Below are 922746 nucleotides of genomic sequence, written 5' to 3' on the forward strand. Positions count from 1 at the left end.
TGGATTATATCGTAAGCAAAATTCCGCGCTGGCCATTCGATAAATTCATACATGCCAACCGCAAGCTGGGAACGCAAATGAAAGCGACCGGCGAAGTGATGGCGATCGGACGGACGTTTGAGGAATCCATGCATAAAGCGATCCGTTCCCTCGAGATCGGCGTACACCGCTTCTACTTGAAAGGTACGGAGGAACTGAGCGAAGATGTACTTAAAGAACGTCTCATTAAAGCCGATGACGAGCGCATCTTCCTGATCGCCGAAGCTTTCCGCCGCGGTTATGATCTGCAAACCATCCAGGATCTGACCAAAGTGGACTGGTGGTTCCTGGATAAGCTGCAAGGTTTGATCGCTTTCGAAGCTCAAATCCAGCAAAAAGAACTGACTCCCGAAACGTTGTATGAAGCCAAACGGTTAGGCTTTACCGACCGGGCAATTGCTGAACTGCGCGCGTTGGTGCTGGCAGACAGCTATACAAAGGAAGCGGAAGTACGGGAATACCGCCTGCAGCAGGAACTGCGTCCGGTCTACAAAATGGTAGATACCTGCGCAGCCGAGTTCGAAGCTTCAACGCCTTATTATTACTCGACTTATGAAACGGAAAACGAAGTAACGCAAACAAGCAAGGAAAAAGTGGTTGTGCTCGGCTCCGGTCCAATCCGGATCGGGCAGGGGATCGAGTTCGACTATTCGACGGTGCATGCGGTCTGGGCGATCCAGAACGCCGGATACGAAGCGGTTATCATCAACAATAACCCGGAAACGGTGTCGACGGATTTCAGCACTTCGGATCGCCTGTACTTTGAACCGCTCTTCTTCGAAGATGTCATGAACGTCATCGAACAGGAGAAACCGATCGGCGTCATCGTGCAATTCGGCGGACAAACTGCCATTAACCTGGCGGGACCGCTGAGCGCGGCGGGCGTTCCGATTCTCGGAACTTCCCTGGAAAGCATCGATGAAGCGGAAGACCGCAAAAAATTCGAAGCCCTGCTCTCTCGCCTCGATATCGCCCAGCCGAAAGGCAGCACGGTGACATCGGTGGATGAAGCGGTGGGAACCGCCCAGGCGCTTGGATACCCGGTTCTCGTCAGACCTTCTTACGTGCTCGGCGGACGGGCCATGGAAATCGTCTACTCCGATGCCGAACTGCTCAGTTACATGGAAGAGGCGGTCAAAATCAATCCGGAACATCCGGTTCTCATCGACCGTTACATGCTCGGTAAGGAAGTTGAAGTCGACGCCATCTGCGACGGCGAAACGGTGGTTATTCCGGGCATCATGGAGCATATCGAACGCGCCGGCGTACACTCCGGCGACTCGATTGCGGTTTACCCGCCGCAGCATCTGGAGCAGCATCTGAAAGATAAAATCGTCAGCATCACGACCCGCATCGCCAAAGAATTGAAAACTGTCGGTCTTGTCAACATCCAGTTCGTTATTTACAAAGACGAAGTGTATGTCATCGAAGTTAACCCGCGTTCTTCCCGGACAGTGCCGTTCCTGAGCAAGGTAACCAGCATTCCAATGGCAAATCTTGCGACGCAAGCGATTCTCGGCAACAATCTGAAGGATCTCGGCTACGAAGAAGGCATGTGGCCAGAGAGCGAATACGTATCGGTTAAGGTACCGGTATTCTCCTTTGCGAAGCTGCGGAGGGTAGAACCTACGCTCGGACCTGAAATGAAATCGACGGGCGAAGTGATGGGACGCGATTTGCAATACGCCAAAGCTTTGTACAAAGGTTTGATTGGCGCGGGGATGAAAATTCCTTCAACCGGCGCGATCATCGTGACGGTGGCCGATAAGGACAAAGAAGAAGCGGTTGAGCTGATGAAAGGCTTTAAACGGCTCGGCTACAAAATCTACGCGACAGGCGGAACGGCCGAGGCGCTTAGCGAAGCCGGAATTCTGGTGACAACGGTGCAAAAGCTGAGCGACGGTACGCCGAATATTCTCGACCTGATCCGCAATGGCGAAGCCCAGTTCGTCTTCAATACGCTAACCAAAGGCAAAACGCCGGCGCGTGACGGGTTCCGCATCCGCCGTGAAGCGGTTGAGAACGGGGTTGTATGCATGACCTCGCTGGATACGGTCAGAGCGCTGCTGAACATGCTGGACACTATCAACTTCTCATCCCAAGCGATGCCGGCATTTGCTGAGCGCTAGGGGGAACGAAACTTATGAATGAACGATATACGGAAATGGCGGGCCGCTTGATTGTGGCCCTGGATTACCCGGATGCGGATCAAGCTTCGGCGCTGCTTCAGCAGCTTGAAGGCATCCCCTGTTACATGAAGGTGGGCATGCAGCTGTATTATGCTGCAGGCCCGGCTTTTGTGCGGGATTTGAAAACCCGGGGTTACAAGGTGTTCCTGGATTTGAAAATGCATGATATCCCAAACACGGTCAAGGGTGGAGCGGAAAGCATCACCCGTCTTGGTGTGGACATGTTTAACGTTCATGCGGCAGGCGGCAAGGATATGATGGAGGCGGCTCTGCAAGGAGTGGACAAGGCCCTTCAATCAGATCCGTCCCTAAGCAAGCCGCTTGTGATTGCAGTGACCCAATTGACGAGCACGGGACAGGAAATGCTTAATCGGGAGATTGGCATTCCCGGCACCGTCAAAGATGCAGTGATCCGTTATGCGAAGCTGACACAGGCTGCCGGATTGGACGGCGTGGTAGCATCCGCACAGGAATCCGGCGATATCGCAGCCGCGTGCGGAAGCGAGTTTGTGACCGTGACCCCGGGCATCCGTCCTGCGGGCAGCGATCAGGGCGACCAGAAGCGTGTTTTAACGCCGGGAAACGCCATCCGGAATGGCAGCAGCTATATTGTTGTAGGACGGCCGATTACGATGGCCGAGAAGCCGAGAGAGGCTGCGGAACAAATCATTAAGGAGATGATGGGAGCATGACGAATCTTGCAGGGATTCCACATCAAATCGCGGCATATTTGCTGCAAATCGAGGCGGTGGCGCTTCGTCCGAAACAACCTTTTACCTGGACTTCCGGTATCAAATCGCCAATTTATTGCGATAACCGGCTTACAATGTCGTACCCTGAAGTCCGCGAATACATCGCCGAATCTTTTGCCGCTATCATCCGTGAGCAGTATCCGGATACCGAGGTAATCGCCGGAACGGCGACGGCAGGGATTCCCCATGCCGCATGGGTGGCGCAAAAAATGAACCTGCCCATGGCCTATATCCGTGATAAAGCGAAAGGCCACGGCAAAGAAAATCAAATCGAAGGGATCATCAAGCCGGGACAAAAAGCCATTATTATCGAGGACTTGATTTCCACGGGAGGCAGCTCCATCAAAGCCGCCCTGGCGGTAAATGAAGCCGGAGCCAAAGCCCAGGCTGTGTTGTCCATTTTCAACTATCAGCTGAACAAGGCCGTACAAGCCTTTGCAGACGCAGGAATTCCGTTCCAGAGCTTGTCCAATTATGAGGCGCTGATGGATGTTGCTTTGGAGCAAGGCAAAATTCAGCCCGAGGACATTCAGGCACTGAAAGCTTGGAGAGAAGATCCTTCTTCCTTCGGCGTATAAACTGGAATACAAAAAGCAGCCCCTGGTTAACCCTACTATAATGAATAGTGGATACTATGTTTAATATTACATAGACTATCCACTATTTTTTTTGATAGATAAGGCTTATGTTTTATGAGCGGGCAAAGAAATGAAAGCTCAAGAAGCTGGAATGAAGTGATTGCTTAATTTATGGAATTTTGAAATAATTGTTATTAAGTGAAAGGGTGCAGTTTTAATAAACAGAGTATATAAAATAATCTAATGTTAAAAGAGGGTAGGAAAATGAATGAACCAAGAATTTCCGATAATTGAGACTGAAAGATTAATTTTAAGAGAAGTAGCAACAGGGGATGCTCATGATATGTTTAAATATTTATCTGATGTAGATGTTGTGAAACATATTGGGCTAGCGCCTTTCCAGACAATTAAAGATGCTTGGGATGAAATTAATTGGTATAACTCTATTATCGAAGAAGGCACTGGCATTAGATGGGGAATTACATTAAAAGATGTTGGGAAAATTATAGGAAGTTGTGGCTTTCTTAATATGGTTACGAAACATCATCGAGCTGAAGTGGGATTTGAATTAAGCAAAGATTACTGGGGGAAAGGAATAGCTAGCGAAGCATTAGAAGCAGTTATTAAATTTGGGTTCAATCACTATCAGTTGGAAAGAATTGAAGCTTTAATAGAACCTGCAAATCTCCCGTCGCAAAAATTGGTAGAGAGGCAAGGTTTTACAAGAGAGGGTCTATTAAGACATTATGAATATACATGTGGTAAATTTGATGATTTATATTTGTACTCAATCTTAAAAGGAGACCTTAACCTTATTTAAGGAATGTATTCAACAAATACCAGTTAATATGAGTTATATGATTATTCTAGAAAAAGGCGTTGTAATGAAATAAAAAGGAGAAAACATTTTTTATATGTCTTCTCCTTTTTTTTATGAATTTTATAGTTAGGTCTTGATAACTTTAAGACTGCTTTTTTGTACGATGTTCTTCTTATTAGTGAATTGCGCTTTTCTCGAAATTTCCGCCCAGCACGTCCGATACACTTTCGATTGCGATAAAAGCTTTCGGGTCAATTTCCTGGACGACGGCTTTCAATTTGGCAAGTTCAAGCCGGGTCACCACGCAATAGATCATTTGCGTATCTTCCCGCGAATACCCGCCGCGCGCATAAATGAAAGTGGTCGTGCGTCCGAGGCGCGCCTGAATCGTTTCGGAGATCTCTTCATATTCGCTGGAGATAATCGTAACCGATTTGGATTCGTTCAAACCTTCAACCACGATATCCATGATCTTCGAAGCCATGTAATATGTAAAGATGGAGTACATCGCGGAATCCCATCCAAATACAAACCCGGCGATGATAAAAATAAACACGTTCATGATCATAATGAGTTGGCCGACCGGAATACGCGTTTTTTTGGAAAGAAGAATAGCAACGATTTCGGTTCCGTCAAGCGAGCCGCCAAAACGGATTACGAGGCCGACGCCAAGACCAAGGATCAGGCCGCCGAACAGGACGGCAAGTATTTTTTCATTGGTAAAAGGACTGACATCATGCAGAAGCTGCGTCGTCACGGACATGACCACAATGCCGTACAAGGTGGAGATGGCGAAGGTTTTGCCGATCTGTTTGTAACCGAGAAATAAAAACGGGAGATTGATTATAAAAAGGAAAATCCCGAGCGGAATGGATGTAATTTCGGATAATACGATCGAGATACCAGTAATGCCGCCGTCGATGATGCTGTTGGGCACCAGGAAAACTTCGAGCGCGACAGCCATCAAGATGGCGCCGGCCGTAATAAAAATAAATTTTTTCAACAAATCGACGGGAGAAAGTTTCCTATGCGTTTTTGCCATTCAAATTCCTCGCTTCCAGAAAAAGTTTGATGTTAAACAACTTAGTTAATATTATAAAATAATTTAAAGATAATCTCAAAACAGATATCCAAAAATGCATGAGGATTGGTTCTTCAGGCAACAATAGGCAAGCAACACCATTTATCATGCCGTAAAGGAGCGAGCATCATGCAGTGGGTTTATTTCGGAAAACTGTACAAGACTAGATTTCAGGCAGGCTGCTTGGCGAAAAGGCTGGAACAGAACGGTTGGATTTACGGATATGACGATCCGCGGCTGGTAGAAATCTTTCGTTCGCGCAGGGGGAGATATGGGGTACGCTTTATTCCCTAAGCTAACAACACCGTTGAATTTTTTAATGGTATTAGCGATCTGCCGTGCGCGATGAATCCTATAAAAAATGAAGAAAGCGCAGTACAACAACATATATTGAACTTCCTTAAAAAAACACTTGACGTATTACCTACTTATGCTGTATATTAATTCTTGTCGCTAATTTAATAATACTAATGACGCGGGGTGGAGCAGTCCGGTAGCTCGTCGGGCTCATAACCCGAAGGCCGCAGGTTCAAATCCTGCCCCCGCAACCAATCCTTCAGCCATTATTTGAACGAATACATATTTTGATTGGGGCCCTTAGCTCAGTTGGTTAGAGCGGTCGGCTCATAACCGACTGGTCGGGGGTTCGAGTCCCTCAGGGCCCACCATAAAAATATGACCTTGCCGGGGTGGCGGAATTGGCAGACGCACAGGACTTAAAATCCTGCGGTAGGTGACTACCGTACCGGTTCGAGCCCGGTCCTCGGCATCCAGCAAGAAATCGCGATTACATCAACGTTAAATGTCCGCTAAATAGCGGGAGGTCCTGCGTAGTTGAAGCACAACTAAGCGTAGGTACACAGGACCCAGCAAAAAACGCCTCATCTCCGTTTATACGGAGAGAGGCGTTTTTTGCTGTGACAAGAGTTCGCAGTATAAATATTAACATGCAGGCTGCACTCAGCGGTTCTTATCCCCCATTACGGCAGAGGAAGCCAGTCAATGACGCGTTTGATTTCCTTGTCCCAGAAACTCCATTCGTGGCCGCCAGGGCCTTCAGAATATGTATATCCAGGCAGGTCGGGTTGCTCTGCGACATAGTCTCTGAATTTCACGTTCTGCTCATATAAAAAATCCTCCGTGCCGCAGCTTTGATACAGCTTCAAATGCGATAATTTCGCTCGGTTGGCCTCATTTGCCAGCCAGAACAGATCCAGTGGCGTTCCTTCGATCGTTTGCCCCGCGAAAATGGCATCAAAATCTTTCATGTTCGCCCCGAACTGCGCCTGATATCCTGCCAGATCCATCACTCCGGAAAAGGATGCCGCCGCCGCGAATTGTTCAGGATAATTAAAGGCCCATTTAAAAGCCCCATATCCGCCCATGGAGAGTCCTGCCACGTAATTTTTCCGGGGATCGGTTGATAATGGAAAGAAGTGCCTCATTTTTACAGGCAGTTCTTTGGTCAGGAATGTCCAATAAGCGTTTCCGTAAGTCATATCCGCATAAAAACTGCGTCCAACCTGAGGCATCACGACGGCAACTCCCCGCTCGTTTGCATAACGTTCGATAGAGGTTTGGCGCGTCCAGCAGCTGTCGTCATCCGACAGGCCATGAAGCAGCCACAGGGTCGGATAGGTGATATCGGCCAGCGAATCCGGATGGCTCGGATCTACATATTTTTGCTCCGGCAGAATGACGTGAACGCTGGTGGTCAGCTCTAACGTATTCGAGAAGAAACGGGTTGAATGCAAAGACAATGATTCCATCTCCTTTTTGGCAAGTAAGGTTTGTTTGCTCATAGTTTGCCATAAGGCGTATATCAGTGTAAATGCTTTTATTATGACGGTACGGTCTTTTTTCTGGTCTCCTGTTTGCAATATACCGTTCTAGGGTATTCTAAATTAATGCAAACCCAAACAATCAGGAGTGATTGAATATGCGAAAACAACTGGTTTTTATCAGCACCGCAGCTGTGATCTTGTTGTCCTTGAGCGGCTGCTGGAATGATGCGAAAAGCGATAAAGGAGCTGCACCGGAATCTGCATCAGCGATGAGCCATTCCGATATGCATCATTCGGACTCGGGCGAAGTTCCCCCAGGTCTGCAAAAAGCTGTAAATCCCGCCTTTAAGCCCGGAACCAAAGCGATTCTGAAAGCGGATCATATGCCCGGAATGAAGGGGGCCACGGCAACGATTGTAGGCGCCTACAGCACGACAACCTATGAGGTAACCTATACTCCTGCGACCGGCGGCGAGCCCGTCAAACATCATAAATGGGTCATTCAGGAGGAAATAAAAGACGCGGGCCGGGAGCCTTTGAAAAAAGGGACGCACGCAATCCTTGAAGCGGAGCATATGCCAGGCATGAAAGGGGCGAAAGCCATCATAGAATCCGCCGAAAATACAAACGTGTATATGGTGGATTACACGCCGACCACAGGAGGCGTCCCCGTTAAAAACCATAAATGGGTCACCGAAAGCGAGCTTTCGGCTAGCTGAGCGGGACAACCTTATTTGGCTAATGAAAGTCCGTCTGCAATTGATGCGGCGGACTTTCTATTTTATTGATCATTTTCGCCTTGCCATGTTAAACTCAAAATTGTGTTCTTTTATTGCTTCACTGCCGGCCCGGATGCAGGACCAGTATGGAAGGTTAATAGAATAGAGAAGACATGGGGAGGAGAACGGGAATGTTTGAAAATGATTGGGATGAGCAGCTGCAGGAAGAAGTGGCGAAGCCGTATTTCAATGATTTGCGGTACGCGCTTGCCAGGGAATATAAATTACATACGGTGTATCCGTCCAAAGAAAACTTGTTTCAGGCGCTGAAGCTCACTTCTTACGAACATACGAAGGTTGTCATTTTGGGACAAGATCCCTATCATGGACCGGGGCAGGCGCATGGCCTGAGCTTTTCCGTGCAGCCGGGCGTACGGATCCCGCCTTCATTGATTAATATTTATAAAGAACTGAACAGCGATTTGGGATTGCCTGTACCGAATAACGGCTACCTGGTCCACTGGGCCAAGCAGGGCGTACTTCTGCTCAACACGGTGCTTACCGTGCGCGAAGGGCAGGCCAATTCCCACAAAAATCTCGGCTGGGAGCAATTTACCGATGCCGTGATCGAAAAGTTAAATGAGCGGGACAAGCCGATTGTTTTTATTTTATGGGGGAGCCATGCGCAAAAGAAAGGGGCTTTCATCGACCCTAAAAAGCATCTCGTGCTCAAGTCGGTGCATCCGAGTCCATTATCGGTACACCGCGGATTTTTTGGCAGCCGCCCTTTTTCCAAAACGAATGATTTTCTGAAATCGCAGCACATGGAGCCTATCGATTGGGCGATTCCCAATATATGACCTTTCTGCTCTAATAATGAACAGCATTTTCATTCCATAACAGCAGCTTAACGCTGCATGACATTTTGGTATATCTAAAAAGACGGGCTTAAGCCCGCCTTTTTCATTCCTTCATCCCTTCAATTTTTTCTGAAAGGAATAGCTTGTAACACCGTACAATAATGATCTTGGCAACCATATATAACGGAATGGCCAAAATGACGCCTAGAATTCCGGAAAATTTGGCACCGATCAGCAGCAGAACAATCGTCGTCAGCGGATGGATATCCAGCCGTTTGCCGTATATGACCGGCGTAAGCAGATTGTCCTGGATTTGCTGCGCAACCACGATGACAACAACCGACCAGAGGGCCTTGGAAGGCGAATCGATAAAGCCGACGATGACAACCGGTACCGAAGCGATTAGCGCACCAACGTACGGGATGAGGTTCAGCACGATGGAAATAAGCGCCAACAGCAGCGAATAAGGCAAACCGATGATTAAAAAGCCGATATACATCAGCACACCCAGCATGACATTCAGGAGCACCCGGCCCACAATAAAGTTGCTGAGAGCCGAATCGATTTCATCCAGTACCTCTTGGCCTTCCTGGCGATATTTCGGCGGCAGCAGGCGAAGCAGGATCGGCGGCAGTTTGCTGCTTTCCTTCAGCATGTAGTACAGCACGATCGGTACGGTTGCAAGAACGACGACGACATTGGATACCACCGAAATAAAGTTGGTAATCGAAGCGGTTACGGTGGTGATCAGTGTATTCAGGTACTTGACGATCCGGGTACCCAAATCGGACTCGTCCGGAACCAGTTTGGAGAAATATCGGTTACTTTGGAGTTGTTCCAGCTGCTTTTGCAGACCCTCCACAAAATGAGGAGCATTATTGACAAAATTGATGACTTGGTCGCTTAAAGTCGGCCAGACAAGGATGGAAAACAGAACGAGCAATCCTGCAAAAACGAGATAGATCAGCAGAATCGAAATCGGCTTGGGCCAACGGTGCTTTTCCAAAAAATTGACGATTGGACGCAATAAATAATACATAAAGCCGGCCAGCATCAACGGTACAATCATAATATTAAACAGCAAAACGAACGGATGAAAAATAAAGCTTACTTTAGAGCCCAGATAGATGATCAGCAGCGCGCAGATGATTCCCAGGCATGTACGAAAATATTTGCTTTGCAGCAAGCGCGAGTCCTCCTAACTTTCTATGTACCTACGTTTATTTTCCCCTGCTTATTCTCCATTAACCAATATACACGCCCAACCTTTATTTTGTAAGCCCCAACTTATATTAAACTTGAGATTCTGGAGAAAATGGGCGAATGCGTTCAATCACGCACTTTTAAAAAAATATACGATAGAGATGAGAAAAGAAAGAAGAAAGGGAATACGAATGAGTGAGGAAAAAAAATACCCCGGCAGGGTGTGATCCGTGAAGGGGAGATCGTTTTGAAACAGATATTTTTTATTACAGCCGGCTCCTTGTTAGAGACATGGGGGAGCTATAGTGGGGAAAAATTTTAATAAATGATGCGGCGATGTATTTGAACAGGGGCTTTGTATTTCCGGCTCAAAAGACGGGCTTCTTCAGTCACCTGTGCAAGCATGGCATGTAGACGTTGGCTGAGGGGACGGATGGTTTCCTTTACTTCTCCGTGCACGATGACATCAAAAACAACCATGTTTTCAACTCCTTGTATGTGTTTTATGATTGAACTGAACTGTATTTATCATAAGATAGAGTTGTTAACAGGAAATGAAGAGAAACATAAATGGGTGTAAATTTTCCCGTTAACATGGCTTTGACAAATGGGGAATATAATGGTTTGCGAGAAGGTACATAAGGAGGCTGAAGGGATTGGGAAACGTCATTAATTTTGCGCACCGGGGCTCGTCCAAAATTTGTCCCGAGAACACGATGGCTGCTTTTAAAAAAGGGCTGGAGCAAGGGGCGACGGGCATCGAAACGGATGTGCAGCTCTCGAAAGACGGTCGGATGGTGCTGATTCACGATGAAACGCTCGACAGAACGACTAGCGGAACCGGCTGGGTAAAGGATCACACTTTAGAGGAATTGAAGCATCTGGATGCAGGAAGCAAATTCGATCCGGTTTTTCAAGGGGAACAGATCCCGCTGCTTGACGAACTGTTGGAGTTGACCAAAGAGAGCGGTACGATCATCAATATCGAGTTGAAAAATGGAACCGTTATGTATGAAGGGCTTGAAGAAAAGGTGATCGAACTTGTCAGAGCTTATCATATGAGCGAAAGGGTCATCATCTCCAGTTTTAACCATTATTCCCTATCTTACTGCAAAAAGCTTGCGCCGGAGATTCGCACAGGCATCCTTTACATGGAAGGCCTCTATGAGCCTTGGGAATACGCCAAAACGTTGCAGGCGGATGCGCTGCATGCCTATCATCGCGCGGTGCTTCCGGAGTTTGTCGCAAAGGCCAAATCTTCAGGCAAAGCATATCATCCATTTACCGTAAATGACTGCGAAGAGATGGAAAGATTGCTGCAGGCGGGCGTAGACGGAATCATTACCGATTATCCGGACCGGCTCGCCGCGCTGCTGGCGGCAAAAGTATAAGGGGAAATAAAACGACCGGGGCCTTGAAGCCCCGGTTTGTTTTGCATTTAGAAGGCAGATTTAGCGTGAAACGCCCCGGCCCTCACCTTTTTTGCCTGATATCTCAGGAAGGAAAGAGAATTCTGCTGTAGCGATTGTCCTCTTTCAGAGTACGCAGGTAGATGTTGTTACGAATGTTGCGCATCTCTCTTTTTGCGTTCATTCGCTTCTTTTGAAAACTCATCCAGTATCTCTTCGATCATGGTGGTGGAGGAAGGATTTTCAGTTTCCGGATCAGGAATCGGACTCAAACCAGGGAATCTTTCCTCTTCATGTCTTTGATGCTTGTCCATCGTTACGCCTTCCTTTTCGCATTGTTTTCATATAGGTTGGTCCAAGGATTGGTTTCCTATGCGGCAGCGGATTCCTATGCATATGATAAACGGGGAGGGGTAAAGCATGACGACTGTTTTTGAACAAAAAAAAACGCTGCATAAGCAGCGGTCTAATTGACATTATTTGATTGTAATCAGGCGCGAAACATGGCTCACTTCATCCATAGGAATCCAGAAATGGCCAAGGGAAGTGCGCATTTTTAATTTTTCCGGATCATTGGATGGCTCCGGAATGCCGGTGAGGGTACTGCCGTCCATGCTTTTGACAAATACATAATGCCCGCGTTTGATAGCAAGTTCAATTTCTTTATCCATGTGACTATTCTCCTGTGTTAAAAGACTATGGAATCATTTGATAATCTTATCATACGGGAAAAGTTGCCTGTTTTAAAGTCGTTTTTAATATTTCTTGAGAAAATAGGCCTAAAATATGGCGAATAATTCATGATACGCGTGATCTGATCATACTATTTAACAAATTAAGCTTGTGTTATACTGGAAACAAAGGGAATATTTTGGGAGTGTTAAGCGGGTGTTAAACTACGATAAGGGGTTGAGAGATAGATTAGCTGCATCTATTATGAATCATTTAATTATAAAAGAAAAGAAGCCTTTCTATAAAAGGCTTCCCGGAGATGATCTGCAGTGGGCTCGAACCACTGACCCCCACCCTGTCAAGATGGTGCTCTCCCAGCTGAGCTAGCAGATCGTATGAATGATGCAAAAGATACTTTTTATATTATCAGCGGAAAGTAAAAGTGTCAATATTTTTTTGCGTCAGCAGCGAATACATAACAAAGATCCGGGAAAAATAGTGGGGATGTCCAGATTCCAGCGATTGGAATTTGGAAAAGGGGTATAGATAAATAGGTCAGTAAACCGACTTAAAGGAGTGGCATAACATGCCGAAAAAATGGCTTGGAGTTTTGGGCTGCTGCCTCATCGCTTTGCTGGCAGGTTGCTCAGAGAGTCAGTCCAACGCAAATAACGGTTCAACCTCCCCGGTCATGAACGATGTCTACAACAAGTCAGTTTCGGGTGACGTATATTCCAAAGGACAAATTTCACCCCCATAAAAGTTATAAACAAAAGAGAGCCAGCGGAATGCTGACTCTCTTATTCTTCGTCCCACTTGCGGGAGTATCCCTTCTTCGTTACATAAACGAAAGAGTAGATTAATCCGGCAGCCAGAACGGCACAAATCGCGATCGTTGCACCCATGCTCATCTTGTGTTCGGTTGACCCCTCTCCGAAATGATAACTTAACTATACATCAAAATCTTTTTTATGTATAATAATTCAATCGTGTTTTACGGGCACTCACCATCAGATCCGAGGTTTGAACGAGAAAGCGAGGTACTTTATCATGGCTGCTGAAATCATTAATGTAACGACACCGGAGCAACTGCAGCATGCGCTGACAATCCGGAAAGAGGTTTTTGTTAAGGAGCAAAATGTTCCTGAAGATCTTGAAATCGACGAGTTTGACATCATTAGCGATAATGTGCACCATGTGTTGGTGCAGGATGAGGACGGGGAATACGTCGCCACCGGGCGGCTCATTTATTATAACAACGATACTGCGAAAATGCAGCGAATTGCCGTACTGAAGGATTATCGCCAAAGCGGGTACGGACGGATTTTGCTGCTGGCTTTGGAGAACCGCGCCCGTGAACTGGGGCTTACCCATTCGATTTTGGATGCGCAATGCCAAGCGGAGCATTTTTATGCAAAGCAGGAATATGAAACGATATCCAAAGAGCCTTTTGATGATGCCGGCATTCCCCATGTCCGGATGAAAAAGAAGCTGTAGAAGGAATAACGCCAGTTTTGTCAGGGAATGCTAACTTTTAGTCCCGGGTGACGGGCATCTCACCTGACAAAGGAGCGATATGACGATGGGAATGGCAGGACGCGAACAATTTATCGCAGTGCAAAAAAACGGGGACGGGGATTTAACCGCATTTAAAACTTCAACGGGCCGCGTGCTTAACTACGAACAGGCTCTGCAGGAAGTTAATGCCGGAGCGATTGCCGGCGTCAACATCTTCAAAGGCAGGGACGGTGGCATGTATATCCGCGGGGATGCGGACGGAGATCCTTCCAATAATTTGGATAATCTGCCCCGTTTTGAATAAAAAATACCGGAGGTAAGCATGTTTCATGCCTGCCGCCGGTATTTTTTTTGTAAATCCTCTTACAGCTTATAAATGCGTCCTTGCTCCATAAAGGTCATGCCTTCCGTCTGATCGAGATATTCATCTTTATTGTCCCCGTAATGCATCAAGTAGATCATGCCCCGAATCTCCTCCGGCAGGCGTTTCAGTTCATCCAGCGTGGTGTGGACTTCCCCATGCCCTTCGAGCTGGCATTCATGCAAGATCATTTTGCAGCCGCGTTTCTCGGTGAGATGTTTAAGCAGCTCGGGGTTATATACCATATCCGAACTGTAGAAAATACGGTCGTTGATATACAGCGAGTAGCTTGATTTGCCCGGGATATGTTTGGTTGGGATCAGCTCCACTTTGATGTTTTCCGAAATGGAATACGGCTGATCGGCAGCAAGGGGGCATACTTCGAACAGATCCTCTAACCTGGTGATCTCCCTTGCTTGGTATAAGCCCCCTTTTAAGGAATGCTCCCATAGAAGCGAAGCGAGGGACTCGGCGATGTAAAGCTTGATTTTGCGCTTGTAAGTATATTTCATTTTAAAGGCCAGTTCCTCCAGACCGCCGACATGGTCCGCATGGATATGGGTGATAAGCACAGCGTCCACGTCGGAAAAGGATTTGCCCAGCCGGTGAAGCGCAAGCGGGGCTGTGACCCCGCAGTCGATCAGAAGCGTATAATCGCCGTCCCGGAGCAGAGCATTATTGTTAAAATAGGTTTTGGCAAAAGCGCTGCCGGTTCCGATCATTTGCAGTTCCAAAGTCAACAGACGCACCTCCCGATGTTGATGTCATCATCATTATATACCATGGTTCCACTTTGTCATTAATCCCCATACAATGCAGCATAGGCTTTTAAGGAAATGGGGATGGATTGATATGGTCAAGTCAAAAGGCAAAAAACCGGCGCAAGCCAAAAAAGACAAGGTCTTTAAAGGCATGAGATTGGTCACTTCAGAAGTATGCGAAGCGTGCAAGACCCCCTGCGAGCGGGGGATGGCCTACGCTGCCCGCATGAGGGAGCCGGGAGCCGTTGGCAAGGGCGTTCCTTGCATTTTGACCAAAGTAAAATAAACGAGTCTTGCGGATGTTCTCCGCCAAAAACCTGCACGCGAGGCGCGCAGGTTTTTTTAGATGATAGAATTTAAATTTTCTTGCTACGCTGAACAATTCTTTCATCGCTAGAAAAACTACCGCTAAACGCGGTCTGTCTTCCTAGAGAGTACGTCGATAGACGTTTTTCTTAAGATTATAGAATTTATAAATTTTCTTGCTACGCTGAACAATTCTATAATCGCAAGAAAAACTACCGCTAAACGCGGTCTGTCTTCCTAGAGAGTACGTCGATAGACGTTTTTCTTATGAGTTTTTTGGGTTCCCCGCAAAGTATTTGGAATAAGCATCGAAGCGTATACTCCACTTTGTGGGGTTATTTTAGGCTGCTCAAAAAACGTCAACCGACTTGCGAGTTTGACCGCAACTTGCGTACTAACTTTTCGTATATATATACAACAGCATGAAGGAAATGGAGGGAAATTGAGGGTGAGAAATTGGAAAAAGATTTTGGTATGCGTCTTTGTTTTCTCCTTGATGGGCGGATCCGTTATGTTTGCAGACTCGGTGTCCCAGACAATCAAAGTTTGGATCAACGGCCAGGAAGTTCAGGATGGCGGTTATGTTATTGATGGCAAGACCTACGTTCCGATCAGGGAGTTTAACGGTCTGGTAAAATGGGACGGTGACACCAATAAGGTGAAATTTATTAAGCCCAATGTACATATTTTTCTGTTTAAAGGTGATACCGTATTTGGGAACGTCAATAAAGGCAAGCTGAAATTCAATGTATTTTGCCAGGTGGATAGCCTGACAGAGCATATTTCCTCGGTTAAAGTTGCCATTACGGATCCATCGGGGAATGTAAAGGATATCCAGTCCCAGGATCTTGGCAGTGATCAAAAGGATAATTTCTGGTTCCGCACATATGATTTTACGTATGATTTTAAAACAGCGGGAAAATATAAGGTTGGATTCTATATGAAGGCTTCCAAAAATACCGATTATGAACTGGTATCCGAAAAAGTGATTACCGCGCTCAATTAAATAAAGCCGTAATTTCCCAAGGATAAATTGACCAGAGCTTTCCAACATGATACGATACGAAGGTATGACTAAATAACCCAAAGTGAGGTTTTTGTAATGAGCGATCACACACACGAGCATGGCGATGCTTGCGGCTGCGGTCATGATCATGAGCACGACCATGAGCATGAAGAATTTGTTCTGACTTTGACTGACGAGCAAGGAAATGACGTCGAGATGGTTCTTGTCGAAACATTTGATGTTGGCGAGAATTTGTATGCATTGCTGCTCGAACGTGAAAATCCTGAAGCTGACGGCATCATTCTTCGTATCGAAGAGGAAAATGACGAAATGATGCTTTACAATATTGAAGATGAAGAAGAATGGAAGGCTGTTGAAGCGGCTTATAACGAGCTTGTTGCCCAGCTTGAAGACTAATTCTTCACTGCAATCGGGCGCGGGTCAAGAAAATGGCTGCTGGAGAATTTAATTGTGCCTATATTTTCTTGATCGCGGCCAGAATAGCAGTAAAACCCGGCATCGCATTTGCGGTGCCGGGTTTTTTGCTGAAAGTGCGTGTTCATGAGCAACCTCTAAAAGCAGTTTAGAAGATCGGATCGGTCTCCACGATCACCTTGACGTTTTGGATATTGCGGTCCTCAGGCCCTTTAACAGGAAGCCCCACATCCACATGTTCGATAATGTAATCGATATTGTCTTGGGATATGACTTCGCCAGGCAGCAGGATCGGAATGCCCGGAGGATAAACATAAATAAACTCGGCAATGATCCGTCCCGCAGATTCTTTAAACGGAATGACTTCGGTGTCCCCGTAAAATGCGTCCCTAGGAATGAGGGAAAGCTGAGGAATCTCCGGAATTTTTACGATCAGCTCGTTGGCGGTGTTTACGTTATAATACGTTTTAGCCAGATCCCGCAAAGCTTCCACCAGAATCGATAGCGTTTCCTCGTTGTCGCCCGGGGTAACAAGGCAGAGGATGTTGTACATGTCGCTAAGTTCGACTTCAATGTTATAATGCTCGCGCAGCCAGTTTTCCGTCTCATAACCGGTTATGCCCAGATGGCGGACATGGATGGTCAGCTTGGTCGGGTCATAATCGAAGGTAGCTTCGCCTCCAAGGATCTCTTCCCCAAAGCAGTATAAACCTTCAATTGCATTAATGCTGCGGCGGGCCTTTTGGGCAAGATCAATCGTTTTTTGCGCCATTTCATGGCCGTTGATCGCCAGATTGCGTCTGGAAGAATCGAGCGATGCAAGCAAGACGTACGAAGTCGAGGTTGTTGTCAGCATACTGATGATCGTTTGCACGCGCTGCGGATTAACAAACCCGTTTTTGGTGTTCAGGTTGAGCACCGAGCTTTGCGTCATGGAGCCTCCCAGCTTGTGAACGCTGGTTGCAGCCATATCCGCTCCGGCTTCCATGGCCGACATCGGCAGATCTTCATGGAAGTGGATAAGGACTCCGTGGGCTTCGTCCACGAGCACCGGCACATGGCGGCTGTGGGCGAGATCGACGATCTCTTTCAAATTGGCGCATGCGCCGAAATAAGTCGGATTAATAACGAGCACCGCTTTGGCGTCCGGATGACGGTCCAGAGCGCGCTGTACGGAGCGGGTGGTTATTCCGTGATCGATCCCCAGATTTTCATCGCGTGCCGGCGATACGAATACCGGTTTGGCGCCTGAGAATATAATTGCGGACATGATCGATTTATGGATATTGCGCGGCACGATGATTTTGTCGCCGGGCGAGCACATCGACATGATCATGGTCATTATGGCGCCGCTTGTTCCTTGTACGCTAAAATAGGTATAGTCCGCGCCGAATGCATCGGCAGCGAGCTTCTGCGCTTCTTCAATGACGCCTGTAGGCTGATGGAGATCATCCAGCGGCGCGATATTAATCAAATCTATGGATAGGGCATTATCGCCTATGAACTCTCTGAACTCGCTATCGGTTCCCATCCCCTTTTTATGTCCGGGAATATGGAATTGCACAGGATTGGTGGCCGCATGTTCCTTCAGAGCAGTAAACAGCGGCGTACGGCGGTGGTCCATCGTATGCTGTCACAACCTTTCATCTGTTAAAATTACAAGGATGAGTATAGCAAAATGGGGGGGGATTGCAAGCATACATTTCGTCAGCCATTGAAAATCCGGAAGGAATATGGGGTACATTATAAATATGCGGGATTTTCACGAAAAATGGCAATAACAGCAGAGGATGTGAAAAAGATGCAGCAGGTAACAGGAGCAGCTGCCGGAAAACGGCTCAGATCCCCGTTTTTTGTGGGACTGCTCATTATTTTGTTTCTGGTTGAGTTTATGAAGGGGTCGCTCCTTGTGGTCGTATTGCCCATTTATATGAAAAATTTTCTAGGTCTTTCGGCGCATACAATCGGAATTGCCTTTTCGCTCCAATACATAGGTGACAATCTCTTCCGCAGCCCTTTCGGCTGGATCGGAGAAAGGCTTGGTTATCGAAAAACGATGGCCAGCGCTTTGCTTATGACGGTTATTGCCGTCAGCATCATCGCGTTTTCGTCTGGAGCTTTTTGGCTGTCGCTGGCTTGTTTTATCCTTGGACTGGGGACATCGCCGCTGTGGCCGACCGCGATGACGGGAGCCACGGAAATTTCGGGGCCGATGGGCAGCAACGGCCAGGCGATGGGAACGCTTGAGATGGCCTCGCTGGCTGGCACCGGAGCGGGACCGATCGTGATGAATTTTCTCATGGAACGCACGGGTCGAAATTATCATACGGCATTTTTGATTTTGATCGGCGTAGGCATCATTCTGGTGCTGGTTGCGCTGATGCTGCCTTCCAAAGTCAGAATTCCTCTCCAAACGGCGGCGGTCTCCGTGACGGGAGCAGGTAAGGGCTTTTTTGCGATAATGGGGCATAAGCTGGGGCAGCTGCGGGTAAATGTGAAAAAAACGCTGTATGAGGTCAGAACGACGCTGAAGGTGAGCTGGATGGTATACCCTGCACTGTTTCTCCAATCCTTTGTTATTGGGCTTCTCAGTCCGGTTATCACCCTATATGTGCAAAATGAGCTTCATATTTCGCCGAACATGTACAACCTGCTGCTCATCGCAGGCGGAGGCATTACGGTGCTGGCCCTGATCCCATGCGGGAAGCTGATCGACCGATTTGGCACCAGACCGTTTTTGAATACTGGATTTCTGCTGGCGGCATTTTCGCTTAGCATATTCTCGATGGTGCATTCCCTGGTTTTGGTGTTTGTCTTCGTGTGTATCGTCGGCATCAGCTACGCCATGATCCTGCCGGGATGGAACACTTTTGTGGCTCATCTGGTTCCAAAGGGAGAGCGCGGCACGGTGTGGGGATTTTTCTTGACCCTGCAGGGCTCGGGGATGGTCGTTGGTCCGATTGTATCCGGTCAGCTGTGGGATCGGGTCGGACATTCATCGCCTTTTTTGGCAAGCGCGATCGTCATGGCCTTGTTGTTCGTCATCCATTTTATTTTGTCACGGGGAATGAAAACCGGTGCCAGGGCTTAAACCGAGTAGGCTTTTCTCAATAGAAAAAAAGCTGTACCCAGTTTCGAAGGATACAGCTTTCCGGAGGAAACATACTTCGTAAAATCTGCTTAGGCCCGGCTAAATTCAAAATTCGATGCCAGCCTCTTAGAATGCCATTTTATACAGCGGAAGCAGCTTTTCAAAAGTGGACTGGATGACCGAGATAAGCTCCGGCCCGTTTGCCAGCACCGACTCGCCTCTTGGAATGCGCAGCCCGCACAGCACCTCGGATTTTTTGACCTTTTCCAGTTTCTCGGCCATCTGCGAGAAGTCTTTGGAACTCATATCGGCATGCGGAGTAAAGCCCGGGTCCATATGGTCCATGGACCAGTAAAATTCCTTCGGCACGGTTTTGATCACCTTGCTGCGGTTTTTTTCGAGATGTTTGGCAAAGGTGACTTTGTTCGGGCTTTCGTAAATCACCGCAAAAATGATGAACAGATGCGATTCGAACATCCCGACCTGAAAATGGGGCAATGCTTTGTAGCCTCTTTTGCTCGCTGCCCAGGCAACCCATGTATCATTCGGCGGATTGATGGTGCGGCGGGCATGTTTGGCGACATGAGGAAACATTTCTTCCCCGCACAAGGCCGAGAGAAAAGGGGCGATTTCGTCCCCGAGCATCGTAAGCTTCGGCCGTACGTTCGCAATCAAAGCCTCCATGCGGGGTTCGAGCCCCGGAACTTTGAATACGTCAAAATCTTGTGTATGAAAACCTTCAAACGGCATGGTTATGGCCTCCTTTAATATCAATAGAAGTTGCTATGTATTCCAATAGAGTATAGCATGTCCGCGCTGCGCGTTTGGCAGAGGCGGGAAGCGGGTAAAAATAGTCAATAAACCAAGTTACCGTTACATAAGATAAAGTATAAAATAGAACAAAGACTTTAATCAATTTTAGAGCGGGATTCAAGAAAATCCTCTCACCCGCGTATTTTGCCGGCAGGCGGTCCAAAACTGAAGGAGGGAGTGCCGTGAATAAGAGCTATGAGGTGGAGTACTGCAATTTGGAGCTTCGGTTTAACCGGCGGCATATTCAGGACCTGATAAAGGATTTGATACAGGAGGGTTACTCCCTGTACTGGAGCGAAAACGAATCATTATTCGTCGTTTCCGTCAGAACGGGGCGCAAACTCGTCAAGCTGCGTTTTAACCGGACGAAAAACGGGTATAAGATGGTCGGAGATTACATTATTCGGGACGCCAAACTGGCGGAGTGGATGGAGAAGCTGATTGAAGATACGCGCGGCCATGCGGTAGTGAAGCGGTTTAAGGACCGTCAAATTCTGGTCGAAAACATTTTATTCGGAGAGGTCATCCGTTTGGTCGAAATATCCGGGTACCAGCAAAGAGTATTGTATCAAAAAGGACCGTACATGACGGAAGCGGAAATTTCGAAGCTCTATTACTCGAAGGAAGGCGAAATGAGGCTTCTGCTGCTGCGGGCTGAGGTGGACGACGAGCTCGAACGGCTCCAGGAGGCGCTGGAGGAAGGCGATGAGAAGCGGGCGGAACTTTGCAGGCAGAAGCTCGAAGATCTGTCCAAACAGCTGCTAATGCTTGAATGGTAACGTCCTGTTTGTATCACAATAATAAGGCGGATAATGCCAAATCTTTACGAAAGTGATGGAAGCACCTCTGCAAAAAAGCGGGGTGTTTTGTCACGACATCTTAAATGTGCGAGGGGTTCACTTTCGCGCGTAAACACGCTAAAATAGGTTTATTCTAAATTTTTTCAAAAAAATAAAGATGTAAAGGATGGAGGACCATATGTCAAAGCAACAAATCGGCGTCATCGGCCTTGCTGTCATGGGCAAAAACTTGGCTTTGAATATTGAAAGCAGAGGTTTTACTGTTTCCGTATTCAACCGTTCCCCGGAGAAAACAACAGCCCTTCTCGAAGAAGCGAAAGGCAAGAATCTGACAGGTACATTCTCCATTGAAGAATTTGTCGAGTCTCTTGAAAAGCCGCGCAGAATTTTGATCATGGTACAAGCCGGTAAAGCAACGGATGCGACCATTGAGCAATTGATTCCGCATCTCGATCAAGGGGATATCATCATCGACGGAGGCAATGCTTACTTCCCTGATACGCAGCGTCGCAGCAAAATGCTGGAGGAGAAAGGCTTCCGCTTTATCGGTGCAGGGGTTTCCGGCGGCGAAGAAGGAGCGCTCAAAGGGCCTTCGATCATGCCGGGCGGGCCAAAGAGCGCTTATGAGCTGGTAGAGCCGATCCTGACCTCCATTTCCGCCAAAGTGAATGGTGAACCTTGCTGTACATATATCGGGCCTGACGGTGCGGGACACTACGTAAAAATGGTCCATAACGGTATCGAATACGGCGATATGCAGTTGATCTGCGAAGCCTACCAGCTGCTGAAAGATGTGCTGAATCTTAGCGCGGAAGAACTGCATGAAATTTTCAGCGAATGGAATAAAGGTGAGCTTGACAGCTACCTGATCGAAATTACAGCCGATATCTTCGCGCAAAAAGACGAAGAAACAGGCAAACCGATGGTTGATGTCATTCTCGACGCAGCCGGACAAAAAGGAACAGGAAAATGGACAAGCCAAAGCTCCCTGGATCTTGGCGTACCGCTCTCCATGATTACAGAATCGGTATTCTCCCGCTTCCTGTCGGCGATGAAGGAAGAACGCGTCCATGCAAGCAAAATTCTGAACGGTCCTAAAACGGAAGCTTTCCAAGGGGATAAGGCTGAATTTATCGAAAATGTCCGCAAGGCATTGTTCGCGAGCAAAATCGTTTCTTATGCACAAGGTTTTGCCCAATTGCGCGTCGCTTCCGAAGAATACAACTGGGATCTGAAATACGGCGAACTCGCCAAAATCTGGCGCGGCGGCTGCATTATCCGTTCCCGTTTCCTGCAAAACATTACCGATGCCTACGAAAAGGATCCAGGCCTGAAAAACCTGCTGCTTGATCCTTTCTTCAAAGATATTATCGAAAATTACCAAGGCGCATGGCGTGCTACGGTTGCCGCAGCCGTCAGCCGCGGCATTCCGGTTCCGGGCTTCTCCAGCGCGCTTGCATATTTCGACAGCTATCGCACGGAAAGACTCCCTGCTAATCTGCTGCAGGCGCAGCGCGACTATTTTGGCGCCCATACGTTCAAACGCGTAGACAAAGAAGGCGTCTTCCACCACAACTGGATTGAGGAATAGAAGACGTGGTTTGAATTAAGGCCGGTCAGGAGTTTCTGGGGTTATAAGTCCGTGCATGGCCTCAAGTAGGCAGGTGCGGATTCGTTCATCCTGCGTATGGCCTGCGGCGGTTCGGTCCAGAAGAAGGAGCGCCGCTTCGCCGAAATATTGAAAATTCCGTAATATCCGTGGCTTAGAGAGTTCCAGCAGGGCTGGTTCTCCCTGAGCCACTTTTTGTTGCACGTAATGCAGCACCCATAACATATCCTCACGGCAAAGAATATGCCGGGGATCGGCGATCTGTTTGATCCTTGCGGCGGTTTCAGGCAAATGGGGACGGGATTCTGGCATGACGGACACGTTCCACTCCTTACGATTTCCTGATTTTTGATGGTATGGACATGATGATTTTGCTGCATGTAAGTTAAAGACATCGCTCGGGATTTATGATTGTAGACATATATATATGATAGACTTGCAGGAAAAAGACTAAAAGGTTTGGCTTGGGACATGGGCCTGGAATAGAGGTCGCTTAAGCCTCCCGGAATACCGAAGCGCAATGGACAAAGCTAGATTAGAAGAGCCCGCCTTTAAGATTGTCGAAAGTTTTTGCCCTGTGTTATGATATGAAAAAGCTTGAGAAATGTCGGGTAGTAAAAGAGGGGTGCAGCTTTGAATCAAACGGAACAAAATATCATCTTGATCGGCATGATGGGGACGGGAAAAACCACGATCGGGCAAATTTTAGCGAAGGAACTCGGGTTTGCCCTTGTCGATTTGGACGCGGCGATCGTGGCTGAGCAAGGCATGACGATCCCGGAAATGTTCGAGCTTCGCGGGGAAGCTTACTTCCGGCAGGCTGAAACGGCCGTGCTTCGCAAGGTATTGGCATCCGATGGAGGACAGGTCGTTGCCACGGGCGGCGGAGCCGTGCTTGAGCCGCTGAATTGCGAGATCATGCTTAGCGGCGGGATTGTTTTTGCTCTTACTGCGGATGCGGAGACAATTATTGACCGGGTTCGCGGGGACAGCAATCGCCCCCTGCTTGCCGGAAATGCGGAGGAACGGATCCGCATCATTATGGATGAGCGCAAAGATGCTTATCGGTTTGCCCATTACACGGTGGATACGAGCCGGATGGGTCCGGAAAAGATAGCATCGCAAATTTTAATGCATTACCGCGTCTAAGCCGTTTTGTGTTAAAATATCGAAAAGCGAAAAGAGAGTGACTTGCAAAAAAAGAGCACGGCGGAACAAATAACGGCAAGCCCGTCAGGCCTGCCGCTGCTGTTTAATCTTCTTCATTCCAGCGGAGCATGCCGCCGGTCATATTGGTGCATTCAATGCCGTATTGAAGCAGGAATTGGCAGGCTCTCATGCTGCGGCCGCCGCTGCGGCAGATCATGATGACTTCGCCTTCCTTCGGAATTTCATGGAGCCGATCCGGAATTTGTCCAAGGGGAATATGCACGGCTCCGCTGATCATGCCTTGCGCGACCTCGTCGTCTTCGCGGACATCGATCATCTGGAGCGTTTCGCCTGCAAGAAGACGACGTTTTACCTCTGACGGATCTATTTCAGGTATGAGTGACATGGTAGTTACCTCTTTTCGATTATTGAAATTTAAAATTTTACGTATATGATAACGAAGCTTTAAATGGGCTGTCAAATCGATTGCATCCCGGTTAGAGCGGTAAATTATTCGAAAAGGAGACATGGGGCAAATGGATTTGATCGTAAAACCGACTCCGCGGCTTTCGGGGGAAATTGGAGCGCTGTCTTCCAAAAACTATACTACGCGCTACCTGCTGGCGGCAGCGCTTGCGGAGGGCACCAGCACGGTATATTTTCCGGCCCACAGCGAAGACAGCGATGCAATGCGCCGCTGCATTCAGGATTTGGGGGCGGTACTGGAAGAGGATGATGAGAAGGCGGTTATTACCGGTTTCGGGCGCCATCCGCGGAATGTGAAAGAACTCAACGTGGGCAATGCCGGCGCCGTTCTTCGTTTTTTGATGGGAGTAGCTTCGTTTTGTCCTGACGTGACATTCGTAAACACTTACCCCGATTCGCTGGGCAAGCGGCCCCATGATGATCTCATTACGGCTTTAGAACAGATGGGGGTTTCCGTGGAGCATAACGACGGGCGGCTGCCGATCCGCATCCGGGGCGGACAGCCGAAAGGCGGGCTGATTCAAGTTTCGGGCTCCGTCAGTTCGCAATATTTGAGCGCGCTCTTGTTCGTAAGCCCGCTGCTTGCGGAAGACAGCGAGATCGAAGTGCTCGGCGATTTGAAGTCCAAGGTAGTCGTCGGCCAGACGCTGGAGGTGCTGGAACAAGCGGGGATCGTCATCCATGCCAGCGAAGATCTGATGCGGTTCCAGGTGCCGGGCAATCAATCTTATCAGGCCAAAACATATACAGTTCAAGGCGATTATCCGGGATCGGCTGCCGTTCTTGCCGCAGCGGCGGTGACGGAATCCGATGTGCTTGTAAAGCGCCTGCCTGTGAAAAGCAAGCAGGGAGAACGCGCCGTCGTTGATGTTCTGCGCATGATGGAGGTCCCGCTGACGCATGACAATGACGAAGTGCATATTCTTGGAAACGGCAAACTGAAGGCCGTCGAATTCGACGGTGACGCAGCTACGGATGCGGTGCTTGCTATGGTGGCCGCCGCCGTATTTGCGGAAGGGACATCGCGTTTTTACAATGTGGAAAATTTGCGCTATAAGGAATGCGACCGCATTACGGATTATTTGAACGAGCTGCGTAAGGCGGGAGCGAACGTGGAGGAGCGAAGAGCCGAAATTATCGTTCACGGCCGGCCTGAGGGCGTGGAAGGCGGCGTGGAGATCAATGCCCACTACGACCACCGCGTGATCATGGCGCTCACGATCGTGGGTCTGCGGGCCAAGCAGCCGCTGATCATCAAGGACGCCCATCATGTAGCTAAATCGTATCCGCAGTTTTTTGAGCATATGCAGGCGCTTGGCGCCCAGGTGGAATGGGTAAAATAATAGAGTGGCTTTAAAGATGGCATACGTATAAAGGAAAGGCGTGGTAAAGCATGGCATTTGAAAATCCAACGCGTGATGAAATCAGGGGGATTCTCGAAAACGCAGGCAACATTGCGGTCGTCGGCTTGTCGGACAAAACCGACCGTACTTCCTATATGGTCGCCCAGGCGATGCAAAACCGCGGGTACCGCATCATTCCGGTGAATCCGACGGTGGCGGGCCAAACCATATTGGGGGAGACCTGTTATGCATCGCTTAAGGATATTCCCGAGCCGGTAGATATCGTCAATGTGTTTCGGCGGAGCGAATACTGTGCGGATATCGCGCGGGAGGCCGCCGAGATTAAGGCAAATGTGCTTTGGCTCCAGCTAGGTATTGTCAGTGATGAAGCGGCGGCAATCGCCGAGGAAAACGGAATGATAGCGATCATGGACCGCTGCATCAAGGTGGAGGAGGCCGTGACGCAGCCTGACCGCTCCAAAAAAGGATAACGCGAGCTTATGCCAAAGCATCCCCGGTTGATTCTTCCGGGGATGCTTTATTTGTTTTATTCCGGGGTCCCCGCAAAGTAATCGGAGTATGCTTCGAAGGTCACGCGTCACTTTGTGGGGTTGAATTTTCGGGGTCCCCCAAAGTAATCGGAATAAACTTCGAAGGCACGCGTCACTTTGTGGGGTTATTAGGATGCATTTTCTTTTGACAAAATCTGAATGAAAGCTTACCATTTTAAATATGTGCAGATTTTGCAGGAAACGGTTGATCGTGAATTTATGCAAAACTCTGATAGGCTATAGAAAGGAGAGTGCCTTTCTTGAATTGGCTCGGATCACTGCAGCAGCTCGGAAGAGCGGTAATACTGCCTACGATGGTGCTTCCATCTGCCGCCATACTGCTGAGCGTCGGCAGTCTTCCCTGGGCCGCATGGGGCCTTCCTCACGTTGCTGAGGTATGTACATGGGCCGGACAGGGCATCTTCTATTTCCTCCCGTATTTGTTTGCGGTCGGCGTAGCCTGGGGGCTTTCCAATCAAGCCGGGCCGGCGGGGCTTGCCGCGCTGGCAGGGATGTTTATTTACGGTCAGATTACCAGGCATATGGGGTACGGCGGCATTCAACCCACAACTCTGATCGGCATTCTCTTTGGCGTTTTATCCGGCGTTGTCTCGAACCGTTACAAGCATATCAAATTGCCTGAAGCGCTGCAGTTTTTTGGCGGGTCAAGGTTTGTTCTGCTTTTTATGGGGCTTTTTTCAACGGCGTTTTCATGGCTGCTGTTATTTATAACTCCCTACTTGCAGAAAGGCTTGGATGAGCTGACGCTGATGATGAGTCATCTGGGCGGTTTCGGTCTATTCTTATACGGCATTTTATACCGGATTTTGACTGCCTTCGGTCTGCACCACCTGCTCAATAACGTCTTTTGGTTTCAGGTGGGCTCTTATCAGGCGCCTTCCGGGAACATTGTGCAGGGGGATATGCCCCGGTTCTTTGCCGGCGATCCGACAGCCGGGAATTATATGGCGGGTTTGTTCCCGATCATGATGTTCGCGCTGCCGGCAATAGCACTGGCCATCATCCAGGAAGCGCGCGAGGATTTGAAGCCGAAGATTAAAAAGACTTTTTTGACGGCGGCGCTCGTATGCTTTTTAACAGGGGTGTCCGAGCAGATCGAATTTGCCTTTTTGTTTGTGGCGCCGTATTTGTTCATTTTGCATGCGGTTCTGTCGGGCGCGGCCATGTGGCTTACGTATGAGATGGATATTCATCACGGTTTCTCGTATTCCGCGGGAGCCATCGATTTTTTCCTTAACCTGCATTTGTCCCATCATGCCTGGCTGCTGATACCGATCGGCGTCGGCTATGGTTTTATTTACTATTTTCTGTTTAGATGGGCCATACGCCGGTTTCAAATTCCGACGCCGGGGCGTGAGGAAGGGTCCACGCTGGAAGATTGGGCGGGAAGTATTCCTTATCAGGCTCCACTCATTTTGGAAGCTCTGGGCGGCAAGGAAAATATCGTCCAGGTGGAATCCTGCATCACCCGGCTGAGGCTTACTGTAAAAAACGACCGGCTTGTGGATGGCAATGCGCTCAAGCTGCTCGGATCGGCCGGACTCATCAAACTTGGCGGAGGGAATGTTCAAGTTGTGTTTGGTACTTATTCCGAACTGATCCGGGAAGAAGTGAACAAGCTAATGCAGCGCGATCTGCCGCAGGTGCTTTTCAGCGCGCCGGTACAGGGCAGAATGCTGCCGATCGAGGAAGTGCCGGATCAGATCTTTGCCGCCAAGCTCGTCGGCGACGGCGTAGCCTTCATGCCTGAGAAGGGGGAGCTTGTCTCTCCGGTATACGGCACAGTAGTGCATATCTATCCGACGATGCATGCCATCGGCATATCCACGCCGGATGGACTTGAAGTACTCCTTCATATCGGTATTGACACCTCCCAGCTAAAGGGAGGGCATTTTTCAGCGGTTGTGCAGGAAGGGGACTCGGTCGAACCGGGCCAACTGCTTGTCAAATTTGACCTGGCTTACATTCGCGCTCACGCGACATCGATAGCGACGCCGATGGTAATCACGAATCCGGACCGCGTCAAATCATGGAGTTTCGCACCGTTTAAAGCGGTCAAAAAAGGTCAGGCGTCAGTTATGTCCGTTGTATTACACGACAGAAATGTTGGGGGTTTGGAATCATGATACAAGGCATCGGAGCATCTGCCGGCATCGCAATTGGAAAAGCATTCGTTCTGCCAAACTGGGAGTGGGATTTGCCTGAAACCGGTATAGACGCAGTCGATCTGGCCAATGAGTTTGAGCGGCTGTATGAAGGGATTCGCACCTCCAAAAACGAGATCGAATATATCAAAAATGAATTCAGGGATATCGTTGGCGAAGAAGAATCCAGCATATTTGATGCCCATCTGGCCATTCTCGACGATCCGGTATTTATGAACGAAATTCAGGGAGTCATCGAACGCCAATATAAAGCCGCAGAAGTGGCGGTTAAAGAAGCGATCGACCATTTCGTCACGATGTTCGACCTCTTGGATGACGAATATATGAAGGAGCGGGCGATGGACATCAAAGATGTCGGCAACCGCCTGCTCAAACATTTGCTTGGCGCTCCGGAAGTTACGCTGCCGTCGGATGCGCAGCCTTATGTGCTGGTCGTCAAGGAACTGTCGCCTTCGCAGCTTGCTCACTTGAATCCGTCCCATGTGCTGGGCGTCGTGACAATGCTTGGAGGCAAAACTTCGCATTCTTCCATCATGGCCCGGGCTATCGGCATACCGCTTGTCGCTGGCATCGAAGGCAAGCTTGAAATCCCGATCCAAACAGGGGATATGCTTGTAATGGATGGCGAGACGGGACAATTGTTCGTGAACCCGGATCAGCAAACCGTCGCGAAATTCGAGTGCGCCCGAACGGAGCAGCAGATGAAGAAAGAACGGCTGGAACTGCTTGCTGCCGTGGAAGCCGTGACCAAAGACGGAGCCGAAATGCGTTTGTCCGCCAACATCAGCTCGGTGAAAGAGCTGGATATGGCCGTGAAATACGGTGCGCTCGGGGTAGGTCTTTTCCGGACGGAGTTTCTGTATATGGACCGGAGCAGTTTTCCGAGCGAACAGGAGCAGTTCGAGGTTTACTGCCAGGTCGTGCAGAAGATGGATGGCCGTCAGGTCGTGATCCGTACCCTGGATATCGGCGGGGACAAGCAGCTGGACTATTTCCCGCTGCCGCAGGAAGATAATCCTTTTCTCGGATACCGTGCGATCCGCATCAGCCTGGAACGTCAAGAGCTGTTTCAAACGCAGCTTACGGCTATTTTGCGGGCCAGCGCATACGGCAAAGCCAAAATCATGTATCCGATGATTTCTTCATTGGAAGAAGTGAGACAAGCCAATCAGATCCTCCGGCGGGCGATGGCTGATCTGGATGCCCGCGGCATCGCTTATGATGCGAATATTCCGGTAGGAGTCATGATCGAAATTCCCGCGGCCGTCACGATTGCGGATTTACTGGCCCGGGAGTGCGATTTCTTCAGTATCGGCACCAATGATCTGGTGCAGTACGTTCTTGCCGTAGACCGGATGAATGAACAGATCGCCCATATGTATCATCCGTATCATCCGGCTATTCTCCGCATGCTGCGCACAACCGTGGAAGCGGCTCGCAATGCAGGGATACCGGTAAGCGTATGCGGCGAGATGGCGGGGGACGAACGTTCCGTTCCGCTGTGGCTTGGGCTTGGGGTGCATGATTTAAGCATGTCGATCCAGTCGCTGCTGCGGGTAAAACACCGGATCTTGAATACAACGGCGGCGGATGCGCGTTCTGTAGCGGAGGAATGCTACAAGTTTGCCACCAACGCTGAAGTTGAAAAGCTGCTCACCGATTTTAATGAGTCCAGTCGGGCTGAGAACCAAAACAAGCCTGTGGAAAAAGGAAAAGACAGTCACGTTTCCTGATGCGAGAAACGAGCGAAAAGCCCATGGCATTTATGCAAATGTCATGGGCTTTTCGGCATCCTCATCCCGGTAAGAAGGAGATGGGCTTTTTGGTAAATAAAACAGCAGGCCAAAACGGGCAGGAATCAAAGGAACGGGAGGCGAATACCAACAACAGCTGAAAATTTACTCTCATCTGAGTATACAGATAAAAAGGCTGAAGGTGGGGTATATGTAATGAGATGTAACTGCGAGCAAAATTTGAGACTTGAACTGCGCACGGTCATGTATACGCGGAACGTGATGATTCGCCATGTGCCTGTGCTTGTTTGCGATCACTGTTTAACCTATGAGCTCATACCATCCATGAAATCCGATTTGAAGAAGTATGTCGATGCGTTCAGCAAGCAGCCGGGAAAAATAAGCTTATCTCTAACCGATTACCATGAACTGGCCGATTTAATATATGAGGTGCTGGCCGAGGGTGAATATTCCGAAGGGATTTTGATGAGTAAACTGGAATATGAGATTGGGGAGCGGATCAATCTTCTGCTGGATTTGTACAAAATGGCGGAAAAAATGCAGGATGAAGACTGGGTCAGGGATATACGCGAGCGTCTTTCACAGCTGTCCGTCAGTTTGCCGGAAATGAGTGTAATGCATGCAGACGCATAAAATGGGACTGCTGACTATATGAAATCGATGGTTTCAAAACGGCTTGCTGATAAGGATAAACGCATGTTTGGAGTGTCTATAGATGAATTTTGAAAAAATCGTCAAGAAAAGTTTTCAGAATTTTTCATAGTTAGTTGGATTTTTCACGAACTTTTTGATACGATAGAGTTAGGGGTTTTAAGTCGGATGAAGGAGATGTATATCATATGGCGACGATGACCAAACTGACTACTAACGATCAGCTGCAAGCTGCGTTTGAAGCTTCGAAAGATAAGTCTCTGCTTCTTTTCAAACATAGTACTCGCTGCCCAATCAGTACCGGGGCCTATCAGCAGATGATGTCATACTTGCAAAACGAGCCGAATGAATCTGTTGAATACGGTTTAATTCATGTCGTAGAGGATCGTCCGGTTTCTTTAAAAGCGGCGGAATTGCTTGGTGTTCAGCATGAATCGCCTCAGGTAATTCTAGTCAAGAATCAGGCGCCAATCTGGCATACATCTCATTCCCATATTACTGTGGATGCTTTGAAACAGCACTTGAGCGACTTATAAAGCGTTATCATTGCAGAATACGACAAATTATCGTATCATAATTTTAACGCAATCAGCGGAAGCCGCCCACTTCAACGAAGTAAGTGAGTAATGAATGTCATACGGTATTAGATGTGTCGTATAACGACAATAATTAGCCAAGGAACTTGGCCTTGCATAGCTAAAATTGAGCCGTGTGGCTTGATAGATGCGAGGCAGGTGGACAAGTTGTCTGATATTTCTAGAACCGTAGGAACTACGGGGATCGCTTGGTACATAAGAGTAACTGTTGTAACCTAGTGCATGGTGCTATCTTACAATGATGCTCTGTTCCCAAGAAGCTCGCACTTCTATCATTAAAGCGAGAGCAGTTCACTGGGTTAACGATTGAAAAATTTATTGGCAATGGAGAGAAGGAATTTGACGGTAACCATTTACGATGTGGCGCGTGAAGCAGGCGTATCGATGGCAACGGTATCGCGGGTTGTAAACAACAACCCCAACGTAAAGCCTCAGACCCGGAAGAAAGTATATGAAGCAATTGAACGTTTGGGATATCGCCCAAATGCGGTGGCAAGAGGTCTTGCCAGCAAGAAGACAACAACCGTCGGGGTAGTCATTCCCGATATTTCGAATTCGATTTTTGCGGAAATTGCCCGGGGAATAGAAGATATCGCCAACATGTACCACTATAATATTATTTTGTGTAACGCGGACAAGAAGAAGGAAAAAGAAATTCGTGTTATTAACACACTGCTTGAGAAACAAGTGGACGGGTTGCTCTTTATGGGCGGCACGGTGACGGAGGAACATATTCAGGCATTCCAGACATCTGCAGTTCCGATCGTGCTGTGTGCAACGCGGGATGAGAACGGCACGTATCCATCCGTTGATATCGACCATGAAGCTGCGGCGTTTGATGCTGTAAATACCTTGATTCGCCACGGCCATCGCGAGATTGCGATGATTAGCGGAACGCTTCAGGATCCTGCCAACGGTTATTCCCGTTTTCAGGGTTACAAAAAGGCGCTGGAAAATGCCGGCATTGAATACCAAGAGGATCTTGTCCGGATCGGAAACTATCGCTATGAGTCCGGAGTGGAAGCAATGAAATACTTCCTTGGACTGAAGAAGAAACCGACTGCCGTTTTTGCGGCTACGGATGAAATGGCCATCGGGGCGATCCACAGCATTCAGGATGAAGGCTTGAAAGTACCTGACGACTTCTCCGTAATCAGTGTCGACAATACGCGCATGGCTTCTATGGTGCGTCCACTTCTGACGACGGTTGCCCAGCCGATGTACGACCTTGGCGCTGTAGCGATGCGTCTTTTGACCAAGCTGATGAAGAAAGAAAATGTGGACAACCCGCGGGTTATTTTGCCGCATGAAACGATTTTGCGTTTGTCCGTAAGCCATGTAAATGAATAAAAAATAGAATCTTTTGAATAGAGATTTGAAAAAGGTTAAGATACGCTGGAAAAAAGCTCCTTACGGGAGCTTTTTTCGGTTTATGTTTATAGAATTTATAGGTTCGATCATACATGGGACAAGGGGATGAAAATGATGGCTGAAACGATTGGAATCATTGGGGCAATGGACGAGGAAGTGGAGCTGCTCTTGGCTGGAATGCAAGGAGCGGAAACCGTAGAAAAAGCGGGAATCCGTTATTATAAAGGCACATACAGCCAGCAAAATGTTGTGGTTTGCAAGTCGGGTGTAGGGAAAGTAAATGCGGCGGTTACGACCCAAATCCTTGTTGACTCTTTTGGCGTATCCAAAGTGATCTTTACAGGTGTGGCGGGGGCCGTAGACCCTCAACTGAACATCGGAGACATCGTTATTTCTTCCGAATGCCTGCAGCACGACATGGATGTCACCGCACTTGGTTTCGATCGCGGGGTTATTCCTTACCAAGAGGTTTCCGCGTTTCCGGCGGACAAGGGTCTGATCGCACTCGCGGAACAAGCTTGCGCCGAGCTTGGCGAAGTGAACTGCCGCGTGGGACGGGTATTGTCCGGCGACCAGTTTATCGCCAGCAGGGAACAGGTTGCCTGGTTTTATGAACATTTGCAGGGAGCTTGCGTTGAGATGGAAGGGGCCGCAGTCGCTCAGGCATGTTATATGAACAGTGTGCCATATGCCGTCATCCGTTCGATGTCGGATAAAGCCGACGGTTCGGCGCATGCGAATTTTGCCGAATTTACCGTGGCTTCCTCGCGCCGTTCGCATGCCATTCTCGATTATATGCTTGGCCATATGTAACGGAGTGGTGAGAGCGGGGGGAGAAGGGAAGATACCCTGCTTTTCGGTCTCGTTTCATTTGAGCATCAGCAATTCAGTCCGAAGGCAGCGAACTTAAACTGAGAAGCAGCGCGGAAGATGAATTTTAATACGCAGGAAGATCCCTCGCAAGACAAGGGGGCTGACCCAGTTCAACAACTTCTGGGCAGCCCCTTTTAAATATATCTGTAATTACTAATACATAAAACGCTGCTGGAATCGGATCCGGTCGAACTGCTCTTCGGAGGTGAGCGGGACTTTGCTGCCGATCCGGACCATTAAGCAATTCGCCGGATGCGAACAAATCTCCGGATCGTCGGTCGCGTACCAGACCATATCCACGACCTTCATTAGCCGCTCCATCATTTTGCGGTAATCCCACACATTAAGCCCGCTGCTTTTTAAATCCCAGTGCCAGTAGTATTCCGTCGTGAACACGATATATTGTTCCATTTGGCCATCCTCGAAGGCGGTTTTAATCATTTTCTGGCCTAGCCCCAGCGAGCGATAGTCATTGGCTACCTCGATGGCTCCAAGCTCGATCAGATCCTCCATATTCCCCTGAGACCAGCGTTCTTGTTCATCCGGATAGTGGAAGGTTACGTAACCGACAATGACATTTTCCTCACGGGTGATAATGATTCTGCCTTCTTCCAGGCCGGCTATCTCCACCAGCGCTTGATGCTGGTCGGCCGGGCGGCGGAAAGCATCGAGATCGGGATGCATGGTCAGCTCGGAAAGTCTTCCGGGAGGCACGGGGCCTTCTACGACCAGGCAGCGCTCATCAAGAGGTATGGTTTGAACATGGTACAGTTTAAGGTGTTCCATCTGGACGCTCCTTTCAGCTTCTACCCTACTTATAGCAAAAAAACAAATAAATGAAAAGCGATGGCGGGAAGATTCATCCTATGCTATAATGATTTTTGACATAAAATAGTCACAACTTTTGATCTTTTTACATCTGTTAGACCTGCTGTATTATGTGTTTTACGCTTATCGCAATCACCCGAGAAACTTTTGGTTTGGAAGACTGATTACGTGTGTATGTTGTCATGTGGCATGAAATCATACAAGATTGTAAGCGCTGCCCTATCATTTGGGGGAGAAACAGAGGGAGGATGAAAGTATGGATCAAAATCAAGTTGAAATTTTACCAAGCGTTGCAAATACGTCCAACCTGGGCGATTATGAAGAAGCCCGCTCAAAGTTTCAATGGGAGGAAGTAGAGAAACATTTCAGCTGGTATGAGACCGGGAAGGTTAACATGGCATATGAAGCCATTGACCGCCACGTTGCGGAAGGCCGCGGTGACAAAAAAGCATTGCTGTACAGCGATGTTTCGCGAGATGAAAGCTATACTTTCGCTGATTTGAAAGAGCAATCCGATAAATTCGGCAATGTTCTCCGCAAACATGGAATCGGCAAAGGAGACCGGGTATTTATTTTCATGCCGCGGAGTCCCGAACTTTATGTCTCCCTCATGGGCATTCTGAAAGTAGGAGCCGTTGTCGGCCCGCTGTTTGAAGCGTTTATGGAGACGGCTGTCAAGGACCGTTTGGAAGACAGCGGAGCTGTCGCTCTCGTCACGACGCCCCAACTGCTCGGACGGGTGAAGCGGGATGAACTGCCTGATCTGAAGCATATTTTTGTCGTCGGCGATAAGGTGGAAGAAGACGGCCAAATTCGGGATTTCTTTAAGGAAATGAACGAAGCTTCATCGGAGCTGCAAATCGAATGGTTGGATCGCAATGATGGATTAATTATACATTATACCTCCGGATCAACCGGGAAGCCGAAAGGCGTGTTCCATGTTCAAAACGCGATGATTCAGCATTATTATACGGGTAAAATCGTGCTGGATTTGCGTGAAGACGATATTTACTGGTGTACAGCCGATCCGGGCTGGGTAACGGGAACTTCCTACGGGATTTTTGCACCGTGGCTGAACGGAGTGACGAACGTGATCCGCGGCGGACGTTTCAGTCCACAAGACTGGTACGGAACGATCGATAAAAATAAAGTTACGGTTTGGTACAGCGCTCCGACGGCTTTCCGTATGTTGATGGGAGCGGGCTCCGACATCATTTCCCAGTTTGAGCTGAGCAGTCTGCGCCATGTACTCTCCGTCGGCGAACCCCTGAACCCCGAAGTCGTCCGTTGGGGGCAAAAAGTGTACGGCCAGCGGATTCACGATACCTGGTGGATGACGGAAACAGGCGGCCACTTGATCTGTAACTATCCATCGATGGATGTCAGACCAGGTTCGATGGGTCGTCCAATCCCGGGTGTACAGGCGGCGATTCTTGATGATAAAGGCAATGAGGTTCCGCCGTATACGATGGGGAATCTCGCGATTAAAGCCCCATGGCCGTCAATGATGAATCAGATCTGGAATAATCCAGCCAAATATCAGGAATATTTCCGGATTCCAGGCTGGTACATCTCCGGTGACTCTGCATATATGGATGAAGACGGCTACTTCTGGTTCCAAGGCCGCGTCGATGACGTTATTAATTCTTCCGGCGAGCGGATCGGGCCGTTTGAGGTGGAGAGCAAGTTGGTTGAGCACCCGGCGGTGGCAGAAGCCGGCGTTATCGGCAAACCGGATGCGACCCGCGGTGAAATTATTAAAGCCTTTATCGCACTCAGGGAAGGTTATCAGGAATCCGAGGAATTAAAAAATGAAATTTATAAATTTGTAAAAGAAGGCTTGTCCGCGCATGCGGCTCCACGTGAAATCGAATTCCGCGACAAGCTGCCGAAGACGAGATCCGGCAAAATTATGCGCCGGGTACTCAAAGCATGGGAACTGAATCTGCCGACAGGCGATCTTTCCACAATTGAGGATTAATAAAAGATCATATTGATAAAACAAGGAAGCACCGGATAATTGGATCCGGTGCTTCCTTGTTTTAGTTACCTACGAGGCCCGTCAACGCGCGAGTGCTGCATGGCTGCGGTTCGCTAGGGGGTACAGGCGGTGCAAAGAAACGGAACACTTTCGTTAAAAAAGCCTTATCCTGAAGGTTTAAGTCAGGATAAGGCTTTTATGAAACTGCTTTATTTCAATGATGCGGATGATGCCCGCGACTCACCGCTGGAATTGACGGCCGTAACCCGGAAATATCCTTGTAGCGGGGCGCCGGCATTGTATTGGAAGCTGGGTTCCCGGCTGGAACCGATTTTATTATACGGTCCGCCGGACTTTTCGCTGTAATAGATATTGTATTCGGAAACCAGTTCCTCAGGAGCGGCAGGATTCCATTGGAGCAGAGCTCCATGATCCACAGGCGTGATCTGCAACCCCGAAGGAGGTGCCGGAACTGTAACCTGACCCGTTGCGGAATCAGGAACATCCGGAATCTCCGTCGTACCCGGATTACCGGTATTCTCCGGAACAGTCGTATCCGGAGTCGAGGTATCCGGTTTTTCTTCCGGCGGAGCATCAGGGTTGACGCCACCCATGCTGTTTACGGTAGCGCTAGGCGCCGATTCCTTGCCGGCGACATCGACAGCCGTAACGTAGAAGGCTGTGCTTGCATCTGCCGTACTGGTAAAGCTGGTTGCATTGCCCGCCAGAACCACGCTTCCTGTTTTTTGGAAAGAGCCGCCGTTTTGGGAACGGTATAATCGGTATCCGACAACATCCGCCTGCGGGGCAGGATTAAATGTGATGATTGCCTTGCTTCCGTTCAGAGACATTCTGACATTTGCCGGAGCGGAAGGTGCGGCGCCATCATCAACTCGCGGATCGATCTGGGTTGGCATATCTTCGCCTGCATCTCTAGGGATGTAGTAAGACAATGGGGGATGGCTTCCACGCATTTTGGCAAAGGCAGCCTCCAGCTCTTTAATGAGATCCGGAATCGGTTTTTCCCGTTTGATGACGATTTTTTCCTTCAGCATATCATCCGGCGTTCCATCCCTTGGGATATAATTTGCTCCTCTATATGTGATGTATTTAACCTTGGCGATACCGTCATCGCTTTCTTTAGGCACATATTTGATATTGAATAAATCCGTTACAACTCTATCCGTTAACGACGTTGGAAGCTTGCCGCTGTATGCGGACACGGTTTTGTTAATGATGCCGTCCGGCTTCTCGAACTTCGGTGTCGTGAACAGATCGGGTTCCTTGCCTATAACTTCATTCATGATCAGCGTCCAAATCGACTGGGCGCGTTTTCTGGCGGGTTTGGTCGTCAAAGTGTTGACAGGCTCTTTGTATCCGACCCATACGCCTAAAGTCACATCAGGCGAATATCCCATAAACCAGACGTCCGCGTAGTTTTGCGTCGAACCGGTTTTGCCCACAATCGGGATTTTTTTAAAATACTTATAGTTTTTACGTACCTCGCTGCCTGTACCTTCCGTAATAACGGTACGAAGCATATCGGTCATGAGATAGGCGGTTTGCTTGGAAAATGCCTGCACAGGTTGGGCTTCATGCTTATATATGATTTTCCCGTTGGAATCCACGATTTTTTCAATCATATAAGCATCGTTAAACGTCCCCTGATTCGCAATGGCGCTGTAGGCGTTAGTCAGCTCCTCAACGGTTACGCCGTATTTCAAACCACCCAGAACGCCTGTCTGGGCCGAGTAGTCCTCTTTCTGGATGGTCGTGATCCCCAGCTTTTTGGAAAATGCCCACGCGCTGTCGATGCCAACCACGTTATTGTACAGTTTCAAAGCAACGGTATTGACGGATTTGTTCAAAGCTGTCCGTGCCGTCATCAGCCCGCTGTAGCCCGAAGTCGAGTTTTTAGGAATATGAAAGCCTTTTCGGCCGTCCTTCAAGATGATTGGAGCATCGTCCAGAATGCTTGCAGGCTGAATGGCTCCAGATTCGATGGCAGGCAGGTAGGCCGCAATCGGCTTCATAGTCGAGCCCGGCTGGCGGACCATTTGCGTTGCGTAGTTCATTTGCTCCTTGTGGAAGTCACGTCCTTCCAGCATCCCCAGAATGGCACCTGTTTTATTATCGATCATGATGGCAGCCGTTTGCTCAGGCCCTTTTGTTTTACTGTCAGGCGAGAAATTATTTTTATTTTCGCCGATTTTATGCATAGAACTGTATACACGCTTATCGATGGTGGTGTATACCCGGTATCCGCCGGTTTTAAGCTGCTGATTCGCCGCTTCCAGAAGTTCGCCGTTGTCATCGACCTGAGACGGGTCCTTGCCGGCTTCCTTCAGATTGAGCCGCATCAGGATCTCCGAAGCTTGTCGTTCCGTTTCCATCATCAGGTAAGGAAAGGTTGTGTATGCCTTTTCCGTACGCGGGGCCATCGCCTTGCGGATGTCGAAAGCCATCGCTTCCTTGTATTGAGCTCCGGTGATCTTGTTTTCTTCCATCATGCGCCGGAGCACGAGATGCTGTCGGTCCAGCGCTCGTTTGAATGCGTCCGGGTTAAAATCGCCTTTGGAATTATATGCGGAATATCTTGTCGGAAGCTGAGGCAAACCTGCCAAATAGGCAGCCTCGGCGATATTAAGCTGGTTCAAATCATTTACGTTGAAAATGCCTTTTGCGGCAGCTTTGATTCCGTACAAATTATATCCGCTGGAACCTTTGCCGAAAGGAACTTTGTTTAGGTAAGCGGTCAAAATTTCTTCTTTCGTCATGAAACGTTCGAGACGCAGGGAAAGCAGTATTTCCTTGATCTTGCGGTCATCGGTTTTGTCCAGACTCAAAAAGACACGCCTCGCCAGCTGCTGCGTCAGTGTACTACCGCCCGTTTGTACGGACTCGTGCAGCAGTTTTTGTTTGACGGCGCGCAGGGTGCCTTTAAGATCCACGCCTTTATGTTCGAAAAAGTCGTTGTCTTCTATGGAAACAACTGCATCGATGACTATAGCCGGAATCTGTTTGTATTCCACGGGACGTCTGTCTTCATCCGTGCGGATTTGGCCGATCGGTGTAGTCTGATCGCGAAAATAAGCAAAGCTGGTGATGGCGTTTTCACTCATCTTTTGGGCAATCATTGCTCTTGAGCGGACAGGTTCGTCCTTTACCTTGTAAGCAACGTAGCCGATGGCGGTGCCGCCGACAAACAGGGCTCCCATCATGCCAACGACGAACAGCCACAGGATGACGAGACCCGTCGTCCGGGCAAAGGACCGTTTACGTTTGGGGGCAGGCTGCTTATCGGTTTTTTTATTTTCATTATCAACCATTCGCGTGCGTTCCTCCTTTTAACGGAACTATTATAGCATAATTTGCGGATTTTGGATGCATGCAGAGAAAAGAGGGTTTTTTTAGATAAAGATGATGTCTTGAATGGACGATAGCGTGAAATGGTTGTTTGGTGTCATGCGGAAAAGGAAAAAGCCTGGAACCAAAGGCCCCAGGCTTTTGTAAAGCAAAGATTAACGGTTGTAGAATTCGACGATTTGTTTTTCGTCGATGTCTTGGGACAGCTCAGCACGTTCAGGCAAACGGATGTATTTGCCTTCCATAGCTGCATCATTGTATTCCAGGTAACCTGGAAGATGGCTGCGGTTTTCCAAAGCTTCTTTGATGGAAGAGAGGCTGCGGCTTCTTTCGCGAAGACTAACAACGTCACCAGTGTTCACCATGTAAGAAGCGATGTTTACTTTTTGTCCGTTTACAGTGATGTGGCCATGAGATACCAGCTGACGTGCGCCTGCACGGGAGTTGGCAAAGCCAAGACGGTAAACGAGGTTGTCCAGACGGCTTTCCAGCAGGAACATCAGGTTCTCACCGGCAATCCCTTGCATTTTTTGCGCTCTGCCGAAGAGCGTGCGGAATTGTTTTTCGCCTACACCGTACATATGACGCAGTTTTTGCTTTTCAGCGAGCTGCATGCCGTAGTTGCTTACTTTTCTCCGTTGGTTAGGACCATGTTGTCCCGGAGGGAAAGGGCGTTTCAATTCTTTGCCGGTACCGCTCAGGGAGATGCCCAGACGGCGGCTCAGTTTAAATTTAGGACCAGTGTAACGTGCCATGTTATAGTAGACTCCTTTATACTCAAATAATGTGAAGTAGGGCTCTATTTGCGCCGGGTTAGTTGATTGTGCTAGCCTTATACGGCAATGACACCTGATCGAAAAGATTCAGCCGCTGTTCGAATCAGTAACAAACCACGTGAGGGTGACACAACGTTACGCCCAAATTTAGACTGTAATACAGTCACATTCATCCATAGATTTTAAACGAAATCATAAGGTGAAGTCAAGTCCTGAGAAATATCGAGAAACGTCTAATTTTGTCGATAGGGCTTTGGTCCCAAAAAACTAGGACGAATATCTGAAATATTGATGCAAAATCAGTTTGAAGAGAGTAGAATAAGATTAATATAATACCAATAAAAATCTTATTTTTTGAGTGTGCAAATTAAACTCGCTTACATGAGTCTTAAGTGCTGGTTGCGGGCCATATTGATTTTGGGGTTAACCGGATTGATGTGGTGTCGTGCAAGACACCTTTTTAACGCGGTGTAAAGGAGCGCCTGCTAATGCCAGAACATCAACAGGATTTTTCCAGATATCAAAGTCTATTCCAGACAAATATTGAAGTGGCGTCTCCTATCGATTCTTCTGATTTATGGTTGGGGGAGATGGACATTACCGAATATGATTTGCCGTATGTCCGCGAGATTCTTCAGCAATCCTTTGAGGATTGGCGAACGGAAACGGGCTCACTCCCTCTTTCGCAGCATTCGAACTGGGCGATTATAGATCATGAGGGGGCTTGTGCTGCCGGCGAGCCATCGGTACATGCGTTGATTGAAGGTCCTCATGCAGGGCTGCTGTCGCATTGTTTGCAGACTCGCAAGTTGGTCAGCGCCGTGATCGATCATCCGATTGATCCGGTACACGAAGGGAGAACATTATGTCTTATACCGATTTTGTCGCGAAGTGAAGAGCTGGTTATCACAGTGATGGCTTGCATTCTTCCGCGCGATATTTCTGGCCCTCCCGGGCCGAATGCGGCCGTCGCTTCGGCGCTGCATTATCGCAGCTGCTTTTTCAGGCGTTATGAACATATTTTTATTTCGGATGTCATGAAGGTGCAAAAAAACGCCGAGCATGAAGCGAGCAGAAGATCGATCCTTTTCCAGATTATGCAGCGGATGCATGATCAGATCGACGTGGACACCGTGCTGACTGAAGTGCTGAACAGCATCGCCGTCCTGTACCCGTCCATCCAGCTCAGTCTCTTGATGTCGCAGGACCACCAATACAGCAATCCGAAAGTCAGGCCATTGGTATTCCACCCGTTTGGGGAAGATATTTGTGTACGGGCCTTTATGGACGGCAGGCTGATGATTCAGGATAGCAAGGAAAAGGATTACGTGGAAATCGGCATCCCGTTCGGGGGAAAACAAGGCATATACGGCGTATTTCATTTGAAAATGACGCAGGAGCTCAAGGAAGATCTTGACCTGCAGCTGATTACGATGATGATCGACACGGCCGGCAATGCTTTTGAAAACGCCAAGCTGTACGAGCAGTCCAATCTTCTGATTCATGAGCTGCGCCTCATCAACGAATTGACGCAGCGGCTGAACCAGAGTTTGCAGCTTGCGGATATCTATAAATTTGCCAATGAAGAACTGCTTAACATATTCAATGCGGATTATTGCTGTATTCTCCAGTTCAATGAGAAACGCAATGCGCTTGAAGTCATGTCCTGCAACGTCCCTTCGCTGTCGAAGGATACTTTCAGCAAGGATTATGGTTTCGGGGGACTTGTATTTGAAAAGAAAGAGCCTGTCATCCTGTCTGATTATCAATTGAATACGAAAGTCTCCTCCAAATTGATGGAGGTCACGGAGTCCCAGTCGCTGATCGCAACGCCGCTGACCGTGAACGGAAAAGTAATGGGAGCGATCCTGCTTACGCATCGCAGCCCGCATTTCTTTTCCTATGACAATTACAGGCTGCTGCAAACGCTGTCCAGCCACATCGGCCTGTCGGTCAGCAATGCCTTGCTGCATGCGGAACTCCGGCGCATGGCGAATCGGGATATGCTTACGGATATGTTCGCCCGCCATTACCTGGATGAAGCCATCCAGCATCACCAGGCGAATGATTTTTGCGGTTCCTTGATCGTCGTAGACATTGACCAGTTCAAACAAGTAAACGATACGTACGGACATCAAAAAGGCGATAAAATCTTGAAACAGGTCAGCAAAATCGTGAAATCCTCCATCAGGCCTGAGGATATTCCTGCACGCTGGGGTGGAGAGGAACTTGCCGTATATCTGCCGCAGCTTGGGGTGCACCAGGCGATGAAGGTAGCCGAGACGATCCGAACCCGCGTAGCCGAGGAAACCGATCCCGGTGTAACCGTCTCTAGCGGTATTGCCGAATGGTGCATCGTCGATGATCAGGTGAGCGTGGACAGCCTTTTTTACAGGGCTGACATGGCTTTATACCGGGCCAAAAACAGTGGCCGCAACCAGATACAAATCCAGACTCAAACCGAAGATACGCATGAGTAAAAGGGCGACCTGCATGTCTGCATGTAAATGCAGGCATCTTTTTTTTTCTAAATGCGGCCCTCCCTTCATAGCTGCGCATCGACAGACGTTTTTCTAATGCGGCAGCTGTATAAACGACATAAAGGCAGGCAAGCCTAAGGCAAAATGCCCATGAGCGCGAAAGAGAGGTAATGATGATGCAAAAGCTGAAACCAGGACGTCTTGCAGCGGCAGTTCTGCTTTCTACGAGCATTTGTTTGTGGCTTGGCGGCTGCGGGCTTTGGAATCCTAACAGCGAACCGGAGGCACTGTTCAAACAGACGCTGGGAGGACTAGCCGGAAAAGATTCTTTTCGTTTTACCGGCAAAGCAGCCATCAGAACCGAATCCAATAAAGAATTTCGGGAGAGCGTGGCCTATGAGGGCATTTTGACCGAGCATGACAAACTGACAATCCGAAGCATGCTGCCCGCGCAGCCGGCGAACGCCAAAAAACCCAAGCAGGTGACGGTCAGCAATTTTCATGCGGCCGAGTCCGGATTTCGCCGCCAGGACGGAGAGTGGGTGCATTTATTCAGCGAAGGAAACGGCATGCTGTCTACATCCTTGGCACGGTTTAATCCACTGGCGCAGCTGGATGCGATCGGCCGGCTTCCCAAACAAATCAAAGAAGCCTCGGGAGCGGCGCGGGGAACCAGGGTGCTGCGCATCGAATTAAACCCTACAGCGGCCAGAGGGTGGCTGGCGGAGCAGCTGGAGGAAGAGATGGGGGGGATCCGTCAGCAGGCGAATCAAGCAGCGCAAATCGGTTCATCTCGGGATAAGCGGGAACTGGCGGATGCATGGAAAAAAGGCGATGCGCAAATGAAGCAAATGCTGGATCAATCCGAGGTGGGAATGGTTTATTATTTGACGATCGACAAAAGATCCGGTTTCCCGCTCAAGCTTTCTTCGGAAACGAATATCCGCTATCTCAACCTGCACAATCAGGAGGAAGAGGAGTCCTTAATCAATGACGTCTCTTTCATCCCTTGATTATTTCCGCTTTTTCGGATGACCAAGGCAGCATAGAAGTGCTACAATAGAAGGCGGATAAAAATTAACCTTAGTTCAAAAAGTTTTTGTGCAGGGTGTGGGAGGTATTAAATATATGCGAGATCCAAGAATTCAGAAACTTGCTGAAAATCTGGTCGGATATTCGGTCAACGTTCAGCCGGGCGAAAACGTCCTGGTCGAAATGATTGGTCCTGAGCGGGATTTGCTGAAGGCCGTTATTGAAGAGGTACATAAGCGCGGGGGGAACCCGTTTGTCGAATTGACGGACAGAACCGTTCAGCGGACCATGCTCATGAACGCCACCGAGGAAATGGTTAAGACCTGGGGCGAGCTTGATCTGGAGCGCATGAAGAAAATGGATTGCTACATCGGCATCCGCTCAGGCGAAAACGTAAACGATCTCTCGGACGTTCCGGACGAGAAAATGCGTTTGTACAACACGCTTTACAACCATCCTGTTCACAGCGGACAGCGCGTAAACCACACGAAATGGGTTGTGCTCCGTTATCCGAATGCCAGCATGGCGCAGTTGTCCAATAAAAGCACGGAAGCTTTCGAAGATTTCTACTTCGATGTGTGCAACCTGGATTATGCCAAAATGGACAAAGCCCAGGATCCGCTTGCCGAGCTGATGAGAAAAACGGATAAAGTCCGCATTGTTGGACCGGGTACCGATCTCACCTTCTCGATCAAAGGCATTGGCGCCACCAAATGCGCCGGCGAGAAAAACATTCCGGACGGCGAAGTGTACAGCGCTCCAGTGCGCAATTCCGTTAACGGAACGATCAGCTACAACACAAGCACAGTATATCAAGGAATTACCTTTGAAAACATTAAATTTACTTTCAAAGACGGGAAAATCGTTGAAGCGACAAGCAATGAAACGGAACGTTTGAACCAAATTCTCGATTCCGATGAAGGCGCGCGTTATATCGGCGAATTTGCTATCGGTTTCAATCCGTATATCCTGCATCCGATGAAAGATATTCTGTTTGATGAAAAAATCGCCGGCAGCATTCATTTCACGCCTGGACAAGCCTATGAAGATTGCGACAACGGCAACCGTTCCTCGATCCATTGGGATATCGTTTTGATCCAGCGTCCGGACTACGGCGGCGGGGAAATTTATTTTGACGATGTGCTGATCCGCAAAGACGGCATTTTCGTAATCGATGAACTGAAAGGTCTGAATCCGGACCAATTGGTTTAATCCGCAAAAAATTGAATTTAGAAATCCCTTGCGCGAGTAAGCGGATTCAATGTATCATGAAAGTGGTAAAATGAATATTATACCTGATACCAAAGCTACGGAGGGATCCCAATGTCCAGTAACAACGCAGCTGTTGTGGAGATCGCCCAAACTGCGGGCAAATTTACATCGTCTATCGTTCTTCAGGCTGACAACAAGTACATCGACGTAAAAAGTATTCTGGGTTTGTTCACGACCCTTGTTAGCAATAAAGGTTATGAGCTTCACGTTCATGGACCGGATGCGGATGAGGCTAAAGCGGCTATGAAAGAAGTGTTTGCGAAGCACGGTCTGAAAGTCGAAGTTGTTGAAGATTAATTGCAGTGAAAAGCGTCTTGCCTGAATCCGGCAGGGCGCTTTTTTAAGCAGTATAGAATTTATAAGTTTTTTTGGGGGGTCCCCGCAAAGTATTTGGAATAAGCATCGAAGCATAGGCTCCACTTTGTGGGGTTATTTTAGAGTATGAGATTATTTTTTTGGGGTCACATGTGCTCCACTTTGTGGGGTTATTTAACGGAGGTTCTTGTATTGGGCTCTGATTTCGTCTAATATTAGAGAAGAGAACAAGGGTGTTACTTTTTGGACATAGGGGGGAAGATGCATGGCTTCTTCTGAGCTGCAGGAACAGTTGAACATGAAAGCAATCAGTCTTCTACAAGAAGATGCAGATAAAATACAGAAGCTTATAGAAGTACAAATGGAGAATCTGGCAACCCGCTATTGCCCTCTTTATGAGGAAGTGCTGGACACCCAGATGTACGGTTTTTCAAGAGAAGTTGACTTTGCGGTCAGAGCAGGATTGCTCCCCGAGGCTGCAGGCAAACAGCTTGTCAGCCAGCTTGAACGTAATCTGGCGCTCCTTTACGAAGCCTTGAACAAAAAAGAAGCGGAATAAAATTCCGCCTGCAAAAAGTTTACAAGATAAAAGCATGAACTCTTTTATTGAGTCCATGCTTTTTTTGCGATTATAATTTGGGGGATCCCCGCAAAGTATTTGGAATAAGCAACGAAGCATAGGCTTCACTCTGTGGGGTTATTTTGGCGCAGGAATAAAGTTATACCATGAAAAAGGAGACGCCGAGGATTAAATAGACGACCAGCAGAAGCAATCCTTCATACCAGTTGGTCTTGCCGTCCAGGATAATGGATTTGGCGATGAATACCGAAACCCCGATCGCCAGCAGTTCAATGGCGGTGAATACGAGATCCATCGTGTTGCCGAAGAAAAAACTCGCAAACACAAGCACAGGCGCAACGAACAAGGCGATTTGAAGACTGCTGCCCACGGCGATTTCCACGGCGGCCCCGATTTTGTTTTTCATCGCGAGCAGCACTGCGGCGCTATGTTCGGCGGCATTGCCGATGATAGCGACGAGGAAGGCCCCGACAAACAGCTCGCTCAGGCCGAAACGGCTGGTGAACGTCTCCAGCGTTCCGACAAGCCATTCGCTTACGAAGGCAACCATGACGGTTGCGATGATCAGATAAATTATGGATTTGCCTTTGGACCATTCCGGAGCGTGTTCATGCGGAAGCTCCTCTTCCGACTTCTCCGTCACGTCGGAGAGGTAGTTTTTATGCGTGATCATCGAGAAGACCAGCCAGGCGATGTAAGCCACGATCAGGATTCCGGCAACGATCAGGCTAAGCAGCTTGGTATCGTCCGTAGTGATGGAATGTGTGTTCAGGAATACGGCAGGAACAAATAAGGCGATAACGGCAACGATCATAAGCGAGCCGTTCATGCCGGCAAGCGAGACGTTGAAACTTTGCACCTTGAACTTCAGGCCGCCCGCAAAAATGCTCAAACCAAGCACCAGCAGCAGATTTCCGATAATGGAACCCGTCAAGCTGGCTTTGACCATATCGAATAAACCTTCTTTGACAAGGAAAATCGCGATGATCAGTTCGGCCGCATTGCCGAAGGTAGCGTTCAGGAAGCCGCCGAGCCGTTGACCTGCATAATGAGCCACGTTTTCCGTCGCTTTGCCCAAAAAACCTGCGACAAAGATGACGGAAATTGCCGACAGGATGAACTGAAACGTTGGATCCCAGCCCGCATAATGCCCGACCGCGCTGAGTACAAAAGAAGCAATCAGCAGAAAAGGGCTCAACCATTTTTTCAATTTTTCGACACCTCAGTGATATGTAAGATTCTTTCCCGTAATATTCAGAAAGTTTAAATCCTTTCAGAACTAAAGCGTAATTTCCGGGGTCCCCGTAAAGTAATGGGAATAAGCTCCGAAGGCCACACGTCACGGGTTATTTTAATATACCCAAAACATGATGCATTGTAAACAAATCTTAAAGGTAAAGATTTGCTTTTGATCCCTGTAGGAATTACAATAATTGATAATGAGATGAAGGAGGATGGGGTATGACTGAACAGCTACAACTGGAAACGGGGACCATCCGGATATCGGATGATGTCGTATCGAAAATTGCCGGCTTGGCGGCACTTGAAACACCAGGAATTGCGGCGATGTCAGGCGGGCTCTCCGAAGGATGGGCCAAACGCCTGAGCGGGAAAAACGTGCAAAAAGGTGTCACGGTAGAAGTGGGACAACTTGAGGCAGCCATTGATTTACGAATCATCGTTTTATATGAAACACCGATTCATGAAGTTTGCCGTATGCTGCAGCAAAATGTACGGGAAGCGGTGGAAAGCATGACTGGCCTTAGGGTCGTTGAGGTCAACGTCAAAGTTGAGGGCGTTGCTTTCAAGGATGATGAGATCGAAGACGGTGCAGTCCGCGCGAAATAATAAAGATTTTGCAAAAAAAGTAAAGAAAAGAGACTACACGGAACTCCTCCGGTAGTCTCTTTTAATATTTACGGATTTAACGACTTCCTGCTTCGCGGGCTGGTCGATCGATCTCGAGATGCTAAGCATAATCCCCATGGCGAACATCATGATAAGCAGGGAAGATCCGCCGTAACTTATAAATGGAAGGGTTACTCCCGTGAGCGGAATCGTCTGCGATACGCCGCCGATATTGACGAAAGCCTGTATGGCGAACAGCCCCATGATGCCAACACCAACCAAAGTTCCGAACGGATCCGGACACCTGAGCGAGATCAGGATGCCGCGCCATATAAAATAAATATATACGATCAAAAACAAGCTTGTGCCAATGAATCCGAATTCCTCGGCCATCACGGGGAATATAAAGTCATTGTACGGGTTTTTAATATAGTTCAGCTTTTGAATGCTTTTCCCGAAACCCGTGCCGGTCAATTGGCCGTTACCGATCGCGGTCAGGGACTGAATCAGGTTATAGCCTGTATCATCCGGATCCTCGAAAGGATCGATCCAAGCCGTGATCCGCCCGATTTTATAATCGGTGGATTGAGCCTTAGGTTCATCGCTATGCGTAACCGACTTGATAAGGTAGTTGGCGCCAAGGACGAGACTTGCCCCTAGAACCAGCAGGACGGCCGATCCGAGCATATGCTTGAGGCTGGCGCCTCCCGCATAAATAATGACCGCGCTGGTGGCAACGAGAATCATGGTGGAGCCCAGATCCGGCTGCATCATGATGAGCCCGGCTACGAAGCCGACGATCACCATGACCGGAATATAACCTGTCCGCAAATCCCTGAAGCGCTCCCCTTTTTTACTGATTAATGCGGAGAGGTACAGGATGATGGTGATCTTGGCAAGCTCCGTGGGCTGAATCCCGAGTCCGGCGATCTGCAGCCAGCTCCGGGCGCCGTTGATTCCGCTGGTAAAGCGTACGAGCACAAGCAGGATGACGGTTATGAAAAACATTGGAACAAAAAGCTTCTTATACTTACTGTAGTGAATGTTCATGGCGACAAACATAACAATTGTGCCAAACATGGCCCACAAAAACTGTTTTTTCGTAAAATATAGCGGATCATGATTGAATTTACTGCTGGAAATGGTGAGACTTGAACTGGCGCTGAACACCATGACCAGCCCAAAACCGACCAACAGAAAAGTAAGGATAAGCAGTTGAAAATCCGGCGTCCCTCTCTTCCTCAGTTGGGGTTTCTCTTGTTTCATAAGGGACCTTCTTTAAGCTTCCAGAGCAGCTTTGAATTGCTGGATTTTTTGATTGGCGGCGTTAAGGATCTTGGTAGGGATCGGAGTTTCGTATTCCAGGCCGTGCGGGAAGGTTGCTTTGCCCAAGTAAACGGCTTCGATTTCGAGCACGGTGTCCGGCTTCTCAAGCTTTCCTTGAACGGCGCGAGTATTCATGCGCAGGTAGTAATCGGAGTTGGTGTCCTTGTCTTCGATTTTATAATCGTATGTAGCGCGCGTGTATTCCCATTGCCAGCGAATAAAACCCGTTTTTTCAGCAATTTCGTCCATCAATGCCAGTTCGCTTTTCAGACCGACAAGTCCTGTATTTTCGAAAATCATCCTATAAAATCCTCCTTATTTAAACACCTGTAAAGTTCTTTACTCATGATATTATGTTTCAGGCGCTTGTGCAAGCCTTCGCACTGGCAGGGCATAACCCATTTCAGGCGTTTTCTGCTACAATGGAAAATAGCATTGCAACCAGGTTATGGAAGCAATGCGGCTCTACTACTTAGGCGAAGGGACGTATGCACATGAGAGAAGAGGCACTGCTGACTGCGCTGCATCCGCAAATGGTTCAGTGGAGACGTTATCTGCACCGCCATCCGGAGCTATCATATCAGGAAGAGAATACATCGCGGTTTGTAGCCGACAAGCTGCGCGGGCTTGGGCTGGAAGTATCCGTACGGGTAGGAGGCGGCCATGGCGTTTTGGGTATTTTAAAAGGCGGCAAGCCCGGTAAAACCGTAGCGCTTCGCGCCGATATGGATGCGCTGCCGATCCAAGACGAGAAGTCTTGCGAGTACTCCTCCGAAGTTCCGGGGGTGATGCATGCATGCGGGCATGACGGGCATACCGCAACGCTGCTGGGGGTGGCATCGTATTTTTGTAAACGCCAACATGAGGTGGAGGGGGAAATCCGTTTCATCTTTCAGCCTGCGGAAGAAGTGTGTCCGGGCGGAGCCCGGGGCATGATCGAAGCGGGGGTCCTGGAAGGAGCCGATGTCATATACGGAGTCCATTTATGGACGCCTTTTGCGGCAGGGGGGGCGGCAAGCGCACCCGGTCCGCTTATGGCGGCGGCGGATGAGTTTTTTATTGATATTCAGGGCAAAGGCGGCCATGGCGGTATGCCGCATGCGACCGTTGACGCCGTGGTGGCGGGAGCGGCGCTTGTTATGCAGCTGCAAAGCATTGTCAGCAGGACGGTGGACCCGTTGAAACCTGCTGTCGTCACGATCGGCACTATCCAGGGTGGGAGCGCGCAAAATGTAATCGCCGAATCCTGCCGTATCACCGGTACGGTTCGGACTTTCGATGAGGAAACGAGGGAACTTATACGCGGACGGATCGAGGAAATTTCCCATGCGACGGCGCAAGCCTATGGTGCGGCGGCAAAAATTCAATATATGATGGGTTACCCGCCGCTGGTGAATGATGACGGGGAGACCGAGCGTTTTTTCCGCGAGGCGCCGGGCATTTTTGGGGCGGATCAGGTCATCCGCTGCGATAAAATCATGCCTGCAGAGGACTTCTCTTATTATTTGCAGAAGATTCCGGGCTGCTTTATGTTTGTGGGAGCAGGCAATGAAAGCCTTCAGGCGGTTTATCCTCATCATCACCCGCGCTTTGATTTTGATGAATCGGCGATGCTGGGCGCGGCCAAGCTGCTGGTAGCGATGACGCAATCGTACCAAGGCTGGGAATAGTAGACGCGCGAGTAAATATAGGCGGCTGCAAGAATGATATGGCGATCATTGGGAAATTATAATGATATCATGCGAAAATAAAAGTTCATTTCCTTTCAATAGGGAATGGACTTTTTCAACATATATGAAAGTATAAACTTCCGGGGTCCCCGCAAAGTAATCGGAATAGGCTTCGAAGGTCACGCGTCACTTTGTGGGGTTATTTTAATTAGGAAAGGGAGCCGATTATGAACGATCTAAAAGCCTGCATCGTCCAGCGAGACCGTACGGTGCTGCTCGAATGCGGACATCCCGGATTCGAGGCGGCGCGGGAGAAACTGTCGCGATTTGCGGAGCTTGTCAAAAGTCCTTCCGCCTTCCATACCTACCGAATTACCCCTCTTTCTCTTTGGAATGCGGCCGCTCTGGGCTATAAGGCGGATGAAATAACGGAGGATTTGGCTTCCATTTCAAGATGGGGGGTTCCTGCCGGACTGTTACAGGAGATCAGGGAACTCGTCATGAGATACGGCAAGCTGAAGCTGCAAAAGGACGAAAACGAAGCGGGAGTGCTGCGTTTGACGGCAGCGGAGAGCCCGCTTCTGGACGAGATTTTCGCCGTGCCCGCATTGTCTTCGCAGATGGTCCGCTTAGGGATAGGGGAGGCCGTAATTAAGGCGGAGAGCAGGGGGAGTCTCAAGCAGGAATTGATGCGGCATGGATTTCCGGTGCTTGATCTGGCGGGCTATCATGATGGACAGGCTCTTAAGCTTGCATGGAGGACTGGGGACGGAAGCAGGGAGTTTAAGCTCCGCAGCTACCAGGATGAAGCGGCTCATGCTTTTGCGGGAATTGCCGGCGGCGGAAGCGGCGTTCTTGTTCTTCCCTGCGGAGCAGGCAAAACCGTCATCGGGATAGCCGCGCTTGAGAGGCAGCAATGCGAGTGCCTGATTCTGACGTTGAATACCACTTCGGTAGAGCAGTGGGTGCAGGAGCTGACGGACAAAACGACGCTGGACCCAACCCAAATCGGCCAGTATACGGGCCGCAAAAAAGAAGTTAAGCCGGTAACGGTCGCGACATATCAAATTTTGACGCACCGGCGCTCCAAAGAGGATGAATTCGAACATATGAAGCTGTTTAACGAGCGGAACTGGGGGCTAATTATCTACGATGAGGTGCATTTGCTGCCGGCGCCTGTGTTTCGGGCAACGGCCGATATCCAGGCGACCCGGAGGCTCGGATTGACGGCTACTCTAGTCCGTGAGGACGGATGCGAGGAGGACGTATTTTCGCTGATCGGCCCCAAACGCTACGAGATGCCATGGAAGGAACTCGAAAAGACGGGCTGGATCGCCCGCGTGGAGTGCTTTGAATTCCGTGTACCGATGGATGCTGCGCTGCGCGAAAAATATCTTTATGCGTTAGCTAAAGAAAAATTCCGACTTGCCGCTGAAAATCCGGCCAAGACGGCAATTGTGCTGCAGCTGCTCAAGAAACATCCGGATGCGGGAATTCTCATCATCGGACAATATCTCGACCAACTGAGCGGTATCGCGGCTGCGATCGGCGCCCCGCTTATCAGCGGCAAAACGGCGCAGCCGCAGCGGGCGGCATTGTACGCATCCTTCAAAAAAGGCGAAATTCGCGTGCTGGTCGTCTCCAAAGTGGCGAATTTCGCCGTGGATCTTCCCGACGCATCGGTGGCGATTGAAATATCGGGAAGTTTCGGATCGAGGCAGGAAGAAGCACAGCGGCTCGGTAGACTTTTACGTCCGAAAACGGGGGATAACCAGGCTTATTTTTACACGCTTGTCACCGAAAATAGCAAGGAGGAGGAATTCGCCGTGCGCCGCCAGATGTTTTTGATTGAGCAGGGATACGAATATTCCGTCCATTCCGTCAAGGAGGTGAGATCCGCAACATGAGCCATAATGAAGATGCGTATCTTGAACAGCTGCAACCGCTTGCCGAGGGTGATGCAGAACTCTTGAAGACGCTGGTTTCCCGTTTTGCCGGACAGCCTTTCAGCGAGCAGATATGGGAAGGGATAAGCAGCATCAGCCGCAGCGGCGCGGAGTTAAAGCTGTCGTTTATCCGTTTGCGAAAATACGGGTGGGTGCATGCCGTCAAAAAATCCTGGGGGGAAAGACTCTATTACATACCGGTGGAAAAGCTGATTCGGCTGCTCCCCATTTTTTTCTCCTGCAATCATGAACATCCTTCTGAGTCCGGCGGGCTGCACAGCAGATGTGATTCGGGGTCAGGGCTTGCGCTGGATTTGCTTCATGTACTGGCATTTGCGGCGGAACAGGGACTTCCTCTGACTGCAAAAGGCACGGTTCACAAAAAAAATCTGCAAAAGCTGCAGGAGCGTATTTCTTTAAAAGAAGAACATTTGCAGAGGCTTGCTTTGCAGTATGCTCATGATGAAGCATATACGCCGCCGCTGGCGGTTATTTTCGATCTGATGTTGTGCATGGGACTGCTGTCCAAAACCGCCGATGCTTTTGTTGTGGAGGACAAGCGCCTTGGAGAATGGCTCAGCCTGAATGAGGCGGACATGAACCGGTTGCTCCTTCGCACCGTAGTTGAGCGGTACGGCCAGACCGATGCGGGCATGCAGCTGTTCCGTTACATGATCTGCATGCTTCCACAGCATGAGGGAGCGTGGATAAACATTGCTTCGGTTCTGGAATGGATGAAGGGCGAGGGGCTGTTTGTCGCGGACGATGCTGTGGAAAAAGCAGCCGCATGGCTTTATGCCCTGGCCGGTTTTGGCTGGGGGGAAGTGGCTGTCACAGAAGAAGGGGAGTACGTGTTCAGATGGAGCATACGGCCGGAACTGCTGTCGGCTATAGGGGTTGAAGAAAGCGAAAACGGAGACGAACGTTTTTTCGTTCAGCCGGATTTTGACATCATCTGTCCGCCGGGCGTACCGTATTTAGCGCGGTGGAAGCTGTTGGTCTGCACTGATCTGGTTCAATGCGACCGCGTTTCCGTGTACAAACTGACAAGAGAGAGTGTAGCCAGAGCTGTTGAAAAGGGGATGGACATCCCGGATATATTGGATTTTCTGGCGGCGAAAGGGGCCGAAGGCATTCCGGAGCATGTGGCTGCTGCGATCGGGCAATGGGGCAAGCAGATCGGCCGAACCCAATTTGCCGAAGCTGTGCTGCTGTCCTGCATGAGCGAATCGGAAGGGGACGCCATCGCTGGAAACCCCCGCATCGCAGGCAGCGCTGAACGGATTGGTCCGAGGCATTTCATCGTTGAGCCTTCGCATATGACAGGGCTGCGCAAAATTTTGGAGGGCATGGGTCTTGCCCCGCTCAAAGCGGTGGCCGGCAGCGGGCGTACGGATTATGCCTACCCGCTGCTCCATGTGGATGCGGCGGTAAATGGGGAGATGCTAAGCGAGAGTTATTATGAAAGACAAGGGATGGTGTACGGCGGCAGGAACGTCCACTTTTTTGAACCTGACGAGGTTATTCCCGATCCGGCATCATTGTTTCCGGGGGTTGAGCAGGTACCGGCCAGATGGCTTCAGGATTGGCGGAGTTATCATAGTTCCACCGCGCGCACCATTGTGGAACAAGCCCAAAGCTGGCAGACCAAAATCCTCCTCAGCCATGGCGGGAAACGGGCGGAGTTTGCGCCGACAGCAGTTTATCCAAGCCCTTGGCGGGCGGAAGGGATTTTGCATGACCTGGAGAGCGGGCGATTTGAACGGCATGAGTTGACTGCCGAGGATATTGGGGAATTGAAGCTGATTCTTCCTTCTTTTGATTGAGACGACCTGATCCGGAGGGACTGAAAATCCTCTTCTTAAGAAAGACGGGTTATGATATGATAGAAGAGTCCACTTTTAGAAATTGACGCAATTTAGTGGAACTTTTTATAGAATTGAGATGAATTTCATGAGCGTATCAGAAGCGCAGACAATGGACATGGCTGCCGTACTGATGAACGCCTATGAATTAGGCGATATGATCAATCAGTCCGTCGAGGTGTCTGATTATTTATATTGGAAGCAGCGCGTTGACGCCAATCCTGACATTCAGGAGCTGGTCCGCCTGCTCGAAAAGAAAAAGGAACTCTTCGAGGAGACCCAGCGGTTTGGGCATTTCCATCCGAATTACCACAGCGCCAAGGACGAGGTGAAGGCTGTGGAGAAGCAGCTCGAACAGTTTGAAGAGGTTGTGCGCTTCAAGCAAGCGGAGAGGGAACTCGATGACATGCTGCATCAAATGTCCGAAATGATTGCTTTTTCCGTTTCGGACACCATCAAGGTGCCAAGCAATGATCCGAATCCGAAACGCGGCTGCGGCAGCGGAGGCAAATGCGGCTGCGGCGGCTAAGCGAAAAAGAGACCGTGGAATAAAGTGAGGTGGGAAAACATGTTTGCAGAACGGACGGGTTACATTATATGGGTAACGGATGTAAAAGCGGCCAGAAATCTCGAGAAATACGGGACTGTTCATTATATTTCAAGGCGCATGCATTATGTGGTGATGTACGTGAACGCGGATCGCGCCGAAGAGGTTGCCAAAAATATTCGCAGGCTTTCCTATGTGCGTAAAATTGAGCGATCCTACCGCAATGAGATCAAAACGGAGTATACAAAGGATATTCCCGATAAAACAAGATTTTATGGGCTATAGATGATGTTCAGTAAGTCCGCTTTTGATAAGCAAACCTCTGTCGAAGCCACTTCGAGGATGAGCGACCACGATGCATAGGTAGGTTTTCTGGTTTTCTTGCGATAGTTTACGTACCGTTCTTCTGTCGCGCTTTTTGCGGCTTCCCATCAAACGAACCTAATGATTTAACAGCAGCAGCCCTTGTCGGGCTGTTTTTTTTGTTGTCTGTCTTCTTCGGGAGTACGTCGAGAGACTATTTTCAAAAGACAAGTTTCAGCTGCAGGCGGCAGTGAAAGATGACAGATTTTTAACTTGAAAAACCGGAAATATTTGTAAAAAATGCGCATATAGTCTATTAATCAAACCTTTTTGGTAGATCGGCCATCTGGAATTCTATCTGCTTAAGTCTTTTTTACTTGTACAACATGTGGCAATGATGTAACATGATAGGTAAATATACTTAGATAATAAGTCCTATACGGTGGAGAGTGATGTTCCATGCGCGACAAAGGAATGGAAAGATGGAGCACCTATGAACCATTCTATGTTGTTTTGGGCGATAAAAAGGTTGCCGACATTGTCATTACCAATCATGCGAAGACAAGATATAATGATCGAATTGAAAGAGGAAATAAACGGAGCGACGGCATTGCGGCATGGATGTGGGAGTGCCTCAAACAACGCCGGATGATTCCGTACTACCGCAATGAACAGGATGTTTATCTGATTGACGAGGATTTGGTTGTTGTCGCCGAATTTACGGAAATCGAAGGGGAGCATGATATCTGCGGCAACCCTTTGCATAAAATGATTGTGGTCACTTTTTTGGGACGCATGTCAGAGACCATTGAGTTGAGAGATTTGAAATCGTATTATTCCTGGCTCCGCCATTCCCGGAGAATGACTTTGATCAAAAATACGCGCAAACGCAGATAGTATTTGGGGCTGACTTCTATGAAAGAACGACGATGGGACGTTTTCTTTAAGATATCAGAAAGTATAAACAACAGGGAGAAGCATCCTGATATCGCAAGAATAAACTACTGCTAAAAGCGGTCTGTCTTCTTAGATATTACATCGATAGATGTTTTTCTTAAGATATAAGACTTCCATGCCGCTTCGCGGCACCACTGATGGATGAAAATTTTGTCCATACTGCTACTATGGCTGGCGAAGGTAGGTCGTACTTTCTTGGTGTCTCGAACCCGTATATAAGACGGACCACAACGACCCGGTGCATCGCAGATTGTTGCTCCTTCGGGAAGCACGCAGGGCAGAATAACCCTTTTTGGTAGTTGCACCAGCCTTAAAATCACCCAGTCGTAAGGAGAAGTACGTATGGAAGTGTTAATCGAACGTTGCTGCGGTCTGGATGTTCACAAGAAGAGCATCACCGCCTGCATTATCACCCCTCAAGGAAAGGAGATTCGAACATTTGCTACAATGACCCGAAACCTGATTGAATTGGTAGACTGGGTCAAACAACACCGTTGCACCCATGTCGCGATGGAAAGCACCGGAGACTACTGGAAACCGATATATAACCTGTTGGAATTGGAAGAACTCAAGCCCATGGTCGTGAATGCGCAACATATTAAATCTGTCCCTGGACGTAAAACGGATGTCAAGGATGCTGAATGGATTGCCAAGCTGCTGCGGCATGGTTTAGTGCAAGGAAGCTATATTCCGGACCGAGATCAAAGGGAACTGCGAGAGGTGATTCGTTACCGGCGAAGCATTATTGAAGAACGAACGCGTGAAGCGAATCGGCTTCAAAAGGTGCTCGAAGGCGGCAACATCAAGCTATCCTCAGTCGCTTCCAACGTACTCGGGGTTTCCGGACGAAACATGTTGGAAGCCATAATTAACGGTGAAACCGATGTTTCTGTCTTGGCCGATTTCGCCCAAAAGAAACTAAAGCTGAAGAAAGAACAGTTGAAACTGGCGCTGGAAGGGCGACTTGGCCCTCATCAACTGCTCATGATCGAGAAGCAGCTCGCCCATATCGATTATCTGAACGAATTGATCACCGAATTGGATACAGAGATCGATAAACGTATGGCCCCTTTTGCTGAGGACCTGAAGTTATTGGATTCGATCCCCGGTGTCGGTAAACGAACTGCCGAACAAATCTTGGCAGAGATCGGTACGGACATGTCGCGGTTTCCAACCCCTGGCCATTTATGTTCCTGGGCAGGGATGACTCCAGGTCACGATGAAAGCGCGGGGAAGAAAAGGTCAGCCAAAACACGAAAAGGAAACAAAAAACTGCGAAGTGCCCTAACTGAGGCGGCGCGGGCGGTGACACGTAAAAAAAATTCGTACCTGGCAGCCCAGTATCATCGTATTGCTGCACGACGCGGAAAAAATAGAGCCGCAGTCGCCGTAGGACATACCATTCTAACGATCGTACATATCTTGTTAACGCGAAAACAAGAATATGTGGAGCTTGGCTTTGATTACTTTGATAAGCGAAAGCGTGACATCTTGATTAACAACTCGATTAAGAGACTAGAGTCCCTTGGACTTACAGTCAGCATTCAAGAACAAACGGCTTAAGCGGTTCAAACCCATTTTTTAAAAAAGCAAGTTACTGGGGTTAGTTTCGTATTGCCAAAAACGGCTTTTCTAACGATACTACGAGCTGATAATTTTCAGGGCAGAAAGTATAAACTTCGGAGATCTCGCATCCTTATATCGCAAGAAAAATTACCGCTAAACGCGGTCTGTCTTCTATGAGAGTACGTCGATAGACGTTTTTCTTACATAATCCAAGCGCTTGCATCAATATTGGGAAAACGAAACAAACGATAAAACGGCATGGGTCCGGTCGAAGGACTCCATGCTTTTTTTTGCCATATCAGTATAAACCGGGGTCCCCGCAAAGTAATCGGAATAAGCTTCGACGGTCATGCGTCACTTTGTGGGGTTGAATTTCCGGGCCCCCCGCAAAGTAATCGGAATAAGCTTCAAAGGCTGCACGTCACTCCGTACTTTTACTCCGCAAAAGCGCCCCTCTTCGTGAGTCGTCGGACTTCTTTCCGATACTCTTTGTGGGGTTATTTTGTATGTTTTGCAACGGATCATATACAATAAATGGACAAGAAGCATAGGAGGGAAACAAGTATGGATCAAACAGCAGGAAAATGCGATCTGCATACGCATACGCAAGCTTCCGACGGCATGCAGAGCCCGACGGATAATGTGCAGCTTGCATATGCCAAGGGGCTGGCGGCTGTCGCTATTACCGATCATGATACGGTTGCGGGTGTAGCCGAGGCGATGGCGGAAGGGGAGCGCTGCGGCGTAAACGTCGTACCCGGCGTGGAGATCAGCACGCGCGCCGGAGGCAAAGACATCCATGTGCTCGGGTATTACGTAAACTGTTCGGATCGGGCTTTTTTGAAGCGGCTCGCCGATTTAAGGAATACCCGCGAGCAGCGCAACGTAAAAATGATCGCCAAACTTCAGGAACTCGGCGTGAACATTACATTGGAAGAAGTTATTTCCGGGCTGGGAAGAGAGCTGCGTCCTGATGAAAGCGTGGGCCGTCCGCACATGGCCGATGTCTTGGTAAAGAAAGGATATGCCCGGGATATGAGGGACGCGTTTGACCGCTATCTTGGGGAGAATGCCCCGGCATTTGTATCCGTTCCGCGGATTTCGCCGCAGGATGCCTGCTTGTGGATCCGTGAAGCGGGAGGTGTGCCTGTGCTGGCGCATCCGGGCATCTATGGAGATGATGATCTGGTCAGAAAGATTTTGGAGGAAGCTCAGCCTGCCGGAATTGAGGTTTTTCATTCCGATCACGGCAAGGAGGAGGAAAAGCGTTATCAGGCGGTGGCCGATGAATACAGGCTGATCGTGACGGGGGGCTCCGATTTTCACGGAGCAAGGCAGGGCGTCGTATTCCACGGTGATATCGGCAGCCGGTCGGTTCCCGTCTCGGTATTGGATCAACTGAAGAAAGCTTCGGCAAACCGGTGAAAGGGTTATAGATTAAAAAAAAAGCTGCCCGCTTCTGTCTTGGCATAGACAAAAGGGGCGGCTTTTTAACATATCAGCCAGAAAGTATAAACTTCCGGGGTCCCCGCAAAGTAATCGGAATAAGCTTCGAAGGTCACGCGTCACTTTGTGGGGTTATTTTGGCGTCCGGTGGACTACAGCTCGTTCCAGATGCGTTTGATCCGGTCGTAGTCCGGCGTAATAACCAGCGTTTTTTGATGATCGTATATGACGAATCCGGGTTTGGCTCCGTTAGGTTTATGGACGTGACGGATCAGCGTGTAGTCGACAGGTACGCTGCTCGATTCTTTGGCCTGGCTGTAAAAGGCTGCAAGCAGCGCGGCCTCTTCCAACGTCTGCTCGCTGTATTCGGGACTGCGGATGACGACATGCGAGCCGGGAATATCTTTGGTGTGCAGCCATGTATCATTCGGGCCGGCCAGACGGTTGGTCAAATATTCGTTTTGCAGATTGTTTTTGCCAACGTAGATGTCGATGCCTTCCGTTGACTTGAACACATGCAGCGTAGGGCGGTCATTTTTTTTCTTTTTCTTTGTCTTTTTGCTGCGGTCGCGGAGATATCCCTGCTGGATCAATTCTTCGCGGATTTCGCCGATGTCGCTCATGGAAGCATGGGACAGCTGCTGCAGCAGCTCATCCATATAACGGATTTCCTCTTTCGTTTTCGCAAGCTGTTCTTGGATTACGACGAGGCTGTTTTTGTATTTGTTGTATTTTTTGAAATACCGCTGTGCATTGTCTGACGGTGTGAGCAGCGGATCAAGCGGAATGGATACTTCCTTCTGCTCCTCGTCATAAAAATTGGCGAGCACTGCTTGTTTATCACCTTTGTTCACCTGATGAAGCGAAGCGAAAAGAAGCTCTCCATAGATCCTGTATTTGTCGGCGTCATCGGCTTCGGCTAAATCTTGGTGGAGGTGATCAAGCTTTTTGATGTTTTTGGAGCGTTCGTTGTGCAGAAAACGGAGGAGATCGCTGACCTTTTGCTTTACCGCGTCGCGTTCCGCTTTTTCCCCGTAATAATCCTCCATGCAGGCGCTGATGGAATTGAATTGTTTGATTTCGTCCTTAAGCATCGTGAGGCCGATGGCGGAGAAAACCATTTTGCCTTTGGCATTCGCTCCTGTCACGGGTGCGTAATGGTTATTCCGAACAGACGTCATAACCGACTCGAAAGCATCCCATAACGCGGCGCATCTTTCATAAACTTCGCTTTCGCCAAGCTGCGGATCGGCGATGACTGGCGTGCCGGCGCGAAAGACGATCTCCTGGGCGATAAGCGGGCTAATTCCGCTAAAGGTATCCACGATCCAGGATACGGGATCCAGAATGCCTGAACATTTGACGCAAAATTCCCTCCGGTCTGCTTCAAGCGGATTAAGCTTGTTCTGCTGCGGCGGTTCGGTATAGGCGAATCCGGGCATGACAATCCGGTAGCTGCTGATGCTTGGCGTGACATGGTGAATTCCGTCGAGAATGTTTCCGCTTGAGGGATCGGTCAAAATAATGTTGCTGTGGCGTCCCATCAGCTCGACGATAATCTTTTTGGTAGACACATCCCCGAGCTCGTCGCGCTGCCGAACCGCCAGATGGATGATACGCTCCATCCCCACTTGGCTGATCTCCTCGATGATTCCGCCTTCGCAATGCTTGCGCATCAGCATGCAAAACATCGGCGCTTCCTGCGGATTCAGAAAACTCCGCTCCGTAAAGTGTACGCGCGGATAAGTCGGGTTGACCGAGAGCAGCAGCTTGGCGTTGCCTTCGCGCGTGCGCAGGTGAAGCAGAAGATCATGGTCGTTTGGCTGGTATATTTTACTGATCCGTGCTCCCCGGCAGGCTTCAAGCTCATGCACAATCGCCCTTGTTACGATTCCGTCCAATGCCATAGTTTATATCTCCTATCTTTTCTTTTGCTTTTCAGATTTGTCCGTTGCTTATCAGGTTTGCTTCTTCCGTGATCTATTCCCATCCATGAAAACCGATCTTCTCTATGATGCCATAGTTTGCGCAAAAACTTAAGAGGTTCCCCCTGTGATATTTCAGGTCCTGTCCGAATACATTTACGTTAGGGCAGGTGGAAAAGCTGTCGTTACCTTTTTGGCAGCAGCACAAAGAGCGGGAGGGAAAGGGAAGCATGGAACAAAAAGCATGGCATCAGATGGATGCCGATGATCTGCAGCAGGTTCTGAACGTAAAGCCCGAGCATGGCCTGACGGAAGATCAGGCGGACGAGCGGAGAAAGCAGCATGGGAATAACGAACTGTCCGAAGGCAAAAAGATTTCTTTATTTGCGCTGTTTCTGAACCAGTTCAAGGATTTTATGGTTCTGGTGCTGTTGGGGGCGACGCTTGTATCCGGTCTGCTGGGTGAATATCTGGATTCCGTTACTATTATTGCGATCATTTTGCTGAACGGAGTGCTGGGGTTTGTGCAGGAATTCCGGGCCGAGCGTTCCCTGCGCGCGCTGAAACAGCTGTCCGCCCCGTTTGCCAAGGTGCTAAGGGAGGGCAAGGTCGTCTCGGTACCAGCGAAAATGCTTGTTCCGGGAGACGTCGTTCTGCTTGAAAGCGGAGACAGGGTACCTGCGGATTTGCGCTGGCTGGAGACAAGCAGCTGCTACATTGAGGAATCGGCACTAACGGGAGAATCGGTTCCCGTCGGCAAGCACAGTCAGACCATTTCTGAGTCGGAGGTCCCTTTGGGGGATCAGAAAAACCTGGGTTTTATGGGAACGATGATGACCCGTGGGACTGCCAAAGGGGTTGTCATCCGAACCGGGATGGAAACCGAAATGGGGAAAATCGCCGACCTGATCCAGAATACCGATGCCCAGCAAACGCCGCTGCAGCATCGGCTTGAACAGCTGGGCAAGCTGCTGATTATTTTAGCCCTCGGATTAACTGTCATGGTGGTCGTAGCAGGTATCTTACATGGACAACCGGCGGTAGGCATGTTCCTTGCCGGCGTCAGCCTCGCCGTCGCCGCCATTCCGGAAGGGCTGCCGGCCATTGTTACCGTCGCGCTTGCGCTGGGCGTCCAGCGGATGATCAAACGGAAAGCGATTGTACGCAAGCTCCCTTCGGTTGAAACGCTTGGCTGTGCTTCGGTGATCTGTTCCGACAAAACAGGCACCCTGACCCAAAATAAAATGACGGTCACCCGGCTGTGGATCAGCGGACGCGAGATGGAAGTAACGGGGGACGGTTATGCCCCAACCGGACAAATACTGGAAAAAGGGAAGGCCGTTGATATCCGGAATGATCAGGCTTTGCGCCGGTTGCTGCAGATCGGTTCTTTATGCAACAATGCCGAAATTCACGAAATCCAGCCAACAGAAGCCAAAGGCAAACGCAAAGGCAAAGAAGAAGCGGAGGGCACGGCGTGGGAACTGAAGGGAGATCCGACCGAAGGGGCGTTGGTGACGCTAGCCTCCAAGATGGGAGTAACTCGGGAGTCCTTGACGGGATTGTATAAACGCGATCAGGAATTCCCGTTCGATTCCGAGCGTAAACTGATGTCGGTTATGGTCAGCCATCAGGGCGGCAAGCTGCTGTGCACGAAGGGCGCCCCGGATGTTTTGCTTAATCAGTGCACCTATATTTTATGGGAAGGCAACGTGGTGCCGTTCACGGCCACGTTAAAGCAAAAGGTGCTTGCAGCCAATGAGCAGATGGCTTCGGCCGCGCTGCGCGTACTGGGAACGGCTTACCGGGACGTCCGCGCCCATGATGCTGTAAACAGCGAAAAAGAAGCGGAAAGCCAGCTCATATTCGTTGGACTGGCAGGCATGATCGATCCGCCGCGGCGCGAGGTGCGCGATGCGATCAGCACATGCCGCCGCGCCGGCATCAAAACCGTCATGATTACCGGCGACCATGGCACGACGGCGGAAGCGATCGCCCAGCAGCTCGGCATTATGCCACGCGGCGGCCTGGCTATGACCGGCCAGGAGCTGAACCGGATCGATGATGACGAACTGGATGCCAAAGTGGACAATACTTATGTCTATTCCCGGGTGTCGCCGGAACATAAGCTGCGGATCGTTAAATCACTCCAGCGCAAAGGACATGTTGTGGCGATGACGGGCGACGGCGTAAACGACGCGCCGGCGATCAAAGCAGCCGATATCGGAATCGCCATGGGCATTACCGGGACGGACGTCACCAAAGAAGCGTCATCGCTGGTGCTCAGTGACGACAACTTCTCTACCATTGTGGCAGCTATTGAGGAGGGGCGCAGCATCTATGAAAATATCCGCAAGTTTATCCGTTATCTCCTGGCATCGAACGTAGGCGAAATTTTAACGATGTTTTTTGCGATGATGCTGGCGCTGCCCATGCCGCTGCTCCCGATTCAGATTTTATGGGTGAATCTGGTTACCGACGGTTTGCCGGCGATGGCTCTCGGCGTAGACCAGCCGGAAAAAGACTTGATGGAGCATAAACCGAGAGGGGCGCGGGAGAACATCTTTGCCCGGCGGTTGGGCTGGAAAATCATCAGCCGCGGCTTTTTGATCGGATTTTGCACGCTTGGCGCCTTCTGGCTGACGCTCAAGACCGATCCGGGCAATGCAGGCCAAATTGCCAAGGCGCAATCCGTCGCATTTGCTACCCTGGTGCTCGCGCAGCTGATCCATGTCTTTGACTGCAGAAGCTCGCGCTCCATTTTTCACCGCAATCCGCTGCAAAACAAATATTTGGTGCTGGCGGTATTATCTTCGGTCGTGCTGATGCTGGGCGTCATGTACATCGAAGCGCTGCAGCCCGTTTTCAAAACCGTACCGCTCGGCCTCCGCGAGTGGGCGATCACCATTGTTGCGGCAGGCATTCCTACCTTCCTGATGGGCGTAGGCAGCGTATGGGGCGGCAGACGCCAAAAGCGCAAAGGCGGCGGTGGGCGCTTCGTAGCGAAAAGTACAAATATTTCTGCATAAAGTTAATACATTTTCAGCCCTCCTTGAGCTATGCTAGTGAGCATTAAACAAGCAGAGCTAAGGAGTGGCAAAAGCCAATGGAATTTACGAAAATGCATGGCCTCGGCAATGATTTTATTGTGATATATGGAGAGCAGACTCTTCCCGATCATGCGGAAGAGCTTGCCCTCAGATGGTGCGACCGCTATTTCGGCATCGGAGCCGACGGGCTCGTCTACATCCTTCCGTCCGAGCGCGCGGATTACCGGATGAGAATTATCAATTCGGATGGCAGCGAAGCCGAGCAGTGCGGAAACGCCATTCGCTGCGTCGCCAAATACGTGTATGATCGCGGTTATGTCCAAGGGGAAGAGGTTACGATCGAAACCTTGGGTGCGGGAGTGCAAAAAGTTGCGATTCAAAGCCAGGAAGGAAGAGCCGTTACGGTAACGGTCGATATGGGGCAGCCCGTGCTCGATGGCTTGCGGGTTCCGACGACGATTGATTCCGAACAGGTGGTGGACATTCCGATCGAAACGGACGAGGCTTCTTTCCGGTTTACCGCGGTTTCCATGGGCAATCCGCATTGTGTCATTTACGTGGATGATGCGGTCAATTTCGATTTGAACACCTGGGGGCCGAAACTCGAAGCGCATCCCCTGTTTCCGAAAAAAGTGAATGTGGAATTCGCGACGGTGCTGGACCGGCGGACGGTGGATATGCGCGTTTGGGAACGCGGAGCGGGACCGACGCTGGCCTGCGGCACAGGAGCCTGCGCCACGCTGGTATCTTCGGTGCTGAACGGCAAGACGGACCGCGAGGCGGAAATCCGTTTGAAGGGCGGCAGCTTGTTTATTCGGTGGGACGAACAAGACAACCGGGTTTACATGACCGGTCCTGCTGCATTTGTATACACGGGGAATGTGACGGTGTAATTCTGAAGAATGGATGCGAAATCGAAACTTGCCGCCTACCCTCCGGGGTGGCGGCAGGTTTTTTGCTGCTTAGAGAGGCGAACTGCGCAGAGGGGGACCGTTGCAATTGAGACCTGATTATAGCGCTTAGCACCAAGAACGCTTTGCATCCAGGACAGGCCTTTTTTAAATTTATTCTAATTCCGTCCAAACTAGTAGGAATATATATGGTTTTGTGTTACATTAGTATGAAACTACGGTCAGGCTGGGGGAATATTGATGAAACCGGATTTGCGCAAGGCATTGGACACTCAAGTGCTCGTCGGGGATGGAGCGATGGGCACTTTCTTATATCAAATGGGTTTTCCTGTGGGAATTTCGTATGAGGAATTGAATTTAACCAACCCGGATGTTATCAAGGATGTTCATCGGCGTTATGTGGAAGCGGGAGCACGGGTGCTGGAAACTAATACGTTTTCCGCGAATTTTGATAAGCTGTCCAAATACGGGCTTGAGACCAAGGTCGGCGAGATCAATCGGGCTGGCGTGCGAATCGCCCGCGATGCCGCAGGAGCAAATGGCTACGTGGTCGGCGCCGTAGGCTCGATCCGCGGCGGCAAACGGACGAATGTATCGACAGGTGAGCTGAAAAAATACTTTGAGCAGCAGATTCAAGCCATCTTAACCGAGGGAGTCGACGGCATTCTGCTCGAAACTTTTTATGACGTGGAGGAGCTTGTGTTGGCGTTGTCCATCGCACGCCGCTTAACGGACGCGCCTGTCATCTGCCAATTCGCTGTCGAAGACGTGGCGAGAACATTGGATGGATATACGATGCCGGAGGCATTCAGGATCATGCAGCAGGAGGGAGCCGATTGTATAGGCTTTAACTGCCGTACAGGGCCAAACGGCATCATGAGCGCAATGAAGACGCTTGGCGGCCATCTTCCCGCCCCGATGTCGGTTTACCCTAACGCGGGCGTCGCCGATTACGTGGACGGAGAATACCAGTATGGGGCAGGGCCGGAGTATTTTGGCCAGATGGCCGTTAAATTCGCCGATCTGGGTTCCCGCTTGATCGGCGGCTGCTGCGGCACGACGCCGGCGCATATCGCGGCTATTGCCGGCGCGCTTGAGGGATACGTTCCGGAGTCGATTGCATACGAACCGATTCCGGAGCAGGCGGCTCCGGTTGTGCTCCATGAGCATCTGAAGCCGGAGGAGAAACGGGAGCCTACGCTGGTCGATTTGGTGAAGCAGCGCCATACGGTAATTGTAGAGCTTGATCCTCCCCGGGATCTGGATATCTCGAAATTCATGGATGGGGCGAATAGATTGAAGCAAGCCGGGGCGGACGCCCTTACCCTGGCTGATAATTCGCTTGCTGTTACACGGATGAGCAATATGGCTCTTGGGCATTTGGTTCAGGTGGAAACGGGATTGAGACCGCTTGTGCATATCGCCTGCCGCGACCGTAATTTGATCGGTACCCAGTCGCATATGATGGGCTTTGACGCCCTAGGCATCGACCATGTGCTCGCCGTAACGGGCGATCCCGCACGGTTCGGTGATTTGCCTGGCTCAAGTTCCGTATATGATCTGACATCTTTTGAAATTATACGTATGATCAAACAGTTGAATGAAGGGATCGCGTTCTCGGGCAAACCTCTGAAGCAAAAAGCCAAATTTGTCGTTGGCGCTGCCTTTAACCCGCATGGCAAACATCTGGACAAGGCGGTAAAACGCCTGGAAAGGAAAATCGAGGCCGGCGCGGACTATATCATGACGCAGCCCGTATACGATCCGGAGCTGATCCGCGCCGTCAAGGAAGCGACAAGCCATTTGGATATTCCGATTTTTATGGGCATCATGCCGCTGGCCAGCGGCAGAAATGCGGAGTATCTGCATAACGAAGTTCCGGGTATTCAGCTTTCGGATGATGTCAGAAGCCGAATGGCCGGACTTGAAGGCGAGGAAGGCAGAGCGATGGGGGTTAGAATTGCGAAAGAACTTCTTGATGTGGCAATGGACAATTTTAATGGAATTTACCTGATGACGCCGTTTACGCTGTATGAAATGAGCGCCCAGCTTATCGAACATGTATGGAAGAAATCCGGTCGCCAATTGTCCCCCTTGTTTCGTTGATCGTAATCAATTACAATAGTGTAATGGATGTGGTGCCGATGTCTTTTAGCATGACCGGATACGGTCGATCATCCCTCCGACATGGAGGGTATAAAGTGGATTTTGAAGTCAAGTCCGTCAATCACCGCTATTGCGAAGTCGTGCTTCGCCTGCCGCGTGAATGGACACGCTTCGAAGACGCTCTGCGAAGAACGGTGCAGCAATATGTAAAACGCGGACGGGTTGACGTATACGTCAACAGGGAAGAAGATGGCGAGCATGCGCCGCATGCCATGCTGAATGAACATGCCGTTCGGACGTATTTGCAGACGGCGCGAGATCTTTCGCAGCAATATGGCCTTGACGGCGAACTGACGGTGAAGGATTTATTGTCTTTTCCCGACGTATGGATCGCTCCCGAGCAGCATGTCTTGCCGGGTGATTCCAATCTCGAAGAATGGGGGCCGATTCTGGAAAAGGGCCTTCAGCAAGCGGTGGAAGAGCTTGCGGCCATGCGGAGCGCGGAAGGCAAACATATGGCGGCAGATGTAGAGCAGCGTTTAAACAAGCTGCAGAGCCTGCATGCCGAAATGCTGCAGCTGGCGCCGACAGTCGTTGAGGACTACCGTAATAAGCTCAAACAAAGGCTGTCTGATCTTAACGATGGTTCATTTGCCTTTGATGAACATAAATTTGGTATGGAAATTGCTATTTTCGCAGACCGTTCCAACATAGATGAAGAGCTGACACGGCTGCAGAGCCATTTTGAGCAGTGCAAGGGATTGCTTCGTGCGGATGAACCGGTCGGAAGGAAACTGGATTTTCTGATTCAGGAGATGAACAGGGAAGTCAATACGATTGGATCGAAAGCCAATCATCTGACTCTGGTAAACCGTGTTGTCGAAATGAAGGCGGAGCTGGAAAAAATTCGCGAACAATTGGCCAATATAGAATAAAGGACAATTTCGACATAAAGCAGAGACAAGGGTCAAATGTATAGGGGGAAGAACCTGATTATGGCAATCAAACTCATTAATATCGGCTTTGGGAATATCGTATCGGCTAACCGAATCATTTCCATTGTGAGCCCTGAATCAGCACCGATTAAACGTATCATTCAGGAAGCAAGAGACCGTCATATGTTGATCGATGCGACATATGGGCGGCGGACGCGCGCCGTGATCATCACGGACAGTGACCATGTCATTTTGTCCGCGGTGCAGCCGGAAACCGTAGCACATCGTCTGTCCAGCAAAGATGACGATAATGACGAATAACAAGTTGGGGAGTAATATGGCAAAAGGATTATTGTTTGTATTGTCCGGACCTTCGGGAGTCGGGAAAGGAACTGTATGCACGGCGCTTAGAGGCAAACTTCCGAAGCTTGTGTATTCCGTGTCTGCAACAACCCGGAGTCCGCGGGCTGGCGAAGTAGACGGAGTAAACTATTTTTTTAAAACCCGCGAGCAGTTTCTGGATATGATGCAGAACGACGAGCTTTTGGAGCATGCGGAATACGTGGGCAATTATTACGGTACGCCGCGTGATTTCGTGGAAAAAACGCTTCAAAGCGGCAATGATATTATTTTGGAGATCGAAGTGCAAGGGGCGCTGCAGGTCAAGGAGAAATTCCCTGAGGGAGTTTTTATTTTCCTGCTTCCGCCGTCGCTCGATGAACTGAAGGACCGGATCGTAGGACGCGGTACCGAAAGTAAGGCGACCATTGATCACCGGATGTCCGTTGCGGTTGATGAAATCGGTCTGATGAAACATTATGACTACGCCGTTGTAAATGACGAGATTGATTGTGCGTGCAAACGAATAGAATCTATTATTGTGGCCGAACATTGTAAGGTGAGACAGTAACGGTAAAATTCGCGGCTCAAAAATGACTTTCGTTGTGACTAGAAGCTTTTTGACAGCACGCGAAAACATCTGTATAAGCGCGGCCTGTTTTCTAAGGGCTCATGGGCGAAAAACGTTTTTACTTTGGAATAAGATGAGGTGGCAGTAACATGTTGTATCCTTCGATTGATGAGATGATGAATAAGGTTGATAGCAAATATTCGCTGGTGGTCGCTGCTTCAAAACGCGCCAGACTACTGCGTGAGGGCGAAAAAACCGAACTCAAGCATCCGAAATCCCATAAATATGTCGGCGTGGCTCTTGAGGAAATTTACGGAGATTTGATTCGCGTCGTTCCTGAACTGGATGCGGTTGAGAATGACATCAAGAAGCTTTAATCGCAAGAAAAGCATCCGTTAAACGCGGTTTGTCTTCTTAAAGAATTCGTCGATAGACGTTTTTTATTAGCCGCAGGGGGAAGGTATGCATATGATGCGCCTGCTTCCTGTTTTGCGTCAATAAGTGCTGTGTACAATACAACCGCAAGGTTGTATTTTTTTCTCTGCTTGGATTTGAATGATGCAAAACCGAGAATGAAAGAGGGGGGTTCGCATGTTAAACGGCAAAACGATCGTGCTTGGCGTTACCGGGGGAATTGCGGCATACAAGGCGGCCAGTCTGTGCAGCAAGCTTACGCAAAAAGGGGCGGACGTACACGTAATCATGACGGCTTCGGCCAAAGAGTTCATTACGGAGCTGACGCTGCAAAGCCTTTCCAAAAACGCGGTATTCAGCGACACTTTTGATGAAAGGGACCCATCCGTTGTATCCCACATTCGGCTCGCGGATGCGGCCGATCTTGTGTTGATTGCTCCGGCAACCGCCAACATGATCGGCAAAATGGCTCACGGCCTGGCCGATGATATGCTGTCAACCACGCTTTTGGCGACGACGGCGCCGATTATGGTTGCTCCGGCCATGAATGTGCATATGTATGAGCATCCCGCGGTCCGGGAGAATATGGGGATACTGGAACGAAGAGGCGTTATGATGATTGAGCCGGGCGAAGGACTGCTGGCCTGCGGTTACGTCGGCAAAGGGCGGATGGAAGAGCCGGAAAGCATCGTTGCCGTCATCGAAAATTATTTTGCCGAGAAAGAGCAGGTAAAGTCTGGTCTTTTAAAAGGCAGGAAGGTTGTCGTCACTTCCGGGGGGACCATCGAGCGGATCGATCCGGTGCGCTATATCACGAATGATTCATCGGGAAAAATGGGCTTTGCGATTGCCAAGGCGGCACGCGAGATGGGGGCGGAAGTCTACCTGATCCATGGCCATACCGACGCGGCCCCTCCAGCAGGAATCGCGAGCGAGGCGGTTCAATCGGCAGATGATATGTACCAGGCGGTACTCAAACATTGGCAGGACTGCGACTTGGTCGTCAAAGCAGCGGCGGTGGCCGACTACCGTCCGGCCAAAACCGCGAGCAGCAAAATGAAGAAGAAGGGCGACACAATGACGCTCGAACTTGTCAAAACGGTAGATATTTTGGAACAGCTCGGCAAAACCAAAGCCCATCAGTTTCTGATCGGTTTTGCAGCGGAGACCCATGATGTAGAGGCGTACGCCAAGGACAAGTTGGTCCGAAAAAATTGCGACCTCATTGTCGCCAATGATGTGACGGCGGAGGGAGCCGGTTTCGGAACTGATACCAATATCGTGCAGGTTTTTGATGCCAAAGGTCTTGTGGAGCAAATGCCCGTGATGTCCAAAGAAGAAATCGCGCGGAGGCTGCTTTCGATTGCGGCCGAGCGGATGAACGGAGCGGGCGGGAGATGACGCGGCCGCAAGTGGCCAAGGTTATCGTCGATGTGCCGGTCAAGGATACCGACCGTCCTTTTGATTATTCCATCCCCGAATCCATGCGGGCATGGATCGAGGTGGGAAGCCGGGTCGGCGTTCCTTTTGGACACAGGACGGTACAGGGCTTCGTGGTGGCGCTGCAAGAAGAACCATCTGCCGCCGGCATTCGCCTGAAACCCATTCAGGAAGTACTCGATGTCGTTCCGCCGTTATCGGCCGAACTGGTGAAGCTGGCGGAATGGATGAGTCGAAAATATGCCTGCCGCTTTATTACGGCGCTTCAGGCCATGGTCCCGACTGCGCTGAAGGGAAAGGCCGAAAGGTACATATCGCTTGGAGACCCGGCCGAAGCGGAAGAAGAGGACGAATATTCGGGAACGCTGGTTCGAATCGAAACGAAGCAGACCGAAGAGGCCAGAACCATTATGGCTTATGTCGCGCAAAAAGGAGAGGTTCCCGCGCTGCAGCTGAGCCGCGTATTCCAAGACAGTGCTGAAACCATCAAGGCCATGCTGCGCAAAGGAGTGCTTCAGGAGAACCAGTCGATTAAAGACAAGCTGCAGAAAAAAATGCTCAAGGCGGTTGATTTGGCGGTGGATGCGAACGAAGCGGAAGCGGCGCTCGAAACGTTTCCGGCTAAGGCCCAGCGGCAGCGTGAAGTGCTGAAGTTTATTTTGGAAATGAAAGAGTTGCTTCCGCTGCCGCTGAAAGAGATTCTGGCTTCCTTGCAGGTATCCGCAGCCACCGTTAAAGGGCTCGAGGACAAGGGGCTGATTGCCATTGTCGACCAGGAGGTATTTCGTGATCCTTATAGGGGCCGGCGCTTTAAGCCTTCGGCTCCGCTTGCGCTAAACGACGAGCAGCAGCATGCTTTTGAGCGGATCCGGGGGGCGCTCGATGCTTTTGCGCATGACGTCTTTTTGCTGCATGGCGTCACGGGCAGCGGCAAAACCGAAGTTTATCTGCAAACCATTCAGCGTTGCATCGAGCAAGGGCGGCAGGCGATTGTCCTTGTGCCCGAAATCTCGTTAACGCCGCAAATGGTCGAACGCTTTAAAGGGCGGTTTGGCGATCAGGTCGCTGTTATGCACAGCCGTCTATCCGGCGGCGAGCGTTACGACGAATGGCGGAAAATCCGCGAAGGCAAAGTGAAAGTGGCGATCGGGGCCCGCTCTGCCGTGTTTGCGCCGTTTGAGCATATCGGGCTGATCATCATGGATGAAGAACATGAAACCTCCTATAAACAGGAGGAAAGCCCGAAATATCATGCGAGGGATGTAGCGATTAGAAGGGCGCGGGAGCAGGGTGCGGCCGTTATTCTAGGTTCGGCGACGCCGTCGCTGGAGAGTTATTATGCCGCCCGTTCCCAGGCGGATGATGATTTCGCGCCCATGCTGCTCGAGATGAAACTCCGCGCGCTTGGAAACAAGCTTCCGTCCGTCCAGATCGTCGATATGCGCGAGGAGCTGAAGGAAGGCAACCGCTCCATGTTCAGCCGTCCGCTGCATCGGGCGATCGAGGTCCGACTTGAACGCGGGGAACAAATGGTGCTTCTGCTCAACCGGCGCGGATATTCGACTTTTGTGATGTGCCGCAGCTGCGGGTATGTGGCAGGTTGTCCAGAGTGCGACATCTCCCTTACCTATCATCAAAAATCGAATAATCTTCGCTGCCACTACTGCGGTTATGCCGCGCCGGCGCCTTCCGTGTGCCCGGATTGCGGCAGTGAGCATATCCGATATTTCGGGACGGGGACGCAGCGGGTTGAGGAGGAACTGGCCAAGCTGTTCCCGGGGATCCGGGTCATCCGCATGGACGTGGACACGACGACGGAAAAAGGTTCGCATGAGAAGCTGCTGAAGCAGTTTCGCGACAAAAAAGCGGATGTCCTGCTTGGTACCCAGATGGTGGCGAAGGGACTGGACTTCCCGGATGTGACGCTTGTTGGCGTCATCACGGCCGATTCGGCCCTGAACTTGCCGGATTTCCGCGCAGGGGAAAAGACTTTTCAGCTGCTGACGCAGGTTGCCGGGCGGGCGGGAAGGCATCAGCTTCCCGGAGAAGTATTGATTCAATCCTACACCCCGGAGCATTATTCCATTGTCCATGCCAGCGGGCATGACTATCTTTCTTTTGTCCGGGACGAACTAAAACATCGGCGGAATTTGCATTACCCGCCATATTGCCGGCTGATTCTAGTCACGATGACCCATGAGCAGCTTCCGCTGCTGGTGCGTATGGCCGAGAATATGGTGACTGCGCTTAAGGGAAAAGCAGGGCAGCGGGGATGGCTGGGCAGCCTTGACCGGCTGACATCCGACGCTTTTGACGTGCTTGGACCAGTTGCGTCGCCGATACCGCGGATAAAAAATAGATACAGATTTCAATGTATGGTAAAATGGCGTGGGAATATCGATGCCGTAGGATTGGTGCGGGAAGCAGCGGAACAGCTGGAGGAGACGGCGCAGCACCAAAAACTCCAGATCGCTATCGACGTGGATCCGCAGATGCTTATGTGATTCCCGCCAAATAGCCAAAGAAAAAGCAGTAACCAAATCGAAATACATGAGGATTAATTGAATCCACATAAAGGAAGGTGTCATCATGGCAATACGCATTATCGTAAAAGAACCTGATCCAGTGCTTCATAAAACAGCAAAAGAAGTAAAAGAAATCACTCCCAACGTAAAAAAACTGCTGAGCGATATGGCCGATACGATGTACGATGCCGAAGGCGTCGGTCTGGCCGCTCCACAGGTCGGAATCCTGAAACGGCTGATCGTTGTCGATGTGGGCGACGAACACGGTCTGATCAAATTGGTAAACCCTGAAATTGTTTCAAAAGAAGGCGAGCAGCTCGGGCCTGAAGGATGCCTGAGCATTCCGGGATTAAACGGAGACGTGCGCCGCGCCGAGAAGGTTACCGTCAAAGGGCTGGACGAAAACGGCAGCGAGGTAACCATTACGGGAACCGGGCTTTTATCCCGCTGCTTTCAGCATGAAATCGACCATTTGAACGGAGTCCTGTTTACCGATATTGCCGAAAAAGTATATGATTACGTACCTGAACGTTCCGGAAAGGAGTAATGCTTCATGAATATCGTATTCATGGGGACGCCGGATTTTGCCGTCCCTAGTCTGCGGATGCTGCTGGACGAGGGTTATCATGTCGTTGCGGTAGTCACCCAACCGGACCGGCCTCAGGGACGCAAAAGAGTGCTGAAGCCAACGCCGGTGAAAGAGGTGGCCGCGGAATACGGGATTCCCGTGCTTCAGCCGCAGCGTTTGCGCAGTCCCGAAGCCGTAGCAGAGCTTGCGGCGTATAAACCGGATCTGATTGTGACGGCGGCATACGGTCAAATACTTCCGAAAGCTGTACTTGATATGCCTGCTAATGGCTGCGTGAATGTCCATGGTTCGCTGCTTCCAAAATACAGAGGCGGCGCACCGATTCAACGCTGCATTATTGGGGGCGAGAGCGAAACGGGCGTGACGCTGATGTATATGGCGGAAGGCCTTGATACCGGTGACATGATTTCCCGCGTGAAAGTCGCGATTGCCGATGAGGACACTTCAGGCACCTTGTTCGACAAGCTGAGCATTGCCGGTGCGGCACTGCTGAAAGAGCAGATGCCGCGTCTGATCGCCGGACGTGTGCAGGCCGAAGTGCAGGACGAGCAGCAGGCAACCTATGCCCCGAACTTGAAACGTGAAGACGAGAAGATCGACTGGAGCAGGGCAGCGCGCGATATTTACAATCAAATCCGCGGACTTGTCCCATTTTCGGGCGCTTTTTGTTTTTGGAACGGAGAGGTGTTTAAAGTTTGGGCTTCCCGCAAATCGGATGCAGCTTCCAAAGAAGCGGCTCCCGGCACGGTGCTTCAGCTTACCGAACAAGGGATAGAAGTCAAAACGGGCGATGCTTCACTCTGGCTGACCCGGATTCAGCCAAGCGGCAAAAAGCAGATGGAAGCGGGCGAATTCGTTCGCGGCAACACGATGGCTCCGGGGACGGTGTTAGAGTGAGCAGGGACAAAGGCCGGGGCAAGGGGCTAGTATCGGCACGGGAACTAGCCTTGGACGTATTGACCCGTGTTGATGAAAACAAGGCTTACAGCAACCTGCAGCTGAATTCGGCGCTTCAGCGCGCTTCCCTGTCGAGCCAGGATGCGGGTCTGGCGACGGAGCTGGTGTATGGAACGGTTTCGCGCCTGAACACGCTGGACTATTTTTTGGAGCGCTTTGTAACCAAGGGAATTCATAAGCTGCAGCCATGGGTCAGAAATTTGCTGCGGCTCAGTTTGTATCAAATCATGTATCTGGAACGGATTCCCCCGCATGCCGTGGTCAATGAGGCGGTAAATTTGGCCAAACGCCGGGGACATCAAGGAATATCCGGGATGGTCAACGGCGTGCTCCGCAATGTGCTGCGCAGCCGCGAGAAGCTGGTTCTGCCCGGCAATCTTTCGCCGGTCGAGCGGATTGCGCTTGAGCATTCCCATCCGCAGTGGCTTGTTGAGCGCTGGATCTTGCAGTACGGCGAAAGCGCGGCCGAAGCGATTTGCCGGGCGAACAACGAGCCGCCTGCCGTCAGTGTCCGGGTCAATACGACGATGATCAGCAGAGACGAGATGCTGGCGCAAATGAAGGAAGCCGGACTGAACGCAGTTGCTTCGGCGCTTTCTCCGGAAGGAATTCTGGTGTTAAGCGGCGGCAATATGGCCTTGTCGGATTGGTACCGGGATGGGCAAATATCGGTACAGGACGAGAGCTCCATGCTGGTGGGGCGTGCAGTCGGACCTGCTTCGGGCATGAGGGTGCTGGATTGCTGCGCCGCACCAGGGGGCAAGACGGCCCATATGGCGGAGCTGATGGAAGACCGGGGCGAAATCATCGCCAATGATCTGCATGAGCATAAGCGGAAGCTGATCAGCGCGCAGGCGGAAAGATTGGGGCTGGATAGCATCCACACCATCACGGGGGATGCGCTGGATCTGGTTCAAAAATATGCCCCGGGGTCGTTTGACCGGATTTTGCTTGATGCTCCCTGCTCGGGTCTTGGCGTTATCCGGCGCAAGCCTGATTTGAAATGGACCAAAACCCCAGGGGATATCGGCGAAATCGCCGGCCTCCAGCGCAAGCTGCTGGATTCCGTCTCTTCGCTGCTCCGCGTCGGAGGCATTTTGGTGTACAGCACATGCACGATCGATCCCGAAGAAAACGAAGGGACGGTACGGCATTTTTTAGAGACGCATCCGGGGTTTGGCCTTCCGGAAAAGTCAAGCGCGGAGTGGGATAAACTGGATTCCGCCGCTGGAGGGGTTGGCGTTCAGATTCTGCCGCAGGATTACAACAGCGACGGTTTTTATATCTCCAGACTTCAGAGATTCTCTTAAAGAGCGCAAATACGTCTTGATTGAAGCAGCTTATGATCCCGCTGGGCTTTTAGCTTTGGCGGGTTTTCTCTTTTACCGCTACTTTTATTTGTGTTAAAATAGGAAGAATGAGAAACAATATGCATATGAATGATAAAGACAGGTGTGGTGAAATGAAGCCTTTTATATATGATTTGAATCTGGATGACCTCCAGGCATGGGCGAAAGAAAACGGGGAACCGGCTTTTAGGGCCAGCCAGATTTTTGACTGGCTTTATGTCAAGAGAGTCGATAACTTTCAAGAGATGACCAACTTGTCCAAAGAGCTGCGGCAAAAACTTGAGGACGGGTTCGAGTTCGTTACTCTGAAAGAAATAACCAAACTCGAGTCCAAGGACGGCACGGTGAAATTCCTGTTTGGCCTCCACGACGATCATGCGATCGAGACGGTTATCATGAAGCATAATTACGGGAACAGCATATGCGTAACCACCCAGGTGGGCTGCCGCATCGGATGCACGTTTTGCGCATCGACGCTCGGCGGGCTTAAACGCAACCTGACGGCCGGCGAAATCGTCGCCCAAGTCGTACAGGCCCAAAAAATACTGGATCAAAAGGGCGAGCGCGTCAGCAGCATCGTTATCATGGGATCCGGGGAGCCTTTCGAGAACTATGAGGCGACGATGAAATTCCTCCGGATCATGATTCATGAGAAGGGGCTGAATATCGGCCAGCGGCATATTACGGTATCAACAAGCGGCATCGTTCCGAATATTTATAAATTCACGAACGAGGATACCCAGATCAATCTGGCCATTTCTATCCATGCTCCGAATGATACGCTCCGTTCCAAACTGATGCCCGTTAACCGTCGGTATCCGTTTGAGGACGTGATGGAGGCGCTCCGTTTCTATCTGGCCAAGACCGGCCGGCGGATCACCTTTGAATACGCCTTGATCGGCGGGGTGAACGACCAGCCGGAACATGCGCTTGAGCTGGCGAATGTGCTGAAGGATATGCTCTGCCATGTCAATCTGATCCCGGTAAACCATGTGCCGGAACGCAAGTATGTTCGCACATCTCGAAACGATATTTTCAAGTTTCAGAAGGTACTCGCAGAAAACGGCGTGAATGTAACCATCCGCCGGGAGCAAGGCCATGATATCGCGGCTGCATGCGGCCAGCTGCGTGCCAAGCATATGGAGTTGAGGTGATTGAAGCTTGATTAAAACAGTTCACGCCAGTAATATTGGCCGCGTTCGCTCGGTCAATGAGGATTCGGTCTGGATCGGCCAGCAGCCTGAGGGATATACCATTGGCATCGTTGCCGACGGCATGGGCGGGCATCAGGCCGGAGACACCGCTAGCAGGCTAGCCGTGGATACGATTGCGGAAGATCTGTCCGCGCTGGAAGCAGGCATGTCCGTCGAAGGCATGGGCGCTGCTGTTAGCGATGCGATTCTGCATGCCAACGATGTCATTTATAGCGAAGCATCCAAAAATGAAAAATACCACAACATGGGGACAACGGTAGAAGTGCTGCTGCTGCAGAAGGCGTCCGGGGTCATCGGACATATAGGAGATAGCAGAGCATATAAAATTGTGAATGGCGAGGCCATTCAGCTTACGGAAGACCATACGCTTGTCAATGAACTCTATAAAAGCGGCCAGATTAGCCTTGAGGAAATGAAGTCCCATCCGCGGCGCAACGTGATTATGCGCGCTTTGGGCACCGACCCCGAGGTTTCTGTCGATCTGTATCCTGTCACGTTATCTGAGGGGGAAGTTCTCCTTTTGTGCAGTGATGGACTCAGCAGTCTGGTAAGCGGCGAGCTGATCGCCCGAATTTCCGGAATGCAGGATGTCCCGCTGGATGAACGGGCGGACCGCCTTCTCGAGCTGGCGCTTCTTGCCGGAGGCGATGATAACATTACCGTCGCCCTGTTTGAACTTCAAGATGAAGTCTCCGGGCAAAGTATAAAGGAGTGGGATTCATGATCGGACACGAATTGGGCGGCCGTTACGAAATTATTGAGCGCATCGGCGGCGGCGGGATGGCCCTCGTCTACAAAGCTCATGATCTGCTTTTGGGCCGCAATGTCGCCGTCAAGGTGCTGCGCCAGCAGTTTGTGCACGATGAGGAATTTATTCGCCGCTTTCGCCGCGAGGCGCAGTCGGCCGCATCGCTCTCGCATCCCAACGTCGTCAGCATCTATGATGTAGGCCAGGAGGGCGAGATCCATTATATTGTAATGGAGTACGTTGAAGGCCATAACCTGAACGAAATTATTAAAGAGCGGGCCCCTCTGCAAGTAGATGAGGCTATTCGGATTGCGTCCCAGATTTGCGATGCGCTGGATCACGCCCACCACAACCAGATTATCCACCGGGACATTAAACCGCATAATATATTGATCGGCCGCAACGGCAGAGTCAAAGTAACGGATTTCGGGATCGCCCGTGCCGTCACTTCGACGACGATCACGCAGACCGGCTCCGTAGTCGGATCGGTGCATTATTTTTCCCCGGAACACGCCAAAGGTGTGGTAACAGGGGAAAAATCGGATTTATATTCTTTAGGAATCGTACTCTATCAAATGCTGACGGCGCGTCTTCCGTTTCTGGGAGAAAGCCCGATCAGCGTGGCTTTGAAGCATTTGCAAGAGGAATTCGAGGAGCCGCGCGAAGTCAATCCTCTCATTCCTCAGAGCGTAGAGAATATTATTCTCAAATCGATGCGCAAAAATCCGCAGGAGCGTTACCAGAGCGCAAAGGAAATGCTGCATGATCTGGATACCTGCCTCTTGCCGGAGCGGAGAAACGAGAAAAAAATAGATTTCACGGATCTTGACGACGAGGACCGCACCCGCGTCATTCCGGCCATCAAACCCCAGCATATCGGCCCGAGCCCGGTCAGATCAAGACCCCTTCCGGCGGATGACAGAGAGGAGCGCGAAGAACCTGCGCCTTCATCCGGAAAGCAGAAGAACGGCTGGGGAAGGCCGGCGCTTTGGATCAGCTTGACGCTGGTGGTATTGATCGCCTTGGCCGGCGTTGTCTTTTATGTCAACCATACGCTGACCGTTCCGGACGTAAAGGTTCCGAACGTGCTTAACAAGCAGGTAGATGAAGCGCGCAAAGAGCTTGAGGCTCTGGGATTTGAAGTGCCGGAACCGGAAAAAGTGTATAATCCTGATGTAACTGCCGGTGTGGTTTTTAAGCAGAGCAGGGAGGCGGGAACCGAGGTCAAGGAAGGTACGTCGATCCAGCTTACGGTCGGCGACGTCAAGCCTGAGGTGGAAATCAAAGATGTCAAAACCTTAAGTTTTGAAGCTGCCGTAAAGACTTTGGTTGCCCAGGGCTTTAAAGAAGATAACATCAAAAGAAATGATCAATTCAGCGATGCAACTGTCAATACCGTCATTCAGCAGGACCCGGGAGCAAATGCCAAGGTCGATACTGATTCGCAGGTGATCACGCTGACGGTTTCTAAAGGACAGAATGAGGTCAAAATGCCGAATTTGATCGGGGAAACGCAGGAAAAGGCGATTAAAAAACTGGCCAAAGCCGGGTTTAAGTCAAGTCCGAAAATCCAGGAGCAGGAGAGTTATACGGTCGAGAAAGGGCGCGTTATCTCTCAATGGCCTTTTGATCCAGATACTCCGGCTTCCCCTGAGGCAGAGATTCAGATTACGGTAAGTTCGGGCTATCCGTCCGATGCTTTGAAATACACCTTAAATGTGCCTGTCGCTCCTGTCGAGCCAGGGAAAAAAACCAAGGTCCGGATTGAATATTCCGACGCCACGACCAGCGGCGAGAAAAAGGCTTTAGGGACAAAAACAATCCAGTCGACGCAAGTGTTCCCGGTCAATCTGGTCGTTGCCCCGAATAAGGAAGCTTACGTAAAGGTTTATCGCGACGGCCAGCTTTTCGATACCTACCCCGTCAGCTATGAAGATGTGCGGAACGGAAGCGTGCCTGAGATCGTTCTTCCCGACAACAGCGGAAGCGATCAGGGATCGCCAGGCGACAACGTGGATGGAAATCTGGACCGCAACACCAACGATCATTATGAGAACCCGCCGGAAAATCCGTCTGGGAATCAGCAGGAGAATCCAAATGAGAACCAGGATGGTCATCCCTGACCGGGGGAACGAAAAAAATCATGGTAAGCGGGACAAAAACAAAAATGCTGCAGTTTATAAATATCACCATTGAGGTCCGTGTTGATTGCGCGGACCTACGGAGAAAGTGAGGCCTTTCATGTATGCCTGAAGGAGTGATCGTGAAGGCGTTAAGCGGATATTATTATGTCAAACCACTCGAAATTGAAACGGGGGGTGCTGGGGGCGAAGAGACCATCCAGTGTCGGGCGCGCGGTATTTTTAAGAAAAAAGGCGTGACTCCGCTGGTTGGAGACCATATTCGTTTTTCGCATACGGAAAACGGTGAGGGCGTGGTGGATGAAATTCTGCCGCGCCGGTCCGAGCTGATCCGGCCTCCGGTTGCTAACGTGGATTTGGCTGTACTTGTATTTTCGGTCCGTGAACCGGATCTGAATCTGCAGCTGCTCGACAAATTTTTGGTTCATATTGAGCATTCAGGCCTGGATACGGTGATCTGCCTGACGAAGCAGGACCTTTTGCCTGCAGAATCTGGCGGCGGGAATCCGGTTGCTCTGGTCAAGGAGCTGTATGAAAATATCGGATACCAGGTTATCGTATCGAGCTCACGCTTAGGGCTGGGAACGGAACTGCTGAAGGAACGGCTGAAAGGCCAAATCAGCGTTTTCTCCGGACAATCCGGGGTTGGCAAATCATCGCTGCTTAACAGTCTGGTACCCGGACTGAATCTTGAAACGAGCGCAATCAGCATGAAGCTGGGGCGCGGCAAGCATACGACCCGCCATGTAGAGCTGATCGAGCTTGTCCATGGCGGATTTGTAGCAGATACGCCGGGTTTTAGCCAGCTTGATTTTCTGGAGCTTGGCGTTGAGGAGCTTTCCACCTGTTTCAGGGAATTTCATTCTTACGCGGAAGAGTGCAAATTCCGGGGATGCAGTCATACGCATGAACCGGGATGCAAGGTTAGAGAAGCCGTCGAAGAGGGAAAAATCGCAGCGAGCCGCTACGAGCATTATGTGCAGTTTTTGACCGAAATGAAAGATAAAAAGCGGAGGTATTAACGGAAATGATCAAAATAGCGCCATCGATATTGTCAGCAGATTTTGCTCAGTTGGGATCCGAGGTTTCGGCTGTGGAAGCGGGGGGAGCGGACTGGATTCACGTGGATGTGATGGACGGGCATTTCGTTCCCAACATTACGCTCGGACCTGCCATTGTCAGCGCCATTAAGCCGCATACAAACCTGCCGTTGGACGTACATTTGATGATTGAACAGCCGGAAGCGTATATCGCTGATTTTGCCAAGGCCGGCGCTGACGTGATTACCGTTCATGCCGAAGCCTGCACGCATCTGCACCGGGTTATTCACATGATTAAGGAGCATGGAATTAAGGCTGGGGTGGCGATCAATCCGGCAACTCCGGCTTCGGCCGTGCAGGAAGTTTTGGCGGATGTCGATTTGGTTCTTGTTATGACCGTCAATCCCGGTTTTGGAGGACAAGCTTTCATTCCGCGGACAGTGCATAAAATCCGCCAGGTGCGCGGGTGGTTGAACGAAGCTTCGCTGTTTGACGTTCATATCGAAGTAGATGGCGGAGTTACGACCGAAACGGCGCCGCTCGTAGCGGAGGCTGGGGCGGATGTACTCGTTGCAGGCAGCGCCGTTTATGGACAAAAGGATCGCGAAGCGGCGATCCGGGCGATCCGCAGCAGCGCGCAAAACGTATAAAATGGGCGATTTTCACTTGTCTGCCTGAGTCATAGGTCATGCATTTTGCGCATACATTGGTTACATGAGCAAGGTTCTCATGTAACCTTTTTTTTGTCCGTTGCCATAGTGAACGCACTCAGGCATACCATACGCGATAACATGAGAATGATGGGGAGGGTGGAATATGAAATTTTACACGTTTAAGCTGCCAAAGTTTTTGGGAGGATTCGTAAAAGCTTTATTAAACACATTTCATAAAAGCTGAAGACTTCTTATGGTATGCCGCTTATGCCAAACAAAACTCTGACGGGAGGCGGCATGAAACGCATCGAACAAGAACCAAGGCATTAAAAAAGCACCTGCTGTCAGACAAGGTGCTTTTTGCTTATATACGATTTTAAAGAATAAGAAAGTGTAACGTCCGGAGGTATGAAACCTCCAAAGCGGTCTGTCTCGGTACAACAGGAGCCTAATAGCCCGTGAAGAAAAAACAACCGCAAAATCGCGGTCTGCTTTCTCTGAAAGTACGTCGATCGAACGTTTTCTCTAAAATGCCCAGATGAACCGCCCCGAAGAGCTTACCCCGGATATCGCAAGAAAACTTCCGCTAAACGCGTCTTTCTATGGTAAGTAAACAAAGAACTTACACACGGGTTACTTTGCCGGATTTGAGCGCACGAGTGCTCACATAAACGCGTTTTGGTTTGCCATCAACAAGAATACGAACCTTTTGCACGTTTACACCCCAAGAACGACGGTTGCGGTTGTTAGCGTGGGATACGTGGTTACCGCTTCCTGGCTTCTTGCCAGTCACATAACATTTGCGAGACATAGATTACACCTCCTTGTTCCAAACACCTGCATAAAACAATACTTGTATATAATATCACAGCAAAAAATGCTTCGTCAACCGCCATTCAAAAACATTTATTTCTCAAGCTTCTTATAGTACAATGGTGAATAGCCCATACTGGTTTATTATGGGGTCTTTATTACGAATAAAGCGAAATTATCGATTGGAATAGTTGGCTAGGGCAAAGACGTGATTACTGCGTATGTATAAGGACGCCAGTGGCTATGGGATTAAGCTAGGAAGGGGATTTATCATTGAGTAAGCGTTCTTTGAATGGGACAGATTTTACCGCGATGGTATTGGCCGGAGCGGAACAACTGCAGCAGCATGCAGAGCATGTCAATTCTTTAAATGTTTTTCCGGTGCCTGATGGGGATACGGGGACCAATATGAATCTAACGATGAGTGCAGGCGTGACGGAATTGAAAAGAAATCATTCCGACTCGATCGGACACAGCGCAGGAGTGCTTTCCAAAGGATTGCTGATGGGCGCGCGCGGCAACTCGGGGGTTATCACATCCCAGTTGTTCCGCGGTTTCAGCCGCTACGCAGCTCCTTACACAGAGCTGAATGCAATTCAGTTTGCAGCCGCCCTGCAAACCGGGGTGGATGCTGCATATAAAGCCGTCGTAAAGCCGGTGGAAGGCACGATTTTGACCGTGGCGAAAGAGGCTGCCAAACATGCGGTTTTCTACGCGCGTCGGACCAATGACATTACGGAATTGATGGAGCAGGTTCTTCTCAAGGCGCAAGAGACGCTTTCCAAAACTCCGGAAATGCTGCCTGTGTTGAAGCAGGTCGGTGTAGTGGACTCCGGGGGACAGGGACTGGTTTACATTTATGAAGGTTTCCTCCGGTATCTTAAGGGTATGCAGGGACAGGTGGAGTACACGTCTGCGCCGGCGGCAAGACAAGCCGTGCCGGGCGAACATCAGGAAACGGCATCGGCCGTCTTAAACTCCGCTGCATCCGTGCTTGCAGAGCGGCATGAACTGGCTCAATCCAAAATCGAAACGGAAGACATTGAATTTTTGTATGACATGGAGTTTTTCATTAATCGTCAGCTTGGCGGCTCCGGAGAAAAATTCGATGAGGATCAATTCCGGAAAGCGCTCTCAGTTAACGGGGATTCCATTATCATTATTGCGGATGAAGAATTGATCAAAGTCCATGTTCATTCGAAGGAGCCGGGCGAAGTGCTGAATTTGGCCTTGCGCTTCGGAGAAATTACGCAAATTCATATTTTAAATATGCGTGAACAGCATAGGGATCTGCTGACAACGGGGCTCGACATCGCTCCGATGCCTGAGCTGTTTGCCGATATGCCGGTTGATTCGGTCGAGCATTCGCGCGAGCAAGTTCCGGCTACGCCGCCTGCGGATGAACTGGCGCCTTACGGATTTATCGCGGTTGCTTCCGGGCAAGGCATCGCCGATATTTTTAAGAGCCTTGGCGTGGATGTGGTCCTTTCCGGCGGTCAGACGATGAATCCAAGCACGGAAGACTTCGTGAACGCCATCGGTTCGATTTCGGCGCAGCACATTTATATTTTGCCGAATAACTCGAACATTGTGCTTGCGGCCCAACAGGCCGGGGAACTTCTTGAGGACGAGCGAAGCGTGACGGTGATTCCGAGCAAGAGCATCCCGCAAGGGATTGCAGCCGCATTTGCTTTTTCTGAAGAAGAGTCCCAGGATACCAATACGAACAATATGATGGATGCTATCGCCCGGATCAAATCCGGCCAGGTGACTCATGCGGTCCGCGATACGCAAATCGATAACATCGATATCAAAGAAGGTCAATATATCGGCATTGAGAATTCGAAGATCGTAACAGCCTCCGAGGGTCTTTTGGCCTCTTGCCAGGATCTCCTTGCTAAGATGCTTGTAAGCGGCGATGAAATTGTAACCATTCTCGCAGGCGAAGAAACGCAGCCGGAGATGACGGCGGAGCTGGCGAATTGGCTCAGCGAACATTATCCGGACGCCGAGGTGGAAGTACATCAGGGCGGACAGCCGGTGTATTACTATATTTTCTCTGTGGAGTCCTAGTTTAGTCACGAACACGAATAAGAAACGAAATTAAAGGAGGCCGCTCGCATGAATCATGCGGTAATTGTGACGGACAGCACCGCTGACATACCGGAAGAGCTGGTCGGCAAATATGACATCCATGTGGTTCCCCTTCGTTTGATGTTTGGTGAAGAGACGTTTCGGGACGGCGTGGACATTTCCGCTGAGGTGTTCTACAAACGGCTTGTCCAGTCGGAAAAGCTGCCTACTACGTCGCAGGCTTCTCCTGCCGAATATATCGATGTCTATCAAAATTTGATGAACATACACCCGAACTGCCCGATTCTTTCTTTTCATATTTCATCCGGGCTTAGCGGGACATACCAATCGGCCCTGCTGGCCAAATCGATGCTGGAGGATCCTCCGCTGATCCATGTGGTTGATTCCCGCTCGGCATCCTATGGTTTTGGCGTTTTGGTCGTTCATGCGGCCCGGCTTGCCGCCGAGGGCAAAAGCGCTGAAGAAATTTTGGCGTCGGTGGAGCAGCTGCGGCAGCAGCGTAAACTGTATTTTCTCGTCGATACATTGGAATATCTGAAAAAGGGTGGACGGATCGGCAAAGCTGCTGCATTTATAGGCAATCTGCTGAATATTAAACCGCTCCTGTCCATCGATGAAGAAGGCATTATTTATGCGGTAGAAAAGGTAAGAGGTCGCAAGAAGGCAATAACCCGCATGATTGAAAGATTTAGGGAAGATCTGGGCGGGATTCAAAACATTAATGTGGCCGTAGGCCATACGGCCGACCCGGCTTCGGCCGATCCGGTGCTGGAAGAGCTGTCCAGGCATTATAACCTGGGCGAGGTTGTGCTTACCAATATCGGTCCGGTAGTAGGAAGCCATGTCGGTCCCGGGACATTGGCCGTATTTATCTGGCCTAGTTAAAATGAGGGATGGAAATGAGTCTTAGTTTGGATCAAATTTCAATCCGTCAGGTGCGCGGCGTGAGTGCTCTCAAAGAGGGGGAGCTTCACGCCTTTGGCATCTTTACGGTCAAAGATTTATTGGAATATTACCCGTTCCGGTACGAGGATTACCGCCTGCGCTCGCTTAGCGAGGTGAAGGATGGCGAAAAGATTACTATTCAAGCCAAAATCATGGGCGTTCCGGTGCTGCAGCGTTATGGCCGAAAATCGCGTCTGACCTGCAAAATGATGGCGGAGCAGTGGATGTTTACGGCGACCTGGTTCAATCGCCATTTCCTGCGCGACCAGCTGGTGGGCGGAAGAGAAATTGTATTGGTAGGCAAATGGGATCAGCGGAGGATGCAGCTGACTGTATCCGAATCGGAGTTCCCGGATCAGGGAGGTTGGCGGAGCGGGACGCTGCAGCCCGTTTACTCTGTCGGCGGCAAAATTACGCAAACGTGGATGCGCAAAACGATGGGACAGGCTCTGACCCAATACGGAGAGATGATTCCCGAAATTCTTCCGCACAACATTATGCAAAAATACCGTTTCATGCCGCGCAAACAGGCCGTTGCGACGATCCATCAGCCGCAGGATTCGCGGGAAGGCCAGCGGGGACGGGAACGGATGGTTTATGAGGAATTGTTTTTGTTTCAGTTGAAAATGCAAGCTTTCCGGGCACTTAATCGCCGCGGTATGGACGGGATTGTCCATACCGTGGATAACAAGACAATGCGGGAATTCGTGCGCAGCCTGCCATTTGAATTAACGGATGCGCAAAAAAACGTGGAACTGGAAATTTTGCAGGATATGCGATCGCCTTATTGCATGAACCGTCTGCTTCAAGGCGATGTCGGATCAGGCAAAACGGCGGTCGCGGCGATTGCATTATATGCGGCTGTCCGTTCCGGTTTTCAGGGGGCGCTGATGGTTCCTACCGAAATTTTGGCTGAACAGCATATGCGTTCACTGCAGCAGATGTTTGAACCATTTGGCATCACGGTAGCGCTGCTGACAGGCAGCGTCAGCGGACGCAAGCGCAAGGATTTGCTTGCTTCCCTGCAGATCGGCATGACGGACATCGTGGTCGGAACACATGCTTTGATTCAGGAAGATGTGTTTTTCCGCCAATTGGGTCTTGTTGTGACGGATGAACAGCATCGGTTTGGCGTTAACCAGCGCAGCATTTTGCGGAGAAAAGGGTATAACCCGGATGTGCTCACGATGACGGCTACGCCTATTCCGCGAACGCTTGCGATTACCGCTTTTGGCGATTTGGATGTGTCAACATTATCCGAACGGCCCAAAGGGCGAATTCCGATCACCACCTATTGGGTTAAGCATGACAAAATGGACCGCGTCCTTGGATTTATTGCGCGGGAAATAGATCAGGGCCGGCAGGCCTATCTGATTTGTCCGCTCATTGAGGAGTCCGAGAAGCTGGATGTGCAAAATGCGATTGATCTGCATATCCAGATGCAGCAAGCTTTTCCGAAATACCGGGTCGGTTTGCTTCATGGCCGGATGACTCCAGCCGAAAAAGAAGGAGTGATGCGCTCCTTCAAAGAAAATGAAGTCCAGCTCCTGGTATCCACTACAGTCGTGGAAGTAGGCGTGGATGTACCTAACGCGACACTGATGGTGATCATGGATGCCGACCGGTTCGGCCTGTCCCAGCTGCATCAGCTGCGCGGCCGTGTGGGACGGGGGCAGCATGCTTCCTACTGCGTGCTTGTCGCCGATCCCAAATCCGAAGTCGGGCAGGAGCGTATGACCGTCATGACGGAGACGGATGACGGCTTTGAAGTATCGCGCCGGGATTTGGATCTGAGAGGCCCGGGAGATTTCTTCGGAACCAAGCAGAGCGGGCTGCCAGAGTTCCGGCTCGCGGACATGGTGAGCGATTTTGCAGTGCTTGAACAGGCGCGGGATGATGCGTCGCAACTTGTGGGCGATAGCGAGTTTTGGACCTCGCAGGAATATGCTGTGCTGAGGGATTATCTTCGGCAGGAACAGATTTTTCAGGGAGATTTGGTAGATTAGGCAATTGGGACAATCCCCCCGTCATATAATGAGTTGAACTGAATTTGACGGGAGGTGCCTTGTTTTGGGCTACCAGCAGTATGGAATTAGTCCTGCGTTAGTGGCAAGAGTCAAGCAAAAGATGAAAAATCAGGCTACCAAAGATCGGGTCAAGAAGATGTTGGAAGGTGTCAGCAAGTTCGATCTTCAAGACCCGGCAAAGGTGCAGCGCCTTGTCAAATCGGCGGCGGGAGTCATGCGCGAATCCCTATCGCAGGCCGAGGAGCAGCAAATCGTGCGATTTGTGCTCGCTCAGAAGATTGATCCGAACAATACCTTTCATTTGATCAAACTTTGGGGCATGTTCCGTTAAGGAGACGGATTGTAGAAAAGACCTATATGGAGAATACCGCCCTCGGTGTTTTCCATATAGGTCTTTTTTGTAATTATAGAATTGAATTTTTTTGGGGGGACCCCGCAAAGTATTTGTAATAAGCATGAAGCATAGGCTCCACTTTGTGGGGTTATTTTGTTGCGCCTGCATAGTTCACCGGTTCCCGGTCCAAAATAAACCCGTAGAAGAACAATTCTGTTTAAAGGGCTGCTTTGCTGCTCATGCAGCAATAATTGACAATCGGCATTAAGTATTAGATGACATTCATTAAATTTATACTGGAGGTTTAACATGAAAAAATGGATGACGTTAGGATTAACGCTGCTGCTCGTCTTTGCGCTCAGCGCCTGCGGCAGCAAAACCAATAAGAACACAACCAATACCGGAGCTGGCGGAACGGCAGCCGGCGGAACTCAAAACATCACAGTAACGGCGACCAATTTCAAGTTTGAGCCTGCCGAAATTAAAGTCAAAAAAGGCAATAAAGTTAAAATTACGCTTGTCAATAAAGAAGGTGCCCATGGCCTTGAAATCCCCGACTTCAAAATCAATCTGCAAAAAAACGGATCAGCCGATTTTACGGCAGATAAGGCGGGCACACATGAGTTTCATTGCTCCGTGATGTGCGGCGCAGGGCATGACAACATGGTAGGTAAAATTATTGTGGAGTAAGCCGAACCGAAGAATTATTAGAAGTAAAAACCGTCTGAACCTTTGGGAAGGCAGCAGACGGTTTTTTTTGACATTAAAGAATTTATGGAGTCCCCGCAAAGTATTTGGAATAAGCACCGAAGCATAGGCTCCGCTTTGTGGGGTTATTTGTGCGCCTTAGGGCTCAAACCGGGGAGTGCTTGGCTCGATGCAGAGCGGAGAGTCGTTTTTAACCGAATTCACCGCAGTGCTTACAGGATATGCCTCCATTTCTTCCGCCGGGTAAGGAAGAAGGAGCTGCTGAAGTTCCCGGGGATCGGCAGTTCCCCGTTCGACCCAGCGCAGCTCGTCTTCCGGACGAAGAATAGCCGGCATTCGGTCATGAATAGGTTCCATTAGGGCATTGGGCGGGGTTGTGATGATGGTGCAGGTTGCGAGCTTACTACCGTCTTCCTGGAGCCAAATGTCGTACAAGCCGGCCATGCTGAATATTCCGCCGTCTTTAAGTCTGATTCGGTATGGGCGTTTGCCGTTTTCTGTCCTGCGCCATTCATAAAACCCATCTGCCGGAATCAGGCATCTTTTGCGCTCAAAAGGGCGTCTATAGGCCGGTTTGTCGAGCAGTGTTTCACTGCGCGCATTGATCATGCGGCTGCCTATGCTTATATCTTTGGCCCAAGAAGGCACCAGGCCCCATCTCAGCTCGCCGAGCCGCAGGCGGCTTCCGTCATGGATGATGGACAAAACCATTTGCGTCGGCGCTATATTATATTGCGGTTGATGATAAGGAATCGAATATCCGGGATCCAGCTCATACCGCAGCATCAGCTCTTCCAGAGAGACAATCAGAGTAAAACGTCCGCACATGCGGCATCAGCCTCCTTTAAACAGGGGCCGGCTGTTCCAATATCATCAAACGATGATCAAATTGAGGCGAGCCGGCCGCTTCTTAAGATATAAGAAAGTATAAGTTTCGGAGCCTTCGCTTCCTTATATCGCAAGAAAAACATCCGCCAAATGCGGTCTGTCTTCTATGAAAGTACGTCGATAGACGTTTTTCTTATTCAGTGTAACGTTATATGCCGCTCTCCGCCACTATGTCGATGATTTGATCCAGCCGGATCCATTCAGTTTCTCCGTCGTCAGCCTTTCTTAAGCGGATCTGCCGCCGGGACATATCAATCCGCAGCACATGGCCTGTAAGCCGAACATTTTCCTTTTCGTCAAAAAGAGTGATTGCGACCAGCACCTTGCCCTGCAGTGCGGATGCCAGTATCCGGGACATCTCCTCTGCGGCCTGCGGGTCAATTAGCGGAGGGGTACGGCGCACAAGCTGCCGCTGATGCCGGATATAGGCTTCCCGGTGCTCCGGCAGCATCATCCGGGATGATTCAAACAAACCGTTGCCTTCGAGTTTTTTGCTCATTTGTAATGGCCCCCAATCCGCAGCGCCCGTTCCTGCGCTTGCCCGGCATCTGCAAGCGAGGCGGCCCGGAGAATGGCGGTTTCGCCGAATCTGAGCTTGATGCTGTCGGTGGCCCGCTCCAGTTCCCGCTTGCGGTCGCGGTTTCCGAACAGAGTAAGCTGAATCAGGGAATCGGGATGGAGATCGGATACGGCCACGCCGACTTTGCGGACGGGCAAGCCGTTCCAGTGACGGTGGAACAGCAAACAGGCTGCGTCAAAGATTTCATCGGTGATGCTGGTGGGATCCGCAAGTTTCATTTGTCTGGAAAAGCCGGTCGGATGGTCGAAATCCGCTCCCTGGCAGCCGACGCTGACAACCGAGCCCATGAGCCCCTTTTCCCGGCAGCGCCGACCGACCTGCTCGCATAGCTCAAGCAGCACGACCCGAAGCTCTTCCCAGCTTGTATAGTCGCGCGGGAGCGTCATCTGATGGCCTATGCCTTTCTGCTGCTGCAGCTGGCTGTGGGGAGTGACCGGGGAAGAGTCGATGCCGCGGGCAATGCGCCACAGCACCTCGCCATTTACGCCCCAACGCTTCGTTAGCCGCGGCAGAGGCGTTTGCGCCAGATCGCCGATCGTATGAATGCCCATTTTATACAGATGGCGGGTCATCCGGGAGCCGACCATAAACATTTCATGCACCGGTTTAGGCCATAACGTCCTGGGCAATTCCTCCCGCTTCATAACAAAGATGCCGCCGGGGATTTTTTTGGCAAATATGTCGCAGGCCATCTTGCTCAGAACTTTGCAATCGCTGATGCCGACCCGTACGTAAATCCCCGTTTCATGCTGCACCTGTTTCTGAATCCGGCGGGCGATTTCGTCTGGACTGCCGAATAAACGGATGCTGCCGGTGACGTCCAGATGCTGTTCATCAATGCTGTACGGCTCCACGAGATCGGTAAAGGATTGAAAAATCTCGGTGATATGCAAAGATACGCGGATATATTCCGCCATCCGCGGGCGGATGACAACCAGATGCGGGCATTTCCGCAGCGCGTCGCCGAGACGTTCGGCCGTCGTCACGCCGTATTTCTTGGCAAGCGGACAGGCGGCCAAAATAATTCCCGACCGGCGGGCCGGATCACCGGATACGACCAAAGGCTTGTCTTGGTATTCGGGGTGGGCGGCTTTTTCCACACTGGCATAAAAAGACTGGCAGTCGGCCAGCATGATGACGCGTTTTTTGGGCTCAGCCATAGGACTCTCTCCTTACTCTTTTTTAAGATGACAGGAACACGTGTTCTTATTTTATTTAGCCTAGCGGATTATTATTCAATTTTCAACCGGAATTATTTGCAAAAAAGGACCTCTTTCCCGCCGGATGTCAAATGCCGTCCCCATTGTTCCTAGTTAAAAAGAAACGGAAAACGCCGTAAAAGAGCCGGGAAAAATAATAGGATAGTCATACCAGTTATATCCACTATTATCCATTTTAATATCGAGTTGGTACTGCAAGTCCCGGACGGGACTCTCTCCTTATTTTTTGTAAAATAAGATTTTCGAAAAACACTGTATTGATGCGGTTTTCCGCTGCTGCTTTATCGGACCATAGTATCAATTTTGTAATCTTTATGGATAAAGATGTTAAAACGACCACAACTTTAGCAATTTTTCGACGTATACATAACCAATTGCCGCGTCAGTCAAGGGAAAACCAGAGCTGCCTCCTTTTGTCTGTGCATGTCCATACACGAACCATAGATGATGCCCGTTTGATGTACAGCCGGGGCCAAGAGGTAGGTCGCCAGATTCTGAAAATTCCTTCCAGTAGCCTAGTTTACAGATGGATAAACTTAGTTGAGAATTGATTTATGAACAAAACTTGAGGGCCGGGCTAAAGAGAGGGCCGCGTCAAAATTGAGGTGAGCATTTTCAGGCGATGATTAAACGCAGAACATTATTCCTCTGGATATCCGCAGCCGTCGTTCTCATTGCCGGAGGGATTGTTGCCGGGTTTATGGCAAGCGCTCCGCCGAGGGCGGTGTTTAAGGATGAAGATGGAACCAAGTTCACATTTAAGACCGAAGGCGACCATTTTATGCGATATGACAGAGATGGAAACTGGAAGGAAATGTTTGTGAAGGGCGTCAATTTAGGGGCTACGGTACCGGGACATTTTCCGGGCGAACTCCCGGCTACCGAGGAGGATTACCTGCGTTGGTTTAAAGAAATCAACGAGATGGGAGCAAACGTCATCCGGGTGTATACGGTGCATCAGCCTGTGTTTTATTCGGCGCTCGCAAAATACAACCAGGATAAAGGCCATGATCCCCTCTATTTCATGCAGGGCATCTGGTCACCGGAGGAAGAGCTGATCGCAAGTCAGGACGCTTATTCGGGCCAGATCGAGGAACAGTTCAAGGCAGAAATCCGGAAAGCGGTAGCCGCTGTGTATGGCGATATTTCCGTTCCGGAAAAGCAGGGAGCCTCCAGCGGGGAATACAAGACGAATGCGGGCCAATATTTGATGGCCTGGCATATCGGGACCGAATGGGACCCGGGAATGGTCAAAAACACGAACAAGACGCATAGTGATGTACCTGCGTACAAAGGCGAGTATTTCTCCGGCACGCAGGATGCTTCTCCTTTTGAAAACTGGCTCGCGGAACTGCTTGACTATGCCGCAGGTCAGGAGAAGCAGTATGGATGGGAACATCCGGTAACTTTCACCAACTGGGTTACGACCGATGTGCTCAGCCATCCCGGGGAACCGCTGTTTGAAGAGGATATGGTAAGCGTGGATGCCAGACATGTCCGGCCAACCGGTTGGAAAGGCGGTTATTTCGCCGCATACCATGTGTATCCGTATTATCCGGATTTCTTCCGGACGGATGGTTCGCTGCAGACGATCAAGGACAAGCAGGGGAACTTCAACACTTACAAAGCTTATCTGCGCCAGTTGAAGGCTAAATTCAAAGACATGCCGATTATGGTTACCGAATATGGGGTGCCGTCTTCTGTCGGGGTTTCCCATTTTGGCGCTGGCGGCAGGGATCAAGGCGGGCATAACGAGCAGGAGCAGGGAGAAATTGATGCTTCGCTGACCCGGGATATTTATGACGAAGGTTATGCCGGAGCGATTTTGTTTATGTGGCAGGATGAATGGTTTAAAAAGACCTGGAACACCATGCCTTTTGAAATACCGGCAGATCGCCGCGCTTACTGGATTAATGTGCTGACGAACGAAAAGATGTTTGGCGTTCTCGGCATGCTTCCGGGCAAAGAGAATCAGGTTATCATCGACGGCAAGCTTAGCGAATGGGACGGGCTGCCGCAGGATGAGGTGCAGCATTGGCAGGGGCAGGTCCCGGGCATACGGGATATGAGAATCACCCATGATGAAGGGTATCTGTACCTTGGCATCGAACTGGAGAAGGACTTCGATCCCAAGACTACCAAGCTTTATATCGGTGCCGATACCATTCCAGGCGGTAACCAGCCTTCCAAGAATCAGCTTCCGGGCAGGAAACTTGAAGGCGGGGCGCTTGAAGCGCTGATTGAAATCGGTAAAGACGAAGAGTCACAGGTAAAAATTGCGTCCGACTATGATTTTCATGCCAGATTGTATGGCAAGGAAGGCTACTGGATGCTGCCGGAGACAAAGCCGGAACAAGATCCGCCGTTTCATCCGTGGAAGCTTGCCATCAGTCTGCAGATGAGCCCGCCGGATACGCGTTTTGCCCATCCGTTCATCGACAAGACGATCGGAATGCTGAAAAGGGGGACAACGGACCGCAGCAAGGCCCAGTTTGATTCTCTAACTTCTTGGCAGTACAGCGGTAATATAATAGAGATGCGAATTCCTTGGATGCTCCTTGGCTTTTCTGATCCAAGCTCGCTGCAAGTCATTGATTATAGTCCGCTTAAGCAAGGGAAGGCTTTCAGCACCGTTACGACTGACGGAATCCGGCTGATTCCATGGCTGGTGCAGAAGGGCGAAACCAAGGCAAGCTGGCCGGGCCAAGCATCGGATACGCTGGATATCCGGAATATTAAGCCGTACACGTGGAAACCGTGGGATACGGTCCATTACAGCGAACAGCTGAAGCAAAGTTATTATGCAATGCAAAAAGTGTACAGTGAGCTGAAATGAGCAAAAAAGGAAACTTCATCCGGTGGAAATTTTAACATGTAGGGATGTAGTGATGGCGGCAAAATCAAAAAGCCGAATCCAATAGCCGAATTGCAACGGATCTTGCAAATCCTGAAAGGAGGAGACAGCAAACATGTTCTCGCATTTATACGCCGCATATGTATTTATTTATGTTTGTCTTGCGCTCATCAGCTTGGGCATTATTCTTCTCTTTCTGATGAAAATCTCGCATAACAAAGAACTGCGGCGCAGGGAATTTTATGAGCTCAAACATCAAGATTATTTTAAGTACCTTCAGGCCCATCTCGGAGAAGAAGGGCGGCTTCAGCTTCCTCCGGGCAAGCTTAAGCCGCTGGAGCGGAGGGTGATTCAGGACAAATTCATGGAGTGGATCGAACTGTTCAGAGGGGAGTACCGCAACCGGTTGATTCAGCTTTGCAGGGATGCGGGATTTGTGGAAGAGGATCTGAAGGCTTTAAACAGCCTTGTGTACGGACGCAGGCTTAGGGCTGCGTACCGGCTGGGAGGCATGCGTGCCGGGGAAGCGGTGCCGGCTCTTCTGCAAATGCTGCGGAAAGGCAAATACAGCTCGCTTTCCATCGTGGTGGCGCGTTCCATCGCCAAAAGCGCGCAAACATCCGGAGATGTGCACGAAATGCTGCGCTGCTTGCTTGCGCATGGCAAACCGATCCATCATCTGGCCGCGGATATTATGCTGGAAACGGGACTGGATGCCGGCAGTATCCTGACGGAGCTGCTTGATGATCCGGATCCGGCGCTGGTCAAGGTCGGACTTGTGGCCATGTGGGGACAAGCCGTACCCGAAGTTATGCCGGTGCTCGGGCGGCTGGTCGGCTCCGAGGAAAAGGATGTCCGCGCCGAAGCGGTCAAGCTGTATCTCAGCTCCAATCCTGCGCTTAAGGATGAAACCATCGTTAAACTGATGAATGACCATGATTGGGAAGTCCGTGCGGAGGCAGCCAAGGCTTTGGGTCCGCTGCATGCTGCCGGAAGTATCCCGCTGCTCGTCAAGGCGCTGCAGGACCCCAGTTGGAAGGTGCGGCATAACAGTGCCGGAAGCTTGGCGGCTCTTGGCGAAGCCGGGTTTGAAGCACTGTGCCAGGCTGCGGTTAGCGGAACCGGCATACAGCGCGAGGCTGCGATTCAGCGCATCGAGCAGGTCATGGAGATGGAGCAGAAGCACAGCGCAATCGAGCAAATGGTGGCCTACAACAAGAAGCGGCTCATTCACAACCGTTATTTCGGGGTGAAGCAGCCGGTTAAACGGATGACGGGCGTAGCCGCGGTGGGAGGAGATTACTCTGCTTAGAGAGATACTGCTGTATTACGGGATGGTAGCGATCTATTACGTCATGATCGTCAATGTTTTATATTTTACGATTATGGGGCTTTCTTACCGAAGCATATCAACGATAGCCCGCAGAACCAAGTATTCCAGCTACAATACGCTTTCCGGCTCCGAGCTGGTGCCGCCGGTATCATTGCTGGTGCCGGCCTATAACGAAGAGCTGACGATCATCGAAAATGTATATTGTCTCATGACGCTGAATTACCCGACCTATGAGGTGATCGTCATCAACGACGGATCCAGCGATCAGACGCTTTCCGTCCTCATCTCGGAATTCAAGCTTGAAAAGATGGCGAATCCGGATATCCGGGGGACCATTGAGACGCAAAACGTAAGAGGCATTTACCACAATTCCGATTATCCGCATCTATTTATTATAGATAAGGAAAACGGGGGTAAGGCGGATTCGCTGAATGCCGGCATCAATTTATCGCATTATCCGCTTATTTCTTCGATCGATGCGGATTCGCTGTTGGAGAAGGACGCCCTGATCCGTATGGCCCGCATGTATATGGAGAATCCGGAGGAAACGGTGGCCATCGGCGGCGATGTCCGCATCGCGAACGGTTGTCTGATCGAAAACGGGGCCGTCCAAAAGGTATCGCTGCCGCGGAAAATATGGCCGATGTTTCAATCCATCGAATATCTGAAAGCTTTTCTCGGCGGGCGGATCGGCTGGAGCCGCATGAACGGCCTGATCATCGTCTCCGGAGCTTTCGGGCTGTTCCGCAAGGACTATGTGATTGCCGTAGGCGGCTACCGCGGAGGTTATCCGGGAGAGGACATGAACATTATCATCAAGCTTCACCGATACATGCTCAGCCATAAGCTGCCTTATAAAGTGGCTTTTTGTCCCGAGGCGGTTTGCTGGACGCAGGCCCCGGATTCGTACAAGATCATTTCGAACCAGCGGAAGCGCTGGGGGCGCGGGAACCTGAAAAACATGATTGAAAACCGCGGCATGTTGTTTAATCCGAAATACAAGGTCATGGGCATGATTACGATGCCGTACAATGTTTTGTTCGAAACCTTGAATCCTTATTTCAGAATCACGGGCCTGTTGGCTCTGATAGGATATACGCTTTTGGATATGACGCATTGGCGCATATTGCTGACTTTCTTTCTTCTTAATTTCCTGAGCGGCTATTTGCTGAGCGTGGGCGCCATTGTTCTGGAAGAGATTGCGTTTCGCAGATATAAGAAACTTTCGGATCTGTGGAAAATGCTTCTTTTCTCGGCGCTGAAATTTGTCGGCTACCATCAGCTTGGCGTATTATGGCGGGTTCAGGGCCATATTCAGTACCTTCGGAAAAACAATTCCTGGGGAACGATGACAAGGCAAAGCTGGAAGGAAGAAAGCAAAGCGGCCTAACCGCGTGATTCGGCACTACCGGGTACAAATGTTTAATTTATAGCATCGCAACTTCTTGGAAAGGTGGGAATTGATCATGCCAGAGTCTGCAACATTGCAGCGTGAAAAGGGAACTGATATCTATTACAGCCTCGGAGAGCATCTCAAGGAAAAATCCCGTGAGCTTTGCGGAGTCCTGTTCCTGCATTGCGGGGATTGCGGGAGCCCTTCGCAGCTGAAGGATCGGATACGCGATTTTCTGCAGCATGAACCGGGACTGAAACCGGAGGTGCAGCAAGACAGCTCCACACAGGCGATAGCCGTCCTGCTGCCGGGGCTCACGCTTGACGCGACTCACTACCAGGCGCTGCTGCTGAAGCAGCATTTGCAGGACACGATGGAGAATGTGGAGCCGCGGATCACACTGACTGTTTTTCCGGGACAGGTTGAACCGACACCGGGGGTACTGAGGCAGATGGCCGAATCCACCCGGCTTGATATATCGTCGGACATTCATATTTTCACCAGGGGGGAATCCATCCAGACTCCGGGACGCATTCTGATCGTCGATCATGATGATACGGTCCGCGAGTTTCTCAATATCCGCCTTCAAATGCAAGGTTTTGAAACCTTGGAGGCCATGGACGGTACATCGGCTCTGGAGCTGATTGAAAAATGGGAGCCGGATCTCGTGCTGACGGAGCTTAATCTGTACGGCATCGACGGTTTGCCTTTCATTCATCAGATCCGACAGCTGCCTATCGAGAGCACGCCGAAAATTGTTGTGCTGACCGAGCGGCGGGTGGAGAAGACGATCAGTCAATGTTTTCAATACGGGGTGGACGACTACGTAACCAAGCCGTTTTCTCCGGTCGAGCTGGATGCCCGTATACACCGGTGTTTTCACTGAATCATCCGCTAAAAAACGCAAACAAAAACTACATCTACGGAGGTTGAATGCTTGTGAATCAGGATTATGAGCAACTGTTGAACGCAATTGAGAACAAAAAGGCTGTGCTTGGTGTTGTAGGACTGGGTTATGTCGGGCTGCCGCTTGCCGTTGAAATGGTCAAAAAAGGGTTCACGGTCATCGGTATTGATGTCGATCAATCCAAAATCGATCAGATTTACCATGGGGAATCCTATATTACCGACATCTCTTCGGAGGAACTGAAGGCCTGCGTCGCAAGCGGCCGCTTCAAACCGACAACCGATTACAGCATGATCACGGTGATCGATGCGCTCAGCATCTGCGTGCCGACTCCCCTTAGCGAAAATCAGGATCCGGATACGTCCTACATTACAAGCGTGGTCGATCAAATCAAGCTGTATATGAAACCGGGATTGCTCATTACACTGGAAAGCACAACGTATCCGGGTACGACGGAAGAGCTGATTCAGGCCCCGATTGAAGCGCTTGGTTACCGCGCGGGCGAGAACTTCTTCCTATGCTTCTCGCCGGAACGCGTCGATCCGTCCAATGCCCGCTTTAACACATTCAACACGCCGAAAGTGATCGGTGGAACAACAGCTGCCTGCCTGGAGCTCGGCACCGCCCTCTATTCGAAATATGTGGAACGGGTTGTGCCTGTGTCCACGCCAAAGGTTGCGGAAATGTCCAAGCTGCTCGAAAATACGTTCCGCAGCGTCAACATTGCGTTCATTAACGAAATGGCGATGATGTGCGACCGCATGGGCATCGACATTTGGGAAGTAATCGACGCCGCCGCAACCAAACCGTTTGGCTTCATGCCGTTTTACCCGGGACCGGGCATCGGCGGACACTGCATCCCGCTCGATCCGATGTACCTGTCCTGGAAGGCCAAAGGCTTCCGCTTCTACAGCAAGTTTATTGAGCTGGCGCAATCCACGAATGACAATATGCCATATTACGTGATCAGCAAAACATCGACGATTTTGAACGAATACGCCAAATCGATCAAAAAATCGTCCATCCTGATACTGGGTATGGCCTATAAGCCGGACATCAGCGATTTGCGCGAGTCTCCGGGGCTTGAGGTGTACGAGCTGTTCAAGGAAAGCGGAGCGAATGTGGATTATTATGATCCGTATGCCGAAAGCTTCCGTGACAAACATGGAGAGATCGTAAGCAGCGTGGCTTATGATCAGGCAAAATTCCAAAACTATGACTGCATGGTGCTGATCACGAACCACAGCAGCCTGGATTACGGCAAAATCGCGTCCATGGGCGTACCGATTCTCGATACGCGAAATGCATTCAGCAGCTTCAACGAGCCGCATATTTACAAAATCGGCCATTCCGTGCAGCATCTCGAAGAGCTGAACATGGCTTTGATCGGTTAAAAGCAAATAGAAGAGGGAAGGATGGGAGAGCTATTGGCCAAGGCAAAGGTGAAGCCACACTGGGTCCTGCTTGTCTGTTGCCTGATGCTCCTGCCTTTCCTGTTCAAATCATCGTCCATGGAAGAACAAAAAGCAACCTGGCTATGGGATGCTTCCCTGATTGAAAAACCGGAAGAAATTTTGGATTTCTGCAAGGAACAGGGCGTCAGCGTCATTTTTCTGCAGGTTCAAAAAAGCGTGGGAGCGGAGCAGTACAGGCATTTTATTTCTGCGGCCCATGACGATAATATCGTCGTGCATGCGCTGGACGGCAGACCGGAATGGGCATACCGGAAGCAGCATGGGGAAGCGGATCAATTTATCGATTGGGTTCTCGATTATAACAGCAAAGCCCCTGCGGAAGCGCGTTTCGCCGGAATTCAGCTCGACGTGGAGCCGTATCGTTTGAAACGGTGGGAACGCGATCAGGCCGGAGTCGTGAGCGAATGGAGCCGGAATATGGAAGCATGGGCGGACAAAGGACGTGCCGGCGGGCTATATATGAGCGCAGCCGTGCCTTTCTGGTTGGGCAAAATTGAAGCGGCAGACGGAAACGGCGATTTGAGCCGATGGATGCTGGATCGATTCGATGCCCTGGCGGTCATGTCCTACCGCGACAACGGGCAGCAAATGGTAGATCTGTCCCGCGGAATGCTCAGTATGGCTGATCAGCTTGGAAAATCGGTTTGGATCGGCATGGAGTTGGGATATACGGAAGAAGGAGCGCATGTGAGTTTTCACGGTAAACCGCTGCCGGTTATGGAGGCAGAAATGAGGAATGTGTTCCGGCTCAGCGAGTCCTATTCTTCCTTCGCGGGACTGGCCATCCATCATTACGAAGTATGGAATAAAAAAATCGCCGCGGCACAGCCGAAGGGATAAACAAAGAAGCAGCGTAGGCAATCGACATCAGGACAATCAGGACCAAAAAGGCGTATTCTATGAACTAGCATAGGATGCGCCTTTTCGCATGATCAGCTGTCATCCGCATTCAGACGGATTCCGAGGTAAGCCGACAGCTCCGAAGCCGTCTCCGCCTTTACGTAAGACCACAACATAAAAAACCGCCGCTGGTATCCCCGGCATAAGTAAAGGGCCTCGAATCCTCGGGGACCGCGATTTTCCTCATAGACCCGGATGCCGCGGGTGCGCATGGCTTTGCGGAGATCCGCCAGACGGCGCATGACCTTGCCCTGCACTCCGGACAAACCGCGGATATACACATTAGGCAGCTTGAGGGCAAGCGTATTCAGCGTGCGGATGTCCCGTTCCAGCACATCAAGCAGAATGACATGGAGGATATAGCTTTTGACAAGCAGGGCGTCTTCCTCGGCCGGAGCAGGGGGGAGGGAGGATGCGTTCATGAGAAGCACTTCCTTGAATCAAATATAGGAACTTATGTTCTATTTATATTCATATTACTTGCAAAGTATACATTCCGGCAAGGACCAAATCTTTGAAATGAATCCTTGTTTTTTCTGGTATAATAATACACGTTGGCCATCCGAGCCAAAAGCAAACCATAAGATTTGGGGAGGATTACCATATGATCTTGCACAAGGGAGAAATATTATTTCACCAGGGGGATAGCGGGGAATATTTATACCATATCAAAAGCGGGCTTTTTAAAGTGACGCGTCTCCATGAAAACGGCAATATTGTGCTTTTCAATATTCTGTATCCCGGGGAAACGGTGCCGCATCATTCGCTGATCACTCCCAAAGAAACGCATGGCACGGCGATTGCGCTGATGCGAAGCGAAGTGGAACGGATTCCGGCGGAGGAATGGTACCGCGAGGTGCGGGAGAACCCGGAAAAAGCGCTGGAGATCGCGCTGCTGCTGCAGGAAAAAGTCCGTTTCATGCAAAAAAGGCTGGACCATCTGACGGTGGGAACGCCCGCGGAACGGCTGGAACTGCTGTCGGAGTGGCTGGGGGATTATTCCCATGGCGTGCATTTTACCGATCTCTTGACGCAAGAGGAAATCGGTCAATTGATCGGAGTCCGGCGGGAAACGATCAACCGGCTGTTAAGGGGGCGGTAACATGCTGCATCATGTAGAGATAAATGTATCGGATATCAAGCGGAGCCGGGAGTTTTGGGAATGGTTCCTGACCGGACTCGGCTACGAACTGTTTCAGGAATGGGAGCATGGCATCAGCTTCAAGCAGAAGAAAACTTATCTCGTATTCGTGCAAACGGAAGCGCGATTTATGGACAGTACATATCACCGGAAGGCTACCGGCCTTAACCATTTGGCTTTTCACGCAGCGTCGCGGGATCAAGTTGATGAAATGCTTCGGATGCTGAAGCAAAAAGGGATTCCTGTCCTGTATGAGGACAAGTACCCCTATGCGGGTGGACCGGGGCATTATGCGGTCTTTTTTGAAGATCCGGACCGGATCAAGGTGGAACTGGCCTGTGAAGGCTAATGTCCCCAATAAGACATTAAATCTGAATAGCTGATTAACGGTGGCGGGCTCCTGAAAGGGGCCTTTTTTAACAGTATAGAATTTATAAGTTTTTTTGGGGGTCCCCGCAAAGTATTTGGAATAAGCATCGAAGCATAGGCTCCACTTTGTGGGGTTATTTTAACATATCGGGGTCCCCGCAAAGTAATCGGAATAAGCTTCAAAGGCTACACGTCACTCCGTACTTTTGCTCCGCAAAAGCGCCCCTCTTTGAGAGTCGTCGGAATTCTTTCCGATACTCTTTGTGGGGTTATTTTATTTCGGCGGTTGTCCATTAGTATCGTCCAAGTAACTTTCTTACGAAATAGTGCCTACTTACGAAAAAACTAATGAGTATATAAAATAGGGCTGTAGTTAACGATCAAATGAATAGACAGGAGAGATCATCATATGGAACTTCAATTGGCACTTGATCTTGTGGATATCCCGGAGGCAAAAGAAATCGTAAACGAGGTTGCGGAATATATAGATATCGTTGAAATCGGAACGCCGGTTGTCATTAACGAAGGACTGAGAGCGGTCAAAGAACTGAAAGAAGCTTTCCCTTCCCTGCGTGTGCTGGCCGATCTGAAAATTATGGATGCGGGAGGATATGAGGTAATGAAGGCTTCCGAGGCAGGAGCAAGCATCATTACCGTTTTGGGCGTATCGGACGATTCAACGATTCGGGGCGCGGTAGAAGAAGCCAAGAAACAAAATACCAAAGTCATGGTAGACATGATCAACGTCAAAAACATCGAGGAAAGAGCCCGTGAAATCGACCAAATGGGCGTGGATTATATCTGTGTGCATTCAGGGTATGATCATCAAGCGGCAGGCATCAGTTCTTTTGACGACCTGCTTACCATCAAACGTGTGGTTAAACAGGCTAAAACTGCTATTGCCGGGGGCATTAAGCTGAATACGCTGCCTCAGGTTATCGCTGCAGGTCCCGATCTCGTTATTGTTGGCGGCGGAATCACAAGCCAAGCGGACAAGCGTGCCGCGGCGTCTGAAATGAAGCAATTGGTCAGCAAGGCGTAAAAAGCGATGAAGACGGTCAAATATGCTGCCGAAATCGTGAAGGAACTGCAGCGCTCCGTCACACTCATTTCGGAAGAAGAAACTGAGAAATTGGCTGATCGGATTCAGACGGCGGGGAAAATATTTCTCGCTGGCGCCGGAAGATCGGGTTTCATGGGACGGGCGTTCGCCATGCGTCTTATGCACATGGGGTTCAACGCTTATGTCGTTGGTGAAACGGTGACGCCGGGTATCGGCCCGGATGATCTGCTTATTATAGGTTCCGGCTCGGGGGAAACTCAAAGCCTGGCCACCATGGCCCGGAAAGCAAAACAGCTCGGCGCGTCGGTTGTCACGGTAACGATTCATCCTGATTCCACGCTTGGCAGCCTGTCTGATTTTTCGGTGAAACTCCCCGGAACGCCGAAGGAACAGAAGAATGCGGACGGCGTAACCATTCAGCCGATGGCATCGCTGTTCGAACAGACGCTCATCGTATTATATGATGCCGTTATCCTTGGATTAATGGATCAGAAGGATCAGAGCTCAAGACAAATGTTCGGCAGACATGCCAACCTGGAGTAGACTACAAATTTTAAAAGACAGACTGGATACCCCTACTGCTTGCAGTGGGGGTTATTACATTAGATTTGGCTGCCGCAAATGTAGTATTCTAAAAAGGGAGGTGGCATAATGGCAACGGAAATTAAAGACCGGATCAATCTTAAGGAAATTAATTGTGAAAAAGAACTGACGCTTGCCGTCATCGGCGGTAAGTGGAAGTTGATTATATTGTGGCATTTGGGCATGGACGGAACGAAACGGTTTGGTGAACTCAAAAAATTGATCCCGCATATTACGCAAAAAATGCTTACCAACCAGCTCCGCGAACTGGAAGATGATCAACTGATCTCGAGAAAAGTATACCCGGAAGTTCCGCCTAGAGTCGAATATACGTTGACAGAATACGGTCAGTCCCTGATGCCGGTGCTCCGGATGATGTATGATTGGGGCAAAAACTACGGTGAGAAGGTGATATGGAAGGATGCCGGTCGCCCATCGTTGATATGAACAAACAGGACCCAAATAAGCCCAACCCGATGCAAGGATTCTTCCGAACATAAAAACAGAATAAAAAAGAATGCCGGACCTATATTTGTGGTTGCCACAGGTCCGGTATTTTTTAGCAGTATAGAATTTATAAGTTTTTTTGGGGGTCCCCGCAAAGTATTTGGAATAAGCATCGAAGCATAGGCTCCACTTTGTGGGGTTATTTTATGTTTTCGCCTGGTTCTGCCGGGCATCTCACCAAAGGCCGGCTGGGCACATATAATGGGTTATCTGTATGAAAAGAAAGGAGATAACTCTGATGAGTTACCCCCCGTATTGGGCGTATGCCGCCTCCTATCCTTATTTGCAATCCCATCCGTATTTCTTCTACCCGTACCCCTGCCTCCATTCCGCAATCCGTGAATATCCGCCGGTAGAAACCGGCACGCTGAGGCAATCGATACAGGATTATTACAAACTTATGGAAGAAGGGTATCAGATTTTAAATAAGCTGTCCGAGCAGTCTTTTGCATATCGCATCATGGCTGCCGCCCAGGCGGGCAACAAACAGGAAGTCGACCGGCTGATGAAAACGATCAGCACCACCGCTTCGATCCAATCCGAATTTTCGCCAAGCGGCATCGGCATAACGGTTGATCCGATTTCGCACAATCACTCTTGCTGCAAACTGGTCATGTTTCTGAGATGGGGGAGTTAGCTCGCGAGACCCCCGTCTTACAGAGTGTCTGCAGGACCAAAAAATTCATAGTGGATCCGCTCAGCCGGCACGCCCCAATCATTCAAAGCCTGATGGACGGCGCGCATGAAAGGAAGCGGACCGCAGAAATAGAAGTCGGATTCCAGAGAAGCAGTTTCCCGAAGCCAAGACAAATCGATAAACCCGGTTTTATCGCAGACGTCACCCGCTGCAGGTTTTTCGTAACAGACATATGATTTCAACTGCGGGTGCGATGCGTCCAACTGTTTGATATGCTCTTTCATCGCATGAACTTCCCCGTTCACCGCCGCATGGATAAAGGTAACCTTCCGTTCAGGCTGCTCCTTCAGCACGGTTTCCAGCATGCTGACCATCGGGGTCAGGCCGACGCCGCCACTGATCAGCACAAGCGGCATAGTCTTTTCCATATCCAGGGTAAAGGAACCGGCCGGCGCGCTGATTTCCAAAATATCCCCTTCATTGATGCGATCATGTAAATAAGTTGATACTACGCCTTCAGATTTCCCTTCCACAGATCCTTCCCGTTTAACGGAAATGCGGTAGCAGTCCCCGCCCGGAGCGGCAGACAAGCTGTAATGGCGGATATGTGTATAGTTTTGATCATCCGGTTTAACCCGCACGGTGATGTATTGCCCAGGCAAGTACTCCGAAATTGCGCCGCCATCCTGCGGTTTCAAATAGAAGGAAGTAATAACGGCGCTTTCCTTGATTTTGCGGTCGACTACAAACGAACGGAATCCGCGCCAGCCGCCCGGAGCCGCTTCGGCTTCCCGGTACATTTCGGCTTCGACGCCGATAAAGGCATCGGCGATTACGCTGTAAGCTTGTGCCCAGGCATCCAGAATTGCAGGCGTGGCCGCATCGCCAAGCACTTTTTGGATGGCGGCAAGCAGATTTTCGCCGACGATCGGATAATGCTCCGGCAGAATATTGAGGGCGCGATGCTTGTGGCCGATTTGCTTGACGACAGGCAAAATGTCCTCAAGGTGATCAATGTGCGCGGCCGCCGCGTATACGGCATTCGCCAAGGCTGTAGGCTGTTTGCCTTCCCGCTGATTCGCGTGGTTGAATATGTTCAGCAGTTCGGGATGGTTGTCGAACATCATTTGATAAAAGGTGGTTGTAATTTCTTTTCCGTGTACTTCCAGGACAGGAACGGTAGATTTGATAAGGTCAATGGTTTCTTGCGTCAGCATAATAAATTCCCCTTTCCCTTGCTTTGTTCGTGCTTCCGCTTTTAAGTATAGAAAAGGGGTTATGGGGGAATTGTGATTGCCGTCACTGTAAAAATTGACAAAATGTGAACAAACAAAGCTTGGCAATGACGAGTTTCACAACAAGTGGATGGAAATATGCCAATTTGAGGAAAAATATTCGTTTTTCAAAGCAAACGGTTTAGCGAATGCCCGGAGTTGTGCTATAATATAATAAGAAAAGAAACAAAACAAAAAAAGAAAGGATCAGGATACCATGTGTCCCCGAAGGAACAATCCCCAAAGGACGATTTGGAAACGTTATGATCTCTCTTACACTTAGCTCCCTTTCGTAGAGTACAGTCACCTGACGCTTAAAAGGACGTACAAACTCTGCGAAAGAAGGAAGCTCAAGATGCGAAGGACCAAGTCCTGCAGGTTTCTGCCTTATTGCAGTGGTTTGTCACATCCCTGACCAACCTACTACGATTAGAGGGAACCTGTATGAGGAAGAAAGACCATTTTATTTCTAAGCTCGAACCTATTTTTATGATGTTGTTTGGAACTTTTTTGCTGGCATTTGCGTATTATCACATCAATTTTCAGAATCATTTATCAGAAGGCGGTTTTGTTGGCTTGTCTCTGCTTGGCAAATATGTGCTTGGCATCAATCCGGCGCTGAGCATGCTGTTGCTTGACATTCCGGTCATTCTTGTCGCCATGCTGTTGAAAGGCCGTAAATTTGTGATGAATACGCTGATTGCGACATTTTCGTTTTCAATCTTTTACGAATTGCTTGAACGCTATTCGACGCTGGTGATCGACCTGCATAACAATCTGCTTTTTGCGGCAGTGTTGTCCGGTTTGGTCACTGGGTTCGCTACGGGACTGGTTCTCCGATTTGGGGGAGCTACCGGCGGAGATGATATTTTAACCCTGCTCATTAGCCGCTGGAGCGGACTGAAGGTAGGCACCGTATTTATTTTGATGGATGCCTTCGTGCTGCTGCTGTCCTTGTTTTATCTGCCGCTGAAGGAAACGCTGTTTACGATTTTGGCGGTTGGCATTGCCGGGCGGACCATAACATTCACACTCACATTCACATTCCGTAAGGGAAAAGCGAACGTCACCGCAGTACCCGAATCGGCTTCATCCCAAACAGTGGCCTCCAAACCCGTGCATGCGATGCGGAGCGCTCACTAACAGATAACCTCCTGATTCTCTGGAATCGGGAGGTTTTTTTGTGAGGCGAGGCGGGGCCAGGATGAATCAAATGGGTAGATATTTACATCGATTGGTTTATAATGGGTAAATACCCATAAAAGTACGTGTTCAAAAACCCACCATTGAATCGCGTCGCTCATTCTTGAATTGACCTTCGATTGGTTGGTTTTCTTAAGATATCAGAAAGTACACTTCAAAGGAATCTGCATCCTGATATCGCAAGAAAAACTACCGCTAAAGGTGGTCTGTCTGCTGTGAAGGTACGTCAATAGACGTTTTTCTTAAGATATCAGAAAGTACACTTCAAAGGAATCCGCATCCTGATATCGCAAGAAAAACTACCGCTAAAGGTGGTCTGTCTGCTGCGAAGGTACGTCACTAGACGTTTTTCTTAAGATATCAGAAAGTACACTTCAAAGGAATCTGCATCCTGATATCGCAAGAAAAACTACCGCTAAAGGTGGTCTGTCTGCTGTGAAGGTACGTCACTAGACGTTTTTCTTAAGATATCAGAAAGTACACTTCAAAGGAATCCGCATCCTGATATCGCAAGAAAAACTACAGCTAAAGGTGGTCTGTCTGCTGTGAAGGTACGTCACTAGACGTTTTTCTTAAGATATCAGAAAGTACACTTCAAAGGAATCCGCATCCTGATATCGCAAGAAAAACTACAGCTAAAGGTGGTCTGTCTGCTGTGAAGGTACGTCAATAGACGTTTTTCTTATCAAAAGCGGACTTTTTGAACAACCTCTAAAAAGGAGATTTACGGCATGGTTCAACTCATTGCCATATTGATGTTTACGGTAGTCATTCATACGGTGGACAGCCTTTCATACGCTTTGCGTTTGGGCGGGCTGCGGAGCAGGCGGATTACGCTTGCTTTATCGCTTTCTGGTCTGCTTGTGCTAGTGTCGCGCACCTCGAATCTCGCCCAGGGACCGATGGTTGGGAATATGGTGGATCAAGCGCTGAGATTCCCGGATTTTGTTCTCGAGCCAAGGCTTCACGGCATCATTGCGGCGGCTACGGGCGGAACGCTGCTGGCTATGCTGCTGTTTCCGAGCGCCGTTAGATTATGCTCCCGCATGGTCGTCCATTTGGAAGCGGCCGGATCCATTCCGAAAATGGCCAGAAACCTGCTCTCTCTCGCCAAATGGCGCAATGGACTCACTTATTTTAAACGTCCGACCTTCGGGATGCTGCGCTCTTTGCTGCACGGTCCGCTGCCTAAAAGATTGCTGCTGCTGAATATGGTTGTAACGGCGATTTACACCGTCGGCGTGCTGTCTTCATTGTATGCCGCTTACCTGTGGCCTGCCTTCCGGCTGACGGCTTCGACCTCATCGGGATTGATCAACGGGGCAGCGACCATCTTATTGACGCTGCTGATCGATCCGCGGATTGCTTTGCTGTCCGACAAAACATTGCGGGGCGAGACAGGGCTTGGAAGCATGAATCGTGTTTTCGGGCTGATGATGGTATCGCGCATGCTGGGGACAATGCTGGCCCAACTGCTGCTTGTTCCCTGCGCGTATTGGATCGGTTGGATTATTGGATGATACCGCAGAATGAGGTTGATTTTTTGATATCGTTAGGAGATTGGGAAACAGCGGCCGGGGTTTTCCTCCATTGAGGCGATGCCACCAGGCCATGCAGGGATTCTAACGAAACTGGGGACCGTTATTTTGGCAAAACGGGTCCCCGAAATTTTCCAACGAAACTGGGTATCGCTATTCGGCAAAAAAGCTGGTGATAGGGCGGTTTTTTGCTCAAATAACGATATGGGGTTTCGTTAGATTCAAAAAGCCGCGTATTTGCGGTTAATAACGATGCTCAGTTTCGTTAGCGCTGACGGCCAAAGGGAAAACGTCAATCGGCGTGCTTTCTAAGAAGCGAGGGGCGCGATAGCGGAATTTTTCTTGCGATAACTTGCAATAATTTGCGATAACAACTTGCCGATAACTTGAAATAAATTCCTGTAATTTGAAATAACTCGCATTAACTCGCGATAACTCGCATTAATTTGCAATGGATTGCATAGCTTGCAATAACTCGCATTAACTTGCAATAACTTGCAATTATAGAGTTTAAGCTCCGCTTATAAATTCCTCAATCAAAAAAAACGGCTGCTTTCCGCAGCCGCCCAGTTTAAACGGACGCATATGCAATAGCCAAAGCGCATCCGGTCTCCTTTAATCGAACAAAACTTTATATTCGCCGTAACCTTCCTTGTCGAGATCCTCTTTCGAAATAAACCGCAGCGCGGCAGAATTGATGCAGTAACGGAGGCCGTTTGGTCCCGGCCCGTCGTCAAACACATGGCCCAGATGCGAGTCGGAGCTTTTGCTGCGGACTTCGGTGCGGACCATCATATGGCTCAGGTCCAGCTTTTCCTTGATGTTGTAATCTCGGATCGGACGCGTGAAGCTTGGCCAACCGCAGCCGGAGTCGTATTTGTCGCGGGAGCTGAATAGAGGTTCGCCGGAAACGATATCCACATATATGCCTTCCCCGTGATGATCCCAGAATTCATTCTGGAATGGAGGTTCGGTGGCATTGTTTTGCGTAACCTCGTATTGAATCGGAGTCAAACGCCGTTTAAGCTCGGCTTTTTCTTTTTCCGGAGCCCAGGCTTGCTCCAAAAAATCTTCCCGGCCCGATCCTTTGCGGTATCGTTTGTAATGTCCGGGATTCTTCTTATGATAATTTTGATGATATTCCTCGGCCGGATAAAACGGCTTGGCAGGCAAAATCGGCGTAACGATCGGTTTCTCGAAACGGCCGCTTTGCGCAAGCTCGGTTTTGGAGGCTTCGGCTAGAAGGCGCTGTTCTTCCGTATGATAAAAAATGGCTGTTTTGTACGAATGCCCGCGGTCATGAAACTGCCCGCCCTCATCTGTAGGGTCGATCTGCTGCCAGTACAGCTCCAGCAATTTATCGTACGGGAAAATCTCGGGATTGTACGTAATTTGTACGGCCTCGACATGGCCTGTCGTGTCCGAGCAAACTTCCTCATAAGTAGGGTTTTCGGTGTGGCCGCCCGTGTAACCTGACTCGACCTTGATGATGCCTGGCAAATCTTCAAACGGGGCTACCATGCACCAAAAGCATCCGCCTGCAAAGGTCGCTTTTTCCTGATGAACCGCTTGTAAATCGCTCATGATATCACTCCGTTTCCGTTATTGAAAAACTACCGCTAAATGCGGTCTGTCTTCTTAGAAAGTACGTCGATAGACGTTTTTCTTAAGATGATAGAATTTATAAGTTTTCTTGCTACGCTGAACAATTCTTTCATCGCAAGAAAAACTACCGCTAAATGCGGTCTGTCCTCTTAGAAAGTACGTCGATAGACGTTTTTCTTATTATAATCGATACGCAGGGCAGAACCAAGAAAATGCAGTTTAAACAGACAACTTTTTCCGTTTGTAAAGGAAAAACATCGTTCCGAGCAGCAGCACGTAACCGGCGATAACGGCAATGGCCGCAAACGGATGCTTCATGCCTTCACCGCCCAGAAAAGCATACAGAAAGATGCCGGGAAGTTTGCCGATGCCGGAAGCGGCCGTATAGAGCCAGAATGGAATCGAAGCGACACCCGCAAATACGTTGACCGCCATCTGCGGAATCACGGGGATCAAACGGCCGGCCGCCACGCTGACAAAAGGGTGGGTTTCGGTCCATGCCGTAAAGGACTCCAAGGTTTTAAACCGGCCCAGATATTTGCGCCCGTGTTCTCTGAGAACCGTCTTGGCCAGAGCATAGATGATTGTCGCTGCGATCATGGTACCGAGCCAACTGACGGCTGCGGCCCAAAAAGTACCGAAGGAGAAGCCGAGCGCGGCAATCACCAGCTTGTAAGGGATGATCGGAAACATGGCGATCAAGGTTGCGAGGACGACAAGAATAGGGAAGGAGCCATGCTGATGCAGGTAGTCCATGATCGGATCCCGGTATATAAAAACGGTAATAAGCACTGCTGAATATAAGGCGGCAAGAAGCCATTTTTTCATGCGGTTCCCTCGCTTGCGGATAATCTGTAGGAATGGATTCATCATACCAGAATCATACCAAATGAAGGAGGGAAAAATAAAATGATGGAATTATGCGAGACGGTCTGCTATAATGATGCCAATAAGTGAATAGTTCCCAAAGGGGAGTAGCTCATGCAATAAAGTCGTCATTACGGGATAGAATCCCCGGCTTTATTGGCAACATTACGTTGTTTTGCGAGACCTTTGCCTGATTTTCATTAGGTAAAGGTCTTTTTTGATGGATAAAAAGCGCCATTGCCTGATGAAGGTAAGGGCGCTTTTAAGTTTTTTGGGTTCCCCGCAAAGTATTTGGAATAATCATCGGAGCATAGGCTCCGCTTTGTGGGGATATTTCAAGCGGCGGACTAATCATAGCAATCATTTCAATCCGGGAGAACATTTCCCAAGAACTAGGAGAGGTGGAAGGAAAATGGAATTGTTAACCATGCAATTTTGGACAGCCCTGATGTCGATTGTCATCATTGATCTGGTATTGGCCGGAGACAATGCCATCGTCATCGGTCTTGCCGCGCGCAACGTCAGAAAAGAGGATCAGAAGAAGGTCATTTTATGGGGGACAATCGGTGCGGTAATCATCCGGGTGATTGCAACCTTGCTTGTCGTAAAGCTGCTGCTGATTCCGGGACTTCGTCTTGTCGGCGGGCTTGTGTTGATTTGGATTGCCTACAAACTGCTGATTGATGAGAAAAAACATGATATTTCAGCTGGAAATCAAATGTGGGCGGCCATCCGCACCATCATTATTGCGGACGCCATGATGGGGCTCGACAACGTGCTGGCCGTAGCTGGCGCGGCTCATGGAGATTTTCTTCTCGTTGTCGTCGGCCTGGCGATATCGATACCGATCATGGTTTGGGGAAGCACGATTTTCATGAAGCTGACGGAACGCTTCCCTGTCATCATTACCTTTGGGTCGGCGATTTTGGCTTGGACCGCTTCGAAAATGCTGGTAGGAGAACCGATGATTCATGGGCTTTTTGCAAATCCGGTCATCAAATATGGTTTTGAGCTTGTTGTGATCGCGCTGGTAGTCGTGTTTGGTCTGCGTTCCAAAAAGAAAAAAGAGCAGGCGGCCAAAAGCCGGGTGGTAGGGACGAACTAACGAGTACCCGGGAAGCGAAAGAAAGATATACTCTTATTTTGTTTCCTTAGCAAAGAAGGTATAATGTGTATCGATCCTATGGCGGAAATAAACAACGGATTTGAATCAACTGTTGTCCTGGGAGACGGAAGCGGTTTTTGTTCACAGCAGGGGCAGCTGGCACAGGATGGGGCGGGACGTTTGGCAGCTGGGATACGATTCCGGAACGTCGGGGGTTTGCCGGAGCGGTGAATCATTTTTCGGAGTGTATCTCCCATCCTGAGCGCTCCTCTATCCGCGCCGATCTGGGATTATAGGCAGCCATGAACTGGCAGCAAGAATCGCGGACAATAATGAAAGGGAAATGTGATATGGAAGAACACCGCAAAACAATCGAAGAAAACATCATCGAAAGCTACCGCCAGGACGAGGATATGATGATTCTCGTATTTGCCCAATGGTGCGTCAATGAGGGACTGGACCCGGAAGAGCTGTACCAACAAGCTTATCCGCAGCAGCAGAGCAACGAAAGGCTGCAGCGGGTGCTGGAGCTGACGGTGCCTAAAGAAGAAGCGGGGCCTATACCGGATGATACGGTGCTTGGCGTATTGTCCTTGTTCGGCAATGAAGACCTGGCTTTTGTCGTGTCGGAGGCTATTTCAAACAGAGCTCCAAAAAAATAACGGACGGGCCATGATAATGCACCGATGAGCTGGACGGTAGTCTCCGTGCCCGCCCACTACGCCTCAATATGCGTTTTATAATTGTGGACCGACTTTATACAAAACTTATTACGCGCCAGGAGTTGCGCGTGCTGATCATGCGGAAACGTGCATTTCTGCATTTTTTTCACTTCGTTTCAACTTTGGCAATCAATTCTTGCGAAAATGCAACTATTTTCATGATTTACTTCCTGTTTAGGTGTAGCAAGCCAAAAGCCTGCAAATTATTTCAGGCTGCTGAAAAACCCCCTGTTTTTTGCAGGGGGTTAAGATTTGCCTACATTGCCTCAACAATGGGGTCATAAGAATCGTTTAAATCGATTTTTGTTTTAAAAGCCACCACATAAAAATGGAAGTTTCCAAAAGTCTTCCGGACTTTCCCACGGCCTGGCAGATGCAGCTATGCGCATCTTAAGCTTTAATGGAATACCGTTGAAGGGACATATTTGTTTTTGAATCAGATTTTGCAAAATTCGATTCCAGACGCTCCCGGGAAGAATACATAGACGAACTAACACGAAAATAGCCCTAACGGACACCACGGCCGCTAACGGACACCACGGCGGCTAACGGACACCACGGCCGCTAAGTGGCTAAAAACAGCCGTTTTTAAATCCTAACGGACACCACAGCGCTTAATTGCCTCAAAACACCGCCAAAAGAGAAATTTTCACCAAATAGCAGCATCTGTGTCCGTTAGAAATCAAAATGGTCGAAATTGCTCTCAATAGCGGCCGCGGTGTCCGTTAGAGTTTTGCAGTCGTGTTCTACATATTGCTTGAATAAACCTTTCATAATAAATAAATTAGGGTATTTGATCAGTGACATGATGAAATTGATTCTTGAAAGTCGCTTATTGGATTTTTGCAAAATCTCGAATATAAACGATTGGTGGCTCGCTTTGGAAATTGTTGCGAAAATACATCTATTTTCGGCACTTAAGTTTGTTATGGATGAAAAGCCTGCAAATTTGCAGGCTTTTTCTTAAACAGGCTCTTTCACCATGAAAACTGCATATTTGCAACCTTCACAAGCACATGAATTTGATCTCTTTACCGAACTGCTTATATCTGCTCTCGATTCGCGATCCGGAACTCCTTGGGGGATTTGCCGAACCGGGAACGAAAGACGCGGTGAAAATACGTATAGTTGGCAAACCCGGAGGTTTCGGCGATCGTTTCAAGGGACATCGGGCTGAATATGATTCGCTCCCGCGCCATATCGAGGCGGACATCCAGCGTATATTGCATGATGCTTGTGCCGAAGGCTTCCTTGAACAGATGTACCGCGCGGGAAACGCTGATTCCGACATGGGCGGCCACATCTTCCAGTTTAAAAGAAAAGGAGGCGTTCTCCTCGATATAATGCTTGATGCGGTAGGCCAGATAGGTTTTCGGCGTCGTCGAAGGATGCTCGCGCAGCAGGCGGTCCGTTTCCAGGCATAATATGCGCATGTAATATTCTGATATTTCGGGAAATGGATTGGCGATTTTGCGCTGCTCCAAGACGATTTGCCGGAAAAGACCGAGAATCGTCTCATTTAATGGCACCTTGATCTTTGTCGGGCGTTTTTGCCTGGACCACCACTCGTCAGCCCAGCTTCCGCCAAAAAAGATATGATAATCCCCGCTTTCGACCGCAAGCTCGTTTTGAGCGTTCAGCTCCTCGTCGATTTTCAGCTCATAGGGTTCATCCGGCGAAAAAATAAGCAAGTCTCCGGCTTCGATCTGCACCAGCTCGCCATTGACGCGAGCGCGGCATTTTCCGTCGGTTTGCAGCCGCATCAAATAATTTTTGACCCCGTACATTTCGGTCATAAAAAAAGGTTTGCGGTGAAATGAGAAACCTGCTGTATATACATGTACTGTGTCTAGCGCGGTCATACGATAACTCCTTTTGATGATTAGCGAATTTCATGGGAAATCCAATGCTTTTAAAAAATAATGACCAGATTGTTCATGTTTTAATCATATTATTCATTTTAATATAAATGAATTCGGAATACCATGGGTACTAGATTGTTGATTCAAGCCCGATGCTTTGCGAGGGTGGTGCCTACATAGGGGCTTGGCTAGGCAAAGTCACGGGGCAGGCTGTATCCGGAAGCGGCGAAACTTTAGATCGGCTTATTCAGAGGGCTGGAAGGCGCGTGGAGCGGGTGAAGAAGTTTGCGGTTGCAAACGCATACAATTCGAACGCTGCTAAAGTCCGCGTATGGCCGGAAAATCTTCATCAATCCCAAAAATCAGGAGTGAGGCAAACATGTTGAAGCTGGGTTTGCAGTTGTACACGGTTCGTGAGCAAATGGAGAAGGATTTTGAAGGTACGCTGAAGAAAGTAGCAGAGCTTGGATATCAAGGCGTAGAATTCCATACCTTTTTTGGGCGTCCCGCAGCCGAGGTCAAAGCGCTGCTGGATCAATACGGTCTGGTTGCGCTTGGCACGCACACGGGGTACGACCGCATGCTGAACGCCTTGGACGAAGAGATTGCCTACAACAAAGAAATCGGAAACACTAATCTGATCGTGCCTTATTTGATGGCCGAAGAACGCCGCTGGAGCGAGGTATTCGCTAACCTCAAGCAAATCGGTGAGCACTGTGCCAAGCAGCAGGTAACGCTTCTGTACCACAACCATGATTTCGAGTTCACCGAAAAAATCGGGGATAAAACGGTGTTCGACTCCATGTATGAGGAGATTCCATCAGACCTGCTCAAAGTGGAGCTGGACAGCTGCTGGGTACACTATGCGGGATATGATCCCGTTCAGTTCATCCAGTCCTATGCGGGACGCCTTCCGATCGTGCATTGGAAAGATGTGCGCAGACAAGAGGACGGTTCCCCGTTGACGGTAGAACTTGGTCAAGGCGAAGTGGATTTGAAGGCCGTGGCCGAAGCTGCCGACAAAGCAGGCGCGGAATGGATTGTGGTAGAGCAGGATTACTGCCAAAATCCACCTCTGGAAAGCATTGCAATAAGCATGGAATGGATCAAAAATTATGTTCAAAATGGAGGACCTGTTCATGTCTAATTCAACTCAAACATTAAAAATTGCAATTATCGGCTGCGGCGGCATCGCGAACGGCAAACATATGCCGAGTCTGGCCAAACAACCGCAAGTCCAAATGGTGGCTTTCTGCGATATCGTGAAGGAACGCGCCGAAAAGGCGGCTGCGGAATTCGGGGTTGCAGGCGCTAAAATATATACGGATTACCACGAGCTGCTGAAAGATGAAACCATCGACGTCGTTCATGTATGTACGCCAAATGACTCCCACTCGGAAATTACCGTGGCATCGCTTGAATCCGATAAGCATGTCATGTGCGAAAAGCCAATGGCCAAAACGGCGGCCCAGGCCAAAGAAATGGTAGAAGCTGCACGCCGTACCGGCAAAAAGCTGACCATCGGCTACCAAAACCGTTACCGCAATGACAGCCTTTACTTGAAAGAACTTTGCGAAGCCGGAGAACTCGGCGACATTTACTTGGGCAAAGCTTTGGCGATCCGCCGTCGTGCGGTTCCGACCTGGGGCGTATTTTTGGATGAAGAAAAACAAGGCGGAGGCCCGCTGATCGATATCGGCACGCATGCTCTTGACTTGACGCTCTGGCTGATGGACAACTACAAGCCGAAAAGCGTGCTTGGTTCCACATTCCATAAGCTTGGACACCGCAAAAACGCGGCTAATGCATTCGGACCATGGGATCCGGAAGAATTCAAGGTGGAGGATTCCGCTTTCGGTTTCATCACCATGGAAGACGGGGCAACCATTATTCTGGAATCGAGCTGGGCGCTGAACGTTGTGGAAACCGGCGAAGCCAAAACGATCCTTGCGGGTACTGAAGGCGGCGCGGATATGAAAGACGGTCTCCGCATTAACGGAGAGAAGCTGAGCCGTTTGTACGATACCCAAATCGATCTGAACGCCGGCGGCGTGGCTTTCTACTCCGGATCGGCGGAAAGTGAAGCGGACCGGGAGCAAAGATTGTGGATCGAAGCGATTCTCGAAGACAAAGAACCTTTGGTGAAACCTGAGCAGGCGTTTGTCGTGACGCAAATTCTTGAAGCGATTTATGAATCTGCCAAAACAGGCAAAGCCGTATATTTTGAATAATTAGCATCAAGAAAAGGGAGGAATTTTCGGTGAAACTCGGCGTATTTATGGTATTGTTTGGCGGCCGCAAGCTGGAAGAGGCACTCGATTATGTTGCTTCCAAAGGTTTGAAGGCTGTTGAGATCGGAACCGGAGGCAATCCGGGCAAAGCTCACTGCAACCCTGCGGAGCTGCTTGAAAGCGAAGTAAAGCTGAAGGAATTCAAGCATGCGGTGGAATCCCGCGGTCTGATGATCAGCGCGCTGAGCTGCCACGGTAATCCGCTTCACCCGCAAAAACATTTGGCCAAGGCGGATCATGAGGATTTTGTAAATACCGTGAAGCTGGCCGAGAAGCTGGGCGTTGAAGTGGTGAATACTTTTTCGGGCTGCCCGGGCGATCATGAGGATGCGAAGTACCCAAACTGGCCGGTGGCGCCTTGGCCTAATGATTATCAGGAAATTTTGGCTTGGCAGTGGGAAAACAAAGTGATTCCGTATTGGACGGAGCAGGCTAAGTTTGCCGCCGACCATCATGTAAAAATCGGTCTGGAGCTGCACGGCGGCTTCTCGGTGCATACACCGGCAACGCTGCTTCGTTTGCGCGAGGCGGCTGGCGAAACGATCGGGGCGAATCTCGATCCAAGCCATATGTGGTGGCAGGGAATCGATCCGGTGCAAGCGATCCATATTTTGGGCCGCGCCGGCGCGATCCATCATTTTCATGCGAAAGATACGGTCGTTGACCCGATCAACGTCAACCGCTACGGCGTAACGGATATGCAGCCGTACACCAACATGTTGGACCGTGCTTGGCAGTTCCGCAGCGTCGGTTACGGCCATGACATCAAAACATGGGCGGACATTATCAGCGCCCTGCGTTTGGTAGGTTATGACTATGTGGTCAGCATCGAGCATGAAGACGGTTTGATGTCTATTGAAGAAGGCTTCTCAAAAGCCGTATCCAACTTACAGCAAGTACTCATCGAAGAGTCGCTTGGCGACATGTGGTGGGTCTAGGGGGAACTTATTTTGATTAACGTAACCATCTGGAATGAATTTGTCCATGAGAATATACATGATGAAGTAAAGGCCGTGTATCCCGAAGGCATTCATATGGCGCTGGCCAATGGTCTTCAAGAAAGCGGATTTGCCATCACGACCGCCACGCTGGATCAGCCTGAACATGGCTTGTCGGAGGGTGTTTTGAACCAGACGGATGTTTTGATCTGGTGGGGGCATATGGCGCACGACCGTGTCAGCGACGAAATTACGGCCCGGGTTGTCCGGCGCGTTCAGGAAGGAATGGGACTTATCGTCCTGCATTCCGGGCATTTTTCCAAGCCGTTTAAAGCCTTGATGGGGACGTCCTGCGATTTGAAATGGCGTGAAGCGGGAGAGCAGGAAATTTTGTGGAACGTTAATCCTTCACACCCGATTGCCGAAGGAATTGACGCATCAGTCATTCTCGAGCATGAGGAAATGTATGGTGAATACTTCGACATCCCAACGCCGGATGAACTGGTGTTCATCAGCAACTTTGCGGGCGGCGAGGTATTCCGGAGCGGATGCACATTCCGCCGCGGACGCGGGAAAATCTTCTACTTCCGTCCCGGACATGAGACGTATCCGACTTACTACAAACCTGAAATCATCAAGATTATCGCAAATGGCGTCAAATGGGCTCAACCAGCCGCCGGCAGCGCGCTTCAGTTTGGCAATGTGCAACCGGTCAGAGCTTTGAATGAGGTGCCTGTCGTATAAGAAAAAGGAAACAAGCGGGAAAGCGGTGGCGTCGATGCTGCCGCTTTTTGCCGTGCATGAAGGGCGATGACAGTCTCCATAAACAAGCGATTCTTTGCCGGAATCGGGTGCATGCGAGTTTTCTTTTGGCTGAAAGTATGTTAAAATGAAACAAACTAACTTAATGTAAGCTTTCATGAGACGTAATGTTGCATGGATCCTGTAAAGAGGTGAAAAACATGAAAGATCAGGATTTAAGCATGTGTCCGCGGTTTGAAACGGCTTTTTCCGTTTTGGGTAAACGCTGGAACGGATTGATTATTTACTCTTTGATGAACGGACCGAAACGGTTCAAGGATATATCCCATATCATACCTTCGATGAGCGATAAAATGCTGTCCGAACGTATGAAGGATTTGGAGAACGAGGGTATTTTGGAACGCCATGTGTATCCTGAAACACCGGTCCGGATCGAATACGAATTGACGGAGAAGGGCAAAGCGCTGCAGCCCGTCATGGACCAGGTTCAGAACTGGGCGGAGCATTGGGTTGAACTTGAGTAGTCACGAACAAACAACCTAAATTTCGAAAATCAGGGTTACTGTAACGATAAACCTTCCTTTCATGTCGAGGGGAGGTTTTTTGTTGCAGGAAAAAACAGCATCCGTTTGCCGGTTGTTTGAAAATGGACGTTTTTGCCAATTTAGGCTGAGACTTGCACCTTACCGCAGGTTGTGTAGTATAATTGGTAATAAACTGCCTTTTCGGCGCTTAAGGAGGCGGATCGCGATGAGAAAAAGAGTACTTTCCCAAGAGATAAGGTATGGCAAAGAGGATGTCATTGAACTTGAAAGCGCTTCTATTAAGGTGCGCAAGATTTACGATAAAGCCTTAACGATGCTGAAGCAGCATGTACCGGAATCTTTGTGGAAGTTTAGGGCTCATCCGAAGTCGCCTCAGGAGAAGCTTCCCTCAGGGGGAGAACATAGCAGTCCGGTTTTTCAAAAATGGATTCAAAGTCCCTCCGGTTGGAAATGCATCGGTTGTGAGCGTCCTTATGTGGAATGCCTGGACCCGGCAGAGGAGAAAGCCTCATCCGATAAGCGCGAGTATATTTATCATAACGGCAAGATTCAGAGCATGCATCTGCAGGTGTTTATCTGGTCGCAGTTCGAGGAAATCTCGTTATTCCATCCATTTCTTGGGGACGCTCCTTTCTATGATGAAGAAGAGATGGAAGTCATCTCCACTTATTTTGTGCCCACCTATGTCACTCCGATTCCTTTCCAGCAACTCGGGAAACCTTATAAAAAACACAACATGCGTTTTCCCGTCTACCAGGAGTTCATTTCCGCTCCGCCGCTTTTGCTTCATCTTGATGGCGAGGTGCTCGAAGGAACATGGATGACCGGCGTTTATGTCGACCGCGGCCATTTTTTGGGTTTGGGACCCTACATTAAAAATACAGATGGCAGCAGAACATTTATGCAGGCGCAAATTTATTGAGTTTTCAGCTAAAGCTGCACCGGCTGTCGAAAATCACCGTTCTCCTATGTTAAAATAGAGTTCTCGGATAGAGGGCTCTATTTTGCTGCGGTAAAAAGGGCAGTCGCCGCGTTTACATGAAATGTCCCGGATCAACCTGTGCGGGAGAAAAACGTGTGAAAGGCAGCTTTTTACATAAGAATAAACTGAAGGTGGTGTCCGGATGAAAAAAAGCTCTAAAATAGCAATCGCTTTCATGATCGTAACGGCGTTTTTGCTGTCGGGCTGCAGCAGCGACAAATCCAAGGACGCGACCGCGGTCGTCTCCAGCGATGTATCTTCAGGGATCGTCATTTCGGAAAAGGATGATTTTTTTACGCCGGAGACGATCCGGAATCTTGAAAAATATTTGGAGCAAGGCGTAACGATTCGGGATGGGCTCAAAAAAAGTGGAATCGTCACCTTTGCCAAAGACGGCAGCATCCATTCCATCAGCCAGGTATCGCTTTCGCCTGCTTTCATATGGGGACTGGAACTCAATGACAAAAAGCTTGGAAAGGACAAGCTGGATACCATTCTCAAGGAAAATGACGAAATCGGGATATCGATCGAACCGGCGGATCCCAAGGACATGGCCAAAGATATCCGTTATTCCGTGCTTAAGCTGAATGGGGGAAACCTTCAACCTGGCATTTCGCATACGTATATTCTCCCGTATTCCGAAAATGAAAGCGTCCGCGAGATGCTTTTGCATACCGACATCGTCAAGCTGTCCAAGGACAAGCGGATGATTGAAACGGTGAATGGTTATGTGCGCAAACCGGAGGAAAAATGGGCAGTCAAGGTAAATGGCAAAGAGCTTGGGGAGAACGGTTTTGATATGAAGCTGACCCCCCGCGACGAGGTGGAAATCAAACTTGAGCGGGCATAGCTGAACAGGAGCGTATAACTATGAAGATGTTGATGAATGAAAAAATCAGGGCGGCGGAAGTGGAACTAACCGGGCTTAACGGAGAGGCTCTGGGCATTATGCCGACTGCCGAGGCGCTTGCCATGGCTAAAAAACTGAAGGTTGATTTGGTTTGCACCTCTTTGATGAGCAGCCCGCCGCCATGCAAATTGATTGGTGCGGGAGATGCCAAAAAGGAAAAGCAGCAGGCCAAAGCCGCAGAACGGCCAATGAAAGTAAAAGAAATCCGCCTGACGCCGCATATCGAAGAACATGATTATGAAACGAAGCAGCGCCAGGCAGAAAAAATATTGAAAGCAGGTGACGCGGTTCTTTTCGTCATCCGGATCAAAGGGAAGGAAGGCCTTGCTGCCAAAGAGCTGCTGGAGAGGCTTGTTAAGGACTTAGCTCATGCGGGACGCCGAGCTGCGGGGATCCAGCTGAGCGGCAAGCAGGCCCAGGTTCAGCTTAATCCCTGACAATTAAGTCACCTGAGCCGGGTGGCATCAGGGCCGTCATTATATCGACGTTTTGATACAAGGCCGCACGATGCCGGGAAGCTGCATTTGTGGCAAAATTCCGGCGTAGGCGGGACAGAGGTTTAAATTCAATGCCTATTTCAAATCCTTCCAGCCGTCGAAATCATGGATTGCAATCCCGGCATAGGATGGATGGACCTTTGCCAGATCGTGAAGCTGGACCAGCTGCTTGTTCATCACATCAAGGCTAACGCCATGGAATGAAATGTAGCGGCCTTCTTTGCTCGGTCTCGTTTCGACGGCGGTGAAGGCTGTTTTACCAAGCGAGGCGGCATCTTTCAGCTCCTGTTCGGCAATTTGATGGATGGCCGCCGCCGTGTCGCGGTAAGACATGATCGTCACGGAATCGAACTGACCGATGACAAACCGGCTTAGCGATTGTTTGCCGTCAGCCGTTTTATAATTGCCGAGCCAAAATGCGATATCGGCCGCGAGCGGCAGGTTCAGCTTATCGGCTTCGGACCGCAAATAAAGAATATTGCTTTGCCACTGGCGGATGACATCGGCTTGGTCGGTTTTCCAATTTGCCAATACATGCGGCTCGATATCGACATGAATTCCGTGGAATTTTTCGGTTGCAGCTGCTTTTTGCTGATAATCCTTCACCCAGCCGATAAAATCCGTGATTTTATGCCGCTTCGATTCGAGCGCCCACTCCGGGGCGCCGTCCAGCGCGTCGACCTTCATGCCAAACGCGGCAGCTTGTTTGATAAAGCTTTGATAGCAGGATGCCGGAATGTCGGTATTCACCTGCAAATAAACAAGATCAACCTGGTTTTTGCGGAGAAACGACAATACTTCCTGCGGATTGCTTCGAATATGTTCCGTATCCCACACCCAGGTGGCTTTTTGATACGCACTTTGGGCGCTTGCCGTTTGGGAAGGGACCAATCCGCTGCCCGCACCGAATGCCATCTGGCTGCAGAACACCATAATCAGTATGAAATGTTTGAATAATGCTGTTGTCATATACACACACTCCTTAATAAATTCGAACGGGCGCATGATTCATTATGCCCTGTGACTGGGCAGGCAACGGACTTCAGTCCTTTGGCGCCGGATAGTATAATGGACGCAATGCAGCCTGCGATTGGCGGGAGGATTGCGTTATTTTTTAGTACAATATTAGTGCGATGGACGATTTTTGCATTTTGAATCGGGAATAACTGCGCAATCGAAATGAGACCTTGGAAATAGGTACATCATGTTCATCGGTTCTTAGATCTGTAACGTTTATAGGTATTTAGACCTTATTTTTCTGTTTTTAGCATGTTTTCATGAGTTTGCAGCAATTAGAAGGTGCTTGGACCTATATTGAAGAAAGGGGTTTTTCATATGGGGCGAGAACGGAATTTTTAGCATTAAAAAAAGCCTCCTCTGGACCTATAACGGCCATGGAAGCTTTTTTATGAAGAGAGGGTTATGGGGGAGATGCAGCAGATCAGATCCGGCAGATTTCATTCGGGCATAACTCACAATGGCAAATATCCTGCAGCATTTCGAGATCTTTGATCACGATCATGCCGTTTTCGTATTCGACGGCGTCTTTTTTGCGCAGATCGCTCAGCATGCGGTTGACGCTTTCGCGGGTTGCTCCGATCATGTTGGAGAGGTCGGTATGGGTGATTTTTTTGTGGATCAAAATGGTATCTCCGTGTTTCTCTCCATAGGTATTGCTAAGGCGGATCAACGTCGAGCACAGCGCGCCAGGTTTGCCGTACATCATGAGATCGCGGAATTTCGTTTGCGTCAGGCGGTGGTGGATACCCATCCATTTCATGAAATCGATCGCAAAATCGCAATGCTGGCAGATCAATACCTCCAGATCCTTCTGATCGATAACGCCGATTTCGCTCTCCTCGATCACTTCGGCCGTAAAGCTGTGCTTGGTGCTGAAGAATGGATCGGCTTGCCCAACCATATCCCCTGCTTGATACATATATAAAATCAGTTCTTTACCTTCATCCGTCGATTTGGTTAGTTTGATGCGGCCGCGTTTGACATAAAATAGTTTGTCGGAATAATCGCCTTCCCAAAACAGATGCGAACCTTCAGGAATGATACGATCCTTCATGACGACCATCAGCCGCTCCAGGTTTTGCTCCGAAAAGCAGCTTGTATTCCCACGGGCCTCGATAACATTCAGTTGGTTGCTCATACTCGTTATCCCCTTTGTATCTTTAATTTTCAATAAATTTTAAATTAATTATAACCTGAAAAAAACGTTTTTTGGGGGATTAAAAGCCTTTAAAAGTGTCGAAATTCCGAATTTGTGATAATTTTCACTTTCAGAAGATATAATATATTTATCTTTTTACATATGGAGATGAATTGGAAATGTAAGCGTTTTGAAAACAAGAAATGAAAGTATTCAAACTTTGTGAAAATTTTCACTTTAAATATTTTCAAGCTTGTGTTATGATCAAGTCGAGAGATAGATAAAATCCAAAAAATCCCCTGAGAGGATGATAGAAATGGCTGTTAAAAATGAGACTGCTGAAAAAAAACAACAATCAGCCGAAGCTTATATTCAGACCTTGATCGACAAGGCGAATAAGGCGCAAGAGAAGTTTATGAGCATGACGCAGGAGCAAATCGATGACATCGTTCAGGCTATGGCCCTGGCGGGACTCGACAAGCATATGATGCTCGCGAAACTTGCTGTGGAAGAAACGGGAAGAGGCGTTTACGAGGACAAAATTACGAAAAACATGTTCTCAACCGAATACATTTACCACAGCATCAAGTATGAAAAAACAGTTGGCGTTATCGAAGATAATCCATATGAAAGCTACCAGAAAATTGCAGAACCTGTCGGCATCATCATGGGGATCACCCCGGTGACCAACCCGACATCAACTACGATGTTTAAAGCACTTATTTCGATTAAAACACGTAACCCGATTATTTTCGGCTTCCATCCTTCGGCACAGCAGTGCAGCAGAGAGGCTGCCAAAACCTTGCTGGAAGCGGCTGTCAAGCACGGCGCTCCTGCAGACTGCATCCAATGGATCGAAGAGCCTAACATGGAAAAAACGAACGCATTGATGAACCATCCGGATGTTGCACTCATTTTGGCGACTGGTGGTTCGGGCATGGTCCGCGCCGCATACAGCTGCGGCAAACCGGCTCTCGGCGTTGGCCCGGGCAACGTTCCTTGCTTTATCGAAAAATCGGCGGATATCGACCAGGCCGTAACCGATTTGATTCTGTCCAAGTCGTTTGACAACGGCATGATCTGCGCTTCGGAACAAGCCGTGATCATCGAGGAACCGATTTTCGATCAAGTCAGAAAGAAAATGATTGCGAATGGCTGCTATTTCGTCAACAAAGACGAAGCTGCAAAGCTGACCGCAGGAGCCATCAACGTCGAAAAATGCGCGGTAAATCCGGCTATCGTCGGTCAATCGGCAGTGAAAATCGCTGAAATGTGCGGCTTCAGCGTTCCAGCGGGGACCAAAATCCTCGTTGCCGAAATCGAGGGCGTTGGTACGAAATATCCATTGTCGGCTGAAAAACTGAGTCCGGTGCTGGCCTGCTACAAAGTGAAAAACGCGGCTGAAGGCATTGAACGGGCGGCTGAAGTTGTCGCTTTCGGCGGCATGGGCCACTCGTCGGTTATTCATTCGCATAATGATGAAGTTATCGCGAAGTTCTCGGATCGTCTGCAAACCGGACGTATTATCGTCAACTCGCCATCGACCCACGGTGCCATTGGCGACATCTATAATACAAACCTGCCATCGCTGACGCTCGGCTGCGGCTCGTACGGCCGCAACTCGACATCTTCGAACGTAACCGCAGTGAATCTCATCAATGTTAAAAGGGTGGCGCGCCGTACCGTGAATATGCAATGGTTCAAAGTACCTGACAAAATTTATTTTGAAAAAGGGGCTACTCAATATTTGGCCAAAATGCCGGATATTAGCCGTGTAGCTATCATTACGGACGAGATGATGGTGAAACTGGGTTATGTGGAACGGCTTGAGCATTATTTGCGTCAGCGCCAAACTCCGGTTGTCATTGAAATCTTCTCGGAAGTGGAACCCGATCCATCGACTGTGACCGTAGAAAGAGGCACCGAGATGATGAAACGGTTCCAACCGGACTGCATTATCGCATTGGGCGGCGGATCGCCAATGGATGCCGCAAAAGCGATGTGGTTGTTCTATGAATATCCGGATACGGATTTTGACAACCTGAAACAAAAATTCATGGATATCCGCAAACGGATCTACAAATATCCACGGCTGGGACAAAAGGCGAAATTCGTTGCGATCCCTACCACTTCGGGTACAGGTTCGGAAGTAACATCGTTTGCGGTTATTACGGACAAAACAAAAGGCAATACGAAATATCCGCTTGCGGATTATGAACTGACGCCGGACGTGGCGATCGTGGATCCGGAATTCGTATACACTCTGCCGAAAACAGCGGTAGCCGATACAGGTATGGACGTGCTTACACATGCCATCGAAGCATACGTATCGGTCATGGCAAGCGACTACACGGACGGACTTGCGATCAAAGCGATTCAGCTGGTATTCCAGTATCTCGAGAAATCGGCGCTCACAGGCGACAAGGTCGCACGCGAAAAAATGCATAATGCATCGACGCTTGCCGGTATGGCGTTCGCCAATGCGTTCCTGGGCATCAACCACAGTTTGGCGCATAAATGGGGCGGTGAATACCATACAGCACACGGCCGGACCAACGCGATCCTGATGCCGCACGTCATCCGCTATAATGCGAAGAAACCGACCAAGTTCGCTTCGTTCCCTAAATATTCGCATTTTGTTGCGGATGAGCGGTATGCGGAAATCGCCCGCATTCTGGGACTGCCTGCACGTACGACGGAAGAAGGCGTAAACAGCCTGATCAATGCGATCCGCAAGCTGAACAAAGCGCTCGGGATCGAGGAATCGTTCCAGCAGCTGGGCTTTGACGCGAAGGAATTCGAAGCACGCGTCGATTATCTGGCGGACCGCGCTTTCGAAGACCAATGTACGACGGCTAACCCTAAACTGCCTTTGGTCACAGAGCTTGCCGATGTTTATCGCAATGCATTCTACGGCCGCTTCGAGGAATAATTTAGATAAAAAATAAATAAAAAAATAATGGCTCTGTGACAAATATCACCCCAAAAGTGATGTTTGTCACAGCCGTTTTCAGAAAAATCCAGTAAACTGAAAATGTATTAAGAACACCGCATTCAAGAAGCAAATCTTGCATAAAAGCACAATAGAGAAGCTTAAAATCATGTCTTTTATGTGAAAAAACTCACAATACTTAAGTCCTAATGGCAGATTGGTTGCGGGTTCAGGAGAAATGGGGTTTCCTTCAACTCATAGTCTCTAGTTCATAAAAATAATGGAGGGATTTAGATGTCGGCGGTAGAAAAAGACGTACAAAACATGCAATCAGGCTGGAGAGGTTTCAAACAAGGAAAATGGACCAGAGAAGTTAACGTAAATGATTTCATCGAAAACAACATCAATCCATACCTTGGCAATGAGGATTTCCTTGTCGGTCCTACGAACAATACAACCGAGCTGTGGAAAATCGTATCCGAGCTCACCAAGAAAGAGCGGGAAGCCGGCGGAGTGCTGGATGTTGACGTCAATACACCTTCAACCATTACTTCCCATAAACCAGGTTATTTGGACAAAGAAAAAGAGCAAATCGTCGGCGTTCAAACCGATGCTCCATTCAAGCGTTCCATCCAGCCGTTCGGCGGCATCCGGATGATGATTGATGCTTGTAAAGCTTACGGATTCGAGCTTCCCGAAGAATTGATCAAAACATTTACTGATATCCGCAAAACGCATAACCAAGGCGTATTTGATGCATATACTTCTGACATGCGCGCAGCGCGCAAAGCAGGCATTATTACCGGTCTGCCGGATGCTTACGGCCGCGGCCGGATCATTGGCGATTACCGCCGTGTAGCTTTGTATGGCGTGGACTTCCTCATTCAGCAGAAAAAACAAGAACTTCTCGATTTGGAAGTGGATGTAATCGACGAAGATGTCATCCGTTTGCGTGAGGAATTGTCCGAGCAAATCCGCGCTCTCGGCGAACTGAAACAAATGGCCGAAATGCACGGCTGTGACATCTCCAAACCGGCGCAAAACGCTAAAGAAGCTTTCCAATGGCTGTATTTCGGCTATTTGGCAGCTATTAAAGAACAAAATGGCGCAGCTATGTCGCTTGGCCGCGTATCCTCGTTCCTTGATATTTATGTTGAACGCGATTTGGCCGAAGGAAAACTGACGGAAGAACAAGCGCAAGAGCTTGTCGACCATTTTGTCATGAAACTCAGAATCGTAAAATTCCTGCGTACGCCGGACTATAACGAACTTTTCAGCGGTGACCCAACTTGGGTAACGGAATCGATTGGCGGGATGTCGAATAACGGCCAAACCCGTGTAACGAAAAACAGCTTCCGTTTCCTGCATACGCTGTACAACCTGGGGCCAGCTCCAGAACCAAACTTGACCGTGCTCTGGTCGGAAAAACTTCCGGATGCCTTCAAAAAATTCTGTGCGAAGGTTTCCATCGAAACCAGCTCGATCCAGTATGAAAACGATGATCTGATGCGTCCGATTTACGGCGATGACTACGGTATCGCATGCTGCGTATCCGCAATGCGGATCGGTAAGCAAATGCAGTTCTTCGGAGCCCGCGCCAACCTGGCAAAATGCTTGCTGTATGCGATCAATGGCGGCATCGACGAAAAATCCGGCGCTCAAGTCGGTCCTGAATATCCTGCCATCAAATCGGAAGTTCTTGAATACGGCGAAGTGATCAAACGTTTCAAACCGATGATGGAATGGCTTGCTAAATTGTATATGAATTCACTCAATGTCATTCACTACATGCATGATAAATATTCTTACGAAAGAATCGAAATGGCACTGCATGACCGTGACATTCTCCGTACGATGGCTTGCGGTATCGCCGGTTTATCCGTGGCAACCGACTCGCTGAGCGCGATCAAATACGCCAAAGTTAAACCGATCCGCAACGAGCAAGGTATTGCCGTTGATTTCGAAATTGAAGGCGAATATCCTTGCTACGGCAATAACGACGATCGTGTAGACAGCATTGCCATCGAACTGGTGGAAACATTCATGGGCATGATCCGTAAGCACAAAGCATACCGGAACGCTCTGCCAACCCAATCGATCTTGACGATCACGTCCAATGTCGTTTATGGTAAGAAAACAGGCACTACACCTGACGGACGCAAAGCGGGAGAACCGTTCGCGCCAGGCGCCAACCCAATGCATGGCCGCGACAAGAAGGGTGCGCTTGCATCCCTCAGCTCGGTAGCAAAACTGCCTTACGAGCATAGCCTTGACGGTATTTCGAACACCTTCTCCATCGTGCCTAAAGCACTGGGCAAGGATTCGGACACTCGCAAGTCGAACCTGGTTGCCATGATGGATGGATACTTCGGCAGCAAAGCGCATCACCTGAACGTAAACGTCTTTGACCGTGAGCAACTGATGGATGCGATGGAACATCCGGAGAACTATCCGCAGCTGACCATCCGTGTATCGGGCTACGCCGTCAACTTTGTCAAACTGACTCGCGAACAGCAGCTTGACGTTATTAACCGTACCTTCCACGGTTCGATGTAATAGAACAAAAACTATATAAGTTGAACAAAAGAAATAGATAAGGGCAGGCAAGCGATCGGAAGAACATTTCACCCGGCTGCCCTCATCCTTAATATCATTGGTTCAACTTATATAACAATGAAGCGGATGCGGAAAGGGTGACATCATATGATCAAAGGTCATATCCATTCTTTGGAAACCTTTGGGACTGTAGACGGACCAGGCATCCGCTTCGTCCTTTTTATGCAAGGCTGCTTGCTAAAGTGTCAGTATTGCCATAACCCGGATACTTGGGCATTGGATGAGGGTAAAGAGATGACGGTCGAGGAAGTGCTGGCCGAAATAGAACCTTATTTGACTTATTACCGCTCTTCGGGTGGGGGGCTGACGGTTTCCGGCGGAGAGCCAACGCTGCAATCGCATTTTGTGGCAGAACTCTTCAAGGAAGTGAAAAAACGTTGGAACCTGCATACGACGCTGGACAGCAACGGCTTTAACGAGGCGGAGCGGATTCACCAGCTGCTTGAGGTTACAGATCTCGTGCTGCTGGACATCAAGCATATCGATGATGAAAAACACATCAAGCTGACGGGCAAATCGAATGAACGGACGCTTCGTACGGCGCAGTGGCTATCGGAGCATGGGCGCAAAATGTGGATCAGACATGTCTACGTGCCGGGCATTCACGATCAGGAAGAGGACTTGATCAATCTTGGGCGGTTTATCGGAACGCTTAAAGGCGTCGAGAAATTCGAGATTCTTCCTTACCATCAAATGGGGATTTATAAATGGGAGGCGCTTGGCAAAGAGTACCCATTGCAAGGCGTTCCAAGCCCTACCGAAGAAGAAGTGCAGCGTGCATACCGCTTGATTGAAGAGGGCCGGAAGCAAACTGCGGCTGAGTAATTAAAATCAGAGCTCTTTTCCGCTTTCGGGAAAAGGGCTCTTTTGTTGAAATAAAAGAAGTTGATAAGCTGCACTTTGAATCAATTTCATAATGAATCATTTTACGGGCATTTGAACAGCGGCATTAATGTAATGGATTCTTGAATTCGCTTTTTGGTTTTAGCAAAATCCTGCATGACAAAAATGACTGGCTTACTGGTTGTTCCATCTGAAAAGTTGCAAAAGTGCATTTATTTTAGCGTTCCAGGCAATGATGGCTAGAAAGCTTGCAAAAGTGCATCTTTTCCCCAGATTTTAGGAGTAAGCAGACGATCCATGGTCAAATGGATGTACTTTCGCAACAATTTTGCCTTCCACGCTATAAAATGCCTGAAAAGGATGCACTTTCGCAACATTTTCCTGATCACATGATCAACTGTCTGCAAAAGCTTGCGTCCTGAATCCATTTCATAATGGATTGATATCGAGTACTTGAACCTGGATATCGAATCATCCAATACTTGTCGATCTATATCCAATCCATTTCATAAATATCTAACATGATTCAAACAACATTTGCATTGTGAAATGGATTACTTTTATAAGGCGTATATTCATCCGCGAAACGTCAAGCTCCGCCCTGTTTTCAAATTATTTGCAAGCGTTTTCCTTTATGATTAGAGAATTTTATCCCCTAAATAGCAGATTATCGCACTAACCTTGATGTATACTGATTCTTATAATGAGAATTGAAGAGGACTAAAGGGGGATCAGCCATGAACACAAAGAGAAGCCTGATTCTTTTGCTGTCGCTTTGTTTTATTTCTTCACTGGTATTATCAGCCTGCGAGACCTATAGCGCATCCATGAATGAAAACGCATCCAGCAGCAAGCAGGCAAAGAGGGAGAAAAAAACGGAACCCTTTGATTTAACGCTCCGTCACACCCAGGTCGGCAAAGATAAAGAGAAACGTTTTGCGATGTTAAACGACGTGGTCAAAAAGGTGGAGGCAGAGGTCAATGGATTAACGTTCAGGCTGGATGGCGTAGATTCCGACGTGAATCGCAAGGAAAAGCTGCGCGGAGAGATGGCTGCAGGCAATCCTCCCGACATTTTCGACCTGTTCGGCAGTCCTGATTTCAAAATTTACGCTAAGGAAGGCAAACTGCTTGACCTGACGCCTATCATTGAAGAGCTGGGCATCAAAGATAAATTCACATCGCTGGAACCATTTACATACGAAGGAAAAGTGTACGGGCTGCCGATCGGCGGCACAGGCGAAGGTTTTTTTTATAACAAGGAATACTTCGAGAAAAAGGGCTGGAAGCCGCCGACCACATTCGCGGAGCTGGAAAGAATGCTGGCTGAAATCAAGGCCGACGGCAAAATACCGATTGCGGCGGCTTCCAAAGCGGGCTGGGTGCCGCTGATGCTCACCAACCACCTATGGTCGCGTTACGCAGGACCGGAAATTACGGCCAAGTTCGCCACCGGCGAAGCCAAATGGACAGACCCGAACGTCGTCAAGGCTTTCGCCAAGCATAGGGAATGGAAAGAGAAGGGTTACTTCACGGAAGGCGAGCTCGGATACGAATATCCCGAATATACGACCCAGTTTACGAGCGGCCAAGCCATTCTAATGTATGATGGTACCTGGAAATCCTCTGTATTTAAAAAGGGGGAATCAGGCGCCAAGCTGTTTGGAAAGGTCGGTTTTTTTAATATGCCTCCGGTGGTTGGTGGCGTTGGGGATCAAACGGCCTTGATGCTTAACGTAAATAACGGATACGGCTTCTCGGCTGCCGTAGCCAAAGATCCCCGCAAGCTCGAAGCGGTGAAATCCTTCATCAAGAATATGTTTAATGAGGATATGCAAATCCGCGGATTCGTGGAAGACGGCGTGCTGCCTTCCATGAAGTTAGATGCTTCGGTGCTGGCTTCAAGCATCAACGACAATTTGATGAAGGAGATCGTTGACGTTCTGGACAAAGCGCAAACGAAGTTTACGGCATTTGATGCCCTGGTGCAAGCGGATGTGACGTCGGAAATAAGCAATGTTCAAATCCAAAAGCTGATCAGCGGCCAAACCACCCCCGAGAAGATGGCTGAGGCTTTGCAGAAGGTCCAGGACGAAGCCAATTTGGCGGCCAGGTAACACAGGGAGACAAGGCAGCGGCAGGGAGCTTGAAGCGGGGCTGGGAAGCCGCCCTAGAGGCCTATGACGGGAAGGAAAGGGCGGAATGGCAGTGAAATGCCGTTTGGTTTTGCCAAAGCAACCCTGCAGGTCAAAGGAAAAGGATTGGAAGAGAGCCCATGAATTTGCGCAACAAGTTGTTTACGGCATTTGTCATATTGATCATTGTTCCCCTATGTATATTGGGCGTCGTTACCTTTATCGTTTCCTCGCATTCGATCGAAGAAAAATACAGCCGTCAGACGGAATATTCGCTCAAATCGATCAGCTACAGCATCGGCACGGTGCTGGGGCAGATGGACAACGTGACGGATAACGGAATTGCGACGTCGGTCTTTCATATGGCATTGTCCGCCAAAGACCCGACCAAACAAGATTTGAACGAGGAGCAGCTCAGCCTTAATAACAGCCAGCGGAATTTCCGCAGCTTGCTGTATAACCATCCGGCGATCAGCTATGCGTTTCTTTATAATTTGAACGGCGCGGTCGTTTCCGTTTTTACGAAAGAGAATTTTACGACCATGCCCTTTGAGGATTTCAAAAAGCAACCTCTGTATCAGGAGGTGGTGGATCTTAACGGAGTACCGAAGTGGATTGCGCCCCATGAGTATCCTGAGCTTACGGGAACGGAACCGGTTTTCACGCAGATTCGTTTGATAAAAGAGCTGAGCTATTTTAAAAATATCGGCATTTTGGTGGTGCAGATCAAAAATTGGGACATTGAATCAATCTTCCGCAACCTGTCGCCAACCCAAAGCATGCAATCCACCGATTTTTTTCTGGTCAATGACGACGGACTGATCGTGTACGATCCGAACCATGACTTGGAAGGAAAACAAATCAGCTCGGTAATGAAAAAAACGGTAAACTTCGGCTCCGGTTATCAAAGCTTCAAAACGGATTTCAACGATGAAAAAAGCATTGTTTCCATATATCATATGAAGGACTATTCCTGGAATTTGGTGGCGGTCACCTCATGGGCGTCGCTGTCTAAGGAAACGCTGGTATTTGCCCAGTGGTTTATCGGCATTACTCTGCTGTGCCTGGTGGCCGCGATCACGTTCAATATGGTGTTCATGAGACGGATTACGGGTTCGATCGGGCTGATCGTCCGCTTTATGAGAAAGGTGGAAGGCGGGGATTTTAATGTTCGCGTGGATGACCGCGGGAAGGATGAACTTCATATTTTGGCCAAAGGTTTCAATGAACTCGTCGATCAAATCAACAGTTTGTTCAAGCAGATCAAGACCGAGCAGAAGCAGAAAACGCAAGCCGAACTTCGCGTGCTGCAGGCGCAGATCAAGCCGCATTTTTTGTTTAACACGCTTGAATCCATCAATGTGCTGGCCATCCAGAATGAAGGCGAGAAGGTTAGCGAAATGGTACACCGGCTCGGAAATATTTTGCGGATCAGCATTCAGGATAAGGAAGAAATTCCGCTGGACCAGGAAATCGAGCATTTGCAGAGCTATTTGGAAATCCAGAAGTTTCGGTTTGATGATCTGTTCGATTATGAGCTGGATATACCGCCCGAGCTGAGAAGGCGCAGCGTGCTGAAGCTTACTTTGCAGCCGCTTGTGGAGAATTGCATTCAGCACGGGTTTGAAGGCATTCATTATAAAGGGCATATTCATGTTAGCTGTTGGACGGACCGGGGACGTTTTATCCTGCAGGTCCAAGATAACGGAATTGGCATGAGCCCCGACCAGCTTTTAAAATTCGAGTATATGAAAATCGACAAGGAAGAGGAATCCGATCATGAGCTTCCGGGGTTGCATGTCAATGAAGAACGGAGAGGACTTGGCTTAAGGAGTGTGGCCGACCGAATCCGGATTCACTACGGTGAATATTATGGCTTATATATCTGCTCCTCGCAGTTGACCGGAACGATTATTCAATGTGTTATCCCTGATGCAGAATGGAGGGAAAGAGATGATTCTTAAAGTTTTGCTCGTAGACGACGAAGCGCCGATTCTGGGCAATCTGAAAAGCATTATTCCCTGGAAAGACATGAACATGCAGGTACTGGCGGCCCGGAGCGGGAAAGAAGCGTTGGAACTGTTCGATATCCATAATCCGGACATTATTTTATGCGATATCCGGATGCCGGTGATGGACGGCCTGACCCTGGTTGGCGAGCTCCGGCGGCTGGGTTCCAAGGCGGAGATCATTTTGCTGACGGGGTACCAGGAATTCGAATATGCGAGAGCCGGAATCCGATACAAGGTCCGTGACTATATTTGCAAGCCTATCCACTATAAAGAGCTCGAGAACACCATCCGCTCGATCGGCGAACAAATTGTCAATAAACGGCTGAAGGATCCTTTCCAGCAAACCGTGACGCGCATTCAGGAGAACGAAGGGGATCAAGCGGTGCGGAAAAACCCGCAGCAGCTGATGGCGGAGGCCGCCCGCTATATTGCCGACAGGCTTGATACGGATCTGGGCATCGAGGAACTGGCGGGACATTTGGGCATCAGCTGCAGTTACTTCAGCCTGCTCTTCAAGAATCACCTGGGCATGACCTTTGTGGAATATGTCACTTCCAAGCGCATTGAAGCCGCCAAATACCTGCTTCTGCATAGCGACAAAAGCATCACGCAGATTGGCTCTGGCATCGGGTATCATGAACGCCGCTACTTTACGAAGGTGTTTCAGAGATATACCGGCATGACGCCCTCGGAGTTCCGCGAGCAGGCCAAAAATGCCACCGTAAGTTAGTTTTACTGCAATAGGATTTAGCAATGATTATATTTTATATAAGGAGTGTTGAAGAAATTGGATATCTCTAAACTTTCGTTGGAACAAAAAATCGGTCAAATGTTTATTTGCGGCTTTCATAGCCTTGTGCCTGACGATCAAATCCGCAAGCTGATTGAGGATTATCATCTGGGAGGCGTCATTTATTTCCGCCGCAATATCGACAAGCCGCAGCAGGTGGCAAGCCTTTCGGCTTCGCTGCAGAAGCTGGCTGCGGATCATGGGAATTTGCCGCTTTGGATCGCCATCGACCAGGAAGGCGGCATGGTGGCGCGCATCGACCATAAGCAAATAAGCCGCATTCCCGGCAACATGGCGCTTGGCGCAACGGATCACCCGGATTACAGCTATGAGGTTTCCAAAATAAGTGCAGAGGAACTGTTGCAGTTGGGCATTAACATGAATTTTGCCCCATGCCTGGACGTCAACAATAACCCCCATAATCCGGTGATCGGCGTCCGTTCGTTCGGGGAAAATCCGGATAAGGTATCCGAACATGGCGCGGCCGTGATCAAGGCTTTTCAGGAAAAGGGTTTGTCCGCAGCGGCCAAACATTTTCCGGGACACGGCGATACCAATGTGGACAGCCATATGGGGCTGGCTACGGTGGAGCATGATGTCGAGCGTTTGCAGCAGGTGGAATTGAAGCCGTTTATCAAAGCTATACAGCAGGGCGTGGATGTGATTATGACCGCACACGTGATTTTCCCGGCGATTGAACCTGAACCGATTCCGGCGACGCTGTCCAGATCGGTCCTGACCGGGTTGCTGCGGGAAGATCTGGCCTACGACGGCATCATTGTGACCGATTGTCTGGAAATGCATGCAATCGCCAAGTTTTTCGGCGTTGGAGAAGGTGCCGTAAAAGCGGTGGAAGCCGGAGCGGATGTGGTGCTTGTCAGCCATACGCTAAGCGATCAAATCGAAGCCATCGAAGCTGTTAAAAATGCCGTGCGATCCGGAAGAATTAGCGAAAAGACGATTGATGCCGCCGTGGAGCGCATTTTGAAGCTGAAGCAAAAACGCCTGACCGGCTTGCAGGCTACCGAAGTATCCCAGGTATTCCTTGAAAGACATGAGAAACCTGAGGTCGACCGTCTCCTGAAAGAGATATCCCGGAAAAGCATAACCCTCGTCAAAGACCAGGGGCAGCTGCCTTTGAATACGGCGGAACCCGTGCTTGTCATTTGGCCGGAAGTACGCTCCGAAACTCAGGTGGATGAGCCATGGACGGAAGTGGTGACGCTTGGCGAGGCGCTTTCAAAGTATGCCGCAAATGTGAAGGAAATCCGGATCAGCGCCGAACCGGGGCAGGAAGAAATCGAGGAAACCCTAAATACAGCGGCGTCTTTCTCCCAGGTTGTGTTGGCTACCTATACGGCAGGCAGCACACTACCGGAGGGGCAGATGAGCCTTGCGGAAAAACTGCTCCGGCAAAATCACGGCAAATTAGTGGTTGCCTCCACCCGGAATCCGTACGACTTGAACGATATTCCGGAGATCCCGGCGTATCTGTGCTGCTATGAAAACACGCCTTACTTCATGGAAGCACTAGCCTCGATCCTAGCCGGCCAAAGCGAAGCTGAAGGCAAACTTCCGGTAAGCCTGGATGAGCCCGGCGTCGCGGCTGCAAATTAAAGTTAAACCATTAGATTTTAGCCACTACAAAGAATTGGTTTGGTTACACCGGTTGCAAGGGCGGAAAATCCCCTTAAATCAGGGGATTTTCCGTTTTTTGCGGATATAAGAATACATAACTTTAAGAAACGCGCATCCTTATATCGCAAGAAAAACTGCCGCTAAATGCGGCCTGTCTTCAATGGAAGTATGACGATAGACCTTTTTCTTTTTTTGTCTCTAAAACTTTAGAAACTTTTTGATGAATTCTGCGTCTAATACTATGTCTATTTTAAGTGCGTGTTCAAAAAGGTCGGTTTTCTTAACAAACGCCTATTTTTTTGAACAACCTCTTGTAAGGGTAAGATAGAACTATGGGAGCATAAAGGAGTCTGTACATGAATTTCAAAAAACTAACAGCGATTGCTGTGTTGGCTGCATTTCAGACTGCAATCGTCGTTCCTTCCGCAGGTGCGGAAAGCGCGGTAACGGTTCAGACTGAGACGGTTCAGGGCATCACCATGAACGCAGCGAACAGCCCGGACAGTACATCAAAGAACGCAGCGAACAGCTCAGACGGAACAGCAAACGTGCAGCAGAACAACACAGCAGGAGTTGGTGACAGTTCCAATAGCGGTGACAACAAAGACAAACAAAAGGCAGCCGCCGGGAACACTCCAACCACAACAGGAGAAACAAAAGGCGGGGATAACGGAACATCAAGTACGGACAACTCCGGCAAAACCGAAGGTACCCCGGCAAATACGTCCAAAGAGGGCGAAAATCAGGGAACCGCAAACGAAAACGCAAACACGGGGGATAAGGATAAGGCCGAAGGAGAGAACGGTCAAACCGTAACCACGCCAGAAAAATCGGGAACAACGACCGATGCAACAGATGCTACCGGAACCGAGGTGCAAGCGGGGCCGGATGAACTGATTCTGATGATGAACAGCAATAAAATGTATCAGGATGGCAAGCTTTATCTTGCAGCCCAGCCCATGACCGTGAAAAACGGCGTTTCCTATGTGGCTATCCGGGCTATGGTAGAACGCGTAGGATTGAAGCTTACATATGACAACAAGACTCAAGAAACGATTATCATTAAGGACGGCAACGAACTCCGCTTTAAAACGAACAGCAATGTTTACCGCGTGAACGGCGTTGCCACCAAGATGAAAGGACCGGCTTACCAGCAAAAAGATGTGTTTATGGTGCCGCTCACTTCCATTACCCAAGCGCTGAATATTCCCTATAAGGTGGATCAAGCCGGCAAAAGAGTGATTATGACGCTTTCGACCAAACCGGTGGCTACCTTTACGGTTCAACCTGCCGAAATATATGTGGGCGAAACGCAAGTAACCTACAACACTTCGCAATCCAAAGCCTCTAACGGTTTGGACATTACGGACGAGCGTTGGGAAGGCAAAGAAGAAGTGTTCCAAGAGGTTGGTCCTCATACCATAACGCACTATGTACAGGATTCCAACGGCAAATGGAGCGATCCATATTCGGTAACGATTAATGTGCTGAAACAGAATGAACCGCCTGTAGCCAAATTTACGACCGACAAAGACTCGTACAAAATGGGTGAGGAGATTAAGATCACCGACCTGAGCACCGATGACGAGGATGCGATCGTAAACCGGGAATGGTTGAACGACCGCAAGGCGTTTTTCAAGCCGGGTCCAGTCACCATCCGGTTGATTGTAACCGATAAACACGGTTTGACCGATGAATTCCAAAAGACCATCAACATTACGAATGAAACGCTGTATACCGAAGACGAGTTTAATAAACTGTTTACGGAAATTGGCGGTAAATTTACTTTCGATGGCGGCAGCATATCGCAATGGAATAATCTGTCTTATTCGATTTCATCGGAACCTGCCACGCTGATCCGAAGCAACAGTCCGGAAGTGGTGCGTTCGGAAGGGGTTCTGTACCGCGAAACGGCTTCGGGCAAGACCCGCTTTATGGTTCACCACGTGAATGCAACCGGAAGAAACATGAAGATATATGTCATTGCCACGAATAAAAGCATGGATCAGCCATCCCAAATTACGATGGATAGCTTTGGCTTGGCTGGACCGGACCCGCATCCGGAACTGACAGGAAAAGTATCTGTTGAACGTTATTTCCAATCGATGCAAAATCACTCCGTCAATCAGGTTACCCGTTTAGAGCCTGGAGAGAGCAAAGTCATTATGACGGATGTCAGCAAAAACAAACTGAAGAAGGACGACACGATTTCGGTATTTGCCGATGCAGTCAGCGATAATCCGATCGAATATACGTTCATTATGATCGACGATACCAAGGATCCGCTGCAAACACTGCCGTATTTGACGAATCTCGATCGCGACGTTCATAACCGGGGCACATATCCCGACTCCGTCCGTTTGATTCGTTACGACGAGTCGGTTGGCTCTGCTCCGGCACGTCTGATTCTTGGCGACGATAACCAGGATCCAAACCTGAAAGGCACGGACGGAATTCTGGGAACCGAGGCATCCAATGCAGGCAATTTCGGCGTACTGTATAAAATTACATTAAGCCATGTAGCTCCGCGTACATTGATTACATTGAATCCGCGCGGCGGCTTGTATAAAGGTGTCCTTACCGTTAATGGACAAATCGTACAGGCGTCAAACAATTCGACGATCTATGCGCCGGACCAAGCTGGCGTATTATATCGTACCGGCTATACGGAGGAAAGCGTAGAGATCATCTTCACTCCTGCACCGGGAAGCTTTTTGCCGGTCAATCTGCTGCTCACGCCATTGCCGCAAATGAAGTAGTAGGTTATTGAAATTTTAAATTCTCTCAACTGTTAAAAAGAAGAGGCTGCCCCAACGTCTTGAAAGACAATGACGTTGGGGCAGCCTCGTTTTATTCCAATGCGTAAATGAACTGTCTGGTTAATACGACTTCCGTAATGAGGAGACTATACAATTAATCCATCCTTCATCGAAATGATGCGATCCGCGTAAGGGAGCATCTCTTCATCATGCGTGACCATCAGGGTTGTAAGATGCAGTGTTTTGGTCAGATCGCGAATGAGCGTCATCACGTCTCTGGAACGCTTCGAGTCAAGACTCGCCGTCGGTTCATCCGCAAACAGGATTTTAGGTTTGTGGATGATGGCGCGGGCGATAGCAACACGCTGTTTTTCCCCACCGGATAAAGAAGAAGGATAAGCATGTCTCCGATGATCCATTTCGACTAACTTGAGAACTTTTGCTGCTTCTTCCTTTTGCTCGCGTTTGTTCATTTTGGACTCTGCCACATCAAGCATTAGCATAAGCTGGTCTTCAACGGTGAGGAAAGGTACCAGGTGAGCAGATTGAAAAACAAAGCCAAACTTGCTTGCGCGAATCTTGCGAATCTCTTCCTGGGTCATCGCGGTCATATTGATCCCGTCAAAATGCACATTCCCACCGGAAGCGCGTTGAAGGCCGGCAGCGATGGTTAGCAGCGTGCTTTTTCCTGAACCGGATGCACCTACGAGAGCTGTGAGTTCTCCTTCCTGCAGGGAGAGGTTGATTCCATTTAGTACTTGTTCAGTAACTTCGCCATTGCTAAATGTTTTGGTGACGTCTTTTATTGTGAAAGTTGTCATGTTACATATCTCCTTGTTGAATAGCTTGTAGAGGTTCCACTTTTTTAATCTGCAGGCCGGAAAGCGTAGAACCGATAAATCCGATGATTAAGAAAATGACGGATAAGAGAATGGTCGCATTCGCCGTCAGACTGAACGGCATGCCTTTCGGTGCGATCAAATTGAAACCTTGGCTTAACGCTATGGAAAAGAGCAGCGCGATCAAAGTGATGAAGAACATCTGAGACCACATCATCCGGAACAGCGTGCCCGTTTTCACACCGATTGCTTTCAGGATGCCGTATAATCCGATTTTCTGAACATTCATCATGTAGAAGAAAATGGCGAACAACATGCCGCTAATGGCAATCAAAAACCAAATGATCATATTGAGGGACATGTTTTCCGCCTTATAGCTTGAGATGGTGTTAAGAAACTCATTTTTTGAAAAGGCTTCAAGTCCCGTAATCGACGGCGCTTTATCTTGTCCTGGAATGAACATCAGCTGCATTCCCTTCGTGCGGTAAATCTCTTTATAGTTATCCATGTTGATAAAGGCGACAGGGGCATGGCTGTATTTCTTTTGATCCACGAATTTAACGACTTTGAACTCACCCTTGAACTGATTATTCGTTAATACATCTCCGACTTTAATGCCATCCTTCTCCAAGGAACGGTCTAACACAATTTCCCCCGGACTGACTTTTTCGAATAGCGGGGAATCCGTCGAAGTCACGAACGCTACGGTATGCTGCTTGTCCCCTGCATCGTTCACAAAGCCCATCTGAATGGAAAATGCCGCGGCATCCTTGTATTCCTTAGTCACTTGATCCTGTAAGCTTGGATCTATTTTGGAGAGATTATACGTTTGTTTCGCTTCGGTATTCATATAAAAATGTCCCTTGGGCAAATCTTTGATTAGGGCCGCATTATCTTGGGACAAACCGTTTGCCAACCCCGAGATGATAAAAGTTAAAAAACTAACCAGAAAAATGATCGACCCTAATATAATAAATCTCGCTCTGCTTTTCTTCATTTCTTTCCATGCCATATTCATGATGATTCCTCCATTTCTTTGGTACAGCATCAGTATATGCCCAATCTATGAACGGAGTATGAACGAAACATTACATTTAAGGCGAATCGGGTACGGCGGATGGCGATTCCTGTCCGCGGCGAAATGAATCTTTTGAGGACATCCGCTGCTTCGATTGACTGCAATATCGTTTTGAGGCATTATTAAAAGTATCAGAATGCTGCAAAATTCGATTTTTCAGGGAAAAGCAAGGGTTACCGAAATAGTGATTTGTGCTTTATATAAACGGGAGGATGAGCGTTATGCTTTCGACAGAACAGATTATTGACGCCATGTCGGAACAGGGATTGCGCATAACCGACCAGCGGAAGACGCTCGCCAGATTATTTGGTGAACATTCGGGTTATTTGTCGGCCAAGGATGTTTATGATTTTATGTGCAAAAAATATAGCGGTCTCAGCTTTGATACGGTATACAGGAATCTAAGGGTAATGCAGGAGCTTGGAGTGCTGGAGCAGGTGGTATTCGAGGACGGCATGAAATTTAAAGCGAGCTGCAGCGAGGAGCATCACCATCATCACATGATTTGTCTGCAGTGCCAAAAAACCTATCCGATCCACTTCTGCCCGGTGAATTTTACGGATGCTCCGGAGCAATTTCAGGTTGTGACGCATAAATTCGAGGTGTTCGGATATTGTAAGGACTGCCAGCGTTCCACTTCGGATGTAGACCCGCACAAGGCGGCGACCAAAGCTGACGGGAGACGATAATATGGGACTTTCCCGTAAAATGGTTCAAGGTCCGATTCTTTTTTACCGTAAATATATTTCGCCGCTGAAGCCGCCAACCTGCAGGTTCTATCCGACATGTTCCGCGTATGCCATGGAAGCGGTTGAAGTGCATGGAGCGCTAAAAGGTTCCTGGCTCGCTGCCAAGCGAATAGCCAAATGCCAGCCGTTTCACCCGGGAGGGCTCGACCCTGTTCCGCCCCGCAAGGAGAAACGCGATAAACGCCCGCAAGAAGGCAGCAGTCATCTGACTTGACTTTAAGGCGAAAGGTTCAGTATATTAAGGGATATATGATATGTCCAATGAACGGATGAGTAGGAGAACTTAAGCTTAGTACAGAGAGCCGGAAATGCTGAGAACCGGTCTAAGACGTTCACTGAAGATGGTCCCGGAGGAACTGCTTTTGAGCGATAAACCGATATGAAAGATGCAGTTCGGTTGACGTAAAGGAGCGGCGTGTTCCAGCGTTAATGGACGGTAACCGGCGCAAGCCGAAGGAACCGATGGAGCCTGTCTTCCGGGAGGAAGCGGGGAATTTGGGTGGTAACACGTGAGAGAACTCTCGTCCCATATGGGGCAGGGTTTTTTTGTCTTTTTAAGAGGTTGTTCAAAAAGTCCGCTTTTGATCACGAAGTGAATCAGGAAGCGGATTCGACATCGAATCTTGAATTCAGCCGGGCCTTCCGGTGCTCACGTACCCAGAACGTACGCTCCGCTCCTCAGTCCCTATCTTCATCCAATCTTCTCGGTGCTGAAAACCGACCTTTTTGAACACTTATTTTAAGTTTCTGTGTTCCAGCAAAAAAATGGAAGTATTTTAGGAGGATGAACTGAAGAATGTCCGAGAAAAAGACGTTTTACCTGACAACACCGATTTATTATCCAAGCGACAAACTGCATATCGGCCATGCCTACACTACTGTTGCCGGCGATGCGATGGTCCGCTACAAGAAACTCCGCGGATATGACGTGCGTTATTTGACCGGAACGGACGAGCATGGACAAAAAATCGAACGCAAAGCGGCCGAAGCAGGCAAAACGCCGCAGCAGTTCGTCGACGATATCGTGGCAGGCATTAAGGAATTGTGGAAGAAACTCGATATCTCCAATGATGATTTTATCCGCACGACCCAGCCGCGCCATACGAAAGTCGTTCAGGAAGTGTTTGAACGCTTGCTTGTGCAAGGGGATATCTACAAAGGCGAATATGAAGGCTGGTATTGTACGCCGGACGAATCCTTTTTCCTGGAAAGACAACTCGTTGACGGCAAATGTCCGGACTGCGGCCGCCCTGTTGAGCGCGTTAAAGAAGAAAGCTATTTCTTCCGCATGAGCAAATATGTGGACCGCCTGCTTCAATACTATGAAGAACATCCGGATTTCATCCAGCCGGTGTCCCGCAAAAATGAGATGGTCAACAATTTCATTAAACCTGGCCTTGAAGACTTAGCCGTATCCCGCACGACCTATGAATGGGGCGTTAAGGTCAAAAGCGATCCGAAGCATGTCGTGTATGTGTGGATTGATGCGCTCCTTAACTATATCACGGCACTCGGATACGGCTCCGAAGATGCTACGCTGTTTGATAAATACTGGCCTGCGGATGTCCATTTGATGAGTAAGGAAATTGTCCGTTTCCATACGATCTATTGGCCGATTATTCTGATGGCGCTGGACCTGCCGCTGCCGAAAAAAGTTTTTGCGCATGGATGGCTGCTGATGAAAGACGGCAAAATGTCCAAATCGAAAGGCAATGTCGTTGACCCGGTTACGTTGATTGACCGCTATGGGCTCGACACGCTGCGTTATTACTTGCTCCGCGAAGTCCCATTTGGAGCCGACGGCACCTTTACGCCTGAAAGCTTTGTGGAACGCGTCAACTCCGATCTGGCCAATGATCTCGGCAACCTGTTGAACCGTACGGTCGCGATGGTTGATAAATACTTTGAGGGGCTCGTGCCTGCTTACCAGCCGGGAGTAACCGCATTTGATGCCGATTTGGAAGCAGCTGCGCAGACCGTTTACAACAAAGTGGAAGAAGCCATGGAAAACATGGAATTTTCGGTAGCGCTGACGGCGATCAGCCAGTTTATCAGCCGCAGCAATAAATATATCGACGAAACCCAGCCATGGGCACTCGCCAAAGACGAGGAGAAACGCGGTGAGCTTGCTTCCGTCATGGCGCATCTGGTGGAAAGCCTGCGCATTGCCTCCATCTTGCTGCAGCCGTTCCTGACTCAGGCTCCGCGTAAAATTTGGGAGCAGCTAGGCATCGAAGAAGGTCAGCTCACGGCTTGGGACAGCGGAAAAACGTTTGGCCTAATTCCGGCAGGAACCAAACTGGTGAAAGGAAATCCGATCTTCCCTCGACTGGATGTAGAACAAGAGGTTACTTATATTAAGGAAGCCATGACCGGAGGGGCTCCGGCGGCGGCTGAAGAAGCGGCGAAACCAGCGGAAACGGCTGAAGAAGCGCCGGAACTGAAAGAGGAAATCGGCATTGAAGACTTCGCCAAGGTTGAGCTTCGCGTGGCTCAGGTCATTGCGGCAGAGCCTGTGAAAAAAGCAGACAAACTGTTGAAGCTTCAGCTCGACCTCGGTTTCGAGCAGCGTCAGGTTGTTTCCGGCATTGCGAAATTTTACACGCCGGAGGAGCTCGTGGGGCGCAAAGTGATTTGCGTAACCAACCTGAAGCCGGTGAAACTGCGCGGCGAACTATCTCAAGGGATGATTCTCGCCGCTTCCAAGGGTGATCAATTGACCTTGGCGACTGTGCCTGACAGCATGCCAAACGGAGCGGTTGTGAAGTAAACCCGGGTTAGCTTGGTCTGAAAGAGGCCAAATATTGGAATAATAAAGATGGAGTACCTTTGTAACGTATAAGGTATTCCGTCTTTTTTTGATCGCGCCTGATTGAAGCGAAAATCAAGTAGTTGACAAATTTTCAATGCCCATTCTATAATTTATTAGTAAAAATTACGATTAAGGAAGGTTTCAAACAGTGAAAAAGAATTCATGGTTCCGGACCATACCGCTATGGGTCCTCGTCCTGCTGATGGGGATAGCCGCCGCAGGTTGCGGTCCGGAAAATCAGGCGAAAATCGTTGAAGGAAAGGTCAATGTCGTGACGACGTTTTATCCGATATATGAATTTGCCAAAGCAATCGGCGGAGATGATGCCAACGTCATCAACCTGCTGCCTGCCGGCGTCGAACCTCATGACTGGACGCCTAAAAGCCAGGATATCGTAAACACGTCCAAAGCGCAGCTGTTTTTCTATAACGGCGCGGGATTGGAAGGTTGGGTTCCTCAATTTCTGAAAGGATTGAACCGCGACAGCAAGATAAAGGCGGTTGAAGTCAGTCAGGGAATCAAGCTGATTGAAGCGGATGAGGAAAAGGATCAGCATCATGAGGGTGAAGGGCCGCAAACGAGACATCATATTGATCCGCATACATGGGTTAGCCCTAAATCGGCTATGATCATGGCCGAAAATATGAAGGAAAGCTACATCGAGGCCGATCCTGCCCATAAAGAAGCATATACGAGCCGATATATGGATCTGAAAAAAAAGCTGGAAGAGCTGGATGGAGAGTTCAGTTCCAAGCTGGCGGCAATGCCGCGCAAGGAGATCGTCGTGTCGCATGAAGCTTTTGGTTATATGGCCCGGGATTACGGGCTCACCCAACATGCAATCATGGGGTTGTCTCCGGATGCCGAACCGCGGGCTCAGGACTTGCTGAACCTTTCCAAATTGGTGAAGGAAGAGGGCATTCATTATATCTTTTTCGAGGAATTGGTATCGGATCGCTTGGCCAAAACATTGGCATCGGAAACGGGTGCGGAAGTGTTGGTGTTGAACCCTGTTGAGGGGCTTACGGAGGAGCAGCTGAAGCAGGGAGATGATTATTTTTCGCTGATGCGCAAAAATTTGCAGAACCTGATATTGGCGCTGCAATAGTCAATGGCAAAGTATTAGAACTCTAATTTCCATATTGAGCTTGAGATAGGCAATTTTTAAGAAAGGGTGGGTGTCACATGTTTACGCCAAGCAGCGATGAATGTCATCAACCTGTGGTAGAGCTTGAACATATTTCTTTTTCCTACCGTGATCAACAGGTCATTTCAGATTTAAGTTTTGCCGTCAAGGAAAGGGATTTTGTCGGCATTATCGGTTCAAATGGTGCGGGTAAATCCACTTTGCTGCGGATGATTGTGGGATTGCTGCCTATGGCACAAGGAGAAATCAAGTTATTCGGCGAACCGATCCGGAAATTCAAGGACTGGGAACGGATTGGTTACGTCCCGCAAAAAAAAGCGTTTAATCCGCTTTTTCCGGCAACGGTAAGAGAGGTCGTATTATCAGGATTGTACAATAAGAAAAATCTGTTCCGCAGAGTCAGCAAAAGCCAGCAGCAGCAATGCGATGATGCGCTTGAGGTGATGGGCATCCAGTCGATCGCCGGCAAAAGGATCGGGGAGCTTTCGGGCGGGCAGCAGCAGCGGGCTTTTTTGGCCAGAGCGATGATCAATCATCCGGATCTGCTTATTTTGGATGAGCCTACCGTCGGGATTGACGCCAAAACCCAGGCCGATTTCTTCGAATTGATCACTCATATGCATCAGCATCATCACATGACGTTTCTGATGGTATCCCATGATATGTACATGATGGAAAATTACCTGGGTAAAGAGCCGAAGCAGTCGAGCGGCAGCATCCAATTCTACGTCCGCCATTCCCATGAAATACAAAATTGCGAAGTTCGCGATCTGCAGCATTCGCTGTCCTGATCCGGATATTTTTGCAAGAAGGAGTCGTTTTATTTGGCTATCGATATTATGCTAAGTGATTTTTTTCAGCGGGCTTTGACCGGCGGTATTCTGATCGGGATCACTGCTCCGCTTATCGGTATTTTTTTGGTGCTCCGCAGATTGTCCATGATCGGGGACACGTTAGCGCATGTAACCATAGCTGGCGTAGCCCTGGGGTTCTTGATCGAGGTGTATCCGCTGGGTACCGGGCTTGTTTTCGCCGTACTTGCATCCTTTGCGATCGAAAAACTGCGGAAAGCCTATAAAAGTTACGCAGAGTTGTCCATCGCGATCATTATGTCCGGCGGAGTCGCGCTTGCCTCTTTGTTTTTTACACTCGGTATGGGTTACAATACAGATGTGATGAGTTATTTGTTCGGAAGCATTTATACGTTGGATACGCAGGATTTGTATGTGGTTGGAGCCGTTACGCTGGTTGTCGTCGTCGTGATTCTTTTGTTTTTCAAAGAGTTTTTTCTGCTCAGCTTTGAGGAAGATGCCGCGAGCGTCAATGGACTGCCTGTGCGACTGCTCAACATGCTGATAACCGTATTAACGGCGCTTGTCATCAGCACGGCGATCAAAATTGTGGGGGCGCTGCTGGTTTCGGCTCTGCTGACCATTCCGGTTGCCATCAGTCTGCTGATTGCGAGAAGCTTCAAATCCTCCGTCATATTATCCGTCGTCATTTCCGAAATTGCCGTCATTATCGGACTCGTCATCGCCGGCATTTGGAATTTGGCGCCAGGGGCAACGATCGTTCTTCTATTGATTGCACTGCTTATTTTGACCATGGCCGGCAAAAAAGGTTTTTCGATATAGAACATTGTAGGAGGAACGGCATTGTCAAACTTGAATATTGGGATCGCGTTTTTGGCGGGGCTGGCTTCCTTCATTTCTCCGTGCTGCCTGCCGCTGTATCCGTCGTATTTATCCTATATTACAGGCATGTCGGTACAGCAGCTCAAAACGGAGCAGAACAAACGGGAAGTCCGGTTCCGGACCATGACGCATACGCTCGCATTTATTTTAGGTTTTTCCGTCGTTTTTTACACGCTTGGCGTCAGCGCGGGTTTTTTGGGCAACTTTTTCTATAATAACCGCGATCTGATCCGCCAGCTATCCGCTATTTTGATTATTGTCATGGGACTGTTTCTGCTTGGCATATTCCAGCCTAAATTTCTGATGCGCGATTATAAGATGGACCTGAAATTCAAGCCTGCCGGATACATAGGATCTTTTATTTTCGGAATCGGTTTTTCTGCAGGATGGTCTCCTTGCGTCGGACCCATTCTCACCGCGATCATCGGACTTGCGGCAACGCAGCCCGGTTCGTGGTTTTCGCTGATTACGGCCTATACGCTGGGATTTGCCGTACCGTTTTTCGTTTTGGCTTTTTTTATCGGATCGACAAAGTGGATCGTAAAGTATTCGGGCCTCATGATGAAGATCGGCGGCGCATTGATGCTGCTGATGGGCGTTCTGTTGTTTACGAACCAAATGACCAAAATTACGATCTGGCTGCAGATGATTACCCCGGATTGGCTGAAATTCTAAGTGAAGTAATCGATTGCAGCCGATGGAAAATGCTCAAAAATACGCTCTGTGCTAAATTCGCGCAGGGCGTAATTTCTTCGATATTGGCGTAGACACGCACATACGGCATGGCCCCGAGCGTAGTTTAAAGATAACCATAATGGAAATGACCCATGCAGCTGGCAGAGACCGGAATGGCGTAATGAAGCATTTGAGGCAAGCGTGGAAATAAGGCGGTTTCTCGGCAGGACTTGCCAAGTCCTTACGGAAACATGTATCATTACAAGAGCAGGATTTTTTTTATGATTGATTGCTTAAAAAGAGAAAAGAGGGAAGCAGATGCCAACGCCGAGCATGGAAGATTATTTGGAGCGCATCTACAAGCTGATTGATGAAAAGGGGTATGCTCGCGTCTCGGATATTGCCGAAGGCCTTGAGGTTCATCCTTCATCCGTCACCAAAATGATTCAAAAGCTGGATAAGGATGAATACTTGATTTATGAGAAATACCGCGGACTTGTCTTGACCAGCAAAGGCAAAAAAGTGGGTAAACGTTTAGTGGACCGCCATCAACTTTTGGAAGAGTTTTTGACGATGATCGGTGTATCCGATGAGCATATCTATACGGACGTGGAAGGAATCGAGCATCATTTGAGCTGGGATTCCATCACGCATATCGAAACGCTTGTGGAATATTTCCGCCGGGATGAACAGCGTCTTCAGGAATTGCGGAGCATTCACAATGAACTAGTGGGAGATTCGTAAATCAGGCATTTGTCCCTTCCCAAAGAGACGGATGCCTCTTTGTTTTTAATGAGAACTGATCGAAATAGTGCGGCAAGGACACCGGCCATTCCGGTGTTTCTCTTGCTCGTAAATCTATCAAGTCTGGAGGATTACTAGAATGAGGTATTGGAAGTTTCAAAAGTGGATGATTCTGGCGCTTGTCTTGATTTTATTGCTGCCTGTGACCGGCCGCTCTGTTCAAGCGCAATCAACAAAACGCTCCATCAGCATCACGTTGGATGGAAATTCAATCAACAGTGACGTATCCCCGTATATCATACCGGGAGTTGATGTTACGATGGTGCCTCTTGCCGTGATTAGCCAGGGATTAGGGGCATTTGTGAACTGGAACCATACGGAAAAAACCGTCGTGATTCAGCAGAACGGTTCGACGATGTCCCTCACCAAAGGGAAGAAGACCGCTTTGGTTAACGGAAACAATGTCGATTTGGATGCATCCGTCGAAATCAAAAACGGCAGAACGATGGTGCCTCTGCGTTTTGTAGGTGAGAACCTGGGCCTTCAGGTAAACTGGAATCAAGCGGAGCAAAGCATCGTGATGTATTCCGGCCAATACATACCTAACCGTCCCGACCCGGTAGAGCCGAACCAACCTAATCAACCGAATCAGCCGCAACAACCTAATCCCGGCCAAGGAAATGGACAGCAGACACAAGGTCTGCATGGCGCCTGGATTTCTACCGTAGCGAATCTGGATTGGCCCACAACGAAATCCGTGGGGAAAGAGGAACAGCAGAAACAGGAATTTACCGCGATGCTGGACAAGCTGCAAACCATCGGCATTAATGCCGTTTACGTGCAAGTACGTCCTGCAGGCGATGCGTTCTACCCTTCGCAGCTCGTGCCTTGGTCCAAATATTTGACCGGTACGCAAGGCAAAGATCCGGGTTATGACCCGCTGCAGTTCATGATTGATGAAGCCCATAAGCGGGGAATGCAATTCCATGCCTGGTTTAACCCGTTCCGGGCCAGCATGGATACCGCTACAAGCAAATTGGCTGCTAATCATGTCGCCATCGAACATCCGGATTGGATCGTACCGGCGAATAATCAGCTGATCATCAATCCGGGAATTCCGGAAGCACGCCAGCATATTATCGATGTCGTGATGGAAGTCGTGAACAAATATAATATTGACGGCGTTCATTTGGATGATTATTTCTATCCGACCAGCGGTACTTTTAATGACGACGCCACTTATAAAACCTACAACTCGTCAGGCCTTTCCAAAGATAATTGGCGCCGCGACAACATTAACCGGTTTGTGCAGCAGCTCGGCCAGTCGATACATGCAGCGAAGCCGTCCGCACAATTTGGCATCAGCCCATTTGGCGTATGGCGCAATAAAGCAAACGATTCAACGGGATCGGATACAAAAGCCGGCATTACGGCATATGATTCCTATTTCGCGGATGTCAGAACATGGATTCAAAATCATTGGATCGATTATGTAGCGCCGCAAATTTATTGGAGCATGTCCTTTAAAAATGCGCAATACGATAAGCTTGTCGATTGGTGGGTAAACGAAGTCAAAGGTACGGGTGTCAATCTGTATATCGGCCAGGCTGCCTACAAGCTTGGAACGTCGGAAGCGGGCTGGCAGAGCTCGCAAGAAATCATCAATCAATTACAGTACAACACCCAATATCCGGAAGTAAAAGGCAACATTTTCTTCAGAGCTGGCAATCTGATAAATAACCCGCTCGGACTTGTTCAGGCGCTTGCCGCATATTATCAACAATAAATAACCTTATAACTGTCGGTTTTCAGCACCGAGAAGATTGGATGAAGTTAGGGACTGAGGAGCGGAGCGTACTTTTGGTACGTGAGCACCGTAAGGCCCGGCTGAATTCAAGTTTCGATGCCGTGTCCGCTTCCTGATTCACTTCGTGATCAAAAGCGATCTGTCATGAATCGACCCCCGTTCTCATAGATTATGTTGAATACATGAGGACGGGGGTTTTCCTATGCTCATTAATGCGGTTTTCGAGGGCGGTGGCGTTAAAGGCATCTCGCTTGCGGGGGCGGTTAAGGCGGCGGAAGATTCGGGAGTCGTTTTTAACCGTGTAGCGGGCACCTCTTCGGGTTCGATTGTGGCTGCGCTGCTTGCGGCCGGATTCACGGCAGATGAAATGAGCGAAATCGTCAAGGCGACTCCTTATGCTTCTTTTTTGTACAGAGCTCCCATTTTCAATATAAAAATTATCGGACCCGCGATACGGCTGTGGATCAAAAAAGGGCTCTATTCCGGAGAAGCGCTGGAATATTGGATCTATAACATTTTAAAATCAAAGGGAATACGGACTTTCTCGGATATTCCTCCAGGCAAGCTGATGATTATCGCTTCGGATATTACGAATGGAAAAATCCTAGTACTTCCTGATGATTTGATCAAGCTGGGAATGAATCCGGCAACTTTCGAGGTGTCCAAGGCCGTCCGCATGAGTACGAGCATACCGTACTTCTTCGATCCGGTGATTTTAAGGATGTGCGGACAGGCGGCCCGCGGGAAATCTTTTAAAGATCAATTTGTATATGTTGTCGATGGCGGACTTCTCAGCAATTTCCCGCTATGGCTGTTTGACGTCCCGCCAGGCCAACCGCAGCTGCAAACCATCGGATTCCAAATGGTCGGGCGAACCACCGGCAGACCACATATCATCAGAGGGCCGATCAGCATGCTGACGGCGATGTTCGAGACGATGCTTTCCGCCCATGATGAAAGATACATCGAGCAGGTAAACCGGTTCAGGACGATCAAAATCCCGACGCTAGGCGTAGGGACGACCCAATTCCAAATATCACCGGATAAAATCACAGAGTTGTATGAATCCGGCGTAAATGCAGGTAAGAAATTTTTTAGGAATTGGAAGCCGTCGTGATATCGGCGTCATGAAGCCGGGAATGAGTGGTTTTATTCGTGCGGCTAAACCCGTTTTCATCGGCGCTCACTGCCTGTCACGGAATTGAGTTGGCGTCATGCCGGTCGCTTTTTTGAACACGGTGAAGAAATGGCTTTTTGTTTGAAAACCGGCTCGCATTCCAACATCTGTGACGGGCCAGTTCGTTGACAACAGCAGTTCCTTGACCTTGGCGATGCGCTCTTGCAAAATGTAGTCTGAAAGCGTCTGGTCGAAGGTCTCTTTAAACAACTGTCGGACATGCCTTGTCGATAATGAGACATGTTCGGCTATATCTTCGATTGTAAGCATCGGATCGGGGAGGTTTTGCTTGACGTATTCCACGATTTCGGACACGATTTCTTCACGCCGACTGGAGCTTTTGCGGTTGCCGTTTTCGTTGATAATGTCAAGCAGTTCTTTTTCAAGCCATGTTCTTACCTCGCCCAGCGTATCAAACGCCTCTAGCATTTTTTCGATATCTTCCACGGATTGGATGGAAGGAAGCTTGTTGAATGTTTTGAACAAGGTGTAAAGCAATAACAGCAGCTGGAATTTGCTTTGTATGTAATGCATGGCATGCATGTGCACGAATATAAGATCCAGAATCCCCGTTATTTTCTCCGTTCTTCCCATTCTGATTTGCTTGATAAGCTCATCCAGTAAATCATCGTTCAGCGTCTGGGCGCGGTGCATATAATCCTCATAATCGCGCTCAATGAACACCTTATCCTCGCCGGAAATGAATTTTAGCATCGTCAGTTCGTGAATATGCTGATAAACGATGCGCAAATCGTCGCTAAACATCCGTGAACCGCTCACAGCTACCGTTACTTGGATATTCGTCCACTGCCTAATCTGTTTCCCGGCTTCCTCCATGGCTCCGATTAATTCATCCATCTGAACGTTATCTCCAGATATGAACAGGACAAGATGGTCGCTCCCCAAATCGACTGATTCCGCATACCAGTTTCGGCGGACCACTTCCTCAGCAATATTGCCGATGGCATATTTCAATAACTTTCTGGAAGCAAAATTATACTTTTTATTAAACGCGCTATATTCATTAATGCGGATGACACTTATATAGAGAGCTTCATGCCCAAACAGCCCGGAATTCTCATGCAGGTACTGTGTAACGGGCGATGACAGCTTTCCTTGAAGGATCCACTGCCGCAAATACTCCGCTTTGATTACATTTTGGTGCTCGCGCATGGATGAATCAAGTTGAATCATCCGATCCTCCAGCATTTCAATTCCGTGTCGGATGACTTTGAACTCGGCCATGGCAATGTCTTTATACTTGTTCTTGGAATGGAGCCCCAATTTTGTCTCCAATTGATTCGCCAGCTGCGTGAAAGGTTTATAGGTACGCCGCGAATTCCAGAACAAAATGACAATCAGCAGGGCGTCAAGACCAGCGACGACGATGACAAATTTTGTCCGGAACGAGTTGAAATCGGCACGCATGCCCTCCAGTTTGGCCATTTGATAGATGATCCAGCCTTGAGGTTCGATCATTGCGTATTGCACGGCCCAGGACTCCCCCTCATAGGTGCGTGTAAAACTGCCTGCTTCGCCCACTGAATTGACGGTTAATCCGGCATACAGGTCTTCCGAATCCTGAGGGCCGAGCATGACCTGTCCGCTTTTGTCAAGAATGAACGACCGGATTTCCTGGCTGGAATCCCCTTTGAGCAAATATTGCTGCATCAAATTGTCATTCAAGATAAGGGCGAGATAGCCAAATGATTGCTGTCCGGAGGGCACTGTCGGAATAATGAGCGCGAGCTGCTGGGTACCGTTCACTTTATGTACGAAAAAACGCAAGTAGGAGCTTCGGGATTGTCTGACCCGATCCAACATATCCTGATCGCGAAATTGGGGAAAGGAAGCGATGCCGTATTTTAAATCAATGGCGTGTTTTGTCCTCATGTTGATCAAATACACATTATCGAGGAAGGGTTCGGTCGTCATATATTTGGTTGCCGCCTCAATGGCCTCGACTTGGGCTTCCTGCGATTCCGATCCTGCCCTCATCCAGGACTGGATGCTTTTGTCGGCGTACATGTTTAGCCCATACGAAATGAGTTTATTAAAAATGAATTTTGCATTGTCTCGGGAATGAGCTATCTCCGTTTTGTTCACTTTGTCGATTTGCCTCATCGCATAGATGGAGAATTGATGCGACATCAAGTACACAAACGGTATAGGGACCAAGATAAACAAGATACATAAACTCAGGAAAATCCGGATGTATGTTTGCTTAGGGATAAACCACCGGCTCACTTGCATCCCCCTCGTCCTTTATTCAAATTTGTAAGATTCATTATAGCAGCCAAGATCCCGGATTGAAGCGCTTAACCCAAAATATGCAATACGAGTATAACACATAAAAACGGGATCCGGTTGTAGTCCGAAGTTTTGCACTTTTCATGCGAAATTGCCCGTAAATTGGGCAAAGTCCGGCCTAAAGGGAGCATTTATTTCCGGTTTGCATACCCGATTTCCATAATAAGAACCTGCCCTGCAGGCTGTTTTGGATCAGCCATTTCCTAGATCAGAACTATACAGGGCAGAGAGGAATGCCATAAACTTGGTCGTATTATAACGAATTACAATGGTGGCAAGAGAGGAGGCCCGTGTAAAGGTGGCTGTATTCAGAGAAATTTTAAAGAACAAATATTTGTATCTCCTGGCGCTTCCCGGATTGCTGTTTTTGCTTGTATTTGCCTATCTTCCGATGACCGGTTATTTAATCGCTTTCAAAAAATACCGATTATCAGACGGTTTATGGGGCAGCGAATGGGTCAGGTTCGACAACTTCAAATTTTTCTTCATGGGCAGCGATTGGTACAAGGTGACGTTTAATACGATCTTTCTCAACGGATTATTTATTGTTTGCGGCCTTGGAATTGCTCTGCTGCTGGCGATCTTTCTAAATGAAGTACGGAATCTGGTCTTCAAAAAAATGGCGCAAACCTTTATTTTCATGCCGTATTTTATTTCATGGCTGGTTGTCAGCATGATGGTATTCGCTTTTCTGAATACGACTGACGGTATTCTTAACCGCACTTTGGCTGCTTACGGCATACAGGGGGGGAATTGGTACCTAATGCCGGGGATTTGGCCCGCTGTACTCACGATCATCTATATATGGAAGTTTGCCGGATACTACTCGATCATCTTTTTGGCTGCCATAACCGGGATTTCGGGCGAGTATTACGAAAGTGCGCGGATCGATGGAGCCAGCAGGTACCAGCAAATCATTCATATTACGATTCCATTGATCCGCAATGTGCTGGTCGTTCTTGCCTTGCTGGGGGTCGGCCGCATTTTCTACGGCGATTTCGGGATGATTTACGGGATTATCGGCGATAATGCGCCGTTGTATCCGACGACCGATGTTATCGACACCTACTCATTCCGGGCGCTTCGCCAATTAGGTGATTTCAGCAAATCATCCGCCGTAATTTTGTATCAGGCCGTTATGGGGCTTGTGACGATCGTGCTTTTTAATGCGATAGCGAAAAAAATCGATAAGGATTCTAGTTTGTTCTAACAGAAAGCGGGGATGGACATGGAAAATTCACTCGTTCAAATCAGGACGATGGAAGCAAAAAGGGGAAAGATGGGCAGCTCCTTATCCGAAAAAATATTTATGATCTTTATCTATATATTCACAGGCGCGTTTGCATTGGCTTGCTTTCTTCCATTCTGGCTGGTGCTGATTAATTCCTTTGCCGCAGAGTCGAACATCAAGCTGCATGGCTATCAGCTGTTCCCGAAAGAGTTTTCTCTGGCTTCCTATCAATATTTGCTGGAAGGCAAGCAGGTCTTAAGCAGCTATATTGTATCTACTAGCGTAACCGTTGCGGGAACCATTCTCGCCGTCGCGGTTACTTCCATGTACGCCTATACGCTGGCTCATCCGAAAGTGAGATACCGCAATATCCTGTCGTTTCTCACTTATTTTACGATGATTTTCGGCACCGGGCTGGTCGGGTTTTATATCCTCGTCGCCAACTGGCTTGGTCTCAAGGATACGTTATGGGCGCTGATTCTTCCATACGTTTTGAATCCGTTTTTCGCTTTTATTATGGTTTCTTTTTTTCGAACGTTGCCTTACGAGATTAATGAGGCGGCGACGGTGGATGGAGCCAATGATCTCACGATTTTCTTTAAAATCATTATTCCAATCTCGAAGCCGGTTATCGCGACAGTCAGTTTATTCTACGCCTTGCAATACTGGAACGATTTCTTTCTGGCGCTCTTGTTCATCGACGATTACAAGCTGCATCCGCTGCAAATGATGATCCGTCAGCTTATTTCCAACATCAATATCGGTGCGTATGTCAGCGGCAGCCAAACAACGTATACGCAGCCATTGCCAACTTATGGCGTACAATTAGCGACCGTATGTTTGACGATCGGTCCGATTATTTTGCTGTATCCATTCACTCAGAAATTTTTTGTGAAGGGGATTACAATCGGCGCCTTGAAAGGTTAGCTACAAATTTTTGCTTATCTATACAAGTTGAACCAATAATTGAACGGATGAAGGCAGCCGGGTGAAATGTTTGTCTATTCAAAGCAGCACGCAAAAACAAAGCATATGCTTTCGAAGCAAGTTTTTGCTTAACTTAGTCGCCTATTCAAAGCAGCACGCAAAAACTTTTAGGAGGTCAAAAATGAAAACCAAAAAGATTATGGCAATGATGTTGGCATTTTTTCTGGTAATGACAGGAATCATCGGGTGCAGCAAATCAGGCGATTCTTCCCCAGGCAATGTAAGCGCGGGCTCAGGCGGGAAGCTCGATCCGGTTACACTGAAGATTGTACTGCCTGGCGACCGCCCGGCCGATATGGATGTCGTCATCAAGGAAGCTGAGCGAAGAATGGCCGATACGCTTAATGTCAAGCTCGATATTGTCTTCGTGCCCTGGTCCGATTTGGCCCAGAAAACGCAGATGATGCTCGCTTCCGGCGAAAGTGTCGATCTGATCTTCGATGCGCCGTGGCTGCATATGGAGCAGATGATCAGCTCGGGGTACTATGAACCGTTGGAAGATTTGCTGGACAAATACGGGCAGGATGCGCTCAAAGTCCGATCGCAGCAAATGTTTGACGCAAATAAATTCCAGGGCAAAATTTATGCGCTGCCTTTGGGCAATACCCATCTGGCGGGAAGAACGTATCTGGTCCGCAAAGATCTTCGTGAAAAATACGGTCTGCCGCCGATCAAAACGTATGACGATCTGATACAGTTCGCATACAAGGTGAAAGAAAACGAAAAGGATGTCATCCCGCTGCTCGCTTACGGCCAACCGGGACAAAAGGACGTGTCGTGGGGCGCTTTCAGAGCTTTCATGGAATATGATCCGCAAATTCTGAGATCGGATGCGCTCGGGCAAAGCCTTGTCTTGTACTACAAAAATAACGACGGCAAAGTATATAACCTTTTTGACGAGATGGAGCCGCGGGTATGGTCCTGGATTGAAGAGGCGAGAAAGCTCTATACGGATGGGCTTATTCATCCGGACATTCTTGCACTGAAGGATGTCAATTCGGTGATCGAATCCGGCAAAATTGCCGTGGCAGTCTACAATGAATTCGGTGTTCCTACTCAGTTTGAAACAGCGGTAGCACGCAATGTACCAGGCGCGGAATTGGAAGCGGTCACTTTTATCAAGTCGGAAAAAGGAAAAAACATTACGAATTTCAAACAAGCAAACTTTCAGGCGATCCCGAAAGTCAGCAAAAATAAAGAGCGTGCCATGATGTTTTTGAATTGGGCCGCCCAGAAGGAAAATTACGATCTGCTCGCTTACGGGATCGAAGGTACGCATTACAAGGCAAAAGGCGACGATCAATACGAGCAAATCGGTTCCGGTTATTCGTACTTCCCGTATGCATGGATCTGGAATCCGACGACAGACCGGTTAAACGCCGGATTTGATGCGGATTCGATTGCGCATTATCAATTCAATAAAAATGCGGATAATTTGACGTCAAGCATATTAACCGGTTTCTCCTTCGACCCGGGGCCTGTTATGAACGAAATATCACTCTATAATGCGGTTGAAGATAAATACTACAATGCTTTGTTCGATGGCGTCTTTGATCCGGCCGAGCAGTGGAACAAGCTGAAAGCAGAAGGCGAAGGCTACGTCAAAAAGATTCAGGTCGAGCTGCAGAAGCAAATCGACGCCTTTTTGGCTCAAAAATAGCAACCGTAGCCGAGAAGGCAATAGAAAGGAGGTAAGAGAGAGTATACAACGGTTAATAACTTAAGCTCCGAATGCAGGTCATGCTTGGATTGGCAGTCATTTTTCAAAGCGATAACGAATGGGAAATGGAGTTGATTTGAAGATGGCGGGAAAAAGCAGGAAAGTGATCTGTTTGTTGCTAGCCCTCACGTTTGCCTTTTGCAATCTGCCTGTGCTGCAGGCTGCAGAAAGCGAGCAGACGTCGAAGGTTAATTTACTGGCAGCGGATATGGATTCAACGTTTAGTGATGGGATAAGCCCGTTCAAGCTGGAAGTCAGCACATCCGGAGGAACTCAGCGCATTGTTCAGATTGACGGCAACAACGCGCTCGAACTCCGCGACGCCTCCCTGGGTTCGAACGCAGCGAGCTATTTCTATTATCAGCTGGACAGCGGCAGGCTTAAGGATCGCATTAATGAAATCTACAACATGCCGCAAGGAAGCCCGCCGGTTGAGCTCGTCTTGGAGTATAAGTTGAAGCGCAGCGCTGCGAGCGACAAGCCCGTAGCCAAGGATATTTATGCCCAGATCCATTTCGGCAATTCTGATAACAACCTGATTCCCCGCTTTCCTGTGGGGACGTCGAGCATTTCTAGCACCGCAGCCTATACAAGCAGTGACCAGACGAAGTTAAAGACAGTTAATGACGCGGATCTTCCCGAATACCGGTTTAAGATCGTACCGAATGGCGGGCAGCGCATGATTTCGAGTGTGAAACTGGCCTTCTCCGTTCGTGTCGATACAGGCGGTACGGATGAAGCCTACGTGATTGATGATTTGGCTGTTTACGAACTGAATTCAGCCCAGCCGCAGGATGATGAACCGCCTACGACGCCGGCGGATTTGAAGGCCGTAGGAATTTTGGACACGAGTGTCAAATTGTCCTGGACTGCTTCGACAGACAATGTCGGAGTAACCGGATATACGATTTATCAGGATGGGGCCCCTGTGCTTAAAGTAAGCGGGACAACAACCAGCGCAGCTATCGTTGGATTAACGCCGAATACAAACTACCGTTTTACCGTTAAGGCCAGGGATGGAGCGGGGAATATTTCAACTGCCAGCAACGAGGTTTCGGTGACGACGAATCCTTCGGCCAGCGGGCTGCCCGAGCCATTCGGCAACGGAGATATCGGCAATATCAGACTTCCGGGCAGCGCGAGCTATGATAAAGATACCGGTACGTTCAAAGTCAAAGGCTCCGGGGCCGATATCTGGGGCAAGGAGGATGCGTTCCATTACGTATACCGGCCATGGACAGGAGATGGCGAGATTGTGGCACGCGTCTCCAAGATGGAAAATACGGTGGTTTGGACCAAGCCCGGCATCATGATTCGCGGAAGCACATCGGCACAGGCTCCCTATGTGATGATGGCAGTGACGCCAGCAAACGGGGTCATATACCAAAATCGGCTGCAGCCTGGCGGGGAATCTACGCAATCATGGGGTTCTTCTTCTGCCGTACCGCATTGGTTGAAGCTGGTACGGAAAAGCAACTTAATCACTGCCTACGAATCGAGTGACGGGACGCATTGGGCGCTGATTAAAAAAGATATAGTTAACCTGCCGGATACCGTTTACGTCGGCTTGGCGTTAACCAGTCACGACATCAACAAGCTAAGTACGGCGGAATTTGACAATGTGAGCGTCGGCCCCATCTCGCCTAACACCAATAATTCGCCTTTCCCGGGCACACCCGAGACAAGGCGCCAATGGGTGTGGGATAAAACGAAGTTGATGTCGGAGATTGACGGTCAGTTGAATATTTCCCAAATTGTCGCACAAATTCTAGACGGGCAGAATGAAGCCGTAAACCTGCAGAAGCTTGACAAGATGTTTCAGACTTATGATTGGGAGCAGTACAAGACAGTGGCAAAAATGTATGCTTATTTGATGGTAGGCGACCGCTTCAGCAGCGTTATGACGGAACATGCCAGGGATTATTTCTCCAAATACGCATACGGCAAGCTGTCGCAGACCGAAAACTTGAGAATGAGCAATTATACGGCCGGCTATTTGGTAGGCCAATACCTTCCCGATCTTCGCGATTTGAATGGCGCATCCGGAACGGCACTGAAAAATGCGAACCGAAGCAACATCGAGGAGATGTTGGATGCGGGAGTTCATGGAGGTTGGGCGGAGTATGAAAGCCCGGAATACACGATTATGACATACCTATGCCTGAATGCGCTATACCAATATTCGGATGAGCCGGATTTCAAGCAGAAGGCCAAAATGGCCATGGACGTGATGTGGTACGAGTGGGCGAATGATTGGATCAATGGCACATTTATATCCACCTCCAGCAGAGCGAAGGGAGACGGAGTGACCGTAAACGACCAGACATGGAGAGGAGCGGATCATACGGCATTATCCTGGATTTATTTCGGTGGGCACCGCGCTCAAGAGGGATTCGGCGACTCGGATAGCTTGGCCCCGGCAGCTTACCGTCCTTATCTGGAGTATTTGGGGATGCTGGCCTACAGCGGAATGAATTATTCGCCGCCAGAGATGGCCATCCGCATCGGTCAGGACGTCAACAAAAGCTATTCATCCCGTAAAACCAATCTGCAAAATTCGGGCGGCAACCATTTGAAAACTTACCGTTCGGCTTATGTGCAGCCGACATGGGGACTCTCGACCGAGGTGACATATAATCGGGTCGACAACTGGATCGAAGATATTCCGGTCGTTCTGCGTTGGCTCTCTAATTCGCCGGCTTCCGTATTCAGATTGTCGGTCGATCAGGCAGACAGTCCGATCGGCAATTATGATCAGCCCGAAAATCATCGTATCATGCAGGACGATAAGGCGGCCGTGGGCGTATTTAAATCACTTAGCGCGCCGGGAACAAACGTTAACTTTATCAATGCGATGTTCCCGGACACAGGGGCGATTCAGAAGCGGGATGAGCAGTCCGGCTGGGTATTCAGCGATACGGGAAAGATGTATTTCGCCTTCAAGATGATTAAGCCTTACGCGTGGTATTATCAAACTCCGACCGATCCGGCAAACAAGATCAAACAGATGCAGCCCCACCCTACAAAGCAGCTGCATTATAACTATAATATTCTTCGCAGCCAGGCAGACAAAAACGGCTGGGTGCTGCAGACTTCAGATGCTTCCGATTATCCGGATTTCGCCAGCTTCAAAAATGCGGTTTTGGCGAAAACGACATTGGATGCCTCGCATATTAACGATGCCAATCCGCGCCTCATCTACAAGAACTTAGACGGGCATGCCATGGACATTACCTTTGATTTAGCCTCAGGTTCTTATAACAACACCCATAAAATCAATGGCAATGCCATCGATTATTCCGCTTACAAGCTTTTTGATACGCCATGGCTTCAGCAGGAGCAAAATGCCGATTTGTTCACCGTTTCCTATGGCGGCGAAACATTCACTTATAATTTTGCCAATTGGACGATAACCAAAGGCAGAGAAGCCCTAACAGTTCCTAACGGCGGCTTTGACACGGGATCGGAGGGTTCCGAAGGCCCCGCCGGCTGGATGTTCAAAAGCTTGGATGGCTCGCCGGCCGGTACCTGGGACGATGGTACGTTCAGAAGTCCGGGCCATTCTGTGAAAATTTCGAATACTGCCGATGCCAATGAGGGCAGATGGACTCTAACGGACAACAACAGAATCGAGGTTAAACCGGGCAGCGCCTATACTTTCAAAGCTTGGGCAAAAACCAGCGAGGCCAGCGCGACAGACGGCGCCTATGCTGCCATCGCTTTTTATAAGAGCGATGGCAGCCCGGCTGAAGGCAGCCCGGTCTTCTCTAACTATCTGAAGGGGACAAACGACTGGACCCGCATCGAGGTTACGGCTGTGCCGCCCGCCGATGCCGTCTGGATGGGGTTCGGTCTGGGGCTTAAAGGCTCCGGGACGGCCTGGTTCGACGATGCCGAACTGATCACAAAAACGTATACCGCTGTAAACGGTATATCACTGGACCCGTCCACACTATCCTTAGGCGTCGGCAAAACGTCTACTTTGAAAGCGGTGATTGAACCGTCAAATGCGACAAACCGGGCGGTGATGTGGAAATCAAACAATCCGTCCGTGGCCGCTGTCGATGGCAGTGGTAAAGTGACGGGGGCAGCGCCGGGTACGGCTGTTATTACAGCAACTACGGCAGAAGGATCTTTTAATGCGGAGTGTACGGTAACCGTAGTCACGGCACCGACGGAACCGTTATTTGCGGACAATTTTTCCGGAGGGCTCGATCACTGGGATTTGTTCGGCAGTACAGACTGGAAAATCCAGGGCAGCGGAGAGGAAGCCGCGCTTACCGGCTCAACGACGGCCGGATTTCCGCAGCGTGCGGTGGTGAAGACATCTTCGCTTTCTTACGATTCCCGGGATTACAACCTTAAGTTCAACGCGCAGGGCGACCGGTTTCGGACCATGTTCCGGTATACGTCAGGCACCGGTTATTATTTTTTGGAATTTAAAAATACAAAGGAAGTCGAGCTGTGGAAGTATCCCAACGCGTCTACCCCTGAACTGGTCGGGACAACGGTTAACATTGATGATGTGATCCCCGGCTTTGCATTGACGGATTGGCATCCCTACAGAGTAGAAGTAAGCGGAGAAAAGTTCAGGCTTTTCATTAACGATACGCTTGTTGCGGAATTTCAGGATTCCTCGCTTGCGGCCGGCGGAATCGGCTTTTCTGTCAAAAGCGTAGGTCCGGCTGCCAATGTGAATCTGAAGCAGGTCTTGGTTGAGCCGATGATGGTTTCCCCGGAACCGGTAAAGACTCCCGCTGCTCCCTTTGACCCGACTGAGCCGAATTTCCAGTAGCTAGCGCCTGACAGGTCCGGCACGACGACAGTCTGCGGGTATCTGCAGGGTACCCGCAGATGATAGGGGTTTGCTTGCATGTATTTAAGCAGTCCAAAGCGACTTTTCCCATGGATTATAGTCCTCCGCTCCGGTTTTCCGTTCTCCCGATTTCAAGTAAGCTTACAAATGTAAGCACTTTCAATCTATAGGAGAGTGAGTTGAGAGAGGATGCTTGAAGGAGGTAGACATGGGACTCGCGACTGCAGTACCCGCCAAAAAAGCGGAGAAGCCCCTCAAGAGAGGGCTTAATCAGATCTGGAGATTCAAACTGCTGTATCTTTTGTTGCTGCCTGCTTTTGTATGGGTGCTCCTTTTCGATTACCTGCCCCTCTACGGGATCAGCATCGCATTCATGGACTACAATGTCATTCAGGGATGGTCCGGAAGCGAGTGGGCAGGTCTAAAATATTTTCGGATGCTGTTCGAATCCGAGATGTTCCGCAATGCGTTCAGGAACACTTTGCTTATCAGCCTGTACAAAATGATCAGCGGCTTCGTGTGTCCGATTTTGCTGGCGCTTGCGCTAAATGAAATCCGGACCGCCTGGTTCAAAAAGACGCTGCAAACCGCGGTTTACTTGCCGAGATTCGTTTCCTGGGTCGTGTACGGCGGAATTATTACGCTGCTGCTTTCGCCTGAAACCGGCATTATCAACAAACTGATCGAGTTGTTCGGAGGCAAACCGGCGTATTTGCTTGTTGAACCTGCTTATTTCCGGACGATCCTGGTTGTCACCGATGCGATGAAGGAAATGGGATGGGCGGCTATTATCTATATAGCTGCCATTGCCGGACTCAACCCCGAGGTTTATGAGGCGGCCATTATGGATGGGGCAACACGGTTTCGGCGAATCCTTCATGTGACTTTGCCTGGCATTGCGGGAACGATTGTCGTCATCTTTATCCTTCGGGTCGGAACCGTCATGAGCGCCGGGCTGGATCAGGTCATTAATTTATACAATCCGATGGTGTTTGAAGTCGGGGATATTCTCGATACGTACATTTATCGGGTCGGCATCGAACAGTTCAGCCTCAGTTTGGCGGCGGCGGCCGATGTTGTCAAAGGCCTGATCGGACTCGCGATGGTGCTCATTGTAAACCACATTGCCAAGCGCATCAACGATTCCGGGATTTTCTAAAGAAGGGGAAGCTGGTTTATGAAGCTAACGAGAGGCGAAAGCGTCTTCGTCACGACCAACTATATTCTGCTTACCGTTATAACTCTAATCATCATTGTTCCATTCTGGTATGTCATTTCCGTATCCGTTACGCCTTATCATATTTTTAGCGAAAAGAACGGGCTGGTGCTTTTTCCGACATCCTTCAGCTTTCAATACTACGAGTACCTGCTCAAGGAAGGCTCGATGATCTATAACGCTTACGGAATTACGATCCGCAATACGGTGTTCGGGGTCCTGCTGGCCCTGATCCTTACGGCAACGGCAGCCTACGCTTTGGCGGAAAAAAAGCTGCCCGGCCGGCGGCTCATCATGTTGTTTTTCGTTTTTACGATGCTGTTCAAGGGCGGGATGATTCCAACCTATATCACGATCAAATCGCTGGGCCTGCTGAATACGGACTACGTGCTGATTTTGGTTATGGCTTATACGGCTTTTAATATGATCATCATGAAATCGTTTTTTGAAGGGATTCCCGAGAACCTGAAAGAATCCGCCGCCATTGACGGAGCTTCGGAACTCAGGATTTTATGGCGGATCGTTCTGCCGCTTTCCATGCCGGTTATCGCGTCGATTGGACTGCTCTATCTGGTCACATACTGGAACGATTTTTTCAATGCGCTGTTGTATGTTACGGATTGGCATAAAGCGCCGGTGCAGCTCGTGCTGCGGACCATCATTGCCAGTTCCAGTCTGCCGCCGGAATTGCTGGAAGCTGCCGGGACGACGCCACCGCCTACGATCGGTATCCAGATGGCGGCAATCGTGATCGTAGCCCTGCCGATGATGATCATTTATCCGTTCGTCCAGAAATATTTTGAGCAAGGCATGCTGATCGGATCGGTGAAAGGGTAACAAGCCGTCTCATTGACAACGGTTTATCCTGATTGGGTAAATATAGTTTTCATAAGGGGGAACATTTTCCATGTTAAAGCAAAGAAAAGGCTGGTCATACGGAGCGATTTCCGCCGTGCTCATCGGAGCGCTCGCGGTAACAGGCTGCGGCAAAAGCAACGAGGCGGGAGGAAATTCCGGTACACCGCCGGAAGGAAATTCGGCGTCCAAACCTTCGGCTCAGGCGGAAGCGGGTCCATATGAACTCAAATGGTTGAAAGCCCAGGATATTTCCCTGCCGTACGATGCTTCGAAGGATGTCGTCAAGCAAGCCATCGAGAAGAAGCTTAATATTAAAATCGTTCCGGAGCTCGTGGATGTGCAGCAGTATAAGACCAAACTCAATCTGAAAATGTCCAGCAGCGACATTCCGGACGTGGCGAGAATCGATTTTGCCGACGACTTCCAAAAATATGCCCAGCAAGGCGCATTCGTTGATCTTACCGGCCTTATTAATGAAAAGGATACGCCGAATATTATGAAAGAAGTACCGCCGGAAATATTCGAACAGGCAAAAGTAAACGGCAAAATATACGGGATCCCTTATCAAGGCGGACCAGGCGCCGGGTACCGTTGGAATCTGGTTATGCGGAAGGATTACATGGAATCCGTCGGCGCCGACGTGCCGAAAACGCTCGAAGAATATTATAACCTCTTGAAGAAGATCAAAGCGGAAAAGCCGGAGGTCATTCCGCTTGGAGGATATACGGCCCAGATTGGCGAAACCAAATATGCCAACAATTCATTTGACAACGTTTTTGGCGCGTTTGGCGTTACGCCGGGCTTTTTCACGGAGAAAGACGGCAAATTCAGCAATTATGACATCGATCCGAAAATGAGGGAAGCGCTGCTCTTCCTGCAAAAAATGTATGCCGAAGGGCTGATCGATAAGGAGTTCGCGACAATTAAAGAAGAGCAGCTGCGCGCGAAGCTGTACAGCGGCAAGCTGTTCTCTTGGATGGGCTGGTGGTCGACGGCCAACGACTACGATACGCAGATCGAGACGAGCGAGCTGATGAAAAGCGGCAAGCTGGCATCGGACGGAAAATTGCCAAACCAGGCCGAAGAGCCGTTCAAATATTTGAAGCTGACTGGTTCGCTCCTGGGTGCGGACGGGACGGCTGTAGCTCCATCCGGCGCTCCGTTTTCGCAAATGAATGCAATAAGCGCCAAAACGAAAGATCCGAAGAAGGTGCTTTCCATTATTGAGGAGTCCCTATCTCCCGAAAATCAAATGCTGACGGTTTGGGGGATTGAAGGCGAAGATTACAAGCTCGAGAACGGCAAGCTTAAAGTAGATACGAATTTGGTCGATCCAAAGACGCAGCAGGATAAGAACGGAAATTTCCGCGGCACGCAAAGCTACTTGTTCGCTCCCGGCTTGAACGGCTGGCCGCATTATCTGGAGTCGCTTCCGCTTCGGTATTCCGAAGCGCTGGATGTAGCAATCAGCAATCCTCACCAGATTACCGATGCTTCCAATTATTTGGAATCGCCAACGAAAATCGCCAAAATGGTAGAACTGAACACGATGCGCGATTCGGTCTTCACGCAAATCATCATGGGAGGCGATATCAAAAAGTTTGATGATTTCGTAGAAAAGTGGAATTCGCAAGGCGGTTCGCAAATTTTGAAGGAGCTGGAAGAGTCTTTCAAGAAAAAATCGGGCAAATAACTTCGAATCCCCCCGTAAATGCCGGCATATCCGCATTAACGGGGGGATATCTTGCCATTTTCCGGAGGCGTTCATAAATGAATACGTGGATCAGGAGTATAAGCACGTTATTGATTGTGGCCTTGATAGTCAATTTCTTTCCGTTCCCGGCTAAAGCAGAGGCGGAAGCTCCGCAGCTGCTGTTCGAGGACAGCTTCTCTGTCGGCCTGGGGCAATGGGATTTGTTTGGCAGTACGGCATGGCAAACGCAAGGAAATGAATCGGAATCCTGGTTGGCAGGCGAAACAACGGCAACCTCCCCCCAGCGGACAGTGGTGAAAGCTTCCGTACTTTCTTACAGTTCCAACGACTATCGCCTGTCATTTCGGGCGCAGGGTAACAGATTTCGTTCCCTGTTCCGGTATACATCGGGATCAAGTTACTATTTTTTGGAGTTTAAAAATACGAAATCGGTTGAATTATGGAAGTATCCCGGCTCGTCATCCAATGTACAGGTAGGCAGCACTGTTGATATCGGCGGCGTATTACCGGGTTTCAATCTGGCGGAATGGCACCAATATGATATTGAGATTCGGGGCGACGAGTTCAAATTGTTTGTCGATGGCAAATCGGTAACCGCTTTCAAGGATTCTTCCCTGTCTAGCGGCGGGATCGGGTTCTCGATCAAAAGCATCGGAACTGCCGTCAACGTGAAAGTCAGCCAGGTGAAGGTGGAGGCGCTGTCCGCTCCGGAGCGGCCGTTAACGATCAGCCATTCGCCTGTAACCACAGTGCCATACAATACGAATGTAGCTGTTTCCTTTTCGCTTATGGATTCAGGCTCCCCAGTTACGGCCAAGGTTTATTATGCCTATGGAGAAGAGACGGCCGAAAATTCGGTTGAAGCAGCGAAGCGGGAAGGCGGGGCATACGCGGCTGTCATTCCAGGAACGAACCGGACGGATCAAATCCGCTACTACATTGCTGCTAATGATGAACTAGGCCATTCCGGTCGTTATCCTGAGAGTGGATACATCACGGTCGACGTTGGGAAAATGGCTCCATATCGGAACGATTTTGAAGGTGATCGTGCGGGCTCGGCTCCGGCCGGCTGGACCACAGGAGGAAACGCGAAGGTGATTGAGCTCCCTGACGGCAGCAAAGCGTTTAATCTAAACGGATCAAGCAGCGCAAAATTGAACCTGCCCATGTACCAAAACGCGGATAATTTTGTCGTCAAGTTCAGGGCCAAATACGAGCGGACGGGTTCGGCCGTACAGAACACATGGCGCCTCCGCTATCGCGCTGTGGACGATATGAACAATAATGCGATGGAATGGGCGACGCATAATTCGAAATATTTTTTAATGCGCAAGACGGAGCTCGGAGGCAACTATTATATTGCTAACTATGTGAAATCGCTGCTTGACGATTGGCATGAGTATGAACTACGGGTGAGCGGCATAACCCATAAGCTGTTCATTGACGGGATAGAGGTAGCCGGCGGGGACGATTCCGATCCGTTGGCTCTGCAGAAAGGTTATTTTCAATGGAACGTCGTCGGCGGGATCAATCTGATGATTGACAATTTCTCCATCGAACCGATTGCGGCTCCTTATGTACTTGATCTTCAGCCTGCAGGCAACTATGCAGGCATTTATGAACAAGGGGAAGCACCGGGTCTTGCACTTTCGCTCAACGCCGGGGCATCGGCGCATGAGTTTGCGCTGAATTATACACTGCGTCGGGCGGATGGAGGCAAGGCCGTTGTTGCATCCGGGGAGAAAACCTATCATTTGGATAAATACGCTGAAACATCCGACTCATTTGCTTTTGAGCCTGCAGTGAATGAAATCGGCACTTATGAGGTAACAGCCGAATTTACGGTTGACGGGGTAAAATTGCCGGATAAATCGAAAAAAATGCGCATGGCCGTCATAAATAAAGCGGCAAAGATTCGTGATCCCGATCTGGACAATGAAAGCAAATTCGGATTGAATACACACTACGCGTTGAATTGGAAGGACGATATCATCGACGGTGCCCGGAAAATGGGAGCGCGCCACCATCGTTCCGGTATCTCCTGGGATGAGGCGGACCGGAATGTAAAGGATGCATCAGGGAAAACGGTATATGATTACAGCGCCATAGATGCCAGACTGGATAAATTATTTACCTTCGGATTCAACCAGATTACGGTACTCGGCATTGACAGAAATGGATATTATCAGGAGGGAACCGCAAATACGCCTGCAGCCTTAAAAGCGATGGGCGACTTTGTTTATGATGCCGTCAGCCGCTATAAGGGGAAAATCAGGCAGTGGGAGATGCCGAACGAGCCCGAGATTTTCTCCAAGCCCTATGTACCTGCCGAATTCGTGCAGCTGCAAAAGACCGCCTATCTCAACATGAAGAAGGCTGACTCGAACGCGATGCTTCTCGCAGGTGATCATACTTCCAGCGTAAGCAGCGTGCTGCCGAAAGAGCTCGAGCTTGGTTCCTTCGATTATGCCGATGCATATTCCTTTCATCCGTATGTGTATAATGCCATGCCAGACGACAATTTGCAGAATTTGCTGGACAGCGTTAAAGAGCTTGTCAACAAATATGGGGGATGGAAGGACTACTATTTGACGGAAGGCGGTTGGCCGACGGCCAAAGCGGGCTATCCTTCGGTTACGGAGGAGACGCAGCGCGACTATATCGTCCGCGCTTTCCTGAATTATATGATTACGGACCAGGTGAAGGCCTTCGAATATTACAATTATAAAAATGACGGTACGGATGACCGTTATTACGATATATTCTGGGGGATCACGGACAATGACGGAAGACCGAAGCTGGCCTATGCCGCAGTCAATCAGCTGATGACCAGCCTGGATAAAGCGAGGTATGCGGGGACATGGGATACGGGAGACCCAGGCGTTGCCGTTCACGTGTTCGTAAATGGAGGGAAGCCGGTGATCGCGGCCTGGAAAAAGACGGATCATAACAATCCTGACGTCAAACCGCCGACTAGCGAGATCACACTGCCTTTTGCCGCTTCTGGACTTCAAATCAAGGATATTAACGGCGCTGAAATTCCGATAACAGAAGATGGCGGAAGTACCCGGATTGTCGTATCCGGCTCGCCTATTTATGTTACGGGAGTTCCTGCAGACTTTGTATTTCAGTCAGCGACTCAGCTGCTGCAGGAGAAGGAGCGTGGGGCAGTTGCCAGACTGATGGCTCTGAAGACGCAAGAAAATGCTGCGCTCATTGATGGCGATAAGGCGGAGCTTGAGCAAATAACGGCTCAACTGATCAAAGCCGCAGGCGAGAATGCTGCTGCAGGGTTAGAACAAGGAATCAAAAATATTTATGTTTTGATGCAGCAAATCGCCGGCCAGATCGCCGACGGCTCCGTAAGTAGAGCACCGGGCTATGTCGCACTGGAGGCTTTGTACAATATGGCCGAGAACGCGTCGGTTGCCCTGTCGTATGCTCTTGAACGTTCCGAGCCTGCCTCCGTCGGCCCGAACAACCATCCCGATTATGCCGCTGCCGCATTTAACGACATTAAAGGCGGATACAGCGTCATGCCTGTTTCCGAGTCGGCGGTGCTGCGCATGAAACGTTATGGCAGACTGGCGGATGCCGCGTACGCACAGGGAAGCTATGCGGACAGCTATGCCTATAATCTGCTTGCAAGGGAATTCGCAGGTGCGGTAAAAGCGATGGCCGCTTCCGAGCCGCCGAAATTTAATGGAGTGATGGCGAGCATCGTACCCGTGCAGGCGAATGGCGAGGCCGGCAACGCCACTACGTTCACCCTTTCGCTTGTTAACGAAACGGATCTTCCCCAGGATGTGACTGTACGCCTGCGCCTGCCGGACGGGTGGGCTTCATCTCAAAACGAGCCGGCTGAAGTTTTGTTGACTGTCCCGGCAAAGGGGATGCTGGATCGGTCCTACCATGTTCTTGTACCGGAGGATACTGTCAAGGGACGATATGACATCGCCGCCGACATCATATACAATGGGGCGGTTTTTGATACGAAGATCGTTCAGTTGACGGTGGAAGAGGGAGTCGAAGCCAAAATTGTTCCCGTTAAGAAAACGATCAAGGATCTGGACGTGATCACCTTGGAATTGACGGGAACGTCTTCAGCCGAAAAGTCGGGTAGAGTGATCATGAAAGATCCTGACGGTAACGTGCTGCAGCCCGTGAATACCGATTCCTTCAGCGGGTTGAAGAAAGGAGATACCGTCCGGCTCGATTTCCGTTGGACGTACCATACATTCGCCCCATTCAATGAATATCCCGTCGACGTGCAAGTGGAGGAAACGGCCGCGGGAAGAGTGATTTTCCATGATCCTGCCATGACGCTTGATTTCAATCTGGTTCAGCGCGCGGGAAATTTGACGATCGACGGCAGCCTTAAGGGTTGGGAAGATGCTTACCCGTTTCATCTGCGCCGAAATGATCAGAATGCGAGCGGATACCATGACCCCGGCAAACTAGAGGCGACGGCTTATGCCAAATGGGCGGAAGATGGCCTTTATTTTGCCGTTTCGGTACATGACAATGTACACAAGCAATCGGAGAACGCGGCGAACTTGTGGAAGAACGACTCCATTCAGATCAGTCTCGATCCATTAAACAACCGGGAATCCCCGTATGGGCAGGACGATGTGGAGTGGGGCTACGCTTTGGCGGATGACGGCAGGCTGCTCGTCAATATTTTTAATTCGATGCCGCCCAATCCGAGCGGAGAGATGAGCGGGCGAGTACCATTTATGGCGCTCCGGGATGAAGCGAACGGCAGAACTCTGTATGAGCTTCAAATTCCAGCCGAGTACGTTAAGGATCTGAAACCGTCCATGGGCGGAATCATCGGATTGAACGTTGCCGTCAACGATGCCAACTATCAGAACGGGCGGGATAATTTTATCCAATGGACTAAAGGGACGGCGGATTCGAAAAATACATCATTGTATGATTCCTTTTTGTTTATCGATTAATATTTAATACGAACCTCTCGGCCGGCATTGCCGGCCGGAGGGATTCGCGGGGCCAGAAGTTAGGAGGAGACCATGTTCGTAACTAACCGGAACCGGACTCGGAAAGATAAAGCGAGCTTACTGACGAGGCTCAGCATTCCGATCTTTGCGCTCATCGTCACATTCATCGCACTTTTTTCAACGGCTGCCAGCTACATCCTCATCCATGTACAAAACGATCACAACCGCAAGATGGCGGAGCAATCGATGAAATTTGTCTACAGGAACGTATGGTACCAGTTCGATACGATGAATAATGTGGCGGCGTTTATTTTGACGAACCAATCGATCGAAAATTTACTGGAAAACGCTCATCGGGAAACGTTCGATGCGGTCGACGATTTTTTCGCCTTGCAGACCAATCTTCAAAACCTGTCCTTGCTGTCCCTCGTAAACGATATCGGTTCGCAAAACGCTCCGCAGCAGTCCTACAACGTGTCCCTGGCACTGGACCCCGGAAGCGGGCTTTATCCCCTGGCTACGGATCATTTCTATCCGGTGACAGGCATTTTCAAATCGGAAGATTTGCGGGATGAGTCGTGGTTCCGCAGTTTGGGCCAAGGAGGAAGGAAGACTGTATGGTGGGGACAAAAGACGGGCAGGTCAGGCGCCCAAATGATCTATTCGGCGAGAAAGAAAACAAGCATCAAGGATGGCCGCAATATAGGAACTGTTATCGTCGGGGCTGATATCGGAAGCATTAAAGGCGTGTTCGAAAACGCTCCGCTCGAAAAGGGATTCCATCTGCTGCTGGACGAAAGCGACCGGGTCATTTATAGCGAGCGCTACGGATTTCTGGAGTTGATGGGAGATCATCCTTACATCCAGGGAATCACGGGTACAAAGGGTTCATTTGCGACGAAAGTAGACGGGAAAATGGACCGGGTCATGTTCGAAACGCTGGAAAACGGCTGGAAGCTGTTAACGGTCGTCCCGGAAAGCCACTTCAACCAATACACCTTTGCGATCTCGGCGATCGGAGCCGTTACCGCGGCCGCGGCCGTCATCGTTGCGGGGGTTTGGCTGCGCAGAATCGTCGTTCGGGTAACGGTACCGATCACGAGACTCGTCAATGCGATTCAGCGCCCTGAAGTAGTGGAGTTCAAAGAGCCGCTTCCACGCCAAAAATCGGGAATCTATGAAGTGGATGAACTGAATGAGAAGTTTGCTTCCATGCTCGTCACGATCCACGGTCTGATCGAAAAATCGTTCGCCGAAGAGATGGAGCGCCGCCAGTTGCAGCTGGAGCTGCTGCATGCCCAGATCAATCCTCATTTTCTGTACAACACGCTGGACTTGATCAACTGTCGGGCCATTATGGCCGGAGACATGGAAGCAAGCCGGATTGTCCGCTCCCTTGCCAACGTTTTTCGTTTCGGCCTGAATCAGGGCCAGACATGGATTTCTCTGGGTGATGAAATGAAGCAGGTCGAAGCCTATCTCCAAATTCAGCAAATCATGATGGATCATTTGCGGGTGGAAATAAAGGTGCCGGAAGAGCTACTTTCTTCAACGGTTATCCACCTATGCCTGCAGCCTTTAGCGGAAAACTCCATCATTCACGGGTTTGCCGATCAGCCGGCCGCCTGCCGTATTGCAATTACGGCGCAAACGGATGAAACAAATCTTGTATTGTGCGTCGAAGACAACGGCAGAGGCTGCGATGCGGAGCGGATGAACCAGGCTCTGCAGGAACATGAGGAGCAGCCTGTAGGCTTCCCGGGCGGACAGCTGCATGAAAACGGAGCCGGTTACGGCACAATGAACGTCCACCGCAGAATTCAACTCCATTGCGGCAAAGCGTATGGATTGCGTTATAAGAAGACGGATATTGGGACTTGCGTCGAAGTCGTGTTCCCCTTGCGGTTTGCTTCGCCCGGGTCTTGAAAGGAGAGATACTGCATGTTTAAGCTGCTTATAGCCGAGGATGTAAGGACTGTTCGGGAAGCGCTGGTTCACTCCGTTCCCTGGGAGAAAATCGGCATTTCGCTGCTCGGGACCGCAGCAAACGGCGAAGAAGCTCTGGCCTTGCTGGACCGCGAAGTGCCGGACCTGCTGTTGACGGATATCGGCATGCCGAGAATGAACGGGTTGGAATTGATCGAGGCCGTTAAATTACGGAATCCGGATATCAGTTGCATCATCTTATCCGGATTAAACGAGTTTGAGCATGCGAGGCAGGCAATCAAGCTGCAAGTGCTGGATTACATCCTGAAACCGATCGATCCGGATGACATTGAACGGGTGATGTCGAAAGCGGTAGCCGAAATGAGAAAGCAGCGGGCAGAACGTCATGAAGTGGCTGTTGCGGAGCAAACGATTAAGGCCGCGCTGCCGAATTTGTCGCAGACGCTGTCTCCGGAGAATTGGTCCGGCGGCTTAAAGAAAAAGAAGCTGGTCGAGCAGGCGATTCAGTATATAAAGGAATCGTATTGCCGCAAAAATTTGACGCTGTCGGATGTGGCGGAAGTGGTTGGCTTAAGCGACAAATATTTGAACCTGCTAGTCAAGGAAGCCACCGGCACGACAACAAACCATTTGATCATTCGATTCCGTATGGAGGAAGCTGCACGCCTGCTGAAGGATCCCGCCAATAAAATCTACGAGATCTGCGACAAGATCGGATACGCGGACCAGGATCATTTCCGGGAGACCTTCAAAAAGCTGTATGGCTTGACGCCGACCGAATACCGCAACAGGTCGCTATAACAGACTCGAGGCGTATACAAGCGTATATAAAAAGGCATCCGCCTTTCTCGTACCAGAGAAGCGAATGCCTTTTTTGAAGATTATAGTTTTTGGGACCCCACAAAGTTGGAATAAGCATTGAAGCATAGGCTCCACTCAGTACTTTTGCTCCGCAAAAGCGCCCCTCTTAGAAGGGCGTCGGACTTCTTTCCGATACTCTTTGTGGGGTTATTTTGCGCTTGAGGTTCAATGATATTTTGGCTGCTGGTCATCATTTTTGCCTTTGGAGCCTTCGATAACCCGGAAAGGATACTGCTTCCGCTGTTTTCCTGCCGATCGGCTGCGTTTGGCCGCATTCACTTTTTCCATCGTACGCGCAGAAGGTTTAACCTTTGGCCGTTTGGCATACCGGCGAGGCGGAAATTTGTAAAGCAGGAACACGATTCCAAATACTGCAAACGGTATGAGCAGCTGGGCCAAACCTGCAAAATCTCCAAAGATAATATTGGAGATTAGGCCTATAGCGGCCAGCACTATCGCAATCCAAAAGATCAGGGCATGCCTTTTCATGATATCCTCATCCTTTCAGGGGATCCAAGACTCCGGTTCGGACAGGCTGGTTGGGGGCAGGCGAATTTTCCATCTGCGCATCAAGCTCAAGCATTCGTTTGAAGGAAGCAATGGATACTTCCACTTGGTCATCCTTTGGCTCTTTGGTAGTCAAAAGCTGCAGCCACAAGCCCGGATAACCGAGAAAACGGAGTACGGGAACTTCTCTGAGGGCATTGGTCATTTTCAGAAATTCAAACGATACGGCAATGACAACGGGAAGCAAAATAATCCGCTGCAGGATCCGCTGCGTCATATTATCCCACGGTACAAGGGAATAAATAAGCACGCCCAGTACAATCGAAAGCATCATGAAACTGCTGCCGCAGCGGTAATGAAGGCGGCTATGTTTCTGCACGTTTGCCACGGTCAGCTCTTCTCCGGCTTCATAGGTGGTAATAACCTTGTGTTCTGCGCCGTGATACTGGAACAGGCGCTTAATAACCGGTGTTTGGGATATGCCCCAAAGGTAAGCGAGCAGAAGCAGCAGCTTAATGCCCCCTTCGATTAAGTTGTGCAAAATGTAGTTTTCAAAAAGTTTTCCGAACAAAATGCTTTCCAAAAAGACGGGCAGAAGCGTCAAAACCAGCTTGCCGAAGATAAAGGACAGAACACCTACCGCGGCGACGCCGATTATCATGCTCAGGCTCCACTTGGATTCTTCCTTTTTCTTGAGCGCGGCCCGTTCTTCGGGTTCGAGCTCATCATCCGCGTAAGCGTCTGCGGAGTAGTTCAAATGCTTTGTACCTTTGGCGCTGGAATCTATGATACTTACGATACCCCGCAGAAAAGGAACTTTGCGCAGCTTGCGCGTCCAATCCTTGTCCTGCTTCGGCACTTCCAAAAATGTGATTTCCTGATTTTTGCGACGTACGGCTGTCACATTGACATATTTGCCGCCAAACATAACGCCTTCAATGACGGCTTGGCCTCCGTAGCTGACAGGTTTCGAGTGTTGCGACAACCATTTCACCTTCCCTGATTTCAATAATTAGAGGTTGTTCAAAAAGTCCGCTTTTGATCACGAAGTAAAACAGGAAGAAGCTCGGCATCGAATCTTGAATTCACCCGGGTCTTCCGGTGCTCACGTACCTTTTACGTACGCTCCGCTCCTCAGCCCCTAGCTTCATTCAACCTTCTCGGTGCTGAAAACCGCCCTTTTTGAACACGCAATATTACTACCATTGTATCTAATTTCCGGTTTGATTTCTAGTTGGTTTAGGTTAGGGGGGACTCGCGCATACTAAGGAAAACTAAAGGAGGCATAGAAAATTGGGAACTCATGCCGCCGCATATAGTCAAAAGACGCAAGAGGGAAACACCAATCCGCTGATATTTGCCGTGGAGATCGGCTTTTTCGCTGGGTTTATCTGGGGAGGTGTTCATTGGCTATTTTACGTGCTTCATTTTACGAAAGTTACTCCGGGGTTTCTGGGCGAGCCTTTTTTAAGGCATTCGTTCCTGGAAAGCGGCTTAGGACAGCTGGCGGGCTGGTTGCTTTTTATCGCTCTTTCGGTGATCGCATCCATAATATACGTGTTTTTATTCCGTAAAATCAAAGGTCCTTGGCCGGGGATCATCTACGGAATTGTATGGTGGTGCGTAATTTTCGCTCTGGCAGGGCCTTCGCTGGGCATGGTCGAACCATTGAACCGAATCGGCTGGAATACGATCGTCAGCGAGTTTTGCCTGTTTTTGCTTTGGGGGTTGTTTATTGGTTACACGATCGCTTTTGAATTCACAGACGAACGCAAGCGCGAACCGGAGAAGGCCAAGGTCTAGGACATGCAAAAAAACTTCTCAAGTAGACATTCCCTATGTTAAAATAGCAGTTGGTTATTTGACAGTAAGGGTGGGGAATCCATTTTGAGAACCATTTGGGTGATCAACGGACCGAACCTGAATTTGCTCGGGCTGCGGGAGCCCGGTGTTTACGGCTCTCAAAGCCTGCAAGCGATTGAGGAAGGCTTGCTTCGAAAGGCCGAAGCTTTGGGGGTATCCGTTACATTTTATCAATCCAATCATGAAGGCGACATTATCGACCGGATCCATGGCGCGCTTGGCCATGCCGACGGTATCGTTCTGAATCCGGGCGCGCTGACCCATTACAGCTATGCTGTACGCGATGCCATCAGTTCGGTGCGGATCCCGACGGTTGAGGTGCATTTATCCAACATCCATGCGCGGGAAGAATTCCGCCATACATCGGTGATTGCTCCGGTGGCCGTTGGACAAATCGCCGGATTCGGTGCTGTCAGCTATGAGCTGGGATTGATTGCCCTGCTTCGCCACTTGGAAAGTCAGGGACAATAGTCGCTGCCTCCTTCAGGGTGAAGCTGTGAAGAGAGAGGAGACGAATAGCTAATGAGCAACCATCGTGTACTTAAACTGCGTGAAGCGATGCAGCAAAAAAATGTGGAGGCGCTGTTCGTAACAAGCGCCATCAACCGCCGTTATTTGACGGGATTTTCAGGTTCTTCTGGTTATGTGCTGATTACGATGAATGACGCGTATCTGCTGACCGACTTCCGTTATATGACCCAGGCGACGCAGCAGGTGAAAGATTTCCAGGTTGTCGAACATGTGCAGGGGGTTTCGGCTACAGTAAAAGAATTGCTGGCTTCCGCCAAAATCGGCAAGCTTGCGTTTGAACAAGATGATGTATCATTCGCCGCTTACAGTACATATGCGGAACAGCTTAAGCCGATTGGGCTTGTGCCGGTTTCGGGACTGGTGGAACAGCTGCGGATGTTCAAGGACGCGGAAGAGCTGAAAATCATGCAGCGAGCCGCCGATCTTGCCGACGAAACTTTTAAGCATCTCCTTGGTTTTGTGAAAACGGGCATGACCGAACGCGAAGTTGATTTGGAGATGGAGCTTTTCATGCGTCGTCATGGCGCGACTTCTTCCTCGTTCGATACGATTGTCGCCTCCGGAGAACGCTCCGCAATGCCGCACGGTGTGGCCAGTGAACGCGTGATTGCTGGCAATGAGCTCATTACGTTTGATTTTGGGGCGCTGCTCGATGGCTACTGCTCGGATTTGACCCGCACCATTGCCGTTGGCAAGCCGGATCCGAAGCTGAAGGAAATCTATGACATTGTTCTGGAGGCCCAGCTTCATGCCCTTGAGCATATTAAACCCGGAATGACCGGCCGCGAAGCCGATGCACTGGCCCGCGACATCATTGCGAAATATGGTTATGGCGATCAGTTCGGCCACAGCACGGGGCATGGTCTCGGCATGGAAGTGCATGAAAATCCGCGCCTTTCCAAGGTGAGCGATGATATCCTGAAGCCTGGAATGGTTGTAACCGTTGAACCTGGTATATACCTTTCAGGCCTCGGCGGCGTCCGCATCGAAGACGATATTGTGATCACTGAGACGGGAATTACGATTTTGACGCATTCGTCGAAGGAATTTACCGTATTGCCGGTGTGATTGACGCAATATATATTTTATTTTAGGAGGCATTTTTGTGATTTCAGTTAACGACTTTAAAACAGGCCTTACGGTAGAAGTGGATGGCGATATTTTTACCGTTCTTGATTTCCAGCACGTAAAACCTGGCAAAGGTGCGGCATTCGTTCGCTCCAAGCTGAAAAACCTGCGCAATGGCAACACCGTGGAGCGTACGTTCCGTGCCGGTGAAACAATCGGCCGCGCAATCATCGAAAACCGCGGAGTTTCGTATCTCTACGCCAGCGGACAAGATCATACATTTATGGATAACGAAACTTATGACCAGTTCACGCTTGATAGCAAGCAACTGGAGTGGGAACTCAACTTCCTGAAAGAAAACATGAATGTAAACATTGTCAGCTACCAAGGAGAAATTCTCGGTATCAATCTGCCGACGAGCGTTGAGCTGAAGGTTGTTGAAACAGAACCTGGCATCAAAGGCAACACCGCGACCGGGGCCACCAAAAATGCCAAGGTGGAAACCGGTCTTAACGTTCAGGTTCCGTTGTTCATCAACGAAGGCGACGTGCTGCTGATCGATACCCGCGAAGGCAAATACATTTCGCGCGCGTAGTGTTTTTCACGCTATAGCGGGCTACCTTTGACTTTTAAAAAGCTGCCTCAAATGGTCCATGGATCGTTTGAGGCAGCTTTTTTGCGTTTGTGGGAATTTCCTTCTCCACGCTAAAAACTGCTTCCCAAAAAAATTCTGCCTGCTTTATACTGTGTTTATGTATTCCGGGAAACCACCCGCCCTGCCGGCCCAAAAAAAGTCTACCTATCCGGTGGACTTTCGTATTATACTAATTTAAAGCGTGAAATAGACATTTGCATAAATGAGTGGGGAGTGAATCGAAGTTGTCACTGTACGTCATGAAATTCGGGGGCAGTTCCGTAGGAGATACCGAGCGGATGAAACGCGTTGCCAAACGCATCGTTGAGAAACAAGATGAAGGACATCAATGCGTTGTGGTTGTGTCCGCCATGGGAGACACCACGGACGACCTGATCGATCAGGCTAAACTTCTCAATCCGGCGCCTCCGGCACGGGAAATGGATATGCTGATGACGACCGGAGAACAGATTTCAATATCTCTGTTGTCGATGGCCATTCACCAGCTCGGCCGCAGCGCCGTTTCGATGACAGGCTGGCAGGCGGGTTTTCGCACGGAACCCGTACACGGCAAGGCTCGGATCACCAATATTGTTCCGGAACGCGTGCAAGCTGCTCTTGATGAGGGGCAGATCGTCATTGTAGCCGGATTCCAAGGCATGACTGAGGACGGGGAAATAACGACTTTTGGCCGCGGAGGTTCGGATACGACGGCGGTTGCGCTTGCGGCAGCCATTCAGGCGGATGTATGCGAGATTTATACCGACGTGGACGGCATCTATTCGACGGATCCGCGCATCGTCAAGTGCGCGCGCAAACTTAAGGAGATTTCCTATGACGAAATGCTGGAGCTCGCCAATTTGGGAGCTGCTGTCCTGCACCCGCGGGCAGTGGAATACGCCAAGCATCACAAGGTGCATCTGGTGGTCAGATCCAGCTTTAACTATAACGAAGGCACAGCGGTTAAGGAGGAAGCTAGCGTGGAACAGGGAGTAGTGGTAAGCGGTATCGCTTATGATAAAAATGTGGCGAGAATCAGCATTCTCGGCGTGGAAGACATACCGGGTGTTCTGGCCCAGGTATTCGGAGCGCTTGCAGAGGCTTCGATAAATGTGGATATTATTGTGCAAAGCGGCGTACAGGACGGCAAAGCCGACTTCTCCTTCACGACATCCTTGTCTGAAAGCAAACAAGCGCTGGACGTGATCCATGGCCTTAAATCCAGACTCCCGTATCGCGAAGTAACATCCGAAACCGACTTGGTAAAAGTTTCTATTGTTGGTGCCGGCATGATCAGCCATCCGGGCGTGGCGGCGCATATGTTTGACGTGATTTCCAAGCAGGGTGTCAGCATCAAGATGGTAAGTACCTCGGAGATCAAAACTTCCTGCGTGATCGAAAACAGCAAATTGGAGCAGGTCGTTCAAGCGCTGCATACCGCTTATAACCTGGATACCGATGCGCAAGTTTTCGTTGGCGGACCACAGGTAAGACGCTAAAGTCAGACCGCATTTAGCGGATGTTTTTCATAATCTAAAAAAAGCCTGGAGCATAAAGCTTCAGGCTTTTTTGGCGTTTGGCTGCGAGTACCTGTGTGGACTAAAGGATACCGATTAATAGAGAGGCGTTAGAATCAAATCCTTTTTGGTGATCGGTACGACCGGAACTGTGTCGATCCCCGTACAATATTCCACGTCATGGGCAAAGCCTAGCTTGACGAGCTGTTTGGCAGAAGCACCTTCCATGACGGTCTCATACAGGTTATGACGACACTGCCGGTAGGCAAGCTTCATTGCCGCCCCCAGATCGTTTAGGCGCACTGGCTTACCCAGATGAGATTCCAAGGCATCGATAATCATACCTGCACATAAACCGTCTTCCAGCGAAAATTCATTTTTACAGCCTGCACAAAGCAAAATAACATCTCGTTCAAAGTTTGCCAGGGCGGACGCACAGGCCGTACCGTTCATAAATGATGCGGCAAGCAGCCGGGATGCGCGCTGCGATTTCAGGAGGCCGCGGGTTCCGTTTGAGGTCGTGAGCACAACGAGCTTGCCTGCAACTTCCTCCGACATATAGTCATGGGGAGAATTGCCTGCCTGAAACCCGGGAATCTTCTTGTAATAGCGTTCTCCGCCGACAAAAGTATGTTTACTTCGTTTACTTTGGGCCTCGGGGACGGTTTCAACGGGAAGCAGGCCGCAAGCACCCTTGGCTAACGCCGTAATCATCGTGCTTGTGGCGCGCAGCACATCGATCACAACCGCGCTTTTCTGTATAAAATCCTCCGATCTGATATCGTCCACATTGGCAATCACATCCACCCGCATGGAAAAAATCCTCCTTAAGCCCTTATATGTTCGGATCTCTATCAGCCTCTTCCGGCCGCAGAGATTTGTAACTTTAAAGCTAATATATGCAGCAGATTTGGAAATGTTCCGCAAGGCTTTCTTTTAAAAGATATCTAAAAAGAGAGAGTGCAGCATAGCTATATAAAAACGTCTACTGACGTACTTTCAAAGAAGAAGGACCGCTTTTAGCTGAAGTTTTTCTTGCGATATCAGGATGCGTTTCCCGGCAGTTTACGTTTTCTGATATCTAAAAAAATGGTTCGTAAGGAGGTTTCCCTCATTGGACAAGTTCGTAATCAGTATGGCAACGCTGCGCATGATTTCCGGCACCATCGAAATCGCGGCGGCACTGTTTATGTTAAGGCTGGCACAAGTCGATAAGGCGCTTGCGGTAAATTCGCTGCTTGCTATTGTAGGGCCCACGGTCCTGATCCTGACGACTTCGATCGGGCTGGTGGGACTCGCCGACAAACTTTCATGGGGAAAGATTGCTTGGATCTTCGCAGGGGTATCCTGTCTCTTAATCGGAATTTTAAAAAAATGATAGATTCGGGCGTCATAAATTTGGAGTACAAGCATAAACATGGAGGTATAAAACATCTACTAGACTATAAAACGCAAAGATTACGCGATTAAGAGAAGACAGCTTGGGGGTGGTCTTATTACGAATCCAAACTGGCTCGAATTGTTTCCCGACCGGATCAAGTCCATCCTGCTGGAGCTTCCGCGGGATCATCTCGCAAGGCTCGAGGAAGTCCGCCTGCGTGAAGGCAGACCGCTCGAGGTGAACGAGTCGGGGGGACATCGTTTCGTAACCGGTCAAGGGATGCTTACATTAGATGAGGACAAGGCGTACAGGCCCAGCCGGGATGACGGGCGCAGATTTTTGGATCTGATCAGCAATCATTCCTTGTATACGCTCGAAGAAGAGCTCCGCAAAGGGTTCATTACGGTTCCAGGCGGACACCGTATCGGTCTTGCGGGCAGAACCGTTCTGTCGGGTGGCAAAGTGGAGCATATCCGCGATATCAGCGGCTTTAACATCCGGATCGCACGGGAGGTACGGGGCGCGGGGGATGAAATTCTGCCGTATCTCCGTGACGATAAAGAACGAAGAATCAAGCATGCGCTGATCATCTCCCCGCCGCAGCATGGCAAGACGACGCTCCTGAGGGATTTGGCCAGACAGATCAGCAGCGGAAAGATAGGGGAAGTGCCGCCAAGCGGATTGGGAATGAAAGTTGGCATCATTGACGAACGGTCGGAAATTGCCGGAAGCTTGCGCGGCGTCCCGACATTTGATGTTGGACCGCGGACGGACGTGATGGATGCGTGCCCGAAAGCCGAAGGCATGATGATGATGATCCGTTCAATGTCCCCGGATGTTCTTATCGTTGATGAGATAGGACGGGAAGAAGATGCGGAGGCGGTCACTGAGGCGCTGAATGCCGGCATCACCGTCATAGCTTCGGCCCATGGCAGCAGTCTTGAAGAGCTTCAGAACCGCCCGGCCTTGAAGAGGCTGGCGGATAACCGGATGTTTGAGCTGTATGTTCTCCTGCACCGGAGCCGGGGAAAGACGGCGTTTCGCCTCATGGATCGGCAAATGCGGGTACTGCAGCTTTCGGCAAAGGGGGAGGCTTGGCATGCTTAAACTCTTTGGAGCGGTGCTCATTTTGCTGTCCGGAACGCTGGCGGGTTTTCATCAGGCGGCCCGGTTTGCGGCAAGACCGAAGCAGATCAGGGAATTGATTCTAGCGCTGCAGCGGCTTGAAACGGAAATATCCTACGGATTTACTCCTCTCCCCGATGCATTCAGAAGGATGGCTGAACAACTTGGAGAACCGCTGCGGAGCATCTTTGGAAGCGCCTCGCAACATATGACATCGGGAAGAGGGATGACGGCCCAGGAAAGCATCCAGCGGTCCCTGCGCGAGAACTGGAAGCGGACCGCAATGAAGGCGCCGGAACGTGATATTTTGCATCAACTCAGCTTTACGCTGGGAACAAGCGACAGGCAGGATCAGATCAAGCATATTGCCCTGGCCGCCCAGCAGCTGAAACATGAAGAAGCGGCAGCAAGAGACGAGCAGGCCAAATATGAAAAGATCAGCAGAAGTCTCGGGTTATTGATTGGAGCATTGATCGTCATTTTGATCTTTTAGCGAGGTGCCAAGGAATGAACTTTGAAGTGAACGCAATTTTCCAGATTGCGGGAATCGGCATCATCATTGCGATGATTCATACGGTACTCAAGCAAATGGGGAAAGAGGATATGGCTCATTGGGTGACGGTCATCGGCTTTGTCGTGGTGCTGTTCATGGTCGTCCGGCTGCTTGATAACCTGCTGCAGGAGATCAAAACCATTTTTCTGTTCCACTAGGGGTTGCATATGGAAATTATACAGGTGGTGGGTCTTGGAATCATAGCTACAATTCTGATTCTGGTCGTCAAAGAGCAAAAACCGATGTTTGCTTTTCTGCTGGCTGCGGCAACAGGCGTCATGATCTTCATGTTCCTTATGGGGAAAATCGGCACAGTCATCTCGGAACTTGAGCGGATGGCCAGATCCTCCGGCGTCGAAATGATCTACCTTAAAACCATACTCAAAATTATCGGTATTGCCTACATCGCCGAATTTGGCGCACAGGTGGTAAGGGATGCTGGACAGGAGAACATCGCTTCAAAAATCGAGTTGGCTGGCAAAATGCTGATCATGGTGCTTGCTGTACCAATCATCGGCATCATTATCGAAACTGTACTGAAATTGCTGCCCTCATAAAAGAAAGTGGGAATACCCATGCTTGAAATTAAGCGGCGGGATCATCGGCACTTCATCATTTTTCTGGTTTTGTTTTTGCTGGTAGGGACAACTCGGGTGTTCGCGACTTCGCCGGCCGATGAATGGATCAAACAGCAGGCGGAAATGTTGCCGAAAGATCAGGTGGAATCTTACTGGGAAAACTTGATGAAGGATTACGGAGGTTTTTTCCCGGATCAGAAAGTTCCTTCCTTTATGGATATATTGCTTCCCGGTGGTGAAAGCTTCAACGTCAAAAGCGTGTTATCAGCCTTGGGTTCCTTTATGTGGCATGAAGTGGTGTATAACGGAAAGCTGCTGGTGACCATCGTGATGCTGAGCATCATGAGCATGATTTTGGAGACGCTGCAATCGGCTTTTGAACGAAAAACCGTCAGCAAAGTTGCATATTCGCTGTGTTACATGGTCATTATCGTTTTAGCCATCAACAGTTTTAATGTGGCGATCGGATACGCCAAGGAAGCGATCGACCGCATGATCGATTTTATGATGGCCATGCTGCCGCTGCTGTTCGCGCTCCTTGCATCCATGGGCAACGTGGTCACGGTCTCGGTAACGCATCCGCTCATTATTTTCATGATCAATACCGTCGGGACGCTGATTTATACATTGATTTTTCCCCTTCTTTTCTTTTCGGCGGTACTGCATCTCGTCAGCTCGCTATCCGATAAATACAAGCTCACGCAGCTGGCGAATCTGCTCCGCAACATCAGCGTAGGGTTTCTCGGCGTGCTGCTAACGATTTTTTTGGGAGTCATTTCGGTCCAAGGGATTACCAGCTCGGTTACCGACGGAGTCACGATCAGGGCGGCTAAATATGTATCGGGCAGTTTCATCCCGGTTGTGGGGAAAATGTTCGCGGATGCCAGCGATACAGTCATTTCTGCTTCACTGCTTATCAAAAATTCCATCGGTCTGGTTGGAGTTATCATTATCCTTTTCCTATGTGCATTTCCGGCTGTCAAAATATTGGTTCTTGCTCTCATTTACAATGTCTCGGCCGCCATTATGCAGCCGCTGGGCGATTCGCCGATCACAACCTGCCTGGAAACGATAGGGAAAAGCATGCTGTACGTCTTCGCCGCATTGGCAGCGGTCGGACTGATGTTTTTTCTGGCGATCACGATCATGCTTACGGCGGGGAATGTGACTGTCATGATGAGGTGAGGAAGGAGGCGGAAGATGAGCTGGCTTAGCGGTTGGCTGAAAGAAATCATCATGGTGGTGCTGCTGGCTACCTTCGTGGATCTGATCCTCCCAAGCAGGTCCATGGAGCGTTACGTCAAGCTGGTATTGAGCCTTCTGATATTGCTCACTCTTCTTAGCCCCTTGATCAAATTGCTGACGGAAGCGACAGACCTCAAACTTGCAGGCGCTTTTAACCGGATTAATCAACAGTCCGGAGCCGCCGGACCAAGCCTTAGGCAAATTATGAACCAAGCGGACCAGATGAAAAGCCGCCAGCAGCAGCAGTCGCTGGAATGGGCCGCAAAAGAAGTTGCCGCGCAGATGAAAGAGCAGGTTCAAAAAGAAAGCGGCAAGCGCGCCGCTTCCGTCAAGGTAGTCCTGGGCATGCAGGAGGGGCGTGAAGCCGGGGGATCGGGCGGCCAACCGTATATCAAAGCGGTTACCGTGGTTTTGCAGCCTGAAGAAAAGCCCTCTTCAAAGCAGGATCAACCAGAGGGTTCGGAACCTTCCGGAGATATCGGCATCGAGCCTGTGAAGCCCGTGCAGGTTGAGGTCGATATGAATGAGGACAATCATTCGGACTCCGGGAATGCTCCTGCGAAAACAGCGGGAACGGCCATAGACGACGACAGCGGAGAACAGGCAAAAGCCATTAAAAGGATGCTGGAAAACAACTGGGGGATCGAACAGGAATCCATCGTGGTCCAAACCGGGCCGTCGGAGAACCGCAAGCTTTAATAAAAGAGGTGATAAGCGTGGGGAAGTGGTTCAAAAAGCTGGAGCAATGGATCGGCGGTGGCGGGCAGGGGAGCGGCAACAGGATCAACACCTTCCGCTGGCTGATCATCGTCGGTCTGATCGGGGTGGCGATCATACTCTTCAATTCATTCGTCAATGTCAAAAAAATTGATAATGAAAATATCGGCAGAGAGCCGCCGGCGGCATCGACAACGAAGGAAACCTTCCAGAATAACGCCGCGGAGCCGAATGCATTCATCAGTATAGAGGAAGCCGCCGAGGACAAGATGAAAGGGATTTTGGAAAAAATAGTCGGCGTGGGTACGGTGGACATCATGGTTACCGTAGACTCTACAGAAGAAATCGTATACCAGAAAAATGTAAAGGATTCGCAGCAGCAGTCGGACGAAAATGATGCAAACGGAGGCAAACGGCATACAACGCAGTACACACGGGACGGCGAAATTGTGACCTATGAGCAGTCAGGAGCGCAAACCCCCATCATCACCAAAAGAGTGAAGCCGCAAATCCGCGGCGTGCTGATTGTAGCCAAAGGCGCGGAAAACGAGGTCGTCAAGGAGTTGATCGTCGATGCGGTAGAGAAGGGGCTTAATGTTCCGGGATACCGGATCTCGGTGGTGCCGCGTAAACAGGGGTAAGCAAACTTCCAAATGCGTGTTCAAAAAGGGCGGTTTTCAGCACCGAGAAGATTGGATGAAGTTAGGGACTGATCAAAAGTGGACTTTTTGAACAACTTCTTTAAATAATCAGTTCAAAAATGAGGAGGATTTAAGTAATGAACAGTAAAAGACAAACGATTTGGTTAGTATCCATGCTGAGCTTGATGGTCGTGTTATCCGCTTACTACCTGTTTACGGATGACTCGGGTCCAACGAAAACGCCAGCGCCGGTTGCGGAGCAGGTGAACAGTAAGGATAAAACGCCTGCCAAGGGGACAACTGCCGAAACCAAGGAAAACGGAGTCGGCGTTACCGAAGTGATTACAGACGGCAAAGTCAATGACAATGCCGGGGCGGTCAAAACGGATGAAAGCGGCAAAGACGCCGCCAAGAACACACCGAAAGATACGGCCAAAAATACGGCGGGCGACAGCACGGGCAAATCGACAGAGAAAACGGATGGCAAGGATCAAAAGGATCAAGCCGCAGCGGATAAAGCGGCGGCCGGCAAAACGGCTTCCACCGGCAAGAAGGACGATAAATCCACAGCTCAGACAGGGAAAAGCGATGATGATGTGCTGAAGGAAGTAGCTGCGCAAAAGAGCAGCGGAGCCAGCAAAATTGAAGACTATCTTTTCAAACGCTCACAGGACAATGTGAAAAAACATAATGATCTGATGGCTGCGATGAATGACATGAGCAAAGATCCGGCCGAAACGGCCAAGGCAAGCGAAGAAATTACCGCTTTGGAAAATAAAGAAAGCAAAATTGAGGGAATCGAAGAAGAGCTGCAGCAGAAATATTCCTTCGCCAACGCTGTCGTGAAAGAAGAAAACGATAAGTACCAAGTGCTCGTTCTCAGCGATAAACCTGATGTCAAACAGGCAGTAAGCATTGTTCAACTGGTTATGAAAGAGCTGAACGTCACTCAAGACAAAGTAAGCGTTCAGTATATGGCGCCTTAAAAATACGCGAGAACACTTGAAAAATGTCGAAAGAGCCCCGGATATCCTTGGGCTCTTTCCATTTCTTTCGTTTGTGTTATAATACATATCGTTATGTGTATGTATGTCCGGAAGCCGACGCTTCCCTTGAAGGAGTGAATTGTATATGTTGAAGTTAAGCGAAATCAAGGAATTAATACAATTGGTCGATCAGACCTCTGTGCATGAACTGGATATTGAATTGGAAGGCACGCATTTGACCATCCGCAAGGCCAAACCTGCTGAAATCGTTACAGCGCAGGCTGCACCTCAGTATATCCAGGTTCCTCAGCAGGCCGCTCCTCAATTTCAGACAGCGCCAGCAGCGGCCGAATCCGTTCAACCAGCAGCGGGCGCCGAACAAGCTGCCGATCCTTCCCTACATAAAATCGTATCTCCTATGGTCGGCACTTTCTACAGAGCCCCATCCCCTGAAGCGGGTCCTTTTGTTAACGTCGGAGATAAAGTGAACGAAAAATCAACCGTCTGCATTATCGAAGCGATGAAGCTGATGAATGAGCTTGAAGCCGAAGTTAAAGGCGAAATCGTTGAAGTCCTTGTGGAAAACGGACAATTGGTTGAATTCGGACAGCCTCTGTTTCTGGTGAAAACGGAATAAACACCGCATGATGAAAGGGAGGTTACTTGCATGAAATTTCATAAAATCCTGATTGCCAACCGCGGCGAAATCGCCGTCCGCATCATCCGGGCCTGCCGGGAACTCGGCATTTCCACGGTTGCCGTCTACTCTGAAGCGGACAAGGAAGCACTTCATGTCCGTTTGGCGGACGAAGCTTACTGCATCGGTCCAAAGCTGTCCAAAGATAGTTATTTGAACTTTACCAATATTATGAGCGTAGCCACTTTGACCGAATGCGATGCGGTTCATCCGGGATATGGTTTCCTGGCCGAAAATGCCGACTTCGCTGAAATCTGCGAATCCTGCAACATTGCTTTTATCGGACCGTCTGCGGATGCCATTAACAAGATGGGGGATAAATCCGTAGCGAAACAAACGATGAAAGCGGCCGGGGTACCGGTAATTCCGGGTTCCGATGGTTTGGTGCAGGACTTGGACGAAGCGGTGATGATCGGCCGGGACATCGGTTATCCCTTGATTATCAAGGCTACCGCAGGCGGTGGAGGCAAAGGCATCCGGATCGCCGAGGACGAGCAGGCATTGATCAAGCAAATTACCGCTGCCCAGCAGGAAGCGCAGAAAGCTTTCGGCAACGCTGGCGTTTACCTTGAAAAGTTCCTGACTGGCATGAAGCATGTGGAGATTCAAATCATGGCCGACAAACACGGCAATGCGGTGCATTTGGGCGAACGCGATTGTTCGGTTCAGCGCCGCAGACAAAAGCTTGTCGAAGAATCCCCATGTCCGGTATTGACGCAGGAAGTCCGCGAGCGCATGGGAGAAGCTGCGGTGCGTGCAGCCAAAGCGGTTGACTATAGCGGTGCGGGCACGCTCGAGTTTCTGCTTGGACCCGACGGACAATTTTATTTCATGGAAATGAATACGCGCATTCAAGTAGAGCATCCGGTAACGGAAATGGTTACTGGCGTGGATTTGATCAAAGAAATGATTTCGGTTGCGGAAGGCAATCCGCTATCATTCTCCCAGGGCGACATCGTGATCAACGGCAGTTCGATCGAATGCCGAATCAATGCGGAAGATCCGGATCGCAACTTCATGCCTGCACCTGGTAAAATCGAGTTTTACCTGCCTCCGGGCGGACCGGGGGTACGGGTGGATAGCGCCGCTTATCAGGGCTATTCGATCCCTCCGTTTTACGATTCCATGATTGCCAAATTGATCGTGTGGGCGCCGACCCGTGAAGAGGCAATCGCCAAAATGAAGCGGGCGTTGTCCGAGTTCGCCGTTGAAGGCATTCATACGACGATTCCGTTCCATTTGAAACTGATGGAGCATCCTGTTTTTAATAGAGGCGATTTTGATATCAAATTCCTGGAGGAAAACGACATCTGATCTTCATGAGGATGTTTGTCATGATTCTCCTTTAATGTTATATTATGAGGATAAGAACACATCTATCGGCGTGCTTTTCTGAAGAAACAGAGGCCATGATTGGCGGATGTTCCTGAGAAATATGAACTTCCGGCGAAGCGTGAGACGCTTAAATTGGGTGCTCTGTGAAGGGAAGCACTCCGACTGGGTGTAGCGGTTATCTATTCCATCTGAAAGGTGTGTAAGCCTTAATGAGCACAGTACCGAATGAATTTGAACGTACGGATATCGGTGAAATACAGATTGCACCTGAAGTGATTGAGGTTATCGCGGGTCTTGCGACGGTTGAAGTCAAAGGTGTTGCCGGAATGAGCGCGGGGTTTGGCGGCGGCATTGCCGAACTGCTGGGACGCAAAAATTTGTCCAAAGGCGTAAAGGTTCAAGTCGGCCAACGCGAAGCTTCCGTGGAGGTTTCCGTCATTATTGAATATGGCCATCGTCTGCCGGAAGTGGCTTCGGAGATCCAGCGCAATATTAAGCGGTCCATCGAAATGATGACAGGCCTTAACGTTATTGAAGTGAATGTGCATATCCACGATGTGCATTTCAAAAGCGCCGAAAAAACGGAAGAAACCGATCCCGGACAGCGCGTGAAATAAAGAAGGACTGCGGGAATGGACTAAAGCATAACAGGCTTTGGTTCATTCTATCATGTCATGTAACCCCCGACATATGTCGAGGGTTTACTCTAATTTAAGGAGGCTGTGCTGTTCATGGCCAAAATACTGGATAGACTTTTGCTGTTTATTTACAGCTTAAGCATCGCAATCATAAGTGCATATGCCATCCTCCGTTGGAGTGGTTTGGTTCCCGGGTTGCAAGAGTACTTAAACTCAACCCAGCTCCAAGTGGTAAGCATTACGGTTTCGGCTGTGCTGCTTTTGCTTAGTGTCCGGTTTTTCTATATTTCCATCCGGCGCGAGCGCGTCCATATTCCATCAATCGATCAGCGCACGGAATATGGCGATATTCAAATTTCGGTGGAAACCATCGAGAACTTGAGCCTTAAGGCTGCAGCAAGAGTTCGTGGAGCCAGAGATTTGAAAGCACGGATCCGCGTGACGGAGGCAGGACTTGAAATCATGATACGTGCCGTCGTGGAAGGCGATCTTTCGATTCCGACCATGACAACGGACATTCAGAAGCAGGTTCATGATTATCTTCAAGAAACAACAGGGATACCGGTATCGAGCGTGGCTGTATATATTGCCAACGTTGCCCAGTCGACGGCGATTAAGAGCAGAGTGGAATAGAGGTGATCATCCCAATGATTTGGAAGGAAATATGGGAGAGTCACAGAGGACGGATTATCGGCATTGCCGGTGGAATCTTTTTTGGTTTTATTTATTTGTTTGCTGGTTTTTGGGATATGTTGTTCTTTGCATTGGTTGTGTTCATAGGATATACTGCCGGCAAAAGGAAGGACTTGCGTCTAGGGTCTTTTTTTCGCTGGAGTGAAATAGGACAGTGGCTCTCCGAGCGCTGGCGCCCCTTTAAATGAACCCCGTGATATCTTTCTCCGGAAAAAAGAGCTGCAGCTTCAACATGCCCATTTTCTGGTGAAATATATTGCGGATTTTTTTTGAGATTATAGGATTGTGCAACAATCTTTGTTCAGCAACCCATACTAATGAAAGTGCATTTATGACTGGTTCAGGAGGAACATAATGAAAAGACGCTTAGCAAGGGAAATCGTCGTGCAAAGTTTATATCAAATGGAAATGAATGAGGTGGACAGCGCAGAAGCGGTGGAGATGCTGCTGAATGAAGCGGCGGAAGAAAATGACACCGAACGCGTCATCACCAATGAAATCAAGCTGAAGGAATATGTGCTTGATCTTGTTAACGGCATTTGGAGCCATAAACAAGTGATTGACGGTCTGCTGGAAAACTACCTGAAAGGTTGGCAAATCAGCCGACTGTCGAGAGTGGACCGCCAAGTTCTGCGATTGGCTGCATATGAGCTGCTGTATTCGGATGATGTGCCCGCTAAAGTTGCGGTTAATGAAGCGATCGAACTTTCCAAGCATTTCGGTACCGAAGAATCGGGCAAATTCGTTAACGGAGTTCTGGGGAACATGATCCGCGAGCTGGACAAGTTAAAACAAGGGGAAAAAGATCCTTCCTGAATTACGGCTTTACTGTGGCTGAAGGCAGGAACCGGATGTAAATCATAGGATCCATTCAAAGAAGGGGGAGAGAGTGTAATGACAGCAACTATTATCAGCGGTAAACAGGTTTCTGAGGAAATCCGCGGCAGTATTGCCGTAGAAGTAAAGGCATTGGCAGCCAAAGGCGTCGTTCCAGGTCTTGCCGTTGTCCTTGTGGGCGAAGATCCGGCTTCCCAGGTATATGTTCGCAATAAGGAAAAAGCATGTCATGATTTGGGCTTTTACTCCGAGGTTCATCGTCTGCCTGCGGAAACATCGCAAGCCGATTTGCTTGCGCTCGTGGAGAAGCTGAACAGTCAAAATAATATCGACGGCATTTTGGTGCAGCTGCCGTTGCCCGGACATGTTGATGAAAAAGCGGTCATTAATGCGATTGCCGTGGATAAGGACGTGGATGGATTCCATCCGGTCAACGTGGGGAATCTGGTGATTGGCGACGACAGCCTGCTTCCATGCACCCCGGCCGGCGTGATCGAACTCATCAAACGCGCGGGCATTTCGTTGTCAGGCAAACATGCCGTAGTGATCGGCCGCAGCAATATCGTAGGCAAGCCGGTCTCGCTGCTGCTGCAGCGGGAAAACGCAACGGTAACGATGTGCCATTCGCGTACAGCGAATATGGCAGAAATCACACGCCAGGCGGATGTGCTCGTAGTGGCGATCGGCCGCGCCAATTTCATTGATGCAAGTTACGTGAAACCGGGCGCGGTTGTGATCGATGTCGGCATGAACCGGCTTGATAATGGCAAGCTGGCCGGCGACGTGGATTTTGAAAGCGTGAAGGAAGTATCGGGTCCGATTACTCCGGTGCCTGGAGGCGTGGGTCCGATGACTATAACGATGCTGATGCAAAATACGCTGCTTGCGGCAAAACGCCATCACGGCCTCGCGTGAGGGGTTCTGACATGGAATCACAGCGTGTTTTATCAATCAAAGACCTGAACAGATATATCCGGATGAAGCTAGATTCGGATAACTTATTGTCCGATGTGTGGATTCGCGGCGAAATATCGAATTTTACCCATCACTCCAGCGGCCATATGTATTTTACCCTCAAAGACGAAGGCAGCCGCATTCGGGCCATTATGTTTGCTTCGCATAACCAGCGGCTGCCCTTTGTGCCGAAGGAAGGCTCCAAAGTGATTGCAAGAGGCAACGTGACGGTTTACGAACGTGACGGCCAGTACCAGTTTTATGCAACGCATATGCAGCCTGACGGCATCGGCAGTTTGTATCTGGCATTTGAGCAGCTGAAGAAAAAACTGGAAGAGGAGGGTCTCTTTGCTGTAGAGCGCAAGCGGCCCATACCTAAATTTCCGGAAACGATCGGCGTCATTACTTCTCCTACCGGGGCGGCCGTCCGGGATATTATGATCACGCTTGGACGGCGTTATCCGCAGGCGAGAGTCATTTTGTATCCCGTGCTTGTCCAGGGCAAAGGGGCGGCACCTTCAATTGTCCGTGCAATCCGGGACATGAATGAGATGGAAGAAGCCGATGTGCTGATCGTTGGCCGCGGCGGAGGTTCTCTCGAGGAATTATGGGCATTTAACGAGGAGCAGGTGGCCAGAGCGATCCGCGCATCCTTTATTCCGGTTATATCGGCGGTAGGCCATGAAACAGACTTTACCATTGCCGATTTTGCGGCTGATCTTAGGGCCGCTACACCGACCGCTGCAGCCGAGCTTGCGGTTCCGCATTCGGCGGAGCTTCGCGCCGGAATCGAGCAGCGCCAGCGTCTCTTGAAGCAGCTGCTGCTTGAGCGGGTGAAACGAAGCCGCCAGCAGCTTGCTTCACTGCAGCGCTCTCCTGTGCTTGTACATCCGCGCAGGTACTTGCTGCAGCATGCCGAGCGGCTGGATATGCTGAAGCAGCGCCTGCAAGGGAGTATGCGGGCCAAGCTGAGTCAGAGCCGGGAGAAGCAAAGCCGGCTCCACCACGGGCTGATGCGGCATCATCCGCAGGAACAGCTCGCTTATGCCAAGAAACGGTGCGAGTTAAACAGCAAGCAGCTGACAGCTTTAATGCAGGCGCTGCTGAAAAACAAACAGTCGCAGCTGCGCTCGTCGATCAGACAGCTTGACGCCTTGAGTCCACTGAAGGTCATGGCGCGCGGCTACAGCCTCGTTTATGACGAGCAGGAGCAGCGACTCATCAAATCGGTCAATGATGCACAGCTTGGGGATCTGGTCCGAATCAAAGTCAGCGACGGTCAGCTCTCATGCCAAGTATGGGGAATGAAGGAGGATGGACAAGGGTGACGGATAAGGACAATGAATTGAAATTTGAAGATGCGATGATCCAGCTTGAGGACATCGTTGGGGAGCTGGAGCATGGCGATGTTCCGCTGGAAAAGGCCATTGAATTGTTCCAGCAAGGAATGAAGCTGTCGCAGCTATGCAGCCAAAAGCTCGAAGAGGTGGAACGGAAAATTGAAACGATCGTGATCGATGCCGACGGGCTGCGTAAAAAGCCGTTCGGCGCCTCAATTGATGCAAACGGTGGTGACGTACTTGAGTGAACCGGTCTCCTTCAGAGAATATCAACAGCACATCATTGATCGGGTTGCCCAAAGACTGAAGGAGAGTGTGCCTGCGCATTGGCAGGTGCCGTCCACGCTGCGCGAAGCCATGCTGTACTCCTTGATGGCCGGAGGGAAACGTATGCGTCCCCTGCTGGTCATGGCTGCTTGCGAGGCTTTGGAAGGGAATGCGGAGGCGGCGCTTGACGCCGCATGTGCAGTTGAGATGGTGCATACCTACTCATTGATCCATGATGATTTGCCTGCTATGGACAATGATGATTACCGGCGCGGAAAGCTGACGAATCACAAAGTGTTTGGGGAAGCGGCGGCCATTCTGGCCGGCGACGCGCTTCTTACGCACGCCTTTTATTTGGTGGCGCAGCTTAATCGTACTCACGGCGTTCCAGCCGATAGAGTGGTTAATATTACGATGGATTTATCAGAATTGTCCGGCCCTAGAGGCATGGTAGGAGGACAAGCAGCTGATATGGAGGGCGAGCAGGGGCTGACGGAGCTTGCGCAGCTCGAATATATTCACCTTCACAAAACGGCCGATCTGATCGCATTTTCCCTGCTGGCGGGCGGACGAATCGCCGGGGCGAACGAATTACAGCTTGATGCGCTGCGCGTTTTCGGACAAAAGCTCGGGCTTGCATTCCAAATCCAGGACGATATTTTGGATTTGGTAGGCGATGAAACCAAACTGGGCAAAAAAACACAAAGCGACATCAAACAGGAGAAAGTAACATATCCGTATTTTATCGGGCTTGAAGCTTCAAAACGGGAAGTGCGGCGGCTGACCGATGAAGCCAAGGCCGCAGTGGCCGAAGCCGGGTTTTCGAACCCTACGCGGCTGCTCGAAATCGCCGATTTTCTGATGAATAGGGATCATTAAACGGCAAACAGTTTATGTTTGCGTAACGTTTTGTGATATAATGACGAAAAGAATCGCTGTTTCCATATGGAAAGCGTAACCAAATGAAATGAAAAGAGGCTTTTACATGGAAGCCGGACATAATGAAAATATTGATACCATCGAGGAAAGCGGGGAGAACGACGTGCTGCTTCCACAAATTAATCAGCCTGAACAAATCAAATCTTTATCGGTTGAAAAACTCACTTCTCTGGCGGCCGAAATCCGTCAATTTCTGATTGAAAAGCTGTCCGTAACCGGAGGGCATCTCGCATCGAATTTGGGAGTGGTGGAACTCACGCTGGCCCTGCATTACTGTTATGACAGTCCACGCGACAAATTTATTTTTGATGTCGGGCATCAGGCTTATGTTCACAAAATATTGACCGGCCGGATGGATCAATTCGATACCCTCCGCAAGTACAAAGGTCTGTGCGGTTTTGTGAAAAGAAGTGAAAGCGAGCACGACGTTTGGGAGGCCGGACATAGCAGCACATCGCTGTCCGCGGCGATGGGGATGGCGCTGGCCCGGGACTTAAAAGGCGAAAATAATAAAGTCATCGCCGTTATTGGCGACGGCGCCTTGACCGGGGGGATGGCTTTCGAAGCCTTGAACCATATCGGCCATGAGCAAAAAGATTTGATGGTCGTTTTAAACGACAATGAAATGTCGATCGCTCCGAATGTCGGCGCGATGCATAATTATCTGAGCAAAATCCGCTCCGACCGCCATTATCTTCGGGCCAAGGAAGAACTTGAGATTATGCTGAAGAAAATTCCGGCAATCGGCGGCATGTTGGCCAAAACGGGCTCCCGCCTGAAGGAGAGCCTGAAATATATGATGGTGCCCGGCGTGTTGTTCGAAGAGCTGGGACTTACGTATCTCGGTCCGGTTGACGGGCATGACCTGCAGAAGCTGATCGAGACATTTAAACAGGCAGATAACGTGCGCGGCCCGGTGTTTGTCCATGTCCTGACAACGAAGGGCAAGGGCTATAAACCGGCTGAAGCCGATTCTCATAAATGGCATGGCATTTCGCCGTACAAAATCGAGTCCGGTAAAGAGCTTAAATCCGTTGGGAATCCGATGTACACCGATGTCTTCAGCAAAACGCTGATCGAGCTTGGGGAAAAGGATCCGAGGATCGTCGCCGTTACGCCGGCTATGCCGAAAGGCTCGGGGCTCATTGAGTTCAGCGAAAAATTCCCAAGCAGAATGATTGATGTCGGGATCGCTGAACAGCATGCGGCCACCATGTGCGCAGCGCTGGCGATGGAAGGCATGAAGCCGGTATTTGCGGTTTATTCGACCTTCATGCAAAGAGCGTATGACCAGATTGTTCATGACATTTGTCGCCACAACGCAAACGTGATGTTTGCAATCGACCGTGCCGGTTTCGTCGGGGCGGACGGCGAAACGCATCAAGGCGTCTTTGACGTGGCCTTTTTGCGGCATGTCCCGAATTTGGTTTTGATGATGCCGAAGGATGAAAACGAGCTGCGCCATATGATGAAAACGGCGCTTGAATATGATGACGGGCCGATCGCCTACCGTTATCCGCGGATTAACGGACTCGGCGTGCCGCTGGATGAGAAGCTGGTTTCCATCCCGATCGGAAAATGGGAGACGGTGCGCGAGGGCGAAGGTTATGCGGTATTGGCTGCCGGCCCTATGGTTCAGGTTGCTTTGGACGCGGCGGAGCAATTAAAACGTGAAGGAATCAACCTCCGCGTCGTTAACGCCCGCTTCTTGAAACCTCTGGATGAAGATATGCTGCTGGAGCTTGCGAATTCCCATACCAATATGATCGTGCTGGAGGAAGCCTGCGAAGCGGGAAGCCTTGGCAGTGCGGTGCTTGAGTTTTACGCAAGCAAACATATTTTTGATGCGAGAGTGTCCCTGATGGGCGTGCCGGACCGTTTTATCTTACATGGCAGCGTCAAAGATCAGCGCGAGGATACCGGACTTACCTCAGAGGCCGTATGCGTCGAAATCAAAAAACTGATGTCCCTGCATTCGTTCGGAATGGGCAGAGCGGGATATACTTCTTAAGCCGGAAACGAAAACCAGGAGATAAACATGAATTCGCCAAAAGAACGGATTGACATCCTGCTGGTCGAGCAGGGATTTTTCGAGAGTCGCGAAAAGGCCAAAGCCGCCATCATGGCCGGTTTGGTGCTTGCGAATGAAGAGAGAATGGAGAAGGCGGGGATGAAGATCCCGCGGGATGCAGCCATTCGCGTCAAAGGCGCCGTCCATCCTTATGTCAGCCGCGGGGGACTTAAGCTTGAAAAAGCGATACGAACCTTCGGTTTAGATATGAAGGACAGAACGATGCTCGATATCGGTTCCTCCACCGGAGGATTTACGGATTGCGCGCTTCAGCACGGAGCCGGCTATGTATATGCGATTGATGTGGGTTCCAATCAGCTGGATTGGTCGCTGCGGAATGACGAACGCGTCAATGTGATGGAAAAAACCAATTTTCGTTATATGACGCCTGCGGATTTGACCGGACCTGAGCCGGATTTTGCAAGCATTGACGTTTCCTTCATTTCTCTCCGCATCATTTTGCCGCCGCTGCAAGAGCTTTTGAAGCGCCCGGCGGACGTGGCCGCATTAATTAAACCGCAATTTGAAGCCGGCCGTGAGAAGGTTGGAAAATCCGGGGTTGTTCGGGAACCGTCCGTTCACCGGGAAGTGCTGATGAATATTCTTGCCTTCGCCCATGACTTAGGGTTCGAACTAAAGGGTTTGACTTTTTCGCCGATTACGGGTGGTGAAGGCAACATCGAATTTTTGGCCCATTGGCATTTAAGCGGGGAAGAGTGCGAAAAAGGGAAAGAATCCGCGGAAGAGTTTAATGAAAAACTCCATGCTACCGTTGATCCAATAGTGGCTGAAGCCTCGAATACATTTACGGGAAACTCATCCAAGTGATGGGTTTCTTTGCTTTCGTAGATCATCTGCCTTGAAGTACTTGTCTAAAAGTGTTTAAAAAGCAAATTGATGAGAACGTTTGTTTGGTATATAATAGAAATAAAAAGTTGATGTTATGCATTTCTTTTTGCTTTAATAAATTTATTGGACATGGCTTGCTTTCTAAGCGTGAAAAAAGGAATTTCATCCGATACCCGCGAATTAAGACGATGAGGTGATCGGGATGGAAGAACGGGTGGACTGGCTCGTCATGCTTCTGATTGGCTTATTGATTTTGATTTGGATCGCATACGGTATCAGGTCATGGTTATTTAAACCGCTGCCTGCCCGTGTGCCGGATATGCCCATAAATGATGTTATTCCCGATCATCCGGCAGTGGATTTGCTGGAAAAGGCAGGGTATGAAGTATTTGGCGGCAAGATTAAAATTCCGCTGCTGTTTGAAGTGAATGGGGAAGATTTTCATAGCCGATTGTTTATTGATTTTCTTGCCAGAAACGATGAAGACAGAACTTATCTCGTCAAAGTGGCAAGAAACCGCCTGCCGATGGACTGGACGGGCAGCTCCATCCGCGATCGCCTGCTGCCGTATTTTTTACTTTATCCCGGATGCGCAGGAGTTCTTTACGTGGACGTGGAGAATGCTGAGGTTGCTTGCATACATTTTGATTGGGATGAAGAAGATTGGAATGGATATGATGAATAAATATAAGTTTCTAGCAGGAGGTACTTTATGAAAGGTCAACGACATATCAAAATCCGGGAGATTATTACGCATCAGGATATCGAAACGCAGGATGAACTGGTGGAGGCGCTGCGCGCCGAAGGGTTTCAGGTCACGCAAGCAACGGTATCGCGCGATATTAAAGAACTGCTTTTGATTAAGGTGCCGATGGATGATGGACGGTACAAATACTCGCTCCCAACAGACCAGCGCTATAATCCGATTCAGAAGTTGAAGCGAGCGCTTGTGGACAATTTTGTCCATATCGACTACACCAATAATCTGGTAGTAATGAAATGCTTGCCTGGTACGGCGAACGCGATCGCGGTGCTGCTGGACAACATGGAATGGAATCAGATCATGGGGACGATTTGCGGCGACGATACGATTCTGATGATCTGCCGCACGAATGAGGACAGCGAAAGTCTGGTCAACATGATCATGGGATATATTGGCGGCAGTGCGCATTAAACGGGGGTGCTTTTTAAATGCTGATGACATTAAGTATTCGGAATCTGGCCGTGATCGAAGCGGTGGATGTGTCATTTCATGCAGGGTTTCATGTGCTATCAGGGGAAACCGGAGCGGGTAAGTCGATCGTTATCGATGCTTTGAGCCTGATTGCAGGTGGAAGAGGTTCGGCCGATTTGGTCCGGTACGGATGCGATAAAGCAGAAATCGAGGCGATGTTTGAACTGCAGCAGACTCATCCTGCATGGAGCGCACTGGAACAATTCGGTGTAAAAGCCGATCCTGAAGAGCATTTAATTATCCGGCGGGAAGTGAATAATCAAGGGAAAAGCACTTCCCGCATTAATGGGCATCTCGTTAATCTTACCATGCTCCGGGAAATCGGAGAACAGCTCATTAATATACACGGCCAGCATGAGCATCAGAACCTGTTGCGTGCTGACCGTCATTTGCATCTCCTCGATACATATGGAGAAGCCATTATCGGCCCGATAAAAAGGCAATATCAGGAGAAATACGCAGAGTTTTCGAAAGTCGAAAAGGAATACAGGGAGCTAATCAGCAACAGCCAGAAAACATATCAAATGCTTGATTTGTATCGTTTTCAGCTGGAGGAAATTTCAACGGCTTCTTTAAAGTCGGGCGAAGATGAATGGCTAATGGAAGAACGGGTGAAGCTATCCCATAGCGAGAAAATGATGGACTCTGTTTCCGAAGCCTATAACCTGATATACGGTCAGCAGGGGCTTGAAACGGTTAGCACGGCTATCTCGCGGTTGGAGGATGTCGCGGCATACGATGAAAAGGAACTGAAGCCTATCTTGGAACAGCTGCAATCGGCTTATTACCAGCTTGAAGACGCTGCCTTCCAGCTTCGGAACTACCGTGACGATATTGAGTTTAATCCCGAACGCCTGAATGAAGTGGAAGAAAGACTTGATCTAATTACATCCCTGCGCCGAAAATATGGCGAAACCGTCGATGAAATTTTGACTTATTACAATAGCATTTTGCAGGAAACCGATGCGCTGGAGAATAAGGATGAACGTCTGGAAGAACTGAAAATCCGCCGTGACGAAATGCTTGAGGATTTGATTGCTGCAGCGAAGGAACTAAGCGAAGCGCGGCAATTATGTGCTTCCGATCTGGCCGGTCAAGTGGAGAAAGAACTGAAGGATCTGCATATGGAAAGGACCTCTTTGGAGGTCAGATTGGAGCGATTTGAGGATCCGAAAGGCGCCGATATTGATGGACGCAAAATCAAGCTGACCCGCCAAGGCATCGATACGGCCGAATTCATGATTTCACCCAATCCAGGGGAACCTTTGCGCCCGCTTAGCAAAATTGCGTCAGGGGGCGAACTTTCCAGAATGATGCTTGCCATGAAAAGCATATTTGCAAGGCATGATCGTATTCCGGTATTGATTTTTGACGAGGTTGATACTGGTGTCAGCGGAAGAGCGGCTCAATCGATCGCCGAAAAGCTGGATAAGCTTGCGGAGAACTGTCAGGTGTTCTCCATTACGCATCTGCCTCAGGTTGCCTGTATGGCGGATCATCAATACCTGATTGAGAAAAACATTGAAGATGAACGAACCATGACTCGTGTGGAGGAGCTTACCGATCACGGGCGCGTAGAAGAGCTGGCGCGTATGCTTGGCGGCGTTGAAATTACAGAAAGAACGCTCCATCATGCCCAAGAAATGTTGAAGCTGGCGGAGCAGCGGAAGGCTGTCAAGACCGCACCAGCGTAATGATTGACAGTAATAAAAGCCTGGGGGCAGGGCAATCTTAAAGGTACGCAATTGGCGACCACCTTTTTCGTCAAGCGAAAGAAGCCAAAGGAGCGTGACAGCCATTGAACTGCAGCCTCAGGATTAAAATGCTCGGTCTTTTCATTGTCTTCTTTCTTTGTTTTTTTGGCATGACAGCACCTGTACAGAGCTTTACGTCCATACCAAACGAGATCAGGATGTTTGCCGGCGATTCGAACTCCGTTCAATTGGCCATGCCGGTAGCTGCACAAGCAACAATCGATCGTCCGGATGTCTTGCAGATGAACGGCTCAGCCGCTTCAACGCTGAAGGTTTCCCCGCAGCAGCCGCTGCAGCTTCAACCCCAGCATAGCGGCAAAGCCAAATTGACCTTTAAGTTGTTTGGTAAAATTCCGTTTAAAACGGTACAAATTCATGTCATTCCTGATCTGAGAGTAATTCCTGGCGGCCAAACCATCGGGGTCAAGGTGAAATCCGCAGGCATCCTTGTGGTCGGGCATCATTTGGTTCATGTCGACCCCACAACGAAAGTTTCTCCCGGGGAAAATGCCGGTATTCAACTTGGTGATTTAATGACCCATATGAATGGTCAACCATTAAAGGACATATCGAAAGTAGCCCAGATCGTGGAGGATGCCGGAAGCAAGAAACAACCGCTTGAGATTACTTTTAAACGCGGAGACAAGTTCATGAAAACCAATCTGACACCCGCTTTTGATCAAAGCGAGCAAAAATGGAGACTTGGACTTTATATTCGCGACTCCGCAGCCGGTGTGGGCACATTGACCTTTTACGCCCCGGAGCAAGGGGTTTACGGAGCCTTGGGACATGTTATCACGGACATGAATACTCAGACGCCGATTACGGTTGGCAGCGGCGAGATTCTTCAATCAAGCGTTACTTCGATTTCGAAATCTCAAGACGGAGAACCAGGTGAGAAGAGAGCTCACTTTCTGAAAGATAGCAAAGTATTGGGAAGTATTGAACGCAACACTCATTTTGGTATTTTTGGGAAGATGGCTAAGAATCCTGAATACAGCCTTTATAAAGAAGGCATCCCTGTAGCTTTTGCAGAAGAAGTTCAAGAAGGTCCGGCTGAAATTTTAACCGTTGTGGATGGACAGCAGGTAGAGAAATTCAAGGTGAATATCGTTCACGTTTCTAAACAGGATTCACCGGCTACCAAAGGCTTAGTCATACGGATTACCGATCCAAGGCTTATTGAAAAAACGGGAGGAATTGTGCAGGGCATGAGCGGAAGTCCGATTGTACAAAACGGCAAGCTTATCGGTGCTGTTACCCATGTTTTTGTGAATGATCCGAAATCGGGATACGGCTGTTTCATTGAATGGATGCTTCAGGATTCAGGCGTTATTCCTCAGCGTGATGCATTAAATCTTAAGGCGAGTTAAGCCTTAAGATTTTTTTGTCGTTTTTGGCAGAAAATACGTGGAATTTGAATAAAAATATTTATTATAAATCAACTTCAAAAAAAAATAAACAAAAATAATTTTCGACAGAAGGAATTTGAATTGGGATGTCGAAAAGTATTTCAGACGAAAAAAATTGGATATTGATTCTAAGGAGGAAGCAGCCAGTGCAAAAAATCGAGGTTTTATTGGCGGATGACAACCGTGAATTCACAAATTTGCTTGCCGAGTATATTACGGAGCAAGAAGATATGATGGTTACGGGAATCGCCTATAATGGCGAGGAAGTACTTAATATGATCAGTGAATCGCGAAAAATTCCGGATGTACTCATTTTGGATATTATTATGCCTCATTTGGACGGTTTGGGCGTTCTGGAGCGACTGCGCGAAATGAATTTGTCACCACAACCCAAAATCATTATGCTGACTGCTTTCGGCCAAGAGAACATCACTCAACGGGCTGTACAGCTTGGAGCTTCTTATTACATTCTTAAACCGTTTGACATGGAGGTTCTTGCAAGCCGCATTCGTCAGCTTGTAGGCGGACAGAGTGTAACTTCAGGGAATGTCAGCATGTCGTCGACCGTGAAATCCAATGTCGTTCCGATGGCAAAAGGCAAAAATTTGGACGCCAACATCACTTCGATCATACATGAAATCGGCGTTCCAGCGCATATTAAGGGATATCAATATTTGCGCGAAGCCATCACGATGGTGTACAACAATATCGAAATTTTGGGCGCCATCACTAAAACGCTGTATCCCGCCATCGCTGAAAAATTCAAAACTACGCCTTCCCGCGTGGAACGCGCCATTCGCCACGCCATTGAAGTGGCCTGGACGCGTGGCAACATCGATTCCATCAGCCATCTGTTCGGTTACACCATCAACATTAGCAAGTCGAAACCGACCAATAGCGAATTCATCGCGATGGTTGCAGATAAGCTGCGGATTGAGCATAAGGTGAGTTGAAAAGCTGGTGAATTGCGGAAATAGACCGAAAATAATGGAGAAGTCATCGATTTCTCGACGAATCGTCAGGGAATTTCGAATAACTGTTCCGTTTTATCTGTTACATTTCCATATTCGCCTAAAATTACGGATTAACCTACTGATACTAGTTCATGTTTTTATCATAAAGAGTGCTGTTCGTCTTAAAGACGGGCAGCACTCTTTGTTTGGATTAAAAAAATCGTGACGAAGTTGGTCTGTACATAATTGACTGACATTTAATAAGGAAGGGAATTTGTTTTTATAAGGTCCAGAATGCTTGGCTATACAAGTTGGAACTTTTTTTGTACTGGATGAAGCATGCATAACAAATATTTGCCCAGCGCATAGTAAAGACGAACTCTACTCAGTAAAGGAGGTCTTTCTGCATGAATGTTCAAAGAGCACAAGAAATAGCGTCCTCTCCCGTTATGGCGAATGTGTTGTGTGATGGGACTCCGGTCTATATTCAGCATGTGAACGAACAGAGTGAGACGGCACGCATTTATGCGCTGAACAATCCGGAAGAGGAGCGGGAAGTACCTTTATATTCGTTATCAGAGCAAGGTTAGGCAGATGAAATTAAAAGGAGGAGTTATTGAGGATGGAGAAAAATGAACAGAAAGCCGTCGAGGCGGATCGTTTGAATTTTCATGACCAAACCGATGATGTAGTCCGGCATGTGCCTGCCACGACGGATGCCAGCGAAGCCGTTGCAGCCATCACCTCACATATCAATAAATACGATGTACCGGATGAGTTGGAAGAAAAATAGCAAATGGCCGAGGCGCGCACAGGATATCCTGCTGCGCGCTTTTTATATATGACGAATAAAAGATCTTGATCTTGGAGTACACCTTTGCAAAATAAACCATATGTCCGTGGAGCCGCATTGGGAGCCATTGTCGATAAATATTGAAAGCAGAAAACCTCTTTTCACAAAGAAAAGAGGTTTTTTCGCAAAAGCGTAAAAGCCTGAGGTATAATTAAAAAACAACCATTAGGGAGGAAGTGGAAAATGAGCCGTGTATATGTAATTTCGGATCATCATTTTGGCCATCAGAAAATTATTGATTTTGAGTCCAGACCCTTCGGCACAGCGGAAGAGATGGATGAGTTTATGATTGAACGCTGGAATTCCGTAGTAACGAAACAGGACAAGGTGTTTCATCTTGGCGATTTTTCTTTTTACAATAAAGATAAAACCAAAACGATCGTGGAACGATTAAACGGACATAAGTTTCTGATTATGGGCAATCACGACCGCGGGCGGAGCAAAGCCTGGTGGCTGGATGCCGGTTTTGATGAAGTAAGCGAATATCCGCTCGTGTACCAGTCTTTTTTCATCTTGTCGCATGAACCGCTTTATATGAACAAACACATGCCTTACGTTAACATCCATGGCCATATCCACAGCCAAAAATACGAAGGGCTTCATTATTTCAACGCCAGCGTGGAACATTGGGATTACAAACCGATTTCTTTTGAAGAAATCAAAAGCAGTCTGGTGCCAAACGAAGAACAATAACATGATTGAAGTCAGGATAAAAGACCCGCTGGAAAAGGTTACAATCTTTTGGCTGGATAAGTATATGAAAACCATTTAGTATAAAAGTAACAAATATACAAGCATACACTGAAGCTATGCTTTTCTTAGAGAGGAGCTTCACGTTGATATATAAGAAATGGATCATCGCTGCTTCAACCGCGGCGGTTGTAATTTTATCCGGGACTTCAATCATGGCCTTGGCCAAAGACAATCCAATCAAAATCATGCTTAACGGCACGGAACTGGTTACTTCCAAAGGCGTGCAAAAAGTAGATGGGGCGATCATGCTGCCTATCAAAGAGTTTGGCGAACTTTTTGGCAAAGACGTCTCTTTTGACGAGAAGAACAACACCGTAAGCATCAATAATCAAGCAGGCGTAATGGTGGCCGAATCTGAGGACAAAACCGTCCGCATTTCAGGTGATAAAACCGAATCCGGAACCTTTGAACATTTAAAACTGGAGACCCCCGTTTTCACGCGCAGCATACCTGGATATAGTGTGACGAATCCGAGCTATGCTCCGCAAATCATTAGCGAGGATTTAAACGGTAACGGCAAAAAAGAAACCGTCATCATTTTAACTACTGGATATGGTACCGGTGTTTACCAGTCGAATGTTCTTGTGTATAATGCGGAAGGGGAAGAGCTGCATGTAGAAGATGGCAATACGGCGTTTTTGAAGCAGTTTAGCGGGAGCTTTACAAGTGAAGGTCTTGAGCTAATGGTACAGGGCACCCGTTACGAGATTCCTTCCGGGCTTGTTTTGTCGGAGGCGGGCCAATTAAACAGCGCACCGGGGATTGGGAGCATCCTGCAATATGCAGTGGAGGACGGCGTTTTAACGGCCACGACAGCGGTCCAGATCTCTCCGGCAGAATATGTGGGGGACTTAAAATTAAAATATTCTTTTAAAAACGGCCTGTTTCAGGCCGGAAATGCAAGCTTTGAGATATATCCGGAATATCGTTCTTAAGGTGCGATCAAAAAAATGATAGACCATTCGATTTACCGAAAGTAGCGTAATTACGGGCATTTTTCGTGCAAATCCGATTCACTATTTTTTTGGTCGCGCTAAAGCGCAGGAAAGGAAGTTTATGCGAACATCCAAGAGTACATACGCAATCATTTTTTCATTATTGGCCGGTATTTTTTTATTTGTTTTTTCGGGCTGTTCTTTGGAATTATCTGATGCAGGTTCGGCAGATCAAGCCGACGGCAAGCAGCAGGGCAAGCAGCTTAAGGTTTATTTTCTGGATGTCGGACAAGGCGCTTCGCAGCTGCTGGTTACTCCTTCAGGCAAAACGATGCTGATCGATGCGGGGAATAACGACAAGGAGCAGAAGATGCTGGATTACATGAAAAAGTACCGTATCGACAAGCTTGATGTCGTCATCGGCACGCATCCGGACGCGGATCATATCGGAGGACTTGATAAAGTCATTGACCATATTCCTGTCGGTGCGATCTACATGCCGAAGGTCCAATCCAATACGAAAACCTTTGAATCTCTGCTCATATCGATCAAAAACAAGGGACTGAAAGTTAAAACGGCAAAATCCGGCTTGTCCTGGGACCTCGATGATCAGGTTCATGTGGATATGCTTGCGCCAACAGGCACTTATGAGGATACGAATAATATGAGCGCCGTTGTGAAGGTTACTTACGGGCAAAACTCGTTCCTTCTGACAGGCGATGCGGAAGCGGAAAGCGAAAAGGACATGATCGCATCAGGTGCGAACCTGCAAGCGGATGTCCTGCTTGTGGGTCACCATGGGTCCAATTCATCCACAACCGCGAAATTTTTGAAACAAGTTCACCCTAAATATGCCGTGATCCAGGTGGGCGAAGGCAACTCTTACGGACATCCGAAACCCAAGGTATTGGATCGCCTGCAGCAGCAGGGGGTCGAAGTCTACCGAAATGACAAGCAGGGGACGGTTGAAGTAACCTCGGACGGCAGATCCATTCATATTGCCACAGAAAGGTAGTGGAACATGTGAAAGTATCTACTGGAATTATCGAAGGTTTTGAAGGAGATTACTGCAAAATCGAATTGAACGGAAATGTTCAAGCGGTGCCAAAAACGCAAGTTGATCCCAAAGCGAAACGCGGGGATGTCGTCGAATGGAGCGGGGGGAAGTGGATCCCGAACCCTGCTCTGACCCGGGAACGAAGCGCGGAAATCAAAAAATTGATGGATGATGTTTGGGAGGATTGACGCTGGCGGGTGATGGACCTGACTAGAGTAAGTGAAGTGAGAAAAAGGTTGCGAAAGTACATCTTTTTATACGTCACAATTATCTCGCGCCAGGAATTCCTGCAAAAGTGCATCTATTGATGTGATTGAGCTCGTGTTTGATAGATATCGGTTAAAAAGCTTGCACTTTCACATCAATTTACTTAAAATAATTTATTTTTCGCTGAAAAGCCTGCACTTTTGCAACAATTCTATAAGTGCAGGCTTTTCAGCGTATGTAACACGTAAATAACGGATCTGTACACCATTTTGCCGCCGCGCGCAGATCCCTGCGCTCAAGTGTTTGGTGCTGCATGACGGGGGTCCGTTTTTATTCTTCCACGATCAGCTTGCCTTTCATATCGCCATGACCCGCACCGCACATAATGGAGCAGTCAAAGTCAAAGGTTCCGGCTTTATCCGCCGTGAATACTTTTGAACCGTCTCTTGTCAGGTTGATTTTGTATCCGGAGATTTCCAGACCATGAGCGCCATTCGTATTTTTGAGCACGAGTTTTATTTTTTCGCCTTTTTTCACTTTGATCTCGGAAGGCGTGAATTCAAAGCTTTTGGCACTAACGGTAATTTCTCTGGCATCTTTGTCTGACGGCGAATCGGATGCGTTATTGGAGCTGGAGTCATTGCCGCAGGCTGCAAGCATGGCTGCAGAAAGTACCGCGACTGCGAACAAGGAAAATGCTTTTTTCATTTTTTTCTCCCCTTATTGAATATGGTGGAATTAAGGCTAAATTTGCGGACTTGTTTACAAAAAACGAGTTTACGCCTCTCCCTAAAATGTGTCAATATATATTTTTATATAATAATGAGTATAAAATAATAGCATCTTTTGACTAATTCGTCTATATATGCAAAAAAGCTCTTCCTGTTTGAAGAGCTTTTTCCATTTCATTGTACCTTATGTGGGGGAACAAAACAGTTCCGGCATCGGGGCTCGTAATCATCGGAATCACCGATCAGGATAATCGAACCGAGCGGGGCTGGCTTGCCGTTGACGATCCGTTGGGTAAAGACAGCTTCCGGACTGCCGCAAACAGCGCAAAAAGCGGTAAGCTGCTGAATGTCATCGGCCATCGCAAGCAATCCTCCGATAAATCCGAATTCTTTGCCCCTGTAATCCATATTTAATCCGTCCACGATAACATGTTTGCCCTGATAAGCCAGTTCTTCGACCAAAGCCAGAATCGGTTTGTTAAAAAACTGCACTTCATCAAATGCGACGACGTCGGCATCGGCGGTTTCCTTAATGATTCGGGCTACGACTTCATCGGTCAAACGTTTTGGAATCGAGATGGCCGGCAGGCGATAGCCGATGCGGCTGACAATTTCATCCTTCGCATAGCGCTGATCCTCAGCCGGTTTATAGGCTACCAGCTTTTTCCGTCCGTATTGGACCAGCTTTTGGCATCTGCGTATCAGTTCACCTGATTTTTCGCTAAACATGGGTCCCGTGATTACGGTTATCCGTCCTTTATTCACTTTTATGCTCCTTTCCCATTTGAAACCAGGTCCTATTACAGGATGAAGAATCACGAAAAATGGCGACTTTTATAGAGTACCATAATCTTCTGAGAGTGGCTATATACTTCTCTCGAAACTGGCGTAAACCGGGCGGAAAGTGGTAAGGTTAGAGATAGATAGTCTATGCATTGACGGAGGAATGTTTACATGTTTGAAAAAATGGAAAGATATCAGAATCGAATTAAGGAACTGGAGGAGGAGCTGAAGCAGGTTCCGGAAGTTCGGGAGCTTTTGGATGAACTGCTGCAGGACTTGCATGAAACGACTCGGCAAAATCATGCCCTGCGCAGAACCATTTTAAAAAGTTCAAGCAGCAAGGAATCAAGAATGTCCACCAAACTAAGGGATGCGCTATACGAATAAAATCTGTTTTATTGAGATTATGCTTTCAGCGGGAATCTGCTGCCCCTTAGCAAGTATGCCCGAGATACATTTTTCTTTTTATTTTTTTATAAAATACACCAAATTCATCCGGCTGTTATATGCTGTAACAGGAGTACATCAGACGATGGCGGGGTGATCTAGTGAGCCAATCCAGAAAAAAACCGCAGAGCAAATACAAAGCTCCCCCGAAGAAGAAGCCGCTTCAGACCTCGGTAGCGGCTACGGAATTAAGTCCGCAGCAGATTGCCGTCATTGCCGGGCTTCTCTCGGGTTTTTTTGTGGTGGAATCCGTACTGTATAACCGCTTTAACGAGCTGAAAGTAATACTGACCAGCACTTCGCTGACGGAACTGCCGGTATTGGGGAACAAAGAGAGGGAAGAAAAGGAGGATATACCTCTAGATGTTATTGCGAGCGAAACGGATTCGCAATCCGCGGCAGCGCCCGTTGTTTTCCGGAAAATTTAAAAGGCCCCGCCACGGTCGAAAAATGCGGCGGGGTCTTGCGCTTTTATGGGGTAGGCTGGGCAGGCGGCTTCGGTTTTCGTTTTTCTTTGAACCTTGGCCCGACGTAATTCCGTTTACGGTCGCGGAACAAAATCCATCCCCCGAGAAAGCTCATGCCGACGAGAAACATCAGCAGGCCGAGTCCAAAATGCCCCCATTCAAACACGGGTGTTACATCCGTATTTCCGTGATCCGAATAGAACCAGAATATGGCGTCTTTCATAAATAAAAAACCTGTCATCGCCATCAATCCGGGGATCACCAGAATCAGGATGGCAATGAAACGGGAAATGATTAATTTCATATTTAAAATTCCCTTCCTGTCGTACTTATTTACATAATCCTATCATAACGTTTTCATGGGCTCCAGTCTATTCCCGCGGCAATCCATTTGGCGGCGGTTTGTAATGAAGAAAAAAGCGAGTACAATAAAAAGATAAGTAAAACATCCATCGACGTAGTCTTTCAGAAGACAGACAACGTTTAAAGATTGTTACCCTTGCGCTACAAGGATGTTTGAATTGTTTTAGTATCAATAAGCAGTTTGTATGGCATATGCGGTTTGCTCAAAAATTAAGGATAGATGATGGGGGATGGACATGAATATTTCTTGCGACGTGGCTGTACTCGGCGGTGGAACCGGCGGATATGTGGCGGCAATACGGGCGGCTCAGCTCGGCAAACAGGTGGTAATTATTGAAGCGGACAAGCTGGGTGGCACCTGCCTCCACCGCGGCTGCATTCCAAGCAAATCGCTGCTGCGGAGCGCCGAAGTATACGCGGATATCCAAGGCAGCGAAAGCTACGGCATTGAAACCAGCGGGGCGAAGCTGGTCTTTTCCAAGGTTCAGAACCGGAAAAATGCGATCGTCGATCAGCTTCACCAAGGCGTTCAATACTTGATGCGCAAAAATAAAATCCAAGTGCTCAAAGGGAAAGGCCGCGTTATCGGGCCCTCCATTTTTTCGCCGAAAAGCGGCGCTGTGGCTGTTGAACTTGCCGATGGGGAAATGGAAACGGTTGTGCCGACGAACCTGATCATCGCTACGGGATCGCGTCCGCGCACGCTGCCTGGACTCGAACCGGACGGCCGATACATTTTGACCAGCGACGATGCACTTGTGATGGACGAGCTTCCGGAATCCATCCTTATCGTCGGGGGTGGGGTGATTGGTGTCGAGTGGGCTTCCATGCTGAATGATTTCGGTGTGCGGGTGACTGTCGTCGAAGCCGCGGATCAGCTTTTGCCTGCCGAAGATCAGGATGTGGCCCGTGAATTGCAAAAACTGCTGGCAAAGCGCGGGGTTACTATTCATACAGGCGGTATGGTTCAGACGGATACATACCAGGTCCAAGACGGTCAAGTCAGCATCGAGATGCGAAAAGGAGAGAAAAACGAGATCCTGTCGGCCTCATGCATGCTAGTTTCTGTCGGACGCCAGGCCAATGTGGAGAATATCGGTCTGGAGAATACGGATGTGCGCGTGGAAAAGGGAGTTATCGCGGTGAACAAGTTTTTGCAGACCGGCGAAGCGCATATTTACGCCATCGGGGACGTCATTGGCGGCCTGCAGCTGGCGCATGCAGCCAGTCATGAAGGCATTGCAGCCGTGAATCATCTTGCGGGAGAGTCCATTCACAAGGTTCCTGAGCATATGATTCCGCGCTGCGTATATACACGTCCCGAGGTTGCGAGCGTAGGTTGGACGGAAAAAGAGGCGCGCCGGAACGGGCATGAGGTCAAGGTGGGAAAATTCCCGTTCCAGGCGATCGGCAAAGCTTTGGTGTATGGCAGCAAAGAAGGTTTTGTGAAAGTTGTGGCAGATGCCAAGACGAATGACATTCTCGGAGTCCAAATGATCGGGGCGCATGTAACCGATCTGATCAGTGAGGCCGCTTTGGCGCAGGTGCTGGACGCGACACCTTGGGAGGTCGGGCAGATGGTGCATCCGCATCCGACGCTGGCTGAAGTCATCGGAGAAGCCATGCTGGCTGTGGATGGAATGTCCATCGGTATGTAACCTGATCCTAAAGCTGCACCTTATTCCTGACAGAATTCAAAAATCGTTCTTTTCTTTTTGGTGCGTAAAGGATTATAATAAACTTAATCCAAGTCTTAGTACCAGGTTTTAATATCAGGTTAAGATTTGGTTTAAGGCTTATGAATAAGGAGGTACCTCATATGAATGAACAAGGTACTGTTGGAACAGGGCATGAGCATGAGCAGCTTGGACTCAGCAACGGACAAGTGATTGACATGTACAAATATATGCTGCTCGCACGCAAATTCGATGAACGTAATTTGCTGCTGCAGCGAGCGGGCAAAATCAATTTCCACGTGTCTGGCATCGGCCAGGAGACCGCGCAGGTAGCGGCGGCGTTTGCTTTGGACCGGGAAAAAGATTATTTCCTGCCGTATTACCGCGACTACGGTTTTGTTATGGCCGTGGGCATGACCGCCCGCGAACTGATGCTGTCGTCTTTTGCGAAAGCGGAAGATCCGAACAGCGGCGGACGTCAGATGCCGGGCCATTTCAGCAGCAAGAGACTGCGCATTTTGACGGGTTCCAGCCCGGTAACGACACAGGTTCCCCATGCGGTCGGCGTAGCGCTGGCGGCTAAAATGAGAAAGCAGGATATCGTTTCGTACGTCACTTTTGGCGAAGGCTCCAGCAACCAAGGGGATTTTCATGAAGGCCTCAATTTTGCGGGAGTACACAAACTGCCTGTCATCATCATGTGCGAGAACAATCAATACGCGATTTCAGTTCCCGCTCACAAACAAATCGGCGGCAAGGTAAGCGACCGTGCGCTTGGTTACGGATTTCCGGGATTCCGCGTCGACGGAAACGACGCGCTTGCGGTATATAAAGCCGTGAAGGAAGCGCGTGAGCGCGCGATCCGCGGCGAAGGGCCGACGCTGATCGAAGCAATGATGTACCGGTTGTCTCCGCATTCCACTTCCGATAACGACATGGTTTACCGGACGAAGGAAGAAGTCGAAGAAAACTGGAAAAAAGACGGGATAGCCCGCTTTAAAGCCTACTTAATCAACTGCGGTATATGGGATGAAGCGAAGGATGCCGATTTGCAGGAGCAAGTTGCGCTTGAAATCAAGGATGCGACCGATTTTGCGGATAACGCGCCTTATCCGAAGCCTGAGGAAACGCTGCTGCATGTCTATGCGGACGATCGTGAAGAGGGGGAAAAGGCATGGCAGTAATGGAATATATCGATGCGATTCGCCTCGCCATGAAAGAAGAGATGGAGAAGGACGAATCCGTATTTGTTCTCGGTGAGGATGTAGGCGTAAAAGGCGGCGTTTTTACGACCACCAAAGGCTTGATAGAGCAGTTCGGCGAAGACAGGGTGCTCGATACGCCGCTTGCCGAATCCGCCATTGCGGGCGTAGCGATCGGTGCGGCGATGATCGGCATGAAGCCGATTGCGGAGATGCAGTATTCCGACTTTATGCTGCCTGCCACGAACCAAATTATTAACGAAGCGGCCAAAATCCGCTATCGCTCCAACAATGATTGGAGTTGCCCGCTCGTGATCCGGGCGCCGATCGGCGGTGGGATTTTCGGGGGATTGTACCATTCCCAATGTCCGGAATCCATCTTTTTCGGGACGCCGGGTCTCAAAATCGTCGCTCCGTTTACGGCCTATGACGCAAAAGGACTGCTGAAGGCAGCGATTCAGGATCCCGATCCGGTTCTGTTTTTTGAAAACAAAAAATGCTACAAAATGATCAAAGGCGACGTGCCTCTTGATGATTATACCGTGCCGATCGGCAAAGCCAATCTGCTTCGTGAGGGGGCGGACATTACTGTCATCGGCTACAGCATGCCGCTTCATTTCTGCATGCAGGCTGCGGAGGAGCTTGAGAAGGAAGAAGGCATTACCGCCCATATCCTTGATTTGCGCACGCTGCAGCCGCTCGACCGCGACAGCATCATCGAGGCCGTACGCAAGACCGGCAAGGTGCTGATCGTACACGAGGATAATAAAACCGGGGGCGTCGGGGCCGAAGTGGCGGCGATCATCTCCGAGGAATGTTTGTTTGATCTCGATGCGCCAATCATGCGCTGCTGCAGTCCGGATGTGCCGGCGATGCCGATCAGCCCGCCGCTGGAAAAGTTTTATATGCTGAGCAAGGATAAAGTGAAAGAAGCCATGCGTCAGTTGGCAATCTACTAGGGAAGCTTAGGGGTGAAAAAATGTCAGAAAATCAAAAGTTAACCGATGTGGTGATGCCGCAGCTGGCCGAATCGCTGGTTTCGGCTACAATTGCCAAATGGCTGAAGCAGCCCGGAGACAAGGTCGAGCAGTATGAGCCGATTTGTGAGGTAATAACCGATAAAGTGAATGCCGAAATTCCTTCGACCATGGACGGGATAATGGCTGAGCACTTAGCGGCTGAAGGCCAGACGATCGGTGTCGGGGAAATTATTTGCCGCATGACGGTAGCGGGTCAGGCGCAAGCGGAGGCAGCAGGAGTCAAAGAAACGCAAGCGGCTGCGCCAAGCGCCTCTTCCGTAAACGCCGGGGACAGTTCGATGAGAAACCGTTACTCGCCTGCGGTTCAAACGCTGGCTGCCCAGCATGGCGTTGATCTGAGCACTATTCAGGGTACGGGAATGGGCGGACGGATTACCCGCAAGGATGTTCTAGCCTATGTGGAAAAGGGCGGTGCGGACAATCAAGCGCAAACCGAAGCAGGACAAGCCGCCAAAGAAGCGGAATCTCCATTCAAAGGTTTGGCGCATGCCAATCCGGCGGTTACGAAGGAGCAATATATTCCGCTGTCTCCGTCGCCGGAAAGAAACTCGGGCCTTCATATGTCGGAGCTGCCTAAAATTCCGTCCATTGAAGTGGAAAGCACCGGCGGAGAGCGCGAAACTCTGATCGATGTAACGCCGCTGCGCAACGCGATTGCAACCAATATGCGTCAGAGCGTATCCGAAATTCCGCATGCTTGGACGATGGTCGAAGTGGATGTTACCAATCTTGTGCTGCTGCGCAATAAACTTAAGGATGAATTCAAACGGAGAGAAGGGTATAATTTAACGTATCTGGCATTCTTCCTGAAGGCTGTCGTGAATGCGATCAAAGATTACCCGATTATGAACTCCGTGTGGGCAGTGAATAAAATTATCGTCAAACGCGATATCAACATTTCGCTGGCCGTCGGTACGGAAGATTCAGTGATGACTCCGGTCATTCAAAGGGCGGATCAGAAAAATATTGCGGGATTGGCCCGCGAGATCGAAGAACTCGCCACCAAAACTCGCCAGGGCAAGTTGAAGCTGGAGGATATGCAAGGGGGAACCTTCACGGTGAACAACACTGGATCTTTTGGTTCCATTTTGTCTTACCCGATCATCAACTATCCGCAGGCCGCCATCTTGACGTTCGAATCCATCGTCAAACGTCCGGTCGTGATCAACGACATGATCGCGGTCCGCTCGATGGCCAATATTTGTTTGTCCCTGGATCACCGGATTTTGGACGGAGTGATCTGCGGCCGATTCCTGCAGCGGGTTAAGGAAAATATCGAAGCCTATACGCTTGATACCAAAGTGTATTAATGTCAGTAGATTCATCATCTGGAAAGGACGAATTTTTCATGAACAAAACACTTCATGTTTCCTACACGCCGATGATGGGTTATGATGCAGCTTGGGATTTGCAAAAATCAATCGTAAAAAGCATTGACCTTGGAGAGCAGCAGGATACCCTGCTGCTTTTGCAGCATCCGCCAACCTATACTATCGGTTCGCAAAGACATCCGGAGCATCTGCTTCTAAGCAAGGAGGAACTTGAGGAGAAGGGGATCGGCTTATTCGAAATCGACCGAGGCGGGGATATTACATATCATGGTCCCGGCCAGCTTGTCGGGTATCCGCTGCTTCTACTTGAGGGGGCAGGTCTGGATTTGCATGCCTACTTGCGTAATCTGGAACAGGTTATCATTAATTTTTTGTGGCATTATGGCATCGAAGCGGGACGCAAACCGGAGTATACGGGCGTTTGGGTCGGCGATTTGAAGATATGCGCCATCGGCGTCAAATTCAATAAATGCCGCAGCCGCCGCGCTTTTGTCACCAGTCATGGCTTTGCTTTCAACATAAAGGACGGGATTGAAGAGCAGGGCTTTAAGGGGATTATTCCTTGCGGAATTCAGGAATACGGCGTAACTTCGCTCGAGAAATGCACGGGAAGAAACTTTTCGGTGGAGCAGGTAGCCGAGGAGATTATGCCGTTTTTCGCAAAAGTATTTTCGTATGAAATTGCGGCAGATTCTGCAATTGATGCGGCCCGCTGAGTCAGCGGGCGATCACGGATTCCACGACTCCGAAAATAATGGAGCCGAACATGGCGATAAGCATCAAGTAAACAAATACGCGGAACCATTTCTTGTTTTGCATAACTACTCCTTTACCGGCTCAAAACATGATAAGTATTTAACAAGAGGCGTGGTAGCGGAGGGGACGGAATCGATCTGAAGAAGCGGTAGCGGTCGCCTTTGTCTCCGGATTTCTACCAATTTGGAAAGTTATAATCAGAGAAATTTGGAGACAACAGCGATCGGAAGAACGATCCGTAACCGCAGCGGTCAAACCGCCTAATATCAAGAACTATTTTCAGTTTTGAGCCATTTACTGAATTAAAATAGGTTGTGCAATATGAATTTAGAGTCCATACAGCTTGTTTCAACTATAATTATTGTAACTTAACCATGAGAGAGAGGAAAGTCCAATGATCATACAGGAACGTTTAGTGGAAGAATTTATGGAACTTGTCCAAGTCGACAGCGAAACAGGTCATGAAGAAGAGATTTCGGCGGTTCTTCAACAGAAGTTTGCCGACCTCGGACTGGATGTGGTTGAGGATGATTCGAAGCCAAGAACAGGGCACGGTTCGGGAAATCTGATCGTAACGCTGAAGGGAACACCGGGCGTCAAAGCTCCCAAGCTGTTTTTTACATGCCATATGGATACGGTAACTCCTGGCAAGGGAATCAAGCCTTCTCTTGGCGAAGACGGATGGATTACAAGCGACGGAACAACCATTCTTGGTTCCGACGACAAAGCCGGCATCGCCGTGCTCATGGAAGCGATCAAGGTAATCCGTGAACAGCAAATTCCGCATGGACAAATCCAGTTTGTGATCACCGTAGGCGAGGAATCCGGTTTGCTCGGAGCACGCGCAATGGATCCGAAATACCTCGATGCCGAGATAGGATATGCGATTGACTCGAATGGAGAAATTGGCGCAATTGCCGTTGCGGCTCCGACTCAAGCTAAAATGAAGATGAAAATCTTTGGAAAATCCGCTCATGCCGGCGTTAATCCGGAAGATGGAATCAGCGCGATTCAGGTTGCATCCAAGGCCATTTCGCGAATGAAGCTGGGGCGGCTGGATCATGAAACGACCGCGAATATCGGTAAATTTGCCGGTGGCGGTCCTACGAACGTGGTCTGCGATTACGTGGAGATTGATGCGGAAGCGCGCAGCATCGTGCAAGATAAAGTTGAACGTCAAATGGAACATATGCGCGAAGCACTCGAAAGCGCCGTGCAGGAATGCGGAGCAAAATGCGAATTTATCGGCGAAATCGTGTACCCTGCATTTCATTTCGATGAAAACGATGAAGTTGTGAAGCTTGCGCAGCGGGCCATCGGGAATATCGGTTTGACCAGCCGGACCTTCCATTCGGGCGGCGGCAGCGATGCGAATATCTTCAATGGCATGGGCGTGCCGACTGTGAATCTGGCGCTTGGTTATGAGAACATCCATACGACCAAGGAGCGCATTCGTGCAGTAGATATGGCCAAAGCGGCCGAGATGGTCATCAGCATTATCCGTGAAACGACCAAATAATTTGGGATTTACAGCAAAAAGGCTGTTCCCGCCGGCAAAGTCATTGCCGGCCGGAGCAGCCTTTTTGCATGAAACGGGCGGGTATATTGGCTTTAATGCAGCAGAACCCCAGGATTAGCAGCATGGTTCCGTTTTTGAGCCGGAGTCCACTTCGTATGCCAATTCGTTATATTCATAATTTGCAAGGCACGGGAGATATTATCCAAATAACGTTCGATTTTAATGAACATTTCGCTGCCGACTATAGTGCTTTCCAGTCTAGCCATCAAGGATTTCCGGGTTTGCTGCAAATAGCAGGAAGCGGCTCCGAACCTTGCTGTTGAATGATTGGGATCCGTGCCGTAAATGGCTTCAAAAATGGCGGCGGCTTTTTCATAATTTCCTGTGTCATATTCAATTTCCGCGGCAATAAAGCAAATATCAAGCGAAATCTGGCTGCGGTCACATAGCGGAAGCTGCTCCATTTGTGCGATTAAGGACGCGGCCAGTTCACGATAACCCTGCTTGTACAGCGTATAGATCAGCTCGTTGTATTCATGGGCGGTCGGACTCGGCAGCATCTCCCACGCTTCATTGATTTTGCCGAGGGCAATTGCGGTTTTGGCGGTTTCCAAAGCTTCATATCTGGATAAATTGGACAAACCGATACCTCCGTTCATGCCATGCAGACACCATTTGCAAACGTTTATGGCTTCCGCGGCCCGAACCGTATGCTGGGCTGTGACCAGAAGCACGTCATTAGGGTGCATGGCTTTTCGTAATAATAATGAAAGTGCTTTCTTAAACCGGTTTATGTAAATGAGGCATAGTATATAGCGGTACTGCTTGATGTCATTCAAGTCCGCGTGAAGGCTGTGGGATTCGTAAAGTTCCAGCGCCGATGAATAAGCGCCAAGGTGCCACAACGTCTCTGCAATGGGGAAGATGTCATCTTCCATCAGTTCCGATGCGATTGCGGTCAGTTGGCGGCGGATTTCCGAGTCGCTTGTCCCTGACTGATGGAGCATGGTTCCGATTTCAATCAGAGCTTCCGTGGCGTATCGCTTCCTAGCCAGGCACTCTCGAAACGCTGTAATCGCAAGCTCCATCCTGCCGAGCTGCCGGAGCAGTCTGCCGTATTCCAGCAGGCACTCGTACCTGTCAAAAGCTTGCTTTCCGAAGTCGGAAAGATTTTTTTCAGTTGAAAGTGCTTTTTCAAAACAATGAAGCGCTTCTTGGGCCAAGCCGCGGGAACGATACCAAACGCCTAATTTATAATGCTGTGCAGGAGATTCGGGTTGGGACTTTAGCAAGAAATCGAATTGTTCTTTCTTCATATAGACCCCCCCGCTATATATAACAACTTATGCCGTCTTAAGTTATACAGACACGAGAAAAATTTGAAAAAAAACAGGGCATAAGCGATTATTTTTCATATTTTCCGAGTTATCTTCAAATATAGTGCAACAGAACCATTTTTATCTCATTGTTCTGATGTTCGATCTTTCCAAAAATTCGGTCAAAGGAGCATGGGGCCCATATTCCTTCATCCACTGCTTCAGCATGATGCGGATTTGCCAAGCCTGTCCAACCATATGAAAGGAATGTTCGGTACGATAGCTCTTCATCATCGCTTCCCTCTTTCCTTGTTGAAGTTTGTTATAATAACACCATATGAGTCAGCTTGCACAAACATGCTTGTTTTTAAAATAAGGAGAGATGAAACTTTGAAAAAATATATGCATTCCAATGATAGACTGGATGAAGTAACGGTCTCCACAGAGCCCATATATGAAGGGAAAATCATTTCTCTGCAGGTGGACACGGTTCGGCTGCCGGATGGCAGCACAGCTAAGCGGGAGATTATAAAGCATCCCGGTGCTGTAGCCGTGCTTGCGGTTCATGACAGCAAAATGATTATGGTCGACCAGTTCCGGCAGGCTATGGGTCGCTGCGAACTGGAGATTCCGGCAGGCAAGCTCGAAAAAGGTGAAGATCCGCTTGAAGCTGCCAAAAGGGAACTGCAGGAGGAAACCGGTTATGTTTGCGATAACATCAAGCTTTTGCATTCTTTTTATACTTCGCCGGGGTTTGCCGACGAGATTATACATCTCTATATCGCAGAGGAGCTTCGCAAGGGTGAAGCAGCTCCCGATGATGATGAATTTCTTGAGCTTTATGAATTGACATTGGCGGAAGCGGAAGAAGCCGTCGCGTTGGGAAAAATCAGTGACGCTAAAACAATGCTGGCTGTATATGCATGGAAGCTGAAGCAGGCGACGGGAGTTTTCGGTTTATGATGATTGAGACTTTGAATTCATCTCATGACAAGGGCCAACCGCTCAAGGAATATTATGCCGACCTGCATATTCACATCGGACAGACAACATCCGGCCAAGCCGTAAAGATCAGCGGCAGCAAGGATTTGACCTTCGCTAATATCGCCAAGGAAGCGGCCGGACGAAAAGGCATGGATCTGATCGGAATCATCGACTGCCATTCGCCTGAGGTGCAAAAGGATATCATGGATTGCCTGCATTCGGGCGAAATGACCGAACTGCAGGGCGGTGGGATTTCATACAGAGGGACAACCATCCTTCTTGGCAGCGAAATCGAAATTTTTGAGGAAGGCCGCGGCGCGGCACATTTGCTTGCATATTTCCCCAATTTGCCGGTAATGCAGCATTTCACCGCATGGATGGCCAAGCATATGAAAAATGTAAACCTCAGTTCGCAGCGCATTTATGTTCCCGCCCGCAAGCTCCAGGAAGAGATTTACGCGCGGGGCGGCGTTATGATACCGGCACATGTGTTTACACCTCATAAAGGAATCTACGGGAATGTCGCGCCGCGGATGTCCGAAGTGCTCGATCCCGCGATGATCAGCGGCGTGGAACTTGGACTCAGCGCCGATTCGGAGATGGCGGGACTTCTCTCCGAACTCGACGGCTTTACGTTCGTCACGAATTCGGACGCGCATTCCCTCGGAAAGATCGGCAGGGAATATAACCGGATCCGGATGGCCGAGCCTAACTTTGATGAATGGGTTCTGGCGCTGAATAAAGCCAAGGGCCGCGGCGTAACGGCAAATTTCGGCCTGAATCCGAGACTGGGAAAGTATCACCGCACTTATTGCCTGGGATGCGGACACATCCAAAGCGGAGAGGAAGCCGTTACTGGAGCATGCCCGCATTGCGGCAGCGTGAAAAAAGTCCAGGGGGTTCTGGACCGGATACTGGATATCGCCGACCGGGAGGAATCCTGGAATCCTGCGGACCGTCCCCCATACCACTATCAGATTCCGCTAGAATTCATTCCGGGACTCGGAAAAGCGACGATGCAAAAGCTGCTGGAGCATTTTGGCACAGAAATGTCGATTTTGCATCGGGCTTCTGAATCCGAGTTGGCTGAAGTCGTAGGCAGCGGCTTGGCGGAGAGGATCGTGAAAGCGAGAAACGGCCTTCTAGCGTTGACATCCGGCGGAGGCGGGACTTACGGCAAGGTAGCGGATTCATCTACCGACAAGACATAGTTTGCAGCTTGTCTTCATAGAGTAGAGGTATGTGATAGGAAGGGGGAATCCTGTATGCGAACTTTCCGCCATACCTTGAAGCAGCAAACGGTGCTGTATATTTTTGTGGCTGTCCTGTTTCTTGTGGGTGTCATTTTCGGTGCGCTTATGGTCAATGCGTTGTCGCTTGAACAGCAGCAGGACCTGGGGCGGTATTTGCAAAATTTTTTTGTTACAGTGGATCAAAGCCATACAGGCATGGGTGCCGCGCAGTCTTATTGGAGCATTGCGGGCCTGCATTTGAAATGGGTGGGCCTCATCTGGTTTCTGGGATTGTCGATCATCGGACTGCCGGGAATACTTATCCTTGATTTTCTTAAAGGCGTGCTGATCGGTTTTACGGTCGGTTATCTCATCGCTGAATTTTCATGGAAAGGCCTGCTGTTTGCTTTGGTCACTGTGGCTCCCCCCAATCTGCTTATCATACCGGTTTTAATCGTATCGAGCGTATCCGCCATTGCTTTTTCACTGCACGTGATTAAAAACAAGGTGATGCTGCATAAGCGCGTCAACGTCGTCCGGCCTTTCATGTCTTATGTCGGTTTAACCCTAGTAATGTGCTTTATCATGCTTGGCATTTCATCGTTTGAGACTTGGGTAACGCCTTCCATGATGCAATGGGTGACACCATCCCTGCTGAAAACGGCTGCAGCCTTGATGTGAGGAAAATCGTTTGACTTTGCAGCGCAACTCCCCCTATAATGAAAGATGTGATATATAGCAAAAGTGTAGTGATTTTTCCTGTGGGGAGGGAGAAAATGGAAGCTCGGATCGATAAGATCAAACAACAATTACAATCCCAGGGCTATAAACTGACACCCCAGCGGGAAGCTACCGTCAGAGTTTTGCTCGAGAATGAAGAAGATCACCTTAGCGCGGAAGATGTTTTCATGCTCGTTAAAGAAAAGGCTCCTGAAATCGGTCTGGCTACCGTTTACCGTACCCTTGAGCTGCTCAGTGAACTGCATGTCGTTGAAAAAATCAATTTCGGCGACGGCGTTGCCCGATATGATTTGCGAACGGATACAGCAAAGCATCACCATCATCATCTTATATGTGTAAAATGCGGCAGTATGGACGAAATTCGCGAGGACTGGCTGGGTCCGCTGGAAGAGCGGCTCGAACGCGAATTCAATTTTACCGTTTCCGATCATCGGCTTGATTTCCATGGGGTTTGCCACCGCTGCAAGGAAAAAGAAGAAAATGAACGCAGCGATAACGGCAATAAACCGGAGGCCTGAACGAATCGGAAATTTGATCGGCTAAAGATCAGAAGCTCTCGCCGGCATGACCTGCCGGAGGGGGCTTTTTTGAGATTTGAGATTATAGAATTTAGGGTCCCCTTAAAGGATTTGGAATAAGCACCGAAGTATTGGCTCCGCTCAGTACTTTTGCTCCGCAAAAGCGCCCTTCTTTGAAGGGCGTCAGACTTCTTTCCGATACTCTTTATGGGGTTATTTGGGTGGCTGAAATCGCTGTTGGTCATACCGCTGGACAAGGTATCATAAGCTGAATCAGGAAGGCCTCTATTGCCTTCTGATGCTGTTACTTTTGTTCGGGGGTGAGATCCGCATGATTATATCGGTGCGCAAATGTCTGTCATACTTGAAATTTTTGCTTGTGTTTGCGGTTTTAACTTATACGTTATACCAGCTGTTCGGCCTGATCGGTGCCTGGATAACGCCGGTAGACCATTACCGGATTCCCGAAGGTCATGCTGTAAAGGCTTTCCAGCCATCGGACCGGCCGAAAACAGGCGAAATGATGGGGGATAGATTGCGTTTCTTTTATTGGTACGGGGAATAGGGAGCGTTAAGCAGGAAACCGGAGCTTTTTTGTCGAAACATTGAGTGGAGCGGCTAATCTATTCTTGAGGGAGCTTTTCAACTAATGATGCAGTATGTCCAATCCTTTATTCGTTATATTGGCGAAGAAAAAGGTTTGTCTCGCAGCACGCTTGAATCGTACGAGCGCGATCTGCTGCAATTTTTGGAGTTTGTGGAGCGGCAGGGGATTCAGTCGGCAAAAGAGATTAAGAAAATCCATATTTCCATGTATATGAACGAGATGAAAAGCCAAAACTTCGCTTCGTCTACGTTGACGCGCAAGCTGGTATCGCTGCGTTCTTTTTTTCATTACATGGTTAAGGAGTCTTTGCTGGAGCACGATCCGACGCTTTATATGGAGACGCCGAAGCTTGAGAAGAAAGTGCCTCATGTGTTGACCGTCGAGCAGGTTGAAAGCCTGCTGGCGGCGCCTGATATCACTACTCCGCCGGGACTGAGGGACAAGGCCATGCTCGAAGTTTTATATGCCACAGGCATGAAGGTATCGGAGCTGACGGCGCTTAATCTGAATGATGTGAATCCGGACCTCAAATTTGTCCGGTGTACAAGCAGTTCCGGGAAAGAACGGGTACTGCCGATTACCAGCATGGCGGCGGAAGCCGTGGGGACATATATCAGGCAAATGCGGCCGAAGCTGGCCAAAGAGCCTGAAGAACGGGGGCTATTCCTGAATAATCTAGGGACGAGGCTGACCCGGCAAGGATTTTGGAAAATATTAAAGAAATACGCCGCGGAATCCGGTATTAGCGAGGGCATTACCCCGCATACGCTCCGCCATTCCTTTGCGGCCCATCTCTTGGAAGACGGCGCCGATATCCGGTCCGTACAGGAAATGCTGGGACATAGCGATTTGTCTATCGCTCCGCTGTACGGGGCGTTAACCAAAAAAGCGATGAAAGATGTGTACGAAAACCATCATCCGCGGGAACGCGCGTATTCAACCCATTTGAAGGAGAGATCTATGCATGACAACAATTAACCAAGCAGTCATTCAAGAAGCTGCGGCTTATATTCAGGGAAAAACGCAGCTGAAACCGGAGGTGGGACTTATTCTGGGTTCCGGTCTCGGCATTCTCGCGGATTTGATTCAGGACGGCATCTCGATTCCGTATCACGATATTCCTCATTTTCCGGTGTCGACGGTGGAAGGGCATGACGGCGAGTTGCTGCTGGGCAATATCGAAGGCCGTGCCGTGGTCATGATGAAGGGACGTTTCCATATGTATGAGGGGTACGGTCCCGAAGTAACGGCATTCCCCGTCCGCGTCATGAAGGAATTGGGCGTAACGAGCCTGCTCGTCACCAATGCTGCCGGAGGCCTGAACACATCCTATGAGCCTGGAGATTTGATGCTGATCTCCGATCATTTGAATCTCACCGGCAAAAATCCATTGATCGGCCCGAATGATTCCGCGCTTGGCGTGCGTTTCCCGGATATGTCTGAAGCGTACAGCCGTCGCCTGCGCAAGTTGTTTAAGGATCTGGCGGCAGAAAAAGGCATCAGCGTGCAGGAAGGCGTTTATGCGGGAATGCTTGGTCCAACCTATGAAACGCCGGCTGAAATTAAAATGCTGCGTACGTTGGGTGCCGACGCTGTAGGCATGTCTACCGTTTCGGAAACGATTGTGGCCCGTCATGCCGGACTTGAAGTGCTGGGGATTTCCTGCATCAGCAACATGGCTGCGGGGATTCTCGATCAGCCGCTGTCGCATGATGAAGTGATGGAAACGACGGAACGCGTACGTGAAAAATTTCTGAGTCTGGTACTCGCGGTTATTCCGAACATGTAGCTTAATAGAAGTACAATCCAATATTATGATTTATCCGTAAAAATCCGCAGGTTTGATGCCTGCGGATTTTTTTAGATTATAGAAAGCTATAAGGTTTCTATAATCGCAAGAAAAACATCCGCCCAAAGCGGTCTATCTTCTTAGAGATTGCGTCGATAGATGTTTTTCTTTTAGATTCAAATTTTCTTTCGATTCTTCGCTAGAAATGGAATATTTTCTTTTGAACCTGACGACACTGGAATACAGCAGCAATATTAGAATTTTGCGCAAGCGGCACAGGCCGTTTGATCTTTGAATTCGCAAAATTCTTTTATCTGAAAATGACCAGAGGTCAGGAGGGGACTTTTTTGAGAAAAACGCTATTGGCAGTGATGCTGTCGCTATGCCTTTCGGCTGCGGCTTTACCGCAGACGGGATCCGCCGAGGAAAAGGCTAAAGGGCCGGTTCAAGCGGATCTGGCGGCTAACGCAAAGTCCGCCATCCTCATGGATGCGGATACGGGAACTATTATCTATGAGAAAAACAGCCATGATAAACTGCCGCCAGCCAGCATTACCAAAATTATGACGATGCTGCTTACCATGGAAGCCATCGATTCCGGGAAATTAAAACTGACTGATATGGTACGCACAAGCGAATATGCAGCTTCCATGGGAGGCTCGCAAATTTTCCTGGAGCCGGGCGAAGAAATGACGGTTGACGACATGCTGAAAGGAATCGCAATGGCATCGGGAAATGACGCCTCGGTGGCGATTGCGGAAAAAATTGCCGGAACCGAAGAAGAGTTTGTGCAGATGATGAATGATAAAGCGAAAGCGCTGGGCCTGAAGGATACCCATTTCGTCAACTGCAACGGTTTGCCTGCCGATAATCACTATTCTTCAGCCCATGATATTGCGGTCATCAGCCGCGAGCTTTTGAAGCATAAGGATGTTACAAAATATACCGGATCGTATCAGGATTATTTGCGGAAAGATTCGAAAAAGCCGTTTTGGCTGGTTAATACAAATAAGCTTGTCCGCTTTTATACCGGTGCTGACGGTTTGAAAACGGGATATACTTCCGAAGCGAAATTCTGTTTGTCGGCGACGGCCTCCAAAGGCGATTTGAGAGTAGTGGCGGTCGTGCTCGGCGAACCGAATACCAAGACGCGTAATGAGGAAGTATCCAAGATGTTCGATTACATGTTTTCCCAGTACAGCATGCATACCATTTTCAAACCGGGTGACGTCATCGGAACGGTGAAAATCAACAAAGGCGATGTCAAAGAGCTGACGCTTGCCGCCGGGCAGAAATATAGCGTACTTCTGAAGAAAAACGCTAAAGCTGAAGGCATCCGCCATGAACTGCAGGTGCCGAAAGAAGTGAAGGCGCCGATTCAGGCAGGGCAAGTGCTGGGCAAGCTGGTGGTATACCAGGGCGACAAAGTTCTCAAGGAATTTGAGCTCAAATCGCCGGAGCAAGTAGGTAAGGCGGGATGGTGGAAGCTGTTCAAGCGGACGCTCTCCAAGTTATTCCTTGTAGATTGATAGCGTTTTTCTTCTAGTTTTGTCGGGGGGCAGGAATCTCTTTTCGTTTCGTAGAAATCCTTGTTCAAGCGACAGGAAGGAGAGTGAGCAGGCGTGAATCTGCATGTGGAAATGGAGCATCACCGCAAAACACTGATTGTCCGTTTATCAGGCGAGCTGGATCATCATACCGCCGACCATGTCCGTTTACAGTTGGATGAATCCATCCAAAGAGGACAAATAGAGCATTTGGTGCTCAGTTTTAAACATTTGCAGTTTATGGACAGTTCCGGTTTGGGTGTTATTTTGGGGCGGTACAAGCTGATCAAAAGCAAAGGCGGTAAAATGGCTCTATGCGACGTGAATGAGGCGGTTTACCGTCTGCTGGACATGTCCGGGTTGTTTAAGATCATGCCAATTTACGATAACGAGGGTCAGGCGCTCTCAGGATTGGAGGTCGTGTCATGACGGAGAATAAAAAACCGCAGCGCAATTTCATGACGCTCCAATTCTCGGCCAAATCGGAAAATGAATCTTTTGCCAGAGTTACGGTCGCGGCGTTTATTTCCCAGCTGGATCCGACCATGGATGAATTAAGCGACCTGAAAACCGTTATTTCGGAAGCGGTGACGAACAGCATTATTCACGGTTACGACGGAAATCCGGATGGTATGGTTACCATTACCGCCGAAATCATTGCCGATACAGTCACGATCACCGTCGAAGACAAGGGAGCCGGAATCGAGGATCTGGATCTGGCCAGGCAGCCGCTTTACACGTCAAAACCTGAGCTGGAGAGATCTGGGATGGGATTTACCATCATGGAGAACTTCATGGACGAATTCGAGGTTTCGAGTGAACCCGACTCCGGCACATCGATCAGGATGAAGAAAAGGATTGAATCCAAGAAAGCTTTGTATAATTAGGGGTTGGGCATATGGATGCTGATCTGAAAAAACCTTCGCAGACCTATTTGGAAGATGCGGAAGTCAAACGCCTGATCGCACTCAGCCAGGCCGGAGACAATACCGCCCGCGATACGCTGGTAAACTGCAACATCCGTCTCGTCTGGTCCGTTGTACAAAGATTCATGAACCGCGGTTATGAGCCGGAGGATTTGTTTCAAATCGGCTGTATCGGTCTGTTGAAGTCCGTTGATAAATTTGATTTGAGCTACGATGTTAAATTTTCAACCTATGCTGTACCCATGATTATCGGAGAAATCCAGCGCTTCCTCCGGGATGACGGCACGCTTAAGGTGAGCCGGTCGCTGAAGGAAATGGCCAACAAGGTCCGGAAGAAAAAAGATGAGTTGTCGAAGCATCTGGACCGCCTGCCGACCGTTAAAGAGGTGGCTGAGGAGCTTGGGGTGACGCCGGAAGAAGTGGTATTCGCCCAGGAAGCGAACAAGCCGCCGACCTCCATCCATGAAACGGTATTCGAGAACGATGGCGATCCGATCACGCTCATGGATCAGATTGCCGATGATTCGCAGGAACGGTGGTTTGACAAACTTGCTTTAAATGAGGCGATTGACGGCCTTTCCGAACGCGAAAAGCTGATCGTTTACCTGAGGTATTATCGTGACCAGACCCAGTCGGAGGTCGCGGCTAGGCTTGGGATTTCCCAGGTACAGGTATCAAGGCTGGAAAAGAAAATATTGCAGCTTATTCGCGATCAGATTGCGCAGTGAAGAAGCGGCTCGAGAATATTGGCTCCTTTGATGAGGGCCGGTCAAGGTTCATGCCTTGGCCGGTCTTTTTTTCATTCGTTGATCTTTGCTGGGGATACATGCGCAGGGTCCCTGTTCATGGGCAAATTGCAGATTCTGACTAGAAAGAAGCGGTTTTCCCAATACTAAGGTCAATGAAGCAGCAAAGGAGTGAGTGGGATGTCTTTGAATTCTGCCCCTACGGTGTACTTGCAACTGCGCAGCCGCGTCCCTATTACCGAGGGGAGAACGGTTACGCTCGGGCATGTCGCCCGAATCTTGTGCGACCCCAAGTGGGAGGCGCCGCTTCGCAATCTGGAGCTGGCCCGGCCGCAAACATGGGACGGCAACCTGTTGCTTATTGACCTTATGCACATCATTCCTCTGGTACAAAAGCTTATACCGGGCGTCATAATCGAGCCGATCGGGCAAACCCATGTTTTGGTGGAAGTCGTCAAAGCTTCCAAAAAGCCGTCGCTGCTGCTGTTTTTGCTTGTATGGGTGCTGCTGTTTTTCGGTTCGGCCCTTACCATCATGAACTTTCATGCGGACGTCAACATGCAGGAGGTGCAGATCCGGACGGTTGAAATGCTGACAGGTCGGCGGGATGAGCATCCTTATTTGTTTCAGGCGGCGTATTCATTCGGGATCGGTTTTGGCATGGTGATTTTTTTTAATCATCTGTTCAAGAAAAAATGGAATGAGGAACCGACGCCGCTTGAAGTCGAGATGTACCTTTACCAGGAAAATATCGATCAATTTGTAGTCGCCGAGGAATATAAGCGGATGAGGATGTCCCAAAATCAAGGTGATAAGCCTTGAGTTTAGTGCTTGGTTGGTTCGTGCAAATTTTGCTGGGCATTGCGGGCGGCATTGCGATAGGCGGCGGGGTTATTGCGCTTTTTATCGTGCTTGACATGATTCCGCGGCTGGCTCAGCTTACGAGATCCTATCATCAGGTTCATTGGTACGAGGGGGCGATGGTTGCCGGGTCGCTGCTGGGAACGGTTTTCGATTTCTGGAACTGGACGCTTTCCTTAGGATCCTGGGCCGGTTTGGTCGTTGGTTTGTTTAACGGAATTTTTGTCGGTTTGCTGGCAGCCGCACTAACTGAAGTGCTTAACGTGCTTCCGATTTTAGCCAAACGGCTGAATATGATACATTATTTATTTGGTCTCATGATGGCCATGGTGACCGGAAAGATTGCCGGTTCGCTTTTTGATTGGTTTATTTACAGAAAGTAAGATGCGAAAGGTACGGTGGACAACAACGCAAGAGAAAGGTGCGGGTGGAACATGAACGAACAGGAAAATGAACAAAGAGGAGCCAAAGATCCATCTGAAATGGGCCTGCCAATGCGTCATAACGCTCATGATGATTCTGGTGCAAAGAAAGAGAAAACCAAGAATCCAAATGAGGATTTTGACAGCGGACAAGAAGAATCAGGCATGTCAACCGGAGAAGAGCAGCCCGCTCAGGATAAATCGCTCGAGAAGAAGCAGGAAGCTGAATCATCCGATTCAGTAGAAGAATCCGTCATTTATTGGCAGCAAACCGACGACGTCTCGGACAGCATTGAACGGACGAAGGCAACACTGCAGGAAGTTGTGGGACTTGGAAGCTCCTTTGATATTGTTTTCCGGGAGATGATTCTGGTCGGTCATAAAACGGGGTTGTTTTTCGTCAACGGGTTTGCCAAAGATAATATCATGCTAGAGATTCTAAAGCGGTTAACGTATCTGTCGGCCGACCAGCTTTCTACGGATGCGCTCAGATCCTTTTTCCAATGTTATATTCCCCACATTCAAGTTGAAGTCGATAAGAAGCTGAGCTCGACGATTAACAAGGTGCTGATGGGCATGTCCGCATTATTCATCGATGGCGAGCAAGCGGCGATTGTGATGGATACGCGTACCTTCCCTGTGAGAAGCCCGGAGGAGCCAAGCATCGAAAGGGTGGTCAGGGGAGCGAGGGACGGATTTACCGAAACGCTGCTGAGCAACATTGCGCTTGTCCGCAGACGGGTGCGCGACCCTGGTTTGAAAGCCGATCTCGTTCAGGTGGGCCGCCGCACGCGGACCGATGTATGTATTGCATATATTGACGATATCGTGGATAAAGTGCAGGTGGACTCGATCAGGGAGAAAATCAAGGGACTCGATATCGAAGGGCTGCCGCTGGCGGATAAACAATTGGAAGAAGCGATTATCAATAAAGGCTGGCATCCCTATCCGCTGGTCCGATACTCGGAACGGCCCGATGTGGTAGCTGCCCATTTGCTGGAGGGCAGGGTGGCGGTTTTCGTTGATACCTCGCCGAGTGTTATGCTTATGCCGACGACTTTTTTTGATTTATGCCAGCATGCCGAAGAAAACCGGCAGACGGCTTTTATGGGCACCTATTTAAGATGGGTCCGCTTTATCGGGATATTCGCCTCGATGTTTTTGCTTCCGCTTTGGATGCTGATGGTCATAGATCCCGGGCTGAGGCCGCCATTTTTGGATTTTATCGGTCCGCATGAACAAGGCAAGATTCCCTTGATCGCCCAGTTTCTGCTGATCGAATTCGGTGTCGACCTGCTGCGGCTTGCCGCCGTACATACCCCGACTCCGCTGGCTTCGGCCATGGGCCTCATCGCTGCGATTTTGGTTGGCGATATAGCCGTCAAATCGGGATTGTTTATCAATGAAGTCGTCCTCTACATGGCTGTTGCCGCGATCGGCATGTTCGCAACGCCGAGTTATGAGCTTGGCCTGGCGAACAGGCTGATTCGATTGGTGCTTCTGGCTGCGGTAGCTATTTTCAAGGTACAGGGATTTGTCGTAGGCACAACGCTCCTAATTTTGCTGCTCACGCTGCATCGTTCGTATAATTCATCGTATTTGTGGCCATTTATACCTTTTAACACAAAGGCAATGGCCGGCTTTCTCTTTCGCTTTCCGGTGCTTGAAACGAAGAAAAGGCCTTCTTTTAACAAAACGAGAGATAATACAAGGATGGCGCCAAATCCGGATAATAACGAACAATAGTAAAAATAATACAAATGTTTTGCATAAAAATCCATTCATTCTCTTTCGTTCTCTGCTATACTGATGTAAAAGTTCTGATGGATGAATTACATTTTTCAACACAGAAAGCGAAGGGATGCTAAATAATGTTCTTACATGGTACAAGTCAAATCAATGCAGCCGGACATCTGGAGATTGGCGGATGCGATGTCACAGAGCTCAAGGCCAAGTACGGAACGCCGCTTTACATCGTGGATGAAGAGCTTGTGCGTCAGCGCTGCCGGGAGTACGTATCCGCTTTCCGCGCATCCGGACTGAAATTTCAGGTAGCATATGCGAGCAAGGCGTTTTGCGTTATGGCGATGTGCCGGATCGCGGACCAGGAGGGCATGTCGCTGGATGTCGTATCCGAGGGTGAGCTTTACACCGCGCTGCAGGCCGGTTTTCCGGCTGAACGCATCCATTTTCACGGCAATAACAAAACGCTGGATGAAATCGAAATGGCTATTGACGCCAAAATCGGCTGCTTTGTTGTCGACAACTTGATTGAACTTCAGCTTCTGGGTAGCGTGGCTGCCGAAAAAAATGTGCGAGTGCAAATTCTGCTTCGGGTAACTCCAGGGGTTGAAGCCCATACGCATGAATATATTTCCACCGGTCAAATTGACTCGAAATTCGGTTTTGACATCGGAAACGGTTCTGCGTTCGAGGCCGTGCAGCTTGCAATGGAACAGTCCCATCTGGAACTGCTTGGCGTGCATTCGCATATCGGCTCCCAGATTTTTGAGGTTGACGGTTTTGAGCTGGCCGTTCAAAAAGTTGCCGACTTCGCGCGGCGGATCGATCAGGAGCTTGGATTCCAGTTCAAAGTGGTTAATCTGGGCGGAGGGTTCGGCATCCGTTACGTGGAAGGCGACACGCCGCTAGAAGTAGCGCAGTATGTTAAAGCCATTACCGATGCGGTTAAAACGCATTTCTCCGGCTGGTCCTCCGAAACACCTGAAATTTGGGTGGAGCCGGGACGCAGCATCGTCGGAGATGCAGGTACGACATTGTACACCGTAGGAACAAGCAAAGACATTCCCGGCGTTCGCAAGTATGTGGCCGTTGACGGTGGCATGACGGATAATCCGCGTCCCGCTCTTTATGAATCCAAGTATGAAGCGATGCTTGCCAACCGTGCCAATGAACCTGTCGAAGAGACGGTGTCCATTGCAGGCAAATGTTGCGAAAGCGGAGACATGCTGATCTGGGATTTGGAGCTGCCGAAGGTAGAGCGCGGCGATTTGCTGGCTGTCTCCTGCACGGGAGCATACAATTACTCCATGGCCAGCAATTATAACCGGATCCGCCGTCCGGCGGTAGTATTTGCCCATCAGGGAAATAGCGACCTTGTAGTGCGCCGCGAAACGCTGCAGGATATCATCGGCAACGATATGATACCTGAGCGGATCAGCAAAGAGCCTGTTCTGAAATAAGGACGGCCGAGTGTAAAAGCAAGAATTGGGTAAAAGAACAAAACACAAAAAGGATCATTTCTGTATTGGGGAATGCGGAAATGATCTTTTTTGTGTTGAATTCGCAGGTGAAGCCGAAGCAGCAATTCATCAGCAATGATTGTGAAATATTGCATATAAAGGGCAAAGTGAGATACAATCAGAAAGCGATGGCAAACGCGAGTTTAGTTTATAATGCTTTTTGCCTATTGTAGCGAAAATAATCAAAGGAAGTGAATATCAAATGAAAAAAGGTACAATTGAACTTGAAAACGGTGGAATCGTTGAAATAGAATTCCTGCCTGAAGAAGCTCCCAACACGGTAGCCAACTTCGAAAAGCTGGCGAATTCCGGTTTTTACAACGGATTGTCTTTCCACCGCGTCATTCCTGGATTCGTTGCCCAAGGCGGTTGCCCGGTCGGAAACGGTACAGGCGGTCCAGGATACACAATTGATTGCGAAACGGCCACAAACACGACCAAACATACCAAAGGCGTTCTGTCGATGGCTCATGCGGGACGAAACACAGGCGGCAGCCAGTTCTTTATCGTATACGAGCCGCAGCCGCATCTCGACGGTGTTCACACCGTATTCGGCAAAGTAGTAAATGGTATGGAGCATATTGACGCGGTCAAACAAGGCGACAAAATGAAAGAAGTTAAAGTTTGGGACGCTGAGTAATACAGAGTGAATAAATCCCCCCTCTGAAGGACAAACCCTGTTCAGAGGGGGGATTATTATCGGAATACCTTCCGACCTTTGCATAAAAATGCATGCTAGATTTGAAAGCGATTTTCCCCGTCGAGTCCCAAGTTTTGAACTGATTGCTGCATGATTTCACAATATTCTTTTCTTGGTGGAACTGAACGAATTCAAATGTATTGAACCCGCCTTTTACCTTGATGCTGCATGGGAAAACGGCTTTTTGCGCTGCGTGCAGATGATGCGGTTCGTTAGATTTTGAGTTGCAATTTTGGAAATGAGGTGTTAACATTCCTTTTAAGAAAGCAGCTTGATTTATTTCAGCTCAGCTTTCCGTATAATTTCATACGCATTATTGGTTGATCCTTCGGGGCAGGGTGAAATTCCCTACCGGCGGTGATGATGCTTATTTATTGCTTGCGCATAGACGCGCAAAACCTTAAGCATCTTAGTCCGTGACCCGGCCGCGTGGCCTATGGCCCGCGTACGGTGGATCCGGTGCAATTCCGGGACCGACAGTATAGTCTGGATGGGAGAAGGAGAGAAAGCGCATGGTACATACCGTTCATGCGATGCACCCAATAAAGCAGGTTGAATGTGTCTTTTTTCACGATGATTCATATAGTTATTTGACTAAAGCGATTTGCCGAGTTAGTCCTTTTTGAAGCGGCGGCTTTGGTTATTAGCTTTAGTTGGATGTGTACGGGTGGATTCTATCCGCAAGTTGTCACAGGACATTTTGCTTCTTTGACTTACCTAGAATTCCCGTTAGTCGAATGAATTCGTGAATAACATTAGGACAATAACGACCTTTTCCGGTCCATGATTTGTCATGGCGGAAGCTTTATTTGCGTGTCTTCAACTTACTCTCATGACTGCCCCCGGATGTGATCCGGAGGGCTTTTTTGTTGCATTTTCAAGGGGAAGGAGGGATGAAAGAAGTGCAGATGGCGGTGAATGATGAGTTTTACATGTCCTTGGCTTTAGATATGGCTGAGCGGGCGCAGGGGCAAACCGGCATCAACCCGGTTGTGGGCTGCGTTATCGTCAAAGACGGCGCAATTGCCGGTCTGGGGACGCATCTGGAGCGGGGGAGCGGCCATGCGGAAGTTCATGCCGTTCAGATGGCCGGCGATAAGGCGGAAGGCAGCACGGTTTACGTGACGCTCGAGCCCTGCAGCCATTACGGCAAAACGCCGCCTTGCTGCGAGCTGTTGGTCGAGGCAAAGGTGAAAAGAGTGGTGGTCGCTTGCGAGGATCCGAACCCGCTTGTCGCCGGTTCCGGGATCGATCGGCTTCGCCGCAGCGGCATTGAAGTCAAAGTCGGCGTTCTACGGGAGCGGGCCCTACGTCTGAACGAAAAATTCGCCAAATATATTACGACAGGCATGCCGTACGTAACGATTAAGACGGCGAGTACGCTGGACGGCAAAATCGCGGCGGATACCGGCGACAGCAAGTGGATTTCGAACGCGGAGGCAAGGCTGCAGGCACATGGCCTTCGCCATCGCCATCAGGCCATCATGGTTGGCATCGGGACGGTTCAAGCGGATGATCCGAGCTTGACGACAAGGCATGATGGGGTGGATGGTATACAGCCGGTCCGGATTATCGTAGATTCGCGGCTCGGTCTGTCGCCTGAGGCCAAGATCTTCAGCGCAGGAGAAACTCCGGTCATCGTGTTAACGACGGAGCGGCATGATGCCGAGAAGGCAAAGCTGCTCATGGAATGCGGAGTAAAGATTCTAGTTTGCGGAAGCGGCCCTGCTGTCGATCTCAAAACCGCATTGACAGAGCTTGGCCGCATGGAGATTGGCTCTATTCTTGTAGAAGGCGGCGGAACGCTAAACGGAGCTTTGCTTAAAGAGCGGCTTGTGGACAGGATTATCCTCTATCTTGCCCCGAAGATCATCGGCGGCAAAGCGGCGCCGGACAATTTCATGTTTGAAGGCATCCACCAAATGGCGGATGCTATCACACTGGATGCTTTGGAAATCGAGCAGGTCGGAGATAACGTATGTATTTCGGGAATCCCGGTGTGGCCGGATAACGAAAAACAATAGGAGGAGGAAACGGCATGTTTACCGGATTGGTTGAAGAAATCGGCAGTTTGGATGGAGTCGCTAGACAAGGCGAGGCCATGGTGCTGAACATCAAGGCATCTGCCATTATGGACGATGTTCGGATCGGCGACAGCATTGCGGTAAACGGATTATGTCTGACGGTGACGAAGGTGCACGGCAGCGGTTTTTCCGCCGATGTCACGCCTCAGTCATACCGCCATTCCAATCTGGGGCTGCTAAAGCCGGGCAGCCGCGTCAACCTGGAGCGGGCCATGCAGGCGGGCGGACGATTCGGCGGTCATATGGTGCAGGGGCATGTGGATATGACGGGAACGGTCCGAAGGGTCACCAATGAACAAAATGCGGTATGGATCGATATCGTTCCGGATAAGCCCGATTTATCGGTATATATCATCCCGCAAGGTTCGATTACGGTGGATGGCGTCAGCCTGACCATCGCGGAGACTGATGGGGACAGTTTCCGGGTGTCAGTCATTCCCCATACGTTTGAAGCAACAAGCTTATCCGGTATGAAGCCGGGCCGCGTGGTAAACATCGAATGCGATATTATCGGCAAATACGTGCATGCTTTGCTGGGATCACGTGCTGCAGGCAGCGCCGGACGACAGGGAATAACGCTTGATACCTTGGCAGCCAACGGATTTGTGTAAGCTCCATCTAATTTGAACTAAAGAAAAGGATGAGGAAAAGGCAAAGAACATTTCACTTGGCTGCCTTATCCGGTCAACTTTATATAACACTAATAAACGGATAGATTGGATGGAAAACGAAAAGGGGGTACGAAACATCATGGATCATTTCCAATTTGACTCGATTGAAGCAGCGCTGGAGGATCTCCGCACAGGCAAGGTCATTATCGTGGTAGACGATGAGGACCGGGAGAATGAAGGGGATTTCGTGGCACTCGCTGAAAAAGCGACGCCGGAAGTCATTAACTTTATGGTGACGGAAGGCAGAGGACTCGTATGCATGCCTATCACTCGGGAGCGGGCGCAGACGTTGGAACTCGCCCCAATGGCGGCCCGGAACACGGATCATCATGGAACGGCATTTACGGTTTCCGTTGATTATTTGCATACGGATACGGGCATTTCGGCTTACGAGCGGTCGCTGACGGCGAAGATGCTGATCGATCCGGAAGCTAAGGCCGCTGATTTCCGCCGTCCCGGACATATGTTTCCCCTGATCGCGAAGGACGGGGGAGTGCTGCGCCGGGCCGGCCATACGGAAGCTGCGGTGGACTTGGCCAGATTAAGCGGCTCGGTTCCGGCAGGCGTCATCTGCGAAGTCATGAATGAAGACGGCACCATGGCGCGACTTCCGGATTTGCAGCTGATTGCGCGAAAACATGGCCTCAAACTGATATCGATCCAGGAACTGATCAAATACCGGAATCAACGGGAGAAGCTGGTCCGCCGCGAAGCGGACATTCGCCTGCCGACGGATTTTGGAGTATTCCGGGCCGTTGCTTATACCAACGAAGTCGATGACAAAGAGCATCTGGCCCTGGTAAAAGGGACGATTTCCGGCGAAACGCCGGTACTTGTGAGGGTTCATTCGGAATGCCTGACCGGAGACGTGTTTCATTCCCTGCGCTGCGACTGCGGCCCGCAATTGGCTGCGGCGCTGCGGCAGATCGAAGCGGAAGGCGCGGGCGTGCTGTTGTACATGCGGCAGGAAGGCCGGGGAATCGGACTTATCAACAAGCTGAAGGCGTATGAGCTGCAGGAGCAGGGATTGGATACCGTAGACGCGAATTTGAAGCTGGGTTTCCCGGCGGATCTGCGAGATTACGGAATCGGAGCGCAAATTCTCAAAGATTTGGGCATTCGCCAAATCCGGCTATTGACCAATAATCCGCGGAAGATCAAAGGGCTTGAGGGGCACGGCCTGGAGGTTGTCGAACGGGTGCCGATCCAGATGGAGGCCGGAGCGGATAACAGCCGTTACCTTCATACGAAGCAAACCAAACTTGGACATATGCTTAATATTTAGTGAATTGCTTAACAAAACTGCCCATCGCTATTTGAGCAAAATAGCCCATTCCAAGATTCCAACGAAACTAGAGAACGCTATTTGATCAAATAATGAGGATTTATGCACGATTTCGCCAGAATAACGTTATGGTGTTTCTTTACATTTGAAATGGCTGCGTTTTTGCCGCAATAATGTTTCCTGGTTTCAGTAGCGAAAGACGGCGCAGCGGTATACTCGCATAATATCAATTATTTAAGTATTGAGCTGAAAAAATCATACACGAAAGGTTGATAAAACATGGCACATATATATGAAGGAAATCTGGTTTCGAGCGGACTGAAATACGGAATTGTAGTAGGCAGATTTAATGAATTTATTACCAGCAAACTGCTAAGCGGCGCATTGGATGGATTGAAGCGGCATGGCGCGGGCGAAGACGAAATCGACATCGCCTGGGTGCCCGGAGCCTTCGAAATTCCGCTGGTCGCCAGCAAAATGGCGCAAAGCGGCAAATACGACGCGGTAATTACGCTTGGAACGGTCATTCGCGGAGCCACCTCCCATTATGATGTGGTTTGCAACGAAGTGGCAAAAGGCGTTGCCGCTACCAGTCTGAACACAGGCATTCCGGTTATCTTTGGCGTGTTAACGACAGACAGTATCGAGCAGGCCGTGGAGCGCGCGGGTACCAAAGCGGGCAACAAAGGATATGAAGCCGCCGTATCAGCGATCGAAATGGCGAATCTGGCGAAGCAGCTTAAGTAATCAGCATTTTAGAGGAATCGGCAGGAAGGCGCCCCGATCAAAGGGGTGTCTTTTTTTGTTAAGATTATAGAATTTATAAATTTTAAGCGGAGCTTAAGAAATCCTATAATCGCAAGAAAAACATCCGCTAAATGCGGTCTGTCTTCCTAGAAAGTACGTCGATAGACGTTTTTCTTATAAGATGTGATCAAGGCGATCTATCTTCTATGAAAATAACATCGATCGACGTTGATCTGAAATTTAATTTGATTTTATATATTTGAAATGCCTGCGAGGGGGCAACGGCGATGTATTCTATAAAATATTTGCGGAAATCCATTCAAAGAACCTGGCGAAACATGGCGAATTGGTGCTTATTTGGCAGAGTGCCTTTACACGGGGCCCTAAATTTTTTTAATATAGTATAGTAGAAAAAATAATATGAGCTTATTTTATGGACGGAGGATAAACCGTGAACACAGTATTATACAAGCTGGAGACTTTTGAGGGTCCGCTCGATTTACTGCTTCACCTAATAGACAAAGCGGAAATCAATATCCAGGATATCCCCGTCAGTGAGATCACCGACCAATACATGGAGTACTTGCATAACATGCAGGAGCTGGAACTGGACATCACAAGCGAGTTTCTCGTAATGGCCGCCACGCTGCTATCCATCAAAAGCAAGCTTTTGCTGCCAAAGCCGCCGGTTTTCGTTATGGATGAAATGGATTTTTACGAGGAAGAGGATATTGACCCGCGGGCCGAACTGGTGCAAAAGCTGATTGAATACCGAAAATATAAAGGCATTGCGAAGCATCTGCAGGAACAGGAAATGGAGCGGAGCTTGATCTATGCCAAGGAGCCTGAGGATTTAACCCCATGGATGCCGGCGGTGACGGAGAACCCGGTTCGCGGGCTTCACGTGCAGGATCTGATGGCCGCATTCCAAAAGGCTCTGCGCAAGGCGGTCAATCGAACCGCGTATACTCGAATTCAGCGTGACGAAATATCCGTCAAAGACCGGATCCGGCAGGTTGTCGATGTGCTGGCCCAGTCCGGGCCGGGCGGGAAAGTGCTGTTTTCGAGGCTTCTGCATGAAGAGATGATCCGGCATGAGATCGTCGTCACCTTCCTGGCCATTCTGGAGCTGATGAAGATGAAGCAGATTATGTGCTACCAGGAAAAACTGTTCGACGATATTGTGATGGAATGGAAAGGGGGGGATCAGGTTCATGGACTTTCCGAAATTGAAGTCGATTATTGAGGGTATGCTGTTCCTGGCCGGAGACGAAGGATTGACCGTCAAACAGATCGCGGAAATCGTAGACCACCGTCCGGAGCTTGTTGCCGATGCGCTAAAGGAGATGCAGGAAGACTTCGAGCGCCAGCAGCGCGGCATTCAGGTGGTGCAAATCGCGGGCAGCTACCAGCTGACAACGCTGGGAGACCATGCGGATTATTATCAGAAGATGGCTTATTCGCCGTCCCGTTCTTCTTTGTCCCAAGCCGCGCTAGAGACATTGGCTATTGTCGCTTACCGCCAGCCGATTACGCGCGTGGAAATTGAGGAGATCCGCGGCGTCAAATCGGAGCGTGCCATTCAGACGCTGGTTAACAAGGATTTGATTGAAGAGACGGGACGTGCCGAGGCCATTGGCCGGCCGATTCTTTACGGAACGACGAAGTCGTTTCTCGATTATTTTGGTTTGCCCAACCTTCAGGCGCTTCCGGAACCGGAATTGTTTGAAATTACGGAAAATTTGGAAGAGGAAACGCAGCTTTTATTTGAAAAACTGGACGGCAGACAGCTGACGTTCGACGATGTGGATTGAATAACTACCCAAATACTCAAAGACCGGGAATCTATGAAAACATGGATTTCCGGTTTTTTAAGATTGGCCATTCCTCATGCCTGTTTTCTGTGAAGGATACGAACGCCAGACTTCGACGGATGGCTTACTGTTGAGCTAAAGGGCAGCATTAGTTATAAAAATAATGAAATAAATAAGAGGTCAATATGACAATCGGAAAGTATGGAATTGACAGAGAGCGTTTTCTGGAAAATTTAATGAATTTGATGGTATCAATAGACGGTGGGACTGTCGAATTACGCGATTATATTAACATCAATAAGTGGCTTAGTTCTGATTACACTTTATCGGACCCTGGAAGAGGAAGCGATAAAAAGGTAATTACATGGACTGAAACGGTCGAACCTTTCTATGTAATGAAGTATCCGGTAACACAGCAGTTGTATCATTTTGTCATGCATGAAGAAGAAGTAGACCCTAATGCGAATAACCTGCCAATTACGGAAGTTTCATGGTTAGATTCGCTAGTCTTTTGTAACAAATTGTCCAGAATACTTGACAGGTCTGAATGCTACACAATCACAGATGCAAGTGAGAACACTACATATAACAAAAAAGCGAATGGCTTTCGATTACTATCAGACGCTGAATGGCAGTATGCGTGCAAGGCGGGAACCAACGGATATCGTTACGAAAGAATTGATAAGATTGCATGGTATCGAGAAAACTCCGATGGAACAGCTCATAAGGTCGGAAAACTACTTCCTAATCCATGGGGACTTTATGATATGATTGGAAACGTTTGGGAATGGTGTTGGGATCTGTATGATGCCGAACGATATGGGAACTATAGAGTCTTCCGGGGAGGCAGCTGGGCTGAAGTTGAAAATAATTGCGGTTCGACGATTAGAAGAAAAAGCATGCCTGATTTCAAAATAGATGACCTTGGCTTTAGAATAGCACTTACAAATCAATGATGCTAAGGGGTTATTTTAAGATTATAGAATTTATAAATTTTCTTGCTACGCTGAACAATTCTATAATCGCAAGAAAAACTATCTCTAAGCGCGGTCTGTCTTCTATGAAAATACGTCGATAGACGTTTTTCTTATAATTTGCATGGAGCCGATAAAGCCCTCGCTCCCGTTGTATTGAAAAATGGGAATCCGAATCTTTTCCAGCGATGTATGCCATACTATGTCCGAAGAAAACGTTGCTAAGGATCCGAGGGGGCTTTATTGTGTGGATTGCGCTGGTAGTGATCGCCGTTATTTTCATATTGATTTTCGCTGCGGCGATATCGGATATCACCTTCACTGTGCGATTCAGCAAAATCAGCCGAAACGACCGGGCGGAGATTGATATCCATATGTTATACGGACTTGTCCGTTATCATTATGAGATGCCTAAGCTGATGTTCGAAAACATGAAAAAAGGCTTCCTGCTGAAGCTGGAAAAAAGCGGAAATGCGAACGGTTATTCCGGGAACGCAGAGCATACGCGCATCAACAAGAAAAAAGTGAAGCACTGGGCGCATGATTTCCGGATCCTCCTCAAATCAACGGTTGCCTTAAAAAAATGGCTGCAGCGCATGTTTGCTCATGTCAGAGTTCAGCAGCTTGATTGGTCGACGAATTTATCGGCAGGGGAAGCGGAATGGACCGCGGTTGCGACAGGGGTGTTATGGAGCCTGAAAACGACGCTGGTCGGCTGGTTATCCTTTCAAGTCCGAATGAAAAGCAGTCCCCGGCTGAATGTCACGCCGCAATTTAAAGACGAAATGCTGTTTTCAACCGATTTTTATTGCGTTTCCCGGCTTTCCTTGGGATATGCCATGTATGCTTTGTTTATTTTGTTATCAAGAGTTATGAAAGTTGAGGGCGGGTTGAAAAGATGGATCCGTTTATATCGCCAGTTCAAGGAAAAGGGACAAAAAGTTCCAAGCGTTTAATGCCGTCATGGGCGAATCCTTTCTACATACTCCCATATGGATGTGGACAAACTAACTTTGGAATGACCTTATTTAAAGTTTCATGAAGGAGGAAGCAAACAAATGTCCGATCATCCGATTCAAGGCCTTATGCAAACCGCTATGGAAAATATCAAGGGCATGGTCGACGTCAACACGATTGTGGGCGATCCCGTACAAACGCCGGATGGCAGCGTTATCCTTCCGATCAGTAAGGTGGGATTCGGATTTGCGGCGGGGGGCAGTGATTTTAACAGCGAATATGCGGTGAATACCGCAGACAAAGCCGGCGGCGAGCATGGACATGCTCATGCGGACATGAAGTCCTCGATGCCTTTTGGCGGCGGAAGCGGCGGCGGGGTATCCATCCGTCCGATTGCATTTCTGGTCGTCGGCAAACAAGGCGTGAACGTCGTGCCGCTCGATAGTCAAACCCACCTGTTCGAGAAGCTGATTGATTCCGCACCAATGATGGTGGATAAAATTCAGGCGATGTTCCAATCCGGAACCGCATCGACGACAGGATTTAACGCCGGACAACGCGAAATCGAAGTCGAAGATCATTCGAACCCGACATTTTATTAACAGATGATTTTTCCCCTTCCGAGCCGAAGGGGATTTTTCTTGATAAGATCTTTGTGGGGTTATTTTGCATGAAACGCGGCTATTGGGTATATCGGACATAAGACAAGCATATACTTGTACAAGATTTTCAAGAATCCGGAGGAAAAAATAATGTGGATAAAATCAATCAGCAGTTGGATTGTCGCAGTCGCTCTGCTTCTGACGAACTTGGCTCCGGTTTCAGCGGAAAGAAGCCAGGTTCTTCCCGAACTGAGTACGCATGCCCAGGCTGCCGCCCTGATGGATGTCACCTCCGGGCGCCTGCTGTATTCAAGCCATGGTGACGATGAATTGCGCATAGCCAGCTTGACCAAAATTATGACGGCGATTGTAGCAATAGAGCATGGGGATTTTCGAAAGCCGGTTAAGGTCAGCAAAAATGCGTTCGGCAAAGAAGGTTCCTCGATATATCTCAAGCTGGGCGAAGAAATGACCCTTGAAAATATGCTGTACGGCTTAATGCTGCGGTCCGGAAATGATGCTGCGACTGCGATTGCCGAACATGTCGGCGGATCCGAAGAAGGTTTTGTGTATTTAATGAATGAAAAAGCAAGGCAAATCGGATTGAAGCATTCCCATTTTGCCAATCCCCATGGACTGGATGCTGATGGGCATTATTCCTCCGCCAATGACCTGGCGAAGCTGACGGCTTATGCGCTTCATAATCCGATGTTCCGTGATATCGTGAAGACGGAAACCAAGAAAGCCCCTAATCCGAATGAATCCTGGGATTATCAATGGTATAACAAAAACAAAATGCTTAGATTGTATGACGGGGCGGATGGGGTCAAAACAGGGTATACGAAGAAGGCTTTCCGGTGTTTGGTCAGCTCGGCGACGCGGAATGGTCAGCAGCTCGTCGCGGTTACGCTGAATGATGGGGATGACTGGAATGATCATGGCAAAATGCTCGATTACGGTTTTGAGTTTTTTCCTTTGTCACGACTGATGGAGAAGGGCGAGTCCGTAAAAGGCCATGATCTGGTTGTCGGCAGTACCTTTCAGTACCCATTTGCGAAGGGGGAAGCGGAAGCGGTAGAAAACAAGCTGGTCATGACCCCGGCAGTCAGGCAAGGAAGTCCGGATCTCAGCTTTGGGCTGCGCGGGGAAATCCGGATTTTTCTTAAGGGGGAGCAGATCGGTACAGTTCCGGTTTATCAAAAAGGCAGCTATTTGCCTGAACCAAGCGTCAGGAATCCGGCCACAGGGACAATGGCTCAGGCGGATACCTCAACTTTTGCCGGATCGCTGGCGTATATCTTGAAAAAATTGTTTTTACAGCATGATTAATTAACGAAATATGACTTGAGATAAACCAGGGAGAATCGGGAGAGGAGTATGGGAAATGATTAATGTCATCTGGCTGGCGCTGATCATCATCGGCTTTGGGTTTGCAGCCGCTCAAGGGAATATCGAAGCCGTGACCTCGGCTGCGTTCGACGGCGCCAAAACCGGTGTTACTGTCTGCTTTGGCCTGATCAGCGTGCTCGTGTTCTGGCTCGGAATGATGAAGCTTGCCGAGGATTCAGGACTTCTCAAGAAAATTGCGAAGCTGCTGAGCCCGGTCGTAAGATTCCTGTTTCCTGACGTGCCCCGCAACCATCCCGCTATGGGATATATTTTGTCCAACATGAGCGCCAATTTGCTCGGCCTTGGCAATGCCGCTACACCGATGGGGATCAAGGCGATGCAGGAACTGCAGACCTTGAATCAAGATAAAACGGGCGCAAGTCCAGCCATGTGTACTTTGCTTGCACTGAATACGGCCAGCATTACATTGATTCCGACCACGCTGATTGCAATACGGATGAATTACAAGTCGGCAAATCCGACGGAAATTGTCGGAACGACGCTTGTTGCGACGATCATTGCCACATTTGCGGCGGTGGCGGCGGACCGGTATTACCGGCGGAAATTTCTGAAAAGAAACCCGAGGCCGCCCATTCCGGCAGATCCTATGCAGGGAGCCAAACCGGATATGAAAGGATGATGCTTCAGATGACTGCAATCATCAACACGATTTCAGCGTGGGCGATCCCGGTCCTAATTGCGTTCATTCCTCTTTTTGCTTTTGTTAAAAAAGTACCTGTGTACGAATCTTTTGTCGTCGGCGCCAAGGACGGTTTTGAGACCGCCATCCAGATTATTCCCAATCTTGTTGGCATGATGGTGGCAATCAGTGTCTTTCGCGCCTCCGGGGCTCTAGACTTCTTCGTCGGATGGACGGGCCCGTTTTTGCGCGAGCTCGGCGTTCCGAGCGAAATTTTACCGCTTGGGCTGCTTCGGCCGCTCACCGGGACGGGTTCGCTTGCTTTTGCAACGGACTTGATTTCAGTTCACGGACCTGACTCGATGATTGGGCGCATGGCTTCGACAATTCAGGGCAGCACGGACACAACGCTGTATGTATTGACCGTTTATATGGGTGCGGTGGGTATCCGCAACGGCAGATATTCGCTTAAGGTCGGCCTGTTTTCCGATGTGGTCGGGTTTATCGCTTCTATCATTGTCTGCCTGCTATTCTTTGGCTAACCCCCTGCTTTGTAAGCTGTAACGTAATGATGGACACCTCATATACTGTAACACGTAATTGCATTGTTGACGGATTGAGGTGAAATCCATGACCTTCGAAGGCTTTATCATCCATCATTCCTCCTGTGAGTCCATCAATGGAGTCGGATATGATTTCTGGATCGGGGCGGACGGCTCCGTAACCTCGGCTCCGCTTTTGACGGACCCATCCCATATCCATATCTGCCTGGAAGGCAATTTCAACCGCAGCTACGTGCTGCTTGGCGCTGCCGAAAAACAGCAGCTTTTTGTCGCCAGCAAGCTTATTTTGGAGCTGTCCAGGCAATATGACATTTCCCCACTATTTATCTTCCCTCACACCCCCGCTTGTCCGGGGAAAGATTTTCCTTGGAATGAACTTGTGATTTACCCTGCTCACGGGTATCATTAGTTTGAGGTGACCTAATATACAATGGAAAGATTACAGAAAATTTTGGCGCAGGCAGGCATCGCTTCCCGCCGCAAATGTGAGGAACTGATCCTGGCCGGCAAAGTGGAAGTTAACGGGGAGACCGTGACTACGCTCGGAACCAAAGCGGACCCCGAACAAGATATCATCAAGGTGGAAGGCAAATCGATTCGAAACGAAAAGAAGATTTACATCATGATGAATAAACCGAAAGGCGTTATCACAAGCGCATCCGATCCTGCCGGACGCAAAATCGTAACGGATTACGTAAAAGGAATCAAGGAACGGATTTATCCGGTAGGACGTCTGGATTACGATACGGAAGGGCTGCTGCTGCTAACGAATGACGGCGAATTTGCCAATATGCTTACCCATCCGAGACATCATGTGCCCAAAACGTATCTCGCCACCGTCGAGGGGATTCCGCACGGCAGCGAGTTGGACAAACTCCGTGCGGGGATTCGGCTCGAGGACGGCATGACTTCTCCTGCGGAAGTCGAATATAAGGATATAGATCTTGAGAAAAAAGAAGCGGTCATTAGCATTACGATTCACGAAGGCAGAAACCGCCAAGTGCGCCGCATGTTTGAAGCGATTTCCCACAAAGTCATCCGTCTGAAACGGATCTCTTTCGGCGATCTGCAGCTGCAGAATTTAAAAAGAGGCTTATACCGTAATCTGACCAAAGCAGAGGTAGACAGTCTCAAAAAAATGGCTGAAAAAGGAAACAAAGAAAAAAAATAACGCGGAAGGACACACAATATTCATAACCGTCCGTCACAAATATGTCATGTTTTCGGTATAATTTCTCATAGGATGTTCAAATCCGGGGATGAAAACATGAGATTTGTCATAGAAAAGGGGCATTTGGCATGGGTAAATCAAGAAAAAAAGTTCAGATTATCATCCTGCTTTTGATCGTTTTTCTGGGCGGATATGCCATTGTTTCTCAAGTGTGGGGTTCGGGCGGCAAGCCGACGGAAGGCAGCAAAGCCCCCGCGTTTGACCTGCTTGGTCTGGACGGGAAGGCTCATCAGCTGGATGAATATAAGGGGAAAGCCATTGTTCTGAATTTCTGGGGAACCTGGTGCGGCCCGTGTGTAAAGGAAATGCCCGCTTTACAGGCTCAGTGGGAGAAGTGGAAGGATAAAGGCGTGGTTGTGATCGGGATCAACGCCGGCGAGGACAAGCTGGCGGTTGAAAATTTCGTCAATAACATGCAAGTCGATTTCCCGGTTCTGCTTGATCCGAACAAGGAGTCGATCGTTGCGTATGGCATTTCGCCTTTGCCGACTACGTTTTTTGTGTCCAAAAATGGCAAAATCAACAAAATCCATCTCGGTCAGCTGGATTTGGCCACCCTCGACAAACAAATTGAAGAGCTGGTGAAATCGTAATGCTACAGGAAGTCATCGCTTTTAAAAACACGAAATGCGAATGCGGACACCAAAACCCGGTTGGTACCGTGCTTTGCGAAGCCTGCGGCAGGCCGCTTCATGAAGGAGACCGAGAATCGAATGAAGTTCTGGAGATGCGTTATGATGGAATGGCGCGCCGTTCGCAGCGTGCAAATCCGAATTTCATAGACCGTATCTGGAACTTTTTTTCCTCTGTCAAAGTAGCGGTATACTTAATCATTTTAACGCTGCTCGGCTCCATGCTTGGGACGATTTTTCCCCAGGAGAACACGTTCTTAAATATCGATCCCTCAACCTATTACAAAGAGACGTACGGAACCTGGGGATTCGTTTATTACAAACTTGGACTCACGCATACTTACGAGTCGTGGTGGTTTATCCTGCTGCTAGTCATGATCGGGGCGTCACTTGTGATCTGCAGCTTGGACCGCGTACTTCCGCTATACAAAGCGCTCAGCAAACAGCGGATACTTAAACATATGCAGTTTCTTACGCGCCAGCGCGTCGTTTATCAAGGGCCGGTTGCAGGGGAAGCAGAGGAATGGCTTCAGCAGGTTTCGGGTCCGATGAAAAAGAGGGGGTACCGCGTCCATACGGACGGAAACGCTCTCTTGGCTGAAAAATACCGCTTTAGCCGTTGGGGACCATATGTCATCCACATCGGGCTGATCATTTTCCTGCTTGCCGTTTTGGCCCGTGGTTTGCCCGGAATGAAGATGGATCAGCACATGTCTTTTCCTGAAGGGGAAATCAAACCTATACCTAATACCCCGTATTATTTTGAAAACGAGAAGTTTACTGTGGAGTTTTATACGCAGGATGAAATGCCCGATGAGTTTCGCAATAAAGGCAAGATGCTGGCCAAGCTGTTCAATACTCAAGCCACGCTTTATACCTGTACCGCTAACTGTAATGATCCGACCAAAGAGCCAAAGCTGGAAGCTGTGGCCAAACACAATATTCAGGTGAACGATCCCCTTGAGTATAAGGATCTGAAGGTATACCAGTTCGATTATGATCTTACGCCGGTGCTGCGCTCGGTAACCCCTTCGTTGTTCGATGTGAAAACGGGCAAGGAGCTCGGCAGTTTCAAACTTGACATCAAAAATCCGCAGCGTCATTATGCGGTGGGCGATTACAATCTTGAGCTGAAAGAGAAATACAATGATTTTGGCCTTGATGAGAATGGAAGGCCCGTGACCAAAACTCCGAATCCAAACGCTCCGGCATATCTGTTTCTGATCAAAGGGCCGAATCTGCCGGCTGAAGGCATGCAGTATATCTATTTTCCAAAAGAAATTGACAAGCAGCGTTTTGGGCAGGATGCCATCAACGACAAAATGAACATAGGCAGCGTACCGTTGACGCTTCATGTCAAAGGGATGGAAAATGTGGATTTCTCCATGGCCACCACGTATTTGAATATCCGGGTGGATAAAGTCATGCCTTTTGTCTGGATTGGCGCCGCCATCGTCATGTTGGGTCTGGTGCTCGGATTTTATTGGCAGCATCGCCGTATCTGGTTGCGAATCGATGACGGTATCCTGACATTGGGAGCGCATACCAACAAAAACTGGTTCGGCATCCGCCGGGAAATTTCGGCTATTTTGAAAAAAATGAATCTGGATGTGGATGAAAAGTCCCTGGATAACGGAGGAAAACAAGCATGAGTGATTTACTTTCTTTTAGCAGTAATATGTTTGTCGTCGCTTTCTTCCTTTATTGCGCTGCATTCATATTATTTGCCGTAGCTCTCATGGGCCGCAGGTGGAGCAACCGCGATCCCGTGGCGCATTCGAAGAAATGGGGCAAGATCGCTTTTATCGGATCTTCCCTCGGCCTTATTTTCCAACTTGTATTTTTTGTGACGCGCTGGATTGGCGGAGGGCATATTCCTGTCAGCAACATGTATGAATTTATGTCTTTTCTGTCCATGATGGTGATGGTAGCGTTTACGGTTGTTTTTCTGATATACAAAAAAACGCTGCTCGGGTTGTTTGCGGTACCGATCACGATAATTATAATGGCTTATGCCGCCGTATTCCCGCAGGAAGTCCAACCGCTGATTCCGTCGCTGCAATCCTACTGGCTTAAAATCCATGTCACACTTGCTGCGGCAGGCGAATCATTTTTTGCGATCAGTTTCGCGGCAGGTTTTATGTACTTGATCCGCACCGTGGACTTCAAAGGGAAAGACAAAAAAGCGAAGAGAAAGCAGCGCTGGGTGGAGGTTATTTTCTTTTCCATTATTGTTGTCATCTCTTTCATTGCAACCGTATTTATTTTCCGGGCTGCCGGTTATGAGTCGGTATTTACGCAAACGAAGGTAGCCGGGCAAGAAGGGGCGCAAAACACGGTAACGGCCAAAGTATCTTACAAGTTGCCGCCGATCGTTGCGCCGTACCAGAGCAAGATTGAAAGTTTTGAGCCGTTCCTCGGAATGAAGAAGCCGCTCTTTGAGGCCCCGTCCTGGATGAATGGCGTTAATGCCGGACGCAAATTCAACACGATTATTTGGTCTTTGCTTACTGGCGCCATATTGTATGGGATATTGCGATTGATCGTACGAAAGCCTCTTGGGACTGCCGCTTCTCCGCTGATGGAAGGCATCGATCCGGATGATCTGGACGAAATCAGTTATCGGGCTATCGCGATCGGCTTTCCGATCTTTACGCTAGGAGCCTTGATTTTTGCAATGATCTGGGCCGAAGTCGCCTGGGGCACATTCTGGAGCTGGGATCCCAAAGAGGTTTGGGCGCTGATCTGCTGGCTGTTCTACAGCGCATATTTGCATCTTAGACTCTCGCGCGGTTGGCAGGGCGGCAAGTCTGCTTGGCTATCGGTTATCGGATTCCTGGTGGTTATGTTCACCTTGGTTGGAGTCAACCTCGTCATTGCAGGACTTCATTCCTATGCGGGTGTTGATTGATTGCATAAATCGACAAAAAGAATCTAATTCCGAGAATCCGTTTCCTCATTTCATATTGAATGTTGAAGCGGATTTTCGCTATAATGAACCTTTGAGAGTATATTGTAGTTCTTCGGATGAACATAAAGGGGTTGTTGTCTATGTCAGAACATGGTAATCGGATACTGGTTGTGGATGATGAGGAACGGATTCGCCGTTTATTGAAAATGTATTTAGAAAAAGAAGGCTATGAGGTGGAGGAAGCGGAAGACGGGGAAATCGCGCTCCGCAAGGCATCCAATCAGGACTATGGCCTAATTTTGCTTGACTTGATGCTTCCGGGGATGGACGGAATTGAAGTCTGTACCCGATTGAGACAATTAAAATCGACGCCGATCCTGATGCTGACAGCTAAGGGTGAAGAAATCAATCGCGTTCAAGGTTTCGAAGTTGGCGCAGATGATTATGTCGTGAAACCGTTTAGCCCTAGAGAAGTTATTTATCGCGTAAAAGCTATCTTGAGACGATCCTCGGCTACGGCGTATTTGTCGAAGGACAGCAATTCCAGCAATAACATCGTCTTCCCTCACCTTGTCATCGAGCATGACGCGCATCGGGTAACCGCCAGCGGGCATGAAGTAAGCCTGACGCCAAAGGAATACGAGCTGCTGCATTATCTCGCAGTTTCGCCCGACAAGGTCTTTTCGCGGGAAGAGTTATTGAAGGATGTTTGGAACTATGAGTTTTTTGGCGACTTGCGTACCGTCGATACGCATGTCAAGAGACTAAGAGAAAAGCTGAACAAAGTGTCCCCGGAGTCCGCTGCAATGATTACGACCGTCTGGGGCGTCGGCTACAAGCTAGAGGTGCCAAAGTAACGTGAACTTCTGGACATCGCTAGTCGGCAAGCTGTGGGCGACGATCATTTGTTTGGTTGCATGTATTCTCATTACGATGGCATTGTTTTTGCTGCCGTATATCGATACTAATTTCTCGAACAATTCCGGAGATATTAAACGCCTATTCACCTATACGGCGATCATCGGTTTTTCGATGACCACCTTTTTTGCGCTGTTTCTGCTTACCAAAATCACGCAGCCGATGCAAAAGCTAATCAGCGCCACCGAGGCGATCAGTAAAGGCGAATACAGCACCCGCCTGTCGATCGTTACGAGCGACGAGATCGGCAAGCTTGCGAATACGTTCAATCATATGGCGGCGGAGCTTGAAGAGAACATCCGCAACTTGAACCAGGAGAAGGAGCATTTGGCAAGCGTCCTGCGGAGCATGAGCGATGCGGTGATTACGTTCAATAACTCCGGTCATATCATTTTGACCAATCCACCGGCCCAAAAGCTGATTCCGAAATGGAAAGATATCGACTGGGACATGGAGCAAAGCAACGATATGGAAAGCAAACCGGAAGAAAAGGTGCCTAAACCGCTATTGGATCTGTTTGAACGCATGCTTCAGGAAAGCGCGGACGTTAGCGCCAATGTGCATGTGAAGCAAGGGGTTTGGTCGGTGCGCATGGCTCCTTTGTATGCGGATGACGATAATATCCGGGGGGCCGTGGCGGTGCTTCGGGATGTGACGGAACAGGTGAAGCTGGAGAAAATGAGGCAGGATTTCGTGGCGAACGTATCGCATGAAATTCGGACTCCTCTTTCAATGATGCAGGGCTACAGCGAAGCGCTGCTGGATGGAATGGCTGCATCACCAGAGGAAGGCCAGGAGCTTATACAAGTCATTCATGACGAATCGCTGCGCATGGGCAGACTTGTCAAGGATTTGCTGGATTTGGCGCGAATGGAAGCAGGACATACGGATCTTCATCTCCGTAGATTGGACATGAGTGAAGTGCTTGAACGCGTATTCCGTAAATTTTCCGTTCGGGCGAAAGAAAGCGGTCTTGATCTTCTTTATGACAAGCGTACCGAGGATCTAGTGCTTGAGGCGGCAGATGAAGATAAACTGGAGCAGGTGCTGACCAACCTGCTGGACAATGCGTTCAGGCATACGCCAAGCGGCAAACAAATCCGCATTGCTGCTGAGCGGCTGGGGACCGGTCATGCATCAGAACTGCAAATCAAGATCGAGGATGAGGGAGCGGGCATTCCTCAAGAAGATCTGCCATATGTCTTCGAACGCTTCTATAAGGCTGACAAAGCGAGAGTCAGGGGAGGTTCAAACGGTACCGGCCTTGGTCTGGCGATCGTTAAAAACATCGTGGAATCTCATTCCGGGTCGATCCGGGTAACCAGCCAAATAGGCGAAGGAACCGTTTTTTCGATTCGTTTACCTGTCGAAAATCATGAATCTTGAGAGGAACTTAAGAAACACCGCAAACTGCGGTGTTTTTTGTTGAAGTTGAAAGATTAATATTGTTCAACGTGGAACAAGATGGTAAAACGCAAAAAAAGCGCAAGCCCAAAGTATATGGGGCTTGCGCTATATCCGTTAATTTACAGTGTGATTTCAATGGCGCGGTTCAGTTCCGGCAGGGTAGTCAACTGATTCAGTACATCCTTTTGAACGGCTTTGTCCACTGTCAGAATCATGATGGCTGCACCGCCGATGATTTTGCGTCCGACTTGCATGGATGCAATGTTGACGTCGTTTTCGCCAAGAAGCGTTCCGACGCGGCCGATCAGACCCGGTTTGTCATTATGGGAGATGAGGATTTGATGGCCTTCCGGCGCTACGTCCACCGGGAATTTATCAATTTGGACAATCCGTTCGCCGTAACCGTTCAATAACGTACCGGCAACCAAGTTTTCAACATCGTTTTGCGATTTCAGCGTCACGGTAAGCAGATTGGTAAAACCTTTGGATTTGGACGCTTTGGTAACGACCACGTTGATGTCGCGCAATTTGGCAAGATGCATGCAGTTGACGATATTGACTTCGCTGCCAAGATGATGTGCAAGCACGCCTTGGACGATATAGCGCGTCAGCGGCAGCGTGTCGATATCGGACAGATCGCCCGCATACTCTACGTGAATTTCATGCACGGCCTGATTTGCAGCCTGAGCGGCAAAGCTGCCGAGCTTTTCGCCGATCGAAAAATAAGGCTGCAGGCGGTTCATTACGCTTGCGGCTACCGGCGGTATATTGACGGCATTTTTGAACGGCTCGTTACGCAAAATATGAAGCACTTCCTCGGATACATCAATGGCCACGTTCTCCTGGGCTTCAACGGTCGATGCGCCAAGATGAGGCGTCACGATGATTTTAGGATGATTGAGGAACGGATGATCTTTTTGCGGCGGTTCGCTTTCAAATACGTCAAACGCGGCGCCGGCTACAATTCCTTCGTTAATCGCCTCGACAAGGGCAGCTTCATCGATGATTCCGCCGCGAGCGCAGTTGACGATCCGCATTCCTTTTTTCATCACTTCGAATTGCGGGCGGGCAATCATATGACGCGTTTCAGGCGTCAACGGCGTATGCACCGTCATGAAGTCGGCATTGCGAACGATATCATCCACGGATGCCAGTTTAACTTCCATTTTTTCAGCGCGTTCCTGGGTCAGGAATGGATCGAACGCCAGAATGCTCATGCCAAAAGCCTTGGCGCGTTTGGCGACTTCGCTGCCGATGCGGCCCATGCCAAGCACACCCAATGTCTTGTTGCGCAGTTCAACGCCGAGGAATGATTTGCGGTCCCACTCTCCGCCGATGGTTTTCGCGTAAGCTTGCGGAATATGGCGCGCCAGGGCCATCATCATTGCGAAGGCATGCTCGCAGGTAGTGACGGTGTTGCCGTCAGGGGCGTTAATGACGATGATCCCGCGTTTGGTGGCTGCTTCAAGATCGATGTTGTCCACACCAACGCCGGCACGGCCGACGACTTTCAGTTTGGCGCCGGCAGCCATGATTTTTTCGGTTACGCGGGTTTGGCTGCGGACGAGTAATGCGTCGTATTCCCCGATAATGGCCGCAAGCTCATCCTCGCCTAGTCCAGTTTTTTTCTCTACCTGAACATCGGCAGCATCCATCAGCTGCTTAATTCCCAGATCACTGATCGGATCCGATACTAACACTTTAAACATGGTTTCTTCCTCCTCAATCTGATAGAACTTATAAGTTAGAAGGCTGTAATCCGTTTGAAAGAATCAATTATTTCGGAGTACTAACCTTTTAAAACCATACTTTTTACCCTTAGCGGATAAGCTTTCGAGAAATATCGCATTCCCTGGGCAACGCGGTACTGTGTCAAAGGCCTAAGATATAATGGGGCAAGAAATCGGGCCATATTCCTGGGTGGTTCACAAGGTTTAGCACGGAATTCAGCAAGTGTATAACAAAAAAACTCTCAATCCGCACACTACTTGCGTAGTAAGGGACGAGAGTTGTTCGTGGTACCACCCTAATTTACCGCCGATTTGGAGCCGGCAGCCTCAGAGGCCCGATAAGGACCTGATTTGATAACGGAAATGACCCGGCTGTACCTACTTCAATGTTCGATACAGCTTCTCTGGAACGCTAAGGCGGCTTGTTTGTCACCGGTTTGCACCACCCACCGGCTCTCTGCAGACTTCCAAGGACCTTCTTTCCTTCATCGGCTTTAACTCGTTAATTTTTTCATAATGTATCACGTGCTTGAGGTCGCTGTCAATAGGAAACCTTCACTTCTTGAATCCATCGTACCAAATCTGCTATGATTTTTAGTATAGTTGTTGACGTTTTTCGCCAAATCATTTTACAAATTTTGACGCAATCAGGTTTCATCGAAGAAAGGGATTTGCGGCAGCAATTCCTTTTGGCCGTATTGCTCTTTCAGCTGGCAGAAAATTTGCGGGCGGATTGCATCCGTCTTCTGCAGATGTTTGACGGTCGCTTGAAGCGAATCAAGCTTGTACTGCTTTGCTTTTCCAGAAGCCAGCCAATAATCAACTACTGCGGTTATATCCTGCGGATCCGCCGCACTGAAGTATGAACTGTTCAGCAGAACGGCCGATACGGCTTCGTTTTTGACCATGAGCGGCAATTTTTTCCATTCATCTAATTTAAGGATGGAAGGCAAGGAATATTGGCCAGGGATGGAAGGACTCACCTTCGTTCCCCATTTTAGCATGGATGCATAATATTGTTTTTGAGCCATGAGACCATATTTGACGGCATTTTGATAAAATGGATCCTGCGTGAACCGGACGGCGGTCATTTTGGCATCAGTACTGTTCTCGGCGGCCTGACTCGCAGCTGTCCCGAATAAATGAAGGCTTTTTAGCGTATTGTTTTGCGACTGCTGAAGCAGCGGCGATGAATCGAATACCGAAGCTTGAAGTACTTCGTTGTATGAATCATTAGCCAGCTTGGCGAGCTGCTTGAAATCTTTTGCAGACAGGATTTGGTTATCCGTCCCGCTCAGCCATTCTTGCTTGAATTCCCGATAAGGCAAAAATACGGTATGATAGAAGGTAACGACATCCTGCTGCTGGTACGAATCAGTAAAGTCAGGGGAAAGGGAAGACAATTTGAGCTGATTGTATTTTTCCTCTGTCCGATTGGCGCCGATATGAACCCCGGATAGAAACGCGGCGGCGGATATGAGCAGCGCCAGGATGAACAAAAGGCTGAAGTAGAGTTCGAAACGGGAGGGACTGTTTTTCATTTTCTCTTGCACTCCTTTAAATGGTGATGATCTTTGTACCGTTAATAACTACAGACAGGCAGGCTTAACATGAAAAAATTTAAATTCCGTGTGCCCAAATTGAAACAGGCCACGCCGGATCAGCTGACAGACCGTCTGCTCTTGATCAATCTTTACCTGACACAAGGTCTTACCTTCATTATCGGATTGATATGGATATTATTTCAGAAAAGAAACCCTCTTGAACTATTCATTGCGCATAAAGGTGACTATTTTGTGGCATGGGGGCTTGGACTGGCCGGCGTGATGTTTTTAATTGATTTCGTGGTCTCGCGTTTAACGCCTGAGGAAGTCATGGACGACGGCGGAATCAACAACATGCTGTTTCAAAATCGCCCCGTCTGGCATATCGTACTCATCGCCGCTGTTGTTGCGGTCTGTGAGGAACTTTTGTTCCGCGGCGCCATTCAGCACGCTTTCGGTGCCTATTGGACCAGCATTTTGTTCGCGGTTATTCACGTCCGGTATTTAAAGCATTGGATTCCAACGGGTTGGGTGTTTCTCAGCAGTTATGGGCTTGGATATATTTATATCCACTCCGGGACGCTGCTTGCCCCGATCGTATGCCATTTTGCGATAGATTGTATATCCGGGTTAGTGATTCGATTTCGGAGGGAATCATGAGTACAGAATTAAGCAGAGTAGAAACCTACAGTAAAAAACGAAAAAAAAACTATGAAAAAAAGCCCCCCTTGTCCGCTCCAGAAGGACAACCGGCTCGCACAAGCAAACCGAAACGGGAGCGCATCAAACCATCGGCTTCATTAAGCAGGGTGAGAGCGAAGGGGAGAAGAAACGACAGCATACAGACTGCTGAGGATGAACAGCCGCAAAAGAAAGTTTCGTCTGCTTCGGGAATGTCACGATCCCGTACCGAAAGGCATAAAGCAGAAAAGGAAACGGGCGTGAGGAGAGAAGAGGACCCTCAATCTACTCCATCCCGAGCCGAAAAATATGGGGCCCGCAAAAATATTCTGAGCAAGTATTTTACGAACTCATTATTTTTCCTGTTTCTTGTTCTGACGGCATTTCTCGTATATTGGGGGATCAAAGGCGCCCCTCCGCTGGGGGAACTATGGTGACCCCGGCGCTCCTGTGGAGCGCGGGCATCCTTGCGGCGTGCTTCATCTTGCTTTTGGCAAGGATGTCATATGAAGCAAGGATTCATGCCATCACGGATTCGGAGGTTTTTCTCGAGCGTTTGCCGGAAGCTTTTGAGGGAAGCCGTATTTTTTTTATTTCGGATATTCATAAGCGGAAGCTTTCCAGAGCATTTATGGAGTCCCTGCAAGGGAAGGCGGATTGGGTCATACTTGGCGGCGATATAATGGAGCAGAACGTGCCGCTGGAGCGCGTCCGGGAAAACCTCGCTATGCTGGCGGCTATAGGACCGGCATATGCTGTCTATGGCAATCATGATTTGAAAGCCGATCCTGAAGGGTTGGCCAGAGTGCTTAAAGAAGCAGGCTGTACTTTGTTAAGGAATGAAAATGTGGTCCTGAAACGGGGCGGCGGGCAGATTCTGCTCACTGGCATCGACCAACCGCTGCACAAGCGGGACGGATACGCGCCGCCTCCAAGGGTACCTGACGGTTTTGCCGATTTATGCCGTGTCGCGGTTGTACATGATCCCGCCTGGATCCGGTTCTTACCGGAAAAACCCGCGGATTTGATTCTCGCCGGCCATACCCATGGCGGCCAGATCCGCTTCCCCGTATTCGGGGCGATCCGGTTAAACTCGTTTTACCGTAAATATGATTGCGGCTGGTTCAAATGGTATCAACCTCAGTCAGCCGTAAAGACGCCGCAGTTGCTTATCAGCCGCGGTTTCGGCAACAGACGCGTCACGCTGCGTTTATGCTGCCCGGCTGAAATGCACATGATCCGGCTGAGAAAAGCTCCGGCAAAACCTTCATAAGAAATATAAAAAGGCACCTTCCGAATTGCAGCGGATCGTGCCCTTTTATTTTGGCGCTGCTGCGCCGTTATCTCATTTCAAGTTCAATGCTGCGCGGATCCACAAAGGTGTAGCCTTTGCTTTCAAGCTGGGTCAGCAGCTGGTCCAGCGCTTCGGTCGTCCATGGCAGTTCATGCATCAAAATATTGCTTCCCGGATGAAGTTGATCGAGAACGTTCTTGATCAACTTCTGCGGATTATCAGTTCCTTTGGATTTCATCGTCCAATCAAGCGAGCCGTTTGACCAGGTCATATATAGAAGACCGTTTTCCTTGGCGATTTTTTTTCCGATATCTCCACCTTCGCCAAAAGGGGGACGGAAAAATACCGGTGCTTCACCTACCGTATCCTTTACGATTTTCTGTACATCCTCGATTTGCTGCCTTACTTTCGCTTCGGATTCCTTCCGCAATGAAATATGATCCCAACTGTGATTGCCGATGATCTGACCGCGGTCATGAATGAGCTTAAGCAAGCTCGGATTTTCTTTAACCCGGTATCCGTTTACGAAAAATATAGCTTTGGCATGATGCTTGTCCAGCGTATCGATCAGGCTGTTGATCCATTCCGCTTTTTTAGGGCCGTCATCGAAGCTCAGAAGTACGACCTTTTTTTCGCCGTTTTCGTCGTTCGGGACAATGTTGTACGCTTTATTCAAGTGGTATGTCAAAGGAACGGCAGCCTGGTCGTTCTGACCGCTCGCGCTGTCCTGATCGCTGCCTTCTTTTTTCGCGTCCTCAGCATTCTTTGGATTGGCGGCGGACTTCCCTGCATCAGATTTCTCGGCCTCCGTTTTTTGGGCCGCATCTGAAGAGCCCGAGGCGTCTGATGTCGCCGCCGTATTTGTTCCGCCGTTATTCCGGCCAGGGTTCGGTACAGCTTCGTTTTTGCCGCCGCATGCGCTTAGCAACATAGCCGTCATCAAAAGAAGCGCAGCTGTCTTTTTAACCATTTTTTCATCTCGCTTTCCTGTTTTTATGCCGCATGAGGATGTCCTGATCCGCGAACACTAGACTTGATTTTAACACATAAGGAGGTTGTAATTGTGAATACTTCGTCATTTATAAGCGGTGTATTGATTGGTGCGGCGGCAACGGCGCTCATGTCCAGAAACAAAGGCGCGATCTCTTCCGCGATCACTCACAACGCAAGCAAAATGATGGATATCGGCTCCATCGGTTCCATCGCAACCGGGGGGACCAACTATTCGGCAGCTCCCCAAAACAATGCGCATTCGAAAGCTGACAGCATGAAGCAGATCCACGATTTTATCAACAGCAATCCTGACGTGAAAAAAGAAGTGAACATGATTCTGAACGAAACAAACAGCTCCATACCTGGGTTATAAACCTGAATCAAACCATTAGAATCATTTTTGGAGCGGACACGCTCGGGAATGATTCTTTTTTTAATACTACGATAGATGTTTTCGTATTTTACAGCGTGCATTTCTGGCTATATAATGATAACATACTTACATAGAACTATTTTCAGCACACATTATGGGAGACATCATAATTTGTTATATCATTGCTTACAGAGGAGGATCCTGTCATGAAAATAGAACGATTAAGCTCAGATAAGATACGGATTTTCCTCACGTTTGACGATCTGAGTGAGCGAGGAATCCAGAAAGAAGATATGTGGCAGGAGCTTCCCAAGGTACACGAGCTGTTCACAGAGATGATGGATCAAGCCTATAATGAACTCGGCTTTGATGCGACCGGGCCGCTCGCAGTAGAGGTTTTCGCTCTTCCTGCTCAGGGCATGGTCGTCATCGTGACCCGTGGGAAATATGATCATCAGCATTACAGTCATTTAGGGGAAGATGAGCTCCCTGAAGAAGTATATGAAATGGAAGTCACATTGGAGCAGAGCGACTCCATCGTTTATGCCTTCGACGATTTTGAAGTGCTGATTGAAGCTGCGCATATTCTTGGCGGTCACATTACTGAAGCCGGCCGTCTTTATCATTATAAAGATAAATGGGTGCTGTATTTGGATCCCGAACAGATCGATTCCGGCAAGCAGCCTTCGCTTATAGCCGTACTCGCGGAATATGGGGAAGCCGCCTCTTACACGGAAGCCGTTCTTGAGGAATACGGCAAAGTTGTCATGAATGATAACGCGATTGCAACCATTTGCGAACATTTCAAAAGACAGAACTAATAGTGCGTGTTCAAAAAGCAGGAGCTGATGAAATTCTATATCGCAAGAAAAACTTCCGCTAAACGCGGTCTGTCTTCTTTGTCAGTACGCCGATAGACGTTTTTCTTATCAAAAGCGGACTTTTTGAACAATCTCTAATGTTGAATGTCGTCATCCCGTGATAGATCGCTTCATGGGATGACTTGCTTTTATGTATGAAGAAATGATATGCGGCATGAAACGTAGATGAGGGGGAAAGAAACGGTGCTTTGGTTTTCGGTTATTGCTTCGGCGTTAGCGCCGGGTCTTGCCCTTTTGACCTATTTTTACCTTAAGGACAGGTACGAGCAGGAGCCGCTGAAAATGGTGGCTAAGGTGTTCTTGCTCGGATTTTTGATCGTAGTGCCGGTTATGATTATTCAGCGGGGATTTACGGATGGCTTCGGCGGGAATCTATATGTGAATTCGTTTATCATCTCGTCGCTTGTGGAGGAATTCCTGAAGTGGTTTGTATTGTACAATATCATGTTTCACCACAGCGAATTCGACGAGCCTTATGACGGGATTGTATATGCCGTTGCCATTTCGCTTGGCTTTGCGACCGTTGAGAACGTGATGTATGCGTGGTACAGCCACGCTTCGATCGGTACGATGTTTCTGAGGGCTTTGCTGCCTGTTTCGGGACATGCTATGTTTGGCGTGATGATGGGGTACTATCTTGGGCGTGCCCGTTTTTCCAAAGGAGCTGCCTCGAAACGTTATCTTGCTTATTCTTTGGTTATCCCATGGTTTTGGCATGGCGTATATGATTTGATTCTTTCAAGTATGACGCAATATTGGCTTTGGTTTATTATTCCGCTGATGGCCTTTTTATGGTATGGAGGAATGGGAAAAGTCACGAGGGCGAACAACCGCTCGCCATTTCGTTTTCTAAAGCGGGAGGAAGAGATTAATACTTGACGAAAATGGGCACACTTGATCCTACGGGTTTCCAATGACGGAAAAAACTTAGGAGGAGGTGCCTTTTTTGCGCGTTAAAGTTTCGATTGTATGCAAGCAGTGCGGCGAACGGTTTGTTTTAAGGGGAAAAAAAGACCGGGGCCGGGTGGAAACGGGTTTTAAACAATGTCTATGCAACAATAAAAACATGTTCGAGATCGAAGAGCTTCCATTCTAAAGGGTACGACTTTATAAGCAGAGCTGCCATTTGATGCATAAGACTCCTTTCTTCTTGTCAAACTAACAACAGCAACCAGTAGATTAACCAATATCGGCCGCATATAAGGCTGTGGTTGATCTATACAGCTGACGAAAGGAGATTTAGAGCAATTATGTACAAGCGACTAAGCGCTGTTTTGTTTCCCATCGTGACCCTTCTTTTGATCGGTGCATTGGTCTGGGGATATCAGGAAAACCAAGAGAAAAACTCTGTTCTGATTAAAGCTGAAAACCAGTACCAAAGGGCTTTCCATAATTTGTCCTACCACATGGACAGGCTGCACAGCGAACTTGGCAATACTCTTGCGGTCAGTTCGACGTCCAATGCGATGCATCGCAAGGGACTGATCAATGTTTGGAGGCTGACTAGCGAAGCGCAAAACGAAATCAACCAATTGCCGCTATCCATGCTCCCTTTTAACAAAACGGAGGATTTCCTGTCACGGATTTCGAATTTCTCCTATCAAACGTCCATGCGCAATTTGGACAAGGAACCTTTAAGCAAAGAAGAAATGAAAAACTTGAAAACACTTTATAAAAACTCCGCCGACATTACGAAAGACCTGCAGGCGGTGCAAAGCAAGGTGATTGCGAACCGGCTGCGCTGGATGGACGTCGAAAGCGCTATGGCATCCGAAGAAAAAGCGATGGACAACACGATTATCGACGGCTTCAAAACCGTGGACAAGCGGGTTGGCGAATATCCGGAGCTTAACTGGGGGCCGGCGGTATCCAGCATTTACGATAAACGGTCGGTGAAGAAGCTCTCCGGCACTCCGGTCTCCAAAGAGGAGATCAAACACAAGGCCATCAAGTTTGCGGATGCTGGACAGCATGCCACGGTTCATGTAACTGAAAACGGGAAGGGTACGGACTGGGAATCCTATACCGCTACGGTGAAGTCGAAGCATCACCCTGCTGTAGTATCGATGGATTTCACGAAAAAAGGCGGCCTCTTGATCGGTTATCATGACAACCGGGAGATCGGTAAAAAATCGGTAACAATTGAACAGGCGAGAGCTAAAGCCGACCAGTTTCTGATTAAGAAAGGATTTAAAGACATGACGCCTGTTACAGCCGATCAATACGGAAACATGGGAAATCTGACGTATGTGAGCAAGCAGGACGGCGTGCTGATCTATCCGGAAAAACTCACCGTCCGCGTCGGTTTGGATAACGGCGAAGTCACGGGCTTCCAAGCCAGCGACTTTGCATATGAACATAAAGGCAAACGTCAACTGCCCAAACCGAAAATGGAGATGGCCGCGGTCCGGAAAAAATTGAATCCTGAATTCAAGGAAACCTACAGCCGCAAAGCGCTGATCAAAGACGACACAGGTAAGGAAGTCCTGTGCTATGAGTTCGGAGGAAATATTAACGGTTCCAGATACCGGCTCTACATGGATGCGTCCGACGGCTCCGAGAAGATCGTCCAGGAATTGAAAACCTCAGATCACCAGACTGCGGTTGAATAATATAGCGATTATAAAAGCGGCTGTCCCGAAAAGTCAATGGATTCGGGGCAGCCTTTCTTTGTAGATCCAAAAGCCGGCAGGGTTCGAAAATATAACCATCGAATCATTAAAAAGATCATACCTGAGTCAAAAGTCATGGTATAATCAGGATATGTGGTTATTATATGAAGCTGGCGGTGAGCTTTTTGTATCCTAAAATAGGTGACTTATTGTTTATTCACATCGATTCGGGAGATGAGAAGGAGAGCAAGATCGGGTATAAATCCAGAATTGCGGACATAGACGAGGAATCGATTCTCATTGAGGTTCCGATCCGGGAAGACAACGGACAGCTCAAAAAAATGTTTGCCGGGGATGAATTATCGCTGTATTTTATGACAGAAGGCGGGGTTAAAAACTACTTTAACTCTTTTGTCACCGGATTTAAGGAAGACGTGATCCGGATGGTGCGGATTCGCCGGCCGGAACCGGATTCGATCAGCAAAATCCAAAGACGCAGCTTTCTGCGCGTCAACGCGGAGCTTGAAGTTGCCGTCAAAACGGACAAGATGTTTCATTTCCTGACCCGAACCGAGGACGTGGGAGGCGGAGGCATCTCATTGAGCTGTGACGAAAACCACAACGTCGCAGAAGGAGACAAGCTGTCCTGCTGGGTGGTCGTGCCATATAAAAATGGAAGCATCGAGCATGTTCCGTTTGAAGGGGAAATCGTCCGCATCAAAATACTTGAAAAAGGCCGGAAGATTGCTATGGTTCGAATCACCTCGGTTACGGATATGGAGCGACAAAAATTGATCCGTTTCTGCTTTGAACGCCAACTTGATTTTAGAAGATGAAAATATGCAGCGGAAATGAAACGGATTTGCATAAAAAGACCCTTTTTCGGACACCGTAATAGGAAAAATCCGGGAGTGTCGTCTGATGAACGAAAAAGAGCAGATAAGACAATATTTACAATTGTTTGACCGCTTATGCGAGCAGGCGGGGAAGATAACCAAAGGGGCGCTGATTTTTCTGTTCGCGTTATTGATTTTCTTTCAGGCTGCGCTGCATATTGACTGGCTCAGGCCATTTGTTTCGCCTGTGGACAGATTGGACGGGGTTCCCGTTATAGAGCGAAATGTCAAGGATTTACATAAGTAAATTCGAGGGTCTTTTTTGCATCAATGTATGTTATGTGGTATAATTTTCAGGAACGCAGGCATTGCCTGCTTTTTTCTTGAAGTGAACGGGAGGCGGCAGCTTAATTGAGGTTGTTTCCTGTGTCTTGGAGAGAAAAACTGCATCCGGCGGAGGTTATTGCCGCCATGAAATCTCGTATGCATATGGTTGAGGAGGAATGCCCCGTTGAGTAGGCAGGGGACGGAGAACAACTTGAAGATCAATATCGCAATTGATGGTCCTGCCGGGGCGGGAAAAAGCACGATTGCCCGTTTGGTAGCCAAAGAGTTGTCCTACATATATGTGGATACCGGTTCCATGTACCGGGCAGTCACCTGGTATATGTTGAAATATGGGATTAAGCCGGAATCATCGGACGAAGTGCTGCGTCATGCCCGCAATATGGTGCTTGAATTGATGCCGGGCGCCGATGGACAAAAGGTTCTGGTTAACGGCCAGGATGTTTCGCCGCTCATCCGATCACGCGAAGTGAACGGCATGGTGTCGCAATATGCGCAAAACGAGGGGCTGCGCGAACATTTGGTAGCGCTGCAGCGCGAGATGGCAGCCCGTAAAGGCGTGGTCATGGATGGACGGGATATCGGCACGACGGTGCTCCCGGATGCCGAACTTAAAATATTCATGACGGCGACTGTCAAGGAACGTGCTCTCCGCCGTTTTAAAGAGATGGGCGATGCGCAAGGACTAACCTTGGAACAGCTTGAGAAGGATATTTCCGAACGCGACCGCTTGGACGAAGGTCGTGAAATTTCACCGCTGCGTTGCGCAGAGGATGCGATCGTATTGGATACGACGAATATGGACATCCCTCAAGTTGTGGAAACGATCGTTTCTTTTTGCAGAACTCATACGAACTCATAAGGATGGGGAGAAGGAAGCATGTTTTATCGTTTTTGCCGCGCCTTGCTGCGCGCGTTATTTGCCGTCATGTATCGCTTGGAAGCGATCGGGCTGGACAACGTGCCGAAAGAGGGCGGAGTTTTGCTCTGCTCCAATCACATCAGCGTGCGTGATCCGATTACGGTTGGCATCAAGATCAGCCGCCAAGTCAAGTTTATGGCCAAAGCGGAGCTGTTTAAAGTGCCGGTCTTAGGCATGATTGTTACCAATTTGGGCGCATTTCCGGTCAAACGCGGAGGCGTCAGCAAGGAATCAGTCAAAACGTCCCTAAAGATTTTAAGAGGTGGGGAAGTCATGGGGATTTTCCCTGAAGGGACGCGCCATTCCGATAGTGGAGCGGCCAAGAAAGGCGCCGCGACTTTTGCTCTGCGCAGCGGAGCGGCGGTGGTACCGGCTGCGATTATTGGCAACTACAAGCTTTTCCGTAAAATGAAAGTGATCTATGGCAAACCGATTGATATATCCGAATTTGCAGATATGGACTCCGGAGAGGCTATTGAAGCTGTAACCGAGAAAATCATGTCGCGGATCCGCGAGATGCAGCAAACCGGCCAACCAACGCTGAATTAACCGCTTTAGTGCATGAAGACAGGCGCTTATTGGAAAGATATTAAATGTTTTGGATGTGTTTTGAACTCTGCGACAGCAGGTTTGAATAAATGGTTTTTTTGAATTGAGGAGGGTATTGACATGTCGGAAGAAACTAAAAATCTGGAAGCCGAAGTAAATCAAGAGGAAATGGACCAATTCGTTTCCTTGAAAAAAGGGGACACCGTTAAAGGTTCTATCGTCAAATTGGAAGATAACCAAGCTTATGTAAGCATTGGATATAAATACGACGGTGTGATCCCGATCCGCGAACTGTCTTCCGTTCATCTGGACAACGCAGCGGATGCGGTTCAGATTGGCCAGGAAGTAGAATGCAAAGTGGTCAGCATCGACGACGAAAAGGAAAAACTTGTTCTTTCCAAACGCGCAATCGATAGCGAAAACGCATGGGAAGAGCTTGAAAAACATTTCGAAGCCCAAGACGTGTTCGAAGTAACCGTAGCGGACGTCGTTAAAGGCGGTCTGGTTGCTAACGTGGGTGTGCGCGGATTTATTCCTGCTTCCATGGTAGAGCGTCATTTTGTGGAGGATTTCAGCGACTACAAAGGCCGCACGCTTCGCGTAAAAGTGAAGGAAATGGACCGCGAAAACAACAAGGTCATTCTTTCCCAAAAAGACGTGCTGGATGAGGAATTTGAAGCAAACAAACAAAAGGTAATGTCCGAGCTGCAAGAAGGTCAAGAACTTGAAGGTACGGTGCAACGCCTGACCCAATTCGGAGCATTTGTTGACGTAGGCGGAGTTGACGGACTCGTTCACGTATCCGAAATGGCTTGGAATCATGTTGAAAAACCTGCTGACGTTGTTTCTGAAGGGGACAAAGTTCGGGTTAAAATCCTGAAAGTTGATCCTGAAAAAGGAAAAATCAGTCTGAGCATGAAAGCGGCCCAACCTGGTCCTTGGGATACTGCGGCCGAAAAATTCAACACTGGCGATGTGGTAACAGGCGAAGTTAAACGTCTTGTGACTTTCGGTGCTTTTGTCGAACTGGCGCCAGGGGTTGAAGGACTTGTGCATATTTCCCAAATTTCTCATAAACATATCGGAACTCCGCATGAAGTTCTGAAAGAAGGACAAGAGGTTCAAGTGAAAATCCTGGACATCAACCCTGCGGAAAAACGCGTAAGCCTCAGCATCAAGGAAACGGAAGAAGCTCCGGCTGCTGCGCCTAAACCTGAAAGACCTGCTAAAGGCGGCAACCATAAGGATGAGCTTAAGGACAATCCGAACGTATCTCTGAGCAACCAAGGACTCAGCATTACGCTTGGGGAACGTTTTGGAGACAAACTCAGCCAATTCAAATGATTTGATGCCTTCTCGGAAATGAACAGCGGCGAACCCTTTCATCGGGTTCGTCGTTTTTTATATTCGACTCCCTTTAATCCGGGTGATGAGGAAACTTCGCAAGAGCACAGGGAGAAGAGGATAGGCGTATGCATGGAAATGCAGTTCTTTCGGAAATATAGGATTAATGTGAGGATCGTCATATGAAACGTTAGCCAAAATAAACGTTTTTTGCTATGATGATAAGCGTAAGCATTGACAGGAGGAGTGAATATGGCAAGACCCGTAGTAGCTATCGTTGGCAGGCCCAACGTTGGCAAATCAACTATTTTTAACCGTTTGATTGGCGATCGATTGGCTATCGTGGAAGATAAACCGGGGATTACCCGAGATCGGATTTATGGAGTATCCGAATGGAACGGCAAGGCGTTCAGCGTCATCGATACCGGGGGTATCGAAATAGACGGGGACGATGTAATCATCAAATCCATTCGCATGCAGGCAGAACTTGCGATCGAGGAAGCGGATGTTATCGTCTTTATGTGCGACGCCAAAAGCGGAGTGACACAGTCCGATGAGGAAGTGGCGCAAATTCTATTCCGCTCGGGCAAACCGATCGTCCTGGCCGTAAACAAAGTGGATAACCTTAGCAGGCATGATGAGATTTATGAATTTTACAGCCTGGGATTCGGCGATCCGATTGCGATTTCCGGAAGCCATGGAACAGGAATCGGCGATTTGCTGGACGCCATCGTGGATATTCTGCCGGAACTTAACGATGATGAATATGATGAAGATGTGATCCGCGTCGCTTTGATCGGCCGTCCAAATGTCGGCAAATCTTCGCTTGTAAACGCCATCCTCGGCGAAGAGCGCGTCATTGTCAGCGATATCGCAGGTACGACGAGAGATGCGATCGATACGCCTTTTGAACGGGACGGGCAGCGTTATGTGCTGATCGATACGGCGGGCATGCGCAAACGCGGCAAAGTGTATGAAACAACGGAGAAATACAGTGTTATGCGTGCGATGCGCGCGATTGAGCGTGCGGACGTCGTCCTCATTGTCATTAACGGCGAGGAAGGCATCATTGATCAGGACAAACATATCGCCGGTTATGCTTATGAAGCTGGCAAGGCTTCTATTTTTGTGGTGAATAAATGGGATATCGTTGATAAAGACGATAAAACTATGCATCAGTTCGAGAAAAAAATCCGCGATCATTTTCTTTTTATGACCTATGCACCGATCGTGTTTTTGTCTGCCAAGACAAAGTCTCGTTTGCATAAGTTGCTCCCGGTCGTGCAGCATGTAGCCGAGCAGCACACGCTTCGCGTTCAAACGCATCTCCTCAACGATGTCGTCTCCGATGCGGTAGCGATCAACCCTCCTCCAACGGACAAAGGAAGGCGTTTGCGCATTAACTATGTAACCCAGGTGGCCGTGAAGCCGCCAACCATGGTTGTATTCGTCAATGATCCTGAATTAATGCACTTCTCCTATGAACGGTATCTGGAGAATAAAATACGGGGCGCATTTGATTTCGAGGGCACCCCGATCAGGATCTTTACGCGGCGTAAATCGGATGAAAGTTAGGGGAGAATAGATTGATTCTACAGATCATAGCTATCGTTTTCAGTTATTTGCTCGGCTCCGTAAGCTTCAGCGTCGTGCTGGCCAAGCTCCTTAAAGGGATAGATATCCGCCAGCATGGCAGCGGCAATGCCGGTGCAACCAATACACTTCGGATTTTGGGTAAGGGGCCGGCAATCGCCGTGCTCATGCTTGATGTTCTGAAAGGCATAGCCGCCGTATGGCTTGGCAAGTGGCTTGGTGGCGACAACGAATGGATCCCCGCCTTTTGCGGGATCGCTGCGATCATCGGCCATAACTGGCCTGTCTACTTTCATTTCCGCGGAGGCAAGGGGATTGCCAGTACGATCGGCGTCATGGCTACCCTCTGTTTTTTTCCGGCTTTATGCGCCGGAATCATCGCGATTCTGTTGATTGTAATTACGCGTTATGTATCACTTGGTTCACTGGTTTTTGTGGCCCTTACCCCTATTTCTTTGGTGATTTTTGGTTTGATTTACGGATTTGATTGGCCCATTTTTTGGTCCAGCTTGGTCATTTGTTTGTTTGCCTTCTGGAGACATCGCAGCAATATCGTGAAAATTGTTCAAGGTCGGGAAAACAAAATTGGCTCCGGGGGAACCAAAGGGGGAAAGAGAATTGTCAAGTAAAGTGGCAGTACTTGTAGCCGGCAGCTGGGGGACCGCTTTGGCAAGCGTGCTCGCTGCCAATCATCCCAATGTGATGATCTGGAGCCGCTCTGCTGAACAGGTACAAGAAATAAACGAGAAGCATATGAACAGCCGTTATTTGCCGGATGCGGAATTGCCCGCGAATTTGAAAGCGACAACCGATATGGAAGAAGCGGTGTCGGGGGCATGCGCGGTGCTGATCGTAGCTCCTTCCAAGGCGATGCGCGAGGTTTCGCGGTCTCTCAAACCCTATTGGCAAGAGGATATGTTATGTATACATGCGACGAAGGGTTTCGAAACCGAAACCTTGAAACGGATGTCGACCGTTATTGCTGAGGAACTTGGATGCCCTGAAGGCGATATTGTCGTCCTCTCAGGGCCCAGCCATGCGGAAGAAGTGATCCGGCTCTGTCCTACGACGGTGGTTGTCGCTTCCCTCAATCAGCAGGCTGCATCCGCCGCCCAGGATTTATTCATGAATGCGGATTTCCGCGTTTATACGAACCGGGATATGCTCGGGGTTGAACTTGCTGGAGCGCTGAAGAATATCATCGCGCTCGGAGCGGGTATGTCGGATGGGCTCGGGTACGGTGACAACGCCAAGGCAGCGCTATTAACACGCGGCTTGGCAGAAATCACCCGCATTGGCGTCGAAATGGGGGCCAATCCGCTGACGTTTGCCGGTTTGGCGGGGGTCGGCGATTTGGTCGTAACAGCAACCAGCCGTCACAGCCGCAACTGGAGAGCGGGCTGCATGCTTGGAGAAGGAAAAAAGCTGGACGACGTTCTGAACTCAATGGGAATGGTCGTCGAGGGGATCCGCACGACCAAGGCGGCTCATACGATTTCGGAGAAGTATGGCGTGCAAATGCCGATTGCAGAACAACTGTACCAAGTGCTTTTTGAAAACAAAGACCCGCGGATTGCGGTAGAAGCGTTGATGGGGCGCGATCCTAAGACGGAAATGGAGTCCATGAAACTCGCAACTTGGGAACAATGGCATAGCTGATGCTTTTCACCTTTCAAGGCCTTTCCTCATATATATAATTCGAGGACTGCCGGAGGAGGGGAGAAGATGAGCAAAAATTTGTCCAAGGACGTGCTGAACGTGATCAACAAGAAATCCGGAAAGCACATCTCGGAAAATGCCGTTAAGAAGCTTGCAAGTACCGTAAAACCTTCTACAATGCAAAATGAGGCCCAGCTCCGCCAACTGATCAAACAAGTGTCCGCAATGGCCAACGTTCCGGTCAGCGAAGAAACCATTCGGGATATTGTGAGCGCGGTCAAGAAAAGCGGTATGAATCCGCAAAATATGGAATCACTAATGAAATTAATGATGAAGAAATAACGCTGTTTAGTCTGAATGTAAAGGGCAATAAGTCGACGAAGCCTTGGGGTTTCGTGGATTTATGCTCTTTTTTTCAGAGTGCGGACAAGCTTTCTTTGTTAAGGCTTTGCAAAATCGTCAGTCAAGAAAGCGGACAAATTTCATGCTATAATACGAGTATCTATAAAGAAAGAATGGAGAATTAGAATATGGATCCGATGACTAAGATGTGGGTTTCCCTGATCGCTATCCTGGTAATGGGGTTATCCGTATTTTTGATTACATTTGCCCGTACCAAAACAACCGGCATTCTTCGCGGAGCGTTATCATTCGTAGCATTTATCATTATGGTGGTCGGATTTGTTGGCGGAATGGCGGCGTTATTGTGATAAATCGATTTCGCCAGCTTTTTGACCGGAAAAAGCCCGTGGAGGAAACGAAGGCAGCGGACCAAAAGGAAGCGGTTGACCATGCAGGAACTCGGGTGGCTACCATGCAGCTTACGGGAAGAACGATTGAGAAAACGGTCGTACCCGAGCCGGGAAAAACCATTCTGCAGCATGCCAAGGACCATGAAGTGGACTGGCAGCATATGTGCAAGCGCGGTACATGTGCCCGCTGCCGATGCCAAGTCATTGAAGGATACGGATTTTTGGAGGAACCTACGGAGGCGGAATATCGCCGTCTGGATCCCGAGGAATTTGACGAAGGATTTCGTCTCGGGTGCCAGGCGGTCGTGAAGGCGCCGGGAAAAATCGTCGCACGCAACAAAACATATTTTTAGAGTGCGTGTTCAAAAAGGCCGGTTTTCAGCACCGAAGCTTATGCTTCCGATGTGCGTTTTTTCAAAACGCTTCAGTTGGATGAAGCTAGGGACTGAGGAGCGGAGCGTACGTAGTGGGTACGTGAGCACCGGAAGGCCCGGCTGAATTCAAGATTCGACGCCGAATCCGCTTCTTGATTCACTTCGTGCTAGATATAGAATTTATAAGTTATCAGCTGAGCTGATGAAATTCTATATCGCAAGAAAACCTACCTATTCACCGCGGTCGCTCAACCTTGAGTTGCCTCGATTAGGTTTTCTTATCAAGAGCGGACTTTTTGAACAACCTCTAGAGGATTTTCGGAAATAGGAGAGTGGGACATGCAGATTTCATCCGAACTGAATCATGCGCTGCAGCAGGTATCCGGGGCATTGGGCAAAGCCGGGACATGCTGGCTGGTCGGCGGTAGCTGCGGACTTCTGCTCCAGAATGTGCATTTGGATGCGATGCCGAGAGACATCGATGTTTATACTGATGAGATTCATGTGAAGGAGCTTCACAAGCTGCTGATTGAATATTCCGTTGATGAACCAGCGCTTAGCGAAACGTCAAACTACCGTTCCATTCTTAGCCATTACAAGCTTGACGGCTATTTGACGGAGCTGGTCGGAAGCTTCAGAGTTCGCACGCATGGAAGCTGCTATGATGTACTGGTAGATGAGATGCTGCTGCTGGAAGCCGTAACGGCTGACCTTGAGGGGACTTCAATACCGTTGATGCCGCTTGGGCATGAGCTTGTTTTTAACGTGCTTCGGGGAAGAGCCGACCGTTACGAAGCCATTGCTGCAGCGATGAAAGCGAATCTCCCCGCGCATTTGCCCTTGCTTAAGCGAATCTGCAATGCAAGCAGCCTATCGGAGCAGCATATCAGGCAATTGGAAGCATTGCTAAACTGCAGCGGACTCGCAAACGCAGATTCTGATCCTGCGCCGCTTGAAAAGCGGAAGGAGCCGCACGGGAATGAAACATGAAATTACGTTTAATCCATCCGGTAAAAAGGTTGTGGTCAGCCGTGGCACATCCGTGCTGGCGGCTGCGCGGCGGGCGGGTGTACATATCCCTACGCGATGCGGTGGGAAAATGGGTTGTCTGATGTGTAAGATTGAAGTGGACCAAACGGCAGAGAAGCGGTTATCGCCTCCTGAAGAGCCGGAGCAGCGCAAGCTCGGTTCACTTGTCCGTCAAGGAATCCGGCTGGCTTGCCAAGCGAAGATTGAAGGAACGGTCACCGTATCCATACCCGAGGACAAGCTGAAGGCTGCGATCCGCAAAAAACTGGAAGCCGCCCGGGAGGGTGAATCGGATGAATTATGGTAGGTCAATAACTTACTTGGATATAAAGGATGATCATTAATGACTCAGACTCGATTTATGAAACGTTATGGAGGATTCCGGAAGGCCGCAGCAGCCGTCATGGTCGCTTTGCTTGCGATAAGCTTGACCGGATGTTTGTATCCGAATGAGAAGAAAAATGAGAACAGAGTGTCGTATCGCGAAAGTGTAAAGCGGATTCAATCCGCCATTAATGATTACCAGAAAGAAAAGAGCCTCCTGCCTATTTTAAATGCGGATCAGGAAACGCCCAAATATGAAAAATTCCGCGTTGATCTGGATCTTCTGCAAAAGCAGGGGTTTATAGATGAAATTCCGTCCACGGCCTTTGAAAAAGGCGGCAGCGCCTATTTTCTAATTCAGAATGAAGAAACGGATCCGACGGTTAAAGTCATGGATTTGATTACGGTGCAGAAAGTCAATGACGTGCAGCGGGCTGTCAATCAGTATAAAAATGCGCATGACGGCAAGCTTCCGGCGGGAGAGGAAGTATATCCGGGAATTCATGCGGTTGATCCCCAACTGGCAAATACCAAAAGCATCATTTTGAAGAGCGTGTATTCGGGACAGGATACGAGTTTTATTATGGATGATGCGGGCGTGGTTTACGCCGACTATGCATTTGATATTATGCAGCTCATCGAAAAGGAAGGATTAAAGCCGAACCAAAAGGAAGATTTGCGCGAAGAACTGGTAAAAGCCTCGGACTATGTTCCGGTCAAATCCTTGCCGTATCAATGGAACGGCAATGCTCCAGTGGCTGTTAAATCCTTGCCGTGACGGGACGAAGAACTTATATTCTATCGCATAAACCATTTTTCATAGCTTTTTCGCTATGGGAAATGGTTTTTTGCGGTTCATACGGCCTCGGATGGATTCAAAACAGTTGTTTTCTTTTCAAAAGGATATACATAGTTGCACAGCTTTGCGCATATACCTGAGATGGATGACGAGTCCGTGCAAAGTTTGGAATATATGGAATGGGCGAAAGGTAAGGGGACACGGGCAAAACCTGCTAGCAGCCCTTTCATATAGGTTATGAGATTTTGCAAAATACCCGTCATATTGCTTTTGACAGGTACATAATAATGATACTAGTCCAAATGCCTAAAGCGAGTATCGCCGCTTTGCCGTTTCCAATCCGATTCTGACCCCGGCGGCGGACTACTGACGACATTGTAAGGCTCTTATTCCGTTGCAATGGCTCGAGGCTCCAGATGGAACACGAAGCGGATGCTCTTAAGCATTTTTCCTTCGGAGTAAATGAGGAGGGGATCTCTTTTGGAAAAAGTGGACATTTTTAAAGACATTGCCGAACGCACCGGCGGGGATATTTACCTGGGTGTCGTCGGCGCAGTCCGTACGGGCAAATCAACATTCATCAAGCGGTTCATGGAAACGATCGTGCTTCCGAATATCGCAAGCGAAGCCGACCGGGCCAGGGCGGTAGATGAATTGCCGCAGAGTGCGGCAGGAAAAACGATTATGACTACCGAGCCGAAATTTGTGCCTAATAACGCGGTGCAAATCAAGGTAGCCGAAGGTCTGGAGGTTAATGTCCGCCTCGTCGATTGCGTAGGTTATGCGGTAGATGGCGCGAAGGGATATGAGGATGAAAACGGCCCCCGTATGATCTCTACCCCTTGGTTTGAGGAACCGATACCATTCCAGGAAGCGGCCGAGATCGGAACGCGCAAGGTGATTCAGGAGCATTCTACCCTTGGCGTAGTGGTAACAACGGATGGGACTATAGCCGAAATCCCGCGAAGTTCCTACGTGGAAGCCGAGGAACGCGTCATAGTCGAGTTGAAGGAAGTAGGCAAACCATTTGTGCTCATTATTAACTCGACGCGCCCGCGCAGCGAGGAAACGCTTCAACTGCGGAGCGAACTTGCAGAAAAGTATGACATTCCGGTGATGTCCTTGAGCGCTGCAACGATGTCTGAAGATGACGTTACGGGCGTGCTCCGTGAAGTCCTTTACGAATTCCCGGTGCATGAAGTCAATGTTAATCTTCCGAGCTGGGTCATGGTGCTGAATGAGAAGCATTGGCTGCGCAGCAACTATGAAAATTCTGTCCGCGACACGGTGAAAGATATCCGCCGCTTGCGCGATGTGGATCGTGTCGTTTCGCAGTTCATGGATTACGAATTCATTCACCGCGCTGCTCTCAGCGGCATGAATATGGGGCAGGGGGTCGCGGAAATCGACCTGTTCGCTCCGGATGAACTGTATGACCAGATCCTGATGGAAGTGGTTGGGGTAGAGATACGCGGCAAAGATCATCTGCTCCAGCTGATGCAGGAATTCTCCCATGCCAAACGTGAATACGACCGGTTTGCCGAAGCGCTCGAAATGGTCAAGACTACAGGCTATGGCATTGCCGCGCCATCTCTTGCGGAAATGTCCTTGGATGAGCCTGAACTTATCCGTCAAGGAACGAGATTCGGCGTAAGGCTGAAAGCGACGGCGCCATCCATTCACATGATCCGCGTAGACGTCGAATCCGAGTTCTCCCCGATCATCGGAACGGAAAAGCAGAGCGAGGAGCTTATGCGTTACCTCATTCAGGACTTCGAAAACGATCCGATCAAGATTTGGGATTCGGATATCTTTGGCCGGTCCCTGCATTCCATCGTTCGTGAAGGCATTCAAGGCAAAATCGCCATGATGCCGGACAATGCAAGATACAAACTCCAGGAGACGCTGGGCAGAATCATCAACGAAGGTTCGGGCGGATTGATAGCGATCATCTTATAATAAGTCAGCTTCGAAAACCGCAAGCGGGAGGTACCCCGCTTTGCGGTTTTTTTGGCAGTATAGAATTTATAAGTTTTTTTGGGGGTCCCCGCAAAGTATTTGGAATAAGCATCGAAGCATAGGCTCCACTTTGTGGGGTTATTTTACGTTGCTTTCAGTCATTTTTATGGGCTGAATATTGCATTATTAGTTCATGAACATAGCGGAAGAAGCGAAGGGGACGGATTCGATCTGATTAATATTTATACAAAATACTGAAAACCTATTTACATAGTCGGAATTAGGCATTATATTAATTTATAACATTTTCATATTGAACAGATTTGAAGGGGGAAGGAACCATGCGGTTCAGTAGAAAGAGAAAAGCTGTATTGTTTTCGTTATTGATGGTTTTGGCGATTTTGGCAAGTGCCTGCGGGCAAAAAAACGATTCCGGTGTCGGCGGGGAAGCGGGAGCGGCTGGCTCCGGATCGGACAAGCCTTTGGCCGGCAAGCGCGTCGCGCTCATTATGGAATTTAATACAGGCACCTTTTCACAGCAATACGTGCAGGGCATAACGGAGGAAGTCGAGAAATTCGGCGGCAAACTGACGAAATTTGTAGCCAATAATGATAAGGCGAAAATGGCCTCTCTGCTCGATTCTGCGATAACGCAGCATTTCGACCTGATTTTGACCGACCATGGCGACGCGCTGCTGCAGCCGGGTGTTCAAAAAGCGGTCGCTCAAAAGATACCTGTCGTCGTATTTGACGCCGACGTGCATGTGGCCGGAGCCACGACGTTGTCCCAGGACGATCAGAAAATGGCCGAACTGACGCTGGAGCAACTGAAAAAGGACCTTGGCGGCAAAGGCAATATCGTAAAAGTCTGGGTGGCGGGTTTTGCGCCGATGGAGCGCCGCCAAATTTCATACGGCAAATTCATGAAGGAAAATCCGGATATCAAAGAAATCGCGGCATTCGGTACGGCACAAAATGCGGCGCTCGATACGCAAACGCAAATGGAAGCCATTTTGAAGCAATATCCCAAAGGCGAAATTTCGGCGGTATGGGCTGCCTGGGATGAATTCGCCAAAGGTGCCGCCCGTGCGATCCAGCAAGCCGGACGTGACGAAATCAAAGTATACGGCATCGATATGAGCGACGAGGATTTGCAAATGATTCAGGATCCGAAGAACCCATGGGTTGCCTCCGCTGCGGTCGATCCAAAGGACATCGGGCGCGTCCAGGTGAGATACGGGTACCAAAAGCTGCATGGCGACAAAACGGAAGACGAAGTGGTGCTGCAGCCGGTATACGTCTCCCGGGACGCTTTGCCTAAAGAGCAAATTTCAACGACGGAGCTGTCCAAATACGTAAAAGGCTGGGGCGAAAGCAAACAGGGCCTGGCGGACTGGATGGAGGAATACGGCAAGTAACAGCTGGCGAAAGTCAGGCGGAAATGCCGGAGGGCCGTGCTTAGCACGGTCTTTTCGATTATTGAACAGGAGGCCGCTATATGACAGCTTCATACCGATTGGAAATGAAAAAGATCAGCAAATCTTTTGGCGGCGTACCCGCACTTTCAACAGTGGATTTCACGGCGGAAGGCGGTCAGATCCATGCTCTCCTCGGCGCGAACGGGGCAGGGAAAAGCACGCTGATGAAAATCCTATCCGGAGCATACCGGGCGGACAGCGGTTTGATTTCCGCCGAAGGAAAAGCGCTTCGGATCGAATCGCCACAGGATGCGAAGAGCAGCGGAATCCACTGCGTATACCAGGAGGTCGACGCTGCTTTGGTGCCACAGCTGACCGTAGCGGAAAATGTGATGCTGGATGCGTTGGCGTCCAGGGAGTCCGCGATGTGGATCCGCACAAGTTCAAGAGCCAGACAGGCGCAAAGCATTTTGTCCCGGCTTGGAGCGGACATCGATGTAAACCGCAAAGTTGCGGAGCTGAGTCTTGCCGAGAAACAGATCGTGCTGCTCGCCCGGATTATTGCCCAGGACGCCAAGGTGATTATTTTCGACGAGCCGACGGCTCCGCTCAGCGAAAGCGAATGCCGGGCTTTTTTCCGGATCATGCATGAATTAAAAGACAGCGGCGTGGCCTGCATTTTCATAACCCACCGCCTGCCTGAGGTGCTGGAGCATACGGATTGGGTGACGATCATGAGAGACGGGCAGAAAGTGCATTCCGGACCTACTGCCGAAATCGGCGGCGAAGCTATCGTGGGCCATATGCTCGGCAAAACGTTCGAGGAGGAATTTCCGAAACGTGAAACCAAGATAGGTGGACCTCTGCTCAAAGCCGAAGGAATTCGGAAAGGTCATAAAGTCCGGGGAGCGGATCTGGAGGTTCGCAGCGGAGAGGTGCTTGCGGTAGTCGGCCTTGTTGGCGCGGGCAAAACGGAGCTCGCCCGGATTTTGGGCGGGGCTGACAAGTCCGAAGCGGGGATAATTGAACTACATGGCAAAAAGCTGTCGCTAGGACAGCCTGCGGATGCGATCAGGGAAGGTATCGTGCTGGTGCCTGAGGAGCGGCGTCAACAAGGTATTTTTATTCATCATTCCGTCGATTTGAATCTTACGCTGCCGGTTTTGAATCAAGTGAGCCGTTTCGGGTTTATTTCCCGCCAAAAAGAAAAGCGGCTCAGCAGGAAAATCATGCAGTCACTAGGGGTAAAAGCAGCTTCCGGCGATCAGCTTGCCATTTATTTAAGCGGGGGAAACCAGCAAAAACTGGCCATCGGCAAATGGCTGGAGAGCGGGGCCGAGGTTTTTATATTCGACGAGCCGACCAAAGGCGTGGATATCGGGGCTAAAAGCGATATTTTCCGTATCATCGGAGACCTCGCGGCAGCGGGGAAAGGCATCGTATATTTTACTTGCGAATTGGCGGAAGGACTGGGGATTGGCGACCGGATCGCGGTTATGAGCTTGGGAACGGTCAGCAAGGTGTTTAAGCGCGGCGAAACGACGCAGGCCCAGCTTCTTTATTACGCCAGTGGGGGATTGGAGACGGATGATGAAGGATAAACTTTTGCATTATGCGTTCCGTTATGGGGCGGTCGTGGTTATTATTGGCGTCATCGCGTTTTTTTCGTTTCGGCTTCCTTATTTCTTCACCTACGACAATTTCAGCGACATTCTGGGATCCATCACGATCGTGACATTTGTGGCCATCGGAGTGACGCTTTCGCTTGTCGTGGACGGTTTTGACCTTTCGGTCGGATCAACCGTGTCGCTGACGACCGTAGGCGCCGCGTCGCTGATGATCTGGTATCAGCAGCCCGTCTATGTCGTCATTATCGTCTCTTTGCTTGCAGGCGCGCTGATCGGCCTTCTGAACGCTTTGCTTATCGTCAAGCTGCGCATTCCGGATTTGCTTGCGACGCTTGCGGTGATGTACATTGTCGGAGGACTCCACAAAACCTATGCGCAGGGCTATAATATCTACAACCATATGGAATTTCCAGACGGGACCAAAGCTCCGGGCGAGATGAGCGCGGCCTTTTTACAGCTCGGACAGGGCAAGTGGCTTGGCATTCCGATTTCGGCCATTTTGCTGCTGATCGCGGTGGCGGCCGTTCATATTTTCCTGACACGAACCAAATACGGACGGCAAATGTACGTTACGGGCGGGAATGAAGAAGCTGCGCGTCTTTCGGGGATTAAGGTGAAAAAGGTGCGTACGCTCGCTTACGTCGCTTCCGGGGTTTTTGCGGCGATCGGCGGTATTCTGTATGCTTCGCGCGTCGGTTCGGGACAAATCGATGCAGGCTCCCCGCTGCTGATGGAATCCGTCGCTGCAGTGTTTGTCGGGTTTTCCGTCTTTGGAGCAGGCAAACCCAATGTCATCGGCACCTTTATCGGATCCGTGCTGATCGGCGTGCTAGTGAACGGATTGACGATGATGAACATGCAGTATTTCACGCATGACATTATCAAGGGAACGGTGCTGGTGCTGGCGTTGGCCGTCACTTTTTATGTTTTGAATCGTTCCAAAGCGTAAAACTCTTGAAATTCTAGTTGTGCTGTATTACTATAGGTTTGTCCGCGCCTGCGGCTGTGTTGGCTTTATGGCGATTCTATCTGTAAAATAAAGCTGATGAACGTATAATTTTCCGCAAAACGGAAAGAGTGAGTAACAAGCGACTCATCCATTGGGGAGGTGAAATGATAATGAATAAATCCGAATTGATTTCCCAAGTAGCCGAAACAGCGGAATTGTCCAAAAAGGATGCAACGAAAGCTGTTGATGCTGTGTTCGAATCCATTGCGCAAGCTCTGCAAAACGGAGACAAAGTCCAACTCGTTGGCTTTGGCAACTTCGAGGTTCGCGAACGTTCCGCACGTAAAGGACGCAACCCGCAAACAGGTGAAGAAATCGAAATCCCTTCGAGCAAAATCCCTGCTTTCAAACCAGGCAAAGCGCTCAAAGACGGAATTAAATAAGATTTCTACATATTCCATACGTAAAGTGAGAAAAGGACCGTGATGAACCTGCAATCTGTTACTTGGCATTCGTTTTGTCAGTAAAGTACCGCAGGTACCTGCAAGTCTTTTCGGTAATTCCGATCAGACCTGCAGTCGCTCACGGCCTTTTCTTTTCTTTGGGGATTAGTTCCGGCAATGTTGGCTGCCCTGTTATTCCTCGGGATCATCTGAGTAAGCAACGAGGACGACGGGAAAACCTGCCGCCTGACTCAGCTGTTGCTCATATTCGCGGAGTTTGGATAGCGCTTCATCATCCAGCTCAGCCGGTTCGTAGTTCATTTGCAGGAACCTCCTTATTCGAAATACCGTTTTAGTATACCCGAGATTGTTAAATAAATTACCAGCTGTACATGCCAATAAACACTTCAAGAAATTGTAAATTCAAAAAAGCTGACAGTATCCCTATGCAGCTCTAAGCTGTGTTTGAATTTGAGCGAGAGCTACTCCGGATAGAGCTTGTTTATAGACATACTCAATCCAATGTTGCTTTTTTTCTCGTCGATATTGGTGCAATCCATCCAAAAGATTGCCCTGACCGCTGTAAATGCAGCACATCGAAACAAAAGATAGCAGCGCCCAGTAGCGATCGATCGCTTTCGTAGATCGAACCTGATATCGATCCAAGCCGAGGTGGACCTTCGCCGCTCGAAAATACGTTTCAATCGACCATCGCTTGCTGTAATAGCTCAGAATTTGCTTGTTGGTTAGAGAAACATCTGTACTTAGAAAAGCTTTTACTTGCTTTGGGTTCAGTTCTTCTCCTTCTTTCCAGCAGAAAAGAACGACTCCATTATCCAGCAAATTGAGCTTTCCTTCGTATCGATAAACGCGATAAGAGTCTACTCCGATGGTCACGAGATCGGTATCAGACTTCGAAATAAACGAAGCAAATTCTTTAATGGATTGGCGAATCCCTTGGGGGTAAATGATGCGATTGGTCTTCAGACCACTAATGACATGGAATCCTTGCTCGCTACTCACCTGAAGAACAGAGGCTGAAGGATACCACGAGTCCATTAATACGTACGTAGGGTGATGAGACCTGGGCACTTGCCGAATCATGTCACAAACCAGATCAATCTTGCTCTTGCTTTTGGATTCATAACGTTCTGTTGCAAAAGGATATACGACATCACCCGCCCGAAGCATGGCTTCCACTACAGCATGACCATAGACCTTCTTGCCCTTGAGATGAGAGTGGTGAAAGGCTGATCCCTGGATCGAGTCAACCGCCTGTGACGAAGGTTTGGTTTTTTCACACACCGTATCATCTACGAGGACAAAGATCGGACTGTTATTGTGTTTGGCGCTGAATTTGACTTGCTGATAGGCGATATTACGTACGATGTCCTTCAGGAACTGTTCATCCCACTTCCCATGGGATAAAAAATGGCTTAAGCTTCTGCGATCCCGATGGTGCAAGCTTTCACGATGTATGTCTGTTAAGGTACCTGTAAATCCAGATGACAACATGCCATCTACAAAGTGAGTGATGTGACTCATTACAGATTTGGAAAAATACAACGGGAGTTTCCATTGCCGAAAGATATTGTACCAATTGCGATGCTGTGTTAACGTATACGTATGAGACATTTCTTGTTCTCCTCTGCGTAGAGTGGTTGGTCGCACTTCTATTTTACACAGAGAGAATCAAGGATGTCTCTTTTTACATTTCATTACAGTGAATTTTGGCATGTACAGTTACCAGATTAAAATTACGGCTCTTAGGTTGAGGGAGAGGAGGTCGCAACATGGAAAATACCGACTGCAATGATTACATCGTGATTAAGGCGAAGGAGAACGGAGTGCAGGTTATCGGTTTGACCCGGGGGCATGATACGAAGTTCCACCATACCGAAAAACTTGATAAAGGCGAGGTTCTGATCGCCCAATTTACCGACCATACGTCTGCGATGAAAATCCGCGGCAAAGCCGAGGTTCAAACCAAACACGGCGTTATCGAAAGTGAAAGCTAGAATGCAGGCATAGCCTGCTTTTTTTTCAGAATATAGAATTTGGGGTCCCCGCAAAGTATTTGGAATAAGCATCGAAGTACGGGCTTCACTTTGTGGGGTTATTTTCGTCAGCACCTTCAAGTGCATGTTCAAAAGCGGACTTTTTGAACAACCTCTTTGAGGTATGGACTCTTGGAATGAAGCTTAAACTATAGGATACCAACAAGAGAGGGAGGATCTTCATCATGAACCGCATTATCCTGCCTGCCGCAGCTTTTTTGCTCGCACTGGGACTCGCGCCCGCGTCATGGCAACCAAACGGCGGTTTGATGTCACACAGTCCGTCACACACTTCGGTATCCCGTCCCAAGCAGGTCATGCCTGTTGTTTTGCATGCAGCGGGGAAGGAGCTAAACGATGAAAATATCGTTGATGAACTGCATTCGCTTCCGCTGACTTTGACCATTCGCAGAGTCGAATGGAATCAACCATCGATGTCCATCGATTTTATCGTGCCTAATCCGAACACGCAAAGATCGGAAATGTATAAAAATATCGCCGAGCTTCTCTCCTTCAGCTTTGCCGGCACTTCCAACGTGAATCAAGTCAAACTTCGACTTATAGCGGAAGATCCCTGGCTTGGCACACGGCATTTGCTGCTTGCCGCCGATGCAGGACGGGAAGAATGGGACATGGGTCTTTACTTTGAACTGCGGCATGTTGGGGAAGATTCGCTTCCCGATGTCATAAAAAGCCGTCTGCACGTGATCGAAACTAATTTATGGAAAACTAGGTTTGACGCTTCCGAAAACGGGTAAGAAAAACTTAAAGTATCACCCGTGCGTGGCGAAATAACATGTGATATAATAGAAAAGATTGTGAACAAAAGTTCTTGTTCGTGGGATTTGTGGAATTTAAAGTGATTACAGAAAGAAAAAGGCTCGGAGGCTGAGGATGAAACCGTACCGCATACCGCAACTAATCAAGAAATATGTCGAATACGACATGATCCAAAAACATACGGAGCTGCCGCCATTTCCCGACGCCCGTGTTCAGCTGTTATATATTTTTCTGAATCAGGGGACGAACCGTATGAACGTTAACAGCGAGCTGTTTTCGCTGGTCACTTCCCTGGTGCAGATGGGTATTGATACGCATGAAACGATCGATACGCAAAAGGACAAGCCGGGGGAAGGATTTATGCGTTCCCGTCAGTTGAAGGTTCTCGCCGGAGATTATTTCAGCAGCCGGTTTTATCAGCTCCTGGCCCAAAAAGGGCAAATTGAGGCTGTGACGCGTCTCAGTCAGGCCATTTGCGATGTGAATGTGTTAAAAATGAATTTGTACGGCAAAATGAAGAGCCTGTTATTGTCAGCTGAAGAATACTTGCGGCAAACGGTGCAGCTGAATATGCAGCTGTTTCTTTCTTTTACGCCCCTGTTTGAGGAATCGCTTCGCGATTTGTGGAATGCGCTTCTTCGCGGGGTCAGCGAATGTGAAACCTTAGGAAGAGAGATGCAGCGAAGCGGCGGCGATTGGTATCTACACAGCTATTCCTATTGGCATATCCTTGAAGTTGCAAGTGAGGAAGACCAGCAGATGCTTAAAGAAAGCAAAATTGACATTAAAGACTGGAAGAAACTGATGTTGAAATACAAAGCTGGAGAGCATATGGCTGAGAAATTGCGTCAAGCCCTGGAAAGCGTGCAGTCAATCTTGAAAAACATCAAAGGCGACAGCCGTCTGCGCGAGATTGCCATCATTTTGGAGCCTTTTCAGCGTCAGCTTCATACTTCCGGGTCGGCTGTAGGAGAAGGGTAGGGTTGTTTTCATGAATAGTAACACTTCTGAGCCGGGGGCACATACGGAAGGGCAATATGAACACGTTCATTCCGTATTTGAAAGCATAGCTCCCAAGTATGACATCATGAATGATATATTAAGCTTCCGCAGGCATAAAGCCTGGCGTAAATTTACGATGAAAAAGATGGCGATAAAGCCCGGGGATACGGCGGTGGATATATGCTGCGGAACCTGCGACTGGACGCTGAGCATAGCGGAAGCAAGCAGATCCGGCTCCATCGTTGGGCTGGATTTTAGCTCGAATATGCTTAAAGTGGGCGAACAAAAAATTCGCGCCAAACAATTGCAGGATCAGATCACCCTAGTTCAGGGCGATGCTATGGAACTGCCTTTTGAGGACAACCGTTTTGATTATGCGACCATCGGATTTGGTCTGCGAAACGTGCCGGATTTGGTCAAGGTGCTGGAAGAGATGAAACGTGTGGTCAAACCCGGCGGCATGGTGGTCTGTCTTGAATTGTCCAAACCGACCTGGCAGCCGTTTAAAGGCATTTATTATTTTTATTTTCAACAAATTTTGCCCAAACTGGGCAAGCTTTTTGCTAAACGTTACGAGCAATACAAGTGGCTGCCGGATTCGCTGGCACTTTTTCCAGGTAGGGAAGAGCTCGCGTCGATTTTCCGGAGCATCGGTTTACAGCATGTCGAGGCCTATCCCCTCACTGGCGGCATCGCGGCACTACACATCGGGATTAAGGAGAATCGTCATGTTTAGGAAAATAAAAATTTTTATGGAAATGATTAAAATTGAACATACATTATTTGCCCTTCCGTTTGCTTTTATGGGAGCCATTCTGGGATCGGTTGTAGTGAACGGACATTTGCCGTCATGGGCGCAAATCGGATGGATCCTGATGGCGATGTTCGGGGCAAGGAGCGCGGCATTCGGTCTTAACCGGATGATTGATCAGGCGATAGATAAAAAAAATCCGCGTACGGCTGGCCGTGCAATCCCTGCGGGTCTTTTGAAAAACGTGGAAGTTATCATATTTACGATCATCTCTTTTGTTTTATTGTTCTGGGCTGCTTATGAACTTTCGCCTCTGGCGGTGAAGCTGCTTCCCATCGCCGTATTTATGCTGGTCTTTTATTCTTATACGAAACGTTTTACCTGGCTATGCCATGTGGTGCTAGGTTTGACGCTTGGACTTGCTCCGCTTGGCGGTTGGGTTGCCGTGACCAACAACATCGATTGGACTGCCATGATTCTTTTTATAACGATTGCTTTATGGACTGCAGGTTTTGATGTTATCTATGCGATTCAGGATATGGAGTTTGATCGGAAAGAGGGGCTGTATTCCATACCCGCCCGCTTCGGCCTTCATAAATCCCTCCTCATTGCGCGTTACTTTCATGTTCTAACGGCTGCCGGCTTTATTGCTTTGTTTTTTATCACTGACCTCAGCTGGTGGTATTTTGTCGGAATGGTGATCTCTTATATCATTTTATTTTACGAGCATTATATTTTGTCTCCAAACGATATGAGCAAGCTGCAAACTGCATTCTTCACGATGAACAGCGTGCTTAGTATTGCCGTTTTTGTGTTTACATTAATTGACCTGGTGGTGCAATTTCATTGATGAATACGGAAAGCGCAAAACGCGGCTGGGTTGTCGGCATTACCGGAGCCAGCGGTTCCATTTACGGGGTTCGTCTGATCGAGGTCCTTTTGCAGCAGGGTTATCCGGTTCATGTTGTCGTCTCTAACGCCGGTTGGCGGGTTCTCGGCGAAGAACTTGGCTGGTCCGCAGGCAAACGGGAACAGGTTCTGCAGGAGAAATTCGGCGAACATCCCGGACAGCTGCATTATCACCCATTCGCGGATATCGGAGCGACCATTGCCAGCGGTTCCTATCAAGTGGAGGGCATGGTGATTGCGCCGTGTTCAATGGGAACGCTGTCTGCCGTTGCAAGCGGAGCTTCCGATAATCTGATGACGCGTGCGGCGGATGTAATGCTGAAGGAGGGCCGGACGCTTGTGCTGGTGCCCCGCGAGACGCCTCTGCATGCGATTCATCTGGAGAATATGCTGAAGCTTGCCAGGCTCGGGGTCAAGATGATCCCTGCCATGCCGGCTTTTTATTTTCAGCCCCAAACGATCGCCGATCTGGTTGATTTTCAGGTGGGAAAAATATTGGACAGTTTACGCATCGAACATCGGTTGTTTACGCGCTGGAACGGCGGGCAATCCGCCACAAAAAATTCCGAGTAGCTGTAAGCAGGCAAGTGTCATCCAGGATGCAACTATGCTATGATGGACTAAACTGGAAATAAATTTAAAAACGAAACTCGAATTCTGCTGCTGCAAAAAGGAATGCGGATTGAGAATATGCTGACACGGGTGAAGGAATGAAAAGACTAGACATATTTGGCTTGCTAAAAAAAGATATGAACTACATTGAAGACGAGCTTTTTCGGAGCATAGAGGGAGAACATAAGCTGCTTAACGAGACATCGATGCATCTGCTCAAGGCCGGAGGTAAACGCTTGCGCCCCGTATTTGTGCTGATGGGCGGCAAATTCGGCAGCTATGATCTTGAAAAGCTGAAAAATGTGGCGGTACCGCTGGAACTGATCCACATGGCATCTTTGGTTCACGATGACGTGATTGATGACGCGGATACCCGCCGCGGAAATTTGACGGTCAAGTCTAAATGGGACAACCGTATTGCCATGTATACCGGCGATTACATCTACGCCCGGGCCTTGATGATCGCAGCGCAGCTGGAGAACCCCCAGATTCATCAAATTCTGTCCAAAGCCATGGTCGAAATGTCGATTGGCGAAATGGAACAAATCCGTGATTTCTTTAATACCGAGCAAAACGTGCGCCGGTACCTGCTGCGGATCCGCCGCAAAACGGCCCTGCTCATCGCGATCAGCTGCCAGCTTGGTGCGGTTGCCGCGGATGCGGACGCCAAAACCTCTAATTTGCTGTACCGCTTCGGCTATAATGTCGGCATGGCCTTTCAGATTCAGGATGATCTTTTGGATCTGTGCGGGACGGAGAAGCAAATCGGCAAACCGCCGGGCAGCGATATGAGACAAGGGAATATTACGCTGCCTGTTATTTTTGCGCTGCAGGATGAAGAGATTCGCGAACCTCTGCTGCGGGAAATCAGCTGCATCCGCGAACGCAACGGGGAATGCGATGTAACCGGCGCAATCAAGATGATTAAAGCCAGCCGCGGCATTTCGCAGGCCGAAGAGCTTGCGGACCGTTACATAAAAAAAGGGCTCGATGCGCTGGAGCGCCTGCCGGATAACCGGACAAAGAAAAACTTAAGGGATATCGCGCATTTTGTCACCAAGCGGTCTTATTGACCGTTTCCTAGAAGGCCAATGCTTCATGGTAGGTTGATCTTTTTTTGTCCGCTTCTTCCCGAAACCATGCCAGCCTGGAATTCCTGAAAGTTGATTGCCATCTTAATCTTGGAAGTTTTGCGAAATATCCCGGTGGAAATTTCAACCCTAGATATATTTTGGTTGAGACGGGAAACCGTCCGGTTTTCGCAGAATTTATACTTTGCGACTTGAGACAAAATAGGAGAGTGAGTTTAATGGAACGAACTTTTTTAATGGTCAAGCCTGATGGAGTACAACGCGGTTTAATCGGCAGAATCATTGCAAGACTGGAAGACAAAGGGTTTAAAATGGTGGCAGGCAAACTGATTCAGGTATCGGAAGAGCAGGCTAAACGCCACTATGCTGAACATGAAGGAAAAGATTTTTTTGATAGTCTGGTAGGCTTTATTACATCCGGCCCCGTTTTCGCCATGGTTTGGGAAGGCGATGATATTATTGCCCTTTCCCGTATGCTGATGGGGAAAACCAATGTGAAAGAGGCGCTGCCCGGCACGATTCGCGGCGACTTTGCTTTACATACACCGCATAATCTGATTCACGGTTCCGATTCACCGGAGAGCAGCGCGCGCGAAATCGCGAATTTCTTTGAAGCGCATGAGCTGGTGGATTACGATAAAAGTCTTTCGCCATGGATGTAAGACCGTTTTCACAAAACGGAGGTACGACAGCCGGAACGTGCCAGCCGGATCAGGACTATTTAAACTTCATACAAAATATTAAGCAAAGCACTGGCATTGACCTGGCGGAGTATAAAGAAGCCCAAATGAAGCGTCGTTTGACAACCCTTAGGGTTAAAAACGGGTATTCCACCTTCGCTTCCTTTTATGAGGCGATATCGAAGGACAAAGTTTTGTTTTATGAGTTTCTGGACCGGATGACGATCAATGTATCCGAGTTTTGGCGCAATCCCAACAGGTGGGAGGTTCTGCGCGACGTCATTTTGCCCGAGTTGACGGGCGTGAATGGACGCGGTTTGAAGGTTTGGAGCGCTGCCTGTTCCACAGGGGAGGAGCCATATACGTTGGCGATGATTCTGGATGGCAAAGGACTGCTTTCGAGTGCAAGCCTCGCAGCGACGGACATTGACGATGGGGCGCTGGCCAAAGCCAAGCAAGGACTTTATGTGGAGCGTTCGCTTAAGGATGTTCCTAAGGATGTGGCTGCCCGTTATTTCTCGCAGGATGGCGTGTTTTATAAATTCAGTGAAGAGCTGAAAAAACATGTGCAATTCCGCAAGCAAAACCTGCTCCTTGACCGGTTTGAGGAGGGACATGATCTGATTGTCTGCCGGAATGTCATGATTTATTTCACCGAAGAGGCCAAAAACAAGCTGTATCATAAATTCGCGGCAGCGCTTCGGCCCGGGGGATATTTATTTGTCGGCAGCACGGAGCAAATTTTCAGTCCCGGACAATACGGGCTGGAACCGACGGAGACGTTTTTTTACCGAAAAAAATCTTAACATCCTATATAAGTGCGAGTTTCTTCCTGATTCACTTCGAGAATCATAACCGGACTTTTTAAACAACCTCTACTTGCAGGTATAAATGAAGCTGATTGAAACGATACTATGACTAACACGGTCATCTGAAAGTGGGGATCAGCTCATTATGGATAAAAGGAAGGTTATTAACGCTTATCGCCGCGGCTTTATTACGATCCAGGAATGCGGGCAAATCCTAGGCATCGAGGATATCAGGTTAAACCGCATGGTACAGGATTCCGTGGAAAACCTAACCGAAGACATAAAGCCTTCCGGCAGGTTTACCGTCAACAGCAGCAAGGCGGAATAAGGCGCCGTCCCTTGAATCTAAGGGACTGGCGTCTTTATTGTTATTTTGAGGGTCCCCGCAAAGTATTTGGAATAGGCATCGAAGAATGGGCTCCACTTTGTGGGGTTATTTGATGGGGTCCCCGCAAAGTATTTGGAATAAGCATCGAAGCATGGACTTCACTTTGTGGGGGTATTTTGCATGAGATGGTTTCCTTGTCAAAGGTGTGGAAGCTGTACTATAATGGGTCAAAGATATATTCGGATTTTAGCGAATTACCGTTTAACAGTTTAAAGGGGGAAAGCAACATGAGTATTCGTTACTTGACAGCGGGGGAAACGCACGGTCCCCAGCTTACTGCTATTATTGAAGGATTACCCAGCAATCTAGCCATTGATTTCGAGGCTTTGAATTTCCAGCTTCAGCGGCGCCAAAAAGGCCATGGACGCGGACGCCGGATGCAAATTGAGAAGGATACGGCGAAAATCGTCGGCGGCGTACGCCATGGTTACACAACCGGCGCGCCTGTCGCCATCGTTGTAGAGAATAAGGATTGGGCCAGTTGGGATCAGATCATGAACGTCGAACCGATTGAAGGCAATGACGAGGCTAAGCGCCGCGTACATCGTCCGCGCCCGGGACATGCGGATCTGAACGGCGGGTTGAAGTATAACTTAAAGGATCTGCGGAACGTATTGGAGCGTTCCAGCGCAAGGGAAACGGCCGTGCGTGTTGCGGTGGGATCCATCGCCCGCCAGTTTCTCGAATCGTTTGGCGTGAAGATCGCCGGACAAGTGATCCGGATCGGCGAAATTGAGGCGCCTGCCAATCAGCTGTCGGCGGATGAGTTGATTGAGCGGACGGAGGCTTCTTCCGTACGTGTGGTTGACCCCGAGACGGAAGCCAAAATGGAAGCTTATATCGACCAGATCAAAAAAGATGGCGACTCCGTCGGCGGTGTCGTGGAATGTATCGTAGAAGGCCTTCCGGTTGGACTCGGAAGTTATGTGCAATATGACCGCAAGCTCGACGGTCGGATCGCGCAGGCGGTGATGTCGATCAATGCGTTTAAAGGCGTTGAGATCGGGATCGGATTTGAAGCAGGCGTTCTCCGCGGATCCCAGGTGCATGACGAGATCATGTACGAGGATGGACGGGGATTTTATCGCGCCAGCAACCGTCTCGGCGGCTTTGAGGGCGGCATGACGAACGGAATGCCGGTTGTGGTGCGCGGGGTGATGAAACCGATCCCGACACTTTACAAACCATTAAAAAGCGTGGATATCGATTCGAAGGAACCTTTTACCGCACAGGTTGAACGTTCGGATGCTTGCGCCGTGCCTGCGGCAAGCGTGGTGATGGAGCATGTTGTGGCTTGGGAGATCGCCAAAGCTTTCCTTGAAAAATTCGGCGGCGATTCCATGGAAGAAATTCGGGCCAACTATGAAAACTACATGGCCCAATTGGAGAAATACTGATGATGAGAACCGTTCATGTGGAACTGGGGGAACGTTCGTATCCCATTTATATCGATTCGGGTTTGCTGCCAAAAGCTGCCGCGTATCTGATCAAGCATGGCATGTCGATGAAAAGCCCACATCTGATCGTCACCGACGATAAAGTTGCTCCCTATCATCTGGAAACTTTAAGGACATCGCTGGAGCAAGCGGGCTTCAAAACCGTTGTGTCCATCGTGAAGTCGGGCGAAGGCTCCAAGTCGCTGCAAGTGTTTGAAGAGGTCATGACCTCCGCGATCCAAGGCGGTCTTGACCGCAGCTCCTCAGTCATCGCCCTTGGCGGCGGCGTGGTGGGCGATCTCGCGGGCTTTGTCGCCGCTACATACATGCGAGGTATCGCATTCATCCAAATGCCGACAACGATTCTGGCTCATGACAGCAGCGTCGGGGGAAAAGTAGCGGTTAATCATCCGCTCGCCAAAAACATGATCGGCGCTTTCCATCAGCCTGAGTTGGTGCTGTACGATCTGGACACGCTGAAGACTTTGCCGCCGCGCGAGGTTTCTGCCGGTTTGGCTGAAATGGTCAAACACGGCTTGATAAAAGATCAGGCTTTTGCTTACTGGTGCAAAGAACATGCGGCTGAGCTGCTTGCGCTTGATCAGGATGCGCTGGGTTATGGACTTCAGCGCGGCGTTTCCATCAAAGCGGAAGTTGTGTCCCAGGACGAACGGGAGGGCGGCTTGCGCGCAATCCTTAATTTAGGGCACACGATCGGCCATGCCATTGAGGCCGTTGCGGGATACGGTGAATTTCTGCATGGCGAGGCCATTTCCATCGGAATGGCCGGGTCGGCGCTTCTGGCGGAAGCGCTCAGCCGGGGCGAAGGCTTGCATGCCGAAACGACGGCGATGTTAAAGGCTTTGAATTTACCGGTTGTCCTGCCGGACCATCTGAAAGAGGATGATCTGATGGCGGCCATGAAACACGACAAGAAATTCAAGGAAGGCACGATGATTTTCGTCGTGCCGGATTCCATCGGCTCCGTCAGCATTGTTAAGGATATTCCCGAGCAGTTGGTAAGAGATATCCTGAAGCAGCTTAGAAAAGGAGGGGAAGCACATGTTTAACAGGGGGATACGGGGAGCGACGACCGTTGAACACAACGATGAACAGGAAATTTTGAATGCGTCTGTTGAATTAATGCGAGAAATCGCTATTCGCAATGATTTGAATCCCGAAAATATCGGCTCGATATGGATTACGATGACCCAAGATCTCGATGCCGCATTTCCGGCCAAAGCGATCCGGCAGCTGGAAGGATGGGATCTGGTACCATTGATGTGCGCTGTGGAAGTTCCCGTCAAAGGGAGTTTGCCGCGCTGCATCCGGCTTATGGTACAGGTCAACACCGAAAAGAGCCAGAGCGAAATCAAACATGTTTATTTGAACGATGCGAAAAAACTGCGCCCGGACCTTGCGGCACCCAAAGTTTGATTTTTTTGCTTCCACCGCTTGCCAGGCCAATTGTTTATGCTGTATAGTGTTAGCTATATAGATCGAACCGGGATAGAGATCTTGGTTGATCTTTTGAGACGAGTAGAGTTGAGATGAGCTGAGTTGAGTATAGAAGAGCCGAGTCCAAGTGTGTAACGCGCTAATATTGGCACGTCCTGCAGCGAGATGCTTTTTTGTCGCATGTATTTTCTTCCCCGATGCTTATGCAGAGGTGGAGGAAACATGAATAGACGAAGGGCGTCATGAAGGTTGCGGACGACTCTTTCCATATACTTAATGAACGTCAAACCTCTACTTCGGTAGAGGTTTTTTTGTTTTATCAGTTTGGTTTTCGGTGTCCCCGCAAAGTATTTGGACTAAGCATCGAAGCATGGACTCCACTTTGTGGGGTTATTTGAAGATATAAGAAAGTATAAACTTCGGAGATCTCGCATTCTTATATCGCAAGAAAAATTACCGCTAAACGCGGTCTGTCTTCTATGAGAGTACGTCGATAGACGTTTTTCTTACGGGGGCCCCGCAAAGTAATCTGAATAACTCTTTGCGGGTTATTTTAACATCTACCTCGAACTCAAAAAAAGGAGGGAAACAAGAATGATGAAACCGGGTGTGGAACAGGTCATTAAACTGTCTCGCGAGTATAATCTAATCCCTGTTGCCAAGCGGCTGCTGGCGGATATGGAAACCCCCATCAGAATTTTTCAACGCTACGCGGAGCGCGATTGCGCATTTTTGCTTGAAAGTGTGGAGGGCGGCAGCCGCTGGGCACGATACTCTTTTATCGGAACCGATCCATTTATGATGATTTACGGCAAAAAAGGGAAAATCGTGCTGGAGAGAAGCGGCCGCAAGGAAGTCATGACAAGTAAACCGGTTGAAAAGCTGAAGGCGCTGCTCCGCAAGTACCGCAGCCCGAAGCTGGATGAGCTTCCTCCTTTTACGGGTGGCGCGATCGGATTTTTCGGATATGATTTGCTGCAGTATTACGAGAAACTGCCTGCGCATGCGGTGGATGATCTGGACATGGATGACATCAGGTTTATGTTTTGCGATACGGTGATCGTATTTGATCATATAAAACAGCAGATTTTGCTGGTCGGAAACGTTCATGTGCAAGAGGGAGACACGGATGAGGACATCCGGCGCAGCTATGCAAGAGTCGATGCGAGGCTGGCGGAGATTGCGCAGCGTCTAGAGTGCCAGGGACCCAGCGAAAATGTCAATGGGCGCGTAATTCCGCAGGACGTGGATTTGGGCGATATTAAGTCCAACATGACGAAGGAACAATATATGGCTAATGTGGAGCAAGCTCAGGAATATATTCGGGCCGGCGATATTTTTCAGGTCGTGTTGTCCCAGCGGTTTCACATCGAAACGGCAGTTTCCCCGCTGCATGTGTACCGGGTGTTGAGAACATTAAATCCCTCCCCTTATATGTATTATCTCAAAATGCATGAGGAAATCATCGTGGGTACCTCGCCGGAGGCGCTGGTCAAAGTGGATGGGGATCGGGTTGAAACACGGCCGATTGCGGGTACGCGTCCGCGCGGAGTTGATGAAAACGAAGACGAACGGCTTGCGGAGGAACTGCTCGTCGATGAAAAGGAACGTGCGGAGCATCTGATGCTTGTCGACTTAGGGCGGAACGATCTGGGGCGCGTCTCCAAATTCGGAACCGTCAAATGCGATATGTTTATGGAAATCGAGCGGTACTCCCATGTCATGCATATGGTTTCGAATGTCTCCGGACAGCTGCGGGACGACAAGGATTTCTTTGATGCTTTCCTTTCCTGTCTGCCAGCCGGGACGGTGTCGGGAGCGCCGAAACTGAGAGCGATGGAGATTATTGCGGAGCTGGAGCGGGAAGCACGGGGGGCATATGCGGGGGCCATCGGATATCTTGGTTTTAATGCCAATATGGACTCATGCATTACGATCCGGACCATTATTTTCCGTAAAGGGAGAGCTTATGTTCAGGCTGGGGCAGGAATCGTATGGGATTCGGTACCTGAGAAGGAATACGAGGAAACCGTCAATAAAGCGAAGGCGCTGCTCAAAGCCATCCGGACCGCGGAAGCGATGTTTCCCCCGGCTCATGCAGTAGAGAAGGAGCAGCTCAACCAGGATTATTTCTATGAATATACGCCATAAAAGGGTGAAGGAGGAGATTATATTATGAACAGCAGCGATATGATTCCTGTATATTTGAACCGGTTGATCCAAGGTGTGGATTTGACGCGTGAGGAAGCGCGCGCGTTAATGGCATCCATTATGGACGGGGGCGTGACCCAGTCGCAAATCGGTGCGCTCTTGATGGCGCTTCGGATCAAAGGGGAGACCGTAGAGGAAATTACGGGATTTGCGGAAGCGATGCGTAATGTGGCCAGCTCGGTGCAGACCGATAACGAAAGGCTGCTCGACACCTGCGGCACGGGCGGGTCGGGTATTCAAAAGTTCAATATATCAACGGCATCGGCCATCATCTCTTCTTCCGCTTCCGTGCGTGTGGCTAAACATGGAAACCGTTCTGCATCCGGGCGTGCAGGAAGCGCGGATGTGCTGGAGGCGCTTGGAGTCAACATTCATTTAAGCAGCGAGCAGGCCAGACGTTGTCTGGATGAAATCGGCATCTGCTTTTTGTTCGCCCAGCTCTATCATCCGTCGATGAAGCATGCGGCGGGCCCGCGGAAGGAGCTGGGCATCCGGACGGTGTTTAATATGCTCGGACCATTGACGAATCCAGCCGGGGCGGATCGCCAGTTGCTGGGTATTTACGACCGGAACCGCACGCAAACAATCGCTGAAGTGCTCCGGGAATTGGGCTCTAAGCGGGCGCTGGTGGTGACCAGTCATGACGGGCTGGACGAAATCAGCATCTCCGCGCCAACGCAGGTATCGGAGCTGCGCGATGGAGAGGTCCGCACCTACGAAATTCATCCACATGATCTTGGCCTTGATCTCCATCCGCTCGAATCCGTTCTGGGCGGGGATGCGCTGCAAAATGCCAAAATCGTGGAATCCGTTCTGCAGGGGGAGCGAAACCCGTATAGGGATGTCGTCCTCGCCAATGCAGGCGCGTGCATTTATGTATCCGGACTTGCCGACAGCATTGCAGAAGGAGTCGTCACCGCCGCCAAAAATATCGATAACGGCAGCGCATATGCCAAGCTGCAGCAGCTGATTCAAATGACAGGAGAGCTGAGTTATGTATCTTGATCGAATCGTTGAAACCAAACGTGAAGAAACAGCCAAGTTGGCTGCAACCTTATCCATCCCCCAGGCGCTGGAAACCATCGCGGGGATGCCTGCGACGAAAGGGTTTGCCAAAACGCTGACGGCCGGCAGGAAGCGTGATATGGGGCTGATCGCCGAAGTGAAAAAGGCATCGCCTTCCAAAGGGCTCATCCGTCCGGATTTCGATCCGGTCGCCATCGCTCTTGCGTATGAGGAAGCGGGGGCGGATTGTCTATCCGTCTTGACGGACGCCCCCTATTTTCAGGGAAGCAGCGAATATTTGCAGGCAGTACGGCAGGCGGTGAACCTGCCTTTGCTTCGCAAAGATTTCGTCATTGACGAACGGCAGATTTATGAAGCGCGCATACTTGGCGCGGATGCCGTTCTGTTGATCGCGGCGATTCTTACGCCGCAGCAAATCAGCACCTTTATGAGAACGGCTGCTTCGATCGGCCTCGATTCCTTAATCGAGGTGCACAGCTTGGAAGAGATGAAAACGGTGCTTGAACTGGAACTTTCGGAAGGCGTTTTGATCGGAATCAACAATCGCAATTTGCATACATTCGAAACATCCCTTGCCGCAAGCGAGTCGCTTGGCAAGCTGGTTCCGGAAGGGGTGCCGTTTATAAGCGAAAGCGGCATTTCAAGCGTGCAGGACATGGACTTTTTAAGAAACACGGGCGCATCCGGAGTGCTCATCGGGGAATGTTTTATGAGACAAAAAGACATCCAAGCCGCCGTCAACGCTTTAATGGGACCGGTGGGATCGGCAGCCAAGGAGGGCGGCGTATCTATTCATGAATAAGACGAAAGTAAAAATTTGTGGAATTCAGGGCGTTGAAGTGCTAAAATCTATAAATAAATTGCCTATCGATTATATCGGATTTGTTTTTGCCAAAAGCCGGAGGCAAGTTTCCCCCCAAGCAGCAGCTTCCATGATCGGCATGTTACAGCAATGGGAAAGGGATAGTTTCCCGCGCAGCGCAGGGGTGTTTGTCAATCCGGATATGAATCAGCTTGAAGACGTCATGTCCCATGCCAGACTGGATGTGATCCAGCTTCACGGCCAGGAAAGCCCGGAATTTTGCCGGGATGTCAAGGAGCGCTTTGATGTTGAGGTTTTCAAGGTTATTTCGGTCGGGTCTAAGTGTGGAACTGACGGAACATCCGCAGCGTTGGAAGAATACGCAGGTATCATCGATGCCCTGCTGCTCGATACCTTCGAACCGCATTATGGCGGCGGATCAGGGGCCACGTTCGCGTGGGACAAGATTCCATCATACCAAGAATGGACCAGGAATCAAGGCATACCGCTGTTTGTTGCCGGTGGCCTCGATTCTTCCAATGTTGGCGGTCTCATCCGCGATTATAATCCCGATGGAGTGGATATATCTAGCGGCGTAGAAACGAACGGGACCAAGGATCTCAATAAAATTGCAGCTTTTGTGGAAAGGGTGAAGTTGGCATGACTCAATTGCCGGATCAAAATGGACGTTTTGGCGAATTCGGAGGCCGGTTCGTTCCGGAGACTTTGATGAACGCACTGATACAGTTGGAGGAATCCTATAAGTTTTATGCGGAAGATCCTTCTTTTCAGGAGGAGCTTTCTTATCTTCTCAAGCAATATTCGGGCAGGGAAACGCCGCTTTATTATGCGGAGCGGCTCAGCAATCATTTGGGCAAGGCCAAAATCTATCTTAAACGCGAGGATTTGAACCATACCGGAGCCCATAAAATAAACAATGCGCTGGCCCAAGGCGTTCTGGCCAAAAGAATGGGCAAGCAAAAGGTGATTGCGGAAACGGGAGCGGGCCAGCATGGCGTCGCTACTGCGACCGTGGCGGCCTTGCTCGGCATGGAATGCAAGGTGTTTATGGGGGAAGAGGATACCAAACGCCAGGCATTAAACGTATTCCGCATGCAGCTTTTGGGCGCGGAGGTTGTGCCGGTTACTTCGGGATCGCGGACGCTTAAGGATGCCGGCAACGAAGCGCTTCGCTACTGGGTCAGCAATGTGGACGATACTTTTTATATTTTGGGTTCGGCGGTCGGGCCGCATCCGTATCCGATGATGGTGCGGAACTTCCAGCGGATTATCGGGGATGAAACCCGGCGCCAGATTCTGGAGACGGAAGGGCGTCTCCCGAACCATGTGGTTGCGGCAATCGGGGGCGGAAGCAATGCGATCGGCATGTTTTATCCGTTTATCGAGGATGAAGGAGTTGCGCTTGTTGGCGTCGAAGCTGCGGGCAAAGGCGTGGATACCGAGTTTCATGCCGCGACGATGAGCAAAGGAACCAAAGGAGTGTTCCAAGGCTCCATGAGTTATCTGCTTCAGGATGAGTACGGCCAGGTCCAGGAGGCTTTTTCGATTTCGGCAGGGCTCGATTATCCGGGGGTTGGGCCGGAACATTCGTATTTGAAAGAAATCGAGCGGGCGCAGTATGTTCCGATAACCGACCGAGAGGCGCTTGATGCGCTGCAGCTGCTGTGCCGCACGGAAGGCATTATTCCAGCGCTCGAATCTTCGCATGCGGTCGCTCAGGTCATCAAAATGGCGCCGAATCTAGGCAGCGACGACATTGTCGTGATTTGTTTGTCGGGACGCGGCGACAAAGACGTGGAGTCCATCATGGCGTATACGGGAGGGAAACAGGCATGAATTTGATCGATCAGACATTTGCCGGGTTAAAAGCGAACGGGCAAACCGCGCTTATTCCATTTTTGACGATCGGCGATCCTGACGTGGATACCTCGGTCGAGATCATTGCCACACTGGAAGCGGCCGGAGCCGATATCGTCGAGCTTGGCGTTCCGTATTCCGATCCCCTCGCCGACGGGCCGGTGATTCAGCGCGCATCCCAGCGCGCCCTCAAGCATCAGGTTAATATCTCCACCTGCATGCATGCGGCGCTTAAGGCGCGGACTGCCGGGGTCAAGCTTCCTTTTATCTTGTTTACGTATTACAATCCGGTGCTGCAGTTCGGAATGGACCGTTTTTTTGCAGAGGTGAAAAAGCATGACATCAGCGGACTGATCATTCCGGACCTGCCGGTGGAAGAATCCGAGGAATTAACCAAACTTGCGGAAGCGGCGGGGGTTCATGTGATTCCGCTGGTCGCGCCGACCTCGAAGGAAAGAATCAAGAGCATTGCGGCAGGGGCCAAAGGTTTTGTATACTGCGTATCCTCGCTTGGAGTGACGGGCGAACGCTCCAGCTTCTTCGAAGGGGTGGAGGATTTTATCGCCCAGGTCAAAGCATATACGGATGTGCCGGCAGCTGTAGGTTTTGGCATTTCTAGCGCCGAGCAGGCCGCCAAGTTCGCGCGGATTTGCGACGGCGTCGTCGTCGGCAGCGCGATCGTCCGCAAGATTGAAGAAGCCATTCCTTTGCTGCAAAATCCGGATACCCGTCAGGAAGGGCTCTTGCAAATACGTGAATTTGTGTCACAATTAAAAACATAAAATTTTGCTGAAAGTGAGTGGTGATGATGAGACCGAAATCGCAAATCGTGAATCTTCCGGTGTATCAACCGGGAAAACCGATTGAAGACGTGAAAAGGGAACTGGGCCTTGACGAGGTCATCAAGCTGGCATCCAACGAAAATCCGTACGGACCTTCTCCCAAAGTGAGAGAGGCTATTCTCAAGGAGATGGAAAATCTCAGCATTTATCCGGATGGAGGAGCCGTTGAACTGACAGCCGACCTGGCGGATTTTCTCGGTGTAAACACGGATCAGATCATTTTTGGCTGCGGTTCCGATGAAATCATCGCCCTGATTGCCCGCGCTTTTTTTGTTCCGGGTGACGAAACCATTATGGCTGACCAAACCTTCTCCGTGTATAAAAGCAATTCGGACATCGAAGGCGCGGTGAGTATTGAAGTACCGCTCGCAGATGGAAAACATGATCTGGATGCCATGCTGGCAAAAGTTAGTGACCGCACCAAGATCATTTGGATCTGCAACCCGAATAATCCGACCGGCACCATCTTGTCCGAGCAGGAGATGACTGCATTCTTAGACAAGGTGCCGGCGGATGTCATGGTCATTCTCGACGAGGCTTATTGCGAGTTCGTAACGGATCCTTCGTATCCGAACGGGTTGCAATTTCTTGAGAAATACCCCAATGTTGTCGTTTTGCGGACATTCTCCAAGATTTACGGCCTGGCATCCCTTCGTATCGGGTATGGGGTTGCACGCCCTGAGATCATCAAGCTGATCAATAAAGTCCGTGAACCGTTCAATACAACGCGTGCGGCACAAGCCGCGGCCAAAGCGGCGCTCAAGGATCAGGAGCACGTCTCGAATTGCCGCAAGGCCAACGCGGCGGGAATCGTTCAGATTCAGGAGGCATTCGATCGTCTCGGTCTGAAATATTTCCCGGCTCACGGCAATTTTATAATGGTGGATGTCGGCAAGCCGGGGGCAGAGGTTTTCGACTCGCTGCTCCGCAAAGGAATTATCGTCAGAGCCGGCCACAGCAAATATCCGACGTTTATTCGGGTATCGGTTGGTACAGAGGAACAAAATAAAGCATTTATCCATGCTCTTGAGCAAGTCTTAAATGAAGAGAAGGCACATGCTTGAGCAAGATGCGAACAATCAAGTGAGGTAACATGAGTACAAAAATAGCGATTTTCGGAGTGGGGCTGATCGGAGGTTCCCTGGCACTTTGTTTTAAAGGCAAGCCGGGGATTACCGTTGTGGGCCATGCCCACCGCCCTGCATCCGCGGAGAAATACATCAACCATGGCGTCGTTGACCATGCCACGATTTCGATCAAGGAAGCGGCCATGGATGCCGATTTTATTTTTTTATGCGTGCCCGTTGGCAATTTGGACGAGTATCTGACGAAGCTTAGTCAAATCCCTTTGAAAAAGGGATGCGTCATCACGGATGTCGGCAGTACCAAAGCAAGCATCACCGCGGCGGCGGAAAAGCTGGAATTCAAAGATGTCTATTTTATCGGAGGCCATCCGATGGCGGGTTCGGAGCGTTCGGGCGTCGAAGCGGCAACGCCGCTTTTGTTCGAAAATGCTTATTATGTTCTGACGCCTCCACCCGGGCTGCCTGATAAGGTTTATGAGTCGTTGGTGCTCCTGCTGGCCTACACGCGCGCGAAGATTGTTAAAGTGGACCCGATCGAGCATGACCGGATCGTGGGCGCCATCAGCCATCTCCCGCATATCATTGCGGTTGCGCTGGTCAACCAGGTGTGCGATTACAATGAAACCAACCCGCTGTACCGGCGGCTGGCGGCAGGCGGCTTCCGCGACATTACGCGGATTGCTTCCAGCGATCCGATCATCTGGCGGGATATCCTTCTGAACAACCGCGGGGTTATGCTGCAAATGTTATCGGACTGGAATAAGGGGATATCCGAGTTTATTGCGATGCTCGAAACGGAAGACGGGGAAGGAATTACCGGAGCTTTTGCGAAAGCCAATGATTTCCGTAGCGAGCTTCCGGAGCATCGCAAGGGCATGATTTCTTCGACGTTCGACCTCTACATTGACGTACCTGACCATCCTGGTATTATCGGCAAAATCACGACCAGACTTGGCGAGAACGATATCAACCTGAGCAATATCCAAATCATTGAGAGCAGGGAAGATGTGCCGGGCATCATGAAGCTGTCTTTCCGCCAGGAAGAGGATATGGAGCGGGCCAAAAAGGTATTGCAAAACATGGACTACAGCATTTCGCTGTAGTCCATGGAAATTTTTTAAGATTATAGACTTGCTTAAGCGGAGCCTTAAGTAATTTTATAATCGCAAGAAAAACATCAGCTAAAAGCAGCCTGTCTTCTTAGAAGTACATCGAAAGACGTTTTTCTTTTAATCAAGTTCAAATATAGGGTTGACAGAATGAAAACGTATACATATAATAAAAGTACAGTATGGTTTCTCTCCACTCCTATCCAAATAAATGGCACTATGTGCAGCCACCCATTGAGGGTGGTTTTTTTTTGAGATCATAGAAATATAAGTTTTTTGGGATCTTTACAAAGTATTGGGATAAGCATCGAAGCATAGGCTCCGCTTTGCTGGGTTATTTTGCGAAAATGATGATGGTGGTGGCGGATAATGGTTATCAAAGGAGGATATATTTATGGAGTTTCGTGACAGGAATGTCCGGCTGAGTGATATTGCTTCATTTATTGCAAAGCTTAACCAACAAAAATCGCATCACATTGGTTATATCGGGGACCAAGAAGAAGAAATAAAAGATTGGATCATGAGTGAATTCCCGAGCGAGGATAAGATGGGCCGTTCGTTTACGCTTGCCTACGAAAATGGTCAATTAGCCGGCGTATTAGGATTTAATGCGGACCTCCATAAAGGAAATGCTGAAATTTGGGGACCGTTTGTTTTGGAAAGCCATGAGGACTTCTGGACTGTTTCGAAACAGCTATGGGATATCGGCGTTCAAAAGCTCGGAGGCGAAATATCGGAATTTCGCGGTTTTTACAACAGGGAGAACACGAGGGGGAGGATGTTTATCGAAAGGCTCGGCGCGAACAAGATCAATTAGCAAATAATCATGAATAAGAAGAAACCAAATGCCGCTCATACAAAAACTCTAGATGGGGTTCAAGAAATTACTCCTGAATATTATTCAGAGTTTATTCAGCTTCACGATAAGTCTTTTCCGAATACATATTATACCGGCAAGGAAATTCTGGACTTGTTGAATGAAAATAATAAGTTATTTGTATGCATTAAACAAGAATGTCTTGCGGGTTATTGTTATATAAGCGGGAATCCGGCGTTTCAGGAAGGAAACATCGAATTTATTGCAGTGCCCGATGAGTTTCGGAAGCAAGGGATCGGCAAGGATTTGCTGTGCAAAGGGTTGGACTTTTTATTTTTTGATCTGGACGTAGAGGAAATAACGATGTGTGTTGATTTTAGCAATCAGGGTGCCATCCGACTATACGAAAGCGTGGGCTTTAACAAGGAAGATGTGCTGGACTATTATAAAGTAAAAATTTAACGCTCCTTCAGGGGCGTTTTTTTGTTAATTTAATCCATGCCAAAAAAATATGAAATTTCAGCAACCTTTTTGCGGGCTAAACCGTCTAATAGAGTACTAAGGGCTTTTTATTCGACAAAAAGCTTGCTGTAGCGGCATGGAATGGCAGCGTACGCGAGCTAAAACTGACTATCTTTCTTTAATATGTTACAATATGATAGATATTTTTGTAGAATCTTTGGGGAAATTGCCATTACATAAGGTTTGTGAACATGCAAACCGCCCACATAAAATATTTTGACCGCAACTTTTTACTGCCCGTTCGGTACTAATATACGACTGAATCGAACGGGTATGTTTTTTTGTACGGGCGAGGAGGTTACATAAAAATGACGGATTCCCAGATGATTAGGGAAATCAAGGAGGGCAATGTTGAGCTCTTCTCTGAATTAATGCGCCGTTATCAGCGGAAAATTTTGGCTTTTGTTTATCATATGCTCAGAAGCTCCCACTTGGAGCTCATGGCTGAAGACTTATGTTCCGAAACATTCTACAAGGCTTTTCGAAGCCTGCATTCTTTCCGGGAAGTGGACGCTTCCTTCTCAACTTGGTTGTATACCATTGCTCGCAATACGGTGCTCAGCGAGTTGAGAAAGCAAAAAGGAGCGCATATTCCGTTGGAAGAAAGTGGGGTCAACCCGGCGGCGCCAGCCGAGATTGCTCCGGAACAAGCGATTCTGCGCAATGAAAAAGTGGAGCTTGTCCGCGAGGCCATTAATAATCTACCGGAGAAACAACGGTCTGCCTTAATCCTTCGGGAATACGACCAACTGGACTATCAGGAAATAGCCGATATATTGGGACAAAGCGTCAGTTCGGTAAAATCCTTGCTGTTCAGAGCCCGATCCAGTGTTAAAGTACAACTGGAACCGTATTTTTATGAGTATAACTTTGAACAATACGAAGGGATGAAAAGCAGATGACTTGCGATGAGGCTCAAGAAATATTCGGGCTGATATCGGACTTGAAAGAAACGGATTCAAGATGGAGCGAACTCGAAGAGCACATTGCTGAGTGCAGCGACTGTGCGGCTGAATTCGATTTATGGATGGATAGCCGCAGCTATGTTTTGGATTTGCAAGTGGAAGCTTTTGAAGAGAAAGCGGAAGAAATTAACCGCAACGTCATGGACCGCATATACCGCGAATCCCCCTGGCTTATTCCGGATCAAAGCAAACCGTTTGAAGTGCCTGCTTCAACAAGAAGGCATTTCTCGTTATGGATTGCGGGTTCCGTGATGATTTTCTTGAGCAGCGTTCTCTATTTTGTAGTTATGGGTAAGTCTTCTCCCAAAGAAACGGCCGAAGCCGCGACGGGGATTTTGCCGACAGGGATTGCCGGGAGCGCGGATATGAGCCATTTTAGCTATGATATCCCTGTGACGAACAGCGGTATCATTGAACCTTTTGTGGTTGGAATGGGGCCTTCCCATCCGCAATATTGGATGATTCTTTCGGTGCTTGGAGTAGCGATGGCGCTGATTTCCCTGCGGAGATTAAGCCATATGCGCAAATAATCAGACATTTGACTTGAATCAAAAGGTGGAACTGACATATGATGATTGGTTTGATCCGGCATGGTCAAACAGATTGGAATGTTCTTGGCAGGATCCAGGGACAAAGCGACATTCCGCTTAACGAAGAAGGCAGGAGACAAGCGGAGCTTCTTGCCGCGAGGCTAATGAATGAACCTTATACTTGGGATTTCCTGATCAGCAGCACTCTTTCCCGTGCGGAAGAGACAGGAAAGATCATTGCGTCCAAGCTGAATATCCCCGTGATCGAACCTGATTCAAGGTTAAACGAAAGGTCTTTTGGGCAGGCAGAAGGACTAACCCTTGCGGAGCGGGAGAATAAATGGGGCAGGGATTGGCATTCGCATGAGCTGGGGCAGGAGAAGGATGAAGAGATTCAATCCCGCGGTTTGGCGTTTATGGAGGCTATGTGGAACAGTTACCCGGATAAAAATATGCTGGTCATTACGCATGGAGGTTTCCTTGCCCAACTGTACCGCTGCCTCTATAAGGACCGTTATACGGAGCGTATCGGCAACTTGTCTTTGACCATTCTCGAGAAAACGGACTTGGAGTGGGTTCCGCTTCTTTACAATTGCACACGGCATCTCATGGAAAACAAAGAATAATCTGAACTTCGTTCGGGTTATTTTTTTTGTGTCCGCCGAATAAAAATTGTAATAATTCCCATAATGGTATTAAAACGGCGAGGCGATCAGAGATGAATTTAGCGGATATGCTGACATATGCCGATATCGGCCAGTTGACTACCATTGCGGAGCATTATGAATGCGAATGCAAACGGAATTCAAAGCATGAACTGATCCAGAGCATTTTGGTTATGCTAAACCGCAGGGAATTTATCGAACAACAGGTCAGCCGCAGTTCGGCCAATGATTTACGGTTTCTGAACATCCTTTTGTTTGATGGCCGCAGTTCTTACAGCCTGGAAGAGCTAAAAGCGCTGATTGGACAAACCGCTTTTGACGGTAAGTTGGAGGACAAGCAGAAGACGGAAAGTCCCCGTGAAGCCATTTCGCGCTACAAACGGAGCGGGTGGTTGTTCAACGGTATGACTAACAGCACTAAATATCTGTTTCAAATGCCTAATGATTTGAAAGATCGATTTAGGCATGAGTTCGGGATTATGCTGCGCAAGCAGGTATGCAGAACAAGCGAGCCGAGCATGTACCGCGAGGAACAGAATTTATGTGCGGACGACCTGGCGCTTTTTCTGCGGTATGTGCGGGATCAACATATCGATCTGAATCAGGAATACATCATGTACCGCCGGAATCAGCAGCAGGTGATGGAATCGCTGCATGTGAGCGAGCCGCTTGTCACCAAAGGCGGATGGCGTTTCGGATACGGACGAACGTTCAGCTCCTATCCAAACCGGTTTGCCTTGCTGTATGACTTCGCCTACTATCACGAATACATTGCGGAAGATGGAATGAAGCTGAGCTTGACTCCGAAAGGAACGGCGGTTTTGGATGGCGGTATGAAGGAGAGCATGGTACAAATATTTCGTTTCTGGCTAAGGCTCTATAAGCAAGCCATACCCAACCTTGTCTCTTTGGTATATTGGACAAGCGAATGCGCCAAGGAATGGATTACGGTATCGTCCCTGCACCAAGCGATCGGTTGGCTGATCAAGCCATATTATTACGATACTGCTGAATCAATTCTAAATGAACGGATCCTGAAGATGATGCTGCATTTGGGGCTTCTTCGGATCGGTGAAAACGAGGAAGGCGGCGCGGTGGTGCAAATGACGGCTTGGGGACTGAAGCTAGCCGGAAAAAGCCCGGTTCTGGGTGGAGGCAAGCTGCAAACAGCGATTGACAAGAGTTGGTAAGTGTTGTTAAAATCACTCCCAAAGTTAGGAGTGATGAGAATTGTTATTGCGATATGGTCAAAATATGCCTAAGCTTCATCCTTCGGTCTATGTGGCCGAAGGTGCAAAAATTATCGGTGACGTTCAAATCGGAATGGATTCCACCGTTTGGTTCAATGCCGTTCTCAGAGGCGACATGGCGCCGATCGTGATCGGCGACCGCTGCAATATCCAGGATGGGACGGTCGGACATGTGAATACGGATCAGCCGCTGATCCTGGCGGATGACGTATCCGTTGGCCATTCCGCCATCATTCACGGATGTACGATAGGTAAAGGTACATTAATCGGCATGGGGGCCATTGTACTCAACGGAGCCGAGATTGGAGAATATGCTTTAATTGGAGCAGGTTCGATCGTAACCGAAAATAAAAAAATCCCACCCTATACGCTTTCCTTGGGAACTCCCGCTAAAGTGGTTCGCGAATTGACGGAGGCGGATTTGCAAAGAATGTACCGCACGACGCAAAATTACGTGGACAAGGGAAAGGAGTATAGGATGTTTTAAACCAATGCTTGGAGGTGCATCCTATGGATAAAATGAAAGCTACGTATGAAGTCATGTTGGGGCTCGCTGCTGAAATGATATGGGACGAGGCGCTTCGCAAACACCGGAGCGAGGAGCTGTATCGGGAGATCGATAGGGCGCTAGCCTCCGGCGACGAGTCGGCTTTCCGCAATCTAACGGATGAACTGAAATTGTTAAATTAAAATTCGAAAGAAAATGCAGCAGGCTTTGAGGGCGGTGAAGACATTTCATCTTCATGGGTTAAAGCTCCTGCATTTTCTTTTTTTGTTTAAGATCAAGTATAACCTCGGGGAAGAACATCGTGATATCGCAAGAAAAACTACCGCTAAAAAACAAGAAAAACTACCACTAAAAGCGGCCCTCGCTTCTTAGAACGTACGTGGTTAGACGTTTTTCATATGCTCAGGAATAATATACAATATAATGGAGAAAAATGAATGGGAAGGATGAACAACATGAAATTCAGTGAAGTGGACGGGGCGTCTTGGCAGGAACTGCAGCCGTATTTTGACACCTGTCTTATTCCTTATACCGGTTTGACCGGAGGAGAAAATCCGATGGAGGCTACGGCAGCGCTTGAACGGCTGCGGGATTTCTTGGATTTGGCTGAGATTCCGTTTAAGGGAAGAATCATTACATATCCGGCATTCCAATATGGATTGCAAGAAGATCTATCACTTTTAAATGAAATTTGCAAGCAGATCAAAAGTACGGGATTTAGGCATGTGATCGTGATGTCCGCCGACTGCGGGCTTCCGGAGAGCGATCTGCCCGAAGTCGATCTGATCCTTGCCCTGCCTGAGTTCAAAGGCTTGGAGGGTAAAGAATTGGGAGCGATGATACAAGCAAAAATACAAACTTTATGGAAAAGTGAACAATCGGTGAAATTGTGACAAAAATCCAACAATTTAGCTGGTTAATTCTTCAACTATTCCATAAATAGACCTGGATATTCTTGACGGTCTTATAAGGCTAATATATTATTATTATGTCCTAGTTAGTCGTGTGATAATAATCATTGAAAGCACTTAAAGAATTGGTTGACAAAGGGGGTTGAAAGACAATATGAACAACCAAAATGACCATCATGAACCATCTGAGAAACCACCCGGGCGCAAAGAAATGTCCCGTCGACAATTTCTGGCTTATACTTTAGGTGGTGCAACCGCATTTATGGCTGTGGGCCCTGTATTGCCAATGGTGCGGTTCGCAGTTGATCCGATTCTGCATAAAAAGGGTGAAGGCGAATTCATCAAGGTCGTGGAAACGAGCAAAATTACGAACGAACCTCAGGAATTCTCTTTTGAACTTCAGCAGCAGGATGGATGGTATGCGAGCAAGGCCACATTAACGGCCTGGATTCGTAAGGATGAAAAGGGAAAAATTTATGCGCTTTCACCGATCTGTAAGCATCTTGGATGTACGGTCGGCTGGAACAACGATAAAAATTTCCCGGACGAGTACCACTGCCCATGTCACGGCGCGCGTTACGACAAACTCGGCAAGAACTTGGCTGTAGCCCCTAAACCGCTCGATACGTATAAAATAAAGGAACAAGACGGTTGGGTGTATTTGGGACAGGTTGAGCCAAATACTGAAGTGAAATAGGAGGCGTAAATTCGGATGTTTAAGAATGTCTACAACTGGATTGATGAACGTCTTGATGTCACGCCGATTTGGAGAGACGTTGCCGATCATGAAGTGCCTGAGCATGTAAACCCGGCTCATCATTTCTCCGCATTCGTATACTGTTTTGGCGGATTGACGTTTTTTATCACGATCATTCAAATCCTGTCAGGGATGTTCCTGACCATGTATTACGTGCCTGACATCATAAACGCTTACAACAGTGTTGAATACCTGCAAACGCAAGTGGCTTTCGGCCAAATCGTCCGCGGTATGCACCATTGGGGCGCGAGCCTTGTAATCGTAATGATGTTCCTGCACACCATGCGCGTGTTCTTCACAGGTTCCTACAAAGCTCCTCGTGAAATGAACTGGGTGGTTGGTATGCTTATTTTCTTTGTAATGTTGGGGCTTGGACTTACAGGCTACCTGCTTCCATGGGATAACAAAGCTTACTTTGCTACCAAGGTTACCCTGGAAATCGCGAATTCCGTTCCATGGCTCGGACCAATTATCAAGGAATTGCTTCAGGGCGGAACCATCGTAGGCGCCGAAACGCTAACACGCTTCTTCGCGCTGCATGTATTCTTCCTTCCGGCCGTATTGCTCGTACTGTTGGTGGGACACTTTATTATGATCCGCAGACAGGGCATTTCCGGTCCACTATAAGAAGAAGGGAGGAATATCGATGGCACACGGGAAAAATACGAAAGAAAAAGTTGTGTATGTTGGAGATTCCCGCGTTAAAAAAGGCGCCGGATTTATTACTCCTCCAGATTACACCGCGTATCCTGGCAAATCGGAAGCGTTCATCCCGAACTTTCTTTTAAAAGAATGGATGGTTGGCGTTGTTGTGCTTGTGGGCTTTTTGGTGCTTACCATTGCTGAGCCGGCACCGCTGTGGTTTCCTGCGAATCCAAGCGCATCCATTATTCCGATGCCGGACTGGTACTTCTTGTTCTTGTATCAGTATTTGAAACTGCCATACGCATCCGGTGACTATATCGTACTTGGTACGATTGGCGTAACAGGCGTAGCATTCGGTTCACTGCTGCTCGCTCCTTTCCTTGATACAGGAAAAGAGCGCCGTTTCTACCGCAGACCGATCGCCTCGTCGCTGATGTTTCTTTCTTTGATTGCAATCGTGTACTTGACGAACAGTGCATGGCATCATTATAAAGTGGAAATGGCTGACTCAGGCCAAGTTCCTGAGAATATCCAGCGCGAAGAAAAAGCTGCCGAGAACAGAGCCAAAGGTCTTCCGACCACGAGCGGCAATCAGCAGAAAGAAATCGCAATTGTCGATAAAGACAACCCGGCGATGGAATCCTTCAAGAAAGCGGGCTGTATCGCATGCCATGCTGCAGATATGAAGGGTGCCAGCGGACCATCGCTTCGCGGAGTCGGCGACAAGCATGATAAAGACGCGATCTTGAAAATTATCAAAGAGGGCTTTAACGGTAAGATGCCTGAAATGTACACCCAAGCAAAAGGTGCGGGCCTGACCGATAAAGATATTGATAATCTGGCCGATTGGCTGTCCAAACAAAAGGCTGAAGCCAAGTAAGCCTAAATATACTTATACAGGGATTTGTACATAAATCCTTTCATCTAAACCTGATCGTGAAAGCGGTCAGGTTTTTTTGAAATAATGGCAATGGTCTGAAATCGCGGGGCCTGGCAGGACTTTCGCGAATTCATCAAAGATGCAGCATACGTAAGGAGGGATGCTGGTGTCCATTTCGTTTTTTTGGAGCCGTGCATTTTTAACAAACCGGTTTGTTTTATGGTTGCTTTTTTGGTGCAATCTGGTAGGGACAATTTACGGTTATATGTGGTATGGGGCGCAAATGAAATATACTCTGACCCATCATCCGATTTGGCAGGTTATTTTCGTCCCGGACAGTCCGACGGCCAGTCTGTTTTTTACGATTGGAGTTTTTTTTCTTTTATATCCTCCAAAGTCGCCGTTTGTAAAGGGATTCAGTTTTTTGATGGAATCACTGGCTGTCGTAACCTCTGTAAAATACGGAATTTGGGCGGTTAGCATCATTTTTGCCGGGGCTGTTTACGGGGATCATCTCGTATGGCAGGATTGGATGTTGGTAGGCTCCCATCTGATTATGGTCGTGGAGGCGCTGCTTTTCGTACGTTTTTTCCGCTTCGGTGCGATGATGCTTATTCCTGCGGCGGTATGGACTTTTTTGAATGATATCGTGGATTATACATACGGCGTTTTCCCGTGGCTTCCGCCCCAATTAAATGACCATCTGTTGGGGGTTCAATATTTCACGCTTAGCTTGACCCTGTTCAGCGTGTTGATCTCCTGGGCAGCCGTCCGTTTTGCCAAACGCAAATTCATATAGCTTGTTCTACGCCCATCCCTTCTGCCATACATTTACGGTAGGAGGGATGTCCTATGCTGCGGAAAGTATCGTTACATTTCAATCTGACGATCAGGATATGGATATTGATTTTCACTGTATTTATCACCGCGCAAACGGGGGAGGTTCATGCTCTTGATGGACTGGCGACTACTGCATCCGGTTCATCGGCAGAAGCCGTTAAGCAGGCGCAGAATTTAAGCCAAACCGTAGAACGGATGTATCAGCATGTCCTCGAAGGAAATATCAATCTTGTGAATCGGGATCTTGCGGAAGTGAATTCCATTTTCGAAAACTCCTCGCTGCAGAAGCTGACTTCGGTGGAAGGCATACATGCGCTGTCGGAAAGCATCATTGAAATGAAGGCGGCCGTAGCCCGGGTAAAAATCGATAAGGAGCAGTGGTTCACGGCTTCGGCCAAACTGAGAATGGCTGCAGACGCTTTAAACAATCCCAAGCAGCCGATGTGGCTTCAATATTATAAGCTGATCCGCGAGGAACTTAGCAAGATGAAATCAGGGGTGGACAAAGGCGGTTTTTTGGCTGTAAAAGAGGCCTATGAGCGTCTTCAGAATCATTATGAGGTCATCCGTCCGGCCGTCGTGATTCAGCGCAAGCAAGCTGACGTAACAATGGCGGATTCCTGGCTTTCCTACGCCGGAGGACTGGTTAATGCCGTTCAACCGAACCCTGCTGATTTACACAGCATGATTGATCAGGGAGAGGAAATGTTCAATGGATTGTTCGGCAAGAAAAAAGATTATCCGGCGCTGGCTCCTCTGGAGCAAACTGACAACTCCTGGCCTTGGCTTGTAGGGGGCGGCGCTTTTATCTTTGTTATTTTGGTTTATACTGCATACCGTAAATATAAGGGGGAACAAAACAGCATGAAACCTATGACCCCCAAATGGTGAAGCCAAGCTCCCTGAACGAGAAGTTCAGCGGAGCTTTTTTTGGCAGTATAGAATTTATAAGTTTTTTTGGGGGTCCCCGCAAAGTATTTGGAATAAGCATCGAAGCATAGGCTCCACTTTGTGGGGTTATTTTGGTGATTCTAAAATGAATCGTTTTAAGCGGAGCTTAAGCTCGGTTGCCTCTATCCGTTCATAATCATTGGTTCGATTTTTATAGAATTAGTTTTCCTTGAAACCTTCACCGAGCACATCATGAACATCATTGATAATGACAAAGGCTCGGGGGTCTATCGATTTGACAATTTCATTTAATCTTCGGATTTCATGTCTGGCAACAACGCAGTAGACCATATGCTTGGCCTGCTTGGAATAGGCTCCGATAGCGGGAATGAGTGTAACGCCCCGATCCATCTCGGCTGTGATTTTATCGGCGATATCCGGCGCATGATCGCTTATAATAGTAAAGGCTTTGGCGGCATAAGCCCCTTCCTGGATGAAATCGATCACTTTGGAAGCGATGAACACGGCGACAAAGGTATATAATATTCTCTCTTTCGGAATAAAGAAAAGGGAGGCGCCGATGATGATGATATCGATGGCCAGGATGATCTGGCCCATGCTCCATCCAAATTTACGGTTGCAGATTCTGGCGATAATATCGGAACCGCCTGTCGTACCGCCGAAACGGAATACGATGCCAAGTCCAGCTCCCAGCGTCACGCCGGCATAAAGGGAAGCAAGGATATAGTCGTGTTCGGTCCGAAAAGGCTCAATCCAGCCCGCATTTATCATTTTTTCGAAAAACCATAGGAAAAAGGTTAATGAAGCAACGCCAACCCCCGTATAGATCATCTGTTTGCCGCCAAGGATTTTCCAGCCCAGAAAAAAGAGCGGGATATTGAGCAGCAGGGTCGAGAGAGCCGGAGGCATGTTAAATGCGTAGTTAAGGAGAACCGTTACGCCGGTGACTCCACCCTCCATCAATTGGTTGGGAATGATAAAATACAATAATCCGAAAGCGTAAACGGCAGTTCCGAATATGATCGGAAATACCGTTTTCATAGATGAGAACCATTTGGATACTTTCATAAGACCCCTCGCATAACTTAAGTTAGGAAGAATATGGAATGTTCTTCTCTCCAATCATAGTATACCTTTTTCCATGCGGATTTAAAAAATATTTGTTTTCATTTCTGCTTTGCGATAACATATGGAGTAAACTGATAACCTGTTTTATAGGGTACAGAATAGATGTGTAGAGAAGGGGGATGGTTCATCCAGATGGAGAAATCTTTGGCTGAAATGCAGAAGGAAGTTGACAGATATATTTCACAGTTCAAAGAAGGATATTTCAGTCCTTTATCCATGTTGGCGCGAATGACGGAAGAGGTCGGCGAGCTGGCGCGCGAGGTGAACCATAACTTCGGCGAAAAGCCGAAAAAATCGACGGAAGAGGAGAATTCCATCGAGCTTGAGCTCGGAGATATTCTGTTCATTACGATATGTTTCGCCAATTCTTTGGGTATTGACTTGACCGAAGCGCATGACAAGGTTATGCACAAGTTCAATACGCGTGACGCCGATCGCTGGACGAAAAAGGACACCGAATAAGCCTGCCATACATATGCTGTACAATAGCCCGCAACAATAGGGGGGAGTACGGCAGAATGAAATCTGAACAATTTGTCAGAAATGCTTATTACTGCATTTTGCAAAACGATTTCAAAGGGGCGTTGCAATGGTTCGAAGCGGCAGCTGCCGAGGATCCGGATTCCGCGGAGATCCATTACCGGTGCTCCGTGACATATGCAAGAAGCGGCAGGCTTGATAAGGCGTTCGAGCATGCGAAGCTGGCCTGTGAACTGGATCCCGGGAAATCTGAGTATTTGTTAAATCTTCAGCATTTGCAATCGATGAGGCTGGTGCAGGAAGCAAAGAAAGTGATTGACTCGGGCGTGGCGCCTGCCAGCGAATTATATCAGATGATATCCGTATTAAAGGAAGCTGTTCGGCTCGACCCTCTGTGCGAGGAAGCTTATATTTGGCTTGCGGTGGCATACAGCCAGTTAAATGAACATGCGCAGGCAATTGCTTCATTAAAAGAGGTGATCGCCCTACAGCCCCAGGATCAGGGATTGATTGATATGCTCGATCAGCTCAAGAACCGGCTCAGCGTATATTTACATGATTCCTGAAGGTAACAGGGGATTTGACGAAAAACAGAAAGCACTTAGAAAGCGGGGGGAAGCTGATGTCAAATCAGATAAAAGTTGCAGTAGCAGGGGCAGCCGGAAGAATGGGAAAAGAAGTCGTTAAGCTGGTTCTGGAGGATGCGGATTTACAGCTGGTAGCAGCTGTGAACCGCTCCCAGGAAGGCTTGGACGCAGGTACGCTTGTCGGACTGCCGGCTTGCGGCATTAAGCTGACAAACGATCTGGAGCTAGCATTAATTGAAACGAAGCCGGACGTGCTGGTTGATTTCACGACGCCGCAATTTGCGTATCCGAATACGGCTTTGGCGGTTGCCCATGGCGTTCGCCCGGTTGTCGGGACAACTGGCTTCACTCCCGAACAAATCGAAGAGTTGGACAAGCAGTGCCAAAGCAAGGGAATCGGCGGATTAATCGCGCCTAACTTCTCGATCGGCGCGATCCTGATGATGAAGTTTGCCGCCCAGGCAGCGAAATATTTCCCTCATCTGGAGATCATCGAATATCATGGCGACCAGAAGCTGGATGCTCCTTCGGGAACGGCCATCAAGACAGCCGAGTTAATCGCGCAAAACCGCGAAGAGATCCGCCAAGGCAATCCAAAAGAAGAAGAAACGATCGATGGCGCACGCGGCGGATATTATAACGGCTTCCGTATTCACAGCGTCCGTCTTCCGGGTGTATTTGCCCAGCAGGAAGTTATTTTCGGCGGGTTCGGTCAAACTTTGAAGATTCGTCATGATTCTTATGAACGTGCGGGTTATATGCCTGGCGTAAAATTGGCGATTGAAAAGGTAATGGGCTACACGGGCATGGTTTACGGCTTTGATCACTTTATCGAATAGCTGCGCAAAAGGAGTGGAACATAATGAAAATCGCATTTATCGCACATGACCGCAAAAAAGATGAAATGGTCAATTTTGTTACGGCTTATGAAAACGTATTTCATGGCCATGAGTTGTATTCTACCGGAACCACAGGCAAACGGATTATGGAAAACACGGACCTGAAAATTCATCGTTTTATGTCGGGCCCGCTTGGCGGCGATCAGCAGATCGGGGCGCTCGTGGCGAAAAATGAGATGGATTTGATCATTTTTCTGCGCGACCCGTTGATGGCGCAGCCGCATGAACCGGATATTAACGCGCTGCTTCGGCTTTGCGATGTCCAGGGCATTCCGCTCGGCACCAATATCGCGACTGCGGAGATTTTGGTGAAGGCGCTGGATCGCGGCGATTTTGCGTGGCGTGAGCTGGTACATAAGTACAAGCCTGGTGTCGATGAATGAGCGAAACGCTTGATATTTTAGTTTTTGGCGCTCATGCGGACGATGCCGAAATCGGCATGGGCGGCACGATCATCAAACATGTGGAAGCAGGATATCGCGTAGGCATCTGCGACCTGACCTTTGCCGAAATGTCTTCGAATGGAACACCCGAGCGGCGGCGGCAGGAAGCCGATCGCGCAGCCAAAGTTTTGGGACTGGCCATGCGGAGCAATTTGGGGCTGCCCGACCGTGGTCTTTTTGTTACCCCTGAGCATGTTGAGGCCATTACGGCGGAAATTCGCCGGCACTCGCCGCGAATCGTGTTTGCACCCTATTGGGAGGACCGCCATCCGGATCATGTCGCCTGCAGCAAGCTGGTTGAAGAAGCCGTATTTAACGCCAAACTTCGGCGTTATTTGCCGGATCAGCCCGCTGTGCTTGTTAACCAACTATACTTTTACTTCATTAATGACATGGGACGGACCGATTTGATGGTGGACATTACGGCTCAGCAGGAGAAAAAGGAGCAGGCTTTATTATGCTATCGCTCCCAATTCGAAAGCGCGACGAGTGAGCCTGATTCCGTTTCGACTCCGCTAAATCAAGGATATATCGAACGTGTACGGTCCCGGGACAAGCTTACCGGGCAGCGCAGGTTAATTCCCTATGCGGAAGGTTTCGCAACGCGGTCGCCTTTTCTGGTGGACAAATTTATGAAGGATTCCCATTAAAACAGTCAGGGCTGATCTTCAGATATGAATTGGAGGTCAGTTCTGGCTATTTGACTCTTTAGGGCAACAATAAAAATATGATCATCACCTAGTTTGGGTAGGGAGGTAGATGGAATTGAGCCAACCATTAAAAATCGGTATCACATGTTATCCTTCCCTCGGCGGTTCAGGCGTTGTGGCTACCGAACTTGGCAAGCTGCTGGCCGAAAAAGGCCATCAGGTCCATTTTATTACGCACAGCATACCGTTTCGTTTGGGAGGAACTTTTGATAAAAATATTTTTTATCATGAGGTGGAGGTCAGTGATTATTACGTATTTCGTTATCCGCCTTATGATATGTCTTTGGCTACCAAAATGGCGCAAGTTGCCAAAATCCAGGAGCTTGACATTCTGCATGTCCATTACGCGGTCCCGCATGCTGTCTGCGCGTTTCTTGCCAAGCAGATGGTCGGCGACCAGTTAAAGGTTGTCACGACGCTGCATGGTACGGATATTACCGTGTTGGCGCAAGACGAATCGCTTAAAGACCTAATCAGGCTTGCGATTAACGAAAGCGATGCCGTGACGGCGGTTTCGCAGGATTTGATTAACGAGACACGTGATGTGCTGGATATTACAAGAGATATCGATTTAACCTATAATTTTGTGGATAAACGGATTTATTATCCGCGGGATACAACTTCGCTCCGTAATGATTTTGCCGAGCCGAATGAGAAAATTGTGATGCATATCTCGAACTTCCGTCCTGTAAAACGGGTAGGTGACGTAGTTGATATTTTCGCGAAAGTCAATGAAAAGATCCCGTCCAAGCTGCTCTTCGTCGGGGAAGGACCGGATCTGCCGAAGGTGCAGTGCAGAATCCGGGAGCTTGGTCTGCAAGATAAAGTGTTTTTCCTCGGCAAACAGGATGAAATCGCGCAGGTCATCTCGCTTGCGGACGTGCTGCTGCTTCCTTCGGAGAAGGAAAGCTTCGGTTTGGTTGCGTTGGAGGCGATGGCCTGCGGAGTGCCGACCGTCGGTTCGACTGCAGGGGGAATTCCTGAGCTTGTCGTTCATGGGGAAACCGGATTCCTGGCTCCCGTCGGTGATACGAAACGCATGGCGGATTATACCATCCAGCTGCTCTCGAACGAAGCGCTCGCCGCGACCTTTAGAGAAGCCTGTCTGAAAAGGGCCTGCCGCGATTTTTGCGATGGTCTGATCACGAATAAATACGAGCAAATATACAATCGTGTGCTGGGGCGTGAAATTTCGGAGTTGAGCCCGGTACGCTGTTAACCGGAGTGTGAGGAACGTTAGGCAGGGGGTTATTTGATTTTGGTTAGCTGGAAACAGGCTGATAAGGAGATGGCCCGGTATGGGCGGGAAGTGCTTGCCAAACTTCTTGAGCATGGACACGAAGCCTATTGGGTAGGCGGCTGCGTCAGGGATGAGCTTATGGGCAGACCGGTGCATGACATGGATATAACAACATCCGCACGTCCGGAGGAAGTGGAGTCCTTGTTTGAGAAGACGGTGCCTACGGGAATTGAGCATGGAACGGTTACGGTTTTATGTCATTCTTATGCTTATGAAGTAACGACCTACCGTGTCGAAGGGGCCTATGAGAAGCACCGCAGGCCGCTTGAGGTGGAATTTGTAAGCGAGTTGAAAGAGGACTTGCGGCGGCGTGATTTCACGATCAATGCCATGGCACGGGCAATCGACGGCTCGATCATGGACCCTTATGATGGTCAGAAGGATCTGGGCAAAGGTCTCATACGCTGCGTAGGGGATGCCAGAACCCGTTTTCAAGAGGATGCGCTGCGCATGGTTCGCTGCATCCGGTTTGCTTCGGTATTCGGATTCAGCATCGCTTACCGCACCTGGAGAGCGCTGCTGGCGGAACGGGAGAGTATCCGGTTCGTGGCGATGGAACGATTTCGGGTTGAGCTGGAGAAGCTGATGGAAGGAAACAAACCGTCAAGAGGACTCGGATTGCTGTATCGAAGCAAGCTGCCGGCTCATGCCAAGGTCCCTTTTGAATATGAACCAGACCGAAGGATGATTGCCCATATTGACGACATACCGCCGTCAGAAGCGGTGATCCGCTGGGCGCTGCTGCTTTATGCCTGCGGATTAAACGCGGAGGAGTCGCATGACATGCTTGGGAATTGGACTTTCCCTAATAGGGTCCGGGACCAAATTACGAGCATTTTGGACGTAGGCGAAGCCGTGGCAGAAATGAACGCAGGTATGCCTTACGAACAGCAGTGGATTAAGCTCGTGCTTCGCAGCGGACGTGATGCAGCCCTGAATTGGCTGCGTTTGTCCGAATTCCTGAAGAACGGCGGCACGGAGCCTTATCCGAGCGAGGTGCTTGAAAATGGGCGGGCATGGACGGAAGAAATGGAGATTTATCATTTATCCGAGCTGGCGATTGCGGGTAAAGATGTGCTTGAACTGTCCGGACGGCGGGGAGGGCCGTGGGTTGGCGGGATTTTGAACGAGATGTTGATCAAGGTTGCCGCCCGAGCTTTGCCCAATGACAAGAAAGTATTGATCGATGAACTGAAACGGGTGATATCCACTAATGAGTAAAAAGGAAACGCTTCTGGATTTGCTGCTGTCGGATCCGCAGGAGTTCGTATCCGGCGAGGAAATCAGCCGTAGACTGTCCGTGAGCCGGACTGCGGTATGGAAACAGATCAATAAGCTGAGGGAGGCGGGGTATGAATTTGAAGCCGTACCCCATAAAGGTTACCGGATCGTGAGCAAACCAGAGCGCATTGACGCCTTACTGCTGGTTAAAACATTAAAAACAAAAACCATCGGCCAAAACCTGAAGGTTCTTGACTCTACCGTCTCAACCCAGGAAGAAGCTCGAGAGCTGGCCGAGGCCGGAGCGCCTGAGGGAACCCTCGTTATTGCCGAAGAACAGACGGGCGGCAAAGGAAGAATGGGCCGGAAATGGTTTTCACCAAAAGGCAAGGGCATCTCGATGAGCGTGGTGCTGAGACCTAAGCAGCCGATGCATTATATGCCTCAGCTGACGCTGCTAACAGGAGTCGCTGTCTGCCGTGCGGTAAGGAGAGTAACGGGAGTTATGGCCGGAATGAAGTGGCCCAATGATCTGCTGGTGGACGGGCGCAAAATCAGCGGGATTCTGCTGGAGTCAGCCACCGAAGACGAATATGTCCGGTACTGTATTGCCGGGATCGGCATCAGCGCAAACCAAGATCATGAGGATTACCCGGAAGAACTGAAGCCGATTGCAACCTCCCTGAAGATCGAAAAGGGAGAAAAAATCGACCGTATTCAGCTTATTGCGGCAATATGGGAAGAATTCGAAGCTTTGTACGCCCTGTACCAGCAGGAAGGTTTTGCTCCCATCGCTTCTCTCTGGGAGGCATTGTCCGTTACGCTGGGCAAGACGGTAAATGTCACGATCGCCAGCGGTCCCGTTACCGGAAAAGCGGAAAAGCTGGATCCGAGCGGAGCATTGCTGGTGGTTACGGAAGATGGACGGCGTGTGCCCGTTTTTTCGGGGGATGTAGAGCTTGGGCGGTGAGAGGCATCGCTTCAAGAGGGTTCCTTTGAGGCGTTGTATATTCATGCCGCATACTAAACAGGCACTGTATGCCGCATACTAAACAGGCACCGAATGGCGCTGCATAAAAGGCACATAGCAAACGTAATTAATTGAACAGCGCTATTTGAACTCCGGTTAAGTTTTTTCCTATGATTAGTGAAGCTAAATGGGGAAATAAATAACCGAATTCTATCTCTGTACTCAATCTAAATGGAACGAAGTATCTTCCATGAAGCTGGAAATGACTGTTTCACCGCCAAATATGATTCTAACGGACACAGCGGACGCTATATGGGCTAATTTCGACCATTTTGATTTCTAACGGACACAGACGCCGCTATTTAATCAAAAAGTTCCTTTGTGGCGGTGTTTTGGAGCAATTAAGCGCCGTGGTGTCCGTTAAAATTTAAAAATGACTGTTATTAGCCTCTTAGCGGCTGTGGTGTCCGTTAGAAATCCGCATGACCTCACGGTCACCCGCCGACGATGAAAATGTGATAGTTTTTGTCTCAAAAACGGAAAAGCACATTTTCATATGAAAATGTAAAGACCTGATTTTACTTGAATAGCGACTGTGAGTTTCGTTAGTGGCAGTCATGTTAAAGGCGGTCTTGCACTACTCATTACGTCGATGATTATTATTGATTAGATATCAGAGAGCCAAGACATCGGAGAGAAAGCACTCGGATATCGCATCAAAATTTACCGTTAAAGGCGGTCTTGTATCATTGATTTACGTCGATGATTGTTTTTGATATACTGACATCTAGAGGCGGTATCGGCATGGTGACCGAACTGCACTCTATCTGTGTCATGTAGTGTAGCATTCATAACAGCAAAATGCAGCATACGTTGGATTCTGCTCTGAGCCGAAGGGACCGAGACAGAAGGGACGATCGCAAGTGACTCTTTTTTGCCCTTTCGGAACTTTTTAGTGAAATGCTAAAAGGTTTTTTTGTTTTTCTTCGAGTGCATGTTCAAAAAGGTCGGTTTTCAGCACCGAAGTTTATGCTTCCGATGTGCGTTTTTTCAAAACGCTTCAGTTGGATGAAGTTAGGGACTGAGGAGTGGAGCTACACGTTTTGTAGAAAACGACTTCGTAAGCATCTGCTTGTAGTGGGTACGTGAGCACCTGAAATGTTTCCGGAGGAAACATACTTCGTAAGCATTCGCGTAATGCCCGGCTGAATCCAAGATTCGATGCCGAATCTGCTTCCTGATTCACTTCGTGTTAGATATAGAATTTATAAGTTATCAACGGAGTTGATGAATTCTATATCGCAAGAAAACCTACCTCTTCATCGCGGTCGTTCCCCTTGAAGTGGCCTCGATTAAAGGTTTTCTTATCAAAAGTGGACTTTTTGAACAACCTCTACAAAATATTCCGAATGGAAGGGGCTGCAAAAATGACAGTAAAACATCCGCTGAATATCGTTAAAATGAAAAAAATGAAACAGGAAGGCATCGCGCTCAGTATGGTTACCGCCTATGATTACCCTACGGCGCGCCTTGCGGAAGAAGCGGGCGTGGATATGATCCTCGTTGGCGACTCGCTGGGGAATGTCGTGCTCGGTTACGATTCGACGCTCCCGGTTACGATTGAGGATATGGTGTATCATACGCGTTCCGTCGTGCGCGGGGCGGCTAATACGTTTGTAGTCGCGGACATGCCGTTCATGACATATCACGGAAGCATTGACGAAACGCTGCGCAGCGTGCGCAAGCTTATGCAGGAAGGCCATGCCCATGCCGTCAAAATGGAAGGCGGCAAGGAAATTTGCGCAGCGGTTGAAGCCATCGTTGCCGCCGGGGTTCCGGTACTTGGGCATATTGGTCTGACGCCGCAGTCGGTTAATCAAATTGGCGGCTACCGCATACAAGGCAAGGACGAGAAGGATGCCCGGCGTTTACTTGAAGATGCGAAAGCGCTGGAGCAAGCAGGCGCTTTTGGCATCGTGCTTGAGCTCGTAACCGAGCAGGTCGCGGAATATATTAGCTCCCAGCTGTCCATTCCTACGATCGGGATTGGAGCCGGACGCGGGGTAGACGGTCAAGTGCTGGTATTCCATGATGTCTTCCAATATGCTTCCCCGTATCGCAGCAAAAAATTTGTGAAAACATTCGGCGATGCAGGAGCTTTAATTCGCGAAGGTCTGGCACAATACGTCAAAGAAGTGAAAGAACGTTCCTTTCCGGACGAGAGCCATGTCTTCACTGCTGAGGATCATGTCGTAGAAAATTTATACGGCCCGGGCCGGGAAAAGGTGGATGAAGCATGAAAGCCGTCAGAACGATTGCGGAACTTAGAGAACAAATCGGCGAAATGAAAGCTGCGTCAGCCAAAGCGACAATCGGTTTGGTCCCAACGATGGGGTATCTTCATCAAGGGCATGCCAGCCTGATTCGTGCGGCTAAAGTAAAAACGGATATCGTGGTCGTCAGCATCTTCGTTAATCCGATCCAATTTGGGCCGGGAGAGGATTTTGAAACCTATCCGCGGGATGAGGCGAGAGATTTGGCTGCCGCGGAAGCGGCGGGAGCCGATCTGGTATTTCTGCCGTCGGTCGACACGATGTATCCGAAACCAACCAAAACCAAAATTGCGGTATCGGAGGTAACTTCCGGTCTTTGCGGCGCCTCGCGTCCCGGACATTTTGACGGGGTAACGACCGTTGTCGGGAAGTTATTCCATATCGTACAGCCGGATTATGCCTTTTTCGGCATGAAAGACGCGCAGCAAGTTGCCGTGATCGAGCAGATGGTCTACGACCTCAACTTTAATGTCACCATCGTTCCTTGCCCGATTATACGCGAAGAGGATGGTCTTGCACTCAGCTCCCGGAATGTGTATCTTAGTCCGGAGGAGCGTACGCAGGCGCTCGTGCTTTCACGTTCGCTGCGCGAAACGAAGGAGGCGGTAAAAACCGGCCAAATTCGTACCGCAGGCGAAGCCAAGGAGCTTTTGACCCAAATCATCGGCGAGTCTCCGCTTGCCGTGATCGATTACGTTGAAATTGCGAATTTTCCGGAGCTTTCGCCCCTTGCCGCTGAAACGGCTATTCTCGAGCAGGAAGAATCCGTTCTGATGGCACTTGCGGTTAAATTCGGAAAAACCCGTTTGATCGATAACTGTTTGATCCAACCGAAGGGGGAATAACGCCCATGTTCAGAACGATGATGAAATCCAAAATACACCGTGCCACGGTCACCGAAGCCAACCTTAATTATGTCGGCAGCATTACGATTGACGAGGACCTGATGGAGGCGGCGGATCTGCTGGAAAATGAAAAAGTGCAGATTGTAGACAATAACAACGGTGCGCGTCTTGAAACCTACGTGATTCCGGGCCCCCGCGGCAGCGGCGTGATCTGTCTCAACGGCGCTGCGGCACGCTTGGTACAGCCTGGAGATATCGTTATCATCATGTCTTATGCCATGATGTCTGATGAAGAAATTAAAAACCATAAGCCTCGGGTCGTATTTGTCAATGAGTCGAACCAGCAGGTGACCACCATGGACAAGGAAGTGCACGCCACCATTATTTGACGGCAAGGCGAACGGGCGAAGACAAGGAATGGCAGGCCTTACGGGGAATGAAAACTGCTCCGTCAACAAAAAATGAATGCAGGTGACCGCACTGATTTCATTTTTGTTAAGGGTGGGATGCAGCCATGTTCCAGCATGTTTTCGCGGAAATGAACCACGTGTTAGATGAAATCATGAAATATTACCCAACGGCGCAAGAGGCCCAAAAGCACCAGATGATGCAAAAATGGAATATGCTCAAAACCATGAGCGACGCCATCATCGATGAATGGTTGACATTTGAGGAAAAAATGGGGGAGTTCCGTCAACACGTTGAGGTTCCGTCCACTTCTTCGATCGTAAATGAATCTTCGCCTGAATTGGAATTAAACGCTTTTGTCCGCGGGCAGGGGTATTTCCGGCTGCTGATGTTTGGTCAGGCTGCGCAGCAATTTTCGCAGGTGATTCGCGAATATCCGGATTCCCTCTTGGCCCGGATGTACCTTGCTATGGCACATCTGCATTTGGAGGAAACCAAAGAGGCCCAAAGGCATTTTCAGTGGATACTGCCGCTGGCCAAAAGCCAGAAGTTGAAGGCCATGATCTACAATGCATTAGGATGCATTGCCGTGAAGCATGGGAATGCAGGAAAAGCGCAGGAGTTTTTCGCTTTGGCGTTACAATGCGATCCTACGCTGCCCGATCCTTTGATTAATTTGAAGGTATGCCAGCAAAATTGCGGTCAGCTGCAGTATGGAAGCCAATTGATTTCCCTGATGTGAAGAAACGCGAAAAGGACGATGTATCATGCGCGAATAAGCGTTTGTGCATCGCCCTTTTTCAATCTGTCAAAAAGCATAAAATTCGGGGACCCCGAAAGTTACCGGTATATGCTGCAAAGGCCCGCACGTCACTCAGTACTTTTGCTTTGCAAAAGCGCCCCTCTGTGAGAGGGCGTCGAACTTCTTTCCGGTACCCTCCGCAGGGTTTTTCTTGGCTCCGAATTTTCAAATGTTAAATCTTCTGTTATGCTGGTAAGGAGACTGGAATGAAAGGATTAATCGTAAATCATGAAATTTGCCGTACTGGATTTTGAAACGACAGGCAACCAGTCCGCAGATGAAATTATTCAAGTTGGACTTGCCATTATAGAAGAAGATTTGACCATTTCCCGTGTTTACGGCTCTTATGTCAAGCCTAGCGTGGAGATTCCACCCTTTATTACCCAGCTGACAGGCATCTCGGAGGAAAATGTGGCCGCTGCTCCTTCGTTGGAAGAGATGCTGATGGAGCTCGTGCCTATGCTGGATGATGTGGTTTTGGTTGGACATAACGTTGCATTCGACTTTAATTTTTTGCAAAATGCGCTCGATAGCTGTGGATATCTTCCGTTTTCCGGACGAATTCTCGACACGCTGGATTTTCTCAAAATATGCTTCCCATCCTTGACTTCCTATCAGCTTGGTCAGGTGACGTCCCATTTCGGTTTGCAGCATGACCGTCCGCACCAGGCGGACAGCGATGCCTTGGCAACGGCTTATGTGCTCTTAAAATGTCTGGACGAGCTTGATCATTTGCCTCTTATTGCCCTCCAGCGCCTCCGTGAGCTGTTTGCGGAGGAGGATAGCGATCTTGGTTGGTTTTTTGACGGCTTATGCCAGGAAAAGGAGCAGCAGCCTATTCAGGATCTGAACAGTCATACTTTCTATCGTCAGCTGGCGTTAAAAGTCGATGACTGGACCGAGATGAAACCTCCCCGGGATGAATCCGCCGATAATCCTCTTGAAGGCATGGATTTTAAGGAATATTTGAGCGAGATCCGTAAGCGCCTCAAAAGCATATTGCCTCAATACGAGGAACGCGAGCCGCAATCGATTATGTTCGACGAAGTGATGAATGCGCTGGAACAGGACAAACATCTTTTGATCGAAGCGGGTACGGGGACAGGGAAATCTTTGGGTTACCTCATCCCTTCTATATATCAGAGCGTCAAGCAGCAGCAAAAAGTGATGGTCAGCACGCATACCATCAATCTTCAGGAGCAGCTAAGGGAGCGGGATGTTCCGCTTTTGACGCAGGTTATTCCATTTCCATTCAAAGCTGCGGTATTTAAGGGTAGACAACATTATTTGTGTTTGAGAAAATTTGAACATAAAATAAACAGAAGAGACTTTTTTAATCCCAAGGAAGATACGATCACGGCCGCCCAGATGATCGTTTGGCTCGCGCAAACCGAACATGGGGATGATGAGGAACTGAACCTTGGCGGACGCGGCGGCGACTTCTGGGAAACGGTAAGCAGCGATTCGGACTCCTGTCTGGGCCGCAGCTGCCCATGGTTCCGCAAATGTTATTATCATCGCGCCAAACATGAAGCCGGAATTGCGGATGTCGTCATTACCAACCACTCCAAGCTGTTTACCGATGTAAAAGCTGGCCATCAATTGCTTCCGTCGTATGAGCGTTTGGTGATTGACGAAGCCCATCATTTGGAGGATGTTGCCGGTAAACATTTGGGACTTCATATGAAATACTTCAGTGTTGTCCATACGCTTACCCGGCTTTACAAGGATGGAAAGAACGGGCAGCTTTCTGCGCTGAGACAGCAGCTGCAGTCCTCCGGCCAAGAACGGGCCAGCGACTGGATTGCGGCAATCGATCGCATTAGCGAAGATTTGGTGGACGTGAAGGAAGATTGGGATAAGCTGAATGAACTTTTATTCGCTTTGCTTCCGGAGCGTAATGACGTTTCGCCAGGGGATGTAGGACAATACGTACTTCGCCTTCAACCTGCAAACAAACCGAAGGAATGGGATACGCTCAAAGCGCTCGAAAATCAGATTCATGTGAAAATCAGCGAAGCGGTGCGGCGCGGGGAGAAAATGCTGGCGGAATACAAAGAGGATGAAAGTGATTACAGCGCGGACAGCCTGATTACGGATTTAAGCGGCCTGTTCAAGGATTTGGCAGCGGCGCGCGACGACCTTCGCATCTTCATGAACTTGAATGACGAGACTGTCGTGTACTGGATGGAGGCAAGCAGCCATTTCCGGAGCAAATCGCTCCAGATGTATGCTGTACCGGTCGATGTCAGCAAACAGCTCAAGGAATTGTTTTTCGACAAGAAAAAAAGCATAGTTCTGACGTCTGCCACATTGTCTGTGGATAAATCTTTTCAGTACATGATTGATAACTTGGGGCTTCAAGAGGATCAGGAAAACGGAAGACTGGCTACCGTGATGCTTCCATCGCCATTCAATTACCGCGATCAGGCGCTCCTTGTGATCCCGCGCGATTTCCCAAGCGTTAAGGGGAGCGTAGGCGATGCGGTATTTGTAGATACTTTGGTGCAATCCCTTGCCGACGCCGCGCTGGCGACTCATGGACGAATGTTGGTGTTGTTTACTTCTTACAGGATGTTGCGTCAGGTGCACGAGCCTTTAAAAAATGCTTTGGCGAACAGTGACATTGCAGTGCTGGGCCAAGGCGTTGACAGCGGCAGCCGCACCAAGCTTATCCGCAGATTTCAAGACAGCAGCGCTTCGGTGCTGCTCGGAACGAGCAGTTTTTGGGAAGGGGTGGATATTCCCGGCGATGCTCTGACATGTCTGGCGATTGTAAGACTGCCGTTTCAGCCGCCAAACCATCCGCTCGTCGAAGCGAAAAGCGAGCTTCTGCAGCGTCAGAAAAAAAATCCGTTCATGAAGCTTTCCGTGCCGCAGGCAGTAATCCGCTTTAAACAAGGCTTTGGCCGACTCGTTCGCACGGCGAATGACCGCGGCATCGTCATTGTATACGATACGCGCGTTATCGAATCCTACTACGGGAAGTATTTTCTTTATTCCTTGCCTGGACCCAAAATGGAGCATATGAATACGGAAAAAATGGTTCCTCGTATATCCGAATGGCTTAAAAGTTCCGGAGTCCCCGCAAAGTAATCGAATAAGCTTCGAAGCCACACGTCACTCAGTACTTTTGCTCCGCAAAAGCGCCCCTCTTTGAGAGGCGTCGGACTTCTTTCCGATACTCTTTGTGAGGTTGTTTTAAGATAGTAGAAGTAAAACTCCGGGGGAAACGCATCCTAATATCGCAAGAAAAACATCCGCTAAAAGCGGTCTGTCTTCTTAGAAAGTACGACGATAGACGTTTTTCTAAGCATTGATAGATTAATTAAGCTGCTAAAAATAGGGGGAACAAGCATGAAATCGGAGAAAATATCCGAAGCAGTTGTTCGCAGATTGCCTGTATATTTAAGATATTTGAGCGACTTGCATAAACGGGAGGTCGCTACGGTTTCCTCCCAGGAACTTGGTCAGAGACTCGACCTCAATCCGGCGCAGATCCGTAAGGATCTGGCTTATTTCGGCGATTTTGGCCGGAAAGGCATCGGATATGATGTTTCGTATCTGATCGAAAAAATCCGCCACATCCTGAACCTGGATCAGCAGATCAACGCGGTGTTGGTCGGGGCAGGTAATTTGGGTCAAGCGCTTTCAAACTATAACTTTTACCTGAAGGAAAACATTAAAATTATTGCCGTATTTGATGAAAATCCGAAGAAGATCGGCAAACAAATCAATACGCTGACCGTTCAGCCGATGGAGGAGCTCCGCGAAACGATCAAAGCCCGCAATATCCGTATCGGGATCATTACGGTACCGGATGTCGAAGCGCAAAATGTGGCCGATATCCTGATCGAAGCCGGCATCGAAGCGATCCTGAACTTCGCGCCGGTCATCTTGAAAGCACCTGCGAACATTCGGATTCATCCGGCGGATTTCACTACGGATCTGCTCAGTTTGGCTTATTATTTGGATAACGGAAAGGACGATTCTGCTGATGACGGCGACAAATAGATGGATGATTAAAAACGGCAGCTTTGCGGTTGCGGATGGAGATAAGCCGGTTATTCAAGGCTGCATGGTCATTGAAGACGACCTTATCGTTTATGTGGGCGAGGAGACGCCTGAACTGGATGGCGATATACCCGTTATGGACGGGACCCATCTGTTTTTTATGCCGGGTATGATCAATACGCATGGGCATGCCGCAATGTCGCTGCTTCGCGGATATGGTGACGATCTGGCTTTGCAAATCTGGCTGCAGGAGAAAATGTGGCCGATGGAAGCCAAATTCACCTCATCGGACGTATATTGGGGCACCTCGCTGTCGGTGCTTGAAATGCTGAAAGGCGGCACGACAACCTTCCTGGATATGTACGACCATATGGATCAAGTAGCGAAGGTAACGGAAGAATCGGGAATCCGTGCATCCTTGATGCGCGGCGTTATCGGGCTCTGCCCGGAAGAGGTTCAGCGCCATAAGCTGAATGAAGCCATCCGATTTGCCCGCGACTGGCACGGTAAAGCAGGCGGACGGATTACGACGATGATTTCACCGCATGCGCCATATACTTGTCCTCCGGACTTTATTGAAAAATTCGTTCAGGCCGCTCATGACATGGATTTGCCGATGCATACCCATATGTCTGAAACCAAAGCCGAAGTCGAGCAAAATGTAACTGAATACGGTCTGCGTCCAGTTGCCCATCTGGAGAAACTCGGAGTGTTTTCCCGGCCATCGCTTGTTGCTCATGCCGTTCATTTGACGGATGAAGAAATCGAAATTTTGGCAAAAAACAAGGTAGCCGTATCCCATAACCCGGGCAGCAACCTGAAACTGGCAAGCGGCGTGGCACGCGTAACGGACATGCTGAAGGCTGGCGTGACTGTGTCGCTTGGAACAGACGGGGCGGCGAGCAATAATAACCTCGATATGTTCGAGGAAATGCGTCTCGCGGCATTGATCCATAAAGGAGTCTCCGGCGACCCGACGGCGATCCCGGCAGGGGAAGCATTGAAAATGGGAACGGTTTATGGGGCACAGTCGCTTTTCTTGAACAATGTGGGTACTTTGGCTCCAGGTATGAAAGCTGATTTTATCGCGCTGAATACCGATCAGGCGCATTTTCTGCCGCATACCGACTTGATCTCTCATGCCGTTTATTCGGCCTGCGGCAAGGACGTTGAGCATGTGTGGGTTGATGGCAAACAAGTTGTCAAGCATGGCGCCTGCCTGACACTGGATGAAGAGCGGATCCGCCGGGAAGCGCAGGCCGCTTTTGAGAGCCTATTATCTCGTTAAGAAAGGCTTAGAGGTAGCTTATGCTTAGAATTAGAACAAGAAGAAATGTTTGGAAAAATAAAAAGAAATGGATTTTCCTTGCTATCGCAGTTTTTCTGCTGATCCTATTCGGACTTTACCGCTATTATATCTATGTAACGCAGGACATACGCGCAGAAGAAACCACAGCCATTTTGAAAGCAAAGCAGGAGAGCGGGCTTGTCAAGGTAACCGAGTCATACAAGTCCGTCTGGGATAGCGTTTGCTGGGTGATCGAAGGTTTGGATAAAGAGAATCGCCCTGTTATGGTTTGGGTTCGGATGGAAGGTGGAGGCAAGGTTAAAGCAGGCGAAGGAGCGGTTCATCAGGAATTGCTTGCCGATGGCATGTCGGAAACGCAGATCAAGCAGAAGATTCAACAAGAAATGCCTGATGCGGACAAGATGAAGCTGACGCCGGGAATGTATAACGGGGAATATGTTTGGCAGCTGTTTTACCGCAGCAAAGATCATTATTACTATCAATTTTATCGTTTCCGCGACGGCAAAAGCATCGGAGGGCCATTTACGCTTCCAAACAGGTAATCCGTTTTTCAACATCTCAGAAAGTATAAACTTCCGGGGTCCCCGCAAAGTAATCGGAATAAGCTTCAAAGGCTACACGTCACTTTGTGGGATTATTTTAGATCAATGGATGTCTTCTCTTTTGCTAAAAACGTCCTAAAAAATGGAAGAACCTCATTGGAAAATGGGGTTCTTTGGCGTACACAGAATATAGTTTAATAATTTCATAACATTACCTTCGATATCGTATATACGATATGATATACTTCTTTATGTATTCAGTAGATATCATGGTTTTTGCGGCCAAAAGCTGCATTCACGTCATTTCATGCAGATCATCAGGAGTTTCCAGTGATTTGTGCAGAGGGATTTGATCTTATATCTGCATGGGAGAAAACCGTTCACAAGCCTTGGCAACCATGTGCGGCAGCTGCTCTTTAAAAAGCTCTTTTTGCCGGAGTTGCCGTAAGAATAGATATAGAGACTCGAAGTTTTTAGAGTTGTTATAATATAGATTTTTCCATTTGAGAGGAGGACATACAGTTGAAACTGCGTCCAATACCAATTGTCATAACGGTTGTTGTATCGGCTGCGCTTCTGTTTGGCGGCTGGTTCTTTTATCGTCAGACCACCATGCAGGGGCCGCTTCAAAAGATCATCCAAAATTATAAAGGCGTAAACAGCGCTCAATTTGATATAAAACGCAATGAAATTGATTTGAAACTCGACTTAAAACCGGATACGAATGTATCCGGGCTTGTTAACCGGATTACGACCGAAGGAAAATCCGTGATCGGCAGTCGCACATTAAAATTCGATTTCGTCGACCATTCCTCGGACAAGCTAAACCGCTATTGGGATTCCGCCATGTTCACAGTAGCTGAAGCCATGGACAATAAAAAATATACGGAAATAACGTCCAAGCTGCAGGAACTGGCCAAAGATACAGGCATCAAAATCCAAACGGAGATGGATACGAAAAACGTGTATATCAGCCTTAGCGAAGGCGACAACAGCAAGTTTATCGTATTGCCCCGGGACCCCGGCAAGATTGGGGTGTGGGAATAATGCCGAGATTGCTTAAAGAAATTTTGATTGGTTTTATTCCGGTACTCTTTATTTTTCTCGGATTTATTGGCATAAATGTCGTTCCGCTTGTTCTCATTGGGCTATTGGTCGGAGGGCTGCTGTTTTTGACCAATCTTCGCGGCGGCCTGGCGGTCGGCGCAGGTGCGGAGCGTAAACGGAAGAAAAAAGGGCTGAAAAAGCTGACTTTTGAACAGATCGGCGGGCAGGACAATGCGAAGCAAGAGCTGAGGGAGGCGCTGGATTTCCTGATCAAACATGAGGAGATCCGCCAGCTCGGCATTCGCCCGATTAAAGGGATCCTGCTGACCGGTCCTCCGGGTACAGGTAAAACGCTGATGGCAAAAGCCGCGGCGCATTATACGGATTCCGTGTTTGTTGCTTCGTCGGGCAGCGAGTTTGTTGAAATGTACGTCGGCGTCGGCGCGGGACGCGTGCGCGAGTTATTTCGCGATGCACGCAACCGGGCGGCGAAGGAAAACAAACAAAGCGCGATTATTTTCATCGATGAAATCGATGTGATCGGCGGCAAGCGCGAAGGCGGGCAGCAGCGGGAGTATGACCAAACTTTGAATCAGCTGCTAACCGAGATGGACGGGATTTATTCTTCCGACAGCCCGCGGATTTTACTGATTGCGGCGACCAACCGGAAGGAAATGCTGGATAGCGCGCTGCTGCGTCCGGGACGTTTTGACCGTCATATTCAAGTGGATTTGCCTGACAAAAAAGGGCGCAAGCATATTCTTGAGCTGCATGCCCAAAATAAGCCGCTTCATGCCGAAGCGAACCTAGAGAAAATCGCCGAGGAATCTTTCGGTTTCTCTGGGGCCCAACTGGAAAGCGTGATGAATGAGGCAGCCATTTATGCCATGCGCGAAGGTTTACAAGAAATAGAACAAAGACATTTGTCCATGTCTATAGACAAGGTAATGATGGGTGAGCGGACCGACCGCGAGTCTACGCTTGAAGAGAAAAAACGCGTGGCCATTCACGAACTGGGTCATGCGATCATGGCGGAACTTGTCCGTCCCGGCAGTGTAAGCCAGGTTGCGCTCAGCCCCCGCGGCAAAGCGCTTGGATATGTGCGCCATAACCCGCAACAGGAGCAATATTTATACACGAAAACATTCCTGGAAGAGCAAATTATGATCGCGCTCGGCGGAGCAGCCGCGGAGGAAATATTCTACGGCGGACGGAGCACCGGTTCAAGCAACGACTTTGAACAGGCGCTGAACATTGTGCAGACCATGATGAAATCCGGACTTACCTCCCTCGGTATTATGGATATGGACATGGTAACAAAAGAAGAGCTGATGAAAGAAAATCATGCGATTCTGGAAACCCTGATGAAACGAACGCGAACCATGCTTGAGGAGCGCCGGGTCATTTTTGAGCAATCCTTGGATATTCTACTGAAGGAAGAAACGTTGTCCGGAGAGCAATTTCGTTGTCTATTTCGTGAACATTCCCTTTTGCCAGCATAAATTGTGATGCTGGTTCTTTTTTTTTACTTTTTTGCTGTGCTAAGTTATTATTATAGATTGGGTCACTATGTACTCACTTGCAGGACAGGCGATAAATGAGTACAGCACAGAATACAGATGGTGGCTATAGGAAGGTGGCAGAGACATGTACTTTAAAAAGATTGGCGTAATTGGCGGCGGAACGATGGGCCAAGGAATCGCTGAGATGTTGGCGACACGTGGGCTTGATGTTCTTCTGGTTGAGAAAACGCCGGAAAAACTTGATTACTCTTATTCCATGATCGAGCTTAGTCTGGATAAGCAGCTTGAAAAATGGGCGATTACCCAGGCGGAAAAAAAATTGATTTTGGGCAGAATCCAAAAAGTGGTGCATCTTGCGGAGCTTGGCGCCTGCGATATGGTCATTGAAACCATTTCCGAGGATCTTGAAGCGAAGAAGCAAGTATTCTCGCAGTTGGACCAGGTATGCCCTAACCATATTATTCTTGCCAGCAATACATCTTCACTCAGCTTGACCGAACTGGCCAGCTCGACAATGTATCCAGAACGCGTGATCGGCATGCACTTTATCCATCCGGTAAGCAAAGTCGATCTGGTTGAAATCATCCGCGGCCTCAAAACATCCGAGACCACTTTTACGGAAACGAAACGTTTCGTTGAGGAAGTGGTGGATAAAAAAGGCGTCATGGTATATGAATCGCCCGGATTTGTATCGAGCCGGATGATTTGCTTAATGATTAACGAAGCGCTGCATATCCTTCAAGAGGGAGTGGCATCTGCGGAAGATATCGATGATGCCATGCGTATTGGATACCAGTTCCAGCATGGTCCGCTTGAGATGGCCGACCGCTTCGGACTGGATTCCGTACTTGCGGCTTTGGAGCGGATGTTCCGTGAATTTGGCGAATTGAAATACCGTCCGTCGACCGTGCTTAAGAAAATGGTACGAGCAGGGCATTTGGGCGTCAAAACGGGAGAAGGCTTCTTTAAGTATGACAAGGATGGTGACCGGATATGAAAATTCTAGTTATTAATGCTGGCAGTTCCTCATTGAAATACCAGCTTTACGATATGACAGACGAATCCGTATTGGCCAAAGGTTTGGTGGAGCGGATCGGAATGGATTCCTCTATTTTGACCCATAAACCGACCGGACGCTCGGAAGTAACCGAAGTAAGCGAGATCCTGGAACATACAACCGCGATCCGTAAAGTATTGGCACTGCTTACGGACCCGGACCATGGCGTGATTGGGTCTGTTGACGAAATCGAAGCCGTTGGCCACCGCGTCGTTCATGGCGGCGAATTCTTCAGCGAGTCCGCGCTTGTGGACGGCGACGTGAAAAGCAAAATCCGTCAATTGTTCGACCTTGCTCCTCTTCACAACCCGGCATCGATGATGGGCATCAAGGCATCCGAAGCCAATATGCCAAACGTACCGCAGGTTGTCGTATTCGATACCGCATTCCACCAAACGATGCCGGAACATGCGTATTTGTATGCCATTCCGCGGGTACTCTACAAAAAGCACAAAGTAAGACGTTACGGTGCGCACGGCACTTCGCATGATTTCGTCAGCAAGACAGCGGCGGAATTCCTGGACCGTCCGCTCGAAGACCTGAAAATCATCGTCTGCCATATCGGCAACGGCGCCAGCATCACGGCCGTAAAAGGCGGAGAATCGGTCGATACATCCATGGGCATGACTCCGCTCGAGGGCCTCATGATGGGAACGCGCAGCGGCGATTTGGACCCTGCCATCGTACCTTATGTCATGAACAAGGAAGAGCTGACCGTAAGCGAAGTAAACTCCATGTTGAACAAGCACAGCGGCCTGCTCGCGATTTCGGGCATCAGCAGCGATATGCGCGAAATTACGGAAGGCATGCAAAACGGCGATGCCAACTCGAAACTGGCGTTTGATATGTATGAATACCGTCTCCGCAAATACATCGGTTCCTATGCAGCGGCGATGAATGGCGTAGATGTGATTGCATTCACAGCAGGCGTAGGCGAGAATTCGGTTGTTTTACGGCAAAAAGTATGCGAAAATTTGACTTATCTGGGCGTTGAACTGGACGAGAAGCTTAATGAAGTTCGTTCAGGCGAACCGCGCCGTATTTCTTCGGCTAATTCCAAGGTTCAGGTACTGGTGATTCCGACGAATGAAGAGCTTGTCATCGCGCGGGATACGCACCGTATCGTTCAGGGGTCGAAGTCGTAGACTCTGAATTCAAAGCAAGTATTGCAAAGGGAGAGATTTAGGCATGGCCACCAAAAGTGTGATTCGTGACGTGAATCAACATGTAGGAGAAACCGTAACGATCGGCAGCTGGATCCATAACAAGCGTTCCAGCGGAAAGATTCAGTTTTTGCAGCTGCGTGACGGAACCGGATATATTCAAGGCGTTGTTGTAAAAAACGAGGTTTCTGAACAATTGTGGGAAGACGCGAAAAGTTTGACTCAAGAAAGCTCGGTGTACGTTACGGGCGTCATTCGCGAAGAGCCGCGCAGCCAATCCGGTTACGAGATGACGGTAACGGGTATCGAGATCATCCATTTGACCGAAAATTACCCGATTACACCGAAAGAGCATGGAGTCGACTTCCTGATGGATCATCGTCACTTGTGGCTTCGTGCGCCGAAGCAGCGCGCCATTCTGGTGATCCGCGGCGAAATCATCCGTGCCGTTCAGGAGTTTTTCGATCAAAACGGGTTCACACTGGTCGATCCGCCGATTTTGACGCCAACTTCCGCTGAAGGAACAACGAACTTGTTCCACACCAAATATTTTGATGAGGATGCTTATTTGACGCAAAGCGGCCAGCTTTATATGGAAGCGGCAGCGATGGCGCTCGGAAAAGTATATTCCTTCGGGCCGACGTTCCGCGCCGAAAAATCCAAAACGCGCCGCCACCTCATCGAATTTTGGATGATCGAGCCGGAAATGGCATTTACCGATCATGAGGAAAGCCTTCAGATTCAAGAGCAGTTCGTTACCTATGTGGTTCAATCCGTCGTTAAGAAATGCAGAGCGGAACTGGAAACGCTCGGACGCGATATTTCCAAGCTGGAAAATATCAAAGCTCCATTCCCGCGCATTACTTATGACGATGCCATCAAGTTCCTGCAAGAAGAAGGTTTCGACATTCCATGGGGAGAAGACTTCGGCGCTCCGCATGAAACGGCCATTGCCGAAAAATACGATAAACCTGTATTTATCACGCATTATCCGGCCGCAATCAAAGCATTCTACATGAAACCTCATCCGGACCGTCCGGAAGTTGTGCTGTGTGCGGATATGATCGCTCCGGAAGGTTATGGGGAAATCATCGGAGGCTCGCAACGTATCGATGATCCGGCCCTGCTTGAGGAACGCTTCAAGGAACATAACTTGTCGATGGACACGTATCAGTGGTATATGGATCTGCGTACTTACGGCACCGTTCCGCATTCCGGCTTTGGACTAGGCCTGGAACGTACGGTAGCCTGGATTTGCGGATTGGACCATGTCCGCGAAACGATTCCGTTCCCTCGTACTTTGTATCGTCTCTACCCATAATATAAGGAGAGGTGAAGCTCATGGACAGCGCAGGATGGAAGACATGGGCCGAGGGAGCTTCATCCGGTTTGGGAGCCGGCATGGCGGTTATTCCGTATGTGCTGCTTCGACATTACCGCAAGCTGAAGCTTAGCGATCAGGAGACGCTTTTATTGATCCATCTCATTTCCTTCAAGCAGGTGGAGCAAAAGGATTTTCCGACGCTGGAAGAGTTGCAGGAGGTTACGGGAGCGTCAGCCCAGTCGATAGCGCAAAGCTTGCAGAAACTGCTGAAAGCAGGCTTGATCAGCATCGACGAAGAGCTTGACGAACTGCGGAACATTCAGTATGAACGTTATAACCTGTCGGGTCTTTACGATAAACTGGGACGGTTGTTAGCGGCCCAGGAGAAGAACAGACCTTCCAGCCAATCACGGGACAAGCAGCAGCAAATGGATGGGCAGGAGGAAGGACATAATCTGTTCGTCGTGTTCGAGAAGGAATTCGGCCGGCCGCTGTCTCCGATGGAATGCGAGACGATTTCCGGCTGGATCGATCAGGACCGGTATCCGGAGGAACTGATCCGGATGGCGCTAAAGGAAGCCGTATTTGCCGGAAAGGTCCATTTCAGGTATATCGACCGGATACTGCTTGAATGGAGCCGGAACCGCGTCAAAACGGCCAACGATGCCAAAGCTTATACGCAACGATTCCGCTCAGGCGGACGAGCATAAATTACACCAAAGCGTGTCTTTCCGGGGAGGTAGCCGGAGGACACGCTTTTTGTGGTAAAATACGAAGTGGGTTTAAACCACAGATAGTTCAAAAATGAGTTCTGGAACACCATAGGGAGATTCCGCCGCCCGGCGGAATTAGGCAGATGTTACGCTAAATGCGGTCTGGCTCCATAGAAATACATCGAAAGACGTTATTCTTTTAGCGATGAGGGAGGATCATATGAAAAAGATATTGATTTTAGGCGGAACGCGCTTTTTCGGCAAAAGGCTTGCTGAACTGCTTCTAGAGGAAGGACATCAAGTGACGATTGCGACCCGCGGCAATACTGCGGATGGTTTTGGCGATCGGGTGGGGCGGATTCAGCTTGACCGCGAAAACAAGGAATCGCTTGCTAAGGCTGTGGAAGGAGGCCGGGAATGGGATACGGTGTTTGATAACATCTGTTATTCTCCGCAAGCTGCTCAGGATGCCTGTGACGTATTTCAAGGAAAAGTAAAAAGGTACATATTGACCTCAACCCTCTCCGTGTATGATCCGTCTTCCCGTTTACATCAAGAAAAAGACGTCAATCCATACATTTATCCCGTTTCGATGGGAGGGCGGAGTGACTTTTCTTATGGGGAAGCCAAACGGCTGGCCGAAGCCGTATTATTCCAAAATGCCGATTTTCCGGTTGCGGCAGTACGCTTCCCGATTGTGCTTGGGGAAGACGATTATACGGGAAGGCTTGAATTCCATATTGATCATGTGAAGCAGGGGCGTCCGATCGGCATTCCGAATCTTCAGGCGAAAATGTGTTTCATATCTTCAAGCGAAGCTGCATCCTTCCTCAGCTGGATGAAGAACCAGCGGGTGGAAGGTCCGATTAATGCCCGTTCCAAAGGCGAAGTGAAATTATCCGAGCTGATGGGGTGGATCGAGAAGGAAACCGGCAAAAAAGCCATTATATCCAAACAGGTCAGCGATAAAGACAAATCTCCGTTTGGAGTTCCCGATTCTTGGCTCATGGATACAAACAAAGCGGAACGCCTCGGCTACCAATTCCAGCCGCTTCAGGCTTGGCTGCCGGCGCTGATACGCCAACTTGCCGCGAAATAAGAATCATGAACTTCAGATGATGTAAGGTGCAGCCCATCCCTCTGGGGATCGGCTGTTTTTTTGAAACTATAGAATGATAAGTTTTTTGGGGTCCCCGCAAAGTATTTGGAATAAGCATCAAAGCAATGGCTCCACTTGGTGGGGTTATTTTGCGTGACCATATGCTTACAACAGCCTCTGTCGCATGAATGGATCACAACATAACCTGCAGGACATAGCGGTCACTAAAGAGGGAAATTTCGAATGATGATTCTAACGGACTAAGTGTCGCTACAGTGGAAGGTTTCGAACGATGATTCTAACGGACTAAGTGTCGCTACAGTGGAAGGTTTCGAATGATGATTCTAACGGACTAAGTGTCGCTACAGCGGAAAGGTTTCGAATGATGGATTCTAACGGACTAAGTGTCGCTACAGTGGAAGGTTTCGAATGATAGATTCTAAAGGGCTAAGTGTCACTACAGTGGAAGGCTTCGAATGATGGATTTTAACGGACTAAGTGTCGCTACAGTGGAAGGTTTCGAATGATGGATTCTAATGGACTTAGTGTCGCTACAGTGGAAAGGTTTCGAATGATGGATTCTAACGGACTAAGTGTCGCTACAGTGGAAAGATTTCGAATGATGTTCTAACGGACACAGCAGCCGCTATAAGGGGGAATTTCAGCCATTGTGATTTCTAACGGACACAGATGCAGTTATTTAGTGTAAAATGATCTTTTTGACGACGAATTGCAGCTAATAAGAGCTGTGGTGTCCTTTAGAATTTGAAAACGGCTGTTTTGGAACAATTAGTGTCCGTGGTGTCCGTTAGGATTTAAAAGCAACCATGGAGTCCGTTAGGTGAACATAATAGAGTTGAACTCCTCGTTTGTTCATTGCCAACGGTTCACCCAGCAGAGTTTAGCATCTATACTCGTAAAAACTTACCGGCTAAACGCGGCCCTTGCTTCTTTGAGAGCACGCCGTTAGACTTTTTTGGCCGAATAAAATTTTTTTGAAAAAGATGCAGGGTTCGCAAAATAGCTGTCGTCTATTGATACGGGGAAGGGGGAGAGAAAAATTGACGAAGAACGTTTGATCGATCAAATCAGGCGGGGCGATCAGGCTGCATTTCGGATGCTTGTGGAGCATTTCGGGCAGCATGTGTTTCAAACCGCATATTCTGTGCTCAGAAATGTCAAAGAAGCGGAAGACGCGGCACAGGAAGTTTTTTTGCAGGTCTATAAATCTCTCCCGGATTACCGATCCCAAGGTTTCAAGACATGGATTACCCGCATCGCGGTTAATAAAGCGATTGATATCAAACGCAAGCTCGGCAGGCGGCGGGAAGACCAGATGGCTGACGGCGAAATCATTGAGCAGATGCCTTCAGCAGAAGAGGATGTGCTCGGACAGCTGGTGCGCAAAGAGAAAAAAATGCTGCTCGAAAGGAAACTGGCACTTTTGCCCGTCCAGCACAAAGATATTTTGATTCAATTTTATATAAATGAAAAAAGCTACGAACAGATTGCCAAGGAACAGAATATTGCGGTGAAAACGGTGGAGTCAAGGCTGTACCGGGCGCGGGGCTGGATTCGTAACCACTGGAAGGAGGAAGAATGGAATGAGTGACAACAGGCAGGCATGGCCGGAAGCAGGGGAATGGGCCGCTTATGTTCGCGGAGAGCTGCTCCCTGAGCGCGCAGAATGGCTGGAATCGCTTTTGCTGGAGGATGATCGGGCGCTTGAGCTGTATTTGCAGGCTTTGGCCGTCGAAGAGGCAAGTCTTCCTGTTTTGGAATCGCCGGAGCTTTTCGCCCAGCATGTCATGAACCGCATTGAGACTTCGGAGACCAAAGTAGTTAACATGGAGAAAAAAGAGAACAGGCGCCGCTTTTATGAACACCGTCTTTTCCATTATGTCATCGCTGCGAGCCTGACTTTAATCTTCCTTTCGGCCGGTTGGTTCGACAGGCTGACGCCTGGACCGGCTCAGGCGGCTAAACTGGCGGAGAAAACATCCATTAGCGAGGAGCTTGTAAAAGTGACGACAGATTGGCTTGACCGGTTAAAGCCTTAGACTAAAATTTGCAGGCATACTTAAAGTACGTGTTCACAAAGACCGGTTTTCAGCGCCGAAGCATATACGATCAAAACGCTTCAGTTGGATGATGATAGGGACTGACGAACGGAGCGTAAAAGCGGACCTTTTGAACTAACTTTTAATCGATATTTATAGAAAGGAAGATGAATTTGGAACCATACCGCAATAAATTGACAGCCTTTTTAATTAATTTCATCCCGGGGCTGGGGCATTATTATATGGGGAGAAAAGGAAGAGGGGTCATATATCCGCTGTTTTTCTTTGGCGGGATACTGTTCGGATTTATGCTCATGATCTCAACCGGACATGATGCGGGATTTTTCTTTTTTGTGACAGCGGTTTGCGCCGCTCTGTTATGGATCATCAGCATGCTGGATTTGCTCGTGTTTTTGCTGCGAATGCCGCCGATGCCGACTCACCAGCATCAGTATCAGCCAAACGGTTACCAGCCAAACGGTTATCATCCAGGCGGATATTATACGAATGTACATCAGTCCTATGGCGATGCGGGCAGTGCGCCAGCCGGAATGGGGCCGGAGCAGGATCCCATGGGCATGCACTCTTTTCAGCCAGATCCGCGGATGTACGCTACGCCTCATAGTTTGGAGAGAGAACGGTTTTATACGATTTTGTTGTCCTTTATACCAGGATTGGGCCATTTGCATATGGGACTGATGCAGCGCGGACTATCTTTTCTAATTGCTTTTTTTGGCTTTGGCACGATCATGTTTTTCCTGACCGGTTTGACGAGCCATACGATTTTCCTGTTGTTTCTGGGTGTGCTGCCAATTATTTGGTTGTATTGCATGTTTGATGCTTCCCAACTGATCCACCGCAAACAGGTGGGAGAGACGGTTCGCGACCATTCGTTGTTCGACGATATGGAAGCGGGACGCGCGGAAGGCAAACGAAGCAAAGTTGTTGCTACGCTGCTATCCGCTTTTCCGGGCGCAGGTCATATGTATCTGGGCTTGCAAAAAAGAGGCATGCAGCTCATGGTCTTTTTCCTTGGAAGCGTGTATGTGCTGGATATGCTGAGGTTGTCTTTGTTTCTGTTTGTAATCCCGCTGATCTGGTTTTTCTCCTTTTTTGACGGGCTGCAGTATACGAGCCGCTACGGACGGGAGCCCTTGCTTGACCGCCCGATTGTCGAAGGCATTTCGAACCAACAGCGCTGGTTGGGTGCCGGGCTTACGCTGCTTGGAATTTATTATGTGGGATCAAGCATTTTGGTACCGTTTCTCAGCAGCTGGTTCCCGAATTTGGACATCGATTACAAAATCAGGCATTACCTACAGCCGGCCATCGTTTCGATCATTCTGATCGGGGCGGGAATCAAGCTGTTGATCGGAACGGACAAAAGGGATTCAGGCAAAAGATGAAACTTTTATGTTAAATGAGAACGTTGAAGCAGGGGCCCGGATCGAAAGTGATGATTTGAAGAAGGATGAAATTCACATTACAAGAGGCCGACATATATATAAGTTGTCCTAAAGGAGTCTAACTAGGCTCCTTTTTTTGAAGATATAAGAAAGTATAAGTTTCGGAGCCTCAGCTTCCTTATATCGCAAGAAAAACATCCGCTAAAAGCGGTCTGTGTTCTTAGAGAGTACGTCGATAGACGTTTTTCTTACATACCAGAGAGCATTAACTTCCGGGGTCCCCGCAAAGTAATCGGAATTAGCTTCAAAGGTTACACGTCACTCAGTACTTTTGCTCCGCAAAAGCGCCCCTCTTCGAGAGTCGTCGGAATTCTTTCCGATACTCTTTGTGGGGTTATTTTGTTTGTCGCGCCGCGTTAGTTTCGGCGTGCGATGCAGCGTTTATGATGGAGTTCCACCACATTTGGTACAGTTTTTTTAAAATACTGATTTCGTTTGTCTCCTTTTCGGCGGTCTGGTAATATGAACAATAAAATTCCTAATTCTTTAGATAGCGAGTGTGAGCTGCAATGGCAAGTATAGAAGATTTGATGAAGCTGGATATTCGAATCGGCACCATTTTAAAAGCAGAGGTTTTCGAGAAAGCCCGGAAGCCGGCGATCAAGCTGGAAATCGATTTTGGGGAACTTGGCATGAAACGATCATCGGCACAAATTACCCGAAGATATGCACCTGGACAGCTTGTGGGTAGACAGGTGGTTGCGGTCGTGAATTTCCCGCCCCGGAGAATTGCGGGATTCGACTCGGAAGTGCTGGTGCTCGGCGGTGTGCCAGGGGAAGGTGACGTGGTGCTTTTAAAACCGGATCTGGTCGTGCCGAACGGAACGCCGATTGCGTGATCCGAGTGCTTTGGGAAAGAAGCTCCGCTGTGGTATAGTGTAAGAATGAACTTTTCGAATGAAACGGAGCGATGATCAGGATGGCTGAGAAAGTACATAACCAGGGAAAGGGGCATAAGCCGAAAGCCGCTGCGGACAAGAGCGGACGCAAACCGGCCGGTGCTCTTTCAACCCGTTTGCATGCTGCCCATCCGAAACAACAGCAGCAGGGAAAGCTGCAGAAGGCGCAGGGGAAAGAGCGGAAGGCAGGCCGACAGCAGCGCTTTACGGAGAAGTCCGCAGCTTCGGCGGAAACGGTGAAAACCGGAGACCGCATCGTCGTCACGATCAAGCGGATCGGCATTAATGGCGAAGGGGTCGGATATTACCGCCGCAAAGCCGTATTTATAGAAGGGGCGCTGCCGAATGAGGTCGTCAAGGCCAAAGTGGTCAAGGTGGAACCAGGTTATCTGAACGCGGAGATAACCGAAATCGAAAAACGGTCGCCGCAGCGCCAGGACCCGCCTTGTCCTGTATACGGAATCTGCGGAGGCTGCCAGCTGCAGCATATGACCTACGAGTCGCAGTTGCAGGCCAAGGAAGAGATCATACGGGAATCCTTCCAGCGGTATGCCAAGCTGCAGGAACTTCCGCTGCGCCCGATTCTTGGGATGGATAACCCATGGGGATACCGGAACAAAGCGCAGCTGCAGGCTGGATATGACGGCGAAGATATCGTTGCCGGCCTGTATGCGGCAGGTTCGCACCGCCTGATCGATATTAGCGGCTGCCCGATTCAGCATCCGGTGGTGAATCATGCGATCGAGCAGGTGAAGGAAGCGTTGGAGGAGCTCCGGATCCCCGTTTACAATGAACGGACCCGTGAAGGAGCGATCAGGACGATCGTGGCCCGTGTCGGGCAAGCAACCGGACATGTGCAGTTGACGCTGATCACGGCAACGGACCGTTTGCCTGATTCAAGACGGCTGGTTGAAGAAATTCGCAAAAGATTGCCGAAAGTCATTACGATTGCGCATAACATCCATAAGGGCAAATCACCGCTCGTTTTCGGCAATAAAACGGTTGTTTTGTGGGGGGAAGAGCGGCTTGAGGAGTCGCTTGGCGATGTCCGTTTTGCCTTGTCCCCACGGGCATTCTTCCAGTTAAATCCCGAGCAGACGGTGAAGCTGTACAATGCCGTGCAGGAAGCCGCCGGACTTAGCGGGTCGGAGCTTGTGGTCGATGCGTATTGCGGGACAGGCACGATCGGGTTATGGCTTGCTCCGTTCGCGCATGAGGTGCGTGGGATCGAACTGATTCCCGAGGCGGTGCTTGACGCACGCGATAATGCCAAATCGACGGGCGTAGACAACGCCCGTTTCTATGAAGGCCGCGCCGAGCAGCTGCTGCCTGAATGGGTCGGCCGCGGCATCCGCCCCGACGTCGTGGTCGTCGATCCGCCGCGGACCGGCTGCGAGCGTCCACTGCTGGACGCCATTATAAAGGCCAAGCCGCAGCGGCTGGTGTACGTGTCCTGCAATCCGGCGACTCTGGCGAAGGACTGTCAGGTGTTGCTTGGCGGCGGCTACCGGATCGAGTGGGTGCAGCCGGTGGATATGTTTCCGCAAACGGCGCATGTGGAGTGCTGCTCACTGTTGGTCAGGAAAGACTAATTGTTGAGGTGTATTGGCGTATACAGCAACGGAGCGGCTACAGTCCCGCTTCTTTTTTTTGACCATAAGTTTAGCTAGGAGCGGCTATTGATAGTCGTCCTTTGTTGTACCCCCACCCAGTGCCTGATGAACTTGTTATTACATCTGAGCCGAAGTTAAGGCATTTCATACCCGCCTGGAAATTTTACAAATATCCTTCTGTACGCACAAAGAAGCCCCTACCATATCGGCGGAGCAAAGAATTTGGGAGCGTATACTTTTAGTATTTCGATTGTTAGTATTCTAAGGGTGTTCGTTAAAGGAACGCCCTTTTTCTCTTTATAAAAGGCTCGGTTAACGCATAGTGTTGATTTAAGCTAACGGGTAGGATTGTCAAAGATGAAAATATTTACAAAAGAACAAATGTTCTGTATTATAAAAGGGAAACATATCATAACAAAGGTGGTTTCCCAATGAGTGAACAAGTTGTTGAACGTTTTGTTGATCGGATTGATGCAGTTTTTCTACCTGTAAGAAATCTTCAGGAGTCATTGGAATGGTATCAAAAAGTGTTTAGTTTTGGTCTTCGCTGGAGCAATGAAAGAATGGCTGGACTAGCAATTTCACCAAATTGCGGGTTTCATTTAGTGCAAATCCCGGATTTTGAACCTATCAATAAGTACACCCCTTTCAATTTTGTTGTGAAGAATGCAGATGAAGTTAGGGCGAGACTGGGGCAACTCGGAGTAGAAGTGTCCGAGATAAGAAATGGAGAACCTAGGCGATTTGATCTTACCGATAATAACGGGAATATGATCAGTGTGATTCAAATATAGATTTTGCTATTGAACTAACGGGAAACGATAGTTCAACATATAATCTTGTGATGAAAAGTTAAATTGTGTAACGTACACAAAATATTCCGCACATAAGCGGGAGGTTATCCATAACTAGCACGAAACGTTTATTAGAGCAAACACCAATCTGTGGACACAAATTTTTATTTGTTTTCACTGTCTACTCGTCACATGTGGAGTGCTGCTCACTATTGGTCAGGAACGACTAATAGTTGAGATATATTGGTGGATATAGTAAAGAGGGGAAGCTCCCCCTCTTTTTCATCTGCCCGATGGACTATCGTTTTCCGCAACAACAAGTGCTTGATCTGCTAATAGTCGTTCTATATAATTAGCGACCATTTTCCCATCTTCAAACGCTCAATTAAACGTTGCTCCAATTATCCTCGTCCCCGACCCACCAAAAACACCCCCAACCTAAAGTAAGGCAAGGTGCAGCATACATTTTATAAACCGCACAAAATATCACTCATCATCATTGGCGGCACACTATAATTCATACATAGAAGGAATACAAGAAACGATAGGATATTTAATCGATGATTGGAGTGAGGATTGTAATGAAAGATACCCTTAAGTTTTATCAAGAGCATGATATGATGACAGAAATTAAAACAATGAAACACATGGTTACAGGTATACCCAAGGACATCAAAACTATTGTTACCTATGTACAAAATATCCTATTGCATCAGCATTGGAGTGAAGTTTATGGATTGGAACTCAGCGATGAAAGAAAGAAGGAACCATTCATACGGAGCTTTGAAGATAAACTTATTTTCTTAAATAAGCTGGGTTTCACTCACGTATCCGAGCAAAGAACAAATGATCATAAAATGATATCCATATGCCGTGACTTTTCCGTAGTTGCTGCAGCCCTTTGTCGTGAAGCCGGTATACCTGCCAGAGCAAGATGTGGTTTTGCAAGCTACTTTGAAAAAGACAAGTATATTGACCACTGGGTACTTGAATACTGGAATGAAGAGAAGAAAAAGTGGGTAATGGTGGATGCACAACTGGATGTTCTGCAGCAAAGAGCACTTAAACTGCCTTTTGATCCTTTGGATGTAAGTGAGAATTATTTTATAACAGGGCCAAGAGCCTGGTTGTTGTGCAGAGAAGGAAAGCTTAATCCTGAGTTGTTCGGCATTTTCAAATGGTGGGGGTATGATTATTTAAGATGTAATCTAATTTTTGATGCTAATTCATTACTAAAGATGCCCATGCAGCCTTGGGATATGTGGGAAGGGTATAAGAGTCTTCCGATTGAGGAATGGACAGAAGAAGATTATAAGGTTATGGATGACCTCTCCATACATGATATAAATGGAGATCATCATTTTGAGGCTTTTTACCAATATGTTCAAACGAATGATAAAATAAAAGTACCCGAGGATTTAAGTAAAGTTATCAATAGTCTGGAATAAGGTGATGATTGAATATATCCTATGTATATTCTCTAGAAAAAGCAATCAATTATATAGAGAGTCATTTATATGATGACATTAATTTATCTTCTATCGCAAAGGAAGCGGGCTACTCTCTTTATCATTTCCATCGCATTTTTAAAAGTGCAGTAGGAGATTCACTCAAAGACTACATCAGGAAAAGAAGAATGACGGAAGCGGCAAAGGAATTAGTGTATACGGACTTGCCTATTGTGGACATAGGTATAAAATATGGCTATGAATCAAGGGATGCCTTCAGCAGAGCCTTTCAAAAAGTTTATGGAAGAAATCCCTCTGAAGTACGAAACAGTAAATTGCTCTATTTTATAAGGGAACCCATGAGTTCTGATTATTTGCTGTATAAGTATAAACTAATGAAAGAAGGATTAACTCCTTTATACAGGAAACTTCCGGAAAGATATGTAGTAGGCAAAAAGACGAAGGTGAAGGCAGATGGGAGCAACCTTCAGGATATACCGCTGCTATGGCATAAGTGGAATAGTGAAAAGGAAGGCGAAAAAATAATAGAGCGGAAGTATGCAGATGAATGTATGGGTATTTGCATATTTTCTGATGAAGATGATTTTGAGTACATGATAGGTCATGAAGTTAATTCCACGAATGATGTTCCTGATAAAATGGAGATATATAGACTGGAATCTTCGCTTTATGCAATTTTTAGAACGCTTGGCCCTATAACCGAAAGTGTGCAAAAAACATGGGATTATATATATTCGGTATGGTTAATGGAATCGGAATATGAGCATGCGGGTATTCACGATATTGAATATTACTATTTTAATCAGGGAGAACTCAATGCAGACCTTTATGTGCCAATAGTCTCTAAAAATATAAAATAATTTAACTGCGAAGGGAATCTGGTTTACTGCCGGATTCCCTTCTTTATTATATCTCACTAATCCCCGACACCCTTTGAAGAGGTACGGCATAAAGAAAGTCCGACGCACTTGCCAAGCTCCATCATGGAAATTCGCGCTTGATGCTGAAGGTTGTTCAAAATATTTTGGTCAATTTCATCCTCGGATAAGACCTCCTTTGAATTATAAGTGTATTCATTAAAATAACTAATTATCATTTGTTATTTTATCTGTTTTAAAGGAATTATCTATGTAAATCAGGCGTATTTACGATTAAAATAAAATCACTCCGTAAGCAATCAATAATTTTAACTTTTTAGAGAGGGTGACTGTCCTTGAGTAAAAACGTTTCAAACATAATGAAATCACATCCATTGCAAACATGTATTGATGAAGTAATCGAACGTACGATTTCCGATAAAAGGTTGGTCGGGGCTGTCATTAAAGTGGCGATTCATGGGAAAGAGTATTATAGCCGCGCTGTAGGTTATGCAGACCGCGAGAAAAACCGCCCAATGCAAGAGAATACTTTGTTCCGGCTTGCTTCCGTATCCAAACCGATTGTATCGACGGCAGCGCTTGTACTCGTGTCGCAAGGCCGACTTCATCTGGATGATCCCGTGGATAAATGGCTGCCTGATTTTCGTCCCCGTTTGCAGAGTGGTGAGCCCGCAACCGTGACCATTAAAAATTTGTTGACCCACACGGCTGGGTTGACCTACCGTTTCTTCCAGAAGGAACAAGACTCGTATGAGCGGGCCGGCGTATCGGATGGAATGGACCAAACCGATATCACCCTGGAAGAAAATCTGCGTCGGATTGCTTCCGTACCGCTTCTTTACACGCCGGGCACGGAGTGGAAATACTCCATTGCTACAGATGTGTTGGGTGCAGTGATCGCCAAGGCTGCAGGAACAACATTAAGCGAAGCTGTACGTTCTTTAGTGACCGAACCGCTTGGCATGCAGGATACGGGTTTTAAAACCGTTGATCCGGAGCGGCTGTCCGCGGCTTATACAAATGATACGCCTGAGCCGCGTCGCTTGCGGGATGATTTTGATACGATTCCGTTTGTGGAAGGTACGGCCGGCTTCCGGCTTTCTCCTGCACGGGCACTTGATGATCAGGCTTATCAGTCGGGTGGTGCAGGTATGGTTGGGAGTGCAGGAGACTTTCTGCAACTGCTTGAAACGCTGCGGAAGGGTGGGTTGCCGCTGCTGCCGGAAAGCTGGGTTCATGAAATGACGACCAATCAGATCGGTGATCTTCCTATGGCTTATTGGCCGGGACGAGGGTTCGGCCTCGGCTTTACGCTGCTAAAGGATCCGGTTGCAGCAGCAACGTCCGAATCGCCGGGTACCTGGCGCATGGGGGGGACCTATGGTCATTCGTGGTTCGTCGATCCAGCAAAGCAGATCAGCGTGGTGGCATTTACCAATACTGCCCTGGAAGGGATGTCAGGTCAATTCACGGTAGACCTATGTGAAGCCATTTACGAAGGGATCAGGAACTGAAAGCAAGAGGGTTCATCTGAAAAACCAAGCCTTGAGGTTCTTTCGAGTTTGGATATTGTGCTTACCGAAGCTTATTGCGTTCGCCGCAGCCTGGGTGAGCAGGAGAGCATGATTTCCCTTCCAAGAAGCGATAAACCAATACGGACATAGGGGCTGCGAAGGGAATCCGGTTTACTGCCGGATTCCCTTCTTTTTTATTTCTCACTAATACCGGTTGGCAATACTTGCGTATCTTCAGGGCTGGACATGAGAAATTGATGATCGATTGGGGATGACATCACAAAGCTCGCCAAGCTGTTCGATGATCTGGCATGTTATAATGAGCTAAAAGACAAGCTTTTAAAAGCGAGATCGAGTTGGCGAAGCTGTCAGGAAAAAGATCGGATGATAAGAAAGGAGGGGATGTTATGTCAAAAAATGATAATATGCTGGCAATTCTTTGGATGCTGAATTCAGGAGCCAAGATAACCGCGAAACAAATAGCGGAAAGGTTAGAGATAAACGTACGAACTGTTTACCGTTATATCGATTCGCTTTGCGCCAGCGGAGTACCTATCGTATCCGATGCAGGTCAGAATGGCGGGTACAGTTTGCTAGACAATTTCATCAGTGCGCCTTTATTTTTCAATATTGAAGAACAAAAAGCGCTACTTCATGCTGCCGTATTTGCAAAAGAAGCAGGGTATCCTTTTAGTGAAGCTTTAAGCAGAGCAACTGAAAAATTGAAAATGTATTCCAATCGGGAGCAGGAGGATATTCTCAATCGCCATTTAGCCGGCTTCGAAGTGATAAACCGAGATATTTCCCCTTCTGTGAAGACGATATTGGAAGAATTGGAGCTGGCTGTAGCAAATGAATACTCGGTAGAAATTGAATACCGCACAAAGCATGAAGAACAACCCAGGCCAAGGGTGATTGACCCTTATGGAATGTTTTATTGGAACAATAAATGGTATGCGATTGGATTTTGCCATCTGCGGAATGAGCTCCGCAGCTTCCGGGCTGAACGGATTTTACATATAAAGCAAACGCAATGGATGTTTAAACGACCTGAAGCCTTTTCTGCCAAAGCATTTTTTTTGCAAAATCTTTTGCCTGACCTGGCGGGTAACGATGAGTTGATTTCATTAATTATCCAGGGCAGGTCAGAGGCTTTGGATGACTTGTGCATTCATTGGTTTTTAGGTCATCATCTGCAAGAGAGGACTTCAAATCAAGCTGTCTTTTTACTTGATGAAAGAGTAATTCATGCATATGTACCCAATTTTCTCTTATCTTACGGAAAAGCCATTCAAGTAATCGAACCGCAGAGCTTGAAGGCAAAACTTGTCGATGTTGCATCAGAGTTAACGGAATATTATAAAATGTAACAGCTTCACTGACAGCGGTTGTCAGTGAAGCTGTTTTATAATGGGGGAAATCATCGATCCCAATGAATGATGAAAGATTGATTACTAAAAAGTTGGAGGACATGCAAATGAATAATACGGTGTATCTCTATGTATTTGATACGATGGCAGATTGGGAAATAGGTTACTTAACTGCCGAACTGAATTCGGGAAGGTATTATAAGAAAGGGCTGGCACCATCCAAAATAGTTACGGTGGGAAATGAAAAGACTCCTGTTACTACAAAGGGAGGCTTGAAAATTTTGCCTGATACGAGACTGGATGAGTGCAGCATGAATAACGCAGATGCACTGATTCTACCGGGTGGAGATACGTGGACAGAAACAATTCATGAGCCTATATTAAAAATTGCAGAGCAGTGTTTAAAAGGAAATATTCCCGTTGCGGCAATTTGTGGGGCTACCATAGGGCTTGCTCAGAAAGGATTGCTGGATACGCGTTGGCATACGAGCAACGACTTGGAATACCTTAAAATGATATGTCCTGCCTATACCGGAGAAAAGTATTACCAGAAGGAGTCTGCCGTAACTGCCGGAAAACTGATAACGGCTTCCGGAGTCGCTCCATTGGAATTTGCTTTACATGTCTTGAAGACCCTAGACGTATTTGCACCACAAACATTAAACGCCTGGTACAATCTTAATAAAACTCATGAGCCTAAATATTTCTACGAGTTGATGAATGCAATCCAATGAAGGCATGCTTCATAATGCCGCCAATTTATCCTCTCCGCTGAAATAAAGGACAGAATTGTTTCAGCTTGAACCACATGGTAAAATGTAGCGCAAGGAGGGACTTTATGGGTTCTCGGTCACGTTTTTGTTTTGTACCTGGGACGATCCTATTGCCGGAAGCCCGTTATTAACCGGTGTTCACTTAAAGAACAAAGAAACCAATGATGTTGTAAATTATAATTTACATTATCCAAAAACGATTAGGAATTTCATTTTGTATGGTTTGAATAATGGATGGACAGGACATAACATTATAGAATTTCAAGACGGACTCGAAATCATGAGTAAGATAGGATACGACGTGTCACGGATTAAATATTCAGAGTGTTCGAATTAATGAGAAAGGAGCATTTCCCAATGAACATACGCAAAGCCAAAATCGATGAAGCCGGTTATTTAAGCGACCTTTCATTCCGATCAAAAGCCTATTGGGGTTATAGCGATGACTTTATGGAAGCCTGCCGGGAGGTTTTGACGGTTTCGCCTGATGATATTTCGTCTTCTTTGGTGTTTGTGATAGAGGATGGCGGTACCATCAAAGGTTTTATAGGGCTGGAACTTGAGAATGACTTCTGTTTGGTTAGTAATCTCTTTATTGATCCTGATGGAATTGGCAAAGGGTACGGAAGAGCGTTATGGCAGCATATGCTTGAGGTTGTGAAGGGTCTGAACGTTCGCACTGTTCAAATCCATAGTGATCCGCATGCGGAAAAATTTTACTTGGCGATGGGAGCGAAACGGATCGGGGAAGTAGAATCGAATGTTTTTGAGGACAGGAAGCTGCCTTTGATGGAGGTTGAGCTTATTCGATAAATTCAAAAGCTTCGGCTAATATTTAGATCATAGTCAATTAAATTCATTGGGGCAGTTTTGGACATGGGTTCCAACGGTTATTTGTACGCTTTCCATGAGATAGTTTCAGAAAGTTCACCCAATTTTGATTTTTATTAAAAAGGTTATAAAGAGTGACGTTCGGATGAGGTTATCCGGGCGTTTTTTGTCGTTATGTAAGCTAAAATATGAGTATTTTCCTGCTAATTCGAGCGCATTCTCTTTTTCTAGTGCCATTTCCCTATATCCAGTACTTTACAAATAGTAGAATATATATAATAATTAACATTAATATCATATCTTGCGAGGTGCTGTATGAATACGGTCTATATTACGAGTATAGGTAAATTCCTCCCTGGCAGTCCTGTTGGTAATGATGAAATGGAAGATTATCTCGGCAAAGTTGGAGGCAAATCTTCCAAAAGCAAGCGAATCATTCTTGAGAAGAATCAAATTCGGAATCGCTATTATGCCATGGATAAAGAGCAGAAGAGTTTATACAGCAACGCAGAGATGGCTGCTTTAGCAATACGCGACGCCTTGGACCGAAACGGGGATGTAGCGGCCGAAGATATTGGGTTTCTTGCGACGGGGTCAATGAGTCCTGATTTGCTTTTGCCTGGCTTTGCCAGTATGGTGCATGCGGAGACGGGTCTGCCTGTCATGGAAATTTCATCGCATGCTGGGTTATGCGCAAGCGGAATGCATGCATTTAAAAATGCTTTTTTACATATCAAAACCGGTGAGCATAAAGCAGCGATCGCTTGCGCTAGCGAGTTTGTAAGCCGCGAATTCAAACACACGAAATACGAAGCGCAGGGTATTGAGCGGGTCCCTTTTGAAACGGATTTTTTGCGATTTATGCTTTCGGATGGAGCGGGTGCGGCCATTTTGCAAAATACTCCTTCCCGCGAGGGACAATCTTTACGTATTGAATGGATCGATAACAAGTCGTATGCGAATGAATACGATACTTGCATGTATACGGGAATGAGCAAAGAAGACGGGATTCCTTCCTGGCTTGATTATCCATCCATTCATGAAGCGGCGGATCATGGTGCCCTTAATCTTAAACAGGACGTTAGGCTGGTTAATGAAATAGCAAAGCTAGGAGTAAGGCGTTTTCTGGAGCTTGCAGATGAAGGCCGGATCAATCCCGATGCGATCGATTGGATGGTTTGCCATTATTCATCGCATTATTTCAAGGATGAAATATTCCGGTTATTGAGATTAAGCAATGTAACAATCCAGGAAGAGAAATGGTTTACGAATTTATATACGAAGGGTAATACGGCAGCGGCATCGATTTTTATTATGATGGAAGAATTACTGAATACGGGACAGCTTTTCGAAGGTCAGCAGGTATTGTGCATCGTTCCCGAAAGCGGTAGATTCCAAACCTCTTTTATGCTGCTGACAGTCGTGGGTCCTTCTTAAGAAGTGCATGAATAAGCTGTATTTATCTTGCTAACAAAGGCGCGGATTTGAATGTTCGCGTCTTTTTCGTTTTTTTATCGGGGGAAAGACAAAGGAGGTAAAGTGAGGGGAGTGAGCGAAGATATTACCCTTAGATCCTGCAGATATGAAACGAAAGGAGTATGGGATTGCAAATACCAACGGATATATAACTCGGTACCCGCAATTAGGCCTGTTCCCGCCAAGATGCCGATGATCGATCAAAACTGCTATATCATGAATGAAAATCCCCATGGTCTCCAAAAAGCAATCTTCCATCTGAAAGAAAAGCAATTGGATCTTCAAGTTATATATGGGGATGACCGGGATAACAATTTGCCGTTCGATTTTACAAGACCAATGCATGCCCAAGACGTCTTCAATAAGGATATATCCTTGCATCTGCAGGAGGTCGTTACTTATGCAGCTTGGCAGGATGAAAATACGTTACGACTGACTTTGTTCTATATCGAAACGCCATACACAGTTACATATACGATTATTTTCAAAAACGAGCTTATAGATTTTCAATTCAATATCAATGTATCTCTGAACATACCGGAGTATACAGCCATTGGAGAATTAATGAATGTTCAATCTAGATCGTAGTGCGTCTCATTCAATGAAATATGTGGTAATTTTTGATTATAATAATATCCCATTTCATGCCGCTATGGTATTTTTTTATATGAAAAGGGGGAGAAAAAGATGAATATTTGGGAAGGCGATAAAGTCCGGTTGCGGCCGATTGCGGCCGATGATTGGAAGTTGTTCCATGAAAATGATCAGGATTCGGAGGGAGCGAGATTATCCGACGCCATATTCTTTCCGAGATCGGAAGATGGAACGAAGTCATGGGCCGAAGAACAAGCTTCCAAGGGAGCGGACAGAGACAATATCATGCTGGCGATCGAGACCCTTGATGGCGAGCTCGTAGGCTGCATGAATTCACATGGTTGCGATCCCCGCAATGGAACATTTAAATATGGAGTGGCCGTTTTTCGCCAATATTGGCGGCATGGGTATGCATCGGATGCGGTGCGGATTTTGCTGCGATACTTTTTTCATGAATTGAGGTATGAGAAAGCGAATGCGCATGTTTACGCTTTTAATGAAGGCTCGATCAAATTTCATGAGCGTCTTGGTTTTAAGCTGGAAGGAAAGCTGAGACATATGATTTATACCAATGGGCAGCATTATGACGAATACGTGTTTGGGTTATTAAAAAGCGAATTTGACGCATTCAAATAATAAATGTTCAAGGGGCAGCCGATTGCTGTCCTTTGCGCCAATTCTGGATGAGAAGATGTCTTAAAGTGGAGTTCATAACAAAGGCGGTGAGGTGGAAAGTGTCGACAGAGATCTTTTTTTCCTCCAACAAATTAGGAACAATAACGGATAAGCAATTGCAGCTCGTGCTTGATCGGTTTCATTTAGGGGAACTGATAACTTCGGAAAAGACTGCAAACGGTGTAGGAAACCAGACATTGTTTATTTCTTCTACCGCTGGTGAGTATGTACTGAAAGGAAACCCGCTTTTTGCAGGACAGTTTATTGAAGAGAAATTTTATGTTGACAATCTGCTTGAAATAACCAACCTTCCTGTGCCTTCCCCTTACCTCGTGGATGAATCCAAAGATATATTTGGTTGGAGTTATGCGATTATGCCCCGGCTTCAAGGCAGGCATTTGAACGAATCCGGATTTGCCGCAGCGCTTGGCAGGAAAGATCAAGAGCAAATTGCCGAATTGCTTGCCGTTACTATAAGTAAACTGCATCGTTGGAAAGTCGCCCAATATGGAGAATTTGACCCCGTAACGCAAAAGATCTGCCCATTTAAAGGTTCTTATAAAACATGGCTTTATAACAGAATCAGATTTTGGCTGAAGGATGCCAAGCAATATTCCGTTATCACTTCCACAGATATAGGGTGGGTAGAGCAGTTATTAACAGCTTCGGAACATGTCTTTCATTCCTTATCTTCGCCAACCTTTGTCATGGGGGATTTTAAACCAGATAATCTTTTGGTTCAGCAAGGCGGTGAAGGGTGGGAAATTAGCGGTATTTTCGACTTTACAACCGGTTATTTTGGAGATGGAATAGCTGATCTGCCGAGATTTGTTGCCATGTATTTGGATGATGGAAAAGAAGCGCTGGCCAAGCTGTTTATTCGGACCTATTTACACTGTATGGAAGCAAAGGACGGCTTCGTGGAAAGATTCAGAGTTCATATGCTTCACCAGCGGGTGTTAGATTGGGGATGCGCGAAAGCGACAAATGATGTCACGTGGGATCAGGACATGCCGTTTTCAACTTGGGCAGAGCGGTTTACAGATTTTACGGCGGAGTGGTTAAGCTAGAGATGAGGCGGATAGTCAAAAATAAAATACATAATGCAGCCTTGAGCTGTTCGCTAGACATCCCTTAGCTTTTCTAGAATAATGGAATATACACTGCAAAAGTAGGAGGCCTATACATGATAAATTTGAACGAGCTGGAGCCTGGCATCCGAACTTTGGTAGCTCAATTTATCGAAGCGGGAAGACCCTCGGCCAGACAGAAAAGCTTTGAACAACGTCGCGAGGAGTATTTGAACTCGATTGATCTTGCCGGAGAAACTGTGCCTGTATGGAATATTAGCGATCGCGTGATAGATGGTCTTACGTTTCGCATATATAAGTCGTCGGACCAAGTGAATCTTCCCATTCTGATTTTTTATCATGGTGGTTGTTTTGTTAGCGGCGATTTGGAAACTCATGACCGGCAATTACGTCAGATCGCCAACGAGAGTCAATCCCTTGTGATTGCAGTTGATTACCGTCTGGCTCCTGAGCATGTTTATCCCGCTGCCCACGACGATGCGTTTAAGGCTGCTCAGATTGTGCATGCAAATGCCTCAGCATGGGGCGGGGATCCGGATAATATTACAATTGCGGGTGACAGTGCGGGCGGACATCTTGCCCTTATTACTTGCCTTCGACTTAAAGCGCAAGGACAGTGGCTGCCCCGGCGGCAAATTCTTGTTTATCCGATGCTGGACGCTAACGGCTCAAGCGATAGTTATCAGAAAAATGGCGATGATTATGTGATTACCCGGGACATGCTGCTCAGCGGCTTTGAAGCCTATTTATCTAAGCTATCTTTTGATCATCCGGAAGCCAGTCCATTGTATCGGGATGATTTCGCGGGACTTCCTGAAACGCATATTTTGACTGCGGAATTTGATCCTCTCGTTGATGAAGGCGAAGTTTTGTACCGCCGCTTGCTGGAAGCAGGCGTGGACGCACAATGCCGGCGCTACCTTGGGGTAAACCACGGTTTCATCCAATTGGGCGGCATCAGTCCAGCTGGTAGGAAAGCTATTACGGATATCGCATCTATTTTATAATAGTGACGAGCACATATACAGCAACCAAAGTCCGCGAAAAACGCGGGCTTTTTTTTGATATCGGCAAGTCTTTCGGGTAACGACCCATTATTCAATCCTTTTGTTGACAATTCATGACTGCTCCAGTAATATCTAATTTAACGAACATCTAATTTGATGAATATCTAATTTAATAAAGGTTCAACATAAAATTAGTACTTGGCAAGAAGCAAAGGTAGCGGAGGGGACGGAATCGATTCTTACGAAGCGGCAGCGTTCGCCTAAAAGCTTTCCGCAGGAAAGCTAGCTTCGAAAGCATCCGCTTTGTCTCCGTATTTCTACCTTTTTGAAAATATAATCATAGAAATTTGGAGACAACAGCGATCGGAAGAACGATCCGGAGCCGCAGCGGTCAATTTGCTTCATATCAAGAACTAATTCCGGTTTTGAGCCTAGATAAAATCTGAATTTATTTAGAGAAGGAGATTTTGAGATGCAGTTGGATAAGGTTGTCAATTACCACAAGGCACTTGCGGATCCGACGCGCTTAAAAATGCTTATGCTGCTTGCGGAAGGAGAATTAAACGGTCAGTTGCTTGCGGAAAAGCTTAGCGTAACGCCGGCAACGATAACCCATCATGCAGCAAAACTGCGTGAAGCAAGCTTAATCAACGAGCGGAGGGATAAAAACACGATTTACTTTTCGTTAAATCACTATTTCATCAAAAATAATGCCAATGCCGTGGTCCATCTCATTTACCGGACAGTCGAAGGAGGAACAAAAGTGTTAAATGATAACGATCAGCGATACCGGGAATCCATTATCAAAAACTTTTTTACCGCCGACGGGCGCTTAAAAAGCATTCCCGCACAGCTCAAGAAGAAGCTTATTGTATTGGAATATCTGGTGTCGAAGCTGGAAAAAGGGCGGAAGTACAGCGAAAAGGAAATCAATGAATTCATCAAAGGTTACCACGAGGATTTTGCCACCATTCGCCGGGAGTTTATCATGCATCACTTCATGTTTAGGGAGAACCAGGTTTACGAATTGAACCCGCAAGAAATGTGGGCCAAATGGGAAATACTCGCATGAGTGCTTGTCCATGTTTTCAACTTTAAATAAAACGAAAATAACAGTTCCGAGCCGTAGCATCCAGCTGCGGTTTTTTTGTAATTCAGGATTTTGCAAAATTTGTGGGGTTATTTAGTTTGGGGCGAAGGCCTCACCTTCGGTGTAACCGCATCTGCTCTCTACATACCGCCCTTTATGTTATATAACAATAAAAAAATACAAAAACAGTATTGAACAGTTCTTTTTATTGTTATATAATGACATCACCAAATAAAATATTGTTATATAACAATAAAAAAGGGGGTGCACGGCATGGATTGTCCTGTATGCGGCGGCAATGGCGAGTTGGAATGCTTGACCCCACTGGCTGAAAACCAGGAACAATACGATAGCCCGTTATGCGAGGGCAAAAAAATTATCCCTTGCAGCCGTTGTTCCGGCAGCGGTTATCTGGAGCAGGAAGCATGAATCGAACGAGTTTTAAATCGATAGAGGAGGATGGATGATGAGCGGTACAGGGAAAACGGAAAACGAGCAAATGAAGGAACACTGGTCTGGAACCCGTTATGAGGGCATTCAGCGTCCTTATTCGACGGAAGACGTGCTGAGATTGCGGGGATCTTTGAAAATTGAATATACATTGGCCCAGCGGGGTTCCGCGAAATTATGGGATTTGCTTCATTCGGAAGATTATGTCCACGCGCTGGGGGCATTGACTGGCAACCAAGCCGTTCAGCAGATCAAAGCGGGACTGAAGGCCATTTATCTTAGCGGATGGCAGGTAGCGGCGGACGCGAACTTGTCCGGACAGATGTATCCCGATCAGAGCCTCTATCCGGCGAACAGCGTTCCACATGTGGTGAAGAGAATCAATCAGGCGCTGCAGCGCGCCGACCATATCCAGCATTCCGAAGGCAAAAATGACGTCGATTTCTTCGCGCCCATCATCGCAGATGCTGAGGCCGGCTTCGGAGGGCCGTTAAATGTATTCGAACTCGTAAAGTCCATGATCGAGTCGGGAGCGGCCGCGGTCCATTTGGAAGATCAGCTCGCCTCAGAGAAGAAATGCGGTCATATGGGCGGCAAGGTGCTGCTGCCGACGGGGCAGGCAATTCGCCATCTGATCGCGGCGAGGTTGGCGGCGGACGTGATGGGAGTGGATACGGTCCTGATTGCCCGCACGGATGCGAACGCGGCGCAGCTTCTCACCAGTGACATCGACGACAACGATCGGCCTTTCTTGACCGGACAGCGATCGGCGGAAGGATTCCATTATGTAAGGACGGGACTGGATCAAGCGATTTCGCGGGGGCTCGCGTATGCCCCTTATGCCGACATGGTCTGGTGCGAGACAGCCGAACCGAATCTGGAGGAGGCAGAACGATTCGCACGAGCCATTCATGCGCGTTATCCCGGCAAGTTGCTTGCGTATAACTGTTCGCCTTCCTTCAACTGGAAACTGAAGCTGAGCGATAAGGAGATCGCCACCTTCCAACAAAAGCTTGGCGCGATGGGCTACAAGTTCCAATTTGTCACCTTGGCCGGTTTCCACGCATTGAACCATAGTATGTTCCGGCTGGCGAAAGGGTACAAGGAACGGGGAATGGAAGCCTATGCCGAGCTGCAGCAAGCGGAATTCGCCAGCGAGGCGGAAGGATATGAGGCGGTCCGGCACCAACGGGAAGTGGGAACCAGTTATTTTGACGAAGTGACCCAGGTTATTGCCGGTGGTCTGTCCAGCACGACGGCGTTGGCAGGTTCGACGGAACAGGAGCAATTCGCCCGCTAATGATCAATGAACCCTAATCAGCATTTCAAAGCCATTTTAAAAAGGGAGGTTCGACCTATGAACCGTGTGAGCCGGGCAGACCGTGAATTGAAAGGGGATTGCAGCTCCGAAGCGCATCGCATTATTTTGACGCCTGAAGCGCTGGACTTCGTGGCATCGCTCGAAAGGCGATACGGGAAGCGGCGCAAGGAGCTGCTCCAAATGAGAGAAGAGCGCCAGCAAAGACTCGACGCAGGCGAATGGCCGGACTTTTTGGCAGAGACGGCACATGTCCGGGAAGGGGATTGGACCGTTGGTTCCATTCCGGCCGACCTGCAGGATCGCAGGGTAGAAATTACAGGTCCCTCCGGGGATCGTAAAATGGTTATCAATGCGTTAAACTCGGGCGCCAAAGTATTTATGGCGGATTTCGAAGACGCCAATTCCCCAACATGGTCCAACACGCTGGAAGGTCAGGTTAATCTAAGGGATGCGGTCAACCGGACGATACGGTTCGCTAACGAAGCGGGCAAAACCTATGAACTGGTTGAAAAACCAGCCGTGCTCGTCGTGCGGCCGCGGGGCTGGCATATGGAAGAAAAGCATCTGTTGGTCGACGGGGAGCCTGTCTCGGCATCGCTATTCGATTTCGGCCTGTACTTTTTCCATAATGCGGAGGCGTTGATCCGGCAGGGAAGCGGTCCTTACTTCTATCTTCCGAAAATGGAAAGCCATCTTGAAGCAAGACTGTGGAATGAAGTGTTCGAATTCGCGCAGCAGGAGCTCGGGATTCCGCGCGGCACGATCAAGGCAACCGTCTTGATCGAAACGATCCTGGCCGCCTTCGAGATGGATGAGATTCTGTTCGAGCTGCGTGATCATGCGGCCGGGTTGAACTGCGGGCGTTGGGACTATATTTTCAGCTATATCAAGAAACTCCGGAGCAAGCCGGACGTCATTTTGCCCGACAGGGCCATCGTGACGATGGAATCGCCATTTATGACGGCCTATTCGCTGCTAGCCATTCAAGCCTGCCATCGGCGTCAAGCCTACTGCATCGGAGGCATGGCTGCCCAGATTCCGATCAAACACAATCCGGCCGCTAATGAAGCGGCGCTGGAGAAAGTGCGGAAAGATAAGCTGCGGGAAGCCCAGAACGGCCATGATGGCACATGGGTGGCGCATCCCGGTCTCGTGCCGATCGCCATGGAGGCGTTTGATGCCCATATGCCGGGAACGAACCAGCTCGGGAAGCTGCCGGAGCGCGAAATCACGGCGGCGGATTTGCTGGAGGTTCCGGAGGGGCCAATTACCGAGGAAGGCGTGAGATTGAATGTGTCGGTCGGCATTCAATATTTGGAGGCATGGCTTCGAGGAATGGGCGCGGTGCCGATCAACCATCTGATGGAGGATGTTGCGACCGCTGAAATTTCGCGAGCCCAGCTCTGGCAGTGGATTCATCATCCGCGCGGCGTGCTTGACGATGGACGCAAGGTTACGATTGAGCTCTTCGATCGAATCTTTCAGGAAGAGCTGGAGAAAATCCGCCTTCGTATCGGCGAAGGGCAAGCCCCCGGCTCTCGGCTGGCGTCGGCTGCCTCTCTGTTCCGTGATATGACGGTTGCCGATACGTTTGAGCCGTTTTTAACCGGGCCGGGTTATATGCATTTATCCTAATTTACTCATTTTTCAAAAGGAGGTTCACGCACATGGCGATGAACAAGGTCAACAGCGCTACAAAAGAAGAGACGGTGGAGTGCACATCGTTTTACCCGCTGTCATCTGAACTTTTGGATTCGCAATATCATTCGAGCAGCGAGGAAGTCCAGCAATCCTCCTTGCCGCTGTCGCATTATTTCATTTCTAATTATTATTTCTACCGCAATGATTGATGAATGACTTGCAAGACAAATTCCAAGGGGCCCGATTCTCCCCGAACGGGCCTTCTTGGAATTTTCTTTTTCCGCATATAAGTACGTGTTCAAAAAGTCAGGTTTTCAGCACCGAGAAGGTTGGATGAAGCCAGGGACTGAGGAGCGGAGCGTAGGCAAAACCTACGTGAGCACCGGAAGGCCCGGCTGAATTCAAGATTTGATGTCGAAGTTACTTCTTGATTCACTTCGTGTTAGATATAGAATTTATAAGTTATCTAGCTATGCTGATAAAATTCTATATCGCAAGAAAAACTACAGCTAAAGGTGGTCTGTCTGCAGTGATAGTACGTCAATAGACGTTTTTCTTATCAAAAGCGGACTTTTTGAACAACCTCTATAGTTTCATTATTTTCCCCATGCTATATAATAGAGATATTCCGTTGTATAACAGAGGGGATAGCTAATGAATTCTTATGAAATGACAACGAAGCACGAACAAATTATACAATACATCGAAGAGCTTGACATAGGGACGCGCATTTCCGTGCGCAAAATCGCCCAGGCCTTGAACGTAAGCGAGGGAACGGCTTACCGCGCCATCAAGGAAGCGGAGGGCCGGGGCATTGTCAGCACGAGAGGGCGTACAGGGACGGTACGAATCGAGAAGAAGGAACCGCAGCATATCGACAAACTGACCTTCGAAGAAATACGAAGCCTGGTGGATGGAGAAGTGCTGGGCGGCAAAGGAGGCCTTGACAAGACGCTGAACAAGTTCGTGATCGGAGCCATGCAGCTCGAAGCGATGATCCGCTACATTGAACCGGGGAATTTGCTGATTGTAGGGAACCGGAACAAAGCCCATCACAGCGCTCTGACCTTGGGTGCAGGGGTGTTGATCACGGGAGGCTTCGATACTCCGGCGGAGGTTCGCGAGCTGGCGGACGAGCTTGCGCTTCCGGTCATCAGCTGCAAATACGACACCTATACGGTGGCGGCGCTCTTGAACCGTGCTTTATCCGAACGGATGATCAAGAAGCAGATTATCTTGGTCGGCGATATCATTCGGAAAGACATTCCGCTCACCTCGATTCATCAGTCCAGCACGGTTGGGCATTTGAAAAAGCTGATCGAGGCAACCGATCACAACCGCTTTCCCGTGGTGGATGATGCGAACAAGCCGGTGGGCATGATTATCGCCAAGGACATTATTGGCGCTTCCGACAGTGAATCGATCAAGAATTTAATGAGCGTAAGTCCAATTACGGTCATGCCCCATACCTCGATTGCGACCGCAGGACATATGATGGTATGGGAAGGCATTGAGCTGATTCCGGTCGTTGACGGGCAGGAAAAACTGATCGGGGTGATCAGCCGCAAGGATATATTAAAAGCGATGCAATCGGTTCATTCCCAGCCTCAACAGGGAGAGACTCTGGAAGATCAGATCTGGTCGGCATTCGAGGAGATTCGAGACGATGATGGCAGGCTTTATTTCCGCGGTCCCGTTCATACCTCGATGATCAACCAGATGGGGTATATTTCCGAGGGCATTCTGGGCAGCATGATCACCCTTGCCGTCACCAGCACGATTAAGCAGCATAAGAAAAAGGATCTGCTTATTGACCACACATCCGTTTATTATTTGGCGCCGATCGAAATCGAGAACATCGTGGAAATGATCCCGACGGTGATCGAGCTAAGCCGCAGGTTCTGCAAAATCGAAGTGGAAATGTTCGTGCAAGGGCAGCGAGTCATTAAGGCAATGGTGACCGCCCGATTTTTGGATTAACAAAATCATCGTGGATGTTGTATATGGGGGACCTGCTGAAAAGAATTCAGCAGGTCCTTATACTTGTTATTTCTTTTCTTTCAACAACTTCTGGTAATCATTTAATGCACGGTCCAAGTTTTGGCTGGCATTAATGAGCTCCGGATCGGTCAGACGTTTGTGTAAGGAAAGTTTATTCAATTCCAACCGAAGCTCTTCAATTTTCAGATCCATCTTGTTCACCATTGAACAGCCCCTAGTAAGATTTGTATCTATATTAGACGTTCGCTGTGCGCACCCGCGACCGTGATGCGGAATCCCATCCTCGCCCCGTTCCGCACCGGGTAGAAGTGGTAGTACAATTTTCTATAATTTGAATCTATGTTCCTTCTTGAAATGATCAAATGTTGTCGACAAAAGTGTAAAAAACGGAATAAAAGTATGAATTTGCCTAACAATAGAGATATCTCATGTTTGACACAGGAACCTATGTTCGTGTAAAATAGGAACAAACGTTCTTGTCATAAATCATTTCGGGAGGTGCATTTCATGCTTGCAGATATTGATCGCAAGATACTCCGGATTCTTTACAACTATTCGAGCGGGCGCCATCGTTTGCCCACCATGGAAGAATTGACGATTAAAACGGGCAAGGCTGCAAAAGACATTACCCGTTCGCTGATCAGACTGGAGGATCAGTTGTACATTATTTGGGACAACAAACCTTTTGTCGAGTCGATACGAATTTTACAGAGCAGGGAGCAGCATGGGGAACGGGGGCAATCTGTAACGGCCGGCCACAATAATACGGATTATTGGACTGAGTATTAAATTGAGAATTATGGGTACGATTTTAATTTCTATTCATCTATTGTGAAGATCATTCAATACGAAGCTGACGTTCGGTTAAACGCTCCGGGCGTTTTTTTGTTTTGAGCTTACCATCAGCCCGGAAATAAATTAAAACGCAAAAGTGTTGAGATTTTTACAACAAACTTGATGTAGTCATGCACATTTCTCAACACCCGGAAATAAAATGTGGATGTAACCAAAACATATTACAGGCATGTGAGTCTTAAATGGAGGATGGAATATTTTACATTATCGATTGCGTATTGTTGGGGATCGTTGCTTGCTTTTTCGGAATACGTGTCTTGAATCACTTTCATAAGAAGAGGTGAAGGAATGATGTATTATTATTGCATCGTTTGCCAAGGTTTACATGAGGAAAAACACACTCCTGGGAAGGTTTTTGAAAAGGGATTTTATATCGACGAGACGGGGACTGGAGCGAAGTTCCATCTGGGCATGTGTGATCTGTGCGTCAAAGAGAAAAAATTGCATGTCAGAAAGGATTATACATTCGACATGATCGACAACTGGCTGCCCGCCTATGAATTGATCGAACCGGAGGAGACTGTGAGCGCGAAAATAAGCGCGATAAAAGATCCGGTCCCAGGGCTGCGAAAAATCGACCAAAACAAGGGGCGGAAGTGGTCCGTTAAAATCAAAGTAGTCCGGAACACGCCATCTTAATGAAAGTTCCCTGTTTCCACAGCATGGCAATTTGACTTTCGACCTTCCATATTTTATGGTATATACAATGATTAAATAGGGGGATATTTGAAACAATGAAGCTTATACATTAACGTGATGCCACTATTACCGCCCATGCCCGAGCACCTCCGTAGATTGTTTGAATCAGCATTCAAATGAACAATATTATGGAGGGATAAGATATGAGCAAAACGGTAATGAATGTTGCATTGGTAGTCGGCCCGGACACGGATATGGATTCGCAAGCTATACGTATGACGCTTGAATATCTTGGAGCGCGGGTTTTTACGTATTGGGTCGGGAGGCCAAGTGATTTGATGTCCGTTCTTTCCGGCGAGGATCTTTATGCCGATACGGAAATGATCATCCTTAATTTCCATGGAGATGAAGGGAAATTGATCATGCCGGAGTTGGGCGAGGACGTTTACGATGATGAAGAACCACGTGGAGATTTCGGCCCGGATGAAATTAAGCGTGTTACGAAGCTGGACGGAAAAATAGTCTTTGGCAACGGATGTTCGTTAGGGGAGCCTGCATTAGCGCAAGCGTTTTTGGACGGAGGCTGCCAAATGTATATCGGTCCGGACGATTATCCAGACGGTAACGATGCACTGATGTTCATTTTACGCGTATTTTATGAAATGATCCAAAATGAAAAGGACATACGTGAAGCTTATCAGCTCGCCAGATCGATGAACGAAGAAATGTCCATGTTCCAACTTTATGAAAAATAACGTCAATGATTCGAAGAAACCATCCTTTAGCGGATGGTTTCTTTTTGTGATATTTTATTGAGAAAGAACTTGTCAAACAAGCTTTGCAAGGTCAAGTCTTAGCTCGTAAACATGAATAATGGATTTTCTACCTCAAACGAGAAATTGAAAAAGGGCCTTTGATCGGCCCTTTTCCATCACACCCGGATATCCGATATTTTTTGCGCAATCATTTTGGACATCGCATGTTGATGGGGAATGCCTGACGAATTGCAATCGAATACAATCTCTGCGCTGTCCCGAATATACCAGTCGCGGTAGTGCGCAAGCAGCTCGCCGGAATACCAGTTAAAAGCATAAGGTTCATTTTCCGGGGGCGGAGCAATAAACGGCTTGCCCACAAACGCGTTAAAAACATGCATTCCGCCTGGGTTCGTGAATTGCTTATAATTTTCGAATATTTCTTGCCGGAAGTCCGGTTTGATATAATGCAAAACCCCGCTGGAAAACAAAATGTCGAAATGGGTGTCCAAACGGTAGTCCACAATATCCGCTTTAAAAACATGAACATGCACGCCTGTTTGGGCAGCAAGTTTTTTCGTTTTCTCTACGCCCGCGTCCGTCACGTCAAATGCGGTAACATCATACCCGTTCCTGGCGAAAAAGACCGCGTCTTTTCCTTCGCCGCATCCGATGTCCAATAATTTTACATGTTTGGTCGGCGGCATGAGCTGCAGCACCTGATAACATACCTCATTCGGCACGGTTCCCCAATAATATTCTTGCGTTTTATACGTTTCTTCATAAACCGTAACCGGTTTGTCCTGCGAAACATATCCAAGGAGTTTATCAACGCTCACCTGCAAGGTTCGGGATAACGCCGGCAGCAGTGATATATCCGGCATCGTCTGGGCATTTTCCCACTTGGATACTGCTTGAAAAGAAAGTCCGAGTGTTTGCGCAAGCTCCTCTTGCGTCAGTCCCCGTTCTTTACGGTAAGTGCTGATGTTCCTTGCCAATTGCTCTTTCATATTTTGCTCTCGCTCCTTTCGCTCACCCCCATTTTATTGGAATTGCCATCCGACGGACAATAACTTCATATTTGATTTTTGGGCGTGATTCAACCATGGGTTGAGTCCGCGAATATGCATTGCTTTTGTCTCCAAATGACCCGCAGGTTTCCGCCTTTTGAACATAGGGAGATTCATCAGGTACTCTGGAAATAAATTCGAAACTGTATTATTATACTTGTCATAGCGCAACTGGAAATGAATCTGCATAGGGTATCACTGCGCGTCTTTTCGTTTAAGGAAAAGGCGATTCACTTGTATAAAAAGCTGGGATTCGAGCAGGAAGGGACTTCGCGCCAAGCGATTTTTCAGGGAAGGAAAGTGGCATGATATCATTCACGTGGGGATCCTTCAGCACCAATACATAAAATAAACACAGCGGCACCGCTAGAAGCCGCCTACCTCTGCGGGATCCACTGAAAGGAGAGTGCGGATATGAATTTTAAGTTGGAAGAGGCAATTGAGGTTTTGGAGCGCACGCCGCAAACATTGGCGATTTTTTGTTCCGGTTTATCGGAGGGATGGCTGCAATGCAATGAAGGCGAAGGAACCTGGAACGTCTCCGAGGTGATTGACCATCTCATTGAAGGGGAGAAAAACAATTGGATGCCGCGGCTTAAGTTTATTCTTCAGGAAGGCGAAAGCCAGCCGTTTCCCGCATTTGACCGTTTCTCCCATTTGCAAGACAAGCCCGTAACAACGATTGAACAGAAATTGCTCGAATTCAAAAACATCAGGATGCAGAATGTTGCCGAACTCCGTAAACTTTTGGACTCTGAGACGAAGCTTGAGTTAACGGGATATCATCCGGCTTTTGGCGTCGTGAAGTTAAGGGAATTGATCGCGACATGGACGGTCCATGATATGACGCATATGTCCCAAATCGTTCGGGTGATGGCGCAAAGATACAAAACCGATGTCGGGCCTTGGATAGAATATTTGGGGATATTAAAAAAGGGATAAGTAAAAATGCAAGCCGACATTGCCCGGATACGGGTGGTTGTCGGCTTGTTTTGGGATCAGTTTTGCTGCGTTCTTATGGTGGCTGATCCCTCTATGTAAGTATTAGGACCAGATCTTATTTAATGCTGCTGACAATGCGGTTGCGTCCTTCTCTTTTGGCTTTATACAAGACTTGGTCCACAGCTTGCAGGAGATCGGTAATGATGCTTCCGGAATCCGAAGCAAGCTTGATCGGGAATTGATGGATGGACAAGAGCCCGATGCTGACCGTAATGGATATAGCCCTAATCGGATGAGTGACGGTTATGGCATTGCCTTCAATAGCGGAGCGGATTTGCTCTGCCAGATGATATGCTTCCGCCGCATCGGTGCCCGGTAAATAGATAATAAATTCCTCTCCGCCAAAACGCGCCAATATGTCGGCTTTCCGCAGCCTTTGTTTGATCAGCTCAACCGTGCCGCATATCACCTCATCTCCGGTTAAATGACCGTAATTGTCGTTAATTAATTTGAAAAAGTCGATATCCAGCAGCAGTATGGAAAAGGGCGTTTGATCCTCCATATTTTTTTTGACTTCGAACCCCAGCTGCTGCGTCAAATAATTCCGGTTGTAACAGCCTGTCAGGCTATCGGTGAGTGCGAGCAGCCGGAGCTTTTGATTGGTAAGAAACAGCTCCTCTTGAATCGAGATAAGTGATTGGTTGCGCTCTTGCAGCGCTTCGTTTTGCGATGTTGTTTCGTCAATGAGACGGTGCAATTCGCTCATATCCTGGAAAGTGATAATTCGTCCTACACGGGAATTCCCGACCATGATCGGAGAGACGTGAATGTGTACATAACGCGGATCGCTTTCCCCGTAGGATACATCGATTTCCGCACTTTCCAGCGGGCGCTCCCTGTAACCTTTTATAAACGAAGCGATGCTGTTTGCCGTTTCCTGGTTCGGGAAGATCGAATGGATGTCAAAGCGGTCTCCTATGCGCAAATGAAGATCAGGGGGCAGCGATTGATTGATTTCCATGATCATTTCATTATCGTCGAGCACAACAATCCCAAGCGTAATCGTATTGATGATGTCCCGATGAGCAATCGAAATCAGATTAAAAACTTTATCGCGATGAATGGCAACGACAAAAAAGACGGCTGACAACAAAATGCCAAGCGAAGTCAGTCCCGGAATGACGACTTTAGGGAAAGGATAAATCACGTTTACCAGTATATCCGTCCAGATTAATGCGACCACGACCAAAATCCCTTTAAGCACTTGTTTCACTTGTTTTTTGATACGGGGTGAATGATCCGATACCAGCGTCCGATAAATCATATAGAGAGAAAGTATGCCGTACCCGATAAGGACCACCGCCGTAATCCAAAAAAGCGGCCCGTAGGTTCTTTGTACGTAACCACCGCTCAAGGGACGGACAAACAAGCCGTTCGGGTTCAGCATAACGCCCAGCGCTACGATGACAGCAGGCACCGGGATGGCGAAATAGAGCTTTTTTCGAGATATCAAAGAATGACCTGTTAAAAGAAGCGTAAAGAAAAACCACCCGACAGCTAGCAGAGCCATGTCCAGAAAAGCAAGTTTTACATACAATAATTGCAGTTCCGGATCTTCCGTCGTTTTAATCGCAAACTGGCAAAAAGGCCATAACATCATAAAAAAATGAAAACCCAAATACACCTTATGCAAAGTAGTAATGGAAACCGACACAAACATATAAACCCATAGAATAAACAAAAGGAGTAGAATTGCTAGATCGATCCATGCCATAACACCCAAATGTACACCTCTTAAGCGAAAGTGGAATCTACTTATTTTAACATGAAAAGCGGAAGGTCGTATTTCTTTAAATTAAGAATTAATAAGTACTCGGTGTTACAAAAATTGATTCTTCAAGCAAAAAAGTCAAATGAAGAATGGGGGCTGTTTTCCGTCTGCAAAAAATATGAAGGCCGGGGTAGGCTATCCTTGGGCAATGGAGATATTTTATAATAGAAAGGAAGGTTGTGACAACAAATTTCCTCGCTTAAGGAGATAACAATGGCAAATTCGAATGTATGGGATGCTGAATGGGAAGTTTCGGAAGAAATAGCATCCCAATTGATTTATGGCCAGTTTCCGCAGCTGTCCTCCAAACCGATCCGGAGCTTGGGACACGGCTGGGATAATACCGTTTATCTTGTCGGCGGCGAATATGTTTTTCGTTTTCCCAGACGTAAAGTGGCCGCCTTGCTGCTCAATATGGAAGGAGGAATTTTGCCCAAGCTGGCGGAATTATTACCCCTCCCTTGTTCCAAACCGCTGTTTTATGGCGAAGGCAGCAGTGAATATCCATCGCCGTTTCTGGGTTATACCTATATGCCTGGAACATTTCCAATCGGGTTGACCGATACGGAGAGATCGTTATCTGCTGCCAAGCTTGGTGAGTTTTTAAAAAAGCTTCATACTTTCCCGCTGGAAGTGGCACGTGAACACGGAGCGCCGAAGGATCACCGAAATCTTAACGATATTGCTGCACGCAAAGAAAAAATGCTGCGTTTCCTGTCTGATCTTAAGAAATATGTCAGCAAAGAAGAATATACGGAGATCGAAGACTATTTGCAGCAGTTGGACCTGGAGCGGGTGCAGCCCAAAGAAGTATTTCTGCATGGCGATTTGCATTTCAAAAATATGCTCGTAGACGAAACCGGGAAAATATCAGGGATTATTGACTGGGGAGATATGAACATCGGTCATCCCGCTTGCGACTTGAATATCGCATATAGCTTTTTACCGCCCGCCGCACGGTCATCCTTTTTTGCAGTTTATGGAGATGTGGATGAGGAAACGAAAATTTTGGCCCGTTTGATTGCTGTATATATCCCGATGCTGATTTTGCTGCAAGCCGCTTCCGATGGGGATACGAACATTGTGGATGAAGCCAAAGCCAATATAAAACGCGCATTAGCGGATTAGAAGTGAACAAGAAATGAATATGAGTTTTTAGTACTGAGTCAGATACACTGTTTTAATGAGGCTGAAAATAAAGTGTGAATAGGTTTTTAGAACTATTTTCAAATCCCTTCCCGGCGCATATGTGTATGTTATTTTGAGTGATATATTTGAAACATCGCCGAAAATCAAGGGGTATGAACGTGTGAGTTCGGCAGATTGGAAAACACGGAATTCGTCTGGCAGCAATGTGGCTTGGCAGAGTCGCTTGAGGCCTAAGGGACGAATTCTTTTTTTTGCGGGAAAAAGTCTTCTCTGTCGGACGATCCCGGGCGTTAGAAGGTTCATGTCATTATTAGGGAAAAACGAATTTCCGTCTGCCTAAGAAATGCTCTATTAATCTGGAATAGAATGATGTCCTTCACCATAGATTGAAAAAAGAGGAGGTCAAATTTTTAATTTAATTGAACACCGTTCATTTCGGACAATATGCAAGCGCAGACCAATGTGAAAGTTGTAAACCACGGCACTATGATAGCGCTTACTTAAAATCTTGCATTTTTTCCTGCATTGGACCAAGGCAGAAGAAAACTTGATGATTAGAGGAGGCTGTTCTTATATGGTATTTGCTGGGCCGGGACAGAATGGATCTAAGGTTAATTTTAAGAAGCGTTATGAAAATTATATCGGCGGCAAATGGGTTGCTCCCGTGCAAGGACAATATTTTGAAAATGTTTCGCCTGTGAACAACCTGGCGTTTTGCGAGGTGCCAAGGTCGACCGCGGAAGATATCGAGCTGGCGCTGGATGCGGCGCATGAGGCCAAAGATGCCTGGGGACGCACATCGGCGGGGGAGCGCGCGCTGATTCTGAATCGGATCGCGGATCGGATCGAAGCCAATCTGGAGATGCTCGCTGTGGCCGAAACTTGGGATAACGGCAAACCGATCCGTGAAACGATGGCGGCCGATCTGCCGCTTGCGATCGATCATTTTAGGTATTTTGCCGGCTGCATCCGTGCGCAAGAAGGATCGTTAAGCCAAATCGACGACGATACGGTTGCTTATCACTTCCATGAGCCGCTTGGGGTTGTGGGCCAGATCATTCCATGGAATTTTCCGCTTTTGATGGCTACATGGAAACTGGCGCCGGCGCTTGCGGCAGGCAACTGCGTCGTGCTGAAGCCTGCAGAGCAGACACCCGCATCGATCATGGTTTTGATGGAGTTAATTGAGGATCTGCTGCCGCCAGGCGTGGTGAACATTGTTAACGGCTTTGGCCTGGAGGCAGGCAAGCCGCTTGCTTCAAACAGCAGAATCGCTAAAGTAGCGTTTACGGGGGAAACGACGACCGGGCGCCTGATCATGCAGTATGCCTCTCAGAATCTCATTCCGGTCACGCTGGAACTGGGCGGCAAATCCCCGAATATTTTCTTTGAAGATATCATGGCCAAAGATGATGCTTTCTTTGATAAAGCACTGGAAGGCTTTACGTTATTTGCGCTGAACCAGGGAGAGGTCTGCACCTGTCCTTCCCGGGCGCTCATTCAGGAATCCATTTATGATGAATTTATGGAACGGGCATTGAAACGGGTCGCTGCCATCAAGCAGGGCAATCCGCTCGATCCGGCCACGATGATTGGCGCTCAAGTATCTACCGAGCAGATGGAGAAAATCCTCAGCTATATCGACATCGGCAAACAGGAAGGAGCGGAATGCCTGATTGGCGGAGGTCGCGCTTCGCTTGAAGGGGAACTGGCTGACGGTTATTATATCCAGCCTACCGTGCTTCAAGGGAATAATAGCATGCGCATTTTCCAGGAAGAGATTTTTGGTCCTGTCGTGGCTGTGACGACCTTCAAGGATCAGGAAGAAGCGCTGGCGATTGCAAATGATACGCTTTACGGCCTTGGCGCCGGGGTTTGGACGCGTGACGTGAACACCGCCTACCGGGTCGGACGCCAGATTCAGGCAGGGCGCGTCTGGACCAATTGCTATCATGCGTATCCGGCTCATGCAGCCTTTGGCGGCTACAAGTCCTCCGGTATCGGCCGTGAAAATCATCGGATGATGTTATCCCATTACCAGCAAACGAAAAATCTGTTGATCAGCTATAGTCAGAGCGCGCTGGGCTTCTTCTGAAAAGGGGAAAAACGCATGAATCCGCAAGATGGCGGTGTTCGTAAGGTCATCGCAACAGATGCCGCGCTGGAGTTGATTGAACTGTTAAAAAAGAAACACGGCCCGCTCATGTTCCATCAATCGGGTGGCTGCTGCGACGGCAGCTCGCCGATGTGTTTCCCGGCAGGCGAATTCCTCGTTGGGGAGAGCGACGTACGGATGGGGGAGATCGGCGGAGCTCCATTTTACATGAGCAAAGCCCAATATGAGTATTGGAAATATACCCAGTTGATCATCGACGTGGTTCCCGGCCGGGGCGGGATGTTTTCGCTAGAAGGTCCCGAAGGGAAAAGATTTCTGACCCGTTCCCGGCTCTTTAGTGAAGAAGAGCAGCGAATATTGAAGCTATTGTGAGGCGAGGGCGTCGGTGTTGACGAGACTCCTGCCGTTTGCCGCATAGAAAAAGCGGTCGACAGATGGCTTTTTCTATGATATGGTACCAATAACTAAGGCATTTCGTTCCATGGAACGAAATGCCTTGTCCCATATTTAGATGAATATTACATTAAATGTATAAAGGGCGGTGATGTTATGGTGCTCATGCTTCCCCTGCTACGGGGGGCGAAATCCGTAGTCGTAAAGACGATTGATTTTGAAGAAGCATAGAATACCAATGATAAGAGGAGTGTTGTTATAATGAGTACATGTTTTCAAGCTCTGCAGCGTATGCCAATGAATCGGGCTGGTTTGAAGCGTCTTCGGAATTCGGGACGGCTTCCTGCAATCGTTTTTGGTTCGGAAACGGAAAATGTGCAAATTCACCTTTGCGCTAAGGAATTTGGAAGATGGATGAGAACCGGCGAAGGCGGCATGATCCGGCTGAATCTTGAAAATCATGGTCCAATGGTGGTATCTCTGGAAGCGGTGCAGCGTGATCCGGTAACACAGGATTACCTTCACGCTGATTTTATCCGCGTCAAAGAAGAGGAAATTGCGCAGGCATAAAGTCTATACCGGGGCAATGAGGTTTTATGACCTTATCCCGGTGATGAATTTTTACTATATAAGTTCAAGGCCCCCTGATTTAAAAGGGGGCTTTTGAACATTTCGAGCGTGAGGGTTTATGGACATTCCCAATATGAGCGCTTCTGAACAACTCAACAATGAGTGCTTCTGAACAACTCAACCCGTAGAGCTTCTGAAAATTCCAACCAACTTAGCCTTTGAAAAGCCGAACCGTGGTGGCATCTGGACATCTTAATCGACAATCGAAGGGGTTTCTGGATGCCCTAACCGATGGAGCCTTTGAAAATCCCAACCAACTGAGCCTTTGGAAATTCGAACTGTATGGCCTCTGAACATTTCAACCGACAATCGAAGGAGTTGCTGGCCCCCCCAACCGAAAGAGCCTCTGAAAGCAGAACCATGATGCCATCTGGACCTCCCAACTGACAGTCGAAGGGGCTTTTAAAAATTCCCAATCGATAGAGCCTTTGAAAAGCCGAACTGTATGGCCTCTGAACCTCTCAACCGACAATCAAGGGAGTTTCTGGACACTCTAACCGATAGCCTCTGAAAGCAGAACCATGATGCCATCTGAACCTCTCAACCGACAATCGAAGGGGTTTCTAAAAATTCCCAATCGATAGAGCCTTTGAAAAGTCGAACTGTATGGCATCTGAACCTCTCAACTGACAATCGAGGGAGTTTCTGGACACTCTAACCGATAGAGCACACAAACATCTCCAAAGACCTGAAAAAGATGCGAAAGTGCAGTTATTTTCGGTTGAAAAGGCGTTTATCCAGCAAAAGCTTGCTAAAGTGCAACTTTTTCATTGTTATCTGAAGTGCAGGCCACGAAATGAGAGGAATTGTTGTACTTTTGCAGGAATCTATCAAGAACTCGGAAAAAGTAGGTGTAAAGCATGCACTTTTGCATCTTTTTTGCATACCTGCGGCCTTCGCCGAAAAGCATACTTTACAAAAAACGACGATTCATCAAAAAAACAACGCAACTCACTAATAAAACAAAAAAGATTCATCAAAAAAACAACGCGTGACAATAGATCAGTATGTATATGCGTCTTATGGAGCATGGAATAAATCCCTCGTGAACGATAGAACATTCGTGGAAATCGCCATGCCCCCGTTACACCATATCATTATTCCGCCGAAAAAATCACTTTGTCGATCAGCCCGTATTCCTCTGCCTCAAAGGCATTCATGAAATAGTCCCTGTCGGTATCCCGTTCTATTTGTTCAAGTGATTGGCCTGATTGCTGCGTGAGTATCCGGTTGATCTTATTGCGAAGCCGGATTATTCTTTGCGCGCTAATTTCGATATCTGCTGCTTGCCCTTGGGCACCACCGAGCGGCTGATGGATCATCACCTCGCTGTTAGGTAGGGCGAGACGTTTTCCTTTTGCTCCGTTAGCTAGCAGAAAAGCGCCCATAGAAGCCGCGATGCCTACGCATAGGGTGGATACATCGGCTTTTACCAACTGCATGGCATCATAAATTCCCATCCCAGCCGTTATTGAACCACCGGGGGAATGAATGTACATGTGGATGTCTTTTTCGGAATCGGCGGCATCCAAATATAACAGCTGCGCAATCACCCGGCTCGCCAGCTCATCCGTAATTTCGCCGGAAACGAATAGGATGCGGTCCTGCATGAGTCGGGAATAAATATCGTAAGCCCGTTCTCCTCTGGATGTTTGTTCAATGACATATGGAGTTAAATTCATCAAAAACACCCCTCTCTACACATTACCGTAATCAACCCGGTATCTCTTTTCCAATTCAGACAGCTCATGGCTTTGGATGATCCGAACCTTGGGAAGCCAGTTTTTATCGCAGGAATTGCAAGTGTCGCTGTTCGTCTCCAATGTTTTAACACGTTCGACAACTTGTTCGTCAATTTGAACCTGGTCCATTTCCTCTTCAGTTACAAGTTGTAAGGAAATATCTTGTGTGATCACTTTTTCGCCGGAAAATACGGTTACCTGAATAGCAGCTTCCCCGCATTTAATGGCTTCCTCCGTATAAATTTCGAACAGCACTTCAGTGTCAAGTGGACCAAGCATAACCCGTTTTTGCTCGTTTTCCGCATAGCCGTTCAGGTTGACAGAACGATAGATTCCATCCGGGAGCTGTATCTGCAGTTCCAATGGTTTGGCGGCGGCGTTTTCGTCCCGGCTGATTTGGATCCACAAGTGATTCATGCCTTCTTCATGCTCCATCATCGACTTGGCCAGCCTGATATCAAACTTCATGGTCGGTCCCCCTCAAAACTTGGCTTACCGAATCAATCACTTTTTGTCTTAATTCCGCAGAGATCCGGGGGCTCACCGTGATGATGACATCATCCGTTATTTTCAGCGTTTCATTTTCCAAAATCCGGCTTGGATCAACTAATGCCATTTGCTCGCTGATTTTTTCCACATCCTTCAGTTCCATGTTTTGTAATGTTTCTTGAATGGATGCCAGCGTTTGCCCGGTTCTTGACAAGGTCATGATCGCGCGGAAATAGTAAAGATGTTTGTCCGTATATACTCTTTTATTGCCGACCAGCTCCAATGGGGGTATGATGCCGATTTGCGTGTAATACCTCACCGTTCGCAAATTCATGCGCGGGTCGTCCTCTTGCAAAATTTCGGAAACCTGTTTGGCGGTATAGCTGTTCATTTCCTGTCACCTCCGATGGTTACATCAACTTTTTTTGGGGCTACATCATTGTTATGTTAGTTACATTTTACTGTATATGTTACATCAAAGTGATTCATTTACAGTTTACTGTAACGTTATTCAATTGTCAATTTGTGGTTCTGCTGTAGTGGTATTTTTGATCCAATGTTCTCGAAATGCCCCTGGCATTTTTCTTCTTAAATCATTTTCTGCCGCCTTAACTAAACAGCCATATGATCATTGAACCTGTCCACCTGGAAAACGCTTTAATAGTTGAGCATTAGTCTAGGAGGAGCTAAAATTAAAATTGCTATCGAAAATACCTAAATATTTTTTTGCAGTAGCCATTCGACATTGATTATGTCTGAAACTATTTAATAGCTACAACAGTTTAAAGCTCGGAAAACGTAATATTATTGAATTAATTGCGGTTAGATCATAAAGGATGAACAGCACCGAAAGTATCGGGAGCTTGCAACGTCGAGTACGACGATTGTGAGCTCTTTTTGTTTTCCAATAATTAGGCTGCTGATATAATGAGAGGGTGGGAACGTGAGTATATGGGTATTTCGGAATGATGAGAGTTCCTTGTATGTTCGTTTTAAATATGATGAACAAATGGTGATGAAGATTCGAGAAATCCCAGGAAGGAAATGGGTCAGTGATAAAAAGATCTGGTTGATTCCATTTACAGCTGAGTCCATTCAACTGTTGCAAACTCTTTTTGAAGGAACGAAGATTTATGTTGATGCCGTGTTGATGGAGGAATGCGGCTTGTTTAATAATGAAGTTCACACGCAGGATCACATTCCAAGCTATTTATGAAATGAGTCGATAAAAAGTTCCTTGGTTCGTGCACTGCAGTTTCGAGGTTATAGTAAAAAAACGATAAAAGCTTATTGTAGTCAAGTCCATCGATTTCATACTTTTGTTCAGCAGCAAGATACTTGGATGGATCACGAAAAAATGATTCAGAGTTATTCATTACACTTGCTTCAGCGGAATTGTTCCCATTCCTATGTTAATCAAGCGATCAGCGCGATTAAATTCTATGCTCAGAAAGTACTATTGCAAGAGGGAACAGCATCTTATATACGCCCTAAGAAAGAAAAGAGGCTCCCGAACGTATTATCGATGAACGAAGTGATGATGATCTTAAGGGCGCTCAATAATATAAAACATCGTGCGATCCTATACCTTACATATTCATCAGGTTTACGGGTAGGGGAAGTCGTCCGATTAAAAATTCAAGACATTGATTTCGAGCGGAAAACGCTTCGAATTCATCAAGGTAAGGGGCGAAAGGATCGTATTACGTTATTATCCGATACAGCCATGGATATTGTTCAACCATATTTGCAACAAGAAAAGCCTGAGAAATGGATGTTCCCAGGTCAACACCCAGATCGTCATATAACTGAAAGAACTGTTCAAAAAGTGTTTGAACAAGCACGTATTGCCTCTGGAATCCAGAAAAAGTTAGTATTCACGCCTTGCGACATTCATTTGCTACACATCTTTTGGAAGGAGGAATCGACATTCGCTTCATTCAAGAGTTGCTTGGTCATCAAAGTGTGCGCACCACTGAAAAATATACACATGTAAGTGTGAAGGACATAAGAAGAATTAAAGTCCGTTAGATCAGTTAGAAGGGGGAGATTGAGCGGGAGGAGTCGTAAACATGGTTGGTGAAGGAGTATTCACGAAGTTCGTAAACACCTCTGGATGTGATATATTTCAGTAGTTCGTGAATAAGACGTTAGATGAAATCGCACAAGTTCAAAGCCAAAAGGAGATACTTAATTGATGGCAAACCCTCGTATTAATTCATTTATTACTGAATTCGATGATTATATTAAGAATAAGTGTATTACTTGTGGGGAGATTGTAGATTTAAAGAATATGTTTTATTCAAGATATAAGAAAGAGCCACGAGTTGCTGAAGCAATTATCTATAGATGGTTCGCTCACTATTTGGGGATTGACGAACCTATCAAAAATGAACATAGGATAAAAGCTTTAACTTTAAGGCCCGAAAAAAAGTATGTTGGTAAAATTGGTAAACAGAACATTGATATATCAGTTCTTGAACAGGGACAGATCAAGTTAGGTATTTCAATAAAGATGCAAGGGACTACTCCAGCTTATCTAGATGGAGCTGATTTTTATAATCCTATACTTATGAAAGAATATCGTGATTACATTGAAGTTAATGATAAAATACTGCAGCAAGCGCACGAAAATAAGACTAGAGTAAAAGTTCCAACTCTTCTTCAGGATTTTGCTAGGATCGATAATTTGCAATTGGACCCAAACAATAGATTTCAATCAGCCACTTTTATTTTTGATGCCATGAAAGATAAAGAAATATTCTGGGTTAGGGAATTTGAATCTAAGTACAACCACAAATACTTATTTCTTCTTAATAAGCCTAAAATGATATTTAAGGAATGGGTAGATAATAATCTCGATTCAATAAGATATTAATTTGTGGGCGTTTCAAGGAAGGTGCGACTACAACTAACATTATATTCACGCTGCGGGCCGACTGTCGCCGTCCCTTGGTCCGCCAGGGGAGATTGGCAGGGAAGTGGAGTCAGGCGGACAACCCTGCAAACCTAACCGCCGTCGCGGCCGCCCCGTTGGGGCTTAAGGTTCTCGGGTTCGTGAATACGGGAACGTTATATGAAATCCTCTAAAAGATTATACTAAACCAAAAGTTAAAGGAGAAATAATTGTTGCCATCTTATTTTTCTATAGAGTTCTCGTTTCCCTATCACGCCTTAAATAATACATTTGTAAGAGACTTTTATTCATCATTATTTAGTAAATATCCTTATAAGTCAGGCTATTGGAATAGCGAAAGTAACACCTTAGATGAAATTATTACATGGAATCAAAAACATCTCGAGAACAAGTTTATTCTTGGCTATAATGAGCATGTCAGTAACAACTATAAGCAAATACTATTAACGAGTTACACATTTAGTGAGATACGACATTATTGGAACTATAGAAGGAACGAAATAAGTTGTTCACTTATTATTCCAGAATTTGATGTATTAGCGGAAGTAGATACATGGAAGTTTAAAGCTAGTATGTTTCAGCAAATTGAAGACTTATGTAGACACTTATGGGAAGTAAGTCCGATATACATTTTACAGTCATGTTTGGAAATGGATGGTGGACCGATAAGCACAAATAAATTAAAGGCTGGGGCACAACCTTCTATAAATCCTATTAGTATTCTTAAACAGGATACGTTTGAGAAAATAAAAGGGTTAAAAAAATCGCTTGAAGTAACTAAGATAACAAGACAAGGAATAATGATAGTAGATAAAGAATTAATTGAATAATTTGATGCTACTCGATGAAGAGATGACTTCACATAACAAAGTATTCAAGCTGCGGGCTTAACAGCCCTTGGTCTGCAGAGGATTTTCGAAGAAGAGGATTCAGCAGACAACCCTGCACTGGCTAAGTCCATCGGACCCGGGGCTTACGCCTCTTAAGCCAGTGAGGGTTCGTGAATACGGGAACGTTAGACGAAATACCTAATGGAGGAGGTGAAAATCATTGAAATCCAAATCATAAACACAAATCAATCAAACACTAAGATCCTACATATTAATGGTACCCTTGGATATTGGGTTGACTTTCGACACTCTTTGGTTGAGGGAAGTTGTTATTTTATTCCGTATAATGACCAAAAAATAGAGTTATTGAAGAATTATTCAGTAGAGACATCTCAAGAAGAAGTAATTAATATTACAAATTCAGATGCTATGGAATACTTAATCCAATACAATGCAGAGTTGGATTTATATAAAGCAATTGGTAATGTTAGTTTTATTAGTGATGATGGAGAGTTAATAATAATTTCAGTTGAAGACATGCATTTCAGTTTTAGTAACGAGGACTATGATATTAGAAATATAAGAATAAATGATTGGATAAAGATCGAAATTAAGGGATTAACATTATGGGATGAGGGTATTTTCTAGGGAGTCAGGTACTCCATCTAACACCATATCACGCTGCGGAGCCTGGCGCTACTTGGTCTGCCGAGGCATTTCGGAGAAGTGGGTTCAGCAGACAAGCCCTGCGAGTCCAAGTCCGTCGGACCCGCCAGCTGAAGCTGGCTTAGGACTCTCGGCTTCGTGAATATACGAACGTTATACGAAAGATCACAAATGCTGATATTTTGAGAGGTGACTCAATGAAGTTAGAGGCAGTTTTTGATGAGTCCGGTAGCTACAGATATTTGCTATCTCGTGTTTGGAATCCAACTTTGCCAAAGTTATTATATGTAATGTTGAATCCTAGTACAGCTGATAAGACAACTGAAGATCAAACTTCAAGACAATGTATTTACTTTGCTAAGAAGTTCGGATTCGGATCATTTGAAGTTGTAAATCTTTACAGTTTAATATCGACAAATCCGAAAGGGCTTAGGACTTCTTCCATTGATCCTATAGGAAATGATAATGACTTATATATAACAGAAGCTGCTGCAAGGGCGGATCTAATAATTGTAGCTTGGGGAACTGACCATTTTTTTAACAAAAGAAATGAAATCATAAGAAATAAATTAAAGGCAGATGGATATAAGCTCTTTTGCTTAAAGAAGACGAAATATGGACACCCTGGACATCCATCAAGATTGAAACATGATATAGATCAACTAATAGAATTTTGAGAGTCATTTCAAGATGTGTGTTCCTTCGTATAACACCATATTCACGCATCGGGCATTCGCCCTCGGTCTGGCAGAAGTTAGAAGTGATTCGAAGAGGAATTTCAGTAGCAGGGTAGTAGAATCAGCCGGATACACCCGCACCACCTAACCGCATTGCGGCCGTCCTTCGGACTTAAGGTGGTGGGGCGTCGTGAATACAAGAACGTTATATGAAATGGCATAAAAAATATGATTATGGAGAGGTTACATTGGAAGCTGTAGGAACGGTTGAGACCAAAGCTATATTTTCAGATAAAAATAGATATTATAGATATTACCTTGAGAGAAATTGGAAAACACCTAATTTAAAAACAGCAGCAATTATTATGTTAAATCCAAGCTATGCAGATGAATTTAAACTAGATCTTTCAATTATGAAAGTTTCAAACATGCTTATTGATATGAATTATTGTTCTTTACGAGTAGTTAATTTGTTTGCATTCGTAGCAACAGAGCACTCTGCTCTTGTAAGTACAATAGGTAATACTGGAAAAACAAATGATGAATGGATAATCAAAGCCATTAAAAATGTTGATTTATTGATTATTGCATGGGGATCAGATGACAATAAATACAAAAATAGAAAACGTGAAGTTAAAGAAATTATAATGAAATTGCCATTAAAAGATAAACCTAAAAAGATTCAATGCTTTATTGATGAAGAAAATCGAAAAGGAAGACATCCAAGTAGATTAGGAGAGTTAAAACTCGTAGATTATTCGTAGAGGTATGTCACATCACATAACATCATATCCACGCATCAGAGCCTGAAGGCTCCTCGGTCCGCCCGAGGATAATAGCAGGGAAGCGGGATCAGGCGGACACATCCGCACCGACTAACCGCATCGCGGCCGCCCCTGACGGAGCTTAAGTCGGTGGGACGTCGTGGATACACGAACGTTATGTGACATTACAAAAGACTTAAAGAAAAGGATTTAGGAGGAAGAAAAATGAAAGTTTTTTTTATGGATGAGAGCTTTAATACAGGGAACGATTGTAAAGAAGCATCTCAACCGTATTTTACATACGGTGGATGGTTAGTAGACGAAGAGAAATTACAAGATACTAGAAGCAGAGTTTTAGAATTTGCAAATAATCACCAAGGAGAGTTGAAATCCAAAAGCTTCGTTTCTTATAAAGGAATGAAAAAAAGTGATTAGTTTATCGGATAATTTAATAGAAAAAGAAGGAGCCATTCCTTTCTTTATTTGTTATGAAAAGAAATACATGTTAGCTTGTGCAATCGTAGAGATATTTTTTGATCATAAAACAAATAAAAGGGTGAATGGTTATCTCACATTTCCAAATGAGCATGAGTACTTACGTATAACGATACAGAAAGGCAATTTTACAACTTTGGAAATACATTCAGTACTGGCTTCTGATTATAAAACACCGCCAATAAAAGCTACTAAAAAGGGACTAGCTGAGATAATAAGTCAGGATGTTGATTTTTGTAATTATGTGGGGGATGTGATTAACGGAAAAATTCAAGATATACAGTGCGTTGATATTATAATTGAAAAGCTTCGAAATATATTTTTAACGTCAAATTTAAAAAATATAGCCAATATATTTGTGGCAAAAAATTTCGATAAAAAGACAATATACAAAGAATTAATGGGAACAGAGTTGGAAAATCAGAAAAAAAGAGTGAAAAAGTCTCTTTTAGTACAGCCATCAATTTTTGAAATTGTCCAAAACTTAAAAAATAAATATCCAAATCTAAAAGTTGTAGTAGACACTTTAGGAGATCAAAATAACCAATTTTTAGAAATAGAATCATTATTAAAGGTTGATATACAAATTCAACATGACTCAAAAGCCGAGCCAATGATTATGGCTTCGGATCTTTTAATAGGTTATATAGCAAGAAATATTAGAGGGATATTAGAAGATAAAACAGAAGTTGAAACGAGTTTACTAGCAAAGCTCCTTAAAAAGGATAGAAGTTTGTTTGAGGGAAGTGAATCATGGTGGTATTTAAAGTTCTCAGAAGGGAGTGGAGAAAACCTTATGAGAAAATTGGAGATTCCCTTTGAAAAGACTGACTATTTACAAGTACTAACAACAAATTTTCATGAGTTTATAAAAAATTCTTCTGTTAAAAATAATTTCAGAAAGAAAAAAAAGAGAAAACGAAAAAATTAGATTGAAAGAATTAATGACTAAAAAATAAGTAACGTCACATAACATAATATTCACGCTGCGGGCATACGCCCTTGGCCCGACATGCGTCGGGTCGTGAATACGGGAACGTTAGGTGAAATCTGTGTAAGGAGGGGAGGATTATTAATGACATATAGCTATTTTGACACTTTTGATGAAAAACTTAAAAACATAATCGAAATTGGATCAAAACATTATGATGAAGCCTGTATACTAATATTTGTTTATCTTGATTTCTTAAGTAATTTCGTGGAAAAACCACACTCTTCAAACAATGCAAGATTCAATGGATCAAACTTTAGATACTTTTTGCTACACTATTCACATTTTCAAGACACATTAAAATATATTCAAGTTGACAAATTCATTAATGATTTCTCAAAAGGTAGAATAAGTAAGGATGAATACCAAAAATATTATGACAAGATAGAGAGAAAACTCGAAAGAGTTAAGAATGGAGTAGAGCTTCCGATATCATCGTTTATCAGTTTGGATAATGTTGATTCAGAACACAAAGAATATTTTCAGAAGATTACATTGTTTAACTTGATTTATAGTTTAAGAAACTCGGCAGTGCATGGTTATAATAACCTAATAGAAGCAGGAAGTGAACTTTCAGAGCCTTTTCTCTCGTATACCTGGAATATAGAAGAAGGAAATGAAGGATGGTTCACTACATATATACCTTTTGATTTCATGTATAGGATGGTTGATAATTGTTATTCAAAAGTTAGAGAGGAATACGGTAGTTTAGTTGAAAGATTTTTCGAGGAAGACACAGACATCACCTAACATAGTATTCTAGCTGCGGCTCCTTTGGAGACTTGGTCTGCGGGAAGGGTTTCGAAGAGGCATTTCAGCAGACACATCCGACTTCGTCGGACGTCGTGAATACGGAAACGTTAGGTGAAATATGGACATGAAAATCACAACTATAAGTTCTAGAATACGGATAAAACAATACAAGACTCTCAACAGGATAAAGCCAAAGATGGAATTTATTGAAGGGAAAGTGAGGGCTTATGTCGAAATGTATCGGATATTAGAATAGAGTTTAATAAGGAGTTGTATGAATTTTGGAATTATATGCGTATCCAAGGACACTTAGAGATATATTAGGTTTAAATAGAAGGTACATTATACCTAGATTTCAAAGGGAGTATTCTTGGGGTGAAGATGAATTAATGACCCTTTGGGACGATATACTTTCTAATCTGAAAATCGACGGTAAAAATTTAAGTGAGTCGGAATACTTTATCGGATCAATTGTTCTTGTTGGCGATGACACCGCTGATACAAAATTCTTGATTGTAGATGGTCAACAACGTATAACCACAATTACTATTTTCTTCTCTGCTTTAACTGAAATATTTAAAGAAATTGGTAATTATTCTTTGATGAAAAATTCGCATAAATATGTTGAAGCTGAGAACGATGATGGTGAAACATTCCTGAAGTTGGAGAACGAAAATCCTAAACCATTTTTTCAATTTCGAATTCAACAGATGGATAAGAATGAAAATTTTTCTCCGAAATCAGATGAAGAAAATGGACTTATGTTTGCCTATAATTTCTTTAAAGAGAAGATGTTGAAAGATAACTTGATTAAAGAGATTAAACGTAAATATAAATTAGGTACCATAGACTACATAGATTTATTAAAAACTCTGCGAAACCAAGTCCTGTCTTTTAAAACAATATATATTACTGTAAAAGATGAGGATGATGCATATCTAATATTTGAGACACTCAATGCAAAGGGCAAGGATTTAGAATCTATAGATCTCATTAAGAATTTAATTTTCAAGAAAATCAGAACTACTGCAGCTGGTGATCTTGCAAAAGAGTCATGGCGTTCTACTCGTAATATCCTCTTTAGTAAGGAAAACAAGATAAGTATGTCACAATTCTATAGGCATTACTGGCTTTCAAAATATTCATTTACTAGAGATGCTGGTTTGTATGAAGACTTTAAAAAAAGAGTACCTGATACTGAATCTTCATATGAAAATTTTTTGAAAGAACTTAATGATGCTGCTAATGTTTATGTTCAACTGACCAATCCTCAGATAACGGATTGGAAACAAGTTGAAGAAAAGTTTGTGTTCGACACAATTGTTGCACTAAGAACTTTTGATGTTTCACAGCCTAGGCCACTATTAATGGCTTTATTAGATATAAGAAATAAATCAAAAAATATTAAATTTGAAGATTTCAGAAAAGTAATAGTGGCTATGGAAAAGTTCCACTTTATTTTCACAGCTATTGCTTCTTCAAGAGCATCCAATATTGAAAGTAAATATTCAACATTTGCTAGACAAATAAGATCTTGTGATAATAAAACACAGACTAACAAAGTTATTGATGAAATTATCAATTACTATAAAGATAACTTGCCTTCTTACGATATATTTGAAGATAAATTTACTTCTCTCTATTATTCGAAAAAGGTAACATCTAACAAAAGGATTATTCAATATATTTTGAGAAAAACAGAAAATTACTATCTAGACACTGAAGAGCTAACAACAGATATTATCTCAATTGAACATATTATGAGTGAGTCTACAGAAGATGAGAATATCGGTAAAATTGGAAATTTACTTCCATTAGATAAAAAATTAAATTCATCTATAGGTGATTTGGAATTTAGAAATAAAGTTGAGCAATATAAAAAATCTAAACTAATTACTGTTAAAAATTTCATAATGGAACACCAGAGGTCTGCAACTTGGGGACCAGATGAGATATCACAAAGATCTAAAGAATTAGCAACTCTCGCTTATAATTATGTATGGAAAATTGAGTAATGCCTATCGTTTAAATGTAAATAAGATCTTCTATAAATAAGGTTCTTTGAAAGAACTATCAGAGATGGCCCATACATCACCTAACATAGTATTCACGCAAATGGGCTTTCGCCCCTTGGTTGTCAGAGGTCTAATCAATGAAGAAAGCTCCTGACAACAAACGCCCCAGCCTAAGATAAGAGCTATCTAAGGCTGGGGCGTTTCGTGAATACAAGAACGTTATCTGAAACTACTTGAAAGCTGGTGAAAACATGAATATAAACCAAACGATTCTTTTTATAGATGAAGAATTAACTCAAACATTAAATGACTATCAAAACTGGTTTGTTTTAAAGCCTGAAGTGCTATCCTTCAAACCTCAGGTTGGATGGAGTATTGAACAAATATTAGAGCATGTAACATTAACTAATCACTTCTTATTGATTCTAATTAGAAAAGGAAAGCGGAAGGCAATCGAACTATCTACAAAGAAAGATTTGAAATCAGTATTAGAGTCTTATCAATACAACCTACAAGCTCTTGATGCAATAGCTAAACATAAGTCTTTTAATTGGATTAGGCCAGAACATATGGAGCCTAAGGGAGATAAAGAACTAGGACAAATAAGATCTTTACTTGATGATCAAATTAAAGAATGTAAAGATCTTTTGAAAGAGATGAAAAATGGAGAAGGAATACTTTATAAAACAACAATGACGGTAAATAATTTAGGAAAGATTAATGTTTATCAATATATCTATTTTTTGTGTCAGCATGCAAAAAGACACATTGTACAAATGCAAAAAGTAATGAATGAATATAGTAAATTCAAGGAAGCCGAGTAGCATCAGATAACATCATATCCACGCTTCGGAGCCTGGCGGCTCCTCGGTCCGCCCGAGGAGATTGGCAGAGAAGAGAACTCAGGCGGACACATCCGCACCGACTAACCGCATCGCGGTCGCCCCTAACGGATCTTAAGGTTCTCGGGCTCGTGAATACGGGAACGTAATACGACAGAACTTTGAGAAAACATTTTTAAAATTGAGAAGAAGGTGAATGCAATGAACCAAGACGCTATATTTGATTCAGAAAGAAAGTATAGATATTTATTGACTAGAGAATGGGATACAAATCTACCAAAGTTATTGTACATAATGTTAAACCCAAGTGTTGCAAATGAAGTTTCAGAGGATCGGACTTCAAAACAATGCCTATATTTTGCAAATAAATTTCAATACGGTTCACTCGAAATAGTCAATCTTTATAGTTTAATATCAACTGATCCAAAAGGGCTAAAAAAATCGTTAATAGATCCTGTAGGTTCTGAGACGGACAAACACATCAGAGAAGCCGCGTTAAGAGCTGATCGAGTGATCGTAGCGTGGGGAGAAAAACACTTCTTCAATAAACGCGATAAACAAGTAATAGAATTATTGAGAAAGGAAGAAGTTGAACTATTTTGTTTGAAAATGGCTAAGACTGGCCATCCAAGACACCCTTCAAGACTTGGGCATGACATAGAAGAATTGATTAGATTTGGATGAGCATTTAGGTAGCAAGTTCCATCGTATAACATAATATTCACGCTACGGACATACGCCCTTGGTCCGACATTCGTCGGACACCCAGCATACGCTGGGACGTGAATACAGAAACGTTAGCCGTTTAGGAGGAGTCTATATGATATTAGAAAAAGTTATAAATAGAATTGTAATACAAAGTGAATATAAGGATTTTGTTGATAAGTATATAGATAATATACTTACCGAATTTAAAGGTAAGATTCATAGCATTTATATGTGTGGCTCGATTCCAAAAGGAACTGCTAAACCTTTTAAGTCAGATGCAGACTTTACTATTGTATGTGTAAATCCCAAAGATATTGATTACGAAAGATTGTCAAATATTAAAGACAGGCTTTTGGAAGAATATCCAGTATTAACTAAGATTGATACGACAATTTGCTCGATTGACGATGTATTAAGTAAACCAAATGAGTGGGGTTTTTGGGTAAAGATAATTTGTGTTTGCATATATGGTCATGACGTTGGTGAAAAAGTACCACCGATAATTATTTCTCCAGAGTTCATTTTAGACTTAAATACAGAGACCAAGAAGGAAGTAGACCGTATACATCGTTTACTTTCTAATGCTAGTGATAACACAATGAAAAATAGATATATTAAAGGTTACTCTAAGAGATTAATTCGTGCATTATACTCATTGGTTTTAGAAGATACAGGTGTATGGCAAGATGATATTATTAAGATGAAGAATGCCATATTAAACTATTGCGAGATTGACTCCGCTTTAGTTGATTATCTGTATGCTTGTTACTTGGATAGTAATAATGTACTTGTTGAAGAGTTTCTGGGAATTGCAGATGAAGTATATAGCTATTTTGAGAACGCGTTAAATGCAATGGCTGCTTCCAGAACTTCCTTCGACTAACACCGTATTGACGCTTCGGGTCACTCTGAGAAACGAGTGACCACATCCAGCCCCCTAATCCCGTCGGGACGTCACTGCATTAGGTGTTCGGCAAGCCTCACAACTATAAGCAGCGACTCTAAGAGGCCAGGACGTCGTCAATACAAAACATTATGTGAAATTAAACAAGAACCCCTTAACTTTTCTTACTCTAAGTGTTTTTAATGATGTTTGTAAGTATGAGTCAAATAAGTAGTTAAGATCTTAGACACAAGAGTTAATTCGAGAAGCAATTCCGTCGTATAACATAGGATTCAAGCAGTGCTCCTTCGGAGCCTTGGTCTGCGGATGGATTTCAGCACACAACCCCTTCGGGGTTCATGAATACAGGAACGTTATACTTCAGAATCAAATGAAAAGAGAGCCGTTGGGCCCTCAATTAGAAGTTATATTTAATTCATTATGTAATTGAAGAGCATCCTTAAACCCTTGTAAGTAGATTTCACGTTCTAGTATTGTATGAACAGATAGGTCTGCGTCATCGTAAAGGAAAAGAGTTTTATGCATATCCTGAGGTAGAAGTTCATGTAACTGTTTGAAGTAAAGATTTCGATCAGATGAGAATTGATTATAAATGGTGTTGTTCTTGAGAAGATCGCTATATAAGGCTTCAATTCGATTACGAATCAACGAATCAAGTAAGATTTCTAAAGAATTGTGCATAAATGATCACCGTCCGTTATATTTTATTTTGCGAACAAAAATTTAACTTATTGAATATTATTTTATCATAATGAAACTTTTGGTCAAGACATATCAAAGAAATTTTTGATAAAGGAAATATACTTTCATATAATTAAAGAAAAATTCAATTCGGATATGAAGGGATACCAGATGATAAGTTATAAACCATTTCAAAAATTATTGATTGATAGGGAAATTAAGAAACAAGATTTATTAAAAATGACGGGTATTTCATCGGCAACGATGGCAAAGCTCAATACGAATGAATATGTATCGTTAGAAGTAATTGATAAATTATGTACGGCATTGGGATGCCAGCCTGGAGATCTTTTGGAACATATAACAGACCAGTGAAAGAATAGAATATAAGAGGATGTTGGTTAAATCGAAGATGTGATTCCGTCGTATAACATAATATTCACGCATCGGGCATACGCCCTCGGTCCGGCAGAGGAATTTTGGGGAGGTAGAAGGCAGCCGGACACACTTGGCATGCGCCAAGCGTCGTGAACACACGAACGTTAAGTGTAATTATTGCTTATAAAACCATGATATAAAAATTCAATACAAACCAGGATATAAAATAATGAAAGAAGTGATTGATGGATGCCTTTTAACAATAAGGATGATAAAGAGAAAATTATATGGTTTGATGAGGAGAAACAGTTTGATACCATTCGCGAAGCGCACGAATGGGTCTATAGTGGAGCGTATAATGAAATTGGATACAATTATGACGGTTATAGAAGTAAGGATCCTAAACTAGCATATTCTTTATTATTTGAACTGATTAGATCAAATACAATTCATGAATATAGGCATGATGTTCATTGTGATAATGAATATAAAGATGGATCTATGATTTATAAGGTTTGGGTAAGTAAAAAGCGGTACGAAATTAATTAGAAAATAAGGCTCTTTATTAAGCCCAAATCAAAAACAGTTTGAACGCTCATTCGGTGAAGGCAATAACAACGCATAACAACGCATAACAACGCATAACAACGCATAACAATGTATTCACACGGCGGCCCGGCTGTCGCCGTCCCTTGGTCCGCCAGGGGGATTTCGAGGAAGTGAATCAGGCGGACAATCCTACGAACCTAACCGCAGTCGCGGCCGCCCCCGTTGGGGGCTTAAGGTTCTCGGGTTCGTGAATACGGGAACGTTATGCGAAAGTCCTTAAAAAACATATTATAGGAGCATTATTCATGACAGTAGGTACAATAAATTATGAAGAGAAGCTAATAGAAATAATAGAATTGTCTCCATTATTAGTTGAGGTTTTCGAATTATCGCAAAGATTAAATCTCAGTCAATATTATATTGGTGCTGGTTGTATTGTGCAGACTGTTTGGAATTGTTTGATAGGAAATCCTTTGGATTATGGTATTGATGATATTGATATTGTGTATTTCGATACTGATCTTACATATCAAAAAGAAGATGGGATAATAAAATTAAGCAAGGAAGTTTTCTGTAAGTTTCCAATCAAGGTAGATATTAAAAATCAAGCAAGGGTTCATTTATGGTATAAAGACAAATTTGGAATCGATCTTGAACCATATTTATCAATAGAAGAAGCAATTAATTCATGGCCAACAACAGCAACATCATTAGGAGTTAGACGCGATGAGAATGAAGGATGGAAAATCCATTCACCCTTCGGGCTAGAGGATCTATTTCAGTTAAAAGTAAAAGCAAATAAAAAGCTAATAACACAAGAAATTTATAAAACCAAATACGAGAAATGGAAAAGAAAATGGCCAGAAATTACAGTTATACCTTGGTAGAATAATCGAAGAAGAAGGACTATCGCATAACACCATATCTACGCTGCGGACCATTCGGTCCTTGGTTCGTAAGAAGAGGTAGGCAGAGAAGGGGAATCAACTCACAACCCTGCGAGGCTAAGTCTGTCGGACCCGGTCGCGTTGCTCCCTTAAGCCTCTCGGGTTCGTAGATACAGGAACGTTATATGAAAGATCAGAAAAACTAGATAATCAATAAAATTAAAGAAAGAGCGGATAATTATTATGGCATTCTGTATTAATTTCAAGTTAATTAGAATGGATGATACCAAAGCAATATATGCATATGGAGATTGTACAGAAAACTTTGAAGGATTATTTGAACTAGATTTAGAAAAATTATTATCTGGTGAGACTCCAAGTGATACGGATATTAGGGAAGTAGTAAAAGTAATTAAACCATGCATAAGTGATATAGAATATCAACATAAAGCAAACAGGGCATTTATTAAAATCTATAAACACTATAAAGAGACAAGTACCTATTTATTAGAAGGTGGCTATTATGCATAGATATTTCCGATTAATACAATGATTAAAAAATTTGTGAAAGTAATTCATGATGCCGACACATCATATAACACAGTATTCACGCTGCGGGACTATCGCCCCTCTGTTGTCAGATGTATAATCATGAAAGAAACTCAGACAACAAGCGCCCCAGCCTAAGATAGGAGCTATCTAAGGCTGGGGCGTTTCGTGAATACAAGAACGTTATGCGCCATTACCGGTAAATATTAAAGATAATATTTAAGGAGATAATTTATGAAAGGTAAGATACTCTTATTATTTTTTATTACGATAATGTTTTCATCTTGTCAAAATATTAGTCAATCGACTACTTTGAACAGCGAAACTAAATCAATAATGAATTCTGAACTGCCTCCTGATGTAGTGAGTACAGGTAATGGAACAGAATCGAAAGAAATAACTGAAGGTCGATCAGATCCTTCTAACAATGAAGCGTTATCCATGAGCATTGGGAACTATGATTTGAAAGGAGAATTTAATGATGAAATGCTTCGAAATCCTATAGATCATGATTATGAAGTGGAATTTAATGAATTTCAAAATTCCAAAGAGATTATTACAACATTGGGATGGGGGGCGTTGGAAAGCAAATATACAGAGATTTGGGATAAAGAGTTGAATCAAATATATAAAAAGCTTCTTTCTAAGTTGGATAGAGAACCAAGAGAAGCACTAATTGAATCGCAGAAAGAATGGTTACAGTATCACTTAAGGGAAACAAAATTTGTAGAGAAGACATTTATTAATAATGGTTACCTTGGAACACAAGGATCGGTAAGCCTAGCCACGGTTATACGGGAGAGAATTAGGGAAAGAACAATGCAATTATTTGAATATCGATATTTGCTAGATGGTGAAGTTGATTTTTTATACCAAAGTAAAAAATAGAGTTGGAATCTTAATCAAAGGTTTTAGGTGATGCTTTGAAGACAGTAACGGCGCATAACACTGTATTCACGCTGCGGGAGCTTAAGCTCCCTTGGTCCGGGCCCAGGAACTTCGGAGAAGCAGAGTCAGCCGGACAACCCTACGAGCCTAAGTCTGACGACTCATTCCCTTACGTCACTTAAGGCTCTCTGGTTCGTGAATACAACAACGTTAGCCGAAATTACCGAAAACAGAGAAAGATGAACAATGTCATGGATAATCAAATCCCAATTAGATTTCGCCCGATAAATCTATAAACGGAGAATGGGCATCCATCGAAGATGTTACATTCTTGAAAGAGTCAATTCCAATAGTCATGGGTGATAGAAAGTGCTGTTCCAGAGAGTGATTTAGGTTTTGTGGTTACCGGTGTAGATTTTGAAATAAAGTCGTACTGTTTGGAAAAAATTTGATATGATTGTGTTACAATCTATTATATTTGGCACCGCAAACGGGCATATTGAGAGTATTGTGGTGGTGACAAGAAAACAGAATGAGTAACGCTGAAAATTTATGTATTTACACTTTGCTACGGGGGTACTTATGAAAACTCACTATTATTTAGGTTGGTTTAACAATTTTTTCCAGAGAATTTGGTCAGGATGTTACAGGAGGATATAACTGATAGAAAATCGATTGCTATGATTAGCTCGGATCCATTTTTTTATGAAGATGATGGTTCTACTGAACGCTCGTGGCTTGACCAGGCCGGCATTATGTTTGATGAATATCATTTAATTAACTATCACGTACAAAAGGAAGATGCCCAAACGTTAATTCAAAATGCTTCAGTCATTTTCTTGTTGGGTGGAAATACTATTAAACAAAATGGGTTTTTGATGGAATATGAATTGTCGGATTTGATTAAAAAAAGCAGAGCCGTTGTGATGGGAGCAAGCGCTGGTGCGATCAACATGTCCGCTAAATGGATATGCTCGAAAAACTTTGGCTATAAAGTTGAAATAAGCTCTGTTTACGACGGAATCGGTCTTGACGATTTTTCCGTCCTGTCTCATTATGATCTTGAAAATAACATTGCGTTGGTTCAAGGCGAACTGTCTCCCTTATCAGAAGAAATGAATATTTATGCGTCGAACAAAGATTGCGCTGTACGTGTAAAGGGAGATAAAATCGACATTTTAGGCAATGTATATTTAATTTCCCACTCAAAGATTCAGAAATTGGATGAGACGATCTAATTGTGGAGCAACAAAAAAATAATCAAACTTTTTAATAAAAGAATGAGTCAACTGAAAATATTAAGAGCGTGTTTTGATCAATCTTTTTTCCAAAATACGCTCTTTTCTTTGATCATTTATCAAGGTTATTAGTATCAATTTGATCAAACTTTATTTTAAAGCAACGACCGTTGAAGGAGTCATGAGAGTGGGAACAAGTATAGAAGTAATAAATTAGAAATTTGAATGAAAATTAAAATATATTGCGAGTAATTCGGGGAAGTTGGTAACTTCGGCTAATACCACATTTACGCATCTGGCTGACGCCCTCGGTCGCTGAAGTGGTTGCTGCGACAACCTCCTTCGGAGGTTCGTGAATGCGAGAGACGTTAGATGACATTGCTTGAAGTGCTTCAAGGATTACTTTAAGTCCGAGAACTATTGAAGTTTTTTTAAGGAGTGATTATTTGAGAATCTATAATTTTGATAAGGAAACCGGCGTAGAAATAACAAACTTCAATAGTAAAGAATCAATTTTTTCAAGAATTATTCAACATGACAAACTAGGTTATATAGGATGTATGTTTATAGGACCTGAAGGGAAATTAGGATCACATCCAGCAACAATAAATCAATTATTTTTAGTAGTTAGTGGTCAAGGCTGGGTTATAGGTAAAGAAGGAATTAAATATCAGATTCATTCTGGAAGGGCAGCTTTTTGGGAAGCAGGGGAAATACATGTATCAGGATCAGAACAAGGAATGGTAGTAATCATAATTGAAGGCGAAGATCTAAAACCGTTAATGAAAGAAATAGATTGGATCGAGAGCTGACTCGGAGAAGAAGCAACATATTCACGCGACGGATCGGCTACCGCCGACCCTTGGTCCGCTTGGGGCATTTCGAGGAAGTCGAGACAGGCGGACAACCCTGCGAACCTAACCGCGGTCGCGGCCACCCCCGTTGGGGGCTTAAGGTTCTCGGGTTCATGAAAACGTTAGACGAAATTAACGAGTTCAAGATCAATTAAAAAACGAACGTTCGTTCTTCCTCTTGGTGGTAGATGATGGTACAATAGGAAAGACAATTGAATCTTGGGTGGGCATGGTTTCCCTTCGAAAGGAGGTGAGGCCATGGAAGTAAAGGATGCTTTGACGATCATGTTTTTATTTGGATCGTTTATCCTTGCACTTTTAACATACATCAATTCTAACAACAAGAGAAAGTAAGAACCCACCCCAAGGTTAGAGCCAGAGGTGGGTTTTGGTCTTTTGTAACTCAGAAGGGATAACCCATCCAAGCCAATTGTTGAGCCGAGTGTTAGCCGCGCTCGGCTTCTTTACAAAGTATGATAACACAATTGGAAAAAGAAGTGAATAGGAAACGGGTTAAAGAATATTGAAAGAATAAATCGTATTAATGGCGTGTTAAGGACGTAATACAATATTTTGAAAGACATCATATCCGACTGGGAGTAGCGCAAAGAAGCGTTAACCTCGTCGAACACCATATTCACGCTGCGTCGCTGACGCTCCTTGATTCGCTCGAGGTTGAAGTTCTAGAAGTAGACTCAGGCGAATAACCCTGCGAGGCTAAGTCTTCGACCCGGCAGCTTTGCTGCCTTAAGCCTCTCAGGTTCTATGTGTAAGTGGTTTCGAAGAAGAGGTTACGTCGTATAACACAGTATTCACACAGCGGACCGGCATGCGCCGTCCCTTGGTCCGCCAGGGGCATTTCGAGAAGTTGGATCAGGCGGTCAACCCTGCGAACCTAACCGCGTCGCGGCCGCCTCTGGCGGGGCATAAGTCGGTGGGACGTCGTGAACAAAACAACGTTATAAGAAATCGGCGAAAATAAGAAACCCAATAAAATGGAGCAAATCTATGAAACACAATCAAACGGATTGTTATGCATTTCGAATGTACCCAGAACCAAATGGAACGAACTATTATCAAAATGACTTGATGACACAAGAACAAGTTGAAAGACTGTTTGATTATTGTCAAATACTAGAAGCAATAATTTTTGACAAAGGATGGCTCTTTTTAATTAGTTATTATGGATATGAGGAGCTATTCGAAATTAATAATAAGAGCGGATGGTTTGAGTGCAGTGACTTAGAGGATTTTAAAAAATATATTGAATCTTATCAAAACGACATAAAGAATATGAAATAGCAAATAAAGAAAATGAATTGGATAAAGCAAAATGTATGTAACTCAAGAGGTCGCCGACATCTTATAAAATTATATCCACGCATCGGAGCCAAACGGCTCCTCGGTCCGCGAGAAGTGATTGGCAGTGGAGGTAGATTCAACGGACACATCCGCAACGGCTAACCGCATCGCGGCCGCTCCTGTTGGTCGCTTAAGTCAATGGGAAGTCGTGGATACAGGAATGTTATCAGAAATCATCGCAAGATCATTAAAAAACGGTTCATAAAAAAACATTTTGAGAGGAAGATGATTTTCATGCAGAGACAAAAACTTGAGAAATTCAAATGTGAATTAACAACGAGGGATTACTCCTTGATCGGTCAGAGCATTACAACCAATTTCCCAAGTGGATTTCCCGACGCTGCCCTGAAAGTACAATTGGAGTTCGTTGAAAGAAGAAATGAAATTATGAACTCTATAGACAAGGAAGTATTATTCTCACCGTATATGTGTAATGGAATCATTGCTACATATTTTGCTTGTTTAGAAGTGAGTGATTTGAGTGATATTCCGGAAGGGATGATTGGATTCACTTTGCCTTCCCAAACCTACGCAAAGATAAATTGTACAAATAAATCGATAGGTGAGGCTTACGATAGGATTTTCAAATGGATGAATGAGAATAAGTATAATCAAAGATTTCTGGAGAACACGTGCCCTATAGAAATTTATTACTTTGAAGATAATGTGGAAGAAGAGGACGTAGAGATTCTAATCCCTATAAGAACTTAGTTAATCTTTTTAGTTATTCGAGGATGGCGATCTTAAAGGCATCTTTAAGGAATTTAATTTCGTAGTTCATGTTCAACGTTCTTAAGATTAATCAGCTGACCTTTCAAGTACGCTTCATGCGCTTTATTGATTGCATCTAAATCCTCTTGAGTAGTCGGCTCGTCATCCAATGGAATTTCACTTATGGAAGATGTTTGTGAAAGTCGTTCCATAAGCTCAGAGACTGGTTCAAAATCTTTATCAGATAATCGGTCAAGTAATTCATTAAATCGTTCTTTACTAATAGCCAATGTTAACAACTCCTTTCATAAACTAATTATCCGCATTATAACATCAAATACACCTTAAGGAATCGGATTAAGGAGCAGAGTGTGTAGTTCGAAGATGTCACCGGCATCAGATAACATTATATTCACGCTGCAGGAGGGATGTCGGCGCCCTTTGGTCCGTCTGAGGCATTGGCAGCGATTAGTATCAGGCGGCAACCCTGCGAAGCTAACTGCGCAAGCGCAGCCGATGACTTCGTCACCTTAAGCCTCTCGGGTTCGTGAGTGCGGAACCTTATCGGAAATCAACGCAAAGAATTAATGATGTTTAATCAGCCAATATGGAGGGCTTATATGCTGATATCAGAAATTTCAATAAATACGTTGAATCGTGAGCAGATAACTAATCTTTTGTATGGCAAGAACATTGAACTTGACGAAGGTAATATTTCAGGGGATTGCATTTTTGTATTTGGTGGAACATATGTGGAACGTACAGTGAAGGCAGTTGAATTATTTAATAATGAAAGAGCGCCATATATTTTATTTACTGGAGGGAATAAATACGGCCAACACAGCGTTTCTGAAGCAGTTATGTTACGCAATAAAGCACTTGAATTAGGGGTGCCAGAAGATAGAACAATTATTGAGACTGAATCCAACAATACGCTGGAAAATATCATTTGTTCTCTTTTAATATTAGAACGTAAATTCGGTTTACATAAAATAAAACGCTTGCTGCTTGTTAGTTCTTCAGGGCATATGCGCAGATGTATTTTAATGTGTAGAACTTTTATGCCTCCGTGGATCGAACTGATATGGTGTTCGGATAATCGATCAGTAGGGCAACGTGATAATTGGTGGAAAGACCCAGAATGGGAGCGCAGAGTTATGGATGAATCTTTCAAAGTTGTGAACGGTGTAAAAGAACGATACTTTATAGATGCAGAAGTTGATATATAGAAATTAATCAACAAAAGAGGAACCAATTTATACTGAGGATGCAAGTTCGAGGTAGGCATTGGCATCGGATAACAATATATTCACGCAGTGGCTCCTTATGGAGCCTTGGTCTGTTGGATGGATTTCAGGGAAGCGGACTCAGCAGACAAATCCGACTTCGTCGGACGTGGTGAATACAGGAACGTTAGATGAAAGGGCTGAAGGGCGGTGAAGTTCTAAATCCATGAAACCAGAAATGAAGTATAAACTAATGATATTTCTTTCAAGTATAAGTTCCTTCTCAACCATACTTGGAATTCTATTTTTGATCGGCGTGCCATTCTCAGAGCCAGCAACTATTGGAGTTGTGATAGGTATAGTTTTTAGATCATTCGCAAACACAATTGATTATAAGAACAGAGATAAATATATAGGAGTAATCGCTGTAATAGCACTGATATCTATGCTTCTTTTAATAAATAAAAATAATACTGAGTTGGTTTTGAAAATATTATTGATAGCTCCATTATTATTTTTGATTATTTTAGTAAGTGACTATTTTAATAAGCAATCGTATTTTAAGTATTTAAAGGATATAGAGAATCAGAACAATGATATGTAATTTCAAGGAAGTCAGCCCCATCATCTAACACCATATTCACACATCGGTTCGACTCCGTCGTCTCTCGGTCCGGCAGGAGCCAGAAGTGGTTCGATGAGGCATTTCAGTATACTAGGAAGCAGAAGCAGCCGGACACATCCGCACCACCTAACCGCATCGCGGCCGCCCTTCGGGCTTGATGGGACGTCTTGAATACAACAATGTTAGGCGAAATACTTGCAAATAATAAATAATGGAGATGATAGTTATGCTCATCGATTTAATAACGTTAGCAGGAAGATTGGAATATGAAGTGCTTCCTTCTGTCACTTACGAAACATATTGTGAATTTATTGATTTTCCTGAAGTTGACTATAATTCCGACATAGATCCAATCGTCCACACAATAAAACTTGTTGTTTCTTTGGAAGTATTAAATGATGAATATGAAATAACAGATGAGATAGAAGAACTATTGAAAAAAAAATATTGGGTTGATGAAGATAGGGATCAATTAATAATTGCAAAGATGACAATGACGGAATTCCCAAACACTTGGAGAGAACGTATGGATGTTACTTGGTCTTACTGGCTTGATGCAATTGATGGAGATCACTTTGTAATAGGCTCGAGAGCTGATGAAATATCAGAGAGAGAACTATATGACAATCCCTTTGATAATGGGAGTTTATATTATATAAAGGATATAGCTGTTCATGATTCTTTTGATAATGATGCTATTGAGATAGATTTAATACGTTATACTTTTAGGGATTTCATTCAAAACGATACAGGGGTGGTTTTTTATATAGCCCAAACCATTGATCATAACGTAGAAAAGAACCCAGATACAAAAAATACAAGGATAGTAAAAGATAAAGATATGATAGAAAAACTCGAAAGATGTGGGTTCTCACGTATTTTTAATTCTACTGTTAAGGATATGATTATGGAGATAGAGGTATATAAACTTCAAGATTTATGATTATTCAGGAAGGCAAGTACTCCATCTAACACCGTATCTACCTTGCGTGTTACGCCCTTGGTTCGCAAGATGAGGTAGGCATAGAAGTGGAATCAGCTCACAACCCTGCGAGGCTAAGTCCGTTGGACCCAGTCGCTGGCGCTCCTTTAAGCCTTTCGGGTTCGTAGATACAATAAACGTTATCGGAAATTCATGTATAGATAAATAAAAAGGAGAAGAGTACATGTCATCTAAATTAATTGGAGCTGCGTCGGTTATATTTGACTCAGAAAAGAAAGTATTATTAGTCAAACATAGTTACGGTAAGAACAATTGGGACTTACCAGGAGGCAAATCAGAAGATAATGAATCAGCACAAGAAACAGCTAAACGAGAGGCTCTTGAAGAGATAGGAGTAGATATATCTATAGGAGATTTAACTGGCGTGTACTATGATCCTATATTTGACATGCATCATTTTGTATTTTTATCTGTAATAGATAACAATCAAACGCCGAAGCCAAGTTCTCCGGAGATACTAGAATGCGGATTTTTTTCGATGAATGAACTACCTAGACCAATTAGCGATTTTACTTGCAATCGGATTAGAGATTCATTAAATAATGAGAAGAATCTATTTCACATAATTGAACCAAGGAAATGGATTGAATAGTATAACAACATTGAAATACTGAAGGCTATTCACAGATGAACATCCGACAACAAAATATTCACGCTGCGGATCCGTTTGAATCGATCCGTGGTCCGGCCGAAGCATATAGAGGTGGTTTCAGAGATGCATTTGGCAGTCAGCGGGGAAACGGAATCAGCCGACAACCCTGCAAAACTAAACGCGTCGCTGCCGGCAGCTGAAGCTGTCTTAAGGTTCTCGAGTTCGTGAATACGGGAACGTTATATGAAAGATGGCGAAAGACTGTTTGCTGGGGGGTATTTCATGGAGCAGTTATTAATGGAACATATTCCTTTTTTACAAGGGAAGGTTCAAATTGAACAAATCCACAAGGGTTATTCAAGTGAAGGTAAATATATTGTTTTAAGAGATGATCAAAAGTCACATCGTGCCATTCGGCCCTCGGTCTTGGCAGAGGAGTTTCAGGGAACAGGATTTAGCCAGACACGTCTGACATTTGTCGGACGTCGTGAATGCGGTAACGTTAGGTGAAATCCTTCAAGAAAAAAGGAGCAAGGATGAAAAACATAAATCTCCTAAAAAAAACCTTCAAGTAGATATGATGAACATGATCCTGACCAGGATGGAAATAAAAACACCAAATTAGCAGATCTAATTATAGATGGTATAGAACTTTATCAAAGGTTACGGAAGTATGATTTGCTTCCTTCTCTCGAATCAGGCCAAGTATGCAAAAAAATTCATAGTTGGCAAAGGAACTTACTTGGTTGCTTATCATAACGAGGGTTATACTAATATTAATAAGCCTATCTTCGGCTGCTGCGTTATGCCGAGCATCATAGCTTGGGCTTGAATCGAACAAAAAAGTGGTGGTTGAATTGGGGTAACCGTTAAAGATTTACTGCAGCTGCCTTCGTTTAGGGGGGCTCAGGTGGTCACTGGAACAAGCAGGCTGCATCAGACCGTTTCCTCTTTATCTGTTTTAGAGGTGGCGGATGTCAATTTCTTTTCGCAAATTATTCAAACCGTTCAAGAAGAGTGGTATGCCGAAGAGCTGGTCATCAGCTCTTTTTATTCCATTAAGGATAGCGTGGAGCAGCAGTGCAAAACGGTTCAATATTTGCATGACCTGGGTGAAGTGGGACTGATTCTGTACTATGTCGGCATTATAATGCCAGATATAGCCGATGAAGTGATCGAGCTGGCCGAATCTCTGGATTTTATTATCATTTGCATGCCGAGAAACGATTACTCTCTTCGGTATAATGAAGTCATTTATGAAGTCATGGAGGCGATCGTAAGCAATCAGAATGTGAATGAGCATTTCGTGAATGAATCACTGGAAAAGGTCTCGCTGCTGCCGGAACATTTACGGAGCGTGGAAATTACTCTTAAACTGCTGTCGGATCGGATGAAAGCGAACATCGTTCTGACTAACAGCAATCTGGATATCATCAATCGTGTCATGTGGCCGCGCAATTCATCGCTCCAAGTTGCGAATCTGATCCGGTCCATGGCGCCTTCCATTTTGAACGGCAGAATGGGAGAAGGAGAGCTGGATTCGTCCTGCTTTGTTGAATACAAACGTGTTCATCAAAAAAACGGGGAGGCCCTTTACCTATTCCTCATTAAAGAAAATACGAAGCTGCCTCCGAAGACGATGGATCAAATCAGCGAGGTTGTGCAGGTGGCCATCAATTTGTGGGGAGATAAGCATAACGAGGTCAGCGAATACGCTCTGGTTAAAGCCATCGTGAATGATGAAAGCGAAAAAATGCGCAGATTGGCCAGTTTGCTTTATATCGACGTTTCCGCCATCCAAATGATGTGGCTCGTTTACATTCAGGATTTGTCGGAGGAAAGAAGGATAAGGGAAGATTTAAAAGCGCATCTCTCGCAATATTATAAAACCGCGGTCATTCAAACGATCGATCACTGCGTTGTCGTTTTGCTGGGGAATTGTTCCTATAAATACAATGAGTTTGAAATCGCAGCGGAATATATTGAAAACACGAGTCTCATCGCTGAAATATCAAGCATCGTGTATTCTCCGAGAATGCGGAACACGCAGGACGTAAGGCGGATGTATCAACTCGTCAACGGCGTAGAAAAAGAGGTTCACCGCATCTATCATCATCGCAAACTATATACCGCGGCTGAAGTCCGTTCCATGAAGCGGGCCATAGACCTGAGCAAGCAAGGGGAAGAGGTTACGGAGGAATGCTTGTCCGTCATGGAGCCGATCATGGACGACCCGGTCGCTTTGAAAACCCTGATGACTTTTCTTCTGGATGCGAAGGGGAATATGGATGAATGCAGCAAGCTGTTGTTCGTCCACAAAAACACCGTGAAATATCGCATCAAAAAAATTAGCGAGTTAATCGGATATGACGTCACCGTCAATTCGGAATCGTATGATGTTTACACCGCCTGTATGGTCTATCGTCTTATTCATAACTGAAAAGTCCCGATGTTTTGTCGAATCTGATAAAAACATCGGGATTTTTTTTATTTTCTGAAAAAGACGCTTCCCTGCTTCATCTTTTACAATTAGAAAAATGATTCGAACGAACAAACGTGAGGAGGGGTCATATGAAATCCGCTAAAAAATATCAATCCTGGTTCAGTCTCGGGATCATCTGGGCAGGCGCGGTCATCAGCATCCCGAGTTTGTTGGTAGGGAATGCGCTTATTGCAGGCATGGGACTATCGAAGGCATTGCTTGTCACGTTAGCAGGTTACTCCATTATTGTGCTGCTCATGATTTTGCAGGGGATTCAAAGCACGGATTTAGGAAGGCCGACCGTTCAGGTCGCAGGCCAGGTGTTTGGCCAAAAAGGATCTCGTACGATTATTTCGATCATCCTCGCCATTGCGTGCCTCGGATGGTTCGGGATCCAGGCGAATGTGTGCGGCGCAGCCTTGGCCAATTTGCTGGCCGAGATCGGCATGCACCTTCCGGTACCCTTGGCATCTCTTATCTGCGGTCTCGTGATGGTAGTTTCAGCCATGTATGGCGTTAAAGTGCTGCGCGTCATCAGCTATATTGCCGTTCCTTTATTAGTCGGAATCAGTATCTTTGGTCTGATCAAAGCTTTGACCGGCGATTCCCTGCAGATGATTCAGCATTATAAGCCTTCGGCCGCTATGAACTTTACGGATGGACTCGCGGTAACCCTGGGTTCATTTGCGCTGGGCGCGGTCATCGCGGGAGATTATTCGCAATTTTCGAGAAAACGGTCCGATGTGCTGAAAGCCGCTCTTTTCGGAATCATTCCGGCAGGTTTGCTGATGATCGGCGCAGGAGCTGTCCTGACTATTGCTTACCAGACCAGCGATATTACAGCAACCTTTTTGAGCATCACGACTCCGTTTCTTGGCGGTGTGGTTTTGATCCTGGCTACATGGAAGACGAACCTCGTGAACGCCATTTCAGGCGGTATTGCCTTCATTAACGTGTTCAACGTATCGAAGGAAAAGGAAAAGTGGGCCATCGGCATCGCGGGAACTATGGGGACCGTATTGGCTGTCGTCGGTATACTCAACTATTTTACTCCGATTATGTCCATCCTGTCGGCCATGATTCCGCCGGTTGCAGGCGTGATGATCGCATCTTACTGGGTGCTTGGCAAAGGGGATAAGAGCCGCTGGCATGAGGTCGAAGGAGTGAATACGCCGGGCGTCGTTTCCTGGCTCGTAGGCGCGGTTATTGCTTGTACCCCTGTCGTGTTATCCTTGTTCCCGAGCTTGCCGCAGGTACCGAATCAGCCGTTGATCGGAATTGTCATTTCTTTTGTAGTGTATTATGCAGGCTATCGTTTATCGGCTCAGAAGACAGTCATATTGGAGGAAAGCAAATGAGATATGTAGATAAAGCAGCAGTTGAAAACATCGCCGTCGGCGCAGCATTTCTGGGAACAGGCGGAGGAGGAGACCCTTATATCGGAAAATTGATGGCTCTCTCGGCCATTGAGAAGTTTGGACCTGTAAAACTATTCTCGGTTGATGAGATTCAGGATGAGGACTTTTTCATTCCGGCCGCGATGATGGGGGCGCCTTCCGTATTAGTTGAGAAATTCCCTAAAGGGGACGAGTTTGTGAAGGTATTCAAAAAATTAGCGAATTACTTGGGAAAAGAACAGATCGCCGGCACGTTTCCGATGGAAGCGGGGGGCGTCAACTCCATGATTCCCATCGTCGTTGCTGCGCAGCTGGGATTGCCTCTGATCGACTGCGACGGTATGGGGCGGGCGTTCCCGGAGCTGCAAATGGTGACGTTTAACCTGGACGGCATTCCGGCGACACCGATGGCGATTACGGATGAAAAAGGGAATATCGGTATTTTTGAGACCATTGACAATCAATGGACGGAACGGCTGGCGAGAGTGGCTACGGTTGAAATGGGAGCAAGCGCTTTAGTCAGCCTGTATCCGGCGACGGGCGCTCAAATCAAGCAAAGCGGCGTTCATCATATCGTGACCCTGTCCGAACAGATTGGCGCAATCATTACATCGAAGAACCGGGACGCCAAGGATAAGCTTCAAGAACTGCTCAAACTTGTGTCCGGCTATGAACTTTTCCAAGGTAAAATCGTGGATGTCATCCGCGAGACCAAGGGCGGATTTAATCTCGGTCGCATGCATCTCGAAGGCATCGAGGCGTTTAAAGGGGGAGAGATGAAGGTTCATTTTCAAAATGAAAACCTGGTTGCCGAATTGAATGGTCAAGTAGCAGCGATGACTCCGGATTTGATCTGTCTTGTCGATTATGAAACCTTGTTGCCTGTGACCACGGAAAGCCTGAAATATGGAAAACGCGTACGGGTGATCGGACTGCCAGCTCATGAAAAGTGGAGAACGGAAAAAGGAATCGAGACGGCAGGTCCAAGATACTTCGGATATGATTACGATTTTGTTCCAATCGAGGAACTGGTAAAAAAGGCGGTGGCTGAAAATGTATAGAATCGGGATCGATGTAGGCGGCACCAACACGGATGCCATCATTTTGGATGAGAATCATCAGTTGATCCATGCGGTGAAATCACCGACAAGCTTGGATATTAAAACAGGGATTGAAACCTCGCTCCGGCAGCTGCTGCAGGGGGCGAAGATTGATAAAGACAAAATTACGCATGCCATGTTAGGTACGACACAGTGTACGAATGCCATTGTTGAGCGTAAAAAGCTGGCCCAAGTCGGTGTCATTCGACTGGGTTACCCCGCAACGGCTTCCGTGGCCCCGTATACGTCCTGGCCTGAGGATATGGTGGAGAAGCTGACGGGTAAATATGCTCTCGTCCACGGTGGATATGAATACGACGGCCAAGTGCTTGGTGAAGTCAATGAGGCCGAGATTAAAGCTCTTTTGGAGGAATGGCGAGGCAGTGTCGAGTCCATCGCGGTTATCGGCGTGTTTTCTTCTATTAAAAATGACCAGGAATTCCGGGTTCGCGATCTCATCCATGAAGTATATGGCGAAGAGTTTCCGGTTTCCTGTTCTTCCCTGATCGGTTCGGTCGGTTTGATCGAACGGGAAAATGCGACCATACTCAATGCGGCATTGTGCAAAGTCATTAAAACGACGACCGAGGGCTTTGTTCAAGCCCTAGAAGAGGAAGGCATCTCTGACGCAGCGGTGTTTTTATGCCAAAATGACGGTACCTTAATGTCGATTGATTACGCTAAAAAGTTTCCGATCCTAACCATTGCCTGCGGGCCAACGAACAGTATTCGCGGTGCCTCTTATTTGGCGAAGATCAAGGATACGATGGTTCTCGACGTAGGCGGGACGACATCGGACATCGGGGTTTTGCAGGACGGCTTCCCGCGAGAATCCTCGGTTGCGGTCGAGGTTGGCGATATCCGCACGAATTTCCGCATGCCGGATATTATCTCCGTCGGACTGGGCGGCGGAAGCATTGTGCGCTCGGAGAACGGCAAAATTACGGTTGGCCCTGACAGCGTAGGGTACAAGATTGGACAGGAAGCGCTGGTCTTTGGCGGGCATACGCTGACTACAACAGACATTGCCGTTCGGCTGGGTCTCGCGGATGTCGGGGATAAGAGCCTGGTAGCGCATCTGGATGAAGACTTCGCTAAAAATGTGCAAGCTGAAATCGCAATCATCATTGAGCAGGCCATTGATAAAATGAAGACATCGTCGGGAGACGTTGAGCTTGTTTTGGTAGGCGGCGGCAGTGTCGTTATACCCGACACGATTCGCGGGGTATCCCATATGATTAAGCCGGAGAACGGGGGCGTAGCCAACGCCATTGGCGCGTGTATTGCCCAAATCAGCGGACAATACGAGCAAATATACATCTATTCTACGGAGCCGCGCGAGGATTCGTTAAGAGATGCGCAAGAAAAAGCCGTGAACCAGGCGGTGCTGGCCGGCGCTGATCCGGCCACGGTCGAGCTCGTGGAAGTGGAAGAAACCCCGCTGGCTTATCATCCGGGAAATGCGACGAGACTGAGAGTGAAAGTCGTAGGAAACATGAAGTAGAAGAGAGGCTTCACATGGGTTCGTACCACTTGTGTGAGGCTCTTTTTTGTTATCGGTGAGGTGCAACGTGATCCATGGATGGCATTTATATAAAAACTGCTTATAAGCGGAAAAATAGATTTCACTCATTCTATATCAATTGAACTAAAGAAAGGGAAAGCACTCCGCCTGTATTCCGAGTTCGCCCATGCGAGGGATCGTTTAAGAGACGGGTTAAAATACTCAATACGAATCCATTATGAAATTGAATTAAAAAGGGTAAAAAATTTGGCGTCTAAACATAAAATCTATGCTAAAATAAAGCTGCTTGTATTCAGCTATGTGTAACTGGCGTAACGTGGGCAAACCACGAGGGAGCACATGGATCATAACAGCCGTACGCCTGGGCAAAGTATTTGGTGGTATCGATCGATCCATCCAAATGCTTTTTTGTGTTTATAACCAACTTTATTTGGAGGCGACTGGAATGGGCATGCTGCTAAAAACAAAGGAACTGGCAAACGAAGTTTCCGAATCTATTATCATGGAAGTTAGCCGTTTGAAAGAAAAAGGGGTGGAACCCCGTCTGGCCACCATTTTGGTGCAGGGCGATCCCGCATCGGAGTATTATGCCAAAGCTAAAGAGAAAAAAGCCCATCAACTGGGCATCGCATTTGATTTGATCACGTTTGAACCCGAAGTTACGGAGCAGCGCCTGCTGGAAGAAATCGAGCGTTTGAACCGCGATTCGAAGGTGCATGGCATTATGCTGGAGCTTCCGCTTCCCAAACATATCAGCGTGCAAAATTGTTCGGATGCGATTGCACCGGAAAAAGACGTTGACGGTATTTCTTCGGCGAATAAGCTTGCCTGCATGACGGGAGGCACCGGCATTTACCCGGCCACGCCGCAGGCCTGCATCCGGATAGCAAAGCATTTTGGGTTTGCGTTAAAAGGGAAGCGGGTGGTTTTGGTAGGACGCGGCGAAACGGTAGGCAGACCGTTGATGCAGCTGCTGCTGCGCGAAAACGCGACGGTAACCGTTTGCCATTCCCACACGCAAAATTTGGCCGACCACATTGCAGAGGCCGATATTCTGATGGCCGCGGCGGGCCATGCCGGACTGATCACCGCGGATATGCTGCATCCGGAGCTTGTTGTCATTGACGCAGGCATTAATGAGACGGCTTCAGGAATTACGGGCGATGTTGTACCCGAAGCGGCAGAGACCGCCAAAGCGGTTACGCCGGTACCGGGCGGCGTAGGAACGCTGACGACCGTCATGCTGTTCGAGAATTTGATGCAGGCGGTCCGTCTGCAGCAGTCGTCCGTGCCGGCGCAGGCTGCAGCATCCGAAACTCAAGTCTTCGATCAACCGATCCGGCAGTTTTTGCAATCGTCAGCTTCAAGCTCGCCAACGCCCGGCGGAGGAAGCATCGCCGCTTTAGCGGCAGCGCTTGGAGCTTCTATGGGTTCCATGGTGGCGAATATCACAAGCGGGCCTAAATTCGAACATGTGCGGGAGAAAATGGCGGACATCGTGAAACTTATGCAGTCGGCCATGGTGGAAGCCGAATCCTTCCTGAAGAAGGACATGGAATCTTTTAGCGGGTATATGGCTGCTTTGGGGCTGCCGAAAGGCACGGAGGAAGAAAAACAGGCACGCGCCGCCGCCTTGCAGCAGGCTGCAGTTCAGGCAGCTTCCGTACCGCTAAGCCTCATGAAGCGGAGTCTCGAGATCATGACCGAGCTTGCGGAGATTACTGCACAAGCCAATAAAAACGTCATTTCTGATCTTGGCATTGCGCTCATCATGTTGGACGCGGCCGTTCAATCGGCGTGGATTACGGTCGAGATCAACCTTGGCAGCATTAAAGATGCCAGCTTGAGAAGCTCGTTCGAGGAAACGGGAGCAGAGCTCGCGAGCCGTTCGAATGGATTAAAACTGCAGGTGCTGGAGCAAATCAAGAACAATCTGGGGTGATTGGTGATGAACAAGCACTGGGAACAGGCCGTTCGAGTGGAAAATGAATAAGTACGTCTTGAAAACAACCGGCGGCAAGCCGGTTGTTTTCATTTTACTAAGCAGGATTTATGGCCAGGCAAAGCGTAATATATTGGCATAACACATGCAGAATATGGAGGGGATGAAAATGTTCGCGGTTAATGTAGAGGGAGCGGTCGTGAAGGGCGGCAAGTGGCTGGTGATTGAACGCGGAGCAGAGGAAGAGCATGCTGGCGGCACTTTGGCTTTTGTTGGCGGAACGGTGGAACAGGAAGGGTTTTCCCAGGATATTCTGGAGCGGACTGTAAAGAGAGAAATTTTTGAGGAAGTTGGCATCGAAATCAAGGAAAAGCTGCATTTTGTCTACAGCTCGTCTTTTCTGACCGCAGAAGGCATTCCCGTCATCAATGTTGTGTTTCTTTGCGAATACGCTCAGGGTACGCCCTATAGAAAAAGCGAGGATGAAGTCGAAGCCGTGTACTGGATGACGACGGAAGAAATCGCCGGTCACCCGCAATCGCCGCCATGGACGATCGAAAGCGCAAGGCGGGCGGATCAGATGCTGAAACAACTTCAAGCAGGGCAATTATAGAGTAAAGGACTGTAGACCATATGAACTTCAAACAAGAGCATACCCGGACCTGGATGCCTTCTCCGGTTTTGCATGAGCAAAGCGCAGAATATTACTGGAAGGGTACCGGCAAACTTTCCGTGAAAACCTTCAGGGGCGGCAGCGCTTTATACCAAGCTGGGAACGGGCATTATTCCGTCGGGGATAACAGGTATCTGCTGCTTAACCAGGGGCAGGAGTACAGCATTGCCATTGAGTCCGATCAGCCTGTCGAGTCGTTTTGCGTGTTTTTTCCGCATGGGATGCCGGAAGAGGTTTGGCGGAGTTGCGTGCGGCGGGAGGAAGAGCTTTTGGATGATCCTTTTAATGCAGGGGGCCGGGAGATCGAGTTTGTCGCTAAAACATATGGCATAGGGCCGGAATTTTCGCAAATATTGGAACAGATGCGGATGGACTCCGCAAACGGTATATATGACCCTGCCGGTATTGAAGAACAGCTGCATGAACTGATGTGTGTTTTGTTTCGGGAACATCGCCAGGTCCGGCACGAAATGTCCAAACTGCCCACCGTCAAATCCTCCACGAGCGAGGAATTATATCGGCGCGTATATATCGGATATGAATACCTTTCCGCTTATTATCATAGATCCGTTACGGTTTCGGAGGCGGCGAAGGCGGCCTGCCTGTCGACGAATCATTTTCTGCGGGGGTTCAAACAGCTTTTTGGGTTTACCCCGCATCAACTTTTGAAGGAAAAGCGGCTGCAGGAAGCGAAAAAGCTGCTTTGTCAGACCGACTGGCCGGTGACGGACATCTGTTTGGCAGTTGGTTTTCAAAGCCATGGCTCCTTCAGCAGCTTGTTTGCCAGAAGATTTGGAGTAAGTCCATCGGTATGCCGCGGAAAAAGGTGATTTTGAAGAAGCAAACATTCTTTCGATGGCATTATGATTAGGTTCGTACATGAACATCACAAATAAGGAGGACCTAGGATTTGGAAGAAAAAGAGCAGATCGATGAGCTGTTCCGGGCGGCTCAGGAAGGCGATGCAGCTCGGCTTGAGGAATTGTTGAAGTTCCAGCCCGAGCGGGCAAATTTGGAAAATGCGGATGGGCTGACGCTGCTTGGCTATGCAGCTCATTACGGGCATGCCGAGGCGGTACGGGTACTCATCGAGGCAGGTGCGGATGTTAATGCGGTTTCCCATTCGAACATACCGTATATTCCGTCGAATACCGCACTGCATGCGGCAATCGCCGGGGAGAGGGACATGGATGTCATCCGGACGCTGCTCGCGCATAAAGCGGACACGCGTATTTTCGACAGCAACGGGCATACCTGCCTGCATACCGCAGCTTTTCATGACGATAACGTGGAGATCATTCGGCTGCTGCTGGCAAACGGCGCGGATGCGAGCGAGCGTTGTGGTGACGGCGAAACTGCATCGGAGTTAGCGGAGAAGCAGGGGAACAGGAATGTGGCAGAACTGCTTAGAGCCGTTGTGGAATAAAAAAACGGATCGACATCTTATATCAGAATTTTGCAAAATTCGATTCCGGCCGCTCCCGAGCCCAATATATAGACGAACTAAACCGTTCCGCTCTATATGCTGCTGATTGAAAGTCGCTTTCTGGATTTTGCAAAATCCTCATATAAGCGGAACTAAAGAAAAGGAAAAGGATTAGGAATAGAATTTGTTTTTGCTAACGGACACAGCAGCCGCTATTATGGGTAATTTCGACGATTATAGTTTTTAACGGACACAGCAGCTGCTATTTAGTGAAAAAGCTCCCTTTTGGCGGTGTATCTGGGCATTTAAGCGCTGTGGCGTCCGTTAAAATTTAAAAACGGCTGTTTTTTGTTACTTAGCGGTCGTGGTGTCCATTAGAATCAAACATGGCCTGACGGTCACCACCATATATGAAAAATGGGACTTGCGTTCTTGCCCACTTTTTGAGGTACTTAAGATAGATGGATCAGAGGTCGGTTATATTTTGGAGACACACTCCGTGTTAGAATCGGACCCATTGCAACCACGAGAATCGCCGATTGTTACTACGAGTACGCGTATAAAGTGTCATCTTGTACAAGGTTGCATGATCTGTCTGTACAAATCTTGAAACCTCGAAAGGAGTTGTTCCTCTTGGATGCAATTTTGGAACGATGTGCCGGTCTAGATGTTCATCAGGATAACATCGTAGTCTGCTTGCTCTCCGGTCCGCTGGAGAAAAAGCCATCGAAAGAAATTCAAACATTCGGGACGACCACGAAAGAATTGCTGCAATTGCAAGAGTGGCTTCTGGCTCGGGAATGCACACATGTAGCTATGGAGAGCACAGGCGTGTACTGGAAACCCATATGGAACGTTTTGGAGGACACGTGTGAGTTGACCTTAGCCAACCCAACGCGTATCAAGAATGTTCCAGGCCGGAAGACCGACTACAACGATGCGGAATGGATCGCTCGGTTGCATCGCAGCGGATTAATCGAGAAGAGTTTTGTACCTCATAAAGACATTCGCGATTTGCGTGACTTGACTCGTTATCGGCGCAAGCTCCTCCAGAATGTGACCCAAGAGAAGAACCGGGTTCACAAGATCTTGCAAGATGCGAATTTGAAACTCACCACCTTTATGAGCGACATTTTTGGGGTTTCCGGTCGAGCGTTGCTTGAATCCATTGTCAATGGCGAGGTGCTCGATGAGAAGCAAGTTCGAGACATGGTCAAGTCGACACTAAAGCGTAAGGTCCCCAAACTCATGGAGTCGTTGAATGGACGATTACGCATCCATCACCGTAATATGATCCGAAGACATCTGGAGCATATTGTGTATCTCGAGAAGGAGATTGTGGAACTGGAAGCGGAAATCGATTCTCTGCTTACGCCTCATCACTTGGAAATGGAATTGCTGGACACCATTCCTGGGATCAACCATGATGCAGCGGCGAGCATCGTGGCCGAATTGGGTACAGATATGTCTCAATTTCCATCCGATGGGCACGTTTCTTCATGGGCCGGGGTATGCCCAGCCAATCATGAAAGTAACGGTAAAAAAAAAGAAAAAAGAACCAACGAGGAAGTAGAGGGCTAAAATCGGTTCTCTGCCAATGTAGTTGGGCAGCGATACGTAAGAAAGACTCACGGATCGCTGCGGTGTACTACAGGCTGGTCAAACGTATGGGCAAACAAAAGGCCATTATGGCGGTTTCACATTTACTCTTACGCATGATCTACGTCGTCCTTCGCGACAAAGTGCCTTACGAGGAACTGGGTGCAGACTATTTGGGTAAACGCGAGAAGACTATTGAGTACTGGATTCGTAAAATCAACCAGATGGGCTATAAAGTTGAGATTCATGAGCTGAATCTAACATAGACCCATATTTTGGAAGTTCAATCAAACAGAAACCTTTTTTTGCTTTGGCGCGCTTTCACACTTTAATGCGCGAAGTTATTTTTCGTATAAATATGTTGCGGTATGATTTAAAATGTCCCGCAACATGCCAGAAAGCCCTGTACGCATAAATACGGGACTGATCCTTGTCTCACAAACAGGGGTCAGTTCCTTACGATGCGGCAGGGCTTTTAGGTTGCCTCTTAACGGCTTGCCTGGTGAAGGCTGTTTTTCAGCAGGATGCTGTGGTATAAATATTCGAAAATAAATTCGAAGGCTTCCAGATGTTTTTTGGCTTCGAACGCATCTTTACCCCAGGCGTAAATGCCGTGATTGCGCAAGAGAATGCCCGGAACCGCCGGATTCAGAACATTTTCCACACGCTCGGCAATCGACGGAATATGGGCGAAGTTAGGCAGTACCGGGATTGAAATGGCCGCGTCTTCCTCCCAAATATTAAAGGCTTTGATCAGTTCTATGCCTTGCGCAGGGACAGCGCCTTGATCGCCGAACCATTCGCTGATCAGATTATTGAAGATAGTATGGACGTGAAATACCGCGCCGCAGCCGGTCAGACGGTAGATTTCGCAGTGGATGAGCGTTTCGGCGCTAGGCTTCAGATTCGTCGTTTCCGCGGCCCGGCCGCTTTTGTCCACAAACAGGAAATCTTCAGGCGTATTGGCCGATTTATCTTTACCGCTGGCGGTAATGGCAAAATAAAAATGCCCGGGATCGAAATCCCCTACACGCATGGATAAATTGCCGCTGGTCCCGGGGAACCAGCTTTTAGCCGCAAACTGCTGCTTGATTTGCCGGAGCTGTTCCAGCACCTGCTGTTTCTCTTCAAGACTGATGTTCGCAAAAGTCATAGGCTACAGCACTCCTTGTTGTTGTTTCTGTTTCATATCGTGCATAATGTCGAAAAAGTCCGTGAACGGTACATGTTTAACGCCTAGCTCGGCGCATTTATCGGTTAAGATGGAGCGCGAGTAGACCAGATCGGCAATTTTCGCTCCTTCAAAATCCGTCAGGCTGTCGCCGATGAGAATCCGTTCATACTGATCCGCCGGAAAGCGGCGCATAACGGTCGATTTGCACATGCCGCAGCCGTTATGGCACGGGTCCTGGCAGGGATGCGGCCACAAAATCTCGATTCTTTCACCGCTGAAATCGGCGCTATTGCAGAAAATATGGCCGGCAGGGATGTCAAACGGAGCAAGCAGCGGGTCGATGAAAAAATCCATGCCTCCGCTTGTAACATAAAATTCGATATTTTCCTGTTTTACATAGTCAAGAAATTCCCGGAAACCGGCGCGGATGCCGGCACGGCTGAGCACGAACTCCACGATTTCCTCCTTGTGGCTGGAGGGCAGCAGCGCAAACATTTCGCCAACGCCCTGGCGCAAGGAGATTTCCTGGTCTACGGTCCGTTTCATGATCTGCTCATAACCTTCGGGCTTGAATTCTTTCATAATGGCCACGATGTTGTCGGAGAGGGTAATCGTTCCATCGAAATCGCAAAAGATAACAGGGTTCTTGCCTGCTGTCATCGCTTTTCCCCCCAAGCTTCCAGCGCCGCCTTTAATTCCGGATGCCCGGCATCGGCGTAATCCGCCAGACGGATGGATTGCTGCGCGGCTTCAATCGCCTGCACGAAAGCGCGGCCGCCGGCTTCCGTTCCCATAGGGTGGCCGTGAATGCCGCCGCCCGCGTTCACCACCACATCTTGCCCGAAATCGCGCAAAATGAGCGGCACCAGCCCCGGGTGAATGCCTGCGGACGGAACCGGCATGCTGGCTTTCATCGGCAGCGAGCCGGTCATCAGCTCATCGCGGATGGCCATGTTCTCTTCGCGCGGCATCGTAACTGAGCCATAAGGCGAAGGGAAGAGGACGAGATCCGCACCTGCCAGGCGCATCAGCTGGCCGAGCAGCACTGAAGCGGAGATGCCGTAATGGCGGGATGGATAATAAGCACCGGCCAATGAAGGATGCGCAGCAATCGGAACGGTAATGTCGGGATCCGAGCTTAGTTCATGCAGGACGTCGTAACCGTAAGCAAGCGCGTTGAACAGAAGAGCGTTGGCGCCTGCTTCGATGGCTTTGACGGCCTGGGATTTCAAACGCGATGTCGGGCCTGTCAAATTGGCCGCATACAGCAGTTTTTTGCCCGTTTCGCGGCTTGCTGCTTCAGCTGCCTTAAGGCATACTTCCACGCGTTTTTCGATGGGGGTAAGCTCGTTTTCAAACAATATTTCGTCATCTTTGATCAGATCGACTCCGCCAAGGGCTTGTCTTGTAAATTGGTCACGTAGTTCATCCATGTTAAGGCCGATGACGGATTTGAATATGCTCATCAGGAGCGGACGGTCATAGACGCCAAGAGCATCGCGGATGCCGGAAATCCCAAACTTCGGCCCGGGGAAAGCGGAAAGATATTCTTCCGAGAATCCGAGCCGGTTCAGCTTGATGCGTCCATCCATCGAAATTTTGCCAAATACAGTCACGAGCAGGGCCGGAATGTCTCGGCTGAAATTCACATCCGGGTACGCAATTGTTATATCGGCGTAACGTTCGCCTGGTTTAACGCCTTCCGGTTCGTGTACATCAACGTTTAGGACTTGGCCCAGATGTTTTTGCATCGATTCCCGTTTGGCCTGCGGCAGTTCGGTCCAGCTGCCGACGGTCATGCCGACAGCGATGGAGTCGGCTTTTTTGCGAAAATCCGCTTGATCGTCATACAAACGATATGTGGCTGTACAATAGCTCACGAAATTCCCTCCTTTAATGCGGCTCCCATTTCCTTCGAACGTTCCGCGCAGCGGGCAACGGCGGCGATCACCGTTTCGAAAAACTCCCCTTTGTCCAGCGTTTCGATCGCAGCTTGCGTAGAACCGTTGGGGGAGGTCACTTTGGCTCTAAGCGCCGAAGGTTCTTCGCCTGTCAACTGCACCATGCGCGCTGCGCCCAGAACGGTTTGGACGGTCAATTCGCGGCATTGCTGGGGCGTCAGGCCGCCGCGGATGCCTGCGGCCATCATCGCTTCCATCATATAGTAGATGTAAGCCGGGCCGCTCCCTGAAATGCCCGTCAGGATTTCAAGCTTTTCTTCTTCGACAACGGTGACGGTGCCGACGGCGCCGAACAAGGCGGTCACAGTCTGCCGCTGGCGGTCATCGATTTCTTTGGAATAAGCGATGCCCGTGGCGCCGAGTCCGATGGAACTGGACGTGTTTGGCATGGTGCGGGCAACGGGCTGTTTCCGGCCCAAAAGATCCTGGATCGTGCGGATGGTGAGACCGGCGATCACCGATACGATCAGCGTATCTGCGGAAAGCAGCGGTCCCAAGCTGCGAAGAACTTCAGCCGCGTCCTTCGGTTTAATCGCAAGTACGATAATCGGTGAGTTTTGCAGAATGCCTGGAAGCAGGTCGGCATTATTGCTGACCTTGATGCCGTAAAGACGCTGAAGCTCTTCTAGCCGCTGGCTATTGCTGCGGTTGAGCATCGTAATGTTTCCGGCCTGCACGACGGACTTGCTGATCAGCCCTTTCACGATCGCCTCGGCCATCGCTCCGGCGCCGTAAAAAGTAATGGATTCTGAAATGTTCGCTTGGTGTTGACTCATGTTCATAAACCTCCCTGCGATGTTGCGAATAAATATGTCTTGGCTTGCATTGCCGCGTGTGTATCTCGGCGCACGGTGCGCTGCATGATAGCTGGCAAATGTTTATAGAGAACCTTCTCGATGCTGAAAACCGACTTTTTTGAGCACCGACCTATACGCAATTTTACCCGCGAATCTGTCCACTGCCATGAATGATGTATTTGGTTGAAGTCAGCGCAGGGAGTCCCATTGGGCCACGTGCATGCAGTTTTTGCGTACTGATTCCGATTTCTGCGCCGAAGCCGAATTCGAAGCCGTCCGTAAACCGGGTCGATGCATTGTGATAGACCGCAGCGGCATCGACCTCTTGCAGGAAACGTTCCGCGTGGGCGGCGTTTTCGGTAACGATGCATTCGGAATGTTTGGTGCTGAAGCGGGAAATATGATCTAAAGCTTTATCAAGAGTATCGACCAATTTTACATTTAAAATATAGTCGTTATATTCTGTGGCAAAATCCTGCTCCTGCGCGGGAACGGCCCAAGGCACAAGCTTCAATGTTTCCGCACAGCCGCGGATCTCTACGCCGGATTTGCGGAACTGATCCGCAAGATGTCCGAGATGGGACGCGGCGAAACGGCTGTTCACGATCAGCGTCTCCATGGAGTTGCAGACGGAAGGCCGCTGAACCTTGGCATTGATCGCAATCGCTTCGGCCATGGCCGGATCAGCGGTTTCATCGATGTAAGTATGGCAGATGCCGGCACCCGTCTCAATGACAGGCACGGTGGCGTTCTCCACGACATTGCGGATGAGGGATTGTCCCCCGCGCGGGATGATGACGTCGAGCAGTCCGTTTAGCTTCAGCATCTCATCAACGGAAGAACGGTCCGCGCTTTCGATAAGCTGAATTGCATCCGCTGGCAAAGCCGAATTTTGCAGTGCCGAGCGGAGGACCTCCACGATTTTACGGTTGGACGAGAGGGCCGACGAACCCCCGCGCAAAACGACCGCATTGCCTGCTTTCAGGCATAGGCCGGCTGCATCAACCGTAACGTTGGGACGAGCTTCATAAATGATGCCGATAACTCCGAGCGGAACGCGAGCTTTGGTAACCTGGAGTCCGTTCGGACGCTCGAAGGTTTCCAGCACGTCTCCGATGGGATCGGGAAGCGCAATGATCTGCTCTAGTCCTTCGGCAATCGCTTCAATACGCTCCGGACCCAGTGCAAGACGGTCCAGCAGAGAAGAAGAAGTGCCCTGCGCTTTACCGCGTTCGAGATCTTCCTTGTTGGCGGAAATAATGTCATCTTGCTGGCTGCGCAAACTGTCCGCCATGAGCTGAAGAGCTTCATTTTTTTGGCTTGTGGTCAGTTTGTTCAGGACTGCAGCGGCGGTCCGGGCTTTTTCGGCTTTTGTTTTGACTTCGCTCATATGATTGCCTCCTTAATGGAATAGGGATTGAATTAGCTTGCCTTCATATTAATGTGATCCATTCATCTCGATGAATCACTTCGAGACGGTGAACCGTTCCTAGTTTCTGAATGACTTCAGAACTGCTCATGCCCTTGATGTGGCGGAGTTGTTCATTATCATAGTTGACGATTCCGCGTCCAAGCACGTTTCCTTCGAGATTAAGCACTTCAACGACGTCTCCGGCCTGAAAATGTCCGTCAACGATTTTGATGCCGACCGGCAGCAGGCTGTGCCCGCCGTTTACCAATGCTTCCTCCGCTCCGGGATCGACCCGAAGCGAGCCGAGCGGCGTGGACATAAATCCGAGCCATTGCTTTTTCATCGGAAGGGAGTGGAGGTGGGTATCGAAATAGGTACCTTTGCCATGTCCGTCAACGGCGTTTTTCAAATCTCCGCTTGTTTCCACCTTGCCGACGAATACAGGAACGCCCCCGCGGGTAGCGATTTTGGCCGCATCTACCTTGGAACGCATGCCGCCCGTGCCTACTGAGGATCCGGCTCCTCCAGCGATCGCATAAATCTCGTCGGTAATTTCATCCACATGGTCGAACCTGACCGCATTGGGATGCTTGCGTGGATCGCCGGTGTATAGTCCGTCCATATCTGTCAGGATGAGAAGCTGCTGAGCTTTGACCAGATTGGCTACCAGCGCCGATAACGTATCGTTGTCGCCGAATTTCAGTTCATTGACCGAGACGGTGTCATTTTCGTTAATGACCGGAACGGAGCCTTGTTTCAGCAGTTCCTCGATCGTCATGCAGGCATTGTTCATCCGTTTGCGGTTCCCGAAATCTCCCCGGGTCAGAAGAATTTGCGCCGTGGTGATGCCATGCGCGGCGAATGCCTCCTGGTAAGACTGCATGAGCAGCGCCTGGCCGACAGCGGCCGCAGCCTGTTTCTCATGCAGAACTTTGGGGCGGAAGGTATAACCGATCGCCCGGAATCCGGCGGCTACGGCCCCGGAGGTGACCAACAGTATTTCGTGACCTTCTGTTTTCAACGTATTGATTTCATTTGCGAAAAAAGCGACCGCTTCCCGGCTGAGTCCTCCTTCGGCGGATGTCAGCGAGCTGCTTCCTATTTTGACGACGACGCGCGTCGACATAATCCATCACTTCCATTTCATCTTTTTGCTTGCGAGCCTTTGCTCCATGCCAATATAACCCCACAAAGTGACGCGTGGCCTTCGAAGCTTATTCCGGTTACTTTGCGGGGACCCCGGAAACAAAAAAACTTCCGCCCTTTAACAGTAAAGGACGAAAGTTTCGACTTCCGCGGTACCACCTTTGTTGATGAACAAAAATCATCCGGCTTTAGCCTTGTAACAGAAGGCACTGTCCCGCAGGTTATGCGGGCCGCTCGGGGGTAGGTTTCAGAGGGAATCGGGTAAATTCTTTCAGCCGGTGGAATTTACTCTCTTTTCTTTCGCGATTGGCCGCTCTTACTGGTCCCGTCATCACGTTTCGTTCGGTATGGATAAACCCTTTATTTTCACATAGAATACCACGGAAAGGCCAGCTTTGCAAAATAGATTTAGAGGTTGTTCAAAAAGTCCGCTTTTGATAAGAAAAACGTCTATTGACGTACCTTCACAGCAGACAGACCACCTTTAGCTGTAGGTTTTCTTGCGATATAGAATTTCATCAGCGTAGCTGATAACTTATAAATTCTATATCTAGCACGAAGTGAATCAGGAAGCGGATCCGGCATCGAATCTTGAATTCAGCCGGGCCTAAGCAGATGCTTACGAAGTATGTTTCCTCCGGAAACATTTCAGGTGCTCACGTACCCACTACAAGCAGATGCTTACGAAGTCGTTTTCTACGAAAACGTGTAGCTCCGCTCCTCACTCCCTAGCTTTATTCAACCTTCTCGGTGCTGAAAACCGACCTTTTTGAACACGCATATTTATGCAAAAAGTTCAAGCTCGCCGATGCGGCGGGCCGCTTCCTGCAGCCTTTCCTCGGAGGTCAGCAGTCCAACCCGGACGTAACCTTCGCCGTGCTTGCCGAAGCCTATGCCGGGAGCGACCGCAACTTTGGCTTCTTGCAGCAGTTTGTCGGCAAAGGAGGCCGAAGTATAGCCTTTGGGCACAGGCAGCCAGCTAAAGAAGGAGCCTTCAGGTTGTTTGGCCTGCCAGCCGATCTCGGCCAGACCGCCAAAAAATGCGTTTCGGCGGGACTCGTAGCGTTGAACAAGCTCGCGCACACATGTCTGGGAAGCCGTAAGCGCTTCGGCCGCCGCGGCTTGGATGCCGCCGAAGAGGCTGACATACATATGATCCTGCAGCAGGTTGATCATGGAAATGATCTCCCGGTTGCCAAGCGCAAAGCCGACGCGCCAGCCGGCCATATTATAGGTCTTCGATAGCGTGTAAAACTCGACGCCCACTTCCTTCGCGCCGGGAGCCTGAAGGAAACTGACCGGCCGTCTGCCGTCAAAGCCGATGGCGCCGTACGCGAAATCGCTGGCGACCACGATGCCGTTTGCGGCCGCGAATTTGACGGTATCCTCATAGAAGGATAGCGGAGCGGTAGCCGAAGTCGGATTGTTCGGATAATTCAGGAACATCAGCTTCGCCCGGCGGCGAACCGTTTCGGGAATGCTTCCGTAGTCCGGCAGGAAGGCGTTATCCTGAAGAAGCGGCATAAACGACATTTCCGCTTTGGCCAGCGCCAAGCCGGACCAATAATCCGGATACCCCGGATCCGGAACGAGGCAGAGATCGCCGGGATTAAGCAGTATTTGCGGTATCTCTACCAATCCGGTTTTGCCGCCGAACAGGATTGCAACTTCCGTATCGGGATCAAGTTCGACGCCGTAATCGTCAAGGTAACGTTTTGCGATTGCTTCTTTCAGGAAGCGATAGCCCGTAAAAGGCGAATATTTATGATATAGCGGATTGGCGGCCGCTGCCTGCAAAGCTTTTACGATATGGGCCGGTGTCGGGGTATCGGGGTTGCCTTGGCCCAAATTAATGACATCAAACCCAGCGGAAATTTCACGGTTCACTTTCTGCACGAGCGTAGCGAAAAACTGTGTGGGCAGCTGGGTCATCACCTCAGAAGGTTCGATTGGAAAAGCCGAACGGTAAAGCGGGTTCTCAGTCGATTTTGTCATCTCCATCACTCCGGTTCTTGCTTCATATTGAATAGATTTAATCTATCATGATTTTTCCGAGCTGTATAGAGGGAATAGACGTCTTGCGCGATTCTTTTCCGGCATTTACAATATGAAAAATGGATGGCATGGACCCTTAAGGCAAGGTTTCAGGCTTCAAGCGAGGAGGATAAGTATGGTACAAACAGGGGATAACAAACTGAATGTCGCCCTGATTCAGGCGGATATTGAAATCGGAAATCCCAAGGCCAATAAAGCCTATCTTGGAGCATGGATGGAGAAAGCGGTTGGCGGGAATCCCCGGCCCGATCTGTTGGTGCTGCCGGAAATGTGGAACACAGGTTATGCGCTTGAGCAAATTGATGATATTGCCGACCCGGATGGAGAGGATACTAGGGGCTGGTTGTCTGATTTTGCACGCAAACATCGGGTTATGATCGTCGGCGGATCGGTTGCGGTCCGCAAAGGAGACCGGATACTTAATACGATGTATGCTTTTGACAGAGACGGAAGGCAGGTAGGGGAATATTCCAAACTCCACTTGTTCCGGCTGATGGACGAGGAGAAGCATCTGGCGGCTGGAGATGAGCCGGTGAAATTTGATCTGGAAGGATTGACGGCCGGAGCGTCCATTTGTTATGACATCCGTTTTCCGGAACTGGCCCGGAGCTTGGCGCTGGACGGAGTGAAGGTGCTGATCGTGCCTGCGGAATGGCCGCATCCCCGTCTTCATCACTGGCGTACGCTGCTGATGGCGCGGGCGATCGAAAACCAAATGTATGTAGTTGCCTGCAACCGTGTGGGCAGCAGCAGAGGAACCGATTTTTTTGGACACTCCCTGATCATCGATCCTTGGGGAGAAATCGTCGCTGAAGGCGGCGAAGCGGAGGAGATCGTCACAGGGACGATTTTGCCTGAGCTGGTGGACGAGGTACGGGGCCGTATCCCCGTCTTTGCGGACCGACGGCCGGAGCTGTACAGCCATAAATAAAGAAAAGGCGCCTGAGCGATCAGGAGCCTTTTTCTTCATTTTGCACCAGTTCCTGCATCGTATCCTTGAAAGTCTCGATGAAAGCTTCAGCGGCTTTGGAAAGATAGCGGCCGCGCCGATATGCGATGACGAGCGTGCGGCTCGGAACCGGGTCGGCGAGCGGCAAGTAAACGGGTACAAATTCGCTGCGTGAAGAACGCGAAATAAATCTCGGCACGAGCGTAATTCCCATTCCGGTAGCTACCAGCGACTGTATGGTCTCCATATTACTGCTTTCAAAAACCACCTTTGGTTCGAAACCTGCTTTCTGGCATAAGTCGAACACGATTTTGCGGAAGCCCTGGCCTTTTTTGAGTACGATAAAAGACTCTTCGCTCAGCTCTTCAATGCGGATGGTGGCATTTTTTCCTTTTCGGATTCTCTCCGCAAGCGGATGGCCTGCCGGAACGGCGAGATCTATTTTTTCTTCCCCGATGATTTCGTAGGTTAGCGAAGGTTCCTGGAGCGGAAGCGCGAGCAGGCTTAAGTCCGTTTTTCCTCCGGCTGTCAGCTTCTCCAGATTCATGGATGAATCCTCAAGCAAAGCGATTTCGATGTCGGGATATTTTCCTTTAAAAGAAGGAAGGACATGCGGCAGCAAATGTGCGCCGGTAATCGGCATGCTGCCGACAATGACTTTGCCGCCTCTAAGCTGCGAAATATCCGACATCTCCTGGCGCAGCAGTTCCACAGCGTCCATGATCTTTTGGGCTTGGTCCACAAACATCGCTCCGGCGTGTGTTAGCTCCACCGTGCTCGTATTGCGTTGAAATAAAAGCACGCCAAGTTCTTTTTCCAGCTTGGACAGCTGCTGGCTTAAGGAGGGCTGGGCGATATGAAGCTTTTCGGCAGCCCGGGAAAAATTGCGTTCAGCCGCGATTTGCAAGGCGTATTGCAATTGTCTGAATTCCATATGCATCGGTCCTAACATATTTATTGTACTTGTAATTTTGACGTGTGCTCAGTATTCATCTTATAGGTCACAAGGCATGTACTGCATCAATAAAAGCCTCTGGATTAAAATCCAAAGGCTTTTTGAATGACTATTTTTTTCGACACCTTATTCAACATCATAACAACTCAGAAAGAAAAAGTCTATATTTTCCGCCAGATTTTATTTACTATTGGTTGGCCGGCAAAAACTTAAGAAATGGAGTGCTGTTCAATGGATTTTGCTTGCCACCTCGATCAAGCTGATTTGCAGGATTATATTCAGAGCGTTTTTGGTACCGGCTATATTATAGCTAGTGTATCAAAAATGCATGGCGGCGCACAAAAAGTAGTCTGCAAGATCGACTGCAGCAATGGATTTTCCTGTGTGTTGTATGTATGGGATCTTACGATGAGTTATTTTCAAGAAGAAACAGCAAACAAAGATGTAAGCGAAATATCCTATGGAAGCGATCTATTTGAATTGAACAACAAGTATTTAACGCAAAATGGAATTCGGACGCCATTTCTTTATGATCTTAATAAGGAAAAAGAACGTTACCCTTTTGATTATGCGCTTGTTGAATTTATAGATGGACAAAAGGCGGAAGCCTATTTCCATCATTCCGATTCACGAATTCAAGATAAAGTGTTTCAGCGGTTGGGTGAGATGCTTACGGGCATGCATGCCGCCAAAAGTCAAATCTACGGGAAGCAGAATCAAATCAGGGCCAACACAGTAAATTGCCATCTCTTGCAACTGGAAAATGCCAAACTGCAGTTATCCTATGCCTCACGGCATATGGATTGTATCAGGGTAAATCAGAGCAAACTGTTCGATATTTTGCATGAGCTTGAGTCGAGAATTAAACCGAGAACGCAGTATGGGTTTATTCATGGGGAACTAGGTCCCGACCATGTTTTAGTTAATGATAAGCTGGAAACTTTTTTGATCGATATCGAAGGAGCCATGTTTTTTGATATTGAGCATGAACATAGTTTTATGAAGCTGCGGTTCGGGGATTTCTATCGCTATCTGGAGAATGATACCCTCGATCCTGACAGAATGTTGTTCTATCGATTCCATCATCATATATCGTTAACCTCGGGTGGGTTGAAGCTGCTTCATCGAGGGTTTCCAAACCAACCATTTGCAAAAGAGCTAGCCGAATATCATTCTGAATGCGCATTGCGATTTATTGAAGGTTTTAACCTGTAATAGCCCTTAAAGAATCAGTTAAAAGCATTTAACCTATGGTGCCAGGTACGCGAATGACTGTGATTTGATTATTTGATGCCCTAATATTCTATGGACAACTTACAGATTTCTTGATTTTCTAGCACTATTTAATGAATCCACACGGATCATGAAGTGTAATATAGGTGATTTTTTATATCTTCCAAAAGTCCCTTTATCTGGTACAATAGTCTTAAAAAATTATGGGGTGTAGTTATGAATCTATACAAGACAGCTATAACTATTGCTATCATATCTTTGTTGACTGGATGTGGTTCAGGATCTGCCGCTATAAAAGAAGAACTTGCCTCCACAAAAGAAACTTTGACAAGACTTCAGTCCGAGAATGAGTCGCTAAAAAAAGAACTGGATGATCTAAAATACGGACCTGAGACTTTGCTTAAAGAAGCAAATTCTTATTTCGCATCTGGGGACATAAAAAAATTAAAGAAAACACAAGAAACCATCTCAAAGAAATATCCAGGTTCAGGCGAGGAAAATAAGATTAGAGCTTTAACTGAAAAACTTCAAAAACAAATTGATGACAGGGCACAACAAGAAAAAAAAGAAGCTGAGAAGCAAGCAGCCGAAGAAAAGAAACGGCAAGCTGTTGCTACCGCAGAAATGAGAAAGCGGACTGATGATGTAACCGGATATACAGTGTTTGAGGATAAAACAAGTCCAGAATATATTAATGAAAACGGATTTTATGCGTTCTTCGCTCAAGGAAATGATGGTGTTCCGATTTTATATGCCAGATTTCAATATACCGGAGATAGCTGGTTGTTCATTAACAATTACACGATAAAAGCAGACGATAAAATATACGAAATTTCACCTAAATACAGTGATGTTCACAGAGATAATGATGGTGGAGAAGTATGGGAATATTACAGTACTGCGGTTAATAAAGATGTTTATGAGATTATCAATGCTGTAATAAAGTCGAATAAAACGATAATTCGCTCTCAAGGCAATGAAAGAAAGCAGGATCGAACAGTAACAGCTAAGGAGAAAGCAGCGCTTCAACATGTTTTGGATGCTTACAGAGCTATGGGTGGTACCGATTCACAATTTAAATTATGAGGTATCAAGACACTCTCTTTATAGGGGGTGTTTTTACTTATCAAGGCAAGTGAAAAATATGGATTTCGATGAGGGACGTTATTCATGGAATGATTGAGCCCTTTCAAAGCAACAGCCTCCCCAATTCGCCTTATCCCGCCTTATAGGCATACCCTATTGCTTTTATAGATATTATATCTTGGAACAATGAAGAGGGAGATGCTATATTTATTTCATTCAAGATGCGCCGCAGCTTCATTTGGCGCTCTTCCAAGGACGTATAACCATGATGAGGTGAAAAATGATGAGTAAAAGAACAATGTTTGAGAAAATCTGGGATAACCACGTTATTCATCAGGAAGCAGGCAAACCGAGCATCCTCTACATCGATTTGCATCTCGTCCATGAAGTGACTTCTCCGCAGGCGTTTGAAGGGCTTCGCCTTAGCGGCCGCAAGGTTCGCCGTCCGGAGCTGACCTTTGCCACCATGGACCATAACGTACCAACCAAAGACCGCTTCAACATTAAAGACCCGATCTCAAAGCAGCAGATCGATACGCTGACTCAAAACTGCCGCGATTTCGGCGTAACCCTGTTTGACCTGGAAACCATTGACCAAGGCGTCGTACACGTGATGGGACCTGAGCTTGGTCTGACGCATCCGGGCAAAACGATCGTTTGCGGCGACAGCCATACTTCCACGCATGGCGCTTTCGGCGCTTTGGCCTTCGGGATCGGAACGAGTGAGGTCGAGCATGTGCTTGCGACGCAATGCTTGCAGCAGGCTAAAGCCAAAACGATGGAAGTTCGCTTCGTTGGCAAACGTAAACCGGGAATTACGGCCAAGGATATGATTCTCGGCGTCATCGCCAAATACGGAACCGATTTTGCGACGGGTTACGTAATCGAGTATACGGGCGAAGCTATCCGCGAACTGACGATGGAAGAGCGCATGACCGTGTGCAATATGTCCATCGAAGGCGGCGCCCGCGCTGGCATGATCGCTCCGGATGAAACAACGTTTGAATATCTCCGCGGCCGCCAGTACGTGCCTGCCGGCGAAGATTTCGAGCAAAGAGTGGAAGATTGGAAGCAGCTCGTTACCGATGAAGGAGCAGCCTACGATAAGGTTGTGGAGTTTGACGTTGAATCCCTGATCCCGCAAGTGACCTGGGGAACCAGCCCGGGCATGGGTACGGATATTACGGCGAAAGTGCCAGTACCTGTGGAACTGCCAACAGAAAACGAACGGAAAGCTGCCGAAAAAGCGATTGAATATATGGGGCTCGTCCCAGGTACGCCAATGACTGAAATCGAAATCGACTATGTGTTTATCGGCTCCTGTACGAACGGACGGATCGAAGACCTTCGCGCCGCCGCCCAAGTGGCCAAAGGCTACAAAGTTTCGGACCGGGTAACGGCCATCGTCGTTCCGGGCTCCGGACGCGTGAAACTGCAGGCGGAAAAAGAAGGCCTCGACAAAATTTTCGTTGATGCAGGTTTCGAATGGCGCGATGCCGGATGCAGCATGTGCCTGGCGATGAACCCGGACGTACTGCAGCCTGGACAACGCTGCGCTTCGACCTCCAACCGCAACTTTGAAGGACGTCAGGGACGCGGCGGACGGACGCATCTGGTTTCTCCTGCCATGGCGGCTGCCGCAGCGATCAAAGGACGGTTTACCGACGTTCGCGACTGGACATTTAAATCTGAAGTGGTTAGCTAAGGAGGAGAACGAACATGGAAGCTTTTACGAAATTAAACGGACTTGTTGCCCCGGTGGATCGGGTAAATGTAGATACAGACGCGATTATCCCTAAACAATTTTTGAAACGGATCGAACGTACCGGATTCGGACAGTTTCTGTTCTATGAGTGGAGATTCGACGAGCAGGGAAATGACATCGCCAACTTTTCATTAAACCAACAACGTTACCAGGGCGCCTCGATTTTGATTTCCAGAGCCAACTTCGGCTGCGGGTCTTCCCGTGAGCATGCGCCATGGGCGATTATGGACTATGGGTTCAAATGCGTCATCGCTCCGTCGTTTGCGGACATTTTTTACAATAACTGCTTTAAGAACGGCATTCTGCCGATCAAGCTTTCCGAAGAACAGGTCGAAGAACTGTTCCAGCGCACCGCCGCAAATGAAGGGTATCAGCTGAACGTGGACCTGGAAAGCAAAACGATTACCGACTCCGCCGGTCTTCATATTGATTTCGACTTGGATGAGCACCGGCGCCAATTCCTTCTGCAAGGTTTGGACGATATCGGCCTTACCCTTCAGCATGAAGATGAAATTTCGGCTTATGAACAAAAGCATTCTTCGCGATTGTTTGCATAAGCAAGTGTACGGCGAATACAGAAACGAAAAGAAGGCGCCCCAATTCATTGGGGCGCCTTCTTAGGGTTGCCCGAGAAAATCTCGGCAGCCTCTTTGGACTGGACCAACAAATCCTATCAGGAGTTAACGAAACAGACAATCGTTATTTAGGCGAAAATGAGCTTCTTATATCCCTAAACATTCCTGTGTAGGCTAAGAAAATGGTCTTTGAAAAAAACAGGAGCGCCTCGTATGATAGGGGTGAGACGGGTCAAATGCCCTAAAAACCTATCAGGAGGCGCCTACTATGAAGTTTACTCGAATTGAAGTTACAAATCAACGGATTGAACGAATTACCACCCAGCACGCTATCGTGGGGATCGACATCGCCAAAGAGAAGCACGTCGCTCAAGTGACCAACTTCCGCGGTATCGTACTCACGCGTCGGCATCTGACCTTTGCAAATACGCTCGAAGGCTTTGAGAGGCTGATGCGCTTTACCCAAGAAGTACAGAAGAAGCAGGGATTGACATCGGTTATCGTCGGCCTCGAGCCGACCGGACACTACTGGTTTAATCTAGCCCATTGGCTGCGGAAACAAGGAATCGAGGTCGTCCTGGTGAACCCAGTCGTGACGCATCGCAACAAGGAGAACCGTGACAATAGCCCGTCCAAAAACGATGCCAAGGATGCCCTAACCATTGCCGATGCGGTCAGCCGCGGCTTCTATACCGAGTTTACCCCGCAAGCAGGCCAATTGGAGCAACTCAAGACGCTGATGAGCGATCGGGAATTCTGGGTGAAATATGCTATCAGTTTGGGTAATCGCATCGTCCGCTGGATCGACATGTACTTTCCGGAGTTCCAGCTTGTTTTTAAAGACTGGAAGGCCGAGCGCTCGTTGGCTTCCCTGCGGGCTTTTCCTTTACCGTGCGAGTTGCAGGACCTGAACGCCGATGAAGTCATCCAGCGCTGGCACGAACAAGGCATGAGACGCCCGGGTGGAGTTACCGGGAAAGCGAAGGCGGTCCAACTTATCCAGGCGGCCAAACGCAGCATTGGCCGTACCGAGGGATTGGAGCAGGCAAGGCGAGATCTGCAGCGCCTGCTGACGGCGTACGACCAGATTACAAGCCACCTGCAAGAGATGAAGGAAGAAGTCGAAGCGCTGCTAGGGAAGATCCCCATGGCCAAACAGTTGCAGAGCATCCCCGGGATGGGCCCGACCACGATCGCAGCCTTGCTGGGATTCGCCGGCGATCTTGGTCACTATGCCCATGGACGGCAGCTCTTGCGCCGCGCCGGGCTCAATCTGGCTGAACGAACCTCCGGCAAGTACAAAGGTCAGATCAAGCTCTCCAAACGCGGAGACAGTGCGCTGCGCAAATATTTCTTTTTGGCTATGCTCACCTTGGTGCGTGAAAACCCGGACTTCAAACGGTGGCATGAACACAACTTGAACAAGGGCATGAAGAAGATGGCTTCGTTATTCAAATTAATCGGCAAGCTGGCCCGGATCGTCATCGGGATGGTCCAGCGTGGAGAAACGTATCGCCCTGAGATCGGTGTGAAGCAGGCCGCCTAACCCCGAGGATTCCTATCGATCCCGTAGCACCTGTCGCCCCGTCGTATTACGAATATTGTCTTATTCGCAGGATCTCTAATATGCACAGAGAACCGAGTGCCAGTTTCGCAAGGGCATAGACCCGTCACCTAAACGCTATCGGTCTCCACGCCTTGGGTAGGTATGACGAAGGAATGGAAGGACAATGATCCGTTGAGACATGGGAGGGTGAACCTCCAAGGGCCAAGTGGAGCGTGCAGTATACCAGCACCCACGAAGTGCGTATAAGCGTAGCTTCTGTTCTTGCACGCCCGTTTGTCGAAAAAAGCGGTGTCTACTTCTTCATTCCGGCTCTCGTTCTGTTTTACAAGGCGAAGGAATTCTGCGAATAAGTGAGTATTCATGAGAAAACACCTTAAATACGAGGGACGAAACTGGGAAACACTATTCAGCTCAATGGAGGTCCATTCGGCCGGATTTCGTTCAAATAACGATCTGTAGTTTCGTTAAACTTTAAAACAACGCCATTTAGCGATTATAACGTTACCCTGTTTCGTTAGCGGCATTCGGATAGACTAAGGCGCGATAAGGGTGATCAGAACGAAAATTATGAATTGAAGCTCATGAATTGAAGCTCATGAATCGAAAGTCTTGGATTGAAAATTTTAGATCTTACAGCCGCGACAATATTATCGCTTCAATAAATAATCCGTAAATAATGCGTAAATAATCCCTGCTATGGATATGATTGTGCAACCAATCTAGGAGATTAAGTGCCAAATGTAATGCTTTTATTTACAGCAAATGCTCAAATATGTATAATAAGTGGGGCAATTTGCATGATAATGCAATTTTAAGTCTACCACCAGGTATCTGGGAGGATATGAAGATTTGACATAATACGACAAAAACGAGGAAGGTGGATAGATGATTTGGAAGCAATCAATAACATTATATCATTCAACAATGCATTTTGGTCTTATGTCCTGATTGTAATACTGCTTATTGCAGGCTTGTATTTCACATTGAGAACAAAGTTCGTCCAATTTCGGATGGCGGGTGAGATGGTTCGTCTATTGGGCGAAGGGGCAAAAAAATCGGGTAACGGACAAAAGGGAATCTCCTCTTTTGGCGCTTTTTGCATCAGTACAGCATCCCGGGTAGGCACCGGGAATCTGGCCGGTGTTGCACTGGCGATCGCCACGGGGGGACCGGGTGCCGTCTTTTGGATGTGGCTAATCGCCATGATCGGATCGGCCACGGCTTTTATCGAGTCCACATTGGCTCAGATTTATAAAGTAGAGGATAAAGGCGGCTTCCGAGGCGGACCTGCTTATTATATGGAAAAAGGATTAAACAAGCGCTGGATGGGCGTGCTGTTCGCCGTACTCATCACCGTATGTTACGGTCTTGTGTTTAATTCGGTACAAGCCAATACACTCTCCCTTGCTTTAAACAACGCATATGGTCTGGATCGCTTCTGGGTAGGCGTGGTGGTCGCCTTGCTTACAGGGATTGTCATCTTTGGCGGCGTAAACCGTATTGTGAAAGCTTCCGAATATTTGGTGCCTGTGATGGCGGGCGGTTATGTATTGCTGGCCCTATATATCGTGGTGACGAATTTTACGTTGCTTCCTTCCGTGATCTTGCTTATTGTCAAAAGCGCATTCGGTTTTCAGCAGGTTGCCGGCGGCGGGTTAGGCGCCATGGTGATGTTGGGAATCAAGCGCGGGCTATTCTCCAATGAAGCGGGGATGGGGAGCGCCCCGAATGCCGCTGCCGCCGCCGATGTCACACATCCGGTGAAGCAAGGTCTGGTGCAGGCTTTGGGCGTATTCGTGGACACGCTTCTTGTGTGCAGCGCGACTGCGTTTATCGTCCTTTTCTCAAGCGCATACGGAACAGAAGGACTGACGGGCATTGAGCTGGTGCAAGCCGCGCTTGCCGAGCATATCGGCAGCTGGGCGGTCAACTTCATCGCAATTGCCGTATTCTTACTCGCATTCAGTTCTCTCGTAGGCAACTATTATTACGGGGAGACCAATATCGAGTTTATCAAAAACAATAAAAAGTGGTTGTTCTTTTACCGTCTGGCCGTGGTGGGCATGGTTCTGTTCGGATCTGTCGCCAAGGTGGCGATCGTATGGGATTTAGCCGACTTATTCATGGCATTCATGGCCATTACGAACCTGATCGCCATTATGTTGTTAGGCCGAATCGCTTTTGCTGCACTGAAGGATTACCGGGAGCAGAAGCAAAAGGGGAAAGACCCGGTATTCCATGCTTCGGCAATCCAGGGATTACGCAATGTTGAATGCTGGGACAAGGCAGCGGAAGAAGTCGCCGCACCGAAGTAATGTCGATAATATGATAAGCGGAGCCTTTCACCAGGCTCCGTTTTTTCGTATGATCAGCCCAACCGGAAAATTCCGGTTGGGCTTTTTTTGTTTATATATAGCGCGATCCTATAGAGTATCTTCGAATCGCCAGAGAATGTTTGGGTGAATTACATTAACAAAAAACGCCTTCTGTCAGCTCAAGAAAGTCAATAGGTAAAAAAATGTAATGAAATAGAAGGAAAATCGGCTGCCAATGGCGAATAATGTCCTAATATTGCCAGGATAATGATTTTTTTGATATATTCGCTGTTCATGTTTATGAATCGGCAAAAACTACAGTTTGGCAGAGGTGGAAAATGAAGAAAACCGGATTTTTGCTATTTTTGTTGATGTTTATTGTCATGATGGTTTCCGTTCAGGATCGGGCCGCGGCGGCATCGTCGGCGGAAAAGGGGAATATTCCGATCATACTGGACGGAAATGAGCTTCAGGTGCCAAGCGGCGCGCAGGTAACCAATATGAACGGCAGCGTGATGGTGCCTTTCCGCGTCATCGGAGAGAATCTCGGATTTGATGTCAAATGGGATCAAAAGTCGCAAAAGGTTCTGATCAACAAAGACAAGAAGGCGATCGAGCTGGTCGTCAATCAAAAGAATGCTACCGTTAACGGGAAGAAAGTAGATCTGGACAATCCTCCGCAGCTGCAAAAAGACAGCGTGATTGTCCCTATGCGTTTCGTCAGCGAACAAATGGGTCTGCACGTCAACTGGGACAGCGGCAGCAAGGCCGTATATTTGACATCAGACGGAGAACCTTCAAAAAAAGAAACGGACGCGGGGGGCAAAGACAAAGACAAGTCTGTAACGTCTCCATCCGAAAAAAAACCTGGGCAGTCCGGATCTAAATCTGCCGATCCTGCGGCAAAACCGGATTCTTCCTCTACGCCGCCGGCTGCTGCCGGAAACGCGCTGGTCGGTGGGATCAGCTTCAGTGAAAACCGCTTGATGGTAGCCTCCCAAGGAGGGAGCGTTACGCCTAAGGTGTTTAAAATGTCCGGCCCCGATCGAATCGTTGTCGATTTGCCGAACACGGCTTTTTCGCCTGATTTTCTGAGCGGTAATGCAGCGGGGGTAGGAAACCAGAGTCAGCTGGATGTAGGTGGTTATCCGGATGTCAAGAGCATCCGCTACTCTTTGTTTAGCAGCAACCCCGCCACAGTGAGAATCGTAATTGATTTAAATAATCCTAAAGATTATTCTGTATATAATGATCCGTCCGGGCTTCTTGTTGTTGACTTGAATGCGGCGGAAGGAGAGCCAGGAACGCCGGGTGAGCCGGGAACGCCGCCGGTTTCCCATGACGGCAAAAAGGTTGTTGTGATCGATGCCGGCCATGGTGATCATGATCCGGGAACGATAGGGTACTCGAAGACGAAGGAGAAGGATTTCAATCTGGCCGTAGCCCTGAAGGTCGGACGGCTGCTGGAAAATGAGCCGGATATCGATTATGTGCTGACGCGCAGCGACGATACCTTCGTTGAGCTTGCGGAAAGAGCGCGGATAGCCAATGATCTGAATGCGGATGTCTTCGTCTCGATTCACGCCAACAGCGCGGGGTCTAAGGCCAGCGGCAGCGAAACGTATTATCAGCGCGATGCCAGCAAAGCTTTGGCCAATGTGATGCATAAATATCTTGTAAAGGCCACTGGGCTTCCCGACCGCAATGTTAAATACGGTAATTTCCATGTGATCCGCGAAACGAAGATGCCGGCCGTTCTGCTTGAGGTAGGATATCTTAGCAATCCGAAAGACGAAGCCGTCTTATTCAGCGAAAGCGTACAGGATGCCGTCGCACAGGGCATTGTCAGCGGCATTAAAGAATACCTTGGCGTACAATAAAAGCCAGGAGTCAGTAAAAGGAGGCGGTAAAGTGAACAGAAAGCTTTTAAGCGCAGCGCTTCTGGCCTTTGTCGTGGTTGCAGGAGCAGGCTGCGGACAGAAACCGACAGCTGCACCGGCACCGCAAGAGCAAACACAGGAAGAAAATAATCCTAGCGTTAACGCGGCAGAGCCCGATCAAACCGATGATTCCGATGCTGCTGCAGGCGAGAATACGCCACAAGAAGACGCAGCGGATCCGAAGCAACCGGACAAGCAGGAACAGAAACCGGAGCGGGAACACGGGCAGAAGCCGGAAGAGCAACACGGGCAGAAGTTGACTATTGAAGTTTATTATACGGATCCGCAGGAGTTGGAGCTGAAAAAAAGCGACAAGGAGATCCACTTCAAGAAGGAAAACGAAAAATTTAAAGAGGCTTTTAAGGCTCTCCAGGAAAGCGGAAATGGCGAGTTGATCCCGCTTTGGGGCAAAATAGAGCTGAAATCGCTGGAATTCAAGGATGGCGCCATGACGCTGGACATTCATATGCCGGACGAAGCGAGACTTGGAGCCGGCGGAGAACAATTTGCTTTAGATGCGCTGTCCCAAACCATGTTCCAATTTAAAGAGGTTCAAACCATCGAACTGCTGGTTGACGGGCAGCAGGTGGAAAGCCTGATGGGACATGTCGATTTGGATCATCCTATGAAGAGAAAATAAATTGAACAAGAGACTGCTGTTTCGATAATCGAATTCAGCAGTCTCTTTTTTCATGCCAGGCAATATGATATTAAATTTGACTCAGCTAGAACGGATTCCTTCAAATGCGTTCATTACTAAATGCTGCACATAGGGTTCGTCCAAGGTATCGCCTGTCACAAGCAAACGATAGAAGATCGGCCCATAAATGAGATCAATGCATATGTCAATATCAAGGCTAGTTTTCAAATCCCCGCGTTGAATCCCTTTCTCTAAAAGACCTCTTGCCTCAAGTCGGCGGGGACGGAAAAATCGAGCTCGATAGGCCTCCGCCAATCCTGAATCAAACTGCCCTTCGCCTAATAACTCCGTAATGATGGTTCCCTCCCGGCTCGTCAAGAACCGGGCCAGATTGGCGGCGTGAATTTGAATATCTTGAAGTGCCGAACCCGTATCAGGCACGGGCAATCTGGCCGTGGCGGCATATAGGAAACCATCCATGACCACGGCAGCCTTGTTAGGCCACCATTTATAAATCGTGGCCTTGCTAACCTGGGCACGGTCGGCAATTTTATCAACGGTGACGGCTTGAAAGCCATTTTCCAACAATAAATCATATGATGCGGAAAGGATAGACTTTTGCGCTTCTACATTACGAGGCCTGCCTCTCTTGCCATTCATCGTAATTATCCCCTTTCGTCAATACATGACAGCTAAAAACAAACTATACGTTCAGTATACCAATTATGAATAAAAAATAAAGTTGAAACTACATATTTACAAAACTATACGTATAGTATATTATTCTGTTATGCAATTAATAAACTATACGTTCAGTATTAAAAATACGAAGGAGGAGGAATTAACTCGAGGAGAAATTCGCATGAAATTGTAATTGCCGTGAAGTAATGAAGTTTTCCAACTTTAATGAATTCTAATTTTGTATAAGGGGTTGCCTAAAATGACTGTTATCAAAAAACAAACAATCGAGAAAAATATCCCGACATGGTTAACCATACTTTTGGCTGCCGCATGCGGTATTGTTGTAGCTAATCTTTACTATGCGCAGCCCTTGATCGGGGTAATCAGCTCTTCAATCGGGTTGTCCGCAACCAGTGCTGGTTTTATCGTGACAATAACGCAGATTGGTTACGTCGTCGGCTTGCTATTTGTCGTACCTATGGGAGATATTGTTGAGAATCGAAGGCTGATTGTCATATCTTTACTTCTCACGGCGGCAGCCCTTACCGTTACTGCAGTATCGAAGCAAGCGGTGCCGTTCTTAGCCGCTTCGTTTGCAATTGGCATAGGGGCGGTTGCTGCACAGGTGCTTGTACCTTTTGCGTCTTACCTCGCATCCGAATCCTCACGCGGCCGTGTTGTCGGCAATATCATGAGCGGTTTGCTGCTTGGAATAATGCTCGCACGTCCTTTGTCGAGCCTTGTCGCTGACTTCTTTGGATGGCATGCCGTATTCGCTTTGTCTGCCGCAGCTGTTTTTATTTTGGCAATCGTATTATCTAAGGTGCTGCCTACAAGAAAGCCTTCGGCGGACACACGCTATACAGCACTACTCGGTTCGATGTGGCACTTGCTGCGAACAACCCCGATCTTACGCCGTCGGGCTGCATACCATGCATGTGTGTTTGCGACGTTCAGCTTATTTTGGACAACAGTTCCTTTATTGTTATCCGGCCCGACTTTTCATTTTTCTCAGAAAGGCATTGCCGTGTTTGCGCTTGTCGGCGTCGCAGGTGCGGTAGCTGCGCCTATCGCTGGACGGCTGGCAGACCGCGGCTGGACTAAACCCGCAACAGGCATAGCACTTGTTACTGTCTTCATTTCTGTTTTATTGCCGCTTATGATCCAAACTGGCTCGCCCATCGGAATCACTGTTCTCGTCGTTTCAGCCATATTATTGGATGCCGGCGTATCCGCGAATCTAGTGCTTGGGCAACGTGCTCTTTTCTCATTGAGTCCGGAAATTCGCAGTCGTCTGAATGGGCTGTTCATGGCTATTTTCTTTTTCGGCGGTGCCATCGGATCCGCAATTGGGGGATGGGCATATGGCACGGGAGGATGGAGTACCGCGTTATGGATTGGAGTAGCTTTCCCGATTGCCGCTATGCTTTATTTTGCCACTGAGAAGAAGCAGTTCAAAATGTAACTTTTTTTTCGAGGGTAGAAAAACAGAGGAGACCTAATGGCCAATCAATTAGTTTTTTGAAAATAAAAAAAGTAAAGAAAAACCATCTGTCATATGACGAAAAACATATGCGCACAAGAAGTCGCCAAATTGGCGGCTTTTATTGTTTTTAACGGTGTAAGTCCTTTTCCAAAGCCTAAAAACAAGATCTTATATTGCCCCGTCCAGCGTGTTTATGTCAAAAATCGGGTTGACTAACGATGAAATCCAAGATAAAATGAAAACCGTCATTTAGTAAATTACTAAATTACTAAATCAGTAAACAGAGAGTGGGGAAAGATATGAAAATACCAACGACGTTAAAGCATAAGCCTGTTGTCGTATCAGAGAACTATGAGCAGATTGACGGCCGTCTCGCCCGAAACACGGATGCCAAAGGCCTTTCATTAGGATTGGCCCAATGGAACGATAGAGGGGGTGTTGATATTTCTGCCAAGGTATGGAGATACACGGGAGAAAAATGGTCGAGGCAATCGGAGGAACTGCCCCTCCATCGCGTTCTTGATTTGTCCATTCTGATTTGCCGGTCATTGGAACATTTTCAAGAGGCATATAGATATGAGCATTTATATGATCCGCAGCAGCCCGTCATCGACCGGGTAGCCCTGCAAGGGGATGCGATGACAGTGGCGATATATACGGACAACGAGAGAATCAATGAAGATATTAGGCTGTTCAGCCAAGCTCTGAGCGATGACGGCGAGATGATCAGCGAACGTCTGCGCACATTATCAAAAATATTAAAGGATATGGGGTATTAACATGTTTTCCAACCGTTATGTTCGAACGATTATTCTCTCCCGGGTGTTTCTGCAGCTTGGGATATGGATCCGGAATTATGCCGTCCTGCTGTATGTATCCGAATTGACGCATAATAATCCGGTTGATGTCTCACTGATTTCAGTTGCGGAATTTGCACCGATCTTTCTGTTTGGTCTGATTGGCGGGACCTTTGCCGACAGGTGGCGGCCGAAGAGAACCATGGTGTGGAGCGACCTGTTGTCCGGCTTGTCCGTCGGGGCCGTGCTGCTCGCGGTTATGAACGGCGGATGGGTTGCACTTCTGATCGGGTCCTTCGTTTCCGCCAGCCTGTCTCAATTTTCTCAGCCTTCTGCCATGAAACTGTACAAGCGGCACGTGCCTGCTGAACAATTGCAGGGTGTCATGGCGTTGTCCCAAACGCTGGTCGCCGTCTTTACGGTGTTGGGGCCGGCCATCGGTACGTTTATTTTTATTAAGTTTGGCATTAACGTCTCTTTGATTTTGACAGCAGTGATGTTCCTTGGATCGTCCCTTATATTATCAACCCTTCCTCGGGATGCGGAGGAGCCGAAGACAGGGAAAGCCGGCGGCTTCATGAAAGAGTTGACGGATGGACTGCGCTATATCGGGTCCAATAAGTCCTTAAGAACGCTGAGTATGACGTTCTCGGCAGTCGGTTTGGCATCTGGATTGACTCAGCCGCTTCAAATCTTTCTTGTCATCGAGAATTTGGGACGGGATAAACAATTCCTTCAATGGCTCGTGATGGCCAATGGGGCAGCGATGTTGATAGGCGGAGCCGCCATCATCGCGGTAGCCAAAAAGGTGAAACCGGAGGTATTGCTTTTAATCGGCTTGCTTGTCAATGCCATCTGTACGGTTGGAATGGGCGCATCAAAACAAATTTGGCTGACGATCCTTCTGTTGGTGATCAGCGGATTGTTTTACCCTTGCATTCAAGGCGGAATCCAGACGCTTATCGTACGGAACACGGAAGGAGCATTTATTGGGCGGGTATCGGGAACGATTATACCGATCTTTATGGGAATGATGGTGGTCGGCATGTTCGTCTCCGGCTATCTAAAAGGTACGTTTTCCTTACTAGCAGTATTTACGGCGAGTGGTGTGCTTGTGATTATCGGTGCGCTTTTGCTGCTTCCTATTGTCGTTGAGAGAAGAAATAAAGCCGAAAGAGATCTAGCATCATGACGGACAAGGAGGAGAATGAAATGCAAGAACATGGAGAATATTATTTATCACCTGAGAGACCATTGACAGATGCGGAAAAAAAGCTGGTGTGGAAAAAGCCGTTATCTCATAAGGTCAGCGAAGAAGAACGGCGCATTTGTAAAGAAATCAAGCGGAACTGGAATCGCGGGGAAATGAAAATTGCCAATATTCTGTTAGAAGGTGACGCCGGTTCCGGGAAAACGCAATTAGCAAAAGCATTATCAGCCAATTTCGGGCTGCCCTATACGAAAGTGACCTGTTTTGCTGATATGGATAAATCGGATATTATTGGCGCAATTTTGCCGGTGGTTTCTTCTGAACGATTAGAGAAAATGGAGCACTTGGAGCAAACCGCTTTGAAAGCATTATATGATAGCGATGGTTTTCAAAGCACAACTGAAATTTTGATGAACGCATTGGGAATTACGCGGGAACAGGCTGCCTTAAAAATGAAGCAATTGCTGAAGCTGGCTGCGGATCATTCCGACGGCGAAGCGGTTGAGTACCGATTTTACCCTTCGGAGATCGTTAGAGCCTATCAAAAAGGTTACCTATTGGAAATCCAAGAACCAAACGTCATTCGGGACGCTGCAGTTTTAATGGCATTAAATTCTGCCTTGGAGCTGGATGGGAGCATCAATCTTCCTACGGAAATCATACGCAGACATCCGGACTTCATAGCAGTCATCACAACAAATCGCAGCTATGCAGGGTCTAGAGCGCTTAACGAAGCGCTCCGTGACAGGGTTCAACATTCGGAAAAGATGGATCTGCCGACCAAAGAAGTCATGATAGAACGCGCAATGGCCAAAATTGGTTATCAAGATGAAAAGGTTTTAAGCATTTTGGCAGATATCATTATTGTTCTAGACCAAACAGCCCGGACGAATGCGATCAAAGGGGTCGCCGGAATGCGTTCATTTTTCTACTGGGCGGACGCTGTTGCCGAAGGCGCCTCCCTCAAAGAGTCCCTTTATCATAAGGTCATCTATAAAATCACAACCGATTCCGAGGAAATCGGACTGCTGGAAGAAGCACTTGAAAATCATGGTTTGATTGCCAGACTAGAGGGAGTGCCGGGTGAAGTAAAAAAAAACGAAAAAGCAACGATGATGCAATAGAGATCAAGACATGGGGAGATATAGGCGTCGCCGATTTTGACCATGACAACAATGCAGATGAAAATGGCATCGCACTAAAAAAGTCTGCGGATAGTGAAGAAAGTTCTTCACATGTTCCTGATGATTCTGCCAATATGGAAAGTTCGGATGTTAGGGGAGATGGCTCTCCCAAATATCATCAAGCAAATCCAGAACCAATGCCAGAGGCTGCGAAACAACAAGAGCGTGATTTCCGTAAAAAGCTGAATCGAGCCGCAAGGGAGATTGTGTCCGATTCTATTCATAAAGGAGTAAGGCTCATTGTTCACCGTCCGGAATACGATCAGGAGGTCAAACAGGAATATGTCAGGTTAAGCAAGGGACTCATGCCGATCGTGCAGGAAATTGCCAGAAAGACACTTCCGCTCTTGGAACATGAGATGTCATCCGAATTCGAGAGGAATCGATACTATGGCAGCAAGTTTCAAGCAGACAACGTAGCTTACAAGGATTATAGGTATTTTGCCAAGAAACGTCCTCCAACGGAATCTCCTTCCCTCGTGGTTGGTTTAAGGGTTGACGAATCCGCATCTATGTCGGCTTTCGGGAGATTGGAAGCAGCAAAACAGGCGGTTATCGCAGTATGTGAATTTTGTCAAATCTGCAATGTTCCCGTATTGATCTACGGCGATACTGCAGATGCTTCTAAGATGGAGCAAATGTCGATTTTCGCATATGCCGATTTTGATCAACCGGATACAAATGATCGATTCAGGCTTATGAGGATTCAAGCCAGAAGCAATAATCGCGACGGAATGGCGCTTAGAATTATGGCAGAACGGTTAGCTGCTTCACCGCAGCAGACAAAGTTGTTGATTAGCATAAGTGACGGACAACCAAAAGCTATGGATGATTATACCGGAAGTTATGCCGTTACAGACATGCAGCAAACAATAACGGAATATGAACGGAAAGGGATCACATTTCTTGCAGCCGCGATAGGTCAGGACAAGGAAGTCATTAGCGAAATTTATGGTAGTGAAAGATTTTTGGATATTTCAAATTTACATGAGCTTCCTGCAAAGTTAGTGCGGATTATTGCTAGGTATTTGTAATTTTTCATGAATATTCATTATCCGCGATAAGGAGAGAAATACATGGACAAGAATAAGCGCAAGGAGCTTCTAGAGGAATTCAAGCAGATGAAGACCTACATGGGGATCATCCAAATCAAAAACAAGGTCAATGGCAAAATTTACGTAGGCGGCTATCCTAACCTAAAAAACAAATGGGTTACCATACAGAGCCAACTTGATATGGGGAGGTTCGCAAATTTGCAGTTACAAAAAGATTGGAAGGAGTTTGGAGCTGAAGCGTTCACCTATGAGGTACTGGAACAGAAAAAAACCGACGATATCATCGATATCCGCTGGGAAATTAAGCAAATGGAAAAGCGGTGGCTAGAGAAGCTGCAGCCTTATGGAGATAGAGGATATCATAAGCCTCGATTGAATAATATAGACGATAAATAACGTTCGTACCGGTAAGCAGCCCGTCAATTTATTAAATTGACGGGTTTAATAATGGAATCCCGCCTATAGACCGAACCAATCCAATAGGGTTGCGATCAACTGATGGAGTCTAAACTTTCGCCCCAAGAAAATACTTATCCAATCCGCGATACCAAGCAAAACGATTGACACAAACAACCCGATTCCTTATGATTCCGTTAAATGGGGCGGATGGCTATCTTAATCCGTTTGACGATTGACAAAGTTCTACCAAACGGGTAAAATTTCTATTTATTCAAATTAGTCATTTAGTAAATGAGTAATGGAAAGAGGGAAAGAAATGAAAATTCCAACCACTTTAAAGCATAAGCCAGTTGTCGTGTCGGAAAATTATGAGCAGATTGACGGTCGGCTCGCCCGAAACACCGATGCAAAAGGTCTTTCTTTAGGATTGGCCCAATGGAACGATCGGGGGAAGGTCGATATTTCTGCCAAAGTATGGAGATATACGGGAGAAAAATGGTCCAGGCAATCGGAGGAACTGCCGCTCCATCGCGTTCTTGATTTGTCCATTCTGATTTGCCGTACCCTGGAGCATTTTCGCGACGCCTACAGATATGAACACTTATATGATCCGCAGCAGCCCGTCATCGACCGGGTTGCCCTGCAAGGGGATGCCATGAACGTGGCGATATGTACGGACAATGAGAGAATCAATGAAGACATTAAGCTATTCAGCCAGGCTCTTAGCGACGACGACGAGATGATCAGTGAACGTCTGCGTACGTTGTCAAAAATATTAAAGGATATGGGTTATTAAAGCATTAGCCGATGTTGGAACGGTTGACCTCTCCGGAGCGCTGTTCCAGTTGGGACATTTATTTACGCTGGGAAGCTGTCGGGAAGTGAATATATCCGCAATAGAACAGGGCTGATTCCATGATTGATGGGGTCAGCCCTGTTTTTAAGTATGTATAAGTTTTAAGCGGAGCTTATGCATTCGATATTCGCAAGAAAAACATCTCTATGAATTTAAAGAACCCTACATCCTTATATCGCAAGAAAAGCATCCACTAAACGCGGTCTGTCTTCTTAGAAATACGTCAATGACATTTTTCTTAACATATCAGAAAAGTATAAACTTCCGGGGTCCACGCAAAGTAATCGGAATAAGCTTCTAAGGCTCACGTCACTTTGTGGGGTTATTTTATGCATAAACTACTAGCTTTGTCTACCTTTAGATGCAGATTAAGTTTTGCATAAAGAGGAATATATTCGCAACTTTTTAAGGCCTCCTACGTCTAACTAATGTCTGGTGATGTCGAAGGGAAACCGAAATTGAAACGTCGGACTTACGACAAAAATTTAAGAATGGTAGGGGTGAAGGATGAAAAAAATTGGTTTTATGGCGGTGTTTTTATTTGTCTTCCTTTTGGCGTTTCCTCACAATGGACAGGCTGCGGCCGGAGGCGCCAAGATTTATCTGGATGACAAAGAATTGAACCTGTCTGGAAATGCGAAAGTTGAAAATGTAAACGGCAATATTATGATTCCATTTCGTGTCGTCGGAGAGAATCTAGGGTTTAACGTCGCATGGGAAGAAAAGACGCGCACGGTGACCATACAAAAGGATTCCACGGTTATGAAACTGGTCGTGGATCAAAAAACAGCCGATGTAAACGGGAAAAAGGTATCCATGGATATCGCACCTATTTTGCGTACGGACACAGTGATCGTACCTCTGCGTTTCGTCAGCGAGGAAATGGGACTTACCGTTGATTGGGACAATACGAAGAAGATCGTATACTTATATACCCAAGATTACGGGATCGGAAACTCGAATAACGGAGCGGGAGCAGGCAGCGGCAATCAAACGAATCCGGGAAGCAATGCGACAGCTGAGGTAAGCGGAATCAGCTTCCAAGATAACCAGCTGATGATTGCTACCACCGGACAAGTTAAGGCCGATTCGTTTAAAATGACCGGTCCGGACCGGATCGTTATTGATCTGCAGAACGCAGAGTTCTCGAATACATTCAGCAACAACTCGCCTCTGGATCAACATTTTACGGGATCGCTTGATATCAGTGGTTATCCCGACGTTTCGAAAATAAGATACTCCCTTTATAACGATAACCCTTCGACTATACGGGTCGTTATTGATCTTACTCATGCAAAAAATTATAAGCTGACCAATAATAACGGTTTATACATTGTCGACTTGAACACATCAGACAGCAGTACACCGGCGAATCCAGGCGGTGGCAGTGGCAAGAAGACCGTTGTAATCGATGCGGGGCACGGGGCGAAGGATCCGGGAACCACCGGAATCACAGGGAAAAAGGAGAAGGATTTCAATCTGGCTCTCGTTCTGAAAGTCGGGGATATTTTGAAACAGGACCCGAATCTTAATGTGGTTTTAACACGCAGCGATGACACCTTCCTTGAATTGAAGGATCGGGCGAAGATCGCCAATGATTTGAAAGCAGATGCTTTTGTATCGATTCATGCGAACAGCGCCGGTTCCTCGGCGGCAAGCGGCACTGAAACCTACTATCAGCGGGATGCGAGCAAAGAGTTTGCCAACGTCATGCACAAACATCTGGTACAAGCCGCCGGATTGTCCGATCGCGGCGTGCGTTACGGCAATTTCCATGTCATCCGCGAGACGAAGATGCCTGCGGTTCTGCTTGAAGTGGGTTACCTCAGCAACAAAAACGATGAAGCAGCCCTGTTCTCGGAAAGCTTCCAGCAGCGTGTCGCCCAAGGAATCGCGGATGGAATCAAAGAATACTTGGGTGTTGAATAATCAATGTCCCCTTAAAGGAGGCGGCAGAATATGAACAGAAAATTGTGGTGTGCGGGCATTTTGGCTTTGGCGATGATCGTCTCGGCCGGCTGCGGCCAGAAGCCCACTACCGCACCGGAAAAGGAACAGCAGGAGACGGTCGCCGGGGAACAGCAGCAACCAGCCGCTGGCGGCAGCGAACATGAACCGGGCCATGATGCTGACGTAAACAAAGACAACGGCAATACAACAGGCGAACAAGGCACTAAAAATAATTCTTCGAAGGGCAGCGGCACAACCGCGCCAACCAAACAGGAGCCAGCCGCCAAAAAAGAAATGATCGATGTATATTATACGGATCCGCAGGAGCTCGAACTGAAGAAATCCCAAAAGGAAATCAGCTACCAGGATGAAGTCGGGAAATATGCGGAGGCCTACAAAGCGCTGCAATCGAGCGGCAAATCCGAATTGGTTCCATTGTGGGGAAAAGTTGAGCTGAAGAAGCTCGAGTTTAAAAACGGAGAAATCACCATCGACGTTCATATGCCTGACGAAGCAAGACTTGGAGCCGGCGGCGAACAGTTTGCTTTGGATGCGCTGACCCAAACGATGTTCCAGTTTGACGAAGTCAAATCGGTGGAACTTCTGGTGGACGGTGCGAAGGTTGAAAGTCTGATGGGGCATGTCGATCTGGAACATCCTTTGACTAGACATTGAAAAAATTAGGGACAAAAGCAGGAGCTTGCCCCTTCTTGTCGAACATCATATATGGACGTGTTTTTTGAGATACGTGAAAGAGTGGCGGGGCACCCATGTCCCATGTTTGTCCAAGCTTTCCGGAATCGCGAAAAACACCCGCTTGGATGCGGTTTGTCGCTAGCGAAAGTACGTCGAACGACGTTTTTCGAGCGGATACGAAATGAACTAAAGTATGCGTCCCCTTGCTTTTCCGAAGGATTATGTCAAGTCTTTCGGGAGGGGGGCGTATTCCCTTTAGTTCTTTTACGTTTAAGATATAAGAAAATATGAGCTTAAAGAACTTACTTCCTTATATCGCAAGAAAAACATCCACTAAACGCGGTCTGTCTTCTTGGAAAGTACGTCGATAGACGTTTTTCTTTAAGATTATAGAATTTATAAATTTTCTTGCTACGCTGAACAATTCTATAATCGCAAGAAAAACATCCGCTAAATGCGGTCTGTCTTCCTAGAAAGTACGTCGATAGACGTTTTTCTTATTTTAGGTCTTGCTTTTAGGCATGGTCCTTACTTCAGAAAGGGGAAAAAAGAATGGTTTCCAGACGCAGCAACTCATTATCACATTCGAAAAAAATTGCATCGGCCGTCATGGTCGGCATGATGGCTTTTGGTTCCGGAACGGCGGTTTTTGCCGACACGGCAACGGTCGCTACGACCCAAACGGTAACTACAGGCGGGCTTTTCAGCGACGTCAAAAGCGGATATTGGGCGGAGAAACATATTTACAAACTGGCATCCCAAGGTATTTTGCTCGGCAACAACGGCTTGTTCCGGCCGAATGATTCGGTAACCCAACAGGAAGCGGTGGCCATGGCGATCCGTTTTGCCGGCCTTGAAGACAGAATCAGCAAAAATACAGAAGCATTGCCTGACAAAATGCAGGCGAATAATTACTTTAAACCATATGTGGCGCTTGCGCTTCAGCAAAATCTGTTGAATAAAGCCACTGAAAATGTTGCATCCACTTCCAAAGAAAGCTGGGGCGAACGCAAAGCAACGCGCGAATGGATTACCGAAGTTTTGATCCGCGCGCTCGGAAAGGAAGGTGAAGCGACCGCAAAGGCCAACAAAGCCACCTCATTTGAGGATAACAACAAAATTTCCAACAATAAAAGAGGATTCGTCAATGCGGCTTTGGAGCTGGGATTAACCACAGGTCTGGACGGCAATAAATTCGATCCCCAAGGAAACGTAACCCGCGCTCAGCTTGCAGCCTTCTTCAGCCGCGCGGAAGCATTTACCGACGTCAAATACAACAATTCCGTTGAAGGCATCGTAACCGGGCTAAGCAGCAGCAAACTGGATTTGTATGTGAACGGGAGCATTCAGTCGTATAACCTTGACAATTCAACCATGTATTTTACCAGCACCTCCGAAAACAAAATCAATTCCACAGATTTGAAGTTGTATACAAAAGTAATGGTGATCGGCACACCGTCCCGAACCGCATACGTGGAAGTAACGGATGCCAAAGAGCAATTTGAAAGCGTGGAAGGTACGTTCCAGAAGCTGTCTCCGGGCAATATTTTGTGGCTTGAAACCAATAATACGTTCCAACAGTTCAATTATGACGCGAATACATCATTCCTGGACCAAAATGGCGCAAAAATCGAACCAAACGCTCTGGTTGTCGGCAGCAAACTGCAAATTCATCAGGAAACAGCCTCCTCGGACAAAAAACCTGTCATCATTCAGGTGAAATCAGGCGTAGTCAACAAATCCGGCACGGGTACGCTGCAAAACATTGACGCTGCCGCCAAAGCGCTGGTGATCAAAACTGCAAACGGCGATGTGGAAAGTTATACCTGGGACGACAGCCTGATCGTCAAATACCAAAACCAGCTGCTGTCCCCTTCCGAATTGAAAAACGGGGCGGTAATCAACTACGCCGTAAAAAATAACAAGATCGCAACGATCGAAGTCACAGTGGGTGTTGAAAGAACGATCCGCGGTTCCTTGTATGAAGTCGGATTGAATAACTCGACCATTACATACAAACGCGATAACGGGCAGCTGGAAGTAAAGTTCCTTGCGGAGAAGCCGGAGCTGACCATTAACGGCATCGCAGCGCCGGTGCTGTCCGATCTGATCGCTGATCAGACTGGCGGGGACCAGGTGGAAATTACGCTGAATCCGGAGGATAAAGTCACTAAAATTCAGGTGCTCAACCGTCAAATGGAACAGAAGAAGGGCGCAACGGTTGTTCAATACGAACCAAAAACAAGATTGTTGACGCTTCTTGATGCCAATAAAAGACCTTATGTCGTTAGCCTGGACGAAAAAACCAAGCTGATGTACAATTCAACCAATCCTACGCTGGGCGGTGTTGAAGGGTTTTTGACAGCTGGCCGCAAGGTTAATATTACTTACCTGAGCAATCGCGCACTTTCCCTGGAAGTAGTCTTCCAGTATGAAGGAAAGGTATCTTATATCGATATGAACTACAAGAAACTGACGCTTGTTGGTACGGATGGGCAAAGCATAACACTGCCGTTTTCAAATCCGGTCGTCCAGGTATATGGCCGAAATAACGCCTCGTTTGCAGATATTAAAGTCGGCAGTGAAATTGCGGCCGTCTTGAACACGACTCAGGATGGTATCCAATCCATCCAGCTCAAAGCAAATGCGCAGTTTGAATTGCTCGAATTGAATTACAACACGTCCCGCTTGACAGTGAAAAAAGACGGGTATACCAGCCAGTTTTATGTGGACAAAGCTTCGCTGACGGATGATAATGGACGTATGATTTCGGTTCAAGATCTCCGCCCTGGACAATTGCTGAACGTTACGTTCTACGGTTCGACGCCTTTCACGGTTCAGGTTGTGAAACAGACCGTGGGTGAAGTTACTTCCATCGATTCGGGTTCGGCAGCTCCAAGCATCACAGTGAAAAATTATGGCGGATCGGCGGAGACCTTCAAGCTGGACGTGAACACCAAGGTCATCAATGAATCTGGAAGCCTGCTGAGTCTTGGCAATGTGGCGACAGGCAACCGGGTGGCAGTCAGCAAGGATGCAGATGGGGTTTATGTCGTGAAAGTGCTGAATACTACGGCTCAATCCTTCTGGAAATATGACAGTTATGCGAAGGAAATATATGTGAAACGGCAAAATGTGAGTGATAGCGGTCATTATCCGCTTTCTCCGGCCGCATATATTCATCAGGGAGATACGACTTTGACCGTGCAATCCCTCAAAGAAAATGATAATATTGTTTTGTATTTAAACAATGGAACGATTGTCGAGATACAGAAACAATAGTATGCTTTGGGAATGGTCATGAGATACACCGTCTTGATACGGGGGTCTTACCCGTGTCAAGACGTTTTTTTTGCAGGAGGTACTTAAGCGATGAAGGCAGCAACCGTACGTTATATTCTTGATACGATCGGTGAAATGTTTCCCGACGCCCATTGTGAATTAAACCACAGCAACGCGTTCGAATTGACGATTGCCGTGCTTTTGTCCGCGCAATGCACGGATGAAACCGTCAATAAAGTCACAAAAGACTTGTTCCAAAAATACAAGACTCCTGAGGATTATGTTGCGGTTCCCTTGGAGGAACTGGAGCAGGATATCCGCAGAATCGGATTGTACCGGAATAAGGCGAAGCATATCCGCAATCTCTGCCTCATGCTGATGGAGCAATACGGCGGTGAAGTTCCGCGCGAACATGAAGAGCTTGTCAAGCTGCCGGGTGTCGGCCGCAAAACAGCCAACGTCGTTGTTTCAAATGCTTTTGACGTGCCGGCGATTGCCGTGGATACGCATGTGGAAAGGGTGTCCAAACGGCTTGGACTGGCGAATTGGAAAGATTCCGTTCTGGAAGTGGAAAAAAAACTGATGAAACAGGTGCCGCGCGAGGAATGGACCTTGACTCATCATCGTTTGATTTTTTTCGGACGCTATCACTGCAAGGCTCAGAATCCACGCTGTCAGGCGTGCCCACTCCTTGATGTATGCCGCGAAGGAAAGAAACGTATGAAGACATCCCAAAACAGAAAAGATAAGTAACATAAAGACAGGATAGGAACTACAAAGATGGAGAAGGATGGGATTACACATGAAATGCATCTCAGTGTATACTGACAATTTTGAATTATTTTCCGATATTATGGATCAGGTGATGGAGACGAAGCTCGCAGAGCATGAAGAGAAAGAATTTGAGGGCGTAATCGTCAGCCATTCCGGCGACGTTCCCGAGCATTACCTGGACCGCATGTCCGTAAAACCGGAGGTTGTCGTGATGAAGGACAAGTCCCGCGGAACCACCATTTTGCAGCATGGGAAAGTATTCGAGATTCTCGTTCCGGAAATGGAAAACACAAACGCATAAAACAGGATCAACCGCTCTTTCATGTATAAAACCGAAGTTTTTCGGTTTTATTTTTTTACCTTTTTATGCGGGTGTTTCGGAGCTTTTTGCATGAAAAGGTTTCTCATTCTTGCCCTTGAATGTTAAAATGTAACTATTTGAAGAATGTAAATGACAAAAATCATGGTAAGCAGGCGCGATCCAAAAAAATAGTGAATCGGATTTGCACGGAAAATGCCCGTCATTACGCTGCTTTCGGAAATCGAATGGTCTATTATTTTTTTGTATCGCGCCTTACTGATAGCATAAGGGGAGAGAAGGCAAGTATGTCGACATCGAGTCCAATCATGCAATTAGATACCGGGTCGCTGCAGCGTTTGCAGGAGTCCTTGAAAGGTTGGGAGGATGACCAATCTTCCCGATTAATAAGCGATTTGCTCGGCAAGGCGGCAGCTGGAGAAATGACCATCGCTTTTTGCGGCCATTTTTCGGCAGGCAAATCCAGTTTGATCAATTCCCTTTGCGGCAAAAAGGTGCTGCCTTCAAGCCCGGTTCCGACGAGCGCCAACGTGGTTTCGATCCGGAACGGCCAGCCCCGAGCTTTGATTTATCCGGCCGATGCCGGAAAAACGCCTTTAGAGGAGAAATGTCCGCAGGACGTTTCGCTGGATGAGCTGTATGCATACTGCACGAACGGAGGCTCATATTCTTCGGTTGAGGTATGGGATCATATTCCGCTGCTTGGCGAACGCGGAGTGCTGATGGATACGCCTGGAGTGGATTCAACCGATGACAGCCACCAGAAAGCAACGCATTCGGCGCTGCATTTGGCGGATACCGTGTTATATGTGATGGATTATAATCATGTCCAATCGGAAAATAATCTGGCGTTCGCCAAAAGTCTGTCCGATTGGGGCAAGCCGCTGTATCTGGTTGTCAATCAGATTGATAAACACCGGGAAAGCGAGCTGTCTTTTGAGGATTACAGGGCGGAAGTAGAGGCTGCATTTAAGCGTTGGCAGGTACATTATGAAAGTATCCTGTTCACAAGCCTGAAGAAGCCGGATCATCCATATAATCAATGGAATCAAATGAAAGAACTGATTTCCAATCTGATTGATAAGCAGGAACCGATCCTGAATTACAGTCTTGATTGTTCTGCGCGTCATATCGCCATGCAGCATGCCAAAGAATATGCCGATTCCCTGGAGGATGTCCGGCAGCAGCTGCTGGAGGAGATGGGCGGCCAGGAGCAGGCGGAGAGGCTTGAAACGGAAATTGCCGGCTACCGCAATGAAATGGAACGTTTGAAGCAGCTGCCGCAAACCGAACGCGAGAACATCCGCAAGCAGGTTGATACGTTGCTGGATAATGCGAATATTACGCCTGCGGAGCTGCGGGAGATGGCGGGAGCATTTTTGGAAAGCCGGAAAAGCGGCTTTAAGAAAGGATTTTTATTTGCTGGCGCCAAGACGGAGCAGGAGAAAGCGGAGCGTCTTGGCAAGTTTATGGGAGCGCTGCGGGAACAGACAGCGGCCCAAATCCAGTGGCATCTGCTTGAGCTTCTGAAGCGTTGGGGCCAAGGGTTGAACATATGGACGGAAGAGAAGCAGCGCAGCATTGAAACATCCATGCCCGAGATTAGCGAAGGGCTGCTTGAGAGCTCGGTGAAGCCGGATGCCGTATTGTCAGGCGAATATGTGCTCAATTACTGCCGGATGTTGTCGGCAGAGATCAAGGGCTTGTACCGCCGCGCGGCTCTGGATGCGGCGGAGGATTTACTGGCGGATGTGGCGGAATCCGCCAAGGAAGAGCAGCAGCGCGTCGTCGCAGCGTTAAACGCGCTGCTGGCGCGGTCTGCCGCGATGTCCCGATACATGGAGCTGGATCGGGACATCGCGGAGCGCACGGCAGCGGTGCAGCGGCTGCTGCCCGCGCGCGTTACGCTCACCCCCGGCTTCCTGCCGGCGGTGAGCGCCCCTGCCCCGGCGGCTGCGCAGCCGCCGGGGCATGACGCGGGCGCGCGGACGGCCGCGCCCGCAGGCGCCCCGCGCAGCGGGGCGGAGCCGCGCAGGGGCACGGCCTTTGGCCGCCGCCAGCGGCTGGACGCCGCGGCAGCGCGCCTGCAGGATGCGGCGGCGCTGCTGGAGCGCTATCCCGCGCTGGCTTCCGCCGCGCGGGGGCTGCAGAGCCGAGCCGACAGCTTGGCCGGCGGCTCGTTTACACTGGCGCTGTTCGGAGCGTTCAGCGCTGGTAAATCGTCGTTCGCCAGCGCCCTGCTCGGCGAACGCGTGCTGCCCGTATCGCCGCATCCGACGACGGCGGCGATCAACCGCATTCTGGCGCCGCAGGATGGCTTTGCACACGGCACGGCCCAGGTGACCATGAAATCACCGGCTGCGTTTAGAGAGGATTTGGAGTATTCTTTCTCCGTGCTGCAGCTCGGAACGCCGCCTGAAGACGGTTGGCTCCAAATCGCGGAGCAGCTGCAGCCGGAGGGGATTCATCCGGCCGGGCTGCCCCATTTCGGCTTTCTGAAGGCTGCCGCCGCCGGCTGGAAGGAAATGCAGCCGCTGCTCGGCTCGGCTCAGCTCGCGGATCTGGACAATTACAAGACGTTTGTCGCTGACGAGACCCGGTCCTGCTTTGTTGAGTCGATCGATTTGTATTACAGCTGCCCGCTTACCGAGCAGGGCATCGTGCTGGTGGATACGCCGGGGGCGGATTCGCTTCACGCCCGGCATACGGGGGTTACCTTCCAATATATGAAACATGCGGACGCGATCGTTTTCGTGACGTATTATAATCACGCATTTTCCAAGGGCGACCGCCAGTTTTTGACCCAGCTGGGCCGAGTGAAAGACAGCTTCGCCCTCGACAAAATGTTTTTTATCGTCAATGCATCGGACCTGGCTTCATCAGAAGAAGAGCTGGAGCAGGTTGTTCAGCACGTAGAAGCCAATTTGAAAGCCAGAGGCATCAGGCTTCCGCATATTTATCCAGTCTCCAGCATGAAAGCGCTGGAAGGAAAACTGGCGGGAGATGCGGAAATGTACGCGGAGTCGGGCATCTCTGACTTTGAACAGGCGCTTGCAGCTTTTGCCGGAGAAGAACTGCCGAAGCTGTCCTTGGCAGGAAGCGTCCAGGAAATCTCGACGGTACGCCAACGCGTTGCCGAATGGGCCAGAATGGCCCGGCAGGATGCGGGCTCAAGGGAGCAGCGCCGCCGGCAGCTGCAGGAGATCAACCGGACTGCCTTGAAACGCATCGAAGCCTTTGCGGACAAGGATCTTTCCCGTGAAATGGAGCAGGAAACACGCGAGCTGCTGTTCCATGTCAAACAGCGGATCGGCTTCGGCTTAGGCGAGTTTTTCGCGGAAGCATTCCATCCATCCGTTCTTCGGGAAGAGGTAGGCCAGCTTAAGCGCATTTTTGCCGACTGCGGCCGGGAGCTTGAGCGGACGGTGGTACGCGAACTGGAGCAGGAGCTGTGGGCGACGACGCTGCGCCTTGAGAATAAAGGGAAAGCGATTTTGCGCACAGCCGCCGCGGATGCCGCCGCGGACATCCGCGATTATGATCCGGCGATCATGCTGGCACCACCGGAAGAAGGGCAGTGGGGATCGCCGGATTGGAGCGATGGAGGCCTTGCGGATTTTGTGGACTGGAGTTCCTTCTGGCAGCTGTTTAAGTCGCCGAAACATTTCTTCGAAAACGGCGGCCGGGAGAAGCTGAGAAATGCGATAGAGCCTGTGATCAAGGAGGCGCTGGGCGCAGAAGTGTCGGCCAAACATGAGTATCTTGTACAATTCTATAGCAATCTGGTTGCGGAAGCCCAGAAGCAGCAAAAGCAAAAGCTGGAACAACAGCTGCATGAAGCCATGGAGGCGGCCAATGCATCATTGTCTTCCGGGGAGCGGCCTGAAGCCTGGGATCAGCTGGCCGCGCAGCTTCGGGAGCTGGAAGAGTCGCTGGCATAACATAAACGAACCAAAAAGAAAAAGAAAAACGTCTATCGACGTACTCACAAAGAAGACAGACCGCGTTTAGCGGGAATTTTCCTTGCGGAATTAGGATGTAAGCTTTTTGAGGTTTATACATTCTTATATCTTTATAAAAACGTTTTTTCGATGTAAAGGAGCGCAGGATGGCGCTCCTTTTAATTTTGGCTTTAGCCAGTTGAGTGCATGAAACGCGCGAAATATAAAACCACCCGCCATGCGGGTGAGATGGATCAAGGATTTGACCAACAAGACGATCCCGATAAAATTGAAATGTTCAGGCGATATTCCTTATGCTTTTCTTTAGTTCAACTTATATGGAAAGCTTGCAAAAGTGCATCTATTTTAGCGTCCCAGGAAATTATTGCTAGAAAGCTTGCAAAAGTGCATCTTTTCCCCAGCTTTTAGGCATAAACAGACGATTCATGGTCAAATGGATGTACTTTCGCAACAATTTTTACATTTACGTTATAAAATTCCTGAAAAGGATGCACTTTCGCAACATTTTGCCTGATCATATGATCAACTGTCTGAAAAAGCTTGTGCCCTGAATCCAATTCATAATGGATTTATATCAAGGATTTGAACCTATATAAATTGAACTAAAGAAAATGAAAAGGGATAGGCAAGAGGGTTTATATCCCGATGCTTCAAGCTTACTTAAAACATGTTGGGATTGGGATTGCATACAGGAGGTTCATATCGTCGATGGGATCGCATTGTGATACGTCTTTCCGCAAAAATAATATTTACATACGAATTTCCTGCTGTTTTTATCAATGACCCCCCTCAGAATTTAAAACGTTTTCGAAAGAAAAATAACGTAAAAATAGCTGCTCTGGATGTTTTCTGGCAGGAGTTTGACATGGAGGGGATTTTTTGTTATCGGGTTAGGCAGAGATATCGAGGATTTTAAATGATTTGATAAGTAATTTGTGATTATCCGAAGGTAATGACCAGAGAATGCCAAAGCCGCGAAAATATGCCCGGTTATCCTCTTTGCCGCCTGTGTAAGACGATGTTAAACTTCATAAATATTCAACATCGTTTCCAAGGGAAAGCGATGAAGATTTGAGATGATACGAAGGAGGAGAACCATGAATGTTCTCAGGCAAATGCAGAGCTTTTTTTGGGAGAAGAGAAGTTTATTATATCTATCTATACTCTGCCTCGCCATAGCGACTGCATTGGGGCTTGTAACCCCGAACCTGCTGCGCAAACTGATCGATGATGCGATTATGCCGCAGCACTTTGAGCTGGTTCCCATGCTGGCATTAACCGTGATTGCAGTTGTAGTCGTCAAAGCACTCATGCAATTTTTAAGCGGTTTCTTTGGCGGCAGAATGGGGAACTATCTGGCATACCGTTTACGGAACGGCTGCTACGAGAAACTGCAAGTTTTGTCTTTCCGCTATTACGACACGGCCAGAACCGGAGACTTGATGTCCCGTTTGACCGGGGATCTCGAAGCTATCCGCCAGTTTATTGCTTTCGGGATTCCGCAAATTTTAAACACGATGTTAATGGTGCTGTTCGGCGCCATCGTCATGCTGTCCATCAGTTGGCAGCTTACGTTGATTACGATGATCAGTATTCCGTTTCTGGTTATCGTCGCCTTGAAATTCGAGAACCGCATTCATCCGGCTTTCCAGGAGATGCGTCTTGCGCTCAGCGCTTTGACCACCTCTGTTCAGGAGAACATCACGGGCGTCAGAACCGTTAAATCCTTTGCCCGCGAGCCGCATGAAGTCGATAAGTTCTCTTTACGCAATGAACGGTACAAAAGCAATCAGATTTTCGCATCGGGGATATGGAGCCGCTATTTTCCGCTGATGGAGCTTCTTGCTTGCATTTGCGTAGTCACTCTGCTGGGAGTGGGCGGCACGATGGTTATCCGCCAAACATTGTCGCTCGGCGAACTGGTTGCTTTCTTCAGCTTGATCTGGTATATCATCGGTCCGATGTGGAACATCGGGTACTTGATCAATAACTATACGCAATCGGAGGCTTCCGGCGAACGCGTCATGGAGCTGCTCAACCAGCCGATTGATGTGCAGGATAAAGAAAATGCGATCCGGCTCCGTTCGGAGGATGTGAAGGGGCATGTGACCTTTGAACATGTCACCTTCGCCTACGGAAACAAACTGGCCGCAATCAAAGATATCGATCTGGATGCGCCTCCGGGAACGGTGATCGGCTTTCTCGGCGGTACGGGTTCCGGTAAATCAACCATCATTCAGCTGCTGATGCATGCGTACAACGTCAACAGCGGCAGCATCAAGCTGGACGGAATCAATATTAACGATATTCAGGTTCAAAGCCTGCGGAGTCAGATCGCTAGTGTATTTCAGGAGACATTCCTGTTCTCCTCGAGCATCCGCAACAATATCGCTTACGGAATGAAGGATGTCTCGATGGATGAAATTATCCGCGCCGCGAAGCTGGCAAAAGCCCATGATTTCATCATGGAAATGGCCGATGGCTACGATACGATCGTCGGTGAACGGGGAATGGGCTTGTCCGGCGGCCAGAAGCAGCGGATCGCCATCGCACGCGCCCTGCTCAAAAATCCGAAAATCCTCATTTTGGACGATGCGACAAGCGCGGTCGATATGGAAACCGAACATGAAATTCAGTCGGGTTTCCAGGAGGTCATGAAAGGACGGACGACGTTTATTATCGCCCACCGCATTTCCTCGCTTCGCCATGCCGACGAAATTCTGGTGCTGGATGAAGGCAAAATCGTACAGCGCGGCAAACATGAGGAGCTGATTGCGGTTCCTGGTCCTTATCAGGATGTATACCATATACAATATGCAGACCACATTGCCCGGATGAACGGGAATGCAGAAGAGCGGGTGAGGACATGAATACGGCAACGCAAACCAAGAAATACAAGCAGAATGATACCGGCAAGCCGAAGGGGAGCGAACCCGGCAAAACCGGAGAAAGATTCGTCTATCAGGATGATGAGGTCATTGAAAAACCGTTTAACTGGGCGCAGCTGACGAGATTGTTTTCATACATGAAGCCTTATGCGAAGCAGCTGCTGCCGCTTGTGATCCTGATGATGGTGCTCGGCACGGTTACGAAGCTGACCGTTCCTTATTTGACCAGTATGGCGATCGATAAAGCAATCGCGCCGAAGGATGGGGCTACAAGCCTGAATATGCTGTACACGATTACGGCCATTATCCTTGTGCTCTATATTATTCAATGGCTTGCAAGTACGTACCGGATTAAATTTACGAATATCATCGGACAGCGCGTCATCTATGACTTGCGAAGCGATTTGTTCAAACATATCCAGAAGCTGTCTTTCAACTTTTTTGACAAACGCCCTGCTGGATCGGTGCTGGTCCGCATTACCAACGACGTTAACTCGCTGCAGGAGCTGTTTACGAGCGGTGTCGTGAATCTGATGATCGACTGCGTGCAGCTGTTAGGCATTATCATTATTTTGCTTGTCATCAACTGGAAGTTGGGTCTTGCCGTCATTTTGACGGTACCGGTCATGTTCGTCATTTCGACCAAGCTGCGGATACGAATCCGCCGGGCCTGGCAGGATGTCCGGATGAAGAACTCGCGGATCAACTCCCATCTGAATGAATCGATTCAAGGGATTCGCGTCACCCAAGCTTTTACGCAGGAGCAGGAAAATATTCGCTTCTTCGATAAAATGAACATGGACAGCAAAAAATCATGGGACCGGGCTTCCATGCTTAACCAGGGTTTTGGACCGCTCATTGAAATTACGGGCGGCGTCGGAACGCTGATCCTGTTTTGGTTTGGCGCATACCTGATCCAAGATGGGCAACTGACCGTCGGTTTGTTGGTAGCATTCTCAAGCTATGTCGGAAACTTCTGGGAACCAATCAACCGTCTCGGCCAAATGTATAACCAGTTGCTGGTGGCGATGGCCTCTTCGGAGCGGATCTTCGAGTTTATCGACGAAAAGCCGAACATCGACGACAAACCGGATGCCGTACCTATGCCGAAAATCCAAGGCGACATCAAGCTGCAAGACGTCGTATTCGAATACGAAAAGGGACGCCAGGCGTTAAAGGGCATTAATCTGGACGTCAAAGCCGGGCAAACCATTGCGCTTGTCGGTCACACGGGTTCAGGCAAAAGCACCATTATCAACCTGCTCAGCCGGTTTTATGATATTACGAAGGGCAAAATTACGATTGACGGGTTAGATATCCGCGACGTGAAGCTGGAGACGCTGCGCAGCCAGATCGGTATCGTGCTGCAGGATACGTTTATCTTCTCGGGCACGATCCGGGACAATATCCGGTTTGGGCGCCTCGATGCAACGGATGAGGAGATCGAAGCGGTAGCCAAAGCCGTCAATGCTCATGAATTCATTGAAAAACTTCCGGGAGGTTATGATACCGAGGTCGAGGAACGCGGAAATATGCTTTCGATGGGGCAGCGGCAGCTCTTGTCATTCGCCCGCGCTTTGCTAGCCGATCCGAGAATTCTGATCCTGGATGAAGCGACGGCAAGCATCGACACGGAAACCGAACTTAAAATCCAGGAAGCACTTAAAGTGCTGCTGAAAGGCCGCACCTCATTCATTGTTGCGCACCGGCTGTCAACGATCCGCCATGCGGATAAAATCGTCGTGCTTGATCACGGCGAAATCAAGGAAGAGGGCAACCATGCGGAGCTGATGCAGCAGCGAGGAACCTATTACGGACTGATCGAAGCGCAGTTTAGATTTATATAAGAGGGACCTTTTGGAACACGTACGATAAGCGCGGATTTTTGGGACATCTTACAACAAAGTTCTGTAAAATCAATAATCAAAGTGTGAAATTCGACAGACTTTCGGCCTAAAAATAAGGCGAGTTTGTGAACTTTACAGGAAAATGTCGGAGCACTCTTGCATTCTTTCTTTTAAACCCTGAAAATAGTTAATAAGGCGAGATCAAGAAATGAAAAGGCTTAGCCGTTTTATTGATCGCGCCTAGGTATACGGAACATGTATACATTAATAGGGGGGAATTAGGAAGTGGTGTGGGGTGCTCCTTTTTCTGCACATACCATGAAAATGCCGCTGCCGGGCAGTGGCGAAGCAGGAAACAACATCATACGCGATGCCCAGCGAGCGGGCGTTAAGACCATTGCCGTGGATCGATATGCGGATCTTCAGAAAGCGTGGAATACGGCTAGACAAGCCGCCAGTCTTTTAAAAGTGGAGGAATATGATCATGAACAGTAACATCTTGGCCCCTGCTCTGCAAATTCGCAAATCGAATTGCGAATGCGATCTTGAAGCTGTTACGGCATTGATGCGGGAATTGAATTATCCTACGACCATCAATGTGATGCGCGAACGCATCCAGGCTTCTGAGAACAATCCTAAGCTTTGCACAATGGTTGCCGAGCTTGATGGGAAGGTTATCGGGATGGTTGCACTGAACCAGGTGAGATCTTTTGCGAGAAGCGAGACGGCAACGCAAGTTTCGGCTTTGATCGTTTCCAAAGAGCATCGCGGTCAAGGCATCGGCAAACGGCTGATCCGAAATGCGGAAGAATGGAGTAAGGCACAAGGCAGCCAAACCTTGTTCTTGATCAGCGGCAATCGCGTTGAACGGGCACCTGCCCATGCTTTTTATGAACATATCGGTTTTGAGAAAATTGGATATCAATTTGTTAGAAAACTGAAATAATACAGTACATGATGATATGCCCGCCCCTTTTATGGGGGTGGGCGTTTTGTTTTTACGCGGCCCTTACTTCTTAGAGCGTATGACGAAAGGCGTTTTCCTAATGCTGCAAGATCATTAATTTACAACTTTCCATCTCTGAGATAGAATACGTAAATATCAAACCGTAAGCGTTTACAGGATTTTCGCTGCTTATGCCTATATAAGTTGAAATACATAAAAGAACTGGGAACAGCTATATAAGTTGAACTAAAGAAAATGAAAAGGGAAAGCAAGAGGGGGAAATGATTCTGGAGAAGCGGAGCGTTCGCCTTTGTGAGCGGATTTCTACCATAGATGAGGTTCAAATCATAGAAATCTGGGAGCAACAGCGATCGAAAGAACATTTCACCCGGCTGCCTCCTTCCGTTCATAATCATTGGTTCAACTTATATAGTTCAACTTATATAACTTTTCAAACTCTTGCGGTCAATATAGAAAATCAAAAGGATGGATGAAGATGTACAAGCTTTTATTGGTGGAGGACGAGGAAGACGTAAGAGAGGGGCTGGTCGAAGAGATCGATTGGGAGAGCCTTGGTTTTCAAGTAGTCGATACTGCCGAAAATGGCATGGAAGCGACGGAGCTTTTTGAGAAACATATCCCGGATGTGGTGGTCACCGATATTCAGATGCCGTTTATGGACGGACTGCAGCTGGCCGGTTGGATTCGCGAACATTACAGGGCAACCAAGATCATCATTTTGACAGGATACGACGAGTTTGAATATGCGCAGAAAGCGATCAAGCTGCAAATCGACGAATTTCTGCTAAAACCTTTTTCTTCCCAGGACCTGGTGGAGGTTGTGCTGAAGGTTAAAAGGCAAATAGATGATGAGGCAGCCGAAAAAGAAAACATTCATGTCCTAATGGAACATTACCGCAAAAGCATTCCTGTACTCAGGGAGCTTTTTTTGTCTCAGTTGGTATCGCGGAGCATGCCATCCGAGGAAATTCGCGAAAAAAGCGGCAGTTACGGCGTAAATATGGACGGGCAGGGTTTTATGGCATCCGTGCTGCGGATTGATTATGTCCATCACTATGCCGTGCTACAAGAGGAGGGGGAAGAAGGAGGGGCATCCGTATCATTAAAACATTCGGAAGACCGTTACCTGCAGCTGTTTGCCGTATTGAACATCGCCGATGAAATTTGCCGTAGAGTAAGCGGATTTCATGTCTTTATTCATATGGAGGATTGTGTCTTGCTGGCGGCGCTGGAAGAAAAGGATGCGGCCTTGGCGGCGCAGCAAACGCTTGCCGTGCTTGATGAAATCCGCATCAATGTGTACAAGTACTTAAATCTTACCATGACGATTGGTGCGGGAACGGTGTGCCCATACCCCAGCGAAATCCATCAATCGTATCGAAAAGCGGTAGAGGCGCTGGATTACCGGCTCATTCTCGGAAATGACCGTGTCATTTGGATCGGGGACGTGGAAACGGAGCGGAACGAGTCGCTGGTTTTCGATGAATTCAAGGAGCAGTCGCTGATTCGCTGCATGAAGGTAGGGACAGCCGAGGAGCTGGAAGAACTGATCGGGAAAATGTTTGGCGGCATCCCAATCCCCCAGCTTTCGGTTCAGGATTGTCAGGTGTATCTGATGGAAATCCTCGCATGCATCATGAAAGTCGCCAAGGAATTCGGCGTGGAACTTGAAGAATTGTTTGGCGAAGGAGCACATCCATTCGCGGAAGTTTATAAATACAATAATCTGCAGGAGGTTCAACAGTGGATGGGGGCCATTTGTCTTAAACTGATGAACTCCATTGCGCAAGGAAGACAGAGCGGGTATAACCAGCTCGTTGAAAACGCCAAAGAATACATCCGGCTTCATTTTCGGGAAAGCGATATTTCAATCCATAGGGTCTGCCAGCATCTGCATATTAGTACGGGTTATTTCAGCAGCATTTTCAAAAAGGAAGTCAAAATGACTTTCGTCAATTATTTGCTCCAAATTCGCATGGAGACGGCGAAGGAGATGCTCCGATCGACGGATTTGAAAACGTTTGAAATCGCCGAAGCCGTCGGATTTACGGACCCGAATTACTTCAGCTTTTGCTTTCGCAAAAAATTCGGCATTTCACCGAAATCATACAGAAGCGGTTCGGGAGGTGCGGTAAACGATTGAAGATCGAACGCAAAAAGAAACTGTTGAAAGCGCCCCATCTGTCTTTTAAACTTCGCAGCATTCAAACCATCATCACGGTTTCATTTACACTGGTGACTATCTTGGTCGTTATTGCCGTCAGCATCATGCTTTACAACAAATTCGCGAAAACGGCCGAAGAAAACGCCTATCTGAACATTCAGCAAATTATTGAGCAGGTGGATTATCATCTGGAGCTCTATGTTAAGGGGATGCAGGATATCTTTGAGGTCGTGGAGGATCAGATTCATAAGTCGCAAGGCATCACAAGCCCTATTTTGCGGGAACAACTGTCAACGTTGCTGGATACGCGGGAGGATCTGGTATCTGTGGGGCTGTTTTCGCCGGAGGGAAAACTTGTGCTTGATATTCCAAATTTGGAAATGCGGCGCAACACCCGCCTTACGCAGCAAAGCTGGTTTGAATCGGCGCATGTCCATCCGCAGCAGCTTTCATTTTCCGCCCCCCATATTCAAAACTTATACAAAGGCCAATATAAATGGGTTGTTTCGCTCAGCAGGATGATCACGTACCGAGATCATGAGGCAACAAAAAAGGGGATTTTGCTGGTAGACGTCAACTTCCGGACAATCGACGAACTCAGCCGCAAAGTCGCCTTGGGAAAAAGAGGCTACGCCTACATCATCGATGATCTGGGCAATATCGTATATCATCCGCAGCAGCAGTTGATCTACGCAGGTCTGAAATATGAGAATCTGGAGCCGGTTTTTGATTATGCCTACGGGAGCTATACAGACAATCCTGGCGGGGAAACGCGTTATATCACCGTCCGTACGGTTGATCCCATCAAGTGGAAAATCATCGGGGTAGCCTATCCGGATGAAATCGTGACCACCAAAAAAGATTTGAACGAGTTTATTTTCTGGTTTTTGCTGGTTGTTTGTGCGGCGGTGGTCATTCTGGCCGTATTCGTATCCGCCAAGATCGCGCAGCCGCTCCGTAGGCTTGAACAATCTGTACAAAGCGTAGGAGAGGGCGACTTCAGCACGCCGATCCTGGTCAGCGGCGCATATGAGGTCGTGCAGCTTTCCAAGCGGTTTAATTTCATGCTGCACCGCATCCGGCAGTTGATGGACCAGATCATTTACGAACAGGAAGCCAAGCGCAGAAGCGAGCTGGACGTATTGCAGGCCCAGATCAATCCCCATTTTTTATACAATACCTTGAATTCGGTCGTTCGTTTGGCGGAAAAAGGTAAAAAAGACGAAATCGTCGCGACCATCACCTCGCTTTCGAAATTTTTCCGGATCAGTTTAAGCAAAGGCAAAAATATCATCACCCTTGGGGAAGAGCTTGAGCATGTACGGCATTATTTGATCATTCAGAAGATCCGCTTCAAAAATAAATTCAATTACGTCATCGATTATGATATTGAAATTTTGTCATGTCTGACACTGAAGCTGATTTTGCAGCCAATCGTGGAAAATGCCATCGTTCACGGGATTGAAAAAATGTCCGATGAAGGTTACATCCACATTTCCGCCTCGATTCAGGATAGCCGCTTGGTGATTACTGTTTCCGATAACGGTCTAGGCATGTCTCGCCAGGTCATGGACCGGCTTCTGACAGGCGTGAGCCGCAGCGGCGGTTCTGGCGTTGGCGTCCGGAACGTTCATGAACGGATCCGATTGTACTACGGCAAAAATTACGGATTAAGCTTTGAAAGCGAACTGGAAGCAGGAACGACGGTGACGATTACGCTGCCCGTGGAAACCGGCGATGGCGAGACGGAGAAAAGAGGGGTGTCATGAGGAAAATGAGATCGGTCCGAATCAGAATTTGGCTGCTGGTTATCTTGATCGCCATAATGACATCTTGCAGCGGCACGGCCCCAAGTTTGCATGTGCTGGAAAATCCGCTGAATGTGGATATGATCGTCAAGATGGATCACGGCGATTTCTGGAATACGGTCAAAATGGGCGCCGAGGTTGCCGCCAAGGAATATAACGTCAATCTTACCTTCAAAGCTCCCCCGACGGAAAACGATATCGACGAGCAGATACGGCTGGTGGACGAGTCCATCAGGGATCATGCCGACGCCATTATTTTATCCGCGATCGATTATATGAAACTCGCACAAGTGACGGATCGCGCCGCTTATTACAAAATCCCGGTCATATCGATGGATTCGGAGGTGGCTTCCGCGCGGGTCAAATCCATTGTCGGCACGAATAACTATGAAGCCGGGCAGAAGGCGGCGGATAGGCTGATTAAACTAACGGGGGTCGAAAGCCGGATCGGCGTCATGAATTTTGTGAAAGGGGCAAAAAATGCCGACGAGCGGGAACAAGGGTTTATGGATTATGCCGCCCGCTTTCCGGGAGTCGAGGTGGTGGATATCGAATACTGCGATTCCGATGAGGAGAAAGCGAGGCGGTTGACCCGCAAAATGCTGGCTGAGCATCCGGATCTAAGCGGTATAGTTGCCCTGAATGAGATCGCTTCGATTGGAACGGCGGAGGAAATCCGGAGACTGGGATACGGTGAACGGGTCAAACTGATTACTTTTGACAGTACGACCAACGTGATGGAGATGCTTCAGGAAGGTATTGTGCAGGGAACCGTTATCCAAAATCCGTTTAACAACGGCTATCTTGCGGTGCAGCTTGCGGTTCAGGCGTTGGAAGGGATCGAGATTCCCGAGCGGGTGGACACCGGCTCCAAATTGATCGATTTGGATAATATGCTTTGGCCTGAAAACCAGAAGCAGATGTTTCCATTCGTAAAATAATGCGGACTCGCTTTGGGAAGTCATGAGAATTTTTATAGAACAAATGAGAATTTTGTATTCGAAACGAATGCCGGATTCAGCATAATGAAAACGTATCCACGGGATGCGATAAGCGCGATCAAAAATTAATAGACCATTGCAAATCTGATTTACTATTTTTTGATCCGCGCCTAAATCAGCGGATAATCAGGAGGTCATGATGAAGATGAAAAAAATAACTTCCGTATTTCTCGCAAGCGCTTTGCTCGCATCGGTTATGGCAGGGTGCTCAAGCGGGGGCGACAAAAGCGCAAGCGACGCCGGCAAAGGCGGCGGCAGCGGAAAAGAAGCGTCCATCGGCGTAGCGATCTATAAGTTTGACGATACGTTTATGACAGGCGTCCGCAATTCCATTAAAGCAAATGCCGAAGGCGTAGCCAAAGTGGACATCGTAGACAGTCAAAATTCTCAACCGACGCAAAACGACAAGGTGGATCTCTTTATCTCGAAAAAAGCGGATGCGCTGGTCATCAATCCGGTTGACCGAACGGCGGCGGGAGTCATTATCGATAAGGCGAAAGCGGCTAATATTCCGGTGATCTTCCTGAACCGCGAGCCTTTGCCCGAGGACATGAAAAAATGGGATAAAGTTTATTACGTCGGAGCGAAAGCCGAAGAATCCGGCACCATGTCCGGCGAGTTGATCGCCGATTATTGGAAAGCCCATCCGGAAGCGGACAAAAACAAGGACGGCGTGCTGCAGTACGTCATGCTGAAAGGCGAGCCCGGGCATCAGGACGCCGAGCTGCGCACGAAATTTTCCGTCGAAGCGATTGAAAAAGCCGGCATAAAGGTTGAAAAGGTAGAAGAAGACACAGCCATGTGGGACCGTGTTAAAGGCCAGGAAAAAATGGCGGCCTTCCTTGGCGCCCATGGCGACAAAATCGAAGCCGTGCTGGCAAACAACGATGACATGGCCCTGGGCGCGATCGAGGCGCTGAAGGCTGCGGGATATTTCAAGGACGGCAAAACGATCCCGGTTGTCGGCGTTGACGCGACTGCTCCCGCGCTGCAGGCATTGGAGGATGGAACGATGCTTGGCACGGTGCTCAATGACGCGAACAACCAGGGCAAAGCTGTCGTTGCCCTAGCCTCGGTGCTGGCAAAAGGCGAAACGCCTTCCAAAGATAATATCGGTTTTGATATTACGGATAACCAATATGTATGGATCCCGTACAAGAAAATCACGAAGGACAATATCAACGACGCGAAATAAATTCGGCGTAAAAACCATTCTGCCGTGGGAGGCGGCCTGGGGCCGTCTTCATCACGGCATGGATGAGGAGCAGGGAGCGGAAGTCTATGGCTCAAAACATGTATTTATTGGAGATGAACGGGATTTCCAAGGAATTCCCCGGCGTTAAAGCGCTGGACAATGTCACGCTGCAGGTCAGACCCGGGACGGTACATGCCTTAATGGGTGAGAATGGGGCCGGCAAGTCGACCTTGATGAAATGCCTGTACGGTATTTATTCGCCTGATGCGGGCGAGATTATGCTGGATGGCCGGAAGGTACAAATCCATAATTCGAAGGATGCGCTGAATAACGGCATATCCATGATTCACCAGGAACTGCATCCCGTGCCGATGCGAAGTGTCATGGAGAATATTTGGCTGGGCCGTTTTCCTACCAAAGGGATTGGACCCGTTCGTTTTATCGACCATAAAAAAATGCATCAAGAGACGGAGCAGCTTTTTCGCCAGCTTGATATCGATGTGGATCCCGGCACCATCGTGGGCAAGCTGTCGGTTTCCAAGGTTCAGTCGATCGAAATCGCCAAGGCGGTGTCCTTTCAATCCAAGATCATCATCATGGATGAACCGACATCATCCTTAACGAGCGTTGAAGTTGAGCATTTGTTCCGGATTATCCGGGATTTGAAGAAACGCGGCGTCGCCATTATATATATTTCGCACAAAATGGAGGAGATCCTGCAAATCAGCGATGAGGTCACGATTATGCGCGACGGGCAAAGAATCGGCACTTGGCCAGCCAGCCAGCTGACGACGGATCTGATTATTGCAAAAATGGTAGGTCGGGATTTGACGCAGCGTTTTCCGGACCGCGAAAATACGCCGGGAGAAGTCGTGCTTTCAGTGAAGGGCATAACATCACATCTGCCCAAATCCTTCAAGGATGTTTCCTTTGAGCTACGCAAGGGGGAAATTTTGGGCATCGGCGGTTTGGTTGGCGCGCAGCGTACCGAACTGATCGAAGCTCTGTTTGGACTGCGCGGGATATCCACCGGCCAGATCAAAATACGCGGCAAAGAGGTGAAAATCAAATCGCCGGAAGATGCCATTAAGCAGGGCATGGCGCTGCTTACGGAAGAACGGCGCGTTACGGGGATTTTTCCGGTATTGCCCGTCCATGAAAATGCATCGATTGCAAGTCTCGGCAGGTACCGCAAGCTGCTGTTTTTCCTTGACGGCAAGAGAAAACGAAGAGAATCGGATATTATGGTCGAAAAGCTTCGCACCAAAACGCCTACGTCAAGCACGCTGATCATGAATCTTTCGGGCGGCAACCAACAGAAGGTGTTATTGGCCAGGTGGCTTTTGACGGAGCCGGATATTCTTTTGCTCGACGAACCGACGCGCGGGATTGATGTGGGGGCCAAGTTCGAAATCTACACCATTATTCATGATCTGGCGAAGCAGGGCAAAAGCATCATCATGATTTCATCCGAAATGCCTGAGCTGATCGGAATGTCTGATCGAATTATGGTGATGTCGGAAGGGCGCCTTACCGGCATTCTGGATGGCGAGGCCGCTACGGAAGAGGAAATTATGCGGCTGGCCGCGCAGCATTAAGTCATCGAAGGAGGAGAGCCCATGTTGAATATAACCAAAGAGAGGGGCACCACAACGATCCGGGATTTTACGTCCCAGTATGCGATCTATATTGTGCTGGTGCTGCTTGTGATTGGAATCACCATTTATAATCCGTCATTTTTGTCCATGGATTCGCTGCGAAATATTTTGATTCAATCCTCCACCAGAGCGATTATTGCTTTAGGAGTCGCTTTTATTCTGATTACCGCCGGAACGGACCTGTCGGCTGGAAGAATTGTCGGTTTGACCGCCGTTGTTTCAGCTTCAATGCTGCAAACCGCACAGTATGCCAACCGGTTTTTCCCTGATTTGCCGCAGCTTCGATTGTTTGTGCCAATCCTACTGGCTATTTTGGTCGGCCTGGTGTGCGGGCTCATCAACGGGTTGGTGGTTGCCAAGCTGAATGTGCCGCCATTTATCGCGACGCTAGGCACGATGGTTGCCGTATACGGCATCAATTCCATGTATTTTGATATGAAACCGAATAACTCGCAGCCGATTGGCGGCCTGCGCCAGGACTTCACCAATATCGGAACCGGCTCGATCGGAACCGGGCAGTTCTCCATTCCCTATATTGTGTTAATCGCGATATTCGTGGCGTTTATCGTCTGGGTCATCTTCAACAAGACAAAGCTTGGCAAAAACATGTACGCCATCGGCGGCAATGTGCAAGCAGCCAAAGTGTCCGGGATTCATGTCGCTAAATATTTGATTTATATATACATGATTGCCGGCGCTTTGTACGGTCTTGCCGGCGTGCTTGAAGCTTCCAGAACCGGCGGGGCTACCAATAACTACGGCAACATGTACGAGCTTGACGCCATAGCGGCCTGCGTAGTCGGCGGGGTGTCCACGACTGGCGGCATCGGTACGGTGCCTGGCGTGATGGTTGGCGTATTGATTTTTACGATCATCAACTATGGTTTGACTTTTATCGGCATTAGTCCTTACTGGCAGCTGATCGTCAAAGGTATGATCATTGTTGCGGCTGTCGCATTCGACATGCGCAAATATGCTGCCAAGAAATAACAAGCCAATCTTTTTACCGGTTTTGTCTGTTTTGGGATGCCTGATTGAAAGGGGGGATTTAAGCGGTTTTCGCTTGATTCCCCTTATTTTGTGCCGTTCATTCGGCTATCCATCGCCAAGTTTCGGACCCCATCTTTCCGCTATATAGGCTTGATGGAAATTTCCTTCCATTATTTGTGGTCTCCACAATGGAAACAAGCATGTTACAATATTTGCGGAAGTAATGACAACTTTGTAACCAGAACGATTGCGATTCTGAAGAACAGCATGAGAAGGAGATGGATCCATGAAGAACAACAAGATGATTAAGGTTTTGCTCAGCACAGCATCCGCAGCCGTGTTGTCGGTAGGCTTGCTGGGAGCAGGTTCGGCATCGGCAGCTCCGGCACAGCAAGTAAAAATTCCGTTACAAGTAAACATTCAGTCTGCGGACGATCTTCAAGCTTACTTGCAACAGCTGCTGCAAAACAACGGAGGATCTTTCGATTACAAATATCAATTCGAATGCCCAGGTACGGGTCAAACAACGGTGCCTCAGCCAAGCAAGCCGGAAACTTCCAAACCTGCGCCGTCCCAACCTGAAACATCCAAACCGCAGCCTAAACCGTCCCAGCCTGAGACATCCAAACCGTCCGAAACGACCAAACCGGATCAATCGGCTTCCGGTTATGCAGCAGAAGTGATCAAGCTGGTGAATCAGGAGCGCGCCAAAGCCGGCCTGAAACCGCTGACCGAAAATGCAAAACTGTCCAACATGGCGATGGACAAAGCTAAAGACATGAACAACAACAATTACTTTGACCATAACTCCCCAACTTACGGCTCTCCGTTTGATATGATGAAGAAATATGGTATTTCTTTCAGCTACGCGGGAGAGAATATTGCAAAAGGCCAAAAAACTCCATCTGATGTCATGAACGCGTGGATGAACAGTTCCGGCCACCGTGCCAACATTTTGAACGGCAACTACACTACGATCGGTGTAGCTTACTACAACGGATATTGGGTACAAGAATTTATCGCGAACTAATACATGTTTATACAAGCCCGTTTCCTTGATGGAAACGGGCTTTTTCAAGATGATCGGACTTTTAAGTTTTTTTGGGGTCCCCGCAAGGTATTTGGACTAAGCATCGAAGCATAGCCCCCACTCAGTACTTTTGCTCCGCAAAAGCGCCCCTCTTTGAGGGACGCCCTTACTTCTTTCCGATACTCTTTGCGGGGTTATTTAATACATATCCCGGCGGTCGCATTTGCAAATTGAACTTAGAAGTCTTATGTTTATGTACATATGTATCTAACGGAAGAGATTGAATATGTCATCACGCGAAAATGGAGGGATCGGTTTTGAATTCATCGAAGTGGATCTGGCGCATCGTAAGCGTAATCTCCATTCTGGCTTCCCTGCTGCTGCTCGCCGGATTTGTTTATGCGATTCAGGACATACAGTATCCGCAAGCGGGAAAAGAGCTGGCTGCTCCGCAAACAAACCCTCAGGAAGGAGCCGCTGCTGAGAATCCGGGTGCCAAAAAGGAACTGAAAATTGCGGTTATCGGCGATTCGCTTGCCAAGGGAACGGGAGACCATTCCGGCATGGGGTTCGCCAGACGAACGGTCAATGAGCTGTCGGCCAGCACAGGCAAAAAGGTGCAGCTTCTGAATAATCTTGGCATTAACGGCCTCACCACAACGGGGCTCCTGCCGAAGTTGGAAGAGCGCGGAACCCAATATGTACTGGGACAAGCCGACATCATTCTCCTTTCGATCGGGGGTAATGACTTGTTTCGAGGCGCCGACCTTATTTCCAAAGGTAATGCCGGCACCGCTTCAACTGCAAAAAGGCAGGAGCTTGACCCCAAGGATCTTTTGAAGGGGCTGCCGAAAGCTTCCACGCAGCTTAAAGCCATATTGGAACGAATCCGTGCCATTAATCCGGCTGCGACCATTGTCTATGTCGGCCTATATAATCCGTTTGGAGATATGCAGGAACTGCAGATCCCAGGCAACCAGGCGGTGGCGTCTTGGAACCAAACGGCGCTCGAGACGATGAACCATTACAGCAACATGACTCTTGTGCCGACTTTCGATATTTTTCAGAATCATTTGGATAAATATTTGTCTTCGGACCATTTTCATCCGAATGGCGACGGGTATCAGCAAATTGCGGTACGGATTGTACAAGGGCTTCATTGACATATAGTGCGTGTGTGAACAACCTTATTTTCACATACCGGAAGCGAAAGGAGCGAAGAGAATGTCTGCGGCGGAATCTGCGCGAAAGGGCAGTATCGTTTTATCGGTTGAGCATGTGAAGAAAAAAATCGGACGGAAATGGATTATTGAGGACGTGACGTTTGATGTCCGGCAGGGTGAAATTTTCGGGTTTTTGGGTCCGAACGGTGCAGGGAAAACGACCACGATCCGTATGCTGGTGGACTTGATCAAGCCGAGCAGCGGCATTATCAAAGTATGCGGTTTTGACGTGAACAAACAGCAGGAACAAGCGCTTCGCTATGTCGGTTCGATCGTCGAAAATCCCGAAGTCTATACTTATTTGACGGGGTGGGAGAATCTGGAGCATTTTGCAAGGATGCAGCCCGGCATTGACAAGGAACGGATTCAGGAAGTCGTGGATATTGTCAGGCTGGATCAGCGGATTCATGACAAGGTGAAGACTTATTCGCTTGGCATGCGGCAGCGGCTTGGCATTGCGCAAGCGCTTCTGGGTAGGCCGAAGCTGCTGATTCTCGACGAGCCGACAAACGGTCTTGATCCCAAAGGCATCAAAGAACTGCGACAATTCATCCGCGAACTTGCGGAAGGGGGCCTTGCCGTTTTCGTTTCGAGCCATCTGCTGAGCGAAATCCAGCTTTTATGCGATCGGGTGGCGATCATCAGCCGCGGGCGAGTTCTGGCTGTCGGCGAGGTAGGGGAACTAGTGGCTGCGAACGCGAAATACGTGATTTGGGACTTGGAGCCTGCCGAAGAGGGAAAACGCGAGCTAGAGGCCTGGCATGGCGTCGAGATCATCGAGGAAGTGGATGCGGTGCTGGATGATACGATTATCGCCGGCATGAGCGCAAACTCCATTGTCACCGCCATGAATGAAGAGGATATTGCGAGCGCGGTATCCCATCTGACTTCTTCGGGAATTCTTGTTCAGGGGGTACATAAAATTAATCCGACTCTAGAGCAGCTGTTCCTGAAAATGACGGAAGGTGAGAACATTGATTAGCGTATTGCCACTGATCAAGAATGAAACCATTAAAATTGTCAAAAAGAAGCGATTTTATGTGATTTTGCTGATTCTGGCGGTGCTCGTTCCGATGTTCGTTTATGCACAGATGCGTTCTGCCGAGCGGACGCGGGAAAAATTTGCGGGCGACTGGCGGCTTGAAGTTCAGCAGCAAATAACGGATAATGAGAATTCGCTGGCAAGTGATCGGGTGCCGGATGAATGGAAGAAATTCAGGAAAATTTTCGTGCAGCAGCTTCAATATTACCTGGACCATGACGTCAACCCGAATGCACCGAACGGGGTTACGTTTACGCGCGAGTTTATGAATAATTCCATAAATTTGTTCATTCCTCTTCTCATCATGGCCATTGCTTCCGATATAGTATCCGGGGAGAGAACAAGCGGAACGATCAAAATGCTGCTGACGCGTCCCGTGAAAAGGTGGAAAGTGCTGCTCAGCAAGCTGATTACGCTTTTTATGTTTACTTCGCTGATCATCGTTTCCGCTTTTATCATTACCTACGTTGTATCGGGCGCCGTGTTTGGTTATAAAGGTTTTGAACTGCCGGTCTTTACAGGATTTCAAATTTCAGGCTCCGATGTCGACATGGCAGCGGTGCATGCGGTTCCGCAGTGGAAATATTTGCTGATGCAGGGCGGGCTGATCTGGTTTGTCGGGCTAGTTATAGCCTCGCTTGCATTTATGGTGTCCGTTCTGGTCCGAAGCACTGCGGCAAGCATCGTGGTCATGATGGCGTCGCTGATTGCCGGAACGATACTCACCAATATGGCAGCCGCTTGGAATAGCGCCAAATATCTGTTTATGGTGAACTTGAAACTCACTGATTATCTGTCCGGAACGCCGGCTCCAATCGAGGGCATGAACCTGACGTTTTCGCTAGCGGTTTTGTCCGCATGGGCGATCGCCGCGATCGCAATCTCATTCCTTGTCTTTACGAAAAGGGATATCTTGAATTAAAATGGACAAGTATAACAAAACATCTGTTTGCATTTTAGGATTTATGATCCTACATAAAGAAGCACAAAGGGGGAGCATGAATGGTCGAGCAGATCGATATGTTTGCGGAGTCTTCGCAGGGTGGCGGCAATAAAAGCAGCCACAGCGGATACGAGGCAGACGACATTCAAGTGCTCGAAGGCCTGGTTGCGGTTCGCAAACGGCCAGGTATGTATATTGGCAGCACGAGTACATCAGGACTTCATCATCTGGTATGGGAAATTGTGGATAATGCCGTTGATGAGCATTTAGCCAAATACTGCACGAGAATCGATATTCATTTACACAAAGACGGTTCCATTACCGTCATTGATAACGGACGAGGCATTCCGACAGGAATGCATAAAACCGGCATACCTACGCCGCAGGTTGTATATACGATCCTGCACGCGGGGGGGAAATTCGGCGGCGGCGGATATAAAAAATCAGGCGGCCTGCATGGTGTCGGCGCATCCGTCACCAACGCGCTGTCCGAATGGCTGGAGGTTGAAATCTACCGCGACGGCAAAATCCACCGTCAACGCTTCGAATATTGGCAGGACAAAAACGGCAAGGAACATGTCGGCGAACCGGTAACAGGACTCGAAGTTTTGGGGAATACCAACAAGACCGGAACGAAGGTTACGTTTAAACCTGATATCCGGGTCTTCCAAAACGGAATCCAGTTTAACTATGATACATTGGCCGAGCGTTTGCAGGAAATCGCTTTCCTGAACTCCGGTTTGCGCATCATACTCAAGGATGACCGTTTTAATCGCATGGACGAGTTTTATTATGAGGGCGGTGCCAGCCAATTTGTCGAGTTCCTCAATGAGGGCAAGGATGTTCTTCATGACGTCATCCATTTTTCCGGTGAAAAGGACGACGTGGAGGTGGAGGTAGCTCTGCAGTATAACGCAGGGTATACCGAAACGCTGGCTTCTTTTGTCAATTCGATCCCGACGCGGGGCGGCGGGACGCATGAAACGGGCTTTAAAACGGCATACACCCGCATCATGAACGATTATGCGCGGAAAAACCATATGCTCAAAGAGAAAGACAAAAATCTTGAAGGCAATGATCTTCGCGAAGGCATGATGGCGGTGATCAGCGTCAAAATGGCTGAGGTTGAATTCGTCGGACAGACGAAAGACCAGCTCGGAAGCGCATCTGCCCGCAGTACGGTGGATGCCATCGTCACCGAGAAGATGCAAATTTTCCTTGAGGAGAATCCGCAGGTTGCACAAACCTTGATCAAAAAAGCGATTCAAGCTTCCAAAGCGCGCGAGGCGGCCCGCAAAGCCCGCGACGACATGCGCAGCGGCAAGAAGCGGAGCGAGGGAACAAGCCTCGGAGGCAAGCTGAGCCCGGCTCAATCCAAGGATTTCACCCGTACGGAGCTGTTTGTCGTCGAAGGGAACTCTGCCGGCGGGTCGGCCAAGCAGGGCCGGGACTCCAAAATCCAGGCAATCCTTCCGCTGAAGGGAAAACCGCTTAATCCGGAAAAAGCCAAGCTCGCGGACATTATGAAAAACGAAGAGTACCGCACGATCATTAATGCGATCGGAGCCGGCATCGGGACCGAGTTCGAAATCGAGGACAGCAATTACTCGAAAATCATCATTATGACGGATGCCGATACGGACGGGGCGCATATTCAAGTGCTTCTGCTGACGTTCTTTTATCGCTATATGAAACCTTTGATCGATGAAGGCCGCGTATACATCGCCCAGCCTCCGCTTTACAAGATTACGAGCAAATCGGGCAGACATGAAATTGTACGTTATGCATACAGCGACGAGCAGCTGCAAAATTATCTCAAGGAATTCGGCAAAAACTACGAACTTCAGCGCTATAAAGGTCTTGGCGAAATGAATCCCGAACAGCTGTGGGAGACGACGATGAACCCGGATACCCGCACGCTTCTGCAGGTCCAAATTGAAGATGCGGCCAAAGCGGAACGCCGCGTGTCCACGCTGATGGGAGACAAAATCGATCCGCGCAAGCGCTGGATCGTGGAAAATGTCGACTTTAGAGAGCTCGAGGAATAGAAGGTGAATCGATGAGTTTATCAGAACAATTTCTGCCGGCTTATCTGGAAGAGGTCGTTGGAGACCGCTTCGGCCGGTATTCCAAATATATTATTCAGGACCGCGCCATTCCCGACGTTCGCGACGGGTTGAAGCCCGTGCAGCGGCGTATTTTGTACGCCATGTACGAATCGGGCAATACGCCGGATAAAGGCTACCGCAAATCCGCCAAAACCGTCGGCGACGTCATGGGCAACTATCACCCGCATGGAGACAGTTCCATCTACGACGGGATGGTGAGAATGGCCCAGCCGTGGAAAATGGGGCATGTGCTCGTCGACGGCCACGGCAACTGGGGGTCTATCGATGATGACCCGCCGGCGGCCATGCGTTATACCGAAGCGCGCTTATCGCCGATCGCGATGGAAATGCTGCGGGATATCGATAAACGGACCGTCCAATTCAAAGACAACTTTGACAATACGGCCAAGGAGCCGGTAGTGCTTCCATCCCGTTATCCGAACTTGCTCGTAAATGGCGTCAGCGGGATATCGGCAGGGTTTGCAACGGAAATCCCGCCGCATAATCTGCGCGAAGTCATCGATGCCTGCGTGGCCGTGATGCAAAAGCCGGAAATTGAGCTGGATGAAATCATGACCTTTATCAAAGGGCCGGATTTTCCAACCGGCGGTATGATTATGGGCGAAGAGGGCATCAAAGAGGCCTACCGTACAGGTAAGGGCCGTATCTATCTGCGCTCCAAAACCGAGATAGAGTTTTTGCGCGGCGGAAAACAGCAAATCGTCATTAGTGAAATCCCTTATCAGGTCGTCAAATCCCGGCTGGTCAGCCAAATGGAAAGCATCCGTCTTGAGAAGAAGATTGACGGCATCGCGGAGGTTCGGGATGAAAGCGGACGCGACGGTTTGCGCATCGTCGTTGAAATCAAGAAGGAAGCGGATGCCCAAGGCATTTTGGCATATCTGTTGAAAAAGACGGATCTTCAGGTTACCTATAACTTCAACATGGTATCCATTGTCAATAAGGCGCCGCAGCAGCTTGGATTGAAAGCCATGCTGGAGGCATACATCGAACATCAACGCGAAGTGGTGTCCAATCGTACCCGTTTTGAGTTGGAAAAGGCTGAAGACCGCGCCCATGTGCTCGAGGGTCTGGTCAAGGCACTGAACATTCTGGACGAAGTGATCGCGGCGATTAAAGCGTCGAAGAATCGTCAGGACGCGCAAAACAATTTGCAATGGATGTTCGGATTTACGGAACGGCAAGCGGATTCGATCCTGACGCTTCAATTGTACCGTTTGACGAATCTGGAGATTACAACGCTGCAAAAAGAGCTGGGAGAACTGCTGAAGAAGATCGACACATTGCGTGCGATCCTTCAAAGCGATAAAAAGCTGATTGCCCTGATCCGCAAGGAATTGCTTGAAATCCGCGATAAATACGGCATTGACCGCAGAAGTTCGATCCAGGAAGAAGTGGAAGAAATCAAGGTCAATCTTGAGGTTATGGTCAGCTCCGAGGATGTGCTTGTAACCTTGTCCAATGACGGATACATCAAGCGGACAAGCATGCTGTCCTTTACAAGATCCGGAGGAGAATTGGGCAGCTCGGGCGTGAAGGAAGGCGACTTTATCTCCAAGGTATACGAGATTAACACGCTCGATAATCTGTTGATCTTTACGCAAAAGGGACAATATTTCCTGCTACCGGTGCATCAGATTCCGGAATTTAAGTGGAAGGATCCCGGGACTGCGATCGTCAACGTGATCAACATGTCCAAGGAAGATATCATCGTGGATGTGATTCCGGTGACGAATTTCGAAGAACCGGACCGCTCGCTTGTTTTCATCACCAAAAAGGGCCAAGTGAAGCGTACCGAATTAAAAGAATATGTCACCAACCGCTCCGGGGCGGTAGCTGCCTGCAAGGTCGGTGCAAATGATGAAATTATCAAGGTTGCGCTCAGCGACGGAACCAAGGATATTTTGCTTGTCAGCAAGGATGGCATGAGCATCCGTTTCAGAGAGCAGGAGGTCAACGCCATGGGCCGCGTATCGGCCGGCGTAAAAGGCATTCAGCTGCGTGAAGACGATGAAGTGGTGTCTGCATTATGGGTTGAAGAAGATGAAGGAGAGATTCTGACGCTAACCGATCTCGGTTATGGGAAGCGTTCCTTGCTTGCGGATTATCAGCCGCAGAGTCGGGGAGGCAAAGGCCTTCAAACCTTCGAGTTTAAGGAAGGCAAACGGGTGAAGCCGAATGGCAGCCGGATAGCCGGGGCCTTCTACTGCCGCGAGCCGATCGAAATTACCGCAATCAGCCGCGATGGCCAAAGTTATTCGTTCAGTTCCGAACAGGCCCCGATCATGGAACGCAAATCGACAGGAAAACTGCTTGTTCATCTGGAGAAAAAAGACGAAATTTCGATGCTGCTGGAACACCCGGAAACATCTTGATTTTTCCCGTCATATTTTTGTGAAATGGCTCGAAAAAAAGTATCTTCGCCCTTCCGGGCGGAGATGCTTTTTTTCAGGATTTTGCAAAATTCGATTCCGTACTCTCCAAAAAAACAATATATAGACAAACTTAACCGTTTTGAGCTATGTTTGCCTTATTAAAGCTCGCTTTTTGCAAAATTCTCGAATATAATTTTTTTTGCTGCGAGGAAGGAATTGGCTCGAAATAGGCGAAAATTAATCCTGTAAAAGATTGCTGGCGAAAGGAAGGTATAACCCGTGCAGACTTCCGAATTTGCAAAAATATGGTCTAAACTGAGCAAAGATTACAAGATACATATGGAGAATGAACTGGCTCCTGCGCTTACTGAAGCCCAGCTTGTGGTACTCGAGGTGCTCGGGGAGCATGAACGGATGAAACCCTCCGAATTGACGCCGCTTTTGGCGACCAGTCCGGCTGCGGTAACGATGCTCCTGGACCGGATGGAGAAAAACGAGCTGATCGAACGTGAACGTGATGCAAACGATCGCCGGATCGTATGGGTATCCATTTCGAAGAGAGGACGCCAAGAGGTGGAACGCGGCTTGCAAATCCGCGACGCCTTTCTTGCAGGTATTTTATCGCGCATTTCCGCGCATAACCAGCAGCTCCTGATTTATTTATTGGGCAAACTAACCATGGTGCCATAAGTATAGGCGCAATAGAATAAACGTAGAGGAAGACAGCCAGATGAACGATGCAACGATTTTGAAAAATCCCAAAACGAGAAAACTGCTTTTCAGTGCCGGCTTCAGCTGGCTTTTTGATGCGATGGATGTCGGCATCATCTCTTTTATCGTTACGGCATTAAGCTTGGAATGGAAGTTGTCCCCGCAGGATGTCGGCATCCTGACGAGCATGAACTCGGTAGGGATGGTATTCGGCGCGGCTTGCGCCGGTTATTTGGCTGACCGATTTGGCCGCAAAAAAGTGCTGCTGTGGACATTGCTCATTTTTTCGATCGCCAGTGGACTATCCGCCTTGGCTTCGAGCTTCTGGGTTCTTTGCTTGCTGCGCTTTATTGCGGGAATCGGACTTGGCGGCGAACTGCCGGTCGCATCGACGCTTGTTTCCGAGAGCATGCCGGCAAACCAGCGCGGACGCGCGGTTGTCCTGCTAGAAAGCTTCTGGGCCGGCGGTTGGCTGGTTGCAGCCCTTATCTCGTATTTTCTGATTCCGGCCTACGGCTGGCAAATCGCGTTTGTGATCGGAGCGCTTCCGGCGCTATATGCTTTATATTTGCGGCGTGCGATTGACGATTCACCTCTCTATCAGAGCGGGAAGTCAATGGCCCGAGCGTCTTTTGCAAGCAAACTGGGATCGATATGGACGCGCAAACACAGCCGCACTACGCTGATGTTGTGGATATTGTGGTTCACTGTAGTGTTTTCTTATTACGGCATGTTTCTTTGGCTTCCGTCTGTCATGACGATGAAGGGTTTCAGCTTGATCAAAAGTTTTGAATATGTGTTGATCATGACGCTGGCGCAGCTTCCGGGTTATTTTACGGCGGCGTATTTTATCGAGAAATTCGGCAGAAAATTCGTGATGATCACGTATTTGATCCTGACTGCGGCGAGCGCGGCCTGGTTCGGCAGCGCCGAATCGGCGGGCATGCTGATGGCGGCGGGTATCTGCCTTTCGTTTTTTAATCTGGGTGCATGGGGCGGCTTATATGCATATACACCGGAACTTTATCCCACCTCGGTTCGCTCAACGGGAGTTGGCCTGGCTACTTCAGTCGGACGGATTGGCGGAGTCATTGCTCCTTTCCTTGTAGGTTATATGGTGCAAAACCATATCCATATCAATACAATTTTTATGATGTTTTTTGCGATCATTTGTATTGGTGCTTTAGGCGTCCTGTTCCTCGGAACGGAAACCAAAGGCAAGGAATTAGCCGACTAAAAACTTGCTGACCGATATCGGTTTAAAAGGGGTAGTACCAGCGTCGCTGTCACCAAGGGCAAAGTAGATGGAACTATATGTTATACTACACAATGTAGGCGACCGGAAAAGATCCGGCCGCCTTCGCTATGTTAACGGGCAGGACTTAGGTTTTGTTATCCTTGATTGTTGGTTATTGGTCAAAAGAAAAACCGCCAATCATTAGGCGGCGATGCATTACTTATAGTCGCTAACTTCAGGCCTTATTTTGTGGAAAATTACTTTCTGTTACCCATCCGCTAAACTAACGGTGTTCATCGGAAGGCATTAATTCGTACAAGCTGCGCACCTCGCACCGAAGCGTATCGGCGATCGAAATTGCGTACTTAAGAGACATCACTCTTTTATTGTCGATAAAGTCGTCCAGCCGCTCCCGTCTCACCCGCAGTTCCTGCGCCAGCCGTTCCAGCGGCATTCCTGCTTCCTGAAGCCTTTCTTCCAGCAGGCAACGGCCAAGTTCGTACTTCAATATGCATACGCTCCTCTCGGATAAAATCGCCCAACGAATCTTATGATTTCCTTTCCGCTTTAGCTTCATCCCCGGCATGGATCCCGGGAATCGGTCTCAAGTAGCAGTTCACCCGAGTGAGGGAAAAGTTTTTTCCTCTTTTTATGAACCAAAACACGGGAACTGGTGAATAAGAAGTGTAAGGAAAAAACGAGGAGGTCTTTGAAGTGAAAGAAAGCCGGCATTTTCCAATATCCAAGGAAGGAGGTTCAGTTGATTTTGAAACACTTGTTCAACCTCACTTAACTAGCGCGTTTCGAGTCGCTTTTTTGATCGTCCATGATTACCATCTAGCTCAGGATGCCGTTCAAGAAGCACTATGGGAAGCGTATCAATCACTTTATCGATATGATAAACGAAAAGGGACATCGTTTCGAGCTTGGTTTATGAAAATTGTGACGCATCGTGCACTTAATATGGTGCGTAGAAAGAAAAAAACGGAAGAATATATGGACTCTATTGACCCTGGGCAAAACCCATTGGAGAGTATTCTTCAAAAGGAGAAAGAGCAACAGATTTGGCGAGCGATTCAGTTGATGACGCCGAAGCATCGCTCTGTAGTTATTCTTTACTATTATGAAGAGTTTAGTATAGCTGAAATTGCAAAAATTCTGGGTGTGTTTGAGGGAACGGTAAAATCAAGGCTACATAAGGCCAGAAAGTTAATTGCTGAAAAGATACAAGTTAAGAAAGAAACTCAGGTAATTACCGAGATAGGAGTGATCATGCATGACTAATCTTGACAACCAGATTACACAAACTCTAAAAAAGGTAGCTGGAGAATTGGATCAGCCTAATTTTGCGATGCCTGCAGCCTATAAAAGAAAAAGGTCGCGTCTACTAGGAACTTGGGTACTTCCCGTCTCCATTAGCTGCGTTTTGCTTTTAACGATTTCAGTGAGTCCTACCTTTGCGGACTATGTTAAATCGTTATTTGATGGTTCTGATAAAGAACTGCAATATGCAGCACAGAAGGGTTTTTCACAGAAGGTAAATGCTTCTGTTACCGATCGGGGCTATACTCTTGAAATAGAGGAGATATTGGCGGATCCAATGAGAATTGTGGCCGTTTATTCGATCAAGGATCAGCAAAATAACTTTATTCATCCGGATAAGTTTCACATAAGTAACGTAGAGGTAACAGATTTGAAAGGGAAGGTCATTAAAGAAACTAAAATATATCAGTTAGAAAAGCAAGAAAATTACGGATATCTCACTCTAAAAAAACCCGGGGAAACAGAAGAGCGGAAGCTTGTATTACAGTTCGAGGGAAATCAGATCGACTCTGTTAAAGGAAATTGGGCCTTAAAGATTCCTTTTGATTTAGAAAAAACAACGAAGGCTTCTCAGGTGCTGGCAATCGATAAGACGTATACCACACCACAGGGACTGCAAATTAATCTAAACAGCATTATGCAATCACCGACTGCTGCTCGTGTGGATTATGAAACGAAATGGACGGAAGAGGCACAGAAAAGATTAGTAGAGGAAAGCAAACAAGTGAAAGGAAAAGTAGATTCAGCCGATCCTTATGTTCGCTATGATGATTTTAAACTGAATTTTCATGTTGAAAATGAAAAAGGAGAAAAAGTAAATGATTTAACTAGGGCGCTTGATAATCCAAGCAAGGCCGTGGGAGAACACGGTCATTCTAATCGGAGTTATGGATTTGCCCCACTGTCTCCTGATCATCAGTATATGCTGGTATTGGATTCTTTAGAAAAAACAGAACCGTATGAGCTGGGCGTATCATTTGAGCCAAAACAGCTTGCCGAAAAACCCGTAAGAGTAGATAAGGATGGCAAAACGATTGAGATCAAGTCAGTAACCTTTGACGAACCATTAAATGAAGCATCTCCAAAGAATGAGAAGCACGCTACTATTTTACTGGAAGCTTATTTAAAGGATATATCATATATTAATATAGCGGATACGATTTTAATGGATGATGATACAAATAAAATTATTAATCGTTTTGGTTGGACTATCAAGGATGAAAAGGGCAAAATATACGATGTAACAGGCGGAGATTTTAAAATGATCGGAAAGGATGAACAAGGCAGAAACCATATCCGAATGAAATTGCAAAGTTATGAAATGAAAGAACTTCCTCAAAAGCTCAGTCTTACTTCAGAATTGGCAAGAAAAAGCTACGACCTGGATTGGAAAGTACCATTGCCAATGCCAAAAGAAGACAAATAAGACACTATAGGTTTGGCGCATTTTAGGAGTACATTATTTGAAGGGGCGAAGGTAGCGATACAGCTCGATCGCTATACGTTCACGAAGCATGGGCAGCCGACCGTTACCGCGCTCGTCAATCCGAAAGGGACATTCCATACATTCGAGCAACAGCCGATGAAGGGCCTGAAAAATTAAATCTCAGTACGATGAAATCATAATAAGATCACAATAAGCTGCAAACCGAACAAAGGATCTGTTGGAAAGGTAGAAAACTACCGCCAGGCAGATCCTTTTTCAGTTGCCCTCCTTCGCGCAATATAAAACTCAATCAAAAGGGTAACTTTATATCCATTAACATAATCCTAGGGGGTTATTTTACGTTCTATGGCCCCCTTATCAAAATATTCAATGATAAAATATACGAATAGAGGTTTGTGAAAATGGAGTGCTTTGAATTATAATTAAATATGTTGCAGTTTGGCACATCATAAATTGCCTCGATCCGGAACGGCCGAAACCGATTTTTAGAGATTCGGTCTTTCCAGCTAGACAGGCGCGATCAGGAAAATGGCTGCTAATACAATCAAATTGGTCTATTTTTTCTTGATCGCGCCCAACATCGAAACGGAGGGGAACGGTTTGCAGCTAATTAACCCGCAAAAGGTTCAGGAGCTTATTGACAAACTAAAGGATCAGAATCTTTATATACATCTTGAAATGACGACTGGCGCTTATGCCTCGCATCATGATGAATCCAAATTTACGGCGTCCACGTTCATCAAAAACGGAGTTGTCCGCTACAGCCAGGGTTCGATTGCCGGTTTTGGGCCTTATCGCGTCGGCCTGAAATTGGAAGAGGGCTGGATTTATTCGCAGGGACTTACGCATTTTGACGAAAATGAAACCGAACGCCTTATCATGGCCGGGCATGACAGCGAAGGAAAATTGGTTGTTGCGCTGCAGTTGGGCAAGGAGCCGTTCTAATTTTGAAACATAAGCGGGCACAGCATAGAAAGGGTGAATAGACATGAAAAATCATATACTGGTCGTATTTCCGCATCCGGATGATGAATCATTCGGAACTTCGGGAACTTTGGCCAAACGGATCCATGAAGGTGCCCAGGTGACCTACGCGTGCCTGACGCTCGGGGAAATGGCGCGGAATATGGGCAAGCCGCTGATGGCTAATCGGGTGACCTTGCCGGAATTGCGGCGGAAGGAACTTGCGGAGTCCTGCCGGTCGATCGGCATTCAGGATGTACGTTTGATGGGGCTGCATGACAAAACGATCGAATTTGAAGATCAACATATGCTGGACGGCATGCTGCGGAATTTGATCGACGAACTGAAACCGTCGCTCATTATTACATTTTATCCGGGCTACAGCGTCCATCCGGATCATGACGCCACAGGCGCGGCCGTGATTCGTACCGTATCCGCGATGCCGAAGGAAGAGCGGCCGGTCGTGAACTGCATCGCCTTCTCGAAAGGCTGCGAGAAAATTCTCGGCAAACCGGATGTGTTGGTGGACGTAAAAGACTACCTTCCTAACAAGTTCGGTTCGATCAGGGCGCACAGCTCCCAATTCCGCTGGGAGGACATGCTCGGAAACTATACGGAAAACGATGAAGCCGTTAAAGCCCGCTTCAGCACGGAACGTTTCTGGACTTATCATTTTGAATAAGCTAATATCTTCTTACGCAGACTTTGAACCTCGCGTTTATCACATGCCGAAAGGTGAGATGAGAAGAGATGAGCAGAGCTGAGATGGGAAGAGATGAGGAAAGCGGAGAAATGAAGCGGAAACAGCTAAATAACGAGATACCTTCGTCGGAAACAAGGTTGGACCGGATCGTCTTTATCGGCAGAACATTTGAGGAGTATATGCGTATGTTCGATCTGGATGAGCAAGCGCTTGAAGGGCGGAGCATATTGGATTGCCCGGCGGGAGCTTGTTCGTTTACGGCTCATGCCGGCAAGCGGGGCTGTCAAGTGACGGCTGCGGATATTGCTTACTATCATGATTATGATAAGCTGGCGATGAAGGGGCTTCAGGACATCGGCCATGCGATGGAACATGTCGGATTGGAACAAGACCGGTATCTTTGGGCGGAGTTTGAAAATGTGGAAGATCTTCGCGATGAGCGCGGCAGGGCATTGCGGGATTGCGTGGAGGATATGGAGCTTCATCCGGACAGATATGTCCCGGCGACGCTTCCCGTGCTCCCGTTTGCGGCGGAACAGTTTGATCTGACGTTGTCGGCCCATTTTTTGTTTACGTATTCCGACCGTCTGGATGGCGAATTCCATTTGAACACTTTGCGTGAGCTGTTTCGCGTAACCAGGCAGGAGATTCGGATTTTTCCCTTGGTGGATCAAAGCGGCAGGCAATCTGAGCATTTGGATCCTCTCATCTCGTTTGCCGATAGCAAAGGGTGGGGGGCTGAGCTTAAGGCCGTACCATATCATTTTCAGCGGAATGCAAACCAGATGTTGATTCTGCGCAAGCAGCTAAAATAATGAAGATTGTGATTATATGAAGTGGGGCGAGGGTTTAAAAGTTTGTATGGAACGCATCTCGTTTGTGACGGTGCAGCAGCATGGGATATTTCCCGTGCTGCTTTTTAGGTTGTAGAATTCAATTGGATTCGAAGGATTCAAACGATTCAATGGGATCGACAGGGACCGGTGGATTCTAACGGACACCATGGACGTTAAATCGCTTTAAATGGCGGTTTTTAATTTCTAACGGACACCACAGTCCTTAATTGCTCCAAAGCAGGGGTGAAAGTGGGGATTTCCACCAAATAACTGCATCTGTGTCCGTTAGAAATCAAAATGTCCGAAATTGGCCTTTATAGCGGCCGCTGTGTCCGTTAGAAAATCAAAGCCCATTTTGGAACATCCCTTAACGCGCATGCGCGCAAAAAAAAGAAGCCATCTCACGATTTGGTATACCACCTCATCCGGGAATGGCTTCTTCAATGATTGCCCGCCAACATGCGGGATGATTTACGCGGTGCAAATCTTCACCTAACGGAGCGCGGGTTGACCTTGGCGAATGCATGCCGGGTTTCACTAGCCTTCTCTAACGGCGCGCAATGCTATGCACCGATAAGCGGATCGGACACACCAGCCGAGTTACAGCAATCGGCTCAGAACCGTATCCTCCCATTGGTTCCATGGAAATTCGGATGGAGGAAGGGAGTTTAGCACGACATCCTCTTTGGTTACCGGATGCGGGAAACCTACCGTAACGGACCAAAGGGCAATTTGCTGCCCGGGTTTATTGACACGGCTTCCATACTTCTGATCACCGTATAAAGGGCAGCCCGCGTGATTCATTTGTACGCGGATCTGATGGGATCTTCCCGTATGAAGCACGATCTTAACGAGGCTGAAAGAGCCGCCGGTACCGAGAACTTCATAATCGAGCACGGCTTCCTTCGCACCGGGGGTTCCGCGGCCTACGACCGAAACCGTGTTGGTTTTCGAATCCTTCAGAAGCATGTCCTTAAGCGTTCCCCGCGCTGCCGGCAGCTGTCCATGAACGACGGCTGCATAGACTTTGCTGAAGCTGCGGCTGCGGACGGCTTCCGACAAGCGGGAAGCGGCCTTGGACGTTTTGGCGAAAATCATGGCTCCGCCGACAGGCCGGTCCAATCTGTGGACCAGGCCCAGATAGACGTTGCCTGGCTTATTGTAACGTTCTTTGATATCATCCTTCAGCAGAGTCAGGAGATCCGGATCTCCTGAAACATCCGCTTGGGTTGGAATATTGACAGGCTTTACAATTCCAAGCAGATGGTTGTCCTCGTAAATAACGGGTATTTGGGAAACCGATTCATGACTCATGGCTTGTTACGACTCCCAGCGGCCCAGAATTCCGCAAGGCAGATGCAGTCCGGAAGCAGTGATCGGAAGCCCCAGTTCTCCGCAAGATATTTTGCCGCCATAACGCTGTCCGGCAGTCATGGACAATATATTATGGAGCACGGTTGGAGAAATGCCTGTCGTATAGGAGTTAATCAGCATAAACAGCGGCTGATCGGACATGATGGACATGCAGCTTTCAACGAATGGATACAGGCTTTGCTCCAGCTTCCACATTTCCCCGCCGGGTCCGCGTCCATAGGAAGGCGGGTCCATGATGATGGCATCATAACGATTGCCTCTACGCTGTTCGCGCTGGACGAATTTGAAAACGTCATCGGTGATGAACCGGACCGGACGGTCGCCGATACCCGACAGCTGCAAATTTTCCTTGGCCCATTGCACCATGCCTTTGGCGGCGTCGACATGGACGACTTCGGCGCCGGCATATGCCGCGGCCACTGTCGCTCCACCGGTATATGCAAATAAATTGAGCACTTTGATCGGCCGTTTGGCCGCAGCGATTTTGTCCATCATCCAGCGCCAGTTGGCAGCCTGTTCCGGGAACAGTCCCGTATGTTTGAAATTGGTCGGGCGGATATAAAATTTGAGCTGATCATAAGATATGGTCCAACGATCGGGGAGCTTTTTTTTCAAATCCCACTGGCCTCCGCCGGACGAGCTTCTATGATAATGGCCGTGAACCTCGCGCCATTTTGCGTTTTCGTTTTTAATCGGCCAAATGATTTGCGGATCCGGTCTGCGGAGAATGACGTCTCCCCAGCGTTCCAGCTTCTCACCTGATCCCGTATCCATTAATTCGTAATCTTGCCAGTCACGGGCTACATACATTGTTTAATCCATCCTTCTATGCAATTTTTCAATATGGAAATACATATGTGTTCTATTGTACAACATTTGGCGGCATCAATGCACTTCATAGGAAACAAGATATACTTGATAGGGCTGTACCCCAAACTAATCATTATCCACTTGAATAGGATGAGTAGAATATGAATTCAAAGGAGGGCCTCGCCTGTGCCGGCAAAAAACGGAAAGCAGTTCATCGACCGTATCGATCTTGCCAAACCGAGCGTTTGGTTTCGTGGAGAAGAAGTTGGCGGGAGGCTTTCGGAACATCCTGCTTTTCGTGGACTCATGTCTACCCAGGCGGAGCTGTACGATATGCAGAACCACCCCGATTTCAAAGATCGTATGACGTATCCATCGCCAACCACCGGCGATCCGGTCGGATTATCGTTTTTACAGCCCAAGACCAAGGAAGATTTGGCGAAACGCAGGGAGATGATGATGCTTTGGGGAGAGAAACATCACGGTCTGCTCGGGCGCTCGCCGGATTACATGAATACGGGACTCATGGCGTTTTATTCCGCAGCGGATTTGCTTGGCGAAAAGGACCCAAGGTTTGCGGACAATATGCGGAAATATTACGAATACTGCCGGGAACATGATATTTCGTTATCCCATGCTTTCGTGCAGCCGCATGCAAGCCGGTTTGATGAACTCCTGGAAGATGGCAGCATCGAAAGCTGCGCCGCGCGGGTTGTTGAGCAAAATAAGGACGGAATTGTGGTCACCGGCGCATTTTTGTTGGCTACCCAAGGGGTGACGACCGATGAAATTTTGGTGTACCCACCCGCATCGGCTTACTTGCCGGAAGAGAATAATCCACGAACCTTCGCGTTCGCCGTACCCAACAATCTGCCGGGAATCCGCTGGATTTGCAGGGAAAACCTGGCTTTAGGAGATTCGGAATATGATTACCCGTTAAGCTCCAGGTTTGATGAAATGGATACCCTTGTTCTTTTTGACCATGTATTGGTGCCTTGGGACCGGGTATTTATTTTGGGCGACGACCGTTTATCCATGCGCCTATTCGCGGAAAGCAACTATCATGTTCACAGCGCTCATCAGGTAATCTGCAGATATATCGCAAAAACGGAATTTACGCTGGGCGTCATATTGTACATCATGGAATCGCTGGACCGCTCCTCGCATCCGGCAGCGATCGAAAAAGTGACGGAGGTCATCGCCCAGCTCGAAACGTTAAAATCGCTGCTGATCGCTGCGGAGGCCGGCGCGGCCCCGGATCGTTTCGGGAGCATGATTCCGGACCGGCGTCCGTTGTGGACGGCAAACCTCATTTTCCCTAAGGTTTATCCGCGAATGATGGAGATTATCCAGCTTCTTGGCAGCAGCGCGGTCATCATGATTCCGTCGAAGCTGGACTTTGAAAGTGCGGTAAAACCCGAATTGGATAAATACCTCCGGGGCGGCGGAGTGGACGCGTTCGCGAAAACGGCTTTGTTCCGGCTTGCTTGGGACCTTAGCATAAGCGGCTTTGGCGGTCGGCAGACGCTGTATGAACGTTTCTTCTTCGGCGATACCTCGGTCGTCGTCAGCAGGCTTTTTCATTCATACACGGATAAAGAGACTTATATCGGCAAGGTCAAAACGTTTTTAGGGGAGCAGCAAGCATAACTTCCGACCGGAGCGAATAGGTATTAAACGGGGAAACGAAAGTCGGCCATTCATGGGAGTAAGAAACCGTCCGATGTAAGAGCCATCCTGAGATCAGGGGAGGCGGACGGTATGACCGTTGATCAGTTAATCGCGTTGCTGACGCTTGTCGTCATGATCATCACTCTTGCCATAAACCATGGCCAGCCGAAGCAATAATATGGAAAAGGAGCCTGTATACAGGCCCTCAGATTGTCGAGAAACCCTGTTCCTTTGAAAAAGAACAGGGTTTCTCTCATTGAAGGGACTTCAGAACTCTGGTAAGGGGCAGGGATTATCTCATCGGGCAGTTAAAAGGATGGGACAAACCGCAGTAATATGTTAATATGTCGTTTGAAACGAACACGTTAGGAGGCGTAAAAATATTGGATGACGAGCTTTTGGTGAGACAGAAAGCACTGCAGGCCGAGGCAGGGGAGGTAGCAGAAGAGCTAAAACTTATGGATCTGCTGAGCCGAGCGGGTGAACCAGTCCGGGTGGGCAGTTCAGCTCTAGGGCTGATGGTCTGGCGGGATTTGGACGTTACCGTGATATGTCCCCGGCTTGATAAGAGAGTAGCAGCCCAAATCGCTTCCGAATTGATGCTTCATGCGGGTGTGCGGGAGCTGAAATTTATGAATGATACCGGCATGTGGAATATGGATCCAACCTATCCTGACGGATTGTACCTTGGACTGAAATACAAGTCACTGCAAGGGAAGGAATGGAAGCTGGATATCTGGTTCGTCGATGAACCGGACAGGCAACCGGATCTTGGGCATTTGAAGACCATGCCTGAACAGCTCACGCCGCAGCGGCGTGAATCCATACTCCGAATCAAGAGTATTTGGGCGGAGCGCGCTGAATACGGTAAAACCGTGCGGAGCTACGATATTTACACCGCCGTTCTGAACGATGACGTTCGCACACTGGATCAGTTTCAGGAGTGGCTGGAACATCGACCTGCCAATAATGAATCATAAGCGCAAAAAAAACTCTTTCGGGGCGGTCCGAAGCTAAGAACATTACTGAGGGTTAATTGACATCTGTAATCATATTGTATTTCAAGTCTACGGTGTAGTGAACGAATTGGATATAAAATAGCTGTCGAGAACGTTCTCGATAGCCTGGGAGCCTGCACACAGGCTCTTTTTTGTTTCTATCAATTATTTTGCCAAGGAAGAGACCCAAAAAAATTCACATAATCAACACGACTGCACATACATATTTACAAAAATACTTCACAAGTTACAGATGGCTTAACTTTTGAAGATAGCGCTGCTGTCGGGAGGAGGAGAACAGAGTGGCATTTTATGCAAAACTGAAAGCGGATACAAATTCGGGAGGGACGATCAGACGTAAAAAAAGGTTTAGCCGTAATGACTGGATGGGTTATCTATTCAGTGCGCCTTTGATCATCGGAGTACTCGCGTTTGCCGTCTATCCGATGATCGCTGCCTTGATCATGAGTTTTCATCAAACATCAGGTCTGTCTATCACCGGCAAATGGGTGGGGGTTAGCAATTATTCATATGTGTTATCGGACTCTTTATTTTGGCAAGCGCTTACAAACACGTTTTTTATCGGAGTCTGGTCCGTACTGCTTGGCATCGTGCTGTCGTTTGTGCTGGCGAGTTTAATCAACAATTTGAACTGGGGTATGGGCAAAAACTTTTTCAAAGCCGTGTTTTTCCTGCCGAATGTCGTATCGGGTGTTGCGACAACATTGTTGTTTTCGTTTCTGTTTTTTCCTTCCAGGGAAGGGCTCCTTAACTTTGTTATCGGGTTGTTCGGGATCGAGCCGGTAGAATGGTTTACGAATCCGCATGTTTCCAGATACAGCATCGTTTTGATGAGCTTATGGGGGGCTCTGGGTTATAATACGATCATTTTCCTTGCCGGCCTGCAAAGTGTTCCGCGAGATCTGTATGAGGCGGCGGAAGTCGATGGGGCGGGGAGCTACCGCAAGTGGCTGAATATCACGATTCCATATCTGCGTCCGATTTTTGTGTTTATGCTCATTATGGGCACCATCGGCGGCATGAAGCGGTTTACGGATGTGTGGCTGATCGGCGGAACGGCGGGAAATCCCGGCGGCAGTTTGATGACGGTTGTCCTTTATATTTACCGGAACGCCTTTCTCGCTTCACAGATGGGGATGGCGACGGCGGCTTCTTATTTGCTGTTCGTGATCATTTTTGTGCTGACGGCAGTGCTAATGCTTTTGAATCGGCGTAAAGACAGCTTTGACTAATATTGGCGATTGTAGAGTATTGGAAATGGATCCAACCTGAGTAAGGAGGTCGATAGAATGAACACCGCAAGTGCCAAGCTGCCGCACCGACGCAAGAAAATATCGCTGAATCAATGGATTTTGACTGTCGTGCTTTTCCTCGGATCCTTTGTCATGATCGTTCCGTTTCTGTGGATGCTTGTGACCAGCTTTGACTGGGCCGCCCGGCTTCACATTAATTTTCCGCCTAGGTTATGGCCTGAAGAACCTTCCGTCAAAACCTTTGGGGCGGCATTTACCAGCATCAAAATGTTCCGTTACATCAGCAATTCGATCATCGTTAGCGCCGGTGTCATTATCATCAGCGCCTTGTCTGCGCTTCTGTCCGGTTATGCGCTGTCGAAGCTGCGGTTCAAGGGAGCGAACATTGTACTGCTGCTCGCATTGAGCACGATGATGATTCCGTTCGAAATGACCATGATCCCCCAGTACATGCTGTTCAGCAAGCTCGGGCTTGTCGATAACTACTTGGCTTTCTACCTGCCTGCCCTCAATTATGCGTTTGGAACCTTCCTGGCCAAAGCCTTTTTCGATCAGCTTCCCGGTTCGTTGCGCGAGGCGGCTATTCTGGATGGAGCGAAGGAAGTGTCCGTATTCAGCCGGGTGTATCTGCCGCTTTGTACGCCGATTATCGCCACGATGGTCATTTTGCTTTTTCTTGGCGTATGGAACGAACTGCTGTGGCCGCTGTTGATTCTCAAAAAAGCGACCAAGTATACGATCCAAATCGGTCTGGCCATGTTCACTTATAACAACGGCATCGACAAACAGCCTTCCATCATTATGGCTGCTACGACTGTGAGCTTGATTCCGGTCGTTGTCGTATATATGTTTTTGCAGCGTTACATTATCGAAAGCATTGCTTTGTCGGGAATCAAGCAGTAAGCAGCGTTACTCTTCATGTCAGCCGCATGAAAGAAGTGAATTCCAAATTGACATTAAAGGGGGAAGGATCCATGAAGAAGCTGGTTTTGCTAATGTTGTCCTGCGTGCTTGTATTGTCGCTTGCCGCTTGCTCGGGCGGTTCGGACACGGATGTGACTGGCGGTGTGGAGATCAAGAAGGTCTCCGATATGGAAGGATCGGTTCGGGTGGCGCTGGCGGGCTGGCAGCTGGATGACGGGATCAATACGCAGACAGGGAATCCGACGGTAGGGCTGAATGAATATCTGAAACAAACTTTTAATAAAATGTATCCGAATATCAAGCTCGAGCTGTATCAAATTCCATGGGAGAACGTAAAAGCGAAACAATCGGCCATGCTGCTCTCCGGCGATGCGGATGTGTTGTACACGGGCGGGGCTTTCGCTTCCCAATGGTACCAAGAGGGGCTGCTTCGCGATCTGGACGATTTGATCAAGGAGGACAAAAGCTTTGACCCGAGCATTTTTTTATCCGGCATCATGAATAATTCTTACAGCACCAAATCCCCGGATGGAACCAAGCAGTTCGGCATTCCGGTCGCGCTTGGGCGCAGAATGACCATTTACGACAAAAAGCTGTTTGAAGACTGGGGAGTCGAACCTTTGTCCGCCAAGGCTGCCCCGCAAGAGATTTTGGAAAAAGCAAAAAAAATGACGGGGAAAAATCCGAAGACGGGTGAAGACAATTACGGCTTATACTGGAGCGGGAACTCGCTCAACGGCTCAACCTTTGTCGCATTGACGCTGGCTTTTGGGGCGAAGGGGGCGGAAGGCACTTTAAAGGACGTCAAAAGCATCAAATGGCATCTGAATACGCCGGAGATGGTTAAGGTCATGGAGTGGCTGAAGGAAGCAGCCAAACTGCCGCCTGCGGGATTCGTCAATGCACAAGGCAGCGAGAACTTCGGGCTTGATAAAAACAATATCGCGATTGCGCTTGATTCATCAGGCGGTTCGACCATGAACGAATTTCAAAGCAAAAAGAACAAGGATCTGCTTGACCGCTTCGAGCCCGTACTGAATATGGGGCCAAAAGGCGAAGGCTGGGTTGCCGTCGATCCGTTTATTATGGCGAAAAACGCGAAAGACGTTAAAGCTTCCTGGGAGGTCATCAAGTTCCTGACGAGCCCGATGACGCAAAAATATATGTATGAAAATTTTGCCCAAACGCCAACGCTCAAAAATGCCGATTTCGTGCCGCCTGAGGACAAATACGTCAAAAAGGCGCTTGAAATCGCCGATGTGGGCCATTCTGAGCTGATGGATGAAGCAAATCCTTTTTATATGAGTGATATCGTGCCTGCCGTAAACGGTTTCATCAGCAAAGCGGCCACCGGAGATGCGCCGGATATTCAGAAGTTCCTGGACGATCTGCAGGTGCGTGCCGAAAAGTGGTCTGCAAACTTAAAGTAACTAAAGGCAGATGCAAAGCCCGAATCGGGCTTTGCATTCTTGTCTATCAGACTACCCGCGCGAAAATAAAATTTAAAATTTGAAGGAGGTTTACGATGAAAAAGGGAATTAATCAATGGTGTTTTCCGGCGGGGACGCCGCTCAGTAAAGTGCTGCGCACGAGCTCGGCCGCGGGTTTCGAAACAATTGAGCTGAATCTGTATGCACCCGGAGGCATTGGGCTGACGATGGATACGACGCTTGAAGAAGCCAAGGCTCTGGCCCGTCTAGTGCGAAGCTACGGACTTACAGTAACCAGTCTATCTACGGAAATGCTGGGCCGATACCCGCTCAGCTCGCCCGACAAAGATATCCGCAGGCTGGGCGTGGAATCCGTGCGCAAGCAAATCGAATTGGCGCTTGAGATGGAAGCGGATACCATCCTTGTCGTCCCTGGGCGCATCGAAGCGGATGTAACCTATGAGGATATATGGGAAAGGTCGCAGATGGCCCTGCAGCCATTGATCGACGAAATCGACGGTACGGGCCTTTGCATCGCGATCGAAAATGTATGGAATCAGTTTTTGTGGAGCCCGCTGGAAATGGCGCGTTATATCGATCAATTCGAATCGAGTCTTGTCGGCGCTTATTTCGATGTAGGCAACACGCTTGCCTACGGCAAACCCGAACATTGGATACGTACGCTGGGAAAACGGATTCGCAGCGTTCATGTAAAGGATTTCCGAACCGGGGTAGGGAACTATCACGGCTTCGTGCCGCTTTTGTCCGGCGACGTGGATTGGCTGAATGTCCGATTGGCGCTGAGCGATATCAGCTATCAAGGCAGCCTGACGGCCGAGTTGGAACCCTATGCGAGCTTCCCGGATCAGCTGATTTTTGATACATCCCGCCATTTGGATGTCATTATGGGGAAAAACCCGTATTAACAAAGAAGAAAGCGAGGATATCTAGTATATGATACGAATTGGTATTGTTGGAGCAGGCATTATTGCAGCGGAGCACATGAAGCGAATTCAGAAGAATGAGCATGCCGAACTGGCGGCAGTCTGCGACGTTGCGTCTGGAGCTTGCGAATCAGCGGCGAGTAAGTATGGGGCAGCGGCCTACACAAGTTATGATGAGATGCTGAAGCAGGAAAAGCTGGATGCCTTGTTTCTATGCGTCCCGCCGTTTGCCCATGGGGATATGGAAGAAAAGGCCGCCGAGCGCGGCATTCATCTATTGGTTGAAAAACCGCTTGGCCTGGATATGGAAGAGGTCCGAAAAAAGGCGGAAGCGCTGGAGCGGTCGGGGATCATTTCAGGTTCGGGCTACTGCTTGAGATACATGGAATCGGTGCAGCGGGCGAAGCGGTATTTGCAAGGAAAAGAAATCGCCATGGTCCGTGCGTACCGATTCGGAAGCCTGCCTCCAAATCCATGGTGGGTAGATCATGCCAAATCCGGGGGCCAGCTTGTGGAGCAGACGACGCATAACTTGGATTTGATGCTGTATTTGGCCGGGGACGTCAGGAGGGTATCGGCAGACATGGCCCTGCTGCTCAGCGGCGACATTCCCGGCATTACGACCCCGGATGCGGCATCGGTGAATTTGGTGTTTGATTCCGGAGCGCTTGGCCATATCGACACCGGATTTTTCCCGCAGCCGGACAGCCGGGCTTCGCTGGAGATTATGGGACGCGATTTCCGGCTGACGCTGGAAGATGCGGATTTGACAATCATGGAATCGGAACAGACCACCATTTTCCGCGGCAAAGGGGATTTCTATCAGTCCCAGGACGATGCTTTCATCCAGGCCGTGAAAACAGGGGACCGCAGCTTGATCTTGGCTCCATACGCCGAAGCGCTGCGAACGCTGGAGGTTACGCTGGCCGCAAACGAATCCGCGAAAACCGGGCAGCCGGTATCATTCATTTAATAGAAAAAAGTGCGGCCTCCCGGGCTCGCACTTTTCTTTTGATGATCAATATGATATCTCGATGTTCAATTAATCGTTTAATCTTTAGTTGGGCAAAATGAAGCGGTGTAGGGGTTCCACGGGCAGGGTCAAATTAAAGCAATCGCAAGCAGCGTGAACAAGCTTAACGTCAAAATTTGATTCCGGCGTGCAAAACCGTAACCGTAAGGCACAAATGCCGAGGTTGTGACGGCACGGCGGCCATCTGTTTCCAAATAAACATTGTTTCTGTCCACCTTAACGATTTTTCCTTCGTATACCTTGCCGTCTCTCGTTAAAATGCGCACCTTGCGGTTCATGCAATGCATACAATTATAATATGCTTCCATTTCCTCCCTCCTTCCCTTGTGACATGCTATCATATGACAGGCAAGGGCATACGGAAACGGCAGGCATCCATGGGCGAAAAAGATTCGTAAGCATGGTTGCCAACTTTGATAGATTCTTTTGCGTTTTTTAAGTATGATTACTAGAAAAGCTCGTCGGCATGTTTCTTGTGAAAGATGCCATGTAACATTTTTGACAAAATCCATAAAATGAAGAAACATAAGCATGTCAGGTTGATTGCATTTTTATCGCATGTAATATAAAATAGAATTAAAATTTTAGATTGAACAATATTTTTGAAATTTAATTTCAAATGCATAATATTGTCAATTTTATTTCTTTTTTCTTTTGATTCTTGTTTTTTCAATTCCGGGCATTTATGATGTAATAGGTTTCTATTAAACTGTGATGAGAAGGAATACATATGTCAATTCACGATAATATTTTAATCAAAATCAGGGAAATGAAAGACAGCTTGACTCCGGTCGAAAAAATGGTGGCGGAATACGTCCTGCAAAATTTGGAGGAAATTCCGCATCTGTCGATCAAAAATTTGGCGCAGCTTACGAAAACGAGCGATGCGTCCGTGCTGCGTTTTTGCAAAACGATGGGATATTCGGGCTACCGCAGCTTTATCGTCAGCATTTCGGCTTCGCTTGGTTCCATGGAAGAACAGAAGGACCAGTATACCGACATTCAGCCGGGAGACGATCTGACGGTCATTATTTCCAATACGTCCAGAAACAATATCAAATCGATCGAGGATACGTTTAGCGTCATCGATAAAAACGAAGTGGAGCGGGCGGTGCAGGCGCTGAGAAAGAGCAACCGGATCGTCTTTTTCGGCATCGGGGCTTCCGGTCTTGTAGGTATCGACGCAGAGCAGAAATTTTCACGCATCAATAAAATGTGCCATACGTATACCGACGGACACAGCATGTTGACTGCGGCTACGCTTTTGGAAAAAGGGGATGTTGCCGTCTTTATTTCCAATTCGGGCACAACAACAGAAATATTGGAGTCGCTGGAGATTACCAAGAAAAGCGGTTCGACTATCATCGCCATTACCAAATACAATAAAAGCGAACTGGCTGACAAGGCGAATATCGTGCTGAATATTTCAACGCCGGAGGTAACGATACGCAGCGGAGCCATGGGTTCGCGCATCGCCATGCTAACGGTCATCGACATGTTATTTGCCGGAGTGGCCAGCGCGGAATATAAAAACGTAAAGAAATACCTGACCAAAACCCATAACATCATTGCGAGCAAACATAGGTAACAGGACCAAGACATCCGATCCCTCCGCGGAGACGATGTCTTTTTTTTTGTCGTACAAGCTAAAAATAAATAACAATAATTTATTTTAGTATAAAATATTATTTCAAAAACTATTGACCGAAATGAAATTAATCGTTAATATGAAGTCAAGAAGAGGATTTGGCAAATATCAAAAACACGGCTTCAATACACATTATGTAGTGTTTGTTATTTGATGAATTTCTATATATTGTGGACAGGGCCGTTATGAGATTTTGCGACTTCCCAGAAATGAATGATGGATAGGAGGATCGCAATGGATGAATATCTGGCGGGGCTGACGACGGAAGAGATCAATGAGCAGACTCTGATGATTGATGAATGCACCACTGAAGAAATGCTTCGTCTCATGAACGAACAAGATGCCAGGGTCCCGGCCGCGGTCGCAGCAGAAATTCCGCAAATTGCGAAAGCGGTTGATGTACTGCATCAAGTGCTTAAAAATGGCGGCACAATGTTTTATATTGGTGCGGGTACCTCAGGCAGATTGGGTGTTCTGGACGCATCCGAATGTCCTCCGACATTCGGCACTGATCCTTCATTAGTGCAAGGTCATATCGCCGGGGGCGATGGAGCGCTGAGACTTGCTGTGGAAGGTTTCGAAGATAGTGCGGAGGAGGGGGTTGCATTAATCGAGAGGTGCGGAGTTACAGACAAAGATGCGGTGATCGGCATTACGGCGAGCGGAAGCGCCGCATTCGTAATCGCGGGGCTTGAACGGGCCCGGGAGATCGGAGCGGCAACGATCGGCGTAGTCAATAACAAGCCGTCCAAACTAGAGAAAGTCTGTGACATCTGTATTGCACCGGTTGTCGGGCCAGAGGTCATCATGGGTTCCACAAGGTTGAAAGCGGGTTCAGCCCAGAAATTGGTTTTGAATATGCTCAGCACTTGTACTATGGTGAAGCTAGGTAAAACCTACAACAATTTGATGGTTGATTTGAAAGCGAGCAACATTAAACTCAAAGATCGCTCGGTACGCATCATCAAATCGGCAACAGGGGTCGATGACGCTACGGCTGCTGCCTATTTAGAAAGCGCTTCCATGAATTGTAAGCTGGCGATCATGATGATCAAAACCGGGCTGGATGCCGGATCCGCCGAAGCGGAACTGAATAAGGCCGAAGGCAGTTTGAAAAAGGCGATTCGAAACTTTAATCACGTCGTCTGACAACGATTTATATTTTCAAGGAGGTTAGTTTTTCATGAAAAAGAGAATGAGAGTATTGGCATCCGTGTTTGCGCTCAGCATGGCTTTGACGACCTTGTCCGCTTGCGGCAGCGGAAGCAAAGATGCTGAAACCAAAAATGCGGACGATCCGAATGCAAAAGATACGATCACGGCGCTCCTGCCGCCGGTATCCGCGAACTTCCAAAGCAATTTTGACCAAATGGCGAAGGAATTCAATGAAAAATATCCGAACCTGACGCTCAAAATCGAGCCTGCCAGCTGGGAGGACATGACGCAAAAGCTGGATACGCAGGTCAATGCGGGCAGTCCGCCGGATATCGCATTTATTCCTTCCGACGGTATTCCGAAATATGTGGATTCAGGGTTGCTCATGGATATTTCGGATACGGCAACAGATGATATGATCAAGGATTATGACCCTGCTCCTCTTGAATACATGAAAAACGGCAAAGGTCTGTACGGCTTCCCGGCATACATGGAAGCTCATGCGATCGGCGGCAACAAGGAATATTTGGAAAAAGCCGGCATTGACTATAAAAAGGTGCAAAAAGAAGGCTGGACTTTCGACGAGTTCCGCGAAGCGATTAAAAAGGGCGTTGTGACTGAAAACGGCAAAACATCCCGTTATGGTTTTGTATTCGCAACTGCTGGCGTAACTTCCAAAGACTACCTTGATATTCTGGTGAAAAGCGCCGGCATGCCATCTGCTTTTAATCAAGATCTGAAATATACTTACACAAGCAAAAACTTCCTTGAAGTGCTGAAAGACATCCGCGTGATGATCGACGACGGTTCCATGCCGAAAGAACTGAGCTCCATCGATGCAGGCAAACGCTGGAACATGTTCCTGACAGGTCAAACGATGATTACGGGTAAAGGGCTTGCAGGCTTTGAAAGAAACGCAAAGGAGAACAACGAAAAGCTTAAAAACAAGGATGCAAGTGCGGTTAAAGGATCCATTCCTGTAGAGTATATTGTACTTCCTGTTCCTTCCTTTGCAGGTGCTAAAGCACAAACAAGAGTTGCCGTTGACGGTTACGTAACTTTCCGCGGCACGAAAGAGCCAACAGCAGCTCACAAAGCTAATGTGGTTAAAGCAGCTAACTTCCTGTCCAGTGGTAAGGTTGCAGCTACGACGAACAATGAACTGTATGTAGCACAAATTACAGAGTCGAGCAGAAAAGCGGCTGAAAGCATGCCTGTTGACCGCGATCCGGACAACAAGGCAGCCATTGAAAGTATGCTTACGCATGCAGTTCCTGCTCGTCCTGACATCCCAACGGACCTTGGCGCTAAAGCACTCAAGCTTGAAGATGAAGTCATCGTCCCTAAACTGCAAGCATTGATCGCTGGCGAAATTACGCCGGAAGCGATGTATGATGCGGTCAAATCCGCGGCAGTGCAAGCCTTTGGCGATGACGGGGTCGTGAAAGACTAGAAAAACGTGATCAAAAGCGGACTTTTTGAACAACCTCTAGACAGAAAATATGTTGGAGAGCCGTATGACTTCCATACGGCTTTCCTTCCATATTCGTGAAATGCAAGTATGAAAGGGGTTTCGCAAATATGACAGAATATGCTAAACCGATCAAACGGCGGAAGATCAATAGTGATGCAATTTGGGGATATGCTTTTATCGCTGCAGCCCTCCTGATTTTCTTGATGTTTACCGCATACCCGGTTGTTAGTGCTTTGATTATAAGCTTTCAAGAATATAAGCCGGTTGGTTCAACGTTTATCGGATTTGATAACTATACAGAAACCTTCAAAGACTCTCTGTTCTGGAAGGCAATAGTAAATACTATTGTGTATACGCTGTTAACAGTTCCAGTATCTCTTTTCTTATCCTTTGCAGTATCGATCCTGATCCTGCCGTTTAAGAAAAGAATGCAAACCGCATTTAAAGCGGTCTATTATCTTCCTGCTGTCGCTTCAGGCGTGGCATTGTCGGTGGTTTGGCTGTGGATCTATGATCCGATGCCGGAAGGTATTTTCAACAAACTCACCTCGTTTTTCGGCTTGGGTACCCATAACTGGCTAGGATCCAGTGCTTACGCGATGTTTTCGCTGGTTTTGATGGCTTGGTTGTCCAGTCATGGCACGAGCATCATTATTTATCTTGCAGCTTTGTTAGGCATTGATGGAAGCTATTATGAAGCAGCTGAACTCGATGGAGCGAATTTTTTCCAAAAGCTGCGGTATATTGTTGTTCCTTGTTTGAAACCAACCACCTTGTTCTTGCTCGTTACAGGTGTGATCGGTTCGTTCCAGGTATTCCAAAATGCGTATCTGATGACCGGCGGCGGACCAGACAATGCAACCACGATGGTAGGCTTACTTATTTTCAATAATGCATTTAAATATTTCGAATTTGGCAAGGCAGCAGCACAGTCTCTGATTCTGGCCGCTATTATCGCCGGTATTTCGGTAATTCAATTCAAATTCCTTGGCAAAGACGTGGAATATTAAAGGAAGGGAGATGCAGCTCTTATGGCTCTTTACAACGCACATCCTGGGAAACCGCTTATCAGAATCACCAGAAATACGGCTATTATCACCGTACTTCTGCTGTTTGCTCTGGCAACGATTTTCCCGATCTACTTTATGATTATTTCTTCCTTTGGTGAACCCGTTGCCGCCGGGGCCATGGATTACAGATTATTTCCAAGCAGCTTTTCGCTTGAATCTTATAAGTTTTTCTTCGAGTTCAGTCCATACACTTGGCGCTGGCTGCTGAACTCCTTGATTGTGGCAACCACTGTTATGGTAACCAACGTACTGTTCGCCAGCATGGCAGGGTACGCTTTTTCGAAAATCAAGTTTAAAGGAAGAGTATTGATTTTTTCGATCATGCTTGTCGCTATGATGATTCCTTATCAGGTAACACAGGTTCCTCTGTACATCCTGATCGTAAATATTTTCCATATAGAAAATACGTATACCGCTTTAATTCTGCCGGGTCTTGTTACGGTTTATAACATCTTTCTTGCCAAGCAGTTTATGAGCAGCATTCCGAACGAAATTCTGGAATGCGCAAAAATTGAAGGTTGTAACCAGTTCCAAATCTATTTCCGTATTATTTTGCCTCTTTCCAAGACCGTTCTTGCGGTCATGGCGATTCTGACCTTTATGGACAACTGGAATACGTTCTTCTGGCCGCTTCTGGTAACGAACTCCATGGATATGCAGACAATCCAGGTCGGACTCAAGAGCTTTAAATTTGCGAATACGACTTTATTTGCGCCAATGATGGCTGGGGCCACGATTTCGGCTCTGCCAATGTTCATTCTGTTCTTCAGCCTGCAGAAATACTTCCTTGAAGGCGTAACCGTAGGCGCGGTGAAGGGCTGATATGAAGCGCGAAACTCTGGATAAGCATTCAAGCCGCTATGCCGTGGGATTGATGTCGGGCACTTCAGTGGATGGAATAGATGCAGCGGTAATCGAACTGGCGGATAGGCAAGAGGGAAGCATTTCAGTTCAAATGATTGCGTTCGAAAATGTACCGTATCCGGCTGCCGTCAGGCAGGAGATTTTTGCCCTGTTCGATCCGGTTCAGGCTACGGTTGACAGATTGGGACGTTTGAATGTATTGCTTGGCGAGCTGTATGCGGACGCAGCATTATCCGTGATTGCGAAGGCGGGACTTACGCCTGCAGATATTACCGTCATCGGTTCGCATGGTCAGACGATCTATCATGCGCCGCAGATGGAAAAGCTGCATGGTTATGACATTCATTATACTGTGCAAATCGGCGAGGGGTCGGTAATCAGGGCGCGGACGGGAATTCCATGCGTGACCGACTTTAGGCCAGCGGATATGGCAGCAGGGGGACAAGGCGCGCCGCTCGTTCCTTTTACGGAATTTCTTCTTTATCGGGAAGAGAAACGTACCTTATTGCTGCAAAACATCGGCGGCATCGGCAATATGACGGTCATTCCCGCCGGCTGCGCGCAAGAAGAGGTTTTCGCGTTTGATACCGGACCCGGAAACATGATTATCGACGGCGTTGTCGAACGTCTGTTTTCGGGGCAACTAACGATGGATATCGGAGGGGCCATTGCCCGCCGCGGCAGGATTCACGAAGGGCTGCTGGGCCTCCTGAAGCTGGAGCCTTATTACTCGCAGCCGCTTCCCAAATCGACCGGTAGGGAGCAATTCGGCTCGTCTTATATAGATTGGCTGCTGAACGAAGCGGGGAAGCAGAACGTAACACCCGAAGATGTGGTGGCAACCGTCACGATGCTGACCGCATGGTCGATCGGCGATGCCTATTGCCGTTATGTCCACGGGCGTTATCCTGCGGATGCTTTGATTGTGGGCGGTGGCGGCAGCTACAACCCGGTTTTGGTCGAGAACTTGCGCCGGGAAATGGAAATGTTGGGTGTACAGGTGATGACGCAGGAGCAAATCGGGCAAAGCAGTGATGCCAAAGAGGCCGTCGCTTTTGCCATCCTTGCCGACTACGCGCTCAGACGTCAGCCGAATAATCTTCCGAATGTAACAGGGGCCAAGCGGCCGGTCGTAATGGGGAAAATAAGCTTTTAATGCCTGTTCAAAAAACTACGAATGCTGACGATGAACGGAGGTGCCGCTCATGCTGAACGCCTGGGAAGACAAATACACGCAGCCGGTAATCGATTTATGGAATAAAGAAGCCGTTATGGATGGGTACAAGGAGCTAACGAAGCAGAGCTTTCAGCAGATTTTTGCGTCCAGCCCCTATTTCGACAAGGAAAACACATTTATTCTAAGCGAAGACGGGCAGGTCACCGGTTTTGCTTGCGGATGTACGGGAAGCGATTTGCCGCTTGGCGAGACGGCCGGATATATTACCTGCATCGTGCTGGATGAACCAAGCCAAACGGATGATAACTATCGGCTTTTGCTTGGCGCGCTAGAAAAACGTTTTCAGGAGCTTGGCAAAAAGCAGGCGGATATTTTGTTTTTTAACCCGATGATGCTGCCGTGGTACATACCGGATACGCCGAAACATGAGCATAACAACGCGCCTGGAGTGCCGTTAGGCAGCAGATTGTATTCCTTTTTGCGGCAGGAAGGCTACGTGGAACGCGCCATTGAAAACGCCATGTATCTGGACCTTGACCGGTTTGTCATGCCGGAAGAGATCCGCCGCAAGGAAGAAAAGGCGGCCGCAAACGGCTACAGGGTGGAAATGTTTGATCCCGCCCGACATGGCGGAGTAACAGAAATGCTTCAGGGTCTGAATAATCCGCTTTGGGAGAAGGAAATCGGCAAATGCACATCGGACGGCACCCCTGTCGTGGTGGCGGTGCAAGGAAGCCGGACGGTCGGATTCGCCGGCCCGGTGATCCGGCAGGATAATGGACGGGGATATTTTGCCGGGATTGGGGTTCATCCGGAGCATGAAGGCCATGGTCTTGGAACCATTTTGTTTTTTAAATTGTGCGAAGCTTTCAAAGTGATCGGTACCGAGTACATGTCACTCTACACAGGCAGCAGCAATCCGGCGATCCGGATTTACGAAAAAGCGGGCTTCCATACCGTAAAACAATTTTCAGTCATGCGAAGGGAGTTTTAAGGAATGAGCGAACAGAAGTTGACGATTTTGGCGATAGGCGGACATGTAGGGGATGCGGAACTGACGGCTGGGGGAGTGCTGGCGAGCCACTCCTTAAAAGGAGACAAGATCGTTACACTCGCTTTGACAGCAGGGGAGCGCGGCGTTCCGGCCGGGCAGGACATGGCGGAATACCGAATTCAAAAGGTGAATGAAGCCAAAGCTTTTGCCGATATGCTGGGCGGTGAATCCATCGTGTTTGATATTCCGGACGGCGAGCTGAAGGATACCGAAGAAATGCGTCTGCGCGTCTGCGACGTCATCCGCCGCGTGAAACCGAACGTCATCATCACGCATTGGAAAAACAGCATGCACAAAGACCATGCGACGACGCACAACATCGTAAACGACGCCCGTTTTTTCGCGGGACTCGCTTCATTCGAAAGAGAACTGCCCGCTCATTTTGCTCCCAGGCTGTATTATGCCGAAAACTGGGAGGATGCGGTTGATTACAAGCCTTATATCTACGTGGATTTTTCCAAGGAAGCCTTTGATCTGTGGGTAAAGGCGACGGAGCAGCATTGGTTTGTGACGGGCAGCAAGTCATTCCCTTATCTTGAATATTACAAACATCTTGCGAGAGTACGCGGCATCGAAGCGCGCAAGGAATACGCCGAAACCTTTATGGTACCGGAAGAAACCAAACGCGTGTTGAAGAGCGACTTATTTTAAATAAGCTGAACTAAACGCCACCCGGCTGCCTGTATCCGTACAATCATTGGTTCAACTTATTTAGTTAATCGATCATACAGTGGCTGCAGCAATGGAAATTGCCGCGGTCATTTTTTTCAAACCAATCTTTTCTGCAAGGGGGAACAACGATGATTCTGAACGGGATCGACACAGTTATGGAAGCGGCCCATCTGTTGAAAGGGAAAAAGCTTGGACTGATTACATCGCCGACCGGTTTAAACCGGCATTTTGAATCTACGATTCAGATTTTGCATGATAACTTTCATTTGGCCGCAATGTTTTCGCCTGAGCATGGCGTACGCGGGGATCAGGCTGCAGGAGCTATGGTCGATACCTATACCGATCCGATTACCCAAGTGCCTGTATACAGCTTGTACCGCAAAGATTCCAAACGGCTGAGCCAGGAAATGCTGGATGAAGTGGATCTGGTCGTCTACGACATCCAGGACGTAGGCGCACGCTATTATACATTTATTTATACGATGCTGTATGCACTGGAAGACTGCGCGAAAGCAGGGAAGGAGATCGTTATTTTCGACCGGATCAATCCGCTTGGCGGGGTGACGGTCGAAGGCAATATTTTGAAGCCGGGATACGAATCGTTTGTAGGCAATTATCCGCTTGCGGTTCGCTACGGATTGACTGCGGGCGAAGTAGCGATCATGGCGAATGAGCAGCAGGGCTGGAACGCCAAACTGCATGTGATCCGCTGTCAGGGCTGGGACCGCGATATGCTGTTTCCGGAGACGGGGCGCCATTGGATTATGCCTTCCCTGGGGATCCCGCGGTTTGAATCGGCATTGATTTATCCGGGCACCTGCCTGTTCGAAGGCACGAACATCTCCGAAGGGCGCGGGACTACCGCCCCGTTTGAGATCATAGGCGCTCCTTTTATTCATGCGGAGCAGCTTGCGGCCGAAATGAACAGTCTGAAGCTGCCAGGGGTTATGTTCCGTCCGGTATATTTCAAGCCGTCCTTTTCCAAATTCGAAGGAGAGCAGTGCGGAGGCGTACAGATCCATATTCTTGATTGCCGGGCTGTGCAGCCCCTCGAAACCGGAGTTTGGCTGCTGTTCACTATCCAAAGGAACTACGAGCAATTTTCGTTCCTGCCGCCTCTTAAGGAAAATTCAAGGCCGTTTATCGATTTGCTGGCCGGAGACAGCATATACCGCGATGAAAACGTTGATGTCCCGGCCCTGCTGGAACAATTCCGCGCGGAAAGCCGCGAATTCGCCAAGCTGAAAACGGAATATCACTTATATTAAGGAGCGAATAACCGGGATGAAGGAACTAACTTTAAAAGAAAAAATCGGCCAGCTGATCGTAACGGGCTTCCCCGGCCAGGATCTCGATGAGGCGACGCTTCGTCTGATCGAGGACTATAAAATTGGAAATATCATTTTGTTCGCGCATAACGTAAAAGACAAGGGGCAGCTCAAACATCTAAACGCAAAGCTTCAGGAAAAAATCACGGAGCATACGGGTTATCCGGCTTTGATCTCCATAGATCAGGAGGGCGGGCGCGTAACCCGGCTTCCCCAAGATGCGGTCAACGTGCCGGGAGCGATGGCGATTGCTTCAACCGGACGGCCGGAAAATGCTTATGCGGCGGGACGCATTACCGCCCGCGAAATGCGGGAGCTGGGAATCAATTTTAATCTGGCGCCGGTGCTGGATATCAACAACAATAAACAGAATCCGGTCATCAACGTGCGTTCTTACGGGGATACGGCTGAGGTCGTGACCGAATACGGGCTGCAAATGCTGCGCGGTTTGCGGGAAGGCGGCGTGCTGGCCGCGATCAAGCATTTCCCCGGACATGGCGATACGGCGGTGGATTCCCATCTGGGCCTGCCTTCGATCGATAAATCACTGGAAGCGTTGGCGGAGCTTGAATTAAAGCCGTTTCAGGCGGCCATTGACAGCGGTGCCGAATGCCTGACCAGCGCGCATATCCTGTTCCCGGCCATCGAGAAAAACCAGGTTCCGGCCACGATGTCAAGATCGATCATTACCGGTCTGCTAAAGGAAAAAATGGGATATCAAGGGCTTGTTATTTCGGACTGCCTTGAAATGAACGCCATTCAGAAATATTACGGAACCGCAGAAGGGGCCATAGGGGCGTTGAAAGCTGGCGTTCATCTGCTGTTCATCAGCCACTCCTCCCGTTTGGTTAAGGATGCGGTCCAGCGGATCGAGCAGGCGGTCCGGTCCGGCGAACTGCCGCTTGCCATCATTGATGAAGCCGTGGAGAAGGTATTGTTTTATAAAGCGAAGTATGGCCGGATTGTTGGCGGAGAATTGTCTGCGGCTGAACATGCCGTGAACCGGCGTGCCGCAGAGGCGATCAGCCTTGAGAGCATCTGTCATGTGAGCGGAGAATTGGAGAGGGTCAAGCGGAACGCATCCGATACGATCGTGATCGGAAGCTTGCCATACCGTCCCGATCAGGCATCCAGCCAAATCGGCATGGATCTCTCTTTTCCGGCGGAAGCGGGGGCGGCCTTTGGCATTCCGTATCTAGTGACGGATATCAATCCTGATGAACAAGAGCAAGAACGGATTGTGGCACAAGTGAAGGATTACCAAAAAGTGGTAATCGGATTATACAACGGCTGCGACCATACAGGCCAGCTGCAGTTGGTGAGCCGGCTAGCCCGGGCAGGCCATCGGGTTGCGGCGGTTGCTTTTGGCAAGCCGTATGATCTGGAAACGTTGGATGAAGGCGTTTGCGGGTTGGCTGCATTTGAATATACCCGAACGGCCATTCATTCTGTCATTCGCATTCTCGGCGGAGAAACGCCGCCCACCGGCCGACTCAGTCTTCGCCATTAAAAATGCACTTATGAATCTTTATTGAGCAAGGAAGTGACGACATCGATGAAATTTGTAGCCGGTCTGGATGGTGGAGGCACAAAAACAGCTGTAACGGTTGCGGATGAACGGGGGACGGTTTTGAAGACTTTTACCTCGGGAGCCATCAATTATAATGGTCAGGATGAAGCTAGCGTCGGCGCAAGCCTGAAGGAAATTGTACGGGAAATCGGGGCAATCTGCAGCGGGATTGAACATTGCGCGGAAATATGCGTCGGCGCCGCCGGTGTCAGCAATCCCACGGTTGTAAGCAGGTTAACGGAGCAGATCCGGAGCAGCGGTTTTCAAGGGGGGCTTCATATCACCGGTGATCATGAAACCGCCTTGTACGGGGCGCATCTGAGGGATTATGGAATGATTCTGATTGCCGGAACGGGCTCCATCGGTCTTGGAAAAAATAAAGCGGGCGCTACCCATCGCACCGGAGGTTACGGGCATCTGATCGATGACGAAGGAAGCGGCTACGCGATTGGGCGCGATTTGCTGTCGGCACTCGTCCAAGCGCATGATGGGCGAATTCCGGAGACGGTGATTACCGAACTCGTTTACAAACAGCTGCAAATCGCTACAATACAGGAAGTTATTAGCTTTGTTTACGATAAGCGCACGAACAAAAAGGACATTGCCGCGCTGGCGCCGATCCTTTCGGCAGCCTGTGCGGCCGGAGATCCGGCGGCGCTATGCATTGCGGAGAAATGTGCTTCCTCGTTGCTGGGCCTTGTGATTCCGATGGCGGAAGCCCTGTCGCTTCAAGAAGACAGCCTGGCCGTGGCCGGCAGTGTCTTGCTCAAAAACATTTTCATTCAGAAAATGTTCCGTGAGAAACTGCTTGAACATTATCCTAAGATGGAATGCATAGCGCCAAAAAGCGATGCCTCGATGGGCGCTGCATTAATGGCTTTAAGGCGATTGCAATCCAATTAAACGGCAGATTGCGGCACAGGCAGTTAAGTCGATTTTCAAATCAGCCTTTCGTTTATTCGCTTCAAACTTGAGCTGAAAGATGAAGAAATGGCGGTGCAAAACGATGATTTTTTTGTGCCGTTATTTCTTTATTTCGATTGACTGAAGATGTATAATGCAAAGAAAGTATCCAGAAAAAGGGGGGAGAATCATGTCTCGTTGAAAGTAAACACCTTCCAAGTAGCTTGGGACAGTACCATTACAACCATTTCCTCAAATTAGTTCCCGCCACGAGAGTTACCAACATTTTATTTCTTTCAGAGTTTTGATTCCTATCCACCTTTTAGTAAATTGTGATCGCGCCATCCCTCATTTTTGTAGTGTATCGCCGATTTGCGTTAAAGCAAGAATAACCGGCGATTACCGGCATACAAATGGTGGATACTTGGAATTTAACACGGGAAAGAGATAAAACATAAAAGGAGTGAAGAATTAATCACATGAAAGGTTTAAGAGTAAATACGAAAACTGGAATTATTGCTTTTTTTGCTTTTTTGCTGATTACAGCCGGTTTTTGGGGAGCGCGGCCGGTTGAGGCCGAGTCGGCTTCGCCAATCAAGGTAGCCGTGGATACGAAATGGATCTCTTTTTCGGTTGATCCGCTGATCGACGGGGGAACGACGCTGGTGCAAATGCGCCCGCTTTTTGAATCGATGGGAATCTCCCTCAAGTGGGATCAGCAGAAACAGATCATAACGGGCCAAAAGGATTCCATGTCCTTCACATTGAAGGTCGACAGCTCCAAAGCGGTGCTGAACGGGAAAGAAATCACATTGGATAAACCAGCGCGGGTCATTCATGGCAATACACTGGTTCCGCTGCGGTTCGTGGGCGAGGCAACGGGGAGCGTTGTAGCCTGGGATGCCCCAAACAGGGAAATCACGATTTTTACGGAGCAGATGATCAAACAGCTCGGACTTACCAAAGAGCAGGTGGAGAAAATAGTTGCCGAGCATGGTTGGTCAGGTTCTGGCACATCGCCGGATAACAACCAACAACCGACCGATCCGGGGCAGAAGCCGAACCAAAACGGAACACAGCCGCCAGCGGGAGCGGTTAATCTTGAAAAGCTGCAGGGAATGTATGCCGGATTTCGCACGGATGTAGGCGGCTACGAATGCGGAGGCACCTGCTGGGATTTTTACACTTTCCTTCCCGGAAAAAAAGTAGTCGTTGGCGAACCGGAGCAAGGCGGGCCGGAGACGATCGATTGCTCCAAACAGTCGTGCAATACGTATACCATTCAAAGTAACAAGCTTGTCTTAAATAACGGAAAAACCTACTCCGTCCGCGTGTCGGCACAAGGAAATCTGATCATTGATGATGTTGAATTAACGGCCGTTAAGCCGGTAGCGCCGGGGTACAAATTAAATGGGGGTTATGTGTTTAGAGGTTTTGAAGGATTGGCTGGAGCCAATGCTGCTTCTTCGGCTTGGGAGGAGTGGATTACCTTTAAAGCGGACGGAACCTTCAAAAGCGATAATTTGACGTTAGGCACGCTTGATACGGGTTCCGCGTCAACCAACTCCGGCTCGGGAACGAGCGGCTCAGGGACTTACAGCATTTCCGGAAATACCATCACGCTTCAATTTTCCGGGGGAAAAACATTCCGTTACGTCTTTTTCGTACACGCTGGAAAAAATGGGCAGCCGAATCCGCTTAATATCCAAATCGGCAGCCGTAATTTTTATGTCGATAACAAATGATTTGGAAGAAAGCAAGCTGAATTGATCCCGACTACAGCTCCTTGTTTTCTCCTGTTATCATATCCATCTTATAAACTTTACTTGTTGTTTTGTTGACGCTGAACCAGCCATACGTGGCTATATGATCAGGGAAATTTTCAAATACATGAATGGAATATTCGTTATCGTCGGCGCTGTCGATCATCATATGAAGATGATATTTGTCAGCGTCTTTTTTTATTTTCTGATAAACCAGAATTAAAGCTTGTTCTTCGCTGATGGCCGCAGCCGGCTGTTTTCCGATATATAGTTTATTGTCCTGCAAGCTGACCTGCTTGCCGATAGACTCCGAAAGCGGACGGACCGGTACATAAGTCGTTCCTTTATAGATGAAGGCATCCGCTGATTTCGTTTTGGCTCCGTCTACGTACAGGTCTATTTTTTTCAATAACACCTGGATATTTGTTCCGGCTGCGGCAAAAGCGGTAACACCCGTGACCATCGAGCCGATCGTAAGACCGATGAGCAGTCCCTTCAGCTTATCTTTCATGTGATGAACCTCTTTTCTTCTGGAAATGATAACCTTAGTATAGAACTGAAATATCATTCTGGATAGTACCGCAAGCAACTTTAGCATGGTAAAAAACGTCGAAATCATAGATATTCTGCGATTGCCCGAGAAATAAACGGTATTTCCCTGCATATGCTCATAGCAAACTGGCAAGTCGGGCGCTTGCCTTTTGTTTTATAAATCTAACCGGAATATGATGATTTGAATGTCAAACAGGCGGGAGGTTAACGGATCATGAAAATTGGATTGGCACGGCAAAATGCGGCGGCATGGGTAACAACCAATGCGCGAAAGGAAGAAGGGTATCTGGGTGCTTATTTTAGCGGTTCTACGGTTGGGCGTTCTGATCAGGATTCGCTGCCTGTAGGTTCAGACATAGATGTCGTTGTCGTCAGAGAGGGGGAGGAGGCCCCGCCGAAGCCGGGGAAGATCCGGTTCCGGGATACGCTTATTGAGATCACCTATGTATCTTCGAAGCAGCTTGATTCAGCCGAACATCTGCTAAAGTCCTATCATCTGGCCGGAAGCTTCCGCTTTAACACCATTATCGATGACCCTACAGGAGGTTTGCGCAGGCTGCAAGAGCAGGTCTCGAAGCATTTTGCGGAGAAAAAATGGGTCCGCCAACGGTGTGAGGAAGCTAGAGTCCGGGCTGAAACCGGACTGCGTTCCCTAAATCCAGACGCCCCCTTATATGAACGGGTGACAAGCTGGTTGTTTCCGACGGGCGTAATGACGCATGTCATTCTGGTTGCGGCTCTTCGGAATCCGACGGTGAGACTCCGGTATTTGGCGGCGCGAAAAGTTTTGGCGGAATATGGTTACGATGATTTTTATCCGCGGCTGCTCGCTTTATTGGGATGTGAAGATTGGACGGCGGAGCTAGTAGAGCATCATCTGGCAGGGCTTGAACATACTTTTGATGCTGCGGCAGCCGCGGCCCGAGCGCCGTTTTTCTTCAGCTCCGACATTACTCCCGAAGCGCGCTGCATCGTCATTGACGGCAGCAGGGAACTTATTTCTGCCGGAGATCACCGCGAAGCGGTGTTTTGGATCGTGGCGACATACGCCAGATGCCAGCAAATTTTAGCCGTTGACGCTCCGGAAGAAGTACGGCGCTTGTTTGAACCTGCTTTCCATGAGATTTTGGCGGATTTGGGTCTTGATTCGCATGGGGACATGGTTCGCCGCAGCGAAGAGGCGATGCGAATGATGCCGGAGCTGTGGCAGATTGCCGAGGAGATTATGCGTGCCAATCCGGAAGTTATGGAATGAAATGAATTTTCTATATCAATAGGCCATGGCGTTTATTCAAACCGGTTTGCCCGAGGAACAAAGTTGTATTCAATTCCCGGAATCAGCACGGATGACGCGATTGCGGTGAAAACGGACGAGGGTTGCTTTTTTAAAATGATTAATGCCATTAAAGAACGAACTGAAGAGGAGAAACACAAATAGGAGGAAATATATGGAGGGGGAATTGAAACACGAATCGTATTGTTTTGCTGAAGAAGGTTTAAGCTTCTGGCAGGATACTTTAACATTAATTGTTTATTACCTCCATTTTTCGTTGGTTCTTTGATACGATTTAGGTGACTCAAAATATTTAGGAGGGCTGGATTATGCTCCAGGAACGGATCGGAAAATGGATGGCGTCTTACGCTCAAAATGGCTATTTAAACGGATCGATATTAATAGCTCGCAACGGACAGGTTATTTTTAAAGAAGGCTTCGGAATGGCCAACCGGGAGCACAAGGTGCCAAATACGCCTGCAACCAAATTTCGCATCGGATCCCTAACCAAAGCTTTTACAGCCATGGGCATATTTCAACTGCATGAGGAGAAAAAACTGAATATTAACGATACTCTAGATAAATATATTTCAGATTATCCAAACGGGGATCGCATTTCGATTTACCATTGCTTAACGAATACTTCCGGCATTCCCAACTACACTAGTTTCCCCGACTTTTGGTCTTATACCATGAGACTTCCATTAACGCTAACTCAACTGATTGATTCATTTAAGGTTCGCGATTTGGAGTTTGAACCGGGTAGCAGGTTTGGATACTCAAATTCAGGTTATGCTTTGTTAACGCAGATTATCGAATCCGTTTCCGGGATGTCCTACTCCGATTATATCCGGGAGAAAATTTGCCAACCTTTAGGAATGTACCATACCGGCTGTGATGATGGCGTACGAATCGTATCGAATCTGGCTTCCGGGTATTCTTTTTTTGAAGAACCGATTCATGCTGCCTATACAGATTTATCATTCCCATTAGGTTGCTATGGCTTGTATTCGACGACTGAGGATCTGTTCATTTGGGATCAAGCATTAAAAACATCCAAATTGTTAAGCAAAAATTCGACGAAAAAAATGTTTACGCCAAATCACGGATCTTATGCATGCGGATGGATGATTTCAGAAATGCAAGGCCGAACATGCATCAATCATTTTGGCGATATTGACGGATATTTCAGCGATTTTCTCAGGTTTGTGGATGATGATGTTACGATCATTTTCTTGAGTAATATGAGCGTAACTCCTGTAACCCATTTAAGCCGTGAAATGGCCAAGCTTGTTTTTGGCGAAAATGTTTCTTTACCGCTTCCCGCTGAGCCGATTCAATTTAATAAAAGAGAATTGATCGTAGGCAAGTATTCAGATCATTATGACACAGTAATGTTGGACATATCGCTGAAAAACAACGAACTTTACCTTACTGTTCCAAAAATGTACGGCATATTGTATAAGTTTAAACTGATCCCAGTAAGCCAAGACACCGCCAGGGTGACTTTTATAACCGAGATGGTCAATGAACAGCTTGTGTTTCGTTATTCGGCATCCGGCGAAATCGAGCACGTTGAATATACGGACGATTCAAGTAACAGACATCTTCTGCACAAAGCAGTTCCCAAGATTGATGAATGAGGGGAAGGGATGCATCAGCAAATTTAGAGATTGAAATATCTAGATAAGCAGATATAATAGAGCTATGGATATGGTATTGATTTTCAAGGCGTTGTCCAATGACACTCGCTTGCAAATTCTGGAGTGGTTAAAGGAACCGGACGCAAATTTTGGGCCGCAATTGTTTTTGCCTCCGGATGCTGATTTCAAAGGAGGGATATGCGTAGGAAGCATTCAGGAAAAAACGGGGTTGTCCCAATCCGTGATTTCCAGTTATTTGACGATGATGAAAAAGGCCGGACTGCTCGAATCCCGGCGTTACGGTCAATGGACGTACTACCGGCGAAACGAAGAAACGCTAATGTTTATAGCCAATTTTATCAAGAATAAAATATAAGGACAGGCAGTCGCCATCGTGAGGCTGCCTATTCATTTGCAATAACATATCTAGAAAATTGTATATTTAAATATACAAATTAACGGAGGGGTTTTGTGAAACGGAACGGTTCTATATTTTTCATTGCACTTGGCATTTTTAGCATTATTAATACCGAACTTGGCGTCGTCGGCCTGCTGCCGCTGATTATGAAAAAGTACGGAGTGACCGCCCCTCAGGCGGGTATGCTTGTAAGTTCATTTGCGCTCATTATTGCACTGTTTGGTCCCTGGATGACTCTCCTGATGTCGAGATGGAATCGGAAACGCGTTCTGACGGGCGTTCTCGCGTTGTTTGCCGTCTTTAACCTCGTTTCGGCTTTTGCGCCGACCTTTCCAATTTTGTTGACATTTCGGGTCATTCCGGCTTTCTTTCATCCTGTTTATTTCTCCATTGCCTTCGTATTGGCTGCGGTGCTGTCGGATAAAGAGCGGGCCGCACTTGCAAGTAGAAAGGTATTTCTCGGAGTTAGCACGGGGATGGTGCTTGGCATTCCGATTACGTCTTTCGTCGCTAATCAATTTTCGCTTGGGAGTGCGTTTGTTCTCTCGGCGATTGTGAACGGGGTTGCCTGTCTGGGAATCGCCTTTATGGTACCGTCTACAGCCGACGACCAAAAACCTGCCTCAATCAGACGGCAGCTCGGGGTATTGCGTAAACCGGCCTTGTGGCTGAATATCGGAGCCGCCAGTTTTATACTCGCCGCGATGTTTGACGTGTACAGCTATTTTGCCGAATTTATGGGGCAGCGTCCGGGTATGAATGGGGGGATGGTGAGCATCTTGCTGGTCGTTTTTGGCGCCAGCGGCGTGGCGGGCAACTGGTATGCAGGCAAATTGCTTGGACGTTCTCTGACGAAAACGACGCTGCTGTATCCGGTCGCGTTGGCATTGTGCTACATTCTCCTGCACTATAAAGGAGCATCGCTCATTTGGCTTAGCGTAATCGTTGTAATATGGGGAGCGGTGCATACAAGCGGACTTATCGTCAGTCAAATCTGGCTGACATCGGAAGCGTCTGAAGCGCCGGAGTTTGCGAACAGTCTATTCGTTTCCTTTTCCAATCTGGGGGTCACGATCGGGACGGCTGCAGGAGGTTGGGTGATCGCCCGAGCCGGTACGGGAGAAATAATATGGGGCGGTATTCTGTTTGCCGCGTTGGCCTTGCTGTGCATCGCTGCGGGCACCGTATTGCGGGCAAAGACGAAGACGCCGACGGTACTGGATGGAAAATCATAAAGGGATTTGGCTCAGGCACGATGTCAGGGGAGGAAAAAGAAGGGCGCTTCCTATTATTTACCATCTGATATAAAATGAAATAGATTGATTATGAATGGCGGAAAGGAGCAAACCTCTTGAATGGATTGTTATCCCAATATAAACGCATTATCGCAGGAGAAATTGCGCCGTCTCCTGTCGAACTTCTAATGGGTATCCGACCTTTAGACATCGAGGAGGGCCGTTCGGTTTTTGAATTGGAAGCAACGTACGATCATTCCAATCCGCAAGGAACGGTTAATGGCGGCGTCACGACTACCCTTGCCGATATGGCGATGGGCATGGCGTTCGGAACGACGCTTCAGCCGCATGAAACGTTCACGACCATTGAATTGAAAATCAATTTCTTGAAGCCGATCTGGCTGGGAAAGGTCAGGGCGGAAGCCGAGGTGAAAAAACGCGGCAAAACGATCGGTTTGGTGGAATGCAATCTGTTCGATGAGAAAGGAAGTCTGGTTGCTTTTTCCACGAGTACATGCATGGTGCTTGAAGGCGAAAAGGCCAGCGGCAGGTCACAGCATACTGCAGATGACACAAGATGAAAAACGAATGACTACATTATTTGAGCGAGAGAAATCGTCAAGCAAATTAAAGAAAATCATCCACAACCGGTGTATGTTTCAGTGATCATGCTTCACCGGTTTTTGACTTTCATAAAATTCTCATTCGCCGTTCAGGGGCACCATTCCGGGTTGTCAGCCGCAACGTGATCGACGGAATCATAAGGAGAATCCGCGTAACTTCAGAGATTCTTTAGAATTTCCCCAACGAAATCTTCATATGTTTTTCTTATGCTGGGAGCTAAGACCGATTTTAAGCAATAACCAGGGAGGTTGCAGATGAACAAGGTCACCATATTGGTTGTGGATGACGACTCCGAAATCAGGGACTTTATACGTATCTTCTTGTGTAATGAAGGATATCATGTGCTGGAAGCGGAGAATGGTTTGCAGGCGCTGGAGATTGTCAAGACATCATCCGTGCAATTGATCATTCTGGACGTGATGATGGCCCATATGGATGGAATCAGGGCATGCCTGAAAATCAGAGAATTCTCGAAGATCCCCATTATCATACTGTCTGCCAAGGAAGAAGAAATTGATGTTATAACCGGGTTGACTACCGGAGCGGATGATTATATGACCAAGCCGTTCAGTCTCTTGGAATTGACGGCCCGGGTCAAGGCGCAACTACGCCGGCAAAGCTACTCCGTCAAGAAGCCAGAGGAAGACGTCATTGCCGCCGGTGACTTAATCATAGACAGGGCGATGCATCAAGTAACCGTAAAGGGAAAGGAAATATCCCTGACACCTCTTGAATTTTCCATACTCGAACTGATGGCAAGCCATCGCGGACAAGTGTTTAGCGTGGATAAAATTTATGAAAGGGTTTGGAAAGAGTCTTCCAACATCTCGGATAACACGGTTGTAGTTCATATCCGAAACCTCCGGGAGAAAATTGAGGCGAACCCGCGGGAACCCCGGTACGTCAAGACAGTTTGGGGAGTGGGTTACAAAATTGAAAAATAAACTCCTTGCTCTGATTTCCGGGAAACGAAGCATTCGTGTGCGCATGTTCTGGTCGTTTATTCTAAGCTTAATCATTGCGATGAACGTATCGTCCCTACTCAACGAATTTTTGTTAAATAGTCTTCTTGCCGATAGACATTTCCCCTATTTATCAACCCTGTTATATGGCGTATTATCTATTGTTTCGTTTATCGTCCCCTTTATTTTGAGCTTTTCCCTTATGACCCGACGAATCGTGCAATATTTGCTTAATCTGGCGGAAGGACTTGATTATATCGCCGGAGGAAATCTGCGCCATCGCGTTCCGCTCTTAAGGAAAGACGAACTGGGCAGGGTTGCGGAAAACATTAACGCTATGGCCGAAAAACTGGAACGCCAAATCGCAAAGGAACGGCAAATCGAAAAGTCCAAAATGGACTTGATTACAGGCGTATCCCACGATTTACGGACGCCCCTTACCAACATAATCGGGTATCTGGAATTGTTGAAAAACAGAGTCTATCACAATGAGCAGGAGCAGGAACGATTCGTCGACATCACCTACAACAAAGCCATGCAACTGAAGAACCTCATTGATGACTTATTTGAGTACACGCGTCTTACCTCCAGTGACGCCAAGCTAGTAATGGGCCAGTTCGATATACGGGAACTGCTCACGCAGATTGCAGCCGAATTCCAACCCTTCGCCAAAGAACTTGGGGTCACTGTGGAGACGTTTTTGGCGTTCAAGCCGATGCCGATACCTATGGATCCGGGAAAAATAAGGAGAGCCATCGACAACCTTCTGATGAATGCTTTGAAGTTCTCCGTGAAGCCGGGAGTTGTTCGCGTATCATTGGAAGCACGCTCCCCTTTTGTTGCCATCAAGGTCGAGAATGAAGGAACTCCGATATCGAAGGAACAGGAAGAGCTGCTATTTGAGCGGTTTTACAAAGCCGATCACTCGCGAACGGCCCATGCGATCCAGGCCGGTTCAGGATTAGGACTATCCATTGCCAAGAATATCGTCGAAAGGCACAACGGCACCTTAAGCCTGGTTCATTCATCGGGACGTTATGCTTTCATCATTGAACTTCCCGTATCCAATCCCGCATAAAAAATGATTAGTTGTTCACCTTGAAATTCACTTCTGGGTACTTGGCGGCCAAATCTTGCAGCGTAGAATCGTCTTTCCCTTTTAAATACCGATCGAAGAAGGCAACACTGAATTCGTTCACGATGCGGTGATCCCGCCGCGGGTCCGTGCCGCTGAGGCCTAGCAGCGGAGAGAATAACGCAAGATCGGTGTAGCTTGCATGCTTTGAACCCGGAATAAGGATCGATAACCCTCCGCCTGCCAGAGCATAGCCCGATTTTTGGATATATTCTTTCCTTGGGGCTTCGAACGCTTCGCGGCTTACCCCGCCAAACTGTTCGGCGACATCATCGTAAGAAGTCATTATTTTGCTGTACGTCTCGTCTGCATACATCATGAAGAACGGCTTTCCGAATCCTTTGTCTGAAACCGGCGGACCATAAAACCCTCCATCCATACTAAGGGCAGCCTTCACACGCGAATCATTCTTTAACATTTGCACCGTAACAGCTCCACCGAATGAATGTCCAAGCATGCCGATTCGATCAAGATCGATTTTGCCGGTAAATCGACCTGCAGCATCGTTCTGATTGAGCTTCGCCACTTGATTGAGCACAAACGCAGCGTCGCTGGTCCAAAGCGGGATGTGCATTCCATACTGGGCATTGGAAGTCAAGTTGGGATCGGTTTTGCTCACGGCGACTCTTCCGTCAGGGTAAACGGAAGCCGCAGCTTCATAGGCATAATCGATGGCTATTACGATGTAGCCGTGGCTGGCAAGCTCCTCTAGCTGGTACATATTCTGATTGCGATATCCGTTCATCCCATGGGAAAAAATCAAAACCGGGTACGGGCTCCCCGAGTTCGAGAGTTTGGCATCTACCAAAGCATGCGTTTTGATCAACCCTAGATGGCTTAGCACAAAAGCCGGAAGACCCATCATTTTGCTTGATATGGCTTTTGTCATCTTAGATGCATTCTGGAGGTAAGGGCTTCTCTCTTCCCCGCCGCCTTCGGCAGCCGGATACCAAATTTGCGCCATCAGCTCGCGCCTATCGGCAGGGTTATCCGAATATACTTCCCGCCGCTTATCGTCAACCCAATGATAAACCGTCGTTCCGACCGCATAGGGTCCCGTTGGTTCATCAAATGAGAATACCGGCAGCACTGCAGGCGGCGCAACCGAGACCAACAAATATACGGTCAATAGCACCGCTTGAACCGTAAGCGCAATCCTGCTTTTGCCGCCCTCCTTCCGCTTGCCAATGAAGAAATAAGCCGTCAATAAGAGCGGTGTCAAGTAGGCCGGAATCATCTCCCAACGTCCACCTTCCACAACAATCTGCACGATTACCAAACTGAGGGCGATCCCTAAAGGGATGAACAATCCCCGTCCACCTTTCTTGTTCGTGATTACCGCCCAGTACAACAGGCCAAAATTAACCACGATCAAGCCTATTTCCCAAAATCTCATGCTGATCTTCCTCCCCTTACCATAAATACGAACTTGTTCCAGCTTACAAAAAAATTATAAAGATGAAAGGGGGAATATCATAAATTTCTTATGAATGTCGTGGGTACTCGTGCGAAAGTTCCGCAATTATTTCTTCGGCTTTTGCAAGCTATATGCTTTTGCACCGCGCTGGCAGCGGCATCCGCTCTTGCCCAGCCCAGAATCCTACTTGAAGCATATAATGTTTTATTCAAATATGAAGGAAAGTAGGAAACTTTTATTATGAACAAAAAGAACAAGGGGCGCACAAAACCCATTGCTCGTCGGTTAAAGTCCGGCGTCAACCGTAACAAACCCGTACGAATCAATGCATTTGAAAACGAGCTTAAATGGTTGGACAAAGACAAAAGATACCGCAATTCCGAGCAGGTTTATCTAATCGTAGAGCTACCAAAAGGGGTATATAAGTATTCACAGGAAAACGAAGTGGAATGGAACCGGGTCATTCAAAATGGATTGCTGAGTGCAATGGAAGCCTTAGATCCGGATTCGATCAAGGAGATAAAATGCCGCATTCAAGTCGGCACGGCCGCCGCCAGTGGCCAAAGTTAAAGCTGGCGTCTCATTTTTATAATTCGTATTTAGGACTGGTTAGCGGGAAGTCAAAGCTCTTCCTTTCGGTCCCGAAAAAATGCTTCAATTCATCGGAGGGTACTTTGTTATACGAATGGGGAACGATAGCTCAATAAAGACAGTTCTGAGAGGGACTTTTGCGCGCCGAAAGTAAAAGCCCCTCCACTTTCCGTAATTTTCCATTCACTTTCGAATAGGACGATGATTTCTTCGAGCTTTTCCCAAGCAATATCCAAGTGGGAAAACAATTGAAAAGAACTTAACCGTTACAGGTCCCACGACGCAATCAATAATTCCATTTGCAAGCAAGTATTTCTGCGAAATGCTTAGACCAGTTTCTCCAATCGGTTGTTCATTCAGTATGTTTTTGACCCAATGCCTCCGAAGCTTTTGGTTGTCTTCATTTGCTTCGTGATACAATATACCAAATAAAGGGGGGAAATATGGGATGGAAATTGATGAGATAGACAAGATCGAGGGACGGTTAAGCAGCACTACTCAACTTGAAGGGGTAAACATAAATGGCGATTAGACTCGACGGGGAGTTGGCGGAAGGAGACGCTTTCGCAAGGATAGAGCCCTACTTGCCCGGATTGAAGGCATATTGCAGGTCTCTTGCCGGTAACGAATGGGATTCAGAGGACTTGATGCAGGAAGTACTAACGAAGGCAATGCAGGCAATTTTGCGGTCGCCCCATCGTTCGATCAGTCGAGCATTCCTTTTCCGGATTGCAAAGAACGCTTGGATTGACCACTGCAGGGCAGAGCGGAAGCGGCACAACGATACGACATTCGATGAGGATTTCCATCTGTCTGCCTCGCTTTCTATGAATGAATGGCTGGCCCGCGAGCTGCTTGAACAGCTGGCCGAATCGCTGAATCCCAGGCAAATGGTGCTCGTCATCCTGATCGATGCATTCGTGTTCAGCGCGGCAGAGACTGCATTGTTATTACGCATGACAGAAGGCGCTGTAAAAGAAGGGCTGAAACGGGCGCGCCGGCGCTTGCACTCATTTGCGGGCGGGAACAGGCAGGACATCGTGAGAAATGGAAAGCCGAAGAGGCGCGTCGGAGAGGACATGCCTACAGTATTGTTCGAGACATTCGTGGCAGGCTTTCAAAAAGGAGATGCAGAGATGATTTGTCGTGCATATCTGAGTCTGGCTTCCCAAGGTGTCATGATCGAAAAAGTATCTGTAGAGGAAGGCCGCTATTCCTTTGCGCTTCGGGATCCGGACGGTCATTTGATTGGATTTTTTCAAAATATTTAGCGGTACCCGTTTCTTTTCTTCGTAAGTGTTCGTTATAAATGGTGAAGAACGATTTTAAGGAGGAATATTTAATGGCAGTGAGCGTAAAAAACTATGCGGTTGTCCAATTGCCGGTACGTGATCTTGAGGTTTCCGTGAGGTGGTACAAGGAGATTCTTGGCATTCCATTCACATTCGAATATACTCCAGGCGACCAAGAGGCTTGGCTTAACGTTGGGGGTGTCGGACTTGGGCTTATTCAGTGCCCGGAGGTGCCGAAATTGGACTTTACGAATAGCAGGGGTCAGCTCCAGCCAATCATTTCGCTGCAGGTAGACAACATTCATGAAGCGCACGAAGAATTGAAGAAGAAGGGGGCTGAAATCGGCGAGATGGTGTACAAGCCGCAAGGCGGGTACAGCTTTACCTTCCGCGATCCGGACGGTCATATGGGTAACTTGTGGGGTGGTTGGCCAAGGGAAGAAAGCTGATTATTGCCAAACCCAACTAAAGGGGGATTTCTTATCGTCCGAAGATGATAAGGGGTACCCCTTTGAACCGTTGCATTCATATTGAGGAGGGAATTGAATCCAGCAGATTCGTATAAACAAAGCGTGATTTATTTCTTTACATAAAATGTACAGTTCTTGTAAAGTGATAGAGCTAACAACTTCCTATAATTTTTGATACGAAAGGAGGTGCGCGCAATGGATAACTTTAAAGCTTTTGAGTGTGTAGTGGAATACCTGGAGAATATTATACTTTGCTCAGATGAAGTGGATTATAACGTCATTTCTAAAATAGCAGGCTGTCCTGCTCCCTTGTTTCAGCGTATTTTTGTATATATTACAGGTATAACTATTAGTGAGTATTTAAGAAAACGCCGATTGACGTTAGCGGGTTATGATATCAGAAACAGCAGTGAAAAAATTATTGACATAGCTATGAAATATGGTTTTAATTCCCATGCTGCTTTTACAAGAGCATTCAAAGAGCATCACAAGGTTTCTCCTTCTAGTGTTAGAAAGTTTGGTAAACCGCTTCATGATTATCCTCGCACCTCCTTTACAAATATTAGAATTGTAGGAGGAAAGCGAATTATGGCAGAGCTTAAAAAAATCGAGTATGTAGAATTTGGCGCCCGTAAAATTGTAGGCATGATGAAAATGACTTCGTTTCAAAAGGCAGGGGAAGAGTGCTGGGGTTCAGCATTCAAGGAAGGCGTTTTTGACAGAATTCAAGAAATTGAAAGATGGATTTGCAAAGATATGGATGATTATATTGGACTTGGGCATATGAGTAAATTTGTTGGAAAAGATCATTTCCAATATATCATAGGTAAATTTGTAGAACTTGACGCACCTGTTCCAGAAAAAATGTATTCTGAGAATATATCCGCAGGAACATTTGCCAAAATATGGATCGAATCCGATAACCTTAACGATATTTTTGATTGTGCATACTTACTTTGTTCCGAAGCAATCGAGAAAACAGGATACAAAATTGATTTTGAAAACTTTTATTGGTGTGATGTCTACACATATGATAGATATTGCACACCACTGGAGAAAGGACAGAAAATTATTCTTGACTATTTACTGCCAGTAATCAAAGATGAATAGGAAAGAAACTTGAACAACCTTACGTTAAGTAAAGGTAGCTGACCAAAAGAGGTCGGCTGCCTTCAACTGTTTTTATTGAGTTATCTAATTAATTTTTCACCCTATGGGGCAATTTCATCTAGAAGTTGGCAATATTTTAGAAACAAGTGAACTGAAAAAGCATGGAAACGCCTTTCGTTTAGCTATGGCGACTTTTAAAAACAATAAATCGAAAAAAGGTGGTTTTAAGCGATGATGCATGAACCTCATAATATACGAGGTTATGTGGATTCCCCGGATCTGCAGCGAAAATTATATAGGCGTTCCCTGCTCATTGTAGTCATATCGCAAATTTTTGGAGGCGCAGGTCTTGCTGCTGGGGTAACAGTGGGCGCGCTTCTTGCTCAGGATATGTTGGGAACGGAAAGCTTGACAGGCATTCCCGCTGCCTTGTTAACTCTTGGTTCTGCTGCAGCCGCTCTGCTTGTTGGTCGTCTTTCGCAACATTACGGGCGCCGTTTGGGGCTTGCCGCAGGATTCTTGACAGGCGGAATCGGTGCGATAGGCGTAATATTGGCTGCAGTAAATCATAGTATTGTACTTTTGTTCGCATCGCTCCTTATATACGGTGCAGGCACGGCTACAAATTTACTAGCACGTTATGCAGGAACAGATTTAGCTAAACCTACCCAGCGGGCAAAAGCAATTAGTATTTCAATGGTTTCGACTACTTTCGGCGCGGTTGCAGGGCCCAACCTGGTAGAGGTTATGGGACGATTTGCAGCGTCGATTGGGGTTCCAGCCCTTGCGGGTCCGTTTATTTTAGCTGCGGGGGCGTTCCTCCTTGCAGGTATGGTATTTTTTATTTTCCTCCGCCCAGACCCATTCGTCGTAGCGAAAGCGATCTATAAAGCGCAATCAGATCTGGGTCAATCTGCAGCCGCGCAAACAAAATCGCATAAAAATAACAACAGAGGTTTAGTTGTAGGGGCAACCGTAATGATTTTAACTCAAATCGTTATGGTCGCAATTATGACAATGACGCCAATACACATGAAGCACCACGGTCATAGTTTAGGAGATGTAGGATTAGTAATAGGCATTCATATTGGTTTTATGTATTTTCCTTCGCTCATTACAGGCATTCTTGTTGATAAGATCGGCCGTGCTGCCATGTCAATAGCTTCGGGTGGTATTCTACTGCTGGCCGGTATAATTGCAGCTATAGCACCTGCAGATTCCATGTTTATTCTTATCACTGCCCTTGCTTTGTTGGGACTCGGCTGGAACTTTGGCTTAATCAGTGGGACTGCACTTATCGTAGATGCGACCGATCTAGCAACACGTGCAAAAACTCAAGGGACGATAGATGTGTTAATAGCTCTTGCAGGGGCAGCGGGGGGAGCATTATCCGGTATGGTTGTAGCACATTCCAGTTACGCTGCGCTTTCGCTTTCCGGTGGTTGCCTAGCACTTTTACTAATTCCAGTAGTGATATGGTCCCATAAAAAACAAAAAGTAGTGGTTCCCGACAGCATCTCGATAAACTAACGGGAAACAATAACTAAATTTAGGTGTTTAAAGGCAGTCGATTTCTTGTGATCGGCTGCCTTTTCTTTAAGATTATAGAATTTATAAATTTTCTTGCTACGCTGAACAATTCTATAATCGCAAGAAAAACATCCGCTAAATGCGGTCTGTCTTCCTAGAAAGTACGTCGATAGACGTTTTTCTTACTAAACGGCAGTTTTGCGCGGAAGGACTCGTTCGGGAACTCATTGGGGTGACTTAAACAGCTGTTGCTTGATGTCGCCTTGCTAAACAGTCGGCCCCAACAGGCCAGCTATTCTTGGGTTTTTGTTTCAACATCCGGACAGAACCCGGGATTAGCCGAGCGGAGCTGTTCGGTAAATTTCGGATGGAGTTTGGCAAGCTCGGCGAAATAGCTTGAAATAATATGATTCCCACCAAAGGAACCATTCTGAAAATACTGCGACGACAAAGTTGGGACATGGCTATAATAATATCTTTTTTCCCGCTTGGGCAGTTTGTAAACGGTAGGCGGGGCATGTGTCACGACATCAAACAGATTCGCAGCTCGGTAGCTGTTCCGTACATATTTCGAAAAAGCTTTGGCAAAGGCCGGGTCGCCAACGCGAGGTGAACCGAATGTGAAGAGGAATGGGGAGCGGAAGGAGGTATTGGCGGCGACATCGACAACGCATAAGGTTGCGAGTGCGGCACCGAGGCTGTGGCCTGTAATGTATAGCGTTTTGTTTGCAGACAGCTTGGCCAGCGCGGATATGATGTGGCTGCGGGCGGAGGAATAAATGTCAGTGAAGCCGCGGTGGGTAAGGCAAGCGTCTTTAACATATTTGAAGTTTTTTTGGGAGGCGATCATGTCGGAGATCCAGTTTGTTGTCGAAATGGTTCCCCGAAAGGCAATGATGATTTCCTGCGGAGACTCGAGGACGAATCCAAAACGTTCCCAAGCATGGATAATCGATTTTGCTTCAATCGTATCTCTGACCGTATAATTCGCCGGAACAACAAACGTCCCGTCTGAGTTCGTGAACTGGTCATAGGTCTGTCCGCAAACCGCAGCCATAAAAATAGCCCGCTTTTCCAGCACCTCTATCGTTGTCACGTGCATCCCCGCCTTTCTCTATCTACACTATATTAGGGGGAGGAAGGAGAGGTGCCTAGATCTTAAGCTAGGGCATATAAATAATTATTTGACTTTGGATATTATCGAGGTCATTGTAGATATACGAAGTCTGTAATCGAAAAGGTGAAAAAATGAAATTTTCAAAAGCAACCGATTATGCGCTTCACACGATATTCGATTTGATGCCGAATCCCCGGATAAACCTGTCAGGGTACAGCAGCTTGCCGAAAAGCAGGGCGTCTCTGCTACGTATCTGTCGAAAATACTCACCAAATTGGTGAAAGCAGGCTTGGTAGAGTCGGCTTCGCATAGTTAAAAAAACATGCTTATTTATTTCGCAAAAACGAATGATATCCAACTCCGAAAGGTAGAATTTTCCTATAGATTTAATGATATTAATGATTAACAGACTGATTTATGGCTCAATAAGCCGAAATAAGTCTGTTTTTTTGTCTGTAGTCTCCTATTTCAAGATAAGAATGTGTGTTCTTAAATAGGACTTAAGTGGGTAGGGGGAGATTCGATTATTAGGTATGATTTATCTATTCGGGTTAATATCATAATCTTGGTTGTGTCGCATCATTTATCCAAGCAGGAGGGAATTCGTTTGATTGAAATTACAGAAAGTTGGATTGATTCTATAGCGCCGAACAGCTCAGCCGTCAAAAATGGGCATGATCTGGTCAAAAAAGGGAAGTTTACCGAACTTCATTTGTCAAACGATCAGCAGGTGTTGTTTGGCAGTTGCGCCGGCAGCGGGAAAACGCCTTATTCGCCTTCGGCGGATTTCGTTGTTCCTGAAAAGCCCGTCATGCGCTGCAACTGCCCAAGCCGGCAAATTCCGTGCAAACATGTGCTTGGTTTGCTTTATGCTTATGCGGGCGGAGAGAATTTTACGGCTGCGGAGATGCCTGAGGATCTGGCAGCGAAACGCGAAAAAGCCGAGAAACGGGAAGAGAAAAAAGCCAAAGAAGCTGCGGCGGGAACGGCTCCCAAGCCGAAAAAAGTGAATAAATCGGCGCTGAAGAAAAAGATCATGGCGCAGCTGGAAGGATTGGATGTGCTGGAAAAGCTAACTCACTCCTTGATCCGGCGCGGTCTTGGGACGCTCGACGCCAAAGAGCTCAAAAACATTCAGGACCATGTAAAACAAATGGGAAGCTACTATTTAAACGGAGCCCAGATCCAACTGCGCAAGCTGCAAATGATACTTGCATCCCGAGGAGATAAAGAAGATACATATACGGCTGCTACGGAGCAGCTTGGCGTGATTCACGCTTTTATCAAAAAAGGACGGGCGCATCTGAAGGCCAAACTTGAAGATCCGGAACTTGCGCTTGATCATGAATCGACCATTGAGGAATGGCTCGGACATGCATGGCAGCTTTCGGAATTGAAAGATGCGGGACTGTCAAGTTCCGAGGCCGAACTGATCCAGTTGTCCTTCAACAGCTATGATGATCCCTCGCGCCAGGAATTCGTCGACTGCGGCTACTGGATGCAAATGGACAGCGGGGAAATTCATTATACCGTGCAGTACCGTCCATACAAAGCGGCGAAGCTGATGCGCGAGGAGGACAGCTTTTTTGACGCGGCCTGCGTGCCGGCTCTTTACCGTTATCCGGGGGATCTCAACCGCCGTGTACGGTTCGAATCCTTCTCTACGCGGCCGGTGGAAGAACAGGATATCGCCCGAATCCGGAAGTATGCGGCAAGTTCTTATGCCGAGGTAGTAAAAATGGTGAAAAACCAACTAAAAAACCCGCTGGGAGACCAGAGTCCGGTGATGCTGATTCATGCGGACCGAATTGTTTCCGACGAGGAAGGGCGGCTGTTTATTGCTGATGCACACGGCGAGACGCTTGAACTTAAGGATTTGACGGAAGATTCCACAGTCCAACTGTTGAAATTTTTGCCTGATGACAGTTTGCGGGATACAGCCGTGCTGGTCATGTTCGATCATGGCTTGGCAAGCGGGCGCTTGCGTGTGCAGCCGCTGAGTATCGTGACTGGACGGGAGATTATACGCTTGCTTTATTAATCCATTATGAAATTGTTTCTTAATGAAATCGGAACTGGGGGAGACAGGCAAATATGAGTCAGACATTGCTGATGGAGCTAAACGAAGAAATCAGACGTTTATATATCGCGGGTAGCGATCTGGCGGCCGGGGACCATCGGCTTAGACGGCTGGTGCCGCCATTTCAGCAGCTTGGAGAAAAGGCGCCGGTATTCAAAAAGCTGGCTGAAGGCGTCAACGAGTTGATTGATGCAGGCGGGAGTGAGGCGGATTCCGCCCGCAAACTTCAGGATGTGAACCTGCTGCTGCAGTCGGTTCTGCGCACGCAGGGCAAAGGGTCGGCCGAAGGAGAAACGGTACCGCTTGCAAATTCGCCGCTCCCGCTGCAAACGCGGATGTCCTACCGTAAACTGGCAGCGGTTCGGAACGCACTGTCGACGCGCGGAGGCGGGAGATACGAGATAATTATTGAAGGCTATCGTGAAGGGGTATTTGCGGATCTGCGGCTGCTGCCGCTTGCCGTGGAAGCACTTAGCGATCCGTATTCCGAGATCGCCGATTTTGCGATGACGGATATTTTGCCCTCTTACGGCAAGGAAATCGTACCGTATTTGCTGGCAAGCTTTCAACCGTCGGGAGGCAGGGTTGAATCCCGTAAACTGACCGTGATTGCGAAAAATGGCGGCAAGGAAGTACTGAATACGGTTTTCGAGGCCGCCATGTCGGGTTCGGATGAAGTGCGAACTACAGCGATTCAGCTCTTAGCGGGCCATATTGAATATGAGCAAGCGCTGCTGGATTTTAGCCGCGACAAGAAAAAAAGCATCCGTCAGGCAGCTTATAACGCTTTGGCCGACAGCGGCTGGGAAAGCGCAGTTGCCCGTCTCTATGAGGCCTCCCAAGGCAAAGACTGTGAACTTGTGAATCCTTCCTTGAACCGCTGCAAATCGCCGCAGCTTACCGAGCGGCTGGCGGGGGACTTCGCGGATCAACTGCAATCGCTGCAAGATGCTGCGAAGGACAAGGAAAAAACGGAGGAAATCTGGACTCAGGTCAAACGTTATCTCTGGGCGCTGCATCAAAAAGCAAGTCCTGAACTTGAGGAGTTATATTTGGGCGTTCTTCGCGAATATAAGCATTATATGTTTAAACTCGGATGGTCGTTTCTGGCCAATGAAGCGATTGATTATATCAAAAAAACGGACTCGGAAGAGGGCCGGCAGCTTCTACAGGCCGCAGTGGAATCGGATTTGAAACATTACGCCGGTACCAACGCTTATGCACGCGAGACATTCATTAAAGCCCAGCCTGTTTTATCGCCTGAGCGTATTTACGAGGCCTATTCTCCCATTGTGAAAGACCGGGTACATGCTAAGGCCATCAGCCGGAGCGCCAATTATTGCAAACAGCTGCTGGATACGATTGAGGACATGGTTGTTTTACGGCGGTATCAAGCATACAAGCAGGTTTGGTCTTATGGCGAAGAAGAGTATGCCTATCATGTGGAAATGCTGCCGCAGGAAGAAATCGCCGCGGGTTGGGACCCGCGCTGGCTGGATCATTTTATCGAATTGGACCGCATGGCTCTGGTAAGCGCATTTGCACGCCCGGGACATGCGGACGCCGCATCCTATTTATTCCTGAAGCTGCGGAATTCGCCGGAGTTCCGCAACCGCTTTGCGAATTTGGCGGTCATGGGGCTGGTTCGGGCGGAAGTTGCGCCGCAGCAGCTGCACGAAGCGCTTGTTCAGGCGCTGGAGGATGAACGCAATACCGATTGCCGTGAAATCGAACCCTTCCTGTTTGAACAGCTCTGCGGTTTACCGGCAGCATATGAGGCCCGGGTGCGAGCGGCTTTGCCCAAGTTCAGTTCCAAAGCGGAGGAACAGTTGGAATATATTTTGAAGAACATGTCATCCATCCATTCATAAAATACGTGTTCAAAAAGGCCGGTTTTCAGCGGACATTTTGAACAACCTCATAAAGGAGTGTTATCAATGAGTACGGAACAAACGATGCAGGATATTATGCGCAAGGCCTCCGAGCTTTTGTATCAGGAGGAACTGAACGCTTTGATCCGCGAGGATCAGGGCAAAATTCCGGCAGGGTGGCAGATGTCCCCGCAGTCTGTGTTGAAATTTATCGTAGGCGGTAAAGCAGGAAAGCAGATCATTACCCCAAAATACATTGGAAACCCGAGAATCGTTGAAATGGCGATTGCGACACTGGTGACGGACCGGGCGCTGCTGCTCATTGGGGAACCTGGAACGGCGAAATCCTGGTTGTCCGAAAATTTGGCGGCTGCCATCTACGGCAACTCCGGACTGGTTGTGCAGGGTACGGCGGGAACGACGGAAGAACAGGTCCGCTACTCTTGGAACTATGCGATGCTGCTGGCCCAAGGCCCGACCCCGGAAGCGCTTGTGCAAAGCCCGATTATGCGGGCGATGCAGGCGGGAGGGATTGCGCGTTTTGAGGAAATATCCCGCTGTGCTTCCGAGGTGCAGGACGCTTTGATTTCGATTTTGTCGGAAAAAACGATTTCCATACCGGAGCTGGGCAAAGAGATCAATGCGCGTAAAGGATTCAGCATCATTGCCACAGCCAATACCCGCGACCGCGGCGTGAATGAAATGTCGACAGCGCTGAAGCGCCGGTTCAATATCATCGTCCTGCCTGCGCCGGCGGATCTGGAAACCGAAGTGGAAATCGTGAAAAAACGCGTAGCCGAGATTGCTTCTTCCTACGACTTGCAGGCGGCGGCACCGGCGGATGAGGCGCTTCTGAAAGTGGTGACCATTTTTAGGGAGCTGCGCAGTGGGATGACTTTGGACAAAAAGGACAAGGTGAAGTCTCCGGCAGGTGTCATTTCCACGGCGGAAGCCATTTCGTTATTAACGAACAGCATGGCGCTGGCGGCAAGCTTTGGCAGCGGGGAAATGACGGATGACGATTTGGCTGCGGGGCTTCAGGGGGCGATCGTTAAGGATGAGGAGAAGGACCGGATCGTGTGGAAAGAGTATTTGGATAATGTTATGAAGAAACGGGGAACAAGCTGGCGTGGCCTTTATAATGCCTGCAAGGAGCTGAATCAATGAATACGGTCTGCGGCGCTGGAGTTCATCTGTTTGGCGTCCGGCATTTGTCGCCGGCCGGCGCTTACCATGTCGTAGAATATTTGGAACGATTGCAGCCAACGGCGGTATTGATCGAGGGGCCATCGGACGCGACGCCCGAGATCATTCACCTGACGAATAGTTCTACAAAACCGCCTGTGGCGATTCTTGCATTTACCGAGGAACTGCCGATCCGCACCGTATTATGGCCTTTTGCGGTATATTCGCCGGAGTATCAAGCGATGCTCTGGGCACGCAATCAGGGAGCCCACTGCGCTTTTATCGATCTGCCTTCATCTTCTGCGGTCTGCCTGCAGGATGTACGCGGAGAGCGTGGAGGGCAGCCTTCGGGCAGCGATGTATCGCATGAAACCCAGGATCAAGAGCCGTCTTCCAAGGAAATCGGAGGGTCTGAAGATTTGGAGCCGGAGGCCGGTAATTCAATAGATACGGAAGTTCGTGATCCAGGAAGCATATATGACCTGATTGCAGGCATTTCAGGCGAATATGATTACGATACGTACTGGGAGCGTAATTTCGAACATAATTTAACCCCGGATGCATACCGGCAGGCGATTTTGGCTTATTCGAGCCAGATGAGGGAGCTTACGGAAGGGCGGGAATGGACGGAAGACCGGCAGGAATATGCCTATAATGCTGTCCGTGAAGCTTATATGTGCAGGCAAATTGCAGACACCATCGCGGCCGGACATCAACCGGAGAATATCGTTGTTATCTGCGGGGCATATCACGCCTCCGCTCTGGCTGATCTTTCCCGGGCCATGAGTGACGACGAATTGCAGCGGCTGCCGTTCCGCAAGACCAAGCTGACGCTTATGCCTTATTCCTATTTGAAGCTGTCATCCCTGACCGGTTATGGCGCAGGCAATATCGCTCCGTATTATTTTGAAATGATGTGGAAGCAAATGGCCCGGGGGACGCTTGGGGATTTGCCGCATCGTTATTTTGCTTTTGTTGCCGCCGATTTGAGAAAAACCGGAACACACCGTTCGACTGCGGAAGTCATCGAAGCGGTACGGTTTGCGGAGTCGCTTGCTGCGCTGCATGACGGCCATGCGCCAACGCTGCGGGATTTGCGGGATGCGGCCAAAACGCTGCTCGGACGCGGCGAGCTTTCCGTTATAGCAGAATCCTTGGCTCGTGCCGAGGTTGGCACCGCGATTGGGGAACTTGCGGAAGGCGTCAGCCAGACGCCGATTCAGGATGATATGAATCGCCAGTTGAAACGGCTGAAGCTCGACAAATATAAGACAGCTGTCGCCAGCGACTTGGTGCTCGATTTGCGTGAGAACCGCAGGGTTTCTTCGGAGGAAGCGGCTTTTTTGGACTTGAACCGTTCCTTCTGGTTTCACCGTTTGAAGCTGCTGGGGATCCATTTCGCGCAAGAGAAAGGAAGAACTCAAGATCAAGCCGACTGGACGGAGCATTGGGTCGCGAAATGGTCTCCCGAGGTTGAGATCGAGGTGGTTGAATCCAATCTGCTGGGCGAAACCGTGGAGACCGCCGCCGGATTTGTGCTGCAGCAGCGGCTGGAGGGGTGTAGCTCGATTGAGGAGGCTTCTGCGCTGATAACTGTCGCCTACGAATGCGGGATGGTTCATCAAATGGAGGCAGGCCGGCAAACGATGCAGCGGCTTGCGGTTGAAAGCCAGGATGTTGTTCAGATTGCGGCGGCGGCCAGAAAGCTGTCGCAGCTTATCCGTTACGGCGGCATCCGCCGGATGGACAATACGCCGCTAATCCCGCTGCTGCAGCAGCTGTTCATGCGCGCCTGCCTGTTTCTGCATGATGCCAGTCAGTGCAATGACGAAGTAGCGCAGGCGATGGCATCTGCGATCGGCGAGCTGAACCATATTGCGGCAGAACATAGCGAAGAGGTCGATGAAGCATTATGGGTGCAGGAGCTTTCCCGTTTGTCGGACAGAGATGATGCGCATCCCCGTTTATCCGGACTGGCCTGCGCGATTTTGCTGGAGCGGAATTCAATTTCGGCGCAGCAGTGTGCGGCGGAAGTATCAAGGCGGCTATCGCCGGGTATCCCCGCGGATTTGGGAGCAGGATGGTTCGAAGGCTTGGCGATGCGCAACCGGTATGCGCTTTTGTCGCGAACAAGCCTGTGGGAACAGCTGAATGATTACATCTGCACGCTTGAAGATGATGAATTTGTGCGGGCGCTCTTATTTTTGCGGCGGGCTTTTAGTGCCTTTAGCCCGAAGGAAAAAACGATGGTTGCGGAATTGCTCGGCGAGATTTGGGGTGTAAGTACGGAGCAGGTGGCGGAAATACTGACGGATGATCTGAAGGAGGAAGAAGCCCAGATGTTAAACGAATTAAACGATTTTGATTTTGAGGACTTTTAATATGGGGAATACGGTGGATCAAAAGATTTTATCCCGCTGGCGGCTTATTCTGGGCACGGCCGCCGAAGAGGAGCTTAACCGCTGCAGCAGCGGCGGGCAGATGGATTTGACCAGCGAAGAGATGATTATGGATCGCGCGCTTGCCGCGATTTATGACCAAACGGATGGTATGGGGGGAGAGGATTTCTCCCGAAGCGGAACCCGCGGCGCCGGACAAGGCCAATCCGCTCCGCGGCTTGCGCAGTGGCTTGGAGATGTTCGGACATTTTTCCCCGAAGACGTCGTTTCCGTGATTCAACATGATGCGATGGAACGTAAGGGCTGGAAGCAGCTTTTATTTGAACCGGAAGTACTGGCCACCGTCAAACCGGATATCCAGATGGTCGGGACGCTGTTAGCGCTGAAAGGCAAAATTCCGGAGAAAACCAAAGATACCGCACGTATGCTTGTGCAGGCGGTGGTGGATGAGCTCATAAAGCGGATGCAGCAGGACATCCAAAGGGCCGTCACCGGTGCGCTGAACCGGAGGCAGCATACGCCGCTTTCCTCATTAAGCGGCATCGATTGGAAGCGGACGATTCAGAGGAACCTTAAGCATTATGATGCCGGGCTGCAGCGGATCATTCCCGAAAGGTTTTATTACTTTGACCGCGCCAAACGGAACAAGGAATGGACGGTTATCGTGGACATTGACCAAAGCGGATCCATGGCGGAATCGGTCATTTGGGCTTCGGTGATCGGATCGATTTTTGCCAGCATTCCCGCGCTCGATACCCGAGTTGTTGTCTTTGACACGGAAGTGGTGGATCTGACCGAGCAATGCGCGAATGATCCGGTTGAAATGCTGTTTGGAATCCAGCTTGGCGGCGGAACCAATATCGATAAGTCAGTGGCCTATTGCGAGCAGTTTATTACCGAACCCAAGAAAACTTTGTTTATCATCATTTCCGATCTATACGAAGGGGGCAATCAGGCGCGTCTGATCCGGCGTATGCGGGAGATGAGGGAAGCCGGCGTCAAGACGTTGGGCCTGCTTGCGTTATCCGATGAGGGCAAACCTTTTTATGATGAAAGATTGGCCAAAACTTTGGCCAAGGATGGGACGCCTTGCTTCGCCTGTACGCCTGCGCTGCTGCCGCAGCTGGTGGAAGGCGCGCTAAAAGGGGAAGACTTGACGGAGTTAGCCAAAAAACTGGACACCAAGGGGAAATAAACGACAGTCCGATCAGGGTGGTTTTCACTGTACAATTTCACATTTCAGTCATGCCGCTCGTTTATCGCTCATGTTGCTAACGAAACTGGGAAACGCTATTGCCCCCATTCGGGACCAAAATAAATTGTAACGAAATTACATATCGTTATTTGGGCGGAATCTCGCTTTATCACTATCAATTTTGCTGAATAGCGATACTGTGTTTCGTTAGAATCCGCAGCGGCTTTATTTTGCCCGGATAACGTCTGCAGGTTTCGTTAGCCGTTCTAAATTGTTCGAGAAGTGTCGGATACCCGAGATTACGGTGAAACAGGAATGTGCACTCCAATAGGGGTATAATAAGGAGTGAGGGTTTGCAAAACATTTTTCTAGGGTAGGAGGTAGGAACCTATGTATCGTGAACCGGAAGTCATTGAACGTTTTCACACGGATCGAGGGGATATTCAGCTTCAGAAAAGAGAAGATCACTACGAGATTATATACAATGGCACATTTCTGATGGCGACGTATAACGGAGAGTCGGAACGCTTGTTGGTCAGCAGGGCATTGGAGAGATGCAAAAACCCGTGCAAGATATTGATCGGCGGTCTTGGGGTCGGATTTTCGTTGGAAGAAGCATTAGCGGATTCAAGAATCGGCAAGGTGGATATCGTCGAGATCGAAGAAGCGATTATTCAATGGAACCGCACGCATCTGGCGCAGGTTTCGGGATATGCGCTGGATGATCCCCGTACAAACGTGATCCATACAGACCTGGTAAAATGGATAAACGAAACACATGAAACCTATGACGCGATTTGCCTCGACATCGATAACGGTCCGGATTGGACGGTATCCGAATCGAACACAGGGCTTTACTCGGAACAAGGAATCAATGGATTGATCAAGATGCTGCGGCATGATGGGGTTTTATCGTTTTGGAGCGCTACGGAATCGCCTGAATTCGTGGATTATTTGCAGCTGTTTTTTGAAGAGGTTGAAGTAGAGGCCGTTCCTCAGCCGCGGGGAGAACCCGATTATATATATTTAGCTCTTACGCCAAAACATTAATCTATTTCTTTCAATGCGTAGGGAAAGAAGATTCGATAGACACCGGCCGATGGCCGGTGTTATTGATTTTTAAGAGGGGGAAGAGGTCTGATGCCGCCCATGGATTTCTGAAATCGATACACCATCAAGAAATCATCTGTCCGCCGAAGCCCGGGAAGCGTTTTACGCAGGCATCGCCGGCAAACTTCCGCTTAAACGGATAGGGACGGCGGATGACGTGGCGCAATGCGTCCTATTCTCATTCAAAACGGTTTTGTAACGATTACGGCTGCTTCATGTCGAAGGAGGGCATATGTTATCATAAATGCTAGTAAGCAGTGAACGAAGCTAGGAGATTCAAAAAATTTGTGTGATAGGGTGAATTGCGTGATAGGGTGGAATGTACCCAACTTTTCGCGCTTGTCTAGCGGCAAAGGGAAATAAAGGCAATAAAGGAGAGGATCGGGTGAAGAGAAGAATTTCATTGTTTAATCTGGTGTTTTTTATTCCGGCCATCATTTTAAGTTTTGTGATGTGGAATGAATATACCAGCGGGCTTGACGCAAACATTGAGAAGACGGCATCATCCGGGCGCGGCCTGTTTTTTCTGGATCGCGGCAGCAAAGTGATGGGGATCGCCGAGGACGACAACGCCGGATTAAAAGGCGAGCTCTATGACGCCAAGACAGAGAAGCTAATAAAAGAAATACCGCTTTCATCCGACATACATAACCAGCTCGTTTCAAGTTACCAAAGTGGGCGTTTAATTCTGGTCACCAAAAATAACGAGGATCGGCTTGTGATGAATATGATCGATCCCGAGGGCGGCGTGAGGGAATTGGCGCAAGGGAAGCTTGATCTCCTTGGTTTTTTAGACAGCAATGCTTATGCATGGCGTGGAAAGCTTGTTATTATCGGGGAATCGGTCGGGAAAATCCCCTATCTGGCCCAGGTCAATCAGGGCAAGCTTCAGATCATCAATCTGAACGATAAAAACCTCCTGCCATCGAGGCCAATAAATGTAAGTCCCGTTCAAGGGAGTTTCGACAGCGATGCGGTTTTGCCGATGCTGGAGGTGGACCTTCATGATGATCGGAGGGCATTTGTGAGCGGAGTGCTGAATCAGCAAGGCCTTCCGCTGACGTACATCATAAAAGAAGAAGAGAACTATTTTGAAGCAAGAGATCGTACCGCCCGCCAATTTGCTTCCCAATTGCACCGCAATGAAACCAGACTGCTTAAGGTGGATGGCAATTATCCCGGACAGGTCAAGGTTTATGATGCGGCAGCAGATAAATGGGGCGGCGTACTGCCAACTCCAAGCCCTGTATATCAGACGAAGCTGTATCCTTTGAACGACGAAGAAACATTGATTGCCGGCTCGAACACCAAAGATGAAGCAGAGGGGCATGTTCTGGGATATCTTTATCATGAAAAAACAAAGAAATTCACGGATGTTTCCGCCATCGTTTCTTTAATACCTTATGACGATCTGAAAAACGCGAAGCTTCTATTTTATAAGGAAGCCGGGGACGACATTCTGTATTACTCCAACCCGACGGCTTCTGCCGCATGGATGAATGTGAATGATGGGGCGTTTGGGCTTCTCAATAGTGGCACGTTTCAAAAATGGCAGCTTGGCAGGGAAGAAAACCAAAAATCCATCCAAAGCTTTATGAACTATCTCAAACAAGGGGATGCGGTCGTCATCAACTGGGCGATCTGGGTTTTCATTCCGCTGTTCATGTATGGAACACTGGCTATTTTGCCGCCGATTTTGCGGGCGAAGCACAAAATGTCGCATCATAAGAATCGCTCTGTGCCGTGATCAGTAAAGCAACTTTATCGGTACTTTAAGCTGCTGAAACTGGATGAACATGTAATAATGAAACTAAAAAAGAATAGGGCGTGGGTATAATGGATACATCAAATGCCGTTCATCTATTAAAATGTCATACCTTTGCGCATGATGATATGCACCGGCACAAAGCAGAGCATGGTTTTCTAGGCAGTCTAAGGCCGTTTAAAGGCGAGCTGAGGGAGGGGAATTTCCACGAGCTGATGATCGTTTTGCGTGCCCTTGAAGCAAAGCTCGGCGAACCTGTGCTGGACCGGGAAATGATAACTTGTTTGTGGAGCATCTGCCAGTTGGGCCGCGCTTGGGCGGTAGAACCGGAAGGGATGCTAAGGCGGAACGGATTAATAACAGATGAACAGGTAGACCGGATGGAGAACTGGCTCGATCTCATCTCATACGCCGTCATGACCCTGCTCGGCAACGGTGGCGAAAAAGAGGCGTTCTGGGGTTACCGCGAATATATCTCCGAGAAGCTTGATCCGCTTATGGCAGAGCTGGACGTTTTGCTAGAGGAGAAGGTTATGGAAGACGAAATTCAGGAGCTGCATGAAAACTATAAAAAACAATCAGGGGCGGAAGAAGAAAGGTTGGCCGCGTTCGAAGCAAAATTCGAAGTGCTGCTGCCGGAAGATTTCCGCAGCTTTTACCGTCATAAAGACGGTAGCGGTTACGCGTTTCATGTCCTGTATCCAGGTGACGCCGAGGCGGGAGAGTGGCCTCCTTATTATTTGCTGTCCCTGGACGAAATGGAGGAAACCAAAAGTTACTTTTGCGAACGGGACGAGCTTTTGGCAGAATATTATTCCGGAGAAGAGATTCGGGAACTGGACCCGAAGATCAAACCTTATTTGTTTCATAAAAAGTGGTTTCCGTTTGCGACGATGGCCGGCGGCTCATTATACTTGATGCTTGACCTCGATCCGTCCGATCAAGGAACATATGGGCAGATCATCAGCTATATCCACGATCCGGATTTTGTCTATTATGTCGCGGACTCTTTTACGGATTTATTGCGGGAATCTAACAGGAATTTAAGTATGATGGATGAGATTGAATATTAAAGTATGTATGTTCAAGGGAGGGGAATGATTATGTACGGAAATCGCATGAACGATGTCGACGAGCATTTGCATGAAAACAAGCCGCAGGCTGGACATGCCCCCTTCATGGATTTGAAAGAAAAGATTCAAAACCTGCCTGGTACCCCCGGCGTATATCTGATGAAAGATGCCCGCGGCAGCATCCTGTATGTCGGAAAGTCCAAACATTTAAAGAAAAGGGTCCAGTCATATTTTCATCATTCCCAAACCCATGCGCCTAAAATTAAAAAGCTCGTTCAGCATGTAAAGGATTTGGAGGTGATCCGGACGGACACGGAATTTGAGGCCTTTATGCTGGAATGCAATCTCATTCATAAGTACAAGCCGATGTATAACCGGAAAATGAAAAATACCGCATCCTATGCGTATATCGTCATCCCGGCATCGGATGGGCTGCGCCATATCGAAACGACCAACCATCCGGTTCCGGCTCACGGCGACAGCATTTTTGGGCCTTATCCGACAAGCAGAATCGCAGTGGAAAAAGCGGTGGTAAACATTCTGGAAAGCTTGAAGATAGCCTGCACCCCTGCGGCTGCCGCAACAGCTCCCTGCCTGAACCGTGCCATCGGATTATGCTTGGGGATGTGTATGGGCGGAGAAGGCCTGAAGGAATACCAACAGCTCATGAACCGTTTTATCGGGTTGCTGGAAGGAACTGACCGAAGTTTATATGATGAGTTGGAGCGCAAAATGGCGGCCGCTTCCGAACAGTTTGATTTTGAGGCTGCCGCCAAGTTCAGGGATGTGCTGCAGTCGATCCGCTTTCTCGAGCATAAAGAAAAAGTCATTGGATTTGCCGGTAGCAATCCGAATGTGCTGTTATACGAACCTGTGGACGAAGAAACAATCAAACTTTTTCTTGTCAAACGCCATACGATTCTGTTCAGCAGGAGCTTTCCGGTTGCGACCGATCGGGAGAGGCAGCAGCTAACTAAAGAGGCGGGCATGCTCGTTCGGGCCTATTTCAAAAACGATGAAGACGCGTATACATCCGAAGTGGGCAGGGATGAAATCGATGAAGCACAGATTATTTACAGCTATGTGCAAAGCCATCCCGGCCAAGCTGCGCTTATTCCGGATGCGTGGCTTGATACGGACGATCCGTTGGAATTAAACGCTGCAATGGCATCGTTTTTTTCGGACATTATTAAAGATTCGAACGAAAATCTTGATTGATCTGAATGACATCGGGAAGCCTGAATGCGAATCCGAAATGGCCTAAACGTGATGAATCATAGCTGAATTACCTCAATTTATTGTGAATATTCTAAATATGAGTAACCTCGGACCTTTTCCGGGGTTATATATAAACAGCCTAAAACGAGGCTCAACATCATGATTAGTGCTTGACAAAAAAGCGAAAGTAGCGGAGGGGACGGAATCGATCTGAAGAAGCGACAGCGTTCGCCTTTGTCTCCGAATTTCTACCTTTATGAAAAACAAAATCGAGAAATTTGGAGACAACAGCGATCGGAAGAACGATCCGTAACCGCAGCGGGCACCTCGCAAAGTGCAAAAACTAATTTCAGTATTGAGTAATAACGCAAGAGAAAATGTAGAATGAAGAATATATGGCAGGGAAAATATGGATTCATGGCGAATATATCAACCAATCTGATAAAGAAAAGTGGTGTTGCAGATGGCAAAGACACAGCTCGAAGATATGGGGGAACGCTTAAAAACCGCAAGAATTAACCGCAAATTGACGAAGGTGGAGGTATACCGGAGAACGCAAATCCAGCCGGATACGCTCGAATTATATGAATCGGCCCAATCGGAGCCCGACTTATTGTCTCTCGCCAAGTTTTCGGATACATATAAAGTTTCGCTGGACTGGCTTATCACCGGTTTCGAAGCTAACTCCAACAGCCGGTTGTTTGCAGCCGAGCGGGAAGTGAAACGCCTGCGCAGCATTGTCGAAGAGCAGTCGCGTATGATCGCAGCGATCCAGACTCTCGTCAATGCGGGCGTCGGAAACTTTTTTTCGGAGCAGCGCAAGCGGGAAGCCGGCCCGAACAAAATAGCGAAATAACCTTAACTACCTTAAACCTATTTGGAATAGGAGAGAGCACGATTGAAACACATCATCGTAGATAAAATCCATGAAATCGAAAGAGAACATCAGGTCAAAGTTTTGTTTGCCGTCGAATCGGGCAGCCGGGCTTGGGGATTTCCGTCGCAGGATAGCGATTATGATGTTCGTTTTGTATATATCCATCGGCCGGAATGGTATTTATCCATTGACGAGAAGCGGGACGTCATCGAGGTTCCGATTAACGAACTATTGGACATTAACGGCTGGGACATCAGAAAAGCATTGAAGCTGTTCCGCAAATCGAACCCTGCCCTTATGGAGTGGCTCGTTTCGGACATCCGTTATTATGAAGCTTATGGTTTCAAAGAAGAATTACTCGCGTTAAGAGAACGCGTATTTTCTCCCCAGGCTTCTGTGCATCACTATTTGCATATGGCCAGAGGGAACTTCCGGGAATATTTGCAGGGAGAGCAGGTGAAGATTAAAAAGTACTTTTATGTGCTCAGGCCAGTCCTTGCCTGCAAATGGGTCGAAAAATACAACACGAATCCGCCGATTTTGTTTCAAGATCTGGTGCAGGAACTTGTGACGGAGTCCGGCTTAAAAGAGGCAATCGAAGATTTATTGAGAAGGAAGATCGCTGGCGAGGAAATGAATCTTGAGAAACGGGTCGATGTCATCAACGAGTTTATCGTAAGGGAAATCGATCATTTAACGGATTTTGCCCAGTCAACGCGGCGCGATCTTGATGACCCGACGGAAATGCTTGATCAGTTGTTCCGGAAGTACTTGAAGACGGTGTGGAATTTTGGATGAAATTTGAAACAGTCGATCGGGAGATCGGCTGTTTTTTTTAGATATAAGAAAGTATAAGTTTCGGAGCCTCAGCTTCCTTATATCGCAAGAAAAACATCCGCTAAAAGCGGTCTGTGTTCTTAGAGAGTACGTCGATAGACGTTTTTCTTACAATAGATAGGATCCGGCCATGATTCGTGGTATCTTATGGAAGATGGGACTCGGTCTTTAAATTCGTAGGATGATGGAGAAAAGTTATGAGATATGATTGTTTGATTGTGGATGACGAGAGCATTCTAGCTGAAGCGACATGCGAATATTTTAATATGTTTGGAGTCGTTACGGCGTATGTAACCAGCGCGGACGAGTGTGAACATTTTTTAAAAGAAAATGAAATCTCCCTGATTCTCTTGGATATCAATCTTGGGAAGACTTCGGGATTCGAGCTGTGCAAAAAGCTGAGGCAGACTACGCAGATCCCGATCCTGTTCATCAGTGCCCGTTCGAGTGATGACGATATTTTGATTGCGCTGAACATAGGCGGAGATGACTATATCCAAAAACCGTATACGCTCAGCATATTGCTGGCCAAAGTAAAGGCTGTGCTAAAACGATATGGGAATCACAATGCAGCTGAAATACTGGAATTCGGCCAGGTCCGAATCGACCGCGTCCGCTCCCGGATATCCGTCAATGGAGTGGAGGTCAAATTCAAAACTTTGGAATACAAGCTGCTCTGCTATCTGGCAGAGAATGCAAACCGGGTCATTCCCAAAGAAGAGCTATTCAGAAACGTATGGGGAGACTCGATTACCGCAGACGGAACCTTGAATGTACATATTCGTCATCTGCGGGAAAAAATCGAAACCGATCCGAACAGGCCGCAATTTATCAAAACGATCTGGGGTACGGGATATATGCTGGAGGATGGCAGCTGATGAGAGCCAAGTCCATACTTTGGATCATGCTTGTCATTTTTATCGTAGGCGTCCTTTTTTCGGTTCGGGTGATGGAGCAGAATGTCGACACCAAACTGGATATCGTGATGGCCAACAGCATTTTAAAAACGGTCGAAAGCCATTGGAACCGAATCGAACAAGGCGACTACAGCGATATTACGCAACCGTTCACTGTGCTGGACCAAAACGGCAGGGTGCGATACCAATCGGCGGATGCGGTATACACCGGACTGTATGATGCCATCCGTGACCGTGAGGCAGTCATGGATGTGACAGTAAGCGGGATAACGGTCGGAAAGCTCATTATTCATGATCATTATGAGAAACAGCTGCAGGCAAGCAAGCAAAAACTGGTGACGATTATTATCGTGACGTTTATACTGCTCTCCCTGCTGGCTGTTTTATATATCATATATTTGCATTATGCCATCATGAAGCCGTTTCAAAAGCTGAAAAGCTTTGCGCAGCATGTGGCGCGGGGCAACCTGGATATTCCGCTTTCAATGGACAAAAATAATCCGTTTGGCGCATTCACCGAAAGCTTTGATATGATGCGCGAACAGCTCGCCGCCGCAAGACAAAGCGAATACGAAGCCAACCGCAGCAAAAAAGAATTGGTAGCCAGCCTCAGCCACGACGTCAAAACGCCGGTGGCCTCCATTAAGGCAGTGAGTGAGTTGATGCTGCTGCGCGCGACCGATGAAAAAACAATCAAGCAATTAAACATGATTTATTCCAAAGCGGAGCAGGTGAATCTGCTTGTCACGGATATGTTTCATGCGACATTGGAGGAATTGGAAGAACTGAAGGTAATAGCGCGTGAGGAAAGCAGCCAGATTCTCACGGATATTATCGCGAATGTGAATTTTGATGATCAAATAACCTGCGGTCCGATTCCTGAATGCATAATGATTGCGGACATGATGCGTTTGCAGCAGGTTTTCGATAATATTCTAAGCAACTCATACAAATATGCCGGTACCGCAGTGACGATATCGGCTTCGCTGATCCCTGGTTATTTGCAAATAGAAATTATGGATTACGGTAGCGGGGTTAGCACAGATGAATTGTCGCTTTTGTGCAATAAATTTTACCGGGGCAATCATACATCGGGACAAAACGGGGCCGGGCTTGGGCTTTACATCTCCAAATATCTGATGCAAAGCATGCAGGGAGATTTGGAGTGCCGTAACCGCGAAGATGGCTTCAGCGTCATTTTGAGCATCAGTCTGGCTAGATGAATTAAGGAATGGTTAAGAATCCGGCAAAGATCCGCTAAGAATTGGTTTTGTATGATGGGGTCAGCCAATGATTACAAGAACAAGAGGGATGATCATTTTCATGCAAAATACGATTCTGAAAACAGAAAAGTTATGCAAAACCTTCTCGACGGGCGGAGTTCAGCAGCATGTGCTAAAAAACTTGGACATCAGTCTGTTTGAAAGAGATTTTACGATTATTATGGGCAGTTCGGGTTCGGGCAAATCGACTTTGCTGTATGCGTTATCCGGAATGGACACGCCGACCCTGGGCGAAATATGGTTTGAAGGACATAAACTGTCCGGGATGAATCATGACCAGCTCGCTGTTTTCCGAAGAAATAATTGCGGGTTTGTGTTTCAGCAAATTTACCTGCTTGATAACATGAGCGTGTTCGACAATATGCTGGCCAGCGGCCTTTTGATAAATAAAAATAAGCGGGAAGTTGCAGCCAAAGCAATACAGCTGCTGAAACTGGTGGGATTGGACGAGGTTTCATGGGGGAAATTCCCCTCACAGCTTTCCGGAGGGGAGGCCCAGCGGGCAGGAATCGTGCGGGCATTGATCAACAGTCCGAAAATTGTGTTTGCGGATGAGCCGACCGGCATGCTGAATTCCGCCTCAAGCGATCGCGTGCTCGATATTTTGACCGAGGTGAACCAAAATGGTCAAAGTATCGTCATGGTTACGCATGATATCAAAACGGCTTTGCGGGGTAACCGGATTCTGTATTTGCGCGACGGCATGATTTGCGGGGATTTGGCCCTCGAAGGGTTTCATGAGCAGCAGCCCGGCAGGCATGAAAAGCTGAATGCTTTTTTGGCTGAAATGGGGTGGTGACATGAACCTGTTTAACCTTGCTATGGCCAACATCAAAAAAGCAAAAGGCGCGGCCGCATCGCTGTTTACTCTCATCTTGGCTGCGGTGCTGCTGCTTAATGTCGGCATCACGATCATTTCATCCATGGGCGGCTTTTATGGGCAAAAAGTGAAGGAGCTGCATGGAGCCCATGTAAATATCGCAATGACGCGCGCGAGCTTAAAACAGTCCTATGTGGATTTTATTCAAAATTACGACGGAGTTCAGCAAGCCGAAACGGAGCAAATTATTTTGATGCCCAGAACGGCGGTCCGGTTCGATAAAAAGGTGAAAAACGATTTTAGCTTGCGCACCGCGCTGTTGAATGCGGATTCTCCTCGCAGCATTGCACCGCTAAAGCTGATTCGGGAGTCGGCTTCTTATGAAAAAGGAGGCATTTACGTTCCTTATTCGCTGCATGCTAGCGGGGGATATCAAATTGGGGATTCTTTTTCGCTGACCTATAAGAATAAGCATTATGATTACCGGATCGCCGGATTTTTCGAGTCAACGATGATGGGCAAGCCTAATCTTGCCATGATCGCTTTTTATTTGCCGGATTCATCCTTCCGCCAGCTGCAAATTGAACTGGGGCCCGAAGCCGATGGGATTCTGATCTCCGCCGTGTTTGCGGACAACAAGCATCCGGACACGCTGCTCCGGGATTATCACAAGCAGTTTCCGGAATCCAATGAGTCCATAGACCCCGGCTTTTGGAGCGCGGATATTGCGCAAGCCCAGCATTCAACGCTGACCATTCACATCGTTGCAATGATTTTGGTTGCTTTCGCGGCGGTGATCGTGTTGGTTTCCATGATTGTCATCAAATTCAGGATTTCGGGCAGCATCGAAGACGGCATGGTGAATATTGGCGTACTCCAAGCGGTTGGATATACGAGCTCGCAAATCCTCATCTCCATCGTTTTGCAATTTATGTTGATTGCCGCTGCCGCGAGTATTATGGGTGTGGCTATTTCTTATGCCGTCATCCCGGCGTTTGGCGGAATCATTACGAAGTTGACCGGTCTGCTGTGGCCCGGAGGCGCCCATATCGGGTCTGATACATCCAGCGCTTTCGTGATCCTGTTCTTGGTGCTTATCGTGTCGCTGCTCTCATCCGTCCGTATCCGAAGTCTTCATCCGGTGGCTGCGCTTCGGGGCGGAATGAACAACCATAACTTTAAACGGAACCACTTTCCGCTGGACAAAACCAAAGGCGGTCTTCAGTTTGTGCTGGCCTGCAAAAATATCGCCGTCGGCTTAAGGCAGAACCTGATGATCGCTGCGATTGTGGCAGCTATCGCGTTTGCCGCGGTCTTTTCGGTGATACTTTATTACAATATTGCTGATGATAAAACGCCATTCTTGCGGATGATTGGGACAGAGACGCCCAATGTCGGGATTGAGGTTCAACCTGGCCAAGACAGCGGGCAACTGCTTATGCAATTGAAACGGATGCCGGGCGTGAAGAAAGCCATCATTTTGGACTACATCACCACGTCGATTGAGGGGCGTCTGGTCATGACGGATTTCTCCGATGATTACGGCCAAGTGGATAATCCTACGGTCTATCAAGGCCGTTACCCGAAATATGACAATGAAATTGTCATTTCCGGAGGATTGGCAAGAAGTCTCGGAAAAAATATCGGGGATACGATCCAAGTTCACTTGGGCAAAAGTACGGAACCTTATCTGATTACCGGACTGAACCAATCGTTGAATTCCTGGAGCAACGGAGCCTCTTTAACGATAGCCGGCGTTCAGCGGCTGGCGCCGGGACATCAAGGCATGTCGATTAACGTCTATTTGGACGGCATTGAAAATGAATTCTTTATGAGTGGCGTCAAAGCGAAATACGGCAGTATGATCCAATCGGCGACGAACACCGATCAACTGACAAAAAATCAAACCCGGGTATACATTTCCGCCGTCTTTTCCGTGATGGTTGCCATTCTCACGATTACCGTGCTTGTTGTCGTATTGATCCTTTATCTCGTAATTACCGCCGCATTGCTCAAGCGCAAAAGGGAGCTGGGAATACTCAAAGCGATCGGATACACGACATTCCAGTTAAGGAGTCAAATTGCCCTAAGCTTTGTACCCGTCGTAATCGTGGGGGTTCTTATCGGCGGTGTGCTGGGAGGCATATGTACCAATTCCATTCTTAAAATGCTGCTATCCGGTGCAGGCATATACAATGTACAGCTTATAATTCCCGTTCCACTAATCCTGTTACTTAGCCTATCGATCATTCTATTAGCCTATTTTGCATCGATGATGGTGTCAGGCAGAATCAAGCGAATCGCCGCGTATGGATTGATATCGGAATGAACGGCTGTTTTTTCGGTTGGAATTATTGATAATGGTTTAGCAGCGATTGCGCATGGCTCCGGATTCGATCAACCATTTCCTGAGGTTCTAGCACCCTCGCTTCTTTCCCCAATTGGGAGAAAAAGGCAGCGGTAAACGCAATTTCATTGCGGTCGATGACCGTATCGATGATGCCTGCGATCCCGTTTTCACGCTCCTTGTCAAGCAATACAGGATTGTACCACGGTTTGCTCTGGCACTCGCGAACACCCTCTCGAGTCAGTTCGACCAACAGACGAACAGGTGAGGTAATCGTGTAACTTTGCAGCCATTCCATAAGTCCGGCCTCCACCTCGTAGGTTTCCTCCGTAACGGTCAACGAAAGAATGCGGTCAATCCGGAAAAGCCTGATCTTGCGTTTTTCCATATCAAAAGCGGGCATATACCATAATCCATCATTGGCATAAACGCCGATCGGCACGGCATCCCTTGTCTTATTGCCCGATTTGGACCGGTATTCCATGCTGATGATGCGGCTTTCCGCGGCTGCTTCGATCAGTTCTTTTAAATAGGGAGCGCTTACGCCTCTTTTGGGGTTCCAGAAGGATAGCACCGTTTTCAGCTGACCGATTTTCTGTTTGGCATCTTCCGGCAGCGTGGCGAGCAATTTTCTTGAAGCGGATTCGATATCGGCATCAAAAGGCAGGGATTCATAAAATGCAAGGGAACGAAAAGCGAAGAAAATGGACAGCGCTTCGTTTTCATCGAATAACACCGGCGGCAGCACTCTGTTTTTGAGCGTGCGGTATCCGCCATTTCGGCCTTGCTCTGTATAAATGGGCACTCCCAATTCACTGATTTCCATTAAATAACGATGCGCGGTGCGGACAGAAACCCGAAACTCATTGGCTACATCTTGGGCCGTAAAATCCCGTTTTGAATTGACGTACATGATGAGGTCAAACAACAGTTTGGTTTTGGACATAAACTCCTCCAGCCTTAAATTTGTTTAAACTAGACAAGAATTGTCATGTTAAAAGTATATGCTATTCCTTGGAGGCGGTCAAAAGACCCGAAAGGAGTGCAGCATATGAATCCGGAGAATACGGGCGTAAGCAATAAGATCAAGGTGATTGGAGCACGGGAAAAAAATCTGAAAAGCATTAGCGTAGATATTCCTAAAAAACAAATAACGGTATTTGCCGGCGTCTCGGGCTCCGGGAAGTCGGCGCTCGTATTTGATACGCTTGCGGCGGAATCGCAGCGTCAATTAAATGAAACGTATTCGAGCTTTATCCGTCATCGTCTTCCCCATTACGGGCAGCCGAACGCGGACGCGATTATAAATCTTCCGGTCGCGATTGTCATCAACCAGAAACGGATTGGCGGGAATTCAAGGTCGACCGTCGGCACCATTACGGATATTTATTCCTTGCTTCGGCTGCTGTTTTCCCGAATCGGGCGGCCTTACGTAGGCGAAGCTGAGGCTTTTTCCTTTAATAATCCGCATGGAATGTGCCCGAAATGCGAAGGGCTTGGCATCGTGAAGGAAATCGATACGGAGCGGCTGCTCGACCGTGACAAATCCTTGAACGAGGGAGCCATCCTCTTTCCGACCTTCAGGCCGGGCGATTTTCGTTGGAAACGGTATGTATGCACGGGACTGTTCGACAATGATAAAAAGCTGAAAGATTACACGGAAGAGGAATGGGACACGCTGCTGTACAAATCAGGTTTCAAACCTCCGCATCCGACGGCGGGATGGCCAAAAACATCATTATATGAAGGGGTGATCCCGCGGATCATGCGCAGTTTTTTGAGCAAAGATTCCCGGGATGCCGAGCTGTACAAAGACGCGATCGACCATGTGGCGAAGAAAGGCATGTGCCCGGAATGCCAAGGCGCGAGGCTGAATCCGCAAGTGCTGTCATGCCGGATCAACGGCAAAAACATCGCCGAGTGCACCGATTTGCAGGTGAGCTCACTGATCGACTTTATGCATACGGTTAAGGAGCCGGTAGCGGCGACGATTGTGGAAGCTATTACGCTCCGCCTGCAGCAGATGCTGTCCATCGGCCTAGGATATTTGACTTTAAGCCGGGAAACTTCGACACTGTCTGGCGGCGAATCGCAGAGAATCAAAATGGTGAGGCAGCTCGGGAGCAGCTTAAGCGACTTGGTGTATATTTTCGATGAGCCAAGCATCGGCCTGCATCCGCATGACGTGAATAAAATCAACACGCTTCTCAAGCGATTAAGGGATAAGGGAAATACCGTTGTGATCGTAGAACATGACCCGGATGTCATCGGCATCGCCGACCATGTGATCGAGATGGGGCCAAAAGCCGGTGCCGAAGGCGGGAATGTGGTGTATGCAGGCGATTTGAAAGGTTTGATGGCTGCGGACACCTTAACGGGAAAATTTTTAAGCCAAAAACCAACATTAGAAAAAGAACCGAGACATCCTGCCGGCTGGTTATCGATCCAGAATGCTTCCAAGCATAATTTAAAAAACGTTTCTGTCGATATCCCCATCGGCGTCATGACGGTTGTGACCGGAGTGGCAGGGTCGGGGAAAAGCACGCTGGTGAATCAGGTACTCCCGAAATATATCCCGGATGCGGTTTATATGGACCAGGAGGCCGTTCATGCTTCCAGCCGGTCGAATATTGCGACTTTTACCGGTATGTTTGATCCGATCCGGAATTTGTTTGCCGCACATAATCAAGCGGAGATATCCTTGTTCAGCTTTAATTCGCAAGGCGCATGCCCTGAATGCAAGGGAACAGGTACGGTATCGACCGATTTGGCTTTTATGGATTCCATTGAAACCGTGTGCGATGCGTGCGGGGGACGCAGATTTAAAAAAGAGGTTTTACGTTATATTTTGCGCGGTAAAAATATCAGCGAAGTGTTGGGGATGACGGTAGAAGAGGCCAGCCGCTTTTTTGTGGAAAAGGATATTTTGCAGACTCTGGGGCGTTTGCAGGATGCGGGAGTAGGTTATTTATCGCTGGGTCAACCATTAAGCACATTGTCGGGAGGAGAACTGCAGCGGGTAAAGCTGGCCAAGGAGATGGAGCATCGGAGGGATGTTTATGTTCTGGACGAGCCGACGACAGGCCTGCATATGTCGGATATCCGGCAGCTGCTCGCAACAATGAATCGTTTGGTTGATCAAGGCCGCACGGTTGTGGTCATCGAACATAATCTGGATTGGATCGCCCATGCGGATTGGATCATTGATTTGGGACCCGGAGCGGGACAAGACGGGGGAGAGATTGTCTTTACAGGCAAACCTCGAGATATCGTTAATTGCGAAAGGTCGCTGACGGGAAGATATTTGAAGCAGTATTTGCGGCAGAGGTAAAAGGGGATTGGAGGCAGGTAAGGGCTGCCTATAATTCAAATTTGTAAGGGACGTTGGGGCCGAGTCGAATAGGGCCTGACGGTCACCGCCATATATGATTCTAACGGACACAGCGGACGCTATCGAGGATAATTTCGACCATTATGATTTCTAACGGACACAGACGCCGCTAATTAGTCAAAAAGTCCCTTTGGGGCGGTGTTTTGGTGCAATTAAGCGCCGTGGTGTCCGTTAAAATTAAAAAATGACTGTTTTTAGCCTCTTAGCGGCTGTGGTGTCCGTTAGAAATCCACATGACCTCACGGTCACCACCAATGATGAAAATGTTATGATTTTTGTCGCAAAAACGCAAAAGCACATTCGTATAAATTTTTAAAGGCTTGATTTTGCCTAAATAACGATCGGATGTTTCGTTAGCCCCTGAAAGATTTTTGGGTCGAGCAAAAATCTAAAATCATAGCTGCCGGGAAAGTCCCGGCAGCCCTAAGGGCGCCCGGTTCGGGCGCTCTTCATATAAGACTTGCAAATCTAACATCATGCCGCAGCTGCATCCGCTTGTTTTTGAATCATTTTTCTCTGCTTTAATTTGCGCACGATGACGCCATGCGTTGGTGAGAACAGCAGCGCAATCAGGAAAAGGATGCCGGCAACGCTGATCATGCTGCCTGCGATTGAAGCATCCAGAACGCTTGCGACATAATATCCGATGACGGAGCTCGCGCAGCCGATCAGCACGCTGTACACGATCATGCGGCTCAGTTTTTCCGTCAGCAGATAAGCGGTAGCGGGCGGGACGACCAGCATGCCGACTACCAGAATCGCGCCGACGCTTTCAAAGGAAGCGACGGTGCTGACAGAAACGAGCCCCATCAGCAAATAGTGGAACAAGGCTACCGGGATGCCGACTGCCGCGGCCATGGCCGGGTCAAACGAACAAATTTTGAACTGCTTGTAAAAGAGCGCAATCACGGTGGCGCAAAGCAGGAACGCAAGTCCGACGCCCCAAACCGCTTTTGGACCGATATCGACGCCGCCGACATGGATGGTATTCCAAGGCACATAGGCGATTTCACCGTAAAGCACGCAGTCGAGGTCCAGGTCGATATGTCTTGTGTACATGCTGATCAGAACGACGCCGACTGCAAACAGGGCGGTAAAAACAACGCCGATCGACGCATCCGACTGAACCCCGCTTTGATGAAACAGCTGAATGAGGAAGACCGTAATCAGCCCGATCCCCGCCGCGCCCAGCAGCATAAACAAGGAATCCCTGGAGCCGCTAAGCAAAAACGCAATGACTATCCCCGGAAGGACGGCATGGCTGATCGCGTCGCCGATCATCGCCATTTTGCGCAGAACCAGGAAGCAGCCGACGATACTACAGGTACTTGCGACAAGCGCTCCGGTTAATATAATCCAAAATGTACTCATACGGCTTTTTCTCTCCTTTCCATTTGCGGCCCCGATTGCTCGCGGCGCATTTGATTTCGAACCGACGAGCGGAGCAGCAGCTTGGAAAGCACGCCCCGGCGCGGCGCGGCTATGACGGAGATGACAAAGATGCCGGTAGCGACGAGAACCGTTAACGGCCCCGTAGGCAAATTATTGCCGCTGGCGCTGATAAAGGTGCCGATCAGGCCGCTTAAAGCGCCAAACAAACCGGAGAGGACGACCATAAGGCCAAGTTTCTCCGTCCAGTACCTGGCGGATACGGCAGGCGTAATTAACAAGGCGGACATCAGCACGACGCCAACGGCCTGAATTCCGACCACGACCGCAACCACGATCAGGAACATGATCAGCTGGTCCATAAACGCGACGGGATAACCGATGCCGCGCGCGAAACCAGGGTCAAAGCTAAGCAGTTTGAATTCTTTAAACAGCAGGCTGCAGATGCTGACCAGCACGATGGAAATGACCGCCATAATCACGACATCGGAAAGCATCATCGAGGCGGCTTGACCAAACAGGAACTTGTCGAGACCGCTTTGGTTCCCGTTGCCGGAATGCTGGATTTGAGTCAGCAGCACGATGCCGAGCCCAAAAAATACAGTAAGGATGATAGCCAGAGCCGAATCCTGCTTGATTCGGGTATTGCGCGTTATATAGCCGATGCCGAAAGTAGCGATGACGCCTGCCACCGCTGCGCCGAGCAGGAACAGGAAAATGGATTTGGATCCGCTCAGCATAAAAGCGATGCAAACTCCGGGCAGGGCTGCATGGGATAAGGCATCGCCCATCAGCGATTGTTTGCGCAGGTAGGCGAAACTGCCGATGACGCCGCTGCTTAAGCCAAGGAGCATGGAGCCGAAGAGAATCCACTGCGCGTTCGGATCCAGCAATATATTCAACCAATCCATCATTCGCCTTACCTCCCGTTCACGATCATTGCCGATTTGCTTTCCCGGTCCAGCATCGTCAGTCTGCCGCCATAAGTTTCCTGCAGCTTTTGCGGCGTAAACGTCTGCTCGGTCGGGCCGAAATCGACGAGCTGCACGTTAAGCAGCATCACCCAATCGAAATATTCTTTGACCGTAGCCAAATCATGGTGGACAACCAGCACGGTTTTTCCTTGCGTCTTTAGTTCGTTCAGCAGCGTAATAATCGCTTTTTCGGTAGCGGCATCGACGCCGACAAACGGCTCATCCATGAAATACAATTTGGCGTCTTGCGCAAGCGCTCTTGCCAAGAAAATGCGCTGCTGCTGCCCGCCGGACAGCTGGCTGATTTGCCGATCCGCAAAATCGGCCATGCCCACTTTCGCCAGGCATTCCATTGCCAATCTTTTCTCGGCGGCGCCGGGGCGCTTGATCCAGCCCAAATGGCCGTATCTTCCCATCATCACGACATCCAGCGCATTGGTCGGGAAATCCCAATCGACGGATTCCCTTTGCGGGACATAGCCGACCAGCTTACGCTGTTCCGCATAAGGTTTACCGTAAATGGACACCTCTCCGTACAGACGGGGGATAAGCCCCAGCGCCGCTTTTATCAAAGTGGATTTCCCCGCTCCGTTCGGACCGACGATCCCGATCAGTTTTCCTTCCGGCACCTCAAATGAAACATCCCGCAGCACAGGTTTTTTTTGATACGCGACAGACATGTTGCTTATGGTTAATGGACTTGCATGCATATAAACATTCTCCTTTCGTTATTTCAGGATTTTGCAAAATCCTTATTTCAATGCTTCCACGATCGTTTTGACGTTATGGCGGATCATGCCGAGGTAGGTGCCTTCCGTTGTTCCTTCCTCACCCATGGCATCGGAGAACAATTCTCCGCCAATTACCAGTTCATGCCCCTTTTCCTTGGCTCCTTGAATCACGGCGTCAATCGCTTTGCGCGGAACACTGGATTCAATAAAAACGGCTTTGATTTTATGCTCGACCAGGTAATCACGCAAATCGGTAACATCCTTTGTGCCAGCCTCGGAAGCCGTGCTGATGCCCTGCAGCCCCATAACCTTGATGCCGTAAGCTTGACCGAAGTATCCGAAAGCGTCATGCGCCGTTACGAGCACGCGGCTTTGATCCGGAATAGTTTGGATCTGTTCGGCTACTTCCGCGTCAAGCTTCTCCAGTTCAGCCAAATAGGCGTCGGCATTTTTTTTGTAGTCCTCGGTATGCTCCGGATCATATTTAATGAGCGAGTCCCGGACGCATTCGGTTGCTTTCATCCAATGTTTGACGTTAAACCAGATATGCGGGTCATATTCGGTATCCATGCCGTTTTCGGCTCCGCTTCGCAGGATGGAATGGTCGACATAATCCGAAACGGCGACGGTCATTTTCTTTTTGGCCATTTTTTCGAAAATTTCAACCATTTTACCTTCCAGATGCAGCCCGTTGTAGAAAATCACATCGGCCTGATCCAGTTTCTCGATATCTCCCTGCGAGGCTTTGTACAAATGCGGGTCGACCCCGGCTTTCATGAGTCCCGTCACGGCAACATGCTCGCCGCCGACCTGGCCGACAATATCGGTAATCATGCCGATGGTGGTCGTGATTTTGATCTTTCCAGAATCCGCTTCGGCTTCCTTTTTGCCGCTGCCGCAGGCGGTGACCACAGCCAGGCAGGCGATTAAAAGAAATGTAAAGAGCAGCCTGTTTAAACCTGCGCTTCGTTTGAAATTTGGATTTTTGAACATGTGTTGATTCTCCTTCTCCATGATTTTTGTTTAGAATATTTCCGGTTAAATCCGCCGGATATTTACAAGTTGGTCATTGATCATGTTTCCTGAGGTAAAATATGTTTCCCTAAGTAAAAATAAACCGCGTGCCAAGGCGCCCCGAGTCCAACCGATGACCAAGCTTCAATCGATCGGACAAGGAGTTTACCGATTAGAGTGGCGGTATGTATGGCTTGGATCAATAATTTAAATCTTAGTTCGCGGATCCCCGGAAGCAAGCATAATGATCTCCTCCTTACGTAAAACATGATTTTAATACTCATTCTCAATGGAGAGTAAAAAAATTTTCCTATAGGCAAAACAATATTTGGTTGCTATTTTACATAATAATTTGGGGTCTTGCAATGAAAATTCGATATTTTTTAGCCGAATCGGGGATGATATATTTATACATACAAAAATGTTTACATAAGGAAAAACAATTGGATCTATACAATAAAATGATTATCATGTACACTTTGGGTGTCCGTTTCAAATGAATGACGGGAGGTATCTATAAGATGTTAACGAAGCCGATACGTCAATCGTCAACAAGACGCGAAATAGTATTATTGCTCAAAAAAAGCGGAGCGCTGACCGTCCAGGAAATGTCAGAACAATTAGGGATTACGGGGATGGCAGTCCGGAGGCATTTGCTTGCTCTGCAGAAGGAGCATTATATCCGAATTGCGCTTCAGCGCCGGAACGGGCGCAAACCGACTTCCGTTTATACTCTTTCGAATGCGGCGGAAGCGCTGTTTCCGGATCAATACGATGCACTGGCGCTGGAGTTGCTGGAGAGCCTTCGCGATGCGAAAGGCGATTTGTATATTGACATGTTGTTTGCGAAGAGAGCGGCAAAGCTTGCACAAAGATACGGCGAGTTATTGCAAGGGGACGATCTGGAAAAAAGGATACGAATATTAGCCCAAATTCAGGATTCCGAGGGGTATATGACTAAGCTGGAGATGCGCGGAAATGGGCAGTACATGCTTGAGGAAGCGAATTGTCCGGTTTTGCAGATTGCTGCCCATTATCCTCAGGTGTGCAGGTGCGAATTGGCATTGTTTTCCCGAGTGCTTGACGCCTATGTGGAACGTACGGAATGCATGGCGGAAGGGGGAACCAAATGCCGTTATCTCATTATGGAGAGGAGAAATCACCAGTGAATCACGGAGATGGCAGCGCATTTGAAAATCGTGGACCCGTTGTCGTGCAAGAAGGATATTTGATCGAAATCGTAAACGCGCTAACCAACTTGATACCGGGCTGGACACGTAAGCTGCAAAGCGGAAGCCTCAAGCTGCAAGCAGCCGTTCAGATCGGCAGCACACTCGACCGGGAGCGGCAGGAAGGTTTTCTGGAATTTGTAACCGACACGAATGTCCCGGACCTATATTGGGGCAAAATGATGCATGCTTTTGCGCTGGGGATGCCAGAATGGTCGATCCAACTTGTTCTAGGCATCTATAAGCTGGCCGGGAATACGAAAGCGGCGATTGTTATGTATAATGACCTTATGGATCAATACGAGATCCTGATGCGGCAGTTCGAATATGAATTTTTGGAAGGGGAACTTCCAACCGAAGACGATGAGTTGGAACTTGCTCTGCAAACCGTGGAAAACGGACTTCGGGAGCTCGGCCGCCAGGCCGGCCATGATAAAAAGCGTTATAACCGTTCTTACGGCGATAGCTCCTCGTCTTCATCGGATATCGGGCCCGGCCCGCGGGAAGCTTCTTTTCAAACCATCATTGGCGTGGACGAAAACGCATCCTGGGAGGAGATCCGCAAGCAGAGCAGGCGTTTGTTAAAAAAACTCCATCCAGACCGGGGCGGAAGCGCCTACTTGTTTCATTGGGTAAAAAAGGGGTATGATGCGGAAATTGCGAAAAACTCGAAGCTGGAGGCGTTTGACGAGAAAGGGGAGGGTAGATTTTAAAGTTGCTAAGCGAAGCATAGGAATTATCAGATTAAGTCACATATAATCCCGTCATGAGCACTTTTTCAGCCATCCAAATTCGTTCTTTCATCCCAACAGCTTCTTCATTGATCGAAAACCTAATCAGGTGCTAAAGTTAAGAGTATCCATCATTTATTGTGAAAGGATAAAAATATGTTCTTTAAAAAAAGTTTGATTCACGAAATAAATCATCTCGTTAATGATTATTCTAAGACATTATCCTCGCCTATTGACTCTTTTTTGGAGCAACATATTCTCTCGTCCGATTTTTATGTAATCCTTGATGGACTAGAAGAGGTCGGCTATTATGCGATTCATCATGACGAATTGCTTACTCAATTTTACATCAAGCCATCATATCTAAAGGTTGCTCAGGAGCTTTTCAGCAAAGTGATTGAAAATCATACTTTGAAGTCTCTATTTGTTCCGACCTGCGATGAACTGTATGTGAGCTTGGCCTTAGATAAAGACTTTCATGTCACCAAGCAAGCTTATTTCTTTCAAGATAGCCATATAGATTTGCCGGAGAAAGAATCGCTACAAGGTGATATTTTTGCTCCAGCTACATTGGATGATCTTATTCCTATGCAACAGATGTGCGGAGATTTTCTTGATCAGTATGAATACAGGATTACGAATGGAGAACTTTTCACCTATTATAGAGGTTCTGTCCTGTTAGGAGTCGGGGTTCTTGAGAAGGGCAGAATTTTGAATGGATTGGCTAGCATAGGCATGTTTACGAATGAGAAATATCGCAATCAAGGCATTGGGAGAAACATCATTCTTAAATTAAGAAAATGGTGCTATAGCCATCAATTAGAACCAATTTGCGGCTGCTGGTATTATAACGAGGCGTCAAAAAGGACTTTAGAAAGTGCAGGAATGATTACAAAAACCCGACTTTTAAACATAAAGGTAAACCCATCTGAATAGTTTAAAAAACTTGCTAAGTCGGGGTAGTTGACTTCACGATGAAACCGATCGCGGATCTGTTACGTAATATGCCTTATGAAACGTGCAGGCAGGAGGAATATATATGTCAGGTCAGGGATCGACAACTCGCGGTGCATTGGTATGGTCAGGCAGAAAATGCACGATCTTCGGTTTGCCGCTCTCGTTCACCAAATATTTTGTGTATGAAAAGAGATTGGTTACAAGACGGGGATTGTTCTCTTTGGTCGAAGATGAGCTTGATTTTTACAAAGTATTGGATAAAAGTCTGGAACTGCCGTTCTGGCAGCGCATATTTGGCTGCGGTTCGATTCATTTGAATGTAGCGGACGTGGATACGCCGATCAAAATATTGACATCCATTAAACATCCCCGCGATGTATACGACCGTATCGATCAAATCGTAACCGGATTGACCGCAAACCAGAATTCAATGCGTACGGCAGCCAGCATTTTGGGTTCGGTTAACCAAGGCGAGTTTTTCAATTAAGGAATTTGAATTTGCAGCCCAGAATGAATTGCAAATTTGACTTTCACTGCTCCGAAGGCAATCTTCCATCCGAAGGTTGCCTTTTGTCGTTGGCTCGCGCGGTTAAAGAGAAGAGCTTGGACAAATGACCGATTTCGACCTGCTCTCGATAATGCGCAAGCAATCGATGTACATCGAACGCCTGAAGCATACGGGACGCGAAGACGCGGTGGAAGAATTGATGAGGCGCCATCCGCGGGAATTTGCGTAATTTTATCCCGGTCGTTTTCAGTTTGTTTTCCGGCAAAAAGTCGGAGTTATCAAGTTTTTAGAGGAATAATGTTGTAATATTTTGCTAACTGTCCTATGATAAAAGTAATAAATTTTGCAAAATTCGATATTTTTCGCTATCGTTTTTTGCGATATTCCATGCTTAAGAGGTGTTGAAGAGATGAAGAAAATGATTGGCCTGCTGGTAATGCTGCTTGTTCTTTTACCGTATCAATCGGCATTTGCAGCAACCGCAACAACTTCTACGGCATCCGTAGAGAAAGAGTATTTCAAGGATTACAAGGACAAAGTCAAAGAAGTAAGAAATGCGCAAAAAGCGCTCACCGCCGCATTGTGTACCAACCTGACCGAATTGAACAATAAGGTCAAGGCTTCAAACGACAAGTACAACAGTTTGGTGAAAAGCAAAGCAAGCAAAGAACTGATTGCCCAAGCGAAAGCGCAGAAGACTGCGGACCGTAAAGTGCTGAGCGAGGCGAAAAAGGTGTGCAGCAAAAAGGTGAATGAAATCAAAAAGGCAAGCAATCTTGAGCTTAAACAGCTGGATAAATACAAAAGAGAACTCGCGAATGTTATTAAACTGCATTTGAAGGGGAAAGATCAGATGTCTGCGGATGAATTCAATCGCCGGGTTACCGAAGGACAAAGCTACATAAGTGCAACATTTGATAAAATTATAACCAACCTGAAGTCGGCAAGATAATATCCAAGCTAAACGTTGTCTCTCGCCGCTGCATGCAATCAAACAACAATAACCGTTTCCCGTCTTTTACGGTCAGGGAGCGGTTATTTTTTTGCACAAACAAAATCCTCTTTCGTCAAGCATCGGGAAGATCGCTTTAAGCGACCGCCTCTTGCCTTCAAAAAGAGGATTTATACGATTTATCTCCCGTTTGTTCAACGGGTGTTTTAATTCAGGATTTTTACAAAATCCTCACTTGGCTAACAGATTAATATGGTCCAAATCGGTGCTGCTGTTGAAAATAAACTCCAGTTTATAATTTCCGCGGATATACGTGAGCTTCGTTTGTTTCGTCTTTCCGTTTTTAATTGTTGTTGTGGAATTAGGAGCAAACCAATGCTTCTTCACCATGCTCATCGTAATGCCGCCGATATTGGTTTGGCGTTCAATGCTGGTGCCGAAATATCGGATCTCGCGAATTTTATCGGATTGATATGAGATGGCGTAGCCAGGATTCCCCATATTGGGGCTGTATACGTCATAGCCGGTTGCATTTTTTCTGGCTTCCTCAGGTTCGCCGATGGCTTTAAAGACATCCTTCCGGGTGCTTTTTCCAATCGTCAGGTTGCTTACTGCTCCCGGAAACTGTCCTTTCAAAGCTGGTTTATAAAAGCTGTTTAACGTTTGGAGCGCATGTGCGGAAGCGTAGTTGTCCTGTTTTGCGGCCGCAGCTTCTACTTGATGTACCGGAAAAACCGAAGAATTCGCCAGAGTTGCGCCAATTCCGACAACGCCTGCAACTGCAAAGGCAGCCCAAACTTTTTTCGCTGATTTAAACTTCATGTTGGATCCTCTCCTTGTACCATGTATTAACCACATGTTTTCTATATCAAACCTAAAGCCAAAACTCATTCTAAATCATAGTAAAATCGGAAAGTTATTGTGTTACGAACTTATGAAAACATGATGTCATTTTTGACATATTGAGTGTAAAGTTGATTAAAGATATTCATTGCCTATATCCCGGACATCGCCAATGATATGATTTTACATATCAGATGCGCAGCTGATGTATTCATAATTTCAAAGTCGAAAAGGGGATAGAAGGATGGGGAAGGATAATATCATTAAATCGATGCTTCCTGAAACGGTAAGTATGACGCCGAAAGGATTTATTGCAGATGAATTAAACCCAAAACAGTTTGCAGATTGCCACGTATTGTTTTTTGACAATATTTTGGAAATTAGTTCATCAGATATTGCGGGGTTAGAAGGTTATGGAGAGTTTAATGATGATTGTAAAACAGAGTATGGAACCTGCAGGGAATTTCTGATTGATACGTTTTCAGAAGATAAAGAGGGGTATTGGTATAATTGGAGAGAAATGTTTGAAACGACGGTTTTAGATCGGGGATTTGTCGAAAAATACTTGGGGGAAATGAAGGACAGAATTGATTATTGTGAAGGGAAACGTTATTTGGTTAATAATAATACGTTTTTTGAAATTATGATCACGGATGGAAAAACAACGGTCGGTTTTCCGGACTGGAGCAGATCCGGCATATGCGATTTTCTCTTGGATTTTGCCATTATGGACTTAAATAAGCCTTACTTACACATACCGGAATTGTTCGTCGAGTATTGCAAGAAAAGGGACATCGTCATACCGGATTTTAAAGAAAGATTCTTATGCATGGCTTATTATAAAGGGATTGATACCTTGCGTTGGCATGCATCAATTGATGACACAGAATCCTGCATGTCCATTATGAAATCAGTCAGTCAACTGAAAGATCGAATATACGCCTTATAAATGGTGAATTTATGAAATATGAAAATGCGAGTGATATATTACCTGAGGAACTGCTAAAAGAAATCCAGAAATACGCGGCAGGGAAACTTCTTTATATTCCTGCAGAGGAAAAAAGGGCTTGGGGCGAAATGTCCGGTTACCGAAATCAATTGCAGAGACGTAATTTCATGATTCGCAACAAATATGCACATGGTATGACGGTTTCGGAGCTTGCGGACGAATACTTCCTATCCTTGGATTCCATTAAGAAAATCATATATTCGAAGAAAAATGATAGAAATTTAACGTATTTTCCGACTGTAGAATCGGCTGTGAAATATGCAAGTGTCGGGATGCTCGAAGAATGGATTCAATGTTATCTGTTGCTTACCCGAAAAGTTGTTCACAGTTTACATGACTTCACGGAAGGAGATCATCTATATTTCGGAGTCGTTAAGTTTCCACTGCGTCTTATTCGGCGTGATGGAATTGAGATGAGGGAAGGCCGTACCAATACTGATGAAGAAGATGATCATGCATCTGCTCTCCCACCGCTTCTTATTCAATATGAAGAAGGAAAATTTTATTGCATTGAACAGAAAGAATTGTTAGCTGTATTAAAACAACGCAAAGTAAACGCTTATCCGACCATAATCGTTTTGAAAGGAAATGCCGATTACAAAATATTTATGAAAAACTATGGAAAAATATTATTTTTTATTGATAACTATGATTTTGATGAATGAACATCAGGAACACGAACAGGCTGCCAATACTTCGGCAGTCTGTTTTGCTAACGTTGAATTACCGACCATCGGCAAGCGGACCGCCGACTACTTCGACGGTCTTTTGTGCAAAATTTAGGGGAACAGCACTTAAGTACAATCATTTTACTTGAGATGTGCCTTTACTTTTCCTTATGTTGTAAGCCTTTTGGTTAGTTTTGGAAATAACTCGATTTTTTTCGTTTCTTTGTTCTTTTTTGTAATATGGTCATGCAATAATGTAAACGCACCAGCACCAACATCTACACTCGAGTGGGCAATGGTCGTGATTTCCAGAATTTCTGCAATCTGCTGGTCATCGCAACCAATAATTGTGAGGTCTCCCGGAATCGAAAGACCGCTTTTTGGGGCTGCTTTTACGATCCCTGCCGCAATATGATTACATGATACAAGCAGGGCTGTTGGACGCTCTTTCATTTGAAGCAGGGATTGAACAACACGTGTCCCATCCTCTACCGTGAAGCAGTCTACAAATCCCCACTCCTCTTTCGGCATAACTTGAATAGAAGATAAGGCATCCAAGTACGCCTGTTTTCGATTTAGACTGTTGATGCTATTTTTTCGTCCAACGCAGTAACCAATTCGTCTATGGCCATGTTCTATTAAGTATTCCATTCCTAATGCAAATGTTTTGTAATGATCGATGTAAACGCTGGACATGTATGAAGATACGGTATCTTCACATGTGACGATTGGACCGAACTTGACATATTTTTCGAGTTCCTGCCAACCATTGATTGTGGAGCATATAATGACCCCATCTAATTTTTTCATTTTTAACATATCTAAAACTTCTATTTCTTTCTCAGGACTATAACCCGTTTGGCAAAGCATGATATTGTAATGGTGTTTTGCGGCCATTCTTGAAATACCCTCGATAATCGCGCTGTAATATTGATGATTTACAAAGGGAAGAACAACACCAATAACATTCGTTTTGCCTCGTACCAAATGGACAGCATTCGAATTTTGAGAGTAGTTTAATTTTTCGATGATCGATAATATCTCTTTTCGTTTTTGCTCATTTACATACGGATGATTATTTAAAACGCGCGAAACGGTAGAAATTGAGACTCCTGCCATTTCTGCGATTTTTTTTATATTCGGCATAATCATATCCCTCCGGATACATATTAACCCATACAAATAATTTTAGGAAATCCCTTGACCTGGTAAGCTTTTCACAATATATCCTTTGCAAGTAGGCTAAAAGAGAAAGGATCGTGGGTATAATGAACGAAAAGATTGCGGTTATAACAGGCGCTGGCAGCGGATTAGGTGCTTCACTTGCTCAAAAATTGTCCTGCTTGGGCTACTATATTTGTTTACTCGGCAGAAATAAACCAAAGCTTGAGCGAACGGCCAAAACTCTAACTCACGGCTATTCCATTTATGAGGTGGATGTTTCTTCAAAACAATGGGTCACCCAAATCATTCAATCTATACAAGATAATATTGGATCCATCCATTTACTGATTAATAATGCCGGCGTTGGATTTTTTGATGCTGCTGAAAATTTGAGTGAAGATTCAATCCATCAAATGATTGACATTAATTTAAAAGGAACCATTTTTTGCACGCAAGAAGTGTTAAAAGGGATGAAACAATCTAATGAGGGGATAATCGTGAATATTGTCTCTACAGCCGGTTTAGAAGGTAAAGTAACGGAATCCGTATATTGCGCGAGTAAATTTGGTGTGAGGGGATTTACGGAGAGTCTGGCGCTGGAACTGAAAAAAACTCCCATTAGTGTATCTGCCGTATATATGGGCGGCATGAAAACCGAGTTTTGGGATGGGGTGTTTTCAGACGAGCAAACCCAAAAGTTAATGGACCCTAATGATATCGCGGATATTATTATTGATAATATTAAACCAAGGAAATTTTTAACTGTAACTGAAGTTGTCATTAAAAATCAAAAATAATAATGTGATTTGACGTTTTATTCATCGCCTGCTAATATATTAGACATCTAACATATTGGCGGGTGATTTTTTGTCTTTATATGAACAGGTTAAGCGCATAAATGAAGCCGAATATACAATAAACCGTCTGGTCTTTAAGCATTATAAGCAATATTTAAATAGCGGCATAACAACACAGCAAGCAGTTCTATTGGATATTGTATACTTGTTAAAACGCATAACGGTCGGTGAAATTGCCATTGAAATGAATATCAGTTCCAGCGCCGTCAGCCAATTGATTGCGAAATTAGAAAAAAAACAATATATCAAGCGGGAAGTTAATCCACAGAATCGGCGCGAAGTATTTATAACGTTGGATGATAAAGGAATGGAATATTTTAAAAAACAGGATTATGTAGAACAGCAAGTCGCAGACAAGATTTACAGTAAACTCTCATCAATAGAGATAGACGAATTAGAACGTATTGTCAACAAATTGAGAGAGATTGCGATGAAGGAATTATAAGATGTTGTTCAAAAAGTCCGCTTTTGATAAGAAAACCTAATCGATGCAACTTCAAGGATGAGCGACCGCGATGCATAGGTAGGTTTTCTTGCGATATAGAATTTCATCAGCCTCGGCTGATAACTAAAAAAATTCTATATCTAACACGAAGTAAATCAGGAAGTGAACTCGGCATCGAATCTTGAATTCAGCCGGGCCCTCCGGTGCTCACGTACCCAAACGTACGCTCCGCTCCTCAGTCCCTAGCTTCATTCAACCTTCTCGGTGCTGAAAACCGACCTTTTTGAACATGAATTATAAAAATTTCTTCGCGCTTAATATGTTAGATATCTAATATATTTAGGGGGTTAACAAATGGAAGGTTTACTTCAACATATTTCGTTTAATGGTGCAGCGTATCATGAAAAAAACGGACAAATCAAGCAGTATTATCATGGGTTTCAAGAACTCGGAAAGCAGCACCTGATTGCGGAAAATACACAATTTAACCTGGCGTCATTAAGTAAAATGATTACAGCGGTAATGACATTCCAACTCATCGAAAAAGGGCAGGTACGGTTGGAGGATAAAATTACAAAATGGTTTAAAGTACCGCATTTTACAGAGGTGACCGTAGCGCAATTGCTTACACACACATCCGGCATTCCAGAGTATATTACAGAAAATTCAAGCATAAGTGCCGAATCATTCGTCGAAGCGGCCCTGCCGCAATTTGCGCCAAATGAGCACTGGTCATATAGCAATACGAACTATGTTTTGCTTGCAAAAATGATTGAAGAAGTAAGCGGCTTAACGTATGAAACCTATTTACAGCAATATATTGCAGAACCATTAGATCTTACCCATATGACAACAAAACCTACCAATCCATTCGAAGCGCAAGGTCAAACGTATGACTATGAGGAGCAGCAATATAAAAAGGCGATTGATGACCGATATTTAAGCAAGGCTGAAAAATACAATAATGAATATGGCGATGGCGGCATTTATGCAACAGTGACGGAAGTGGCGAAGTTTTTAAAAGCGTTTTGGGAAGGCCGGTACCTTCGCAAAGAGACTGTGCAATTTATGTTAACACCAACAGAAGCCGCTGAGCATTATGGTTATGGATTTATCCTTCAAGATGAGTGGGTCGGCCATACAGGCGGATGGATGGGCTGCTCGGCACAAGCCTTTTTGAACAGAACAACGGGAGAAGTGATTGTGTTGGCGACGAATCAAGAAGTGTTTCCGCAATATGAACAAGAAATCATGGATTGCTTCATGGGAAAACGGAATGTTGTCGAGGCGCCAAAACATGTAGTCATTTTACCACTCACCAGTAAAGATGATATTACGGGTCGATATGAATTGGAAGACGGACTTGGCACAAGATTTACGATTGGAAAAGATGAACAATTTATGATTTCATTTGAGCATCAGTTGTCCGTGCCGCTTTTTAAAATCGATGAGTCGTATTATTGGTTACGGAATACGATGAGTTATGTTGATGTTGCGAATCAAATATATATCGATGAGGGTGTTGAAGTACCTTATCATCAAGTTGAATGAAATAGGCAGAAAATGTATTCAAGGTACCGTTAGGGATTGATGTTTCCAATAACAAGTGTCTGAATAAACGTATAAAAAGTCGCCAAATTGGCGGCTTTTTCGTTGTAACGCAAAAATGCATAATCGCGGACATACGTTGTTTTTATTATGGGAATAGAGGTAGACAAAAAGCTTGAAATCAATTAAGTTAATACTTATTAAAAGTATCATCAAAAGTGGAGGCGAGGTGTAATTTTAATTTATGAATCCCATTGCAAACAATACCATGCGAATTAAGAAAATGAACCAGGAGCTGGTTCGGCAGGCTCTCAAAACGATGAAACAAGGCACGAAATCAATGGTGGCCCAGGCTACGGGTTTAAGCGTGGCCACCTGCGGCAGCATTCTTAATGAGCTGCTGGATACCGGTGAACTGCTGGAACTGGATATGGAGGAATCGAATGGTGGGCGTCCGGCCAGACTGTACCAGTTTAACGTGAATTTTTCTTATATTGCGTGCATTATTATCAAAGCTGGGGTGAAGATGCATTCTCTTACTTTTACGGTTGCCAACCTAGCAGGGGAAGCAGTAGAGGAAGGATACCAGGAAACCGGACAGATGGATGCTGAAATGATCTATCAGCTGATTGATAGGCTCATTTCCCGATATCCACACATCCGGGCTGTTGGAATCGGCGTTCCGGGCGTCGTCAATGAGGGAGTCATCACTGCCGGTGATATTCCCGAACTGGTTCAAGTTCCGCTGGAGGCTGCTATTCGCGAGAAACATGAGGTCGAGGTCATTCTTGAAAATGACATGAACTCGACTGTGTACGGCTTTTACCAGAAGCAGGAATACGAATATGAGAAGTCCGTCGCCGTTGCGACATTTATCGAAGGAGTTTTTCCGGGAGCCGGTTTGATGGTTGACGGGCATATTCACAGGGGGAACACCCGGTTCGCGGGGGAGATCGCCTTTTTGCCATTTGGCATAACCCGTGAGGAACAGCTGCGTCAGCTGCATGATCGGAAGACTTTCCATCCGCTGGCTGCGCGTGCCGTAGCAAGTCTGATCGCAGTAATGAACCCAGAGAAGATTGCTTTGACGGGGAGCCTGGTACAGCCCGCTGACGTGGAGCTGATCCGGCAGGAATGTCAGAGATATATTCCAGAGATGCATATGCCTCAGCTGACGCTGCTGGAGCATCCGGATGAGGACTACATGTATGGATTAATTACAATGACGCTGGAGAGCCTTGCCTATTCGCTGAAGCTGGTAGAGAAACGGAGATAAAGCGCAAAGGAGGTGCTCCAGGTTCAACTGCAAAAGATGGGATCATCATACTTAGGAGGACATACATGAATCATTCGTTAAACAGTCGTCAAATATATTTATGGCGGATCGCCATTTATTTCATTTTTGCACTCCCCGGATTTGCGTTAGCCTCATGGGTATCGCGTACGCCAACGATTCGGGACGCGCTGGGGGCAACCACGGGACAAATGGGCTGGATTATATTTGGGCTAGCCGTAGGCTCTATCATCGGTCTGTTGATTGCAAGTCATCTTATTGCGCATAAGGGCGCTCGCTTTGTCATTGTGGTTGGCCTGATCGTTAGTTCTGTTGGACTTGTAATTGTGGGCATAGGCGGCTCATGGTTAACGAACAGTACAATAGTATTTTTAGGTTTGGCTGTTTTTGGTTTTGGGAACGGAATATGGGATGTGGCGATGAATGTGGAGGGAACGGCGGTGGAGAGAGCAGCTCAAAAGTCGCTTTTAACCGGATTTCATGCCGCATTCAGCGTAGGTACACTGCTTGGAGCAATGGCCGGATCCGCCGCGATTAAGTTCGACATGTCGGTTCCAGTCCACTTGGGGGTTGTCATGGCGGTTATTATGATGTCTGGAATTTATTTATGCCGTCTCTTGCCGGCGGGCACGGGGAAAGAAACTCGCAATCATACGAGTGAACCGCCGATGAGTGCCAGGGAACGCATGGCCGTGTGGAAAGAGCGGCGTACGGTTCTGATCGGCATTATCGTGCTTGGAATGGCTTTTGCGGAAGGATCGGCGAATGACTGGCTGCCGCTCGTCATGGTGGACGGATACAAAGCTACACCCGCCATGGGTTCATTTGCTTTCGGTCTATTTGTAGGAGCCATGACTGTTGGACGTGCAGCAGGCGGCATCTTGCTCGACCGGTTCGGCAGAGTAATCGTTCTGCGGGCATCCGCGCTTTTCGCGATTATAGGAATACTTATAGTTATATTGGGGCCAAGTTATGGAGTCGCAACGGTAGGGATTGTGCTGTGGGGACTTGGTGCGGCGTTTGGCTTCCCGGTAGGCCTGTCCGCTGCGGGAGACGATCCTCGCGGAGTAGCGGCAAGGGTAGGGGCAGTATCCACTGCGGGTTACCTCGCGTTCCTTGTCGGCCCGCCTCTTTTGGGGATTATCGGAGAATCAGTAGGCCTGCTTCGAGCCCTGATTGTCGTGCTTGTCGCAGTAACCGTCGCGTGTTTCCTTTCTCAAGCGGCAAAGCCTATCGGAAAGGAAAATAATTGAACAGGGGATGGGTCGTTCCATTCCATATGATTCAAGACGAGAACGGTGAATACAAAATATTGAATTATGATTTGAATATCCCCGGACTCGGGTAATATAAAGAGCTGACGAGTGGTTCTAATCTACAGCCAGATTGGTTAATCCTTTTGCCTTATGCATGTCCTATTTAAAAAATGGGGGGAGGCACTTATTCGAAAACAAAATTATGGCTCTAAAAAATTTTTTGCGCGTTGTGCCATCCTCGCCCGAAGAAGTCGTTTCTTTTGAATTGTTTAACATTAATTCAAGGAGCGTTTACCATTGCAGTTCTGTAAACCCAAAATTGCATTTGCCGGGCAATAGCGTGTTGCGCCAGTAATGATCGGAGCTAATCCAATGAGCCCCCACCAACTTTTGTAATACAAGCCCGCCAAAACGATAGTCGCTCCAATTGAAATTCGGATTGCTTGTTCTGTTTTGCCAACATTACAGTTCAAAGGTGGACACCATCCTTTATCAAGAAAGTCGGTTTGTCCGGTATTGATGGACATCCATCATTTAATATCTGCATTCCAGGTTATTTTCATTCTTAAGGTCAACAGCCACGATTCTGTTTATGTGTCAATTTCGCCAATTCTTCACTAAAACATAGGCATTCTCAGCTTGCTGGATGGAATTTATAGGGATTACATGGGGGATGTTGTTTTCTCGGATGCTGCAGCTTGTGATATGATATTCATATATTCAAAAGTTTTAGCCGTAAAAGGGAGCTACGCCATGAATCAAACCATCCAGCAGTTTAAAGCCGATTTTTTTAAAGCGTTGGCGCATCCGATGAGAATTCGCATCCTTGAGGTTTTGAGCGAAGGCGACAAAAACGTCAATGAAATACAGAGTATTTTAGGTTCGGAAGGGTCTGCCGTATCCCAGCAATTGGCCGTGCTGCGGAATAAAAACGTGGTTACCGGCATTAAAGACGGCACCTCGGTCATTTATTCCTTGCGCGATCCGCTTATAAAAGATCTGCTGGCTGTAGCAAAGCAAATATTCGATAATCATCTTGTTGACGCCATTTCCTTGCTTGAAGGCATTCGAAATGAGCCTTAAGCCGGAAGAAACAAGGTCTTTCTTGAGCAAACTCAAGAAAGACCTTGTTTTTTTCGTGGTTAGCTGCGGATTACGCCGGTTTTGGCGATTGACATGTATGATGATCCAAGGGTACGATCTCTATATATTCAAATAATCAAATATATAGAGAATTGCAGGTATGTCTAATGAAATGGAATGGAAGATTTGAAGGTTATAACGCCGCGTCATTGCGAAAAGATCTTGTTTCAGGGTTAATTGTTGGAATCATTGCCATTCCGTTAGGGATGGCATTTGCTATTGCTGCCGGGGTCAAGCCGGAGTACGGCATTTACACCACCATTGTTGCCGGTATCCTCATATCCCTGCTCGGCGGCTCCAAATTTCAGATCGGTGGGCCAACCGGGGCGTTCATTCCCATTCTCTTTGCGATTGTCATTCAATACGGATACGAGAATTTACTAATCGCCGGTTTTTTAGCCGGAATCATGCTGGTTTTGATGGGGCTTTTTAGGCTGGGGGCTTTGATTAAATTCATCCCCCGGCCGGTAACGATCGGGTTTACCGCAGGGATTGCCGTCATTATTTTCAGCGGACAAATCGCCAATTTTCTAGGATTAAGCGGGATTAAGAAACATGAGAACTTTTTGCCGAACATGAAGGAAATCGCGCTTCATCTGTCAACGATCAATATCTACAGCGTCAGCACAGCCGTCATTTCTTTGATTGTGATCTTGGTTACACCCAAGATTTTGCCGAAGGTTCCCGGTTCGCTGGTGGGCTTGGCCGTTTCAAGCGTGGTTGCAGCTTTGTTCTTCAAAGGGAATGTAGCGACGATCGGATCTTCTTTTGGTGATATCCCAAGTACATTGCCTCATTTGCATTTTCCGGAGATCACTTGGGAACGCGTCAAAGTTCTCATCCAACCGGCGTTTGTAATCGCCATGCTGGGCGGGATCGAATCCTTGCTGTCAGCGGTTGTTGCCGACGGCATGACAGGCAGCCGCCATAACAGCAACCGCGAGCTCATCGGCCAAGGTGTCGCCAATATAGTAACCCCCCTGTTCGGGGGCATTCCGGCGACCGGGGCGATTGCACGGACGGCAACCAACATCAAAACCGGGGCTGTGTCGCCTATGTCCGGAATTATTCACGGTATTGTCGTGCTGCTGGTGCTAGTTTTGTTTGCGCCTCTGGCTTCCGAGATTCCGCTGGCCAGTATGGCTCCGATCCTGATGTTGGTAGCCTGGAATATGAGTGAACGCAAAGAATTTATGCGTGTTTTAAAAACCAAGACAAGCGATTCGCTTGTGCTGCTTATTACGTTTTTGCTGACTGTATTTACGAATTTAACGACGGCCGTCGAGGTCGGATTAATTCTGGCCGTGATTTTGTTCGTTAAACGGATGAGCGATGTGTTAAAAGTGGCCAAAGTGCTGCCCGATCCAAACAACAAACATGACAAAGTCAGCTCGCATATCGTCGCCGAAGGCCATGATTGCCCGCAGATGGATATCTTTACGATTGAAGGCCCACTCTTTTTCGGGGCAGCCAACATGTTCGAGAAGTCGATAATGGATACGATCCATCAGAGACCGAAAGTTCTGCTTTTACGGATGGGAAAAGTTCCGTTTATGGACATCACAGGCGAATCCAATCTGGCCAGCCTGGTCAACCACTTCGAGAGCTTTGGCGGGATGGTTCTGGTGTCGGGCGCCCAGCCGCAGCCGCTTGAAGTACTGAAAAAAACGGGATTGTATACGCTGATCGGGGAAGAGCATTTTTTCGAGCATACGGGCGAAGCGATCAATTACGGCTTATCCCAACTCGATTTAAATAAGTGCCTTGGCTGCAAGCATTTTGCTTTCCGCGAATGCGAGATGTTATCACGCAAGGAATCTCAGAGCGATATGATGGCGAAATTGAAACGGATCAAAGCTGGGCACACCGGTAAACAGCTGCCTGGCTCCGCTGCAAAAGCGAAACTGGATATATAAGGGGAGAGCGAACGGAAAGTCCGTTCGCTTTTTGATGTATAGACCTGGCGGGGGAGCGGCTTTATCGGTCAGGCAGATATATTACCGTCAGAGCGAACCGTTCTGATTTTTCTATTGCCGATTTTGAGCTGGATACCGATCATGATAGCCACAATGACCATTAAACTGAGGATCGCCGAAGGAAAGCTGCCCGCGTAATCATGAACAAAACCGACGTAAAGCGGACCGAGGGACGCGAAAATGTAGCCGCCGGACTGTGTCATTGCGGATAATGCGTTGGCTTCTTCCATATTCGACGATTCATCGATCGGCAGCATTAACGCCATCGGGAAGAGCCCGCCAGCACCGATCCCGAGGAAAATGCAAGTCAGCCAAGGGGAAAAGTGCAACAAAAGCAGCAGGAGTCCGGCTAATTCCATTACGGAGCAGCCAATGAGCCAAACCGCGCGACGCTGAAAACGACTGACCAGAATAGGCAGCATCAAGCTAACCGGTATTTGGATAAGGGTGAATAATGTCAAAATCATGCCGGCCGTATGTTTGTCGTAGCCTTGTTCCTCAATCATCGGTGGCAGCCAGGCCGTAAGCGAATAAAACATAAAAGCCATCATCCCGAAAAAGCTGGTCAGCAGCCACGCCCGTTTATTGTTTAAAGGAAGCTTGGGGCTTGGGTTTGCCGAAGCGTGCATGGAGCTAACAGCGGCGGAGGCATTCGATTCGGGCATCTTTGGAGCAGCAGGTTTCCACCAGAAAAAAAGAGCAATGACGGCCAAGATGGACCAGGATGCGATAGAAGCCTGCCAGGAATCATGAAGAACATTTTGCAGCGGCACGGAAAAACCGGAACCCAGGGCGGCGCCGACAACAAGGGCCATGGAGTAAATTCCGACGATCGCCGAAGGATTGGCGAAGTTCTTTTTAATAAATCCGGACAGCAGCGGGCCGATAACAGCAATACCGACGCCGGCAAGAAAAGCGGTTAATAACATCAGCCATGCGGAATTGACGTAATATCTCGCGGCCGTTGCGGCACCAATTAGCAGCAGGCAATAGGCAATAGTTCGTTCGATGCTCCAGCGGTTGCTTAGTTTAACGGCCGCCGGCGCAAAGAACCCCATGCACAGCACCGGCAAAGAGGTCAGCAGACTGGCCAAGGAGCCGCTCATGCCTAACGCTTCCTGGATCGTACCCAGCATGGGAGAAACCGAGGTAATGACGGGACGCAAATTAAGGGAAGCCAGAAAAAGAGCGGTAATCAGAAAAATAAAACGCATGACGCATCATCTCCATCCTATGTGTTTCAAAGTTACAAGTCGGGTCTACACCAGTGTAAAAGGGCAACTTTAATTGATCAATATTATTGTTTCTATCATTATCATCAGTATTTCTAATGAAAGTGAGTGAATGCGACTTTACCCGGGGGATATCGTCCTTCACCCCGGTTTTAGGTGTCTCCTTTTTTTGGTAAGCTATCGCTTGTAAGCACTTTCTTTTTTTGTAGATATGCTGATGTTTTTTCTGTTTTCTTCATTAATGCTTTTTTCGCAAAACGAGGAGTTTCTCCGAAGCCGCTTAGATTTGATTTATATTGCAAATGAAATAACGTGTTCAAAAACGATCACTGAAGGCGGGTGTGCAGATGCAAGCAGCAAAGGCAAGGTTACATAGGATGTTCAGCGAGAAAGGAAAATGTTTCGATGTGGCCATCGATCATGGATTCTTTAATGAATTTTCTTTCATTGCATCCATTGAAAACATGAATGAAGCCGTGAAGACCATTGTCAGGGCAAATCCCGACTGCATTCAGCTTAGTATCGGCCAGGCTAGGCACCTGCAGGTTATCCCCGGTAAACGTAAGCCCGGACTGGTCCTTCGTACGGATGCCGCCAACATATACGGCGCCAAGCTGCCGCGGTATCTATTTAGTGAAATCATTGATAACGCTGTGGAGCATGCGCTTCGTCTAGATGCAGTGGCCGTATGCGTAAATCTGCTCCTGCTTCCTGAACAGCCGGAACTGCATCATCAGTGCGTGAAAAATATCATGAATCTGAAGAGCGAATGCGAACGTTATGGCATGGTACTTATGGTTGAGCCGCTGGTTATGCTGCCGAATGAAGCCAAAGGAGGTTATATGGTTGACGGTGACATTAAGAAAATAATGCCTCTCGTCCGCCAAGCCGTCGAGCTTGGAGCAGATGTGATTAAGGCAGATCCCTGTGATGATGTTGAAGAATATCACCGGGTGATCGAGGTAGCATCGGGAGTTCCGGTTCTTGTGCGCGGCGGAGGACGAGCAGCGGATGAAGAAATCGTGGACCGTACGGTGAAGCTGATGGAACAAGGTGCTGCAGGTATCGTGTACGGACGCAATGTCATTCAACATCCCGCGCCGGACCTCATGACGCGAGCCCTGATGGGAATTGTTCACAACGGAGACAGTGCGGAAGCGGCGCTGGCCCTTTTGAGCGGGGACGGTGGAAACCATGGCTAAGCGAACAATTCGGTTCGGTGTGATCGGCTGCGGGCTGATGGGGAGAGAATTTGCAAGCGCTGCTGCGCGTTGGTGCCACCTGATGGACGTAAATTTCGCCCCTTCGATTACGGCGGTTTGCGACGCCAATCCGGAAGCTACCTCGTGGTTTAAACAAGCGGTGCCGAGCGTTAAACGGGTGTATAGTGATTATAAGGAACTATTGGATGATCCAGATGTAGATGCCGTGTATTGTGCGGTACCGCATCACCTGCATGCGCAGATTTATACGGATATTATCATGGCAGGCAAGCATCTTCTGGGCGAGAAACCGTTCGGTATCGACCAGGAAGCAAATGCGAAAATCGGAAAAGCAATCGCCGCAAGTCCGGATGTAATCGTCCGCTGCTCATCGGAGTTCCCGTTTTTCCCAGGTGCTTTGCAGATATCGCAGTGGGTAAAGGAAGAACGGTTTGGAAAAATCATCGAGGTAGAGGCAGGCTTCTGGCATTCAAGCGATCTTGACCCGTTGAAGCCGATCAACTGGAAACGGATAGTTGCCAGCAATGGTGAATACGGCTGTATGGGTGATCTGGGGATGCATGTGCTGCATCTTCCGATGCGCTTTGGCTGGAAACCGCTAAACGTGCGTTCTTTACTAACCAAGGTTGTAGGAGAGAGGCCTGACGGCAAAGGCGGTTTGGCTCCTTGCGAGACTTGGGACAATGCGATTCTGGCGTGTGAAGCGCAAAGCGGGGATCAGGATTTTCCGATGATCCTATCCACGAAGCGAATCGCTCCCGGTCACGCCAATACTTGGTTTATCCGCATTCAGGGAACCGCTTTTTCCGCTGAGTTCACGACCAAAAATCCCAAGCAGATATCGTGGCTGCCCTATGAGCAAGGCGGTAACCAAGCGTGGCATGTCATGGATGCTCCATACAAGTCGGCATATGGAACGATAACCGGAGGCATCTTCGAATTTGGATTTTCGGATTCCATCCTGCAGATGTGGGCGGCATTCTGCGACGAAGTGGCGAACGGCACGGAAGGGATGCTTCAACCATTCCATTGCGCAACGCCCGAAGAGGCTGCAGGAAGCCACCAGATTTTCACCGCGGCACTTGAATCGAATCGTTCAGGCAATACCATTCCGCTCAATTGGGGGGAGTAGAATGACAAAGTCGGTTGCCGTGCCTTTTCCCGTTATGGTAGGAGGACATATCTGTCTTGATGTAATTCCCGCCCTACGAGGCGAAGGATTCGGACTGGCGCCAGGAAAACTAATGAACATTGGGCAGGCGGTTCTTGCGGCCGGCGGAGCAGTAGCCAATACGGGGCTTGCACTGCATCGCCTTGGTATTCCAGTTCAGCCGATGGGCAAAATCGGCGATGATATCTTCGGTCATGCGCTCCTCTCCATTTTTCGCAACGAGCAGGATTCATTGGCAAACGAAATGATCATCTCAGCGGGTGAATCTACCTCCTATTCGATCGTCTTGAGTCCGCCTGCTACCGATCGGATGTTTCTCCACTATACGGGCGCGAACGATACGTTCGGTTCAGAAGATGTAAAGGCAGGGCCGTTAGCGGATGCAGGCCTGTTTCATTTCGGTTATCCGCCGCTTATGCGGCGAATGTATGAGAATGGCGGGACGGAGCTGATCAGCCTCATGAAACGGGCCAAATCAGCGGGCGCCACGACTTCGCTGGACCTGGCGATGCCTGATCCGGATGCGGCTGCAGGACGGCAGGATTGGAAGAGTATTCTAGGGGGAGTCCTTCCGTATGTGGATCTGTTTCTACCGAGCATTGAAGAGCTTCTCTTCATGCTCCGTAGGGAGCAATACGATCAGTTGCTGCAAAAGCATGGCAACGAACGGCTGATCGAATATGTGGATTCCGAGCTGCTCCGGGCGCTTTCTTCAGACCTGCTTGCAATGGGTGCAGCGGTGGTGGTTTTGAAGCTGGGCGAGCATGGATTATATATGAGAACAACCGCCGTAAAGGAAAGGTTCCGGAAGGCAGGCCGCTATTGTCCTAAGCATGATGAGTGGCTTGCCCGCGAACTTTACATTCCATGTTTCAACGTCGAGGCAGCGGGAACGACCGGAGCCGGCGACTGCGCCATTGCAGGCTTCCTGGCGGGTTTTATCCAGGGGCTGAAGCCGGAGCAAGTGCTGATCGGCGCGGCGGCTACCGGAGCTTGCAGCGTGGAACGGATGGATGCAACCAGCGGAATTCCGCCGTGGGATAATGTAAGGCTGCGGGTTGCATCAGGCTGGCGGCAGCACGAACCAAAGCCATTTCTGGAAGGCTACCGTGCGAATGATCAACATCATGCTGTCGTATATCAAAGTTCATGGGACGGCATCTCAAACCCAGATCACACTTAAGGGGGGAACGCCATGCTGACACGAAGTCAGGTGAAGGCTGCTCAGGCACGTACGGCGGAGATTTTGGAAGACGCGGGAATCGCGCTGTCTGCGGAAGAACGCGAACAGGTCGAGGTCGCATCGTTTGGACTGGACGATCTGGAAACGGAGGGACTGCAGCTCGTTACGTATGTCAATACCGATCGGTATTGTGCTAAGGAGCTTGTATTGTTCCCGAGTCAGACATGTCCGGAGCATAAACATCCGCCGGTCGGCCATGATCCAGGTAAAATGGAGACATTCCGGTGCAGGGCGGGCAAGGTCTATCTTTATGTGGAAGGGGAGCCTGCGAAGTCGATTCAGGCTCTTATCCCGCAGCGAAGCAAGGATTATTACACCGTCTCGCATGAAATTGTCTTGCATCCGGGACAGCAGTACACCATCCTGCCTGGAATCCTTCATTGGTTTCAAGCAGGGGAAGAGGGTGCCGTCATATCCGAATTTTCCAGTACAAGCCGTGACGAATTCGATATCTTTACAGACCCGAATATTGTTCGGGTTCCCATGATGAAGGACTAGGCGGAGCGGAAACCCAAGGTCAAAACTTCGTTGGGTTTTCCCCGTTGTAGTCGGTAAATACATAGCATGGGAGTACATGAAAAACCTGGGGAAATCAATTTTCACCCGCCGCAAGGAATGTGGCGTCTTTACGTAAGCCTGTTCCGGCCATCATTGCCGGAATAGGCTTTTTCTTTTGCCGGCATTGCAGCTGAAGAGCCAATCCCAATCGGTCAACAAATGGGGGCTCAATGAACAATTCCTTCTTTCAAGTCTACTACAAAGTAAATAGGGCGCCGTTTCTTTTATTCTATATGAAAGCGGATGAATAATTTCAGACGGCTTATTTCAAATTAAGAAAGATATGTGTGCACTGAACATTCATGTTCCCGGAAGCAATCGTTTTTTATGCTCCAGCGAACCTGTTTTTTACAATGCCAGAAAGGCGGGAAGGAATTGCGCGCTACGAAGATTGCGATGAAGCCGGAAGGAAGACATGAGGAAAAACATTTTACGGCTCCGGATCTGATCAGGGATATTGTCATCGGAATGTCGGACGGCTTAACGGTTCCGTTTGCCCTTGCGGCCGGTTTATCCGGGACCGTCTCTAACACAAACCTGGTTGTCGTTGCGGGGATGGCGGAAATCGCCGCCGGCGCCATTGCCATGGGACTAGGCGGATATCTGGCGGCCCGCACGGACCGGGAGCATTATATATCCGAATTAAATCGCGAGCGGCAAGAAGTGAAGGAAATTCCCGAACAGGAAAAAGAGGAAGTGGCGGATATTTTACGGGAATGGCATCTCCCCGAAGAAACCATTAGTTCCGCAGTAGAAGCGATCAGCAAAGATTCGGACCGATGGCTTCGTTTCATGATGAAATACGAATTGGGGCTTGAGGAACCTGAACCCAAAAGGGCGCGCAACAGTTCGCTGACTATAGGCCTATCCTATATCATAGGGGGGATTATCCCCTTGTCCCCATACATGTTTATCCGACATTCGCATACTGCGTTAATCATTTCCGTGATCGTTACATTAATCGCTCTATTTATATTCGGATACGTTAAAGGGACTTTCACGGGATCGAAACCCGTGCGAAGCGCCTGGCAAACCGCCTTAGTGGGGGGAGCGGCAGCGGGAATCGCCTTTTTTATTGCCAAATTGATATCTTAAAGCGCTAACGAAACTACCAATCGTTATTTGAACAAAATAGACTTTTCCAAAATTCTAACGAAACTAGGTAACGCTATTCGGCTAAATCGAGGGGCTGAATGCCGGGTTCTGCCGTAATAACGATATGGAGTTTCGTTCAATTTGAATCGGCTTCGTTTTTGCCTCTATAACGTTTCTTAGTTTCGTTAGCGGTCACTGGATCGACTCCGGAGGGCTTTATTTTATAAAAATCGATTGAATATCATTATTGATTCTAATATTATCATTAGTATTAATAATGAAAGCGAGTGACGTGCTTGGAAATTCGCCAGCTTCAATATTTTATGGCGGTGTGCGAAGAAATGCATTTTACGAAGGCGGCCGAGAACATCGGAGTCTCCCAACCAACGCTAAGCCAGCAGATCCGGGCGCTTGAGGATGAGTTGCATATGCCGCTGTTTGACCGGATCGGCAAAAAAATTGCGCTCACCGAGGCAGGTCAGATGCTGCTGATCCATGCGACGGCGATGATGGACACGCTGCAAAACGTCAAGGACTCGATCGCGGATTTGCGCCATATGCATGGAGGAAAAATCAGAGTCGGAATTATGCCGTCCGATCTTGATTACCGGATCACGCAGCTTGTCGTCGATTTCCACCGTGAGTTTCCGAAAGTAAAATTAATGATCATTGCGTCTATTGATATTTTGCGGCAGGTGCTGGAAAGCGAAGTCGACATCGGCGTAGGCATAAATGTACCGCCAACGGATCGGGTCGTCTCCATCCCATTATGCACAGAGGAATATGTGTTGACCGTATCGGTCAAGCATCCGCTTGCCCATCGGACCAGCGTCGATATCAATGAGCTAAGAGATCTCCCGATGATCATCTTTCCGGAAGGCTTCTTTGGTCGTGAACTGGTGGAGGACGCGGTGCAAAAACATGGCTTTCGTCTTCATTCGATTCTCGAAACAAGCTCGGCCACGTCGATTATTAACCTTGTAAGGGAGGGCCTGGGCGCTACCGTTCAGTCTTATCCGTTAATCAAGCAAATGAACGATCCTGCATTAAAAACGCTACGCATCCATAACGGCGCACCGCGCCGGAATTTATCGATTATCTATCGTTCCGACCGTTATTTGGGCCAAGCGGCCAAGGCTTTGATCGAACGGATCAAAGAATACTTTCAAAGTCAGTCCACAAGCTAGGTTTGCTCCCGCGTTTTACGCTTCAAAAATTCTTCTTAAACAGCCCGCTGCATGGACGTCTCCAACTATAATCGCATGGTAAATGCCGCTAAACGCGGCCTTTTTTCTTTTAAAATACGTCGAAAGACGGTTTTTTTCAAACTTCCGGGGTCCCCGCAAAGTAAGCGGAATAAGCTTCAAAGGCTACACGTCACTTTGTGGGGTTATTTTATACTTTTTTAATACTTGATTTAGAGGCGTTTTAGACCTGGCGGATATGATGAATAACAGAAAGCTTCGGCAAACTAGTCGGATCATGGGAGGGGGGAATGGAACTCGTACCGCCGCAGAGGCTTTCGAATATGAAACGATGGAGAATAGCGATGAGAAAAAAATGGTTGCCTGTTGCAGCAGGCTTCGGATTGGGCGCAGTGATGCTGCTTACGAGCGGTTTTTCGGCGATGGCGGGAACTTCGGGTTATGACGTGTACAAAACGGCATTAAAAAATACGAAAGCGGCGGAAAGCATCACTTCCCATGTGGACATGACTGTGACCGATAACGGCATGGAAGTGCTGTCCGGAACGGCAGTTATCAAAATGAACCATAAACTAAAAACGATGAGTATGGTCGCTGCAATGAAGGACGGCAAACAGACTCATGAAGTGCAGGCGTTTAGGCAGGACGGAAAGATGATTTTCAAAAGCAGCGATCAGGAAGAATACCGGTTGATGACGCAAAATGCTTCCAAGTGGCAGCATAAGGACGGCGCGGAAACAGCGCCTAATATGCCGAAAGCGGCAGAGCAAGTGGTTGATGCGCTCGTAGGGAACATTCGGGATCTTGCCACAGTTGAAAATGAATCGGATGGGAGTAAACATACCGAGCTGCATCTTTCGGGAAACCAAATTCCAGCCGTCGTGAATGCGCTCGGATCTTTGGTTGCTTCAAAGGCCGGCAGCGGGGATTGGGAGCATGGAAGCCGGAAACAAGCCGCGCAATCTCCAAACCCATCTTCCGATTTGGAATTGAATCTTCCGAAGCTAACAGACAATATCAAGATTGAACATATCAATTTCGACGCGAAGATCAACCCAGACCAAATCCTTGAAAAGCAAACGGCGGAAATCAACATCACCGGCACGGATGACTCCGGTAAATCGCATATCCTCACCGTTCAAATTCACATCGATTTTACGGACTATAATCAAACGACTCCGGACCGCGTGGATTTGACGGGAAAACGGATTACGGAAGTGCAAAGCGATGGGCCGAAGCGGGGCTGGCATCATTAAGCGGCAAGGCAACCGGATCGGCATGCCGTCCCGGTTGCCTTTCTCTTTGAACCGTTCCTAGAAAGGAGTGAACCGAACATGGATAAACTGCTGGAAGTGGATGACCTGACCCAATGTTATCCAAACGGGCGCGGCGTTCGCAATGTCAGCTTTGATGTGATGAAAGGGGATATTTTCGGATTTATAGGCCCGAACGGTGCAGGCAAAACAACGGTGCTAAAAATCATTTTGGGCTTGATCCGCCCGGATCAAGGAAGTGTTCGCATCTTCGGGCATCATGTAGCGGAGGCTTTCGAACAAGCGATGAGCCATGTCGGCTGCTTGATTGAAACGGCGGAGGCATATGAATACATGAGTGCGTATGACAACTTGAAGCTTTCCGCCCGATTTTACCGCGATTTGCCAAAAACGAGAATTGATCAGGTGCTCGAGCAGGTTGGCCTGACTCCATATAAACATGAACGGGTAAACGGATACTCGCTTGGCATGAAGCAGCGGTTGGGGCTGGCATCAGCACTGCTGTCGGATCCCAAGTTGGTTCTATTGGATGAACCTTCCAACGGGCTTGATATCGAAGGGATGGCCGATGTGCGGAATACGGTTTTGCAGCTGTCCAGAGAGCAGGGAATTACGTTTCTGATTGCGAGCCATCTGATGCACGACCTCGGCATGATCGCGAATCGCATCGGGATTATGAACAACGGGAGCTTGATCCGCATAGGAAACAAGGATGAGTTGCTGCAAGGCGGGACAACGCTTGAGCAATACGTTCTTTCCCAAATCCAACAACCAAAGGAAGCGATTCGAAATGTATAGTTTAAAGGTAAATATGCTGAATGAAATCGAGAAAATTTGGCGCAGGCGAAAGACCAAAGTTTTTTTGCTCCTTACCCTCCTCATTCCGGTCATTTGCACCATGCTGCTTTCCCTGCTAAGAAATAAAACGAGCGTCATTTGGGGACTCGGTGGGGATTTGCCGATGCTGATGCTGAGCTTGTTTACGTTTTTTCTGCTTCCGATGATGTTGTCGATAACGGCGGTCGATTCTTTTTCCGGAGAGGTGGCTGCCCGCACGATAAAGCTCGTTCTCGTTCGCCCGATTACGAGGGCCAAAGCGTTTGCCGCTAAAGTGCTTGCGATCATGGTTTACGCATGGGTGTATTTATCCGTTCTTTGGATCGTATCAAGCGTTTCGGGATGGGCAATCGCGGGAGAAGGGATCACTGGGGGGCTTGCGGATAGTTTAAAAGCATACACGGCTGCGTTTTTGCCAATGGCGGCAATCGGTTTGCTGTCGGTGTTTATTGCGCAGTGTTTTCGAACGGGCAGCGGTGCATTGACCACAATTATTTTCGTCTATGCGACTGGCAAGCTTCTGCCGTTTATATTCCCGAAAGTTTCGGGATGGTCGGTCTTTTCCTATTCGAACTGGCATGTGTTATGGACCGGCAGCGGTGCATCGGTCGGTAAGCTGTTCAATACGTTTCTCTTTCTTCTTGCCTATATTATAATGTCTTATACGGCGGGGTTGATGCTGTTCGAAAGAAAACAACTTTAAGGGGAAATTGTCCGTGTCCATCAAGACGAGACTATTGCTTTCTTATATCGCCATGACGGTTATTCCGGTTATCCTGTTCGTTTTGGTTGCCCTGGGGCTTTATTTTGCAATCATTAAAAATGCGGACGGGATCGGATCGGAAGCCTTTTGGAAAACATCCAACGAACGCGCCGAGCTGGCTGCCGGCATTAAATTTATGACTCGAACAGAGCCTGACCGGTTTACGGACTTGAAGTTTTTGAAGTCGATGGATGAACAATTGAAAAGGCTGCAAGTCGGACTTGTCGTGATGAAAAATCAACAAATTACGTTTGCGTCCCCTTTTGTGGACGGGAAGGACTTATACCTGAAGCTTCAGGAAACACAGGCGGACCAGTCGGGACATCACTGGGGCGGCAGCAAATTGGATAACCGCTTTTCGGTGCAGAAATTCGATATCGGGTTTACCGATCGGAGCAGCGGTGAAGTATATTTGCTTACGGATATGAGCCCGCTTTTGGCTGGGGTTAGGAGACTTTTTCCGCTCCTTCTTCTTGCGCTGCTTGTTGTCATCGGGTTAACGAACGGCATTTTAACCTTTTTGATGTCCCGAAATCTGATCAAACCTTTGTATGCCTTGAAACAGGCCGCAGTACAAATCAAAGAAGGGGATCTCAGCCATGAGGTGAACCTGCAGCGGAAAGACGAAATCGGGGAATTGGGGGCGGCTTTTGAAGAAATGCGTTTCCGGTTAAACGAGTCGATCCATCTGCAGCTGCAATACGAAGAAAACCGCAAAGAGCTGATCTCCAGCATTTCCCATGACCTGAAAACGCCGATTACCGGCATCAAAGCATGCGTGGAAGGGATTCAGGACGGCATTGCGGAAGGGCCTAAGCGGGAAAAATATATCGATATGATTGCGAAAAAGACAGATGATATGGACCGGCTTATTGACGAGCTGCTTTTGTTTTCCAAATTGGACCTGAAACGGCTGCCGTTTCATTTGGAACAAGTGGATCTTGAAGCATATATGCGTGACTGCGCCGAAGAGCTTCGGCTGGATCCGCGCCTGGAAGGGGTCACAATTAGATCCTCTTTTCCCGCTGAAGGGCCTGTTCTGGTGGTTGCCGACCGCGAAAAGCTGCGCAGGGTCATTATGAATATTATCGACAACAGTTTAAAGTATTTGGATAAGGCCTCCAAAGAAATCAGGCTGGAACTGTTCGACGGCGTAAGCGAAGCGACAGTCAAAATCACGGATAACGGCGCAGGCATTGCGAAGGAGGCGCTGCCGTATATTTTCGACCGTTTTTATCGCGCGGAACCGTCAAGAAATACGGACACCGGAGGCAGCGGCATCGGGCTTGCGATCGTGAAGCAAATGGTCGAAGGCCAAGGCGGAAAGGTACGGGCGGATAGCCAAGAGGGGAAAGGAACCAGCATCTATTTTACGTTGCCAAAGACAAGTCATGGTGGTGAGCATTCTTGAAGCGAATATTGATCATTGAGGACGAAGAAATTATCGCCGAAGTGCAAAAGGACTATTTGGAAGCAGGAGGCTTTGAGGTGGAGGTTGCGGCAAGCGGGGATATCGGTCTGAAGAAAGCCCTCGAAGAGGAGTATGATTTGATCATCCTCGATTTGATGCTGCCGAAAACGGACGGATTCGAAATATGCAAGCGCGTCCGCCAAGCGAAAAATATTCCGATTCTGATGGTGACCGCCAAAAAAGAAGACATCGATAAAATACGCGGTTTGGGACTGGGCGCAGACGATTATATCACGAAACCTTTCAGCGTAGGCGAACTGGTCGCCAGGGTCAAAGCGCATCTTGCCCGATACGAACGTTTGACCACGGATCATCGGATGAGGCATCAGGATGAGATCCGCGTAAGGGGGATCCGAATCGATAAATTGGCCCGTAAGGTATTCGTCAATGAAATGGAAGTTCCCCTTACGTCCAAAGAATACGACCTGCTGCTGTTTCTTACCCTTCACCCGAACCGGGTGTTCAGCAAAGACGAATTGTTCGAGAAGATTTGGGGTCTGGATGCTTTAGGCGATAATGCCACCGTGACCGTTTATATAAGCAAATTGAGGGAAAAAATTGAAACCGATCCATCTAAGCCGCAGTACATCGAGACGATTTGGGGAGTCGGTTACCGGTTTAATTTATGATGGAAAAGAGAGAATATTTTTGAGCTAGGCGACCTGATCACATGCCGGTGAAGGGTCGTTTTTTTGTGTCTATCGGTTTTAATGCTATCTTGCAGCCCGTCAATGATTTATTCTACGCAATTCAGCATCATATAGATGGTTTGGAATGGATTTTTTTCCGTTTGATTCAGCGTCCCGACGATATATACCTGCTTGGATGGGCAATAAAACGCATAGCTGCCCGAAGAACCGGAGTGGCCAATGATTTCAGGGGCAGGCATAAATGGGGACATGATCCTCGGCATTTTTACGCGCATCATCCCCTTGCCGTATTCCAGAGGGAAGAACTGAATTTTGTTCCATTCGACACTCGCGATGTTGGACTTCGCAAAAAGCTCCCCGTTAAAAAAAGCTTTTAGAAATTTCATCAGCTCCGGTGCGGTGGAGATCATTCCTCCGGAAGCTCTGGCGCTGGTTAAATAAAGCGGTCGGAACGCTTTTTCTTCCCCCATATAGACCGGGGTAAATGTGCTGTCCAGTCGGCTTAAATGCGTGGATTTCAGAGACAGCGGCTTAATAATATATTTGTCGTATAAATTCTCCAAAGTTGCGCCTGACGCCTGTTCCGCAATCCTGCCTAATAAGTCAAAGTTGAGGTCGGAATAATAAGCTTTTCCCTCGCTGCCATTGATGAAATGGGCTTCAAGCTTTTTGCTTCGCTCCAAAATCTCCGTAAAAGCGAGTCCGGCATCATTTTCCGCGATTTCTTCTTCGTAAGATTTTTCTTTGCCGATTGTTTCCGTGTAATAGTCCGGCAGGCCGGAGGTTTGGGATAACAGTTGGCCGACCGTGATGGCATGAGTGTAGTCATGCCCTTTGTACACATGGAGATGTTCGATTTCGCCGGAACCAAAAAAACGGTCAATCGGATCATCGAGTGACAGCTGCCTGGAATCCGCCAGATTAAAAATGACGGCAGCGGTAAACATTTTGGTAATGCTGGCAATGGCGAACGGACTGTTTTCATCCATGTTTCCCGCCGAATTGCGATAAGAGAATTTCCCGCCTTCCGATTCGATCAAAACCGTCATATCAAATACCTTTTTATGATCAACCGTCTTATTGAAAATAATATCCAATTTTTCTTGCGCACTTTTTGCATTCCAAAAGCTTTGTTTGATCAGGATTCCGGCTGCTGCCCCGCCTATGCAAAGGATCAAAATAAAGAAAATGTTCCTTCCCCTCCTTCGTCTCACCATATCATACCCTCTACTTTCATTCCCGTTTTTTTAGAATATCGATCAGCCAATCCGCTTCGGGGCAGGGAGTATCCGGATGGAGCGCGATTTCTTCCGCTATGCCTTGAAACGAACACCAAAAAGCGGTAGACAACGCCCATGCGTTCCCTTGCCTGATTTCGCCGATTTTTTGCCCTTCTTCAATCAGAGGGATGCTTTTTTGGATGATATCGACCTGGGATAGCATGTCTTTGGCCGCCTGCGGTATAGCATCGTTGTTTTGCGCTTGTTCCATAAGTACAAACATTTTGGTCGAACCGGGATTTCCGCTGATCATATGCAGGATTTCTTCCGCTGCAGCCCTAAAACTTTGCAGAGGCGTCCCGCCGATCTGCTCCAAATGAAATTCCGTTCCCTCACAACCGATCTTGATCAGTTCTTCATAAAGCTTTTCTTTGGACTCGAAATAGTGGAACAGAAGCCCCATACTCATCTTGGCTTGCTCGGCGATATCCGCAATTTTCGTTGAGCCGTAACCTTTGCGGATAAATAAATCCAGTCCAGCGGCTAAAATATCCATTCTTCGCTGTTCTTTTAGCTGCGTCCGTTTATTTGGCATGTGATCACCTTTGTTAAAAATATATTCATTGAAAAATAATTTAATGAAATTGTATAGTCATTTCCTGTTTCTGTCAATCCCCAAAAACTCATATTGAAATACAACGGATAGACCTTAGTTGTGCATATCTGAACTACTTGTGGACCGGGGATTTGAATGGTTTCTGAACGGGATGCTTAAAAGGCGAGAGGGGAAGGCCAAGGACAACAATAAATCTGAAAATGGAGCGGGAATGCAGAATGATGGGAGGACAATGCCAAAACAGGGGCTCTGCTCTATGAAGAACTCAGCAGGCCCCGCTTGTTTTGAAGTCTCAAATGCGCTCTTTTTAGGTTTGGAAAGTTTCCTTATCAAGATTATTCAGAGTAAGCATTTTCTAGGTGTTTAAAATTTTAGACACTCAGAAACTTACTGTTTAAAAAATCGAACATTCACCACATGATTATAATTTTAACCGTTTCAGCTTGTTGTAGAGCGTCGCGCGCGAAATGCCCAGCTGCTTGGCAATGGCAAGTTTATTTCCGCCGGCGGCTTCAAGCGTTTTTTGCAAAAGTTCGCGTTCAAACGCGTCGAGCTTGTCCTGATATGCGACCCCGTCGATCTCGGTTATATTCAGATCAATGGCGTCTGCATTGGGGGAAGCCGGTCTTTGATCTCCTGAATAAATATGTGCAGGCAAATATTCGCGTTTAATCTCCCCGTCGGACGAGAAAATCACAAGCCTCTCAATGGTATTGCGGAGTTCCCGGATGTTCCCGGGCCAATCATAATGAAGCAAATCCTCAAACACATCGGGAGTGAAGGATTGGATATGCCTGCCATAAACAAGCGAAAATTCATGCAAAAAAGATTGCGTCAGCTCGTAGATATCCTCTTTGCGCTCGCGCAAGGCGGGAATATCCAGCGACACGACATTCAGCCGATAGTAAAGATCCTCCCGGAAGGTGCCTTCAGCAATCATTTTCTTTAAATCCCGGTTTGTGGCCGCGATGATGCGGCAGTCCGCTTTTTTCAATTGGGTGCCGCCAACCGCGAAATAATTTTTTTCCTGAAGGACGCGGAGCATTTTGACCTGCATATCCAGAGGCATTTCTCCGATTTCATCCAGAAATAACGTGCCTCCGCCGGCGAGTTCGATTTTGCCTTTTTTTCCTTTCGGATCAGCCCCGGAAAAAGCGCCTCTTTCGTAACCGAATAATTCGCTTTCGAAAAGAGCGGCCGGAATCGCCCCGCAATTGATTGCGATAAACGGGGCTCCGGCCGGTTCGCGGGAATGATGAATCGCCTGAGCGAACAGCTCTTTACCGGTGCCGCTTTCGCCCTGGATTAGAACCGTCGCTTTGGTCATGCTGATTTTTCGGATGGTTTCGATGCAGTTTTTTATCGCCGGACTTGTTCCTTTGATATGCTGGAACGGATCAGTAGAGGGACTTAACATCGCGACTTCCTTCTGCAGATGATGCACTTTGCTGGTCATTTGCAGCAATTCCTGATGAAGCCTCATTTGGGTGCTTAAGTCCGACTCCGCCGCTACGGCTCCGATGATTTGATCATCCAGCTTGACGGGGGCGGAATTGATGAGAACAAACATATCCTGGCGCGGACGATGCTGCATTTTATGAACCGATTCGCCGGTTTCCAGCGTTTTCAGCGATTGCAGCCGGTCGACCGGGAAGAAGTCCGATGCGGGTTTGCCGATAATTTCGTTTTTTCGGATGGAAAAAATATGTTCGGCGCCGGATGTCCAGACCGCTACATGTCCCTCCTCATTAATCAGCGTGATGGCAACATCGGGATTAAGCGCTTCCAAAGTGGTCGAGAAATAAGCCTCCAAATACCGGTGCGCCAAGGCGGCAGCTTCGATCACATCCCGAGCTGCAAGGTATCCTGCCGGTTCGCCGTTTTGCAGTACCACCGCCAGCGGACAGGCAGCAAAGGCAGAAGAGATGCCTGCTATTGAATCATCTGCGTTAACGGTCTGAACATCCAGCAAGTCGGCGGCATGGTCGCTATTTTCCGAAATATGGGTTATTAGTTGATAATGTCCGGAATCATGGCGCAAAAATACAGGGTTGTCTCCGGTGAATTCAACAGCTTCCTGTATGGTTTCCAGTTCAGCCGTTGTGATGATTCTGTGATCCGTTCGTATCAGGTGTTCCAGACTGGGCAAAAGATGCTTCATATGCGGCTGCCCTCCCTATATAATCGCGAATGCAAGTATTTATGATGTGATAGGGCCATTATACCCAGCCTGATTTTGGGTGTAAATCATTTTAAGGTTTATTTTAGCTCAACAATGCTGATCTACTGAAATTGCGCGGGTTGACCGCTACGCTCCCGGATCGTTTTTTCGATCACCCTTGCCTTCAAATAGAATGTTATGCCGAAAATTTTCCGGTGACATATTATTTAAACATGTTTTTGACGACCATCCATAGATTAGCCGGTTTTTCGGCCAGGCGGCGCGTATAGTAGGGGTACCACATGGTGCCGTACGGCATGTAGCAGCGAATCCGGTACCCTTCTTTGGCAAGAAGCTCCTGGTCATTCATCCGCAAACCATAAAGCATTTGAAATTCAAAGGCGTCCTTGGAGATGCCGTTTTGGCTTGCGTATTCTTTCACCCAATTGATGACACGGTCATCATGGGAGGCAATGGCGGTATAAACGCCCTGGTCCAGATGCATGCGGATGATCTTCTTGTAGTTTTCGATGACTTCGCTCATTTGCTGATAAGCAACCGATCCCGGTTCCTTGTAAGCTCCTTTGACCAGACGCAGATTGACTTTGGTTTCGATTAATTTCTTTACGTCATCTTCCGTACGGAATAAATAAGCCTGAATAACGGTGCCGACATTGGTCAAACCTTCAGCGTGCAGGCGGAGAACGATATCGATCGTTGCTTGGGTAAACGGCGAGTCTTCCATGTCGATTCGGACAAAGTTATTGTGTTTCGCGGCTTGGCTGACCACGGCCCGTATATTGTTATAGCAAGCTTCCGGATCGAGAGCGAGCCCCATTTGGGTCGGTTTCAGCGAAACGTTGGAGTTTACGCCCCGCTCCGCGATGCCGTCAATCAACCGAATATATTCTTCCTTGTAACCGGATGCTTCGGACAAAGCTTTTATGCCTTCCCCCAAGTGATCCAGAGTAACCATAATGCCTTTTCCATTCAGTTTTTCGATTTCGGCGAGCGCTTCAGCCAAGGTATCCCCTGCAATAAATTTGCCAGCCAGTTTCTTTCCGTATTTAAGAGACAGCTTCTCGACCAGCTTGTTGCCGGCAATCGAGAGCAGCACTTTCCGGTATAATTCGGTACGATCCACGGATGATTCCCCTTTCGATGATTCATGTCATTATTAATCAAGCAAAATTTATGCCAAAAGGATGAAGCAGCATTAAAATTCGTTAGCGAGTTGGAAACGAAGTCTTGTGCGATCAAAAAAATAGTGAATCAGATTAAATCGAATGGTCTATTATTTTTTGGGGATCGCGCCTAATTGGCATGGTTTTTGCTTATCTATTTTAAGAGCAGGTGATATTACGCAAATCATGAAAGAGAGGATGGTTTACGACTTATGAGAGCAGAATTCAAAAACGAGGTATTCGTTGATTTCAAGGACGAACGAAATAATGCGGAATTTGAGGCAGCGCTGAAGAAGGTGGAGGCCGAGCTTGGCAAGGAATATCCGCTTATTATTGGCGGCGAGAAAATTACGACCGACCGCAAAGCAGCTTCAATAAATCCGGCTAACAAAACGCAAACGATCGGCATTGTGTCCCAGGCCGATATACCGCTTGCGGAAAAAGCGATTCAAGTTGCCGCAGCGACCTTCGAAACGTGGAAGCGCACCGATCCGGGCGAACGCGCGCGTTATTTATACAGAGCCGCTGCAATCCTGCGCCGGCGCAAACATGAATTTTCTGCTTTGATGACGCTTGAAGCCGGTAAAACGAGGGTGGAAGCCGATGTCGAAACGGCTGAAGCGATCGACTTCCTCGAATTTTATGGACGCGAAATGCAGCGCCTCAGCCTGCCGCAGCCTTTAACGGTAAGCCAGGAGGAGGAAAATGAGCTGTATTATATTCCGCTCGGCGTTGGTGTCGTCATTCCTCCTTGGAACTTCCCGCTGGCCATTATGGCAGGCATGACCACGGCGGCACTTGTCACAGGCAATACGGTCGTTCTTAAACCGGCAAGCACAACGCCTGTCATCGCGGCGAAATTTATGGCTTTGCTCGAAGAAGTGGGATTGCCTGCAGGCGTTGTCAACTTTTTACCGGGTCCGGGCGGGCAGGTCGGCGATTATCTTGTGGATCATCCTCTCACCCGATTCATCAGCTTTACGGGCTCCCGGGATGTCGGTCTGCGCATCAACGAACGGGCGGCCAAAACGCATCCGGGGCAAAAATGGATCAAACGCGTCATCGCCGAAATGGGCGGCAAGGATGCGATTGTCGTCGACAACGAAGCCGATCTCGAACTGGCAGCGGATATGATCACGACATCCGCTTTCGGATTTTCCGGGCAGAAATGTTCGGCATGTTCCCGCGCGATCATTCATGAGGATGTTTATGATTCTGTTCTGGAAAAGGTCGTGGAGCGCGCAAGCAAGCTAATCATGAGCAATCCGGCTGAAGCTGGAGCGAACCTCGGACCGGTCATCGACGAGAAAGCATATGCTAAGATTCTGGAGTACATTGAAATCGGCAAGCAGGAAGGGCGATTGGTACTCGGCGGAGGCACAGGGGATTCAAACGGTTACTTCATTGAACCAACCATTTTTGCGGATGTGGAATCGACGGCCCGAATTTCCCAGGAAGAGATTTTTGGCCCTGTCGTGGCGTTCACGAAGGCCAAATCTTTCGATGAAGCGCTGGAATTTGCCAACAGCACCGATTATGGTTTGACCGGAGCCGTGATTTCCCGGAATGGGGCTCATCTGGAGCAAGCCAGACGCGAATTCCATGTGGGCAATCTTTACTTTAACCGCAAATGTACGGGTGCGCTGGTCGGAACTCATCCATTCGGCGGCTTCAATATGTCGGGTACGGATTCAAAAGCCGGCGGCCGCGATTATTTGCTGCTGTTTACGCAAGCGAAGCTTGTTTCCGACCGTTTCTAAAATTTTAGACAGTGGCGGTATTGTTGTAGAGGTGTTGTTTAGGAAGGCAGATGGTTCATGCGCTGAAAGGTCCCCATGTTGGTCGGCTTACACAAAGGATTGGGCGGGGAAATTGCAAAACTGCATCTTTTTCCTGCGATTTTTCTAAAGTGCAAGAGGAAAGTTGCAAATCTGCATCCTTTTCGCGCCATTGAAGGCAAATTGGTATGAGTGGCTCGGAAAGGATGCATAATCACAACAATTATTGTTTTTTCTCCCGAAACGCAAGAAAAGGATGCACTTTCGCATCCTTTTAATTGATCTTATCCCATGTTCTTTTTGCACTATTTTGAGTAAAGTATAGTAAAGGGTATTCTAACCAAAAAACAAAGGGAAGGGGGGAGGACGTTGTTAGGGTATCAATTGGTGCAGGACCAACGCCTCAAGCTGGCGCTTACTCCTGAACTGAAGCAATCCATTCATATATTGTCATTGCCTGCCGATGAACTGATACAATATTTGCATGAACAGGCGACCGAAAATCCGGTGCTCGAGCTTGAGGACGGCTGGGAAGCCCGGGCATACAGCGGAAGGATCAGACGCGGCGAAGGGATGCGATTGGAGCGGGATCCGCTTTGGAACGCAGCCGGGACGCAGGATACGATGGAGGAGAAGCTGAAGAGCCAGCTGCGCCTCCTCTCGCTCCCTGCGGAAGTATATCGTGCGGCTGCATATATGGCCGGGAATTTGAATGACGACGGTTATTTGGACATTCCATTGACGGAAATCCGTTCGATGTTAAATGTTTCGGAAGCGGTCCTTATGGCCGCGCTTGAGTCGCTGCAATCCCTGGAACCTGCCGGCATAGCCGGCAGGGATCTGCGGGAATGCCTGCTGCTGCAGATTGCCCGCGATCCGGATTCCGTCCCGTTTGCTTATGAAATCGTAGATAATTATTTGCCGGAATTGGCTCATGGCAACTTGGAACGTATAACCTCGGATTTGCGGATTTCGAAGGAACAGGCAACCAGCGCCTCCCGATATATCCGCAGCTTGAATCCGCGTCCCGGGCTGGCCATGGGAGCTTTCAATCGGCAGTTTATCGTCCCGGATGCCGTTGTCGAGCGACACGGGGACGGATTTACGGTCTCCTTGCTTTCTTCAAATGTTCCCAAGCTGTCGATTAGCGATGAATGGCGGAACTGGATCAAAATGCGCAAACCGGCAGAGGAAGGGCTGCAATTAAACACATGCTACAAGTCGGCTGAGTGGCTAGTCCGCAGCGTAGAGATGCGGAAATTAACTTTGACGAGGGTTGTATGCGCTATCATGGAGGAGCAGCAAGCATTTCTGTCAGAAGGAGCGAAAGGCCTGCGGCCCATGACCTTAAACACGATCTCGGGCAAGCTGGATATGCATGAATCGACGGTCAGCCGCGCGGTTCACGGCAAATACGTGCTCACTCCGTACGGCGTGTTTCCCTTGAAGTATTTTTTTGCGGCCGGCTTGTCAACTTCAGACGGGGGTGGAGTATCCTCACGGACGGTGCAAGCGAAGATCAAGGAGCTTATCGATTCCGAGGATAAAAGATATCCATACTCCGACCAGAAAATCGCCGATATGCTTTTAGCGGAAGGAATACGGTTGTCGCGCAGAACGGTCACCAAATACCGGGAAGAATTAAGGATTTTATCTTCTTCGGCCCGCAGGGATCGAAAATGAAAAAGGGGTTGCTTCAGATTAATATCTGGGGCAGCCCCTTTTGAAATGGTGAGATTCATATTGCTAAAGATGAAGGTGTAGCGATCCGGTTATATGGCCGGTAGTTGATATACTGAGTCCGTCTTTTCCGTGAGCGAGAGCGTAAAAGATTCGATGCCCGTGTTCAGTAATTTCAAGGATTCAAGCAGGTTATGGACGATAAGCGGCGGAACGGCATTTCGGTCAACCATTCCGGTTTCCGCAGCCAGAAAAAGGCTATGGTCCAAACCGACTGCCTGAAATGCGATTTGCTGCAAAGCTTCAGCGGCTCTAAGTTCCGTGTTTGTATTCAAATCCGGTTTGCTTGGAGCGGTTTGCTGCGACACGGCGAGGCGGATATCGCTGCATAATTTCGACAGGCTCATGGCACAATGTTTGAGCGCGGAAGAGAGCTGGACAAACATATCGCTGCTCTTAACTGTATTTATGCCATCGTTAAAGCCATAATCATAATCGCTGATTTGCGTTATCTCCAGCAAATACGTTCCGATTTTTGCCGTAAACTCCGCACTCGCATTCGGCGCGGGCACAATATGCTCAGCACCCAGAAAATCAGCTGGAAGCAGCGAAGCGGCCGCGATGAGCCGTTTCAAGTCATCTTGCAGGCAACGCGCGGAATCCGCATATTGGCCGCCAAGCCATGCCGGTGTTCCCAACTGCAGGTTTTCCGGCTCTGCAGGCGGATCGGCTCGCTTGTATTGGGCGAGTAAACAGCCGATCAGCTGATCAATGGACCGGATCAAGGTTTGGGACAATCGATGGGCGGCGATGCGGAGAGCCGAAGAAATCACGCCATCTGCCGTCTGATCCAAATTGACATGGCGGATAGGGTCAATCAATGAATAATTTCCTTTATCCTCAAGCATAAACTCAAGCGCGCGGTTGGCAAGAACTTCGTTCATATTCATGTTAAGAGCGTCGCCTGTAATATCCTGACATATATTCACGATAAAGTCTTCCGCATGTTTTCCAATCATCACCTCATCCGCGGCTTTGACGATCCGATTGCCGATCCGCTCCGGCAGCGTGCCCAGATCAAGATGGGCTTTTGCGGCAGCTTTTTTTATGATGGCCACACCCATAATTAACTCAATGTGAACTGGCACGGCGGCACGGGGACAGTTTTCGACGGTCCGCAGCGTTTGAATGCCGTAATAAGCATGGGCGGGCAGCACGCGCGCCCCTAGAATGTCTTGCTCGATTCTGATCATTGGTCTTGCCTCCCTTTTCACGTGAACCTGTCCGGTATAAGTTGCGGTCTAATATTTTTAATAAGCAATTTTCATGCCAAGACAGGATATATACTGAAAATAGTCATTAAAATGATGCGGGTTGATTGCTGCGGAGTGCGTGATCGTTCCTAAAGGCTGCTCCCCGTCTCGGTATGATCGGCTATTTTCATGCTTGCCTCCGAATGTGATAATCTCAATATGTATCGGACAGAGGGTTCAGATAAAGAAAAGCATTCGAAAAGTAAAGTGGAGGTACCCGTGAATTTCAATCAACTTTTTTTCCACATCCATTATTGTAATGGTCGAAAATACAAGGAACCGCTCAAGCCTTTCCGTAAAATAACGAGAACGCTGCCGCATCATGAGCTTATTTGGGTTACCGAGGGGGCTGGGCGGATCAAAATCGGCAAACGAATTTATCCGATCCAAAAAGGAATGCTGTATTATATCGGCCGAGGCATGCTGCATCAAATTGAGCCGGACTCTGACAAACCTTCGGGTTTCTTGACCGTCCATTTCAGCTTTGCGCATGTGGGATTGAATGATGGCATATGGGCAGTCGAAGACGATGAGGAAATGCTGCCCCTGCATCCGGCTTATGAATTAAGGGATGCTTATCCGGTGCAGGATCTGTTTCAAAAGCTGGTGGACAGCTGGAACGTCAAGCTTCCAGGGTACGAGTTTACGTCCAAAACCTTGCTGCAGCAGCTGCTTATCGCCATTTTCCAAAACATAAAAAAGCAAAGTCAAAATTATGCCACTTCCTTAAAGGTGGAAAAAATCATTGGGTACATGCATGAGCATATCAACGATAAGGTCACCTTGACCGATTTATCGCAGTTGGTGCAGCTGACGCCTGCGTATCTATCGAGGATGTTTAAGGAAACGACGGGTTACTCGGTCATCGGGTATTTTAATAAGATCAAAATGGATAAAGCGAAGGAACTGCTGATTGAAGGAGATAAAAAGGTAAAGGAAGTAGCCCAGGCGCTGGGATACGCGGATGAATTTTATTTCAGCCGCATATTCAAAAAAACCGAAGGGATGAGTCCATCGGAATATTACAGCAAAAATGTCCATGGAGTTTAGAATAATGCATGGTATAAGGACACTCTCCGAGCTAATATAAGGATGTTATTGTTCATGGTTCATTGACAAGGACTCTTGCATATAGCGGAAGGGAGGTCTTTTTTTCAATATGTTAGAAAATATAAACTTCCGGGGTCCCCGCAAAATATTCGGAATAAACTTCGGAGGCTACACTTCACTTTGCGGGGGGATATGATGCCGATTTGGAAAAGAAATTTGATCGTTTGCTGGTTCGGGATGTTTGTCACCGGCGTGGGCATGAGTCAAATCGCGCCCATTTTGCCGCTTTATATCAAGCAGCTCGGAGTAAATAATCCATCGTCCATAGCCCAATTTTCCGGCATTGCCTTTGGCATTACCTACATTATTTCGGCCATTTTTTCGCCCATTTGGGGACAGGCTGCCGATAAGTACGGACGCAAACCGATGCTGCTGCGGGCAAGCCTCGGGATGGCGGTTGTCGTGGGCTGCATGGGATTTGCACACAATGTATACGTGTTGATCGGACTCCGGATCTTGCAGGGGACCATTACGGGTTACAGCACCGCGTGCACGACATTGATCGCCACCCAGACGGACAAGGAACATGCGGGAATGGCACTGGGCACGCTGTCAACGGCGAATATTGCCGGCTCATTGCTTGGTCCGATGATCGGCGGTTTTGTGGCTGAGCATTGGGGCCTGAGAGATTCATTTTTTATTACCGGCGCGCTTTTGTTTATTGCTTTTATAGCAACGCTTTTGTTCGTCCAAGAATCCTTTGTGCGCGAACACAAACAGGCGGCGGGCATTAAGGAAATATGGCGCAGCATCCCCGAAAAAAGCTTGACCATAAGCATGTTCGTGACTTTTTTCGTACTTACTGTGGCACTCTATTCGGTAGAACCCATCATTACGGTCTATATTACCCAACTGTCCGGCCATACCGGTCATATTGCGTTGCTGGCGGGAATCACCTTCTCCGCATCGGGGCTTGCCAATATTTTGGCCGCACCCGGACTCGGAAAGCTTTCTGACAAAATCGGAGCGCAAAAGGTAATTTTAGCTGCTCTCATAGCGGCAGGCGTAGTTTTCATTCCGCAGGCTTTTGTGCAAAACCCATGGCAGCTTATGGTACTGCGCTTCTTGTTTGGACTCGCGGCGGCAGGTCTGATTCCCTCCGTCAATATTCTGGTCAAAAAAATTACGCCGTCTGAGTTGACAGGCAGAATATTCGGTTTCAATATGTCGGCCGGGTATTTGGGCGCCTTTGCAGGCGCGCTGCTGGGCGGTCAGGTGGCGGCGTGGTTCGGTATGAAATATGTGTTTTTCATTACCAGCGCTTTGCTGTTGGCAAACGCGGCATGGGTTTATTTCACGGTGTATAAAAAGCTAAACAGCAGCGCAGCGATAGGGTCCTTGGGCAAAATTAAACTAATCAATGGGAGAGAAGAAGATGGAATCTAACTTGACAAAAGAAAGGGAACAATTGAAAGCGGAAAAAACGGCGTTGGTGGTGATCGACCTGCAAAACGGGATTGTGCACGGGCAGCGGGCTCCATATACGGGAGAAGAGGTAGTGCGCAGCGCAAGCAAATTGGTGGACGCATTTACGGAAAAGGGCGCGTTTGTCGTTTTCGTGAAAGTCTCGACCGTTGACGGAAAAGATATGCTAAAACCAGCAACGGATATAAATGTAAGCCAGCCGCAATTCCCGCAAGGTTGGGATCGGATTGTGCCCGAATTAGCTGATACTCCACAAGCGCATATGGTTACGAAACGGCAGTGGGGGGCATTTTTCGGCACGGACCTGGACCTGCAGCTGCGCCGCCGCGGCGTTGACACGATCGTGTTATGCGGGATTTCGACGTCTGTCGGCGTGGATACGACGGCAAGAGAAGCTTATCAGCATGGATACCACCAGGTGTTTGTGGAAGATGCGATGACGGCTTCAACGAAGGAAGAACATGATTATGTATGCAAATATATTTTTCCGAAGATCGGTAAAATCCGGACCAGCGAAGAAGTGGTCGCGGCTTTGAAATAACAGATCAAAGTGAAAAAGTTGAGCCCAGGTTTGAAGTTCCGGCATTACCAACGTATTGAAAGTTGAGATGAACTAACGAAACGGGCTGTCCCCAAAGTAGGTTAGTAGTTTGCTGATCAGACAGCTCGCTTGGAATTAGAAACGGTTGGGTAATCCAAAAGTGACGAGCAGAGCTAGTTCTGCATCGCCACTTTTCGATTTTAATCCATTGCTGCCCTCCACTTTCACTGGCCCCACATCTGAACCCGTAGAGGAATCCACCCACACACAGTGATAGATCCAGGTGGTAAAGGCAGCCGATATCAACTTCATATTTATGGGTTTATAGGTAATATCTATTATTTCCTTTATATATTGTTACAGATGTACTCTATGATGCGATGTTGACGAGCACAAAGGACGCATTGCAAAGTCACACAACACTCTAACGGACACTGCTGACGCTATTGTAGGCAATTTCGACCATTATGATTTCTAACGGACACAGCTGCAGTTATTTAGTGAAAAAACTCGCTTTTGATGGTGTTTATGGGCAGTTAAGCGCTGTGGTGTCCCTTACATTTTTAAAATAGCTGTTTTTAGCCATTTAGCGGTCGTGGTGTCCGTTAGAATCGGAAGCGTAGGCGGAGGCCGCAGTTCATACCGTCCCAAAATGATGCTCAAAGTGATCCTTTACGATTACCCGAAAATGCTTTACTTTTGCCGTAGCATCGAAAAGCTGCTGCAAGAAAACCTCCTAGGGCAACAGGTCGTTCCGGCGTTTCTCCTTGCGAGGGCCAGAGAAGGTCCACGCCGAGTTTGGGATTGTGGCTTTAGCCCACAATCTACCGAAGGTGGCGGGCATCCGTTCCGCTACTTTCCTGCAAAAGCGACAAAACAAAAAAAGTTGGGCGGAAAACATGACGTTTTCCCGACCAACTTTTTATTTTGGGGACTTATTGGACAGCCCCTATTTTATTTGGCTCTTTTCGCATAGATCGTTGCTATTTTGATCAGACTTACCCAAACACGAACAAATCAAGCTATTTACCTTTTAAAAAAGCTTTAAAGTGATTTTTACTTTTTTAACTCTTGGTAATTCACTTCAAGTAGTTTTTCTACTGGAATATTATCTATTGTCATTCCTGTGATGTCACTATCCGTAATTTGTAGGTTTTTTAAGTTACTGTTACTAATCTTAGTTCCTTGGAGGTCACACCTTTTCAACTGAGGAATAACCAGGAGGTTGGATATTGTAATCTAAAATTTCTTGATTTAAAATCCATCTTCTTGCTTCTTCATCAAATGTTTTTTTCATTATTTCTGTCAGCTTCTCGGCATCCGAAATCACTGCTTTTTGAATTTTAATTCTCCCTTTTATACAAATGAATGAAAATCTACTCAGGGAAATGCCTGCTAATTGAGTAGGATCTTGGTTATATAATAGCAAAAAATCAAATAATTTCTTATCTGTTTCAAAAGCAACAATCTTTACGAAAAGATCCTATTATTTTTTATTGACCAAACGTTCATTCATTAATAAAATGTAATTATAAACCACTAATAAAGGGAGGGACCCAAATGGATTTGTATTACGAAGTTCAAGGAAATGGAAAACCTGTAGTTCTCCTGCACAGCGGCGGCGCGGATATACGGGACTGGACGTTTACTGCTCCACTTTTAGCCCAAAACTATAAAGTCATCGCGTTTGACGGACGCGGCGCCGGAAAATCACCTTCCCCTGTTGAACCGGCAAACTATGTTGCCGACTTGCTTGCTTTGCTGGATCATTTGGAAATCGATAAGGCTGTGCTCGTAGGACATTCCATGGGCGGCAGAATTTCAATCGATTTCGCGTTGGAACACCCGGAAAGGGTATCCGAACTTGTGCTAATTGGACCGTCTTTATCAGGTTTCGCCTTGTCTCATGAGTTTGAAGAATGGATGCGGATGATCAATGCCGCTTTTCCCGATATCGAAAAGGTCATTGAACTTTCCTTTGACGCTCCGTCATACCGCATCGTAAAGTCCAGCCCGCATTGGGAACTCATGCTTCAGATGTTCCGGCATCATTTAAAGAAAACGACGGAATGGGCGACATTCGAATCGGTTTGGCCCAATCCTCCCGCGATCGAAAGGCTGGAAGACATGTCGGTGAAAACCATGCTAATCATCGGTTCGGAAGAACTGCCTGATAACATACGTGCGGCCGAATGCCTTCGGAAAATCCCCGATCTTCGTTATGTCACAATGGCCGGTGCGGATCACATGCTTACGCTAACCCATCCTGACGAACTGTATCGCCATATCATCGATTTTTTGGAGGAAAGCAGCCATGCCGCGAACGCAAGAGGAAAATGAACGGATACGACAGATTGCCATAGAGAAAATTCGACATGCAGCAATGGAGCTGTTCATGCAAAAGGGGTATCATGCGACATCGATTGACGACGTAGCAAAGCAAGCGAACATCTCCAAAGGTTTGCTGTACAATTACTTCAAAGGGAAAGAGGAACTTCTCGCGACAATGGTTCAGACCAGAATCGATGAATTGGTTTTTGTGATGAATGCTGCGTCCGCTATCGAGAAACCTGCCGAGCAGCTCAAGTACATCGTCGAAGGTGCGATTGACAATGTGAGGCAAAAACCGGAGGTTTTCCGATTTTATCTTCATTTGCAGACCCAGCCTGAATCGGACGAAGTCCTTGCGAAATACAGTAAGCTCCTGATTGAGGAAAACGCGAGACAGTTCAATTTGCAATGCGAGATGTTCGAAAACCTCGGAGTCAAGGAGCCGAGAAAGCGGTCATTATACTTTTCATCCGTGCTGCAGGGGATCATGCTGATGATTTCGACCTATCCGGCACAATTTCCGATTGAAGAAATGAAGGCGGAAATCATTCGCGAATTTTGTTCATCATGAACAGGCAAAGCGTATCAACCAGGGGTTAATCGATTTTTTAAATAAAGTCATATACCTTTTAGCTCCTCATTTTCTTCCCTATTCCGAATTGCCGAAAGCGCACTCGTAAACAACTCCGTTTGGTCAAGCATAATGCGATGTCCGGCTCCCGGAAGCAAAAACAATTGTTTGCGCGGAGCCTGGATTTTGCCGAAATATTTCTCGGCGATCACATAAGGAGCTTGCCAGTCTTGGTCTCCTAAAATAAAGTAAACGGGTACTTGATAATCTGCCGGTTCCGCAAACAAATCGAAGCCAGCCAAAAAAGTTTCCAGCACATTGCGGTTGGCCTTTAATCCCTTCATGAGAGCCGTGATGTCGGACCATTTAAAAATAGGGCTTTTGATCACTTTGAACATGATCGGCAGATCCTTTTTGCCAGCCAAATGATATTTGCCTTGGAGTTTGCGGATTTTACCGCATTTTTTCAAAAAGTGGTTGTCGATGACTAATTTTTCTCCCGGGTATTCGCCGATCGCCTCCAGTTTATGCAAGGATTTCCGGTCGCCAACCTGAAGGATCAGTTCTTTCAGTTTGCCATAACCAACACGCTCGTTTTCAAGCATGGAAATGACCTGCGCCACGCCGATAAAATAAGCAACCTCATTCGGGAATCGCTTGATAAATGTCATCCCCAGCACGCTTCCCCAGGAACGGCCCAGCAAAACGATTTTTTGTTTTTTGTATTTTTGCTTCAAATACCGGATCACCTCAAATAAATCCTGCAGCATCAAATCAATGGTCGGATACTTGTCTTTATTTTTCATCAGCGTTTTTCCGGCGCCGCGCTGGTCCCAATGCACGATGGTAAAAATCTTCTCTATTTCATCCTGAAAAAGATGGGCAAATAAACATTCAACGCTGCCGGGACCGCCATGCAAATACAGCAGCACCGGATTGTCGGAACTTGTGCCTGAATGAAACAGATATTGCTCGATACCGCCTATAGGGACATATTCTTCGATCCAAATCGGCTTTTCGGATTTATTTTTCATCGGTTGTCCGCTCCTTTTGCCGCGCTTGTCTTCTGGTTTCAAATTCCTTCAGTACTCTCGTTTGCGTTTCGCTGTAACCTTCACCAATTTCAACCCGGCTTTCCTCTTCAAAACCGTCCTGCTCTTCGCCGTCATATTGATATAGTTTTTTTAGCAGATTCCATAAGGATTCCATTTCTTCCGGCGTAAAATGTTTGAATACCTCTTCTAAAAAGAACAGTCCTTTTTCGGCAGACTCCAGCAAAACCTTTTTTCCGGCATCCGTGATTTTTACATTCACCGCACGTTTATCCTGCGGACTTGGAACGATCATGACATAGCCTTTTTTTTCGATAATGGTGATCAGCTGTTTCGCGCTTTGCTTGCTGGTACCCAGCTTTCTCGCGATATTGTTGAGCGTGGTTTCATTTTCGGGCAAATGCCCAATGGCCGTCATGGCCATAAACTGCCTTGCTGTTAAGCGTTCAAGGTATTCATCGCCATGGATTTGAAGTTTGTTGGTCAATGAAAAAAGGGTGGCGTATGTTTGCTGCATTAAAAAGATCTCTCTTAGGATATCCATACTATGTTCCCTTCTGCATTTAGTCATGATATTGTCTTTTATTGTGGCAGAAATGAATTAAATAGTCAATATCATGTCTAATTAAGGAAAGCATACGGTGGACGTTGTTTAGATTTAGCCGCATTTTGTAGCACTTCTTTGGTCATCCAATCTCCTCGCGGATCTGTTATGATGATGAGGATGAAAATACGTGCTGCAATAAGCACCTTGAGATGCCAAAATGCCCTAATGGGGATAGGAGGAGTAAAGTTGAATAGATGGAAAGTTGGTATTTTGCTGTTTGACGATGTAGAGGTGCTTGATTTTGCCGGCCCGTTTGAAGTGTTTGCGGTGACGACTGCAGAGCAGGAACAAGGGGAAACATACAGCCCTTTTGAAGTAACCACCATATCAGAGGATGGCCGCATGGTTACAGCCCGCAACGGTTTGAAAGTGATGCCGGATTACAGCTTCGAATCAGCGCCTCCTTATGATTTACTGGTCATTCCAGGGGGGATGGGCACAAGGAGTCTGGTAAAAAACAAAACGGTGATCGACTGGATCGGCAATCGTTTCGGTGAGGTACAGTGGATGACATCGGTTTGTACCGGAGCGTTCTTGCTGGCGGAAGCGGGATTGCTTGACGACAAACGCGCAACGACCCATTGGGCGAGCATCGAACGGATGCGCGATACATACCCTGCGGTTAAGGTGGAGGAAGGCGTCAAATTCGTCGATGAAGATCGGATTGTATCGTCGGCAGGAATTTCCGCGGGTATCCATATGGCCTTCCATATGGTCGTCCGGCTGCTAGGCAAAGAGGTAGCGAAGGAAACGGCACGGACGATGGAATATGACATTGACTTGGATTATTTCGAAAGCTAGATATCATTTAAAACCTCCAAAACCATGTTGCAATGGGATAGGAGGTTTTTTGGTTGAAAACGCATTACGCCCGAATGCCATAAACGGCTTGAATCGTCATTTTGTTTGAAATATACCGTCAATCCCCATATACTGGGGGTAATACATTAGATTGGAGTGATTGGAATGCGGCAATTTAACATCATTCGAAAGGAGAAAGTTATGAATAGAGAAAAGAGGATAATAATCCATGAAAATGATAAATATAGGGATTTTGGCGCATGTAGACGCCGGAAAGACAAGTTTGGCTGAACGTATTTTATTTGATACAAATGTGATTGACGAGCTCGGAAGAGTGGATCAAGGAAATACGCAGACGGATGCCATGGATCTGGAACGGAAAAGAGGGATCACGATCAAGGCGTCCGTGGTTTCTTTTGATCTGGGCGGTTACAAGGTGAATTTGATCGATACGCCGGGACATGCTGATTTTATCGCCGAAGTGGAACGTTCCCTTAACGTATTGGATAGCGTTATTTTAGTCATTTCAGCGGTGGAAGGCGTGCAGGCGCAGACGAAAATACTGTTTTCCGTTTTGCGGAGAATGGGAATTCCCACGATTTTGTTCGTGAACAAAATTGATCGGCTTGGCGCTCAGGGCGAGCAGGCTGTCGAACAAATCCGCGCAAAGTTGACGCCGGACGTGATTTCTTTATGCAGAATTGATGATGCGGGCCAGAAGGAAGCGTCCGTTGCTCCAAAACGTTTTGATTGGGACACGGACTCCGCGTTTTTGGAGCAATGCATCGAGCTATTGTCATCCCATGACGAGTGTTTGCTTGAGTCTTATGTCAATGGCGAGATGCTGCCGGGTGAACGGGTGGAAGCGGCATTCAGGGATCAGGTGCGGCAAGCGAATGCGCATCCGGTATATTTTGGGTCAGCCATGACCGGAGTGGGTGTTGCGGACTTGCTTGCAGGCATCACCCGATGGTTTCCGGTGAATGATGAGCCGGAGGAAACGGCGCTGTCGGGGATTGTATTTAAACTCGAAAGAGAAGCAAGCGGGGAAAAGATAGCATATATCAGACTGTTTTCAGGGAGTCTCTCCCTGCGGGAGCAAGTGAAGGTCGGACGGAACAACAAGCAGGGCGAATATGAAACCTATGATTGTAAAATCAAAAAACTTCATGCCCTGGTGAACGGAAAGTCCGTTCCCGCTCCCAAGATTGGTGCCGGTGATTTGGCAAAAGTATGGGGGCTGGAAGATGTTCGGATCGGGGATATCGTCGGCGAACAATCCAGTTTGATCAAGCAGATCAGTTTCGCCGTACCCCGGATGGAGACGAGAATCGAAGCGGTGGACCCAAGCCAGACGCATCACCTGTACCAGGCTCTTGTCAGTATGTCGGAAGAAGATCCGTTAATTCAGGTGGTTAAAGACGAAATCCATCAGGATCTGTATATCCGCATTTTCGGCGAAGTGCAAAAAGAAGTGATTGAAGCTGCTTTGCAAGAAACCTATGCAGTGAATGTCCGGTTTTCGGATACCCGAACGGTCTGCGTGGAGAAACCGGCGGGAAAAGGGCAGGCGCTGGAGGTCATCATGGAGGGTGATAATCCATTTTATGCGACCGTAGGTTTTAGAATCGACCCCGGCGTGCCAGGAAGCGGAATCACGTACAGGCTCGAAGTCGAGTTGGGTTCATTGCCCTTGGCTTTTCATAAAGCCATTGAAGAGACGGTCCGCATGACGCTCATGCAAGGTTTGTACGGATGGGAAGTCACCGATATCATCGTCACATTGACCCATACCGGATATGCGAGTCCAGTGACGACAGCGGGCGATTTTCGAAAGCTTGTTCCCCTTGTGTTAATGGATGCGCTAGTGCAGTCGGGCACGGAAGTATATGAACCTATTTACAGCTATGAGCTGACGGTGCCGGAAGAGGCAATGAGCAAAGCGGTGTTCAAATTATCCGCCATCCAGGCGGTAGTATGCGAAACGGTTGTAGAGAACGGTATGGCCCTTATTACGGGCACGATCCCTGTCGGCGTGACGGAAAGCTTCAAAAGGAGCTTGCATGCCTTCACCCAAGGCGAAGGTTTTATGATGGCAGAGCCGGCCGGATTCATCCAGGTCCATGGCGATGTGCCGTCAAGGCCGCGGACCGATTATAATCCAATGCAGCGAAACGAATATTTAATGCATGTGATGCGTGCTTTTTAAGCCGTGAAAAATAAGGGATTGCGACAAAAACCCGATTGGAGTTCAAGCTCCGGTCGGGTTTTTGCTGTGAAACATCCGCTAACGCGGTCCGCGCTACTTTAAGAGTATGCCGATAGACGGTTTTTTTAATATTGACAAGAACAAGTATATATTAATAATTAAGTGTGATTAAATAATGAAGGACAGCGAAGAAAAGCGCAGGGCAAAAGTATTGGCTAGGCGGGGATGTTCTTGATATGGATGAAGCATTTCGTCTCTCCTGGGAATGGTGAACTCGGATCCAAGAAGCATTCATCATGCTATTAATACCGCTTCGCTTCATTTTATGGACCAATATCTCAAAGGAGGCAAGGCATTTGTTGAATCCTTTAAATCCAGTTCCGGAATTCGTTTGCGCAGGGTCGGTTCAGAATTAGAGTGATGATTTTTATAACAATAATAGAACATAGTTGATTCCGAGATACAAGCAGAGCGGACTGTACAGGAACGTATCATTGGTTGCGAAAACGGAATGTTTCACTTTTTTGAAAAAGCCGACATAGTTAAAGTCGCCAATACTCCGCAGCAAAAAAACAGCCGCGCAAACGATGCAGCCCCAGCGGGAGAGCGCACCTGCTTTCATAGTAGGCAGGAACCCGCCTTGAATAACAAGAAGGCAGACAGCCATAAGGAGAAGGAAGGCCACCAGCAAAGTCCCCCACTTGCCCGGGACGAAAGCGGGCTGGCTTTCTCCTTTTCTGCGCGGGATAACAGCTCCCGTTCCCCAGCGTCCTCCAAACGCCCAGTACATATGCAGCATGCTGATAAGAGATAAAATGCCGGCTGAAATGAGGGTCATCCAAAATTCCATCATGCTCTTCCTCCTTAAAACATACGGATGCGTATGGTGATGCGATTTTTAATCCCTAATATGACTTTCGCCACATTAGGGAGGCAAACTTAGATATCAAGCAAAAGGCTGAATGTATCTTCCATATCCAGGTCGGCCTTGGCTCCAAACCGGGTCATCCATCCTAAATAAACGAGGTAGGCCAGCTTCGCCCGGGAGAGTGCAGCCGCAGGCTTCAAACCTCGGTGTTCATATAATTTTGCGACATAACGTATCCTTTGGTTTTCAATTTCGGCAATGCGGGCCGAGAGTTCGGGAGATCGTTTGGCCCATGCGTAAATGGCGAATTCGATTTGTTTATTTTCTTCATTCGGGGCGAAGCTAACTTGCAGTATGCGTTCAAGCGATGGGGAGTTATGCACCTCTAATTCGTTGATGATATTCCGGGTTGCGTGCTCCTCCCAATAATCGATCATCGATTCCAGAAGATCGCTCCGGTCCTCAAAATGATGATAAAAGCTCCCTTTGCTTATTTTCAGCTCCCGCGCAAGCACTTCAACGCGAACGGCATCGATTCCGGCTAACGCTAATTTACGTAACCCGGCTTTTATCCAGTCTTCTCTTGAGAGCTGCATCATCCACCTCCAACATACGGTAGCGTATGTTTTAAAAATACATCAATGTCGAGAAATAATCAAGCCGCATTTTTCCTGACGTTGCCTTGTACGGATTTAACAACTTATTTTTAGCGGCCTTGATGATGTTTATAATCCTGTAAGCTGGTAGTATAAGAAAGCAATAACCATTAGGCGTTTCGAACCCGTCAAAACTTGAACATGAACTATCGGAACATCGGCTGCATTTTTTGTTACGCTGGTTTTGAGGAAAGGAGGGGGGTGCATGAATCTGCTTGAAAACTTGAACAATGCATTATCCTATATCGAAGAGAACCTGACGCAGGAGGTGGACTTTAAAGAAGCGGCAAGGCGGGCATTGTGCTCCGAATATCATTTTAAGCGAATGTTTTCGTTCCTCGCCGGTCTGACGATATCGGAATATATCCGCCGCAGGCGTCTCACGCTGGCAGCATTTGAACTTCAAGGAAGCCGGACGAGGATCATTGACGTTGCGATAAAGTACGGATACAACTCGCCGGATGCATTTACGAAAGCCTTCCAGCTCTATCATGGAGTCACGCCTACAGAAGCCAGAGTCAGCGGACAATCGTTGAAGATCCTTCCTCGAATGACTTTTCAATTGACCATTAAAGGAGGAAGCGAAATGAAGTACCGTATTGAAGAAAAAGAGGCTTTTCGTATTGTTGGGATCAAAAAAAGAGTCCCCATCATATTTCACGGGGTGAATCCGGAAATTGCCGCGATGTGGGAAAGCCTTAACGATGATTTGATCACGCAGATAAAAAAGCTTTCGAATACCGCACCTTTAGGTATCCTTAGCGCCTCAACGAACTTTTCCGAAGGCCGGATGGAGGAGAAGGGGGAGCTTGATCATTATATCGGCGCTGCGACGACAAGGGAATGTCCGGAAAATCTTTCGGAGCTGAACGTTCCCGCAACATCTTGGGCAGTATTTGAAGCCGTGGGTCCTTTTCCCGGTACGCTTCAGGAGATCTGGGGACGGATCTATTCCGAGTGGTTTCCTTCCTCTAATTACGAGCAGGTGGAGGGACCGGAAATATTATGGAATGAGAGCAAGGATACAACATCATCCACATTTAAGAGCGAAATCTGGATTCCTGTAACACGCACTCAGCAGAGCTAAAAAAGGGCGGAACCTTATGGTTTGAAACAGTTAGAAATTGTAAAAGCTCATGCCGTCCGGTGCAATTGCCGTCAACAGCATGAGCTTTTATGCTGCTATCAGAGAATTAGTTTAATAAGTGGCCCATGAGTCCAGACGGCCGTTATAAAAGTGAAGATAAGTATTGCCATATACCCATTGCTCAAAAGAAGAATATGAACTTGTATATGTATTGATGTCATTCGGTCCTCCCCATGACATGAGCACTTGATCTGGGGTCATTCCAATGGCAATCTTTTGCTGGGCGATTAGATTCCAGATACGATCCGTCCAATTGGGGTGCTCTTTTTTAGGATCTTGAGTGTAAAAATGATCATAAATAACCCCGTTTGGATAGCCATTGATAGGAATCTTGAAGGTAACTTTTTGATTACTTGCTCTTCTTGCCTGAATGACAGCATTCCCATCCTTAATGCTTAAGGAAAGAATTTTGATTCTTTCGATATTATACAGCGGGGTAGAAGAAGGCAGTGCTTTTTTGTTAGCCCAGACATATTCATTTTTAAAAGCTTCTTTGGTGAAAAGATTGTATTGAAGAATATGACAAAAAGTAGATGGCACATTTTCGAAAATGGTCTCGTGTACTATTTTACTGTTCACTAATTGGATTTCGACATCTGTAATCAAGCCGGATGAACTCATGTTTATCACCCATCCGAATTGATTGGTCTGGTATAGATAAACTTTTGACCCCATATACCATCGGACAGAATCAGGTACAGTTTTTAAATTATTAATGATTTTTACAGTTTCCTGGTAATGACCGTAGTTGTCCCATAAGTAGACTGTTGTATATTCCCCAACATATTTGCCGGAGTAACCGGTGATCTGCAATAACTTTTCAAAGGTTATGTAGGTTGAATTTTTATAGATTACTGAATTAGTTTTATTGATGTTAAACTTACCTTTTGATGAGGCGACAGTTATGCCATTGTTCGTGTCCAATGATACCCCCTTTAGACTGTTTAATAATTTCAATGGTAAATATACCTTATCGTCATTAGCCAGGTAGGTTTTTTGCTCTAAAATATTGATGTGGCCATTAATGAATACAGCTACTTCTTGCGGATCATATGAATTTGGAAGCGAATGGCCATCGGCATTTACAAATATAGGCCTAAAGATGGATGATGCGAACAATATTAGGAGCATTAACAGGTATTTTGAGTTTTTTTTCATTACAATCCCCCGTTTTATTTTAGACGCTTCCTTAATATACCATGGAAATTCATATATTTCGATAACGAATATGGTACTAAAGTCTATGTAAAGAGTCTTTGGATGTAGATTTGAAACTTCTATTCCAGGTATAGTTCGGGAAAGACTCATAGGGAATCGTACATAGCATATGTTTAATGTTCGAAAAACCTAACATCCGGTAGGCTTTTTGAGAAAGCTTGGACAAATCCTTGAAAAATGATTTTCATTACTCTATAATTGACGAGTCAACTGTTGATCGATCATATGTGGAGGTGAGAAAAACAGATGCACATGTCTTGTCAGGAAATGAAACAAATTTTCCTCATGATCAAAAATATTGATAGGCATGTAACCCAGCATTTTGAAAAGCGAACAGGCATTAGCTTGACGAGATACGAGATCCTGTACAAATTATTTGAAAGAGGCCGTCTTTGTCAAATGAAGCTGCAGCATGAGTTGAAGATCGATCAAGCGGCGATTACGAGACACTTAAAAATACTTGAGGAAAAAGGCTTAGTCACCCGCAATCGTAATGAAGAAAATAATCGGGAAGTGCTTGTGCAAATTACGGATGCAGGTAATGATATTTTAAAGGACTGTTACCTAGACAAAAAACGATTTATGGATGAATTGTTTGCTGAATTTACAGAGGAAGAGATGAAGCAACTGCAATTATTAATAAAAAAGCTTGATCGTGACGCAGAAAAACTGACATAGCTAACCAATAAAACCTATTGAAATCGTAATGATCTTTCTTATTTTCATTTTGGCAGCATCCATAAATATTCATATCCATCTCAACTAGAAAGGGGTATCTGTGATGCCACTGACACAAACAACAGTAGAACAAGTAATGCACGAACGTAAATCCGTTCGCAAATATAAAGAAGGGGTTGTCATCCCGCAAGAAAAGCTGCAATACCTTCTTCAACAAGCGATTACCGCACCTTCATCAAGTAATTTGCAACCTTGGCGATTTCTTGTGATTCAGGATCAACAAGTTAAAAAGGAACTGCGTGCGATAGCCAATGATCAGGAACAAGTGGAGACTTCATCGGCGATTATAGCTGTACTTGGCGATCTTGAGATGTACGAACACGTCGAGCAAATTTATGATGCCAATTACGAACAAGGTTTTATAACTCGAGAAGTCGCTGATTTAATGATTACAAAATCGCGCGCTTTATACAGCAATTTACCGGAGGCAGTATTGAAAAATATTGTACACTTCGATGCAGGGCTGGTATCGATGCAAATTATGCTGTTAGCGAAAGATATGGGTTATGACACAGTACCAATGGGTGGTTTTGACAAAGTTAAATTTGCTGAAAAATTCAACCTTTCTCAGAATGAAATACCGATTTTACTCATTGCAATCGGTGAAGCTTCCGCCCCTGCATATGGGTCATCACGTCTGCCGCTGGAACAAATTGCACATTTTATTTAAGCAGGCTCAAAAAAAACGATTAGTTAGATGATTTGGTATATAGGCTCAAGTATTCGATATAAATCCAAAATGAAATTGATTCTAAAAGTCGCCATATTGGCGGCTTTTTTGCTTTAAAGAAAATAAGTTCCTGTCCCGGATCGAGGACAAGAACTTATATTTCTCCATTCCAATGAACAATGGCTTCATGAATAATGGATCGACAGTAAATTCCAATAGAATAAATACGCTGTGTAACTTAAGCTGAGCAAAGCGATGGCACATCTGCTGATTGCAGACGCTTTGCCTTTGATGGCTTCAGCTCCGCTCCGCACCAGCATGTAGACGCCTAATCCCGCCGCTAAAAAAGGCAGCGAACAAATTCCTAAGGCATACCAGATAGGGTACCCGTAAGTAATGACTTCCGAGTTGCCGTAGCTGAGCTGCAGCAGTAAAAATATCACAAAAAGCGCGGCCATGGCAGTGATGATCAGGATCCCCGGTTTCCAGCGTTTTCTAAAAAACGCAATGAAGGAGTACAGCAGCGCGATCACTAGTATCGCGGCCCAGACTATACCTGTACCCAAATAAATGCCAAGCAGTGTCTGCGGCTCCTCCCAAAACGAAGTAACCTCGTTCATGGTAACTTCGCCGATGAACGTCATTTTCCACATACCGTTCATTTGGTGGAAGAAAATTTGCTCGTTCCCTCCCTTTTCCTGAAACAGACCTTGTGCGATCGGGGTATAGGTTTTCTCCCGCACTTGGCCGCTGCCGTCCGGGAAAATGCCGGTTACTGTCAATGCTTCTCCGTTCGCTTTAACCTTAAACGTTCTTCCGAGAAACTCCAGCCATTTGCCATATCCGTGCTGCGGGACTTTCGCAAATTTGTATTCCCGTTCATAGATATGCAAATCTTCGGGAGGAGGAGTTCCGGCTGCTTGCCCGACCGGCGTTCCCGGCAAAATATTTCCGATGCCATCAACCACCTTGTTCAGAATTTGATGCCCGGAGTTGGCGGAATTGATGACCACAAATATTCCGATCCCATGCGAAGGGATAAGGGCCATTTCCGCGGAGAAACCATCGATGTCCCCGGTGTGCCACAGCTTCAACAGTCCGTTCTTCATCGTTCCCCTGAAAAAACCGTAGCCGAGACCATCCACCAGGGGATGCTCTGCAAACTGCTTGTCATGCATCATCGTTATGGTTTCCGGATTCAACAAGGTGTTTCCACGATATTTGCCTTCATTTAGATGAGTTATCATATAATGGGCAAACTCATTCGGTATTACGTTCAATCCTCCCGCTCCCGGAAGATTTATATGGGAAAAAGGAAGCGGCTGATATTTGCCTGCAGCGTAAACGTAAGATTTCGCCACATCGGGTTTTTGCTCATCCACAGAGAGACTGGCGTTCGGCATTTCCATCGGTTGGAATATATTTTTGTCCATATATTCGCTCAGCGTCATTCCGCTGGCCTGCTCAACCAGTACGCCCACTAATCCAAGGCCGGCGTTGCTGTAAGCATACTCTTCCCCCGGGGCCCTTACAGGCGGCTGGTGTTTAAAATAACGCTTCAAATATGCTCCGGACGATATGGTGTCCGCTTGCTTATAAGCGTTCACTCCATAAATCAATTCATCCAATCCCGCCGTATGGGTCAGCAAATCATGCAAGGTGATCGGCAATCCTTTATAGTTTGAAATTTGGAAGCCCGGTAGATAGTTATTCACATCCTTGCGCAGGTCCAGCTTGCCCTGTTCCACCAATTGCATCGCGGCCGTCGCGGTTACCGATTTAACCAGCGAACCGATTCGGATAAGCGTTTTATCCGGGTTCATGGCGGTTTGCCGCTCGAGATCCGCGAACCCGTACCCTTTGCTGAAAAGAATCTTTTGGCCCGACGTCACCACTACGGTGGCCCCCGGGATATGGAGCCGTTCCATATCTTCCTTCATGATCCGGTCTACTTCCAATTCAACCTGAGATGCTGCTAAAGTTTTGGCAGCTGCGGCGGTATCTGCCGGAAGCAGTAAATGAGCCATCAGGAGCATGAAAGCCATAAGGCAAACCGCGGTTTTTTTCAGATTCATTGTGTTCTCCCCACCAATCCCTATCTGTTTTTATCTTCTGAAGTGTACCACGCTACCCTTTACCTTCCATTTCATCAATCTTAAATTAATCTTACAAACAGGATTCGCGGACAAAAGTGAGAAACATTTATGTAGAGAATACTTATAACCCCATCGGATTAGGAGAATGGAAAGTGAACAGAACTGTGCTTTTAGTGGATGACGAACCGGAAATTGTAGAACTTCTGCGGCTTTTTCTGGAGAAAGAAGGGCTCCGGATTTTTGAAGCCCATGACGGAGAAGTGGCTTGGAAAATGATTCGCGAAAATAAAATAGATCTCGCTGTAATCGATATTATGATGCCCAAGCTCGATGGAATCAGGCTGTTAAAACAAATGCGGACCGAATACAAGCTGCCGGTCATCATGCTGTCGGCCAAAAATCAGGATAGCGACAAAATATTGGGTCTCGGACTCGGTGCCGACGATTTCATCGCCAAGCCTTTTAACCCTCTGGAAGTCGTGGCGAGGATTCAGGCGATGCTTCGCCGGACATACGAATTTAATGATTTCCCTTCCGCCGCGCCGGAAGAACAGGTTCAGGTCAAGATCGGTAATCTGGTGCTGGATCACCATGATTATGTGGTTAATAAAGACGGCCGCGAAGTTATACTGACCGCCACGGAATATAAACTGCTCAAAGCAATGATGGAATCGCCCGGACGGATTTTCACAAAAAAACAATTGTTCGAGCAGGTCTGGAGCGATGTTTACCATGAGGACGCGAATACGATTATGGTCCATATTTCACGTCTGCGGGAGAAGCTGGAGGACGATCCGCGTCAGCCGATTTACATTCGTACGATTCGTGGTTTGGGATATAAATTTGCCAAAAAGGATGACTTTCAGTGAAAAAAGACAAGCTTTTCTATACCTTGATGAAGTCGTATATCTTTTTTGCGCTGACGATGGGGATCGTAAATGTGCTGTTTCTGGTTATTCTCATACGTCCCATTTCAGGGAGTATTGACATCACGTTGGATTGGCTGCTGCTCTTTATTCTGTTGTTTGGATTGAATGTGTGGGGGTACAGCCTGTGGATGGCTGGGCGGATTACGAAACCGTTGGAGAAAATTGCAGACGGGGTTCAACAAATGGCGGAAGGCCGTTATCAACAGCGCCTGGATTTCGAGGCCGGCTATGAATTTGGAGTGATTCAACGGCATTTTAATGAAATGGCCGCCAATCTGGAGCGGACGGAAGAGGAGAACCGCCGTCTTGAAAGCGGCCGGCAGCAAATGCTGGTAGATATCTCCCATGATTTGAAAACCCCAATCACAACCATTCAAGGTTATGCCAAAGCCTTACAGCTTGGACTTGTCGACAACGAAGAGCAGAAGGATAAATATTTGCGGCTGATCTATAACAAAGCGGTGCTCGTAAGCGATTTAATCGAGGATATTTTCAGCTTGTCCACGCTGGAGAGCCCCGAATATCCTCTTTCCGCCACATCAGGCGACCTGGCTGAGTTGATTCGGGAGATCGCGGCCGAGTATTATGATCAGTTTGAGGACAAAGGCTTTAACTTGGAGCTGAATATCCCCTCCGGAGAAGTACCCGTTCGTTGTGATTTCAAATTGATGCGAAGGGCAGTATCCAATTTGGTTTCCAACGCCTTGCAGCACAACTCATCCGGGACGAAAGTATCTATCTCCGTGGAGGAAACCTCTGATAAAGCGATTGTTCATATCGTTGACGACGGAGCAGGCATCCCGGATGCTTTGAAAGAAATGGTTTTCGAACCTTTTGTACGGGGGGATCTCTCAAGAAGAAGCGACGGGGGAACAGGTCTAGGGCTGGCCATTGCCAAAAAAACGGCGGAACTGCACGGTGGCAGATTAGAGCTCGACAATCGTGGAGGGTTGACAGCATTTCAATTGGTGTTAAATAAAGACTAGGCTTTTTTCATTTCGGAATGATGGTTGGTATGCGCCGATCTAATTAACTTAGCTAGACTAACGGGGGTTCAATAAAAGTAAAACAAAAATCAGTCCATTTTACAGAACTGATTTTTCGATGCATAACAGTAAGTTGGGACCATACGCACCAAGGGGACGAAATATCATGCTTCAAGATGATCAGCGCAAACAAAGAGTCATATGTCTGGCATTCGTCGTAGATGCCTCAAAAGGTCCCAATTATTTTAAGCCTTTTCGAATCGCATCCGTTCGCCGGTTAACCCGTTTGCGCAGCAGATTCAATAATAGCTTCTTCACAGGGCTTTTAACATTGTTATACTTAGTGAAAAAATCATCCGGATTGGCGAAATAGCCCAAATCCTCCGTAATCGAAAAGCTTTGGATATAGGTGCTGCCGCCACGCCAGCAGAGATTGATAGCCGTTTTATCTTTGATCGATACACCGTATCCGATGTATCCCCCGTTATAGCTGCAGAGTTTATCCTGAACCTGCTTGAGATAGGGATCGTCAATAATGACACCCTCCAAAGCCACCCAGTTGCCTTCAAACCAGACTTCTGTCCATGCATGAACGATATTGTCGGGCGCGAAGGCGTAAATGATGCCGGTAAGGGCTCCTTTTTGCATTTTTTTATCGATATAAAAACCGTGGATTCTGCAAGGAATCGAGGCGCCCCGGAGCAGCGCCATGAGCAAAATGCTTTTGGTATTGCATTGTCCGTATCCGTCCGAAAGCACCTCCGATGCGGGAATATCATCGCCGCGGTTATAGCCGAACTTGATCCGGTTTCGTACATAATCGTATATTTGGCGAATTTTTTCGTATTCATCAGCGTCTTTCCAGCGTTTATCAGCTATAAGCTTTTGAATTGACGGATGGTTATAATCGACTAAGTTTGTGGCTTGTAAATATGCTTCCATGGTCATCACCCTTTCTGCCTTAACTATAAGGGAGACGGGGGCTTTATACTTTCAAAAATCTGCTATGTTGCACAATTGCACGTGCAGTCATTCCGAGTTTGTCTCTGACGGTTCTGGAGAAATGGGAGGAACTGCTGAAGCCGGCATCAATCGCAGCATCCGTCATTGACTTGCCGCTAAAAACAGCTTGGAACGCCGTTTCTAACTTATGATGAACGATATAGCTTGCAAGCGATATGCCAACCTTGTTTTTGAATATATGAGATAATCTGCTCTCAGAAATATACATGCATTGGCTGAGATCTTTTACGGTCAACTGATGCGGCGGCTGTGTATCTATAGCGTGCAAAACTTCCTGAATGCGGTCATCCAGATCAGGTTTTTGGTTATTTTCATTGATCCGCAGAATCTGCATGCAAAGCTGCATTGCAGTGTCATATTCAGCCTGGCCATTCACCGAAAATAATCGTTCAACAGCCAGCTGCTGCAGCTCTGTAGCCTGATTTTTATCCAGCACATATACACATGAATCTTTCAAGTAGGTCCGTTTCACAAGCTCGCCGAATGTCGATTCCGGGTTAATCAATATGTACCATTGCCATTGCCGAAGGCCCTGCAGCTGATGAGTAACGTTGGATTGGAGAATAAAACCCGATGCTTGCATGGGTTGACCTTCGACCGTTATCGCCACATTTTGTTCGAGCCCGACCGTAAGTTGAATGTAGTGGTGGCTGTGATCGTCCGCATCTACTTTGTTCGTGAGAAAAGAGACATGATCCTGGCTAGAATACAAAATGAGCTCATAGGGGGAAACAATCATCGAAGCCTTGCTCCTCCTTTTCGCGGGAATCGTAAATTTATTGGGGTACTTGGGGTATTTGTTCGAATTATACATATCAAGACTCGGCAAGTAAAGCGCAAGAGGGGAAGGTGCGATTTTATAGGCAGATTGAAATTGAAAAAACAACGAACCGTTCAAAAGAACGATTCGCTGTTTACAAAATTAATATTCAGCACCATGGTTAAAGGTTAAGTATTCCGCACCATGATTGAGCGGCGAGTATTCCGCGCCATGATTAAGGGCTGAGTATTCCGCGCCATGATTAAGTGCTGAGTATTCCGCACCATGATTGAGTGGCGAGTATTCCGCGCCATGATTGAGTGGTGAGTATTCCGCGCCATGATTGAGTGGTGAGTATTCAGCACCATGATTGAGTGGTGAGTATTCAGCACCATGATTGAGTGGTGAGTATTCCGCACCATGATTAAGGGCTGAGTATTCTGCGCCATGATTGAGCGGCGAGTATTCCGCGCCATGATTGAGTGGCGAGTATTCCGCACCATGATTAAGGGCTGAGTATTCTGCGCCATGGTTTAATTGCTTGATCGGTGCGCTAGCTTGTGTGACGGACGGTAATGCAGCACTACTGAATGCGATGATGGCTAAAGCGGTGACTAAAGTTAAAGCCTTCTTCATTAGAAATCTCTCCTTCAAAAATTTTTTTGATTAAAGTCGAGTAATCTCTAAGTTGAGAAGCTGTTGCGTGGGGTTTTAGTGTCTCGAATAATGCGACAGATTTTTTAAAATATTTGTCGTTTCCTATTTTATCAGAAAATACTAAATTATGTAAAGATCTGTTGATAGCATTTTTAAAATTATTATTTAAAGAATCATATAACGACAGCATGAATGAAAATGATAGATACCTCGTTGCCGATACTTTCTCGGCGTGATAGGAGTCTTGAACGTAATATGTCAGCTGCTCCAACTCGCGATCAATGTTATAGCCATGGTAGATGGCTGATTCAAGCAAGGTGATAAGCCCCGAAAGAATTTGATCATGGTTTTGTTCCAGGTATTCTACATACTCCGACAGTTTGGTTTTGTTCCCGGTCAAGATTTCGAGTGTCAATAAGTTGCCTTTGGCGAATTTTCTGAAATCTTCAATTACTGTATACGCTTCATCCGTCGAATCATTGAGCCAACCTAAATCCGAGTAATAGTCAATACATTCGAATGCATCCGGGAACATTTTTAATTTCTGAAAAGCAAGACCTTTCATCAAGTAACTGTAACCGAAATAATAAGAAATATGTCTTTTGGTTTCCAAGCCAACATTTAGCCCTTTATAAGGGTTATTGTTGATAGCCTCGGCAGAATCCAATAAGCTGGCAGATAATGAGATGACTTCCTCCCAGTTCTCGAATGCATACGCCATTTTTACCATATTGACCAATGTGTCTATATCTATTTGTTCAATCGCAGTATAGCTTTCAAGCAAAGGAATAACCTCCTTTGTATTACAAATATTAACATTATATATTATATAAGGATATTCAACATATGGTCAATAACCTGGAGGGGCTATTAAAAATGTTAATTAGATAGATTCATAAATAATTCAGTATTTATTTTGAAAATGATAATCATCGGGCGTACCCTCAAAGAAGCCAGGCCGCTTTTCAACGGAAATTTTCCTTACGATATCAGGCTCTATTTTTCTCTGAAGATGATTTTTGAAATGAAAAAAGAAGGGTCTTTCGACCCTTCACGGTTGCTTACTTGATTGAAATTTTAAATGAGTTGTCACTAAAATCCATGCTTGCTCAGGGCTATAACCATTTCTTGAGCCTCTTTTGAATTCATATATCTTGTGAACCGATGTAGTCATTAATTTTTGATTCATCAAGGTTAGGTAATAAGATTTTAAATTGATTATAATATTTGGATATCCCAGCTGACAATTCATTGGTTTTTTTATTAAATTCAATTAAACTGCCTGTCGGTGAATCGGCTTGATCGGCAAATTGAGTATAATTGCCATACATTTCGACCAATATACCGTAAGCTTTTTGAAATTCTTCAGGTGGATTATTCAAGCTCTTCATTAAAGCATCAACGGATTGAGTATTTTCTCTTACTTTTTTTAGAATTCCTTTATCTTCGAGTTCTTCTCTTTGATATTTAATTGCTTCATTAAAACTATATGCTTTTTTCCCATTCACTTGAATGCCATAACGGGCTTTAATTGCTCCACTCCAAACTGTAGAATACAAATTAGTAATTTTTTCGGATATGTATGAGTATGCCACTATTTTAATAACAGCTTCGGATATATCATTTTGGTATTTTTGAATCATTGCCGCTTTCGCTGCCGCCTCTTCCTTTTGTTGTTTATCATTATAATACCAATAACTTGCACTAATCATTGCAATGATAATAATTATAACTAAGGAAATAATGATTGGTTTCTTTTTTGATTTTCTATTCAAAGACGTTTCATTGTTACTAACAATTGATGTAACCGTACCTGTCTCGATACCACTAGATATTTCCAGCGTACTTTCTGAGACTTTATGTCCACATTTATTACAAAAGGTACTGTCATCTGGTAATATTTGATTACAATTGGTACAATACATAGTTCTATTTCCCCCTAAATAACAAAGTGAGTAAATTTTACCACGAATCGAAGGGTAGGTATATAGTCTTGATTGGTTGAATTTTAAAACATATACTTTTTATAATAAAAATAGACATGACAATCTATAGCTTTCATTATATGACTATCTAATCAGGTAGGTGAACATTATACGAACAAACGATTTTGTTTAAGCACATGTACGAAGAAGATAGAAGTTTGATATGCACCCAGGTAACTGGTTGATAAAAAGAAGGGGGTTATAAGTACATTTGAAAATGCTATTGAACTGGCTGTAAATTCTGAATAAACATCCAAAAGCCAAACTTTCATCTTAACACCCCGAGATTTAATTTTCTGAAGTCGTACCTCAATTTGACTTTTTATTAACAATAGGTTTATACTTTGTATATACTTTAGTTTGGGGGCGGTTCCATGTTTCAAGTTCAAAAATGGGGTAACAGCTTAGGCATTCGCATCCCGAAGTCCCTTGCCTTGAAGGTTGGTATTAAGGAAGGCTCTGAGGTCGATCTTGATGTGGAAGATGGTCATCTTGTAATAAAGCCGAAGTCGGCAACACTGGATGAACTTCTTGCCCAGGTCACGCCGGAAAATCTCCATAAAGAGGTTTCTACTGGTGAACCACAAGGACAGGAGTCATGGTAAGTTATTCGTATGTGCCAGATCGCGGCGACTTGGTGTGGTTGCAATTCAACCCACAAGCAGGTCATGAACAAGCTGGAAAGCGTCCTGCCTTGGTCATCTCACCTGCCGCGTATAACGGTAAGGTTGGGCTTTCTCTGCTCTGTCCGGTAACGTCCAAGATCAAGGGCTACCCATTCGAGGTTGTCATTCCGCAGGATGTACCTATCGAGGGGGTAATACTCTCCGATCAGGTAAAAAGTCTCGACTGGCAGTCTAGACAGGCAACCTTCATCTGCAAAGTACCAGATGAGACGTTGGTTGAGGTTGTTTCCAAAATGGAGTTGTTGATTCGATAACAGTTGTGCCTTCCAACGGGGTTACTTGGAAGGCATTTTCGTATTTATATATTGTTCTTTTACCTGAAAGGATAGATTACTATAGAAGTTTCCGTATTGCAGAGTCTTAGGTAGATGGGTAAGGCTCTTTTTTATTGGTTCTATTTAATAAATAATCAGTGCTTGTATGATGGAAATCAGCGAGTTTGATCAAGATTGCCGTTGGAATATCCACATCACCTCGCTCATAATTACTGTAAATTCGTTGGCTGCAATTTAGATACTCGGCCATTTGAGTCTGAGTTAAATCCTTGTCCTCACGTAGGTTTCGGATTCGTTGGTACATGTTATACACCCCCAAAACAAACAATATATTAGCGAGTATTTCGCTATTGATTTTAGCGAAAAAATCACTAAAATCAGTTAAAGGAAGTTCACTCATTTTGGAAGAGAGGTGTATAAAATGAACATTTTAGAAGAAATGTATTACGGAAATTACCGTCCAAATGAACGAGTTCATACAGAAGAATCAGAGTATGCATTTGTGGCCGAGAATATTGATCGAATCGTGAAAACCCTGAGCAATAATCTATCGAATCAGAATTGTGAGCAATTCGAAAAATTATTGGAGTTATACCATGAATTGATATCGATACAGTCTGCATCTGCTTACTCCGTTGGATTCAAAATGGGAACATTGATGATGATTGAAGTATTGGTTGGTAATGAAGATCTAATACATAAGAGTTAATATATGATGTTAATAAACAAATGTTACCAGAAATAGGCCGCCCTTAAAACAACTTAGGGTACGGCCTATTTTTGTTAATTTTTAAACCACGAAATAAAAAGATTTATATAAAAACAGTCTAGTTTTCTCTTTTATTAAAGGGAAAGCTAGACTGTTTTATTTTTCCTTTCATATGAATACGGACAATAATATTAATCCTAGGCTAACTTGGTGCTCGCCGGCCCGTCGCCTAAAAAGGTAATAACGGCCTCGTTGAATGCAGAAGCCGAATCCACATTGGAAATATGTGCGCCGCCCTGAATCTCGATATAGAGCGCATCCGGAACGCGATCTGCCATGCGCCGGGAAACAACCGGCGGTGACATTCGGTCCCGCTCGCCTGCGATAAACAGGACGGGCATGGAAAGGGAGGTTAGACGCGTGGTCGCATCGAAGCCGACAATCCCATCCGCCACATACGCGAGTGATGGTCCGTCTGCTGCCGCAGCCAGGCCGTGCCAAACCTGATAGGTCTTCAACCCTTCCGCGCTGGCCCGGAAGGGTCCGCCCACATTCATGGGCCAGATGCCTTCAAATCGCTTGACCGGACCGTCTTCACCGCGGAACGTTCTGGCCCATCCTTCGGCCATGGTCCGGAATTCATCCGTTGCCGTCGTATCGAAGCTGTTGGCGACGATGAGTTTCCCGACGCGCCGAGGCTGTGTGAGCGCGATCTCGAGAGCCACCATCCCACCCAATGACAGGCCGATGATGTCGGCGGCTTCGATGGAAAGATGATCGAGGAGAGCAACCACGTCCGCGGCGAGGTCGGACACGCCGAGTGGATGGTCGAGCTTTGCCGAGGCACCGTGCCCGGCATGGTCCGGCACAATCACCCGAAATCCCGCCTCGACCAGCGGCGTTATTTGAGGTGCCCAGGCACGACCGGAATTACTGATGCCATGCAGCAGGACGACAGGGCGGCCGGATCCAAATTCAATGAAATAATTACGGCGGTTGCCGTTGATGTAGTATGCCATGGTTTTGCTCCTTTGTAGTTGGTTTATCGTGAAAGGCTATCCATTAGAATATCAATGCCCCTCGCCATTTCATTTTAATCGTCAGTACCAAGTGCTACAATAAAGGAAAAACGCATCTGTACCGGTACAGATGCGCAAGAGCCATGATGCTTTCACCGCCGAAGTAATTCAGGGAAATTTAGAATGGCCTGCTGCGGCGGTCTGTCGTATTTCATTGATTAATACACCAACGCCATGCTCGATACCATCCATACGCGCAAGAGAAACATTCAACTTTAACAAGTTGTCTTTCGGAAAAGAAGGAAGATAATGCTTGTCGATCGGTTCAATCCATATTGATTTCCTTTTTAGTCTTCTAATCACTTCATTCGCCGGTATGGTATCATTCAGTTTAATGTAGGTATGCAGGGAAAATTTCACAGTAGCATCGAATGTAAAAAGATCCCCATTCTGAATGAACTGCTGTTCTAAAGCTGCATGAAGGAGTTGTGATCTTTGATCATAAAAGGATTTAATTTTTTGTTTATGCCGGTCAAACATGCTGCTTTTCAAGTATATTTCCAAAGCACCTTGCGAAAGCATAGAACTATCGATATCTTGAATTCTCTTATACTGCGTAAAAACGGAAAGTAGAATGTCGGGTATGACGGCGATACCGATTCTTAATCCTGGAAAAATGACTTTAGAATAGCTTTTTAAGTAAATGACACGCGATTTGTCGTCGTAAGCGTATATAGGATCAGCTTTAGTATCATGCTCCAAATCAGCCAAATAGTCATCTTCAACAATATAGACATCGTATTTATGCGCAAGGGCAACGATTTTCTTTTTCTCCTCAGTGCTGTAAGAACAACCCAATGGGTTATGGAATCTGGGCATGGTGTAAAAGAATTTAATATCCTCTGTTTTGAAAATTTCCTCCAGTTCCCCCAAATCGATGCCTCGGGATGTTCTCTTTATTCCTATAACCGGAACATGATAAGTCATCAAATGTTCGATGAATAAATGATAGCCTGGTTGTTCGATCAAAATTTTTCTTTTTCCGTTTGGGAAGGGAAGAGCGGTCAAAATGGAAAGGGCTTGCTGGATCCCGGAGACAACAAAAAGGTTATGGACTTTCGTGAATACCTGATAATTCGCTAATTGTTTTTGCATAATGTTGAGGAGTGATGGCAACCCTTGCGGCGTTCCATAAATAAACAAGTCCTGCTTATACGTATCAATGGCCTTATTGACGCAATGTTGGAAATCCAAATAAGGGAAAATGCGGGAGTCCGGTGAAGAAGTCGCAAAATCAATGGCGCCCTCCTCCTCATAATTAGGAATCATCGTTGATTTGACGACGTAATAGCCGCTTTTGTCCACAGAATAGACGATGTGGCGTCGTTCAAGATCATTTAGAGCCCGTATAACGGTGCTTTTATTAACTTTATATTGGTTTGCCAGAACCCGAATGGAAGGTAGCTTGTCCCCTTCTTTAAAGGTATGGTTGTCGATTAGATTTTCTAATTCTTTAACGATAAGCAAAAATTTATGCATGAAAGTCAGCTCCTGCGTCTGTACCGATACAGATGTAATTTTAGGCTATTGTAGCATAGGGCACACCTAATTAAAAATAAATGGACAAGTTTCGCAGGCTGGCCAGCGTCTTATTTTACGGGTATTTCAGCTGTTAATACTGGCGGGTTTGTCTCTTTTTTTACCGTGAGACGACTGACATTGAAAATTCAAAATTTTTACAAAGAGATTGATAAAGAACTATTTTAGGTTTAAAATGGAATAAAATAGATATTATGGTATAAAAAATAGGGGTGAAACAGCCTAGGTTTGTGCTCAAAGCTAAAACATATATCATCCACCACCAACTCTCCTTTTCAGCCTCGTTCCCCATTTCATATGTGAGGCGCTGCTTTTCCTCTCTGGCTCTACATACTTTGAATCTCTCCGTCTATCAAGTCAATCAGGCAGAATTCTCAATAATTATTTATCGGAAACTGATAGATATGCAGTCTGAAAGAAAAAAAATATTTTTGTTTGAAATAAAAACCATATAATAAATATATTTACAAATATTGAATGTATATACTATAATAGAGACGAACCGATATGTTTTTAATTACATAAGATTTCTGCTATCGGTGAATCTGACCTGAATTGGGTTAGGTACAGCAGTAACATGAAATCGGGGAGGTGAAAAGAATGAATGAAATCAAAGACCTGTTGGAAGAGATCGAGCTTGAAGTTATCGAACTCGACCAAGTAGAAGCTGTTCCTTCTACAGCAGCGACTTCAGGCGGAAACTGGGGTTGCTCGACTTGCGGTTCTTCTTCCTGTTCTTCTACATCTTCTTCTTGTGCTTAATTTCGCTTCATTGACACAAAGGGGAGTAATGGTGAAGTGGACTCCCCTTTGTGTCCATGACCTGGAATGTCTGGAGGTGAAGTCTTGAACATTCTATATGCCTTGCGCCGAAATCATGTCTCAGTTGCAGAGATTCGTCAGGTTAAAGGCGATTTTTATAATGAATACCTTCAATTCAGACAAATGGCAAAGCAGCTCAGTGATTGGCGGCAGAGTTTGCATAAACGGCTTTCCGCTCTTATCGATTCCGATTCCTCGCGTCGAATAGCGTACATTTACCTTCAAAAGATGTTAAGTGAAGAAAAAAACGGCTTGGAACGCATTCCAAAGGCGGACCAGCTTGACAGTGATTTACTAAATGAAATACTGCAATATCACCACTTCCAGGAAAGTGTGCACAAATCAAATTTGGCATTAGATGCAAATTTTATGTTGGAAACAGAGCGGGGCGATCACACTTTAAGACAAATCTATGAACAGAATTGGCATGTTCAAAACGCGCTTCTAACGACCAACAGCCCAATGTTCCGCTCGCTCAAAAACCCTGCGACTAGAAAAAAGAAGACTAAGTTATGGAAAGTGATGATGAGGGCGTTCGCCAAGACCGCGCCTCTTTCAACATATACATCGTTATCTTTATTTGATCAGCGCGACGATTCAATGCGTTTGGAAATCAATCAATGCGTGTTATTGAAGTTATTGGATCTATTTCTGCTTATCCCTGAAGTTATGCGGAACAGTAACTTTTTGGTTGACTATGAGTTGGCGAACGAGGGAATACAAACGCGAAGCCGCTATGGAAAATTACAAGTGGCCAAGCTGTTTTATGGGAATGAAAACTCCGTGTATACCGTACCGAAACAGTTAGGCGATTTATTTCCATGCGGGGACGTGCTTTCAAGCGAGCAGATTATGGCTGCTGGGGGCATATGGATGACAACGGAAATGCTCAGAAAACTTCAACTTCTTGGTTTTTTTAAAAACACCGTACAAGTTGAATGCCCGGAACCGAACTTGCGGCAACTTATAGGGATCGCTGAGCGATATACCGGAAAGTCACTGAGGATAGAAGAGTTTGTAAACCACCTGAAATCGGCGCAGGAGATTTGTTCCCATCTTGAAAAATGTTTTGACCTTCATCATAAGGAACGGGACCTATGTGATTTGCGGCACCACTTGGAGTGCTGTGCAGCACTTTGCGATGGGAGAGACCAACTGCATGATTTTGAACCAGTCGCTGAAAGTAGTTATTTCTGCACTGAGCAGAGTAATCCTGGGATAACGGAGGGGTTGGAGAAGTATTTACGAATTCTGGCTGAGTTTATGCCTGTATTCGATAATCGTTTGATTTTTCAACACTACGTCAAAAACATCGTGGAACAAAAAGGAAAGATCCCGTTCGCTGAAATACTATCGACATTCCACACGCTGGTTAATGAATATCAGAAGTTTGCGGTCGACCAAACCTTGGATCGCAGTTTCTTTTGTTCGGATGAAGTGTCCAGAAAACTCATGAATCTTCGCAAAAATTATCATCAAGTTATGATGAATTGCGCTGACGGAACCAACGTTCTATTACCGGAGACTTTGGTAGATTCAATCATCGAACAATTACGCCGACTTCCTATTAACTCAACGGCTTTCACCAAGTTTTTAATACAGCATGACAAGAGTGGTTATTTCGTTATCAATGATTTGCAGTTCAGCTATTTAAATTTTTTTATTCGCCATGGCATGCCTAGTCAAAATGAGCAATTATTTCGTTTGCTAAAACAGAAACTGCAATGTGACGGATCTCCGGTAAGGCTAATTACATATTCACCTTCGTACGGCTATCATCCGAATTTGAGCATGCTTCAAGGGGAAGTGAAATGGAGGCATCCCAGCGGTCTGAGGCTTGATTTTTTTCAACACCCTTCGTTTTTTGGACACTGCACACTAAGCTGGGATCGGGAGTATCTCAGATTTCAATTGGAATATGGGGATCAGAAAATCATTCCGCTTTATACAGGGCAGCTGGCGCCATCCCATCTTTCCGAACATATGACGGTATTACCGTACCTATTTCAAAATGGCTTTGCTCAAGGTATACAAGTCCATTATTTGTCCATTTCACTTCGGGATTACACGGAGCTTGGACGGATAACTTTCGGCCCGTTGGTTTTGCAAAGAAAGCGGCAAATTCTGCATAGTAAGCTTCTCGAGAACATTGGCCCCGAGTTTCAAGGATACGCCAAATTTCATGAGTTATTAGAACATTACCACATTCCTGCCCAAACTTTCGTGCGGCTATTTCCTGTTGTGGATGGTAAGTTGCAGATCCGTTACGGAGATGTGGGGTTACATAAACCGATTTTCTTTGATGCGGAAGAACCTGTATATTATTCGCACATGTTACGGCATATTTATGCCAATATGCGAAAATACGGTGAACTGGCTGTCGTTTTTGAAGAAGCAATGCCAAATCCATATGAAAATGAAACCGTGGTACAAGAGCATTTATACGAGATTGGGTAGGTGATGGACGTGAGCAAACTGCCAATCAAAGTCGTGAAAAACGGGCATTCTGTTACCATCGTTGGCCAAGGACGGGCTCTTCAGATCAAAAATATGGATGAAGCCAAGGTTCTGCACCTATTGACCTCTGACGACCTCTCGCCCATGGAGCTGAACTTGGTCAGCAGAATCAAACGCGGTTTATCAAATGAGGAACAAATAGGTGAAATAGGCGAATGCCGGATGCAGCCCTATGAACTGGGGGATCGAATTCTGTTGGTATCAAATGTCTGTAATCAATGCATGGCATTGCAGCATCCGTTTTGTTCTCTGCCGCGGCACACGATTCCGGAATGGCTGCTGGAACGAGCCTACCGCCATAATATGAGCTTGACTCTTGACGAATGCGGTATCGTTTCCCTCTCGGCTTTGACGACAGTCGCTCATGCCAAGTGCTGTCCTACGAGCGTCGTTCCTTTCACGGATTTTAGCGAAGAGCGAACGGTAAATGAATCATTGTTGCAGCTGGACCTGCTGTCACAAGTAATCCGTGATTATCAATTTTATCATGAGGTCGTGTGGACGATTGAAGCAGATCTACTGCACGCAAAAAAACGGTTTTTCGGCATTACCAAAAGCGAAACGATCGAAAAACTGATCGTATATGTTTTAGAGAACTATTACAATTACGAGGGATTTTTTCTAGGTTTCTCGAAGAAAACCGCTTTATTGCAATATCTAAATGCCAGCAGCTTAAATGCTGAACAAGGTCCTCTGCAGCAAACGCTAGACATTATTCATCATCCGTTAATAGATGGATTGGGCATGAAACAAAGGATTCAATGTGCTACATATGAACACATGTCAACACCAACACCATTCTTACATGTACGAATTACCCTGAATGACACGCACTATCATTCGATTGCCAGCAGTCTGGAACATGCTCTTATTGATATATACAGTCAATATGCAGAAGGGGATACTTATGTGCCTCAGCCGGGTGTGGCTCTTCACAAGCTGTATCAATACCATGATGGATTCACTGAAAAATACCATTTTTGTATTATTGGGGGGGAGTAAACAGTGCCCCGGTACGTTTTGGAAGGAACCCATGAACGCAAGTGCCATATGTCGATTCCATTATCGGATACCGATTCGCTTTTTTGCCTGATTGATTATGCTGACCGCGCCTGGGATCGGCCCATGATTCAGGAAGAGATCAACTCATTTCTCTATCTTTATTTTGATCATGATGAAGTGGTGGTTGGACCGATATTTGACGTTACCGGAATGGGATGTCCGGCTTGCTTTCGCTTAAGAAGAAAGTGGAACGCAAGGGAACTGGAATATCAGAAGGAGCATTCGAATATCGCCTTGTTAACGCCATACCATTTGGATACCGATGTTTTGCATGAGTTGGCAGTTTGTTTACTGACAAGCAAGGAATATAACCAAGCAGGTTATCCGTATTATCGCATTGATTTTCAAGGCCATATCGAACGATATGTTTTCCGGCCGCTCTACAGATGTCCCATGTGCTGCGGGGAGTATGACCATGATGATATAAAGCGGATTGAGAGTGGGCTAAACGAAGAGTTATTTGTGGATGTATTTTCTTCATACCGATTTACGCGAGATTGGAAACTTATCGATGATACATTCTCAATTCGTAATCCGGATTCCAATTTCGTCATTTACCAAGATATAAATCTCGATTCATTGTTCTCGGTGGGATCAGTTTTTCGCATCGAGCACGACGACAGATACATTGTAGGGACAGGCACCAGTTTTCAATTCGAGAATGCCTGCCGCAAATCATATTTTGAAGCCCTGGAACGGCTTGCCGGAACGCATCCACGGGGACGCGAACGTGAAAGTGTTTGGACTGATTATTCAGCGCTGAGGAAAGAGTCGGATGTGTTGGATCCGAGAAATATTCTGGATGATGTTATTGGCATCAATGAGGAAGCGATATCCTTTACTCCGGATCGGAGTGTGCCATGGGTTGAAGCGTACTCCTGGAAGTCAAAGGGAAGCGTATATATTCCGGAGTGTTTTGTTTATTACAAATATGACCGTGATTACAAGGGAAACTCTTGCATGTTGTTCAAGGGCAATTCCAACGGCCACGCGCTTGGCGGCGGCATTTTGGACAGCGTTTATTATGCTTGTTTGGAACTTATCGAACGCGACGCTTTTTTAAATCATTGGTATTTGCAGAAGACACCTGTACAAATGGATCCAAAAACCATCGAAAATGGAAGAATCCATTATATTATCGATCGTTTAAACCGTTTGGAATATGACGTTGTATTATTTGATATTACGATGGAAACAAATATACCCACGATATGGGCATTAGCGCTAGGCCAAACGGATTTTAAGTTTGCTACCTATTCAACTTGTGCGACCAATCACCATCCTGAGGAAGCAATGTTGTCGGCTTTGCAGGAAATGCTGCTCGCATTAGAGTTTCATGACGGACATTTGGACGAGATGCAGAAGAAGGCGGAACAAGTCAAACTTGGAGGTGTCCGTCAGTTGGATGATCATCCACTGTTGTATATATTGGCGTCGGAACGGTCCTGTTTCGATTTTCTTATCCAAAGTTCTATTATACGTTCCATTAAAGAGTCATTTCCGGCCTTTTACGCTAAAAAGAATGACAAAGTCGACGTGAAACGGGCAGTGCATGGATTACTTGATACACTGCTTCAACTCCATGGAGATGTGATTATTGCACGTCAAACCCCGGAGGGATATCTGCCGCTTCAATTGGAGTGCGTAAAAGTTCTTGTCCCGGGAATGCAGCAGCTTTGGTTTGGCGAGCAAAACCGGATTGTGAATCGGGCACGATTGAAGCAAGCAAGTGAATTTTGGGGGATACAGGAGCGGAAACTAAACGAAGCTCCACATCCGTTTCCATGAAATGTAAGCAAAGGAGCAAATACCAATGAGACTCTCACCTCTGTATATTTATCGAGAGACCCATTTTCCTCTAGCATACGTTCGGCCTTTTTTGGGGGATCTCGGTTTGGAATACGAGCGGCTAATGGAGCGCCTTGATGATCTGGTTCACGAGATTCACAGGCTTACCTCGCTGATGGAAGCCGAGATCAAGCTGATACCGGATGATCAAGACAGGCGAGCTGCAATTAACTTTAAACGTGATTTGTTTAATATGCGCAGCAGTGCTTCCGATAAGTTTTGCTTGTTGCAAGATGCATTTTCACAAGAGACAAGGGTAAATATCAAAATCATTTTAAACAAACTAGATCAACTATCCGCCGAGCAGGCTGAGCTCCATGCGGAATATGAAAAAACATATCTGATGGAAAGAAGATGGATACAGCAAGTTTATCATGACGACATGGAGTTGCGGAATGCATTGATTTTGTTGAATTCCGCCATCTTTAAAAACCTTGAGGCATACCTGTGCACCGATATAGACAAGCATAACCGACAGCTGCGCAAATTGGATTATGTGCTGCTCCGTTTCCTCACTAGAGCCGTCATGAAGACGAGCCCATTTGCCAACCTTACCTATTCAGGTGTGGGTTCCTTTAGTAAACCTGCAGCTTCGGGAAGAAAACGGCTCTATCCAAGAATCAATGACGCTATATTACTACGCGTCTTTGACCGAATTTGCCTTTTTCCAAAGATTGCCGAGAAATTATCGTATCAACTGAATGACACCTTGATGGAAAAGGAAGGGAAATATTATATAACCGTACTGAAGGATGGAGAAAAAAAACGAAAATTGTACAAAGCAAGTCAGCAGTTATGCGTATTACCGGTGAATCCCGCTATTGCATCTTTGTTTGCCGAACTGAAAAAAGCGGAACAATTGCCATATCATCACATTTTGGAGTGCCTGAACAAGAACGGGGTCGAGAAGGAAAAGTCAATGAAACTGATCTTCTATCTCATTGAAAACGGGGTACTCGAACGAACGTTATATATGAATGGACAAATGGAAGATTTGGTAGAGGAACTTCTGATCAACTTGCGTAAATTGGAATTCGATCATCCCTGTTTATCCCAATTAAGCCGCCTACAAATTTTGTTGATGGGACTGAGAGACAAGATGGGCAGCTACAGTTGTTTGGAAGAAGTCTATCAGCTAATAGAACGAGTGACCAGACCTTTCGGCTTGAATTTTGAGCGTCGCGACATGCTTTACATAGACGGGATCGACGAGACCCACCAAACCCAAAACCGATCGGGAGAACGAAATTGGCAGCAGCCATTGGCTGATTTTGAATGGATGACTATGGCTTTTGACGTGACGCTTAAGATGAGATACAATGCCAGTCTGTTTTTTAAAGAACGATATGGATTGGACTGGGCACCAAATAACGCGCAAGAAATGTCCGGTGTTTTGCGGGACTTGGCGCAGGCGCTTTTTTTTGATCAAGAGTTGTTTGAAACTGGCCGGGGACGATTTAAGGAAGATAGTCATTTTGCTAGCGACAAGGCAAATCAGCTCCACCAAATGGCAAGAATGATCATAAACCATCTGAAATCGCAAATGGGTTCGGCAGAAATCAGCCTTGACGAAGATTTCGTCAAGCCCATTGTGAAGGGGATCCAAGACGTGATTGGCGGCGAACTTATTTCTCACTCTTTTTTCGTTCAATGCTCGGAAGAAAAGATGGTCGTAAACCATATTTATAAAGGATATGGCATGTTCTTCGCCAGGTTTTTAAAGTATTTGAATTTTACGGACGACGATTATGAGTCATATGTTCAGGATTGTTTTGAGGATAAAGGAATCACCGACATCCGGAATACGTTTGGGTTTAACGCGAATTTACGAAAATCTGTCGTCAAGCAGGCGTTCCAACTCCCGATCTCGACTGAAAACGGTTCGGATGGGGCGCTCACTTGGAGGGATCTCGGATTAAAGTACAATGACCACACCAACTTGCTTGAATTTTATGAAAAACAAAGCGGAGAAGTAATCCGTCCGCAGTTCTTGGGGACCCTCACGCTTTTGGCAACTCCCCCGATATTAAATGTATTTGATACGCTTGCATCGCACGGAACGCTGTATTTTGACTTGGGCGAAGTATTGATTCAGGAGCAATTACAGGCCGGAGTAAATCAACCCGTAAGCAAAATTCCCAGAGTCTCCATGGCTGAAGGGAACTTAGTGTTATCTAGGGCCAAATGGGTCATTCGTACGGCAGATTTGATTGGGGCATGCGGTAACGTAGGTAAGCATTTCGAAACATGGTGCAAGATCGTCGCATTTTGTGCACAACATGATATTCCTAGGCAATTTTACTTGCGACCCTATACCATCGATCTGTCTCAGATGGAAAATTTGTCAGACAGAAAACCGCAGTTTATCAATTTATCTTCGCCGCTTCTGTTTCACTTGTTGATGCAGATCATCGAAAAAAATGACTATATCCTGATTGAGGAGGAACTTCCGGCCATCGGCAGCGATCGCAATTCTGTAACCGAATATATTTATGAAATAACACATAACGGGGGGGAAGAACAATGGAACTCAAAAGCCTGCAATGCTTTCTCTACGACAACGATGCACTGAACCAGTTGATTCGCAAGACGGTTGCTTTTCTAAATGAAAATGATATTCGCGATGTCATCATTCAAAAGGATTGGGTGCAGGGATTTCATCTGAATCTCACGTGGGCGGCCGCTGAAAATGTTATGGGACTCGAAAATCATATCTCTTCCTTATTATCTGGAAACGACTCCCGATATGGGGAGCAGGATTATGATCGGTTCGAAGTTATGATGGAGACGCTCAAGAAAATGGAAGGTTACCAGGGAGAAGTTTTGCCTTTAATGAAAGATGGGTCTGTTTTGAATGTGACTTCTGCTGAAGTGCTAAAGAAAAATCCGTTGTGCGGGCCGCATATCAATTTACAGGTGGAAAAGCTGAAAACGGAAATACTACGCCGAATTTATCTTGATTGGACGGAGTACAGCCTAGAACAGCAAAACATGGAGATAACAAAAGTGTTTTTTATTACGTCACAGCTTAGTCCAGGTGGAATTCGTTACGGATATTTATCTCTCAGATCGAATTTCGAGTATTTCAAGCAGCAGTTGACTGAATTGAAAAATAAAGATCGTGCTGCCGCATATTATACCTCCATTCATAGCCGCACCGAAGCTGAGCAGGAATTCATTCAAAATGGGGTGGCCGAATTTTTGAACGAGGTCTACGACAACGAGCCTTTTTTCAACAATATGAGGGATCTGATTCAACGGCTGCAGCATGTTTATTCTGAAGCTTTTGAGGCCGGGGAGTTATACGTTAAGGAGATGCATTTTGGCGATGATTTCTTGGATCGACATCCGAACGCTTCCGAGTTTCATAAAGCATTTTTCACGAATCCCGAATTTCTCAAGCAATACCGCTCCAAGGAGTTTATCGTTTACCGGTTTATCGCCAGCACCATTTATTCACTACTGCCTTTATTAAGCATATCTCCGATCAGAAAGCAAAAAATTACTGGGATGGTGGCGGACAGCGTAGAGTCCCATTTTTCGACGAATTGGCTGGAAGTCTACAATGATATGGCGCGCAAGCTGGAGGCGTAACTTATGCCCAATTACATAGTGAATAACCGTAACCAACTGTACATCTACAACGGGCAAGGGCTCTTTCAAATTGCTCTCAAACCGGAGGTGCAGCAAAAATTCAAGGCGATGCTGGGAGGCGAAGATGCCGGAGTTATAGAGATAGACGATACGATTGCAGCCAAACTTTTAAAAGGGAAACGGACGGAGTCAGCGATGGATGGGGCTCAAGCTGCTGTTGCGGCAACGATGGTAATGGAAAGAGATCTGCACTCAAAGGAGATGCGTTATGTTCATCTGGGCCCAACAAGCGGAGTCCTTGCTACATGTTTCTCGAACGAAAATCTTAAGGAACTTCGGGCTGATGATGCGGCTGAAAAAGCAGATCCCATACTTGACCTGTACGTACGGCACTTTTTGAAATGGAGTGAGGGAACGGCGGATCGTTCTGGCCACAAAAGATTTCTTGTCGATCTTCAGCAGTCCCACATTATACGTGAAATCCAGCTTCTATCCGATTTTCCCCTTGTTGAGATCGATGTATCTAAACAAGGGTGGAGCGAGCGACAGGATCCAATGGAGCAATTAACCAGGCTGGAGACGTTGGAAAGCAGGCTTGTTCATCACTTTGTTCCCGGCGATCAGACTTGGAATCAAATTCCTTACAAGATCGCAGTTTCAACTAATGAAGCGTATTGCGTCGGTGAGAGCCAAATCAATGAGATTATTCGGTGTAGTTACCTGAATCTGGAGCATGTTCTTTCAGGGGTCTACCCAGTCGGTAAATGGGTTGTGTGCGAAAACTTGCAGCAAATGGTAGAGAAATGCGCGAGGTTATTGTTTGAAGTGGTGGATCGCTCCGAGATGGTCCGATATGATGTTCCATTTCGTACCATAAAAAGCTTGATTGGCAGAGCTGCCGTTTATTCCATGATTCATCACTACATACCGGAATGCGAAGAGACATTGACGATCGAAATACAGCATCATTGCGGGCTGGACATCTACGGAATAACAGCGATCCAATCCGGCCGCGCATGTACGCAGACACAGTATGGAACTAATCCCGAGCTTTTGTTGAATAATGTTTTGCAGCACTACTTTGCGCTTCTTTTTCAAAATATGATACAAGTCAAAGAGGAATCGGAATTAGGCAAAATCATTCCATTGCAAATGGTTCCCGCATACCTCCCGTGTGGGCGGCACGATCTAATAAAACAAGCGCTGAATTCTTACTTCCATGTCCGCGAATTGCGGTCAGATATTTTTGCGCAAGCCAATATTCAAGTGGTTAATCTTGTTGAAAAGCAGGTGCAAACATGAAGGAAGTCGCGCTTTATAACAATGACAGTGAATTTTTGCGAAATGTCATAAAGGGATTGGGCGCAGCAGGGATTCCCTATCGATTGGTGGATTCCTACGATGAGTCTCTCCAATTGTTGTATGTACTGGCCGATAATCTGCAAAATGGAGAACTGATGAAAATATGCGCCTTCAGATGCCAAGTCTTTGCATTCCGCGTTGTAATGGATACGTTGGTTGTCGGACCGTTTCGCAAGTCCAATAGGGACAGTTGTCCGGGATGCCTGGAGATGCGTTTAAAGCAGCCGCATTACGAAACCATTTTGAGCGTGACTTCCGGAATGACTTTACCATACATGCTTGACGATAGGTATCTCTCGTTTGTCGTCGATTTCATCAAGCTGTATGATCAGGTTCCGGTTTTGCTCGATAGATATGTAAACCGTTGCGAGCATGTGAATTTCGCTGCCTATCGGATCACGAATTACCATGTTATGCAAGATGAGTTCTGTCCTGTATGCGGGCAGTTCATAGAGGACGAGCAAAGCTTTGACGGGCGGCTGCAAAGTATTTTTAAGAGACAGGCCAAGGAATACCGACAAAACCCCGAACTCGATATCACATCATTAAAAGAGGCGTTTATCGATCCGAATACGGGTATTTTTCGCAGGCAGTTTAGGGAGCTGCGCTCCAAATACGTCGAATCGAGCGGAGTGGAGATGAAGGTGTCGCCTACTTATACAGAAGCCGGTTATGGACGGAATTACTCTCGAACCTCAGCGGCGAAACTAGGCTTTCTGGAAGGGATTGAGAGGTATTGCGGGATTTTCGACCGGCGTGCCCGCTCCACACTTTATCAATCCTACGCAGAGCTTGGGGACCGGGCTATTAACCCGGTAGTTTTCGGCTTGCACGGGCACGAGGAGATGAACCATCCTCATTTTGATTTAAAAGTTTATAACGAGTATCTCCCCATTTATTGGAAATACGCATATTCCTGCAAGGAACAGCGGAAAATGCTGGTCCCGGAACAACTCGTTTTTTTTGGGGATGCATTTTACCGCCGCGATGGCAACCGTTTTGCGTATGACAGCTCGAACGGAATGGCTCTTGGCGGCTCGTATGAAGAAGCGGTTCTTTATGGGCTGCTTGAACTTATAGAGCGGGATCATTTCCTTTGCGCCTGGTATAACCGATTAGAGCTACAGGAGATCGACGTAAACGGCAACTTGTCGCCGGAATTGGAACGATTGTTGTTTTATGCCCGGTTGGAAGGCATCGAAGTGCATTTTTACGACATTTCGATGGAACTTGGCATCCCGAGTGTCTGGGCGCTTGCCTACAATAAAAATCCGCAAGCGCAGATGAAATCATACAATGCGGCTGCCGCTCATCTGGTCCCGGAAAAGGCCGTCGAATCCGCCGCTTTGGAGGTTTTAACGTCGCTGCCGATTTACGAATATTTGCTTGCGACTGACGAAAGAGTACGCCAGCGTGTTGCGTGGTTGGAGGGGAATCCGGAGGGGGTTACGGAATTTGAAGACCACGTGCTGTTTTATGCCAGCGCATCCAACGCCGAAAATCTGGCATTTGTTTTGCGTGAACATGAGGCTGTGCCGTTCCATGAAATCTATCGGAGATTGAGCCTGAAAGGGAAGTTCGCCAATCCGGATTTAAAAGAAGATGTGGAGGAGCTTATCCAGCAGGTCCTGCGGTTTTACATGGACGTACTGATCGTTAATGTCACACCTCCTCACATTGAGCAATCAGGTTTATGCGCGGTGAAGGTGATTGTTCCAGGCATGCTGCCGATGACTTTTGGCAATCAACATAAACGGATTATACCTGACCGCTTGTTAAGGGAACGAAAGCGAAGGGGACTTTCCGAAAAATTTACTGTCAATGCGGCTCCGCATCCATTCCCTTGAGTTAAGGATGGCCAGGCAAGAACGTTTGTCATAATTTGGTGAATTGCACGTATGGAGGAGGAAAAAGCTCAATGACTTGGGAGACGCGTTATGTTTTCGTTCATGATTATGAGCTGCACGACGAACTGATTCTTCGAATCGGAACATATTTGCAAAAGCTGACGCATGCCGAAAATCTGCAAAAGTGGTTTTTCCTTAGGTATTGGGAGGGAGGTCCTCATATACGTTTAAGGTGGCTGGCGGAGAGGGACGTTCAGCCGGATGACGAAATTTTGACCATGGTACGGCAGTTTCTGGCCGAGCATCCGCCATTGGTGCGGCTAACCAAGGAGAAATATTATCAGAATCATAAATTCGACGGTTCGCCGCTGGAACATCATGCTCTTCCTTGGTATGAACATGGGCAGATGGTTTCCGCGGATTATGAACCGGAATATGACCGCTATGGCGGTCAAGCGCTGATGCCTTTGACGGAACATTTGTTTATGGTTTCAAGCCGGTATGCACTTGATGTTATCCTGGCCACGCGATCTAATCCTTCAAGTATCAGGCTAATCTACGCTTTAGCCATATTGAAGCGATTGAGCGGCGAAGTATGGGAACAAGGGATGCTGGAGATAGAACTTTCCGAATTTTACCACAATTGCATGCAAAGCTGGGTTCGGCTTTATTCCATTCAGGATCTCCAATATGCGGATATTCTGCTGAACAATTGCCGCCGTCAAGCCGCTTCCATTCGGAGCATCGTGGCATGTTTGTCTACGGATGCGTCGTACCTGTCTTTTCAGGATGGATTACTGGCAGGTCTGGGTCAAATCATGAATGCCGTACATGACAACAAAAAGTTTCGCTCGATTTTGTTTTCGCATCTGCATATGTTTTTAAACCGCTTAGGTGTCGCCCCTGAATATGAGTGTGCCGTGTACTACATTTTAAGGGAGCTGGGAGGGGAACTGCATGACGGAGCGCACATTCGCAAATCATCTGGAGCAATTTGATTATGAAGATTTGTTCACCGACTTGATGAAATCCGAACAAAGATCCGTTGCGTGGCGCGCATATTACGGACCGCGTGCAGATTACACGTATCCCGATCCGGCGGATAAAGTGCAGGCCAGCTGGCCGGAGGTTTCATTATCGGATATACCGCTGCAGCAAGTCCATCATGATGTGCGGCTTGTAGATTGCCTGCGTGCCAGACAGTCCAATGTCCTAAGCGCTATGGGAGAACCCTGGCATTTGTACGATCTCGCCGCATTGTTATCTTTGGCAGCAGGAGAGCGTGGGCAAACCAAAACAATCAACCACTCCGATGCGTCTGAAGCGGCCGACGTTTCTATGCGTACCTATCCATCCGGAGGTGCGCTATATCCGGTAGATCTCTATATTTATGTACGCGATGTTTCGGATCTTGCAAAAGGATTTTACATGTATGTGGCGGAACGCCAAGCGCTTTATCAAATACGGGAAGAGATCACCGAAAGTGAACTTGCCGGGCTTTTTCCCATGACGACTTTCCAAATGGACGCTAATAACTCATTTGATAATACTGCCTTTATTGTAATGTTGGTAGCGAATCTGGAACACAGCTTTCCTAAGTATGGACGGCTATCCCATCAGCTTGCTTTGATCGAGGCCGGGCATATCGGTCAAAATCTGCAGCTCGTCGCAACGTCCATGGGCAAACATTCCTTGCCGTCATGCGGATATTTTGCGGATAAAATCGCAGAAATGTTGTGTGTTGGCAAAAACATGTACAAACACATTGTTTACTGCATGTTTTTGGGCTGAGAGGAGGTTCGCATATGTTGAATCCATTTTATCGGATCGAAAATGTAGAAGACGGGCTTGCGGTGTGGAATATCTACAGGAACGAACCCGTGCTGAAAGTGACAGGCAAAAGCGTGAAGTTCCTTCATCAGGCCGCAGAATACCAAGATGTAACCGAAGCGAATACCGAATTGAAGCGCAAACTCAGCCAGCGGGGAATCTTCCTAGATGTAAAGAGGGCAAACATGTATAAAAAATTATTGATGTGGACGGAGGAATTTGAATCTGTCATAGACCGTTACAAAAGCTCCGAAGTCATTATTCGCTGTTTGCAGCAAACCGATATCCGGATGTTGGCAAGCGCAGGGCAATCCATTTTTGAAAAAACCGGATTAACTGCGTTTTCCGGCAACACTAATGCAACTTATATCCATTATCTTGTGTTTTATGACAGCAAGGAGGCATTACAGCGATTAGTCAAACTCATTGACCGCAGATATTGTTCTACGTTGTTCTTGTGTAAAACTAATGAAAACGAAATATTGGAAATCGGGCCATGTTATCCGATCACGGCATCTTTCTGTTTTGACTGTTTGATCGATAACTTGGATCGATACCGTGTTATTTACACAAGAGTAAACGAGTGCTTGCCCGCAGAAATGCTGGAAAATGAGTATTTAAAAGCAATTATGGACTACTACACGTTGTTCATGACGACTTTGGCGCAAACACATGAACGTAAAATTCTCATTGAATACGGCAGCTGCTCCAGCACTACGGTGATTCCGCCGCGCAGTCCTCGCTGTACCTGCTATATTGAAAGTCAAAGCGGAAGCTTTGCCGATACTTAGCATTCGAAAGGAGATGCATATGGAAGAAACCTTGCTCAGGGACCATAATGAATTCTTTGCGTATAAGGACTTTTTCGAGCTGCTCGAAAAATATAAGCAAAGATCCGTTGCATGGCGTGCGCATTTTGAACCGCGAGATCTTGTGCAGGATGATTATGCGCCAACCTATACTTATGAACAGTTAGTCCCGTTGACCAGGGATTGCCAAGAGGATGAATTAGTGCGGAAGCAGCTGCTTGACGTCTTGCAAAACAGGCGCTCCGATACGTTCGGGGAGGGGAGAAGCAAATGGAAGCTGAGCGACTTGTCGAAGCTGCTTGCTTTTGCGGCAGGTACCCGTCCAACGGATGTGTTCGTGCCGGAAGCAAGCGATCCTATCCATTTCCGGACTTACCCATCGGGAGGAGCCATGTACTCTGTTTTATTGTTTTTAATTACGAAAGGAATCGAAGGGCTGCCGGACGGACTGTATCGGTATGGGGCAGAAGCAAACGCGTTATACCGCTTTGGCGATCCCGTCAGCCAGGTGGAGATTGAACAGCTGTTTCCCGTAACTCAATTTCGGCTTTCTGCGCAAGCGGACTCGTTGACGGAGTCCCCGGTTTTTATTTTTTTCGTATCCAATTATCGTTACTTGTTTCAAAAATACGGCTTTGCTTCTTATCCATTAAGCCTTCTTGAAGCCGGGCATATCTGTCAAAATATTCAATTGATGTCCACGGCGCTCGGCAAATCATCCCGCCCCGTTGCCGGACTATTCGCGGATCGGATCGAGAAGTTGCTAGGCATAAGAAATAGAAAATATTTACATTGCGTGTATAGCGTGATACTGTGGTGAGGTGAGGGTACGGCATGCGAAACCCGTTTTATTGCCTTGATAAATATGCAGATAGTTGGGCGATTTTTAACGTATTTCGTCCATCCCAACCGGTGGCCTTATTAAAAAATGTAGTAGTTGAGGATCAGCTTCTAACGCTATTGGAGCAAGGGACAACGGCACCTGAACATGATTGGCTTCGCCGGCTGAAAGCTCGTGGAATCTTTATTGAGGAACATGAATCGGACTTTTACTCCATTTTACGAGAGGTTATAGGACATGCCGAGGGAATTGATCCTTTTGCGTTGTCTGAGCTTGTCTTGACTGAACTGCGCCATTCCAATTTTCAGGTCATCGGCGATCCTTGCGGGTTATTAAACGGCCTGCCTCAACCTTCCGGCAATGTGCGGCTGGCAGATCAAATTTTGCACTACGTTGTCACGTACCATAACCGCAGTGAATTAAATTATATACTGGGAAGCCTGAAATTGGATCATGCCAAAAGCCTGATTTTATGCAGAATGGAGGAAGGGAAATGTACGGAATTTGGCCCCGTTTATCAAGTGGAACCAGGGTTGTGCATACCGTGCCTTATTGAAAAACAGGATTCTTATAAGATTATAGGGGTGATTGACCGATTCAACCTGCCTCATCAATTTCATCTTAAAGAATATGTGAAAGTCCTAGTCGATATCTATTCATCTTATACCGTCCGCTTAGGGCAGCTTCACGAACGCAAAATGCTGATCGCAGACCATCGATTAAGTTTAACTTCCGCAATGAATCCAATTTGTTTTGATTGCAAGTGCATGAATGATGCCAAATGGGGTGAGGAAAATGGAGCTTTTGCAGTTCAATGAAGTTTCCAAGAGGTTTAGCAAAAAGAATGTTCTTGAAAATGTTTCGTTTACGCTGCAGGCCAACGAATGTGCAGCGCTTATCGGTCCTAACGGCAGTGGGAAGTCTACCATTATCAATTTAATGCTTGATTTACTGACTCCCGACGGAGGCAGCATCAAACGCAATTACCGTCCGACGCATGATGTTGGCGTCATGTTCCAAAATGACTATTTCCCCGAGAATCTTAGGGTGCGTGAAGTACTTGATCTTCATCAAAGTTATTATGGAGTCAAAAATCTTGTGGATGAAATTCTGCAGTCAACTGAATTATCAAGTGTCGCCAAAAGCAATGTGTTCAGTCTTTCCGGAGGGCAAAAGCGCAGATTATCGCTGGCGATTGCTTTGTTGGTCGCCCCCAAGCTGCTTTTCCTTGACGAGCCGACCAACGGGATGGACGTTCAGTCGCGGGAACTGTTTTGGAATCAGATTCAGCAGTTAAAGAAATCCGAAAGAACCATTTTTGTCACGTCGCACAATCTGGACGAACTGAATGATTATTGCGATCGTTTCATTTTCCTGAAAAACGGTGTGATCGTTAAAGATATCACCAAGGCTGAAATGCGGAATGAACGCATGCTTGTCATCGCGAGTCCAACTCCCGATACAGTTCATGCCGTTTGCCGTAATTACGGCGGCAGGATGGCCGAAGATATATTATTCGTTCCTGGAGCGGCGGTAAATGACCAACTGTTATCTTATTTGCAGGAGCAGCAGGTGAATTATGCAGAACGCTTTAAAGATGTAAAGGATGTGTACAGGGAAATTTATATGCAGGAAGGAAGCGGCGAGAAAGCAAGCCGTTAAACAAGATTTGAACTAAAAAAAATGACTGTTTAAAGCAACTTGAGGGGGATGCCTATGCTCAACATCGTTAAATATGAGATTTTTAAGGTGCTTCGGAATAAACGATTTGTATTTTTTACGATGGTGGTTCCGCTTGGGTTTTGGATCTTCCTTGCTCAAACAATGGAGCCGAATCAAACGGAATATCATGATCAATTTCTTGTTTGGCTGGCTACATTGGCTACTACGTTTGCTACCGTAGGTTCAGGAATCAATACGTTGAGCACGCGCGTGGCAAGATCCAAACCGTATATTCGCAAGGTGCTGGTTACGACCCCATATTCCCCGGCCAAGTTTATTATTGTGACGGCATTGGTACAGGTCCTTTTAAACCTTGTCATCGAATTTGTCATCATTGCGTTTGGCATGATATTTTACGGGCTACACTTCAGCATGGATTTGTTTGCCACGGAACTGATTTTGTTGTATTCCAGTGTCTTTTACGTATTGCTTGGAATTTGTTTGGGTTTTATTTTCGATGTTGTCACGCTGCAGACGATTTCCTTCCCTTTGTATGTGCTGGTAATGTCAACAACAATCACTTCCGTTGGATTTTTCCATGTACCAGAATTTATGACATACGTGCAACGGATTTTTCCCGGCTATTATACCAATCAAGCCATTGCCTCGTTGACGAATCCCGCTACCTTGATGACGAATCTGCTGATTATTATGGGATATCTTGTGTTGGTTGCGGTGATCGCGTATTTCGTTTACCGTTACAAGTCCAATGGCGCTGTTCGTGAGACCGCATGACGGGCACATGGACATTAACGGAGTTACAGCAAACAAGGCGTACTCTCCATGCTTGGCCCGAGATTGCAGGGAAAGAAGAGAGAACCAGAAAGTTCGTCAGGCGATTTATTGAGAATAGAACGTCAAAAATTAATATTCTTTATGATGGAGATAATGGGGTAATCGCCCAATATGATGCAGGGGGAAACGCGCCAACCGTTGCATTTCGCGCCGAGTTGGACGGGTTGCCCCTGCTTGACGGGAAGCAAGTGGATTATCGCAGCAGGAATGAAGGCATGCATCATGCATGCGGGCATGACGCTCACATGACTATTTTGTTATATTTCCTTCTATACGTGGATTCCTTAGAGGAATGCGATGCCAATGTGCTGTTTGTGTTTCAATCTGCGGAAGAAGTGTTTGCTGGCGCCCGCGAGCTGCTGCCGATTCTGCAGCCTTTAGGGATTGATTACATGTATGCTCTGCATGTTACTCCCAACTTGTATGCAGGTTATTTTTCTCTGCGTCCAGCAAAAATGATGGCCGGCAGCCTTACGATTGAGATTGCGGCAGATCTCGTTCATGGTCATGCGGCGGAAAATTCCGGGATAACGGATCTGCTGGCAGTGATAGACCGATTTTGCAAGGAATACAATCAGGGGAATCAGAGATGTATAGTAACACATGTCAACACAAATGGTTATTATAACGTTACAGCCAGCGAATTGAAGATGTATGTTAACTTTCGCTCGGAAGAAACGGCGAACAGCCGTATTGGCCTGCAACTGCTTCAATCCTGCATTGCCGGTCATCCGTGGGTTCGGGACATGGAAGTAACGGAAATATCCGCGTATCCTGCTTTGTATAATGATGAAACTTTAACGACGCTAACCACAAGCGTTTTCAAAAAGCGTTTTGGAGACCAATGGGTTCTGGAATGTCCTTTTTTGTTCTCGAGTGACGACTTTTCATTTTACGGCGATTTGCCGGGAATTAAGACATGTTATTATTTTATCGGATCTTACCTGGGTGATGAAATCAAAGTTCATACGGAAACGTTTGATATTGATGAAAAATGTCTGCTGTATGGATTGGAGAGCTTCAAGGTGATTCTTAAGCTGGTACGGCATCTGAAGCGATCAAGCTAAGAGTCCGATCGATTTCTTCGAAAACACTGTTCTATTAGCTGCACTCCGCCCTTCATCGAATTCGCTTCCGTGCTTGCCTTCTGATTGATTACGATTGGACATGTCATAGGCGCATATTTGCAGGAATATAGTTTAAATGTCCATACAGGCGCACCAAGTCTTCGAGATTATGCTTGAATGGACGACGGGAAGAAGGGAGGAGCTTAAGTGAATTTCAACAAGAAAGAGCAGTTTCTAAACAAGCGCATTTGCGGTCTTTGGTTAATCTGGATTGCCTTTATCATCCTGGCTAGCGCAGCCTTTGGAGGACGGCAGCAAATACTTCCAGAAATATTTTATCCGGGTTATGTGCTGGGGATCATTTTTATATTAAACAACAAAAGCGTGTACCGCATGTTTTCTTTCGGGCGGCCAACGCAGTTCCAGAAGCGGATGACGTTCGTTTCGATTCTTTTTATGATGGTATTGATGGTGCTGATTTCCGGAAAGTATTACGCTCACCATGATTACAGGATGGTCTGGTTAGGAGCGTTTTTGGCAATTGCGCTGCATTTTATTCCCTTTTCAACCGTTCACGGCAATGTGATGGTACTCCTGGCTATTCCTCTATTTATTAACGCTATGGTAGGATTTAGTTCTCCTAACATCCCTTTTCGGGAAATCGCTTATGTGGATGCGCTCATTAAATTCATTTTCGGAGCAGTTCTTTTTCGCTCAAAAAATCCCTTGCGCGAAAGCAGGCTTCTAACGCGACGATAACCAAGCTCGAATTGGAATTCTTGTATCGATATAGAAGCGAATGGGTTTAGATAAGCGAATGAACTTGAACAGGAGGTTATCCGTGGGATATTTGCTCCATGTATTAGCTGTGGGAGGGTTTGGCCATGATTTTGCCCGCCAGCTTGGTTTACGGACCGAGCCGCTAGGAATAACGACGTTATCAGCAGATACAACCCGCATTGATCCATTAAGCATCCCTGATGCCAACCTGAACATATTGGCATTATGGCGTTATTCTCCTGGCTTGCTGCGGCAGCTCGACGAATATGCGTTTTTGAACAAAAAGCCGTGGTTGCCAGTTGTCTATAACCATCCATTTATTGAAGTCGGGCCTGTAATTGTGCCCGGGGCCGGACCGTGTTATTCATGTTACAGCGAGCTGGTGTTAAACAATTCACCCACAGCCGCTTATATGAGGCAGGTTTATGCCTATTACGATGGTTCACCCGATACTGGCCCAAAAGGATTTTTACATGCATTTGCTGGGTGGGCCGCTGCGATCGTAGCGCGTCTACCGCAGTGTATTGCGGGAAATGAGCTGCCGGGCGGTTGGGTCTGGAAAATGCACGTGGTCAGCAGGAAACTATATCAGTACCCAATACGTTCCGATATTGGTTGTGATCGCTGTTTGCCGCGATTTTCGTGACTTGGGAATTCTATTCATCATCTCGATATTGGTGAGGAGGGTCAGGGTGCCATGGATTCTCGTATAACGGTTAGCCGCATGGGGCGTATTGTCCAGCAAGACCCGCAATTTCACTTGCCTAATCTGCCCCGTTTTCCGTCTGCATTTGCAGTCATTCCCACTTCAGATGTTGTCATTGTTCACGGTGGAGAGGAACTGGCGGTGTTTCGCGGTCGGGCACGGGATGTTCTAAACCGCTTGCTGCCGATGTTGGATGGCACACGCGATATTGGTCAAATATGCGGATCATTCCGGGAGTTTTCTTCTCAGGCGGTGATCGACTGTATCGCACTGCTTTACATGCGCGGACTATTGGAGGATGCCGCGGCCGACGGAACATGGGATTTATCGTCACTGGATCAAGAAACGGTATTTTACTTTCAGCGGCAGCTTGATTCCACGCGGATTCATGCCAGCAGCTTGCAGGGAATCAAGAAATTAAAGGAAACGCATCTAGGGGTATATACGAACATTTCGGATTCTTATTTGCTTCGGGAAGGACTTTTGCAGGCGGGGATTGGAGAAGTATCGCTTCAGGACTTTGGCGTCGACATTCGGCTTACGAACGAAACATTCGTATTGGCTGCTGTGAACGGAAACCTGTCGGAACTTGAGATCCGGAGGTTGGCGGATGTATGTGCAAGGCAGGAGATTCCCTGGCTACTTAGCTTAACATGCGGGCATATGGGAATGCTGGGGCCATATTTTGAACGTTCTGAAACAGCCTGTTATGGATGTTTTGAAGAGCTGCTGCAAGGAATGGCGGATTTCACAGGCGATACGCCAAGCCTTGTGCATGACATCGATATGTGGATACAGTATACGATTCTTGAAGTTTGCAATTTTTTATCCGGACTTGGACCTGCTATTACTGGAATGGATTTTATGGTATTGAATCTGGCCGATTGGCATGGATATAAGAGGAGAGTGCCCAAACGCCCAGGGTGCCCTCATTGTCTTCCCATGGCAGATGTGAAGCCCGGTCTGCCTCCATTACCAATGCAATTTGAATATGAGGTGCACTTTCCTTCCGGGCATCTCAGCACGCCAAAGGCACATCAGGCTCACTATAAGCCGAGTAATTTGGCTTTGGCTCAAGTGTTCAAGACGTATGCCGATATCCCTGCCATCCCGTTGGGAGAACGGAAGATTCCGAAAGGGGAAGGCCGCACTGTTTGCGAGATGATCTATCATCCTCTGCAGGAACAAGGGGAAGCAGAACTATCGCTGGATTATTTGTCTTCCATCCTGTTATGTGGAACGGGGATCCGTGGCACGCTTCAGCTTTCAGAAGCAGGCGAAACGAAAGTGCAGCGGTATGCCCCCACCGGCGGCAACTTGGGGTCAGTGCAAATTTATATCATATCATTTGGCGTGAGAGACTTGGCAGCCGGAATATATTATTATCATCCATGGCAGCACACATTAAGTGCTCTCGTTTCCATAGGTGAACCGTCTGCTGTTAACCAGGCTGTAACTGGGACAAGCGATAGTTTGCCGGATGCCATCATCGTGACAACGGGGGCGCTGGAACGCGTTCAAGCGAAGTATTCGGCGTTTGCTTTTCGTGTCATACACCTCGATGCCGGGGTTGCCCTCGCCCAGATGCAGCTTGCAGCCGCCGCATGCGGCATCGCATTCAGGCCTCTCTCAGAGTGGAGGGAAGCCAAACTGGTTGATTTATTGCAGATTGAGCCGATGCAAGAACCGATCACCGGAGTTTATATGCTCGGAAGGGGGGCAATCTAAAATCGATTCTTACACAATGATTAGGGCTATGATTCGCGAGAACCTGCAGTTAGGCTGCAAGGAAAAGAAGGGATTTGCAGGAGTTGCCGCAGAATTACCGAGAAGCTCGGGCAACGGCAATGAAGACATGATGGCTTCCCGCCACCAAATAGCGTTACCCGTCTGTCACGAGCAAGGAAAGCATTTGGCTGATGTTCTTAATGCCCGCGTATCCGTCCGCAAATATGCAGAGGTTGATGTTGGTCTTGGAGATTTGGGGACAATTTTGCGAGCAGCCAAAAAAGGTGATTTGAACGATTGGTCCAAGGAAAACGAATTAGGAGTGGAGTTGAATTTTTATGTCATCGCACGTAATGTCGAATCCCTCTCACGCGGGCAAATTTGCCGTTATGATTCTGCGGCGCATAAACTGGAACTGATTGGATGTTCAGACCCTCAGGAGGAAATATGCACACTTCAAGAGGAGTTTTCCTGCGCTCCCGCGATCATCGCCGTTTGCGGCTCTATGGCCCGCTCCGTAGCCGAATATGGTGCTCATGGTTACAGGCAAATCCTTACACGCGGCGGGGCTGCTGTGCAGCGGGCGGCAACGGTTGCCATTTCTTTAGGTTATGTTGGATGTATTTTTGCGGGCTTATACCAGCGGCCGCTAAGGGAAGTCGTCGGAATTGACGGTTACCATGAAACCCAACTGTTGGCTTATTCATTTGGTCGGCCGTGAAATGTATGGAGATTAATCCAGTCATTGCAATGGATGCGACCGGTTTACGGAATAGTATGAAGTACACCTAATGGTATGGAGATCATTCAAGAAGTATACGAAGTTCCGAAAAATTCTGCGGAGGAAGTATATATGGAAGGTTACTGGTTATTATCATAGCCATATCCTATTCAATTTTGCGTCACTACATGCTTGGACACGACAGAGAAGGTCTGTGGGGAACGGGAAAGAAGATCGAAATCTGGGGGAAAGTGCTTCTGCTGCTTGCGGCGCTGCCAATCGCATTTTCCATCATATATCATGAAGGCCGCGAGAGCCAAACGATAAAATGGTTTTGGTTTTTCCTGATTACCGCTGTTTTTGGCTTTCAAGCTGTTATCGAATGGAAATTTTTGAAGGGATACAAAAACTATATCGTTTCGTTGATTATGATATTGATTGGAACCGCTTTTATAGGAATATGGTTATCGGTATGAAAAAAGCATGAGACAACGGTCCCATGCTTTTTCGTTCTTCACATTTAAATATCAGTAAGCCTGCTCTGTATCAACATCCACTTGCGCGGTGATTTCCTCATCAAGATCAAGCATGATTTGCTCGCGATACGCCCTGATGTTGTATTCGGTGTGCAAATATCGCAAAATGGCTTCGATCATGTTCGATTCTACGAGATATTGGCTGCGGCCTTCGGCCCAAACTTCAGCCGTATAACCCGTATCTTCATCCCAACACAATTCAACCTGAACATCCTGGGGACGAATTCGCTTGCGCTCAGCCATATGCAGGCAGATCGCGTTGATGATTTCATCCATCGAAAGGATCAGCATCGTTTAATACCGTCCATCCCGCGGGTCTGGTTTGCGCCGGTTCCTGAATGCCCTTACGGCAGCGATAGCAATAGAAATCAAGACATAAATAGCGAGCAGGTTAATAAGCAATCCGAAGATGTTGCCAAGGAATCCCATATTAGAGAACAAGCCTCCAAACAACATACCGGCGAGGCCGCCGATCATCAGGCCTTTAAAAAAGCCGCCGCCGCTGAAAAATCCGCGTTTGGCCGGTGTGCCTGCAGTGCTTGAATGATTGGTGTTCGTCGATTTTCTGACATTATCGGTAGTTGGCGATTTTTTTGGCGTGTTGGTGTAGCTTTTGGTACCTGACCGGAAGCTGCTGCCGCCGCCGCGTCTGGCATCCGCGTTGTCCGCCGGTATGGAAACGGCGAAAAAGAGCGTAAACGCCATCACGATCATGATCCATTTCTTCAACGATTTGTTTGTCATGAAGTAGAGTACCTCCTGAGTAATTTGCTGGCATGAGTCTGCCTAACATGATTTACGTGCTTAGTATCTTAAAGTTTCATTTTTTAATAAAAAAATATACAGATAGATTAAATTTTTTGGTTCACAGACGGTACGGGCTGCTCGGAATGCGCGGTCGAATCTTTTGCCTGCTGCTCTTTGAGCATCGCCAGCACCCAACTGCACCAATCCAGTCCGGCTGTGGCATTGAAGATCCCCTTTTGCACCAGGATATAATCATAGAATTCGCGATTGCCGAATCCCCGTTTGTCTTCGGGTATCTTTTGCAGCATTTTGCGGAAGGATTCGAGTCTGCGCAGGAAATAGGCTTTTCTCGATTCGATGATTTCGATGGCATTATCACGGTCTGTTAGCCACATGCAAAAAGTTTTCATCGACAACTCATCCCGCGTAACTGGATCAGGAAGCGGCTTATACATCCATTCCTTCAGTTTCCGGATACCGTTATCAGTGATGGAATAAATTTTTTTATCGGGTTTTTCGGACTGTTTAACCCAATAGGAAGTAAGCAGTTCATTCTCCTCCATTTGTGCAAGAAGAGGATAAATCTGGCTGTGCTTGGCCTGCCAGAACGGCTGGATTTTCAGCATGACATCATAGCCGGATGAAGATTCCCTGGCCAAAAAAGCCAACAATCCGTAGGATAGCGTATTCATGTGTAATTTCTCCCATAACTCGATTATGTTCTTTCTTCAAAAAGTGTACACTTAAACTGTACGGTTTTCAACAGCGGCAAACAAAAAACACGGATACAGGTATCCGTGTTTGGCGATTCATTGAACAGTTATTATTTTCCAGTACGTTCCTTATAACCATCCTTAACGAGCTCAAGCGCTCCTGTGTTCGGGTCGATGATCATGCCGTGCACGGGAACGTCGGCAGGCAGCAGGGGATGCTTTTGGATCAGCTCGACGGTTCCTTTGACGCCATCATGAATATTTTCAAACCCGTGCAGCCATTTGTTCAACTTGATTCCGGAGTTTTCGAGCGTGGACAGCACCTCCTCGGAGATGCCCCGGTTTCTGATTTCCTGAATCATATGATCGGCATTCAGCGCCGCCATACCGCAGTCCAGATGGCCCACAACGATGACTTCGTCCGCGTTTAGCTCGTACAAAGCGACGAGGATGCTTCGCATCACGCTGCCGAACGGATGGGAAACGATCGCACCAGCGATTTTAATGATTTTGACGTCGCCGTTTTTCAAATTCATCGCCTTTGGCAGCAGCTCAACCAAACGCGTATCCATGCAAGTAATGATTACGAGCTTTTTATCCGGGAATTTCCCGGTCAAATATTGTTCATATTGCTTACTTTCAACAAATTGGCGGTTGTATTCCAAAATTTCAGATATGTGGCTCATGACGCATGCACACCTTTCCATTTAGATTATTAGATTAAAAGAATTAAGTTTCGCGTTGATCCAGCAGTCTAATGTTTTGGCCATACAGCTGGCTGTCTCCGGAGAGACGGAAGGACGGATAGTTTTCCTCCGAATCGAGGTAAAGGTTTTCTTCGAAATAGATCGCGTGCGCCGGATGGATGACAAAAGGAATGCCATTGCTATGTATTTCCTTATCATATTCATCCTGTGCGGACAGGATCCATAACGCCGGAATTCCGTTAATTCCGCATCCGCAGCCTTCACCATCAAAGACAAGCCTGACAGGGGAAGACTTGCTGCCGATTTTCGCTCGCAGAAAGCGTTCCGCGCGTTCGGATATTTGCATATGCATGATGACCCAGGCTCCTTTGCTGTAGATTGGAGTTTTTAACCAACTTTAGTTCAACAATGTTTCGTATTAAATATTGATTATACTTTCCACAAAAAGTATCATCAAGTAGAAGGGCAAATTTTTTGGCGAGGTGAAACTTGGAATGAATAATGAGTTAAATGCGAAATTGGAATTATTTATGGAAATCAACCGTAAAATTTCCGCGTATAACGAAGCGATCTCCCTGATGCATTGGGATTTGCGTACAGGAGCGCCGCGCAGAGGAGTTGAACTTCGTTCCGGCGTCATCGGCACCCTGTCTGCGGAGCAATTCAAGCTGCGCGTTTCGGATGAGATGGGGGAATACATAGACTTTTTTACCACCCCTGAAGTATACAGCCAACTGGATGAAAAAACTCGCCGCGTATTAAAGGAATGCAAAAAAGACTACGATGAAAACAAACGGATTCCCTCGAAAAAGATCGAGGAATTTTCCGTGCTTTCCGCACATACGCAAACCATTTGGGAAGAAGCCAAAGAAAACAATGATTTTGCTTCCTTTGAGCCGAATTTAACCAAAATCGTCAGCCTGCTGAGAGAACTCATCCAGTATTGGGGCGTTAAAGGCACGACTTATGATACGCTCCTTGATAAATACGAGCCGGATATGACCGTGGCCAAACTCGACGAAGTTTTCAGTCGGCTGCGCGACCGTTTGGTGCCCCTGGTAGCGGCAATTCAAGCATCGCCTAATAAACCGGATACGTCGTTCCTGGATCAAATTTTCGAACAAGACCAGCAAGAGAAAATGGGCCTCTTTATTTTGGAACAAATGGGTTATGACTTTGATGCCGGACGGCTGGACGAAAGTGTTCATCCGTTTGCGATCGGACTCAACTCCGGCGATGTGCGGATTACGACGCATTATATCCAGGATGACGTGACCAGCGCGCTGTTCAGTTCCCTGCATGAAGGCGGACACGCCCTCTATGAGCAAAACATTAGTAAGGATCTGGCGGGCACGCCGCTGGCGACGGGGACATCGATGGGCATCCACGAATCCCAATCCCGTTTGTGGGAGAACATCATCGGCCGCAGCCGCGCTTTCTGGGAGCGTTATTACCCCGATCTGCAAAAGCATTTCCCGCAGCAACTGCAGCATGTATCGCTGGATGATTTCTACCGGGCCGTAAACCGCGTGGAAAACTCCCTGATTCGGATTGAATCCGACGAGCTGACGTACAACCTGCATATCATTATCCGTTATGAAATCGAGAAGATGATCTTTAATGAAAGATTGGAAGTCAAGGATCTGCCGAAAGTATGGAATGACAAATACCAGCAATACCTGGGTATCACGCCTCCGAGCGACAGCCTTGGGGTGCTTCAGGACGTTCACTGGTCCGGCGGCGATTTCGGCTACTTCGCTTCGTATTCCCTTGGCAACATGTATGCCGCACAAATCATGAATACGATGAAAAAGGAACTGCCTGGGCTGGATCAATACATCGGCGAAGGCAACCTGCTTCCGATCAAAGAATGGCTGACCGAGAAAATCTACCGTTTCGGCAAAAGCCTCACGCCTTCGGAGATCATCATGCAGGTAACCGGCGAGGAACTGAACCCGGATTACTTGGCAGATTATCTGGAGGAAAAATACAAAGAGATTTACAAGCTGTAAGCTTGTGCATTTGAATATATAACCATTTGTAAGGAACCGAGCCTTTCTGCAACGTTGAAGTTGCGGGGAAGGCTCTTTTTTGGCGGGGCATGCATTCAATACACGGATCAAAAATGTACCCTTTCCTAGGCTCATGCATATGATGGCATATGGCTTTGAAGAGATGGAGGAAAGGATATGCTGAAGAACAAACGCGGGATCTGGATCGGTCTTTTCTCACTTGTCCTGTTCGGGATGGTTTTTTCGGGATGCGGAGGCGGTAAATCCGTGGAAAAGGTGAAGGTGGGGGAAGTGACAAGATCCGTTTTCTATGCTCCGGAATACGTGGCGCTGGAAAAGGGATTTTTTAAAGAGGAAGGGTTGGATGTCGAGCTGCAGACGATCCCCGGCGGCGACAAAACGATGACGGCCCTTTTATCGGGAGCAATCGATGTGGCCTTGGTCGGTTCAGAGACGTCCATTTATGTGTACCAGCAGGGTTCGGATGACCCGGTCATTAATTTCGGGCAGGTCACGCAAACCGACGGAACGTTTTTAATGGCCAGAAACGGGGAAGGTAAGCTGGATTGGAACAAGGTGAAGGGGAGCGATTTCCTGGGCCAACGCAAAGGCGGCATGCCGCAAATGGCAGGCGAGTTCACGCTGCGCAAACATAACATCGACCCGCATAAGGATTTGAATCTGATTCAAAACATCGATTTTGCGAACATCGCATCAGCTTATTTGTCCGGAACGGGCGACTACGTACAGTTGTTCGAACCGCAGGCCTCTATTTTCGAAAAAGAAGGAAAAGGACGAGTGGTGGCCTCCTTTGGCGAGGAGAGCGGGCATTTGCCTTACACGGTTTTTATGAGCAAGCAAAGCTACATCAAGAAACATAACGACACTGTTCAAAAGTTTACGAATGCGCTGCAAAAAGCGCAAAACTGGGTACAGCAGCATAGTCCCGAGGAGATCGCTGACGCGATTATTCCTTATTTTAAGGATGCGGATAAAAACATCATTATTTCTTCCGTCAAACGCTACAAGGATCAGGGGACGTATGCTGCCGATCCGATCGTGGACGATGCGGAATGGAATAACCTGCTGGATGTCATGACCCAAGCGGGAGAATTGAAGGAGAAAGTGCCGGCCAAAGCAATCGTGGACAATAGCTTTGCCGAAAAAGCCAAATCTTCCGTGAAATAGCATTCTAGGGCTTGAAAGGGGAATGGAAGCATGGAGCCGGTAGTCGAATTACAACATATTACTCATGTATACGTCAGTGACCGCGAAGCATCGTTGGCCCTGGACGGATTGGATTTGAAGGTGTATCCGGGGGAGTTCGTAAGTCTTGTCGGACCTAGCGGGTGCGGCAAGACGACGCTGCTCTCGATCATCGCCGGGCTGATGAAGCCTACCAAAGGCGAGGTCATGGTTTATGGACGAAAAGTGGGAGGGCCTACAGCCGAGGTTGGATATATGCTGCAGCAGGATTATCTTTTCCCGTGGCGCACCATTTTTGAAAATGCCTCGATTGGTCTGGAACTCACCGGGCGCATGGATGAAGAACATCTTGCCAAAACGGTTTCCCTGTTCGAGGAAATGGGACTGGAGGATACCCGGGACCTGTATCCGCAGCAGTTGTCCGGAGGAATGAGACAGCGTGTGGCGCTTGTCCGAACACTGTCGACCGAACCCGGCATACTGCTGCTGGATGAGCCTTTTTCAGCGCTTGATTATCAAACAAAGCTGCAGCTTGAGGATCTGATTTCCGAAACGCTGCGCGAAAAAAATAAAACGGCGATTCTCGTCACGCATGACTTGTCCGAGGCTGCCGCGGTCAGCGACCGGGTCATCGTGCTTGGCAGCCGGCCGGGAAGAATCCTGAGAACTTTTGAAGTACCGAAGCATATCCGCAACGAAAGGCCGCTGCTGGCCAGGGAACAACGAGGATTCCATGAGCTGTTTCATGAAATTTGGCGCGAAATGGAGGGCGCCGGAAATAAGGAGTGAGGGGATAATGACATTGTTAGACAGCCGGATTACCGCAAGCACGCCCGCTGCTCCCGATGACGGCATACAGGCGCTGCACGAAGCACATCTCAAACGTCAAAAGAAACAGCGGATTCAGGTATTGTCGGTACAGATGGCGATACTGCTGTTGTTTTTTGCGTTATGGGAAGCGGCCGGCAGACTGAAATGGATTGATGTATTGCTATTCAGTTATCCGTCGAAGGTATTTGCGCAAATCTGGAAGGATATCGCCAGCGGCGAGCTGTGGGGCCATCTGGGAATTACGGTGGGAGAAACGGTGGTCGGGTTCGTTCTGGGGACGCTGTTTGGAACGCTGATTGCGGTGCTGATCTGGTGGTCCCCGTTTTTGTCCAAGGTGCTTGATCCGTATATGGTCGTGTTTAACAGTATGCCGAAAGTGGCTTTAGGACCGATTTTTATCGTGATGTTTGGGGCGGGATTTCTGTCCATTACTGTGACGACGCTGTCCATTACCGTCATTGTGACCACTTTGGTCGTTTATAACAGCTTCTGCGAGGTAGATACAAATCTGATTGAGGTGGTCCGCGTATTTGGCGGCAGTAAAACGCAGGTTTTCCGCAAGGTGATTCTTCCGGCTTCATTTCCAACCATTATATCTACGTTAAAAGTGAATGTGGGCATGGCTTGGGTTGGCGTCATCGTGGGCGAGTTTCTGGTGGCGAAAATGGGGCTTGGTTATTTGATTATCTACGGTTTTCAAGTATTCAATTTCACGTTAGTGCTCTCGAGCCTGCTGATCATCGCGGTCGTGGCGACAGGCATGTATCAGCTTGTGGTTTATGTGGAACGCAAACTGCTGACGCATCGGCGGTAATTTGCCATGCTGCCATTGGCAGTTGTTTTTTTTCGGTGAACGCCAATGACGCATGACGTTGTGCCTGAAGCTAAAATCCGCTACCATGGAATACGTCAAATAGGTGAGGATACTGCAAATATCCGAAATGTCTCATTCCTAAATATTAATGCGATATATAGATCAAAATGATGATATGCAATCATATATCGTCTTCGGAAGAGGCCGTAAATTGGATGGGCAATCCTGATGGAAGAAAGAGGAGTGTTTCATGGGTTTTCGTGTCATTAAAACAGCCATAGCGACGTTGATGGCGATCCTGGTAGCGGATGCCTGCGGCGTGACGGGACCGCTTTCGGCGGGGCTGCTCGCCGTGCTTGGCGTGGATGTCACCCGCAAAAGAAGCATTCGAACGATATCGGCCCGATTTTTCGCATCTCTTCTAGGGTTAGCGTTCGCCTGCGTGTTGTTCGAATTATTGGGCTACCATTATTGGGTGCTGGCGATTTATATTCTGGTTGCATTTCCTGCCATAGCCCGCGCGAATTTTAAGGAAGGCATCGTGACAAGTTCAGTCGTCGTGTTCCGGGTTTACGGAAATGGCAGCATTACGCTGCATACGCTTTTGACTCAGGTCGAACTTTTGGTGATTGGCCTTGGCTCGGCTTTGATCGTCAATTTGGCATATATGCCGCGCGCCTCCGATCAGATGATTGAAATCCGCAAACGGGTGGATAAGCACTTCTCGATCATTTTTGCGAAGATAGCGGAGTCGTTGCACGATCCTGACGAACTATGGGACGGGAAAGAAATTATAGAAGCCGGTAAGGAAATACAAAAAGGACAAGCGGCAGCACACCGGGCGATGGAAAACCAGATGCTTCATCCGGATGAAACCTGGAGCATCTATTTTTACATGCGCAAAGAACAGCTGGATTCGATCCAGAACATGATGCAGCTGATTTCGCATGTGTACCGGAAACTCCCGCAGGCCGATGATATCGCCGAACTGTTCGAACAGTTGAGCCTTGACGTGACGGAAGAAATATACACCGGGAGGACGGAGTTTCTTCTTGACCGGCTGGAGAAGGAGTTTAAACAGATGGAGCTGCCGGCCACCCGCGAGGAATTTGAGATTCGTTCAGCGATTTTGCAGCTTAGCCGCGAGTTGTCGCTGTACCTCAAAATAGCGAAAAAAAATAAGGCGCCAACCTCCGTTGCCGCCCGGAAAGCCGCAATCGCATCCAAGTAATTCAAAACGTTTGTCAAAGCATCTTATTTCGGATTCGCAGCAGCCCCATTTGCCTTGCAATCTTTCGCTTTCCGTCGCTTTCATCAATACCACGAGATAGGCGCGGTGGAGAAAATAATAGACCTTTTAGATTGTTCTGAATAGCGTAGCATGGGCGCTTTTTCTTGCTAAATCTGAGCATCCATTTTCTTGATCGCGCCTAGACGGATCTTTTGTTTTCAGCCGCAGATTCAAAGGTTAAAGGCCGTACGAAATCCAGGCCTGGAGCCGTGCCGTTGATGATCCATTCCATTTTGCACCGAATTCTTCTTGGGAATAAAGAATATTATTTCATTCAATTATGCTCGTTTAATCAACAAATGCCTATGTCCTGCATACACTTAAGTGAATGATTGTATGGAGGAGGTTCAAAGATGTCATTAAGTGATAAACATCAATGTAGAGAGATCATCACGAAAGCGATCTGCGGCAAGGGTCGTAAGTTCTCTACCGTAACACATACCGTGACTCCGCCTCATAATCCGACCAGTATTTTGGGGGCTTGGATTATAAACCATCAGTACGAAGCGGTTGCCGCAGGCGACGGAATTGAAGTTATTGGTACTTACGATATCAACATCTGGTATTCCTATGACAGAAACTCTCAAACCGATGTCGCAAAAGAAACGGTATCTTATGTAGAGTTGGTGCCGCTCTCCTACTTGGATCCGAAACACCGGGCTTCAACCGTGGAGGTTTCAGCGGAGGCCACGCAGGAACCTAGCTGCGTTGAAGCCAGTGTTTCTTCCGGGGGAGGCAATGTCATCATCCGGGTCGAACGCGAGTTTAGCGCAGAACTGATTGCCGAGACCAAAGTCCGTGTTCTGGTGTGCGGAAGAGGCCACGGCGACTACGAAGACAAGGAATTCGACTTTATCGACGAAGGGGATTACGAAGATCTGGATCCCGATTCGCTGGATGATGTATTGTAAAACAGCGGGGCTGGAAAAGAGGTATAGTGTAATATATGACGCGAGGGCGGCGGCGAAGAGGGCGGATGCCCTCCTTTTTTATTTATTGAACAAAAAATAAATTTATAGAGTATTGCCGAAGGGGAAAGTTTTGTTTATCGACGTAAATATCTGCAGCAAAAAAATGCTCTGACAAATGTTTTAACCTGCGGTTCCGTCATGAAGCGGATTGGATTGAAGGAGGGGAAGAAATGCACAGCCGGGATGAAGCGAAGCGATTTGGCAGCTGGTCTATTTCCAGCAGGCATCTGCGCCTGATACGTTCCGGGATAAGCTCGGTACTCGACGGGAGCGGTAAACGGAAACCGGTAGGGGTGTACCGCAGCCGATATGCGGTTCATGTGTCAGGTCTGCGCGCTATTGAGGCGATGAAAGTGGAAGGGGAAGGCCGTTCGCTTCGTTATCCAATAGCCTTGAATCCGGAAACCGCGGGTTCCCCCTCCTTGCTGCGGCAGCTTGAAAAGATGGCCGTTAGAGCTCTTTACACTTTAGGATTGAGTTCAGGCGAGGTGGTTCTCGTCTCAGGCGGGGGCGACAGGAAATATGCGGTTGAACAGGTGACGCCGTCCGCCTGGTTTGAAGACGTCCGGATAGAGCGGATGTACTCTCGGGCGGAGAGGGAGCAGAAGCGCCGGCTTGAAGAGGAATCCAGTCATGGCTATTCGCTTATGCTCGGGATGGATCCGGAATTTGTACTTGTGAACCCGAGCAGCGGCGAAGTGATTCCCGCATCGCTTTTTCTGGACAGGGAGGGGGAAGTGGGCTGCGATGCCGTACATGGCGAGAACGGTGCGGCGGTTGCCTACCCGATCGCGGAACTGCGGCCGCGGCCAAGCGAAGATGCGCACGGGCTGTTGATCGGGCTTATGCGTACGCTCCGGATGGCGGCGGAAATGATAGACGACCGTTCGCTAATATGGCAGGCTGGCGGCATGCCAAAGGCGGGACTGCCGCTCGGAGGGCATTTGCATTTCAGCGGCATTGAGCTTACGGCAGAGCTGCTGCGTACATTGGATAACTATCTTGCTTTGCCGATAGCTATATTGGAAGCCCACGGGAGTCAGCTGCGCCGGCCGAAATACGGTTATCTCGGCGATTTCCGGAGGCAGCCGCATGGGGGATTCGAATACCGGACGCTGCCCAGTTTTCTGGTGTCGCCTCTTTTAGCCAAAGGAATCATTTACCTGTCCAGCCTGATCGTGACGAATTATCGATCGCTGATCCGCCGTCCGCTGGACGATGAAGAAAACGTACACCGAGCGTATTACCAAGGGCAAAGAGAAGTTATGCGCGAATATTGCGAACAACTGATCTCTGATATTGAATCCTTGGAGCTTTATCCGGAGACGGAAAGATACGTCGAACCGCTCTTCCGCCAAATCCGGCAGGGAGGGACCTGGAACGAACAGCGGGATATCCGTCCGTTATGGAATATTCCCTTTCAGTCAAAATGATGATATTCTTGGATTTCTGCTATAATAGATAAGCAAAGTTCGAGTTTTGGAGGTAAGTCATGGCAAAATACACGCCAATGATTGAACAATATTTGGCAGTTAAGGAACAAGCAAAGGATGCTTTTCTTTTTTTTCGCTTAGGCGATTTTTATGAAATGTTTTTTGATGATGCGGTTAAAGCGTCAAGGGAGCTGGAAATAACTCTGACCGGCCGCGACGGCGGAGGGGATGAACGCATCCCGATGTGCGGAGTGCCGTATCATTCGGCTGAAGGTTACATACAGCGCTTGATCGAAAAGGGCTATAAAGTTGCCATTTGCGAGCAGATGGAAGACCCGACTGTTACGAAAGGGATGGTACGCCGCGAAATTGTCCGGGTGGTGACCCCCGGAACCATTATGGAAGGCAAATCGATTGCGGAAAAATCCAATAACTATTTGGTGTGCGTTACGGAAAGCGACCGAATGATGGCGCTTGCGGCCTGCGATATTTCAACAGGCGAGCTGTATGTCACTTCGGTACCTTCTTCCGTGGAGTGGCTCCGCGACGAAATCGGCATCTACGAACCGTCGGAAGTGATCGGCGACAGCAGCATGCTGGAACTGATTCAGGCGGAGCAAATTCAATGGAGCCGGCCGATCCTGTATACTCCCTGGGATAAAAAAGACGAAAATCTGGTACGGAGCCAATTCGGGGAAGCGGCTTGGGTCAGATTGGACTCGGAACGGCAGCGCTGCGTGTCTGTGCTCATTTCCTATCTGAATGAAACGCAGCGAAGATCGTTGGGGCAGCTGACGGAGTTTTCGCCGTATGAACCGGGTCACTATATGATTCTGGACCCGTTTACCCGCCGGAATCTGGAGCTTGTGGAAACCGTGCGCGACCGCTCCAAGAAAGGGTCTTTGCTGTGGCTGCTGGATCGTTCCCAGACTTCAATGGGCGCCCGGCTGCTGCGGAGATGGATCGACAAACCGCTGCTGCACCGCAAAGCGATTGAAGAACGCCTGGAGGCCGTGGATCATCTCTATAATCAATTTATATTGCGTGAGGATCTTAAAGCCCTGTTGAACGAGATTTATGATTTGGAACGGCTTGTAGCCCGGATTGCGTTTGGCAATGCGAATGGGAGGGATTTGAATGCGCTCAAGGTATCGCTTCAGCAGATTCCTGCGCTTAAGGAGCTGTGCGTAAGCTCGTCTTCATCCACATTGCGCCGCGTCGCCGGGGAAATGGACGAATGCCGGGAACTCAGCGAAGCGATCGAGCGGACCATCGTTGAAGATCCTCCCGTGTCTATACGGGATGGAGGGATTATCAAGCAGGGCTGCGACGATCATCTGGACGAGGTTAGGGAGGCGAGCGTAAATGGCAAACGGTGGCTCGCGGAGCTTGAGGCCAAGGAACGCGAAGCGACGGGAATACGCTCTCTGAAGATCGGCTTCAATAAAGTGTTCGGCTATTATATCGAAGTCACCAAAGCCAATGTCAGCTCCCTGCCTGAAGGCAGATACGAACGCAAGCAGACGCTCACCAATGCGGAACGTTACGTGACGCCGGAACTGAAGGAAAAGGAAGCGCTCATCCTGGAAGCACAAGAGAAAATGGTGGACCTGGAGTATATTCTGTTCACCAAACTGCGCGACCGGATTGCCGCAGAGATTCCAAGATTGAAGCTGCTGGCAGAGAAGGTGGCGGAACTGGACGTGTATCAGTCTCTCGCGGCTGTAAGTGCCGAGCAGGGATATATAAAACCGGTGCTGACGGACGGCTACGATCTGATCGTAGAAGCGGGACGGCATCCCGTGGTGGAGGCGGTTATGAAAGATTCCGCCTTTATTGCCAATGAGACGCGACTGTCGCGGGAAGAAGCCGGGATTCTGCTCATTACCGGACCGAATATGGCGGGCAAAAGCACCTATATGCGCCAGGTTGCGCTCATTTCCATCATGGCGCAAATCGGCTGCTTTGTACCGGCAAGCAGAGCCGAAGTGCCGATGATCGACCGGATCTTCACGCGGATTGGCGCGGCGGATGATCTTATTGGCGGCCAAAGTACCTTTATGGTGGAGATGGCCGACATTCAAGTCATGACGGAAAAAGCGACGCCGCGCAGTTTGGTCATCATCGACGAGCTTGGGCGGGGAACCTCGACCGGCGAAGGCATGGCGATTGCTCAAGCCGTCATCGAATACGTGCATGACACAATCGGATGCAAGTCGCTTGTATCGACGCATTTTCACGAGCTTGCTCATCTGGAGGACAGTTTGAAAGGACTGCGAAATTACTCCATGGCGGTGCAGGAAAGCGGAGAAAACGTCCATTTTCTGCGTAAGCTGGTACCGGGTCCGGCCGGCAGCAGCTACGGCATTTATTGCGCGCAGTTGGCGGGACTGCCTTCCTCGATTATCGAACGCTCGTACAGCCTGCTGCAGGGATTGGAGCAAGGCGCTTCCCAAGCGGCTGCAGGCATCGAGACGGTTGAAAGAGCTCAAGTGTTGCTCAGCAGGACGGAAAAAGCAGCTGAACCGGTGAAAACGCCAAGCGAAGTTGTGCAGCTGTCCATATTTGACGAGGAAGAGGTTGCGCCTGCACCAAAAGCCGAGGCGGCCGCAAGCAAGCCGGATCCTGCGCTGCAGCACATCGTGGAGGCGATCAAAAGCGTTGACGTCATGAATATGACGCCGCTGCAGGCGATGCAGCTGCTGAATGAGTTGAAGATGAAAGCGAAGGATTTATAATTTGTAAGCCTTAAAACACAAGCATGAATTAAGAGGTGACGGTAATGGCAAAAATTCATATATTGGACGAGCATATTGCCAACCAGATCGCTGCCGGCGAAGTGGTGGAACGCCCTGCCTCCGTGGTGAAGGAACTTGTGGAAAATTCCATCGACGCCGGCGCGACGCGTATCGAAGTGCATGTGGCGGAAGGCGGCCTGGAAAGCATTAGAGTGACCGACAACGGTTCGGGAATCGAGCCGGATGATTGCGAGACGGCTTTTTACCGCCATGCAACCAGCAAAATCGAAAACAGCCGGGATTTGTTCCATATCACCAGCCTGGGCTTCCGCGGCGAGGCTCTGCCCAGTATTGCGGCGGTAGCAAAAGTGGATCTGACGACATCCTCGCGAGATGACGGCTTGGGCAGGCGCATCCGTATGGAAGGCGGAAAGCTGCTTGCGGTGGAGGAAACGCCGGCGCCGCGCGGGACGGACATTGTGGTCAGGGAGCTGTTTTTTAATACGCCGGCCAGGTTGAAATACATGAAAACCATTCAGACGGAGCTTGGGCATATCTCCGACTTTATGTACAGAATCGCTTTGTCCCACCCGGATATCGCGATCACGCTGCGTCATAACGAGAACCAGCTGATCAAAACGCTGGGAAACGGCGATCTGCTGCAGGTGATCGCGGCTGTGTACGGCAGACAGGCGGCCAAAGCCATGCTCCCGATCCGGGCGGAAAGTCTCGACTTTGAGCTCGGCGGTTACGTGAGCCTGCCAGAATGGACCCGCTCGAATCGTAATGGCGTATCGACCATCGTGAACGGAAGATATATCCGCAACTATGGATTAAACCAGGCGATCCAGCGTGCTTACCATACACTGCTTCCCATTAACAGGTATCCGCTCGCCGTTTTGGAAATCAAAATGCACCCGTCCCTTGTGGATGTGAACGTGCATCCGGCCAAGCTGGAGGTGCGCTTCAGCAAGGAGCAGGAGCTGTATCCGTTCGTGGAGGAAAGCATTCACAAAGTTCTCCGTCAGGAAGTGCTGATTCCCCAGGCTGTAAAGCAAAACATCGGCGGGAAAAACAGCGGCAGCTTCATTCAGGAACAGCTGCATTTTCCGCATCGAAGTGCAGCGGAGTTTGATGCGAATGCGGGAGAAGCGGCAGCTGCGGAGGAAGCGGTTCAAACCCCTGCCGGTTCGGATAATGTCTCGGCTGCATCTACAACCCCGCCGAGCGGGGATTCGTCCGGAGCAGTTCAGTCTTCGCGTCATAAGGAAAGCATTGGGAGCTTGTCGTCTTCAGGGATTCCCTTCCAATCGCAGCAGGCGCCTGCCCAAGGCATCGTCCGGGAAGAGCGTCCAGCCTACCGCGACAGCGGCGAGCCGCTCCGGTACAGCAGCCAAGGCTCAAATCCGGAGCTGGCCAGACGGCTGCTGGAGACTTCCGCAGACAGCTCTCCGGAGATTCCCCCTTTCCCCGAGTTAACACTGATCGGGCAGCATCATGGCACATACTTGATCGCGCAAAACGATCAAGGATTGTATTTGATCGACCAGCATGCGGCGCATGAACGGGTCAACTATGAATTTTACTATGAAAAATTCGGTCAGCCTGCGGATGCATCCCAGGAACTGCTGCTGCCCATTACGCTGGAGTTTACGCCGTCTGAAACCGAACAGCTCAAGGACAAGCTGCAATGGTTTGAGCAGGCCGGCGTATACCTTGAGCATTTCGGGGGGCAGACTTTCAGGGTTCGTTCACATCCGTATTGGTTCCCCAAAGGGGAAGAAAAAGAAATCATCGAGGAGATGGCCGAGTGGGTGTTGAGTGAACGCGTGATCGACTTGGCCAAGCTCAGGGAGAAATCCTCAATTCTCTGCTCATGCAAGGCTTCGATCAAAGCGAACCAAAAGCTGACGGAGCAGGAGGCGAATACGCTGCTTGACCGTTTGGGCGCTTGCCGGCAGCCGTATACCTGCCCGCATGGACGGCCGATCGTCATTTCCTTCTCGACCTACGATCTGGAGAAGCTGTTTAAGCGGGTCATGTAAATGAGCAGAAGCTTATATAGACATGCAAGGAAGAATATACGCGATTGGAGATTGACATGATTATTACGACAGGTGACAAGGCGGGGGAAGCGATTATCCGCCGGGCCGAGGAATTGGCTTCCCGCACGGGAAGCCGCTATGTGCCGAGGCGGCATACTCCGCTGTCCAAGATGTCCAAACTTCACGGGAACGCAGAGATCATCGTCGTTTTGGATGGCGGGGCCAGATTGGTAAGACCCGGCGAAAACCCGCTGGAATTCCACCCCAGCATGGGATTTATCCGCGCGAAGCGGATTCTCAAAGGCGAAAGCGACCCCATGCTTGATGCGGCATGCATGCAGGAGGGGGACACCGTGCTTGATTGTACGGCAGGTCTTGGTACGGACGCGCTTGTGTTCGCCGTGAAGGGAGGCAGGAATACCAAAGTCATGGCGGCGGAAAGCTCCGCGGCTTTGGCGGCCCTGTTGTCGGAAGGCTTGGCATACTACACATCCGCTGTTGAAGAGGTTAACGAAGCTTTGCGGCGGGTGGAGATTCTGAACCGGGATCATCTGGAAGTGCTTCGCTCCTTGCCGGATCGCAGCGTGGATATCGTCTACTTCGATCCGATGTTCCGCGAGCCTTTGATGGATTCTTCCGCAATCCGCCCGCTTCGGTGGTTTGCCAACAGCGAGGCGCTTTCAAAGGAAAGCATCCAAGAGGCTGTGCGGGTCGCGCGCAAGACGGTAGTTTTGAAGGAAAAGCGGGGCAGCCGTGAATTTGCCCGGCTAGGATTTTCGGAGCAGGAGCGGGCCCATTCTAAAATTTCATATGGAGTGATCACCGTTGACAGGAATGAACAAAGCCGAACATAAACCGAAGCTGATGGTCTTGGTTGGGCCGACAGCCGTTGGCAAGACGAAACTCAGCATTGAGCTTGCGAAAGAATGGAATTGCGAAATTATATCCGGGGATTCCATGCAGGTTTACCGCGGGATGGATATCGGGACAGCCAAAATCACCCAGGAGGAAATGGAGGGCATTCCCCATCATTTGATTGATATCCATGCCCCGGATGAACCGTATTCCGTTGCGGAGTTTCAAGAGCAATGCCGTCATCTGATTCAGGAAATCCATGGGCGGGGCAAGCTGCCATTGATCGTAGGCGGGACGGGTTTGTATGTGGAATCGGTTTGCTATAGTTACCAATTTGCCCAAGTTGGCGAGGATAAGGATTTTCGCGATGAACAGGCTGCTTTTGCCGAGCAAAATGGGGCGAGAGCGCTGCATGCCAAATTGCAGGCGGTTGATCCGGCGAGCGCGGATAAGCTGCATCCCAATGATCAAAGGCGAATTATTAGGGCTTTGGAGATCTATCATATGACGGGCATCCCTCTTTCGGCTCAATTAGAGGGGCAAAACCGGGTCTCTCCGTATCAATTGTGCCTCCTCGGTTTGACAATGGATAGGCAAATGCTATATAACCGTATTGAAGCCCGTATCGATGAGATGCTGAAGCAGGGTTTGGTGGAAGAAGTGTCTTCGCTGCTGAACAAGGGCTACGGACCTGACCTGGTTTCCATGCAGGGGCTGGGTTACAAACAAATCATATCCTATCTTCAGGGCCGCGAATCGCTTGAAGAGGCGGTTGCGATCCTTAAGAGAGACACCCGCCGGTTTGCCAAACGCCAGCTGTCCTGGTTCCGCCACATGAAGGAAATTTCATGGGTAGACGTCACGGAACCCGTAAATTTTTCTGCTAAATTGGCGGAAATTCGTGATATAATAGCAGGAAAGTTTCTCTCAAATCTTGAATATACTTCAAAACAATCTAAATGAAACGTTGGGGGTACGGGTAAATGAACAAATCCATTAATATCCAAGATACATTCTTAAACCAGCTGCGTAAGGAAAATATCCCAGTTACCATTTTTCTTGTGAACGGATTTCAGATTCGCGGAAACATCAAAGCGTTCGATAACTTTACTGTGGTTGTCGATACCGATGGTAAGCAGCAAATGCTGTTCAAGCACGCCATCTCTACAGTTACGCCTCAACGCAATGTTTCATTGATGCAGGAGACGCAAAACGAGGGCTAACGGACGTAATTTGAAACTTTTTTGGATGAATTTCGTTTAAGTATATAGACGATGCAGGGCAGCCCGGACCATATGCTTGCTTTGCGTATGTCTGTAGGCATAGGAACAGGAGCGGAGCAACCTTGACAAGGTTGTTCTTTTCATTCCGAAACCGAAATCATTCTAATAGTGAGAGTTCAAAAAGGTATTCGATGCTTGTCAAAAGCGGACTTTTTGAACAAACTCTCAAAGGGAGTCAGGAGGCATCATGGATAACAATAAACTGTCGCGGACGGGCAACAGAAATACAGAGAAGCCGTCCAAGACGCCGAAAAAAAAGAAAAGAAAGCTGTCAAAAAAACGTGTGTTCTGGACATTGTTTTTCACATGCGCATTAGCTGTATTTTGCGCCCTGGCAGGGTATTTGTATATTTCTGTCAACGGTGAACGGCTGTACCAAGCCAATAAGGATAAAATCACGGTTCATGAAACCTCCAAAGTGTATGACCGAAACGGTGATCTGATGGGCGAATTGTCATTGCAGAAAAGCGATCCGGTTAAAAGCGAGGAAATTCCGAAGCTTCTGAAAGAGGCATTTGTAGCGACGGAAGATAAACGGTTTTATGAACATAGCGGTGTTGATTTGTGGTCGATCGGCCGTGCGGCTGTGAAGGACCTTATTGCCCGCTCGAAAGTGGAAGGCGGCAGTACGATTACCCAACAGCTCGCGAGAAATATTTTCCTAACCCGCGACAAAACTTTCTTCCGTAAGGCGACGGAGGTTTCCATTGCGCTTGCACTGGACCGCAACCTGACGAAAGATGAAATTATTACGATGTATTTGAACCGGATTAACTTCGGTGGACAGATTTACGGCATCAAGGAAGCTTCGAAATATTATTTCGGGCAAAGCGATTTGAACAAACTGGAATTGTGGCAGATGGCCACGCTTGCGGCAATGCCGAAAGGGCCGTCGAAATATAATCCGGTGCGCAATCCCGATCTTTCCATGCAGCGCCGCGCGGTCGTTTTGAATTTGATGGCCGAGCAGGGTTACGTGACCGCCGAAGAGGCGGAACACGCGAAGAAGGTTGTATACAATTACGAACCTCCGAAGAAGAAACAAAACTATCAGAACTTTATGGATTACGTCATGAACGAAGCGGAAGATGTGACGAACTTAAGCGAAGACGATCTGAACATCGGCGGCTACAAAATTTATACGACGATGGATGCCAACGCGCAAAAAGTGCTTGAGAAGGAATTTGCGGATGCATCCAATTTCGAGAAAAGCAAAGACGATCAGATTGTGCAGGGCTCCATGGTCATCATGAACCAGGAGAACGGCGCATTGGTGGCGCTGCTCGGCGGTCGCGATTACGAACGCAAAGGGTACAGCCGCGTTACGAACAGCCGCCGCCAACCGGGTTCGGCCTTTAAGCCGATCGCAGTGTATGGTCCGGCGCTTGAGACAGGGAAATTCGATATGTATTCAAGCCTCAGCAATAAAAAGCAATGTTTCGGCAAATACTGCCCAAACAATTTGCATGGTTATTCGGATTCGATCGGTATGGCTGATGCCATTACAAAGTCCGAAAACATTCCGGCTGTATGGACTCTGAATCAGATTGGCGTCAAAACGGGCTTCGACTTTGCTAAGAAGCTCGGGATCCAGTTGACCGATGCCGACAAGAACTTGTCCATGGCGCTTGGCGGTACAAGCAAAGGGACCAACACGCTGGAGATGGCGCAAGCTTACGGTGCTTTTGCTAATGGCGGCAAGTTGAATCAAGCTTTTTCGATTAAGTCGATCGTTAACAGCGAGGGCAAAGCCATCTATACCCACAAAGATGATCCTAAACAGGTCATGAGCGAAAATACTGCCTATCAGATGACCGAAATGATGCAAAATGTCGTCCAGAGCGGTACGGGACGGAAAGCCAGAATCAGCAGACCGGTTGCGGGGAAGACAGGAACCACGCAAAGCGGCATCTCCGGCAACAAATCCAACCGCGACGTTTGGTTCGTAGGTTATACGCCGGAACTGACGGCAGCGGTTTGGATGGGTTACGATAATCCCGATAAAAACCACCTGCTGCGCAACAGCAGCGGTTTGTCCGCGGCGTTCTGGGGGAAAGTCATGGAGCAGGTGGTTCCGAATTTCCCGGCCAAGAAATTTAAAGAACCTGAGAAGGTGAAGGCGCCGGAGCCGCCTCCGGTCGAGAAAACGCCTCTGCATGTCAGCGGATTGATCGCAAGTTATGATCCTAATACGCAAACCGTATCCCTGTCTTGGGACGGAACGGGCAATACTAACGCCTATTATCGTTTGTATCGAAAGGAAGCTTCCGAATCGAGCTTCCAAATGATTAAAGATCAGATATCGGCGACAAGCGCAGATGATATCGCCGCAGCAGCAGGACACACGTATGAATATTATGTTACAGCTGTGTCGTCTGATACGGGCGAAGAATCCGATCCTTCGAACAAATACACTGTCCCGATTGATAATCAGTCTGAGGATCAACTCCCGCCTCCGGATCAAAATGTGGATGACGGCCAGACCGGCGACGGAACTGGTCAGGATCAGAACCCGGGCGGAATCGATAGCGGCCAGGGGAACGGCAATCAGGGCAGCGGCACTGATCAGGGAAATTCCTGGAACAATGGAAACGGGAATGGAAACAACGGCAGCAATGGAAATAATGGCCATCATAACGGAAACGGGAATGGAAATGGCGGTGGTCAGGGCCAAACCCAAGGCGGTGGAAACAGCTCCTGGGATGGCTCCGGTACCGGCGGCTCCGATAGCGGGGTAACGGCTCCGCCGGATAACGGCAGCGGCAGCTCCACGGATTCCGGAGGCACGGGTGACGGAACCATGAGGACGGAAAGCACCGGTTCCGGTACGTTTGAACAAGATGTCCCCAGCCCTTGATTGGCTTTGAAGTATGCAAGGAGCCTCCTTTTTGGAGGCTCCTTTTGTTTTTCTCGAAAATGTCCGGCATTTTCAAACATGAGGAAATCCAGCTGCGGGAATGAGTGGATCACCGGGCAGTTGGGATAACTGCTTACGGCGAAACTATAGATTACAAGACATTGAAGAAATTACTTGTCAGTGACATGGCCGCGGCATACTATTGAATATTAAGAAGAATATTTCAGGCTTCAAACCCGATTTGGTCTTTTACATCTGCCCAAGACTTTGGGTCATATTTAATATTAGAAATTTTGAGTGTATTTCTGAAATATGATAAGCTGAAGCTAACATATTGGAGAGGGAAATTTCCATGAAACGTAAATTTGGAGATCGTGCCAACTGGCGCCGGATTTCCCGCCGGCGTTTTGCCTGCCGTTATGTTGAAAGTGAGAAATTCACCGGCTACATAACGCTCTACACCATTTATAACTTAAAAGAGCCGCTGTGGAAGCATTACGGAACCCATACGTACCGGATTGCGGATAAAGGATACTCCTGGCTGCAGTATTTCCCTAAAAACAGCCATTACATCGTTACGGCGATGTTTGATGAACGTCAAGAGATCATCCAGTGGTATATAGACACCTGCAAAACGCAGGGTGTGACCGAGCAAGGGGTTCCATGGTTTGATGATTTGTATTTGGATATCGTTGTCCTGAGAAACGGCGAGGTTTTTCTGCTGGATGAAGATGAGCTGGAGGATGCCCTGGCGCGTGGAGTCATTACGAAAGAAGATTACATGCTTGCGACGGCGACGGCAAGGGAAGTGCTTCATGATATCGAGACACATGCGTTTCCTTATTTCCTGATGTCTCTGGATCATCGCAAGCGGCTGTTTGAGAACGGGGATTTCAGGAGGAAAACATGAACAGGTATGCGCAGGGACCGGTAATGTTGACGCGGAAAAGACGCTCTCCCCTGAGGCTTGTGTTTATTTTCGCAATCGTATTGGCCGTCATCGGGCTGATCTGGGCAGGGTATGTATGGTGGAAAATAGAGAATACAAACAGTTCCCGTCTGGATGGAACCAGCGATGTTGCGATTGTTTTGGGGGCTTCCATGTGGGGGGATGCTCCTAGTCCGGGACTCAAAGAAAGATTGGATGAAACGCTGCGGCTTTATCGGGAAAAACGGTTTAAAATGATCATTGTGAGCGGTGGTTTGGATCGAACTGATTATAAATATACGGAAGCGGAAGGCATGAGGAATTACCTGATTGATCAAGGCGTGCCCGCAAAATCGATTATTTTGGAAAACAAGGCGCGAAGCACCTATGAAAATCTGCTGTACAGCCAGCAAATCATGAAAGAACGTGGATATGTGAGCGCAGTCATCATCACGCATCAATATCATGGCATGCGCTCTAAAGATATAGCGGACTATTTAAATTATGATCATCCACAGCTTGGGTTAACAGAATCCCGCACATTGCAAATGAAGTACCATAAGCCGCGGGAGATTTTGGCCTATACGAAATGGAAGGCTGACGAACTGCTCCTCTGGCTTGGCTGGAAAAAGGCTTGAAACTGCTAATAACCATCACCGAAGTAGAATATATTGAATAGAGAATACATCTTGCGCGATATGAGGTGATGGATGCATGAACGGGCGTGTTGCGGCCGCGAACGGCCGGCCGGAAGGCAGGCCATCCAGACAAATCAATGTGATTTTACGCAGCCAGGAGCCTCCTGTACTCAGCAGCGCCGTGCCTGAAAAGGAGTCAACGCCGGCGCAAAAAAATGTTGTACAGCACAGCTTGTACCAAGAAATTCAGAAAGAGCTGGATAAGCTTGTCGGCCTCGAAAACATCAAGGATATTGTGTTTGAAATTTACGCCCTTTTGCAAATCACGCAAATGCGCCAGGAAGCGGGTTTAGCCAACGGAGGGCAGGTATATCATATGGTTTTCAAAGGGAATCCGGGGACCGGCAAAACAACGGTTGCGAGAATTATCGCCAAGCTGTTTCAAAGGATGGGGGTTCTCACCAAAGGACATCTGATCGAGGTCGAGCGGGCGGATCTGGTTGGCGAATACATCGGGCATACCGCCCAGAAAACAAGGGATCTGGTGAAAAAAGCGCTCGGGGGCATTCTTTTTATCGATGAGGCGTACAGCCTGGCCCGCGGCGGGGAGAAGGATTTCGGAAAAGAAGCGATTGATTGTCTTGTAAAGTCCATGGAAGATTTTAAAAATCAATTTGTGCTGATATTGGCAGGGTATTCGGATGAAATCGACTTTTTTCTGCAGACGAATCCCGGTTTGCCTTCACGGTTCCCGATTCAGGTGGAATTTCCTGATTATTCGGTCGACCAGCTGATTCAGATTTCAGAGTTGATGGCCAAAGAAAGAGATTACATTTTGATGCCGCAGGCGATAATGAAATTAAGACAGCATCTGATTCAGGAAAAAACTGAATCCGAGCATGCTTTCAGCAATGCCAGATATGTCCGGAACACCATTGAAAAAACAATTAGGAATCAGGCTGTACGTTTGCTTAACACATATGCTAATGCCAATCCTGGAAAGCTAGAGCTGATGACGCTGAGAACGGAAGACTTCAAGCTTGATCTCAAGGGAACGGTTTGAAAAGCACGCAAAAGGGGCATTTATTCATTGGCACATACCACATATGACACGAATACCCAAATACGGGACAGAGCTATACTCATAAGTCTTGTTACAGAGGAAGTAAAAAAATCGGGAATTCTTCCGGAACATTCGCTGCAGGAACTGGTTAGTCTTGCCGAAACGGCAGGCGTAGAAGTCCTCGGCGTCGTCACGCAAAACCGTGATGTACCGGATGCGCGCTGGCTGATAGGCAAAGGGAAGGTCGAGGAACTGCGGGGGATGATAGATTCGCTTGGTGCAAACACCGCTATCTTTGATCATGACTTGTCAGGGGCACAAGTGCGTAATTTGGAGCAATATCTGGATGTGAAAATTATCGACCGGACGCAGCTTATTCTGGATATATTCGCGCAGCGGGCGAAAACCCGCGAAGGCATTATCCAAGTGGAACTAGCCCAATTATCGTATTTACTGCCGCGTTTATCGGGACATGGCAAAAATTTGTCGCGGCTCGGCGGAGGGATCGGCACGCGCGGTCCGGGCGAAAGCAAGCTGGAAACCGACAGACGCCATATCCGCGGGCGGATCGGCGATCTGAAAAAGCAGCTTGAAGCTGTGACCAAGCACCGCAAGCTGTACAGAGGGAGACGGCAAAAAAGCGGCGCGATCCAGGTCGCGCTCGTTGGTTACACCAATGCAGGCAAATCTACGCTGCTGAAGCAGCTTACCAGCGCAGAGGTTTATATTGAAAACCAGCTGTTTGCAACGCTGGACCCGACCTCACGCATGCTTGAGCTTCCCGGCGGCAGCGAGGTCATCTTAACCGATACGGTCGGGTTTATACAGAATCTGCCTCATGATCTGGTTGCGGCATTTCGGGCGACGTTAGAGGAAGCAAACGAGGCGGACCTCATTTTGCATGTCGTCGACGCTTCATCTCCGATGCGCGAACACCAGATGTCGGTTGTAGACTCCATTCTGGAAGAACTGGGAGCTGCGGACAAACCGCAGCTGATTCTTTTTAACAAAAAGGATATTTGTACGAAAGAACAGCTGGAAATGCTGCCGTCCGGCACAGGATATTTGAAAGTCAGCGCCCTGGATGATAAAGATCTGCTTGCGGTAAAAGAGGCCGTTCAAGATCGTTTGTCCGGAGGCATTTTCACTTTTCGGATCCCGCCGGAGGATGGCGGCACCATGGCTTTGCTTTACCGTATAGGAGATGTACTTGAGCAGAAGCCGGAAGAACATGATATGCTTTATAAGGTAAAGGTTCATAAACCCGATTATGAGAAATGGGGATATTTGCTTGATTCTTTTCTCATAAGAGAGTGAAATGGAATATTTGGAGGAGAAATCAGTAGACATGGCACAATTTACGCAAGAGCTGGAACAATGGATGGAAACCGCCGAAAAGCGGATTGAAGGGCAATTTCGCAAGCTGGATCGCATGATCGACCGGAACCAATGGAAGGTGATTGAAGCTTTTCAACGCCATCAGGTCAGTGATTTTCATTTTGCGGGTTCAACAGGATATGCCTATAATGACCGGGGCAGAGAAGTCCTGGATTTGGTATATGCGGACGTATTCGGAGCCGAAGCGGCTCTGGTGCGGCCGCATTTTGCGTCGGGTACGCATACGATTTCCACGGCTTTGTTTGGGGTGCTGAGACCCGGAGACGAGTTGTTTTATATCACGGGCCGACCTTATGACACGCTGCATAAAGTCATTGGCAAAGAAGGGGACGGCATCGGTTCGCTGCGGGATTTCGGAATTACGTACCGCGAGGCGGCTTTGACGGCTGACGGGGGAATCGATTGGGAAGCGGTTCGGGCTGGAATTCATGAGTCCACAAAGGTGATCGGAATCCAGCGTTCGCGGGGATATGATTGGCGAGCTTCCTTTACGGTGGCCGAGATCGGCGAAATGATCAAAAAGGTCAAGGAAATCAAACCGGATGTCATCGTTTTTGTTGATAACTGTTACGGGGAATTTACCGAGGAGATGGAGCCGACGGAAATGGGCGCCGATCTGATCGCCGGTTCTTTGATTAAAAATCCGGGGGGCGGTCTTGCCGAAACCGGTGGCTATATTTGCGGGAAACGGGAGTATGTGGAACTGTGCGCGAACCGTTTGACGGCTCCGGGGATTGGCGGCGAAGTAGGCGCAATGCTTGGTGCAACCCGGGGGATTTATCAAGGTTTATTCATGGCGCCAACCATCGTGGGACAAGCGTTAAAGGGCAGCATCTTTGCGGCTGCGATGTTCGAACAGGCAGGATTTATCACCAAGCCGGCATGGAACGAGCAGCGTACGGATTTGATCCAAGCGATTTCGTTTACAAGTGCGGAGCATCTGATTGCTTTCGTGCAGGGCATTCAGCGCGCGGCGGCCGTAGACAGCCACGTTGTTCCCGAACCATGGGATATGCCGGGATACGAGCATCCGGTTATTATGGCTGCAGGGACTTTCATTCAAGGCGGAAGTCTGGAGCTGTCGGCCGACGCGCCAATCCGGGAGCCTTTTATCGGGTATATGCAGGGTGGGTTGACCTATTCCCATGTTAAATTTGGAGTCATGTTAGCTTTGCAAAAAATGAAGGATCTAGATTTGTTGTGAGATTTTCTGACATGTTATTGACGCGCATGATCAGAAAATGTACAATATGAGTGAGAAAAGTTCACTGGAAGGTTGAGATAAGTCATGGGTGATGAGATCCGCAGAAACATGGCATTGTTCCCAATTGGAATTGTGATGAAGCTGACCGATTTGTCAGCCAGACAAATCCGGTATTATGAACAGCATAACCTGATTGTTCCTGCACGCACCTCGGGCAATCAGCGCTTGTTCTCCTTTAATGATGTGGAAAGATTGCTTGAAATCAAGTCTTTGATTGAAAAGGGCGTTAACATTGCCGGAATTAAACAAGTTATGAACCCGGTATCCAAAGAATCCGAGGAAGCGACGGTCATTACTGCGGATACGGAAGTGAAACGTAAAGAAATGTCGGAATCACAACTGCATCGCCTGTTGAAGCAGCAGCTCGTTTCAGGCCAGAGACCGGGTCAGGTATCTTTGATTCAAGGCGAATTGTCCCGGTTTTTTAATAAAAATAATTAGAGATTTGGAAAAAGGAGAGAAGCCTGATGAGCTATACAAAAGAAGATATTCTTCGGATTGCCAAGGAAGAGAATGTACGTTTTATCCGTCTGCAGTTTACCGATTTGCTCGGCACGATCAAGAACGTCGAGATTCCGGTCAGCCAGTTGAAAAAAGCGCTTGACAACAAAATGATGTTCGATGGTTCTTCCATCGAAGGTTATGTCCGTATCGAAGAATCCGATATGTATCTGTATCCGGATTTGGATACCTGGGTGATTTTTCCTTGGGTAGCCGAAGATCGTGTAGCGCGTTTAATCTGTGATGTGTATATGCCGGATGGCACACCGTTCCCTGGAGATCCGCGCGGTATTTTGAAGCGCAACCTCAAAGAAGCGGAAGCTATGGGATATACGGCGATGAACGTCGGTCCGGAACCGGAATTTTTCCTGTTCAAGACAGATGAAAAAGGCAATCCGACGACGGAACTGAACGACCAGGGCGGATATTTCGACCTTGCCCCGACGGACCTGGGTGAAAACTGCCGCCGCGAGATCGTGCTGACGCTTGAGGAAATGGGCTTCGAAATTGAAGCTTCCCACCATGAAGTAGCGCCGGGCCAACACGAAATCGACTTCAAATATGAAGATGCCGTTAAAGCGGCTGACGAAATTCAAACCTTCAAGCTGGTTGTCAAAACGATTGCCCGCCAGCATGGCTTGCATGCCACCTTTATGCCAAAACCTCTGTTTGGTCTCAGCGGCTCGGGTATGCACTGCCATCAATCCTTGTTCAACGGCAATAAAAATGCCTTTTATGATGAAAGCGACGAGCTGGGCTTGAGCAAAGAAGCCCGCCATTACATGGCAGGCATCTTGAAACATGCGCGTGCGTTCACCGCGATCACCAACCCGACGGTCAACTCTTACAAACGTCTGGTTCCAGGTTACGAAGCTCCATGTTATGTGGCATGGTCCGGCAGCAACCGCAGCCCGATGATCCGTATCCCGGCATCCCGCGGCCTTAGCACCCGTGTCGAAGTGCGTAACCCGGACCCTGCGGCGAATCCGTATCTGGCCCTTGCCGTGATGCTCCGCGCCGGTCTGGACGGCATCCAAAAGGAAATGCCGCTTCCGGCTCCAATCGACCGCAACATCTATGTGATGTCCGACGAAGAGCGGATCGAAGAAGGCATCCCAAGCCTGCCGGCTGATCTGAAAGAAGCGCTGAACGAAATGATCCGCAGCGAAGTCATCAGCGACGCCCTTGGCGAGCATGCACTGGCCCACTTCTATGAGCTGAAAGAAATCGAGTGGGACATGTACAGAACGCAAGTTCATCAATGGGAACGCGATCAATACATGACTCTGTACTAATCCTTCAAATCCCTTGCGCCGTATGGTGTGAGGGATTTTTTTCATTAAGTGTTCCGTTTTTTACCAATATGCCCTTACCAAATCTTGTTTAATCCATAAGATATAGTGTAATTTAAATGAATTTAAGGAGGGGTAAGGGATGAGTGGAGCTGTAGGTGGAGTAGGTTATGGTTATGGTGGTTTAGGCACAAATATGGGAGCGATTCTGGTTCTCTTCATTTTGCTGGTTATCATTCTTAAAGCTTTTTGCTGGTAAGTAAAATTTGATCGTGCAAATGGACTGAATATTGTTCTTTAAACCCTGCTGGCCTATGCTGGCGGGATTTATTTATATATTTAACGTCGAATGCACTTTCTTAAAATTTGGGATCCAGTGTATACCTTTTTGCCCTTACCTAATCCGGATTACTACATAAAATAGATAGAATTTTAAATAAAGAAGGGTGTAATCATGAGCGGAGTAGGTTATGGTGGTTTAGGCACAAATATGGCAGCTATCTTAGTTCTGTTCATTCTTCTGGTTATTATTACCAAATTCTTTTTCTACTAATTTCCGGGTTTCTGAATGGTAAACTAAAAAAATTGAAGACCCTGCAGCCTTCGTTGCAGGGTCGATTCTTTTGTTAATATTTTTAATATCCCCACCAAGTTTTGGTGATTATTACAAGCAAAATGAAGAGTACGAGAGTCGTAAGAATATTATTACCGCCATATCTATGACCTGTTCCAGCTACTTCGCTCATATCAATATCCCCTTTCAAATAAGATTAGTACATATTATTAGTATTTGATAATATTCGCATGGATAAATGGAATAGTTAAAAAACATATTTTTATATTCATAGGTGATTAGCGTGAAAAAGCTTTCAATAACCTTCTTCATGCTCAGTGTTTCCACTATATCTATGTGAGTGTGGAATTCTTCATTTACTGTTGCACAGCCTTCTAAGTAATGATAATGTTCTCCACTTGTTAAAGGAATCGCGGGTCCTGTCATTCCTTCAACAATGTGATCATGTTTATGTTTGATACGCTCAACTTTTTTATACCTCGCTTAATTTCTAGAGGGGAGGTAAAACTGTTTCTCTAGACCCACACGATGTTTGTGAGGTAATATAAAAGCCTGCTAATTTTAACGATTTTTTTGTGAATGTCTAATGTTTTTCCTTCGCTCTATCCCTCTTAGGATAAGATACATGTGAAATTTAGTGTAAAGGAATGAAGAAATGGTCAGTGAAAACAAGCAGTCTTCTTTTGCTATTTGGATTAGTTTAATCAGCAACATCATCTTAACGACTGTTAAGTTGGCTGTTGGATTAATATTCCAAAGTCCTGTATTAATTGCAGACGGCGTACATAACGCAGGAGATGTGGTCGCCACAGGAGCTGCCCTTAGTTCTATGCGTGTTTCCAAGCTTCCTCCCGATGAGGATCATCCTTATGGACATGGTAAAGCAGAAGTTATAGGAGCGGGGATTGTAGCGATTATTTTGGGCATGGCTGCAATTTATATGGGATATCATTCCGTAATGGTGCTCTTTGAACCACCTCATAAGGCAACTGTCATTGCCTTTGTTGCGGCTCTATTTTCATTCATTTTAAAACAAATCCTTTACGTCTACACCATGGCAATCGGGAAGAAACTAAACAGCAATGGGCTGATTGCTACTGCATATGATCACCTTGCCGATGTGTATGCATCCATTGCAGCGGTTATCGGAATTGGATTAGGCATGATCGGAGATCATTACCAAATCGCATTATTATCCTATGGTGACCCCATTGCAGGTATAATCGTTGCCTATTTTGTTTTGAGGTTAGCCATTCATATGGGAAAATCTTCGGTAGGCGTGTTAATGGAAAAGAGTGTAGATTCCGAAAAAATCAAGGCATTGATCAACATCGTCAATCATGTATCTGGTGTTAAGCGGATTGACCGAATTCGAGGCAGGGATCACGGACATTACATTATTGTTGATGTGAGGGTAAGTGTTCCGGCCGAGTTAAGCGTTCAAGAAGGGCATGACATTTCAAGAAACATTAAACAATCGATTATGGATCAGCATCCAGATGTCGAAGAAGTTTTAATTCACATCAATCCATGGTACAAGGAGAATTGACAGGAACGATTAAATTTGTGTTTAATATTACCGGTGTTTTCACCCGCATAAAAAAGAACACATTCTCCTGATGTAACCTCTACATTTATTTACCGAGCTGCCCTTACTCTGCCCTGAATACTTCATAAAATAAAATGTATTTTAAATCAAGGAGGGTGTAAGCATGAGTGAAGCAGTAGGTGGAGTAGGTTATGGTTATGGTGGTTTAGGCACAAATATGGCAGCTATCCTAGTTCTGTTCATACTCTTGGTTATTATTACTAAGTCCTTCTTGTATTAAAGTATCAATAGAAATGATTCTTCAAACCTTCCGGGTATAATTATTAACCCTGCGGCTACGAGCTGGCAGGGTATTTTTGTATATTTTCACATTGCATAAAGAACATGTGATTGCATAAAATATGAGCGAACGTTCTTGGTTGAGAGGGGGGGTTATGTCAGTAAACTTCTATTAGACATTCAACTAAAGTAGAAGCAAACATGTAATATAAATATGTGGAAACAGCAAAGAACCGCAATAACTTTGATTTTTTTTCCATATTGCCCTTACAACATCCTGATTACACCATAATATATAGTATCTTCAAAACAAGGAGGGTGTAAGCATGAGTGAAGCTGTTGGAGGAGTAGGTTATGGTTATGGTGGTATGGGAACAAATATGGCGGCTATCTTAGTTCTGTTCATCTTGCTGGTTATCATAACTAAATCTTTCTTTTTTTAAGTGAATAGTAAATCTGATCCCCTGCTGTTTGTACTGGCAGGGGATCAGATTTTTGACCTCATGTTTCTTACCTAGTAGGAGATTTACATAAGGGAGGCTCTTATTCCTATCGCATTTTTTCAGGTTCCTCCACAATTTTGGAGTTGACGTATCCGCGAATATAATTTAGTATTATAATTAAGTATAATAAAATATTAATGGTGATCAAATGAATGAAGAGTTTATTGCATATGTCCGAGAAATAAACGAGATTGAGTATGCTTGCCACGAGATGCTGACTCAGGAATATGCGAATGTTTTGGATGAATCCGTAACAAGCAGCCAGATTATTATTCTGAACCATCTCGATAGCAGCGGCAGCATGCTTACCGGCGAACTAGCCAAACAGCTGAATATTACCCCAAGCGCAGTCAGTCAAATGCTGAATAAGATGGAGAAACGCCAGCTTGTCAAGCGATCCATTAATCCGAATAATCGAAGGGAAATTTTAGTAGAATTGGATACGGCGGGGCTCAAGTTCATTGAAATGAACAAAAAAATTGAATTGTCCATTATTGAACGTTTTTATGCCAAGCTTCCTTTTGAAGATTTGGAAGCATTTAAGGCGTTTATGCTGAAATTCAAACGGATTATCGAACAGGAATTGGCGGAAAATGGTCATGTTCACATTGATTAACGCCTTCCGAGGAATTTGCAATGGATTTAGGTAAAAAGTTGTCCGGAGGATCTCCGGATTCTTTTTCGGGTTATAGTTAAGATAGGTTAAATATTAACTATATTTAACTCATGGAAGGAGGTGAACAGACTCACGGATGCTTGAAAAGCTGTTTCGGCTGCTCACGGATATTTGGTTTTGACAAATGTTGAGTTATAGAGGGATTATCTGTACTTTTTTAAGATTATCGACTTTTAGTCTTAAGCGGAGCACTCGGACGAATGAACGTTAGACAAAAGGAGGAGACCAAAGTGAAGAAAATAAAAATGAGAACATGGGCAGCATCCGGTATGGCCTTGCTGTTAGCTTTAGATTTAACGGGTGGAAGCAAGGCAGCCGCAATGGCAGCGAACACATCCGCAACTTCCGGGATGTTGGATTCGAGCGGACTAGAGAAACTAATCGATCAATTTATGCAGGAGCGGATCGGCACGGAAGAAGGAGCGCCGGGGGCCGTCGTTGCAGTTGTACAGGATGGACGAATGGTGCTTAAAAAGGGATACGGATTTGCTGACCGCGAGAAAAAATTGCCGGCAGATCCTGACCATACGCTTTTTCGTATCGGCTCAGTAACTAAAACTTTTACAGCAGCAGCGATCATGCGATTGGTTGATGAAGGGAAAATAGACTTGCATGCGGATGTGCAAAAATATATGGGCGGAATCCGGTTTACCAATCCGTTTAAGACGCCGGTAACTGTACATCATTTACTGACTCATACATCCGGGTTTCAGGTGACGACGGAAACGTTAGATGATATGCCTGAGGATCTAGAGACATTTATTCCTTTAAAAAAATACATCGAACAGAAGAAACCTGCGATCGTACGTGAACCCGGCACATCGTATATGTACGATAATTACGCCTTTAATTTGCTGGGGTATATTATTGAAAATGTTAGCGGCATGCCCTACCAACAGTATATGGAACAAAATATGCTCAAACCGCTGGGGATGAAGGCATCTGAGATGGTCATTTCGAATCAAATGTTATCTCATCTGGCAACAGGCTATGACGATAGCAACAACCCCATCACTCCGTATGGGTTCTCGCCTACCGAAGCTCCGGACGGCGGTATGTTGACAACCGCGGAGGATGCGGCTCATTTTATGATCGCTCAGTTGAATGGCGGTACATACGGCGGCAATCGATTGTGGAAAGACGCGACCGTCAAGCAGATGCAGCGTTATCATTCCAGCATTCATCCCGACTCCCCGGATTCGGGTTATGGATATGAAAACATGCTGGGAACAGGCAAAATCAATGGTTTGGAGATCACCGGCAAAGGCGGGGATGTCCCTGGATACAGTTCTTTCATATTGCTGATCCCCGAAAAGAAAATCGGGGTGTTTATGGCTTTCAATAAGTTGCTATCCTCCCCTTACGTAGCAAGGGACTGGAATCAGGTATTTATGGATGCTTATTTCCCCGCCAGCAACGGTAGTGCCGGACCAAAAACTTATCTGCACACTCCACAGCAGCAGCTGAAACGGTTTGAAGGAATTTACAGCGATCTGAGAGCCAGGATGCTGATAACCAAAGTTTCTGCGACGGGGAACGGGGAACTGACGGTAGAGGACGACATTGAGGGCGTTCATAAATTGAAACAAATAGATCCTTTATTATTTGAAGATGAGAAGGGAGGAATGCTGGCCTTCAAAGAAGAAAAGGACGGGACGATCTCGTATCTTAAATATGGAAACCCGGTTAGCTATGCGGTCAAACCTCGGGGGACCTTTGCCGATGTTCGCTTGGATAGTGAATATGCGCCTTTCATTGCACAGATGCATGCCATGGGATTTATTAAGGGAACCGATGGACGTTATGATCCGGCGAAACCGCTGACGCGGGCGGATCTGGCGGCAATTATTGTCCGCATGATGGGAAGCAATCTTTCGAGTGTCCCTTCGCGTTTTGAAGACGTTAAAGGCACCTGGGCGGAGCGGGAAGTGGAAACGGCTGCGGCCGCAGGATGGATGGAGGGGATGACGGACCGCAAGTTCGAACCTAATCGGGAGCTGACCCGGGAAGAAGCAGCTTCCATATTGATCCCCTTATTTCAAAGTGCAGCTTTCGAGGCGATGTCGAAATTTCAACCGGATAAAATCAAATTGGCAGACGTGGCAAATTCCGCAAGCGTCGATAGCGTCAAACTGCTGATTGCTGCAGGTCTAACTGGTCCTGACGCGAACATCCAACCTGACGGCACCGTCCAATTCCGGGCGGTTCAGCCGATCAAGCGGGAAGAAGTTGCAGTCTGGGTGGTCCGATTTGTTCAACGGATTGTTTTAGGAAAACAATAATTTTCGAACATTTTGTATATTTCTTTCGTAAAATATAGTGGACTTGCCAAAACATTAATGAGGCTCATTCCTTTGGGATGAGTCTTTTTTTAGATTTTAGGTTCCGGCAGAGCTTGTAGTATTCTGTGATCGCAAGAAAAATAGCCGCTAAACGCGGTCTGTCTTCTATTAAAAGTACATCGGTAGACGTATATCTTTTATGGACTTCTTCAAGCTTGAAAATTGCAAGGAATGGTTCTCCGGCAACTAAGGAGACGCCATTATAATTATGTAAACTTCCGTACAAAAAAATAAGGCAATATCGGCATGTTTACAAATAGATACCAAAGAAAAGATAGAGCAATCCTGGCGGTATAGATCAATCGTACAAAATTTGTTGATGATGGTCAGAGGGGAAGAGCGGTTTCGGACTATCAGTTTCGTAAGGAGCACAAAAGTGAACTGCGTGGGACGACTGCAAAATTTTAACGGACACAGTGGCCGCTATGAAGGCTAATTTCGACTACTATGATTTCTAACGGACACAGATGCAGTTATTTTGTGGAAAAAGCCCATTTTGGCGGTGTTTCGGGGCAATTAAGCGCTGTGGTGTCCGTTAGAATTTAAAAACGGCTGTTTGTAGCCACTTAGCGGCCGTGGTGTCCGTTAGAAGCCCGCATGACCTCACGGTCGCCACCAACGATGAAAATGTTATGGGTTTTATCTCAAAAACGCAAAAGCACATTTTCGATATTCAGGAGTGTTCATTCCCCAAGATGAAAGTGATTTTATTGCGGGGATATGATCCCAATGCGGTGCTTCGCTCCGGGTTTCTAATTTACATTGGCTGGGATCTATAGAAATCAAACCTAAAACCTGAAATTCACACCTCCCGATTATTGGCATTTCCCTGCATAATGGTTTCATACCAAACAAAAAGGGGACGAAAAAATGGCGAAGATGTCTAAATGGTTAAGCCTGGTCATGGCAGGTACGCTGGCCCTCAGTTTGACAGCATGCGGCGGCGGAAGCAAAACCGATGAAGGAAGTTCTTCCAATGCATCGGGAACATCCGGCAACACGGATTCGGCAAAAGAAAAAAACATTACGATTACGTTCCAAAATATTTACCCGGATCCAACCGATCCGAAAAACAAGCTGATGAACAAGCTGGTCAAGCAATATGAAACGGATCACCCGAATATTAAAATCGAACTCGACTCGCTGAACACAGACCAACAGAAGCTGAAGCTCAAAACGCAGGCTGCATCCAAGGAAATTCCCGATATCACGGTCGTCAACCCGGCCGCGCAAATGCAGCCTTTTGTTGAAGCAAAGCTGCTTGCGCCGCTGAATGATATGCTGGATCAAAACGGCCTGAAAGATACTTTCCAGGATGGGCTTCTCGACTGGTACAGCTTTGATGGCAACACCTATGCCCTGCCGGACGGCAACAACATTGCGGTTGTGTACTACAACAAAGAGCTTTTCGATCAAGCCGGCGTGAAAGTGCCAACGACTTTTGAAGAAATGCTTGATGTGGTAAAAACATTGAAATCCAAAGGCATCCAGCCGATGGCGATCGGCGAAAAAGACAGCTGGACCGGTTCATTCCTGTTCATGAACATGCTGCTCCGCACGAATAACGGCCCTGGATTCCTGAAAGACGTTATAGATAAAAAGAAAACGTTTGAAGATCCAGCGTTCATCGATGCGGTAAACGCGTTCCAAAACCTGGTTCAGGCTGGAGCTTTCCAGGAAGGAGCAACTTCCTTCGATTACAATGCCGGGGAAAACCTGTTCAAAACAGGCAAAGTGGCGATGTATTTCATGGGTACATGGGCAACGGGCGGAATTGAAACTTCGTCGGTAAACGGCAAGGTTGGCGTCTTCAAATTCCCGACGATCGGTGGCAAAGGCAATCCGGACGAGTTCATGTTGGCACCTGGAAGCGCATTCGCCATCTCGGCTGACAGCGAACATCTGGAAGAAACCAAAGCATTCCTGAATTGGTTTATGCGGAGCTTCCCGAAAGAAGCCTTTGAAGCCAAAGGCGCGGTAGGCATCGGTCAAAAAGTCGACGGCGACTTTAAAGCTGCCGGATACTCCGATATGGCCATGGAAGTGCTCAATCTTTTCAAAGAAGTGAAGGGCGGCGATCTGGCGTTCGACAACACGATGAATCCGGGTACGGCACAAGTTCACTTGACAAGCATCCAGAATCTGTTTGCTCAGAAAAAGGATGCGGCCGAAGTTGCCAAAGAGCATCAGGCTGCATTTGAAGCCAATAACAAATAAGCATGACCGTGAAGAAGGGAACGCGTGCGTGAAGGCGGCATGCAGTTCCCTTCAACTCCATATAGACCATCCTAAAGAAGGAGGGGTTAGTCATGAACGTGCTGAAGGTGTCCCGCCTGACGATCGCCGCGTTTGTACTGCCTTGTTTGATCATCTATGTTGGTATCGTTTTTGTGCCGATTATCGTGTCCATGTACAGCGGTTTGCTGGATTGGAACGGGATCGGGGAGGCAAAGTTTATCGGTTTTGAAAATTTTAAAAATCTGTTTTTTCATGATCCGGTATTTTGGCCATCCGTACGGAGAACATTGATGTTTGCCGTCTTTTCCATGGCGGAAATTCCGCTCGCGCTTCTGGTGGCGATTTTGCTGCGGCGGTATGTTCGTAGACCCAACATCCTGGTTTCCACGTATTTTTTGCCTGTCATTTTGTCGGTTGTCGTGGTTGGGCAGTTGTGGAAAACGATCTATAACCCCGCATCGATGGGAGGCATGCTGAATCAGGTGCTGACTGCAATCGGGCTCGAATCCTGGACGCATTCATGGCTGACGGATCCGGCGGTTGCGATGTATTCGCTTTATTTTGTGGCGTTATGGCAGTACCTCGGTTACCATACGCTGATCCAATACACGGGGATATTAAATGTTCCGGAAGAAATTTACGAGGCAGCAAAAATAGACGGGGCGGAAGGTTTTACGGCCGACCGGTATATTACGTTTCCGAACATTATTCCAATCTTCAAAATCTCGATTGTTCTTGCTTTTATCGGTTCGCTGCAGGCATTCGATATGGTGATGGTCATGACGGGCGGCGGCCCGGCGCATGCAACCGATGTGATCTCGACGCATATGTACAACATGTCCTTTTTGTCCATGAAATACGGTTACGGAAGCTCGATTGCCGCGTTTTTGGTCATTTTGTGCCTGGCGGCAACGTTCCTGATCAACTTCATATTCAATAAACTGGAGAAACGCTTCTCGTAAAGGAGGAAATCGCCATGAATACTAGCTCGGCAGTTAGTTTGAACAAGCGGACAGCGATGGCCCGGCGCGGACGGTTTTCCATTGCGAAAACAATCGTCATCCTGTTTTTATCCATCCTTGTGGTGACTCAGGTATATCCGCTGCTTTGGCTGGTCCTATATTCACTGAAAACGAACGAAGAAATTTTATCAGGCAGTTTTTTCGCTTTGCCGCATTCGCCGCAGTGGAGCAACTATAGCGCCGCGCTGGAAGGAAACTACGTGCGGTATCTGCTGAACAGCCTGTTTGTCACATCCGTTACCATGGTGTCGGTCATTTTACTGAGTTCATTATGCGCATATGCCATCAGCCGCTTCCGCTGGCGTTACGGACAAGTCGTGATGCTGCTGTTCCTTGTCGGGATGATGATTCCGATGCAGGCGACGCTGCTGCCGCTCATGATCATTTTCAAAAACATTCATGTGCTGAATACGCATCTGTCGCTTATTCTGCCGTATGTCGCTTTTTCCATGCCGATCGCGGTATTTATCTTAAGCGGGTTTATGAAATCCATACCGCATGAGATCGAAGAGTCGGCGGTGATCGACGGCGCGAGCATTTGGCGGATTTTCCGCAGCATCATTTTGCCTGTATCCGTACCGCCCGTGATGACGGTTTGTATTTTGACTTTCATTAATATATGGAATGAGTACATTTTGGCCGCAACCTTTATTTCAACGGAAAAACTTAAAACGCTGCCGTTTGGCGTCAACAGTTTTGTCAGCCAATATTCCGTCAACTACGGCGCGATCGGGGCTTTTCTCGTGCTGGGCGCGCTGCCGGTCATTATCATCTACTTCCTGCTCGCGGATAAAATTACGCAGGGCATGGTGGCCGGGGCGGTAAAAGGCTGAATCCTTGGCAAAATAATGCTCAGGGCAAGCGGCGAGTATGCTAAAATGGACTTGAAATGTCGATGGTTGAAAGGAGACCGCATCTTTTGTGAGAAGCTTCCGATCCATACGCAACCGCTTGTTCCTTTTGTTTATGGGATGTATGACAGGTATTTTAATCGTGATGAGCATTTTGTATTATAACCGGACACTCACCATCATCCATACGAAAGTAAGTGATATCGCCGAAAAAAATATTTCGCAAACCGCCGGTCTATTTAATTTGATGCTTCAAGGCTACAACAGTTTGTCCAAATCGCTGAACAGCAACTATGAGTTGACCCGCCTGCTGCAGGAAACGGCATCCAACCCTGCGGTTGCGATCATGAATGAGCGGATGATCACAAATATAATTGGAGCGGCCTACTATTCGCGGAACGAAGTGGTAGGCATTCATATTTTAGCGGAAGATGGCAAGGTATACAGCTATGAAAGGCAATTTGCCGGCGTGATCGACAACAACTATGCCCAGACCGAATGGTATAAAAAGCTGGGGGAATCCTCCGGGAACATGGTGTGGTTGGGACTCTATCCAGGTTCGCCTATCAATACGATGCAGCAGCGAAATAATGTGTTTGTGTTTGGGAGGAAGCTGTACGACCTAACCTCGCACAAAGAGATTGGAATTTTGGTGATCGAAACCAATCCATCCCCGATTATGGAAGCGCTATCTAATGTAAGTATCAGTCCGGGAACCAAAGTGTATATTTTGGATGAAAATCGGAAAATTATCGCTTCATCCGAGCAAAAATATACCAAACGCCCGGAACTGGATAAGCTGCCAAAGCCCTCCCGGGACGAGAAAATCGTGGTCGACAACACCTCAAACCAGTTAATTGTGGCTGCAGGCACTTCGATGGCCGGATGGACCATTTATGGGTTAACGCCCAAAAGGGATATCCAGGCTGAGGTCTATCAAACGACGAAATTTTTGATCATTGTGGTGGTGCTGTTGATCGTATTGTCTACGCTGCTGGCTTCGATCGTCTCACGCAATATTGCTTCGCCGTTGAAACTGCTGATTCGCGAGATGAAAAAGGTTGAGATGGGCAACTTCAGCGGCCGCGTTAACGTCAATTCTTTCGATGAGATTAACAGTCTGGTGTCGTCATTTAACCGGATGGTGCAGCGGATGGATGAACTGATCGAAACGATCAAGATTTCCACGGTCAGCGAAAAAAATGCGCAGCTGCAAGCGCTGCAGTCCCAGGTTAATCCTCATTTTTTGTATAATACGCTGGATATGATCTACTGGATGCTGGATGAGCAGGAGAACGAACAGCTAAGCCGGGTGGTGTTGTCCCTGTCGCAAATGTTCAGATACAGCAGTAATTGGGAGGAAGCTTCACGGACAACGCTTGGGCGCGAACTGGAGCAGATTCGGCATTACCTGACCATCATCGAGACAAGGCTGGACGGAAGGTTGCAAACGGAAATGGCCATCGATGATAAGTGGCTCAATGTGACGCTCCCGAAAATGACGCTTCAGCCGATCATCGAAAACGCCGTTAAATACGGACTTGAGCCGCTGGGCGGCCTTGGGGTTTTGAAAGTAGGCACGGAAGCTCATGGGAACAAGCTGCATATCAGGATTGAAGACAATGGAGTCGGTATGGATGCATCAACCTTGGAGAGAGTACGCGTGTCACTATCCCATAAACCGTTTTCGGAAACGATGATCTCCATGGAGTCCGGGACAAGACGCGGCATCGGGCTGCGAAATGTCCATGACCGGTTGGTTATGATGTTTGGCGAAGCTTACGGCCTGTTTATCGATAGAGCCAGCAAGCAAGGTACGACCGTTGAGATTATCATTCCGATTCCGCCGAAGGGGGAGAATGAACATGAACATATTGATCGTGGATGACGAGAAAGTGATCCGGGAAGGCGTCAAGCGGACGATTCGGAAAGCTTTCCCCGGACATACCGTTCATCTGGCGGCGTGTCCGGATGAAGCGGCAAATATCCTGAGAAACGGAAATATCAACGTCGTGCTGACAGACATATTGATGCCGGGAATGACGGGGCTTGAGTTCATGCAGCTGTCGCAAAACCGTTATCATCATATCAAGTGGGTCATCATCTCCGCTTATTCGGAATTTGCTTATGCCAAGGAAGCGATGAAACTCGGGGCCCGGGATTATTTGCTGAAGCCGATCGGCAAGGACATGCTGGTGAGCATGATTACGGAGCTGGGCGAAGAGGTGGAGCGGGAAGCCGAACTCGAACAGGAAGCCCAAATGCTGCGCCGTAATTTGAAATATTTGCGGGAGGGGGTGTTTCAAAGATGGGCGATGGGGCTGGATATCGGCAACATGGACATTGCCCCCTTCGTGGAACGGCACCCCAGTTTTCAATTAATCCTTGTCAAGATTGAAAGCGAGGATGCGGTTCATCTTGAGCATTTCATTGTGGAGAATGTGCTGACCGAATTGATCGAGCGGTTTGGGGAAGGTTTCGTGACCAGTCTGAACGGGAAAAGTTTGCTTGGCCTGATTACGGTCACATCCGAAGACGGGATGAAAAAATTAAGCGATGAGCTGCGGATGCATCTCAAAAAATATGTAAAGATGCCGTTTCAAATCCAGCTTTCGGAAGAGATCCGGGATTTTAACAGCATTCCGAAGGTTATCCGCCAAATGGGACGCGATCCGGGAACGCTTGAATTCGATTATTACGCGCCGGGAGGAAATCGGGCGATCGAAGTGGCTGTACAATATATCCGGGCGAATTACAATGCCGAACTGACGCTGGAAAAGGTGGCGTCTGTTGTATTCCTGAATCCGGCCTATTTCAGCCAGGTGTTTAAGCAGAAAACGGGCAGCGGCTTTAAAGAATATGTCATCGGATTGCGGATAGATAGAGCTGTCCACTTGCTGGAGCATACTCAGCTGAAGCTGGCTGACATCGCGGAAAAGGTGGGCTATCAGGACGTAAAACATTTCACGCAAGTATTCCGTAAGCGCATGAATGTTACGCCGACGGAATACCGGCAGCAGGCAGCCGCGGAAACCGGCATAAGCAGGATATGCACATAAAGCTTGGGGATTCTTCAATTTTTTGCGCCCCTAATCGCGTGATATTGAAATCATCGAACAAATGTTCTATAATTGTATTGTTATTGTTCATGATGAGCCAGTGAGAGGGGACGCACAGATGAAGACGGATGATTGGAATGTCGCCGAGCGGATGAAAAAAGCGAACACACCTGGATTAAGCGTGGCATTTATCGATCACGGAAGATTAAACTTTCAAGGACACTGGGGGAAACTGGCTGTTGGGGACGAAGAGAAGGTACAGTCCGATACGTTATTCAATGCATGTTCAATCAGCAAATTTGCCGCAGCGATGTTAGCCCTTGTATTGGTGGAAGACGGGACTCTCGGACTGGACGAGAATGTGAGCGATCGTTTGCTTGCCTGGGGAATACCTGAACATTCGGAGTATGATTACATGGGAATTACGCTGCGCAGGCTGCTCAGCCATCAAGCCGGTTTTGCCGATCCGGAAGGAAGTTATGGCAAATATTCCAGAGAGCATGGTGTTCCCTCCATGGGGGAGCTATTAAGAGGAAAGACGGATTATAGCCAAGAGCCAGCCTCTTTAGTGGCGGAGCCCGGGACGCGTTTTGTTTATACGGATACAGGTTATTGCATCATCCAAGGGCTAATCGAAGATGCAACCGGTGAACCTTTTGCCAAGGTGATGCAGGACAAAATATTTGTACCCTTACATATGAACCACAGCAGAATCGTTGCATCGGATTTGGATATCTGTACAGGGTCAGCCGCAGGACACAACAAGCATGGTGAACGGCTGCTTACGCCGTATACTGTGTACCCTTTCCCAGCGGCCGCCGGCCTGTGGTCAACTCCATCGGATTTGGCATTCTTATTGATGGAACTTTTGGATTCTCTTCATGGAAAGGGGAAGCTTGGCATTTCCGACCGGATGGCGGCTGAGATGATCACGTCTCAAGGCTGTTTCCAATGGACGGGGCTAGGCGTATTTTTGGATACCGTGAATAATCGGCTGGAGTTTTCGTCTCTGGGCTGGGGAATGGGATATCAATGCATGCTGATTGCCTATCCGGATACCGGCAAGGGAGCGGTGCTGATGATGAATGCGGACCCGGGAGTTCATCAGAATCAAAGTTTGCTTGGACAGTTGGCAGATTTGTGGCGGCACGAGCAATTCGGGTAGCAGACAAAGAAAGGCCCTTGCTTCTCCAGCCGGAGGAACAAGGGCTTGTACATTTTGTAAACAGCACTGATTAATGAATATCCCGGAACAAGCCGACAACCTTGCCGAGGATCGTCACATGGTTCAGGCGAAGAGGCTCATAAGACGCATTCTCCGGCTGCAGACGGATGTGATCCTTCTCTTTATAGAAAGTTTTCACCGTAGCTTCATCTTCGTCAGTCATTGCTACTACGATATCGCCGTTGTCAGCGGTCTGCTGCTGGCGAACAATAACATAGTCGCCGTTATGGATGCCTGCCTCGACCATGCTATCTCCAACAACCGAAAGCATAAATACTTTCTCTTCACCGACATAATGTTGGGGAAGAGGAAAGTAGTCCTCAATGTTCTCCGTTGCGGTAATCGGTACACCAGCGGTCACCTTGCCGACTACCGGTACTCTGGCGACAGTATGCGTAAACAGGTTGCTGCTCTCGGACTCCTCCTGACCCAAAATCTCAATGGCGCGAGGTTTGGTAGGGTCTCTGCGGATTAGCCCCTTCTTCTCAAGTCTATCCAAATGACCATGTACGGTAGAACTAGAAGCCAAACCAACGGCTTCGCCAATCTCTCTGACGGAAGGCGGATAACCCTTGGCCCGCACTTCGTTTCTGATAAATTCCAATATTGCCTGTTGGCGGCTAGATATCTTCGACATTCCCCATCAACCCCATTAGTAACGTTTGGTAAAATTATAACATAGAACTACCGTTCGTACAAACACAAGTTCTAAAAATTTGGAAACATTTGAAATAAGTCCAGAAATGGTTCGCGATCCCCAATTAAAAAAAAGGGGAACAATCGTTCGAAAAAACTATTGTGCAAAACATGTGTTCGTGTTATATTGTTTTCATACAAGAACAAATGTTTGGAGGAATCGAACCATGTTAAAATACACTACATATCAAAGTATATATAATAATGAAGTTTCGGCAGTGACCGGCAGCAGCAGTTGGAGACCTGTCGAACGTTTGCGGGGCTTACAGATGATGTTTGAACGACGCTTGCTCATGAAACTCGTGCTTGCTATTATGATCATGGTCGCCGGCGGCACCGGCATGGTGCGCGTTTTTGCCGGCTCCGCTCATGATGAAGTTCCAATGGAGAAGGTTGTAGTTTCCAAAGGGGATACGCTTTGGGAGATTGCGCGTGAGTATAAACCTGAGGGAATGGACACCCGGGCCTATATTCAAATCATCAAGAAAGTAAATCATTTGAAATCGGCCGGAATCGAAGCCGGAGATGTACTTTCTCTTCCTATCTATTAATTGCGGTTTTGCCAGAAGAGCTTGGTAAGGTTCATACCTTGACAAGCTCTTTTTCTCATGGCAAAGTTAGGTATGAATTGATGAATGGAGGAGTCGCTTTTTATGGATATTGACAGCTTAGTCCAGCGGATTAACGAGCTTGCCCGCAAACACAAGGAAACGGGCTTGACGAAGGAAGAAACCGAGGAGCGTGCGAAATTGCGCGAACAATACCTTCAGAACGTCCGCCGTAATTTTAAGGCTCAATTGGAGTCGATCGAGTGGGTCGAAGACCAGAAGGATCGTTAGGCGCAACTAAAATAAATGAATAAGATGTTTAAGGGGGAACAACTATGTCCCGTTCCTGGGAAAGAATGGTACAAAAAAACTCATCTCAACTAAACAAGCAGCGCAAGAAGCAAGGCAAACCTTCCCTTTCTTCCTCAAGCGGCTCGGCTACGGCCGACATTTTTAAAGGACGGAATTATGTCCTGCCTATCACTTTGGTGGCACTCGCGGCGCTTTATTTATGGCTTGGCCTAGCCAGCCAGCAGCAAGCCATGAATTCATCATTATCTTGGATTGTGGTCGTGCTGTATGTTTTGCTCGCGCTGGTTATTTTCCTGCGCCGTCCATTTCTCAAAGTGGACAAAAACTCGCTCTCAACAATCAAGTTTAATCGCGACCGGCGCCTTACCTCTGACCAGATTGAGAAGATTAAGGTCGGAGCCGGCTCCGTAGTCATAGAAATGAAAGGAACCAAAGACAGAAAAGGCAGAGTCAGAAAAGGCGGAAATTGGGTGTTTACCCGCCTTATCAATCGTTATGACACCGACGCCATGAGTGAGCGCCTGGAGCGTTTTGCCAAATCATTTAATATTCCTTTTGAAAAATAATAGACATGACATGGGAGAGGGATGGGGATTATGGGAATAACCGCTGTGTTTTTTGATTTGGACGATACGCTTTTATGGGATGAACGGAGCGTGAAGGAAGCTTTTGAGGCTACCTGCCAAATTGCTGCCGCCAAGACCGGCATCGATGCCGGGGAACTTGAGGAAGCGGTTCGGCGCGAGGCGCGCGTTTTGTACCAAACCTATGATTTTTATGAGTTTACGACTATGATCGGCATCAGTCCGTTTGAGGGTCTGTGGGGCAAGTTTAATGTAGGAACACAGCCTGAATTCCTTCGTATGGCGGAGCTGATCCCGGAGTACCAGAAGGAATCCTGGCGGCGTGGGTTAAGTCATCTTGGAGTCGAGGACGAGGAACTGGCTCAGCTGTTGGCCCGGAAATTTGGTGCAGAGAGACGACTGCGCCCGCATGTGTATGAGGAAACCTACCAGGTGCTTCAAGAACTAAAAGGGCGCTATAAGCTTTTGCTCCTTACGAATGGATGCCCGGGATTGCAGCAGGAAAAGCTGGATGGCGTGCCGGAGCTGTCGCCTTATTTTGATGAGATAGTCATCTCCGGAAAATTCGGCAAAGGGAAACCGGATCAAAGCATTTTTGAACATGCGTTGTCCAAGTTTGGCATCGCTCCCCAGGATGCGGTAATGGTAGGCGATAAACTTTCGACGGATATCAAGGGTGGACTTGCTGCAGGATTGACGACGGTTTGGATCAACCGGAACGGTAAGCCATACCATTCCAACATCCAGCCGGACTACGAAATCAAACATCTGTCTGAATTGCATGGCATTTTGGCAAAATTGGGTTGAACTATGGATTTTCTACGATGAACAATGAAGTCTGCATTGGCGAGCTTGCTCCTTAGGCAGGCTTTTTTATTGAGGTAAAGGTTATTTATGTGTTTATGGTGTGATATTTGTCACAATTTTGTGAACTGCCTGATGTTTTGACAAAGATAAAAGCATGTATAATAGATAAGGTCCGGCAATCATCACATACATAATGTTGGGAAATGATATAAGGAGTGACAGCGGATGAGGAGGAAATTTTGGCTGACAGGCGCCGTTTTGCTGGTCATGTTAGCTTTAGCCGGTTGCGGCAGCAGCGGGCATGACGGGATGAATATGGATGAAGGCATGATGGAACCGATCAAAGTGGATTTAAGCTGGACTCCGGAACAGGTAAAGGTGGGAGAAAAAGTGTCCATTGAGGTTCAGGTAACCCAAAAGGATAAAAAGGTTGATAAGGCGGATGAAGTCCAGATTGAAATCATTAAAGAGGGAGACAGCAGCGTCCATGAAAAGACGGAGGCTGCAAATGCGGGAGAAGGCAAATATGTCTTAGAAAAAACCTTCGATAGCGCCGGTACCTATAGCATTACCTCCCATGTTACGTATGGCCCTCAGCATTCCATGCCAACCAAAAAGCTGACAGTACAGGATTAAACAAAAAAGCTTGAAACCCAAAACCCCCGTCCTTAAAGCCAAGGAACGGGGGTTTGTCGCTAAAACATTCGTATCATGAATATTTAATGGAATAAAACAATTAAGCCTTTTGGAAATCCGGATCTTCAATTGGGTAAGCAACCCAGCCGTTCTTTTCAATAAAGAGACGCACGGCGATAATTTTGCGGTTGTCCATCAGGGTGAAAAAGTGGTTGGTGTTTTCGGGTACGGAAATGACGTCGCCGGCTTCCAGTTCAACGTTAAAGTAACCGAGGTCGCCGCTGCCTTTAATGACGAAGATGCCTTTGCCGCCGACAATCGCGCGAATCTCGTCTTCCGTATGTGTGTGAACTTCCTCAAATTTAGTTAACAGCTCTTCCAAGTTCGGCGTCGAGTCCGACAAAGTAATGACATCCCAGATTTGATAACCGCGGCGGGCGGCTAAATCGCGGATCTCTTGATCATAAATGCTCAGGATCTGATTTTTTTGCTCATCATTTAATTGAAAGTTATTTTGAAGCTCGGCAGGCAGTTTGGCTGCATCCCATTTTTCATATAACACATTTTGGTTATTCAAGAATTCACGAACATTATCTTCGCCAGTGATTCTTTCGTTCGTATTACGGATAACAATTTCCGCCATTTGTTAATCCCTCTTTTCCACTTGGTTTAATTCATATTATAGCGGGTGTTCTTCTGTTTGTCGATGCGTTTCTTTCGATAAAATCAGGGCTTGCTGCCTTTTCTGGCACTTTTCTAATGCGTGGGATTCTGTTAAACTAGGATTTAACGTTTTGCGGGGGGGAGATAAAATGAACAGACCTGGCTTGCAGGAATTGATGAAAGAACGAATATTGATACTAGACGGTGCCATGGGTACCATGATACAGCAGGTCCAGCTCGGTCCCCAGGATTTTGGTGGAGAAGAACTTGAAGGCTGTAATGAAATGCTGGTTCTTACGCGCCCGGATGTCATTGAAGGCATTCATGAAAAGTATCTGGAAGCGGGAGCCGATTTGATAGAAACCAATACCTTCGGCGCAACTTCCGTTGTGCTGGCGGAATACGATATACCTGAAAAAGCAAGAGAAATCAACTTAAAAGCTGCTGAAATCGCCCGCAGGGCCGTCGATAAGTTCAGTACGCCGGACAAGCCTAGATATGTCATCGGGGCGATGGGACCAACGACGAAAACCCTTTCCGTAACGGGCGGCGTAACCTTTGATGAGCTGGTGAACAGCTACGAGGAGCAGGCTTTGGCTTTAATTGAAGGCGGCGCCGATGCGCTGCTTCTGGAGACAAGTCAGGATACGCTTAATGTAAAGGCGGGAAGTATCGGGATTCGCCAGGCAATCGACAAGAGCGGTATCGCCTTGCCGATCATGATCTCCGGTACGATTGAACCGATGGGAACAACCCTTGCGGGACAAAATATCGAGGCTTTTTACATTTCGCTTGAGCATCTGGATCCGATCTCGGTCGGTTTGAACTGCGCCACGGGGCCGGAATTTATGCGGGATCATATCCGCTCCTTGTCGGCCATGGCCAAAGCGGCTGTCAGCTGCTATCCGAATGCCGGTCTTCCGGATGAAAACGGAAATTATCATGAATCGCCGGATTCGCTCGCCCGAAAAATGGAGGATTTTGCTCAGCAGGGCTGGCTCAATATTGCTGGCGGATGCTGCGGTACAACGCCGGACCACATCCGCGCTTTAGCCGAGGTGATGAGCCGGTATCAACCGCGCCCGATGGTAGGTACACATGCTCCGTCCATTTCCGGTATCGAACCGGTCTACATTGAGCAGGATAACCGCCCATATATGGTCGGAGAACGGACAAACGTGCTCGGATCTCGCAAATTCAAGCGCCTGATTGTGGAAGGGAAATTTGAAGAGGCTTCCGAAATCGCCCGTGCCCAGGTGAAAAACGGCGCTCATGTAATCGATGTTTGCGTTCAGGACCCTGACCGTGATGAAGCCGTAGATATGCAGCAATTTTTGGAGTTGGTTGTCAAAAAGGTCAAAGTGCCGCTGATGATCGATACAACAGATGCGGAGGTCATCGACCTGGCCCTCAAATATTCGCAAGGGAAAGCAATCATTAACTCCATTAATCTTGAAGATGGTGAAGAAAAATTCGAGCGGGTGACGCCGTTGATCCACAAATACGGTGCTGCCGTCGTCGTCGGGACGATTGACGAAACCGGACAAGCGATCAGGCGCGAGGACAAGCTGAAAGTGGCGGAGCGTTCCTATAACCTGCTTGTGAATAAATATAAGCTCGCACCGGAAGATATCATTTTTGATACATTGGTCTTTCCGGTAGGTACCGGAGATGAGCAGTACATCGGATCGGCGAAGGAAACGATTGAAGGGATTCGTTTGATCAAAGAGGCGATGCCGGAATGCCAAACCATCCTCGGCATCAGCAACGTATCTTTCGGTCTGCCGGAAGCCGGACGCGAGGTGCTTAATTCGGTCTTCCTATATGAATGTACGAAAGCTGGGCTCGATTACGCGATTGTCAATACGGAAAAGCTGGAGCGTTACGCTTCCATTCCGGAGGAAGAACGCAAGTTGGCGGAGGCTTTGATTTATGATACGAATGACGAAACGCTTGCTGCATTTGTCGCTGCATTCCGGAACAAAAAAGTGGAGAAGAAAGAAAAATTGTCCAACCTTTCGCTGGAAGAGCGCCTCGCTTCTTATGTGGTAGAAGGTTCTAAGGAAGGTCTGATTCCGGATCTGGAAGCGGCTTTGCAAAAATACGGTCCGCTTGAAATTATTAACGGTCCGTTGATGGACGGAATGGCGGAGGTAGGTCGCCTGTTCAACAACAATGAGCTGATCGTTGCCGAAGTGCTGCAAAGTGCGGAGGTCATGAAAGCTTCCGTTTCGTATCTGGAGCAATTTATGGAGAAAAACGAATCTTCCGTCAAGGGCAAGATGCTGCTTGCTACCGTAAAAGGCGATGTGCATGATATTGGAAAAAACCTGGTAGAAATCATCCTTTCCAATAATGGTTACGAGATTGTCAATCTGGGCATCAAAGTTGCTCCGGAAACGATTATCGAGGCATACCGCAAGGAGAAAGCGGACCTGATCGGCTTGTCCGGCTTGTTGGTCAAATCCGCGCAGCAGATGGTTGTTACGGCGCAGGATTTGAGAAAAGCGGGCGTGGATGTGCCGATTATGGTCGGCGGTGCGGCATTGACGCGCAAGTTCACGAAAACCCGCATCCGTCCGGAATATAACGGGATGGTTCTATATGCGAAGGATGCCATGGATGGTCTGGATTTGGCGAATAAATTAATGGATCCGGCGCAGCGAAGCTTGATGGCTGAGGAAATGAAGGCGGAGCTTGCGGCCATGGCAGCGGAAGAAGAGAAACCTAGAGTGCTGCCGGAACTGACGCGTGCGGCGAAATCCAGCGTTTCGACCGATGTGCCTGTTCATATTCCGCCGGATCTTGAACAACATATTATTCGGAATTACCCGATCAACCATATTGTTCCATATATGAATATGCAGATGCTCCTTGGGCATCATCTCGGTTTGAAGGGACAAGTGGAACAGCTTTTGGCCGACGGCAATGAAAAAGCGGTCGAACTGAAAGCTACCGTAGATAACTTGCTGAATCAGGCTGCCGAGGAAGGGATTATTCAGGCTCATGCGATGTATCGCTTCTTCCCGGCACAGTCCCGAGGCAACGACATCATCATTTATGACCCTGAAAATACGTCGAAGGCGCTTCATACCTTTACGTTCCCACGGCAGAATGTCGCACCGTTCCTCTGCCTGGCCGACTTCCTGAAATCGGTTGACAGCGGACAGATGGATTATGTTGGATTTTTGGTGGTGACGGCTGGCCAAGGCATCTCCAAGCTTTCATCCGAGTGGAAAGATCAAGGCGATTACCTCCGTTCGCATGCCCTTCAATCGGTTGCGCTCGAAACGGCTGAGGCGTTAGCGGAACGTGTGCACCATATTATGCGGGACAGTTGGGGCATCCCGGACCCGGCGGATATGACCATGAAGCAGCGCCACGGGGCCCGCTATCAAGGCATCCGCGTTTCTTTCGGTTATCCTGCTTGTCCGGATCTTGAGGATCAGGAGCCGCTGTTTAAGCTGATGAAGCCGGAAGATATCGGCGTCCAGCTTACGGAAGGCTTTATGATGGAGCCGGAAGCTTCCGTGTCGGCGATGGTATTTGCCCATCCTGAAGCGCGTTACTTTAATGTAGATAAGGCAAAGTGATATACTATATCTTATAGAGGTTGTTCAAAAAGTCCGCTTTTGATAAGAAAACCAATTTCTCGGTGCTGAAAACCGTCCTTTTTGAACACGCACTTATAGATAATGCGAGCAAAAAATCCTCCGATTCAGGAGGTTTTTTTGCCGCTGAAATCCGCATATTACATAAAACAGGGCATGTCTTCCTGTATGAAGCGCCTGTTTCCAATATCGGAAAGACTTGAAGATTTGCAAAATCGCAAGAGATCGCTGCAACCGGTTTTGCATAGTCTTATATAGAAAGAAGGTTGCTAGTTATGGAGCTTGAATTTTTGGGGACCAATGCTGGGGTTCCCTCGCTGCAGCGGAACGTGACGTCGATAGCTCTGCGCATGTTCGAGGAACGGAGGGCGTTTTGGCTGTTTGATTGCGGGGAAGCGACGCAGCATCAGATCCTGCGATCTTCATTAAAGCTCAGCAAATTGGAGAAAATCTTTATTACCCATTTGCATGGAGACCATATTTTTGGCCTACCTGGCCTGCTGTCCAGCCGCGCTTATCAGGGCGGGACAACCAAACTGACCGTTTACGGCCCGCCGGGATTAAAACAATATATTGAAGTGAGCCTGATGCTCAGCCAATCCAGAATCGAATATGAGCTTGAAGTGATTGAGCATACGGGCGGGATTGTCTTTGAAGACGAGGATGTCACCGTCGAATCGCTTCTGCTCGATCACCGGATCGACAGCTACGGTTACCGTATTGCCGAGAAAGACAAGCCGGGCAGCCTGGATTTGAAACGGCTCGCTGAATACGGTTTGAAGCCGGGACCTGCATACGGCCGCTTGAAAAGGGGAGAGAGCATCGACCTGGGAAATGGGAAAACCCTGCATCCCGACGATGTGCTTGGCCAGCCTAAAAAGGGACGTATTGTCACGATTCTGGGAGACACCCGTCCATGCGATAATGTGATCGAACTGGCGCGTGATGCCGATTTGCTTGTGCATGAAGCCACCTTTATGCATGATTTGAAAGAGTCGGCATATAACTATCACCATTGCACATCCATTCAGGCGGCCGAAGCCGCTGTCGCCGCAGGCGCCAAGGAACTAATCCTTACCCATTTCAGCTCGCGGTACAAGGATCAGGAACATCTTCAGCCGCTGCTTGATGAAGCTCAGTCTGTGTTTCCGAAGACGCTTCTTGCCGAAGAATTCATGCTGTTTCCCGTACTAAGGCATACATAAGCGGCGGACCAGGAAAATGAGGAAATGCTGATGATAATCAAAGCTCCTTAGGGAGCTTTTTTCTTTAGATGCCGTATGCCGGGGGAAATGAATTATTTTCCGGGAAAGCGCAGGAAATGACATAAGATTTCAGGCGGAAGCTGCAGGGGCAGCGTTAAACGTACATCTTTGACGAACTTCGCAGAAAAAAAGTTTAAATCGTCGCGATGGCAAGTTGATTTTCGTTCATTAGTTGCGGCTTTTCTTCAATTTTCTTAAAATAGAACTGGCGTAAAGCGCGGAAATGACAAGTATTTCTCGCTTTTGGCGCACATAATGAACTGTATAACGGTAAGATCTGAAGAAGATGTTATTATGATCATAAGATGTATTCGTACTATCATGAGCATTTCGGGAAAAGAGGACGCGGTTATGACTACATATCAGGAAAGCAAAGGTTTGTTGATCGACCTTGACGGGACACTTTATCACGGCAAGCAGCGCATCCCTGGCGCAGATATACTGATCCGGACCTTAATGGAAAGAAATATCCCCTATTTGTTTGTAACGAATAATTCTTCCAGGACAGCCGAAGGGGTGGCTTCACATTTGAATGACTTGGGCATTCCCGCAGCACCGCACGAGGTATGCACTTCTGCGCTTGCTGCTGCCAAATACATTGCCCAGGAATCTCCCGGAGCTGCCGTGGCTATGCTAGGAGAAGAAGGACTCCGTCAGGCGCTGCTCGAGGCAGGACTTCATATTGTGGAGGACAACCCGCAGTTTGTGGTTCAGGGAATCGACAGATCCTTTACATATGAAAAATTGATGAAAGCCGTCGCCTGGATACGCGAAGGGGCGGTATATGTGCTCACGAATCCGGATTTGCTGCTGCCTTCGGATAATGGATTCTTGCCCGGTGCGGGTTCTTTGTCAGCCTCCATTCAGGCTGCATCCGGCGTAGAGCCTATTGTCATCGGCAAACCGTCTGGTCATTTGATGACTTTTGCTACAGAACGGCTAGGGATATCTCCGTCCGATGCAACGGTGGTGGGGGATAATATGCGAACAGACATTACTGCAGGGGCGCAAGCCGGGTGTCAGACCATTCTGGTCTTGACCGGGCTTACAACACCGGAAAACTTGGACAAACACATAGAGGCGGCAGGATTCAAGCCGGACATGATCTGTAAAGATCTTTATGAACTAAAGGATTGGTTATGTTCTTGCGAATAAATCGATGAAGAGAGAGTATAACGAAAAACGTTTTTTCAATAAAGCTTTTTTACGAAAGGGACGATGTAGAGATGCCGGAATTCCCGGAAATGGAAAACTACCGAAGAATGCTTTCCGAACAAATTATCGACCACCCGATATCGCATGTTCTTGTCAACAGGGAAAAGTCGGTGAATGTGCCTGCGGAGCAGTTCGCCAAAGAACTTGCTGGGCAACGTGTCATTTTTGTGGAAAGACGGGGGAAACACCTGATCTTCCATTTGAATAGCGGACGTCGTTTGCTGCTGCATTTGATGCTGGGCGGCATGCTGTACTACGGAACGGAGGAGAACCGCCCAAGCCGGAATACGCAGATCGAAATCGAATTTGGACAGAAAACGTTATATTTTATCGGTCTTCGTCTCGGATACCTTCATCTGCTGTCAGCCAAAGAAGTGGATGAAATTTTCAAACCGCTCGGACCGGATGTGTTTGACCGGAGAATGAACAGGGAACGTTTTGCCGAACTGCTGAAAGGCCGTCGCGGTGCTTTGAAAAGCCTGCTGGTAAACCAGCATGTCATTGCCGGGATCGGCAACTGCTATGCGGATGAAATCGCATTTGAAGCGGGTCTGCTGCCGTCGGCACAAATCCAGGATTTATCCGCAGAGACAATTGACAGGTTGTATGAGGCCGTCGTTCGGGTTTTGACGGATGCCCTCGCGCATGGCGGTTATATGGAAACCCCATTTATGGAAAGTGATACGCTGACCGGAGGGTTTGATGAAATGTGTAAAGTCTATGACCGTGAAGGGGAAAAATGCAGCCGCTGCGACGGTGTCATCCATAAAATCGAATTGTCGGGACGCAAAGCTTTTTTCTGTCCGTCCTGCCAGCATGAGCATTAAAAGACTTATCGGATGCCATGTAAGCACCCGCGGCGGCTTTGGGAGAGCGGCCAGGCGGGCCTGGGACATGGGAGCCAAATCATTTCAGTATTTTCCGAAAAATCCGCGCAGTTTGGCGATCAAGGAAGTGGATGCCGCGGCTGCGACGGATTGCTTTCGTTTTTGCCGGGAAAAAGGGATGCCGAGCATCGCCCATACGCCATATCCGGTCAATATAGCTATCGGAGACACCAAAGGCGCTGCATTGTATCAGGCGACGGTGGCTTCGCTTCAAAATGATCTTACCATCGCCGAAGCTTGCGGGTCTGTAGGGATTGTCGTTCATTTCGGCCATCTGAAAAGCAGCGACCCGTTACAAGGGTACAAAAATATAATACAATGTTTAAATGAAACGCTTGCCGGATGGCAGGGAAACGCTAAAATTTTGCTTGAAAACCAAGCGGGACAACCCGGATCGATGGGCATTACGCTTGAAGAATTGGTTTATGTCCGGAATCTGGCCGATGAGCCGCATAAAATCGACTTTTGTTTGGACACATGCCATGCCTATGCTTCCGGCGTCTGGGTTCCCGGTCAAACCGAACGTTTTCTGGAACGCGGGCACGAGCTTGGATATTGGCAGATGCTTGCGGCCGTTCATTTTAATGATTCGAAATATCCTTCCGGTTCGGGTAAAGACCGTCACGCCCGGGTCGGTGAAGGCAATATCGGAACGGAGGCCATGCTTCGGCTGATTTTGTCGCCGGAATTTGAGGGAAAACCTGTCGTGTTGGAGACGGAGCCAGGGCCGGACAGGACCCATCGGAATGAAATCGAATATATATATGCCTGCATCAACGACATAAAAAAATAGGCTATAGGTGCGTATTCAAAAAGGCCGGTTTTCAGCACCGAAGCTTATGCTTCCGATGTGCGTTTTTTCAAAACGCTTCAGTTGGATGAAGCTAGGGACGTTAGGAGCGGAGCGTACGGCAGTAGGGGAGGGAGAAGAGCTGTGATTCATGTTTATCTGGATGATCATCGGCGCTGCCCGCAAGGTTTTGCGCTTGCGAGAAACGCTGAGGAATGTTTGCTGATGCTGGAAGAATGCGAAATTGATATTTTGTCGCTGGATTTCGACCTGGGACCCGGTGAACCGACAGGCGGGGACGTTGTACGGGGAATGATCGCCAGACAGCTGTTCCCGCGGGAAATTTACCTGCATACCTCCAGCATCTGGGGCAAAAAGGAGATGTACGAGCTTCTCTACCAAGCCGTTCCGGCTCATGTGAAGCTGCATAACGGGCCGATGCCGCAGGATTTGGTCGAGCGTATCTCCAGAGAGGTGAAACGGTGAGAGTTTTAAACGAACATGAGCTGCTGGAGGAGTTGTGGAGCAAGGGCAAGCCTGTGGCTGTTTTCCTTCATACCCCATTTTGCGGGACCTGCAAAGTAGCGCGGAGAATGCTGGAGGTTGCCGAGTATCTGCTGCCTGAAGGTTTACTGGCCGAGGCGGATGTGAATATGCTGCCGCATGTGGTCGCGCAGTATAAAATCCGCAGCGTTCCCGCATTGCTTCTGGCTGACGCCGAGCGCTCCGGCAAGCCGGAACTCATTTATTCCATGGGCTCGGTTGAAGATTTGTTAGCTCATATAAGGGGAGTGCTTTCATGATTTCAATGCGGGATGTGTCGCTAAGGAGAGAAGATACGCAAATTTTGGATCGGATCAATTTGGAAATCAGGCAGGGTGAACACTGGGTAATATTGGGCCGCAACGGCTCCGGGAAAACCACGATCCTCGAAATGCTAACCGGGTATCTTTTTCCGAGCGAAGGCAGAATTAAAGTGATTGGGAACTTGTACGGAGAATGCGATGTGCGTGAGGTACGCAAGGAAATCGGCTACATCAGTCCGAGCTTGCTGGAGAAGCTCAATCTAAGCGATCCGGTGTGGGAGGTCGTGGCTACGGGGGCGTATGCGTTTTTGCGTTTCTATCAGGAGATTCCCGCAGACGTGAAGGAAAAAGCACTGAAGCTTCTGCATGAAATGAATCTCGGTAAACTGTCCGATCACCCGCTCGGTACCCTGTCCCAGGGCGAACGGAAAAAAGTGATGCTGGCCCGGAGTCTCATGAGTGATCCGAAGCTGCTGATCATGGACGAGCCCTGCGCGGGTCTGGATTTGTACGAACGTGAAAAAATGCTGGCCGAGGTCCAGCGGCTCGGCGGACGGGATATTACCGTGATATACGTAACGCATCATGTGGAAGAGATCATGCCGGTGTTTACGCATATTGCTTTGATCCGGGAAGGTAAATTGGCCGGTTCGGGTCCCAAACGTGAGGTACTGAATGATGAAATGATAAAACAAACCTATGATATTCCGGTCCGGATCGATTGGGACGGCGGTCGGCCTTGGATAAAAGTGGTTTCTGGAGGGTAATCCGTTTTGGATGATAAACAATTGACAAATGAACTATCCGGGACAACTTCCCGGTTTATATGCACAGCCAATCATGGTTTTGCGCCATATGCCCAGGAGGAGCTTCGCCGCAGATTCGGCAAACTGAAAAGCAGCGTGTTAGTTTCGGGCGAGGTTATTCTGGTGACTTTGTTTGAGGATGCGGAAAAGGCCGTAGATTGGATTGTCTCCAATCCGCCGATCTTTTTGCGCCATATTCAGCCCGTGCAGTTGGAACTGCATGCGGACCTTGAAGATACGCTTGAGCAGACGGTCCGATTTTTGCTTCATCAAAACCATCTGCATGGAGCAAAGCTTGCCTTACAGGTCCGGAAGTCGGACCAGAGCGCATTTGCGGAAAGCGCGGGCCAGCTGCGCGAGAAGATTCAGGAAATGCTGTCCGGACTAAACGCCGAGTTTGTTGTGCGCGATGCCGAGTGGGTCATTTCTGTTTTTGCGGCAGGGGATATGCTGTATATCGGCGTTTCGGAACCAAGGTTCAACCTGTCCGACTGGAGTGGGGGAGCCATCCGTTTTCAACGGGAGGATGGCCAAATATCGCGCGCAAAATTCAAATTGCTTGAAGCCGAGAGCAGCTTTGGCATCGACTTCGGAGCGTTCGGAACCGCGCTTGATATCGGCGCTGCGCCGGGCGGGTGGACCTCGTTTCTGCTTGAGCGCGGTTTGCGCGTGACTGCAGTGGACCCTGCACAGATGCATGAATCGCTGCAAAACAATCCCGCTTTGCGGATATTCAAGAAAAACGCTTCGGAAGTCAGCTTCAAAGATGGCGAATTCGATCTGCTCGTTTGCGATATGAGCTGGAGTCCGAGACAAATGGTCAAGCTTGTTGCGGAATTGCTGCCGAGCTTGCGGCCAGGCGGAACGGCCATCGTCACCGTCAAGCTGATGCATAAAAAGCCGATGGCGCTGATCGACGATACAATCGCGTCATTCGAAGCGGCAAGCATGCAGGTGCAGCGGGCCAAGCAGCTGTTCCATAACCGTGATGAGATTACGTTGTATATGATTAAATATTAATTATATAATCTAATTCACGTAAAAATAGTTCTTTACACAATTATTGCCAATGGTCTATAATGATACCAAATTAACCAATTAGATGAATCGAGGGAAAGCATCCCGGAGCAAGGCAGGCGGTTTACCGCAACTGCCGCCTCCAGGATGCTTTCTCTTTTTTTGTCTTGCGATGAGGGGGGCATGTAGAATGGAATATCCTTCCAAACTGTTTGTCGGACATATGATTGGAGGGAGATACAAGATGATCCGGAAGATCGGGGAAGGCGGCATGAGCCATGTGTACCTTGCAGAGGATTTGAAGCTGCCCGGCAAGTTGTGGGCCATCAAGGAGAGCGTCTCCGATCCGAAGCTGTACAGCAGCATACGGGATGAAGCGCAGCTTCTGATTTCGCTTAGCCATGCCAGGCTGCCGAGAATCGTTGATTTTTTTCCGCCGGACAATGATGGATATACCTATCTGGTCATGGACTATATTCAGGGAATAACGCTTGAGAAATATTTTAGCGGATACCGGGGCAGGATTCCCATGGACTCCATTTTGCAGCTGGCGGACCAGCTCCTGGAAGTGCTCGATTATTTGCACACCCATGAACCAGCGGTTATTTTCCGGGACCTGAAGCCGTCGAATATTATGCTTACGGAACAATTGGAGCTAAGGTTGATTGATTTTGGGATTGCGCGGAATTACAAGCAGGAGCAGACGCAGGACACGGTCAAACTCGGCACGGTCGGCTTTGCGGCTCCAGAACAGTATGGCAGCGGTCAAAGCGATGCCAGATCGGATCTGTACGGCTTTGGGGCGCTTTTGCTTTACCTGTCGACGGGGGGAACCTCCAGCGAGTGGACGGAGAGAGCCGAGAGAAACATCCGCTCCGATCTGCCGCGCCAGCTGATTCCAATTATACGCAAGCTGCTGCAATTCGCTCCGGAGAACCGTTACGCTTCAGCGGCCGAAGTCCGCCGGGAGCTGGCCGCGGCCATACGGCAGGAACCCAAGCCGGATCCGAAGCGGATGCGAGATATCGCAGGGCGGATCAGCACGCAGGTCATAGCGCTTTTGGGTGCAGGCGGGGGAACGGGCACGACGCATACTGCGATCGCCATCAGCCATTATTTGGCGAGAAGCCGCAGCAAGGTAGCACTGGTTGAGATGAATGTGAAGTCGCCATCTTTCCGGCGCATCCAGCAGATCGTGGATGGGAATAAAGCGCTTGCCCCGGGCAGCCGCAAGTTTGAGGTGCAGGGGGTGGATTATTGGCGTCAAACCGCCAGGGCGGATGTCATCACGCTGCTATCCGGCAGTTATGATTACGTCGTGATCGATCTGGGGACGTTCCGGGAGAGGGAACGCCTCGAAGAATTTTTGCGGGCGGATATTCCCGTCATCGTTGCTTCGGGTGCGGAATGGCGCCAGCAGGATATTTTGGATATGGTTCATGGTCTGTCGCGATACCCGCAGCAGAAGTGGATGTATTTCCTGCCGCTAGCCGGTCCGGACGCGGTCCAAAGGCTGCGCAAGCAATTAAACACATCGCAGGTATTTTCGCTGCCGCTGCATATAGATCCATTTGAAAAAAGCGAAGACATGGACCGGGCGCTGCAGCGTATTTTTCAAGGAATTCTAAGCGGAGCCCAGCGCAGAAGAAGATTCAGATTCGGGCTTTAGCTGATCCGTGATGAAGAGAGGAGAATGAAAAGATACATGTCAAAGCTCAGACAGCGAACAAGGCATATGCTTTACGCCGGGCTGGCCGGAGCCGCTGTAATGGGGTTGCTTTTTGCGGGATATGCCATATACAGCACCGTGCAGCATCATGCCAGAGAGACGCGGATCAAGGAGGATTACAGCCGGCAGATTGCCAAGCTAGAGCAAGAGCGCTTAAACGAAGAGAAAAACATGGCGTCCGGATGGTCGCTTTCGCGGGATGTTGGCGCGGGTGAGACGATATCGGCCAAGGATCTTGTCCGGATCAAGCTGCCGCAGGGCGCCGCACCGGTTAATTTACTGGAACAGGGCGAAAGTAGGGTGGTCATTGCGAAGATTGAGATAAAGAAAGGTACGGCGCTGACCGATGCCATGGTCTATGAACAAGAACCGCTGCCGGATGATCTTAGAAACAGGGAACTGAAGGCGATCGCTTTGCCGTCCGATCTCCATGAACATGATGTGGTTGACGTGCGGGTCCAGTTTCCAACGGGGCAGGACTACATCGTTTTATCCAAAAAGAAAATCGGCAAGCTGTTGAACCCCGCAATGTGGATTACGATGTCGGAGCAGGAGATTCTTTCATTATCCAGCGCTATGGTCGATGCATATCTGCATGATGCCAAACTATACGCGGTCACTTATGTAGAGCCTGAAATGCAGGAGAAGGCGATCCCGACTTATCCGGTGAACAAGGAGGTGCTTAAGCTGATCGAAAGCGATCCGAACATCGTCAAGAAGGCGGAACAAAAGCTGTCGGAAGCCGTGCGCCTCTCTCTGGAAAAGGATCTGGAGAAAGCGGCTGCGGCCGGCAAATCAGGGCAGAGCTTTGCGGACTCCGAGTTTGCGCCTTCCTATTCAGGAGGACGAACATATTCGGGAGAGTCAGCGGCATCGCAAGGATTATCAGGCACCGGCATCGGTCCGGGAAATACGCCGCGGAACAACGGTATAACGGCTGCTGGCAGCGATACAGAAGCGATTGATGAACGGCCGGATACAGCTCCTCCGGATACCAATCATGACAGTTTTTCAGTGAGTGAATTCCAGAGTAATAAGCTGCTTGACCAAAGCTTGAAAGAGCAGCGGGCTGGCGCAGATCAAGCTTCGACAGAACCTTAGCTGGAGAGGCGTGAACCCTCAGGGCCAGCTAAGCGGATAAAGGAGTTGAAAACGTATTGAACCTATGTATTTTTGCCGGCATTTGCGACAAAAGCGAAATGCTGATGTATGTTTGCAAGCTGCTGGCATCCGCCGAACACAGCGTGCTGCTGGTAGATGCGACGGAGAAAAGGAAATATCCCTATTACATCGGCCGGTTGGATGAACAGCTGCAAATCACCGATTTTTCCGGTTTTGATGTCGCCTGCGGATTTGAAGATGCGACCGGGCTCGAAGCCTATTTGCATAGCGCGGGTGGCAGTCTCGAGAAATACGACTATGTCATCTTCGATTTGGAACTGCCGGATTTTTGTTCGTCCGAGATATGGAGGAAAGCTTCGGCATTGATATGGGTTACTGATTATGGCATCTGGACGCTCGAGAAAGGCAGCTGCTGGCTGGAAGCTGCGGTTCATCGCCATTTTGGCGCAGAAGCGGTGCCTGAGTTCAATCAAGTCGTTATTCATGCAGTGGATGATTGGTTTGGCAGCACTTATCTCGAAGGATACTTTAACCGTTTGCCCGTGTACTGGTTAGATGATCCGGTTATTATTCCATGGAATGAGCTGGATTTTTCCCTAAAGCTTCAAAATGAACATATGAAAAAAGTACGCATGAAACCATTGACACGTGGGTATAAAAGAAACTTATGTCTGCTGATGCAAAAGCTTACGGATTGGGATCAAAAGCAGATGAATCGTATATTGCGGATCGCGGAAAGGAGTAAAACATGAGTACAGTTGCATTTTGGAGCCCGCTTAAAGGAGGAAGCGGAAATTCCGCCCATGCGGCGGCAACTTCCGTCACGATCGGAATGGATTATCGTTTGAAATCGCTGTTGATGCATGGAGGGATGGCGAAGGAGAGAATCGAGGGAGCTTTTCATACGGCGTCTCATCCATTGGATCATTCATTGATCCACTTTCAGGATCATGGTATGGATGCTTTGGAGAGATTGTGTCTGAACCGCAGGTTGACACGGGATAATTTGCAGGATTATACGCTGCCGCTGCTTCCCGACCGTTTGGATTTGGTTCAGGGCACCGCCAAAACAGAAGGAACCCTGCCGGGATACCGGAAGGAACTGCTGCAGTCGATATGCATGATTGCGAATCATCGTTATGATCTTGTACTGATTGATGCCGGCGGCGGCATTCCCAAGGAGGGAAGCGGAGATCAGGCGCTGCTGGAATCGGCTGATCTGATCGTTGTAAGTCTGAACCAAAGCATTAAATCGCTGGATTTGTTTTTCGAAGACGGCAGCTGTCCGGCCGTAGTTGCGCAAAAGCCGCATATCATCGTGTTGGGCAGGTATGATAAACATTCCCATTGCACCTTGAGCAACGTGAAAAGACGATTCGGTTACAAGGGGAGCATTCACGGTATTCCATACACAACCGATTTTCTGGATGCTTGGAATATGCGGGGCGTGCTGCCGTTTTTGCAGCGCAGCCGTAATTTGAACAGCCGACAGCCTGCCGCGGCTTTTCTGGCAAGCATCCGTTTATTGGTCAGAGACATATTAACACAACTCGAAATGACCTCGGTACTGAAGCTGGTGGAAAGGGGAGCATGAATGATTTCCGGCATGATGATCAATATTTTACTGATCGCGCTCATCATCTTATTTGCCGGGCTGCTTCTCTACGTCAAATGGCTGGATTTCCGCCGGCCGGTTATGGGCATGCAAGCTGCAAACAGGCAATATACGATCGAAATGATGACCGAATTCGTGAAGGAAACGCTGCATGAATTGACGCATAGCCAGCTGAGCGATCTGGGCCTTCATGAAGAGGAATATAAGCGAAGGGTCAATAAGCGGAGTGAACTCCGCAAAGCGCTTAAAGATTGTATTTCCGGCGATATGCGCGAAAAGAAATATGTCAAACAGTTTATGGCGGACTTGCTGGTGAAAAGTTTCGGCTTAAATGAAACGAATATTCATGAAGCGCTTCCTTTTGATGATATCGGGCGGCTCACGCCCCAAGATCAATTTGAAATCATCTTTTATTTGTATCAAAAGCAGTATGGTCGGGAAGCTTTATCGGCAATTTTCGAACATTATGAATTGGATGTCCCGCGGGTGCTGGACAAATACGGGAACGAGCCGGTATATGCGGTGACTGTAGAGGATATCGATCGGATTTTCATGGCGGAATACAACGGCGATCTTACCTTTAATGAGAAGCTGGATATTGTGGTTCAGCGGATTTATCAGCAATATAAAGGATTTTCGGTCGTTGATGAATTGCGTGACCAGCGGATTGACGGGGTCAGCGGCGGGGTCAATGGGATTCTAACCGATGAAGGACTTCTGGATACTTACGGATCTGCTGGTTATCAAGCTTTATGGGATGAAAACGAGCAAAGCAATCCGCTTCCCGCGACGGAAAGCGTTTGGGTCTTTTATAAGGGGAAGTCGGTACATTTGGCGTTTTTAAGTTTTGGCTCCGAGCTGGAACTGAAACGGGTCTGCCTAAATATTTACAAATACAATCATCCCGGTCAGTTATCGGAATCAAACGGCTACAAGGTAAATGAAATGAAAGACGGGTCGCGGGTTGTTGTCGTTAGACCTCCGTTTGCCGAGTCATGGGCGTTTTTCGTACGGAAATTCGATATTCCGAATGCTTCCTTACAGCAGTTGATTACCGGGGATAACGCCGAACTGCCGATCGGATTGCTTGCTTATCTGATGAAAGGAAACCGCATCACCGCTATTACCGGCGCGCAAGGTTCAGGCAAAACCACTCTGCTTATGGCGATGGTTGAACATATCAACCCAACTTATACTTTACGGGTGCAGGAAATGGCTTTCGAGCTGCATTTGCGGAAAATTTACAGCCGGAGAAATATTCTGTCTTTTCGGGAAACTGAACGCATTTCAGGCCAGGAAGGGCTTGACCTGCAAAAGAAGACGGACGGAACTGTCAATATTTTGGGCGAAGTGGCAAGCGACGAGGTTGCCGCTTGGATGATTCAGATGTCGCAGGTAGCCAGCTTGTTTACCGTGTTCACCCACCATGCGAAAACATTTCGCGACCTGGTATTTTCACTTCGGAACTCTCTTTTGAAGATCGGCGTGTTCCACAATGAACGAATTGCCGAGGAACAGGTTGTACAGGTCATTAACTTTGATATCCACATGAAGAGGGACGCGGACGGCAAGCGGTATATCGAAAGAATTACGGAATGCATTCCTGCGGGGGATCGTGCGGTACAAGAAGACGAGATTCAAGGGAAAGGTTCACTTAAGGAAATGCTTGGCCAACTGCTGGAACTTCAATACGAATCAAGACGTCAAACGCAGCAAAGGGCATTTGCCTCACGCAATATCGTGGAGTACAAGGATGGAAAATACGTTGTTGCCGAGCCGATCTCTGATGCGAATGTACGGGAGATGACCGAACAAATGGGAACCGATGACGCCCTCATGTTTCGGAATTTCCTGAATCATTACTGGGGTGTTCATGATGAATATTAAATCCATTTTGATAACGGTCCTCGTCGTTTCCCTCATTTTGTTTGCAGCGGCATATGCTTTTCTGGCATGGATCGGCAGCAGGCGGAAACATACTGTGCACATGCAGCTGTTTGACGGCGGTTTACAGCCACACCGACACGGCATAAAAGAACAATGGCATCGCTTTTTGCAGCAGTCTTATATCTTTATGACCAAGGTTCCCTGGCTCTCGGGTTATATGCAGAGGATAAGAAGGCGGTTGTCCGGAGTTCAAACATATGATGAATTCAGGCTGAGACATGAGGTTGCAAAGGTTACTCTGACCGTGCTTGGCATATTATTTGTTTCTATCATCTTACTGTTCCTGCTGAATCCCAGCCTTTCCTTTTTACTGCTGGTCCTGCTAACGGCAATTATTATCAATAGTTTGCTTGTTGATATGTACGTGAACAGGCTGGAGCGAAGGCTGCTTACGCAAATGGTCGAGTTGTTCTCCGAGGTCAGGCACAGATATCAGCAGCATGAAATGATCGATGAAGCTTTGTACGAAGCCGCGGAAACCGCAGGTTACGAGGCGGCGGTGCATACGCGCAAAATTTATGAAGCCTTAAATGCCAGTGATCCTGCGCAGGAACTAGATAAGTACTATGAAACGGCACCGAACCGTTTCTTGAAGGCTTTTGCAGGCATATCTTTTATGATTATGGAATTTGGGGACAAGGTCAAAGAACAGGGTTCGATTTATTTAAATGGCCTCAGCGGATTGACTAAAGAGATCCATTTGGAAATATTGCGCCGGGACAAGCTGGATTATCTGCTCAAAGGATTAAACGTAATTGCACTTGTGCCTGTGTTCTTTGCAAAACCGATCGAGCGTTGGGCACGGAGCAGCTTTCCGGCGATGGATGCCTTTTATACGAGCAAATGGGGATATATCACCAAAATCATTATTTTTGCGGTCATTATAATATCCTATATTTTGCTGCAGAGGTTACAGCGGGAGAATGAGACGGCGTACCGCGCGGAAGACCGGAAAATGAACTGGGAGCAGCTTATTTCCTCCTTTTCATGGGTGCGCTTTATTGCTTCGTTTTTAGCGCCGCGGCCAGGGACACCGGCTTATGCCCGGATCGTGCGCCTGCTCAAAGAAAGCAGCACCCACTTGAGGTATGAATGGTTTTATATCCGCAGAGGAGTCATGGCTGTCCTGGTTTTTGCAGTAACAATGACAACGGCTATGGTTTTGCACGAGACAGTCAAACATCATATTTTATATGACCCGGTGGCCGGCAATACATTTTTTGGCCAGGTGTCCGGCGATCAGGAGGAACAGGGGCGCAAGCTGAGCGATCGGGATCGTGAAGTGATGATGGAAGTCGGAATGTCGCCCTCTGCCAATTATGACGAGATAACAGAGCGGTTAAGGGCCAAACAAACTGGGGTTTCAACCGGACCAGAATCGCTCATTGAATCCGCGAACCGGATTTTGTCCAAGCTGCATGCGTACAACGAGGAATATTTAAAGTGGTGGGAGTTTTTGGCCGCCCTGCTGATCGCCCGCGCCGGTTACCAGTTCCCGCTGTGGCTGCTTTATTTTCAGCGCAAAATCCGCCATATGGACATGAAGCATGAAGTATATCAATTCCAGACCGTTATTGCTATGCTGCGGGAAATGGACAGGATCTCGGTAGAGGAAATTTTGGAGTGGATGAACCGCTTTGCGATCATTTTTAAAACGCCGATTCTAAAATGCGTGCTGCATTATGATCATGGTGCGGAAATGGCCCTTGTCAGGTTGAAGGAAGAGGTCACTTTGACGGAGTTTCAAAGACTCGTGGACAAATTGCTGCTTTGTGTTGAGAAGATCCCCATTGCTCAGGGTTTTGACGATTTGGAAGGGGAGATGGCCTTTTATTTCGAACAGCGCAAGCAGGAATACGAGAAAATGATCGATGTCAAAGCAAGCCTGGGCAAAATGATCGGTTTTGCTCCGATGTATACCCTCATTTTCATGTATCTGGTCATACCGCTGATTGCCATGAGTTTTATGCAAATGAACGTGTATTATGAACAAATTCAAAAAATATAAGGAGTTGTCGTCCAATGAATAATGCCTCAAGCGCACTAAAAGTCGCCGCAGGGATTTTTTTGACCATCGCACTGATTACCATCGTGGTTATTTTGTTTATTTCGGCCCAGGAAGCCACCAAAACGGCGCAAAACAACTTTTCGGATATTCAAACCGAGCTGTCGCAAGCCTCCTTTACGGTATATGATGGAACGAGCATCAGCGGTTCGCAGGTAACCAACGCCTTGCGGAAGTTCCGGGACAAGGACCAGTTCGGAATTCTCGTTAAAACGGGGAAAAACAGAGGAGGACAATGGTACGGAAACAGCTTGTACATTAGCGATATGATGGATGAAAAATACGGCTCTGTCATTAACGTGAACAAAAGGGAAGGGGAACTGGGAAACACGATGCAGGAATCCAGCAATGAATACGTGAATCCAAGCGGGAAATTTAAAGCAAGCATCATTAAAGACAGATCGAATGTCGTGCGCGGACTTGTTTTTGAACAGTGAATGTCAGAAAGGACATAAAGCGCCATGAACGAAAACGTCCCAAATATGATGATACTTTGTACGATTCTTGCTCTGTTCCTGAGCGCCTGTTTTTTGACCTTGGGCATGACAGGGCAGATCAATCTTGCGCTGCATGAAGCGGCTTCTACGGCGGCAGGTCAGGCAAGAAGCGTGCAAACGGTATTGACGGAATCAAGTCCCGATACCTTCGGCGGCGCGCAGGCATTTATGATCGCCGTGGATCATGCTAAAACAGGGATTCGCATCAATATTGATGGTATCGAGATTCGTGAGGAAGACCCTGCTAAGCTTGCCAAACTGGCTTTATTTGAAACGGGGGCGAAATATCGGGCCATATATTTCCGGGATAATGCCGGAAAATTAACGGGCGTGCAGTTTCAAAAGCTAATGCCGGGCGAGGAGTTGCCATGAGCAGCGCGGTATCCAAATTTGTAGCTGTATTATTGGCCGTGGCGTTGATGTTCGTGTATCCTGCGTCCGAAGCTTATCAGAGACAGGATGACTTGTCGCGGATCATCGTTTACAATGCGGTCACTCAATTTGTTGATGCGGTCCGAAATAAAGGATATGTTACACCGGTGATGTACCAGGACTTCTTGATTGAAATCCAGGCAACAGGGAATGAATTTGATGTTCAGATGGAGCATATGCACAAAACATATACTCCAGTCTATACCGATGCTGCGGATCCATACTCTTTTCAGAACGAGATCAACGTGTCCTATCTAGGTTATTATACAGCCGACATTATGTCTGTTATTTATCCGGACAATACCCGGCCTAAGGATGATGAGTCGCGGAAATATAAATTGAACGCAGGGGATTTCTTTAAAGTGACGGTCAAAAACCTGAACCGTACGGCCGGAACCATGATGTTGGATTTTATTTCGGGTTCACTTTCAGGGGAGGCGCCTGTGCTGGCCTATCCTTATGGAGGCATGGTGCTCAATGAAGATTACTGATTTTTCAATTATTTTTGTGATTATTTTCGTTCCTGTGTTTTTGCTTAGCGGTTTTCTGATCAAGGACCAGAGGACAGTGAAATTTTTGGAGCTGAAATACGTCACCGCCCTGCGCACGGCTGTTCAAGACGGAGCAAGCATGCTGAATCGGAATGAAAAGCAGGAATTTGAAGCCGGTTATGGCTCTACGAAGTTTTTTAGGGCAGACAAAGAACTGGCGCTCGCCATGTTCTACAAAACCCTATACTCTAACCTCGGAATTGAAGAGGACATACCGGCGCAGGCGGCGCTTGATCATTACATTCCAGCGGTCGCAGTCATTGACTACGATGGTTATTACATATATGCGGATGAGGAATTCACAAGCGAAGATCGTCAAACGATGATCAAACATGTATGGAGTCCCAAAAAACCTTATGCTTACAGTGACGGCAGCGGAAATATGGTCCGGTTTACTTTGGATAACGAAGTGAATGTGTATGATCATCGTTCAGGCGAATGGATCCAAGGACTGCAAAGGGAATTGAAGGAAACAACCAATGTGGCGCTTATCGCCCGATCCGATTTGTTCGAACAAATCAGAAGATCCACGATTGTGCGGACGATCGAAAATGATTTGGCGAACGTAATCAACCGTCATAACGAGTTTGCCGCCAGGAACGGAATATCTTATCAATTCACGCTTCCGCTCATCTCGGGCGAGGAATGGAATAATTCCATCAATGACATTGGTTTAATCGCTTTTATTCAAGGTTTGCCGGTCGGCCATACCTATATCAATAACTATGCCTTGGGAGGCGGAAGATTGGTTAAAACCGAGGGGATCTTGGCAGGGACAGACCCGGTTACGGGCATTCGTTATTTCGAACGCGAAGGCTGCAGAAGCGGCCTGATGCATGAAGAAACATTTTCATCCGCTAAGGAAGCGGCCGCCAGCGGATATTTCGAAAGACGCTGCGGCAATCAAGCGGTACCATAAGAAAAACGGCACCCGAACATTTTTCGTATTTTCGGATAACTCCCACTTATGATAAAATGATATCTTGAATGCCATGATGGCAATTCGACTTTCTAGTGTTTATGCTACGCAATAACGCTGCCGTATTCCCGTTGGGGGAATGCGGCTTTTTAAGAATGCGGGCTAAGGCAGCCATGGGGTTAGTCGAAGCGAGACGCTGCTATCATTTTAGTAAGTTCGCGCGATAACCGCGATTTAATTAATATAAAAAGCATCGAGAGACGCTTGTCTTACGGGAGAGATGAGATATGAGCGAGAGAGAAAGACGATATTCGCGGCAGGAACGTTTTGCACCGCTTGGAACCGAAGGTCAGCGAAAGCTCGGGGAAAGCCATGTGCTGGTCATTGGAGCTGGTGCTCTTGGAACCTCCATCGCTGAAACGCTGGCTAGAGCCGGGATAGGACGATTGACCATAGCGGATCGCGATTATGTGGAGTGGAGCAATCTGCAGCGTCAGCAGTTATTTTCCGAAGAGGACGCTAAATTAAGGCTGCCCAAAGCCATTGCTGCGGAGCGGCGTTTGCGGGCGATCAATTCCGCCATCCGGATCGACGGTCATGTGATGGATGTGAAGATCGAGGAATTGGAAACGCTGGCGGGCGGCGTTGATTTGATCATGGATGGCACGGATAATTTCGATACCCGGCTTCTGATTAATGATATATCTCAAAAATACAATATCCCGTGGATATATGGAGGATGCGTTGGAAGCTACGGCATTACGTTTACGATTCTGCCGGGGCAGACCCCCTGCCTCAATTGCATGCTGGGAACGGTTCCGCTCGGGGGAGACACCTGCGACACGGCGGGAATCATCCCGCAGGCAGTGCAGATCGTTACGGCGCATCAAACAACGGAAGCGATAAAGCTGCTTAGCGGGCATCCGGAGGCACTTAGAGACAAACTGCTGACCTTTGATCTTTGGCGGAATGAATCGATGTCCATGGGCGTCAAACATGCAAAAAAAGAAGAATGTTTGTCCTGCGGTTCCCACCCGACCTATCCTTATTTGTCCGCATCCAACCTCGAAAAGACGGATGTGCTTTGCGGAAGGGACACCGTTCAGATCCGTCCGGGGAAGAAGCAGTCGCTTGATCTGAAAGAAACTGCCGAAAGGTTGTCCAAACTGGAAGAGGGGACAGTGGAAAGCAACCCGTTTCTGGTTTCTTTCACGGCAGGACAGCACCGGCTGGTTATTTTTGCAGATGGGAGAGCGCTCGTTCACGGTACAAAAGATATAACCGAAGCTAGGACTATTTATCACCGTTATTTCGGATAATGATTGGTTTTGGCCCGAGAGAATGGTTTTCTTCATGGTCGGCAACCCTAAAAGGTATGACCGGCAAATGGAAATTATCATGAAATCGGGTGATACCATGCATGGAAAACTTCTGGCGGTAGGAACCTTTTTCAAAGACGGGATCATGCTTCACAAATTGCAGGAAGAAGGCTTCGGCGCGATTGCGGCCGATAACGAACGCGAGGCTGTACGCATAATCAATGATGAACATATTGATATGCTGCTGCTGGAGCGTTCGGGACATATGGGTTACTCATTGCATAAAATCATCAAAGCCCTGCTTAGGGAGCAGGGGGAGAGGCCGTTTCCGGTCATTTTGTTCGAAGACCATATTCACAAGCAGGCGATTATTGAGGGACTTGAAGCTGGCGCAAATGATGTCGTGCCCAAATCGATTGAAGCCGAGGAATTACTGGCGCGAATCCGGAACTTGCTCCGAATTTTCCGTTTTGAAAATGAAAGGAGAAACGAGGAAGTCGTTGTCGGTGATCTAAGTATCGATCCCGGCACGAGAAAGGTGAATAGAGGAGAGCAGCAGATTTCGCTGACGGTAAAAGAGTTTGATTTGCTGCTGTATTTGGCCCGAAATGCCAATCGCGTATGCACCCGAGAAGAGATTTTAAAAAATGTTTGGGATTACGACTTTGATATGGGCACGAATGTAGTTGACGTCTATATCCGCCATCTGCGTACCAAAATGGATAAAGGATTCGGCAAAAAATTAATCCAATCCATTCGGGGAGTCGGTTATAAAATTAAAGAAGGCGAATAAGTTTTCAAAACTTATCGCCTTCCTTGACATATCAGAAAGTATAGAGTTCCGGGGTCCCCGCAAAGTAATCGGAATAAGCTTCGAAGGTCATGCGTCACTTTGTGGGGTATTATAGACTTCCGGGGTCTCCGCAAAGTAATCGGAATTAGCTTCAAAGGCTAGACGTCACTCAGTACCATTGCTCCGCAAAAGCGGCCCGCTTCGAGAGTCGTCGGACTTCTTTCCGATACTCTTTGTGGGGTTAGTTTGAGTTCCTAAAGCACGCGACGCGCTTTGAGATATGTTCTTTTCCAATTGCCTGAGTTCAGATCGGAAACCGTCACGCCTGGGGAGCCATATGTGTGCAGAATTTTGCCATTGCCTGCATATACGGCCACGTGAGTAACGTTTTTACCATTCGCTCTGCTGCCGCTGGAGAAAAATACGAGATCACCTGGTCTCAGGTTGGATTTCGACACGGCAACCCCCGCTTTGGATTGTGCGACGGATGTACGAGGGAGAGTGATTCCGTACTTGCCAAAGATATATTTCGTGAACGAAGAGCAGTCGAATACTCTGGTTGTGCTCGTCGATGCTCCGAATTTATAAGGAGTTCCCATAAATTTCTTTCCGTAATTAACAATGGCTTGACCTTTGGAAGAGTATGAGGATGAGGCGGATGCGGATTTAGAAGAAGCTGCTTCCGTAACTCCCGCTCCGGTTGCCATCATTCCTGCAAAACCAATCGATGCACATAACCCTACGGTTACTAATTTTTGGATGAGATGTTTTTGATTCATGTTGTATTACCTCCAAATTTCGTTTTCTTTCAGGCTCGTTTCCGAGTATAACAGTTTTGTAACCGCCTAAATTATGGATCAGCCCTTCCAAACCCTTGCTGCTCGTGGCAATATTCTCTTTTATTAAAAAACGATTAAAAGTTACAAAAAATTAAGATATTGATATATTCTTTGATTAAAGCAATAAAAAACCCTTGTATATCAAGGGTTTTTCGATGTTAACATTTGATTATCCGAGTGTAACTTTTTAATACTCTTTCATTTGGCGTCGAAACAGTTTCTAAGATATTCAAGATCAATCACGGCTTTGAATGACAAGCAAAAGTCCTCCTTCAATGCTGACTTTGCCGCTAGGGGCAATCAGCACATTGCTGATGCCGAGAGATTCGCCGATTTTTAATGTGGCATTGTTGAGCGGATACTGAAACCCTTCGAGCGTAATTCCGGTCACTTCCGGCGTCATCGGCAGCAAAGAGACATATTTGAAACCGAGGTCCCGCACCTCTATTTTGGATCCGGTTAACGTTATGTAATTGTTTTGGTCCATGATGGCACACTGGATATGATGCTGAAGGGCGTGGCTAAGCATTTGCACGTTCGCCAGCGTATGATCCATCCTGGTACCGGTTCCCCCGACAAGCAGAATGAAATCCGGCTGTTCTCTAATCGCCAGTTCAAAAGCCAGTTCCGTATCCGTCAGGTCTTTGTCGATCGGATCGCATTCTACGACTTTGCGGCTTTTAGTCCGTACCAGATCTAATTCCTGCAGCGAGATCGAATCGAAATCACCTGCGGCTATATCCGGATGGATGCCGTGACTAATGAGAAACAGCGCTCCTTTATCTGCTCCAATGATGAAATCGCCGGGTTGTATTTCCTCTATAAAACGGGGCTGCAGTTCACCTCCGGAAAATATGATTACGCGTTTTTGGCTCATAGATTTTTCCTCCCTAAATCCGTTTCACACTGTTAAGCCGTGTTTTCAGTATAAATGAGAAAACAAGGTTGCACAATTTACATGACCATGACTACAATAGGGAGGACATTGATTGGGTCTTCTTCACCCGGTCTATCGGTTTAGCGACAACAGGATAAGGAAAGCACAGCCGGATGACGGCGAACAGAGGAGGCTTACAATTTGGTATCTGTTTTATTTGTTTGTTTGGGAAATATATGCCGCTCGCCAATGGCCGAAGCCATCATGCGCAATAAAGTTGAGCAGGCGGGACTTATGGAAGCTCTCAGCGTAGATTCCGCCGGAACGGGGGACTGGCATATCGGCAACGGTCCGCATCAAGGAACGCGGGAGATGCTGGATTTGCATAATATCAGTTATGAGGGGATTAAAGCCCGGCAGTTTGCAGGTCCGGACTTTGAGAAATTCGACTATATCGTATGCATGGACGACAGCAACCTAAATAATGTCAAGAAAATCCCCGGCGTCAAAGAGGAGAAATTGATCAAATTTATGGACTTGCTGCCGGAACATGAATTAAGGGAAGTGCCGGATCCGTATTTTACCGGTAATTTTGAGCAGGTGTACGATTTGCTGGAGGCGGGCTGTCAGGCGCTTTTGGACAAGATCAGGTCGGAAAGGTTATAATAGGAATGAAAAAACGGCAAAAGAGTCGTTTTTTTCAGAAAAACAATGAAAACGCAATCATTTCAATTTGAAGCGAAAAAGGTGAACCTTGGACATTGTTCTGCAGCATGCATAGGCGTTTGTCGTTAGGCTCACCTTTATTAAGTTTAGAGAGGTTGTTCAAAAAGTCCGCTTTTGATAAGAAAACCAATCGATGTAATTCAAGGATGAGCGACCGCGACCCAAAGGTAGGTTTTCTTGCGATATAGAATTTCATCAGCTACGCTGATAACTTGTAAATTCTATATCTAACACGAAGTGAATCAGGAAGCGGGCTCGGCATCGAATCTTGAATTCAGTCGGGCCTTCCGGTGCTCACGTACCTAAAACGTACGCTTCGCTCCTCAGTCCCTAACTTCATCCAACCTTCTCGGTGCTGAAAACCGACCTTTTTGAACGCGCGCTTTTAAAGAAGGGATTTATTCGTGTAAAAAATACATAAGCGCATCCGGAAGTTCTTTTTGCCAGAAGCCCCAAAGATGTTTGCCGTCTTTTTCAGCGTATTCGACTTTGGCGCCGCGGTCCAGCAGGAGTTCCCGGGTCTGGCGGTTCAGCTCAACGAAATTATGGACGCCGTGATCTGTTTCGTAGGCCGTCTCCTGCAATCCGACAATCATAAAGATATCGAGATTGGATAAGTCGTCCTGAGCTTCAATGATGTCTTGGGAAGCCGGATAATATGCGCCGGAGAGACTGATAATGCGCTGAAACAGTCCCGGATAACGAATGGCCAGGTGGAGCGATACGCTTCCGCCAAGAGAGTCGCCGGCAAGTATGCGCTCAGAGGCCTCTTTTCTGATTGGATACTTAGCTTCAATAAAGGGTATAATTTCTTCTGCGAAACAACGCGTATACGATTCGAACCGGTTTCCGAACGGAGCGTATTCCTGGGTACGGACAGATGTGTCCACCTCAACGCCTACTATAATAAACGGCTCTGCATTGCCGTCAAGAATCAAATGATTGGCAATGGTTGCGATGCGCCCGAAATTAAAAAATTCCTCGCCGTCTTGGCAGTACACAACCGGATAACTCAAGATTTCATTATAACCCGGCGGGAGATACACCCGAAGATTTCTTGTTTCATTTAAAAAACGGCTTTCGATTTGTTCTTTAACAATTGTGCGTTTGAGATACTTTGAATCACTCATCCATGTCACCTTTCTTCATTGGTTGAATTCCGCTCTAAGACAAGCGTTTATTGTGATACCATCATGTGGCAATGTTCACGACCCTGTCAATTTTTTAAAAACTGTTACATAATAATCAATATACTGTTATATATACAAAGGTCGAATTTTTCGAAATTTTATCCGCAATAGCTTTGACGAAACGAATAAAACAGGTGTATAATAATTCTATAACAGCAGCACTTGATATTCAAATATTTTTGTTGAGGTGAAGATAATGAGCAAGGTGCCTTATGAAGTGTATACCGAGGAAGTCGAAGCACTTTCCGTGCTCTCTCCTGAAGGTGAAATCATTAACAAAGATAAAATGCCTAACCTTACAGATGATCAATTAAAAGAAATTATGTACCGTATGGTATTTACCCGTACTTGGGATGACCGCGCCGTAAACCTTGGCCGTCAAGGACGTCTTGGTTTCTATGCTCCGGTATCCGGTCAAGAAGCAACGATGGTCGGAAGTGAATTCGCACTGGAAAAAGACGACTTCGTATGCCCGGGCTATCGTGATATGCCGCAAATCGTATGGCATGGACTGCCTCTTTACCAAGCATTCTTGTATTCCCGCGGCCATCAGCATGGCGGACAAATTCCTGAAGGTGTGAACGTGCTGATGCCGCAAATCATCATCGGCGCTCAAATTCTGCATGCAATGGGTATCGCAATGGGTTACAAGCTTAAAAAGCAAAAACAAGTTGTCATCACCTACACCGGTGACGGCGGTTCTTCTGAAGGCGATTTTTATGAAGGCCTGAACTACGCCGGACGTTTCAAATTGCCGGTTATTTTCTTTGTGCAAAATAACGGTTATGCCATCACCACTCCATTTTCAAAACAAACAGCAGCACTTTCGATCGCGCATAAAGCGGTGGCAGCTGGTATCCGCGGCGTGAAAGTCGACGGTATGGACGTGCTTGCTGTTATTAGTGCTGTTCAGGAAGCTGCAGAGCTTGGTCGCAAAGGCGAAGGCGCTACACTGATCGAAGCCGTAACCTATCGTTTCCGTCCGCATTCCCTGTCCGACGATGCGACTAAATACCGCACGAAAGACGAAGAAGGGGAATGGAGCGAAAAAGATCCGATTTCTCGTTTTGCCAAATATCTGGAGAAAAAAGGCTTGTGGACTGAAGAAGACACAGCCCGCGTAAAAGATGAGGCTAAAGCGAAAGTAAACGAAGAGATCAAAAAAGCGGAACAAACCGCAAAAATGACCGTTCCTGGCCTGATCGACAGCATGTTCGAAGTAACGCCGAAACATCTGGAAGAGCAAAAAGCCGATTTCCAATAATCCATAGATGCGTTTGATTTCATGCAACGTGAAACAGTGAATGTTTAAGGAGGAAATGAAGCAATGGCACAAATGAATATGAAAGAAGCGATCCGCGACGCAATCCGCGTGGAGATGAGAAATGACCCTAACGTCATTGTGTTTGGCGAAGACGTAGGTAATGTTGGCGGCGTGTTCCGTGCAACGGAAGGCCTGCAAAAAGAGTTCGGCGAAGAACGTATTTTCGATACGCCGCTGGCTGAATCCGCAATCGGCGGTTTGGCAGTTGGTCTGGGTATCCAAGGTTTCCGCCCGGTGGCTGAAATTCAGTTCGTCGGCTTTATTTATGAAGCTTTGGACCAAATGTTCGTTCAGGCAGCGCGCATGCGTTACCGTTCCGGCGGACGTTACAACTCGCCGATCGTATTCCGCACGCCTTTTGGCGGCGGCGTGAAAGCGGCTGAGCTGCATACGGATTCCCTGGAAGGTTTGGCTGTGCAAACTCCGGGTATTAAAGTGGTAGTGCCTTCGAACCCATATGACGCCAAAGGTCTTTTGATTGCCGCGATCCGCGACAACGACCCTGTGTTCTTCATGGAGCATTTGAATCTCTACCATGCGTTCCGCGCCGAAGTTCCAGAAGAAGCTTATACGGTTGAACTTGGCAAAGCCAACGTTGTTCGCGAAGGTTCCGACGTAACCATTATCGCTTACGGCATGATGGTTCATACGGCAACTAAAGCAGCTGAAGAACTTGAAAAAACAAAAGGCATCAAAGCAGAAATCATTGACCTGCGGACGTTGAATCCATTGGATATCGATACGATCGTGGCTTCCATCAAGAAAACGAACCGTGCAATCGTGGTTCAGGAAGCACAGAAAACATCCGGCGTTGCTGCGGAAGTCATCGCTCAAATCAACGAGAAAGCCATTTTGCATTTGGAAGCTCCGGTTCTCCGCGTAGCGGGTCCAGACACGGTGTATCCTTTTGCGCAAATCGAAGATACATGGCTTCCTACACCGGCTCGGATAATTGCTGCAGTCAACAAAGTCATGGAATTCTAAGAAAAGCAGTCATTTGATAGGAGGTAGTTAAGGTGGCAAAATTTGAATATCGATTCCCTGAACTGGGCGAAGGTTTGCATGAAGGCGAAATTATTAAAATGCACATCAAACCGGGCGATAAAGTAACAGACGACGACATTATCATGGAAGTGCAAAACGATAAAGCGGTGGTGGAAGTTCCTTGTCCGGTTAACGGTACGGTACAGGAAGTTCTTACCAAGGACGGACAGGTATGCCGCGTAGGCGAAATCGTCGCTATTATCGATGCAGAAGGGGAACTTCCGGAACAGGATACTCCTGCTCAAGAAGCTGACGCTGCCCAAGGCGGAGCAGATACAACTTCTTCCCCGGCAGAAAGCAGCCCTGAAGCTGCCAAAGAAGGTGCCCCTGCACCTGCTGCTCCTAACAAAGAAGTACTGGCTACGCCAAGCGTACGCAAATTTGCGCGTGAGCAAGGCGTCGACATTGCGCAAGTAACCGGAACCGGCGCGAACGGTAAAGTTACCAAAGAAGACGTTGAAGCATTCAAAAACGGCGGCCAAGCCGCGGCACCTGCTGCACAAAGCGAAGCCAAAGCAGCTCCTGCGGCAGCTGCGGTATCTTCGGCAACTGCGGTGGATCCTCGTGCAGAAGAAGAACGCGTACCGTTCAAAGGCATCCGTAAAGCGATCTCCAACGCTATGGTTAAGTCTGCTTACACTGCACCGCATGTTACGATCATGGACGAAGTGGACGTTACCGAGCTGGTGGCATTCCGTACTCGCATGAAACCGATCGCCGAGAAAAAAGGCACCAAGGTTACTTACTTGCCATTCATCGTGAAAGCTCTGGTTGCGGCTTGCCGCGAATTCCCGGCTCTGAACGCGATGATCGACGAAGAAAACAACGAGATCGTCTACAAGAAATACTATAATATCGGTATCGCTACGGATACAGATAACGGCCTCATCGTTCCTGTTATCAAAGATGCCGACCGTAAGAGCATCTGGATGATCGCGGACAGCATCCGTGATTTGGCGGCGCGCGGCCGTGAAGGCAAATTGGGTCCTAACGAAATGAAGGGCAGCACAATTTCCATCACAAACATCGGTTCCGCCGGCGGTATGTTCTTTACTCCGATCATCAACTTCCCAGAAGTTGCAATCCTGGGTACCGGACGTATTTCCGAAAAACCGGTTGTTAAGAACGGGGAAATTGTTGCCGCTCCGGTAATGGCATTGTCCCTCAGCTTTGACCATCGCCTGATCGATGGCGCAACAGCACAAAACTTTATGAATTACATTAAATCACTGCTCAGCAATCCTGAGCTGCTGGTTATGGAGGTGTAAGATATGGTAGTAGGCGACGCTTCTCTCGATATCGATACATTAGTAATTGGTGCTGGTCCTGGTGGTTATGTTGCAGCCATCCGCGCTGCACAACTGGGTCAAAAAGTTCTGATCGTTGATAAGTCCGAAGTGGGCGGTGTATGTCTGAATCGCGGATGTATCCCTTCCAAAGCCTTGATCGCTGCGGCTCACCAATACGAGTCTGCAAAACATGGCGAAGCATTTGGCGTAACCGCTGAAAATGTAAAAGTAGACTTCTCGAAAACCCAGGAATTCAAAAACGGCGTTGTTAAAAAGCTGACTGGCGGCGTTGCCGGTCTTTTGAAAGGCAACAAAGTTGAAGTATTCAACGGCGAGTGCATGTTCATCAGCGAAAATGAAGCACGTTGCTTCAATGAACATGAATCCCCGCGTTACCGTTTCAAACATTGCATCATTGCAACAGGTTCCCGTCCGATCGAACTGAAAGCATTCCCGTTTGGCGGACGCATCCTGTCTTCGACAGAAGCGCTCAGCCTGAACGAACTGCCTAAGAGCTTGATCGTTATCGGCGGCGGCTACATCGGTGCCGAGCTGGGTCAAATGTTCTCCAAATTCGGTACAAAAGTAACCATTCTCGAAGGTATGGATACGATTCTGAACGGATTTGATCCGGACATGACCAAAATGGTCGTGAAGAGCATGAAGAAAACCGATGTCGAAATCATCACTAACGCTAAGGCTGAAAGTGCTGAACAAACAGACAAAGACGTAACAGTTAAATATACAGTGAACGGCGAAGCCAAAGAAGTTACTGCAGATTACCTGCTGGTAACGGTTGGACGTCGTCCTAACACGGACGGCGACCTCGGTCTGGATCTGGTCGGCATCGAAATGACCGACCGCGGTTTGATCAAAGTCGACCATCAAGGCCGTACCAACAAACCTAATATCTTCGCAATCGGCGACGTCGTTGCGGGTCCTGCACTGGCTCACAAAGCTTCTTACGAAGGTAAAGTGGCTGCGGAAGCAATTTCCGGCCATCCATCCGTTGTGGATTACAAAGTGGTTCCGGCCGTTGCATTCGTTGATCCTGAGTGCGCAAGCGTAGGCTACTCGGAAAAAGAAGCTAAAGAAAAAGGCTACAAAGCTAAGGCAGCGAAGTTCCCATTTGTCGGTAACGGTCGTGCGTTGTCCCTGAACAACGCTGACGGTTTCGTCAAACTGGTTTATGACGAAGAAACTCAACTGGTTCTTGGCTGCCACATCGCGGGCCTTGAAGCTTCCAATCTGATTGCCGAGCTTGGTCTTGCGATCGAAATGGGCGCTACCCTCGAGGATATCGCTTTGACGATCCATGCGCATCCAACACTCGGTGAAATCGTAATGGAAACAGCCGAACTGGCGCTTGGTAATCCAATCCACGTCATTGCACCGAAAAAATAAGAGTTATAAATAGATACCATCCGAAGAGCTCTGCTTATGCAGGGCTCTCAGGCTGTCGACAGGACCGTTGTCGACAGCCTTTTTTTAGGATGATAGAATTTATAAGTTTTTTTGGGTCCCCGCAAAGAATATGGAATAAAATAGAAGATTAGGAGGTCCACTCTGGAAATTGATGTAAAAGTAATCCATTTCATAATGCCAACCGGTGGTTGATCCAATAGGTTCAAGCATTCGATATACATCCATTGTGAAATGGATTGGATATAGATCGATAAGTATTAGATGATTCGATATCCAGGTTTAAATACTCGATATCAATCCATGATGAAATGGATGCAAAAGTGCATCTATTTACGACACAATGGCTTGTTTTAGATAAAAAGCTTGCGAAAGTGCAGGCTTTGTCCTTTTTCTGAGTGCAATTAGGTCATTCATGGACAAAAGGATGCACTTACGCAACAATTCTGCCTTCCACATCACAAAACGCCTATAAAGGATGCACAATCGCAACAATTGCATTTCGGCTTCAAAAATTCGAAGATAGCGAGTTTTTCTGACGCGCTATTTTTTAGGTATAAACAAGCTCCCCCTTACACTTTGTGGGGTTATTTTGCGCGCTGCGGAGACCAGTCATAAGTGTTTTTTGTCTTGCGGGAAAATTTTTGTGATCAAAAAAGAAGATAAAAAAATTCTCACACGCCTTCAGGAATGGTACACTAATAAAAGCATAATTTAAGATCTAATAAGAGGGCTGAATTTCCTAATCAGATGTTAGCAACTCGCATGATTACAAATACTAATTTTGATTTTCTTTTCTGAAAGCATTGAAAGGGTGGACAAGACATGCGGAATTACCTGGATTTACTTAAAGATATTATGGAGCATGGAACGCCAAAAGAAGACCGGACGGGAACCGGGACGATTTCTGTATTCGGAAGACAGCTGAGATTCGATCTTTCCAAAGGGTTTCCGCTTGTAACGACAAAGCGGGTTCATATCAAGTCCGTTGTTCATGAGCTGCTCTGGTTTCTTAGCGGCGATACAAATATTGGATATTTAAAGGAAAACGGCGTAACCATTTGGGATGAATGGGCGGATGAAAACGGGGATTTGGGGCCGGTGTACGGCTCGCAATGGCGTCATTGGGAGGCTGCAGACGGCACGCATATCGACCAGATTGCGAATGTGATTGAATCGATCAAAAACAACCCGGATTCACGCAGACATATCGTCAGTGCATGGAATGTGGCCGAAATCGATCAAATGAAACTTCCGCCTTGCCATTTTGTGTTTCAGTTCTACGTAGCGGGCGGCAAGCTGTCCTGCATGCTGACGATGAGATCCGTAGATACGTTCTTGGGCCTTCCATTTAATATCGCCAGCTATGCTTTGCTGACGCATATGGTCGCCCAGCAGTGCGGGCTTGAACCTGGCGAATTCATTTGGTCAGGCGGAGATGTGCATATTTATTCAAATCATCTGGAACAGGTTCGAACCCAGCTTGAGCGGGAGCCGTATGAACTGCCTGAGCTTGTGATCAAACGCAAACCTGATTCCATTTTCGATTATAAATTTGAAGACTTTGAATTTGTCAATTATAAGCATCATCCGGGCATTAAAGCGCCAGTTGCCGTGTAATGCTGTAAGAGGTTGTTCAAAAAGTCCGCTTTTGATAAGAAAACCAATCGTTTAAAGGAGCTGGAATGACGTGAGCATGACGTTTATTTGGGCAATGGACAGAAACAGGGTCATTGGACGCAACAATGCGCTCCCTTGGCGATTACCGCGGGACATGGCTTTCTTTAAAGAACAAACGATGGGGAAAAAAATGCTCATGGGCCGGAAAACCTGGGAGTCTTTTGGCGCTAAGCCGCTCCCTGGCCGTACCAGCATTGTAATGACGCGCGATCCGGGTTATACGGCTGCGGGCGCTCAGGTGATTCATACCCTCGAAGAAGCGCTGGAGCATGCAAAGGAAGGGGAACTTATGGTCATTGGCGGCTCGGAAATTTACCGGATGCTGCTTCCGTATGTGGACCGCCTTCTAATCACAAAAATCGAAGAGTCATTTGAGGGGGATACGTATTTCCCGGAGATAGACGAATCGGAGTGGGAATGTATACAGGAAGTACAAGGAATCCGTGACGAAAAAAATCCATATGATTACCGTTTTTGCACATATATCCGCCGATAGACTTCGTGATTTGTTTCCATCCGGATGTAGTCAGCATGTTGAATTGTGCAAATAATTATTCGGATAATCCATTTAATATTCAAAGAATGAGATGATACTATAATTGAAATATGATCGTATCGTTATTCGCCAATATAAAGATGGATGCGAAAATCAACAGGAAAAGAACGGATGGGGGAACAATCATGTCTACACCAACAGGATTTATGGAATACAGCCGTCAGCTGCCGGCTGACCGCGAACCGGCTGAACGTATAAAAGATTGGGAAGAGTTCCACAAGCATTTGTCCGAAGAGGAGCTGCGCACGCAGGGAGCCCGCTGCATGGATTGCGGCACGCCATACTGCCATACGGGGATTGACATGGCCGGAGGTACCTCCGGTTGTCCAGTGAATAACCTCATTCCGGAATGGAATAACCTCATTTACCGCGGGTTATGGCAAGAAGCGCTTGAGCGTCTTCACAAAACCAACAATTTCCCCGAGTTTACGGGCCGGATTTGTCCGGCTCCTTGCGAAGGTTCCTGTACCGTAGGCCTGATCGGTCAGCCTGTTACCATCAAAACGATTGAGCAAGCGATTATCGATAAAGGTTTTGAGGAAGGATGGGTAGTACCGAATCCTCCGGCGAAACGAACGGGCAAACGCGTGGCCGTGGTCGGATCGGGACCGGCGGGCCTTGCGGCAGCAGCCCAGCTTAATAAAGCAGGACACAGCGTTACCGTGTACGAGCGTTCGGACCGGATCGGAGGGCTGCTCATGTATGGCATTCCGACCATGAAGCTGGATAAAGCGGTAGTTCAGCGGCGCGTGGATTTGCTTGCAGCCGAAGGCATCCGCTTTGTCACCAACACCGAAATCGGCAAGGATGTTTCCTCGCAGCAGCTGGTTGATGATTATGATGCGGTCGTGCTTTGCGGAGGCGCAACAAAGCCGCGTGCTTTTAATATCGAGGGCAGCGACTTGAAAGGCGTTCATTATGCAATGACCTATTTAAACGGAACGATCAAAAGTTACCTCGATTCCGGATTGTCGGACGGAAATTATATTTCGGCGGAAGATAAGGATGTCATTGTCATCGGCGGCGGCGACACCGGTTCCGACTGCGTAGCGACTGCTCTCCGTCATGGCGCAAGAAGCGTTACCCAATTCGGTACGCATGAGAAGGCTCCGCTGGAACGTGATCCGATGAACAATCCGTGGCCGCAGTTTCCGAATGTTTATACGCTTGATTATGCCCAGGAGGAAGCCAAAGCGCTGTGTGGCCAAGATCCGCGTGAGTTTTCCATCATGACGACGAAATTCGTCGGCGACGAAGAGGGCAATTTGCAGGAACTTCATACCGTGCAGATCAAACGGAGTGTCGATGAAAGCGGGCGTAAAACTTACGAGCCGATTCCGGGGACGGAAAAAGTATTTAAAGCACAGATGGCGCTGATTGCCATCGGCTTTGACGGACCGGAGCAAACGATCGTCAATCAGCTTGGGCTGGAATCGGACCGCCGTTCAAACGTAAAGGCGGCATACGGCAAATACCAAACGAACGTGGATAAAGTGTTTGCCGCCGGCGATATGCGCCGGGGTCAAAGCCTGGTTGTCTGGGCGATCCATGAAGGCCGTCAGGCGGCCCGCGAAATCGATCGATATTTGATGGGTTCCACAGTCCTCGTTTAATCTCTGCTTCATGAAATATAATAATAACGCTACAAGGCTTCCCGATCTTAGGGAAGTCTTTTTTAGCATAAGAATTTATAAAGTTTCGGGGTCTCCGCAAAGTAATCGGAAAAAGCTTCAAAAGTTACACGTCACTCAGTACTTTTGCTTCGCAAAAGCGCCCTTCAGGCGTCGGACTTCTTTCCGATACTCTCAGTACCTTTGCTTCGCAAAAGCGCCCCTCTGTGAGAGGCGTCGGACTTCTTTCCGATACTCTTTGTGGGTTATTTTGCTACCACTCTTCAATCATCCGGAATGTTACGAAAATTTGGTCCGGCCCATCGATGGCACTAACAACAAGGGTTAAAGGTTGTTCCTCGGGCAGATCGGCCAGCCTGTTGTCGTCAAAGAGAATGACGGCATTGAAAAACGCTTCCGATGCCCCGAATGTTTGTCCTTCATAGACGACCCGGCCTCCGGTAACGGTTGTACAGGTGAAATTGACCTGCAATGCCGTACTGTCCGTAGGAATATTGGTTGTTGGAGTCGGAAAAGATTGAAAAGTCCCATTTACCGTCCCCCCTTGAACAAGTTTGTAGCGTATGGGCAATGATGATACGATTTCAACGCCTTGGGCAAACAGCGCTGCCCCAAACTGGGTAGGCAGTGCAAAGTTAGAAGTTCTTCTATAGCTGAGTACGGCTTGCTCTGAGGCTGTCACAAGAATATTATTCCTGAACTCGGACGTAATGCGTTTATAATTCATCGGCACAACGGGGAGTTTCGTATAAGCATGGTTCGAATCAATGGCGAATGCTTGCACTGTGACCTGATTCATGGAGGCATATACGATGAATTGAGCGAAATCAAAAAAAGCGGGATAGTTCCGGACCGCAGTTCCTCTGGCAGGCAGGGTCAACGTTTCCTGGGCAAATATCGATTGACTCCCATTGCTTACGCTGAAGCCTTCAAGATATACGTTTGCGGAAAAACCGCTATTATTGACCAGGATGATAGCGTATTGCGCGAATGGACGTCCTCCCGCTTTCGTGACGTTGGAGATCACCTCTGTCGTTAACACCGGCATGTTTTATCGCTCCTTATCTGCAAAAAAATACACTATTTCGATAATCAATATATGAATGGCTCTCACTAGATTTGAGGGCTGAAGCAATAATAGGGCGGTCTATTTTTCAAATCACTTTTAGCACGTTCGCAGCATATGATAAATCACGGAAATTCCGGAGTAGGGAGTGAACCTATGAAATATGTGGTCTGGGCTAACCTTCCCTGGAAAGAGTTTGCTTTCAAAAAAATGGTCAGCCAGCTGCCGAATCGCGATGAGTTGATTTTTGTAGGAAAAGACTCGGAGCATGAGAGAGAGGAACAGGGAATTCGGTTTGTGAAGGCGGATTTGCGCGGAATGGAGTCTCCTTGTGAATATGTCGCCATTGTATGCTCCCCATATTGGATCTGTCAGGCGCTTGGCGGCGGCTATCGCAAGATCGCGTTTATTATGGAACCCTGTCCTTCCGGAGAGGATTGCCGCATATGGAACAAATACAGCGGCTTGTTGGCGGAGGCTGCGGATCTGGTTATCGCCGTATCCGAGAAAACTTATTTGGAGCAATGCCTAAAGCGGAGGAATGTGCTCTGGTGGGATGAAGGCCAGATAGAGACGCAAGGGAATCGCGAACTACTGCGCTCGTTTTTGGAGTATATGGATCAAGGGAAGCCGCTTGAAGATTTGATGAGAATGCAATGGGAGCAGCAAATGCAGGCATACACCCGGATACGCAGCGAGATAGGGCCGCACGAGACGGTCAGCTATTTGCTGGCATCGTATTTGTATTTCCTGGGCAGGGCTGAAGCGGCTGAAGCCTTAAGAGAGTCATTCGAGCTGGCGCTGCTCAAAGAACACCCTGGTACTTTGCATTCGCACTACCGTTTTTTTTCTGCAATAGAAACCCGGCAGGGTGATCTTGAACAAGCACTTCATACGTACGCGATCACGGCGGTGCTTCCACGCGAGAAAGAAACGCTGATGCGGATGGAGAAGTGGGCGGTTCAGGAACGCGTGAAGCTGTTGGAAGCCGAGCTTTACCGGGAAAATGAAGATTTTCGGAGTGCGGAGGAAGCTGCAAGCGAGGACGGCTCGGAGGAAGCGGAGCAATTCCTGTTTGATTTGTACCTCGAGCAATGGATGTGGACAAAAGCGGCAAAGATCATGGATCGCCATCGGGTTCATCTCGCTGCCGGGATATCCGGCGAACCGATACAAGCAACCCTGTTATGGATTCATGGCCGGAAACATGAGGCGATATCCAAGCTTTTGCGGGCATCGTTACTCGACTGGAACGCGCTAATAACCTTCTCTGAAACGGATCTGCTCGAGCAGGCTTCCAGGCGGTTGGGAGGATGAGACATGGATCTGAATGGCATTAGGATTCGCAAAAAAAAGGATAATCGACTTACCGCAGTCATGCAGGTACGCAATGAAGAGGAAGGGATGCTGGAGCAGGTATTGGAAGATCTGAGCGGGTTCGTGGATGATATCGTCATCGTGGACGATGCAAGCACGGATGGTACCGTCAAGCTGTGCCGGCGGTTTTCCAAAGTAGGCCATTTGCTCATATTGCCTCATACGCATTTTGACAGGGAATGGCTGCTTCGCAAGCAGCTGTGGGAGCTTGTTTGTTCAACCGATCCCGATTGGATTCTTTCTGTCGACGCGGATGAAATTTACGAAGATAAGGCCAAATCGCTGATGAGGGACTTGATGAACCAGGACCAGTTCGACTGGGTCGGTTTCCGTCTTTTCGATTTTTGGGGCGGCACAACCCATTACCGCGAAGACGAGCATTGGCAAATTCATCGCAGGCATACGCGAACGCTTGTCCGGTATATTCCGGGCTATTATTATTTTTATCCGCAAATGGACCATCATGTTCCCAGGCTGCCCTTAAGTTATGCCGCGCTTCCCGGTTTTCTGGCCGAGCTCCGCGTCAAGCATTACGGTTGGGCGGTTAGCCGCGAGAAGCTGATCGAAAAGTATGAACGTTACATGCGGCGGGATCCGGAAGGAATATGGGGGAATCTGCAGCAGTACCGATCGATTCTCGATAAGAATCCGACACTGGTCGAGTGGAGAGAGGAAGGATCATGAAGGAAGTCGGAATTTTGACCCACAGCTTTCTGGATGCATATAACGGGAAGATAGAGAAGATTTATGCCGGCGGCCTGGAGCGTTATTTGTATGAATTATGCGGTATCCTAACGGAGCTGAACCATAAACCCGTCATCCATCAACTCTCTTACTGCGGCGATTTCGTGAAAGATTTGGGGATGATTAAGGTTTGCGGATATCAATGCGGACAGGATGAGCATCTTAAAGTATTTAACCGGATGACGGAAGAAGCGGCAGGGCCCCTGATTTATTCAAGTTTTATTTGGGAGCCGGTGGAATACAAGGACGGAAGCCTGGGGATTTGCCACGGAATCAATTGGGATTATTACGCATCATCTGCCGAACACAAAGCGGAAGTCGGTAAAAATATTCAGCATGCCCTTGGCCGCTTACAAAAAATCGTATCGGTAGACTCCCATTTTCTAACCTTTTGCCGTTCGGTTTGCCAGTATTCCGATCCGGATCAAATCATACTCCTTCCTAATGCGGTTGATACCGTGCGGTTTGCCCCCGGGGCCAGATGGAGAAGGCTGCAGGACGACGCTGGCTTCATCCGGATCGTATATCCCCGCCGCATCAGTATCGAGAGAGGAATTATCCCGATGATGCTGATTGCCGACAGGCTGCTGCGCAATTATCCGCAGGTGCGTATTGAATTTGCCGGCGAAGTCATTGATCACAGTCTGATTACCAAAGCATTCCGGCAGTGGCTCGATCACAATCCTTACCGTGATCGAATCAGGCATCGCAGCTATACGTTCGACGAAATGGTCGAAGCGTACCAACAGGCAGACATTGCGGTTATTCCCACCATTTTTTCCGAAGGGACCTCTTATTCTTGCCTGGAAGCGATGAGCTGCGGTTTGCCGGTGGTCGCAGGCAATGTCGGCGGCCTCAACGATCTGATCATCAGCGGATATAACGGCTTGACCGTTACGCCGACGGAAGAGGAGTTGTATCAGGCCGTTGCTTCCTTAATCGACCGTCCGGAGCTTCGCCATTACTTGGGGGCGAACGCCAGAGAAGCGGCCCGCGCTTTTGACATCGGGATTTGGAGGGAGAAATGGAAACACATTTTACGTTCATATCTGGAACTGGGGGACTGAGAAGCCATGAACGGGGATGGTAATGCCGAAGCCATTGGAAGGGAGCATGATCTTACCGGGTGGGGAAAGCTTATGCGGAGCATGCCGGTTCATGGCCATATGGCGTAGAGATGCCCGTACTATCCCTTAAGGAGCAGTTCCGCCTCGCCGGAATCCGTCTCATGGAAGAGCAGGGGATCGGTTTTGTGGAGAGCCTGGATTTCCTTGATTTTATTCCCGGCAGCGGCGGATGGAAGGAATCGATCAGACTCTGGTATACCGGTCTTGAAAAGAAGGAGCAGCAGTTGTTTCCAGGTTATTTGCTTCTCGCCCATGGCATCGTCTAGCACCGTGAAAAAAGCTCCGGTTAAAAGGCATTCGCCCTTTAACCGGAGCTTCCATGTTTCTGCAGAAACTTTTCGATCATGCGGTCCTTGATGAATTCGGCACGGTTGATCCAGCTTTCTGTGAACGCGCTGTTCCGTCTCGCCGTAATCAGATCCGGCGCGCGGTCATGAAGCAGCGCTTCATCCAGCTGCCGGAGGAATTGAGCAGGCGATCGGCCGATTCTGACATGTTCCTTCCTGCGTTCTGACCTCAGAGAGCTCCGTAATGACGATCGGCAATCCAGCGGCAACTGCTGGGGATGCTGGAGGTGAACCTGGTAATCGAAACAAGGCAGATACAAAATCGGCGGCATGCTCAACGTTCCGGCTATAATTTGTACCTCCTAATAAGCCAGCTAGATACGAAGGGTTGCTGCTCGAAGCAATTTTGGCAATTGAATGCCGCTCATAACTGACATGGAATGGCGGTGCTTGGCTTTTTCGGTTAGACATACTGCGCTTGCGGCAAGCGCATACGGGTTATCCGCGTAGTCTACGAGCAGCCGCAAGGCGTCGTCCAGACATGAAGAAGAGGAGCAGCGCAGCGCGAAACTCGTATAAAGGAGAATTTCTTCCAATGAGGGGGAACGCTGCGGGGGCGGGGATGCCGGCAGCCAATCCAGACACCACTTGGTCAGAACATATGCGGGCGCGGACAGAAGACCCGCAATAACCGAGGACGGCAAGGGATGAGCGGATGATGTTTGTTTGTACAACTCTTTCAGAAGCTGATGGATTTGAGCATAAGCGCGGCACTGCAGAAAAAGCTGAAGCGCAGTCAAGGCGACTGGTTCCGGAAGGGAGATATTTCCCTGGCCCGAAAGGAAGGCATGAACGGGCACCAACGGTGAATGGATCGTTTTCAGTTGTTCGGCTGCGCGATCAGCGGCTTCCCTATCCCCCGCTTTCCAGGCGGAGACCCAGAGATAGGAAATCCAGATGGCATCATCGGGCCAGCGGGCGCTGGCCTTCAGGAGTTCCGAATATAGCGAGTTTCCCGGTTGCGGTGCATATTGCCGCATCATTTCAATCCAAACCTGCCGCGTCTTACCCAAGTCCGGCATTTCGGCGATCACATCAAGCCAATCCTCCCGACCTGCATTCAGCGCGGCGGAAACCAGGAGGTTTTGCTGTTTCTTGGACACGGGTTTTTGAAGAGTATGGATCCATTCCTTGAAATGGCCGGAGTTCTGTTCTAATAGAGACAGATGCAGGGCGTCCGCCCATGCCGGATGATAATCCGGATTCAAGTAAAGCGCATGCATATAATGGACGGCGGCGCGGCCCGTTTGCAGCATCTTTTCGCATATCCGGCCGGACAGCCAATGAGTCCGGTACGTGCCGCATCCGGATGATGAAGAGTATCTCGGATCCGCTTTGCCTTGCTCTGCCGCTTTCATCATCCATTCATGCGCTTGTTCAAAGTCTTTTTTCTGCGCCTTCAGCAGACCCTTGAATTCCAGCAAATCCGTGAAACCTGGATGGCTTGCCAGCCCCATGTCGGTGACGTATTCGGATAATTCGCATTGTCCGGTAACATTCAAAGCGAAAGCCGCTTTTAAAAATACATCCGACATGTAGCCGGAAGCGGGATTTTGCTCGATAACCGCCATCAGATGACGCAGCGACTCGTTAAACTTGCTTTCCTGATAAAACTCCGTGCCTAAAGCGTAACGCAATTGGGGATTAAACGGATCTTTATTTAGAGAGGACTCAATCAGCTCCAAATTACGGCGATGTTTGTTTTTACGCTCGATTTCCGATTGCAGATAGCCGTAGTGTTTGATTTGCAGCGGCGCGTAAGGAATGGGACGCCGTGTCAGCTCAAGGACGCTGTCTGCTGCATTCTCATGAATGGCTCCTTTAAACCGGATCTGCGGATGATTGCGGAACAGTCTGCACACGGCATCCGTAAAATAATCTTCTTCGTTAAAATCTCCATAGAAACTAATTAGCGGGACAAAGTAACCTGCGATACGTTCATCGCTCACTAGCAGTTTCGACACAACGTCCGCATCCCACATGTCAGCTGCTTCGTCGGCATCCAGGACTAGAATCCATGAACGGGTGGCCTGATCGAGCGTTTTATTCCTGGCTTCGGCAAAATCATCGTTCCACTTCAGCGGAATGACCCGTGCGCCATAAGCCAAGGCGATATCCATTGTTTGGTCTGTGGATCCGGTATCTCCGATGATAATTTCGGATACCAGATCGCGAACGGAATCCAGGCATTTTGCCAAGTGTTCCTCTTCATTTTTAACGATCATACACAAAGTGAGATCCAGGGGCGGCATATGAAAGGAACTCCTTTACTCGTAGTACTCAAAGGGCGGCAGCAAACGGACCGCTTTGCGGATGACGGCATGACCGGGGTGATGATGGAGCAGTTGTAGCAGGTGGGTTTCGGCGAATGCGGCCAGCAAACGGGCTGTAGTCGATTTTCTTTCTGCATGGAGGGCAGACGGCGGTGAAGGCAAAGGGGCGATCATGCCATAAACTGCTTCGAGAGCTTTTTCGGTATCGCCTGCATAATACGCCAATTCGATTTGCAAGCTATCACTCCACGTGTCTGATTCATCTGATGGGATATGAATTTTTGTGGACGGATTCACAGTGCCCATGCCTACGTTTTGGCGAAATTCCCGGCCTTCAGACAGCAGCTTGGAGATAAACCTCAACTTTTCGTTTTCGGGGGAGGATGCGATATGCCTGAACCGTTCAAGCAGTTCGCCTGCGGCTTCATAGCAGCGGTTCGCCATCAGGAGTCCGGCGATCGAGTTCACTGTTTCGGAAGATTCCGGTTGCAGATGTTCGCATATAAAGGATGGGATCAGCTTGTCTTGAAGATTAGATTTCATGATCCTAATGATTTTATGAAAGGGCGGGCGCATCCCCGGCTCATGTTTTAAGGTCTGGGCATACCAGTGGAGGGCCCCCGCATCATCTCCGGCATCTTCCCGGATTTGGCCAAGCCCGAGAGTGGACAGATAAGTACCGGCACCCGATTCCGTATGGTAATGAACTGGTGCCGGTCCGGCTTCCACGGCCTTGTGGAATGCTTTTTCGGCCTCGGAAGCCTGCCCGGAAGAAAGGAGAATAACTCCTTTCAGATGAAGAAGGTCCGTGTAATCCGGAAAATGATCCAATCCGCTTTGACATATATCGAGCGCTTCATCTATACGGCCCATAGATAGCAGACAGCGCGCTTCATATTTAAAAAGCAGATGATAGTAGCTTATTTCGGGTGCCGCCAGGTTTTTTGCCTGCCTGATATGCCTGAGCGCAGATGCATTGTCGTTCATCCGCATATATTCGACGGCCATGTTGTAGTGATTGAAGGGATCGTTTGGTTCGGCCTGAAGCGCCTGCTGAAGCAGATCAGCGTTTCTTCTGATTTTATCTTTGGCTGCAACCATCGCGCTGCTGTATCCGTAGTGATGGATCTTGATGTTGGTGATATGAAGTTTAGCCGTGGGGCGGTGTTCGGTAATGGAGGCGGCGATTTGCTCGTGGATTTTTCCCCGGAACCGGTGTTCCGGCCGCCGGCGGAACATGCGGAGAAGCGGATTGACCGTCGCCGTCGCCGACCTTATGTCATTGCCCGAATGATTAAGCACTTGCAGGAAAAATCCTTCGTATTCCATATGTCGGGCGCACAGGCGCAATTCGGCAATATCCCCGCGGTCGAGTTCTTCATCCGCATCCATAAACAGGATCCATGTCCCGCGCGCAAGTTCCAGACCGGCATTACGGGCTTTGGAAAAGTCCCCTTCCCAAGGCGTCCGGATCACCCGAGCGCCAAACCGGCGGGCAATGGCGATGCTCTCGTCCGTGGAGCCTGTATCGACAACGATAATTTCATCCACAGCCCGGCGAACGCTTTGCAGGCATCGGGGGAGATGATCAGCTTCGTTCCGAACGATCATGCACAGTGAAATTCCGTTTGTGATTCTGTTCATTGATGCATCTCCTTTGCCGATCATTCCAAGAGGTATGCCAACCGGACCGCTGCAGCAGATTTATGGCTGAACGAAGCTGTCCCGCTTCCTGGGCAAGTTTAGGCGCATCCGGCAAGGAGGATTGTGCACGGTCAAGATAGTCTGCAGCCAATTGCAAATAGCTGATGGCGGCTCCGATCGAAGCAGCATCGAATGATGGATCATGGGAAGAAATATTTTCGAACAGTCGTGCCGCTTCGGCGTAATGTCCTTTGTCATATAAAATTTCAGCCAGCATATAGGCGCCTTCATCGTCAAGTGTTTGGGCATCGAGTGATGAGATTAACAGATCGGCTGCATCAAGAATATAGCCCTCCCGATACAGCGTTTTGGCAAACGTAAACGCCCCGGCTTTGTCAAAAATGGATAATTTTCGGGCCAGGTTGCTCAATCCGACTGCAATGGCCTGGCGAATCAAGCCTTGAATCAAGGACGTATTCTCGAACTGCTCCTTGGTATTGTGTTCAGGTCCGATTTCCCGGCGGGCAAAAAGGAAACCATCGAGCTGCTTAATATCCTCATGCTCATGTGTCTTAACTAATGTCCAAATGTAAGGGTCGAGTGAACCTTGAAGCTGCCACTGGGTAAGCAGATGAAGCATTTCCCGCTCGGCATTCGGGGAGGTATCTGCGCAGGCAGCATGATAAAAAAACGAATGGGCTTCTTTAAATCGACGCAAACGAAGCAGGGAAGCGCCGTACAGGATGCTGATATTGTCAGCGGCAAGCCAGCGGGGAGGGCATAGCCGAATGATCTCCTGATCCGCTCCGATACCGTCAAGCGCTTCGAGAACGAGATTCCACTGCTGTTCATTACGAGGTTCGGCTGTCTTTAAAAGCAGGGTACCGATTTCTTCATCTGAGGTGTTTAGCCGATGGAAAGCAGAAGCGAGTCCCTTCAGGGCAGGGGGGAATAAGGGATTAATGATGGCCGCATTGTAAAAAAGCCTTGCCGCCTCTTCGGGCTGATCAAGCTTCAGGGCAAGTGCCCCCATTTTGGCGAGAGGTTCGTAGCTATTCATGCCTGCTTCCGTAACGTAAGAATTGGACCGGCATATAGTCGCTTTCCGGTAAGATTCGAATGCTTTCTCCCATAATCCTTGGTTTTCAAGGCATTGACCGTAGGCAAAATGCAGATCGGCATAATCCGGATAATGCTGTATCTCCTGAAGACATATGAATCCGGCTTGTTCCGGTTCATTCCGTTCAAGCATGATTTTGACCAAATCTCTGATCAGCGTTGGCCTGAAGCGGGCGGCAGCGGGTGCAAGCTGCTTGGCTTGAAGCATGTATTTTTCGGCTTCGCCCAGGTTTCCGGCTTGACAATGCGTAATCCCCAAGTGGTACAGATAATAAGGATTCTCAGGATCAGCCTTCAGGGCATCGATAAGTATTTGAAAATTTCGTTTCAGCTTGTTTTTCTTTAATATGTTCTCGGTCAAATATCCTGTATGCCGGATTTCAATATCGGAATCTTTAATCTTCCCCTTTCCGGAAAGTACACGGATGGACGGTTCAATTTCTTCATGGATCTTGCCTTGAAAATGGTATTCCTTGCGGTTTCTGAAGAGGCGGAGCGCGCGATTGCGAACGGCATGCTCCCAATCGTGGCTTAATTGGTTAATAATGGTTACGTCGTAACCTTCCGCTTCGCTTTCGCGGATCAGCTTCCGGATGTCATCCATGCTCGTCAATAGTTCTTCATCCGCATCTATTACCAATACCCAATCTGTTGTTGCTTGGCGGAGCGCTTCATTTCTGGGGAGTGAGAAATCTTCTTTCCAATTCAATGCAATCACTTTGGCGCCGTGTTCCAGCGCAATTTTGATGGTGTCGTCCTGGGATCCGGTATCGATCACGATTATCTCATCCGCATTTTTGACCGATTCAAGGCATCTGCCAATGAATTCTGCTTCGTCTTTCGCGATCAGATGGACTCCTAGCGTGGGCAGCATATATCTTCCTCCTGAATGAGGAGCATACGCTAATTCGTATACTCCCCCTGTGACTTCAACAATCCTTTTTATGGTATGAACGGAAGAAGCTTTACGTTCCTTGGGCGTCAACGATGACATTGATGGTGGATGGCGATCCTGCCGTGGCCGATTGATAGGAGAGACGGGTATATTTAAGGAAGCGCGCCGGCACGAGCACGTCTACGGAACCGGCAGCCAACGGATTATCCCCGACGGTGTCGATATAATAATTCGTTCCGTCTGCGCTGATTTCGACCCGGGTATTCACGGGATTGGCACCCGTGTTGTTGACAAAGAAGGAATATACGCCAAGGACGCCAGTGGTTACTGCAGGAAGCGGAGTAAATGCGTCTCCCGTCGTAATGCCCAGCGTGGCCTGTTCGACAAAACTCTTCTGGGATATCGAGGTTACACTGCTTAAAGTACCTGCCGTAACGGTGGTTCCAAGCACACTGGTGATGGTGCCGTTCAGAATGTTGGTAACCGTGCCGGCGGAAGAAAGCGTACCAGCGGTGATGGTAGCGCCAAGAACGCTAGTAATCGTACCGTTGAGGATGTCCGTGACCGTACCGGCGGAAGAAAGCGTACCAGCGGTGATGGTAGCGCCAAGAACGCTAGTAATCGTACCGTTGAGGATGTCCGTGACAGTTCCAGCGGAAGAAAGCGTACCGGCAGTGATGGTAGCGCCAAGAACGCTAGTAATCGTACCGTTGAGAATGTCCGTGACGGTTCCAGCGGAAGAAAGCGTACCGGCAGTGATGGTAGCGCCGAGGACGCTAGTAATCGTACCGTTGAGGATGTCAGTAACGGTTCCGGCGGAAGAAAGCGTACCGGCAGTGATGGTAGCGCCGAGGACGCTAGTAATCGTACCGTTGAGGATGTCAGTAACGGTTCCAGCCGAAGAAAGCGTACCAGCGGTGATGGTAGCGCCGAGAACGCTAGTAATCGTACCGTTGAGGATGTCGGTGACAGTTCCGGCGGAAGAAAGCGTACCGGCAGTGATAGTAGCGCCAAGAACGCTAGTGATTGTACCGTTGAGGATGTCCGTTACCGTACCTGCGGAAGAAAGCGTACCAGCGGTGATGGTAGCGCCAAGAACGCTAGTAATCGTACCGTTGAGGATGTCCGTGACAGTTCCAGCTGAAGAAAGCGTACCGGCAGTGATGGTAGCGCCAAGGACGCTAGTGATCGTACCGTTGAGGATGTCGGTAACGGTTCCGGCGGAAGAAAGCGTACCAGCGGTGATGGTAGCGCCAAGAACGCTAGTAATCGTACCGTTGAGGACGTCCGTGACAGTTCCGGCTGAAGAAAGCGTACCGGCAGTGATGGTAGCGCCAAGAACGCTAGTGATCGTACCGTTGAGGATGTCAGTGACCGTACCTGCGGAAGAAAGCGTACCAGCGGTGATGGTAGCGCCGAGGACGCTAGTAATCGTACCGTTGAGGATGTCCGTGACCGTACCTGCGGAAGAAAGCGTACCAGCGGTGATGGTAGCACCAAGAACGCTAGTAATCGTACCATCGAGAATATTGGTGACCGTACCAGCGGAGGAAAGCGTACCAGCGGTGATGGTGGTGCCCAGTACACTTGTAATCGTGCCTCCAAGAATAACGGATGTAATATTCCCGGAAGTATCCGTTGCGATCACACGGGCGGTGTTGGTGGAATCCCGACCGAAAATGAGTGTACGAAGGTTGTCCGGGTCATTTTGAAACACATTGTAGTTAGGCATCTTATCATTCCTTTACAAAAAATGAAATCATCCTTTCAAATCAGCTTTAGCGTCTTCGGTTAAATCAATTGCTGTTATCTGATCGAATAGGTATCAGTTTCCTCCCTTCCCCTTTGTTGGACGTATAAAAACAATGTATGGACCCTCGACTTGGAGTGAAACGGCTAAATGCCATTTGAAAAATGAGATATTCTTAAAGGGGCAAACGGCCTGATTCATATCATTTTCTAATTTACGTAGATTTAAAGATATGGTAAAATATAACTGTAGATTCATGCAGTTAGGAGGGCTGAGAATGGAAACGGCAATCATTAAAACTATCGGGGAACTAATACACGATGCAAGATGCACATTAAATATAACGCTAACACAGTTGTCGGAGTTGTCGGGCATTTACAAAGAGACCATATCAAGTATTGAGAAAGGGGATGTTACGCAACCCGAATTTCGGACGATTCTCCCACTAGCCAGAGTTTTAAATATACCATTTGAAAAACTGGTTGATTATTACGTAGAGGTTGAAACGAGATCAAATCATTTAATATGTATCTATCAGGCAGCGCTCACACAGGGGAGCAGCAGCGAGGTAATTCGGAAAGTCGCCGCAAAATACCTTGAGTCAAATGATGATCGTTTGGATTTAATTGAGAAACTTTTTGAATCTATTGATTCTATCGAAGATACCTCCATCAAAATATCATTGTATGACCTCATCATTGATTACTCACGCTTACATGGAATTATGCCTTACATAGCCAAAGGAATGTATCAAAAATATCTGATTGAACGGAATGATTTTAGCAGATTAAAGGAAACATACTTCAGCGGAAAATATGTTTTGAATTATGTTGATTTTTTACCACTAGAGGAACGAGTAAGCTTGTTTTATAAGCTAGGAATTCATGCATATACTCTGAGCTATCATAATGAATGCATTGATCATTGCAAAGAAGTCTTGAAGAGCGAAGGGAGTAGTTATAAAGCAGATGCCATTGGTGTCCTTATCGATGCGTATTTCAGCATAGAAGAATACACAAAATCGGAATTGTACCTTATACAATACAAAAATTTCATCTACCCTCACACAAAAGAGAATGTTGTGCTTATGGATGCGTTCTTCAATGCAAAAAAAGGAAACATCAACGATGCTATCGAACAACTTGAATTATTTCTTGAGACATGTAGTAGTGCCTTTATTATTCCTGCGACTAAACAACTACTTGAATTGTACTTAATGCAAAACGATCTGGAGGGTGCAAAATCTATTCTGAAAAACAGCAAGGTAGCTGCCTCTGTTGTGGATGATAGTAATCCATTAGTATGCGCTACATACGCTGATTATCTTCAAGTTAAGGGAGATTTTTATTTGGCTGCAGGTGATATAGATAACAGCTTGTCCCATATGGTAGAAAGTGCCTTGTGGTATTCTAAAATAAGCGATACAACTAAAGAAAAAAAGGCTCTCAATAAAGCAATGCATATCCATTTAACAAATAATGTTTCAGCAGAGTCTACACTAACCAAGTTAAGAGATTACTATCGACGAAGCATACAAGATTTGGAGGGATTAGCATGAAGAACAAAATTAAAAAAATAATTTTCAATGCCTTTTTCAGTTCTGCTATTATAGCCACAATGACGGCTACACTGTTAACTGGCGGATCTGGAAGCGTGCATCCTTGGTAGTATCAGGAGCATCTTTAAAGGGTGCTTCTCTCATTTTATGACAAAATGTTGCTTTAAAACCACATTATCATTTATTGTGAAACGTACATTATACTCAGAAGAGATCAGTTGTACGTGAGGTGAACAATCATTGATATGACTATAGAGGAAAAAATAAATGAATTAAGAAAACAGTTAGTTGAGACGATGGGAATGAAATGGAAGTTTACAGATGAGGAAGTTGTACGGATCAGTCAACAGCTAGATGCATACATAGTAGAGATACAGTCGCGTCGAGATGAAAAAGGAAAGACAAACTGAAAATAAAGTTGAAGATTATACTCAGTACAACGACTGCCGTTCTTCGCACGAGAGTTAAGCAAGCAGGCGCCGGTTCAGAACCGACGCCTGTTTGATGTTTATTCGGTCCTTTTTTGGTATGACGGTTGAGCGTTTGATTCGGTTGAAAGATATATGTCAACATCCCATATGTCCACAAATATGCGATACTATTCTACTTATGTTATTAATTTACATTAATTTAACCGCATGGTAAAATATAGTTTATTGATCTATTCAGTAGGAGGGATGGATGTTGGAAGCAATGTTCATCAGAACAATCGGGGAACTCATACACGACACAAGAAGTGCATTACACATGACGCTCACACGGTTGTCGGAGCTTTCAGGCATTCACAAAGGAACCATCTCAAGGATTGAGAATGGGAATGTCAAGCGCCCTGAGTTTCAGACGGTGCTCCCATTGGCAACAGTATTACATATCCCTTTTGAAACACTGATAGATTATTATGTTGAGGTTGAAACCAGATCAGATCATTTGAGAAGCATGTATGAAACTGCACTTACACAGGGGAGCAGTATTGAGCAAATTCGGAAAGTCGCCGCAAAATATCTTGAGTCTAACGAAGATAGCTTTGAACTAACTGGAAAACTTTTTGATTCCATTGAATCTATAAAAGATACCTCCATCAAATGTTCCTTATATGACCTCATCATTGACTACTCGCGCTCGCATGGAATTATGCCTTTCATCGCCAGAGGAATGCATCGAAAGTATCTGATCGAACGGAACGATTTTAAAAGATTGAAGGAGACATACTACAGTGGAAAGCATGTTCTTCATTACACCGATTTTTTGCCGCAAGAGGAACAAATTGAATTGTATTATAAACTTGGAGTGCATGCTTATAACTTGAGGTTCTATCATGAAAGCATTGAACACTGTAAAAGAATCATTGCGGAAGATGGTGGTTCAAGTCCCTATAGAGTATATGCATTTTGGGTTCTTAGAGATGCGCATTTTGCTCTCGGTAAATATGAAGAATCAGAACTTTATTCCTTACAATATAAGCAATTAAATTATCCTGACTCCCAAGAACATGTTGGTTTTATGGAAGCTTTGTACAATGCCAAAAAGGGCAATGCCCAAAAAGCTACCGAACAACTCCTAACATTTCTTAAGACTTGTAGTGATTTTTTTGTTTTTCCAGCGACAAAACATCTTCTTGAATTGTACTTGTTACAAAGGGATTTTGAAGGAGCTAAAACTTTAATGGAAAACAGCAAAATAAGCCTATCCATTTTAGACAAAGAAAATCCACTTTCTTATTCTGAATTTGCTGATTTTCTTAAACTTCAAGGCGATTATTATTTAGCTATAGGCGATTACGAAAAGAGTGTTAGTTGTATGATGGAAGGTGCTTTGTATTACTCCAAAGTCGGCGATACGAATAATGTACGCAACAGCCAACTTATGATCAAGCTGGTTCAGGAGAATGACAAGCGGATCGACATTGAGGTTGTGAAAAAAATACAGGAAATCTTTGACCAATGGATGGAAGATGAATTGAGGTAACCCAAACGACGCCGTATTTGAAGTGTCCTTTTTTTTGTTAATTCGAGTCCGCGAAATATGTGTGAAGATCGCATCATTGTATCTCTAACGAAACTACAGATCGCTATTGCCTCAAAAACAAGACCAAATCGAATCTAATGAAACTACAGATCGTTATTTGAGATAAAAACAGTCTTAAAGCTACTCATTTGGCTTAATAGCGATGCCCTGTTTCGTTACAATGTTCAGAAGCCTTTTTTGGCGCGAATAGCAATACCATGTTTCGTTAGAGAGGGTTAATAATGAGGTCATCAATAATGGCGGTAACCTACTACTGGACAAGCCCCAATCTTTCATTACGGGTGGTTCAATCCGAAGATATCATTATTTTTGATATGCTGGATGATGAAACGGGGATTATCATGAGGGTATTTGCTTTGGAATGACAAGACAAGAATTCGAATAATATCATGCCGGTTGTTTTGGTTAACGGGAGTTTCTCTATCATCAGGACAGGATGGCTTGCGCAAGGATTGATCAGGCGAATTCATTGAAACAACAGGCGAAATGTGCTATCATATTTGAGGATTCACGGATCAAAATCGAAGATTTTGAAGTAGTCTTAGAATCTATAATTATACACAAGCCATGGTCGGGGGGAGCTTACTTTTCTCGGCCTTTTGCTTTCATAATGGTAAACATGAATGAATGAAGCCCCGAAGCGAATGCTTCGCTCGCCCGGGGTTATTGTCATGGGAAACGTCCAGTTGAGGAGAGACGGAACTGTTGAAAACACTAGTCATTGCTGAAAAACCGGATATGGGGCGAAACATTGCGGCGGTGATCGAACCAAAAGCCAAAAATGCCCGCACCTACATAGAAGGCGAACAATTCATCATCACTTGGGCAATCGGGCATCTGATCGGTTTGGCCGAGCCGGATGCGTACGATGACAAATACAAGAAGTGGAATATCAATGATCTGCCGATTATTCCCGAGCATTTCAAGCTGAAGCCCAATCCGAAAACAAAAGACCAGCTTAAGGTCATTGCGGAACTGGCCAAGCGCAGCGATAAGCTCGTTAATGCTTGTGACGCCGGGCGTGAAGGCCAGCATATTTTTTCGCTGATCCAGCAGCATTTGAAGCTGCGCCAACCGGTTCAACGCCTTTGGATTTCGGATTTGACGCCGGAAACGATCAGGAAGGGTTTTGACGAGCTGAGGGACGGCAGCGAATTCGTCAATCTGTCCAAAGCGGCCCGGGCAAGGAGCGAAGCGGATTGGCTGATCGGGATGAACGGCTCCAGAGCTTTTACGACGAAACATAATGTACTGCTGTCGGTCGGACGCGTGCAGACACCCGTGCTTGCATTGGTGTATGACCGGCAAAAAGAAATCGATGCATTCAGCTCTGCCAAGTTTTATGATGTGGAGGCTTATTTCAAGCAGGGCGATTCCGAATACAAGGGATTGTGGCAGGGAGAAAGAATCCAGGACGAGGAGAAAGCCAAATCGATTGCCGCAAAGGTCCGGGGCAGAGATGGAATCATTCAGAGCTATGAAGTAAAAGACACGAAGGAATATCCCTTTAAGCTGTATGATTTAACGCTGCTGCAGCGCGAAGCCAACGCCAAGTTCGGCTTTTCCGCCAAAAAAACGCTGGATCTTGCCCAGGCTTTATACGAAAAACATAAGGTGATCACCTACCCGCGGACGACTTCCAACTATGTCACTGAACAAAACATTCCGCAAATGCATAAATCGCTGGAACAGCTGCGCGGAACGGATTACGCCAAATGGGCCGGGCAGGCGGACAAGAAGTATGTTCACAAAAATAATAAGTCGGTTTGCAATCCGACTAAGGTCGAGGATCACCATGCCATCCTGCCGACCAATAAAATGGCGCGGAACCTGGCGCCGGACGAAGCCAAAATTTATGATTTGATCGTAAGGCGTTTTTTGTCCCATTTTTATCCGCCGGCCGAATATAAGGTTCATACGATTATGACGGAGGTCGAAAAGGAAGAATTCAAAACGACGATCAAGCAGCTGCTGTCCGAAGGCTGGAAGGTCATCTATGCGGATCAGAAAAAAGACGCCAAGAAAAGCCGTTCCAAAAAAAGCAAAGAGGACGAAGACGAAGCGCAAAATGAAGAAGAAGTGACGACTCCGTTCGAACTAAACGCCAAAGAAGGCGTCCATTGCGTTAACAGCGAAGCGAAGGAGAAAGAAACGCAGCCTCCGAAGTCATACACGGAAGGCACCCTGCTGAAAGCGATGGAAAGTGCGGGCAAGCAGATCGAAGACGAGGAATTGCGGGATGCGATGAAGGATTCCGGACTGGGCACGCCGGCAACGCGCGCAGCGATCATCGAGCGGCTTAAACAGGTAGGATATATCGTCATGAAGGGGAAACGGATTGTCATTACGCAAAAAGGGAAGATGGCTGTCGAGGTGATCCGCGGCGCCGGCGTCGATCTGCTGACGTCTCCGGAAATGACCGGGCAATGGGAACGCCGGCTGAACGAAATCGCGAAGGGCACCGCTTCGGATGAAAATTTTATGGCGAATGTGAAAAAGTTTGCGACGATGATTATCGGCAAGGTTAAAGTGCAGCCGCGCGTGGCGAAAGAATCTTTTGAGGAAAAAGAGACCGAAGCCGCCAAGCCGTCCAGAAGCCGAAAAAAAACAACGGCGGGGCAAAAAGAGAACACGGCAAGCGGCACGGCCGCCAGCACCTCAAAAAAGAGCGCAACTAAATCGGCTGCGAAAAAAACGAAGACGCAAACCGGCGGCGAAACGGGACAGACCCTTCCACCGGATCAACTGACATCCAAGACAAAGATGGTCACAGCCGGAATTGCACCATGTCCGAGAACGGGCTGTGAAGGCACGTTAATCATGGGGCGGCGAGGGTACGGCTGCTCACACTACAAAACAGGCTGCACCTTCGTGATTTGGAAGGATCAATTCGGCGTCTCGCTTGAACCGGAAGACATCGCAGCGCTTGCCCAATCCGGAAAAACGGCGAGAAGTTATACGTTGGAAGATGGGGGACAGACCCGGGAGGGATTTTTGGTCCTGCTGGATCCGGAAACGGGTATGATCGGTATCGGGTCCTAGAGAATCGGAATGTTTCCATGCTTAACATGAAAATAGGTAGGAGCGGCGGCAGACTGTGTGGCAGCTGCTTTTTTGCCGGATATTGCGCCAAATGCCTCAAGAAATAAGACAACGGACTCTTAGTGAAGAGTCCGTTGTGTTTGTTGCTTTTTGACCTTGCTATCGATAATCCCGGGAACTTCTTGAATGGAAGTAACAGTATAGAAAGGGTTCTTCGGCTTCTGTTGAAGCTCGACGATATTGAACAGCCATTCGTCGCTTTGTTTGAGATAGATGCTGTTCAGGCCAGCGGTGACGGCAGGGACAACATCGGTCCGCAGTGAATTTCCGATCATCCAGGTGATGGAACGGTCAAAGGAGCCTTGTTGCAAAATTTGCTCCAATGTGGATTCATTTTTATGCTGCGTAATATATATCCGGTCGTCGAAATAATTGCTGAGCTTCATCTGGTCGATTTTACGCTGCTGAATTTCCCGCTCGCCGCCGGTATACAAATAGAGCTTGTGGCCATCCCTTTGCAAGGTTTCCAGCGTCTCCACCATGCCTGGATACGGCTCGACTTCATGTTCGTATACGCTGAGTCCCAGCTTGTTAAGCTGCTGCTCTTCTTCCAAGTGAATCGGGCGGTCCAATTTCCGGCAGAAATAACGGTAAGTTTCGATCAACGAATATGGGAAGCTGCCGCTGCTGAAGCCGGTGCGGCTTACGTTTGCCACATCAATTTCAATCTGCTTCTGCCGGATTTCATCGGTCGAAAACGTCTGTTCGCCAAACCAATGATGCAGCAGTTCAAAAAATTCGCCGAGCACCAAGCCGAAATATTTATTGCAATGGATCAGCGTATCATCCAGATCAAACAAAATATGCTGCTTGAATGTATGGTTCATTCGTGTTCACTCCTTATAGGCGCATATAAGATTCGAGAAACATCTGGAGCTCCGAGGCACCGTCCGATCGGATGCTGTATTTTTCTTTTTCTTCCACCCCAAGATGAATCCGCAGCAGTCCGGCTACCCGCAGAATCATCAGATGATGTTTGAGGAGATCTTCGGATTGGTTCAGATCCCGGACCATTTCCCTCAGGGAATGCGGTTTCTCCGCTACGTACCGAAGCAGGCGCAGCCGCTTGGGATCGGATAATGCATGGGTCATCCGCAGCAGGCAGGTTGGCGGCTCGTCCTCGTCCTCCTCAGGCACGTCTACGGGGTATTGGATCAGCATCATTTTTTTGTAGAAACAATAAGCATTAATCGGACGGTTATGAACGGTAGGGAAGAGAACGATCGTTTGCACCTCAGGAGCGTTTTCGATGACCAATCCGCCCGAGGCATATTCAACAAGACTCATGGGCTCCATTTTCGTAAGCAGAACTTTCTTTTCAATGGCATCCTCTTCGAGCAGCGGGATAATATCCGGCTCCACTTCCTTGAAATAATGCTCATACCAAAGCTCGAGCAGCGGCGTATAAGAATCCCTGATCCTGCTTGCCTCCTCAATCGTGAGATCCGGAAGATAAGGGGCCGCGGCGGAAAGAAGCACTTCTGCGGGTGTTTCCCGCAAGCATTCCAGGAAGCATGGAACGGAATCGCCGTTGCCGCGATGGATCGCCCATGCATACAGAATATCGTAATCGTCTAAAGACCAGGCAGAGCTCTGGGCCAGCGCAGCCGACACTTCCGGAGGGAACTTGCTGTTCACTTCACTGATCCATTCAGGTCCAATATCCAGGTTGCGAACCCATTTCTTAGATGTATATACCATTAAACTGCCAAGCAGTTCATATATGGGCGAAACGTCTACTTTCACTTCATAGTTCATGGAACCGATAACCTCCTATGAAATCAGTGCATCTCCTTCATTATGGCTTGTTGGGTAGGGGGTTGTCCACTATAATGTTCAAGTAGTTTGCCCGGAGAAACCGAAGGAGGAAATATTCATTGTCACAAACCAACAGCATGAATCGCAGTTCGACTTTTCATTATGTCATATTATTGATTGTAATTGTAGTGGCGGGGGTCAGCCAAGGCTTGCTTCTGCCGTTATTATCCATTTTTCTGGAACAAATGGGCGTGTCGTCTTCCATGAACGGTCTTAATGCTGCAGCGCTATATGTCGGCTCCTTTGCGATGACGCTGGTGGCCGAACGAACGCTTGGAATGCTGGGTTTTAAGAAACTCGTCAGCTTCGGGCTGGTGCTTGTTCTGGGATCCGTGCTTTTGTTTCCGCTGGTGCCAAATATCATTTTCTGGTTTATTCTCCGGCTCCTGGTCGGAATCGGGGACAGCGCGGTGCATTACTCTGCACAGCTCTGGGTGCTGCTCGTAACACCCGAAGACAAACGGGGCAGAAATATTTCGATTTACGGCATGTCGTACGGGTTGGGCTTCAGTTTGGGTCCCCTTGGCATACCTCTGCTTAAACTAGGAAACAGTGTCCCGTTCCTGATCCTTGCCGTCATAGTCCTGCTCGCGCTGCTGCTGGTTTTGATCAAGCTGCCGGATCTGAAGCCCGAAAAGATGGATGCGCAGCAGCGCCCGGCCGGGCGGTTCCGCCGCAGCTACGCGCTTGCCTGGTATGCGCTTATACCTGCCCTTCTATACGGTTATATGGAATCGGGAATCAACAGTAATTTCCCTGTGTACGGACTGCGTGTCGGTTTAAGCGAGCAGCAAATCGCGTTTCTCCTTCCTTTTATAGGGGTTGGGGGGCTTGCGCTCCAGCTGCCGCTTGGCATGCTCAGTGACCGATTTGGAAGAAAACGGATCTTGATCATATGCGGCATCCTCGGCGGTTTGGCGTTCGCGCTTGTTCCGGCAGCGGGTACGTCCACAGCGGGAATTTTGATGCTGTTGATGTTAGCCGGCGGCATGATCGGTTCATTTTTCTCTTTGGGTCTGGCGTACGCGGCGGATATTCTCCCTAAACTGCTGCTGCCCGCAGCCAATGTGATCGCTTCCTTCCATTTTAATATCGGCAGCATTGCCGGCCCGAATATCGGCGGAACGCTGATGCAGTACGGCTGGAATGGCGGCATGTTTGTTGTGCTCGGGGCCGGATTTATCGCGTTTGGTTTGCTCGGAACGATCGTGAGAAAAAGACCCAAGTCTGAATCCGTCCTATAGCTGTACTACTGATTAGGAATGCATTATGATAATAATAGTGCGTGTTCAAAAAGGACGGTTTTCAGCACCGAGAAGGTTGGATGAAGTTAGGGACTTCAGGAGCGGAGCGTACTTAGGGTACGTGAGCACCGGAAGGCACGGCTGAATTCAAGGTTCGATGTCGAGCTAGCTTCCTGATACACTTCGTGATCAAAAGTGGACTTTTTGAACTACCTCTAATAGAAAGAGATAGAGAGAACGAGAGACAAGAGGAGAAATGTCATGATCAGAATTCAGCATTTAACCAAGTCCGTCGGAGTAGATAAAATACCTGTCCTTAAGGACGTTTCTCTTGATTTTCAGCGGGGGGAAATGATCGCGTTCGTCGGCGCAAGCGGAAGCGGGAAAAGCATGTTCCTGCGCTGTCTGGCGCTCAAAGAGAAATGGGATAAAGGCACTTTTGTGGTCGATGGAGTGGATGTTTTCAAAGACCCTTTGGCAGGAAAAAGAAAAATAAGACGCGAATGGGCATACTTAGAGCAAAACCCTCAATTGAATTTGAACCGTAAAGCCTTAAAAAACGTCCTGATCGGCCAAGCCGGGCAAACACCCCTGTGGCGCATGGCGACAGGGATGGTCCGTTCCGATGATTATATGGGCGCGATGGACGTCATCGAGCAGATGGGCCTGCTTGATAAGGCGCATATGAAATGCGAAACGCTCAGCGGCGGCGAGCGCCAGCGGATCGCGATTGCACGCGCGCTGGTCCATGGCGCCAAGGTGATCCTGGCGGATGAACCCGTCATCGGGCTGGATCCCAAATCCCAGGAAAGCGTGATGGAGACACTGAAAAAGCTGTGCGAGGAGGAGCGGGTTACTGTGCTCACAGTGCTGCCTCTGGAGCTGGCGGAACGTTATGCAACACGGATTGTGGGGCTCTCGGACGGCGGGTTCGCATTCGACATTTCCGGACGCCGGCTTACGGTTCGTGAAAGAAATATGTTATAAAGCCTGAAAAAGGCTTTGGATAGAAAAGAGTGATAATGTTTGAATAAACGCTACTGGTTTTTTGTTCCCGCATCGATGCTGTTCATGCTGCTGTTAAGCGGATGTTCGTTTATCCAAGACCCGGTGCTGCTCATGGATACGCCGGAGCTTTCCGCCGAAAAGGAATCATTGCGTGCGATCATCGAGGCGAACCGTCCGGAAAATGCCAGTCTGATCCGTTCGAACAGGGAAGAGGATACGAATATTATTCACTTTGTCGACCTGGATGGAGATGGCGTAAATGAGGCGGTTGTTTTTTACGAAACGCCGGATCAGAATATCGGCATTCACGGCATGATTTTCAAAAAAAATCATGATAGCTGGGTGAAGCAAACGACCTTTGACGGCGAAGGGAAGGTTCTTGAATCCCTGTATTTCAAGGACATGACCAATGACGGAAGAATCGATATTGTGGCTGGTTTTTCCGGCGGCAAAGAGGATGAAAATCTGCAAAACGGCCTGATTATCTACACCTTTAACGGGAAAACCGTTGAACGGATCCTGGAGGTTCCTTACACGAATTACGTTATCAGTGACATGAATCAGGATCATATCAATGATTTGACGATCGTCAACCTGAAGCCAAGAGAAAGCAACTTCATTACGACCTACCAGTATAAGGACGGCAGCTTTGTCGAGTTGGATAAGCTTGAAATGAAGCCGTTTATCTACGAATATTACAATGTAGCCGCCGGTACAGTATATCAGGATCAAGCCGGAAACAAGATCGAAGGGATCGTGCTTGACGCGTCTCTGTCCGAGGTGGGTGAATTTTCCAAAACCAGCATCATTGTGATGGACAATGGAAAATTGAAGTCGGTGCAGCCAAAAGACGACCAGACCTTCCGTCCGTACCGGATGTACAGCGAGGATATCAATAATGACGGCGTGATTGAAATCCCGCTGCTCAAAAAGCCGCTGGGATGGGAGAATTTTATAAACGAAGAAGATATCCCATACTTTTACGAGTATTATCAGTGGGATGGCAAAAGCGGCTTGAAGTTCGTCGCGGAAAAATTCCATGATTTCAAAAATAATTTCGATTTCGGGTTCTTCCCGCCGAAGCTGCATAATAAAATCACGGTGGACACCAAGTCGCAGATGAATAAATACTTGCGGTTTGTTATGATCGATACGGGGAAAACCGTCGCAGAAATTAAGTTTTTCACGCAAAGCGAGTGGGAAAAGCAGCATGACGACTGGAATTACCTGTACCGCACGAGCGGGAAAACCATCGGATTCAAAAAGAACTTTGATTATGATATCTCGAACAATAAAAATAAATCCAAGGATGAAGTACCTCCAATAGAAAGGAAGGACAAGTTAAGTGAGTAAAGTTTTAATTTTGGAAGACGAAGATTCCATCCGCAGTTTTACCGTCATCAATCTGAAACGCAATGGTTTTGAAGTGCTTGAAGCTTCGAACGGCAATGAAGCGCTTGAGATCCTCCTTCATACGCCGGATATCGATATTGCACTGCTCGACGTTATGGTGCCTGGAATTGACGGCTTTGAGGTATGCCGCCGCATCCGCGAGACGAACCAGCGCCTCGGGATCATTTTCTTGACTGCTAAAGTACAGGAACAGGATAAGGTTTACGCGCTTTCGGTGGGGGCAGACGATCATGTCAGCAAGCCGTTTAGTCCGACCGAGTTGATCGCGCGGATTCAATCGCTTTTACGCCGGGTGAACATTCACCGCGAAACTTCGGCGAAAGTAAGTTTTCAGTCCGGACCGTTTACGCTGGATTTGATCTCCAAGCAGTTCAAGAAAAACGGACTTGGCATCGAGCTTACGCCAACGGAGTTTTCGCTGGTGCAATTTTTCCTCGAAAAAGAAAATACCCCGCTCAGCCGCGATGTTCTGCTGGATCACGTATGGGGCAAGGATTATATGGGAGATCCGAAGATCGTCGACGTGAATATCCGCCGTCTTCGCCAGAAGATAGAGGATAACCCTTCCGAGCCCGAGTTTCTTCAGACCGTTTGGGGTCACGGGTATAAATGGAAGGGTCAGGGACAATGATCAAGAAAGGCATTCGCCGGCAGATCGTCATGCACTACTTTATCGTCGTGTTTTTGACTTTGCTGCTGGCTGAAGTCATTTTTTTGCTGGCAATACGAAGCTATTATTATGAAAGTATATACAGTCATATCACGCAGCATATCCGGATCATGGAGGGTTACCAGAAGTTTATTACAGCCTCCGACAATCGCAGGAACGATCTTGGCAAATTGCTGACGAACTATGAATTGAAATATACCGAACTGCAAATTCTGAATGTGCAAGGGGATGTGTTGATCACCTCATCGGAATTCCAGCCCGATATATCCATCAAAACGAGCGACATCTCCCAAGCGCAATCAGGCAACATCGGCCGTTGGGTCGGACGTCAGCCGAACACAGGCCAAGATGTCATGGCTGTCTCCAAGATGATGCAGACAAACGGACAGGATTCGTATATTGTCCGATACGTCACTTCGCTTGAGAAAGTGAATGAGAAACTGCTGAACGTGACGCTGGTTGTGACAGCCGTGGCGGCTGCGGTGCTTGCGCTGGTGCTGGCTTTCAGCCTTGGTCTGGCGAACTCGATTGTCAAGCCGCTGAACACGATAACGGCGGCTTCCGCTCAAATGGCTCAAGGCAGGTTTAACGTCAGGATCAAAGGCAATTACAAATACGAAATGGGCGAACTGGCGTCAACACTGAACTATATGGCACAGGAAATTGTACGCAGCAACCAGGTCAAAGATGATTTTATTTCTTCGATTTCCCATGAGCTGCGCACTCCGCTCACCAGTATCAAAGGTTGGAGTGAAACGATTAATTCAGGCGGATACGATCCGGAAGAGACGAAAATCGGGATGGAGATCATCACCAAGGAAACGGAAAGGCTGATCGGCTTGGTAGAGGAAATTTTGGATTTCTCCAAGCTGCAGCAAAACGAGATGAAAGTCGCGTTTGGACGGGTGGATTTGAAGGAATTACTGCAGGAAATTATGCTGAATCTGTGGACCAAAGCAGAGAAGCGTTCCATCGAACTTCGCCTGGATTCGGTTGACAAACCTCTCGTGGAAGGGGACGCCAACCGCCTCAAACAGGTATTTTTGAACCTTGTGGACAATGCGATCAAATTTTCCCATGAGAATTCCGCCATCGATTTGATCGTAACCTTTGAAGGGAATAATGTCATGGTGCAGGTGCATGATACCGGAATTGGCATCAGTGAAGACCATTTGGTCAGAGTCAAAGACCGTTTCTTCCAGGTCGATCCGCTTAATGGCGGCACCGGACTTGGTCTGGCTATTTCGCAGCAGCTTGTAGAGCTGCATCATGGTATTTTGCTGATCCAAAGTGAATTGGGAGTAGGAACTACGATTGTCGTCAGACTGCCGAGATTGCTTGAAGAGCCGGCTGTGCTGCCGGAAGAGGAACAACAGCTCCCTGAATAGGAATAGCCTTAAACGCGTCATTCAATAAAGAGGGCCGACCCAACGAACTTGCCTGGGGTCGGCCTTTTGCTTTTTCTTCGCAGGTTATGATAATTTTCTGTCCGCTGCTGAATATTATGAGGATAAGCCCTCTGCACGAAGGCGGCCGGTTTTTTCGTATACTTCTTGCAGCAAGCGGGAAGGCTGGGTACGGATAGTCGGTTTCGGATAGACGGTTTCTGATGGGGCAATGACCACGATCTCGTCAGCGCTGCCTATGATAAAGGCTCCGTCCTTTATGATTGCGCCCTCGCCGATAATCGCCCGTTCAATGTGTACGTTACGACCGATTCTTACATTCGGCATCACGATGCTGTCTTTGATTTCCGAGAATTTTCCGATTTCAACGCCGCAGAAGACGACGGATTGATGGGCGGTGCCTTCGATAAAGCAGGTCTCGGAGACCAAGCAGTTGGCCATAGAATTTGTCTTGGTTTTATGTGCAGCTAATTTGCTGCGCCAAGGACGCGTATACATAGGCCACTCGCTGTTATGAAGCTTCCATGCCGGATCTGCGGCAAGCAGATCCATATGAGCCTCCCATAAGCTGTTCACTGTGCCGACATCTTTCCAGTAACCGTCGAAACGGTATGCGAACAAGCGGTTTTGTTCAGCAAGCATTTTGGGGATCAGATCTTTGCCGAAATCATGGCTGGATGAATCATTGGCGGCATCTTCCAGCAGATGGCGGCGCAGGTATTCCCATTTGAATAAGTAGATGCCCATTGAAGCCAGATTGCTCTCTGGCTCAGCCGGCTTTTCGGCGAATTCGGAAATCCGGTGCCGTTCATCCACGCTCATGACACCAAACCGGCTCGCTTCTTCCCACGGAACCTCCATAACGGAGATCGTGGCTTCGGATCCCTGCTGCTTGTGAAATAAAAGCATTTTATTATAGTCCATATGGTAAATATGATCGCCTGAAAGAATAAGCACGTGTTCGGCCTGCTGCCTGTCGATATATTCGATGTTTTTGTATACCGCATCCGCCGTTCCCGAATATGTCGCTGAGCTTGTGTTGTAAGAAGGCAAGAGAGTGATGCCGCTATTCCCGTTGCATTCCAGACCCCAAGGTTCGCCTTTTCCGATATGTGTATGCAGCGATTCAGCCTCGAACTGCGTGAGGATACCAATGGTATCAATCCCTGAATTGACGCAGTTGCTGAGTGGAAAATCGATGATGCGGTAGCGGCTGCCAAAGGGCACGGCCGGCTTTGCCTGATTGGTTGTCAGAGGTGCAAGCCTGCGGCCTTCGCCTCCGGCAAGCAACATGGCGATGCATTCTTTCTTATTCATGTTGATTGTTTCACTCCCCTAAATTTGTCAAGGTTAGTACTACATAAACGGGGCTGCCGCCCATCTGAAACGATTATATTGAAAAAAACCAAGAAAATTACCAGATTATTTTTCAATGATTATTTTCAAGTTAAATTCGCTTGCAATGGGTTCATGGTTTTTAGGCCGACTATATTTTGTGAAGCAGGTGATCTCAATGGCAAAATCAAAGTCAAAAGCTATGCCCGGACTGCCGGCTACAGACGTAGACATTTATTTATTTCATGAAGGAACCTCCTGCCACAGTTACAGAATTTTAGGCGCCCATCCTGCTGTGGAAGAAGGCGTGGAAGGCGTCCGGTTCAGCGTTTGGGCTCCGCATGCCCGGCATGTCGGTTTGGCCTCCGATTTTAACGGTTGGAACGGAGCGCAGGATTCACTACATAAGATACCCGATTCGGGCATTTGGACTCGCTTTTTTCCGGGCATAACAGCAGGTACTTTTTACAAATATGATATCGAGGGGCCGCATAGGGAACGTTTTTTGAAAGCCGATCCGTATGCGTTCGAAGCGGAGCTGCGTCCGGCGACGGCATCGGTAGTAGCCGATCTGAACGGGTATAACTGGCAAGACGCCTCCTGGCAGCGAAAGAAAAAAAGCATAACCGTAAAACCGGTTAATATTTACGAAGTCCACCTCGGAACATGGCGGCAAAAGAAAGACGGTTCTTTTTATTCTTACCGGGAGCTTGCCGAACTACTTATCCCATATCTAAAAAAGATGAATTACACTCATGTGGAATTTATGCCGCTCGCCGAGCATCCATATGATTTATCATGGGGTTATCAATGTACGGGGTATTTTGCCGTTACCAGCCGCTTCGGTTCGCCGCGGGATTTTATGTATCTTGTCGATGCTTGCCATCAGGCGGAGATCGGAGTCATTATGGATTGGGTTCCGGCACATTTTACGAAGGATGCGCACGGCCTGCGCATGTTTGACGGGACGCCCTTATTCGAATATGCAGATTCGATCAAGGCGGAAAAACCAGGCTGGGGGACACTAAGCTTTGACTATGGCAAACCAGAGGTATGTTCGTTCCTCATATCAAACGCGATTTTTTGGCTTGAGATGTTCCACATCGACGGTTTGCGAGTAGACGCGGTCACCAGCATGCTCCGTTTGGATTTTGAGAAAACTGAAGGGGAGTATCATTTAAACGAGCAGGGTGGTGTGGAAAATCTGGAGGCAATCGATTTCTTGCGGCAGCTTAATGCCGCAGTGTTCAAATATTTTCCGCATACGCTGATGATGGCTGAGGAATCCAGTGCATGGCCTGGCGTCACAGCGCCTGCTTCAGCAGGCGGGCTTGGTTTTAATTATAAATGGAACATGGGATGGATGAACGATACGCTGGATTATGTCGGCGCCCCTTTTGAGAAAAGACAGTCGAAGCATCATCACCTTACGTTCCCGATCGCGTATGCCTATTCGGAACAGCATGTCCTTCCACTGAGCCATGATGAGGTTGTACATGGGAAGAAATCGCTATTAAGCAAAATGCCTGGCGATTATGCGCAGCAGTTTGCCGGGTTAAGAATTCTGCTCGGATATCAAATGACGCATCCGGGGAAAAAGCTGCTGTTTATGGGCGGCGAATTTGGACAGTTCATTGAATGGCGCGACCAGCATGAGCTGGATTGGCTGCTGCTGGAGTATGAAAGCCATCGCATGCTGCAAATGTATGCGGCTGACCTGAACCGGTTGTATTTGGAAGAAAAGGCGTTATGGGAACTGGATCATAAACAGGAGGGTTATGAGTGGATCACTCCGCATGATTCTGCGCAAAGCGTCATTTCTTACCTCAGAAAAGGGAAAAAGGTAAGCGACACGCTGATCATTATCATTAACTTTCTGCCGTGCGAACGTAAAAATTATCGCATCGGTGTCCCGCGTGCAGGGATTTATGTCCCTTTGTTTCAGAGCGAGGCTGAAAAATACGGCGGACAGGGCGTTTCGGTTCAAGACCCGATCCGTACGGATAAAATACGTTGGCATGAGCAGGATTACAGTTTGGAACTCACGCTGCCGCCCCTTAGTTTCATTGTTTTAAAGCGCAGCCCAGCCGGCGTAAAAAGCGCCCACATAGCGAAACCGGGGCCGCCTAAACAACTTTCAAATGCATCTTCAAGACAAAGCGGTGCAGGCAGCGCCAATGGAAAAAGGAAGACAGCGAAAAGCGAAATTGGCAGATAAAGGAGGATCCGAAGCATGAAGGTATTATTTGCTGCAGCAGAGGCGGTTCCGTTTATAAAAATCGGGGGCCTGGCCGATGTGATCGGCGCATTGCCCAAGGCTTTGCAGGACAGCGGGGCCGAAGTCCGCGTGGTTTTGCCGAAATACCTTGGAATTCCGGAACATTTTCGGGCGCAAATGGAACATGTCGGCGAACTGTATGTTCCGGTAGGCTGGCGAAGCCAATATTGCGGAATCGAAAAGCTGGTGCATGACGATATTACATATTATTTTATAGATAATAAATATTACTTTGGACGAGATGCGGTATACGGTTATATGGATGACGGGGAACGTTTTGCCTTTTTGAACCGGGCGGTACCCCAGCTTTTGCAGGCTGCCGGCTTTCGGCCGGATATCATTCACTGCCATGATTGGCATACGGCGCTGATTCCGGTCCTTCTGGACGCGCATTACAGGCATGACCCCTTTTACCAAAACATTCGGACCGTGTTTACGATCCATAACCTGCTGTATCAAGGCATTTTCCCATACGAAGTGCTTGGGGAACTGCTGGAGCTGGATGACCGGTATTTTACGATGGATGGGTTGGAGTATTACGGAAAAGTCAATTTTTTGAAAGGCGGCGTCGTATATTCAGACCATGTCACAACCGTCAGTCCAACCTATGCAAGGGAAATTCAAACCGCCCATTTCGGTTACGGACTGGAAGGTCTGCTGCATGCGCTGGGACCCAAATTGAGCGGGATCGTAAACGGAATCGACACGAAAAGTTATAACCCGGCTGCGGATCCGCATATCGCTTTCCAGTACGGGGCCAGCATCGCCGCCAAAAGAGAAAATAAAGTGCGCCTGCAGGAAGAACTTCAACTGCCGATATCCCGCGATGTTCCGCTGATTGCGATGGTTACCCGCATGGTCGATTCCAAAGGGCTGGATCTTGTGCTCAGAGTATTGGACGAGATGTTGACCTTTGACGATATGCAGTTTGTCATCCTTGGCACGGGCGACCCCAAATATGAGCAGTGGTTCAGGGAGGCACAGCAGCGCCACCAGCAAAAAATGTCCGCCCAAATCATGTTTGACGATGCGCTGTCCCGCAAAATATATGCAGCCAGCGATATTTTTTTGATGCCGTCGAACTTCGAGCCCTGCGGAATCAGCCAACTGCTTGCGTTAAGATACGGCAGCATCCCCGTTGTCAGGGAAACAGGCGGACTGAACGACACGGTTCATTCGTACAACGAATTTACGGGGGAAGGGAATGGTTTCAGCTTCACGAATATCAATGCCCACGATATGATGCACACGATCCGGCGCGCCGTGTCGTTTTACCATCGGCCCGAGCACTGGAACAGGATCGTGAAAAATGCATTGGACGGGGATTACAGCTGGAATGTTTCAGCGAACGAATATATGGATATTTATCACAGGATTTCAGGCGGAAAATAGTCAAATGAAAGTAAGCAAAAAGAGCATTCCGGTCTTAACAAAGTTCGGAATGCTCTTTTCAGTTTCTGCCGGTTACTTGGCGATTTTACGGTACAAAATCCGGTATCCGTATGCGTCAAGGGTGATATTCATCACGCCGTTAACTGGCGGAACCTGCTCATCGCTCAAGGCATCGCGCCAATCGGTCGTGACCATCGGGTGGGAAAGGGTTTGTTTTTGTCCCGTATTGTTCATCCAGACCGTAAAGTGGATATCGGCATTCGCGCGTTCGTAGATAATGCAAGGATTGCCCGGATCGGCCTTCAGAAAGCGGAATCTGCCTTCGCGCAGCGCTTTATTTTTTTTGCGGAGATGGATCATCATTTTATAAAAATCATATAGCTCGCGATCCTGCTTATTTTGTTCCCATATCATGCATTTGCGGCAGTCGGGATCGACGTCGCCGGTTATGCCAACCTCATCGCCATAAAAAATGCACGGTGTGCCCATGTAGGTAAACAGGAAAACGACCGCCAGCTTTTGCTTGCGTTTATCGCCTCCAACCCGGGTCAACAATCTGGGGGTATCGTGGCTGCACAGCATGTTAAACACAACTTCGTTGGTTTGCTGCGGATAGCGCATCAGAAGGGAGCTCATGCGGTTAGAGAAGGTGGCGCCATCCATCCCGCCATTGAAAAACTCCAGCACCTTTTCGGCAAAAGGATAATTCATCACCGAATCGAATTGATCCCCCGACAGCCAGGATAAAGAATCGCTCCATACCTCGCCGACGATATACGCTTCCGGATTCACTGCTTTAACCACCGTGCGGAAATCGCGCCAAAAATGATGATCCACCTCATTGGCAACATCAAGGCGCCAGCCGTCCAGCTTGATTTCCCTGATCCAGTATTCGGCAACGTCCAGCAAATATTGCTTTACCTCCGGATTGGCCGTGTTAAATTTCGGCATATTGCCGTAAAAACCGAATGTATCGTAGGTGGCGATGCCGTTTTCTATCCGGGCGGGAAATTTGTTAACATGAAACCAATCCTTATATTTCGATTTTTCGCCGTTTTTGAGCACATCCTGGAACGGGGGAAACTGTTCGCTGCAGTGGTTGAAAACCGCATCAAGCATCACCCGGATCCCTTTGGCGTGGCAGGCTTCGACGACTTCTTTTAAAAGAGCATTGGTGCCAAAATGAGGATCGACCTGCTTATAATCAACGGTATCGTATTTATGATTGGAAGGGGATTTGAACAGCGGAGTGAAATAGATCGCATTAATACCCAAATCCGCCAAATCATTTAAATGATCGAGCACTCCTTTCAGATCGCCGCCAAAAAAATTATCCATTTTCGGTTGTCCGCCCCAAGGGTCCGTTACCTCGGGATCATTGCTTGGGTCGCCATTTGCAAACCGCTCAGGGATAATTTGATAGAAAATCGCATCCTGAGCCCATTCAGGGACCGTAATCACATCGATCTCATGTATGTAGGGGAATTCATAATATCCGCCCGTCGGAGCGGGACAATAATGATATATTCCACTATCCAACATATAGGTTGTTTCTGTTCCTGCCGTAATGCGGAAAGCGTAGGATAAACGTTTGTATTTGGGCAAGACCTCGGCTTCCCAGTAATCGAACATTTCATCGGACGCCGCTTTGTCCATCGTAATTTCAAAATAAGTCGATTTCCAGTCATACTTGTCTCCGGTCATCGCAACTACGGAGTTTACATCGTTTTTCTTGGTGCGTACACGCAGGTGAATCGTGCGCGAATCGTAAGCATAAGCCCATTTATCACGGGGAACATGATATAAAGCTTCGAGCAGCATGACTGCACCTCCAATTTGTCTTTGGATACTTCATTTACCGCAATATCGGAATGATGGCCCATGGCCCTCTTTGTCCTGATTCGGCATTGTCATTATTATGCTCCAAAATGGGGAATGACTTGCTTGATTCTGTTGTGAATAGAAATGCATAAAAACAACAAAGCAAATACCTGATTTGACCATAGATAGATGAAAAAGAAAATGAATAACCCGATTTCTCGTGGAATAATATGGAATTAATGGCGAAAATGAAACTCGTTACATTCAATTGGTATCGACCAATGGAAGATAAGGACCAAACTCGGAGTTTCATTGTTGACAAAATATTGAAAACAGTATATTTGTATGAAAATTACATTGCATAATCATGCAGAGTATTGTAGTATAAAACATGTTTTCCTACGCTGATGACGATCGGCCAATATGATCATACTATTTCTAAAACATAAGGAATCAAGTTGAAGACAGGAGAGAAGAAAGATGAAAAAATGGGGAGTTTTAACGGTTTGCCTGATACTGGCCGGTAGTCTGCTGGCAGGCTGCGGTGGTAAAAATGCGGATCAGGCATCTGTTTCAGATAATGGCGGCAGCAAAACGGAAAAAACGGTTGTGCTTGGAACAAGCGCGGATTTTCCGCCATACGAATTTCACAAAATGCTTGATGGGAAAGACCAAATCGTCGGCTTCGATATCGAGATTGCCAAGCAGATCGCTGCAGATATGGGAGCCAAGCTGGAAGTCAAGGATATGGACTTTGATGCACTGCTTAGTGAATTGTCCAGCGGCCGCGTCGATTTTGTCATCTCAGGTATGACGCCGGATGAAAACCGGAAGAAAGAAGTGGATTTCTCGAATAATTATTACAAAGCCCAGCAAGCGGTTGTAGTACGGGAAGCCGATAAAGACAAATATAAGACGATGAAGTCGCTTGAAGGGGTATCTTTCGGTATCCAAACCGGATCCATTCAGGAAGATATCGCCAAAAGCATTCCAGGCGCGAAAATTACCGGCCTCGGAAAAATCAACGACATTATTATGCAGTTGAATTCAAACCGCGTCGATGCATCGATCATGGAAAAACCGGTAGCGGAAGCCTTCCTTAAAAATGTGAAGGGACTTGCGATTGCGGACGTTGTGCCGGAATATAAAGAAGACGGCTATGCGATTGGAATCAAAAAAGGCAATACGGAGCTTGTGGAGCAAATCAACAAAACGCTGGACCGCCTGAAAGCAGAAAATAAAATTGACAAGTTTGTTTCCGAAGCCAGCGAGCTTGTGGCCAAATAATATCGATCTTGCAAAACAGGGGAAAATAGCGAATGCCATTTCGCTATTTTTTCTGTTGTACGTGAAGGAGGATGTAGCTTTTCATGAATATATTTCAAACGTTCTGGGAGTATCGGTCGTATTTTGCGACGGGTATTCAGTATACGCTGCTGCTGGCGGCGATTGGGGTCATTTGCGGCTTTATTCTCGGCATATTGATTTCCCTGCTGCGGCTGTCGCGTTTTTGGCTGCCGCGTTTTTTGGGCACGGTATGGGTGGAAATTTTGCGGGGCACCCCAATGCTCGTGCAGCTTTTTATTATCCATTACGGTTTAACATCGTTTGGCATTAAATTTACCCCGATCGAGTCCGGTGCTATTACGCTTTGCATCAACAGTTCCGCTTATTTGGCGGAGGTGTTCCGTGCAGGGATCCAGGGGATTGACCGGGGACAAGCCGAGGCTGCTCGTTCCTTGGGAATGACGAAAGGCATGACCATGAGATACATCATCCTGCCGCAAGCCGTGAAAAGCGTGCTGCCGGCCATCGGCAACGAATTTATAACCATTATTAAAGAATCATCAATCGTATCGTTTATCGGTGTTACTGATTTGATGTACCAGGCACGGGCTGTAACTAGCATTACGTATGAATCGCTCAAGCCGCTTTTGATCATCGCTGCCATTTATTTTGTGATGACCTTTACGCTTTCCAAGCTGCTCGGCCTGTTCGAAAGGAGGTTAAATACGGATGATCACCGTTAAGGATTTGCATAAATCATTTGGCAAACTTGAAATTTTGAAAGGCGTGGACATCGAAATCGCCAAAGGGGAAGTTGTCGTTGTCATCGGCCCCAGCGGATCGGGGAAAAGTACGTTTCTGCGATGCCTGAATCTGCTTGAGACGCCGACAAAAGGCGAAATCACCTTCGAGGGCGAGTCCATTACGGATAAAAAGCATAACATCAACCTCACGCGTGAAAAAATGGGGATGGTGTTTCAGCAATTCAATTTATTCCCTCATAAAACGGTACTTGAAAATATAATGCTTGCTCCGGTGAAGGTGAAAAAAATGCCGCAGTCTGAAGCCGAAAAAATCGCTTTGGAACTTCTGCGGACCGTTGGCCTTGCCGATAAAAAGGATGCATATCCTTCCCAGCTCTCCGGTGGCCAAAAACAGCGCATAGCCATTGCCCGCGCGCTGGCGATGCAGCCGCATGTGATGCTGTTCGACGAACCGACGTCGGCGCTGGATCCCGAGATGGTAGGGGAAGTGCTGGAAGTGATGAAAAAGCTGGCTGAAGGCGGCATGACCATGGTCATCGTAACCCATGAAATGGGTTTTGCCAGAGAAGTCGGCGACCGGATTATTTTCATGGATGGCGGACACATCATGGAGGAAGGCACGCCGGCGCAGGTGTTTGGGAATCCCCAAAACATCCGTACCCAAGATTTCCTCAGCAAGGTTCTCTAACAGGATGCTGCTTAAAGCTTCGTACAGGGTTCATAACCTTGGACGGAGCTTTTTTTGTCATATAAAGAAAGTACTCTGTTTACATAACAAAAATACTGTTAATAAATCGATTTATTTGTAACTAAATTCTTTAAAAGAATGTCATTTTTTTCGCAGCTTTATATATCAAAGTCACGCTGATAACGGAAGTTTTGTTTCTATAGATTGCAAACTGGTAACAATTTCATGCGCACAGGTTACAAAATTGTGATATATTGAATGAGCCGAAACTTTGAAACACAAAGTGCGGGGGAAAATTTTATCGTGAAATGTTAGTCATCACTTGGGGTGAATCGTTCATTGGAACGTAGGGTTGTCTCCTCAATCCGAATCCGACAGCTAACCTCGCAGGCATTGATGGATCTTAAGGAGGAACTATGAAGAAGAGATTTTTGACTGCTAAAATATTGACAGCTGCACTCGGCGTTACCTTGGCGATGCAAGCCACACCGATTCACGCGGATTCTGTACATGTAGCCAAAGATGGCGATACCTTTTATACTCTTTCAAAAACATACGGTGTAGGTTTAAGTCAACTTATGAACGCCAATCCAAACATTGAAGCAAACAACATCTATGCAGGCTTGAAATTGAATGTACCGGGACAAAACACGGTGAAGGCATATGCGGATCCGGCTCCAACGCTCATTTCCGCTTCCCTGAATGTTGATTCCGACCAAAAGGTCGTGGAAGCATGGGGGAAATCCTATAATTACACTAAAAAACTGCAAGTGAAAGCTTCAGCCTACTCCTCGGCAGCCAGCGAAAATGGAGGATGGGGCGCCGTCGATTATTTCGGCAATCCGCTTGAACTGGGAACCATCGCGGTAGACCCTTCTGTCATTCCGCTTGGCACGAAGGTTCTTATCACAGGTCACAGCTTCCCCGGTCTTCCTAAAAAAGCTTTCGTAGCCACAGCCAGAGATACAGGCGGCGCCATCAAAGGCAACCGCATTGACATCTTTGTTCCAGGCAGCGCGCAAAGCGTCAGCGATTTTGGTTTCCAGAACGTCGAATTGTATTTTATTAACTAGATGTTAGAAGCGCATTGACTTACCCCCGATCGCTTTTAATAAAACGGAGCCGCCCTCAAAAGTCTTTAAGACTTGAGGCGGCTCTTTTATCTATGTGAAGCTATGATGTTAAAAAGAAAAAGGTCCAATTCAGGGAAAGCATTACCCCGGGATTGGACCTTTTTTAAGGTGCTGCGTGCCCAGACAAGCACGCATTTTATTGCATTCAAGTACAGTCCTACTTGTCCTTTTGAATCCGAAGCAGTTTAGGGACGGTAACGAACGTGTACCCTTTTTTCTTCAGTGCACGGATAACTTCCGGAAGGGCCCCGATCGATCCCGACAAGTCCGAAGAGCTGCCTCCGCCTGCATGCTGTAAAATAATAGAACCTTGACCGGCCGTAGCCATAATATTTTTCTTTACAGCCTCTTTGCTGAGGCCTTTCCAATCCAAAGAATCCACATCCCAGTTAACGATTTTATAACCTTCCCGTTTGGCCCAGAGGAGCTGGTTTTCCGTTATATCGCCGTAGGGAGGGCGGATCATTTTCGGTTTGTATCCGATGATTCCGTACAAAAGGTTTTCCGTCCTGATAATTTGCTCCGTGTATTCCTCCATGGTCAGCTTATGAAACTGCGGATGGTTATAGGAGTGGTTTCCGATAACATGCCCCTCACGAACGATGCGGGCTACCAGGTCGGGATGTTTTTTAGCTCTGCTGCCTACGATGAAGAACGTCGCCTTTACCCCGTTTGCGGACAAAATGCGAAGGACCTGCGGCGTATAACGGGGATCGGGAACATCGTCAAAAGTCAGGGCGATCTGCTTGGTACGAGGACCGTGGATTTTGAAAGTTTCCGGGTATTTTTTAATGAGTTGGCCTAATTTCAAAACCCTTTCCTGGCGCTTTTCTGCTCTTTCGCGGCTGCTTGTTTCTTTTGCGGGCTGGGAAGAAACAGCTCCTTCTGCTAAGGCCGCCTGCAGGCCGGGCTCAGGGCACAGCAGGCTCATGACCAGCAGCGCGGCGAGGGCTTTGCCAAGACAAGTGTTTCTCATACAGATGACGGCTCCTTTCCACGGTATGCTGTCGGCAAATGTAATTGTCTATACTGTTATGTCCCAATTTGGAAGGAATTATGATGTTTTTTAGAAAATAGCCCCTCTTTTCCATAACCATCCCTCAAAGTGTATAATATAGTGTGAAAATATACGCAAGCTGGACGGCAAAGGCGATTTGGTGGCGGTTGGCTGGGGAATGTTGAAAGATACTTATCGGGCTCTGCATGCTTCGCGGGCGCTGGGGGGAAACGCGGATATTCCGAAAGCCATATTTGCGGGATTTAAAAATTCAGGCGGCAATGTGGAGGAGGCGCTTTTAGTGAATGCAACGAAGTGGGATATCCGTATTCAGGAGGTCTCTGCAGGGCGTGATATCTTACTTCTTCTTACTGGAGGAGAGGCGCATATCGGTGCTGTGGCTACCGCTTATTTTAACGAAGAAGACAAGGACGTTCAGGTTCGGACTGTGGATTTGCCCGGGCACCGCGAAGATGAACTGGCGGAATATATGGCGAAAACAGCGGCAAAGGCGCTTGGATGTACCGTCACCGTTGCTGCAGGAATTCACTACGACGGAATCAGCAAAGAGCAGATCCTTGACATCGTCGCAGAGGCAAAACAAGTATTTGAAGGCTATCTTAAAGCAGCGGTGAACAAAATCTAAAAAAATTTTTTTGAATTTTTGAAACGACTTCAAACTTGCTCCGTAAATGAATATCATAAGAACTATAATTCACTCTCTAGGAGGAAACAACAATATGTCTATTTTCAAAAGATTACGCGACCTTACTATGTCCAACATTAATGCAATCATCGACAAGGCGGAAGATCCGATCAAAATGACGGACCAATATATTCGCGACATGACGGAAGATCTCGAAGATGCTGAAAAAGCGGTGGCGGCTCAAATCGCCATTGAGAAAAAGTTCAAGCAGCTGTATGAAGAGCAGCAGGCACTCGTTGAAAAACGCACGCAGCAAGCTCATACGGCAGCACAAGCCCAAAACGTCGAGCTGGCGCGCCGTGCGCTTGAAGAAAAGAAAGCCGCTGAACAAAAAATGGAAGAGTACAAAGCAAGTTATGATCAAAACAAGGCGGCTGCAGATAACCTCCGCAACAAACTTGATGAAATGCGCAAACAGCTGACTGAAATGAAAAACAAGCGTGAAACGCTCGTAGCCCGTTATAACGCCGCCAAAGCGCAAACCGAAATCAACAAAGCTATGCAAGGCTTCAGCACGGATACTGCGTCAAACGGCATGAAGCGGATGGAAGAAAAGATGCTGCAAATGGAAGCGCAAGCGGAAGCCAGCAACGAAATGTCCTCCAAAGGCAAATCTCTCGATGAAGAGTTCGAAAAGCTTGGCACGGACAAACAGGTTGAAGACGAACTCGCTGCCTTGATGAAACAGTATGAAAACAAGTAATACGGAAGGCAAATAGAGCGTAGGGTAAAAGCAGCGAAGGGGACGGCTGGTAGGTAGCCTCCTTCGCTGTTCCTGCTGTATAAGATAAAAAGCGAGGTTGGTGGAGGCAAGTGTCAATGGATTTTAATACGATGATGGCGATCCTTGTCTGGACGGGATCAGGAGCGCTTCTCCTGTTTATTCTCATGTTTGTGGACTCGCTGTTCACAAAATACAAGGACTTTGAGGAAGTCAAAGCGGGCAATATGGCGGTAACCACGCGTTTAGTACTCAAATTGCTGGCGCAGGGGTATATCTTGTCCGTCTCCATAGGTAGATCCAACAATTTGCTGGATGCCATCATGGTATCCATCATCTCCTTCCTGATTTTACTTGTGCTCGAGGCTATCGTCCGGGTGCTGCTGCGCGTATGGGCCAAGCTTGAGCTTGATGTGGGCACGCAGCAAGGGAAGGTTGCTTACGGCTTGTTTGCCGGTACGCTTCACCTGGTAGGGGCGTTAATTATTACCGCTTGTCTATAAGTACGAGTTCGAAATGGCCGGTTTTCAGCAATTCAACAAACTAAGTATGGACCATAAGGAGTTATAATCTATGAGCGTATTCAAACGAATTGGCAACCTGTTTGCGAAGCCGGAACCGCCCAAAGCCGAAAAAAGCATGTTGTCCCTTATGCCTGGCGATATTTGCGAAGTATCGCTGGTTACGTATGAAGTGACGGGAAGAGTGCATAATCGCGGACGCAATGCGGTGGTTCTGACGCTGCAGGATGGCAACACGATTGCTTATTTGCATATTGAAGAACGTGAAACGCTGCAGTATGCCCTGTACAGTCCGCTCGACGGGCGGCTCGATAATCCGAGCGAAGTGCCGACCGAGCTGGAACTGGATGACAAAGTCTTCTTTCTGGAGGAAGAGTATGAGGGCTTTGTGCTGATCCACGGCAAAACGCCGTTCACCCAAGGAGGACAACAGCATGTATGGCAGTACCAGTCCGATGATTACGGATTGGTACGGATCGAATGGCAGAACGGGCGTTTCATGCTTTATGAAGGAGAGAAAGTACTGCCGGGGGATGTAAAGGTCATCCGGGCCAACTAGGAGTGATTGTATGAAAGGATGGAAGGGGCGACCCTTGCTTGGAATAAAAATTGCACTGGTCTTAAGCCTTGTCCTGTCGCTGTTGACCGGCTGCGGTATCGGTTCCCCGAACGTGAAGGAAACGTATCCTTTGGAATCGGTGAGCCGCGACGGCAACGCGACCTCATACGTATACCGGGCGGCGGACAAAACCGTACCGGAAGTCGCCAAGGAGCTTGCCGACGAGAAAAAGCCGGATCAAATGTCCAAGGAAGACTCAGAGCGGATGTTTCTCGTTTACGGCAAAGATTATTACCATCTACAAAAGGACCCTAAAAAAGAAACCGACACCCTGATCGAAGTGGACTCCCAGGAATATGTCCAGAAAAACTATGATTCAAGCTTTCTGAAGGGATATCTCACAGCCGTCGTAATCGGTCAGCTGTTTGATTCGCTGGGAGGCTTGGGCGGCGGATACCGGGGGTATTCGAGCAAAGACACTTATCACCCGAAGCAGGGCAACTACCATGCACCGACAACGAGCGATAAGAAGATCGCTCCGCCGCTCACGGTGGAGAAAAAAGGTTCGATTTTCCGCCGCGGGGGAAGCAACGGAGATTCGAGCGTCGGCTCCGGCGGCAGCATATTTGACCGCAAATCCGACTCTTCCAAGTCAAGCAGAGGCAGCATATCAAGGGGAAGCAGCGGGTCTGGCGGACTGTTTGATTCACCGAAGAAATCCTATACCAAACCAAAAACGAGGGTAGGATCCGGTAAAATAACGCGAAGATCGCGGCGATGAATATAACGAACGCACGAAGCATGGATTCGTGCGTTTTTTAATGTTACCCTATATTAAGCGGATCATAGAAAACTACTTTTTCCGAATGTGTTATGAACCGGTATTTAAGATGAGGAAGGTGTATTACGTTATGAAGCAGACGAACGATGATTTCGATAAATTCCACCGCAAGCCACTGCAGGTGTCTCATGCCCAGAAACTGCTCGCCGCATATGGAAAACCTGGTCCGGTTGAGCAAATCGCGCTGGAAGAAAGCCATAACCGTTATTTGGCCGAGGAAATCAAGGCGCCGCATCCTTTTCCGCGTTTCCGGCGGTCGGGCATGGACGGTTATGCGGTCAGAGCAGAGGATACGTCAGGCTGCAGCTCCGAGCATGTGGTGTGGTTGGATGTTATCGATGAAGTCCCGTGCGGATTTGTCTCGGATAAAGAAGTAACACCCGGAACGGCAATGCGTATCATGACAGGAGCCCAGGTTCCGGAAGGCGCGAATGCGGTAGTGATGCTGGAGATGACTGAGCAGCGCGAATATGAGGGCAGCATCCAGGTTGGATTGAAACGAAAAATCGAAACCGGAAAAAATATAACTCCAATCGGATTTGAAGTGGACGAAGGGGAGGTTTTGATGCTCCCTGGCCGCCGGATTCAGGCAGGAGAAATTTCGGTGCTTGCCTCTTTTGGCGTTCACCAGGTAACCGTATACCAAAAACCGCGCATCGCGATTTTTTCTACCGGTTCAGAGCTGTTGACCGTCGAAGAACCGCTGCAGCCGGGTAAAATTCGCAATAGCAATACATACATGCTGGCTTCCCAAGTGCGCGAGGCTGGCGGCGAGCCGTATATTTTGGAAGCGGTGATGGATGATCTTGCCTTGGCCAAAGCAAAAGTCGAAAGGGCGCTTCAGGAATATGATGCGGTTATCACCAGCGGCGGAGTATCTGTTGGCGATTATGATATTATGGGGGATTTCGTGCGGAGCGACAGCGTGGACATGCTCTATAACAAAATCGCGATGAGACCGGGAAGCGTCACGACGGCGGCGGTCAAAGACGGCAAGCTGCTGTTTGCCCTCTCCGGAAACCCGGGAGCATGTTTTGTCGGCTTTGAGTTGTTTGTTCGACCTTTCATTCAGCAGACGCTGGGAAGCGACAAGCCTTACCTGACCGAATGGACGGCTGTGCTTGCCCAGGACTATACAAAGGTCAATGCCTTTACGCGCTTCGTCAGAGGCCGGCTGGATGCAAGAGATGGCATATTGTACGCCGTCCCGGCCAAAGTGGATGAATCCAGCGTGATGGTCACCATCAAAGACAGCGACTGCCTGATCGTCATTCCGCCTGCCAAAGAGAAAACTCCGGCCGGAAGCAAAGTGAAGGTGCTGATGCTGAAAGGCAGCCCGTTATGAAGAAGCCCTATGTCTGCCAAATCGTCGGCTACAAAAACAGCGGCAAAACGACTTTGGTATGTGCCTTGGTCGAAAGGCTAAGGGCGCAGGGCTGCCGCGTGGCGGTCGTCAAACATGATGCCCATGATTTCGAGATGGATCACCCGGGGACCGATTCCTATCGGCATCGTGCGGCTGGCGCATCGGCGATTGCGCTCGTATCCCAGCGGAAAACGGCAGTCATTCTCGAAGAGGAAACTCCTTTAGGCAAACTTATCGAAGATTTTAGCGCTTATGATATCATTTTGGTGGAAGGGTACAAGAGGGAAGGTTATCCCAAGCTAGTCATGGTAAGGAAAGCAGAGGATAAGGAGCTAATTCAAAGTCTAGAGAACGTTACGGGCGTCGTCAGCTGGCTGCCGGCTGAGCAGATTTTTTCAGGCGGGCAGAAGGGACGTGAACATGTCACGCTGTTTGATAAAGATGAACATGAGCGGATCGCGGACTGGATGCTGCGGCTGAGATAAAGCAACAGCCATTAGCATCCTGCATTGAAACGGATATAAACAAATCTCCGGTGAGATTAATCAGTATTACAAATTGTAAGAGCCGTCCAAGAGGTCCGGTTTTGCTGCGACCTTGGGCGGTCTTTTTTTGTTTCCGAGCACCGATAGGGGTTGACCTTTACGTTACGTTATAGAGTAAACTGAAAAGAAAAGTTTTTGTGGGGGATGTTTTACGATGGTTGACAACGATACAGTCATGGAAAATGGTAAGTGCATTGAATGCGGTGCAAAGGAAGCAGAGGGGCTTTCCTGCTATGAGATGTTTCAATTTCCGTTGGTTTGGGAGCATAACGACCCCCGGTTATATGCATTACATTTTTGGCTAGTTTCATGTTATATGATCCAACACCCCTCAAACTATACTGAAGAAGGATATAGGCTCTTGGTAAAACTATTTTCAGAAGCATATGATCATAACTGGGATACGAGTTATATTCTCAAGAAAAATAGGGAACTTGCTTCAAAGGTAGGCAAAATAGTCAATCCGCTGCCCAGCGGCAAAAGAAAACGTATACTAAGAAAATGGTCAATGACGATTGAAGATCTATACATCGGAGGAGAAGAAAATGCAATAAACGGAATAAAAAAATGGAGAGAGGCATTAAGAGCGGATATAGACAAACAAAATAAAGGTTCAAAATAAAACAAAAAGGAGCTCTTTGATTGAATCTGCGCGGGCTTTGACTAATTTCTAACGGACATCACGGCCGTTAAATGGCCAAAAATAGCCGTTTTTGAATCTTAACGGTCACCACAGCTCTTAATTGCTCCGAAACACGGTAAAAGTGGGTTTTTAAACCAAATAGCTGCAACTGTGTCCGTTAGAAATCAAAAAGGCTGAAATTCGCCTGAATAGCGGCCGCTGTGACCGTTAGAGTTTTGTGCGAATCCTTTCGAACGATCCTAACATATACGCGCGGACTACCCATGCGATCCCAATACATACGTGCGGGAATCCTTCTTGTGCGATCTCAACATATACGTGATCCAATCCATTCATGCAACTAACGCATACGACCAATCCACGTATGCGACTCCAACGCATACGTGCGCATCCTTCCGTGCGATCTAAACATATGCGTGATCCAATCCACTTATGCAACTAACGCAAACGTGCGCAATTCGCCCATGCGACACCAACGCATGCGAGCCATTCTTCATACGATCCTCAACTCAGTTGATTTATCCGATCTCAATGGTTCCCGCTGACCACGTCAACGGATATCGTCGAGCAATTTATGAAAGAATGCGCCTGATGTCGTGATCAGAGTCGAAGATAACCGGTCCGTACAGCAGGGGATAAAAAAATAGCAACGGCGAGCAAAATGAAGCGCTTCTTAGGCCAAACCTCGTTCAGCATCAGCATTTCTCTTCGATTTCTTTTTGCTTTGGTCAACCCATCAAAGGTAAGCATTAGCTTATTAAAAATAGGGAAACCTTAGTCAAAAGGATTTCCCTATTTTCGTCCAGTGAGCTGATTTAGGAATCCGCGCGCCGTTCGATCGCTTCAGACATGGTTTTGTCAGTGAGATGCGCGTATACCTCGGTTGTTTCGGTGGAGGCATGGCCGAGTTGCTCTTTGGTTTTGTAGATATCGTTTTGCAAATAATAATCCGTTGCGAAGGAATGACGCAGCTTGTGAACCGTTAAATATGGCTTGCCAAAACGTTTGGCATATTTGATAATCATGGCCTGAATGGCGCGTTTGGTCATCCGCCTGCCTTCATTTTGCCCGTTGGCGAGGGCGAGGAATAAGGCTTTTTCTTTTTTGGGGGCTTTATATCGGGTTTGGCGCAAATTCATATAATTCATCAGGTCATCTTTGGCTTGTTCCCGGAAGTATACCGGGGTTTTAAAAGTTTCGTCGTTGTTGCCTTTGCGGTATACATGAAGCAATTTGTTGTTCAAATCCAGATCGTCAACATTTAAATTAACGACCTCGGATACGCGCAGGCCGGAATTCAAAATCAGGCTCGTGATGCTGGCATCCCGTTCTTTGTTTTGCTCATGGGCGTACAATGCCTGCTTGTTTTTTTCGACGTCTTTAGCGTAACCTTCAAGAATATATCCGATAAACTCCAGGAGCTCGTCTTCCTCCAAAATTTTGCCTTTCAATTTAGCGGCGGTGTCCTTCGGTTTATGGATGCGTTTGATTTCAATTTTGGCCATAATGTTTCGTTTCAGAAGAGGATAAAACTCTTCATCTTCGGCGATTTGGCTTAGATAATGAAATAATGAACGAAGGGAAGAGAGCTTGCGGGATACGGTAATGCGGGAATTGGCGCCCTCCCGTTTCGTGGCGAGGAAAATCCGGTAGCTGACCACATTTTCCATCCGCAGCACTTCAAGCTCCTGCAGAGTTACTTTCGCATTGTTTTCCGCTTGGGATAAACCTTCGCCCCGCAGCCAGTTAAAAAACGTCTCATAATCCCTCACATATTCAAGCAGGGTGGAGGGGGACAAGTCCGGAAGTTTGTAATCGATGAATTGCTGGACAAACCACGGCATGCCCAGTACCTTATCGTCTAGCTTGATCCGGTCGATTTCTTTCTGTACGTTCATACGGGCATCACCTCTCCAATGATATGGTTTTGTAAAGTATATTTTACCATATTCACCGTCCGTGGTGGCCCTAAAGTCGTTATTGAAGCAGGAATTGGATGAACCTTGCCCATGAGGGTTCAAAACTATATATTGGATATGATACGATGTACATACCTTTAGTTTTAGTTTTTCTTGCGATTATAGGTGCTAAAAGCTCTGATGAAGCTTATAAATTCTATAATCATAAAAATGAGGTGAATTCATGGATTTCAGAATAGACCTGGTTCCGGCGCGGAGAAAACGGGTGATTAGCGGTTTAATGCAGCTGTATTTATATGATTTCACCCTTTATCAGAATCTGGATGTAAACCAGGATGGCGTATTTCCGGAGTACCCCGGGCTGGACGATTATTGGAAAAGAGGCATGGGGAAATACCCCTTTTTGATGACAAGCGGTGGAAAACCGGCTGGTTTTGCGTTAGTGGAACGCCTGATCGACCCGCAGGAAGGCGACTATTACATGACCGAATTTTTTGTGATGCAAAAATACCGCCGCTTCGGCTTGGGCAGCTGGGCCGCGGGTGAATTATTCGATCGCTTTCAAGGGCGGTGGAAGGTCACGCAGATTAAAAACAATACACCGGCTCAGGCTTTTTGGCGGAAAATAATTGGCAATTATACGAATCAGCAGTTTGAAGAGATGATCCATCCGTCGAACGGAAACATCAGTCAGTATTTTATGTCATAAAAGATTAATCATATTAATGAATTTTCTAACTTTATAAGTAAGGAGGCAGAAAGATGGAAAAGCGTTCTTTTGGCAAAACAGGGATGGAAGTCAGCATTTTAGGTTTTGGCGGACAGCAAATCGGTCAAGAACAAGAACTGTCGAAAGTGGAGAAACTGCTGAACCACGCGCTTGATGAAGGCTTAAACGTGATTGATACGGCGGAATGCTACAGCGACAGCGAAGAATTGATCGGCAAAATTTTGTCGCACCGCAGGGACGATTATTATCTCTTCACCAAATGCGGGCATGCGGCGGGGTTTGACGGGGAGGACTGGAATCCGGCGATGCTCGAAAAGAGTATTGACCGCAGCCTCAAACGCCTGCAGACGGATTATGTGGATGTCATTCATTTACATAGCTGTTCGGAAAAGATTTTGCGCCAAGGCGCGGTCATCGAGGTTCTGCAAAAAGCAAAGAAACAGGGGAAAACGCGTTTTATCGGTTACAGCGGGGATCGGACCGATGCTTTATACGCCGTGCAAACCGGATTGTTTGATAGCCTGATGATTTCCTTGAACATTGCCGACCAGGAAGCTATTGATTTGGCTCTGCCTGAAGCCGTGGAAAGAAAGATGGGGGTTATCGCCAAACGTCCGGTTGCCAATGTCGCTTGGACTTATGAGACTCTTCCGGAAAAAGCATACCCTTATGTGTATTGGCAGCGGCTGAAGAAACTCCAATATGATTTCCTGACGGATTCCGAACGGGCGGTTGTAACCGCGCTGCGGTTTGCTTTGAACGTTCCAGGGGTGAGTACGGCCATTGTCGGCACGCAAAAACCAGGCAGGTGGTCGGAAAATGCCAAGCTTTTGCAGTCAAGTACTTTGTCCGAGCAGGAATACGAGCAAATCCGCGCGCGCTGGAAGGAGATTGCCGATGAAGATTGGGTAGGGAAGACCTGATCGGGTATCCCGAACTTGTCTGCCTGCGCAAATCCAAAACCAGGGGAAACAGCCAAGAAGAAGATTTTTGAGTATATTAACATGCTTTTACGTTGGAAAAAGGAAGCGGTCAGCAATCTCATTGACGGCTTCTTTTCTCTATGAAGATTCGGGAGAGTGGCGAGGTCATTATTTCTCGTTACTAACTGCATCCCTTGCTGAATAAATATGAAAGTGATTACTTTCACAAACTTTGGTAAAACTTTGTGTTATTCTTTGTGGAGTAGTGCACAGTACTGTATCGCTGCAATTAACAACTAAGAAAGAGACAAGGGGTAAATGCAGACATGAAGAAGATGAAGTCTTTCGGGAGTATCATACTTATCCTGAGCTTAGTCGTCATGCTGTCAGCATGCGGCAGTGGGAACAACAACGGCAAAGTGGCCGGCAACGAAGGCGAAAAGAGCGGCATCGTTACCGCTATCGGCGAAGGTGACGGTAAGCATGGTGCAATTAAGGTAGAAGTTACGTTCGAGAACAATGAAATGAAAGACATTAAAGTTCTTGAACAGAATGAAAATAAAGTGTTGGCTGAGCCTGTATATAAAGAATTAAAAGAAACGATGATCGATTCGAACAATGCAAATGTCGATGCGATCAGCGGCTCGACTTTGACAAGTAAGGGTTATATTGATGCCGTTAAAGATGCAGTCGCGAAGGCTGGATTGACGCTGGTTGCGAAGCAGGCTGCTAATAAGAACACAGCGGACGAGCCATCCGAGCAAACCTATGACGTCGTCATTATCGGTGCCGGAGGCGCTGGATTCAGCGCGGCTCTGGAGGCTAAGCAGGCAGGGGCTTCCGTCGTTCTATTGGAGAAAATGCCTACCGTAGGCGGAAACACGTTGATTTCCGGTGGCGAGATGAACGCTGCGGGCACATGGGTACAACAGAAGATGGGCATCAAAGACAGTGTGGATCTGTTCGCTGAAGATACGCTTAAAGGCGGAGACAATGTCGGCGATCCGGAAATGGTTCGCGTGCTTGCCGAGAATGCGACCGCTGCTGCAGAATGGTTGAAAAATGATATCAAAGTAAATTTCCTGGAAGATCACCTGTTCCAGTTCGGCGGTCATTCCGTTAAGCGTGCGCTTATTCCTGAAGGACATACCGGTGCTGAATTGATTACGAAACTAAAGACGAAGCTGGATGACATGGGCATCGATCTGAAGACGAATACGAAGGCTGAAAAATTGCTCACAGATGATAGCGGTAAAGTGAACGGCGTAGAAGCAACTGGAGCGAATGGCACTAAGATTACATTCCATGCAAATAAAGGTGTAGTCATTGCAACAGGCGGATTTGGATCCAATGTTGAAATGAGAAAGCAGTACAATCCGGAATTCGATGAGAAATATATGACTACGGATGCACCGGGTTCGACCGGGGATGGTATCGTCATGGCGCAAGCTGTTGGCGCTGCCTTGACCAATATGGAGAGTATCCAGACTTATCCGGTATGCAATCCTGTGACCGGCGTTATTTCGCTGGTTGCAGATAGCCGTTTTGACGGAGCAATCCTCGTCAATCAGAGCGGTAAACGCTTCGTTGAAGAACTGGAACGCCGCGACGTCATCTCCAGAGCGATTCTGGCTCAAAAAGGCGGCTACGCTTACCAATTGTGGAATCAGGACATCGGAGATATCAGCAAAACGGTAGAAGTGCATAAGGACGAATATGATATGCTCGTTAAGGAAGGCGTCCTATACAAAGCCGATACATTGAAGGAAGCGGCAGAATTCTTCAAAATCGATCCGAAGGCGCTGCAAGAAACCATTGACCGTGTCAATAAATTCGCCAAATCGGGTAAGGATGAAGACTTCAAACACCGCGCGGGCTTGAAGGATATGAGCAAAGGTCCTTACTATATTGAAAAAGCCGTACCTTCCGTTCACCATACAATGGGCGGACTTGTAATCAACAAGACGACACAAGTCATGAATGAGAAGGGCGAGCGGATACCAGGGTTGTTTGCAGCTGGTGAAGTAACCGGCGTTATTCACGGTACGAACCGTCTAGGCGGGAACGCGATTGCCGATGCGATTACATTCGGGCGCATTGCCGGACAAGAAGCGGCCAAATAACATAAACTGAGTAATTCGAAGGGGCTGTCCTTTTCGCTATTGTAAATATAGTGATATGCTCCCCTTACGGTAGACAGGTGAAATAATAAAACCTGCTACTGTAAGGGGGCTTTTTTATGCCTAATAAAAAATATGATGCGTCAGAGAAACTCGTTATTATTGGTGAAATCGAAAGCGGGGAAATTGGCGTTAAAGCTGCAGCCGAGAAATACGGTATCACCAAAACGACTTTGGCGAAATGGCGGCGTCGTTACAAGGTGTATGGTTATGAAGGGTTAGAGAAACGCACTCATAATCGAAATTATAGCGCTGAGCTTAAGCTCCAAGCGGTGAAGGATTACATAGAGGGAGGATTGTCTCAATATCAGATCATCGATAAATACAAGATTGCAAGCAGAACGCAGCTTTCCAACTGGATTAAGGAGTATAATCGTCATAGCAGCTTAAAAGCTTACTCAGGAGGAGCGAAAGCAATGACGAAGGGGCGTTCGACGACTTGGCAGGAACGGATCGATATTGTGCAATACTGTCTTGCTCATCAGTATGACTACCGTAAGACAGCGGACCATTTTCAGGTCTCCTACCAGCAAGTCTACCAATGGGTGAAGAAGTTTGAGAATGGCGGTCAGGATGCGTTAAAGGATGGCCGGGGGAGAAAGAAAGCGCCGGAGGAACTAACAGAGGCCGATCGCCAAAAACTCGAGATGAAAAAGATGGAGTATGAAATCGAGCGGCTTCGGGCGGAGAATGCATTTCTAAAAAAGTTACGGGAATTCCAAAGGAGGCGAAGCTAAGCCAATACCGTCATGAGAACGTCTATCTTACTATTCAAGCGCTTCAGGAAGAAGCGTTGTTCAGCGTTCAGCTGCTGTGTGACATTGCAGACATTTCACGTTCAAGCTATTACAAGTGGCTAAATCGCAAGCCCAGTTCCCATGAGCAGGAGAATGCAGAGTTAACGCATGTCATGATGTCCATTTATGAGAAAGTCGAGCGTACCTTTGGATACCGTCAATTAACGTTGCACATGCGCCGCCAAACGGGAAAAACGATTAACCAAAAGCGCGTGTACCGGCTGATGAAGATACAAGGAATTCAATCTGTCATCCGGAGGAAGAAAAAGAGATATGCGAGATCCACCCCACAGCAGGTGGCAGAGAACGTGCTGAACCGCAAATTCACTGCAGATGCGCCAAATGAAAAGTGGGTTACGGATGTGACGGAATTCAAGTACGGCAATGGCCAAAAAGCGTATCTAAGCGCTATTCTCGACCTTTATGATAAATCCATCGTTTCCTATGTATTCGGGCATTCCAATAACAAACCTCTTGTATTTCAGACGTTGAAACGGGCCTTGCAAGAAGTACCAGGAAGCAAGCCCATGCTTCATAGCGACCGGGGTTTCCAATATACCTCTCTGGATTTCAAGAAGCTCTTGGACGATGACGAAATGACTCAGAGTATGTCACGTGTTGGACGATGCATCGATAACGGTCCAATGGAATCTTTCTGGGGAACCCTAAAATGCGAGAAGTATTATTTACACACCTACCATACCTTTGAGGAGCTCGAAAAAGACCTCCAGGCCTATATCCACTTTTACAATTACGAACGATTACAAGCAAAACTAAACGGCCTCAGTCCGATGGAATTCAGGACAAAGGCCGCTTAATTGATTTTTATTTTTTGTACTGTCTACTTGACGGGGTGCAGTTCAATAGCGGGGGCAGTCTCTTTTTTATAATTTTCAAGTTCCAAAATATCATCATATGAAAAATTCACAAAAGGAAAGATACATTGTGCGTCTATTGTGCAAAGCTATATAAATTGAACTATAGAAAAGGACAAGAAATAGGCAAGAGGGAGAAATGATTCTGGAGAAGCGAAGCGCTCGCCTTTGTGAGTGGATTTCTACCATAGATAGGTTCAAATCATAGAAATCTGGGAGCAACAGCGATCGAAAGAACATTTCACACGGCTGCCTTCAATCTGTACAATTCATTGGTTCAACTTATATAGCTATAAAGCTTTCGTGACATCAAGATATAAAAAGCTTTAAGATGTATATGTATGATGGGCGCATAGCGAAAAAAGTTATACGGGAAATGATTTGAGAACCGCAAAAGGAGGGGATTCTATGGGAACAATGTGGAAGGGCGGCCAAATTTACACGATGAAGGCGGAACTACAAACTGTTGAGGCGGTATATACCGAAAACGGAGTTATTTTGGGGACCGGTGCATTGGCCGAACTGGAGAATAAGTATCGCGGGCAAATAGATCATGTCGAAGATTTGCGGGGCGGTGTCATGTTCCCTGGTTTTGTGGACAGCCATATGCATTTAATCGGACATGGGGAGACTTTTCTCAAATTGCAATTAGGCGGCTGCCGGAGCAGGGAAGAGGCAATTGAACGGGTGAAAGCACAAGCCGAGATATTGCCGGAAGGCATATGGATCATCGGCGAAGGCTGGAATGAAAATGAATGGACGGATTCAGGTTTGCCTGAACGGGAGCTGCTGGATTTGGTCGCACCCAGACACCCGGTCCTCCTGCGGAGAGTGTGCAGGCATGCGATTGCTGTCAACACGGCCGCGCTTGCCGCGGCGGGAGTGAACGAATATACTCGCGTACCGAACGGTGGTGTATTGGGGCGGGACGCTGCGGGAAGATTAAACGGCATCCTCAAAGAGCAAGCCCAGGAGCTGGTGCTTGGAGCGATGCCCGGTGCGACGGATGAATATTTGGCAGCAGCGTTGGAGGCGGCGATTGAAGACTGCTGGTCCAAAGGTTTAACGGGCGGCCATACGGAGGATCTAAGTTATTACGGGAGCTGCACCCGAACCATGAACGCATTTCATAGCGTCATTCATGAGCGGCACAAGCATTTTCGGGCGCACCTGCTCGTACATCATTTAGTGCTGGACGAGTGGCTGCGAGAGCACAGAGGCGAGTATATTGAATCGTCGCTGCTTGAATTTGGAGCCATGAAGCTGTTTGCGGATGGGGCGCTCGGCGGAAGAACCGCTCTGCTCAGCCGGCCGTATGCGGACGATCCAACGACAAACGGTGTTGCGGTACATTCGGATGATGAGCTGGAAAGTCTGGTTATAAAGGCGAGACAGCATGGCTTAGCTGTTGCCTCTCATGCCATCGGGGATGCGGCAGCCGAAAAGGTGCTCAAATATCTGGAGAAGTATCCATGTCCTGAAGGAAAAAGAGACCGGCTGATTCATGGACAGATCCTCCGTCCCGAACTGGTTGCACAAATGAAGAGGATGCCTGTCATAACCGACATTCAGCCAAGTTTTGTGGCATCGGATTTCCCGTGGGTGATGGAACGGATCGGCGATCCCCAAGGGCTGCTGGTTTATGCCTGGCATACTCTTTTGGCAGAAGGCATCCCTTGTGCAGGAGGCTCTGATGCACCGATCGAGAAGGTGTCGCCGCTCGAAGGCATTCATGCGGCAGTAACGCGGACAAAACCCGGCCAGAAAACCGTCTATGAAGAAAAGGAAAAGCTCACGATGTATGAAGCAATCTCTATATATACCAAAGGAAGCGCCTTTGCAGCCTGCCATGAACGAACACATGGCCTGATCGGGGAAGGATATGCGGCGGATTTTACGGTTTTGATGCAGGATCCGTTCGGCGGAAATCCGGATATTCTTCTTGAAGATCTCGTCCAAATGACGGTCGTGAACGGGAACGTAGTTTACGCAAGAAAATAAACCTATTCGAAGTTGAATTTATAAACGGCAGCAACCTTATGTAATTCAATATGTCAAAAAATCATCATATGAAAAATTCACAATAGAAAAATCATTTACCGTACCTGGGAGCTTACTACTAAAACACCTGCTATTCACGTTTTTATCAACAACACAAGAAAAAAGGATCTTAAATTACCATAAATATAATTATGTAAACTTATATGCTGTATGGTACAGATAGCAAAACAAACTTGATCCCATACTCTCCAAAGATCCATTGATCATTTTCCGTCCTTTTCGAACCCTGCCCTGCATATGAATGGAGGGGAGGGGAGCGTGAAGAGGGCGTGGACAAGATTGTCAAAAGATATTATCAGCTGAAGCAGCAGCAAAAAGAGACCGAACAGGAACTTAAGGAACTGCGTGATCAAATTATAAGTTTTTGCCAGGAAAAAGAAACATCGGAATTTGCCGCGGGTCCTTACCGGGTAAAGCTGATTTCGCAAGCAAGGAAGGAATTTGATGATGCCAAGCTGTATGGGGCGCTGCCTGATCCGGAGTTATGGCGGATGTTGTCCAAATCCGATCCTGCGAAGATTGCCGGCCTGGTTAAGCTGGGGGTTATCAAAGAGGAGAGGCTGCAGGATACGTATGCTTTGAAGGAAATAACATTGCTGCAGGTGGATAAGAGATAAAATAGCAAGCAGCAGGCCCGGACGGAGAATGAACTCCGCGTGCCTGCTGCTTTCTTGATTGATTTTATTTGGATTGAATATCTTGAAGTACACGGTAAAGGATAACGCCAGCTTGGGCTCTCGTTAATTTGCCCTTCGGATCAAAGGAATGATCCGGGTTGCCTTGAAGGTAGCCTTTTTGCACAGAATAGGCGACGGCTCCTTTGGCTGCTTCCTGTATGCTGCCGGCATCCTTGAAGGAAAGATCGGATGACGCATTGCCAGGGCTTGCACCCAGAGCGTTAGCAAGCAGAACGGCCAGTTCCTCGCGGGTCAACGCGTGGTTTGCATTTTGTTCCGCCGACCGGTCGCTCCAGGTTTTGCCCGTACCGAGAAGGCGGTCGAGCAGAGACAGGAATTCGGCCTGCGTCACTTGATCATTCGGCTTGAACGTATTTTCCGTATCCTTGCCATTCGCTAAATAATGGGAGGCAATCACTTCAATTTCATGTTTGGCCCAGTGATTGGAAATATCGGCAAAGGTTTTGAGGGTTTCGGCAGCTGCAAATGTGCCCAGCTTGGAAACCTGGAATGAAATAAGTCCAGGGGCTTTGCTTCCTGCCAAGACATATTTCCATGTTCCATCGCTGCTTTGCGCGAAAATTCCGACTTTATTGCGGTTTGTCACTTTGGACGTATCAAGGTCAAGCGTAATCATCAGCGGCACGGCTAATGCTGTAGCAGGTTCGTTAATCGTTAAGGCATTGGAAACGAAAGTTGCGCTTCCGCCGTTCGGCGCCTGCGGAGTGCCTGCCGGTGCGCCGCCGAAACGGATGCTGATGTTAAGCTTGTCTTTAACGACAAAGCTCTTAATATCATCGGCCGGAATCAAAATTTCAAAGCCTTTGCCTTTAATGATGAGCGGTTTTTTAGCTTTTAGAAGCTGATCTGTCAGCGAACTGCTCCAATCAATAACCAGCGGATATTTGGAGTCGACGGTAACATCGGTAATGTCCACGATCACCGTTTTGTTGTCCGCTTTGTTCAACTGATCGGTAATGTAAGCAGAATCAACGCTCAGAAGAGCAGATTTTTGATCGCCTGTACCTTTGTCCGTCAGCACTCCGGCTTTCACTTTTATTCCTTGCGACACTGGCGAAGGCGTTGAGCTGGAGCCGCTGCCGGAACCGCTGCCCGGGTTGGTTCCTGGATTTGTGCCAGGATCTGGATCCGGGCCTGGTTTTGGATCCGGATTAGGTTTCGGGCATGGGCTAAGTGCAGGCGTTTTTGGTACATCAGCGGTAGACTCAACGTTTCCAGCAGCCAACTTCGCTTTCGTTACATGATAGGAACCGGAAACTTGTTCAGGACCTTGAATCGGATCTGTACCTGGCGTTGGAGTTGCCGGTGCACCGGGATCCTTATCAGGGTTCGCAGGCGGATCAACCGGATCGACAGGCGGTTGTTCCGGTGACGGGTCGGATTCTTTTGGCGGAGTTTGGGAATCATCGCCGTTTCCGCCTTCTGCAGCCACAACCTCAACCGTTATGCCTTCAGATACTTTTACAGGAATCTGTTTTTTGTCTGCGCCTGTCAGGACAGCATTTTTAACCGTAAAGGCGTATTTTCCTGCTTCAGTCGCATGGAACGTGAATGTCTTGGCTGTCCCTTTAGCAGCAGGTGTATCTAATTCAAAGTTTTCTTGGATGATCTTTTGCGTGGAATCCGGTTCGTTTGCATCCGCAGCCGTTTGATCGCTTGTAAGCTTGGCGTCGTATTCCAAGTCAAAGGCAATGGAGTGTACTTCGTCTTTACCGTTGAAATTAACGCTGACCTCAATCGGTTCATTAATGTTGACCTTGGAAGACTTTGCAGTCAGTCCAACCTCTGTCGTTTGATCCACAGGAGCTTGATCGGTATTGTATTCATACGTTTTGGCCGGTGCCGATGAACCATTGCCCGCATCGTCATATACGAAGAGCTGAATATGGTTCAGGCCCTTTTGCAGCGGAACTTCAACTTTAAAGTTGCCTTTATTGTCTACGGTTCCCGTGTATTCTTTCAAATGATCCTTATCCAAACCAGCCTTCGCTTTAACATGGACCAGATCCGGCAAATTCGTACCGTCAAAGAAGTATTCGATAAGAAGATCGTTTTCAATCTCGCCCTTCAATATTCCGACATCAGGTTTGTCCGGATTTACCTCGACTTTATCTGGCAAGGTGGTCTCAGGCGCCGTATTGTCTACAAGGAAAGCCTTGCCGGATTTTGCTAGAAGCTTCCCATTTTCATCACCCGGCTCAAAGACGTATGGCACGAGTACATACTCTCCGTCCGGACTTAATTTGAACGGTTTTGGTTTTCCGTCCAACGGATATACGGTACCATCCCATTTAAATGAATAGTAATACGGCTCAAGGTTTTTCTCGAATTCATCTTTGTAGACGATTCCGACAGCGGGAGTTGTTCCATCTTCCTCAAAACGGAAAGCAACAAATTGATAATTGTCGAGTTTTTTATTCACCGAGTAATATACTTCTGTGCCATGACCGCCTTCCGCCGTTGACAGATAGATCGGGTCAATGTCGATATTCGATATTCCGTCCTGGTCGTATTTTTTGCCTACAAATACGCTGAACGGAACATGCAGCTTGTGGCCGGTTTTCATCTGCGTAAATTCGAGCTGCCCGTCGTACATGCCATCGGCCGTTCCTGCCGGAATGGTGAGCGTGACCGACAATGCGGCAGAGGCCTGATCGGCTTTCATCTTGATATCGCAAATATCCGGAATAAGCGTTAAGCCGTGGCTGCCGCTCCAGTTGACATACACACCGTAATGTTGGTCAATGTGGGCGATGTTATCGATTACCAGCTTTCGGGTCTCGGTTTTGCCAGCGCTTACTTGCCCGAAGGACAAGCTGCCAGAATATGCGGTTGCATGTTTATCGCTCTGAAGCTGGGCCGGCAGTTTTTCTTCGACTTTGACAATCGCTTGAGCTTCGGCAGAGCTTTTCAAGTCTACGCGTCCGGCGCCCTGTTCGTTGACGTTATAGGTCCGGCCCTGACGGTCTTTCATCGAAAATGCGTTATTGGTCAGCAGCGCCTTGATTTCCTCCGGCCCCAGTTTCAGACCTTCTTTGCGGGTTTTCTCCAGCAAAAGCGCGGCGGATCCAGAAATATGCGGGGCTGCCATACTGGTTCCCTGCATCGATTCGTAAGCATTGGTATAATCCCCGCCATAAGCCGGAATGGAAGATTTAATGCCTATGCCAGGCGCAGTGATATCCGGTTTAATGCTATAGTTCGGCAGGGAAGGGCCTCTTGAGCTTAAATCGGCGAGCAGATCCTGCTCCTTTTTGTAATTGAATGTTACATGATTGTTGCCTTTATCGACGGCCTCTTTAAGCTTCAGGCCGTTGTCCTGCGCAATGGTATAGGTCGGAACGGTACCTGGTTCCCCATTTAGCGTCGCGCCACCAATCTCTCCGGGAGCATTGTTATAGATGATAGCGGCTTTGGCGCCGTTTTTGGCGGCATTTTGCGATTTCGCCGCAAAAGAGATATCGCCGCGGGAGATGAGAGCGACTTTGCCTTTGACATCCACCGCACTGAAATCCTCAGGTTTGCCGAGTCCGGCATTCACGAGCACCAGATCTTCGCCTTCTTTTTCCAGGGCGGAAGATGTGGCAGCCAATTGCGCATAAATGATGCCTAGCGCAGACGAATTAAAAATAGGCGTTTGCAGCGGCGGTGTCGAAGCGCCGACGGAAATAGCCATTTGGGCCGTACCAGGCGTGCCTACAGTATTGTCTTTTGGACCGGCATTGCCGTTAGATACGACTACAGTTACGCCGGCCAGGGCCGCGTTGTCCACTGCGATCGCGTCAGGACTATACGCATTGTTCGTGTCGGAGCCAAGCGAGAGATTGATGACATCCATGCCGTCGGTTACGGCTTTTTCGATGCCGGCAATGACATTTTCCGTGCTGCCTCTGCCGTAAGGGCCGAGCACGCGGTACGCATACAGGTCGGCCCCGGGCGCTACGCCGCGAACCCAGCCCTTTTCTTCCGGATGGTCCGGATTGCCGCGGCCGAGTACTGTGCCGGATACATGCGTGCCATGGGAGGTTTCATACGGCTTGCCGTCCCGAGGCGGTTTGGTTGGGTCAGGCGGCGTTTCCATCGGATCCCCGTCATTGTCCACGAAATCATATCCGCCTTTATAGGCATCCTTCAAGCTGGGGTGGCGATAATCCACGCCGGTATCGATCACGCCTACTTTGATGCCTTTGCCTTCGAATCCGGACTTCCACATATCGCTTGCGCCAATATGCGGGGCGCTTTTGTCCATCATCGGGTAAAAATCATGGTCATCCTCAATCGGCAACGCATGTACTTCTTCGTTAGGGAAAATCGCCTTAACCCCCGGCAATGTTAGCAGCGTGTCCACCTGATTGGCAGGAAGCGTCACCGCATAACCGTTAAACACTTTGGAGTATTCCCGGTTGAATTGGGCGCCGGTTTTGGACAGGGCTGCCGATTTAAAGGAGAAATGCTCCTGGTTCAACTGGGTGCTGTAGCTGCTGATGGAAGGGGCTGATTTAAGGGATGGATTCATTTCATACACTTTAATCGGGTCTTTTTGCAGCTGGACGATGACGGTGATCAAATCGCTGCTGCTGGATTCCGGTACATAATTTTGCGGTTCTTCGGAGGCTTCAAAAGTGTTTAGGCCGGAAATCTTGTTTTGCTTCAACAAGTCCTTTTTTAATTCGCTATGTTTCAACAACGAATCCAGCTGAATTTTCGTATTTTCCGGTAGTTTGATCGCAGATGGCGATGCAGCTGCCGCATTCGGGTAAGCAATGCCTACCGCAAGCAGCGTGCTCAGCAGCAGCGAGGAAAAAGTACGGATTTTGGATGGCCTTTTACTCAAATCATGTCCTCCCTTTATTTAAAATTGAAATCTAGCAAAAACGATCCCCCTTTTACATAGATTTAATTGAACACTAGTAGAAAACACTTTCATTTTACAATTTTTACATTATTCTGGTATGAGACTGAAGGCTGACAGCCTTTAGGAGCAGGTTTGGCAGATGCCGTCAATTGTACCTGTCGCAAAACAGCGATTAATGCCGAAGGTTAATGAAAATCTAAAAAAGTTGTATATGAACATAAATTAGAACATTTCCAAAGAGTGGGGAATAGGCCTATAGGCAGGGGAGGGCAGGCAGTGACCTTACAAAAATCTATTAAATTCCGCATAACTAGATCAATAGTAGTGGTGAAATTTGAAGCGCCCATTTCATTCTTTTTTAAATCCTGATTGAATAATTGCGGACAAAGCGAAATAAGGATTAAAAACGGAAACGCTTTCTATCAAAGGAGGGTTCATGATGAAGGATGCAAAAAGAAAATGGGGGCTGCTGCCCGCGGCATTGTTGTTGGTTCTGGCGGTCGGCTGTTCCAGCTCGGGTTCAAGCACAAGCTCAGGTTCAAGTCCCAAGGAAACGGACAGCAAACCCGCTCCTGCCAAAGATAGTGGTGACAAAGGCGCAGCGACGACTGCAAAGAAAACGATTACGATTACCTATCGCGATGACGGATCAGGCGAGAAAGGGACATTGTACAAATGGATCAAAGACATTTCTACTGAGTATCCCAATAAGGATGTCGAGATCAAACCGACGCCGATCCAGGCTTCGGAGGGAGATTATTTCGCCAAAATCGCGCTGGCTCTCAAATCGAAGGATACTGCGCCGGATATCGTAACCGAAGATACCTTCATGCTGAATTCGGATGCAAGCGCCGGTTTCCTTGAACCGATCGATGACAGGCTGAAAGGTTGGGAGGACTGGAGCAACGGCTCGTTTATCGAGGCGATGAAAAAGGGCGTTACCGCTAGTGACGGCAAAGTATATGGTGTTCCGTACAATACCGATTCGCGGGGGCTTTGGTACAATAAAGAGATTTTTAAGAAAGTAGGCCTGCCAGAGGATTGGAAGCCGAAATCATGGGATGAGGTGTTGAATGCGGCCAGAACAATCAAGGACAAAGCAGGCAGCGATGTCGTTCCGATGTGGATGAATCTCGGCAAAGCAACGGGGGAAGCAACCTCGATGCAGACATACGAAATGCTGCTGTACGGAACGGGGGAACGGCTTTATGATGACGCAAGCAAAAAATGGATCGTCAAAAGCCAAGGCATCAACGACGCCCTGACCTTCATTGAGACGATTTCCAAAGAGAAGCTGGGCCCGCCGCTCTCCAAAGTCCTGAACGGTCAGGCAGGCAATACCGCAAACCGTGAATACTTGCCGAAAGGCAAGCTTGCGATCTCGCTGGACGGATCCTGGATCACGGGCAATTATTTGGACAATGGAGCTGCTCCGTGGCCGGAATACAAAGATGTCCTCGGATTCGCGCCGATGCCGACAAGCAAAGGGCAGGCTCCGGGCACGATTACACTGGCTGGCGGCTGGGCGCTTTCCATTCCAAGCAATGCGCAGCATAAAGATGAGGCCTGGGATTTTATCAAATTCGCTTTGAACAAAGAAAACACAAAAAAGCTCGTCATTTCGTCCGGAAATATTACGGTACGGGCCGATGTAGCCAAAGATCCGGAATATACCAAAATGCCGTTTAATGAAATCGCGACGGAATATTTGAAAAATGCCGAGTTTAGACCGGCCCAGGATAAATATCCGGAAGTGTCCACTCAAATTCAAACGATGGTCGAAACTGTGGCTACCGGCACTAAAGCGGAAGACGCCGCCAAGAAATATGCACAGGATGTGACCCGAATCGTCGGTCAGAATCATACGTTGGAAAAATGATTGTCCCGGCATGCCCGTGCCTGCCCGTCATTTTCGTGCAAGGTTCGGGCATGCCCTACTTATCTTCACAGCAGAAAGGAGAGACGCCTATGGGAGGAGTGCCTATTTCAACTCCGTATTGGAGACGGAAAAACATCACCTGGATTTATTTTCTGCTGCCGTCCATCGCCATCATGCTGCTGTTTTTCATTTATCCGATCCTGCTCACTTTTTTCTATTCCTTTACGAACCTTGCACTAACCGGGGAAGCGGCCAAGGAACTGCAATTTGTCGGATTGGATAACTACACCCGGATGTTTCAGGACCCGACAGTACGGGTCAGCATCTGGAATACGCTTGTATTTCTGATCGGTTCGGCGGTGATTGGACAGCAGGTGCTCGGTTTTCTGATCGCCCTGCTCATGAAGCACAAAAACAAGACGTTTCGGCGCATCATCGGGACCGTCGTTTTGGCCGGATGGGTTACGCCTGAAATTGTGTGCGCTCTATGCTTGTACAGTTTTTTCGGCGATGAAGGCACGCTGAACGCAATCATTACGTCTTTGGGCATCTCGCCCGTCACCTGGCTTTACACCGTTCCGATGCTGACGGTCATACTCGCCAACATTTGGCATGGTACCGCATTTTCCATGCTGGTTTTTCAGGCGGCACTTGATGATGTACCCAGTGAAATCGAAGAGGCAGCCGTCGTGGACGGCGCATCCAAGCTGCAAATTTTGTTCCGGATCACCATTCCGTATATCAAGGAAACGATCACGACGAATATGATGCTCGTCACGCTGCAAACGCTGGGCGTTTTTGGCCTCATTTACGCCATGACAGGGGGCGGACCGGGAACGGCAACAATGACTCTGCCGATCTTTATGTACAACCAGGCTTTCGTGAACTACCAGCTCGGTTATGGAACCGCCATTTCGCTCCTGCTTCTGCTGCTTGGCATCGTGCTTAGTCTGTTCTATATCCGTTCGTTAAAAGAGTAAAGGAGGTTTCGTATGAACACGAAACAGCGCAAGCTCATATACCGAATCCTGCCTTATGTCATTTTAGCGTTTATCGGGATCTGTTTTCTGCTGCCGCTTTTGTGGGTGCTGGTAGCATCCGTCGACCCCAATGCGATGCAATCGCTGAAAATGCCCAAGCAGTTAACCGCCGGGAACTATGCGGATGTGCTCACCAGCAGCGAGAATCAGCGCTCTTTTGTCATCGGCCTTTTGATGTCGCTTGGTCAAGCCGTCATCGTGGTTTTGCTCGCAGTATTGGCGGCGTATCCGTTGTCCCGTTATCAGCTGAAATTCAAAAAGCCGTTTATGCTGACCATTCTATTTATGACTTCGCTGCCGATTACAGCCGTGATGGTGCCTGTGTACCAGCTGTTTTTGAGCTTGAAGCTGTATGACAACAATGTCGGGGTGGTGCTCTTTTATGTCGCTTCGTCCATGCCGTACGGAATCTGGATGATCAAAAACTTCATGGATTCCGTTCCCGAAGATTTGGAGGAGGCGGCATGGGTGGACGGAGCATCGGTGATTACCGGCATCAGGAAAATCATCGCGCCGCTCATGGTACCCGGTATCTGCACGGTTGCGATTTTTACCTTCTCGGGCAGTTGGGGCAATTTTTTCGTCCCCTACATTTTGCTGCAAACACCGGAGAAATTCCCCGCTTCCCTGAAGTTGTATCAGTTTTTTGGTCAATACGGCATGGTGGATTACGGTAGGTTGGCGGCGTTTTCCGTGCTTTATGCCATACCGTCGATCATGCTGTATATTCTTTCTCAGCGATTTATGTCCAAAGGATTCAGCATGCAGGGCGGAACGAAAGGGTAACAACATGTGAGGCGTAAATATGAAAAAAGGCGGACTGGGATTACTACGGTTCGTCTTTTTTGCGCTGCTGTATCTTGAATATTTCGATTTTACTTGCAGGCTCCCCCGCTATTGTATGGCATGATAACCGCTATTAAAAAAGAAAAGTAATATATGTATAAAAATTGCCTTGCAGAAGAGAATTCGTGCTGAGTAAAAATGAAGGCTTGCGATACACTGTAAACGTAACATATACCTTGAAACGGAGGGAATCGGATTGCGAAAAAAGTGGATTACGGGGATATGCGCCAGCTTGCTGTCCGTCAGCCTAATGGCTTTATGCCAAGGGGCGGCATTTGCTGAAGGAAACTCTGCGGCTTTAAAGGAAGGCAACGGCAAGGAAGTGAAAAACGTCATTCTCTTCATCACGGACGGGATGAGCCTGTCGGATGTGAACCTGGCACGTTGGTATCAGGGGGGAAAACCGCTGGAGATGGATAAGCACTTTAGCGGGCTTGTCAGGACGTATGCGACGGATTCGCTGACCACGGATTCGGCTGCCGGGGCTACGGCCTATGCAACGGGGCATAAAGCCAAAAGCGAGACGGTTTCCATTTTGCCGGATAAAACGACCATGCCCTATATCGATAAGGTTCCGCAGCAGGATATGAACAAACCTTTACCGACGTTGGTGGACGCCGCGAGGTTAAGCGGAAAAAGCACGGGCGTCGTGTTCACTTGCGAGTTGACGGATGCGACACCGGCTACCTTTTTGAGCCATGCGTATTCGCGCGAAAATGCAGAATCCATTGCGGAGCAGATGGTGTATAGCGGTGTCGATATTCTGCTCGGCGGGGGAGCGGATTACTTGGTTCCGGGAAATGGGAAAATGAACCGCAAAGACGGGGAAGATCTCACCAAAGCGCTTAAAGCCAATGGATATGAATATGTGACAACCAAAAAGGAGCTCATGAACAGCAAAACCGGCAAACTATGGGGGCTGTTTAACAAGGAAGCGCTCGACGCCGATTTTGATCTCGATCCACAGCAGCAGCCATCATTAAAAGAAATGACGGAAACGGCGATCAACAAGCTTTCGCAAAATGATCAAGGTTTTTTTCTGATGGTGGAAGCCAGCCAGATCGATTGGTTCGGACATGACAATGACCCGGTCGGCATTATCAGCGAGACGTTGGCTTTTGACAGAGCATTTAAGGCAGCGGTTGATTTTGCCGAAAAAGACGGGCATACCGCCGTTTTATCCGTTTCCGACCACGCGACCGGCGGGCTGAATATGACCAATTACGACACGGCCAAGGATTTAATGGCGGTTCTTAACAAAGCGAAACATACCAGCTATGGCATCGAAGGCAAGATCAATGAGAAAAATTTCAAGCAAGTACTTGCCGAAGAATACGGTCTGAACGATCTGACCAAAGAAGAAACCGTAGCGGTGCGGAAAGGACTCAAAGATAATTTGTCGCCCGTCATAGGCAGCATGTTAGGAAAACGGATCGGCATCAGTTTCTCGACCGAGGACCATACGTCGGAAGAAGTCGGCCTCTTTGCTTACCACCCGAATAACTATAAACCTACGGATTATGCGCATAGCGGGGTAGTTCAGAATATCGACGTCAATAAATACATTCAGGAGATTACCGGTTTGCAGTTAGCTCCGCTGGAGAAGAGCTTGTTTGTATCCGCGGGGAAGTTTACGGAGAAGGGGGCGGAAGTCGCCCTCGACAAGTCGGATAAAAAGAACCCGGTCGTTGTGGTCAAAAAAGGCGGGCAATTGCTAAAGCTTCCGATCGATAAAAATATTGCCGTCATGGACGGAAAAACAATCAAACTGAACGCGCTCACCGTCATAATTCAGAACAAGATATGGGTATCTCAGGATGCGGTTGATTTAATCCGGTAACACATTCACATTTAGAGCTTGATAAAGCAATAAAAGCGAAGGGCACCCCATGATAAACATGGGATGATTTCCTTCGCTTTTTGTCGTTAATTTTCAAGGGCATTAAGCATGCTTGCCAGCTTCTTCATCGTATTCCAGTTGCGCACCGTTCCGGGCGTGCCCAGTTTGGTTAAGCTGCCGGCTAGCTTGGATTCGTTAAATTTGTTGCGTGCAAGCAGATACAAATCCGCGCCGATAATTTGGTACTCGTCAATGCCGCGTTCAACTGCAGCCAAACGCTCCATGCCTTCGGCAGCGGGAACGCCAGATAGCATCGATACGTGGATGGATTCGCCTTCCTGAAGCGAGGGTTCATCATAGGGGCACTGCTGCATAATCGCCGCAAAATCCGTGCTGCTGCGGATGATCACGGGAATATTGAGTCCGAATGCGCCGCTGATTTCTTTTTCGATGAGTTCCCGCAAGGAATCGGCATCCAGATCTGAGGCCAATACGACATTTCCGCTTTGGATGTAGGTTTGAACCTGCTTGCATCCGGCATTTTCGAGAACGCTTCTTAGCTCAGCCATCTTAATTTTGTTATGTCCGCCAACATTAATGCCGCGGAGTAAAGCTGCGTATATGGTCATAATTGGTAGAATCAGCTCCAATCGGATAGGGTAAAGTTGGCCGGATATCCCGGGTGTTCACCTAAACCAGGATTTGGCTTCGGCGCTGTTTAATCTCCAGATGACAAGAATCGGCAGAATGACGCCAAGCAAAAATCCGATATTATGCCAAACGGAGAACTCCAGCAGTCGCAGAATAATGAGGATAATCGAAAGGGCAATGGCTGCAGTAAGCCGGGATCTATGAGGATGCCCAAGGCGTGCTGCCACCCAAAAGGCTGCGGCGCCGAAAACGATCATGCCAATACACAGTAATTTTTTGATGATTCCCGTGCTCCCAAACGAGTAAATGCCATTGACGATATTTAAGACTGCGGCTAAATAAATCAAAATTTGGGCAAAGGATACCGCAGAGGGTTTTTGTGTGCGAGTTTCATGATTATTGAGCATATATTCATTTCCTCCCTGAATTTAGCGATGACGTGTTGGGATCGGAAAGTAGAGCTTCTTCGGCCTGATCGCACCAGTTTAATACGGTCTCGGCAAACTCTATGCCGTAACGCTTAAGCATGGCCGGACCGGTGAGCCTTGAAGCATTCTCCGGATCGTCCCAAAAACTGCCGGGCTGCACGGCTTCCATCGTATTACGGAACCATTCGAAGCTTGCCCGGCGTTCACGGATCAAATGCAGCAAAAATTCCGGTCCTTCCAGGCTGGCAAACAAAAATTTAACGAGATTTTCATCCCGGATCTGAATATGCGCAGACGGGGCGGCCAGCCAGCTTCGAAGGGCTTCCCGGCCTCTGGCCGTGAGCTGCCACCGCTGACGGGAGCGAGGTCCTTCGGCCCCGTGGGGCGCTTCAATCAGCTTAAGGGATTCAAGCACCTTGAGCTGAGGGTAGAGCTGCCCGTCACTAACTCCCCAGAAAAAATGAACGGACCGTTTCGCGGCCTCCCGGATTTCGTAACCGCTTCGCGGCTGCAAAGATAGAAACCCCAAAATCGTCCATGCGGTCGGGGTTAAATCGAATTCCTCCTCCAAAGGATTTTTTGATTCGGCATCCAAGTTCCCGTTTGTATCGCTTTGTTTATTCAAGTTTTATCACCTGCTTCATGAATAATATCTCTCCAAGAGATATTATTCATGTTTGAATTCAAATTGTCAAATGGCATGTTCTTGATAAGATCATTCTCTAGTCCGGATAGAAGGAGAGGGAATAAAACAAAGTGCAATGCGGTAGATCACAAAGTGTACACAATTTATTGGTGATTTTAGCCACATCGGGCTATTTGGTACGGATATTTACTTTTGTAGAATATGTAAAGTAACGTAAATCGGATTGGGGGTCAAGCTGCTGTCCAAATTTCGTTTCATCATTGCTGTTTTATTGCTGACATGTTTCGCTGTCTTGAATCCAGGTACAGGTTTTGCAGGCGATGCTGAATCCGCTGCCATCCCGCTGCAGCCCATGATTGATCAGGCCCGGGCGGGAGACGTCATTCGATTAGCCCCGGGAACCTACCTTGGTCCAGTCACCATCGGCAAATCCATTGCCATAGAGAGTGGCGGAGGTGCAACCATAATCAATACCAGTCCTAATTCCGCCATTACCATTCAAGCAAACGGGACTCGGCTGCAAGGATTGAATATCCGGCATCAGGGGAAAGGCGAAACGGCCGGTATTGAGGTTCATGCCCAATCGGTCCAATTGGAACAGCTTAAGATCAGGACTCAAAGGCATGGCATCATGCTGCGTGACGCAAGCAAATCCGTGATTCGAAACAATGACATCGCCTTTTTTGCGGATCAGCCCGTTCGCATTGGGAAAAAGGGGAATGGAATCGATCTTTACAACTCTCAGGATAACCAAATCTTAAATAATAGAATCGCTTTTATGAAAGATGCGATTTATATGGAAAAAGGCCGGAATGAAACCGTAAATGGAAATGAGGTTTCTTATTCAAGGTATGGTATCCACTTCATGTACATAGACGACTCCCGCGTAACCCATAATTCAGGCGAATTTAACATTACCGGGGCGATGGTGATGGAGGTTTCGAATTTGGATATCGCGGACAACATGTTCCGAAAACAGAGCGGGAACGTGAACTCCCAGGGGTTGCTGCTGTATGACGTGCGGGAATCCCGGATCGACAGAAATGTGATCGAAGGAAACCGGGTCGGGATTTATATGGAACGGGCTGAGGGGAACCGGCTTGCGGAAAATGCGCTGCTGCAAAACTTCGTGGGCATTCAGATGATCCAGGCCAAGAACAATCTGATGCGCCGCAATACTTTTGTATCCAATGTGATCGAAGCGACGGAGCGGGAGAGCGATGCCAACCGTTTGACGGAAAATTACTGGGATTCCTTTCAAGGACTTGATGTGACGAATGACGGCCTGAGCGATATTCCATACCGCATTCAACCGTTTTTTCAGCGCGTGATTGCCGGAAATAGCGCGTATCAATTGTTTTTCCAATCGCCGAGCATGACTTTTTTAAGCGATATTTTTGCCGCTGGCGGAAAGGCGTCTGCAGCAGATGATTCTCCGCTGATGAAACCGGATCTTCTGCCGTCCACCGGTCGCAGCTCTAATGATGGCGGTATGGGCGTTTTGATTATTGGATTGATTCTACTGTTAACTTCAGTTTTTACCATTAGTTTAGGGGGAATTCGAAAATGAAAATCAAAAGAGCATGGATGCCTGTCGCGATGTTGGCGTTGGGCGCCCTTATGATGAGCGCTTGCGGAGACAAGAAATACGAGGCTGTATCCATCAACGAGGATGTCGATATTTGCGCCGAATGCAAAATGCAGGTGAAGGATGATGCCTACGCCACGCAGCTCACAATGGCGGACGGTAAAAACTATAAATTTGACGACATTGGCTGTATGGAAAACTGGGAAAAGGAACATGCGCAGGAAAAGCTGGGCATGGATTTCGTACGCGATTATAACGATAAATCCTGGATAGAGCATGACAAGGCCACTTATGTATATGATGCTTCCATCCGTACGCCTATGGCATACGGGGTTATCAGCTTTAAGGACAAGAAATCGGCGGAAGACTTCGTTGCCAAGCAAGGAGCCGGTAAAATCATGGATGCCAAAGAGCTGGAAGCCCATGACTGGAAACAAAACAAAGACATGATGAAAATGATGATGGAGCATGAAGGCGAAGGTTCAAAACATATGGATGGAATGAAAGATATGAAAGATATGAAAGATATGGATGAACACAAGGAAAAGGACGGCCAATCCGATATGGAGGATCATAAGAAGGAAGAAAGCCATAAATAATCGGAAGGCTGGGGGAAGGGAAAATGTCGGACTTACTGCATGTGGCCAAAAGGGAAATAAGAATTGGATTCCGCAACCCCTGGGCGTATTCTTTTCTGGTCTTATTCAGTACATTTAGCTTATGTTTGCTTATCATCAACTCGCAAAACTTCATTCAGGGATATTCGGGCATTACGGGTTCGATGCTCAGTCTGACCTTATATCTTTTGCCGCTAATGACGCTGCTGATTGGTTCGTTTTCCCTTACCTCGGAAAAGGAGGACGGCAGTTGGCAGCTGCTGTCCACCTATCCGCTTGGCACGCTTTCGTTCGTTGCCGGGAAATTTATCGGGATCGCGGTGGTGCTTCTGGTTATCGTCGCTTTTGGCTACGGTCTGATGGGCGTGATCAGCTGGGTTATAGGCGCAAACTTTGATATTCAAACGTTTTTTCTGTTTTTGGTGTTCTCATGCTTGCTGGTCCTGCTTTTTTTATGTGTGGCGATGTTTATAGGCTCGATATCCCGCAATCGCTGGCAGGCGTTAACCATTTCGGTATCCGTTTGGTTTTTTGCGGTGATCGGCTGGTCTACGATTTTGCTCTCTGTTTTAAACTTTGTTCCCTACCTATGGGTCAAACCGGTTTTGACAGCTGCGACGTTTTTGAATCCGGCCGAGCTGGTGCGGCTGTTTGTTGTGATTCGTTTGGGCGGAGGTTCGATATTGGGACCGGCATATTACACTTGGGTCCAATGGATTCAAGGGCCGGGCGGAAGCTGGATGTTTGCTCTGGTATGCTCGGTCTGGATAACCTGCTCCATTTCTGCCGTCTATTGGGCTTGGGAGAGGGGGCGCTTTCGTGGATAAAGCAGTCGTTGTAGTAGAGGGAGTATCCAAACGGATCAAGCGGCAAAATATCGTCGAGGAGATATCCTTTTCTCTGAACCAAGGAAACATTCTGGCATTATGCGGCGGGAACGGAGCGGGAAAAAGCACACTGCTGCGAATGATCGCGGGGATGATGCAGCCAACTGCCGGTAGGATTACCGTAAACGATCTGGAATGGAAAAAGAACAGAAAGCTGTATGCGGAGCAAATCGGCTACATGCCCGATGACTTTCAGTTTCAACATGGACTCACCGCTGAGGAAACGTTGTCCTTCTGGGCGGCTTTGCGCAAGGTTCCGCAAGAAAGGATCAGCGAGCTGCTGGAGATGGTCGGACTTGAACATGAAAAGAGAAAGAAAGTGAGTTCCTTCTCCAAAGGAATGCGTCAGCGTTTGCTCCTCGCACAGGCTCTGCTTGTCAAACCGGTTTTGCTGATGATGGATGAACCGACAAACGGCTTGGACCCTTTCTGGAACCGCGAACTGATCAAGCTGATGAAGCAGGTGAGGCAGGAGGGCAGTGCGGTCATTTTTTCCACGCATCAGCTCGAAGCAGCCGAAACTGCAGCGGATCAAGTTCTTTTTCTGAATCATGGGCGCAATGTTGGAGCAGGGACCGTGGAATTCTTTCAAAACCGGTATGGTTCCCTTCATGCAGCATTTAATGATAGTCTGGGACTTGATTAGGACTCGATTAAGATGAGATTCGGATGCGGTACCCTGGCTGTCTGGCAACAAAAATAAAGCACATCCCGCTTGTTTAGCGGAATGTGCTTTTTGCCCTGTCATACGATGCGGCTGCCGTTTCTTCCAACCTGCAAAAAGCAAGCAATCTGCGGGCAATCGACGTTTCGTCGGCAGGTATTTGTTCGGCTGCATAACTTCCCAATTCCGGGTGGTTACCGATCATGACCGAAGTGTGCGCATGCTGAAACATGGAGATGTCATTGGCATCGTTTCCGAATGCAACATAAGTCCGGTCTTGCAGTCCCAACTGCTGAAGCCCGCTCCATTTATCGATTCCTTGAGGACTCAGGTCCAAAATGCCTTCATTGCCATGTTCATGGATAACGATGGGCAGCTTTGCAAGCCGATCCAAAATGACCTTGTGGTCTGGGATATCGAGCAGCACAATCTTCACGATGATGTCCATGGTAGCAAGGTCAACCTGCTTCGCCCGCAGCTGCGGATCGACGTTGCGCCGGATCGGATGGTTGTCGCTGCCTGTATAGGCATAGTCCCACTCGCTGTCAATTAAATATTTCAAACCATAATTTTTAATGATCGCCAAAATTTCGTTTTTGACATCTTCTTCAAAATGAACCGTTGAAATGATATGCTTGTTGTTAGCGACAAAAGCGCCGTTTCCGCCAACCAGCGGATAAGCATGCATATGCTCCGGAAGGACGGGGAGAAGATCGCGGATTGGGCGAGCGGAAGCAAAAATAACCCCATGTCCGCAATGCGTTAGCTCATCAAGTGCGTTAATGATGACATCGCTTAACGGTTTTCCTTGAAAACAGAGGGTACCGTCCAGATCAAACACAAATTTCATATGACACATCCTCGTTGTTTTTGTTTTCATCATAAACAGCCTCGCTGACTATAGGAAGGACAAATGTCCTGAAAGGATAGCTTTGAATGAAAATCATACATCATAAACAGCAGCTTCACGCCAAATTAGATGAATTCGATATCGCCAGCTTGTTTACTTCAAAGGATGGCATTCCATTTGAACTGCGGAGCTATGACGAAGGGGAGATTGTCCTTGAAGAAGGTGACGCGATGGATGCCCTGTTATTCCTTGTAGAAGGAAAAGTGAAAATTTCATCCAGCGTTCAGACCGGAAAATCGCTGCTTCTGCGCTTTTGTGAGCCGTTTGCGGTTATGGGGGACATTGAGCTGATTCAAAAGGTTGGCGTGCAGTCCCAGGTCGAAGCCGTTTGTCCTACCCAATGCATCGCGATTCCATTTACTTATATAGAGGAACACCTTATGCTGGACCCGAAGTTTTTGATGTCTTTGCTTAAGGAGGTCACTTACAAACTTCAAACTTGCACGACAGCCTCGCGCGTAAATTTGCTGGCTTCCGTCGAAAACCGGTTTGCCAGTTATCTGCTGACCACACTGCAGGAGAAAAACAACTTCGGCAAGGAAATCCGGACAACAAATACGCAGGAAATCGCGGATTTGATCGGCACGACGTCCCGCCATTTGAATCGTGTAATTTTGAATTTAACCGAACAGGGCGTTATATATAGGGAGCGGGATACCATCTATATTTTGGATGAAACCAAACTGCAGGAACTTTCGAATGGGATTCGCTACGAGTAGCCCGTATTTGAATCCGGTGCATATGAGGATATTGATTCCAGCTTTATCCTATGTTAAAGTTACTGTAATCCGTTGAGGATTTTGCAAAAATCCTGTGAGATACTGGCATCGAATTTTGCAAAAATCCTTTATTAAGAAAGGGTGACCTTAAGCCAATGATCCATTAATCCTGTCTGCAGAGAAAAATCGTGTTTGCGATTCTTTTTCGGATAGGATTAGTGCGGGCTTTTATATATTTTCAGAAGGATGAAGACGTTTCATATTGGAAACAGTCCGTCTTTTGATGTATGCCGCCTCCTGTCCGAATATCGGATGAGGAGGTTTTTTGCATGCAGATGATTGTTTTTAATGTTTGACAGGACAAAGCTCGAAGAAAATGAAGAGGGGAGATATTTTTTTATGACAGGACCAAATCCTTCAGAGAAGTACCCGATACCAGGCAACACCAGTCTGCAGTTTATTAAAAACACGGTGACGATGACGAATATTATCGCTGGCGATTACTCCTATTACGATTCGGCAAATGGGGAGTCGTTTGAGGATCAAGTGCTCTACAACTACGAATTGTTTGGAACGAAGCTGATTATCGGCAAATTTTGCTCGATCGCTCCCGAAACGAGGTTTATGATGGATGGCGGCAACCACCGAATGAACGGCTCTACCTATCCGTTTAATATTTTCGGCAGAGGCTGGGAGGCGTTTACGCCTACGCTGGAAGAGATCAAGCTTAAAGGCGATACGGTCATTGGCAATGATGTCTGGATTGGAAGACGGGTAACCATTATGCCGGGCGTCCATGTCGGAGACGGAGCGATCATCGCCGCTGAAGCCGTCGTCGTTAAAGACGTGGAGCCGTATACCATCGTTGGCGGCAATCCTGCTAAAGTCATTCGTCAGCGATTTGCGCCGGAGGTCATTCAGGAGCTGCTGGACATCCAATGGTGGGATTACGATATCGAAGTCATCAATCAATTTATCGGCGCAATCGTGAGCGGGGACATCGAAACGATGAGAAAAATGAAGCAGTATAGATAATTGTCTGAGTTTGGCAGGACTAAATATGGCCCGCGGAGATCAGTTGCTGTTCAAAAGATCGATGGGGCATCTATTGAGCGGCTTTAGGAGTGATTCCTGATGCCGCTTTTTTTGCTCTCATCGCATGTCTTTTGAGGGATAATCGTTTATAAATTGAAGGTTTATCGCTAACGAAACGTGGCATCGCTATTTGCAGCAAAATCTGTTTTTTTAATTTATATAAAAATGTGCTTTTGCGTTGTTGAGACAAAACTCATAACATTTTCATTGCTGGTGGTGACCGTGAGGCCATGTAGGTTTCTAACGGACACAGTTACAATAAAGCGGCGAATTCCATTTTGTAATTTCTAACGGACACAGCGGCCGCTATTGAGGGGAATTTTAGTCTTTATGAAACCTAACGGACACAGATGCTCCTATTTAGTGAAAAAGCCCCTTTTTAAGGTGGTTTTAAGTAAAATAAGCGCTGTGGTGACCGTTAAAATTTGAAAGCGGCTATTTTTAGGCAAATAGCGTCCATTATGTCCGTTAAGAAGTCTGTCATAGGCGTAAAGGGTGCCTTTAAGACCGTTTTTTATCCCAAGAGCGATTTTGGTGTATAGTTGCCATGAGTAGGGTTCCTTTCTTAGCGACTTTAGCAACCCCGAGAATACCCTACTTTTTTGTTGCCTGACTAGACCCCAATTCTTGGTACACAAACAATTTTACATCATCATTTGTAGTTTCGTTAGGGAATCACACTAGTATCCTTCTGCTCAGAAGTGATGGTTTCCTTAGACGAAATCCCCCGCTAAAATACCCACTTTTCAAACGAATATGCTACAATAAAAACACCTCAAAAAAACTGCGCATAACATATATTATACGCAGTTTCGATTTAAATCGATTTTTATGGGGAAACATGACGAGTTATACATACTCAAAAGCAGCGGTTTTTACTGAATTATATCAATAGCCCAAATAATGGATTTAACCTTTTGTTTGAAAATGGAAGAATGGGTTGCGCGGGGAGGGATTCTGAAGTGAGGGATGTGGATGACAGCTATGCGGAATATACGGAAGCTTTTTTGATCTGGATGAAAGATGCGGGGTACACCGGTCATACCCAAAAATCATACCTTGGTGATGTGATCCAATTTCTCGACTCGCTTGCCGGCAAAAAGTTGGAACAAGTCAAAAAAATTCATGTGATGTCCTATCTCTCTTCCGTTCGGGAGCAGGGGGTCAGCGATTCCACGCGGAACCGGAAGCATGCTGCAATAAACAGCTTTTTCAAAGCATTGATCGAATTGGAGATGGCTGAATCCAATCCGGCGGCGGGGATCAAAAAATCCAAAACCGAAAAAAATCGGACGCCCGTATATTTGGATGAGCAGCAGCTGCCGAGGTTTCTGGGAAACGTCGAGGGAAAATACCGTTCAAGGAATCTCGCGGTGTTTTTGCTGATGGCATACATGGGACTGCGCGTCGGAGAGGTACATATGCTTAATCTAACGGATTATAATAGAGAGCGGCATACGCTTGATGTGTTCGGCAAAGGCCGGAAGTGGCGCACGCTCCCGGTCCCGGACGCAGTAGGGCAGATGCTCAACAGAGCCATCCGTGAGCGGATTACGCCTTGGCGGAAACAGGAGGACGCGCTGTTCATCTCGCAAAAAGGGCAGCGGCTTTCGATCCGCAACATTCAGCAGATTGCCGCAGATACTTTTGCCCGGTACCAATCCGATCTGCCGGAACGTCAGCGGGTGCCTTACTCGAGCCATAAGCTCCGGCATTCTTTTGCCACCATGCTTCTGCGCAAAGGCGCGGATTTGCGAACGGTGCAGGAATTGCTTGGGCATTCATCGATTCAAACGACAACAGTATACACGCATGTTACCAGCAGAGAGAAGGAGGAAGCCATTTCGCGTCTTGAGGTGGTGCTTCCTTTTTAGCCATATCTGAATTCCGAATCTTAAAGCCGCAAGTAGCGATTGCACGCATAATTTTCCTCCTTTGGCGGACACTAACGTCACTAGAGGAGGGTGATTTTTTATGTGCCAGCGGTTTTCGATGGCTGCCGACCTGCCGGTCGTGCTGGACCATTTTCAAGTTGATCGTGTGATGTATTACTATCGAAATCGTTACAATATCAGCCCCACCCAGTCTACTCCGGTCATTCTCCAGCAAAATGGAGAGCGTGTCCTGGATGAATTCCGGTGGGGATTTATTCCTTATTGGGGAAAAGACGCGGTGAATGCGGACCTGAAAACTGTAAACGACAATCCATCTTACCGCAAAATGATCGAAAGACAGCGGTGCGTCATTCCGTGCAACGGTTTTTATTATTGGAAAAAAGAAGGTAAAAAAATGTACCCGGTGCGCGTGGTGTTGAAAAATCGCGGTATATTCGGCGTGGCCGGCCTGTTCGAAGTTTGGAGGGACTCCAGGGGCGAACCGCTGCGGACTTTTACCATGGTCATGACGGATGCGAACCGTCTGATTGGGGACTACGAGGAATCCCGCATGCCTGCCATTTTGCCGGAAGAAGCCATGAAGGATTGGCTGAATGAGAAGCATACGGCTTTTTATTCGCTGAGCTCGCTTTTGCAGACTTATTCGGACGACAATATGGAGGCATATCCCGTTACTCCGCTGATCGGCAACGATCACCATGACAACTCGGAGTGCATCCGGGAAATGGATCTCCGCACAGCGTGGGTAAAACAGTAGCATATTTGCAACTTCATGAGGGAAAACTAATCTCCGTCATTCATTTCAAGAAGTGAAATATATGGAGGTTAAATTAATGTCAAGTTCAACCCAAACGTTTAGTCCCGTTATCGAGGCTCTCAAAAAGAGACGTTCCTTTTACGCGATCAGCAAAGAAAATGTCAGCTCAGACGAACGCATTCAGCACATACTCGAGGAAACGGTAAAATACGTCCCGTCCTCATTCAACTCGCAAACTGCCCGCGTTGTACTGCTGTTGGGAACCAATCATGACAGGCTGTGGGATATCACGAAAGAAACGCTGCGCCAGGTCGTTAATAATGAGGAAGCTTTCAAAAGTACGGATCAGAAGATCGAAGCTTTCAAAAATGGATATGCGACGGTATTGTTTTTTGAAGATATGGATATTGTCCGCAATTTGCAAAATCAGTTTGCATCTTACAAAGACAATTTTCCGATCTGGTCCAACCAATCATCAGGAATGGTTCAGTTGATCGTCTGGACGCTGCTGGAGAATGAGGGGTTTGGCGCTTCGCTTCAGCACTACAATCCGCTGATTGACGAGAAAGTGCAGCAGGAGTGGAATATTCCTTCTTCCTGGAAGCTGATTGCACAGATGCCTTTCGGCAAGCCAACGGCTTCCCCGGGGGAAAAAGAATTTATGCCGATCGAAGAACGGGTTAAAGTCTTTAAATAAAGCGATGTTTAGCGGAAGCGCCTAGAGCCTGATTATCAGGTTTTAGGCGCTTTTTGCCGTGAGTCAGGGAAAAGATGAGTGAAAATATTTCCATGACGTAATTGATTGACAGAAAAATGCATCAAAGTTCATAATTAAAACCTCTATATTCATTATCCAATTTTTTAATTGAGGGAAATAGGCGAAACTGAAGTTTCGTTCTATATACGTTATACGTTTCCAATTGGAAGCATTTTTTATTGTGCATGAACTTGAGCAATATTGCTTTTACCGTTTTGAAGGCGAAAAGACAGCGAGGAGAGATTAAAAGAGTGAATATTTTTCGAAAAAAAACGGTCGGGAGCTTGGATGAAACGGCGGGAAAGCTCAATCGAACATTAAGCGCGCTAGATTTGACGGCTTTAGGCGTAGGAGCCATTGTCGGAACAGGCATTTTCGTCTTAACGGGAGTGGCTGCAGCGGTTCACGCGGGACCAGGTCTTGTCATTTCATTTATTGTCGCGGCGATTACCTGTGTGTTGTCAGCCCTTTGTTATTCGGAATTCGCATCGAGCGTTCCGGTCTCCGGAAGTGCTTATGCATACAGCTACGTGGTGTTCGGCGAAATTATCGCTTGGATGCTTGGTTGGGATTTGATTCTTGAATACGGAGTGGCGTCGGCAGCGGTCGCAAGCGGTTGGTCGTCCTATTTTACGGGTCTTCTGGACGGCTTCGGACTGCATTTGCCTGCAGCGATTTCCGGCGCTTATGACCCTGCTAAAGGTTCAATCATCGATTTGCCTGCGGTTCTCATCATTTTTGCGATCACCTTCTTACTGAACAAAGGAGCCAAAGAGACGGCCCGCTTTAACGGGATTATGGTTATTGTTAAGCTGGCGATCATATTGCTTTTTGTCGGCGTGGGCGCTTTTTATGTAAAACCGGCTAACTGGTCGCCCTTTTTACCGTTTGGCATGAGCGGAGTGATTAACGGGGCTGCGACGGCATTCTTCGCTTACATCGGCTTCGACGCTGTAGCCACCGCTGCTGAGGAAGTCAAAAGACCGCAGCGTGACATGCCCATCGGGATCATCGCCTCGCTTGCTATTTGTACGCTGCTTTATGTATCCGTGACGCTGGTCCTTACGGGAATCGTGCCTTATACGTCGCTAAACGTGGGCGATCCTGTGGCTTTTGCGCTGCGGTACATGAATCTGGACATGTTAGCTGGTTTCCTTTCCATCGGCGCGATTGCGGGGATGACGACGGTTTTGCTCGTGATGCTTTATGGCATGACACGCCTTCTGTTTGCGATCTCCCGCGACGGGCTGTTGACCAAGAAGCTTTCAAGTGTCAGCGGTTCGTCTCAGTCGCCAAAGGGAAGCACGTGGGCAACCGGTACAATTATCGCCTTGCTGACAGGGTTTGTGCCTCTGAGTAAACTGGCCAATTTGACCAGTATCGGCACTTTATTCGCTTTTGCCGTCGTGTCCTTGGGGATTATTGCTCTGCGGAGAAACAATTCGGGTAAAAGAAACGGTTTTCGGGTCCCTTGGGTTCCGTTTATCCCGCTGCTTAGTGCGGCTGCATGCATCTACTTAATGATCAATTTGCAGGCAATCACATGGATGGGTTTCGGCATCTGGATGGCAGCAGGCGTTTTGATTTATTTTTTGTACGGCATTAAACACAGTGCACTGAACCATTCTTCAGAACAAATGCAGAGCAAAAAAGAAACATAAAAAATATTATGTAAACTTATTTATAACGAATTCATTACTTCTGCGGCTTAAGCTGGCACAGTACCCCTCACTTTGTTATATTATTTGTGTTGGAGGTTTCTTTTTTAATACAAAAACTTTCATATGCTGGACAAGCTGCCCTCAAAGAGAGGAGGAACTAGAATGAAGCGCTACAAGCAGCTTGTTGGAATCATGCTGTTGTGCATCGGATTTGTGAGCGGTTGTTCTTCTAGCGAGGAGCCCAATGAACCAGCGGCGCTGCCGCCGGCTGTAGAAGATAGCGTCGAAGTGTCGCCGGAACAGGGTCAGACCCTAACCGTAGTCCCCCCGGAAGCTTCAAATCAAAAGAGCGCGACAGATAAGGGGAAATACCGAATCCAGACTAAACTGACCGATTTTCAACTATTAAGCGAGACAAAAGGGATCGCCTGGGGAGTCACTCGCAATGAGCTGCGTCTATATTTAACAAAAGATAACGGCCGGACATGGGTTAATATTTCACCTTCCCCGAATGTACAATTTCCCGCGAATCCGCGTTACGGCAAAGATATTTATTTTACGGATCCAATGCATGGTTGGATTGTCGTTGATACGCCGGGAATGCCCGAAACGATTGTTTTGCACACGAGCAATGGCGGAGAAGAATGGGATATTGCGTCATTTCCGCAGAAAAACAAAGTTTCAGCCATTACATTCGATTCACCGAAGCGCGGCTGGATTATGGCTACGGAAGATTCGTCGACGGGCAAGGAGCTTAAAGTGCTTTACCGTACGGATGACGGCGGCTCCGCCTGGAATGTCGTGATGCAAAATTCGATCTATGATCCGGCGAAGACAGAGGCAAGCAGCCCCATCCCGCATCTTGGGTACACGATCGGCATCAGTTTTACAGATTCTATGCATGGGTATGTCCTGTTGAGTGAGCACGGGGAACCGAAGCTTTACCGGACGAATGACGGCGGGAACAAATGGATGAACGGTCCCGTTTTTTTAAACAAAGAAAAGATGAAGACATGCAGTTCATATACGACGGGGACCCCGCAGTTTTTTGATTCCGCACACCGGGAAGGTTGGATTCCGGTTGGCTGCCAAATCGGGGACAGCGTGAAATACAATGGTTATTTTACGATGGACGGTGGTTTGAACTGGAACTTCGTCAACTTCGGGCTGGGCAAGAGCATAGGGTTTAACCAATCCTTGCGGCCGACGTTCATTAATTCGAGCGAGGGTTGGGCGTTGGTGGGCGCCACACTGTACCATACCATAGATCAAGGCAAAAACTGGGCGGCGGTTCCCGACAATTCAGTGCTGAGAGAAAGGCTGAAGGATTTCCCGGAGGTTGTGAAACTTCAGTTTTCGTCTCCGAAGGTTGGATGGATGCTAATCGAGAATATTGAGAAGAAGAGTTCCAGGCTGCTTCAAACGATGGATGGAGGCATCACCTGGAGGGTATTATAACCGTTTTCCGGGGAATGTCCCTCGTTATTTGTATCTTGGAGCTAATCCTTTTTCATTTTACTGCGAAACACTATGAGGTCTCATGTCAAAGTGTCAAAGAAACCCTGTCCATTTTAATGGCACAGGGTTTCTTTGTTTCCAAGTCCTTATGAAACAGGGAAGTACATGGGTCACACCTTGTTCTCCAGGCGATCCCAATAGGTCGCTATACTCTTTATGTTCTGCAATACGGACGAGACTGGGTATCGTTATATCCACAATAACGGTTCAGATTTAAATCTGACGTAACTACAGATCGTGATTTAAACGAAACAAGGAGGGATGAACCTCTATTGAGACGAATAGCGTGTCATAGTTTCGTTAGCAAATTTATAAGCTCATTTTTGCCCAAATAACGATTGAGGGTTTCGTTAAAGCCATTAAACAGGTAACTTTTTTTCCGCGGACTCATAGAAAATTAAAATTTTTATTAGAATGTGAAAATAATCACAATATAATCATTAAAATTATGGTACATTAAAAATGTAAAGAGGACTTGAAAAAATAAACAGGAGTGAGAACCATGACCCAATTCAATCAGGATAAAACGACCGAATATCTTCTTCAATTCTGTTACAACTGTGAGCATGCCTGCAACTGCGATACAGAAGAAAAATGCAGGGAATGTTGGGCTGAGCAAGGATTATTGGAAGAACAGCAGCAAGATGAAACCCGTTATTTCCTTGATCTGGTCCATGCTTAAATCCGAATATTGCTCACCCTGAAACCTCCATGAGCTGAAAAGCGAAGTGGAGGTTTTTTTGTCATAATCCCCTGCATATACTGGTTATGAACAGGCCCGCTGCAAGTCTGCATCGTCCAGCCTAAAGTCGAAAAGGAGGGGGAGCATGCCAGGAGAATCGTCATTTTGGATGTTTGACTTCTTTGGTACAGTCATGCCGATCTTTTTTATTGTCGTCATCGGTATCATCGTCGTGTCAGCCGGCAGAGGGTTGCTGCAGTGGGGACGAAATAATAAACAGCCTGTTCTTACGGTTGATTCCCGGATCGTCAGTAAACGTACTGAAATAAAACAGCATCATCATCATGAACCGAATGACCATATGTCGAGCCATACGAATACGACCTACTATATTACGTTCGAAGTGGAAAGTGGAGACCGCATGGAATTTCCTGTGAATGGCAAACAATTTGGTTTGTGCGCCGAAGGGGATTTTGGACGGCTTACGTTCCAGGGAACACGGTTCAAGGGATTCGAACGGAATATACGCTTTGCAAGAGAAGCCCAGTCCGGGACCGATTATCGGGACTACGAGAGATTTTAAGTCCCGAATCATATTTTAAATTGTGGACCGCATCTTAAGGATGGGGTCTTTTCTGTTTGGTTGAAAAATGTTTCTTGCTACATATATCCGTAGAAATTAAATTAGAAATAATAGAAGTGAAAGAAGTAATACAAGGAGGAACGGGTATGTCATTTCAAAATCTGGTTGTGGTCGTCACGGGAGCTGCGCAAGGGATCGGCTTCGGTGTGACCAAAGTTTTTGCGGCTAAGGGAGCTTTGCTTGTGATGGGAGACCTGAATGCGGATCGAGGAACTGCGGCGGCGGCAGCGATTCGAAAAGAAGGGGGACAAGCGGTTTTTGTTCCTTGTGATGTACGCCAGGAGGAAGATATCAAACACCTGATGAAAGCGGCGGAAGATGAATATGGGAAAATCGACGTGCTAATCAATAATGCGGGAGTTTCCCGCTGGAAGTCTCCTTATGAACTGACTGTCGATGAGTGGGACGATATTTTGAATACCAATGCAAGAAGCTGCTTTTTAGCTGCCAGAGAAGCTGCAAAATATATGAAAAAACATGGCGGGGGAGCTGTCGTCAATATGGCGTCCACACGCGCCCTCATGTCCGAACCCGATACCGAAGCATATGCAGCATCCAAAGGGGCGATCGTGGCTCTGACCCATGCGATGGCCGTCTCCCTCGGACCGGATGGCATCCGGGTGAATTGCGTCAGTCCCGGTTGGATCGAAACCCAGGATTATGGTTCGCTGAAGCAGGCGGATCATAAGCAGCATCCGGTAGGCAGAGTAGGCAAACCGGAGGACATCGCCAAGGCCTGCCTTTATTTGGCAGATCCGGACAATTCCTTCGTAACCGGGACACATCTCGTGGTTGACGGGGGCATGACACGCAAAATGATTTACGAACCGTAACTTTACGCATGCGCATTTGGCCCTAATCCCTTCCAGATTTTCTCTGCTGCAGCGCTAAAGCGGAAATGCTCCCAATTCTTATAGTTCCTATTATGCAGATTGCTTTCCCGGCAAATTCAATGGACTTTTTCTCTAAGGATATGGGCTCATCATTTTTTCGGGGATCAATGCTATAATAACTCCGTTTACTACAAGAGGATGACACGGTCCTTGCATAGAAATGGAGGGGAATTATGTTCATTAAAAATTCTCGATGGTTTGCGGGTTTGCTTTTCCTGGCTGCGCTGCTGCTTCTTACCGGATTTCAATTTCCGAATCAGCAAGTCAAGGCAACTTGGGTGTGGCAAACCGGACTGATCGAGGATGGTGGAGAACGACTGTTAGGTTTTGCCCGGAATGAAGGCATCAATGTGATCTATTTGCAAATCAATCGGGATTTACCCCGGGAAATCTATGAAAAGTTTATAAAGCGCGCTCATGAGGAGAAGGTTGCCGTGCATGCGCTTGGCGGTGATCCAGGATGGGCATTAACAAAGCACAGGGACAGCATGGTGGGACTGGCTGATTGGACTCTGAACTATAATGCCGGCGTACCTTCGGAAAGCCGGTTCGACGGCATTCATCTCGATATAGAGCCTTATGTGCTTCCCCAGTGGGAAACGGATCAAGAATCCGTTCTTGAGTCCTGGGAGGGGAATCTGAACGCTTTTCTCAGCCAAACATCCGGTTCGAATCTGGAGCTCGGTATCGACGTTCCTTTCTGGTTCGATCATGTCAACCTGCCGGATGGAGGCGGAATCAATGAGTGGTTGATGGGCAAATTCGATCATGTAACCGTGCTTGCATACCGCAATGAGGTGGACTCCGATCAGGGAATTATCAACCTCTCGAAGGAGGAACTGGATCTTGCCGACCGTTTAGGCAAACAAGTTTTGATTGCGGTGAATACAAAGGAAATGCCTGGCGAAACCTACACGACCTTCTACGGGCGCAGCAAAGAGCAAATGAACCAGTCTTTAAGTGAGCTGTCTGGCCGTTTGGCCGAGCATTCCTCTTTCATGGGATTGGCGGTTCACGACTTCCTTAACTGGGAGAACATGCCTGGAGGCGGTGGCGGCGAGCATCCGAAACCTGATCCGGATCCTGGCGAAGGGACGGATGTGCCTGATGCAGACCCCGTAAACCGCGACAAAACGATAAGAGGCACATATATTTGGGAGGCGAATCAAATCCTGCAGAACAGCGAGGAAATACTTGAATTCGCCAAGGAGAAAAAGCTCAATTGGCTGTATGTTCGCTTGGATTTGCAGCAGCCATTCAGTGCATACCGCTCCTTCGTCAAGCAGGCGTCGGCAGCGGGAATCGAAGTACATGCGATGGGAGGGCACCCGATCTGGGCCCTTCAAGAGAATCGGAACAAAATGATGAAGCTGGTCAACTATGTCAAAGACTACAACCGTGCAGTTCAAGGGGATGAGCGTTTTCATGGCATCCATCTGGATATTGAACCTTATGTGCTGTCGGATTGGAGAACCGATCCAAATCGGGTGATATCAGAGTGGACCAGCAACATGGATGCATTCGTCACGGAGCTGAAAAAGGACTCGCATCTGCAGGCCAGCATGGATTTGGCGGTCTGGCTGGATAAATACAAGGTACCCGGTCAAGACATATCATTGAGCAAATGGATGATTGACCGTATGGACCACGTGTCTTTGATGGCCTTCCGGAATACCGCTGCCGGATCCAACGGCATTGTCAATGTCTCGAAGGAAGAGCTCGCTTTTGCGGATGAATTGGGCAAGCCGATTCTCATCTCGGTAGAGATGAAGGAAAGCCACGAAGGAGCTCATATTTCCTTCTATGAAAAAGGAGCGGAATATATGGAAGGTGAACTGGTCAAGCTGCCTGAAATGCTGCAGAACTTTTCATCGTATACCGGCAATGTCGTCCATGCCTATGATTATTGGAAAAACGCCAAACCCTAACCTTTTAGTGAAGTTGCATCAAGTCCCTGCCTACTCGTGCATGACCCCGGCAGGGACTTTAATGAATTTAGTCTAATCTATATAAATTGAACTAAAGAAAATGGAATAGGCAAGAGGGCTCAATCCCCTAAAGAAGATCACTTTAGAATATTGAACCTAGGGGAAATGATTCTGAAGAAGCGCCAGCGTTCGCCTAAAAGTTTTCCGTAGGAAAGCTAGCATCGTAAGCATACGCTTTGTGAGCGGATTTCGACCATGTATGAGTTGTAATCATAGAAATCCGTGAACAACAGCGATTCAAGAAGAACATTTCACCCGGCTGCCTCCATCCATTTATAGTAAATGGTTCAACTTATATAGATGGGCATTCACACAGTTTCAGCAGTTTGCATAACATAGGGTGTTCATATTTAAGTCAGGAACAGGAGCGTGGAATTGAAATGGCGGGAATGGAAAAGCATTATTTTGGACGCGGCAATACGGCAGCGGGTTTGTATACATTATATGATTCCATTTTAGGCGGACTGGATACCGTATTCGTTATTAACGGACAGACAGGACCGGGTACGTCTCGGATCCTTGGTGAGTTGGCGGATGCCTGGAAAAACACGGACTGGACCAAACACTATATCCATGAACCTTTGGATCATGAACGGCTTGAGGGCATTATTTTGGAGGAAGCACGCATTGGGATTATCGATGGGAATGCTTGGAGCCCTGATCCGGTTTTGGAAGGAACGGAAATCCGCATTATTGATGCAGCCCAGACTCTGCGCAAGGAACTTCAAGAGGAGGCGGAAGCATTAGCGGCGGCACGGGAACCGGAAATCGCAGCCCTATATGCCAAAGCCTATGATTCTTTCTCAAATACGCTCCGGATTCACGACGATTGGGAAAAGATTTATATCGATCATTTGGACCGTGAAAAAGCGAACTCGATTGCAGCAGATTTTGCTTTGAACTACCTGCGCCCGATCAGTGCCAAAAAAGCCGATATTACCCGCCGTTTTTTGGGTGCGGCGACATGGCGCGGAGCCGTTGATTATGTTCCGAATTTGACGGAATCTGTGCGCACGCGTATTTTCGTGAAAGGACGTCCAGGGTCAGGCAAATCCACCATGTTCAAAAAGATTGCCAAGGAAGCCGAGATTCGGGGGATTAATACGGAAATTTATCATTGCGGCTTTGATCCCGCCAGCCTGGATATGCTTGTTTTTCCCGAACTCAGCCTTGCCATCTTCGACAGCACCGCACCGCATGAGCATTTTCCAAGCCGTGAAGGCGACAGCATCCTCGATATGTATGAACTGGCGATTGAGAAAGGTACAGATGAGGCATACGCCGAGCAGATTCCCGTGGTTAGCAGCCGTTATAAGTATTCAATGAAAAACTCGATATCGATTTTGGCGGAAGTGAAAAAATTCCGGGATGAAGTATGGGATGCGTATGGTGCCGCGATCGATTCTAAGTCTTTACGTAGAGTTGCGGATCAGATCATCCATCAAGTGGAAATATTAACGAATACCTCCGCAACTTTATAAGTAAACTCGACATATAATAAATTATGTAAACTAAAATGAGGATTAAAGCGCTATTGATCAGTAAGAACAGCAAAGCACCTCTCCCGCAATCGTGGGAAGAGGTGCTTTGCGCTTCATTATTTGCTTACTGTTTTGTTATATTCTTCAATTTTGCTTGTGATTGCTTTAGCTGCATCATCCAGCGCCTGCTTGGATGTTTTTTTGTTGTTCAAGACTTCTTCGATTGCGGTTTCGGTAAGCTGTCTCGCTTCAGGGAATACGCCCATCACGGCTCCTTGCGTGGCAAGGCTTGGCGTCGTTTGGTGAAGCTGGTCCACCGCGGTTTGGAATTGCGGATATTTGCTCATATTGTCCTTGACCATTTGTTCGTCATATGCCTTTTGGGTAATCGGGAAATAACCCGTGTTGATGTGCCACTCGGCTTGGGATTTGGGTTCGGCCAGGAATTTGATGAATTCCCAGGCAGCTTTCTGCTCGGCCTCAGGCCGGTTGTTCAGAATCCAGTTGCTCGCGCCGCCGACGATAACACCGCCTTTGACGGTGGCATCGGCTTTGGGGAGAAATCCGGTTCCGACTTCGAATTTGCCTTCGGCGGATTGGACTATGTTGCGCAGTGAAGCTGTGGAATCCAGTGTCATGGCGATTTGTCCAGCGGCAAAGGCTTTTGACGTATCGTCGGTCTTGCGTCCGAGATTGAGCATCGATTTATCATCGATCATTTTCTTCCACCAGTCGAGCGTTTTCACTCCGGCATCGCTTGCAAGTAGGGAAGAGGTGGCCGGCTTCGTCCGTCCGTTGCCGTTATCGACGAGTTCGGCGCCTTGATTGGCAAAGAGCTGCTCCATAAACCAGCCGTAGATGGCGAGGGACCCGCCAGCTTGTCCGGATTTGGTAAGTTTTTTAGCTGCTTCAGCGACCTCTTCATATGTTGCCGGCGGTTTTTCAGGATCAAGTCCGGCTGCTTTGAAGGCGTCCTTGTTATAATAAAGAATCGGATTTGATGTATTGAAAGGCATGGAGTAAAGTTTGCCATCGAAGGTGTAGTAGTTCAGAATGTTAGGCTCCAGGCTGGATGTATCATAATGGTCTGCGTCAATAAATTGCTGCATCGGAGTAATCGCTTTGCTGTCGATCATGAAGCGGCTGCCGATTTCGTATACCTGGATCAGGGAGGGACCGCTGTCGGCACCCAAAGATGCTTTAAGTTTGTTCAGACTTTCGTCGTAAGTACCCTGATATTCAGCCTGAACGACGATATCCTTATGTTCCGCATTAAATTCATCGACCAGCTGTTGCGCGGCTTTTCCCACATTACCGCTCATGGAGTGCCACCATACAACTTTGACGGGCTCCTCTTGTTTCTTAGGGGCTTCGGCGGCTGTGGCCGTCGTTGTTTCCTCCTTCGCCTCCGATCCGCTTGAGCCGCAGCCTGAAGCGACCAGCATCATACAGGACAGCAGGAGCATAGCCAATGATTTTTTTCTGAATGCTCTCATTTTCTTTTCTCTCCCTTTTGAGGCGCAATATTAAAATTAGTTCTTGGACATTGTGCTAGGTAACCGCTGCGGTTACGGATCGTTCTTCCGATCGCTGTCGCTTCTTCAGATCGATTCCGTCCCCTCCGCTACTTTCGCTTTTATCAAGCACTAATTATGATGTCGAGCCCCTTTTGATTTTTTATAATTTATAGCGAAATTACAAGCGACCGCAAAAGGCGGTACATGTAATGACGACACAAAGATAAATAGAATAAATGATTCATTGCGTTAACCTTTCAAAGCCCCGGCTGTAATTCCTCGTACCAACGGCTTCAGGCCAATGACCAGCAGGATCAAAGAAGGAAGCAGCATCATAATGATCCCGGCCATGACCACATTCCAGGCAGTGACTTCCTCAAACTGGAGCATCCCGATCCCGATTTGAACGGTCCGCATACTTTCCTTGTTAGTAATCAGCAGCGGCCACAGATAATTGCTCCAGTTCGTTAAAAACGAATAGACGGCGAGCGTGGCAAGCGAAGGCATGGAGAGCGGAAGTACCAGCTGCGCGAAGATACGGAGATGACCACAGCCGTCAACTTTGGCGGCCTCGAACAATTCTTTGGGAAGCTGCAGAAAATATTGCCGCAGCAAAAACGTCCCGAAGGCCGAAGCAAGAAAAGGCGCGATCAATCCTTGATAAGAATCAAGCCAATGCCAGCTCCGTACCGTCAGGTAATTCGGAATCATGGTGACTTCCCACGGAATCATCATCGTGGACAAAAACAAAGAGAAAATGAGCGCTTTGCCTGGAAAACGGAGAAAAGCAAAGGCATAAGCCGCCATGCTGCCCGTGATCAGCTGACCTAACATAATTGCTCCAGCCACGATGAAGCTGTTCGTTATAAACCGGATCACGGGGACCGTTTGTACCACCTGATGGAAGTTGTCCCAATGAAGTCCGGAAGGTAAGAGCCGCGGCGGATATGAAGCCGATTCGGCGCTGCTCATAAAGGCGGAGGATAACGTAAACAGCAGCGGGAATGAGATAAGCAATGCTGAAACGCTTAGCACGACATAAAGGATGGTTTGGTTCATGGCCCGTATGCTCATTGGTAGTGCACCTTCTTTTCGCCAACTTTAAACTGAAAAATGGTCAGTGCCGTGATCAGGACAAACAGGATCAATGCCTGCGCACTGCCTATTCCGAATCTATAATTAATGAAAGCGTCCTGATAGATGTTATACACGAGCACATCGGTGCTGTTCATCGGACCGCCTTTGGTCAAAATATGAATTTGCGCGAAAGACTGAAACGAGCTGATAATCGAAACAACGCTGATGAAAAAGAGGGACGGTGAAATGAGCGGCAGCGTGATCCGGATAAATGTGCGGAACGAACCGGACCCGTCGATTTTCGCACTTTCGTAGAGGTCTTCAGGAACGCTCTGCATGCCGCTAAGCATAACGATGTAGTTAAAGCCGAGATTGAGCCAGATCGTCATCAGGGAGATAGAGATCAGGGCCCACTTGGGATCTGTCAGCCAGGCGATGGGTGAAATTCCGGCCAGACCGAGCGCGTAATTGAGGATACTTAAAGTCGGGTGATACAAAACCATCCAGATGATGGAACCTGTTCCTACAGAAACAGCCATGGGCAGGGAGAAAAAGAATTGAAACAGCTTGGTAAAACGGAGCTTCTGAATAGAGAGCGCGGCCAGCAAGAGAGCGACGGCGACTCCAGGCGGAACCGTAAGCAAGATGAATTTGAAGGTGATCCACAGGCTGTTGTAAAAAATTTCGGAAGTCAGCACATTTTTAAAATTGTCCAATCCGGCGAAGGAGGCGACCCGTCCCTGCGGATCGGTTAAGTACATACTGAGGTAAATGGATTTGAGCAGCGGATAAAACAGGAAAATCCCAAACAGGATCAGGGAAGGCGCCAAAAAGAGATAAGCTAATGATCGTTCTTTCCAGCGGCTTGTTCGAAGCGATGCAGCGCTGCGGCTGACCGCGCTTTTCCGCGGGAGCGGGGCGGTAAATGTGATATCTTTCTCCATAACGTTCAACAACCTCGCTTTTACTGATTTCAATCGATTCGTCATCAGTATAAGTTACCGGTGTTATGGGGACATCAATGGACTGTAAATATTTAGGGTTCTATCCGACAAAATGTTACTACCATGTAAATGCTCAAGTAAATGCTGTCGCATTAAAGTACAAGTTGGCAACATTTGTTGTCACTCATCTGGGCGAATGCACATACACTTATAAAGAAAACAATCAGGTAGGGAGGTAGGAAGTTGGCTGTTATCAAAACGAACACGGGGCAAACCCGATTGCTCGCTCGTTTGATGAGGGCTGAAGCCGAAGGCGAAGGCAATCTTGGCATGCTGATGGTGGGGAATGTCGGCGTAAACCGGGTTTTGGGAGATTGCCTGGATTTCAAGAATATCCGGAGCATCCAGCAAATGGTTTACCAGAGTCCTGGAGGTTTTGAAGCCCCGCAAAAATCATATTTCTATCAGAGAGCCAGGGATTCGGATGTCAGGCTTGCCCAGCGAGCCATTAACGGCGAACGGTATTGGCCCGCTTCGAATGCACTATGGTTTTTCCGTCCTACTGGCGAATGCCCGGCAACCTGGTTTAATCAGACGAATACGGGACGGTATAAGAACCATTGTTTTTTCAGTCCATCAGGCGAAGATTGTCCGAGTGTCTATTAAATTATCCGGTTCGCCTACGCTTCACATGTGAAGCGTAAGAAACCGCGGCTGCTTGAAACGGGAGTTTTCGAAAAGAAGCAGCAGCGGCAATATGCAGGTTGGTAATAAAATGTACTTAGTTGAAGGAGGATTTTAAAGAATGATGCAACCTTTTACTTTTCGTCCGACCCCTTATAACGTCGGGGGCGGATATCCCGGAGTGTCCGGAAGCAGTACCGGCATGCCCGGCGTCATGCCGATGACTACGGTACCGCCAACCACCGGCAGTACGATCACGCCTACGGGAACGGTTATCCAGGCTCCGCAGCAGCCGATGTTCGAACAATCCTACATTGAAAATATTCTTCGCTTGAACCTGGGCAAAACCGGAACTTTCTACATGACTTATGAGAACAATACCCAATGGAATGCAAAAATATTCAGGGGCGTGGTTGAAGCTGCTGGACGGGATCATATCATTATCTCGGACCCATCGACCGGCCAACGGATTATTCTGCTGACGCTTAATCTGGATTACATCACGTTTAATGAACCGCTTAACTACCAATATCCAATCGGCGCTCCAGGTCAACCCCGATAAAATTACCCTACAAAGTGGAGAAGGATTTCCACCCCAGCAAGTGTTTCATTTCAGTGCAAAAAGCCGAAAAAGGCCGCCTTTGTCGTATAAATGACAGAGGACGGCTCTTTTTGACTGCTAACCGGAGGTTTGCTCTATAAAACATCGGGCTGCGGTGTGATACGGATATACCCTAATGTTTGACTGTGTAGTGTATAATTATATAATTAAAGATATATTCCAAAATAATACACAGAATCGGGGTGGATCCATTGGGAAGTTGATGGTGAACACATTTTTCATGCATGGTGTTGCATACAACTTTAAAATACGAAGGAGGTGTACCTATTTGCCGATCAAGACGTACGGTGAATAGGAAAAGGATTGGCTGACCCCTTACCGAGTTTGTTCAATTTGATCTGGGTAGTGGTATTGGTATTATTGAATGGTTTTTTTGTCTCCGCCGAATTTGCGATGGTGAAAATAAGGAGCAGCCGCGTGGAGACGTTGGTGGACGAAGGCCGCAAAGGTTCTTTATTTGCCCGCAGCATCGTCAATAATCTGGATGCCTATTTATCTGCCTGTCAGCTTGGCATTACACTCGCTTCATTGGGACTTGGATGGCTGGGAGAACCGGTCGTGGCAAGACTTGTAAGACCTGTGATTCACGCTTTGGGCTTTGGAGAAGCCACTGTTCATGGAATCGCCGTCGTGATTGCGTTCCTGATCATTACGATTTTGCATATCGTGCTTGGAGAACTGGCGCCGAAATCCATGGCGATCCGCAATAGCGAATCCGTCGTGCTGCTGTCAGCCGCTCCAATGGTTTATTTTTATAAGTTGATGTATCCTTTGATCTGGGTATTAAACGGGCTTGCCAATGCTTTATTGCGTTTGTTTAAAATCGCACCGGCTTCAGAATCCGATTCCGCCCATACGGAGGAGGAGATACGGGTATTGATGAAGGAAAGCAACAAGAACGGCCTGATTGACAACACGGAGCTAGCGCTCGTCGACAATATTTTTGATTTTACGGAGACGACCGGCCGGGAAATCATGATTCCCCGTACGGAGATGATATGCCTGAATACGCAGTTATCCCGTGAGGAAAATATTGAAATTGCCTATGAAGGCATGAGAACCCGATACCCGGTTTGCGATGGCGATAAGGATCATATTATCGGATTTATCCATATCAAGGATTTATTGCGTTCTACTGTGGTTGAATACAATTCTTTAATTCGTCCGATCCTGACCGTACCTGAGTCCATTCAGATCAGCGCTTTACTGAAACTGATGCAGCGGAACAAGACCCAGATTGCCATTCTGATCGATGAGTATGGAGGCACATCCGGACTTGTTACCCTGGAAGACATTATGGAAGAAATCGTCGGAGAAATCCAGGATGAATTTGATGAAGAACGTCCTGGCATTGAAATGATTCATGAAAGTGAATATTCGATTGACGGATTGATGCTCATTGACGAAATCAACGAACGGTTTGGACTCGAGCTGGATACGACGGACTACGATACCGTAGGCGGTTGGTTATATTCCCGCATCGAGGCAATTCCCCCTCAGAAGGGGCAATCGGCTGAAGTCGATGGTCATGTTTTCATAGTGGAAGAAACGGATCATAAGCGCATATCAAGGATTAAGCTGATTAAACCTCAAATGATGGTAGAGGAAGCGGGCGCTTAAAGTGTAAATAAATGTGGAGCACGGTGCTATGTGGGCATCGTGCTTTTTAGTGTGTTGATGAACCGGTGCGAATTCTGGTATGATGGCATCTGTTGGCGTGAGACATGAAGAGCATTGGATGAACGATGAAGCGCATTGATTCATATCTAAGTATTTTGTTGGGGGTTCTGGATTGCTTTAACGTGTTCACGCTATAATGAAGTCAATTATTCGCAATAGATCGAAGAAGAGAGGTCGAGAAGGTTTACGTCAAAATTGGAGGGAGGAAAAAACAACTTGGATTATCGTTTGGATGTCAAGTTTGAGCCCGTTCATGAATTCATGAACAGCCTGCATTCCTACATATGTCGCAAATCGCATAAAAAAATAGATCTGGCCCCTTGTTGGGCCCAAGAAACCAAAGAAAAGCTTACGCCTGACTTTGCACGGACGCTTGATGGCATGGTGGTTAACGGAGATTGGGGTTTTGCATATCTGCTGGCTTTCCTGGCGCCTGAAGGCATAGGTATCGATAGGTTTCTTACGTGGTTTGAAGAGCTCGGCAGCCGCGAATTGACCGAACTGTTTGCAGCGAATGGCAACGAATTTCCGCAGGAGGACATCGGGGTTTTTCAGGAGAACATGTTATCGATGTTCCGGCAATGGCATGATCAATATTTTAAATATGTGGACAGGAGCATTTTGTCTGCCTTGGAACGGGAAAAACAGGATCGGCTGCAGCGTTTGGCAGAAATTCAAGGAGAAGAATTCGTCGACGAGACGACGAACGGCATGTTATTTAAACCGCTTCCGGAATTCCGGGAGCTGCTCCTGATCCCGCAGTATCATTTTCAACCGCTGAACATGGTTGCGAAGTACGGTAATAAGATCGTCTGTCATTATAATGCGCGCATATATCTAGGCGATAACGATATTATTCCTACTCATGATCTTCGGCTGCTCCGCAGTCTTGGCGAGAAAAACAGGCTGAAAATTTTGAGGTTCCTGAATAAAGGGCCGCGAACGTTTACGGAAATCGTCAGCCATTTAAAGCTATCCAAAGGAATCACTCATGACCATATTTCCAAGCTCCGGAGCGCTGGTGTGTTATATGCGCATTTCGAAGGGGAGAACCTGACGGAATACAGCTTGAGAAAACGCGCATTGAATGAGCTGCAGGAGCGTTTATTCCATTACATTGAAGCGGAATGAAAAAAACACAATCCAGTATTAAGCGAAAAAATCTCTGTATCTGTCCGAAGACAGGTACAGGGATTTTTTTTGTTTTTTGAAGATATTCATTTCGGGGAAACGCAGACTGATATCCTCAGAGAAACTGCTGCTTCAGGCGGATCGTCCTTATGTAAAGTACGTCGTTAAACGTTTTTTTCTTGGTCTTTTATTTCGTTAATAGAACGAATTATTCAGAAAAATATTTAGTTCTCTATTTACAGAACTGCAAATGCTCCCTATAATAAACACTAATCATATTAAATCATACTTATCGCATAGGAATATATGAAAATATGATATGTGATGCAAATCGATTATGGGAGGTTTTATAGTTTATGAAGAAGGGCGCCTTTTTATTAACATCCTTACTGATAGCCGGTTCCTTGTTGATGTCGGCCTGCTCCGATTCGAAAGAGGCAGCGCCAACCAATAACACCGCGTCTACAACCGAGCAGGGATCTAAGGATCAACCGGCTCAGGCCCCGGGCGGAGAATCCGGATTAAAAGAGCCATATACTGCAGCCGATATGTCGAAGCTTCCTGCTGCTGCCAAGCAGCGCACGGATACGATCATTGTTGGGTTGACGGACCCAAGCGGGGCGTTTACGCCATATTTTACCCAAAGCGGATATGACGGCAATGTCAACTCGTTATTGTTCAGTTCCTTGGTGACTGTAGATGAAAAAGGGCTTCCAATCCCTGATTTGGCGGAAAAATGGGATGTCTCAGACGATCAGCTTACCTATACATACCATTTGCGCAAGGATTTGAAATTCAGCGACGGTTCCCCGTTAACCGCAGATGATGTCGCCTTTACCTGGACGATTCTGTTCGATAAAGCCTATGACGGCGATTCCATGGTGCCAACGCTGGCTGTCAAAGGAGCCGAGGCCTATAAAGAAGGCAAAGCCAAGACCATTGAAGGCATCAAGGTCATCGATCCGCAAACGATATCGGTCACGCTTGAGAAGCCTAATGCAACGGCGCTTGTCATGCTGGGGGACAAAGTGTTGTCCAAAGCTTATTACGGCAAGGATTATAAGTTCGGGCAGCTGGATTACATCAAGAAACTCCACGGAAGTCCGGTCGGCAGCGGTCCTTACAAACTGGAGAAATTCATCCCGGGTCAAGAAGTCCGCTTTGTCGCGAATGAAAACTACTATAAAGGCAAACCGAAAACGGAGCATTTTATATACAAAACTTCCGAAGGCGATACATGGCAGTATCTTGAAACTGGCGAGGTAGACTATGCCTCCTTCAGTGCAACGACGGAAAATATCGAAAAACTGAAAAGCCTTGGATTTGTCAACATCATTCCATACACGCCAAGCACTTACGGATACCTGCAGGTGAATTTGGGGCATGAAGCGCTCAAAGACAAAAAGGTACGCCAGGCGCTTGCCTACGGACTGGATCGTCAAAGCATCTACGTCGACGCCAACCAAGGCGCAGGTTCGATCGCGAACATTCCTGCTTCCCCGATTTCCTGGGCCTACACGGAGGAAGGCATCAACCCATATAAATTCGATACGGAAAAAGGAAAGCAGCTGCTGGAGGAAGCGGGATGGAAGGAAGGAGCAGGCGGCATTCGCGAAAAAGACGGCAAACAGCTCGTGATCCATTACCTGGGGTCCAAAAGCAAACAGTCTGACATTTTCATCGCCGTGGCCAAGGAAAACTTCCAGGCACTTGGCGTAAAATTCGATCCTGAAGTCTTTGCCGACTTCAACTCGCTTGTATCCAAAGTGGATAGCGGTGACTATGATCTTGTGTCCTTCTCGACGCCGATGCTGACCGATCCATCGGATGGCATCGTGCAATTCATGGACGGCGAGATCAAAGGCTACGACAATCCTAAATTTAAAGAATTGTATGAAAAAGGTTTGGCTACGTCCGATATCGAGCAGCGGAAACAAGTCTACAAGGAAATCTTTCAGCTCTTAAACGATGAACTTCCGATTATCTTTACCAACTATAAGAAAACCGTCTATGGCTATAATGGACGGATCGATAACCTGAGCGTTAGTCCGTTTGTCGGTTTGGCCAACAGTCTTCCGGACTGGTCGCTGAAGCCGGCGCAATAATCCGTCACATTGATTACGTCCCTCGCTTCCGAAGCGGCTTTGGCTTCGGACGGGGGACAATGCGATTAGGAGGAAAATGATGAGCGCTTATTTGACAAAACGGATCAGTTATATGCTGATTATCCTGCTCGCCGCATCCCTGCTGATTTTTAGTTTGTATGCGCTGACGCCAGGGGACTTCATCAGCAACAATATAAAGCTAAGTCCCGAGCGCAAAGCCGAACTGCGAGAAATTTACGGATTGAACAAGCCGGTGCTCGAGCGGTATGGCATCTGGATGAAAAATGCGCTGCACGGGGATTTTGGTTTTTCTCTCGCCCAACAAAAGCCGGTATTGACGCTTTTTAACGAATATATCTGGAACTCCTTTCTGCTCGCGATCGTTTCAACCTTTTTGACCTGGTTTGTTGCCGTCATCATAGGGGTTGTGTCTGCTTACAAGCAATATTCCTGGTTTGACACGGTTGTGATGATTTTGATTTTTGCGGCGATGTCCTTGCCATCGTTTTTTATCGGTTTATTTCTTATCAAAATATGCGCGGTCGATCTGAAATGGCTGCCGCCCGGAGGCATGCTGACTACCGGCAGCAACGCGACGGGCTGGGCCTACATTAAAGAAGTCATCAGCCACATGACCCTTCCGGTTGTCGTGATGACCTTGCTTGGCATCGGTTCGCTGACCCGTTACTTCCGCAGCAACATGATCGATGTCATCAAACAGGATTACATCCGCACGGCGCGGGCCAAAGGCCTGAAGGAAAGCAAAGTCCTGTTCAGACATGCTCTGCGCAATGCGCTGCTGCCGGCGATTACGCTGGTTGGCTTTGAGCTGCCGGCTTTGTTCGGCGGTTCGCTGATCATCGAGAAAATTTTCAACTGGCCGGGTATCGGGCAGCTGTACATACAATCCTTCGGCCTGCGGGATTATCCGCTGCTGATGGGCTTTACCATGATGCTTGCCATACTGACGGTCATTGGAACGCTTTTATCAGACGTGCTGTATCATATCGCCGACCCGCGCGTCCGGCTGCACTAGAAGGGGGGAAATATTTCATGTCACTGAACAGCACACCGCTGCCCGGGGCGATCGGGGCCGGAACCGCCGCCGCGAAATCCTCATCCCTTTTCCGGCAGTCGATGCGCAGGCTGCTTAAGAACAAGCTTGCGATTACGGGGTTGGTGGTCGTTATCATGATGTTTTTGGCTTGTTTTATCGGGCCATTTTTCTCGCCGTACACAGATAATAAAGTGAACATGGCGATGATGAACAAAGCGCCAAGCCTTAAACACTGGCTTGGAACGGATGCCCTTGGGAGAGACGTGCTTACCCGCGTGCTTCAGGCAGGCCGTATCTCTTTGACAGTCGGGCTCGCGTCGATGGTGCTTTCCGTATTTATCGGATCGCTCCTTGGGGCTATTGCCGGTTATTACAGAGGCATTGTCGATCAAATCATTATGCGGATTGCGGATTTGCTGCTGACTATTCCCGGTCTGCCGATCCTTTTTATCTTTGGCGCTTTATTGTCCGAATGGAAGGTGCCGTCGGAATACCGGATGTACATCGTCATGTTTATGCTGGGATTCGTGAACTGGCCGGGGCTTGCCAGAATGATACGCGGGCAGATGCTCAGCTTGCGGGAACGCGAGTTTATGCAGGCTGCGATCGTGCTGGGACTGCGCGACAGCCGCAAGCTGTTTCACCATTTGCTGCCGAATATCGTGCCTTTACTGATCGTTATTGCCACTTTAAACATCGGCGGCTCGATTCTCAGCGAATCCGTGCTCAGCTTTTTCGGGCTCGGGGTGATGGCGCCGACACCGACTTGGGGGAACATGATTGACGCCGCAAACAATCTGATCGATTTCCAGGAACGTCCGTGGTTGTGGATTCCTCCGGGCTTCTCTATTTTTGCTACGGTCATTGCAATCAATATTTTCGGTGACGGCCTCCGGGATGTTCTTGATCCGAAACAGAAGAGGTAGGTGGGAGAGTTACAATGAAGGATTTAATTAAAATAGACCATCTCAGCACTTATTTCGATACCGGCGGCGGGAAAGTCAAAGCCGTTGACGATGTCAGCCTGCGCGTACGCGAAGGGGAAACGGTGTGCATCGTTGGGGAATCCGGCTGCGGCAAAAGCGTAACCGCGATGTCCATTATGGGGCTGGTCGAGGAACCTGGCGGCAAGGTTGTGGGCGGCCAAATCCATTTTGACGGAAAAGATTTGCTTAAGTTAAGTAAAAATGAGCTGCGCACGATTCGCGGCAACGATATTTCGATGATTTTCCAAGAGCCCATGTCCTCGCTGAATCCGGTATTGAAGATTGGAGAACAGATCATGGAGCCGTTAATCGTTCATCAGAAAATGAGTAAAAAGCAAGCTCGTGAACGGGCCATAGAGCTGATCGAGCAGGTGGGGATCTCCAGGGCGGAGCAGATTGTGGATTCGTATCCGCATGAGCTGAGCGGCGGCATGCTGCAGCGGATCATGATCGCTATTGCCATATCCGGGAACCCGAAGCTGTTGATCGCCGACGAGCCGACCACCGCGCTTGACGTGACCATCCAGGCGCAAATATTGGATATGCTCCGCCAGTTTAAAGAACAATCGAATATGTCCATCCTGCTGATTACCCATGATCTCGGCGTCGTAGCTGAAATGGCGGATTACGTGATCGTGATGTATGCGGGCAAAATCGTGGAAGAGGGCGAGGTCGTCAAGCTTTTCTCTTCTCCGAAACATCCCTATACGCGAGGACTCCTCAAATCCAAACCCGTCATTAATCAGCGCCAGGATGAGCTTTATTCCATTCCAGGTCAAGTGCCGAATCCGCTTGAGTTGACGGAGTCATGTTATTTTCATGACCGCTGCGAGCATTGCATGGACATTTGCAGAACGAAGCAGCCTCAGCTAAGAGAAGTTTCAGAGGATCAGAAGGCCGCTTGCTGGCTGTATGAGGAGGCGTTTGTTCATGCCTGAAGATTTGCTTGAAGTGAACCATTTGAAAAAATACTTTCCAATCCAGAAGGGGCTGCTGAACCGTACCGTTGGCCATGTTAAAGCCGTCGACGATATCAGTATTACGATCCAAAAGGGGGAGACGTTCGGGCTTGTCGGAGAATCCGGCAGCGGAAAAAGCACCGTCGGCAAAACGATTATTCGGTTGACGGAAAAAACGGATGGTGAAGTGAAGTTTAAAGGCGTGGATCTGTATGGGCTATCTCCCCAGGAGATGCGCAAGATCCGGCCAAGTTTGCAGCTGATTTTCCAGGATCCGTACAGTTCGCTTAACCCTAGAGTACGGGTGGGGGATGCCATTGGCGAAGCGCTGCTGGATCACGGTCTAGTGCCCAAGGATGAGATACGCGATCGCGTGTTGGAGGTGCTGCAGTCTTGCGGCTTGTCTGCTTATCATATCGACCGGTTTCCGCATGAATTTTCGGGCGGGCAGCGCCAGCGGATCGGAATTGCCCGTGCGCTGATTCTGGATCCGGATCTGATCATCGCGGATGAACCCGTATCGGCCCTGGACGTATCCATTCAGGCCCAAATTATCAATTTGTTCCGCAAACTTCAGGAGACACGTGGACTGACATACCTGTTTATCTCCCATGATCTGAGTGTCGTGGAGCATCTTTGCTCCCGAATCGGCGTCATGTATCTGGGATCTATGATGGAGACGGCATCACGGGATGAACTATTCAAAAATCCGCTCCATCCCTATACGAAGGCGCTGCTGTCCGCGGTACCGATTCCGGTTCCGAAGCTGAAGCGCGAACGGATCGTGCTGAAAGGGGATATTCCGAACCCGGCGAATCCCCCGGCCGGATGCAAATTCCATACGCGCTGCCCATTTGCCGTGGCCCGCTGCAAAGAAGAAGTGCCTGAATTCCGGGACGCTGGCGGAGGACATTTTGTGGCCTGCCACTTGGCCTAGTTCAAAATGAATACCGGATTGAAGAAGAAGCCGTTCCAATTTTGGGGCGGCTTTTTTGGTGGCTGCCGTCATGCGATTACTGTAAAGCGTGGAGGCGGGATGGGATGGGAGTGTTATAGGTAGGGTATGAAAGACAGATAGAGTCATATTTAAAATTTTTTAAGGTCAACGGAAACGGATTTTAAACTTCGCCTTATATACTAGTTATAGATTAGCTGGATTAGCAAGTACATAACCAATATTTGTAAGGGGGAACTATGAGATTATTTGAAATATTGCTGGCTGTATCTTGTCTTTTTATGCTGAATTATTTGGTCTTTTTCAAAACATCAGCTCGAAAAAAAGCAGTAACAGCCCTATTGAGCACCATTAGCATCGGTTTGCTGCTGATTCATTTGTTCGTGGAGGGATACCGATGGCAGATGGGATTGGTTTACGTCCTAACCGCGTTGCTTTTATGTTATGCGGCGGCTGGATGGAGAGAACAATCTCCGCAATCGTCGAAAATGGGGAAACGGGTGTTAAAATACGGCTTTTATGCTGCTTCGATGCTGCTTTTGGCCGTATCCATCAGTTTATCGGTGATTTTGCCCGTATTCCAGTTCCCGGAACCAACCGGTAAATATAAGGTGGGAACCGAATTATTTCATTTCGTGGATCAGAACCGGAAAGGAGTGTTTGCAGACAATCCCGATGATCCGAGAGAATTGATGGTACGGGTGTGGTATCCTGCAGAAGAACAAACAAGCGGCCGTCCGGCACCGCTTTTCCCGGAAGGAGAGCGGGATTTTAACAATTTCATCGGTGCTTATACTAAACAGATGGGCATTCCCAAATGGACTTTGGGATACTTCAAGTATATTAATACTCACGCATATTCAGGAGCTAAAGCACTGCAGGGAGCAGCCCCATACCCACTCATTATTCTCAGTCACGGAATGGGGACAAGCATGACGCTCCATGCTTCGCAGGCAGAAACGCTGGCAAGTCACGGTTATGTCGTTGCAACAATTGATCATACTTACAGCACGACGGCGACGGTTTTTCCCGATGGTAGAGTAACAGGTTATACAACGGACATGGACGGAGAAAATTTCCTCCAGCAAGCAAGCGAAGTGGGCAAAGTATGGGCAGAGGACGCAGAGTTTGTGATCGATCAACTGACAAAGATCAATGCCGGGGAGATTTCTAGCGGTCTAAAAGGGATCTTCGACTTGCAGCATATCGGAATGATGGGACATTCCTTTGGAGGGGCTACGGCTTTTGATGTCGTCAGCTCGGATGACCGGGTCAAAGCAGGAATCGATATGGATGGAACGCTTTTTGAAGCGACGAAAAGAAAGCAAATCAGCAAGCCCTTTTTATTCATGAGGGCAGAGGACTATCTTAGCAGCACGGAAGAATATATTGCGAGATCGGATGCGGAGAAAACTGTGGCACAGCATCTTTCATCAGAACTTTCCATCTCCAAAAAAGCGTCACAGCATGGAGGAAATCTGCTTCTGATTGATGGCGCGGGGCATTACAATTTTACGGATCTGCAGATGTTCACCAGATTGGCTAGTTGGACGGGAATGGCCGGGAAGATCGATGGCAAAAGAGGGGCGGAGATCGTCGACCGCTATGTGGTCGAATTCTTCGACGAACATTTGAAGGGAATCAAAGGAACGCTGCTGAATGGACCAAGCAACATGTACCCTGAAGTCAAGTTCTATGGGAAAAACATATAAATTTGTAAAAGAGGTCTCCACCAACGGAGGCCTCTTTCAAGTTTCAAGACGTTTATACGCACATCGTCACTGAAGCGAAATGATAACGGTCTTAGGCGAAAAAGCCCCTCTTGGCAGACCCAGAGATATGCTTACTGTATATGTACGATCGTCAATTTCGGCCAAACCTGGCTCCAATTTTTCTTGGACACCCGTCCTTCGTAGATTTGTGCGCGGTCCGGCGATTGCAGGTAGTAGGGTGTAGGTTTCACAACCATATCGACCGCATCCTGGATCCCATGGGGGGCGGTCAAAATGATTTGTTGATCCTCATTCATGGTGAGGCCAAGCGCAGTTGCCGTTTCGGTAAAATGGGCGATGGCATCAACAGATGAAGTAAAGGGCCGCATATGGTTGATCAGATGCATGCGAGCTTCGTTTTTAACGGACCAGGGAATATGGGGATTGATAGCAAACAACTTTTTCTCCAGCTCCTTTTCAACCGCTTCATCCGTGCAGTCCGGGTCAAAATAAACGACATCCACATCCGGCAGCGGCGTAGCCTCCGAATAACCGTGCAGCACATCCCAAATTTTCGAGCGGACAAAACCGGCGCAAACCCACCAATCCGGCAGCCGAAGCGTTTGGGCGATGCGAAGAACATCCATCATCCAAGCATCTTCTTGAACGATTCGAATGACATCTTGTTCGTTATTGATGATCAGAATCAGTCCCTTCTTAAATCGATACATTCTATTATATAACAATATAAACAGGGAGTAGGGAGGGAATTGAAAATCGCTCAGAAGAATACTGCTTCGAGCACGTTTGAAAACATGGATTCATGCAATTTTATTCAAATAAACGTTGTGCAGCTTAGATATCGAATGAGTTAATATATCAGAATTCTTTGAAAATTGTAATAGAAGGGAAAATTTAACTGTCATATAATAAATTATGTCAGATAAACACGAAATGAAGGTCATTTATCAAGAATTTTAGACAAGGTTTCCTAAATGGCACACTAAAATTTTATTTTTGCTTATTAAAAGAAATGAGGTTTAAACTCGAATGTCAAAAAAAGGTTTTTTTATAGCGGTTGAAGGCATTAATGGCAGCGGTAAAACTTCAGTTTTAAAGGCAATCCAAAGTGATTTAGAAAGTCTCAGCATACCGTATATAATTACAGAGGAGCCACGAGGCACTGACGTCGGTTTAGCACTATGGAACATACTACACAGTTATAAGGTTTCAGCTAGAACGGAGGCACTGATTATGAGTGCATCTAGAAGCGACCATATTGAAAAGGTAGTTGTACCGGCAATGGATGCCGGCAAGCATGTAATCTCAGATCGTCATGCTGCTTCAACCTTTGTCTTTCAAAAAAGCGATTTGAATTTTGAACAGTGGATGAAACTTACTGAATATGCAACTAATAAGTTAGAACCGAGCAGGGTATATATTCTGGATATCGATCCTGTAATTGCAGCTCAACGTTCAACCGCACGAAATGGAATTAGCGATAAATTCGAGGAGCTTGACTTAACTTTTCAATACACTGCTCGTGACCGCTATTTGCTTTTGGCTAAGAAAAGCGATATTTACAAAGTTATTAATGCTGCTTTAGAACCTGAAAATGTCGCTAAGATTATTCTTAATGATCTTTTGAATATATTAGGTGTAACGAAAAACAGTTGAACAAGGGAACTTGTTCTTTCATTGTATACGTGCATAGTCTGTGTGAAATCTGACGGAACGAGCCGTCAACCACTGAATTTTTAGGTTGAGCCGAACTCTAAAAAATTTTTTTGTAAAATGTCGTAACTTGTCCGCTTTTAAAACGTTATATGAAGTGTATCCCAATATTAACCATTTTAAAGGACAGGTGATAGTATGAAGAAATCCAATGTTCGCAAACTATTATCCATGACCGTTGCCCTCTCCGCGCTCAGCATGCTGCTGGTATCCGGGGTGGGAGCCGAACCTTATGCCGTAGACGATCCTTCAGCTTCTTCTGCAGTGAAAGAGCCTGGCGCTCTCACATCACCTCCACCTCAAGAATTCAACTCGTTAGGCATTAGCGGAAATTATAAATACTTGGCTGCCGGGAATGCGTATATTTCAGCTATCGGCAATGGGAAGTTAAGTGTTAACGCCGACACGACAGCAACCACGACTGTTGATACGATTCAAGCCCATGTTGTTCTTCAAAGATACACCGGAACCTCATGGGTGGATGTTACCAGCACGAACTTCACCAGAAATTCGACTGACTATGTTGTTGGGGATGCGGTGTTTACCGGCATTAAAGGATTTTATTACCGGGTTGTCTGCACGCATTCGGTTACCAAAAATGGCTGGTATGAGCAAAGCGTTGAGTCTACAAAAAGTGCCCTTGTCTATTAATTTTGAAAAAAAGAAGGCAGACCTGTTCGGTTTGCCTTCTTTTTTGTCTTAATCATGTGGTTGCATCATGGCTTCATATACACGAATTAATTCCTCTTTGGGTAGATCGCTTCCGATTTGAATGGTAAGGTTATCGTGTAATCCTAGCAATTGGTTATATACGCCTGGACTATAATATGCTTCGTCATTATTCAGATTAAGTTTCTCCGTATCCATAGGTACCTCTGTCATCGTTGCCTGGAAGGGTTTTAACTTCATGAGTTGGATCCAAAGGTCATGCTGCTCTTCGTCAGTATATTTAAGCATAACTTTATCGTTTTTACCGCCTTCTTCCATAGGATAGGAGACGGTATAACTGTCAAAATGATATTCTTTTGGTATTTGTTGCAAATCAGGCAGCGTGAAGGAGAGTTTTACCTGCAATTCTTCCAAATTCAGCGGAGCGCCTTCACTTTTTCTGACTTTGGCATAGTTCAGGTATTCTTTATTGTTATCTCCCTTGTCTTGATTCAGGTATTGATCTGGATCTTCCGTTTGAGGCAACACGACATTGGAAGGAACATCTCCATTCTTCACCACGATCCCAAGCATGCCATTTCCCAAATCAACAACGGATTTCACAATCGGAGAGATCGCTTTGGTTACGCCCGGAGGGCTGAACAAAATAGCTCCGGCAATAAAGGAAGCGGCTACGATACCGCTGAGCTGCATCCGGCGTCTGCGTCTGCGTTTACGGTTTACCTGCTCGATTTGTGCTTTAACCTTTTTCCAAGATGCCTGCTTGTTTTCATCGGATGTCAGGGAAGAGGAAGAAGCCGCACGCTCGAAGGCGACATCAAACCATTCTTCAAATTTTTCGCTTTTCATCCTTAATCCCCCACTCTTTAAACAGCATTTTTTTAATATTATCGCGAGCCCGGAAGAGACGTTGCTTGACAACATCTTCGCTCAGCTCCAGCAAATTCGCAATTTCTTTGTAGCTCAGTCCACGTTTCCAGCGGTATTCAATCAAAATGCGATATTCGGGTTTTAATTGCTGCAAATATTCCATGATAGATTCCTCAATCAGCTTGGTTTCTACCGCATTTTCTACTGATAGTGGAGATTGAACAATTTCCTCTTTATACATAAAAACACCTTCAACATCCAATTGGTTACGGTAGTTTTTATTTTTTCGCAAATAATTTATGGTTGTATTTTTGGTCACGACCTTCAACCAGGCCCTGAGCTTACCTTCGTTTTCAAATACAGGCTTGTTTTTGATCACTTTGATAAAGGCTTCCTGTATGATGTCTTCGGTCGCTGCGTGATCTTTTACGATATAAAATATCATCCCGTAGGCGAAATCATAATACTCATAATATATTTCTTCTTGCAACTTTTCTTCGATATCACTAAAGTCCGTTGTTGTCAGAAGCCGGATCATATTAGACATGATATTCCCCTTCCCCAAAACCCCCGTCTGTCTTTAAAACATCAGAAAGCATACACTTTAAGATACGCATCCCGATATCGCAAGGTAAACCACTGCAAATAGCGGTCTGTCCTCCGTGGTATTACGTCGATAGACGCTTTCTTTTAGATACTATTTTACATGATTTGTGGATATTTGGACTAATATTTGCCATTAAAATTTTTAGGAAAACAAATGACGCAAAATAAGATAATTGAAGCTAAAAGACGCTAACGTTCCAAATATATGCGTTTGATTAAGGAAAAAGCCTATAATCCGGATGATTGAAGCCTACAAGATTTTAAAAAGCCGTCTACCATTTTACATTCAGCGCGTTTCGGGCGTACGATTCATTTCAAAGAGCTGCAAGCAAGGGAGACGTTATACATGATGGATGGATATAAAAGAAAAACGCCAGAACAAATTTTGCAGGAAATCCGTAAGCTCCAGCGCGGCAACCTAAAAATTCTGATCGGGGCCGTCAGCGGCAGCGGCAAAACTTATCATATGCTGCGGGAAGGCCAAATGCTGAAAAGCCAAGGGGTTGATGTGGTCATTTGCGCCGTCTCCACGCTGAAACGCCCGGAAACGGTAAAGCAGCTCGCCGATTTGGAACGGGTGCCGAGCATTCACTGGACAGATCGCGGGAAAGAGTTCAAGGATTTGAATTTGGAGGGACTGCTTGCGCGCAACCCCGAGGTTGTCCTCGTCGACGGGCTTGCGCACCGGAACCGCAAGGAGGCCCGATTTCCCACCCGGCTCAAAGATATTGCATTTTTGCTTGAAAAAGGGATTAGCGTCATTACGACATTGAATGTGTACGAGCTTGAAGGTGTTCATGATTTGGCGAGAAAATGGACCGGGATGGAGGCCAGAGAGACGGTGCCGATCGAAACGCTGGAAATGGCTGATGAAGTAAGGCTGATTGACGTCACGCCGGAAACGATTATTACGAGGCTGAGAGAGGGCCATCTGGGACAAAGCACGGATACCGTTTTGTTTACCCGCAAGGATCTTGCCATTCTGCGTGAATTATCGCTGCGGCTGATGGCGGAAGATGTCAACACAACGCTGGAGAGACACCGCGAAGAGCTTGGTCTGGAGGGTCCTTCTGGCGCGTCGGAGCGGATTTTGGTGTCGGCCCAGTATCATTGGAACGGCTCGATTTATATCCGCAGAGGGCAGCAAATCGCCAAGCGGCTTAACGGGGATCTGCTGGTTATCGTTTTTATGCCGCCAAAGCGAAAGCTGTCAAAAGATGAGGAGAATTTCAAACGTTCCCTGCATAAAATGGCGCAAAAAACGGACGCAACCCTAGAGGAGCTGCCTTTAAGGTCAACGCGCCAATTTGCTGCGGAGATGATTCGTTATGCTTTGGATAAAAAGGTGACGCGCATCGTATTAGGGCATTCGAAAAAAAGCCGCTGGCAGGAATTTTGGCAGGGTTCGGTTACGGATGGCATTTTAAAAAGGGCTGAAAGGTTAGACATCTTCTGGGTAGCGGACCGTACGGCTCACGGAGAACCGCGGATTCTCCCGGCAAGACGCCGGAACCGTGAGCATGGAAGCCAATACCACAGGCTTAGCAAGGAAGAGATGGATCGGAAGGTCAAGCGGATGAAGCGGGGACGTTTCAAAATTTATATCGGCGCGGCACCCGGTGTCGGCAAAACCTATACGATGCTGCGGGAAGGCAATGAGAGTCTGCGCAAAGGCGTGGATGTCGTGATCGGCTGGCTGGAAACGCATGGGCGGGCGGAAACGGCGGCACAGGTGGAGAATCTTGAGATTATACCCGCGCTGCAAATTCCTTATAAGGGTACCGTGCTGCGCGAGATGAATATCACGGCGATCCTCGAAAGAAATCCGGAGCTTGTGCTTGTGGACGAATTGCCGCACAGCAATGTTCCCGGCACCATGCATGCAAAAAGGTATGAAGATATATTGGCTTTGCTGGAGCATGGGATATCCGTGATTACTACCGTGAATGTACAGCATTTGGAGAGCCTGAATGACGCGGTGGAACAAGTTACGGGCATCCGTGTCCGAGAGACCGTTCCGGATGTTGTGCTGTCGATGGCTGACGAGGTGGAATTGATCGATGTTACGCCCCAATCGCTGCAACAGCGGATGCGGGAAGGGAAAATCTATGCGGCGGATAAAGTCGAGCAGGCGTTAGGTTCCTTTTTCAAAACAGGGAATTTAATAGCTTTGCGGGAGCTGGCCTTGCGTGAAATCGCCGACGATGTGGATGAAAGATTGGAAGCGTGGGAAAGACAGTTTTCCTTGCGTGGTCCCTGGCGAAGAGAGGAATCCATTTATGTCTGCATACTGCCTGGATCAAGCGGCGAGCGTCTGATCCGCCGGGGCTTTCGGATAGCGTACCGGTTGAAGGCTGAATTGCACGTCAATTTTATTTTTCTGGGCTCCGCACCCGGGGAAGAGACTCAATCAAAAGCAGATGCCTGCCGGAAGCTGACCGAGAGTTTTGGAGGTTTCTTCGAAGCCGCTCCAGCGGATTCATGGAAAAGCATTCCCCGATTGGCGATGGATAAGGCAAGCCGCGTGAAAGCGACGCAAATCATCATCGGTCAAGGCATACCGGCGGGACAAAAGCTGCGGAGACGCAAAGCCGTCAGAGAGCTGATCCGACTGGCCCGGGATCTGGACGTCCTTCTTGTTTCCAATCCGGAAAAGTGACTTTTCGCAAAAATTCAACGGATCGCAGCAAGGGGTATTTTGCAATATCCCGAACTTCACGATATTTTCTGAAAATGGCGCGGCATTATATGGTATATTAGGTTACAAGCAGTTCATTTCATATCTTGTGGGAGGCAATCATGGGCACAGAAAATGCGGCATTTGAAGGTGAATTTCATGGCGCACGCGCCATTTGGCTTAAGCATGGCCGATATGAGGCGGCATTGCTGCCTGAGCACGGGGGCAATCTGATTTTATTCCGGGATACCGACAACGGATTCCGGTATTTGCGCGAGCCCGAAGCGGAAGAGATGGAAGATTTCAAAGCGAATCCCGGCGTGTACGGCATTCCGGTACTATTCCCGCCTAACCGTTATGACGGAGGGAAATTCGCCTGGGAAGGCAAGGTCTACGAGCTTCCGGTGAACGAAACGGACAAAGGCAACCATCTGCATGGTTTCATGCATCAGCTGCCATGGTCCGTTGATTATATGAAAGCTGACGGATATGAAAGCGTGGTCATCATTTCGCAAAAGGTAAGGGACGGGCATCTGTATAAGCAGTATTTTCCTTTTGAATTTACGATCACCCTCCGGTATACGCTGAACGCTGAAGGTCTGCATCAGCAGGTTGCCGTCAGCAACGACGGCCGGGAAAGAATGCCGAATTTGCTGGCTTTCCATACGGCGATCAACGCTCCTTTTGTGCCGGGAAGTTCAGCGTCGGATTATACATTTAAAATGACGATCGGCGAGCGCCGGGAAATGAGTGAGCGGATGCTGCCGACAGGAAAGATTCAGCCGCTTAGCCGGGAAGAAGTGCTGATGAAAACGGACGGGGTCAGCCCATATTTTGCGTCTATGGATAATCATTACACCGCCAGCCCGCAAAATGGGCGCAACCGGATGGAACTGACGGATCACCGGACGGGGGACGTGCTTGTTTATGACGTCGGTACATCCTATAAATACTGGATGATCTGGAATAATGGCGCCTGCGGCAAGTTTTTCTGCCCTGAGCCGCAAATCAATTTGGTGAATGCACCGAACATCGCAGGATTGCCTGCGGAGGAAATCGGGCTGATCGGCCTAGAGCCTGGCGAAAGATGGGAAGAAACAAGCTCGTTTTATGCAATCAAACGCGAGAACTAAGCAATTTCGAAAACTATAAGTGCGTGTTCAAAGCTGATGAAATTCCATATCGCAAGAAAACCTACCGCTGAATGCGGCCCTTCATCGTTGGATTGACCTCGATTGGTTTTCTTGTCAAAAGCGGACTTTTTGAACAACCTCTCTAACGGCAGCAAAAATATACCGCCTTTCCGAAGTTGGAAGGGCGGTTTTTTGGATCATGCGTATATACTTTGGGGAAGGTGTCCCTTATACCGCAAGTGGACCTTCATCATGCAACGTCACGCCGGGCGCTGGGAGTCTGCGCACGGTGAGAAAAGAAAAAATCCGATAAAAGCTAGAAGCGGTTTGTCTTCTATGGAAAATGTGTAGGAAGTTTTTCGTTACTCGGTTAAGCGGAATCCGCACCCGCGGCAGAAATGGTCGCCAAGAGTGGCAGACTCGCCGCATTTTGGGCAAAATATCGCTTTTTCTGAATGCCCCGCTTGTACGGCGGCGGGCTGCACCACGATCGTTTGGAATTGCTGTCCGCAAAACGGACAATATGAAGCGTCTGCCTGCAGCATTTTACCGCATCCGCACTCTTTAAGGTTTTGCAAAAGCTGAATTTTCCGGTTAAGCTCTTCAATCTCTTTTTCCAAAGTTATAATAGCTTCTTGATACTTTTCAAATTCGGCACCGGGTACAAAGCTGGACTGGGTTTCAAGCGAACGGTACACAATCCGTCCGATTTCTGTATAATTTTTTTCGATTTCTTTTTCCTTGGATGATACCTGAAACTTCAATGTCGTGGATTCCACGGTTTGCTGAGCTTTTTTGCCCGCATCTGACACACCCTGTTTGAGTTTGTTTAAAAAATTGGACATAACGGGGCTTCTCCTCCTTCATCCGCTGTATCCATTGTTCTCGTCTGCAAAAGTAAGCGGCTTGATGTGCTATTCCCGGACTCTTGCTGATGGATACCTCATGTTAATATTAATGTATGGCTTATCTTCACAAGCTAGAACAACCGTCTGACGCCGCTCTTTTTTCGAGGGAAGGACGCCGATATGTCATTCTTACCGCATTATAACCCGAGTTCATCCCGGAGGGAAATAACTGTTTTTTGACGGGAGCCGATAATTGGTGACATGCAAGATGTCACTAATAGAATGTTATGATTGGACTATATTACGAAAGGTTGTGCCGCGCCTTGAAAAAAATGGACCGCCTGATGGCAATTATTATGGCTCTGCAGCATGACAGCCAGACGGCATCCGCGCTTTCGTCGAAGCTGGAGGTGTCGCGCCGCACGATTTTGCGGGATATCCAAACCTTGTCTGAGATCGGCGTGCCGATTGGAGCGGCAAGCGGCCCAAATGGCGGATATACATTGATGGAGGGCTTTCAGCTTCCGCCGCTTCAGCTTAGCTCCAGGGAAGCTTTATGCGTGTTATTTGCCCTGCAGGGGCTGACGCGGTACACCGACACTCCATTTAACGGGGAGCGCTGGTCCGTAATGGACAAAATCCGCAGCATTCTTCCGCATGAAACGTCAAAGAGCATTGACCCGCTTCTGGACAGCATGGAAATTGAAGTTCCCAAACGGGTATACCATATTCCGCATTTGGAATGGATGCTGAAGATGACGGCACAGGGAAAATGGCTGTCCGTTTTTTATCAATCGATGAACCATCGCCGGAGATTGTTGATTAAACCGCATAAAATTTTTGCCGCTCACGGTTTTTGGTATTGCGACTGTTTTTCGCATACGCATCAGGAGGACCGCAGGCTGCGGATCGACCGGATTCAAGATGTTGCGGAGGCGGAGGAACCTGCGGATTTCCGGGAGTTGAAACTTTCCAGCAGTCAGGATCAGGATACGAGCATACATATCCGCGCGGAGCTAACCTATAAGGGAATGCTTCAGGTCGAGCGGGACGAGCATATTGGGGAAAGCATCGAAGCGGCGGGGGATGAGCTCTGGATTGCTGACTTTCATTTGCCGGAAAAGGAGTGGGAATGGGTGGTGAGCCTGTTTTTCTCATTAGGACGTGAAGCCAGGGTTATCATGCCGGAAAAACTGCGGGCCGAAATCCGCCAAAGGGCAAGCGATCTGTATAACGATTATAATCATGCGATAGCAGAGGAGAGCTGATTCATGAACGAAGCAAATCAAGGCGAGGCCATCATTAGAAATTACGATGAGGCGGCGGAATATATCATGCGGATCGGGATTTTGCCGTTAGCTTCTTGTATCCCGGAATTTCCTTCGCTTGAAAGCATCACCCGCAAAGAAAGCTGGCACAGCGGCGAAGAGGATGATCCATGGACCTGGAGAACCCGGTTTCCGTATGAAGGTAAGGCCGGTTATGGCAAGTTTATGAAGAAAAAGGCTTTTCTGATTTCGGCGGAATGGTTTCCTTTGGTTTATGCCTGTTTGGGCATGGGCAGAGATGCCGAGAACTGCTATCAAGACGGTTTGCTGTCGAAAACGGCATGGGAGCTGTATCAGCTGATCGATATCGACCAGGGAATCGACACCCGGGCGCTGCGCGAGCGGGCGCACATGAAAGCAGTGGAAGATAAAAAGGCATTCGACCGGGCTGTCCTTGAACTTCAGGAAACGATGTTGATCGTCATTTCAGGCGTGAAAACCAAAGTGAATGAAGCCGGCGAAACAAACGGCTGGAGCAGCACGGCTTACGAGACGACAGAGCATTGGATGAAACAAAATGGAATCGGGAAAGCTCCGTGTTCCAAACAAGAGGCTGGGCAGCAATTGCTTGCGCGGCTTCAAGACAACTGCAGCAGCAGAGCGTTTGCATACTTTAAAAAACAATTCCAACAATAGGAGGCTGAACTTTATGAAATTAACCGGTTCGCAGTTTATGAAAGCAAGGGATTTTATCTATGCCAATGCACGGCTGCTCGACCGTAGGCGGTTTGAGTTTCACTTTGCGAAAGGGGGGCCGGAGCCTGTTGTGGATGCGCTTCGCGCCTATCAAAATGCGGACGGCGGTTTTGGCAGCGCGCTAGAGCCGGATATGCGCGTGCCCGACAGCCAGCCGATTGCCACCGAATTTGCTCTGCTGATTATGGACGAAATCGGTATGGCCGACCCAGGGATGCTGCAGGGGATTATAGGCTATTTTAAACAGGAGCTGCGGGCAACAGGAGGATTGCCGCGGGCAACGGTTAAGGTCAACGCCTATCCGCACGCTCCCTGGTGGAATACGGATGATGACAGCTCGGGATCGCTGAATCCGACCGGGCGTATGCTAGGGCTCTTGTACAAGCTGCAAGCGTTAACGGGACACGAAGATGAGGAATGGCTTAAGCGCAGTTTGGATTTTGTGTGGGGGCAGATACCACGGGCCAATCCGGCGGATTATCATGATGTCATTCAATGCATCGCGTTTCTGGAGCATATACCGGATCGGGAGCGGGCGGAAGCAGAGATGAAAACCGTGGATCATTGGCTGAAGCAGCCTGGAACGATCGAACTGGATCCCGAGGCGGAAGGTTACGTGCATAAGGTGCTGGACTGGGCTCCGACGCCGGACAGTTATGCGAAAAAGTGGATAACAGAGGCGGATATGGAGCGGCATTTGGATCACCTGATCCGGAGCCAGCAGGAGGATGGAGGGTGGACGGTCAGTTTTCCGGCGATAAGCCAAGGCAATGCATCCGAATGGCGCGGTTTGATTACGGTGGACCGTTTGCTTACACTTAAGGCTTACGGCCGTCTCGAAGAGACGTTTTAAAATAACCTAAAGTTGTAAAAAGCCGCGGGGATAAGGTGCCAATAAGAAGAATGGCGGTTGTGCAAGATTGAGTTGGAGGAGGTGTTAGGGGAATCGCGGTTATGTTATCGATCCGTACTAGACGAAGCTGAACCGCTCGATGAACATCGGGTTAAGAAAACAGATATGCTATTAAACATAAGATGATTTTCGACGATGGAGATCGTTGATAAATTTCATTGTTCTTGCATTGTGCCTTTTTCTCGCTGAAAGCTTGCAAAGGTGCATCTATTCTCGGTAGTTTGCTTCGTTCTCGTTGAAAAGCTTGCAAAAAGTGCATCTATTCTCGGTAGTTTGCTTCGTTCTCGCTGAAAAGCTTGCAAAAGTGCATCTATTCTCAGCAGTGTGCCTTGTTCTCGTTGAAAAGCTTGCAGAAGTGCAAGCTTTTTACGCTTTTTGAGCGTATTTAGGTGATGTATGATCAAATTGTTGCATAAACGCAACAATTTGACGTTCCAACCCATACAACGTCAGAAAAAGATGCACAAACGCAACAATTTGCACTCTGTCTTCATAATTCGACCATATATTTATACGAAAAATAACTTCGCGCATTAAAGTGTGAAAGCGCGCCAAAGCAAAAAAAGGTTTCTGTTTGATTGAACTTCCAAAATATGGGTCTATGTTAGATTCAGCTCATGAATCTCAACTTTATAGCCCATCTGGTTGATTTTACGAATCCAGTACTCAATAGTCTTCTCGCGTTTACCCAAATAGTCTGCACCCAGTTCCTCGTAAGGCACTTTGTCGCGAAGGACGACGTAGATCATGCGTAAGAGTAAATGTGAAACCGCCATAATGGCCTTTTGTTTGCCCATACGTTTGACCAGCCTGTAGTACACCGCAGCGATCCGTGAGTCTTTCTTACGTATCGCTGCCCAACTACATTGGCAGAGAACCGATTTTAGCCCTCTACTTCCTCGTTGGTTCTTTTTTCTTTTTTTTTACCGTTACTTTCATGATTGGCTGGGCATACCCCGGCCCATGAAGAAACGTGCCCATCGGATGGAAATTGAGACATATCTGTACCCAATTCGGCCACGATGCTCGCCGCTGCATCATGGTTGATCCCAGGAATGGTGTCCAGCAATTCCATTTCCAAGTGATGAGGCGTAAGCAGAGAATCGATTTCCGCTTCCAGTTCCACAATCTCCTTCTCGAGATACACAATATGCTCCAGATGTCTTCGGATCATATTACGGTGATGGATGCGTAATCGTCCATTCAACGACTCCATGAGTTTGGGGACCTTACGCTTTAGTGTCGACTTGACCATGTCTCGAACTTGCTTCTCATCGAGCACCTCGCCATTGACAATGGATTCAAGCAACGCTCGACCGGAAACCCCAAAAATGTCGCTCATAAAGGTGGTGAGTTTCAAATTCGCATCTTGCAAGATCTTGTGAACCCGGTTCTTCTCTTGGGTCACATTCTGGAGGAGCTTGCGCCGATAACGAGTCAAGTCACGCAAATCGCGAATGTCTTTATGAGGTACAAAACTCTTCTCGATTAATCCGCTGCGATGCAACCGAGCGATCCATTCCGCATCGTTGTAGTCGGTCTTCCGGCCTGGAACATTCTTGATACGCGTTGGGTTGGCTAAGGTCAACTCACACGTGTCCTCCAAAACGTTCCATATGGGTTTCCAGTACACGCCTGTGCTCTCCATAGCTACATGTGTGCATTCCCGAGCCAGAAGCCACTCTTGCAATTGCAGCAATTCTTTCGTGGTCGTCCCGAATGTTTGAATTTCTTTCGATGGCTTTTTCTCCAGCGGACCGGAGAGCAAGCAGACTACGATGTTATCCTGATGAACATCTAGACCGGCACATCGTTCCAAAATTGCATCCAAGAGGAACAACTCCTTTCGAGGTTTCAAGATTTGTACAGACAGATCATGCAACCTTGTACAAGATGACACTTTATACGCGTACTCGTAGTAACAATCGGCGATTCTCGTGGTTGCAATGGGTCCGATTCTAACACGGAGTGTGTCTCCAAAATATAACCGACCTCTGATCCATCTATCTTAAGTACCTCAAAAAGTGGGCAAGAACGCAAGTCCCATTTTTCATATATGGTGGTGACCGTCAGGCCATGTTTGATTCTAATGGACATCACGGCCGCTAAATGGCTAAAAATAGCCACTTAGGAATCCTAACGGTCACCACAGCTCTTATTTGCTTCGAAATAAGGGTAAAAGTCGGGATTTTCACCAAATAGCTGCAGCTGTGTCCATTAGAAATCAAAATGATCGTAAATCCCCTCCTTAGCGGCCGCTATGTCCGTTAGAGTTTTGTGTGCAGTCCTTTCATGCGATCCCAACGCATACGTGTACGATCTGCTGTGTGCAGTCCTTTCATGCGATCCCAACGCATCCGTGTGCGATCTGCTCATTGCGACTCCAACGCACAACACCAAAATGCATAACACCAACATGCATAACACCAACGCACGACTCCAACACACGGCACTAACGTACTACACCAAGGCACGGCACCAACGCACGACAGCAACATACGGCATTAATGTACTAAACCAACGCATAACACCAACGCACGACACCAACATACCGCATTAATTTACTACACCAACGCACGACTCCAACACACGGCACTAACGTACTACACCAACGCACGACTCCAACGCACAACACCAACACACGACTTCAACACCCGCCCCAAAACAAACTCCAAAAACAACCCATATCAAAACAAACTCCATACCAATGCAAATGGAGCCTTTCCCGCACCGCAGGAAAGACTCCACGTGACTCCAAGGCTCCATCGTATGCCGAACATTTAACGGCATTGATGTTTTTTTGAAGTCAACATTTAAAATGCCCAATTTCCCTTTTTAAATACAGGTTCTTCCGTTCCATCCGCCGTCACTCCGAAAATGTCCATTTCGCCGGAGCCGATCATGAAATCGACGTGCGTTACGCTAGAATTCAGCCCATGCTGCGTAAGCTGCTCCTGGGTCATTTCTTTGCCGCCTTCAAGACAGAAAGCATATGCGCTGCCGATGGCCAGATGGTTGGAGGCATTTTCGTCAAATAACGTATTGAAATACAGAATGTTCGAATCCGAGATCGGCGATTGATGCGGCACAAGGGCTACCTCGCCAAGATAATGGGAACCTTCGTCCATTTCCACAAGATGCTCCAACACTTTCTGTCCTTCTTCCGCCTTGACGTTTACGATGCGGCCATTTTCAAATGTAATCGTAAAACGGTCGATGATGTTACCGCCATAGCTGAGCGGCTTCGTGCTGCTGACATAACCGTTGACGCCCGTTTTGAGCGGAGCCGTAAACACTTCTTCGGTCGGCATGTTGGCGACGAAGCGATGTCCATTTTCGTTGAAACTTTCACCGGCTGCCCAAATATGTCCTTCAGGGAGCTCGATCGTCAAGTCTGTTCCTGGAGCTATGTAGTGCAGTTTTTTGTATTTCTTCTCATTCAGGGTTTTGGATTTCTCATCCAATGTCTCCAGGTGCTTGTTCCAAGCTTCGACCGGGTCTTCCAGATCGACGCGCACAGTATGGAAAATGGCATCCCAGAGCTTCTGCACGCGTTCTTCCTTTGGCGCATCCGGGAACACTTTATCGGCCCATTGCGGCGAAGGAACAGCGATCAGGCACCAGCTGAATTTGTCGGCTTGCTGATACGCCCGGTATTTCATCATGGCTTGTCCACGCGCTTTATTGTTGGCGGCAATCCGTTCTTGCTGGATGCCTTTCAGCAGGTCCGGGTTATCGGAAAGCACATGCAGAATGGCAGCTCCTTTTTCCACGAGCTCGGTCATCTCGCCGGCATACCATTTCGGAGGCTCGGAGAACACTCCATCCGCCGCATGCTCGTATTTAAGCCGTGTGATTTTTTCATCGCTCCAGTTCACGCGAACCTCGCTTGCCCCGGCTTGATAAGCTTTTTCCGTTATCAGGCGCACGAATCCCGCAGACTCAACCGACGCGTTCACCACAAGAATTTGTCCCTTCTGGACATTGACGCCGACTTTAACAGCCAGATCGGCATATTTGTTGAGATTTTCCTGAAAATCTGCCATGGTCTTAGAACCTCCAATTATGATTAATACTGCAATTGTTCTAAAAGGGGATCTCAATCATCCTCTGTCTAGTATTGTACTAAATCGGATGACATATTGAAAATATGTGCGCTTTGGATGGAAAGAATACCGCACATGGTATACTATAAAGACATCAAGTTGAAATAAAGGAGATATGAATGCATGGAATTTCAAATTATAAAGGCGGATATGAGTCTGGATGAAGAGAAACATTATCTTGGACATGTAACGTTTTCGCTTGCGGGACATCAGACGCCATATGAAATTACTTTGTTCAGCAAAAAGCAAAATCAATGGGATTACTCTTTGAATTTCTCGGGTGATTCCGGCGTTGAAGAAGAGTTTTTGAAGGCTGACGAACTTCTTGAAGAAGATGATGACCTGTTTGACGCTTTAGTCGATGCTGCTCTTGATACCATGAAACAATAAAAAATGGCGATGTAAAGCCTGAAAGGCCTTGGGCAGAAAGGATGAAAGAACATGATATACGATGACAACGTCGTCCGGCGCTTAAAGCGACTCGAAGGGCAAATTCGCGGCGTGCTTCATATGATGGAAGAAGGCAAGGAATGCAAGGATGTCATCTCGCAGCTATCCGCTGTCCGGAGCGCTACCGACAAGGCCATGGCCTACATCGTGGCGGTGAATCTGGAACAATGCATTTTGGAAGAGCAAGCCAAAGGCAATGAAACCGGAAAGCTTGTGCAGGAAGCTGTTGAACTTTTGATCAAAAGCCGTTAGAAAAGGCTTCGCATATGGAGGCAGGGAGGTACCTTCCTGCTTTTAATTTGCTTGACGGCGGAACGAGGACGAAAGGGGAAGGCTCATGTTTTTTTACATCTTGACACTGGTTGTCGTCCTGATCGATCAAGGCTCAAAATGGTGGGTTCGCACTTTTATGGAGGTGGGAGAGCATCGTAGCGTTCTTGCTCCTTATCTCCATTTTGAATATTATCAAAATAGCGGTGCAGCGTTCAGCTCTTTTCAAGGATACGGCAAATGGTTTGCTTATTTGGCTCTGATTGTGGTTGGGGGCCTGATTTATTACCGGATCAAAGGGAAAATAAGCGGTAAGCTGATGGAGCTGGCTGCAGGATTATTGGCTGGAGGAGCCTTGGGAAATGCGTTCGACCGGTTGTTTTATGGCAAAGTGACCGATTTTATTGTCTGGGGATCAGGCTCGGGAATCATGAATATTGCCGATTTGGCCATAAACGCAGGCGTGTTGTTATTCATCATTGGCATGCTGCTGCGGAACTGGCGCGACAAAAGGTCTTCTTACTCTTTTAAATAAAGAAGGTCTATTAATAAAAGATGTTCAAGAGGGAGAGAAAAACATGCAAAATAACGATAAACCATCGGGCTTGGCCCGAATCATCAGGGAGAGAAGGTCTATCAAAACCGGCTACCGGAACATTCCGGTTCCGCAAGAGCTGATTCTGGAACTGCTTAATGATGCGGTGTATGCGCCAAACCATAAGCTGCGCGAGCCGTGGAGATTCATATTCGTGCCTACGGAAGCCAAGCAGCTATTTGCCCTTGAGATGGCACAGCAATATCCGGAGGATATGTTTGAGAATCGCCTCAAATACTTCAACGAACCGGATGCGTACCTGATCATCCTGATGACCGATAGCGATAATCAGAAACAAAAGGACGAGGATTTCGGCGCGGTCAGTTCGATGATCCAGAATTTTCAGCTGCTTGCGTGGGAGCGCGGGCTTGGCACCGTCTGGAAAACCAATCCGCATATCTATGATCCTAAGGTAAAGGAAATGCTTGGCGTACAGCAGGGAGAGCGAATTGCCGGATTTCTTCACCTGGGATTTTACAGCGATGTGCCGGAAGGCGCACCCAGGACGCCAGCTGAAGAGAAATTCACCGTGTATCAACCGAAATATGATCTGTAGCTCCCGCCTGACACGGGAGTTTTTATGTTACTTTGGCGGTTAGGAGGATCGCATACAGGTTTATTTTGGTTAGAATACTATTAGAGGTTGTTCAAAAAGTCCGCTTTTGATAAGAAAATCTAATCGAAGTTAATTCAAGGATGAGCGACCGTGATTCAGGGGTGGGTTTTCTTGCGATATAGAATTTCATCAGCGTAGCTGATAACGAATAAATTCTATATCTAACACGAAGTGAATCAAGAGGCGCATTCGGCATCGAATCTTGAATTCAGCCGGGCCTAAGCAGCTGCTTACGAAGTATGTTTCCTCCGGAAACATTTCAGGTGCTCACGTACCCACTACAGGCAGCTGCTTACGAAGTCGTTTTCTACGAAACCGTGTAGCTCCGCTCCTTGCGTCCCTGGCTTCATCCAACTGAAGCGTTTTGAAAAAACGCACATCGGAAGCATAAGCCAAAGCGTTTTGAAAAAACGCACATCGGAAGCAAATGCTTCGGTGCTGAAAACCGGCCTTTTTGAACACGTACTATTAGTCATTAGGTACTTAGTCGGAGGGATTTAATCTATGAAATCCAGATATTTAGCAGGAACTTCTCTTGCCGTCATGGGAGCAGGGTTTCTGATTACATTGATATTGCCTCAAAACTTGGGCGTCCGCTTGCTTCAAGGCGGTTTCGAGGCGGGTCTTGTGGGCGGCTTCGCCGATTGGTTCGCCGTGACGGCCTTGTTCCGCCATCCGATGGGCATTCCGATCCCGCATACGTCGCTTCTGCTCAAAAACCGCGATAAAATCGTCAACTCGCTCATTTCGGCTTTGGAAACGGAGCTGCTGAACAAGGAGAGCATTACCAAACGATTGCGGAAAATGAAACTTTTTCAAGGTTTGTCAACGGGACTTATGAAGCTGCTGTCCAGAAAAAAAATCCGGATGCGGATTGTCCACACGCTCAGCGAGGGGATCCGTCAAATTCCGCTCGAGAAAATAACGCCGTCTGTCCAGCAGTCTTTGGCCGGGTTCCTGCGCAGGCAGGATTTGTCCCCTATGCTTGAGGCGGCGTCCCGGCAGGCTTTCCGCAGCCAATTGGACGAGAAGGCGCTGAACTATGTGATCAATTTTGCGGGGAGATGGGTGAGCCGTCCGGAGAATGAATACATGCTGGGACAGCTTGCAAGCAGCAAACTGCAGGAAATTCAGCTTAGCGGCATGAAAGGATTCGCGCTGCAGGCAATGGTTGGCTTCCTCAGCGAAGAGAAACTCGGCAGCATCTTGAAAAATTTGATCCTGTCCTCCCTCCATGAATTATCGTATGAAGACAGCACTTTGCGGCAGCGGCTGTTGACGGAGGTTCGCCAGCAGGTGTCCGCATTTGCGGAAAATCCGGAGGTAGCGGAACGTTTGAAAATGTTGGTTGGCGATAAACTGGAGGACCCGGGCACAGAAGAGTGGATGCTCCGCAAGCTGGAAGAATTTAGAGCGCGCTTGCTGCTGATGCTTGAAGATGAGGAGAGAAGCGGCGGGCGGAACATCATCAAGCTTTTCCGTTGGGTTACGAACCAGCTGCGCGGGAAGGAAGAGATGATAGACCGCTGGGAGCAGGGCATCTTGTCCCTGATTGTACAGGGAGTAGAAGCCAACTACTACCGGATCGGGCTGCTGGTACGCGAAAATTTGGATCAAATGGATGACGAAGCTTTGGTGCAGATGCTGGAGGAGAAAGTCGGCAGCGATTTGCAGTGGATTCGGGTCAATGGGGCCATTTGCGGCTTTCTGATCGGTCTAGTGCTAACCGTCGTGCATTTATTGATCATTTAAAATACTTAAAAAAGCGGATGGGGAAGGAGTACGGAATGATGAAGAAAAATCGTCTGGGATCTTCAGAACTGTACGTTAGTGAAATCGGCTTGGGATGCATGTCACTGGGAACGGAGGAAAAAGAAGCTGTACGGCTGATTCACGAAGCGCTTGAACGCGGAATCACCTTCTTGGACACGGCGGATTTGTACGACGCGGGCCGGAATGAAGAGATCGTCGGCAAAGCACTGAAAGGCCGCCGCGGCGATGTCATTCTCGCCACTAAGGTTGGCAACCGGCGCATTCCCGGCAAGGAAGGCTGGAGCTGGGACCCGTCGAAAGCCTATATCAAGTCGGCGGTAAAAGAAAGCTTGCGGCGCCTTCAAACCGATTATATCGATTTGTACCAGCTGCATGGCGGGACGCTGGATGATCCGATCGATGAAACCATCGAAGCGTTCGAGGAATTAAAGCGTGAGGGAGTTATCCGTAGTTACGGCATTTCGTCCATCCGTCCGAACGTGATTCGAGAATACGCTAAACGTTCGAATATTGTATCGGTCATGAGCCAATACAGCATTTTGGACAGAAGGCCCGAAGAGGAGGTGCTGCCGTTGCTCGCAGAACAAGGGATTAGCGTTATCGCCCGCGGTCCGGTCGCATCCGGGGTACTCGCCGAAGCAGGGGCAGGTAAGACAGCCAAAGGTTATCTGGACCATGCGCCGGAAGAACTGGTAGAAATCCGCGGCAAGCTGGAGGCGTTTGTGCGCCCCGGACGCAGTATGTCGCAAACGGCGATCCGGTATTCCCTCGGCCATCCGGCGGTTGCGGCAGCCATTCCGGGCGCAAGCTCGGTGAATCAGCTCATCCATAACGCGGAGGCATCGGAATCGCCGGTTCTGAGCGTTGAAGAATTGGAGCAAATCCGCAAGATCAGCCGTGCAAATGTGTATACCGCACACCGTTAAAAAGAGCATCGAAAAAAGCCCTGTTAAAGCTTAAACGGGGCTTTTTTTGCACGTGTCGATCTATATAAATTGAACATAAGGAAAGACGGAGGAACATTTCACCCGGCTGCCTAAAATTTATGAAATCGCTATTCAATTTATATATTTTCCTATTTCCACGAAAGCTTCAAGGCTGCCATAAGATCCGCTTTTTGCTGCGATTGGTTCAGGTACAACTGTCCTTCCTCCACATGATCAATATATAAAATGCCGTTTAAATGGTCGATTTCATGCTGAATGCAGCGCGCCAGATAATCATGTCCTTCAAGGTATACCGTTTCGCCCGTTCGGGTTAAAGTTTTGATTTTGACGTATTTTGCCCGTTTCACGATCCCGGTATATCCAGGAAAAGAGAGACAAGCTTCAGGACCGGTCTGTTCGCCGTCCATTTCTAAAATCTCCGGATCAATCAGTTCGATAAGACCCTCGCCGCAATCCATCACGATCAATCTGCGCAAAATCCCGATTTGTGGCGCGGCAAGGCCTGCCCGGCCCTCCTCGGCGTACAGGGTATCAACCATGTCATCCAAAATTCTCAGAATCTTGGGCGTGATTTCCCGGACGGGTTTGGATTTTTTACGGAGTACAGGGTCTCCAAAAGGGAGTATTTCCTTTTCTGCCACTTTCTTTGCCTCCTGATCTAAATATTATGCGCCTTGAATGCGGGGCGGGGTGTGCACCCACAGATCATTGGGAGTACACTCCAGAGCAGTGCAGAGCGCATCCAAGGTATCGGCCTTCATTTGTTTCGGCTGTCCTCGCAGCAGCGCGCTGATGGAAGGAGGTGAGAGCTCAAACCCGGCTTTTTCTTTTAACAATCGAGCCAGTTCGGCACCGGACCAAATCCCTTTATCAGCCATGACCTGCCGAAGCATCCACACCAGCATGCTAACTTTGCCACCTTTCGCGCAGGCCACCTTTTTATTAGGTGCCGCCTAAATATTTTATGTGATACCTAATATATCATGGCCCGCCTGGAAGTACAATCGGCAATTGACAACATCAGGAAAATGAATTCTAATGATAGTTAATTTATGCCTTGGGAGGCTGGACGAATGACAAGGTTAGATGGAAAAAAGATACTGAAATTCACGGGGAGAATGATTGCAGCGATGCTTCTTATGCTGCTGGCGCTCTTCTTTGTGATACAGATCTTCACCGTTATCGTGTTATGGCTGGCTGATAAACCGGTATAAAACAAGTTAAAAAAAATAAGAACGTCAAATTTTTTTGAACGGTGGTAGAATCTTGCTCCTTTCTCCATGTATAATAGGCAATGATCCCAGTTTAGAAAGGATGTGCCATGAATGAAATTCAATGAATACAAATACGAGCGCCCGGATATCCAGCAAATCAAGGAGAAGTTCCAACAGTTGGTGCAAAACTTCGAGTCGGCCGAGCGGCTTGAAGACCAAGAAAAGGCAATGTCCGAAATCAATCACCTGCGCAGTGAAGTGGAATCGATGTTTGAAATTGTGACGATCCGCCATTCGGTCGATACCAACGATGCCTTTTATAAGGGTGAGCAGGACTACTTGGACGAGATTAGTCCTATCTATAAGGAATACATAACCGATTATTATCGCGCATTGGTCAATTCCAAGTTCAGAGCCGAGCTTGAAGCGAAGTGGGGAACCCAGCTGTTCCTGCTTGCGGAGATGGCGCTCAAATCTTTCAGCCCGGAGATCATTGAGGATCTTCAGCAGGAAAACAAACTTGCAACCGAATACGCACAATTGATCGCATCCGCCAAAATCCCGTTTGAAGGCGAAGAACGTACGCTGACTCAGTTGACGCCGTTTGAGCTTTCTACGGACCGTGATCTCCGCCGGAGAGCATCCGAGGCGAGATATCAATTCATGGCCGAGCATGAAGCGGATTTCGACCGCATCTATGACGAACTTGTCAAAACACGCACGCGCATGGCCCGCAAGCTGGGCTACAAGAACTTCGTTGAGCTCGCTTACGCCCGGATGAACCGCACCGATTACAATGCCGAGATGGTAGCCAATTTCCGCAAACAAGTGCTGGAACATATCGTTCCTGTCGCAACGAAATTGAAAGAACGCCAACGTGAACGCATCGGAGTGGACCGCCTGTATTACTATGATGAGAACTTCGCCTTCAAATCCGGCAATGCCACGCCTAAAGGCGATCCGGACTGGATTTTGGAACGCGGGGTGAAAATGTACTCCGAGCTGTCTCCGGAAGTGAATGAGTTTTTCGCTTTTATGGTCGACAACGGCCTGATGGACCTTGTAAGCAAAAAAGGCAAGCAAGGCGGCGGGTACTGCACGTTCATCAGCAAATACGGCGCTCCGTTCATTTTCTCCAACTTCAACGGAACTTCCGGCGACATCGATGTGCTGACACATGAAGCTGGCCATGCTTTCCAAGTGTATTCCAGCAGACATTTCGAGATTCCGGAATACCACTGGCCTACTTACGAATCGGCCGAAATCCATTCCATGAGCATGGAATTCTTTACTTGGCCTTGGATGAATCTGTTCTTCGAGGAAGATACGGACAAATACAAATTCGATCATTTGAGCAGTGCGCTGCTGTTCGTGCCTTACGGCGTATCCGTCGACGAATTCCAGCATTTTGTGTATGAGAATCCAGACGCGACTCCGGCAGAGCGGAAGCAGGCATGGCGCGAGATCGAGAAAAAATATTTGCCGCACCGCAATCACGGGGATAATGATTATCTGGAGCGCGGCGGTTTCTGGCATAAGCAGGGCCATATTTTCCAATCGCCGTTCTATTACATCGATTACACGCTTGCACAGCTGTGCGCATTCCAATTCTGGAAGCGGATGAACGAAAACTGGGAGTCTGCCTGGGCAGATTACCTGAAGCTTTGCCAGGCGGGGGGAAGCAAATCGTTTACGGGTTTGGTTGCCTACGCCGGATTGAAATCTCCATTCGAAGACGGATGCGTCGCTTCCGTGATCGGAGAGATCGAAAGCTGGCTGAATCAAGTGGATGATAAAGTTCTGTAAAATGATCAATCTTTAAGTTCCGACGTCTGTCCTTGATCCCGAGGGCAGGCGTTTTTTTTGAATTTTTCGGGATTCAGCAAGTGTCGAAGCTAGCCGCTTTCGAACGGATATAATGATGGATGCAGGAAAAACTATTGACAAGGGTCAAAATTAGATTTAAGCTTGCGAAGTAATCAAATAGACCTCGTTAGGTGAGGCTCCTATATAAACACAGGCCACTGCCCAGAAATATCGAAAGATGCCCATGGGTTGAACAGGGATTGCCGGATTAAGGCTTTTCATAATGTGGCTAAGAGTCGAAAGCGTCTCTTTACGTTGTATAGTGCCAAAACTCGACTAGGGGGAGACGGAAGCTTTTTTCGTATGCTTTGATGGCCCTCTATGGAGGGCTTTTTATTTTGAAAAAAAGGGGGGGGATACTCATGGAAGGGAGTACGAGCCGAAGTTGTTTCACAAAATGTCTTTTTATATGTAATAAAGAGAAGGAACGGCGTTCCCTGGGACCTCCCGTGTTTTTGCTTTGCCCCCACTCTGCCTAGGGACAGGCAGGGGTGTTTCAGCCGGGTAATTATTGCATACAGGAATCCCATAAGATGGACGTCAACTCTTTCTCTATAGAAGGAGTTTTTTATTTGAGTGCATATGTAAGGAAAGGAATGCAGGTCATATCCGTAAAAGATAAGCGGGATTCGTGTTTATTCAGCCAGGATGCCGGCATTAAAGTCATGGAGGTGGAAACGTGGATACTGCTAACCGGAATCGAGTACTAATCGTGGAAGACGAAGACAATATTAGACGTTTCATTTCGATAAATTTATCACAAACGGGATTTGAAGTAAACGAGGCGGCAACGGGAACGGAAGCGCTGCAGAGCTTTAGTGATAGTCGCCCGGATATTATCGTTTTGGATATTATGCTGCCGGATGTCGACGGATTTGAAATTTGCCGAAAATTGAGAAAGGCGGATGCTTCGGTCATCATTGTTTTTTTAACGGCGGCAGGTCAGGATTTGGACAAAATCAAAGGACTGGAGATCGGGGCCGACGATTATATCGTCAAGCCGTTTAATCCGCTGGAGCTTGTTGCAAGGATCAATGCAATATTGCGCCGTACGGCTGTGTCCTTGAAGCCGCAAAAACTTACGCTTGAATCCGGGCCGTTCCGGATGGAGTTGAATTCGAACAAAATGTATAAACATGACGCTCTCATAGAGCTGACGCCAAAGGAATTCCAAATGATCAGAGCCTTTCTGGAACATCCCGATACGGCATTATCCAGGAATGAACTGCTGAATCTCGTATGGGGAGAGGATTTTATCGGAGATCCTAAAACAGTGGATGTCCATGTGCGGAAATTAAGAGAGAAGCTCGAAGATGACGACTCCAAACCGCAGTGGATCGAAACGGTATGGGGACTTGGCTACCGCTGGAGAAAGGACGATTGAAGGCATGAGCATTCAAAAAAGACTAGTTGGAAGTTATTTGGTGGTTATCTCTATTACGGTGCTCATTCTTGAAATTTTCCTTATTGTTTCCGTAAGATATTATTATTTTCATAATATTGAGCGGGTCCTGATGAATCAAGCGGAATTATCCGCTTCTTTTTTTCAGCAATATTTTGCGGAGGAGGACCTTGAGAAACAATCGGAACGGCTGCTCCAAGGCTTTACCACTCATTCCGATGCGCAGGTGCAGATCATGGATTCAAGTGGACGGCTGCTGCAGGACTCCACCGGACTCGATTTCGGCAGCTTAATGACACCGTATCCCGATGTGCAGGCGGCAATAGCGGGACAGCCCGAAAGTTGGAAAGGAAAGGATTCGGGCACCCGTGAACCTGTCCTTGCGGTTTCTTATCCGTTAAAAGCTCATAACATCACCGTAGGGGCAGTCAGGTTCGTTTCTTCATTAACCGGAACCATATCGACGATAAATCATATTGCATGCCTGCTGCTTGGCGTAGGCCTGCTTGTTGTTGCGATCGTTACCATACTAGGATTATTTCTGTCCGGAACCATCACCAGATCCATTCAGGATTTGAAACAAGCCGCAGACCGAATGACAGAAGGCGATTTCCGCATTAACGTACATAAACGTTACCGGGATGAGCTGGGTTCATTGGCAGATACTTTAAACAAGATGGCAAGCAGAATCGTACAAAGCGAACAGCTTAAAAATGATTTTATTTCATCTGTATCGCATGAATTGCGGACGCCGCTCACCTCGATCAAAGGCTGGGTCATTACGCTCAAAGCCAGCGGGGACGGAAATCAGGACTTGCTGCATGAGGGGCTGGACATCATTGAATCCGAAAGCGACAGACTGGGTCGGATGGTGGATGAGCTGCTGGATTTCTCCAAATTGGACAGCGGAAGGATAACGCTGGACTTGAAACCTGTGCAGCTGGCCGACTTGCTGCATCATATTGGCAGACAGCTTGGCCCAAGGGCCGCACGGCAGGGTGTTTCCCTTCACATTCAAGCAGATGAAATGCTTCCAATCATCCAAGCTGACGAGAACCGTTTGAAGCAGGTATTGATCAATTTGATTGATAATTCGCTTAAATTTACGGATGCTCCCGGATCTATTACTGTAGAAGCCTGCACTGCACCAGGGCATGTTATTGTTAGCGTTGCGGATACGGGTACGGGAATATCGGAGGGGAATTTGGCGAACGTGCTTCAGAAATTTTACAAGGGAGATCCGCATGCGACAGGCAGCGGTTTGGGCCTGGCTATATCGGATCAGATCGTTAAACTGCATAAAGGCGAATTGCAGATCGCCAGTACGGAGGGACAAGGAACGAAAGTCCAAATTCGGCTGCCGATATAAGGATCATGAATTTTAACTATTTCATAACCACTTTATGTTTCCGGAAAGATATGATTATAAATAAGCTTGCAAGCGGGGGAGTAGGTGAGCAGGAGTGCCTAGAAAGTTCATGGGAACCAAAATTGTATCGACAATCATTTTATTGCTGCTTGGAGGATGCGGAGTACCGTCAACCCCGGTCGATTTGATTGAACCTCCATTACCGGAGACAAGCCTTCAAAATAAGGACATCGTTCATGATTTCATCAAAATGCTGCCGCACAAGGCACAGATCCTGGCGCCAATGGAAGAAAACAGAGGAAGCGATGTTTCGTTTGGCGATCTTGACGGAGACGGGATTGACGAAGCCGTCATCGTTTATGAAGAGAAAAACAAAACAGGGAAAATGCTTAAAGCTGCATTATTCAGGAAGCATCAAGAAGAATGGCATAAGGTCACGGAGGTTGATGGTTTCGGGTACGGGCTGGATTATGCCGGGATTTTGGATATCAATCATGACGGCCGTTCCGAGCTTGCCCTTGGCTGGTCCCTGGGGGAAGCGGGGAATGGCCTGGATATATATGGATGGCAGGATGACAAACTGAAGCTGCTGTCCAAGAAGGTGTACCAAGGCAAATTGGAGCTGGAATAAACATTCGCACCATACGGCAGGCAAACCGGGAGGTGTTCTATGCATTGAACGAAAAAAGAAAAGGCCGCCCGGACTTTCTGCTTCTTTTTTTGACTTTTTTTCTTGTAGGCTTTGGTTTGATTATGATATTTAGTGCAAGTTATCCGATTGCGATCGCGAAGCATGATTATTCGTGGCATTATGTCATGAAACAAGGGATATTCGCGTTTTTCGGATTATTTCTGATGTTCGTTTTTATGTCTGTTCCCCTTGAACGTTGGAAGAAGGCCTCGCCTCTTCTGCTGCTGCTTACGCTGCTGATGCTTGCTTTTGTATTAGTCCGGAGCGGAGATGTCAACGGAGCCAGACGTTGGTTTGCTTTGGGAGGTTTTACGCTGCAGCCGTCCGAATTGGCCAAGCTGACTGTCATCGTATATTTGGCAACAATCATCAGCCGAAAAGGGGAGCAAATCCGCGATTTCCGCAGAGGTCTGATTCCTGTTGTGACGGTGGTCGGACTCATCTTGCTGCTTGTCCTGAAGCAGCCGGATTTCGGCACGGTTTTGATTCTGGCCGGTATGGCTGTAACCATCCTGCTCGTTGGCGATGCGGATCTTCGTCATCTTTTTCTGCTTGGTTTGTCTCTGGTTCCGATCTTTTTGTATCTGGCGTTTAGCAAAAGCTATCGCCTCAATCGGATCAATTCTTTTCTGAGTCCGTTTGATGACCCGGAAGGATCCGGCTATCAACTGATCCAGTCGCTTGATGCTTTTAAGCATGGGGGATTTACCGGGACTGGAATCGGCCACAGCATTCAGAAGATTTTTTATTTGCCTGAGGCGCATACCGATTTTATTTTTGCCGTCATCGGGGAGGAATTGGGTTTTGTTGGCACGTCATTGCTTATTATCACATTTTTTCTTTTTATTTGGCGAGGATTTCGCGCTGCTTTAAAGAGTAACGATTTTTACGCATTAATGCTCGGAATTGGAATCGTGATGATGATATTTTTGCAATTCCTGCTCAATGTCGGAGCTGCTGTCGGCGTGCTTCCTATTACGGGGGTGCCGCTACCCTTCATCAGTTATGGGGGATCTTCGCTAGTTTTATGTTTAGCCAGCACCGGCATCCTGCTTAACATTTCGCGTGCCAGCCATCCCAAACGTCAAGAGAATCGCAGAAATTCAAAAAAGTAGGGGTTGCCCGCTTATGATTAACTTCCGTCTTCTTTCAAAACTGGATAAGTCCACGTTGTTTATCGTTTGCTGCCTTGTTGCCATCGGGACGGTTGCGGTATATAGAGCCACAGAGGGCACGCATTTGGAAGGCCTTCATATGAGCAATATTTATCTTTTCGCCGCATTTTGCATTCCGATGCTGGGTTTGTCCATATTGGATTATCGGATTTTACTCGGCAAGCTGTCTTATATTTTATATGGAATCGGCATCGGGATGCTTGTTCTGGTCAAGTTTGCCGGAGAGAATATAAACGGGGCGGCCCGTTGGCTCAATATCGGACATTTTCAGCTCCAGCCTTCCGAATTGGCCAAAATCTTCACCGTTCTGCTGATTGCCCATTTATTGGGAAAGAGGGAAGGACGGCAGCTTCGTTTTGTACAGGATTTATTGCCGATCGGCTGTGTTTTCTTGATTCCCTTTATTCTGATTATGGATCAGCCGGATTTAGGTACCGCGCTTGTATTTTTGGGGATTGTACTCAGCATGCTGTGGATTGGCAACATTCGTTCCATTTATATGATTTTGTTCATTGGGATGGTCATTTTAATCATTTGTACCGTTCTTTGGCTCTATTATGCGAATTACGAATTGTTGTCGAAGATCGTGGAACCCCACCAAATGTCGAGAATCCAAACATTTCTTGATCCGACCAGCGATCCTGATAAATCCTGGCATGTGAAAAATGCCATGAAAGCGATCGGCACGGGCGGATTAAGCGGAAGCGACGGGGCTTATGTACGCAAAGGATTTATTCCTTACGTGTATTCGGATTCCATATATGTGGTGATCGGCGAGGAATTTGGCTTTTTAGGTTCCTCCGTGCTGCTGATCCTTTATTTGGCGCTTGTATACCGCATGATTCATGTTTCGATGGAGAGCAAAGAGCTATCCGGAACTTATATTGTGGTCGGTTTTATCGGCATGTTGGTTTTTCAAGTTTCCGTTAATATCGGCATGCATATCGGTATTTTGCCGTTGACAGGCATATCTTTGCCGTTTATCAGTTACGGGGGCAGTTCTTTGCTTACCAACATGATAGCGATCGGATTGATTCTGAGCGTCAACGCCCATCATGATGAAGCAACCTGGCGCAATCACGACCTGTCAAAAACGGAGAAAACGGAAAGTGTACCGATAACGAAACGATTGATGCAATTGGGCAAAAACAAAAATGCATGAATGAACCGTCTATTTAAGCAAAAGAGAAACCGTCTTTGGGTCAAAATGAGTCATATCTCATGAGGGCCTAAGGAACGGTTTTTTTGTGCTTTATAAGTGTATCGATTTTTCTATATTTTGCATATTTACGGTTATTGAGGAATAGACTTGTCTCACAAACATTCCTTTATTAAAGGTATGGAGCGGTTTTGCAATTCATGGATGATCACAGGAAAGAGAGGTGGAAAAGCGGATGAAAGATCCCATATTTGAAGGGGAAGCAGCAATTACCGGCATCGGTACAAGCATTCCGCCGAATAGGCTGGAACAGCATGAAGTGTTTCAAAGAATTGAAGAATCCTGTCAGACCGATGAGCATGTCATGCGCTGGGCCCGTAGAATCTTCAGGCAATGCGGAGTAGATACGCGTTATACCTGCGAGCCTGATTTTTTGGCGGAAGCGGGAACATGCCGCTATATGCCGGGCGAGGATGGGAGATTGGTTCCGACGACTTCGGAGCGCATGGAGTTGTACCGGAAAGAATCCGTTCCTCTTGCCCTGAAGGCAGCTGAGGAAGCGCTTGCCGATGCCCGGCTGGATCCTGCCGCCGTCACGCATCTCATCACCGTCAGCTGTACCGGACAGTTCCTGCCGGGGCTGGACGCGAGGTTGGTCCATGAGCTTGGATTATCCTTACGGGTGAACCGGATCCCGTTAATATTTCAAGGCTGCAGTGCTGGTCTGAAAGCTATACAGCTGGCCAAAAGCATTGTTGAAAGCGATGCAACCCACGTCGTTCTGGTCGTCTGCGTCGAGCTTTGCACGATTCATTTTCAGCCGCCAAGCTCGCGGGAAGCGCTGTTTGGCGCTTCGTTCTTCGGTGACGGAGCCTCGGCCTGCATCGTCCGCAGCGTTTCAAATGGCGAGGAGCATATGTTTCGATTGGGAAAAGGACAGTCGGTACTCATTCCTGGCTCTGAAGCGGAAATGACCTGGAAGGTGGGCGATCAAGGATTTGATCTCTTTTTATCGCCTGCGATTCCGAAGCTGCTCCGCACTTTTTTGCGGGAGGAAGTCCAGCATCTGCTGGATGGCCGGACTTTGCCGCATCTGTGGGCCATTCATCCGGGAGGAAGAGGGATCGTCGACGCCGTGCAGGACATGTTTGCCTTGGATGATTCTCAGGTCTTCTTTAGTCGCGAGGTTTTGCGGCGTTACGGAAATCTATCCTCAGCCACGATTTTGTTTGTATTGAAACAGATGAGGGAGAACCTTATTTTGCATGGTGAAAATCAGGCCCATGGAATATCGCTTGCATTTGGCCCGGGATTGACCGCTGAACTGCTCGCTTTTTCTTATGCTGCAAATACGGAAATGCTTGAGGTCTCCGGAAAAGATGCTGCCTATGTTTAGGGATCTAAGCCATCGATCGGTTAGGGCGGAATATATGGATGATTTCAGTTCCGGAGGTGAGGAGCTCTCCGAGGCGCTGCGGCATCTGCGCAGGCTGAACCGGATATTTGGCGCATCTGCGCCGCTTCTGTACGGCATCAATGAACTCTGGGAGCGCTCAGGCCGTCCGACGAGGCTGCATGTGATGGATATAGGGGCCGGTTCCGGAGAAATAAACCGCGGTTTGCTCCGCTGGGCCGATCGAAACGGCATTCAAATGCGCATAACGTTGGTGGACATGACTGAGGAAGCGTGCGTGGAGGCCCGGGTGCTTTTCAAGGATGAACCAAGAGTGAAGGTGCTTCGGAGCAATGTGTTTGAAACTCAGGAAGAAGCTGCCGATATTCTAATCTCTTCACAATTTCTGCATCATTTTGCGGATGAAGAGCTGCCGGAGGTAACCGGCCATATGCTGCGGTCCTCCAAACTTGGCGTGGTTATCAGCGACATTCACCGGCATTGGATCTCCTGGTCTGCGGTTTGGCTTGTGACTCGGCTGATTTCGGCCAACCGCTACATTCGCCATGACGGCCCGCTTTCAGTCGCCAAAGGTTTTTGCGCCAAGGACTGGAATCAGCTTGGCCAGGCGCTGGGTAAACGCGGAAACTATCATTTGAAATACTCTTGGAGGCCCCTGTTCCGGTACAGCGTTGTGATTTCCAAGGAGGCAGAGTTTTAGAAAACGGATATTTTAAATTTGTGCGTGTTCAAAAAGGTCGGTTTTTTCAGCACCGAGAAGATTGGATAAAGCTAGGGACGAAAGGAGCGGAGCGTACGTAGTGGGTACGTGAGCACCTGAAATGTTTCCGGAGGAAACATACTTCGTAAGCATTCGCTTAGGCCCGGCTGAATTTAAGATTCGATGCGAAAGCCAACTTCCCGATTCACTTCGTGTTAGATATAGAATTTATTCGTTATCAGCGTAGCTGATGAAATTCTATATCGCAAGAAAATCTACCTCTGGATCGCGGTCGCTCATCCTTGAATTACTTCGATCGGTTTTCTTATCAAAAGTGAACTTTTTGAACAACCTCTAGATGGGGAGGGGCAGCGGATGCCTGACGCAGTGGTAATTGGGGGAGGCCTGGCCGGGAGCAGTCTGGCGATCCGCCTCGCGCACCTCGGATGGAAAACCTTGTTGCTGGATCGTCAAACTTTTCCGCGCCATAAAGCTTGCGGCGAATTCCTGTCGCCGGAAACCCAAGGGATATTCAAGAAGCTTGGCGTTCTGGAGCTGCTAGAAGAATTAAACCCTGCGCGAATCGTGAATACGCGTATCGGATTCAGGCATGGCGGGCTTGTCGAAGCGAAGCTGGACGAACCTGCATGGGGCCTTAGCCGCTATGCCTTGGATACCGTGATGCTGCAGGCGGCGGAAGATGCCGGGGTGTCTGTATGCACGGGCACATCGGTTTCCAGCGTTGTCGCCGAAACAGGAGGTTTCCGAATCGGAATCCGAAGCGGCGGCTTCTCTGAAGTGCTGCATGCCCGAACCGTTTATGCGGCTTGGGGCGCGCATCCGCGCACAGATCTGATTGCTAAAGCGCCTGGACTGGGAGGTAAAGGAAGGCAGGCCTATATTGGGCTTAAAGCCCATTTCAGCGGCATACGTCTTGACGAAGCCGTAGAGCTTTATTTTACTCGCGGCGGTTATGTCGGAATATCATCGGTGGAGAACGGGCTGGCGAATGTTGCAGCGCTTTTGCCGCTTGAGTGGGCACGAGGGAAAGGCAACTCCGTATCGGAGCTTTTAAAATCAGCTGCGGCGGAGAACAAACGCTTATCGGAGAGACTGAGCGGAGGACTTATATTGCCTGATACCCAGGTGTCATGCGCACCCGTTCACTTATCTGCCAAATGTCATGCCTGGGGCATTATTCCCCAAGTGGGCGATGCAGGCGCGATGATCCCGCCGTTATTCGGAGACGGAATGTCATCCGCGCTTCGTTCCGCAATCAGATGCGCTTCTTATGGAGATCGCTTTCTCCGGGGCATGATATCGATGGATGCCTGGAAGACGGCCTACCGCTCAGATATGCATAAGGAATACGCCGCCATATTACGGTGGGGACATTTATTGCAGACCCTCGGCCATATGCCGGTCGTCCCGCGAATATGGACAGCCGGAACCCGGCTATTTCCGCAGCTGGCCAGATTTATGGTTCGGGCAACCCGGTTAAACGGGAAAACTCCGCTGCTATAAGGAGACAGGGATATGGGAAAAATGGAGATTCACTTCATTAAACGCTTTCCGGGTATGATCTTGTTATGCTGGACAGCGTTTTTTGTTGTTTTCGGATCTTTGTCCGTCCAGCTTCCGTCCGCCGTTCAAGGTCCCGGTTTATACACGCATGGAGCCTCGCATGAGGTTCAGAAGATTTTGGAGGAACGCTTGGGCATCCTTCCCGAACCGATCATCATACTCTTTAATAAGCAAGCCGAAGTGAAACAAACCATGTTTGAACAAGCTATAGGCAATACGCTGCATAGCATAGGCCGGTTGAACGGCATGACGTTCTTGATGTCACCGCTGGACCATCCGGAGCTTATGAACGATGATGCCGCTTATGCCCTGATCGGGTTCGGGAATTCTCCGGAACAACAGCAGGCAATTTCCAAGCAAATTCGCCGTCTGCTGCCGGAATCGGAGGGCATTAGCGTCCAGCTTACCGGTAAAACGATCATCCAGGAGGATGTGAACAAATCGAGCATGCATGATTTTATGGTGGCGGAACGCATAGGGATTCCGGCGGCCTTCATCATTCTGCTGCTCGCTTTTGGAGGCATTTTATATGCCCTCATTCCAGTACTTATGGGATTGCTGACTGTTTCCGCCGCAATGGGACTGACGGTGGTCATCAGCCGTATTTGGGGTTTGGAGCTGTCCAACTTCATCCTGAATGTCATCCCAATGACGGGTCTTGCGCTCAGCCTTGATTTTGCTTTCATCATCACCAGCCGTTTCCGGGAGGAGATGGGCAAGGGCGCCAACCCGGAGGAAGCGCTCCGCGCCACATTAAGTACCGCCGGCAGGGCGGTTTATTTTTCAGCGGTTTGCGTGGCATGCGGGTTAATAGGCGTCTCCTTCATTCCGATGCCGATGTTTGAAAGCGCAGCCTTATGCTCGCTCATTGTTGTCATTTTGGCGGCCGCGATCAACCTTAGCTTGGTTCCGGCACTGCTTGTATTGATGTCGCCGCTCATCAGACGAAGCCGCAGCGCAGTAAAATTGCCCGGGCCCAGCTATAAGTTGTGGTTATTCTGGGCTGACCGGGTCATGCGAAGGCCGCTGCAGGTGATGGGGGCCGCCGGCCTTATGCTTCTCGTTTTGCTCCTGCCGGCGTTTGGGCTGGTCACAGAAGTTCCGGATGCAAGTTCACTTCCGGCGGCTGCCGAATCCAGACAGGCCGAAGAGACGATCCGAGCCCGTTTTCAGATGGAAGGAAAGTCGGAAGTGCTCGCCGTACTCCTAGCGGCAGGAAATTCATTCACGCAGACAGAGCTGCAGGCAGCTTCCGATTGGTTCAAAGAAGTGAATCATGATGTTTCCGTCATCAGCGTCAAACCATTGTCAGGGCTGCGGAGCGGCCAATCAAATGAATCGGCATTAGGGGACCTTGCTGTATTCCGAATTACATTAACGGGCAAGCCAGGCTCTGCGGAAGTCCATCAGTGGCTGCGGGATGCTGAACAAAAAGCTGCCCGCTCAGGGGTCCGCATTTGGCTTGGCGGAGAAGCCAAATCCATACAGGAAGTCAAAGATGCAGTTGCGCATTCACTTCCCAATATGCTGGGATTTATCGCTATTTCCAATCTATTGGTACTGTTGATGGCTTTCCGTTCGTTCCTGATCCCGCTAAAAGCATTTATGATGAATATACTCAGCATCTTGGCTTCTTTTGGCGTGTTGGTATTGGTGTTTCAAACGGGGAGCACCGGCCTGCCACCGGAGAAGATCGCCATTATGGTGCCGGTATTCGTTTTTGGTCTGGTATTTGGCGTAAGCATGGATTATGGAGTGTTTTTACTGTCGAGGATGTCTGAAGCATTTGAGGAAACAGGGGATGCTGATGAAGCGATCCGCCGTGGCATGGCCGCGACGGGAAAGATTATTACTTCGGCGGCGGCCATTCTCATAGCGGTTACATTACCGTTTGCATTCGGCGAGGTGGTAGGAGTCAGGCAGCTTGGCGTCGGAATTGCATCTGCCGTTCTGATCGATGTGACCTTGATTAGGCTGCTGCTGGTTCCATCGCTGATGAGGCTGCTTGGGCATTTGAACTGGTGGATGCCGCGCTGGCTCCTTTTACTGCTTCCGAACCAGCGCCGAAATTGATTTTCCGATTGTTACTTGCGGAGCAGCACCTGATCGATATGATGATCAGAACCTTTTTTGATGATGAGTCGGGCACGTTCCTTCGTTGGCAAAATATTTTCATGCAAGTTTTTGGCGTTGATATCCTCCCAAATTTTCTCCGCCGTACGAGCGGCTTCTTCCTTGGAGATCGACGCATATTTGCGAAAATAGGAGCGGGGATCCTTAAAGGCCGTATCCCGGAGCATTTGAAATCTTTCAATATACCAATTGCGGATATCTTGTTCGTCCGCATCGATGTAGATAGAAAAATCAAAAAAATCGCTGACGAAAGTCGGCTCCTGCGTATTCACCTGCAGCACGTTGATGCCTTCCACGATCAAAATATCCGGCTGATCCACAAGCTGTGTCCGGTCGTTCAGCACGTCATAAGTCAAGTGGGAATATACAGGAACATGCAGGGCCGGCTCTCCCGACTTGACGCTGCTGATAAAATGCATCAGCTTGTTGATATCATAGCTTTCAGGAAAGCCTTTGCGGTTCATAATGCCTTTGGCTTCAAGCACATCGTTGGGGTACAGGAAGCCGTCGGTTGTCACCAAATCGACCTTGGAATGTTCCGGCCAGCGCGACAACAGCGTTTGCAGCAGTCTGGCAGCCGTGCTTTTGCCTACCGCAACGCTGCCGGCAATCCCGATGACAAACGGAGCCTTGGGCGTAGGCGTGTTGAAGAAAGAATTCATTTTCGATTGAAGCTGCATAAAGGTAGTCGCGTACAAATGAATAAGCCGAGCCAGTGGAAGATACACCTTCGTCACTTCTTCGATCGAAATTTTTTCGTTTAACCCCTTTAATTTCTCGAATTCTTCCTCCGAAATGGAAAGGGGAGGAAGATCGCGGGACATGGCCCATGCAGTCCGGTCAAATTCATAATACGGGGAATATGTATTGTTCATAATAAGCTCTCTTTCTATCCAGGCTTACAATCCGGAAATCCGAAGCAAACAATGCCGTTTTGTATGGCGGCGGGACAAGCCAGCATCCGCAAAATATATATTCAGGAAAATAAGCCGACTGGACGTTTTTGTCTCAGATTTTGTTATACTGATAGAGACGGAAAATTCCGCAGTTACTATCTTAACATGTAAACAGCGCCGGAAAAAGCATATCTTCTGCAGCAGCAGGAAACGAGGAAGTTGATCGCAGCATGACTTTGTTCTGCGAAAGTTGAGTTTATCAGTACCGATTATAGAGATATAGAGACGGGTGAACAGAAAAATGGATATCGAAAAACAACGGTTATCGATTGAAGCAGCAAGACTTTACTACCAGTCGGATTTCAGCCAGCAGGAGATCGCGCAGCGGCTTGGCGTGTCCCGGCCAACGGTGTCCCGCCTGCTGCAGTTTGCGAAGGAACAGGGTTACGTCAAAATCGATATCGTAGATCCGCATGAGGATTTGAACGTGCTGTCTAAGAAACTGCAGAGCAAATTTGGATTGGATACGGTTCAGGTATGTTATTCGCCGCTGAACACATATGAAGAGATCAAAAAGCATGTTGCCAAACGGACGGCAGAATATCTGATCGAGACGGTCCAGGACAAAGACATAATTGGCGTGACTTGGGGGACGACCATGTATGCGGTTGCCCGGCAGCTTGAACCCCAAAACGTTAAAGGCGTCGAGGTCGTCCAGCTCAAAGGAGGCGTCAGCCATTCCCACGTCAATACGTATGCGGCGGAAACCGTGAACCTGTTTGCGGAAGCCTTTAATACCGTTGCCAGATATTTGCCGCTGCCGGTCATTTTCGATAATACGGATGTCAAACGGATCGTTGAAGAGGACAGGCATATCAGCCGGATTATCGAGCTTGGCAAACAAGCCAATATCGCGGTTTTTACGGTAGGAACGGTGAAAGAAGACGCACTCTTGTTTAGATTGGGTTATTTTAATGAAGACGAGCAGAATTTACTCAAAAAGAACGGGGTAGGGGATATTTGCTCCCGCTTTTTTGATAAAAACGGCAATATTTGCAGCGAGGAAATAAACAACCGTACGGTTGGCATCGATCTGCCTGAGCTCCGGAAAAAGGATAAGTCTATTTTGGTGGCGGGCGGGCAGCGCAAGGTCGAGGCAATCAAGGCTGCTTTGGCCGGGAAATACGCCAACATTTTGGTGACGGATCAATTTACTGCGCAATCCTTGTTAGCTTGAGAAGACATAAAATCTGTCATAAGTACATATGGCAGATTTTTTTTGCGCAAAATAGCTTGTACAGGTCACGAATCATTTTCACAAATCGTTCATGAACATAATTTCAATAGTGTGTTTACATATGTTCAAACGGGTGTTATGATAGTTCTGCAAATACAAAGATAGAATGAATCCTGCATGCAAACCGCCCGGTTCATTCTATATATAAAGCCCTTTCAAATTGTGAGAATTGGATAAACAAAGGGTAATTATTTTGTGAAGGAGATGGTATGAATGGCTAATCAGTCTGATCTTGCGGGCATGATCGATCATACGTTGCTTCGCGCAGACGCTACGCAAAGCGAACTCGCCAAATTAACCGAGGAAGCGAAGAAATACGAATTTGCTTCTGTATGCGTAAACCCGACATGGGTAAAATACGCGGCCGAGCAACTACAAGGAACGAAGGTAAAAGTATGTACCGTCATCGGCTTCCCACTGGGAGCAACAACTTCTGACGTCAAAGCATTCGAAACCAAAAATGCGATTGAAAATGGCGCCGGCGAAGTCGATATGGTGATCAACATCGGTGCATTGAAAGACAAGCAGGATGATTTCGTAGAGCAGGACATTAAAGCCGTGGTTGATGCCGCAGCAGGCAAAGCGCTTGTCAAAGTGATCATTGAAACTTGCCTGCTTAGTGACGAGGAAAAAGAGCGTGCTTGCCGTTTGGCGGTAAAAGCGGGAGCCGATTTCGTAAAAACGTCCACGGGATTTTCGACCGGAGGCGCTACGCCTGAAGATGTACGGTTGATGCGTCAGACGGTTGGTCCGAATGTTGGAGTTAAAGCTTCCGGCGGCGTCCGCAGCCTCGAAGACATGAACAAAATGATCGAAGCCGGCGCAAACCGGATCGGTGCAAGCTCCGGCGTTAAGATTATGGAAGGCGGACAGGCTGCAGGTTCTTATTAAACCGGTACAGCCCAATAACCTGCCGTTTGAAAAAAGCGGGGATTGCAAGATCCCGCTTTTCTATGAAACCTTTGGAAGCGCTTATATCAAAGCATTTTCATGACGGGATTAGAATTAATCCTCAACAAATTACAGACACAGGGAGACAGCCATGAAATATTTGATTGCGGTATTAGGTTTACTCGTCGTGTTTGCACTGTCATTCGTTGCCAGCAATAACAAACGTGGTATTCGCTATCGCCCCATTATCGTGATGGTTATCCTGCAGCTGATTCTGGCATTTTTCTTGCTGAATACGGTTGTCGGAACCGTGCTGATTAAAGGATTTTCCGATATATTCAACAATTTGCTTTTATATGCGGCTGAAGGCATCAATTTCGTCTTTGGCGGCATTGCGAATGAGGGACAAGCTCCGTTCTTCCTGAATGTGCTGCTGCCGATTATCTTCATCTCGGCCCTGATCGGGATTTTGCAGTATGTCAAGATACTTCCGATTATTATTCGTTTCATTGGACTTGTGCTCAGCAAAATTAACGGCATGGGCAAGCTTGAATCTTACAATGCCGTTGCGTCGGCCATTTTGGGCCAATCCGAAGTGTTCATCTCCGTCAAAAAGCAAATCGGACTTTTGCCGAAGCATCGTTTATATACCCTTTGCGCCTCGGCCATGTCCACAGTGTCGATGTCGATTGTCGGCGCCTACATGACGATGATCGATCCCAAATATGTCGTTACGGCACTGGTATTGAACCTGTTTGGCGGTTTTATCATCGCATCCATCCTGAACCCGTATAAAGTTACTCCTGAAGAGGATCAGCTGCAGGTACAGGAGGATGGCGAGAAGCAATCTTTCTTTGAAATGCTTGGCGAGTATATTATGGACGGCTTTAAAGTTGCCATCACCGTTGCGGCGATGCTGATCGGTTTCGTGGCGCTGATCGCCATGATCAACGGCATCTTTAACGGCATCTTCGGCATTACGTTCCAGGAAATGCTGGGATACGTATTCGCACCGTTTGCATTTGTAATGGGTGTGCCTTGGAAGGAAGCTGTCGACGCGGGCAGCATCATGGCAACCAAAATGGTGTCCAACGAATTTGTCGCTATGCTGGATTTGGGCAAACATACCGCCATGTCCGCACGGGCAACCGGCATCGTATCCGTCTTCCTGGTCTCGTTTGCGAACTTCTCTTCGATCGGCATCATTGCCGGCGCTGTGAAAGGGCTGCATGAAAAGCAGGGGAATGTCGTCGCACGTTTCGGTCTTAAGTTGCTGTATGGAGCAACGCTTGTCAGCGTTCTATCCGCAACGATTGCCGGCGTGTTTCTATAATCGCTTGGTATGAGTTATACTCAAATCGAAGGAGTGATTACAAATGGCAGAATTTAAACGCGTACACTTGATCGTAATGGACTCGGTAGGGATCGGCGAAGCGCCGGATGCCGCCCAATTTGATGATTTTGACGTGGATACGCTGGGGCATATCGCCAGAGAACGCGGCGGATTGAAGATGCCGAACATGGGTAAGCTCGGGCTTTCCAACATCCGTGAAATTCAGGGCATTGAAAAAGCGGATAAGCCGCTTGCGTATTATACGAAAATGCAGGAGAAATCCGCAGGCAAAGATACTATGACAGGCCATTGGGAAATCATGGGGCTTTACATTGATACGCCGTTCCGCGTATTCCCGGACGGATTTCCGGATGAACTGATCCAGCGAATTGAAGCCAAAACCGGCCGCAAAGTCATCGGCAACAAGCCGGCAAGCGGCACCGCCATTATTGACGAACTTGGCGAAGAGCAAATGAAAACGGGGGCGCTGATCGTTTATACATCCGCCGACTCCGTACTGCAAATTGCCGCTCATGAAGATGTGATTCCGCTGAAGGAACTATATGAAATTTGTGAGTTCTGCCGCGAAATTACGTTGGATGATCCATATATGCTCGGCCGTATTATCGCTCGCCCTTACGTAGGCCAACCGGGTTCATTCAAACGCACCGCCAACCGTCACGACTATGCATTGAAACCTTTTGAACGAACGGTTATGAACGAGATGAAGGATGCGGGTCTTGATGTGGTTGCCATCGGCAAAATTTCCGACATTTATGATGGGGAAGGGGTTACCAAAGCCATCCGCACGGTGTCGAACATGGACGGCATGGACAAATTGATCGCCACGATGGATGAGGATTTCACGGGTCTTAGCTTCCTCAATCTGGTGGACTTCGACGCAATGTACGGACACCGCCGCGATCCGCAGGGATACGGACAAGCGCTTGATGATTACGATGCGCGCTTGCCTGAAGTATTTGCGAAAATGACTGATGATGACCTTCTGGTCATCACGGCCGACCATGGCAATGATCCAACGTACCGGGGTACGGATCATACCCGTGAATATGTGCCTCTGCTCGTATATTCGCCGCGCTTCAAAAACGGCGGCAGCGAACTTCCGCTGCGGAAGACTTTTGCGGATATCGGCGCGACCGTAGCCGAAAACTTTGGTGTGAAAATGCCGGAATACGGAACAAGCTTCCTTAAAGATTTGAAGTAAGTTTCAGGCAGAGCGTGAGTTCATATCATTAATATAATTAATAACCCTGATATTTCGAAAGTAATAGGATGCAAGCCTAATGGAGCCATCAAGCGACGATAAGGGCACTTATAGTTTGACTTTCGAAATTCAGATTATCTGTCAGGAGGAGAAAAAATGAGCACTCATATTGGAGCAAAAGCTGGAGAAATTGCGGAAACGATTCTTATCCCTGGGGATCCGCTGCGGGCGAAATACATTGCGGAAACATATTTGCAGGATGTCATTTGTTATAACGAAGTCAGAGGCATGCTTGGTTTTACGGGAACTTATAAAGGAAAACGTATTTCTGTGCAAGGTTCCGGCATGGGCATCCCATCCATCAGCATCTATGTTAACGAATTGATCAATGAATACGGCGTGAAAAACCTGATGCGTGTCGGTACTTGCGGCAGTATGCAAAAAGACGTGCATGTGCGCGACGTTATTCTTGCTCAAGCATCCTGTACGGATTCTGGAGCGAACCGCCACTACTTCGGAGGATATGACTTCTCGCCGATCGCCAGCTTCCAACTGCTGAAAACCGCATATGAAAAAGGCGTGGAAAAAGGCTTGAAGCTGCATGTCGGCAATGTATTCAGTTCCGATATTTTCTACCGCGACGATAAATCGGTTGTTGAAAAGCTGATGCAGCACGGCATTCTCGGCGTCGAGATGGAAACGACCGCTCTATATACTCTGGCTGCCAAATTTGGGGTTAATGCATTGACTTTGCTCACCGTAAGCGATCACCTGCTGACAGGGGAAGAAACAAGTGCGGAAGAACGTCAAACTACCTTTAACGACATGATGGAAGTAGCTTTGGAAACAGCAATTACATTATAAACCATTGAAAGAGAGGCAAGATCACAATGAGAATGGTCGACTTGATTGAAAAGAAACGTGACGGCGGAGAACTGACAACTGAAGAAATCAATTTCATCATAGAAGGCTATACCAAAGGGGAAATTCCGGATTATCAGGTGAGTGCCCTCGCGATGGCAATTTTCTTTAAAGATATGACGCAACGCGAACGCGCGGATTTGACGATGGCAATCGTAAACTCCGGCGATACGATCGACTTGTCCGAGATCGAAGGCATTAAAGTAGATAAGCACTCTACAGGCGGCGTAGGCGACACGACGACCCTGGTGCTTGCTCCTCTGGTAGCGGCTTTGGATATTCCGGTTGCCAAAATGTCCGGCCGCGGTTTGGGACATACAGGTGGAACGATCGACAAGCTTGAATCTATCGAAGGGTTCCACGTTGAAATCGAACGCGAAGAATTCGTTGAACTGGTCAACAAACATAAAATCGCGGTTATTGGTCAAACCGGCAACCTGACGCCTGCAGACAAGAAGCTGTATGCCCTTCGCGACGTCACAGGCACGGTTAACTCCATCGCTTTGATTGCAAGCTCGATCATGAGTAAAAAAATCGCTGCCGGTTCCGACGCCATTGTGCTTGACGTTAAAACAGGGGCTGGCGCGTTCATGAAAACCGTTGACGATGCCAAAGAATTGGCTCACGCCATGGTAAGCATCGGCAACAATGTCGGACGCAAAACGATGGCGGTCATTTCCGATATGAGCCAGCCGCTTGGATTTGCGATCGGCAATGCGCTTGAAGTCAAAGAAGCAATCGATACTTTGAAAGGCCAAGGTCCGAAGGATCTGGAAGAGCTTTGCTTGGCACTGGGACGCCAAATGGTGTTCCTGGCAAACAAAGCAGACTCCCTGGAAGAAGCGGAAGAGATGCTGAAGGAAGTTATCAAAAACGGCAAAGCGCTCAATAAATTCAAGGAGTTCATCCAAAATCAGGGCGGCAACCCTGATGTGGTGGATCATCCTGAAAAACTCCCGCAAGCGAAATATCTCATTGAAGTTCCTGCAAAGGAAGACGGCGTTGTAGCGGAAATCGTTGCCGACGAGATCGGAACAGCAGCGATGTGGCTCGGAGCCGGACGTGCAACCAAAGAATCGGAAATCGATTTGGCTGTAGGCCTCATGCTCAATAAAAAAATCGGCGATCCGGTGAAAAAAGGCGAATCCCTTGTCACCATTCACGCTAACCGTGAAAACGTGGACGATGTAATGAACAAAATCTACGAAAACATCCGTATCGCCGATCATGCAGAAGCGCCAGTGCTGGTGCATGGCATCATTACGGAGTAAACCTCTAGATATTAATAAAAACCGGCTGTCTCAAACAGATGAGATAGCCGGTTTTTCGATTATTGAGGGACAACGAAATTAACCGCCACGATTAAAATCATAATGCCATACAACACGATGGATACAATACCGCACACCAATCCGCCAATTGCAAGGCCGCGCCCGCCTTCATGTTTGCTTTTAATATCTCTTAAAGCAAGGCTTGCGAAAACGATCGCAATGATGCCGAGAATAACGCCAAACCATGGAGAGACAATGCTGAGGATACCAAGCACAAGCGCAGCGATGGCTTTCCCGTTGGTTTTGGGAGGCTGCATAGAGGGGACTTGCTGAAACTGATTATATTGTCCGTTTGGATCCAAAAATGAGTTCCTCCTCGATATAAAATATAATGAAGCTTTATGTATCCAAAAATCTGCATTCAGAACATGAAAGGATTGAAGCTTGCCGCCTCAATCCTCTGTCTTGTTGTGTTATTCAAGTTTCATAAACTTAAGCTATATTCCAATTCGGTATTGTAGAAAGGACATCATAATAGCTGTCCGAAGCGCCAACCGCGATCAGGGCCAGGACCACAATCAGAATGATAATACCATATAAAGCCGTGCCGATGATGCCGCATACCAATCCACCGACCGCCAAGCCCTTACCGCCTTCATTTCTTTGTCTGATCTCCTTGAATGCCAGGCTGGCAAGCACAATCGCAATAATGCCCAAAATGAAGCCGACATAAGGAATCATAAGGCTGAGAATGCCGAGTACAAGCGCTGTGATGGCTTTACCGTTGGTTTTAGGCGGCTGCATGGGCGGCATTTGTTGAAATTGGTTGAATTGTCCCGATGAATATGGATCCAAAGATCTTTTCCTCCTCAAATAATCATACTTTATGTACATACATAGCTAACATCCAGAACTATTATACCCAGAAATAGACGGGTTGACTATGCAAATTGCCAAATTTTTTGTTCGACAATCACGCAATGGACGTAGAAACCGTTAACAACCCGCTATCATTCATGGAAGCTTTTACGCATTTCGGACGGCGAGACATGTTTGTATTTTTTAAAAGAACGGCTGAAATAATAGATATCTTTAAAGCCTGTAGATAATGCGATTTCGGAAATGTTCAAACGCGAGTTGCGCAGCAAGTATTCTGATTTATTGATCCGCAGCGTATTAATATAGTCGGTTACGGTTCGGCCTGTCAATTCCTTGAACAATCTGCTGAAATGAAAACGGCTGAGTCCGGCCAGACCGGAGAGCAGTTCTACGGTTAAGTCTTCGTGATAGTGTTCCTCAATATATTGAAAAACCGGCGTGAACCGTTCAAGATTTTTCAGGCGCAGCAGATCGTCTTCGGTTGTCATTTTGCTGGTGCCGTAACTGCGCAAGAGAATGGTCAGGATCCGGTACAAATAGGATTTGATGGACAGCTCGTATCCCAGCTCTCGACGGTTCAGCTCCCCAATCAAAGAAGAGATGCAGGTGATAATCTGCTCATCCCCGGTTATTTTGCTTTCGAAAATAATTTGGTTCTGTGAAATCGGTGTAATGAATTTCGTTTCGATGGCATCAACCGAGTGGCTGTGCAGCAGCTTGATATCGACGATCATCGCATAATAGACCAAATCATCGCATTGGCTTACCCCATAATGAAGATCTTTGGCGTTGACGACAACCAGATCGCCTTCGCCTACCTCAAAGGGAACGGAATTGATTTCTATAAGGGCAGAACCCTTCGTAAAATACAAGAATTCTATGTGATTATGCCAATGATGGGTAAACAGCGTTCTACCGTATTCGTTTGCAATGCAATGATGAACCTTGATGGGGAAGAAACGGTCTGGCATATCCATTGGTTCCTGAAGAGAAAGGGGTCTTTCCATAATGGTCACCTCTAAATCGCACAAAAGTCTAAATAATGAGCAAGGCATTACATGGCATACTTATCTATTAACATTATAATTCAATGTATAAGAAACATTAAAGCATGATTCATAAGGAGAGATGAATGCGAATGAGCAAAATTAGAGTGGGTATTATCGGTGCAGGTTCCATTTCAGAGTCACACATGAATTCTTATCACAACAATCCTGATGCCGAAATTGTGGCCATTTGCGACTTGAAAGAGGACAGAGCACAGGCAGCGGCCAAGAAATACGGCGCCCAGCACACATATACGGATTACAACGAGCTGCTGGCGAATCCTGAGGTTGATGCCGTAAGCATCTGTACTTGGAATAATTCGCACGCTGAAATCAGCATCGCGGCCATTAAGGCAGGAAAACATGTGCTGGTGGAAAAACCGCTCTGCCGTACCGTCGAAGAGGCTCTGGACGTACAGAAAACCGTACGCGAAAACAATAAGATTCTGCAAGTCGGCTTCGTACGCCGCTATGATCCGAACATCTCGCTGCTCCAAAGCTTTAAGGAAAAAGATGAATTCGGGGAACTCTATTATGCCAAAGCCTCCATTTTGCGCCGTTTGGGGAATCCGGGCGGCTGGTTTGCGGACAAGGAACGTTCCGGCGGCGGACCGCTGATCGATATTGGCGTACACGTCATCGACTTGTGCTGGTATATGCTCGGCAAGCCAAAAGTGAAATCGGTTACAGGAAACGTATACCAAAAACTTGGCAATCGTTCCAACGTCAAATTTTTGTCCTTCTACAAGGCGGCCGACTATGATGCCAATAAAAATACGGTCGAGGACCTGGCAAATGCATTGATTCGTTTCGAGAACGGCGCTTCGCTGATGGTGGATGTCAGCTACTCTCTGCATACCCAAAAGGAAGAGACAGCACTTAAGATTTATGGCACCAAAGGTGGATTCGAAATTGATCCTGGGCTGGTCATCGCTTCGGAGAAACATGACGTTATGGTAAACATCGAACCGCAAGTCGATAATAAAGGCTTTAATTTCGTGGCAGCCTTCCAAAATGAAATCGATCAGTTTATTCTTAATATTCAAAACAACAGAGAGCCGATCAGCCCTGTTGAGGACGGCGTGGAATTGATGAAAATTTTGACGGCCATTTATGAATCCGCTGAAAAAGGAGTGGAAATCCAGCTATGAAAATCGGAGTAAGCACGTACAGCCTGTATCGTCCCATTCATGAAGGTAAAATCACGGTCCTGGAAGCAATCGGAAAAATTGCGGAGATGGGCGGCGAGCATGTGGAGATCGTGCCGGTAGGCTATACGCTGACCGACAATCCGGAGCTGGTGGACCAAATCGTAGCCAAAGCCAAAGAGGTTGGCATCGACATTTCGAACTATGCCATCGGTGCGAATTTTGCCTTAGACAGCGAAGATGAGGTTGTGAAAGAGATTGAACGAGTCAAAAAAGAAGTGGATATCGCAGCGCGTCTCGGCGTGAAGCTGATGCGCCATGATGTTGCCAGTCGCAGCGACATTTCCATCAAACAATTTAACAGTGAAGTCGGACGTCTGGCGGAAGCATGCCGCCAAATCGCGGATTACGCGGCACAGTACGGCATTACGACCAGCGTGGAAAACCACGGATATTACATTCAAGCAAGCGATCGCGTCCAAACATTGGTGGAAGCCGTGGATCGTTCCAACTTCAAAACAACGCTGGATGTCGGCAACTTCATGTGCGTTGATGAGGATCCGGTCATTGCCGTACGCAAAAATCTCCCTTATGCATCCATCGTGCATATTAAAGATTTTTATTTGAGACCCGCCTCGCAAAATCCGGGAGAGGGCTGGTTTACTACGGCCGGCGGCAACTACCTGAGAGGGGCCATCGCCGGACATGGCGATATCAACTTGCGCGAATCGATCCGTTTGATCAAGGAATCCGGTTATGACGGCTATCTGTCAATCGAATTCGAGGGCATGGAAGATGCATACCAGGGAACCCGGATCGGACTTGAAAATGTAAAACGCTTCTGGGATGAAGCCTAATCCATAGATGGAAAGAGAGGAATAACATTCATGAACAATAAAATTGGTGTCATTGTGGACAGCTTCCGTGTAGGCGTCAGAGAAGGGCTGCAGCGCGCCAAAAAGGTCGGGGCGGACGGAGTACAGATTTATGCGGTTAGCGGCGAAATGGACCCGGCAAACCTGTCTGCGGCGCAGCGTAAAGAGCTGAAAGACTATATTGCTTCGCTTGGATTGGAAATTTCCGCGCTTGTCGGCGATTTGGGCGGATACGGATTTCAGGATAAAAGCGTCAATGCCGAAAAAATCGAAAAATCCAAACGGATTCTCGACTTGGCTGTCGATCTGGGCACGTCCGTTGTAACTACGCATATCGGAATCGTGCCTGAAGACAAGAATAGCGAAATCTATCAAAACATGCATGATGCTTGTGCGGAACTTGCTGCGTATGCAACAAGCATGAATGCATTCTTCGCCATCGAAACGGGTCCGGAACCTTCGGCAAGATTGAAGGATTTCTTGGATGGGCTTGGTTCCAAAGGCGTATCGGTTAACTTTGACCCGGCCAATATGGTCATGGTTACCGGCGACGATCCAGTGCAAGGTGTATATAACCTGAAGGATTACATCGTGCACACTCATGCGAAGGACGGAATCCGTTTGCGTGAAGTGCCTGCACATTATGTTTACGAATCTCTCGGTTATGATGCTCCAGTGAATGAAAACAACACGATCGTACCTGGCGAAGGGCAATATTTCCGTGAAGTTCCGCTCGGCGAAGGCGGCGTGAAATGGACGGAGTACCTGAACGCTCTGAAGGACATTGGCTACACAGGTTACCTGACGATCGAACGCGAAGTCGGCGATGATCCGGAAGCGGACATCTCCAAAGCAGTGCAATTTTTGAAACAATTTAGAGGTTAATATTTATACGGAAATCCAACAACATAGCAGTGGTGCCGTACGGAATGATTCCGTGGGCATCGCTGCCTTTTTGCATTATGGATAAAATTGGACTGATCAAACGCTTGATATGAAACCAAAAGGTTGTATATAATAAAAAAGAGAAACCAAAAGGTTTCATGTTAAAAAGAGAGGAACTGATATTTAATGGCAAACGGATTGCTGCCGGACATCCGGCATACGGGCGTTTTTAACGCGCCGATTGATAAGGTATGGAAGGCTGTTGCCACATCCGATGGATTGGCCGCATGGTTCATGCCCAATGATTTTGAGCCTGTCGTCGGTCATGAATTTCACCTCAATGCAGGTCCGTATGGAATGTCTCCATGCAAAGTAACGGAAATTGACCCGCCGCACCGCCTTTCGTTTGATTGGGGGAAGGATTGGCAGCTGACATTCGAATTAAAGGATATGGATGGGAAAACGGAAGTAACGATCATTCATTCCGGATGGAGCGAAGACACGGTTACGGAATTCGGACAACCGCATACGATCATACGCGGAAACATGGATAAAGGTTGGGAAGGACTGCATCGCAAATTGGGAACGTTTGTTGAGGGATAAGCATGGGAGAGCCGCAAGCAAAGCATGATGTTTTTCAAGCGATAGCGGATCCGACCCGCAGGCAGATGCTAAAACTTCTTGCGGATGAAGAGATGCCGGTGACGGCCATTAGCGGGCATTTCCCGATGAGCCGGACCGCGGTGTCCAAACATCTCCGGATTTTGTCGGAGGCGGGGCTCGTTAAGGACCGCAGGGTTGGAAGGGAAAACAGGTACAGGCTGAATCCGGAGCCGCTGCACGAATTGAAGCAATGGTATGCTTATTTTGAACGGTTCTGGGAGAATAAAATGGCTGCGCTGCAGTATTTGGTAGAATCGGATCAACCGGACGAAGCTAGTAAAGGATAAAAAAATCAAACCGGAAAACGCAAACCGGAAACCACAAACCGCAAACCTATGCTTTCACGGAATCCGGATCTTATCTAACGAAACCAGCAAGCGTTATTTAAGCATAAAAAGGCTTTTGAAAAATCTAATGAAACTAGGACACGCTATTGCGCAGAAAAGCGGGGGATCCTGCATTGATTTGTCTAAATAGCGATATGGAGTTTCGTTAGATTTGAATTGTCCCCGTATTAGCGGCAATAACGTGTCTCAGTTTCGTTAGCGCCATGAAAAAAGGAACTCCGCTTTAATGTGGCAGCTTCTCCATCACGGGAGTCTGCTTCCGGAATAAATTCCGGATTACTGCGGAAGTTCCTTTTTGTTTTTGATCGTATAAGCACATTTCTTATCGCCTTTTGCCAGACACTCCGTACGGCCAACCTCGGCGCCGAGGAGGGATTCGAACAGCTTCATCTCGCAGGCGCAGGCATGATTGTATTTTTTAGCGATTTGAGATATAGGGCAGTTATATTCCATCAGGGTATATTCATCTTCATTTTTCTTCTCAAGTTCAACCATATATCCGTTTTCATTCTGGATTTCGGCGAGAACTTCGACTTTTTCCGCAAAGCTTTTGCCGTGCATCTTCGCTGCATGGCTTTTGCGGAGCGATTCGCCGCGGCGGTCGAACAATCGGTCCACCATGTCGGAGCCGGCGTCGTTTTCAAGCTCACCAAGCAAATCCAGGGTTAAAGCGTAATATTTATTCGGAAAAAAGGAATCGGCTTGCTCCGTCAAAAAGTAAATCGCAGTAGGGCGGCCCATCGGCTGGCGTATCGTTTTGAATTCGATCAGACCTTCCTTTTCCAGCGTATTGATATGCCTGCGAACGGCCATGCTTGTGATCCCGATGAACTCGGTAATTTCCTTGGCACTGAGCTCGCCTTTGGTTTTCAGCAGCTGCAGGATTTTGTCCCGGGTTGAAATATCCAGTTGTTGACTCATATTTATCACCGCCTGTTCTGCTGTTTCCTTGTAAACTCTATTTGTAATAAACAGCCTGCCGATATGGGTATCAGCAGGCTGTAACCCTCAAAGGTATGATGAAACGAAATTTACTTGTTTTTATAGAAGTTTTCGGCTTTTTCGATAAAGCCTTTTTCCTCTTCAGGCAAATCCGCATCATAATATACCGCGCCGACAGGACAAGCTACCTCGCATGCCCCGCATTCAATGCAAATGTCGGTATCGATAAAATATTGATCCGGACCTTCCTCGATGCAATCTACAGGACAAACATCTACGCAATCGGCTGCTTTTTCATCGATGCAAGCCGAAGTAATAACGTATGCCATTTTTTTCACCCTTTCATTTTAGTTAATCTTTTTGTGTTTGAATGATGTTTTTTGCCAGTTCCGTGAAAATATGCCACTGGACACTGTTTTCAGAGAACAGGGCAGGGATGGAAGAATCGTCGCCCGAAACATCCATGGATTGAATCGGGACTTCCGCCAGCAGCTTGGTATTCAGCTGTTCGGCCAGCTTTTGGCCGCCACCGCGTCCGAACAAGTAATGGCGCTCACCTGCAGGGTCCGTAAAATAGGACATGTTTTCGATCACGCCAAGAATCGGATGGTTCGTTTGAATGGCCATTTCGCCGGCCCGCGCCGCCACATGATGTGCGGTCCCATGAGGCGTCGTAACCAGAATTTCCGCGCAATTCGGAATCCGGTTATGTACATCCAATGCCACGTCGCCCGTTCCCGGCGGCAAATCGAGAATCATATAATCAAGCGGTCCCCATTCCACTTCATTCAGGAAGGTGCCAAGCATTTTGCCAAGCATCGGTCCGCGCCAGACGACAGGTTTGTTGCCCTGAACGAAAAACCCGGTCGAAATGACCTTAATGCCTTGGCTTTCCACAGGAACGATCCGGTTGCCCTGCTTTTGCGGCAATTCCTTGATTCCTAGCATATTCGGAATGCTGTAACCGTAAATATCCGCATCAATAATGCCCACACGTTTCCCTTGCTTGGCTAAAGCGGCAGCGAGGTTGACGGTTACGGTCGATTTTCCGACCCCGCCTTTGCCGCTTGCGACCGCGATAAAGGTGACGCCTGAATCCCCGGCAACCAAAGGCGAGCTCATCAGCGTCGGTGCGCGGCGAACCGATTTATTCAGCTTAATAGCTATAATATCATTTTTTTCTTCGTTTGAAATAGCTTTGAAGCGGATATGCACATCGGTAATTCCTGTCTTTTTCACCGCCTGCGTAATTTGCTCTTTATATTCTTCCTCGCGGGAAGCGGCGTCAGGGGCTAGGAGCAACGTCATCGCGGCATAATCCTTATGCGTCGTGATGTCACGGATGAGCCCGAGTTCCGTTAGCGGCAACCGATGTTCATCATCTTTGATATGGGCGATAGCCGCGACCAGTTCATCTTTCGTCAATGTTTCCCACCCTCTATTCTCAGGTACGAGCCTTTCTTAAAATAGCTTTCATCTGTACAACTTATACCACGGTAATTGTAGAACACAGTGCGCATATAGTCAACATATATGTATAAAAAGTAAAACAATATTCGTGCCTGACTCTTGACAAAGCGTTTCCCGATTATGATAATTAATATACATTTATGTTTACTAATTCGATTTAATCGGCAAGTGGCGAGAACCATATGATTTGATACACCCATAAGAAAAATGCCTATCGACGCACTTCTTAGAAGCGGGGACCGCGTTTAGTGGTAATTTTTCTTAATAACTGTACATGCCAATAAACACTTCAAGAAATTGTAAATTCAAAAAAGCTGACAGTATCCCTATGCAGCTCTAAGCTGTGTTTGAATTTGAGCGAGAGCTACTCCGGATAGAGCTTGTTTATAGACATACTCAATCCAATGTTGCTTTTTTTCTCGTCGATATTGGTGCAATCCATCCAAAAGATTGCCCTGACCGCTGTAAATGCAGCACATCGAAACAAAAGATAGCAGCGCCCAGTAGCGATCGATCGCTTTCGTAGATCGAACCTGATATCGATCCAAGCCGAGGTGGACCTTCGCCGCTCGAAAATACGTTTCAATCGACCATCGCTTGCTGTAATAGCTCAGAATTTGCTTGTTGGTTAGAGAAACATCTGTACTTAGAAAAGCTTTTACTTGCTTTGGGTTCAGTTCTTCTCCTTCTTTCCAGCAGAAAAGAACGACTCCATTATCCAGCAAATTGAGCTTTCCTTCGTATCGATAAACGCGATAAGAGTCTACTCCGATGGTCACGAGATCGGTATCAGACTTCGAAATAAACGAAGCAAATTCTTTAATGGATTGGCGAATCCCTTGGGGGTAAATGATGCGATTGGTCTTCAGACCACTAATGACATGGAATCCTTGCTCGCTACTCACCTGAAGAACAGAGGCTGAAGGATACCACGAGTCCATTAATACGTACGTAGGGTGATGAGACCTGGGCACTTGCCGAATCATGTCACAAACCAGATCAATCTTGCTCTTGCTTTTGGATTCATAACGTTCTGTTGCAAAAGGATATACGACATCACCCGCCCGAAGCATGGCTTCCACTACAGCATGACCATAGACCTTCTTGCCCTTGAGATGAGAGTGGTGAAAGGCTGATCCCTGGATCGAGTCAACCGCCTGTGACGAAGGTTTGGTTTTTTCACACACCGTATCATCTACGAGGACAAAGATCGGACTGTTATTGTGTTTGGCGCTGAATTTGACTTGCTGATAGGCGATATTACGTACGATGTCCTTCAGGAACTGTTCATCCCACTTCCCATGGGATAAAAAATGGCTTAAGCTTCTGCGATCCCGATGGTGCAAGCTTTCACGATGTATGTCTGTTAAGGTACCTGTAAATCCAGATGACAACATGCCATCTACAAAGTGAGTGATGTGACTCATTACAGATTTGGAAAAATACAACGGGAGTTTCCATTGCCGAAAGATATTGTACCAATTGCGATGCTGTGTTAACGTATACGTATGAGACATTTCTTGTTCTCCTCTGCGTAGAGTGGTTGGTCGCACTTCTATTTTACACAGAGAGAATCAAGGATGTCTCTTTTTACATTTCATTACAGTGAATTTTGGCATGTACAGTTAATAAGCTTATTGGGGTCCCCGCAAAGTATTTGGAATAAGCATCGAAGCATAGGTTCCACTTTGTGGGGTTATTTTGCGATTATAGAATACTTAGGCTCCGCTTAAAACATATAATTTCTATAATCTTAAATATGAACAGACGCTTTTTGAGATGGAAGGAGGCTTGTTTTTTCATTGAAACCAGAACATAATCCGAATGCCGGAACGAACCAGGGGGAGCGCCGCGCAGAACGGGCAACGTCATATTACGAGCAAGCGGGAGGGGCTCCCACCATGCGCAAACTTGTCGAAGCATTTTATCCGAGAGTTGTTGAGCATCCGCTGCTGGCACCTTTGTTTCCCGAGGATATTCATCCGGTGATGGATAAGCAGGAGATGTTTTTGACCCAATATTTTGGCGGCCCTCAGCTTTACACGATGAAGGAAGGGCATCCCCGCATGAGAGCCAGACATATACGGTTTCCGATCACCCCTGACCGGGCGACGGCATGGCTGAGCTGTATGCAGCAGGCGATGGATGAGGTCATCGATGACAAAATGCTGCGCGAGCAAATGATGGAGCGTCTGGCCATGACCGCCTATTTCTTTGTGAATACGGATGAACAGGAAGCCGACTATTAATAGAGCTGACAGTACGGATAGTACATTCAAGCTGCAATTTGACGGAAAAAGGGAAACGAGTGCGATTATAACATCCTGACTTCTATATGGAACATTACCGCTGAAGGAACTCCCGTTTGCCGGCAAAATAAAGCGAAACTAACGAAAAAAAAGGAGACTGCCTTCATGAAGCTGGTTGGTATATCAGGGGCGATCATTGGAACCAAAACCGCCATTGTCGTCAATAAAGTATTGGAAGAAGTAAAGAAGCTTGATCCGGAAATCGAAACCGAACTGCTGGATATGAAGGAATATGATGTCCAGTTTTGTGACGGACGCGATCCATCCGCTTACACCGGAGATACCAAGAAAGTGATCGACAGCGTTATCTCCAGCGATTTTTGCCTTATCGGCACACCGATCTATCAAGCCTCTATGTCGGGCGTACTTAAAAATTTATTTGATCTCATTCCGCCATCGGCACTGCAGCAAAAGGTGATTGGATTCGTAGCGACGGGGGGGACTTACCAGCATTATCTCGTGATCGAAAATCAGCTCAAGCCGATCGCAGGCTTTTTCCGGTCCTATGTGGCCCCGGGTTATGTATATGTGCATGATGATCATTTTAACGAGTTCAGAGAAATTATCGATCCCGATGTGCTGGAAAGGATTGAGAGGCTTGCTTCAGAGCTTGTATTTATGCAAAAACGTCTGAAGACTGAGGCATAAGACTAGCTACATAGTTTGGGTTAACATGACAAATGGCCTGATCTAACTTTAGATCGGGTCTTTTTTTGTCATGATAGAATTTATAGGTTTTTAGGGTCCCCGCAAAGGATTTGGAATAAGCATCGAAGCGCATGCTCCACTTTGTGGGGTTTTTTGTCGTATAATGATATGGTATGTTAATAGAATAGTAGATTTTAGTCGATATTTGTAGATTTATGCATGAATCGAAAAGACGTAGGTTATGAAGTGATTTTCACATGAAGCAATTTTCATCGGAGAGAGGGGAACCGCATATGCGTAAAAAATACGCGGCCACTTTTATCGTGGCTGTATTGATTGTTGGGGGAGGCCTTTTTGCATGGGGGCAAAACCATGCCTCAGACGCAGGGAGTACAGTGGTAGAGAAGGCGCCAGTGTTGTCGCAGCAAAAGCAAAATCAGGAAAAACAAGCCGCTCAACAAGATCGGAAGACGGCGGCAGCATCCGACACAAAAACGCAGAAACCATCCCAGAGCACAAACGGTAAGGCCGTTTCATCCGGACAAGCTGTCAATAGCAAGACGTCTGTTCATCAGTCTTCGGGAGACAAGTCAAGCGAGAGCGCTGCTAAAGGATCGAGTAAGACTGGCGGCAAAAATAATTTTATCAACACATACAGTGTGGAACATGTGGTATCCAATCCGGAAAGCATCGCGGTGCTGGTGAATAAAACCTACCGGCTTCCCGCAGGTTATGTGCCATCCGATCTGGTGTATCCTAATGTTCCTTTCACTTTTTCCGAGAAGCTTGAGAAACGCAAAATGCGCAGGGAAGCGGCGGTTGCCCTCGAGAAGATGTTTGCAGCCGCGAAAAAGGATGGGATAAGCCTGGCGGGAGTGTCCGGATACCGTTCGGAATCCCGGCAAACGACATTGTACAACAACTATGCCAAAAAGGACGGAGTAAAAGCTGCCGATACGTACAGCGCCCGTTCGGGACACAGCGAGCATCAAACCGGTCTGGCGATCGACGTGTCGGGAATCACTGGCAAATGCGCGGCACAAAGCTGTTTTTCAGGTACCAAGGAAGCCAAATGGCTGGCCGAACATGCGCAAGAATACGGATTTATCATCCGGTATCCGGAAGGCAAGGATGCGATTACCGGTTACAAATACGAGCCATGGCATATCCGGTATGTGGGAACGAAGCTTGCTGACGAGGTCACCAGCCGCTACATGACCCTGGAGCAGTATTTCGGCAGCTCAGTCCCTGTATCCAAGTAAAGCTGATAGAGATATTATATAAAAGCTGCTATTGGCAGGATATTCGGCCATTCCTTTGGGGCGTGACTGATATCCTGCTCTTTGCTTTGTCATAAGGGAATCATGTGTTTTAAGGTCATGGCATGATGTGCTTTAATCGTTTGCCTTTTTCATCAAAGGGGTTTACGATTTAATATGGTAGTTTATACTTAAGAGCATTCATTATATCCATGAAAGGTTGGGCGAATAAATGGATTCCGAATTCGATATCAAATTAACTTCCCTATCCAGCAAAGGAGGCTGCGGATGCAAGATCGGTCCGGCGGACTTGAGTCAAGTCCTGCGCGATCTGCCGCCTGCGGAACCGAATCCGAATCTGCTGGTCGGCCTCGATACAAGCGATGATGCGGGGGTGTACAAGCTGAATGATGAGCTGGCCCTGGTGCAAACGCTGGATTTCTTTACTCCGATCGTCGATGATCCGTATTCCTTCGGCCAAATTGCCGCAGCGAATGCAATCAGCGACATTTACGCCATGGGCGCGAAGCCGTTGACGGTATTAAATATTGTTGCATTTCCGATTTCAACCTTGGATAAGCGGATCCTTACCGCAATCTTGCGCGGAGCGGCCGATAAAGTGAAGGAAGCCGGCGCCACGCTGGTAGGCGGGCATTCCATCGACGACAAAGAACCGAAGTTCGGTTTAGCGGTCACGGGTCTTGTCCATCCTGATAAAGTGCGGAGCAATGCGGGCGCCAAAGTCGGGGACAAAATCATTCTCACGAAACCGATTGGCGTCGGCATCATGACGACTTCCATCAAAAAGGGCCAGCTTTCGCCTGAAGAAATCACCCGTGTCACTCAGGTCATGTCCACCTTGAATAAAAAAGCGGCTGAAGTGATGGAGGCATATGACGTGCATGCCTGCACCGATGTAACCGGATTTGGCCTCATGGGCCATTCGCTTGAAATGGCGAAAGGAAGCGGCGTGGAAATCCGCATCCGCAAGGATGACGTTCCTGTTCTTCCGCGCGTGCGCGAATTGGCCGAGCAAGGCTTTGTGCCGGGCGGTTCCAAAAACAATTACGCCCATGTGAAAGACGACGTCCGTTTTCCGGAACAAATGGATCAAATCGATCGTTATATTCTGTGCGATGCGGTGACTTCCGGCGGCCTGTTGATTTCGGTTGGCGCGGATGAAGCGGATGCATTGCTGCAGGAATTGGTGACTTCCGGCGTCGAAGCCAAAATGATTGGCGAGGTAACCGCAGGCACAACCGGACAAATTGTAATCGAATAAGGGGATTTATATGTTTCAGGACATTTCGATCGAGAAATTGAACGAACTTCGTGGTAAAAACGATATCACGGTAATCGATGTACGCTCGCCTTCCGAATTTGCGGATGCAACCATACCGGGGAGTATTAACATTCCTTTTTTTACGGATGAAGAACGGGCCGAAATCGGTACGATATACAAGCAGGTGAGCACGCAGACCGCCAAAGAGCGAGGCCTTGAAATCATGTCTGCCAAATTGCCCGCCTTTGTAAAAAGGTTTGCGGAGATTCCGGGCAATAAGGCTGTATTTTGCTGGCGGGGAGGCATGCGGAGCCGGACGACGGCCACTGTGCTGTCTTTGATGGGGATTCATGTTTACCGTCTTAACGGAGGCTATCGCGCTTTTCGGAGATGGGCAGTCGAGACGCTTGCCAATATGGATTTATCGCCGCGTGTTATTGTTTTGCATGGCAATACCGGCACAGGGAAAACGGAAATTTTAAAAAGATTAAAAGAAAAAGGATACCCGGTAATCGACCTGGAAGGTTTGGCCGGACACAGAGGTTCCATATTCGGCGGGATCGGGCTCAAAAGCCATAATCAGAAAACTTTTGATTCGCTGCTGCTGGAAGAAATTTTGCGTTACCGCACTGAGCCGTATATTTTGATTGAAGCGGAGAGCAAGCGGATCGGGAAAGTGGTTTTGCCGGAGTTCCTGATTGAGAAAAAGGAGCAGGGGCCTCATATTTTGCTGGAGGCGCCAAAGGCGCTGCGGGTAGCGAATATTTTGATGGATTACCGACCTGAGGAACATGCGGAGAAGAGCCTGCAAGCTTTCCGGCAAATAAAGTCGCGTATTCATGTGCCTATTGCCAAAGAAATCGAAGCAAGCATGTTAATGCAGCGTTATGACAGGGCTGTAGAGCTTTTGCTGGAATATTATTACGATCCGCGGTATGCGTATACATCCAGCATTTACGGGGATGATTTTGCCAAACATCCGATCAGGTTCGAAACCATGGACGAAGCCGTGGAAAAGGTGGAACAGCACATCAAGGAATTGGTTCTAAAAGCAGGCATAGAAAGCAAGGTTCAAACCGGCATAGGTTGATCCTGCTGTTCAAATCCCTCTATTATTAATCGAGCAAATGAAAGGAGAGCCGGCGAGGCTCTCCTTATGCTGCCTGGGAATATTCCGGCAGCTTTTTTTAATTTTCGGCATTCGCTTTTTCCAATGCATCCACAATGACGCCTGCCAGCGTTGAGGTCAGCAAAGTTGAAACATTGCTAAGCACGATCACGACAGCGCCCTGTTCCAGCAGTTTCATAAAGGAGGCCGTATAGCCGTTAATGCCGCCGTGGTGGAATGCTATAGGCTGTCCGGACGATGTTTTTGAAATATTCCAGCCATAGCGGTAAGGATCGGGTTCCACTGCAAAAAGTTGGTTCAGCATTTCTCCGGACAATAGCTTGCCGCTATCAAGTGCGGAGTTTAGCAAATGCAAATCCTCAGCCGTAGAGACGATGCCGCCGGCCGAATAGGCATTGGACATATCGATATATGAGGCGTTCTGCAGATCTCCTACGGGAGTGACTTCATAACCGCTAGCTTTATTTAACAGAATGGCATTCGAATCAAGTGTCGAATTTTGCATGCCTGCGGGGCTGAAAATTTTCTTATCCAAAAACTCCGCAAAAGATAACCCGCTTACGCTTTCAATGATCTTTCCGAGCAGAATATAGCCGGAATTCGAATAGCTGAATTTCTCGCCTGGCTTCGATTCGGCGGGGAGGGAGAAAATCCACTCTACCAGATCATCGACCGAATGCGATGCTAGGGATTTTAAAGCAAAATCAGGCTGCATCGTTATATTCCCGATTCCTGACGTGTGATTGAGCAGATGGGTAAGCGTGATTTCGCGGGTTCGCTCAGCAAATCCCGGAATATATTGATCCACGTTATCGCTCAGCCGGATCCGCTTTTCTTCGGACAGCATCAGAATGCCAAGCGCTGTAATCGATTTGGTAACCGAACCAATACGAAACTTGGTAGTGATCGTATTTGGAACGCTCCATTCGAGATTAGCGAAGCCAAAAGCTTCTTGATACAAGATCCGTCCATGGCGCGATACTAGGACAGTTCCGTTAAAGTTTTCCGCATGATCATTTAAAAAAGAATGTATGGTTGATTTCAACATCGTTTTTCAGGCTCCTTTTGTAATTGGAATATTTAGGCACCTGAAATCATATCTAAGGGCAAGATAAACAACCTCCTGAAAAAGCATTCAGCAGAATTTTTCTGCTTCTCTCCAATATAACAAATGTGATCATCAGGGTTCAAATCGACCACAAGATAAAAAGAGAAACCTAACGTCTTGGATAAGACGAGGTTTCTCTATGGAGTTCTTAAATTGTTCGTTTTATATGCCAACCGGAATACCGTGCGCAGCGATCATATTGGATTGCTGCTGCGGATAATCGAGAAGCTGGACAACTTCGGAAGCGCAGCGGCTCGGGTTGTAATAATCTTGACCGTTTGAGTCGAAGAAGAAAGACTGGAAGCTTCGCTTAAATAAGATAGGTTCATTGGAAGCAATCTTGCTGAGCCATTGTTGCAGCACGCCTTCATTTTCCATCGCTTCACCATAACCCCGTCTTACGAAATAATCACGGTTCATCTCTTCCTGACCGGGCAGGGATTCACAGAACAGCATCGGCAGCCCTTTGGCGAGCGCCTCGGTGCATGTCATTCCCCCGGGTTTTGTAATGAGAAGATTGGCAGCGTCCATCCATTTGCTGATTTCGCGGGTATGGCCCATCAGCACAATATGTTCATGCTGGAATTTCGGGTCGCTTTTCATTTTATCGAGCAGTTTTTGGTTATTTCCGAGACAGAACACGAGTTGGACTTTATCTTTCCAACGGACCAACTGTTCAAGCTGCTCGTTGGCTACGAGTCCCCAGCCGCCGCCCATAATGAGAACCGTGGGCATATCTTTGATGTTCAGTTTTCTGCGGACGGTAGATTTATCCTCGGCAGACCAGAATTCCGGATGCACCGGGATACCGGTTACCCGTACGTTTTCACGGCTGACGCCGCGTTCCAGCAGCAGTTGGCGCACGTTTTCCGTCGAAACGAGGAAACGGTCAACCCGGGAGCTCATCCAGGAAGCGTGGGCGTCATAATCCGTAATGATGGTAAAAAGCGGAATATTCAGACCGGCAGCCTTCAATCTGGATATGATTGTAGTCGGGATCGGATGTGTGGTGACGATCAAATCCGGACGCAAATGCTGGATGACTTTTGCCGTCTGATGGTAGAAAATCCGGTGCAAAGCCATCGTGGTCAATTTGCTTAACGGTTTATCATGTTGTTTTCGATAAAGCAGTCCGACAAGGCCCGGATTGGAGTTTATCGTTAAGCGGTATGCCGACATAATCCAAGGAGCGACGTTTGGATTCAAGAAGGAACCGAGCTCGATGACTTTAGTATGAATATTCGGATTCATCTTTTTCATGCCTGCCGCCAAAGCATAACCTGCCTGGGTATGTCCGCTTCCAAAACCTTCTGATAAAATTAATACTCTTTTCTTGCGCACATGATCACCTTCGATCTTTTATATTGGATGCTCCTTCATATATAAGGAGGCAATTTATGTTCTTTACGGGATGTATGTCCGTTAAGTATTAGAGCTCAAACCCTGTGTAAGATAATGCCATCTATATATTAAGTGTATGACGGAAGGCGTATCTTCAAAACGGACCGTGGACTGGTTTCAATGCTGGACCAAGGTCGGGGGAACTCTGCCTGTCTTTTTGTTTTCTATGTAGTTTGACGATACCTAAAAAGAAAACCATGCAAGTTTTTAAAAATAAGTTTATTTTGCAGCTTGTATTATACTAGTAATAGAATATAAGGGGATTTATGTCATTGTTTTTCGAAGTTATGAAACATGGATAAGGGGGAAGACAATGCAAGAAAGACTGGATCGGTTGAATACCGCAGATGATGGCATGAGAAAATATACACTTTACCGGATGATGGAACGGTGCGAAAAAGAGCTGCAGGGAGGAAAACATGCTCCGCTGGCGGAAGACATTTTTCGCATCGTAGACGAGCTTTTGCGTCAGGAGCAGGAACGGCTGGATCAGGAAATCAACGTTCATGTTGTGTTCGCGCCTTCAGCTGCCGGTTCGATGAAAGTAGCCCTGAGCGGGTGTGGCAGAAGGCTGGAAAGCAGGGTCATCCATTGGGAAGACTGGTTTTCCTATGGACCCATTCGGCAAATTCATGAGGAGCACGGCCGGCTTCAGCGGGATCGCTGGATGGAAGAGAGGCTGAACCATGCCATGTTTGGAAAATTGATGAACCGTGAGCATCAGCTCGAGGCTGTCATCAAGGAGCTGGCCAATATCCCGGAAAACCGCCGGATTTATCTGTGGTGCGGTGATAACGCCCATGAGCAGATATCGCTCAGACTTGCTATGTACGTGTTAAACGGTAAGGAAAACCCAATACATATCATGAATGTGACCCAATTATATCAAGAAATCGAGCATAAATATGAGCCGGAGGTTGATCCACATTATGTAGCTCTGTTGCCTTTGGAGACGCTGCAAGAGATGATTGGCCGGATAGATGCTGTTCCCCCTGTAGATGAATCAACCAACAAGGCATTGGTTGCCGATTGGATGAGGCTGGCGAAGACAACAGACACGCTGCGTATATGGAAAAACGGCGAGATAGTCGGCCTCGAAGAAGACGCTTTTGACACCCAAATTATGAACACGATCCGAGAACTGCAGCAATCGGGTGATTTAGAGTTTGCACGGGACGGATATGTAAGAGCCGGTCGTGTTGCAGCAGAGCTGTTCGACCGCCAAATTTTTGACAGCCACCAATATATCGAATACCGATTTTGGCATCTGATCAGTACGGATCAGCTTAAGTTTAACGGGATACCGTATGCGCTATATTTATATAGCGTAAAAATTCCGTAAGAAATACTGTTCAAAATATCATTTTTGAGCCAATCCAAGAACAGGCACACCTGAAGAGATCGCCAAAGTGGCGTTGTTCCTTGCGTCTGATGGCGTATGCTTCGATGCTTATTCCAAATACTTTGCGGGGCCCAAAAAAAATAAGCGCCGTCGTCCGTGCCTTTTCGGCACCACGTTCGGCGCTGTTCCGCTTTTTTGTTGGCGACGACCTGGGTCATCGGCTTGCGGCTCCAAGTTATGCGTCCACCTAGTACTGGCGATGGCTGCGTAGATTTTGCCTGTTTACGCTTCCGATTTTTCATCGAAATCTCCCCTTTGCTCATATTACGAATTCAGCATAAAACATTTTTAACATGAACACAAGGTAATTGCCGTAAAATGGAAGGGGACGTGTTATAATAGATTTGGTTTAATCTGGAAGATGGAGGTTGAAAAGATGCATCGGAAACATTCCAAAAAAAGATATACCCGTGCGGGTGCTCCCGCAAAAAAAGTAGCCCGAACCGTTCTTGCGGGAACCATTGGCCTAAGCATGCTGCAGGCGCCTATATGGGCGGAATCTTTCACTCAGAGCGGAAGCTCGTATGGCAGCACAACAGGTGCTTCGAAAACACAATCGGCGGGCGATAAAGCAGCGGCGGATCATGCAGCCGAAGACAAGGCTAAAATCAGCAAAGAGGAAGCGGCGAAAAAAATGATCGCTTTGTTTCCGATTTTGGAACAGGCGAAGCTGGCTGGTTCCAGCTACAATGAAAACGATGATTCCATGGGCAACGAATCGGTATGGACATTAAACTGGTCTATTACGAAGGGAAACAGCACGTTCGGGTTTGATACGAGCGTGGATGCGATTACGGGGGATGTGCTCAATTTCTATCAGCCATATAATCTTTCATATGAGGATAAGGCCTATTATCCGCCGGAAATCACGAGAGAGCAGGCTGAGAAGGCGGCAAAAGACTTTATCGCAAAAGCAGCCTCTTCCACCAAGGCCGGAGATCTTGTTTCGCAGGATGTGCTTTATCGGAGTCAAAACTCATTATTCGGTCCGGTCATGTACAATTTCAGCTACAATCTCAAAGTAAACGGCATCCCTTCGGATGGAGAGACCATCAATGTCACGGTCGACGGCAAGGGCCGCATTTTTAGTTACAGCCGTACAACGTCCGCGAAAAAATATCCATCGGCTAAACCTGCCATTTCTTTTCCCGACGCTGTGGCCTCATTCAAAAAGGATTTATCCCTTACGCTTGCTTATGTGCCATTCAACGAAATGTACAACCCGTCGAATGCCAAAAAGGATTGGCGGCTTGAATATATACCCACGCCTTATTTGACAACGATGGACGCCAATACGGGAAAACGGGTGAGTCCGCTGCAGACCCCGGAAACCAAGGTTCCCAAAACGTTGGAATATACGGCGCTGCCGTCAAGCGCGGCGGTTTTTACCGCACGCCAGGGCAAGACGCTGACCTCAAAGGAAGTTGTTCAGTTATTTTCTGACCTCGTACCCGTCGGCAAAGATTACGCTCTAAACTCCTCCCTGTCAAAGTATTGGATGAATACAGGGAAGCAGGTTTGGAACTTGTACTGGAATAGCCGTAATTTGTCAGGTGTGCCGGGAGATAGCGTTAGCATGATGGTAGATGCGGATAACGGCCAGCTCATCAATTATGACATTACCCAATTTTCGGAGTTTGCGAAGCATGGCGGCAGCGAGCAAGTTAAGGCGGACAGCAATGCCAAAAAAGAAGAGCCCGCTATTTCCGAAGCGAAAGCCAAGGAAAAGGCGATCGAATTTGTTCTCCGCCATTACCCGGATGCATCTAAAGTGCTCAAGCTTTCCAATGAATCCCGCGTGGATGTCTCGGAAGGCAAAACCAGATACATTTTCGTATTCCAACAGTTTTACAAAGATCTGCCGATCTATAACCATCAGGTGAACGTCGTGCTGGATGGAAGCGGCAAACTTCTTTCGTACAACACCAATCCTTCGCTCTCTGCCGGTTACGAGAAGGAATTGGATGCGCTGTCGGCCCAAATCAAACCAGAGGATGCGCTTCGCACATATCAGGAAGCTTTGGGAGCAGAGCTTAGATACAGTTCAAGCGGAGGGTTTTATACTTCAAGCAGATATATGGAGCCAACGATTACGCTCAGCTATGTTCCGACATTTAAAGGCAGCACCAGTCTTCAGTTCCTGAATGCCGTGACGGGAAAAAGCGAAATATACGGATTTCCGTATGCCAGTGAGCTCGGGGCGGCGGCGAACCTTCCTGCCGATGCGTCAGCGCACGCCGCAAGCAAAGAGCTTGCCGTACTGCTGGAATACAACGTTATTGCGCCGGACAACGCGGGACTCCTTCATCCGGATGCCGAGCTTACCTATGGCGATCTATTAATCATGATCTCAAAAGCGGTGTCTCCGGATCAATCCTATTCCGACACGGACCGGATCGGCAAGCAGTTTAAAGATGTTTCGGCAGAGAGTCCATATGCCCAGGCCGCACTGTTTTTTGCTGACCGCGGTTGGTTCAGCAATGCTAAGTCTGACGAGCTGCGTCCGGAGCAGAAGTTGACCCGGGAAAAGCTGGCCGAAACGATCGTTGATATTTTGCATTATGATCGCATCGCCAAATTGTCCGAAGCAGATCCAAAAGTCATGAGCCTATCGGATGCGGCAGCCATACAAAACAAGGGGGCTGTAGAACTGGTGATGAAACTTGGGCTGATGACGGCTAAGGACGGCAAATTCGAGCCTGCCAAAACCGTAACCAAAGCAGAGGCCGCCCAAGTGCTTGTATTGCTTGCCCAATCCCAAGGGAAAGTGGATACGCCGATTTCGGGATAGTGATTCAATAGCAGATCCGGTGGCAGACCGTGCCGCCGGATCTTTTTCTGTTTTGTTCAAGAAGATGTCCCGCCTTCAATACGCAGCGGTTCTTTCAAAGGTTAGCCCAATAGCGGTTAAGCAAGCTCCCTGTTTTTGTCAGAGGAACGTCACAAATGAACGGGCTATTTGGAAGATAAGCCTGTGATATAATAATACCATCGAAAATTTGACGGAAGCAGGTGTCCCCAATTTGAAAAAGGTAGTTGTGGTCGGCGGAGGCATTACAGGGTTGTCTACCGCTTATTATTTGCAAAAAGCAGCCCGCGAAAGCGGCCGGCAAATCGGCATTACGATTGTGGAGGCAAGCGATCAACTGGGGGGCAAAATCAGAACGGAGCATGATGGGGAGTTCACGATGGAGACAGGCGCGGATTCTATCGTCACCCGCAAGACCAACGCTGCCGAACTGATTGAGGAATTAGGGCTGAAAGACGAGGTCGTTTATAATGCGACGGGGATTTCATACATATATTCGGAAGGGAAGCTGAAACAAATTCCGAAGGAATCCGTGTTTGGCATTCCAACCAGCATCGAATCGCTCGCGACCACCGAATTGGTATCGGCTGAAGGCAAGGTCGAGGCATTAAAGGACTTGTACACGCCAAACGAACGGTTTACGAAAGATGATTCGGTCGGCGACTTTTTGGAAGCTTTTTTCGGAAAAGAATTCGTGGAGAAACAAATTGCCCCCGTGCTGTCGGGGGTATATTCGGGCAAACTAAGCGATCTGACCATTGCGTCCACGCTGCCGTACCTGATCGACTACAAAAACGAATACGGCAGCATCATTAAAGGATTGTCAGCCAATAAAGACAAATTCCAAAGCGGAGGCGGCAAAAAATTCCTATCGTTCCGGAAAGGTATGTCACAGTTTATCGACGGTCTTGAGGACAGTCTGTCCCAGGCCGAAATTGTTAAAGGAGTATCCGTTGAGGCGCTTAACCCTTTGGGAAAAGGCGGATATGAAGTCGTTTTGCAGAACGGGCGAGTCATTGAAGCAGATGTGGCAGTCTTTAGCACATTGTCGACTTCTGCGCAGAAGCTGCTCAACAACTCCCTCCTGGATGAGGAGTTCAATCAATTCAAGCACAGCTCGCTCATCAGCGTGTACATTGCTTTTGACGTGCCTGACCGTGAGCTGCCGGCAGATGGAACGGGATTCATCACGGCAGATAGCGAAGATGTCAAATGCAACGCCTGCACCTGGACAAGCCGGAAATGGGAACACACGTCGATGGGAGGGCGGCTGCTGGTGAGACTATTTTACAAGAGCACCAATCCGGATTATGGGAAACTGTTGGAGCTGACGGAGGAAGAACTGCTCAAGGTTGGCATGGGGGATGTAAAGGCAAGCCTGGGCATTGCCAGCCAGCCGCTTACTTTTAATGTGACCAAGTGGCATGAGGTGATGCCGAATTATCATATTACGCATCATCAGATCGTGAAGTCGCTCGAGGCGAAAATGGAGGAAAACTTCCCTAATGTATTGCTTTCCGGCTGCTCCTATTATGGGGTAGGCATTCCGGATTGCATCGCAAACGGGAAAGAGACGGCTGAGAAGATCATGAATATGTTAGCAGACTAATAATCAAAGTCAGAAGAAGAAGCGCCCTGCAATGCAGGAACGCTTCTTTTTTGTCTGCCAACGGAAGGGTTTAAACAAGAATTTTGATGGTCTGAAAGACCGATGGTTAAGCAGACTTTGTTTGGATAACGGGATCGGTTTGCAAAAGAGTCTGTTTGCGGTCTTTTAGCCGAAAGGCCCAATTAATTCCTGACACCGTTTGCGGGTATAAGCTGCAAGGAATAAAATTTCCCTTGTTTATTGATTTTACCGGCGATGGATAAAGCCCCTTTTTTCGAAAAGGTGTATTCGTTTTGTTTAATTTGCACGGAGTATCCATCCAGATTGATTCCAAACAGTGACTTTACCTTGGGTTTGGCTGCAGAAATGGCTTGCGCCTTGCTGAGTTTCGGCTTGGCAAACGTTTTGGCAAAGTCCTGGTCGTTTGCCCAGTCCATGCCGGACAAATTTTCAACCTCCCAAACTTTTCCGCTCTGCACTCCGATGATCACATGATTTACGTCATCATTGTCTTGATATTTCCACACAAATTCTTTATCGCCGTCTTTTTGCCGCTGAACATTATTGAACGGCTTGATGATACTGATTCCCAGCGTTTTGATGGAACGGTTAGCCGTATTGTTGAGCTGAGCCGGTACCTTTTTTAAGGGGTACGCGACGCTTGCGCTAATGTTGTTGTTATTGTCCAGGTCAATGTACAAGCTTTGGTCAATTCCCCAAAACACCCAATAATTCCGGGGGATATTATCCTGATAAGGCGAGTATACGCGCCAAAATCGATCCGATTGGAATGGCTGGCTTCCGCCGAAGGTTTTGATGAACGATGACATTTTGCCGCGAAGCGCCGCATCCATGACGTTGTCCAGATCGTTTTGTTTATAGATTATAATGGTAGACTCGACACGTCCTTTTGCGCTGTTATAGCGCTGGATGAATTCTCCCTTGGTTTTTCCGCCGAGTATGCCATTCACTTCCCAATCTTCATGGGACGAATCCACACTCGTAAATTCAATGGCTTGTTTTCCGGCCAGCTTATACAAGACTTCGGTCAAACGGAGCTGTACCGTCGGATCCATTTTAACCGAAGGTGATTGCGCATTTTGAGTCTCATCGTTTGCGGGCTGATCAACTGCATAAATCGGTGCTGCAGACAAAAGCAGCGAAATTGCGGCAGCAGATGCGGCGATTAAACCCCATTTTTTCATTTTATATATTCCTCCCAGCTCTTAAGGCAAATTTTAATGACTCCCAATGATTAGACGGATAAAAGCGGAAAGTCGTTTCGGTCCATTTATCCGGTTGTGCAAATTATCTTTTATATTTTTATCTGCTTGGCTCCAGCCCAAATGATGAGAGATAATGAAGAGACTTGAAAAAAGTTGATCCAAGAAAATCTAAAAAAACTTATCAGCGTTTTGTCAGAAACCCATACCTTCTGGAGTCTATAGAGTAAGTCAATGTTATGAGAGGGGTATCGATTTTGAATCACATGCAGGGAGCCGTCACGGACATAAAAGAAATGAATGACGCGGATTTGGTAAAAGAGGCGCAATCCGGAAGCAGGGAAGCTTTCGGGGAACTCATACGCCGGCATCGCTCCAAGGTTTACGGGTATGCCAGAAGCATGATGCGGGAGACGCATGCCGCGGAGGATCTCGTTCAGGATGCATTGATCAGAGCTTTTTTACACTTGGGCAAGCTGGTTGATGTGGAACGTTTTTTGCCTTGGGTTCACCGGATCGTGCGCAACCAGGCGATGACGCGGCTGAGAAAAGAAGGGCGCAGGCAGGAAGTGACATTTACAAGTCTTGAAAACGGGGCGGGTTCATTTGAAGAAGAACCGGAAAAGTGGAACCGTTTGGACTACGTTCTGAAGCGGATAAGCCAGTCCATGGAGGCGGAGTCCCGCAAAGCGGACATTCCTGAAGAGCGGCTGATGCGCATGGAGATGCAGCATGTTTTGCTTGATATTATTTCATGCCTTAAACCCAGGGAACGGCAGGTGTTTGAAGCGCATTTTTTCGATCAGCTGTCGCCACAGGAGATTGCCCGTCAATTCAGTTTGTCTTCGGCGAATGTATACCAAATATTGTCCCGCTCCCGTAAAAAAGTGATTCAGGAAAGAATCCGTATCACCGTTGACTCATACATCCAAACGAGAAGGGATTGGGGAAAAATGAGCAAGATGATCTTAACGGCAGAACAGGAAGCTTCATGGTGCACGGCAGGCAGCGTGCTGCATGGTTTGGTGCAGGCAACCGATCAAAAACAATCTTTAGCCATGGTGATGGGGCTGACAGGTTTGGCTTTTCGCATCAACGTGCTGCCTGAAAACGTTCATATTGCGGGACCTACTTCATTTGACTTCGCAGACATATTTACAAAAGGAATGCGCAATCTGGGGCTGAACGTTCGGATCGTGAATGGACTGACTCCCGGGATCGGCGAAAATACCAATCTGATGGATGAGTCTAAGAAGGGGCCGAATGCCATGCTCAAAAGAGATATCCATCAGGCACTTCCCAAAGCGCTCGATTTGATCCAACAATCATTGGACAGGGGCTACCCGGTAATGGCTTGGGATCTCTGTATTCCGGAATTTGGCATCTTGTATGGATACGATGACGAGCAAAAAGTGCTCTATTTCAATGAATGCGGCCGGAAGGACACGCTTCCGTATGAGAATTTAGGCAGGGGAGTGATGGAGGAAATCTTCGTTTTGGCGGTGGATTCCACATTTGATTTGCCGTTTCGTGAGAGGGCGCGCGGCGCTTTGGAGATGATCCTGGATCATTATCATGGCAGGGAAACAAAGATTCCGGCGGAAGCCGTCAAAGGGCTCGCCGCCTACGATGCCTGGATTGCAGCGTTTCGGAACAAGACGGTGGAGCCCAACGGCAATGCCTATAACATCGTTGTCATTGGGGAAAGCAGGAAATATGCGGCTCAGTTTTTGAGCGAGCTGGCACGTTCTTGGGATCGGTCTGGGGAAGCGGACACTAAGGCAGCATCATTATTGATGGATGCTTCCGAAACTTATCGCGGGCTTGGCGAGGCATTTGATGAACTCCATATGCTGTTTCCTTACCCTCAAGGGGGCGAACCCAATGATAAGGATGGTGTGACGCAGGCGGTTTCCCTTCTGGAAAAGGCTAAGATGTTGGAAACGCAAGGAGCAAGGCAGCTCGAAGATATTTTGCAGACTTTATAAAAATTAATATCATTAATAATTAATGTCTTTACTTAAGGGGCCTCGGCCTCTTTTTTTGTCTTTTGCCGTATTTATTTGCTGTTTCGTTTCATCAGCCACTTGATAAGGAAATTGAACTCTTTGATGCGGCAGTTGTGAAATGCGGTGATTTTCCATTCTCCGTCCTGCAGAACAACCAAGTTCGTGTTGATTGATTCCCTGTTTCTGGGGTAGTTTTTTTGCTGGCGTTTTTTGGTGTTGCCGATACAGTGGACAATGGCCGTATGATCGTTCAGAAACCGGATGGCGCTGATGTTTCCCTGCATCTGAGTGCCTTTCAGCACGCCGTTAAACCATTCCTGGTGGGAGCTTTCTACCTCCTGACGGCCTTTGAGGTGCTGACCGTAAAAGGCGACGTAGTCGGCATCCTCGGTGAAACATGCTGCAAATGCTTTGCCGTCCCCGTCGCTCCATGCGGCAAACAGCCGGTCGAACAATGCGCTGATTTGCGCTTCCACTTTTTGTTGTACCATTCGTAAATCCCTCTTTTCTTAATTATATTTCCTATTTAAGACTCCTGCCGAATTGCTCTTTTAACCGGGACGCCCACTTCCTTTCAAGCTCCCACTGGTCCAGCTGCAGTTCCATTATTCCGCGTATGGTCTGATAGTAGGGGGTGTTCTGCATCGGCTGAAGCATGTCGGGATGCTCATCAAACTCGGACTGCTGCTGCCGAATATGGTCAATTGCTTTTTGGCAATATTTCATGTAATGGTTGACCAAATACAACTGATCTTCAAAGCTTAGAAACTCCAAATAAATCGCTTTGATGTGAAATATTTTCGGGTAGTTGCCCGCGTTTCTTTCCGTATCCACCATGAGCTCGAAAAACCGTTTTTTTCCACGATCCGTAATTTCGTACGTTCGGGAAGAACGCTCCGTAGGAAAAGGAATCTTGGCGGGCTCCGCATCTTGAATCAATCCGTCTTTGTAGAGTTTGTTGAGCAGGGTGGAAAGCGTGCCGCGGCTGATCTTTTCCCATGGGCCTATCGTATCGTTCGCTATTTTCGAAATCAGGTACGCATGCAGTGGAAATTTCATTAACAAGGAAAGAACTAGAAGTTCGTACACTATCGTGCACCACCTTTAATTAGTTTTAATAAAACTATATTACTAAAACTAATCATTTGTCAATGAGACGATGGAAAAAATGTTTTGGAGTCGATGTTTGATGTTATATACGGCAAAAACGTTGGCATGAGAGATTATTTATCCCGCCCGGACCGGCTTCAGGCGGCGCCAAAAAACTGCAACTAAAGGCATTTTCAAGAGGTTGTACGCTGTAGTCGTGACATACTGGAAAGCTAAGCAAAAGACCGCTTCCATATACAAGGAGGCGGTCCCAGGCTGCCTTAGAAAATCCCGACAGTTTGAACAGAAACTTGTTAACTTTATATCAAGTCTCTTTTATTTTATAGGCGCTGTTAGCATGGTTCATATAGGGAGCGAGGCTGTCCGTCAGCAGCTGCTTAACCATTTCCCGCAGCTCCGCCGGGTAAACAACCTCCGCATCCGGGCCATATTTTAATAATAGCCTGGACATATAAGCAAACTCTTCGCGTGGAATGTTTCCTTGCCAAACCTGTTCGTTCATTTGCTGAAATAATGGATCGGAACCGGCCAGACGCATGCCAAACGGAGTGAACTTTATTTTTGCCGGCACCCCTTCGCGGGGATCTTCCGAAGCCAGCCAGGTTTGTAGTGTAGGGAGATCGGGAAGGGTATCTTCCAGGATCGCCATTTCAAGCACCCGGTCCGATCTATACAAGATGATTCGCTCTCTGCTGTATGCCGGCATATACCAATATCCGTGATCCCAATAAAGTCCGATGGGGAACACTTCAAAACTTTTTTCCCCGGAAGCGGATCGATAACGCATCTTGACGCGGCGCTTATTCATCGCTGCTTCCAGAATGATGGATGTGTATGGCGACGGTGCTTGCGTCGGGATTACGCGAAAGGAAACATAGTTTTTCAACTGGTCGATATTCTCCTGAACGTCTTGGGGAAGCTCGGCATAATATTGCTCGGATAAATGGGCACGTACGGATCCAAAAGGGATATCCGGAATATCTTCCAGCAGCTTCAACATAAGGAACAATCCCATCGCTTCGTCACGGGACAGGTGCAGCGGGGGAAGCAGGCGGTTCGGAAGGGCCCGGTAGCCGCCATGCGGTCCGGTTTCGGTATATAGCGGCAGTCCGGTCTGCTGCAAATAGTCCAGATCTCTTTGGATCGTCCTTATCGATACATTGAATTTCTCGGCAAGCTCCCTGGCGGTATATTTTTTGCGGGAATCGAGCATTCTCATTATCGCTACTCTGCGTTCGTTCATGAATTATACTCCTTTCACGGGGCAGAAGGATTGTCTTTAAAATACAATTTAACTACGACATAGTGTGTCATAAATATATTGTAACATATTAGCAGAAAGGAGAGATTAAACATGAGTGAATTAAAAGATAACAAAGTGGTACTGTATATCGCCATGAGTCTCGATGGGTATATCGCGCTGCCGGACGGTTCGGTGGATTGGCTGTTTGATGGTTCCGAGTCGGTTCCGAGCTGTGCATACATTGTCCCAATAAGCAAACCGCAGGCATATCCGTCCATATGGCGGAAGAAGCCTGCGGTTTTTCTTAAGAGAGTTCGTCGCTTCGACGTTTTTTCTGTTTGCTCTCTGTTAGCGGTTATCGATCTTTTCCGGATACAAATCATGATTCATCAGGCGCTGCTCGGCCATCTGTTCATATTTGGTTCCTTGCTTTCCGTAGTTGCAATAAGGGTCGATCGAAATTCCGCCGCGGGGCGTAAATTTACCCCAGACTTCGATATAACGCGGTTCCATCAGCTTAATCAGATCATTCATGATAATGTTCATGCAGTCTTCATGGAAATCGCCGTGGTTGCGGAAGCTGAAAAGATACAGTTTAAGCGACTTGCTCTCGACCATCTTCTGATCGGGAATATAGCTGATATGCAGCGTGGCGAAATCCGGTTGGCCGGTAATCGGGCACAGACTCGTAAACTCCGGAAAATTGAATTTAACGAAATAATCGCGGTACGCATGTTTATTGTCAAAGCTCTCCAGCACCTCGGGCGCGTACTTAAATGCATATTTCGTCCCTTGGTTGCCGAGAAGCGTCAAATCTTTCATTTCTTCAGGTTGTCTGCCAGTCATTTTTCGCTTGTTCCTCCTTCGTTGAATTCGTTTTTAACGTTCATACGCCGCGTTTATTGCCCCATACAAGCGTATGTAGCTGCGGAAGCACCCGCACATCGTTCAATGCATCTGATACCATGACCTTATCGATCAGTTCTTCATATTGCCGAACCAGATCGGCGGCATGTTGGTCTTTGTCCATCCGCGACACATCCCTGTTACCGACCTGCAAATACATCGGCGCGCCGGGGTAACGGCAATGCACGGTTTGCGCGTATTCCAGATCGCGGTCATCGAAAATCACAACCTTTAAGCTGTACGCATAAGGTACTTGACGTCTGCTGAGCATGTTTACAATCACGTCAAGCTGCTCCCAATCGGTGGTCATCCCTGAGCTTGGCGGCTTTGGCGATACCGTTACTTCATCGATATCCGCCAACCAATCCTGCCAGCGGGAGCCTTGGGTTTCCACAGCGATCCGGATGCCGGATGCTTTCAGCAGGCTGACGAGCGGAGAAAGACCGGGCAAAAGCAGCGGATTGCCGCCGGAAATCGTTACATGTGAAAATCGGTCCCCGCCAACGCGTTTCAGTTCCTCCCAAATCTCTTGGGCATCCATCTTCCGGATATCCTTGACACCGCTCCCGTCCCACGTAAAAGCGGAGTCACACCAGGAGCAGCGATAATCGCAGCCGGCGGTACGGACAAACATCGTTTTTTGCCCGATGACCATCCCTTCACCCTGGACTGTAGGTCCGAAAATCTCGAGCACCGGTATAGAAGGAGGGGATTTAATCGCTCTACTGTTTGCATTCATGATTCCACCCACTCCCGCCGGAATTCGGCATAGCTCGTTGGAGTTTCATATAAGCGCACGAATTCCGTGCGTCCTTGTTCAATCAGATCCGCATATGGTTTTGCAGCCAGCGCGGTTTCCATTTGTTCATACAGCCAAATGGCCATATTTTCCGCCGTAGTGTTCATCGGAGGAAGTGTCTCATTAAGATAACGATGGTCCAGATACGGTTCGATCCGCTGTTTCCATATTTCTTTGACCAGTCCAAAATCGGCCGCAATCCCGATCTCGTTCGGGTATGCGCTGATTCCAAAAATTGCTTTATACGTGTGGCCATGCAGATTTTTGCATTTCCCTTCATACGCATGCAGGTGATGGGCGGCATCAAACGTGAATTCCTTGCTGACCATAATACGGTAATGGCGGTATTTCAAATCGCTTGGTTGAATATCCGTTCCCAGCTTTTGAAGTTTATCGACGATGCGAAATTCACCAGGCGTCCGGCTCATCGGCCTGCCTCCTGCGTACGGCGCTCCAGATATTGCTCCAGGCCTCTGCTGCGCAGCTGACAGGAAGGACATTCGCCGCAGCCGTCGCCGATGATACCGTTATAGCAGGTCAGCGTCCGTTCGCGCACGAAATCAAATGCGCCGAGATCATCCGCCATCGCCCATGTTTCGGCTTTATCCAGCCACATGAGCGGAGTATGGATCACAAAATTATAGTCCATCGCCAGGTTCAAGGTCACGTTAAGCGATTTGACGAAAGAGTCCCGGCAGTCCGGATAACCGCTAAAATCCGTTTCGCACACACCTGTAACCAGATGTCTGGCTCCGGACACCTTGGCAAGCACAGCCGCAAAGCTGAGAAACAGATGATTACGTCCTTCGACAAAGGTGCTCGGCAGTTCGCCATCCTCTTGCGTAATTTCAATATTGCTGCGGGTAAGCGCGTTTGGAGCGAGCTGATTCAGCAGACTCATATCCAAAACGGTGTTTTTCACGCCAAGCTCCCTTGAAATCGCTTGTGAGCATTCAATCTCGAGCCGGTGGCGCTGACCGTAATCAAAAGTAACCGTCTCGACTTCCGCAAATTGCTGCATTGCCCAGAACAGGCAGGTGGTGCTGTCTTGGCCGCCGCTGAAAACGACAACCGCTTTTTCGTTTTTGAGCATAAAAAAACCTCTCCATCTTCAAAATTTGTTGTACAAGCGTGATGACGCTTCTACCTTCGAAGAGAGAGAGTTCTTGAACTGCCATAAAAAAACAAGCCCAATCAGAAAGAGACCAGAATGGGTGGTCTTAGTTTTTTATAGAGGGAGTTCGCGAACCTCTCCCGGGCGGCGACAGCCGCATCCGGATTTCTTCTGCCTGGGATTTTGCAAAACCCTTAACAGCCATATTTGGCTTTTTGCAAAGTCCATAAGTGATGCATTTTAACGCACCGGTTCATTATAGCATATCAAAAGCAGGAGCGGGGAGCTATAGATCATAGCAAGTCCCCGATTGTTCATAGCGATTGCCTGCGATTTCGGCTAGGGATCTTTCATAAATGCCTGTTCAACCTTCGAAAATGAAATGACCTTTTCCTCAACTTGATTTGAATCTCGAGGGTTAGTCGTCCACAATTCGGAACAAGCCACCACCAGCTCAATCGTTTCTTTGCACTAGCGGATATAATGTATTTCTTGCTCCAAACCTCTTTTGATTTTATATATTTTTTATTGAATGAAAAAAACACCTTCACAACCGCCGCCGCAGCGGAGCCATAAAGGTGTTTATATCAATCGGTTAAAGCTGGTAAATGGGCTTATGCGTGTTGAAGCACCAGTTTTTTCGCAGTTTCTTTCACTTGGTTCAAACCTGCTTCGATGATTTCATTCGCTTTGTCAGGTGCTGCATTATGGCCTTCGATAATCACTTCGTCGATAATTTCCATGCCGAATACGCCGCCGAATACGTTGCGCATATAGTTCACGGCCATTTCCATTGGAGCGGCTTCAGGAGCGGTATAAAATCCGCCGCGCGCGTTCAGGAAGATTGCTTTTTTATCGGTCATGAGTTGGATCATGTTGCCTTCTGCGTCGTATTTGAACGCAAAACCGGCTGCATAGACATATTCAACAAAAGTTTGCAGTCTGGCAGGGATCGTCAGATTCCAAAGAGGGAAGGCGAATACTACCACGTCGGCTGCAGACAAAGCGTCCATAGCTTTTTGCTTGGCGGCTACGAGGCGGCTTTCCGCGTCAGTTAATTCGGTGCCGTTGTTCATTTTGCCGTATGCGCTGAAGAGTTCTTGACCAAAGTACGGCATGTCTTCGGCGAATACATCATAAGTGGTCACATTCAGGTTGTCCGCACCTTTGATGGTTTCCATAAATGTTTCGTACATTCTGCTCGAAATAGCCTCTGCTGCAGGGCGGTTATTTGCTTTAATTACTAACACGTTCATGCTATTTTATTCCTCCATTTGTCGGATACCAAGATGATGTAAATTGGGATGAATGCCAAATTCATATATCTTGTGTTGCGACTATTATTTGTACAACATCTGTTGTATAGTAGAATTGTAAGCAACTTTCGAAATTTCCGCAACCCTTACTATTTGATTTTTATCGTATATACGACAAAATTCATTATTTGTTTAAAAAATGATAGATTGGAGCCCATCATGACCGAAAAGAAAATCGATCCACGGATTGTTCGTACACGTAAACTGATTATGGATGCATTCGTTTTGCTTTTGAAAAAACATGATTTTAAAGATATCACGATCGGAGACATCACATCCGAGGCTACTGTAAACCGGGCTACTTTTTATTACCACTTTACGGATAAGCATGATTTGTTGGACAAGGTGCTGCGAGAAGATCTGATGACCAAAGTGATCGGTGAAATTACGGATTTGGATAAGCTGAATGAAGCGGCGGTAGTTCGAGTATTCATGATCTTGACTCGTTTTCAAACCACGCTGGGGGCTCAGTGTCCCAGAAGTTTTGAGGCTTTTGCAACAACGATCGAAGAGATTATCAAAAGCGAGCTGGAGCGGATTTTTTACCAGATGCTGCTGCAGTGGCATCATGTGGCCAGTGATGAATCCCTTCGGATTGCGGCGGTAATGTTAAGCTGGGGGATATACGGGGCTTCGATCGATTGGAGGCTGAACAGCCGTATGCAGCCGGAAGAGTATATTCAATCCGCCTTGCCTTTCATTATGCATGGGATGAACGTTCCGAATGGATAAGGTATCTTATTTTGGTTCTTGATTCGTAAGTGGTAGAGGTTAGGATACAGGCCCTGCGCTTAAATTCATGGACAAAATAAGTTGACATCACCTGACTACAACCGTAGTATTTAAATTGCAGCTGTATTTTTTAAAATGACTTTGGAGGTTTCATGCATGAAACAAATACCTTCCATTACGGATGCGGAGTTGGAAGTTATGCGGGTGTTGTGGGCAAATCCGAATTGCCCATCCAGCGAGATCGTTAAGCAAATGGCAGAGCTAATGGAATGGAGCCCGAATACGACCCGGACGCTGCTGAATCGGCTGGTGCAGAAGGAAGCTGCGGGGGCGAAGCAGGAAGAGGGTTCGAAGCGCGCCTATCTGTTTTATCCTATCATCAGCGAGCAGGAATATCTGCGGTCCGAAACCAAATCGTTCATGAAAAAATTGTACGGCGGAGCTTTAAAGCCGATGTTGGCCAACTTTTTGCAGGATAAAAAGCTGAACGCGCAGGAAATCGAGGATTTGAAGGCTATGTTTGACGAAAACCAGGGCGATGGTGAACAAGAAAAGTAAGAAAAACAGTAAGATTTAATGCAACTTAAGATCGGATGGAAGACTAAACGATGAACGTGGCGATTCGTGTCAAACAGAAAAATTACAACAGTGCAGTTTTTTCCGGAGAAATCGTTCAGGTCATGGAAAAGTTTACGAAAGTGCAGGAATTTAGGGTGCTGAATTCGTTTTTTTGAGGAAAATAAGGTGAATAGATGCATTTTTGCAGGCGTTTTCCGTTTAAGCCGAAACATGAGAGAGAAAGGATGCACTCTTGCAACCTTTTTACAAAACAAGTACGAGACGTATAAAAGCCCTTCCTGCTTTCTGTCAGAAAGCGGAAGGGCTGAATTGTGTTATTTATGCGAAACCAAACATCTATAGACTAAGAATGAGCAGGGCGCTAATGTTTTGCCTAATTGCCCTACACAGTCTATACAAGCACCTTGCGGAACTCCTGGGTCAGCAGAGGAACGACTTCGAACAAATCGCCGACGATGCCGTAATCGGCTACCTTGAAGATTGGAGCTTCAGGGTCTTTGTTGATCGCAATGATGACCCGGGATTGGCTCATGCCAGCCAAATGTTGGATTGCACCGCTAATGCCGCAGGCGATATAGATTTCAGGCGTCACCACTTTGCCGGTCTGGCCGATTTGCATCGAATAATCGCAGTAGCCGGCATCGCAGGCCGCGCGGGATGCGCCGACAGCGCCATGCAGCACATCGGCCAGCTCTTCAAGCGGCTTGAAGCCTTCCGCGCTTTTGACGCCGCGCCCGCCGGAGACGACGATTTTGGCTTCGGTTAAATCCACTTTGCCCGAAGTTTTGCGGACGATGTCCTTGACAATCGAGCGGAGGGAGCCGGAAGGCGCATAGTCCAGTTCGATGATTTCAGCCGGAGATGATACGGCCGCCGCTGGTTCAACGTTATTCGGACGGATTGTTACAACCTGCGGACCGCCGTTAAACCGTTTTTGCTCAAAAGCTTTGCCGGCGTACAGCGGGCGGGTGAATAGAACGTCGCCGTCTTGTTTATCAATAGCGGTCACGTCCGAGATTTGGCCCGCTCCCAAATGAGCGGCAAGAGCCGGTGCCAAATCGCGACCCAGCGCGGTATGTCCAAGCACAACAACGTCCGGGGCGACATGTTCGAAGACTTGTTTCATGACATTCAAATAGGCTTCGGGATTATATACTTCCAGTTCCGGATGATCGATGGAATAGACTTGACCATCCACGACATTAGCCAGCTCCGCTGCTAGCGGCGTAATTTGCGAGCCGATCAGGACTGCCGTCGTAACGTCTCCGTCCTCCTTGGCGATGGAAACAGCCTGAAGCGCTTCCAAAGTAACTTGGCGCAGGCTGCCTCCGCGAACCTCTGCAACCACCACATACGTTTTACCCATTACCAGATTCCTCCTTAAACATGGTCAGGATTTTCGTTTCCTCGATGATTAGATGAGCTTTGCTTCCGTGCGCAGCAGGTGTACCAATTCAACCGCCTGCTGGGCGTAATCGCCTTGAAGTATGCGTCCGGCCTGGCGCTGCGGCGGAAGGGAAAGGGAGACTCGGGTTGTTTTGGCTTCCGTGTCGCTGCCGTTGAGGCCAAGCTCGCTGCTGGCCAGCTGTTGGAAAGGTTTTTTCTTGGCTTTCATAATGCCGGGCAGGGAGGGATACCGTGGTTCGTTCAACCCTTGCTGCGCCGTGAATACGGCCGGAAGGGCGACTTCAAGCGTTTCCGTGTCGCCTTCGGCATCACGCTGCACCATTGCCTGTTGTCCATTAATGGTCAGTTTAGTGATCGAGGAGGTATGCGGAATATCGAGCAGCCGCGCCACGCGTACAGCTACCTGCCCGCCGCCGCTGTCCACCGAGAAGTTGCCGCCAAGAATGAGATCGTATGACTGTTGCCCCAGATAGGCGGCGAGAAGACGGGATATCGTATATTCATCCGCCTCGGCACCGTCATGATTGATCAGCACCGCTTCATCCGCTCCCATGGCTAATGCGGTCCGAAGCGCCTCCGCCGTCCGGTCGGGACCCACGCCGACCACGGTAATTTTGCCTCCGTGCTGATCCCTCTGAAGCAGCGCTTCTTCTACTGCGTACTCATCGTAAGGATTCATCACGTATTTCACGCCGTCATCGGAGATTTTTCCGTTTTCAATCACGATTTTTTCTTCGGTATCGAAGGTTTGTTTCAGCAGTACAAAGATATTCATCTGGCAAGCTCCTCTCATTTTAGGGGTTGTTTACAAAGACCGCTTTTGATATCGTTCAAAATCCGGTTCCAGGCGTCCCCGCTGCAATGTACAGACCCAAAAAGCAAACTGCAAATCACTATAAGGGGAGGTCATCATCAATAAGAATTATTTCAGGCCTTTCAAAAAAAACTCAACGGTTTTATTAACCTGGGCGGAGAGGGAGTACTTCCGGTCCGAAATCAGCCAAGAGGTGACGACTTCATCCATGCCGCCAAAAATCAAATGCCGCGTCACTTTCGGATCCAGATCCTGCCGGAAGATCCCTTCCGACATGCCTCTTTCTACAATATGCTCGATAAGCTGAATATAGGGCTTCACGACAAGGCCGATGGCTTTGCGGAGCTCCAGCGAGCTTTGCCTCAATTCAATTTGCGTCACATAGGCGAGATTCACGTTATTTTCGAGTTCGGTAAAATGAATCTCGGACACCTTGCGCAGCGCATCTTCCGCCGTGTTGCTTTCCTTGATGCTGCTGTGGAACATGGCGACCAAATTTCCGAGCCGTTCCTGAAACAGGGAAATAAGGATATCTTCCTTGTTTTTAAAATATAGATATATCGTACCGTCTGCGACACCAGCCTCCTTTGCGATTTTGGAAATTTGGGAACCGTGAAAACCGTTCTCCGCAATGACTTTTAATGCTGCATCCAAAATTAGCTCATATTTTTCCAATTTTCTACTTGTCATCAGGCCACCCCAGTGTTAGAATTCAGATAACTGAATGAATACTCATTCATTTTTTTCTTAATCTTATGGTAAACGATGACAGTTGTCAATGATTCAGACAAGATTTATTGCGATGATTTTGTAAACGTCTTGAGCAGGTTGATATTGATCGCGTTTATCTTTATAAGCAATACTTGTAATCGCTTACTATTCTAATAGAGGGATTAATTTACTTTTATATTAAGAAAGGATGGATCGAGGATGGTGTGGCAGATCATCAACTTACTTTTATTTTTAGCTGCGGCAGGTTACGGCATCTATCTCTTTTACAAGGCCGTATACCACCGGATCCTGTATGTCAGGCTCGGAAAGCCGGCCGACTTCCGCAAGCAGCGCGAGGGAAGATGGGCTGAATTTCTTTCGCAAGTCTTCGGGCAGAAGAAACTCTTTAAGGATATGAAAAGCGGCATCATGCACTTTGCGATTTTTTACGGTTTTATTATTTTGCAATTCGGGGCGCTGGATTTAATCGTTAAAGGGCTGACAAACGGCGGCCATCTTCCGCTCCCGGCATATGATGTATTCGGCTTTTTGCAGGAGCTGACCGTCCTCCTTATCTTGGTTGCCATCGGTTATGCGGCATACCGCCGGTACGGCGAGAAGCTCGCAAGACTGAAAAGAGGCTGGAAGCCAAGCATGGTACTTTTCCTTATTTTCTTCATCATGCTATCGGTTGTGCTGTCGCTCGGCTTCGAAAGAGTTTGGCTGGGACAAGAGGCCTCGGGCCTGGCACCGATTTCTTCGCTGATTGCGGCCATATTCGGCGGTATATCCGCCACAGCGGCCCAAGTTTTATTCTACGTGGTCTGGTGGGCGCATTTGCTCATCTTACTCGCCTTTCTTGTATATATACCACAGTCCAAACATTTTCATTTAATTACGGCTCCGGTCAATATCTACCTGGGGCGCTCCGAACCGGTCGGCAAGCTTAGCAAACTGGATTTGGAGGATGAAGAAGCGGAGTCCTTCGGCGTCGGTCGAATTGAGGACTTTACCCAAAAGCAAATGATAGATTTTTACGCCTGCGTTGAATGCGGGCGCTGCACCAACGTATGTCCGGCTTCGAATACCGGTAAAGTGCTTTCCCCAATGCATTTGATCGTCAAGCTGCGGGATCATTTAACGGAAAAAGGTACCGCCGTTACCGGCAAATCGCCTTTTGTGCCCGAATTTGCTTTTGAATCAGGGGGCGCCCATTCGTTAACCCCATCCGGCTGCGAACTGAACTGGAACAGCGGTGAAATAACGGATATCCGCCCGACGCTCTCCTGGCAAAAATCCACCTGGTCCCAACAGGCGAAAAATCCGCTGGAACTGAATCTAATCGGCGATGTTATGACCGAAGAAGAAATTTGGTCTTGTACGACATGCCGCAATTGCGAAGACCAATGCCCGGTTGGCAATGAGCATGTGGATAAAATCATTGATTTGCGCAGACATCTGGTGCTGATGGAGGGCAGCGTTCCGGTCGAAGGCCAGCGCGCCCTGCAAAATATCGAAAGACAAAGTAATCCATGGGGCATAAGCCGGGGAGACCGCGCCAATTGGAGCGGGGAAGTGGAAGGGATCAAGGTGCCGACCGTCAAGGATAATCCCGGTTTTGAATATTTGTTTTTTGTCGGTTCTATGGGCTCTTACGATCTCCGCAGCCGTAAAATCTCCCGTGCTTTTGCCAGATTACTGAATGAAGCGGGGATCAATTACGCCATTCTGGGCAACGAGGAGAAAAATTCAGGCGATACGCCGCGCCGGATGGGCAATGAAATGCTGTTTCAGCAGCTTTGCATGGAGAACATCGAGATTTTCGAGAAATACGGCGTACAAAAAATCGTAACCGCGTGTCCTCACACTTTTAATACATTCAAAAACGAATATCCGGAGTTTGGCCTCGAAGGAGTGGAAGTCATTCACCATTCGCAGCTTCTGGACCAATTGATCCGCGAGGGCAAGCTAATGCCCAAACATGAAGTCAAGGAACGCGTCACCTATCATGACTCCTGTTATCTCGGCCGCTACAACAACGTTTATGATCAGCCGCGCAATGTGCTTAGAGCCATCCCTGGGGTGGAGCTGGTCGAAATGAAACGCACCCGGGAAAACGCCATGTGCTGCGGCGCCGGCGGCGGCATGATGTGGATGGAGGAGACCTCCGGCAAACGCGTCAATCTGGCGCGCACGGAGCAGGCTCTTGAAGTGAATCCAAGCATGATCAGCAGCGCCTGTCCTTACTGCCTGACGATGATGGAGGACGGAACGAAAATGAAGGAAGTCGAAGACCGTGTGAAAGCGAAGGATATCGCGGAAATATTGGAGTTTTCCGTATTCGGCGATCAACCCGCTCACAATAAAGGATTAGAAATGGAGGCAAGCGCAAAATGAACAAAACCATTCGCAAAGCGGCCGTGATCGGCTCCGGAATTATGGGTTCCGGTATCGCGGCACATCTGGCCAACGTCGGAATTTCATGCTTACTGCTGGATGTGGTGCCTAAGCAGCTGACGGAAGAAGAAGCGGTAAAAGGCTTGACTCTTGAAAACCCGGCCGTAAGAAACAGACTGGCGCTATCTGCGATTGCGAAGCTGGCCAAAACGAAACCGGCCCCCCTTTATGACAACTCGTTTGCAAGCCGCATCACGGCAGGGAATCTGGAAGACGATCTGTCTAAGTTGGCCCAAGTGGACTGGATCATTGAAGTCGTCGTCGAAAATCTGGAAGTCAAGAAAGGACTGTTGCAAAAAATCGAAAGCGTCTGGACGCCGGGAACGATCGTCAGCTCCAATACATCCGGGATTTCGATCAACGACATGGCAGCTTCATGCGGCGACGAGTTCAAAGAGCATTTTATGGGCACGCACTTCTTTAACCCGCCGCGATATATGAAGTTGCTTGAAATCATCCCTGGTGAGCATACCCGGCCGGAGCTTGTATCCTTTATGAAAGGCTTCTGCGAAAAGGTGCTTGGTAAAGGCGTTGTACTGGCCAAGGACACGCCAAACTTTATCGGCAACCGAATCGGAACCTATGGATTGTTGGTCACGCTCAAGGAAATGACGGAAAACGGATTTACCGTCGAGGAAGTCGATGCGGTTACCGGCCCTGCCATGGGGCGCCCGAAGAGCGCAACCTTCCGCACGTTGGATCTGGTGGGGCTGGATACATTCGTGCATGTGGCGGATAACGTCTACAATCACGTGTTGAGCGAATCCGAAAGGTCGATATTTGCGGTTCCCCCTATGCTCCAAACCATGGTTGAGAAAGGTTGGCTTGGCGAGAAGTCCGGTCAAGGATTTTATGTCAAGAAAAAAGTTTCGGGCGGCAGCGAAATACTCTCGCTTGATCTGACATCAATGGAATATGTACCGCAGAAGAAACCGAAGTCGGCTTCACTGGAAGCTGCCAAGCTGGCCAAAGGGGCGAAGGAAAAAACCAAGGCATTGCTTGCAGCCAATGACCGTTATTCCAAATTGGCGTGGGACATTCTAAAGCAGGTGCTCGTTTATTCGGCGGAAAAGGTCGGCGAAATTGCGGATTCAATTCAAGAAATCGATGATGCCATGAAGTGGGGCTTTTCTTGGGAGCTCGGGCCGTTTGAGGCTTGGGATGCGATCGGGCTTCAGCGTTCAGTCGAACGGATGGAGGCGGAAGGTTTGTCCGTGCCGGCATGGGTCAAGGAATGGATCGCGGCCGGAAACAGCTCTTTCTATAAGAAAGAAGAAGGAAAGCTGTATTCCATTCAGATCGGCACATCGCAGTATAAAGAAGTGGAATTTGCGCCCGAAGTCATCAATCTGCGCAGCCTGAAAGAAAGAAATAAAGTCATCAAGGGCAATAGCGGTGCAAGCCTGATCGATCTGGGCGATGATGTAGCATGCCTGGAATTCCATTCGCCAAACAATGCGATCGGCGAAGACATCCTGAGCATGATTACTCAGAGTTTGGATGAAGTCAGAAAAAATTATAAGGGTATGGTTATTGCCAACCAGGGACGTAATTTTTGCGTCGGAGCCAATATCATGCTCCTGCTTATGGAAGCCCAGGATGAAGAGTGGGATGAAATCAACGGCATCATTCATCAATTCCAAAACACGATGTATAAGGTGAAACGCTTTGAAAAACCGGTCGTAGCCGCTCCTCACCGGATGTGCCTCGGCGGCGGGGTGGAAGCCTGCATGCCTGCCGATCAGGTAGTGGCTTCCGCGGAAACCTATTACGGCTTGGTCGAAGTCGGGGTAGGGTTGATTCCTGCGGGCGGTGGCTGCAAAGAGCTGGCGCTTCGCGCAAGTCAGCAGGCGATCGTGGACGGCGTTGAACTGCAGCCGTTCATCAATCACGCATTCCAAACGGTTGGTACGGCTACCGTATCCAGCAGCGGTTATGACGCGAAAAGACTTGGATATCTTCGGCCTACCGACCGGGTGGTGGCTAATCAGGACTTTTCCATCCATGAAGCCAAACAGACGGTGCTGGGGTTTGCAAATACGGACTACAAGCCGATTCCAGAAGAAAAAATCCGCGTCGCCGGTTCCGAAGGCAAAGCGGTGCTGCAGCTTGGAGCCATTGAAATGAAGCGCGGCGGATATATCACTGATCATGACCTGCTCATAGCCAAAAAATTGGCGCATGTGCTCGCCGGCGGCGATGTCCCTGCCGGATCGCTTGTGACCGAGCAGTATATGCTCGATCTGGAACGCGAGGCATTCCTCAGTCTTTGCGGCGAACCGAAAACGCAGCAGCGGATGCACTATATGCTAACTAAAGGCAAGGCACTCCGAAACTAACATCCCAGGGAGGGTGAAATCGAATGAGAGAAGCAGTAATCGTATCCATGGCCCGTACCGCCATCGGAAAAGCCAAAAAAGGCAGTTTGGCGCAAACCAGGGCGGATGATCTCGGGAAAGCCGTATTAGAAGCGGTCATTGAGCGTGCTCCGGGTCTGCGCAAAGAAGATGTGGAGGATATCATCATCGGCTGCGCCATGCCGGAAGGGGAACAGGGGCTCAACTTTGCCCGCATTATGTCGCTGTATGCCGGTTTCCCGGTGACGGTTCCGGCGTTGACCATCAACCGCTTTTGTTCATCCGGATTGCAGTCTATCGCCTTTGCCGCAGAGCGGGTGATGCTCGGCCAAGCGGATGTGCTGATTGCCGGCGGCGTGGAAAGCATGAGCCATGTGCCGATGACCGGATTCAAAATTTCTCCGAACCCCAATATCGTGGCCGAAATGCCTGAAGTGTATATCGGAATGGGGCATACGGCGGAGGAAGTTGCGGAGCGTTTCGGGATTTCCCGCGAGGATCAGGATCGGTTTGCGGCACGTTCCCATGAGAAGGCGGCCAAGGCGATTGCGGAAGGAAAATTCAAAGATGAAATCATCCCCGTTCAGGTTGAACTGAAAAGCGTGAACGAGAAAGGAAAAATTCTTGCCAAATCCATTACATTCGATACCGATGAAGGCGTTCGCGCGGATACAACGGTTGATATTCTAGGCAAGCTAAAACCTTCGTTTAAACTGAATGGTACCGTAACCGCGGGCAATGCTTCGCAAACAAGCGACGGTGCGGCAGCCGTGGTCGTCATGAGCCGGGAAAAAGCGGAGGAGCTCGGCCTGAAGCCGCTGGCTACCTTCCGTTCCTTTGCACTCAGCGGCGTGGAACCGGAAATCATGGGCGTCGGGCCGGTAAAGGCGATCCCAAAGGCACTGAAAATGGCAGGGATAACGCAAGATGACGTGAAGCTTTTTGAAATCAATGAGGCATTTGCTTCCCAATGTGTTCATATCATTCGGGAGCTGGGTCTAGATGAAGAAAAGGTTAACGTCAACGGCGGCGCAATTGCGCTTGGACACCCGCTCGGCTGTACGGGAACCAAGCTGACCGCAACGCTCATTAACGAACTTCGCCGTCAAGGCGGGGGGCATGGAGTGGTATCCATGTGTATCGGAGGCGGCATGGGAGCAGCAGGCGTTTTTGAAGTTCATGCGGACTGACCAAGGGCGGCCATATCTATAAGCTCACGCCAGGATCAGATTGCGTGTTCATGTTGTTTTCTTGCGATATCCATGAGGAAGTATCTTTAAGAATTTAACTTTACGATATCTGAAAAAGGAGAGGTAACACATGAGTACTACAATAAACAAAGTGGTTGGCGGCAGTTTTGTAATTGAAGATACCGATTTCAGCCAGATCGTAACGCCGGAGGATTTTACCGAAGAACATCGCATGATTGCGCAGACGACAGCGGATTTCGTAGAAGGAGAAATCATCCCGCATGATGAAGAAATTGAGAAGCTGAATTATGAATTGACCGTAGAAAAAATGCGCAAAGCCGGCGAGCTTGGCCTCTTGGGAGCGGATGTACCCGAAGCTTACGGCGGGCTTGGCCTGGATAAGGTCAGTTCCACGCTGATCAATGAAAATCTGACAAAAGCCTCCGCATTTGCGCTTTCCATCGGAGCCCATGTGGGGATCGGCACGCTGCCTATCGTATATTTCGGAACGGAGGAACAGAAACAGAAGTATTTGCCTCTGCTTGCGACCGGCGAAAAAATCGCGGCGTATTGCCTGACGGAACCTTCCTCCGGTTCGGACGCGCTGGGCGCCAAAGCTACAGCCACATTATCGGATGACGGCGAATATTATATTTTGAACGGAACGAAGCAGTTCATCACAAATGGCGGTTTCGCGGACGTGTTTATCGTATACGCCAAAGTGGACGGCAAAGATTTCAGCACCTTTATCGTCGAACGTACGATGGAAGGCGTGAGCACCGGTCCGGAAGAGAAGAAGATGGGCATCAAAGGCTCCTCGACCTGCCAACTGATCTTGGAGGATGTGAAGGTTCCCGTCGAAAATCTGCTTTGGGAAGTTGGCAAAGGGCATCTGATCGCGTTTAACATCCTGAATATCGGACGCTTTAAACTGGCTGCAGGCTGCGTGGGCGCATCCAAAGACACGATTGCTCTCGCCGCCGAATACGCCAACGAACGTACGCAGTTCGGACGCAAAATCTCATCTTTCCCGCTGATTGGCAAAAAACTTGCCGACATGAACACGAAAGCGTATGTGCTCGAAAGTATGGTTTACCGCACGGCCGGACTTTTCGATGTAGGTTTGTCCGAAGTGGATCACAGCAGCCCGCAGGTGGGATATCAATCCGCCAAAGCGATTGCCGAATACCAGCTTGAATGCTCCATCAATAAGGTGTTCGGTTCCGAAGTGCTGGATTTTATCGTGGATGAAGGCGTACAGATCCATGGCGGCTACGGTTTTACTCAGGAATACCGGGTGGAACGCAATTACCGCGATTCCCGCATCAATCGCATTTTCGAAGGCACGAACGAAATTAACCGCCTGCTTATTCCGGGAGCTTTGGTCAAAAAAGCGATGAAAGGCGAACTGCCGCTTCTGCAAAAAGCGATGGCGCTGCAGAATGAGCTGATGGAGCCGATTCCGAACCAGCTGTTCGAAGGCACGCTTGAACAGGAAGCCCATCTCTTGAAAATGTCGAAAAAGATCTTCCTGATGTGCGGTGCCGGGGCCGTTCAGAAATACCAAATGAAGCTCGAAGAGCAGCAGGAAATTTTGAGCGATCTGGCCGACATGATGATTTCCGTATTTGCGATGGAAAGCGCGCTGCTGCGCACGCAAAAATTAATCGACCGCTCCGGCGAAGACAAAGCGAAACTTGCCATTCAAATGACGACGGTGTTTATGCATGAGGAATTCGTAAAAATCGAAAATTGGGCCAAGGAAGTGCTGGCGGCCATGGAATCGGGAGATACCCTCCGGACGCAGCTGTCAGTCTTGAAGAAACTTGCCCGTAAACCGCCGATCGATACGCTTGGCATCAAACGCGAAATTGCTGCGAAGGTAATCGACTCGGAAGCATACGTTTTGTAATTTTGTGAGATGGGGTGGCCTGGATGCCGAATAATCCATGGTTAGAACATTATCCTGAGGAGGTCCCGCACAGTTACGATTATCCGAAGCAAAACTTGGCAAAGTTCTTGATCGATTCCGCTGCTTCATATCCGGAACATATTGCCCTTGAGTTTCTCGGGAAAAGCATCACCTATTCCAGTTTGCTTCAATCGGTTTACCGCTTTGCGAACGCCCTGCATCGTCTGGGCGTTCGCAAAGGAGACCGGGTCGCCATCATGCTGCCGAATTGTCCGCAAGGAGTGATTGCCTATTATGGCACACTCCTTATTGGCGGTATTGTGGTTATGACCAACCCGCTTTATGTCCCGCGTGAAATCGAGCATCAGCTGACAGACTCAGGCGCGAAAATCATCGTGACGATGGACGCGCTGGTGGAACGGGTCAATAAGGCGATGGAGCGTCATCCGATGCAGCATATCATTGTGACTTCCATAAAGGATTACCTCCCTTTTCCGAAAAATATGCTTTATCCCATTAAAGCCAAGAAAGACGGCATGTTCGTTAAAATCGAATATAACGAGCGGATATTGTCATTTGTCCAATTTCTCAAAGACTCTGCCGATACACCGCTTGAGGTTCCCGTTGATCCCGAAAATGATTTGGCACTGATTCAATATACTGGCGGAACGACCGGGTTTGCCAAAGGCGTCATGCTGACGCATATGAACTTGGTGTCCAACACCATCCAATCCCATCTTTGGTTCTATCAATCTCAAAAAGGCGTAGAAAAGTATCTCGGCGCACTGCCGTTTTTTCATGTATTTGGTCTGACCGTACTCTTAAATAAAGCGATGTTTACCGCAGGTACGTTGATTCTGATTCCGCGTTTCCAGATTGACGACGTACTCAAGACGATCGATAAGAAAAAACCGACTTTATTTCCGGGTGCTCCTACCATGTATATCGCAGTCATTCATCATCCGGAGGTCAGCCGCTTCGATCTGTCCTCTATCAAAGTCTGTATCAGCGGTGCGGCTCCGCTTCCTGTAGAAGTTCAGGAGCGTTTCGAGAAAATAACGGGCGGAAAGCTGATTGAGGGGTACGGATTAACGGAGGCTTCACCGGTAACGCATGCCAATAACATTTGGGGCAAACGCAAAACAGGCTCCATTGGCATTCCGTTTCCGGATACGCTTGCCAAGGTCGTTCATCCAGAGACGGGTGAAGAGATGCCTCTGGGCGAAATCGGCGAACTAGTCGTTAAAGGACCACAGGTGATGAAGGGGTATTGGAACCGTCCGGAGGAGACGGAGCGGGTGCTGCGTGACGGCTGGCTGCTCACAGGCGACCTGGCGTGCATGGATGATGAAGGTTTCTTTTATATTCTGGACCGTCGCAAGGACCTGATCATTGCCGGTGGCTACAACATTTATCCGCGTGAGGTCGAAGAAGTGCTCTTTGAGCATCCCGATGTCGAAGAGGCGGTCGTCGCCGGGATCAGCGATCCTTACCGGGGCGAAAATGTAAAGGCTTACATCGTACTGCGTAAAGGCTCGACGACGACGGAGCAAGAACTCAAAAGCTGGTGCAAGGATCGCTTGGCTGTCTACAAGGTGCCCAAGATTTATGAATTCCGTGAATCTTTGCCTAAAACTTTGGTAGGCAAGGTACTCCGGCGCAAGTTGATTGAGGAGGAAAATGAAAAGCTCGTAAACCAATCCAGGGTGGATCTGTAAAGAAAATAGACTGTGTTATTGAAGCTTTTCCTTCTAATGGAAGGATTAAATCGTTGGAGGCGTATACTCTCTTCAAAGGGGGAGCGGCGATTACCAAATTGTGAACGAGCGGATGCGTTAAACGAAGGAGGTATAGCAGATGGAAATCACGTCCGGCAGCAGCTTTCCTGATCTGAAACGTCTAGAACAGGCTGCAAAAGATACATTTTGGGATTATATCGGCTGCGAAATCGTTGAAGTCAATGAAAAGGAAGTTGTCGTCGGATTCGACATTCGGCCGCATCACTTGAATCCAATCGGGATTTTGCACGGCGGTATGCATGCTTCGGCTATTGATTCCGCGATGGGGATTATCGTGATGCTGGCCCGGCCGAATACAAGCGCGGTCACGGTTGGGTTAAACATGAATTATGTGGCTCCGGTGACGGCAGGGCGAGTACTTGTAACAGCGGAATTGATTCACAGCTCCCGCAAGCTGATCACCACGCAGGCTTATGCCCGCAAGGAAAACGGGGATTTATTGGCGTTTGGCACTGGGACCTTCCGGGTGCTGGATAAAATGAGCTCATAATGTTCGTTGAATTAAAGGAGGAAACGATGACCATTAAAGAAGAACTGGAGCAGCTTGCGGAGCGGATGAATGCAGCTCCGGGGCCGATCGAATCCCTTCATGCCGTATACCGGTTTAATCTGGGAAACAGCGGCACATATGAGGTTATTTTCGAGAACGGTCGCGCGGCCGTTTTCAATGAAGCGACCGGTCAAGCTGACTGCACGTTGACACTATCAGAGAAAAACTTCTATAAGCTGCTCGAAGACGACTTGAATACGACCATGGCATTTATGACGGGATCGCTGAAGGTGGACGGCAAGCTGGGGCTGGCGCTCAAGCTGCAGGATATACTGAAGCAGTACAAATAAATCAGCATTCTTACAATCGGAAAAAGCCCGATTTCTTAGAAGGATATCTAAGAAGTCGGGCTTGCTTTTTTGGAGTTTAAAACCAACAGGCTTCAAGGAACGTTTATAAGTAGTAATTGCGGTTATGGGGCATTGGATTCCGCGTTTTGATCAGGAAACAATAATTAATAACATTAAATATTAATGATATTATTCATGTGCAATCCCATGCCTAAAAGATCTCTGCCGCATCGGACGGAAGGGAGCGCACCTGTTCCAAATAAGCCGAAACACGCTGATCATCACGAGCCGGATACTCGAATCCGAGGCGTTCCGCAACGAATAAAGAGCTGCTTCGAAACAGCTTGCACATCGCAAACAAGGATATCCATGCTTCTTCGCAGCTTCCTCCCGGATACGTGGAAAGCAGTTCCTTCCAGCTTGGCTCCGCCATATACTTTTGAAGGTATTTGCCGTTTTTGCCGGTGCTTACCGCAAAATCCGTTTGAATGCCCACCTGCCATTCCAGCATTTTGACGAGCATTTGTCTGATGATATGCAAATGATCGAGCGCATACAGGATTTCGTTTCTCCACAGCCCTTTGGCTACGTACGTAGAAACCCACCAGAATTCATTGCAGCAGTCGGCAAAAAAAGCGGCAGAAGGGCGCTGAACCCAATAATCCTCATCGGTTGGCGGCGCGATTTCGGGTAAGCTTCGGTCCTTGTCGAGGAGAATAAGGGTTAGTTTATCCGCGCGGCAGCAGCTTTCTTTTTCATCAATAGGAACCAATGTCAGATCGATCCGGTTGCCGTCCGCAAACAGCATCAAGTATGCAAAATGTCCGTTGTTTGCAGGCGGGAACAGTTCCATATCTTCCGGTGTTTGCATGATGATTCTTTCCCCGAAAGCATCTACCCACTGCGGATCATGAAGAAACGAATCTGTTTCCGTTACGAGATAGACGATATCGTAATCCTGGAATGGATCTTTGGGCGCATTCGGATTGGTACGCGATCCGTTCATGATCACTGCGCGAATCCGTTCATCTTGTTTGGCAATATTCAAAATCAAATCCATCATTTCCTGGTATGTTCTCATTTACTTTCCTTTCCGGGTCATTTGGGCGAGGGTGTCCCATTGTTCAGAGGTCACTTGGCGCAGATCGTTGAATTGTCCCGCGCCTTGAAGCCATTCGCCGCCATCAATCGTCACCACTTCGCCATTAATGTATGCTGCATAATCGGAGACTAGGAAGGCTGCAAGATTAGTCAATTCTTCTGGATTCCCAACCCTCTTCAGAGGGATGCGGTCCAACATACGGGACTCCAGCTCCGGAGTGGGGGTCAGCCGCGACCAAGCGCCTTCTGTCGGAAAAGGCCCCGGGGCAATGGCAACCTGACGTATGCCGTATGGAGCCCATTCGACCGCTAGCGAGCGGGTGAGGGCCAGAACGCCGGCTTTGGCTGCAGCGGAAGGTACGACATACCCAGATCCGCTGGAGGCATAGGTGGTCACGATATTCAGCATGGTACCGGGCCGTTGTTGCTCAATCCAGCGCTTTCCTACTTCAAGCGTAGCATAAAAGGTGCCATGCAGCACGATGCCTAGGACAGCGTCTACGGCACGGGTCGACAGTCTTTCGGTTGGACTGATAAAGTTGCCTGCCGCATTGTTGACGAGGATATCCAAGCCGCCAAAATGGGATTCCACCGCATCGATAAGATCACTGATTTGTAATGGATCGCGGACATCGCAAGGCTTGAAATACACGCTGTAACCGTTTGCAGAAAATTCGGCGGATGTTTGCTGCAATACCTCTTCACGCCGTCCGGTAATGGCCAGCTTGGCACCAAGCTGTAAAAATCTCTCTCCCATGGCACGGCCCAATCCGGTCCCGCCCCCGGTAATCAATACAACCTTGTCTTTTAGCAAATCCTTCGAAAATGGCTCCATCTACAGTCCTCCCCTTAATTGAAACTGGAAATAAATAGAATGTCCTGTCTTAACTATAATCCAATTGGAAACGGGTGTATAGCATTGTATCGTTTATCACCCAAAAACAACTCTTTTCAAACCGGACGCTTGAAGTATGAATCATCTTTAGTCCATAATGAAATTGAAATCATTGCTGGTCGAGCTTTGCGATGATATGCAAAGAATCGACCGAAAAAAAGGAGGGAGATCATGCCAACGGTTTTTGTAGAGGGGCGGGATCCGATTCAGGTGGAAGAAGGAACGAAGCTGGTGCTTGCACTGGAGGATCATGGAGTCGACATCTTGCACCGCTGCGGCGGAAACGCAAGATGCACTACCTGCCGTATTGAGCTTCTGGAAGGCGATGCCGGGCCGATGGAGGCGCCGGAAGCTGAAATTTTGGAGAAAAAGGGGATAACTGAACCCAATGTCCGCTTGTCCTGCCAGATCCGGGTACATAGCGACCTCAAGGTAAAGCCGGTGATGACCGTATCCGAAACGGGGATGGATGCGGGGAAAAGACCGGAAGAATAATTCACCCAAAAGAAAAGCGGCAGCCGCTCCATCACGGAGAGGACTGCCGCTTTGAACATGGTTTCAGCGAAACGGAAGAGGAGGGTAAGAGGTTTCGCTGACCTGAAAAGATGGCCAGGGGACGTTGTTAACGTCATATCGGCCGACGGGGGGAAGTAATAAAAGCGACCGGATTGCTGGTCATATATTTCCTTCTCATGTCATAATCTATCAATATAGAAGCATTGGACTGATAGTTTTGAAACGGTCTGAGACGAAAGAGAATTGTTTATTTCAAAAGCCAGAGCGCAGGAACGTTCGATGGCTCCCAACCAACGATGGACGTATGCGCCTGGCGGCATTCGTAAATTGCACCATTGTAAGATACAAGGGTACCTACTGTATATGAAACATTAGGTGCCCACGGAGCGGCTGCCGGACCGTCTGCGGTAGTCGCTGTTACTGCGTTGCTGTTTGGCGATTCATTGCCTGCGGCATCAAAGGCCCGAACGGTAAATGTATAGGACGTTTTAGCAGTCAGTCCGGTAACGGTATAACTGAGCGTCGTTCCGGATACAGTGCCTGCAAGCGTTGTTCCTGTGTAAATACGGTAGCCGGCAACCCCTACATTATCCGTAGATGCGTTCCAGGACAAAGAAATCGAAGAAGAGGTAGGCGTACCGTTGACTTGAAGACCGGTTGGAGCGGTTGGCGGCTCAGTGTCAGCAGGTGGAAGCGGAGAGGTAGTAAACGTCACGGCATTGCTGGCCGGCGAAGTATTGCCTGCCGCGTCTACAGCCTTCACGTTAAACGTATAAGAAGTGCTCGGCGTAAGTCCCGTGACATTATAGCTAAGCGTATTGCCGCCGGTTGTCGTCACCAGCGTGGAGCCGTTATATACTTTATATCCCGTCACCCCGACGTTATCGGTTGAAGCTCCCCAGGAGAGAGTTGCTCCGGTGCTGGTGATGTTGGAAACCGCGAGTCCTGTCGGCGCTGTTGGAGGTGTTGTATCCCCAGGCGAACCTCCGCCAAAATCCACATCAATAACATTATAGAAGGCATTACCCGTATCCGCGATTTCCCAGACTGCGAGAATCACCTGATAGCCTGTCCGGCTTGGGACTGTACACGTGTCGGAGTATGTTCCGGGAGGTTGGACGCCATTGTAGTTCACGGAGCAAAATGGCGTAAGGTCAAAGGAATCGCGCGTAAGCGGGGCATTCGGATTCCAGTTTTGTTTGGTTATATAATACTTCCAGCTGGTTGTGGCATGTCTTGCCGTCAGAGTCCAGGTGAAGGTGTTGGTACCAGGGGAGATGCTGACTTTTTTCCACCGGGTTGCAGATTGTGCGTCCAGATCGGGGAATGCGCCGTTTGCGCTTGCGATTTTACCGTCAGCGGGGCCGGCAGCAGGGAAGCCCTTGGGTGCTTCAAGACTTTGAGGCTCATACATGATAGGGCCGCAATTCGTGTTATCGCCCGTTTTACACAGATAGGCGCGGCTGCTGGGGGAATTCACATAACCGTGGGCGGATGCGCGATCGGCAATCATCAGCATCAGAGCCATCATAAACAAAAGCATGCCGCCAGCGACTAACCATTTCGTAAGCCTGTTGTTCGGTAAACGTAGCGTTGTCATCCTAATCTCCTCCAATGATTTAAATTTGGACTTCAAAGAAACGTGACGACCGGCAGAACCGACAGCATCACCTCCTTAGGGCAAAGTTTCCGGTTCGTATTCCACGGGTTCGCCGCGGTGTCCTCCCGGGATGTTCATCTATATAAACTCAAAAAAAGAGTCTATATCAAGCTGAAATAAAGCGTTTGCAAATAAGATGGAAACAAAAAACAATGAAGTCCAATTGGGGAAGGAGAATGAAAAATGAACTGCGATGAGTAGAGTGGAAAAATTCATATAATTGACATAAATAAAACTATTATTGAGATTAATAGTATGGATATTATTAAAATAAACCATATTTTGGGGTTCTACAATGATAGAAAACAACGTTTTTTTATAGAAATCGATGATTTGTCCACATGAGAGGTGAAAAATGAATAAATGGAACAAATCGGCATTGCTAATTTTCGGTATCGGATTTTCCAACTTGGGTAACTGGATTTACTTTGTGGCCATAAACCTGCTTATCATTCAAATCACGGGTTCTGCGGCAGCGGTTGCGGGGTATTTTGTTGTCAAACCGATTGCCATGCTGCTGACCAATTTATGGGCAGGAAGTGTGATCGACCGCGTAAATATCCGCAAGCTGATGATCGGCGTCGACGTCATCCGCGGGCTGCTTATTGCCGTCATACCGCTGCTGCCTTCCATTTGGATGATCTATGCGGTTACTTTTATGGTGAGCATCGCCGGATCCTTTTTTGGTCCAGCTTCGAATGTGTATATCGCCAAACTCGTTCCGGAAAGCCGCCGCCAACGCTTTAATTCCATCATGAGCATGACAAACTCGGGAGCGTTTTTGCTTGGGCCGGCCATTTCGGGACTCCTCATTAATCTGACCAATACGAGTTTCAGTATTTTTTTTAACGCAGCAAGCTTTTTTGTGTGCGCATTCTTCATCTATCTGCTCCCGAATGTACATATGGATCGGAAAGAGAGCCATGAACGGATGCGTTTCCGCATGTTGGTGGAAGATTGGAAGATCGTGCTGCGCTTTGTTAAAGCATCGACTTTTTTTACGAGCATATTTGTCCTGATGCAGGTGGCCATGTTCATCGGTTTTTCGATCGATTCTCAGGAAGCCACGTACATAAAAATGCATTTGAAGCTATCTGAAAAAGATTATGGCAATCTGCTAAGCTTGACGGGTATTGGTTCGCTTTCCGGTTCTTTTCTGGCAACGCTGCTGTCTAAAAGATTATCTTATCGTCTTTTTATCACTGCGGGACTTCTGGTTACCAGCCTTTGCTATTTGTGGTTTTATGCTTCTTGGAGTTTCTTTTCGGCTACGGCTGCGTTCATGCTGCTGGGA

The 922746-nt window shown here is 47.9% G+C and carries 859 protein-coding genes, 4 tRNA genes, 9 pseudogenes, 5 riboswitches and 1 other annotated feature (2 of these 878 only partly in view); of the genes and pseudogenes, 705 read left to right on the top strand and 167 right to left on the bottom strand.

The genetic code is table 11. From position 1 onward, the window contains the following. The 4 genes from carB to L6442_RS10365 all read left to right on the top strand — a co-directional run. Nucleotides 1–2168: the 3' portion of a carbamoyl-phosphate synthase large subunit gene (gene carB / locus L6442_RS10350; RefSeq protein WP_212980115.1), read on the top strand. It extends 1048 nt beyond the left edge of the window; the window shows 2168 of its 3216 coding nt (coding positions 1049–3216); its start codon lies off the left edge, out of view; the stop codon is at nucleotides 2166–2168. A gap of 14 nt (nucleotides 2169–2182) precedes the next feature. Continuing rightward, nucleotides 2183–2920 carry an orotidine-5'-phosphate decarboxylase gene (gene pyrF / locus L6442_RS10355; protein ID WP_272880329.1) on the top strand — a complete coding sequence of 246 codons (738 nt, stop codon included), beginning with the start codon at nucleotides 2183–2185 and terminating at the stop codon, nucleotides 2918–2920. After that, nucleotides 2917–3558 (top strand): orotate phosphoribosyltransferase, encoded by a 642-nt coding sequence (gene pyrE / locus L6442_RS10360; protein WP_212980116.1) that lies wholly within the window; start codon nucleotides 2917–2919, stop codon nucleotides 3556–3558. The genes pyrF and pyrE overlap by 4 nt, the downstream gene beginning before the upstream one ends. Before the next feature lie 268 nt (nucleotides 3559–3826). Beyond that, on the top strand, nucleotides 3827–4378 hold the full coding sequence (locus L6442_RS10365; RefSeq protein ID WP_212980117.1) for a GNAT family N-acetyltransferase: 552 nt from the start codon (nucleotides 3827–3829) through the stop codon (nucleotides 4376–4378). Between the two features lie 175 nt (nucleotides 4379–4553). Here L6442_RS10365 and L6442_RS10370 read toward each other — a convergent pair whose 3' ends face one another. After that, the gene (locus L6442_RS10370; RefSeq protein WP_212980118.1) at nucleotides 4554–5420 is read right to left on the bottom strand and encodes a YitT family protein; all 867 of its coding nucleotides are present in this window, start codon (nucleotides 5418–5420) and stop codon (nucleotides 4554–4556) included. 168 nt (nucleotides 5421–5588) lie between these two features. On the opposite strand from L6442_RS10370, the gene L6442_RS10375 reads away from it, so the two are divergent. The 4 genes from L6442_RS10375 (at nucleotide 5589) to L6442_RS10390 (ending at nucleotide 6228) form a co-directional block, all read left to right on the top strand. Further along, nucleotides 5589–5753 carry a hypothetical protein gene (locus L6442_RS10375; protein ID WP_194230002.1) on the top strand — a complete coding sequence of 55 codons (165 nt, stop codon included), beginning with the start codon at nucleotides 5589–5591 and terminating at the stop codon, nucleotides 5751–5753. A 180-nt stretch (nucleotides 5754–5933) separates the two neighbouring features. Beyond that, a tRNA-Met gene (locus L6442_RS10380) sits at nucleotides 5934–6010 on the top strand. Nucleotides 6011–6050: 40 nt separating this feature from the next. Then, a tRNA-Ile gene (locus L6442_RS10385) sits at nucleotides 6051–6127 on the top strand. Between the two features lie 15 nt (nucleotides 6128–6142). Beyond that, nucleotides 6143–6228, top strand: a tRNA-Leu gene (locus L6442_RS10390). A gap of 211 nt (nucleotides 6229–6439) precedes the next feature. Here L6442_RS10390 and L6442_RS10395 read toward each other — a convergent pair. After that, the gene (locus tag L6442_RS10395) at nucleotides 6440–7219 is read right to left on the bottom strand and encodes an alpha/beta hydrolase (protein WP_237100280.1); all 780 of its coding nucleotides are present in this window, start codon (nucleotides 7217–7219) and stop codon (nucleotides 6440–6442) included. 179 nt (nucleotides 7220–7398) lie between these two features. On the opposite strand from L6442_RS10395, the gene L6442_RS10400 reads away from it, so the two are divergent. Further along, complete coding sequence (locus tag L6442_RS10400) at nucleotides 7399–7962, top strand: YdhK family protein (RefSeq protein ID WP_212980119.1); 564 nt, start codon at nucleotides 7399–7401, stop codon at nucleotides 7960–7962. Between the two features lie 191 nt (nucleotides 7963–8153). Beyond that, on the top strand, nucleotides 8154–8822 hold the full coding sequence (locus L6442_RS10405) for a uracil-DNA glycosylase (protein ID WP_212980120.1): 669 nt from the start codon (nucleotides 8154–8156) through the stop codon (nucleotides 8820–8822). Nucleotides 8823–8925: 103 nt separating this feature from the next. Here the strand turns inward: L6442_RS10405 and L6442_RS10410 are convergent, their stop codons facing one another. Together L6442_RS10410 and L6442_RS10415 are read right to left on the bottom strand one after the other, a co-directional pair. After that, a complete protein-coding gene (locus tag L6442_RS10410) occupies nucleotides 8926–10008 on the bottom strand; it encodes an AI-2E family transporter (protein ID WP_212980121.1) in 1083 nt (360 codons plus the stop codon). Between the two features lie 335 nt (nucleotides 10009–10343). Then, nucleotides 10344–10505, bottom strand: a complete 162-nt coding sequence (locus L6442_RS10415; protein WP_212980122.1) for a mechanosensitive ion channel protein MscL — start codon at nucleotides 10503–10505, stop codon at nucleotides 10344–10346. A gap of 176 nt (nucleotides 10506–10681) precedes the next feature. Here L6442_RS10415 and L6442_RS10420 point away from each other — a divergent pair, with 176 nt between their 5' ends. Then, on the top strand, nucleotides 10682–11416 hold the full coding sequence (locus tag L6442_RS10420; RefSeq protein ID WP_212980123.1) for a glycerophosphodiester phosphodiesterase: 735 nt from the start codon (nucleotides 10682–10684) through the stop codon (nucleotides 11414–11416). A gap of 167 nt (nucleotides 11417–11583) precedes the next feature. On the opposite strand, the gene L6442_RS10425 is transcribed toward L6442_RS10420, so the two are convergent. The 3 genes from L6442_RS10425 to L6442_RS10435 all read right to left on the bottom strand — a co-directional run bounded on the left by L6442_RS10425 (nucleotide 11584) and on the right by L6442_RS10435 (nucleotide 12499). Continuing rightward, complete coding sequence (locus L6442_RS10425) at nucleotides 11584–11748, bottom strand: hypothetical protein (protein WP_194229995.1); 165 nt, start codon at nucleotides 11746–11748, stop codon at nucleotides 11584–11586. A 162-nt stretch (nucleotides 11749–11910) separates the two neighbouring features. Continuing rightward, a complete protein-coding gene (locus L6442_RS10430; protein WP_212980124.1) occupies nucleotides 11911–12105 on the bottom strand; it encodes a hypothetical protein in 195 nt (64 codons plus the stop codon). A gap of 321 nt (nucleotides 12106–12426) precedes the next feature. Further along, nucleotides 12427–12499: transfer RNA gene (locus tag L6442_RS10435), tRNA-Val, on the bottom strand. 193 nt (nucleotides 12500–12692) lie between these two features. Between L6442_RS10435 and L6442_RS10440 the strand changes: the two genes are divergently transcribed. From L6442_RS10440 to L6442_RS10450, 3 genes are all read left to right on the top strand, one after another. After that, nucleotides 12693–12866, top strand: a complete 174-nt coding sequence (locus L6442_RS10440; RefSeq protein WP_194229993.1) for a hypothetical protein — start codon at nucleotides 12693–12695, stop codon at nucleotides 12864–12866. 290 nt (nucleotides 12867–13156) lie between these two features. Next, a complete protein-coding gene (locus L6442_RS10445; RefSeq protein WP_194229992.1) occupies nucleotides 13157–13603 on the top strand; it encodes a GNAT family N-acetyltransferase in 447 nt (148 codons plus the stop codon). Nucleotides 13604–13694: 91 nt separating this feature from the next. Then, the gene (locus L6442_RS10450; protein ID WP_373871838.1) at nucleotides 13695–13928 is read left to right on the top strand and encodes a DUF3892 domain-containing protein; all 234 of its coding nucleotides are present in this window, start codon (nucleotides 13695–13697) and stop codon (nucleotides 13926–13928) included. Between the two features lie 59 nt (nucleotides 13929–13987). Here the strand turns inward: L6442_RS10450 and L6442_RS10455 are convergent, their stop codons facing one another. Then, on the bottom strand, nucleotides 13988–14725 hold the full coding sequence (locus L6442_RS10455; protein ID WP_212980126.1) for an MBL fold metallo-hydrolase: 738 nt from the start codon (nucleotides 14723–14725) through the stop codon (nucleotides 13988–13990). 112 nt (nucleotides 14726–14837) lie between these two features. Between L6442_RS10455 and L6442_RS10460 the strand changes: the two genes are divergently transcribed. The 3 genes from L6442_RS10460 to L6442_RS10470 all read left to right on the top strand — a co-directional run bounded on the left by L6442_RS10460 (nucleotide 14838) and on the right by L6442_RS10470 (nucleotide 16475). Then, nucleotides 14838–15032, top strand: coding sequence for a hypothetical protein (locus L6442_RS10460; RefSeq protein ID WP_194229989.1), 195 nt, complete (start codon nucleotides 14838–14840; stop codon nucleotides 15030–15032). A 516-nt stretch (nucleotides 15033–15548) separates the two neighbouring features. Continuing rightward, entirely contained in the window at nucleotides 15549–16058 is a 510-nt protein-coding gene (locus L6442_RS10465; protein ID WP_194230113.1) for a stalk domain-containing protein, read from the top strand. A 96-nt stretch (nucleotides 16059–16154) separates the two neighbouring features. Beyond that, complete coding sequence (locus L6442_RS10470; RefSeq protein WP_194229988.1) at nucleotides 16155–16475, top strand: DUF1292 domain-containing protein; 321 nt, start codon at nucleotides 16155–16157, stop codon at nucleotides 16473–16475. Between the two features lie 166 nt (nucleotides 16476–16641). On the opposite strand, the gene L6442_RS10475 is transcribed toward L6442_RS10470, so the two are convergent. After that, nucleotides 16642–18117, bottom strand: coding sequence for an aminotransferase class I/II-fold pyridoxal phosphate-dependent enzyme (locus L6442_RS10475; protein WP_212980127.1), 1476 nt, complete (start codon nucleotides 18115–18117; stop codon nucleotides 16642–16644). Nucleotides 18118–18294: 177 nt separating this feature from the next. On the opposite strand from L6442_RS10475, the gene L6442_RS10480 reads away from it, so the two are divergent. Further along, nucleotides 18295–19584: an MFS transporter gene (locus L6442_RS10480; protein ID WP_212980150.1), complete on the top strand. Its 1290-nt coding sequence runs from the start codon at nucleotides 18295–18297 to the stop codon at nucleotides 19582–19584. Nucleotides 19585–19710: 126 nt separating this feature from the next. Here L6442_RS10480 and L6442_RS10485 read toward each other — a convergent pair whose 3' ends face one another. Further along, nucleotides 19711–20334, bottom strand: a complete 624-nt coding sequence (locus tag L6442_RS10485; RefSeq protein ID WP_212980128.1) for a DUF1054 domain-containing protein — start codon at nucleotides 20332–20334, stop codon at nucleotides 19711–19713. A gap of 245 nt (nucleotides 20335–20579) precedes the next feature. Between L6442_RS10485 and L6442_RS10490 the strand changes: the two genes are divergently transcribed. Both L6442_RS10490 and gndA read left to right on the top strand, forming a co-directional pair. Next, nucleotides 20580–21176 carry a hypothetical protein gene (locus tag L6442_RS10490; protein WP_194229985.1) on the top strand — a complete coding sequence of 199 codons (597 nt, stop codon included), beginning with the start codon at nucleotides 20580–20582 and terminating at the stop codon, nucleotides 21174–21176. Nucleotides 21177–21375: 199 nt separating this feature from the next. Beyond that, nucleotides 21376–22788 carry an NADP-dependent phosphogluconate dehydrogenase gene (gndA, locus tag L6442_RS10495; protein WP_194229984.1) on the top strand — a complete coding sequence of 471 codons (1413 nt, stop codon included), beginning with the start codon at nucleotides 21376–21378 and terminating at the stop codon, nucleotides 22786–22788. 15 nt (nucleotides 22789–22803) lie between these two features. On the opposite strand, the gene L6442_RS10500 is transcribed toward gndA, so the two are convergent. Then, nucleotides 22804–23118, bottom strand: a complete 315-nt coding sequence (locus L6442_RS10500) for a hypothetical protein (protein ID WP_212980151.1) — start codon at nucleotides 23116–23118, stop codon at nucleotides 22804–22806. A 321-nt stretch (nucleotides 23119–23439) separates the two neighbouring features. Between L6442_RS10500 and L6442_RS10505 the strand changes: the two genes are divergently transcribed. Further along, the gene (locus tag L6442_RS10505; RefSeq protein WP_237100281.1) at nucleotides 23440–23955 is read left to right on the top strand and encodes a shikimate kinase; all 516 of its coding nucleotides are present in this window, start codon (nucleotides 23440–23442) and stop codon (nucleotides 23953–23955) included. Nucleotides 23956–24058: 103 nt separating this feature from the next. Here L6442_RS10505 and L6442_RS10510 read toward each other — a convergent pair whose 3' ends face one another. Further along, complete coding sequence (locus L6442_RS10510) at nucleotides 24059–24361, bottom strand: rhodanese-like domain-containing protein (protein ID WP_194229983.1); 303 nt, start codon at nucleotides 24359–24361, stop codon at nucleotides 24059–24061. A gap of 130 nt (nucleotides 24362–24491) precedes the next feature. On the opposite strand from L6442_RS10510, the gene aroA reads away from it, so the two are divergent. The 8 genes from aroA (at nucleotide 24492) to L6442_RS10550 (ending at nucleotide 33706) form a co-directional block, all read left to right on the top strand. Then, complete coding sequence (aroA, locus tag L6442_RS10515; RefSeq protein ID WP_212980129.1) at nucleotides 24492–25784, top strand: 3-phosphoshikimate 1-carboxyvinyltransferase; 1293 nt, start codon at nucleotides 24492–24494, stop codon at nucleotides 25782–25784. A 50-nt stretch (nucleotides 25785–25834) separates the two neighbouring features. Continuing rightward, a complete protein-coding gene (locus tag L6442_RS10520) occupies nucleotides 25835–26275 on the top strand; it encodes a CoA-binding protein (protein WP_212980130.1) in 441 nt (146 codons plus the stop codon). Between the two features lie 320 nt (nucleotides 26276–26595). After that, nucleotides 26596–28482, top strand: a complete 1887-nt coding sequence (locus tag L6442_RS10525) for a glucose PTS transporter subunit IIA (RefSeq protein WP_212980131.1) — start codon at nucleotides 26596–26598, stop codon at nucleotides 28480–28482. Beyond that, nucleotides 28479–30254: a phosphoenolpyruvate--protein phosphotransferase gene (gene ptsP / locus L6442_RS10530; protein WP_212980132.1), complete on the top strand. Its 1776-nt coding sequence runs from the start codon at nucleotides 28479–28481 to the stop codon at nucleotides 30252–30254. Before L6442_RS10525 ends, ptsP begins: the two co-directional genes overlap by 4 nt. A 216-nt stretch (nucleotides 30255–30470) precedes the next feature. Beyond that, nucleotides 30471–30908, top strand: coding sequence for a hypothetical protein (locus L6442_RS10535; RefSeq protein ID WP_212980133.1), 438 nt, complete (start codon nucleotides 30471–30473; stop codon nucleotides 30906–30908). A 206-nt stretch (nucleotides 30909–31114) separates the two neighbouring features. Continuing rightward, entirely contained in the window at nucleotides 31115–31462 is a 348-nt protein-coding gene (ytxJ, locus tag L6442_RS10540) for a bacillithiol system redox-active protein YtxJ (protein WP_212980134.1), read from the top strand. Nucleotides 31463–31861: 399 nt separating this feature from the next. Further along, nucleotides 31862–32872 carry a catabolite control protein A gene (gene ccpA / locus L6442_RS10545; RefSeq protein ID WP_127603092.1) on the top strand — a complete coding sequence of 337 codons (1011 nt, stop codon included), beginning with the start codon at nucleotides 31862–31864 and terminating at the stop codon, nucleotides 32870–32872. Between the two features lie 135 nt (nucleotides 32873–33007). Next, on the top strand, nucleotides 33008–33706 hold the full coding sequence (locus tag L6442_RS10550; RefSeq protein WP_212980153.1) for a 5'-methylthioadenosine/adenosylhomocysteine nucleosidase: 699 nt from the start codon (nucleotides 33008–33010) through the stop codon (nucleotides 33704–33706). 213 nt (nucleotides 33707–33919) lie between these two features. On the opposite strand, the gene L6442_RS10555 is transcribed toward L6442_RS10550, so the two are convergent. Beyond that, nucleotides 33920–34552: a GNAT family N-acetyltransferase gene (locus L6442_RS10555; RefSeq protein WP_194229975.1), complete on the bottom strand. Its 633-nt coding sequence runs from the start codon at nucleotides 34550–34552 to the stop codon at nucleotides 33920–33922. Nucleotides 34553–34850: 298 nt separating this feature from the next. On the opposite strand from L6442_RS10555, the gene acsA reads away from it, so the two are divergent. Next, complete coding sequence (gene acsA / locus L6442_RS10560) at nucleotides 34851–36575, top strand: acetate--CoA ligase (RefSeq protein ID WP_194229974.1); 1725 nt, start codon at nucleotides 34851–34853, stop codon at nucleotides 36573–36575. Nucleotides 36576–36784: 209 nt separating this feature from the next. Here acsA and L6442_RS10565 read toward each other — a convergent pair whose 3' ends face one another. Together L6442_RS10565 and rpsD are read right to left on the bottom strand one after the other, a co-directional pair. Continuing rightward, a complete protein-coding gene (locus L6442_RS10565; RefSeq protein ID WP_212980135.1) occupies nucleotides 36785–39904 on the bottom strand; it encodes a transglycosylase domain-containing protein in 3120 nt (1039 codons plus the stop codon). A gap of 192 nt (nucleotides 39905–40096) precedes the next feature. Continuing rightward, a complete protein-coding gene (gene rpsD / locus L6442_RS10570) occupies nucleotides 40097–40696 on the bottom strand; it encodes a 30S ribosomal protein S4 (RefSeq protein ID WP_194229972.1) in 600 nt (199 codons plus the stop codon). Nucleotides 40697–41205: 509 nt separating this feature from the next. Between rpsD and L6442_RS10575 the strand changes: the two genes are divergently transcribed. The 5 genes from L6442_RS10575 (at nucleotide 41206) to L6442_RS10595 (ending at nucleotide 46375) form a co-directional block, all read left to right on the top strand. Then, entirely contained in the window at nucleotides 41206–43197 is a 1992-nt protein-coding gene (locus tag L6442_RS10575) for a sensor domain-containing diguanylate cyclase (RefSeq protein ID WP_212980136.1), read from the top strand. A gap of 170 nt (nucleotides 43198–43367) precedes the next feature. Then, nucleotides 43368–44210 carry a hypothetical protein gene (locus tag L6442_RS10580; RefSeq protein ID WP_212980137.1) on the top strand — a complete coding sequence of 281 codons (843 nt, stop codon included), beginning with the start codon at nucleotides 43368–43370 and terminating at the stop codon, nucleotides 44208–44210. Between the two features lie 115 nt (nucleotides 44211–44325). Then, nucleotides 44326–45441 carry an aminopeptidase gene (locus L6442_RS10585; protein ID WP_194229969.1) on the top strand — a complete coding sequence of 372 codons (1116 nt, stop codon included), beginning with the start codon at nucleotides 44326–44328 and terminating at the stop codon, nucleotides 45439–45441. A 111-nt stretch (nucleotides 45442–45552) separates the two neighbouring features. Beyond that, on the top strand, nucleotides 45553–45798 hold the full coding sequence (locus tag L6442_RS10590) for an HPr family phosphocarrier protein (RefSeq protein WP_194229968.1): 246 nt from the start codon (nucleotides 45553–45555) through the stop codon (nucleotides 45796–45798). A 283-nt stretch (nucleotides 45799–46081) separates the two neighbouring features. Further along, nucleotides 46082–46375 carry an Fpa/YlaN family protein gene (locus L6442_RS10595; protein WP_212980138.1) on the top strand — a complete coding sequence of 98 codons (294 nt, stop codon included), beginning with the start codon at nucleotides 46082–46084 and terminating at the stop codon, nucleotides 46373–46375. Nucleotides 46376–46535: 160 nt separating this feature from the next. Here L6442_RS10595 and cax read toward each other — a convergent pair whose 3' ends face one another. Beyond that, nucleotides 46536–47606, bottom strand: a complete 1071-nt coding sequence (gene cax / locus L6442_RS10600) for a calcium/proton exchanger (protein ID WP_212980139.1) — start codon at nucleotides 47604–47606, stop codon at nucleotides 46536–46538. Between the two features lie 251 nt (nucleotides 47607–47857). Between cax and L6442_RS10605 the strand changes: the two genes are divergently transcribed. Beyond that, nucleotides 47858–48244, top strand: coding sequence for an Asp23/Gls24 family envelope stress response protein (locus L6442_RS10605; RefSeq protein ID WP_212980140.1), 387 nt, complete (start codon nucleotides 47858–47860; stop codon nucleotides 48242–48244). A 33-nt stretch (nucleotides 48245–48277) separates the two neighbouring features. Here L6442_RS10605 and ftsW (L6442_RS10610) read toward each other — a convergent pair whose 3' ends face one another. Beyond that, nucleotides 48278–49510 (bottom strand): putative lipid II flippase FtsW, encoded by a 1233-nt coding sequence (gene ftsW / locus L6442_RS10610; protein ID WP_212980141.1) that lies wholly within the window; start codon nucleotides 49508–49510, stop codon nucleotides 48278–48280. 12 nt (nucleotides 49511–49522) lie between these two features. Next, nucleotides 49523–49870: a YugN family protein gene (locus L6442_RS10615; protein ID WP_194229963.1), complete on the bottom strand. Its 348-nt coding sequence runs from the start codon at nucleotides 49868–49870 to the stop codon at nucleotides 49523–49525. A 194-nt stretch (nucleotides 49871–50064) separates the two neighbouring features. Here L6442_RS10615 and L6442_RS10620 point away from each other — a divergent pair, with 194 nt between their 5' ends. The 8 genes from L6442_RS10620 to L6442_RS10655 all read left to right on the top strand — a co-directional run bounded on the left by L6442_RS10620 (nucleotide 50065) and on the right by L6442_RS10655 (nucleotide 59849). Beyond that, nucleotides 50065–51240 (top strand): M20 family metallopeptidase, encoded by a 1176-nt coding sequence (locus L6442_RS10620; protein ID WP_373871837.1) that lies wholly within the window; start codon nucleotides 50065–50067, stop codon nucleotides 51238–51240. 227 nt (nucleotides 51241–51467) lie between these two features. Further along, nucleotides 51468–53147 (top strand): DNA repair helicase XPB, encoded by a 1680-nt coding sequence (locus L6442_RS10625; RefSeq protein ID WP_212980143.1) that lies wholly within the window; start codon nucleotides 51468–51470, stop codon nucleotides 53145–53147. After that, nucleotides 53144–55012, top strand: coding sequence for a helicase-associated domain-containing protein (locus L6442_RS10630; RefSeq protein WP_212980144.1), 1869 nt, complete (start codon nucleotides 53144–53146; stop codon nucleotides 55010–55012). Before L6442_RS10625 ends, L6442_RS10630 begins: the two co-directional genes overlap by 4 nt. Nucleotides 55013–55139: 127 nt before the next feature. Then, entirely contained in the window at nucleotides 55140–55580 is a 441-nt protein-coding gene (locus L6442_RS10635; protein WP_212980145.1) for a YlbF/YmcA family competence regulator, read from the top strand. 39 nt (nucleotides 55581–55619) lie between these two features. Continuing rightward, complete coding sequence (locus L6442_RS10640) at nucleotides 55620–55883, top strand: YlbG family protein (protein ID WP_194229958.1); 264 nt, start codon at nucleotides 55620–55622, stop codon at nucleotides 55881–55883. Between the two features lie 477 nt (nucleotides 55884–56360). After that, entirely contained in the window at nucleotides 56361–56798 is a 438-nt protein-coding gene (locus L6442_RS10645; RefSeq protein WP_194229957.1) for a hypothetical protein, read from the top strand. A gap of 402 nt (nucleotides 56799–57200) precedes the next feature. Further along, nucleotides 57201–58421, top strand: a complete 1221-nt coding sequence (locus L6442_RS10650; protein WP_212981629.1) for an IS110 family RNA-guided transposase — start codon at nucleotides 57201–57203, stop codon at nucleotides 58419–58421. 567 nt (nucleotides 58422–58988) lie between these two features. Then, complete coding sequence (locus L6442_RS10655; protein ID WP_212978566.1) at nucleotides 58989–59849, top strand: PHP domain-containing protein; 861 nt, start codon at nucleotides 58989–58991, stop codon at nucleotides 59847–59849. 173 nt (nucleotides 59850–60022) lie between these two features. On the opposite strand, the gene L6442_RS10660 is transcribed toward L6442_RS10655, so the two are convergent. Then, nucleotides 60023–61777, bottom strand: a complete 1755-nt coding sequence (locus tag L6442_RS10660; protein WP_212978565.1) for an Rqc2 family fibronectin-binding protein — start codon at nucleotides 61775–61777, stop codon at nucleotides 60023–60025. A gap of 248 nt (nucleotides 61778–62025) precedes the next feature. Between L6442_RS10660 and L6442_RS10665 the strand changes: the two genes are divergently transcribed. The 18 genes from L6442_RS10665 (at nucleotide 62026) to spoVM (ending at nucleotide 83021) form a co-directional block, all read left to right on the top strand. Continuing rightward, on the top strand, nucleotides 62026–64824 hold the full coding sequence (locus L6442_RS10665) for a calcium-translocating P-type ATPase, SERCA-type (protein WP_212978564.1): 2799 nt from the start codon (nucleotides 62026–62028) through the stop codon (nucleotides 64822–64824). A 77-nt stretch (nucleotides 64825–64901) separates the two neighbouring features. Beyond that, nucleotides 64902–65738, top strand: a complete 837-nt coding sequence (gene dapF / locus L6442_RS10670; RefSeq protein ID WP_212978563.1) for a diaminopimelate epimerase — start codon at nucleotides 64902–64904, stop codon at nucleotides 65736–65738. Nucleotides 65739–65996: 258 nt separating this feature from the next. After that, the gene (locus L6442_RS10675) at nucleotides 65997–67862 is read left to right on the top strand and encodes a bifunctional homocysteine S-methyltransferase/methylenetetrahydrofolate reductase (protein ID WP_212978562.1); all 1866 of its coding nucleotides are present in this window, start codon (nucleotides 65997–65999) and stop codon (nucleotides 67860–67862) included. 38 nt (nucleotides 67863–67900) lie between these two features. Beyond that, nucleotides 67901–68797: a YicC/YloC family endoribonuclease gene (locus L6442_RS10680; protein WP_194229951.1), complete on the top strand. Its 897-nt coding sequence runs from the start codon at nucleotides 67901–67903 to the stop codon at nucleotides 68795–68797. A 60-nt stretch (nucleotides 68798–68857) separates the two neighbouring features. After that, the gene (remA, locus tag L6442_RS10685; protein WP_006209218.1) at nucleotides 68858–69118 is read left to right on the top strand and encodes an extracellular matrix/biofilm regulator RemA; all 261 of its coding nucleotides are present in this window, start codon (nucleotides 68858–68860) and stop codon (nucleotides 69116–69118) included. Nucleotides 69119–69134: 16 nt separating this feature from the next. Then, nucleotides 69135–69707, top strand: coding sequence for a guanylate kinase (gene gmk, locus L6442_RS10690; protein ID WP_194229950.1), 573 nt, complete (start codon nucleotides 69135–69137; stop codon nucleotides 69705–69707). 149 nt (nucleotides 69708–69856) lie between these two features. Continuing rightward, on the top strand, nucleotides 69857–70084 hold the full coding sequence (gene rpoZ, locus L6442_RS10695) for a DNA-directed RNA polymerase subunit omega (RefSeq protein WP_212978561.1): 228 nt from the start codon (nucleotides 69857–69859) through the stop codon (nucleotides 70082–70084). 214 nt (nucleotides 70085–70298) lie between these two features. After that, nucleotides 70299–71522 carry a bifunctional phosphopantothenoylcysteine decarboxylase/phosphopantothenate--cysteine ligase CoaBC gene (coaBC, locus tag L6442_RS10700; protein WP_212978560.1) on the top strand — a complete coding sequence of 408 codons (1224 nt, stop codon included), beginning with the start codon at nucleotides 70299–70301 and terminating at the stop codon, nucleotides 71520–71522. After that, on the top strand, nucleotides 71519–74065 hold the full coding sequence (priA, locus tag L6442_RS10705; RefSeq protein WP_212978559.1) for a primosomal protein N': 2547 nt from the start codon (nucleotides 71519–71521) through the stop codon (nucleotides 74063–74065). The genes coaBC and priA overlap by 4 nt, the downstream gene beginning before the upstream one ends. Before the next feature lie 85 nt (nucleotides 74066–74150). Further along, on the top strand, nucleotides 74151–74633 hold the full coding sequence (def, locus tag L6442_RS10710) for a peptide deformylase (protein ID WP_194229946.1): 483 nt from the start codon (nucleotides 74151–74153) through the stop codon (nucleotides 74631–74633). Nucleotides 74634–74639: 6 nt separating this feature from the next. Continuing rightward, the gene (gene fmt / locus L6442_RS10715; protein ID WP_212978558.1) at nucleotides 74640–75572 is read left to right on the top strand and encodes a methionyl-tRNA formyltransferase; all 933 of its coding nucleotides are present in this window, start codon (nucleotides 74640–74642) and stop codon (nucleotides 75570–75572) included. Beyond that, a complete protein-coding gene (rsmB, locus tag L6442_RS10720; protein WP_212978557.1) occupies nucleotides 75569–76942 on the top strand; it encodes a 16S rRNA (cytosine(967)-C(5))-methyltransferase RsmB in 1374 nt (457 codons plus the stop codon). Before fmt ends, rsmB begins: the two co-directional genes overlap by 4 nt. Before the next feature lie 152 nt (nucleotides 76943–77094). Further along, the gene (gene rlmN, locus L6442_RS10725) at nucleotides 77095–78135 is read left to right on the top strand and encodes a dual-specificity RNA methyltransferase RlmN (RefSeq protein ID WP_212978556.1); all 1041 of its coding nucleotides are present in this window, start codon (nucleotides 77095–77097) and stop codon (nucleotides 78133–78135) included. 7 nt (nucleotides 78136–78142) lie between these two features. Further along, nucleotides 78143–78919, top strand: coding sequence for a Stp1/IreP family PP2C-type Ser/Thr phosphatase (locus L6442_RS10730; RefSeq protein ID WP_212978555.1), 777 nt, complete (start codon nucleotides 78143–78145; stop codon nucleotides 78917–78919). Then, nucleotides 78916–81066: a Stk1 family PASTA domain-containing Ser/Thr kinase gene (pknB, locus tag L6442_RS10735; RefSeq protein ID WP_212978554.1), complete on the top strand. Its 2151-nt coding sequence runs from the start codon at nucleotides 78916–78918 to the stop codon at nucleotides 81064–81066. The genes L6442_RS10730 and pknB overlap by 4 nt, the downstream gene beginning before the upstream one ends. 122 nt (nucleotides 81067–81188) lie before the next feature. Continuing rightward, nucleotides 81189–82106, top strand: coding sequence for a ribosome small subunit-dependent GTPase A (rsgA, locus tag L6442_RS10740; protein WP_212978553.1), 918 nt, complete (start codon nucleotides 81189–81191; stop codon nucleotides 82104–82106). A gap of 5 nt (nucleotides 82107–82111) precedes the next feature. Next, a complete protein-coding gene (gene rpe / locus L6442_RS10745; protein WP_212978552.1) occupies nucleotides 82112–82774 on the top strand; it encodes a ribulose-phosphate 3-epimerase in 663 nt (220 codons plus the stop codon). 166 nt (nucleotides 82775–82940) lie between these two features. Further along, a complete protein-coding gene (spoVM, locus tag L6442_RS10750) occupies nucleotides 82941–83021 on the top strand; it encodes a stage V sporulation protein SpoVM (protein ID WP_036707696.1) in 81 nt (26 codons plus the stop codon). Between the two features lie 378 nt (nucleotides 83022–83399). Here spoVM and rpmB read toward each other — a convergent pair whose 3' ends face one another. Further along, nucleotides 83400–83588, bottom strand: coding sequence for a 50S ribosomal protein L28 (gene rpmB, locus L6442_RS10755; protein ID WP_081992147.1), 189 nt, complete (start codon nucleotides 83586–83588; stop codon nucleotides 83400–83402). A 275-nt stretch (nucleotides 83589–83863) separates the two neighbouring features. Between rpmB and L6442_RS10760 the strand changes: the two genes are divergently transcribed. From L6442_RS10760 to L6442_RS10780, 5 genes are all read left to right on the top strand, one after another. Continuing rightward, nucleotides 83864–85663 carry a DAK2 domain-containing protein gene (locus L6442_RS10760; protein WP_212978551.1) on the top strand — a complete coding sequence of 600 codons (1800 nt, stop codon included), beginning with the start codon at nucleotides 83864–83866 and terminating at the stop codon, nucleotides 85661–85663. A gap of 48 nt (nucleotides 85664–85711) precedes the next feature. After that, entirely contained in the window at nucleotides 85712–86569 is an 858-nt protein-coding gene (locus tag L6442_RS10765) for a DegV family protein (protein WP_212978550.1), read from the top strand. Nucleotides 86570–86583: 14 nt separating this feature from the next. Further along, a complete protein-coding gene (recG, locus tag L6442_RS10770) occupies nucleotides 86584–88635 on the top strand; it encodes an ATP-dependent DNA helicase RecG (protein WP_212978549.1) in 2052 nt (683 codons plus the stop codon). A gap of 64 nt (nucleotides 88636–88699) precedes the next feature. After that, nucleotides 88700–88987: a stage VI sporulation protein F gene (locus L6442_RS10775; RefSeq protein WP_194229935.1), complete on the top strand. Its 288-nt coding sequence runs from the start codon at nucleotides 88700–88702 to the stop codon at nucleotides 88985–88987. Nucleotides 88988–89299: 312 nt separating this feature from the next. Next, complete coding sequence (locus L6442_RS10780; RefSeq protein ID WP_212978548.1) at nucleotides 89300–89680, top strand: cupredoxin domain-containing protein; 381 nt, start codon at nucleotides 89300–89302, stop codon at nucleotides 89678–89680. A 156-nt stretch (nucleotides 89681–89836) separates the two neighbouring features. Here L6442_RS10780 and L6442_RS10785 read toward each other — a convergent pair whose 3' ends face one another. The 3 genes from L6442_RS10785 to L6442_RS10795 form a co-directional block, all read right to left on the bottom strand. Beyond that, complete coding sequence (locus L6442_RS10785; RefSeq protein ID WP_212978547.1) at nucleotides 89837–90526, bottom strand: SOS response-associated peptidase; 690 nt, start codon at nucleotides 90524–90526, stop codon at nucleotides 89837–89839. Nucleotides 90527–90734: 208 nt separating this feature from the next. Next, nucleotides 90735–91085, bottom strand: coding sequence for a YolD-like family protein (locus tag L6442_RS10790; protein WP_194229932.1), 351 nt, complete (start codon nucleotides 91083–91085; stop codon nucleotides 90735–90737). After that, entirely contained in the window at nucleotides 91082–92326 is a 1245-nt protein-coding gene (locus L6442_RS10795; protein WP_194229931.1) for a DNA polymerase IV, read from the bottom strand. The genes L6442_RS10790 and L6442_RS10795 overlap by 4 nt, the downstream gene beginning before the upstream one ends. A 682-nt stretch (nucleotides 92327–93008) precedes the next feature. Here L6442_RS10795 and L6442_RS10800 point away from each other — a divergent pair. The 6 genes from L6442_RS10800 to L6442_RS10825 all read left to right on the top strand — a co-directional run bounded on the left by L6442_RS10800 (nucleotide 93009) and on the right by L6442_RS10825 (nucleotide 101188). Then, nucleotides 93009–95222, top strand: a complete 2214-nt coding sequence (locus L6442_RS10800) for a hypothetical protein (protein ID WP_212978546.1) — start codon at nucleotides 93009–93011, stop codon at nucleotides 95220–95222. A gap of 133 nt (nucleotides 95223–95355) precedes the next feature. After that, a complete protein-coding gene (locus L6442_RS10805; RefSeq protein ID WP_212978545.1) occupies nucleotides 95356–96552 on the top strand; it encodes a HEAT repeat domain-containing protein in 1197 nt (398 codons plus the stop codon). A gap of 22 nt (nucleotides 96553–96574) precedes the next feature. After that, entirely contained in the window at nucleotides 96575–97963 is a 1389-nt protein-coding gene (locus tag L6442_RS10810; protein WP_237100282.1) for a glycosyltransferase family 2 protein, read from the top strand. A gap of 76 nt (nucleotides 97964–98039) precedes the next feature. After that, nucleotides 98040–98852, top strand: coding sequence for a response regulator (locus tag L6442_RS10815; RefSeq protein ID WP_212978544.1), 813 nt, complete (start codon nucleotides 98040–98042; stop codon nucleotides 98850–98852). Between the two features lie 53 nt (nucleotides 98853–98905). Beyond that, the gene (locus L6442_RS10820; protein WP_212978543.1) at nucleotides 98906–100267 is read left to right on the top strand and encodes a nucleotide sugar dehydrogenase; all 1362 of its coding nucleotides are present in this window, start codon (nucleotides 98906–98908) and stop codon (nucleotides 100265–100267) included. Between the two features lie 21 nt (nucleotides 100268–100288). Next, the gene (locus tag L6442_RS10825) at nucleotides 100289–101188 is read left to right on the top strand and encodes a hypothetical protein (RefSeq protein WP_212978542.1); all 900 of its coding nucleotides are present in this window, start codon (nucleotides 100289–100291) and stop codon (nucleotides 101186–101188) included. 92 nt (nucleotides 101189–101280) lie between these two features. Here the strand turns inward: L6442_RS10825 and L6442_RS10830 are convergent, their stop codons facing one another. Continuing rightward, nucleotides 101281–101670 carry a YhjD family protein gene (locus L6442_RS10830; protein WP_212978541.1) on the bottom strand — a complete coding sequence of 130 codons (390 nt, stop codon included), beginning with the start codon at nucleotides 101668–101670 and terminating at the stop codon, nucleotides 101281–101283. Between the two features lie 182 nt (nucleotides 101671–101852). Between L6442_RS10830 and L6442_RS10835 the strand changes: the two genes are divergently transcribed. The 6 genes from L6442_RS10835 to L6442_RS10860 all read left to right on the top strand — a co-directional run bounded on the left by L6442_RS10835 (nucleotide 101853) and on the right by L6442_RS10860 (nucleotide 105547). Further along, entirely contained in the window at nucleotides 101853–102350 is a 498-nt protein-coding gene (locus L6442_RS10835) for a Crp/Fnr family transcriptional regulator (protein WP_212978540.1), read from the top strand. Between the two features lies 1 nt (nucleotide 102351). After that, on the top strand, nucleotides 102352–102738 hold the full coding sequence (locus tag L6442_RS10840) for a VOC family protein (RefSeq protein WP_194229923.1): 387 nt from the start codon (nucleotides 102352–102354) through the stop codon (nucleotides 102736–102738). Between the two features lie 429 nt (nucleotides 102739–103167). Next, nucleotides 103168–103800, top strand: a complete 633-nt coding sequence (gene hxlA / locus L6442_RS10845; protein ID WP_212978539.1) for a 3-hexulose-6-phosphate synthase — start codon at nucleotides 103168–103170, stop codon at nucleotides 103798–103800. Nucleotides 103801–103806: 6 nt separating this feature from the next. Beyond that, complete coding sequence (gene hxlB, locus L6442_RS10850; protein ID WP_212978538.1) at nucleotides 103807–104364, top strand: 6-phospho-3-hexuloisomerase; 558 nt, start codon at nucleotides 103807–103809, stop codon at nucleotides 104362–104364. 108 nt (nucleotides 104365–104472) lie between these two features. Further along, nucleotides 104473–104850 (top strand): winged helix-turn-helix transcriptional regulator, encoded by a 378-nt coding sequence (locus tag L6442_RS10855; RefSeq protein WP_212978537.1) that lies wholly within the window; start codon nucleotides 104473–104475, stop codon nucleotides 104848–104850. Nucleotides 104851–105148: 298 nt separating this feature from the next. Beyond that, nucleotides 105149–105547: a YuzC family spore coat inner layer protein gene (locus L6442_RS10860; RefSeq protein WP_212978536.1), complete on the top strand. Its 399-nt coding sequence runs from the start codon at nucleotides 105149–105151 to the stop codon at nucleotides 105545–105547. A gap of 17 nt (nucleotides 105548–105564) precedes the next feature. On the opposite strand, the gene hmpA is transcribed toward L6442_RS10860, so the two are convergent. Next, nucleotides 105565–106764: an NO-inducible flavohemoprotein gene (gene hmpA, locus L6442_RS10865; protein WP_212978535.1), complete on the bottom strand. Its 1200-nt coding sequence runs from the start codon at nucleotides 106762–106764 to the stop codon at nucleotides 105565–105567. Between the two features lie 501 nt (nucleotides 106765–107265). Here hmpA and L6442_RS10870 point away from each other — a divergent pair. Further along, entirely contained in the window at nucleotides 107266–107964 is a 699-nt protein-coding gene (locus L6442_RS10870) for a YitT family protein (RefSeq protein WP_194229917.1), read from the top strand. A 791-nt stretch (nucleotides 107965–108755) separates the two neighbouring features. Further along, nucleotides 108756–109544, top strand: coding sequence for a lipid II flippase Amj family protein (locus L6442_RS10875; RefSeq protein WP_212978534.1), 789 nt, complete (start codon nucleotides 108756–108758; stop codon nucleotides 109542–109544). Between the two features lie 633 nt (nucleotides 109545–110177). Here the strand turns inward: L6442_RS10875 and msrB are convergent. Further along, a complete protein-coding gene (gene msrB / locus L6442_RS10880) occupies nucleotides 110178–111146 on the bottom strand; it encodes a peptide-methionine (R)-S-oxide reductase MsrB (protein WP_212978533.1) in 969 nt (322 codons plus the stop codon). 240 nt (nucleotides 111147–111386) lie between these two features. Beyond that, on the bottom strand, nucleotides 111387–111995 hold the full coding sequence (locus tag L6442_RS10885) for a TVP38/TMEM64 family protein (RefSeq protein WP_212978532.1): 609 nt from the start codon (nucleotides 111993–111995) through the stop codon (nucleotides 111387–111389). 451 nt (nucleotides 111996–112446) lie between these two features. Between L6442_RS10885 and L6442_RS10890 the strand changes: the two genes are divergently transcribed. The 3 genes and pseudogenes from L6442_RS10890 to L6442_RS10900 all read left to right on the top strand — a co-directional run bounded on the left by L6442_RS10890 (nucleotide 112447) and on the right by L6442_RS10900 (nucleotide 113801). Further along, nucleotides 112447–113139, top strand: coding sequence for a TerC family protein (locus tag L6442_RS10890; RefSeq protein WP_212978531.1), 693 nt, complete (start codon nucleotides 112447–112449; stop codon nucleotides 113137–113139). A gap of 176 nt (nucleotides 113140–113315) precedes the next feature. Then, nucleotides 113316–113435, top strand: a pseudogene (locus L6442_RS10895) (Gfo/Idh/MocA family protein); the annotation flags it as partial. A 54-nt stretch (nucleotides 113436–113489) separates the two neighbouring features. Continuing rightward, nucleotides 113490–113801, top strand: a complete 312-nt coding sequence (locus L6442_RS10900; RefSeq protein ID WP_212978582.1) for a hypothetical protein — start codon at nucleotides 113490–113492, stop codon at nucleotides 113799–113801. 1103 nt (nucleotides 113802–114904) lie between these two features. Here L6442_RS10900 and L6442_RS10905 read toward each other — a convergent pair. Continuing rightward, entirely contained in the window at nucleotides 114905–115723 is an 819-nt protein-coding gene (locus tag L6442_RS10905; RefSeq protein ID WP_194230320.1) for an AraC family transcriptional regulator, read from the bottom strand. A gap of 379 nt (nucleotides 115724–116102) precedes the next feature. On the opposite strand from L6442_RS10905, the gene L6442_RS10910 reads away from it, so the two are divergent. The 8 genes from L6442_RS10910 to infC all read left to right on the top strand — a co-directional run bounded on the left by L6442_RS10910 (nucleotide 116103) and on the right by infC (nucleotide 122588). Continuing rightward, complete coding sequence (locus L6442_RS10910) at nucleotides 116103–116870, top strand: sugar phosphate isomerase/epimerase family protein (protein ID WP_212978529.1); 768 nt, start codon at nucleotides 116103–116105, stop codon at nucleotides 116868–116870. Then, nucleotides 116863–117954 (top strand): Gfo/Idh/MocA family protein, encoded by a 1092-nt coding sequence (locus tag L6442_RS10915; protein WP_212978528.1) that lies wholly within the window; start codon nucleotides 116863–116865, stop codon nucleotides 117952–117954. The genes L6442_RS10910 and L6442_RS10915 overlap by 8 nt, the downstream gene beginning before the upstream one ends. A gap of 29 nt (nucleotides 117955–117983) precedes the next feature. Then, complete coding sequence (locus tag L6442_RS10920; RefSeq protein WP_212978527.1) at nucleotides 117984–118952, top strand: sugar phosphate isomerase/epimerase family protein; 969 nt, start codon at nucleotides 117984–117986, stop codon at nucleotides 118950–118952. A 12-nt stretch (nucleotides 118953–118964) separates the two neighbouring features. Continuing rightward, on the top strand, nucleotides 118965–119696 hold the full coding sequence (locus L6442_RS10925; protein WP_194230316.1) for a ThuA domain-containing protein: 732 nt from the start codon (nucleotides 118965–118967) through the stop codon (nucleotides 119694–119696). 218 nt (nucleotides 119697–119914) lie between these two features. Further along, complete coding sequence (locus tag L6442_RS10930; RefSeq protein WP_194230315.1) at nucleotides 119915–120238, top strand: winged helix-turn-helix transcriptional regulator; 324 nt, start codon at nucleotides 119915–119917, stop codon at nucleotides 120236–120238. Between the two features lie 226 nt (nucleotides 120239–120464). After that, a complete protein-coding gene (locus L6442_RS10935; RefSeq protein ID WP_194230314.1) occupies nucleotides 120465–121181 on the top strand; it encodes a hypothetical protein in 717 nt (238 codons plus the stop codon). Nucleotides 121182–121383: 202 nt separating this feature from the next. After that, nucleotides 121384–122091 carry a hypothetical protein gene (locus L6442_RS10940; RefSeq protein ID WP_212978526.1) on the top strand — a complete coding sequence of 236 codons (708 nt, stop codon included), beginning with the start codon at nucleotides 121384–121386 and terminating at the stop codon, nucleotides 122089–122091. A gap of 26 nt (nucleotides 122092–122117) precedes the next feature. Beyond that, the gene (infC, locus tag L6442_RS10945; protein WP_194230352.1) at nucleotides 122118–122588 is read left to right on the top strand and encodes a translation initiation factor IF-3; all 471 of its coding nucleotides are present in this window, start codon (nucleotides 122118–122120) and stop codon (nucleotides 122586–122588) included. Between the two features lie 135 nt (nucleotides 122589–122723). On the opposite strand, the gene L6442_RS10950 is transcribed toward infC, so the two are convergent. Together L6442_RS10950 and L6442_RS10955 are read right to left on the bottom strand one after the other, a co-directional pair. Continuing rightward, entirely contained in the window at nucleotides 122724–123617 is an 894-nt protein-coding gene (locus L6442_RS10950; RefSeq protein WP_212978525.1) for a hypothetical protein, read from the bottom strand. A gap of 472 nt (nucleotides 123618–124089) precedes the next feature. After that, complete coding sequence (locus tag L6442_RS10955; RefSeq protein ID WP_194230311.1) at nucleotides 124090–124806, bottom strand: Crp/Fnr family transcriptional regulator; 717 nt, start codon at nucleotides 124804–124806, stop codon at nucleotides 124090–124092. A 316-nt stretch (nucleotides 124807–125122) separates the two neighbouring features. On the opposite strand from L6442_RS10955, the gene adhE reads away from it, so the two are divergent. The 8 genes from adhE to L6442_RS10995 all read left to right on the top strand — a co-directional run bounded on the left by adhE (nucleotide 125123) and on the right by L6442_RS10995 (nucleotide 140531). Continuing rightward, the gene (adhE, locus tag L6442_RS10960; protein WP_212978524.1) at nucleotides 125123–127738 is read left to right on the top strand and encodes a bifunctional acetaldehyde-CoA/alcohol dehydrogenase; all 2616 of its coding nucleotides are present in this window, start codon (nucleotides 125123–125125) and stop codon (nucleotides 127736–127738) included. A gap of 294 nt (nucleotides 127739–128032) precedes the next feature. Next, complete coding sequence (pflB, locus tag L6442_RS10965) at nucleotides 128033–130294, top strand: formate C-acetyltransferase (protein WP_212978523.1); 2262 nt, start codon at nucleotides 128033–128035, stop codon at nucleotides 130292–130294. Between the two features lie 147 nt (nucleotides 130295–130441). Then, nucleotides 130442–131179, top strand: coding sequence for a pyruvate formate-lyase-activating protein (gene pflA, locus L6442_RS10970; RefSeq protein WP_194230308.1), 738 nt, complete (start codon nucleotides 130442–130444; stop codon nucleotides 131177–131179). A 755-nt stretch (nucleotides 131180–131934) separates the two neighbouring features. Then, complete coding sequence (locus L6442_RS10975; RefSeq protein ID WP_194230307.1) at nucleotides 131935–133314, top strand: extracellular solute-binding protein; 1380 nt, start codon at nucleotides 131935–131937, stop codon at nucleotides 133312–133314. Nucleotides 133315–133472: 158 nt separating this feature from the next. Further along, nucleotides 133473–135296 carry a cache domain-containing sensor histidine kinase gene (locus tag L6442_RS10980; protein WP_194230306.1) on the top strand — a complete coding sequence of 608 codons (1824 nt, stop codon included), beginning with the start codon at nucleotides 133473–133475 and terminating at the stop codon, nucleotides 135294–135296. Further along, a complete protein-coding gene (locus L6442_RS10985) occupies nucleotides 135286–136074 on the top strand; it encodes a response regulator transcription factor (protein WP_228100893.1) in 789 nt (262 codons plus the stop codon). The genes L6442_RS10980 and L6442_RS10985 overlap by 11 nt, the downstream gene beginning before the upstream one ends. A gap of 57 nt (nucleotides 136075–136131) precedes the next feature. Beyond that, a complete protein-coding gene (gene nagZ / locus L6442_RS10990; RefSeq protein ID WP_212978522.1) occupies nucleotides 136132–137751 on the top strand; it encodes a beta-N-acetylhexosaminidase in 1620 nt (539 codons plus the stop codon). A gap of 377 nt (nucleotides 137752–138128) precedes the next feature. Next, complete coding sequence (locus tag L6442_RS10995; protein ID WP_212978521.1) at nucleotides 138129–140531, top strand: copper amine oxidase N-terminal domain-containing protein; 2403 nt, start codon at nucleotides 138129–138131, stop codon at nucleotides 140529–140531. A 146-nt stretch (nucleotides 140532–140677) separates the two neighbouring features. Here L6442_RS10995 and L6442_RS11000 read toward each other — a convergent pair whose 3' ends face one another. Both L6442_RS11000 and L6442_RS11005 read right to left on the bottom strand, forming a co-directional pair. Next, complete coding sequence (locus L6442_RS11000; RefSeq protein ID WP_212978520.1) at nucleotides 140678–141352, bottom strand: ABC transporter ATP-binding protein; 675 nt, start codon at nucleotides 141350–141352, stop codon at nucleotides 140678–140680. A 1-nt stretch (nucleotide 141353) separates the two neighbouring features. Then, on the bottom strand, nucleotides 141354–142388 hold the full coding sequence (locus L6442_RS11005) for an ABC transporter permease (RefSeq protein WP_212978519.1): 1035 nt from the start codon (nucleotides 142386–142388) through the stop codon (nucleotides 141354–141356). Nucleotides 142389–142669: 281 nt separating this feature from the next. Between L6442_RS11005 and L6442_RS11010 the strand changes: the two genes are divergently transcribed. From L6442_RS11010 to L6442_RS11060, 10 genes are all read left to right on the top strand, one after another. Continuing rightward, nucleotides 142670–143137 carry a Fur family transcriptional regulator gene (locus L6442_RS11010; protein WP_212978518.1) on the top strand — a complete coding sequence of 156 codons (468 nt, stop codon included), beginning with the start codon at nucleotides 142670–142672 and terminating at the stop codon, nucleotides 143135–143137. Nucleotide 143138: 1 nt separating this feature from the next. After that, nucleotides 143139–143411 (top strand): membrane protein insertion efficiency factor YidD, encoded by a 273-nt coding sequence (gene yidD / locus L6442_RS11015; RefSeq protein WP_212978517.1) that lies wholly within the window; start codon nucleotides 143139–143141, stop codon nucleotides 143409–143411. Nucleotides 143412–143993: 582 nt separating this feature from the next. Continuing rightward, nucleotides 143994–145967, top strand: a complete 1974-nt coding sequence (metG, locus tag L6442_RS11020) for a methionine--tRNA ligase (RefSeq protein WP_212978516.1) — start codon at nucleotides 143994–143996, stop codon at nucleotides 145965–145967. Nucleotides 145968–146211: 244 nt separating this feature from the next. Next, entirely contained in the window at nucleotides 146212–147117 is a 906-nt protein-coding gene (locus L6442_RS11025) for a metal ABC transporter substrate-binding protein (protein WP_212978581.1), read from the top strand. Nucleotides 147118–147194: 77 nt separating this feature from the next. Next, the gene (locus L6442_RS11030; protein ID WP_212978515.1) at nucleotides 147195–147947 is read left to right on the top strand and encodes a metal ABC transporter ATP-binding protein; all 753 of its coding nucleotides are present in this window, start codon (nucleotides 147195–147197) and stop codon (nucleotides 147945–147947) included. A gap of 48 nt (nucleotides 147948–147995) precedes the next feature. Beyond that, a complete protein-coding gene (locus L6442_RS11035; RefSeq protein WP_373871812.1) occupies nucleotides 147996–148790 on the top strand; it encodes a metal ABC transporter permease in 795 nt (264 codons plus the stop codon). Nucleotides 148791–148811: 21 nt separating this feature from the next. Next, nucleotides 148812–149525, top strand: coding sequence for a cytochrome c biogenesis CcdA family protein (locus L6442_RS11040; RefSeq protein WP_194230297.1), 714 nt, complete (start codon nucleotides 148812–148814; stop codon nucleotides 149523–149525). Nucleotides 149526–149843: 318 nt separating this feature from the next. Next, nucleotides 149844–150269 carry a transcriptional regulator MntR gene (gene mntR / locus L6442_RS11050; protein ID WP_194230296.1) on the top strand — a complete coding sequence of 142 codons (426 nt, stop codon included), beginning with the start codon at nucleotides 149844–149846 and terminating at the stop codon, nucleotides 150267–150269. A gap of 139 nt (nucleotides 150270–150408) precedes the next feature. Next, nucleotides 150409–152055 (top strand): family 10 glycosylhydrolase, encoded by a 1647-nt coding sequence (locus tag L6442_RS11055; RefSeq protein ID WP_212978514.1) that lies wholly within the window; start codon nucleotides 150409–150411, stop codon nucleotides 152053–152055. A 223-nt stretch (nucleotides 152056–152278) separates the two neighbouring features. Continuing rightward, nucleotides 152279–153193 (top strand): patatin-like phospholipase family protein, encoded by a 915-nt coding sequence (locus tag L6442_RS11060; protein ID WP_212978513.1) that lies wholly within the window; start codon nucleotides 152279–152281, stop codon nucleotides 153191–153193. 66 nt (nucleotides 153194–153259) lie between these two features. Here the strand turns inward: L6442_RS11060 and L6442_RS11065 are convergent, their stop codons facing one another. After that, entirely contained in the window at nucleotides 153260–155500 is a 2241-nt protein-coding gene (locus L6442_RS11065) for a helix-turn-helix domain-containing protein (protein WP_212978512.1), read from the bottom strand. A gap of 361 nt (nucleotides 155501–155861) precedes the next feature. Here L6442_RS11065 and L6442_RS11070 point away from each other — a divergent pair, with 361 nt between their 5' ends. The 10 genes from L6442_RS11070 (at nucleotide 155862) to L6442_RS11115 (ending at nucleotide 175814) form a co-directional block, all read left to right on the top strand. Then, on the top strand, nucleotides 155862–156773 hold the full coding sequence (locus L6442_RS11070) for an ABC transporter permease subunit (protein WP_237100283.1): 912 nt from the start codon (nucleotides 155862–155864) through the stop codon (nucleotides 156771–156773). Nucleotides 156774–156842: 69 nt separating this feature from the next. Beyond that, a complete protein-coding gene (locus L6442_RS11075) occupies nucleotides 156843–157721 on the top strand; it encodes a carbohydrate ABC transporter permease (protein WP_373871811.1) in 879 nt (292 codons plus the stop codon). A gap of 181 nt (nucleotides 157722–157902) precedes the next feature. Beyond that, nucleotides 157903–159441, top strand: a complete 1539-nt coding sequence (locus L6442_RS11080) for an extracellular solute-binding protein (RefSeq protein ID WP_212978510.1) — start codon at nucleotides 157903–157905, stop codon at nucleotides 159439–159441. A gap of 142 nt (nucleotides 159442–159583) precedes the next feature. Beyond that, a complete protein-coding gene (locus L6442_RS11085) occupies nucleotides 159584–164296 on the top strand; it encodes an Ig-like domain-containing protein (RefSeq protein WP_212978509.1) in 4713 nt (1570 codons plus the stop codon). Nucleotides 164297–164525: 229 nt separating this feature from the next. After that, nucleotides 164526–165476 (top strand): ABC transporter permease, encoded by a 951-nt coding sequence (locus L6442_RS11090; protein WP_212978508.1) that lies wholly within the window; start codon nucleotides 164526–164528, stop codon nucleotides 165474–165476. An 18-nt stretch (nucleotides 165477–165494) separates the two neighbouring features. Further along, nucleotides 165495–166370: a carbohydrate ABC transporter permease gene (locus L6442_RS11095; RefSeq protein WP_212978507.1), complete on the top strand. Its 876-nt coding sequence runs from the start codon at nucleotides 165495–165497 to the stop codon at nucleotides 166368–166370. A gap of 70 nt (nucleotides 166371–166440) precedes the next feature. Continuing rightward, the gene (locus L6442_RS11100) at nucleotides 166441–168084 is read left to right on the top strand and encodes an extracellular solute-binding protein (protein ID WP_212978506.1); all 1644 of its coding nucleotides are present in this window, start codon (nucleotides 166441–166443) and stop codon (nucleotides 168082–168084) included. 77 nt (nucleotides 168085–168161) lie between these two features. Beyond that, nucleotides 168162–173066, top strand: a complete 4905-nt coding sequence (locus L6442_RS11105; protein WP_212978505.1) for a sugar-binding protein — start codon at nucleotides 168162–168164, stop codon at nucleotides 173064–173066. 72 nt (nucleotides 173067–173138) lie between these two features. Further along, nucleotides 173139–174992: a cache domain-containing sensor histidine kinase gene (locus L6442_RS11110; RefSeq protein ID WP_212978504.1), complete on the top strand. Its 1854-nt coding sequence runs from the start codon at nucleotides 173139–173141 to the stop codon at nucleotides 174990–174992. Between the two features lie 15 nt (nucleotides 174993–175007). Beyond that, the gene (locus tag L6442_RS11115) at nucleotides 175008–175814 is read left to right on the top strand and encodes a response regulator transcription factor (protein WP_212978503.1); all 807 of its coding nucleotides are present in this window, start codon (nucleotides 175008–175010) and stop codon (nucleotides 175812–175814) included. A 225-nt stretch (nucleotides 175815–176039) separates the two neighbouring features. On the opposite strand, the gene L6442_RS11120 is transcribed toward L6442_RS11115, so the two are convergent. Together L6442_RS11120 and L6442_RS11125 are read right to left on the bottom strand one after the other, a co-directional pair. Further along, on the bottom strand, nucleotides 176040–176363 hold the full coding sequence (locus L6442_RS11120) for a hypothetical protein (RefSeq protein ID WP_194230283.1): 324 nt from the start codon (nucleotides 176361–176363) through the stop codon (nucleotides 176040–176042). A 7-nt stretch (nucleotides 176364–176370) separates the two neighbouring features. Then, a complete protein-coding gene (locus L6442_RS11125; RefSeq protein WP_194230282.1) occupies nucleotides 176371–177366 on the bottom strand; it encodes a DUF1385 domain-containing protein in 996 nt (331 codons plus the stop codon). Between the two features lie 308 nt (nucleotides 177367–177674). Here L6442_RS11125 and L6442_RS11130 point away from each other — a divergent pair, with 308 nt between their 5' ends. The 5 genes from L6442_RS11130 (at nucleotide 177675) to L6442_RS11150 (ending at nucleotide 181976) form a co-directional block, all read left to right on the top strand. Further along, nucleotides 177675–178184 (top strand): YqhR family membrane protein, encoded by a 510-nt coding sequence (locus L6442_RS11130; protein ID WP_212978502.1) that lies wholly within the window; start codon nucleotides 177675–177677, stop codon nucleotides 178182–178184. Nucleotides 178185–178268: 84 nt separating this feature from the next. After that, nucleotides 178269–178715 (top strand): type II 3-dehydroquinate dehydratase, encoded by a 447-nt coding sequence (gene aroQ / locus L6442_RS11135; protein WP_194230280.1) that lies wholly within the window; start codon nucleotides 178269–178271, stop codon nucleotides 178713–178715. A gap of 51 nt (nucleotides 178716–178766) precedes the next feature. Beyond that, the gene (locus tag L6442_RS11140; protein ID WP_212978501.1) at nucleotides 178767–179843 is read left to right on the top strand and encodes a M24 family metallopeptidase; all 1077 of its coding nucleotides are present in this window, start codon (nucleotides 178767–178769) and stop codon (nucleotides 179841–179843) included. A gap of 37 nt (nucleotides 179844–179880) precedes the next feature. Further along, nucleotides 179881–180438, top strand: a complete 558-nt coding sequence (gene efp / locus L6442_RS11145) for an elongation factor P (protein ID WP_194230278.1) — start codon at nucleotides 179881–179883, stop codon at nucleotides 180436–180438. Between the two features lie 284 nt (nucleotides 180439–180722). After that, nucleotides 180723–181976: an aspartate kinase gene (locus L6442_RS11150; RefSeq protein WP_212978500.1), complete on the top strand. Its 1254-nt coding sequence runs from the start codon at nucleotides 180723–180725 to the stop codon at nucleotides 181974–181976. Nucleotides 181977–182090: 114 nt separating this feature from the next. Here L6442_RS11150 and L6442_RS11155 read toward each other — a convergent pair whose 3' ends face one another. Next, nucleotides 182091–182807 carry a 2-phosphosulfolactate phosphatase gene (locus tag L6442_RS11155; RefSeq protein ID WP_212978499.1) on the bottom strand — a complete coding sequence of 239 codons (717 nt, stop codon included), beginning with the start codon at nucleotides 182805–182807 and terminating at the stop codon, nucleotides 182091–182093. Nucleotides 182808–183108: 301 nt separating this feature from the next. Between L6442_RS11155 and L6442_RS11160 the strand changes: the two genes are divergently transcribed. The 32 genes from L6442_RS11160 (at nucleotide 183109) to L6442_RS11315 (ending at nucleotide 208979) form a co-directional block, all read left to right on the top strand. Next, nucleotides 183109–183372, top strand: coding sequence for a YqhV family protein (locus L6442_RS11160; RefSeq protein ID WP_373871810.1), 264 nt, complete (start codon nucleotides 183109–183111; stop codon nucleotides 183370–183372). 117 nt (nucleotides 183373–183489) lie between these two features. After that, nucleotides 183490–184482, top strand: a complete 993-nt coding sequence (gene spoIIIAA / locus L6442_RS11165; protein WP_212978578.1) for a stage III sporulation protein AA — start codon at nucleotides 183490–183492, stop codon at nucleotides 184480–184482. Then, nucleotides 184475–184993, top strand: coding sequence for a stage III sporulation protein SpoIIIAB (gene spoIIIAB / locus L6442_RS11170; protein ID WP_212978498.1), 519 nt, complete (start codon nucleotides 184475–184477; stop codon nucleotides 184991–184993). Before spoIIIAA ends, spoIIIAB begins: the two co-directional genes overlap by 8 nt. Before the next feature lie 14 nt (nucleotides 184994–185007). After that, a complete protein-coding gene (spoIIIAC, locus tag L6442_RS11175) occupies nucleotides 185008–185211 on the top strand; it encodes a stage III sporulation protein AC (RefSeq protein WP_036714303.1) in 204 nt (67 codons plus the stop codon). Between the two features lie 9 nt (nucleotides 185212–185220). Then, nucleotides 185221–185610, top strand: coding sequence for a stage III sporulation protein AD (gene spoIIIAD, locus L6442_RS11180; protein WP_194230274.1), 390 nt, complete (start codon nucleotides 185221–185223; stop codon nucleotides 185608–185610). 18 nt (nucleotides 185611–185628) lie between these two features. Next, nucleotides 185629–186816, top strand: coding sequence for a stage III sporulation protein AE (spoIIIAE, locus tag L6442_RS11185; protein WP_212978497.1), 1188 nt, complete (start codon nucleotides 185629–185631; stop codon nucleotides 186814–186816). A gap of 15 nt (nucleotides 186817–186831) precedes the next feature. Next, nucleotides 186832–187575: a stage III sporulation protein AF gene (gene spoIIIAF, locus L6442_RS11190; RefSeq protein ID WP_212978496.1), complete on the top strand. Its 744-nt coding sequence runs from the start codon at nucleotides 186832–186834 to the stop codon at nucleotides 187573–187575. Between the two features lie 17 nt (nucleotides 187576–187592). Beyond that, entirely contained in the window at nucleotides 187593–188234 is a 642-nt protein-coding gene (spoIIIAG, locus tag L6442_RS11195) for a stage III sporulation protein AG (RefSeq protein WP_212978495.1), read from the top strand. A gap of 137 nt (nucleotides 188235–188371) precedes the next feature. Then, on the top strand, nucleotides 188372–189220 hold the full coding sequence (locus tag L6442_RS11200; RefSeq protein ID WP_212978494.1) for a SpoIIIAH-like family protein: 849 nt from the start codon (nucleotides 188372–188374) through the stop codon (nucleotides 189218–189220). A 145-nt stretch (nucleotides 189221–189365) separates the two neighbouring features. Further along, the gene (gene accB, locus L6442_RS11205) at nucleotides 189366–189857 is read left to right on the top strand and encodes an acetyl-CoA carboxylase biotin carboxyl carrier protein (RefSeq protein ID WP_212978493.1); all 492 of its coding nucleotides are present in this window, start codon (nucleotides 189366–189368) and stop codon (nucleotides 189855–189857) included. 30 nt (nucleotides 189858–189887) lie between these two features. Continuing rightward, nucleotides 189888–191231: an acetyl-CoA carboxylase biotin carboxylase subunit gene (gene accC, locus L6442_RS11210; protein ID WP_212978492.1), complete on the top strand. Its 1344-nt coding sequence runs from the start codon at nucleotides 189888–189890 to the stop codon at nucleotides 191229–191231. Nucleotides 191232–191461: 230 nt separating this feature from the next. Next, nucleotides 191462–191869 (top strand): Asp23/Gls24 family envelope stress response protein, encoded by a 408-nt coding sequence (locus L6442_RS11215; RefSeq protein ID WP_194230268.1) that lies wholly within the window; start codon nucleotides 191462–191464, stop codon nucleotides 191867–191869. A 114-nt stretch (nucleotides 191870–191983) separates the two neighbouring features. Next, nucleotides 191984–192523, top strand: a complete 540-nt coding sequence (gene amaP, locus L6442_RS11220; protein WP_212978491.1) for an alkaline shock response membrane anchor protein AmaP — start codon at nucleotides 191984–191986, stop codon at nucleotides 192521–192523. Between the two features lie 14 nt (nucleotides 192524–192537). Further along, a complete protein-coding gene (locus L6442_RS11225) occupies nucleotides 192538–192771 on the top strand; it encodes a DUF2273 domain-containing protein (RefSeq protein ID WP_194230266.1) in 234 nt (77 codons plus the stop codon). A gap of 166 nt (nucleotides 192772–192937) precedes the next feature. After that, nucleotides 192938–193399 carry a transcription antitermination factor NusB gene (gene nusB, locus L6442_RS11230; RefSeq protein ID WP_212978490.1) on the top strand — a complete coding sequence of 154 codons (462 nt, stop codon included), beginning with the start codon at nucleotides 192938–192940 and terminating at the stop codon, nucleotides 193397–193399. Between the two features lie 78 nt (nucleotides 193400–193477). Beyond that, nucleotides 193478–194335 (top strand): bifunctional methylenetetrahydrofolate dehydrogenase/methenyltetrahydrofolate cyclohydrolase FolD, encoded by an 858-nt coding sequence (folD, locus tag L6442_RS11235; protein ID WP_212978489.1) that lies wholly within the window; start codon nucleotides 193478–193480, stop codon nucleotides 194333–194335. Between the two features lie 11 nt (nucleotides 194336–194346). After that, entirely contained in the window at nucleotides 194347–195702 is a 1356-nt protein-coding gene (xseA, locus tag L6442_RS11240) for an exodeoxyribonuclease VII large subunit (protein ID WP_212978488.1), read from the top strand. Continuing rightward, nucleotides 195699–195962, top strand: a complete 264-nt coding sequence (gene xseB, locus L6442_RS11245) for an exodeoxyribonuclease VII small subunit (RefSeq protein ID WP_272880331.1) — start codon at nucleotides 195699–195701, stop codon at nucleotides 195960–195962. The genes xseA and xseB overlap by 4 nt, the downstream gene beginning before the upstream one ends. Next, nucleotides 195934–196860: a polyprenyl synthetase family protein gene (locus L6442_RS11250; protein WP_212978487.1), complete on the top strand. Its 927-nt coding sequence runs from the start codon at nucleotides 195934–195936 to the stop codon at nucleotides 196858–196860. The genes xseB and L6442_RS11250 overlap by 29 nt, the downstream gene beginning before the upstream one ends. 163 nt (nucleotides 196861–197023) lie before the next feature. Beyond that, nucleotides 197024–198931, top strand: a complete 1908-nt coding sequence (gene dxs / locus L6442_RS11255; RefSeq protein WP_212978576.1) for a 1-deoxy-D-xylulose-5-phosphate synthase — start codon at nucleotides 197024–197026, stop codon at nucleotides 198929–198931. Between the two features lie 27 nt (nucleotides 198932–198958). Further along, nucleotides 198959–199819: a TlyA family RNA methyltransferase gene (locus L6442_RS11260; protein WP_212978486.1), complete on the top strand. Its 861-nt coding sequence runs from the start codon at nucleotides 198959–198961 to the stop codon at nucleotides 199817–199819. 223 nt (nucleotides 199820–200042) lie between these two features. Then, the gene (locus L6442_RS11265) at nucleotides 200043–200525 is read left to right on the top strand and encodes a hypothetical protein (RefSeq protein WP_212978485.1); all 483 of its coding nucleotides are present in this window, start codon (nucleotides 200043–200045) and stop codon (nucleotides 200523–200525) included. A gap of 27 nt (nucleotides 200526–200552) precedes the next feature. Then, nucleotides 200553–201014, top strand: a complete 462-nt coding sequence (ahrC, locus tag L6442_RS11270; protein ID WP_194230259.1) for a transcriptional regulator AhrC/ArgR — start codon at nucleotides 200553–200555, stop codon at nucleotides 201012–201014. A gap of 17 nt (nucleotides 201015–201031) precedes the next feature. After that, nucleotides 201032–202768 (top strand): DNA repair protein RecN, encoded by a 1737-nt coding sequence (gene recN / locus L6442_RS11275; protein WP_212978484.1) that lies wholly within the window; start codon nucleotides 201032–201034, stop codon nucleotides 202766–202768. A gap of 104 nt (nucleotides 202769–202872) precedes the next feature. Further along, a complete protein-coding gene (spoIVB, locus tag L6442_RS11280; RefSeq protein WP_212978483.1) occupies nucleotides 202873–204201 on the top strand; it encodes a SpoIVB peptidase in 1329 nt (442 codons plus the stop codon). 185 nt (nucleotides 204202–204386) lie between these two features. Further along, a complete protein-coding gene (gene spo0A / locus L6442_RS11285; protein ID WP_194230256.1) occupies nucleotides 204387–205193 on the top strand; it encodes a sporulation transcription factor Spo0A in 807 nt (268 codons plus the stop codon). A gap of 407 nt (nucleotides 205194–205600) precedes the next feature. Continuing rightward, nucleotides 205601–205783, top strand: a complete 183-nt coding sequence (locus L6442_RS11290) for a small acid-soluble spore protein H (RefSeq protein WP_212978482.1) — start codon at nucleotides 205601–205603, stop codon at nucleotides 205781–205783. A gap of 32 nt (nucleotides 205784–205815) precedes the next feature. After that, nucleotides 205816–205986, top strand: coding sequence for a hypothetical protein (locus tag L6442_RS11295; protein WP_212978481.1), 171 nt, complete (start codon nucleotides 205816–205818; stop codon nucleotides 205984–205986). A gap of 243 nt (nucleotides 205987–206229) precedes the next feature. Further along, nucleotides 206230–206739: a metallophosphoesterase gene (locus L6442_RS11300; RefSeq protein WP_212978480.1), complete on the top strand. Its 510-nt coding sequence runs from the start codon at nucleotides 206230–206232 to the stop codon at nucleotides 206737–206739. A 143-nt stretch (nucleotides 206740–206882) separates the two neighbouring features. Further along, the gene (locus L6442_RS11305; RefSeq protein ID WP_212978479.1) at nucleotides 206883–207734 is read left to right on the top strand and encodes a stalk domain-containing protein; all 852 of its coding nucleotides are present in this window, start codon (nucleotides 206883–206885) and stop codon (nucleotides 207732–207734) included. 121 nt (nucleotides 207735–207855) lie between these two features. Next, nucleotides 207856–208749 (top strand): ComEC/Rec2 family competence protein, encoded by an 894-nt coding sequence (locus tag L6442_RS11310; RefSeq protein ID WP_212978478.1) that lies wholly within the window; start codon nucleotides 207856–207858, stop codon nucleotides 208747–208749. 8 nt (nucleotides 208750–208757) lie between these two features. Further along, nucleotides 208758–208979, top strand: coding sequence for a DUF3006 domain-containing protein (locus tag L6442_RS11315; protein WP_212978477.1), 222 nt, complete (start codon nucleotides 208758–208760; stop codon nucleotides 208977–208979). 349 nt (nucleotides 208980–209328) lie between these two features. Here L6442_RS11315 and L6442_RS11320 read toward each other — a convergent pair whose 3' ends face one another. Next, nucleotides 209329–209706 (bottom strand): cupredoxin domain-containing protein, encoded by a 378-nt coding sequence (locus tag L6442_RS11320; protein ID WP_212978476.1) that lies wholly within the window; start codon nucleotides 209704–209706, stop codon nucleotides 209329–209331. Between the two features lie 197 nt (nucleotides 209707–209903). Beyond that, nucleotides 209904–210494 (bottom strand): thymidine kinase, encoded by a 591-nt coding sequence (locus L6442_RS11325; RefSeq protein ID WP_212978475.1) that lies wholly within the window; start codon nucleotides 210492–210494, stop codon nucleotides 209904–209906. 189 nt (nucleotides 210495–210683) lie between these two features. On the opposite strand from L6442_RS11325, the gene L6442_RS11330 reads away from it, so the two are divergent. Together L6442_RS11330 and L6442_RS11335 are read left to right on the top strand one after the other, a co-directional pair. After that, entirely contained in the window at nucleotides 210684–210899 is a 216-nt protein-coding gene (locus L6442_RS11330) for a hypothetical protein (RefSeq protein ID WP_212978474.1), read from the top strand. Between the two features lie 161 nt (nucleotides 210900–211060). Beyond that, a complete protein-coding gene (locus L6442_RS11335) occupies nucleotides 211061–211387 on the top strand; it encodes a hypothetical protein (RefSeq protein ID WP_194230246.1) in 327 nt (108 codons plus the stop codon). A gap of 43 nt (nucleotides 211388–211430) precedes the next feature. Here the strand turns inward: L6442_RS11335 and L6442_RS11340 are convergent, their stop codons facing one another. Continuing rightward, nucleotides 211431–211730 (bottom strand): DUF2627 domain-containing protein, encoded by a 300-nt coding sequence (locus tag L6442_RS11340; RefSeq protein WP_212978473.1) that lies wholly within the window; start codon nucleotides 211728–211730, stop codon nucleotides 211431–211433. Between the two features lie 295 nt (nucleotides 211731–212025). Between L6442_RS11340 and lpdA (L6442_RS11345) the strand changes: the two genes are divergently transcribed. The 5 genes from lpdA (L6442_RS11345) (at nucleotide 212026) to lipB (ending at nucleotide 217754) form a co-directional block, all read left to right on the top strand. Beyond that, nucleotides 212026–213447 (top strand): dihydrolipoyl dehydrogenase, encoded by a 1422-nt coding sequence (gene lpdA / locus L6442_RS11345; protein WP_212978472.1) that lies wholly within the window; start codon nucleotides 212026–212028, stop codon nucleotides 213445–213447. A gap of 161 nt (nucleotides 213448–213608) precedes the next feature. Next, nucleotides 213609–214649: a thiamine pyrophosphate-dependent dehydrogenase E1 component subunit alpha gene (locus L6442_RS11350; protein ID WP_212978471.1), complete on the top strand. Its 1041-nt coding sequence runs from the start codon at nucleotides 213609–213611 to the stop codon at nucleotides 214647–214649. After that, nucleotides 214640–215626, top strand: a complete 987-nt coding sequence (locus L6442_RS11355; RefSeq protein WP_194230243.1) for an alpha-ketoacid dehydrogenase subunit beta — start codon at nucleotides 214640–214642, stop codon at nucleotides 215624–215626. Before L6442_RS11350 ends, L6442_RS11355 begins: the two co-directional genes overlap by 10 nt. 20 nt (nucleotides 215627–215646) lie before the next feature. After that, nucleotides 215647–217017: a dihydrolipoamide acetyltransferase family protein gene (locus L6442_RS11360; protein WP_212978470.1), complete on the top strand. Its 1371-nt coding sequence runs from the start codon at nucleotides 215647–215649 to the stop codon at nucleotides 217015–217017. A 38-nt stretch (nucleotides 217018–217055) separates the two neighbouring features. Further along, complete coding sequence (gene lipB, locus L6442_RS11365) at nucleotides 217056–217754, top strand: lipoyl(octanoyl) transferase LipB (protein WP_212978469.1); 699 nt, start codon at nucleotides 217056–217058, stop codon at nucleotides 217752–217754. A gap of 1 nt (nucleotide 217755) precedes the next feature. Here the strand turns inward: lipB and prli42 are convergent, their stop codons facing one another. Beyond that, entirely contained in the window at nucleotides 217756–217857 is a 102-nt protein-coding gene (gene prli42, locus L6442_RS11370; protein ID WP_194230240.1) for a stressosome-associated protein Prli42, read from the bottom strand. A 331-nt stretch (nucleotides 217858–218188) separates the two neighbouring features. Between prli42 and L6442_RS11375 the strand changes: the two genes are divergently transcribed. Continuing rightward, entirely contained in the window at nucleotides 218189–219313 is a 1125-nt protein-coding gene (locus tag L6442_RS11375; protein ID WP_212978468.1) for a tripeptidase T, read from the top strand. A gap of 92 nt (nucleotides 219314–219405) precedes the next feature. Here L6442_RS11375 and L6442_RS11380 read toward each other — a convergent pair whose 3' ends face one another. Then, nucleotides 219406–220629: a tetratricopeptide repeat protein gene (locus L6442_RS11380; RefSeq protein ID WP_212978467.1), complete on the bottom strand. Its 1224-nt coding sequence runs from the start codon at nucleotides 220627–220629 to the stop codon at nucleotides 219406–219408. 141 nt (nucleotides 220630–220770) lie between these two features. Then, on the bottom strand, nucleotides 220771–220923 hold the full coding sequence (gene mciZ / locus L6442_RS11385) for a Z-ring formation inhibitor MciZ (RefSeq protein WP_373871807.1): 153 nt from the start codon (nucleotides 220921–220923) through the stop codon (nucleotides 220771–220773). A gap of 63 nt (nucleotides 220924–220986) precedes the next feature. Between mciZ and L6442_RS11390 the strand changes: the two genes are divergently transcribed. The 35 genes from L6442_RS11390 (at nucleotide 220987) to L6442_RS11560 (ending at nucleotide 253769) form a co-directional block, all read left to right on the top strand. After that, nucleotides 220987–221592: an NUDIX hydrolase gene (locus L6442_RS11390; RefSeq protein ID WP_373871806.1), complete on the top strand. Its 606-nt coding sequence runs from the start codon at nucleotides 220987–220989 to the stop codon at nucleotides 221590–221592. Continuing rightward, nucleotides 221592–222824 (top strand): endonuclease Q family protein, encoded by a 1233-nt coding sequence (locus L6442_RS11395; RefSeq protein WP_212978574.1) that lies wholly within the window; start codon nucleotides 221592–221594, stop codon nucleotides 222822–222824. Before L6442_RS11390 ends, L6442_RS11395 begins: the two co-directional genes overlap by 1 nt. A gap of 54 nt (nucleotides 222825–222878) precedes the next feature. Next, on the top strand, nucleotides 222879–223526 hold the full coding sequence (spoIIM, locus tag L6442_RS11400; RefSeq protein WP_194230237.1) for a stage II sporulation protein M: 648 nt from the start codon (nucleotides 222879–222881) through the stop codon (nucleotides 223524–223526). Between the two features lie 95 nt (nucleotides 223527–223621). Then, a complete protein-coding gene (gene fur, locus L6442_RS11405) occupies nucleotides 223622–224104 on the top strand; it encodes a ferric iron uptake transcriptional regulator (protein WP_212978466.1) in 483 nt (160 codons plus the stop codon). A 331-nt stretch (nucleotides 224105–224435) separates the two neighbouring features. Beyond that, nucleotides 224436–224669 carry a DUF4227 family protein gene (locus L6442_RS11410; protein ID WP_212978465.1) on the top strand — a complete coding sequence of 78 codons (234 nt, stop codon included), beginning with the start codon at nucleotides 224436–224438 and terminating at the stop codon, nucleotides 224667–224669. Between the two features lie 84 nt (nucleotides 224670–224753). Then, the gene (gene xerD, locus L6442_RS11415) at nucleotides 224754–225689 is read left to right on the top strand and encodes a site-specific tyrosine recombinase XerD (RefSeq protein ID WP_212978464.1); all 936 of its coding nucleotides are present in this window, start codon (nucleotides 224754–224756) and stop codon (nucleotides 225687–225689) included. Next, entirely contained in the window at nucleotides 225676–226500 is an 825-nt protein-coding gene (locus L6442_RS11420; protein WP_212978463.1) for a purine-nucleoside phosphorylase, read from the top strand. Before xerD ends, L6442_RS11420 begins: the two co-directional genes overlap by 14 nt. Before the next feature lie 347 nt (nucleotides 226501–226847). Further along, nucleotides 226848–228029 carry a D-alanyl-D-alanine carboxypeptidase family protein gene (locus L6442_RS11425; protein WP_194230232.1) on the top strand — a complete coding sequence of 394 codons (1182 nt, stop codon included), beginning with the start codon at nucleotides 226848–226850 and terminating at the stop codon, nucleotides 228027–228029. A 93-nt stretch (nucleotides 228030–228122) separates the two neighbouring features. Beyond that, on the top strand, nucleotides 228123–228476 hold the full coding sequence (gene spoIIAA / locus L6442_RS11430; RefSeq protein ID WP_212978462.1) for an anti-sigma F factor antagonist: 354 nt from the start codon (nucleotides 228123–228125) through the stop codon (nucleotides 228474–228476). Beyond that, nucleotides 228473–228934, top strand: a complete 462-nt coding sequence (spoIIAB, locus tag L6442_RS11435; RefSeq protein WP_194230230.1) for an anti-sigma F factor — start codon at nucleotides 228473–228475, stop codon at nucleotides 228932–228934. The genes spoIIAA and spoIIAB overlap by 4 nt, the downstream gene beginning before the upstream one ends. An 11-nt stretch (nucleotides 228935–228945) precedes the next feature. Beyond that, nucleotides 228946–229701: an RNA polymerase sporulation sigma factor SigF gene (sigF, locus tag L6442_RS11440; protein ID WP_194230229.1), complete on the top strand. Its 756-nt coding sequence runs from the start codon at nucleotides 228946–228948 to the stop codon at nucleotides 229699–229701. Nucleotides 229702–229899: 198 nt separating this feature from the next. Beyond that, complete coding sequence (locus L6442_RS11445) at nucleotides 229900–230541, top strand: stage V sporulation protein AA (RefSeq protein ID WP_194230228.1); 642 nt, start codon at nucleotides 229900–229902, stop codon at nucleotides 230539–230541. After that, nucleotides 230538–230963, top strand: coding sequence for a stage V sporulation protein AB (locus L6442_RS11450; RefSeq protein WP_272880332.1), 426 nt, complete (start codon nucleotides 230538–230540; stop codon nucleotides 230961–230963). The genes L6442_RS11445 and L6442_RS11450 overlap by 4 nt, the downstream gene beginning before the upstream one ends. A 204-nt stretch (nucleotides 230964–231167) precedes the next feature. Then, a complete protein-coding gene (locus L6442_RS11455) occupies nucleotides 231168–232748 on the top strand; it encodes a spore germination protein (RefSeq protein ID WP_237100382.1) in 1581 nt (526 codons plus the stop codon). A gap of 125 nt (nucleotides 232749–232873) precedes the next feature. Beyond that, nucleotides 232874–234205 (top strand): diaminopimelate decarboxylase, encoded by a 1332-nt coding sequence (gene lysA, locus L6442_RS11460; RefSeq protein ID WP_212978461.1) that lies wholly within the window; start codon nucleotides 232874–232876, stop codon nucleotides 234203–234205. A gap of 262 nt (nucleotides 234206–234467) precedes the next feature. Further along, on the top strand, nucleotides 234468–234905 hold the full coding sequence (locus L6442_RS11465; protein ID WP_194230226.1) for a peptidylprolyl isomerase: 438 nt from the start codon (nucleotides 234468–234470) through the stop codon (nucleotides 234903–234905). Nucleotides 234906–235285: 380 nt separating this feature from the next. Beyond that, a riboswitch (FMN riboswitch) is annotated at nucleotides 235286–235471 on the top strand. A gap of 387 nt (nucleotides 235472–235858) precedes the next feature. Then, nucleotides 235859–236989 (top strand): bifunctional diaminohydroxyphosphoribosylaminopyrimidine deaminase/5-amino-6-(5-phosphoribosylamino)uracil reductase RibD, encoded by a 1131-nt coding sequence (ribD, locus tag L6442_RS11470; protein WP_237100285.1) that lies wholly within the window; start codon nucleotides 235859–235861, stop codon nucleotides 236987–236989. 14 nt (nucleotides 236990–237003) lie between these two features. Next, a complete protein-coding gene (locus L6442_RS11475) occupies nucleotides 237004–237660 on the top strand; it encodes a riboflavin synthase (protein WP_212978460.1) in 657 nt (218 codons plus the stop codon). A gap of 139 nt (nucleotides 237661–237799) precedes the next feature. Beyond that, the gene (locus tag L6442_RS11480; protein ID WP_212978459.1) at nucleotides 237800–239005 is read left to right on the top strand and encodes a bifunctional 3,4-dihydroxy-2-butanone-4-phosphate synthase/GTP cyclohydrolase II; all 1206 of its coding nucleotides are present in this window, start codon (nucleotides 237800–237802) and stop codon (nucleotides 239003–239005) included. Nucleotides 239006–239284: 279 nt separating this feature from the next. Further along, complete coding sequence (ribH, locus tag L6442_RS11485; RefSeq protein ID WP_212978458.1) at nucleotides 239285–239752, top strand: 6,7-dimethyl-8-ribityllumazine synthase; 468 nt, start codon at nucleotides 239285–239287, stop codon at nucleotides 239750–239752. Nucleotides 239753–240203: 451 nt separating this feature from the next. After that, nucleotides 240204–240998, top strand: a complete 795-nt coding sequence (locus L6442_RS11490; RefSeq protein WP_212978457.1) for a segregation and condensation protein A — start codon at nucleotides 240204–240206, stop codon at nucleotides 240996–240998. Next, on the top strand, nucleotides 240967–241566 hold the full coding sequence (gene scpB, locus L6442_RS11495; RefSeq protein ID WP_194230221.1) for an SMC-Scp complex subunit ScpB: 600 nt from the start codon (nucleotides 240967–240969) through the stop codon (nucleotides 241564–241566). Before L6442_RS11490 ends, scpB begins: the two co-directional genes overlap by 32 nt. 185 nt (nucleotides 241567–241751) lie before the next feature. Next, nucleotides 241752–242522, top strand: coding sequence for a formylglycine-generating enzyme family protein (locus L6442_RS11500; protein ID WP_212978456.1), 771 nt, complete (start codon nucleotides 241752–241754; stop codon nucleotides 242520–242522). A 263-nt stretch (nucleotides 242523–242785) separates the two neighbouring features. After that, nucleotides 242786–243496 carry a DUF2953 domain-containing protein gene (locus L6442_RS11505; RefSeq protein ID WP_212978455.1) on the top strand — a complete coding sequence of 237 codons (711 nt, stop codon included), beginning with the start codon at nucleotides 242786–242788 and terminating at the stop codon, nucleotides 243494–243496. Between the two features lie 102 nt (nucleotides 243497–243598). Beyond that, nucleotides 243599–244099, top strand: a complete 501-nt coding sequence (ytfJ, locus tag L6442_RS11510) for a GerW family sporulation protein (RefSeq protein ID WP_212978454.1) — start codon at nucleotides 243599–243601, stop codon at nucleotides 244097–244099. Nucleotides 244100–244249: 150 nt separating this feature from the next. Then, a complete protein-coding gene (locus L6442_RS11515) occupies nucleotides 244250–245428 on the top strand; it encodes a D-alanyl-D-alanine carboxypeptidase family protein (protein ID WP_212978453.1) in 1179 nt (392 codons plus the stop codon). A gap of 55 nt (nucleotides 245429–245483) precedes the next feature. Next, entirely contained in the window at nucleotides 245484–246128 is a 645-nt protein-coding gene (locus L6442_RS11520) for a nucleoside recognition domain-containing protein (RefSeq protein WP_194230216.1), read from the top strand. Nucleotides 246129–246136: 8 nt separating this feature from the next. Further along, nucleotides 246137–246670, top strand: a complete 534-nt coding sequence (locus tag L6442_RS11525) for a spore maturation protein (RefSeq protein ID WP_194230215.1) — start codon at nucleotides 246137–246139, stop codon at nucleotides 246668–246670. 88 nt (nucleotides 246671–246758) lie between these two features. Beyond that, entirely contained in the window at nucleotides 246759–247100 is a 342-nt protein-coding gene (locus L6442_RS11530; RefSeq protein WP_194230214.1) for a peptidoglycan recognition protein family protein, read from the top strand. 21 nt (nucleotides 247101–247121) lie between these two features. Then, nucleotides 247122–247862 carry a pseudouridine synthase gene (locus tag L6442_RS11535; protein WP_194230213.1) on the top strand — a complete coding sequence of 247 codons (741 nt, stop codon included), beginning with the start codon at nucleotides 247122–247124 and terminating at the stop codon, nucleotides 247860–247862. A 128-nt stretch (nucleotides 247863–247990) separates the two neighbouring features. Further along, nucleotides 247991–248515, top strand: coding sequence for a thiol-disulfide oxidoreductase ResA (gene resA / locus L6442_RS11540; RefSeq protein WP_212978452.1), 525 nt, complete (start codon nucleotides 247991–247993; stop codon nucleotides 248513–248515). Then, complete coding sequence (resB, locus tag L6442_RS11545; protein ID WP_212978451.1) at nucleotides 248515–250206, top strand: cytochrome c biogenesis protein ResB; 1692 nt, start codon at nucleotides 248515–248517, stop codon at nucleotides 250204–250206. The genes resA and resB overlap by 1 nt, the downstream gene beginning before the upstream one ends. Continuing rightward, nucleotides 250203–251465 (top strand): cytochrome c biogenesis protein CcsA, encoded by a 1263-nt coding sequence (gene ccsA, locus L6442_RS11550; protein ID WP_194230210.1) that lies wholly within the window; start codon nucleotides 250203–250205, stop codon nucleotides 251463–251465. Before resB ends, ccsA begins: the two co-directional genes overlap by 4 nt. Before the next feature lie 140 nt (nucleotides 251466–251605). Continuing rightward, nucleotides 251606–252322 carry a response regulator transcription factor gene (locus L6442_RS11555; protein WP_194230209.1) on the top strand — a complete coding sequence of 239 codons (717 nt, stop codon included), beginning with the start codon at nucleotides 251606–251608 and terminating at the stop codon, nucleotides 252320–252322. A gap of 1 nt (nucleotide 252323) precedes the next feature. Next, entirely contained in the window at nucleotides 252324–253769 is a 1446-nt protein-coding gene (locus L6442_RS11560; RefSeq protein WP_212978450.1) for a HAMP domain-containing sensor histidine kinase, read from the top strand. Between the two features lie 140 nt (nucleotides 253770–253909). On the opposite strand, the gene serA is transcribed toward L6442_RS11560, so the two are convergent. Beyond that, nucleotides 253910–255499: a phosphoglycerate dehydrogenase gene (gene serA / locus L6442_RS11565; RefSeq protein WP_212978449.1), complete on the bottom strand. Its 1590-nt coding sequence runs from the start codon at nucleotides 255497–255499 to the stop codon at nucleotides 253910–253912. Between the two features lie 286 nt (nucleotides 255500–255785). Continuing rightward, nucleotides 255786–256018 (bottom strand) — a binding site (T-box leader). A gap of 149 nt (nucleotides 256019–256167) precedes the next feature. After that, complete coding sequence (locus tag L6442_RS11570) at nucleotides 256168–257061, bottom strand: hypothetical protein (protein WP_212978448.1); 894 nt, start codon at nucleotides 257059–257061, stop codon at nucleotides 256168–256170. A 69-nt stretch (nucleotides 257062–257130) separates the two neighbouring features. Here L6442_RS11570 and L6442_RS11575 point away from each other — a divergent pair, with 69 nt between their 5' ends. From L6442_RS11575 to L6442_RS11585, 3 genes are read left to right on the top strand one after another with little or no spacing between them, the layout of a single operon-like run. Next, entirely contained in the window at nucleotides 257131–257724 is a 594-nt protein-coding gene (locus L6442_RS11575) for a CPBP family intramembrane glutamic endopeptidase (RefSeq protein WP_194230205.1), read from the top strand. Then, on the top strand, nucleotides 257721–258182 hold the full coding sequence (locus L6442_RS11580) for a hypothetical protein (RefSeq protein WP_212978447.1): 462 nt from the start codon (nucleotides 257721–257723) through the stop codon (nucleotides 258180–258182). The genes L6442_RS11575 and L6442_RS11580 overlap by 4 nt, the downstream gene beginning before the upstream one ends. Further along, the gene (locus tag L6442_RS11585; RefSeq protein WP_212978446.1) at nucleotides 258176–259018 is read left to right on the top strand and encodes a metallophosphoesterase; all 843 of its coding nucleotides are present in this window, start codon (nucleotides 258176–258178) and stop codon (nucleotides 259016–259018) included. The genes L6442_RS11580 and L6442_RS11585 overlap by 7 nt, the downstream gene beginning before the upstream one ends. Before the next feature lie 67 nt (nucleotides 259019–259085). Here L6442_RS11585 and L6442_RS11590 read toward each other — a convergent pair whose 3' ends face one another. Further along, nucleotides 259086–260009, bottom strand: a complete 924-nt coding sequence (locus tag L6442_RS11590) for a polysaccharide deacetylase family protein (protein ID WP_212978445.1) — start codon at nucleotides 260007–260009, stop codon at nucleotides 259086–259088. A 93-nt stretch (nucleotides 260010–260102) separates the two neighbouring features. Between L6442_RS11590 and L6442_RS11595 the strand changes: the two genes are divergently transcribed. The 24 genes from L6442_RS11595 (at nucleotide 260103) to L6442_RS11710 (ending at nucleotide 280821) form a co-directional block, all read left to right on the top strand. Continuing rightward, a complete protein-coding gene (locus L6442_RS11595) occupies nucleotides 260103–260405 on the top strand; it encodes a hypothetical protein (RefSeq protein ID WP_194230201.1) in 303 nt (100 codons plus the stop codon). Nucleotides 260406–260611: 206 nt separating this feature from the next. Beyond that, nucleotides 260612–261226: a genetic competence negative regulator gene (locus tag L6442_RS11600; RefSeq protein ID WP_194230200.1), complete on the top strand. Its 615-nt coding sequence runs from the start codon at nucleotides 260612–260614 to the stop codon at nucleotides 261224–261226. A gap of 243 nt (nucleotides 261227–261469) precedes the next feature. Next, nucleotides 261470–262165, top strand: coding sequence for a glutamic-type intramembrane protease PrsW (gene prsW, locus L6442_RS11605; protein ID WP_194230199.1), 696 nt, complete (start codon nucleotides 261470–261472; stop codon nucleotides 262163–262165). 67 nt (nucleotides 262166–262232) lie between these two features. After that, complete coding sequence (locus L6442_RS11610) at nucleotides 262233–262382, top strand: hypothetical protein (protein ID WP_194230198.1); 150 nt, start codon at nucleotides 262233–262235, stop codon at nucleotides 262380–262382. Between the two features lie 154 nt (nucleotides 262383–262536). Then, on the top strand, nucleotides 262537–263898 hold the full coding sequence (gene ypeB, locus L6442_RS11615; protein WP_212978444.1) for a germination protein YpeB: 1362 nt from the start codon (nucleotides 262537–262539) through the stop codon (nucleotides 263896–263898). Between the two features lie 185 nt (nucleotides 263899–264083). Beyond that, nucleotides 264084–264734: a flagellar brake protein gene (locus tag L6442_RS11620; protein ID WP_212978569.1), complete on the top strand. Its 651-nt coding sequence runs from the start codon at nucleotides 264084–264086 to the stop codon at nucleotides 264732–264734. An 85-nt stretch (nucleotides 264735–264819) separates the two neighbouring features. After that, entirely contained in the window at nucleotides 264820–265041 is a 222-nt protein-coding gene (locus tag L6442_RS11625; RefSeq protein WP_212978443.1) for a hypothetical protein, read from the top strand. Between the two features lie 204 nt (nucleotides 265042–265245). Further along, nucleotides 265246–265941: a (d)CMP kinase gene (gene cmk, locus L6442_RS11630; protein WP_212978442.1), complete on the top strand. Its 696-nt coding sequence runs from the start codon at nucleotides 265246–265248 to the stop codon at nucleotides 265939–265941. Between the two features lie 18 nt (nucleotides 265942–265959). Next, entirely contained in the window at nucleotides 265960–266550 is a 591-nt protein-coding gene (locus L6442_RS11635) for a lysophospholipid acyltransferase family protein (RefSeq protein WP_212978441.1), read from the top strand. 120 nt (nucleotides 266551–266670) lie between these two features. Then, entirely contained in the window at nucleotides 266671–267894 is a 1224-nt protein-coding gene (gene rpsA, locus L6442_RS11640) for a 30S ribosomal protein S1 (RefSeq protein ID WP_194230193.1), read from the top strand. 252 nt (nucleotides 267895–268146) lie between these two features. Further along, nucleotides 268147–269469: a ribosome biogenesis GTPase Der gene (der, locus tag L6442_RS11645; protein WP_194230192.1), complete on the top strand. Its 1323-nt coding sequence runs from the start codon at nucleotides 268147–268149 to the stop codon at nucleotides 269467–269469. 11 nt (nucleotides 269470–269480) lie between these two features. Continuing rightward, entirely contained in the window at nucleotides 269481–270116 is a 636-nt protein-coding gene (plsY, locus tag L6442_RS11650) for a glycerol-3-phosphate 1-O-acyltransferase PlsY (protein ID WP_194230191.1), read from the top strand. Then, entirely contained in the window at nucleotides 270106–271146 is a 1041-nt protein-coding gene (locus L6442_RS11655; RefSeq protein ID WP_212978440.1) for an NAD(P)H-dependent glycerol-3-phosphate dehydrogenase, read from the top strand. Before plsY ends, L6442_RS11655 begins: the two co-directional genes overlap by 11 nt. Before the next feature lie 66 nt (nucleotides 271147–271212). Beyond that, the gene (locus L6442_RS11660; RefSeq protein ID WP_194230189.1) at nucleotides 271213–271488 is read left to right on the top strand and encodes a stage VI sporulation protein F; all 276 of its coding nucleotides are present in this window, start codon (nucleotides 271213–271215) and stop codon (nucleotides 271486–271488) included. Between the two features lie 188 nt (nucleotides 271489–271676). Further along, nucleotides 271677–271856: a DUF2768 family protein gene (locus tag L6442_RS11665; RefSeq protein WP_194230188.1), complete on the top strand. Its 180-nt coding sequence runs from the start codon at nucleotides 271677–271679 to the stop codon at nucleotides 271854–271856. After that, nucleotides 271853–272251, top strand: coding sequence for a 2Fe-2S iron-sulfur cluster-binding protein (locus tag L6442_RS11670; protein ID WP_306436683.1), 399 nt, complete (start codon nucleotides 271853–271855; stop codon nucleotides 272249–272251). Before L6442_RS11665 ends, L6442_RS11670 begins: the two co-directional genes overlap by 4 nt. Before the next feature lie 360 nt (nucleotides 272252–272611). Then, nucleotides 272612–273262: a nucleotidyltransferase family protein gene (locus tag L6442_RS11675; RefSeq protein ID WP_212978439.1), complete on the top strand. Its 651-nt coding sequence runs from the start codon at nucleotides 272612–272614 to the stop codon at nucleotides 273260–273262. Then, nucleotides 273252–273608 carry a 2Fe-2S iron-sulfur cluster-binding protein gene (locus tag L6442_RS11680; RefSeq protein ID WP_212978438.1) on the top strand — a complete coding sequence of 119 codons (357 nt, stop codon included), beginning with the start codon at nucleotides 273252–273254 and terminating at the stop codon, nucleotides 273606–273608. Before L6442_RS11675 ends, L6442_RS11680 begins: the two co-directional genes overlap by 11 nt. A gap of 36 nt (nucleotides 273609–273644) precedes the next feature. Continuing rightward, complete coding sequence (locus tag L6442_RS11685; RefSeq protein ID WP_212978437.1) at nucleotides 273645–274403, top strand: hypothetical protein; 759 nt, start codon at nucleotides 273645–273647, stop codon at nucleotides 274401–274403. A gap of 501 nt (nucleotides 274404–274904) precedes the next feature. Then, nucleotides 274905–276383: a stage IV sporulation protein A gene (gene spoIVA / locus L6442_RS11690; RefSeq protein ID WP_212978436.1), complete on the top strand. Its 1479-nt coding sequence runs from the start codon at nucleotides 274905–274907 to the stop codon at nucleotides 276381–276383. A gap of 341 nt (nucleotides 276384–276724) precedes the next feature. Next, nucleotides 276725–277801 (top strand): sugar ABC transporter substrate-binding protein, encoded by a 1077-nt coding sequence (locus L6442_RS11695; protein WP_212978435.1) that lies wholly within the window; start codon nucleotides 276725–276727, stop codon nucleotides 277799–277801. Nucleotides 277802–277881: 80 nt separating this feature from the next. Further along, nucleotides 277882–279402 (top strand): sugar ABC transporter ATP-binding protein, encoded by a 1521-nt coding sequence (locus tag L6442_RS11700; protein WP_212978434.1) that lies wholly within the window; start codon nucleotides 277882–277884, stop codon nucleotides 279400–279402. Then, nucleotides 279392–280378, top strand: coding sequence for an ABC transporter permease (locus L6442_RS11705; protein ID WP_212978567.1), 987 nt, complete (start codon nucleotides 279392–279394; stop codon nucleotides 280376–280378). The genes L6442_RS11700 and L6442_RS11705 overlap by 11 nt, the downstream gene beginning before the upstream one ends. A gap of 170 nt (nucleotides 280379–280548) precedes the next feature. After that, nucleotides 280549–280821, top strand: coding sequence for an HU family DNA-binding protein (locus tag L6442_RS11710; protein WP_194230181.1), 273 nt, complete (start codon nucleotides 280549–280551; stop codon nucleotides 280819–280821). A 192-nt stretch (nucleotides 280822–281013) separates the two neighbouring features. On the opposite strand, the gene L6442_RS32830 is transcribed toward L6442_RS11710, so the two are convergent. Continuing rightward, on the bottom strand, nucleotides 281014–281142 hold the full coding sequence (locus L6442_RS32830) for a hypothetical protein (RefSeq protein ID WP_272880333.1): 129 nt from the start codon (nucleotides 281140–281142) through the stop codon (nucleotides 281014–281016). Between the two features lie 123 nt (nucleotides 281143–281265). Beyond that, nucleotides 281266–282456 (bottom strand): IS701 family transposase, encoded by a 1191-nt coding sequence (locus tag L6442_RS11715; protein WP_237100135.1) that lies wholly within the window; start codon nucleotides 282454–282456, stop codon nucleotides 281266–281268. 158 nt (nucleotides 282457–282614) lie between these two features. On the opposite strand from L6442_RS11715, the gene mtrB reads away from it, so the two are divergent. From mtrB to L6442_RS11890, 35 genes are all read left to right on the top strand, one after another. Further along, on the top strand, nucleotides 282615–282839 hold the full coding sequence (mtrB, locus tag L6442_RS11720) for a trp RNA-binding attenuation protein MtrB (RefSeq protein WP_194230180.1): 225 nt from the start codon (nucleotides 282615–282617) through the stop codon (nucleotides 282837–282839). Nucleotides 282840–283063: 224 nt separating this feature from the next. Beyond that, complete coding sequence (locus L6442_RS11725) at nucleotides 283064–283636, top strand: hypothetical protein (protein ID WP_212980019.1); 573 nt, start codon at nucleotides 283064–283066, stop codon at nucleotides 283634–283636. 136 nt (nucleotides 283637–283772) lie between these two features. Next, a complete protein-coding gene (locus L6442_RS11730; RefSeq protein WP_212980018.1) occupies nucleotides 283773–284639 on the top strand; it encodes a heptaprenyl diphosphate synthase component 1 in 867 nt (288 codons plus the stop codon). Between the two features lie 10 nt (nucleotides 284640–284649). Continuing rightward, nucleotides 284650–285396, top strand: a complete 747-nt coding sequence (locus tag L6442_RS11735; RefSeq protein ID WP_194230177.1) for a demethylmenaquinone methyltransferase — start codon at nucleotides 284650–284652, stop codon at nucleotides 285394–285396. Beyond that, a complete protein-coding gene (locus tag L6442_RS11740; protein ID WP_212980017.1) occupies nucleotides 285389–286261 on the top strand; it encodes a UbiA-like polyprenyltransferase in 873 nt (290 codons plus the stop codon). Before L6442_RS11735 ends, L6442_RS11740 begins: the two co-directional genes overlap by 8 nt. Continuing rightward, the gene (locus tag L6442_RS11745) at nucleotides 286261–286893 is read left to right on the top strand and encodes a UbiX family flavin prenyltransferase (RefSeq protein WP_212980026.1); all 633 of its coding nucleotides are present in this window, start codon (nucleotides 286261–286263) and stop codon (nucleotides 286891–286893) included. The genes L6442_RS11740 and L6442_RS11745 overlap by 1 nt, the downstream gene beginning before the upstream one ends. A 137-nt stretch (nucleotides 286894–287030) precedes the next feature. Further along, nucleotides 287031–288005, top strand: coding sequence for a polyprenyl synthetase family protein (locus L6442_RS11750; protein ID WP_212980016.1), 975 nt, complete (start codon nucleotides 287031–287033; stop codon nucleotides 288003–288005). Nucleotides 288006–288241: 236 nt separating this feature from the next. Next, entirely contained in the window at nucleotides 288242–288685 is a 444-nt protein-coding gene (gene ndk, locus L6442_RS11755; RefSeq protein ID WP_194230174.1) for a nucleoside-diphosphate kinase, read from the top strand. Next, nucleotides 288676–289509 (top strand): CheR family methyltransferase, encoded by an 834-nt coding sequence (locus L6442_RS11760; RefSeq protein WP_212980015.1) that lies wholly within the window; start codon nucleotides 288676–288678, stop codon nucleotides 289507–289509. Before ndk ends, L6442_RS11760 begins: the two co-directional genes overlap by 10 nt. Before the next feature lie 148 nt (nucleotides 289510–289657). Continuing rightward, nucleotides 289658–289840, top strand: coding sequence for a hypothetical protein (locus L6442_RS11765; protein WP_194230172.1), 183 nt, complete (start codon nucleotides 289658–289660; stop codon nucleotides 289838–289840). A 287-nt stretch (nucleotides 289841–290127) separates the two neighbouring features. Further along, on the top strand, nucleotides 290128–291297 hold the full coding sequence (gene aroC, locus L6442_RS11770; RefSeq protein ID WP_212980014.1) for a chorismate synthase: 1170 nt from the start codon (nucleotides 290128–290130) through the stop codon (nucleotides 291295–291297). 2 nt (nucleotides 291298–291299) lie between these two features. Further along, complete coding sequence (gene aroB / locus L6442_RS11775) at nucleotides 291300–292406, top strand: 3-dehydroquinate synthase (RefSeq protein WP_212980025.1); 1107 nt, start codon at nucleotides 291300–291302, stop codon at nucleotides 292404–292406. Continuing rightward, nucleotides 292399–292773, top strand: coding sequence for a chorismate mutase (aroH, locus tag L6442_RS11780; RefSeq protein ID WP_194230170.1), 375 nt, complete (start codon nucleotides 292399–292401; stop codon nucleotides 292771–292773). The genes aroB and aroH overlap by 8 nt, the downstream gene beginning before the upstream one ends. Nucleotides 292774–293388: 615 nt before the next feature. Beyond that, entirely contained in the window at nucleotides 293389–294945 is a 1557-nt protein-coding gene (gene trpE / locus L6442_RS11785; protein ID WP_212980013.1) for an anthranilate synthase component I, read from the top strand. Nucleotides 294946–294969: 24 nt separating this feature from the next. Beyond that, nucleotides 294970–296010, top strand: a complete 1041-nt coding sequence (trpD, locus tag L6442_RS11790) for an anthranilate phosphoribosyltransferase (RefSeq protein WP_212980012.1) — start codon at nucleotides 294970–294972, stop codon at nucleotides 296008–296010. Continuing rightward, nucleotides 296000–296833 (top strand): indole-3-glycerol phosphate synthase TrpC, encoded by an 834-nt coding sequence (gene trpC, locus L6442_RS11795; protein ID WP_212980011.1) that lies wholly within the window; start codon nucleotides 296000–296002, stop codon nucleotides 296831–296833. Before trpD ends, trpC begins: the two co-directional genes overlap by 11 nt. Then, entirely contained in the window at nucleotides 296826–297497 is a 672-nt protein-coding gene (locus tag L6442_RS11800; protein ID WP_212980010.1) for a phosphoribosylanthranilate isomerase, read from the top strand. The genes trpC and L6442_RS11800 overlap by 8 nt, the downstream gene beginning before the upstream one ends. Continuing rightward, nucleotides 297494–298690, top strand: a complete 1197-nt coding sequence (gene trpB / locus L6442_RS11805; protein WP_212980009.1) for a tryptophan synthase subunit beta — start codon at nucleotides 297494–297496, stop codon at nucleotides 298688–298690. The genes L6442_RS11800 and trpB overlap by 4 nt, the downstream gene beginning before the upstream one ends. Then, a complete protein-coding gene (gene trpA / locus L6442_RS11810; protein ID WP_212980008.1) occupies nucleotides 298687–299493 on the top strand; it encodes a tryptophan synthase subunit alpha in 807 nt (268 codons plus the stop codon). Before trpB ends, trpA begins: the two co-directional genes overlap by 4 nt. A 26-nt stretch (nucleotides 299494–299519) precedes the next feature. After that, nucleotides 299520–300617 carry a histidinol-phosphate transaminase gene (gene hisC, locus L6442_RS11815; protein WP_212980024.1) on the top strand — a complete coding sequence of 366 codons (1098 nt, stop codon included), beginning with the start codon at nucleotides 299520–299522 and terminating at the stop codon, nucleotides 300615–300617. A 29-nt stretch (nucleotides 300618–300646) separates the two neighbouring features. Next, entirely contained in the window at nucleotides 300647–301741 is a 1095-nt protein-coding gene (locus tag L6442_RS11820) for a prephenate dehydrogenase (RefSeq protein ID WP_212980007.1), read from the top strand. A 400-nt stretch (nucleotides 301742–302141) separates the two neighbouring features. Continuing rightward, nucleotides 302142–302564: a hypothetical protein gene (locus L6442_RS11825; protein WP_212980006.1), complete on the top strand. Its 423-nt coding sequence runs from the start codon at nucleotides 302142–302144 to the stop codon at nucleotides 302562–302564. A gap of 9 nt (nucleotides 302565–302573) precedes the next feature. After that, nucleotides 302574–303026: a GNAT family N-acetyltransferase gene (locus L6442_RS11830; RefSeq protein WP_212980005.1), complete on the top strand. Its 453-nt coding sequence runs from the start codon at nucleotides 302574–302576 to the stop codon at nucleotides 303024–303026. Nucleotides 303027–303394: 368 nt separating this feature from the next. Further along, nucleotides 303395–303988, top strand: a complete 594-nt coding sequence (locus tag L6442_RS11835; protein ID WP_212980004.1) for an RNA polymerase sigma factor — start codon at nucleotides 303395–303397, stop codon at nucleotides 303986–303988. Next, a complete protein-coding gene (locus L6442_RS11840; protein WP_212980003.1) occupies nucleotides 303985–304581 on the top strand; it encodes an anti-sigma factor in 597 nt (198 codons plus the stop codon). Before L6442_RS11835 ends, L6442_RS11840 begins: the two co-directional genes overlap by 4 nt. A gap of 38 nt (nucleotides 304582–304619) precedes the next feature. Beyond that, a complete protein-coding gene (locus L6442_RS11845; RefSeq protein WP_194230159.1) occupies nucleotides 304620–305207 on the top strand; it encodes a histidine phosphatase family protein in 588 nt (195 codons plus the stop codon). A 92-nt stretch (nucleotides 305208–305299) separates the two neighbouring features. Then, the gene (locus tag L6442_RS11850; protein ID WP_194230158.1) at nucleotides 305300–306436 is read left to right on the top strand and encodes a hypothetical protein; all 1137 of its coding nucleotides are present in this window, start codon (nucleotides 305300–305302) and stop codon (nucleotides 306434–306436) included. A gap of 64 nt (nucleotides 306437–306500) precedes the next feature. Then, nucleotides 306501–306983, top strand: coding sequence for a gamma carbonic anhydrase family protein (locus tag L6442_RS11855; protein WP_373871836.1), 483 nt, complete (start codon nucleotides 306501–306503; stop codon nucleotides 306981–306983). A 23-nt stretch (nucleotides 306984–307006) separates the two neighbouring features. Continuing rightward, nucleotides 307007–307186: an IDEAL domain-containing protein gene (locus tag L6442_RS11860; RefSeq protein WP_194230156.1), complete on the top strand. Its 180-nt coding sequence runs from the start codon at nucleotides 307007–307009 to the stop codon at nucleotides 307184–307186. 273 nt (nucleotides 307187–307459) lie between these two features. After that, nucleotides 307460–307897: a DUF2487 family protein gene (locus tag L6442_RS11865; protein WP_212980002.1), complete on the top strand. Its 438-nt coding sequence runs from the start codon at nucleotides 307460–307462 to the stop codon at nucleotides 307895–307897. A 172-nt stretch (nucleotides 307898–308069) separates the two neighbouring features. Continuing rightward, nucleotides 308070–308612 (top strand): Rieske (2Fe-2S) protein, encoded by a 543-nt coding sequence (locus L6442_RS11870; protein ID WP_212980001.1) that lies wholly within the window; start codon nucleotides 308070–308072, stop codon nucleotides 308610–308612. 15 nt (nucleotides 308613–308627) lie between these two features. Then, nucleotides 308628–309299, top strand: a complete 672-nt coding sequence (gene qcrB / locus L6442_RS11875) for a menaquinol-cytochrome c reductase cytochrome b subunit (protein WP_212980000.1) — start codon at nucleotides 308628–308630, stop codon at nucleotides 309297–309299. A 19-nt stretch (nucleotides 309300–309318) separates the two neighbouring features. Further along, nucleotides 309319–310197 (top strand): menaquinol-cytochrome c reductase cytochrome b/c subunit, encoded by an 879-nt coding sequence (locus L6442_RS11880; RefSeq protein ID WP_212979999.1) that lies wholly within the window; start codon nucleotides 309319–309321, stop codon nucleotides 310195–310197. Between the two features lie 166 nt (nucleotides 310198–310363). Beyond that, a complete protein-coding gene (locus L6442_RS11885; protein ID WP_212979998.1) occupies nucleotides 310364–310996 on the top strand; it encodes a DUF1405 domain-containing protein in 633 nt (210 codons plus the stop codon). Between the two features lie 53 nt (nucleotides 310997–311049). After that, nucleotides 311050–311928: a sporulation protein YpjB gene (locus L6442_RS11890; RefSeq protein ID WP_212979997.1), complete on the top strand. Its 879-nt coding sequence runs from the start codon at nucleotides 311050–311052 to the stop codon at nucleotides 311926–311928. Between the two features lie 219 nt (nucleotides 311929–312147). On the opposite strand, the gene L6442_RS11895 is transcribed toward L6442_RS11890, so the two are convergent. Then, nucleotides 312148–313017 carry a YitT family protein gene (locus tag L6442_RS11895; RefSeq protein ID WP_212979996.1) on the bottom strand — a complete coding sequence of 290 codons (870 nt, stop codon included), beginning with the start codon at nucleotides 313015–313017 and terminating at the stop codon, nucleotides 312148–312150. A gap of 192 nt (nucleotides 313018–313209) precedes the next feature. Between L6442_RS11895 and L6442_RS11900 the strand changes: the two genes are divergently transcribed. From L6442_RS11900 to L6442_RS12050, 31 genes are all read left to right on the top strand, one after another. Beyond that, the gene (locus L6442_RS11900) at nucleotides 313210–313539 is read left to right on the top strand and encodes a nucleotide pyrophosphohydrolase (protein WP_212979995.1); all 330 of its coding nucleotides are present in this window, start codon (nucleotides 313210–313212) and stop codon (nucleotides 313537–313539) included. A 56-nt stretch (nucleotides 313540–313595) separates the two neighbouring features. Beyond that, the gene (locus L6442_RS11905) at nucleotides 313596–314123 is read left to right on the top strand and encodes a tetratricopeptide repeat protein (protein ID WP_212979994.1); all 528 of its coding nucleotides are present in this window, start codon (nucleotides 313596–313598) and stop codon (nucleotides 314121–314123) included. 56 nt (nucleotides 314124–314179) lie between these two features. Then, nucleotides 314180–314983, top strand: coding sequence for a 4-hydroxy-tetrahydrodipicolinate reductase (dapB, locus tag L6442_RS11910; protein WP_194230146.1), 804 nt, complete (start codon nucleotides 314180–314182; stop codon nucleotides 314981–314983). 23 nt (nucleotides 314984–315006) lie between these two features. After that, nucleotides 315007–315426: a methylglyoxal synthase gene (gene mgsA / locus L6442_RS11915; protein WP_228100885.1), complete on the top strand. Its 420-nt coding sequence runs from the start codon at nucleotides 315007–315009 to the stop codon at nucleotides 315424–315426. Then, nucleotides 315423–316136 carry a bacillithiol biosynthesis deacetylase BshB1 gene (bshB1, locus tag L6442_RS11920; RefSeq protein WP_212979993.1) on the top strand — a complete coding sequence of 238 codons (714 nt, stop codon included), beginning with the start codon at nucleotides 315423–315425 and terminating at the stop codon, nucleotides 316134–316136. The genes mgsA and bshB1 overlap by 4 nt, the downstream gene beginning before the upstream one ends. Before the next feature lie 115 nt (nucleotides 316137–316251). Then, nucleotides 316252–317415 carry an N-acetyl-alpha-D-glucosaminyl L-malate synthase BshA gene (bshA, locus tag L6442_RS11925; RefSeq protein ID WP_212979992.1) on the top strand — a complete coding sequence of 388 codons (1164 nt, stop codon included), beginning with the start codon at nucleotides 316252–316254 and terminating at the stop codon, nucleotides 317413–317415. 39 nt (nucleotides 317416–317454) lie between these two features. Further along, a complete protein-coding gene (locus L6442_RS11930) occupies nucleotides 317455–318717 on the top strand; it encodes a CCA tRNA nucleotidyltransferase (protein ID WP_237100286.1) in 1263 nt (420 codons plus the stop codon). Then, complete coding sequence (locus tag L6442_RS11935; protein WP_194230143.1) at nucleotides 318710–319687, top strand: biotin--[acetyl-CoA-carboxylase] ligase; 978 nt, start codon at nucleotides 318710–318712, stop codon at nucleotides 319685–319687. Before L6442_RS11930 ends, L6442_RS11935 begins: the two co-directional genes overlap by 8 nt. 1427 nt (nucleotides 319688–321114) lie before the next feature. Further along, a complete protein-coding gene (gene panB, locus L6442_RS11940) occupies nucleotides 321115–321987 on the top strand; it encodes a 3-methyl-2-oxobutanoate hydroxymethyltransferase (RefSeq protein WP_212979991.1) in 873 nt (290 codons plus the stop codon). Continuing rightward, entirely contained in the window at nucleotides 321984–322865 is an 882-nt protein-coding gene (gene panC, locus L6442_RS11945) for a pantoate--beta-alanine ligase (RefSeq protein ID WP_212979990.1), read from the top strand. Before panB ends, panC begins: the two co-directional genes overlap by 4 nt. Before the next feature lie 5 nt (nucleotides 322866–322870). Beyond that, complete coding sequence (gene panD, locus L6442_RS11950) at nucleotides 322871–323254, top strand: aspartate 1-decarboxylase (protein ID WP_194230140.1); 384 nt, start codon at nucleotides 322871–322873, stop codon at nucleotides 323252–323254. Between the two features lie 125 nt (nucleotides 323255–323379). Continuing rightward, on the top strand, nucleotides 323380–324015 hold the full coding sequence (locus L6442_RS11955) for a tetratricopeptide repeat protein (protein ID WP_212979989.1): 636 nt from the start codon (nucleotides 323380–323382) through the stop codon (nucleotides 324013–324015). Between the two features lie 288 nt (nucleotides 324016–324303). Next, on the top strand, nucleotides 324304–327171 hold the full coding sequence (dinG, locus tag L6442_RS11960) for an ATP-dependent DNA helicase DinG (RefSeq protein WP_212979988.1): 2868 nt from the start codon (nucleotides 324304–324306) through the stop codon (nucleotides 327169–327171). Nucleotides 327172–327432: 261 nt separating this feature from the next. After that, nucleotides 327433–328089, top strand: a complete 657-nt coding sequence (locus L6442_RS11965) for a redox-sensing transcriptional repressor Rex (protein ID WP_194230137.1) — start codon at nucleotides 327433–327435, stop codon at nucleotides 328087–328089. Continuing rightward, the gene (locus L6442_RS11970; protein ID WP_212979987.1) at nucleotides 328073–329377 is read left to right on the top strand and encodes an amidohydrolase; all 1305 of its coding nucleotides are present in this window, start codon (nucleotides 328073–328075) and stop codon (nucleotides 329375–329377) included. Before L6442_RS11965 ends, L6442_RS11970 begins: the two co-directional genes overlap by 17 nt. 20 nt (nucleotides 329378–329397) lie before the next feature. Next, nucleotides 329398–329940: a cell wall elongation regulator TseB-like domain-containing protein gene (locus L6442_RS11975; protein ID WP_194230135.1), complete on the top strand. Its 543-nt coding sequence runs from the start codon at nucleotides 329398–329400 to the stop codon at nucleotides 329938–329940. Between the two features lie 522 nt (nucleotides 329941–330462). Beyond that, on the top strand, nucleotides 330463–330987 hold the full coding sequence (locus tag L6442_RS11980) for a hypothetical protein (RefSeq protein ID WP_212979986.1): 525 nt from the start codon (nucleotides 330463–330465) through the stop codon (nucleotides 330985–330987). Further along, on the top strand, nucleotides 330987–332489 hold the full coding sequence (locus tag L6442_RS11985; protein ID WP_212979985.1) for an AAA family ATPase: 1503 nt from the start codon (nucleotides 330987–330989) through the stop codon (nucleotides 332487–332489). Before L6442_RS11980 ends, L6442_RS11985 begins: the two co-directional genes overlap by 1 nt. A 145-nt stretch (nucleotides 332490–332634) precedes the next feature. Beyond that, nucleotides 332635–333507, top strand: a complete 873-nt coding sequence (locus tag L6442_RS11990; protein WP_194230132.1) for a 3-hydroxyacyl-CoA dehydrogenase family protein — start codon at nucleotides 332635–332637, stop codon at nucleotides 333505–333507. Further along, nucleotides 333504–334712, top strand: a complete 1209-nt coding sequence (locus tag L6442_RS11995) for an acetate/propionate family kinase (RefSeq protein ID WP_212979984.1) — start codon at nucleotides 333504–333506, stop codon at nucleotides 334710–334712. The genes L6442_RS11990 and L6442_RS11995 overlap by 4 nt, the downstream gene beginning before the upstream one ends. A gap of 43 nt (nucleotides 334713–334755) precedes the next feature. Then, nucleotides 334756–336051, top strand: a complete 1296-nt coding sequence (asnS, locus tag L6442_RS12000) for an asparagine--tRNA ligase (RefSeq protein WP_194230130.1) — start codon at nucleotides 334756–334758, stop codon at nucleotides 336049–336051. Between the two features lie 20 nt (nucleotides 336052–336071). Beyond that, nucleotides 336072–336764 (top strand): DnaD domain-containing protein, encoded by a 693-nt coding sequence (locus L6442_RS12005; RefSeq protein WP_212979983.1) that lies wholly within the window; start codon nucleotides 336072–336074, stop codon nucleotides 336762–336764. A 223-nt stretch (nucleotides 336765–336987) separates the two neighbouring features. After that, nucleotides 336988–337866, top strand: a complete 879-nt coding sequence (locus tag L6442_RS12010) for an NAD-dependent epimerase/dehydratase family protein (protein WP_212979982.1) — start codon at nucleotides 336988–336990, stop codon at nucleotides 337864–337866. Between the two features lie 1075 nt (nucleotides 337867–338941). Then, complete coding sequence (locus L6442_RS12015) at nucleotides 338942–339478, top strand: RNA polymerase sigma factor (RefSeq protein ID WP_228101358.1); 537 nt, start codon at nucleotides 338942–338944, stop codon at nucleotides 339476–339478. Next, nucleotides 339471–339926, top strand: coding sequence for a hypothetical protein (locus tag L6442_RS12020; RefSeq protein ID WP_212979981.1), 456 nt, complete (start codon nucleotides 339471–339473; stop codon nucleotides 339924–339926). Before L6442_RS12015 ends, L6442_RS12020 begins: the two co-directional genes overlap by 8 nt. Before the next feature lie 167 nt (nucleotides 339927–340093). Then, complete coding sequence (locus L6442_RS12025) at nucleotides 340094–341332, top strand: hypothetical protein (RefSeq protein WP_212979980.1); 1239 nt, start codon at nucleotides 340094–340096, stop codon at nucleotides 341330–341332. Between the two features lie 569 nt (nucleotides 341333–341901). After that, on the top strand, nucleotides 341902–342231 hold the full coding sequence (gene csaA / locus L6442_RS12030; protein WP_194233771.1) for a chaperone CsaA: 330 nt from the start codon (nucleotides 341902–341904) through the stop codon (nucleotides 342229–342231). Between the two features lie 80 nt (nucleotides 342232–342311). After that, on the top strand, nucleotides 342312–343883 hold the full coding sequence (rlmD, locus tag L6442_RS12035; RefSeq protein ID WP_237100287.1) for a 23S rRNA (uracil(1939)-C(5))-methyltransferase RlmD: 1572 nt from the start codon (nucleotides 342312–342314) through the stop codon (nucleotides 343881–343883). Between the two features lie 452 nt (nucleotides 343884–344335). After that, nucleotides 344336–344698 (top strand): VOC family protein, encoded by a 363-nt coding sequence (locus L6442_RS12040; protein WP_212979978.1) that lies wholly within the window; start codon nucleotides 344336–344338, stop codon nucleotides 344696–344698. Nucleotides 344699–345279: 581 nt separating this feature from the next. Next, nucleotides 345280–346146 carry a transglutaminase-like domain-containing protein gene (locus tag L6442_RS12045; RefSeq protein ID WP_212979977.1) on the top strand — a complete coding sequence of 289 codons (867 nt, stop codon included), beginning with the start codon at nucleotides 345280–345282 and terminating at the stop codon, nucleotides 346144–346146. A gap of 8 nt (nucleotides 346147–346154) precedes the next feature. Continuing rightward, nucleotides 346155–347027: an AraC family transcriptional regulator gene (locus L6442_RS12050; RefSeq protein ID WP_212979976.1), complete on the top strand. Its 873-nt coding sequence runs from the start codon at nucleotides 346155–346157 to the stop codon at nucleotides 347025–347027. Nucleotides 347028–347083: 56 nt separating this feature from the next. On the opposite strand, the gene L6442_RS12055 is transcribed toward L6442_RS12050, so the two are convergent. Next, complete coding sequence (locus tag L6442_RS12055; protein ID WP_212979975.1) at nucleotides 347084–347263, bottom strand: AsnC family protein; 180 nt, start codon at nucleotides 347261–347263, stop codon at nucleotides 347084–347086. Between the two features lie 141 nt (nucleotides 347264–347404). Here L6442_RS12055 and L6442_RS12060 point away from each other — a divergent pair, with 141 nt between their 5' ends. The 15 genes from L6442_RS12060 (at nucleotide 347405) to L6442_RS12130 (ending at nucleotide 362858) form a co-directional block, all read left to right on the top strand. Further along, on the top strand, nucleotides 347405–348559 hold the full coding sequence (locus tag L6442_RS12060) for a serine hydrolase domain-containing protein (protein WP_212980022.1): 1155 nt from the start codon (nucleotides 347405–347407) through the stop codon (nucleotides 348557–348559). A gap of 407 nt (nucleotides 348560–348966) precedes the next feature. Continuing rightward, the gene (locus tag L6442_RS12065) at nucleotides 348967–349929 is read left to right on the top strand and encodes a helix-turn-helix transcriptional regulator (protein ID WP_212979974.1); all 963 of its coding nucleotides are present in this window, start codon (nucleotides 348967–348969) and stop codon (nucleotides 349927–349929) included. A 107-nt stretch (nucleotides 349930–350036) separates the two neighbouring features. Further along, nucleotides 350037–350663: a type 1 glutamine amidotransferase family protein gene (locus L6442_RS12070; RefSeq protein ID WP_212979973.1), complete on the top strand. Its 627-nt coding sequence runs from the start codon at nucleotides 350037–350039 to the stop codon at nucleotides 350661–350663. Nucleotides 350664–351059: 396 nt separating this feature from the next. Next, nucleotides 351060–351515 carry a GNAT family N-acetyltransferase gene (locus tag L6442_RS12075; protein ID WP_212979972.1) on the top strand — a complete coding sequence of 152 codons (456 nt, stop codon included), beginning with the start codon at nucleotides 351060–351062 and terminating at the stop codon, nucleotides 351513–351515. Nucleotides 351516–351848: 333 nt separating this feature from the next. Continuing rightward, the gene (locus tag L6442_RS12080; protein WP_212979971.1) at nucleotides 351849–352970 is read left to right on the top strand and encodes a beta-ketoacyl-ACP synthase III; all 1122 of its coding nucleotides are present in this window, start codon (nucleotides 351849–351851) and stop codon (nucleotides 352968–352970) included. 111 nt (nucleotides 352971–353081) lie between these two features. Beyond that, nucleotides 353082–353597, top strand: coding sequence for a hypothetical protein (locus tag L6442_RS12085; protein WP_212979970.1), 516 nt, complete (start codon nucleotides 353082–353084; stop codon nucleotides 353595–353597). Between the two features lie 99 nt (nucleotides 353598–353696). Beyond that, entirely contained in the window at nucleotides 353697–354239 is a 543-nt protein-coding gene (locus tag L6442_RS12090) for a GNAT family N-acetyltransferase (RefSeq protein WP_194233754.1), read from the top strand. Between the two features lie 98 nt (nucleotides 354240–354337). After that, a complete protein-coding gene (locus L6442_RS12095) occupies nucleotides 354338–355348 on the top strand; it encodes a phosphotransferase family protein (RefSeq protein WP_212979969.1) in 1011 nt (336 codons plus the stop codon). Between the two features lie 116 nt (nucleotides 355349–355464). Next, complete coding sequence (locus L6442_RS12100; RefSeq protein ID WP_212979968.1) at nucleotides 355465–356376, top strand: alpha/beta hydrolase; 912 nt, start codon at nucleotides 355465–355467, stop codon at nucleotides 356374–356376. A gap of 472 nt (nucleotides 356377–356848) precedes the next feature. Beyond that, nucleotides 356849–357448, top strand: a complete 600-nt coding sequence (locus L6442_RS12105) for a DUF2087 domain-containing protein (protein ID WP_212979967.1) — start codon at nucleotides 356849–356851, stop codon at nucleotides 357446–357448. Between the two features lie 291 nt (nucleotides 357449–357739). Continuing rightward, on the top strand, nucleotides 357740–357895 hold the full coding sequence (locus L6442_RS12110; protein ID WP_212979966.1) for a hypothetical protein: 156 nt from the start codon (nucleotides 357740–357742) through the stop codon (nucleotides 357893–357895). A gap of 37 nt (nucleotides 357896–357932) precedes the next feature. Further along, entirely contained in the window at nucleotides 357933–359216 is a 1284-nt protein-coding gene (aceA, locus tag L6442_RS12115; protein ID WP_194233779.1) for an isocitrate lyase, read from the top strand. 57 nt (nucleotides 359217–359273) lie between these two features. Further along, on the top strand, nucleotides 359274–360872 hold the full coding sequence (gene aceB / locus L6442_RS12120; RefSeq protein ID WP_212979965.1) for a malate synthase A: 1599 nt from the start codon (nucleotides 359274–359276) through the stop codon (nucleotides 360870–360872). A gap of 32 nt (nucleotides 360873–360904) precedes the next feature. Beyond that, nucleotides 360905–361087, top strand: coding sequence for a hypothetical protein (locus tag L6442_RS12125; RefSeq protein WP_212979964.1), 183 nt, complete (start codon nucleotides 360905–360907; stop codon nucleotides 361085–361087). A 445-nt stretch (nucleotides 361088–361532) separates the two neighbouring features. Continuing rightward, the gene (locus tag L6442_RS12130; RefSeq protein WP_212979963.1) at nucleotides 361533–362858 is read left to right on the top strand and encodes a DRTGG domain-containing protein; all 1326 of its coding nucleotides are present in this window, start codon (nucleotides 361533–361535) and stop codon (nucleotides 362856–362858) included. Between the two features lie 66 nt (nucleotides 362859–362924). Here the strand turns inward: L6442_RS12130 and L6442_RS12135 are convergent, their stop codons facing one another. After that, on the bottom strand, nucleotides 362925–363083 hold the full coding sequence (locus L6442_RS12135) for an aspartyl-phosphate phosphatase Spo0E family protein (protein ID WP_194233746.1): 159 nt from the start codon (nucleotides 363081–363083) through the stop codon (nucleotides 362925–362927). A gap of 303 nt (nucleotides 363084–363386) precedes the next feature. Between L6442_RS12135 and L6442_RS12140 the strand changes: the two genes are divergently transcribed. The 3 genes from L6442_RS12140 to L6442_RS12150 all read left to right on the top strand — a co-directional run bounded on the left by L6442_RS12140 (nucleotide 363387) and on the right by L6442_RS12150 (nucleotide 365128). Next, nucleotides 363387–363668: a hypothetical protein gene (locus L6442_RS12140; RefSeq protein WP_212979962.1), complete on the top strand. Its 282-nt coding sequence runs from the start codon at nucleotides 363387–363389 to the stop codon at nucleotides 363666–363668. Between the two features lie 354 nt (nucleotides 363669–364022). Further along, on the top strand, nucleotides 364023–364373 hold the full coding sequence (locus tag L6442_RS12145; RefSeq protein ID WP_228101354.1) for a DUF3973 domain-containing protein: 351 nt from the start codon (nucleotides 364023–364025) through the stop codon (nucleotides 364371–364373). Nucleotides 364374–364576: 203 nt separating this feature from the next. Beyond that, entirely contained in the window at nucleotides 364577–365128 is a 552-nt protein-coding gene (locus L6442_RS12150) for a delta-aminolevulinic acid dehydratase (protein WP_212979961.1), read from the top strand. 176 nt (nucleotides 365129–365304) lie between these two features. On the opposite strand, the gene L6442_RS12155 is transcribed toward L6442_RS12150, so the two are convergent. Beyond that, entirely contained in the window at nucleotides 365305–366138 is an 834-nt protein-coding gene (locus L6442_RS12155) for a methyltransferase domain-containing protein (protein ID WP_212979960.1), read from the bottom strand. Nucleotides 366139–366360: 222 nt separating this feature from the next. On the opposite strand from L6442_RS12155, the pseudogene L6442_RS12160 reads away from it, so the two are divergent. Together L6442_RS12160 and L6442_RS12165 are read left to right on the top strand one after the other, a co-directional pair. Next, nucleotides 366361–366550, top strand: a pseudogene (locus tag L6442_RS12160) (GNAT family N-acetyltransferase); the annotation flags it as partial. A gap of 62 nt (nucleotides 366551–366612) precedes the next feature. Beyond that, nucleotides 366613–367140 carry a DinB family protein gene (locus L6442_RS12165; protein ID WP_212979959.1) on the top strand — a complete coding sequence of 176 codons (528 nt, stop codon included), beginning with the start codon at nucleotides 366613–366615 and terminating at the stop codon, nucleotides 367138–367140. 115 nt (nucleotides 367141–367255) lie between these two features. Here the strand turns inward: L6442_RS12165 and L6442_RS12170 are convergent, their stop codons facing one another. Next, nucleotides 367256–368914 (bottom strand): histidine kinase N-terminal 7TM domain-containing diguanylate cyclase, encoded by a 1659-nt coding sequence (locus L6442_RS12170; RefSeq protein ID WP_212980021.1) that lies wholly within the window; start codon nucleotides 368912–368914, stop codon nucleotides 367256–367258. 270 nt (nucleotides 368915–369184) lie between these two features. On the opposite strand from L6442_RS12170, the gene L6442_RS12175 reads away from it, so the two are divergent. From L6442_RS12175 to L6442_RS12190, 4 genes are all read left to right on the top strand, one after another. Beyond that, nucleotides 369185–370099, top strand: a complete 915-nt coding sequence (locus tag L6442_RS12175) for a phosphotransferase (RefSeq protein ID WP_212979958.1) — start codon at nucleotides 369185–369187, stop codon at nucleotides 370097–370099. Nucleotides 370100–370694: 595 nt separating this feature from the next. After that, complete coding sequence (gene adh, locus L6442_RS12180; RefSeq protein WP_212979957.1) at nucleotides 370695–372215, top strand: aldehyde dehydrogenase; 1521 nt, start codon at nucleotides 370695–370697, stop codon at nucleotides 372213–372215. Nucleotides 372216–372230: 15 nt separating this feature from the next. Then, a complete protein-coding gene (locus L6442_RS12185; RefSeq protein ID WP_212979956.1) occupies nucleotides 372231–372608 on the top strand; it encodes a DUF779 domain-containing protein in 378 nt (125 codons plus the stop codon). A 282-nt stretch (nucleotides 372609–372890) separates the two neighbouring features. Beyond that, the gene (locus tag L6442_RS12190) at nucleotides 372891–373199 is read left to right on the top strand and encodes a hypothetical protein (RefSeq protein WP_212979955.1); all 309 of its coding nucleotides are present in this window, start codon (nucleotides 372891–372893) and stop codon (nucleotides 373197–373199) included. Between the two features lie 1157 nt (nucleotides 373200–374356). Here L6442_RS12190 and clpP read toward each other — a convergent pair. From clpP to L6442_RS12205, 3 genes are read right to left on the bottom strand one after another with little or no spacing between them, the layout of a single operon-like run. Continuing rightward, the gene (gene clpP / locus L6442_RS12195; protein WP_212979954.1) at nucleotides 374357–374941 is read right to left on the bottom strand and encodes an ATP-dependent Clp endopeptidase proteolytic subunit ClpP; all 585 of its coding nucleotides are present in this window, start codon (nucleotides 374939–374941) and stop codon (nucleotides 374357–374359) included. 15 nt (nucleotides 374942–374956) lie between these two features. Further along, on the bottom strand, nucleotides 374957–375469 hold the full coding sequence (locus tag L6442_RS12200) for a hypothetical protein (protein WP_212979953.1): 513 nt from the start codon (nucleotides 375467–375469) through the stop codon (nucleotides 374957–374959). Further along, complete coding sequence (locus L6442_RS12205) at nucleotides 375459–375881, bottom strand: MerR family transcriptional regulator (protein WP_212979952.1); 423 nt, start codon at nucleotides 375879–375881, stop codon at nucleotides 375459–375461. Before L6442_RS12205 ends, L6442_RS12200 begins: the two co-directional genes overlap by 11 nt. 552 nt (nucleotides 375882–376433) lie before the next feature. Here L6442_RS12205 and L6442_RS12210 point away from each other — a divergent pair. From L6442_RS12210 to L6442_RS12280, 14 genes and pseudogenes are all read left to right on the top strand, one after another. After that, nucleotides 376434–376706 (top strand): hypothetical protein, encoded by a 273-nt coding sequence (locus L6442_RS12210; protein ID WP_212979951.1) that lies wholly within the window; start codon nucleotides 376434–376436, stop codon nucleotides 376704–376706. 21 nt (nucleotides 376707–376727) lie between these two features. Continuing rightward, nucleotides 376728–377521: pseudogene (gene xerA, locus L6442_RS32835) on the top strand (site-specific tyrosine recombinase/integron integrase). Between the two features lie 166 nt (nucleotides 377522–377687). Beyond that, entirely contained in the window at nucleotides 377688–378368 is a 681-nt protein-coding gene (locus tag L6442_RS12225; RefSeq protein ID WP_212979950.1) for a hypothetical protein, read from the top strand. Nucleotides 378369–378619: 251 nt separating this feature from the next. After that, nucleotides 378620–379237 (top strand): hypothetical protein, encoded by a 618-nt coding sequence (locus L6442_RS12230; RefSeq protein WP_212979949.1) that lies wholly within the window; start codon nucleotides 378620–378622, stop codon nucleotides 379235–379237. Between the two features lie 210 nt (nucleotides 379238–379447). Next, entirely contained in the window at nucleotides 379448–379885 is a 438-nt protein-coding gene (locus L6442_RS12235; RefSeq protein WP_212979948.1) for a hypothetical protein, read from the top strand. A 215-nt stretch (nucleotides 379886–380100) separates the two neighbouring features. After that, nucleotides 380101–380580, top strand: coding sequence for a DUF1643 domain-containing protein (locus L6442_RS12240; RefSeq protein WP_212979947.1), 480 nt, complete (start codon nucleotides 380101–380103; stop codon nucleotides 380578–380580). A 209-nt stretch (nucleotides 380581–380789) separates the two neighbouring features. Next, nucleotides 380790–381344 carry a DUF1643 domain-containing protein gene (locus L6442_RS12245; RefSeq protein WP_212979946.1) on the top strand — a complete coding sequence of 185 codons (555 nt, stop codon included), beginning with the start codon at nucleotides 380790–380792 and terminating at the stop codon, nucleotides 381342–381344. Between the two features lie 225 nt (nucleotides 381345–381569). Beyond that, nucleotides 381570–381779, top strand: a complete 210-nt coding sequence (locus L6442_RS12250; RefSeq protein ID WP_212979945.1) for a DUF3800 domain-containing protein — start codon at nucleotides 381570–381572, stop codon at nucleotides 381777–381779. Then, a complete protein-coding gene (locus L6442_RS12255; RefSeq protein WP_212979944.1) occupies nucleotides 381772–382770 on the top strand; it encodes a hypothetical protein in 999 nt (332 codons plus the stop codon). The genes L6442_RS12250 and L6442_RS12255 overlap by 8 nt, the downstream gene beginning before the upstream one ends. A 144-nt stretch (nucleotides 382771–382914) precedes the next feature. Further along, nucleotides 382915–383580 (top strand): hypothetical protein, encoded by a 666-nt coding sequence (locus tag L6442_RS12260; protein ID WP_212979943.1) that lies wholly within the window; start codon nucleotides 382915–382917, stop codon nucleotides 383578–383580. Between the two features lie 284 nt (nucleotides 383581–383864). Then, entirely contained in the window at nucleotides 383865–385598 is a 1734-nt protein-coding gene (locus L6442_RS12265) for a DUF262 domain-containing protein (RefSeq protein WP_212979942.1), read from the top strand. Nucleotides 385599–385849: 251 nt separating this feature from the next. After that, entirely contained in the window at nucleotides 385850–386422 is a 573-nt protein-coding gene (locus L6442_RS12270; RefSeq protein ID WP_212979941.1) for a DinB family protein, read from the top strand. A 219-nt stretch (nucleotides 386423–386641) separates the two neighbouring features. Next, entirely contained in the window at nucleotides 386642–387124 is a 483-nt protein-coding gene (locus tag L6442_RS12275) for a DUF1643 domain-containing protein (protein ID WP_212979940.1), read from the top strand. 136 nt (nucleotides 387125–387260) lie between these two features. Then, nucleotides 387261–388031 carry a nucleotidyltransferase domain-containing protein gene (locus L6442_RS12280; protein WP_212979939.1) on the top strand — a complete coding sequence of 257 codons (771 nt, stop codon included), beginning with the start codon at nucleotides 387261–387263 and terminating at the stop codon, nucleotides 388029–388031. A gap of 414 nt (nucleotides 388032–388445) precedes the next feature. Here L6442_RS12280 and L6442_RS12285 read toward each other — a convergent pair whose 3' ends face one another. Then, on the bottom strand, nucleotides 388446–388733 hold the full coding sequence (locus L6442_RS12285) for a hypothetical protein (RefSeq protein WP_237100288.1): 288 nt from the start codon (nucleotides 388731–388733) through the stop codon (nucleotides 388446–388448). A 171-nt stretch (nucleotides 388734–388904) separates the two neighbouring features. Between L6442_RS12285 and L6442_RS12290 the strand changes: the two genes are divergently transcribed. The 10 genes and pseudogenes from L6442_RS12290 to L6442_RS12335 all read left to right on the top strand — a co-directional run bounded on the left by L6442_RS12290 (nucleotide 388905) and on the right by L6442_RS12335 (nucleotide 396149). Continuing rightward, entirely contained in the window at nucleotides 388905–389108 is a 204-nt protein-coding gene (locus tag L6442_RS12290; protein WP_212979938.1) for a helix-turn-helix domain-containing protein, read from the top strand. Between the two features lie 252 nt (nucleotides 389109–389360). After that, a complete protein-coding gene (locus L6442_RS12295) occupies nucleotides 389361–389660 on the top strand; it encodes a hypothetical protein (RefSeq protein WP_212979937.1) in 300 nt (99 codons plus the stop codon). Between the two features lie 305 nt (nucleotides 389661–389965). Beyond that, a complete protein-coding gene (locus tag L6442_RS12300; protein WP_212979936.1) occupies nucleotides 389966–390547 on the top strand; it encodes a nucleotidyltransferase family protein in 582 nt (193 codons plus the stop codon). 276 nt (nucleotides 390548–390823) lie between these two features. Next, the gene (locus tag L6442_RS12305) at nucleotides 390824–391078 is read left to right on the top strand and encodes a hypothetical protein (RefSeq protein WP_228101353.1); all 255 of its coding nucleotides are present in this window, start codon (nucleotides 390824–390826) and stop codon (nucleotides 391076–391078) included. 252 nt (nucleotides 391079–391330) lie between these two features. Further along, complete coding sequence (locus L6442_RS12310; protein WP_212979935.1) at nucleotides 391331–391984, top strand: lysozyme inhibitor LprI family protein; 654 nt, start codon at nucleotides 391331–391333, stop codon at nucleotides 391982–391984. A gap of 582 nt (nucleotides 391985–392566) precedes the next feature. After that, a pseudogene (locus L6442_RS12315) lies at nucleotides 392567–393222 on the top strand (Type 1 glutamine amidotransferase-like domain-containing protein). Between the two features lie 446 nt (nucleotides 393223–393668). Beyond that, nucleotides 393669–394034, top strand: a complete 366-nt coding sequence (locus tag L6442_RS12320) for a cupin (protein WP_212979934.1) — start codon at nucleotides 393669–393671, stop codon at nucleotides 394032–394034. A gap of 300 nt (nucleotides 394035–394334) precedes the next feature. Beyond that, nucleotides 394335–394430: a competence inhibitor ComI gene (comI, locus tag L6442_RS12325; RefSeq protein ID WP_219930283.1), complete on the top strand. Its 96-nt coding sequence runs from the start codon at nucleotides 394335–394337 to the stop codon at nucleotides 394428–394430. Between the two features lie 654 nt (nucleotides 394431–395084). Continuing rightward, nucleotides 395085–395378, top strand: coding sequence for a hypothetical protein (locus tag L6442_RS12330; protein WP_194233722.1), 294 nt, complete (start codon nucleotides 395085–395087; stop codon nucleotides 395376–395378). Between the two features lie 294 nt (nucleotides 395379–395672). Then, complete coding sequence (locus L6442_RS12335; protein ID WP_194233721.1) at nucleotides 395673–396149, top strand: GyrI-like domain-containing protein; 477 nt, start codon at nucleotides 395673–395675, stop codon at nucleotides 396147–396149. Nucleotides 396150–396202: 53 nt separating this feature from the next. Here the strand turns inward: L6442_RS12335 and L6442_RS12340 are convergent, their stop codons facing one another. Continuing rightward, nucleotides 396203–396439, bottom strand: a complete 237-nt coding sequence (locus L6442_RS12340; protein ID WP_212979933.1) for a hypothetical protein — start codon at nucleotides 396437–396439, stop codon at nucleotides 396203–396205. A 330-nt stretch (nucleotides 396440–396769) separates the two neighbouring features. Here L6442_RS12340 and L6442_RS12345 point away from each other — a divergent pair, with 330 nt between their 5' ends. The 17 genes and pseudogenes from L6442_RS12345 (at nucleotide 396770) to L6442_RS12425 (ending at nucleotide 412005) form a co-directional block, all read left to right on the top strand. Next, nucleotides 396770–397378 carry a YdcF family protein gene (locus L6442_RS12345; RefSeq protein WP_212979932.1) on the top strand — a complete coding sequence of 203 codons (609 nt, stop codon included), beginning with the start codon at nucleotides 396770–396772 and terminating at the stop codon, nucleotides 397376–397378. Between the two features lie 223 nt (nucleotides 397379–397601). Further along, the gene (locus L6442_RS12350; RefSeq protein WP_212979931.1) at nucleotides 397602–397979 is read left to right on the top strand and encodes a hypothetical protein; all 378 of its coding nucleotides are present in this window, start codon (nucleotides 397602–397604) and stop codon (nucleotides 397977–397979) included. Nucleotides 397980–398226: 247 nt separating this feature from the next. Next, nucleotides 398227–398943, top strand: coding sequence for a hypothetical protein (locus tag L6442_RS12355; protein ID WP_212979930.1), 717 nt, complete (start codon nucleotides 398227–398229; stop codon nucleotides 398941–398943). 223 nt (nucleotides 398944–399166) lie between these two features. Then, entirely contained in the window at nucleotides 399167–399595 is a 429-nt protein-coding gene (locus L6442_RS12360) for an NUDIX hydrolase (protein WP_194233719.1), read from the top strand. Between the two features lie 35 nt (nucleotides 399596–399630). Continuing rightward, nucleotides 399631–399795, top strand: coding sequence for a hypothetical protein (locus L6442_RS12365; RefSeq protein WP_212979929.1), 165 nt, complete (start codon nucleotides 399631–399633; stop codon nucleotides 399793–399795). An 82-nt stretch (nucleotides 399796–399877) separates the two neighbouring features. Then, nucleotides 399878–400105, top strand: coding sequence for a hypothetical protein (locus tag L6442_RS12370; RefSeq protein WP_212979928.1), 228 nt, complete (start codon nucleotides 399878–399880; stop codon nucleotides 400103–400105). 400 nt (nucleotides 400106–400505) lie between these two features. After that, nucleotides 400506–402035, top strand: coding sequence for a PucR family transcriptional regulator (locus tag L6442_RS12375; protein WP_237100289.1), 1530 nt, complete (start codon nucleotides 400506–400508; stop codon nucleotides 402033–402035). A 131-nt stretch (nucleotides 402036–402166) separates the two neighbouring features. Then, a complete protein-coding gene (locus L6442_RS12380; RefSeq protein WP_212979927.1) occupies nucleotides 402167–403435 on the top strand; it encodes a cytosine permease in 1269 nt (422 codons plus the stop codon). After that, on the top strand, nucleotides 403432–404535 hold the full coding sequence (locus L6442_RS12385) for an S-methyl thiohydantoin desulfurase family protein (RefSeq protein ID WP_212979926.1): 1104 nt from the start codon (nucleotides 403432–403434) through the stop codon (nucleotides 404533–404535). Before L6442_RS12380 ends, L6442_RS12385 begins: the two co-directional genes overlap by 4 nt. Continuing rightward, a complete protein-coding gene (locus L6442_RS12390) occupies nucleotides 404528–406078 on the top strand; it encodes a hydantoinase/oxoprolinase N-terminal domain-containing protein (protein WP_212979925.1) in 1551 nt (516 codons plus the stop codon). Before L6442_RS12385 ends, L6442_RS12390 begins: the two co-directional genes overlap by 8 nt. A gap of 313 nt (nucleotides 406079–406391) precedes the next feature. After that, a riboswitch (ZMP/ZTP riboswitch) is annotated at nucleotides 406392–406473 on the top strand. Nucleotides 406474–406544: 71 nt separating this feature from the next. Further along, nucleotides 406545–407387: pseudogene (locus tag L6442_RS12395) on the top strand (bifunctional 5,10-methylenetetrahydrofolate dehydrogenase/5,10-methenyltetrahydrofolate cyclohydrolase); the annotation flags it as partial. Between the two features lie 60 nt (nucleotides 407388–407447). Then, nucleotides 407448–408041 (top strand): annotated as a pseudogene (locus tag L6442_RS12400) (cyclodeaminase/cyclohydrolase family protein); the annotation flags it as partial. A 169-nt stretch (nucleotides 408042–408210) separates the two neighbouring features. Continuing rightward, nucleotides 408211–408654: an NUDIX hydrolase gene (locus L6442_RS12405; RefSeq protein WP_212979923.1), complete on the top strand. Its 444-nt coding sequence runs from the start codon at nucleotides 408211–408213 to the stop codon at nucleotides 408652–408654. Between the two features lie 20 nt (nucleotides 408655–408674). Continuing rightward, on the top strand, nucleotides 408675–409544 hold the full coding sequence (locus L6442_RS12410) for a helix-turn-helix domain-containing protein (protein WP_212979922.1): 870 nt from the start codon (nucleotides 408675–408677) through the stop codon (nucleotides 409542–409544). An 80-nt stretch (nucleotides 409545–409624) separates the two neighbouring features. Beyond that, the gene (locus tag L6442_RS12415) at nucleotides 409625–410140 is read left to right on the top strand and encodes an ankyrin repeat domain-containing protein (protein WP_212979921.1); all 516 of its coding nucleotides are present in this window, start codon (nucleotides 409625–409627) and stop codon (nucleotides 410138–410140) included. A 633-nt stretch (nucleotides 410141–410773) separates the two neighbouring features. Further along, the gene (locus L6442_RS12420) at nucleotides 410774–411721 is read left to right on the top strand and encodes an IS110 family RNA-guided transposase (protein WP_237099960.1); all 948 of its coding nucleotides are present in this window, start codon (nucleotides 410774–410776) and stop codon (nucleotides 411719–411721) included. Between the two features lie 62 nt (nucleotides 411722–411783). Continuing rightward, the gene (locus L6442_RS12425) at nucleotides 411784–412005 is read left to right on the top strand and encodes a hypothetical protein (RefSeq protein ID WP_237099961.1); all 222 of its coding nucleotides are present in this window, start codon (nucleotides 411784–411786) and stop codon (nucleotides 412003–412005) included. Between the two features lie 221 nt (nucleotides 412006–412226). Here the strand turns inward: L6442_RS12425 and L6442_RS12430 are convergent, their stop codons facing one another. The 7 genes from L6442_RS12430 to L6442_RS12460 all read right to left on the bottom strand — a co-directional run bounded on the left by L6442_RS12430 (nucleotide 412227) and on the right by L6442_RS12460 (nucleotide 420223). Then, nucleotides 412227–412892 carry a methylthioribulose 1-phosphate dehydratase gene (locus L6442_RS12430; protein ID WP_212981589.1) on the bottom strand — a complete coding sequence of 222 codons (666 nt, stop codon included), beginning with the start codon at nucleotides 412890–412892 and terminating at the stop codon, nucleotides 412227–412229. A 3-nt stretch (nucleotides 412893–412895) separates the two neighbouring features. Further along, nucleotides 412896–413573: a 2-hydroxy-3-keto-5-methylthiopentenyl-1-phosphate phosphatase gene (locus L6442_RS12435; protein WP_212981590.1), complete on the bottom strand. Its 678-nt coding sequence runs from the start codon at nucleotides 413571–413573 to the stop codon at nucleotides 412896–412898. Next, nucleotides 413570–414793, bottom strand: a complete 1224-nt coding sequence (locus tag L6442_RS12440; protein ID WP_212981591.1) for a 2,3-diketo-5-methylthiopentyl-1-phosphate enolase — start codon at nucleotides 414791–414793, stop codon at nucleotides 413570–413572. The genes L6442_RS12435 and L6442_RS12440 overlap by 4 nt, the downstream gene beginning before the upstream one ends. After that, entirely contained in the window at nucleotides 414790–415656 is an 867-nt protein-coding gene (gene proC, locus L6442_RS12445; protein WP_194233698.1) for a pyrroline-5-carboxylate reductase, read from the bottom strand. Before proC ends, L6442_RS12440 begins: the two co-directional genes overlap by 4 nt. Before the next feature lie 157 nt (nucleotides 415657–415813). Further along, on the bottom strand, nucleotides 415814–417061 hold the full coding sequence (locus L6442_RS12450) for a glutamate-5-semialdehyde dehydrogenase (protein WP_212981592.1): 1248 nt from the start codon (nucleotides 417059–417061) through the stop codon (nucleotides 415814–415816). A gap of 43 nt (nucleotides 417062–417104) precedes the next feature. Continuing rightward, nucleotides 417105–418208 (bottom strand): glutamate 5-kinase, encoded by a 1104-nt coding sequence (gene proB / locus L6442_RS12455; RefSeq protein ID WP_212981593.1) that lies wholly within the window; start codon nucleotides 418206–418208, stop codon nucleotides 417105–417107. A gap of 803 nt (nucleotides 418209–419011) precedes the next feature. After that, nucleotides 419012–420223, bottom strand: coding sequence for a pyridoxal phosphate-dependent aminotransferase (locus tag L6442_RS12460; RefSeq protein WP_212981594.1), 1212 nt, complete (start codon nucleotides 420221–420223; stop codon nucleotides 419012–419014). A gap of 175 nt (nucleotides 420224–420398) precedes the next feature. Between L6442_RS12460 and L6442_RS12465 the strand changes: the two genes are divergently transcribed. After that, entirely contained in the window at nucleotides 420399–421214 is an 816-nt protein-coding gene (locus tag L6442_RS12465) for a carbon-nitrogen family hydrolase (RefSeq protein WP_212981595.1), read from the top strand. A gap of 19 nt (nucleotides 421215–421233) precedes the next feature. Here the strand turns inward: L6442_RS12465 and L6442_RS12470 are convergent, their stop codons facing one another. Then, entirely contained in the window at nucleotides 421234–422166 is a 933-nt protein-coding gene (locus tag L6442_RS12470) for a LysR family transcriptional regulator (protein ID WP_212981596.1), read from the bottom strand. Between the two features lie 297 nt (nucleotides 422167–422463). Here L6442_RS12470 and L6442_RS12475 point away from each other — a divergent pair, with 297 nt between their 5' ends. The 8 genes from L6442_RS12475 (at nucleotide 422464) to L6442_RS12510 (ending at nucleotide 433308) form a co-directional block, all read left to right on the top strand. Continuing rightward, nucleotides 422464–423402: a phosphotransferase family protein gene (locus L6442_RS12475; protein WP_212981599.1), complete on the top strand. Its 939-nt coding sequence runs from the start codon at nucleotides 422464–422466 to the stop codon at nucleotides 423400–423402. A gap of 234 nt (nucleotides 423403–423636) precedes the next feature. Continuing rightward, nucleotides 423637–424506, top strand: coding sequence for a coiled-coil domain-containing protein (locus L6442_RS12480; RefSeq protein ID WP_212981597.1), 870 nt, complete (start codon nucleotides 423637–423639; stop codon nucleotides 424504–424506). Between the two features lie 283 nt (nucleotides 424507–424789). Beyond that, nucleotides 424790–426211 (top strand): 3-isopropylmalate dehydratase large subunit, encoded by a 1422-nt coding sequence (leuC, locus tag L6442_RS12485; RefSeq protein ID WP_212981600.1) that lies wholly within the window; start codon nucleotides 424790–424792, stop codon nucleotides 426209–426211. 14 nt (nucleotides 426212–426225) lie between these two features. After that, nucleotides 426226–426828: a 3-isopropylmalate dehydratase small subunit gene (gene leuD / locus L6442_RS12490; protein WP_212981598.1), complete on the top strand. Its 603-nt coding sequence runs from the start codon at nucleotides 426226–426228 to the stop codon at nucleotides 426826–426828. A 286-nt stretch (nucleotides 426829–427114) separates the two neighbouring features. Beyond that, nucleotides 427115–428392: an IS110 family RNA-guided transposase gene (locus L6442_RS12495; protein WP_237099969.1), complete on the top strand. Its 1278-nt coding sequence runs from the start codon at nucleotides 427115–427117 to the stop codon at nucleotides 428390–428392. A 911-nt stretch (nucleotides 428393–429303) separates the two neighbouring features. Further along, nucleotides 429304–430728 carry an alanine/glycine:cation symporter family protein gene (locus L6442_RS12500; RefSeq protein ID WP_212977196.1) on the top strand — a complete coding sequence of 475 codons (1425 nt, stop codon included), beginning with the start codon at nucleotides 429304–429306 and terminating at the stop codon, nucleotides 430726–430728. Nucleotides 430729–431066: 338 nt separating this feature from the next. Then, a complete protein-coding gene (locus L6442_RS12505) occupies nucleotides 431067–432608 on the top strand; it encodes an N-acetylmuramoyl-L-alanine amidase family protein (RefSeq protein WP_212977197.1) in 1542 nt (513 codons plus the stop codon). A gap of 31 nt (nucleotides 432609–432639) precedes the next feature. Then, complete coding sequence (locus tag L6442_RS12510; RefSeq protein WP_212977198.1) at nucleotides 432640–433308, top strand: GerMN domain-containing protein; 669 nt, start codon at nucleotides 432640–432642, stop codon at nucleotides 433306–433308. A gap of 81 nt (nucleotides 433309–433389) precedes the next feature. Here the strand turns inward: L6442_RS12510 and L6442_RS12515 are convergent, their stop codons facing one another. Next, a complete protein-coding gene (locus tag L6442_RS12515; protein ID WP_212977199.1) occupies nucleotides 433390–433968 on the bottom strand; it encodes a TetR/AcrR family transcriptional regulator in 579 nt (192 codons plus the stop codon). Nucleotides 433969–434248: 280 nt separating this feature from the next. Between L6442_RS12515 and L6442_RS12520 the strand changes: the two genes are divergently transcribed. The 31 genes from L6442_RS12520 (at nucleotide 434249) to L6442_RS12670 (ending at nucleotide 477167) form a co-directional block, all read left to right on the top strand. Further along, entirely contained in the window at nucleotides 434249–435454 is a 1206-nt protein-coding gene (locus L6442_RS12520; RefSeq protein ID WP_212977200.1) for an MFS transporter, read from the top strand. A gap of 320 nt (nucleotides 435455–435774) precedes the next feature. Then, nucleotides 435775–436254 (top strand): DUF6530 family protein, encoded by a 480-nt coding sequence (locus L6442_RS12525; protein WP_212977201.1) that lies wholly within the window; start codon nucleotides 435775–435777, stop codon nucleotides 436252–436254. A 1-nt stretch (nucleotide 436255) separates the two neighbouring features. Continuing rightward, a complete protein-coding gene (locus L6442_RS12530; RefSeq protein ID WP_212977202.1) occupies nucleotides 436256–437464 on the top strand; it encodes an MFS transporter in 1209 nt (402 codons plus the stop codon). Nucleotides 437465–437484: 20 nt separating this feature from the next. After that, on the top strand, nucleotides 437485–438606 hold the full coding sequence (locus tag L6442_RS12535) for an AAA family ATPase (protein ID WP_212977203.1): 1122 nt from the start codon (nucleotides 437485–437487) through the stop codon (nucleotides 438604–438606). A 134-nt stretch (nucleotides 438607–438740) separates the two neighbouring features. Then, nucleotides 438741–439700, top strand: coding sequence for a vWA domain-containing protein (locus L6442_RS12540; protein WP_212977204.1), 960 nt, complete (start codon nucleotides 438741–438743; stop codon nucleotides 439698–439700). Nucleotides 439701–439742: 42 nt separating this feature from the next. After that, nucleotides 439743–440117: a GIY-YIG nuclease family protein gene (locus tag L6442_RS12545; protein ID WP_212977205.1), complete on the top strand. Its 375-nt coding sequence runs from the start codon at nucleotides 439743–439745 to the stop codon at nucleotides 440115–440117. Between the two features lie 319 nt (nucleotides 440118–440436). Beyond that, nucleotides 440437–440916 (top strand): DUF6530 family protein, encoded by a 480-nt coding sequence (locus L6442_RS12550; RefSeq protein ID WP_194235391.1) that lies wholly within the window; start codon nucleotides 440437–440439, stop codon nucleotides 440914–440916. Between the two features lie 567 nt (nucleotides 440917–441483). Beyond that, nucleotides 441484–442905 carry an N-acetylmuramoyl-L-alanine amidase family protein gene (locus L6442_RS12555; RefSeq protein ID WP_212977206.1) on the top strand — a complete coding sequence of 474 codons (1422 nt, stop codon included), beginning with the start codon at nucleotides 441484–441486 and terminating at the stop codon, nucleotides 442903–442905. Between the two features lie 30 nt (nucleotides 442906–442935). After that, the gene (locus tag L6442_RS12560) at nucleotides 442936–443601 is read left to right on the top strand and encodes a GerMN domain-containing protein (protein ID WP_212977207.1); all 666 of its coding nucleotides are present in this window, start codon (nucleotides 442936–442938) and stop codon (nucleotides 443599–443601) included. A 573-nt stretch (nucleotides 443602–444174) separates the two neighbouring features. Then, nucleotides 444175–446904: an S-layer homology domain-containing protein gene (locus L6442_RS12565; protein WP_212977208.1), complete on the top strand. Its 2730-nt coding sequence runs from the start codon at nucleotides 444175–444177 to the stop codon at nucleotides 446902–446904. A gap of 90 nt (nucleotides 446905–446994) precedes the next feature. Further along, a complete protein-coding gene (nth, locus tag L6442_RS12570) occupies nucleotides 446995–447657 on the top strand; it encodes an endonuclease III (protein WP_212977209.1) in 663 nt (220 codons plus the stop codon). A gap of 49 nt (nucleotides 447658–447706) precedes the next feature. Further along, nucleotides 447707–447979, top strand: a complete 273-nt coding sequence (locus tag L6442_RS12575) for an NAD/NADP transhydrogenase alpha subunit (protein ID WP_194235396.1) — start codon at nucleotides 447707–447709, stop codon at nucleotides 447977–447979. Between the two features lie 305 nt (nucleotides 447980–448284). Then, nucleotides 448285–451938, top strand: a complete 3654-nt coding sequence (locus L6442_RS12580) for a dynamin family protein (protein WP_212977210.1) — start codon at nucleotides 448285–448287, stop codon at nucleotides 451936–451938. Nucleotides 451939–453056: 1118 nt separating this feature from the next. Then, entirely contained in the window at nucleotides 453057–454829 is a 1773-nt protein-coding gene (locus tag L6442_RS12585) for an ABC transporter ATP-binding protein (protein ID WP_212977211.1), read from the top strand. Further along, nucleotides 454826–456694 (top strand): ABC transporter ATP-binding protein, encoded by a 1869-nt coding sequence (locus tag L6442_RS12590; protein WP_212977212.1) that lies wholly within the window; start codon nucleotides 454826–454828, stop codon nucleotides 456692–456694. Before L6442_RS12585 ends, L6442_RS12590 begins: the two co-directional genes overlap by 4 nt. Before the next feature lie 285 nt (nucleotides 456695–456979). Continuing rightward, nucleotides 456980–457189 carry a hypothetical protein gene (locus tag L6442_RS12595; protein WP_194232145.1) on the top strand — a complete coding sequence of 70 codons (210 nt, stop codon included), beginning with the start codon at nucleotides 456980–456982 and terminating at the stop codon, nucleotides 457187–457189. Next, nucleotides 457179–457640, top strand: a complete 462-nt coding sequence (locus L6442_RS12600) for a GNAT family N-acetyltransferase (RefSeq protein WP_228101142.1) — start codon at nucleotides 457179–457181, stop codon at nucleotides 457638–457640. Before L6442_RS12595 ends, L6442_RS12600 begins: the two co-directional genes overlap by 11 nt. Nucleotides 457641–458136: 496 nt before the next feature. Beyond that, nucleotides 458137–459804, top strand: coding sequence for a response regulator (locus tag L6442_RS12605; protein ID WP_212977213.1), 1668 nt, complete (start codon nucleotides 458137–458139; stop codon nucleotides 459802–459804). Beyond that, nucleotides 459801–461594 (top strand): sensor histidine kinase, encoded by a 1794-nt coding sequence (locus L6442_RS12610; protein ID WP_237100290.1) that lies wholly within the window; start codon nucleotides 459801–459803, stop codon nucleotides 461592–461594. Before L6442_RS12605 ends, L6442_RS12610 begins: the two co-directional genes overlap by 4 nt. Next, nucleotides 461591–462574: a substrate-binding domain-containing protein gene (locus tag L6442_RS12615; RefSeq protein ID WP_237100291.1), complete on the top strand. Its 984-nt coding sequence runs from the start codon at nucleotides 461591–461593 to the stop codon at nucleotides 462572–462574. Before L6442_RS12610 ends, L6442_RS12615 begins: the two co-directional genes overlap by 4 nt. Nucleotides 462575–462779: 205 nt before the next feature. Next, nucleotides 462780–463829, top strand: coding sequence for a galactose ABC transporter substrate-binding protein (locus tag L6442_RS12620; RefSeq protein WP_212977214.1), 1050 nt, complete (start codon nucleotides 462780–462782; stop codon nucleotides 463827–463829). Between the two features lie 86 nt (nucleotides 463830–463915). Next, a complete protein-coding gene (locus tag L6442_RS12625; protein ID WP_194232141.1) occupies nucleotides 463916–465427 on the top strand; it encodes a sugar ABC transporter ATP-binding protein in 1512 nt (503 codons plus the stop codon). Nucleotides 465428–465448: 21 nt separating this feature from the next. Continuing rightward, a complete protein-coding gene (gene mglC / locus L6442_RS12630) occupies nucleotides 465449–466477 on the top strand; it encodes a galactose/methyl galactoside ABC transporter permease MglC (protein ID WP_212977215.1) in 1029 nt (342 codons plus the stop codon). A gap of 286 nt (nucleotides 466478–466763) precedes the next feature. Continuing rightward, nucleotides 466764–467507 (top strand): CAP domain-containing protein, encoded by a 744-nt coding sequence (locus L6442_RS12635; protein WP_212977216.1) that lies wholly within the window; start codon nucleotides 466764–466766, stop codon nucleotides 467505–467507. A gap of 317 nt (nucleotides 467508–467824) precedes the next feature. Further along, nucleotides 467825–468670, top strand: coding sequence for a GDSL-type esterase/lipase family protein (locus L6442_RS12640; protein ID WP_212977217.1), 846 nt, complete (start codon nucleotides 467825–467827; stop codon nucleotides 468668–468670). Nucleotides 468671–468731: 61 nt separating this feature from the next. Further along, nucleotides 468732–469712, top strand: a complete 981-nt coding sequence (locus L6442_RS12645; protein ID WP_212977218.1) for an ABC transporter ATP-binding protein — start codon at nucleotides 468732–468734, stop codon at nucleotides 469710–469712. Further along, entirely contained in the window at nucleotides 469705–470694 is a 990-nt protein-coding gene (locus tag L6442_RS12650; protein ID WP_212977219.1) for an ABC transporter permease, read from the top strand. Before L6442_RS12645 ends, L6442_RS12650 begins: the two co-directional genes overlap by 8 nt. 80 nt (nucleotides 470695–470774) lie before the next feature. Beyond that, on the top strand, nucleotides 470775–472763 hold the full coding sequence (gene parE / locus L6442_RS12655) for a DNA topoisomerase IV subunit B (RefSeq protein ID WP_212977220.1): 1989 nt from the start codon (nucleotides 470775–470777) through the stop codon (nucleotides 472761–472763). 11 nt (nucleotides 472764–472774) lie between these two features. Continuing rightward, nucleotides 472775–475219: a DNA gyrase subunit A gene (gene gyrA / locus L6442_RS12660; protein WP_212977221.1), complete on the top strand. Its 2445-nt coding sequence runs from the start codon at nucleotides 472775–472777 to the stop codon at nucleotides 475217–475219. 279 nt (nucleotides 475220–475498) lie between these two features. Next, nucleotides 475499–475909: a MarR family transcriptional regulator gene (locus L6442_RS12665; protein WP_194232133.1), complete on the top strand. Its 411-nt coding sequence runs from the start codon at nucleotides 475499–475501 to the stop codon at nucleotides 475907–475909. Between the two features lie 40 nt (nucleotides 475910–475949). Continuing rightward, complete coding sequence (locus L6442_RS12670; protein WP_212977222.1) at nucleotides 475950–477167, top strand: MFS transporter; 1218 nt, start codon at nucleotides 475950–475952, stop codon at nucleotides 477165–477167. A 283-nt stretch (nucleotides 477168–477450) separates the two neighbouring features. Here L6442_RS12670 and L6442_RS12675 read toward each other — a convergent pair whose 3' ends face one another. After that, complete coding sequence (locus L6442_RS12675) at nucleotides 477451–477675, bottom strand: helix-turn-helix domain-containing protein (protein ID WP_212977223.1); 225 nt, start codon at nucleotides 477673–477675, stop codon at nucleotides 477451–477453. 206 nt (nucleotides 477676–477881) lie between these two features. Between L6442_RS12675 and L6442_RS12680 the strand changes: the two genes are divergently transcribed. The 6 genes from L6442_RS12680 (at nucleotide 477882) to L6442_RS12705 (ending at nucleotide 482418) form a co-directional block, all read left to right on the top strand. Beyond that, the gene (locus L6442_RS12680; RefSeq protein WP_194232130.1) at nucleotides 477882–478451 is read left to right on the top strand and encodes an RNA polymerase sigma factor; all 570 of its coding nucleotides are present in this window, start codon (nucleotides 477882–477884) and stop codon (nucleotides 478449–478451) included. Further along, on the top strand, nucleotides 478444–479916 hold the full coding sequence (locus L6442_RS12685) for a DUF4179 domain-containing protein (RefSeq protein ID WP_212977224.1): 1473 nt from the start codon (nucleotides 478444–478446) through the stop codon (nucleotides 479914–479916). The genes L6442_RS12680 and L6442_RS12685 overlap by 8 nt, the downstream gene beginning before the upstream one ends. Before the next feature lie 12 nt (nucleotides 479917–479928). Continuing rightward, a complete protein-coding gene (locus L6442_RS12690; RefSeq protein WP_237100292.1) occupies nucleotides 479929–480093 on the top strand; it encodes a hypothetical protein in 165 nt (54 codons plus the stop codon). A 444-nt stretch (nucleotides 480094–480537) separates the two neighbouring features. Then, nucleotides 480538–480882, top strand: coding sequence for a YojF family protein (locus tag L6442_RS12695; protein WP_194232128.1), 345 nt, complete (start codon nucleotides 480538–480540; stop codon nucleotides 480880–480882). Nucleotides 480883–480925: 43 nt separating this feature from the next. Further along, the gene (gene bshB2, locus L6442_RS12700) at nucleotides 480926–481582 is read left to right on the top strand and encodes a bacillithiol biosynthesis deacetylase BshB2 (RefSeq protein ID WP_212977225.1); all 657 of its coding nucleotides are present in this window, start codon (nucleotides 480926–480928) and stop codon (nucleotides 481580–481582) included. Between the two features lie 110 nt (nucleotides 481583–481692). Next, complete coding sequence (locus L6442_RS12705) at nucleotides 481693–482418, top strand: class I SAM-dependent methyltransferase (RefSeq protein ID WP_212977440.1); 726 nt, start codon at nucleotides 481693–481695, stop codon at nucleotides 482416–482418. Nucleotides 482419–483039: 621 nt separating this feature from the next. Here the strand turns inward: L6442_RS12705 and L6442_RS12710 are convergent. Both L6442_RS12710 and L6442_RS12715 read right to left on the bottom strand, forming a co-directional pair. After that, nucleotides 483040–483753, bottom strand: a complete 714-nt coding sequence (locus tag L6442_RS12710; protein ID WP_212977226.1) for an RluA family pseudouridine synthase — start codon at nucleotides 483751–483753, stop codon at nucleotides 483040–483042. Nucleotides 483754–483759: 6 nt separating this feature from the next. Continuing rightward, nucleotides 483760–484623 (bottom strand): class I SAM-dependent methyltransferase, encoded by an 864-nt coding sequence (locus tag L6442_RS12715; RefSeq protein ID WP_212977227.1) that lies wholly within the window; start codon nucleotides 484621–484623, stop codon nucleotides 483760–483762. A gap of 186 nt (nucleotides 484624–484809) precedes the next feature. Here L6442_RS12715 and hpaB point away from each other — a divergent pair, with 186 nt between their 5' ends. From hpaB to L6442_RS12750, 7 genes are all read left to right on the top strand, one after another. Beyond that, entirely contained in the window at nucleotides 484810–486273 is a 1464-nt protein-coding gene (hpaB, locus tag L6442_RS12720) for a 4-hydroxyphenylacetate 3-monooxygenase, oxygenase component (RefSeq protein ID WP_212977228.1), read from the top strand. Between the two features lie 404 nt (nucleotides 486274–486677). Continuing rightward, nucleotides 486678–487274 (top strand): hypothetical protein, encoded by a 597-nt coding sequence (locus tag L6442_RS12725; protein ID WP_237100293.1) that lies wholly within the window; start codon nucleotides 486678–486680, stop codon nucleotides 487272–487274. A gap of 404 nt (nucleotides 487275–487678) precedes the next feature. Then, nucleotides 487679–488545 carry a carbohydrate ABC transporter permease gene (locus L6442_RS12730; RefSeq protein ID WP_212977442.1) on the top strand — a complete coding sequence of 289 codons (867 nt, stop codon included), beginning with the start codon at nucleotides 487679–487681 and terminating at the stop codon, nucleotides 488543–488545. Nucleotides 488546–488602: 57 nt separating this feature from the next. Beyond that, entirely contained in the window at nucleotides 488603–489469 is an 867-nt protein-coding gene (locus L6442_RS12735) for a carbohydrate ABC transporter permease (RefSeq protein ID WP_194232123.1), read from the top strand. A 71-nt stretch (nucleotides 489470–489540) separates the two neighbouring features. Continuing rightward, entirely contained in the window at nucleotides 489541–490920 is a 1380-nt protein-coding gene (locus tag L6442_RS12740; RefSeq protein WP_212977229.1) for an ABC transporter substrate-binding protein, read from the top strand. A 95-nt stretch (nucleotides 490921–491015) separates the two neighbouring features. Then, nucleotides 491016–491846, top strand: coding sequence for a sugar phosphate isomerase/epimerase family protein (locus tag L6442_RS12745; RefSeq protein ID WP_212977230.1), 831 nt, complete (start codon nucleotides 491016–491018; stop codon nucleotides 491844–491846). A 28-nt stretch (nucleotides 491847–491874) separates the two neighbouring features. Further along, nucleotides 491875–492837: a Gfo/Idh/MocA family protein gene (locus L6442_RS12750; RefSeq protein ID WP_212977231.1), complete on the top strand. Its 963-nt coding sequence runs from the start codon at nucleotides 491875–491877 to the stop codon at nucleotides 492835–492837. Between the two features lie 128 nt (nucleotides 492838–492965). Here L6442_RS12750 and L6442_RS12755 read toward each other — a convergent pair whose 3' ends face one another. Next, nucleotides 492966–493205 (bottom strand): LSm family protein, encoded by a 240-nt coding sequence (locus L6442_RS12755; RefSeq protein WP_212977232.1) that lies wholly within the window; start codon nucleotides 493203–493205, stop codon nucleotides 492966–492968. 422 nt (nucleotides 493206–493627) lie between these two features. Between L6442_RS12755 and L6442_RS12760 the strand changes: the two genes are divergently transcribed. The 12 genes from L6442_RS12760 (at nucleotide 493628) to L6442_RS12815 (ending at nucleotide 507557) form a co-directional block, all read left to right on the top strand. Then, nucleotides 493628–494485 (top strand): MurR/RpiR family transcriptional regulator, encoded by an 858-nt coding sequence (locus tag L6442_RS12760; protein ID WP_212977233.1) that lies wholly within the window; start codon nucleotides 493628–493630, stop codon nucleotides 494483–494485. Nucleotides 494486–494779: 294 nt separating this feature from the next. After that, a complete protein-coding gene (gene murQ / locus L6442_RS12765; RefSeq protein WP_212977234.1) occupies nucleotides 494780–495694 on the top strand; it encodes an N-acetylmuramic acid 6-phosphate etherase in 915 nt (304 codons plus the stop codon). A 34-nt stretch (nucleotides 495695–495728) separates the two neighbouring features. Further along, nucleotides 495729–497153: an ABC transporter substrate-binding protein gene (locus L6442_RS12770; protein WP_212977235.1), complete on the top strand. Its 1425-nt coding sequence runs from the start codon at nucleotides 495729–495731 to the stop codon at nucleotides 497151–497153. Between the two features lie 128 nt (nucleotides 497154–497281). Next, a complete protein-coding gene (locus tag L6442_RS12775; protein WP_194232115.1) occupies nucleotides 497282–498184 on the top strand; it encodes a carbohydrate ABC transporter permease in 903 nt (300 codons plus the stop codon). Between the two features lie 21 nt (nucleotides 498185–498205). Next, a complete protein-coding gene (locus L6442_RS12780) occupies nucleotides 498206–499066 on the top strand; it encodes a carbohydrate ABC transporter permease (RefSeq protein ID WP_212977236.1) in 861 nt (286 codons plus the stop codon). A gap of 1 nt (nucleotide 499067) precedes the next feature. Continuing rightward, nucleotides 499068–500264 carry an anhydro-N-acetylmuramic acid kinase gene (locus tag L6442_RS12785; protein ID WP_212977237.1) on the top strand — a complete coding sequence of 399 codons (1197 nt, stop codon included), beginning with the start codon at nucleotides 499068–499070 and terminating at the stop codon, nucleotides 500262–500264. A 49-nt stretch (nucleotides 500265–500313) separates the two neighbouring features. Then, nucleotides 500314–501279, top strand: a complete 966-nt coding sequence (locus L6442_RS12790; protein ID WP_212977238.1) for a GNAT family N-acetyltransferase — start codon at nucleotides 500314–500316, stop codon at nucleotides 501277–501279. A gap of 3 nt (nucleotides 501280–501282) precedes the next feature. Beyond that, a complete protein-coding gene (locus L6442_RS12795) occupies nucleotides 501283–501990 on the top strand; it encodes a PIG-L deacetylase family protein (RefSeq protein WP_194232111.1) in 708 nt (235 codons plus the stop codon). Nucleotides 501991–502139: 149 nt separating this feature from the next. After that, on the top strand, nucleotides 502140–503279 hold the full coding sequence (locus L6442_RS12800; RefSeq protein WP_212977239.1) for an exo-beta-N-acetylmuramidase NamZ family protein: 1140 nt from the start codon (nucleotides 502140–502142) through the stop codon (nucleotides 503277–503279). Between the two features lie 16 nt (nucleotides 503280–503295). Next, nucleotides 503296–504849 (top strand): glycoside hydrolase family 3 protein, encoded by a 1554-nt coding sequence (locus L6442_RS12805; RefSeq protein WP_212977240.1) that lies wholly within the window; start codon nucleotides 503296–503298, stop codon nucleotides 504847–504849. Nucleotides 504850–504894: 45 nt separating this feature from the next. After that, nucleotides 504895–505812 (top strand): N-acetylglucosamine kinase, encoded by a 918-nt coding sequence (locus L6442_RS12810; RefSeq protein ID WP_212977241.1) that lies wholly within the window; start codon nucleotides 504895–504897, stop codon nucleotides 505810–505812. Between the two features lie 479 nt (nucleotides 505813–506291). Next, nucleotides 506292–507557 carry a copper amine oxidase N-terminal domain-containing protein gene (locus L6442_RS12815; RefSeq protein ID WP_212977242.1) on the top strand — a complete coding sequence of 422 codons (1266 nt, stop codon included), beginning with the start codon at nucleotides 506292–506294 and terminating at the stop codon, nucleotides 507555–507557. Between the two features lie 31 nt (nucleotides 507558–507588). Here the strand turns inward: L6442_RS12815 and L6442_RS12820 are convergent, their stop codons facing one another. Beyond that, nucleotides 507589–508086 carry a stalk domain-containing protein gene (locus tag L6442_RS12820; RefSeq protein WP_212977243.1) on the bottom strand — a complete coding sequence of 166 codons (498 nt, stop codon included), beginning with the start codon at nucleotides 508084–508086 and terminating at the stop codon, nucleotides 507589–507591. Nucleotides 508087–508341: 255 nt separating this feature from the next. Between L6442_RS12820 and L6442_RS12825 the strand changes: the two genes are divergently transcribed. From L6442_RS12825 to L6442_RS12855, 7 genes are all read left to right on the top strand, one after another. Next, entirely contained in the window at nucleotides 508342–509382 is a 1041-nt protein-coding gene (locus L6442_RS12825) for a hypothetical protein (protein ID WP_212977244.1), read from the top strand. 347 nt (nucleotides 509383–509729) lie between these two features. Further along, on the top strand, nucleotides 509730–511043 hold the full coding sequence (locus L6442_RS12830; protein ID WP_212977245.1) for a serine hydrolase domain-containing protein: 1314 nt from the start codon (nucleotides 509730–509732) through the stop codon (nucleotides 511041–511043). A 64-nt stretch (nucleotides 511044–511107) separates the two neighbouring features. Beyond that, nucleotides 511108–511419, top strand: a complete 312-nt coding sequence (locus L6442_RS12835; protein ID WP_212977246.1) for an ArsR/SmtB family transcription factor — start codon at nucleotides 511108–511110, stop codon at nucleotides 511417–511419. Between the two features lie 95 nt (nucleotides 511420–511514). Beyond that, the gene (locus L6442_RS12840; protein ID WP_212977247.1) at nucleotides 511515–512696 is read left to right on the top strand and encodes an MFS transporter; all 1182 of its coding nucleotides are present in this window, start codon (nucleotides 511515–511517) and stop codon (nucleotides 512694–512696) included. A gap of 116 nt (nucleotides 512697–512812) precedes the next feature. Then, nucleotides 512813–513277 carry a PaaI family thioesterase gene (locus tag L6442_RS12845; RefSeq protein ID WP_237100295.1) on the top strand — a complete coding sequence of 155 codons (465 nt, stop codon included), beginning with the start codon at nucleotides 512813–512815 and terminating at the stop codon, nucleotides 513275–513277. A 297-nt stretch (nucleotides 513278–513574) separates the two neighbouring features. Then, entirely contained in the window at nucleotides 513575–514264 is a 690-nt protein-coding gene (locus L6442_RS12850; protein WP_212977248.1) for a response regulator transcription factor, read from the top strand. Next, nucleotides 514254–515360, top strand: a complete 1107-nt coding sequence (locus L6442_RS12855; protein ID WP_237100296.1) for a sensor histidine kinase — start codon at nucleotides 514254–514256, stop codon at nucleotides 515358–515360. Before L6442_RS12850 ends, L6442_RS12855 begins: the two co-directional genes overlap by 11 nt. 7 nt (nucleotides 515361–515367) lie before the next feature. Here the strand turns inward: L6442_RS12855 and L6442_RS12860 are convergent, their stop codons facing one another. Then, on the bottom strand, nucleotides 515368–516813 hold the full coding sequence (locus L6442_RS12860) for an alpha/beta hydrolase family protein (RefSeq protein ID WP_212977249.1): 1446 nt from the start codon (nucleotides 516811–516813) through the stop codon (nucleotides 515368–515370). Between the two features lie 261 nt (nucleotides 516814–517074). On the opposite strand from L6442_RS12860, the gene L6442_RS12865 reads away from it, so the two are divergent. From L6442_RS12865 to L6442_RS12885, 5 genes are all read left to right on the top strand, one after another. Continuing rightward, nucleotides 517075–517404: a hypothetical protein gene (locus tag L6442_RS12865; protein ID WP_212977250.1), complete on the top strand. Its 330-nt coding sequence runs from the start codon at nucleotides 517075–517077 to the stop codon at nucleotides 517402–517404. A gap of 542 nt (nucleotides 517405–517946) precedes the next feature. Beyond that, nucleotides 517947–518696 carry an RNA polymerase sigma factor gene (locus L6442_RS12870; protein WP_212977251.1) on the top strand — a complete coding sequence of 250 codons (750 nt, stop codon included), beginning with the start codon at nucleotides 517947–517949 and terminating at the stop codon, nucleotides 518694–518696. Nucleotides 518697–518767: 71 nt separating this feature from the next. Next, nucleotides 518768–519166, top strand: coding sequence for a VOC family protein (locus L6442_RS12875; RefSeq protein ID WP_212977252.1), 399 nt, complete (start codon nucleotides 518768–518770; stop codon nucleotides 519164–519166). Between the two features lie 216 nt (nucleotides 519167–519382). Beyond that, nucleotides 519383–520297: an AraC family transcriptional regulator gene (locus L6442_RS12880; RefSeq protein ID WP_212977253.1), complete on the top strand. Its 915-nt coding sequence runs from the start codon at nucleotides 519383–519385 to the stop codon at nucleotides 520295–520297. A gap of 231 nt (nucleotides 520298–520528) precedes the next feature. Beyond that, a complete protein-coding gene (locus L6442_RS12885) occupies nucleotides 520529–521827 on the top strand; it encodes an MFS transporter (RefSeq protein WP_212977254.1) in 1299 nt (432 codons plus the stop codon). Nucleotides 521828–522119: 292 nt separating this feature from the next. Here L6442_RS12885 and L6442_RS12890 read toward each other — a convergent pair whose 3' ends face one another. After that, complete coding sequence (locus L6442_RS12890; protein WP_373871791.1) at nucleotides 522120–522884, bottom strand: lipase family protein; 765 nt, start codon at nucleotides 522882–522884, stop codon at nucleotides 522120–522122. Between the two features lie 191 nt (nucleotides 522885–523075). Between L6442_RS12890 and L6442_RS12895 the strand changes: the two are divergent. The 16 genes and pseudogenes from L6442_RS12895 to L6442_RS12975 form a co-directional block, all read left to right on the top strand. Next, a pseudogene (locus L6442_RS12895) lies at nucleotides 523076–523251 on the top strand (RrF2 family transcriptional regulator); the annotation flags it as partial. Between the two features lie 300 nt (nucleotides 523252–523551). Then, nucleotides 523552–524985: an SWIM zinc finger family protein gene (locus tag L6442_RS12900; RefSeq protein WP_212977256.1), complete on the top strand. Its 1434-nt coding sequence runs from the start codon at nucleotides 523552–523554 to the stop codon at nucleotides 524983–524985. 53 nt (nucleotides 524986–525038) lie between these two features. Continuing rightward, entirely contained in the window at nucleotides 525039–526895 is a 1857-nt protein-coding gene (locus L6442_RS12905) for a HEAT repeat domain-containing protein (RefSeq protein WP_212977257.1), read from the top strand. A gap of 66 nt (nucleotides 526896–526961) precedes the next feature. Continuing rightward, nucleotides 526962–528062 (top strand): ATP-binding protein, encoded by a 1101-nt coding sequence (locus L6442_RS12910; protein ID WP_194232087.1) that lies wholly within the window; start codon nucleotides 526962–526964, stop codon nucleotides 528060–528062. Continuing rightward, nucleotides 528059–530461: a DUF5682 family protein gene (locus tag L6442_RS12915; protein WP_212977258.1), complete on the top strand. Its 2403-nt coding sequence runs from the start codon at nucleotides 528059–528061 to the stop codon at nucleotides 530459–530461. Before L6442_RS12910 ends, L6442_RS12915 begins: the two co-directional genes overlap by 4 nt. 1 nt (nucleotide 530462) lies before the next feature. Then, complete coding sequence (locus tag L6442_RS12920) at nucleotides 530463–531674, top strand: VWA domain-containing protein (RefSeq protein WP_212977259.1); 1212 nt, start codon at nucleotides 530463–530465, stop codon at nucleotides 531672–531674. 390 nt (nucleotides 531675–532064) lie between these two features. Beyond that, complete coding sequence (locus L6442_RS12925) at nucleotides 532065–532724, top strand: spermine/spermidine synthase domain-containing protein (RefSeq protein WP_212977260.1); 660 nt, start codon at nucleotides 532065–532067, stop codon at nucleotides 532722–532724. 445 nt (nucleotides 532725–533169) lie between these two features. Beyond that, nucleotides 533170–534531 (top strand): hypothetical protein, encoded by a 1362-nt coding sequence (locus L6442_RS12930; RefSeq protein WP_212977261.1) that lies wholly within the window; start codon nucleotides 533170–533172, stop codon nucleotides 534529–534531. An 89-nt stretch (nucleotides 534532–534620) separates the two neighbouring features. Then, complete coding sequence (locus tag L6442_RS32940) at nucleotides 534621–535622, top strand: SMI1/KNR4 family protein (RefSeq protein ID WP_306436665.1); 1002 nt, start codon at nucleotides 534621–534623, stop codon at nucleotides 535620–535622. A gap of 30 nt (nucleotides 535623–535652) precedes the next feature. Further along, on the top strand, nucleotides 535653–536840 hold the full coding sequence (locus L6442_RS12945; protein WP_212977262.1) for a GIY-YIG nuclease family protein: 1188 nt from the start codon (nucleotides 535653–535655) through the stop codon (nucleotides 536838–536840). 463 nt (nucleotides 536841–537303) lie between these two features. Continuing rightward, on the top strand, nucleotides 537304–537696 hold the full coding sequence (locus tag L6442_RS12950) for a helix-turn-helix domain-containing protein (protein ID WP_212977263.1): 393 nt from the start codon (nucleotides 537304–537306) through the stop codon (nucleotides 537694–537696). Between the two features lie 42 nt (nucleotides 537697–537738). Beyond that, nucleotides 537739–538515, top strand: a complete 777-nt coding sequence (locus L6442_RS12955; RefSeq protein ID WP_212977264.1) for a nucleotidyltransferase domain-containing protein — start codon at nucleotides 537739–537741, stop codon at nucleotides 538513–538515. A 236-nt stretch (nucleotides 538516–538751) separates the two neighbouring features. Then, nucleotides 538752–539432, top strand: a complete 681-nt coding sequence (locus L6442_RS12960; protein WP_212977265.1) for a response regulator transcription factor — start codon at nucleotides 538752–538754, stop codon at nucleotides 539430–539432. Next, nucleotides 539432–540694, top strand: a complete 1263-nt coding sequence (locus L6442_RS12965) for a HAMP domain-containing sensor histidine kinase (RefSeq protein WP_212977266.1) — start codon at nucleotides 539432–539434, stop codon at nucleotides 540692–540694. Before L6442_RS12960 ends, L6442_RS12965 begins: the two co-directional genes overlap by 1 nt. 67 nt (nucleotides 540695–540761) lie before the next feature. Beyond that, nucleotides 540762–541553: an ABC transporter ATP-binding protein gene (locus tag L6442_RS12970; protein WP_237100297.1), complete on the top strand. Its 792-nt coding sequence runs from the start codon at nucleotides 540762–540764 to the stop codon at nucleotides 541551–541553. Nucleotide 541554: 1 nt separating this feature from the next. Further along, complete coding sequence (locus tag L6442_RS12975; protein ID WP_212977267.1) at nucleotides 541555–543903, top strand: ABC transporter permease; 2349 nt, start codon at nucleotides 541555–541557, stop codon at nucleotides 543901–543903. Between the two features lie 22 nt (nucleotides 543904–543925). Here L6442_RS12975 and L6442_RS12980 read toward each other — a convergent pair whose 3' ends face one another. Then, complete coding sequence (locus L6442_RS12980) at nucleotides 543926–544867, bottom strand: helix-turn-helix transcriptional regulator (protein WP_212977268.1); 942 nt, start codon at nucleotides 544865–544867, stop codon at nucleotides 543926–543928. A 105-nt stretch (nucleotides 544868–544972) separates the two neighbouring features. Between L6442_RS12980 and L6442_RS12985 the strand changes: the two genes are divergently transcribed. Then, nucleotides 544973–547252, top strand: a complete 2280-nt coding sequence (locus L6442_RS12985; protein WP_212977269.1) for an ATP-binding cassette domain-containing protein — start codon at nucleotides 544973–544975, stop codon at nucleotides 547250–547252. A gap of 534 nt (nucleotides 547253–547786) precedes the next feature. On the opposite strand, the gene L6442_RS12990 is transcribed toward L6442_RS12985, so the two are convergent. The 4 genes from L6442_RS12990 to L6442_RS13005 are packed head-to-tail and all read right to left on the bottom strand — an operon-like array spanning nucleotide 547787 to nucleotide 551399. Further along, complete coding sequence (locus tag L6442_RS12990) at nucleotides 547787–548683, bottom strand: metal ABC transporter permease (RefSeq protein ID WP_194232071.1); 897 nt, start codon at nucleotides 548681–548683, stop codon at nucleotides 547787–547789. Then, nucleotides 548680–549615: a metal ABC transporter permease gene (locus L6442_RS12995; protein ID WP_373871789.1), complete on the bottom strand. Its 936-nt coding sequence runs from the start codon at nucleotides 549613–549615 to the stop codon at nucleotides 548680–548682. Before L6442_RS12995 ends, L6442_RS12990 begins: the two co-directional genes overlap by 4 nt. 5 nt (nucleotides 549616–549620) lie before the next feature. Then, complete coding sequence (locus tag L6442_RS13000) at nucleotides 549621–550385, bottom strand: metal ABC transporter ATP-binding protein (protein WP_194232069.1); 765 nt, start codon at nucleotides 550383–550385, stop codon at nucleotides 549621–549623. 42 nt (nucleotides 550386–550427) lie between these two features. Beyond that, complete coding sequence (locus L6442_RS13005) at nucleotides 550428–551399, bottom strand: metal ABC transporter solute-binding protein, Zn/Mn family (RefSeq protein WP_212977270.1); 972 nt, start codon at nucleotides 551397–551399, stop codon at nucleotides 550428–550430. Nucleotides 551400–551941: 542 nt separating this feature from the next. On the opposite strand from L6442_RS13005, the gene L6442_RS13010 reads away from it, so the two are divergent. The 6 genes from L6442_RS13010 to L6442_RS13030 all read left to right on the top strand — a co-directional run bounded on the left by L6442_RS13010 (nucleotide 551942) and on the right by L6442_RS13030 (nucleotide 555797). Continuing rightward, entirely contained in the window at nucleotides 551942–552589 is a 648-nt protein-coding gene (locus L6442_RS13010; protein ID WP_212977271.1) for a helix-turn-helix transcriptional regulator, read from the top strand. Continuing rightward, nucleotides 552586–553362 (top strand): J domain-containing protein, encoded by a 777-nt coding sequence (locus tag L6442_RS13015; protein WP_212977272.1) that lies wholly within the window; start codon nucleotides 552586–552588, stop codon nucleotides 553360–553362. Before L6442_RS13010 ends, L6442_RS13015 begins: the two co-directional genes overlap by 4 nt. 174 nt (nucleotides 553363–553536) lie before the next feature. Beyond that, nucleotides 553537–554316: a GNAT family N-acetyltransferase gene (locus L6442_RS13020; RefSeq protein WP_212977273.1), complete on the top strand. Its 780-nt coding sequence runs from the start codon at nucleotides 553537–553539 to the stop codon at nucleotides 554314–554316. A gap of 103 nt (nucleotides 554317–554419) precedes the next feature. Then, the gene (locus tag L6442_RS13025; RefSeq protein ID WP_212977274.1) at nucleotides 554420–554824 is read left to right on the top strand and encodes a PH domain-containing protein; all 405 of its coding nucleotides are present in this window, start codon (nucleotides 554420–554422) and stop codon (nucleotides 554822–554824) included. A gap of 124 nt (nucleotides 554825–554948) precedes the next feature. Further along, the gene (locus L6442_RS32840) at nucleotides 554949–555074 is read left to right on the top strand and encodes a hypothetical protein (protein WP_265589775.1); all 126 of its coding nucleotides are present in this window, start codon (nucleotides 554949–554951) and stop codon (nucleotides 555072–555074) included. Nucleotides 555075–555254: 180 nt separating this feature from the next. Continuing rightward, nucleotides 555255–555797 carry a hypothetical protein gene (locus L6442_RS13030; protein WP_194232063.1) on the top strand — a complete coding sequence of 181 codons (543 nt, stop codon included), beginning with the start codon at nucleotides 555255–555257 and terminating at the stop codon, nucleotides 555795–555797. A 231-nt stretch (nucleotides 555798–556028) separates the two neighbouring features. Here L6442_RS13030 and L6442_RS13035 read toward each other — a convergent pair whose 3' ends face one another. Continuing rightward, nucleotides 556029–556619 (bottom strand): YjgB family protein, encoded by a 591-nt coding sequence (locus L6442_RS13035; protein ID WP_212977275.1) that lies wholly within the window; start codon nucleotides 556617–556619, stop codon nucleotides 556029–556031. Between the two features lie 265 nt (nucleotides 556620–556884). Between L6442_RS13035 and L6442_RS13040 the strand changes: the two genes are divergently transcribed. Beyond that, on the top strand, nucleotides 556885–557589 hold the full coding sequence (locus L6442_RS13040; protein WP_212977276.1) for a hypothetical protein: 705 nt from the start codon (nucleotides 556885–556887) through the stop codon (nucleotides 557587–557589). A gap of 11 nt (nucleotides 557590–557600) precedes the next feature. Further along, complete coding sequence (locus L6442_RS32945; protein WP_306436666.1) at nucleotides 557601–558314, top strand: CD3324 family protein; 714 nt, start codon at nucleotides 557601–557603, stop codon at nucleotides 558312–558314. A 171-nt stretch (nucleotides 558315–558485) separates the two neighbouring features. Here the strand turns inward: L6442_RS32945 and L6442_RS13050 are convergent, their stop codons facing one another. Further along, on the bottom strand, nucleotides 558486–559463 hold the full coding sequence (locus L6442_RS13050; RefSeq protein ID WP_212977277.1) for a LacI family DNA-binding transcriptional regulator: 978 nt from the start codon (nucleotides 559461–559463) through the stop codon (nucleotides 558486–558488). A 122-nt stretch (nucleotides 559464–559585) separates the two neighbouring features. On the opposite strand from L6442_RS13050, the gene L6442_RS13055 reads away from it, so the two are divergent. The 5 genes from L6442_RS13055 to L6442_RS13075 all read left to right on the top strand — a co-directional run bounded on the left by L6442_RS13055 (nucleotide 559586) and on the right by L6442_RS13075 (nucleotide 564878). Next, nucleotides 559586–560278 carry an SDR family oxidoreductase gene (locus tag L6442_RS13055; RefSeq protein WP_212977278.1) on the top strand — a complete coding sequence of 231 codons (693 nt, stop codon included), beginning with the start codon at nucleotides 559586–559588 and terminating at the stop codon, nucleotides 560276–560278. Between the two features lie 70 nt (nucleotides 560279–560348). Next, complete coding sequence (locus L6442_RS13060) at nucleotides 560349–560783, top strand: MarR family winged helix-turn-helix transcriptional regulator (protein WP_212977279.1); 435 nt, start codon at nucleotides 560349–560351, stop codon at nucleotides 560781–560783. Nucleotides 560784–561137: 354 nt separating this feature from the next. Then, entirely contained in the window at nucleotides 561138–562334 is a 1197-nt protein-coding gene (locus L6442_RS13065) for a serine hydrolase domain-containing protein (protein WP_212977280.1), read from the top strand. A gap of 241 nt (nucleotides 562335–562575) precedes the next feature. Then, nucleotides 562576–563607: an ROK family protein gene (locus tag L6442_RS13070; protein WP_237100298.1), complete on the top strand. Its 1032-nt coding sequence runs from the start codon at nucleotides 562576–562578 to the stop codon at nucleotides 563605–563607. A gap of 65 nt (nucleotides 563608–563672) precedes the next feature. Continuing rightward, nucleotides 563673–564878, top strand: coding sequence for an MFS transporter (locus L6442_RS13075; RefSeq protein ID WP_212977281.1), 1206 nt, complete (start codon nucleotides 563673–563675; stop codon nucleotides 564876–564878). A gap of 278 nt (nucleotides 564879–565156) precedes the next feature. Here the strand turns inward: L6442_RS13075 and L6442_RS13080 are convergent, their stop codons facing one another. After that, the gene (locus L6442_RS13080) at nucleotides 565157–565408 is read right to left on the bottom strand and encodes a YgaP family membrane protein (protein WP_228101134.1); all 252 of its coding nucleotides are present in this window, start codon (nucleotides 565406–565408) and stop codon (nucleotides 565157–565159) included. 226 nt (nucleotides 565409–565634) lie between these two features. Here L6442_RS13080 and L6442_RS13085 point away from each other — a divergent pair, with 226 nt between their 5' ends. Continuing rightward, entirely contained in the window at nucleotides 565635–565964 is a 330-nt protein-coding gene (locus L6442_RS13085) for an ArsR/SmtB family transcription factor (RefSeq protein ID WP_212977282.1), read from the top strand. A gap of 167 nt (nucleotides 565965–566131) precedes the next feature. After that, entirely contained in the window at nucleotides 566132–567940 is a 1809-nt protein-coding gene (locus tag L6442_RS13090; protein WP_212977283.1) for a SulP family inorganic anion transporter, read from the top strand. Nucleotides 567941–568008: 68 nt separating this feature from the next. Here L6442_RS13090 and L6442_RS13095 read toward each other — a convergent pair whose 3' ends face one another. Continuing rightward, on the bottom strand, nucleotides 568009–569214 hold the full coding sequence (locus tag L6442_RS13095; protein WP_212977284.1) for an MFS transporter: 1206 nt from the start codon (nucleotides 569212–569214) through the stop codon (nucleotides 568009–568011). Between the two features lie 365 nt (nucleotides 569215–569579). Here L6442_RS13095 and L6442_RS13100 point away from each other — a divergent pair, with 365 nt between their 5' ends. The 11 genes from L6442_RS13100 to L6442_RS13150 all read left to right on the top strand — a co-directional run bounded on the left by L6442_RS13100 (nucleotide 569580) and on the right by L6442_RS13150 (nucleotide 580701). After that, nucleotides 569580–570434 (top strand): class I fructose-bisphosphate aldolase, encoded by an 855-nt coding sequence (locus L6442_RS13100; RefSeq protein ID WP_237100299.1) that lies wholly within the window; start codon nucleotides 569580–569582, stop codon nucleotides 570432–570434. Beyond that, on the top strand, nucleotides 570427–571587 hold the full coding sequence (locus tag L6442_RS13105; protein ID WP_212977285.1) for a Gfo/Idh/MocA family protein: 1161 nt from the start codon (nucleotides 570427–570429) through the stop codon (nucleotides 571585–571587). The genes L6442_RS13100 and L6442_RS13105 overlap by 8 nt, the downstream gene beginning before the upstream one ends. Before the next feature lies 1 nt (nucleotide 571588). After that, nucleotides 571589–572809, top strand: a complete 1221-nt coding sequence (locus L6442_RS13110) for a carbohydrate kinase family protein (RefSeq protein ID WP_212977286.1) — start codon at nucleotides 571589–571591, stop codon at nucleotides 572807–572809. A gap of 12 nt (nucleotides 572810–572821) precedes the next feature. Then, nucleotides 572822–573367, top strand: coding sequence for a D-lyxose/D-mannose family sugar isomerase (locus L6442_RS13115; RefSeq protein ID WP_212977287.1), 546 nt, complete (start codon nucleotides 572822–572824; stop codon nucleotides 573365–573367). A gap of 435 nt (nucleotides 573368–573802) precedes the next feature. After that, a complete protein-coding gene (locus L6442_RS13120) occupies nucleotides 573803–574522 on the top strand; it encodes a VIT1/CCC1 transporter family protein (RefSeq protein ID WP_228101132.1) in 720 nt (239 codons plus the stop codon). 296 nt (nucleotides 574523–574818) lie between these two features. Further along, nucleotides 574819–575709 (top strand): LysR family transcriptional regulator, encoded by an 891-nt coding sequence (locus L6442_RS13125; RefSeq protein ID WP_212977288.1) that lies wholly within the window; start codon nucleotides 574819–574821, stop codon nucleotides 575707–575709. Between the two features lie 362 nt (nucleotides 575710–576071). Further along, nucleotides 576072–576983, top strand: coding sequence for a hypothetical protein (locus L6442_RS13130; protein ID WP_212977289.1), 912 nt, complete (start codon nucleotides 576072–576074; stop codon nucleotides 576981–576983). Nucleotides 576984–577061: 78 nt separating this feature from the next. Beyond that, entirely contained in the window at nucleotides 577062–577799 is a 738-nt protein-coding gene (locus L6442_RS13135; protein ID WP_212977290.1) for an ABC transporter ATP-binding protein, read from the top strand. Further along, the gene (locus L6442_RS13140; protein WP_212977291.1) at nucleotides 577792–578541 is read left to right on the top strand and encodes an ABC transporter permease; all 750 of its coding nucleotides are present in this window, start codon (nucleotides 577792–577794) and stop codon (nucleotides 578539–578541) included. Before L6442_RS13135 ends, L6442_RS13140 begins: the two co-directional genes overlap by 8 nt. Nucleotides 578542–578554: 13 nt before the next feature. Then, nucleotides 578555–580012, top strand: a complete 1458-nt coding sequence (locus L6442_RS13145) for a sensor histidine kinase (protein ID WP_212977292.1) — start codon at nucleotides 578555–578557, stop codon at nucleotides 580010–580012. After that, nucleotides 580009–580701 (top strand): response regulator transcription factor, encoded by a 693-nt coding sequence (locus L6442_RS13150; protein ID WP_212977293.1) that lies wholly within the window; start codon nucleotides 580009–580011, stop codon nucleotides 580699–580701. The genes L6442_RS13145 and L6442_RS13150 overlap by 4 nt, the downstream gene beginning before the upstream one ends. A gap of 107 nt (nucleotides 580702–580808) precedes the next feature. Here L6442_RS13150 and L6442_RS13155 read toward each other — a convergent pair whose 3' ends face one another. The 4 genes from L6442_RS13155 to L6442_RS13170 all read right to left on the bottom strand — a co-directional run bounded on the left by L6442_RS13155 (nucleotide 580809) and on the right by L6442_RS13170 (nucleotide 585863). Further along, nucleotides 580809–581939, bottom strand: coding sequence for a serine hydrolase domain-containing protein (locus tag L6442_RS13155; RefSeq protein ID WP_212977294.1), 1131 nt, complete (start codon nucleotides 581937–581939; stop codon nucleotides 580809–580811). A gap of 16 nt (nucleotides 581940–581955) precedes the next feature. Next, nucleotides 581956–582537: a TetR/AcrR family transcriptional regulator gene (locus L6442_RS13160; RefSeq protein ID WP_212977295.1), complete on the bottom strand. Its 582-nt coding sequence runs from the start codon at nucleotides 582535–582537 to the stop codon at nucleotides 581956–581958. A gap of 442 nt (nucleotides 582538–582979) precedes the next feature. Continuing rightward, entirely contained in the window at nucleotides 582980–584719 is a 1740-nt protein-coding gene (locus L6442_RS13165; RefSeq protein ID WP_212977296.1) for a sigma-54 interaction domain-containing protein, read from the bottom strand. A 223-nt stretch (nucleotides 584720–584942) separates the two neighbouring features. Beyond that, nucleotides 584943–585863: a proline dehydrogenase family protein gene (locus tag L6442_RS13170; RefSeq protein ID WP_212977297.1), complete on the bottom strand. Its 921-nt coding sequence runs from the start codon at nucleotides 585861–585863 to the stop codon at nucleotides 584943–584945. Between the two features lie 252 nt (nucleotides 585864–586115). Here L6442_RS13170 and pruA point away from each other — a divergent pair, with 252 nt between their 5' ends. Both pruA and rpoN read left to right on the top strand, forming a co-directional pair. Further along, the gene (pruA, locus tag L6442_RS13175) at nucleotides 586116–587663 is read left to right on the top strand and encodes an L-glutamate gamma-semialdehyde dehydrogenase (protein ID WP_212977298.1); all 1548 of its coding nucleotides are present in this window, start codon (nucleotides 586116–586118) and stop codon (nucleotides 587661–587663) included. A gap of 387 nt (nucleotides 587664–588050) precedes the next feature. Continuing rightward, a complete protein-coding gene (gene rpoN / locus L6442_RS13180) occupies nucleotides 588051–589364 on the top strand; it encodes an RNA polymerase factor sigma-54 (protein WP_237100300.1) in 1314 nt (437 codons plus the stop codon). A gap of 89 nt (nucleotides 589365–589453) precedes the next feature. Here rpoN and L6442_RS13185 read toward each other — a convergent pair whose 3' ends face one another. Then, nucleotides 589454–590614 carry a lyase family protein gene (locus tag L6442_RS13185; RefSeq protein ID WP_212977299.1) on the bottom strand — a complete coding sequence of 387 codons (1161 nt, stop codon included), beginning with the start codon at nucleotides 590612–590614 and terminating at the stop codon, nucleotides 589454–589456. A 279-nt stretch (nucleotides 590615–590893) separates the two neighbouring features. Here L6442_RS13185 and L6442_RS13190 point away from each other — a divergent pair, with 279 nt between their 5' ends. The 3 genes from L6442_RS13190 to L6442_RS13200 all read left to right on the top strand — a co-directional run bounded on the left by L6442_RS13190 (nucleotide 590894) and on the right by L6442_RS13200 (nucleotide 593750). Beyond that, nucleotides 590894–591724 carry a helix-turn-helix transcriptional regulator gene (locus L6442_RS13190; RefSeq protein WP_212977300.1) on the top strand — a complete coding sequence of 277 codons (831 nt, stop codon included), beginning with the start codon at nucleotides 590894–590896 and terminating at the stop codon, nucleotides 591722–591724. A gap of 195 nt (nucleotides 591725–591919) precedes the next feature. After that, entirely contained in the window at nucleotides 591920–593170 is a 1251-nt protein-coding gene (locus tag L6442_RS13195) for a multidrug efflux MFS transporter (protein WP_212977451.1), read from the top strand. Next, complete coding sequence (locus L6442_RS13200) at nucleotides 593160–593750, top strand: hydrolase (protein ID WP_212977301.1); 591 nt, start codon at nucleotides 593160–593162, stop codon at nucleotides 593748–593750. Before L6442_RS13195 ends, L6442_RS13200 begins: the two co-directional genes overlap by 11 nt. Nucleotides 593751–594951: 1201 nt before the next feature. On the opposite strand, the pseudogene L6442_RS13205 reads toward L6442_RS13200, so the two are convergent. Next, nucleotides 594952–595110: pseudogene (locus tag L6442_RS13205) on the bottom strand (GNAT family N-acetyltransferase); the annotation flags it as partial. 200 nt (nucleotides 595111–595310) lie between these two features. Here L6442_RS13205 and L6442_RS13210 point away from each other — a divergent pair. After that, complete coding sequence (locus L6442_RS13210; RefSeq protein ID WP_212977302.1) at nucleotides 595311–596090, top strand: alpha/beta fold hydrolase; 780 nt, start codon at nucleotides 595311–595313, stop codon at nucleotides 596088–596090. Continuing rightward, on the top strand, nucleotides 596065–596652 hold the full coding sequence (locus tag L6442_RS13215) for a TetR/AcrR family transcriptional regulator (protein WP_212977303.1): 588 nt from the start codon (nucleotides 596065–596067) through the stop codon (nucleotides 596650–596652). The genes L6442_RS13210 and L6442_RS13215 overlap by 26 nt, the downstream gene beginning before the upstream one ends. A 47-nt stretch (nucleotides 596653–596699) precedes the next feature. On the opposite strand, the gene L6442_RS13220 is transcribed toward L6442_RS13215, so the two are convergent. Together L6442_RS13220 and L6442_RS13225 are read right to left on the bottom strand one after the other, a co-directional pair. Continuing rightward, the gene (locus tag L6442_RS13220; protein ID WP_212977304.1) at nucleotides 596700–597686 is read right to left on the bottom strand and encodes an alpha/beta fold hydrolase; all 987 of its coding nucleotides are present in this window, start codon (nucleotides 597684–597686) and stop codon (nucleotides 596700–596702) included. Beyond that, the gene (locus tag L6442_RS13225) at nucleotides 597676–598248 is read right to left on the bottom strand and encodes a MarR family winged helix-turn-helix transcriptional regulator (RefSeq protein WP_212977305.1); all 573 of its coding nucleotides are present in this window, start codon (nucleotides 598246–598248) and stop codon (nucleotides 597676–597678) included. The genes L6442_RS13220 and L6442_RS13225 overlap by 11 nt, the downstream gene beginning before the upstream one ends. Nucleotides 598249–598497: 249 nt before the next feature. On the opposite strand from L6442_RS13225, the gene L6442_RS13230 reads away from it, so the two are divergent. After that, complete coding sequence (locus L6442_RS13230) at nucleotides 598498–599112, top strand: DJ-1/PfpI family protein (RefSeq protein WP_237100301.1); 615 nt, start codon at nucleotides 598498–598500, stop codon at nucleotides 599110–599112. Nucleotides 599113–599341: 229 nt separating this feature from the next. Next, the gene (locus tag L6442_RS13235; protein WP_212977307.1) at nucleotides 599342–601321 is read left to right on the top strand and encodes an elongation factor G; all 1980 of its coding nucleotides are present in this window, start codon (nucleotides 599342–599344) and stop codon (nucleotides 601319–601321) included. A 427-nt stretch (nucleotides 601322–601748) separates the two neighbouring features. Here L6442_RS13235 and L6442_RS13240 read toward each other — a convergent pair whose 3' ends face one another. Both L6442_RS13240 and L6442_RS13245 read right to left on the bottom strand, forming a co-directional pair. After that, on the bottom strand, nucleotides 601749–602171 hold the full coding sequence (locus L6442_RS13240) for a DUF3995 domain-containing protein (RefSeq protein WP_212977452.1): 423 nt from the start codon (nucleotides 602169–602171) through the stop codon (nucleotides 601749–601751). 89 nt (nucleotides 602172–602260) lie between these two features. Next, a complete protein-coding gene (locus L6442_RS13245; protein WP_212977453.1) occupies nucleotides 602261–602785 on the bottom strand; it encodes a TetR/AcrR family transcriptional regulator in 525 nt (174 codons plus the stop codon). 265 nt (nucleotides 602786–603050) lie between these two features. On the opposite strand from L6442_RS13245, the gene L6442_RS13250 reads away from it, so the two are divergent. Further along, nucleotides 603051–603932, top strand: coding sequence for an AraC family transcriptional regulator (locus tag L6442_RS13250; protein ID WP_212977308.1), 882 nt, complete (start codon nucleotides 603051–603053; stop codon nucleotides 603930–603932). A gap of 111 nt (nucleotides 603933–604043) precedes the next feature. Here L6442_RS13250 and L6442_RS13255 read toward each other — a convergent pair whose 3' ends face one another. Continuing rightward, nucleotides 604044–605150, bottom strand: coding sequence for a hypothetical protein (locus tag L6442_RS13255; RefSeq protein ID WP_212977309.1), 1107 nt, complete (start codon nucleotides 605148–605150; stop codon nucleotides 604044–604046). Nucleotides 605151–605495: 345 nt separating this feature from the next. Between L6442_RS13255 and L6442_RS13260 the strand changes: the two genes are divergently transcribed. After that, nucleotides 605496–605888 (top strand): MarR family transcriptional regulator, encoded by a 393-nt coding sequence (locus L6442_RS13260; protein WP_272880352.1) that lies wholly within the window; start codon nucleotides 605496–605498, stop codon nucleotides 605886–605888. Nucleotides 605889–605991: 103 nt separating this feature from the next. Then, nucleotides 605992–606618, top strand: coding sequence for a nitroreductase family protein (locus L6442_RS13265; protein ID WP_212977311.1), 627 nt, complete (start codon nucleotides 605992–605994; stop codon nucleotides 606616–606618). A gap of 185 nt (nucleotides 606619–606803) precedes the next feature. Here the strand turns inward: L6442_RS13265 and L6442_RS13270 are convergent, their stop codons facing one another. After that, a complete protein-coding gene (locus tag L6442_RS13270; RefSeq protein WP_212977312.1) occupies nucleotides 606804–608693 on the bottom strand; it encodes a serine hydrolase domain-containing protein in 1890 nt (629 codons plus the stop codon). Nucleotides 608694–608866: 173 nt separating this feature from the next. On the opposite strand from L6442_RS13270, the gene L6442_RS13275 reads away from it, so the two are divergent. Next, nucleotides 608867–609583: a response regulator transcription factor gene (locus L6442_RS13275; protein ID WP_212977313.1), complete on the top strand. Its 717-nt coding sequence runs from the start codon at nucleotides 608867–608869 to the stop codon at nucleotides 609581–609583. Beyond that, nucleotides 609580–610629: a sensor histidine kinase gene (locus L6442_RS13280; protein WP_237100303.1), complete on the top strand. Its 1050-nt coding sequence runs from the start codon at nucleotides 609580–609582 to the stop codon at nucleotides 610627–610629. Before L6442_RS13275 ends, L6442_RS13280 begins: the two co-directional genes overlap by 4 nt. 240 nt (nucleotides 610630–610869) lie before the next feature. On the opposite strand, the gene L6442_RS13285 is transcribed toward L6442_RS13280, so the two are convergent. The 5 genes from L6442_RS13285 to L6442_RS13305 all read right to left on the bottom strand — a co-directional run bounded on the left by L6442_RS13285 (nucleotide 610870) and on the right by L6442_RS13305 (nucleotide 614994). Then, on the bottom strand, nucleotides 610870–611571 hold the full coding sequence (locus L6442_RS13285; protein WP_212977314.1) for a transglutaminase-like domain-containing protein: 702 nt from the start codon (nucleotides 611569–611571) through the stop codon (nucleotides 610870–610872). 43 nt (nucleotides 611572–611614) lie between these two features. Next, entirely contained in the window at nucleotides 611615–612391 is a 777-nt protein-coding gene (locus L6442_RS13290) for a helix-turn-helix domain-containing protein (protein ID WP_212977315.1), read from the bottom strand. 183 nt (nucleotides 612392–612574) lie between these two features. Further along, nucleotides 612575–613048 (bottom strand): hypothetical protein, encoded by a 474-nt coding sequence (locus L6442_RS13295; protein WP_212977316.1) that lies wholly within the window; start codon nucleotides 613046–613048, stop codon nucleotides 612575–612577. Next, entirely contained in the window at nucleotides 612996–613853 is an 858-nt protein-coding gene (locus tag L6442_RS13300; protein ID WP_212977317.1) for a hypothetical protein, read from the bottom strand. The genes L6442_RS13295 and L6442_RS13300 overlap by 53 nt, the downstream gene beginning before the upstream one ends. Nucleotides 613854–614214: 361 nt before the next feature. Next, on the bottom strand, nucleotides 614215–614994 hold the full coding sequence (locus tag L6442_RS13305) for a zinc ribbon domain-containing protein (RefSeq protein WP_212977318.1): 780 nt from the start codon (nucleotides 614992–614994) through the stop codon (nucleotides 614215–614217). Between the two features lie 434 nt (nucleotides 614995–615428). Here L6442_RS13305 and L6442_RS13310 point away from each other — a divergent pair, with 434 nt between their 5' ends. Together L6442_RS13310 and mazF are read left to right on the top strand one after the other, a co-directional pair. Beyond that, nucleotides 615429–615659: an AbrB/MazE/SpoVT family DNA-binding domain-containing protein gene (locus L6442_RS13310; protein WP_212977319.1), complete on the top strand. Its 231-nt coding sequence runs from the start codon at nucleotides 615429–615431 to the stop codon at nucleotides 615657–615659. Continuing rightward, a complete protein-coding gene (mazF, locus tag L6442_RS13315) occupies nucleotides 615653–615994 on the top strand; it encodes an endoribonuclease MazF (RefSeq protein WP_194233053.1) in 342 nt (113 codons plus the stop codon). Before L6442_RS13310 ends, mazF begins: the two co-directional genes overlap by 7 nt. A 106-nt stretch (nucleotides 615995–616100) precedes the next feature. Here mazF and L6442_RS13320 read toward each other — a convergent pair whose 3' ends face one another. Next, entirely contained in the window at nucleotides 616101–616319 is a 219-nt protein-coding gene (locus tag L6442_RS13320; protein ID WP_212977320.1) for a helix-turn-helix domain-containing protein, read from the bottom strand. A gap of 117 nt (nucleotides 616320–616436) precedes the next feature. Here L6442_RS13320 and L6442_RS13325 point away from each other — a divergent pair, with 117 nt between their 5' ends. Beyond that, nucleotides 616437–616724 carry a DUF6809 family protein gene (locus L6442_RS13325; protein ID WP_212977321.1) on the top strand — a complete coding sequence of 96 codons (288 nt, stop codon included), beginning with the start codon at nucleotides 616437–616439 and terminating at the stop codon, nucleotides 616722–616724. 197 nt (nucleotides 616725–616921) lie between these two features. Here the strand turns inward: L6442_RS13325 and L6442_RS13330 are convergent, their stop codons facing one another. Together L6442_RS13330 and L6442_RS13335 are read right to left on the bottom strand one after the other, a co-directional pair. Beyond that, complete coding sequence (locus L6442_RS13330) at nucleotides 616922–617743, bottom strand: alpha/beta fold hydrolase (RefSeq protein ID WP_212977322.1); 822 nt, start codon at nucleotides 617741–617743, stop codon at nucleotides 616922–616924. A gap of 168 nt (nucleotides 617744–617911) precedes the next feature. After that, nucleotides 617912–619282 (bottom strand): aminotransferase-like domain-containing protein, encoded by a 1371-nt coding sequence (locus L6442_RS13335; protein ID WP_212977323.1) that lies wholly within the window; start codon nucleotides 619280–619282, stop codon nucleotides 617912–617914. Between the two features lie 660 nt (nucleotides 619283–619942). Here L6442_RS13335 and L6442_RS13340 point away from each other — a divergent pair. The 21 genes from L6442_RS13340 to L6442_RS13440 all read left to right on the top strand — a co-directional run bounded on the left by L6442_RS13340 (nucleotide 619943) and on the right by L6442_RS13440 (nucleotide 643869). Then, nucleotides 619943–620104 carry a thiazolylpeptide-type bacteriocin gene (locus tag L6442_RS13340; RefSeq protein WP_212977324.1) on the top strand — a complete coding sequence of 54 codons (162 nt, stop codon included), beginning with the start codon at nucleotides 619943–619945 and terminating at the stop codon, nucleotides 620102–620104. Nucleotides 620105–620188: 84 nt separating this feature from the next. Beyond that, nucleotides 620189–622621 carry a hypothetical protein gene (locus tag L6442_RS13345; RefSeq protein ID WP_212977325.1) on the top strand — a complete coding sequence of 811 codons (2433 nt, stop codon included), beginning with the start codon at nucleotides 620189–620191 and terminating at the stop codon, nucleotides 622619–622621. Between the two features lie 9 nt (nucleotides 622622–622630). Beyond that, a complete protein-coding gene (locus tag L6442_RS13350) occupies nucleotides 622631–623683 on the top strand; it encodes a hypothetical protein (RefSeq protein WP_212977326.1) in 1053 nt (350 codons plus the stop codon). Nucleotides 623684–623686: 3 nt separating this feature from the next. After that, entirely contained in the window at nucleotides 623687–625531 is a 1845-nt protein-coding gene (locus tag L6442_RS13355) for a YcaO-like family protein (RefSeq protein WP_212977327.1), read from the top strand. Nucleotides 625532–625556: 25 nt separating this feature from the next. Next, nucleotides 625557–628163, top strand: a complete 2607-nt coding sequence (locus L6442_RS13360) for a lantibiotic dehydratase (protein WP_212977328.1) — start codon at nucleotides 625557–625559, stop codon at nucleotides 628161–628163. Next, a complete protein-coding gene (locus L6442_RS13365; protein WP_212977329.1) occupies nucleotides 628115–629185 on the top strand; it encodes a hypothetical protein in 1071 nt (356 codons plus the stop codon). The genes L6442_RS13360 and L6442_RS13365 overlap by 49 nt, the downstream gene beginning before the upstream one ends. A gap of 3 nt (nucleotides 629186–629188) precedes the next feature. Next, nucleotides 629189–630487 (top strand): hypothetical protein, encoded by a 1299-nt coding sequence (locus L6442_RS13370; protein ID WP_212977330.1) that lies wholly within the window; start codon nucleotides 629189–629191, stop codon nucleotides 630485–630487. Beyond that, the gene (locus L6442_RS13375; protein ID WP_212977331.1) at nucleotides 630484–632394 is read left to right on the top strand and encodes a YcaO-like family protein; all 1911 of its coding nucleotides are present in this window, start codon (nucleotides 630484–630486) and stop codon (nucleotides 632392–632394) included. Before L6442_RS13370 ends, L6442_RS13375 begins: the two co-directional genes overlap by 4 nt. 71 nt (nucleotides 632395–632465) lie before the next feature. Further along, the gene (locus L6442_RS13380; protein ID WP_212977332.1) at nucleotides 632466–633392 is read left to right on the top strand and encodes a thiopeptide-type bacteriocin biosynthesis protein; all 927 of its coding nucleotides are present in this window, start codon (nucleotides 632466–632468) and stop codon (nucleotides 633390–633392) included. Continuing rightward, nucleotides 633352–634185: a SagB/ThcOx family dehydrogenase gene (locus tag L6442_RS13385; protein WP_212977333.1), complete on the top strand. Its 834-nt coding sequence runs from the start codon at nucleotides 633352–633354 to the stop codon at nucleotides 634183–634185. The genes L6442_RS13380 and L6442_RS13385 overlap by 41 nt, the downstream gene beginning before the upstream one ends. A gap of 14 nt (nucleotides 634186–634199) precedes the next feature. Further along, entirely contained in the window at nucleotides 634200–635015 is an 816-nt protein-coding gene (locus tag L6442_RS13390; RefSeq protein ID WP_212977334.1) for a hypothetical protein, read from the top strand. A 19-nt stretch (nucleotides 635016–635034) separates the two neighbouring features. Further along, nucleotides 635035–635853, top strand: a complete 819-nt coding sequence (locus tag L6442_RS13395; RefSeq protein ID WP_212977335.1) for a SagB family peptide dehydrogenase — start codon at nucleotides 635035–635037, stop codon at nucleotides 635851–635853. A 14-nt stretch (nucleotides 635854–635867) separates the two neighbouring features. Further along, nucleotides 635868–636692, top strand: a complete 825-nt coding sequence (locus tag L6442_RS13400) for a hypothetical protein (protein ID WP_212977336.1) — start codon at nucleotides 635868–635870, stop codon at nucleotides 636690–636692. After that, nucleotides 636670–637536 (top strand): ABC transporter ATP-binding protein, encoded by an 867-nt coding sequence (locus L6442_RS13405; RefSeq protein ID WP_212977337.1) that lies wholly within the window; start codon nucleotides 636670–636672, stop codon nucleotides 637534–637536. The genes L6442_RS13400 and L6442_RS13405 overlap by 23 nt, the downstream gene beginning before the upstream one ends. A 54-nt stretch (nucleotides 637537–637590) precedes the next feature. Continuing rightward, nucleotides 637591–638331 (top strand): ABC transporter permease, encoded by a 741-nt coding sequence (locus L6442_RS13410; RefSeq protein WP_212977338.1) that lies wholly within the window; start codon nucleotides 637591–637593, stop codon nucleotides 638329–638331. Then, complete coding sequence (locus L6442_RS13415) at nucleotides 638328–639458, top strand: M20 metallopeptidase family protein (RefSeq protein ID WP_212977339.1); 1131 nt, start codon at nucleotides 638328–638330, stop codon at nucleotides 639456–639458. Before L6442_RS13410 ends, L6442_RS13415 begins: the two co-directional genes overlap by 4 nt. Before the next feature lie 207 nt (nucleotides 639459–639665). After that, on the top strand, nucleotides 639666–640217 hold the full coding sequence (locus L6442_RS13420; RefSeq protein ID WP_212977340.1) for a DUF6609 family protein: 552 nt from the start codon (nucleotides 639666–639668) through the stop codon (nucleotides 640215–640217). Between the two features lie 82 nt (nucleotides 640218–640299). Further along, nucleotides 640300–640884: a hypothetical protein gene (locus L6442_RS13425; RefSeq protein ID WP_212977341.1), complete on the top strand. Its 585-nt coding sequence runs from the start codon at nucleotides 640300–640302 to the stop codon at nucleotides 640882–640884. A gap of 51 nt (nucleotides 640885–640935) precedes the next feature. Then, entirely contained in the window at nucleotides 640936–642672 is a 1737-nt protein-coding gene (locus L6442_RS13430) for a SagB family peptide dehydrogenase (protein ID WP_212977342.1), read from the top strand. 28 nt (nucleotides 642673–642700) lie between these two features. Continuing rightward, nucleotides 642701–643393 (top strand): nitroreductase family protein, encoded by a 693-nt coding sequence (locus L6442_RS13435; RefSeq protein ID WP_212977343.1) that lies wholly within the window; start codon nucleotides 642701–642703, stop codon nucleotides 643391–643393. A gap of 188 nt (nucleotides 643394–643581) precedes the next feature. Continuing rightward, on the top strand, nucleotides 643582–643869 hold the full coding sequence (locus L6442_RS13440) for a DUF4181 domain-containing protein (protein ID WP_212977344.1): 288 nt from the start codon (nucleotides 643582–643584) through the stop codon (nucleotides 643867–643869). Nucleotides 643870–643920: 51 nt separating this feature from the next. Here L6442_RS13440 and L6442_RS13445 read toward each other — a convergent pair whose 3' ends face one another. From L6442_RS13445 to L6442_RS13465, 5 genes are all read right to left on the bottom strand, one after another. Next, nucleotides 643921–644217, bottom strand: coding sequence for a YxcD family protein (locus L6442_RS13445; RefSeq protein ID WP_212977455.1), 297 nt, complete (start codon nucleotides 644215–644217; stop codon nucleotides 643921–643923). 6 nt (nucleotides 644218–644223) lie between these two features. Continuing rightward, the gene (locus L6442_RS13450) at nucleotides 644224–644673 is read right to left on the bottom strand and encodes a hypothetical protein (RefSeq protein ID WP_237100304.1); all 450 of its coding nucleotides are present in this window, start codon (nucleotides 644671–644673) and stop codon (nucleotides 644224–644226) included. 107 nt (nucleotides 644674–644780) lie between these two features. Continuing rightward, nucleotides 644781–645368, bottom strand: a complete 588-nt coding sequence (locus L6442_RS13455; protein ID WP_212977345.1) for a PadR family transcriptional regulator — start codon at nucleotides 645366–645368, stop codon at nucleotides 644781–644783. 131 nt (nucleotides 645369–645499) lie between these two features. After that, nucleotides 645500–646075, bottom strand: a complete 576-nt coding sequence (locus tag L6442_RS13460; RefSeq protein WP_212977346.1) for a beta-class carbonic anhydrase — start codon at nucleotides 646073–646075, stop codon at nucleotides 645500–645502. A 43-nt stretch (nucleotides 646076–646118) separates the two neighbouring features. Further along, nucleotides 646119–646448: an iron-sulfur cluster biosynthesis family protein gene (locus L6442_RS13465; protein WP_212977347.1), complete on the bottom strand. Its 330-nt coding sequence runs from the start codon at nucleotides 646446–646448 to the stop codon at nucleotides 646119–646121. Nucleotides 646449–646590: 142 nt separating this feature from the next. Between L6442_RS13465 and L6442_RS13470 the strand changes: the two genes are divergently transcribed. From L6442_RS13470 to L6442_RS13575, 22 genes are all read left to right on the top strand, one after another. Next, nucleotides 646591–648108: a carboxypeptidase M32 gene (locus L6442_RS13470; protein WP_212977348.1), complete on the top strand. Its 1518-nt coding sequence runs from the start codon at nucleotides 646591–646593 to the stop codon at nucleotides 648106–648108. A gap of 177 nt (nucleotides 648109–648285) precedes the next feature. Further along, nucleotides 648286–649296, top strand: coding sequence for an ABC transporter substrate-binding protein (locus tag L6442_RS13475; RefSeq protein WP_212977349.1), 1011 nt, complete (start codon nucleotides 648286–648288; stop codon nucleotides 649294–649296). A gap of 30 nt (nucleotides 649297–649326) precedes the next feature. Further along, nucleotides 649327–650103 carry an ABC transporter ATP-binding protein gene (locus L6442_RS13480; protein WP_212977350.1) on the top strand — a complete coding sequence of 259 codons (777 nt, stop codon included), beginning with the start codon at nucleotides 649327–649329 and terminating at the stop codon, nucleotides 650101–650103. A gap of 7 nt (nucleotides 650104–650110) precedes the next feature. Beyond that, on the top strand, nucleotides 650111–650959 hold the full coding sequence (locus L6442_RS13485) for an ABC transporter permease (protein ID WP_212977351.1): 849 nt from the start codon (nucleotides 650111–650113) through the stop codon (nucleotides 650957–650959). A 250-nt stretch (nucleotides 650960–651209) separates the two neighbouring features. Further along, nucleotides 651210–652190, top strand: coding sequence for an aromatic acid exporter family protein (locus tag L6442_RS13490; protein WP_212977352.1), 981 nt, complete (start codon nucleotides 651210–651212; stop codon nucleotides 652188–652190). Nucleotides 652191–652603: 413 nt separating this feature from the next. Next, nucleotides 652604–653161, top strand: a complete 558-nt coding sequence (locus L6442_RS13495) for an outer spore coat protein CotE (protein WP_194233040.1) — start codon at nucleotides 652604–652606, stop codon at nucleotides 653159–653161. Nucleotides 653162–653391: 230 nt separating this feature from the next. After that, nucleotides 653392–654654 (top strand): putative amidoligase domain-containing protein, encoded by a 1263-nt coding sequence (locus L6442_RS13500; RefSeq protein WP_212977353.1) that lies wholly within the window; start codon nucleotides 653392–653394, stop codon nucleotides 654652–654654. Nucleotides 654655–654713: 59 nt separating this feature from the next. Next, a complete protein-coding gene (gene mutS, locus L6442_RS13505; RefSeq protein WP_212977354.1) occupies nucleotides 654714–657392 on the top strand; it encodes a DNA mismatch repair protein MutS in 2679 nt (892 codons plus the stop codon). 44 nt (nucleotides 657393–657436) lie between these two features. Further along, entirely contained in the window at nucleotides 657437–659437 is a 2001-nt protein-coding gene (mutL, locus tag L6442_RS13510; protein ID WP_212977355.1) for a DNA mismatch repair endonuclease MutL, read from the top strand. Between the two features lie 56 nt (nucleotides 659438–659493). Beyond that, on the top strand, nucleotides 659494–660291 hold the full coding sequence (locus L6442_RS13515) for a class I SAM-dependent methyltransferase (RefSeq protein WP_212977356.1): 798 nt from the start codon (nucleotides 659494–659496) through the stop codon (nucleotides 660289–660291). Next, entirely contained in the window at nucleotides 660272–661255 is a 984-nt protein-coding gene (gene miaA, locus L6442_RS13520) for a tRNA (adenosine(37)-N6)-dimethylallyltransferase MiaA (RefSeq protein WP_212977457.1), read from the top strand. The genes L6442_RS13515 and miaA overlap by 20 nt, the downstream gene beginning before the upstream one ends. A 20-nt stretch (nucleotides 661256–661275) precedes the next feature. Next, a complete protein-coding gene (gene hfq, locus L6442_RS13525) occupies nucleotides 661276–661515 on the top strand; it encodes an RNA chaperone Hfq (RefSeq protein ID WP_194233035.1) in 240 nt (79 codons plus the stop codon). A 247-nt stretch (nucleotides 661516–661762) separates the two neighbouring features. Beyond that, nucleotides 661763–664432 (top strand): PBP1A family penicillin-binding protein, encoded by a 2670-nt coding sequence (locus L6442_RS13530; protein ID WP_212977357.1) that lies wholly within the window; start codon nucleotides 661763–661765, stop codon nucleotides 664430–664432. 352 nt (nucleotides 664433–664784) lie between these two features. Next, nucleotides 664785–665342: a ribonuclease FAU-1 family protein gene (locus L6442_RS13535; protein WP_194233033.1), complete on the top strand. Its 558-nt coding sequence runs from the start codon at nucleotides 664785–664787 to the stop codon at nucleotides 665340–665342. Beyond that, nucleotides 665339–665998 carry a YdcF family protein gene (locus L6442_RS13540; RefSeq protein WP_212977358.1) on the top strand — a complete coding sequence of 220 codons (660 nt, stop codon included), beginning with the start codon at nucleotides 665339–665341 and terminating at the stop codon, nucleotides 665996–665998. The genes L6442_RS13535 and L6442_RS13540 overlap by 4 nt, the downstream gene beginning before the upstream one ends. Nucleotides 665999–666074: 76 nt before the next feature. Further along, nucleotides 666075–667061, top strand: coding sequence for an AAA family ATPase (locus L6442_RS13545; RefSeq protein WP_212977359.1), 987 nt, complete (start codon nucleotides 666075–666077; stop codon nucleotides 667059–667061). A gap of 27 nt (nucleotides 667062–667088) precedes the next feature. Further along, the gene (hflX, locus tag L6442_RS13550; RefSeq protein ID WP_212977360.1) at nucleotides 667089–668378 is read left to right on the top strand and encodes a GTPase HflX; all 1290 of its coding nucleotides are present in this window, start codon (nucleotides 667089–667091) and stop codon (nucleotides 668376–668378) included. Nucleotides 668379–668409: 31 nt separating this feature from the next. Beyond that, nucleotides 668410–669663 carry a methionine gamma-lyase family protein gene (locus tag L6442_RS13555; protein ID WP_212977361.1) on the top strand — a complete coding sequence of 418 codons (1254 nt, stop codon included), beginning with the start codon at nucleotides 668410–668412 and terminating at the stop codon, nucleotides 669661–669663. Between the two features lie 84 nt (nucleotides 669664–669747). Next, the gene (locus tag L6442_RS13560; RefSeq protein ID WP_194233028.1) at nucleotides 669748–670164 is read left to right on the top strand and encodes a MerR family transcriptional regulator; all 417 of its coding nucleotides are present in this window, start codon (nucleotides 669748–669750) and stop codon (nucleotides 670162–670164) included. Nucleotides 670165–670190: 26 nt separating this feature from the next. Further along, a complete protein-coding gene (gene glnA, locus L6442_RS13565) occupies nucleotides 670191–671519 on the top strand; it encodes a type I glutamate--ammonia ligase (protein WP_212977362.1) in 1329 nt (442 codons plus the stop codon). Nucleotides 671520–671658: 139 nt separating this feature from the next. Then, nucleotides 671659–671775 carry a YjcZ family sporulation protein gene (locus L6442_RS13570; RefSeq protein ID WP_212977363.1) on the top strand — a complete coding sequence of 39 codons (117 nt, stop codon included), beginning with the start codon at nucleotides 671659–671661 and terminating at the stop codon, nucleotides 671773–671775. A gap of 195 nt (nucleotides 671776–671970) precedes the next feature. Continuing rightward, nucleotides 671971–672069, top strand: coding sequence for a YjcZ family sporulation protein (locus L6442_RS13575; RefSeq protein ID WP_237100305.1), 99 nt, complete (start codon nucleotides 671971–671973; stop codon nucleotides 672067–672069). A gap of 207 nt (nucleotides 672070–672276) precedes the next feature. On the opposite strand, the gene L6442_RS32950 is transcribed toward L6442_RS13575, so the two are convergent. Beyond that, nucleotides 672277–672516: a hypothetical protein gene (locus L6442_RS32950; RefSeq protein ID WP_306436667.1), complete on the bottom strand. Its 240-nt coding sequence runs from the start codon at nucleotides 672514–672516 to the stop codon at nucleotides 672277–672279. A 229-nt stretch (nucleotides 672517–672745) separates the two neighbouring features. Here L6442_RS32950 and L6442_RS13585 point away from each other — a divergent pair, with 229 nt between their 5' ends. From L6442_RS13585 to L6442_RS13635, 11 genes are all read left to right on the top strand, one after another. Further along, nucleotides 672746–673639 (top strand): cation diffusion facilitator family transporter, encoded by an 894-nt coding sequence (locus L6442_RS13585; protein ID WP_212977364.1) that lies wholly within the window; start codon nucleotides 672746–672748, stop codon nucleotides 673637–673639. Between the two features lie 163 nt (nucleotides 673640–673802). After that, nucleotides 673803–673919, top strand: a complete 117-nt coding sequence (locus L6442_RS13590; protein ID WP_212977365.1) for a YjcZ family sporulation protein — start codon at nucleotides 673803–673805, stop codon at nucleotides 673917–673919. Nucleotides 673920–674244: 325 nt separating this feature from the next. Further along, complete coding sequence (locus L6442_RS13595) at nucleotides 674245–674361, top strand: YjcZ family sporulation protein (protein WP_212977366.1); 117 nt, start codon at nucleotides 674245–674247, stop codon at nucleotides 674359–674361. Between the two features lie 208 nt (nucleotides 674362–674569). After that, nucleotides 674570–675037: a MarR family winged helix-turn-helix transcriptional regulator gene (locus L6442_RS13600; RefSeq protein WP_212977367.1), complete on the top strand. Its 468-nt coding sequence runs from the start codon at nucleotides 674570–674572 to the stop codon at nucleotides 675035–675037. 290 nt (nucleotides 675038–675327) lie between these two features. Further along, nucleotides 675328–677379 (top strand): serine hydrolase domain-containing protein, encoded by a 2052-nt coding sequence (locus L6442_RS13605; RefSeq protein WP_212977368.1) that lies wholly within the window; start codon nucleotides 675328–675330, stop codon nucleotides 677377–677379. A gap of 930 nt (nucleotides 677380–678309) precedes the next feature. After that, nucleotides 678310–679656 carry an extracellular solute-binding protein gene (locus tag L6442_RS13610; protein WP_212977369.1) on the top strand — a complete coding sequence of 449 codons (1347 nt, stop codon included), beginning with the start codon at nucleotides 678310–678312 and terminating at the stop codon, nucleotides 679654–679656. A gap of 92 nt (nucleotides 679657–679748) precedes the next feature. Next, entirely contained in the window at nucleotides 679749–680639 is an 891-nt protein-coding gene (locus L6442_RS13615) for a carbohydrate ABC transporter permease (RefSeq protein ID WP_212977370.1), read from the top strand. Between the two features lie 56 nt (nucleotides 680640–680695). Continuing rightward, the gene (locus L6442_RS13620) at nucleotides 680696–681532 is read left to right on the top strand and encodes a carbohydrate ABC transporter permease (protein WP_237100385.1); all 837 of its coding nucleotides are present in this window, start codon (nucleotides 680696–680698) and stop codon (nucleotides 681530–681532) included. An 88-nt stretch (nucleotides 681533–681620) separates the two neighbouring features. Next, nucleotides 681621–683438, top strand: coding sequence for a sensor histidine kinase (locus L6442_RS13625; RefSeq protein ID WP_306436668.1), 1818 nt, complete (start codon nucleotides 681621–681623; stop codon nucleotides 683436–683438). Then, nucleotides 683416–684609 carry a response regulator gene (locus L6442_RS13630; RefSeq protein ID WP_212977372.1) on the top strand — a complete coding sequence of 398 codons (1194 nt, stop codon included), beginning with the start codon at nucleotides 683416–683418 and terminating at the stop codon, nucleotides 684607–684609. Before L6442_RS13625 ends, L6442_RS13630 begins: the two co-directional genes overlap by 23 nt. Nucleotides 684610–684727: 118 nt before the next feature. After that, on the top strand, nucleotides 684728–685774 hold the full coding sequence (locus L6442_RS13635) for a serine hydrolase domain-containing protein (protein WP_212977373.1): 1047 nt from the start codon (nucleotides 684728–684730) through the stop codon (nucleotides 685772–685774). 70 nt (nucleotides 685775–685844) lie between these two features. On the opposite strand, the gene lexA is transcribed toward L6442_RS13635, so the two are convergent. After that, nucleotides 685845–686471: a transcriptional repressor LexA gene (gene lexA, locus L6442_RS13640; RefSeq protein WP_194233017.1), complete on the bottom strand. Its 627-nt coding sequence runs from the start codon at nucleotides 686469–686471 to the stop codon at nucleotides 685845–685847. A gap of 226 nt (nucleotides 686472–686697) precedes the next feature. On the opposite strand from lexA, the gene yneA reads away from it, so the two are divergent. From yneA to L6442_RS13665, 5 genes are all read left to right on the top strand, one after another. After that, complete coding sequence (gene yneA / locus L6442_RS13645) at nucleotides 686698–687081, top strand: cell division suppressor protein YneA (RefSeq protein ID WP_212977374.1); 384 nt, start codon at nucleotides 686698–686700, stop codon at nucleotides 687079–687081. Nucleotides 687082–687183: 102 nt separating this feature from the next. After that, nucleotides 687184–687369, top strand: coding sequence for a DUF896 domain-containing protein (locus L6442_RS13650; RefSeq protein ID WP_194233015.1), 186 nt, complete (start codon nucleotides 687184–687186; stop codon nucleotides 687367–687369). Between the two features lie 44 nt (nucleotides 687370–687413). Further along, on the top strand, nucleotides 687414–687956 hold the full coding sequence (locus L6442_RS13655; protein WP_212977375.1) for a hypothetical protein: 543 nt from the start codon (nucleotides 687414–687416) through the stop codon (nucleotides 687954–687956). 30 nt (nucleotides 687957–687986) lie between these two features. After that, nucleotides 687987–688781, top strand: coding sequence for an HAD family hydrolase (locus L6442_RS13660; RefSeq protein ID WP_212977376.1), 795 nt, complete (start codon nucleotides 687987–687989; stop codon nucleotides 688779–688781). A gap of 225 nt (nucleotides 688782–689006) precedes the next feature. Next, nucleotides 689007–689417, top strand: a complete 411-nt coding sequence (locus tag L6442_RS13665; RefSeq protein WP_212977377.1) for a FixH family protein — start codon at nucleotides 689007–689009, stop codon at nucleotides 689415–689417. Nucleotides 689418–689517: 100 nt separating this feature from the next. On the opposite strand, the gene L6442_RS13670 is transcribed toward L6442_RS13665, so the two are convergent. After that, a complete protein-coding gene (locus L6442_RS13670; protein WP_194233011.1) occupies nucleotides 689518–690060 on the bottom strand; it encodes a 1,2-dihydroxy-3-keto-5-methylthiopentene dioxygenase in 543 nt (180 codons plus the stop codon). 169 nt (nucleotides 690061–690229) lie between these two features. Here L6442_RS13670 and metH point away from each other — a divergent pair, with 169 nt between their 5' ends. The 21 genes from metH to L6442_RS13775 all read left to right on the top strand — a co-directional run bounded on the left by metH (nucleotide 690230) and on the right by L6442_RS13775 (nucleotide 713466). Then, nucleotides 690230–693673: a methionine synthase gene (metH, locus tag L6442_RS13675; RefSeq protein ID WP_212977378.1), complete on the top strand. Its 3444-nt coding sequence runs from the start codon at nucleotides 690230–690232 to the stop codon at nucleotides 693671–693673. 293 nt (nucleotides 693674–693966) lie between these two features. Beyond that, entirely contained in the window at nucleotides 693967–694896 is a 930-nt protein-coding gene (gene rnz, locus L6442_RS13680) for a ribonuclease Z (RefSeq protein ID WP_212977379.1), read from the top strand. A 411-nt stretch (nucleotides 694897–695307) separates the two neighbouring features. Further along, nucleotides 695308–696111 (top strand): TIGR01457 family HAD-type hydrolase, encoded by an 804-nt coding sequence (locus L6442_RS13685; RefSeq protein ID WP_194233008.1) that lies wholly within the window; start codon nucleotides 695308–695310, stop codon nucleotides 696109–696111. 71 nt (nucleotides 696112–696182) lie between these two features. Further along, the gene (locus L6442_RS13690) at nucleotides 696183–696998 is read left to right on the top strand and encodes an Fpg/Nei family DNA glycosylase (RefSeq protein WP_212977380.1); all 816 of its coding nucleotides are present in this window, start codon (nucleotides 696183–696185) and stop codon (nucleotides 696996–696998) included. Further along, the gene (locus L6442_RS13695) at nucleotides 696988–697851 is read left to right on the top strand and encodes a deoxyribonuclease IV (RefSeq protein WP_212977381.1); all 864 of its coding nucleotides are present in this window, start codon (nucleotides 696988–696990) and stop codon (nucleotides 697849–697851) included. Before L6442_RS13690 ends, L6442_RS13695 begins: the two co-directional genes overlap by 11 nt. A 141-nt stretch (nucleotides 697852–697992) precedes the next feature. After that, nucleotides 697993–698334 carry a cyclic-phosphate processing receiver domain-containing protein gene (locus L6442_RS13700; RefSeq protein WP_212977382.1) on the top strand — a complete coding sequence of 114 codons (342 nt, stop codon included), beginning with the start codon at nucleotides 697993–697995 and terminating at the stop codon, nucleotides 698332–698334. Next, nucleotides 698331–698651 carry a thioredoxin family protein gene (locus L6442_RS13705; RefSeq protein WP_212977383.1) on the top strand — a complete coding sequence of 107 codons (321 nt, stop codon included), beginning with the start codon at nucleotides 698331–698333 and terminating at the stop codon, nucleotides 698649–698651. The genes L6442_RS13700 and L6442_RS13705 overlap by 4 nt, the downstream gene beginning before the upstream one ends. Next, on the top strand, nucleotides 698648–699421 hold the full coding sequence (locus L6442_RS13710; RefSeq protein WP_212977384.1) for an ABC transporter ATP-binding protein: 774 nt from the start codon (nucleotides 698648–698650) through the stop codon (nucleotides 699419–699421). The genes L6442_RS13705 and L6442_RS13710 overlap by 4 nt, the downstream gene beginning before the upstream one ends. A gap of 6 nt (nucleotides 699422–699427) precedes the next feature. Further along, entirely contained in the window at nucleotides 699428–700480 is a 1053-nt protein-coding gene (locus tag L6442_RS13715) for a 23S rRNA (cytidine(2498)-2'-O)-methyltransferase RlmM (protein WP_212977385.1), read from the top strand. Nucleotides 700481–700667: 187 nt separating this feature from the next. Then, nucleotides 700668–702146 carry a serine/threonine protein kinase gene (locus L6442_RS13720; protein WP_212977386.1) on the top strand — a complete coding sequence of 493 codons (1479 nt, stop codon included), beginning with the start codon at nucleotides 700668–700670 and terminating at the stop codon, nucleotides 702144–702146. 36 nt (nucleotides 702147–702182) lie between these two features. After that, on the top strand, nucleotides 702183–703307 hold the full coding sequence (locus tag L6442_RS13725; RefSeq protein ID WP_212977387.1) for an SAF domain-containing protein: 1125 nt from the start codon (nucleotides 702183–702185) through the stop codon (nucleotides 703305–703307). Between the two features lie 56 nt (nucleotides 703308–703363). Continuing rightward, nucleotides 703364–704080, top strand: a complete 717-nt coding sequence (locus L6442_RS13730) for a hypothetical protein (RefSeq protein WP_212977388.1) — start codon at nucleotides 703364–703366, stop codon at nucleotides 704078–704080. Next, the gene (locus tag L6442_RS13735) at nucleotides 704077–704922 is read left to right on the top strand and encodes a P-loop NTPase family protein (protein ID WP_212977389.1); all 846 of its coding nucleotides are present in this window, start codon (nucleotides 704077–704079) and stop codon (nucleotides 704920–704922) included. The genes L6442_RS13730 and L6442_RS13735 overlap by 4 nt, the downstream gene beginning before the upstream one ends. Then, complete coding sequence (locus L6442_RS13740) at nucleotides 704923–706830, top strand: P-loop NTPase family protein (RefSeq protein WP_212977390.1); 1908 nt, start codon at nucleotides 704923–704925, stop codon at nucleotides 706828–706830. It begins immediately after the preceding gene. Continuing rightward, on the top strand, nucleotides 706817–708898 hold the full coding sequence (locus L6442_RS13745; RefSeq protein WP_237100306.1) for a hypothetical protein: 2082 nt from the start codon (nucleotides 706817–706819) through the stop codon (nucleotides 708896–708898). The genes L6442_RS13740 and L6442_RS13745 overlap by 14 nt, the downstream gene beginning before the upstream one ends. A gap of 14 nt (nucleotides 708899–708912) precedes the next feature. After that, the gene (locus L6442_RS13750; protein WP_212977391.1) at nucleotides 708913–709392 is read left to right on the top strand and encodes an ABC transporter permease; all 480 of its coding nucleotides are present in this window, start codon (nucleotides 708913–708915) and stop codon (nucleotides 709390–709392) included. Between the two features lie 24 nt (nucleotides 709393–709416). After that, nucleotides 709417–709824 carry a hypothetical protein gene (locus L6442_RS13755; RefSeq protein ID WP_212977392.1) on the top strand — a complete coding sequence of 136 codons (408 nt, stop codon included), beginning with the start codon at nucleotides 709417–709419 and terminating at the stop codon, nucleotides 709822–709824. Continuing rightward, nucleotides 709821–710375, top strand: a complete 555-nt coding sequence (locus L6442_RS13760) for a hypothetical protein (RefSeq protein WP_212977393.1) — start codon at nucleotides 709821–709823, stop codon at nucleotides 710373–710375. Before L6442_RS13755 ends, L6442_RS13760 begins: the two co-directional genes overlap by 4 nt. Beyond that, entirely contained in the window at nucleotides 710362–711354 is a 993-nt protein-coding gene (locus tag L6442_RS13765) for a hypothetical protein (protein WP_212977394.1), read from the top strand. Before L6442_RS13760 ends, L6442_RS13765 begins: the two co-directional genes overlap by 14 nt. 287 nt (nucleotides 711355–711641) lie before the next feature. Then, a complete protein-coding gene (locus L6442_RS13770) occupies nucleotides 711642–712673 on the top strand; it encodes a MoeB/ThiF family adenylyltransferase (RefSeq protein WP_212977395.1) in 1032 nt (343 codons plus the stop codon). A gap of 67 nt (nucleotides 712674–712740) precedes the next feature. Next, complete coding sequence (locus L6442_RS13775) at nucleotides 712741–713466, top strand: response regulator transcription factor (protein WP_212977396.1); 726 nt, start codon at nucleotides 712741–712743, stop codon at nucleotides 713464–713466. Between the two features lie 254 nt (nucleotides 713467–713720). Here L6442_RS13775 and L6442_RS13780 read toward each other — a convergent pair whose 3' ends face one another. Both L6442_RS13780 and L6442_RS13785 read right to left on the bottom strand, forming a co-directional pair. Continuing rightward, complete coding sequence (locus L6442_RS13780; RefSeq protein ID WP_212977397.1) at nucleotides 713721–714245, bottom strand: C40 family peptidase; 525 nt, start codon at nucleotides 714243–714245, stop codon at nucleotides 713721–713723. A gap of 295 nt (nucleotides 714246–714540) precedes the next feature. Beyond that, on the bottom strand, nucleotides 714541–715182 hold the full coding sequence (locus L6442_RS13785; protein ID WP_212977398.1) for a thiamine diphosphokinase: 642 nt from the start codon (nucleotides 715180–715182) through the stop codon (nucleotides 714541–714543). A 201-nt stretch (nucleotides 715183–715383) separates the two neighbouring features. On the opposite strand from L6442_RS13785, the gene L6442_RS13790 reads away from it, so the two are divergent. Next, the gene (locus L6442_RS13790) at nucleotides 715384–715848 is read left to right on the top strand and encodes a low molecular weight protein-tyrosine-phosphatase (RefSeq protein ID WP_194232988.1); all 465 of its coding nucleotides are present in this window, start codon (nucleotides 715384–715386) and stop codon (nucleotides 715846–715848) included. A gap of 458 nt (nucleotides 715849–716306) precedes the next feature. Here the strand turns inward: L6442_RS13790 and L6442_RS13795 are convergent, their stop codons facing one another. Beyond that, complete coding sequence (locus tag L6442_RS13795) at nucleotides 716307–717038, bottom strand: alpha/beta hydrolase (RefSeq protein WP_212977399.1); 732 nt, start codon at nucleotides 717036–717038, stop codon at nucleotides 716307–716309. A gap of 256 nt (nucleotides 717039–717294) precedes the next feature. Here L6442_RS13795 and pdhA point away from each other — a divergent pair, with 256 nt between their 5' ends. From pdhA to L6442_RS13830, 7 genes are all read left to right on the top strand, one after another. Then, on the top strand, nucleotides 717295–718362 hold the full coding sequence (gene pdhA / locus L6442_RS13800; RefSeq protein ID WP_212977400.1) for a pyruvate dehydrogenase (acetyl-transferring) E1 component subunit alpha: 1068 nt from the start codon (nucleotides 717295–717297) through the stop codon (nucleotides 718360–718362). 63 nt (nucleotides 718363–718425) lie between these two features. Next, on the top strand, nucleotides 718426–719406 hold the full coding sequence (locus L6442_RS13805) for an alpha-ketoacid dehydrogenase subunit beta (RefSeq protein ID WP_194232985.1): 981 nt from the start codon (nucleotides 718426–718428) through the stop codon (nucleotides 719404–719406). Nucleotides 719407–719438: 32 nt separating this feature from the next. Continuing rightward, a complete protein-coding gene (locus L6442_RS13810; RefSeq protein WP_212977401.1) occupies nucleotides 719439–720734 on the top strand; it encodes a dihydrolipoamide acetyltransferase family protein in 1296 nt (431 codons plus the stop codon). Between the two features lie 3 nt (nucleotides 720735–720737). After that, nucleotides 720738–722159, top strand: coding sequence for a dihydrolipoyl dehydrogenase (gene lpdA, locus L6442_RS13815; RefSeq protein WP_212977402.1), 1422 nt, complete (start codon nucleotides 720738–720740; stop codon nucleotides 722157–722159). An 843-nt stretch (nucleotides 722160–723002) separates the two neighbouring features. Beyond that, nucleotides 723003–723797, top strand: coding sequence for a thymidylate synthase (gene thyA / locus L6442_RS13820; RefSeq protein ID WP_212977403.1), 795 nt, complete (start codon nucleotides 723003–723005; stop codon nucleotides 723795–723797). Nucleotides 723798–723867: 70 nt separating this feature from the next. Continuing rightward, on the top strand, nucleotides 723868–724353 hold the full coding sequence (locus L6442_RS13825; protein ID WP_212977404.1) for a dihydrofolate reductase: 486 nt from the start codon (nucleotides 723868–723870) through the stop codon (nucleotides 724351–724353). A gap of 185 nt (nucleotides 724354–724538) precedes the next feature. Then, the gene (locus L6442_RS13830; RefSeq protein WP_212977405.1) at nucleotides 724539–726026 is read left to right on the top strand and encodes a glutamate synthase subunit beta; all 1488 of its coding nucleotides are present in this window, start codon (nucleotides 724539–724541) and stop codon (nucleotides 726024–726026) included. 271 nt (nucleotides 726027–726297) lie between these two features. Here L6442_RS13830 and L6442_RS13835 read toward each other — a convergent pair whose 3' ends face one another. Next, entirely contained in the window at nucleotides 726298–727092 is a 795-nt protein-coding gene (locus L6442_RS13835; RefSeq protein WP_212977406.1) for a hypothetical protein, read from the bottom strand. Nucleotides 727093–727266: 174 nt separating this feature from the next. On the opposite strand from L6442_RS13835, the gene L6442_RS13840 reads away from it, so the two are divergent. Genes L6442_RS13840 through L6442_RS13855 form a run of 4 tightly spaced genes read left to right on the top strand, consistent with a single transcriptional unit; the run spans nucleotide 727267 to nucleotide 730624 of the window. Next, nucleotides 727267–728427: a hypothetical protein gene (locus tag L6442_RS13840; RefSeq protein WP_212977407.1), complete on the top strand. Its 1161-nt coding sequence runs from the start codon at nucleotides 727267–727269 to the stop codon at nucleotides 728425–728427. A 3-nt stretch (nucleotides 728428–728430) separates the two neighbouring features. After that, complete coding sequence (locus L6442_RS13845) at nucleotides 728431–729171, top strand: glycosyltransferase (RefSeq protein ID WP_212977408.1); 741 nt, start codon at nucleotides 728431–728433, stop codon at nucleotides 729169–729171. After that, entirely contained in the window at nucleotides 729168–730298 is a 1131-nt protein-coding gene (locus L6442_RS13850) for a glycosyltransferase family 4 protein (protein WP_212977409.1), read from the top strand. Before L6442_RS13845 ends, L6442_RS13850 begins: the two co-directional genes overlap by 4 nt. 59 nt (nucleotides 730299–730357) lie before the next feature. Further along, nucleotides 730358–730624 carry a hypothetical protein gene (locus L6442_RS13855; RefSeq protein ID WP_212977410.1) on the top strand — a complete coding sequence of 89 codons (267 nt, stop codon included), beginning with the start codon at nucleotides 730358–730360 and terminating at the stop codon, nucleotides 730622–730624. Between the two features lie 38 nt (nucleotides 730625–730662). Here L6442_RS13855 and L6442_RS13860 read toward each other — a convergent pair whose 3' ends face one another. From L6442_RS13860 to L6442_RS13880, 5 genes are all read right to left on the bottom strand, one after another. Then, the gene (locus L6442_RS13860; protein WP_212977411.1) at nucleotides 730663–730977 is read right to left on the bottom strand and encodes a hypothetical protein; all 315 of its coding nucleotides are present in this window, start codon (nucleotides 730975–730977) and stop codon (nucleotides 730663–730665) included. Between the two features lie 42 nt (nucleotides 730978–731019). Further along, entirely contained in the window at nucleotides 731020–732957 is a 1938-nt protein-coding gene (locus tag L6442_RS13865) for a tetratricopeptide repeat-containing glycosyltransferase family 2 protein (protein WP_212977412.1), read from the bottom strand. Between the two features lie 15 nt (nucleotides 732958–732972). Then, nucleotides 732973–734622, bottom strand: coding sequence for a tetratricopeptide repeat-containing glycosyltransferase family 2 protein (locus L6442_RS13870; RefSeq protein WP_212977413.1), 1650 nt, complete (start codon nucleotides 734620–734622; stop codon nucleotides 732973–732975). Then, nucleotides 734567–736615, bottom strand: coding sequence for a TPR domain-containing glycosyltransferase (locus L6442_RS13875; protein ID WP_212977414.1), 2049 nt, complete (start codon nucleotides 736613–736615; stop codon nucleotides 734567–734569). The genes L6442_RS13870 and L6442_RS13875 overlap by 56 nt, the downstream gene beginning before the upstream one ends. Before the next feature lie 91 nt (nucleotides 736616–736706). Next, nucleotides 736707–738368 (bottom strand): DUF6385 domain-containing protein, encoded by a 1662-nt coding sequence (locus L6442_RS13880; protein WP_237100307.1) that lies wholly within the window; start codon nucleotides 738366–738368, stop codon nucleotides 736707–736709. 295 nt (nucleotides 738369–738663) lie between these two features. On the opposite strand from L6442_RS13880, the gene L6442_RS13885 reads away from it, so the two are divergent. The 5 genes from L6442_RS13885 to L6442_RS13905 all read left to right on the top strand — a co-directional run bounded on the left by L6442_RS13885 (nucleotide 738664) and on the right by L6442_RS13905 (nucleotide 745011). Continuing rightward, nucleotides 738664–739944, top strand: coding sequence for a helix-turn-helix domain-containing protein (locus tag L6442_RS13885; protein WP_212977415.1), 1281 nt, complete (start codon nucleotides 738664–738666; stop codon nucleotides 739942–739944). A gap of 245 nt (nucleotides 739945–740189) precedes the next feature. Continuing rightward, entirely contained in the window at nucleotides 740190–740354 is a 165-nt protein-coding gene (locus L6442_RS13890) for an aspartyl-phosphate phosphatase Spo0E family protein (protein WP_373871790.1), read from the top strand. 271 nt (nucleotides 740355–740625) lie between these two features. After that, entirely contained in the window at nucleotides 740626–741909 is a 1284-nt protein-coding gene (locus L6442_RS13895; protein WP_237100308.1) for a helix-turn-helix domain-containing protein, read from the top strand. Between the two features lie 281 nt (nucleotides 741910–742190). Beyond that, nucleotides 742191–742334 carry a hypothetical protein gene (locus tag L6442_RS13900; protein ID WP_212977416.1) on the top strand — a complete coding sequence of 48 codons (144 nt, stop codon included), beginning with the start codon at nucleotides 742191–742193 and terminating at the stop codon, nucleotides 742332–742334. A 340-nt stretch (nucleotides 742335–742674) separates the two neighbouring features. Beyond that, nucleotides 742675–745011 (top strand): DNA topoisomerase 3, encoded by a 2337-nt coding sequence (locus L6442_RS13905; protein ID WP_212977417.1) that lies wholly within the window; start codon nucleotides 742675–742677, stop codon nucleotides 745009–745011. A 119-nt stretch (nucleotides 745012–745130) separates the two neighbouring features. Here L6442_RS13905 and L6442_RS13910 read toward each other — a convergent pair whose 3' ends face one another. After that, nucleotides 745131–745898, bottom strand: a complete 768-nt coding sequence (locus tag L6442_RS13910) for an HAD family hydrolase (protein WP_212977418.1) — start codon at nucleotides 745896–745898, stop codon at nucleotides 745131–745133. A gap of 13 nt (nucleotides 745899–745911) precedes the next feature. Beyond that, entirely contained in the window at nucleotides 745912–746829 is a 918-nt protein-coding gene (locus tag L6442_RS13915; protein ID WP_194233921.1) for an ArsR/SmtB family transcription factor, read from the bottom strand. Nucleotides 746830–746948: 119 nt separating this feature from the next. Here L6442_RS13915 and L6442_RS13920 point away from each other — a divergent pair, with 119 nt between their 5' ends. The 5 genes from L6442_RS13920 to L6442_RS13940 all read left to right on the top strand — a co-directional run bounded on the left by L6442_RS13920 (nucleotide 746949) and on the right by L6442_RS13940 (nucleotide 752612). Beyond that, nucleotides 746949–748133 (top strand): MFS transporter, encoded by a 1185-nt coding sequence (locus L6442_RS13920; RefSeq protein ID WP_336513160.1) that lies wholly within the window; start codon nucleotides 746949–746951, stop codon nucleotides 748131–748133. 261 nt (nucleotides 748134–748394) lie between these two features. Continuing rightward, nucleotides 748395–749120, top strand: coding sequence for a phosphonate ABC transporter ATP-binding protein (locus L6442_RS13925; protein WP_194233922.1), 726 nt, complete (start codon nucleotides 748395–748397; stop codon nucleotides 749118–749120). Between the two features lie 39 nt (nucleotides 749121–749159). Continuing rightward, entirely contained in the window at nucleotides 749160–750494 is a 1335-nt protein-coding gene (locus L6442_RS13930; RefSeq protein WP_212977419.1) for a hypothetical protein, read from the top strand. Then, nucleotides 750487–751185, top strand: a complete 699-nt coding sequence (locus L6442_RS13935; RefSeq protein ID WP_194233924.1) for a response regulator transcription factor — start codon at nucleotides 750487–750489, stop codon at nucleotides 751183–751185. Before L6442_RS13930 ends, L6442_RS13935 begins: the two co-directional genes overlap by 8 nt. Beyond that, the gene (locus tag L6442_RS13940) at nucleotides 751182–752612 is read left to right on the top strand and encodes a HAMP domain-containing sensor histidine kinase (protein WP_212977420.1); all 1431 of its coding nucleotides are present in this window, start codon (nucleotides 751182–751184) and stop codon (nucleotides 752610–752612) included. The genes L6442_RS13935 and L6442_RS13940 overlap by 4 nt, the downstream gene beginning before the upstream one ends. A gap of 114 nt (nucleotides 752613–752726) precedes the next feature. Here L6442_RS13940 and L6442_RS13945 read toward each other — a convergent pair whose 3' ends face one another. Continuing rightward, nucleotides 752727–753947 (bottom strand): glucose-1-phosphate adenylyltransferase, encoded by a 1221-nt coding sequence (locus L6442_RS13945; protein WP_212977421.1) that lies wholly within the window; start codon nucleotides 753945–753947, stop codon nucleotides 752727–752729. A gap of 196 nt (nucleotides 753948–754143) precedes the next feature. Here L6442_RS13945 and glgB point away from each other — a divergent pair, with 196 nt between their 5' ends. Continuing rightward, complete coding sequence (gene glgB, locus L6442_RS13950; RefSeq protein WP_237100309.1) at nucleotides 754144–756183, top strand: 1,4-alpha-glucan branching protein GlgB; 2040 nt, start codon at nucleotides 754144–754146, stop codon at nucleotides 756181–756183. Between the two features lie 15 nt (nucleotides 756184–756198). Then, on the top strand, nucleotides 756199–757635 hold the full coding sequence (glgA, locus tag L6442_RS13955) for a glycogen synthase GlgA (RefSeq protein WP_212977422.1): 1437 nt from the start codon (nucleotides 756199–756201) through the stop codon (nucleotides 757633–757635). Between the two features lie 72 nt (nucleotides 757636–757707). Here glgA and L6442_RS13960 read toward each other — a convergent pair whose 3' ends face one another. Further along, on the bottom strand, nucleotides 757708–759456 hold the full coding sequence (locus L6442_RS13960) for an alpha-glycosidase (RefSeq protein ID WP_212977423.1): 1749 nt from the start codon (nucleotides 759454–759456) through the stop codon (nucleotides 757708–757710). A gap of 480 nt (nucleotides 759457–759936) precedes the next feature. Here L6442_RS13960 and L6442_RS13965 point away from each other — a divergent pair, with 480 nt between their 5' ends. From L6442_RS13965 to L6442_RS13980, 4 genes are all read left to right on the top strand, one after another. Beyond that, nucleotides 759937–760743, top strand: coding sequence for a transporter substrate-binding domain-containing protein (locus L6442_RS13965; protein WP_212977424.1), 807 nt, complete (start codon nucleotides 759937–759939; stop codon nucleotides 760741–760743). A gap of 83 nt (nucleotides 760744–760826) precedes the next feature. After that, complete coding sequence (locus L6442_RS13970; RefSeq protein ID WP_194233930.1) at nucleotides 760827–761486, top strand: amino acid ABC transporter permease; 660 nt, start codon at nucleotides 760827–760829, stop codon at nucleotides 761484–761486. Then, nucleotides 761473–762195 (top strand): amino acid ABC transporter ATP-binding protein, encoded by a 723-nt coding sequence (locus L6442_RS13975; RefSeq protein WP_212977425.1) that lies wholly within the window; start codon nucleotides 761473–761475, stop codon nucleotides 762193–762195. Before L6442_RS13970 ends, L6442_RS13975 begins: the two co-directional genes overlap by 14 nt. A 251-nt stretch (nucleotides 762196–762446) precedes the next feature. Continuing rightward, nucleotides 762447–762603: riboswitch (cyclic di-AMP (ydaO/yuaA leader) on the top strand. An 8-nt stretch (nucleotides 762604–762611) separates the two neighbouring features. Further along, nucleotides 762612–763268 (top strand): 3D domain-containing protein, encoded by a 657-nt coding sequence (locus L6442_RS13980; protein ID WP_212977426.1) that lies wholly within the window; start codon nucleotides 762612–762614, stop codon nucleotides 763266–763268. 217 nt (nucleotides 763269–763485) lie between these two features. Here L6442_RS13980 and L6442_RS13985 read toward each other — a convergent pair whose 3' ends face one another. After that, on the bottom strand, nucleotides 763486–764304 hold the full coding sequence (locus L6442_RS13985) for a polysaccharide deacetylase family protein (RefSeq protein WP_237100310.1): 819 nt from the start codon (nucleotides 764302–764304) through the stop codon (nucleotides 763486–763488). 199 nt (nucleotides 764305–764503) lie between these two features. Here L6442_RS13985 and lpdD point away from each other — a divergent pair, with 199 nt between their 5' ends. From lpdD to L6442_RS14025, 8 genes are all read left to right on the top strand, one after another. Next, nucleotides 764504–764971: a prenylated flavin chaperone LpdD gene (lpdD, locus tag L6442_RS13990; RefSeq protein WP_237100311.1), complete on the top strand. Its 468-nt coding sequence runs from the start codon at nucleotides 764504–764506 to the stop codon at nucleotides 764969–764971. A 94-nt stretch (nucleotides 764972–765065) separates the two neighbouring features. After that, a complete protein-coding gene (locus L6442_RS13995; protein ID WP_212977427.1) occupies nucleotides 765066–765734 on the top strand; it encodes a PspA/IM30 family protein in 669 nt (222 codons plus the stop codon). Between the two features lie 116 nt (nucleotides 765735–765850). Next, nucleotides 765851–766255 (top strand): DUF350 domain-containing protein, encoded by a 405-nt coding sequence (locus L6442_RS14000; protein ID WP_212977428.1) that lies wholly within the window; start codon nucleotides 765851–765853, stop codon nucleotides 766253–766255. 70 nt (nucleotides 766256–766325) lie between these two features. Continuing rightward, the gene (locus L6442_RS14005; RefSeq protein ID WP_212977429.1) at nucleotides 766326–766832 is read left to right on the top strand and encodes a DUF4178 domain-containing protein; all 507 of its coding nucleotides are present in this window, start codon (nucleotides 766326–766328) and stop codon (nucleotides 766830–766832) included. A 10-nt stretch (nucleotides 766833–766842) separates the two neighbouring features. Continuing rightward, nucleotides 766843–767613, top strand: coding sequence for a DUF4247 domain-containing protein (locus L6442_RS14010; protein WP_212977430.1), 771 nt, complete (start codon nucleotides 766843–766845; stop codon nucleotides 767611–767613). Between the two features lie 130 nt (nucleotides 767614–767743). Next, entirely contained in the window at nucleotides 767744–769018 is a 1275-nt protein-coding gene (locus L6442_RS14015; RefSeq protein WP_212977431.1) for a molybdopterin molybdotransferase MoeA, read from the top strand. Next, nucleotides 769015–769524: a molybdopterin-guanine dinucleotide biosynthesis protein B gene (mobB, locus tag L6442_RS14020; RefSeq protein WP_212977432.1), complete on the top strand. Its 510-nt coding sequence runs from the start codon at nucleotides 769015–769017 to the stop codon at nucleotides 769522–769524. The genes L6442_RS14015 and mobB overlap by 4 nt, the downstream gene beginning before the upstream one ends. A gap of 214 nt (nucleotides 769525–769738) precedes the next feature. Next, nucleotides 769739–770206, top strand: coding sequence for a DUF5946 family protein (locus L6442_RS14025; protein WP_212977433.1), 468 nt, complete (start codon nucleotides 769739–769741; stop codon nucleotides 770204–770206). Nucleotides 770207–771042: 836 nt separating this feature from the next. Here the strand turns inward: L6442_RS14025 and xerS are convergent. Further along, nucleotides 771043–772125 (bottom strand): tyrosine recombinase XerS, encoded by a 1083-nt coding sequence (xerS, locus tag L6442_RS14030; RefSeq protein WP_212977434.1) that lies wholly within the window; start codon nucleotides 772123–772125, stop codon nucleotides 771043–771045. Between the two features lie 244 nt (nucleotides 772126–772369). Between xerS and L6442_RS14035 the strand changes: the two genes are divergently transcribed. From L6442_RS14035 to L6442_RS14065, 7 genes are all read left to right on the top strand, one after another. Next, entirely contained in the window at nucleotides 772370–772855 is a 486-nt protein-coding gene (locus tag L6442_RS14035) for a GNAT family N-acetyltransferase (RefSeq protein ID WP_212977435.1), read from the top strand. A 53-nt stretch (nucleotides 772856–772908) separates the two neighbouring features. Continuing rightward, complete coding sequence (locus L6442_RS14040; RefSeq protein ID WP_212977436.1) at nucleotides 772909–773799, top strand: aldo/keto reductase; 891 nt, start codon at nucleotides 772909–772911, stop codon at nucleotides 773797–773799. 326 nt (nucleotides 773800–774125) lie between these two features. Further along, complete coding sequence (locus L6442_RS14045; RefSeq protein ID WP_212977437.1) at nucleotides 774126–775922, top strand: flavocytochrome c; 1797 nt, start codon at nucleotides 774126–774128, stop codon at nucleotides 775920–775922. Nucleotides 775923–776038: 116 nt separating this feature from the next. Continuing rightward, nucleotides 776039–776716 carry a helix-turn-helix domain-containing protein gene (locus L6442_RS14050; RefSeq protein ID WP_212981627.1) on the top strand — a complete coding sequence of 226 codons (678 nt, stop codon included), beginning with the start codon at nucleotides 776039–776041 and terminating at the stop codon, nucleotides 776714–776716. Continuing rightward, nucleotides 776695–777594 carry an IS3 family transposase gene (locus tag L6442_RS14055; RefSeq protein ID WP_272880345.1) on the top strand — a complete coding sequence of 300 codons (900 nt, stop codon included), beginning with the start codon at nucleotides 776695–776697 and terminating at the stop codon, nucleotides 777592–777594. Before L6442_RS14050 ends, L6442_RS14055 begins: the two co-directional genes overlap by 22 nt. A gap of 465 nt (nucleotides 777595–778059) precedes the next feature. Beyond that, nucleotides 778060–779652: an amidohydrolase gene (locus L6442_RS14060; RefSeq protein ID WP_212981036.1), complete on the top strand. Its 1593-nt coding sequence runs from the start codon at nucleotides 778060–778062 to the stop codon at nucleotides 779650–779652. A gap of 329 nt (nucleotides 779653–779981) precedes the next feature. Next, nucleotides 779982–780329, top strand: coding sequence for a hypothetical protein (locus L6442_RS14065; RefSeq protein WP_194233945.1), 348 nt, complete (start codon nucleotides 779982–779984; stop codon nucleotides 780327–780329). A 64-nt stretch (nucleotides 780330–780393) separates the two neighbouring features. Here L6442_RS14065 and L6442_RS14070 read toward each other — a convergent pair whose 3' ends face one another. Continuing rightward, complete coding sequence (locus L6442_RS14070) at nucleotides 780394–785244, bottom strand: S8 family serine peptidase (RefSeq protein WP_212981037.1); 4851 nt, start codon at nucleotides 785242–785244, stop codon at nucleotides 780394–780396. 460 nt (nucleotides 785245–785704) lie between these two features. Between L6442_RS14070 and L6442_RS14075 the strand changes: the two genes are divergently transcribed. The 4 genes from L6442_RS14075 to L6442_RS14090 all read left to right on the top strand — a co-directional run bounded on the left by L6442_RS14075 (nucleotide 785705) and on the right by L6442_RS14090 (nucleotide 790870). Further along, nucleotides 785705–787144, top strand: a complete 1440-nt coding sequence (locus L6442_RS14075; protein ID WP_212981070.1) for an ABC transporter substrate-binding protein — start codon at nucleotides 785705–785707, stop codon at nucleotides 787142–787144. A gap of 89 nt (nucleotides 787145–787233) precedes the next feature. Next, complete coding sequence (locus L6442_RS14080) at nucleotides 787234–788124, top strand: carbohydrate ABC transporter permease (protein WP_212981038.1); 891 nt, start codon at nucleotides 787234–787236, stop codon at nucleotides 788122–788124. Between the two features lie 12 nt (nucleotides 788125–788136). Then, nucleotides 788137–788970: a carbohydrate ABC transporter permease gene (locus L6442_RS14085; protein WP_212981039.1), complete on the top strand. Its 834-nt coding sequence runs from the start codon at nucleotides 788137–788139 to the stop codon at nucleotides 788968–788970. A 256-nt stretch (nucleotides 788971–789226) separates the two neighbouring features. Beyond that, nucleotides 789227–790870 carry an alkaline phosphatase gene (locus L6442_RS14090; RefSeq protein WP_237100312.1) on the top strand — a complete coding sequence of 548 codons (1644 nt, stop codon included), beginning with the start codon at nucleotides 789227–789229 and terminating at the stop codon, nucleotides 790868–790870. An 86-nt stretch (nucleotides 790871–790956) separates the two neighbouring features. Here L6442_RS14090 and L6442_RS14095 read toward each other — a convergent pair whose 3' ends face one another. Genes L6442_RS14095 through L6442_RS14105 form a run of 3 tightly spaced genes read right to left on the bottom strand, consistent with a single transcriptional unit; the run spans nucleotide 790957 to nucleotide 792574 of the window. Continuing rightward, nucleotides 790957–791499, bottom strand: coding sequence for a DUF1697 domain-containing protein (locus L6442_RS14095; RefSeq protein ID WP_212981040.1), 543 nt, complete (start codon nucleotides 791497–791499; stop codon nucleotides 790957–790959). A gap of 57 nt (nucleotides 791500–791556) precedes the next feature. Next, nucleotides 791557–791928, bottom strand: a complete 372-nt coding sequence (locus L6442_RS14100; protein ID WP_212981041.1) for a hypothetical protein — start codon at nucleotides 791926–791928, stop codon at nucleotides 791557–791559. 4 nt (nucleotides 791929–791932) lie between these two features. Continuing rightward, on the bottom strand, nucleotides 791933–792574 hold the full coding sequence (locus L6442_RS14105) for a PadR family transcriptional regulator (RefSeq protein WP_212981042.1): 642 nt from the start codon (nucleotides 792572–792574) through the stop codon (nucleotides 791933–791935). A gap of 313 nt (nucleotides 792575–792887) precedes the next feature. On the opposite strand from L6442_RS14105, the gene L6442_RS14110 reads away from it, so the two are divergent. From L6442_RS14110 to ccmA, 4 genes are read left to right on the top strand one after another with little or no spacing between them, the layout of a single operon-like run. Then, nucleotides 792888–794165: a NosD domain-containing protein gene (locus tag L6442_RS14110; RefSeq protein WP_212981043.1), complete on the top strand. Its 1278-nt coding sequence runs from the start codon at nucleotides 792888–792890 to the stop codon at nucleotides 794163–794165. Further along, nucleotides 794162–794782, top strand: coding sequence for a nitrous oxide reductase accessory protein NosL (locus tag L6442_RS14115; protein WP_237100313.1), 621 nt, complete (start codon nucleotides 794162–794164; stop codon nucleotides 794780–794782). Before L6442_RS14110 ends, L6442_RS14115 begins: the two co-directional genes overlap by 4 nt. Nucleotides 794783–794805: 23 nt before the next feature. Further along, a complete protein-coding gene (locus L6442_RS14120) occupies nucleotides 794806–795627 on the top strand; it encodes an ABC transporter permease (RefSeq protein ID WP_212981044.1) in 822 nt (273 codons plus the stop codon). After that, complete coding sequence (gene ccmA, locus L6442_RS14125; protein ID WP_212981045.1) at nucleotides 795620–796333, top strand: heme ABC exporter ATP-binding protein CcmA; 714 nt, start codon at nucleotides 795620–795622, stop codon at nucleotides 796331–796333. The genes L6442_RS14120 and ccmA overlap by 8 nt, the downstream gene beginning before the upstream one ends. Nucleotides 796334–796406: 73 nt before the next feature. On the opposite strand, the gene L6442_RS14130 is transcribed toward ccmA, so the two are convergent. Beyond that, the gene (locus tag L6442_RS14130; RefSeq protein WP_212981046.1) at nucleotides 796407–797201 is read right to left on the bottom strand and encodes an HAD-IIB family hydrolase; all 795 of its coding nucleotides are present in this window, start codon (nucleotides 797199–797201) and stop codon (nucleotides 796407–796409) included. Nucleotides 797202–797287: 86 nt separating this feature from the next. Between L6442_RS14130 and L6442_RS14135 the strand changes: the two genes are divergently transcribed. The 12 genes from L6442_RS14135 (at nucleotide 797288) to L6442_RS14190 (ending at nucleotide 811350) form a co-directional block, all read left to right on the top strand. Beyond that, nucleotides 797288–797980: a Crp/Fnr family transcriptional regulator gene (locus L6442_RS14135; RefSeq protein ID WP_212981047.1), complete on the top strand. Its 693-nt coding sequence runs from the start codon at nucleotides 797288–797290 to the stop codon at nucleotides 797978–797980. A 399-nt stretch (nucleotides 797981–798379) separates the two neighbouring features. Continuing rightward, entirely contained in the window at nucleotides 798380–799015 is a 636-nt protein-coding gene (gene vat(I), locus L6442_RS14140) for a streptogramin A O-acetyltransferase Vat(I) (protein WP_212981048.1), read from the top strand. Between the two features lie 1076 nt (nucleotides 799016–800091). Beyond that, entirely contained in the window at nucleotides 800092–800949 is an 858-nt protein-coding gene (locus L6442_RS14145; protein ID WP_373871860.1) for a tyrosine-type recombinase/integrase, read from the top strand. A gap of 100 nt (nucleotides 800950–801049) precedes the next feature. Next, nucleotides 801050–801727, top strand: a complete 678-nt coding sequence (locus tag L6442_RS14150; protein WP_212981049.1) for an SOS response-associated peptidase — start codon at nucleotides 801050–801052, stop codon at nucleotides 801725–801727. A 76-nt stretch (nucleotides 801728–801803) separates the two neighbouring features. Beyond that, entirely contained in the window at nucleotides 801804–802424 is a 621-nt protein-coding gene (locus L6442_RS14155; protein WP_194233961.1) for a nitroreductase family protein, read from the top strand. Between the two features lie 311 nt (nucleotides 802425–802735). Further along, the gene (locus tag L6442_RS14160; protein WP_212981050.1) at nucleotides 802736–804145 is read left to right on the top strand and encodes an amino acid permease; all 1410 of its coding nucleotides are present in this window, start codon (nucleotides 802736–802738) and stop codon (nucleotides 804143–804145) included. Between the two features lie 162 nt (nucleotides 804146–804307). After that, on the top strand, nucleotides 804308–805603 hold the full coding sequence (locus tag L6442_RS14165) for a WD40/YVTN/BNR-like repeat-containing protein (RefSeq protein WP_212981051.1): 1296 nt from the start codon (nucleotides 804308–804310) through the stop codon (nucleotides 805601–805603). A 562-nt stretch (nucleotides 805604–806165) separates the two neighbouring features. Further along, nucleotides 806166–806345 (top strand): hypothetical protein, encoded by a 180-nt coding sequence (locus L6442_RS14170; protein ID WP_194233964.1) that lies wholly within the window; start codon nucleotides 806166–806168, stop codon nucleotides 806343–806345. A gap of 145 nt (nucleotides 806346–806490) precedes the next feature. Continuing rightward, nucleotides 806491–806928: a DUF2500 domain-containing protein gene (locus tag L6442_RS14175; RefSeq protein WP_194233965.1), complete on the top strand. Its 438-nt coding sequence runs from the start codon at nucleotides 806491–806493 to the stop codon at nucleotides 806926–806928. 146 nt (nucleotides 806929–807074) lie between these two features. After that, the gene (locus L6442_RS14180; RefSeq protein ID WP_212981052.1) at nucleotides 807075–807821 is read left to right on the top strand and encodes an SDR family NAD(P)-dependent oxidoreductase; all 747 of its coding nucleotides are present in this window, start codon (nucleotides 807075–807077) and stop codon (nucleotides 807819–807821) included. A 233-nt stretch (nucleotides 807822–808054) separates the two neighbouring features. Continuing rightward, the gene (locus L6442_RS14185; protein WP_212981053.1) at nucleotides 808055–809809 is read left to right on the top strand and encodes a hypothetical protein; all 1755 of its coding nucleotides are present in this window, start codon (nucleotides 808055–808057) and stop codon (nucleotides 809807–809809) included. 440 nt (nucleotides 809810–810249) lie between these two features. Next, nucleotides 810250–811350 carry a hypothetical protein gene (locus L6442_RS14190; protein ID WP_212981054.1) on the top strand — a complete coding sequence of 367 codons (1101 nt, stop codon included), beginning with the start codon at nucleotides 810250–810252 and terminating at the stop codon, nucleotides 811348–811350. Between the two features lie 116 nt (nucleotides 811351–811466). On the opposite strand, the gene L6442_RS14195 is transcribed toward L6442_RS14190, so the two are convergent. The 3 genes from L6442_RS14195 to L6442_RS14205 form a co-directional block, all read right to left on the bottom strand. Further along, nucleotides 811467–812846 (bottom strand): ABC transporter substrate-binding protein, encoded by a 1380-nt coding sequence (locus L6442_RS14195; RefSeq protein WP_212981055.1) that lies wholly within the window; start codon nucleotides 812844–812846, stop codon nucleotides 811467–811469. Nucleotides 812847–813116: 270 nt separating this feature from the next. Beyond that, nucleotides 813117–813941 (bottom strand): carbohydrate ABC transporter permease, encoded by an 825-nt coding sequence (locus L6442_RS14200; protein WP_212981056.1) that lies wholly within the window; start codon nucleotides 813939–813941, stop codon nucleotides 813117–813119. After that, nucleotides 813938–814888: a carbohydrate ABC transporter permease gene (locus L6442_RS14205; protein ID WP_212981057.1), complete on the bottom strand. Its 951-nt coding sequence runs from the start codon at nucleotides 814886–814888 to the stop codon at nucleotides 813938–813940. Before L6442_RS14205 ends, L6442_RS14200 begins: the two co-directional genes overlap by 4 nt. A gap of 243 nt (nucleotides 814889–815131) precedes the next feature. Between L6442_RS14205 and L6442_RS14210 the strand changes: the two genes are divergently transcribed. The 10 genes from L6442_RS14210 to L6442_RS14255 all read left to right on the top strand — a co-directional run bounded on the left by L6442_RS14210 (nucleotide 815132) and on the right by L6442_RS14255 (nucleotide 826779). Further along, a complete protein-coding gene (locus L6442_RS14210; protein ID WP_237100314.1) occupies nucleotides 815132–815554 on the top strand; it encodes a cell wall hydrolase in 423 nt (140 codons plus the stop codon). 139 nt (nucleotides 815555–815693) lie between these two features. Beyond that, a complete protein-coding gene (gene gerQ, locus L6442_RS14215) occupies nucleotides 815694–816134 on the top strand; it encodes a spore coat protein GerQ (protein WP_194233972.1) in 441 nt (146 codons plus the stop codon). A 363-nt stretch (nucleotides 816135–816497) separates the two neighbouring features. Beyond that, a complete protein-coding gene (locus L6442_RS14220) occupies nucleotides 816498–817814 on the top strand; it encodes a hemolysin family protein (protein ID WP_212981058.1) in 1317 nt (438 codons plus the stop codon). A gap of 276 nt (nucleotides 817815–818090) precedes the next feature. Next, nucleotides 818091–819005 carry an ArsR/SmtB family transcription factor gene (locus L6442_RS14225; protein ID WP_237100315.1) on the top strand — a complete coding sequence of 305 codons (915 nt, stop codon included), beginning with the start codon at nucleotides 818091–818093 and terminating at the stop codon, nucleotides 819003–819005. Nucleotides 819006–819361: 356 nt separating this feature from the next. Then, nucleotides 819362–821110: an ABC transporter substrate-binding protein gene (locus L6442_RS14230; RefSeq protein WP_212981059.1), complete on the top strand. Its 1749-nt coding sequence runs from the start codon at nucleotides 819362–819364 to the stop codon at nucleotides 821108–821110. Nucleotides 821111–821189: 79 nt separating this feature from the next. Further along, nucleotides 821190–822146, top strand: a complete 957-nt coding sequence (locus L6442_RS14235) for an ABC transporter permease (protein ID WP_212981076.1) — start codon at nucleotides 821190–821192, stop codon at nucleotides 822144–822146. Nucleotides 822147–822163: 17 nt separating this feature from the next. Further along, a complete protein-coding gene (opp4C, locus tag L6442_RS14240) occupies nucleotides 822164–823093 on the top strand; it encodes an oligopeptide ABC transporter permease (protein WP_212981060.1) in 930 nt (309 codons plus the stop codon). A 14-nt stretch (nucleotides 823094–823107) separates the two neighbouring features. Then, the gene (locus tag L6442_RS14245; protein ID WP_194233977.1) at nucleotides 823108–824091 is read left to right on the top strand and encodes an ABC transporter ATP-binding protein; all 984 of its coding nucleotides are present in this window, start codon (nucleotides 823108–823110) and stop codon (nucleotides 824089–824091) included. Beyond that, entirely contained in the window at nucleotides 824084–825049 is a 966-nt protein-coding gene (locus L6442_RS14250; protein WP_212981061.1) for an ABC transporter ATP-binding protein, read from the top strand. The genes L6442_RS14245 and L6442_RS14250 overlap by 8 nt, the downstream gene beginning before the upstream one ends. A 257-nt stretch (nucleotides 825050–825306) precedes the next feature. Continuing rightward, a complete protein-coding gene (locus tag L6442_RS14255) occupies nucleotides 825307–826779 on the top strand; it encodes an alpha/beta hydrolase family protein (RefSeq protein ID WP_212981062.1) in 1473 nt (490 codons plus the stop codon). Between the two features lie 131 nt (nucleotides 826780–826910). Here L6442_RS14255 and L6442_RS14260 read toward each other — a convergent pair whose 3' ends face one another. Continuing rightward, nucleotides 826911–827510 (bottom strand): nucleotidyltransferase family protein, encoded by a 600-nt coding sequence (locus L6442_RS14260; protein ID WP_237100316.1) that lies wholly within the window; start codon nucleotides 827508–827510, stop codon nucleotides 826911–826913. 319 nt (nucleotides 827511–827829) lie between these two features. Here L6442_RS14260 and tmk point away from each other — a divergent pair, with 319 nt between their 5' ends. Both tmk and L6442_RS14270 read left to right on the top strand, forming a co-directional pair. Next, nucleotides 827830–828456: a dTMP kinase gene (tmk, locus tag L6442_RS14265; RefSeq protein ID WP_212981063.1), complete on the top strand. Its 627-nt coding sequence runs from the start codon at nucleotides 827830–827832 to the stop codon at nucleotides 828454–828456. Between the two features lie 195 nt (nucleotides 828457–828651). Then, nucleotides 828652–829164, top strand: coding sequence for a hypothetical protein (locus tag L6442_RS14270; RefSeq protein WP_212981064.1), 513 nt, complete (start codon nucleotides 828652–828654; stop codon nucleotides 829162–829164). Between the two features lie 48 nt (nucleotides 829165–829212). Here L6442_RS14270 and L6442_RS14275 read toward each other — a convergent pair whose 3' ends face one another. After that, nucleotides 829213–830031, bottom strand: a complete 819-nt coding sequence (locus L6442_RS14275; RefSeq protein ID WP_212981065.1) for a hypothetical protein — start codon at nucleotides 830029–830031, stop codon at nucleotides 829213–829215. Next, nucleotides 830012–830599 (bottom strand): RNA polymerase sigma factor, encoded by a 588-nt coding sequence (locus tag L6442_RS14280; protein WP_194235538.1) that lies wholly within the window; start codon nucleotides 830597–830599, stop codon nucleotides 830012–830014. Before L6442_RS14280 ends, L6442_RS14275 begins: the two co-directional genes overlap by 20 nt. A 408-nt stretch (nucleotides 830600–831007) precedes the next feature. Here L6442_RS14280 and L6442_RS14285 point away from each other — a divergent pair, with 408 nt between their 5' ends. Both L6442_RS14285 and L6442_RS14290 read left to right on the top strand, forming a co-directional pair. Then, entirely contained in the window at nucleotides 831008–833317 is a 2310-nt protein-coding gene (locus L6442_RS14285) for a histidine kinase (protein ID WP_212981078.1), read from the top strand. Between the two features lie 140 nt (nucleotides 833318–833457). Further along, nucleotides 833458–834468 (top strand): aldose 1-epimerase, encoded by a 1011-nt coding sequence (locus tag L6442_RS14290; RefSeq protein ID WP_212981066.1) that lies wholly within the window; start codon nucleotides 833458–833460, stop codon nucleotides 834466–834468. 362 nt (nucleotides 834469–834830) lie between these two features. On the opposite strand, the gene L6442_RS14295 is transcribed toward L6442_RS14290, so the two are convergent. Continuing rightward, a complete protein-coding gene (locus L6442_RS14295; RefSeq protein ID WP_194235536.1) occupies nucleotides 834831–835313 on the bottom strand; it encodes a zinc ribbon domain-containing protein in 483 nt (160 codons plus the stop codon). Nucleotides 835314–835648: 335 nt separating this feature from the next. Between L6442_RS14295 and L6442_RS14300 the strand changes: the two genes are divergently transcribed. Genes L6442_RS14300 through L6442_RS14310 form a run of 3 tightly spaced genes read left to right on the top strand, consistent with a single transcriptional unit; the run spans nucleotide 835649 to nucleotide 838193 of the window. Beyond that, nucleotides 835649–836584 carry a helix-turn-helix transcriptional regulator gene (locus tag L6442_RS14300; protein WP_237100387.1) on the top strand — a complete coding sequence of 312 codons (936 nt, stop codon included), beginning with the start codon at nucleotides 835649–835651 and terminating at the stop codon, nucleotides 836582–836584. A gap of 3 nt (nucleotides 836585–836587) precedes the next feature. Further along, entirely contained in the window at nucleotides 836588–837280 is a 693-nt protein-coding gene (locus L6442_RS14305) for an AlkZ-related protein (RefSeq protein WP_212981068.1), read from the top strand. A 13-nt stretch (nucleotides 837281–837293) separates the two neighbouring features. Then, complete coding sequence (locus L6442_RS14310; protein ID WP_212981069.1) at nucleotides 837294–838193, top strand: prenyltransferase/squalene oxidase repeat-containing protein; 900 nt, start codon at nucleotides 837294–837296, stop codon at nucleotides 838191–838193. A 659-nt stretch (nucleotides 838194–838852) separates the two neighbouring features. Here L6442_RS14310 and L6442_RS14315 read toward each other — a convergent pair. The 3 genes from L6442_RS14315 to L6442_RS14325 all read right to left on the bottom strand — a co-directional run bounded on the left by L6442_RS14315 (nucleotide 838853) and on the right by L6442_RS14325 (nucleotide 842299). Continuing rightward, nucleotides 838853–839074 carry a hypothetical protein gene (locus L6442_RS14315; protein WP_237099961.1) on the bottom strand — a complete coding sequence of 74 codons (222 nt, stop codon included), beginning with the start codon at nucleotides 839072–839074 and terminating at the stop codon, nucleotides 838853–838855. Between the two features lie 62 nt (nucleotides 839075–839136). Further along, on the bottom strand, nucleotides 839137–840084 hold the full coding sequence (locus tag L6442_RS14320) for an IS110 family RNA-guided transposase (RefSeq protein ID WP_237099960.1): 948 nt from the start codon (nucleotides 840082–840084) through the stop codon (nucleotides 839137–839139). Between the two features lie 982 nt (nucleotides 840085–841066). Beyond that, a complete protein-coding gene (locus L6442_RS14325; RefSeq protein ID WP_212981275.1) occupies nucleotides 841067–842299 on the bottom strand; it encodes an aminopeptidase in 1233 nt (410 codons plus the stop codon). Between the two features lie 183 nt (nucleotides 842300–842482). Between L6442_RS14325 and L6442_RS14330 the strand changes: the two genes are divergently transcribed. The 6 genes from L6442_RS14330 to L6442_RS14355 all read left to right on the top strand — a co-directional run bounded on the left by L6442_RS14330 (nucleotide 842483) and on the right by L6442_RS14355 (nucleotide 846989). Further along, on the top strand, nucleotides 842483–842749 hold the full coding sequence (locus L6442_RS14330) for a hypothetical protein (protein WP_194230858.1): 267 nt from the start codon (nucleotides 842483–842485) through the stop codon (nucleotides 842747–842749). Between the two features lie 51 nt (nucleotides 842750–842800). After that, complete coding sequence (locus tag L6442_RS14335) at nucleotides 842801–843061, top strand: metal-sensitive transcriptional regulator (protein WP_194230857.1); 261 nt, start codon at nucleotides 842801–842803, stop codon at nucleotides 843059–843061. 85 nt (nucleotides 843062–843146) lie between these two features. After that, entirely contained in the window at nucleotides 843147–843614 is a 468-nt protein-coding gene (lspA, locus tag L6442_RS14340) for a signal peptidase II (RefSeq protein WP_212981274.1), read from the top strand. A gap of 43 nt (nucleotides 843615–843657) precedes the next feature. Continuing rightward, entirely contained in the window at nucleotides 843658–844230 is a 573-nt protein-coding gene (locus tag L6442_RS14345) for a nitroreductase family protein (protein WP_194230873.1), read from the top strand. Nucleotides 844231–844794: 564 nt separating this feature from the next. Beyond that, the gene (locus L6442_RS14350) at nucleotides 844795–846042 is read left to right on the top strand and encodes a DUF445 domain-containing protein (RefSeq protein ID WP_212981273.1); all 1248 of its coding nucleotides are present in this window, start codon (nucleotides 844795–844797) and stop codon (nucleotides 846040–846042) included. Between the two features lie 38 nt (nucleotides 846043–846080). Then, a complete protein-coding gene (locus L6442_RS14355) occupies nucleotides 846081–846989 on the top strand; it encodes an aldo/keto reductase (RefSeq protein ID WP_212981278.1) in 909 nt (302 codons plus the stop codon). 149 nt (nucleotides 846990–847138) lie between these two features. Here L6442_RS14355 and def (L6442_RS14360) read toward each other — a convergent pair whose 3' ends face one another. Beyond that, nucleotides 847139–847651, bottom strand: coding sequence for a peptide deformylase (gene def / locus L6442_RS14360; protein WP_212981272.1), 513 nt, complete (start codon nucleotides 847649–847651; stop codon nucleotides 847139–847141). A gap of 24 nt (nucleotides 847652–847675) precedes the next feature. Further along, the gene (locus L6442_RS14365; protein ID WP_194230853.1) at nucleotides 847676–847915 is read right to left on the bottom strand and encodes a helix-turn-helix domain-containing protein; all 240 of its coding nucleotides are present in this window, start codon (nucleotides 847913–847915) and stop codon (nucleotides 847676–847678) included. Nucleotides 847916–848083: 168 nt separating this feature from the next. On the opposite strand from L6442_RS14365, the gene L6442_RS14370 reads away from it, so the two are divergent. The 12 genes from L6442_RS14370 to L6442_RS14425 all read left to right on the top strand — a co-directional run bounded on the left by L6442_RS14370 (nucleotide 848084) and on the right by L6442_RS14425 (nucleotide 861657). Next, nucleotides 848084–848224, top strand: a complete 141-nt coding sequence (locus tag L6442_RS14370; RefSeq protein ID WP_194230852.1) for a hypothetical protein — start codon at nucleotides 848084–848086, stop codon at nucleotides 848222–848224. 111 nt (nucleotides 848225–848335) lie between these two features. Next, the gene (locus L6442_RS14375; RefSeq protein ID WP_212981271.1) at nucleotides 848336–850030 is read left to right on the top strand and encodes a M3 family oligoendopeptidase; all 1695 of its coding nucleotides are present in this window, start codon (nucleotides 848336–848338) and stop codon (nucleotides 850028–850030) included. 176 nt (nucleotides 850031–850206) lie between these two features. Further along, nucleotides 850207–850380: riboswitch (M-box (ykoK) riboswitch) on the top strand. 282 nt (nucleotides 850381–850662) lie between these two features. Further along, nucleotides 850663–850800 (top strand): hypothetical protein, encoded by a 138-nt coding sequence (locus tag L6442_RS14380; RefSeq protein WP_212981270.1) that lies wholly within the window; start codon nucleotides 850663–850665, stop codon nucleotides 850798–850800. After that, on the top strand, nucleotides 850770–851474 hold the full coding sequence (locus L6442_RS14385) for a response regulator transcription factor (protein ID WP_212981269.1): 705 nt from the start codon (nucleotides 850770–850772) through the stop codon (nucleotides 851472–851474). The genes L6442_RS14380 and L6442_RS14385 overlap by 31 nt, the downstream gene beginning before the upstream one ends. A gap of 4 nt (nucleotides 851475–851478) precedes the next feature. Further along, complete coding sequence (locus L6442_RS14390; RefSeq protein ID WP_212981268.1) at nucleotides 851479–852861, top strand: sensor histidine kinase; 1383 nt, start codon at nucleotides 851479–851481, stop codon at nucleotides 852859–852861. Between the two features lie 109 nt (nucleotides 852862–852970). Continuing rightward, nucleotides 852971–853492, top strand: a complete 522-nt coding sequence (locus tag L6442_RS14395; RefSeq protein WP_212981267.1) for a hypothetical protein — start codon at nucleotides 852971–852973, stop codon at nucleotides 853490–853492. Nucleotides 853493–853536: 44 nt separating this feature from the next. Then, a complete protein-coding gene (ftsW, locus tag L6442_RS14400) occupies nucleotides 853537–854667 on the top strand; it encodes a putative lipid II flippase FtsW (protein WP_212981266.1) in 1131 nt (376 codons plus the stop codon). A 13-nt stretch (nucleotides 854668–854680) separates the two neighbouring features. After that, nucleotides 854681–855889, top strand: coding sequence for an FtsW/RodA/SpoVE family cell cycle protein (locus L6442_RS14405; protein ID WP_212981265.1), 1209 nt, complete (start codon nucleotides 854681–854683; stop codon nucleotides 855887–855889). Nucleotides 855890–856121: 232 nt separating this feature from the next. Then, nucleotides 856122–857282, top strand: a complete 1161-nt coding sequence (locus L6442_RS14410) for a type III polyketide synthase (protein ID WP_212981264.1) — start codon at nucleotides 856122–856124, stop codon at nucleotides 857280–857282. Continuing rightward, the gene (locus L6442_RS14415; protein WP_212981263.1) at nucleotides 857275–858000 is read left to right on the top strand and encodes a methyltransferase domain-containing protein; all 726 of its coding nucleotides are present in this window, start codon (nucleotides 857275–857277) and stop codon (nucleotides 857998–858000) included. The genes L6442_RS14410 and L6442_RS14415 overlap by 8 nt, the downstream gene beginning before the upstream one ends. A gap of 375 nt (nucleotides 858001–858375) precedes the next feature. Next, the gene (locus L6442_RS14420) at nucleotides 858376–859524 is read left to right on the top strand and encodes an NAD(P)/FAD-dependent oxidoreductase (protein WP_212981262.1); all 1149 of its coding nucleotides are present in this window, start codon (nucleotides 858376–858378) and stop codon (nucleotides 859522–859524) included. 12 nt (nucleotides 859525–859536) lie between these two features. Then, nucleotides 859537–861657, top strand: coding sequence for an MMPL family transporter (locus tag L6442_RS14425; RefSeq protein WP_212981261.1), 2121 nt, complete (start codon nucleotides 859537–859539; stop codon nucleotides 861655–861657). 11 nt (nucleotides 861658–861668) lie between these two features. Here L6442_RS14425 and coaA read toward each other — a convergent pair whose 3' ends face one another. Then, on the bottom strand, nucleotides 861669–862592 hold the full coding sequence (coaA, locus tag L6442_RS14430; protein ID WP_212981260.1) for a type I pantothenate kinase: 924 nt from the start codon (nucleotides 862590–862592) through the stop codon (nucleotides 861669–861671). A gap of 322 nt (nucleotides 862593–862914) precedes the next feature. Between coaA and L6442_RS14435 the strand changes: the two genes are divergently transcribed. The 6 genes from L6442_RS14435 to L6442_RS14460 all read left to right on the top strand — a co-directional run bounded on the left by L6442_RS14435 (nucleotide 862915) and on the right by L6442_RS14460 (nucleotide 869551). Then, the gene (locus L6442_RS14435) at nucleotides 862915–863850 is read left to right on the top strand and encodes a DNA-binding transcriptional repressor DeoR (RefSeq protein WP_194230840.1); all 936 of its coding nucleotides are present in this window, start codon (nucleotides 862915–862917) and stop codon (nucleotides 863848–863850) included. Between the two features lie 273 nt (nucleotides 863851–864123). After that, a complete protein-coding gene (gene deoC / locus L6442_RS14440) occupies nucleotides 864124–864801 on the top strand; it encodes a deoxyribose-phosphate aldolase (protein WP_212981259.1) in 678 nt (225 codons plus the stop codon). Nucleotides 864802–864952: 151 nt separating this feature from the next. Continuing rightward, nucleotides 864953–866134 carry a NupC/NupG family nucleoside CNT transporter gene (locus L6442_RS14445; RefSeq protein WP_194230838.1) on the top strand — a complete coding sequence of 394 codons (1182 nt, stop codon included), beginning with the start codon at nucleotides 864953–864955 and terminating at the stop codon, nucleotides 866132–866134. Nucleotides 866135–866177: 43 nt separating this feature from the next. After that, nucleotides 866178–867359, top strand: coding sequence for a phosphopentomutase (gene deoB / locus L6442_RS14450; protein WP_212981258.1), 1182 nt, complete (start codon nucleotides 866178–866180; stop codon nucleotides 867357–867359). A gap of 156 nt (nucleotides 867360–867515) precedes the next feature. After that, nucleotides 867516–868223, top strand: coding sequence for a purine-nucleoside phosphorylase (gene deoD / locus L6442_RS14455; protein WP_212981257.1), 708 nt, complete (start codon nucleotides 867516–867518; stop codon nucleotides 868221–868223). A 26-nt stretch (nucleotides 868224–868249) separates the two neighbouring features. Next, complete coding sequence (locus tag L6442_RS14460; RefSeq protein ID WP_212981256.1) at nucleotides 868250–869551, top strand: pyrimidine-nucleoside phosphorylase; 1302 nt, start codon at nucleotides 868250–868252, stop codon at nucleotides 869549–869551. Nucleotides 869552–869610: 59 nt separating this feature from the next. Here L6442_RS14460 and L6442_RS14465 read toward each other — a convergent pair whose 3' ends face one another. From L6442_RS14465 to L6442_RS14475, 3 genes are all read right to left on the bottom strand, one after another. Further along, complete coding sequence (locus L6442_RS14465) at nucleotides 869611–869913, bottom strand: DUF4190 domain-containing protein (protein ID WP_237100317.1); 303 nt, start codon at nucleotides 869911–869913, stop codon at nucleotides 869611–869613. A gap of 130 nt (nucleotides 869914–870043) precedes the next feature. Next, nucleotides 870044–870406 carry a DUF4190 domain-containing protein gene (locus tag L6442_RS14470; RefSeq protein WP_237100318.1) on the bottom strand — a complete coding sequence of 121 codons (363 nt, stop codon included), beginning with the start codon at nucleotides 870404–870406 and terminating at the stop codon, nucleotides 870044–870046. A gap of 155 nt (nucleotides 870407–870561) precedes the next feature. Then, entirely contained in the window at nucleotides 870562–871437 is an 876-nt protein-coding gene (locus L6442_RS14475; protein ID WP_212981254.1) for an AraC family transcriptional regulator, read from the bottom strand. Between the two features lie 131 nt (nucleotides 871438–871568). On the opposite strand from L6442_RS14475, the gene L6442_RS14480 reads away from it, so the two are divergent. The 5 genes from L6442_RS14480 to L6442_RS14500 all read left to right on the top strand — a co-directional run bounded on the left by L6442_RS14480 (nucleotide 871569) and on the right by L6442_RS14500 (nucleotide 875334). Further along, nucleotides 871569–872627, top strand: coding sequence for a Gfo/Idh/MocA family protein (locus L6442_RS14480; protein WP_212981253.1), 1059 nt, complete (start codon nucleotides 871569–871571; stop codon nucleotides 872625–872627). Further along, complete coding sequence (locus L6442_RS14485) at nucleotides 872624–873481, top strand: sugar phosphate isomerase/epimerase family protein (protein WP_212981252.1); 858 nt, start codon at nucleotides 872624–872626, stop codon at nucleotides 873479–873481. The genes L6442_RS14480 and L6442_RS14485 overlap by 4 nt, the downstream gene beginning before the upstream one ends. Nucleotides 873482–873511: 30 nt before the next feature. Then, entirely contained in the window at nucleotides 873512–874384 is an 873-nt protein-coding gene (locus L6442_RS14490) for a sugar phosphate isomerase/epimerase family protein (RefSeq protein ID WP_194230831.1), read from the top strand. Between the two features lie 186 nt (nucleotides 874385–874570). Continuing rightward, nucleotides 874571–874987, top strand: coding sequence for an SRPBCC family protein (locus L6442_RS14495; RefSeq protein ID WP_194230830.1), 417 nt, complete (start codon nucleotides 874571–874573; stop codon nucleotides 874985–874987). 2 nt (nucleotides 874988–874989) lie between these two features. Further along, complete coding sequence (locus L6442_RS14500) at nucleotides 874990–875334, top strand: ArsR/SmtB family transcription factor (RefSeq protein ID WP_194230829.1); 345 nt, start codon at nucleotides 874990–874992, stop codon at nucleotides 875332–875334. Between the two features lie 336 nt (nucleotides 875335–875670). Here L6442_RS14500 and L6442_RS14505 read toward each other — a convergent pair whose 3' ends face one another. From L6442_RS14505 to L6442_RS14520, 4 genes are all read right to left on the bottom strand, one after another. Next, nucleotides 875671–876315, bottom strand: a complete 645-nt coding sequence (locus L6442_RS14505; protein ID WP_212981251.1) for a helix-turn-helix transcriptional regulator — start codon at nucleotides 876313–876315, stop codon at nucleotides 875671–875673. Nucleotides 876316–876425: 110 nt separating this feature from the next. After that, nucleotides 876426–876665: a DUF362 domain-containing protein gene (locus tag L6442_RS14510; protein ID WP_212981250.1), complete on the bottom strand. Its 240-nt coding sequence runs from the start codon at nucleotides 876663–876665 to the stop codon at nucleotides 876426–876428. A gap of 22 nt (nucleotides 876666–876687) precedes the next feature. Next, the gene (locus L6442_RS14515) at nucleotides 876688–877761 is read right to left on the bottom strand and encodes an Mrp/NBP35 family ATP-binding protein (RefSeq protein ID WP_272880335.1); all 1074 of its coding nucleotides are present in this window, start codon (nucleotides 877759–877761) and stop codon (nucleotides 876688–876690) included. A 371-nt stretch (nucleotides 877762–878132) separates the two neighbouring features. Beyond that, nucleotides 878133–879323: an IS701 family transposase gene (locus L6442_RS14520; RefSeq protein ID WP_237100135.1), complete on the bottom strand. Its 1191-nt coding sequence runs from the start codon at nucleotides 879321–879323 to the stop codon at nucleotides 878133–878135. A 384-nt stretch (nucleotides 879324–879707) separates the two neighbouring features. On the opposite strand from L6442_RS14520, the gene L6442_RS14525 reads away from it, so the two are divergent. The 5 genes from L6442_RS14525 (at nucleotide 879708) to mnmH (ending at nucleotide 884394) form a co-directional block, all read left to right on the top strand. Next, on the top strand, nucleotides 879708–880055 hold the full coding sequence (locus tag L6442_RS14525) for a globin domain-containing protein (protein WP_212978079.1): 348 nt from the start codon (nucleotides 879708–879710) through the stop codon (nucleotides 880053–880055). A 165-nt stretch (nucleotides 880056–880220) separates the two neighbouring features. Continuing rightward, nucleotides 880221–880763 carry an NADPH-dependent FMN reductase gene (locus L6442_RS14530; RefSeq protein WP_212978059.1) on the top strand — a complete coding sequence of 181 codons (543 nt, stop codon included), beginning with the start codon at nucleotides 880221–880223 and terminating at the stop codon, nucleotides 880761–880763. A 293-nt stretch (nucleotides 880764–881056) separates the two neighbouring features. Then, nucleotides 881057–882025, top strand: a complete 969-nt coding sequence (locus L6442_RS14535) for a M15 family metallopeptidase (RefSeq protein ID WP_212978058.1) — start codon at nucleotides 881057–881059, stop codon at nucleotides 882023–882025. Nucleotides 882026–882254: 229 nt separating this feature from the next. Further along, on the top strand, nucleotides 882255–883304 hold the full coding sequence (gene selD, locus L6442_RS14540; protein WP_194230823.1) for a selenide, water dikinase SelD: 1050 nt from the start codon (nucleotides 882255–882257) through the stop codon (nucleotides 883302–883304). A gap of 10 nt (nucleotides 883305–883314) precedes the next feature. Further along, a complete protein-coding gene (mnmH, locus tag L6442_RS14545; RefSeq protein WP_212978057.1) occupies nucleotides 883315–884394 on the top strand; it encodes a tRNA 2-selenouridine(34) synthase MnmH in 1080 nt (359 codons plus the stop codon). Nucleotides 884395–884491: 97 nt separating this feature from the next. On the opposite strand, the gene L6442_RS14550 is transcribed toward mnmH, so the two are convergent. Further along, nucleotides 884492–885481 (bottom strand): serine hydrolase domain-containing protein, encoded by a 990-nt coding sequence (locus L6442_RS14550; RefSeq protein WP_212978056.1) that lies wholly within the window; start codon nucleotides 885479–885481, stop codon nucleotides 884492–884494. A gap of 222 nt (nucleotides 885482–885703) precedes the next feature. Beyond that, nucleotides 885704–886882 carry an MGDG synthase family glycosyltransferase gene (locus L6442_RS14555; protein WP_212978055.1) on the bottom strand — a complete coding sequence of 393 codons (1179 nt, stop codon included), beginning with the start codon at nucleotides 886880–886882 and terminating at the stop codon, nucleotides 885704–885706. A 373-nt stretch (nucleotides 886883–887255) separates the two neighbouring features. On the opposite strand from L6442_RS14555, the gene L6442_RS14560 reads away from it, so the two are divergent. From L6442_RS14560 to hemG, 3 genes are all read left to right on the top strand, one after another. Continuing rightward, a complete protein-coding gene (locus tag L6442_RS14560) occupies nucleotides 887256–888284 on the top strand; it encodes a DUF1835 domain-containing protein (RefSeq protein WP_212978054.1) in 1029 nt (342 codons plus the stop codon). A gap of 436 nt (nucleotides 888285–888720) precedes the next feature. Then, entirely contained in the window at nucleotides 888721–891135 is a 2415-nt protein-coding gene (locus tag L6442_RS14565) for a YcdB/YcdC domain-containing protein (protein ID WP_212978053.1), read from the top strand. 232 nt (nucleotides 891136–891367) lie between these two features. Further along, the gene (gene hemG, locus L6442_RS14570; protein WP_212978052.1) at nucleotides 891368–892762 is read left to right on the top strand and encodes a protoporphyrinogen oxidase; all 1395 of its coding nucleotides are present in this window, start codon (nucleotides 891368–891370) and stop codon (nucleotides 892760–892762) included. Between the two features lie 182 nt (nucleotides 892763–892944). Here hemG and L6442_RS14575 read toward each other — a convergent pair whose 3' ends face one another. Further along, entirely contained in the window at nucleotides 892945–893967 is a 1023-nt protein-coding gene (locus tag L6442_RS14575) for a hypothetical protein (RefSeq protein WP_212978051.1), read from the bottom strand. 284 nt (nucleotides 893968–894251) lie between these two features. On the opposite strand from L6442_RS14575, the gene L6442_RS14580 reads away from it, so the two are divergent. Then, nucleotides 894252–895973, top strand: coding sequence for an RNA polymerase sigma factor (locus L6442_RS14580; protein ID WP_212978078.1), 1722 nt, complete (start codon nucleotides 894252–894254; stop codon nucleotides 895971–895973). 71 nt (nucleotides 895974–896044) lie between these two features. Here L6442_RS14580 and L6442_RS14585 read toward each other — a convergent pair whose 3' ends face one another. From L6442_RS14585 to L6442_RS14595, 3 genes are all read right to left on the bottom strand, one after another. Continuing rightward, nucleotides 896045–896485 carry an SgcJ/EcaC family oxidoreductase gene (locus tag L6442_RS14585; RefSeq protein WP_212978050.1) on the bottom strand — a complete coding sequence of 147 codons (441 nt, stop codon included), beginning with the start codon at nucleotides 896483–896485 and terminating at the stop codon, nucleotides 896045–896047. Between the two features lie 31 nt (nucleotides 896486–896516). Next, complete coding sequence (locus L6442_RS14590) at nucleotides 896517–897083, bottom strand: PadR family transcriptional regulator (protein WP_212978049.1); 567 nt, start codon at nucleotides 897081–897083, stop codon at nucleotides 896517–896519. 325 nt (nucleotides 897084–897408) lie between these two features. Beyond that, nucleotides 897409–898347, bottom strand: coding sequence for a helix-turn-helix transcriptional regulator (locus tag L6442_RS14595; protein WP_212978048.1), 939 nt, complete (start codon nucleotides 898345–898347; stop codon nucleotides 897409–897411). A 111-nt stretch (nucleotides 898348–898458) separates the two neighbouring features. Here L6442_RS14595 and L6442_RS14600 point away from each other — a divergent pair. Continuing rightward, nucleotides 898459–898557 (top strand): annotated as a pseudogene (locus L6442_RS14600) (dihydrofolate reductase family protein); the annotation flags it as partial. A gap of 138 nt (nucleotides 898558–898695) precedes the next feature. On the opposite strand, the gene queF reads toward L6442_RS14600, so the two are convergent. From queF to L6442_RS14625, 5 genes are all read right to left on the bottom strand, one after another. Then, nucleotides 898696–899193 carry a preQ(1) synthase gene (gene queF, locus L6442_RS14605; RefSeq protein ID WP_194230814.1) on the bottom strand — a complete coding sequence of 166 codons (498 nt, stop codon included), beginning with the start codon at nucleotides 899191–899193 and terminating at the stop codon, nucleotides 898696–898698. A gap of 40 nt (nucleotides 899194–899233) precedes the next feature. Beyond that, complete coding sequence (gene queE, locus L6442_RS14610; RefSeq protein ID WP_212978047.1) at nucleotides 899234–899992, bottom strand: 7-carboxy-7-deazaguanine synthase QueE; 759 nt, start codon at nucleotides 899990–899992, stop codon at nucleotides 899234–899236. Beyond that, a complete protein-coding gene (gene queD / locus L6442_RS14615) occupies nucleotides 899989–900480 on the bottom strand; it encodes a 6-carboxytetrahydropterin synthase QueD (protein ID WP_212978046.1) in 492 nt (163 codons plus the stop codon). Before queD ends, queE begins: the two co-directional genes overlap by 4 nt. Then, on the bottom strand, nucleotides 900477–901145 hold the full coding sequence (queC, locus tag L6442_RS14620) for a 7-cyano-7-deazaguanine synthase QueC (RefSeq protein WP_212978045.1): 669 nt from the start codon (nucleotides 901143–901145) through the stop codon (nucleotides 900477–900479). The genes queD and queC overlap by 4 nt, the downstream gene beginning before the upstream one ends. 121 nt (nucleotides 901146–901266) lie before the next feature. Next, nucleotides 901267–901310, bottom strand: a riboswitch (PreQ1 riboswitch). A gap of 470 nt (nucleotides 901311–901780) precedes the next feature. Then, nucleotides 901781–902422, bottom strand: a complete 642-nt coding sequence (locus L6442_RS14625) for an FMN-dependent NADH-azoreductase (RefSeq protein WP_212978044.1) — start codon at nucleotides 902420–902422, stop codon at nucleotides 901781–901783. Between the two features lie 219 nt (nucleotides 902423–902641). On the opposite strand from L6442_RS14625, the gene L6442_RS14630 reads away from it, so the two are divergent. Next, the gene (locus L6442_RS14630; RefSeq protein ID WP_212978043.1) at nucleotides 902642–903214 is read left to right on the top strand and encodes a TetR/AcrR family transcriptional regulator; all 573 of its coding nucleotides are present in this window, start codon (nucleotides 902642–902644) and stop codon (nucleotides 903212–903214) included. Nucleotides 903215–903370: 156 nt separating this feature from the next. Continuing rightward, complete coding sequence (locus L6442_RS14635) at nucleotides 903371–903772, top strand: BlaI/MecI/CopY family transcriptional regulator (RefSeq protein WP_212978042.1); 402 nt, start codon at nucleotides 903371–903373, stop codon at nucleotides 903770–903772. A gap of 412 nt (nucleotides 903773–904184) precedes the next feature. On the opposite strand, the gene L6442_RS14640 is transcribed toward L6442_RS14635, so the two are convergent. The 3 genes from L6442_RS14640 to L6442_RS14650 form a co-directional block, all read right to left on the bottom strand. Further along, nucleotides 904185–905159 (bottom strand): electron transfer flavoprotein subunit alpha/FixB family protein, encoded by a 975-nt coding sequence (locus L6442_RS14640; protein ID WP_212978041.1) that lies wholly within the window; start codon nucleotides 905157–905159, stop codon nucleotides 904185–904187. Nucleotides 905160–905207: 48 nt separating this feature from the next. Further along, nucleotides 905208–905975 carry an electron transfer flavoprotein subunit beta/FixA family protein gene (locus L6442_RS14645; RefSeq protein WP_212978040.1) on the bottom strand — a complete coding sequence of 256 codons (768 nt, stop codon included), beginning with the start codon at nucleotides 905973–905975 and terminating at the stop codon, nucleotides 905208–905210. 147 nt (nucleotides 905976–906122) lie between these two features. Further along, nucleotides 906123–906704: a fatty acid metabolism transcriptional regulator FadR gene (locus L6442_RS14650; RefSeq protein ID WP_212978039.1), complete on the bottom strand. Its 582-nt coding sequence runs from the start codon at nucleotides 906702–906704 to the stop codon at nucleotides 906123–906125. Between the two features lie 240 nt (nucleotides 906705–906944). Here L6442_RS14650 and L6442_RS14655 point away from each other — a divergent pair, with 240 nt between their 5' ends. The 7 genes from L6442_RS14655 (at nucleotide 906945) to L6442_RS14685 (ending at nucleotide 917280) form a co-directional block, all read left to right on the top strand. Then, on the top strand, nucleotides 906945–909122 hold the full coding sequence (locus tag L6442_RS14655; RefSeq protein ID WP_212978038.1) for a heterodisulfide reductase-related iron-sulfur binding cluster: 2178 nt from the start codon (nucleotides 906945–906947) through the stop codon (nucleotides 909120–909122). Beyond that, nucleotides 909119–911521, top strand: coding sequence for a 3-hydroxyacyl-CoA dehydrogenase/enoyl-CoA hydratase family protein (locus tag L6442_RS14660; RefSeq protein WP_212978037.1), 2403 nt, complete (start codon nucleotides 909119–909121; stop codon nucleotides 911519–911521). The genes L6442_RS14655 and L6442_RS14660 overlap by 4 nt, the downstream gene beginning before the upstream one ends. A gap of 23 nt (nucleotides 911522–911544) precedes the next feature. Then, nucleotides 911545–912729, top strand: a complete 1185-nt coding sequence (locus L6442_RS14665; protein WP_194230801.1) for an acetyl-CoA C-acetyltransferase — start codon at nucleotides 911545–911547, stop codon at nucleotides 912727–912729. Between the two features lie 130 nt (nucleotides 912730–912859). Further along, nucleotides 912860–914641 (top strand): acyl-CoA dehydrogenase family protein, encoded by a 1782-nt coding sequence (locus tag L6442_RS14670; RefSeq protein WP_212978036.1) that lies wholly within the window; start codon nucleotides 912860–912862, stop codon nucleotides 914639–914641. A 23-nt stretch (nucleotides 914642–914664) separates the two neighbouring features. Further along, complete coding sequence (locus tag L6442_RS14675; RefSeq protein WP_212978035.1) at nucleotides 914665–916359, top strand: AMP-binding protein; 1695 nt, start codon at nucleotides 914665–914667, stop codon at nucleotides 916357–916359. A gap of 139 nt (nucleotides 916360–916498) precedes the next feature. Beyond that, on the top strand, nucleotides 916499–916930 hold the full coding sequence (locus L6442_RS14680) for a PaaI family thioesterase (RefSeq protein WP_212978034.1): 432 nt from the start codon (nucleotides 916499–916501) through the stop codon (nucleotides 916928–916930). A 26-nt stretch (nucleotides 916931–916956) separates the two neighbouring features. Then, complete coding sequence (locus tag L6442_RS14685) at nucleotides 916957–917280, top strand: SCP2 sterol-binding domain-containing protein (protein ID WP_194230797.1); 324 nt, start codon at nucleotides 916957–916959, stop codon at nucleotides 917278–917280. Between the two features lie 211 nt (nucleotides 917281–917491). Here L6442_RS14685 and L6442_RS14690 read toward each other — a convergent pair whose 3' ends face one another. Further along, entirely contained in the window at nucleotides 917492–918361 is an 870-nt protein-coding gene (locus L6442_RS14690; RefSeq protein WP_212978033.1) for an aminoglycoside 6-adenylyltransferase, read from the bottom strand. Further along, nucleotides 918362–919216 (bottom strand): SDR family oxidoreductase, encoded by an 855-nt coding sequence (locus L6442_RS14695; protein WP_212978032.1) that lies wholly within the window; start codon nucleotides 919214–919216, stop codon nucleotides 918362–918364. A gap of 231 nt (nucleotides 919217–919447) precedes the next feature. Between L6442_RS14695 and L6442_RS14700 the strand changes: the two genes are divergently transcribed. Further along, complete coding sequence (locus L6442_RS14700; protein WP_194230794.1) at nucleotides 919448–919771, top strand: 2Fe-2S iron-sulfur cluster-binding protein; 324 nt, start codon at nucleotides 919448–919450, stop codon at nucleotides 919769–919771. Between the two features lie 268 nt (nucleotides 919772–920039). On the opposite strand, the gene L6442_RS14705 is transcribed toward L6442_RS14700, so the two are convergent. Continuing rightward, nucleotides 920040–921392 (bottom strand): lytic polysaccharide monooxygenase, encoded by a 1353-nt coding sequence (locus L6442_RS14705; protein ID WP_212978031.1) that lies wholly within the window; start codon nucleotides 921390–921392, stop codon nucleotides 920040–920042. Nucleotides 921393–921807: 415 nt separating this feature from the next. Between L6442_RS14705 and L6442_RS14710 the strand changes: the two genes are divergently transcribed. Further along, nucleotides 921808–922746 carry the 5' portion of an MFS transporter gene (locus L6442_RS14710; protein ID WP_212978030.1) on the top strand. 309 nt of this gene lie beyond the right edge of the window, so the window shows 939 of its 1248 coding nt (coding positions 1–939); its start codon is at nucleotides 921808–921810; the stop codon falls past the right edge of the window.

It is taken from the genome of Paenibacillus azoreducens (assembly GCF_021654775.1).
In the GTDB taxonomy this organism is placed as follows: Bacteria; Bacillota; Bacilli; order Paenibacillales; family Paenibacillaceae; genus Paenibacillus_AQ; species Paenibacillus_AQ azoreducens.

Coding starts and splice junctions, on each gene's coding strand:
- pyrF (WP_272880329.1), top strand. CDS start 2,183: ATGAATGAACGATATACGGAAATGGCGGGCCGCTTGATTGTGGCCCTG.
- pyrE (WP_212980116.1), top strand. CDS start 2,917: ATGACGAATCTTGCAGGGATTCCACATCAAATCGCGGCATATTTGCTG.
- L6442_RS10365 (WP_212980117.1), top strand. CDS start 3,827: ATGAACCAAGAATTTCCGATAATTGAGACTGAAAGATTAATTTTAAGA.
- L6442_RS10370 (WP_212980118.1), bottom strand. CDS start 5,420: ATGGCAAAAACGCATAGGAAACTTTCTCCCGTCGATTTGTTGAAAAAA.
- L6442_RS10375 (WP_194230002.1), top strand. CDS start 5,589: ATGCAGTGGGTTTATTTCGGAAAACTGTACAAGACTAGATTTCAGGCA.
- L6442_RS10400 (WP_212980119.1), top strand. CDS start 7,399: ATGCGAAAACAACTGGTTTTTATCAGCACCGCAGCTGTGATCTTGTTG.
- L6442_RS10405 (WP_212980120.1), top strand. CDS start 8,154: ATGTTTGAAAATGATTGGGATGAGCAGCTGCAGGAAGAAGTGGCGAAG.
- L6442_RS10415 (WP_212980122.1), bottom strand. CDS start 10,505: ATGGTTGTTTTTGATGTCATCGTGCACGGAGAAGTAAAGGAAACCATC.
- L6442_RS10425 (WP_194229995.1), bottom strand. CDS start 11,748: ATGGACAAGCATCAAAGACATGAAGAGGAAAGATTCCCTGGTTTGAGT.
- L6442_RS10430 (WP_212980124.1), bottom strand. CDS start 12,105: ATGGATAAAGAAATTGAACTTGCTATCAAACGCGGGCATTATGTATTT.
- L6442_RS10440 (WP_194229993.1), top strand. CDS start 12,693: ATGCCGAAAAAATGGCTTGGAGTTTTGGGCTGCTGCCTCATCGCTTTG.
- L6442_RS10445 (WP_194229992.1), top strand. CDS start 13,157: ATGGCTGCTGAAATCATTAATGTAACGACACCGGAGCAACTGCAGCAT.
- L6442_RS10450 (WP_373871838.1), top strand. CDS start 13,695: ATGGCAGGACGCGAACAATTTATCGCAGTGCAAAAAAACGGGGACGGG.
- L6442_RS10460 (WP_194229989.1), top strand. CDS start 14,838: ATGGTCAAGTCAAAAGGCAAAAAACCGGCGCAAGCCAAAAAAGACAAG.
- L6442_RS10465 (WP_194230113.1), top strand. CDS start 15,549: ATGGGCGGATCCGTTATGTTTGCAGACTCGGTGTCCCAGACAATCAAA.
- L6442_RS10470 (WP_194229988.1), top strand. CDS start 16,155: ATGAGCGATCACACACACGAGCATGGCGATGCTTGCGGCTGCGGTCAT.
- L6442_RS10475 (WP_212980127.1), bottom strand. CDS start 18,117: ATGGACCACCGCCGTACGCCGCTGTTTACTGCTCTGAAGGAACATGCG.
- L6442_RS10480 (WP_212980150.1), top strand. CDS start 18,295: ATGCAGCAGGTAACAGGAGCAGCTGCCGGAAAACGGCTCAGATCCCCG.
- L6442_RS10485 (WP_212980128.1), bottom strand. CDS start 20,334: ATGCCGTTTGAAGGTTTTCATACACAAGATTTTGACGTATTCAAAGTT.
- gndA (WP_194229984.1), top strand. CDS start 21,376: ATGTCAAAGCAACAAATCGGCGTCATCGGCCTTGCTGTCATGGGCAAA.
- L6442_RS10500 (WP_212980151.1), bottom strand. CDS start 23,118: ATGCCAGAATCCCGTCCCCATTTGCCTGAAACCGCCGCAAGGATCAAA.
- L6442_RS10510 (WP_194229983.1), bottom strand. CDS start 24,361: ATGTCACTCATACCTGAAATAGATCCGTCAGAGGTAAAACGTCGTCTT.
- aroA (WP_212980129.1), top strand. CDS start 24,492: ATGGATTTGATCGTAAAACCGACTCCGCGGCTTTCGGGGGAAATTGGA.
- L6442_RS10520 (WP_212980130.1), top strand. CDS start 25,835: ATGGCATTTGAAAATCCAACGCGTGATGAAATCAGGGGGATTCTCGAA.
- ptsP (WP_212980132.1), top strand. CDS start 28,479: ATGATACAAGGCATCGGAGCATCTGCCGGCATCGCAATTGGAAAAGCA.
- L6442_RS10535 (WP_212980133.1), top strand. CDS start 30,471: ATGAGATGTAACTGCGAGCAAAATTTGAGACTTGAACTGCGCACGGTC.
- ytxJ (WP_212980134.1), top strand. CDS start 31,115: ATGGCGACGATGACCAAACTGACTACTAACGATCAGCTGCAAGCTGCG.
- L6442_RS10550 (WP_212980153.1), top strand. CDS start 33,008: ATGGCTGAAACGATTGGAATCATTGGGGCAATGGACGAGGAAGTGGAG.
- L6442_RS10555 (WP_194229975.1), bottom strand. CDS start 34,552: ATGGAACACCTTAAACTGTACCATGTTCAAACCATACCTCTTGATGAG.
- acsA (WP_194229974.1), top strand. CDS start 34,851: ATGGATCAAAATCAAGTTGAAATTTTACCAAGCGTTGCAAATACGTCC.
- L6442_RS10565 (WP_212980135.1), bottom strand. CDS start 39,904: ATGGTTGATAATGAAAATAAAAAAACCGATAAGCAGCCTGCCCCCAAA.
- rpsD (WP_194229972.1), bottom strand. CDS start 40,696: ATGGCACGTTACACTGGTCCTAAATTTAAACTGAGCCGCCGTCTGGGC.
- L6442_RS10575 (WP_212980136.1), top strand. CDS start 41,206: ATGCCAGAACATCAACAGGATTTTTCCAGATATCAAAGTCTATTCCAG.
- L6442_RS10580 (WP_212980137.1), top strand. CDS start 43,368: ATGATGATGCAAAAGCTGAAACCAGGACGTCTTGCAGCGGCAGTTCTG.
- L6442_RS10585 (WP_194229969.1), top strand. CDS start 44,326: ATGCGAGATCCAAGAATTCAGAAACTTGCTGAAAATCTGGTCGGATAT.
- L6442_RS10590 (WP_194229968.1), top strand. CDS start 45,553: ATGTCCAGTAACAACGCAGCTGTTGTGGAGATCGCCCAAACTGCGGGC.
- L6442_RS10595 (WP_212980138.1), top strand. CDS start 46,082: ATGGCTTCTTCTGAGCTGCAGGAACAGTTGAACATGAAAGCAATCAGT.
- L6442_RS10605 (WP_212980140.1), top strand. CDS start 47,858: ATGACTGAACAGCTACAACTGGAAACGGGGACCATCCGGATATCGGAT.
- ftsW (WP_212980141.1), bottom strand. CDS start 49,510: ATGAAACAAGAGAAACCCCAACTGAGGAAGAGAGGGACGCCGGATTTT.
- L6442_RS10615 (WP_194229963.1), bottom strand. CDS start 49,870: ATGATTTTCGAAAATACAGGACTTGTCGGTCTGAAAAGCGAACTGGCA.
- L6442_RS10620 (WP_373871837.1), top strand. CDS start 50,065: ATGAGAGAAGAGGCACTGCTGACTGCGCTGCATCCGCAAATGGTTCAG.
- L6442_RS10625 (WP_212980143.1), top strand. CDS start 51,468: ATGAACGATCTAAAAGCCTGCATCGTCCAGCGAGACCGTACGGTGCTG.
- L6442_RS10630 (WP_212980144.1), top strand. CDS start 53,144: ATGAGCCATAATGAAGATGCGTATCTTGAACAGCTGCAACCGCTTGCC.
- L6442_RS10635 (WP_212980145.1), top strand. CDS start 55,140: ATGAGCGTATCAGAAGCGCAGACAATGGACATGGCTGCCGTACTGATG.
- L6442_RS10640 (WP_194229958.1), top strand. CDS start 55,620: ATGTTTGCAGAACGGACGGGTTACATTATATGGGTAACGGATGTAAAA.
- L6442_RS10645 (WP_194229957.1), top strand. CDS start 56,361: ATGCGCGACAAAGGAATGGAAAGATGGAGCACCTATGAACCATTCTAT.
- L6442_RS10650 (WP_212981629.1), top strand. CDS start 57,201: ATGGAAGTGTTAATCGAACGTTGCTGCGGTCTGGATGTTCACAAGAAG.
- L6442_RS10655 (WP_212978566.1), top strand. CDS start 58,989: ATGGATCAAACAGCAGGAAAATGCGATCTGCATACGCATACGCAAGCT.
- L6442_RS10660 (WP_212978565.1), bottom strand. CDS start 61,777: ATGGCATTGGACGGAATCGTAACAAGGGCGATTGTGCATGAGCTTGAA.
- L6442_RS10665 (WP_212978564.1), top strand. CDS start 62,026: ATGGAACAAAAAGCATGGCATCAGATGGATGCCGATGATCTGCAGCAG.
- dapF (WP_212978563.1), top strand. CDS start 64,902: ATGGAATTTACGAAAATGCATGGCCTCGGCAATGATTTTATTGTGATA.
- L6442_RS10675 (WP_212978562.1), top strand. CDS start 65,997: ATGAAACCGGATTTGCGCAAGGCATTGGACACTCAAGTGCTCGTCGGG.
- L6442_RS10680 (WP_194229951.1), top strand. CDS start 67,901: ATGTCTTTTAGCATGACCGGATACGGTCGATCATCCCTCCGACATGGA.
- remA (WP_006209218.1), top strand. CDS start 68,858: ATGGCAATCAAACTCATTAATATCGGCTTTGGGAATATCGTATCGGCT.
- gmk (WP_194229950.1), top strand. CDS start 69,135: ATGGCAAAAGGATTATTGTTTGTATTGTCCGGACCTTCGGGAGTCGGG.
- rpoZ (WP_212978561.1), top strand. CDS start 69,857: ATGTTGTATCCTTCGATTGATGAGATGATGAATAAGGTTGATAGCAAA.
- coaBC (WP_212978560.1), top strand. CDS start 70,299: ATGTTAAACGGCAAAACGATCGTGCTTGGCGTTACCGGGGGAATTGCG.
- priA (WP_212978559.1), top strand. CDS start 71,519: ATGACGCGGCCGCAAGTGGCCAAGGTTATCGTCGATGTGCCGGTCAAG.
- def (WP_194229946.1), top strand. CDS start 74,151: ATGGCAATACGCATTATCGTAAAAGAACCTGATCCAGTGCTTCATAAA.
- fmt (WP_212978558.1), top strand. CDS start 74,640: ATGAATATCGTATTCATGGGGACGCCGGATTTTGCCGTCCCTAGTCTG.
- rlmN (WP_212978556.1), top strand. CDS start 77,095: ATGAAGCCTTTTATATATGATTTGAATCTGGATGACCTCCAGGCATGG.
- pknB (WP_212978554.1), top strand. CDS start 78,916: ATGATCGGACACGAATTGGGCGGCCGTTACGAAATTATTGAGCGCATC.
- rsgA (WP_212978553.1), top strand. CDS start 81,189: ATGCCTGAAGGAGTGATCGTGAAGGCGTTAAGCGGATATTATTATGTC.
- rpe (WP_212978552.1), top strand. CDS start 82,112: ATGATCAAAATAGCGCCATCGATATTGTCAGCAGATTTTGCTCAGTTG.
- spoVM (WP_036707696.1), top strand. CDS start 82,941: ATGAAATTTTACACGTTTAAGCTGCCAAAGTTTTTGGGAGGATTCGTA.
- rpmB (WP_081992147.1), bottom strand. CDS start 83,588: ATGTCTCGCAAATGTTATGTGACTGGCAAGAAGCCAGGAAGCGGTAAC.
- L6442_RS10765 (WP_212978550.1), top strand. CDS start 85,712: ATGAATCATGCGGTAATTGTGACGGACAGCACCGCTGACATACCGGAA.
- recG (WP_212978549.1), top strand. CDS start 86,584: ATGAGTCTTAGTTTGGATCAAATTTCAATCCGTCAGGTGCGCGGCGTG.
- L6442_RS10780 (WP_212978548.1), top strand. CDS start 89,300: ATGAAAAAATGGATGACGTTAGGATTAACGCTGCTGCTCGTCTTTGCG.
- L6442_RS10785 (WP_212978547.1), bottom strand. CDS start 90,526: ATGTGCGGACGTTTTACTCTGATTGTCTCTCTGGAAGAGCTGATGCTG.
- L6442_RS10790 (WP_194229932.1), bottom strand. CDS start 91,085: ATGAGCAAAAAACTCGAAGGCAACGGTTTGTTTGAATCATCCCGGATG.
- L6442_RS10795 (WP_194229931.1), bottom strand. CDS start 92,326: ATGGCTGAGCCCAAAAAACGCGTCATCATGCTGGCCGACTGCCAGTCT.
- L6442_RS10800 (WP_212978546.1), top strand. CDS start 93,009: ATGATTAAACGCAGAACATTATTCCTCTGGATATCCGCAGCCGTCGTT.
- L6442_RS10805 (WP_212978545.1), top strand. CDS start 95,356: ATGTTCTCGCATTTATACGCCGCATATGTATTTATTTATGTTTGTCTT.
- L6442_RS10810 (WP_237100282.1), top strand. CDS start 96,575: ATGGTAGCGATCTATTACGTCATGATCGTCAATGTTTTATATTTTACG.
- L6442_RS10815 (WP_212978544.1), top strand. CDS start 98,040: ATGCCAGAGTCTGCAACATTGCAGCGTGAAAAGGGAACTGATATCTAT.
- L6442_RS10825 (WP_212978542.1), top strand. CDS start 100,289: ATGGGAGAGCTATTGGCCAAGGCAAAGGTGAAGCCACACTGGGTCCTG.
- L6442_RS10830 (WP_212978541.1), bottom strand. CDS start 101,670: ATGAACGCATCCTCCCTCCCCCCTGCTCCGGCCGAGGAAGACGCCCTG.
- L6442_RS10835 (WP_212978540.1), top strand. CDS start 101,853: ATGATCTTGCACAAGGGAGAAATATTATTTCACCAGGGGGATAGCGGG.
- L6442_RS10840 (WP_194229923.1), top strand. CDS start 102,352: ATGCTGCATCATGTAGAGATAAATGTATCGGATATCAAGCGGAGCCGG.
- hxlA (WP_212978539.1), top strand. CDS start 103,168: ATGGAACTTCAATTGGCACTTGATCTTGTGGATATCCCGGAGGCAAAA.
- hxlB (WP_212978538.1), top strand. CDS start 103,807: ATGAAGACGGTCAAATATGCTGCCGAAATCGTGAAGGAACTGCAGCGC.
- L6442_RS10855 (WP_212978537.1), top strand. CDS start 104,473: ATGGCAACGGAAATTAAAGACCGGATCAATCTTAAGGAAATTAATTGT.
- L6442_RS10860 (WP_212978536.1), top strand. CDS start 105,149: ATGAGTTACCCCCCGTATTGGGCGTATGCCGCCTCCTATCCTTATTTG.
- hmpA (WP_212978535.1), bottom strand. CDS start 106,764: ATGCTGACGCAAGAAACCATTGACCTTATCAAATCTACCGTTCCTGTC.
- L6442_RS10870 (WP_194229917.1), top strand. CDS start 107,266: ATGAGGAAGAAAGACCATTTTATTTCTAAGCTCGAACCTATTTTTATG.
- L6442_RS10875 (WP_212978534.1), top strand. CDS start 108,756: ATGGTTCAACTCATTGCCATATTGATGTTTACGGTAGTCATTCATACG.
- msrB (WP_212978533.1), bottom strand. CDS start 111,146: ATGAGCGATTTACAAGCGGTTCATCAGGAAAAAGCGACCTTTGCAGGC.
- L6442_RS10885 (WP_212978532.1), bottom strand. CDS start 111,995: ATGAAAAAATGGCTTCTTGCCGCCTTATATTCAGCAGTGCTTATTACC.
- L6442_RS10890 (WP_212978531.1), top strand. CDS start 112,447: ATGGAATTGTTAACCATGCAATTTTGGACAGCCCTGATGTCGATTGTC.
- L6442_RS10900 (WP_212978582.1), top strand. CDS start 113,490: ATGGAAGAACACCGCAAAACAATCGAAGAAAACATCATCGAAAGCTAC.
- L6442_RS10905 (WP_194230320.1), bottom strand. CDS start 115,723: ATGACCGCGCTAGACACAGTACATGTATATACAGCAGGTTTCTCATTT.
- L6442_RS10910 (WP_212978529.1), top strand. CDS start 116,103: ATGTTGAAGCTGGGTTTGCAGTTGTACACGGTTCGTGAGCAAATGGAG.
- L6442_RS10915 (WP_212978528.1), top strand. CDS start 116,863: ATGTCTAATTCAACTCAAACATTAAAAATTGCAATTATCGGCTGCGGC.
- L6442_RS10930 (WP_194230315.1), top strand. CDS start 119,915: ATGAAAGATCAGGATTTAAGCATGTGTCCGCGGTTTGAAACGGCTTTT.
- L6442_RS10935 (WP_194230314.1), top strand. CDS start 120,465: ATGAGAAAAAGAGTACTTTCCCAAGAGATAAGGTATGGCAAAGAGGAT.
- L6442_RS10940 (WP_212978526.1), top strand. CDS start 121,384: ATGAAAAAAAGCTCTAAAATAGCAATCGCTTTCATGATCGTAACGGCG.
- infC (WP_194230352.1), top strand. CDS start 122,118: ATGTTGATGAATGAAAAAATCAGGGCGGCGGAAGTGGAACTAACCGGG.
- L6442_RS10950 (WP_212978525.1), bottom strand. CDS start 123,617: ATGACAACAGCATTATTCAAACATTTCATACTGATTATGGTGTTCTGC.
- L6442_RS10955 (WP_194230311.1), bottom strand. CDS start 124,806: ATGAGCAACCAACTGAATGTTATCGAGGCCCGTGGGAATACAAGCTGC.
- adhE (WP_212978524.1), top strand. CDS start 125,123: ATGGCTGTTAAAAATGAGACTGCTGAAAAAAAACAACAATCAGCCGAA.
- pflB (WP_212978523.1), top strand. CDS start 128,033: ATGTCGGCGGTAGAAAAAGACGTACAAAACATGCAATCAGGCTGGAGA.
- pflA (WP_194230308.1), top strand. CDS start 130,442: ATGATCAAAGGTCATATCCATTCTTTGGAAACCTTTGGGACTGTAGAC.
- L6442_RS10975 (WP_194230307.1), top strand. CDS start 131,935: ATGAACACAAAGAGAAGCCTGATTCTTTTGCTGTCGCTTTGTTTTATT.
- L6442_RS10980 (WP_194230306.1), top strand. CDS start 133,473: ATGAATTTGCGCAACAAGTTGTTTACGGCATTTGTCATATTGATCATT.
- L6442_RS10985 (WP_228100893.1), top strand. CDS start 135,286: ATGATTCTTAAAGTTTTGCTCGTAGACGACGAAGCGCCGATTCTGGGC.
- L6442_RS10995 (WP_212978521.1), top strand. CDS start 138,129: ATGAATTTCAAAAAACTAACAGCGATTGCTGTGTTGGCTGCATTTCAG.
- L6442_RS11000 (WP_212978520.1), bottom strand. CDS start 141,352: ATGACAACTTTCACAATAAAAGACGTCACCAAAACATTTAGCAATGGC.
- L6442_RS11005 (WP_212978519.1), bottom strand. CDS start 142,388: ATGAATATGGCATGGAAAGAAATGAAGAAAAGCAGAGCGAGATTTATT.
- L6442_RS11010 (WP_212978518.1), top strand. CDS start 142,670: ATGCTTTCGACAGAACAGATTATTGACGCCATGTCGGAACAGGGATTG.
- yidD (WP_212978517.1), top strand. CDS start 143,139: ATGGGACTTTCCCGTAAAATGGTTCAAGGTCCGATTCTTTTTTACCGT.
- metG (WP_212978516.1), top strand. CDS start 143,994: ATGTCCGAGAAAAAGACGTTTTACCTGACAACACCGATTTATTATCCA.
- L6442_RS11025 (WP_212978581.1), top strand. CDS start 146,212: ATGGGGATAGCCGCCGCAGGTTGCGGTCCGGAAAATCAGGCGAAAATC.
- L6442_RS11030 (WP_212978515.1), top strand. CDS start 147,195: ATGTTTACGCCAAGCAGCGATGAATGTCATCAACCTGTGGTAGAGCTT.
- L6442_RS11035 (WP_373871812.1), top strand. CDS start 147,996: ATGCTAAGTGATTTTTTTCAGCGGGCTTTGACCGGCGGTATTCTGATC.
- mntR (WP_194230296.1), top strand. CDS start 149,844: ATGCCAACGCCGAGCATGGAAGATTATTTGGAGCGCATCTACAAGCTG.
- L6442_RS11055 (WP_212978514.1), top strand. CDS start 150,409: ATGAGGTATTGGAAGTTTCAAAAGTGGATGATTCTGGCGCTTGTCTTG.
- L6442_RS11060 (WP_212978513.1), top strand. CDS start 152,279: ATGCTCATTAATGCGGTTTTCGAGGGCGGTGGCGTTAAAGGCATCTCG.
- L6442_RS11075 (WP_373871811.1), top strand. CDS start 156,843: ATGGGCAGCTCCTTATCCGAAAAAATATTTATGATCTTTATCTATATA.
- L6442_RS11080 (WP_212978510.1), top strand. CDS start 157,903: ATGAAAACCAAAAAGATTATGGCAATGATGTTGGCATTTTTTCTGGTA.
- L6442_RS11085 (WP_212978509.1), top strand. CDS start 159,584: ATGGCGGGAAAAAGCAGGAAAGTGATCTGTTTGTTGCTAGCCCTCACG.
- L6442_RS11090 (WP_212978508.1), top strand. CDS start 164,526: ATGGGACTCGCGACTGCAGTACCCGCCAAAAAAGCGGAGAAGCCCCTC.
- L6442_RS11095 (WP_212978507.1), top strand. CDS start 165,495: ATGAAGCTAACGAGAGGCGAAAGCGTCTTCGTCACGACCAACTATATT.
- L6442_RS11100 (WP_212978506.1), top strand. CDS start 166,441: ATGTTAAAGCAAAGAAAAGGCTGGTCATACGGAGCGATTTCCGCCGTG.
- L6442_RS11105 (WP_212978505.1), top strand. CDS start 168,162: ATGAATACGTGGATCAGGAGTATAAGCACGTTATTGATTGTGGCCTTG.
- L6442_RS11110 (WP_212978504.1), top strand. CDS start 173,139: ATGTTCGTAACTAACCGGAACCGGACTCGGAAAGATAAAGCGAGCTTA.
- L6442_RS11115 (WP_212978503.1), top strand. CDS start 175,008: ATGTTTAAGCTGCTTATAGCCGAGGATGTAAGGACTGTTCGGGAAGCG.
- L6442_RS11120 (WP_194230283.1), bottom strand. CDS start 176,363: ATGAAAAGGCATGCCCTGATCTTTTGGATTGCGATAGTGCTGGCCGCT.
- L6442_RS11140 (WP_212978501.1), top strand. CDS start 178,767: ATGAGCAACCATCGTGTACTTAAACTGCGTGAAGCGATGCAGCAAAAA.
- L6442_RS11155 (WP_212978499.1), bottom strand. CDS start 182,807: ATGCGGGTGGATGTGATTGCCAATGTGGACGATATCAGATCGGAGGAT.
- spoIIIAB (WP_212978498.1), top strand. CDS start 184,475: ATGCTTAAACTCTTTGGAGCGGTGCTCATTTTGCTGTCCGGAACGCTG.
- spoIIIAC (WP_036714303.1), top strand. CDS start 185,008: ATGAACTTTGAAGTGAACGCAATTTTCCAGATTGCGGGAATCGGCATC.
- spoIIIAD (WP_194230274.1), top strand. CDS start 185,221: ATGGAAATTATACAGGTGGTGGGTCTTGGAATCATAGCTACAATTCTG.
- spoIIIAE (WP_212978497.1), top strand. CDS start 185,629: ATGCTTGAAATTAAGCGGCGGGATCATCGGCACTTCATCATTTTTCTG.
- spoIIIAF (WP_212978496.1), top strand. CDS start 186,832: ATGAGCTGGCTTAGCGGTTGGCTGAAAGAAATCATCATGGTGGTGCTG.
- L6442_RS11200 (WP_212978494.1), top strand. CDS start 188,372: ATGAACAGTAAAAGACAAACGATTTGGTTAGTATCCATGCTGAGCTTG.
- accB (WP_212978493.1), top strand. CDS start 189,366: ATGTTGAAGTTAAGCGAAATCAAGGAATTAATACAATTGGTCGATCAG.
- accC (WP_212978492.1), top strand. CDS start 189,888: ATGAAATTTCATAAAATCCTGATTGCCAACCGCGGCGAAATCGCCGTC.
- L6442_RS11215 (WP_194230268.1), top strand. CDS start 191,462: ATGAGCACAGTACCGAATGAATTTGAACGTACGGATATCGGTGAAATA.
- amaP (WP_212978491.1), top strand. CDS start 191,984: ATGGCCAAAATACTGGATAGACTTTTGCTGTTTATTTACAGCTTAAGC.
- L6442_RS11225 (WP_194230266.1), top strand. CDS start 192,538: ATGATTTGGAAGGAAATATGGGAGAGTCACAGAGGACGGATTATCGGC.
- nusB (WP_212978490.1), top strand. CDS start 192,938: ATGAAAAGACGCTTAGCAAGGGAAATCGTCGTGCAAAGTTTATATCAA.
- folD (WP_212978489.1), top strand. CDS start 193,478: ATGACAGCAACTATTATCAGCGGTAAACAGGTTTCTGAGGAAATCCGC.
- xseA (WP_212978488.1), top strand. CDS start 194,347: ATGGAATCACAGCGTGTTTTATCAATCAAAGACCTGAACAGATATATC.
- L6442_RS11250 (WP_212978487.1), top strand. CDS start 195,934: ATGCAAACGGTGGTGACGTACTTGAGTGAACCGGTCTCCTTCAGAGAA.
- L6442_RS11260 (WP_212978486.1), top strand. CDS start 198,959: ATGAATTCGCCAAAAGAACGGATTGACATCCTGCTGGTCGAGCAGGGA.
- L6442_RS11265 (WP_212978485.1), top strand. CDS start 200,043: ATGGAAGAACGGGTGGACTGGCTCGTCATGCTTCTGATTGGCTTATTG.
- ahrC (WP_194230259.1), top strand. CDS start 200,553: ATGAAAGGTCAACGACATATCAAAATCCGGGAGATTATTACGCATCAG.
- recN (WP_212978484.1), top strand. CDS start 201,032: ATGCTGATGACATTAAGTATTCGGAATCTGGCCGTGATCGAAGCGGTG.
- L6442_RS11290 (WP_212978482.1), top strand. CDS start 205,601: ATGAATGTTCAAAGAGCACAAGAAATAGCGTCCTCTCCCGTTATGGCG.
- L6442_RS11295 (WP_212978481.1), top strand. CDS start 205,816: ATGGAGAAAAATGAACAGAAAGCCGTCGAGGCGGATCGTTTGAATTTT.
- L6442_RS11300 (WP_212978480.1), top strand. CDS start 206,230: ATGAGCCGTGTATATGTAATTTCGGATCATCATTTTGGCCATCAGAAA.
- L6442_RS11310 (WP_212978478.1), top strand. CDS start 207,856: ATGCGAACATCCAAGAGTACATACGCAATCATTTTTTCATTATTGGCC.
- L6442_RS11320 (WP_212978476.1), bottom strand. CDS start 209,706: ATGAAAAAAGCATTTTCCTTGTTCGCAGTCGCGGTACTTTCTGCAGCC.
- L6442_RS11330 (WP_212978474.1), top strand. CDS start 210,684: ATGTTTGAAAAAATGGAAAGATATCAGAATCGAATTAAGGAACTGGAG.
- L6442_RS11340 (WP_212978473.1), bottom strand. CDS start 211,730: ATGAAATTAATCATTTCCCGTTTCATTGCCATCCTGATTCTGGTGATC.
- lpdA (WP_212978472.1), top strand. CDS start 212,026: ATGAATATTTCTTGCGACGTGGCTGTACTCGGCGGTGGAACCGGCGGA.
- L6442_RS11350 (WP_212978471.1), top strand. CDS start 213,609: ATGAATGAACAAGGTACTGTTGGAACAGGGCATGAGCATGAGCAGCTT.
- L6442_RS11355 (WP_194230243.1), top strand. CDS start 214,640: ATGGCAGTAATGGAATATATCGATGCGATTCGCCTCGCCATGAAAGAA.
- L6442_RS11360 (WP_212978470.1), top strand. CDS start 215,647: ATGTCAGAAAATCAAAAGTTAACCGATGTGGTGATGCCGCAGCTGGCC.
- lipB (WP_212978469.1), top strand. CDS start 217,056: ATGAACAAAACACTTCATGTTTCCTACACGCCGATGATGGGTTATGAT.
- prli42 (WP_194230240.1), bottom strand. CDS start 217,857: ATGCAAAACAAGAAATGGTTCCGCGTATTTGTTTACTTGATGCTTATC.
- L6442_RS11375 (WP_212978468.1), top strand. CDS start 218,189: ATGATCATACAGGAACGTTTAGTGGAAGAATTTATGGAACTTGTCCAA.
- L6442_RS11380 (WP_212978467.1), bottom strand. CDS start 220,629: ATGAAGAAAGAACAATTCGATTTCTTGCTAAAGTCCCAACCCGAATCT.
- mciZ (WP_373871807.1), bottom strand. CDS start 220,923: ATGATGAAGAGCTATCGTACCGAACATTCCTTTCATATGGTTGGACAG.
- L6442_RS11390 (WP_373871806.1), top strand. CDS start 220,987: ATGCTTGTTTTTAAAATAAGGAGAGATGAAACTTTGAAAAAATATATG.
- L6442_RS11395 (WP_212978574.1), top strand. CDS start 221,592: ATGATTGAGACTTTGAATTCATCTCATGACAAGGGCCAACCGCTCAAG.
- spoIIM (WP_194230237.1), top strand. CDS start 222,879: ATGCGAACTTTCCGCCATACCTTGAAGCAGCAAACGGTGCTGTATATT.
- fur (WP_212978466.1), top strand. CDS start 223,622: ATGGAAGCTCGGATCGATAAGATCAAACAACAATTACAATCCCAGGGC.
- L6442_RS11410 (WP_212978465.1), top strand. CDS start 224,436: ATGATTATATCGGTGCGCAAATGTCTGTCATACTTGAAATTTTTGCTT.
- xerD (WP_212978464.1), top strand. CDS start 224,754: ATGATGCAGTATGTCCAATCCTTTATTCGTTATATTGGCGAAGAAAAA.
- L6442_RS11420 (WP_212978463.1), top strand. CDS start 225,676: ATGACAACAATTAACCAAGCAGTCATTCAAGAAGCTGCGGCTTATATT.
- spoIIAB (WP_194230230.1), top strand. CDS start 228,473: ATGACGGAGAATAAAAAACCGCAGCGCAATTTCATGACGCTCCAATTC.
- sigF (WP_194230229.1), top strand. CDS start 228,946: ATGGATGCTGATCTGAAAAAACCTTCGCAGACCTATTTGGAAGATGCG.
- L6442_RS11445 (WP_194230228.1), top strand. CDS start 229,900: ATGTCTTTGAATTCTGCCCCTACGGTGTACTTGCAACTGCGCAGCCGC.
- L6442_RS11455 (WP_237100382.1), top strand. CDS start 231,168: ATGTCAACCGGAGAAGAGCAGCCCGCTCAGGATAAATCGCTCGAGAAG.
- lysA (WP_212978461.1), top strand. CDS start 232,874: ATGTTCTTACATGGTACAAGTCAAATCAATGCAGCCGGACATCTGGAG.
- L6442_RS11465 (WP_194230226.1), top strand. CDS start 234,468: ATGAAAAAAGGTACAATTGAACTTGAAAACGGTGGAATCGTTGAAATA.
- ribD (WP_237100285.1), top strand. CDS start 235,859: ATGAAAGAAGTGCAGATGGCGGTGAATGATGAGTTTTACATGTCCTTG.
- L6442_RS11475 (WP_212978460.1), top strand. CDS start 237,004: ATGTTTACCGGATTGGTTGAAGAAATCGGCAGTTTGGATGGAGTCGCT.
- L6442_RS11480 (WP_212978459.1), top strand. CDS start 237,800: ATGGATCATTTCCAATTTGACTCGATTGAAGCAGCGCTGGAGGATCTC.
- ribH (WP_212978458.1), top strand. CDS start 239,285: ATGGCACATATATATGAAGGAAATCTGGTTTCGAGCGGACTGAAATAC.
- scpB (WP_194230221.1), top strand. CDS start 240,967: ATGGACTTTCCGAAATTGAAGTCGATTATTGAGGGTATGCTGTTCCTG.
- L6442_RS11500 (WP_212978456.1), top strand. CDS start 241,752: ATGACAATCGGAAAGTATGGAATTGACAGAGAGCGTTTTCTGGAAAAT.
- ytfJ (WP_212978454.1), top strand. CDS start 243,599: ATGTCCGATCATCCGATTCAAGGCCTTATGCAAACCGCTATGGAAAAT.
- L6442_RS11515 (WP_212978453.1), top strand. CDS start 244,250: ATGTGGATAAAATCAATCAGCAGTTGGATTGTCGCAGTCGCTCTGCTT.
- L6442_RS11520 (WP_194230216.1), top strand. CDS start 245,484: ATGATTAATGTCATCTGGCTGGCGCTGATCATCATCGGCTTTGGGTTT.
- L6442_RS11525 (WP_194230215.1), top strand. CDS start 246,137: ATGACTGCAATCATCAACACGATTTCAGCGTGGGCGATCCCGGTCCTA.
- L6442_RS11530 (WP_194230214.1), top strand. CDS start 246,759: ATGACCTTCGAAGGCTTTATCATCCATCATTCCTCCTGTGAGTCCATC.
- L6442_RS11535 (WP_194230213.1), top strand. CDS start 247,122: ATGGAAAGATTACAGAAAATTTTGGCGCAGGCAGGCATCGCTTCCCGC.
- resA (WP_212978452.1), top strand. CDS start 247,991: ATGGGTAAATCAAGAAAAAAAGTTCAGATTATCATCCTGCTTTTGATC.
- resB (WP_212978451.1), top strand. CDS start 248,515: ATGCTACAGGAAGTCATCGCTTTTAAAAACACGAAATGCGAATGCGGA.
- ccsA (WP_194230210.1), top strand. CDS start 250,203: ATGAGTGATTTACTTTCTTTTAGCAGTAATATGTTTGTCGTCGCTTTC.
- L6442_RS11555 (WP_194230209.1), top strand. CDS start 251,606: ATGTCAGAACATGGTAATCGGATACTGGTTGTGGATGATGAGGAACGG.
- serA (WP_212978449.1), bottom strand. CDS start 255,499: ATGTTTAAAGTGTTAGTATCGGATCCGATCAGTGATCTGGGAATTAAG.
- L6442_RS11570 (WP_212978448.1), bottom strand. CDS start 257,061: ATGAAAAACAGTCCCTCCCGTTTCGAACTCTACTTCAGCCTTTTGTTC.
- L6442_RS11575 (WP_194230205.1), top strand. CDS start 257,131: ATGAAAAAATTTAAATTCCGTGTGCCCAAATTGAAACAGGCCACGCCG.
- L6442_RS11580 (WP_212978447.1), top strand. CDS start 257,721: ATGAGTACAGAATTAAGCAGAGTAGAAACCTACAGTAAAAAACGAAAA.
- L6442_RS11585 (WP_212978446.1), top strand. CDS start 258,176: ATGGTGACCCCGGCGCTCCTGTGGAGCGCGGGCATCCTTGCGGCGTGC.
- L6442_RS11590 (WP_212978445.1), bottom strand. CDS start 260,009: ATGGTTAAAAAGACAGCTGCGCTTCTTTTGATGACGGCTATGTTGCTA.
- L6442_RS11600 (WP_194230200.1), top strand. CDS start 260,612: ATGAAAATAGAACGATTAAGCTCAGATAAGATACGGATTTTCCTCACG.
- ypeB (WP_212978444.1), top strand. CDS start 262,537: ATGTACAAGCGACTAAGCGCTGTTTTGTTTCCCATCGTGACCCTTCTT.
- L6442_RS11625 (WP_212978443.1), top strand. CDS start 264,820: ATGAACGAAAAAGAGCAGATAAGACAATATTTACAATTGTTTGACCGC.
- L6442_RS11635 (WP_212978441.1), top strand. CDS start 265,960: ATGTTTTATCGTTTTTGCCGCGCCTTGCTGCGCGCGTTATTTGCCGTC.
- rpsA (WP_194230193.1), top strand. CDS start 266,671: ATGTCGGAAGAAACTAAAAATCTGGAAGCCGAAGTAAATCAAGAGGAA.
- der (WP_194230192.1), top strand. CDS start 268,147: ATGGCAAGACCCGTAGTAGCTATCGTTGGCAGGCCCAACGTTGGCAAA.
- L6442_RS11660 (WP_194230189.1), top strand. CDS start 271,213: ATGAGCAAAAATTTGTCCAAGGACGTGCTGAACGTGATCAACAAGAAA.
- L6442_RS11665 (WP_194230188.1), top strand. CDS start 271,677: ATGGATCCGATGACTAAGATGTGGGTTTCCCTGATCGCTATCCTGGTA.
- L6442_RS11675 (WP_212978439.1), top strand. CDS start 272,612: ATGCAGATTTCATCCGAACTGAATCATGCGCTGCAGCAGGTATCCGGG.
- L6442_RS11680 (WP_212978438.1), top strand. CDS start 273,252: ATGAAACATGAAATTACGTTTAATCCATCCGGTAAAAAGGTTGTGGTC.
- L6442_RS11685 (WP_212978437.1), top strand. CDS start 273,645: ATGACTCAGACTCGATTTATGAAACGTTATGGAGGATTCCGGAAGGCC.
- L6442_RS11695 (WP_212978435.1), top strand. CDS start 276,725: ATGCGGTTCAGTAGAAAGAGAAAAGCTGTATTGTTTTCGTTATTGATG.
- L6442_RS11700 (WP_212978434.1), top strand. CDS start 277,882: ATGACAGCTTCATACCGATTGGAAATGAAAAAGATCAGCAAATCTTTT.
- L6442_RS11705 (WP_212978567.1), top strand. CDS start 279,392: ATGAAGGATAAACTTTTGCATTATGCGTTCCGTTATGGGGCGGTCGTG.
- L6442_RS11710 (WP_194230181.1), top strand. CDS start 280,549: ATGAATAAATCCGAATTGATTTCCCAAGTAGCCGAAACAGCGGAATTG.
- L6442_RS32830 (WP_272880333.1), bottom strand. CDS start 281,142: ATGAACTACGAACCGGCTGAGCTGGATGATGAAGCGCTATCCAAACTC.
- L6442_RS11715 (WP_237100135.1), bottom strand. CDS start 282,456: ATGTCTCATACGTATACGTTAACACAGCATCGCAATTGGTACAATATC.
- mtrB (WP_194230180.1), top strand. CDS start 282,615: ATGGAAAATACCGACTGCAATGATTACATCGTGATTAAGGCGAAGGAG.
- L6442_RS11725 (WP_212980019.1), top strand. CDS start 283,064: ATGAACCGCATTATCCTGCCTGCCGCAGCTTTTTTGCTCGCACTGGGA.
- L6442_RS11730 (WP_212980018.1), top strand. CDS start 283,773: ATGAAACCGTACCGCATACCGCAACTAATCAAGAAATATGTCGAATAC.
- L6442_RS11735 (WP_194230177.1), top strand. CDS start 284,650: ATGAATAGTAACACTTCTGAGCCGGGGGCACATACGGAAGGGCAATAT.
- L6442_RS11740 (WP_212980017.1), top strand. CDS start 285,389: ATGTTTAGGAAAATAAAAATTTTTATGGAAATGATTAAAATTGAACAT.
- L6442_RS11745 (WP_212980026.1), top strand. CDS start 286,261: ATGAATACGGAAAGCGCAAAACGCGGCTGGGTTGTCGGCATTACCGGA.
- L6442_RS11750 (WP_212980016.1), top strand. CDS start 287,031: ATGAAAAGACTAGACATATTTGGCTTGCTAAAAAAAGATATGAACTAC.
- ndk (WP_194230174.1), top strand. CDS start 288,242: ATGGAACGAACTTTTTTAATGGTCAAGCCTGATGGAGTACAACGCGGT.
- L6442_RS11760 (WP_212980015.1), top strand. CDS start 288,676: ATGGATGTAAGACCGTTTTCACAAAACGGAGGTACGACAGCCGGAACG.
- L6442_RS11765 (WP_194230172.1), top strand. CDS start 289,658: ATGGATAAAAGGAAGGTTATTAACGCTTATCGCCGCGGCTTTATTACG.
- aroC (WP_212980014.1), top strand. CDS start 290,128: ATGAGTATTCGTTACTTGACAGCGGGGGAAACGCACGGTCCCCAGCTT.
- aroB (WP_212980025.1), top strand. CDS start 291,300: ATGAGAACCGTTCATGTGGAACTGGGGGAACGTTCGTATCCCATTTAT.
- aroH (WP_194230170.1), top strand. CDS start 292,399: ATGTTTAACAGGGGGATACGGGGAGCGACGACCGTTGAACACAACGAT.
- trpE (WP_212980013.1), top strand. CDS start 293,389: ATGATGAAACCGGGTGTGGAACAGGTCATTAAACTGTCTCGCGAGTAT.
- trpD (WP_212980012.1), top strand. CDS start 294,970: ATGAACAGCAGCGATATGATTCCTGTATATTTGAACCGGTTGATCCAA.
- trpC (WP_212980011.1), top strand. CDS start 296,000: ATGTATCTTGATCGAATCGTTGAAACCAAACGTGAAGAAACAGCCAAG.
- L6442_RS11800 (WP_212980010.1), top strand. CDS start 296,826: ATGAATAAGACGAAAGTAAAAATTTGTGGAATTCAGGGCGTTGAAGTG.
- trpB (WP_212980009.1), top strand. CDS start 297,494: ATGACTCAATTGCCGGATCAAAATGGACGTTTTGGCGAATTCGGAGGC.
- trpA (WP_212980008.1), top strand. CDS start 298,687: ATGAATTTGATCGATCAGACATTTGCCGGGTTAAAAGCGAACGGGCAA.
- hisC (WP_212980024.1), top strand. CDS start 299,520: ATGAGACCGAAATCGCAAATCGTGAATCTTCCGGTGTATCAACCGGGA.
- L6442_RS11820 (WP_212980007.1), top strand. CDS start 300,647: ATGAGTACAAAAATAGCGATTTTCGGAGTGGGGCTGATCGGAGGTTCC.
- L6442_RS11825 (WP_212980006.1), top strand. CDS start 302,142: ATGGAGTTTCGTGACAGGAATGTCCGGCTGAGTGATATTGCTTCATTT.
- L6442_RS11830 (WP_212980005.1), top strand. CDS start 302,574: ATGAATAAGAAGAAACCAAATGCCGCTCATACAAAAACTCTAGATGGG.
- L6442_RS11835 (WP_212980004.1), top strand. CDS start 303,395: ATGACGGATTCCCAGATGATTAGGGAAATCAAGGAGGGCAATGTTGAG.
- L6442_RS11840 (WP_212980003.1), top strand. CDS start 303,985: ATGACTTGCGATGAGGCTCAAGAAATATTCGGGCTGATATCGGACTTG.
- L6442_RS11845 (WP_194230159.1), top strand. CDS start 304,620: ATGATGATTGGTTTGATCCGGCATGGTCAAACAGATTGGAATGTTCTT.
- L6442_RS11850 (WP_194230158.1), top strand. CDS start 305,300: ATGAATTTAGCGGATATGCTGACATATGCCGATATCGGCCAGTTGACT.
- L6442_RS11855 (WP_373871836.1), top strand. CDS start 306,501: ATGCCTAAGCTTCATCCTTCGGTCTATGTGGCCGAAGGTGCAAAAATT.
- L6442_RS11860 (WP_194230156.1), top strand. CDS start 307,007: ATGGATAAAATGAAAGCTACGTATGAAGTCATGTTGGGGCTCGCTGCT.
- L6442_RS11865 (WP_212980002.1), top strand. CDS start 307,460: ATGAAATTCAGTGAAGTGGACGGGGCGTCTTGGCAGGAACTGCAGCCG.
- L6442_RS11870 (WP_212980001.1), top strand. CDS start 308,070: ATGAACAACCAAAATGACCATCATGAACCATCTGAGAAACCACCCGGG.
- qcrB (WP_212980000.1), top strand. CDS start 308,628: ATGTTTAAGAATGTCTACAACTGGATTGATGAACGTCTTGATGTCACG.
- L6442_RS11880 (WP_212979999.1), top strand. CDS start 309,319: ATGGCACACGGGAAAAATACGAAAGAAAAAGTTGTGTATGTTGGAGAT.
- L6442_RS11890 (WP_212979997.1), top strand. CDS start 311,050: ATGCTGCGGAAAGTATCGTTACATTTCAATCTGACGATCAGGATATGG.
- L6442_RS11895 (WP_212979996.1), bottom strand. CDS start 313,017: ATGAAAGTATCCAAATGGTTCTCATCTATGAAAACGGTATTTCCGATC.
- L6442_RS11900 (WP_212979995.1), top strand. CDS start 313,210: ATGGAGAAATCTTTGGCTGAAATGCAGAAGGAAGTTGACAGATATATT.
- L6442_RS11905 (WP_212979994.1), top strand. CDS start 313,596: ATGAAATCTGAACAATTTGTCAGAAATGCTTATTACTGCATTTTGCAA.
- dapB (WP_194230146.1), top strand. CDS start 314,180: ATGTCAAATCAGATAAAAGTTGCAGTAGCAGGGGCAGCCGGAAGAATG.
- mgsA (WP_228100885.1), top strand. CDS start 315,007: ATGAAAATCGCATTTATCGCACATGACCGCAAAAAAGATGAAATGGTC.
- bshB1 (WP_212979993.1), top strand. CDS start 315,423: ATGAGCGAAACGCTTGATATTTTAGTTTTTGGCGCTCATGCGGACGAT.
- L6442_RS11935 (WP_194230143.1), top strand. CDS start 318,710: ATGAGTAAAAAGGAAACGCTTCTGGATTTGCTGCTGTCGGATCCGCAG.
- panB (WP_212979991.1), top strand. CDS start 321,115: ATGACAGTAAAACATCCGCTGAATATCGTTAAAATGAAAAAAATGAAA.
- panC (WP_212979990.1), top strand. CDS start 321,984: ATGAAAGCCGTCAGAACGATTGCGGAACTTAGAGAACAAATCGGCGAA.
- panD (WP_194230140.1), top strand. CDS start 322,871: ATGTTCAGAACGATGATGAAATCCAAAATACACCGTGCCACGGTCACC.
- L6442_RS11955 (WP_212979989.1), top strand. CDS start 323,380: ATGTTCCAGCATGTTTTCGCGGAAATGAACCACGTGTTAGATGAAATC.
- dinG (WP_212979988.1), top strand. CDS start 324,304: ATGAAATTTGCCGTACTGGATTTTGAAACGACAGGCAACCAGTCCGCA.
- L6442_RS11965 (WP_194230137.1), top strand. CDS start 327,433: ATGAAATCGGAGAAAATATCCGAAGCAGTTGTTCGCAGATTGCCTGTA.
- L6442_RS11970 (WP_212979987.1), top strand. CDS start 328,073: ATGACGGCGACAAATAGATGGATGATTAAAAACGGCAGCTTTGCGGTT.
- L6442_RS11975 (WP_194230135.1), top strand. CDS start 329,398: ATGCTTAGAATTAGAACAAGAAGAAATGTTTGGAAAAATAAAAAGAAA.
- L6442_RS11985 (WP_212979985.1), top strand. CDS start 330,987: ATGCCGAGATTGCTTAAAGAAATTTTGATTGGTTTTATTCCGGTACTC.
- L6442_RS11990 (WP_194230132.1), top strand. CDS start 332,635: ATGTACTTTAAAAAGATTGGCGTAATTGGCGGCGGAACGATGGGCCAA.
- L6442_RS11995 (WP_212979984.1), top strand. CDS start 333,504: ATGAAAATTCTAGTTATTAATGCTGGCAGTTCCTCATTGAAATACCAG.
- asnS (WP_194230130.1), top strand. CDS start 334,756: ATGGCCACCAAAAGTGTGATTCGTGACGTGAATCAACATGTAGGAGAA.
- L6442_RS12005 (WP_212979983.1), top strand. CDS start 336,072: ATGGACAGCGCAGGATGGAAGACATGGGCCGAGGGAGCTTCATCCGGT.
- L6442_RS12010 (WP_212979982.1), top strand. CDS start 336,988: ATGAAAAAGATATTGATTTTAGGCGGAACGCGCTTTTTCGGCAAAAGG.
- L6442_RS12020 (WP_212979981.1), top strand. CDS start 339,471: ATGAGTGACAACAGGCAGGCATGGCCGGAAGCAGGGGAATGGGCCGCT.
- L6442_RS12025 (WP_212979980.1), top strand. CDS start 340,094: ATGAATTTGGAACCATACCGCAATAAATTGACAGCCTTTTTAATTAAT.
- csaA (WP_194233771.1), top strand. CDS start 341,902: ATGGCAAGTATAGAAGATTTGATGAAGCTGGATATTCGAATCGGCACC.
- rlmD (WP_237100287.1), top strand. CDS start 342,312: ATGGCTGAGAAAGTACATAACCAGGGAAAGGGGCATAAGCCGAAAGCC.
- L6442_RS12040 (WP_212979978.1), top strand. CDS start 344,336: ATGAGTGAACAAGTTGTTGAACGTTTTGTTGATCGGATTGATGCAGTT.
- L6442_RS12045 (WP_212979977.1), top strand. CDS start 345,280: ATGAAAGATACCCTTAAGTTTTATCAAGAGCATGATATGATGACAGAA.
- L6442_RS12055 (WP_212979975.1), bottom strand. CDS start 347,263: ATGATAATTAGTTATTTTAATGAATACACTTATAATTCAAAGGAGGTC.
- L6442_RS12060 (WP_212980022.1), top strand. CDS start 347,405: ATGAAATCACATCCATTGCAAACATGTATTGATGAAGTAATCGAACGT.
- L6442_RS12065 (WP_212979974.1), top strand. CDS start 348,967: ATGTCAAAAAATGATAATATGCTGGCAATTCTTTGGATGCTGAATTCA.
- L6442_RS12070 (WP_212979973.1), top strand. CDS start 350,037: ATGAATAATACGGTGTATCTCTATGTATTTGATACGATGGCAGATTGG.
- L6442_RS12075 (WP_212979972.1), top strand. CDS start 351,060: ATGAACATACGCAAAGCCAAAATCGATGAAGCCGGTTATTTAAGCGAC.
- L6442_RS12080 (WP_212979971.1), top strand. CDS start 351,849: ATGAATACGGTCTATATTACGAGTATAGGTAAATTCCTCCCTGGCAGT.
- L6442_RS12090 (WP_194233754.1), top strand. CDS start 353,697: ATGAATATTTGGGAAGGCGATAAAGTCCGGTTGCGGCCGATTGCGGCC.
- L6442_RS12100 (WP_212979968.1), top strand. CDS start 355,465: ATGATAAATTTGAACGAGCTGGAGCCTGGCATCCGAACTTTGGTAGCT.
- L6442_RS12105 (WP_212979967.1), top strand. CDS start 356,849: ATGCAGTTGGATAAGGTTGTCAATTACCACAAGGCACTTGCGGATCCG.
- L6442_RS12110 (WP_212979966.1), top strand. CDS start 357,740: ATGGATTGTCCTGTATGCGGCGGCAATGGCGAGTTGGAATGCTTGACC.
- aceA (WP_194233779.1), top strand. CDS start 357,933: ATGAGCGGTACAGGGAAAACGGAAAACGAGCAAATGAAGGAACACTGG.
- aceB (WP_212979965.1), top strand. CDS start 359,274: ATGAACCGTGTGAGCCGGGCAGACCGTGAATTGAAAGGGGATTGCAGC.
- L6442_RS12125 (WP_212979964.1), top strand. CDS start 360,905: ATGGCGATGAACAAGGTCAACAGCGCTACAAAAGAAGAGACGGTGGAG.
- L6442_RS12130 (WP_212979963.1), top strand. CDS start 361,533: ATGAATTCTTATGAAATGACAACGAAGCACGAACAAATTATACAATAC.
- L6442_RS12135 (WP_194233746.1), bottom strand. CDS start 363,083: ATGGTGAACAAGATGGATCTGAAAATTGAAGAGCTTCGGTTGGAATTG.
- L6442_RS12140 (WP_212979962.1), top strand. CDS start 363,387: ATGCTTGCAGATATTGATCGCAAGATACTCCGGATTCTTTACAACTAT.
- L6442_RS12145 (WP_228101354.1), top strand. CDS start 364,023: ATGATGTATTATTATTGCATCGTTTGCCAAGGTTTACATGAGGAAAAA.
- L6442_RS12150 (WP_212979961.1), top strand. CDS start 364,577: ATGAGCAAAACGGTAATGAATGTTGCATTGGTAGTCGGCCCGGACACG.
- L6442_RS12155 (WP_212979960.1), bottom strand. CDS start 366,138: ATGAAAGAGCAATTGGCAAGGAACATCAGCACTTACCGTAAAGAACGG.
- L6442_RS12165 (WP_212979959.1), top strand. CDS start 366,613: ATGAATTTTAAGTTGGAAGAGGCAATTGAGGTTTTGGAGCGCACGCCG.
- L6442_RS12170 (WP_212980021.1), bottom strand. CDS start 368,914: ATGGCATGGATCGATCTAGCAATTCTACTCCTTTTGTTTATTCTATGG.
- L6442_RS12175 (WP_212979958.1), top strand. CDS start 369,185: ATGGCAAATTCGAATGTATGGGATGCTGAATGGGAAGTTTCGGAAGAA.
- adh (WP_212979957.1), top strand. CDS start 370,695: ATGGTATTTGCTGGGCCGGGACAGAATGGATCTAAGGTTAATTTTAAG.
- L6442_RS12185 (WP_212979956.1), top strand. CDS start 372,231: ATGAATCCGCAAGATGGCGGTGTTCGTAAGGTCATCGCAACAGATGCC.
- L6442_RS12190 (WP_212979955.1), top strand. CDS start 372,891: ATGAGTACATGTTTTCAAGCTCTGCAGCGTATGCCAATGAATCGGGCT.
- clpP (WP_212979954.1), bottom strand. CDS start 374,941: ATGAATTTAACTCCATATGTCATTGAACAAACATCCAGAGGAGAACGG.
- L6442_RS12200 (WP_212979953.1), bottom strand. CDS start 375,469: ATGAAGTTTGATATCAGGCTGGCCAAGTCGATGATGGAGCATGAAGAA.
- L6442_RS12205 (WP_212979952.1), bottom strand. CDS start 375,881: ATGAACAGCTATACCGCCAAACAGGTTTCCGAAATTTTGCAAGAGGAC.
- L6442_RS12225 (WP_212979950.1), top strand. CDS start 377,688: ATGGCAAACCCTCGTATTAATTCATTTATTACTGAATTCGATGATTAT.
- L6442_RS12240 (WP_212979947.1), top strand. CDS start 380,101: ATGAAGTTAGAGGCAGTTTTTGATGAGTCCGGTAGCTACAGATATTTG.
- L6442_RS12245 (WP_212979946.1), top strand. CDS start 380,790: ATGAAATGGCATAAAAAATATGATTATGGAGAGGTTACATTGGAAGCT.
- L6442_RS12250 (WP_212979945.1), top strand. CDS start 381,570: ATGAAAGTTTTTTTTATGGATGAGAGCTTTAATACAGGGAACGATTGT.
- L6442_RS12260 (WP_212979943.1), top strand. CDS start 382,915: ATGACATATAGCTATTTTGACACTTTTGATGAAAAACTTAAAAACATA.
- L6442_RS12270 (WP_212979941.1), top strand. CDS start 385,850: ATGAATATAAACCAAACGATTCTTTTTATAGATGAAGAATTAACTCAA.
- L6442_RS12275 (WP_212979940.1), top strand. CDS start 386,642: ATGAACCAAGACGCTATATTTGATTCAGAAAGAAAGTATAGATATTTA.
- L6442_RS12280 (WP_212979939.1), top strand. CDS start 387,261: ATGATATTAGAAAAAGTTATAAATAGAATTGTAATACAAAGTGAATAT.
- L6442_RS12285 (WP_237100288.1), bottom strand. CDS start 388,733: ATGCACAATTCTTTAGAAATCTTACTTGATTCGTTGATTCGTAATCGA.
- L6442_RS12290 (WP_212979938.1), top strand. CDS start 388,905: ATGATAAGTTATAAACCATTTCAAAAATTATTGATTGATAGGGAAATT.
- L6442_RS12295 (WP_212979937.1), top strand. CDS start 389,361: ATGCCTTTTAACAATAAGGATGATAAAGAGAAAATTATATGGTTTGAT.
- L6442_RS12300 (WP_212979936.1), top strand. CDS start 389,966: ATGACAGTAGGTACAATAAATTATGAAGAGAAGCTAATAGAAATAATA.
- L6442_RS12305 (WP_228101353.1), top strand. CDS start 390,824: ATGGATGATACCAAAGCAATATATGCATATGGAGATTGTACAGAAAAC.
- L6442_RS12310 (WP_212979935.1), top strand. CDS start 391,331: ATGAAAGGTAAGATACTCTTATTATTTTTTATTACGATAATGTTTTCA.
- comI (WP_219930283.1), top strand. CDS start 394,335: ATGGAAGTAAAGGATGCTTTGACGATCATGTTTTTATTTGGATCGTTT.
- L6442_RS12330 (WP_194233722.1), top strand. CDS start 395,085: ATGAAACACAATCAAACGGATTGTTATGCATTTCGAATGTACCCAGAA.
- L6442_RS12335 (WP_194233721.1), top strand. CDS start 395,673: ATGCAGAGACAAAAACTTGAGAAATTCAAATGTGAATTAACAACGAGG.
- L6442_RS12345 (WP_212979932.1), top strand. CDS start 396,770: ATGCTGATATCAGAAATTTCAATAAATACGTTGAATCGTGAGCAGATA.
- L6442_RS12350 (WP_212979931.1), top strand. CDS start 397,602: ATGAAACCAGAAATGAAGTATAAACTAATGATATTTCTTTCAAGTATA.
- L6442_RS12355 (WP_212979930.1), top strand. CDS start 398,227: ATGCTCATCGATTTAATAACGTTAGCAGGAAGATTGGAATATGAAGTG.
- L6442_RS12360 (WP_194233719.1), top strand. CDS start 399,167: ATGTCATCTAAATTAATTGGAGCTGCGTCGGTTATATTTGACTCAGAA.
- L6442_RS12365 (WP_212979929.1), top strand. CDS start 399,631: ATGAACATCCGACAACAAAATATTCACGCTGCGGATCCGTTTGAATCG.
- L6442_RS12370 (WP_212979928.1), top strand. CDS start 399,878: ATGGAGCAGTTATTAATGGAACATATTCCTTTTTTACAAGGGAAGGTT.
- L6442_RS12380 (WP_212979927.1), top strand. CDS start 402,167: ATGAAATCCGCTAAAAAATATCAATCCTGGTTCAGTCTCGGGATCATC.
- L6442_RS12385 (WP_212979926.1), top strand. CDS start 403,432: ATGAGATATGTAGATAAAGCAGCAGTTGAAAACATCGCCGTCGGCGCA.
- L6442_RS12390 (WP_212979925.1), top strand. CDS start 404,528: ATGTATAGAATCGGGATCGATGTAGGCGGCACCAACACGGATGCCATC.
- L6442_RS12405 (WP_212979923.1), top strand. CDS start 408,211: ATGTTCGCGGTTAATGTAGAGGGAGCGGTCGTGAAGGGCGGCAAGTGG.
- L6442_RS12410 (WP_212979922.1), top strand. CDS start 408,675: ATGAACTTCAAACAAGAGCATACCCGGACCTGGATGCCTTCTCCGGTT.
- L6442_RS12430 (WP_212981589.1), bottom strand. CDS start 412,892: ATGACTTTTGCGAACATCAGTCTTGAAGAGAAACAGCAGGTGCTGGAA.
- L6442_RS12435 (WP_212981590.1), bottom strand. CDS start 413,573: ATGACAGCAGGCAAGAACCCTGTTATCTTTTGCGATTTCGATGGAACG.
- proC (WP_194233698.1), bottom strand. CDS start 415,656: ATGAACATGAGTCAACACCAAGCGAACATTTCAGAATCCATTACTTTT.
- L6442_RS12450 (WP_212981592.1), bottom strand. CDS start 417,061: ATGAGCGAAGTCAAAACAAAAGCCGAAAAAGCCCGGACCGCCGCTGCA.
- proB (WP_212981593.1), bottom strand. CDS start 418,208: ATGTCGACGCGCGTCGTCGTCAAAATAGGAAGCAGCTCGCTGACATCC.
- L6442_RS12460 (WP_212981594.1), bottom strand. CDS start 420,223: ATGACAAAATCGACTGAGAACCCGCTTTACCGTTCGGCTTTTCCAATC.
- L6442_RS12465 (WP_212981595.1), top strand. CDS start 420,399: ATGGTACAAACAGGGGATAACAAACTGAATGTCGCCCTGATTCAGGCG.
- L6442_RS12470 (WP_212981596.1), bottom strand. CDS start 422,166: ATGGAATTCAGACAATTGCAATACGCCTTGCAAATCGCGGCTGAACGC.
- L6442_RS12480 (WP_212981597.1), top strand. CDS start 423,637: ATGAATCTATACAAGACAGCTATAACTATTGCTATCATATCTTTGTTG.
- leuC (WP_212981600.1), top strand. CDS start 424,790: ATGAGTAAAAGAACAATGTTTGAGAAAATCTGGGATAACCACGTTATT.
- leuD (WP_212981598.1), top strand. CDS start 426,226: ATGGAAGCTTTTACGAAATTAAACGGACTTGTTGCCCCGGTGGATCGG.
- L6442_RS12495 (WP_237099969.1), top strand. CDS start 427,115: ATGAAGTTTACTCGAATTGAAGTTACAAATCAACGGATTGAACGAATT.
- L6442_RS12505 (WP_212977197.1), top strand. CDS start 431,067: ATGAAGAAAACCGGATTTTTGCTATTTTTGTTGATGTTTATTGTCATG.
- L6442_RS12515 (WP_212977199.1), bottom strand. CDS start 433,968: ATGAATGGCAAGAGAGGCAGGCCTCGTAATGTAGAAGCGCAAAAGTCT.
- L6442_RS12520 (WP_212977200.1), top strand. CDS start 434,249: ATGACTGTTATCAAAAAACAAACAATCGAGAAAAATATCCCGACATGG.
- L6442_RS12525 (WP_212977201.1), top strand. CDS start 435,775: ATGAAAATACCAACGACGTTAAAGCATAAGCCTGTTGTCGTATCAGAG.
- L6442_RS12530 (WP_212977202.1), top strand. CDS start 436,256: ATGTTTTCCAACCGTTATGTTCGAACGATTATTCTCTCCCGGGTGTTT.
- L6442_RS12535 (WP_212977203.1), top strand. CDS start 437,485: ATGCAAGAACATGGAGAATATTATTTATCACCTGAGAGACCATTGACA.
- L6442_RS12540 (WP_212977204.1), top strand. CDS start 438,741: ATGGAAAGTTCGGATGTTAGGGGAGATGGCTCTCCCAAATATCATCAA.
- L6442_RS12545 (WP_212977205.1), top strand. CDS start 439,743: ATGGACAAGAATAAGCGCAAGGAGCTTCTAGAGGAATTCAAGCAGATG.
- L6442_RS12550 (WP_194235391.1), top strand. CDS start 440,437: ATGAAAATTCCAACCACTTTAAAGCATAAGCCAGTTGTCGTGTCGGAA.
- L6442_RS12555 (WP_212977206.1), top strand. CDS start 441,484: ATGAAAAAAATTGGTTTTATGGCGGTGTTTTTATTTGTCTTCCTTTTG.
- L6442_RS12560 (WP_212977207.1), top strand. CDS start 442,936: ATGAACAGAAAATTGTGGTGTGCGGGCATTTTGGCTTTGGCGATGATC.
- L6442_RS12565 (WP_212977208.1), top strand. CDS start 444,175: ATGGTTTCCAGACGCAGCAACTCATTATCACATTCGAAAAAAATTGCA.
- nth (WP_212977209.1), top strand. CDS start 446,995: ATGAAGGCAGCAACCGTACGTTATATTCTTGATACGATCGGTGAAATG.
- L6442_RS12575 (WP_194235396.1), top strand. CDS start 447,707: ATGAAATGCATCTCAGTGTATACTGACAATTTTGAATTATTTTCCGAT.
- L6442_RS12580 (WP_212977210.1), top strand. CDS start 448,285: ATGTCGACATCGAGTCCAATCATGCAATTAGATACCGGGTCGCTGCAG.
- L6442_RS12585 (WP_212977211.1), top strand. CDS start 453,057: ATGAATGTTCTCAGGCAAATGCAGAGCTTTTTTTGGGAGAAGAGAAGT.
- L6442_RS12590 (WP_212977212.1), top strand. CDS start 454,826: ATGAATACGGCAACGCAAACCAAGAAATACAAGCAGAATGATACCGGC.
- L6442_RS12600 (WP_228101142.1), top strand. CDS start 457,179: ATGAACAGTAACATCTTGGCCCCTGCTCTGCAAATTCGCAAATCGAAT.
- L6442_RS12605 (WP_212977213.1), top strand. CDS start 458,137: ATGTACAAGCTTTTATTGGTGGAGGACGAGGAAGACGTAAGAGAGGGG.
- L6442_RS12615 (WP_237100291.1), top strand. CDS start 461,591: ATGAGGAAAATGAGATCGGTCCGAATCAGAATTTGGCTGCTGGTTATC.
- L6442_RS12620 (WP_212977214.1), top strand. CDS start 462,780: ATGAAAAAAATAACTTCCGTATTTCTCGCAAGCGCTTTGCTCGCATCG.
- L6442_RS12625 (WP_194232141.1), top strand. CDS start 463,916: ATGGCTCAAAACATGTATTTATTGGAGATGAACGGGATTTCCAAGGAA.
- mglC (WP_212977215.1), top strand. CDS start 465,449: ATGTTGAATATAACCAAAGAGAGGGGCACCACAACGATCCGGGATTTT.
- L6442_RS12635 (WP_212977216.1), top strand. CDS start 466,764: ATGAAGAACAACAAGATGATTAAGGTTTTGCTCAGCACAGCATCCGCA.
- L6442_RS12645 (WP_212977218.1), top strand. CDS start 468,732: ATGTCTGCGGCGGAATCTGCGCGAAAGGGCAGTATCGTTTTATCGGTT.
- parE (WP_212977220.1), top strand. CDS start 470,775: ATGGTCGAGCAGATCGATATGTTTGCGGAGTCTTCGCAGGGTGGCGGC.
- gyrA (WP_212977221.1), top strand. CDS start 472,775: ATGAGTTTATCAGAACAATTTCTGCCGGCTTATCTGGAAGAGGTCGTT.
- L6442_RS12670 (WP_212977222.1), top strand. CDS start 475,950: ATGAACGATGCAACGATTTTGAAAAATCCCAAAACGAGAAAACTGCTT.
- L6442_RS12685 (WP_212977224.1), top strand. CDS start 478,444: ATGACTAATCTTGACAACCAGATTACACAAACTCTAAAAAAGGTAGCT.
- bshB2 (WP_212977225.1), top strand. CDS start 480,926: ATGAAAAATCATATACTGGTCGTATTTCCGCATCCGGATGATGAATCA.
- L6442_RS12705 (WP_212977440.1), top strand. CDS start 481,693: ATGAAGCGGAAACAGCTAAATAACGAGATACCTTCGTCGGAAACAAGG.
- L6442_RS12710 (WP_212977226.1), bottom strand. CDS start 483,753: ATGAGTCATGAATCGGTTTCCCAAATACCCGTTATTTACGAGGACAAC.
- L6442_RS12715 (WP_212977227.1), bottom strand. CDS start 484,623: ATGTATGTAGCCCGTGACTGGCAAGATTACGAATTAATGGATACGGGA.
- L6442_RS12730 (WP_212977442.1), top strand. CDS start 487,679: ATGGGTTATCTATTCAGTGCGCCTTTGATCATCGGAGTACTCGCGTTT.
- L6442_RS12735 (WP_194232123.1), top strand. CDS start 488,603: ATGAACACCGCAAGTGCCAAGCTGCCGCACCGACGCAAGAAAATATCG.
- L6442_RS12740 (WP_212977229.1), top strand. CDS start 489,541: ATGAAGAAGCTGGTTTTGCTAATGTTGTCCTGCGTGCTTGTATTGTCG.
- L6442_RS12745 (WP_212977230.1), top strand. CDS start 491,016: ATGAAAAAGGGAATTAATCAATGGTGTTTTCCGGCGGGGACGCCGCTC.
- L6442_RS12750 (WP_212977231.1), top strand. CDS start 491,875: ATGATACGAATTGGTATTGTTGGAGCAGGCATTATTGCAGCGGAGCAC.
- L6442_RS12755 (WP_212977232.1), bottom strand. CDS start 493,205: ATGGAAGCATATTATAATTGTATGCATTGCATGAACCGCAAGGTGCGC.
- L6442_RS12760 (WP_212977233.1), top strand. CDS start 493,628: ATGTCAATTCACGATAATATTTTAATCAAAATCAGGGAAATGAAAGAC.
- murQ (WP_212977234.1), top strand. CDS start 494,780: ATGGATGAATATCTGGCGGGGCTGACGACGGAAGAGATCAATGAGCAG.
- L6442_RS12770 (WP_212977235.1), top strand. CDS start 495,729: ATGAAAAAGAGAATGAGAGTATTGGCATCCGTGTTTGCGCTCAGCATG.
- L6442_RS12775 (WP_194232115.1), top strand. CDS start 497,282: ATGACAGAATATGCTAAACCGATCAAACGGCGGAAGATCAATAGTGAT.
- L6442_RS12780 (WP_212977236.1), top strand. CDS start 498,206: ATGGCTCTTTACAACGCACATCCTGGGAAACCGCTTATCAGAATCACC.
- L6442_RS12785 (WP_212977237.1), top strand. CDS start 499,068: ATGAAGCGCGAAACTCTGGATAAGCATTCAAGCCGCTATGCCGTGGGA.
- L6442_RS12790 (WP_212977238.1), top strand. CDS start 500,314: ATGCTGAACGCCTGGGAAGACAAATACACGCAGCCGGTAATCGATTTA.
- L6442_RS12795 (WP_194232111.1), top strand. CDS start 501,283: ATGAGCGAACAGAAGTTGACGATTTTGGCGATAGGCGGACATGTAGGG.
- L6442_RS12800 (WP_212977239.1), top strand. CDS start 502,140: ATGATTCTGAACGGGATCGACACAGTTATGGAAGCGGCCCATCTGTTG.
- L6442_RS12805 (WP_212977240.1), top strand. CDS start 503,296: ATGAAGGAACTAACTTTAAAAGAAAAAATCGGCCAGCTGATCGTAACG.
- L6442_RS12810 (WP_212977241.1), top strand. CDS start 504,895: ATGAAATTTGTAGCCGGTCTGGATGGTGGAGGCACAAAAACAGCTGTA.
- L6442_RS12815 (WP_212977242.1), top strand. CDS start 506,292: ATGAAAGGTTTAAGAGTAAATACGAAAACTGGAATTATTGCTTTTTTT.
- L6442_RS12820 (WP_212977243.1), bottom strand. CDS start 508,086: ATGAAAGATAAGCTGAAGGGACTGCTCATCGGTCTTACGATCGGCTCG.
- L6442_RS12825 (WP_212977244.1), top strand. CDS start 508,342: ATGAAAATTGGATTGGCACGGCAAAATGCGGCGGCATGGGTAACAACC.
- L6442_RS12830 (WP_212977245.1), top strand. CDS start 509,730: ATGCTCCAGGAACGGATCGGAAAATGGATGGCGTCTTACGCTCAAAAT.
- L6442_RS12835 (WP_212977246.1), top strand. CDS start 511,108: ATGGATATGGTATTGATTTTCAAGGCGTTGTCCAATGACACTCGCTTG.
- L6442_RS12850 (WP_212977248.1), top strand. CDS start 513,575: ATGAACAAGGTCACCATATTGGTTGTGGATGACGACTCCGAAATCAGG.
- L6442_RS12860 (WP_212977249.1), bottom strand. CDS start 516,813: ATGAGATTTTGGGAAATAGGCTTGATCGTGGTTAATTTTGGCCTGTTG.
- L6442_RS12865 (WP_212977250.1), top strand. CDS start 517,075: ATGAACAAAAAGAACAAGGGGCGCACAAAACCCATTGCTCGTCGGTTA.
- L6442_RS12870 (WP_212977251.1), top strand. CDS start 517,947: ATGGCGATTAGACTCGACGGGGAGTTGGCGGAAGGAGACGCTTTCGCA.
- L6442_RS12875 (WP_212977252.1), top strand. CDS start 518,768: ATGGCAGTGAGCGTAAAAAACTATGCGGTTGTCCAATTGCCGGTACGT.
- L6442_RS12880 (WP_212977253.1), top strand. CDS start 519,383: ATGGATAACTTTAAAGCTTTTGAGTGTGTAGTGGAATACCTGGAGAAT.
- L6442_RS12885 (WP_212977254.1), top strand. CDS start 520,529: ATGATGCATGAACCTCATAATATACGAGGTTATGTGGATTCCCCGGAT.
- L6442_RS12890 (WP_373871791.1), bottom strand. CDS start 522,884: ATGGCTGCGGTTTGCGGACAGACCTATGACCAGTTCACGAACTCAGAC.
- L6442_RS12905 (WP_212977257.1), top strand. CDS start 525,039: ATGAGTCAGACATTGCTGATGGAGCTAAACGAAGAAATCAGACGTTTA.
- L6442_RS12910 (WP_194232087.1), top strand. CDS start 526,962: ATGAGTACGGAACAAACGATGCAGGATATTATGCGCAAGGCCTCCGAG.
- L6442_RS12915 (WP_212977258.1), top strand. CDS start 528,059: ATGAATACGGTCTGCGGCGCTGGAGTTCATCTGTTTGGCGTCCGGCAT.
- L6442_RS12920 (WP_212977259.1), top strand. CDS start 530,463: ATGGGGAATACGGTGGATCAAAAGATTTTATCCCGCTGGCGGCTTATT.
- L6442_RS12925 (WP_212977260.1), top strand. CDS start 532,065: ATGTATCGTGAACCGGAAGTCATTGAACGTTTTCACACGGATCGAGGG.
- L6442_RS32940 (WP_306436665.1), top strand. CDS start 534,621: ATGGATACATCAAATGCCGTTCATCTATTAAAATGTCATACCTTTGCG.
- L6442_RS12945 (WP_212977262.1), top strand. CDS start 535,653: ATGTACGGAAATCGCATGAACGATGTCGACGAGCATTTGCATGAAAAC.
- L6442_RS12950 (WP_212977263.1), top strand. CDS start 537,304: ATGGCAAAGACACAGCTCGAAGATATGGGGGAACGCTTAAAAACCGCA.
- L6442_RS12960 (WP_212977265.1), top strand. CDS start 538,752: ATGAGATATGATTGTTTGATTGTGGATGACGAGAGCATTCTAGCTGAA.
- L6442_RS12965 (WP_212977266.1), top strand. CDS start 539,432: ATGAGAGCCAAGTCCATACTTTGGATCATGCTTGTCATTTTTATCGTA.
- L6442_RS12970 (WP_237100297.1), top strand. CDS start 540,762: ATGATTACAAGAACAAGAGGGATGATCATTTTCATGCAAAATACGATT.
- L6442_RS12975 (WP_212977267.1), top strand. CDS start 541,555: ATGAACCTGTTTAACCTTGCTATGGCCAACATCAAAAAAGCAAAAGGC.
- L6442_RS12980 (WP_212977268.1), bottom strand. CDS start 544,867: ATGTCCAAAACCAAACTGTTGTTTGACCTCATCATGTACGTCAATTCA.
- L6442_RS12985 (WP_212977269.1), top strand. CDS start 544,973: ATGAATCCGGAGAATACGGGCGTAAGCAATAAGATCAAGGTGATTGGA.
- L6442_RS12990 (WP_194232071.1), bottom strand. CDS start 548,683: ATGAGTACATTTTGGATTATATTAACCGGAGCGCTTGTCGCAAGTACC.
- L6442_RS12995 (WP_373871789.1), bottom strand. CDS start 549,615: ATGATGGATTGGTTGAATATATTGCTGGATCCGAACGCGCAGTGGATT.
- L6442_RS13000 (WP_194232069.1), bottom strand. CDS start 550,385: ATGCATGCAAGTCCATTAACCATAAGCAACATGTCTGTCGCGTATCAA.
- L6442_RS13005 (WP_212977270.1), bottom strand. CDS start 551,399: ATGTTCAAAAATCCAAATTTCAAACGAAGCGCAGGTTTAAACAGGCTG.
- L6442_RS13010 (WP_212977271.1), top strand. CDS start 551,942: ATGTTAACGAAGCCGATACGTCAATCGTCAACAAGACGCGAAATAGTA.
- L6442_RS13020 (WP_212977273.1), top strand. CDS start 553,537: ATGTTCTTTAAAAAAAGTTTGATTCACGAAATAAATCATCTCGTTAAT.
- L6442_RS13025 (WP_212977274.1), top strand. CDS start 554,420: ATGTCAGGTCAGGGATCGACAACTCGCGGTGCATTGGTATGGTCAGGC.
- L6442_RS32840 (WP_265589775.1), top strand. CDS start 554,949: ATGACCGATTTCGACCTGCTCTCGATAATGCGCAAGCAATCGATGTAC.
- L6442_RS13030 (WP_194232063.1), top strand. CDS start 555,255: ATGAAGAAAATGATTGGCCTGCTGGTAATGCTGCTTGTTCTTTTACCG.
- L6442_RS13035 (WP_212977275.1), bottom strand. CDS start 556,619: ATGAAGTTTAAATCAGCGAAAAAAGTTTGGGCTGCCTTTGCAGTTGCA.
- L6442_RS13040 (WP_212977276.1), top strand. CDS start 556,885: ATGGGGAAGGATAATATCATTAAATCGATGCTTCCTGAAACGGTAAGT.
- L6442_RS32945 (WP_306436666.1), top strand. CDS start 557,601: ATGAAATATGAAAATGCGAGTGATATATTACCTGAGGAACTGCTAAAA.
- L6442_RS13050 (WP_212977277.1), bottom strand. CDS start 559,463: ATGCCGAATATAAAAAAAATCGCAGAAATGGCAGGAGTCTCAATTTCT.
- L6442_RS13055 (WP_212977278.1), top strand. CDS start 559,586: ATGAACGAAAAGATTGCGGTTATAACAGGCGCTGGCAGCGGATTAGGT.
- L6442_RS13065 (WP_212977280.1), top strand. CDS start 561,138: ATGGAAGGTTTACTTCAACATATTTCGTTTAATGGTGCAGCGTATCAT.
- L6442_RS13070 (WP_237100298.1), top strand. CDS start 562,576: ATGAATCCCATTGCAAACAATACCATGCGAATTAAGAAAATGAACCAG.
- L6442_RS13075 (WP_212977281.1), top strand. CDS start 563,673: ATGAATCATTCGTTAAACAGTCGTCAAATATATTTATGGCGGATCGCC.
- L6442_RS13080 (WP_228101134.1), bottom strand. CDS start 565,408: ATGTCCATCAATACCGGACAAACCGACTTTCTTGATAAAGGATGGTGT.
- L6442_RS13085 (WP_212977282.1), top strand. CDS start 565,635: ATGAATCAAACCATCCAGCAGTTTAAAGCCGATTTTTTTAAAGCGTTG.
- L6442_RS13090 (WP_212977283.1), top strand. CDS start 566,132: ATGAAATGGAATGGAAGATTTGAAGGTTATAACGCCGCGTCATTGCGA.
- L6442_RS13095 (WP_212977284.1), bottom strand. CDS start 569,214: ATGCGTTTTATTTTTCTGATTACCGCTCTTTTTCTGGCTTCCCTTAAT.
- L6442_RS13100 (WP_237100299.1), top strand. CDS start 569,580: ATGCAAGCAGCAAAGGCAAGGTTACATAGGATGTTCAGCGAGAAAGGA.
- L6442_RS13105 (WP_212977285.1), top strand. CDS start 570,427: ATGGCTAAGCGAACAATTCGGTTCGGTGTGATCGGCTGCGGGCTGATG.
- L6442_RS13110 (WP_212977286.1), top strand. CDS start 571,589: ATGACAAAGTCGGTTGCCGTGCCTTTTCCCGTTATGGTAGGAGGACAT.
- L6442_RS13115 (WP_212977287.1), top strand. CDS start 572,822: ATGCTGACACGAAGTCAGGTGAAGGCTGCTCAGGCACGTACGGCGGAG.
- L6442_RS13130 (WP_212977289.1), top strand. CDS start 576,072: ATGAGAAAAAAATGGTTGCCTGTTGCAGCAGGCTTCGGATTGGGCGCA.
- L6442_RS13135 (WP_212977290.1), top strand. CDS start 577,062: ATGGATAAACTGCTGGAAGTGGATGACCTGACCCAATGTTATCCAAAC.
- L6442_RS13140 (WP_212977291.1), top strand. CDS start 577,792: ATGTATAGTTTAAAGGTAAATATGCTGAATGAAATCGAGAAAATTTGG.
- L6442_RS13155 (WP_212977294.1), bottom strand. CDS start 581,939: ATGGTGAGACGAAGGAGGGGAAGGAACATTTTCTTTATTTTGATCCTT.
- L6442_RS13160 (WP_212977295.1), bottom strand. CDS start 582,537: ATGCCAAATAAACGGACGCAGCTAAAAGAACAGCGAAGAATGGATATT.
- L6442_RS13165 (WP_212977296.1), bottom strand. CDS start 584,719: ATGAAGCATCTTTTGCCCAGTCTGGAACACCTGATACGAACGGATCAC.
- pruA (WP_212977298.1), top strand. CDS start 586,116: ATGAGAGCAGAATTCAAAAACGAGGTATTCGTTGATTTCAAGGACGAA.
- L6442_RS13185 (WP_212977299.1), bottom strand. CDS start 590,614: ATGATCAGAATCGAGCAAGACATTCTAGGGGCGCGCGTGCTGCCCGCC.
- L6442_RS13195 (WP_212977451.1), top strand. CDS start 591,920: ATGCCGATTTGGAAAAGAAATTTGATCGTTTGCTGGTTCGGGATGTTT.
- L6442_RS13200 (WP_212977301.1), top strand. CDS start 593,160: ATGGAATCTAACTTGACAAAAGAAAGGGAACAATTGAAAGCGGAAAAA.
- L6442_RS13210 (WP_212977302.1), top strand. CDS start 595,311: ATGGATTTGTATTACGAAGTTCAAGGAAATGGAAAACCTGTAGTTCTC.
- L6442_RS13215 (WP_212977303.1), top strand. CDS start 596,065: ATGCCGCGAACGCAAGAGGAAAATGAACGGATACGACAGATTGCCATA.
- L6442_RS13220 (WP_212977304.1), bottom strand. CDS start 597,686: ATGAAAAATAAATCCGAAAAGCCGATTTGGATCGAAGAATATGTCCCT.
- L6442_RS13225 (WP_212977305.1), bottom strand. CDS start 598,248: ATGGATATCCTAAGAGAGATCTTTTTAATGCAGCAAACATACGCCACC.
- L6442_RS13235 (WP_212977307.1), top strand. CDS start 599,342: ATGAAAATGATAAATATAGGGATTTTGGCGCATGTAGACGCCGGAAAG.
- L6442_RS13240 (WP_212977452.1), bottom strand. CDS start 602,171: ATGGAATTTTGGATGACCCTCATTTCAGCCGGCATTTTATCTCTTATC.
- L6442_RS13245 (WP_212977453.1), bottom strand. CDS start 602,785: ATGCAGCTCTCAAGAGAAGACTGGATAAAAGCCGGGTTACGTAAATTA.
- L6442_RS13250 (WP_212977308.1), top strand. CDS start 603,051: ATGAATCTGCTTGAAAACTTGAACAATGCATTATCCTATATCGAAGAG.
- L6442_RS13255 (WP_212977309.1), bottom strand. CDS start 605,150: ATGAAAAAAAACTCAAAATACCTGTTAATGCTCCTAATATTGTTCGCA.
- L6442_RS13260 (WP_272880352.1), top strand. CDS start 605,496: ATGATCAAAAATATTGATAGGCATGTAACCCAGCATTTTGAAAAGCGA.
- L6442_RS13265 (WP_212977311.1), top strand. CDS start 605,992: ATGCCACTGACACAAACAACAGTAGAACAAGTAATGCACGAACGTAAA.
- L6442_RS13270 (WP_212977312.1), bottom strand. CDS start 608,693: ATGAATCTGAAAAAAACCGCGGTTTGCCTTATGGCTTTCATGCTCCTG.
- L6442_RS13285 (WP_212977314.1), bottom strand. CDS start 611,571: ATGGAAGCATATTTACAAGCCACAAACTTAGTCGATTATAACCATCCG.
- L6442_RS13290 (WP_212977315.1), bottom strand. CDS start 612,391: ATGATTGTTTCCCCCTATGAGCTCATTTTGTATTCTAGCCAGGATCAT.
- L6442_RS13295 (WP_212977316.1), bottom strand. CDS start 613,048: ATGAAGAAGGCTTTAACTTTAGTCACCGCTTTAGCCATCATCGCATTC.
- L6442_RS13305 (WP_212977318.1), bottom strand. CDS start 614,994: ATGTATTGTACCAATTGTAATCAAATATTACCAGATGACAGTACCTTT.
- L6442_RS13310 (WP_212977319.1), top strand. CDS start 615,429: ATGTTTCAAGTTCAAAAATGGGGTAACAGCTTAGGCATTCGCATCCCG.
- mazF (WP_194233053.1), top strand. CDS start 615,653: ATGGTAAGTTATTCGTATGTGCCAGATCGCGGCGACTTGGTGTGGTTG.
- L6442_RS13320 (WP_212977320.1), bottom strand. CDS start 616,319: ATGTACCAACGAATCCGAAACCTACGTGAGGACAAGGATTTAACTCAG.
- L6442_RS13325 (WP_212977321.1), top strand. CDS start 616,437: ATGAACATTTTAGAAGAAATGTATTACGGAAATTACCGTCCAAATGAA.
- L6442_RS13330 (WP_212977322.1), bottom strand. CDS start 617,743: ATGGCATACTACATCAACGGCAACCGCCGTAATTATTTCATTGAATTT.
- L6442_RS13335 (WP_212977323.1), bottom strand. CDS start 619,282: ATGCATAAATTTTTGCTTATCGTTAAAGAATTAGAAAATCTAATCGAC.
- L6442_RS13340 (WP_212977324.1), top strand. CDS start 619,943: ATGAATGAAATCAAAGACCTGTTGGAAGAGATCGAGCTTGAAGTTATC.
- L6442_RS13360 (WP_212977328.1), top strand. CDS start 625,557: ATGAGACTCTCACCTCTGTATATTTATCGAGAGACCCATTTTCCTCTA.
- L6442_RS13365 (WP_212977329.1), top strand. CDS start 628,115: ATGGAACTCAAAAGCCTGCAATGCTTTCTCTACGACAACGATGCACTG.
- L6442_RS13370 (WP_212977330.1), top strand. CDS start 629,189: ATGCCCAATTACATAGTGAATAACCGTAACCAACTGTACATCTACAAC.
- L6442_RS13375 (WP_212977331.1), top strand. CDS start 630,484: ATGAAGGAAGTCGCGCTTTATAACAATGACAGTGAATTTTTGCGAAAT.
- L6442_RS13380 (WP_212977332.1), top strand. CDS start 632,466: ATGACTTGGGAGACGCGTTATGTTTTCGTTCATGATTATGAGCTGCAC.
- L6442_RS13385 (WP_212977333.1), top strand. CDS start 633,352: ATGACGGAGCGCACATTCGCAAATCATCTGGAGCAATTTGATTATGAA.
- L6442_RS13390 (WP_212977334.1), top strand. CDS start 634,200: ATGTTGAATCCATTTTATCGGATCGAAAATGTAGAAGACGGGCTTGCG.
- L6442_RS13395 (WP_212977335.1), top strand. CDS start 635,035: ATGGAAGAAACCTTGCTCAGGGACCATAATGAATTCTTTGCGTATAAG.
- L6442_RS13400 (WP_212977336.1), top strand. CDS start 635,868: ATGCGAAACCCGTTTTATTGCCTTGATAAATATGCAGATAGTTGGGCG.
- L6442_RS13405 (WP_212977337.1), top strand. CDS start 636,670: ATGGAGCTTTTGCAGTTCAATGAAGTTTCCAAGAGGTTTAGCAAAAAG.
- L6442_RS13410 (WP_212977338.1), top strand. CDS start 637,591: ATGCTCAACATCGTTAAATATGAGATTTTTAAGGTGCTTCGGAATAAA.
- L6442_RS13415 (WP_212977339.1), top strand. CDS start 638,328: ATGACGGGCACATGGACATTAACGGAGTTACAGCAAACAAGGCGTACT.
- L6442_RS13430 (WP_212977342.1), top strand. CDS start 640,936: ATGGATTCTCGTATAACGGTTAGCCGCATGGGGCGTATTGTCCAGCAA.
- L6442_RS13435 (WP_212977343.1), top strand. CDS start 642,701: ATGATTCGCGAGAACCTGCAGTTAGGCTGCAAGGAAAAGAAGGGATTT.
- L6442_RS13440 (WP_212977344.1), top strand. CDS start 643,582: ATGCTTGGACACGACAGAGAAGGTCTGTGGGGAACGGGAAAGAAGATC.
- L6442_RS13450 (WP_237100304.1), bottom strand. CDS start 644,673: ATGACAAACAAATCGTTGAAGAAATGGATCATGATCGTGATGGCGTTT.
- L6442_RS13455 (WP_212977345.1), bottom strand. CDS start 645,368: ATGAATACGCTATCCTACGGATTGTTGGCTTTTTTGGCCAGGGAATCT.
- L6442_RS13460 (WP_212977346.1), bottom strand. CDS start 646,075: ATGAGCCACATATCTGAAATTTTGGAATACAACCGCCAATTTGTTGAA.
- L6442_RS13465 (WP_212977347.1), bottom strand. CDS start 646,448: ATGCATATGCAAATATCCGAACGCGCGGAACGCTTTCTGCGAGCGAAA.
- L6442_RS13470 (WP_212977348.1), top strand. CDS start 646,591: ATGAATAATGAGTTAAATGCGAAATTGGAATTATTTATGGAAATCAAC.
- L6442_RS13475 (WP_212977349.1), top strand. CDS start 648,286: ATGCTGAAGAACAAACGCGGGATCTGGATCGGTCTTTTCTCACTTGTC.
- L6442_RS13480 (WP_212977350.1), top strand. CDS start 649,327: ATGGAGCCGGTAGTCGAATTACAACATATTACTCATGTATACGTCAGT.
- L6442_RS13485 (WP_212977351.1), top strand. CDS start 650,111: ATGACATTGTTAGACAGCCGGATTACCGCAAGCACGCCCGCTGCTCCC.
- L6442_RS13490 (WP_212977352.1), top strand. CDS start 651,210: ATGGGTTTTCGTGTCATTAAAACAGCCATAGCGACGTTGATGGCGATC.
- L6442_RS13495 (WP_194233040.1), top strand. CDS start 652,604: ATGTCATTAAGTGATAAACATCAATGTAGAGAGATCATCACGAAAGCG.
- L6442_RS13500 (WP_212977353.1), top strand. CDS start 653,392: ATGCACAGCCGGGATGAAGCGAAGCGATTTGGCAGCTGGTCTATTTCC.
- mutS (WP_212977354.1), top strand. CDS start 654,714: ATGGCAAAATACACGCCAATGATTGAACAATATTTGGCAGTTAAGGAA.
- mutL (WP_212977355.1), top strand. CDS start 657,437: ATGGCAAAAATTCATATATTGGACGAGCATATTGCCAACCAGATCGCT.
- L6442_RS13515 (WP_212977356.1), top strand. CDS start 659,494: ATGATTATTACGACAGGTGACAAGGCGGGGGAAGCGATTATCCGCCGG.
- miaA (WP_212977457.1), top strand. CDS start 660,272: ATGAACAAAGCCGAACATAAACCGAAGCTGATGGTCTTGGTTGGGCCG.
- hfq (WP_194233035.1), top strand. CDS start 661,276: ATGAACAAATCCATTAATATCCAAGATACATTCTTAAACCAGCTGCGT.
- L6442_RS13530 (WP_212977357.1), top strand. CDS start 661,763: ATGGATAACAATAAACTGTCGCGGACGGGCAACAGAAATACAGAGAAG.
- L6442_RS13535 (WP_194233033.1), top strand. CDS start 664,785: ATGAAACGTAAATTTGGAGATCGTGCCAACTGGCGCCGGATTTCCCGC.
- L6442_RS13540 (WP_212977358.1), top strand. CDS start 665,339: ATGAACAGGTATGCGCAGGGACCGGTAATGTTGACGCGGAAAAGACGC.
- L6442_RS13545 (WP_212977359.1), top strand. CDS start 666,075: ATGAACGGGCGTGTTGCGGCCGCGAACGGCCGGCCGGAAGGCAGGCCA.
- L6442_RS13555 (WP_212977361.1), top strand. CDS start 668,410: ATGGCACAATTTACGCAAGAGCTGGAACAATGGATGGAAACCGCCGAA.
- L6442_RS13560 (WP_194233028.1), top strand. CDS start 669,748: ATGGGTGATGAGATCCGCAGAAACATGGCATTGTTCCCAATTGGAATT.
- glnA (WP_212977362.1), top strand. CDS start 670,191: ATGAGCTATACAAAAGAAGATATTCTTCGGATTGCCAAGGAAGAGAAT.
- L6442_RS13570 (WP_212977363.1), top strand. CDS start 671,659: ATGAGTGGAGCTGTAGGTGGAGTAGGTTATGGTTATGGTGGTTTAGGC.
- L6442_RS13575 (WP_237100305.1), top strand. CDS start 671,971: ATGAGCGGAGTAGGTTATGGTGGTTTAGGCACAAATATGGCAGCTATC.
- L6442_RS32950 (WP_306436667.1), bottom strand. CDS start 672,516: ATGACAGGACCCGCGATTCCTTTAACAAGTGGAGAACATTATCATTAC.
- L6442_RS13585 (WP_212977364.1), top strand. CDS start 672,746: ATGGTCAGTGAAAACAAGCAGTCTTCTTTTGCTATTTGGATTAGTTTA.
- L6442_RS13590 (WP_212977365.1), top strand. CDS start 673,803: ATGAGTGAAGCAGTAGGTGGAGTAGGTTATGGTTATGGTGGTTTAGGC.
- L6442_RS13595 (WP_212977366.1), top strand. CDS start 674,245: ATGAGTGAAGCTGTTGGAGGAGTAGGTTATGGTTATGGTGGTATGGGA.
- L6442_RS13600 (WP_212977367.1), top strand. CDS start 674,570: ATGAATGAAGAGTTTATTGCATATGTCCGAGAAATAAACGAGATTGAG.
- L6442_RS13610 (WP_212977369.1), top strand. CDS start 678,310: ATGGCGAAGATGTCTAAATGGTTAAGCCTGGTCATGGCAGGTACGCTG.
- L6442_RS13615 (WP_212977370.1), top strand. CDS start 679,749: ATGAACGTGCTGAAGGTGTCCCGCCTGACGATCGCCGCGTTTGTACTG.
- L6442_RS13620 (WP_237100385.1), top strand. CDS start 680,696: ATGGCCCGGCGCGGACGGTTTTCCATTGCGAAAACAATCGTCATCCTG.
- L6442_RS13630 (WP_212977372.1), top strand. CDS start 683,416: ATGAACATATTGATCGTGGATGACGAGAAAGTGATCCGGGAAGGCGTC.
- L6442_RS13635 (WP_212977373.1), top strand. CDS start 684,728: ATGAAGACGGATGATTGGAATGTCGCCGAGCGGATGAAAAAAGCGAAC.
- lexA (WP_194233017.1), bottom strand. CDS start 686,471: ATGTCGAAGATATCTAGCCGCCAACAGGCAATATTGGAATTTATCAGA.
- yneA (WP_212977374.1), top strand. CDS start 686,698: ATGTTAAAATACACTACATATCAAAGTATATATAATAATGAAGTTTCG.
- L6442_RS13650 (WP_194233015.1), top strand. CDS start 687,184: ATGGATATTGACAGCTTAGTCCAGCGGATTAACGAGCTTGCCCGCAAA.
- L6442_RS13655 (WP_212977375.1), top strand. CDS start 687,414: ATGTCCCGTTCCTGGGAAAGAATGGTACAAAAAAACTCATCTCAACTA.
- L6442_RS13660 (WP_212977376.1), top strand. CDS start 687,987: ATGGGAATAACCGCTGTGTTTTTTGATTTGGACGATACGCTTTTATGG.
- L6442_RS13665 (WP_212977377.1), top strand. CDS start 689,007: ATGAGGAGGAAATTTTGGCTGACAGGCGCCGTTTTGCTGGTCATGTTA.
- L6442_RS13670 (WP_194233011.1), bottom strand. CDS start 690,060: ATGGCGGAAATTGTTATCCGTAATACGAACGAAAGAATCACTGGCGAA.
- metH (WP_212977378.1), top strand. CDS start 690,230: ATGAACAGACCTGGCTTGCAGGAATTGATGAAAGAACGAATATTGATA.
- rnz (WP_212977379.1), top strand. CDS start 693,967: ATGGAGCTTGAATTTTTGGGGACCAATGCTGGGGTTCCCTCGCTGCAG.
- L6442_RS13685 (WP_194233008.1), top strand. CDS start 695,308: ATGACTACATATCAGGAAAGCAAAGGTTTGTTGATCGACCTTGACGGG.
- L6442_RS13690 (WP_212977380.1), top strand. CDS start 696,183: ATGCCGGAATTCCCGGAAATGGAAAACTACCGAAGAATGCTTTCCGAA.
- L6442_RS13695 (WP_212977381.1), top strand. CDS start 696,988: ATGAGCATTAAAAGACTTATCGGATGCCATGTAAGCACCCGCGGCGGC.
- L6442_RS13710 (WP_212977384.1), top strand. CDS start 698,648: ATGATTTCAATGCGGGATGTGTCGCTAAGGAGAGAAGATACGCAAATT.
- L6442_RS13720 (WP_212977386.1), top strand. CDS start 700,668: ATGGAATATCCTTCCAAACTGTTTGTCGGACATATGATTGGAGGGAGA.
- L6442_RS13725 (WP_212977387.1), top strand. CDS start 702,183: ATGTCAAAGCTCAGACAGCGAACAAGGCATATGCTTTACGCCGGGCTG.
- L6442_RS13735 (WP_212977389.1), top strand. CDS start 704,077: ATGAGTACAGTTGCATTTTGGAGCCCGCTTAAAGGAGGAAGCGGAAAT.
- L6442_RS13740 (WP_212977390.1), top strand. CDS start 704,923: ATGATTTCCGGCATGATGATCAATATTTTACTGATCGCGCTCATCATC.
- L6442_RS13745 (WP_237100306.1), top strand. CDS start 706,817: ATGATGAATATTAAATCCATTTTGATAACGGTCCTCGTCGTTTCCCTC.
- L6442_RS13750 (WP_212977391.1), top strand. CDS start 708,913: ATGAATAATGCCTCAAGCGCACTAAAAGTCGCCGCAGGGATTTTTTTG.
- L6442_RS13755 (WP_212977392.1), top strand. CDS start 709,417: ATGAACGAAAACGTCCCAAATATGATGATACTTTGTACGATTCTTGCT.
- L6442_RS13760 (WP_212977393.1), top strand. CDS start 709,821: ATGAGCAGCGCGGTATCCAAATTTGTAGCTGTATTATTGGCCGTGGCG.
- L6442_RS13765 (WP_212977394.1), top strand. CDS start 710,362: ATGAAGATTACTGATTTTTCAATTATTTTTGTGATTATTTTCGTTCCT.
- L6442_RS13770 (WP_212977395.1), top strand. CDS start 711,642: ATGAGCGAGAGAGAAAGACGATATTCGCGGCAGGAACGTTTTGCACCG.
- L6442_RS13775 (WP_212977396.1), top strand. CDS start 712,741: ATGGAAATTATCATGAAATCGGGTGATACCATGCATGGAAAACTTCTG.
- L6442_RS13780 (WP_212977397.1), bottom strand. CDS start 714,245: ATGAATCAAAAACATCTCATCCAAAAATTAGTAACCGTAGGGTTATGT.
- L6442_RS13785 (WP_212977398.1), bottom strand. CDS start 715,182: ATGAGCCAAAAACGCGTAATCATATTTTCCGGAGGTGAACTGCAGCCC.
- L6442_RS13795 (WP_212977399.1), bottom strand. CDS start 717,038: ATGAGTGATTCAAAGTATCTCAAACGCACAATTGTTAAAGAACAAATC.
- pdhA (WP_212977400.1), top strand. CDS start 717,295: ATGAGCAAGGTGCCTTATGAAGTGTATACCGAGGAAGTCGAAGCACTT.
- L6442_RS13805 (WP_194232985.1), top strand. CDS start 718,426: ATGGCACAAATGAATATGAAAGAAGCGATCCGCGACGCAATCCGCGTG.
- lpdA (WP_212977402.1), top strand. CDS start 720,738: ATGGTAGTAGGCGACGCTTCTCTCGATATCGATACATTAGTAATTGGT.
- thyA (WP_212977403.1), top strand. CDS start 723,003: ATGCGGAATTACCTGGATTTACTTAAAGATATTATGGAGCATGGAACG.
- L6442_RS13830 (WP_212977405.1), top strand. CDS start 724,539: ATGTCTACACCAACAGGATTTATGGAATACAGCCGTCAGCTGCCGGCT.
- L6442_RS13835 (WP_212977406.1), bottom strand. CDS start 727,092: ATGCCGGTGTTAACGACAGAGGTGATCTCCAACGTCACGAAAGCGGGA.
- L6442_RS13840 (WP_212977407.1), top strand. CDS start 727,267: ATGAAATATGTGGTCTGGGCTAACCTTCCCTGGAAAGAGTTTGCTTTC.
- L6442_RS13845 (WP_212977408.1), top strand. CDS start 728,431: ATGGATCTGAATGGCATTAGGATTCGCAAAAAAAAGGATAATCGACTT.
- L6442_RS13850 (WP_212977409.1), top strand. CDS start 729,168: ATGAAGGAAGTCGGAATTTTGACCCACAGCTTTCTGGATGCATATAAC.
- L6442_RS13860 (WP_212977411.1), bottom strand. CDS start 730,977: ATGCCGCCGATTTTGTATCTGCCTTGTTTCGATTACCAGGTTCACCTC.
- L6442_RS13865 (WP_212977412.1), bottom strand. CDS start 732,957: ATGCCGCCCCTGGATCTCACTTTGTGTATGATCGTTAAAAATGAAGAG.
- L6442_RS13870 (WP_212977413.1), bottom strand. CDS start 734,622: ATGAACAGAATCACAAACGGAATTTCACTGTGCATGATCGTTCGGAAC.
- L6442_RS13875 (WP_212977414.1), bottom strand. CDS start 736,615: ATGCTGCCCACGCTAGGAGTCCATCTGATCGCGAAAGACGAAGCAGAA.
- L6442_RS13880 (WP_237100307.1), bottom strand. CDS start 738,368: ATGCCTAACTACAATGTGTTTCAAAATGACCCGGACAACCTTCGTACA.
- L6442_RS13885 (WP_212977415.1), top strand. CDS start 738,664: ATGGAAACGGCAATCATTAAAACTATCGGGGAACTAATACACGATGCA.
- L6442_RS13890 (WP_373871790.1), top strand. CDS start 740,190: ATGACTATAGAGGAAAAAATAAATGAATTAAGAAAACAGTTAGTTGAG.
- L6442_RS13895 (WP_237100308.1), top strand. CDS start 740,626: ATGTTGGAAGCAATGTTCATCAGAACAATCGGGGAACTCATACACGAC.
- L6442_RS13900 (WP_212977416.1), top strand. CDS start 742,191: ATGAGGTCATCAATAATGGCGGTAACCTACTACTGGACAAGCCCCAAT.
- L6442_RS13910 (WP_212977418.1), bottom strand. CDS start 745,898: ATGAACCATACATTCAAGCAGCATATTTTGTTTGATCTGGATGATACG.
- L6442_RS13915 (WP_194233921.1), bottom strand. CDS start 746,829: ATGAACTATGAAGTGAAAGTAGACGTTTCGCCCATATATGAACTGCTT.
- L6442_RS13925 (WP_194233922.1), top strand. CDS start 748,395: ATGATCAGAATTCAGCATTTAACCAAGTCCGTCGGAGTAGATAAAATA.
- L6442_RS13940 (WP_212977420.1), top strand. CDS start 751,182: ATGATCAAGAAAGGCATTCGCCGGCAGATCGTCATGCACTACTTTATC.
- L6442_RS13945 (WP_212977421.1), bottom strand. CDS start 753,947: ATGAATAAGAAAGAATGCATCGCCATGTTGCTTGCCGGAGGCGAAGGC.
- glgB (WP_237100309.1), top strand. CDS start 754,144: ATGGCAAAATCAAAGTCAAAAGCTATGCCCGGACTGCCGGCTACAGAC.
- glgA (WP_212977422.1), top strand. CDS start 756,199: ATGAAGGTATTATTTGCTGCAGCAGAGGCGGTTCCGTTTATAAAAATC.
- L6442_RS13960 (WP_212977423.1), bottom strand. CDS start 759,456: ATGCTGCTCGAAGCTTTATATCATGTTCCCCGTGATAAATGGGCTTAT.
- L6442_RS13965 (WP_212977424.1), top strand. CDS start 759,937: ATGAAAAAATGGGGAGTTTTAACGGTTTGCCTGATACTGGCCGGTAGT.
- L6442_RS13970 (WP_194233930.1), top strand. CDS start 760,827: ATGAATATATTTCAAACGTTCTGGGAGTATCGGTCGTATTTTGCGACG.
- L6442_RS13975 (WP_212977425.1), top strand. CDS start 761,473: ATGATCACCGTTAAGGATTTGCATAAATCATTTGGCAAACTTGAAATT.
- L6442_RS13980 (WP_212977426.1), top strand. CDS start 762,612: ATGAAGAAGAGATTTTTGACTGCTAAAATATTGACAGCTGCACTCGGC.
- L6442_RS13985 (WP_237100310.1), bottom strand. CDS start 764,304: ATGAGAAACACTTGTCTTGGCAAAGCCCTCGCCGCGCTGCTGGTCATG.
- lpdD (WP_237100311.1), top strand. CDS start 764,504: ATGTTGAAAGATACTTATCGGGCTCTGCATGCTTCGCGGGCGCTGGGG.
- L6442_RS13995 (WP_212977427.1), top strand. CDS start 765,066: ATGTCTATTTTCAAAAGATTACGCGACCTTACTATGTCCAACATTAAT.
- L6442_RS14000 (WP_212977428.1), top strand. CDS start 765,851: ATGGATTTTAATACGATGATGGCGATCCTTGTCTGGACGGGATCAGGA.
- L6442_RS14005 (WP_212977429.1), top strand. CDS start 766,326: ATGAGCGTATTCAAACGAATTGGCAACCTGTTTGCGAAGCCGGAACCG.
- L6442_RS14010 (WP_212977430.1), top strand. CDS start 766,843: ATGAAAGGATGGAAGGGGCGACCCTTGCTTGGAATAAAAATTGCACTG.
- L6442_RS14015 (WP_212977431.1), top strand. CDS start 767,744: ATGAAGCAGACGAACGATGATTTCGATAAATTCCACCGCAAGCCACTG.
- mobB (WP_212977432.1), top strand. CDS start 769,015: ATGAAGAAGCCCTATGTCTGCCAAATCGTCGGCTACAAAAACAGCGGC.
- L6442_RS14025 (WP_212977433.1), top strand. CDS start 769,739: ATGGTTGACAACGATACAGTCATGGAAAATGGTAAGTGCATTGAATGC.
- xerS (WP_212977434.1), bottom strand. CDS start 772,125: ATGAACGTACAGAAAGAAATCGACCGGATCAAGCTAGACGATAAGGTA.
- L6442_RS14035 (WP_212977435.1), top strand. CDS start 772,370: ATGGATTTCAGAATAGACCTGGTTCCGGCGCGGAGAAAACGGGTGATT.
- L6442_RS14040 (WP_212977436.1), top strand. CDS start 772,909: ATGGAAAAGCGTTCTTTTGGCAAAACAGGGATGGAAGTCAGCATTTTA.
- L6442_RS14045 (WP_212977437.1), top strand. CDS start 774,126: ATGAAGAAGATGAAGTCTTTCGGGAGTATCATACTTATCCTGAGCTTA.
- L6442_RS14050 (WP_212981627.1), top strand. CDS start 776,039: ATGCCTAATAAAAAATATGATGCGTCAGAGAAACTCGTTATTATTGGT.
- L6442_RS14060 (WP_212981036.1), top strand. CDS start 778,060: ATGGGAACAATGTGGAAGGGCGGCCAAATTTACACGATGAAGGCGGAA.
- L6442_RS14075 (WP_212981070.1), top strand. CDS start 785,705: ATGAAGGATGCAAAAAGAAAATGGGGGCTGCTGCCCGCGGCATTGTTG.
- L6442_RS14080 (WP_212981038.1), top strand. CDS start 787,234: ATGGGAGGAGTGCCTATTTCAACTCCGTATTGGAGACGGAAAAACATC.
- L6442_RS14085 (WP_212981039.1), top strand. CDS start 788,137: ATGAACACGAAACAGCGCAAGCTCATATACCGAATCCTGCCTTATGTC.
- L6442_RS14095 (WP_212981040.1), bottom strand. CDS start 791,499: ATGACCATATACGCAGCTTTACTCCGCGGCATTAATGTTGGCGGACAT.
- L6442_RS14100 (WP_212981041.1), bottom strand. CDS start 791,928: ATGCTCAATAATCATGAAACTCGCACACAAAAACCCTCTGCGGTATCC.
- L6442_RS14115 (WP_237100313.1), top strand. CDS start 794,162: ATGAAAATCAAAAGAGCATGGATGCCTGTCGCGATGTTGGCGTTGGGC.
- L6442_RS14120 (WP_212981044.1), top strand. CDS start 794,806: ATGTCGGACTTACTGCATGTGGCCAAAAGGGAAATAAGAATTGGATTC.
- L6442_RS14130 (WP_212981046.1), bottom strand. CDS start 797,201: ATGAAATTTGTGTTTGATCTGGACGGTACCCTCTGTTTTCAAGGAAAA.
- L6442_RS14135 (WP_212981047.1), top strand. CDS start 797,288: ATGAAAATCATACATCATAAACAGCAGCTTCACGCCAAATTAGATGAA.
- L6442_RS14145 (WP_373871860.1), top strand. CDS start 800,092: ATGAAAGATGCGGGGTACACCGGTCATACCCAAAAATCATACCTTGGT.
- L6442_RS14150 (WP_212981049.1), top strand. CDS start 801,050: ATGTGCCAGCGGTTTTCGATGGCTGCCGACCTGCCGGTCGTGCTGGAC.
- L6442_RS14155 (WP_194233961.1), top strand. CDS start 801,804: ATGTCAAGTTCAACCCAAACGTTTAGTCCCGTTATCGAGGCTCTCAAA.
- L6442_RS14165 (WP_212981051.1), top strand. CDS start 804,308: ATGAAGCGCTACAAGCAGCTTGTTGGAATCATGCTGTTGTGCATCGGA.
- L6442_RS14170 (WP_194233964.1), top strand. CDS start 806,166: ATGACCCAATTCAATCAGGATAAAACGACCGAATATCTTCTTCAATTC.
- L6442_RS14175 (WP_194233965.1), top strand. CDS start 806,491: ATGCCAGGAGAATCGTCATTTTGGATGTTTGACTTCTTTGGTACAGTC.
- L6442_RS14180 (WP_212981052.1), top strand. CDS start 807,075: ATGTCATTTCAAAATCTGGTTGTGGTCGTCACGGGAGCTGCGCAAGGG.
- L6442_RS14185 (WP_212981053.1), top strand. CDS start 808,055: ATGTTCATTAAAAATTCTCGATGGTTTGCGGGTTTGCTTTTCCTGGCT.
- L6442_RS14190 (WP_212981054.1), top strand. CDS start 810,250: ATGGCGGGAATGGAAAAGCATTATTTTGGACGCGGCAATACGGCAGCG.
- L6442_RS14195 (WP_212981055.1), bottom strand. CDS start 812,846: ATGAGAGCATTCAGAAAAAAATCATTGGCTATGCTCCTGCTGTCCTGT.
- L6442_RS14200 (WP_212981056.1), bottom strand. CDS start 813,941: ATGAGCATACGGGCCATGAACCAAACCATCCTTTATGTCGTGCTAAGC.
- L6442_RS14205 (WP_212981057.1), bottom strand. CDS start 814,888: ATGGAGAAAGATATCACATTTACCGCCCCGCTCCCGCGGAAAAGCGCG.
- gerQ (WP_194233972.1), top strand. CDS start 815,694: ATGATGCAACCTTTTACTTTTCGTCCGACCCCTTATAACGTCGGGGGC.
- L6442_RS14230 (WP_212981059.1), top strand. CDS start 819,362: ATGAAGAAGGGCGCCTTTTTATTAACATCCTTACTGATAGCCGGTTCC.
- L6442_RS14235 (WP_212981076.1), top strand. CDS start 821,190: ATGAGCGCTTATTTGACAAAACGGATCAGTTATATGCTGATTATCCTG.
- opp4C (WP_212981060.1), top strand. CDS start 822,164: ATGTCACTGAACAGCACACCGCTGCCCGGGGCGATCGGGGCCGGAACC.
- L6442_RS14245 (WP_194233977.1), top strand. CDS start 823,108: ATGAAGGATTTAATTAAAATAGACCATCTCAGCACTTATTTCGATACC.
- L6442_RS14250 (WP_212981061.1), top strand. CDS start 824,084: ATGCCTGAAGATTTGCTTGAAGTGAACCATTTGAAAAAATACTTTCCA.
- L6442_RS14255 (WP_212981062.1), top strand. CDS start 825,307: ATGAGATTATTTGAAATATTGCTGGCTGTATCTTGTCTTTTTATGCTG.
- L6442_RS14260 (WP_237100316.1), bottom strand. CDS start 827,510: ATGTATCGATTTAAGAAGGGACTGATTCTGATCATCAATAACGAACAA.
- tmk (WP_212981063.1), top strand. CDS start 827,830: ATGTCAAAAAAAGGTTTTTTTATAGCGGTTGAAGGCATTAATGGCAGC.
- L6442_RS14270 (WP_212981064.1), top strand. CDS start 828,652: ATGAAGAAATCCAATGTTCGCAAACTATTATCCATGACCGTTGCCCTC.
- L6442_RS14275 (WP_212981065.1), bottom strand. CDS start 830,031: ATGAAAAGCGAAAAATTTGAAGAATGGTTTGATGTCGCCTTCGAGCGT.
- L6442_RS14280 (WP_194235538.1), bottom strand. CDS start 830,599: ATGTCTAATATGATCCGGCTTCTGACAACAACGGACTTTAGTGATATC.
- L6442_RS14285 (WP_212981078.1), top strand. CDS start 831,008: ATGGATGGATATAAAAGAAAAACGCCAGAACAAATTTTGCAGGAAATC.
- L6442_RS14290 (WP_212981066.1), top strand. CDS start 833,458: ATGGGCACAGAAAATGCGGCATTTGAAGGTGAATTTCATGGCGCACGC.
- L6442_RS14295 (WP_194235536.1), bottom strand. CDS start 835,313: ATGTCCAATTTTTTAAACAAACTCAAACAGGGTGTGTCAGATGCGGGC.
- L6442_RS14300 (WP_237100387.1), top strand. CDS start 835,649: ATGGACCGCCTGATGGCAATTATTATGGCTCTGCAGCATGACAGCCAG.
- L6442_RS14305 (WP_212981068.1), top strand. CDS start 836,588: ATGAACGAAGCAAATCAAGGCGAGGCCATCATTAGAAATTACGATGAG.
- L6442_RS14310 (WP_212981069.1), top strand. CDS start 837,294: ATGAAATTAACCGGTTCGCAGTTTATGAAAGCAAGGGATTTTATCTAT.
- L6442_RS14325 (WP_212981275.1), bottom strand. CDS start 842,299: ATGGCAGATTTTCAGGAAAATCTCAACAAATATGCCGATCTGGCTGTT.
- L6442_RS14330 (WP_194230858.1), top strand. CDS start 842,483: ATGGAATTTCAAATTATAAAGGCGGATATGAGTCTGGATGAAGAGAAA.
- L6442_RS14335 (WP_194230857.1), top strand. CDS start 842,801: ATGATATACGATGACAACGTCGTCCGGCGCTTAAAGCGACTCGAAGGG.
- lspA (WP_212981274.1), top strand. CDS start 843,147: ATGTTTTTTTACATCTTGACACTGGTTGTCGTCCTGATCGATCAAGGC.
- L6442_RS14345 (WP_194230873.1), top strand. CDS start 843,658: ATGCAAAATAACGATAAACCATCGGGCTTGGCCCGAATCATCAGGGAG.
- L6442_RS14350 (WP_212981273.1), top strand. CDS start 844,795: ATGAAATCCAGATATTTAGCAGGAACTTCTCTTGCCGTCATGGGAGCA.
- L6442_RS14355 (WP_212981278.1), top strand. CDS start 846,081: ATGAAGAAAAATCGTCTGGGATCTTCAGAACTGTACGTTAGTGAAATC.
- L6442_RS14365 (WP_194230853.1), bottom strand. CDS start 847,915: ATGCTGGTGTGGATGCTTCGGCAGGTCATGGCTGATAAAGGGATTTGG.
- L6442_RS14370 (WP_194230852.1), top strand. CDS start 848,084: ATGACAAGGTTAGATGGAAAAAAGATACTGAAATTCACGGGGAGAATG.
- L6442_RS14375 (WP_212981271.1), top strand. CDS start 848,336: ATGAAATTCAATGAATACAAATACGAGCGCCCGGATATCCAGCAAATC.
- L6442_RS14390 (WP_212981268.1), top strand. CDS start 851,479: ATGAGCATTCAAAAAAGACTAGTTGGAAGTTATTTGGTGGTTATCTCT.
- L6442_RS14395 (WP_212981267.1), top strand. CDS start 852,971: ATGGGAACCAAAATTGTATCGACAATCATTTTATTGCTGCTTGGAGGA.
- L6442_RS14405 (WP_212981265.1), top strand. CDS start 854,681: ATGATTAACTTCCGTCTTCTTTCAAAACTGGATAAGTCCACGTTGTTT.
- L6442_RS14410 (WP_212981264.1), top strand. CDS start 856,122: ATGAAAGATCCCATATTTGAAGGGGAAGCAGCAATTACCGGCATCGGT.
- L6442_RS14415 (WP_212981263.1), top strand. CDS start 857,275: ATGTTTAGGGATCTAAGCCATCGATCGGTTAGGGCGGAATATATGGAT.
- L6442_RS14420 (WP_212981262.1), top strand. CDS start 858,376: ATGCCTGACGCAGTGGTAATTGGGGGAGGCCTGGCCGGGAGCAGTCTG.
- L6442_RS14425 (WP_212981261.1), top strand. CDS start 859,537: ATGGGAAAAATGGAGATTCACTTCATTAAACGCTTTCCGGGTATGATC.
- coaA (WP_212981260.1), bottom strand. CDS start 862,592: ATGAACAATACATATTCCCCGTATTATGAATTTGACCGGACTGCATGG.
- L6442_RS14435 (WP_194230840.1), top strand. CDS start 862,915: ATGGATATCGAAAAACAACGGTTATCGATTGAAGCAGCAAGACTTTAC.
- deoC (WP_212981259.1), top strand. CDS start 864,124: ATGGCTAATCAGTCTGATCTTGCGGGCATGATCGATCATACGTTGCTT.
- L6442_RS14445 (WP_194230838.1), top strand. CDS start 864,953: ATGAAATATTTGATTGCGGTATTAGGTTTACTCGTCGTGTTTGCACTG.
- deoB (WP_212981258.1), top strand. CDS start 866,178: ATGGCAGAATTTAAACGCGTACACTTGATCGTAATGGACTCGGTAGGG.
- deoD (WP_212981257.1), top strand. CDS start 867,516: ATGAGCACTCATATTGGAGCAAAAGCTGGAGAAATTGCGGAAACGATT.
- L6442_RS14460 (WP_212981256.1), top strand. CDS start 868,250: ATGAGAATGGTCGACTTGATTGAAAAGAAACGTGACGGCGGAGAACTG.
- L6442_RS14475 (WP_212981254.1), bottom strand. CDS start 871,437: ATGGAAAGACCCCTTTCTCTTCAGGAACCAATGGATATGCCAGACCGT.
- L6442_RS14480 (WP_212981253.1), top strand. CDS start 871,569: ATGAGCAAAATTAGAGTGGGTATTATCGGTGCAGGTTCCATTTCAGAG.
- L6442_RS14485 (WP_212981252.1), top strand. CDS start 872,624: ATGAAAATCGGAGTAAGCACGTACAGCCTGTATCGTCCCATTCATGAA.
- L6442_RS14490 (WP_194230831.1), top strand. CDS start 873,512: ATGAACAATAAAATTGGTGTCATTGTGGACAGCTTCCGTGTAGGCGTC.
- L6442_RS14495 (WP_194230830.1), top strand. CDS start 874,571: ATGGCAAACGGATTGCTGCCGGACATCCGGCATACGGGCGTTTTTAAC.
- L6442_RS14500 (WP_194230829.1), top strand. CDS start 874,990: ATGGGAGAGCCGCAAGCAAAGCATGATGTTTTTCAAGCGATAGCGGAT.
- L6442_RS14505 (WP_212981251.1), bottom strand. CDS start 876,315: ATGAGTCAACAACTGGATATTTCAACCCGGGACAAAATCCTGCAGCTG.
- L6442_RS14510 (WP_212981250.1), bottom strand. CDS start 876,665: ATGGCATACGTTATTACTTCGGCTTGCATCGATGAAAAAGCAGCCGAT.
- L6442_RS14520 (WP_237100135.1), bottom strand. CDS start 879,323: ATGTCTCATACGTATACGTTAACACAGCATCGCAATTGGTACAATATC.
- L6442_RS14525 (WP_212978079.1), top strand. CDS start 879,708: ATGCGCAAACTTGTCGAAGCATTTTATCCGAGAGTTGTTGAGCATCCG.
- L6442_RS14530 (WP_212978059.1), top strand. CDS start 880,221: ATGAAGCTGGTTGGTATATCAGGGGCGATCATTGGAACCAAAACCGCC.
- L6442_RS14535 (WP_212978058.1), top strand. CDS start 881,057: ATGCGTAAAAAATACGCGGCCACTTTTATCGTGGCTGTATTGATTGTT.
- selD (WP_194230823.1), top strand. CDS start 882,255: ATGGATTCCGAATTCGATATCAAATTAACTTCCCTATCCAGCAAAGGA.
- mnmH (WP_212978057.1), top strand. CDS start 883,315: ATGTTTCAGGACATTTCGATCGAGAAATTGAACGAACTTCGTGGTAAA.
- L6442_RS14550 (WP_212978056.1), bottom strand. CDS start 885,481: ATGTTGAAATCAACCATACATTCTTTTTTAAATGATCATGCGGAAAAC.
- L6442_RS14560 (WP_212978054.1), top strand. CDS start 887,256: ATGCAAGAAAGACTGGATCGGTTGAATACCGCAGATGATGGCATGAGA.
- L6442_RS14565 (WP_212978053.1), top strand. CDS start 888,721: ATGCATCGGAAACATTCCAAAAAAAGATATACCCGTGCGGGTGCTCCC.
- L6442_RS14575 (WP_212978051.1), bottom strand. CDS start 893,967: ATGAAAAAATGGGGTTTAATCGCCGCATCTGCTGCCGCAATTTCGCTG.
- L6442_RS14580 (WP_212978078.1), top strand. CDS start 894,252: ATGCAGGGAGCCGTCACGGACATAAAAGAAATGAATGACGCGGATTTG.
- L6442_RS14585 (WP_212978050.1), bottom strand. CDS start 896,485: ATGGTACAACAAAAAGTGGAAGCGCAAATCAGCGCATTGTTCGACCGG.
- L6442_RS14595 (WP_212978048.1), bottom strand. CDS start 898,347: ATGAACGAACGCAGAGTAGCGATAATGAGAATGCTCGATTCCCGCAAA.
- queF (WP_194230814.1), bottom strand. CDS start 899,193: ATGACTGGCAGACAACCTGAAGAAATGAAAGATTTGACGCTTCTCGGC.
- queE (WP_212978047.1), bottom strand. CDS start 899,992: ATGAATGCAAACAGTAGAGCGATTAAATCCCCTCCTTCTATACCGGTG.
- queD (WP_212978046.1), bottom strand. CDS start 900,480: ATGAGCCGGACGCCTGGTGAATTTCGCATCGTCGATAAACTTCAAAAG.
- queC (WP_212978045.1), bottom strand. CDS start 901,145: ATGCTCAAAAACGAAAAAGCGGTTGTCGTTTTCAGCGGCGGCCAAGAC.
- L6442_RS14625 (WP_212978044.1), bottom strand. CDS start 902,422: ATGAACGTGTTAGTAATTAAAGCAAATAACCGCCCTGCAGCAGAGGCT.
- L6442_RS14630 (WP_212978043.1), top strand. CDS start 902,642: ATGACCGAAAAGAAAATCGATCCACGGATTGTTCGTACACGTAAACTG.
- L6442_RS14635 (WP_212978042.1), top strand. CDS start 903,371: ATGAAACAAATACCTTCCATTACGGATGCGGAGTTGGAAGTTATGCGG.
- L6442_RS14640 (WP_212978041.1), bottom strand. CDS start 905,159: ATGGGTAAAACGTATGTGGTGGTTGCAGAGGTTCGCGGAGGCAGCCTG.
- L6442_RS14645 (WP_212978040.1), bottom strand. CDS start 905,975: ATGAATATCTTTGTACTGCTGAAACAAACCTTCGATACCGAAGAAAAA.
- L6442_RS14650 (WP_212978039.1), bottom strand. CDS start 906,704: ATGACAAGTAGAAAATTGGAAAAATATGAGCTAATTTTGGATGCAGCA.
- L6442_RS14655 (WP_212978038.1), top strand. CDS start 906,945: ATGGTGTGGCAGATCATCAACTTACTTTTATTTTTAGCTGCGGCAGGT.
- L6442_RS14660 (WP_212978037.1), top strand. CDS start 909,119: ATGAACAAAACCATTCGCAAAGCGGCCGTGATCGGCTCCGGAATTATG.
- L6442_RS14665 (WP_194230801.1), top strand. CDS start 911,545: ATGAGAGAAGCAGTAATCGTATCCATGGCCCGTACCGCCATCGGAAAA.
- L6442_RS14670 (WP_212978036.1), top strand. CDS start 912,860: ATGAGTACTACAATAAACAAAGTGGTTGGCGGCAGTTTTGTAATTGAA.
- L6442_RS14675 (WP_212978035.1), top strand. CDS start 914,665: ATGCCGAATAATCCATGGTTAGAACATTATCCTGAGGAGGTCCCGCAC.
- L6442_RS14680 (WP_212978034.1), top strand. CDS start 916,499: ATGGAAATCACGTCCGGCAGCAGCTTTCCTGATCTGAAACGTCTAGAA.
- L6442_RS14685 (WP_194230797.1), top strand. CDS start 916,957: ATGACCATTAAAGAAGAACTGGAGCAGCTTGCGGAGCGGATGAATGCA.
- L6442_RS14690 (WP_212978033.1), bottom strand. CDS start 918,361: ATGAGAACATACCAGGAAATGATGGATTTGATTTTGAATATTGCCAAA.
- L6442_RS14695 (WP_212978032.1), bottom strand. CDS start 919,216: ATGGAGCCATTTTCGAAGGATTTGCTAAAAGACAAGGTTGTATTGATT.
- L6442_RS14700 (WP_194230794.1), top strand. CDS start 919,448: ATGCCAACGGTTTTTGTAGAGGGGCGGGATCCGATTCAGGTGGAAGAA.
- L6442_RS14705 (WP_212978031.1), bottom strand. CDS start 921,392: ATGACAACGCTACGTTTACCGAACAACAGGCTTACGAAATGGTTAGTC.